The following is a 922746-nucleotide window of genomic DNA, read 5'->3' as shown; positions in this document are numbered from 1 at the left end:
TTTTTATTTTCCTGTAAAACATGCGTCAAAACCGTTAATGAAAAACCATACATTTCCCATGTCCATTCTGTTTTTTTATCTTGTTCCAGTTTTCCTGAACCTTTTGTAAACCAAAATTTATTGGTAATTTCCGGATCAACAAAAGCCTGAAAAACTTCTGAAACAGGTTTTCTAATCAGCATTTCGGCTTTTGCGAATTTATTATTTTCTGTTTTCATTTTTTAGAAGTTAGTTGTTATGAGTAAAGGTAAAAAGTTAGTAAAAATCCAAAACCTTTTTTTCAACCTCTAATTTATGAAATAAGTCCTTTAATACATCTCAAAATTTAATTAAATGTATAACCGGCTATTAAATTTAAAGAGTTAGTTTTTATTGCGTAGTCATCCACCAGCCCGGATTTAGCAATATTTGCCAATCCTAAATTTTCTCTTATTTCCACATAAATTTGATGACTTCCTTTTAATTTGAACTCTTTTCCAATTCCTGCAGAGATACCGTAATCCATTGATTTTTTATATTTTGTATCTTCTGTATCACCATCAATCGTGCCTATCATGTTTGATTTTGAAGTTGCCCCTGATTTAAGTAAATAACCTAAAAAAGGACCTCCATTTACATAAAAACTTTTATCATTTGAAAAATTATACTTTAGCATAATTGGCAGCATTATATAGTTTAAATAAGAGGTAGCTTTAAAATTATAAACATAGCCTTGAGGAGTTGGCGTATCCATTATTTCAATTTGACCTTCTGAATTCTGTGCTTTTCTTTCATAATTAAGATCAGCTTTAAGCGATAGATTTTCTTTTATTTTATATTGAAAAGAAGCACCAAATAAATACGCAAAACCAGGACTTTCATCCGTAAAAGCTTCATAACCCCTGAAACGGGAATAGTTTAATCCGGCTTGTACGCCAAATTTAATTTTTGATTCCTGAGCTGATGTTTTGAATGTAATTAAAGCAATTGCAAAAAATAAAAATGTAATTTTCTTCATGTTGGCAGGTTAAATATTTTGTGGGCGAATATATATAATTACTCGTTTTAATTTAAGAGTAAGAACAAAAATTGTACTTGTTTTATCAATATTTTAGGTTTTATCCTTATCAACCCATTTCCCTACAGTTGGCGCTACATAATTTTTCATTTGATGAAGTAAATCATCAATATTATCGCTTACCAAAAGCATTTTTTGATTAACATCTTTCAATAAACCTTTTTCGACCATTGTTTTGGTTAGATCTATCAGCGAATCATAAAAACCGTTGATATTTAAAATAGCAATTGGCTTTTTGTGTAAGCCTAATTGCGACCATGTCAGCATTTCGAAAAGCTCTTCGAGAGTTCCAAAACCACCCGGAAGCGCAATAACGCCTTCACATAAATCGTTCATTTTGGTTTTTCTTTCGTGCATACTTTCCACCAAAATCAATTCGGTTAAACCTAAATGCGCTATTTCTTTTGATCTTAAAAAATTAGGCAGAACACCAATTGCTTCTCCGCCGGCATTTAAAACTCCATCAGCAACAGCGCCCATTAAACCCACATTTGCGCCGCCGTAAATTAATTTTATATTTTGTTTTGCCAAAGTCTGACCCAGTAAAACGGCTTGTTCTTTGTAAATTTCTTCGGTACCAAAACTGGATCCGCAAAAAACTGTGATGCTTTTCATTTTAATTATTTTTTTAATTCGTATTCAAAATGGACGATTTCGACGCCATTCATATTAAAAATTACTTCATTTATTTTTTCTGCTCCAAGTTTTGAAACTGCTTTTTGCGAACGATAATTTTCAAAACCAACATGAAAGATTACCGAGTTTAAACTTTCAAAAGCATAATCGATCATTAACTTTTTTAAAGCGTTGTTATAAGGTCCGCCCCAGAATTTTCTGGTAATAAAAGTAAAGCCAATTCCCACGCTTGAACTTTCGGCATTAAAATCGTAAAATCGTGTGGTGCCCATAACTTCGTTGGTTTCTTTATCTAAGATTAAAAAAGCGCCTTTTGAGTTTATGGCACCATCAAAAAACGGTTTGAAAACTTCTATTTTATAGCGGTCTTTTATGGGATATTGTTCCCAGATTAAAGGATCTGAAGCTGCTTGATAAAGTACATCAAAATGATTTTCCTGTAGTGGTATTAATTTTATAATGTCGTTTTCTAAAACTTCCGGTTGTAAGTTGAATGTTGTCATAGTTTTGTTTTTTTGCCACGAATTGCACGAATTTGCACGAATTATTTTTTTTGCGCGGATTATATTATATCCTTTTCACCTGCACACAAGAAACATTCTCCATTTTAATTTCTTTCCCCACTTTTTTAAGCATTCCTGTTTTTTGATTTCTTTTGAAAACAACTACATTTCCAGAATTCACATTTGTAGCAATCAGGAATTTTCCGCTTTCATCGATGGCAAAAATTCGGGGATGTTTTCCTAAAGTCGATTGATAACCAATGTTTGTTAAAAGTCCATTTTCATCAATAGAAAAAATGACAATATTGTTTTCTTTACCGCGATTTGTGGCGTACAGAAATTTTCCGTCGGGTGAAATATGAATGTCTGAACTTTCAAATCCTTCTTTGATTTTATCAGGATGCGTATTGATTCTTTGTATCTTTTTTAAAGTTCCGTTTTCGTATTGATAAACGCTGATTGCGCCTGCCATTTCTTCAATGCAATAACCAAATTTTTGATTGGGATGAAAAGTAAAATGTCTTGGTCCGGCTTCTAAATCTGTTTTTATAAACGGATTTTTGGTTTCGGTCAAAGGCTGTTTTTTCGATTCATCAAAACCATAACAGCGAATTTTATCAGCGCCTAAATCAGGTAAAAAAAGATAATCAAATTGCGGGGAAAATACCGCAGAATGAACGTGAGATCGTGTTTGTCTTTCTTTGTGAACACTTCCGTCGCTGTATTGGAAATTCTGCGCAAGCGAATCGATTTTGCCATTTTCTAATAACGCATGCACCGAAACGCTTCCTTCTGTATAATTGGCATTTACCAGCCATTTTCCGCTTTTATGAACCGAAACATAAACCGGATTTTCACCGCCGCTTTTTTGTTTATTTAAAAATGTCAATGTTTTATTTTCCGGATTAAACGCAAAACTGCTCACGTTTCCGTCGTTTGGTGTTTTGGTTTCCGTACAAGCATAAACGTATTTCCCATTTGGTGAAACCGTTAAATACGATGGATTTATAACATTTTTTGCTGCCATTATTTTCGTTAGTTTTCCGTTTAGAGTATCCAATTGATACACCTGAATAGATTCTGCTTCCTTGTCTCGGTTATACGATCCTAAAAAGACGTAGGTGTTTTGGGAGAAGATATTTAATGTGACAAGAAAGGCAATGGCCAAAAAGCATATTTTTTGTTTCATGGTTTTTTTATTTCAGGTTTCAGGTTTTTTTTGTTTCAGGTTCCACGATTCATATTTCTCAATGGTTTCAACCATTGGACATAACGTATTTCTACAATTCATATGTCCCCATGGTTGAAACCACGGGCTATGGTTTGAAAATCTACAATTTATTTCACACCTTTCAACCATTCTTTATTTAGAAACATAGCCAATGGTTTCAACCATTGGAACGCAACGTATGTTCACAGCGTATTTCCATAATTCATATGTCCCCATGGTTGAAACCACGGGCTATGGTTGGAAAATCTACAATTTATTTTACACCTTTCCACCATTCTTTTTAGAAACATAGCCAATGGTTTCAACCATTGGAACGCAACGTATGTTCACAACGTATTTCCAGAATTCATATGTCCCCATGGTTGAAACCACGGGCTATGGTTGGAAAATCTACAATTTATTTTACACCTTTCCACCATTCTTTTTAGAAACATAGCCAATGGTTTCAACCATTGGAACGCAACGTATGTCCACAACGTATTTCCATAATTCATATGTCCCCATGGTTGAAACCACGGGCTATGATTGGAATTTCGAATTTCACATTAATCGAAATGACAAACTAGAAGTTTTCATTCTCAATGAAATACTGAAAACTGCGACTGAAAACTCTTTCTTCATTTATCTCACACCTTTCCACCAATGTTTAAATTCCTGTTGTTCATTTTTCAATTCCACTTTTTCTCCAATCATAGGCGTAATAAGCGGAATCGGATTTTCTGAATTGGCGTTTGATTCGGTTACTTTTATTAAAGGTTCATCCCACGCATGAAGCGCCAGTGCAAACTTTGAAGAATGTACCGGAAAAACTCGTTTTGCATTAATATCTTTCATCGCTTTTATAACATCTTCAGGCAAATTATGAATGTATTTCCAGGCTGGATTATATTGACCGTTATCGATAAACGCAATGTCAAACGGACCATATTTTGTGCCGGTTTCGGCAAAATGAATATCATAACCGCTGTCGCCGCCCAAATACATTTTGAAACCATTTGATTCTAAAATAAAAGACGTCCAAAGCGTGTTGCAGCGCGTAAAACTTCTGCCGGAGAAATGTCGGGAAGGAGCGGTGTAAAGCGTTAGATTTTGATCAAGTTCTATCTTTTCATGCCAGTCTTTTTCGATAATAATTTCTTTTGGAAATTTCCAAAATTCGAAATGCGAACCAACTCCAAGCGGACAGATTATTTTTTTGACTTTTGGTTTTAATTTTAGAATGGTTTCATAATCTAAATGATCATAATGATCGTGCGTAATCAGTAAATAATCAATTTCCGGAAGATCATCAACGGTATAAATATCAGTTCCTTTAAATGATTTTGTGGTGCCGGGAATAGGCGAGGCATTTCCGCTAAAAACAGGATCGATCAAAAAACGTTTTCCGTCAAGCTGAATAAAATAAGAAGAATGTCCAAACCAAACCAAAACATCTTCATTTATAGCAAGTTGTTTTAAGTTGGTTTTCACCGAAGGAATTAAATCAGTCGGAATTTTTCTGTCTACTTTCTGGAAGAAAAACGCGTACATGATTCCAAAATAGCCATATCCTTCTGCAAGGTCCGGTGTGAAACTGTTGTTTTGGAATTTTCCGTTTTTGTAATGAGGCGATTTTTTTATCAATTCCAGTCTTTCGCCGGAAGGTGCTTTTCCAAATTTCGGATGTTGTAAAAAGGCATAAAAGGCAATTACTAAAAGAATAATTAGGGTTAAGATCATGATTTTTTTTAGATTGAGGGGTATAATTTTTGTAATTCTTTTACAGATGAAGAAATCATGATTTTTAGAATTTCGATATCAATATCAGCTAATTTTTTAATGTAAATACAGCCTTTTGCTGCTTTGTGTTTTCCTAATTTTGAAAGTAATTCTTCTTTATCGGATGTTAAATAAACGTAAAGTGAGATCGACGGCTTTCTTGGCGAAAAACCGGCAAGTGGCGCATCGCCTTCGTGTCCGCTCGCGTATTTATAATGATAACTTCCAAAGCCTATAATACTTGGTCCCCACATTTTAGCTTCAAAACCGGTTTGCTGCTGCATTATTTTGATGAGTTCAAAAGCATCGTTTCTTTTTATTTCATCTTCAACAGTATTATTTATAAAATCGATAACACTGCTTTCTGTCTCGGTAGTTTTATTTTTTGCCATCGTCTTTATTTTTGATTTAGTAAATCACTTTTAAATAGCATATTTTTAATCTTAAATCCCGTGGCATAAAACAAATCAGGATTAGCAAACATTTGATTTTCTAAAACAATTAAGCTTATGTCACTTTCAGGAAAATACAAATTTACAGAAGAAAATCCATCTCCAAGCCCGGTATGCCCAATATATTTTACAGGTTCTTTTTCGATAATTCGAATGCCGTAACCATAACCTTCTTTTTCTTTTCCGAATAAATTATGCTGAGACAAAATAGTATATTTTAGCATTAATTGATACGTTTCCGGCTTTAGGATTTTTCCTTTATGAAGATTATTATTCCAAATAGCCAAATCATTTACAGTCGAAACTATTCCGTCAGCACCTAGACTTTCGGGATTAATCTGAGAACCTTCTATAACATCATAAACATCATTTTGAACAAAATGTCCCGAAGCTAAATTTTGAGTTTTATCTTTAGAATAGCAAAATGTATTTTTCATGGTTAGTTTTTTGAAAAGCGCATTTGCCATTTCATCATAACTTTTTTTAGAAGTATTGGCAACAATTTTCCCTAAAAGATTAAAACTCAAGTTTCCGTATTTAAAATCTGTTCCGGGTTTAAAAAGCAGCGGTTTTTGTAAATCGACAATTCCGTGTGAGTGATTTAAAAGTTGATGAACAGTTACAGAATCTGCCCAGGTTTGGGTAAGTTCCGGCAAATATTTTTTTATTGGAGACTGCAAATCAATTCTGCCTTTTTCGACTTCCAGTAAAATCAAGACGGCAGCAACTTGTTTGCTGTTCGACATAATCTCAAACTGAGTATTTATTGACAAAGGTTTTTTAGTTTTAAAATTGGCAAAACCTTGCGCTTTACTGTACAGCGTTTTTCCGTTTTTGGCTATCAAAACAACACCATTAAATTTGGGTTCGCTAACTTTACTTAAACTATCTATTTTAGCCGAATAATCGTCTTTTTTCTGTGCAAACGAATTGCAATTAGAAAGTAAAAATGTAAAAAAGAACAAGTAAGAAATTCTGAAAATAGAGTTCATTAGGAAAGTTAGGAGTTATGAGTTAGGAGTTATGAATTATTAGTTATGAATTGTTAATCTTATTTGATAGCAGAAATTTCTTAACTGAGACTGAGACTGTAAACTGAGACCGGGACTGAAAACTAAAAAATCAGAACATTCCATTTTCGTTAATGGCTTCTTTTGGAATAGGTTGTCCTAAATCCCAAAGCTCAACTATTTTGTCTGATTCAAATTTGAAAATATGAACAACTGCAGCTCCCAAATCAGAAGAATTTTGCTTGACATGCGAATGCACCGCAACCAGATTTTCATCTTCTAAAATATGATGAATCTTAAAAATTTTATTTGGATTTGTTCTGGCAGATTCTTCCATGGCCAGCATTAGAGTATCGGCATCGCCTTTAAAGTAAGAGTTGTGATGTTTAAAATTCGAACCAACATAAAGTCGGAATGCTTCGTGTGAATGCCCTTTTGCAGAAAGTTTTAAAAACTCCTGGGCTATATATTTCTTAGTCATGACCTATCATTTTAAAGCTAACTAAGTTATGAAATTAACCCCAACTTATTCAGTCTGTGAGTTCAATTTTTTTTCATTTTATTTCTAAATCTTCTGATTTTATCTGTGATAGATCAAGACCTAATTTTTCAAATTCTTTTTGTCCTAAATCAGTAATATAAAAATCCCTGTCTTTCTGGCTTTTTGCAATCCAGCCTTTTTCAGTAAAGGTTTCTTTTAACAATTGTCCCAATTTACCGCCAAGATGTTCGTAACACATTTTTGCCGGTTTTCTTTTATTTGAATTCCCGCTCATTTTGAAAATAATTTAATTAGAATGACTACGAATTTATGCAATTATAAACGCATTAATTAAAAGACTGCCTAAATTCCAAAGGAGAAATAGTAGTTTTTGTTTTAAACAATTTACTAAAAGACTGCTGATGTTCGAAACCCAGATCAAAGGCAATTTCGCTTATTGATAAATTTGTTGTCGAAAGTTTTTCTTTAGCTTTTTCAATCAATTTATCGTGTATGTGCTGTTGTGTACTTTGTCCCGTCAGTAATTTTAATAATCCGCTTAAATAATTTGGGGAAACATTTAAATTTTCTGCAACATACTGAACCGTCGGTAATCCTTTTTTGGATAAAGAATCAGTAGAATAATAATCTTCCAGCAATTTTTCTAAACGTTCCAGAATTTGGTGATTGCTGATTTTTCTGGTGATGAACTGGCGGTTATAAAAACGCTCAGAATAGGTAAGTAATAATTCAATTTGAGCAATAATCACATCCTGACTGAATTTATCAATATTAGATTGATATTCGTTTTGAATGTTTTTGATGATGCCAATAATCATTTTTTCTTCTTTATCAGAAAGATGTAAAGCCTCATGAACAGCATATCCAAAATACTCATATTGTTTGATTTTTTTGGCAAGCGGCGTATTCCACAAAAAATCAGGATGGACCAATAAGGACCATCCTGTATGCTGAAGTTCTGCATTTCCTTCAATAGAAAAAACCTGACCAGGCGCAATAAAAAGCAAAACACCTTCCTTAAAATCATATTCCTGCTGACCATATCGCATGGTTGCATTGGCATGTCGTTTTAAGGCAATCGAGTAAAAATCAAGCATTAAGCTTTTGGGTTCATCTTCGTTTAAGTGTTTAAGATCTTCAAAATTATAAACACTCACTAAAGGATGTTCCGGCTTTGGCAAATCTCGAAATTCATGAAATTCGCTGATACTTTTTATTCGGAGTGGTTGCTGATTTGCCATAGTACAAGTTACTAATTTTGATTGTAAACGGCTGCAAATTCTTTTGCATATTCTGCCAGTTTTGTTTTTCCCATCACGGCTGGTTTGTTACGTTCGTAATCTTCGCCCAATAAACCGTTGTAAAGTCCGGCGTACATTTCAACAAGACCAGCAGCGATTTTTGGCTGCATTCCCACAGAAGTTAAGCCGTTTAAAGTTTCTTCATCGCTTACTAAAACCCATTTTAAATCCGGTTTTCCGATAGCTTTCCCTAATATTGCTGCGGTTTCGTGACCTGTAAGTTCTTCACTTGCCACATAACGAATTTTTTTCCCGTCAAGCGGAGTTGTCAATTCTTCGGCAATTGCAGCCGCGATATCAAGAGGAGAAACCCATGGAATCATTTTGTCTGCACCATAATTGGCCGCAATAATCCCCGCATTTTTGATCATCGGAATATAAGCCAGCAAGTTATAAAAGAAAGAAGTCGGACGCATAAATGTTATCGAAACTCCTGAAAGTTTATTCAACACACTTTCGATTTCATTATAACGCTGAATAATTCCTGAATTTTTCTCTAAATGAGCGCCAATACTACTTAAAAATACGACACGTTTTACGCCGGATTGCTGAATTGCTTCTGCATAAGTATTTCCAATTTTGCGTGTAAAAGCATCCAAATCCAGATTGGGATCAAAATAATTCGCACGCGGAATCATGCAATAAACGGCGTCTGCGCCGGTAAAAGCTTCAGTTAAAAATGCTGCATCTTCTACAGATCCAATTGCTGCTTTTGCGCCAAAAGCCTCAATTGCAGTTTGTTTTTCGACATTGCTCGTAATTACCGTAACCTGATGCCCTTTTTGTACTAATTCCTGAGCCAGTGGCTTGCTGATGTTCCCTAAAGAACCTGTTAGTGTAATTTTCATCGTTTCTATTTTTTGATGATACAAAGTTGCGCATCATCAAAACGATTGCTGTAGCCAAATCTACTATTGTCGTAGCCAAAATTAACTGCAATTACTTTGAACTCAATTTCTTCTCGTTTTCTGTTCTGGGTTTGTCTTTGCCGTTTGGCTCGCCTTTTCCGGTTGTAATTAATTTTTTCAAACTATTCTGAATATAATTTGTCCACGCATCCTGGCAAATCTCAAAACATTCATAATCCGGAACCAAACCAAAATGAGTAAAGCGAAGTTCTGTTTTTCCATCTTTTTCCGAAATTTCAAAAGTGGGTTTTGTACCCGTCCATTCGCTTTTATCTTCGGTAAATTTGAAATAATTGTTTTCAACCAACCAAACAACTTTCTGATTCGGAATCACTTCGATCAATTTTATTTTGCAGCGATGCACATCTTCATAATGATAATCAAATTCATCATTTTGTTTCGCCGTATTTCCGTCAATTTCTTCAGACCACCATCCGCGAACGTTGGTAACGGCATTAAAAACTTCTTCGGGAGATTGATCAACTATTAATGTCGTGGTAAAATCTTTTGCGCTCATTTTGTGTAGTTTAGAAAGTTATCTAACAAATTTACTTCCTAAAAATCAATAAATTAGGGTGTTTATGCGACAATTTTAAGGGTGGAATAAGACAGATTTAGATTTTTGGAATTTGTAATTTGAACTTAACTTTTCAGGAGCAGAAAAATCATTTTTATGAGAACCACTCGTCCCGCTGTCCATTATATCTTTTGTGGTGAACCCCAACACAAAAGGATGCCATTTCCATCGGGGCTAGATTAGAATTTTCTTTTTTATAAGAAATAAAGTTTATTCTCTATGCGTATCTATTATTTCTTTACATAGGTTTTAATTTTCCCGATCACATCTTCAATCTGCGAAAAATGTTTTTTCATAACTTTCTCTAATTCTAAAGTTCCGCCGAGAATCAACATTTCTTTGTTTTCGAAACGTTTTCCAAGACGATCGTCCAACATAATGGTTTGCATGCTTTGCGCCATATTTATTTCTTCGAGAAATTCATTTGGATGTCCTGCCGTGCAAATCACAAGTCCAAACGGAATTGTTTTCATCTTTTTAGAAGTTTCATTGTGCCCGTAAGCATATCCAACGGAATAAACACGGTCGAACCAGCCTTTCAGTTTTGCCGGACAATCGCTCCACCAAACCGGATATAAAAAAATAATGCAATCTGCTTTTTCAATTTTTTCCTGTTCAGCCAAAACATCTTCAGGAATCGGAAGATTGGTTTTGCCCAAACCTTCTCTATCATATTCTTCTGCCGACATATCACTTTGAAAATTCATAGCGTATAAATCTGAAATTTCAAGATTCCAATTCTGCTTCGAGATTACTGATTTCAGTTGTTGCAGAACCTGAAAAGTATATGATTTTTCACTTGGATGGCTGTAAACTATTAGAATATTCATAGTTAATTTTCATTAGTTACATATTCTGATTTTAGCATTGAGTAATTGCATTTTTTTCGACTAATTATAAAAATAGCGCCTGATTTTGAATTCAAATTCAGGCGCTATATTTTACGAAAATACAAATTAAAGTAACTATTTATACAGTTATTTTTTGTCTGCAAATATTTTATCCAATCCTTCCATTGCGATTGTGAATCCTTCTTTGAAGCCCATTTCGATTATCTTTTCAAGATCAGATAAGTTTTCGTGTTTGATGGCTACGTCGACAAATGTTGACCCATTTTGCTCATTAAAACTGACATCCCAGTCAGAACGCGGAAAATCTACATTTAAATTGCCTTCGCTGTCGCAAAAAGCATCCAGATATTTAAAATTTGTTTTTGGCGTGATCGATTTAAAATCTGCCAAAGCCCAATGTTCTTCGCCTTGCGGTCCAATCATGGCGTATAAACGTCTTCCGCCTTCTTTAAAATCCATACTTTTTGTTTTGGATTTCCATGGAGCCGGCGCCCACCATTGATCGAGAATTTCAGGTTCTGTCCAGGCAGACCAAACATCTGAAATTGGTGCGTTAAATTCTCTTTTTACATTTACTGTGCTGGTTTCTTTGTTTACCGTAAAGTCCATTAAAAGATTAGATTTCATTTTTTCTAGATTTTAGATTAATTAATACTTGATCCAATTGATTAAAACGGTTTTCCCAATGTTGCTTAAATTGTTCCAGCCATTTATCAATTTCTTTCATTTTATCTATTTTTAACTGGTAATAAATTTCTCTTCCCACTTTGTGCTGTTCGAGCAATTCACATTCATTCAGAATTTTAATATGTTTAGAAACGGCTTGTCGTGTAGTATCAAATTGCTCCGCAATGGCATTTGGCGTTAAAGCCTGAGCCGTAATTAACACTAGAATTGCCCTGCGTGTGGGATCTGCAATAGCTTGAAATATATCTCGTTTCATTATCTTATTATTTAATTGCGCAATCGATAGGTTGCAAATATAAGCAACCGTTTGGTTTCTTAAAACATTTTTTCGATATTTTTTTGGAAATCAATATTTGAAATCGATAAAAAAGCAAAAAGCTATAAATAAGTAATCTGCTTATTTATAGCTTTTTATAAAGAGTATCATTTATTCTTTTATAGAAATAATGTTAGTCTGTTTTTATTAAAGTTGCGTAATTTTTCCGCTATGAACATCATATTTCATCGATACAATTTTAATATTATGTTCTTTAATAAGCGGATTGTCCTGAATCAATTTTACTGAGTGTTTTATGTTCGCATCAATTGCACCGGAATAATTTGTCGCTTTAGGTTTTACTTTATCGGCTTCAATTTCTTCGTTTTCTTCAGAGATTGTTTCTACAATATTATCAATGTGGTTAAAATGCTTTTTGTATGCGCCATCTTTGTCATTGATATAGGCTTTTATAGCGCCACATTCTGTATGACCTAAAACGACGATCAATTTCGTGTCAAGATGTTCTATCGCATATTCAATACTTCCCATGTCGATATCCGAAATTAAGTTACCGGCATTTCGTATGACAAACAAATCTCCAATTCCCTGATCAAATACAATCTCCGGCGCGACTCTGCTGTCGGAGCAGGTTATCACAACCGCAAATGGTTTTTGTCCGTCCTGATTTGCCAAAACCGATTGTTTGTTTTGGTGCGGATGAATTGATTTTTCCTCCAGGAATCTTTCATTTCCTTGTGTTAATCTTTCTAAAGGATCCTGATTTTTGTTAGTCTCAACCATTTCCTTTCCCTGATCACTTTTCTTGCATCCTGCCATTAATAGCAGCATAAAGGTTAATGCTAAAATTTTTGCTTTCATTTTTTTCTTTTGTTTAATTATAAAACAGAATTAATAAGTAAAGTAAATACTTGTTAATAATGATTTGCAAAGATAATTTTTTTACCGCATGAATACTGTATTTTTCTTACAAATAATAATAAACAAATTAACTTGAGAACATAAAAAAATCCGGTTGCCTAAACAAAACCGGATTTTCTAATTTATATAAAGTTTATATCAATTACTTTCTCGTTAAATCAGTAATTAACAAAGGATTATTTTCTTTTAATTTGGCAACCAGTTCTTCAACCGTTTCCGGATTTTCTTTTAATTTCTCGTATTCGGCAGAAGTTATTCCCACGATTTGTAAAAACGAAACTTCACCGTGTGGCGTTTGCTGCTTTTCGATTTCGGGATCTGCTACAAAAAGCAAGGCCGTAATATCCGTTTCGGTATCTAGTCTTATCGGTCCGTTTGCAGGCATATAATGATATTCTTCAAACCAGTTTCCGCTGTCAAATACATATTTGGCAATGTTTTGTAATAAAGCAATTGCCCATGTAGGGTTTCCGTTATCTTCTTCAAACGGTTTTAATCTAAAGGTGATTTCAAATCCCCATTTGCTAAATTCGCTGTCCAGTTTTTCTTCATTATAATACAATTCAGAAAAGCCGTAGGTTACAAAATGAAAGTGATCGGTTTGCCTTTTACTTTCATAAATACTTACTCCGTCAAGCGGACTATCTCCGCCAAGCATATAGCTTATTGCGGGGGCAAAATGTTTTGGTTCCTGATTAGGATAAAGTCTTTCAAATTCTTTATCGATTGATAACCAGCCAACAGCGTCGTCTTCTGAAAATTCTTTTTTGTATTCGTCTAATGTCATGCGTTCTGATTTTACCATTAATGAAATACAATATATGGCTTTTTGATATAAGAAATATAATTTTCCATTTGATTTTATTGTAATTACTTCATCATTTTAAAAATGTAAATCTTATCATATAAGAGTAAAACTTTTTAAATAACAAGACAAAAAAATCCGACTTGCTTTCACAAATCGGATTTGAATATTTTGATTTAAAACACGAAATCTATCCCAATTTCTTGATTAATTCAGCTGTTGCCGCCTCCAAACCTTTATAATAATCTCCGTTTTTGAATTGTGGCACTGCAAAATTGCTGATAATTTCTTTTGTCTGTTCATCACCTAATTTATAGCGTATCGTATCTTCTCCTAAAATCTGAATTTGTCTTAATCCTTTACTTAAAAGAATTAAAATCGTAGGCTGCATTTTTAAGTTAGTGTTCAGATATTTATCTAAATTCTGTGAATAATCGAATAAATCAGGATAAGGCTTTATAGAAGAAGTAGTTACAATCATGATTTTATAAAGCGTCTTTTTTTCAAATGATTTTAAAGTGGTGCTTAAAGTTTTTATCTGATCCGGAGTCAGTATTTTTTCAAAATCATTTACATTATCATATGATTTTGCAAAAATTGTTTCTGCTTCTGAACTTGATTGTGCTTCCTTTTTTGTTTGGGCTAAAAAACTAAAGGGTAACAATAATACAATTGTTACAATGAGTATTGTTTTTTTCATCTTGGGCAAGAGTAGATTTGGTCTTGCAAAACTACCACTTTAATGTTATAAAAAATTAAGTAATTTTATACTAAAGCGTTAATATTTGAGATAAAAAAAAATCCAAACAAAACCATCATTATTTGTTATCTGGTTTTTGAGATACGCTAAAAGTACGAGTAAAATTGGCTACAAAATCTTTTGTGTATTGCCCGGTTTGATCTAAATCCGGATCCAGAATCGTGATTTCTAGTCCGCTTAATTTATCGCTTTCAAATAAATAGGAGGTAAGATCATTAAATTCATCATAACTAAGACCATCCGGAGTTCTGCTGTCTACGCACGGCATTATCGAATCATTTAAAACATCAACATCAATGTGAAGCCAAAAACCATCCAGATTCTTGCTTTTTACAGCTGAAAGAAACGATTCGACACAATTTGAAATTCCTTTTTCGCGCAGTTCTTTTAGGCTAATATAAGTCGCATCAGAATTTCGAATTTGATTTTCGTATTCGTCATCATATTCGCGATTGCCCACGCACCAAAGATTTTCTTCTTTTATATAGGGAGATAAATTTAGAATATTGGTTAATTTTTCAGGACCGTTTCCGGTTACAATTGATGCTGACATTCCGCCAATGCCACCGGTTTCTGATAAAGAAACATCCATAAAATCAGTATGTCCGTCAAGATAAAAAAGTCCGTAATTGCCTTTTTGCTTTAAAGCTATCGCCGGTCCTAAAAGAATGCTGCAATCGCCGCCCAGAATAAAAGGAAATTTATTTTGAGTAAGTAAATTATTTATCAGATAAGCTTGTTCTCTCGCATAATCAATTAATGAATTTGTGTTGAGAATATGAGTTTCAACATCTCTTACATTTGAATATTTTGGAGAATCAAGTCTAATAGTATCTTTAGGATTAATAGCTTTGTGCAGATTATGTTTCCACAACCAGTCTGGTAATTTTTTTACCCCAGGTTCTTTTCCCGGTTGAGGTTCTTTTAAACCTAAATTAGATGGAAATTCAACAATATATACTTCTTTCATAACTCTGATATTTGGATATAAAGTTATTAAAATAAAGTGCTTTTTTGTTTACTTAAAAATAGAATAAATGAAGCTATTTAGTCTTTTCAATTTGTTTTAGTACATAATTTTCAGCAAGTGGACCCGTAATTTCTTTATTGTCACTGTCTAATTGAATTAATTTTTTTTCTCCCACTATGTATGATTTTTTACTGCTTTTGTCTGAAGTTACAGTTTTAATTGTATTTCCTTTTTCATCCCATTTAAAAGTACCGGTTTCTGTAAATACATTTTTTTGAATTTTTTTTGTGCCAAGATAAGTTGATTGTGATGAGAAAGTGTTATCGTCATTAAGAGTGATTTCTACTTCGATTCCTTCACAGTCTGCACAAGGAATAGTTCCCTTATATGTTCCTGTCCAGTCTACCGAATTTTTCGAATTATCTTCACTATTATGGACTTCAGTTTCTGTAATAGTGGTTTCTTGTTTTGGAGTTTCTTTATTATTACAACTTGTAAGACTTAAAAAAGTTACTATAAGGACTAAAATTTTTGCTTTCATTTTAATTATTTAAAGAAGATATATTTATATTATAAAATGCAAAAATATAGCTTTTTTACTACAAATAAATATAGTATCAAAAAATAATATTATTCCAGTTTTTAAATCCTAAAAGGATTGGTTTAATTCTATTGTTCGGCTTATTTCAGCCGAATTAAAATTCCTTTTCGTTTCACCAGATTTTTATAATCCCATTGAATTTCTTTTGCTTTATCGAGCCAGCGATTTACATCTTCGGGAATAATTTGTTCCGCTGAAGTATAGCGAAATTCTGCGGCTTTAAAGGAACCTTCATCTGCGAGTTTTTCTTCATCAAAAGATTGACCGCTCCAAAATAGCAAACGAACAGAGTCTTTTAGTTTGCTGTATCCCGCAATTGGATTTCCGTCGAGAAACCAAACCGGATGCGCGTGCCAGATTTTGCTTTCGGCATCAGATAGATTTTTGTTGATGATATTGGCTAATTGATCGCAGATTTCTTTGTCTGCTGTGTTTTGTGAATTATTGTAATCTTCTATAGCTGTGTTCATGATAATTGATTCAATAATAAATGTTTAGAAAAGTTTTATATGTATAAAGACAAGCTAAAATAGTCTTTTTTTTATTACGAAAACCAATCGAAAAATGATATTTCTGATGAAACGGTTTGCGTGAGGGATAGTAACGGAAAGCCCACAGCCTGACGAAGGAAGTGCGAGGACTTGCAGTGAATAGCCCGACCCGGAGGGACACGCCATTATGAAGATTCTAAGGTTCTGAGGTTCTGAGATTTCTTAGAGCGATGAAAAAACTTTGTCAAGAAAAAAAACTGCACAAAAAAATCCGACTTGTTTTCACAAATCGGATTTTAAAAATTGAGAATTATATATAACCGTAAAACGGTCTGTATTACAAGTGAATTACTTCGCCGTAAGCATCTGCAACAGCTTCCATTACAGCCTCGCTCATTGTTGGGTGAGGGTGAATAGATTTAAGGATTTCATGACCTGTAGTTTCCAGTTTACGTGCTACAACTGCCTCAGCAATCATATCTGTAACTCCGGCACCAATCATGTGGCATCCTAACCATTCTCCGTATTTTGCATCAAAGATTACTTTTACGAATCCGTCAGCAGCACCGGCAGCTTTTGCTTTTCCAGAAGCTGAGAATGGGAATTTACCAATTTTTAATTCGTATCCTTTTTCTTTAGCTTGTTTTTCTGTTAAACCTACAGAGGCGATTTCTGGAGTTGCGTAAGTACAACCCGGAACATTTCCGTAATCGATTGGGTCTACGTGTAAACCTGCGATTTTTTCAACACAGTTAATTCCTTCAGCAGAAGCTACGTGAGCCAAAGCCTGACCTGGGGTAACGTCTCCAATTGCGTAATATCCAGGGATGTTAGTTGCGTTGTAAGCGTTTACAAGGATTTTATCTCTGTCAACAGCGATTCCAACTTCTTCTAAACCGATGTTTTCAATGTTAGTTTTGATTCCAACTGCAGAAAGTACGATGTCAGCTTCAAGAATTTCTTCTCCTTTTGCTGTTTTTACAGTTGCTTTTACACCAGTTCCTGTAGTATCGATTTTCTCTACAGATGAATTAGTCATTATTTTTACACCTGCTTTTTTCATTGAACGCTCCATTTGTTTCGAGATATCCTCGTCTTCAACCGGTACAATGTTTGGCATAAATTCTACAATAGTAACTTCAGTTCCCATTGAGTTATAAAAGTGAGCAAACTCAACACCAATTGCTCCGGAACCTACGATAATCATAGATTTTGGCTGCGTTGGTAATGTCATTGCCTGACGGTATCCAATTACTTTTACACCATCTTGTGGCAAGTTTGGCAACTCACGAGAGCGAGCTCCTGTTGCGATGATAATGTGATCAGCGCTATATTCAGTAACTTTATTATCTTTATCTGTAACGTCAAGTTTTTTACCTGGTTTTAGTTTTCCAAAACCTTCGATAACGTCAATTTTATTTTTTTTCATCAAAAACTGAACACCTTTACTCATTCCGTCAGCAACACCACGGCTGCGTTGAACAACTGCAGGGAAATCTTTATCGAATTCAGAAACTTTTAATCCGTAATCAGAAGCGTGTTTTAAATAATCAAAAACCTGAGCTGATTTTAATAATGCTTTTGTTGGGATACATCCCCAGTTTAAACATACACCACCAAGGCTTTCTTTTTCAACTACAGCTACTTTAAAGCCTAATTGCGATGCTCTAATTGCTGTTACATATCCGCCAGGACCACTTCCTAAAACAATAACGTCGTATTTCATTTTTTTGGGTTTTAGTATTTATACCGAAAATGAAGTTTATAATTCCGAAACTCACTTTCGATTTCTCTTGTTATTTGTGATTGCGAATTTAAGGATTTATTTTAAAAAACGCTTAAATTTTATTTTTAGACATACTGATTCCAACCTTTTCACAGAGATTCTGATAAAAGTGATATAAAAAAGTAAAATGAAATTGGAAATGCAGTGTTTTTAGGAAAAAATGTGGAAGATTCTAATTAGAAAATGTGAGCATTAGATAATTAGAGAATGTGGTTTGAGAGAATTAAAAAAATAATAGCCACAGATTACAAGATTATAGTGATTAAAAAATCAGCGGTAATCTGTGTAATCTGTGGCTAAAATATAGTTTATGCATTTTATGCATCTCAGTTTTAAATTTAAAATCAGCAGTCTAAAACTAAACCTTTACATGCCCCCAGTTTTCTCCGCTGGCGATACGTCTAATTTGCATTTCGCTTACACCAAATTGTTTGGCGATCATTTTAAGACGTGTTTTTTGTTCTGGTCTGGAAAGGATTTTTTTGATTAACATCACTTTTGTGGTGGTTAATTTTCTTCCGTCTGCTTTTAGATTATGCTCGATCAGGTTCTTTTTCGCCTGAATCACACGCGGACTTTTACGGCTATGTGCCATCATTTCGGCTTTTGTTGCCCAACGTAAATTGCGTACATCATCATTACTTCTGTTGTAATCCAGATGTAAAACATACGTTTGATCTTCAGATTGTTTCGGAATAAAATATTGGGCAACTAATTTGTATAAAAACAAATATTTGTTGACAATTTTATCGTCTTTTTTAATCTTAAACCTAAAAGTAGGATAGCCATCGCTTAATCCTCCTTTTAATAATCTTCCGTTTGCAATTTCGTCAGAAAAGCTAATGAGACGGCCTCTGTTTGAAATTGCATAGCGAAGTTGTAATGAGGCGTTTATTTCTATTTCTTTAAATTCTTCGTTTGGATAAAATCTAGTTTGTGGCATTTTTCTTTTACATTTGATTTCTATTATCTCAAAGATAAAAAAACCAAAAACGTAAAAAGTTACATAATTTCGTTCAGATCTTACATTTATGATTCCTATAACGCTATTTTAACTTTTTTAAGAACTTTTTTAGCATTTCCAATTTTAGTTCGCTACAGAAAATTGCGAGTCGTAAAGATTTTTGTAGTAACCGTCTGCCTTATTCAGCAATTCCTGATGTGTTCCTTGTTCTACAATTAGCCCTTTATCCATAACTACAATCTTATCAGCGTTTACAATTGTTGCCAATCGGTGTGCAATAATGATTGAAGTTCTGCCTTTTGTAATTGTTTCTGTAGCGCGCTGAATCAATTCTTCAGAATAAGTATCGATTGAAGAAGTAGCTTCATCTAAAATCAAAATACTAGGATTACTCACGTATGAACGCAAAAAGGCGATTAACTGTCTTTGTCCTGACGAAAGCATTACACCGCGCTCTTTTACATCAAAATCATAATTATCAGGCAAACTCATAATAAAATCGTGAACGCCAATTTTTTTGGCTGCGTCCAGAACATGTTCGCGTGTAATTTCGGGATTGTGTAAAGTGATGTTATTGTAAATCGTATCGGCAAACAAAAATACATCTTGTAAAACCACTGCAATTTGTTTTCGGAGAGAAGCTAAAGTATAGTTCTCAATATTATGACCGTCTATAAAAATCGTTCCGCTGTTTATTTCATAAAAACGATTCAATAAATTAATAATCGTTGATTTTCCGGCACCGGTAGAACCTACAATTGCAATAGTCTGCCCTGCAGCGACAGAAAGATCAATCCCTTTTATTACTTCTTCTTCCGGAATATAACTAAAACGGACATCTTTAAATTCTATACTTCCGTCAAAAATAGGCGCTTCAATCGTTCCGGTATCCTGAATATGATCTTGAGTATCGATAATGTCAAAAACGCGATTGGCGGCAATCATTCCTAATTGCATCTCGTTAAACTTATCTGCAATTTGACGAAGCGGATTAAAAAGCATTCCTATAAACATAGTGTACGAAAATAAATCTCCGAAAGTCGTAAAATGATCTCCATTCAAAATTTTAAATCCGCCATAAACCACGACCAAACCTAAAGTAATCGAAGAAATAATATCGGCAATGGGGAAAAATATCGAGTTGTACAGAATCGTTTTGATCCACGCAACTCTGTGTTTATCGTTTATAACCCTGAAATTTTCTGCTTCAATTTTTTCCCGGTTAAAAAGCTGTACGATTTTCATTCCCGTAACACGTTCCTGAACAAACGAATTCATGTTTGCAATTTGCGTACGAACCTCCTCAAAAGCAACCTGCATTTTTCGCTGAAAAATTCGGGTGATATAAACCAGAATTGGCATCGCAACGACTACAATCCAAGTTAGTTCCCAGTTCATATAAAACATAAAAAGCAGCACGACCAGCATTTTCATCAAATCACTGATAATCATGAATAATCCCTGACTGAAAATACGCGCAATCGACTCAATATCAGAAACGGATCTGGTGACCAATTGACCAACCGGAACCAAATCAAAATACTTCATTCTAAAACTCAGAATATGTTTGAAAAGTTTGGTTCTAATGTCTTTTACAATATCCTGCCCAAGCCAGTTTGCCCAATACACAAAATAAAACTGAGAGAGAACTTCACATAAAAGCACAACCCCCATCAGAATAATGTACATCAATAAACCTTGCTTATCTTGCGTCTTGATATAGCCGTCGACCGTTTGTTTTAGTAAATAGGGACGAAGTGCGGCAAAAATCGATAAGGAAATGGCAAAAAGAATAACGCCATAATAGCGCCATTTATATGGTTTCGTATATTTTAAAATTCGTTTGAATAATCCGGTATCAAATGCTTTTGCTTTCATTATTTTTTTAGGAGCTATTCCTGCTTTCCGTTACAATCTTTTTATTTTTTAAAGGAAAAAATAAAAAGGATTTCCACTTCAATCAGGGCTATTTTATGATGTAATCGTAATAAATTTCGGTTAAATACAATCCGTGTGCGGGAACCGAAAATCCTGCTTTTTCCCTGCTTTTACTCGCAATAATATTTTCAAGTTCAGAAAGTGGAATTTTATGTAAACCTATATTTACCAAAGTTCCCACAATGGATCGAACCATATTTCGCAAAAAACGATTCGCAGAAATCGTAAAAACCAGTTTGTAGTTTTCTTCTTTCCAATACGCCTCAAAAATCGTGCAATCAAAAGTATTTACATCCGTATTCACTTTCGAAAAACATTGAAAATTGGTGTGATTCAGTAAGATTTTTGCAGCTTCATTCATCAAAGCTACATCTAATTTTTGGTTAAAATACCAACTCAATTCCTCCGTAAACGGATTTTTAACAGTATTAATGTGGTATTCATACGTTCTTTTAGTCGCGTCAAATCTGCAATGCGCGTCATCATGAACTAATATAATATCAAAAATGGCAATGTCTTTTGGCAAATAAGAATTAAGCTTGTGAACTAAAGTCTTGGCATCAATTTGTGTCTCAAAATCAAAATGCCCATACATTTCCGTTGCGTGAACGCCTGTATCAGTTCTTCCGGCACCCATAATGCTTATTGGCGCATTTAATAAAACAGAAAATGCTTTGTTTAGAGTTTCCTGAACAGAAGACGCATTAGGCTGAATTTGCCAGCCATGATAATGAGTTCCGTTATAAGCAAATTGAATAAAATATCTCAAGGTAAAGGTTCAAAGGTTCTGAGGGGCAAAGGTACAAAGGTTTTTTTGAAGATGCTAAGGTTCTTAGTTGCTAAGGCTCTAAGGTTTTTTACATCGTGTATTGTAGAGGCGCACAGCAGTGCGTCTAACATTGGATGAAAAAAATAAAAACGATTGTTTTGTAAATCTCTCTAAAGAAAACTTAGCCACTTAGTATCTTAGAACCTTAGAACCTCCTCAAAAAACTGTTAACGTCCAAAATACCAATCATAGTTTACACAACAAAAAATCGTATCAGAAATTGACAATTCCAACGATTTAATTTGAGGATTTTTTTTAACATTATTTTCAAAAATGAGCAAAAGTTAATTTTAAAAATATTTCATTTTAACAGAATGTATTTCTCTTATGTTTGTAATATAAAAACCAAAAATCATGAATGAAATTACTTCTTATTGGTGGATAATTTTAATCTTATTCTCCATTCTTTTTTACAAATTTATTTTACGCGTTTTCTTCGGAATGGTGATGGTTCCGGAGGATAAAATTGGTTTGGTGACCAAAAAATTCGTTTTGTTTGGCGCAGACAAATCATTGCCGGATGGCCGAATCATCGCCACAAAAGGCGAAGCTGGTTATCAGGCAAAAACGCTTGCTCCGGGTTTATACTGGGGAATGTGGATCTGGCAATATTCAATTGATATGACCGGATTTACGGTAATTCCGGAAGGAAAAATTGGATTGGTTTTAAGTAAGGACGGACAGGAAATTCCAACCGGACGAATCTTAGCCAGAAAAGTAGACAGTGATAATTTTCAGGATGCTACTTTTTTCTTAAACAATGGCGGACAAAAAGGACGTCAGACAGCGTTTATTACAACAGGTTCGTATCGTATTAATACGTTTTTGTTCGAAATTGTAATCGCAGATCAAATCAAAATTTACGAAAACATGATTGGAATTGTGACGGCGCTTGACGGAGAACCAATTCCGCAGGGACAAATTGCAGGTAAATTTGTTGAAGGTCACAATAACTTTCAGGACTTTGACAAATTTCTGGAACAGGGCGGAAATCGTGGTTTACAGCCTCAGGTTATGTTAGCAGGATCTTACTATATTAATACGTGGGGAATTCAAATTGAACAAAACCCAATGACCGATGTGCCAATTGGATATGTGGGCGTTGTGATTTCTTATATTGGAGAAGACGGACAAGATGTTACAGGTGATACTTTTAAACACGGAAATATCGTTTCGAAAGGACAAAGAGGTGTTTGGATGGAACCGCTTGGACCGGGAAAATATGCCTTGAATAAATATACGACAAAACTGGAAGCAGTTCCAACAACGAATTTAGTGCTGAACTGGGCAAACGCCAGAAGTGAATCACATGATTTAGATAAAAATCTTTCTACGATTACGGTTCGTTCAAAAGATGGTTTCCCTTTTAATCTTGACGTAGCGCAGATTATTCACGTTCCGGCAAACGAAGCGCCAAAAGTAATTGCCCGTTTTGGAAGCATGAACAATCTAGTTTCTCAGGTTTTAGAACCTACAATTGGTAATTATTTCAGAAACTCGGCTCAGGATAGCGATGTGATTTCTTTCTTATCTACGAGAAAAGAGCGTCAGGAATCAGCCAAAAATCATATCAAATTGGTGCTTGACGAATATAATGTAAACGCAGTTGATACTTTGATTGGAGATATCGTTCCGCCAGATTCACTGATGAAAACATTGACCGACAGAAAATTAGCCGAAGAAGAGCAAAAAACATATCAAACCCAAAGAATGGCGCAGGAACAACGTCAGGGAATGGAGAAAGAAACGGCCATTGCAGACATGCAAAAAGAAATTGTGCGTGCCTCTCAAAGTGTTGAAATTGCACAAAGAACAGCAGACGCAACCGTTAAAAAAGCGGAGGGAGATGCAACCAGTTTAAAACTAAATGTAAACGCTGAAGCGGAAGCAACAAAAATGCGCGCCAATGCGGAAGCCGAAGCGACAAAAGCAAGAGCAGGGGCACAAGCAGAAGCAACAAAACTAAATGCAAGTGCCGAAGCAGAAAGAATATCGAAAACAGGTTTGGCAGAAGCAGAGAAAATCATGGCAATTGGTAAATCAACTGCAGAATCGTATCAGCTTCAGGTTAGCGCAATGGGCGGTGATAATTTCACCAGATATAAAGTAACCGAAGAAATTGGTAAAGGAAATATCAAAGTAATTCCGGATGTTTTAATTTCAGGAAACGGTGGTTCTGATGGTTCGATTAGTGGTTTGTTAGGTTTGAAACTAATGGAAATGATGGATACCAAAGATTCTAAAGATGTCAAAAATCCGAAGAAACAATAATTGTAGTAAATGTAAAACGTTTGATGTGAATATAAAACACATCGTAAAACGTAGAGACGCACAGCAGTGCGTCTAAGACAAAGTTTGAAATCCGGTCTGCATCAGCAGATCGGATTTTTTATATTCAAAAATCAAAGAAAACAAGACGAAAGACGCACTGTTGTGCGCCTCTACAGAAAAACCTTTGTACCTTTGAACCTGCAGAAAAAAATCTCAGTATCTTAGCAACTTAGAATCTTAGCGCCTTAGAATGAAAAAAATCCTCCTCCTTTCCGATACTCACAGTCATATGGATGATGTTATTTTAAAATATGTAAATCAGGCAGATGAGGTTTGGCATGCTGGAGATATTGGTGATCTGAATGTTACGGATACGATAAAAAAACTAAAACCCTTACGTTGTGTTTATGGTAATATTGATGATGCGCAGGCAAGATTAGAATTTCCGTTGCACAATAGATTTTTATGCGAAAATGTCTCCGTTTGGATTACCCATATTGGCGGTTATCCCGGAAAATACAATCCGGCAATAAGAGAAGAAATGGCGGCTAATCCACCTAAATTATTCATTTGTGGACATTCGCATATCTTAAAAGTAATGTTCGATAAAAAAAATAATTTATTGCACATGAATCCCGGTGCAGCAGGAAAAAGCGGATTTCATCAAATGCGAACCATGCTTAGATTTGTGATTGATGATGATAAAATCAAAGATCTTGAAATCATAGAAATAGGTAAGAAATAAATTTATACAACTGGAACTTTTATTTTTATAGACGTTCCCGTACTTTCATTTGCTCTGGAAATAATCGAAAAATTGCCTTTTAGTTTTTTAATTCTGGCTTTGATTCGGTTAAGGCCAAAACCTTCCTGATTTAGTTTTTCGGTATTAAAACCTTTCCCATCATCATGTATAATAATAATTAGCCTGTTTTCTTTTTCGTGCAGTGAAATCTGGGCTTTTTTAGCGGAACTATGTTTTATAATATTATTAAAAAGTTCGCTTACAATAAAATATAACTTAATTTCAAATTTCTCATTGTATCTTTTTGTAGTAGATACGGAACTTGTAAATTCAAACTGAAGTGCTGAATTAGAATTTTTTTCACATAAATCTTCTAAAGCGTACACCAAGCCAAAACGAACTAAAAGCGCAGGAATTAATTCATGTGACATATCGCGTAATCGATCATGAGCATCTTCCAAAATAGATTTAGCTTTAAGAAGTTCCTCTGATTTTATATCATTTTGAGCAGAAAATGCATTTAAATGTAAACCAACTGATGACAATAAAGAATTGATGTTGTCATGTAAAAAAGAGGCAATTTTCTTTCTTTCATTTTCCTGGCCGTCTATTCCGGCATTAATAATGTTGAGTTGTATTTTTTGCTGAATATCTTTTTGCTTATTCTTTCGTTTTAATTTGTCATTTTGGTAAACAAAGTAAAAAAGAACCATCAGCAGGATAACGAGAACAATATAAAAACTAACTATTTTTTTATTTGCAGACTTCTGAATCTCTGATATTTCCTTTTTTTGTAGAATTGAAATATCTGTACTGACTTCAGTTTTTGATTCTTTAAAAACAGTTTCTTTTAAAGATGCCGCTTCCTGACTAAAAACAGGAATTCCGTTTAGTAGAAATAAAAGCAGTAGAAATATTCTAAAAACAGGCATAAGCAATTCGTTGGTATAAATGTATTTACGGTTTTATTAAATTGTTTTTCAGGGCATATTTCACAAGACCAATAACATTTTTTGTATTTAGTTTTTTCATGATATTTTTACGATGTGTTTCTACCGTATTAACGCTTATAAATAGTTCTTCGCTAATTTCTCTGGCGCTGTATTCCAAGGAAATCAACGTAATAATTTCAATTTCGCGTTCGCTTAATAATTGATTTTCACTGCTAAAAGTAGGTTTGTTTAATTTGGGATTGTTTTGGGTAAAGTTGGTAAAGATTTTTTCTCTGATATGTTTGTCAAAATACTCTTCATCTTTATTGACCGCTTCAATAGCTTCTATGATATTTTCTCCGGCACTTTTTTTTGTCAAATAGCCTTTTGAACCTAATTTCATTACTTCTTTAACGATTTTTAAATCATCATAACTGGAAAGAATAATTACTTTACACGGAAATCCTTTTTCATTAAATTCTTTTAAAACTTCGATTCCGTCTTTGTTAGGCATGCTAATATCCAATAATAAAATGTCGGCATTATTTTTTGTGACATCTTCATAAATAAATGTCCCTTCTAATGAATTGCCTACGACTTCAAAGTGAGAAACAGTACGTAATAAATTAGTAAGTCCGTCGATAAGTACCTGATGATCATCAGCAAGATGTATCCTTATTTTCTGTGTCATGTTTTCTTTGAATCTGGGAATCAAAATTATGAAAAATATCTTACAAATACGCTTTTCTGCCTTTGTTTTTGGGAGTTCAATAAGGTTGATGAAAATTTCAGACACAAAAAAACCCGAATTTACAATTCGGGTTCTCTTCGCACATAAATAAAGTTTATAGGTTTACCTCAAACGATCTACAGATTTTACGAGATCTTCATCCTTCTTGATGGCCTTATTAGCTAACACTAATAATACGATAGCAACAATTGGCAGAAACATCCCAATACCTTTCTCAGAAACAGCGTTAACAGTTTCTCCAGATAAATTTAGTGATCGGTATACAAATAATCCTAATAAAATTAAATTTAATATTATGTTCAGTCTGCCCATTACAAACTGATTTTGTCTTTTTTTGTATGAAATAATACTAATGATAGTAAGCATCGTGCTTAATCCTAATAGTATTGTGTATACCTGGTCTTGCATAAAGTAAAATGCTTTTCCATTATTTAATGTCCAAAGCGGAATAAAAAATAATAGAACCCCTGTTATTACAAAGGTAAGAATTAAATATACAGTCTGAATTCTTTGTATCATGATTAATAATTGTTTTACAAAAATATATTTTCTTTTTTTAAAATACTATTGTATGATAAAATTTTATTCGTATTATTGCATCATAATACCGTAAGCACTTCATACTGCGGTCAATCGAAAACAATTATCTACCTATTCTTTTTACAGTATTTCCTTTAAAATAATTAAATTCATAGAACATTCATGTTTGATATTTCTGCATTAAAAGAAATGAAGCTTTCTGAGCTTCAAGAAATAGCTAAGTTAGCTAAAACTATAAAGTTTAATGGTGTTAAAAAAGAGACTTTAATCAGTCAGATTTTAGCACATCAAGAAGCGACTGTAGCGCCGCCTGTACCTGCTGTTGCTCAGGCAGAAGTTGATGACAAACCAAAAAGAGCCAGAATTGTTCCTGAAAAAAAAGCAGCAATCAGCAAAAATGCTCCAGTTCTGGAATTTGATAAAGTAGAGGAAGTTCCTGCAAAAACAAAAGCTCCGGCGATTTCAAAGCAAAATCAAAAAAATGAGCACGCTCCTAAAGCCGAAGAACATGTAGAAAATGCAGCAGTAGAGAAAAAGGGACCAAAAATCGTAAAATTCAACAAATCAGCTTACGAGAAAAAGGTTGCATTACAAAAGGAAAAAGAAGTTGTAAAGGAAGCTGAAACTGTTTCTGACGAAATTGAAGAAACGGTTGCTCCAACTCCAACAGCCGAAAAAGCAGAAGGAAATGCTCCGGTTAAAAAGATAAATCCAAATCAGAATAAAAACCAAAATCCGAACCAAAACCCAAATCAGAATCAGAACCCAAATCAAAATGGGAATGGAAACGGAAATGTAAATGGCAACGGAAATAACGGAAATCAAAATCCAAACCATAAAAATAAAAAAAGTAATTTCAGAGATTCAGATTTTGAATTTGACGGAATTATAGAAAGTGAAGGTGTTCTTGAAATGATGCCGGACGGATACGGATTCTTACGTTCATCAGATTATAATTATTTAGCATCTCCGGATGATATTTATTTATCCACTTCACAAATTAGATTATTCGGTCTTAAAACCGGAGATACAGTAAAAGGAGTAGTTCGTCCTCCTAAAGAAGGCGAGAAGTTTTTTCCTCTTGTTCGTGTACTGAAAATTAATGGTCACGATCCACAGGTAGTTCGCGACAGAGTTTCTTTCGAACACCTGACACCGGTTTTCCCTTCAGAAAAATTCAAATTAGCCGAAAAAGGCAGTTCAGTTTCAACCCGTATTATCGATTTATTTTCTCCAATAGGAAAAGGACAGCGTGGTATGATAGTCGCACAACCAAAAACGGGTAAAACAATGTTATTAAAAGACATTGCCAACGCGATTGCAGCCAATCATCCTGAAGTTTATCTAATCGTACTTTTGATTGATGAGCGTCCTGAGGAGGTTACAGATATGCAGCGTAGTGTTCGTGGTGAAGTTATCGCTTCAACTTTTGACAGAGAACCACAAGAACACGTGAAAATTGCCAACATTGTTCTTGAAAAAGCAAAACGTTTGGTAGAATGCGGACACGATGTAGTGATTCTTTTAGATTCGATTACACGTTTGGCAAGAGCATACAATACAGTTCAGCCTGCATCAGGAAAAGTTTTAAGTGGAGGTGTTGATGCCAACGCATTACAAAAACCAAAACGTTTCTTTGGAGCGGCAAGAAATGTAGAAAACGGCGGTTCGTTAAGTATCATCGCAACTGCATTGACAGAAACAGGTTCTAAAATGGATGAGGTAATCTTTGAAGAATTTAAAGGTACCGGTAACATGGAGCTTCAATTGGATCGTAAAATCGCTAACAAACGTATTTTCCCTGCAATCGATCTTACGTCTTCAAGTACACGTCGTGATGATTTATTATTAGACGAAAAAACATTACAAAGAATGTGGATCATGCGTAAATATCTATCCGATATGAACCCTGTAGAATCTATGGATTTTGTAAACGATCGTTTCAAGAAAACTAAAAACAACGAAGAGTTTTTGATTTCTATGAATGACTAAAAAAGGGACAAAGGTTCAAAGTTACAAAGGTTCTGAGGTTTTCTTTCGGGATCTATAAATATAAAAAAAGGGATAAGTTTTAAACTTATCCCTTTTTTGGTTTTGCATTGATTTAATAGTTCATATTTAAACTATAGCCCACGGTTTCAACCGTGTGGGGTTGCATGTCAACAAATATTGTGTCCCCACGGTTGAAACCGTGGGCTATAAAATCTTAGAATCTTAGAACCTTAGAACCTTAGAAACTCAGAATCTTAGCATCTAAAGAAAACCTTTGAACCTTTGCAACTTTGAGCCTTTGAACCTATTTCTTATCAACTACAGGTCTGTTTTCTCTGTTAGCCAATTCCCAGGCAACAACAAATGCCAGTTGTGCTCTTTTTGTTAAAGCGTCGTATTCGATTTTTTGAGGTTCGTCGCCTTTTTGGTGGTAATCTTCGTGAACTCCGTTGAAGAAGAAAACTGCCGGAATACCATGTTTTGCAAAGTTGTAATGATCAGAACGCTCATAGAAATGATTTGGATCTTTAGGATCATTAAATTTGAAGTCAAGATTTAATTTCGAATATTTTTCGTTTTCAGAAACTACAATATTGTGTAAATCAGATGATAATCTGTCGGCACCAATTACGTACACATAATTGTTTGTATTAGCATGTTCTACATCACGACGGCCAATCATATCAATATTGATATCGGTAATCGTGTTCGCGATTGGAAACAATGGATTTTCAGAATAATAACGAGAACCGTGCAATCCGTGTTCTTCACCAGTTACGTGTAAAAACAAGATAGAACGTTTAGGTCCGTGTCCGTCTTTTTTAGCTTTTGCAAATGCTTTAGCAATTTCCATTACAGCAACTGTTCCGGAACCGTCATCATCAGCTCCGTTATAAATTTCTCCGTTTTTAATACCAACGTGATCATAATGAGCTGAAATTACTAAAACTTCATCCGGTTTTTCAGAACCTTCTATGTATGCCCAGATATTTTCTGAATCAGGTAAATTTTCATTACGTCTTGCATTCAAAAAGGCTGCAGGAACTGTCTGATAGTAATCTTTTGCTCCTTTAGGAAAGGAAATATTATTTTTTTTGTATTGCTCGATCATGTAAAGACCCGCTTTTTTCTGGCCTTTTGAACCAGTTTCGCGACCTTCCATTTCATCAGAAGCAATCACATATAACATCTTTTTTAAATCTTTTTGGGTAATAACATTCATGTATTTGGTTGGATCTGAATTATCCTTCGATACAACCGACTGCGCATTTTTACATGAAAACGCAGAAGCAATTAATAATAGAACTACTAGTTTTTTCATTTAAGGGGTTTAGTGTAAATTAATAAATATGTAAAAAACATAAAAAGTTAGTAAAAATACAATAAAAAAGGAGTTTATAAAGAATAGGAATACACTTTTAATAAACGAAACAATTCTGCTTTCTCCGTAAAAACGATGGTGCGCAGGATAAAAATAATAACACAGCCATACAATGCCAACAAAATTTATAATATCAGCTATAAAAGATATTGGACTAATAGCTCCAATTGTTTTGTTGACAAGAAATAAAATGAGAAATATTAAAAGCAAAAACGAAAAATAATGTAGCGTAAATATCCCGTGATCAAAGTAATACCATTTCTTTTTATCGTGGAATATCCATAAAAAGAAAGCAAAGAAAGGCATTATGATGAATAATATTTTAGGAATATTATGAACGAATGATTCAATGAACTTTTCTATAATTTGCGCCTTGGTATTGTTTTCTGTAACATGTACCACTTTTTCATAAACCCAGTATTCAAAATCGGTATATTTTTCATCCGGTTTTCCGTATTTCTGAATGGAGTCGATTTCTTTCATGGGCTGTAATTCAAAATAGGTGTCTTGTTTTAAAAATTTTACGCCTTTTTTATTCTGTTTTACAAGATTTGTGGTAATCTCTTTTTCGCTTTTTTGCAGGTTTTCAGTTACGTGAGAAGGAAACATGGCAATTAAAAGAAACGTAACAAAACTGATGAAGATATAAAGGCGAACCGGCGCCAGATATGACAATCTTTTTCCTGAAAGATATTCTTTAGTTAAGGTAGAAGGTTTAAAAAGTAAATTTTTAATCGTCTTCCAAAAAGCATTTTCATAATGTGTTAAATCTTCAAAAAAGTGAATAAACAAATGATGAAAGGTCTTTCGGCTGTCTGTATTTTCCTGTCCGCAATTCGGGCAAAATCTTTGTTCGACAACGTGCCTGCAGTTCAGGCAGGTTTTATCTTTTCTAATTGGACTATGTGACATTGGTAATTTAGTGGGTTTTTGGTTTAGTTTATTTTTTGCCCGCGGATGTTACGGATTTAAATGGGTTTGCGTTGGTTTCTTTTTTGCCACAAATTTCACAAATTAGCACGAATTTTAATTTAATAAAATCAGCGATAATCTGTTTAATTAGCATAAATCTGCGAGCCTTTTTTTGCCACAAATTTCACAAATTAACACGAATTTTAATTTAATAAAATCAGCGTAAATCCGTTTAATCCGCGTCATCCGCGTGCTATTTCTTAAATCGTTATTTTTTCAATACTTCATTTAAAAAAAGCTGTAAATGTTCAAAAGATCTTTTTGCAGCAACAGGATTATAAGCAGCACCTTTTGAATTATCATTTCCGGCCTCCGGATTTGTAAACGAGTGTACGGCATTTGCATAATAAATCATTTGCCAATCTGCTTTTGCGTCACGCATTTCTTGTTGAAAAGCAGTAATTTCTTCCTTAGATTCATACGGATCATCCGCACCATGACAAACCAAAACTTTGGCAGTAATTGGTTCGACAGCACGAGCAGCATCTTTTCCTAAACCTCCGTGAAATGAAACAACACCTTTTACATTCAAATGTCCGCGGGCAGCTTCAAGAACTCCCGTTCCTCCAAAACAATATCCAATAGCTACAATATTATCCGCATTTGCTCCGGATTTCACTAATTCCTGCAAAGCTGATTTGATTCTTTTTTGATAAATTTCGAAGTTGGTTTTGTAATAACCCGCTAGTTTTCCGGCTTCAGTTGTGTTTTTTGGATAATTTCCTTCGCCATAAATATCAGCGATAAAAACATGATAGCCCAATTTTGATAATTCTTCGGCGATTCCTTTAGAAGCATTATCGATTCCCAGCCACGCCGGTAAAAGTAAGATGCCCGGATTGCTGCTGCTTTTTTTGGCCGCTTTTATAAATAAGCCATTTAATGCCTGATTTCCATCAGCATATTTTACGGGTTTTAATTGCGCATTTATAGTGTTAGAAAACAGTATAATAGTTAGTAATAGAATAGTGGTATTTTTCATAATTTTGACAATTTTGAACAAATATCAGAAATATTATGCTACAAAAAAACCTCAGAAGAATTTTCTTTTGAGGTTTGTATTTTTCAAATTAAACGAAGGGAATTATTACATTTTATAAAGAAATATTCCTTTTAAATGCGCATCCTAATTCTATCATAGAATCCGTTTTGGCGATTCCGGGAATGTTATCGATTTTTTCGTATAATATCTTACGCATGTGTTCGTGATTTTTTGCCGTAATTTTTAAATACAGCGTAAACGAACCCGTAACAAAATAGCATTCTGTAATTTCCGGAATCTCTTTTAAAGCTTCAATAATTCGCTCCGAATCGGAATCTTTGTTAAGCGTAATTCCGGTAAACGAAGCCCAGTCGTACCCGATTTGTTTTTCGTTTAAAATAGGTTTGATCCCTGTAATTATGCCTTGTTCAAACAAACGGTTAATACGCTGATGCACCATTGTATTAGAGATTTTTAAATTAGTAGCAATCGTCGAATAGGCAATTCGTCCGTCTTTTTCTAATTCTTTGATAATCTTTATGTCAAATTCATCTAAAATATCCATGCAATTATTTTTTACGTTGTAATTTACTGTAAATATAAAAATAAGTCTGATTTGATCTTTATTCCCAAATGATAAAATGACTTTTTATTCAGTAAAAATAAGTCACATTTATTTTATATCGCTTATTTAGAAGTTAAAAGTTGTGTTTTATTCGCGGTAAATAAATAAATTTTATATTTTTGTTTAAATAAAAAGAAACATTATGTCACATACACAAGAAGTTCTTTCGACTAAATCGGAAGTTTTGATAGAAAAAGAGAATAAATACGGAGCTCATAATTACCATCCGCTTCCGGTAGTTTTAGAAAGAGGAGAAGGTGTATATGTCTGGGATGTTGACGGAAAAAAATATTATGATTTTCTTTCTGCTTATTCAGCCGTAAATCAGGGACATTGCCATCCAAAAATTGTAAAAGCAATGATGGATCAGGCGCAAAAACTGACTTTGACTTCAAGAGCTTTTTACAATGACAAACTAGGAAACTACGAAGAATTTGTAACCAATTATTTTGGTTTTGATAAAGTATTGCCAATGAATACTGGGGCTGAAGCGGTTGAAACTGCTTTAAAACTTTGTAGAAAATGGGCGTATGAAGTAAAAGGAATTCATGAAAATCTGGCTCAGATTATTGTTTGCGAAAATAATTTTCATGGAAGAACGACAACCATTATTTCATTTTCGAATGATGAAAGTGCCCGTAAAAACTTCGGTCCTTTTACAGATGGATTTATAAAAATTGAATACGATAATCTTGAAGCTCTTGAAAAAGCTTTGGAATCATCAAAAAATATTGCCGGATTTTTGGTAGAACCAATTCAGGGTGAAGCCGGAGTTTATGTTCCTTCTGAAGGATATTTGGCGAAAGCAAAAGCACTTTGCGAGAAACATAATGTTCTGTTTATTGCAGATGAGGTTCAAACAGGAATTGCACGTACCGGAAAATTATTAGCCGTACATCATGAAAATGTGCAGCCTGATATTTTAATTTTAGGAAAAGCGATTTCTGGCGGAGTTTATCCGGTTTCGGCAGTTTTGGCGAATAATGAAATCATTAATGTAATAAAACCGGGTCAGCATGGATCTACTTTTGGAGGAAATCCTGTTGCGGCAGCTGTTGCAATTGCAGCTCTTGAAGTGGTAAAGGAAGAAAAACTTGCCGAAAATGCAGAACGTTTGGGAATCATTCTAAGAAAAGGATTAAACGAAATTGCAGAACGTAACGACTTAATCACTTTAGTTAGAGGGAAAGGTTTACTAAACGCCATTGTAATTAATTGTGGTGAAGATTCTGATCTGGCCTGGGAAATTTGCCTTAAATTCAGAGACAACGGATTATTGGCAAAACCAACTCACGGTAACAAAATCAGACTGGCGCCGCCATTGGTTATGACAGAAACTCAAATTGCAGAATGTCTTGAAATTATCGAGAAATCTTTGAATGATTTTAGATAAAAAATCAAGTTTCTAATTTCATAATTTAGGAAATGTGTATGACAAAAGCATTTATATAATCCCTACGGGATATTTTATCTTTGGGATCTATAATTTTGCTACCAACATTTAAATCCTAACGGATTATTTTTCTATAAGCTTTTGTTATTAGTAAATCGTTAATAATATATCTCGGAGAGATTATATATTGGTAGTAAAACAGTTAAAATCAAAAAATGTCCCGTAGGGACTACACTTTATTCATAATTCAACTTACTTTATTAAATAAAAAAGCGTTCGCCACAGCGAACGCTTTTTCGTTATAATTACCTAAAATATCAAAAAAAGTAATTATTTCTTCAGAGCCGCGCCACCTGGCATTGTCTCTGGTTTTAGTTTGAATTTACTGTATTCTACAACACCCGTTCTATCGGCCCAGTCAAAATAAGAAGCCGAAAGTTTATTTACGATTGCGGGATTTTGCTGTGCTACATTTGTAGTTTCACCTCTGTCAGTTTCGATATTGTAAAGTTCCCATTCATAAGAAGGGTATATGGAAACCAATTTCCATTTTCCGTCACGAACCGCTCTGTTTCCTGCTCTTTCCCAAAATAATGGTGCACCTCTTTCTACCTGCGAAACATTATCAAATAAAACAGGCAATAAGCTCTTTCCAACCAAAGGATTTGTGGTCACACCATTATATTCTTTGGGATATTCAATTCCGGCCAATTCATAAAAAGTAGGAGCGAGGTCAATAATATGTCCCGTTCCTTTATCAATGCGATCTGCTTTTATTTTTGAGGGAAACCACGCAATAAACGGCGAGCTAAAACCGCCTTCGTGCATATTGTTTTTATATTGCTGCAGCGGAGTATTAGACAAATACGCCCAGTTTTGTTCCTGATAATCAAAAGATCCTGAGGTTCCAACAGGCCCGTCGTTTCGAACCAGACCTCTTCCTAATGGATTGTAAGTATTAAAACCACCTTGTGCGCCATTGTCTGAAATGAAAATAATCAAAGTGTTTTTGTCTTTTTTCAAGGCTTTTAATTTCTCTAAAACCTTACCAACATTTTGATCCATATTATCGACCATTGCGGCGTAAACTTCCATTTTGGCTTTCCAGAATTGTTTTTCGTCATACGTCAGTTTACTCCATTCCGGAACTTCAGGATCTCTTGGAGAAACAGTTTGATTGGCTTGTAAAATCCCGCTTTCTTTTAGTTTCTGAATTCTTTTTTCTCTTAGAACATCCCAGCCTTCATCAAATTTTCCTCTGTATTTTGCAATGTCAACCGGTTTTGCCTGCAAAGGCCAGTGTGGCGCGGTAAAAGCCAGATACAAAAAGAACGGTTTGTTTTCCTTATTCTGTTCATCCAAAAAAGTAACTGCATTATTCCCAATTTCATCCGTGAAATAATACGAATCATCTTTTGGATGTAATTCTTCATTATTACGAAGTAGTTTTACCGGATAAGGCGTTTTCCCGAAAGGCAAACCTTTGGTATCAAAATAATTCGAAGCGCCTTTTAGAATTCCATAAAACTTATCAAAACCTCTCTGGTTTGGCCACTGCGCCTGATCTTCAGAACCTACGTGCCATTTTCCGGATAAGATTGTGCTGTAACCTCCGGAACGGAAAACTTCGCCCAAAGTCAAAGATTCTTTGTTTAAATATCCCTGATACGCCGGCAACCCCAAATTAACATCAAAAAAACCGACTCCAGCTTTATGCTGATATTGTCCGGTTAGTAAAGAAGCTCTTGTTGGCGCACAAATCGAATTGTTATAAAATTCGCGCAGGCGTAAACCTTCATGAGCGAGTTTATCAAGATTTGGCGTCTTGATTTCGGAACCATAATTTCCTAAATCAGAATAACCCATATCATCAACCATAATCAAAATGATATTGGGTTTTGTGTTATTTTGTGAATGACCTAAAATGCTAAAAGCTAATAATAGGTTTAATGTAATAAGTGTTTTTTTCATTATAATTGATATTTTAATTTGTCGAAAATGATTGGGTTTATCTTTGTCAAAGTTTAAAACTTTGACAAAGGTTTATGCGTAAAGTCATTGCGAGGAACGAAGCAACCTCACTAACAATTACACACAGCGTTTGACTTTGCAAATGTGACAAAGCTTGTATTACTTACTAAACAATAAAAAAGCAATAATCAACGTCACAATCACATTAAATAATTGCGCGATTAGAAAAGCATACAAAGGTTTTTTGCTGTTATTACTAAATAAATCCTTAAAATTAGTTTCAAGACCAATGCTTGTAAAAGCCAATGCAAACCAAATTCCCTGCAGGTTTTTTAAACTGTCTTTTACCTGATCCCGAACTTCCGGAGCGATTAAAAAAGAAAAAACCAGTGAAGCAGCAATAAAGCCAATTACAAATTTCGGAAAACGTTCCCAAATCACGCTTAGTGTTGGTTTTGACGCTACAGCTTCATCTGATTTGTTGTGTGTATACGTCCAATAAACCGAGATTGCGAAAGCAGCTAATCCTAATAAAACATTTTGCGAGAACTTTACAATTGTACTAATTTTCAAGGCTGTTTCGCCAACTAAAGTTCCGGAAGCTACCACTGCGCCGGATGTATCGATACTTCCGCCAAGCCAGGCGCCTGTTACTTCTTCGGGAAAATTGAAATATTTAGCAATTATCGGCATAAAAATCATCATGGGAATTGCCGTTACCAAAACCATTGAAATAACATACGATAGTTTTTTTGAATCGCCTTTAATAGCGCCCGAAGTTGCAATGGCAGCCGAAACTCCGCAAATAGAAACCGCACTCGAAATCATCATCGTTAATTCGTCATCAACTTTTAATTTTCGGCAAAGCCAAAAAGCAAAATACCAAACCGATAATACTACGACCAAAGCCTGAAATAATCCTAATAAACCCGCTTTTAAGATGTCTGAAAAAATAACGCTTGTTCCTAATAAAACCAATCCAATTTTTACAAATACTTCTGTAGAAAGTTCCTGACGAAACCATTCCGGAAGTTTAAATAAATTTCCAATAGCCAAACCGATAATCAGACTAAAAATAACGGCTTCAAGATTAATGGATTTTATTGCCGAATTTCCGGCCAGAATAAGTGCAATAAGCGTTAACAAAAAAACAATCGGAAAAGTAAAAAAAAAATATTTTACAGATTTTCCAATTAAAAATATGCCCAGTGTTCCAATGAAAAGAAGGTATAAAAACTGAATTAAAAGAATTTTCAGGTTTTCTAGATCGAAGATTTTCGTTTTTAAATCGTCATTGTTTGACCAGCCGAACACAGGAACTTCAGGAAGAAAAACAAACAGCGAAATCCCGATGATTATAAATCCGAGAATTACGACAGTCCAGTCTTCATGTATCTTAAATTGTTTTGAGTTAGTTGACATTTTATGTTTGTTTCCTGCAAGGTTTCCAAAACCTTGTAGGTATTATTAATTAGGCTTTTAAATGTACACCTACAAGGTTTTGGAAATCTTACAGGTGTAAAAAAGAATTGAATTGCCTCCAGCTTTAGCTGGTGGTAACTATTTTGTGATTGATATTGGCTTTAGCCGAATCTTTATTTTGGCTAAAGCCTGTAACTTTTATCAATTTTAAAACTCCAGCTAAAGCTGGAGGCAATTTATTTATCTTCTGAATTAAACCCGACAGGTTTAAAACCTGTCGGGTTTTTATAAAAATATTATGATTACAAATCGACAAAGTATTTTTGTTTACCAAAATCAAATTCATAATAAGTCAAATTTGGCCATAAAGGTTTTACAAGACCTTTCTCCCAGTTTTGCAAAGCCGCGTGAAGTTCTTTTACTTTTGCCGGATTTTTTTGAGCAAGATCTGTAGTTTCAGATTTGTCGTTTGCCAGATTATAAAGCCATTCCTGATGTGTTTTTCCACTGATGATTAATTTCCAATCACCGCTTCTGATGGCTTTTGCATCGCCGGAACGCCAGTATAAATTTTTGTGCGCTTCCTTATTATCGTTTACGGTTGAAATTAAATCAACACCATCATAAACCCTGTCTTTTGGTAAACCGGAATGCGTAACTGCTGCAATCGTACTAAAAATATCCAATGAACTTACCGGAGTTTTATAGACAGTATGCGGTTTGATTTTTCCTTTCCACGAAAGTGCAAACGGAACATTAATTCCGCCTTCAAAATGAGAAAATTTACCGCCTTTTAAAGGTGCATTTGTGGTCGCAAACGTGTAATCGGCACCGCCATTATCACTGGCAAAAATGATTAAGGTATTTTCTTCCAGACCTTCTTTTTTTACTTTGGCAACAATTCTTCCAATCGCATCATCAAGCGCGCTGATCATGGCAAAATAAACACGTTTGTTTTCGTCTTTTACATTCGGGAAACGGTCGTAATATTTTTTGCGAACCTGAAAAGGCGTGTGTGGCGCATTAAACGGAACATAAAGTAAAAATGGTTTGGTTTTATTTTTGTCGATAAAAGCTTCTGCTTCATCAGCAAAAGTTTCGGTCAAATAGGCTTTGTCTTTGATGATCGTTGTATCGCGGCGAATTTGCCCAATTCCAACACGGCCATTTCCCCAAATCGTTTTATCGGTAAAATCTTTATGATGATGGTTGATAATATCCGGATTATCATCTTCGGGCGTGTAAAGCGAAAATGCCTGATAAAATCCGTAATGATAATCAAAACCTCTATCCAGCGGAAAAAATCCTTTGTTATGTCCCAAATGCCATTTTCCGATAATGGCGGTTGCGTAACCTTGTTTTTTGGCTAAATCTGCAAAAGTAATTTCAGATTGTGGCAAACCCTGCGTCGCAATTGAAGCTTCATTTGGATATTCAATTTTGTCATTTATTCGCCAACTATTGGTGTTAATTAAATATTTGAAACCATAATATTCTAAGTTATTTTTCGGATATCGGTCTCCGGGCTGATATTCATGACCAAAACGTTCCTGATAACGACCCGTTAACAAACCCGCGCGCGACGGCGAACAAATAGAAGACGAAACATAGCCATCTGTAAACGTAACTCCGGAAGCTGCCAGAGAATCAATTTGCGGCGTTGGTGTCGATTTTCCTCCATATAACGAAATATCATATTTGCCTAAATCATCTGCAAGAAGAATGATAATATTAGGTTTTTTTTCTGAAGATTTTGAGGTGTCTTTTTGGGCAAGAAATGCTGCTTTTCCGTCGACTAATTTTTGATTGGGTTTTATTAAATTTCCATTGGTATTAATGGGCCAGAATAAAAATGCTGCCAGAATAAGAAGCACGATTAAAATGGATATTACAATTTTGGTTATTTTTTTATATACTGCCATTGGGTTAGTTTATTTTTTTTTGGAATTGAGGTTTTATGGTTTAAGTAGTTCAATTTCTTCTAAATTTTCGGCAAGATTTGTCATTTCGATTTCTATGAGTAAAATATTTTTCAGGAGCTAATCCCGCTATCCGTTCTAATCTTTTGTTCCGCTAAAGCTCCACAAAAGGATTTCCACTTCTATCGGGGCTAGGTCAATTTTCATAAGAATATTTTCGTGTAGTTTGTCATTTCGATGTAAGGAGACTCGAGCGATAGCGAACAGACGAAGTAAATCACATCCGGAGAGCGACGTACTTTGTATTTTTACTTTATGTGATTTCTCCTTCGAAATGAGAAAAGGCATGAATTTCTTGCAGATTTGTAAAACAAATCATTAATTTATTTTGAAGCCAAAGCGACATCTACATCGCTTTTAAGATTTCCTAAACCATCTTTTTTGAAAATAATTTTTCCATTTTGGTATAAAATCAAAGTAGGGAAGACCTTTACTGTTTTTAAATCGGCAATAACCTGAGGGTTTTCTTCCAATTCGATCTGAACAATTTTTAGTTTTTCGCCATATTGAGTTCTGATGTCTTCTAAAATTGGTTTTACGGTTTTGCAGGTCGCGCAATATTTTGATCCGATATCTACCAAAACAAACTGATTATCGGCAATTATTTTTTTGTATTCCGGCAAGGTTAATTTACTTTTTAAATTGGTGTAGAAAGGTTTTCCGCCGCCAATCCAGCTTGCGATTCCGCCTTCTAAAATATAGACTTCAGTAAAGCCTCTTTTTGATAATTCAGTTGATAAAAGACCGCTTCTGTAGGCGGCAATCGAATAAATAAATACGGGTTCTGACGGATTTAAAGCCGCAACTTGTTTTTCAAAATCTTCTGATTTAGTATTGAAATTCACTGCGCTTTCAATATGATTCAAGGCAAATTCATCAGCGCCACGGGCATCGATTATCTGTGGATTTTTTTGACTTTTGATTTTAGCATAAAAAGCATCTAATAATATATTGGCACTGTTTCCTTGTGAAAAACCGACAATTGTAAAGAGTAATATCAGGGTTGTAATACTGTTTTTGAGTATTTTATTTTTCATGATTTATGGTTTTTGCATAAGTTTGGCAGTGTATTCAGGAATAATTCTGAATGCACTGCCAATTCTTATTTGATTTATTTTATCTGGTTTTATACCTGAGCCGGTTCGTCGTAATAAACCGGACTTGCAGCAACAACTGGTTCTGCTTTTGGTTTTAAGGGAACTGATAAAACACCTTCTGCCAAAGCACTTCCTTCTTTTTTAGATTTAAATATTGGCCACAAAAACTGAGCGTACCATTCTTCTTGTTTGTATGATTTCATTCCGTAAGATTCCGGGAATTTACGGGTAATTAAGCCTGTTCCAAAAATCACATCCCAGATAAAAAACATGTTTCCGAAGTTGCCTTTAAAATGTCCAACACCGTCTCCGCTTGTATCTGCGTGATGTGCGTGATGCGTTGCCGGAGTAGAAATCAAACGTTCTAAAACCCATGCAATTGGATGTAAAACTCTGTATTTATAGAACGGTTTGTCCCACGCAATGCTGGAGTGCGCGCCCAAAGTGATGAAACTTTTGATAACCAAAACAAAAAGTGCCGGTAAACCTAAACCTAGATAAGTTAAAGTTGCAGTCAAATAAATTTGAGAAAAGAGAACCGTATAAATAAAGTTTTGTCTTGAAGCCATCGCCATTCCCATATACGGAGCTGAGTGATGTGTTCTGTGAAAACGCCATAAAAACGGAACCTGATGGTGCAAACGGTGGTACCAGTATTGTGTTAAATCATCGGCAATTGCAATAAGGAAAAAACCTCCCCAAAACGGAACCCATGAAAGTGAATTGGCCAAATTTGGAATTAAATATGGTAAAGCTGTTAAGCTGAAAAAAGCGATTACCGGAGGCAAAAGCAATTTTGGCGCTAAGAAACAAATGATGTCAATTTTACGTTCTTCGCCCGTCCATTCATCATCGTATAATCCTGCAGCAAATTCTATCGCTCCTAAAACAAGCATAAAAACAATTAATCCCCAGGTTCTGATGTGCTCGAATGCAGGTTTTGCAAATTCTAAAAATGATGGTAATGCAATATGTGATTCTGCAACAACACCATTTGTTAATTTAAAATAAAGGAAAATTGCGATTACAGGTAAGCTGTATATTAAAAGACTAATACTTAAATCTCTTGTCAGTTTTTCTTTTTGAACTATTGCCATGGTTTCTTATTTTAAAAATTGATTAATTAATGCTAAACCACCTGCTAAAATCGCCAGTGGAACTAAAAATACAATTGCCCCAACGACAATTTTTTTTCCGATAATTTCATAGTCTACTCGTTTCATTATCATGTGTTTTATGTTATTATTTTATTTTTTTTTCGGTAGTAGTATGACAAAAATAAAAATAAATTCTTTTAACTCTATAGATTTAGTAGAATATATTTTATATTTTTTGATAAATTTTGTTACATAAATTTTTTTAACTTAATCTTTCAAAGTTTTCAAAACCTTGAAAGATTAAGTTGATTATAATTTTAGTTTGTGCTTCCGGCTGGTTTATTGGCCTGACGAATTAATTCCTGAAGATTTTTTCCTTTATCAGCTCCGGTATTGTGTATTCTTCTGCTAAATACATCCTGCCAGTCAATTAGCGGATAAACATTATTTTCTTTTGCCTGCTCATCAAACAATTTTTGAAGTTCGGCTAACTTTTCAGGATATTTTTTTGCAAGATTATTTCTTTCGTTAAAATCTTCGTTTAAGTTGTACAACTCCCAAACATCAGCATCAAAATTACTTGGTGCCGGTTTTTCGTTTTTACCTAAATTGTTTTTCAAAGCAAAAGAATCCGGAAGATGTGCCGCCGCAGCTTTCCATCCATCTTTGTAAATTGCTCTGTTTCCAAAAATGTAATAGTATTGAACTTTGTGCAATGACTCCGCTTTTGCATCATTCAAAGAAGCATAAAATGTAGAACCCTGAATTTTGTCCTGTTTGATTTCACGAATCGTTTCCGGAGCTTTAATTCCTGCAATATCCAATGTCGTTGGTAATAAATCGGTTACGTGGCTGTATTGATTTCTGATGCCGCCTTTTTCCTTAATTCCTTTTGGATAATAAACAATCAGCGGATTGCGGGTTCCTCCTTCAGAATGTGCATCTTGTTTCCAGTTTTTGAAAGGTGCATTTGTAGCCTGCGCCCAACCTAAAGGAAAGTTGGTATTCAAACCTTTTGCAGTTCCGATTTCGCCAATATTATTTAAATTATTCTGAAGATTTTGCTCGTCAGAAACTCCCTGAGAAAATAAACTTTGGTTGATTGTACCTTGTGTTGTTCCTTCTTTACTGGCTCCGTTATCACCAATGGCAACAAAAATCAACGTGTTTTCTAATTGATTTGTTTCTTTTAAATAATTAACAACACGTCCAATTTCATAATCTGTGTAGGTAAGATATCCGGCGTATACTTCCATGAAACGCGTATAAACTTTCTTTTCATCCGGCGTTAATTTTTTCCAGTCTGCAATCAACGGATTGCGTTCCGGTAAAACGGCATTGGCCGGAATTACGCCTAGTTTCTTTTGGTTAGCCAATACTTTTTCGCGGTAAACATCCCAGCCTTCATCAAATTTTCCTTTATATTGATCGCTCCATTTTTCTTCTACCTGATGAGGTGCGTGAACCGCTCCCGGCGCGTAGTACAAAAAGAAAGGTTTGTTTGGCGCCGCTTTGTGTTGGTTTTTAATATATGCAATCGCTTTATCTGTAATCTGATCTGTTAAGTGGCGGCCGTCTGGCGTAACGTGTGCATTATCTTCTACTAAATCCGGTTTGTACTGATCTGTTTGAGACCCTAAGAAACCAAAAAAATGTTCAAATCCTTTTCCTGTTGGCCATCTGTCAAACGGACCAGCATCTGAAGCTTCTTCATCTGGTGTTAAACCGTATTTACCAACGGCAAAAGTGTTATATCCTTTGTCACGTAAAATCTCGGCAATTGTTCCTTTATCAGATGGAATTCTGCCATCCCAACCCGGAAATCCTGCAGATAAAACCGTGTGAGAGAAACCGCTAACGTGTACTTTTCCTGAATTTCTTCCGGTTAATAAAGCGGCGCGGGTAGGGGCGCAAATAGCTGTTGTATGAAAATTAGTGTAGCGCAAACCATTATTGGCCAGTTCATCAAAAGTTGGTGTCTGGATCAAACCTCCAAAAGAACTTGAAGCTCCAAAACCAACATCGTCTAATAAAATCCAAACAATATTTGGCGCACCTTGCGGAGCTTTTACAGGTTCAGGCCAATATTCTTTAGAATCGGCTAAGGTTTTACCGATAACACCTTTAAATTCTTCCGGCTTCTCTTGTGCAAAGCCCAGTTGTGCTACTAGCAATGCAGTAATCAAAAGTCCCTTTTGCGGACTTTTGATTTTTGAGTTAATTTTAATTTTTTTCATTATTTCTTTTTTTTAAAATTTTGTTTGTCTATGGATTTAATAGGATTTTAAAATAAATTTTTTTATTTGTTTGCCTTAGTTAAAAGTTCCTGAGCTGATTTGCCTTCGGTAGCTGGCGTTTTGTGTATTTTTCTCAGGTAAACATCCTGCCAGTCTATTAAAGGATAGAGGTTGTTTTTCTTTGCTTGCTGGTCGAAGAGTTTTTTAAGTTCGGCTACTTTTTCCGGGTATTTTTTAGCCAGATCTTTTCTTTCGTTGAAATCTTCGTTAATGTTGTACAATTCCCAAACATCTTTGTCAAAATCGCTTGGTGGAAGATTTACCTTGTTATTCAAAGCTTCTTTTACTTCAATTGAATTGGGATGATGCGCCGCAGCTGCTTTCCATCCATCGTTGTAAATCGCTCTTGAACCAAAGATGTAATAGTGTTGAATTTTATGAGCCGATATTGCTTTTGCATCATTCAAAGAATTGTAAAACGAATATCCCTGAATCGTATCCTGCTTAATTTCTCTGATAGATTCCGGTGCTTTAACGCCCAGAATATCAAGTGTTGTTGGCAAAATATCAATGACATGGCTGTATTGCGTTCTGATTCCCGGAGTTTTAATTCCCTTTGGATAATAAACAATCAACGGGTTGTGTGTTCCTCCTTCAGAATTGGCATCTTGTTTCCAATATTTGAAAGGCGTATTTGTTGCTTGTGCCCAACCCAAAGGATAATTACCATAGGTTTGAGGCGTTCCAATTTCGCCAATTCGGTTTAAGTTATTTTGGAAAACTTTTTCTTCTGTATCTCCATTTACATAGGTTAGTCTGTCAACAGTACCTTGAAGTGTTCCTTCTTTACTGGCTCCGTTATCACCAATTAGAACAAAAACTACCGTATTTTCCAATTGATTGCTTTCTTTTAAATAATTAACCAGTCTTCCAATTTCATAATCGGTATACGTTAGATATCCGGCGTATACTTCCATGAATTTTGAATATACTTTCTTTTGATCCGGTGTTAATTTTTTCCAGTCTGTAATAGTCGAATTACGGTCCGGTAAAACCGCATCAGCAGGAACAACTCCTAATTTCTTTTGATTTGCCAATGTTTTTTCGCGGTAAGCATCCCAGCCATCATCAAATTTTCCTTTATAGGGATCGCTCCATTTTTGAGCAACCTGATGAGGCGCGTGAACGGCTGCCGGAGAATAGTATAAAAAGAATGGTTTTCCCGGAGCTGCCTTTTGCTGTTTTTGAATGTAAGTAATCGCTTTATCTGTAATTTGTTCGCTAAGATGTCTTCCGTCAGGCGTAATATGCGCTTGATCTTCAATTAAATCAGGTTTGTACTGATCGGTCGCTGAACCTAAGAATCCAAAGAAATGTTCAAATCCTTTTCCGGTTGGCCAATGGTCAAAAGGTCCTGCATCTGTAGCTTCTTCATCAGGCGTTACGCCATATTTACCTACGCCAAAAGTATTGTATCCTTTATCGCGTAAAATCTCGGCAACGGTTCCGTTTTTAGAGGGTAATCTACCGTCCCAACCCGGAAATCCTGCCGACATTATGGTATGAGAAAATCCTCCAACATGCACTTTATGCGAATTGCTTCCGGTCAATAAAGCCGAACGGGTAGGGGCACAAATGGCTGTTGTATGAAAATTGGTATATCGCAATCCGTTGTTGGCCAAACTTTCTAAAACAGGAGTTTCGATTAAACCTCCAAAAGCGCTTGAAGCTCCATATCCCACATCGTCAAGAATAATCCAAACCACATTTGGTGCACCTTTTGGAGCCGTAACGGGTTCCGGCCAATATTCTTTAGAATCGGCTAAGGTTTTACCAATCACACCTTTAAATTCTTCCGGTTTTGTTTGTGCAAAACCTAACTGCGCAACAAGTAATGCAGTAACTAAAAGTCCTTTTTGCGGACTTTTGACTGCAATGTTATTTTTAAACTTTTTCATTAGATTAAATTTTTATTTAATTAATAATAGAATTTCTGTAATCAACCCGTTGGGTGTAATGCATAAAAAAATAATTAAACACATAGAAACATAGATTTTATGTTTTTGAAAAAGAGTAAATCAAAACGAAACTTGTTTCTTACACATAGCTATGTGTATTAATGCAAGTGAAACGCCTTTTTTTGAGTTCAATAATTCTATGTTTCTATGTGTTAAAATAATTACAGCCAACGGATTGCAATCAGTATTTTAACTATGCTATTTTATTTTATTCCAATCTTCGACACCTACTTTTACAGACCATTGCTGATGTAATTCAATCAGGTTTTGGAGCAGTTTTGGTTCTGATTTTGCCAGGTTTTTTGTTTCTGTCCGGTCGTTCGCCAGATTGTACAACTCCCAGGGCTGATTGTTTTCGACTACAGCCTTCCAATCGCCTTTTCGTACGGCTTTGCTGCCTTCGTGTTCCCAAAACAAAGCTTCATGTGCTTTAGATTGTTGTCCTTCAAATTCTTTTTTTAAACTAATTCCTTCTAAAGGCGTGAGACTTTTTCCCTGATAAGAATCCGGATATTGAAAACCGGCAAACTCCAAAACAGTTGGAAAAATATCAATAACATGACTTACTCTGTTGCTTATTGTACCGGGCTTAATATGCTTTGGATAATACGCAATAAAAGGAGAAGCAATTCCGCCTTCATGAGTGTTCTTTTTGAATAACTGAAAAGGCGTGTTGCTCACATTTCCCCACGGACTTTCGTAACTATCAATCGACGCAACAGAACCTGGTGTTCCATTTTTTTGTGTCACATAATTCCAGTTTTTCACATCATCGGCACTTCCGCCATTATCCGAAAGAAAAAGAATAAGCGTATTATCTTCTTCTCCCAAAGACTTCACTTTCTGCAGTATTTCTCCAATTCCGGCATCCATTCGGTCGATCATGGCGGCGTAAATTGCCATTCGGGTATCCCATTTGTCTTTTTCTTCTGCAGTTAATTTTTCCCAGTCCGGCACTTTTTCAAAACGATTTGATAAGTCCCACTTTTTATCAATGATTCCCAGTTCTTTTAATTTTTTAAAACGGCTTGCTCTCAATTTATCCCAGCCTCCGAGATATTTGCCTTTGTATTTTGCAATATCTTCCGGCAATGCCTGAATAGGCCAATGTGGGGCATTATACCCCACATACAGAAAAAAAGACTGTTGCTTATTGCGCTGTTTTTCTAAAGATGTAAGAGCGAAATTGGTAATTTCCTGAGTCAGATAAGTAGCAGTATCCGTGCGGATAATTTCTTTATCTCCTTTCAAAAAAGTGACTTTCCTTCCGTCGTTATACAAAGGTTCCGAGTTAAAATAACTGCTTCCGTTGTTTTGTAACGTAAAAGAATCATCAAATCCCCGATTAACAGCCCAGGCTGATGGTACTAAACCCACGTGCCATTTTCCGGAAACAATGGTGTTATATCCTGCCTGTTTAAGCGCCTGCCCAATTGTAATACAATGCTCGTTTAAATATCCCTGATAAGCTGGAAATCCTTTGTCCTGAACCATGTCGCCAATTCCTGCCTGATGCGGATACAAACCCGTGAGCAAGGAAGCGCGGGAAGGGCAGCAACGCCCTGCATTATAAAACTGTTTTATTAGGAGTCCGTTTGTAGCGAGCTTATCCAGATTGGGTGTTTTAATTTCTGAGCCAAATGCGCCAATATCCGAGAAACCTAAATCATCGGCCAAAATGACGATGATATTAGGTTGCTTCTTCTGTGCAAATTGCTGAAAGGGTACAACAACCAATAGGGCAATAATGAACAGTTTTTTAATCATTTTTTATAGTATTAATTGTATCCCGGATTTTGTGGTAATCCAACCGGATCAAAATTTCTTTCGCTTTGCGGAATCGGATAAAGATTATTTTTTTCAGAAACTGAATTTTTAGCGGTTACTTTTTTTACTTCGGTAACCAAAGTTCCCCAACGCACTAAGTCAAACCATCTTTGTCCTTCCTGAACAAACTCTTTTTTGCGCTCTTCCTGAATGGCTGCTCTAAAAGAAGTTTGGTCCAATCCGGCTAAATCTATAGTGGCATCCGGAGTCGTGATTGGTTTTCCAAAAGCTCTTCTTCTAACCTGATTAATCAATTCATACGCTTCGGCTGTTGGCGCTCCCTGTTCATTTATGGCTTCTGCCAAAGACAATAAAATGTCGGCATAACGAATAATAGGAAAATTAATCGCCACATTTCCTGGCGTTGCCAAATTGGTCAAATCCAGGTATTTTTTGAAAATAGGTTTCGGAAAAGTGTATAAAGTTCCGGTAGTCGGGTTTACCAATTGTTTGGCATAACTTACATCTCTGCGCGTATCTCCGGGAGCATAAATGTCGTAAAACAAAGCTACGTCAGAGATAATATCAGCAGGTTCCGTAGCTGTAAATCCGGTAAAAGAAGTACCTTGAAAATTGTTTCCGCTAGATCCGTTTCCGGCCTGATTTGGCTCAAACTGAACAGAGAAAATATGCTCTTTTCCATTCTTTTTTGACCTTGTAAAAATATCCTGAAAGCTTTCAAACAAAGCATATCCGTATCCGCCATTTATTACTTCTCTTGCCTTTGCAATTGTATTTGGCCAATCTTTTCTTGTAATGTAAACTTTTGTCAAAATAGCTTTTGCAGCTCCGGAAGTGGCACGTCCGGCATCAGCGGCACCATAAGTAGCAGGTAAATTTTCGGCATCTTTTAAATCAGAAATAATCTGCGTGTAAACTTCATCTACAGTTGCTCTTCTTGATTTTAGGCTTTCTAGCTGAATAGAAGTCGGTTCGTGCAAAACAATCGGAACGCCGCCCCAAAGACGTACAGCCTGAAAATACAATAATCCTCTTATGAATTTTGCTTCGTTGATTAATCTGGTTTTAACAACTTCAGAACCTGAAACTTTCGGAATATTATCAATAGAAACATTGGCTCTGTTTATTCCATTATAAATCTGACGCCACGCAACCTGAACACGATCATTTGTTGCATCATGCGTTAAAGCGCTCATTGCTCTTACCTGCGGATTCGTTGCAGAAACTCCGGCAGACGCATAATCAGATCCCATATCTGTTAAGAAATAAAGGTTTCTGCCAAATAAACTTTGTTCTCCCGGATCAAGAGACAAGGCGGCATATACTGCATTTACACTTGCAACAGCATCATCCTGAGTATGGAAATAATTATCTTCGGTTACAAAAGAGGTTGGTGTTACCTCTAAATCGGCGCACGAAACAAGCAACGTGACACTTACTATTATTGTTATGATTATCTTTTTCATCGTTTATTTTTTTACTTAGAAAGTTACGTTCAGACCAGAAATGAATGTTCTTGAGTTTGGGTAAGAACCAAAATCAATTCCCGGATATAAGTTGTTTTGTTCGTATGAACTTACCTCAGGATCATATCCGGTGTATTTTGTCCATGTCACCAGATTTTCTGCAGAAACATAGAATTTTACGCTGGTTGCTCCCAATTTTTTAGAAGTGCTTTTTGGTAATGTATACCCAAGCGTGATCAATTTTAATCTTACGAAAGAAGCATCTTCGACATAACGCTCAGAAACAATTCCTAGAGGAGAACTTGATGCCCTTGGAACGTCGTTAGTTGGATTTGCCGGTGTCCAGCGGTCTACTAACGTAACATTAGCATTGGTTCCAAGTGTGGAAATTTCTAATTGCTGATTTAAAGCGTTGAATATTTTTGCGCCATAAGATCCCTGAAAAGAGAAATTTAAATCGAAATCATGATATGAAACCGTATTACCAAAACTTGCCACAAATTTTGGCTGTGAAGTTCCTAAGTTTCCTTTGTCAAGAGCCGTAATTACGCCGTCGCCGTTCGTATCAACATATTTTCTGTCTCCCACTTTAGTATTGGCTAAACTGTTTATTTTTGGCTGAGTATTTACTTCTTCCTGAGTCTGGAAAATTCCATTTGTTTTGTATCCCCAGAAAGTTCCTAAAGGCAGACCAACTTTAACCGTTACCGGCTGTTGCTGTAATAATGAACCATTAGGCACTACAGGAAAAAACTGATCAACGCCATTTCCTATAGAAACTACCTTATTTCTGTTAGCAGAAAACACAATGTTGGAGTTCCAGGAGAAGTTTTCTGTTTTTAAATTTTCAGTTGTTAAACCAATTTCAAGACCTTTATTTTCAACACCTCCAATATTTTGAAGCACGCTCGCATATCCTGAAGTCAACGGAACAGGAACGCTGATTAATAAATCGTTTGTTTTTTTGTAATACACATCAAAAACAAAATTTACTTTTCTGTCTAATAAGGATAAGTCCAATCCAACATTATATTGTGTTGTTTTTTCCCATTTCAAATCCGGATTTGCCAGACGGGTAGGAGCTAATCCGGTGTATAATGTACCTCCAAAAGAATAATTTACAGAACCCATTGAAGCAAGTGAAAGGTAATTTCCAATTTCCTGGTTTCCTGTTGTTCCCGCTGTAATTCTAAGTTTAGCTTCGGTTACGCCTTTAATATTATTGGCGAATTCTTCATCCGTAATATTCCATGAAAAACCTGCAGAAGGGAAATAACCCCAAAGTGATTCAGTACCAAATCTCGAAGAACCATCGGCACGTGCAGAAAGCGTAAAGTTATATTTTCCTCTGTAAGAGTAGTTTACTCTGGCCAACCATGATTTTAAAACACTTTCAAATGCATCGCTATACGGTTTTAGCGCAACACCATCCTGAATAGAATTATAGGTATTAGCATCGTTTACAAAAGTATTTGCACTGGCAGTAACTGTTTCTCCTTGTGTATATTGAAGTGTATATCCTCCTAAAGCTGAAAATTTATGGTTTTCACCGAAAGTAGTATTATAATTTAATGTGTTTTCATTCAAAACTGAACTTACCAATCGGTCTCCAACAGAAGCCAAACCCTTTGTTCCCGCACCATTTGTAGTATTTGATGGCGCATAATAGTTTTGTTTCGTGTTGATTACGTCACCGCTTACCGCGACTTTTGCCGTCAGTTTTTTAGTGATTTTATATTCACCAAATAAACTCGTCAGGATTCTGTTGATTTTAGTTTCGTTAATAGTATTTTCCAAATCATTTATCGGATTCGGCACATAACCATTAACAGAAGTTGCGTAAATATTATTGGTTACGTTATAGCTTCCGTCAGCATTTTTAATTGGTACTACAGGAGCTGTAAGTACCGCAGTTACTAATGGATTTGGAGTTCTTCCGCCCGTGCTGTTTGTTCCTACACCATTTGAAATGGAGTTGCTATAATTTGCATTTACGCCAAATTTAAAATTCTGAGAGTAGTTTTTTTCGTAGTTAATACGAAGGGAAATTCTTTTAAAATCAGATCCGATAACAGTTCCTTCCTGATCAAAATATCCGGCAGAAATGGCGTAGCGTGATTTTTCGTCACCTCCTGAAAAAGACAACTGATGATTTTGAACCGGAGCGGCAGATCTAAAAGCAGCAGATTGCCAGTCGTATCCTCCAGAAGTTTTAAAAGCTTCGATTTGAGCATCAGAAAAAGAAGGAGCCTGACCAATACTTGCCTGAACATCATTTCGTAAACTTGCCCATTGGCTGGCATTCATTAAATGAAGTTTTTTTGACACATCCTGAAATCCAAAATAACCTTGGTATGAGATATTGTCCACACCTTTTGTACCTTTTTTGGTCGTAATAATTACAACACCATTTGATCCGCGTGAACCGTAAATCGCAGTGGCAGAGGCATCTTTTAAAACCTCAATAGATTCAATATCAGCAGGATTTATAGTAGACAATACGTTAATACTCGCCCCGGCATTCGAAACTCCCGCAGAACCATTATTATTGTCATTATAAATTAAGATTCCGTCTACAACATACAACGGTTCATTACCCGCCGTAATAGAGTTTCCTCCACGAATACGCACACTTGAAGAAGCTCCCGGACGTCCTGAACTTTGTGTAACTACAACACCCGCAACAGCGCCTCTTAATAAATTATCTGCTGATGAGGTTACCTGAGATAAATTGGCTTTTGGCACAGAAGCTACAGAACCTGTAATGTCTTTTCTTTTTTGAGTTCCGTATCCAACAACAACTAATTCTTCCAGTTCCTGTCTTTCTTCTTTTAAACTGATCGTAACCGGATTTTTGTCAACTATGATTTCGGTTTTCTTATATCCAATATAACTTATTATTAAAGTATAAGGAAGTTTCTGACCCGTTTGAAAATAAAATTTTCCTTCAGCATCTGTCTGTACGCCGTGTGTAGTACCTTTAATAATGACAGAAGCGCCAATAATAGGCTGATTTGTAACATCATCGACTACAGTTCCGTCGAGTTTTGATTGTATAAGTGGTGTGGTATTTTGAGCATTAATTCCGGCTGATAACAGAAGGAGAAAAAGCAATGAGTATATGTTTAAATATTTTTTCATTTCTTTGTATTGGTTTTTAGTAATTAACAAGAAGCCCTGGAAGTTGATTTTTCAATTCCCTGATCGTTTCTTTTATTTAGCGATAAATTTTCTTTAAGCCTCGCCATTTCTGTTGCCGCAGAAATGGCTTTTTTTATTTATTTACAGCAGTGTTGCATTTTTTTCATTTTAGTTCATTTAGTTATTAATTATTTTTTTTTTGGTTTATAGGTATATTTTCAAGAATCATAATGACACAAAATGTATCAAATAGATTTTTGGAATATTTAAAGCTAAGCCTTGATGATTTTAAAAAGGTTCGTTTTTTGAATTTGATTTTAAGAGGAATCAACATAAACGAAATAAGGTCGAGAGAATTAACAACAACAGAAACACATATAACCAAAAGTGTTATGTGTGTCATTTTTAGGAAAGATGTAATGCGATATGCTTTCGGTTGTTTTCAAAATTTAGTTCTTTATGGTTTGAAATATGATTTTAAACTCTACTAATCCTATAGACAAAGTTAATTTTAATATAATAAAAACCAAAAAAAAATACATTTTTTTTCTTCTTACATGTCTTATAATCAATGTTTAGTGTTTAATTATTGAATTAAATTATTGATTTTCAATATTTTATGAGTAATGAATTATTTTTAGAAATGTTAAAAGTATTTGTATTTAAGTTCAAAAATGTAGTATTTTATACTTAAGTTATTTAGTATTAATATCTTCCTTAATTCCAAAATTATCTGTAAACGTCTTGTAAAGAGTAATAAACAGAAATTTGATCCCTAATTATTTCGCAAATCAGTTTTTAGAATCAATAAATCAATTTTTCTTTTTTTATAAGAAGTCTTAAAATATCTAATATCATCTATATCAGATTTTTATAATTAAAAAAAAATATACAAATCAATTTATTGTAGGATTTTATTACTAATTTTAAGCAGAAAATAAAGAAACCTGTTTACCTTATTTTTCTTCTAAAATTTACCTGCCTAAAAACACAAATAAGTTTGTGTCTCTCTAATTTTTGACAATGGATTTACAGCTGATAAAAGTCTGTAATATGACAATTGTCATTTTATGTAAGAATATATTTATTCAATTTTGTGTTTCAAATTGAATGCCCATTTTATTTGAATACGATTTATTTAAGAATCCCCATTTAAAATAGTCTTATATATGAGTACAAATTTATCTCAATCACACAGAATTTTATTCCTAAATACATTAGCCTTCACAATATGTTTCGCCTGCTGGACCTTAAACGGTGTATTAGTCACTTATTTGGTAGATAAGGGTATTTTTAACTGGACAGTTGTTGAGACAGGCTGGTTATTAGGAATTCCTATTTTATCGGGTTCAGTATTTCGACTTCCAATAGGGATTTTAACCGATAAATATGGTGGTAAAATTATATTTTCAATATTGTTATTGCTTTGTTCGATTCCACTTTTCCTGCTTCCTTTTGCCAATTCGTTCTGGAGTTTTGCGGTATTAAGTTTCTTTTTTGGTTTGGTCGGAACCAGTTTCGCTGTTGGAATTGGATATACTTCTGCCTGGTATCCTAAAAACTGGCAGGGACGCGCTTTGGGGATTTTCGGAATGGGAAATGCCGGTGCAGCCATTACCACTTTTATTGCGCCAACTTTATTAAATCAGCTATCAGAAAAAGATGCTGTAAACGGCTGGAAAATGTTACCAATCATTTATGCAATTGTTTTAGTTTTTATCGGAATACTTTTTATTGTTTTTGCTAAAAATAAAACAAATCCAGGCGTTTCAAAAACAATGAAAGAATTAATGTCACCACTTAAAAACATGCGAGTGTGGCGTTTTGGAACCTATTATTTTTTAGTCTTTGGATGTTTTGTAGCTTATTCACAATGGCTGGTACCCAACTTTATGAATGTTTATCATACTACATTGGTAATGGGTGGAATGTTTGCCACGATGTTTAGTTTGCCTTCCGGAATTATCAGGGCTTTTGGCGGATACTTATCAGATAAATTTGGAGCCCGAAAAGTAATGTATTGGGTTTTAGGTTCATCAATCGTAATTAGTTTTTTACTGATGTTTCCCAAAATGGAAATTTTTACAGCAGGTCCCGGAGTTCTGGCAGCCAATAATGGCGTTGTTACCGAAGTTTCGGCGGAAGCCATATCTATAAACGGAAAACCGCATAAAATCAATAAAAAAGAAACTGCCGAAGATCACGAAACAGCTATTTTTCCTGTAAAAAACTCCTGGCAGGAAATTGTTGTAAAACAAAATCAGGAAGTAAAAAAGAAAGAATTACTAGCCCAGGGAATTACCCAAATAAAGTTTAGTGCCAATCTTTGGGTATATGTGATTTTGGTGATTCTTATCGGTATTTCATGGGGAATTGGTAAAGCAGCGGTTTATAAACACATTCCGGAATATTTTCCCAATGAAGTAGGCGTAGTAGGGGGAATGGTAGGATTAATAGGCGGTTTAGGCGGATTTATTGGCCCCATTATTTTTGGTTACCTTCTTAATTATACCGGACTCTGGACCAGTTCATGGATCTTTATTTTCATAGTATCAGTTCTTTGCCTGCTTTGGATGCATAGGACAATTATAAATGGAATGAGAAAAAAATCACCTGATTTTACCAGAGATATAGAACACAATCATTAAAAATTAAATAAATAGAATATATGAAAACTTGGCTAGACAAATGGGAACCGGAAGATGAAGTATTTTGGAACTCTACCGGAAGCAAAATTGCATGGAGAACTTTAATAATAACAACACTTACATTAATATTGTCATTTGCCTCGTGGTTTATGATGAGTGTTATTGCAGTTAAATTACCCGGATTAGGATTTCGTTTTACTAAAGATCAGCTTTTTTGGTTAACAGCAATTCCCGGTTTGGCTGCGGGTTTTTTGAGAATTATTCACACTTTTATATTACCAATATTCGGAACCCGAAATGTAGTTTCATTTGCAACGCTCATTAAATTAATTCCCGTAATCGGAATTGGTTTTGCTGTAATGGATGTAAATACGCCGTTTTGGATCTTTGCCGTTTTGGCCTTTACAACCGGTTTTGGCGGTGGTGATTTCTCGTCTTACATGCCAAGTACAAGTTTGTTTTTTCCTAAAAGACTTAAAGGGACAGCTCTTGGAATTCAGGCCGGAATTGGAAATTTTGGTGTTTCGGTAGCACAATTTGTGACACCGCTTATTATCAGTGTCAGTATTTATGGTGCAGCCTCGGTATTCACCAGTATCGATCATAAAGAAGCAATAGTTGTTTTTCAGAATGCAAGTATTCAAAAACAAAAAGAGGTTTTCGCAGCTTTAGATCCTGAGGTACAAGCCAGAATTTTGACCAACGTAAAGCAAACGGTAATTGACTCTGTAAGCGCATCAGTAAAATCAGATGATAAAGTGGTTCTATTCACTTCATTGCCTTTAAAAGCAAAAGCTACGGCAATTGCAAATGCGAACCCAAAAATGGCTGAAAAAATATTAAATGACATCAGTCCTAAAAATACAGCGGTAAAAAACACAGAAATCTACTTACAATCGGCGGCATTCTGGTACGTTCCTTTTTTAATCCTACTATCGATTATTAGTTGGTTCTATTTAAGAAGTATTCCTATGAAAGCTTCTGTTAGAGAACAAATGGACATCTTTTCGAATAAACATACTTGGTATTGCACCATAACGTATGTGATGACTTTTGGAACATTTGCCGGATTATCAGCAGCTTTTCCTCTAATGATTAAATTTTTATACGGTGATTTCCCAAATGCGCCCGATCCATTAGTGTATGCCTTTTATGGTCCGCTTATAGGATCTGCCAGCAGAATTGCTTTTGGTTTTGTTGCCGACAGAGTAGGAGGAGCAATATTGACTACCATTACAGGTTTAGGAATTCTGGCAGGATCAATCATTTTGGTTACAGAAGGATTGGTAGCGCCAACAAGTATGGATCAGTTTCCACTTTTTGTTGCTGTCATTTTAGGAATGTTCTTCTTTACCGGAATTGGAAATGCAGGAACGTTTAGACAATATCCTATCATCTTCGCAGATAATCAGCGTCAGGCAGCAGGAGTTATTGGCTGGACAGCCGCAATTGCAGCATTTGGACCTTTTATCTTTTCTAAATTAATTGGTAATAATTTATCTGCTAATGGTACTGTAAATCAATTCTTTATCGGTGTTTCTATTTTCGTTATCTTAGCTACAGGTATCAATTGGTGGTTCTATAATCGTAAGGGTTGTGAGAAACCAAGTTAAGGAGTAATCATTAAAATTAATTAAGGATGAAAAATAAAACATTTAATACCAAAGCCTTACTTGTTGCAACGCTGGTTTCTGTACTCACTATAGTATTAGTATTTTACGGATCCAGGAAATTGCAGAATTTTGATGCAGCCCTGATAACTTATTTATTCGGAACTGTATTCGCTTTCTTCGGAATTGTATATCGATATACAGTCTGGCTGCAAAGACCTCCAACATGGATGTATTTTAAAAGAAGTATCAAATTTCTTTTTACAGGAAAGATATTCGAACATTTTTGGTTTTTAGGAAAAGAATCAGTTGAAAACATTGTGGTTCAGAAATTCATTTATCCGCGAAGCAAGTTGCGCTGGTTTGCTCATTTTTGTATAGCTATAGGATGTCTTTCGGCATTTGCCATAACCATTCCGCTTACGTTTGGATGGATTCATTTTACATTGGCGCCAAATTCCATTTCAATTTATGAAGCCCATTTCTTTGGATTCACAATGATGGATTTTAAAATAAATTCTTTTCTGGCATTTTTAATTTTTCATGCTTTAAACTGGTCTTCCTGGTTAGTAATAATCGGATCAGTTTATTATTTGCGAAGACGATTAACAAATCCGGGATTAATAGCGACACAATCTTTTGAAGGTGATTTATTGCCGCTTATTTTGTTGATAGCAATATCGGTAACCGGATTATGCCTTACTTATTCCTATCAGTTTATGAAAGGATTTGCGTATGATTTCTTAGCCGTAATTCATGCCGTTACGGTAATTATGTTTTTGATATGGATTCCGTTTGGAAAATTCTTCCACATCATTCAGCGTCCGGCACAGATTGGAGCACATATTTACAAGAAAGAAGGAATGAAAAAAGGAATGGCAGTTTGTCCGCATACCGGAGAAGAATTTGCAACACAACTTCATATCGATGATTTAAAAATTGTAACCAAACAATTAGGTTTTGACTTTACGCACGAAGACGGAACCTCGCATCTTGATTTAAGCCCCGAAGGAAAAAGATCCCGTCTCGCTCAGGCACATTTAAAAGCAAGATTAGAAAACGGCGGAAAATTATTTGGATAAAAAAAATTTCAGGTTTCAAGTTTCCTTTGTTTCAAGTTAAGACTGTGTGTAAACTTTAGTTTATAGACTATTTGTAGTAACCTGAAACCTGAAACTAAATAAACCTGAAACAAAACAAACAAAAAAAAGACATGGCAAAATTACCCGTATCAACCGAAAAAATAATAGAAGATTTTGGACCACATTTAAATTATGCTCCAAGAGATGGTTACGTTGGTAGAGATGAACCGGATGAGGTTGTAAAAACACACTGTTGTTTTTGCGGCATGCAATGCGGAATTCAATTATTAGTAAAAGAAAATAAAGTAGTGGGATTTGAACCGTGGATGGAATTTCCGTTTAACGAAGGACGTCTTTGTCCAAAAGGAGTTCAGCGCTATTTGCAAAATAACCATCCGGATCGACTTTTACATCCTATAAAAAGAGTAGAAGGCAAAGGTTTTGAAAAAACAACCTGGGATGAAGCAATGGATAAAACCGTATCTGAAATAAAACGAATTCAGGAGAAACATGGTAAACATGCATTTTCAATGTTATCGGGAGTTTCACTTACTAACGAAAAAAGTTACTTAGTGGGAAAATTTGCCCGTGTCGCATTAAAAACCAGAAATCTTGATTATAACGGAAGACTTTGCATGGTAAGTGCCGGAGCCGGAAATAAAAAGGCTTTTGGTTTAGATCGTGCTTCCAATAATTATTCTGATTTAGAATATGCTGAGGTAATTATTGTTGCCGGAGCTAATATTAGTGAGACATTTCCAACTTTAACCCATTGGATCTGGAAAGCCAGAGATCGCGGTGCAAAATTAATTGTTATAGATCCAAGGATGATTCCGTTAGCCAGAACTGCCGATGTTCATTTGGATATTAAACCCGGAACAGATTCTGCTTTATACGGAGCAATGTTAAAATATCTGGTAGATCACGATATGCTTGATCACGATTTTATTGATAATTATACATCTGGTTTTCAGGAAACAATTGATGCGGTAAAAGATTATACTTTAGAATGGGCCGAAGAAATCACAGGAATTGATAAGTATAAAATACAAGAAGCTGCCGAATTATGGGGCAAAGCCAAAACGAGCTTTTTGCTACACGCACGCGGAATCGAACATCATTCAAAAGGTGTTGATAATGTTTTAGGCTGTATCAATTTAGTTTTGGCAACAGGGAGAATTGGAAGACCTTATTGCGGTTATGGAACGATTACAGGACAAGGAAACGGACAAGGCGGCAGAGAACACGGACATAAATGTGATCAGTTACCCGGAAACCGTGATATCGAAAATCCCGAACACCGAAAATACATTGCAGGAGTTTGGGGAATTGATGAGAAAGATATGCCCGGAAAAGGCTTAACGGCTTATGAAATTATTGAAGCTATTCATAGAGATGAAATTAAAGGTTTAATTTCAATTTGTTTTAATCCGTTGGTTTCATTACCCAATAATAATTATGTCAGATCTGCGCTTGAAAAACTCGAGTTTTACGTTTGTATCGATTTCTTTTTAAATGAAACCGCCCGTCATGCGGATATTGTATTGGCTGGTTCTCTACAGGAAGAAGAAGAAGGAACGACAACCTCTGCAGAAGGTCGCGTAATTCGTATACGTCAGGCCGTTACGCCTCCGGGAGATGCCAGAACAGATACTTCAATTTTACTAGAAATAGCCAAAAGACTGGGTGAAGAAGACAAATTTACGTACGATAATAGTGAGGAAATATTTAATGAATTGCGAGTTGCTTCAAAAGGCGGAACGGCAGATTATTTTGGAATCTCTTATAAAAAAGTGGAAGACAATATGGGCGTTTTTTGGCCTTGCCCATCCAACGATCATCCCGGAACTCCAAGACTTTGGGAAGACAAAGTTTTTGCCACTCCGGATAAAAAGGCGCATTTTAATCCCGCGCCATATAGAGAGCCTGGCGAGCTTACAAATGATGAATACCCAATTATTTTAACTACGGGGCGAGTAGTTTCGCAATATTTGAGCGGAACACAAACTCGAAGAATTGGAAAATTAGTAGACCAGTTTCCGGAACCAATGCTGGAAATTCATCCGGAACTCGCTTTAAAATATAATATCAGACAACACGAATTAGTAAGGGTCGTAACCCGCAGAGGTGAAGGAATTTTTCCGGCAAATATTGTCGAAACGATTCGGAAAGATACTGTTTTTATACCGTATCACTGGCCTGGTGCAAAATCAGCAAATCAATTGACGCCGGGAACATTAGATCCGATTTCAAAAATTCCGGAATTTAAAGTTTGTGCCTGTTTATTAGATCCGTTAAATAAAATAGCACCGCCATCAAAAGATTCAGAAGCATATGCAAGTGTTTAATCTATAAAAAATGACATTATGAACTTAACTAATTTTAATAAAAATGAAGAGTTTTTTGTAGATCTGCAACGCTGTATTGGCTGTAAAGCTTGCGAAATGGCTTGTGCAGAATGCGAAACAAACGGACAGGAATCATTAATTAGCGTCAATTATGTAGAACGTTCGTCAACTATTCAGACTACTGTGCAGGTTTGTATGCATTGTGAAGATCCGGTTTGTGCCAATGTTTGTCCGGCTGATGCAATTTCGCAGGATGAATTTGGCGTTGTACATACGGCAAATACAGAAAGATGTATTGGCTGTTCTAATTGCGTAATGGCGTGTCCGTTTGGTGTACCTAAAAAAATGGAAGAATACGACCTGATGATGAAATGCACGATGTGTTATGACAGAACCAGCGTTGGTAAAAAACCAATGTGCGCAACAGTTTGTCCAAGCGGCGCATTATTTTACGGAACAAGAGCAGAAATTGAAGAAATGAGACCAAACAGTACGCCAATCAACACATTCATTTTTGGACAGGAAACTGTAAACACGAAAGTGAATATTATGATGCCAAAAGGAAGTACCGAATTAAGAATATATTAAATCTAAATCCATGTCAAAAGAAGATAATTTAAATCAAAACTGGAAAAAAGATTTCCCAATAAAAAAGCAGGAATCAACGCAGGTAAGCCGACGTGATTTTGCTAAATTCCTAACATTTGTTTCCGGAGGATTGATGGTAGGAAGCGGATTTGTTGCTGCAAAAGCCTATTTTTTGCCAAAAGAAGAAGTTCAGGGAGAACATTTTATTTGCAATAAAGAAGAGATTCCAGAAGGAGGAACAAGAGGATTTGTCATTGAAGGAAGCACAATTCCGTATATTTTAGTGCATTTGGAAAGCGGTGATTTCAGGGCTTATGAACAAAAATGTACCCATTTATCGTGTTCTGTTTTTTATAAACCGGGAACGGGCATAATTCATTGCCCGTGTCATGAAGGATCTTTTGATGCTATGACCGGTGATGTAATTGCTGGACCTCCGCCAAGAGCGTTGCCTCAATTAGAAGTGTTTTTTAAACAGAATGCCATTTACGTAAAGGCGATGATTGAAAAAAAAGAGAGTTAGAAACCTAAAAAATAATTGCTATGAGTACTTTTAGAAGAAGTCAGAATCGAGTAAACCCTAACAAGCTCAACAATATACTTTCGACCCTTATTGTTATTTTAATTTTAAATGTGAGTATTCAGATTTGGCTTTTATATGCTTCATTAAACAATGCACTTGAGAATAACAAAGAGATATTGTTACCTGCATTTATTGCCTCTGCCATTTTGTTTTTCATAGGTTTTGCATGGCTTTATTATTTGCCTAGTGGTAATTTCAAAAGGAAAAAATAAAATACACATTAATTTAAATCATCACTAGTAGCTATTTCATTGGTTTTTCTAACAGAATTAAAAGAATTAAGCTTAAATTTATAATCTTTTAAAAATTTAGATTACTAACGATGTAAACTAAGTAAAAATACTTATATTTGTAATAAGTATTTTTTGCTTTATATAAATAGCAGCCATGATTCAAGTTGACCAAGCCTTATCGATTATTGCAGAGAACAGCTCTAAAATGTCCACTCAAAAAATTTTGGTGCACAAGGCATTAGGATATATTTTAGCCGAAACAGTTTATTCGCCAATAAATATGCCGCCTTTTCGACAATCTGCTATGGATGGTTATGCTTTTATTCGCAGTGAAAGACATCAATACGATGTAATAGGAATTTCGCAGGCGGGAGATCATTCGCATATAAAACTGAAAGAGAATGAAGCAGTACGTATTTTTACCGGTGCTTTTGTTCCTAAAAGTGCCGATACGGTTGTAATGCAGGAACACGTGCTGGCCAATGAAAACTCAATTTTGATAACCAGAATGCCGGAACAATTTACAAATGTGCGCGAAAAAGGAGAGCAAATTGTAAAAGAAGATGTTGTTTTTGAAGCCAATACTTTGATCACTCCGGCAGCAATTGGATTTTTAACCTGTTTGGGAATTACCGAAATTGAGGTATATAAAAAACCGAAAGTGGCAATCCTGGTAACTGGAAATGAATTGGTAAAACCAGGGAAAAAATTGCCAAAAGGGAAAATTTACGAAAGTAATTCCGTTATGCTGGAAGCAGCGCTCCAAACTATAGGAATTAAAAAAACGAAAGTTTATAAAGTAAAAGATAACCTTAAAGCAACAAAAAAAGCATTAAAAAATATTCTTGAAAAATTTGATATCGTTTTAATTTCCGGTGGAATTTCTGTTGGAGATTATGATTTTGTAGAAGAAGCTTTGCAGGAAAATGAAGTTGAAGAATTGTTTTATAAAATTAACCAAAGACCTGGGAAACCAATGTTTTTTGGATCAAAAAATGAAACTTTAGTATTTGCATTACCTGGAAATCCGGCTTCATCATTGACTAATTTTTATATTTATGTATATCCGGCAATCAAAAATAAAATGGGTTTTTCTGAAACTCATTTGCCAAAATTAATCCGAAAATTAAATTCAGGATTTACGAATACAACCGGAAAGACATTGTTTTTGAAAGCAATTTATAATGAAACAAATGTAACGATTTTAGAAGGCCAAAGTTCAGCGATGCTCAATACATTTGCCATAGCCAATAGTTTATTAATCGTTCCGCATGATAAGAAAACTCTTCAAAAGGACGAATATGTTACTTTGTTGCCGATTAATTAGATTTCTTAGAAAATAGAAGAAAGAGTATAGAAAATAGATTTTTGGGAACAATGATGAAATGCGGTATATAAATTAAAACATATAGCTTAAATCTTCGCAAAAGATTTGAACTTGAAACCTGAAACAAAAAAACTAAAAAAAACATATGAATTTATTGAGTTCCGAAAATATTCTTTTATTCAGCTTTGCACTAATTGTAATTGCATTTCTTTATTCAAGCGTTGGACATGGCGGAGCATCTGGATATTTAGCATTGATGACCATTTTTGCTTTTCCGGTTGCGATTATGAAACCGTCGGCTTTGCTGTTGAATTTGTTTGTTTCGAGTATTTCGTTTTTCTTTTATTATCGAATGAATTATTTTAAGCCAAAACTCTTTTATCCGTTTGCAATTGCCTCGGTTCCAGCAGCGTTTATTGGTGGTTTTGTGACTTTGGATAATACAATTTATAAAATTATTTTAGGTCTTGTATTGGTTTTTGCAGCACTTCGATTATTCGGAATATTTAATTTTAAAGAAAAAGAAGCGGTTGAAATTAAATTGCCTTTTGCCTTGGCGATAGGTTTTGCAATTGGTTTATTGTCTGGAATGTTAGGAATTGGCGGCGGAATTATCCTGAGTCCGATTTTATTATTTTTAGGATGGGCATCGGTAAAAGAATCTGCGGCGGTTTCGAGTTTATTCATTTTTGTAAACTCATTTGCCGGAATGTTAGGTTTCTTTTTAGGAGGAAAAACAATTCCGATTGAAAGTGCTTATTTGGTTCCGATTGCTGTTGTTGGAGGAGTTTTAGGAGGTTTTTACGGAAGTGGAAAATTCTCTAACAGAACTTTAAAAATGGTTTTGGGAGTCGTGATTTTAATGGCAAGTATAAAATTGATTTTTCCATGAAATTGGAATATAAAAATGCTTAACAATGCGTATCCCAAGGTTGAAACCTCGGGCTATCATAATAATTGAAACGAATATAAAGGCAATATATTGACATAGCCAACGGTTTCAACCGTTGGAAGCAATGTGAAACTCAGTATCCCAAGGTTGAAACATCGGGCTATATAATAATTGAAACGAATATAAAGGCAACGTATTAACATTGCCAACGGTTTCAACCGTTGGTAAGAATTTGAAAACCAAAATTGGTAAAAACCTGAAACAAAGAAAACCTGAAACAAAAAAAGTCATGGAAACGCTAACAGTATTTATTCTTTGTGGAGGAAAAAGTTCCAGAATGCAGTCAGAGAAAGGATTGGTTTTGTTTCAGAATAAACCATTTGTAGAACATATAATTCAGGCTGTTTTGCCTGTTTCAGATAATATTAAACTGATCACAAATAAAAGCGATTACGATTATTTATCCTATATAAAAATACCGGATATCATTACAGACAAAGGACCTTTGGGTGGAATTTATACGGCATTAACACATTCTGAAACCGAATTTAATTTGATTTTAAGTTGTGATATTCCGTTAATTTCGACCGAGTTATTGGCTGAATTAATTTCAAAACATAATGAAGAAGCCGAGATTACGGTTTTTGCATCAGAGAGCAGAATGCATCCGTTGATCGGGATTTATTCTAAAAAAGTATTACCTGTTGTTAAAAGCGCAATTGACAACAATGAATTAAAAATGATGAATTTTATTGCAAGTGTTCCGCATCAAATCATCAAAATTGACGAAAGTGAAAACTTTCATTTGACTAATATTAATTCGGCTGACGAATTGAATGACCTGAATATCAATTTAAGTTAAAAGTTATGCGAAATTCAAAAACTCCAAAATTAACGATTGTAGGCGCAGGTCCGGGTGACGTTGAATTAATTACTTTGAAAGCAATTAAAGCCTTAGAAAATGCCGATGTGGTTTTGTATGATGCCCTGGTAAACGAAGAATTACTGCAATATGCAACTAATGCAGAGATTGTTTTTGTGGGCAAACGTTTGGGCTGTCACGCTTATACGCAGGATCAGATTAATGAATTGATAGTTTCGATGGCCAATCGTTATGGTCATGTTGTGAGATTAAAAGGGGGCGATCCTTTTATTTTTGGAAGAGGAAGTGAAGAAATCGAGTACGTAGAAAAATTTGATATAGAAACGGCAATTGTTCCCGGAATTTCATCTGCTTTGGGTGTTCCTGCTTCTGTTGGAATTAGTTTGACACAACGCCAAATTGCCGAAAGTTTTTGGGTAATTACCGGAACAACATCCAATCATGAATTATCAAAAGATGTTAATTTAGCCTCAAAATCGAATGCGACGGTTGTTATTTTGATGGGAATGCATAAATTAGAGGAAATCATTTCGATCTATAAGGAAAACAGAACAGATGATTTGCCAATTGCGATTATTCAAAACGGAACAAAAAATACCGAACAAAAAGTAGTGGGAACGATTAGTTCAATTGCAAAATTGGTAGCAAAAAATAAAATTTCTTCGCCCGCCATTATTGTGATTGGCGAAGTAGTGAAAAATACCTCAAAATTAACTTCTTATTTTCAGGAGCATTTTGATGATGAATTTATTTTTCAGAATTTAAATTTATAAGAATGATTGAGATTAAATATTTTGGAGCTGTCGCTGAAAAAACAAAATGCGAGTTTGAAAAGATAACTTCTTCTGAAATTTCATTGCAGGAATTATTGCAGGATTTAGAAGAAAAATATCAATTTAACTCCTTGTCTTTCAGTGTAGCCGTAAACCAGAAAATAGTATCAAAAGCAACCGATTTTACTTTGCAGACAAGTGATATCGTTGCTTTATTGCCTCCTTTTGCCGGAGGATAAAATATTTTTTATGAACACGACAAACCGATATAACCGACAAATTATTCTTCCTGAAATAGGAAATGAAGGTCAGGATAAATTAGCTAAAGCGAAAGTTCTCGTAATTGGAGCAGGAGGTTTGGGTGCTGCAATATTGCCCTATTTGGCGGCGGCAGGTGTTGGTGAAATCGGAATTGTGGATGATGATGTTATTGAAATTTCAAATTTACATCGTCAGGTTATTTATAAGAGTTCGGCTGTTGGGAAATCGAAAGCTGAAGAAGCCAAATTGATGATTTCAGAACTGAATCCTTTGGTAAAAGTGAATGCAATTGCCGAAAGATTATCAGGAAAAAATGCCATTACATTATTTGAAAAATATGATATTATTGTGGATGCCACCGATAATATTGCCATAAAATACCTGATAAACGATGCCTGCATTATAACCAATAAGCCAATGGTTTACGGATCTATTTTTAGGTTTCAGGGGCAGGTTTCAATCTTCAATTATCAAAATGGACCCACTTACAGATGTTTGTTTCCCGATGAAAATACCCAATCTTTAAATTGTGAAGATGCCGGAGTTATCGGAATTACAGTGGGAATCATCGGAATGCTTCAGGCAAATGAAGTCATCAAAATGATTATAGGAATAGGAGAAGTATTGAATGGTAAAATACTGGTTTATAATATTTTAAATAACGAGCAGTTAAAGTATGACTTTGAAAAGAATACAACTGTTGTAATGAATGCGGAAATCTTTCAGGAAAAATATAATACAGTAGAAAATCAGGTTGAAGAAATTTTAGCAGAATCAATTTTAGATAAAATAGATAATGATGAGGTTATTTTTTTAGATGTTAGAAATGAAGATGAACTTCCGAAAATTAATTTCAAAAATAGAATTCAGATTCCGTTATTGCATTTAGAAAATGATATTGAAAAACTAAATCCGAATCAAACCATTTACGTTTTCTGTCAATCTGGAATTCGGAGTAAAATTGCTGTGGAATTTCTTCAAAAACAGGATTTTAAAAATATAAAAAGTATTGCCGGTGGTGCTTTGGGAATGAAACAATTATTAAAAGAAAAAACTCCTATTTAAATTTTATACTATGAAAAAAATATTGTTTAGGTTCTTTTTGTTCTTCTTTTTTAGTCAGTTTATGTTTTCTCAAAATCAAGTTGATGCTACTGGTGAAACAGAAATTTATCAAGCTTATGAAAAAGCAGATAAAGAATTGAATGTAGTCTACAATCAATTAAAAAAGAAATTAGGGACGAAAGATCAAGCAGCGTTAGTTGTTTCTCAAAAAGACTGGATAAAGTTTAGGGATTCAAATTGTAAATTTAAATGCTATCCGGAAGGTTATGGAGGTGTTATAGCAAACAAAATGTACGCAGATTGTAGAATGCAAATTACAATTAGCAGAACAAAAGAATTAAAAAATTTAATTAGTGGTTTTTGAGGTTAAAGTTTTAGTCAATTTTTTTTAGATTATTTTAGAAAAAAACTGCGTGAAAACTTTAAACACAAACTCTAAAAAAAAAATAAATAATGAGTAAAAATGTATTTGTAGAAGGGCCAATTTCTCCTGAATTTATAGCCGAATCGATTTCGAAACACCAATCGAAACATACGATTGGGGCACACAATATTTTTTTAGGACAAGTTCGTGCAGATATTATTCACGATAATACCGTTGTGGCAATTGATTATTCAGCTTACACGGATATGGCAAATGAAGCGTTGCATGCCATTCGCGAAAAAGCCTTTGCTAAATTCGATTTAACCTGCATGCACATTTATCACAGTTTGGGTGTTGTAAAAGCAGGTGAAATTTGTTTGTTCGTATTTGTTTCTGCAACACGAAGAAAACAGGTTTATGAAGCGACAGAAGCTATTGTAAACTGGATCAAAACGGATGTACCCATATTTGGCAAAGAAATGTTTGAAAACGATACATTCACCTGGAAACAAAATACCTAATAAAATAATGGTAGATATTACGCATAAAATAAGCACTTTAAGAGCTGCAACCGCCACAGCAATTGTCAAAGTTAGCAAACAGGAAACAATTGATGCCGTGGTAAATAATCTGGTTCCGAAAGGAAATGTACTGGAAATGGCAAAAACAGCGGGTTTATTTGCGGTGAAAAACACGCATTTATCGATTCCGGATTGTCATCCAATTCCAATTGAATTTACTTCGGTAGAATATAAAATTGAAGGACTGACGATTCAGATTATCTTTAATGTAAAAACGGTTTACAAAACCGGAGTTGAGGTAGAAGCCATGCATGGCGCATCAATTGTTGCATTGACAATGTACGATATGTTGAAACCAATCGATAAGGAAATTGAGATTTCAACCATCAAATTAGTGAATAAAGAAGGCGGAAAATCGTCTTTCAAAAATAAATTTCCGAATGCAATAAAAGCAGCAGTTTTTGTTTGTTCAGATTCGATTTTTGCAGGCGATAAAGAAGATCGTTCCGGAAAAATCATTGTGGAGAAATTAACTTCTTACGGAGTTGAAACTTCACATTATGAAATTATTCCTGATGAAATTGATATCATTCAGGAAAAAACTAAGGCTTACGCCAAAGAACATCAGCTGGTAATTTTCACGGGAGGAACAGGATTATCTCCAAGAGATGTAACGCCGGAAGCATTGTCACCATTACTGGAAAGCAGAATTCCGGGAATTGAAGAAGCGATTCGCGATTACGGACAACAAAGAATGCCATATGCAATGTTATCAAGAACAGTCGCAGGAACATTAGGAAAAAGTTTGATTTTGGCTTTGCCGGGATCAACAAACGGAGCCAGAGAATCTATGGATGCTGTTTTTCCACATGTAATGCACGTTTTTCATATTTTAAAAGGAAAAAATCATGACACCTTCTAAAACCATTTTAACGGATGATTTTGGGCGAAAACACAATTATTTGCGTATTTCGTTACTGGAGAAATGCAATCTACGCTGTACGTATTGCATGCCTGCTGACGGAATCGCATTATCTCCAAAAGCCAGTTTAATGACGGCCGATGAGATTTTTGCTTTGGCTCAGACTTTCGTAGAAAATGGTGTTGATAAAATCAGATTAACCGGCGGAGAACCTTTATTGCGAAAAGATTTTCCAGAGATTATTTCAAAATTAGCCACTTTAAAAACGTCACTTTCCATTACCACAAATGGTATTTTGATAGATCGTCATATTGATGTTTTAAAACAATCCGGTATCAAAAAAATCAATTTAAGTCTGGATACTTTGGTTTCATCCAAATTCCATTCAATAACGCTTAGAAATCAATTTGAGAAAGTGGTTGAAAATATGCATTTGCTTTTAAATCATAATTTTAAGGTAAAAGTAAATGTGGTTTTAATGAAAGGTTTCAATGAAAATGAAATCATAGATTTTGTTCAATTAACCCGGCTTTTGCCAATTTCAATTCGGTTTATTGAATTTATGCCTTTTGCCGGAAACGAGTGGGACAGAAGCAAAATGGTTTCTCAAAATGAAATATTATCACAATTAGAAACTGTTTTTTCATCAGAAGAAATTGAGAAATTAGAAGACGAAAAAAACTTTACAGCAAGAACTTATAAAATAAAAGGTTTCCAAGGCGATTTCGGAATCATTAGTTCGATTACAAATCCGTTTTGTGATGGCTGCAACAGAATCCGCCTGACGGCAAACGGAAAAATCAAAAATTGTCTTTTCTCCAATTCTGAAACTGATTTACTGACACCTTTCAGAAACGGTGAATCTATTGAAAATTTGATTTTTGAATCTATAAAAAATAAAAAGAAAGTAAGAGCCGGAATGGTTACCATTGAAGAAATGGATGATCCTACTTTGCATTTTGATAATCGCAGTATGATTGCGATTGGTGGATAATTCTTTTCATGCAAAAGACAATTACAAAAAAAAAGGTTCAACTTCTTAATTAAAGTCAAACCTTTCCATTTATAACTACTTTTTCTTTTTAGATTTCGATTTTTTATCCTTCTTTTTGTTTTCTAACTTTTTTGCCTTTGCTTTTTCCTTTTCTTTTTTAGCTTTTTCTTTCTTTTTAATTGCGGCTTTAAGTTTTTCTTTCTTCGCTTTTTCCAATTTTTTTATAACTGCTTTTATAGCTTTTTCTCGTTTTTTAGCCTTTTCTTTTTTTGCCTTCTGCTTGTTTTTAGCGTCTGTCAGCTTCTTTTTTATAGTTTGTAAAACAGGTTCTTCATTATTTTCGACTGTTTGCGGCTCTTCAGCATTATCATCAAGCGTCTTAATTTCTATAATTTCAGGAGTTATCGTTCCTGTTTTTGTCGTTGTTGCTCCGGTTGTTCTTTTTATGATTGCTTTTGGAGTAGTTGCAGATGCAGGTTTTACAGGAGTTTTTACAGTTGCCTGCGGTGCTTTTGTAGTTCTTGGCGCTCTTTTAACCGGAGTTTTTGCAACAGGTAAATCAGTTTGGGTGCTATCTTCCATAATTGGCGCAACTGGTTCTTCTGCAGGTATATCGGTATTTTTTACAGCTGATGTTCTTGGTGTTCTTTTTATCATAACGGTATTTTTAGTTGAGTAAATTGACGATGACTAAGAGAGAATTTTATTCAGAAGATAAATTCTTAGTCAGTTAAATTTAAGCAATATTTAAATACGATAATGTTAAGATTTATCTAAGCTGTTTAGGGTCTAATTTTCTGCAATCTCTAAAATCCTAAAATTACTTTTTGGTGCCTCACAAAGCGAGCAGCAATAATTTTCAGGTAAATCAGTAAATAAAATGCCTTTCGGAATATTTTGACTTTCGTCTCCGTATTCTGATTTATAAAGTGTTAGACATTCCTGACATTGGTAAATATCCAATTGTGGCTTTTCTTTTTTCTGCGGATTTTCTATCGTTTCTGAAACCGAATTTCCGAGTTCTTCGAAGTATTTTTTACTTAATTCAATTAAAATGGTTGGCAATTCAAGTTTGTCAATGTCTTGAGAATGCACAATATATTCTCTCGTATTTGGGTCGAAATTCTTTGCAAACAAAACATTATAAGTATCCCTGATTTTTATGGATTCTAAAACTTTAGGTAAATCATTTTTTTCAACTACAACCGAAGTAAAATAATGTCCGTCACGATTGTATTCCGATATTCCAAAAGTTAAGCCGTATGTGCTGATGTCAAATTGATCGAGTGTGCGAACTAAAAAAGTTTTAAGATTCAAAGCCCATTCCATTGCAACGGGCAAATGCCAGTTTAATTCTAATAAAGAATGACGGACATTGATTCCTTTTTTGCCTAAAAATTTCTCCCATTCCAGTTTTCGATCTTTCGGAATTCCTTTTACAATAAATGATTTCCAGGGCGTTATGCATATCTTTCCAATTTTACAATCAAAACACAAATCACACATTTCTTTCAGGAAATCCAAATCATACAGATTATTTCGCCAATATAAACCCAGCCAATATTGGTCAATTCCCATTCTGTTCATGCCTTCGTAATACGGAAAAGGATAAAACGGAATATTTAAAGGTTTGTCAATCGTTCTGTTATTCGTGTCTAAAGCATCGCTAACCATACTAAAAAGGGTATCGATTTCTAAAGAGTCTTCAGCAATAATTTTCTCAATTTCATAATAAAAAGTGGCAATATCCCAACTGTAAATAAGAACAGGATAAACTTCCATACGCTCCCATTTTGGCAAACGAATGTACAAATACCAATAATCTTCATGTTCTGAAGCAATAAAATTTAGATGTCCGGTAAACAAAGGAACCAATTGCTGTTTGGGATCTGTGATGTTTACTTTCAGTTTTGGCTGTTCCTTAAACTGCTCTAAAATGTATAAGAATTTATTGCCTGTAAGCCAATTGGTATTTCTGAAAATATCGGTTGAAACATAAGACGAAACGATATTATTACCGCTTTTTTCATTTGGAAAAACAAAATGATGCTTTCCCAGTTTTTCCTTTTCTATAGATTTTAATCCTTTTGGGAAAATAATATCTTGTCGGGAGCCAAATGAAATCGAATCCAAACCCTGATCCATAGCGATATTGACAACTTCCCGAAGTTCTCCCGGCGAAATAACGCCTCCTTTTATTATTAATCTCGTTAGTTCCATCTTCTTTTAGTTTTTTTAGTTTCAGATTTCAGGTTGTTTAGTTTGAACATAAATTTTACCACAGAGTATCGCAAAGGTTTTCACAGAGTTTCGCAGAGGTTCATATTCTTTGCATAAAGTTGTTTTTCTATCGAAAAAAGTTCACCAAGTTTTGGGGCAAAGATTTTACTGCAAATCTTTGTGAAAACCTTTGTGAACTCTGTGGTTACATCAACACAATCCAGAAACTTGAAACTTGAAACCTGAAACATTTTTTTTTAAACCTTACATTTCGCTAAAATCTCCTTTACTTCTGTTTTACAACTTCCGCAGCCTAAACCTGCGCCGGTGTTTTTGCACAAATCTGTAAAATTATTAACACCGCTTTTGATGGTTTCTTCGATATTTCCAGCGCCAACCTGACTGCAGGAACATACCAGTTTTCCTAAAACAGGTTTTGCATTTGATGTTCTTCTGAGTAATAAATTTCGTTTGTCTGATAATTCGATTTTACTTTCGATCATCGTTTTAAATTCGGCAAACTCATTTTTATCACCCATTAAAATGGCTCCAACAAGCAAATCATCCTTGACAATGCATTTTTTGTAATAGCGTTTTTTCAAATCGGCAAAAACAATTTCTTCATAAGAATCATCGTTTTCCGGAATTTCGATATCGCCGATACTGCATAAATTAATATCTTCCAGTTTCAGAATATTCATTAAAATAGAGCCTTTGTAAAAACTGCTGATATCGCCTGCTAAAAAGTTAGCCAGAATATCTGCCTGTTCTTCCGCAGCAGAAGTGATTCCGAATAATTTGTTGTTGAATTCTGCTATTTCGCCAATGGCAAAAATATCAGGATTTGACGATTGTAAATACTGATTTACTTTTACGCCGCGTCCGCATGCAAGTCCGGTTTCCCGGGCAATTTCAATATTCGGAATTGTTCCAATCGTATACACAATAGCATTTGCCGTAATGATTCTGCCACTTTTTAAGGCAATTTCTATTTCGTTTGGATTATCAGTTTCAAAAACCGTACTTACTTCATTATCAAAGTAAATCTGAATATCACGAAGCTGAACTTCTTCTGCCAGTAATTTACTCGAAATTCGGTCTAACTGACGTTCCATCAAACGCGAAGCTCTTTGAATAATGGTTGTTTTTACTTTTTTATGTTTTAAAGCCGCTGCTAATTCCAAGCCTAATAAACCACCGCCAATAATAACAACATGCTGTTCTTCAGGCGGTAAATTGGTGCTGTCCAGATGTTTTTTTAAACGGTCTGCATCTTCTTTTCGTCTCACGGTAAAACGTCCGGGAAGATGCAGCTGTGCATTTTCTGGTATAAAAGGACGGCTTCCGGTAGCTAAAATCAAGGCATCATACGTATGAGTTTTGCCGAGACTATCTATAATTGTTTTTTCTTTGGCGTCTATTTTATTAATCGCAACGCCGGCATTCATGGTGATTTTTAATTTACTTAAAGCCTCGCCATCTTTTACTTTTAATAATTGCTCCCAGGTAAATTCTCCAGTCATATATTCCGGAAGCAATACACGATTATAAAACGGATTTGCTTCATTTGAGAAAACAGTTATTTCATCGGTAGAATTGAATTCACGATAATTCTGAATGAATCTGAAAGCTGCGGCTCCCGCGCCAACAATAGCAATTTTCTGAAAAGGTTTTACATATTTGCTAATTGCAACGGTAGTATATTTAAAATCAGGTTCTTTGGAAACCGGATCGACAATTGTATTCGTTAAATTATTAGTTCTGTTTAAATCATTTTCGAGTTGTTTTCCCCAATGCATCGGCAGGAAAACGACTTTTTCTTTGATCGCATCCGTCACTTTTGCTTTTACACGAACTTCTCCATTTTTGCTGGTTACAATAACAATATCACCATTTTTAATATCATTTTTATAAGCATCAATTGGGTTTATTTCTAAAACCGGACTTGGCGTATGCGTCATTAATCTCGATACTTTTCCGGTTTTAGTCATCGTATGCCATTGATCGCGAACACGTCCTGTAGTTAGGATAAAAGGAAATTGTGGACTTGGCTGTTCCGATGTATTTTCAATATGCGTCGGTAAATTGAAAATCGCTTTTTGCGATGTTGTATAAAACTTTTTATCCGTAAATAGGCGGGGAGTTCCCGGATGATTATAATCGGGAACCGGCCATTGAAAGGTGCCTTCGGTTTTTAAACGATGATAATTTAAGAACGAAATATCAATGTTGGTATTTTTGGTAAGTGCACAATGTTCTTTGTAAATTTCTTCGGCATTGTTGAAATTGAAACCGTTGAAATTCATTTTTTTAGCAAAGCGAATCAGGATCTCAATATCCGGAAGTGCTTCTCCGGGAGCGTTAATTCCTTTTGGTAAATAAGAAATACGACGTTCAGAATTGGTCATAGTGCCTTCTTTTTCCAGCCAGCCCGCAGCGGGTAATAATAAATCGGCATATTTAGCTGTATCGGCATTATGCGAAATATCCTGAACGACTACAAATTTGGCATTTTGCAATGCTTTTTCGATGCGTCGGGAATCAGGTAAACTTACTAACGGATTGGTACAAATTATCCAAACGGCTTTCATTTTTCCGGATTCCAGAGCTTCAAACATTTCTGTCGCTGTTAAACCGGGCTTATCTGAGATTTCATCAACGCCCCAAAATTCAGCGACTTCTTTTCGGTGTTCCGGATTTGCAATGTCTTTGTGAGCGGCCAAAAGTGTTGCCATTCCGCCCACTTCGCGTCCGCCCATTGCATTGGGTTGTCCTGTTAATGAAAATGGTCCTGCTCCGGGTTTCCCAATTTGTCCCGTTAATAAAGACAAATTCAGTAACGCTGTGTTTTTGTCAACGCCCACAGCACTTTGGTTTAATCCCATTGCCCATAGCGAAATAAATCCTTTTGCTTTCCCGATAATATCTGCAGCAAGTTTTATGTCACTTACAGAAATACCGCAAAGTTTAGAGGCTTTTTCAAGAGAAGTACTTAAAACTAAATCTTTATATTGTTTGAAATTCTCAGCATTATTCTTTACAAAATCATGATCAACATATCCTTTTTCGATAATACGTTTGGCAATTGCATGGTACAAAATAATGTCTGATCCGGGAAGAATCTGCAAATGTAAATCGGCAAAAGCTGCTGTATCAGTTCGTCGTGGATCAATAACAATGATTTTTATTTTCGGATTTTTTTCTTTGTGTTTTTCGATTCTTCGAAATAAAATCGGATGACACCAAGCCGGATTGGCTCCTGTAATCAAAAAAGTATCCGCTAATTCAATATCATCATACGCAATTGGAACAGAATCTTCTCCAAACGTTTTTTTATATCCCACAACCGCAGAACTCATGCAAAGCCTGGAATTGGTATCGATATTATTGGTCTTTAAAAAACCTTTTACGAGTTTATTGACCAGATAATATTCTTCTGTTAAACATTGTCCTGAAATATAAAAGCCAACGCTGTCTGGTCCATGTTTTTTTATGATAGAAGTAAAAACGGCTGCAGCGCGATCAAGAGCCGTATCCCAACTTACTCGTTCAAGCGGATAGGATTTGCTTCCGCGCATTTCAGGGTATAAAATTCGATCTGAAGTATCGTTGACTACGTAATGCAAATTCATTCCCTTAGAACACAACATGCCTTTGTTGACAGGATGATCTTTGTCTCCGGTTACCATCACACCATTTTTGGGATCATTAGTTACGATGATTCCGCAGCCAACGCCACAATACGAACAGGTAGTTTTGATTTTGGTATTTTGCATTACAACTCGTTTTTGAATACTATTATGTGAATTTACTTAAGAGTTAGATAATTCACTTATATCGATGTAAACAAAAATAAGTATTTTTACGTATAAATACGTAATTTTTGAAATTTATTTTTTAGATAAAAAAGAAGAGAAGAAGACATGCTTTGTAGAGACGCATTTTAATGCGTCTCCACGTAATGATAAATTATTTTTTTCGACCAACAAATCGAATAACCGAACCTTTCCCGTTATGGAATAAACCTTCGTTTAGTTCAATTTCTTTTTCAATTAATTCGATGATTTCATAATTAGGAAAATCAGCTTGTATTTCTTCAATAGAAAATAAGGATTCAATATCTTTTGGTCCGCCAACTTTATCGTTTACAGCCAGATATTCTAAATGTTTTTTACTGAAAGCTTCAAAAATAATGATTCCGTCTTTGCGTAAATAAGTCTCAAGCGTTCTATGAATTGCTGATTTTATTTCTGCCGGGAAATGAGCATAAATTAAGGCGATTGCATCAAATTGTTCAGTTTGATAATTTAAAGATTCTAATTCTCCAACCTGATAATCAATCGAAACGTTATTGGTTTCGGCAAGTTTAAGAGCCTTGTTTTTTCCTTCTTCGCTGATGTCAAATGCAGAAACTTTCCAGCCTAATTTGGCAGCATAAACTGCATTTCGACCTTCGCCTTCGGCAGGAAAAAGGATAGCTCCGGGGTTTGGTTTTTCTATTTGTTCTTTCAAATAATTGTTGGGTTCTTCGCCATAAGCAAATTCCTCATTGCTATAGCGATCGTTCCATCGTTCAGTCCACGAATTGTTCATTTTTATATATTAAAATTAATTATTAAAGGTTTGTGATCACTATGCATTGTCCATTCTTGGTAAGTTCCAATTTCAACGCTTTCTAAAGTTTCGATGAAATCATTTGAAGCAAAACAATAATCAAGGTGATAAGGTTTGTTTTCGTGACGGTAAAGATACAAAGTTGGATGCTGTTCTTTACCCTGAATTTGATTGAAGTATTTATGGTATGTACTGTAGATTTTTTTGGATTTTAATTTATTAACCACAGTTGTATGATTTCCTTCCCGGCGTGGTTTATCCCAAATAGTATTGCTGTTGAAATCACCAATTAAGATCGTTTTGTTTTCCTTAATTAGATTTTCATAATAGTTAATCGCTTTCCAAACCTGCGTAACATATTGCCCGTCTTTGTCTTCGGGATTATTTGCCCAGATTGCAAACAAGGTAAAATCGACTTTTCCGCCAGTTACGGCTATGGGTAAAATATTTTTGAATTGTGGATTATGACAATCTAATAATTGAAATCTGTAATCGCTATAAGAGAAAACACCCAGACCTTTATGCGGGTTTGTACCATACCAAAGCACATCTGTTGGCAGTTTTGTGTCATTGCCAAATTTCAGCTTTTCCAGATTTTCGCACTCAGAAATAACGGCGATATCAGGTTCAAAAGCCAAAATAAATTCGGCTTTTTTTCTGAATGCCATATTGCAATTCCAGGCGATGATTTTCATTAGATTAAATGTTATATGGCGATTTAGATTAAAATCGCTTTACACTTTAATCTTAAATCTTAACCCACAAATTTTGTTATGCCGCTATTGATGTCAATTTCTGCAAAATTATGCTTTCCAATAACAATAAGAAGTTTATTTGTATTATATCCTACATATCTTATTTGAGGCTGTCCAACTTTTGGTTCTCCGCAAACAGAAATTACGTTGGTCTGCCATTTCAATTTGCTTCTTTTGTAGGCCGATATTGTTTGTAAATCATTCTCAACATAATAAATAATGTTGTTTTTTTTAATTCCTCTTTTTTGGGTTTTTGCGAAATTTATTTCTGAATCTTTTGAAATTAAAGCATCATTTAATTTTTCAGAAATACCAGTTTGAGTTACAATAAAAGTAAGCATTGATAATTTTAAAAATTGTCTCATGGGATAGAATTTGGGGTTCGTAATCGATTCAAATATAATTAATTAAACCATATAATAGCTTTTTAGTGAGACAAAAAAAATACCCTTTTCCAGAAATAGGAAAAGGGTAAAATATAATGGTAAATTTTGAAGAAAAATTATTTTTTCCAGCTAAAAATTCTTGGATTTACAGAAATCATTAACCACGCCCAATTGTTTGTATGACTGGCATCTCCGGTTTTTAAGAATTCTAACGTCTTAGAACCAAACATTTGAGAATATCCTCCTGAAACAGTTATGTCTTTTTTGAAGTTATATCCAAAAGTGGCGTCAATCTCAGTTCCTAAATAAGAATCCATTTTTTCATTTAAAGGCGTTACCACATCTGCAGCAGATAAAAATATATGCGGCATCAAAGCAAATTGCCATTTGTTTACATTGTAGTTCAATTTTAAGAAAGCATCTTGTAAACCAACACTGTTTAAATGCCCTCCACCTACATAAAAATAATCCATATAACCATTAAATGCATGATTCGTTCCAAAGATGGGATTAAAAGATTTGATGACAGAACTTCCGTCGTTTGTATCTTTTCCGGATAAAAATTCATAACCTAAACCAGCTTTAAAAGCACTTGTTATGTTGTAACCAAAGTTAGCCGCCGCATTCCACGCGCTAACCTGCAAATCTGTGCTTTTACCTGTTTGACCATAAACACTTAAATTACTATCTATTTTATCAGTTTTATAAGTTAAATAGGTTCCAAAAGTTTGTTTATAGTCTACTAATAATTTTGCATCACTATTTGCATATTCATAACCTGTATTCAATAATAACAAACTTGCACCCACTTTATCAAAAGTAGTGTGGTACCAGGCATATTGCATGGCTTTGTAATTTGCTACTTTATAAGGAGTCTGAAAAGTATTTTCGGCATCAGAGTTATAAGCAAATCCCATGTCAAGCTGATGGTTTTCAGGATGAAAAGAGATCATTAACGCATCATGACTTTGCGCCTGTTGTCCCCAGTCTTGTTCTCCCATTATACGCTGATTATCGTATGAAAGTACCTGACGTCCCATTCTGGCGCTCCATTTTTTGGTGAAATCATATTGTGCCCAAGCTTCAAAAACTGCAACACCATTTTTATCAGCGGTTGCTGTTGTTGCAACATCGCCCCAGGTTCTGGTATTTTGAAAAGTTAATTTAACCGTTAAATCTTCTTGCTTATAATTGAAATTTAATCTGGAACGCTGTGAAATTTGAGAAGTCCCTTCCTGACCGTATGGTAAAAGAGTTTTATATCCATTTCTATATTCGAAACGAGGTCTGATTTGTAAATTTACGTCTAATTCCTGAGCCTGAATGTCAAAACTCATTACTACTAGTATCAGTAAAATAATTACTTTTAGTTTTTTCATATTTTGATTATGTTTTAATATGGCGTAAATTTAAATGATTGCAATATTTAATTTTGTGATAAAAATCATACAAATGTATATTTTTTTATTTTGAATATATCATCGTCTGTCAATTACTTTAGATAAAACGGGCTGTTTTTCATTCATAATTCTGGTGATGGTGTAATGCATCCAGATCAGGCAAACTGTTGAAAATACCAAAATAAAAATCCATGAACTCGACCAGATTCCAGTTGTTGTAAGCAGATAACTAAATATAATAGGTCCGAAAAAACCACCTAAACCACCAATCATTCCCACCATTCCGCCAACAATGCCTACATCGTTAGGGAAATACTCCGGAATATGTTTGTAAACTGCTGCTTTTCCAATTCCCCAAGAAATACCAATTAAGATAACCAGTACAAGAAAAACCCACATATTGGCATCAAATTTAATGACCGTAATTCCTTTGGCTAAAAGCTCTTTTTTCTTAACGCTTTGATTTTCTGCTACAACGACTTGCTGCCACGAAGTTTTGGTTGGAAAAATAGCACTTTCGTTTTCGTGTTCTTTTTTCTGGGCAATTGGAAATTCAGTTGCTCCAATTTTAATATTTTCGTTTGAAACTGCCGTTATTGTTCCTTTTTTTGTTGCCAAAACTCCGGGCCCGGTAGTCGTAATTTCCATTTTCGGAACCATTAATAAAGTACTTAAAATAACCGATGAACTCAAAACCCAATACATAACTTTTCGCGCTCCAAATTTATCTGATAAATAACCTCCAAAAGCTCTGATTACGCCAGATGGCAAACTAAACATGGTAGCAAACAATCCGCCCATAACAAGGCTGGTTTGATACACGTTCATGAAATTCGGCAAAAGCCATTGTGAGTAGGCTACAAAACATCCAAAGACTAAAAAATAATAAGCTCCAAAACGCCAGACACGTGCGCATTTTAAAGATTGCAGCATTTCAGAAACAGTTCGGGTATCGTTTTCCAGTTTTTTATTTTTAGCAAAAATTAGAAAGGCTAAACCAATAATAACTAAGGCAATTGCATAAATAACAGGAAGTATTTTCCAGCCATTTTGCGGATCGTCAATAGAGAAATGATTTAATAAGGAAGGTGCTAAAAAAGTGGTTATGGCTGCCCCGGCATTTCCTATTCCGAAAATTCCCAAAGCGCGTCCCTGCCATTCTTTTGGATACCATATAGAAGTATAACCAATTCCGACAGCAAAACTCGTCCCGACCATCCCAAATAAAAAGCTTAAAATGGCAAACGTTACAAAACTATCAGCATAAGGCAATAAAAATAACGGAATAGAGCAGAGTAGGAGTAAAAGCGAAAACACATATTTTCCGCCAAATTTATCTGTTAAGATTCCAATTGGCAAACGCATAATTGAACCCGTAAGAATTGGAATTCCGAGAAGCCAGCCAACTTGCACAACGTTCCATTGGAAAATGCCATTGTCTACCAAAAAAGTTACCAAAACACCGTTTAATGTCCAACAAGCAAAACATACAGTGAAGGCCAAAGTATTCAAAAATAAAATCTTGTGTGATTGCGATAAAGAGTTTGTATTTTTCATAGTACTTAGATTTGTTTGACCAAATTTAAGTATATGTAAGTATTAATACGTATTTTTAATTAAGTATTTTTATTAAACTAAGTAGATTTGTCAACATCACAAAATTGATTCTCTATTTTACTAAAATGCTATTTTAAAAGGTCTTTTTTATTTTTTAAGCAGATTATAAAAGCGAATATTCGGTTGCTTTATTTGAAAGTTCCATTAAGTTTTTCACTTTTAGCTTTTTCATCAGATTAAAACGATGTACTTCGGCAGTTCGTTTGCTGATTTCCAGAGCTTCTGCGATTTCCTTGTTTCCTTTTCCGGATAATAAAAGTGTCAGGATTTCTTTTTCTCTTTTGGTAATCATCATGTCTTCGCCTAAATTTTGTTTAGGTTCTGATGCATTTGATGGATTTGTCAATTGACTGATTAAGATGGAAGAGATGTCTCCGCTAAAGTATTTTCCACCAGCAGCCACAGTATGCAATGCTTTTAAAAATTCTTCTTTGCTGGAACCTTTTAGTAAATAACCATCTGCTCCGGCTTTAATGGATTTCAATACGTATTCTTCAGATTCATGCATAGAAAGCATAATAATTTTTACGTTATTATTTTCGCTTCTAAGTTTTTCTACTAGTTCAATACCCGTTAAGTTTGGCATTCTGATATCTGCAATAAGTAAATCCGGTTTAGTCGCTGCCACCACTTCAAGAGCATCAGCACCATCAATAGCTTCGCCTGCAACTTCAATGTTTGCTTCGTTTTCCAGTAAAGATTTTATTCCATCTCTTACAAATACATGATCGTCTGCCAGCACTACTCGAATGATATTACTCATGGTTTACTTAATTTTGATTTGCGATTTTTACGTATATTCATCTATAAATATTAGGCTAAGATACGTAATTTTTTAAATTAGATAATTAGTCGATTAGATAATTAGATAATTTGGATATGGGTTTTGGGAAATCTTTAAAGTTTAAACTTTGACAAAGATTTGCGTGCAATTGGTTGTGTTTTGTTATCTCGACAAAGATTGGCCCGCGAGAGGGATGGAAGCAGGCTACCGAAGTAGCGCGTACAGCCCGACAGCATTAGGGAAAGGGGCGAATAAAGACAAAGTATATTTAGCCCCTTTTTCTAATGGTGTCTCGCCCTTATGATTATTGTTGAAGTGTGATTTTGATTGTTGATTTAAGTTGCGGGATTTCGACTTCGCTCAGTCTGACAAAATTGTGTAGTTGGAATTTGGAATTTATTTTTGAAGATTTCTATTGGTTTGGAATTTTCTGCTTTATATCGGGATATTAAAAGTAATTCTCGTTCCTTCATCCGGAATTGATTTAATGAAAACGCGGCCGTTGATGTATTGAATTCTTTCTTTCATAAACAACAATCCCATTCCGGATTCGCTATTGCGTTTTTTGTCAACAGCATTGATGTCAAAACCTTTTCCGTTATCGTCAATTATGATGCTCAATAAAGTGTCACTATGCGAAAGCTGTACAATAATATGCGATGATTCGGCGTATTTAATGGCGTTATTGATGGCTTCCTGTGTGAGGCGATAGATATTAATTTCAATTAAAGAATCGAGACGCTGCTCAAAACTGGTTTTATTGTAAAAGAGAATTTCTTTTCCGGTCAGTTTAGAAAGCTCCTGCGTTAGTTTTGCAAGTGACGAAACAATGCCGTGATCGCTCAATTCAGGTGGCATTAAGTTGAAAGTTGCTGTGCGAACGCCTTTGATAATATCGAGGGATAATTTCTTTAAATATTCTATTTTTTGGGCTGCTTTTTCTTTGTCATCGAGATTAATGCTTTCCAGGCTAAATTTTAATCCGGTAAGCATTTGACCAATTCCATCGTGAATTTCCTTGGCGATTCGGTTTTGCTCATTTTCCTGGTTTTCAACAATTTTACTCGAAATAATTTTTTGCTGATTGATTTTTTCCGTGCTGTTTTCAATATTTAAGCGTTCGACCTCACGTTGTGCTTTTTTGCGTTCGGTAATATTGAAACACACAATCAAAAGTTCCAGTTCGTCTTTTTTGATCGTTACCGGAACCATCGATAAATCAAGCCAGATAGTTTGCGATTCTTTATTGATTATTTTGATTTCGCCCTGCCAACCGCTTCGGTGTTTTTCAAAAATAATGCGGTCAATATTAAGCTGTTCTTTTTCATCGGTCGTTAAAACTTCTGAGAACTTTTTATTTGATGAAAACTTGGTATAATTGATCAGTTTGGCAAATTTTTCTCCAATATGAATAATCGAACCATCCGGCGCAATACGGCAATAAAGCAGCGTATTTTCCATGGCGTAATTCAGTGATTTTAATTCTTTTACTGAATTTTCCTTGATTTCGCTGATGATTTCAGTATCGTAAGCGAGTTTTAAAGCTTTCTTTTCAGAAGATAAAAGTTTGGCAATTAATCGTTCAATTTTTTTATTTGTTGGTTTAAAAATAAAGAAGAATTCTAAAAGAAGAATTAATAAAGTGAAACCAAAAATCCAGTATTCGATCTTGCGCTGTTCGGTGACTTTTTCGTGTGCTTCAAGATCATATTGCGTTACTATTTGATTCATTTTCGAAAGAAAAGGATCTTCGTTTTCTAAAATGATCTGAACTAGTTTTTGATTTTCAACCGCGTTTTTTTTCTGTTTTAAATTCAATAAAAACAAATCGGTTGCTGAAGCCACTTTATTGAAAATGGGATTAATTTCCAGATATAATTTATGTAGTGTTTCAGATTTTTCTTTTGGAAAAGCCAGACTGTCGTTGCCATTTTCAAGCGCATTTTGATTTTTTTTCCAAAGGGATAAAACGTCTTTTAAATGCGAAATTTGTTTTGTTGAAGCAGTATCAGAAACGTAATGCAGAATCAGAACTTCTTTTACGATTTTCTGGCTCAGCATTCTTTGTTTTCCGGAGAAATTGATGATTTTGGAATCGCTTAACTGCTGATTCAGATTGTATTGAACTAAAAACTGACTGACGATTATAGTTAGCGCAATAGTAAGAAGTGCAAAAAAATACAGTCGGCGTAAATTTTTGAAAGTGATTTTATCTGCAGCTTCCTGATTGTTCTTCTTCATATAATCAATTTACAATCCTAAAGAAGCTTTTATCAAGTTTAGATTTTCTTCAGAATAGTTGATTTTTAAAGCTTCCTGATGTCCTTTTTCAGACATTTTATCCCAGGTTTTTTTGATGATGTTTTTTAGTTTTTCATCATCATGTTTGTGTACAAACGGATCAAGATAATATTCTAAAAATACCAGACAAATTACATCTTCAAGCAGTTGCGTTTCAGCGTCTTTTTTAAGTAATTTCTTTTCGATTAAAAACGAAACACGGTCTATAAAATCCTGATTGTAACCGGCTTTTTCTAAAATATCCGCAGTTGTTTTAGCATGAAATTTTTTAAGATCTTCTCTCCATCTCAAATAACCCACGCGATCCATAGGGTAGGATTCGCGCGCCACTTTCCATCGACAAATGTGCTGTGCTTTTGAAGCGATCTGAATTTGTTCTGAAGCTTCAGGTTCAAATTGCATCAGTCTTTCGTACATCCTGTTAGAATACAATAATTCTTTCGGATATTCGGTATTTTGGTCAATTTCGATATTCGGATCCTGAGCGTTTTCGGCGTCAATCCACTCGCTTGCTTTTTGAAAAGGTGTAGTCATTGTTGGTAGGTAATAGATTTCAAATATACTGAATTTACTTTTAAAGTCTAGTTTTTTAAACACATAGAAACATAGCTTATTGTAACGAATAAAGGCGTTTAACTTAGTTTAAACACACATAGCTATGTGTTAGAAACTAGTTTCTTTTAATAAACTTTTATCTATAAATAAAAAATCTATGTTTCTATGTGTTTAAATTGTAGATAAAGTATATTGTTTCAATCAACAAAACCAACGAACACTTCGTCTTCAATAACTTTAATCGGATAGGTTGCAATTTTGTAATCGTCTCCATTTAAATTACTTCCATCAACCAATGAGAAAGTTTTTTTATGCATCGGGCAGGCAATTTTCGGGATATCATCTGTAGAACCGGTCATGCCTCTTGCCAAAACCATTTCCATTTTATGCGGACAGGCATTTTGACAAGCGTACCATTCATTACGTCGGGCGAAATTAAAAATGGCAATTTGTTTGTTTTTGTATTTAATACAGCCGCCACGATTTGTTGGAAAATCTTCTACTTTGCCTGCTTTGAACCAAATTGTAGCATCGCTCGCGTGAACTGTTTCGTATTGATTTAAGATTTCTTCCATTTTGATAATTTTTTTGTTTCTGTTTCTTATCCCTCTTTTTACAATCAGAGAGTTTGATGGCGCAGTAAAAAAGAGGGTAAGAAGGACAGCAAACGTTTGTGATATTTTTTTTATTTTTTTCGGAGCTGAATTATTTAATTAAAAATTGAGAATTAAAAATTAAAAATCTTTGAAAGCTATGTGTGTTTAAACTGAGTGAAACGACTTTATTCACCTCTATAAGCTATGTTTCTATGTGTTTAAAAAATATTTATAAAGTTACAACCACGCTTTTGGTGCCTTTTGATCTCTTAACGGTACAAAAACAACATTATCATCTTTTTCATCAGAGTTTATAAAATGATTGAAACGTTTTAATAATCTTGGTTTTTCCAGCACTTGTTTCCATTCGCATTCAAAAGTGTTTACCAAAGTCTGCATTTCGGCTTCCAGCGTTTCACAAATTCCCAGAGAATCTTCAATAATTACTTCTTTCAGATATTCTAAACCGCCGTCCAGTTTTTCCAGCCAGGTTGCAGTTCGAATCAGTGGTCCGGCAGTACGTATATAATACATTAAAAAGCGATCGAGGTATTTAATAACGGTTTCTTTATCTATTTTTTCAGCCAGTAAAACAGCGTGTTTTGGATTAGCACCGCCATTTCCTGCGATATATAAATTCCATCCGCCTTCAACGGCAATTAATCCAAAATCTTTTCCACGGGCTTCTGCGCATTCGCGAATGCAGGCCGAAACACCTCCTTTTAGTTTATGAGGAGAACGGATTCCTTTATATCTGTTTTCCAATTCGATGGCAAATCCGGCGCTGTCATCCATTCCGTAACGGCACCACGCATTTCCAACGCAGCTTTTTACGGCTCGCAGCGATTTTCCGTAAGCATGACCGCTTTCAAAACCATTATCAATTAAGATTTTCCAGATTTTTGGCAAATCACTCAAATGTGCTCCGAATAAATCAACACGTTGAGCTCCTGTAATTTTGGTGTATAAGTCAAATTGTTTGGCAACTTCGCCAATTACAATTAGTTTCTCAGCAGTAATTTCTCCTCCTGCAACTCTTGGAACAACAGAATAGGTTCCGTTTCGTTGAATATTAGCCAAAAATCGATCGTTTGTATCTTGTGTGGTAACATGTTTATTCGCAGTGTCATTGTAAATACTGGAGAAAATCGAAGCCACAACAGGTTTACAGACTTCACAACCGTCGCCTTTACCGTGATGATCAATTACATCATAAAAATTCTCATATTTATTGATTTTAACCAAGTCGAATAATTCCTGACGTGTATAACTAAAATGTTCACAGATAACATCTTTGACTTCTTTTCCCAGTGATTTTTGAGTCGCCTTAACCAAATCAGAAACCATTGGCTTACAGCCTCCACAACCGGAAGTAGCTTTGGTATGCTTTACCACATCGGCAAAATTAGCACATGTTTCATCCAAAAGTGAACAGCAAATTGCGCCTTTCGTGACATTTTCACAAGAACAAATTACCGCTGTGTCCGGTAAATCCAGCACGCTTCCTAAACTTGAACCTTCAGATCCGTCTCTGGAACCTAAAATCAAATCTTCCGGATTTTTTGGCAAAGCCATCGCGTTGCTGTAAATCTGAAAAAGGGAATTGTAATCGCTTGAATCTCCCACCAAAATTCCGCCTAATAAAGTTTTAGAATCTTTGGTAACATTGATTCTTTTATATATGCCGCTTAATTTATTCTCATAAATTATTGCGGTTACATTTTCATTTTCAACAAAAGGATCACCAAAACTCGCCACTTCAACACCAATTAATTTTAATTGCGTCGACATATCGATGGTTTCTCTCATGGTTTTAGAACCGTTTAAGATTTGCTCGGCAGCGACATCTGCCATTTCATAACCCGGAGCAACAAGTCCGTAAATGTTTTGGTTGTAAAGTGCTGCTTCGCCAATCGCATAAATCGACGGATCTGATGTCTGCATTTGATTGTTTACTACAATTCCACCACGTAAACCTACTTCAAGTCCTGAAACTCGGGCAAGTTCGTCACGAGGTTTGATTCCGGCAGAAATAATCAACATGTCTACTTTTAACAATTCATCATCGGCAAACATCATTCCCGTTATGCACTCTTTTCCGTCAATATATTGTGTGGCTTTGTTGAGATGAATGCCAATATTTAATTCTTCGATTTTAGATTGCAGCATATCGCTCGCGCCTTTGTCCAGTTGTCTCGGCATCAATCGCGGCGCAAATTCCACCACATGCGGATTCAATCCTAAATCTCTAACCGCTTTTGCAGCTTCAAGACCTAATAAACCGCCTCCTAAAACCGCTGCTTCTGTGGCGCCTTTTAGCTTTATTTTTTTGGCGTACGCCATAATTGCATCCAGATCTTCGATAGTTCTGTATACAAAAACGCCTTCTTTTTCAACACCGTCAATTGGCGGTACAAAAGCCGAAGATCCTGTAGCCAAAACTAAGTAATCGTACGTATGGGTTTTTTCTAAATGGGTATGTATTGTTTTTTCCTTTCGGTTAATGTCTGTAATTAATTCAGAAGTATTGAGAGTAATATTGTTTTCTGCGTACCATTCGCTTGTTGAAAGCGATAAATCATCTGTGGTTTTGCCTCCAAAGTATTCACTTAAGTGAACTCTGTCATAAGCGCGTCTTGGTTCTTCACCAAAAACGGTAATCTGATACTTTTCCTGTCCTGATTTTGCAATGAATTTTTCGCAAAACTTATAACCAACCATGCCGTTTCCAACTACAATTACTCTAATCATGATTTCTTTAATTAAGTATTATTAGACAAATATAAGTATTTATACGTATAAAAATACGTATTATAAATATTTTTTTGTTAGAAAAATACTCTTTCAAATACGTATTTTATCGTAATCATCAGTGGCAATAAGGTCTTCAAAGATTATGAACAATCTCAATAATTAAAATTTGAAAACATTCTAAATAATAATTTGAAAAAAAGTCGTAAATTCATAAGAATTTTACTTGTATTTTGTTAAAGATTGATATTTAAATAATAACGTTATGAAAAAGATATTTTCACTTTTGCTTCTATCTCTGATTATAAGTTGTAAATCAACAGCAGGCAAAACTTCGGATACAACACAAACAACTTCTGAATATGGAACTCAGGAAGAGGAGATGAAGTATTATTTAACCGCCACCGGAAATGAACCATTTTGGGGGGTAAAAATGGGAAATGAAAATATCGTTTTTACTTCTTTGATTCCTGGAAAAGAAAAATTGGTATTTCCGTCCGTTGAAGCTATAAAAGCGATGGATGCCAATGTGAAAATGTATAAAGTGAGTAATGAAACTTCAACCGCAACAATAACGATTCAGCAGTTAGATTGTCAAAATTCGATGTCAGGCGTTATTTCTCCGTATAAAGTATCAGTTGAAATTAAAAATAATGCTGAACTACAAACTAAAAAGCTTGAAGGATGCGGAAAATATAATACCGATTATCGCCTGCATGATATTTGGGTTCTCGAAGAATTAAATGGTTTTAAAGTTTTTGTAACCGATTTTCAAAGAGAATTACCAAGAATCGAAATCAATTCAACAGAAAATAAATTTATGGGATATGGAGGCTGTAATGCGATCAGCGGTACTATATTTTATGAAAAAGATTTACTTCGATTTTCAAAAGTTATTTCTACTTTAATGGCTTGCGCACCCGGAAACAAAGAAGGCGAATTTACCAAAGCGCTTCAAAGCACCACATCTTATTCTCTTGGCGATAATAAATTGACGTTGTCGAATCCGTCCGGAAAAATTTTGGTTTTTAAGAAAGTAGATTAATCAAAATGTCTTAATATGCTTTAAAAATACCTTATGATATTCTAAGAAACTAATATCTCAGAATATTTTTGTAAAATAAAACTTATAAAAATATTTTACATGAAAAGGATTTTAATGTTATTTATTGCAGCTACATTAGCTTTCAGTTGCAAATCTGCTAAAGACACAAAGGCAACAGCTTCGACAACTGAAAATGCTGTCGAAAAGAAATTACAACAAACCTGGGTTCTGGAAAATTTAAATGGAAAAATGGTTACTGAAAAGGATTTTTCAACTCTTCCAAAAATCGTGATGAGTGCGTCAACTTTTTCAGGTTCAACAGGATGTAATGCTATCAAAGGAAATTTACTTTCTAAAGGTGAACAAAAAATTCAGTTTTTGAATCTTACTTCAGAAACTAAAAAATGTGATGCAAAAAAAGAAGGTGAGTTTTTGCAGTTGTTGAGAACAAATTCAGGTTATTCTATTAAGGATAATAAATTATTCCTTTCAAACCAATTTGGATTGACGATGTCTTTCAAAAAAGGATAATTAAAAAAGGAACTAAAATATAAAGGCTTCGATTAATTTCGAAGCCTTTTTTATATGTCATTGCGAGGAACGACGCAATCTCATTGGAATCGACAAAGCAGCAAAAAAAATCCGTGCAAATCCGCGTTTTCGCTTTAGCGAATCAGTTTCATCCGCGTACCATTTTAATCAGTTATTCCAATTCCTTCAGATCTTCTTTGTCTTCCTCAATAAAATCAAGTTCTAAAGCCCGAACAGTCTGAACCGCATTTCCTGCAATACCACGAATTGAGCCGTACATTCCTAATGTATTATGCACTACTTTTTCGATTTGTTTTTCACGCTGCTTCCAGATTCTTTGCATTGCTCTTTTTTCGGCATCAAGATCGCCTTGCATTTGCGTGAAACCTTCAACAATTCCTTCAATTTGCAAGCGGAATTCGTTGCTGGTTAAAAAATCATATAACATAGACATTTTATCACCTTTGTTTTCCTGCGCCTGAACGGCCTGACTTACCTGAATTAACGACTGACGCAAAACAGCACTCAAACCTTTAAATTCTTCATACGTACAAATCCAGATTCCGTCACGCATTCCCATTCGGTCCATTCCGGGAGGCATGACTTCGGTAACTAAAACTCCAATATTGGCTCTTTTGGTTCTAATATCGTTTTTGAATTTCTCAATCCACGCTGGCTGAAAAGCCTTTGTACGTTTACTTTCGTAATAAATAGAACCGCAATTTTGATGTTCGCGGGTATTTACAATCTGAAGGCAATCGGCGCCATTTGCTCCTTTTTTAACTTCATCAATACTGTCCAGCGGGAAATTATTTGCCAGCCATTCTTCAATCGCTAATTCCATAACTTCGCCCTGCAATTGCATAGAACCTTGTTCTTGTTTGCGTTTCATTTCTTCGATCAGCTTTTTTTGATCGTCAGATTGTTTTTGGTATTCTTTTATTTTAAGCTCGTTTTTTTCTTCTTCCTGCTTGCGAATTTTATCGCGTTCCAGAACCAAAGTGGCGTTCAATTGCTTTTGCGCTTCGGCTTCGATTGCTTCTTTCATCTCCAGTTTTTCACGCTGCAGTTTGGCAATTTCGCCTGTCATTTTATTCAATTCACGAAGTTTTTCTGATTTCTCAGAAAGCTCTTTTTCCATCAAAAGCATTCTATCTTTATTTTCTTCGTCGAGTTTTGTTTTTACTTTTTCGGTAATTTCTTTTTCAGCTGTCTTTTTCTCACGTTCCAAACGTTCAGCAAAAAGTTCATTTTCCTGTTTCTTTTTAGCTTCAAAATCGGCTTTGGCTTTTTCGAATTGCTCATTTTTAAGTTCCAATTCCCGGGCTTGAGCATTGGCTTTTTGTTGAAATTCTTTACGAATACTATCTTCCAACTGGTGCTTTAAAACATCATTTACATCGATAGGAGTTCCGCAGTTTGGACACAAAATTGAAGATTGCTCGGCCATTTTTATTGTTTTTAAAGTGTAATATAATTTCTGCTAAGGTATTTAAAAGTTGTTTCTTTTCAAGAGAATTGAATGTGCTAAATTGTAACTTTTTTGCCACGAATTTTAATTGTTCTCGCAGAGACGCAAAGTTTTTGTTCACGCAGATTTTATAAGATTTAAGCTGATTACACAGATTAGTACTCGAAATGACAAACTAAATGCATAATTAAAACTTATAAAAAACTTATCGTCTCTGCTCCCGTAACTATCGGGATTGCGCAATTATTTTATAGCATGCAATTTAAATGCTTTCAGTTATTTAATTTTACGGATTTCCATAATAAAATTAATTCGCGTCATTCGTGGCAAACTTTTTATTTCCTAGAAAAATTTAATAAAAATTCAACAGCAGTTTTTGTTATTTCAGAATCATCTTCTTTTGAAGTAATCAGCGAAACATCCGTAAATAGATTTACTTTTTTTAGTTCAATAAAACCAATTTCAGAATCCTGATTGTTTTTGGCAATGTTGGATGGAACGATCGAAATTCCCAAACCGTTTTTGACCAATTGTACGATCGAATTAATGTTATTGGCTTCGTGAATAATCTTCGGCGTAAAGCCATAAAATGCACAAAGTTCCAGTAAAACTTCGTGATAATGCGGTGCATAATCTTTATTGAAAAAGACAAAAGTTTCATCTTTTAGTTTTGAAATTTCTTTCTCGGAATTAATTTGAATAATACCTTTATTATAAACAACAGAAAATCCGTCCTTAAACCATAAATGCGATTTTATTTTGGGTGATTTTATCGGAGAACGAATAATTCCCATTTCGATTTTTCCCTGTTCCAATGCGCTGATTTGCTTTGTTGTAGAAACCTCAAATAATTTGAAATTGACATAAGGGAATTGCTCTTTTAAATGTTTTATTAAATCTGAAATCACAGCCGAATAAATCGAACTGATGTAAGCGATTCTAAATTCGCCGGAAACATTTTCGGCTATTTTTTTCGTTTTCACGGAAATGCGTTCCAGGTTCTGAAAAAGTTCTTTTACTTCTTTTTCAAAATATTTTCCGGCTTCGGTTAATTCGACTTTTTTATTACTTCGAATGAAAAGTTTCGCCTGAAGTTCTTCTTCTAATTCCATAATCTGGCGACTTAAAGGTGGCTGCGAAATAAAAAGTTTCTCTGAAGCTTTCGTAAAGTTTAGTTCTTCGGCTACAGCCAAAAAATATTTTAAGTGACGTAATTCCATAAATACCTATTAAGTATTGATAATTGACAAAATAAGTATTTTTGAAGTATATATCAAAGTGATAGTTTTGGTGAAAAATATATGTTCTCGCAGATTTGGCAGATTGAGCAGATTTTTTTGTTAGATATGAAATGAATAATCATTTTAATCTTTCTAATCTGTGTCTAAAAAAAATATAGGCAATACAAGAGAAAATCTGCTCAATCTGCCAAATCTGCGGGGAAACCTAAAAAACAAAAAGTTATGAAAAAATCAACTATTGAAGAAATCAGAGAACGTTTTGATAATGATGTCGAGCGATTCGCAAATTTAGAAACCGGACAAGTCGCAACAATCGACGCTACAATTTCATTAGAATTAATTACGGAAGCTTCTAAAAGAATTGTTCCTAATGCTAAAAACGTCTTGGATATTGGCTGTGGCGCCGGAAATTATACTTTAAAAATGCTTTCGAAAGTACCAAATTTGAATTGTACTTTGGTCGATTTGAGCTTGCCAATGTTAGATCGTGCTTTTGAAAGAGTTTCTGAAGCAACAAATGGACAAGTAGAAGTGAAGCAAGGCGATATTCGCGAGGTTGAATTACCTGAAAATCATTTTGATATTATTTTGGCAGGAGCGGTTTTGCATCATTTAAGAGATGATGAAGATTGGGAAACCACTTTTACTAAAATATTTAGGTTACTAAAACCCGGCGGCTGTTTTATGATTTCGGACTTGATTACGCAGGATACGGAGTTGTTAAACGAATACACCTGGCAGCGTTACGGTGATTATTTAGAAGGAATTGGCGGTGCCGAATATCGCCAAAAAGTTTTGGATTATGTAGAAAAAGAAGACACGCCAAGATCTATGAATTATCAATTGGATTTGATGAAAAAGGTTGGTTTTAAAAGCATTGAAATTTTACACAAGAATATGTGTTTTGGTGCTTTTGGCGGAATCAAGTAAAAGTTTTCTGCCACGAATTTCACGAATGCACATGAATCTTTTTTGCATCAAGAGTAAGGATGAATTCGTGAATTTGTGTAATTCGTGGCGAAAAAAACTTATAAAATTTGTATTGTTTTATATACCTGAATTGGCGCAGATGTTAAAGTTTCACTTTTTGCAATGAAATCCAATAAATAGGGTTGATTGTTATGGATGTCAAGACCTGGCTGATCTTTCCATTCTTCCCAAATAATGAATGTATTTTCTACATTATGGAGATCATAACGTATGCAGGCTTCTTCTTTTCTGGTTTCGGTAACCAAATGATGAATCATGTTTTTGATTTCTTCTTTGTTTTCCTGCTTGCTTTTTATAATAGCTGTAATTGAAATCATGATTATAAATTTTTAAAAATTTGTTCTAAATGATTGGTATAGTTTTTCTTAAAGATGTCAATGTTTTCTGCAGTGGCACCTTTTTCAACGTCGTGAAAATTGAAACCATTCAATTTTTCCATACCTGTAAATTTATTCATTTTATGGAAACCAAACATAGCTCCGTCATCTACAGATGTTTCTTCGAAGAATTCTCCCGGAAGTGTGAATGCTGTTGCAGGAGCATTCCAGCTTGTTGTAAGCATGTATTTACGTCCGTGTAATTGTCCTCCGGTTCCGTAATTAATGTCCGGATTTGTTCTGGTTCTTCCGTCGCTTTTGTAAATTCCTTTGTTGTGTCCGGCGGTGAAAACGTCGTCGATGTATTTTTTGAATTGGTTTGGCAATTGAAACCACCAAACCGGTGTGTGATACACAATAACATCTGCCCAAACGAATTTTTCGACTTCTTCATCAAGATCAAATTCTTGTTTAATATCTGTTGTTTTAATTTCGAATTGCTTGCTGTTTGTTAAATATTCGATTGTCCAATTGGTAACGGTTTCGTTGAATTTTCCACCTGAATGTGCGAAATTTTGACTTCCGTTGATGATAAATATTTTCTTCATTTTACTTTATATTCTTATGAATTCGTGAGTGTGAGGGATAGAGGGGGTATCCTTTTTGTTTTTTCTTTAAAAACAAAAAGATATAGCCGATAGCTCGGCCCTTGGGACACACCCAAATTATTTTTATTGTTGAGTGTAATTGTTTTAAACACATAGAAACATAGATTTTTTGTTTGCTTTTAAAAGAATGCAAAAAGAAACTCGTTTCTCACACATAGCTATGTTTAGCTTTGTCAAGTTTTGAACTTTGACAAAGCTCGAAGCTGACTTTTCCTCACAGCTATGTGAATTAAAATAAGTGAACGCCTTTTCACATTGCTATTGGCTATGTTTCTATGTGTTTAAATTTTATATAAGGATTATTTAACTTTAGAAATTGCCTGATTGATAAACTCCAATTCTGAAATTGATAAATCAAATTCCATTGTTTTGGCGTTTGAAATGGCTTGTTCTGCGTTTCTTGCTCCGGCTAAAACAATGGTGATTCCTTTTTGTAAAGTCGTCCAGCGTAAAACCAATTGTGAAATTGAAATGTGTTTTGCATTTGCCAGCGAACTCAATTCTTCGACTAAAGTTTTTACTTTTTGAAGATCGAACTGACCGAAATATCCGTTTCTGTGATCGTTGTCTTTTAGTTTGCTGTCGGTGAAATATTTTCCGGTTAATAAACCTCTTTCCATCGGACTGTAAGCAATGATTCCGATGTTTTCTTTGATGGTTAGCGGAATCAAATCTGTTTCGATTTTACGGTTTAACATACTAAACGGAACCTGATTTGAAGCTAATTGAATTGTTTTTTGTGCTTCCAGAATTTGTTCTGCATTGTAATTGCTAACTCCGGCTGCTGTGATTTTTCCTTGCTGAATAAGTGTTTCCAAAGCTTCCATCGTTTCGTGAATTGGAGTAGTGGAGTCTGGCCAGTGAATTTGCAATAAATCGATATAATCTGTTTGAAGGCGTTTTAAGCTTTCTTCAACTTCTTTAATAACATTTGCTTTTGAAGCATATTTATAAACCGGTATTTTTTTTCCGTTGTCATCGGCATCAAAAAAGAAATCACCTTTTCCCTTATTGCTTCCGTCCCAAACCAGGCCAAATTTGGTTAACAACTGAACTTTTGAACGATCGTGAGATTTTAAAGCTTCGCCAATCATTTCTTCGCTTAAGCCGAATCCGTAAAAAGGAGCGGTGTCAATTGTGGTCACGCCATGTTCGATCGAAGCGTGAATAGAGTCGATTGAATCTTTCTTTTCGTTTCCGCCCCACATGTTTCCGCCAATCGCGAATGCGCCGTATGTAATAGTTGATAATTCAAGTTCGGTATTGCCTAATTTTCTATATTCCATGATATTGTATTTTTAAATCTTAAATTTCACTTGGCAAAATTATACCATTTTTAAGACTCTTAATTTGTATATATTTGTCTTTTTTATGTAAATTTGCATCCTCAAATAATTATTACTGTTATGAAAAAAGAAAATCTATACGAGCCGTTTACTGTTTCATTTGAAACTCTGGATGAATATCCGGATGTTGGAGATCGTCATAATTTCTTTGAATTGGTTTATATTTTGGAAGGAACCGGAAGACAGTGTATAAACAAAAATATTTTTGAATATGATGCGGGACATATGTTTTTATTGACGCCTGAGGATTGTCATAATTTTACAATTGAAACCAAAACGAACTTTTTCTTTTTAAGATTTAATGATATTTATTTGAAAAACTCAAGTTTACAGAATGAGAATATTCAGCGTTTAGAATATATTCTGCAAAACGCAAACCATCAGCCTGGTTGTATTTTGAAAAATGATGCTGATAAATGTCTGGTAAAAGTGATGGTTGAAGCGATTATTCGCGAACATCAGGATAAGGATGTTTATAATAAGGAGCTGATTCAGCAATTGGTCAATACGCTGATTATTGTGGTTGCCAGAAATATTGCGAAATATTTGCCGGAACAGGTAAACATTGGCTGTGAAGCAAAAGCGATGGATATTCTGCAATATATTCAGAACAATATTTATTATCCTGAAAGAATTAAAGCGGAGTCACTTAGTGAATATTTTGGAATTTCGAATACGTATTTAGGACGCTATTTTAAGAAACATGCTAATGAAACTATGCAGCAGTATATTAGCAATTATAAAACAAAACTGATTGAACATCGTTTGCAATTTAGTGATAAGCGAATCAATGAAATTGCGTATGAATTTGGTTTTACCGATGAAAGCCACTTCAATAAATTCTTTAAGAAGCAGAGGGGAAATAGTCCTTCGGAGTTTAGGAAAACGATTCGTGTTAGTGCTTAATAATGGTACGCGGATGACGTGGATTCGCAAGCGAAAACGCGGATTATTGCGGAATTTTTTCTTTTTTTTTCCACTGATTCACTGGTAAAAAAAAACATTTTAATCCTTTTAATCTGTGGCTAAAAAAATTAAATAATCTTTTTTATTACTCTTAATTTATGAGTGTGTTTGTTTAATTCGGGATTGTAAATTCCGAGGTGGTCTAAACGGTCAATGCGGACTTTTCCACTTGCGTGAATGATGTAATTGTTGTCCATAATGATTCCCACGTGAATGATGTTTCCTTCTTCGTTGTCAAAAAAGGCTAAATCTCCGGCTTCACTTTCTTCTATAAAACTCAAAGGTTCTCCGTCAAGTGCTTGTTGAGATGCGTCACGGTGAATTTTGTATCCATTTAGTTTGTAAACCATTTGGGTAAAACCAGAACAATCAATTCCGAATGGTGTTTTTCCGCCCCAAAGATAGGGAGCGTTCAAATACATGAAAGCAGTATTTATAAGAGCACTTTTTGGTTTTATACCGCTGGTTTTTGTGCCCTCAAAATCAAAATTGGATGTATTGATTTCGTTATTATTTAAAAAGGTTAAAGAAGCGCCAAGTGGAATTGGTAATAATAAATTATCCGGCGCAGTGATATAATCAATTAAATCAGCGTTTAAAATTATGGCTTCTTTGCTTAATTGATTGTAATGTTCCTCAGAAATTACCTGATATTGTTTTGAATCTACCCAGCCTTCATAATCATCAAACTGAATTTTTATTCGGGCCCATTGATTTTGGCGTTCTAAAATTTCGATGTGTTCGCCAAACAAAAGTTGTGTAACGATTTCACTTCTGTCACTTGGCTCAGACCGAACGGGTACTATGGCTAGATTGCAAATTCCGAACATTTAAGGTAATTTATAAGTTGAAAATCAGGAGAAATTTATATCAAATAACTCCTGATTTTATGTATTATTATTTAAGCTCTTTCAATAACAATTGCAGATGCGCCACCGCCGCCGTTGCAAATTGCTGCAGCTCCGGTTTTAGCATTGTTTTGTTCTAAAACATTCAGCAAAGTTACGATGATTCTTGCTCCCGAGCATCCTAAAGGATGACCTAATGAAACAGCTCCACCATTTACGTTTACTTTATTGTTATCAAGATTTAATATTTTTGAATTGGCCAAACCAACAACAGCAAAAGCTTCGTTGAATTCGAAATAGTCAACATCTTCAATTGCAATTCCGGCTTTGTTTAAAGCCTTTGGTAATGCTTTTGCAGGGCTCGTTGTGAACCATTTTGGTTCCTGAGCAGCATCAGCATAACTTTTGATGTAAGCAAGAGGTTTTAATCCTAATGCGATTGCTTTTTCTTCAGACATTAAAACTAAAGCAGCAGCTCCGTCATTTATTGTTGAGGCGTTTGCGGCAGTAACTGTTCCGTCTTTTGTGAAAACAGCAGCTAATGAAGGTATTTTATCCAATTTTACATTGGTGTATTCTTCGTCTTTAGAAACGATGATTGGTTCGCCACGTCTTTGCGGAACTTCAACAGGAACAATTTCGTTGTCGAATTTTCCGGCATCCCAGGCTTTTGCGCTTCTTTCGTAAGACTGAATCGCAAAATTATCTTGTTCTTCACGGCTAATGTTATATTCAGATGCACATAAATCAGCGCAAACTCCCATTGCGTTGTTATCGTAAGCATCTGTCAAACCATCTTTTTGCATTCCGTCCAGCATTGTTGCAGGACCAAATTTAGTTCCGTTACGCATTTGTACATAATGCGGAATCAAACTCATGTTTTCCATTCCTCCGGCTACTACAATCTCTGCATCACCACAAGCAATGGCTTGTGCGGCAAACATTACGGCTTTCATTCCAGAAGCACAAACTTTGTTTACTGTTGTAGCGGCTACTTCCTCAGATAAGCCGGCAAAAAGTGCAGCCTGACGTGCTGGCGCTTGTCCAACTCCGGCTTGTACTACATTGCCCATGAAAACTTCATCAACTAATTTTGGGTCAAGGTTAATTTTTTGAAGTGCGCCTTTAATAGCGGCAGCACCTAATTTTGGTGCGGGTACGGTAGATAAACCTCCCATGAAACTTCCGATAGGTGTTCTAACGGCAGAAACGATAACAACTCTTTTGTTCATTTTCTGTTAATATTAGTTAATCAAGCAAATTTACTGTTTATTTAAATAAATTCAAATTTTGTATCAATTCGATTGAATTTTAAATTTAATATGAATTTTTTGTTAATTCTATTCGTTTGATTGTGAAGAGGTTTAAAAAAAAGATTGAAAAAAGATAAAAAAAAGCGCAAAAATAGTTGTGAGAAATATAATGTTGACTTACATTTGCAACCGCAAAACAGGACACGTTCCTTGAGCTTGGAGAGGTGCCAGAGCGGTAATGGAGCAGATTGCTAATCTGTCGACGGGTAACCGTCGCCAGGGTTCGAGTCCCTGTCTCTCCGCTTAATTTTTGCCTTCGGGGTGTAGCGTAGCCCGGTTATCGCGCCTGCTTTGGGAGCAGGAGGCCGCAGGTTCGAATCCTGCCACCCCGACTAAAACTTTTCCATAAAGTTTAAAAAGAAATGGACGCATAGCTCAGCTGGATAGAGCATCCCGATTTCCAATCGGGACGGTTAGAAGGTTAAGTTTAAAGTTAAAGAAAATGGACGCATAGCTCAGCTGGATAGAGCACCTGCCTTCTAAGCAGGCGGTCGAAGGTTCGAATCCTTCTGCGTTCACGAAAAGCCACTCAATCGAGTGGCTTTTTTGTTTTGTATAGATTGGTTTTAAGTACGCCTAGCTCAGCTGGATAGAGCATCCCGATTTTTAATCGGGACGGTCGAAGGTTCGAATCCTTCTGCGTTCACGAAAAGCCACTCAATCGAGTGGCTTTTTTGTTTTGTATTAGATTGGTTTTAAGTATGCATAGCTCAGCTGGATAGAGCATCCCGATTTTTAGTCAGGACAGTCGAAAGTTCGAATCCTTCTGCGTTCACGAAAAGCCACTCAAATCGAGTGGCTTTTTTGTTTTGTATTAGATTGGTTTTAAGTACGCTTAGCTCAGCCGGATAGAGCGTCCCGATTTTTAATCGGGACGGTCGAAGGTTCGAATCCTTCTGCGTTCACGAAAAGCCACTCAAATCGAGTGGCTTTTTTGTTTTGTATTAGATTGGTTTTAAGTATGCATAGCTCAGCTGGATAGAGCATCCCGATTTGTAATCGGGACGGGCGAAGGTTCGAATCCTTCTGCGTTCACGAAAAGCCACTAACTACATATTTAATATCAATTAACATCTCAATTTTTATCGAGGGTTAAGGGTTCGAACCCCTCCGCGGTCATGCCAATAAAACTTAATCAAATGGTTTTTTCAATATTTAAAACTTAATCAAATGAATTTTTTCTACATTTTATATTCAAAGTTTTTAAATCAATATTATATCGGTCATACAAGTGAAGGGTTAGAGGAACGATTACGCAAACATTTATCTAATCATTCTGGATTTACTGGAAAATCAAAAGATTGGATTATTGTTTATTCTGAAGAATTTGAAACTAAATCACTAGCATATAAAAGAGATGGAAGTTAAAAAATGGAAAAGCAGGATTAGAGTTGAGAAATTGATATATGAGTTGAAACAATAGCTCAATTGAATAGAGCGCCCAATTTTTAGTCAGGACAGTCGAAAGTTCGAATCCTTCTGCGTTTACATCAAAAAGATATTCAATTGACTATATTTCTATTTACCTATATCCGGAATATAAAATTTTGCTATTTTTTCAATGATTTCTTCCGGGAATATACCGGTAAGATTTGCAAAAAGAATGATTGTCAGATTATCTTTTGGGTAAATGACAAAGGCTGCACGGCCACCGCCAATAGAAGCGACTGCAGAATGGTTTTCCCTTGTAATTATTGGCCAACCCAAAGCATAAGCATTTAAAAGTCCTCCAAAGCCATCGTATAAACCATTGTTTAGTTTTACAGGTTCCCAGATAGTATTTATAGATTCATTCTTTTTGAGAAGTTTACCTGATTGAAGTCCAATTATCCATTTTGCCATTTCTTCTGCTGTTGTAAATGCACCGGCATCAGTTAGCATTTTTGATGGAAATTCTTCGTACGTTTCCTTTAATTTGGTTCCTTTTTTATATTCGCCTGTAATTTTATCCTGATTGTAATAGGAATAAGTAGGACATTTATTTTCAAGAACATCATAGGAATTTCCATAATATATTTGCTTCATCCCCAATATATCAAACTGATTTTTACGAACGAAGTTTTCAAATGTTGTGGCACTGTATTTTTCAATGATGCGCTGTAAAATATAATAGTTGGTGGCATTATAATTAAACTTTTCTCCAACTTCGGATTGTAATGGTAATTTTTTGACTTTAAACCAGGCAGAATCTTGTCCTTTATCTCCAATCAAACCTTTATCATCTTCAATGTCCGGAAGACCGGATGTATGACTCATTAATTGCCTGATTGTTATTTTTTTCCAGTTTTCCGGTATTGAATCGATATGATTGGAAATAGGGTCATTAATATTCAGTTTATCCTGTTCTTGTAATTGCATCACGGCAACTGAAGTAAAAACTTTAGAGATAGAATTAATTGAAAAAATAGTATTGGTTTTTACAGGAATTGAAAAAGGAATTTCAGCAGTTCCAAGTGCTTCGGATAATATAATTTTGTTATCTCTAATGACCACTAATTGACAGCCGGGAATCTTTTTCTCCTTCATTTCCTTTTTGAGAAAGTCTATAATTTCTCCTTTTTTATTTTGGGACAAAACAAAATTCACGGAAAAGAGTACAATCAATACTGAAATTTTAATTTTCATCATCATATAAAGTTTCTCAAAGTTATGAAAAGAACTCAATAAATCTACCGATTCTCATTTTGGCTACAAAGTTCCTGATTTAAGCTACAAGAGAGTAATAGTATCTGCAGACCTTTGTTGTATTATTAATTTAATTACAAAATTATGACACATCAAAATGATATTTCAGGTAATAAAAAAGTATGGTTCATTACAGGAACTTCCAGAGGTTTTGGACGAGTTTGGGCTGATGCAGCACTTAAACGTGGTGATCTTGTCGCTGCGACTGCACGTAATTTAGACAGCATTTCTGATCTAAAAGAAAAATATGGTGAAAGTGTACTCACTTTACCGCTTGACGTTACGAAGCCCGATCAGGTAAAAACTGCAGTAGAAAAAGCATATGCACATTTTGGCAGACTTGATATTGTACTTAACAATGCTGGGTATTCATTAGTTGGTACAATCGAAGAATCAACTATCGAGGAGGTAAAAGCGATGTACGAAACTAATATTTTTGGTCCGATAAGTGTAATTCAGGCCGTTTTACCTTTGTTGCGCAAGCAGGGATTCGGTCATATTTTGGGAACATCCAGTAATCTTGGGCATGTAGTATTGCCGGTAATTGGTTATTATTGCTCTTCTAAATGGGCATTTGAAGCAATTTATGAAAGTTTAGCTGCAGAAGTTAAAGCATTCGGAATTAAAGTAACTATTATAGAACCAGGTGCTTATGCGACTGAATTTGGCAGTCATGATTCTTTAAAATTTGCCACAGGAATTGATGTTTATCAGGATTTTAAAACACAGTTTATTAATGGCTTGGGCGAATTAGAAAGAGGAGATCCTAATGCAACACCTGATGCACTATTTCAAATTGTTGATGCAGAAAATCCGCCTCTTCGAATTCATTTAGGCAGTCAAAATCTGCCATGGGTTCGCAATGCGTATGCAGAAAGACTGGCAAGTTGGGAAGAATGGGATGCTGTTTCTTCAGCAGCACAGGGAACTGCAAAGTAATTATCAGTAAATAATAAATATAACCGGTGATGAAGTATTGCCGGTTATATTTTCATAATTTTAAAAAATGAAAAAAGAAGAAAAAATCCATCAAAAAATGGAATCGTTATCTGATGTGCATCGGACAATTGGCTTATCTGCGCCGGCACATCCGTTAATTAGCCTGATAGATGCAGCGACTAACAGACTAATAGCAGGTAGTTTGCCCACTTCTCATGTTCTTAATTTCTATAAAATATCTTATAAGCCAAGGCTAAGTGGTAAATTAAAATATGGTCAGGGACATTATGATTTTGATGAGGGAGGATTATTATTTGCTGCACCAAACCAAATTATTGGTAATCATGGCAATACTGAAGGAGAAATGTGTTCTGAATATACTTTGCTGATTCATCCGGATTTTTTATGGAATTATCCTTTGGCTAAAAAAATCAAGCAATATGGTTTTTTCTCGTATTCGGCGAATGAAACATTACATTTATCAGAACATGAAAAAGAAACTATTTTTTCAATTTTTAGAATCATAAAAGAAGAACTGGATAGCAGAATAGATGATTTTAGCCAGGATGTTATTATTTCTCAAATTGAATTGTTGCTGAATTATGCAAATCGTTTTTACAAACGTCAATTCATAACCCGAAAAGTAGCAAACAATAATCTCTTGCAGAACCTTGAAGAAATTCTAGATAATTATTTTAATAATCAAATGGCTTTAAATCAGGGATTGCCAACAGTTCAGTTTCTTTCAGATAATTTAAATATTTCACCTAGTTATCTAAGTGATATGCTGCGGTCTTTAATTGGGCACAATGCACAGCAGCATATCCATATTAAAGTGGTTGAAAAAGCGAAAGAGTTATTGTCAACAACCAGTTTATCTGTGGCACAAGTGGCGTTTCAGCTTGGTTTTGAACATCCGCAATCGTTTAGTAAATTTTTCAAGACTAAAACAAAAACTTCACCATTGGAGTTTAGGCAATCTTTCAACTAAGACACTAAATAAGAGTCGAAATCATCTTGTATTCTGATTAATTATTCCTTGATAATTTATTGGGTTAAGACTTATTTTTATTGAGCCAATATGCTGTATTGAAATAATAGACATTTATAAAATTAAAGAATAATCTCAAATTTAACCCATATAAATGCATTTCAAATACCTATTGCTCTTTTTTGTTTTATTTTCAATCACGGCAAATTCACAAATTGTAGAAGAGAAAAAAAATTTTCGTGCAGCAGATTCCTTATTGAAAGAAAATAGTTTTTCTGTTCACAGAGATAATTATTTTTTAACGGGCGTACCTATAAATGAAGATATTACCAGAAATACTGCCGATGTAAAATATCAGGTAAGTTTTAAATTGAGATTAAAATCAAAACCGTTATGGGGAGGTTTTTTTCCTTATTTATTGTATACTCAAAAAGCGTTTTGGGATATTTATGCCAACTCAAAACCATTTGCCGAAATTAATTTTAATCCCGGTGTTGCGGTTGTTCGTCCATTTTATTTAAAAGGAGGAAGGCTTACATACGGTACGATTTCGTTAGAACATGAATCAAACGGCAGAGATTCTATTTATTCGAGAACCTGGAATATGTTGGCTTTTTCATTAAAATCACAGATTTCTCCACGATGGGTTGTGGGTTTAAGAGGATGGATTCCGCTTGTTGATAAAGAAGATAATCCCGGACTTACCAAATATGTGGGTTATGGCGAAGCGAGCGCAACGTATCAAATACAACCGGGAAGATGGAGTGCTGATGTTCTTTTTAGAAAAGGAAGTGGTCTTATCAATTACGGATCTTTGCAGACACAGGTAAACTGGCGACCCTACAAAAATGAAAATTATTACCTCACGCTGCAATGGTTTGTGGGTTATACAGAAAGTTTAATTGATTATCAGGAACACAAAAGTATGTTGCGTTTAGGATTCACGATTAAACCGGATAATATGGGAATTTTTTAAATTTCTAACATATAATTTCATATCAAAAGCCACTTATTTAAGTGGCTTTTTTGGTATAAAATTAATTACGATTGGCACTATTTGCCTGTCTGATAACTTTTGGATCGGTTAGATTAAAACGGTAAACAAAACTGAGTCGGTAGCGGGCGGCGTTTGGAATACTGTTTTGATTAAATAAATAATCAGTGCCAATTGTTGTGCTTTTATTTTGGCGTAAGTTGAAAGCATTACTAACATCAAATACAATTGTTGCTTTGTCTTTTAATAAAACTTTGCTCAAACCAAAATCGATTGATTGCAAGGCTTCATTTTTTGTCTGTGCATTTTGCTGCGCTCCGCGAAAATTATAACGGCCCTGAAAACTGAATTTTGCCGGTAACTTAATTTGTGTACTTAAACGTCCGGTAAAAGTTTCTCCGCTATAATCCAGATTTTCTTCCTGATAATTTCCTTTTTGTTTAAAGGTGTAAAAATTCATTTCGGCATTTATCTGAAGCCATTTCATCGGATTGTATAATGCAGAAAGTTCCACACCGCTGCGTATTTCATAATCAATATTAATAGGTGTTGTAAAAAAGATATCATTTTCACGATACGTAAAATCCTGAATGTAACCGTTCTCTTTTTGATAATAAACAGATGGATTTAACGTCAGCTTTTTCCAGTTTTTCAGAAAACCCAATTCAAACACATCTGAATAAGAAGGATTAAGATCCGGATTTCCAATATATTGTGCGTTTAAATCAGTCACTTCATTAAAAGGATATAATTCATATAAATCTGGACGGTTAATTCGCTTGCTGTAATTTAGCTGTAAAGTTGAGGATGCAAACTTATAACCAATATTAACTGTAGGGAATAATTTGTTGTAGTTTTTCTTATCATTATAAGTATTCTGGATATCTGTAATCGCAATGTGTGTCGGCTCAGTACGTAATCCTAACATATAAGAAAACGAACCAATCTTGCTGTTAAATTGCGTATACGCACCTGAAATTGTTTCCGCATAATTCAAATGATTATCAATTCCCTGATAGATTTCCCAGTCATTTTCCTGTTGCTGTTCTGCTAAAAAGTCACTCGTAACTTTACGAATCTCAGTTTTAATTCCAAACTCAAACACCGAGACACTATCAATTGGCTGTATAAAATCACTCTTCGCCAGCAAATCTTTGCTATTGCCTGTTGATCGGGTTCTAATGCCGGGATAATCTAAAAAAGTTGGTGTTAAACGCTGTGTAGAAAGATTCCATTTTTTATTACTATTCCACCAATCGTATTGTACATCAATAGTCCACTTTTTTTCTGGTTTTTTAAAGGTATGTGTATAATTAAATTCTAATTGGCTGTAATCACGTTTTTCTAATGATTTTCCATGTCTTGTCAAGGTACTATCCTGGATATTGCTCGCAGGATTACTATAATCATAAAGTAAATTAGTTTTATCATTATCATGTGTTGAATTTTTTAAAAAAGCTGCTGTAATGGTTTGATTTTCACTAATAAAATAGTCTGCACCAAAGTAAAGTAACTTGCCATCGTCATGACGGTTTTCATTTTGTACACGATTTAATAAAGTGGGCATGCCGTTATTAACAGTAGACTGATTTGTTGTATAAAGACCTACATAATCGGATGAACGTATGCTGAAATTCGAAAAAATATTGATCTTGTTTGATTTATAATTAATACTTGGGTTAAGGCGACTGTCATTTGGAGATCCGGCTACCACTCGAATCTGACCGCTAAAACCACTTTTTTTATTTTTCTTCAATACAATATTGATAATTCCTGCTGAACCGGCAGCATCATATCTTGATGAAGGATTTGTAATTACTTCGATTTTTTCAATCTGATCGGCTGCTATTTGGTCAAGTGCATTGCCTTGCGTAAGACCAGATTGACGGCCATTTATCAATACTAATACACTGCTGTTTCCTCTAAGACTTACTGCTCCGGTCGGACTTACGGCAACGGATGGAACTCCATTCAAAACATCATGAGCAGAACCATTTTGCGAAAGCACATCCTTGCCCACTTCAAAAACTTTTTTGTCTAGTTTTAAACTAATATTAGGTTTTTCGGTAGTAATTTCTACCGCATTTAATTCTACCGCATCACTTTTCAAACCAATGATTCCAAGTTCAATTTTTGTTTTACCGGACATAACTTGTAATGTTTGGGTCTCATTTTGATATCCCATAAAACTGAAAATAACGGTTATTTTACCAATTGGAATTCCGTCGAGCTGAAAAACACCACGATCATCTGTAATTGCATTGGCTACTATTTTTTCAGAATTGTCTTTTACCGAAATTGTCACATACGGCAAAGCTTCTTTGGTAATATTATCCTCAATTTTACCGGAAATGGTAGTTTGCTGCGCAACGGCAGAAAATTTAAAAAGTAAAATTAGAATGCTGATTATTAAGGATTTCATATTATAAGGTTTTGGTACAGCAAGATTAACTCATAAAATAAAGCACTGCTTTTTAAAACATGCGAACGGCTCCAATAGCTTTTGAAATGCATTTCTTCATTCGATATTTATTATATCTTTATCGTATGCATCGTATTACTTTTTTTATCGCTTTTTTTGTGCTCCTGTTCACGTCGTGTAAAAATGAGGTGGATTATTCGGAGTCGGATCCTGTTTATTTTATCGGTAACAAACCTCCGCAGGATCATCGTGGAGAAACAGGAGATTCTATTTTTAAGGTAAAAATTAATGTAAAGTTGCTTAAACGCGAAAACCTGTCTGAACCATTAGGTTTACAGGTTAATAGCTTTGGTGCTTTTGAGGTTTATTGGGATAGCGTTTTGTTGGGAACTAATGGTAAAATGGCTAAACCAGGTCAGGCCGAAGTATCCGGAACTGAAATGACTTATTATGTAATACCGGAAAAATTAGCGAAACTGGGTAATCATGTTGTTACGGTAATCGGAACACAATCTGAAATAGAAGAAGCACAGCGCGGTATTGATGTCAAGTTAGAAAATTATTTACGGCTTCTTCGTGCACCGCTTATTATCATGTCTTTTATGAATCTCATGGCGGGCGCTTTTCTGATTGCTGCTATTTATTATTTTTTTCTGTATATCAACAGCAGTAACCGACAGGCGACAGTTTTACTTTTTGGAATAATCTGCTTTCTTTTCTTTAGTCTGCTCATTATGGAATATGTGAAATTTTATATCACGATTCCTTATACATTATTCTATCTGAGATTGGAGATTATCGGCTGGCTAACTTTTGCAATTTCGATATTGGTTCCGTGGTACTTTATGCTGCAGTTTGGTTTCGAAAAGAAAAAGCCTTTTTTACTTTTTTTATTTGTCATTCTTATTGCGATTTATATTCTCAATTATCACCATTACGATATTACCGCTATGCGAATTAGTTATGCAATGTGGCTTGCTTCTGTGGTAATTGCAGTAAATGCCGTATTTCGAAAAGTAAAAGGAGGAGTTATTGTATTGATTGGTTTATTGGTGAGCGCGGTAATTAACTATTTTTTGGTGTTTGATTTTGGATTATTTATTGCCTTTACAATTATTGTGCTTTGTATGCTTTATCTGCATTCCATTCGTGCAAAAGCAATTGAAGAAGCCCATAATGCCTCGTTGTTATTGTCGTCAAGATTACAGCTTGAACTGATTAAGAAAAATATTCAGCCGCATTTTCTGCGTAATACATTGACGTCTTTGATTGATTGGGTGGAAGAATCGCCAACGCAAGGTGTTGTATTTATTCGCGCACTCGCTGATGAATTTGATATTATGAACAGCATTGCCGAAGATACGCTTATCCCAATTCGACAAGAGATTGAATTATGCCAAAAACATCTTGAAGTAATGTCTTTTCGAAAAGAAGTTTGTTACGATTGGAAGGAAGAGGGAATTGATGAAAACGAAACTATTCCACCGGCAATTATTCATACAATTATAGAAAACGGAATCACGCACAGTTTATCACCTGAAAATGGCTGTATTGGTTTTAGTTTGAATTTTATAAGAAAAGAAAATCATAAACAATATTCTATACTTACAATAGCAAAAAACAGAAATCGCAAAAAAGAAAGCAGCAACGGAACTGGTTTTAAATACATCAAGGCCAGACTAAATGAAAGTTACGGCGATAATTGGGATTTTGATTCTTATGCCGTAGAAGAAGGCTGGATGACCACTATTAAAATTTTTGATAAAAAATGAAAATTCTAATTATTGAAGATGAGGCCCGAATTGCCAAACGTATAGAAAGAATGACCAGGGATTTCTTTGATAAAGAAGCACAGATTTTGCTTTGCGATTCGGTAGAAAATGGATTGAATGTGATCGATCAGCATCAAATCGATTTGTTGTTGCTGGATTTGAATCTGAACGGTGAAGACGGTTTTGATATTCTGCAAACCGTCGTAGCGAGATCTTTTCAAACCATTATTATTTCGGCTTATACTGATAAAGCAATTACGGCTTTTGCTTATGGTGTTTTAGATTTTGTACCAAAGCCGTTTGATGAAAATAGATTGTCACAAGCTTTTATGCGGTTTACAACTCCTGAAAAATCAGCCAATGATATTCGGTTTTTAGCGGTAAAAAAGGCAAAAGCAGTTAAGCTGATAAAAATTAATGATATCCGATATATTAAAGGTGCAGGAATTTATACAGAATTACATTTATCAGATGGAAGTATAGAATTGCATGACAAATCTTTAGAATCTTTAGAAAAACTGCTTCCTTCAACATTCGAGCGAATACATAAATCTTATATTGTTTGCTGGCTTGAAGCCGATAAACTTGTCGTAGAAGCAGGCGGTAAATACAGCATGTTACTTAAAAATGGTGAAATGCTTTCTGTAGGACGTTCCAAATACAAAGAAATCCGACATAAAATGCTTTGAATAATCAATACTGTCTTTTACTGTATTTCAAGAATATAGCTAAAATCAATTTAAGTTACTGATCTACTTTTTTACAACAACAGTATTTTCTATTTCTATTTTGAAAGTCATTTTGTCGCTAAAAGTAATTTGTAGCCATAAGATGTGAATTTCGTCTCTTTAAATTAATAATTGTAAATATTTTCTTTAAAATATCAAAATTAACGATCTGATAAATTGATAGTTTTTAATGTATTGATATATAGCTTGTTAAAGAAATGATTTAAATGTGATGATTTCCGTTTAAATACACAATTATATACATATTTGCATAGTTATATTTAAGATTTTTTGTGTTAATTTCATCAGAAGTAAATTATAACTATCTGCACTTCAGTAAATTGTATTCTTATTACCTTAAAAAAGAATGCTTAGATTAGTTCTTAATCTGTTCGGCTGTCTTACTACACACCTCATAATACCTACAATAATTAATCAATTTTTAATCATTAAAATTTATTATTATGAGACTAAAATTATCTTTATTACTCGTTTTTATTATTACCTATTCATGGTCCCAGTCGGGATCTACGAAAACATTTACCGGCAATGGTACATTTCCTGTCCCAGCCGGTGTAACTAGTATCCAGGTTCAGGCTTGGGGAGGCGGAGGATCTGGCGGAGGTGCCAGTGGAGCACCATTGCTTTTAGGCAGAGGTGCCGCCGGTGGAGGTGGAGGCGCTTATGCCAGTAATACGTTATTAGTAACTCCGGGAACAACATTAAATGTAGTGGTTGCGAGCCAAACCTCTGGTACTACCGGAGCCGGTACAGCAGGAGGTAACTCTACTATTACTGGTTTTGAATCTTTTATTTTAGCAGCCGGAGGATCTGGCGGAGACGCTAATAATGCAGGCGGTTCACCTGTAGGAGGAATTGGAGGTACAGTTGCTGCTTCTGCCGGTACTACCAAATTTGCCGGTGTAAACGGAGGAAATGGAAATTCATGGAATCTTTTAGGTTTGTTGCTTTCATCTGGTGCCGGTGGTGCCGGAGCAGGTTCTGGTGGAGCAGGTGGTACTGCCGTTTCAGGTTTGCTTTTGAGTAATGCACCCGGAAATGCAGGTTCGCCTCCCGGTGGTGCAGGAAGTGGTGCTATAAATTCAGCATCAGGTGCAGCGCAGATTGGAGGAGCTGGTGCAGCTGGTCGTGTTATTATTTCTTATAGCTGTGCTAATTTTAGTTTAACAAGTACAACTGCGACAAATGTTTGTGCCTCTGCAGGTTCAACCTCTACTATAACATTAACAGGCAGCGCAGCATCCTTGCCGATAGGTAATTATGTAGTTACTTACAATAGAAGTAATCCCAGTGCCACGGCATTAACGGCAAATTTAACGGTTAGTACAGCGGGAAACGGAACTTTTACAGCAGTTGGATTAACAGCTGCAGGTTCTAGTGTTATAACAATTACTAAACTTACGTCAGAAACTTGCTCTTCTAATATTACAACTAATAATACAGCGAGTGTAATAGTTTCTCCGGCGTCAGTTGGAGGAGCGGTGACTGGCGGAACTACAATTAATTCGGGAAATACAAGTGGTTTGTTAACTTTATCTGGTCATACAGGATCGGTTATTAAATGGCAATCTTCTGTAAGTCCTTTTACAACATGGACAGATATAGCCAATACTACTACGACTTATACTTCGGGCGCTTTAACACAAACTACTCAATTTAGAGCAGTAGTTCAGAGTGGTACTTGTGCTGTTGTATATTCTGCGGCAACAACTGTCACAGTCGAAGATCCGCCGACTATAACAGTAGGCTTTGTAACCAATAGTTGCTCAGATGGAATAAGTGCTAAACAAACAGCATTACCTTATTCTGCGACAACCGGAAATCCAATATCTTACAGTATTGTTTGGGATTCATCTCCTGCAAATCCTCTTGTAGCAGTTACAAACGCGGCATTACCTGCAAGCCCAATTTTGATTGATGTTCCTGCCAGCACTGCACCAGGAACATATACAGGTATATTGACTGTAAAAAACGCAAATGGTTCTATTAGTACAGGTTATAATATTAGTTTAACGGTAGTTGCAATTCCTTCTATTACCACATCCGGAATTATTAACCCAATTTGTTCAAGTACCAATTTGCAATATGCAACATTGCAATTTACGAATCCTACGGGTAATCCCACAAGCTATATTATTGATTGGGATGAGACCGGAGAAGGTGGTTTAGTATTTCAGGGAACTACTTCATTTAGTTTTGATACCAGCCCAAATTCTATAAACACTATTGAGATTCCGGCAAATACTTTACCCGGAACATATACCGGAACATTAAAATTTACCGATGGTCAATGTAATGGTTCTCAGCCGGTATCTATTACAATATCTCCTGCAACTGTAGGAGGTTTGATAACGGGTGGCGGTACAGTTAATTCTGGCAGTACAAGTGGTTTGCTGACATTGTCAGGTTATACAGGATCAATTTTGTATTGGGCATCTTCCGTAAGTCCGTATAATATATGGCTTGTTATTCCAAATACAGCAGGAACTGCAACGTATATATCAGGACCATTAACACAAACAACTAAATTTCAGGCTACTGTTAAAAATGGTGATTGTTTTGAGAGACTTTCCGATATAGCAACTGTTACAGTAGTATATCCTCCAACTGTTGTAGGACTTGACGAATCTGCAGCAAGTGTTTGCAGAAGCGCAACTGCAACAACTACAACTTTAAGTTATTCAGGAACTACAGGATCACCAACAACCTATAGCATTGCATGGAATACGTTAAGTGATTTTGCTGAAGTTATTGATGCGCCATTGACTGGAAGTCCAATCACGATTAACGTTCCTGCAGGAGCAGCTGCCGGAACTTATTCAGGAGTACTCTATGTAAAAAATGCCGACGGTCTTGAAAGTAGCGGTTACGCTTTTACTTTAACTGTAAATGCAACTCCTTCAATTACTACGGGATTTGTAATAACAGCTGCTACGGTTACAGAAAGCGGCAATTCACAAAATACATCATTTTCGTATTTAGCGTCTGCAGGTAATCCTACAAGTTATTATATTGATTGGGACGCTACAGCAAATGCCGCTTTATTAGCCGATCAGCCTAGTACGCCTCAGGTTTTTGCAAGTGGCGGAGGTACTGTAAATACAGTTGTGATATCTGCAAATGCTCAACCGGGAACTTATTCAGGTATTTTGTATATTGTAAATGAGTTTTGTACCAAGTCTATTAATATTGGTGTAAAAATTAATCCGGGAGTACGTCCAACTATAGATTTAGATCAAAGTACAAAGAATGGTTGTATAGACCAAACTGTAGATATAAATTATTCAGCAACTACAGGATCACCAATAACGTATAGTATTTCATGGTATCCAATAACTGGTATTGCTGAAATTATTGATGCACCATTAACTGAAAGTCCGATCACGATTGAGATTCCTGCAGGAACAACTCCCGGGACTTATTCAGGAGCACTCTCAGTTAAAAATGCAGAGAATCTTGAAAGTGGCAGTTACATTTTTAGTTTAATTGTACATGAAAGTCCAGAAATTATTTCAGAAGGAATAATAGCTACGACTTGTGAAAGTATCCAATCTCAATTTTCAACATTAGTATATGATTCTTCTTCCGGAGATGCTATTAAATATAGTATTGATTGGGATCACGTAGCAAATGAAGCTTCCTTAGCAGATGTTTCTGATGCTTCACATAATTTTGACCCAAATGGTGGTACTATAGATGTTCCAATATCAGCAAATGTTTTGCCGGGAACTTATACAGGAACATTTTTTATAGAAAATGAATTTTGTACTTCAGAAAATTATCCTATAATTTTAAAAATAACACCAGGAACCGTTGCAGGTTCTGTTACCGGAGGCACTACAATTACTTCTGGAAGCACAAGTGGTTTGTTGACTTTGTCAGGTCATATCGGAAATGTTCTTAATTGGGAATCATCTGTTTCACCATTTACAGAATGGATAGAAATAGTCACCAATGATGCCAGCTTTACTTCAGGACCATTAACAGAAACGACACAATTTAGAGCTGTTGTTCGAAGAGGGCTTTGCGATGGTTTAAGTTCAACACTAACAACTGTTACAGTAGAGGAACCATTTTTTAGAGGAATTTCTTCAAAAGACAATTCCGCAACAGGAACGATTAATTTAGAATCAGCCAATAATTCAGTTGTAATATCTTCTTCAAATAAAGTAATTAATGTCGATACGCCAAACCAAACAATTGATAAAGTGTACGTATTTGATGTTAGTGGCGACTTAATTTACAAAAAAGAAAAAGTATCAGATTCTAAATTGAGTATCGATAATTTGCGATCAGGCAATCAGGTTTTAATTGTCAAAGTGGTTCTCAATAACAGCGATACCGAAACAAGGAAAGTGATTTTTAAATAAAATTAAATCCATAAATTTAAAAACCATTCGTCGCGGCGAATGGTTTTTTTTGTTTTGAAGATAAGTCAATCTCTTATTTCAAAACCGGAATTTTTACAAAACTATCCGTATACCATTTTATCTGCAAAGGTTCGGCAGCATCTTTAATTGTTTCCTCGCTGACTTCTTTACCGGTTCCGTAATTTAATTGAGAAAACGGATTTTTATTTACATCGACAACAATTAAAATACGGCTTCCTTTGCTCAGTTTTTTACTTACTAAATGCGTATTCGAAAAAGAAATCGTTTCAATTTTATTCGGTTCTAAAAGATTTCTCTTTTCAATATCTTTCGAATAACTCGCGCGGCCAATATAATAGGATAAATGAAAATATTCGCCATTTGGCATGACTTCATAAACCGTTACACCCAGATCAACATCTTTTTTATTGATGCTTATTTTTAATTCTCCCCAAAAAGATCCATTTACAATTAAAGGTTCTGTTAATGGTTCGCTTATAAAATGGAATCCGCTTGTAGTATCAATTTCTTTTTTAATGATCGGATCAGGATAATAATCATTGTTATTACTGTTTTGCCTGTCAGCGAAATCTACTTTCTGTAAAAGAAATTCTTTTTTAGAAGGTTTTTCAGAACTCGCTGTGTAGAAGTTTCTTGATTTAAAATTGGTTAAATAAAAAGTCAAAAAATCATTGTTCATTTTATCTAACGAAGACGCACTTTTCCATTCATTCGCGCCCATAACTTCGTAATTAATTTTATCTTTTAAAACTTCAGGTTTAGTTCCGTTTTTCAAAATATAATCAAACCATTGGTATGTAATTTTTTTAATATCAATTAAGGCATTTTCATCAACTTTATAATTATTGATGACAGGTTCACCGCCAATTTGAGTTCCAAAATGACTGTACGGACCAATAATAAGATAAAAAGGTGTTTTTGGATTATACTTTTGAAGTTCTTTTAAATAATATAAACTGGAGTTTTGCGAATCATTATAATAACCGTCAAACGCCAAAATCGGAATTTTAATTTTAGAAAAATCAGTTTTATAAGGCGCCATTTTTTGCCAGTAATTGTCGAATGAAGGATGATTAATCCATTTTTGAAACCAGCGATTTGATTCGCCGTCAATGCTATCCATTTTTTTGTAAGCAGTTGCGGTTTTCCACCATTTAAACTGCATTTCCCGAAAGCGTTTTCTATTATTTCCCGCAACCGTATCGAGATATTTATTATTGCCCACATAAAAAGCCCATTCATAATTGGGGTTAATGAATATATTATTTTCCATTGGCAAACCCATTCCCGGCCTGTTGGCGACATAAGGAACAATTGTTTTCAATGCCGGATGAGGTGTTCTACAAGCAGCCCATTGCGTAAATCCGTTATAACTTCCGCCAAACATTCCAACACTTCCGTTGCACCATTTTTGCTTGCTAATCCAGTCGATGGCATCATAAACATCATTGCTTTCATTTTCATACGGATTTATTTCTTGCGGACTAAAACGCTTTCCTCTCGAATAGACAATTACGCCAACATATCCGTGATCTGCAGATTCTTTTAGTGTCTTTAAATCTCTGCCTTTATCCCGAACATAAATAGTAAACTGAAGTATGGCAGGTTTAGGATTTTCATCTCCTTTTTTGCGAACAACAATTGCTGATAATAATGCACCGTCACGAGTTTTAATTAATATACTATCCTGAATATGATAAGCACTATCGTCACTTGCTAATTTTGCAGCTTTTGTTTGTTGTGCAGCAATCGAAGCAATAGTCAAAAATAAACCAAGACATAGCAACAATAGTTTCTTATTCATATTTAAAAGTTTTAGGTTGAAGGAGTTTAATATTATCTCTATATTTACTTTTATAATAGACTTCAATTTTCATCTTATGTTACATCTTAAAAAATCACTGTTTTTATTTGTTTTTCTTTTTTTGACATTCGTTTCAAATGCGCAAAACGAATCCTATTCAAGTCCCGTAGAAAAACAAATTGCAGATACAACATTTGTGAATTTAAAAGATTACAGTACAGATTTTATCTACGACATGAAATATGCTACTGAAGATAATTTCCTGAAAGCCAAAGTATATGATTGTGCCGAATGTTTTTTGCGTTTAAAAACAGTTGAAGCATTAATTGCGGCCAATAAAGATTTTATGAAAAAAGGCTATAAAATCAAGCTTTACGATTGTTACAGACCTTTATCAATTCAGAAAAAAATGTGGGAGATTGTTTCGAATCCGGAATATGTGGCTGATCCAAAAAAAGGCTCCATTCATAATAGAGGAGGAGCCGTTGATATTTCTATAGTTGATGTGAAAGGAAATGAAGTTGAAATGGGAACTCCTTTTGATTTCTTCGGAATTCAGGCCAGTCACAATTATACAAAACTTTCAAACGAAATAAAATCAAACAGAAAATTTCTTAAAAAAGTAATGATCAAAAATGGTTTCAATTCTTTTGATTCAGAATGGTGGCACTATAATTTAAAAACAGGTTTAAAAGATAAAGTCGCGAATCAAAAATGGAATTGCGAATAATTATTCAACACATCTGATGTTTTCCATGAAATAAGTATCCGGGTGATACACTTTTTGATTCATTTCAGAAGTTATCTCGCTTCTTACGATATAATCTTCAATATCAGTTAAATACTTAATTCGCATTATGGTAACAGGAGATTTCTTTAGTTCTTCAAAATTATCTTTCATAAACATAAAAATTCCCGTATTTACACGGTTGTTATATTCATTGTCGCGAATAAGAGTTCCGCAGTTTTCCTGATTAATATGGATTAAAGTCACGATTTTACCATTTTGCAATTGTAAAAATACTTTTGAGTTTTTGTCAAAACAATTCGCTTTTACAAAATCTTTGCTTTTTTGAATTAATTGCAGGTTTAAGGTTGGCAAACCATCTGTTTGTGCCAATGAAAAAAACACATAATTGGAAGTTCCGCCAAAGTTTTTCTCGCTAATCAAATATTCATTTGTCACTTTATAAGTACCAATAGAATCTGTTACATTAGCGCTATATTCACAAGGTTTTTGGGCAAATGCAGTAAAAGTTAATAGAAAAAATGTTAATGTAATTAGTTGTTTCATTTTTAAGTTATTTTTCTGCAAATTAAAACTATTTTGTTATCATTTTTATCTGTTGTAAAAAAACAATACAAATTTCCGCCATTTTTTATTTTCCACTTTTTTCGAATGCTTTCCACCGTGTCCGGAAAGTTTCTGGTAGTAACATTTGCCTGCTGATTTAAGAGTTCCGTTTTCATATCATTTTTACTGTATGAAATCGCTTTTTCAATTTCAAAAGACCTTCCCGGAAAATCAATTAATTCATCTGAAGTATATAAATGAGAATGTTTATGAAGTTTGTTTATTTGAAATGAAGTACTAATTTCATCAAAACCTCCGGATTTCATAATAGCCGAATTAGGTTCGTACAGAAATTTTTGTGGCAAATGATAAAATGGATATTCAGATTCGCCTAAAATAAAGTCAAAGGTTTCGGTTTTATCCTTTAAAATATTGGCTGTTTTAATCGTTATTTCGCCCGAATACTGATTGTGAATTTCAAAAAGCAATTCTTTTACTTCGTTTTCCAAAGCAATAATATGAATGTTTTTTACGAATTTCAATTCAGATAAACCAGCCGAAATATCCAGTAAAGGAGCTGTTTTTATTAAAATCGAATCACTTTTTTCGAAATAAAAATCTAACGATTCCGGAACATTTGGCAAACAGTCTTTCAGCATAAAAACTTTGCCTTTTGCATCATTTCTTCGCGAAGGATCGATATAAATCCAATCCCATTTTTGATCAGATTCTTTTAAGATATTTTCAGAATCGCCGGCATAAAAAGTACAATTTTCTACTTTTAGCTGTTCAAAATTATGCTTAACAATTTCTGATAAATCTTCGTTGATTTCACAATGTGCAACGGATTCAAATTTTTTGGAGAAATAATAATCATCAACACCAAAACCGCCGGTAAGATCGATCAGCGTTTTTCCTGAAATTAAAGAAGCTTTGTAAGCCGCCGTTTTTTCAGATGAGGTTTGTTCGACAGAAATCTTACTTGGATAAATTATATTTTTTGTTCCAAACCAGGTTGGTAATTTTTCTTTTGCTTTTGATTTTGCTTCAATCTGATTCAGAATTGAAATCCATTCTACTTCAGGAAAAGGATTTTTTTGAAGCGCTAATTTTGTAATCGAAACACCGCTATTTTCAGTAATAAAGTCCTGAATGTTTTGATGTAAAATAGAAGTGTTCAACGCTAAATTCTTTCGGTTAATACAGAGACAATTTTGTTGTCAGGAAAAAATTCTTTAAGGATTACTTTCACCATTGTAAAAACCGGAATTGCGATAATCATTCCCACAATTCCAAAAGTAATGCCGCTAATTAAAGTAATCAGGAATATTTCTAACGGGTGCGAATTTACACTTTTTGACGAAATTATCGGCTGACTAATATTATTATCAATCGCCTGAACAATCAAAAATCCAATAATGATATAAATAGTTCGGGGTAAAATTTCTGTTTGAAAATCACTTCCAATCATGCTGATCATCGTTAAAAGACCTGCTAAAATAGTTCCAATAATGGGTCCTATATAAGGTATGATATTTAAAATGGCACATAAAAAAGCAATTACGAACGCATTTTGATTTCCAAAAATCATTAAAACAATCAAATACAAAATAAATACGACAGTTAATTGAAGCAATAAACCAATAAAATAGCGCGTCAGGAAATGATTTATTTTAGTAACAGAGTTGATGATTTTATCTTCATTATTATCAGGTAAAATTTTTCTGGCAGTTGCTTTAAAACTGTCCTGATCTTTAATAAAGAAAAAAGTTATAAAAAAAACCGAAACCAATCCCATTCCCATATCGGCAACAAAACCTAAAATGGAGTTGATAAATCCGGTAAAATAACTAAAACTAAGCATTGATGTTATTTTAGAATCCTTTAGAACTTTATTCAAATCTACATGCGGAATATTAAAATAAGCTTCTATACTTCTTTCTGTTTCCATAAATTGTGACTGAAGCTGATTGGTATCTAATAAGGATAAATTATTAGCCTGCGAAATAATCAAAGGCACAAATAAAAATATGAATCCGACCATCAATAAAATGAAAACAATAATAGTGACCGCTGCAGCCAAAGAATTACCAAATTTCAATTTATTTTTTAAAAACTGAACTAAAGGATTTGCAATTAAACACAATATCAAAGAAATGCATAAATAGACAATTACAGTTTGTATTTCGTACAGGAAATATAAAATTATGCCCACAACAAGTATCGTTGTTAAAGCCCTTAATATTCCGTTAGATATTATTTTTGATGTGATCATGATTCAGTTTTAGAATATAAATATAGGTAAAAGCTTTTAGATTTTGTGCGTAAAACAAAAAAAGCGAGATAGTGTATATCTCGCTTTTAATGTATCAAATTGAATATCTTTTAGATACCAAATGCAGCTCTTGGTCCTCCGCTTACAAAAATCGCAGCCATTCTGCTTTTTTGTCCGTTAGAGAACATATACATTGCATTGTCATCAGTATAATCCATGTAGTTCATTGTCATTTCTACAGGAGTTCCAGAACATGTGCTGTAATGTGGGTAAGCTGGTACACCATAATTTGCAGTGTTGTGAGTTGGAGTATCAGATACTAAATCGCTTCCGCAAGTTGCATCTCCCCAAATGTGACGTAAGTTCATCCAGTGACCCACTTCGTGAGTACCAGTTCTTCCTAAATTATAAGGAGCATTTGCAGAACCTGATAATCCGAAATATTTAGAATCAATTACAACTCCGTCAGTAGCAGAAGATCCGCCAGGAAATTGTGCATAACCTAAAATTCCGCCACCAATAGTACAAGCCCATAAGTTAAGCTTTGTAGTTGGAGAAGTTGGTGCAAGACCTCCCTGAGCCGTTTTTTTCATGGCATCATTTGTTCCCCAAGATGTTTTTGTAGTAGATTTTCTAATTACCTGATCTAAAACAAACGAAATACCAACATTTGCTTTTACACCAGCGAATAGCGCAGGAACACTATTATAATCAGAGTTTAATGCATTAAAATCCTTGTTTAATACATCGATTTGTGTTTGAATTTGTGCATTCGAAATGTTTTCAGCAGTAGTTCTGTATAAAACATTTACTACAACCGGAATCTGAACTTTACCATTTACAAGTTTTCCTGTAAGTAAAGCTTTGTTTGTAAAAGCTTCAATTTCATTCATTCTGATCGCTAAAGTTGGATCAGCTTTTAATTGTGCTTCTAAAACTTCCTGAGTGGCACATCCTCTTTGGGCAATCGCACTTACAGTAGCATCTGCTGATTCTGTCTGGTCATTTTGACATGAAAACAGCAACAATGCTGTAACTGCGGATAAAAGAACTTTTTTCATAATAATAGGGGTTTTTGTTATAATATTGTTGATTAGTTAAACAATGTCGCAATTTTATAACAAAAGTTTTACGTAGCAAAATATTTACAAATAATTATTTGTGAGAAATTTACAATCCCTTATATAATCTAGTTCTTACAAAAATTTAACAAAAATTATTAAGAAGTAATTTCGTACAAAGCGATACTTGCAGCTTGCACAACATTCATCGAACTGTTCTTTCCGAACATATTTATGTGTACAATTTGATGCGAAATTTTTAAAAGTTCATCAGAAATTCCATCAATTTCACTTCCTATTAAAAGTGCAATTTTTTGATTGTCAGCAATAACAACTTCTTTTAGCGGTTTACTATTGCTTGCAATTTCCAGAGCAATAATTTCGAAGTTGTTTGAAGTTAAATAATCGACAAGTTCAGTTGTTTGTTCGATTACCGTATGAGGCACATGAAGATGTGTGCTTCTGGAAGTTTTATTGATTTTTCTTGGCGTGAGTGGAATATCTTTTCCTAAAAAAATAATATTTTCCACACCAAAAGCTTCGGCAATTCTAAAAAGAGAACCAATATTTTGTTGAAAATAAATATGATCGCAAACCAATGTTATCGGAAACGTTTTTCGTTCAAATTGATTTTCTTCGTGAGTAAGCTGCACTTTTTATCTTAATTAGTAAAAATATAATTGATGATATTAGCACCCATTTTTAGCGCTTTATCTCTTGCTGCGAGCGGATCATTATGCACTTCTGCATCTTCCCAGCCATCGCCTAAATCACATTCGTAAGTGTATAATAAAACCAGTTTATTTTCGATAAAAACTCCGAAAGCCTGAGCGCGCGTTCCATCGTGTTCGTGAATTTTAGGCAAACCATTAGGAAAAGGAAATGGTTTTTGAAAAATAGGATGATTGGCCGGAATTTCAATTAAATTATTATTAGGGAATATTTTCTTGATTTCTTTTCGAATATACTGATCCATTCCGTAATTGTCATCGATATGTAAAAAGCCTCCAGAGGTTAAATAATTTCTAAGATTGGCCACATCGGCATCGCTAAAAACTACATTTCCGTGACCTGTCATGTGTACGAAAGGATACGAAAGCAAATCAGGATTTCCCGGTTCAACCGTTGATGGTTTTGGTTTTATTCTGGTATTGATATTCGAATTACAAAACTGAATCAAATTAGGCAATGATGTCGGATTTGCATACCAATCACCTCCGCCGCTGTATTTTAGCAAAGCAATTTCCTGTGAAAAGGAGGAAAGGGAAACGAGAAATAATAAGTAAAATATTTTTTTCATGTAATTTATATTTTTTGAAGAACCAGTTTTGTCATCTCGACGAAGGAGAGATCACACTAGAAACTCCGAATAGTATGTCGTCAATCTTTGTCGAATCCCGCGTGTGATTTCTCCTTCGTCGAAATGACAAATCAAGGCGTTAATCGGTCTCTAATTAGAACTTTCATTAAAAAACACCACACTATGACAAGCCACAACAGCCGCAGTCTCCGTACGCAAACGTGTATTTCCTAACATTACCGGCTGAAAATTATTTTCTAAGGCCAATGCAATTTCTTTTTCAGAAAAATCGCCTTCGGGACCAATTAATATGATTACATTTTCGTTTGGTTTTAAAACCTCTTTCAATGATTTTTTGTCGGTTTCTTCACAATGTGCGATCAATTGCAAGCCATCGTTTTTTTGTTTGATGAATTCCTTAAATGAAATCGCGTCGTTCAATTTAGGCAAATACGTTTCATTTGATTGTTTCATGGCCGAAAGAATAATTTTTTCAAAACGTTCTTTATTCACGACTTTTCGTTCAGATCGGTCGCAAAAAACGGGCGTAATTTCCTGAATACCAATTTCAGTAGCTTTTTCTAAAAACCATTCAAAACGATCGTTCATTTTGGTTGGCGCAACGGCCAGATGCAAACGAAATTTTGGTTCAGGAGTTTTTTTTATCGAAAGTACTTCAACAATGCATTTATTATCAGAAGCCAAAGTGATTTCAGTTTCAAACAATAAACCAAAACCGTTCGTGACATGCAGGATATCAGAATCTTTTTTTCGTAAAACTTTTATAATATGACGGCTTTCTTCCTTATCAAAAGAAAAAGTTTCGGTTGTTTCGTCAATATCCGGATTGTAAAATAATTGCATAATTAAAATTGAATTCGTGCTTTTGAAACTACTTTCATGGTTTCAAAACGATTTGATAAATATTTTTGATAACCTACAATTCCAATCATGGCTGCATTATCTGTTGTGTATTCAAATTTTGGAACAAAAGTTTTCCAGCCGTATTTGCTTTCACTTTCTTTCAAACGGGTTCTGATTCCTGAATTTGCCGAAACTCCGCCGCCAATTGCAATTTGTGTAATTCCGGTTTCTTTTACCGCTAATTTTAATTTATCCATCAAAATTTCGATAATCGTATATTGAATAGAAGCGCAAATATCATTTAGATTTTCCTCGATGAAATTTGGGTTTTTTAATTTTTCCTTCTGGATAAAATATAAAATCGCCGTTTTTAATCCGGAGAAACTAAAGTCTAATCCGGGAACTTTTGGTTTAGTAAACGCAAAAGCTTTTGGATTTCCTTCTTTGGCATATTTATCGATTAAAGGTCCGCCCGGATAAGGAAGTCCGAGAATTTTAGCACTCTTGTCAAAAGCTTCTCCAACCGCATCATCAGTGGTTTCACCGATAATTTCCATATCAAAAAAGCCATTTACTTTTACAATTTGGGTATGGCCGCCGCTAATTGTTAAGGCCAAAAAAGGAAACTCCGGTTTATCAAATCCTTCTTCGTCTATAAAATGAGCTAATATATGCGCATGCATGTGATTTACAGCGATTAGCGGAATGTTTAATGCTAATGAAAGTGATTTGCTAAAAGAACTTCCTACCAATAAAGAGCCCATTAAGCCAGGACCTTGTGTAAATGCTATGGCAGTTAATTGTTCTTTTTGTACATTTGCTTTACGAAGCGCCGCATCAATAACAGGAACAATATTCTGCTGATGTGCTCTCGAAGCCAGTTCAGGAACTACGCCCCCATATTGATTGTGAATTAGCTGGTTGGCTACAACATTTGAGAGTACTTTATCGTTATGTAGAACTGCAGCAGCAGTATCATCGCAGGAACTTTCGATGGCAAGAATAAAAACCTCTGAATTTTGCATATAAAGGCACGAATTTTGGATTATATTTGACAAATCAAATTTTTAAATTTCTTTGATTGAAGTAGACGCCAAAATTAAAGAATTTTTATCAAAAACAGTCGTTCTTTGTCTGTTCAAAGTAAATTTAAAAGAAAACTAAAATTAAAGAGCTATCAAAAAAGTAAAGAAAATAATATCACGAACCCTAATTGGGTTAATTTTACTTTTGTTGGCATTGGCTATAACGCTCTCTTTGCCTATTGTGCAAACAAAAATTGCACGATATATCACGGATTCTCTAAATGAAGATTTTAAAACCGACATTACCGTAGACAAAGTTGCCATTAATATTTTTGGCGGTGTTAAATTAAAAACGGTTCTGATTCGCGATCATCATAAAAAAACTTTAATCTACTCAGATATTATCAGTACTGATATTTTGAGTATAAAAAGACTTCTTGACGGCGATTTGATTTTTGGTGATCTTCGTTTAACAGGTCTGGTTTTTAATCTGAAAACTTATAAAGGCGAAAACGAAAATAACATCAATAAATTTATTCGCTTATTTGATTCTGATAAACCATCAAAAACCAATAAACATTTTTTACTGACAGCCAAAAACGCTTACATTTCAAAAGGAACTTTTTCGGTAATTGATGAAAATAAAAGAACACCCAAACTTATTGATTTTAAAAAGCTTAATGCTTATATCAGCGAGTTTAAATTAGAGGGGCCAAATGTAAATACAACCATTCACCGATTTTCGTTTATGGACCACCGCGGTTTGTATGTTTCTAATTTGACAGCAAAATTCGCCTATACCAAGAAACAAATTAAGCTTGAAAATTTGGCGATTAAAACCAAAAGATCTTCAATTTACGGTAAAGCAATTTTAAATTATAATGTTGGAGATTTCCTTGCTTTTACAGATAAAGTTAAGTTTGATGTGGCGGTAGATTCGGCTTCGATTGCTACAAATGATATTCGTTATTTTTATGACGGATTGGGTAAAAACCAGCATTTTAAACTTAGAAGTAAAATAAGAGGAACACTTAATGATTTAAATTTAAAAAGGTTAAGGCTTACCGATACTAACGGTTCAAGAATTATTGGAAATATTAATTTCAAAAATCTTTTAGGGACAAAAGAACAGAAGTTTTCAATGGAAGGAAAATTTGACAGATTGACTTCCAGCTACGATAATTTGGTGGTTTTGCTGCCAGTTGTTTTAGGTAAAAAACTTCCAAAGGAACTAAAGCGAATTGGTAAATTTAATATTGTTGGAAAAGCGAAAGTTTCGACAACAGAATTAGAAAGTGATTTTAAAATTGCCACTGATTTAGGAAATGGAAAGGTTAATTTGCATCTGAATAATATGGATTTTATCGATAAAGCCTCGTATTCAGGAAATATTGTTTTAGAAAATTTTGATGTCGGTGCCTTATTACAGCGAAAGGATTTAGGAAAAACAACTTTAGATTTAGATGTTGAGGGTATTGGTTTTACAGAGAAATATTTAAATACTATTGTAAAAGGAGATATTGCAAAACTGGATTACAATAAATATACTTATAATAATATTGTTGTTAATGGTAATTTTAAACTGCCTTATTATAAAGGAGAGATTTCTATAAATGATCCTAATTTGACTTTAACTTTTGATGGTTTGGTGGATTTAAGTAAACGCGAAAGCAGATATGATTTCCACATCAATGTTGAAAATGCCGATTTGCGAAAACTGAAATTCGTAAACGATTCGATTTCTCATTTTGAAGGAGACGCGGTTGTACAGCTTACCGGAAATTCTATCGAAAATTTACAGGGAAATATTTATATTAAAGATGCGATTTATCAAAATCCAAAATCGACTTATGCTTTTGATGAATTAAGTGTTAATTCAAGTTTTGATGCTGATAGATTGCGAACCATAACCATTAATTCTACAGATGTTGTTAATGGTAAAATTGTGGGTAAATTTCAGTTTGCCCAGTTAGATAAACTGGTAATGAATTCGGTAGGAAGTCTTTATACGAATTACAAACCTTACAAAGTTAAAAAAGGACAATTTTTGCGTTTCAACTTTCATGTTTACGATAAGGTTGTCGAAATGTTGTATCCTGAAATCAATGTTGATTCATCAACTGTTGTTCGTGGAAAAATTGATGCTGATTTGAATGAATTTAAATTTAGATTCAGATCGCAAAAAGTAACCGCTGCAAAAAACACATTTGATAATATCCGAATTAATATTGATAATAAAAATCCGCTTTATAATGCTTTTATAGAGTTGGATAGTATCAAAACTCCTTATTATAAAATTCGTGATTTCAATTTAATCAATGTAACTTCAAAAGATACTTTATTTGTTCGTTCAGAATTTAAAGGCGGCGAAAAAGGCAATGATTATTTTAATATGAACTTGTATCATACTATTGATAAAAACAAAAATAATATTGTAGGTATCAAAAAATCCGAGATGAAATTCAAGGATTATTTATGGTATTTAAACGAAGAAGACGGAGCAGACAATCAAATTGTTTTTGATAAAAATTTCAAGAACTTTAATATTGATAATATTGTTTTATCGCATGAAGATCAGAAAATTGACTTAAACGGCGTCATAAAAGGCACCGATTATAAGGATATAGTGCTGAATTTTGAAGATGTTGATATTAATAAGATTACGCCATTAACATCAAAATTTGTCTTTAATGGTAATTTGAACGGAAATGTCAATTTCAAACAGAATAAAGATGTTTATCAGCCCACGGCATCTATTGTTATTGATCATCTTAACTTGAATAAAATAGAATTAGGGACTTTGAATTTTGATATTTCAGGAGATCAGAGCCTCAAAAAATTCACCATAAATTCTTCGATACAAAATGGATTTTCAGAGTCGTTTAACGCCAGCGGAAATTTTGCTATTGAAAACAAAGAGACTATTCTGGATTTAAAGCTAAAACTAGAAGGCTTTAATCTGGCTACTTTAGGAACTGTCGGCGGAGATGTTTTGTCGAATGTCAGGGGAAGTGTGTCCGGAAATGCCGCAGTGGTGGGTAATCTTAAAAAGCCGGAAATCAACGGTAGATTATATGTAGAAAAAGCCGGAATGACAATTCCGTACCTTAATACAGATTATGAATTAAGCGACAGAACCGTTATTGATTTAACCGATGAGAAATTTTTGTTTAGAAATAATCAGTTAACAGATACTAAATATAACACAAAAGGATTGTTGAACGGAAGTATAGAACATCATAATTTTGGCGACTGGAAACTGGATTTAACTATAACGTCAAAAAGATTATTAGCGCTAGATACAAAAGACAGTGATGACGCCGCTTATTTTGGAACTGCATTTATTAATGGAACGGCAAGTATAAAAGGTCCGACAGAAAGTTTATTTATAAAGGTAGACGCTAAATCTGAAAAAGGAACCGAAGTTAAGATCCCTATTAATAATGTACAAAGTGTAGGAGAGAGCAGCTGGATCCATTTTGTGACGCCAAAAGAGAAATATAATCTGGCAAATGGTATTGTAGAAAAAACCCGAAACTATAATGGACTTGAGTTAGAATTTGATTTTGATATTACGCCAGATGCTGAAGTAGAAGTAATTCTGGATCGAAATTCAGGTCACGGGATGAAAGGAAAAGGATATGGTTCGTTATTATTTAAGATCAATACGCTTGGTAAATTTAATATGTGGGGAGATTTCCAGGCATACGAAGGAACGTATAACTTTAAATACGGAGGTTTAATCGATAAAAAATTCGCCGTTAAAAAAGGAGGATCTATTATTTGGGAAGGAAACCCGATGAAAGCCCAGTTGAATCTTGAAGCAGTTTACAGAACATCTGCAAATCCTGCAGTATTATTAGAAAATTCTTCTTTCAATAAAAAAGTGCCGGTAGAAGTGGTGATTGGTTTACGAGGGGATTTAACAAGTCCTGAACCTAATTTTGATATCCAGTTTCCATCGGTAAGTAATGTTTTAAAATCAGAGATACAATATAAGTTAGACGATAAAGATGTGCGTCAGACACAGGCATTGTATTTACTGTCAACGGGTTCGTTTATGAGTCCGGATGGATTTAATCAAAGTGATTTATCGGGAACATTTGCTGAAACCGCTGCGAGTTTATTAGGCGGAATTATTAAATCTGATAATGATAAATTCAATATTGATTTGAATTTTATCTCTGCAGATAAACGAATTGGTCAGGAAGCCGATGGTCAGTTTGTGGCGAATATATCGTCTCAGATTAATGAAAAAATATCCATAAACGGAAAATTAGGAGTTCCGGTTGGAGGTGTTAATGAATCTGCAATTGTTGGAGATATTGAAATTTTGTATCGTGTAAACGAAGACGGTTCAATGAATCTTCGTTTGTTCAATAAAGAAAATGATATCAATTATGTAGGTCAGGGAATTGGTTATACGCAGGGAGTTGGTATTTCGTATGAAGTCGATTTTGATACTTTTAGCGAATTAGTAAATAAAATATTCAAAAGCCATAAATTAGAAAGAGCTTTAAAAACTTCTACTGATGATTTGCCGGATTCTTATGTAAACCCTGATTATATGAACTTCTCGAGTTCAAAAACTACGGATAAGAATAAAAAGAAATCCGACAAAAAAGAGGAAGAAAAGCCTAAAACACAGCCAACAAATAATCAAGGTTATATTCCTGATGACAATGATTATTAATTTGAATACCTTATAAAACTGTTAAGTTTATTAAAACCATTCTAAGAATGGTTTTTTTGTGCTAAATTTAGAGATTGTAATTTTTAAAAATGGCTTGCTCCAGATTTTTATAACACTTCATTAAAGTATTGTTAATTTTAAAGATTTAATTAAAAAATACGCCTTTTATTATTTTATATGAATTTTTTCATATCAAAAAACTTATTAACGAAAACGTTTGAATTTAACATATTTTATTAATTTATGACAATCACCACCTCTAAAGTGGTGAATGTTTGCTAATTTTACACTTTAATACTTAAATAATGCCAAAAACAATAAAAAAAGTTGGTGTTCTAACTTCAGGAGGAGACTCACCAGGAATGAATGCCGCAATACGATCAGTTGTTCGAACATGTGCTTATCATAATATAGAATGCATAGGAATTTATAGAGGGTATCAAGGAATGATCGAAGGAGATTTCAAAGAAATGGGCCCTCGAAGTGTAAATAATATTGTAAACAAAGGAGGAACGATCCTGAAATCAGCACGTTCTACTGAGTTTAGAACCCCTGAAGGTAGAAAAAAAGCCCATGAAAACCTTTTAAAAGCCGGAGTTGATGCTCTTGTTGTAATTGGTGGAGACGGAAGTTTTACCGGAGGTTTGATTTTTAATTCAGAATTTGATTTCCCTGTAATGGGAATTCCAGGTACAATTGATAATGATATTTTTGGTACAAGTCATACTTTAGGATATGATACAGCCTTGAATACAGTCGTAGATTGTATCGATAAAATCAGAGATACTGCAAGTTCACATAACCGTTTATTTTTTGTAGAGGTTATGGGTAGAGATGCAGGGCACATCGCTCTAAACGCAGGTATTGGAGCCGGTGCCGAAGAAATCCTTATTCCTGAAGAAGATTTAGGTTTAGACAGATTGCTAGACTCTCTTCAAAAAAGTAAAGCTTCAGGAAAATCATCAAGTATAGTGGTTATTGCTGAGGGAGATAAAATTGGTAAAAACGTATTCGAATTAAAAGATTATGTGGAAGCTAATTTACCTGAGTACGACGTAAGAGTTTCTGTTTTAGGACACATGCAGCGTGGTGGTTCTCCATCTTGTTTTGATCGTGTTTTAGCAAGCCGTTTAGGTGTAAAAGCAGTAGAATCTTTAATTGAAGGTAAATCTAATTATATGGTAGGTCTTCAGGCAGATAAAGTTGCGTTAACGCCATTAGAACAAGCAATTAAAGGGAAATCTGAAATTGATAGAGAATTATTGAGAGTGTCTGACATCATGTCAACATAAAAATAAAAGTTTAAAAAAGGAATGAAGTTTATTGTGAGGAAATTAGACTTTAAATTAGTGTAATAAAAACAAAAGCAAAAATTAAGTAAAATGTCAAAAGTAAAATTAGGAATAAACGGATTTGGACGTATCGGAAGAATCGTTTTTAGAGAGTCTTTCAACAGAGATAATGTAGAAGTAGTAGCAATCAACGATTTATTAGATGTAGATCACTTAGCTTACTTATTAAAATATGATTCAGTTCACGGTCGTTTTGACGGAACTGTAGAAGTAAAAGACGGAAAACTTTTTGTAAACGGAAGAAATATCCGTATCACTGCAGAAAGAAATCCAGCTGATTTAAAATGGAACGAAGTTGATGTTGATGTAGTTGCAGAATGTACTGGTATCTTCACAACTATCGAAACTGCAAATGAACACATTAAAGGTGGTGCTAAAAAAGTAATTATTTCTGCTCCTTCTGCAGATGCTCCAATGTTTGTAATGGGAGTAAATCACGAAACTGCAAAAGCTTCTGATATAGTAGTTTCTAACGCATCTTGTACAACAAACTGTTTAGCTCCTTTAGCTAAAGTTATTCATGATAACTTTGGAATTGTAGAAGCTTTAATGACAACTGTACACGCTACAACTTCAACTCAAATGACAGCTGACGGGCCTTCAAGAAAAGACTGGAGAGGTGGACGTGCTGCATCAATCAATATCATTCCTTCTTCAACAGGTGCTGCTAAAGCAGTTGGAAAAGTAATTCCTGAATTGAATGGAAAATTAACAGGTATGGCTTTCCGTGTTCCTACTGCTGACGTTTCTACAGTAGATTTAACTGTAAAAGTAGCTAAAGAAACTTCTTATGAGGAAATTATGGCTGTTTTGAAAAAAGCTTCTGAAAATGAGTTGAAAGGTATCTTAGGATATACTGAAGATGCAGTTGTTTCTCAGGATTTCATTTCTGACAAAAGAACTTCAATTATTGATGCTACTGCAGGAATTGGTTTGAATTCAACTTTCTTTAAATTAGTATCTTGGTACGATAATGAGTACGGATACTCTTCTAAATTGATCGATTTATCTGTGCATATTGCAGGTTTAAAATAATATTGTATAAATTTGGCAAATCCCGTTATCTCATGGTAACGGGATTTTCTTATTTTGTTTTGTCTTTAATTAATGTAAAAAATACACTTTTAAATTGATGAGGAAAAACTAATCCAAAAAACTAAAAAAAAATGAAATTAATAGTTGATAGTGGATCTACAAAAGCAGACTGGATTGCAATTGATGATAATGGAAAAGTATTATTCACGACACAAACTTTGGGATTAAACCCTGAAATTCTTGACGGTCCTGAAATTGTTTCAAGATTAAATGATCGTTTTGATATTCTGCAAAATAAAAAAAATGCCACACACTTATTCTTCTACGGAGCAGGTTGTGGAACTGAAAGAATGCAAACAGCACTTTCGCAAATATTCCAGGAATATTTCAATAACGCTATTGTTGAAGTTCACGAAGATACGTATGCAGCAGTTTATGCAACAACTCCAAAAGGGGAAGAAGCAATCGTTAGTATTTTAGGAACAGGTTCTAACTGTAGTTATTTTGATGGAAAAGTATTGCATCAAAAAGTACAATCATTAGGGTATATTGCCATGGATGATTGCAGTGGAAATGTTTTCGGAAAAGAATTAATCAGAAAATATTATTTCAATAAAATGCCTAAAGAACTGGCAGTTGAATTTGAAAAAGAATATAACTTAGATGCTGATTATATCAAAAACAAATTATACAAAGAGCCAAACCCAAATGCATATCTGGCGACTTTTGCCAAGTTCCTAATCAAACATAAAGATTCAGAATTTTGCAGAAAAATCATTTTCAAAGGGATGAAATCTTTCGTAAAAAATTATATCAAACAATTTGATAATTGTAAAGAAGTTCCGGTTCATTTCGTTGGTTCAATTGCTTTTTATCTAAAAGATGAATTACAGGAAACATTTGATAAATATGAACTTCAATTAGGAAATGTTTTAAGACGACCTATTGACGGATTAATTGCATACCACGTTGCTAATCAATAATTGATTATTTATGGAAATTGCTATTATTGCTCACGATGGAAAGAAGGCAGATATGGTTCAGTTTTTAAATAAAAACAAATTACTTCTTCTTCAGGAAAATATTAAACTGATTGCAACAGGAACTACCGGAAGTAAAGCTATAAATGCTGGTTTTAAGGTAAAAAGAAAGCTTTCAGGACCAATGGGAGGTGATGCACAGATTGCTGCACGTGTTGCCGAAGGTAAAACGCAGATGGTTTTCTTTTTTAAGGATCCTCTCGCAAGCCATGCTCATGAAGTCGATATTAATATGCTTATTCGTGTTTGCGATGTACATAATGTACCTTTGGCAACAAATGAAGCTTCTGCTCAATTATTGCTAAATGCTGTCGCCTTGCAATTATAAAATTTCATTTATTCATTATATAAAAAAAAACCGTTTCATTTATTGAAACGGTTTTTTTTATGCTTTTAATTTTGAACGATATAAAGTCTTACTGTACAGCAATTATAGAAATTTCAACGTTTACGTTTTTTGGTAAACAAGCTACCTGAACTGTCTCACGTGCCGGAGCCGTTTTTTCGTCAAAATAAGATCCGTACACTGTATTGATAGCGCCAAAATTATTCATATCCATAATGAAAATTGTTGCCTTTACAACATTCTCAAAAGTCATATCTGCAGCTTCCAGAATAGCAGCAATATTTTGCATAACCTGATGCGTTTCGTCATTAATATTTTCTGTAATGATTTCGCCCGAAGCAGGATTAATGGCAATCTGACCAGAAGCATAAAGTGTGTTTCCTGATAATACAGCCTGATTATAAGGTCCAATTGGAGCCGGAGCTTTTTCTGTAAAAATTATTTTTTTCATAGTAATTGATTATTAAATACCAAAATAGATTGTTCAGCCACAAAGAATTAATGGTTGAGAAAATTATTAATCTAAAATACGATTTATTATCGATTAGAAGTACTTCGTTTGTTCCATTTAATATCACTAAGAACACCCGATTTAATTCCGATAAAGAAATTCCAGTTAGAATTTACCCCAAGAGGAGTCCAGTTAAAAGCCATTCTCCAGCTTAATAAATCTCTTTCAAAACGGAATTGAGTAAATGTAACTCCCTTTTGTACAAAATCATAACCGGTAGAAACTCCGCCCTTCCATTTTGGAGTGATATCCATATTGGCCGAAATCATAATTGAATTATTGCTTATTTTATTTTCCCTGTTTACATTTGAGTAGGTAAGGGAATAGGCCAAGGTCATATCCCACGGTAATTTTGAGTTAAAGAACTCCGTAATTACATCTTCATCGTCGTCTTTTTCGTTAGCAAACTGGCTGTTTCTACTGTCATTTAAATCGGTATTGGTACCAAATAAATCATCTTTACGACCTCCATTCCGTTCACTTTGCTTGTTTTCTTCTTTTTGTCCCTTATTCGAAAAGGAATAATTCAAAGTTAAATTGGCGCTTGTCATTCTAAATAAACTTCCACCATTATCGATGTTATAAATATTCATTCTGGCTCCGGAATTGTCAATCGCATAAGGATCTAAAGTCGCACCAAAATTGACATTCATTTTATTGTCAAAAAATTGAGTTCCACCACTTACAAGAACAGGCTGCCAGGCTAAAGTTTCTTTTCCGTTAGCGTTAAAATTATAACTCGTACTGAAGTTTAAGTTGTTCAGTAACATAATCTTTTTAGGTTCTGTTTTTGTGCTGTCCTTGTCTCTTACTTTTGCTTCAAAAGTGTTGCTTAAAGCAAACGCCACAATGTTAGAATTGTCTTTACTTGGAGCACCATAAACACCACCGTCAAATCGGGTGTATTGAGTTGTAATTCTACCCGAAGCATCTACAGCATAAGTATCATAATATTTTTCGAAACTTGGCGTGTAAGCGTACGTAATAGTTGGACGCATAACGTGGCGAATCGATTGAATTTTTTTATCGTCTCCAAAGTTAAAAGTACCATAAATCGTAGTTCCTAAATTTGAACTGAAATTATAAGTTCTAAACGCATCAAAACCATTAATAGTTTTGGTATCTACTCGGCTTAAGTCTGTATTATATTCTTTCTGAATTGTTTTGGTAACCCATGTTTCCTGATAATTGGTAGAAGCTCCAGCACTAAAATATTTAAATATTTTAAAGTTGGTACTAATCGGAATCGAATGCTGCATTCCTATTTGAGCATCTCTAAACATTTGAGGTTTAAAGAATAAAGAATCCGTAGTAACAATGTTGTTTTTACCGCTTAAATTATATTGTAAGTTGATGTTTTTTATAAAACCTTTTTTTACGCCGTCTTTACCCACAAACGGATACACACGATCAATACTTGCCTGCAAAGTAGGTAACGTCATGTTTATGACTTCGGTTTGCGTGTTTTGAGAGTGCGTTGCCGTTAACGATATTCTCGCCTGCGGAATCGTATTAAATGTTTTATTATAAGATATGGAAGAACTTAATGTATTATTCAAATTTGATCCAACATTAGCCTGATTAATAGACTGTTTGAAGTATTTACTACTACCCATGTTTACAGACGCAGAAAAAGTAGAATTCGGATTCGACTTTGTGTCTTTTGAATGCGACCACTGAATGTTGTAAATATTCTGTTTCGAATAATCCGGATAACCTCTTTCGCTGCTGATCAGGTTTTCAAAACGAACATTAATATTACCCCTGTATTTATATCGGGTTGCATACGCCGATTCAAATCGCATGGCATAACTTCCGTTTGTATAATAATCTCCCAGAACCGTTAAATCGTAATTATCGCTTAGAGCAAAATAATACCCCATGTTTTGAAGCGAAAATCCACGTGTATTTGAGTCGTTATAACTTGGAATAATAATTCCTGAAACACTTTTTTCTTCACTCATAGGAAAATAAGCAAAAGGCAAAGCCAGTGGAGTAGGAACGTCGGCAATAACCATATTGGTTAAACCTGTAATTACTTTTTTTCCTGGAATAAACTTTACTTTGCTTGTTCTGAAATAATATTCAGGATTGTCCACATCTTTAGAAGTCGTAAATCTCGCATCTTTTAAAAAGTAAACAGAGTCGTTTTCTTTTTTAGTGATAGCAGCTTTAACTTTAAATTCTCCTTGTTCGGTTCTTGAATTGTAAATTAAAGCTTTTTTTGTTTTAAAATTAAAACGAATAGAATCAGGCTGAACCTCGCTGGCACCTTGCTTAAAGTTTGGATACTGCGTTAACACACCTGCAGAATCTTTTATTCTGCCGGCATAAACTTCATCTTTCTCATAATTAAGAACAATGATGCCCGATTTTAGCTCCACATCTTTGTAGTATAATTCTGCTTCATTATATAAAGTAATCAACTTTTTCTTCTGATCGATCTTGGCATAATCCTTTGCTCTGTATTTTACCTTTCCATCCAAAAAAGTCTTGGTAGGTCTTACGGTATCCAGTTTTATGGTATCTGTAACAGCAGATTTTGATTTATCTGTTTGTTTTTCAGTTGATAATGGATTTTTTTTAGATTTTATCTCTTGCGAATATAATTTACCACAACCTAGTGTTAGGAAAAATGATAATAAAACGATATTAAATAAGTTTGTATGCAAAGGTTTAAATGCTATTTTTGTAAAAGTATGGCTTGTTTTTTGACATGTCAAACTTACATATAATTTTTTGGCAAAAATAATCAATTGTAAAAATTATAGCAGTTGCATTTTATTAAAATTAACTTTTAGATTTATGAACATATTTAACAAAACTAGACTAATCTTTAGTTTTTTTCTAACGATAACGACTTTTTGTGCTTACAGTCAATCAAATGTATTTAAAGTAACTCTTGATGCAGGACACGGTGATCATGATTTTGGTGCCGTTTACAGTGGAAGGATAGAAAAGAATATTGCGCTGGCTATTGTGTTAAAAGTTGGAAAGTTATTAGAAGCCAGTCCTAATATCGATGTTATTTATACGCGCAAGACAGATGTTTTTATTGATCTTGTCGAAAGAGCCAATATCGCAAACAGAGCAAATTCGAATATTTTTGTGTCTATTCACTGTAATGCAAACAAAAATACCGCTGCAGACGGAACTGAAACTTATGTAATGGGTTTGAGTAAAGTAGCATCGAATCTTGAAGCCGCTAAAAAAGAGAACTCTGTAATTACATTAGAAAAAGATTATAAGCGTAAATACGAAGGTTACGATCCAAATTCTCCTGAATCAATGATTGGAATGACGTTAATGCAGGAAGAATATATGGATAACAGTATTTCGTTAGCCAGCAAAATTGAAGATAATTTTGATAGGCTAGGGAAAAAATTGCGTCAGGGCGGAGTAAAACAAGCGCCTTTTATGGTACTGCATAAAGCGTATATGCCAAGGGTTTTAGTAGAAACAGGATTCGTTTCTAACCCTACAGAAGGAAATATCCTGAATTCTGAAGAAGGGCAAAACGATATTGCAAAAGCCATTGCCGAAGCGATCATCAGCTATAAAAGAGAATACTTTGGTTCTGGAGTTCTGGAAACAGATACAAGACCTGTAAAAGACACTTCGACTGCAAAACCTAAAGTTGCCGAAACGCCTACAGTAATAAAAAATGCTCCAAAAGGTACTTTTTTCAAGGTGCAGCTTATTGCCAGTATCAAAAAAACAGCTTTAGAGCCTAAAAACTTCAAAGGGCTTAAAAACGTTACTATGTTGTACGAAAATAACAACTATAAGTATTTTTATCAGGAAACTTCGGATTATGAAGTGGCAAAAAAATACTTGCAAGAGGCTAAAAGTAAAGGATATGGAGCCGCTTTTTTAGTTGCAACTAAAGATGGAGAAAAAATCAATATTCAGGACGCAATTAAATAATAGCAACAAGTTCGAATATTTATATTAATTTTGTAGAAACACTTAGAATTTTGAAAGTAACAAGAGAAATTAAAACGGCTATATTAGTCATCGCATCAATTTTATTATTTATCTGGGGATATAGCTTTTTAAAAGGCAAAGATCTTTTTACAAATTATAAAACATTTTATGTTGAATATGACAATGTTGAAGATTTGGCACAATCAGCACCAGTAACCTTAAACGGACTTGGAATTGGTAAAGTAAATAAAATTACAATCAACGAAACTACAGGTAAATTATTAGTAGAACTTCAGTTAAAAACTGATTTTCCAGTTTCTAAAACCAGTAAAGCAGCCTTATATTCTCCGAGTTTAATAGGAGGAAAACAAATCAAAATTATTCCGAATCTTGCAGATAAAGATCCGGCTGTTGACGGACAAACTCTTGAAACTGCTGTAGAATTAGGATTAACAGAATCTTTAGGCGGTAAAATTGAGCCAATTGAGCAAAAGTTAAATCTAATGCTTGCGAATATTAATACGCTTGTTGCCGGTTTAAACAATGTTTTGGACAAAAAAGGACAGGAAGATTTGAAAAAATCATTATCAGAATTAAGCCAGACGATGGAGCAATTTCATAGAGCTTCAGGAAGTCTGAATTCTATTTTAGATACAAACAAAGGTCAGATTAACGGAGTTGTGACGAATTTAAATAAAATGTCAAGCAACTTCAATAAAATATCAGATTCGTTAAACAAAGCAGATTTAGGTAAAACAGTTAGAAACCTAAACCAGACTTTGGCTAAAGTTGACGGGCTAATGAGTAACTTAAACTCAGGAAAAGGAACTGCCGGTAAATTATTAAACGATGATGCTTTGTATAATAATCTTTCTAAAACTTCAAAAGAATTAGAATTATTATTGCAGGATGTTCGTCTTTACCCGACACGCTACGTCAATGTTTCTCTTTTTGGAAAGAAAAATAAACCATACGTTGCACCTGTAGAAGAGACAAAAACTACTGACAAAAAATAATTAAGAATAATAAAGAATGAGTTATTTAGACAATATTTTATTCGCTATACTTCTGATAGCAGGTTTTGGTTTTTTTGCGACGAGTGTAAAAAAAATTATCCGAAACATTAATTTAGGAGTTGATGTAGATCGAAAAGACAATCCAAAGGCACGTTGGGCAAACATGGCTTTGATTGCTCTTGGACAATCTAAAATGGTGAAACGTCCCGTTGCGGGCGTTTTGCATATTATTGTTTACGTAGGATTTATTATTATTAATATCGAATTACTGGAAATCATCATTGATGGTTTATTTGGCACGCACAGAATATTTGCTCCTTATTTAGGTGTTGTTTATGATGTTCTAATTGCTTCATTTGAAATATTGGCATTTTTAGTTCTTGTTGCGGTTATTGTATTCTGGATCAGAAGAAATATAATCAGATTAAAACGTTTTATAAATCCGGATTTAAACGGATTTCCAAGAAGTGATGCTAATTACATTTTATACTTCGAGACTGTTTTGATGATTTTGTTTTTATTAATGAATGCTTCTGATTTGCATTTACAAAATGTTCCGGGAGGATTTTCTCATTTTCATAAAGCAGGAAGTTTTCCAATAAGTCAGTTTATTGCGCCTATTTTTAATGGAGTATCAAACAAACTAGTCGGATTATTATTTGAAGTTTTTTGGTGGCTGCATATCGCAGGTATTTTAGTTTTCATGAACTATTTATACTTCTCAAAACATTTGCATATTCTGTTGGCATTTCCGAATACCTATTTTGCAGATTTAAATCCGAAAGGGAAATTTGATAATTTAGAATCGGTTACCAAAGAAGTAAAGTTAATGATGGATCCAAATGCAGATCCGTTTGCTGCTGCTCCCGTGGATGAAAATGCTTCTCCGAGTAAATTTGGTGCAAGCGATGTTCAGGATTTAAACTGGGTTCAGTTATTAAACGCCTATACTTGTACAGAATGTGGTCGTTGTACTTCAGCTTGTCCTGCCAACCAAACCGGTAAAAAATTGTCTCCTCGTAAAATTATGATGGATACAAGAGATCGTTTGCAGGAAGTTGGAAAAAATATCGACGCCAATAAAGGTGTTTTTGTACCGGATAACAAAACATTATTAAACGATTATATTACTCCCGAAGAATTATGGGCTTGTACATCTTGTAACGCCTGCGTAGAAGAATGTCCGGTAAATATTAGTCCGTTGTCTATTATTATGGATATGCGCCGTTATTTAGTGATGGAACAAAGTGCCGCTCCAATGTCACTGAATGCCATGATGACAAACATTGAAAATAATGGAGCGCCTTGGCAATACAATCAACAAGACAGATTGAACTGGAAGAACGAAAATTAGAATTAAATAAGTTTAATTGGTTATTTGTTTAACCGTTTAACTGATGAATAAAATAATTTTTCGGTTTTTAGTAAAGTTAGAATCAAGATCGTTATAGCGATTAAACAACTTAACAATTAACCGATTAAACAAAAAAAAGAAGATGTCAGAAAGTTTAGTAGTACCAACAATGGCAGAAATGCTGGCCGAAGGAAAACAACCAGAAGTTTTGTTTTGGGTAGGTTGTGCAGGAAGTTTTGATGATAGAGCAAAGAAAATTACAAAAGCATTTGTACGTATTTTAAATCGTACAAACGTTTCATTTGCTGTTCTTGGTACTGAAGAAAGCTGTACTGGAGATCCTGCAAAACGTGCCGGAAATGAATTTTTGTTTCAAATGCAGGCCATGATGAATATCGAGGTTCTGAATGCTTATGAAGCAAAAAAAATTGTTACAGCTTGTCCGCATTGTTTTAATACTTTAAAAAATGAATATCCTGAATTAGGAGGTCAATACGATGTAATTCATCATACAGAGTTTTTGAAATCATTAATCGATGATGGAAGATTAACTGTTGAAGGTGGGCAGTTTAAAGGGAAAAAAATCACTTTTCACGATCCTTGTTATTTAGGAAGAGCAAATAAAGTTTATGAAGCACCAAGAGATTTAATTCAGAAACTTGATGTTGAATTAGTCGAAATGAAACGCTCAAAAGCAAACGGATTATGTTGTGGAGCCGGTGGGGCGCAAATGTTTAAAGATGCCGAACCAGGAAACAAAGAAGTAAACGTACTGCGTACCGAAGATGCTTTAGAAGTACAGCCAGATATTATTGCTGCAGGTTGTCCATTCTGTAATACCATGTTAACGGATGGTATTAAAAATAAAGAAAAAGAAGGACAAGTAAAAGTAATGGATATTGCGGAGTTGATCGCTAATGCGCAGGATTTGTAATTAAGGTTCTGAGTTGCTAAGATGCTAAGATTCTAAGTTTTTTAACCTGACAGAAACTAAAATTCGAAAAGGTTGACCAAACGTGAAACCTGAAACTTGAAACAAATTAAACTAAAGAAGAATTAAAAATGTATATACCTTTTGAAAATTTACCTGGTGAATCCAGAGTTTGGATTTATCAATCAAACAGAAAATTTTCTGAGGAAGAATTTTCTGAAATAGAAACTGACCTAAAAGCTTTTGTTGAAGAATGGGCAGCACACGGAACGAGTCTTGAAGCTTCGTATCTTTTAAAATACAACCGATTTATTATTTTGGCTGTAAATCAGGATGTGCAGGCGGCAACAGGTTGTTCAATTGATAGCTCGGTTGAATTTATTCAGAGTTTAGAGAGAAAATATAACGTTGATTTACTAGATAAAATGAACGTTACTTTTAAACTTGGCGAACATATCGCACACAAACCTTTAATCGATTTCAAGAAAATGGTTAAAGACAAATCGGTATCTGAGAATACGATTGTTTTTAATAATTTAGTAAACAACATCGAAGAATTTAATGAATCCTGGGAAGTTCCTGCTGCTGATAGCTGGCATAGCAGGTTTTTCTAAGAGAAATTATAACATATTTTAAAAGGCATGAAATTTAGATTTTGTGCCTTTTTTTGTGGCTTGAAAGTTTTGGTTTGTTTCAAAGTTTCAAGTTTCAGGTTTCAGGTTTTACGTTGGTATAGTTTGTCATTTCGACGCAGGAGAAATCACACGCGTAACTCTACAAAGATTGGCTATATATTATGCGGAGTTTCTAGTGTGATTTCTCCTGCGTCGAAATGACAAGATTGTGGAAAAAAGCTTTGTCAAAGTTTTAAACTTTGAAGGTAAATCACGAGAAACCCGACAGGTTTTTAAAACCTGTCGGGTTTACTTTATGCGTATTTGTCTTTGCGAGGAACGAAGCAATCTCATTTGCTAAATAAAGCATTCTTTTAAGCCAAGATTAGATGTAGTCCCTACGGGACAATTATCATTGGGGCGTATATATTTTTCTACCTACATTTAACCTCTACGAGGTATACTTTGATGGAAATTAAATTTGATAGAAATGAATTGATGCAAACTTTTTTTAAACATTTAATTTTCTGCAAACTCTACTCCGTTAGGAGTTATATGTCGGTAGAAAAAAACAAGATACACAACAAATTTGTCCCGTAGGGACTACACATAATCTATAGAACATTTTATTATGTTTGCTTCGTTTCTGGCAAAGACACCTTTGTCAAAGTTTTAAACTTTGACAAAGCTAAATGGCGACAAACCTGACAGGTTTAAAACATAAAGTCTAATAAAAACTAAAACCTCTAATCTAGCCCCGATGGGAGCGGCATCCTTTTTCTGGCTTTTTAGACAGAAAAAGATTTAGCGGACAGCGGGACAAGTGGTTCTTTTGAAAATAAATCTTCTGCTTCTAATAAAAATATAAGCCTCTCCCAAAGCTTCGGGACCGCTCAGAATGACAAAGGCATATTTGCCCAAATGTTATAAGTCATTGTCAAATCCGTAACAATCTAATACTCTGATCAATCTAATCTTCACAAAAATCTAACAATGTAAAACTTCAATTAAACGCTATTTTTGAGTACTTTCGTAGTTATTAAATTTAATACATGAAAATAGCTATAGTTTGTTATCCGACTTTTGGCGGTAGTGGCGTAGTTGCTACAGAATTGGGCCTTGAACTAGCCAGACGCGGACACGAAATTCACTTTATTACTTATAGTCAGCCGGTTCGGTTGGCACTTTTGAATCCAAATGTTCATTATCACGAAGTAAACGTTCCAGAATATCCTCTTTTCCATTATCAGCCTTATGAGCTGGCTTTATCGAGCAAATTGGTTGATATGGTAAAATTATATAAGATTGAATTGCTGCACGTGCATTATGCGATTCCACACGCTTATGCAGGTTATATGGCCAAGCAAATGCTTAAAAACGAAGGAATTAATCTTCCGATGATTACTACGCTTCACGGTACGGATATTACATTGGTTGGAAATCACCCGTTTTATAAACCTGCCGTAACTTTTAGTATCAATAAATCAGATTATGTTACTTCGGTTTCGCAGAGTTTGAAAGATGATACTTTGAAATTATTCAAAATAAAGAATAAAATTAAGGTGATCCCGAATTTTATTGAACTGGATAAAGTTAAAAAAGATCCTCTGGCGCCTTGTCATCGTTCTGTAATGGCGAAAGAAAATGAGCGTATTATTACCCATATCAGTAACTTTAGAAAGGTAAAACGTATTCCGGATATTATCAAAATTTTCTATAATATCCAGAAAGAAATGCCGGCTAAACTGATGATGGTTGGTGATGGTCCTGAAAAAGAAAAAGCAGAAGCTTTATGTATGGAATTGGGGATTTATGATAAAGTAATTTTCTTTGGTAACAGTCATGAAATTGATAAAATTTTACTTTTAACCGATTTGTTTTTACTTCCGTCAGAAACAGAAAGTTTTGGTTTGGCAGCTTTGGAAGCTATGGCTTGCGGTGTTCCGGTAATTTCAAGTAATTCAGGTGGTTTGCCTGAAGTAAATTTTGATGATTATTCCGGATATCTAAGCAATGTTGGAAATGTAGATGAAATGGCGGCAAATGCAATTAAAATTTTAAAAGATGACGAAGTTCTAAATCAGTTTAAGGCAAATGCTTTAGAGGTTGCAAAAAAATTCGACATTCAAAATATATTGCCAAAATATGAGGCTTTGTATCAAAAGGCAATTGATGATTATAAGTATGAAAAACAATAATTAAAAAGTAAACGGATGAAAAAAGTTATTTCGGTTTTAGCAGTTTTTGTTTTAATTTCCTGTGGAGCAAAAAAGACATCAGATTCAAAGGTGCTTTATGAAGTTTTGACAGAACAGTCTGACGGAGGTGGAAATATTCAGTTTTTTGAAATTTTGACAGAACCTAACGAAATCAAAATGCTTGAAAATGACCCGCTTTTGGCTGATAAAATGAAGCAGTCCGATATTAGTAATTCTAATTATGTTATCCTGAATATGGGCGAAAAAAATACCGGCGGATATTCTATTGGTGTTGAAAAAGTCGAAGAAACGGATAAAAATATCATTATTACAGTAAAAGAAAAAAATCCGGCTCCTGATGCTATGGTGACACAGGTAATTACTTATCCGTATACGGTTGTGAGAGTTCATTCTAAAAAAGAAATTATAGTAAAATAAGAGGCTTCGACTCCGCTCAGCCTAACAATAGCTTCGACTCCGCTCAGCCTGACAAAGATTTCGATTTCTTTCAGTCTGATAAATCATTTAACATAAGAATATAAAAAAAACCTGTCGTATTACGCGACAGGTTTCTTCTTACAATTATTTTTTATTTTTATTTTAGAATCTGAATTTTACTCCCAGACCAACGTCGAAACCAAAGTTGTCATCGTCATAATATCCAGAACCAATTTCAGGTCTTGCATCTAATGAAAGTGTAATTGGCGCTTCAGAAAATCTATATTCTATACCGATATCTCCGGCTGCAAAAACATAAGTTCCGCTGTCGTTATATCTTCCGTTGTTATAGTAATAATCATGATCCCAAGCAGCTACACCACCACCAACACCTGCGTACCAGTTAAAACCTCCATCAATATTCCAAACCCATTGGTAAAGAGCAACAGCTTTTATAGCATCTACATCGCTGCTGTTTCTGAAACCTAAATCAAATTCAAGTCTGTTTTTTTGGTTTAACCCTAGTTGATATGATACCTCGCCTCCAAATCCGTTGTTGTCTCCTAAACGTAATCCTAAAGCGTTTTTAGAAATTTCTTGTGATTGAGCTGTAAATGCTAAACCTAATAGCATAATGGCAGATAAAACGATTTTTTTCATAATGTTGTCTTAATTTTTTTCAAACTTACAATTAGTCTAAAAGTCAAAACGTATAAGATTCTATAAAATTGTTATATAATTTACATTTAGACTGATTTGTAGGCAAGATCAAAAATCAAATTTCTTTTTTATGATATAAGTCACTCTGTATTAATGCTTTATTTTTGCTTAAGAATAGATGTGATTAAATGGTTACTTAATATGTCTTCCATTTCAAAAAGATTTTCTTCTTCGGTAAAGTTAGTTTGTGAGTAAGAAAATAATTTCCAGCGTTTTTTATGATACTCTAATGCGGTTAGATTTTCAATCCAGTCTCCTGAATTGAGATATAAAGTAGATCCGTGTTTATTTTCTTTGGTAATTATTTTAGGCTCATGGATATGACCGCAAATTACATAATCGTATTTTTTTTCTATCGCCAGATCAGTTGCTGTTGTTTCAAAATCCGAAATAAATTTCACGGCTTTTTTGACGCTTGCTTTTATTTTTTTAGAAAATGAATACGGTTCACGTCCTAATTTAGATAATATCCAATTGATGAAACGGTTGATAAGAATTAAATAATCATAACCTAAACCACCCAGTTTGGCAATCCATTTTGAATGCTGTACAGAAGCATCAAAAACGTCTCCGTGAAAAATCCATGCTTTTTTTCCGTCTAATTCTAAAACTAATTTATCGACCAAAGAAAAATTTCCCATATTCATGTCGGTAAATTTTCTAAGAATTTCGTCGTGATTTCCAGTGATATAATAGACTTTTGTCCCCTTAGAAGCCATTCCGATTACTTTTTGAATAACTCTTAAATGTGCTTTCGGAAAGTAGGATTTTCTAAATTGCCAGGCATCAATAATATCGCCGTTTAAGACTAATGTTTTTGGTTTAATGCTTGACAGATAGTTGTTTAGTTCTTTGGCGTGACTACCGTAAGTTCCCAAATGGACATCTGAAAGTACGACCAGTTCGACATTTCGTTTTTTCAATTTTTCTTATTTTGAAGTTTAACAAATAAAAGAAACTCTGACTGGTTTTGTTTTATCAAAAGGTTACCAATTTGGCTACAATTTTAATTAATTGTGATTTTTAAATGACTTAACCTTTATTTAATAATACCAATTTTAAATTTTTTAATTTAATTCATAAAACTTACATTTGCTCAAAACTAGATACAATGGCAGGAAATAGCTACGGCACTCTATATAAAGTTACTACATTTGGTGAATCTCATGGCGAAGCTTTAGGTGGAATTATAGACGGTTGTCCGTCAGGAATAGAACTTGATTTAGAAGCGATTGAAGTCGAAATGTCACGCAGAAAACCGGGACAATCCGCAATCGTAACCCAAAGAAAAGAACCGGATGCAGTTCAGTTTTTATCCGGAATTTTTGAAGGTAAAACTACCGGAACTCCAATTGGTTTTATTATCCCGAATACCAATCAAAAATCAGACGATTACTCTCATATAAAAGACAATTACAGACCAAGCCACGCCGATTATGTATATGATCAAAAGTATGGTTTTCGTGATTATCGCGGTGGCGGAAGAAGTTCAGCGCGTGAAACAGCGAGCAGAGTAGTAGCAGGTGCAATTGCTAAGCAAATGTTACCGGAAATTAAAATTAATGCTTACGTTTCGTCTGTTGGACCAATTCATTTAGATACACCATATCAGGAATTGGATTTTTCGAAAATAGAAAGCAATCCTGTTCGTTGTCCGGATGAAAAATCAGCAGCAATTATGGAAGAATATATTCGTGATATCCGCAAACAGGGAGATACTGTTGGCGGTGTTGTTTCTTGCGTAATTCAAAATGTTCCGGTTGGTTTAGGCGAACCTGTTTTTGATAAGTTGCATGCCGAATTAGGTAAAGCAATGCTTTCTATAAATGCCGTAAAAGGTTTTGAATACGGAAGCGGATTTTCAGGTTCTGAAATGAAAGGAAGCGAACATAACGATTTATATAATCCTGACGGAACTACAAAAACAAATCTTTCAGGAGGAATTCAGGGCGGAATTAGCAACGGAATGGATATTTATTTCAGAGTGGCTTTTAAACCGGTTGCAACGATAATGCAAACTCAGGATTCATTAGATAATAAAGGAAATATTACACCTATGACCGGTAAAGGCCGTCATGACCCATGTGTAGTGCCTCGCGCAGTGCCAATTGTAGAAGCAATGGCCGCGATTGTTTTGGCTGATTTTTACTTAATCAACAAAACATATTAATAAAAGTTAAGACAGTGAGGGTCTTAATATTTTAATCTAAAAAAACAAATTAATGCAAATTACAGAAACTAAAAAAAAATCATTTCTTTCAGGATTAACAGGACAAATTATAATTGCAATGATTCTTGGAGCTACTCTTGGAATTATATTGCACAATTCAATTTCGCCTGAAGCAGCACAATCTTTTAGTGCTAAAATAAAAATGCTGGCAACTATTTTTATTAGATTGGTGCAAATGATTATTTCGCCTTTAGTATTCACCACTTTGGTAGTAGGAATTGCGAAACTGGGAGATATTAAAACAGTAGGCAGAATTGGTGGAAAAGCACTTGGATGGTTTTTTACTGCTTCGTTTATTTCATTACTGATCGGATTGTTTTATGTAAATTTATTAGAACCGGGAGTAGGTATCAAGCTGGAACATATTGATATGTCGGCAGCTTCTGAAGTAACCGGTAAAACAAAAACATTATCTGTTGAAAATTTTGTCGAACACATTGTTCCTAAAAGTATTTTTGAAGCGTTAGCAACAAACGAAATTTTGCAGATTGTAATATTTTCAATCTTTTTCGGATTAGCGGCGGCATCTTTAGGAAGTACCGTAAAACCGGTTATCAATGCTTTGGATAAATTTTCGCACATTGTTTTAAAAATGGTAAATTATGTAATGAACTTCGCTCCAATTGGTGTTTTTGGTGCCATTGCCGGAGTTTTTGCCATAAGAGATGCAGAAGAATTGGTAATAACTTATTTTAAATTTTTCGGATCATTTTTAGTCGGAATAAGCACATTATGGGTTGTTTTAATTGCAGTTGGATATATTTTCCTAAAAGGAAGAATGACTGAATTATTAAAACGAATTATCGGGCCATTAGCGATTGCGTTTGGAACAACAAGCAGTGAAGCTGTTTTCCCTAAATTAACAGAAGAACTGGAAAGTTTTGGCGTAAAAGATAAAATTGTATCTTTTATGTTACCGCTTGGATATTCATTCAATCTTGACGGAAGTATGATGTACATGACTTTTGCAAGTATTTTTATCGCACAATTTTACGGAGTACATTTAGATTTAGGAACGCAAATGGTAATGCTTTTGGTTTTAATGTTAACCAGTAAAGGTATTGCAGGTGTACCAAGAGCGAGTTTAGTTATTGTTGCGGCAACTTGCGGAATGTTTAAAATTCCGGTTGAAGGAATTGCACTAATATTGCCAATCGATCATTTTTGTGATATGTTTAGAAGTGCCACAAATGTGTTAGGAAATGCTTTGGCAACTTCAGTTGTTGGAAAATGGGAAGGAGATAAAGAATCAGATAGTATTTCTGAAATTTAAAATTTATTTCTTAGAAAAACGTTGTAGCTTTTCTATACCCAAATAAAATAAGAAAAAAGCTGTATTTTTAATTGAAATACGGCTTTTTTTTATTTTTAAACGTATATTTGATGAAATTAGCCTATTTATGCCCCAAATACGCATTTTTTTTACTCTCCTTTTAATTCTGATTTGTTTTGACAATTCAGCACTTGCTCAGTCTGAAGTTATTTCAGAAAGCAAGATTAACAAACTGGTAAAACAAGCCTGGTCTGATTATAAAGATTCCAATTTTGAAAAATCACTAATTGCTTCACGCGTAGCACTTAACTACGCCACAGCTATAAAAAATGACTATTTAATAGCGCGATCTTATAAAATCATTGCTGGAAATTATAATGAATTATCAGAGTTTGATAAGGCAATTTTCTTCTATAATAAAAGTTTGTTTTATGCTAATAAAACCAACAATGACTCTATTAAATACAGCCTTTACAATAACTTAGGAAATATATATTGTTTTGAAAGAAAACAATTTGATAAAGGAATCCGCTATTATAAAAAATCAATTGCATACGGTTTAAAAATCAACGATCTCAATCAGGTGTATTTTACCAACGTAAATATTGCCTGGGCCAATTTTGATTACGGAAATTTTAAAGAAGGTTATCCGTATCTGAAATACATTGATATTAATAAAAAAAAGTACGGCGATAAATCTACAGAAGTAGTAGTGAACATGCTTAACGGAATGTATTCCAGCTACAAATCAGATAATGAAGCTGCAAATCAGTATTTTTTAAAAGCAATCGAAGCAGGCAAAAACAGTGGTGAAAAATCTGATTTGTCGTATGCTCATTTAGAATATTCTAAGTTTTTAACCAAAATTGAAAAATACAAGGAAGCGTATCAAAACCTCTCCGCGTTCAATAAAATTACGGAAGAACTTTATAATGATGAAAAAATTAAAAAAGCATCAATTGCAGGTTTTAATCTTGAGCTAGACGAATACAAAAGACAAATCGATAAAATTGAAAACGAAAAAATATCGCAATATCAAAGTTTAAAAAAGTCGAGAATTATTGTGATTCTCTTTATCATAATTTCTTTTATTCTGCTTTTGTTGATTATTACTTTGATTAAGAATATCAGATACAAGAAAAAACACAATTTAGAGCTTTTACAGGCAAAAGAAATTGCAGAAGAAGCTTCTTTACTTAAAACACAATTTATTTCGACAATAAGCCACGAATTGCGTACTCCTTTATATGGTGTTGTGGGAATAACAAATATGCTGCTCGAAGAACATAAGGAATTGTCGAATAGCCAGCATTTAAGTTCATTAAAATTCTCCGCCCGATATTTATTATCTCTCGTAAACGATATTCTTCAAATCAATAAAATAGAAGAAAATAAAGTGATATTGGAGAATCTTACTTTTAATATTTCTGATGAAATTGCCATGATCAAGAATTCGCTTTCTTTTTTATCGCAAAAAAATAATAATAAACTTTCTGTTTTTATAGATCCTAATATTCCCGAATATTTAATTGGAGACAAGTTGCGATTGGCTCAAATTCTAATGAATTTAGTTAGTAATGCCTTAAAATTTACAAAGGACGGCGAAGTCGAAATTATTGTAACTCTTAAGAAAACAGAAGGAAAATTTTATCATTTAGAATTTCAGATAAAAGATAATGGAGTTGGAATTGCTATTGTTGACCAAAGTAAGATTTTTGAGAAATTTGTCCAGGTTGGAAGAAAAGATGAAGATTATCAGGGAACAGGATTAGGTTTAAGCATCGTAAAAAGATTATTAGGACTTTTTGGAACAACGATACTTTTGCAGAGTGATCTTGGCGAAGGAACTGCATTTTCATTTACAATTCCGTTTGAATGTGATGCAGCCAAAACAAAAGTTATAATTGATGAAATTCAGGTTGATTTAACTTCACATGAAATCTACAAAATTTTAGTGGTAGAAGATAATCTGATCAATCAACTGGTTACAAGAAAAATAATAGAAAAAAATAATTACGTCTGCCAGGTTGTTGATGATGGTTTTAGTGCTTTGCAAATACTCGAAAATGAGGATTTTGATCTTATTCTTATGGATATTAATATGCCTTTGATGAATGGATTTGAAACCACAAAAAGAATTCGCCAATTGGGGATTAAAACGCCAATTGTAGCCTTAACCGCTTTTGATAAAGATGAAATTACAGATGAAGCCATTTCGTCAGGAATGAACGATATTATCATTAAACCTTTTGAACCCGTAAGGCTGTTTAAAATTATGAATTACCTTATCTATGAAACAAAAAACGTTGGCTGTTAATGCCAACGTTTTTTTATGTAATATCCTAAACACGAATTTCACGAATTTTCACTAATTTTTAGTTTGTGAAATTTCACAAACCATTCAATTATTAATTTGTGCAAATTCGTAAAATTAGTGTTTAATACCAGCGTTTTTTATTTTGCTTAGAAGCGTTTGATTTTCTCGATTTATGAGCACCGCCGCTTCGGTTTGAGTTTTTAGGTTTTTCTGCGGCTGCTGCTTCCGGGCTTCCTGCGTGCCATTGATAAGGATGGTCAGTGATGGTTTTTACATCTACTTTTATCAATTTCTGAATGTCTTTCCAATACACGTGTTCGTCTTTACTGCAGAAAGAAATCGCAATTCCGCCATTTCCTGCACGACCTGTTCTACCAATTCGGTGAACGTAAGTTTCAGGAATATTTGGCAAATCAAAATTAATTACAAAAGGCAATTGGTCAATATCGATTCCTCTTGCAGCAATATCTGTTGCAACAAGAACACCAACTTCTTTGTTTTTAAAAGCATCCAAAACGCGTTGTCTTGCATTCTGCGATTTATCACCATGAATGGCTTCTGCCGCAATATCTTTTTTACGCAAAGCTTTTACAACATTATCAGCTCCGTGTTTGGTTCTTGAAAAAACCAATACGTTTGATAAATCTTCGTTTTTTATTAAATGGTAAAGTAAATTTCTCTTCTCTGCTTTTTCTACAAAATAAATGCGCTGCTCCACATTTTCAGCAGTTGATGAAACCGGCGAAACTTCTACTTTTGCAGGATCCTGCAAAAACATTTCTGCCAATTCTCTAATCGCAATAGGCATTGTGGCAGAGAATAATAAAGTCTGACGGTTTTTTGGCGTAAGCTTTACAATCTTTTTTACATCATTTATAAAACCCATATCCAGCATCTGATCGGCTTCATCCAGCACTAAAATATGCAAATGATCCAAATCAAGAAAGCCTTGTTTTTGTAAATCCAATAATCTTCCCGGGGTCGCCACTAAAATATCAACACCTTTTTTTAAGGCATCCACTTGCGGATTTTGAGAAACGCCGCCAAAAATAGTCAATTGAGTTAAATTGGTATATTTTGCATAAGTATCAAAACTTTGCCCAATCTGAACGGCTAATTCACGCGTTGGTGTAACTATAAGAGCACGAATTACTTTTGTTTTTTTTGATGAACCAACAATTCGGTGTAACTGATGTATGATTGGAATAGCAAATGCTGCTGTTTTTCCTGTTCCTGTTTGTGCACAGCCAATAAGGTCTCTTCCGGCCAAAACGATCGGAATAGATTGTTCCTGAATAGGTGTAGGGTTTAAATAGCCTTCTTCAAATACGGCTTTTTGTATACTTTTTGAAAGTGATAAATCTTCGAATAACATATCTTAGGTATTAAGAATTTTAGTTTTAAGTACTAAAATTCTGTGCAAAGATAGGTTTATTCAGCCAATCGTTTATTTGAATTGGGGTTTATTTGGCAAATGTGTTAATTTTCAGCCTTTCGCCAGAGATTCAAATTAAATCTTTTCGTTATGGGCTTTGATAAAATCGGTGATCAGATAACCAATTAATTTTCCAATTAAATGATTGTTTGGCGATTGGTCTAAATCCGGTGCGCCTTCGCAAATGTGCAGATAAGTGGCATTTCTATGCTCTCCGAAAAACGAAACAAACTGGCGTAATTCTTCTATAGAAAATCCGCTGATTGTCATTGCGCTGCTGGCGATGTTTGGAATTGCATCCAAATCAATTTCGATACCAAAAGAATCTGTTTTTATGAATTCTAATGCCAGAGCCATTTCTCTGTTAAAATCTTTTTCTTTTCGAATATTGACGCTGTCGTATGTATTGTAGCGAACACGATCTTCTAATTTTTTGATAATATCAAGAACACTTTTTGAAGTATAATTTTCGTGTAGTCCAAAAATGAAATATTTTTTCAGGAAACCTTCTTCGTATGCATACGAAAAACCATTTCCGCTGTGACGGCCTTCCAGAATCCTAAAATCAGAATGTGCATCAAAATTAATTGCATTGATTGGTTTTCCTTTGGCTAAAGCCGAACCTTTGATGTTTCCGTACGCATTATTATGGCCTCCGCCAATGATAATCGGAGTTTTTCCGGCCTTAATTAAAGTAAAGATTATATGAGAAACTTCTTTGTCTATTTTTTCAACAAGCTGGCTTAATTTTGAACGGTCATCAATGTCATTAAAGTCCAGATTTTCGACGTCACGCATTTCTTCTGCAACGTTAATTCGCCCTAAAACAATGATTTGGCTGCCTTTAGAAAAACGGTTATGCTGAATGTTTGCAATGCTTTTTATCGCACTTTCCCATGCCGATGCTGCTCCCGGTCTTCCGTAATTAGCGCGCACGCCAATATCTTCAGGAATACCCAAAAGAACATATTTAGCTTCACTCTCTTTCAAAAAATTGACCTTATCAACTCCATTTGGAATGATAATCATCTTTTCTCCAAACTTTATTTCACCACTTCGATGATTCGTTACTTTCGCTAAATCATTAATAGTAAATGGGATTAGTTTCTCCATAAAAAAAATTATTGTTCAAAAATAATATAATTGTAGTAACTTACGTTATAACGATATATTAATTATTAAATTTGTTTTTAAGAAAATTATTTAAATATGGAAAACCCAAAGAACAACAACTCAAGTCTAAAGGCGGTAATCGCTGTTTTAGCAGTCCTACTAATTGGAAGTTTAGTGTATATTTTTAAATTATCGTCTGATACTGACGTAGTTAAAACTGAACTTACTACAACTCTAACAGAGAAAGAATCTGTTATGAAAGATTTGCAAGAATTAAAAGCAACTTACGATGCTGCAATTGCAGAAAACACTTCTATGTCTGATGAATTAATTCAGGAAAGAGACAAAGTAGTAGCTTTGATGGATGATTTAAATAAATCTAAAGGAGATGTGTCTAAATACAGAAATCAGGTGCAAGGGATGCAGGCTAAAATGAAAACTTTAGTTGCTGAAAACGATGAATTGAAAAAACAAAATGGTGTTTTAACAGTTCAGAGAGATAGTACTATTGTAGTTTTAGGAGAGTCTAAAAAATTCAATGAAGTTTTAGTTGGTCAAAACGAAGAATTGGCTAAAACAGTTGAAAAAGGTTCTAAATTATCAATTTTAAATACAAAAACTGCTGCTTACAAATTGAAAAGCTCAGGAAAACAAATTGAAACTGATAAAGCAAGCCGTGCAGACGTATTGAAAGTAAGTTTTACAATTGCTGAAAATCAAATTGCAAAATCTGGGGATAAAACGTATTATATTCAAGTTATTGACGCTAAAAACAATGTTTTAGGTGATAAGAAAACAGAAAGTTTTGGAGATAATACTTTAACTTACAGCTTTAAGAAAACAATCCAATACGAAAACAAAACTGTACAGGTTTCTGAAGACTTGCCAGGTAAAGATTTCGCTAAAGGAACTTATTTTATCAATGTATTTGATAATGACGAGTTAGTTTCTAAAACTAGTTTTTCTTTAAGATAATCATTACTCAAAGTAAAAGAAAAAGGTCTGTGAAAAAATTCACAGACCTTTTTTTATGGAAAATATTAAAGTAATTTATTTATAAAACTTCACCTGCTATAAAAACGCTTTCAATTAAATTACTGCCAAAAGCGTACGGAATCTGATAATAAGAGGAAATAGGTTTTGTGAGGATTAAATTGGCTTTTTTCCCCTTTGTAATACTTCCGTGGGTTTCAGAAATTCCCATTGCGTATGCGCCGTTTATTGTTGCTGCATTGATGGCTTCTTCGGGAGTCATTTTCATTTTAATACAAGCTGTTGCCACGACAAAATTCATATTTCCGGATGGAGTAGAACCCGGATTAAAATCAGTCGCTAAAGCAATTGGCAAACCTGCTTTTATCATTTCTCGCGCCGGAGTGTACGGAATACTTAAAAAATAAGAACAGGACGGCAAAGCGACAGGCATCGTTTCTGTATTTTTTAAAGCTTCGATATCTTGTGGGTTCATAATTTCGAGATGATCGACAGAAAGCGCGTTAAATTTAATTCCGGCCTGAATTCCGCCAATGGAATTAAATTGATTCACGTGAATTTTTGGTTTTAAGCCGAATTGAATTCCCGCTTCCATAATTTGCTCTGTTTCTTCAACAGAAAAATATCCGGTTTCGCAAAACACATCAATATAATCTGCGAGTTTGTTTTGTGCTATTTCAGGCAGCATTTTGGTTATAATTTCGTCGATATAACCGGATTTATTTTCTTTATAATGTAACGGAAATGCGTGCGCACCCAGAAAAGTCGCTTTAATAGAAATTGGATAATTTTCTGCCAGTTTTTTGATAACACGAAGCATTTTTAATTCGCCTTCGATTGTAAGTCCGTAACCTGATTTTATTTCTACAGCTCCGGTTCCTAAATGCATAACTTCTTCCAATCGAATTTTTGACTGCTCATAAATTTCTTCTTCCGAAGTTTCGTTTAGTTTTTTAGCCGAATTCAGAATTCCACCGCCACGATTGGCAATTTCTTCATAAGAAAATCCGTTGATTCTGTCGACAAATTCCTGTTCGCGATTTCCCGCATATACAATGTGTGTATGACTGTCGCACCAGGAAGGCAAAACGATTTTTCTTGTTGCATCAATAATTTTATCTGCTTTGATTTCCGGAAGATTTTCCATCGAACCAAAATCATGAATCAAATCATCTTTTAAAATTAAAAAAGCATTTTTTATTGTGGGAAGAATTGCCATTTCAGCCCCCGAAACCTTAGAAACAGAAGTTTCACGAATCTGAAGCAATTCTTTTATGTTGGTAATTAAAGTGATCATCAATATGAGTTTAGTATTTAAGTGATGCTATAAAACACAAATTTCACAAATTACCACGAATAGATTAGTGACAATTTGTGAAATTCGTGTTGTTAGAATTTGGAATTTATTATTCAGAAACTGTTATTTCAAACATTTTTTCCCAGTATTTTCCGGTTACAAATATTGTTTTTGTTGCAGGATTATAAGCGATTCCGTTTAAAACTTCCGCTTCAGGATGTTTGATGAATTTGCGTAAGCCAGACATGTCCAGAATTCCTTCAACAGCTCCGGATGTTGGGTTTACCACTGCAATCGCATCTTTTTGCCAAACATTCACATAGAATTTTCCGTCGATATATTCCAATTCGTTAATTGCTTTAATTTTTGAAGTTCCTGAATACACATTAATATAATCAATTAATTTTTGTGTATCAGCCTCCATTTTCCAGATTTTTTCAGTTCCGTCTGAACGGTAAATGTATTTTCCGTCATTTGTCATTCCCCAACCTTCAATTTCCTTATCGTATGTAAATTTCTTTTCCAGTTTTAAGGTTTGAGCGTCATAAATAAAACCTGTTTTTTCCTGCCATGACAATTGATATAATTTTCCGTTTAGGAAAGTAATCCCTTCACCAAAATATTCTTTTGGAAGATCAACTTGTTTGATAACTTTTCCGGTTTTATAATCTACAGATCTAAAATAAGAATCTCCTTTTTGACCCGTACTTTCAAATAAAACACCGTCGTGAAATTCTAAACCTTCGGTAAAAGCTTTTGTGTCGTGCGGAAAAGTATTGACTACTTTATATTTTAATAATTTTGGCTCAACATTAGAAACTAATTCAATTCTTTTGGTTGCATCAGACGAATCTCCACCAAAATAAACTGTTGCTTTTAAATATTGATACCCTAATTTTTGATCTTTTAATTCAAATTTAAATTTCTCATTTCCTTTCTTACTTGCCACTTTTTTATCGTTGACAAAGTAAGCAATGCTGTCAATTTCTTTCGAATTTGGGTTTAAAATTCCGATAGAAACTGCTTCTTTTGACGTAAAATGAGCTGGAAAAGCCGAATCATCGATATTAAATAAAGAATTTTCACCTTTTTTTGTATCTCCACAACCAATTATTGTGATTCCTAATAAAATGAAAGCTAGGAAGTTATATTTTTTCATAGTTAAAAATTTGAATAAGCCAATATACGACGATATTTTTATAGCAACAAAGCTCTTGCAAAAATATAAAAAGATTGTATATTTGCACCGGCAAGTCCTACACGACCAGCTCCTGCAGACTCCCCCAGGATGGGAACATAGCAAGGGTACGTGGTTGAGCGGTGCGATGTAGGTCGCTTGCCACTTTTTTATTTTAGACATCCTGAAGTTTCAGGATTTTTTTTTAGAATTAATTTAAATGTAGTCTTCCTTATGGAGGATTTTTTTATTTTTGGAACTTCGTAAAGTTAAAAGTTATCAGTTAGAGGTTAAAGTTTGCCTCATGATTAACTTATAACTCAAAACTCATAACTTCTCAAACATGAATAAAGTCGTTTTAATTACCGGAGGATCCTCAGGAATCGGAAAATCAATTGGAGAATTTTTACAGAAAAAAGGTTTCGTTGTTTATGGAACAAGTCGAAATCCTGAAAACGTATTAAATTCTGTTTTTCCGCTTGTGGCTTTAGATGTCCGAAATGTAGAATCTATTAAATCGGCTGTTGCCAAAATAATAGCAACTTCAGGTCGATTGGATATTGTAATTAATAACGCCGGAGTTGGAATTACCGGACCTTTGGAAGAAATTCCGACAGAAGAAATCAAGAACAATTTCGAAACTAATTTGTTTGGCCCAATAGAAGTTATGAAAGCGGTTTTGCCACAAATGCGTGAACAAAAATCCGGTTTAATTATCAATATTACTTCAATTGCGGGTTATATGGGATTGCCTTACAGAAGCGTTTATTCGGCATCAAAAGGAGCATTGGAGTTAATTACAGAGGCTTTAAGAATGGAAGTGAAGTCTTTTGGAATTGAAATTACCAATGTAGCGCCCGGAGATTTCGCAACCAATATTGCTTCAGGACGTTATCATGCGCCTGTTATTCAGGGTTCTGCTTACGAAAAAGTGTATGGAGATACTCTTGCTGCAATGAATGAACATGTTGATGCAGGGAGTAATCCGAATGAAATGGCAGAAGCAGTTTATAAAATTATTCAACAAAAAAAGCCGAATGTACATTATAAAGTAGGTGCTTTTATGCAAAGGTTTTCGATTGTATTAAAACGTGCGCTTCCGGATAAAATGTATGAAAAGATGTTAATGAATCATTATAAACTCTAAGGTTATGGATAAAGTTTCAGAAATTATTCCGGGTTTAATTGCTGTTGCTGTTCTTTTTGTTTTTTGGTTGATTATTAGAAATGTTTTTAAAGCATTAAGTAATAAAATAAACAACGCAGAACTTTATAAAGAAGATACTCTTAAAGTTTTAGAGGAAATTAGAGATGAATTGAAAGAATTAAATAGACATAATTCTGCGAAATAATCTTGTTTAAAAGATAAACCGGGCAAAATTTGAAATTATTCGATCGGAATAAATATTTCAAATTTTGCTCCTTCATTTAAAACACCTTCCGCTTTAATAAATCCGTCGTGATTTTCTACAATTCTTTTTACAATCGTAAGTCCGATTCCGGTACTTTTTAGAGGTTTTGTATGTAGTGCCTGAAAGAGACCAAATATCCTTTTGTTGTACGATTGATCAAATCCAATACCATTGTCTGAAATGGTTAATTTATAATATTTAGTAAGCGGAGAAAGCTTTTCAAGTTGTCCATTTACAATTTGTGAGGACACTGTAATGATTAAATTTCGATCCGGACTTGCAAATTTTAATGAATTATTGATCAGATTATAAAGCAATTGTCTGAATTGAAATTCTATTACAGAGAGTTTGCCTAATTTCTGAATATCAAAAACAACATTCTTATTTTCATACTCATTTGTAAGGTCTTCAATGACATCATTTGCAATTGTATTCAGGTCTTTTAATTCAAACTTTCTTTCGTCAAATTTGGTTTTAGAATAGATTAAAAGATCATTGATCAGATTTTGCATTCTAAAAGCTGAATTTTTAATTTTAGAAAATGCAGTTTTACCTTTTTCAGATAAGTTATTAATTTCTTCGCGTTCAATTGTATCCGTAAAAAGCTGAATCTTACGCAACGGTTCCTGAAGATCGTGACTTGATATGTAATTAAAAGCTTCGAGTTCGCTGTTCATTCTTTCCAGCGAAATGTTCTTTTCAATAAGTTTTTTTTCAGCTTCTAACTTTTGTTTTTCGGCTTTTTGTTTTTCAACTTCTGTTTTTGCGATAAGATTATTTTTTTCTAACAGGATCGTTTTACTTTCGTTTGCCTGCTCAAGACTGCTGATGTGAAAAGAGATTAAATCGGCAAATAGATTGAACATTTCACGAACTTTAAACTCTTTCAGGCTGTTTGGTTTAGGATCAATGGCGCATAATGTGCCAAAGAAACTTCCGTCTAATCGAATAATAGGAACTGAAATATAACTTTGAAGACCATACATTTTAGGAGTATGGTGATATTGATAATCAGGATCTTCGCTTACATTATCAATTATGACTGCTTTTTTGTCCTGACGAATTTCATGACAAATCGTTGTTTTTATCTCTAATTCATCTCCTGGTTTTAAACCAAACGCAACATTATCCAGAACACTGCAGGTAATCCAACGATCTTCTGTGACTCTGGCTATAGCGGCAAAACCCATTCCGGTGGTTTGGCAAATCACATTAAGAAGGGTTGGTACGATAGTAATATTCTGAATATTAGTAATGTCTTGTTGAAAATTTTCTTCTAGCACTTTGGGACTTATTTAATGGCTTAAAATTACAACTTTTTTAATTAACGTTTTGTAAGGGTTAGTGGTGAAATTTAGAATTATTTTTAAGATTTTAATTTTGGGAAAATTATAAGTTGTAATTTTGCGCCAAAATTTACGTGAGGGGAAAAATCAGTCTCTTTTTGCGAACAAGCATAGTTAACAAAAGAGAACACTGATAGCCCGGTTTGCTTAGAGAAAGCGCCAAAAAAGAATCAACACAATTAAATTTAAATATATTATGAAATTTTTTATTGACACAGCTAATTTAGCTCAAATTCAGGAAGCACAGGCTTTAGGTGTTTTAGATGGTGTAACGACTAATCCATCATTGATGGCAAAAGAAGGAATTACAGGAAAAAACAACATCCTTAAGCATTATGTTGACATTTGCAATCTTGTAGAAGGCGATGTAAGTGCTGAAGTAAATGCGTTGGATTATGATGGAATGATTAAAGAAGGTGAAGAATTAGCTGAATTGCATGATCAAATCGTAGTGAAATTGCCAATGACAAAAGAAGGAGTTATGGCTGCGAAATATTTTTCTGACAAAGGAATTAAAACCAATGTAACACTTGTATTTTCTGCAGGACAAGCTTTATTAGCTGCAAAAGCAGGAGCAACTTATGTTTCGCCTTTTATTGGACGTCTAGATGATGTTTCTACAGATGGGTTGAACCTGATACAGGAAATTAGAGAAATCTATGATAACTACGGTTACGAAACTCAAATTTTAGCAGCTTCTGTTCGTCACACAATGCATATTGTAAACTGTGCAAAAATTGGTGCAGATGTTATGACAGGACCTCTTTCTGCAATTTACGGATTATTGAAACATCCTTTAACTGATATTGGATTAGCTCAGTTTGTAGCTGATTTTGAGAAAGGTAACAAATAGTTTACTTTAAATAAATAATTAAAAATCGCCATTTTGTAAGAAAGATGGCGATTTTTTTTATCTTTATATGTCTCAAAAACAATGACATATGAAAAAAGCTATTCTATTTTTTGCGTTTTTAATTTCAAATATTGCAGTAAATGCACAAGCTAAAGTCTTAACGAGTGTAAATGAAGCGGGCGATGTCGCGACTTATGAGCTGGATAGTTCTGTAAAATTTCAGACGCTGGCAAAAGGATTGCGTTACACTATTACACGTCACGAATTTAAAGGACCGGAAATGAAAAACTCCTACCGATTAATGTTGGTAATGGATGGTTTTTATTCTACTACATTAAACAGTACAATGACTATATCGGCTGTTTTAAGTGACGGAACTGCGATAGATGCAAAAAAGACAATTGAAGAAGATGGTTATTTTGATGGCGCCTGTACGTTAAAGATCAAAGATCCAAAAGCGCTTTTATCGGCTAATATCGATAAAATTATTGTTCATGCCGATAAAGATGTTGTTTATACTTTATCAGAACAGAATAAAGCTGTTTTTAAAAAGAATTTAAGTAATATTATAAATGCTAAATAGAGGTTCAAAGGCACAAAGGTTCAAAGTTGCAAAGGTTTTTGGCGGAACGAATCTTTAGGATTTTAATAATAAAGCTGTAATAACAAAAATCCAAATCCCAATCTGTAAAAATTGGAATTTGGATTTTTTTTATTGTTATTTCTTAAGTCTTAGTGACCTCCTGAAAGTTTTTTGTCAAAGTTGATTCCTTGTTTTCTAAGGATTCCGCTTACGCTCCATGCATAGAATGCCAAGTAAGCAAAACATAAAATACCTACAACGTAACTTGCTTGAATACCAATAAATTCAGATACAAAACCTTGTAGCCAGCTGATAACTCCACCACCCATAATCATCATGATTAAGAAGCTGCTTCCCTGACTTGTATTTTTTCCTAATCCGCTTACTGCTAAAGTAAAGATGCATGGCCAAAGCGTACTACAGAATAAACCAACACTTGTAAAAGCGTAAACACTTACAATACCGCTGGTAGACATTCCGATAGCTAAAGCAACAATTCCTAATGCAGAGAATATAAGTAACATTCTTGCAGGGTTTCCTTTACTCGCAATATCAGCCGCAATTAATACTAAAATAATTAATCCGTAGATATAGAAAGGTGTCAAATCGTGTTTTGCAATGGCATTTACCGCTAAGAAAACTCCAAAAGCTAAATATGGTGCTACAAAACGTAATATTTGCTGTAAACTAGCCTTGTCTGTAAAAGCTTCGATAGCTCCGGTCCAACGACCAATCATTAAACTCGCCCAGTATAAAGAGATATAGGGTGCAACATCTTTTGTCAAAAATCCTAATTTACTTTCCATGTAAGCCGGTAAGTTACTTGCAGTAGAAACTTCTACACCAACATAAAGAAAGATTGCGATCATTCCCATTACTAATTGTGGATATTGTAATGCAGATTTTTTTGCAGTAAAACCGTCGTGAGCAATTTCTTCTTCGATCAAAGCAGGTCTATCTGGTAATGAAGAGAATTTTAATAAAATGGCAACTAATAAAAATGCTAAACCAAGTATTAAATAAGGGATTTTTACACTTTCGATACTTAAAGTTGAAGATCCTGTGCTTGATCCGAAGATAGCAAAACTTACAATAAGCGGTCCGATTGTAGTACCTAAATTGTTGATTCCGCCTGCTAATGTCAAACGCTGAGAACCAGTGGTAATTGGTCCTAACGCAATAGCTAGTGGATTTGCAACGGTTTGCTGTAATGAAAAACCAAGTGCTACAATGAATAATCCTGATAACATTAAAGGAAAAGATCCTGTATTTGCAGCAGGGTAAAATAATAATGTTCCAAGAGCAGAAATAAGTAAACCTAATGAAAGACCATTTTTGTATCCTATCTTGTTAACTAAATCTTCTTTGATTAAAACAGAAATTCCCATATAAATAAGGGATCCTACAGTATAAGCGATATAAAAAGCTAAAGATACTAATTGACTTTCTCCTTGAGATAAGCTGAAGGCTGTTTTAAAAACAGGAATCAGGATGTCGTTACTTGCAGCGACAAAGCCCCAAAAGAAGAATACGATAACCAGGGGAATAAATTGTCCCCACTTAGTTTGCACATTTTCTGAACTCATAATTTGTGATAAGGTTAATTTTTAATTTTATTGTTTTTTGAAGACCGTAAATATATTTGTTAAGTATATCAAAAAAAAATAAAAAGGCACAAATAATGTTAAATTTAAACCAACGGCATCATTTTTTCAACAATGTGTTAATTTTAACCAACTTAGAAAATGAAAAATGAAATTGTATTTACTCTAAAATTTTATTTTTAACGTCTTTACTGTAATTTCGGCCTATTGGAATAGTGTAAGATTGAATTTGTATTCTATTTCCTTCAATAGATTTTACCTTATTTAGCGCAATTACGTAAGATTTATGAATTCTCAGAAAGCGGTCTGCGGGTAATTCTTCAGATAATGAAGTCAGGGATTTATGTGTAATATAGGTTTTATCAGGAGTTACAACTTTGATATATTCCTTCATTCCTTCGACAAACAGAATTTCTTCAATATTAATTTTCATCATCTTTTTATCTACTTTGATAAAAATATGAGAATCGCCTTTTGTGGTTTCTACTTTAATATTGTTTTTTAAATTGTATTCGGTTGTGATTTTATTAATGCACTTTATAAATCTTGGAAGCGGAATGGGTTTTACTAAATAATCTAAAACATCAAGATCATAACTTTCGGCTGCAAATTCCCTAAATGCAGTAGTAATAATGACTTTGGTTTTGTTTTCTATCAAACTAATCAGTTCAAATCCCGTCATCATAGGCATATTGATATCTAAAAATACGGCATCAACAGCTGTACTGTTTATAAAATCAAGTGCTTCAAGAGAATTATTGAATGTAGCGATAACTTCAAAATCTGTAAAATTGTTGAAATAATTTTGCAAGACTTTGATAGCTAAAGGCTCATCATCAATCAATACGCATTTAATTTTCATTATGAATAGGTATTTGCAAACGGATTATATAGTAATTAAGTTTAGTTTTGTGTTTGAGGCTGAAGTCATTTTTATAAATCAATTTCAGTCTCTTTTTGGTATTGACTAATCCAATACCGCTTTTTGGGTTAAGATTTTGTGAAATTACAAAATTATTTAAGATTTCAAAATCTAACCTTTTATTATCAATAACTTTACAATTGATCTTAATTTTTAAGTTTCGGTTGTTTAATCCGCCATGTTTAAAGGCATTTTCAACCAGGGAAATAAATATTAGCGGAGGCACTACAACATCTTCAATATCCGATTCAAGATTTATGGTAACTTCCACATTTTCAAAACGTAATTTTTCGATTTCAATATAATTTTGAATGTAGTCTATTTCTTTTATAAGCGGAACAAACTTGGTTCCTTTTACGTCGTACAGGACATATTCCATCAAATTGGATAATTTAATAATCACATCCGGAACCTTATTGGAAGATTCTAAAGATAAGGCATATAAATTATTTAAGGTATTGAAAAAGAAATGCGGCTGAATTTGATTCTCCAGATATTTCAATTTGATTTTAAACTGATTTTCTCTTAATGATCGGTTCCTTTCACGTTCCCGAAGCCAGGTTAAAGTCAGATAAACAGAAGATGCCATCGCTAATACATACAATTCGCCAATACAAACCGCTACAATATGATTAATTTCAAAAGGGTGGTACTCCCTATTGGCTTCAGGCCAGATATTTTCGGATATAATATAATAGGTAAGAGCCGTTTTTAAAAGATAAATTCCAAAAAGGCTGATTAATAAGGCAAAGGTGTACTGAATATACTTTTGTTTTAAAACGAATTTTGGAACCAAAACAAAAAGATTAAAATAGACTAACGGAATATGTAATGAAAATTCGATTAGGTTTGATTTGAAAGAATAAGGATAATCATTAAAATAGGCTCCCCATCTCAAAAAGTTAAGGGTAAAGTAGCTTCCCCAAAACCAAATATGATTTTGCAGTTTTATTTCGAACTTTAATTTTTGAATTTCGTTCAATTGTTTTTGGGGTTAGTGCAATTATCCTTTAGAATAATATTTTGCAACTTTAAACAATTAGTTGGTAAAACGCAATTCTTTTGAATAAAATTTTACCAAAAATGGTATTTCGTCGATTATTTTTTCAAGGCAACGTTTTCGTAAAACGTATTATTGATTGATTTGTGTCGTTTGTTTAAGATTTGGAGTAGTTTGTTTAAAATATTTTATTTATGTTAATTTTAACAATAAATTTATCGCTTAACTAACAAAATCATGACAAAAATGAAGAAAATTGCATTAATCTTTATTGTTTTTTTAACGACGCAGCTTATGCTTGCCCAGGTAAAAACAATCAAAGGTTTGGTAAGCGATCAAAAAGGATTGCCTTTACCGGGTGTTACTGTTCTTATCCAGGGAACAGCAAAAGCAACCCAAACAGATTATGACGGAATGTATAGCATTGAAGCATCAAAAGGCGATGTTTTAGTGTTTTCATACATTGGTATTAAAACTAAAACAGTAACAGTTTCAGATTCTCCGCAAGTAAATGTTGCACTTGAAGAAAATGCACAAAACTTAGATGAAGTTGTTGTTACGGCATTAGGGATTAAGAGACAAAAGAAAGAGCTGGGTTATGCCGTTCAGGATATTAAAGGCGACCAGTTAAACAAGGTAATTACAACCAATGTTGCTACAGCACTTTCAGGAAAAATTGCCGGTGTTGATGTTTCTGTGCCCGCTACAGGTGCCGGCGGAAGTACGAGAGTTATTATTAGAGGAATTTCCAGTATTGGCGAGAATAACCAGCCGCTATATATTGTAGATGGAGTACCTATTGATAATACAGGTTTGTCTAATGACACTGCAGCATCAAGCAAATGGTTTGACGGAAGAGATAACGGAGACGGAATTTCGAGTATAAATCCAAATAATATCGAGAGCCTGACCGTTTTAAAAGGAGCAGCAGCATCTGCATTATATGGTTCGAGAGCGTTAAACGGGGTAATTTTAATTACAACTAAAAAAGGAAGCAAAGGAAAACTACAAGTCGAATTAACCAGCGGCGTTAGTTTTGATAAAGTAAATGCTAAATACGAAGATTTTCAAAGCGACTACGGAACGGGATCTCACGGAATTTTGCCGGATCCTTTAAAAGCGCCTTCAGAAATATATGGATATACGACAAGCGCGTGGGGACCTAAATTTTCTGAAACTGTAGGACAGCAGGTTAAAATATTTGATGGTTCTATGAAACCGTATGCAAAAGTTGATAATAATATTCAGGGATTTTTCAAGACCGGATTTACAACCACAAACGGAATTTCAGTTTCTGGCGGAGGAGAGAACGCGTATGTACGTTTTGGATTTAATAATCTGAAAAATGATGATGTTGTTCCGGGTTCCGGTTTAGAAAGAAACGATGCGAGCTTAAATGCCACTTTAAAATCAGAAAAATTTACTTTGGATGCCAATGTGAATTACATGGTGGAGAATACAGAAAACAGACCAGGTTTGGGAGATTCTCCAAATAATGTTGGGTATTCTTTAAGTGGTTTGGCACCAAATATCGATCAGGCGTGGCTTCAAAATTATAAAAATCCGGATACAGGAGAAATCTATAAATGGAATAACAATATTTATCAGTTAAATCCCTATTTTACGGTAGATGCTAATCATAACACTTCTAAGAAAAACCGTTTTATGGGGAATGTTACCGGAACGTATCAACTTGAAAAATGGATAGGACTGACTTTTAGAACCGGTTTGGATACGTATGTTTTTGGTTCTAGTGATTTTATGGCTCCGGGAAGTACATGGCCGGGAAGAGATACCGGTTATCTTGGATTAAATGACATTACGGTCTCTGAAATGAATACGGATATCATCGCTAATTTTAGTGAAATTAAACTGGCTACTGATTTTACTTTCTCAGGGATTTTAGGAGCCAGCAGAAGAGATTTTAGAAGACAGGAAAATTCAAGTCAGGGGACCAATATTATTGAGCCGGAAACAGAATTTATAAGTAATTTTTCTACGCAGACAATTAATGCGCCATCAGAAACCAAAACGAGAACAAACTCTGTTTACGGTTCTGCAAAGTTTGATTATAAAGGTTATTTATATGCTGAATTTACAGGAAGAAATGACTGGTTTAGCGTGATTACCAAAGATGCTTTTTATCCGGCAGCTTCCTTAGGTTTTGTATTCTCAGATGCGTTTGGACTTCAGGGCGATACTTTTTCTTATGGTAAATTTAGAGGATCATGGGCAAAAGTTTCCAATGCACCGGGAGCTTACAAAAACTCCTTAAACTACACGACTTATTCTGCTTATGACGGACAAAGTGTGGTGAATATTAAAAATACATCGGCACCAAATGCGAACCTTACTTTTCAGTCAAAAACAGGAATCGAGTTTGGATTAGAAACAGCTTTTTTCAAAAACAGATTAAGAGCGGATATAACTGTTTATCGTGAAGATACAGCAGATCAGACCCTTGATCTAGCGTCTTCTGCAACATCTGGATATGAGTTTCTTTCTGTAAATGCCGGAAAATTGCGTAATGAAGGTATTGAGATATTTTTATCAGGTTCGCCAATTAAGACAAAAAGTTTTGAATGGGGAATTGATCTGAACTTTTCTAAAAACAAAAACTCCATTCTTTCTTTGCATCCGGACATTAATACGTATACTATTTCTGAAGCTCGCTGGGCGGGAGCAGCAATTGTGGCACAGGTTGGCGGACAATACGGAACTATTATCGGAAAAGATTTTCAAAGAACAGCTTCCGGCGAAATGATTATTGGTGCAAACGGTCTTCCTGTATACACAGATACGAAAGTTGAATTAGGAAAAGGTCTTCCGGATTGGGCAGCAGGTTTAACAAACAGATTTTCTTATAAAGGAATCACGCTTCAGTTTTTATTAGACATGAAGTTTGGTATGGATGTATATTCGATGACAAATTCGGTTGCGGCAGGGAAAGGACTTTTGGATGTTACCACAGAAGGAAGAGATGCTTATAATGCAGCAAGAGCAGAAGCCGCTGCAAATGATCCTAATTTCAATGTAGGAACCTGGACGCCAACAGCAGGTTATGTAGCAAATGGAGTTGTAAATACTGGAACTGCTGATAATCCGGTTTATGTAAAAAACACAACTCCTGTAGATCCTCAGGCATATTGGACAAATGTAACTGACAATACACCGGCACCGTTTATTTATGATGCATCTTACGTAAAACTAAGAGAGGTGAGTTTAGGATATACAATACCTAAAAGTGTTTTTGCAGGTGCAAAAATAAGTTCTATCTATATCTCGGCATTTGCACGAAATCTGTTAACCTTTAATAAAGACTTGCCAAACATTGATCCGGAGTCAATGTATACTTCAGGAAACGGACAAGGTTTTGAGTACGGTTCATTGCCATCAAGAAAATCGTATGGTTTTAATATTAAAGTTACATTCTAAAAAAGCACATTATGAAAATTAAATATATAATAGCCATACTCGCAGTTTTTACGGCAGTAGGCTGTACAGAAAATTTTGACGATCTGATAAAAGATCCGGTGGCGCTATCGCCAAATCCGGCGGGACAGCTCACCTTTACGCAATTATGTATGTCCGGAGATGGATATTACCAACACAGAACTAACCTGATTTATGCCGGAGGTTTTGTCCAGCATTATTCCGGTTCATGGGCCGTAACAGAATATGGAAGTAAATTTAAAAATAACGAAGAATATGCAGTGGCTTTGTGGAGAAACGTATATGCCCACGAAATTAAAAGCATTGTAGATATTCTGGATAACACAAGCGGAGATCCGGCGGCTGTAAATATGAATGCCGTAGCCAAAATTATGAAAGTAATGATCGCACAGCGTTTAACGGATATTTATGGTGATGTGCCTTATTCTCAAGCAGGATTAGGATTTTCACAAGGAATTGTAACACCTAAATATGATAAACAGGAGGATATTTATACTTCTTTTTTCAATGAACTGGATGAAGCTTACAATCAATTAAACGATGCCGGAGGTTCAGTAAAAGGAGATTTATTTTATAATGGAGATATTTCAAAATGGAAAAAATTAGCCAATACCATGCGTTTGCGTCTGGCGATGAGAATCTCTGAAGTAAAACCGGCAGAAGCTGAAAAACAGGCAAAAATAGCTTTTCAAAATGGCGTTTTTCAAAGTAATGCAGACAACTGTATAATGCATCATTTAGATTTTCCTTTTAGTGATGATCCTTCAAGACTTGATTACAGAGGAAATGGATTGTCTTACGGGTTTATTTCTGATGAACATGGAGATCATTTTAGTTCTTTATTAATCGATTTTTTAAGAGACAATGGCGATCCAAGATTAACGATGATTGCAACTCCTAAAACAAGCAGCAGCGTTGTGCCATGGTCGCCAATACAGCCGGGCGAAACCTTATATGAAGGGGTTAAACCGGGAATGTTTAGATGGGATCTTCCGGGAGGATCAAATTCTGCCTCAGGAATACAGCCTTATTTGAAATTAAGAACAACTCCTTTTTTACATGTCAGCTATTCAGAAACACAATTATTGTTGGCTGAAGCAGCAGTTAGAGGCTGGGTTTCGGGAGCTGCGGCGGATTATTATAAAAACGGAGTAGAAGCAGGTATCAAACAAATGGAAATTTACGGAGCCACACCAGCAACTCAGGCGAATATTGATGCGTATCTTAATGCAAATCCTTTAGCAGCAGGAACTGAATTAGAGCAAATTGGGACTCAGATTTGGGTAACTTATTTATTTAATAGTATTGAGGCCTATTCAAACTGGAGAAGAACAGGATATCCGCATTTAGTGCCTATCACCAATTCAGATTCAGGAACCGGCGGTGTTGTACCGACACGTTTGTATTATCCAAATGATGAAATGCAGAAAAATCAGAAAAACTATTTAGATGCTTTATCAAGAATGGGAGGAAAGAATGATTGGCTAAGTAAAGTTTGGTGGGATGTAAACTAGTTGAATTTAAACACATAGAAATATAGGATGTAAAATATGAATTAAAAATTAAAAATTAAGAATTAAAAAAATCCGCTTAAATCTGCTAAATCTACTTGAAAAAAATAGGCACAAGCTTATGCGATTTATTTTAAGTCAAACGCCTTTTTTTTTACACGGTAATCTATGTTTCTATGTGTTAAAAACAATTGCATCCAATAAATATAAAGTTATGCCTGATAAGGTATTATTTTCATTCTAATTGAAATTAAAAACAATTCGTTTAAATTAAAAATTATGATAAAAAATAAAGCCTTATTAGGCATCCTTTTTTTTATGAGTTCTCTTTTTTCGGCTTACAGCTTTTCTACTCAAAAAGAAACAGAACCTGAAAATTCAAAAAATAAAACAGCCAGAGTTGTGGGGTATTTATCTTCGGATAATTTTGATAAAATAAGCATGATTCAGTTTTGTAAATTGACGCATCTTAATGTTGCTTTTGCAAATCCGGATAAAAACGGAAATCTGAATTTTAATGGCGATATTGATGCTTTGGTAAAATATGTAAAATCGGTCAACCCGAATATTAAAATTAGTATTTCTCTCGCAGGCGGCGTTTTATCAGAAGAAGTAGCATCCAATTGGAAATTCCTAATCTATAATCCCGAAAACAGACCCAATTTAATTCGGAACATTATCAACTTTACCGAGCTTCATCAATTAGATGGAGTAGATGTAGATCTGGAATGGGATGCCGTAACAACAGGATATAGTGGTTTTGTTTTAGAATTAAGAAAAGAACTAACTATAAAAAACAAACTTTTAACGGCAGCTTTGCCTAATAATTCCCGTTTCGAAAACATAACGCAGGAAGCCTTAAATGCATTCGATTTTTTAAATATCATGTCGTATGATAGTACCGGACCGTGGACACCCAATAATCCCGGACAACATAGCTCTTTTGAAAATGCTAAAACCGGAATTGAATTTTGGAACAAACTACAAAATGTTTCATCAGATAAATTAACGCTTGGCGTACCTTTTTACGGTTACAATTTTACTTATCCGGAAGTTACCAGTTCTACTTATGATCAGATTGTGGCTGAGGGAATACAATTTGCAGATCAGGATGAGATTGGCAAAATTTATTATAACGGAAGACCAACAATCGAACAAAAAGTAATGTATGCTTCACAAAATGCAGGAGGAATTATGATTTGGGAAATTGCTCAGGATTCTTTCGATCAATATTCTTTATTGAATGTTATTCACAAAAAATATACTGCCTTAAAAGTTAAAACCACAAATTTGTGCGGTAACTAATCTGCGTAAACCATCTATAAAACTCAACAGTTGATTTGACTTAAAAACTGTTTATATTTTGTTAATTTTTAGAAATTAAAAGTTGTAAAATCTTAATTATTAGCGTTCTAGTAAATATTAAAACGTTTCTTGAGTATTGAACAATTCACATTTTATGTTCTATAAATTCTATTAATTTAAATAAAACCTTAGAATTAACTAATTTGAAAACGTTTTCGTAAAACACATTATTGAATGTTTTATGTCGTTGGTTTAAAAAACAAAGCTGTTTGTATAATTTATTTTTTTTAACAATACGTTAAGAATAAATTTACACCATAACTAACAAAATAAATTAACATGAAAAAAATTTTCTTAATCTTTATGATTGCTTTTACGGCGCAAGTTTCGCTTGCTCAGGTAAAAAGTATCAAAGGTGTGATTACAGATTCTGATGGAATGCCTTTACCAGGGGCATCGGTTGCAGTACAAGGAGGTCAAAAAGGTTCTACAACCGATTTTGATGGTTTGTATACAATTGAAGCACAAAAAGGACAGACTTTGGTTTTTACTTATGTAGGTCTTGAAACACAAAACATAGTTGTAGGAGACGCTGCTACTATTAATGTTAAAATGGGACAAGCATCATCAAATGCTCTTAATGAGGTTGTGGTAACTTCTTTAGGTTTGAAGAAAACGAGAAAATCTTTGACATACGCAGCTCAGGAGCTTAAAGGCGAAGAACTAACTCGTGTAAAAGATGCTAACGTTATCAATACAATTGCAGGTAAAATTGCCGGTGTAGCCGTAACTAAAAGTTCTGGTGGTACAGGTGGATCTACTAAAGTAGTTATTCGTGGAAATTCATCAGTTGTTAATAGCCAGCCTTTATACGTTATAGATGGTATCCCAATGTTAAACTCAGGTTCTGGTCAGCCTAATGATTCATTTGGTAGTTTATCTGGAGGTAACCGTGATGGTGGAGATGTAGTTTCTTTAATTAATCCTGATGATTACGAAGGAATGACAGTTCTTAAAGGTGCTGCGGCTTCTGTATTATACGGTTCTCAGGGAGCTAATGGTGTAATTTTGCTTTCATCTAAAAAAGCTAAAACAGGAAAAGCTAATATTACAGCTTCATCTGTAACTACTTTTGAAGAAGCGGCTTATATGCCTAAATTCCAAACAGATTATATCGCTGCTCCGGGAGCTGACGAATCTTGGGGAGCGAAACAAAAATCACCAGATCACGTGAAAGACTTTTTTAGTACAGGAACTACTCAAATTACATCAGTAGGGTATTCTCTTGGTACTGAAACTTCTTCAACTGCATTTTCTTATGCTAATACAAATGCAACAGGTATAATTCCAGGAAATAGTTTAAAGAAAAACAACTTCGGAATTAGACAAACAGCTAAATTCTTTGATAATAAATTAACTTTTGGAGCTAATGCAAATTATACTTCTCAAACAATTATAAATAAACCTGTTAATGGTTTTTACTTTAACCCGCTTACCGGTGTTTATTTGATGCCAAGAGGAAATGATTTTAATGAATACAAAAATAACTACGAGTTATTTGATCCAAACAGAAACTTAATGGCGCAAAACTGGATGACTAATAGAGATATTATGCAAAATCCATATTGGGCAATCAACAGAAATAAATCTGAAGATCAAAATGATTTCTTCAACGGATCGTTATCTCTATCTTACAAAGCAAGTAACTGGTTAACAATTGCATCAAGATATAGCTATAATAGAATAACAAGTTCATTTGATAAAAAAATATACGCTACAACTCAAGGTACTCTTTCTAATATTAACGGTAGATATATTAATGAAAATGCATTAAGTTCACAGCGTTACGCAGATTTAATAGCTACAATCAATACAAAAATTAGTTCTGATTTCAATTTCAGTGCAAATGTTGGAACAAGTATTACAAATACATCAACAAACGATAAAACAATTTTAGATTCTGGTATTAGTTCAGGATTAGTTTATGCTAACTGGTTTACATTAGCCAACTTTGTAAATAATTCAGGTAATTATCAAACAATAGATTCAAGAAGAGAAGTTCAATCTGTATTTGCAACTACAACATTTGGTTACAAAGATATGCTATTCTTAGATCTTGCCGGAAGAAACGACTGGTCATCTACAGTGCCTGATCCTTATTTTTATCCATCTGTGGGTGTAACTGCACTAATTAGTGAAATGACAACATTACCAGAATGGATTAATTATGGAAAAGTACGTGGTACGTTTGCAAAAGTTGGTAATGATATCTATCCTTTTATTACTGATCCTACTTACCTTTATACTCCTACTAACGGTCAAAATACACAGCCAAATGCCGGACCAAAAACAGGAACTACATTAAAACCTGAATTAAAATCAGAATTTGAGTTTGGTACAGAGTGGAGAATGTTTAATAATAGATTAGGTTTTGAGATCTCTTATTATAATTCTGAAACAAAAAATCAATACTTACAGATTTTGGCACCAGTTGGAAATAAAGAAGGGGTTAAATACTATGGATTTAATGCTGGTAGTATTGAAAACAAAGGTATTGAGGTTGTATTAACTGGAGGAATTGTAAGAGGAGATAAATTTTCTTGGGATACTACAATCAACTTTTCACAAAATAAAAATAAAGTAAAAGAAATTCCTAACGAATTAGGAGGAAGAGTTAATTTAACTGAAGCTGGTGTTAACAGCTACAGATATGCATTAATAGAGGGAAGACCTTACGGTGTAATTGAAGGAATTAACTTTAAAAGAGATGCTCAGGGCAGAATTTTGCTAAACGATGATAATACAGTTCAAAAAACAGACTTTGAAGAAGTTGGAAACTCTAATCCTGATTTCATGTTAGGTTGGTCAAACTCATTCAAATTTGGTTCTTTCTTTGCTAATGTATTAATTGACGGTCGTTTTGGCGGTGATGTAATGAGTTTAACAGAAGCTCAAAATGATTCTTTTGGAGTTTCTAAAGCAACTGGCGATGCCAGAAATGCAGGTGGTGTTGCAATCAATGCTGTAAGAGCAAGTGACGGTACTCCGGTTAATACAATGGATGCTCAGTTCTATTATACACAAGTTGGTGGAAGAGCGGGAGTTACTGGAGAATACGTTTATGATGCAACAAATGTAAGTGTAAGAGAGGTTTCTGTAGGATACAATTTTAATCCTAAAACATTACCTTTTATTCAATCAGCGAGTATTTCATTAATTGCCAGAAACTTATTCTTTATTTACAAAGACGCTCCTTTTGATCCAAATATTGCATTAAGTACTGGTCAAGGGTTACAGGGTGTAGACATTTATGGCTTACCATCTACGAGAAGTATTGGTCTTAATTTAAATGTAACTTTCTAAATTTAAAAAAAATGAAACTAAATAATAAAATAACGAAAGCGGCTATTTGTATGTCATTGCTTGCTGCAGTAGGTTGTACAAGTAATTTTGACGAAATAAATACCAATCCATATGGTATTACACCAGAACTGCGTGAACAGGATTTTAACCACATCAAAGGAGATTTTTCTCCAATGTTTAATAATATACAAGTTCTAACTCCGGAATGGGTTTATCAATTACAACAAGGTTTAAATTGTGATATCTGGTCTGGTTATATGGCGACTCCAACAGGTTTTGCCGGAGGAATCAACAATACAACTTATTCATTAGTTGATGGATGGAATGGATTTATCTGGGATTACGCATATCCAAACGTAATGTTTAATGCCTACGATATTGCAAATAAATCTAAAGGCAAATATGATCAGTTTTATGCTTTGTCTTTAATATTGAAAGTTGAAGGAATGCATAGAATGACAGATACTTTTGGACCAATAATTTATTCTCAATTTGGTACATCAGATGCTACAATTGGATATGATTCACAAGAAGAAGTATACAATCAAATGTTTAGTGAATTGGATATTGCTGTAGCTGAATTAACAAAAAGAGTAGATGCAGGTGAGGCTTCAACATTTGTAACAACTGACTTGTCTGCATATAAAGGAGATTACAAAGCTTGGGTAAAATTTGCAAACACTTTGCGCTTAAGATTAGCAATGCGTATTGTAAAAGTAAAACCGGCATTGGCAAAAACAGAAGCTGAAAAAGCTGTTGCTCAAAAATTTGGAGTGTTTATGACAAATGCTGATTTATTTAAAATTGTATCACCTGTTTATACAAATCCAATTGCAACAATTAGTGATTCATGGTTAGATATTAGAATGTCTGCCGATATGGAATCAATTATGGGAGGATATGAAGATCCAAGACTGGCAATTTATTTTGACCCTTCAACTCAATTTCCTGGTCAATTTAAAGGAGTTCGTACAGGTATAGATATTGCTGCAAAATCAGATCACCAGGACTTTTCAGGAATTGGATCGGTTGTTAAATCTAAAGAAATTGTTTTAATGACTACCGCTGAAGCTTATTTTTTAAGAGCTGAAGGTGCATTAAGAGGATGGGATATGGGAGGTGACGCTGAGTCATTATATAAAGCAGGAATTCAAGCTTCATTTGACCAAAGAGGAGCATCTGGCGCAGCAGCATATATGGCTGACAATATAAAAACTGCAAAAGCTTATGTAGATCCTAATTTCCCGGTAAACAATTCTCCAGCGGTGAACAATGTTACTGTGGCTTGGGATGAAGCTGCAACTAATGAAGTGAAATTACAAAAAATTATTACTCAAAAATGGATTGCAGGTTTCCCTGAAGGACAAGAAGCATGGTCTGATTACAGAAGAACAGGATATCCTAAACTTTTCCCTGTACTTAAAAATTATAGTGGAAACACAATCACGACAGAATTTGGTGTAAGAAGAATCAATTTCGTTCAATCTGAAAAATCTGCTAATTCAGGTGGTGTTGCAACAGGTGTTGCTAAACTGAATGGTCCTGATACAGGAGGAACAAGACTTTGGTGGGATACTACTGGTCCTAACTTCTAAAAAAAAATAAAAAAAAAGAAAGAATATTAAGTTTGGTTAGTAAATGGTATAAGCGGTGAAAATTGCTTATACCATTTCAAAACCAAAATGGTAATTACTATAAAAAGGAAAAAATGAAAAGTGCTTTAGAAATAAAACCTGATATCAGCTATAAAAGTGCGGGGAAATTTGAAGAGACCAGATTCGAAAAAATTCACAATGAAATTTTCAAAAGTTCTGCCGAAGCTTCGATAATTGTTGCCCAGGAAATTGCACAATTAATCAGAACCAAACAAGAAAAAAATAAATCTTGTGTATTAGGTTTGGCAACAGGTTCTTCTCCTATAAAAGTCTACGAAGAATTAGTGAGAATGCACAGAGAAGAAGGACTGAGTTTTAGCAATGTAATCACTTTTAACCTGGATGAATATTATCCAATGACAAAAGAGAACAATCAGAGCTACCATTATTTCATGCATCAGCATCTTTTTAATCATATTGATATTAATCCTGAAAACGTTAATATTCCGGATGGTACTGTACATATTGATGAACTAAATCAATATTGCATTGACTATGAAATGAATATTAAAAACGCAGGCGGACTTGATTTTCAATTATTAGGAATTGGGCGTACAGGTCACGTAGGTTTCAACGAACCGGGATCGCACATTAACTCAGGAACCAGAATTATTACACTGGATCATATTACAAGAGTAGACGCTTCATCAGATTTTAATGGTATAGACAACGTTCCGAAAAGAGCGATTACCATGGGAGTTTCTACGATCATGAGATCAAAAAGAATCGTATTAATGGCTTGGGGACAAAACAAGGCCGATATCATCAAAAGAACTATTCAGGGCGATATCACTTCAGAAGTTCCGGCGACATTTTTACAAAATCATCCAAATGCGACTTTCGTATTGGATCAGTCTGCAGCTTCAGAATTAACGCGTTTTAAAACGCCTTGGTTAGTTGGAGAATGCATTTGGACACAAGAATTAAAAAGCAAAGCGATTGTTTGGTTATGCCAAAAAACAAAACAATCGATATTAAAATTAACAGACCGTGATTACAACAACAACGGAATGTCTGATCTTTTGGCACAAGAAGGTTCTGCTTATGATTTGAATATCAATATGTTTAACGTATTGCAGCATACCATTACAGGATGGCCTGGTGGAAAACCAAACACAGACGATTCACACCGTCCGGAGAGAGCAAATCCTGCAAAAAAACGAGTGATTCTTTTTAGTCCGCATCCAGATGATGATGTGATTTCTATGGGAGGAACTTTTTCAAAATTGATAAAACAAGGTCACGATGTACACGTAGTATATCAAACCTCCGGAAATATAGCGGTTACAGATGACGAAGCATTGAAATTTGCTGAGGTTGCCAAAGATTTTGTTGGCGATGCTGCAAGCGGAATCAACTTCAAATCGGTAATTGAATTTTTGAATAACAAATCAGAAAACCAAATCGATTCTTTAGAAGTTCGCAAATTAAAAGGACTTATCAGAAGAAGAGAATCTTATGCCGCAACAAGATACATCGGATTAAAAGATGAAAATACGCATTTCCTGGATCTTCCATTTTATGAAACAGGACAAGTAAAGAAAAACCCTTTAGGCCCTGAGGATATTGCTATTGTAAAAGATATTATTGCTAAAATTAAACCACATCAGGTTTTTGCTGCCGGAGATTTGGCAGATCCGCACGGAACGCATGAAGTTTGTCTGAATGCAATTTTTGCTGCGATGAAGCAATTGAAACCGGAAAAATACATGGATGATTGCTGGTTATGGCTTTACAGAGGAGCGTGGCACGAATGGGACATTCACGAAATTGATATGGCCGTTCCGCTTTCTCCATCAGAAGTATTATTGAAACGTCACGCGATTTTATACCACCAGTCTCAAAAAGACAGAGTTATGTTCCAAGGAAACGACTCCAGAGAATTTTGGGTTAGGGCAGAAGATCGTAATAAAAATACAGCCATCTTATATGATGAATTAGGTTTGGCTGAGTACGAAGCTATTGAAGCGTTTAAACGTTTTGACTATTAGCGTTGTTTTAAAAAGGATTCGGGTGAGAGCGAATCAAACTACAAAATTCAGATTGACTTTCATAGCGATTTGTGAGGGTTTCTTGAAAGTCGTCTGAATTTGTTTTTTATCTATTTACTAATGTTATTCCGGTAACATCTTTCAAACAAAAAAAATGAAATATTTATTAGTCCTACTACTTGCAGGTATAACTTCTAGTGCTCAAATTCAGAAAGAGCAGCTAAATCTTATGCCGTGGCCTCAAAATGTTGTTTTAAACGAAGGTAATTTTGCTTTAACGAAAAACTTTAAAGTAAACATTACAGGAAATCCAAATTCAAGAATTTTTGGAGGAGTTACTCGTTTTTTGCGTCGTTTGGATGGTAGAACAGGTATTTTTTTCGAACAGGGTTTTATTACAAAACTAAATGAGTTTCCCTCAGCTCAACTTCAGATAAACTGTACCAAAGGCGGAAAAATTGGTTTATATGAAGATGAAAGCTATCATTTAGACATCAAACAAAACCAGATTACAATTAATGCGACCAGCGATTTAGGTGCTTTACATGGCCTTGAAACATTATTGCAGCTGCTGCAGAATAATAATACATCATTTTATTTTCCAAACTCACAAATTTCAGATTTTCCACGATTTACCTGGAGAGGTTTAATGATCGATGCTGCAAGACATTTTCAGCCTGTTGATGTTATCAAAAGAAATATTGACGGACTGGCTGCTATGAAAATGAATGTTTTTCACTGGCATTTAGTAGATGATCAGGGTTGGAGAATTGAAATGAAAAAACATCCAAAATTAATCGAACTAGCTTCGGATGGAATGTATTACACACAAGAGGAAATTAAAAATATCGTTAAATATGCTGATGAGCGCGGTATTTTGATCGTTCCTGAAATAGATGTTCCGGGTCACGGATCTGCAATTCTTACGGCATATCCGGAGATTGGAAGCAAAGTGATTACGCTGACTGGCGGAACTTCAGAAAAAAATATTCAGGGAACCGCAATTGCGACCTATGGAGTTGAAAGAAATGCGGGTATTTTTTCGCCAACATTAGATCCTTCAAATCCTAAAACATATCAATTATTAAGTGAGCTTTTTGATGAAGTTTGCCCTTTATTTCCCGGAGCTTATTTTCATATCGGGGGAGATGAAAATGAGGGGAAAGATTGGGATGCAAACCCGAAAATCCAGGCATTTAAAAAGAAAAATAATTTAGCAACAAACCACGAATTACAAACCTATTTTACGATGCAATTAGTTCCGATGCTTAAAAAACACGGCAAACAATTAATGGGCTGGGAAGAAATTTTGACAAAAAACATGTCAAAAGAAGCCATTATTCATTCCTGGAGAGGTCCAAATGAAGGCGTTGTTGCCGGTCAGTCATTAGTAGATGCAGTAAAAAAAGGATATAAAACAGTATTGTCAAACGGATATTATATTGATTTGATGTATCCGATAGAAAGCCATTATTTAAATGATCCGATGCCAAAAACAGGTGATTTAAATACAGAAGAAAAAGCAAGAATTTTAGGTGGTGAAGCAACGATGTGGACAGAACTTGCAACGCCGGAAACGATAGATTCAAGAGTGTGGCCAAGAACAGCAGCAATTGCAGAAAGACTTTGGTCGGCAGAAGATGTTAAAGATGTAGCCAATATGCGCAAACGCCTTGAAACAGTTTCTTTCAGACTCGAAGAATTAGGATTAACGCACATTCGAAACAAAGCGGTTATTTTTAGAAACATTGCCAATAACCAAAACATAAAATCGCTTAACGAATTTTCGAATGTCTGCGAACCGTTAAAAGGATACACCAGAAACAAAGGAGGAACAGAATATCAAATGTATTCGCCGTTTACCCTTTTTGCAGATGCCTGCACGCCGGATGCCAAAGATGCTTTGGCTTTTGATGACGCAGTAACACAATATAAGGCAAACAAAACTCCTGAAAACAAAGCCAAAGTAGCAGGATTTTTAAACAAATGGATTGCCGTAAATAAAGGTTTAGTTGAGTTGAGTTCCAATGCGCCGTTAGTACAGCCCATTTTACCTTTATCAAAAAAATTAACTGATGCATCACAGGAATTACTGCTTGTTTTAGATAATAAATCAACTTTAAAAGCAGAAGATTTAAAAAGTTTAATCGAACAATGTAACACAAAAGATCATGCAGATGTGGAGCTCGCAGTTTATGCAAGCTTAAAGAAACTAATATAAGTTTGGTTTGAATTAGTGTTTAGTAAGTTTATGTTACCATGATTATTTGTAATTATCTCTGCTGAATTTCAGCAGAGGTAATTATAATAGTAAACTTCAGGACAAAAAAAATTTTTCAAACTTTAAAAAAATTAACCAAAAAAATCATTAAAAAATAACCATTAAAAGAGTATTAACCTTAAAAAACCAAATAAGAAGAATAAAAAACATGACAACACAAGTATTTAGATTGATGAGTTATCCCAAATTTATCATTTGTATGTAATACTAATTTTTAAAAGAATTATACATAAATATCAATCAATACTATTTGCTAATGATTATGGTAGAATCAGTAATAGTAATATTTATTTATTGAATGTAATACGAATTAATTTCCAAGAGATTGCAATGTTTTCGATTTGCAGTTTATTGAATCCCGGTTGTTCTATTTTGCATGCTTTATTGGCGTGTGAAGTATTGTAATTGGAATATTTATTTTCTATTAACCAATATTTATTAATTATGAAACATTATTACAGATTGCTTTTATTGTTATTGTTTCCCTTACTCGCCCTGGCCCAACCAGCTCACGGTAAAAAAGTAGTAGGGTATTATGCGCAATGGTCTATTTATGCTAGGGACTTCAACGTTCCTAAAATAGATGGAAGTAAAATTACGCATTTGAATTATTCTTTTTATGGAACAACTTATGATCCGGCTCATCCGGAAAATACAAAGTTGTTATGTTTGGACACTTATGCCGATTTTGAGCATATGGAAGGCGGAATTCCGTGGGATGCTCCTGTAAAAGGGAACTTTTATGATTTGAAAAAATTAAAAGAAAAGTATCCACATCTTAAAATTTTAATCTCTGTTGGAGGATGGACAAAAGGTCAGGATCTTTCTCCAATTGCAGCAAGTCCTGTTGCAAGAGCCGCTTTGGCTGCAGATATGGCAAACTTCATTGTAACGTATCCTTTTATTGATGGATTCGACATCGACTGGGAATATCCTCTTTCTGGCGGAACAGACGGTACTGAAGTAATTAACGGAGCTCCAATTCCTCCGCAAAAATACAGCCCGGACGACAACAAAAACTTAGTTTATTTATTGAAAGCAATGCGTCAGGCAATGCCAAATAAATTAATCTCGATCGCTGCCGGAAATAATGTTCGTAAAGTGGCTCAGCAATATTTAGGACCATCAAACAGAGCACAATACGGAATGACAGAAGATATTTCGACTTATTGTGATTACATTACTTATTTTGGATATGATTTTGGTGGAAACTGGTATGATAAAACATGCTATAACGCTCCATTATACGCCAGTGGAAACACAAACGATCCGCTTTATGGCGCAACACAATCAGAATCTTTGGACGAATTAACAAATCAATATTTGAATGTTGTTGGTTTTCCTGCGAATAAATTAATCATGGGATTGCCTTTCTACGGAAAAAAATTCGATCATGTTGCCAATAACGGAACCAATCCGAATTTACCAGGATTATTCGTTTCTGCACCAAGAGACATCGTTTCAGGATGTACAAATCCGCAAAATCCAACAGGAACGTGGGACGGACCGGCAGCTTGCGAAAAATCAGGAAGTATCGAGATTTGCGACTTAGTTGGAAATCCGGTTACAAACTCACATGCTTATTTAGATCCAAGCACTATGCAGGTTACTTCAACTGCAGCAGCTGCGGGATGGGTACGTTATTTTGACAACACAACAAAAGTTCCTTATTTATACAATGCTACTTTAAAACAGTTTATTTCTTATGAGGATAAACAATCAATGGATTTAAAAGTACAGTATATTAAATCAAGAAATCTTGCCGGAGGAATGGTTTGGGAATTATCTCAGGATACAAGAGGTTCGATTCCAAACGCATTATTAACTCAGGTAGATACTTCATTTGGAAGCATAGTTCCGGGAACAGTAAGCATTTCAGGTTCAGTAAAAAACGGATCAGCTTTAGTTTCGAATGTTACAGTTGATTTGCGCAATGTAAGCAATGTAATATTACAAACCGTAGTTTCTACAGGTGGTAATTTCACTTTCAGCAACCTTGCTTCAGGACAAAATTATATACTTACAGCTTCAAAAGCGACCTATACTTTTACACCGGTAACGTTAACCAACGTAACAACAAATCAAACAGCAGTTGTAATTAACGGAACTCAGCCTTTATACACCGTAAGCGGAACAGTTCTTAACGGAACAACAGGAGTTTCTGGTGTTACTGTTACAGCAACTTCTGGATCTACAGTTTTAACTGCAGTTTCAAATGCAAGCGGAGTGTATAGCGTTACAGGTTTAACAGCCGGACTTAACTTTACCGTTACAGCTGCAAAAACTGGATTTTCATACACGCCAACTTCAACTGTTTATACTGCAATCGATGCAAACAAAACATTGAATTTTGCTCAGGGCGCACCAGTTGTTTATTATACCGTAAGCGGAACTGTTTTAAACAACACAACTCCGGTTTCTGGCGTTACAGTTACGGCAACTTCAACAGCGGGAACTTTTACTGCAACTACAAACTCAAGCGGAGCTTATACAATTGCTAATTTACCGTCAGGCGGAAATTATACTGTAACAGCAGCTTTGGCAGGACAAACCTATACGCCGGCTTCAACGGTTTATACGAATCTGACAGCGAACAAAACATTAAACTTTACACAAGATGTTGTTGTAACGCCAACAAATAAAATTAGCGGAACAGTTAAAAACGGATCAACTCCGGTTTCTGGTGCAAAAGTAGAAATTGTTTTACCTTGGACAGACAACACACACAACTGGAAAAGCGTTATTGCGATAACAGATGCACAAGGAAAATACAGTTTTGACAATTCAGTTGTAGCAGGATATACAACTGTTACAAGTCTTAAATTAAATTCTTGGGAAAACGGGGAAACAGCTTATTTTCCAAATAATCTGGCCAACTTTGCAGTTCCTGCAAACCCAACAGTTTATAATTTCAACACAAGTGCTACAGCAAAAGCAGCATTAGTTGCCGCAAATTTAATTAGCGGAACCGTTAAAAATGGAACAACTCCGGTTGCTGGTGCAAAAGTAGAAATCGTTTTACCTTGGACAGATAACACCCATAACTGGAAAAGTGTTTTAGCAACAACAGATGCATCAGGAAATTATACTTTTGATAATTCAGTTGTAGCAGGTTATACACAAATTTTAAGTTTGAAATTAAATTCATGGGAAAATGGTGAAGTGACTTATTACCCAAATAACTTAGCCAACTTTGCAGTTCCAACAACTGCCACGACTTATAATTTTAACAGACAAGCGGTGGTTGCAACTAAGCCGGTGGTTACCATTACAGCGCCAACAGCTTCTGCGATTGCTATAAATTTAGGATCATCAATTAATTTTGTTGCAACTGTTGGATTAAGTGCTGCTGATGCTACTACAATCTCATCTGTTGTATTTAGTTTAGACGGACAAACTTTGAGCGCTACAAATTCTTCTGGAACTTACACATCAGTTTGGACACCGGCAGCAAATCAGTTTTCGCTTCCTCATACATTAACCGTTACAGCTACTGCATCAAACGGAACAACAGAATCAAAAACATATAGTTTTACATTAACTTGTTCAGGTGCAAACTGCCCAAATTCATTACCTGTAATTACTTGGAATTCACCATCGAATACTACAGTAACCCAAAGTTCTTTCCAGGTTGTGCCAATTTCAGTTACAGCTGTTGATAGTAACGGATCCGTTTCAGGTGTTACAATTACCATAAATGGAGGTACATTCAATATGACAGCAGGTACAAACAATACTTATACGTATAATTTTACACCATCTGCTTATCAGGATTATCCAGTTGTAATCAAAGCAACCGATAACCAATCTGGTGTAACTACATTAAACAATACCATTAAAATTGCTCCGGTGAGCACAAACAGATTCATTCCGCTTCCATCTAAAATTATTTTAGGATATGCACATTCATGGGAAAATGCTGGTGCTCCATTCTTATATTTTTCTCAAATGGTAGGAAGTAAATTTAACGTAGTTGATTATTCTTTCGTAGAAACAGTGAATCGTGATGGTTATACACCAATATTAACTACAAACGACAACAGATATTTGACCAATGGAGTTTTCAATAAACAATTGTTGAAAAACGATATTAAATCCTTAAGAGATAGCGGCGTTCCTGTTATTGTTTCTATTGGAGGTCAAAACGGGCATGTTGTTTTAGATAATGTAACTCAAAAAAATATTTTTGTAAATGGTCTGAAAGCCATTATTGATGAGTATCAATTCGACGGAGTTGATATTGATTTTGAAGGCGGATCGATGAATTTTAATGCAGGAGGTTTAAGAGATATTTCTTATGCGGGTATTTCTGCTTATCCAAGATTGAAAAACGTAGTAGATGCTTTTAAAGAATTAAAAGCATATTATGGTCCTGGATTTTTATTAACTGCAGCTCCGGAAACACAATACGTACAAGGAGGATATTCTACTTATACAGATACTTTTGGATCTTTCCTTCCAATCATTCAAAACTTGCGTAATGACTTAGATTTGTTAGCCGTACAATTGTATAACACAGGAGGAGAAAACGGATTAGATGGTCAATATTATGGTTCTGCTAAAAAAGCAAACATGGTAACAGCCCTGACTGATATGATCATAAAAGGGTATAATATTGCGACAACAGGAATGCATTTTGACGGTTTACCACCTTCAAAAGTTCTTATTGCATTACCAGCTTGTCCAAGTGCAGCAGGCAGCGGTTATTTAACACCGGCAGAAGGAATTAGTGCGATGCATTATCTAAGAACCGGAACCACTTTTACGGGAAGAACATACACTATGCAGCCAGGCGGACCATATCCTGCTTTAAGAGGTTTAATGACCTGGTCTGTAAACTGGGATGCCTCTTCTTGTGGTAATTCATCTGAATTATCTAAAGCCTATGCCACTTATTTTGCTTCACAATCAGCTGCAAAAACATTAGCACTTGATAAAATTGAAGTAAAAAGCAACACAATTGTTTACTTTAAAAACAATGCCTTATCGGTAACAAATGAAACCGAAGACATTGCACACATAGACGTATTTAATACAATTGGACAAACATTGGTAAACTATCAAAACGTTCAGAATAATAAAGAAATACTGCTTCAAAACCAAAGTTTCTCTACTAAACAATTGTTTATAGTTGTAGTTACAGACAAAGCAGGAAACAAAAAATCATTCAAAGTAATCAACTTTTTAAACTAAGATAAAATGAATGTAAAATTTAGAAATAAAAAAATTGGGACGGTTAAAATTGAGTTTGGTTATTTATTTTTTAATCTGGTTTTTATTTCGAATAAATGCATTGAATTCAGGTGATTTGTTATTTGGTTTTCACCTGAAGGAGAGCATTATGAACCCGGCAATTTATTGCCGGGTTTTTTTATGTCACACAGTCATTGCGAGGAACGAAGCAACCGCACTAAGTATTTCGACAAAGCATGTCATCCTGATCGAAGTCGAAGGAAACGCAAGAAACTCTATATAGAAACTCTGCAATCTTTGTCGAGCTCCTTGCGGAGATTCTTCGTTCCTCAGAATGACAAAAATGAGCATAAAAAAAATCCGCATAAATCCGCGTTTTCGCAAAGCGAATCAGTGTCATCCGCGTTCCATCCACATCTCAACAATAAAAAAAAATAACTACTTTTGAATTTCAATTCCTCATCAAAAATGCAAAAAGCAATCACCATCATATTATCCCTAATATTCACATCAACTTTCGCCCAAATAAAATTCGGAAGCCCTGAAATTGACCCGATCCAAATTCAAAAAAACTTTATAGATTGGTCCGCGTACCAAAACAAAAACATTATGCTTTCCAGAGATTTTGTCGCACTTGATAATCTTTCAAAAGAAATCACAAAAGAATCATTTCTGGATCAGTTAGCAAACGGAAATTTCATTCCAATAAGATTAAAATCAGACGATTCAATATATTATTACAAGCTGTTCAAAATTCAGCCAAAATCAGATACCAGCATAAAAGCCACCATCAATCAAATAGGTTTTGACGCCTACAAAAACTACAAAATGGAAGGCACCCCATTTCCTGAATTCTCTTTTAAAGACTTAAACGGAAACGTCGTTTCAAACGAAACCATGAAAGGAAAAATCATCGTCATAAAATGCTGGTACATTCACTGCACACCTTGTATAAGAGAATTTCCACAGGTAAATAAATTAACAGAAGAATACAAAGACCGAAAAGACATTCTGTTCATAAGTCTTGCCGAAGATTCGCCGGAACAATTAAAAGCCTTTTTAGCGAGAAAACCATTGTCCTATTCCGTAATTCCGGATATGAAAATTTATATGAATGAAAAACTCGATTTAAATGCTTTTCCAACGCATTTCATTTTAAATAAAGAGGGTTTAATTTCAAAGGTTTTGCCAAATTTTGAAAGTTTAGAAGTAGCGCTGGCGAAAGAAAGTAAACTGTAGTGGATTAGTACTGTTTGTCATTTCGACGGAGGAGAAATCTCCACAAGTAGCTCCGCAACTAAATTCCAAACTTTGTAGAGTTTCTCGTGGAGATTTCTCGTTCCTCGAAATGACATAAAATGAGAAAAAACTCTTCTTTGCGCCTCTGCTCCCGATAACTATCGGGATTGCGAGAAAAATCTCGTCCGCATAAAAAACTTAGCCACTTTGCACCTTTGCAACTCTGAACCTTTTTCACTACTTTTGCACCAAATTAATTAAAAAGACATTCATGTTAACAGTCAATAATTTATCAGTTCAATTTGGCAAACGAATTTTGTTTGACGAAGTAAATACCACATTCACACACGGAAATATTTATGGAGTTATTGGAGCCAATGGTGCTGGAAAATCTACTTTTCTAAAAATCATTTCGGGCGATATCGATCCAACTTCTGGCCACATTCATTTAGAACCGGGAAAACGTATGTCGGTTTTAAACCAAAATCACAACATGTTCGACGAACATACGGTTTTGGAAACTGTATTGATGGGAAATAAAGTTCTTTATGCTGTTAAAAAAGAAATGGATGAACTTTATTTAGACTACAACGATAAAAACGCAGACAGAATTGGAGAACTTCAGGTTCAGTTTGAAGAAATGAACGGCTGGAATGCAGATTCTGACGCCGCTGCAATGCTTTCGAACTTAGGAATCAATGAAGAACACCATTATACTTTAATGGGCGATCTGGAGGGTAAAATTAAAGTTCGTGTGCTTTTGGCACAGGCACTTTTCGGAAATCCTGATTTGCTTATTATGGATGAGCCTACCAACGACCTGGATTTTGAAACCATCGCCTGGTTAGAAAACTTCCTTGCCAATTATGAAAACACGGTAATCGTTGTATCTCACGACCGTCACTTTTTAGATGCTGTTTGTACACATATTTCAGATATCGATTTTGGAAAAATCAATCACTATTCAGGAAATTATACTTTCTGGTACGAGTCTAGCCAATTAGCGGCCAAACAACGTGCGCAGCAAAACAAAAAAGCAGAAGAAAAGAAACAGGAATTGGAAGAATTTATTCGTCGTTTTAGTGCGAACGTTGCAAAGTCTAAACAAGCGACTTCTCGTAAAAAAATGATTTCTAAACTGAATATTTCTGAAATCAAACCTTCAAGCCGTCGTTATCCTGCCATTATTTTTGATCAGGATCGTGAAGCCGGAGATCAGATTTTAAATGTAGAAGGATTAGCCGCTTCTGTAGAAGGAGATCTTTTGTTTAAAGATGTAGATTTGAATATGGCAAAAGGCGATAAAATCGTGCTTTTCTCAAAAGATTCACGTGCTACAACCGCTTTCTACGAAATTTTAAATAACAATCAAACCGCAGACGCCGGAACATTTGATTGGGGAATTACAACAAATCAAGCCTATTTACCGGCAGAAAATCATTCTTTCTTTGAAAATGATTTAACATTGGTAGACTGGTTACGTCAATACGCAAAAACAGAAGAAGAGCGTGATGAGGTTTTCATTAGAGGATTCTTAGGGAAAATGATTTTCTCCGGAGAAGAAGCTTTAAAAACAAGCCGTGTATTATCAGGAGGAGAAAAAGTACGTTGTATGTTATCAAGAATGATGATGGAACGCGCCAATATCTTAATGCTTGACGAACCAACGAATCACTTAGATTTGGAGTCGATTACAGCATTCAACAACTCATTGAAAAACTTTAAAGGTTCTGTAATTTTCACTACACATGACCACGAGTTTGCACAAACAGTTGGTAACAGAGTAGTTGAGTTAACACCAAACGGAGCAATTGACCGTTATATGACGTTTGACGAATATCTTGATGATGAAAAGATTCAGGAATTAAGAAAGAAAATGTACAATCTATAATTAGATTATTCTATAAAAAAGAAATCCCGTTTGCCAAGCAAACGGGATTTTTTATGTTTATTATCTTTTGAAAAACCTGGTAAAGATCCAGATAATTATGGCGATTACAAAAATCACGATAAATATTCCGACTCCCATTCCGGCTTGAAAAATATCTCCAACTAGTTCGCAGCTTGTAAATGAAAACAGTATTACGAATACCATTAACAAACGTGTAATGTTCTTTTGCATGATTTTGCTTTTTTAATTGTTTTAAAAAGAATTTAGTATTCTAATTATCGTAGTATAAAATTACTTTAATCAGCAAAAAAATGTTTTATATAATTTGGTTGAAAAGTTCTATGATTTTGGGATTGTGCATTTATAGCAAGTTCTTTAGTTATGACAGAATCATTTGATAGTATCATTTGATACTATCACTAATAGCAATAAATCAATATTATATTATAGTCAAGCCCAGATATTTATTCCCCAATAGTTCCAGTCTTAACTTTACCAACTCTTTTATAATTAACAATAATTACTCCTTTTGATGTAACTGTATTTTCTGTTACCTCAAATGTTGCCGGAATCGCATTATCACCAAACAATTTTTTTCCTTTGCCCAAAACGATTGGATGAATTTTAAGCCAAAGCTCATCGACCAAATCATGTTGAAGTAAAAGCTGAACAAGCGATGCGCTTCCCCAAACTTTAAGATCACCACCTTCTGAATTTTTAAGTTTTTTGATATCTTCTATATTGGAAAGAAATACAGAGTTTTCCCAATCAGAGTTATTTCTGGAAGAAGACAAAACATATTTTGTAACCTCGTTGATTCCAGGCCATCCATTAGCGTGTTCCGGCCAGTAGGATTCAAAAATTTCAAATGTTTTTCTGCCCAAAAGAATATCGGCAGGTTTCATTTGTTCCTGCATAACCTTTCCGTAAATTTCGTCACTCAAAGGAGCAACCCAGCCTCCATATTTAAAACCACCCGAAGTATCTTCTTCAGGCGCGCCCGGGGCTTGCATAACGCCATCGATTGTAATCATGGTTAAGACGATTATTTTTCTCATGATGTTGGTTTTTGGTTTAATCAAATATAATAAAATATGAGAAATTTTCGATAGATAAAGAAGAGCCATCGGCTCGATCCATATTGTAGAGCTGGATTTTAATCCAGTTAATAAGCATCAAAAAAGAAAATATCGATATATATTCTATGTTTAATTTGCAACATATTTGATTTCAAAGCTTCACCACAGCTACAACATTGTTAACCTTACGGGTACAGAAAGAATTTTCGCGCTAACGTTGCGCATATGCGAGAGATCGGGATCATTTTATTGCATAAGGTTTTTTTATTCGATATCAATTATTACTGGTTCAGATTCAGAAATAACACTAACGCAATCATTTATGCCTATAATTAAGTATTCATTATGACTAATAGAATGATGTTGAGATAAAAAACCATTTCGTAATTTTTCAAGTTCAAACCATCCTCCACTTTCGATTTTCCAAATCCACCCTGGCACTCTTACTCTTTCATCCCAAAATTCTAAAAGATTTCCTTCATCTATGACCCGGAATCCAACTACATTTTTAAAAATAAGATATACTGGACTAGGGTGATCATTAAATGATAAAGTTATTTTTAAAGTCCATAAATCATAATTTATATTGAATATTTCAGGAGCTGATTTGTTAGGAAAATTTATATCGAATTCTTTGACTTTTGGTTGCAATAAATCTTGAATATTATCCATAACTTCTGATTAAATTGATTTTGAACTCGTCTAAAAGTAATTTGAGTAAATAAAGTTTTAAAAGTAATTTTATTCTCTAAACAAAATGCAGCAATTTAAAAAAAAAGATATTTCTAAGTAAAATGAAACTAAAATCCAAAAATAAATATTTCCCTTCCCAACACCCCAACAAATAAATTCTGATTTCGTATATTTGCCCAACCAAACATCACACTTAATTATGAGCCAAAAAGTATTACTTAATTCAAAAGAAGTTACTATCATACTCCATCGTTTGGCTTGTCAGTTAATCGAAAAACACCTTGATTTCTCCGATACAATCTTAATTGGAATTCAGCCAAGAGGCGTTTATTTAGCTGAACGTTTAAAACAAATATTAGAAAACGAATACCAGACACCTGAAATTTCTTTGGGATATCTGGACATCACTTTTTTTAGAGATGACTTTCGCAGAACTGATAAACCACTGGAAGCCAATAAAACACAAATAAATTTTATAGTCGAAAACAAGAAAGTCATTTTTATAGATGACGTATTGTTTACCGGACGAAGCATTCGTTCTGCCTTAACCGCAATTCAGTCTTTTGGGCGACCTTCAGAAATCGAATTGTTAGTGTTAATCGACAGACGTTTTAGCCGTAATTTACCTATTCAGCCCGATTATAGAGGCCGTCAGGTAGATGCAATTAATGGCGAAAAAGTAAAAGTGAGCTGGAAAGAAAATGATGGTGAAGACGTAGTTCACTTAGTAACAAATTAAAGTTTAATCGGTTAACCGGTTAATTGTTTAATCGGAAGAAACGATTAAACGCTTAAACAAATCAACAAATAAACGATTAAACAATAAAAAATGACAGAGAACGAAGCGTTTATTTATGAATCAATTTTTAATCAGGTTAGGATGGGATTTCTTTCTCTTGATGAGATTCAGGAAAACATCAGAGAAGAAATTGAAGACAACGAATTTGAAGATGAAATTTCAGAAGAGTGGGCTTTCGATAAAATAAAAGAAGAATACCAAAAGTTACTTGCAGAAAGTAAACAATGGAAAAATCCAACAGATACTGAAAAGCTTATAAAAGCGTTTGATGAATTGTGTGACGATAATATAATCGCACTTCACAATGCAGGTTACACCACAAGTGATGCTGAATATGAAGTAGTTGAGGTTGAAAGAGAATTGCAGGAAAACGAAGTGGAGTCTGATGGTTATTGTTTTTATCACGGACAAGATTTAGAAAGAGCGCTCTCTGTTAAAGATTCAAATTTGTTTATCGCTTTTCAGAAAGTAGACAATTCGGATGATGCCACTACAATAGAAGTAGGAAAAAGAGTTGCCGAAGTTTTAATAAACAACGATTTCAAAATAAAATGGGATGGCTCTTCAAGAACAAGAATTGAAATTCCGGGTTTTAGATGGCAGAAGATTTTTAATGAAGACGACAGAGATCTGCAGGATTACAGCGAGGTTGTAGACAGAATGATTCAATAAAACAGCTTCTCTTTAAGGAGCATTGACAAATAAATATTAAAGAAACAAAAATGAAAGAATTAAGCGTAAATCATTTATTAGGAATCAAATACATCAACGAGAATGATATTAACCTGATTTTTGAAACGGCAGATCATTTTAAAGAAGTCATTAACAGACCAATTAAAAAAGTTCCTTCATTACGAGATATCACGATTGCCAATATTTTTTTCGAAAACAGTACCAGAACAAAACTTTCTTTCGAATTAGCCCAAAAACGATTATCTGCAGATGTTATTAGTTTTTCTGCCGCTCAGTCTTCGGTTAAAAAAGGAGAAACCCTAATTGATACTGTAAACAATATCCTATCCATGAAAGTTGACATGGTTGTAATGCGCCACTCCAATCCCGGAGCGGCTTATTTTTTATCTAAAAATGTCAAAGCCAGTATCGTAAACGCCGGAGACGGTGCGCACGAACATCCAACTCAGGCTTTATTAGACAGTTATTCCATCAGGGAAAAACTAGGCGATGTTGCCGGAAAAAAAGTAGTTATTGTAGGCGATATTCTGCATTCCAGAGTTGCCTTATCCAATATATATGCTTTGCAGATGCAAGGCGCAGAAGTAAAAGTTTGCGGACCAAAAACCCTGATTCCAAGATATATTGAATCGCTTGGAGTTACGGTCGAGCCGAATTTACGCAAAGCATTAGAATGGTGCGATGTTGCCAATATGCTGCGTGTGCAAAACGAGCGTATGGATGTGAACTTTTTTCCTTCAACACGCGAATACGCACAACAATACGGAGTTGATAAACCATTATTAGATTCTCTTGGAAAAGAAATCATCATCATGCACCCGGGACCAATCAACAGAGGAGTAGAGATTACTTCTGAAGTAGCAGATTCTAATCATTCCGTTATTTTGAATCAGGTTGAAAACGGAGTAGCAATCAGAATGGCGGTGATTTATCTTTTGGCATCGAAGATTCAATAATTTAGTATTCAGTTTTAAGTCGCAGTTTTCAGTTTTAAAAATGATTGTCACCCTGAGCGGAGTCGAAGGGCGCGCCAATTGGAACGAGGCTTCGACTACGCTCAGCCTGACAAACGTAGAACGTTTAGCTCGGTAAACCTGAACTTGAAACTTGAAACCGATTTCCACAACAATTCTATCGATGCAGCTTTGCGAACTTTGTGTTTTCTCAGCATAATATTGTTTAAAAATCTTAGCGATCTTTGCGGTAAATTCTCATTTCGACCTGAAACTAAAAATAAAACTTCGTAACTTAGTACTCAAAATATATCCCCAAGTTATAAAATGAAAGTAGATCAAAAAGGACATACCGTTACCATTAAAGATACTCAAGGAGATTTTAAAGCTTTCCTTGAAAAAGTAACGCAGCAGTTTAAAACCTTTGAAAAACAAAATATTATAATTGATTTATCAGCTGATGATAAATTATCTGAAAGTGATTTGAAGCTTTTTTTACCACTTTCGAAGCAACACAAAAAAGCAAAAAAATCTTTTGTTATTGTAGTTTCTGATCTTGATTTTAATGCTATTTCTGATAAATTGGCCGTGGTTCCTTCACTTTTAGAAGCACACGATATTATCGAAATGGAAGAAATTGAGAGAGACTTAGGGTTTTAAAATTGGTTTAATTGTTTAACCGGTTAATCGTTTCGATGTTTAATCAATTTTACGATTGAACAAATCACAATTTTTTTACGATTAAACAGTTAACCAAATAAACGAATAAACATAAAATTGAAGCTCACTATATTAGGCTGTTACGCCGCAACTCCCAGAACAATTACCAACCCGACTTCGCAGGTTTTAGAGATTAAAAACAGATTGTTTTTGATTGATTGTGGCGAAGGAACTCAGGTACAATTGCGTAAAAACAAGATTAAATTCTCAAAAATTAATCACATTTTTATTTCGCATTTGCATGGAGATCACTTTTTTGGATTAATTGGGACAATCTCGACTTTTGCACTTTTAGGACGAACCGCAGATTTACATATTTACGGACCAAAAGGAGTGAAGGAAATAATCACTTTGCAATTGCGTCTGTCTAATTCCTGGACAACTTATAATTTGTTTTTTCACGAACTGGAATCTGATAAAAGCGAAGTTATTTTTGAAGATAACCGGGTAATTGTAAAAACGATTCCGCTAAAACACCGTGTTTATACCAACGGATTTTTATTTCAGGAAAAACCGGGAGACAGAAAACTGAATGTCGAAGCCGTTCAGGAATATAATATTCACACTGCTTATTATCAAAAGATTAAAGGCGGCGGAGATATTACGCTTGATGACGGAACAGTAATCGAAAACGAGAAATTATCTTTTGACCCAATTCCGGCAATGAGTTATGCTTTTTGTTCGGATACGGTTTATAGTGAAGCAATAATTCCGATTATAGAAAATGTAGATGTTTTATACCACGAATCTACTTTTTTAGAATCAGAAGCGCCTTTGGCAGAAAAAACACTACACTCAACAGCAAAAGAAGCCGCAACAATTGCACTCAAAGCAAATGCAAAACAACTTATTTTAGGACATTATTCTACACGATACGACGGAATTTTGCGTTTTAAAGAAGAAGCTGAAACTATTTTTCCAAACGTCCTTTTAGGCGATGACGGAAGAAGTTTTGAATTTTAGTCTAAATACTAAGATTCTAAGGTTCTGAGTTGCTAAGTTTCTAAGTAAAACAAATAAGGTTTTAGAGAAATCTAAAATCTAAAATCAACAATCTAAAATATAATGGCATGAATGATTTAAGCAATTATAGAAAGTCTTACGAAAAAAGCGAATTATTAGAAACCAATATTCCCGAAGACCCAATTAATCTTTTTAACCGATGGTTTCATGAAGTGGAAGATTTTGGCGCAAGCGGAGAAGTAAATGCCATGACGGTTTCTACAATTGGTTTGGATGGATTTCCGAAATCAAGAGTCGTTTTATTGAAGAAATTCTCTGAAGAAGGATTTATTTTTTACACCAATTATGACTCAGAAAAAGGAAAAGCAATTGCTGCAAATCCGCATGTTTGTCTTTCTTTTTTTTGGCAGGAAATGGAACGTCAGGTAATTATTAAGGGAATTGCCCAGCGAACTTCTGAAAATATCTCTGATGGTTATTTTGATTCCCGTCCGGACGGAAGTAAATTGGGCGCAATTGTTTCGAACCAAAGTGAAGTGATCCCATCCAGAACATTTTTAGAAGAAAATCTAAAAAAATTAGAAGCCGAATTTGAAGGAAAATCAATTCCAAGACCGGACAATTGGGGAGGGTTTTTAGTAACACCTCTGGAGGTTGAATTCTGGCAGGGAAGACCTAACAGATTGCATGACAGAATTCGTTATCAGAGTCAGTCTGATTTCTCCTGGAAGATAGAACGCCTTTCTTCTTAGTTGTAGGAAAAATATAGTGCATTTGTTTTAAATGATGTATTTCATCGATTATTTTTGTAGTTTACCGACAAATTGAATAAGTTTGAATCAGAATTAGAAAAATATATCATCTAAAATATAAAGCATTTGCCCCAACATTTACTTTAAAATTAACTACCATTGATTATGAAAAAGATGATATGCATCATGACGTTCATTGCAGTATCTATTGCAATGAACTCATGTTCTGCTGACAAAGACGACAGACAAAATGAAATTGAAACTGTTGTTACGCCAGAAACTGTGGTGACGACGTATAACTATAGCGATATAGAGTCAGAGACCTTGAGATTGATAAATGAACATCGTTTGAGCATTGGCTTAAATGCGTTAAAAATACAAAATCATATTTCTTATAAATGCCTGGAGCATAATAAGTATATGATTCAGAAAAACGAAATGAACCATGATAATTTCAGTTCGCGTTCTGAAAATATAATGAGATTGCTTGGTGCAAAAAAAGTGGGTGAAAATGTTGCCTTTAGGTACAAAACAGCCGCAGATGTTGTACAGGGATGGCTAAATAGTCCCGGGCATAAAGAAAATATCGAAGGAGATTATACTCATTTTGGTATAGCCGTAACAAGTGACGCTTCGGGCGATAAATATTTTACCAATATTTTCGCAAAAATATAAAAATTCATTGGACTGGTTTTTTAGTTAGTCGTTGTAACTCTTTTAGGGTTACAACGATTTTTTTTTAGAAAAAGCTGCCTATGCCGGGCAGCTTTTGAATTTAATAAAATACCAGACTTTACGGAAAAATCAGGATTTAAAGATTTACATATATAAAATTCCTAATAAATGTTAACAGAACTAAAAAATAGGGCGGTATTACAATTTCTTTTGTAAATTAGAACTTCAATAAAAAGTAACTTCATTTTTGATGTTTCGAAATCCTTTTACTTATGAAAAATTTAATTTTAATACGACATGCCAAATCAAGTTGGGAAGCACCTTTAAAGGATTTTGACAGGCCTTTAATGAAAAGAGGAATTTTAGATGCCCATGAAGTGTCGACCAATATTTCAAAATATCTTCCTAAAACCTATATAATCTGGAGCAGCACAGCAGCACGTGCCTCTGAGACAGCACTTATCTTTGCTCAAAACATTTCTTATCCCATAGAAAGCATCGTTTATAAAGACGATCTTTATACTTTTGACGATAAACAACTCGAAAAAGTTATCAAATCATGTGATAATAGTTTCGAAAGCGTTATTCTTTTTGGACATAACGAGGCTATTACAAATTTTGTTAATAAATTTGGTGATGTTTTTATTGAAAATGTACCTACTTCAGGATTTGTATCGCTTAAATTTGATACCGAAGCCTGGGAAGCAATTCAAAAAGGCAAAACCCAAAAAACCATTTTCCCCAAAGATTTAAAATAAATAAAGTGTACGAGCAGAAATATATCGATAGAGAAAAAAGTTGGTTAGCGTTTAATGCAAGAGTGCTTCAGGAAGCAGCAGACAACACGGTGCCACTTTTAGACAGGTTGCGTTTTGTTGGAATTTTTTCGAACAACTTAGACGAATTTTTTAGAGTTCGATATGCCGCAATTCGAAGATTGAGTCTTTCTGGAATTTCAGGTGAAAAATATTTAGGTGGAGTTTCTGCCCACCAGTTAATTAAGGATATTACCGAAATCGTAATTCAGCAGCAATCAGAAAGTTTGCGTATTTTAGGAAATATAGAATCTGAACTGGAATCCGAAAATATTTTTATTATAAACGAAGATCAGATTACAATAGATCAGGATAAATTTTTGAAAGACTTTTTTGTTCAAAGATTAAGTCCTGAATTAGTGACTATTATCTTGAATGATCTGGCAGAATTTCCTATTCTGAAAGATACTTTAGGATATTTGGCCATTCGTTTGGAAATGAATGAAAATGATGAGGTTCGATACGCTGTTATCGAAATTCCTAAAACCATAAACAGATTTGTCGTTTTGCCATCTCATGACGACAAACAATATGTTATCTTGATAGATGATGTCATTCGCCATAACCTGAAAAACATCTTCAATATTTTCGATTATAAAAGCGTTTCGGCACACATGATCAAAATTACGCGTGATGCGCAATTGGATATTGATAGCGATTTGAGCAAAAGTATGCTTGAAAAAATTGCTACATCCGTAAAAGACAGAAGAATAGGAGAACCTGTTCGTTTTATTTATGATAGTTTAATCGAAGAAGATACCTTGCGTTTCTTCCTTGATAAAATGAAAATTGTAGAAACAGATAGTATTATTCCCGGTGGAAGATATCATAATCGCCGTGATTATATGAGTTTTCCAAACTTAGGAAGATACGATTTGCTGTATAAAACAAATGATCCGCTGCCAATTCCGGGATTGAGTTTAGGTGGCAGTATTTTGGAGAAAATCAGCAAAAAAGATTATTTATTGCATGCTCCTTATCAGTCGTTTTCATATTTAACCAAGTTTTTGCGAGAAGCAGCATTAGATCCAAAAGTGACAAGTATTAAAATTACTTTGTATCGTTTGGCAAAGAATTCGCAAATTATCAGTTCGTTGATCAATGCAGCTAAAAACGGTAAAAAAGTAACTGTTCAAATCGAGCTTCAGGCGCGTTTTGATGAAGCTTCTAATATTTCGTATGCAGAACAAATGCAGACGGAAGGAATAGAATTAATATTTGGAATCAAAGGTTTAAAAGTGCACAGTAAAATATGTGTTATCGAAAGAACCGAAGAAGGAAAAAGCCGTCGTTACGGATTTATTTCGACAGGAAATTTCAACGAATCGACAGCTAAAATTTATACGGATGTAACGCTTTTTACTTGTCATTCGGGAATATTAAAAGACATTTCTAAAATCTTCGAATTCTTTGATATCAATTACAGAGTACACAGATACAAGCATTTAATAGTTTCTCCGCATTATACGAGAACCAAATTTATAAAATTGATCGATCGTGAAATTCTGCACGCTTTGGCCGGTAGAAAAACACATATAAAACTAAAAATGAATAGTTTATCTGATTTTAAAATGATCGATAAATTATACGAAGCAAGTAATGCGGGTGTAAAAATTCAGCTTCAGGTAAGAGGAATTTGTTCGTTGATTCCGGGAATTCCAGGAATGAGCGAAAATATAGAAGCGATCAGTATTGTCGACAATTATCTGGAACATTCCAGGGTTTATATTTTTGGAAACGCCGGATTGACAGAGGTTTATATCTCATCTGCCGATTTTATGACCCGAAATCTTGACGGAAGAGTAGAAGTGACCTGCCCAATTTACGACCTCGAAATCAAAAAAGAATTAATTGATAATTTTGATATTGCATGGAAAGGGAATGTTAAAGTGAGATACCATTCCTATAAATTAGATAATAAATATAAGCCAAGAAATCATCATGCCCCTTTTAGAGCTCAACTTGAAACCTATAAATATTATCAGAATAAAATTTCGGTATTAGAAGAGGCTGCACAGAAAATAAATTAATAAAACCAAAAATAAAATCATAAGTGAGCATGATTAAAATTAAAAAATATGCAGCAATAGATATCGGATCAAATGCCATGAGGCTTCTGATATCGAATGTTGTAGAACAAGAAGGCAAAGAACCTCAATTTAATAAAAGTTCCCTTGTTCGTGTGCCAATTCGTTTGGGGCAAGATGCCTTTACAGTTGGTGAAATCTCAGAAGAAAATATAGATCGAATGGTGGATGCCATGAAAGCATTCAATCTTTTGATGAAAGTACATAAAGTAGAACGTTATATGGCGTTTGCCACTTCGGCAATGCGTGAAGCTTATAATGCCAAAGAAGTGGTGGCTTTGATTAAGAAAAAAGCCGACATAAAAATCGAAATTATTGATGGTAAAAAAGAAGCGGCCATAATTGCTTCTACAGATTTGCATCATTTGCTGAAAACAGATGAAACTTATTTGTTTGTGGATGTTGGCGGTGGAAGTACCGAATTTACCCTTTTCTCTGATGGAAAAATGATTACTTCCAGATCGTTTAAAGCAGGAACAGTTCGTTTGTTAAATAATATGGTTCATGATGTTGTTTGGGATGAAATCGAAAAATGGATCAAAACCAACACGGAAGATTATGATGAAGTAACCTTAATTGGTTCTGGTGGAAACATCAATAAATTGTTTAAAATGTCTGGAAAACAGCAGGAAAAACCGCTATCGTACATTTATATCAATTCACAATATGCCTTTTTAAATTCACTGACTTACGAACAAAGAATCGCCGAATTAGGTTTAAACTCTGACCGTGCCGACGTTATTATTCACGCAACGCGTATTTATTTAAACGCAATGAAATGGAGTGGAGCACGCCAGATTTACGTTCCAAAAATCGGACTTTCTGACGGAATCGTAAAAGCAATGTATTACGGAAAAATATAATTTTTAAATAATTTTTTTGCCACGAATTTCACTAATTTTCACGAATTTTTTTTTATAAATAGGAATAAAAAATTAGTGTAAATTTGTGAAATTCGTGGCAAAGTTTTTTAATACAATACATTTAAAATGAACAAAACAAGACTTGAAGCTTTTAGTGATGGTGTTTTAGCGATTATCATCACCATTATGATTTTAGAAATCAAAGTGCCTCACGGAGTTGAGTTTGCTGATCTAAAACCACTTATTCCAAAGTTTCTAAGTTACATTTTGAGTTTTATTTATGTTGGAATTTACTGGAATAACCACCATTATCTACTTCACAGTTTATCAAAAGTAAACGGAAAAATACTTTGGGCAAATCTTCATTTATTGTTCTGGCTTTCGCTAATTCCCGTCGCCACAGGATGGATGGGAGAACATAATTTTGAAAAAGCAGCTATGGCTTTTTACGGAATCATATTATTGCTTTCTGCGATTGCGTATGTAATTCTTCAAAAATATGTTGTAGATGTCGAAGGAAAAAATTCTGCATTAGCAAAAGCGTTGGGAAAAGATTTAAAAGGAAAAGCTTCTGCAGTTTTATATACCGTTGGAATTGTAGTGTCGTTTTACAACGAATGGGTTTCCGGTGCAGCTTATTTTATCGTTGCCATGTCCTGGTTAATTCCGGACAAAAGAATCGAAAAAGTTTTTACTAAATAGACTGTTTATCAGTTTTCGCCAAGAATTTTTATTCTCAAAGATTAGCAAAAATAATTCGTGAATTAGTGGCGAAAAAAATATTAAGTATGTAAATCCAAACCGAAGGTAGAACGTAATAATTCGATATTTGGATTGATTTCCAGTAAACGATTGTATCGATCCTGATCGCTAAAACTTCTTTTGGTTTGTATTGTTTCATTTACAACAATTTCAATTGTAATATCGTGATTGTGCAAATGTCCTTTTAAATGTCCTAAAAGCCCGTTAAGCTGACTTTCAAAATCTAATTTAGAACCTTCATTTGGTAATTCAAGCGTGATAACAGTTCCGTTTAAAGTTGGATCGTTAATCAATAATAACGACTCCATGATTTTAAAGCCTTTTTCGCCTAATCGCTGTGCATATTTGTTCCAATGCAATAACATTTCGGTTTCTGTAAATTCTTCTGTAGGCAAAACCGAAGATGGTTTTACATACGATTTACTGCTTTCTTCCATTGCCTTTTTGGCACGAATGCTCGCCAGAGAAAAAGCAGAAACTTTTGTTTCATTACCAATTGTTGCTCTTGGAGTTTCGGGAGTTTGGATAACTGGAGTTTCGACTTTTGGCGGTGAAACTGTTTCTTGTTTTTGAGAAATTTCAACTTCGGTTGAAGTTGTCGGATTTTCGGTTTTAGATGTTGAATTTGCTACTTCAGTCTGACTTTCAACCTTTGGCTTTAAGTCTTTGACTTCAACTATAGAATACCCTCCGTTTTTAAAATAAGTAGGCGGAATTATGAATTGCTCAACTTTTTTTTTTCTCCATCAAAGTTGATAGAGGCTAATTGCATCAAACATAATTCGACTAAAAGTCGCTGATTCTGACTCAGTTTGTATTTTAAATCGCAGTCATTTGCAATGTCAATTCCTTTTAATAAAAAGTCTTGTGAACATTTTTGGGCTTGTACACCATACATTTGCTGCGCTTGTTCACCAACCTCAAGTAAACTTAAAGTTGCAGGAGTTTTGCTTACCAATAAATCTCTGAAATGTGAAGCTAAACCGGCAATAAAATGATGTCCGTCGAAACCTTTGGAAAGAATTTCGTTGTAGGCAATTAATAAGTCAGGAATTTTATTTTCTAAAAGTAAATCAGTAATGCTAATATACGTTTCGTAATCTAAAACGTTTAGGTTTTCGGTTACAGCCTGACGCGTTAAGTTGGTTCCGCAATACGAAACAACACGGTCAAAAATAGATAAAGCGTCACGCATTGCACCATCAGCTTTTTGAGCAATAATGTGCAAAGCATCGTCTTCAAAATTAATTCCCTGACTTTGAGCAACGTCAGCTAAATGTTCTTTAGCATCTTTTACCGTGATTCTCTTAAAATCAAATATCTGACAACGAGATAAAATCGTTGGAATAATTTTGTGTTTTTCTGTTGTTGCTAAAATGAAAATAGCATGTTTTGGCGGTTCTTCCAATGTCTTCAAAAAAGCATTAAAAGCTGCCGAAGACAACATATGAACCTCGTCAATAATATAGACTTTATATTGACCCGTTTGTGGCGGGATTCGAACCTGATCAATCAGACTTCGAATATCATCAACAGAGTTATTTGAAGCGGCATCTAACTCAAAAACGTTAAAGGCAAAATCTTCATTTGGATCGTCGTATCCGGGCTGATTTATTTTTCGTGCCAAAATACGCGCGCAGGTAGTTTTTCCAACTCCACGCGGTCCGGTGAATAAAAGGGCAGAAGCAAGGTGATTGCTTTCTATGGCATTCAGCAAAGTGTTGGTAATGGCTTTTTGCCCCACAACATCCTTAAAGGTTTGCGGGCGATATTTACGAGCCGATACTACAAATTGTTCCATATTCTATTTTATTCGATAGCAAATATAGTCTGAAAATTACCAAATCACAAATCTGAAAATCATAAATCTTTCAGGGATTTTTGAGTGTTTTGAATATGAGAAACTAACAGATAATTTTAACAGTAAACCTGACGGAATTGAACGCTGATGATGCGGATTCGCTAAAGCGAAAACGCAGATTTAGACGGATTTTTTCTTTGTAAACTTGTCTTCCTGAGCGGAGTCGAAAGACCGCAAACATAATCGACAATCAAGTCTTTGCGAGGAACGAAGCAATCTCACTAGCCATATAAACTTTTGGAAATTGAACGCTGATAAAACGGATTCTCTAAAGCGAAAACGAGGATTAGACGGATTTTTTAAAATTGGAACAGTAATAAATTAAGATAATTTAAGCATTTTTTCCTGTAAAAATTGGTATTTTTAAGGATAGCTAATTTTGGATTTATCCTAAAAACTTATTTTATGAGAAAGTTAAAATTACAAATGAATATGACTCTTGATGGATTTGTTGGAGATCTTAAAGGGCAATTGAATTGGATGCTGCCAGAAGTCGATGAAAACCAAATACACTATTTGCACAAACTTACAAATAGTATCGACACCATAATTTTAGGACGCGTAATGGCAACAGAAGGAATTCCGTATTGGGAAAGTGTGGCTAAAAGTAAAAGCAAAAATGAGGAAGTGGCTTATGCTAATTTATTCGTAAAAACTCCAAAAATAATTTTTAGTAAAACCTTAAAAAACTTTGAAGGCGAAAACACGTCAATTGAAAAAGGCAATTTAAAAAAAGCGATAGCAGAATTAAAATCAGAATCTGGAAATGACATAATGGTATACGGCGGTGCAAGATTTGTTTCGTCTTTAATTGAACAAAATTTAATAGATGAATTGCACTTGTTTATTCATCCTGTGGCAATTGGAAATGGTCTGACAATTTTCAATAAAAAATCTAAGTTTGAATTAGTAAAATCGGAAACTTATAATAACGGGATTGTTTTGCATTTGTATAAGGCTTTTGAAAAGTGATTTTATTGTTTTTTTCTTTTTAACAGAATGGAAAAAAGGCAATTCTATATCTTTCTGAACAACAGCGTTATTGGAGCCGGCAGCTAGATGTCTGAGCGACGTTAAAGGATTTTCATTATTAACGACAATCAAAGTCCTTGCGAGGAACGAGCAATCATATAAAGTTTATAAAATTTACGGCGTTACCAATAGTTTTTTAAAGACTGGATTATTTTAATTTATATTTTTGTTTTAATTCAATGTGTTTATTATCAATGTTTAAAGAATAATTTCAATAACGAATTCTTTATTAAATGTCCAACCAAACTAAACAACTATCTATGAAACTATTTTTATTGACCATATTATTAATTACAACATCTATTGTTAAATCTCAAACCACAACACAAACAAGTCCTGTTTACCAATTGCGTATTTATGAAATTTTTGAAAATAAAAAGAAAGAATTTCATGAGCGATTTCGGGATCATGCAATGCGAATAATGAAGAAATACAACTTCAATATCAAGTCTATTTATGAATCAAAATCAGATAAGAAAACAGAGTTTGTTTATTTTTTAGAATGGCCAAATGAAGCCACAATGAAAAAAGCCTGGCAAGATTTTAAAACCGATAAAGAGTGGATCGAAATTAAGAAACAATACACGGCAAAATATGGCGATGTAGTTGGAAATGTCGAAGATCGAATTTTGACAAAGGTTGATTATTCTCCGAATTAAGGTTAAAAAAGAATCGCCCAATTTCGATAGTTATCGGGGCAAAGGCTTAAAAGATTAAAAAAATCTGCATGATCTGCTAAATCTGCGTGAAACAAAAAAATGCGAATTTACAAGAGATTTATTGTGGCAACAAAACAATTTCAAAATGAAAAAAGTAATTCCAATCATAACAGTAAACGAAACCGAAGGACAAAAACTAAAAATTGCCGGAGGAAATTACCGAATCATAATCTCAGGTAAACAAACTGATTGGAAATATGCTGTGATCGAAATGTCAGTTCCGCCGGGTGCGGGGCCAAATCCGCATGCACATCCTGATTTTACGGAAACATTTTTTGTATTGGAAGGCGAGGTTTCTTTTAAATCAGAATTAGGCAGTTATATTGCTAAACAGAATTCGTTTGTTAATATTCCGAAAGGCGGAATTGTTCACGGTTTTAAAAATCTAAGTGATAAACCTGCAAAACTTTTATGTACGGTAACTCCGGCCGGATTAGATGATTTGTTTGTGGAAATGACGGATTATATGGAAACAAAAACGGATAATGAAATCGAAACTAAAGAAAAAATAAACTCGATTTTTGAAAAATACGGACAAAAAATGTTTCCTGAAAATTATTTAGATTAATATATAAGTTTTTAACTACAAATAAGTCAATGTATTAGCTTTAAAAGGCACCAAAAAGCTGGGAAAAATATAAAAATTGTAGGATTATTATGTAATATCTAATGTTTTAATTCGTTTAACTTTATTAGTAAATAATTAAAAATATCTATTATGAAGATTAAATCAATTTTATTAGGAATGGGTCTTGCTGTTTCATTAGTAGCTTGTGGACCTAAAGATGCAGACATTCAAAAAGAAATCAGTGCTAAATTAAGTAATACGCCAGAAGTACAGGTAACTGTGGAGAAAGGTGTTGCGACAATTACAGGAATTTGCAAAGACGATGCATTGAAGCAAAGTGTTGAAAGTTCTATAAAAGAAGTTAAAGGAGTAAAATCTGTAGTGAATAACTGCCAGATTGTAGCGCCTGAAGAAACTGCGGCAGCGGCTGTTATCATTACTCCGGATACTGAATTGGATAAATCTTTAAGTGAAGTAATAAAATCTTACGATGGTGTGAGTGCTACTGTAGTAGGTGGTGTTGTAACGCTTACCGGAGAAATTAAAAGAAGTCAATTGCCAAACCTTATAAAAAGCGTTCAGGAATTGAAACCTAAAAAAGTCGATAACAAGTTAACTATTAAATAAGAAATTATGAGTTTACAAGATAAATACAAAGAGTTAACTGATTTGGCGTCTAATTTAGGGATTTCAAATTTACAAGTTAGAGAGCAGGATAATGTATTGTACATCGACGGTACAGCAAAATCTGCAGATGATAAAGAAAAACTTTGGAATGCTTACGGAAAAATTGATCCTGATTTTAGAGCGGGAGATGTAGTTATGAATATTGAGGTTGCCGAAGGAACAACAACCGATTATACAGTTGTAAGCGGAGATTCATTATCAAAAATAGGAAAAGCACATGGCGTTTCATGGCAAACTATTTATGAAGCCAATAAAGATATTATTAAAAACCCAGACGTTATTCAACCGGGTTGGAAGTTAAAAATACCAACGGCATAATTTGATTTTTACGTTGTTTTTAAAAGTCTGTCATTTTAATGATGGACTTTTTTTATGGGAAATTTATTCAATATATAACTTATGCAAAATTAAAATTATGGAAGAAGAAGAAAACCGTTTGATTATTTTAAAAGATGCAATTCAGAAAGGAATTGAGAGTGGAAGTGCTGAAAATTTTGATCCTGTCAAATATCTTGAAAGTTTAAAAGTAAAGAAAAGATCAGAGGCTAAATAGTATCAAAGTTTTTGTCCTTGCGAGGAACAAAGTAATTCGTTTGCTAATTAATTGTTAGTGTGGTTGCTTCGTTCCTCGCAATGACTTAGATTGTGGTTAATTGTTTTTAAAACATAATTTTTCTTATAAAACCTAAATCCCTAGCCCTGATGGGAGCGGCATCCTTTTTCTGGCTTCTTTAGCCGGGAAAAGATACAGCGGACAGCAGGAAACAGCTCCTGAAAAACTACCTTCCTCTAATACTTAAATCGAATAAAAATTTTGCGGTTTCCTGATCGGAGTCGGCGGAGAAACCTGCAACGTAAACGCCTTTTTTGCCTGATGTTGATTTAATTCCGTATACAACTGCCTCATCGCCCGGGTCCGAATCCCCTTCGTATCGATACACATGAACAATTTCAAATTTTTCAGGATTTTTTTTAATCACGTCTGCGTTCAGATTAAAATCACATGTAAATCCTTTTTCATTCAATTGATCTAAAGCCTTAGAGACAGTTGCGTAATGATACATTTTCGCCATAATAAATGAATTTAAAAATTAAGGATTTTAAAGGTAACTAATTTAAAATTAAAATGTTATGAAAATTTTATAAAAATCCGAAATTTAAACTTTCGTTTCTTCGTTTATAAATCGCTACTTTTGCCGCGCAGACCGCCTTATCGTCGTTCCGTTTATCGGGAGGGAGGAAAGTCCGGACACCACAGAGAAGCATAGCGGGTAACACCCGTCGGCGTTAGAAATAGCGCAAGGACAAGTGCAACAGAAAGTATGTACAGGTAATGCTGTAGTGAAACCAGGTAAACTCTATGCGGTGAAATACCAAGTATATCAGCATTTAAGGGCTTCTCGTCCGTTGTTGAAGGGTAGGTAGCTTGAGTTCCGAAGTAATTCGGAATCTAGATAAATGATAAGGCTCTGATTTATCAGTGACAGAATCCGGCTTACAGGTCTGCATTTTTTATATATTTGTGAAGCTCTAATCTAACTTCATGAATATAACTTCACCAAAACCTGCCTCTGCCAAAAAAAGTACTTTTAAAGCAGTAATCACTAATCTTACTTTTTGGGTTTTAATCGCAATTATTGCGGGTGTTTTGCTCGGACATTTTTCGCCTGAAAATGGGGTGAAGATGGAAATCATCGGGAAAACATTTGTCGATATTATCAAATTATTTATTGGACCCATTATTTTCCTGACAATTGTTTTGGGAATTTCCGGAATGGGAAATCTTAAAAAAGTAGGTCGAATTGGTGTCAAAGCTTTAGCTTATTTTGAAGTAGTTTCTACCGTTGCTTTGGCAATTGGCGTGGGAGTTGCGTATTTTTTTCAACCCGGAAAAATTGACAAATCAGGATTGACTTTGCAAGATCCGAGTAAATATACTACTCATGCGACTGAGCATTTCTCGTGGCTGCAATTTTTTCTTTCGAATTTTACGCTTCAGGTTTTACTGGCGGCGATTGTTTGTGGAATTGCTTTGAATTTTTATCAAAAAAGAGAACAGACCATTTTGGTGCTGGAACGCTTTTCAAAAGTCGTTTTTACAGGATTAAAATATGTCATGTATCTGGCGCCACTTGGTGCTTTTGGCGGAATGGCGTACACAATTGGTAAATTTGGTTTAGCAACTTTGATTCCGCTTGGTAAATTGATGTTGTGCGTTTATCTGACAATGGCGTTGTTTGTATTTCTGGTTTTAGGAAGCATTCTGAGATACTATAAAATAAGTATTCTTTCAATTTTAAAATACATCAAAGAAGAACTTTTACTTGTTCTGGGAACTTCGTCTTCAGAAGCTGCTTTGCCAAGTATCATGGTAAAACTGGAGCAAATGGGTTGTAGTAAATCGGTTGTTGGTTTGGTGATTCCCACAGGATATTCGTTTAATCTCGACGGTACTTCGATTTATTTATCGATGTCGGTTATATTTCTCGCGCAATTGTATGATGTGCATTTGAGTTTTTTCGAAATCCTGAGCGTTATCGGAATTTTGATGATTACGTCAAAGGGAGCAGCGGGCGTTACAGGAAGCGGATTTATTGTTCTGGCGTCGACTTTGACGGCTTTGCATAAAATTCCCATCGAAGGTTTGGCTTTTTTATTGGGAGTTGATAAATTTATGAGCGAAGCAAGAGCGATTACAAATTTGATTGGAAATACGGTGGCAACGATTATAATTTCGAAAACAGAACATGATTTTACGGAGTTGAATTTGGAGCGTGTTTTGGAGGAATAACTGGTTTGCAGATAATGGAACGCGGATGAGACGGATTCGCTAAAGCGAAAACGCGGATTAAACGGATTTTATGTGATATTTATGTCTGCTTTGTCATCCTGAGCGGAGTCGAAGGAACGCAAGAAACTCCGCATAGAAAATCGCCAATCTTTGGCGAGCTACTTGTGTTCCTTCGACTCCGCTCAGGATGACAAGCGGTTCAGACACTGTTTTATATTTAATGGAATTTGGACCTTAGCGATAGCGAACGGGCGAAGCAATTTTTTAATTAGAATTTATGAAAACAAGAATTGGAATTTTAGGACTTGGCGGTGTTGGCGGATATTTTGGCGGACTTTTGGCAAAAGCCTATTCTAAGTCTGCAGAAGTGGAAATTATATTTATCGCTCGCGGTGAAACCCAGAAAGCAATTGCCGAAAACGGTTTAAAAATCATTACAGACAGCACTGAAACGGTTGTTCGCCCAAAAATAATTTCGAATAATCCAGATGAAATTGGTGTTTTGGATTATTTAATTTGCGCCACAAAAACCTATGATATAAAGGAAAGTCTGACTTCAATAAAACAATGTATTATTCCGGAAACCGTAATTCTTCCTTTGTATAATGGTGTCGATGCGCCAGAGCGTATTCAGAAAATATTTCCTAAAAATGATGTTTTGCAAGGCTGCGTTTATATCATTTCGATGATATTTTCACCGGGAACAATCAGGAAAATCGGCTTTTATGAAAAGTTGTTTTTTGGTTCAAAAACGGCTTCAGTTTCAAGATTGAATGAATTACAAAGCATTTTTGAGAAAGCTAAAATAGAAAGTTACCTGGTAGAAAATATTGAAGAAACTGTTTGGGAAAAATTCATCTTTATTTCTGCATTGGCTTCTGCAACTTCTTATCTGAATCAGAATATTGGTGAAATTTTAAGTAAAAAGAAATCTAAAGCAATCTATGTAGAATTATTGCAGGAAATTGAAGCTGTTGCAAAAGCAAAAGGTTTACAATTACCCGAAGATATTGTAAACCAAACTATTGTTAAACTCGAAAAATCGCCTAAAGAAGCGACTTCATCGATGCATAGAGATTTAAATTCCGGCAATAAGACAGAAGTTATTTCGCTAACGCAATTTGTTGTAAATGAAGGTATAAAGTACGGCGTAAAAACACCACTTTATGAAAAAATAGCTAATGCTTTGGTCTAAAGTCTATGATTCGTCTTTTGTTGTACGAACTAAACTGATGCCGGACATGAAAAAAACGATTCCCAATATACCGTAAATAATTAGCGATTTAATATCTCTTGTTTGACCGGAAGTGCCGGAAAATATAACTGCAGTATAGATAAGACCTGCTATTCCCAATATGGTAAGCACTGCTCCGAAAAATCTTTTAAGGTTCATGATTTATGTTTTTTAAGGTTTAGTTCAAATGTACTTTATAAACACTTTTAAACTCTTATACAATTGTTAATGAAACTTATATGATTTGCAGTAAAAAAATGCTTAGGATTTCTGTATTTTAAATTCCAAACCAATATTACGAACACTTTCAATGCTGATATTTGGATCGGAATTAAAATATTTTCTGAGCCTGCTGATAAAAACATCCATACTTCGGCCTGAGAAATAATCGTCTTTTTTCCAGACAGACATTAAAATTTGATCTCTTTTTAATAACTGGTTATGGTTCAGATATAAATACTCAATAAGTGAAGCTTCCATTTCTGTAAGCTGCTGAATATGATTTTTATTATTTAGTGTTAACCTTTCATTATCAAAGATATAAGAACCAATTTCAATTATATTATTTCCTTCCAGACTTCTCTTTTGTTCAATTCTCTTTAGGATATTCTGCAAACGGAGAATGAGTTCGTCGACTTCAAAAGGTTTTACGATATAGTCGTCTGCACCTAGTTTTAATCCAATGATTTTGTCTTCTTTTAATTTTCTTGCCGTTAGAAAAATAAATGGAGTCTCAGGATTGATTGTAATTATTTTTTCGGCCAGTGAAAATCCGTCCAATTTTGGCATCATGACGTCAAAAACGCAAATATCAAAAGTCTGGCTTTTAAAATAATCTAAAGCTATTTCTCCATTTTCTGCCCAGGTTACTTCAAATTGATGCAATTCTAAATATTGTTTTAAAATCGCAGCAAAATCAAGATCGTCTTCAGCTAAAAGTAATTTTTTCAAAATAAGGTAATTAAACTTTTAATAAAATAGTAAACTGAGTTCCTTTTCCCAGATCACTCACAACATTAACAGAGCCCTGATGTGCTTTTATAATTTGATCAACATAATACAATCCTAAACCTAAGCCTTTTGTATTATGAAGATTTCCTTGTTCTACGCGATAAAATTTCTCAAAAAGCAGTGATTGTTTTTTCTTTTCAATTCCAATTCCGTCATCTTCAATACTTATCGAAAATTGATTTTGAATTATTCTCGTTTTTATCGTAATCGTATTGGAACCATATTTTACAGCATTTTCCAAAACATTTAAAAAAGCGGTTGTCAGATGAAATCTGTCTAAAACCAAAATTGTTTTCTGCGTTTGAAAATCAGTTTGAAGATTGATATTTGGAAAAGTAATTTTAAAATCATTTATAATGGAAAGCAGAAAATCTTCAGTTTCTATTTTCTCTTTTTGCAATTCAATTTCGTTTTCTGCTAATGAATTCGCCATAACCTGATCGATTAAGTTTTGTAAACGATTGTTTTGGCGCGAGATGGTATTGACAATTGCAGTAAAATTTTCATCGTTTTCACGAATGTTTTTTTGCTCCAAAATTTTGGTTGAAATGCCCAAAGTTGCCAAAGGCGTTTTGAGTTCGTGCGTAATATTATTGATAAAATCAGTTTTGACATCGCTAACTTTTTTCTGTTTGATCAAAGCTCTTAAGGCAATTACAAAAAGCGTAATGAGCGTTAAAATCGAAAATAAAGAAAGAATCAAAACAAAAGTCATTCGCTTTAAAACAATCATTTCCCAATCGATTACAGAAACATACATCGAATCTTCAGTCAGTAATTTATAATCCTGATTTTCAAAAGTTCCGTTTGTCGTTCCAACATAACTCCGAACCAGAAAAGCATGATTTAAAGAAGACAGATTTCCGTATAATTTATTTTGGATAAAAGGCTTTTCAGAGAAAATAGTATCTGCTTTTTTTGTGTTTTGGTACAGAATAAATTTATTTAATACGATAGCAAAATCTATTTTCAGATTCGGTAAATCCCTTTCAAATTTCCGTTGAATTTTTAATGTCAAGGCATCCCGAAATTCATTTGCAAGAACACTATTTTTTAGGTCAATTTTAGTCTTTTTTCCCTGAATATAATTTTCTGATAATTGTTTGTAAAGTGCTTCTTTTTTTGAAACAATAACCGAATCGATATCGCTGTAGTTATTGGAGATCTGAGCGATTTCGTTTTTGATTTCCGTATGAAACTGCGCCACTTTATAATCGTAAGTCGTTTTTACCAAATAGCATTGCACCGTCGATAAAACGATCAAGGCGATGACAGAAAAAGCGATTAATAAATTGATTCTTTGTTTCATGGTTGTATTGTTAGCACACGGATGACGCGGGTTAAACTGGTTTTCACAGATTTTTTTATTTTTCACGCAGATTTAAAAGTGATTTAAGCAGATTAAAATTAATCTCATTAATCTGCCAAATCTGCAGAATCTGCGTGAAATTAATGACGCTGATTAGTAAAATCCTCAGGCAAATTTTCAAGTCAAAAATAATGCTTTTATGGTTTCAAAAGCACGTTAACTCCGCATTAACCTTCAATTAACCTACAGAACTCTTTTTTAGAATCACTTTTGCAATGTTTTAATCTAAAAATCAATCTAAAGATGAACCTTTATTTGCCTTTAAAACTTTTTCTAATTTTATTATTGTTTTGTTTTTCTTTCGTCGCAAATGCGCAAAACGAAACGCCAAAAGACAGCATTTCGAATAAATTAAATGAAGTTATAATTACTCAGAATAAAAAAACATTTTCTAATCAAAACGGAAATATAAAAGTGGATGTTGCCAATTCTGTTTATAATTCGATTCCAAATTCAGTTGATTTACTGTCAAAATTACCAACGGTTCAGGTGAGTTCAGACCAGGAAAGTATTACGGTTATTGGAAAAGGAAATCCGCTGATTTACATCGATAATCAAAAAGCAGGCATAAATGACTTGAATGCTTTGGCTGTCGCCGATATTAAAACGATCGAAATTATTCAGAATCCATCTTCGAAATATGAAGCCGAAGGACGCGCTGTCATTTTAATTACCAGAAAGTTTAGCAAGAAAGATAGTTTTAAAACCGAGATTTCTGAAGTCGCATCGTTCAAGAAAAATTTCAATAATTATCTGGGATTTAATTCCAGTTTCAAAAAAAACAAACTGGAACTAAAAGCTAATTTTAATTATAATCGATTAAATCCGTGGGAAGGTCATAGTATTGATTATCAAATTCCAAGTGCTGAAATTGCTTCTAAATATGATGTAACGGCTGATACAAAAAGAAAGCAATATGTTTTTGGTGCAGGTTTATTTTATAAAATAAACGAGGATGATTATTTTTCGTTCAGCATAAACAGTAAGCTGCAATCTGATACTTTTCCAATTAATACCGTAACTGATAATAAGAATAAAGAGGTAGAAAATAATGTCGTAACTTTTACGGATAATGAAAGCAAAAAGAATTTTGTAAACTCCTTTTTAAATTATCAGAAAAAAATAAAATCAATTGATACGCAGGTTTTTACAGGTTTGCAATATTCTAATTTTGATCAGCGATTGTTTACGGAAGTAAATAATAATTTTAATAATACAGCATTTGAATTGTCACAAATCAGAGATCAGAAATTTCAAATTAATTATTTTTCGGGAAGAATTGATATAGAGAAAAAGTTTAAAAATGAAATGAAATTTGAAATAGGAGGATTGTATTCATCCGCAGAATCCAAATCAGATGTGACTGTTTTTGATACAGAAACGAATGAAAATGAATTGAGTTATTATGATTTTAGAGAGGAAAATTTATCCGGTTATACGCAAGTATCTGGAAAAATTAAAAAAGCTGATTTTTCGCTTGGTTTCAGAATCGAAAATTCAAATGTAATTGGAAAATTCAGAACGGATGAATTGCCATTATTGAATAGAAATTACACCAATTTTTTTCCTAAAGCGGAATTTACATTTCCAATAGACAGCGTTAAAAGTATTTCTGTTAACTATGCCAGAAGTATTTCCAGACCCAATTATTCGTCACTAAGCCAGGGAGCGACTTATATAAATCCTTATTTTTTGTATTCGCGAAATATTAATTTGGGACCAACAATTGTCAATGAAATTTCGACCACTTTTCAATATCATGATAAATCGGTTAAGTTAAGTTTTAGTGAAGCTAAAGATCCGGTTTACCAAAGTTTTTCTTTTGATAATCAGAATAATATTATGACACTTAAGGATGTAAATTATGAAAAAAGTTCAGGATTTACTGTTGATTTTACGCTGCCGTTTACCTATAAATTTTGGACAGCAGCTAATTCCCTCATTTTTATTTTAGAAAAGATTGAAGATCATTCGGCAGCATTTCTGGATTCAAAACCGTATTTATATTATACTTCAAATAATGAATTTAAACTTCCAAAAGGATACACTTTTATGTTGAATTTTTGGGGATTAACAAAACAATATACAGGTGTTTTTGAAACAAGTCCGAGATTTATAATGGATTTGGCGATTTCAAAAACGTTCTTCAAAAATTGGAATTGCACATTAAGCGCTAATAATATTTTTAAAAATAATATTCAAAGTGAAAAATTCACTATCAACGGTATCAACTCAAAATCAAGATATGTTGTTGATAATCATCTGATTTCAATAGCAATAAAGTATTCTTTTGGAAAAGTAAAAGATGCTGAATTTAGAGAGAAAAACAACGACGAAAATCAAAGCAGAGTTAATTAATTTAAATTTCTAGTCGATCTTGTGTAGTCCCTACGGGACAAAAAAACGGTAAAAATAAATTGATTTCTACCAATATGTAATCTCTCCGAGATATTTTTCATTACTACGTTAGCAGTTAAATATTGGTAGATTAACGAATGGCACACCGTGGAAATATCCCGTAGGGATTATACTTCTTCGCTTTATATAAAAAGCAAAGTTCGCAAAGCTTAATGAATATAACTTTGCGAACCTTACGTAAACTTTGCGAATCTTAGCGGTAAAAAAACACTTAGTTAATAAAACGAAATTACCCTTCGTCGTCTTCAACAATTTTTAAAGGTGAATCATCCGAAAGTTCTTCATCATCGTCTGTAGAATTTAATTCGAAGAAACTAAAAAACGAACCGCCGTAACTTTTCTGAAAAGAGAAATTACTCAAATGCTCCATTTTAGTATATTTTGAATGTTCGATAATCATCATTCCTTCGTCGTTAAGCAAATCTCTTTCGAAAACCGTTAAAACAATTTTTTCAAACGCAGCCTGATCCAATCCGTATGGAGGATCGGCAAAAATAATATCGTAAGATGTTTTAGCATTGTCGAGAAATTTATAAACATCGCTTTTTGTTGCAGCAATATCAAAATCATATTCTGATGAAACCTGTTTGATGAATTTTACGCATCCAAAATCGCCATCAACAGACGTAATTGGTGCGCTTCCGCGTGAAGCGAATTCAAAACTAATATTACCGGTTCCCGCAAATAAGTCTAACACCTTTAAGCCGTCAAAACTAAAATGATTATTTAAAACATTAAACAATGCCTCTTTACTCATATCAGTCGTAGGTCTTACAGGAAGGTTTTTTGGCGGAAAAATGCGGCGTCCTTTGTATTTTCCTGAAATGATTCTCATGATTGAAATAAGATATAATGTTTTTGATTCTGAGCTGTTGAAAAGTTATTTTTTTCCTGTAAAGTGCTTACATCCAAGAAAGAAACATTGCGTATGTATTTGTATGCGATGGCGTAATACGGATCGTTTTTTTCGATAGTACCCAACAATTCAAGTGGAAAAGTTTCCGGGTTTAAACTCAACTGTTCGGCTGTAAAAAGCAAATAATAGATAAAATCTGTTGGAGTTTGATATTCGAATGAATTGAATAACAATAATTTTTGATTTTGAACCACGATAATTTCAAAATGACCAACATTAAAATTGACAATCATTTTTTTATCGTCATTGTTTTTTGAACCTTCTAAGATTTTCTCAATCAAAATACTATTCGCATGTTTGTAATCAAACGAACCAACCTGATCGATCAGGAAATTGTTGATGTTCACATACGGAATATAAACAGAATTCATTTCGTAGTTTGAAATCTGATCGTAAGTAAAAAAATCAGTTTCAAAAACCTTCGTTGTATATTGTAAATAACTTCCCAGATAATGTTCGTCAAAAAGTGCCATTGGTACAAAAGTCGAAAGATTATTATTGTGAATAACCATGATTTCGTCGTAAGTATCCTTTAATTCAAAATATTTTTTAAAATTATCATGATATAATTCTTCTATTTTGGCCGTTTTTTGAGAAGGATCAAATTGAACTTCATTAAAAGAAGTAATCGTATTATTGAGTGTATCAAAACAACAAAATGAAAATCCGCTCAGAGAAACCTGAATCGAAAGTTTTTTGTATTTTTTTGATGTAATATTAGTATTTTGTAAAGACATAACTTGATTTACAATTCGTTACCTGATTAGTGTCAAGAAAGAATTTAATTCGATCACAAACTTACAAATTAAAAAGGAACAATAATAATTGCAATTTCAAAAATCAAATTTAAATAGATTTTAAAACAAGGTTAAGAAAAAGTTTTTTTAATATTTTTTTCACCATGTAAGTTATATAAGTTCAATTAAGCAAAAACGCAATTTCAAGAATGCTTAAATTAAATGAACTTATATAACTTATATGGTTTAAAATTTTGAAATTGATATTGAATTTTGACATTGACATTGCCATTTAAAAGCCCGTACTTTGTATTTCAATTTTTCCCTATGAATTCATCATTGTTTTACGGCATTTTGCAAAAAAGATTTCCGTTTGCACCCACTTATAAGCAAGATATTTTTTTTCAAAAAATCGCTATTTTCTTAACTGATACACACAACGATACCATTTTTGTATTGAAAGGATATGCCGGAACGGGAAAAACAACCGTGATTTCTACGATTGTAAATAATCTTGGCGACATCCATAAAAAGTTTGTTTTGCTGGCACCAACAGGCCGCGCCGCAAAAGTAATTGCCAATTATTCGAATACGCCGGCTTTTACAATTCATAAAAAAATATATTTTCCTAAAAAATCAGCTGGTGGAGGCGTGGCTTTTACCAAACAAGTCAACAAGCATAAAAACACCATTTTTATTGTCGATGAGGCCTCGATGATTTCAGACAGTACTTTAGACAGCGGTTCGCTTCTGGATGATTTGATTAATTATGTATATTCCGGAAGCAATTGCAAAATGATTCTTTTGGGAGATACAGCGCAGTTGCCGCCGGTAAATTTAGATATTAGTCCGGCATTAGACATTCAGACTTTGGGCGTTCATTATGACAAAGAAATCGAACATATTGAACTTGATGAAGTTATGCGTCAGGAAGAAAGTTCGGGAATTTTATTCAATGCAACCGAATTGCGTGAATTGCTGAAAGAAAGTTTTATTACAGAGTTTAAATTCAATGTAAAAAAGTTTAAGGATATTGTTCGTTTAACGGATGGTTATGATATTCAGGACGCGATAAATACAGCGTACAGCAATTATAGTATTGAAGATACGGCTTTTATCGTTCGTTCAAATAAAAGGGCAAATCAATACAATGAACAAATCAGAACCAGAATTTTGTTTAAGGAAAGCGAACTTTCAGTAGGCGATTTTTTGATGGTGGTTAAGAATAATTATTTCTGGCTAAAAGAAACCGACGAAGCAGGATTTATTGCCAACGGAGATATTATTGAGGTTTTAGAATTATTCGGAATCAAGGAATTATACGGATTTAATTTTGCGAGAGTAAAAATCAGAATGGTAGATTATCCGGATCAGAAACCTTTTGAAACGGTTTTGCTTTTGGATACTATTAAAAGTGAATCTCCATCGCTAACGTACGAAGAATCAAATCGTTTGTATGAAGAAGTGATGAAAGATTATGGAGAGGAGACGACAAAATATAAGAAATTCCAAAAAGTAAAAGAAAACGAATATTTTAATGGTTTACAGGTAAAATTCTCGTACGCCATTACGTGTCATAAATCGCAAGGAGGGCAGTGGAATACCGTTTTTATTGAACAGCCCTACTTACCAAACGGAATCGATCGCGATTACATCAGATGGCTTTATACAGCGATAACGCGTGCCAAAAATAAATTATATTTGATAGGATTTAAAGACGAGAGTTTTGAAGAATAAATTTTTCCGCCACGAATTCACGAATTTTATTTGAATAATTCGTGAATTCGTGGCAAAAAAGAAACTTTAGCAAATGACAACACTAAACGATTTACATTCGATTTCATCTACGTTTTCGAATACAGATAAAATGCCGGTTTTGTTTTTAGGACACGGAAGCCCGATGAACGCGATTGAAGAAAATCAGTTTGTGGCGGGTTTTCGTAATCTGGCTAAAACATTGCCGCAGCCGAATGCCATTTTGTGCATTTCTGCACATTGGTTTACAAACGGAACCAAAGTAACGGCAATGCAAATGCCAAGAACAATTCATGATTTTGGAGGATTTCCGCAAGCGCTTTTTGATGTGCTATATCCTGCAAAAGGAAGTCCGGAATTAGCTCATGAAACTAAGAAAATCTTAGAACCCGTAAACGTTGATTTAGACGAACATTGGGGTTTAGATCACGGCGCGTGGAGCGTGATCAAGCACTTATATCCGGAAGCGAATGTACCGGTAATTCAGTTGAGTATCGATTATACTAAATCAGGACAATATCATTTTGAACTGGCGCAGAAGTTACAATCATTGCGTCATAAAGGCGTTTTGATTATTGGAAGCGGAAATATTGTTCACAATCTTCGTTTGGTTGATTTCAGAAATTTTGATAAAGACAATTACGGTTACGACTGGGCAATTGAAGCCAGAGAAACTGTGAATAATTATTTGCTGGATGGAAATTTTCAGCCGCTGATTGATTTCGAAAAAATGAGTAAAGCCGTTCAGGTTGCGATTCCAACGCCTGATCATTATTTGCCTTTGCTGTATACTTTAGGTTTAAAAGAAAAATCAGAAGAATTAAGTTTGTTCAATGATAAATTATTAGCTGGATCATTAAGCATGACCTCAGTAAAAATCATGTAAAAAACTAAAAAATAAACTTTGTGAATCTCTGTGAAATCTTTGTGTATCTCTGTGGTAAAATTATAACACAAAGTTGCACAAAGATTTACACAGAGATTCGCAGAAAAAAGAATAGAAAATTAAAAGATATTTATAATGAAAATAATAGCGGTAATCCCGGCGCGATATGCATCAACACGATTTCCTGCAAAACTAATGCAGGATTTAGGAGGTAAAACGGTAATATTAAGAACTTATGAAGCTGCGGTTTCAACAAAATTATTCGACGATGTTTTTGTTGTAACGGATTCAGATTTAATCTATGACGAAATTGTTTCTAAAGGCGGAAAAGCCATTATGAGCATCAAAGAACACGAATCAGGAAGCGACCGAATTGCAGAAGCCGTTGCTAATCTTGATGTTGATATCGTGGTAAATGTTCAGGGTGATGAACCTTTTACAGAATCCGGACCTCTGGAGCAGGTTTTGTCTGTTTTTAAAAATGATACCGATCGCAAAATTGATCTGGCTTCGCTTATGCGCGAAATTACAAATGAAGACGAAATCAATAATCCTAATAATGTAAAAGTTGTTGTAGATCAATCGCAGTTTGCGTTGTATTTTTCTCGTTCGGTAATTCCGTATCCAAGAGATAAGGATGTTGGTGTTCGTTATTTTCAGCACATCGGAATTTATGCTTTTAGAAAACAGGCTTTGTTGGATTTTTATAGTTTACCAATGAAATCTTTGGAAGCTTCTGAGAAGTTGGAGCAACTTCGATATTTAGAATTCGGAAAACGTATTAAAATGGTAGAAACCACGCATGTTGGAATTGGGATTGATACGGCTGAGGATTTAGAGAAGGCGAGGGCTATTTTAGCGGCTAAGTAGTTGCGAGATGGCACACGGATGATACGGATTCGCTAATGCGAAGGCGCTGATTTACACGGATTTTTTTATGCACATTTTTGTCAGGCTGAGCGTAGTCGAAGCCAACTCAAAGTATATCGATTTTTTATTGTAGACAATAGTTCAAATGACAAAAATGAGTATATAAAAAAGCTCCAATCTTAATAATTGGAGCTTTTTTTATATTTAAAACTAAACCTAATTTATTGATATAAATTTGGATATTTAGCCGGATTAACTTCATTCATCATGCTATATACTTTCTCGAAAATATCTTCGGCAGAAGGTTTTGAGAAATAATCGCCATCAGTTCCGTAAGCTGGTCTGTGGGCTTTTGCAGCAAGTGTTTGCGGTTTACTGTCTAAATGTATATACGCATTTTGTTCTTCTAAAATTTGTTGCAGAATAAAAGCTGAAGCTCCGCCTGGAACATCTTCGTCGATTACTAAAAGACGATTTGTTTTAGCGATACTTTTCACAATATCTTTATTTATGTCAAACGGAAGTAAGGACTGAATATCAATAACTTCGCAATCAATTCCTAAATCAAGTAACTCATTTGCAGCTTGTTCTACCAATCTCAAAGTCGATCCGTAAGAAACTAACGTAATATCTGAACCTTCTTTTAGGGTTTCGACAACACCAATTGGCGTTTTGAATTCACCAAAATTCAAAGGTGTTTTTTCTTTTAAACGATAACCGTTTAAACACTCAATAACCAAAGCCGGTTCATCAGTCTCTAAAAGAGTATTATAGAAACCTGCAGCCTGAGTCATGTTTCTCGGAACCAAAACGTGAATTCCGCGAATAGCGTTGATGATCATTCCCATTGGTGAACCAGAATGCCAGATTCCTTCAAGACGATGTCCACGGGTTCTGATGATTAATGGCGCTTTTTGTTTTCCAACAGTTCTGTATTGTAAAGTAGCCAAATCATCACTCATGATTTGAATCGCATACAATAAATAATCTAAATATTGAATCTCAGCAATTGGACGTAAACCTCTCAATGCCATTCCAATTCCCTGACCAATAATAGTAGCTTCACGAATTCCGACATCGGCAACACGAAGTTCTCCGTATTTTTCCTGCATGCCTTCCAAACCTTGGTTTACATCGCCAATGTTTCCTACGTCTTCACCAAAAATTAGTGTTTCAGGATATTTGGTAAACAAAGCATCAAAGTTATCACGCAAAATCATTCGGCCGTCTAAATCAGCTTTTGCATTATCAGCATATACAGGAAGTACTTTTTCTACAGAAAACACATTTTGATCTGATTCAGAATGTAAATTACTGCTGAATCTTGGTTGCGTTACTCCAATATAATCTGTAATCCATTTTGATAAAATTACTTTACTGTTTGGAACTTCAATAAAACGTAAAATCTTTCTCGCGATTGCAAGCATTTCCTTTTTTAAAGGTGATTTTATAGCGCTTAATTCTGAAATATATTTTTGAATTCTTTCTTTATGATTGATGCTTGCTGCTGCAATTTGCTCCAATAAAGCCAAAAGATTTTTTTGATCTTCAATAATTGGATTGATGAAAGAATTCCACGCTTCTTTTTTAGCTTCCAGAACTTCTTTTTTCAATTCAAAATCAATTTCTGCCAATTCTTCCGGAGAGGCAATATTGATGGCAATCATCCACAAACGCATTTGGCGAATACAGTCAAAATCTCTTTCCCAAGCCAGTCTTTCTGCGTTTTTATAACGTTCGTGAGAACCGGAAGTAGAGTGACCTTGTGGCTGCGTTAATTCATTTACGTGAATTAAAACCGGAACATGTTCTTCTCTGGCCACTGCTGCTGCTCTTTCATAAGTCGAAACCAATTCAGCATAATCCCAGCCTCTGACTCTAAAAATTTCATACCCTTTAGAATCTTCATCGCGTTGGTATCCTTTTAGAATTTCAGAGATATTTTCTTTTGTAGTTTGATGTTTGGCATGAACCGAAATTCCGTATTCATCATCCCAAACACTCATTACCATCGGAACTTGTAAAACTCCGGCAGCATTTATAGTTTCAAAAAACAAACCTTCAGATGTACTTGCATTTCCAATAGTTCCCCAGGCAACTTCGTTTCCGTTTACAGAGAATTTGTCTTTGATTTTGATTCCATCAACATTTCTGTAAATTTTAGAAGCCTGAGCCAATCCCAATAATCTTGGCATTTGTCCGGCTGTAGGAGATATATCTGCGCTTGAATTTTTTTGTTTTGTTAAATCTTTCCAGGAACCATCTTCGTTTAAACTGTGCGTTACAAAGTGTCCGCCCATTTGTCTTCCTGCAGACATCGGATCATAATCTAAATCGGTATGACCGTATAAACCTGCAAAAAATTGTTTAGGAGTTAATTCGCCGATTGCCATCATAAAAGTCTGATCGCGATAGTATCCGGAACGGAAATCTCCGTTTTGAAACGCTTTTGCCATAGCAAGCTGCGGCACTTCTTTTCCATCACCAAATATTCCAAACTTGGCCTTTCCTGTCAATACTTCTTTACGTCCTAAAAGGCTACATTCGCGGCTGGTAACAGCAATTCTGTAATCTTTCATTACTTCAGTTTTGAAATCTTCGAAAGTAAGTGTAGTATTGTTTTGTTCTTTAATCATAATCTCTATGGGTCATGTTACGCAGCAAAATTAATTAAAAAGTATCAATAATCATAATTCATTAAACTAAATATAATTTAATTATTTATAACTAATATGCTAAAACTACGTATATTTTTTATGTAATATTGAATATTTTTCTCTTTTTTGTATAAATAATTCATGTTTTTGTTTAAATTTTATTGAATTAAAACCATTTTCGGGTAAAAAGAGTGACTAATGTTTTTGGAGACAAAGTAACCACAAAACGTATTTTTTCATTGTATTTATTTTGAGAAATCTCCCATCCATTGTTGGAATAAACCGGAAAATAGACTTCAAAATAATCCGTAACAAGGTTTAATCGGATACCGCTGTCGTAAATAAACTTCTCGTTTTCAACTTTATTTTTCATTAAACCAAGGTCGCCATAAACCTCAATCCAATTCCATATTGAATAACTGGCGTTTAAAGTCGCCATCCATTTATCAGCATATCTCGGTTCTATTTTAGATTTAAATCCACCTTCGGCCATTACATATTGCTGGCTGAAAAATCCCGTACTTTCTGATCTTCCGTAAAAATTATAATCGAATAAATAATCTGTCGGGCGGTCTAAACCAAAACTAAAATAATCAGAGTTTGTTTTGTTGTACAGAAAAGTTCCGGCATACAATCTCAAATTCAATTTTCGGTTATCATCAAATAAACGTCGATATTCTACTTCTCCCGCCAGTTTTCCAAAATCTCCAGAAAACTGAACATCAGTCATAAAATTAAAATGATTGATCAATTCAGTTTTGGTATTCGAATATCTCGCATTGAAAACAGAATAATTGGGTTTCGAATTATCTGTGATATAATTACTTGCTTCACGATTTACAATAACCTGGCGCAGTAAAATCAATTGTTTTCTATTATCCCTGAAGTTTTCTTCCCGAATTCGGAACTGAACCATTGGATTCAATCTCAAATAAGTCGCATCCGGCGCATAGTGAAAATAATTCTGGCTAATAGAATATCTCACATTATAAAGTAAACTGTTTCGATAATAATGATTTAGCACAAATGCCGAAGAACCGGACAGTGTTCCGGCTTTGATCGAGTAAGCAGGATTAATATCAAACGTAAAAGGTTTATCCAGAATCGTTTTGTTATGAAAACGTATTCCGGGCGTAAACCCATCGTATAAATTATAAGTAAGCGTAGGGATATATAAAATCTGATTGTAATATGGATCTTCTAAATCTTTGGCAAAATTAAATTTTATCGGACGATTGGTTATAACCACACTTTTTAGCGATTTCCAGTTGTTTCTCTGGTTATATTCCGGAACTTCATTGTCGTAATTAATGACAATTTTATCCGCATTTTTTCTTTCAAAATGATAGATTGAATCATTGTTTTTTGGTTCAATCCATTCTTTAAAAACAACTTTATTTTTTTGGATTCCGTAAATCGGAATAGGAGCATAAATTCCGGTTCTGTTATTTATCGAAAATTGTATGCTGTCTTTAGTTCTCGAAACATTTGAAAATTTATAGTCAATGATTTCTCTCGAATCGATAATCGTTTCAAAAAACCAATCGATATTTTTAGGGCTGTTTTTTGTCAGTATTCGTTCAAAATCAGATCGGTTTGTTTGAGCTGTTTGATTTAGTTTATAAAACTCCTGAACACTTTGCGGAACAACATTCTGATCTAAAAAATCATCCAGATAACTCAGGCTTAAACCTGCACGATATTTACTGGCAATTTGTTCATTGAATTTTATCAGCGTATTTTTTGGATCTCCAAGCGGCTGATCCAGATTTTTTCTGGACATTAACATATAATAATAGCTGTATTGCTCATTAAATGTTAAGTTGGTGATGTTGTAACTTTTAAACAATTTCATGTCCGAAAGCCTGCCCAGCATTTTTTGATCAGCATGATGTTCTTCCATAAATTTCATCATGGCATAAATCTGAATTCCGTCATAAACCCAATTGTCTTTTCTGGGATCCAGATGCAAACTATTCTTTAAATAATTGTTCAGATAGGTTTTTAAAAAGGTAATTTCGAAGATAAAATCATCAGAAAACGGACTTATAAAAGATGGAAGCTGATTTAACCCATAAAAAGGATTTCGATCATAATCTGCCTGCGCCACGGTTATTTTCTCATACGGATATTGCCCAATAAAATCATTAGCAAAATTAACCACTCTGTTGATGATAATTGCTTTTTGAATCTCCGTAATTTTTTTGCTTTTCAGATCCGAAAGTATTTCTAAAGAACCGTTGTTATAACTTTTAAACGAATTTTGTTTTTCAATAAAGAAATTAAAATCGGTTCTGTTTTTTCCTTCAAAAGAATAAGTCGTGTAAGATGCATTTGAATTGTCTTTTGTCACTGAATTTAAATCAGTTGTAATCGAATATTGATTCGGAATTTTGATTTCAATTTCATAATCTGAACTGGCGTTGGCAATATCGTCCAGATTAAAATTATTGTATGTTATAAAGTTATTATTCTCCAAACGCGCCGGACTCAAAAACCAGTTTTTCAAACTCATTCCGCCATTTGGATCAAAACCGTAATGCGTGAATTTATCGCTCGGAATTTTTGAAATATAAGTAAAATGCAATTCGGTTTTTTCTCCCGGAAGTAATTTCTGTTTCAGCTTTACAACAATAAAATCCGGATTTTCATCGGTTCTTTCCCATTCAATTGTATTATTTTCAGCATCAGTAAGACTTGTAATCGTAGTATTTCCTCTTTCAGAATCTTTTGCCAGATGAAAACCTCTGTAAAACTCATCCGAAAATCGTTTTGCCAGCGGTGTATTTTTATGAGAAAAAGCATTATTCCAGTCGTTCAAAACAATCGAAGTCAAAGTATCTCCGGTATTGTTGTAAAATTGAAGATCCTGTTTTACATTCAGCGTTTTAAGTTCAAGATTAACCGCCACTTCCATCTTAGAATGATGTTGCGCGTATTGTTTTATTGAACTGAATAAAACGACAATGAAAAAAAAGATTTTATAAAATGATTTCAAGGGATGACTTAAAAATTATAAGATATACTTAAGTTACGAGCATATGGTAGTTTCGGTTTTTTGTAAAAATAGTATAAAAAAAGCTGTTAAAAAAAACAGCTTTCAATTTTTGCGATATTTAAAATTATTTAACCATATAAGTGATATAGGTGAAAAAATAAAATTCCAAATAAATCCGTTTTTATCCGCGTCTTCGCTTTAGCGAATCAGTTTAATCCGCGTCAATTATATATTCTTATATGACTTATATGGTAATTTTTTTTAGAAGTTCGGACTCAAATCGTATTTCTTGTAGAATTTATCTAATACGTCAACCACTTCATCTTCAGTGTCAACGATTTTAAACAAGTTCAAATCGTCCGGACTAACAGTTTGCATTTTTTCAACCAAAACCGTTTTTACCCAGTCGATTAATCCTGACCAAAATTCAACACCAACTAAAATAATCGGGAATTTTCCAATTTTCTTAGTCTGAATCAACGTGATTGCTTCAAACATTTCGTCAAGCGTTCCAAAACCTCCCGGCATAACCACAAAACCCTGAGAATATTTTACGAACATTACTTTCCTCACAAAGAAATAGTCGAAATTCAGGTTTTTATCGTGATCAATATATGGGTTAAAGTGCTGTTCAAAAGGCAATTCGATATTTAAACCTACCGAAGTTCCACCTCCTAAATGTGCACCTTTATTACCAGCTTCCATGATTCCGGGACCGCCTCCTGTGATTACACCGTAACCAGCTTTACTGATTTTGTACGCAATTTTTTCTGCCAATAAATAATATTTGTCTTCCGGTTTTGTTCTCGCCGAACCAAAAATCGAAACACACGGGCCAATACGCCCCATACTTTCGTAACCGTTTACAAACTCAGCCATGATTTTAAAAATCGCCCAGCTGTCGTTTGTTCTAATTTCATTCCACGTTTTTTGTTTCAAACGGTCCTGAATTATTTTATCCTCATCATTATCAAAATCTTCTAATCTCATTTTAGGTATTTTAATTTATTTATATTTTTATTTAAGTTGTGTCTTGTTTTTATCTAACTTGTCATACTGAGTGAAGTAGAAGTATCAATATAAGGAGCTGTTTCCTGCTGTCCACTATATCTTTTGTGGCGAACCCCGCCACAAAAGGATGCCGTTCCCATCAGGGCTAGGACACCAGTTTTCAATTGAAAAATCAGTTTATAAAAGGAAGAATTCGCTTTTAATTAATACGTTTGTTCTTCAATTGATTTCGTAATGTTGCTTTTAACCTTCCCGGTATGTTCTGTAGTTTTCGATTCAATCAGCATGATTAAACATTCTTCATCCGAAGAAACCCTGTGATTTACACCTTTCTTCACCACGAATAAATCCCCTTTTTTCATAGTGAATGAGGGTTCGTTTTCAATTTCCATTAAAAGTTCACCATCAACAATATAAAATAATTCGTCTTCATTCTCGTGATTATGCCACGGTACTTCCTGACCTTTTATTTTAGCCACTTTAATATATTGATCATTTACTTCATCAATAATTTTTGGCGAAAAATATTGGTCTACGTTGCTGAATTTCTCTTTTAGATTCATAGATTTTATCTTAACCTTTGTCAAAATCAAAAAAGCTTTGACAAAAAGGGCGTACTAAATTAGTGCTTTTTTTGAGAATTGTTACAGAAATGAAGATTTATTAATTTAAATGTAACGTTTCCAGGTCTGTGGTTTTGGTTGTGGATTCATTGTGAGGGAATTAAAAATGAATCATTCAATAGAATTAAATGGTTGTATGTTTCGAAATTTTCAACGGATTTTAATCCGCTTTTTTTAGCGATCCATAACCACAATCTTGTCATCCCGAGGAACGAGGGATCTCCTCAAGAAACTAACGTATAGTATTTTCCTAAATTGTAGAGCTGCTAACAGAGATTCCTCGTTCCTCGGAATGACAAAAATGCTTGGACTAACTTTGAGCATGAACCTTTGTCAAATTTTCAAACTTTGACAAAGGTGCTGTTATCACGAATATCTTTTTATTCCAATTCCTTTTTCAAAAACTTAGCCGTATAGCTTTTTTTATTTTTCGCTACTTCTTCCGGAGTTCCTTTTGCGATCAATTGTCCGCCGCCTTTTCCACCTTCAGGGCCAATGTCGATGATATAATCGGCAAGTTTGATCACATCCATATTATGTTCGATAACCAGGATGGTATTTCCTTTGTCAACTAGTTTATTGATAACGTCCATTAGAACGCGGATGTCTTCAAAATGCAAACCGGTTGTAGGTTCGTCCAGAATATAAAAGGTGTTTCCGGTATCTTTTTTAGACAATTCTCCCGCTAGTTTGATACGTTGTGCTTCACCACCTGATAGTGTTGTACTTTGCTGACCAAGTGTGATATATCCTAAACCAACATCCTGAATTGTTTTTACCTTTCTGTAAATCTTCGGAATGTTTTCAAAAAAAGGAACCGCTTCATCAACCGTCATATTCAATACATCCGAAATTGATTTTCCTTTGTATCGAATTTCAAGTGTTTCTCTGTTAAAACGTTTTCCCTGACAGGTTTCACATTCTACATAAACATCCGGTAAAAAATTCATTTCAATGGTTCTAACTCCGGAACCTTCGCAGGTTTCACAGCGTCCGCCTTTTACGTTAAAACTAAAACGTCCTGCTTTGTAACCGCGAATCATACTTTCAGAAGTCATTGTAAACAGGTTTCTGATCTCGGTAAAAACCTCTGTATATGTTGCCGGATTCGAACGAGGCGTTCTGCCAATCGGACTTTGGTCAATATCAATTACTTTGTCTATATGTTCAAGACCTTCTATTTTTTTATAAGGCTGTGGTTTTTTCACACCATTAAAATAATAAGCGTTCAAAATAGGGTAGAGCGTCTCGTTTATCAAAGTCGATTTTCCACTTCCTGAAACTCCTGTAACACAAATTAATTGTCCTAAAGGCAATTCGATCGAAACATTTTTAAGATTATTTCCTGTTGCTCCGGTTAGTTTTAAAAACTTTCCATTTCCTTTACGACGTTCTTTAGGAATCTCCAGTTTCATTGTACCGTTCAAATATTGAGCAGTTATGGTGTTCGATTTTAAAGTTTCTGCCGGAGTTCCAATACTGATGATTTCTCCACCGTATTTCCCTGCTTTTGGACCAATATCAATTACATAATCAGCTGTTTCGATCATATCTTTATCGTGTTCGACAACAATAACCGAGTTCCCGATATCGCGTAATTGTTCCAAAGATTTGATCAGTTTTTCGTTGTCTCTTTGGTGTAAACCAATACTTGGCTCATCCAGAATATACAAAACACCAACCAATTGTGAACCAATTTGTGTTGCCAATCGAATACGTTGTGCTTCTCCTCCTGAAAGTGATTTTGAACTTCGGCTTAAAGCCAGATAATCTAAACCAACATTCATTAAAAAGTTCAGACGGTCTTTGATTTCTTTTACCACTTCTGATGCAATCAAAAGTTGTTTATCTGTCAAATGATTATTTAAATCCAAAAACCAGGCAGTCAGATCTGAAATATCCATATCACACAATTCGGTGATATTTTTTCCATTTACTCTAAAAAACTGTGCTTCTTTTTTAAGACGAGAACCTTCGCAAACCGGACAATTTACTTCGTCCATGAAATCTTTTGCCCAACGTTTTATTGTTGTCGAAGCACTTTCGTCATATTGGTTTTTGATGAAATGCGAGATTCCTTCAAAATCTATTTTGTAATCGCGCGTAACACCTAAATCTTTTGAGTTTACGGTAAATTTATCTTTTCCTCCGTGAAGAATCATGTTCATGGCTTCTTCCGGAATTTTCTCAATCGGATCTGTGATTTTGAAACCATATTTTTCTCCAATAACTTCTAATTGCTTAAAAATCCATGATGATTTATATTCACCAAGCGGAGCAAAACCACCACTTTTTATAGACAATTTAGGGTTAGGAATAATCTTTTTTATGTTGATTTCGTGAACCGTTCCCAATCCGTTACAATGCGGACAAGCTCCTTTTGGAGAGTTGAAAGAAAATAAATTCGGTTCCGGATTTTGATACGAAATTCCGGTTGTAGGGCACATTAAATTTCTACTGAAATAACGTACTTCATTGGTATCCTGATCTAAAATCATCAGCACATTTTCGCCGTGATGCATTGCGGTATTGATACTTTCTGATAATCTTTTCTGATTGTCTTCGGTATTTTCGATCAACATTCTGTCCACTACAATTTCAATATCGTGGGTTTTGTAACGATCCAGTTTCATTCCCGAAACCAAATCCTGAACTTCGCCGTTTACACGAACTTTCAAAAATCCCTGTTTGGTTATTTGCTGGAATAATTCGGCATAATGACCTTTTCTGGCTCTAATAATCGGAGCGAGAATATTGATTCGTTTTCCTTTAAAATCCTGCATAATCAAATCTTTAATCTGATCATCAGAATACGAAACCATTTTTTCGCCTGTGTTATAACTAAAGGCGTCAGCACCACGAGCGTATAAAAGCCTTAGAAAATCGTATATTTCTGTAATTGTCCCAACTGTTGAACGCGGACTTTTGCTGGTTGTTTTTTGTTCAATCGCAATCACGGGAGAAAGTCCGTCGATTTTATCAACATCCGGACGTTCTAAACCACCAAGAAACTGTCTGGCATACGCCGAAAAAGTTTCTACGTAACGACGTTGTCCTTCGGCATAAATAGTATCGAACGCCAAAGAGGATTTTCCCGAACCAGATAAACCGGTAATAACAACCAGTTTTTCACGCGGAATGGAAATGTCTATATTTTTCAGATTATGAACTCTTGCACCAAGAACTTCAATAGTATTGTCTTTTTCTAACATAAATTTGAGCAAAACGCAAAGTTACCACTTTGATTTGTTCTTTTAGTACTAGAGTACAAAACTTTATGTTACAAATAGTAACAAAATAACTCTAAAAAAATAAACACGAATTTCACGAATTGCCACTAATTAGTTTGTGAAATTAATTTCAAAAACTAATTGAATCTTAAAAATTAGTGCAAATCAGTACACTTCGTGTTTAAATTAATTTAAAATATTTGGTCCGATAGAAACTAAGTTATCGTTTTCTTTTTCGGGTTGCCATATATTCTTCGATGGCTTCTTTGGTAGTATACCAGTTTCGGCCTTCTTTGTAAGCGTCTATTTTTCCTGTTCTGGCCAATAAACTCACATATTCCTGACCGTACGGAGTTTCGGGCTCGCTTACAATATTTTGTATCGGCTGAAAATCATAAGTACTTCCCGGCATGGCTGTTAGATAAATATTCAAAGTTCTTTCTAATGCCTGACACATCAAAAGGGTTAATTTTTGATAATTGCCATTATTGGCCTGATTTAATGCTTCGTAATATTTTTTTCTGTCATTCTTGAGAATAATGGCAGGCGGAAAACCACAACGCATCAACAATAAATTCATGCTTAAACGAACGGTACGCCCGTTTCCATCAAAAAAAGGATGAATCCAGACAAGCTTATGATGGTAAATTGTAGCCAGCTCAATATCATTTAATTGTAACGGATTTGTATTGATAAAATCAATTAATTCATCCACATAATCAGAGACTTTATTAGCATTTGGAGGCATGAAATTAGCGCCCGAAATACGAACACCACCATTTCGCAATCGCCCTGCAAAATCATCTTCAATAGAACGCAAAACCAATCCATGAATTGATAAAATATCAATACTTCTCAATTTATATTGATCATCAACAATGGAGTATAGATAATCAATTGCCTTATCGTGATTATGTGTTTCAAAATGTTCCCGCAGCGATTTTCCTTTTATGGTAATTCCTTCCTGAATCACCATTTGGGTTTCGCGTAAACTCATTGTATTTCCTTCAATACTATTCGAATTATACGTCCATTCGAGAGATAAGCTTTCGCGAATTTTATGCAAAGCAATATTGGGCAATGGTCTGCTGTTTTGCAAATCAAGCCTTTTTTGGTACAATCTGTCAAATGTCGATTGAAATTCTGTTCGATATGTTAGGTCTATATTCCACATAATCCCACAAAGGTACTTCTTATTATCGGATAATTCTAATTTTTAACCTATCCGATATTAAGACTATTCTATTGTCATAGAACGAAGTTTGGTTCTGTAGGCTTCGAGCGCAATAGATTTAGAGATAAAACCGAAATATTTTCCATCGCGTAAAACAGGAATAAAGGCAGTTTTTGACCTTTCGAATTTACCCATAACGACTTCCATACTATCAAAAGAGGAGATAACTGCGGGCGGCGTTTTCATAACATCTTTAATCAACGTATATTTTACGCGATACGGATTAAAAATAATTTCGCGGATATCATTAAAATGAACCACGCCAACGAGTTCATTTTCTTTACCAACAACGGCAAAAACAACCTGATTAGAATGCGAAATAAGATCAACCAATTTAGTCAGATGATCGTCTGGTGAAACGGTCAAATAATCACATTGAATGATCGTATCAATATCTAAAGTCGAAAGAATATTAGAATCTTTATTACTTGTAAACGCATGTCCTTTTTTGGCCAGATTTTTTACGTCAAGCGAATATTTTTCAAATCGTTTTGAAATCGCAAAACTGATAGAAGATACAATCATAAGCGGAATCATTAATCCGTAACCACCTGTAATTTCAGCAATTAAGAAAATTGCGGTAAGCGGCGCATGAAATAATCCGCTCAAAATACCAGCCATTCCAACCATGGTAAAATTACTGATAGGCAATTTCGACAGACCAATTAAAGTGACGAATTTTGAAAAGAAATATCCCAGATAAGATCCCATAAATAAAGAAGGGGCAAAGTTTCCTCCGTTTCCACCGCTTCCCAGTGTTAATCCGGATGCAAATACTTTTACCATCATCGTACAACCCACAAATAGAAGTAAAACCCATTGATTGTTTCTAAAACCGGCAAATAAAGTATTGTCTAATAATTGTCCCGGATCACTTTCTGACAAGGTTTTGATACTTTCGTAACCTTCACCAAAAAGCGTTGGAAAAATAAAAATAAGCAAGGCTAATATGGAAGAACCAATTAAAGCCTTTTTATAAGGTCCCATTTTTAAATTAGAAAAATAATGCTCGACCCTTTGAAAATTTCGGGCATAGTAAACGGCTATAAAACCGGTTAGAACTCCTAAAAGAACATAAAAAGGAATATTGTGATAATTGAATGTTTGTTGCTGTTTGAAAGACAATAAAATGCTTTCATCTAATAAAATAGCAGAAACCAAAGCGCCTGTAGCTGCAGAAATCATGATAGGAGTAAAGGCGGAAATACTCACATCGACCAATAAAACTTCAATGGCAAAAAGAACACCGGCAATAGGAGCGTTAAAAGCAGCTGAAATCCCAGCCGCGACGCCACAGCCAATAAGTAAAGTTCTGTCTTTATATGCTAATTTATAACCTTGCGCATAATTGGATCCAAACGCGGCTCCGGTAATAACAATGGGACTTTCTAATCCTGCAGAACCTCCTAAACCTACTGTTAAGGAACTCGTTATGATTTGGGCATACATTTGCTTTTTCGGAATAATACTGGCCTTTTTTGCAACGGCGTATAAAATTTGTGAAGTACCTTTTTGTATGCTTCCGTTAAGGACTTTTTTAACCACAAATACGGTTAGCAGAATACCAATTATAGGCAAGATACCGTTAATGAAATTTAATTTTAGAATTCCGTTTATGTAAGTTGCAAAAGAGAAAACGCTGTGGGCAAAAGTTTTTAAAACAATTACAGCCAATGAACAAGAAATACCAACTAATACACTGGATAAAAATATAAATTGCTTTGGAGTCAATATGGATTGAGCTAAAGCAATAATGCTTTCTAGTCGGCGAAAAAGTTTTCTTAACATTATTTGTTTAAAAAGTTACGTAAACCACAAATTTAACTCATAGGATTCAAAAAAGTAAACTATTTCCTTTTATTTTTTTGGAAAACTAAAAACCGGCAGCGGCGTCATCTCCACGAAAATCGGCGCCTCCTTCAAGATTGTTATTTGGTAAAACCAAAATCGCATCGACTTTTCCAAGTATCGGAGTTGGTTTTTCGTTGATTAAATAACCTTTTGCTTTTAGTACATCCAAAGTCTTGTTATCAAAAGCTTCATACTCAAAATTAATTAGATCCGGCAGCCATTGATGGTGAAAACGAGGCGCGTTTACAGCTTCCTGCATACTGAGTTTGTATTCGTAAACATTCAAAATAGTCTGTAAAACCGATGTTATAATTGTTGAACCACCTGGAGTTCCGACAACCATAAAAAGTTTGCCGTTTTTTTCGACAATTGTAGGCGTCATTGAACTTAGCATTCGTTTTTGCGGAGCAATACTATTGGCTTCATTTCCAACCAGACCAAACATATTTGGTGAACCGGGTTTTGCACTGAAATCATCCATTTCGTTATTTAGGAAAAAACCTAATTCGTCACAATAATATTTAGAACCATAACCGTCATTTAAGGTTGTGGTTGCAGCAATTGCGTTTCCAAATTTGTCGACAATAGAGTAATGTGTTGTTTCTGTACTTTCGTTATACGTTATTTTTCCTTCCTTTATTTCAGAAGATAAACTGGCTTTATCCACATTAAAAGTCGACATTCTTTCTTTTAAATAAGCATCAGAAAGCAAGGCGTTTACCGGAATTTTTACAAAATCAGGATCTCCTAAAAACTGGCTTCTGTCTGCGTAAGCCCTTCTTTCGGCTTCGACAATTACCTGAATTGCTTCCGGAGAATTATGCCCCATTTTTGCTAAATCATACGGCGCAATCATTTTTAATATTTGTGCCAGACAAATTCCGCCGCTGCTTGGTGGCGACATCGAAGTAATTTTTAAATCTTTATAATTAAACTGAAGCGGTTTTCTCCATTTTGCTTCGTATTTGGCTAAATCCTGAAGCGTAATAATGCCGCCTTTTTTCTGTAAATAAGAAACTAAAATTTTAGCCGTTTCACCTTTGTAAAACTCATCTCGTCCGTTTTTTGAAATACGTTTTAAAGTATTGGCTAAAGCCGTATATTTTATGGTATCTTTTTCTTTAAAATTGGTTGCCAAAAGCGTCGTTGAACCGTTTACTTTTACGATCGATTCGCGATAATTGTCCATACTTCTTTCCTGTTTTTTAGTGACAATAACGCCTCTTTCGGCAAGGGCAATGACAGGTTTTAAAATTTCGGACATTGGCAGGGAACCAAATTTTTTATGTACGGCAAAAACTCCCGCGATAGTTCCGGGAACACCAATTGCCAGTGCAGTTTCGGTACTTTTGCCTTTTACGACATTTCCGTCTTTATCCAGAAACATATCTTTTGATGCTGCCAAAGGTGCTTTTTCGCGATAATCCAAAGATCCAACTTCACCATTTGCCTTTCTGTAAACCATAAACCCGCCGCCGCCAATATTTCCTGCAAAAGGAAAAGAAACCGCCAAAGCCAGTTCTGTTCCAATCATGGCATCAAAAGCATTTCCGCCTTTTTTCATGATTTCAACGCCAATTTTAGAAGCTTCTTCACGGGCAGAAACAACCATTGCTTTTGAAGTGACTAAACCCGTTGGATTTGTTGAAACCTGAGCTGTGCAGCTAATATAAATGAGGGTAAATAAAAGCGTAATTTTTTTCATAAAGATTGCAGTTTTTGTTTGGCATGCCCTTTTATATCTTCAAAAAACAAGGTAAATTCCTGTTCGAATTCGTCATAGAATTCTTTTAATTCTTCACTGGCAAACTGCATTTTTGATGCATTTTTTGATCTTCTGTCCATTTGGGTTAAAATCTGGTGAATTCCTTCGACAGTTCGATAACTCAAAAGCCAGTTTTGATCAATCATATAAGGCATCATACCTTGCGTTTTTTCGGTTAGAATATCATAGTTTTCATGTAACGAAGAATAAAATCGGTTAATGAAATCTTCCAGTTTTTCATCCGAATAATTCGACCAGTTTTTAGCTAAAAAATGATCGTAAACAATGTCTACAATCACGCCTGAATAATGATGGTATTTTTCGTGTAACCGTTTGGTACTTTGTCTGAAAACATCGTGCGAATCTGTGTAAGTATCTATAGAGCGATGCAGAATGATTCCTTTCTGAACATCTTCTGGAAAATGTTCAAATTGTTTTCCGCGAATGCCATCGGCCATAAAATTGCCAATTTTGATTAAATCATTTTCGCCGGAAAGATATATGTGGGCAAGGAAGTTCATTTTTTTTGAGTTGCTAAGGTTCTGAGAAGCTAAGTGGCTAAGTTCTCTCTTGTAAATGTATAAAATCTTTTTTAAATGGTTTTTAAATCAATACCTGACAATATAAACTTAACATTTTAGTTTATTTTAAAATCTCAGCAACTTAGCCTCTTAGCAACTTAGAAACTTTTCTATATTTGTAACTGGTAACCATAACTCAAAAAAATGACTTTAATAAAATCTATCTCAGGAATACGCGGAACGATTGGAGGAAAAGTAGGGGATAACCTGACTCCTGTTGATGCGGTAAAATTTGCATCGGCATACGGAACGTTTCTGAAAAACAATACTTCAAAAGAAAAATTAACGGTTGTAATTGGTCGCGATGCCAGAATTTCGGGTCCAATGATTCACAATCTTGTGGTAAATACTTTAATAGGTTTAGGAATCAATGTAATTGATCTTGGACTTTCGACAACGCCAACTGTAGAGGTTGCCGTTCCTTTGGAAAAAGCAGATGGCGGAATTATTTTGACGGCTTCGCACAATCCAAAACAATGGAATGCTTTGAAATTACTGAATGAAAAAGGAGAGTTTTTAAGCGGTGCGGAAGGTGCAAAAATCCTTGAAATTGCTGAGGCAGAAGCTTTCGATTTCTCGGATGTGGACAGTTTAGGCGAAATTATTTTCAACGATGCTTATATGGATATTCACATCGACGAAGTTTTAAATTTGCCTTTGGTTGATGTTGAAGCGGTTAAAGCTGCAAAATTTAAAGTAGTTGTAGATGGCGTAAATTCTTCTGGCGGAATTATTATCCCAAAATTATTAGAATTAATGGGCGTTGAAGTAGTAAAATTATACTGCGAACCAAACGGACATTTTCCTCATAATCCGGAACCTTTGAAAGAGCATCTAACTGATATTTCTGAATTGGTCGTGAAAGAAAAAGCGCATTTAGGCGTTGTAGTTGATCCTGATGTAGATCGTTTGGCTTTTATCAGCGAAGACGGTGAAATGTTTGGTGAAGAATATACTTTAGTGGCTTGCGCCGATTATGTGTTGAGCAAAACTCCTGGAAATACAGTTTCAAACATGTCATCTTCACGTGCGTTGCGTGATGTAACGGTTGGACACAAAGGAAACTACGAAGCAAGCGCAGTAGGTGAGGTGAATGTGGTGGAATTGATGAAAAAAAATAATGCGATTATTGGCGGTGAAGGAAACGGCGGAATTATCTATCCTGAATTGCATTACGGTCGTGATAGTTTGGTGGGAGTTGCGTTGTTTTTAACGCATTTGGCGAACAAGAAAATATCAGTTTCGGCATTGCGTGCTTCTTATCCTGAATATTATATGAGCAAAAATAAAATTGAATTAACACCGCAAATTGATGTTGATGCGATTTTGGTTGCGATGACTGAAAAATACAAAAACGAAGATATTTCAACGATTGACGGTGTAAAAATTGATTTTGCAACAGAATGGGTGCATTTGAGAAAATCAAATACAGAACCAATCATTCGTATTTATACGGAAGCTCCTTCTCAGGAAAAAGCAGATGTTTTGGCGCTTCGTATCATCGATGAAATTAAAGCAATTGCTGGAATTTAATTTATAATAAATACGAAAAATTTAACCGCAAAGAACGCAAAGGTTTTATATTTAATCGCGCAAAGTCGCAAAGCCGCAAAGAAAAATAAACTTTCCGGCTTTGCGACTTTGCGAGAAATAAGTTAGCGAACCTTGCGTAAAACCTTTGCGTTCTTTGCGGTTAAAATCTTAATAAAACTAGTTCTTAATAATCTTAATAGATTTTTTAACTGAGCCATAAGAAGCCTTTACAATATAAACTCCTGTCGACAATTTATCTCCAATTTTAATATCTTCATTCGTGAAATAATCATCTGAAGAAAAACAAATACTTCCTTTCATATCCACTATTTTTAGCGACAAAGGTTCTGTAACAGACGATTTTATATGAAGTGTGGATTGTGTTTTAATTGGATTTGGATAAATAGTGAAAGAATCTTTGTCTGCAATAGGATCGTTAACGCCTAAACTTGCCAGCGAAGCATCGATATAATTAAAATTCATGCCATTTGATTTGAACTTAATTTTCAGGTAAACTTCTCCTTTTGGCAATACAACTCCCTCTACGACTTTATCTGTATAGGTTTGCATTGCGCCTGTAGCGGCAAAAGTTTCGTCTGTTTTTACAACAACATTGTTTACATGAATATCAAATTTTCCGGCAGTAGTGGCAGAAGCCACTCTAAAAGTTAATTTATACGCTCCGGCATTGGCAACATCAATTATAAATTCATTCCAGTCTCCGGTTTCGATTGAAGAAACATTTTGTACCGTTCCGGAATCTGTTGTGTTTTGTAAAGTTGTTCCTTTTCGGCGATAATGTTTGTTTGCGGTAATCCGTCCGGGAACATTCATTTTTTTAGAAGTATACGTAGCATTTATGTATTCCGTTCCAATAGGTTTTAGAACGCCGCTTTCCGGAGCTAATAATTGTCCTTCAAGCATATCTGTCCACGTTGGATCAACTCTTCCGGTAAACCATGAATAACGGTAGATATCCGGATCGTTTTCAAAACTGGTGACAATCTCCTTCATAAAAGTAGTTTTTTCGGCAGCACTCTGAATAACTCTATTCGCAAATTCAGTTACCCAAACAGGGCGATTGTATTTTTTTAAAAGTCCCGTAACGCCAATAACAGATCCAGACGAACTATCATAAGTATGAAAAGCAATATAATCGACTTTGCAGTTTGGGCATAACAGAAAAAACTGATCATGCCAGGCAATCGGGCTTGTGTAACCGCCGTAATTAACAGGACCATTAAAAGCTGGCGACGCACTTACAATTTCGAGATTTTTTGCAGCAGCAATTTTTTCGACATTCGCCCACGCATTTACAGCTTCCTGCGGCGTCATTCTGGCTCCATCATTAAAATTGGGTTCATTAAATGCCAGTAAATATTTTGCACCTGGTTTTATTCTGCTAATAAAAGCCTGCAGATCGGCATCACTAACGCCATTCCACGCCATTGGAACATATTCCAGACCAATAGCTTCATAATTGGCGTTTGTATCATTTTCCGGAGAAGATCCCCAGTTGTACCACCATGAAATTCCGGGTTTTAAGGCTAATAAATCAGCAGTAGAGTTTTTTCCAAATGCAATTCCGCGTTTCGGGCTTTGCGAGAATGCAGTCAGGGAAAAACATGCGATTAAAAAAAATAGGTTTTTTTTCATAATAGATAATTAGATTTGGGTAAAATTTTTATCAGTTCCAAATGTATGTAGTTTATACATTGTATCATAAAAATCTTATCAAAAATAAATAGTACAAAAACACATCAAACCTTATTTTAAAACCTAAAGTTCAAATTCTAAAATCTAAATTCCAAAACCCAAATTCCAAAACCCAAATTCTAAAATCTACAATCTATATTCTATAATCTATAATCCAAAATCTAAAATAAAAAAAGCCCGAACATTAGTTCGGGCTTTTCTATATATTTTTAAAATTCAATTAGAATTTATACGTTAAGCTTCCCATGAAAGTACGTGGCGCCTGAACGTTGATTGTTGTATAACCGTTAAAGTACAATTCGTCTGTAAGGTTGTTTACTTTTACAGATACTCTGTATTTAGGCTGATCGTAGTATAATGCAGCATTTAATACAGCGTAAGATGGAAGTTCAAAAGTTTCACCTGGTCCTGCGTTATAAATATATGTAGCATCTCCATAATTACCTCCAAATCCTAAACCTAAACCTTTAAGTTTTTCTGTTTGTAAATTATAACTAATCCAGTAGTTGATAAGGTTTTCTGGTCCTGCAGTTACAGGTCTGACATCATTTAACTCTGAATCATTTTTTGAAAAACCAGCTAGTAAGTTTAATCCCGGAATTGGGTTTGCTGTAATTTCCACTTCAAAACCTTTACTGTATTGTGTACCGTTTTGTATGCTTGCATTTGGGAAATTTGGATCAGCAGTAACAATATCCCTAACTTTAATTTTATAGTAACTTACTGTAGCGCTCAGTTTATTTTGGAAAGCATTTACTTTTATACCTCCTTCAAACTGATTTGCTCTTTCAGGATCAAATTGTTTCAATTGAAGAGTACCTCCAACATTTGCACTTAAGAATCCTTTGTTAGTAAAACTATTTTGGTAGTTACCAAATACAGATAACTGGTCTTTTACGATTTGAAAAACAGCACCAAATTTTGGTGAGAATGCATTTTGAGAAAAAGTATCCGCTTTTGTATTTGTTGCAGCATCAAATGATCCCTGATTTTCAAAATGATCAAAACGTACCGCTGCCGAAAGAATTAATCTATCTGTAATGTTAATTGCATCAGCAACATAAGCGCTGTAAGTTGATATAGAACTGTTAGTAGTATATGGGGCATTACCATTTCCAACAATTGCATCGTTTACATTGGTTGGGTTAAAATCATAATAATTAGTCGCTGTTCCTGTGTAATTTACTACATCGTATGCAGCATAACCAGGCAAGTTTTTATATACTAATTTATTCGTACCGTGATATAAATCAACACCTGCTAAAAAACGGTTTCTAAGTGATCCAATATTAAAATCACCATTAAAGTTTTGTTGGAATTCTATAGCATTGTCTTTTCCATTTGCATCCCATGCGTTTCTAGATAATTGTTCGTTTGGTAAAAGATAAAACCATGTTTGTAAACCAGCTGCCTTATTTGAGCTGCTGCTAAATACGGTTTGTGAAGTCCATTCGTCAGAGATTTTATAATTAGCTTGTGCAAAAACATTGAATGTTTTTGTATTAGTCATAAATTCATCTCCTAAAAATGATCTTTTAAAGTTCATATTAAGATCTTTAGCGTTGCTTACTCCTAAATCAGCTATTGAAACTCCGAAAGGAAGGTAGATTAATGGCATACCTGAATTATCCTGATTTCCAATTTCTGCATCAATAGAGATATTAAGTCTTTCACTTACCTGATAGGCAAAAGATGGTGCTATAAAGTAACTTTTTGAGTAACCAAAATCCTGAAAAGTATTGGCACTATTTAAAGAAGCATTTAATCTGAATAACGCTGTGTTATCGTCGTTGATTGGTGTGTTAACGTCTGCTGACAAACGGTTAAAACCATAACTTCCGCTTTGGTAAGCGATTTCTCCACCAAAATTTTCACTTGGTTTTTTAGTCACACGATTGATTAATCCTCCGTATGAAGAAAGTACGTTTCCAAATAATGTAGCCGATGGCCCTTTTATAACTTCTATTCTTTCAAGGTTTGCAGCGTCAGAATTACTGTTTACTTTTCCTGCAATACCGTTTCTTACTAAACTCTGAGTTGTAAATCCACGTAGTGAATACCATGAACCACCATCACCTGCACGGTTTGTAGCTCCCCATAATTGGTATAAACCCGGTACGTTTTTCAACGCTTCATCCTGGTTTGTAACCAATTGATCTTTCATTAATTCTTTTGTAACAACATTGTATACTTGTGAGTTTTCAAGATTTTTAACTTTCATTCTTGAAACATATTCACTTTCTGATTTGGTATATTTGTTAGCGTTTGCTTTAACAAATACTTCAGTAAGTGCTTCAGATGAAGTAGTTAATGTGAAATTTTCTACAAGATTATCTCCGTCAGTAATAGTAACAGATTTTTCTTTTGATGTAAATCCTACTGCAGTAGCTTTTATTGTATAAGTACCTGGTTTAATGTTTTTGATCTCATAGTTTCCCTGAGCATCAGTATTGGTTCCAATTTTAGTTCCTCTAATAGTTACAGAAACATTATCGGCACTTTCATCATTAGATAATGAAACTCTACCTTTGATAGTACCATTCTGAGCAAACGAAGCTACACCAGTCAGGAACATTAAACAGCAGATCAACTGCGAAAAAGATATTTTTACTTTCATGTTATTTAGAATTGTTTTGAATAGGGCAAATGTATTGGTTGTGTTAAAACAATCCAAATTATCTTTATTTATTCTAAATAATAAAGCGAATCAAGTATTTTACTGGTTATTCTTCAATAAATTATTAGTAAAAAAATATAATTCTTTTTTTTAAGTATAAATGCTTGTTTAATTAGAACCAAAAATTGTCTTTTATGGATGTTTTTAGCAACTATTTTTCACTTTTTAAACTTGAAATAAAGTAGAAAAGCAATAATTAATTAACAATTTATTCATTCGAACAAAATTATTAACAGGAAGTTTTTTAGTTATCGAATTGGGCTAAAATAAAAAATCCAAAAAACAGGAAATGCTTTTTGGATTTTAATTTTTTGAAGAAAATTATTTTTCAATCTTATGTTTCCATCTTTTGTGCGTCCACAAATAATATTCGGGAGCTTCATAAATTTGTTTTTCTACTTCTCTTAAATATTTTTCTGTGACTTCAAAATTTTCAAAATCATTAGGATTATCAGCAATAGTTAGAAAAGTGGCTTCATAATACCCTCTTGCTACTTTTTTTACTTTAACCATTATGACGCTTAAGTCGTATTTTTTTGCCAGCATTTCTGCGCCAGTATGTACAGGAACTTCCACGCCCATAAATTTCATCGAATGAAAAATTCTGTCCAGTTTTGGAGACTGATCACTTGCTAATCCGTAAAGGCTTAATTTTCCTTCACGCTGATGCTGCGCCATCGTAGGAATCGCTTTTCTGGTTTCAATTAATTCTGTATTATATTTAGAACGAATTTTTCGGATCAATTTATCAAAATACGGATTGGCAATTTTTTTATACACCGCAATTCCTTGAAAACCAAGCTTCGGATTAATGGTCAAAAGCCATTCATAACTAGCATAATGCGAAGCGACCAAAATTACACTCTTACCTTTTTTAGCATAATCCTGTACCAATTCTATATTTGTGACCTGAAATCTTTTTTCCATTTCTTCAGCAGAAATCGTCATCGTTTTAATCATTTCCAAAAACATATCACACATATGCTGATAGAATTTCTTTTCGATTTTTTTTCGTTCCGAATCACTTAGGTGCGGTAAAGTTAAAGCTAAGTTTTCGCGGACTACTTTTTTACGATACCCAATAACATGGTAAATCAGAAAATAGACGCAATCAGAAAACAGATAAAAAATTCGAAAAGGTAATATAGAGATAAGCCAAAGTAAAGGATAGGCCAATATATAAACGAGAAATTGCATGTAATTTTTTTTACAAATATAAAATAAAAATGAATAAAGATGATATTTTGGTCTGACGCTAACATATGTTTAAGAATGACTATATTTACAATTAAAATTAAATATTATTTATGAATACCATTTTAATTGGGATTATAGTGGCCAATGTATTGATTAGTTACAAAGGCTTTAACGATCTTGCTTTTTTTAGAAAATACGAATTTCATGTAGGAAGTATTCGTTCCGGTGAACAAATCAGAATGCTTTCATCCGGTTTTTTACATGCAGATATGATGCATTTACTTTTTAACATGCTGACACTTTGGTTTTTTGCGCCGGTGGTTTTAGGCTGGCTTGGAAACTTTTCATTTGTGCTGGTTTATTTTGGAAGTTTAATTTTTGGAAGTCTGCTCACCATGGTTTTTCATAAAGACGATTATAGTTATCGTGCCGTAGGAGCTTCGGGCGCTGTAACCGGTGTTTTATATTCGGCCATTCTTTTACAGCCGGATATGATGTTGGGAATATTCTTCGTAATCCCAATTCCGGCATATCTTTTCGGAATTTTATATCTATTGTATTCTATTTACGGAATGCGTGCTAAAAACGACAATATTGGGCACACAGCGCATTTTGGAGGTGCTGTAGGCGGGTATCTGATTACTTTGATAAAACAGCCTTCTTTATTAACAGATCATACGCTGATGGTAATCTTGTTGGCGATTCCGATTTTAATACTTTTTGTATTGGCAAAATTGGGAAAAATATAATGCTGGCATAACTTTTGAAATGTCATTAACAAATAACTTAAATATAACAAAAATGAAGAAACTAGTATTATTTTTAACAATCATGTTTATGACTATGTCTTACGGCCAGGATAACAAACAAATTCCTCAAATCAATGTAAACGGAGAAGGAAAAGTAAAAGTTGCTCCGGATCAGGTTTTAATTTCAGCTACAGTTGAAACAAAAGGAAATAATGCTAAAGACATCAAAAAGCAAAACGACGAAAAAATTGATGCTGTTTTAAAATTCATCAAAAAAATGAATATTCCGGCAACAGATTTCAGAACAAAACAAGTACAGCTTAATCCACAATACGATTACGAAAAAAAGAAAACAACTTATAATGCTGTTCAGACTATTGAAATTGTATTAAAAGATTTAACTAAATACGACGAATTAATGGAAGGTTTGGTTCAACAGGGAATTAACCGTTTGGACAAAGTTTCTTTTGAAAGTTCTAAAATAGTTCAATTACAATCTGAAGCCAGAAAATTAGCAATGAAAGATGCTAAAGTTAAAGCAGAAGATTATGTATCAGTTTTGGGACAAAAAGTAGGTAAAGCTTTTGTGATTTCTGATAACACACAAATTTATCACCCACAACCAATGTATGCAATGAAATCAATGGCGATGGATAGCAACGGCGGTGCTGAAAATGAAACTTTAGCAATTGGTGAAATTGAAGTTACTGCAAACGTAAGTGTTAGTTTTATCTTAGATTAAATCTCTTAGAAATACAAATATTTGATCCCGAAGATTCAGGATCAAATTTCAAATCCAAATTCCAAATTCCAATTTTACGATTGGGATTTGGATTTTTTTTGTTTTTAACATACGCTGATGCGCAGTATTTAATGAGAATTCAAAGGTTTTTCTGTATTACAGACAGAAATTTTTGGATTTTTTTATGATTTAAGCCAGTCAATTTAGAAAATTCTTACACAATAATGAAAAGTTGTGGAAAATATAATTTATTGATTTATAATGTATTATAAATATTAAAACGTTTTCGTTAACATTTTTTTTGCAAAAAAAAGCGATTAAAATTTTGGCACTTAATTTTTTAATATACCTTTGTTCTACCAAATTAGTAGAATTTAAAATGAATTATCCGGACACATTAGAGATTATCAATCACCTTCCTTTTTTAAAGATGCGGAAACACTTGTCAGCTTATGCCATGACGCGCTGCTCTTAAAATCTTCAATCTCTAATTCATACAAATTTCAAAAAAATCCTGACTAACAGGATTGAAATTTTCTAAGTGCAAAATCAAAAAAAAATAATAATCAAAAAAAAGTAAAATGAAAAAACGAATGTGCTGCAGATAAAAAAAAACCATTTCTGTTGCAGCAGAAATGGTGAAGCTTAAAGAAATTGTATCTCTCTATAAGGAAATCGGGAATGGAGTAATCCTTTTCGAATCGCCTTATTTTTTAAACTAAAACAAAGTAATGAAAAAAAAATTAAATAGCTATATCTGGTTATGTATTTTATTGATTTCCATAGGAGTTAAAGCTCAGGAAAACAAACCGCTAATCCAGTCCAAACTTGTGGGAACAGTTATAGATGCTGTTACAAAAGAGCCTGTTATTGGGGCTTCAATTAACATTAAAGGAACCACACACGGGGTTCAAACAGATTTTGACGGGAAGTTTTATTTCCAAACCGGTCAAAAATTTCCTTATACACTTTTGGTAAGTTATATGGGATATAAAAAAGCAGAAGTTGTAGTAACTGAAAATCCGGTTATTATTAGTCTTACTCAGGAACAGAATACTTTGTCTGAGGTTGTAGTAACGGCGCTTGGAATTACAAAAGAAAAAAAATCTTTAGGTTATACGACACAATCACTTAAAAACAGGGATTTGTCTGAAACAAAAGAAACCAACTTTTTAAATAGTATGAGCGGTAAATTAGCCGGAGTTCGTATTACCAATTCGCAAGGTGATATGGGATCTTCCCGTATTATTATTCGTGGGGAAACTTCCATTGGCGGAAATAACCAGCCCTTATTTGTGGTAGACGGAGTTCCTGTAGATAACTCGCAGTTAAGTAGTTCCGGTGGTACAAGTGCTTCTCGTGATTTTAAAAATGCGGTTGCGGATTTAAATCCAAATGATATTGAAACTTTAACGGTATTAAAAGGACCAAATGCGGCAGCGCTTTACGGATCACGTGCGGCGCATGGTGTGGTTCTTATTACCACAAAATCTGGAAAAAGCCAAAAAGGACTTGGGATAAACTTTAGTTCAGGTATTACGATCTCTCAGGTGGCTACTTTACCAAGTTTTCAAAATACATTTGGACAAGGTTCAAACGGAAGATTTAGCTATGTTGATGGTAAAGGCGGCGGTATCAATGATGGAGTTGATGAAAGCTGGGGTCCTAAAATGGACGGGCGTCTTATTCCTCAATTTAATTCAAATGGAGTAGCAGTGCCTTTCGTGGCTCATCCTGATAATGTTAAGGATTTCTTTAATACAGGTATTACGTATGATAACAGTCTTTCTGTAGCAAAATCAACTGAAAAATCAGATTTCCGTTTGGGAGTAAACAATCAAAAACAAACCGGAATTGTACCTAATAGTGAAGTCAACAAAACAAACTTTACCGTTAACACAAACTATCAAATATCTGAAAGTATAAAAGTAGGTGTAACAGCAAATTATATTGTTACAAATGCTCCGGCACTTCCTGGAGGTCCATTTGGTAACCGTGCTGCGGGAGTGATGCTTCAGTTTCTTTGGTTCGGACGTCAGGTTGATACCGAGGCGCTTAGAAACAACAGAGATGTAAATTGGAACAACAGCTACTACAGCAATCCGTACTGGAATGCTTATTATAACACCACAAGCCAGCAGCGTAACCGTATAATTGGTGATGTGCATGTGGATGCAAAACTTGCCGAAGGTCTTAATTTCAGATTCCGCACCGGAGTTGATTATTATAACGACCGTAGAAAATACGAGATTAAATATGGTACAAACGGAACTCCTTTTGGATCATATGCAGAAGATGCTTACACGGTAAACGAACAAAATACAGAAGGTATTTTTACGTATACTAAAAAAATAACCGATGATTTTACTTTAGATGCTCTTGCGGGATTCAATATTCGTAACCACAGCGATGCAAACAATTATCAAAAAGCACCACGTTTGGCCGTGCCCGATTTATACACATTGATCAACTCGCGTGATCCGTTAACGTCGTCAAACACATTATCAAGATTGCGAGTTTACAGTGCTTATGCTTCAGCGCAATTTGGGTATAAAAACTATGCTTATTTAAACGTTACGGCTCGTAATGACTGGTCATCAACATTGCCAAGCAATAACAGATCTTATTTCTATCCATCTTTTAATGGTAGTTTTGTAGTATCTGATGCCTTTAATCTGAAAAGCAATACGCTTGATTTCTTAAAAGTGCGTGGCGGATGGTCTGAAGTTGGTAATGATGCAGATCCATATCAATTGGCTACGGTTTATAATTTTCAAACGGCATTTGACGGAAATCCAATTCAGACTTCTTCTCAAAGAAAACTTAATGAGAACCTGAAACCGGAAACAACCCGTTCTACTGAACTTGGTTTAGAAGCTTCTTTCTGGAAAAACAGACTGCATTTTGATTTTGCTTATTATAATACCAATAGTTTTGACCAGATTCTGGAAATTAAAACAACGGCTTCAAGCGGTTATAATTCACAATTAATTAATGCCGGTAAAATAAACAACCGTGGTATCGAAATTCAAGTGGATGGAACTCCTATCCAAAATGAAAACTTCAAATGGAATATAGCGGCAAATTATTCAAGAAATACAAGTAAAGTACAGGTTCTTGATTACGAGCAAAATATTAAGAACTACACAATTGGTACTTCTGGAGGTGTAGATGTATTGGCATCTGTTGGACAAGCTTACGGAGCACTTTATGGTACAGCTTATGAGCGTGACGCAAATGGAAATATTGTAGTAGGAGCAAACGGATTGCCAAAAGCTGATCCGACAAAGAGAGTGTTAGGGCATTATACTCCGGATTATTTAGCGGGTGTGACGAATACATTAACGTATAAAAATCTTGAACTTTCGTTTCTTGTTGATGCGAGTGTAGGAGGAGAAATCTTCTCAGGAACCAACAGAACTGGTATGTATACAGGTGTACTTGCAGAAACTCTTCCGGGGCGTGATGCAGAAAATGGCGGATTGAGCTACTATAATGTGGGTACTACGAAAACCTTATTAACAGGAGCTGCTCCAAACGGAGTAACTGTTTTTGATGACGGTATGATCTTTAAAGGAGTATACGCTGATGGAACTCCAAATACAACTGTACTTAGTGCACAGGAATATTACAAAGCGTCGTATAATATTAGTGAAGCTTATATCTATAGTTCGACTTTTGTAAAAATGAGAGAAATAAAATTGGCTTACAATTTCAATAAAGCATTTGCAAGAAGGCTGGGATTGGACGGAGCAAGTATTACTGCAGTAGGACGTAACCTTTTCTTTATCTATAAAGACGCACCAAATATTGACCCTGAAACAGCTTTCAACACCGGAAATGCGCAAGGATTGGAAAGTTTGGCTTTGCCAACAACCAGAAATTTCAGTCTTAATGTTAATCTTAAATTTTAAAAACACGGAATCATGCTAAAAAAAATAGCCTATATAACCCTATTTGCATTGTCACTGGTTTCATGCAGTGATACGCTGGATGATATTAATGCAAATCCAAATGCAACTGAAACGCCATTGGCACCTTACCTGTTAACAGGATCATTAAAACAAGGAGCTGATTTATATTGGGGTTCAACCAATAATTTTGACTCGTCTCTATTATTTGTGCAGCATTGGGCCAAAATTCAATACACTGAACCAGACAGATATGATGTATCGAACACGTCTTTTACAACATTGTGGAATACAGGATATGCAACTTTGATTACAGATTTGAATACCATAATTAATTTCCCGGATGCGCAGGCAAATTCAAATTATAAAGGAATTGCCCTTACATTACGTTCATGGACATTTTTATTGCTGACAGATGCTTACGGAAGCATCCCTTATAAAGAAGCAGGTCTAAAAGTAACACCGGCATATAATACTCAAAAAGAAGTATATACAGGATTACTTGAAGATTTGAAACAAGCACAGACTTTGCTAAATGCTGCAAACGGAGCTGTTACAGGAGATTTGGTATATAAAGGAGATGTTGCAAAATGGAAAAAACTGGTAAATTCACTTCGTTTGCGTATTGCATTGAGAATTTCAGACAGAGAACCGGTTTTAGCGAAGCAAGCGGCAATTGAAGCCACAAGCGATGCAGCAGGAGTATTAAGCAGCAATAACGATACTTTTCAGTTTGTTTACATTAGTTCGCCACAGCAAAATCCGGCTTCGGCATGGTTTGAAACACGTGATGATTATCGTATTTCGAAAACAATGGTTGATAAGTTATATGAATTAGCAGATCCGCGTTTGCCGGTATATGCGCAGCTTCCATCAGATGCAACGGTAGGTAAATATGTTGGTGGTGCTAACGGATTATCAAATAGTGATGCGAATAGTCAGGGTTTTGCAAAAACATCAAAACCGGGAAAATACTTCCTGACTTCTCAATCGCCGGCTGTAATTGCTTCTTATTCAGAGACATTGTTTAATCTTTCAGAAGCAGTAGCTCGCGGTTATATTGCCGGAGATGCGGAACAGCTTTATAAAAATGCCATTACAGCATCATTCAATCAATTTGGAATTATAGATGCGACTACTATTTCGACTTACCTGAATCAGGCAACTGTGAAGTACGATGCTACAAATTATGCTAAATCAATAGGTACACAAAAATGGATTGCATTTTACGGACAAGGTCTTGATGCTTTTGTAGAGTGGAGAAGACTTGATTATCCGGTATTAACAGCTGGTCCGGCTACGGTTTTGGATGGAAAAATACCTTCGCGTTTCTTCTATCCGGGTACAGAGCAATCACTAAACGGAACAAGCTATCAGGCAGCAATTTCTGCTCAGGGAAAAGACCTGCTTACAACAAAACTATGGTTTGATGTTAATTAAAATCGTTTCGTTGATATAATATAACTTATTAGAAACAGGAATAAAAAAAAGCTAAATCTTTTGATTTAGCTTTTTTTGTTTTTCTTCTTTGATTTTTTTCTTTTTTTCCACCAAATAATAAATCCGGTTATTGGGAGTGAAGCCCCAATTAAACTCACCAGACTCCAGATTATTTTTCCTGTAAGACCAAAGAAAACACCTGTATGCAAATCATGATTACTGGCTTCATACACATCTGCGGCATTGTTGTCTTTGTAAAGTTTTGTACGAAGCATTTGTCCCGTTTTCCCATCAAAAAAAATGGTATTTTGGTTCCTTGCCCAGTTATTGGGATAGGTCATTCTTAATCTAAGTTCTCCGGTTTTTCTAATAGAAAATGAAATTGAAGTTGCCCCCGGATATTTTGAGTTTACACTTTCATATATTGCATTATAGCGTACGGGAATTGTCATTGAATCAATTTTTTCTTGAGATGCGACTTCATCTCCTTTTCGAAGCGTACTCTGAGTTACGAAACTAACCGTTTTTTTGACAGTATCATATTTAAAATACGTTCCTGAAAAAGCAATTAAAAGCAAAACAAAAGAAGCGTAAAATCCTAAAACCTGATGCAGATCATAATTGACTCTTTTAAAAGAACCGCTCCATTTTATTTTTAAAGACTGTTTTATTAAACGCCTTTGATTAGGAAACCACAATATAAGTCCTGTAATCAGCATAATAATAAAAACCACAACAGACCAGCCTTGAATAAATTCGCCAAATTCTCCCAATAGCAAAGTACGGTGTATTTCGAGAACAGTATCCAGCCAGTCAGAATTTTGCTTGTTAATCAGGGTTCCGTCATACGGATTAAAATAATAGGTCTTTTTCTTTTTTGTTGAAATTTGAACCGCTGCATTCGGTTCTTCTCTATTTATTTTAACGGCTGTAATTTTCTGCTTGGGTTCCTGACGTTCATAATTTTCAATTATAGTTTTTAAACCTATAAAAGGCTGCTGCTGAACGGGAACATGCAGATATTCTTTCTGTGAAAAATCGCGTATTTCTTCTTCAAAAACATAAAGAAATCCTGTGATGCTCACTATAAAAACAATAAGGCCCGATGCTAAACCGAGCCATAAATGTATTTGTCTTATTGTATTCTTAAAACCTTTGGTCATAATTTATAATAAAATCCAAATGTATATAATATCATTGGAAATGACGAACTGTAAATCTTAGAATTTAAACGTAATATTTCCGGTAACTCTCGTTGGGTTTTGAGCTGCTAAACGGTACGACCAGTATTTTTCATTCGTAAGATTATCTACTTTTAATCCCAATCTGAATTTTGGTCTGTCATAAAACAATGAAGCATCCAAAACGGTGTAAGACGGAATACTAAATTTGAAAGTTGTCGTGTTCGTCTGGTAATATTCGCTTCCATAAATTCCTCCAAAACCAAAACCAAGACCAGATGCCGGACCTTCAACTAATCGGTAACTTGCCCAAAGGTTTGCCGTTCTGGGAGAACCTGCAGTTGTTGGGCGTAAACCCTGAACACTTGCGTTTGCTTTGGTATATTCACTTTCATTATAAGTATAACCGGCTATAATATTCAATCCACGAATTGGATTTGCAATCAGCTCGGCTTCAAAACCTTTGCTCAATTGTGTTCCGTCCTGAATTTGAAAACTGCCAGTTGTGTGCTCAGGATCATCACGCGTTACATTGGTTACTTCGATATTATAATAACTTAAAGTAGCACTGATTTTATTAAAGTCAAATTTAAATCCACCTTCTAACTGATTTGCCTGATTTGGTTTGAAAGTATTTCCGTAAAAATCTGAACCGCTGACATTATTAAATCCGTTCATATAATTTCCAAAAACAGAAACCTTTTCTTTTACAATTTGATAAACTGCTCCAAATCGCGGAGAAAATGCTGTCTGATTGTAGTTTCCGGCAATAGAATCCCTGCTTGGGTAATAAACACCTTTATTAATATATCTATCTGCTCTAACTCCTGCCATTACGATTAATTCATCTGTAATATTCAACACATCAGATATATATGCACTAAATGTTCTTTCGTTATTAGATACGTAATTCGTGTATTTGGCTGTAGCTAAAAGAGGCTGAATTTTTGTAATATTGAAGTTGTTGTAAGCATCACCGGGCTTTTTAAAGTTAATGGCCGGCATGTTTACAGTTGCATCATTGCGGGTTGCACGAACGCTGTAAAAATCAAGACCTGCTACAACTCTGTTACGCAGTTTCCCGATTTTAAAATCACCATTAAAATTTTGCTGAATATCTGTACCATAATATGGATAATCCTGATTGGTAACGGATTGTCTCAAAGTTTCATTACTCAAAACGGTCAGTGCCACAACATTCCCTTCACTAGATGATCTTGTGCGGGAAACAATTGTTTGCGATGTCCATTCGTCTGATATTTTATATTTTAACTGCGCAAATATATTATACTGCTGCCCTGTGTAATTTACCGTGTTGTTTGCAAATGAAAGTTTATACGGAATTCCTAATTCTGTAATACTGTGTGCTGTACCACCGGTAAAAGGAGCCAGTCGTGTTGGCGAAGTTGCTTTCGAAGCACTAAATTCAGCATCGATAAGTAAAGTCATTCTTTCGTTTACCTGATACGAAAAACTTGGTGCTATAAAAAAGCTTTTGTTAAAACCGGCGTCCTGAAAACTTCTTTCACTATGCAAAGCCGTATTAATTCTAAAAAGTGCCGTTTTTTCCTCATTAATCGGAGTATTTATATCAGCAGTAAAACGATTTAAATCCCAATCGCCTGCAGAATAAGAAACTTCACCTTTAAAGAAATCAAAGGGTTTTTTTGTTACCCTGTTAAACAAACCTCCAAAAGAAGAAATTGTACTGCCAAACAATGTTGCAGACGGGCCTTTGATCACCTCAATGCGCTCTAAGTTTGCAGGATCTATAGAATTATAAGTAAAACTTCCAACTCCATTTCGCACAAGTTGAGGTGTTGGAAACCCTCTTGAAATATTCGTTGTTCTTCCCTGATTTCTAACTTCTGCAATACCGGCACCGGGAATATTTTTAAAAGCACTATTATAATCCGTTATAACTTGTTCTTTCATAAGTTCTTTACTTACAATGCTATAAACCTGCGGATTTTCCATATTCTTCAGTTTCATTTTAGAAACCTCTTCGCTTTCTTTTCTTGCAAACCTGTTTCCTCCGGAACTTATAATAACTTCCTCCAGTTTTTGTGAAGTATAGGTAAGTTCAAAATCAAGATTCGGATTTAAATTATTCTGATCAATTAAAACGGTTGCAGGTGAAGATTCGTAACCGTTCATTTTTACTTCCACTAAATACGTTCCGAATGGAATATTTTTTAACTGATAAACGCCATCAGAATCTGTAGTGGTAGTTTTATTTAATTCTGAAATTTTTACTGTTCCGCCTTGTAAAGGATTTCCGTCTTTCAAAATGACTTTACCTGATATTGTACCTAAACCCGATTGAGAAAAAGCACTTCCTGAACAGAATATAATAATCAGAAACGCTAGAAACACTTTTGATAAAATATTGTTTTTAAGTGTTTTAAAGATTGTTTTCATATAAAATTTGTAATTTATTCTTATTTAGACTGATTACAAATATATAAACTGGATGAGATATTCATAGCAAAGATTAAAATAATCTTAAAAAATCCTTAAAAATAAATAAGTGAAAAACCATCTATTTTAGAAATGTTTTATTCACAATCTTTAAGATTCTAAATAAAAGTTGTTCGCAATTTTACAATTTCCTGCTCTCAGGAATGCGTTATTTTGTTTTTATAAAAAGAAATCAAAATGAAAAGAACACTTATTTTAAACGGATTTTTGATGCTTACCTTTTGGTGTAACGCTCAAACTAAAGACGCTTCCTTAAAAACGGCCAGAAAGACGATTGAAGCCAGCAATGAAATTTATGCAGATCTCGCGAATAAAAACGACGGATCGATCCTGACCAGATACACCGACGATGCCTGCCTGTTTCCACCCAACGCCGAGCCGGTATGTGGAAGTGCACAAATTGCGAATTTCTTTAAAGGAGGACCAAAAGTTCACGTGAAATTTTTGATCCAGCATTTATACGGAGACGGAAAAACAACTGTAACAGAAGAAAGTTATTATGAAATGACCGATCTCGACGGTAAAAAAATCGACGACGGAAAAGTAATTGTCATCTGGAAGAATACAAAAGACGGCTGGAAGATGCACCGCGATATGTTTAGCAGCAATCATCCGGCAAAATAAACTAGAAACCAATGTTGACAGCCTGTTGAAAATCGACACCATTTTTTATGAGTGAATCCCGGGATGCAGAAGGAGTAATGCCCGTAAATTTCCTGAATTCCTTAATAAAATGTGCCTGGTCATAATACCCGCAATCGTAAGCTATTCCGGTTAACGATTGCGGCGTATTCAGGACCAATTGCAGGCTTTTGTTAAATCGTAATACAGCTGAAAAAGCTCCGGGACTAATGCCAATATTGGTCAGATATAGTTTTTGGATATATCTTTCTGATAATCCTGAATTTCGCGCGATGGCTGGCAAATCTAAAGATTGTGAGTCTAAGAAAATCTGCTGACTTAAAGCCTGAATCACAGCTACTTTTTTTAATCGGGATTCGTTTTTTTTCAGATGTTGCAGAAAGTAGTTTTCTAAAATGTTGATTTTTAGCGAAAGCTCATTTGCTTCCATAATACGTCCGTATAACTCCCTGTTTTCATTCAGAGAAACATCATACATATCGGTAGCATAATTAGTAAATTCCGACAACGGATCTGAGAAAAACAAAGTACTGGCATGGGGATAAATCCGTGCTATAAGTACCGAAGTTCCTTTTTTTACAGTAAGTCGGGTAGGAAGGGTGAGATGTCCCAAAAGTTCTATGGCGGGCGTATCTTTTCGTTTGCCGTTGATAATAGTAGCCGCCTGACCTTCAGAAATATTCACAATTAAATCTACATAACCGCTTGGATAAAAAACTTCATTATCCAAATCTTTTTCAATTGTAACAACCGTATAATTCTTTATATATGGCGCTAAGCTGGCGGAAGGTAAAATTTCCATATCATTATTTATTGTAATTACGAAAGGAATCTGATGATTTATAACATGTTCTAAATTAGAAAAAAATAAAATATAAATGCATGTAAAAAATTGGGCTCTGAATTAATATATTGATACAAAATTGTTTACCGTAAATTTGATCTTTATATGAGACAGATTCTCCAACTAAGAATGAATTTTTATAAATACAATTTCAGAACTTTTATTTATTTTTACAGTCTATGTACGAAATATTTCAAAAATATCTGGACGATAAAACCACGCTGACTCCATCAGAATCAGATTATATACAATCCTTTGCCATTATCAAAAAACTTCGTAAAAGACAATATCTGCTTCAGGAAGGAGATATCTGGAAATATGATGCTTTTATAACGCAAGGCTGTCTGCGCACTTATTCTGTTGATGAAAAAGGAAGTGAGCACATCAATAGTTTCAGCATTGAAAACTGGTGGACGGGCGACAGGGAAAGTTTAATGTTTCAACAGCCGTCGCGTTTCAACATAGATGCCATTGAAGACAGTGAACTCGTATTGTTTACACATGAAAATTTTGAATTGCTGTGCAGGGAAATTCCCGCCTTTAATAATATGGTAAATGCCATTTTACAAAAAAGTTTTATAGCCGCACAAAACAGAATTCAGGCTTCGCTAAGTTTTACGGCAGAAGAAAAGTATTTGAATTTTATAACCAAATACCCGGGATTTGCATCAAGAATTCCACAGACAATGATTGCCTCTTATCTGGGCATGACGCCGGAAACACTAAGCCGGATCCGAAAACAAACTGCAAAAAAATAATAAATACATCAGGAGCTTTTAAGCTCCTTTTTTTATGGCAATTGCTGAACTCTTGATCTATATCAAGTTTTTACTTATTTCTAATCAATTTGCAGGTTTTGCCTTTGACGCAACTTTGTAATGTTCAAAAGAAACAAACATTATAAACATTTAAAAATAGAAATCATGTCAAAAACAATTTTCATTACAGGTACAAGTTCAGGATTTGGTAAACTTACAGCTATAACTTTAGCAAATGCCGGTCATTCCGTAATTGCGGGAATGCGCAACACAAAAGATAAAAATGCAGCAGCAGCAAAAGAACTTTCTGCACTTTCAAACATTGAAGTAGTAGATATCGATATTACAAATGATGCCTCTGTAAACCAAGCGTTTGAAAAAGTGCTTATCAAATACGGAAAAATTGATGTCCTTATCAATAATGCAGCAGTAAGCGGTTTTGGTTTGCTTGAAGGATATTCAATCGATCAAATGCAAAAAATGTTTGATGTAAACGTTTACAGCGTACTTCGCACTTATCAGGCCGTTCTTCCTTCTATGAGAAAAGAAAAAAACGGACTTATAATCAATATTACAACCGGAGCAAGCGGGCATACACTTCCTTTTATGATTCCGTATATCGCTTCAAAATTAGTCGTAGAAAGTTTTACAGAAGGATTACAAGATGAACTTGCCGATTACGGAATTGAAAACGTAAGTATCCAGCCGGGCGTTTATCCAACAGAAATGAATAATGGTTCAAAAGCCGGTATACATGCTGACAAACAAGAAATTATAGCGCAATACGGAGATGCTGCCACAGAAAAATTCAATGCTCTTGGCAGTGCATTATTTGGCAAAATGGCTCAGTTTGATATGAATCCGCAAACTATTGCCGACGGAATTCTGGAATTGGTAACCATGAAAAAAGGCGAGCGTCCGCTTCGTTTTCCACTTGATGCGATCGCTCAGGGAACCGACAAAGAATTTATCGAAGCGCGCGCTGCCATAAAAGCAAAATGGTTAGCCGCTTACAGCAATTAATTTTCACAAAATAACAATTTAGAAACAACAATAATTATAATAAAATCATGAAAACAAATAATAAAATATATACTCCCGCTGTTGCATTACTGAATTTAGTTTTTTTCTTTTCGACTTCAGAAAAAGCTACAGCACAAAACAATGCAGGAATTCTGGGAATTGATCACGTAGGAATCAATGTTCCCGACTTAAACGAAGCAGTTACTTTTTTTCACGATGTATTGGGATTCACGCCCGTTACACAACTCGGACCAATTCCGCTAGATGCGGGTTGGAAAGAAGCCAACCATATTAATCCGGCGACAGGAGCTGTAACCATAAAAATGATAAACGCCGGAACAGGCGCCAGTATCGAAGTGTTTTATTATGCTGATAATAAAGGAAGTAAAACGCATCCTAACTCTGATGATATTGGAGCTTCGCACATCGCTTTTTACACCTCTGATATCAATGCAGCCGTAAAATATTTAAAAAGTAAAGGGGTCAAAATTTTGGGCGAACCGTTCCTGACTCCATCTGGAGATACGGCGGGTGAATCATGGGTTTATTTTGAAACTCCGTGGGGTTCTAAAATGGAACTTGTTTCGTACCCAAATGGTAAAGGATATGAAAAATCAAATCCTAAAACAGTATTATGGTCTCCAAAAACAACAGTGAAAAAACCGGTTGCAGATGATTTTGATCTTGAAAAAAAGAAAGCGATAATTGAAAGGCATTTCGAAATATGGAATGAAAGAGACGAATCAAAACGTGCTGGATTATTGAATAAAGTGTATGCAGATGATATTGAAATGACAGACAGACACTTTATATCAGTAGGAACCGATGATATTAATAAGTTTGTAACAGAACTTCAGCAAAAAAATAAAGATTTCAAATTTACCGTTAAGTCATTTGAAACACATCATAATGTTGTGCGCGTTTATTGGCAATTTGGTCCGAAAAGCAAACCCGCAACAGGAACCGGAATGGATTTGTTTGTGATTGAAAACGGAAAAGTGCAAAAACTATATGTTTTTGTAGACGAAAATAAAAAGTAATAAATACCAAAAGCATTCTAAAAACAAAAAACCTGCAAGTCTAAAGATTTGCAGGTTTTTACAATATATAATTTTAAAAAAAAGTTGTTCGAATGTCTATTTATCCTTGAATAATTTTTCAAGCTTTGACATCATTTCATCTTTCTCTTTCAACATGCGTTCGTATAGCGCAATTTTTTCTTCGTGTAGTTTAACCAGTTGATCAATTTGATTAACGGTAGAATTGTAAAATATAGATGCCGGTTGCTGACAATTTTCAAATGTATTTGAAATAATATTTATGGCTTGATTCTCATCCAAATTCTGAAAAGCTTCTACAGGAATTCTTAACGCATGTGAGATTTGATTAAGTGTTTCATATTCAATTACATCCTTTTGCTCCAGCATAGAAATTTTCTTCTGATTCCATTCAATTCCCAGATCAAAAGCCAAAGCTTCTTGTTTGATGCCAAGCATTTCTCTGAAGCGTTTTACGTTTCTTCCCTGATGTATTTTCTGTTCCATAATGAATATCAATTTTTCTAAAGGCTCAAAGATAAAGCCATTTAGATTAAAAATCCTGAGTTTCAAAGATAAAAAAATCTCCCGTAAAACATTTCTTTTTGTCAGATATTATATCTGTATTTCAATTTAAATTGTTTTTAAAACACCACCATCTGCTCGCAGAGATGCCCCGTTTGTAGCAATCGAAAGCGGACTTGACAAATAAACAGCCAGCGAGGCAATTTCAGATGGATCAATAAAACGCTGCAATAAAGAATGCGGATTGGTCTGTTGTATAATAGCAGTTTTCATTTGTTCCACTTCTATATTTTGTAAAGAAGCAATATGTTCAATTGTTGAAGCAACACCGTCAGAATAAGTTGGTCCGCCTAAAATCGTATTTACCGTAACTTCCGTACCTGCAGTCAGTTTAGACAATCCATTGCTTACCGCCATCATGGCAGCTTTTGTCATTCCGTAATGAATCATGTTTCCGGGAATGTTTACACCAGATTCACTGCTGATAAAAACAATTCTTCCCGATTTCTTCTCCAGCATTTGCGATAAAAGTTTTTTAGAAAGCCTGACACTGCTCATTACATTAACTTCAAAAATTCGATACCAATCTTCCTCTTCCAGATTTTCAAGATCTTTCAATTCGAAAATACCAACGTTATTAATCAAAATATCAATATCGTTTAGTTTATTTAATAAAGCGGTAACTTCTTCCTTTTTTTCAAAGTCACATACAATTCCTGAAACTGCAGCATCTGGAAATTCATCCTTTAGTTTTTGTACGGCTGCATTTGTTTTTTCTTCGTGTCTTCCGTTTATGATAACTTCGGCTTTTTCCTTTAGTAATTGTTTGGCAATTGCAAAACCAATTCCTTGTGTCGAACCGCTTATGAAAGCTCTTTTTCCTTCTAATTTTAAATTCATTTTTGTTGTTTTTATTTTTGTAATGATCGATACATAAATAGTCAAAAAAATTAGCTGATAACAGCTAATTGCATTTCGATTTGGTTTTTTAAGACATTTTTGTCCGGATACATTCGTCTGAGTGTATTGAGTCCGCACCAAAATGTTATTAGATATCTGCCCAGAATTTCGGGATCTGTTTGTGTTTTTAAGTTTCCTTTTAATTTTTCATCTTTAATTGCCTGAGTAAACATTTGTTCGACCTCTTTTAAAATCTGAACCGCATTGGCTTCCAGATTTTCATCAATAAAAGTCATTTCTACAACCGTATTGGCAATAATACAGCCTTTAAGATGCTCATTTTCTTCCGCGGAAGCGATACTTCTAAAAAAGTCTTTAATTAATTCTAAGGGAGATGCGCTTTTACTTAATTCAGTTTTAAAAGTATCAAAAGCCAATCGTCTTTCTTCAATCGCTTTTTGAAAAACCTCTTTTTTGCCGCCTTTAAAAGTATTGTAAAAACTTCCGGCTCCGGCTCCCGTTGCTTTTTGCAGATCGCTTAATGAGGTTGCACTATATCCTTTCTGCCAAAAAACTTCTTGCGCTTTTTTTACAATATTAGCGTCTTCGTAGACGGTAGGTCTTCCTCTCATTGTTTTTTATTTTTGTAATGATCGATACAAAATTAAATAAAAATAAGTTTACTCCAAATTTTTTAAAGCAATTTTTCTTTTCTAATTAAAAGATTGTCTGAATTGCAGGGGAGTTAAATTGGTTTTCTTTTTGAAGAGTTTGCTAAAGGACTGCGCATACTCGAATCCTAATGAATAAGCGATTTCATTGACACTTAAATTTGATCCGGCAAGTAATTGTTTTGATTTTTCAATAAGATGATTCTGAATATATTGCTGAGCACTTAGACCCGTAATACTTCGGAGTAAATCACTCAGATAATTGGAGGAAATGTTGAGTTCTTGCGCTAAATACTGAACCGTTGGAAGACCTTTTACAGTTCCATTTTCATTATCAAAATAATCCAGTAAAGTTTGTTCTATTCTGCTCAATAAATCATGGTTTGAAGTTTTTCTGGTAATAAATTGGCGGCCGTAGAATCTATTAATATAATTGAGCAGTAAATCAAGATGCGAAACAATTAAATCCTGACTGTAATGATCGATATTGTTTGTCAGTTCATCCTGCATTTGTTTTAAAAGACCGGAAATAATTACATCTTCCTTGTCAGAAAGATGTAATGCTTCGGCAGTCGAATAAGAAAAAAATCCGTAATTGTGTATCGTTTTTCCTAACGGATAATTTCGAATTAAATCTGCTTTAAAAATCAGCATAAAACCGGTTACCGGATTATCATTGGTCTGCGTAACCGAAAATACCTGATTGGGTTTGGTCAAGGTCATCATTCCTTCATCAAAATCATAGTGACGCTGGCCGTATTTAAATTTTCCGTTGATGCCTTTTTTTAAGGTAATGCAGTAAAAATCATTCGTAAAATGTTTCCAGATATCGCTGTGTTTGTAGCTCAGCAAAGCAAAATCAATTACACTCACCAAAGGATGATCTGGTTTGGGAAGTGCAAATAACTGATGCAGTTCTGAAATGCTTTTGATTTTATGTGGAACCGATTTTTTCATTGCAGCAAATTTACGAATTAATCGAAATTAGTCGAGAACGAAAGCTGTTTCCATGTTTCCATTTCCTGCGCTTCATTTTTTCGGTGTTCTACAATCGAATTATAACTGTCGTTTCCTAACGGAAGGTGTACAGGCGGATTTGGCAATTCAGTAACAGCAAGCAGGACTTTGGCAAGTTTCTTTGGATCTCCGGGCTGGTTTCCGTCAAAACTTTTGAGCATATTTACATGTTGTTCTACATTGTAAACAGCTATTTTATTTTTGGCTTCCGCCAGAGTGCTGTCGCTCATAAAGCTGGTACGGAACATTCCCGGAGCGATTGCAGTAACTTTGATATGAAAAGGTTTTACTTCCTGAGCTAATGCCTCTGAAAGTCCGATGACAGCAAATTTTGCAGCGTTATAACTTCCTGTATTGGCGTAACCGATATAACCCATATTGGATGCGATATTTAAAATATGCCCTGATTTTTGCTGACGCAGAAAAGGCATTGCGTTGCGAATTACGTTTACGGTTCCCAATAAATTGACGTCTATTGTTTTGCGGAATTCTTTATCGTTGATTTCTTCAATACTTCCTACCAAATAATATCCCGCATTGTTTAATACCACATCAATTTTTCCGAAAGTAGCAATCGCGGTTTGAATCGCATTTTTTACTTCTTCATCATCTGTAATATCAACCTGAAGCGGAAGAAAATTTTCATTTGGATTCCCAATATTATCAATTAAATCTTTCAGATTTCTGGAAGTGGCGGCAACTTTACCGCCGTTTTTTAAGACTGCATTTACGGTTTCAAGTCCCATTCCTTTTGATGCGCCGGTAATAAACCATACTTTTTGAGTGCTCATAATTTGTATTTTAATTATAAAGCAAAATTCAGGAAGTTATAGATTTAAAAAGTGTTCGAATTCAGGATTTATGTGTTCAAATTAAGCTGTGTTTATTGAAAACGGAAAATGCAAAAACTGTAAATACTAAAGACACTCAAAAACAAAAAACCTGCAAGTCCTAAGACTTGCAGGTTTTGCATTATATAGTTTTTTGAAAAGCCTGATAAAATTATCTTGTCACTTTTCAAAAATGAATTAGTTAATCTTAACCAAATGCGCTTCAATAGCCGCTCTGTCAGATTCGTATTGTGCAGGAAGTTTCAGGTTTTTTCCTAATTCTTCTAAGCTTTCATCTACTGTAAAACCAGGGTTTTCTGTAGCGATTTCAAACAAAACTCCGCCCGGTTCTCTAAAATAAAGAGAGTGGAAATAATTTCTGTCAATTTGTGGCGTAATAGACAATCCGTAAGCTTCGATTTTTTCACGGAAGTGCATTAAAATTTCGTCATTTTCTACTCGGAAAGCCACGTGATGCACAGTTCCGTTTGCTCCTAAACCGCGTTTTTCTTCAGGTAATTCTACCAGGTCAACAATTGCTGCGTTTTCTACAGCATCAGTTGCATAACGGTAACGGTTTACATCCTGATCAATCAGTTTATAACCAAATATTTCAGTTAAGATTGCGGCGGTCGCTTTTATACTGTTCAAAGTCAGCGTAATATTGTGGAAACCTCTTGTTGCCACATTCGCTTTTACTTCGTCAGTTTCCCACGGTTTTCTGTTATCGTCTGTTTTAGATTCGATTAATTCTAATTTTAAACCGTCAGGATCTAAGAAAGTCAGGTATTTTTCGCCGAATTTTTCAGCTGGTTTGTTATAGATTACATTGTATTTTTCAAAACGTTCCTGCCAGAAATCCAAGCTTCCTTTTGGAACAGAATAGCCAATTTCAGTTGCCATTCCTGATCCCTTTCTTCCTTGTTGGATTCCTTCTCCCCAAGGGAAAAAAGTTAAGATTGTTCCGGCGCTTCCTACTTCATCACCAAAGTAAAAATGGTACGTTCCCGGATCGTCAAAATTCACTGTTTTTTTAATGAATCTTAATCCTAATATGTTTGAGTAAAAGTTGAAATTACGTTTGGCGTCACCTGCAATTGCAGTAATATGGTGTAAGCCTAAAATTTTATTTTCCATGGTTTTTATTGTATTAAGTTGTTATTGATTTTCTTATACAAATTTACTGCGGTTATGGTTGTGCATCGATTAATGTAGATTAAGAAATAAACCGCTAAAATTCTATTCTTAGACTTTTGCAAAGAAACATTACTATTTAACCGCAAAGTTCGCAAAGATTTTTATCTGATAGTAATACGTTATAAATAGAAAGTTCGCAAAGCTAAATCAATATAAAGCTTTGCGAACTTTGTCCTTTTTATAAAAGTTCAATAGCAAAAAACTTTGCGAACTTTGCGGTTAAATTTTTATCTTAAATTACAATTTTATAAATATAGATTTCCGAAGTTTTGGTTCTATATTTTTTGTTTTGTGACCTTTTCCTGTGGTGTCTTCAACCAATAAAATTGAACCAGTTTCGAATGTTCTTTTTTCTCCCAATGAAGTTTCTATTTCTACGCCGCCTTCCAGTAAAACAATATATTGGCGATCGGGAGCATTATGAAAATCGTAATCATAAGAAGGTTTAACTTCTCTAAAAACAATTGATTTTACAGGTTCATCATCAGATAAAAATCCGATATCGCCATTGTTTTTCAACGGAACTTCAAAGTCTTCAAAATGACTTTCGCCATTTGCATCGCTGTAAACGCGGGTTATCTGTATCATTATTTTTTAGTAAAAACAAGTTCGTTTGCCAGATCAATTTCGTCCTGACTTATTGTGTGACCCATATTTGGGTAGATTTTTTTAGTTACCGATGCGCCTAATTTTTTAAGAAGCGCCTCAGATTCGTTTACTCTTTCAACAGGTACATGAAAATCAGGATCACTTGTTCCGATGAAAATGGGTGTGTTTTCAAAATTTCCGTGGTAATGTTCTTCATAAACTTTATCGCCAATAAGTCCGCCTGTAAAAGCTACCACACCGCCATATTTAGCAGCATTTCGGGCTGTAAATTCCAAAGCAAGACAAGCGCCCTGAGAAAATCCGAGAAAATAAATATTCTCTTTTTCGATTCCGTTTTGCTGCACCGCGACAACAACCTGATGAATATCGTCTAAAGATTTCGAAAAAGAAGGTTCATTTTCATTAATCGGCACCAAAAACGAATACGGATACCAGGTTCTGTTTTCTGCCTGAGGTGCAACCAATGCAAAATCATCGACCTTAAGATGTTTCGCAAGCGAAAGAATATCATGAGCCCCGGCACCACGTCCGTGAATCATAATCAAGGCCTTTTTTGCATTATTTAAAGGCACACCGTCTGTTATTATTTCTAAATTCATGAGTTTATTTTTTTAATATTTGATACTGTCATTTCGAGAGTATTTTTTTTCAGGAGCTAATCCCGCTATCCGTTCCAATCTTTTATTTTTTTAAAGAAAAAAAATAAAAGGATTTCCACTTCTATCGGGGCTAGGGCAATCATTTCCATAAGAATATTTCCGTCCAGTTTGTCATTTCGACCGAAGAGAGAAATCACACGCGGGATTCGACAAAGATTGGCGACAAACTTTACTAAGAATTAATTACTTTTTCCAAATATCCTGATACTCATCCGGATGTCTTTTAAATTGTGCGTGAACATACGGGCAAAGCGGTAAAACCATCAAATTGTTGGCACGAACGTATGATACCATTTCTTCAAGCAGTTTTTTTGCGTAGCCTTTTCCTTCGGCTTCCGGTTCAACTCCAGTGTGGTAAACCGTTAGCAAATCATCTTTTAAACTTGCTGTCATTTCGCCCAGTTTTTTGCCATCTACATAAAGATTAAAAGCACCGTGTTTTTTCTCGTCTAATTCTAATTTTATATTTTCCATATATTTTTACATTTTGTTTTTAGCAGAAAAATAGTAACAATATTGATATCTTAAAGATACTATATTATGATAAATCTGCAATTTTAAATCGGTGTTTACTTAGTTTTCGCGGTGGTAGAGATAGCAGATTATCATTGCCACTCCGGGGAGAATCAAAGTTCCTAATCCGAAAAACTTCCCGGCAACGGCGCCTAAAAAACATCCCACCAGAAAACCGATTATAGTCACTAATTGTTTCTTAAAACTTAAAAGGACATCAGCATCTTTTAATCCATTTTTTAATAAATTTCCCAAATCAAGAGAAGCTTGAGTTACATTTCCCGTCATCATAGTTGTAGGACCGTGCGTTTCTTTCGCATACAATTTTCCAAAAGCATTCTGAAGTCCCATTGCAAATACCGTTGTCATGGCAATAGTATAAATCGTCCATTCTGAAACAATTCCTAAATAGCCAAAAACATAACAAGCAATTCCGCTTAAAACCAATATAACACCTTCCCAAAATAAAATAGAGTAGCGGTTTGTGGCTTTTAAGGCGATTCTTCCTCCGGTAATTACGGCTAAAATAAAAACAGGAAAAGTCAACAATTTTACCCACGCATGCAAATCAGAACCTTTGATGATTTGATAAGCAAACACAATAAAGTTGCCCGTAACGTGTGCCGAAAATATCGAATCGGCAGCGACAAAAGTTACGGTATCACAATATCCTGCAATGATCGTGAGGAGTAGGGTAACATACCAGATGTTTTTTTGAATTTCCATAATTTTTTAGTTCAATAGGTTTAATAAATAATGATCTAATGAATATGTTCCGGCTCCAAGCGCAAGAATTAGTAATAAGGATAAAGTGTACATATAAGGAACGTCGCGAACTTCGAGCGAATCTTTTCTGTGAACCACAAAATATCCTATGGCTGTTACGCCTATGGTTGGCAAAACAACAAGTCGGGTTCCGATGCCCAGAATAATTAAAAACGGAACGACAGTATCAGAAAAAGTGGCTACCAATCCGTTTAGTTTTTCCGGCAAATGCAACGGATTCGGAACATGTTCTTTTTCTCCATTTTCAACTCTGAATTTCTTCAAGCCGTGAACCCTGAAAAGTTCGATTGCAAATAATACTCTAAAAAGTAAAAATGCGCCGTTGCTGAATGCGGTTCCTAAATCAGAATAAAGGATTTGTTTTATAATTTCAGTCATTATTATTTTAAGTTTAGTCAGTTGATTTATTTTTTAACACATAGAAACATAGATTTACATTCTCAAAAAAGGCGTTCACTTATTTAAAACACACAGAGTTTGCTATGTGAAAGAAATAATTTTCTTTTTAGTATTCTTTTTTAAACATAAAAGCTATGTTTCTATGTGTTTAAATATTTTTTAATGTGACCTTTAAAAGGCAAAACAGGAACATCCAAGTGCGCCCCAAAATGCGTTATAGTTATTTACCGGCACATTGCTCATTCTGGCAATATCGTGGCTGTGGGCATGAACATCACAACTTCCGCTGCAACTGTGAATTTGCGAAGTCAGTTTTGGTTTTGCGCCTGCTTTTGTGTTTTTTTCAATCGCGCTCTGCAAGTTACTTCTGGTTGGATAACCATTATAAATATTGGTTGGCGACCAGTCCGGCAAAACCGGAATATGTGGTGGCGAAAACGAAGAGAAATCTCCGTTTGCATACACGATTTTTCCGTCGACAATCGTCAAATCCGATTCTATTTTTTTAATGTCTTCATCATCAATTGTAAAATAATCACGATCTAAAACCACCAAATCGGCAAACATTCCGGTTCTGATATCTCCTTTTTTTGCTTGTTCCTGCGAAAACCAGGCGCTTCCTCTTGTATATAATTCTAAAGCGGTTTCTCTGCTTAATCGACTTTCATTGTACAATTGCAAACCTCCAACCGTTTTTCCGGCCGTCATCCAATACATAGAAACCCACGGATTGTAACTGCTTACTCGGGTTGCATCAGAACCTCCGCCAACGGGAACTTCCATTTCTAGCATTTTTTTAATTGGCGGTGTATTTTCTGCTGCTTTTGCTCCATATCGGTCTGTGAAATATTCACCCTGATAGGCCATTCTGCTTTGTACTGCAATTCCGCCGCCTAAGTTTTTGACACGTTCGATATTTCTTTCGTCAATCGTTTCGGCATGATCAAATATCCATGGCAATCCGTTAAACGGAATTTCCTGATTGATTTTTTCAAATACATTTAAAAATCTTGTAATGCTTTCGTTATAAGTCGCATGAAGTCTGAACGGCCAGCGATTTGCTACCAAAAGGCGAACAACTTTTTCCAGTTCTGCTTCCATATTTTCAGGAAGATCAGGTCTTGGCTGAAGGAAATCTTCAAAATCTGCGGCAGAAAAAACCAGCATTTCACCCGCACCGTTATGGCGGTACATGTCATCTCCCTGATATAACTTTACGGTATCAATCCAATCCTCAAAATCTTCAAATTCGTGTTTTGGTTTTTGGGTAAAAAGATTATAAGCAATTCTAACGGTTAACTGTTTCTTTTCGTTCAGTTCATTTACAACTTTATAATCGTCCGGAAAATTCTGAAATCCTCCGCCGGCATCAATAACGCTTGTGATTCCGAAACGATTTAATTCTTTCATAAACTGACGCGTCGAATTAATTTGATGCTCATAAGAAAGTGTCGGACCTTTTGCCAAAGTCGAGTACAAAATCATGGCATTTGGAGTCGCAATAATAAGTCCGGTTGGTTCTCCATTAGCATCTCTTTCAATATGTCCTCCGGGAGGTGCAGGCGTATTTTTAGTATAACCAACTGCTTTTAAAGCCGCTCTGTTCATAATCGCCCTGTCGTACAAATGCAGAATAAAAACAGGCGTTTCGGGAGCAATGGCATTGATTTCTTCTAAAGTTGGCATTCTGCGTTCAGCAAACTGAAACTCAGACCAGCCGCCCACAACACGAACCCATTGCGGATTTGGCGTGCGGTCAACCTGTTCTTTTAGCATTCTTAGTGCATCTGCCAAAGAAGGAACGCCATCCCAGCGCAGTTCTAAATTATAATTTAAACCGCCTCGAATAAGGTGAATGTGCGAATCATTGATTCCCGGAACCACTCTTTTATTTTTAAGATCGATTATTTTGGTTTCTTCAGATGCAAATTCCATTATATTACTGTCACTGCCAACAGCAATAAATTTTCCGTCTTTAATTGCTACTGCCGTAACATTTGGTGTTTCAGTATTAAAACTGTGAATTTTACCGTTGAATAAAATTAGATCTGCTTTCATGGTTCGGTTATTTGGTTGTTATATTGCAATTTATTGTAAATGTGTAGCAAGTTTTTTGATCATTTCTGTTGAAACAGAATCCGCATAAATTCCAAATGCGCTGGTCAAAACTCCTTTTATGCTGTAGATTTCAGAAGTAATTCCGTAAACAATATCTTCGTCTCCGGGATCTGTATCGCCTTCAAAACGAAATAAATATTCAATTTTGAATTCTTCCGGCGACATGGTTTGTGTGTTGTTGTTATAACGGATACAGTTTTCGTCAAGATTAAAATTTTCGGTAAAACCTTGATTGTTTAACCATTGCAAAGCTTCGGTAACGGTATCAAAAGAGGGTTGTTGTGTTGAGTTCATGGTTTGGATGATTAACTGCCCGTAAAGAAAATTACAGGCAGTTGGTTAGTTTTATGAATATCTGCTTATGATTTAATAAAATCAAGAATGTCTTTATTGATTGTTTCCGCCTCTGTAGTTGGCATACCGTGAGGAAATCCGGGATATGAAATTAATTTTCCGTTTTTCAAAAGTTTAGCAGCTCTTGGCGCCTGTCCGTAAGGTACAATCTGATCATCTTCGCCGTGTAATACAAGAACCGGAATATCTAAACTTTTAAGATCTTCTGTAAAATCTGATTCAGAGAAAGCTTTAATTCCTTCATAATGAGCCAAAACAGAACCCATCATTCCCTGACGCCACCAGTTGTGTTTAATACCTTCCTGAACTTCTTTTCCTTCGCGATTCCATCCGTAAAACGGAATTGGAAAATCATAGAAATATTGTGCTCTGTTAAATCCTGTTCCTTGTCTTATTTCATCAAAAACAGATAATGGAACACCTTCAGGATTTGCTTCGTTTTGAATCATAATTGGAGTTACCGCACTAATAATTACCGCTTTTGCAACACGGCCTTTTCCGTATTTTGCTGCATAACGTATTACTTCGCCGCCTCCTGTTGAGTGACCAACGTGAATGGCATCTTTTAAATCAAGTGCCGCAGTTAATTCAGCGATGTCTGATGCGTAAGTTTCCATGTTGTTTCCATCAGAACTTTGACCAGAACGTCCGTGTCCTCTACGATCATGTGCAATAACTCTGTATCCTTGTTTTAGGAAAAACATCATTTGTGCATCCCAGTCATCACTTGATAAAGGCCATCCGTGGTGAAAAACTATTGGTTGACCATTTCCCCAATCTTTGTAATAAATTTCTGTTCCGTCTTTTACTGTAAATGTGCTCATTTTTTTTGGTTTTAGATTGTTAAATTTTTTTAGAATTAAATGTCAAAAATTAGGTTACTGATTCCTCTAAGTTTTGATCGATTATTTTGTTGTTGAATTTCTTTTACAAACTTACGGCAGCCATCAAAGCCTGTCGATTAATCTAGATTAAGAAAAAAAATAATCGTGCATTTAAAGTTTAAATTCGAGATAGTTAAATGTTTTTATTATTGAAAATGAGATACTTATAATGGAGATAATTTTTCTGCATCTGAAGTTATTTGTTTATTCATGTTTGCATCTTTATTAATATTGAATGCGAGACCTAAGCCAATTAATGTGCCCAAGTAAAAATTCCTTTTAAATCAGAGAGTTACGAATTATCAGATTGTTTGCAGTTACGATATATCGAAAATTGTAGTGAAATACCAAATGCGTATTTAGAAATTCTATAAGTGTTAAAGATGCTGAAAAATGATTTTTTTTTGAATTTGACAGCGTTCATGACAGAATTTTGTATGTTTAACAGATAATAAGTGTCAAAAAAACTCAAAAAACTAACCGCTTATAACCTAAAATTGAACTATTATCTTAATTATCTGAATGTTGGAATTAAAAAACGTAAAATAAATTTTTAAATAAAAATTAGTCTTAAGTACTGTAAACACTGGGAATTAAATTTTCTAAATAAAAAAAAATCTGGTTTTAGCAAAAAAAAAGTTCTACTAATGCTTTTGTTTTCAAATATTTATAATATATTTAACAAATGAAACATGGGAATTGTGTAAGATTTATACATAATTTTGCAAAGTCAAGTTAGATGATTTGATGAGCTGTCCCAAACTGCTGTTAACTTAATTTTGTTTTTTGTATGAGAATATTTTTTGTAGCCATGCTGTTTTCTTTGACTTCTTTTACTACTTACCATACATCTGGTAAAAAAGAAATCCTTAATGAAATTGAATTTGCAAGACTTACAAACCATGTAAGTGAAATTAAATCTTTTACTACCGCCAACCATAAGTACAGCAATAAAATTGCTTTTTTGGTGGATATGAAAATCAAATCAGGAAAAAATCGCTTTTTCGTTTATGACCTTCAAAACGAAAAAATTATTGACCAGGGTCTTGTTGCACATGGATCAGGATCAGAAACAGGAATAAAAGGCGACATTCTACAATTCAGCAATGAACCAAATTCTAACTGCACATCATTAGGACGCTACTCAATAGAGAAATCTTATAGTGGAGTTTTTGGAAAAGCATTCAGATTAAACGGATTAGACGAAACAAATAACAATGCTTTTAAAAGAGCTATTGTACTGCACCGTTACAAAGAAGTTCCGGATGAAGAAAAAGAATATTACATTATCAACAGCCACGGCTGCCCAATGGTAAGTGAAGTGTTTTTTAAAAGACTTGAAAAATACATCGAAAGCTCAGATTCAAAAATCATGCTTTATATGTATTACTAAAATAAAGATCTAAATTAGATTTATAAAAAAAGAGCTCTTCATGAGCTCTTTTTTATTTTAAATATGTCACAAAAAAAAACATCTGCACAAAGTACAGATGTTTAATTAAAGTACGTTCAGCTAAAATTTTTATTGAGCTGCTACAATGTTTACTGTGTTTAATGCCACATCATTAAGAACACAGTCTGCTTCTTTCTCTTCTGCAAGAGTTTGTGTCAATAATTTGGCAGCATCGTTTTCTCCCAGTGCTTTTGCAAAAGCCACTAAGGTTCCGTATGTTGCAATTTCATAATGTTCGATTTTTTGCGATGCAGCGATAATTCCAGCGTCTCTTACAGCTCCCGGAGTAGTTTCTAAAACAATACTGTCGCCCTCTTTAAGAAGTCCGGCCATTGCTTCGCATTTTTTTCCTTCGGCTTTTTCGCCTAAAACATTAAAAACTTCCTCTAATCTTTTAATCTGATTTTTAGTAACATCAAGATGCTCTAAAATTGCGCTTGCAAGACCCGGAGCTGTTGCGTTGTCTGCCATTTTAGGCAAGGCGCCTACAAGTGCGTTTTCTGCCCAGTAAATGTCTTTAAGGCTGTCTACAAAAAGTTCTTTTAATTCTGTTGCAGCGTCTGATGCAGGCTCAACAAAATTGTTTTTATTTTTTGGTGCTTTGTTTTCTACAGGTTTTTCTGAATTTTTCATTTTTTATTTTTTTTGAAAATTAATTGTATAAGTTTGGTTCGCGTTCCCAGAAACGGTGCATTGCCATTGCAGAAATAAATTCTTCAGCAAACGCATCAGTTCCAATTTCGCCGGTAATAATAATTCCAGGATCGTCATTTGTGATTTTTGACGCAAAAGGTGCAGCATTGATTACTTCTGAAGCTTCTCCGTCAGCACCAATAACTTTACAGTGTTTGTAAGCGTCATTAAGGAATTCCAGCACATCGCTGTTGTCAGCTAATGCGCTCACATTCAGTCCGTGTGGAATATAAACAGCATCAAATAAAACAGATGATGCAGTTAAGAAACTAAATTCTGCAGCAATTGCCCCGTCAGCATCTGTAATTACAGAACCAAGATGAGGTGCGATAATGCATCCTTTTGCATCTTCTTTTTTAAGCGCATTTTTCATGTTCTTTACCGCTTTTTCAGAAACTCCGTCAGAACAAATAATAGCCACTTTTCTTGAAGCAATTATTGGAGAATTGGTTGGATTTTTAACCATACTCAATGCTTCAGAAGAAGAAACAGAAGATTCTACCGTTTGTGGTTCCTGGTTCCCGCCTTCATTTTCAGGAGATACACCTTTATTAATTGGCGTTTCAAGAATTGGCGGTACAGAAGCTCCAAGTCCAAGTGCTACTTTTTCGGCAAGTGTTGTATCTATTTGAGAAAGCAAGCCTAACATACGCACACGAATCGCTGTTGTTTCTACTTTTCCAAGTTCAAAACGAAGAGCTTTTACGATATGGCTTTTTTCTTCAGGTGTCTGGCTGTTAAAAAATAATTTTGCCTGCCCAAAATGATCATTAAAACTTTCGCTTCTTTCTCTCACTTTATGCGCATCTACACGCTCGTTAAAGCTCGAAAATCCGCCTTGAGCAATTTGTGCCTGATAAGGACATCCGCCTCCAAGTGAATTTGGGTGATAACTCACACGGCCTTTATTAATTTCCTGACGCATGTGTCCGTCGCGCTGATTGTTGTGTACGGGAGCTATGCTTCTGTTAATTGGAATTTCATGAAAATTCGGACTTCCTAATCTCGAAAGCTGTGTATCTGTATAAGAGAACAATCTTCCCTGTAAAAGCGGATCGTTAGAAAAGTCAATTCCCGGTACAATATGCCCCGGATGAAAAGCAATCTGCTCTGTTTCTGCAAAGAAATTATCCGGGTTTTTGTTCAAAACCATTCTGCCAACAATAGTGACCGGCACTAATTCTTCCGGAACAATTTTAGTTGGATCCAGTAAATCAAATTCGTATTTATGTTCGTCTTCAGACGGAATTATCTGAATACCTAATTCCCATTCAGGGAAATTTCCTGTCTCAATTGCTTCCCATAAATCTTCTCTGTGAAAATCAGGATTTTTTCCGGAGATTTTCTGAGCTTCATCCCAGGCAACAGCGTGCGTTCCTAATTTTGGTTTCCAGTGAAATTTCACAAAAACTGATTCTTCCTGATCATTAATTAATCTAAAGGTATGAACTCCAAAGCCTTCCATCATTCTGTAACTTCTTGGAATCGCGCGGTCAGACATCACCCACATAATCATGTGCATTGATTCCGGCATTAGCGAAATAAAATCCCAAAAGGTATCATGTGCAGAAGCAGCCTGTGGCATTTCATTGTGCGGTTCTGGTTTTACAGCGTGAATTAAATCAGGAAACTTAGCGGCATCCTGAATAAAAAATACCGGAATATTATTGGCAACTAAATCATAAATACCTTCCTGAGTATAAAATTTAACCGCAAATCCTCTGGCATCTCTGGCAAGATCTGTTGATCCTCTTGATCCGGCAACGGTAGAAAATCGGGCAAAAACCGGAGTTTTTAATCCTTTTTCCTGTAAGAAACCTGCTTTTGTTAATTCAGGAATTGGATTTGTTACTTCAAAAAATCCATGTGCTCCTGAACCTCTTGCGTGAACAATTCTTTCCGGAATTCTTTCGTGGTCAAAATGTGTAATTTTTTCCCTTAAAATAAAATCTTCCAAAAGAGATGGTCCTCTTTCTCCGGCTTTCAGCGAATTGTTATCGTCATTAATACGAACGCCCTGATCGGTGGTCAGAAATTTGTTTGTACCGTCCGATTTATTGATCGATAAATCGCGTTGTTTTTCATCTTGAAAATTTTTCATAGAATATCTTATTAGTTAAATATGGTGAATTTGAAAAATAATAACTTATATTATGCAGATTTATAAGTGGTTACAAGTTTAATTCTTCATTTATTCAAAAATAATCTATCCTAAAATGTAGATTTTATAATATTACATTACATAGTTCCACAATTACCATTACTTTAAGACATGATAGATTAGCCTTACATAAAATTATCTTTTAAGATTAAGCACATTATAAAACTAATTTTGCCTTTAATATGAATTTTTCTGTTAATGAATTAAATTTTTATAAATGTCAAAAGAAAAAAATGACAGTTTTAAATTACATATTGATTGATTTCTTAAATTTGTATAACACCAAAAAATTTAACCATGCCTATAATTGAACAATCAGAATATAATTTCCCTTCGATTATTCATCGCAACAGGCACATCTCTACTATATATGCTGCTCTGTTTAAAAAATTTGATGCTCCGGGATATACAAGAGAAAAACATGAATTAAATGATGGAGATTTTATCAATATCGATTTTATTATAAATGATCCTAAAAAAGCAGTTATTTTATGTCATGGTTTAGAAGGGGATTCCCGCAGAACATACAATAATAGCTGTGCAGTTTATTTTCAGCAAAAAGGGTTTTCTGTTTTTGCATGGAACAATCGTACTTGTGGAGGAGAAATGAACCGTCTTCCCAGACTTTATCATCATGGGGCAGTGGATGATCTGGATGAGGTGGTACAGTTTGTTCTGAGAAAAGGATTCGAAGAAGTTTATTTAATTGGATATTCAATGGGCGGTGTTCAGCTTTTGAATTATTTAGGCTGGACAAAAGTGGATAAGCGTATTAAAGCTGCAGTATCGATTTCAGTACCTACTCATATTGCAACAAGCGCGGCTGTACTCAAACAAGGCTTTAATAAAGTATATTTAAAGAATTTTACAATAGATATTAAAAGAAAGCTCAAACACAAAGCAGCGCAATTTCCTGATTTTATAAACCGTGATCAGATTGATAAGATTTCTTCTTTTGATGAAGTCGATCATTATTTTACAGCACCATTACATGGTTTTGCAAGCAGGGATGATTATTATCAGCGCGTTTCTCCGGAATTTTCTCTTCAAAACATTACTATTCCGGTTTTAATTATCAATTCTCTTGATGATCCTTTTTTAGGTGAAAGATGTTATCCAAGAGCTATAGCGCAAGATAGCGAATATGTTTATCTCGAAACTCCAAAGTATGGAGGCCACTGTGCTTTTCCGTTACGTAATTCATCATATTCGTATGCAGAGAAAAGGGCTTACGAATTTTTTAAATCCTGCAAGCCCGTAGAAATTTTTAAAGCATAAGAATAAAGACAGCTTTTAATATTAAGATTGATTATATTATTCTTTGGTATTTTCAAGTTGTACTTTGAATTTACCCCAAAAAGGATTGTCAGCCATTTGAGAATGTCCAATCACTAAAATATAATTTCCTTTTTGTTTGAATGGTATATTCAAATCCATTCCAAACGGACCATCTGATGTTGCATCCGGAAAAATAATTTGATTAAAACGAATATTTCCTTTGCCTGTTGTGGGAACAATCGTGGCTTTCAATTGACCTAAATCTTCATTTTTAAATTTGACGTATATTCTGGGATGAATAGAATCTAATAAACCTTCTGCTGTATAAGATCCTTTTTCATTTATAGCATTCATGAAGATTGTATCACCGATTTGTTTGTTCTCTACATTATCTTTCTTGTTCTCTTTAATAACCTTTTTTGTGACAATGGAGTCTGAGTGAGTAACCGGAGCATTTTTATTTTCTTTTGGTTGACACGAAAAGAATAAAATTGATAGTAATAGCATAAAATTTTTCATAACAGTATTTTTAGTAAACATGTCAAATTTAATTGTTTGGTGAAGATGTATTGTTACATAATAAGTATATAGATTTTGCAGGATCTAAATATGTCTATATATTGATTGATTGTTTTTCAATTATTCTGAATTGTACATCATAGAATTATAGATATAGTTTGTACAATATAATATAGAATGTTGCGAAGTTCATAAAAACAGCACTTCTTTGATTGGTAATATTATCAAAAAAGAACACAAGTAAGAAAATTCATTTAAAAGAATAAAAATATTTAAAAGCTAAACTTTATGTTATCAGAAAGTTAAGAAAAAGTTTTGAAAAAGATTAAAAAAACTTGCTTCAAAAGTATTGGAAATGTGAATATCTTTTCTACTTTTGCACCCGCTTTGCAACACAAGCGAAACAAAATTGAAACACGTTCGTAGACATATTGAATTGACAGCCGTTTTAACAGAGATGTTAGAACAAAAGAATAAGAGTAATGGAATCGGGAGATTCGAAAAGAACCGATAGAGACGACATCGAATAATAATTAGTTCTAAGTGATTAGAACAAACAATATACGATGAAGAGTTTGATCCTGGCTCAGGATGAACGCTAGCGGCAGGCTTAACACATGCAAGTCGAGGGGTATTAGTTTTCGGACTAAGAGACCGGCGCACGGGTGCGTAACGCGTATGCAATCTACCTTTTACAGAGGGATAGCCCAGAGAAATTTGGATTAATACCTCATAGTATAGTACAACCGCATGGTTGAACTATTAAAGTCACAACGGTAAAAGATGAGCATGCGTCCCATTAGCTAGTTGGTAAGGTAACGGCTTACCAAGGCTACGATGGGTAGGGGTCCTGAGAGGGAGATCCCCCACACTGGTACTGAGACACGGACCAGACTCCTACGGGAGGCAGCAGTGAGGAATATTGGACAATGGGCGCAAGCCTGATCCAGCCATGCCGCGTGCAGGATGACGGTCCTATGGATTGTAAACTGCTTTTGTACGAGAAGAAACACTCCTACGTGTAGGAGCTTGACGGTATCGTAAGAATAAGGATCGGCTAACTCCGTGCCAGCAGCCGCGGTAATACGGAGGATCCAAGCGTTATCCGGAATCATTGGGTTTAAAGGGTCCGTAGGCGGTTTAGTAAGTCAGTGGTGAAAGCCCATCGCTCAACGGTGGAACGGCCATTGATACTGCTGAACTTGAATTATTAGGAAGTAACTAGAATATGTAGTGTAGCGGTGAAATGCTTAGAGATTACATGGAATACCAATTGCGAAGGCAGGTTACTACTAATGGATTGACGCTGATGGACGAAAGCGTGGGTAGCGAACAGGATTAGATACCCTGGTAGTCCACGCCGTAAACGATGGATACTAGCTGTTGGAAGCAATTTCAGTGGCTAAGCGAAAGTGATAAGTATCCCACCTGGGGAGTACGTTCGCAAGAATGAAACTCAAAGGAATTGACGGGGGCCCGCACAAGCGGTGGAGCATGTGGTTTAATTCGATGATACGCGAGGAACCTTACCAAGGCTTAAATGTAGATTGACCGTTTTGGAAACAGAACTTTCGCAAGACAATTTACAAGGTGCTGCATGGTTGTCGTCAGCTCGTGCCGTGAGGTGTCAGGTTAAGTCCTATAACGAGCGCAACCCCTGTTGTTAGTTGCCAGCGAGTCATGTCGGGAACTCTAACAAGACTGCCAGTGCAAACTGTGAGGAAGGTGGGGATGACGTCAAATCATCACGGCCCTTACGCCTTGGGCTACACACGTGCTACAATGGCCGGTACAGAGAGCAGCCACTGGGCGACCAGGAGCGAATCTATAAAACCGGTCACAGTTCGGATCGGAGTCTGCAACTCGACTCCGTGAAGCTGGAATCGCTAGTAATCGGATATCAGCCATGATCCGGTGAATACGTTCCCGGGCCTTGTACACACCGCCCGTCAAGCCATGGAAGCTGGGGGTGCCTGAAGTCGGTGACCGCAAGGAGCTGCCTAGGGTAAAACTGGTAACTAGGGCTAAGTCGTAACAAGGTAGCCGTACCGGAAGGTGCGGCTGGAACACCTCCTTTCTAGAGCCCCATGTGTTAGCAGCAATGCACGCTGGGGAAAAAAGATGTCTATCTAAAGGATCTGGATTTCAGGTTCAATTACTCTTGCTGTTAGTTCAAATAATAAATTTTAAGTAAAACAGAGTCTCGTAGCTCAGCTGGTTAGAGTACTACACTGATAATGTAGGGGTCGGCAGTTCGAGTCTGCCCGGGACTACTTTTTTAAAGTTTTCAATTCAAAATTGAGAATTAAAAATTAAAAAGACTGTTAGCTTGGAAAAAGGAAATTCTGGAAGTTGGAATTCACCAAAAGAAATTAGAGAAGAATTAAGAAATCTAAAATCTGAATTCTACAATCTAAGATTGAAAAATGGGGGATTAGCTCAGCTGGCTAGAGCGCCTGCCTTGCACGCAGGAGGTCAACGGTTCGACTCCGTTATTCTCCACTGGTTTACTATAAAGATAGTAAATAAAAGTTCATTGACATATTGAGATAAGAAAATAATAAAAAGTAGAAAGCGTTTTTGTTATAACTAACAAAAACAAAAAAAACGGTCATATTAAATTATGATTGGTACAATAAGCAAAATAAGGGCGTATGGGGGATGCCTAGGCTCTCAGAGGCGATGAAAGGCGTGATAAGCTGCGAAAAGCTGCGGGGACGGGCACACACCGATTGATCCGCAGATACCTGAATGGGGCAACCCACTATGTTGAAGACATAGTACACCGATAGGTGGGCAAACCCGCTGAACTGAAACATCTAAGTAGGCGGAGGAGAAGAAAACAAAAGTGATTCCGTAAGTAGTGGCGAGCGAACGCGGATTAGCCCAAACCAGTGCTGTTACGGCAATGCTGGGGTTGTAGGACCACGACATTTTATGCACAAGGAACCGGAAGTTGCTGGAAAGTGACGCCACAGAGGGTGATAGCCCCGTATGGGTAACAAGTGTAATAGATAGTGGTATCCTGAGTAGGGCGGGGCACGTGAAACCCTGTCTGAATTTGGCGGGACCATCCGCTAAGGCTAAATACTCCTGAGAGACCGATAGTGAACCAGTACCGTGAGGGAAAGGTGAAAAGAACCGTGAATAACGGAGTGAAATAGATCCTGAAACCATACGCTTACAAGCGGTCGGAGCCCTTTCGTGGGGTGACGGCGTGCCTTTTGCATAATGAGCCTACGAGTTAACGTTGCTGGCAAGGTTAAGTGGTTAAGCCACGGATCCGTAGCGAAAGCGAGTCTGAATAGGGCGCTTTAGTCAGTAGTGTTAGACGCGAAACCGTGTGATCTACCCATGGGCAGGTTGAAGCTGTGGTAACACACAGTGGAGGACCGAACCGGTTGACGTTGAAAAGTCTTCGGATGACCTGTGGGTAGGGGTGAAAGGCCAATCAAACTCGGAAATAGCTCGTACTCCCCGAAATGCATTTAGGTGCAGCGCTGTGCATAAAGTTATATAGAGGTAGAGCTACTGATTGGATGCGGGGGCTTCACCGCCTACCAATTCCTGACAAACTCCGAATGCTATATAATGTTTCACAGCAGTGAGGGCTTGGGTGCTAAGGTCCAAGTCCGAGAGGGAAAGAACCCAGACCATCAGCTAAGGTCCCCAAATATACGCTAAGTTGAAAGAACGAGGTTTGTCTGCCCAGACAGCTAGGATGTTGGCTTGGAAGCAGCCATTCATTTAAAGAGTGCGTAACAGCTCACTAGTCGAGCGGACGAGCATGGATAATAATCGGGCATAAGCGTATTACCGAAGCTATGGATTTAGAGTTTACTCTAAGTGGTAGGGGAGCATTCTAACAGGGTTGAAGGTGTATCGTCAGGTATGCTGGACTGGTTAGAAAAGAAAATGTAGGCATAAGTAACGATAATGCGGGCGAGAAACCCGCACACCGAAAAACTAAGGTTTCCACAGCTATGCTAATCAGCTGTGGGTTAGTCTGGTCCTAAGGCGAACCCGAAAGGGACAGTCGATGGCCAACGGGTTAATATTCCCGTACTACTAATTACTGTGATGGGGTGACGGAGTGATGAAAGCGCCGCGAACTGACGGAATAGTTCGTTGAAGTACCTACCTATAAGATGCGCAGGCAAATCCACGCGTCTTGGGGAAATACGATAGTACTCGGAGTCTTCGGACAAAGAGATAGTGCGCCTAAGGGCTTCCAAGAAAAACCTCTAAACTTCAGGTAATTAGTACCAGTACCGTAAACCGACACAGGTAGTTGAGGAGAGAATCCTAAGGTGCTCGAGAGATTCATGGCTAAGGAATTAGGCAAAATAGACCTGTAACTTCGGGAGAAAGGTCGCCCTGAGCAATCAGGGCCGCAGTGAAGAGGTCCAGGCGACTGTTTATCAAAAACACAGGGCTCTGCAAAATCGTAAGATGAAGTATAGGGCCTGACACCTGCCCGGTGCTGGAAGGTTAAGAGGAGATGTTATCTTCGGAGAAGCATTGAATTGAAGCCCCAGTAAACGGCGGCCGTAACTATAACGGTCCTAAGGTAGCGAAATTCCTTGTCGGGTAAGTTCCGACCTGCACGAATGGTGTAACGATCTGGACACTGTCTCAGCCATGAGCTCGGTGAAATTGTAGTAACGGTGAAGATGCCGTTTACCCGCAGTGGGACGAAAAGACCCTGTGCACCTTTACTATAGCTTAGTATTGACCTTGGATAAATGATGTGTAGGATAGGTTGGAGACTATGAAGCGGCGTCGCCAGGCGTTGTGGAGTCATTGTTGAAATACAACCCTTTGTTTATCTGAGGCCTAACCCCATATTGTGGGGGACATTGCTTGGTGGGTAGTTTGACTGGGGTGGTCGCCTCCAAAAGAGTAACGGAGGCTTCTAAAGGTTCCCTCAGTACGCTTGGTAACCGTGCGTAGAGTGCAATGGCATAAGGGAGCTTGACTGAGAGACATACAGGTCGATCAGGTACGAAAGTAGAGCATAGTGATCCGGTGGTTCCGCATGGAAGGGCCATCGCTCAAAGGATAAAAGGTACGCCGGGGATAACAGGCTGATCTCCCCCAAGAGCTCATATCGACGGGGGGGTTTGGCACCTCGATGTCGGCTCGTCACATCCTGGGGCTGGAGAAGGTCCCAAGGGTTGGGCTGTTCGCCCATTAAAGTGGCACGCGAGCTGGGTTCAGAACGTCGTGAGACAGTTCGGTCTCTATCTACTGTGGGCGTTAGAAATTTGAGTGGATCTGATTCTAGTACGAGAGGACCGAATTGGACAAACCTCTAGTGTATCTGTTGTCCCGCCAGGGGCACCGCAGAGTAGCTACGTTTGGAAGGGATAAGCGCTGAAAGCATATAAGCGCGAAACCCACCACAAGATGAGATTTCTTTTAAGGATCGTGGAAGATGACCACGTTGATAGGCTATAGATGTAAAGGCAGTAATGTCATAGTCGAGTAGTACTAATAATCCGTAAGCTTATGTACACCCTTTTCCCCCGATGCAAGTCGGGGGGAGAAACTTTCTAATACTTTTATGTTTCTTTATCTCAGTATGTTAAGATATTTGCTCGACGCAGAGCAGTTATGAGTTTTGAGTTATAAGTTATGAGTTGAAAAACTGCAGACTATAAACTGTGAACTGAAAACTAACAGCCTTAAGGTGGTTATTGCGGCGGGGCTCACCTCTTCCCATCCCGAACAGAGTAGTTAAGCCCGCCTGCGCAGATGGTACTGCAGTTATGTGGGAGAGTATGTCGTCGCCTTTCTTTTGAAAACCCCGTTTCTAGCGAAATGGGGTTTTTTATTCAAAACATGTATTGCTTTTATGTAAAAGCAATATATAAGGTACCTTAGCTCAGATGGTAGAGCAATGGACTGAAAATCCATGTGTCCCTGGTTCGATCCCTGGAGGTACCACATCATGCTCGGATGGTGAAATTGGTAGACACGCTGGACTTAAAATCCAGTGAACAGCAATGTTCGTGCGGGTTCAAGTCCCGCTCTGAGTACTAAAACTTCAATTGGATACGCCAATTGGAGTTTTTTTTTGGAATAAAATGAATGTATTACTGCAAAGTAAAGTGTAAATATTAAGAAGATATTTTCTGTAAAACAGCTTGGCACTAATTATATGGAGAGGGAATAGCATTCAGCCTAAATCAAATCCCAATTAATTTATTTTAAATGTTTGGAAAATGTTTTGCTTAGAATGTTTTTATAAAAAATATTAAACGACTTAAAAATTCTATTTATAAAGAATAAATAGAATTGAATTTATTGAGAGGCTGATATTATTTGGATTAAATGTAATCAAAAAAAATCCATAACAACAAAAGAAACTTTTGATTACTCTTGGAAGAGAATCTAAAATAATCTTTTGTTTATTATGGAATTTTTTTGAAGAAGTCTTTTTTATATCTATATGATTTAGATAATATTATTTGTTAAGTTATTTATTCTCTCAAATGTTTTTGAAACTTGAATTAAGATATCTTAATAGATTTAAATTTTACTTTCATCTTCAACGGCATCCTGCCATTTATCCCAAACTTTCACACCCGGATTATAACCATCATAACCAAAGTTCTGACTTAACTGGCCTTTAATATTTGGCTCTATGGCTAGTCTGTACGGAATTGGCCAGTAATTATTGCGTTTGTCCATAGTGTAAAACTTTACACCTGGTTTAATAGATATACCAGCGGGATATTTGTTGTAAAGGGTATAATGTACAATACGTTGGTACCAATAACTTCCTCCGGCTGCATCTGTTCCGGATTGTTTATCCCAATTGGATATGCTGTAAGTATTACCCCATTCATCTGGTTTTCCACTAAGCGCTAGACAATGCGAGATACGTTTTAACTCTACATTTCTCCATTCTTCCAAATAAAGTTCTCTTCCTCTCTCTGCACAGATATCACCAATAGTAACTGTTCCATACATTTGTGAAGCTTTGGCTCTTGCTCTTACGATATTTACATCCTGAGCCGCTCCGGTAGCATTGCCTTGATAAAAACGCGCTTCTGCACGTAACAAATAAGTCTCAGCTAAACGATATATGTACAGATGTGCAGTCGATCCTGCAGTAGCACCCTGAAAATCATTTGCTGCCGGATTTGCTTCGGCTACAACATCATGCATAAAGATTTTATAATGCGGGAAATCATACCAATCACGAATAGAATCTTGTGCTAGAAGTTTGCCGGCTTCCTTCATTCTAAAATTTTGCCCAGCCCATGTAGCACTGCCACCTGCTCCGGGAGCGTATTTAAGGTCTTCCATATTTACCCAGTTTCCAACAGCGCTGTTGTGTCTAAGATCTACCTTATCCTCAACACCGTTCACAACCCACATAGGATGCTGTGAATAATAAGAACCACTTATAGTACCAATACCACGCCCTAATGCTCTTTGATAATCATATTTTGCATTGTAATTCGTTTTATCAGTCAATGGAAAACGCGGTGCTGCTGTTTTACCATCCGGGGTAATTAAATTAGCATCATTCCAGTTAGGTCCAAAAATTCTCATTGAAGTAAACGATAAAAAGGATTGTGCGCCGCCATTTGGTGCAACCAAAATAGCTTCTGTATTAGTAGAAATTACCTTGTTTTCAGGTCTGTGCAAGTCCCAAATGACATTTCTGGTAATTGGCCATGCAGTAGGATTTCCTCCCGGATCAAAAATTCCTAAAGTATTTTGTACCAAAGAATAACCTGATTGATTAATCAAAATATTGGCCTGCGCTTCAGCATCAGCAAATCTTCCGGATGCCAGGTAACATTTAATTAGTAACTGACGGCATGCACCTTTGCTAACCATACCTACATATCCTATTTTTGATTGTTCGGGAACAAATTGTACTGCTTTCTCCATATCAGCAGTAATCATTTCGATGATGGCTTCTTTTTTAGTCGAATAATAACTCTGTTTCGGAACAGACAAGATTTTAGTAATCAAAGGAATGTCTCCAAATTGATAGACCAGATTCAGATATCGGTATGCTCTGTGGAAATAAGCTTGTCCAATATATTTATTTTTAACTTCCTCAGATAAACTTGTCACATTACTAATATACGTTAATACAGTATTTGCATTTTTTATACCTGTATAAGCTTCAGTCCAATAAAAACCCAGGTAAGTTGACTCAGATACTTCTCTGTTAAAGGTGCCGGTAGGAACGACAGTAGCAGCGTAATCAGCAATATTACCGGCTGTATCTGTTTTGCCATATTGTGCCATATCAGAGAAAAGATACTCTGTACCAATAGGCACACTAACACCGGCAGCATTAAAATGAATATAATTATTACGAAGCTGTTTGTCACACAAGGCTAAAGTTGCCTGCAATCCCGCTTCGGTATTAAATGTAGCTTCAGGTTCGTAAAACGAAAGCGGGTCTGCATCGAGAAAATCTTTTGAACAAGAACCAGACATCGCAGCCAATATCAGAAAAGGCACCAGTCTTGAAATTTTATTTTTTATGTATCTTTTTTTCATTTTTGAATATTTTTAAAGTTGTACATTAAAACCTAAGTTAAACGTTCGTGTGGCCAATCCTCCTTTATTTACAACATCTCCTTCCGGATCTCCATAATATTTCCATTGTTTAGAAGCAGACCATGTTGCTACGTTTTGTACCGAAGTATAAATTTTTAAATTTTTAATATGCACGCGATCTAAAAGATCTCTTGGCAAAGAATAAGCCAGCGAAATGTTGTCCAGACGAATAAAACTGCGATCATACAATTTTCCTGGTGCAACCGGAGTTCCTGCTGGTCCTTTAGCATCAAGGCGCGCCCAGTCATTGGTTGGGTTGTCAACTGTCCAATATGGATTTACATAAGGGTTGAAGTTGAATTTATATAAACTGCTATCATTGAACGTATTCATATAACCTGAATTAAGATCTTTTTGCCCCATATAAGAATACATGCTTATAGCCAAATCCCAATTTTTATAAATCTTAAATTCATTACGCAGCGACCACTGTACAGGAGCAGTTCTGTCTCCTAAAAACTGCTTATCTTTTTCATTATAAACCGCTTTTTTATAAGCCACACCATCAGACCCTACTGCATCTACATCGTCTCCGGTATAGCTGTTTTCCACTTTTGGATCTCCCGGACGCTGTCCGTATTTTAGAGCTTCCTGCCATTCGTCTTTTTGCCAGATTCCGGTTACCCTGTAATCCCAAATTTGAGTGATCGATTTTCCTATAAACCATCCATTTGCTGAATCATTACCTTCTTGACTTCCAATAACATTCCCATTGGCATCTTTAACTTCTACCATATTGCCATACAAAGACTCAATAGTATTTTTATTATATGAAAAACCAAGCACAGTACGCCATTCAAAGTTTGGTTTTTTCATGTTAAGCGTACTAAGGCTCAATTCAAAACCTCTGTTTTGAACCTCTCCCAGATTGGTTGCAATTGATGAAAAACCTGTGAAACCCGGCAAAGCCTGACTCATAATCATATCATGGGTAACTTTTTGGTAAGCATCTATCGAAGCAGTAATACGATCATGTAAAAAACCTAAATCAAGACCAATATTGGTTGATGTTGTTTTTTCCCATACCAGATTTGGATTTGCCATACGATCAAGTGCTAAATATTTCAGCTCAAGCGCTTTTCCAGAAGCATCTAAATAGCCCATCGTTCCGGTATTTACTAAGTTTGCCAAAGAAATGTACGGATTGTCAAGCGATCTGTTTCCGTTTTTACCCCAGGACAAACGTAATTTACCTGTAGATAAGGAATCCCAATTAATCCAGTTTTCATTTTTAAAGTTCCATGCAACCCCAATAGAAGGGAAAGTTGCATAAGGATTTGAAGCACCAAATGCTGAATATCCATCACGACGAACAGTCGCTGTCAGCATATAACGATTATCAAACGAATAGAAAAGTCTTGCCATCAAACCATCTGCCGTTTGATGTGAATCATCAGATCTAAGCGCGCTATTAGCCAGTGTTGCAGTAGAAACATTGTGAAATCCTAAAGCATCTGTAGGCAGAATATTATTTGCAGTCATTCCATCTGACCAAAAACGGCGTTCTTCAGCTTCCTGAACAAGGGTTAATATAAAATGGTGTTTTGCAGTAATTGTATAATCCCACGTTAATGTATTATTCAGGTTATAATCAAATCTTGTACTATTATTTCTGATTGCTCCGTGGGTAGCAGCAGCCCAATTTGGATTTTGTGCCGATTCGAAATAGCGATCGTGAAAAAATTGATAACGAGGAGCAACGTTAAATGAATATGTAATACCCCAAGGTAAAGTTACTTTTGTATTAAAAATGGTATTTAATATGGTATATCCGGTTTCCTTCTCAATAAATTGGCGATCATAGTAATAGTTATAATTCTGTCCTGAAACATTTTTTCCCATCGGCTGTCTCTCATAGTTACCATTTGCATCTATAAAGGTTCCAAACGGGCTGGTTCTCATCATATTATTAAACCCGGAACGCGTATCCAAAGAGGGAGTTATATCTCCATCTGTACGATCCTGAAAATTAACGTTTACTCCAAAATCAAGCCAGTCAGTAATTTTAGCGTCTACTTTCATATTAGAACGAGCTGATTTATAGTCATTCCCAACAATAGCTCCTTCTGAACTTAAATAGCCAAAAGACATATAGTAATTTACCTTGTCGCTTGCTCCGGAAACACTCAAATTATTGTCATGATTAATTCCTGTTCTAAAAGAGCTGTCACTCCAATCGTGGGTTTTTCCTGCCAGAAAATTAGCCATAAGCGAAGGATCGAAATTTAAACCTAAACGATTTCCCCAAACTTCCTTTGCACTTTTTCCTGTTGTTTGTGCAGCTGGCTGATAAGCCAACCACTGGTCTTGAGTAATTCCCCATTTGGATAAATCATCAGGATTTGAAAAATATCCTGGTTTGCCATTAGCAACTGTTCCTACCATCCACGGTCCATATTCTCCGGTTGTGGCATTACCGCCATAAGTTGCAGCAGTCTCCCAATCTTCACGGTACTTTAAATACCCTTCCGGAGAATACACGGTACGATAAGCACTTTTATTGGTAATCGTCGTATTTGTAGTAAAACTAACAATAGGCTTACCGGTTTTCCCTTTTTTGGTTGAAATAATGATAACTCCTGCAGCCGCTTTCGCCCCATATACGGATGCTGCCGATGCATCTTTTAAAATATCGATCGAACCAATATCATCAGGGTTTATTTCTGAAAGCTCGCCATAGAATTGCATTCCGTCTAAAATAATAAGCGGTGAATTATGTACACCATCATTATTTGGATTATAAACAGAACTCTGCCCACGAATCTGCATTCTTCCTCCTCCCTTTGCAGAAGGATCATACCCTACGTTTATGCCGGGAGTACCTCTTAAGATATCCTGAACCGTTTGCGGATTTTGGTTTGCCAGCCTGTCGGGCGTTATCTGAACAATTGCTCCCGTTAAATCCTTTTTCTTCATTTTACCATATCCAACTACAACAACTTCGTCTAGTGAAGCTGTAGCCTTTTGCATTTTTACATCAATTGCAGTTTCGCCTTTTAAGACAATTTCTCTGGTTATATAGCCCAGATAAGAAAATACTAATACCGGATTTTCATTCTCTGTTTTCAAAGTAAATTTCCCGTCAAAATCTGTCAGGGCAGTATTCTTAGTTCCCTTCTCGAAAATAGTTACACCTGGCAATGGCATTCCGTTTTCGTCATTGACTTGTCCCTTAATATTTTTTTGCTGTTGTACATTTTGTGCTTTAGTTGTACTCTTAGAACTAATGGCGTACACATGAATTTGAAATAGCGAAAACAATACACAAGTCATTATCATTTTCTTTTTTAAATTAAATCCACATGCGCAATCAGGACTTTTTTTAATCCTAATAAAATTTGTCATTTTTGGTCTACATTTTTGGTTAGTTAATAGTTAGCTATTGAAAATCACAACGATACTGGCTAAATCGTTACCGTAATTAACATTGCAAAAATGAGTAATAATGGTTCTATTGAGGAGTAATAAAATACATTTTTGGGTATATAAAAATTTTATTTGTGTGCTTTATTCTTTTTTTTAACTGTAAAAAAATAGTATTGTTAAAAATATATTACAAAAAATAAGAATATTCTATCAGATGGTAAAAATGCATAAAAAACATTGCTTCCGTATTTTTTGAACAAAAAAAAGCAGTTGAAAAAACAACTGCTTTAATAATTATAATATTTTAGAAAGAGAATTTAGTTTATCAGATTTAGAGCTTACTCTTTAATTTTTAATCTCTTTTATCATCGTTAAAATCCATCTGTATTCTTGCTTCATTGTTGGAAAATCTAAGCAGTTTTTATCCGTTTGTATAAATCCCTGTTTTTCATAAAAATATTTTGCCTCACTTATTTCCATGGTTTTAAGCCAAAGAATTGAAAAGCTTTTCTTTTTACACAGAGAAATTATAAATTCGATTACGCTTTTTCCAATACCTTTTCCGGAGCATTCTTTAAGAAGATAGAGTTTGTCAATTTCAATACATTGCGATTTCGGATATGGTGCAATCTCATTATTTTTTAATTTAAAAAAGCCTACTGCTTTATCTGCATCATAAATTAAAAAATAAAAAATATCAGGTTGTGAAAGTTCGTTCTTAAAATCTGTTTTTTTATAAAATTGATTAAGATAGGCGGTTCCATTATCTGTCCAAAGATATTTGTAGGTGTCATTATAGGTTTCTATAGCGATCTCAAATAATAAATCGAGATCACTTTGATGGCATTCTTTAATAGTAATCACTTGCAATCTTTAGTTTTAGTTAGTTTACGGAGTGTAAATTTAGAATATTATTATGTGTTTACAGAGTTTGATCTTATTCTGAAATTTCTTTACATAATATTGATTAATAAATTGGCTGCAATTTGCTAAACATTTCTGGAATTGGGTTAATTTTGTATAACACGATGGTAATTTTAGCCGCAAAAAAATCAAAAAATTAAATAGTATGGAGAATTTAAAAAAAGCCTATATCGCAGGAGGATGCTTTTGGGGAATGGAGGATTTGTTTCGAGTACGCCCCGGAGTAAAAGATACTGAAGTAGGTTATATTGGTGGACAAAATGATCATCCAACTTATGAAAATCATCCGGGACATGCAGAAGGGATAGAAATTACGTATGATCCAAACGAAACTTCTTATAAAGAATTATTAGATTATTTTTTCAGAGTACATGATCCAACAACTGTTGACAGACAAGGTAATGACAGAGGTTCAAGCTACAGATCTGCCATATTTATACAGAACGAAGAGGAAAAAGAAATCGCCGATCAGGTAATTGAAATCGTTAATAACTCAAACAGATGGCCTGGTAAAGTTGTGACGACTTTTGAACCTTTTACAAAATTTTGGACTGCCGAAGAATATCATCAGGATTATCTTATCAAACATCCAAATGGATATACCTGCCATTTTGAGAGATTTGGAACTTTCCTGTAAATTTTGAATTCCTATTTTAGTTTATTGCAGCCCAAAACTATTGAAATTATCGTATCGATAAACATCATTTAGTTCTGTGCTGCAAAACTCTAATTTGTCCAGAAATGTCTTTACGCTATTTTTGACTTGCTTATTTTCTGCACTAAATAATATCCGTTTATTTTCGTCAGTTCTATTAGTAGTATTTGCCGAATTAATCGCCGAGAATACTTTAACCACATAAGCCGTTGGCAACAAAGAAGCAATGGTTTGAGTAGCCGTTTTTCTTGAATCATCCGTCAAAGAACATTCGGGAGTAAAGAGATAATTATTAGTGTGAAGTATTATTTTTTCTGTCATGTCCGGAAATAATTCTATCGTTTTTTGAAGATCTTCCCACGGAAGGAAAAGAATAATAATTTCAGCTTTTGCGGTATGTTCTATGCAGGACAATTTCGCATTTTTGCCAATATTTTTTACCATTTCATAACATGGTCCTTGTCCTCTCGGACTGTTTATTAAAACTTCATAACCTGCTTTTGCCGCTCTGGTTCCAAAATCCAATGTAGTCGAACCAATTCCAATAATTCCTACTTTCATAAATGTAAATATTTGATTAAGAGTATAAAGCTTAAATAGTATTACAATTACCCAACAAAAGAGATTTGTTATCAAGTATGGAAATTATAAAATTCAGATCATATATACACCCGTATTTATACCTGTTTAATCATTTACAATTCAAAAAATAAATGTGATAGGTTCCGGCAGAAGATATTTTTTTGAATAAAATTTTCTATAGTAAAATTGCCCTCAAAGAATTTAGAAAATTTATTTCTTCTTTTTAGCATCAATTATTTTTTATATATCACTATTCGAATTCAAAATTTGCGAAATATAGCGAATTTGAAAATAAATTTAATTTGTATATTGTTGATAATTAAATACTTATTATTTTAGTATAATTATTGTCTTACAAAGAACAATCTCTGTTGAAAACCCGGACTTCCAAATAATGAATGAGTGGTTTGATGTTTTACAAATAAATTAACCTCAAAATCTTACGCAAATTCACTTCATCTGCTTATGTATTAATTATAAGGGAGATGTACAATATTTAATCTTCATTATTCACTAAATATTTTATACTATGACAAAATCAAAAACAATAATTCTCATACACGGAAACTTTGTAAACGATTTAAGCTGGGCGAAGTGGAAAACTTATTATGAGCAAAAAGGCTATACAGTTTACACGCCGGCAAATCCGGGACACGAAGGAAATCCGGCAGATTTAAGAAAACAGGTTCATCCGGATCTTGTTAAAACAGGTTTTATAGATGTTGTTGAAAATATTGCAAAACTCATTGACAGTCTCCCTGAAAAACCGTTAATTATTGGGCATTCTATGGCAGGAATGGCGGTTATGAAACTAATTGAAATGGGAAAAGCATCAGCTGGAGTAAGTATAGACGGCGCGCCTCCAAAAAATGTATTTCCTCCTTTTAAAACATTAGGCTCCGTTTTGCCGGCATTTGGTTTTTTCTCCGGTAAAAAATATTTTATGGGAAGCACTGAATGGTATGACAAATGTTTTTTTAATACGCTTCCTTATGCGGAACGCGATAATGCTTTTCAGACTTATGCAGTACCTGAAAGCTTTAAAGTAAGCCGCGAATTAGTATTAAATTCTTTCTCAAACATTGATTTTAAAAAACCACACGAACCTCTTTTATTTATAGGCGGAGGCAGTGATGCTATTTTTCCGGAATCGCTTACAACAACACTGGCAAACAAGTATAAAGACACAAGAAGCCGTACTGATTTGAAAATATTTCAGGGGAAAAGCCATTTTATATGTGGAGAAAAAGGCTGGGAAATCATTGCAGACTACATATTAGACTGGTATGAAAATTTGTAATTATCAAATACAAATCAACTGAATTCAATTTTAAAATTATTAATAACCATTAAAAGAAATTAAAATGAGTAAAATTACAGTTAAAGACGGAACAGAACTTTATTATAAAGATTTAGGAACAGGACAGCCTATATTTTTTCATCACGGATGGCCATTATCGGCAGATGACTGGGATGCACAAATATTATTTTTCCTGAATCAGGGATTTAGGGTTATTGCCTATGACAGACGTGGTCACGGAAGATCGACACAGACCTATACAGGCAATGAAATGGATACCTACGCAGCTGATGTAGCAGAACTTACACATTTTTTGGGTTTGAAAGATGCCATTCACATCGGACATTCAACAGGCGGTGGAGAAGCCATTAGATATGCAGCAAAATATGGAAAAAATAAAGTTGCCAAAGTGGTGCTTATAAGCGCGGTAACGCCTTATATGGTGCTTGATGACAACAATCCCGACGGAGTGCCGATTGCTGTTTTTGATGATATTCGAAACAATACAGCCAATAACAGACAGCAGTTTTATCATGATATCACTTTTCCTTTTTATGGATATAACAGGGAAGGAGCCGATGTAAAAAAAGGAATTCAGGATAATTGGTGGCGTCAGGGAATGATGGGCGGTATTAAAGCGCATTACGATTGTATCAAAGCATTTTCAGAAACTGATTTTTCTGAAGATTTAAAAAGTGTAGAAATGCCGGTGCTTGTGCTTCATGGCGAAGACGACCAGATTGTTCCGTATGTGCCTACGGCGTTACGAGCGATTAAGTTGTTGAAAAACGGAAAACTCATAACGTATCCGGGTTTATGTCACGGAATGCCCACTACAGACGCATCAATCATTAATAATGCTATTTTGGATTTTATCAAATCTTAATTTAAGACTATTAAAACAGACTGTTTTTAGTTTTACAGCCAAAGAACCGCAGGGGAAATAATTGAACTCTGCGGTTTAAAAATACAGAGGCAAAGCTTATTTTATAAAAGTATTGAGAACAGTTTTAAAAAGTTCCGTACCCGCTTTTTCAAGCCATTCAAAAGCCAGCATATCGCACGTAATAATTTCAGCGCCATTTTGCTGCATTCTGTTCAACGCTCTTTCTTTGTCATTTGGATTTCGTGTGCCAACCCCTGTATCAAGAATAAAAACCGAATAATTAAGTTCTAAAAGATCCAATACAGTTTGCTGTACGCAGATATGTGCCTCGGTTCCAACTACAATAATCTGTTTTCTTTCTTTTTGAATGTGATCCAGAAGATTTCCTTCGCGCACAGCAGAAAAATAGACTTTTGATAAAATAGTATTTTCTTCAAATTTTTCTCTTAAAACAGCTGGTGTAGTTCCAATTTTATCAGGAAAATGTTCCGTCAAAATAGTTGGAATACCAATTGTGTTGGCCAAATCGACTGCCCAAATCACATTTTTCATCACATTTTCGCTGTCGTATATTTTTGGGAGGAGTTTTTCCTGTACATCAATAACCAGTAAAGTAGAATGAGATGGTAAAATTTTCATGAGCTTGTTTTTTAGTAAACATTTATAAAAAATATCGATATGAAACAGTATCAAATTTACGAAAGAACTTCCATTTTTTAGTTTAAAAACTAAAACAATAAATCTTCTTTTAATGTGAATTTTCCTCTTATTTTTATAAAAATCAGTTATGATTATTTTTATATTTGTTTTACCAAAAACCAATTTAAAAACCTAATTTTTAATAAATTATGAAAAAACTGCTTTCGTTCTATTTCCTTTTGTCAGTTACTTTTTCAGCAGTGTCGCAAGTTGCGTCAGTTTCAAAATATGACCTTCCTAAAAAAAGATTATTAATAAATACGTGTTCCATGTATTTGTACAATTCAAATCAGGGCGCGATCGATGCAGACAGTGCTGTAGTTTTAGCCTGCAAAGCTTATAAATTGCCAGTTTCATTGTCTTATAATGAAGGTTTTTATACGGGTAAAAAACTAATTGGAAGTGATTTAATAGAGAAAGGCAATATCAGTTCGGCAGAAAAACTCTTGGCTAAAACAAAAGGCGAAGATCAAATTAAATTGTTGCTACAGTTAGGAAGTTTTTATCTTTTTAAACCAGGCACAAAACCCGAAGATCTTAAAAATTCAGCAGTATATATAAAAGAAGCCGTTGTGGCAAGTAATAAGCTTAAAGTCAAAAAGTGGCAGCATCAAAGTTTATTGCTTCAGGGCAAATATTATAATCAGGCAAACAACCCAGCCGAAGGAAAGAAATGTTTTTTGCAGGTTATAAATGAATGTCGAAAACAAAATGATAAACCCGGCCTGGCAGAAGCGCTCGATGCTTATGGAACACTTTTATTAAATCTGGATCCTGAAAAAGAGAAAATCCTTGAAGAAGCCGTTTCGCTCTATGCCGAATTAGGTCTGGAGGAAAAAAGAATTGAAAATTACTCAAAGATTACGACTATTTATTTTTGGGGAGGAAAAATAGAAGAGGCGAAAAAGAGGTTTTATATAAACTTAGTCGATTTACGAAAAATTGGTTTCAAACATCAGCAATTTGCCGAAACGACAATTGTTTATATCGAATTGCGCCAACATAATATACCAAGTGCTTTGTACTATGCCCTAAAGAGCATAAGACGAATGGAAGCGGAGAATGATTATACTTTTGGCGACATTTTTTACATGCGTCTGGGCGATGTTTACAATATATATGGACATCATGAGGAAGCACTTGAATTGTACAAAAAAAGTATTGAAATAGGACAGCAAAACATCAATAGCGGTACCTGGTATAAAAGCTTTTTTAGCGCCGTTGCCGCCTTATCACTCAAAGGAAAAAATCAGGAAGCCATTGATTACATTAATACAATGACAGCAAAATATCCTCCAAAAAGTAATTTTGATAAAATGTGCGTAGCTTATATCAAAGCCAATTGTTACGAACCGCTTAAAAATTATGTCCTGGCTGAAAAGTATTTTAAAGAAATGGATTTTTATGCCAAAAAAATAAATACTCCGGAAACTTTTATAGAAATCGTTCATCAATACACTACGATGGCTTTATTTTACATCAATACAAACCGGCCAAAAGAAGCTAAATTTTATACGGATAAAGTTTTTGCACTATGTAAAGCCAATAAAAGAACATACAATTCTGAAGCACTGCAGATTTTATTGTTTAGAACAGATTCTATTAACGGCAATTATAAAGGTGCATTGTCTCATTTTCAGGGTTTCAAAAAACTAAGCGATGCGAATTATGGAAATTCAAAAAACAAGCAAATCGAAGAACTCAAAATTGAGTATGAAACTAAAAATAAAGAAGAGAAAATAAAACTCTTAAACGATCAGTCGAAACTACAGGAAAGCGAATTGCAGAAATCACAATTGCTGAACACGGTATCTATTTGGAGTTTGGTTTTATTGCTGATTATCATTGGTTTATTATACAATCGATATCGTTTAAAACAACGAAATCACGCTAAATTGGAAATCAAAGAAAGAGAAATCAACCAAAAAAATAATAACCTCAGACATTTACTCGATGAGAAAGAATGGCTGCTGAAAGAAATTCACCATCGGGTAAAAAACAATATGCAGACCGTGATAAGTCTTCTAAATTCACAATCGGCTTATTTGGATAATGATATGGCTTTGTCTGCCATAAAAATCAGCCAGCACAGAATACACTCCATGTCATTGATTCACCAGAAATTGTATAATTCTGAGAATATTTCGACGATAAATATGCCGAATTATATTAAGGAATTAGTTGAATATTTAAAAGAATCATTCTCACTTGGCCAGAGTATTCGTTTTGAAATAAAAGTTGACCCGTTAGAATTAGATGTCGCGCAGGCGATTCCGCTGGGATTAATTTTGAATGAAGCCATAACGAATTCTATTAAATATGCCTTTCCGGAGAATCAAAATGGCATTATCAGTGTAAAACTTGTAAAAGTAACAGAAGAGCTATATCTGCTGGAGATTGCTGATAACGGAATTGGGATTGATAAAGATTTAAAAAGCAGTAAAAGAAACTCCTTTGGTATGAGTCTTATAAAAGGATTAAGTGAAGATCTGGAAGCAAAATTCTTTATGGAAAACAATAACGGAACAACTTTGAAAATTGAGTTTAAACCTGAAGAAACACTCACTAAAAAATATGTAAAGAAACCGGATTTAGACATTGAGATATAAAAAGACAATATTATTTTAATAGATAGTTATTTTTTTAACTTGTTGATTATGAGTGTAATTTCTGTAAAATATTTCTTTGTATTTCGCTAATACGGTATTTGTTTTTGCGAAATATAATAGAGTAATAGTATATAAATAATGTAAAGTTATTGATAATCAATTGATTGTAAATTGGTATTGAAGTTGTTTATCTAAAAGAAACGTCTGATATCCTAAATAAAATGTAATATTATGAAAACAAATATTTCAAATGTATTGGTCCTGACAACAATAACAGGCAGAAACGAAAAAGATACTGCGCACGGCAGTGAAACTCAATATGCAGAACTGTCCGGCAGAACACTCGCATATCGCTCGATTGGAAACGGAGATCCTATAATTTTAAGCAACCGTTTCAGGGGAACGCTTGATACTTGGGATCCATTGTTTTTGGATACGCTCTCTGAGAAATATCGTGTTATTACATTTGATTACACGGGAATTGGATATTCCACAGGAACTCTTCCTACTGATGTTATTTCGGTAGCAAAAGATATAAAAGATTTGGCTTCATACTTAAAACTAGAAAAAACAGCTGTATTGGGCTGGTCATGGGGAGGATTAATTGCGCAAACCGCGGCTCTTGAATATCCTGAACTTGTGACACGCGCGGTAGTTATTGGCGCTGTACCATTAGGAAAAAGAATAGTAGATATTGGGCCGGCTTTTCTGCAGGCTGCTACAAAGGCAATAAATGATTTTGATGATGAAATTATTCTCTTTTACGAACCCAAATCTCAAAAATCAATCGATGCTGCTAAAATTTCTTATGAAAGAATATCCAAAAGGCTGGACGTATCTAAAATCCCTTCAACAATGGATGTTTTTCAGCTGTATTTTCAGGCGGGAGGCGCAGCAGCAGAAGATAAAGAAGGACTCAGAGAAAAACTTAAAAAAACTGCTGTTCCAATTCTGGTAATTTCAGGAGATAATGATATAAGTGCCGCAATCGAAAACTGGTTTCCATTGCTTCGTGAACTTCCTACGGTACAAATTATCATACTTCCTCATGCCGGACATGCTCCACAGCATCAGGAACCATTATTAACCGTGGGATATATAACAACATTCCTGTCACAATAAGAAAACAACAGCCACACTTAAATTAGCAGATTACTAATAGAAATCGTCTTAATTAATTATTAGGTTTTTTCAAAAGTTGGTTAAAAACTTCCTTTGCAAAGGAAGTTTTTTTTATTGTTTTCCGTTTCAATTTGTTTTATTTCGCAAAAGGAAAAAATCAATTTGCGAAATATCGTAATTGCAGGAATGAAATATGGTAAAATTAAAGTTCGATTGTACTGCCAATATCCGGCAGAAAAAGATTCAGTCCGGCATTTTTAAAACCTTCTTCGGCTTTTTGGTGATCCATTACGATAAAGCCGAAAGTATCATAATGTACACCAAGTATTTTATTTACACCGACTAATTTAGATGCTTCAACAGCTTCTTCGATTCCCATGGTTAATCCGTCTCCAATTGGGAAAACAGCAAAATCAAGCTTGGTAAATTTCGGAATCAGCTGCATGTCTAATGTTAAAGCCGTATCCCCGCTGTAGTAAAAATTTCCTTCCGGCGTGCTCAGAACAAAACCGCAGGCAATGCCGCCATAAGAGCCGTCCATAAAACTGCTCGAATGCTGTGCAGTTACACATTTTACAGATCCAAAATCAAAATCATACTTTCCGCCCGGGTTGATTGGATGTGAATTTTCTATTCCTTTTTTTAAAAGCCAATTGTAGATTTCAAAATTTCCAAGCACTTTGGCGCCGGTATTTTTGGCTATTCGCTCCACATCTAAAATATGATCATAATGCGCATGCGAAATAAAAATGTAGTCTGCCTTTATAGCATCTACGTCAATATTTTTTGCCAGTTCGTTGGGTGTGATAAAGGGATCAAAAAGAATATTCTTGCCATTTGTAAAAACTGAAAAACAGGAATGGCCGTAGTAAGTTACTTTCATAATAAAAAATTTAGAATTTATAATTACAATAATATCATATAGTAATATCCAAGTAATGTGCCATTTAGAAGTAAGATTAGATTTTGAAAAACCACACTTCTTATTCAAAGGCAATCCTTTTTATAGAATATAATATAAATTTAAAAAATGATTTATCAATTTCACTTACGTATTGAATCAAAAAAGTTTGTCCCACGGATTATCACTTCTGAAAGGAACGGCAGGAAGTCCTTCTTTGTTGATAAAATTGGATTGAGCGGCTTCATTCCAGCCAAAACGGGCAGAAACCGGATTGGGAACTTCAGGCGCGGAAAGAATTATTTGATTGTCTTTTATTGCTGCTTTTGCCGGAACAAATTTTCCATCAATTCCCGCAATGCTGAACCAACTGAGCGGTTTTCCGTCACGGCTTGCCAAACCGCTTCCCGTGTTTGAAAAAGTGATTGCAATAGCATGATCTGTTATTTCCATTTTTTTGTAAACAGGTCCTGAATAAACGACATTTTTTTGTCCGTAAGCTTTATTTGCGGCAACAAGACTCAATCGGCGTCCGACTTCCCATTTGTATCCCGGATGCAAATCGGCGATACTGTCGACCAAATCGCTTATAACAACTGAACTGGTATTTTTTAAATGCAAAGCAAGTCTTTGTGCTTCGCAGAATTCAGGAAGATTTTCAGCAGTGTGCGGGCGCTCATCTTTGGTCGTAGAATAGGCGTAAGGAGCAATCTGAACAAAATAAAAAGGCAATTTTTTGTCATTCCAGTCATTTCGCCAGCTTTCTATCAATGTTTTAAACTTGTAGGCATAACGGATATTTTCATTCAGGAAACAATTTGATTCTCCCTGATACCATAAAATACCTTTAAGCTGAAAAGGAATTAGAGGTTTTATCATCGTCTCGTAAAATTTACCCGGATCACCGCCATCATTACTAAGTTTATCCAACGTTTTTCCGTTTTTCATTACAGGAGAAATTTCCATTTTCGAAGCTTCAATCCACGGTTCGATTCGGCTGCCCGGTACTGCTGCAGAAATCATTCCGATGGGTACATGTAATTTTGAATACAAATCTTTGGCAAAATAATACCCCACGGCCGAAAAGTCAACTAACGGTTTTCCCATTGCCGAATCCCAGCCAAGATGTTCAGAACTTGGTTCCATATATTTTCGACGATCCAGAAAAATGCGAATATTAGGATTATCTGCCTTATTCAAATCATCTTCCGGAGGTTTGTTTCCCTTTACAGCTGTTTGAAATTTACTGTATTTTCGCATGGCATATTCCATGTTAGACTGGCCGGAGCAAAGCCAGACTTCGCCAACTAATATATTTTTAAGAACAATTGTATTGGTTCCTTTAATGGTCATTTCGCGTGGTGCAAACGATGCTTTCATCGGTTTGAGTTTCAGGGACCATTTTCCGGACTTGTCAGCCAACGTTGTTTTGTTTTGTCCGGCAAAATCTACCGATATTTTTTCGCCCGGACTCGCGGTTCCCCACACCGGTACTTCTTTTAACTGTTGTAAAACCATGTTGTGTCCCAGAATTTTCGGGAGTGTAACCTGACTAAAAAGATTGAAAGTACATAGAAGAAAAATGCTTAATGATAAAGAAGTCAGTTTGTTGGAACACATATTTTTCTGTTTTATAAAGTTGTTGGTGTCGAAAAGTATCTGATGCCATTTTTTTCTTCTAATGAGATGCTTTGTTGATACCCGGATAATTTCAAATGTAAAAAAACAGGCCGCTGTATCTATCCTGTTGTATCCTGAATTTTTTCTGAATAATGAATTGCCTAAAATATTGTTTTATAAATTATCTTTGACATCTATTCAGACATATAATTTTCATGGTAAACGACTATAAAAAACACGATTTATACGGTAAAACATTAATTCAGAAAATAGAATTAACGCCGCCTTTTAAATTTGATTTTCCGGTTACAGAACAAGCCTGTTTTTTATATGTTCTAAAGGGAGAATTTCAATACGTAGTCGATGAGCAACAGGTAAATGTGCCCACAAACTATTCCTTATTTCTAAATTGTATTCATTCCGGAAAACAAGTTCAGAATTCAAATACGGAAAGCAATTGCGAGATCGTCATTGTAACTTTTTATCCGGAAATATTAAAAAAAATATACGACAGAGAATTGCCATTAGTGCTTCAGTCGCCCAAGAATATAGTCTCTAAAAAATCAAGTGAAAAGATTAACAACGACTTTCTGATTCAAAAATATATCGAGGGATTGTTGTTTTATTTTGAAAATCCATCGCTGATCAACGAAGATATTTTAATTCTTAAAGTAAAAGAAATTATACTGCTGTTGTCTCAGACACAAAATTCTGAAGCGGTACAACTCATCATTTCACAGCTTTTTTCTCCAACCACTTACACTTTCAAACAAATAATTGAAGCCCATTTATTTTCGCAGCTCACCATGGAAGAATTGGCCCAATTAAACAATTTGAGCATATCGTCATTTAAGCGCGAATTCACAAAAATTTACCACGATACACCTGCCAATTACATCAAAACAAAAAAGCTTGAAAAAGCGGCAGAATTGTTATTAATGTCAGATCAGCGAATTACAGAAATCGCATTTGATTGCGGGTTTAATGATCTGGCGAATTTCACCAAAAGTTTCACCGGAAAATATGCTGTTACACCCACAAATTATCGTTTAAAGTCAAATAATAAGCAATAGTTTTTTCAGATAGTTAAAGCCATTATAATTATAAAGCATCCCTTAGTTAAAACTGAGGGATTTTTTTTTGAACCAAATTGCCAAATAATTGAACCAATTAGCAAAACAGTTCTCTTTCTTCTATCGGAGATTTGCGGGGTTGCTTTCAGGATCAATTACCTTCAGATTTTAGTGTATTTGAAGAGAAGTAAACCTTTCATAACAAAAACAAACTTAAACTATTAAAAATGGGATTATCAAATTTAGGCATTTTTCACACAATTATTGGTGTTGCTGCAATTGTAGCGGCGTTGGCAGGATATATTAAGTATGGAAAAATTAATCTGGGCGTATTATCAGGTAAAATATATTTTTACACTACAATTATTACCTCACTTACTTCATTGGGAATATCAAAACACGGCGGTTTTAATCCGGGACATGCTTTTTCGATCTTTATTATATTCCTTGTAGTAGAAGCTTATTTTCTTTACTCAAAGAAAAAAGCCAGCGGCAGAGCGCGTTATTTTGAAAATTTCTTTCTGTCTTTTAGTTTTTTCCTGTCGCTTATCCCTACAGTAAATGAAACTTTTACAAGAGTTCCCGTAGGTCATCCGCTGGCAAAAGACATCAGCGATCCGGCAATTGGCAATACGCTTCTTGTTTTATTGTTATTTTTTATTGCAGGTTCTGTTTATCAGTTTATGAAACAGAAAAAAATCAACAGAACAGTCGTTTTGTAAAGTAAGACGTTAAAAAGAGAAGCAAACTTATTGATTACTTTCTGCGTAAAAGTTATAAACCCACTCAATAATGATGCGTATATTTGGAATAGTAATTAATAATAATGCTATCTATGAAGAAAATAGGATTTTTATCGTTTGGTCACTGGGCCAATCATCCTTCCTATCAAACTCGTACAGCAGGCGATACATTGCTTCAATCTATTGATTTGGCCGTTGCTGCAGAAGAAATCGGTTTGGACGGCGCTTATTTCCGAGTCCATCACTTTGCAACACAGCTGGCATCACCTTTTCCTTTACTCTCGGCCATTGGTGCTAAAACCAGTAAAATAGAAATTGGAACCGGTGTGATTGATATGCGATATGAGAACCCGCTGTATATGGTGGAAGATGCCGGTGCTGCTGACTTAATTTCAGGAGGACGTTTACAATTAGGAATCAGCAGGGGATCACCGGAACAAGTTATGGATGGCTGGCGTTCTTTTGGTTATGAACCTTTAGAAGGTGAAACAGATGCCGATATGGGACGCAGAAAAGCTCTGGAATTTTTAGACAAGTTAAACGGTGAGGGATTTGCAGAGCCAAACCCATTTCCTATGTTTCCAAATCCACCGGGTTTATTGCGCATAGAACCGCATTCTGAAGGATTGCGAAACCGAATCTGGTGGGGAGCTGCCTCGAATGCAACTGCTATCTGGGCTGCCGAAAACGGAATGCACCTGCAAAGTTCAACCCTGAAGTATGACGAAAACGGGAAACCTTTCCATATACAACAGGCAGAACAAATCAGGTTGTATAAAGATGCCTGGAAAAAGGCCGGACATCAGCATGAACCACGCGTTTCGGTAAGCCGTTCTATTTTTGCACTGATTACCGATCAGGACAAATATTACTTTGGAGATCAGGGCAGAGGTTCTGATAGTTTTGGAAATATCGAAAGAGATAAAAGAGCAATCTTCGGAAAAAGTTATGCAGCTGAACCTGAAAAACTCATCGCAGAACTGGCTCAGGACGAAGCTATTCAGGAAGCCGATACCATATTGCTAACAATTCCCAACACTTTGGGCGTTGACTACAATATACATGTACTGTCATCCATATTAGAACATATTGCTCCAGCGCTTGGGTGGAGATAAAATTTTCAAATCAAAATCAACAAAGCCTTCTAATTATATTGGGAGGCTTTTTTTGTTTTACGAAAGCAATATTAATCTTAAAACAGAAACTTTTTAAAATAAAATTCAAAAAATATTTTAAACTATACTAATTTGATAGAATTAATATATTATATTTGCATCACAGAAAATTTCTGTATGATACTTATCCAGAAAGACTGAGGGAATAGGCCCTGTGACGTCTTAGCAACCTGTTGCCAAATAAGGTGCTAAATCCTTCCGCTGTTGCGGACAGATAAGAAAGATTTCCTCAAAATCTGAATAAGGTCATCATTATTAAAATTATTTATTTTTTAAATGAAAACCGAAATACATCTTTTACAAGCCAAACCTAAGCCTTTCAATTTAATTTCTGAAGAAAATAATCTTGCAGTTTTCCGAATGCAAAAAACCTTCACGGAGAAGAATTACAGTCTACGCTTAAATTGCTTTTAGAAAAATAAGATTAATTACAAAAAGGATAAGGAAATGAATGCTACTGAAACAACGATAGAACCAATTGAATTAGAGTGTTACTTCTCTAAATTTAGAGAAAACACAATAGGCACGGATCATACTTTTAAATCCGTTTACGGAAAACAAAATCTGCTTTATGCAGATTGGGTTGCCAGCGGAAGATTATACGGCCCGATCGAAGAAATTATGCTCCATAAAGTAGGTCCGATGATTGCCAATACACATTCATTTTCAAGCCAAACCGGCAAGGCTTCTACGTATGCTTATCAATATGCGAGGGAAATAATCAAAAAAGCGGTCAATGCCAATGAATCGGATGTTTTGGTTACAACCGGAACGGGAATGACGGCGGCTTTATCAAAATTGCAAAGAATAATGGGTTTGCGAACGAATTATGAAGAGGATAAACCGGTTATTTTTATCACGCACATGGAACATCATTCAAATCAGGTTCCGTGGTACGAAACAAATGCTGAAGTTGTGATTTTGCCAGCCGACGAAAATAATTTGGTGGATCCCGGTATACTTTCCCAGGAAATAAAAAAATATGCTGACAGAAGTTTGAAAATTGGTTCATTTACAGCTTGCTCAAACGTTACGGGAATCATTACGCCTTATCATGAATTAGCCAAAATCATGCATCAAAACGGCGGACTTTGTTTTGTTGATTTTGCAGCTTCGGCACCGTATGTCAAAATCGACATGCATCCAAAAGATCCGGAACAGCAGTTGGATGCCATTTTCTTTTCTCCTCATAAATTCCTGGGCGGACCCGGAACCTGCGGTGTTTTGGTTTTCAACGAAAAATTATATAAATCTGATTTTCCGGATAATCCCGGCGGAGGAAATGTAAAATGGACCAATCCGCTAGGGAAATATTGTTACAGCGATGTGATAGAAGTGAGGGAAGATGGTGGTACTCCGGGTTTCCTGCAGGTAATTCGAACAGCGTTGGCATTAGAATTAAAAGAAAAAATGGGAGTCGAAAATATAAAAAACAGAGAAAAAGAACTGCTTGATCTTTGTTTTTCGAGGCTTCAAAAAATAAAAGGTTTGTCTCTTTTAGGAGATTTACAAACAGAGCGAATTGGCTGTGTTTCTTTTGTAATCGAAGACATTCATTATAATTTGATCGTGAGACTTTTAAATGACCGTTTCGGAATTCAGGTTCGCGGCGGCTGGTCTTGCGCCAGTACGTATGCGCATTATCTTTTTAATATTAATGAAAAAAAATCAGAAGCGATTACAAACGAATTGCTTCAGAAAGACCAAACCAATAAACCGGGCTGGGTACGTCTGTCACTGCACCCGATTATGACAAATGACGAACTTTTATTTATCTGCGATGCTATTGAGCAAGTTGCTTTGCATTATAAAAAATGGCAGAAAGAGTATCAATATAACCCAGCGACAAATGAATTTGAAAATATTGACTTAAAAGAAAACATAAGCGAAGAAGTGCAGGAATGGTTTAAGTTAGATTGAAATGCAAATCTAACGTCAAATTTTAAACACATAGAAACATAGATTTTTCTGTTTGTGTAAAAGCTAATCAAAAGAAACTAGTTTCTCACACATAGTTCAGCAACATAGCCCGAAGTTTCAACTTTGGGAACACAAAGCAAAGCTATGTTCGTTTAAACGGTTGAGACGCCTTTAACAACAAAGCTAAGCTATGTTTCTATGTGTTTAAAAAAACAGCATTTAAGTTTTTCAGAAAATAAACACCTTAAAAAACTGCAATTTTCCCTGTTTGCATTTCTCCTGAGTTTGTAATTATTTTATAGATATAAATTCCTGAGGCAGTATTTTTTAGATTGATATTATTGGTTTTAGAAACTAACGGAGAAGTCATAGTATTTTGCCCTGCAATATTGTACAAATAGAAAACAGCGCTTTCCTCTTTTTTGGCTTCAATATTTAATTCCTCGTTTTTGCTTAATAGCGTTGGGTAGACAAAAAACAAATCATCGCCTAAATAATGAGTGTCCAGAATTAGGGAACTTATAACCTTATTGTTTTCTAAAATTATATTGATTTTATATTTATTACTGCCCTTGGTTGGCGCATCATCCAAAAAAGAAAATGTCTTTGAATTGATATCATTTATGGAGCTCAGAACATTTTCTGTATCATTCGTTATTTTTACCAGATCAATCCTTTTAATATTATACAAACTAAACAGACTGGCACTAATTTTCACATTGTCTTCCTCATAAATTTCCGCAAAAGCTAATTCGAAATAACAATTTGAGTTTTGAACATATTGTAAAGTTGACTCACTTTTGATTCCTTCGCTATTGTCAAAAACAGGAACAACAGTACAAATTTTTCCATCAGTATAAATATAATTTGTGTTTGTGGTTTGTTCCTTAAATTCTAAATTATCTCCGGTCAATTGGTAAATATTAAATAAAGTAACATCAGTAGGTTTATCCCAATTAATTTCTGTAGTGCCGTCGCAAACTAAGCTTGTACTGATATTTAAATCATAAGAAATTGTAAAACTATCAGAAATATAATCAGCATTATTAAAGGTCATTTTTAATTTTGCTTTCGAAAATTTTTGTTCCGTCGGCGTATACATAAATTGTTCATTATCAAGATTTATACTAGTTGCGATAATTTCCCAAGTTTGCCCATTATCATAACTTATAGACAATTGTCCGGAAATACCGGAAAACGAAGAATTCCATTTAAAGGGAGAAATCGTCTTGCCATCATAAGGGAAATTATCATTAGAGGCAGGGTAATTCCATTCAAATTGATTTTCTAATTCATATTCATAAGCGATGCTGTATTCCTGAGGCAAATCAGAAATATACGAACCCGTAACATTGATTGTATAAGTTCCTGATGCAGGGTTTTCAATAGTTACTTGTTCGACATTATTAATTTTATCTTTCCCTCTTACGGCGGGTTGTTCAGGCGTACCAGGATTAAGAATCCAAGGCAAAAAAGTAGTGTTGTCAGCCGAAACAACTTCCAGATCCAAATCGTTTATCAAACTTATATTACTGTTAATCGGAGTCGGCAAATCATTCCATACCAAGGTAATTTTTAAGTTTTTTGCCTTTAGCGGAAGCGTAATATTGTGTGAATTGGTCTGAGCAGATTTCAAATTACCAGAAATAATTCTATTCTCACTGATAGCTTTTAAGCATTTATCAGCATTGATATTGCCATAACCATAAGTAAAATCCGGACCAGCGTTTCCTAAATCTTTGGCACTATTTATTAAAATTGCTTTGGTTTGAGCATTCGTCAAATCCGTATTATTGATCGTTTTATAATGCTGTTTCATAAGCGTAATAATTCCTGTCGCAACTGCTGTAGAATTTGAAGTTCCCTTCGTGCTAAAAGCCACTAATTCTGGTTTTATCCGGCCATCATAAGCGGGACCTTTTGACGAAAACGGCATAATTACTTCGTTTTGGTCAATACAGCCAAATGCAATACTATTTTTGGATTGTTTGAAATTACCGGTAATCGATTTAAAACCCTGAAGTCCGTTATTGCCGGAAGAAAAACAATGCGTTAAATTAGTATTTGAGAATAATTGCGCGTCATAAGCGTTAGCCAGCGAGCCGTAAAAATTCTCGATCTCTGTTCCGTAGGAATGATTTTGGGTTGAAGCGCCTTGCAAAGTTGTGACTTCATCAGGATAAATATTCAAAAAGTCAGATGATTGTATTTTAGCTTCATAAGCAACACCTTTTCCTAATGCAGAACTATTTCCTAATCCGGAAACTATAGTCGCCATATCCGTTGCATGGCTTGATACAACAGATGACTCTATTTGAGAAAGAATGTGTTTGTTTAAAAGATCAACATCATTTACATCAAAAAAATCATCTTTGATCGATATAACCTGACTTTCGCCTGTTAAAAGAGGAAAATTAATATAGGCTTTATTGATATAATTGATGGTAAAATTTTGATCTGTAATTTTAGATTCGACCTTTGGCTTTAATGATTCCTGCGAAACAGAAGTCACACTTTCTAAAATTATAATCTCATCAATAATTTTTTCGGAATCACTTTTTATTACTACAAGATGATTGTCAATTATTTTAACATCAGTAATGTTTCTTGATTTCAGACCGGCAAGTAACGCTGTAATTGTATCTGTTGCCAGTATGTACTGTTTATCTTCGCTATGATTTGAAAAATTGGAGGGTAATTTCCATAAACTATTAACCGGAAAGATTTTTTTTAAAGACTTATTAGTTTTTGAACTTACGTTTTCAACGATGCAAAAAGTACTGTCCAGTTTTTTTACAATCTTATATTTGTTTTGATGTGCATTTTCTAAAGAGGTTAAATAGAATTTCTCAAATTTTCCTTCGTTTTCTTTTTTTATGTATTGATTCCATTTCTCAGAAACCTGCGAGAAACTGATTGCTGTAATCATAAAAAGGAGGAAAGTAATTTGTTTCTTCATTTATTGTAGGTTAGGCAATTAAAAGATTCTTTATCACTTCTTACTCAAGAAAAACAAAGATGAATTTATACTTTAATGAATTCTGTTTGAAATATTTATCCGTTGTTGGTAAACCAAAGTTATTAAAATATTTGTAATAATTTTATGATTTTTTATTCCTTCAAAAACTTCAAAATCTGTAAGACCGATATTCTCTTTTTTCATCCTAATTGTAATTTAAAAGGAGTTTAAAATTATAAAATGATTTTTTTACAGTTGCTTGAAAAAAAAATTATTCAGGTAGTTTTTATATCCGTAACAATCTCATTTTTACTCAATTATTGATTTCACTGGGGTTGCGCTAATAATCAGATAATTATTATTAAAAAATCATAATAAAAAAATATAACAAAAAGTGTTAATTTTGTTAAATTATAATTTTATAAGTATTTTAAGATTAAAATTTATATAAATTTGATAACTATTATTACAATATTTTGTAAAGAACCCCTATTTATCAACGTATTTTAACAAAACCAAAGAAATTTATTATGAAAAAATTAAAATCAATTTTAGCCTTATCATTTATAGCGCTAACACTGTTCTCTTGTAACAAAGAAGATGAGGCAGTACAATCAAACCAAGAATCTCTTAAAGTAACACCAGAGGTTTTAAATAAACTTAGATCACTTTCTTTAAATACTACTGATGTTCAGGTGATCAAAAATACCGACTTAGAGGGCAACACAGAAGACGCGTTCCTGATAGAAGGTGATATTATCATTACGCAGGATCAATTAAACAAAATGGATCTGCACGGTGGTATTACTACAGAACAATACCGTACTACTAATTTAGTTTCTGCTCCAAGAACCATTAAAGTTGTTGGATTAACAGGAACTGGTACAACAGCACTAAGTACAAATATGCGTGCAGGATTGCAAGCTGCAATCAATAGATATAACAATTTAGGATTGTCTATCAACTTTACATTAACCTTTAGTTCAAGTACTTCTGGTGCAAACATTGTTGTCCGGAGACAAACTGGTTCTGCCGGTGGAGTAGCAGGATTTCCTTCTGGCGGAGCACCTTATAATTCAGTTACATTATATTCTGGATTAGATACTTATTCTACAGGTGTAAATGCACACGTATCTGCACACGAAATTGGTCACTGTATTGGTTTACGTCATACTGACTGGTTTAGCCGTCAAAGCTGTGGACAAAATTCAAATGAAGGAACAGCAGGTGTTGGAGCAATCCTTATCCCGGGAACTCCATCTGGATATGATGCAACTTCTTATATGAGAGCATGTTTCAGTTCAAGCGAAACAGGAGCTTTCAATTCGAATGACGTAACAGCTCTTAACTATTTATACTAAAAATTAGAAAGTTGAATTAGGAATTCTCTTTACAAAATATAAGAGGCTGTTTCATATTTTGAAACAGCCTCTATTTTATTGGATTGTGCCAGAAACAACAAATATGCCTTTATAAAACGAAAATGAAATATTAATTTAACACAAAGTTAAATTAACTTTTTAGGTATTTTTTACTTCATGGTTTTCATTTGTGATTTTAAATCTATAATGAAAAACTACCTTTTGCAAATGTCAGACGAAGAGCTCCAGAAATTGATTTTTCAGGAAGATCATGATGCGTTTGCAGTTATCTTCGAGCGGTACTGGAAAAAGCTTTATTTATATGCTTTTAAGATTTATAAAAAAGAAGAAATCTGCGAGGACATCGTTCAGGAAATTTTTATCAGCCTTTGGAAAAATTCCTCAAAAACAGTGATTCTTAATCTTGAAGCCTATCTTTTCAGGGCTGTAAAATATAAAATTGCCAACCAGATCAGAAGCCTCAAATTTGATCAGGAACAATTGGAAGTGCTGGAAACTATTCCGGCTCCAAATCATACGATTGATAATATAGAATATGTGGAGTTCGAGAAAAGTATTATGAACCAAATCAGCCAGTTAACACCCAAGTGCCGTGAGGTTTTTTTACTCAGCCGTATAGAAAACTTTTCTAATGCTGAAATCGCAGAAAAACTCAGCCTTTCCATCCACACCGTAGAGAAGCATATCAGCAATGCCATTAAGCAGCTCCGACTGAATGATTATCATTATAATTACCTTCTTTTTTATTGGGCAGCCTTCTTTTATGTTAACTAAAAAAACACAATTTTAAGAAAACGTTAAGACTGCTTTTTCGACTACTTGTTTGAATCAAAATTGGTGACTTACTTATAAAAGCACTTATTTTGAAAAAAGAAACCCTTTTGCTACTGGCAAAAAAATACACAGAAGGTACTTGCACACCTGAAGAGAAAATGGCAGTTGAAGCCTTTTTTGACAAGATGCAGGATAATTCAACAATTGATATCAATTCATCACTTGATGAAAAAGGCGATGTTATTTTAGGAAAAATATTCCAGGAATTACAAACTGCCCAACCGGCAAAATTCAGATTTCAAAAAGCCTTACGCATTGCAGCAATTTTGGTTGTGGCGTTTGCCGTTACCTTTTCGGTTGCAAAATTTGTTTTGACTCCAAAAGAAATAACGCAGATTGCATCCAAAGGAGAAAAAAGAGAAATTCTCCTTACCGACGGAAGTATTGTGGTGTTAAACTCCAACAGTAGTATTACCTATCCCGAAGAATTTGGCAAAACCCGAAATATCAAACTTAACGGAGAAGCCTATTTTAAAGTATTTCACGATGAGCAAAGACCTTTTGTTGTACAAACCCATGATGTAAAAGTCAGAGTGTTAGGAACTTCTTTTGATATCAACTCCTACAATCACAGACATACCAAAGTAAGTGTAATTACCGGAAAGGTTGAAGTTACTTCGCCAACAGGTAAAAAAGTACACATTATTAAAAACCAACAGGCAGACCTGAGAAGCAATTCTGATTTTCAGATTTCAAAAGAAGACAGCAGCGAAGGAATCGCCTGGACGAGCAATACTATTATTCTTAAAAATACAACGCTGGCTGAAACGGCAAAAATCATCGAAAACTGGTACAATGTTGATATTACTTTTGAAGATGTGACACTCCATAAACTGACGATTTCAGGAAAATTTAAAGATGAGAAACTCGAAAATGTTCTTGAAAGTATTGCTTTTCTGAAACAATTAAAAGTGGAATATATAACCAAAAAACAAATCCTTATAAGAAGAAAGAAACCATAAGATACATTCACAAAACAAACCCGTTTCCGGTGCAACGGAAACGGGCAATTAAACAGACTACAAATTAAATTTATAGCCAAATAGTAATGAATACGAAACTACAATTTTTTTTCAATAAGTATATGAAGATGAAAAATCTTTACTTAATGATTTTATTATTTTTTTCCTTCCACGGATTTGCCGCAGGGCAACCCGGAAAGGATGTTCAAATCAGTATTAATCTGAAGGACGCGACTATCACCGATTTCTTTAAAGTTATCGAACAGAAGACCAATTTTACTTTTGTTTTTGATGAAAAAATATCAGGAACTTCTCAGCGCATTTCAATTTATGCCGACAAAGAAAGCCTGGATACCATACTTTCAAAAATGGCAGAAAAAACAGGATTGACTTTTAGAAAACTGAACAACACGATAACCGTTACAAAGAATCTGCGTGTGCAAACCACAGTTCGCGGAAAAATTCTGGACGAAAGCAATATGCCAATGCCGGGAGTTACAGTTCAGGAAAAAGGAACGCAAACAAGTACGCTGACCGATATAGAAGGAAATTTCAGTTTTGCTGTTTCAAATTCTTCAGCAGTTTTGTTGGTTTCTTATCTGGGTTATGTTACACAGGAAATTGCGGTACAAAATTCGCCAATTACCGTGATAATGAAGTTAAGTACCAGTGAACTTAATGAAGTTGTGGTAACGGCTTTGGGAATTAAAAGAGAAGAAAAACGTCTTGGTTTTGCCCAACAAACCATAAAATCAGAAAGTCTGTCTCAGGCAAGATCAAATAACTGGTCTTCTGCATTAAAAGGAAAAGTTGCCGGACTTAGCATTACTTCTGCAGGTTCAGGGCCAATTAATTCGCAGCAGATTACACTTCGTGGAAATAGATCGTTAAGCCCAAAAGGAAATTATGCCCTTATTGTGGTTGATGGCGTTCCCGTAAATGCTGAGATGACAACTTCTGGTTCAACAAGTGCTTATATGGGAGAAGATTCGCCTATTGATTACGGTAACGGAATTTCTGATCTTAACCTTGATGATATTGAGAGCGTTACAGTCTTAAAAGGTGCAGGAGCAACTGCGCTTTACGGAAGCCGTGCCGCAAATGGAGCATTGATTCTGACGACAAAATCAGGCAAAAAAAATAAAGGTCTGGGAATTACTTACAGCACCAGTACAGCATTTGATAAAATCCAGAGATGGCCTGATTACCAATATAAATACGGACAAGGAACAGGGAATTCTCCTGACGCTCAGGGAAATCAATATTATTCTTATGGAAATTCTGCTGACGGAACCAGTACAAGCGGAACGAGCAGCGCCTGGGGACCGGCTTTTGAAGGACAAAACTTTTTTCAGTATGATCCAGCGCTTCAGGGACAATCGGCAAGCAGAGTTCCGTGGACTTCGTACAGAGATAACCGCAAGGATTTCTGGAGAACCGGAATTACGATAAATAATAATATTTCTATTCAGGGAGGAGATGATAAAGGATCAATGCGCCTTTCTCTTGGAAACCAAAAAAACGAATGGATCATGCCCAATACGGGTTTTGACAGGGTAACGGCAGCCATAAATGCAAACTACCAGGTATCTGATAAAATCAAATTAGGCACAGCGGTAAATTACAATACCAGAAACAGTGATAACCTTCCGTCAAGCGGATATAACAATGGTTCTATTGCCTATTTTATGATATTTCAACAGCCAAATATTGACTTGGACTGGTATCGTCCAATTTGGGAAAAAGGAAAAGAACAAATTCAGCAATTGCATCCTTTCAGTTCTTTTATCGACAATCCGTATTTGATTGCGTATGAAGCAACCAATACGCTGGACAGTGAACAGATTGTGGGTAATATTTTTGCCAATATCAAATTGTCATCCAATCTGGATTTAATGGTTCGTTCAGCGCTTAATACCTACAACCAGACAAGAGAACAAAAAAGACCTTACAGTATAAACCGTTATGCAAAAGGTTTTTATGAAAGACAGGATGTATACAAACAGGAAATTAATTCAGACTTTTTGATTTCTTATAAAAAGGATTTTGGCAGCAGGTTTTCTCTCGCCGCTTCAGCCGGAGGAAATGCCATGAGTTACAAATACCGAAGAACAGAAGCTGAAGTGACGGGACTTGTAGTTCCCGGCGTTTATAAACTTTCAAACGGATCAAGCGCACCTATATTAACTCTTGGCGATGCTTATAAAAAGATGAACAGTCTTTATGGTTTGGTTTCGATGTCTTATGGCGAAATGCTTTTTGTAGACGTTACAGGTAGAAACGACTGGACAAGTACGCTTCCGGTTAAGAATAATTCATTTTTTTATCCGTCAGTAAATACCAGTTTAATTGTTTCAGAAATGGCTTCTTTGCCAAAAACAATTGATTACTTAAAATACAGGCTTTCATTTGCGCAGGTAGGAAATGATACCGAACCTTATAAAACCCAAAAATATTACGGACAGAGTGCCTTTCCAAGTTCAGCCCAAACGCTGACAACGCTGTACAATGATCATTTTAAACCTGAAATTACAACCAGTTTTGAGACCGGTTTTGAAATCAGAATGTTTCAAAATCGCTTAACGGCAGATGCGACTTTTTACGAAAGCAGCACAAAAAATCAAATTATTGATATTCCAATGGATTTTTCAACAGGTTACAGCGGTGCGGTATTAAATGGAGGAAAAGTAAGAAATCGTGGTGTTGAGCTTGCCCTTGGCGGAAAATTTATAGATCATAAAAATTTCAAGTGGAATGCCAACCTGAACTGGTCACGCAACTGGAATAAAGTAATGGAACTTCCGGAAGGCATCGATGGCCAGCAGATTATTGGTACCGGCGGAACAGCTTCTATAATTGCAAAAGTAGGCGGAACAACAAGTGCGATTTATGGTTTTGGATTTGTGAGATCTCCGGATGGCAAAATTGTATATGACAGCGCGGGTCTTCCGGCTTATCCTGATGAAATACAACATATTGGTGATGCAAGTCCGGACTGGAAAGCAGGTCTGACCAACAGTTTTACAATTGGCAATTTTACAATGAATGTTACAATCGACGGTCAGTACGGCGGTATGATTTACTCAATGACGCACCACAAACTTGCCGAGCAGGGTAAATTAAATTCTAACGAAATGGGTAGGGCAGACGGTTTCATCATTGGAGACGGTGTTGTCATGAATGCTGACGGAACTTATTCGCCAAATACCAAAAAAGTAGCAACTGCAGATTGGTACGTGCGTTATTACCGCAGAGCCAATATAGAATCAAACTCATTTGATGCTTCTTATGCAAAACTAAGAGAGGTAAGTCTGCAATATAATATGCCAAAAAGATGGCTTAAAAATACCGGACTTCAGTCAGTGCAGTTTTCTGTTTTCGGAAGAGATTTGGCGGTTATTTCTGATTTTCCAATCTATGATCCTGAAACTGCCGTGTTAAATGGTGATACCATTCTTCCGGGTGTAGAAACGGGACAAATGCCTTCGCCGGCTACTTATGGTTTTAATTTAAGTTTGACTTTATAATAAAACAATGAAAAAAATAAAAAATACAATAATAATCCTATTGCTAACGGGAATGACTGTTTCCTGTACACAAGGTTTCGAGGAGCTTAACGAAAACCCAAATCTGATCACAGAAGTAAGTCCCGGTACATTGCTGAACCCGATCATTTATGGAATTGCTTCTCAAAATGCCTTACAAAGTGTTGATGTGACGTTTAACCTCATGCAGGTATCACTGCCGTTTCCGAGCATTACAGGCGGACTTCATCGTTATGATGTCAGCAATAATATTGGAAACACGGCATGGAATAATTCGTATAAGTGGCTCAATAACATCAAAGAGATGCGTATGGCTTCTGCAAAAGCCGGAGATGTTAATTATGAAGCTGTGGCACTTACGCTTAATGCGCTGGTTTATGCCAATCTTACCGATCTTTTTGGCCCGGTTCCAATGACCGAAGCAGTTCGCGGTGAAGACGGAATTCTATATCCAAAATATGACAAACAGGAATTTATTTACGAAACGCTTTTGGCAGATCTGGAAAGAGCCAACTCACTTTATGATACCAGTAAAGCGATGATTTATGCCGAAGATATTCTGTTTCAAAACAAAGTAGCCAGCTGGAAGAAATTTACCAATTCATTGCAAATGAGATTGTTATTAAGAATTTCAAATCGAAGCGAAACCAAAGCATTTGAAAAGCTCACTTACATGATCGAGCATCCTGAAATTTATCCCGTTTTTACCACAACATCCGAAGGTGCAATTTTGAAAGTAACCGGAGTTTCACCAAACATGTCTCCGTGGGGAAGACCTCAGGATTTTAACCTGAATATAAAAATGGCTTCCTTTTTTATTGACAACCTGAATACGCTTGAAGATCCAAGAAGAGCTGTCATTGCAACAGGCGCTACAGCACTTGTAACCAATGCGCCAATTGGATTTAAAGGAATTACAAGCGGTTACGCAGGAGCAGATTCCCAGTTTAAATACAATGCTTCTACATTATTGAATACCCAGGCTCAAAATCCAATGCAGATTTTTATTATGACTTATGCTGAAGTTGAGTTTATCAAAGCAGAAATGGCACAGCGCGGTTATGTTGCCGATGTCGCCGGACATTATATAAAAGGAGTTAAATCGGCAATTGAACAGGTAAAAGCTGTAGTTCCGGCCACTTATTTTGATAATGTTTTGGCGCAGTATGACGGGACTTTGGAGAGAATCATGCTTCAAAAATATTATGCTTTGTATTTTACGGATTATCAACAGTGGTTTGAATACCGCAGAACCGGACTTCCTGTTTTGCCAACCACAACAGCAATGCTTAACAACGGTATTATGCCTTCGAGATTTACCTATCCGGATAATCAGCAAATTAAAAACACAGCCAATTATCAGGAAGCAATTCAGATGATTGGCGGGGATAATATCAATTCTAAAGTTTGGTGGGACAAATAAAAAATTAAAATGAAAAAGACAATTATAGTAATTGCATCATTGTTTTGCGCTGTTTTGACGGCGCAGACAACTGCAAAAGGAAACGTATTTGAAGATTTAAATCAAAACGGAAAAAAAGACAAAAAAGAGAAAGGCATTGCCGGTATTGCCGTAACCAATGGACGCGAAGTAGTATTGACCGATAAAAAAGGAAACTACGAACTTCCGCTGAAAAGCGACGCTATCATTGCCGTTATCAAACCATCAGGGTATAAAATACAAGTCAACAAAGACAATCTTCCGCAGTTTTTTTATAATTACAAACCCGATGGTTCACCAAAAGGGAAATTTGAAGGCGTTTCTCCAACAGGAAAATTGCCTGAATCTGTTGATTTTGGATTGATTCCGCAAAATGAAACGGCTGATTTTACGGCACTTATTTTTGGAGATCCGCAACCTTATAATTTGGAAGAAGTTGATTTTTTTACCAGAGGAATTGTTTCCGAAGTTGAAGGAATTAAAAATATTCCTTTCGGATTAAGTATGGGAGATTTGGTAGGAAACGATCTTAGTTTGTTCAATCCGTATATTCAGGCGGTCAAAAAAATAGGAATTCCATGGTATAATCTTCTTGGAAATCACGACCTTAATTTTGATGCAAAAGCAGATAATCTTGCCGATGAAACCTACGAAGCTCATTTTGGCCCGGCCAATTATGCTTTCAATTACGGCAAAGTGCATTTTATAATTCTGGATGATGTCTTATATCCGGATCCAAGGGATAACGAAGGATATTGGGGAGGATTTACAGAAGAGCAAATGCAATTCATCGAAAATGATCTTAAAGTTGTTCCAAAAGACAATTTGATCGTAATGGCTTTTCATATTCCAATTAGCGAACCGGATCCAAAAGATGATTCTTTCAGAGACAGCGACCGTCAAAAATTATTTGAATTGCTAAAAGATTTTCCAAATACATTGTCACTTTCTGCGCATACCCACATGCAGCGTCAGGATTTCTTAGACAAAAAAGATGGATGGCTTCAGCAAAAACCGCATCATCATTATAACATTGGCACCACTTCCGGAGACTGGTATTCGGGAAAACTGGATGAAAAAGGAATTCCAATTTCTGTAATGCGCGACGGAACGCCAAAAGGTTATGCTTTTATCCATTTTACAGGAAATCAATATACTGTAGATTATAAAACAGCCGGTAAACCACTGGATTATCAAATGAAAGTTTTTACTCCAAAAGTGGTAGCAAAAGGAAAACGCACCAAATCTGGCGTTTTTGCAAATTTTTTCATGGGAAGCAAAAACGATAAAGTAGTCTACAGAGTCGATCAGGGAGAATGGAAAGAAATGGATTATGTACAGGCAGAAGATCCTTCGTATGTGGAACTGGTTTATGAATGGGAACTTTCAGAAGTGCTGATGCCGGGAAAACGTTCTTCAGATCCTGAAAAAAGTACGCATGTCTGGAGAGGAAATATTCCTTCAGATCTTTCTTTGGGAGAACATTTTATAGAAATTAAGGCAACCGATATGTTTGGAAAAATCCATACGGCAAAAAGCAGCTACAGAATTGATAAAGTAAAATAATTCAATAGAAATGACAAGAATAGTAAAGGCGCTGTTTCTTTTTGCAATAGTGGGATTGACTTTTTGCTGCGCTACCAAAATTCAGAAACCGAAAAAAACTGTTGAGGTGCAGGGACATCGCGGCGATCGTGGCAATTTTCCTGAAAATACCATTCCGGCTTTTTTGAGTGCCGTTAAAAAAGGCGCTGATGTTATAGAACTCGATGTTGTGATTTCAAAAGATCAGAAAGTGGTTGTTTCACACGAGAATTTTATGTCGGCACAATATATGTCTGATTTGGAGGGGAAACCAATTTCAAAGGATAAAGAGCGTACTTATAATCTGTATGAAATGAATTATGACAGCATTAAAAGATTTGACAGCGGTTCAAGAGGAAATGCAGGTTTTCCGGCACAGCAAAAAATAAAAACCTATAAGCCTTTATTGGCTGAAATGATTGACAGTATTGAAAATTATATTGCCAGAAATAAGTTAAGTCCAGTGAGATACAATATTGAAATCAAATCAGAAAAAGAAGATTACGGCAAAAGACAGCCACAGCCCGAGCAGTTTTGTGACATGGTAATGAAGGTTATTAAAAGTAAAAACATTGAGGATAAAATAAACATTCAGTCTTTTGATCCGACAATCTTAAACATAATGCATAAGAATTATCCCAAAACCAAAATTGCTTTTTTGACGGGAGAAGGAACTTTACGAAAAAACCTGTCTAAGCTTGATTTTACGCCGGAAATTTACAGTCCCAATTTTAAATTACTTAATAAAGAAGCAGTGGATTCACTTCGAATTCTGAAAATGAAAATCATACCGTGGACCGTTAATGACGAAAAAGATATTGATCGAATGTTGGAATTGCACGTTGATGGAATTATTACGGATTATCCTGAAAGGGTTTTAAAAAAGTTATAAAGAGATTATATAAGTTTTTTAGTTTGTGTTTTTTGACAAAAGCCTTCACAACTGTGAAGGCTTTTGATTTTATTTTTAGATTTTCTTCAGACCATAAAAACTTTACAGCTTTAGCTTTTTGTGTCAATAAAGTTGGTAAATTGGCTATTATCTGATAAAAATAAAATGCAGATTTGTATTTAAATTTTTAAATATCAATATTGAAGTATAGTAAATTAACGAAATATAGTAATATTTATTTTTATATTTTTGTTTTAATTATCTGATTTTAAGTGTTTTAGTACTGAGGTATGATCGTTGCTAATGATTGAATGATAAATGATTGTTGAGTTTTGTGCTTATCATAATGCAAACAATAATTTTTAAATATAAATAATACATTCAATCAGCCATAGTTAGTTTTATTTTCCTTTTTAAAAAAAAACTTTATGAAAAAAGCAGTGATTTTATCCGTTTCAATTTTATTGTTATTTGCATCTTGTGCTACATTGAAAGAACAGTCAGGCGAAGAAGCTGGCATTTCATCCAATAAAAAAAATATTTATTCGGTTTATTTAACGGGTAATTATGGCGCAAAACAGGCGGATAATCAAAACCAGCAGCAATTTAGTCAAATACTAAAAGAAGCGCCGGAAAACTCTGCTGTTTTATTTTTAGGAGATAACATTTCACCTGATAAAAAAGACAGTCTTGCAGATCAGAATGTTTTAAAAGAACAAACTCAAATCATAAAAGATTATAGGGGGAAAACCTATTTTATTCCGGGAGAAAATGAATTGAAATATAAAGACAACCGCAAAGGAAAGGTCGCGCAGGACTTTCTGGTTAAAGCCACAGAAAATACTAACATTTATTTTCCTAAAAACGGAAGTCCGTTAGGAAAAGTTTCTGTTAATGAAAATCTGGACATTATTTTTATAGATTCCCAGTGGTATATTTCAAATTGGGATGATGTTAAATACATCAATGAAAATTCGCCGGATATCAAAACCCGCAGACGTTTTCTGGAAGAATTGGAAAGTCTGATCAAAGATGCGGCGTTTAAAAATGTCATTATCGCCATGCATCATCCTATTTTCAGTAATGGAAAACACGGTGGAAAATACAGTTTTAAAGATTATCTGCATCCGTTGCCAGTTGTTGGTTTTGGAGATAAAGCCGTTAGAAAATTAGGAGGAAGCAATCCGCAGGATATTGCCTATTATCGTTATCGGGAACTCACCAGTTTTATCGCCGCGTTGATGAAATTATCAGATAATATTACGCTTGTTTCCGGACACGAAGCAAGTCTGCAATATCTGGAAGGCAATGGCGTACACCAAATTATAAGCGGCTCTTTTTCAGATTCTGAAGCAACAAAATTATCGAAAGAAGTAATAACGGCGCCTGGTGGAAAATTAAGTTACAAAGGTATTTTCAGTTCAAGTGAAAACGGATATGCCAAACTTAATTATTATGACGACGGTTCATCGGATGTTGAATTTTATTCTTTCAAAAACAATGCATTATTATACCGACATGCCGTAAATAAAGCGCTTCCTGTTATTAAAGAAAATAATGCAGAAGTAAAATTACCGGTTTTGGCTTCAACTTCTAAAGCACAAATTTTAACCAAAGAAGAAACCTCAAAATCAGGATTTTATAAAATTCTTTGGGGAAAACATTACCGTGATTATTATAGTACAGAAGTAACGGCCAAAACAGCATTATTAGACACTTTATATGGAGGTCTGACTATTTTGAAAGAAGGCGGCGGACACCAATCGCAATCATTGCGGCTTGAAGACAAAAACGGAAGGCAATTCGTAATGCGTTCCCTTCGAAAAGATGCCCTTAAATTTTTGCGTTTTAAATTAAAAGGAATTGCCTTCGACCCTAATTCTTTTGATGATACAGCGGCCGAAGAAATGGTTTCTGATTTTTTTACCACAGCGCATCCTTACGCTCAGCTTGCGGTGAATGATCTGGCTGAAGCAGCTTCTGTAAATCACTCCGATACAAAATTGTATTATTTTCCAAAACAGCCGGGGTTTGGAAGTTTAAATGAAAAATATGGCGAAGCACTTTATTTTATTGAAGAAAGACCTTCAAAAGGACAAAAGAATTTTCAAGGTTATCAGCATACTTCAATTGAAAATGCAGGCGCAATAACTGATTTTGCTGGAACGACAGAAGTGCTGGAAAAACTCCGCAACAGCGAAAAATACAGCATCGATAAACGACAATACATTCGGTCAAGAATTTTTGATATGTTAATTGGAGATTGGGACAGACATGAAGATCAGTGGCGTTGGGCACTCAGAGAAACCGGAAACAAATCGGGAGTTTATTCACCAATACCAAGAGACCGCGACGCTGCATTTTCTAAATTTGATGGCGTAAGTTTATCGGTCATAAAGCAAATCGTTCCTGAAACACGCTTTTGGCAAAGTTATGATGACGATCTTGAGAATGTAAAAACCTTTAATTCTGAGGCTTATAATCTTGATAAAATATTTGTTTCAGAATATGATGCATTGATTTGGAAGGAAGAAGCAATCTCTATTCAAAAAGAACTTAATGATGCCGTTATTGACAATGCTTTTTTGAATCTGCCAAAAGAAATGCAGGATGAAAGTATTGAAAGCATCAAATCAAAATTAAAAAACCGACTTAAAACCTTAGACAAAATTGCGGCAGAATATGCTTCTTTTATCAATAAAAAAGTAGTTCTTCATGGAACTGATAAAAAAGATATTTTTAAAATTACCAGACAATCGCAAGGAAATACACTGATCGAAATTACGACAGAAAACAATTCAAAACCCTATTATTCAACGCTTATAAATTCACATAAAACTTCAGAAATCTGGCTGTACGGACTTAATGGCGACGATGAATTTATGGTGGATGGAGAAGGAGATCAGGAAGTTTTGCTGCGTATGATTGGCGGTTATGGCACAGATCGTTACACCATCAACAACAATAAAAAAGCGCGTATTTATGATTATAATTATGAGCAGAATATTATAGATGCAAAACAGCCTTCTAAAAAGCAATTTTCGTCTCTTTATGAAACCAATAATCTGCACTTTCGTTATTTTGTTCCAAGCAATAATATTTTATTGCCGGCAGTTGGTTTTGCTACAGATGATGGTCTTTTTGTGGGCGTAAAAGACAAATATACGTACAACGCTTTCAACGGAAATCCGCACAAGCAAGTGCATCAGGTTTTTGCTAATTATTACTTTACCTATCAATCGGCAGAAGCGGGATACAGCGGTACTTTTTTTAATGTTTTTCCAAACATCAATTTCTTTGCAGAAGCTTATTTCTCGGGAGCTAAATTTTCGAATAATTTCTTTGGATATGGAAATGAATCTGTTAATAATGATCAGGAATTGGGCAAAGATTACAACCGCGCCAGAACCAGACAAACAACTGTAAATGCGGGATTGGAATATCATAAACTTAAAGTGAAAGCCTTATTTGAAAGTTACGAAATCGAAGAAATGAATGATCGTTTTTTTACTCCGGCAAATGTAGATCCGGCAGTTTTTCATCACCAAAATTATGCTGGCGCGGAGGCTTCTTTAATGTATAAAAACAGAGATGCAGAAGATTTTCCAACGCAGGGTTTATACGCCGAGACAAAAGCAGGATGGAAAATAAATACAGATAACAGCGATAATAATTTTGGCTATGTTTCAGCAAAATTAGGGCTGGAAGATAAAATTATTAAGTCCGGAAATCTCGTGTTTCAAACGGTTATTGAGGGAAGAATGATTTTTGGAGACAATTATTATTTCTATCATTCGTCTTTTCTTGGCGGAAATAATGGTTTGCGAGGTTATAGAAATGAACGGTTTAGCGGAAAAAACAGTTTGTATGACAGTTCTAATTTAAAACTAAAAGTAGCCACTTTTAAAACAGGTTTGATTCCCGTAGATTTTGGTCTTTACGGCGGATTTGACTGCGGTCGTGTCTGGGTCGAAAATGATCCTTCAAAAAAATGGCATACTTCGCAAGGCGGCGGTATCTGGCTTGGCGGATTGAGTTCAATGAGTCTTCAGGCAGCCTATTTTAATTCAGATGAAGGCAATATTGTTTTCGTTGGATTTAATTTTAAATATTAAATATTAACGAACCACCTGTGATATGTTTTGAAATAAGTCACAAAATCAAATAATTCAACTAACATGAAAGACAGAAGAACATTTATTAAAGAGGCAGGTCTTGTTGGGCTTGCAGGATTGCTGCCCGTTTCAAATTTACTTGCCGGCGATTTAAAACAAGAAACATACGTTAACCAGGATTCTGTAACCAAATGGGAAGACGGATCACGACTGGTTGTATCAATATCGATGCAGTTTGAAGCAGGCGGTCAGCCGGTAAATTCTGAGAGCCCGTTTCCGCAAAACATGCAGAAGGGATTCGTTGATCTTCCGTCTGAAACCTGGTATCAGTATGGCTACAAAGAGGGAATTCCAAGAATGCTGGATAACTGGGATAAGTTTGGCATCAAAGTAACCTCACATATGGTAGGTTCTGCGGTATTAAAAAATCCGGAATTGGCTAAAGAAATCGTAGCAAGAGGACATGAAGCCGCTGCTCATGGAATGGATTGGGCAACGCAATATTCTATGCCTTATGAAACGGAAAAAAAGTTTATTAAAGACGGAGCAGATGCCATAAAAAAAGTAACTGGTTTTGAACCCGTTGGCTATAATGCAAATTGGTTAAGACGTGGCACCAATACATTGGAAATTTTGCAGGAACTGGGTTTTAAATATCATATTGATGATTTAAGCCGCGATGAACCTTTTTTATTAAAAGTAAAAGGGAATGATTTTGCTGTGGTGCCATACACAATCCGCTGTAATGATATTGTATTGGTTGAAGGGAAAAATTTTAGCGCAGATCAATTTGCACGTCAGGTTATAATGGAGTTTGACCAGCTTTATAAAGAATCTGAAAAAAAGCGCAGACAAATGTCAATCAGTTTTCATGATCGAATAGGAGGTACGCCACAAATGGTTGCTGCAGCTACAGAAATTATTAGTTATATCCAAAAACATAAAGGAGTAAGCTTTAGAAGAAAAGACGAGATTGCAAAAATGGCTTATCAGGACAAGAGTATCATAAGAGAATAATGCTGTTGTAAAATTAGTTAACAGTTTGATTTTCAAAATAAAACATCAATTAATATGAACTATCAGAAATTATTTCAGCAATATAATCTGAGCGGTAATCTTTTAGAAAACCGTTTTTTAATGGCTCCAATGACGCGTTCAAGAGCTTCACAGCCAGGCGATATTCCAAATGCATTAATGGCAGAATATTATGCCCAGCGAAGCACGGCCGGTATCATAATTACAGAAGCAGTTCAGATTTCCCTGCAGGGAAAAGGGTATGCTAAAACTCCCGGAATTTACAGTCAACAGCAAATAGAAGGCTGGAAATTAGTGACGGATGCCGTACATCAAAATAAAAGTAAAATATTTTTGCAGTTATGGCACGTGGGCAGAGTCAGCAGTGCACAAGTTAACGGATTACAACCAGTAGCTCCTTCGGCATTGACGGCTCAAAACACAACCGTTTATATTTTTGATGGCGCTCCAAATGGTGATGCTACTTTTGTTCCGGTAGACGAACCCAGGGAAATGAACAGAGCCGATATAGATCTTGTAATTAAGGAATTTACTGAGGGAGCCAAAAATGCTATTAAAGCCGGTTTTGACGGTGTTGAAATTCACGGGGCAAACGGTTATCTGATAGATCAGTTTTTAAGAAGCAACAGTAATACAAGAACTGACGAATACGGCGGAACAAAGGAAAACAGAATTCGTTTATTGATTGAAATTTCAAAAGCGGTAGCGAATGCAGTCGGAAAAGAAAAAACAGGAGTAAGGCTTTCTCCCTTTATTAGTTTTAAGGATATGAATGATCCTGAAATTTTAGATACAATTATGCTGGCGGCTCAGGAACTTAATAAACTGGATATCGCTTATATTCATCTTTGCGAAGCCGATTGGGATGATGCTCCTCAAATTCCAATAGATTTTAGAAAAGCACTTAGATCTAATTTTAAAAATACAATTATTGCAACAGGAAATAAAACTCCTGATGAAGCGGAGCAATTACTTCAGGAAAATTTAGTGGACTTAATTGGCTTTGGAAGAAATTTTTTAACCAATCCGGATTATCCGGCCAGAGTAAAACAAAATCTGAGCTTAAATAAAATTACAGACATGCATACTTTATTTGGCGGCGGAGAAGCAAGAGGTTATACAGATTATCCTTTTTTGCAGTAGGAAAATGAATGAATATAAAAGGTAAAAACCTGTAAATCTTAGATGTACAGATTTTTACTTTTTATAATTTAATATGTAATTATTCCAAGTTTATTTCTTTTCGAAATTAGTAGAGATTTTATCTACAATATACCATTCTTTATTTAATTTCATCATATTAAAATAATCCACAAACAGTCTTTCCGGAGTTTGTATCTCACATTTTGCAGAGGCAATGTTTTTTGTGATATTGATATCAATTATTTTGCCTTCTGTATTTGGTGTTTTTGGGTGAAGTTTGAATCTGCTTAAATAGGTTTTTCTGTCTATTACAAGTACAGTGTTATCCTTAATAATTTTTAGGTTGCAGGAACTATGCATTGCTTTTCCAAGTTTTAACGTATCGCCTGTCATCCAGCCATCAAAATAAGTCTGGATAGTTTCTTTTATTAAATCTTTTTCTTTGTCTTGTGCATTAGTATTAAAGAAAAAAAGCAACGCCGTAATCAGGTATAAAAAATTTCTTGTTTTCATTTTATTTGGATTTTTAATTAAATTAAACCTAATTTTTTCGCCTTATCAATTAAATCTTTATCTCCTCCTTTTCCTTCTAAAAGCTGATCTTTTATATTGGCTTTCCGTTTTTCAATTGCACTCATCGAAAGAGGAATATAATTGGGCAGATTAACAGTTTTTACACCTTCTGAAAGTAATATCAGAATTTGGCTGTCATGATTATCCCAATTAATATTCTTTTTAAATAATTCTCTTTGTGACTGTATAATAGTCGGACTTTTAAAATATTCTCCGTTTAAAACTTTCTTGCATATAACAGGAAATAATTCAAAATTTATATCACTTTTTGAGATAAAGCCTTCCGGTTTTATCTTCTTAATTATTTTATCAACCGTTAAAGCCTCACTATGCATGGTGAGTAATATCACTTTGCAGGAAGCAAACTTTTTTCTCAAAAGCTGGGCTAAATCAACTCCATTATTAATATCTAATTCCTTGTAAGGAGGTATGCTTATATCGAGCAGAGCAAAGTGTATAGGATTGTTCTGTTTCTCATATAATTTTATTTTTTCATAAGCTTCCTGACAATTGTAACTTTTTATAAAATGCAAATCTTTATCAGTTAAATCGCTGTTTGACAAGAGGTTAATATAACTGTCAACCGTCATAGGGTGATCATCAACTATTAAAATATTTAGGTTCATATATGTACATTCAATTTGTACCAAATCTAATTAAAATATTACGGAAAACCCGTACAATTAAAATAAATCAAAGTATTTTTTTTACAACTTATTTGATAATTAATAATAATTGAAATTATATGAAAAATAAATTGTACAAAATTGGATTCCTTTTTACTGCTTCAATGTTTACATCTCTGCTATTTGTTTCGTGCACAAATGATGAAATTGAGGTCGAAGAAAATGCTAATGCAAAGGTTAAAATTCAGGTCGAATCATCGATACAGCCGGTTGATTCAACAAATGTAAATTTTGATCTTTTGAGTGACGATGGAGATCCAAGTAATCCAAAACCACCAAGACACTAATAGTTCATGAATAGATTGTTATAAAGATTTTTGGTTTATTGCAAAATGTTATATTTGATGTACAAAAACAAATACCATTTTGAAGATTTTAAACCAAATTCCGTTTTTCCTTCTTTTTATCCTTTTTTTATCCTGTAAAAAAGGTGATTCATTTAATGCTGAAAACACGTCAACTGTTTTCCTGAGTGAGAATCTTATTGATAATTTAAAAGGTATTGAAAAAGAAAAATATTTAGATTCTACGGTTTTATTATTAAAGTATAAAAGAAACGATCTTGAGGTTAGGAATACTTACCTCAAGATTGCATCTGAATATTATTATATTAATAATTCAAAAAAATCTTTAGAAGTAAGCTTAAAGGCTTTGGAATTGTCAAAACTGGCAAACGATAGCGTTAGAATGGCGAAAGCCTGTTATTTTGTGGGAGACTGTTACGAAAATACTAAAAAAGACAGTGCTTATAGTTTCTATCTCCAGGCAGAAAAAATTTACTATAAACTGCATGATAAGGATAATGTAGCCAGAATGCTTTTTAATAAAGGTTATGTCTTATTTTATGATGGTAATTATATAGAATGCAGTGTTGAAATTTCTAAGGCGCTGCAAAATTTAAAAAACTCGAGAGATTACGAGTTAATATATGCATGTAGCACTTTAATGGGCAATTGCATGGAAAAGTTAATTCAATACAAAGAAGCTTTAAAATACCATAATATAGCTTTAGATGTTTTGGATAGAATGAAGGATAAAGGAAAAGACAAAATAAATAATTATAATATTACGTCTATTATAAATGTTTGTAATTTATATGATTTACAAGGAGAATATTCTAAATCAATACAAAGACTTACACCTTTATTAACAGAGGAATTACGAAAAGGATGGCCGCGATTATATGCCAATGTTTTAAGTAATCTGGCCTATTCGAAAATGAAAAATAAAGAATATAAAGACGTTGGAAACATGTTATTTGAGTCTTTAAGAATAGTAGACAGCATTGGTCTGGAACCGGATATTATATACAAAAAAATTCACATTGGAGAATATTACCTGTCTCAGAATGATACTGTAAATTCTATAAAGATATTAAATGAAGCAAATCATCTGGCGCTGAAAATTAAAAGCAGTAATGAAGTTTTGACAACTTTAAGATTGCTGTATAAAATTGATAAAAAGAACAGCCTCTTTTATACCAATGAGTATATCAAGTTGAGTGATAGTATTAATACTATTCAAAGAAATGCACATGACAAATATTCAAGAATAGAATATGAAACATCGAGAATTGAGGATGAGAATAAAGTTTTAACCAAAACAAATTTTTATATTTTGATTATATCAGTTGTATTAATTCTGGGCTTATTAATAATTATCGTTTTAAGATATTTTAAATATAAAAATCAGGAACTTAATTTTTTTAAGAAAGAACAGCAGGCAAATGAGCAAATCTACCAGTTGTTAACAGATCAGCATGAAAAAATATTTACTGCTAAAGAAAATGAAAAAACTAAAATAGCAAAAGAATTGCATGATGGTGTTATGAATAAAATTTACAGCGTTCGAATGAACCTGGGATTTTTTAATGCACATAGTAATGAAGAAATAATAGAAAAAAGAAAAAATTATATTTCTGAATTGCAAAATATTGAAAATGAAATTCGAACAATATCTCACGGACTAATCAACAGTTCTTTTCTTGAACAAAGTGATTTTGATATTCTGTTATCGACCTTAATTGAGAATCAAAAAGGAATTACTGAAACCAAATTTGTTTATGTAGACAGTGGTAATATTGATTGGAGAAATACACAGATTATTTATAAAATAAATTTATATAGAATAATTCAGGAGGCCATTTTAAATATTAGTAAATATGCAAATGCACAAAACTGCGAAGTAAAAATTCATAAGAAAAAAAACAATATCTTAAAACTTACTATTGTTGATGATGGTGTGGGATTTGATGTGAAAAGCAAAAAAAATGGTATTGGATTAAATAATATTAGAGATCGTGTTGCTTCTTTAAACGGAAAAATTAATATTATATCAGAAGTTAATCATGGAACCAGAATTGAGGTAATATTTAATCTTATTCCACTCAATGAAACGCTATAAAGGTTTTGTTTTTACTTCTTTTTCTTTCGGTATAAAATTGTACTTTAAATAAGAAATAATAGGCCTGAAAAATATTTTGCAGTAAGCTAAAAATGTGAATATATATTCGTTGAATATATGTTCACATTTTTTCTTTTTATCCCACCTTTTTATTCCATTTTTTGACCGATTTGGAACTCCGTAATTTTTATATTAAAAACCCGTAATTTTTACTTCGATATTCCTATTATTTTCGTTTTAAATATTGTAGCTGACAATGTTATGACGAACATTATGAAGTAAAAAGTATTTTAATTGAGCTGAAAATCAAGGTTATAAAGGTTTTTGTGTGAAAGGTTGAAAAAAATATTTCTATGAATTTTATAGAACATATATAATTTAAAAATTAAGCACAAAAAAAATACGTTTTGATTGTTGAAAATGTTTGATTTAATACTCCTTACAAATTGTTGAGCAGCTATTTATTTGCAACAATAAAATACCACAAAATGCACAACATACATCAGAAAATTGCTAAGGAATATTGGCAGAAAAAAACGAGTAAAATTGTTCAGCAGACAGACAGTTATTCTGAAATCTTTGCTGTAGATGATCTTATTATAGAGGCTTCTGAACTTTCTTATTTTTATAATGTAACGGCTGCAAGCACTATTGCAGAATATACCCTTTTGATTGCATTATATAACATGCTCCTTCAGCGTTATTTTGAAGATGCTACTGGTGTAGGTTCTGAGATACTGGCAGATTCACAACCTTTGATGGGGTATTTTGAGTTTGAATCATTAGAAAAAAAGACGATAAAGGAATTTCTTCAAAAAACCAAAGAAGAAGTTCAGACTGCTTATAAATACATCACTTATACTGAGGATCATGCTTTTCTTTCTAATGTAAAGTATATTCCTTTTCAATTTAATTATGGAATAAAAAAGAATAACAATATAGCTTTTGGATTCTCACTGAATGTTGAAAAAAAGGAAAATAAGGACTTAAAGATCTCACTTCAATACTCAGAAAAAATAACCGATAATGCAATTGCTTCTCACTTTTTAATAAGATTTAAAGATTGGTTAATAAAATTACAGGAAAACATCGATGTTCCTGTTTTTGAGATTCCTTTAGTTTCAGACTTAGAAAGAGATAAACTTCTGAATAGCTTCAATTTTGAAAATTTTGATTTTGCCAATGAATTTTCTCTGGCAGAAATTGTTTGTAAGCAAGCTGATAAAACCCCTTTAAGCATTGCTGTTGTACACAAACAAACTGCTTTAAACTTTGTTGAACTAAATGAACAAGTAAATCAATTTTCTGATTACCTCAAAAAAGAGCACGCTATCTTAAAAGGTGATTTTGTAGGTATAAAGATTGAAAGAAGTGAGAAGCTGCTTATCGCTGTTCTGGGCGTTTTAAAATTGGGCGCAGTTTATGTTCCAATTGATGTAAATTATCCAAATGACAGAATAGAATATATAGAAAAAGACAGCAACTGCAAATTAGTAATTAATACAGATGTCTATGATTTTTTCTTAGAAAACCAACCTGATTATTATAAAGAAAATACAATAATTAGCAGAGACGCAAATGATCCGGCATATATTATTTATACTTCCGGAACTACTGGTAAACCTAAAGGCGTAGTTATCACAAATAAAAATGCCGCTGCTTTAATTCATTGGGCGCAGCAGGAATTTGACAGCACAACTTTTGATGTTGTTTTGGCAGCTACTTCACATTGTTTTGATCTTTCGGTATATGAAATGTTCTATACTTTATCTGTAGGCAAAACAGTAAAAATATTGAATAATGCCTTAGAAATTGAGGCCGAATTAACAACAAATAAAAGAATTTTATTAAATACTGTTCCTTCGAGTATGCGCCATATTTTAGAAAGCGGTACTTCTCTGGAAAATGTTAGTGTAATTAATCTGGCCGGAGAACCTTTTCCTGTAGATATTGCTAATAAGTTATTATTGACTAATGCCGAAATAAGAAATCTATACGGACCATCTGAAGATACAACATACAGTACTTGTTATCGTCTTTCTCCAGAAAATAATTATAATTCTGCAATTTCTATCGGTAAGCCAATTACCAATACGCTGGCATATATTTTAGATCAAAACCTGCAATTGGTTCCCGAAGGAGTTATTGGCAAATTATATTTATCCGGAGACGGAGTTGCAAAAGGATATCTAAATCAACCGGAATTAACGGAGGCTAAATTCATTGATAATCCTTTTGTAAAAGGGTTAAAAATGTATGATACAGGCGATTTGGTTAAATGGCAGCCAGACGGAAATCTTGCCTTTTTTGGACGAAAAGATCATCAAATAAAACTGAGGGGATATCGTATTGAACTTTCAGAAATAGAAAATGCAATTCTTTCTTTTTCTCAAAATATAAAACAAGCTGTTGTTGCTGTAAAGAAAAAAAATAACGAAGATGTTTTAGCAGCTTATTACACAGAAAATGCAGCTGAGGAAAAAAAAGATTTAAGAAATTATCTTGAAAACCAGCTTCCGGCTTACATGGTTCCTTCTTATTTTATAAAAGTAAATTCGGTTCCTTTAACGCCAAACGGAAAAGTGGATAAAGACGCGCTTCCGGAAATTACAGATACTCTTATTGTTAGAAAAGAATATGCAGCGCCAACTGACGAACTGGAGAAAATGCTGGCAGAAATATGGGAACAAACTCTTGGAATTTCTCCTATAGGTTTAAATGACCATTTTTTTGAATTAGGTGGTCATAGTTTAATGATTTCTCAAATCATAAACCTGATCTATAAAAAACTCCAAAAGAGTGTTCCCTATAAACTATTATATACGAATCCGACGATTAGTGATTTGAAAAAAGCATTAAAAAATCAGGATTACTTGCCAATTCCGCAGGCTAAATTTAAGAACAGTTATCCGTTAAGCGGTTCACAAAACAGGCTGTGGATTTTAAGTCAGTTAGAAGGCGGTTCTTTAGCGTATAATATGCCGTTTGTTGTAAAACTAACCGGCAATATTGATTCTTATAAGTTTGAAGAAGCATTCAAATTATTAATTCAGAGACATGAAACGCTAAGAACTTATTTCAAACCGAATGAAGAGGGAGAAATAAACCAGTTTATTCAATCCGCTGTTTCTTTTGATTTTAAAATAAAACAAGAAGATTTTTCATTAATAAAAAACAATGAAGAATTCATCAAAAGATATTTTAACGAACAAAGCAATATTGCTTTTGATCTTGAAAAAGCACCGCTTATTAAGGCAATATTGATAAAAGCGAAAACAGACGAATATTTGTTTTTCTTATCCATGCATCATATTATTGGCGATGGCTGGTCTATGGAATTACTGGTTTCAGAAGTAGTCACAATTTATAACGCCTTGATTGCAGGAACGCCAATTGAGTTACCAGAACTTGTCATACAATATAAAGATTATGCTGAATGGCTAACCGAAGAAAAACAACAGCAGACAAATCTGGAATCTGAAAAATTCTGGTTACAGCAATTTGAAGGCGAAATACCGCTTTTGGATTTGCCGGCTTTTAAAAAACGTCCGTTAATTCAAACTTATAATGGAGAAACGATTATTCATCAATTTTCAAAAGATTTTCTGAATAACCTGAAAACATTTTCAACAGAAAATGAAGCTACTCTTTTTATGACCTTAATGAGCGGGATAAAAAGTTTATTGTACAGATATACAAATCAGCAGGATATTATTGTAGGGACGCCAGCTGCAGGACGAGATCATCCGGACCTGGAAAATCAGATAGGTTTATATTTGAATACGATTGCCATCAGAACGCATTTTCAGGATAAAAACAGTTTCTCTGAAATCGTAAAACGAGAAAAAGATACTTTACTGCAAGCTTATGAGCATCAAAATTATCCATTTTATGATTTGATAAGTAAACTTAATTTAAAGAGAGACAGATCAAGATCAGCACTTTTTGATGTGATGGTTGTTTTGCAAAATCAAAGACAAGTAAAAAATCTGGTGAATCAGGAAGAATTATCAGAACTGAAAATAGAAGATTATCCGTTTAACAGCAATACGGCGCAGTTTGATATCAGTTATGCTTTTACAGAAAGCAATGACGGATTATCACTTAGCATTCAATATAATACAGATGTTTACGATGATTTTTTGATTGAAAGAATGTTTTCTCATTTTGAGAATTTAATGACAGAAGCAATCAAATCGCCGACTCAGAATCTTGAAGAAATTAGCTATATCACGCCGGAAGAAAATAATCTGGTAACAGAAATATTTAACGATACAAAAGCGGATTATCCGGCAAATAAAACACTTGCAACTTTGTTTGAAGAGCAAGTGGTTTTAACGCCAAATGATCTTGCAGTTGTATTCGAAAATCAAAAATTAACGTATCAGGAAGTTAACGAACAAGCGAATCGATTGGCTCATTATTTAAGAAACAATCATAAAATTCAGCCTAATGATTTGGTAGCAATCAAATTAGACAGAAGCGAAAGAATGATTGTTGTAATACTGGCGATCTTAAAATCGGGAGGCGCTTATGTTCCTATTGATACTAATTATCCGCAGGAAAGAATTGCTTATATAGAAAATGACAGCAAAGCTAAAACGGTTATTGACAGCAATTTTTTAATGCAATATGATACGCTTGCAAATGATTTTAGTTCGTCAAATTTAGCACCAATACATCAGGAAGCAGATTTAGCGTACATCATTTATACCTCTGGAACCACTGGAAATCCAAAAGGAGTAATGATTGAACATAAAAATGCTGTTGAATTAATTAACTGGTCAAAAACAGCATACGACCTTAATAAATTTGATATCGTTTATGCGGTAACTTCCTATTGTTTTGATCTTTCGGTTTATGAATTTTTCTTCACCTTAAGTACAGGAAAAAAATTGCGCGTGCTTAAAAATGCTTTAGAAATAGCGACTTATGCCGGTAGTGATAAAAATATATTATTAAACACCGTTCCTTCTGTAGTTAGAAAACTACTGACTGATAAAGTTTCTTTAGAAAACATCAAAATCATCAATCTGGCAGGAGAAATTCTGTCACCGGATATTGTCAATCAATTACCGATAGAAACAATAGAAGTCAGAAATCTTTACGGTCCGTCAGAAGACACAACCTATAGCACTTGTTATTTGGTTAATTCAAAAAACGAAAAATCAATTTCAATCGGACGCCCTATATCCAATACACAAGTATGGATTCTGAATGAATTTTTAGCACCAGTTCCAGTTGGAGTTTTAGGAAATATATACATATCAGGAAACGGACTTGCCCGCGGATATCTCAATAAACCGGAATTAACGGCTGAGAAATTTATCGACAATCCTTTCATTAAAGGAGAAAAAATGTACGATACCGGCGATTTAGGATATTGGTCGCCTGATGGAAATATAGAATTTGCCAAAAGACGTGACGATCAGGTTAAAGTTCGTGGGTTTAGAATAGAATTGGGAGAAATCGAAACCGCCATTTCTGCTTATTCTGAATTGATAAATGATGTTGCAGTTCTGGTGCAGGAAGATAAGGAAGAAAAAGTAATCGTTGCTTATTATGTAACGAATGATGAAGTGGAAAAATCGGCTATTAGAAATTATTTAGGCGGCAAACTTCCGAAATATATGATTCCGAATTATTATATAGAATTAGACGCTTTTCCATTAACTCCAAATGGGAAATTAAACAAGAAGGCGTTCCCTGGAATCTCTGAAAATGATATTATAAAAAAGGAATATGTATCTCCAAAAAATGAAACGGAGCAACAATTAGTAGAGATATGGCAGGAAATTCTGGGAGTCGATAAAATAGGAATAACCGACGATTTTTTTCAATTAGGCGGACATAGTTTAAAAGCTATGGAATTACTGTCGATCATTCACAAAAGATTTGACCTAACCATAAAACTGGATGCGCTTTTTACAGCTCCGACAATAGAAAATTTAGCCATTACGATAGAAAACACAAAATGGCTGCAGGAAGTAGATGATGATCAGTCAATAAACCAATTAATTATTTAATCTAATGGAAACAATTGCATTGCTTAAAGAATTAAGAGCAAATGGTATTGCTGTAAAAATACAGGATGATCAATTAAAAATATCACTGTTAAAAGAAAATATTGGAGATGATATCATTGAAAAGATAAAAAGCAACAAATACCAAATTATAGAATATCTAAAATCTCTTGAAACGACTAAGTTTAAAGAGATTCCTAAAGTTGAAGATGCATTGAGCTATCCTGTAGCAAATGCTCAGTTTAGAATATGGTTTGAATCCCAATCGGCAAATGCTTCTAAAGCGTATCATATTCCTTTTGAATTAAAATTAGAAGGAAGTTATGATAAGGATATTTTAGAACAGGCTTTATTATATGTTATTGACCGACACGAAATATTGAGAACGGTATTCAGGCTTAATGCAGAAAATGAATTAGGGCAATATATTTTACCTTTACAAGACATAAATTTTAAACTGGATTATAAAGATTTTTCTAATGTAGAGAATGCTTCCTCTGAAATAGACACACATATTGCAGCGGTTACAAATGCAGCATTTGACTTAGAAAACGGACCTTTAATTAGAGTTTCTTTATTAAAATACGAACCTAATTGCTACTATTTTTATTGCAATATGCACCATATTATTTGTGATGCATGGTCGATTCCTATTCTTAAAAATGAAATATTACAGACTTACAATGCATTAAAATCGGAAAATATTCCTGTATTGCCGGAATTGAAAATTCAATATAAGGATTTTGCAGCCTGGAGTTTACAAAACTTAAAAGAAACCTCCTTTGCAAAACAGAAAACATATTGGTTAGAAAAGTTTTCAGGTACAATTCCTGTTTTGGATTTTCCTGTAAAAGGCATTCGTCCACCGATAAAAACATATGAAGGCGAAACCTTAAAAACTTATTTTAATAAAGACACGACAGATTTAATACAATCGTATCAAACAAGCAAAGGTGCATCATTACATATGATAATGACGGCTACACTTCATGTTATCTTAAACAAATATACAGGCAACGACGATATTATTATAGGAAGTCCTTTTGCCGCGAGAGAACATATCGATTTAAACAATCAGATAGGTTTTTATACCAATACCCTGGCGATTAGAAATAAATTGGAAAAATCAGATTCGTTTGATAGTTTTTTTAATCAAGTAAAACAATCTTTATTAGAAGCGCATGCTTATCAGCAATATCCGTTTGAAGAATTAGTAAAAGAATTAAAACTAAAAAAAGATCCTTCGAGAAATCCGCTTTTTGATGTTATGCTTGTTGTAATGTCTAAAAACGGATCAAAAAATGCAGATCAAAATAATAATCATGAGGCTTTAGAAACTATTACAAAAGAAAAAAATACGACCAGTAAATTTGATTTATTGGTATATGTAGAAGAAACTGAAAATGATCTGTTATCGCTTAAAATAGAATACAATACTGATTTGTTTGAAGAAAAATTTATCAGACAATTTATTGCGCATTATAAAAAAATAGTGGCTTTGCTTTTAAAGCAGCCACTAGAAAAAATAGCCACATTAAATTATCTGGAAGGGCAAATTGGAATACAAAATCTGGAAATTGATTTACAGCACTATAAAAGAGAAACCGTTATTTCATTTTTTGAAAATCAGGTAAAAAACACGCCTGATGCTGTTGCTTTGGTTTACAAGAATATTTCAATGACGTATTGCCAAATCAATAATTATTCGAATCAAATAGCCCAATATTTAAGAGAAAATCATGGCATAACGCCAAATACAAACGTTGGCGTATTATTAAACAGATCGCAATATAATATTGTGGCGATGCTGGGAGTCATCAAGTCCGGTGGCTGTTATGTTCCTGTGGATAATAAATATCTGGGCGAACGTAAAAAGTATATCATCAAAGATGCTGGTATAAAAACCATATTAACTACAGGCGATATCAAGGTTGGTGCAGATAATATTAATATCATATATCTGGATGAATTTGAGTATACGGAAGAACCTGTCGAAAATCCAGTGATTGTAAATGATTTAAATGACAATTCTTTTATTATTTACACTTCAGGGTCAACCGGAAATCCTAAAGGAGTGATTCAGACGCATAAAATGTTATCTAATTTGATACAATGGAATATTAACGATTCCGGTATTGAAACAGGGTTGAAACATTTACAATACACCTCATTTAGTTTTGATGTTTCGCTTCAGGATGTTTGGTTTGTTTTAGGAAGCGGCGGAACATTGTATATCACGCCGGAAGCTTTGAAATTGGATTTTGACAGCTTGTCGCATTATATAACAGAGAATAAAATTGCCGTTTTATGCTTTCCGTTTTCGGCTTTAGCCAGCTTTTTTGACTTTACAAATCAGGATTTTTTTGATCGTCATCAGCTGAAGCACATTATATCTTCTGGCGAACAATTAATCGTGGGACGTTCTTTAGAAAAATTTCTATCAGCATTTCCTCATGTCCATCTTCATAATCATTACGGACCTTCAGAAACGCATGTGGTAACGAGTTATAAGCTTTCTGCGCAGGCAGGAAATATCACGAATTATGTTCCCATCGGAAAGCCATTGCCTAATACCACGATTTATTTATTAGACCATAATCTTCAGCCGGTGCCTGAAAAAGTAATTGGTGAAATTTATGTGGGAGGCGATAATCTGGCAAAAGGATATGTAAACTTACCTGAATTGACGCAAACACGATTCATTTCAAATCCGTTTGATGAAGGTCAAAAATTATATAAAACCGGAGATCTAGGATATGTAGATTATTCAGGAACGCTAATTTATTTGGGAAGAAATGATACGCAGGTAAAAATAAGAGGTTACAGAATTGAACTCGAAGAAGTTGAACTTCAGATTTTAAAATATTCAAATGCTATAGAACATGCGGTTGTTGAAGCTAAAAAAATAAAGGACGAAAATGTTCTGGCAGTTTTCTACGTGTCAGAAAGTGATTTAAATAAAAATGAGATTGTAAGTTTTCTAAAATCGAGACTTCCGGATTATATGATCCCTAATTTTTATATAAAACTGGAAAATATTCCATTGACTTCAAATGGAAAAGTAGACCGAAAAGCTTTGCCTGATGTTGTTGCGGTAAATAATATGGCAACCCAATATGTTGCGCCAACAAATGAAACCGAAGCAAAACTGGCCGTAATCTGGCAGGAAATCCTGAATGTAGAAAAAGTGGGCATAATGGACAATTTTTTTGAACTGGGCGGACATTCACTTTATGTAGTGCGAATGATTTACAAAATCAACGAAACTTTTGGCATTAAAATGAAAATGAAAGATGTTTTTACGATGCAAAATATCTATGAACTGGCGCAATCTGTAGAGAATGAAGTAGTATTTACAACCGGAATAAATGCGATTATAACAGGAGAAATTACAAACAATAAAAATTCAGAAATATGGGAGATCTAATCCTAAAACAAAGATTAACCCAGTTAATTCAGCAAGGAATAACTTTTGAGGCTTCCGAGGGCAAACTTTTAATAAAAGGTGATCTGAGTGTATTAACTCAGGAGGATAAAGAATTTTTGAAAGAAAATAAAAGCGAGATTATTGCCTTAATTGAGCATTCGACACATGAAATTCCTCTGGTAAAAAGCACCGATAAAAATACGCCAAAACCGCTGTCTTTTTCGCAGCAGAGTTTATGGCTTTTAGATAAAATCAATAACGGAAGTTCGCATTATAACCTGACTTCTACTTTTAAATTAAAAGGAAAAATAGATTATAATGCACTGAATCAAACTTTTAATACGATTCTGGAAAGACACGATAGTTTGCGAAGCGTGTTTTTTGTGGATAATGCCGGAGAACCTGTTCAGGAAATCCAGGCTGTAAATGATTTCACTATTGAAATTGAAGAATTAGATGCTTCAATAAAAAATAGGGAAGACCAGATTTTACAGAAGATCGAAGAAGAAACCAATAAGATATTTGATTTAACGAAAGACTTATTATTAAGTGTTCGCTTGTTTAAAGTAAGTGATCTGGAACATTTTATGATCGTAACCATGCATCATATCGCTTCAGATGGCTGGTCGATAGGCGTGTTGGTCAAAGAATTTAATAGCCTTTATAATAATTATTCAAAAGGGGAATCGAATTCATTACCGGAATTACAGGTACAATATTCAGATTATGCAAATTGGCAAAGACAATGGCTGAAAGGAAAAGTGCTGGAAAACCAAATCGACTATTGGAAAAACCAATTAACAGATTTACCGGTTATTCATAATTTGCCACTAGATAACGCCAGACCTTACATTCAAAGTTTTAACGGAAACACTTTTAATTCGCATATTGATAAAACCACGCTAACGGCATTATACAATTTATGCAAAGCAGAATCGGCGACTTTATTTATGGCGATTCATGCAGCTTTTAGTATTTTATTATCCAGATACAGCAATGCAAAAGATATAGTGGTTGGTACGCCAATTGCGAATAGGGAAAAAGCAGAAGTGGCCGATTTAGTTGGTTTTTTTATGAATCTTATCATCCTCAGAAGTGATTTATCAAACGAACCAAGTTTTAGGGAATTACTTCAACAAAGCAAAAAAATGCTGGAGGAATCGTATGAATACCAACAATTGCCTTTTGAAAAATTAGTTGAAGAATTAAAAGTAAAAAGAAATTTAGGGCACAATCCGTTATTCCAGATTTTATTATCACTTCAGAATAATGTTCAGGAAGAAATTGCATTAACAGATATTGTTTTAGAACCGGTTATTTATAAAAATGTAAACAGTGCCAAATACGATCTTAGCTTAAATATTACTGAAACTGCCGAAGGACTTACACTTTCGTGGGAATACAATACAGATCTTTTTAATGAAGAAACGATGGTTAGAATGGCAGAACATTTTAACACATTGCTGGATTCTTTATTGATAAATCCCGACGAAAATGTTTTTAAAGCAGAAATGATCGGCGAGAAAGATGCCAAACAGATTTACAAGTATTTAGAAGGTGAAACATTAGACTTAACAGATGTTGAAAATACGATTACTCTTTTTGAATATCAAACCCAAAATAATCCGGATGCGATCGCCATTATCAGCAATGATGTGTCTTATACTTATGCGCAATTAAGCGAAAAAGTAGATGAGATTACGCTTTATTTGTTAGATCACGATGTACAAAACGGCGATAAAATCGGCATTAGTTTATTGCGTACTATAGAAATGGTAGCAACAATTTTTGCCTGTTTTAAACTGGGAGCTGCTTATATTCCTCTTGATCCTGTTTATTCTTCGGTTAGATTAAGCCAGATTGTAAGTGATGCAGAGCCTAAATATATTGTGACTTTATCTTCTTTAAAAGAATTGTATTTAAAGGAGTTATCAGCAGATTTTATCTGTCTGGATAAAGTTCAGTTCCTAAAAACCGATCGTGAAATTGTTACCAATTGTCTCGATGAAAATACGGCTTACATCATTTTTACTTCCGGAACAACCGGAAAACCTAAAGGAATCGAAGTAAGTCACGCCAATTTGAATAACTTATTAAAAGCACTGGATATTTCTTTTGAAACTGAAAATAAACAAATTTGGCTGGCACAAACCAGTATGAATTTTGACATCTCGGTTTTAGAACTAATCTGGACAATTTCGAGAGGACATCAAATTGTATTACAGCAATCAAATCCGTTTAAATTATTAGCACCGGAGAAAATTGCTGCTGCAAAAAGTATCGATTTCAGCATCATGTTTTTTGGTGCAGATAAAGAAAATAAGGATCAGAAATATGATTTATTATTAGAAACAGCAAAATATGCCGACATCCATAATTTTACGGCAATCTGGACACCGGAACGTCATTTTAGCGAATTCGGTGGCGCCTTCCCAAGCCCATCCATTTTAAGCGCCGCTTTATCGGTTTTAACCAAGAATATTGCGATACGTTCCGGCAGTGTCGTACTTCCGTTACATGATACGGTTCGTGTGGCCGAAGAATGGTCAGTTGTTGATAATTTAAGTAATGGCCGTGCCGGAATAAGCATTGCATCAGGATGGCATCCAAATGATTTTGTTTTATCAAATTCAAATTATAATGATCGCCATAACGAAATGCGCGAAAAAATAACCGAGCTTAAAAAACTTTGGCAAGGAGAATCCATTACAAGAAAGAACGGAGTAGATCAGGATTTTGAAATAAAAATCAGACCTGTGCCCATACAACAGGAATTACCGCTTTGGATAACTGCTGCGGGAAATCCGGAAACGTTTAAATATGCCGGAGAAATTGGTGCCAATGTTCTTACGCATATGTTGGGTCAGTCTCAGGAAAAATTAGCCGAAAATATTGCCGTTTACCATCAGGCATTACGCGATAATGGCTTTGCTATAGAAGATAGAAAAGTGTCTTTAATGCTTCATACTTATATTGATGAGGTACAGGAAACTGCGCTGGAATTAAGCGAAAAACCTTTTAAAGATTACCTGAGATCTTCCATGAAATTAATGGAACCTTTGGCTCAGGAAGCGGGATTGGATATTGATACACAAAGTGATGAAATTATTGAAATCGCTTACAGAAAATTCAGCAAGGAAAATACCTTGATAGGAAGCGTAGAATCCTGCCAAAAAATGCTGCAAAAGATTCAGGATATTGGTGTTACCGAAGTGGCGTGTCTGGTTGATTTTGGAATTGAAAATGAAAAAGTATTACACGGACTTGCAAAAATAACCGAAGCTAAGGCTTTATATCACAAACAAATTGAGTTCAGGGATTTACTAAATGTAGAAAGTCAAAAGAACGAATTGGAACTTATTGAGGCTTATAAAATTACCCACGTTCAAATGACGCCTTCACAATCTAAACTTGTTGTGGATTTATACAATCAGGATAAATCAAGAAATATATCCTCAGTAAAACACTGGATGATAGGCGGCGAACCTTTAAACGAAAGTTTACTGGAAGGACTTAGCGCTATTACCAACTCTAAATTATACAATATGTACGGACCAACTGAAACTACGGTCTGGTCTGCATGGAGAGAAATCAATAAAGGTGATTTTAAAATTGGTAAACCTGTTTTGAATACGAATTTATTACTGTTAAATGAGTTTGAACAACAAGTTCCGTTGGGAGTTGTTGGCGAGCTTTATATCGGCGGATCAGGTGTTGCAAAAGGTTATCATAACAATACGGAGCTTACCAGCAAGAGTTTTAAAAATATCAATAATGCCTATTTTGGCAACAGCAGATTTTACAAAACCGGAGATTTGATGCGATTAAACGCCAATGGTACATTCGATTACATTGGCAGAAAAGACAATCAGGTTAAAATTAACGGTTACAGAGTAGAACCGGAAGAAATCGAGAAAACAATTGCTAACATTCCCGGAATCAAAAACTGCAAAGTTGTTCCAATTACCAATGAAAATAGCACACATTTGTCTGCTTATATTGTTAAAGAAGATATTGTTTTCGGAAATTATAAAGAACTGCCGGTTCAGGAGCAGGCAAAAGCTTTTTATTTCCCTGACGGAAGTGTAATTTACCACCAGTCAGATCGTCAATTGGCGATGTTGTATAAAGAAATATTTCAGGACGGAATCTATTTCAAACACAACATAACAGTTCCTGAAAATGGCGTTGTGATCGATGCAGGGGCAAACATAGGATCTTTTAGTATCGATGTCAATCAAAGACAGCCAAGCGCCACAATTATTGCTTTTGAACCCATTCCTCAAATTTTTTCAGGATTAAAACAAAACTTCGAACACCGTCAGATAAAAGGGCGCATTTTAAATTATGGAGTTTCAAATAAAAAAGAAAATGCCACTTTTTACTATTATCCTGAAATGTCCGGAATGTCGGGCAGATTTGCAGAAAAAGGAACGATCGTAGACGCTGTTAAAAATTATATCAAACATGATAGTGCCATTTTATCAGAAAGCGAAAACCAATCAGCTGACGATATTATTATCCAGTCTTTTTATGAAAATGTAGAAAGTGATCAGGAAGTATCCGGAGAATTCAAAGAATATCTTACCTCATTATACGAAGCAAAAGAAGTAGAGTGTCAGCTTACCACGATATCTGATGTTATTGACGAATTGAATATCCCTTTTATTGACCTGCTTAAAGTAGACGTAGAAAAAAGCGAATGCCTTGTTTTAGAAGGTATCCGCGACGAACATTGGCCAAGAATTCATCAGTTGGCACTTGAGGTTGACGGAGATTCAAACCTGAATATCATATTAAAACTTCTTGGTGAAAAAGGCTATGAAATTCATGTCGAAGAATTAGCAATTACAGATTCTGAAACCGCACAAGATGACAATACTTATATGTTATATGCCATAAATTATAAATATGCCAAAGAAAAAAATCCAGAAGAAACGTTTCAAATTTCAGCGCAGGTAAATGAGAATGTGGTTCGAAATCATTTAAAAAAGATGCTTCCGGATTATATGAATCCAAAAGATGTGGCTTTTGTAACGGCTATTCCTTTGATGGAAAACGGAAAAGTAGATTTGATAAAATTGAAAGAACTGAAACCTCAGGAATCAGCCTCTAATAATAATAACGTAAAACTCAACAGCCAGATTGAACTGGATATTTACCGTCTTTGGTGCGAAGTCTTAAAAAAAGAAAGCATCCCGTACCATGTCAGCATTTTTGAAGCAGGCGGAAATTCGATCGAAATAGTGCTGTTACATGAAAAGCTGCAAAAGGAATTTAATATCACTTTTTCATTAGTCGAGCTGTTCCGTAATCCTACCATACAGCAACAAGCCAAACTAATGCAGAATAGTGCTCCCAAAGAAAACAATACAGCCCAAAAAATACTTAATAAAGGTGCTTCAAGAAGAAACGCCAGAGCCAATAGATTAAACTGATAATTCCGGATAAAAATGAAACAAATTTCTGAAAATGATATAGCAATAATAGGAATGTCAGGACGTTTTCCCAATGCAAAAAATCTGGAAGACTATTGGCAAAACCTTCAAAATGGGATCAATAGCATTCAAAAAACAGATCAGGAACATATTACGGCGTCGGGTATTGCTGCGAATATTTTAAATCATAAAACGTTTGTAAACGCAAGCTCAAGACTGGAAGATGCCAAGTATTTTGACGCTGCTTTTTTTGGTATTTCAAATAGCGAAGCTGCCCTTATGGATCCGCAGATCAGATTGTTATTGCAAACAAGCTGGCATGCTATTGAAGATGCGGGTTATGATGTTTCACGCTCAGATCTGGCAATTGGCAATTTCTGCGGAATGTCTACGAATTCATATTTGCTAAAACTTTTACATACTAATTCGTATACCGATTTTGCAGATCCTCTTTTATACCGAATTTTAAACGAAAAAGATTTTCTGGCTACCTGGATTTCGCATAAGCTTAATCTAACAGGGCCAGTAATGACAGTACAAACAGCCTGTTCAACATCTTTGCTTGCGGTGCATTTGGCTTCTCAGAGTTTATTGAACAGAGAATGTGATATGGCACTTGCCGGCGGTGTATCTTTTGATTCTAATGAAAATGTGGGTTATATCCATACGCCTGAATCTATCTATTCTAAAGACGGAGTTTGCCGTCCTTTTGATAAAGAGGCAAGCGGAACCGTTAGCGGAGACGGCGTTGGAACTATTGTTTTAAAAAGAGCAATCGATGCCATTAACGATAAAGATTATATCTATGCTGTAATAAAAGGGACAGCAATTAATAATGACGGAGCAAACAAACAAAGTTATACGTCTCCTGGTATAAATTCACAAAGAGATGTAATTCTTGAAGCTTCGGCAGTGGCAGATATTAGCCTTGAATCAATTGGTATGATCGAAGCACACGGTACAGGAACTTTAATAGGCGATCCTATAGAAGTTGCAGCCCTTACCGAAGCATTTCGTGAGTATACAGACAAAAAGCAATATTGCGCCATTGGATCTGTAAAAGGAAATATTGGACATCTTGACGCTGCTGCCGGAATTGCAGCAATTATCAAAGCGGCCTTATGTGTCAATAAGGGAATTTTGGTTCCGAGCATTAATTTTTCAGAACCAAATCCGGCATTAAAACTGGATTCTTCTCCTTTTTATGTAAATCAGCATTGTACCGCATGGCCGGAGAATTTTGAGTTTCGACGGGCAGGAGTGAGCTCTTTTGGAGTTGGAGGAACAAATGTTCACGTTATTGTAGAACAACCACCGGTAACAGAAGAAAAAGAAGTCAGTAAACGTCCTTATGTGGTTACTTTATCTTCTTTAAACCAGCAAAATCTGCATTTACAGAAACAGCAATTAGCAGATTATATTTCTGCTCATCCAAACATAAGTCTGGCAGATCTGGAGTACACAACCATATACGGCAGAAAATCGATGCCTTACAGGTTTAGTGTGGTTTCTAATGACAAAAACGAATTGATCAACCAGTTAAACGGTGTTCAAAAAGAGATGTGTTACGAAGGACATAGCACTGGAACATCTGAAAGTGTATTCATGTTTCCGGGACAAGGAAGCCAGTATGCAAATATGACGGCAGCGTTGTATCAAAATACGACAGCCTTTAAAAAAGATATGGATTTTTGTTTTGATTACCTGAAATCACTTTCGAATATCAATTTTAAAGAAATCATTTTTTCAGATGATACACATTTATTAGAGAGAACCGAAAATACACAAATTGCCTTATTTATAGTCGAATACTGTCTTGCCAAAGAATTGCTGAGAACAGGAATTCAGCCCAACGCTATTATCGGACACAGTTTAGGAGAATATACCGCCGCTTGCATTGTGGGCTGTATCACTATAGAAGATGCCTTGAAACTGGTTTTTCACCGCGGAAGATTAATGGGAAGCATGCCGGAAGGCGATATGATTTTGGTACGCGCTAAAGAAGAAGATCTGAAATCGTTATTACTAAACTCAGTTTCTATTTGCGCCTACAACGCGGATGATAATATTGTAATTGGCGGAACAAAAGCAGATGTTGATCAACAATCTAAAATCTTAGAATTAAACAATATAGATTACAAAAAACTAAAGGTTTCGCATGCGTATCATACCAAAATGATGGAGAATGTATTAACTGCCTTTGATGCTGTATTATCTCAGGTAAAGTTTAAAACTTTTGATACAATGGTATTTTCTACCTACACAGGTGATGTGGTAGAACCGCAAGTTTTTTGTTCTAAAGAATATTGGTTAAACCAAATCATTAATCCCGTTAAGTTTTCGCAAGCGGTAAAAAATGCAGTTCCGTATTTTTCTAATCCTGTTTTTATCGAAATCGGTCCTGGAAACGGTTTGTCTTCTTTTGTAAAATCAATCTTTAATCATGAGGTTAGCACCGTTAATTTACTTTCAAAACTATCGGCTACAGATAATTCGCTGACTAATTTTTATGAAGCAAAAGCCATTCTTTGTGCAAAAGGAATACGATATAATATACCTGAAATTCACGAAGGAAAAAGAATTCCGATACCAGGTTATGTATTCTCAAAAAACAAATTTTGGAAACCAAAAGTAAACGTCAGCTTTAATGATTTTGAGGAAGTAAAAGAATCTTATCACGCTAACAGCGAAAGATATACAAGCGACAGGTTAAGAACTTCAATAGAAATCCAGCTTACAAATAATAAACTTTCAGATGAAGTATTAAACAGTTTAAACGACTTAAATACCGAGTATATAAATAATATCAAACAGCTTTTTTCGTCAGAAGAAAAAGTTACAGATCGGGTTGAAGTGTTATACAATGAGGTTTCGTTGCCTATTGAAGCCATTCAGGAAGATATAGCATTTAACCAAAAAAGAAATGTAAGTACCCTGTTTGTAGCTCCGGAAACTGATATCGAAAAAAACATTGCAGAATATTGGGGCAATGTGCTGGGGTATTCACCTGTAGGCACACACGATAATTATTTTGAAGTTGGCGGAAATTCTTTACTGGCTACCAAATTAGTAAGCCAGTTATCTGATGAATTCGAAATCACATTGTCTTTCAGGGATTTATCAGAATACGCATCCATAAAAGAATTGGCATCATTCATAGAATCAAAGAAAAGAACACTTGATTTAATAGAGGTTATTGAGATTGAGAGCGATATTAACAACAATTACATTGAGATATGAATATAGAATTATTATTGGCAGAGTTAAGAAGTAAGAATGTAAAACTTGCCATAAAAGACGATAAACTTATTTGTATTCTGCCTGAAGCAGGTATTGACGATGTTCTTTTAGGATTATTAAAAGAGCATAAAGAAGAATTAAAAAGAACCATACAAGAAAAAACAAATTTCAAAAAATATCAGGCTATTCCCAAATCTGTAGAAATGGGCAGCTATCCCTTATCGCCATCTCAAAAAAGATTATGGATGTTAAGTCAGTTTGAAGGCGGTTCTCAGGCCTACAACATGTCTTATGCCATTAAATTAATTGGAGAATTGCCGGTTATAACTTTCGAAAAATCATTCAAACAGCTTATAGAACATCATGAAGTTTTAAGAACAGTATTTAAAAATGATACGGAAACGGATGAAGTAAGACAATTTATTGTACCGGCAAACGAAATTGAATTTAAGATCACACAAGCTAATTTTTCTGCTGAAACTGATTTCGATCAAAAGTTAGAACATTACATCAATGAAAAAATTAATGAAGAATTCAATTTAGAAAAAGCACCTCTTGTAAGAGCTTCATTAATCAAGATAGCAGAAAGTGAGCATATTTTCCTCTTTAGTATGCATCATATTATCAGCGACGGTTTGTCTATGGAATTATTGATTTCAGAGATCGTGCAGCGTTATGACAATTTATTGCAGGAAAAAGAAAACAACACTATTTTACCTTTAAAATTTCAATATAAAGATTACGCAGTCTGGCTGAACGAAGAAATGCAAAAGGAGAAATACCTGAATGCAGAAAAATACTGGCTAAACAAATTTAAAGGCGAATTACCAATACTTAATTTGCCTGCTTTTAAGCAAAGACCGGCGATACAGACTTTTAATGGTGATACGCTTGAACATGTATTTTCTGAAGATTTTACCAATAAACTAAAGTCGTTTTCTGAAGATAATAAAGCAACCTTATTCATGACGTTTATGGCAGGTGTAAAAGCCTTGTTGTACCGTTATTCAGGACAGGATGATATTATCGTGGGAATACCAATTGCAGGCAGAGAACATCCGGATTTGGCAAATCAAATAGGATTGTACATCAATACACTGGTAATACGAACGCAGTTTAACGAGAAAAACACATTTGCAGAATTATTGCAAATCGAAAAAGACAATCTAATTGCGGCCAATGAACATCAGATGTTTTCGTTTGATGAACTGGTAAGAAAACTGAATGTTAAAAGAGATTTAAGCCGCTCGGCTTTATTTGATGTATTGGTAAATTTTCAAAATCAATCTCAAAACAGTTTAAATATTCAGGAAGAAATAAGCGGACTTAAACTGGAAAGATACGACTATCAAAAAAAATCATCTCAGTTTGATCTGAGTTTTAATTTCTCAGAATACAATAATCAGATCACTTTAAATATCGAGTATAATACAGATATTTATGATGTTTCGTGGGCAACTAAAATTTTCACTCATTTTGAAACACTTTTGCAAAAAGCAATAGCTCAAAAAGAAGTATTGGTAGAGCAAATTGACTTTTTGACCGATGAAGAAAAAGACGAAATTTTAAATCAATATAATAATACCAAAGTTGGGTATCCAAAAGAACAAACGGTTGTAGATTTATTCAATAAACAAGTTACAGAAACGCCTGATAATATTGCTTTAAAAGATAGTTTTCAGTCGTATACTTATGCAGAACTAGATCGTTTATCCGGAAAAATCGCCAATTATTTAATCTCGCTTCGTGGCGAAGAAGACAAATCGCCTATTGCCGTTTTGATGAACAGATCATCCGGAATGGTGGCCGTTTTATTGGGAATATTAAAATCAGGAAGACCTTATATTCCGCTTGATCCTATATTTCCGGAAGAAAGACTAAACTATATCATCAATAATAGCGAGGTTAAAATTATAATCAGCGCAGAAGAATACAGCCATATAGGAGAAGAAGTTGAAACGACCATAAAATCTGAAGATTTATTTAATGAAATCATTGATTTTAAGGAATCTGTTGCAGCAATTGCAGTTCCAAAAGATACAGCGTACATCATTTATACGTCAGGATCAACGGGAAATCCAAAAGGAGTAGAAATTGGGCATCAGTCATTGGTCAATTTCCTGACCAGCATTCAGCAAAAACCGGGAATTAGTGCAAAAGATATTTTATTTTCGGTGACAACCTATTCTTTTGATATTTCGATATTAGAATTTTTTGTTCCATTAATATCGGGCGCAGCTTTATATGTTGCAGAACAGGAAATTTTAGGAAATCCAAATGCTATCATTCAAAAATTAGAAGAAATAAAACCTACTGTACTTCAGGCAACACCAAGTTTTTATCAGATGTTGTTTAACGCAGACTGGAAAGGAAGTAAAGCTTTGAAGGTTTTATGCGGAGGAGATTTATTAAACGAAGAATTAGCGAAAAAGTTAGTCGCTGCCTGCGCAGAAGTGTGGAACATGTATGGCCCGACTGAAACTACGATCTGGTCGAGTTTAAAACAAATTGAATTTCCGAAAGATGCTTCAAACATTGGAAAACCAATCAACAACACTCAATTTTATTTATTAGATAAATATTTAAATCCGGCTCCGTTAGGTTCTGTTGGAGGAATTTATATTGGCGGTGACGGATTAGCAAAAGGATATTATAAAAATGAAGTTTTAACAAAAGAAAAGTTCATCAAAAGTCCTTTTAGCGAAGACGAATTTATATACGAAACAGGCGATTTAGGAAAATGGAATGAAAAAGGGGAAATTCAGTTTTTGGGAAGAAACGACAATCAGGTAAAAATAAGAGGATATCGTATCGAACTTGGAGATATAGAAACAGCTTTTTCCCAATATTCAAAAGACTTAAAAGAAGTTGTCGTTGTAGCAAGGGAATTAAATGCAGAAAAAGCACTGGTTGTTTATTATGTATCTGAAAATGATATCGAAAAAACAGAACTGCGCGCGTATCTGCAAGGAAAATTGCCGGAATATATGGTTCCGAATATTTATGTGGCTCTGGAAAGTTTGCCTTTAACTCCAAATGGTAAAATAGATCGTAAAAGTTTGCCGGCTATTGCCAATGAAGACATTACAAGAAAAGAATATGTTGCACCAACAAACGAAACCGAACAAAGTGTAGCCGGGATTTGGCAAAGACTTTTAAACCTTGAAAAAATAGGTATTACAGATGATTTCTTTGAACTAGGCGGACATAGTATTTTACTAACCAGATTGTTGACTGAATATCAAAAGATATTTAGAATTTCAGTAAACCTAAAAGCACTTTATGTAAATACAAGTTTAAAAGATCATGCTGTTCTTATAGCCGAATCGAAGAAAGAAAAAGACATTGCTGTAATAGAAATTGAAAAATTAGAACTTCAAAACCACTACGATTTATCTCCGTCACAGGTTCGCTATTGGCTGTTGTATAAAATTCAGGAAAAATCACAGGAATTCAATATATACAGCACACAACAATTACCGGATGATTTGAATATTCCGGCTTTTGAGAAAGCATTTAATACACTTTTAGAACGTCATGAAATTCTAAGAACCGTGTTTACGGAAGATTTGGGAATTCCGAAACAAAAAATACTGTCTCATGTTCCGGTAACGATTCCGGCTTTTAGAGATGATTTGGCGATTAGAAATGAAATATTCGATCATGAATTTGATCTTGAAACTTATCCATTGTTTAAAGTGGGTATTCTTGAAAAAGATTCTACTCATACCTTGTATTTTAATATTCACCATATTATTAGTGACGGCTGGTCTATAGATGTTATTTCGAGAGATTTAATGCGCATTTATAATGCCATTATTACAGGAGAAAAACCAAATTTACCGGAATTGCCTGTGCAATATAAAGATTATGCGTACTGGCAAAATAATCAGTTACAATCTTCAGGAATAAGTGTTTATGAAAATTATTGGAAAGAAAAACTTTCAGGATCATTGCCATATCTGCAATTACCATCTGATTATGCATCAAAAATAAAAACCAATACAGCAACTTCATCTTCGTACACCGTTTACCTGGATGAAGCACAAAAAAGAAAAGTTGAAAAACTATCAAAAGAAAATGGTATAAGCAGTTTTGCTTTATTTGTAGCAACTCTAAAAATATTATTGTTCAGACTTACGGCTGAAGAAGATATTATTATAGGAATTCCGGCAGCAAACAGAAACCATTATCAGTTAAAAGATTTAGTAGGCTGTTTTATCAATACGCTTGTTTTAAGAGACAGAATAAACGAAAACGAATCATTTTTATCGTGGCTTCAACAAGTAAATGAAACCTTAATCAATGCTTTAGCCAATCAAAATTATCCGTTTGAAAAATTGCTAGAACTGATAAAAGTAACCAGCGAAGACAATCGTTTTCCGCTTTGTCCGGTATTTATCAATATGCTTGATTTTGATTTAGAAAGCACGCAAACGATTACGGATTTTACGGCAATTCATAAAACAGTGGAATCTTCTCCAAAATTTGATCTGGAATGTTATGTAAAAACCTTTTCTAACGGTTACGTAATCAATTGTGTATACGATCACAATTTGTTCACAAAAGAAACAATCGAATATTGGATACAGGCGTATTTAAACATTATCGATCAGGTTGTAGAAAATGAACAAGAAGCGATAAATAAGATCAAAATATTCGAAGATTATATTCCGCAAAGCGAAGATTTAAAACCAACCAATCCTTTTGAATATTTTGAAAGTGCTGAAATAGAACAAAGTATTGCGCAACGATTTGAAAAACAAGTAAAAAGATTTGCTAATCGTACCGCAGTATATGCCAATCAGGTGAGTCTTACGTATGCCCAACTGAACAATTGCGCCAATCATTTAGCAGAACAAATACAGGAAAAAACAAATGCTGATACACAACGCATTGCATTACTTTTAAACCACAACGAAACTTGTGTTATAGGAATGCTTGGTGTTCTAAAAGCAGGCTATACTTACGTACCAATAGACGCAAACAGTCCTTTAAGCAGGATTCAATACATAATGGAAGATTCTGGATGTAAACATCTTGTTTGTAACGCCGTAACGCTTGATGTTGCCCTTGAATTGGTAAAAGAGGTACCGGAATTAGCGGTTATAAAAATAGAAGAAAGTTACGATCTTCCTGAAGTAGCTAATGTAGCAAATACTACAAATAGCAGTAAAGAAGCCTATATTTTATACACTTCCGGTTCTACAGGATTGCCAAAAGGCGTTATACAAAGCCAGAGAAATGTACTTCATTTTATTAGGGTTTACACCAATAATATTCACATTGCGGTTGATGATAATTTGAGTGTTTTTTCTACGTATACTTTTGATGCTTCTGTAAAAGATATTTACGGAGCGATCTTAAACGGCGCCACGGTTAGTATTTATGATATTGTAGAAAATGGTTTAGAAACACTTCCGCAATGGTTGTCAGATCAAAACATTTCGGTGATACATATGGTGCCAACGATTTACAGAAATTTTCTGAAAGGCCTGGCGAAAAATGAAATTTTGCCCAACATCAGATTAATTGATTTAGGCGGAGAATCCTGCCATAAAACCGATTTTGATTTGTTTCAGGAACATTTTGCTGAAGGTGCCTTTTTGGTAAACGATTACGGTCCGACGGAATCTACGATTGTGGCTCAGAAATTCATAAACCATAAATCTATCCTCACGAGAAATAATTTGCCTTTGGGTCAGCCTGTAGTGGAAACAGAAATTTTTCTTCTGGATGAAAACAACAACGGAAAAGGAGTTTATCAAACAGGCGAAATTGTTTTCAGGAGCGATTATCTTTCATTAGGATATTTGAACAGGGAAGAACTGACCAGTAAAGTTTTTATAAGCGGTTTTGAATCACAAGACAAAAGAATTTATAAATCTGGTGATATTGGAAAAATGCTTCCAACGGGAGAAATTGAATTCCTCCAGCGTAAAGATTCACAGGTAAAACTAAACGGCTTAAGAATCGAATTAGCTGAAATCGAATATCAGTTAGAACAGATTAATTCTATAAAGAAAGCGATTGTATTAGTTAAGGAAGTACAGGATATCAGCTACATTACAGCGTATCTAAAAGTTAATGAAAATCAGGAAATTGCCGAAATAAAAGCACTTTTGGGCGGTATATTACCTAAATACATGATTCCGTCTATTTATATTGTTATGGAAGAATTTCCTCTGACAAGAACCGGAAAAATAGATCGAAATGCATTGCCAGATCCGGTACTTTCTGATTTGAGAAAAGTGGTATATGTTGCACCAAAAAACGAAATAGAAACGCAGCTTGCTACAATTTGGGCAGAAGCTTTAAACTTAAATTTTGATGTAGTTGGAACCGAAAACAGCTTTTTTGAATTAGGCGGTCACAGTTTAGTTGTGTCTCAGGTAATAAACAGGATTCACAAGCAATTAAACAAGCAAATCACCTTTAAAGATTTCTTTTCAAATCCAACAATCCAGTCTTTATCAGTAAAACTGAAAGAAGATAATTTTATAACCATTCCGAATACGCCTTTTCAGGAAAGTTATGCTTTATCGGCTTCTCAAAAAAGATTGTGGATATTAAGCCAGTTCGAAGGTGGTTCACAAGCCTACAACATGTCGTATGCTGTGAAACTAAAAGGCGAATTAGATGCGGTCCTTTTGCATAAAGCGTTCAGAACACTTATAGAGCGTCATGAAGTTTTAAGAACTTTATTTAAATATGATGCTCAGACAGATGAGGTAAGACAATTTATCCTGCCAATTGATGCCATAAAAGTAGACTTTGATACCATTCAGCTTCATTCTGATTCCGCATTAGAAAATGAGATTGAAATCGATAACTATTTTCAAACCAGATGTAATGAAGCTTTTAATCTGGAACAAGCGCCTCTTTTAAGAAGTGGTATCATCGAAACAAAGGAAATCGAGAAAAAAGAAAAAGAGCATATTCTGTTTTTAGCCATACATCATATTATCAGCGATGGCTGGTCTATTGAATTGATTGTAAAAGAGATTGTGATCATTTACAATGCTTTTGTTCAGGGTAAAAACGCTGATTTGCCGGAATTAAAAATTCAATACAAAGATTATGCAGCCTGGCTGAATAATGAAGTTGAAAAAGAGAAATACAAATTGTCTGAACAATATTGGTTAGAGCAATTTTCAGGAACTATTCCGGTATTAGAACTGCCTGCTTTCAGAAATCGTCCGTTGGTAAAAACCTATAACGGGGATTATATCAGCCATAGTTTTTCTGCAGATTTATTACAAAAACTGCATGCTTTTTCTACCAAACACGATGTTACTTTATTCATGACTTTGTTAACCGGTATTAACGTGTTATTGAGCAAATATAGCGGTCAGGATGATATTATTATTGGTACGCCAATTGCCGGAAGGGACCATGCAGATCTGGAAAACCAAATAGGAATTTATCTCAATACACTCGCCTTGAGAACCAGTATCAATGCGGATTCTGATATTTTGGAATTGTTGGATTTTGAGAAAAAAATGATCCTGTCTGCTTATGAAAACCAAAATTATCCTTTTGATGAAATTGTAGAAAAGTTAGCCTTAAAAAGAGATACCAGCAGATCTGCACTGTTTGATGTCATGATCGTTCTGCAAAGTCAGTCAAAATTATCAGGTTTTAATTCTGGTAATCAAGGATTAGCAAATATAGAAGTTGAAAGATATAATCTTAAACGCGAGGTTTCAAAATTTGATTTAACATTTGAGTTTGTAGAAGAAAACGATTTGTTATTGAGAATTAATTACAATACAGATATCTATGACAGTTTATTTGTAGACAGATTAATTCAGCATTTTGAGATTATCATTTCAAAAATAATTGAATCGCCTGAAGAGAAAATAAAAAACATCGATTATCTGCCAAATACGGAAAAAAACAGAGTTGTATACGACTTTAATGCAACCAAAGTTGAATATCCAAAAGAGCAGACTATTGTTCAGTTATTTGAAGATCAGGCCGGAAAAACGCCAAACGAGATTGCATTAATTTTTAATGAAATTCAGTTAACTTATGCAGAAGTTAATGCAAAAGCCAATCAGTTTGCAAGCTATTTGAAAGATAAATATAAAGTGCAATCTGATGATAAAGTTGGGATAAGACTCGACAGAAGCGATGCTTTGGTTCTATCCATATTAGCCGTTTTAAAATCAGGCGCTGCTTATGTGCCAATCGATTCTGCTTATCCGCAGGAAAGAATTGATTTTATCGAAAAAGACAGTGATTGCAAAGTGATTATCGATGCTGTAGAATGGAATAATTTTCAACTGGAATCAGGGAATTATGCGAGTGATAATTTGAATCAAAAAGCATCTTCTGAAAATTCGGCTTACGTTATTTATACTTCCGGTTCAACCGGAAATCCAAAAGGAGTTGATATTGCGCATGCCTCGTTAACCAATTATCTGCTTTGGGGAAAAGACTATTACTCAGCAAACGGATCCAGAAACCTTGATTTCGGATTGTTTACATCGCTTTCTTTTGATTTAACAGTTACCAGTATGTTCTTACCGTTGATAAGCGGCGGAACTTTAACGGTTTTTGAAACTACGGATGACGTTTCAAAACTGCTTACGGATTATTTCAACAGTAATATCAGCAGTATAAAACTAACGCCTGCACACATTAGTATTTTAGAAAGTCTGGATTTATCTGCAACTAATGTAGAATTGGCGATTGTAGGTGGAGAAGCTTTATTGGAAAATCAGGTTAGGATATTGCAAAACCTAAATCCAAACATTAGAATTATTAACGAATATGGACCAACCGAAGCTACAGTTGGCTGTATTGTGTATGATGTTAAAGATGCTCAGGAAACGGTTTTAATTGGTAAACCTATAGCAAATACACAAATCTATATTCTGGACGAAGCCCTTAATCCAACAGCAATTGGCGTTACGGGAGAGTTATATATTGCCGGAAACGGATTGGCGCGCGGTTATATCAATCGCCCGGAACTAACGGCAGAAAAATTTGTAACCAATGTTTTTGACAAAGAGGTTTTAATGTACAAAACCGGCGATTTAGGAAGATGGCTGCCAAACGGAAATATTGATTATACAAGTCGTATTGACGATCAGGTTAAAATTCGCGGATACAGAATAGAATTAGGCGAACTAGAAAACCGTCTTTCAGACATTTCAGGAATTAGCCATTCTGTGGTAGCCATAAAAGAGGATAAGGGAGAAAAATATCTGGTGGCGTATTATGTAGCTGAAACGACATTAGATAAAAACCTGATTCAGACAGAATTGAGCAAAGTTTTACCAGATTATATGCTTCCGGCATATTACATTCAATTACAGGCCATACCGCTTACCACAAACGGAAAAGTCGATAAAAAAGCGTTACCAAATACATCGGTTAAAGATCTTATCCGTAAAGAATATATTGCGGCCAGAAATGCTGCAGAAGAAGAAGTTACAGCAATTTGGCAGGATGTTTTAAGAATAGATAAAATAGGAATCAAAGACAATTTCTTTGAACTGGGAGGAAATAGTTTAACGCTTATAAAAGTGGTGAATCAATTAAACAGACAATTGTCCAGAAACATCAGTATTACAGAATTTTTCCAGACGCCAACCATTGAAGAAATCGCTCATAAATTACAAGAGTTTACGTATCAGGCAATTGATAAAACAGCAGATGCAGAAAGTTATCCATTAACGGCATCTCAATTAAGGTTTTGGATTTTGAGCCAGTTTACAGAAGCTTCATTGGCTTATAATATTCCGGCAACAGTATTGTTTAAAGGCGATTTAGAGGTTCGTCAGTTAGAAAAGGCTTTTAAAGTTTTGATAGAGCGTCATGAAATTCTGAGAACCTTTTTCAAAAGCAATAATCAAGGCGATGTTCATCAATATATTTTGCCAAAAGATGCCTTGGATTTTGCTATTGCAACAGAAGATTTCAGCACATTAGAAAATCCACAGCAATCCGTAGCGGATTATTTGCATACCAGAAATTCAGAAGCATTTGATTTAGAAAAAGCACCGCTTTTAAGAAGCGCTCTTATTAAAACAAACGAAAAAGAACATGTTTTCTATTTATCGATGCATCATATTATAAGCGATGGCTGGTCAATGGAATTAATGGTAAAAGAAATTGTAATCATTTACAATGCATTGGTTCAGGGGCAAAATATTGAACTACCGGAATTAAAAATTCAATACAAAGATTATGCAGCCTGGTTAAATAACGAAGTTCAAAAAGAGAAATATAAAGTAGCTGAACAATATTGGTTAGAACAGCTTTCAGGAAATATTCCGGTATTAGAATTGCCTTCGTTTAAAAACCGTCCGTTAATCAAAACCTATAAAGGGAATGATATTACGTATACTTTCCCTAAACAGGTTTTCGAGAAATTAAAGGTTTTTTCTAACCAGTACGATGTTACTTTATTTATGACTTTAATGACTGGTATCAATGCTTTATTGAACAGATACAGCGGTCAGGAGGATATCATTATTGGTACGCCGGTTGCGGGCCGTGATCATGTTGATCTTGAAAATCAAATCGGACTTTACCTGAATACATTGGTTTTAAGAACAAGCATCGATAAAAATGCAAGTTTACTGGAATTACTTGATTTTGAAAAGAAAATGATTCTGGCTGCTTATGAAAATCAAAATTATCCGTTTGATGAACTGGTTGAAAAACTACAGTTAAAAAGAGATACCGGCAGATCTGCATTGTTTGATGTTATGGTGGTTTTACAGAATCAATCGAATGCCACGAATTCACAAAATGAAAATCTTGCCCATTTAGAAGTAGAAAACTATGCGGTAAAAAGAGATATTTCAAAATTTGATTTAACGTTTGAATTCAGGGAAGAAGAGAGTTTGTCGTTACGAATTAACTACAATACAGATATTTATGATCATTCATTTGTAGAGCGATTAATCCAGCATCTTGAAATTGTAATTTCGACATTAATAGATACGCCAGAAGTAAAAGTTCAGCAAATCAATTATTTAACGGCTGATGAAAAAAATCAAATAGAAGCAGATTATAATGCGACTATAATTGATAATCCAACAGGAAAAAGCATTGTCGATTTGTTCGAAGATCAGGTTAAAAATACCCCTGATAAAATTGCACTGGTATTTGATGAAGTGAGATTAACTTATGCTCAGCTAAATGAACAGGCGAATCAATTTGGAGCTTATGTAACAGATAAATTTAATGTAAATCCAGAAGATATTTTCGGGATTAAATTAGACCGAAGCGAGAAATTAATCATCTCTTTATTAGGTGTATTAAAATCCGGGGCGGCTTATTTGCCCTTAGATTCCAGTTATCCGCAGGAAAGACTTGATTATATAGAAAAAGACAGTAATTGTAAAGCCGTTATTACAGAAGAAGAGTGGAATCGTTTTGATTCGGAATCAAAAAAATATTCTGTTGCCAATTTAGAAAGAAGCACTTCTTTAGATCATCCGGCTTATGTAATCTACACATCAGGATCTACAGGAAATCCAAAAGGCGTAGTGATTGAACACTCTGGAATTGTAAACACGATACTTTCTCAAATCAATATTTTTGGTGTTAAACAATGTAAAAACAGTTTACAATTTGCATCCTTTTCTTTTGATGCTTCTGTATCTGAGATTTTCATCACATTATTATCCGGTAAAACGCTTTTTGTTCTAAACGAAGAAACGCGTAAAGATGTAAAACTGTTAGAAAAATACATCGTCGACAACCAGATAGACATTGCAACGATTCCGCCCGCACTTTTTAAATTATTAGAAGTAGAAAAACTAAAAGATTTAAAAGTCCTGATAACCGCTGGTGAAGCTGCCGTTTATGATAAAGTGGTCGAATATCTAGACTATGGAACTTTTTTTAATGCCTATGGCCCAACAGAAACCAGTATTTGCGCTACGATTTTCAAAATTGAAAAAGGAACGCAATTAAATTCTACTAACATTCCTATAGGCAAACCAATCGCCAATACACAGGTTTATGTCTTAAACGAATCATTATCTCCATGTCCTGTTGGAGTTTCGGGAGAACTATTTGTTTCCGGAAACGGTTTAGCAAGGGGCTATTTGCACAATCCGGTTATGACAGAACAAAAGTTTTTACCAAACCCATTCAGGGCTGGTGAGTTGATGTACAAAACAGGAGATTTAGTTCGGAAATTACCAAATGGAGACATCGATTATTTGGGAAGAATCGACGATCAGGTTAAAATTCGAGGGTATAGAATTGAATTGGGAGAAATAGAAAGTCTGCTTTCCTGTTATTCAGATGCTATTGTGCAAGGTGCCGTAGAAGCAGTGATGATCGATGGAGAAAAAACATTGGTGGCTTATTATGTGGCTCAAAATGAAATCGACAAATCTGATTTAAAAGAATATTTAGCCAAAAGATTGCCGGATTATATGGTGCCGAGTTTTTATGTGGCCTTAGATAAAATGCTTTTAACACCAAATGGCAAAACAGATCGCAAAGCCCTGCCAAGCGTGACAAGTCAGGATATTATACACAAAAAATATGTTGCCCCAAGAAATGATCTCGAAGCGCAGCTTATCAAAATCATTGCAGATCTTATCAATATCAACGAAAGTGAAGTGGGAATCAATGATAATTTTTTCGACTTAGGAATAAACTCCTTAAAACTTGTACGAATACAGGACATCATAAAATCCCAATTAGGGTATGAGATTAATATTTCGATGCTGTTTGAATTTACTAACATAAAAAATTTAGCAGATAAAATATACGAGTTAGAAAACAATACTCAAAACCACCCTGACATTCAGCAAGAAAACATACTAGAGCAATTTGACGAATTTTTAGAAGAATTAATAGACAGAAATTATGAATAGAGAATCATTAAAGAGAGACATAGCAATTGTAGGTATCTCATGTAAATTTCCAAAATCAAATGACTCAAAACAATTTTGGGAAAATTTAATTGAAGCAAACGAGATGGTTCAATTTTATACTGATGAGGAAATAAAGGAGCTCGGAATTGATAAAAAAATCGTTGATGACGCCAATTTTATCAAAAGAAAATCGTCTATAGAAAACGCAAACAGTTTTGATTATCCATTTTTTGGCTATACAAAAGAGGAAGCAAATTTAATGGATCCTCAAATCAGAATCCTGCACGAACAAGTATGGATGGCGATAGAAGATGCAGGATATGATGTCTTTAATTACAGCGATAAAATTGGAATGTATCTTACTGCCGAAGATAATTTTAACTGGATTGCACATAGTTTAACAACAGAGAATAAAAATATCGATCCTTATTTTTTGTCTCTGATCAGCAATAAAAATTTCATCAGCAGTCTCATTTCGTACAAGTTAAATCTAAGAGGACCAAGTATGGCCGTAGATACCGCTTGTTCGAGTTCGCTTGTAACGACACATTTGGCCTGCAGAAGTTTGTTATTAAGAGAATGCTCTATGGCCATTGCCGGCGGTGTAAACTTAAAAACGAATAACGTACCCGGATATTATTTCAGAGAAGGAATGATCAACTCAAAAGACGGGTATTGCAAACCATTTGACAGTGATTCATCCGGAACAACACGTGCTGAAGGAGCCGGAGTCGTAGTTTTAAAAAGGCTGGAAGATGCCATAAACGACAGGGATAATATCTATGCTATAATTCGCGCCTCGGCCGTAAATAATGACGGAAACCTGAAAGTAGGTTATACCGCTCCAAGTATAAAAGGTCAGGTAGAATGTATCACATCTGCTCATAAAATGGCAAAAGTGCCGTATAATACAATCTCGTATGTAGAATGTCACGGTACGGGAACAAAACTGGGCGATCCGGTGGAAATTGATGCTTTAAACCAGGCTTTTAATTATGATAAATCGCATAAATGTTCTGTTGGTTCGCTTAAGGCAAACATCGGACATCTTGGTAATTCTGCCGGAATTGGAGGTTTGATCAAAACAACTTTGTCGTTAAAACACAAAGCAATACCGCCATTAAAGTATTTTAAGAATCCAAATCCGGAAATCAACTTTAGCGGAGGTCCATTTTATGCCAATTCAAAAAAGGAAAAATGGGAATCCAATGATCCGTCTGTGCCATTAAGAGCCGGATTAAGCAGTTTTGGGATTGGCGGTACAAACGCCCACATGATTATTGAGGAATATCAGGACGAAACAGAATCAGGTAATTCAAGACCTTTTCAGTTAATCACGTATTCGGCTAAAAATGAAAAAGCAGTAAACCGATACAGAACCAAAATCGAAAGCTTTCTGAAAGATGAAAAATCGCAATTAAGTGACTTTTCATATACCATGAACACAGGACGCTCTGAGTTTGCGTATCGCAATTATATTGTAGAAAAAGACAGCGAAGAAGAAGTACGTAGCCAGGGAAAACACGTTACAAATGTGACTGGAAAACAGCAATTGGTTTTTATGTTTCCGGGTCAGGGAAGCCAGTATTTCAGAATGGGAAAAGGACTTTATAAACATGAAACGGAGTTTAAGGAAACAATGGATTTGGGATTCAAAATACTTTTTGACCTGACAGGAAAACAATATGAAGAAATAATTGGTTACAAAACCTGCTCAGATGTAGATCCTAACCTGATACACGAAACCATTCATACACAGCCTATTTTATTTTTGATCGAATATGCTTTGGCTTCACTTTTAATAAAATGGGATATTAAGCCCGAAAACATGATTGGTCACAGTTTAGGCGAATATGTGGCGGCTTGTATTTCTGGAGTATTTTCTCTGGAAGATGCCTTGTATTTAATTGTAAACAGAGCACAATTAATGTACAGCATCGAAAAAGGAAGCATGATTGGTATCGATGCACCATTAGAAGATATTCAGGATTTATTAAAGGATAAACTTTCTATCGCGGCCGTAAATTCTAAAACAACTTGTGTCATCTCAGGAAAAACGGAAGATATAGACTTGTTTGGACAGCTTTTAACTGAAAAAGAGATCTCATTTTCTAAGTTAAAAACATCACACGCCTTTCATTCTGCTATGATGGATCCGATGTTAGAAACCTATAAAGAAAAATTCAGCACGATTAAATTGTCGAATCCAACATTGCCGTTTATTTCGAATTTAACCGGAAAACAAATTAAAGATGAAGAAGCAACTTCACCTGAATATTGGGTAAATCATTTAAGACAAACCGTGAATTTTAACGACGGTATTGATTTAATTCTTCAAAACCGAAACAGCATTCTGGTTGAGGTTGGTCCCGGAAATACGCTTTTGTCTTTGAGCAAACAAAACAGTAACTATTCTAAGACAAATATTGGAGTTGAAACCCTAAGACGTTTTAACGAAGAAGCCGATGATAATTTGAAATTTACAAATGCTGTTGGAAAACTTTGGAGCCAGGGAATAAAAATAAACTGGTCAGCATATTATGCGCACGAAACAAGAAAAAGAATTTCTGTGCCAACGTACAGTTTTGATACCTATAAACTTGATTTTAAAGTTGATCCTTTTAGCAAAATGGGTAACAATACCACCTCTTCTTTTGAAGAATGGTTTTATGTACCAAACTGGAAAAAGTCAATTCTCAAAAAAGAGAATCAAAATACATTGGAAAATAATGCTTTCCTTGTTTTTTCTGATGAAACGGTACTTATAACGACTTTAATAAACAGGTTACGCAATGATGGATACAAAGTACTGGAAGTTAAAAAAGGATCTTCTTTTGAAATTGTAAACGAGAACGAATTAAAAATTAATCCTTTTAGCGAAGAAGATTACAAATCAATATTCAAAAATCTGGAGCAAAACAATGTACAGGTAAATCAGATTGTTTTTAACTGGGATTTTAACGAACAAAGCCAGGAAAATCTATTATCTGTATTTTCTGTACTAAATAATCTGTCTAAAAAAGTACTTGATTATTTACCGGAAAACAGAAAGAAAATAACGGTATTAAACAGCTTAAACCATCAGATTATTGGTGATGAAAACATCAACATAACGATGACTGCTTCTATAAAACAACTATATGTTTTAGCGCAGGAAAATGCAAATATATTCAGCAATAGTATTGATGTTGACCAAAATAGTGACAATGCACAGCTAGTTTCTAAAATTGCCGATGAACTTTTATACAATTATTCAGATACAACGGTCGCTTACAGAGGTACAAACAGATGGCAGGAATTTTATGAAAGAATCAGCTATAATCCTGAAAGCAAACTTTTAAAAGAAAATAAAACCTTTTTGGTAACTGGAGGTTTAGGTTCAGTTGGTAAAACAATTGCCACACATCTGGCTGATAATTATAATGCTACAGTTGTGCTTATAGGAAGAAAAAATATGCCTGTAGAACATTTATGGGAGAATCTTTTATCAGACTCCAATACTGACCTGAATACTGTAGGGATTATAAAAACGCTACAGGATTTAAAACAAAACAACAGACAAATTCATTACTATCAGTCTGATATTGCAAGTCTTAGTCAGTTAAACCAGGTTGTAGAAAAAATCGAAAAGGAGTTTGGTACTATTTCAGGCGTATTTCATGCAGCCGGAAATGTAGAACCATCCACTTTTAAACCTGTTGAAAAGTTAAAGGAGGAGATCGCTTTAAATCAATTTCAGCCTAAAGTACAAGGAACTATAAATATACATAATGTGTTTAAAAACAGAAATTTAGATTTCGTTTGGATCACATCGAGTTTAGCGTCTATTTTGGGCGGACTTACTTATGGAGCTTATGCAGTTTCAAATGCCTTTATTGATTCTTATGTAAAAAACCAGATCAGGGAACAAAACAACTGGTATGCTGTCAATTTAGACGGAATTGGTGAGAATCGCATCAATCATAAAAACCTGATTGAGATCGTTGAAAAAACACTACGTGCAGAATCCTATCCGCAGGTTATAGTTTCATTAAAAGATCCTAATGCATTTGAATTGGCAAAAGAAGCTGTTACAGAAGTTTCTGAAACTGCAGAAGACTCCTTCTTGGAACGCAACGAGTTGGGCGTGGAATATATCGCTCCGTCTAATGATATTGAATCGCAGTTGTGTGTTTTATTCCAATCCTTTTTAGGCTACAAAGAAATTGGTGTTCTGGACAACTTTTTTGATCTGGGAGCAGATTCCTTAAAAGCCATGACGTTAATGAAACGTATGAACAAACTGTTTGGCATTGAGCTGAATATCCTGGATATATTCACAAATCCGACAGTAAAAAAACTGGCCGAAAAAATTGAGCTTGACATCATGATGACCACCATGCAGGAAAAGGCCAAAGGACAGAATTCTATTATTATATAAACGGAAATGCCCAGAAATAATTTTTTTAAGAATATTTTAAATTTAGATCAATGTTAAACTTAATAAAGGAATTAGAAGATAACGATGTCATTATTTCATTGAATGGTGATAATCTCGAGATTAATTTTGATGGAGAATTAGACAGTGAAATCATTGGTAAAATCAAGGCAAACAAGGAAAAATTAATCAGTTTCCTTGCCAGGCATTCTCATGCAAATTCAGGAATTACAAAAGCAGAATTCCAGGAAAGCTATCCGGTTTCGCATGCACAAAAAAGAATCTGGTTAATGAGCCAGGTCGAAGAAAATTCTAAAGCACAACATATTCATGCGAGAGTTTATCTGGACGGAGAATACGATATTGCCATTTTTGAACAGGCTCTTAGAAAAGTAATCGCACGTCATGAAATTCTTCGTACCGTTTTTAGATTAAACGAAAACGGAGAAGTAAGACAATGGATTTTGAATGAAGAAGATTCAGATTTTCCAATTACGTATTTGGATTTCAGTAAGGAAGAAAATTCCAGAGGAAAAGCGAATACTTATATGATGGAAGACAATAAAAAGTTATTTGATCTGGAAAACGGACCTTTATTCAGGGCTGCTTTTCTAAAATTGACAGCAGATACTTTTGTTTTTTATTACAACATGCATCACATTATTACCGATGGATGGTCACTGGAAGTATTAGAGAAAGATATTTTTGCTTTTTATAAAGCTTTAAAATTTGGAGAAAAAGAGCCGGAAGATATCAAAATTCAGTACAAAGATTATGTTTTATGGCAATTGGCAGAAATTGAAAAAGGGGCTTATAAAAAACATGAAGATTTTTGGCTTGACAAACTTTCAGGAGATTTAACACGACTAAATCTTCCGGGTTCTAAAACAAGGCCAAAGATTAAATCGTTTAACGGACACATGTATTTCTCTTATCTGTCTCCACAATTAACAGCCAGACTCAGAGCTTTGTGCGCTGAAAATGGAGGAACTTTATTTGTGGGATTAATGGCTGTTCTAAAGGTTCTTTTTCATAAATATTCTCAGGAAAAAGATATTACACTTGGAACCGCAGTTGCGGGAAGAGAAGACGCTGATTTAGAAAATCAAATTGGTTTTTATGTAAATACAGTTCCATTAAGAAGCAGAATCGAAGAAGAAGATTCATTTTTGACGTTTTTTGAAAACGAAAAGAAAGCTATTTTTGAAGCCTTCTCACATCAAAAATATCCTTTTGACATGACGGTTTCCAAGCTAAACCTAACGCATGACATTAGCAGAAATTACATTTTTGATGTCATGGTAAATCTTTATAATTTCTCTGAAGTAAACAAAGAAATTGTTATCGATAAAAATAAAACAGAAGAAATTCTGGATTTTGGCTTTGTAAATTTAAATTTTGATTTAGAACTCGTATTTCACGAAGTAGGAAATACAATATCATTGACAATATCAAATAATGATGCGATATATGATGAAGAGTTTGTTAAAAAATTCATCGGTCATTTTAAAAACCTAATTGAAAGTATTGTAGAGAATCCGGCTCAGCAAACAAAAAGTATCGAGTACTTAACAGCCAAAGAAAAGCAAGAAGTTTTATTTGATTTTAATGATACAAAAGCTGATTATCCAAAAGATAAAACGTTTGTTGATTTATTTGAAGACCAAGTCGAAAAAACACCAAACGAGATTGCATTGGTTTTTGGTGAAGTCAAATTAACGTATGCACAGCTTAACGCAAAAGCCAATCAGTTTGCGGGTTATTTAAAAGCAAAATATAAAATTCAGCCTCAGGATAAAGTTGGGATAAAACTAGACAGAAACGAAGCCTTAATAACATCGATATTGGCCGTTTTAAAATCAGGAGGCGCTTATGTGCCAATTGATTCTGCCTATCCTCAGGAAAGAATTGATTTTATCGAAAAAGACAGCGATTGCAAAGTAATTATTGATGCTGCAGAGTGGAATAATTTTTATGGCAAGGCAGATAAATATCCTATTATAAATGCAGAACAAGTTGTGGGTGTAGATAATTCTGCTTACGTAATTTACACTTCAGGTTCAACCGGAAACCCAAAAGGCGTTGATATTGCGCATTCGTCTTTGACAAATTATCTGCTTTGGGCACAGGATTATTACTCAGCAAACGGATCCCGAAATCTGGATTTTGGTTTATTTACGTCACTTTCTTTTGACTTGACCGTTACCAGTTTGTTTTTGCCCTTGATAAGTGGCGGAACTTTAACAGTTTTTGAAACGACAGATGATATCTCAAAACTGCTTACAGATTATTTAAGCAGTAATATTAGCAGTATAAAATTAACGCCTGCGCACATCAGTATTTTAGAAAGTCTGGATTTATCTGCAACAGCTGTAGAATTGGCCGTAGTAGGCGGAGAAGCCTTATTGGAAAACCAGGTGAGAATCCTTCAGAAACTGAATCCAAATATTAGAATCATTAATGAATACGGGCCAACCGAAGCTACTGTTGGCTGTATTGTGTATGATGTTAAAGATGCTGAGGAAACGGTTTTAATTGGTAAACCAATTGCCAATACACAGATTTATATTCTGGACGAATCTCTAAATCCGGTTGCGATTGGCGTAACGGGAGAGTTATACATTTCTGGTGACGGATTGGCGCGCGGTTACATCAATCGTGAAGATCTTACGAAAGAAAAATTCATTTCTAATCCGTTTCATGCTGCTTCTTTAATGTACAAAACGGGCGATTTGGGAAAATGGCTTTCTGACGGAAATATCGATTATACCGGACGTATCGACGATCAGGTAAAAATTCGTGGATACAGAATTGAATTGGGCGAACTGGAAAATAGTCTTTCCAATATTGCAGGAATAAGCCATTCTGTTGTAGCCGTAAAAGAGGATAAAGATGAAAAATATCTGGTAGCGTATTATGTTGCAGATACAATTCTGGATAAAAATCACATTCAGTCAGAACTAAGCAAACTATTGCCGGATTATATGCTTCCGGGTTATTATATCCAACTGGAATTTTTACCGCTTACCACAAACGGAAAAGTCGATAAAAAGTTACTTCCGGCTGTTACAGAATCAGATTTGATTAAGACGGAATATGTAGCGCCGTCTTCTGTGGAAGAAAAAATATTGGCTGCCGCGTGGTCTCACGTTTTAAAATATGAAAACATTGGTATAAAAGACAATTTCTACAATCTTGGCGGAGATTCTATCAAGTCTATTCTGGTAATCTCACGTTTAAGACAGCAAGGTTATTCGCTTAAAGTTGAGCAGATTTTAAAAACGCCAATATTGGAAGATTTGGCTAAAATGCTTTCACTTAATCAATTAGTTGTAGATCAGTCTCAGGTAATTGGAGATGTTTTATTAACGCCTATTCAGCGTTATTTTTTAGATAGCGAACTTTTTCCAAATAAGGATTATTACAATCAATCCGTACTATTAAACTGGAATGGAAAAATTGATGCAGAGGTTTTAGAGAAATCAATTTCTTCTTTGGTTTTGCACCACGATGCTTTGCGAATGGTTTACAAACAAGAAAACGGTGTGTGGAATCAATACAATCGTGATGCCTCTGCACAGCATTATAAAATTGTATTTCATGATTTGCAAAACGAAGAAAATCAGTTGGCGGCAATACAAAAAATTGGAGAACAATTACAATCAAGTATTGATATTACATCCGGAATATTATTTCATATAGGGCATTTTAGGCTTTCAGATGGAGACAGACTGGCTTTGATTATAAATCACCTGGTTATCGATGGAGTTTCATGGCGTATTTTGTTAGAAGATCTATCCAGTTTGTATCAGTCACATCAGGAAGCAACTTTGGTGCCCTTACCTCTTAAAACAGATTCTTTTCAGCGTTGGGCTGCAGTGCAAAATGAGTTTGCACAAAGCAAAACGATGCAGCAGGAACGTGCTTATTGGGAAAACTATTCGGCAAATAAAACCGAAGATTTACCGGTAGATTTTGAGTCGGCTCAATCTTCGTGGAATTTAAATAAAGAATACGGATTCACTTTAGAAAAAGACCTGACAGAAACACTTAAAACAAAGGTTCACGATGTTTATAATACCGAAATAAACGACATTCTTTTAACCGGATTAGGATTGGCTATTCGTGATGTTTTTGGCATCTCAAAAAGCGTAATTGCTATGGAAGGACACGGCCGAGAAGAAATTATCGATGGTATTGATATTGGCAGAACCGTCGGATGGTTTACCACGATATATCCTTTTGTTTTGGATTTATCGAATTCTGATGATTATGAGTTAGTAACCACAAAAGAATTATTGCGCCAAATACCCAACAAAGGTATTGGTTACGGAATTTTAAATTATCTGGATAAACGTTTTGAAAACGAATTAGTGCCAAGAATACAGTTTAATTATCTGGGAGATTTTGGTGATAATAATGATAATGCAAAAGAGAAAAATACAAAAAAACTATTTGACTTTTCATCAGAAAGTATTGGTCTTCCGGTAGCTTTGGAAAATACCAGAAGTAAAATTTTACTGGACATTACCGGAATGATGGTTTCGGGAGAATTGAGAATTTCAATACGTTATTCTGCAGATTGTTATACTGAAGAAACGATTAAAAAACTCAACGAATATTACAACAAAAATTTACAAAGCCTGATACTAAAATTAGCTTCTGCAAAACAAAAATACCTGACCGCTTCTGATTTGACGTATAAAAAAATTCCAAATCAAAAACTGGCAGAATTAAACAGCGACAATAGTATAGAAGATGTTTATGAGCTATCGCCTTTACAGCAAGGTTTATATTACCATTGGCTGGTAAACCGCAACAGTCCGTTGTATTTAGAGCAGTTTTCATATAGTATCGAAACCAATAATCTTGATATTGAATTAGTGAAACTAGCCTTCAATAAACTAATCGCGAGATATCCAATTCTACGTACCTCGTTTACAGATAGTTTAGACGATGTTCTTTTGCAAATTGTGCATAAAGAAGCAGAAGGGAATTTTTCTTTTGAAAGAATTTCAGCAAACGAATCAGATGTAGAAAGTACTATTGAAAGAATAAAAGAAGAAGACAGAAACCGCGGTTTTGATATGAATAAACCGTCGTTGATGAGATTAAAAGTGGTAGAAACCAATAAGCAAAACGAATATGTTTTTATCTGGAGCCATCACCATATTCTTATGGATGGCTGGTGTGTAAGCATCTTAGTCAATGACTTTTATCGCATTTTGATGGCCTTGAGCAACAATCAGGATATTACTTTGCCGGAACCGGTAAAATACTCTACTTATATCAACTGGTTGTCCAAAATTGATAAAAATGAATCGCTGTCTTACTGGAAAAATTACCTAAGCACGATAGAAACTGTTTCTGAAATTCCGTTTAAGAAAAAGAATATTCAGAACAGAGATGGAAAACCGGTTTACAAAGCAGAAGAACTTTTTGTAGACGGAGCTGTTTTTCAAAATATAAACAAATTAACCCAGGAATTAGGGATCACTTTAAGTACTTATATCCAGGGAGTTTGGGGGTATTTATTATCCAGATACAACGGCACAAATGATGTTTTGTTTGGTACTGTAGTTTCGGGAAGACCTGGAGAATTAGAAGATGTAGAAGGTATCGTGGGCTTGTTTAGCAATACGATTCCGGTTAGGGTAAGTTATAAGGAAAATGATACTCCGGCGACGTTTTTAAAACAACTTCATTTAGAAATGCTGGAAAGTACAACGCATCATTATATTAATTTATCCGAAGTGCAATCGCAAAGCGAATTAGGCATGGGATTGATTAACAACATAGTAGTATTTGAAAACTTTTTGGTACAAGACAACATCGATGACGAAATAACGGCTTTGTATAGTGAAGAAGATAAAAAAATAACGATTGGAAAAGTTGATTTTGCAGATCAGACCAATTATAATTTTCACACAACAGTAGTACCGTCAGATACGTGGTTTAAAATAGAATTCAAATACGACAGTACGATTTTCAATACAGAAGCAATTCAGAATTTAAAAGCACACTTTTTTAATATTGCAAATCAATTCAGTATCGGAAAGGATGCATTAAATATCAGCACGATTGATTATTTAACAGAAAAGGAAAAAAATCAATTACTGTATGATTTTAACCAAACTCATGTTATTTATCCAAAAGACAGAACAATTGTTGATTTGTTTGAAGAACAGGCACAAAAAACGCCGGATGATATTGCTGTTGTTTTTGAAAACAGAAATATAAGTTACAGCGAATTAAACCTGCTTACAGATCGTCTGGCGCATGCTTTAAAAGAAAATTATCAGGTTGAATCAGGAGATTTTGTTGGAATTCAGTTAAACAGAAGCGAATGGGTTATTATTTCGATACTGGGCATATTAAAAGCCGGAGCAGTTTATATTCCGATTGATTCAGAATTACCAGCCGACAGAAAAGCCTTTATTTTTGAAGATGCCGATTTGAAATTGCTGATTACAGAAACTGCATTCATTTTTGACTTGGATTTTGACGGAAACATCTTTTCTGTCGATGTAGAATTCGATACAGACCTTGAAGTTGAGTTCGAAAAACAACCCATACTTTCTCAGGATCAGGCGTATGTTATTTATACATCAGGTTCTACAGGAAATCCAAAAGGAGTTGAAATTGGACATGCATCTTTGACAAATTACCTTCTTTGGGGAAAAGAATATTACTCGGCAAACGGGGCCAAAAAACTTGATTTCGGATTGTTTACCTCACTTTCTTTTGATTTAACGGTTACCAGTTTGTTTTTGCCATTAATCAGCGGAGGAACTTTAACCATTTTTGAAACAACAGATGATATCTCGCAATTACTGACTGATTATATAACCAGTAATATTAACAATATCAAACTAACGCCGGCGCACATCAGCATTTTAGAAAATCTTGATTTGCCTGCAACAACTCTGGAACTGGCCGTAGTAGGAGGAGAAGCATTGTTGGAAAATCAGGTAAGAATCCTTCAGAAACTGAATCCGGACATTCGTATTATCAATGAATACGGACCTACGGAAGCTACTGTTGGCTGTATTGTTTATGATGTAAAAGATGCTCAGGAAACAGTTTTGATTGGTAAACCTATCGCAAATACACAAATCTACATTCTGGATGAATTTTTAAATCCGTGTGCGGTAGGCGTAATTGGAGAATTATACATTTCAGGAAACGGATTAGCTAAGGGGTATATCAATCGAGAAGATCTTACTAAAGAAAAATTCGTTACAAATCCTTTCCGTGAAGACGCTTTGATGTACAAAACCGGAGATTTAGGAAAATGGCTTGCCGACGGAAACATCGATTATACGGGACGTGTAGACGATCAGGTAAAAATTCGCGGATACAGAATTGAATTAGGCGAACTGGAAAACAGCCTTTCGAACATTCCGGAAATCAGCCAATCTGTGGTAGCCGTAAAAGAAGACAACGGCGAGAAATATCTGGTAGCTTATTATGTTGCGGATACTACGCTGGATAAAAGCCTTATTCAAACGCAATTAAGTCAGGTTTTACCGGATTATATGCTGCCGGGTTATTATATCCAGTTAGAATCGATGCCGATTACTACAAATGGAAAAGTGGATAAAAAACAGCTTCCGTCTGTGGCCGATGCAGATTTGATACGAACAGAATATGTAGCGCCAACGGATGAAGTAGAATCTGAACTGGTTGAAATCTGGCAAAGAGTATTAAACCGCGATAAAATAGGAATTACAGATAATTTCTTTTTCCTCGGAGGGCAGAGTATAAAAGCCATTATGGTCATTGCCGAGATCAAAAAAGCATTCAATATCAAAATTGAACTGGATGTATTATTCAACAATCCGGAGATTAAAACAATTGCTGCAGAAATCAGAAACAAAATCTGGTACAGCCAGGAATTAACAGAAGAATACACAGATAAAATTATAATCTAAACAACTAATTGACTTAACAGAAACTTATAAAAATGGAATCAAACGATAACACTTATTACTTAAAATTAAACGTAGCAATAGAAGCATTAATTGACAGATGGTATGCCTGGTCGCATTTAGTATCACCGGCAACAGCTGCGTTGAATATTCAGGACAGACATCTTAAAATCATGGAATCTTATATAAAAAATCCAAAAATTCATGCTGCAGCGGTACAAAATCCAAAAATGCTGGGCGGGCCTTTTATTGATTATGAAGGAGGAAGGGTTGAAGAAATTAAAAATTTATACGACGATACTGTCAATAAAAGATCTTCATTATTAGAATTTGGAAACGCCATTATAGAATTGAATAATGTGTTGCAAAAAGATGCAAAAGGCTATTCGCTAAATACTTTATACGAGAAAGTTCCGGATCTTTTAAAAGGATATGTAGAATTGGTTTATGACCTGAATAACAATCCTAATTTTAGATTGTATGAATATTTGCTTTACAAAAGTGATTATTATGACGAATCCGCGCAATCTATATCATTACAATTAGTAGAAGCAGATGATTCAAGATCGTTTGTTTTAAGTACGCCAAGACTTAACGATAAAAACCTGATTCATTTAGATATTCCATTTAAATCAGATTTGATTGATGAATTATTTAAAATGAAAAAAACGCCGGGCGACTACAATAAAATCAAAGAAAAATTAGGAATAAGCGGCGAACAGGAAGCCTTATTTAAACAGTTTTTTACAAAAGAAGCTCCGTCAAAATTTGAACATTATAAAGGAAGCGGCGTAAGAACCAGATATTTTGGTCATGCCTGCGTATTGGTAGAAACCAGTAAAGTGTCGTTTTTAGTAGATCCCGTAATAAGTTATGACGGTTATGAAACAGAAGTAAACAGATATACAATCAATGATTTACCGGATGAAATAGACTATGTATTAATTACGCATAATCATCAGGATCACATCTTACTGGAGACATTATTACAGCTTCGTCACCGCATAAAAAACATTATTGTTCCTAGCAGTGGAAAGGGAAGTCTGCAGGATCCAAACTTAAAATTAATGTTTAATACCATTGGTTTTAATAATGTAATTGAACTGGATGATATGGAAAGCATAGACATGGAAGATTGCCAAATAACAGGGATTCCGTTTTTAGGCGAACATTCAGATCTGGATGTTAGAAGTAAACTATGTTATCACATTGCATTACACAATGACCTGAAAATATTATTTGCAGCAGATTCCTGCAATATAGAACCGGCAATCTATCAAAATATACACAAAGTAGTAGGAGATATTGATGTCTTATTCTTAGGAATGGAATGCGACGGCGCACCGCTTTCGTGGTTATACGGACCGTTACTACCTGAAAAATTAGACCGAAACAAAGATTTGTCCAGAAGATTGGCAGGTTGTGATTTTGAACAGGGAAAATCACTTGTTGATATCTACAATCCTAAAAATGTATTTGTATATGCAATGGGACTAGAACCATGGCTGGTTTTTATTAGTTCTATAAAATATACAGACGAGTCAAGACCTATTGTAGAATCTAACAGGCTGATAGAAGAATGCAAAAGCAGAGGAATAGATGCTGAAAGATTGTTTGGTGAAAAAACGATAGAATATACTAAATAGAATAAAATATTTAACATGGCACATTCAATCAAAACCTTATTAGGCATATTAAGAGAGAACGATATTTATCTTAAAGTAAATCATAAACAGGAACTGGAAATTACGGTAAAACAAGGAAAAATTCCGGCTGAACTTGTTCAACAAATAAAAGAACATAAAAATGATATTATAGCCTATTTTGAATCGTCTGAAGATAATTTTACAGGAAAAATAGAAAAATCTCAGCCATCAGACAGCTATGTAACATCATCAGCACAAAAATCATTATGGATTGTAAGCCAGGATGAAATCGCTTCTGTTGCCTACAATATTCCTTCATATAAATTATTTGAAGGAGTGAAAGATATTGCAATTCTGAATAAAGCTGTTGAGGCAGTAATTGAAAGACATGAAATTTTAAGAACTGTTTTTAAAAATGATGAAAACGGACAAGTAAGACAGTTTATTTTAGATCGAAAAGATTTAAACTTAAACATTGATTATCTTGATTTTAGAAATGATAAAAACGGACAAACAGCTGCATTAAAGTATATTCAGGAAGATTCTTTTAAACCATTTGATTTAGAAAAAGGCCCTTTGTTACGAATTGCCATTTTACAGATTACCAATGAGAATTTTTATTTTTATTATAATCTGCATCACATTATAAGCGATGGCTGGTCTAATGATATTTTAGAAAAAGAAGTTCTGGCTATTTACAGCTCGTATCTTCAGGGTGTTTCACCTAATTTGCCGGAACTGGAAACCCAATATAAAGATTATGCCGTTTGGGAAAACTCTTTGTTTGAGAGTGGAAAAATGGATCGTTTCAAAAAATTCTGGACTGAAAAACTAGCAGGAGAAATACCGGGAATCAATCTGCCAACACACAAGCAAAGACCAAAAATAAAAACCTATAACGGTCATCAGTTTCAGGGTTATATAGCTAAAAATGATGTTTCTAATTTAAAAGCTGCTTTTCAAAAAGAAGGCGGGACTTTGTTTATGTCTATTTTGGCAGTATTAAAAATAGCACTGTTTAAGTACACCAACGAAAGAGATATCACTATTGGATTTCCGATTGTTAATCGCGATCAATTTAATCTGCAAAACCAAATTGGATATTATATAAAACCTTTGGCATTAAGAGATTATATTGATAAGAAAGATACTTTTAAGCTGTTTTACCAAAAAGTAAAAGAAAATACTTTTGCCGCTTTTAACAATAAGGAATATCCTTTTCAGATGCTGGTAAATGATTTGCAGATTGAGTATAATCCTGCCAGAAGTCCGCTGTTTGATATTTCGCTTACCTTTCATAATATTTCTTCGTCAGATAATTTTAGTGAAAGCTTTGATGTTGATGCCATCAATGATTTGGGAGAAAGCAAAACCAAACAAGACATCGAGTTTCATTTTCAGGAAATCGGAGACTATTTATCTTTTATGGTAAATTTTAATACAGATGTCTATGAAGCTGAGGTGATTATTCAGTTCATGAAACATTTTAAGCAACTATTGCATGCGCTTGCCCATAATCCGGATGTTTTAATTGATGATATAACATATTTAAATCAGGAAGAAAAATTCAATTTAATATATGGATTTAATGATACTTCCGTTGCTTATCCAAAAGAAGCTACTTTAGTTAGTTTATTTCAGCAGCAAGTTAAAAACACACCGGAAACCATTGCCCTGGTATTCGAGGATAAAAAAATCACGTATACCGAACTTGATTTGCTTTCAGACCGTCTGGCTTATAAACTGGTCACAGATTATAACATTCAAACAGGAGATTTTATAGGCATACAGCTCAATAGAAGCGAATGGTCTATAATTTCTATTCTTGCAGTCTTAAAAGCAGGAGCAGTATATGTTCCTATTGATGCGCAATTGCCTCTGGACAGAAAAGAATTTATTTTTAAGGATGCCGATTTAAAATTATTAATCACAGAAACCTTATTTCTGTTTGATGTTAATTTTTACGATGGTACTATTTTTTCTATAGACGTTGAATTTGACGAAACAGAAGAAGTTTTGTTTGAGCAGCAAAAAATAGCTCCACAAGATATTGCTTATGTAATTTATACTTCCGGGTCTACAGGAAATCCAAAAGGAGTTATCATAGAACACGCCGGAATAGTTAATACAATATTATCGCAGATTGATATTTTTGGACTTAAAGATTGTCAAAACAGTCTGCAATTTGCCTCGTTTTCTTTTGATGCTTCAATTTCAGAAATATTCATAACGCTGTTATCAGGCTGCAGTTTATATGTTTTAAATGATGAAACCAGAATGGATGTTAAACTGTTCGAAAAATATATCATAAAAAACAAAATTGATATTGCGACGCTAAGTCCGGCTTACTTTAAATTATTAGACATCAATAGTCTGAAAGATTTAAAAGTATTGATTACCGCAGGCGAATCTGCCGTTTATGATAAAGTAGCCGAATATTTAAAATACGGAACTTTTTATAATGCATACGGACCAACAGAAACAAGTATTTGTGCAACAATCCAAAAAATGGAAAAAGGAAGCAGTTTAAAATCTACCTCAATTTCTATTGGTAAACCTATCGCAAATACGACGGTTTATATTTTAGATGATTTGTTATCTCCGTCATTAATAGGTGTTACGGGAGAAATTTACATTGCAGGATCCGGTTTAGCCAAAGGATATTTAAACCGTCCGGATTTAACTTCGGATAAATTTATTCCAAATCCGTTCAAAGAAGGAGAATTAATGTACCGTTCCGGAGATTTAGGAAGATGGTTAGCCAACGGTGCAATTGAATTTATAGAAAGAGTTGACGATCAGGTAAAAATTCGAGGCCACAGAATAGAACTGGGAGAAATAGAAAACAGGATTAATGCCCTTGAAGGCGTTAGCCATTCTGTTGTTACAGTAAAAGAAAAAGAAGGCGAAAAATCACTTGTTGCCTATTATGTTTTGAATAGCCCGCTGGACAAAAAAATCATACAAGCTGCTTTGCGCAAAGTATTGCCGGATTATATGTTGCCGGCTTATTATATAGAAATCAATACAATACCGCTAAATATAAGTGGAAAAGTAGATAAAAAAGCATTGCCGGATGTTAGGGAAGAAGACCTTATAAAAACAGAATATGTACCAGCCGAAACAGCGCAGGAAAAGAAATTAATTGCCATTTGGGAAGAAATTTTAAAATGCGAATCAATAGGAATAAAAGACAATTTTTATAGCCTTGGCGGTGATTCCATAAAAGCAATATCTATTATTTCGCGTTTAAAACAGCAAGGATATCCTTTAAAAATAGAATATATCTTAAAAAATCCCGTTGTAGAAGATTTGGCGAAATTAATGGTTGAAGAAACTTCATCAACTAAAAATGAGTTTAGCGTTTCATCCAAAGAAAAAAATTGGGAAACAGGCGACGTGATTGCCTTGTCGCCTAACCAAAAGAGATTTTATAAAATGAAATACTCGGCGGTTAGTTTCAGTTTTACAATGCCTTATTTTAATGTGTATCAATTTGAAGAAGCGTTCAGGGGATTCTTATCTCATTTTCCAAATCTTACCATAAGATATGAAGAAAATGAAGGGGCAATTTTTCAACGTTATATAAGTGCCGGTGAAACTAAAATTAAAGTTTTGGTAAACAAGGCAGAAACAAACGATGAAAAAGAAATTTACCGCACCGGAAAGGAATTTTTGCTGGAACAGCCGTTTGATTTGCTTCACGGAGAATTAATCAGGGCTTTTGTTGTTCCTGATGTTAGCAAACTCAAAGCTACAATTGTTGTGGCGTTACACCATTCTCTTGCAGATGCTTACACAACAGATATACTTTTAAAACAAGCCGTGGCTTATTTTGAAGAAGGTACATCGATCAGTAAATACCATCATCCGTTTGAGTTTATTGCGTTGCAGCAGCTGTATTTGCATTCTGAAGAAGCGTTAGAAAAAAGAATGGACTTAGTTGAAAACTTAGAAGATCAACTGCTTCATGATCATGTTGCGCAAGAAATTGAAAGAGAATATTTTATCGAGCAGGAAATAATAATTTCAGGAACAGAATTCAGCAAGATAAAAGAGTTTAGCAGTGATTTAAATCTTCCGGTCAGTAGTATTTTTAATGTATTTTTTCTGATGATCCTGAACAAAGCAGGTAAAGAAGATAAAAAGTTATACCAAATTTTTGTCAACGGCAGAGAACAGGAAATAAAAGGACTTCAAACAGAAAAAATACTCGGGGTAATTGATAATGTTTTGATTACCAATTACTATGATAATAATTTTAACCTAAGCGCAGAATTTATCAGAAACAACTATTTACAGTATTTAAATGACAGAATAGACCAGACAATTCCTTATGAAACCATACGAGAAGATTTTAGGAATTCTTCAGGGATAGATCTGGATGGAAATATTATTGGATTCCTGAATTTTCTAATTTCTGACACAGAAATCAATAATGTAGATTTCAGAGAAAAAAGCAGCATAAAGGAAACCAAAACTGATATAGGATATAATTTAAGTTTGGTTTGTAATCTTTTCTCAAACGGAATTACGCTAAAGTTAGTTTCTAAAAAACATTTTTATGAAGAAAACAAAAATGTTTTATCGCTTGAAAAATATAAGGAAGAATTTTTAGGCTTTATCAGTGAGAATCAAAATCAGAATATCAATACAGCAGATCAGCATAATAAATTATAAAAGTCGTAGCAAATCAAACATGAAAAATATCATCATAACAATACTATTAATTATAAGCCCATTTTTTTGCATCGGACAAATAAAAATAAGTGGTAAGGTCAAGGACGAAAAAGCCGTACTCGCATTTGTAGATATTGTTCTAACGAATAGTAAAAATCAAATAGTAAAACAAACGCTTACAAATACCAATGGCGATTTTGAATTGGATGCCAAAGCCGGATCATATACTTTGACGGTAAGCCATAGTAATTATTCGGGTTTTGTAAAAAAGATCGATTTAACAGAATCAACGGTTTTAGAACCAATCGTATTAGAAGAAAAAACGACTTCATTAAACGAAGTCGTAATTAGCAATTCTCCAACAAAAATTAGAAGAGAAATCGATAAAACAGTTGTAAACATTGATCGCAGCCCAATTACAAGTACCGGAAATATTTTTGAAGCCTTAGGAAAAACTCCGGGTCTGGTCGTTAGAAATGATCAGATTTCGATGTTGGGGAAAAGTGGTGTCATGATCTCTATAGATGGCCGAATGGTACAGCTTTCAGGAGAAGATTTAAGTAATTTTTTAAAATCATTGCCGGCAAGTGATATCAAGGAAGTGGAAGTAATTACGAATCCTTCGGCAAAATATGAAGCACAGGGAAACAGCGGGGTTATCAATATAATCTATAAAAAAATCAAGAAAGATACCTGGAGCGATAATATTTCATTAGTAGAAAATCAGGCAAAATACGGATGGAGAACCTTTAGAAATAACTTTAGCTATCAAAAAGATAAATTAAGTTTTTTAGTAAGCGGCGTATACAATTCGGGATCGTTTTACAGAGAAGAAAGAACCACGATTGATTTTGTCGACAGTCCGTTAAAATTAATAAGTAAATCTAAAGAACAAAAAAATGATTTTTCTACACGATTAGTGCTTGATTACGACTTAACTAAAAACACAAAAGTGGGAGTACAATATTTGCGTATGGTGGTTATTCCGAATACGGTTGATGCTGTTAAAACGGATTTTTATGATAGGAATCAGCAAATAACAAATTATCTGATAGGAGATGTGGATACAAAGGATAATAAAAACAACTCGATTTTTAATTTCTTTATCGATCAGAAGTTAGACACTTTGGGAAAAAAGATTGTTTTTAATTTTGATATTCTGGATTATAAAACAGAAAGAGAAAGCAATATTTTGTCTAATAATTATGATCCTGCCGGAAATTTTTTAAACGTAGATTTTGCCAACTTGGGTAATTCTTTTCAGAATGTTAGCAATTACAGCGCAAAAATTGATGTAGAATTTCCAATAGAATGGGTGAAACTTTCTTATGGCGGTAAAGCCAGTTTTAGTAAAACCAATTATCAGTTGTATAACTACAATACCATTACCGGAACACCGGTTTTGAATCCTTTACAATCCAATCAGTTTGATTTTGATGAAAATATCCAGTCGGTTTATGTAAACGGTTCTAAAAAATTCAATGACAGATGGGAAGCACAATTAGGATTACGATCTGAATATACCCAGACAAAAGGAGTTTCTCTAGAAGCAATTCCGCCGGAATATGAAAATAAATACGCAAAATTATTCCCGACATTTTATCTGTCATTTGCCCAAAATGAGAACAATTCTTATATCTTAAATTATGGCAAAAGAATCAACAGACCAGGTTACAGACAATTAAATCCGGCGCGTTATTTTATTAATAGTCAGGTATCATCAATTGGTAATCCTTATTTATTGCCTTCTTACAGCAATAACATTGAAGTATCTCATACTTACAAAAATAATTTAACAACCAAACTTTCATTTAGTGCAACAACCAATTCATACAGTGTAATTCCGGAGGTAAATAAAGTAACAAATGAGCAGACAATTGTATTCAAAAACTTCTTTAACGAGTATAATTATTCGTTGACAGAAAGTTATCAATGGGATTTTACAGACTGGCTAAAAACAGACAGTAATATCTTTATCAATTATAGTACTGCCAAGAAAACAGATCCGGCTGTAGATGTAGAGCTGCTAAATGGTTTTGAATATCGCATACAAATCAATAATGTTATCAACTTCAATAAATCAAAATCTATTGTGGGCGAAGTCAATTTTTGGTATGATTCGGCTTATAACAATGCCTTGTTTCGTTATTCATCATCAAGTTCATTAGATATGGCGGTTTCGTTTAAGTCACTGATAGAAAAAATGAATCTGACTTTAGGCGTAAATGACTTATTCAATTCGAGTCCGAGTTATGCCTATTCAAAAGTAAATGGTATTAACCAAAGCTTTATTTCTTATCCGAGTAATCGCTATTTCAAAATCTCATTGTCTTATAGTTTAGGAAACGACAAAGTATCTAAAAAAGACAGAAATTTTGGTAACGAAGAAATAAGAAGACGAAGCAATTAAACATAAAAAGTATGGAAAATAAAGTAGATAAATTTCAGCTGTTTTTGCTTCATTTTGCAGGAGGAAGTTCGTATTCTTTTGATTTTCTAAAGAAATATTTTGATGAAAGTATCGAATTTATTGCACTTGAATTACCGGGCAGAGGGAAAAGATTTGACGAGCCATTATTAAAATCATCGCAAAAAGCAATCGATGATTATTGCAGGCAAATCACGAGTTTAAACAACGGATCTCCGTTTGTAATTTACGGTCACAGCATGGGAGCTTCATTAGGATTACGCGTAGCAGCAAAACTGGAAGAAGCCGGTTATTATCCAAAACGATTGGTTGTTTCCGGAAATGCGGGTCCGGGTGTGCAAAAAAAGGAAAACGTGATACGCTATTTATTAGATGATTTTGAGTTTAAGGAAGAACTAAGAAAACTGGGCGGAATTCCTGAAGAAGTACTTACAAACAATATTTTGTATGACTTTTTTGCCCCAATAATGCGTGCCGATTTTGAATGCATTGAAAAGAAATCGGATATAGGCGATAATCAGAAAAACATTCTGGTGCAAACACCAATATACGCCATGATGGGATCTGAAGAAGAATGTTGTGATGCCATTACAAACTGGACTTCTTTTACAACTGCCGCCTTCGAACATAAAATTTTAAAGGGAAATCACTTTTTTATTTATGACCATGTCAAGGAATTAGCAGCTGTGTTGAAAAACTCGTTTTTGACAAAAATGCACTTACAGGAAATGTAAAAAGAATATCCTTTTTTCGAATAAAATCAGCCACGAGGTCAATTTAATATATAGAGTATCAAATTTTAAAAAATCAAATTATTTAATCAAATCAACGATGTTAAAAATTAAAAAAAGACAGATAATCTATTTACTGTTATATGCCATCCCAAATACCTTATTGACATTTGCAATTGTGTATATCATTAATAATGTCATGGCTGGAAACAAAGCTTTCTTACATGGTTATATGGGAATTGTTTTTACTGCAGTTCTTGTTTACACGTACTTGCTGAATATTATTTTTCAAAAGAAACTAAATGAGTTTTCTTTTGACATGCTGTACCAAAATGAGAAAAACATTTTCAAACAAATATTGAGCGTACCCTTATTAAAACTCGAACAATATGGCTCACAGCGATTTTATACCGTTGTAGAAGATTTGCGAACGTTTTCTTTGCTTCCGTATACCGTTACGCACACCATAAATTCGTTGTTAATGCTTGTATTATGTTTGATATACATGTTTACGTTATCATTCGTTTCTGCCTTAATTGTGGTTGCTTTAATTGTGATGGTTGGTGCCTGTTATTTTATAGTAATGAATACCATGTCTAAACGTGTCAATCAGTTAAGAGAATATAATGATGGTTATTACAAATCTGTAGATGATGTGATTAGGGGATTTAAAGAATTAAAAATCAACTTTATCAGAAGGGAAAACCTAATGAACAAGTTTATTGTTCCCAACAGAGATGCCGCTATGAACCTGGATTTTAATATCAATTATGTATTTCTTTCGATCAATTTAATCAGCCAGTACGGATTGTATTTTGTTGTATCTGTTATTCTATTTGTTTTGCCGGCATTTAATTTACTTTCCAGAGAAGATGTAATTGCGTATGTCGTGATTATTCTGTTTATCTCAGGACCTATCAATAACATTATCAATTTGCAGCAATTATACACACGGTTTTTTGTCGCAAACACCAGAATATCAAAATTCATGAAAGATTTTGAAGTACCGGAAGACAATAAACCCGCAGAACAGCAAATCGAGAGCGATTTTGAATCGTTGCATTTTCAAGATATTGGTTTTGCGTATCCTAATGTCGACAGTGATTCTTTATTCAAACTTGGTCCTATCAATTTAAACATTCATAAAGGAGAAACTATTTTTATAGTAGGAGGAAACGGTTCCGGAAAAAGTACTTTTATCAATGTTCTTACCGGTTTATATCCGCCGTCTGAAGGGAAAATAACGATTAATAATTTTCAACAGGAAATTGATTCAACCAGTTTTCAGGATTTGGTTGCCGCGGTATTTACAGACAATCATTTGTTTTCTAAAAACTATGATAATTATACCTTAGAAAATAACGATCACTATTCCGGTTTATTAGAAACAATGGAATTAGACAAAGTTGTGGTTGATGATAAAGATGAATCTGTGAGACGAAAATTCTCAAAAGGTCAAAGTAAGCGTATGTCCTTGATATTTGCCTTATTAGAAAACAGGCCTATTTTAGTTCTTGATGAATGGGCTGCCGATCAGGATCCTCATTTCAGAAAATATTTTTATGAAGAACTGTTGCCTAAGTTTAAAGAAGCCGGAAAAACCATTGTTGCCGTTACCCACGATGACGCTTATTTTTATTTAGCAGACAGAATCATAAAATTTGATTACGGAACTATTGTAAAGGACATAAAAACAACTTCTAAAGAAGAACTGACAGAAAATTTTTGGGTATAGTTTTCTCGTCGGCAGTAATTTAAAAATGGCTTTAAGGCCAAGATTTGATCACTCAATTCCTTAATTTTTTAGTACTCAAAAAATGAAACTTACACTTCCTCAACAAGATATATATTTCGAGCAGCTCATGTTCCCGGAAGATCCTATTTATAATATAGGAGCCAAAATAGTAATTAACGGAACCATCGTTTATGATATTCTGAACGATGCTTATCTGGCACTTATAAACCAGCACGATACCTACAGAAGCAGCATCAATCTGTCTGAAGATGAAGTTACTATGAAAACTATTGAGAAATACGTTTCGCCATTAGAATTTGTTGATTTTTCATCCTTGCAAAATGCAGATATTGAAGCCAACAATTTTATGCAGAAAAGGTTTGAAACGCCTTTTGAATTAACTTCAGATGCTATTCTGCATAAATTTATCCTGATAAAAGTGAGCGAGAAACTGCATTATCTTTTCTCTGTTTACCATCATATTATTACAGATGGCTGGGGAACTTCCTTAATGTTTCAGCGATTGGTGAAGAATTATAATGAACTTTCTCAAGAGGGCAAAATAGTTTCAGATTATCCTTTTACATACAAAGATTTTGTTTTGGATGATGAAGAATATTCTAGATCAGAAAGTTATCAGAATGATAAAATATATTGGAAAAACAAGTTTCAGCAGCTTCCGGAAAGACTATTGGAAAAAATCAATCAAAATGATAAATCCAATCAAAGCAAACGAAAAGAAATCATCATCGGCCGATTGGTTTACAACCAAATTGAGGAAATAGCCAGGGATTTAGGCGCTACAACTTTTCATGTTATTCTGGGCATTTTATATCTTTATTTTGGAAGAAAACATCATAATAAGGATTTTGCAATAGGACTTCCTGTATTGAACAGAGGAAAATCAATCTATAAAAAAACTGTGGGTTTGTTTATGGGAGTTTCGCCTTTGCGAATCCATTTTAGCCATGATGAAAACTTTGAAGATCTGGTAAAAAATATCAAACAGCAATTACGACAAGATTACCGTCATCAGCGATTTCCTTTAGGAAAATTGATAAAAGAACTGGATTTATTTCAGGAAAAAGACAGGCTTTTTAATATCACTTTATCGTATGAAAAACAAAATTATGCAGATCATTTTCTAAATACCCAAACAAGTGTAATTCCGTTGTCGCATCATTCAGAACGTGTGGCTTTGGCGATTTATATTCGTGAATTTGATGCGCTCGAAGATGTGAAAATTGATTTTGACTATAATGTCAATTATTTCGATGAAGCCTCAATCAGTAAAGTAACAGCACATTTTGAAAACCTGCTTTCAGGAGTAATTGACAATCCAAAAGAATTACTTTCAAATTATGAATACATAACCGGTGCAGAAAAACAGACGTTGCTTTATGATTTTAATAGCACGCAATTTCCTTATCCGGAAAACGCAACGGTTGTACATCTTTTTAAAGAACAAGTACTTGAAAACCCCAATAGTATTGCAATCGTAGACGAGGAAGTATTTTATACATATCACGATTTGGATGTTTTGTCTAATAAGATCGCTTTTTATCTGCAGAGAATAACACAGCAGTCTGAAAAAGCGCCAGTTGCCGTTTTACTGAATCGTTCGGCAAATTTGGTGGCAGTTTTACTCGGTATATTAAAATCAGGAAATGCTTATATACCCTTAGATCCTTCTTTTCCAAAAGATCGTCTGGAATATATCATTCAGCATAGCGAAGTAAAACAAGTCATTTCAACTCAGGATTTAAAGCAAAATCTAAATTTAAAATCTGAAATTATAGATATCGATTCAATACTGAATGAAGAAACGATTTTAGATTCAGTTGAATTGAATGAAGCATCAGCAATTGAAACGGCTTATATTATCTATACTTCGGGATCTACGGGAAATCCAAAAGGAGTAGCGATAGGGCATAAAGCGTTAGCTAACTTCTTGATTAGCATCAAACATGAACCCAAAATAGAACATCAGGATTATTTATTTTCGGTAACGACACAATCTTTTGATATTTCGATATTGGAGTTTTTTGCGCCTTTAATTTCCGGAGCAAAATTATATGTGGCAAGTCAGGAATTGTTATCAGATCCTTTAGAAGTGGTTTTAAAAATAAAAGAAATAAAACCAACCATTATTCAGGCAACGCCAAGTTTTTTTCAGATGCTTTATAATGCAGGCTGGAAGGGAAATAAAGACATTAAAATTTTATGCGGAGGCGATTTGCTCAGCAAAACTCTTGCCGAAAAATTATTAGAATCAAACGGCGAATTGTGGAATATGTATGGCCCGACAGAAACTACAATATGGTCGAGCTGTAAAAGAATCCTTCAGGCAAATGAAGCCTCAAATATTGGACATCCCATACACAATACCCAGATTTATATCCTGGACGAATGCATGCAGCTTTTGCCTGTAGAAAGCGTAGGCGCCATTTATATTGGAGGCGACGGTCTGGCTCAGGGATATTTTAAAAACGAAGCCCTAACCCATGAAAAATTTATTCAAAGCAGTATCAATCCTGCAGAAAAAATATATGATACGGGCGATTTAGGAAAATGGAATGACAAAGGCGAAATAGAATTTCTGGGACGTAATGACAATCAGGTCAAAATACGCGGATATCGTATAGAACTGGGCGAAATAGAAACTGTTTTGAACAACCTGCAATCTGTAAAAGCAGCCGTTGTGGTCGCGCAGAAAAGTCAGGAGCAACAAGCTGTTTTAATAGCCTATCTAATTACAGAAAAAGAATCTTTTAACAGTAACATAATAATTGACTCTTTACGTGAAGTATTGCCTGAATACATGATTCCGCATGCGATAATTCCGCTGGAGGAATTTCCGTTAACGCCTAATAAAAAAGTGGATAGAAAAGCACTTTCATCCATAAAATTAGCTTCTGAAAAATTAGGAACCACGCATAAAAATCCAACAACAGAAATTGAAATCGCACTTTGCAAATATTACAAAGAATTATTGCCTATAGATACAGAAATTGGTATTACAGATAACTTTTTTGTGTTGGGCGGACATTCGTTAATTGCAGTGAAATTAATCAACAAGATCAATAAAAAACTGCATTACAGAATAACCTTAAAAGATATTTTTGATTACCCAACTATTGAAACATTATCCGGATATCTGGAAAGAAAAGAGAGAAAAGAAAATACCAAAATTATTCCTGTAGAGGATCGTGCGCATTACAATATTACTCCGGCGCAATACGGAATATGGCTCGCATCGCAACGAGAAGAAAAATCTATAGCCTATAATATGCCGGCATTATTTAAAATAAACGGTGAAATCAACAAACCGATTTTAGAAAAAGTATTTTTTGAATTGCAAAAAAAGCACGAAATACTGAGAACTAATTTTATTGAAATAGGAGGGCTTCCGTACCAGCAAATTTATACTCATGAGGAAAGACCTGTCATAATAGAAGAATTCACTTTTGAAGAAAAAGAACTCACAAACGCTATCGATTATTATGTCAATAAAGTATTTGACTTAAATAATGACGCACTATTAAGAGTTGGTTTATTTCATCAAAAAAAAGGTTCGTCTTGTCTCGTATTTTGTACACATCACATTATTATGGATGGCTGGTCGCTGGAAATCCTGATAAATGAATTTGTATCGAAGTACAAGCAAATAGCGAAAAAAGAAGATTCAAATGATTCAAGACTTGAATTTCAGTTCAGGGATTATGCGGTTTGGTATGAAAAAGAACAAAAAAGCACGCATGAAAAAAATCTAAAGTTTTGGGAAAATTACCTCAAAGGATATACATGGCAAAACAGCATTCCGGCTGATGGAAATTTATATGAAGAAGAACATGCAGGAACGCTGGAATTCACTTATAAAGCACTGACATTTTCAGACATAAATCAGTTTATCCAAAAGGAAAACATATCCTTTCACAGCTTATTGGCAGGAACTTATAGCATGCTGATGTATATCATGTACGGAAAAGAAGATTTTTGTCTGGGAACAGTTAATTCAGGCAGAACACATGCTGAATTACACCATCAATTGGGCATGTTCGTAAAAACTTTGCCGTTGCGAAATTCCATCAATTCAGACCATACTTTTGATGAGGTACTTTTAAAAACCCAGCAAAATTCGTTGCTGATTGATGAGCATCAGGATGTTCCGGAAAGCATACAAAATACATTTCGACTTGATGCATTAATGGTATTGCAAAATCAATCTTTTAGTTATAAAAATATTGAGATAGACAAAAGTTTAGAACTGCAATTAGTACCCGTTAATACAGCATACAATAGATTACCGCTTTTGATCACATTTACGGTTCACGACGATAAATTGTCCGGAACCATACATTACAATGCGGCTAATTATCAAAAAGAAACCATTGAACTGATTTGGTTAAAATACGAAAAACTACTTTCAGCAATTATCGAAAACCCGAATAAATCCCTGAACACCGCAGATCTGGAACTGGATTTTGAAAAGGAAAGAACAATCGATATCGGCTTCAATTTTTAAATTATAATAAAAAATTATATACAAAATAACATGAAATTAAAAACAACAATCATAGCGATTACTCTTTTAGCAGTAACTTTTTTAGGAAAAATAAATGCACAAAATGTTACTTTTGAAAAGAGTCCTGCTTTTCTTTCTCAATTCCAGAAATCAGATCCCAATCAGATGGTTTGGGGTTATTTGAATGTTCCTGAAACATGGGGCAGTAAAGATGGTAAAACGATAAAAATTGCGGTAACGGTTTTAAAAAACACGTCTAATATTAAAAATCCCAATGCAGTCGTTTTTTTGCAGGGCGGACCGGGCGCCAGCGGTATAGATAATATATGGTCGTGGATGGATCATCCGCTTAGAAAAAACAATGATATTGTATTGTTTGATGTTCGCGGAACAGGTTATTCCCAACCGAGACTTTCTACAGAATTAGGCAAAAAGTTTCTGGAAATCCTGGCAAAAAACCAAAGCGAACAAGAAGATGAAAAGCAAAAAGCAGCTGTTGCTATTGCCTGCAAACAAGACCTTATTAATAGAAAAATAAATATAGATTCGTATAACAGTCTTGCTGTTGCAGAAGATCTTCATGCTTTAAAATCAGCTTTAAAATATAAAAACTGGAATGTTTACGGTGTATCTTACGGAACGTATATCGCGCAGGTTTATGCCAGCACATATCCGGAAGATGTAAAGTCATTATTACTGGATTCTGCTATTTATGATATTTCCACATATTACGTAGAGAATACCTCAAACTACATGAATAGCCTTGAAAAAGTATTCGAAATTTCTAAAAAAGACAAAACAGCAAACGCACAATATCCTGATCTGGAACAAGTTTATTATGAGGTAATTGCAGATTTAGAAAAACATCCGCTTACGGTTTCGGTAGATCCGGCACTTATTGCTACAGGAAAATTTACTTATAATGCCGAAGATTTTAAAATAGCGATACAACAAGCCTTATACAATAAGCAATTAGTAGAAATTATTCCATTATTGATTTATCAGTTTCACGAACGAAAAGGAGAATCTTTAGGGAATTTGGTGAGTGCATTTTCCAGTTTATTAGGAATGGATTATGGCGTTTATTATTGCATTACCTGTAATGAAACCATACCCAATAATGATTACGCAAAGTACGAGCAAAATGCTGCAAATTTTAAAGGTTTAAACGGCGGAATTTCTTTTTATAAATCTGATTTTAAAGTTTGTAATGCCTGGAACAGCAATCGCTCTGCCGGTACAAAAAAACATTTTGACCTTTCTAATCTTTCTACAGCGACTTATCCGGTTTTGGTTTTTTCAGGCGAATTTGATCCAATTACGCCTCTTGCAAACGGAAAAAAAGTAGCAGGAAGATTTAAAAAAGCGTATTTTATTGAAGCAAATACTTATGGACATGTACCGGCTTTTACCAGAATAGGGCGTGAAGTTGCGGAAAAATTCATCAGCAATCCAAACGAAAAGCCAAATACTAAAGCTTTTAATAAAGCAACTAAATTGTCTCTTGTTTCAGGAGTGATTATCAATGAAGGGGTTTCTAAAACAGGTAAAAGTATGAGCGAGTTAGATCCGGTTTTCTTGATTCCGCTATTGATTGCTTTGGTTTTAATGCTGGTATTTATTTTTATGTATGTAATAAAACTATTTCAAAATAAATATACCACAGCGCAGGATAAAATTGTCCGTATTTTTATCACGATTACTTCTGCTTTAGGATTAGTGCTTTTGGCCTGTTTAGTTCTGGCAATAATCGAGGTTTCAAAAGAAAACTTTTTCGTTTTGGCGTTTGGATTACCGGAGAGTTTCAATTACATCTTTTCGCTAGTATTTATATTTATTGCCTTCCTGATTTTATCGTTGGTTTATTACATTTTCACCATTCAGAGAACGAATGACAGAAGCGTCATTTTTACGGTAATTTTTTCGAATATCCTGTTGGCGACCTACTTATTTTATTGGGGAATAATTTAGATTTTATCCTCTATCCATTACTAAAAAACAACTAATTATTATAAATATGAGAACAGAAGAAATTACCAAAACGTACTCAATCATTTCAGAAAAATATTCAGAATTCAAAAATAATACAGATGTTCCGGCCAGAATAAATACCAATGATGATTCAGTTCCTGATTTATTCAAACAATATATCTATGCAGTAACAGGCTGGCCAGTACTCATTAATAGTCAGGTAGCCAATGAACTGGCGACTTTATCTGTTACGATTCCTAAGTTGTTGCAGCAAATCCCATCCTTATATTTTAATGATGATAAAAAAAGAATAACCGATTTTTATTATGAAGGAGATGAAATGTCTGCAGAGTTTGCTATTATGTGTCACAAGAAAAATATAGAAACAGGCTGTCGTCTGGATTTGACGTATACAGAAGACGGATTTAAAATTTTAGAAGCCAATATAGGTTCTTCAATAGGAGGATGGCAAATTCATAGTTTTGAAAATCTGATAAGAAGACTTCATCCGGAACTAACAGAAAATGCTAGTGAGTATCAGTCAAAAAATACGCTGCAGATTTATATCAATTTCCTAATAGATCAGGTACTTAAAAAGGTACCCACTATAAAAGATACAATCAATATATTTATAGATAACGGTTTTGATGAAAGCGAATTAGAGCAGAGGTTGGCAGATGATACAAGTCTCTTGTTTTTTAATGATTTTTTGCAGCGTGAACTTGCTAAAAGAGGACTTATAGGCAAAGCTTTTTCAGGTAATTTGAATGAGTTACAGCTGGTAAATAATGATTTATGTTATAAAAATAACGTGATACATGGTATAGCAGTTTTATCTATGGAAGTTCAGGTTAATATAGCCGTATTCCGTGCATTTGTAACGGATAAAGTATATTTTCCGGATCATCTTGGACTAAAAATGATGGGAGACAAAAGAAATCTGGCTATTTTATTGGAATTAGCAAATGATGAAAAGTTTTCACCGGAAGAAAATGAAATGATCCTTAAAAATGTTCCCTGGACGGCTTTCATCGAAAATAAAAAGATACTCTTTAAAAATAAGGAATATAATCTGTTGGAATTATTGAAAAACAACAAAGACCGGTTTGTTATAAAAGTGGCCAGAGGATTTCAGGGTAAAGATGTTTTTGTTGGAAAATTCAATACAGATGAAGAATGGCAGGAAGCAATTGATCTGGCTTTGTCAACCAATGCCTTTATTGCGCAGGAATTTAGCGAATCAGTTGACTTTATGGCTCCAAACGGACAAAATAACTGGACGCCTCATAAACTTATCTGGGGATCTTTTGGTTTTGGTGATGCATACGGCGGAGTATGGGTAAGAATGTCAGAAGTAAAAACAGATGTTGGCGTTATCAATTCTGCGACCGGAGCAGTTGAGGCTATAGTATTTGAAGTTGTTGATTAGTGAAAGGGTAAAATTATGACTCAAATTCTATACGCTTACATCTCTGAAGAAAATCATAATTATCTTGTAAAGGAGTATTTGAACACTTTCCCGGCAGACTTTCAAAAAAAAGTACAATCGTTCAGGAACTGGCAGGATGCTCAATTATCACTTTTGGGGAGATTACTGTTGCGTTATGGACTTCGAAGATATGATTTTCATAACCCAAAAGAGAATATGGGATATACGTTGTATAATAAACCATTTCTGATAGATTCTCATATTAAATTCAATATCTCACATGCCGGTGAAGTTGTCGTTTGTATATTATCAGATTCTAATGAAGTGGGTATAGATGTTGAGATAGTCAATGACATAAATATTGCTGATTTTGAATCACAAATGACAACGGAAGAACTAAATCATATTAGGCAGGCAAAAAATCCGAAGAGTGCTTTTTTTAATTTTTGGACAAAAAAAGAAGCTGTCATTAAAGCAAATGGAAAAGGACTTTCTATTCCATTAAAAGACTTTCAGGTTATGGATAATACTGCCATGATAAATAATGAAAATTTCTTCCTGAAAGAAATTTATCTAAATGAAAAATATAAATGTCATGTTGCCTTTAAAAATGAAATAGATACCAATATTATCGGGCCGTACATCATTAAAGATTATAATATTAAAATTTAATCATAAAAGTTCTAATGAAAATTAGGATTGAAGTTAGAGTATCTTTTACCTGAATTTTGTGGCAAATAAATGCGCAACCACAATAAGAATTTTACATAACTTCATCCTAAAAAAATATAGAATTTCTGCTGATTGCCTTTTCTTAACTATAATTTGGGATTATAAAGAAAATGGAAACAGAGGGATTTTGTAGATTTACGTTTCATAATTAAAATTGCAAAATATGAGTTTATTAGAAGATTTAAAGTGGCGTTATGCTACAAAAAAAATGAATGGAAATGTAGTTCCACAAGAGAAAGTAGATTATATATTAGAGGCAGTAAGGCTTTCCGCATCTTCTTCCGGACTTCAGCCTTATCAGGTATTTGTGATAACTAATCCTGAACTTTTAGAAAAAATAAAAGCAGTGGCATGGAACCAAAGCCAGATTACAGACTGTTCCCATTTATTGGTTTTTGCAGCCTGGGATGGTTATTCACTGGAGAGAATAGAAAAAGTTTTTAACAGAACACTTGCCGAAAGAGGTCTTCCTGCAGATACGATGGATGATTATAAAAAAACGCTGTGGGGAATGTACGAGCCGCTTTCACAGGAATGGCATGCTAACCATGCAGCACGTCAGGCATATATTGCATTAGGAACTGCATTGGCAGCAGCAGCGGAGCAAAAAGTAGATGCAACGCCAATGGAAGGTTTCGTTGCCGAGGAAGTAGACAAACTTTTAGAACTGAAAGAAAAAGGATTGAAAAGTGCTGTAATACTCCCTCTTGGGTATAGAGACGAAGCAAATGACTGGCTTGTAAATATGAAAAAAGTCAGAACACCTAAAGAAATTTTTATTACAGAAATTAAGTAATAGCGTTATAATCTCCTGAGATATTTGAATAAAGCCTGAGCTGGAAATAATCCGGCTCAGGCTTTAATTTTTGCAGTTTTAACTAAACAATCAAGCCAATTCTGATAGCAAATCTCATTAAGATTGAAATAAACTTAAGTCAAAGCAATGATTATTCGAATATAAAGTTTGAAATTTGCAAAAAAAAGTTGACACATGGCAACATCAACAGAATCTCTCGAAGAATTTTACAGACATAAATTCAATACCTTATCACAAAATCTTACTAAGCATACTGGTCAATTTAATGTATTTAGAATTGAGGATCGTATTGCTGCAAATACAACATCTTCAACTTATATTCGCAGGGATTTTTTTAAAATTATGCTCTTTCGAGGGAATAATGTATTTCATTACGGGGACAGGAGTATTGCCATTAAAGGTAATACTTTGCTGTTCTTTAATCCGAAGGTTCCTTATACTTATGAGGTATTGGAGCCAGATACGAAAGGATGTTTCTGTGTCTTTAAAGAAGAATTTTTTCAGGAGAGTTTCCGTATTAATTTAAATGAATTACCGCTTTTTTCGGTGGGATCATATCCGGTTTTTGAACTCAATGATAAAGAATATACTGAGATCAGTGCAATTTTTGAAAAGATTATTGCAACTATTGAAAAAGACTATATTTATAAGTATGAGTTAATTAAAAGCTATGTCAGCGAATTGATTTTTCTGGCCTTGCAGCTGCATCCCGCTGATGATCTTTTTCGGCATATTGATGCAGGATCCCGAATTACAGCGGTGTTTACTGAACTTTTGGAAAGACAATTTCCGATTGAATCAACAGGGCAGCGTTTTGAGTTAAGATCTCCAAAAGTAGTAGCTGAAAGGCTGTCCGTACATGTTAATTATCTGAATCGGGCGATTAAAAAAACAACTGGGCGCACGACTACAGATCATATTTTTACAAGGCTTGCGACTGAAGCAAAAGCATTGTTGAAATATACCAATTGGAGCATTGCCGAGATTAGCTATGCCCTAGGGTTTGAGGATCAGGCACATTTCAATAACTTTTTCAAAAAACAAACTAACAGCAGTCCGTCATTATTTAGGAAGGTTTGAATTTGACAAAAAATGGTGCTGTTTTAGCAAAATGATGCTAATTTCCTGCTTTAACTTTGTCTCAAAATAAAAAATTATGAGCACAATTAAAGTTTGGTACATAACGGGAGCATCTAAAGGAATGGGATTTTCACTGACAAAAAAACTTCTATCCTTAGGTCACAGCGTTGCAGCTACCTCAAGATCGGTGAATGTATTTGAACAATTTTCAGAATATGGCGACAGATTCCTTGAATTAAATGTGGATTTAAAAAGTGAGCAATCTATTGAGTTGTCATTTAAAAAGACAATTGAAAAGTTTGGAAAGGTAGATGTAATTGTAAATAATGCAGGTTATGGTTTAGGAGGTGCATTGGAAGAACTCACTTCTGACGAAATAAACGAAAATTTTGAAGTAAACTTTTTTGCTGCTGTACGGGTTGTTCAGAAAGCTTTACCTTATCTGAGAGCACAGCATTCTGGTCACATTATTAATATTTCGTCAATAGCGGGTTTTGCCCCGGGGATGGGATGGTCAATGTATTGTGCTGCAAAATTTGCCTTAAGTGGTTTATCAGAAGCGCTCGCAAATGATTTAAAGCCACTTGGAATACATGTCACGAATGTTTTGCCGGGATGGTTCAGAACAAGTTTTGCAAAACCTGATTCTATTGCTTACAACAAAAAACAGCTGCAGGAATATGATTATCTGCGTGAATATCATGAAAAAATGAACAATATGGACGGAATCCAACTTGGAAATCCGGATCTGGTTGCGGATGCTTTTTTAAAGGTAGTATTGAGTCAAAATCCCCCAGTCAATTTGTTTTTAGGAAGTGATGCTTTTAACAGGGCAAAAAGTAAAATTCAGCAATTAAATAAAGAAATGTCAGACTGGGAAGCGGTGTCTGTATCGACAGATTTTTCACAATAGAAAGTACAAAATATGTAAATTTTCTAAACTGACTTGAGGACTTAAAAACAACCTTGCTTAGAATTACTAAACAAGGTTGTTTTTTTGATTTAATGTTTCATTGTAAATGTTGGTTTTTAACAATAACAATAAAATAGATAAATTTTAGATTTAAAAACCGAATTCGTATATTGTTCTGCTAAATTTGGCTATGCCAGGAATACATTTTAAAACATCGGCTTTCAAACATTTTTCAGTTCATTTTAATAGAAATAGTTCAGATTATGAAAAATTCATTACTGCTCTTAATAGGATTCTTAGCTTTTACAGCGTGCTCAAAACATCAGGAAAAAAAAGAAATTGTTATCACTGGAATAGATGCCACATTAAAACCCGGTGATGATTTTTTTAAATATGTAAACGGCAAATGGTATGACTCTGTGTCAATACCTCCATCTCAAGCCGGAGTTGGCTCGTATATGTTTATGAATTTTCCACAACGAATTCGTCTGCAGGGAATATTGGACAGTCTTTCGCAAAGCAAGAATTCAGACGGGAGTATAGCACAAAAGGTAGGAGACTTTTATGCATCAGGTATGGATACTGTAACTATTGACAAACGCGGTTTTACACCGATCAAACCCCTGCTTTCCAAAATTGATGCCATTAGCGATTTGCCGTCCTTAATGAACTTTGTAGTGAATGAGGCAAAAGTAAACAATCCTTCTATTATAGCTTTTGGAGTGTCGCCCGATGAGAAAAACAGCAGTATAAACATTGCTCAAATTTATCAAACGGGTATTGGTTTGCCTGACAGGGACTACTATTTCAAATCAGATGCACCAACTGTTGCAATACAAGAGGCGTACAAAAAATACCTTACTACATTATTCCAACAAACAGGCAGTAATGCGATAGAGGCTAAAAAAAATGCTAATTTAGTTTACGATATTGACAAACAACTCGCCGTTTCGCATAAAACAAAAGTTGAACTTCGCGATGTACAGGCAAATTATAATAAAATAGCTGTTTCGGATCTCTCTAAAAGACACCCCAACATAGACTGGACTACTTTTTTAAATAAGTTAGGCGCTCAAACCGATTCTATTAATGTTGGTCAGCCTGCCTATTATGATGCCCTTAATAAGCTTTTAAAAACCGTTCCTATTGCTAATTGGAAAATTTATCTCAAAGCAAATTCTATAGAAAGATATGCAGATGATTTAAGTAAACCTTTTGGCGATGCCTTATTTGAGTACACTAAAGTACTTTCTGGTCAGGCTGTTCAAAAATCACGTGGCGAAAAAATGGCGAATGTTCTTGATATTTACTTGGGCGAAGCGTTGGGTGAATTGTATGTAAAGAAATATTTTTCTGAAGATGCCAAAAAACGTATGTTAACTCTCGTGAATAATCTGCAAAAAGCCTATGCCAAGAGAATTGACAAATTAGAATGGATGAGCCAAAGCACGAAAGAAAAAGCGAAAGAAAAATTGGCAGCGATGACGAAGAAAATAGGATATCCGGATAAATGGAGAGACTATAGCAATGTAAATATAGCCAGAGGTACTTATTTTGAGAATATGGTTTCGGCCGCTACAGCTGTATATCAATTTCAATTGAAAAAATTGGGCAAACCAGTTGATAAATCAGAATGGTATACAACAGTTCCAACCGTTACAGCATATAATAATCCTACGGCAAATGAAATTGTTTTTCCTGCAGGTATTTTACAACCCCCATATTTTGATAATGATGCAGATGATGCACTTAACTATGGCGGTATCGGAATGGTTATAGGTCATGAAATAACGCATACTTTTGATGATCAGGGTGCCCAATATGACAAGGACGGGAACTTAAAAAACTGGTGGACAAAAGAGGATTATGCAAAGTTTAAGTCCAAAATACAACAGGTCATCAATTTGTACAGCACCTATACTGTATTAGATAATTTACATATTAACGGTGCAATGACAGTTGGCGAAAATACGGCGGATATTGCCGGAATAGCAGTTGCCTATGATGCTTTTAAAATGACCCAACAAGGACAAGGAAATACAAAAATTGGCGGTTTTACTCCAGACCAGCGCTTTTTTATTTCCATAGCTAAAATATGGAGAGTAAAAATGAAAGACGAGTTCCTGCGTTTGTGGATTAATAATAATCCGCATTCTCCACCAAATTGGCGTGTAAATGGTCCTTTGATGAATACAACACCTTTTTACGAAGCATTTAATGTACAATCTGGAGATAAAATGTTCTTGCCTAAGAAAGACAGAATAACAATTTGGTAACTTAAAAAAGAGAACTATTCAATATGCTGAGCAAGCTATTTTATGGGAGAAAGAACGTTTAATATTTTACTGAAATAGTATTTAGCAAGCGGTTGCGTGCAATTATAAAAATTGTACCTATTTTTACTAAATTTGTTTGAATAACCAATGTAATAATTACGAATTTAAGTAATCTGAAATGAAACCAGAACTAACGTCCTTAAAGAAGTTTAGACATATATTGGCCTTTATGAATCTCCCTGTCTTTTCTTATATTGACAGTGATGATTTTGCCATTATAAAACTACATGATATGGGATTAAAAATGCCGTATCTTACTCCAATCTTTAGACCGGATTATTATACTTTAACGATCATTCAAGGAGGAAAAGGGACTTTTGTTGTAGGCGATCATATTTATGAACTGGGTCCCCAACATGTTTTTATGAAACAGCCGGATGTTTATTTCTCAAGTGGATGGACAGAAGGTCCCGTTGGATATAGCATTTCATTTACAAATTGTTTTTTTGAGAAATATTTTCCGCATGGTATTGATGATATTCCTTTTAAGAATAATACAAATGCATTTAATTACTTTCTGGATCAAAAACATTTCAGCAAATTTGAGGAAATCTGCGAGCAAATTTATGACGAAGCGATTTCTGTTTCAAATTGCAAATATGAGATGATTTCTAATCTTCTTATTAATATTTTATTACTGATACAACAACATCAGAATACAATTAAATTGGAAGTTCAGGACGAAAAAAACGCCGCGATTGTCACATCATTTTTAAAAAATATAGATCAGAATTTCAATATGCTGATTTCCGGTGAAAGTACGGCTATACTCAGGACTAAAGAACATGCTAAGTTGCTAAGTCTTACGGAAACTTATCTTTCTAAAGTGGTTAGTAAAACTTCAGGCAAAACAATCAATCAATGGATTAATGACAGGCTCATTGATGAAATCAGCTATCTACTAAAAAATTCCGATAAACCAATTCCTGAAATTTCAGAAATGTTTGCTTTTAGTGACCCTAAATATTTTTATACCTTTTTTAAAAAGAATACTAACACTACGCCGAGTTCAGTAAGAAAAGATTTTAATGCATCTGATTCTGATCGTGCTCATGTATATCGTGGCAACGTTGTAAACATTCGTCCAACCTGGTAATTTCAGAAGTCTTAGAAAGCTGTTTTTAATCAATATTTTTTTTGCGATAGTTAGCTGGTGACAAACCGGTATGTTTTTTAAAAAAAATACTGAAGTAAGACAAATAGGAGAATCCCAGCATGTAAGCAATCTCTTTTAAAGATAATCGGGGATCTTCGATAAGAATTTTTGCTGCGCTCAGGGTTTTTTCCGCTATCAGTTGTCCGCCTGTTTTTCCGGTTTTTTCCTTTAAAACACTAGAGAGATAATTTTCATGAAGTTGCTGCATTTCTGCATAATCTTTTATGTACAATGTTCTTTGTACTTTTCCTTTTAGCAATTGATCATAATGATATTCAAGATTTTGGAAAAAATCGGTTACGATATCCGGATTTTTCGTTTCCGGATTATGAATCATGTAACCTTCCCAATATTCTTGTTTTATTTTCAGCAAAAACCGCGTCAATAAATTGGCGCAAATATGGTTTTTCAAAGGCGAATCATTAATAAGTTCATCAACAATCAGCAAAACAATTTTTTTTAGTTCCTGTTGAAATGCTTCGGAGGTTTTTAATGGAATTTGTCTTTCAAAAAGCAAAAACGGAAATGTTTTATAAATAGATATACCGGCATATTTCGAGATAAAATTCTCAGTAAAAAGTATTCCGTAAGACTCATTCATAACATCCCAGGTTAACTGCTGAAGTTCGCCGGGTTTATTGACAAATAACATTCCCGGTTTGATATTAAACGGCAGCTTATCTACTATAATTTTTCCGTAAGCATCCAGAACAAAGCCCACTGAGAAAAATGTCGTGTAAAACGGAGGTGTTACAAAAGGAAGCTGATCATCCGGATGAAGTACTTTGGAATTGACAAAGGAGAATTCAGCATCTCCTAAGTGGCCATGAGACATATCGACGCGGTCTAGATCTACGTATGACAAATCCTGCCCCATTATTTTTACGGTATCAAAGAAATCTGTGAATTTAATTTTCTTACTATTTTCCATTTTCAAAATATTTCAGATAGAAGTTTCCCTATTATTTAAATGATTGATGTTTTATAAATTGCTGATTATAAATAACAGCCTGATTTTTTTCACCGTTGTTAAAGTCTTTCCTCAATGCACTGGGTGCATTTAAAGTCTGCGTTTTAAAATAACTGCAAAAATAATTTAGATCGTTAAAAGCGAATAATGCGGCAATCTCTTTCATTGATTTATCAGAATGTTTCAGCAGGTATTTAATCTCATCAATAAGTTTCTCATTAATCCATTCATTTATCGTTTTTCCTGTACAATTGCTTATTACTTTCGAAAGATAATTTTCGTTGATATTCAATAATTTAGAATGTTCTTTGGTTCGCATTAATAAAGTGTCCTGACCACTTATAAGCTGGCTGAAATTATTTTCCATGTTTTGACGAAATGCGCTCACAATTGTGGTGTTTTTTTCGCTTTCCATTTTCATTTTTAAATCTTTTTTCTGATGTAATTGCGTTAAAAACAAAAGATTAAGAATAAGGTTTGCAATAAGTTCATCTTTATATTCCATTGTTGAAATCGATAAATCATAGATCTCATCGCAAGTCTGCTCAAAATATTTCATCCTTTCCTCAGTCAGATCGCAGGAAAATACATTTTCTCCACCCAACTCCAGAATAGTATCAATTCCCGCAGGAAAATATTGCAGGAGAAAGCTTTTTCGAAAACTAATCATGTATACTTTTTGAATTTTTGTCCAATAGCTGGAGGTAAATGATTCGGGACGGGAAATTATGATTTTGTTAGAAGTAATTTCAATTTCTTTATTCCCAATATAATAAGTGCCGCATCCGTCGATTATTAGGAACAAATTATAAAAATCAGGTCGAAATGTTGGCGACTGCAAAGGTAATTTTATCCCAATTTCATGTAGTTCTATAAAACTAAAATTCTCACTATTGTAAGTGGAAATCGGTAGATTCATAAAAGCCAGACATTCAGTAATTTTACTCAAATTGGTTAATACTGGTTTCATCTTAAGTTGCTTATATTTAGTTATTTGGCTTCTGTATATGTTGATTTGATTTTTCAAAATTGCATAAAAATGTAATCATATAAGTCGCAAATCCTGACTAAAAATTATAATATTTAAAGATTTTAACTTTTAAGCAATACTTCTTCCCTTATAAAAAGCTGCGCGCATTCTTTTGTATCCAATTGATGGTGTAAAATCCTGTTATTTATTACTAGGAAATTATTTTGGCATTATAAGAATTAAGAAATCCTGATACTTGTGTAATCGTTTATTATTCTGATAGATACGATAGACTACACTTAGTAAAATCTACAATAATATTCCAAATCTTTAATATTTATAATTTTTGATAACTTTTCTACAGAAACTCCGGTTGTGTTTAGAAGTAGTTTTGCTCTAACGAAAACGAAATCTATTTGATAATGATTTTTATATCAATTTTTCAAATTATAAATTATTTGAAACAATAAGAAAATCTAAGACGGTACACGACTATCTATCAAACTATTTACCAGAATAATAAAATATTTACTTAACAATCAGAGTCTGTTATAAAATATAGATTCTTAAAAAAACAAAAACAAAATGACAAATTACGATACACTAACAGAGGCAATAACTGTAAAACAAGCAGAGGGATACACTTTTGATTTTAATCTTAGTAACTCAACATTAGACTGTAAAAAGTTAAACAGAACATTTGATTCTACTGAATTTAATGTGGATGCATTTTATCGATTTGAAGGAGATTCTAATCCGGATGATTCTTCAATACTTTACGCAATAAGCACAGAATATGGTATAAAAGGGTTATTGGTAGATGCGTATGGAGCGTATAGTGATAATCTGAATGCAGCCATGATTCAAAAATTGAAAATGAGATAAATAAAAAATATAGTGATTAGAAAAAAATATAAAGATATGGGGACAATTAAAAGATTGCAGTCACAAAATAGAATCAAGGGATATTTTGAAAGTATCACTTTAAGCGATAAAACAGAAACAGGATTTTTATCAAATCCTATGGTGACCAACAATGCTGTTTTTAGAAAAGTTATTGAAAATTACGACTATAACTTACACATTCCGGCAGAAGGTCAATATGTTATAAGACTAGATCGCGAAATTGAGGATTCGTCAGGAATAGAAAATGACTTTTTTTCCGGAGGTACATTTTTAATCGGAGAAACAGTTACAGAAGTGCAGAAAACTAAAAAGATAAAAACGCAAGTCAATCCTTCGTTTTTGATTTACAAAACTTTGAGATCATACGCAATGCCATTTTTAAACTGGAAGCGTTTTGTAAGTGACTCAAGAATATTAGATATATAATTTTTATTTATAACATTTTAAAAATATAAAAATGAACGATTTAAATGCCATAGGATTAGATACTGTAAAAAGTAAAGAGTTAGCATATCAATTGAATGATTTACTCGCTAATTATTCAATATTTTATCAAAATGCCAGAGGATATCATTGGAATATTAAAGGTGATGATTTCTTTGTACTGCATCAAAAGTTTGAAGACTTATACAATAATCTCTTTTTAAAAATTGATGAGGTTGCAGAGAGAATACTAACCTTAGGATTTAAACCAAACCACAATTTTACCGAGTATTTTAAAACAGCTTCAATTTTAGAAACAAATGAGGTAATTAATGGACAGCATTCTGTTGGTAAAGTTGTAGAATCACTGGGAATACTTTTGGCAAAACAAAGATTGATCCTTGATCTGTCTGCAGAAATAGATGATACAGGAACGAACAGTTTAATGAGCGATTACATTCGGGAACAGGAAAAAATGGTCTGGATGTATTCGGCATATATAAAAAATTAAACCACTATAAAGGTCATGTATTGAAGACAGGAAACTGTCTGAAACATAATATGCAAAAGCAAATATTAATTACTATTTAAATAAAACATTATGAAAAATAAATTACTTGAAACAAGCGAATCATATGCGCCTCTAATTTTGAGAGTTGTCCTGGGTTTTGTTGTATTGATGCACGGTATGCAAAAATTATTAGGCTGGTTTGGAGGCTTTGGCTTTTCTAAAACCATGTTATTTTTTACTGAATCGGTGGGATTGCCATGGATTATGGGCTTTTCAGTAATCGTTCTGGAAACTCTTGGCGCAATTGCCCTTATTATCGGATTGGGAACCAGGGTTGTTGCCTTTTGTTATATACTACTTCCGCTGGGGATGATATTTACGACGCATCTTAAAAATGGATTTTTTATGAATTGGTTTGGAACACTAAAAGGAGAAGGCTACGAATACTTTATTTTCTGGATAGGAATGGCTCTTGCCTTATTAATATTAGGCGGAGGCAAATACGCAATAGACAAAAATTTACAGAACAATAGATATGGAAAATAATAACAGAAGATTATTCTTGAAAAAAGTAGGGATGGCTTCCTTTGGTTTAGCAGGTTTACCATTGATTTCGTCGTCATTAATTGGGTGTAAAGAGGACAAAACAAATCCGGATAACGGCAGTTCTGAAAACAAAACGTATTCAAATATCGTGGTAAGAAAGAATATTGCTGACATTCCTGTTGATGATCCTGAAATAAAGTTGTTTAAAGAGGCGGTAGGAATCTTAAAAAAACGTTCTAAAATATCGCCTTTGGATCCAATGGGCTGGCAGGCAAATGCTTTGTTGCATACAACTTTTTGTGCTACAAGTATGTATTCTAATCAGGTACATTACAATTGGTATGTATGGCCGTGGCATAGATTGTACTTGTGGTCGCTGGAGCAAAAACTCCAAAAAGCAGTTTCTGAACCCAAATTGGCATTGCATTACTGGGACTGGACAAAAAATAATTTTATACCCGAACATTATTGGGGAGACGAAAGCAATCCATTATATAATGCTTCAAGATTTGTGGGGCCAAATGATAAAATACCCAATGACTTTATTAATGTAGGCGCAGGTTTTAGAGCGAATGACTATAAAACTTTTGGAGGATATCCGGCGATCAAAAAGAATGGTGATGCGCAGTTAGATGGTTTGGCAGAACAGTCTTTTCATAATAATATCCACAATTGGATTGGCGGGCAAATGGCCACTTTTGTAGAGTCTGGTTTTGAACCCATTTTTTATGGTCACCACGGAAACTGTGATCGCATTTGGGATGCCTGGCGCGCATATAGTCCAGACAATAAATTACCTGAAAGTGAAGAATGGCTTGAAAAAAAATTATATGCAACAGATGGCAATGGGCGTCCGGTAGATTTTAAAATAAAAGAATTATTGAAAACAGAAGATTTAGGCTATCGTTTTGCCGATTTAGATCTGAATCCAAATTTTTGTAATCCCTATATTGAAGGAGATAAGCCAAAGAGAAATGAGTCCAAAAGGGATTGTATTGCACCCTTAAATCTAAAGACTTCAGATACAAAATCCATAAGCAAGGATTTTGCTGACAAGGAAAGATCTCACGTTATACTGCATTTTGAAAGAGCGCAGCTTCCGTATCAGCCATATTGTGCCAGAGTATTTTTTGAGTATATGATTGATGGAAAGAAACAAAGCAAATACACCGGAACTTTTACGATTTTGCCAATTCTGGATATAGATTCAGTGCTGTTGCAAAACGGAGTATTTCTTCAAATTGAAATTGAAAAGGAAATTGCTCAGGCCCTAGATCAGAAAATAAATATTGATGTAATTTTTCAGCCTGTGCCATTACCCAATAGAAATATTCCGGACGAAATTTTAAAATTAGCAAACATTTCAATTTATAAGGATTATGAAAATAGAAATGAACATTAGGGTTTTACTTTTTATAATGCTTTTCGCAGGATGCACGAAGACTGATAACCTTCCCATTTTAGGTGAATTAACAACTGATCCGTTAACCGGAAAAAACAAGTATTATCAAACACCGGAATTTCTGTTAAAAAATCAATTTAACAAGGAAGTAACTCATTTAGATTTTAAAAATAAAATACAGGTTGTTGATTTCTTTTTTACCAGTTGCCCAACGATTTGTCCTAAAATGACAAAGCATTTAAAATTAGTAGAGAAGGCTTTTGAAAAAATAGATGAGGTCGCTATCGTTTCCTATAGCATAGATTATAAAAATGATAGCCCTGAAGCGTTAAAGAGGTATTCGGAAAACTATAAAATAAATAATAATAAATGGACCTTCCTGACTGGTGAAAGTGATGTCGTTTTTGAACTTTCCAAAGATTATAAAGTAAGGGCATTTGATGACGGTAATGCGGATCAAAGAAACATAATTCATGATGGCACATTTGTATTAGTCGATGGCAAAAGGAGAATTAGAGGGTATTACGATGGTTTAAGTATAAAAGATACAAACAGGTTGATTCAGGATATCAATACGCTTATCGCAGAGGCGGAATGAAAATAATTTTTAAACAGATGAAAAAATATTACCTAATTTTTATAGTTGTATTTAGTTCCGCTGTTTATCCACAACAAATAAATGAATTCAGGTTTTTAAGGTATAATGATACTATTTCAATTGATAGTACAAATCAAAATTTTTATTATAAAATCAAACAAATAACGGTATCTCAAAAGTCGAAGGTATTTCTTTTTTTCGGAGGTGAAAACAGGACTCAATACCAATATTTTGACAATGAAAACTGGGATGAAGCGTATAAGGATGAAAATGGTTTTATACTGAACAGGGCACTTTTGTATGGCGATTTAAAAATTGGGAATACGTTTCGGTTGTTTAGCCAATTACAAAGCAGTTCTTCGATTAGCAGGGTAGATCCTAATCCATTAGAAGAAAATCCTCTAGACATCCATCAATTGTTTTTTGATGTCAGGGTAGGGAATTTAAACTTTAGAATGGGAAGACAGGAATTGTATTATGGATCACAGAGATTGATTTCAGTTCGGGAAGGACCAAACAGCAGGCAGGCATTCGATGCGATGAAAATCATGTACCAAAGAAATCATTTGTCTGTAGATGCTTTTTATGGTTATTATGTCAAAAATAGCTTTGGAAATTTTAATGATAAGATTGACAAAAACACAAAGCTTTTTGGCTTGTATGCTAGTATAAAGGGAGTTAGGTTTTTAAACAATGTAGAAGTTTATTTTCTTAACCTCCAAAAATCAAAAAGCACATTCAATACCATTTCGGGACAGGAAAGTAGAAATACGGTCGGTTCAAGAATTTGGGGAACTCATTCTAATTGGAATTATGATATTGAAGCGGCCTGGCAATTTGGGAAATTTGATCAACAAAACATTAGTGCCTGGACATTTTCAATCAATAATTCTTTTAATTATCAGATCAATAAAAGAATTCAAAAAATAGGATTTAAAACGGAATACATCTCGGGAGATAAAATTCAAAATGATGGTTCTCTGGAAACATTTAATCCTCTTTTTCCAAAAGGGGCATACTTTGGTTTAGCTGCATTAATAGGACCATCAAATTTAATTGATATGCATCCTTTTCTGGAATTTCAGCTAACCCAAAAATTAAATTTTAATATCGATTATGATATGTTTTGGAGAGCTTCAGTGAACGATGCCATCTATCAGCCAAATGTTTCGGTGTTATTTGATAGCTCAAATTCAACTTCGAAAAAAATAGGAAATCAATTAGGAGCTTCATTTGATTATTCGATTAATAAGTACTTGAATTTTACCATAGAAGGAACATGGTTTAACAGCGGGAAATTTATTCAGGACGTGAGTAACGGTAAAGATATACTGTTTACGGCCAGTACTTTGACTTTAGTTTTTTAAAAATAATTTCATTACATCATTTCATATAATAATAACAATTAATATAACTATAAATTTTTTAAAGATGAGAAAATCAATTACAACTGCAGCGGTGATTTTAATGACCGCTATCGGAGCACCAATTCAGGCTAACACGGTTAGCCCAAACACTATTGTGATCGTGCATGGAGCATGGTCTTCTGCCGCAGATTTTAAGTCTGTTGAAGCAGAGCTTAAAAAGAGTGGAAATGAAGTGATTACAGTAAATTTACCAGGGCATGGAAGCGACAATACGCCTGTTTCGTCATTGACCCTGCAGGGTTATGTAGACGTTGTAAAAAAAGCAATTGGAACAAGAAAAAACATTACTCTTGTAGGCCATAGCTTTGGAGGAATGGTGATTAGCCAGACTGCTGAGCAAATTCCCGGACAAATCAAAAAACTGGTTTACCTGTGTGCATTTTTACCGGCAAACGGAGAAAGCCTTTTCTCAATTTCGGCAGCAGATAAAGAGACTCATATCGGACAATACATACAGCCGGATGAAAAAGTAGGCGTAGTAGGAATTGCCAAAGAAGGTATTTTGGATTTTTTCGCTGCAGATGCACCAAAAAAAATAGCAGATGTACTAGTTCCCAATTTTAAACCGGAGCCACTTGGACCTCTTGCAACTCCAGTTGCACTTACGGCTGCCAATTTTGGTAAAATAGAGAAGGTATATATTTTTACGGAATTCGACCATGCAATAGGGCTGACCTTGCAAAAAAGTATGGCAAAAGCAGCTAATATTACAAAGACCTATTCTTTACCTACCAGTCACACACCCTTCTTCTCGCAACCTGGAGTAGTAGCTGCGATTTTAGATCAGGAAGCAAAATAATATTGCTTCAACAGGATAAGATTTTGAATTTTCAAAACTTCTGTTAATTATAATCACTATAATTAACAGAAGTTTTTTATATAGTACTAAAATTTGACACTGTTTATCAAAAAATAATTCAAGACAAAATTTATTCATAATGACTCAACAAGAATAAGTTTAACCAATCTAAATCAATAAACTTTTAAAGAAATTAGTATATTCACCAAACTATTATGCTAGTATTATAGTCATATAAGAGCGTATTGACTTGATCCTTATCCCGGGGGAAATGTATGTCAACTAATTTAGAAATTTATGAAATCAAAAATTCTGTATGCTATAATCATTTTATTTTCGATAAATTCATATTCACAATACATCACTAAAAAAGAGTTTGAAAAAGCTAAAAAAGAGCTTCCGCTAGAAACAGATCAGATAAAAAAAGCGAGACTCCTTAACACTCTTGCCCTTTATTACGTTAGGAGAAATGAGTCTTTACAGGACATCAAAACTTCAGAAGACCTCAAGAGTCAATCATTTGAAATTGGAAAGGAATTTGGAGCGAAAGATATTATAGCAACCAGCATGCATATTGATATATTGATCGCTGTGCAAAGAAAAAATATTGAGCTGGCCACCATGTTAAAAAATAAGGCGCTGGAGTATACACAGCGAAACCTTCTGAAAAACCAGGAAGCTGAAATATATAGGTATATGGGCTTGGATTTTGAAATTCAAAGCACTGATAGCATTACTAGAGAAAAGTATATTCGTAAAGCAAATACTTTATTTAAAGAGGCTCATAATTTATATGGTGAAGGCGAAACCTATGCTGATTTAGCTGATTTTTATGAAAAAACACCAGATACTGCCTTTAAATATGCTAAAAAAGCAATTGCAATAAAGAAACATCTTAAGAATCCTGAATTTTATAGAGATTACACTATGGTGATACGGGTTTATTTTGGAAGAGGAATGTTTAAAGAAGGACTCGCTCATGCTCTTCAGGCTGACTTAAACGCTGAGAAGTCGCAGGCCAGCCCGCGATGGCGCTGTATTATCTACAATCAGCTTGGTATAATATACGAATCACTCAATAAGCATCATGAAGCCCTTATAGCATATAAACGGGGATTAAATATGGCTATAGAAAGTAAAAGACCCAATTTCGTAGAAACGCTGCGATTCAACCTTGCGAGGTACTTATATGATAATAATAAAATATACGAATCATTAGCCGTAATGAAAGATATCAAATCTTATGAGGCTAAAGACTGTAATACAAGATACCAGTCAATGTACATGCTGCTCTACACCAAATTGAAACAATACAATAAAGCAAAAACATATTATACGCAACTCTTACAATGTGATAGAAAGAAACCTAGAGAAATAGCAGTTGCTAATAGATCTATAATGCGATATTTGCTGATGACAGGGCAGGCGGATAAATCTTATTTTTATATTAATGAATTAAAAAAGCAGGCTATTTTAGAGAAAGACTACAGACAGCTCTTAGTGGCCGAAAAAGCATTTTATTCCGCTGATTCTGCTGTGGGTAATTGTGCCGCCGCATTGGAACATTTTAAAAATTATAAAATTCTAAATGACTCCATTTTTAATAGTAAAAACTCTCAACAGTATAATGACCTTCAGCTAAAATACGATACAGAGAAAAAAGATAAAAATATTGTACTTTTAAAACAACAAAGTGTTATCCATCAGCAGACCATACGCAAAGCAGAAATTTTACGATATCTATTTATCGCAAGTTTTCTTGTGTTAGTACTTTTGATTGCATTATTGTACAACCGTTCAAGAATTAAACAGCGTGCGCAAAATAAAATTAATGAGCAGAACGATCAGCTGAAAATATTGTTGTCGGAAAAAGAATGGCTAATGAAGGAAATTCACCACAGAGTAAAAAATAACCTGCAGATTGTCATTAGCCTTTTGAGTACACAGTCGGAATATTTGGAAAATGAGTATGCACTTGCAGCTATACAGAACAGTCAGAATCGTATGTACGCTATGTCACTGATTCATCAAAAACTCTACCAATCAGATGATCTTGCAACCATTGACATGGCGTGGTATATTCAAGAACTGGTAAGCTATCTCAAAGATTGCTTTCACGCAGATAAAAAAATAAATTATGAATTAGATACAGAATGTATCGAATTGGATGTTACTCAGGCCGTACCGCTGGGACTCATTCTCAACGAGGCTGTAAGCAATGCTATAAAATATGCTTTTACTAGTAAGGATAGCGGAAAGATCTCTATTGAGCTTAGAAAACAGGACTCTGAGAAATATCGTTTGGTAATTAAAGACAATGGAGTTGGCCTTCCTAAAGGTTTTGAATTACAAGGACAAGACTCACTCGGAATGAACCTGATGGTGGGGCTTGCTAATCAGATAAACGGTATATTTGAAATTGAAAACATGGCGGGATTAACTATCATCATTAACTTTAAGAAGAGAAATACCTTAATTTAGATGTCATGTGAAAAAACACTGAAATACCAGATTATAATTGTAAATGGGTATTTTACTTTATAGTTTTTTATTAACCCAGTTGCAATTTCTAAACAAGAAATCATCTTCAGTCTAAAAGATAATGCCTTTTTTTTATGCCCAGTTTTTGCATCTTGGATTTAAGTGTTGTAGATGGGATTTCTAGAAATGATGATGCGCTATTTGGACCTGAAACTTTTCCTCTGCAAAATTTAAGCACTTTAATGATATAATCTTTCTCAAACTCATGCCATGGTTTGATGCCATTTTTATCTTTGAGGTCTGCTATGATGCGTTGTTCACTTGGTTTAATTTCAGAAATAATATTTCCAGATGCCATAAGAAATGCTTTCTCAACGGTATTTTCAAGCTCCCTTACATTGCCAGGCCACTGATAAGTCATCAATGTATTAAGTGCTTTTTGGGCTACGGTTTTAACCGGTTTATTATACTTTTTACAGTGCCCACTTATAAAATATTTCAACAGAGTCTCAATGTCTTCAGGATGATTTCTAAGTGGTGGTACATCTATAGGAAAAACATTTAATCTGTAAAACAAATCCGCCCTGAAATTTCCTTTCAGCACCTCGTTTTGCAGATCTATATTTGTTGCGGCGATTATTCGGATATCTACAATCTTTGTAGAATTACTGCCTATAGGCTGAATTTCTTTTTGCTCTAAGGTTCTTAAAATTTTTGCCTGAAGTTCCAAAGGCATTTCCCCAACTTCGTCCAGAAATATTGTGCCTTGATGAGCTTGCTCAAATTTGCCCTTTTTTTTGGATGTAGCACCAGTAAAACTGCCTTTCTCATGGCCAAATAGTTCACTTTCAATCAGGTTTTTAGGAATTGCAGCGCAATTCACTACAATTAATGGTTTCGAATTTCTTTTTGAATTATAATGTACAGCCTTTGCAACTAGTTCTTTTCCTGTACCACTCTCTCCCTGAATGAGAACACTACTGTCCGTGACACAAACTATCTTGATGAGACTGCGTATTTTTTTTACTGGTTCGCTTTCTCCTATAATTCCCATGTTGTCGCCTATTTCATTTCGTGTATCAGACTGCGGGTAAAACGCTGAGACTGTAGCCGCATTATTTTTCTCGCGTACTAAAATGTTTGTCAAAGTAATTCCCAGCTGCACTGAAAGCTTTTTAATGAGATGAAAAGAATTTCTTGCCATGCTGGTTTGTTTGTCTAAACAAAAAAATAGTACCGCATTGTATATATTAAAAGTTATAGAATAAGTGATTACAATATGCTTAGAATCCTGATCTGCAGTTTCGATAAATGAAGGCATTTCTGATCCTTTTTCTATTTTTTTATGAGATAAGACCAATGGATCTGGAGAATGCAGAATCGAAAAAAAAAAGTCGGCTTTTTTATTATAAGATTCCTGCGCATACTTCTTGTATTCTAAAGTATTACTATGATAAAAGAGGTTGTAATGTTTTTGCATTTCATCCGTAATGCAAATAATCATTTCACTAATACCCAATATCCTTTTTATATAATCATTCACGGCATCATTGAGTTCGTTTCTTGTGGTGACAGGAGCCAGTGATTCGCACATGCAATTAATTTGAGATTGCTCAAGTTCTCTCTGCTGTATACGCATTATCATTTTTTCATTATCTATGCCGTATGCCATACTTCTGGATTTAACTTATAATAACGTTGAATTAAATATTAATAATAGTACTTTGAATATTATGTGATGATTGATTTCTAATTAAAAATATTCCTGTCCAATTCCTAATTTTTTCATTTTAGAATATAGCGCCACTGGTGAAATTTTTAAAATTGCAGCAGCCCCGCTTTCCCCGTATATTTTGCCATTGCAGATGTTCAAAATCTTCATGATATGATTTCTTTCTACAAATTGCAAGGAGTCTAGACTATCAGAATCTTTTGCTGCAATATTTCTATCAATATTAGCCGGCAGATTAATTTTTGTAATTTCCTGTGCTTCTTCCAGAAGTACACTTCGCTCTATCAGGTGCTCCAGCTCCCGAATATTTCCAGGCCAGCTATAGGCTTGTAATTCAGCTAATGCTTTTGATGTTATGCCCTTAATATTCTTTTTGAATGTAAGATTATAATTTTTTATAAAATATTGTGCAAGTTCCGGTATATCCTGCTTTCTTTCCCTCAGTGGAATCAGTTCAATAGGAAATACATTAAGCCTGTAATACAGGTCTAGTCTGAAACGGCCTTCAGCTACCTCACGCTCAAGGCTGCGATTTGTTGCGGCAATAATACGGATATCAACTTTTATTATCCCTATACCACCTATGCGCTCTATTTCTTTTTCTTGTAGCACACGTAATAACTTTGCCTGAGCATCAAGACTAAGTTCTCCAATTTCATCCAAAAAAAGTGTACCACCTTCGGCTTGTTCAAATTTACCTATTCTTTTTGAAACGGCTCCTGTAAAAGCCCCTTTTTCAAATCCAAAAAGCTCAGATTCAAGCAATGATAAAGGAAGAGCAGCACAATTAACAACAATCATGGGTTTATTTCTGCGAGGCGAATTTTCATGAATTGTATGTGCTATTTTTTCCTTTCCTGTTCCTGTTTCACCAGTAATAAGAACGGCAGCTTCTGTTGGCGCAACAATGCCTACTCTTAAGAATATTTCTTTAAGTGCTGGAGTGCTGCCTATAATCCCAGGGAAGATCGATACAGTATTTTCTTCTTTTTGAGAATGAAGCTGGCTTTGATTTTCTACAGCATATCGATAACGTGCAATGTCCAGCATGACCAAAAGATCTTTACGTCTGAAAGGTTTTACCAAAAAACCATAAGGATGCGTTTTTTTTACAGCTTCAAGTGTAGACTGATTTGTATTGGCTGAAACATATAAATATGGGATTTTTTCTTTAATAAGATCATGAGCTAAATCAATACCCGTTTCATTCCCTTCAATCATAATATCAAGCAACACCCAGTCAGGTCGTATGGTCTTGAGCGTTGTTCGAGCCTGAGCGGCAGATGATACTATGCCGATAACATCAAAATTGTTTTTTTTTAATATCATCTTGAGATCATTCGCAACAATGAATTCATCCTCAACAATCATTATTTTTTCTTTATTTCCCATCGTTTTTAAAATTCGATTGTGATACTTTCCCCGATCATTAGTTTAAGATATTGTATTTTTATTGTTACTTAAGGGCGACTATCTTCCTGAGTGCAATAAAAAAATACCATAGCTTTAATATGCGATATTAATTTAATGCTAAAGTAGTGGTTGCAAAATAATTTTCTGCAGTATGACAAAATTATAATAAAATATAAAATCATTTTATTAACTTCTTCGTGATATTGCCTCTGGGTAAAATATTACCACCCTTAGAAAACAAATTTGAATCTTTCCATGCTATTATTGTTTACTTTCTCTTCATTCAAATTTTAAGCCAGCACATTTATTGGAGGATTTTTGAAATTTTTTCGAAAAATGCCGGGAGCAGTTTTTGTATTTTTTTTAAAATAAGTGTAAAAATAATTTATGTCATTAAATCCGTATAGGTATGCTATTTCACTGATGGATTTATCTGTATATTGGAGCACATACTTAATTTCTTCAATTAACTTTTTATTGATCCACTGGCTTATGGTTCTTCCTGTACTGTTACAAATAATTTTTGATAACTGATTTAAATTTAGATTATGGCTTTCTGCGTAATGGCTAACATCAAAAAATCCGGTCATTTCACCAGAAAAAATCTTACTCAGATTATCGTCAACAGCATCCAGAAAGGCAGAAGCTTGAGGACTGTATTTTTTCCATGTCAAATCAGACTCGCTTCCTAAATTGTACTGCTGTATTACTAGCAGTAAATTGAATATTAGATTGGTGATCATTTCGTATTTATATGGTGCTGCGGATAAAGACTCATCGTAAATTTGAGTACAGATACGGTTAAATATTTCAGTTAAATCATCTGTAAGGGAAGCTGAAAACGTTTCATGATCTTCAAGTTTCTGAATATAATCTAATGATGCTGGCCAGTACTGATGTAGAAACTGCTTGTGAAAAGTAATTTTGTAAGCTTTAGTTACACTGTTCCATTTACTGAAAAGAAAAGCATTAGGACGTATAAAAAGGATATGATTTGAACAGATAGTATATGTGTTATCGCCTGTATGATACTGTGCCGATCCTTCAGTTATTACTACTATGGTAAAATGATCTGGCCTAAAAACCGGCATTTGACATGGCAGATTCAAACCCAGTTCTTCCATTTTAAAAATAGAAAAGTCATTGCAGTCCATCTCTTCACAAAGTGGAATTTTCAAGAAAGAAAGACTCTCTTTAAAGTTCCTCGTCTTAATTAGAATTGGTTTCATATAAGTTAGTTTTTTAAGGTTAATTAAACTCAGATTACTTTATTCAATAAAAATGAGCCGGCCTTCAACAAAAATTCCATGAGACTGCTATTCAAACTCTGCAGTTTCATTTTTAGGTTGCTAAAATTGCTGGTACCGCGTGCAAATTTTTGGCGCCTTTTGTATGTGATAGTACTTAATATTGTTTACAATCAAATAGGATCATAGGTGCCAATATGAATTTGTTTGATTGTTATTCGTAATGTGTATGCAAAAAACTCACCATTTTTTTAAATAACTGATTTGTAATTAGTTGGTTTTTATTTTAGATTTAAATTTTACTTTATTTCGTAATATGTAAAGTTGTTTCTGAACATTATTACTTATTGAACAGATTAGCAAATGCAAAAAAAAACTTACTTCTCAAAGAATTTAAGGAAATTGAGATGTTCACTGTCCAAATCCATAATTAGAAGCCATTCTCTGCTAATTTTTTAAAGAGAATTTATTTAGAAATCAGTTTTACTACCTGTAAAAATTTGCGGAAGATTTAGCTTTTTCAAAAATTTTCATTTTTTGACTTCTGCAATGAACGCTACGAAATGTATCTGAACGTAAGATGATTATTTTAAGAGATCTGGAATTCATTTTATTATTAAACATTTAAGTACAGAAAGATGTGTACCTGTTTCAAATGCGTAAAAGAGAGTGTGTTTAAATGCAGGAATAGTTCACAAAACTTTGTTTGTATGCAGTATTGTACTCAATATTAATGGTAATACCTTAATAAAGGTAGGTTTTACCAATATAAAGTGACTGAACTTTTTCAAATCTTAGTTTATTATAATTTTTAGTGAATTATTCACAGAAATGGAGCATTTCAATAAATGTAATTTTGTTTCAACAAGTAAGGGAATCCATTTTTGGTTTTATATCAGACTTAAAATTCCATAATTTCTAAGAGGTGGTTATCAAGCTTGAATGCGACAAATTACAAAAGAAATATTCCTTATTTCCACATTAAAAAGTTATAAAAAATAATGTTTTCTATAATCTCTAAAAAATATCACGATGAAAAAAATTAGAAATATTATCCTTGTTCATGGTGCATTTGCAGATGGTTCAGGATGGAGAGGCATATATGACATACTGGATAAAAACGGATATAATGTTACAGTGGTTCATAATCCGTTAACATCTTTAGAAGACGGTGTTCAGGTTGTCAATATAGCTTTAGACAAACTAGGTGAAAGCGCTGTTCTTGTAGGACACTCATACGGTGGAGTTATAATTACTGAGGCTGGTAACCATAAAAATGTGGCAGCACTAGTTTATGTGGCTGCATTTCAGCCGGGAGATGGCGAAACGGCCTTGCAATGGATACAAACTGCTCCACCTGCGCCAGAAAATGGAGTGCTGCCTCCGGATGAAAATGGTATTATTTATTATGAAAAAAATAAATACCATATGGGAATCTGTGATGATCTAAGTGAAGAAGATGCCAATTTTATGTATGCGTCGCAAGGTGCATTTTATGCTAAAGGTTTTGTAACGCCAATTCAAAACGCAGCCTGGAAATCAAAACCTGCGTACGGAGTAATTGCAACAGAAGACAAGAGTATTCCGCCGGAAATTCAGGAAGCCATGTACAAACGATCCAAAACAATTGCCACGTATGTCAAAGCAAGCCATGCGGTTTACATCTCCCAGCCTGAACCGGTGGCGGATGTGATTATTTCAGCTTCTAAAATAGATTAATAACTTATAAAAAACAGTCACAATGAGAAATTCTATACTCCTGGTAGTAATAATAATACTATTCATTTCCTGTCAGAAAGACAAAAAAGAAATTAATGCTGAAACGGCAGATTTAATTGTTACCAATGGTAAAATAGCCATTATGGATAAAAACAATACCATTAGCGAAGCGATAGCAGTAAGAAAAGGCAAAGTTATGGCATATGGAACCAGCGAAGAGATTCTAAAGCTAAAAGGGGAGCAAACCAAAGTTATTGATGCCAACGGTCGTACCGTTATTCCCGGACTTAATGATTCTCATTTGCATTTAACCAGAGGAGGACGTTTTTATAATGCTGAATTAAGATGGGATGGCGTAACTTCTTTAAAAACAGCATTAAAAATGCTAAAAGAACAAGCCGCCAGAACACCAAAAGGCCAATGGGTAAGAGTAGTGGGAGGCTGGAGTCCTTTTCAGTTTGAAGAAAAAAGATTTCCAACAACTGAGGAAATTAATGAAGCGACAGGAGATGTTCCGGCATTTGTATTATTTCTGTATAGTCGAGGCTGGATGAATAAAAGTGGTTTAAAAGCACTTAAAATAGATGAAAACACAAAACCGCCTGAGGGAAGTTCATACGAAAAAGGTCCGGACGGTAAACTGACCGGAGTATTATTGGCAGAACCAAATCCGACGATTCTTTATGCTGCAATTGGGGCGCTGCCTCCTATGGATAATGAGCAAATGCTGAATTCTACAAAACAATTTTACAGAGAATTGAATCGATATGGAATTACAAGCGGAATCGATGCAGGAGGTGGAGGACATGCGTTTCCTAAAGACTATGGTGCAACAAAAGAACTTGCCAATGAGGGAGAAATGCCTATAAGATTGTCGTATTACTTATTTCCTCAAAATAAAGGAAAAGAGTTTGCAGAATTTCAAAATTGGATTAAAACCAATAAAGTCGGTAATAATGGAGAAATTCATTTGGATCATGGATATGAATTAGAGGGAGGAGGAGAATTTCTGACATGGAGTGCAGGTGATTTTGAAAATTTTTTAGCGCCGCAACCGATGTTAGAAGACAGACCTTCTTGGAGAAATGACATCAAAAAAGTGATTCGTTTACATGTTGATAGCCGTTGGCCGTTTAGAATTCATGCAACCTATGGAGAAACCATTGCCAATATATTGGATGTTCTGGAAGAAGTCAATAAAGAAACAAATGGAAAATTAGCCCAACAAAGATGGCTGTTTGATCACGCAGAAACCATTACAGAACAGCAGCTAAAAAGAGTTAAAGCGCTGAACGGCGGTATTGCAATTCAGGCCAGAATGGCGTATGCAGGAGAATATTTTGTGGATCGATATGGAGCTGCAAAAGCAAAATATGCACCGCCTTTAAAATTAATGATCAAAATGGGAATTCCAGTAGGCGCAGGAACTGACGGAACAAGAGTTGCGAGTTATAATCCGTGGCCTGCATTATACTGGATGGTTTCCGGTAAAACGGTGGGAGGATTACAGTTAAGTGCTCCGGACAACTTACTGACTCGAGAAGAGGCACTTCTTTTATATACAAAAGGCAGCGCTTGGGTATCAAAAGAAGAAACTGTAAAAGGTACTTTGGAAAAAGGAATGTTTGCTGATTTCATACTATTATCTGATGATTATTTCAGCGTACCGGAAAGTAAAATCAAAGATTTATCGGCTGTTTTAACAGTAGTTGGGGGAAATATTGTTTTTGGTGACAAAGAGTTTGCAAAACTGAATCCTGCAATTGAAAAAGCAATTCCGGACTGGTCACCGGTTAATTTTTATGGAGGCTATCAAAAAAAGTAATTTCCGATAGACTGCTCACAAATATTTAGTCTTGGAAATATTCCAAAGGCAATTATTAAAAATCAAAAACAAATAAAATGAAGACAAAAATTATAATGTCAGTCGTAATAATTGTGTTTTTAACAGGCTTTAAATCTTATTCAAAATCCTGCGGAGAGAAAAATCCGGTTACATACAAAACTATACTCGTTGACAGTTTAAAAATTTTTTACCGTGAAGCGGGAGAAAAAACGAAACCTACCATTATTTTATTGCATGGATTTCCGTCATCATCACATATGTACCGAAACCTGATCAATGAACTTGCTGATCATTACCATGTAATTGCTCCGGATTATCCCGGTTTTGGGCAAAGCAGCGCTCCAACTCCGCAACAGTATCAATATACATTTGACAACTTATCAGTTACAATGGAGCATTTTATTGATAAATTAAAAATCACCAAAACGAGTCTTTACATTCAGGATTATGGCGGACCCATTGGTATGAGAATAGCGACACGAAGACCTGAACTGATTCAGTCACTTATAATTCAGAATGCAAATGCTTATGTGGAAGGATTGGGAGAAGTTTTAAAACCTTTGATAGCATATATTGAAAAACAAAATGCCGAAACTGAAAAGGCAGCACGCTTTTTTCTGACTATTGACGCCACCAAATGGCAATATCTAACCGGTGCAGAATCTCCTGAAAAAATAGCACCGGACAGTTATAGTATGGATCAGTATTATCTGGACCGAGAAGGAAATGATGTTATACAACTCGCCTTGTTTCGTGATTATGGATCTAATATAGCACTGTATGAAAAATGGCATCAGTATTTTGCTAAATACAAGCCGGCCCTGTTAGTTATCTGGGGAAAAGATGACCAGTTTTTTACTGCCGCAGGCGCAAATGCCTATAAAAAAGACAGTCCAAATGCCGAAATTCATTTATTAAGCGGAGGTCATTTTGCATTAGAAGAACACCATTTAGAAATATCTAAACTGATTATAAACTTTTTAAGTAAAAAAGTAAAATAGAAGAACTCAGACTAGATAATTAATAAAAAAAATAATCCAAAGTTTTATTCAGAACACGGGGTATACAAAACAAATATTAAAAAAAAACAATTAACCATTAAATCAGAATTATTATGAAAAATTTAATTTTAGCAACAGTAGCAGCATTATCGTCTTTAAATGCATTTGCACAAAAACCAAGTCCACAGCTTTTAACGCCTAAAAATCATACTTTGATTTTAGTAGATCACGAAAGCCAGATGGCATTTGCCGTAGGTAACATTCCGGTTGATCAGCTAAGAACCAATACAGCGCTGGTTGCAGGCGCATCTAAGATTTTTAAAGTGCCTACAATTGTTACAACGGTTGCCGAAGCATCTTTTAGCGGACCGGTTTTCCCTGAAGTTCAGGAATTTTATCCAAAAGCAAGTACTAAGTATTTTGACAGAACCAGTATGAATTTCTGGGAAGATGCTGCTGCTTACAAAGAAGTAACAGGTAAAGGAAATAAGACACTGGTAATGGGCGGTTTATGGACTTCTGTTTGTATTGTTGGTCCTGCATTATCAGCCATAAATGACGGTTATACGGTTTATGTAATCACAGACGCAAGTGGAGATGTAACAGACGAAGCTCATAATCAAGCCGTAACACGTATGGTTCAGGCAGGAGCAAGACCCATTACTTCTATGCAGTATTTATTAGAATTGCAACGTGACTGGTCAAGATCAGAAACTTATACTGCCGTGACAGATTTGGTTCAAAAATATGGAGGTTCTTATGGAATTGGTGTTCAATATGGCCGAGCAATGCTTAAACATTAATAGCGTAAAATAGAAATTATGAAAAATGTATTTTTTTCTCTCTTACGTTCAAATTTGGGAACAAAATGGAATAACATTGCTTTACTCTTTTTCAGGATTGTCATTTCATGTGAACTTATTTATGCCCATGGTCTAAAAAAAATAGGAATCGGGACGGCACTTGCAGAAGTTGTCCCTAATCCTTTGGGTCTTCCTGAAGCATTAAACCAGGCTTTTGCAACAACCGCAAATCTTGTCATGCCTATTTTTATCATACTTGGTTTAATGACACGCATAGCCACTTTACCTATTTTGGCGGTTACCCTGACAGGTTATTTTGTATTGCATTTTAACGATCCGGCTCTGGTAAAAGATGTTCCCCTGATTTACAGTCTTTGTTTTTTACTGATATGCTTTATGGGCGCGGGTAAATATTCGTTAGATCATTACATCAGCAAAGAAAAATAAATAAAAATGTAGGTTTTCAGGATCACGATTCTAATTTTTTACTTCAAAATAAAAAGTTATAATTAAGCTGAAAAAACAACAGTGTTAATAAAATTAATTCGCTTTCTAAAAAAGCAGCATTCTATTGAATGCTGCTTTTTTATTTTTAGGCTATTTCATACTTGTTAAAATTCTATATGAAATTCAAATTCAGATGGCTTTTTAGTAGGCAAAATTCTTTTTTAAAAATCAGTTTTTCTGTGTGATTTGACACCTTATTTCGTTTTCATTTTCAGAATAAAAAACTTCACTCCAATATCTTTATTTATTATAATTTTTGGTAAGAATATAACAGAAATGCAACTGGATTCAATGCCTAAGTTTGTGGTATAGAAATGCTTAAACATATAAAACATGGTGAAAAAATATCCAATTCCACCCTTTACACTGGAGACCGCAATTGAGAAAATTCAATTGGCAGAAGATTCCTGGAACAGCAGAGATCCGTATAGAGTTGCACAGGCTTATACTGCTGACAGCGAATGGAGAAACCGTCATTTATTCATAAATGGCACTGAAGAGATTATCACTTTTCTGACAGGAAAATGGTCAAAAGAACTCAATTACAAACTTAAAAAAGAATATTGGGCACATACAGATAACCGAATAGCCGTTCGATTTGAATATGAGTATCATAATGAAGAAGGACAGTGGTTCAGAGCTTACGGAAATGAAAACTGGGAATTTAATGAAGAAGGATTAATGCAGAGAAGATTTGCCTGTATCAATGACCTTCCGATTCAGGAAAGTGACAGAAAATTAATTTAATCAATTAGAAAATAGAGTTTAAAAAAGTAAAAATTTAATTAAAAACCATTATTATGAAAACAAGTTACCATACAAGAAAAATCAACGGAGTAGAGATTTTTTACAGAGAAGCCGGAGATAAAAACAAGCCAACGCTAGTATTGCTTCACGGATATCCAACATCGTCACACATGTTTCGAAATTTAATAAATGATCTGTCTGATGATTTTCATTTAATTGCACCTGATTATCCGGGTTATGGAAGAAGTGAGCAACCACCATTGGCGGATTTTGATTATACATTTGAAAATTTCAGCAATATTGTAAAAACATTATTGGATGAATTGGAAATTAAAAAATTCAGTCTTTATTTAATGGATTATGGTGCGCCAGTTGGTTTTAGAATTGCCAGCAGAAATCCGGATCAAATAGATACGCTGATTGTACAAAATGGCTGCGCTTATGAAGAAGGTCTTGAAACTTTCTGGGATCCATTCAGAGCACTTTGGAAAGATAGAAATGACAAAGAAGCAGCAGCTACATTAAGTACTTTTCATGCTCCTGACGGACTGAAATGGCAATATACACACAATGTTCCGGATGCTTCGGTAATTTCGCCGGACAACTGGGAAATTGATTTAAGACACTTAGAACGCCCGGAAAATGGTGATATTCAATTGGCACTTTTTTATGATTACAGAACCAATGTGCCTTTGTATCCGGAATGGCAGGAATATTTCAGAAAATACAACCCTGAAATGTTGATTGTATACGGAAAAGATGATTATATTTTTCCAGGCGTGGGAGCGGAAGCTTTCAAAAAAGACGTGAAAAATTTAGAGTTTCATTTATTCAGCACAGGACACTTTGCACTTGAAAGTTTTGGTAGTGAAATGGGGGCACTTATCAAAGATTTCCTTTTAAGAAAAACGGGGAAATAATGAAGTGGTAAAAGATGGGGTAGTTAAACGCCCCATCTTTTTTATATACAATTTAAAGCATCAAAAATAACTTTATGTTTTTTTGGTATTGGCTGATAAAATCTTTTCGATTTCTGTTGCCGAAAGATTAATACCTATGATAATACCTTTATCATCAATAAGATAATTATAAGGAATGTTTTCTATTCCGATATTGGTTTTTATTTTTTGCTCCTGATCCAACAGGTTTACCCAATCTAACTTATCTTTTGCGATGGCCGCAGTCCATTGTTCTTTATTTTTATCTATTGAAATTCCAACTATTTCAAAATTAGATCCTGCAAATTGCTGTTTTAAGGCAATAAGTTCAGGACTTTTTTTTCTGCACGGTCCACACCAGGAAGCCCAAAAATCAATAAGTACAAATTTTCCATTAAATGTTTTAAAATCAACAAGAGAAGCATTTTGGTCTGGCAGCGCAAAATCTATAAAAGGTTTTCCAACGCCGTAAGTACCTAATCTGTCCATTCCTTTTTTAAAGAATTTGAGGTCCTGCTCAGTTTGTTTGGTAATGTCTAAAAGAGCATAAAGGGTATTCAATTCTTTTTTGCCCAATATTGGATTTACCATTGCCAATTCGGCCAAAATTGCACCGCTAAACGGATGACTGCGATGTTTTTTCAAAAAGACGGTTAATTTTGAATATAACAGTTTATTGAAGTCTTTTTTTCCTGAATTTAATTTATAAAAATTTAAATATTCTGCCTGTATTTGCGACGAACGAGATCCTTTAATTTCGTCAATATGCATTGTCTCTACAGATTTTCCATCTTTATTGACTTTATTTACGCTAATCTGCATCTCAATATTATTATTCTCCAAATAAAATTGGGGAGCATTCTCTGCTGATTTTATATAAACCTGAGCGCTTACAGTATCATTGCTTATACCCTTAAATTCAAAATTATTATTGACAATTTTCACACTGTCCTCCACATTATTATAATATAAATAGGCAAAATTATCGGTAATATCGCCTTTAATATTACCATGAATTTTATACATTTTCAAATTGGTTTTTGAAGTGTTTTGGCTGTAGAGCGTTGCAGCTGCTAAAATTGAAAAAGACAATGCCCACTTTACAGGCTTTAGTTTGATTTTAATCATTTGGGTTATATTTATATTAAATGGTGAATAAGAATGCTATTGATTTTGGAATTTTAATAGATTATCAGGATTTCAAAGAGTACTATTCTGATCATAAACTTCAATTTTTCTGCCGTCCGGATCTGCAATTATTGTCATAAATCCAAAACTTGTCAGGGAAGGCTCTGAAAAAAAAGTCACATTATTCTGCTTCAATTTCTGAATAGTTTCGCTAAAGTTTTCAACTTCAAAACCCAAACGTAAATTTATATCCGGTTCTGATTGTTCTTTTGCTAAAGGATAAATTTCCAAAATTGTTTTTCCAATTGAAGCGCTATAATGAAATGGCGAATTTCCATGTTTGTGATATTCAAAACTTAATCCGAATAAGGTATAAAAAGCCGCCAGCCTTTCCGGATTTCCGGATCGTAAAACTAATAGTCTAATGTTCATAATAAGGATAATTTTACATCGTCATTGGTACTTCCATTAAAAGCATTTCGGAACCATCTAATTGAGAAATTACTTCAATTGAAGCCAGATCCCAAATTCCCATTCCGTCCTTTTCGTTGAGCAAAGTGCCGTTTACCAGAAAATTTCCTTTTATAACAAAAGCATAAACACCATTACCTTTCTTTTTAATCTGGTAGGTACTGGTAAATTCATTATCGAAAATTCCCAGATGAAACCAGGCGTCCTGATAAATCCATACTCCCTGATCTTTAGCATCTGGAGATAAAATTTGTTCAAATTTATTATGACGGTTTTTTGATTTTAAAGTAATCTGGTCGTATCTCGGAGTTACATTTTTTCTATTTGGATAAAGCCATATCTGAAGGAACTTTACCGGTTTATCTGAACTATTATTAAATTCACTGTGGTAAATTCCCGTACCTGCGCTCATAACCTGAATATCACCTTTTTTGATGATGGCCACATTATTCATGCTATCCTTATGTTCAAGATCACCTTCTAGCGGAATTGATATAATTTCCATATTGTCGTGAGGGTGAATGCCAAATCCTTTTGAAGGGTCTACAGCATCATCGTTAAGAACCCTGAGTACGCCAAAATGCATTCTGTTGGGATTGTAATAAGAAGCAAAACTAAAAGTCTGATGTGTATCAAGCCATCCATGATTAGCATGTCCTCTCGATTCAGCCTTGTGTAAAACGCTGTTTCCTGTTACAGGGGTGTCAAGAACCGGCAGATGATTAAAACCTACAGGTTCTAGTGGTTTTATTTCGTCAATATCATTCTGCATGATATTGGCAACTGCTGCCGAGGCGACAAACATTCCTGTTCCTAAAAGTCCTTTTTTGAGAAAATCTTTCCTGTCCATAGTTGTTGTGTGTTTGGGTTCGCAGCAAATTTCTACTATAAATTAAACCTGTGCATTGAACCAGGACAAGATTTTCGTAGCATTAGGATTTGAGTTTTCGGGTTCGGATTTTTGATAGAAATTCTGGCGAAATCCCCAAATACGAAGCAATATAATGCTGAGGTACACGCAGTGGTATAGTTGGGTATGTTTGCAGAAATTCATCATATTTTTGTTCTGCCGTGCAGGTAATACTATGAAGAAGACGATTTTGGGTAACGGCCAAATGGCGCTGCATTAAAATTCTGAAAGCGCGCTCAAACCGTGGCGCCCGTTCAAAAAGCTGTTCTTTGGTTTCTGGTGTAAAGAGCAAAAGATCAGAGTTTTCGATAGTTTCGATAAAAATTTTGCTGCCTTCTGTTTCATAAATGCTAAATGAAATATCGCTGATCCATGAATTTTCGACTGCAAATTGCAAGATTACTTCAAATCCGTTTTCATCGATATAATATTTTCGGATGCATCCACGAACGACAAATGCGTCAAAAGTACATTTCTCTCCTTTTTGAAGCATTATGGTTTTCTTTTTGATCTGTTTGAAATACAATAGAGAATCAAATATATCAAGTTCCTCTTGTGTGAAGTTCACATATCTTGAAATGGCGGTATTAATCTGTGTAAACATTCTCAATTATTTTATTTTGTATCAAACTATAATAAAGTTTTTTTAAGATTTATTCTGATTGGTAAGCTAAGTTAGTTTTCCGGGAATGTTTTGTGTAATGCAATCTATTATGTAACGCAAAAAAAAGATACATCTTATAAATTTTTTTTACGGTAATCCAAAGGAGTCAGGCCTGTATGCTTTTTGAAGAAAATACTAAAATAAGAAGTATAGCTGAATCCCAGCATATAACCAATTTCTTTCATAGTGTATTGAGAATCCTGAATTAAAATCTTTGCTGCAGAAAGCGTTTTTTCAGAGATTAACTGACCGGCTGTTTTTCCTGTTTTTTCTTTTATAATGGTTGAAAGATAGTTTTCATGAAGCTGCTGCATTTCAGCATAATCTTTTATATGCAGTACGTTTTTCACTTTACCTTTCAGCAGCTGATCATAGTGAAATTCCAGATTTTGTATAAAATCGTTCAAAATATCCGGATTTCGGGATTGTACGTTATGCATACTGTAACCTTCCCAGAATTCTTGTTTTATCTTAAGTAAAATCCGGGTAAGCAAATTGGCACATAATTTCTTTTTAAGCGGTGTATCTTTTTTTAGTTCCTGGTAAATCAGCTGAATGATTGTTCTTAATTCTTGTTGAAATTCGGGAGTGGTATGCAGTGGTAAATGTCTTTCAAATAATAAAAAAGGAAACGTTTTATAAATCGAAATTCCGGCATATTTTACAATAAACTCTTCAGAAAATAATAAACCATAAGTTTCTGTTACTTCATTAAATGTTAACTCTTGCAAAGTTCCGGGTTTGTGAATAAATAACATATTCGGTTCAATTTTGGCCGTTAAATCTTCGTATTGTATTGAACCATAAGAATCAATAACAATTCCCATTATAAAGTGGGCGGCACGATGCGCCGGATAGGTCCACGGAAGCCTTTCTTTCGGGTGTATTATTTTTGAAATTATTAATGAAAAATCGTCATCACCTATGTGTCCTTCAGAGAAATCACTTCCCATGATTTTTATATTATCGTAGAAATCGTATATTTCCTTATTCTTTATTTTAGCCATTTTTTTAAAATGTAAGACTCTGTTGATAGTTTATATTGACTTGATTTATCTTCTTTAAAAATGATACTTAATCATTTTTAATTAATATTCAGCATTATATGTATTTCTTTTTTTTCTTTAAGAAAAACATAATCAGGAGATTGAGCTCTGATATTGTTTTCTGTAAACTCCCGGAGCATAAGAAGTTTGAGTCTTAAAAAAGCTGTAAAAATAATTTAGGTCACTAAAATCAAAAAGGAAGGCGATATCTTTCATCGATTTTTCGGAATGTTTGAGAAGATACTTAATTTCATCTATCAGTTTTTCGTTTATCCATTCGTTTACCGTTTTTTTGGTACAGTTGGTTACGATCTTGCATAAATAATTTTCATCTAAATTTAATACTTGCGCGTGTTCTTTAATACGCATCAGTACGGAACAATTACCATTAATCAATTCGTTAAAATTATTTTCCATATTCTGACGAAAGTCGATGATAATCTTGTTGTTTTTTTCGTTATTTTTTTTAAAATTTATTTCATTTTCCTGTTCTAATTGCACTAAAAACAAGAGATTTAGCGCCATGTTTGCCATAATTTCTTCTTTATAACAGGCATCAGAAGTTGCAATATTATATATTTCGAGACAAGTTTTCTCAAAATAATCCATTGTATCTTCGGGAAGTTGGCAGCAATAACCATTTTTAGCATCAAAGTGTAAAATATTATTAATTCCGCCAGGGAAGTATTTTAAGATAAAGGATTTTAAGAATGTTATATTGTACACTTTTTCCATATCTGTCCAGTCAATTTTAAAAAAAGAATCAGGACAGGTTACAACCACATGATTATCACGCAATTCAAACTTATTATCTCCAACAGTAAAACTGCCATTTGCCTTGGTAACAATAGTGAAACTGTAATAATCTGATCTAAAAGTTGGCGAATGAAAAGGAAATTTCAAATCCCATTCGTGAACCTTCACTATTGAAAACTCATCGTTGTCTATATAATCGTGAAAAGGAAGATTTAAAAAATCAATCTGGTCTTTATATTTGCTGATTGTGGTGAGTTTTGGTATCATAATTTTGGAAAATAAAGTTAGACAATTTTTAAATGATGAATCGGGGACTTTTATTTTTCAAAGATATCGGATATGGATTTTTCAATTATAATCTATTATTGACATTTAGTTATAAAATTTAAAGATATTAACTTACATGCAGACTTTTCCTGTAATATGTGGGAGTTTGTGTAGTCTGATTTTTAAAATAGAAGTTAAAATAGCGACTGTTGGTAAATTGAAATATTTCAGCAATTTCCGCTATTGGCATGGATGTTTCTGTTAATAGGGTTTTAACTTCAACCAGGAGTCTGCTGTTAATCCAGGCGGTTGGGGTTCTTCCGGTTTTAGCTTTTATTATTCTGGAAAAGTAATCTTCATTTAAAAATTGTAAATCGGCAAAATCTTTGGCTTTTAATTGTTGAGGCTTTTTTCCCTCTACAATTTTATTAAAATAGTTCCCTAAATCATTATAAAAAGTATTGACAATTGAATTGTTGTTATCAGTAAAAGGGTGTATCTGATTTTGAAAAAGTTCTGTAATCTTAATAAGCAGAAATTCTAACATATTGCCAATTATTGTCATTTTTTGATCCTGGCTGCGTTGAATTTCCTTTTTAATCTGGTTTGTATTATTCTTTATAATAAGGTAGTTTTCCGGATCTGCTTTTTTATAGATAAACGATTCAGAAAGTAAAAACGGAAATTCTTTATATATATCGTAAAAGCAATAGCTGGCAAGAAATTTTTCGGTAAAGCAGATAAAATAGGCTTCCGTTAAATGATCGAATTTATAATTGCGATAATGCCCCGGACCAGTTACAAATACACTTGAGGATTCTAATTGTATGACTTCATCATTATAGAGGTGTGTTGCACTGCCTTCATTAATTATAAAAATGGTAAAGAAATTGGCTTTATAATTATCCGGAACATGCAGTAATTTATTCTTGTTCCATTGGTTAATTTCCGTAAGCATAAAATCATCTCCTACTAATTCAGTTGAAGGCAGTCCGAACCAATCGCTAATCTCTTTTAGCGTATTAAATATAGGTATTTGCTTTTCCATTGATTTTTTTTAATATAAAACTACTTAAAACAGATAAAATAATAATGTGTCTATTTTAAAAAGTTGATTTTCTTTTAATTTTTTAATCCGGATATGTTATCAAAGCCAGGTAATTTATATTCCTTTTTTGAATAAAATATTATATTTCAGCTTCTTACACAGTGCATATTTACTAAAGAAAAATAAGGTTTGCTAATCTGAAAAGGAAAAAATAATTAAATCTTAGGTTTTTATAATCATTAGTAAATTATTCACATAGAATGAAAATTTCAGTCGGTATAATTTTGCTTCAACAAGCAAGGAAGGTCATTTTTACTCTTCTATTAATTTCAAATTTTTCGGCTTAATAACGCATAATTCTAAACCTCAAAAAACTAAAAAAAACACTAGTATTCTCTATTTCTATTCCTTGAAAATCAAAAAAGGAGAGGTTAGAGAGTAATCTTTATTTTTTATAATTTTTGGTGAGAATATAACAGAAATGCAGTCGAAGCCAATACCTAAGTTTGTTGTGCAGAAACGCTTAAAGATAGTAAGTCGTTCGGAAAATAAAATGATTTCATTTATATGAACTTTTTAAAAATTAAAATGTTATGGATTTTGGAACCAGGCAGAAAACGAAAATAAGCCATAAGGTTATAAGTATAAGCTCGATAAAAATTGCCTATCGCGAAGCCGGAGAATCAGTAAATCCTGTTTTGTTATTACTTCATGGATTTCCTTCTTCGTCGCATATGTTTCGAAATGTGATCCCTGCATTATCAAAACATTTTCATGTTATAGGGCCTGATCTGCCTGCATTTGGTTTTAGCGATGTTCCAGATTTGGAAACGTTTAGCTACACTTTTGAAAACTACGCTGATATTGTTGCCCATTTTCTGGAAAAGTTAAAGATAACCAAAGCGAGTTTTTATCTTTTTGACTACGGTGCGCCTATTTTAATGCGTTTTCTCATCAGGTGTCCGGAAATGATAGAGATGCTTATTTTTCAAAATGGAAATATTTACACTGAAGGAGTTGGTGATGTTTTAAAAGAGGTTGGCGCATTATATCAAAAAGATGATTTGGAAAGCTATGGTAAACTAAAAAGATTTTTTGAATTAGAGTATACCAAATGGGAATACACAAATGGCGTGCAGGATATTTCGAATATAGCTCCGGAAACCTATTTTTTAGATCAGTTTTTACTGGAACGAGAAGGAGTTAAAGAGATCCAAATGGAGTTAAAGCGTGATTATAAAACTAATGTAGCGATGTATCCTGTCTGGCAGGATTTTTTAAAAAACCTGCAGCCGGTTACCTTAATTGTCTGGGGAGAAAATGACGAAGTATTCAAAAAAGAAGGAGCGGAACTGCTCAAAAAAGACCTGATTGATTCCAAGCTTTTATTTTATCCTACAGGCCATTTTGCTCTTGAAGAATTTGGAAATGAAATAGCAGAAGAAATAATAACATATTGGTATTTAAACTTTAAACAATTATGAATGCTTATCTGGAACTTGTCTTTTTATTTGTAATGGCCCTTTTTGGAGGTGCTGTTAACGTAACTATTGGAGGAGGCTGGTTTGTTATTTTTCCAAGTTTGATTTTTAGAGGAATACAGCCTGTAACAGGGACTGCAACGACCACAATAATTCTTTTGTCGGGTTTTCTTGCTTCATCAAAACCGATTAAAAAAACAGAAGAAATTTCTAAAAGGCATTTTAGTTATATGGTTTTCTCCTGTACTATAGGAGGAATTACAGGAGCTTTTCTGCTCATAGCTTTTTCGCATAAAGTATTTGAAACTATTGCGCCTTTTCTGTTGTTATGTTCGTGGATACTTTTTGCGTTTTTCAATCAGATACAGAATTATTTTAATTCAGAATTTGCAGTCAAAAAAGAGTTTAGATATTCGCATAAAAAACTAATTCCGATCTTTTTATTAGGTATTTATGGTGGGTATTTTGGCGCAGGTATGGGAATGATCATTTTTATTCTATACAGTTTTTACGGAATCAAAAACAATGAAACTCTGGAAAGATTAGCGCTGTTTTTAGTTGGAGCGAATAACGGAATAGCGGTTCTTATTTTTATTTGTTCAGGGTTGATTTTTTGGCCTTTTGCACTTGTAATGATAATGGGGTCTATTTTGGGAGGTTATTTAGGAAATGCATTCAAAGAAAAAATTAATATACCAAGGGTGAAAAAAAATGCAATTGTTATTGGAGCAACAGTCACCCTTTATTTCTTATTATAAATTAAATATACTATCAGATGAAAAGAATTGCAATTAATGGTTTTGGCCGCATAGGCAGAGCCGCGTTGAAAATTATTACCGATACACCCGGACAGGAAGTCGTAGGGATTAATGATCTAATGAGTATTGAAAATGCTGTTTTTTTACTGCAAAGAGACAGTATTTACGGAAAATATGAAAAAGAAGTATCGTTTAGAGAGGATACTATTTTCATTGAAGGAAAGGCAATTAAATACACAACAATTAAGGATCCGTCAGAACTTCCGTGGAAATCACTTGGTGTTGATGTTGTAATTGAAAGTACGGGTTTTTTTACCAATAAACCAGATGCAGAAAAACATTTGAAGGCAGGGGCTAAATTTGTGGTTATTTCCGGTCCCACAAAAGATACACCCACAATCGTACACGGTGTAAATACAGATGAAGGTAAAATAGAAATCTTTTCCTGCGGAAGCTGTACCACTAATAATATTGGCCCGATTATAGAAATACTGGGCAGACGTATTGGTATAAAAAAGGCAATTTTAAATACGACACACGCTTATACGGCCTCTCAGACTTTAGTCGATGCTCCCTCTAAAAAAGAACCCAGAATGGGACGTGCAGCCGGACTTAATTCAGCGCCTGCTGCTACCGGTGCAGCTGTAGCCGTTACAAAAGCATTACCTGAATTTGTTGGCAAATTTGATGGTATTGCCGTGCGTGTACCGGTACCAATTGGTTCAATATCTGATATTACTTTCGTAACGCAAAGAGCAACGACAATAGAAGAAATTAATGCAATTTTAACCGAAGAAGCTCAAACGCCACGCTACAATAAAGTCGTTGAGGTTAGTCATGAACAATTGGTTTCGAGCGACATAATTAAAAGTACGTATGCTGCAACTGTAGATCTTGAAATGACAAGAGTCGTAGATGGAGATTTAGTAAAAGTTATGGCGTGGTACGATAATGAATGGGGATTTACAAATCAAATGGTCAGACAGATTCAGGAACTTTAATGTAATAATAAATTTGCGATGAATTATCAAGAACTAGCTTTTAGCGACGCCATAAAAGAAATTCAGGAAAAAAAAGGAAGCCGGAACAGTTATGCCAGAATGGAAAAAATGTCCTATACAGATGGTCTCACGGAACAGGAAATGGCATTTATAGAAAGTCAGGACAGCTTTTATATGGCTTCTTATGGTGAAAATGAATTTCCTTACATACAACATCGGGGCGGGCCACAGGGTTTTGTAAAAATCATAGATGCAAATACGATCGGAATTGTTGATTTTGTTGGAAATCGCCAATATATTTCGGCAGGAAATATTTCAAAAAATCCGAAAGTCGCCATTATCATGGTTTCTTATCCGCAAAGGGCACGCTTAAAAATTTATGCAGAAGCCCAAATCTTAGATGTTGAAGGAAACAGTGCATTATATGAAAAGCTCAAACCTGAAGATTATAAGTTTAAGCCGGAACAAATGATGGTTTTTAAAATTAAAGCCTATGACTGGAATTGTCCGCAGCACATCACGCAGCGCTATACAGTTGCGGAAATCAAAGAGGTATTTGATCTTCAAAAAAAACATATTACAGATCTTGAACAGCAAATTAAAGATTTGGAAGCGCTTCTTTCAAAAAAGTAAAATGCTAAAACTAATTCCGGATTTAAAAAGTTTTTTTCAGATGGGATATTATTATTTGACGGCAATGCATGGGAAAAACAATTTTCATTTCTTAATCCAGATTAATGGATGCGCAGAAAGAGGGAAGTAAATTTGTAGAAGAAAATCAAAACAACTTAAATATAAAATACCATGGAAAATCAAATTTTAGGTATACATCATATCACTGCAATTGCAGGCGACGCTAAACGTAATTTCAACTTTTACTCCCATATATTAGGGTTAAGATTCATCAAAAAAACCGTGAATTTTGACGATCCGAAAACGTACCATTTTTATTTTGGCGATGAAGTAGGAAGCGCGGGAACAATCTTAACTTTTTTTCCTTGGGGAGAAGGAATTCAGCAAGGAAGAAAAGGATCCGGAATGGCAACTGAAATTGGCTATTCTGTTCCAAAAGGAAGCTTGGATTTCTGGCAGGAACGTTTTGAAAAATACAATGTAATTTACAACAAACCAGCTGAAAAATTCGGCGAAAAATACCTGACTTTCTTAGATCCGGACGGTTTAAAATTAGAGATGATCGAATCTAAAACAGACGATAACAGGAAACCGTGGGAAACAGACGAAGTAAAAGCAGATGTGGCAACAAGAGGTTTTCATAATATCACGCTGACTTTGAACAGTATAAAAGCAACTGCTGCAATTTTAACTGAAATATTTGGTTATAAATTGATTAATCAGGATGTAAACCGTTACCGTTACGCAACGGATGCTGTAGAAAATGCGGCCATTGTTGACCTTGTAGAATTGGCTGACGAAAAACGCGGTCATGTAGCAAACGGATCTGTACATCACGTAGCTTTCCGAGTGCAAAATGATGAAATTTTAATGCACTTCCGTGAAAAAATCGAAGCTTACGGATTGTCTATTACGCCACAGATTGACAGACAATATTTCCACTCTCTGTATTTTAGGGAACCCGGCGGAGTTTTGTTTGAAATAGCAACCGATAATCCCGGATTTACAGTAGATGAAAGCTTAGAAGAATTAGGTCAAAACTTAAAACTTCCTGAGCAGTACGAATCTCAAAGAGCTAGTATTGAAAAACATTTGGTTAAAATTAATTAAGAATTTTTAGAGAAACATAAATAAATTAAAACAATCCCCATGATCGCTTACAAAAACATTTTTTTACTGGCCTTAGCTGCATTTTTTCTAAATGCATGTAATAAAGAAAATACCTTAGAAAATAAAAACACCACTACTTACCTGGCCGATACCACATCAGGTATTAAAACGGGTGGGGTAAAGGTTGTACAAATTACTACGCCAAAAGGGAAGTTCAATGTATGGACAAAAAGAATTGGAAATAATCCGAAAATCAAGTTATTGCTTCTTAACGGCGGACCGGGAGCAACACACGAGTATTTTGAATGTATGGAAAGTTTTTTACCTGCAGAAGGTATTGAGTTTATTTATTACGATCAGTTAGGAACCGGTAATTCTGACAATCCAAATGATCCTTCACTATGGGATTTGCCACGTTTTGTAGAAGAAATAGAGCAGGTGCGTCAGGCATTAAAACTGGATAAGGACAATTTTTATATATTGGGTCATTCGTGGGGTGGAATTTTAGCAGCACAATATGCGCTAAAATACCAACAAAATATAAAAGGGCTGATCATTTCAAATATGATGATGAGTGCCATAGAATATGATAAATATGCAAAAGAAGTGCTGGCAAAACAATTAGATCCAAAGGTTTTAGCCAGAATTAGAGAAATCGAAAAAAACAAAGATTTTGAAAATCCGGAATACATGGAATTGCTTGTGCCTAATTTTTATTCGAAACATATTTTGCGTTTAGATGCAAGCCTGTGGCCGGAACCTGTTAATCGTGCTTTTAGTAAAATTAACCAATCGCTTTATGTTACCATGCAGGGGCCAAGTGAATTTGGCCTTTCGGGAAAACTTGAAAAATGGGATGTTACAAAAGAACTTCCTAAAATTACGGTACCAACGTTATCTATTGGCGCAAAATATGACACAATGAATCCGGAACACATGAAATGGATTGCGACACAGGTTAAAAACGGAACGTATTTGTATTGTGATAAAGGAAGTCATATGAGTATGTATGATGACCAGCAAACCTACATGAAAGGTTTAATTAAATTTTTAAAAGACACTTCAAAATAATAAAAAATATAACCTTACTTTATGCTGCTTTTAAAGCATAAAGTAAGGTTATAATACAAAATAAAAGTATATGGAAACAATAAAACTTGAATTAGACGAGAAAAAACATGGCGCTTTTAATCTTTATGTCGATGACAAAAAACTAGGCGAAATGGTAGTAAGCATAAAACCTGATTTATTAACGGTGTACCACACAGAAGTTGAACCGGAAGCAGAAGGAAAAGGATATGCCAAAAAACTTTTGGAAGAAATGACGGCGTATGTGCGTGCCAATAATTTAATGGTTTTACCGCTTTGTCCTTACGTACATGCACAATTCAAAAAACATCCGGAAGATTATCAGGATATCTGGAAGAAAAATTAAAACACTGTTATTTGCCATTCGAAATAAGATAACCTGAGCATTTAAATTCTGAATTTTTTTTCAAGTAAATTTTTTCCATAAAAAAAGTCCTAATGAAAATTAGGACTTTTTTTATGGATATAAAGTTTCGAACCTAAACGTCTTAAACTTTAATGGATTCCGAGTTTTAAAAATGCCCATGTACCACGATTTGTCCACAAACCTGAACCGGTATAATATCTTTAAAAACTGCCTTAATTTTTGTGGCAAAAAAGAAAAACATCTTACTATAAATATTCAGCTCTCTTTACAGTATAATTTCCTGAAAAGCCAAATTTGGATATACCATCATATTTTTTATCGCAATTTGTTCTAAAAAGAATTATAAATTATTTATTTTTATGAATTAAAAACAGCAGACATATCTTACATACGTACATTTAGTTTAAGCAAACAAATAAAAATTCAGTTATATGTATAAACCACAAATTCCTAACAATGAGGATCGTCGCTTAAAAGCTTTAGATACTTATAAAATATTAGATACATTACCTGAAGAAGAATATGATGCCCTGACAAAAATAGCAGCTGAAATTTGCGGAACTCCAATCGCATTGGTGACTTTAGTTGATGATACCCGACAATGGTTCAAATCGCATCATGGTTTAAGTGCGACCGAAACTCCCAGGGATTTAGCTTTTTGTGCACATACAATAAATACGCCCGATGAATTATTCATTATTCCGGATGCTACTAAAGACAAGAGGTTTTTTGATAATCCCTTAACTACAGATGATCCTCACGTAATATTTTATGCGGGAGCTCCTTTAAACAGTAAAGAGGGATATTCTTTAGGGACAATTTGCGTCATTGATACAAAGCCCAGAGAAGGTCTTACAGACAGCCAAAAAGAATCATTAAAGGCATTGGCAAATCAGGTAATTTCTCAATTTGAACTTCGAAAAAAAAATAGTCTTTTAGAAAGTCTGAATGACGAAATTTCGAAAAAAAATGTGCAATTGGATCAATTTGCTTATCGACTAACTCATGATTTAAAAGTTCCAATCCAAGGTGTTAACTCTTTGATAGCGTTTATAAAAGAGGATCATAAAGAGCTTATAAAAAATACTACGCTAGAGGAATGGATCGATTTAATTTACTCCAGAAATGAATACATGGAGTTTTTAATCAATGGGATTTTAGAATATACCAAAGTTAGCAATGACAAAATTTATTTTGAATATTTTAATGTCCAAAAAACTATTCAATATATACTGGATAATAATGCTTTACATATTCCGACGCAAATTCATTTTATTGATTGCGATGCTGTCATAAAAAGTTCTAAAATAGGTTTTATTCAAATCATTCAAAACCTTTTGTCAAACACAGTAAAACATACTGACAAACAAAAAAGTAATGTCTGGATATCTCTGGAAGAAGATGAAACTCATTATTCTTTTACTTATGAAGACGATGGACCAGGCATACAAGAAGAATATTGGGAAAAAGTATTTGAATTATTTGAAACTGTCAGTCCAAAACATACTAAAAATTCCGGAATTGGCTTATCAACAATAAAAGCTATAGTAGAGCGATTAGGAGGTACTATCTATTTGAAGAATAGAAAAAATAATCAAAGAGGTGCCTATTTTTGTTTTGTTTTACCGAAAGAGTACAACTGCTAATATTTTTTTGGATTTCCTTAATTGCTTAGGAGTAAGTAGCTGCGGAAAAATCAAAGTAAAAAAATAAACTTTCATTTAATAAAAAATGCAAACAATTTGGACATTAAAATTTTTACTTCAGTAGAATTACATTGCCTTTACTAATTTTAATTTGAGAAAGCTCAGGTTGGGCAAAAAGGACGTCATGTTTTCGGTATTAGCAACTTTTTTTTTGAAGATGTAGGTAAATTCAAAAAAGATTTAAATGTGCAAAATTCCAATTGTAATGACAATGTAATTCAGGAAGTACCTAATATATTAACTGTTTTTAAATGTATTTATTTTTTTTAAATGGTTAATACTAGGATTCTAATCAACTAAATAATGCAATTGTAATGGTAATTAACTTTGTTAAATTGTTTTAAAAATTATTGTTAGATTCTTTCTTAATTCTGATACAAATCTAAGTCGATACTCAAACTTTGTTTATTTTTTTCGATGAACAGTAGTTTGCTGTCGGTGAATCTTCAATATTTACGGCTGACTTGTAATTGATTGTAATTGAACTGTAAACAAATTGATGTTAAAAGGAAATAATACTATTTTTTAGTTTTCTTTTAAATATTCATTTTGCTTGCCGTCGCTATTTGATACAAAAATCAACAAGAAACTTTTTATCGAAGAATTGAAAATATATTCATTCATCGACACTTAATTTCCATTCATCGACACTTACAGAAGAATTAACGAATAAAGTCATGTTTTCAAGTATAGTAAAGTATATTTATTATAGTATTGGTATACATCAAATTTTAAAAATAAGAAAATGGCAAAATCTTTAAATATTCTACTAATAGAAGATGATGTAATAGAGGTAATGAAATTTTACAGAGTGCTAAAAAAATTAGAATTCAACCATCAAATTATCGAAGCAACTAATGGTGAAGAAGCACTTGATATATTAAATAAGAAAGAGATAGTGCCAGACATTATCATTTTAGACCTTAATATGCCAAAATTAAACGGGATTGAATTTTTGAATATTTTAAAAACAGATGATGCATTAAAATTTATACCCGCAATTATATTAACTACTTCCAATAATCATAAAGATGTAATGGAGTGTTATAAAATTGGTATTGCAGGATATATTTTAAAACCTTTGAAATATGAGGAATATGTAGAAAGGATAGCAAAACTACTGACGTATTGGAGTATAAACGAAATAATTTCGCAGTAATCCATTGTATGAATTTTTTTTATAGCAATCGATAGGAATATGAATAAGAATAAACACAGGAAAGAATTGCTAAAAAGTCTGGAAAATCAAAACAGGGAGCTTAATGAATACGCTCATGTTGTTTCACATGATCTAAAAGCGCCATTGCGAAATATTGATACGTTGATTAATTGGGTTCTTGAGGAGAATAAGGACGTAATGAGTGAAAATTGTTTGAATTTGCTAAATCAGGTATTGTTTAATGTCGAAAAAATGGACATGTTAATCAAAGGAATTTTAGCTTATTCGACAATAGACAAATTAGAATCTGAAGAAAGATTAATTGATTTTAATCAGATAATTGATGAAATTACGAGAGAAATTCATATTCCCAAAAATATTAAAATTTCAATCATCGATGAATTACCTAAAATTTACGGAAATACATGGCGATTCAAACAGTTAATGCAAAATTTAATTGAAAACAGCATTCGTTATAATGATAAAAACCACGGTCAGATTGACATTGGCTGTAAAGAAAACGAGAATGATTTTGAATTTTATATTAAAGATAATGGTATCGGAATTGCTGAAAAATACCACGACAAAATTTTTAAAATTTTTACAAAATTAGAAAGCAACAATCAAAATTCGGGAGTTGGTCTTTCGATAGTCAAAAAAATTGTTGAATACTACAAAGGTTCCATCTGGCTTGAAAGTAAAGAAAACATTGGAACAACATTTTATTTTACCTTACCGAAAGACTATGCAACAGCCTAATTTAACTTATATAGAACAAATTTGTGGAGATGACGATGAATTTAAGAAAAAAATGATCTCTATCATTAAAAAGGAACTTCCGCTCGAAATATTGGCATATGATAAAAGTATGGAAGCTCATAACTACAAAAATGCAGCGGAACATGTTCATAAATTAAAACATAAAATAATAATTTTTGGTCTTGAAAAAGAATATCAGATTACGCATGAATACGAAAATGATTTATTAAATGGCATAATTACCTCTGCAAATGAGTTTGAAAACATTTTACAATTAATGCAACATTTTGTAAACGGCTTATAGAATCCTGTTTGCCAATGTTTAATCTTTAGTTATACATGATCATTTTTTAGAATTGAGCTGTAAAATTTAAAATAACAGGAAAAAATAAGTTGGAAGATCTAATTCCTTCTATTAAAGGCTACAATAAATTTAAACGCCTGATCAAATCAGGCCGATTAGAACGACTTACCGGAACAACATCTTTGCCAATTAAAACACTATTATCCTCAATATCTATAATTTTTTTGGTATTGATGATAAAAGAACGGTGCACTTTCAAAAACAAACTTTCAGGTAATTTGTCTTCAATTTTTTTAAGGGTAGAGTGTACCACATAGTTTTTATTTTCTGTTTTAATATGAATATAATCTCCTTTGGCTTCTACTATATTTACAGATGCAAATTCGATTTTGATTAAACGGCGATCAATATTAATATAAAACTCGTTTGCATTGTCTACGCCTGCGCTTTTGTTAATAACCGTTGTTCTAGATAAAGGCATCGCAATCACTTTTTGAATTGCTTTCTCAAAACGATCCTTTGTAATAGGTTTTACCAAATAATCGACAATACATTCATATTCAAAAGCTTCAATTGCAAAATCTTTATCAGAAGTTATAAGTATAATCTTGGAAGGATTTTTAATAGTTTTAATAAAATCAAAACCGGTAAAATCAGGCATGTGGATGTCCAGAAAAATTAAATCTACCTCATTTTGATTCAGGTACTTGATGGCATCCATAGCATTTGAGAACTCTTTTAATAAGTTTAATTGCGGAATATTCTCGATTATTTTTTCTATGATGGCTCTTGCCATTTCTTCGTCATCAATAATAATGCAATTCATAGTTTAAGCGATATTATAATTCTAATAAAATCCTTGCAGTGTTCTGAAAGTATTTTAAATCCATATTTCAAAGTTGTACTGCACTATTTTTTAATACTCTTCCTACTTCCTGAACAAGATAATAATTTTTTTCAAGAAAATTATTAGTAAGATAGTAAAAGTTAGTTTTGTTATGAAATGCTAAATTTTGCGTTTTTGATTTTGATTAAAAATTATGATTTATTTATTGCAGGTATTCCTTCCAGCTCCCTCTTATGTTAAAATGTCCTTTTCTATTAGAACTAAATTGCTACTGACAGCTGATTAATACTCTATAACAAATTTCCGAAAACAGTTGAGGCGGTGAAATCTGAATCAAGAGCTTAGCTTTTTGTGGCAAATTTGAAGGCAACTCCAGATATATTGTAGCACAATTCTAATACAAAACTTAAGATGATATAATATCTTTAAAACTGTCATAGTTTTTTTTGACAAAAAAAGGTATCAACTTCAATCTTCTGCTAAGTCGGTAAATTGATTCTTCTTATATCTCTTATAACAGGAAATAAAATTTGACTGGTTGGCAAAGCCAAACATCTCTGAAATCTGTTTTTTTGAATGTTTATTTTCATCTAAATATTTATCAGCGACTTCCATTTGTAAATTTCTGTAGTAAGAAAAGAGTGTTGTGTTATATTTTTTTTTGAAATCACGTTTTAATTTTGTAGGTGAAATAAAACACTCCTTTGCCAACTTGTCAATTCCGGGAAATTCTAAAAATATGGAAGCATGTAATAATTGTTCCACCTTATTAAGACGAATTTCACTTTCTGATTGAACAGTTAAAGTTACTCTTTCATTTTTTCTAAAAGATTGTGACCGTATGATGGAAATATCTACAACATGAACAAAAAAACCAGTAACTTCTCCATCAATAATTTCAGGAGTGTACGTCGCCAGTGTATTATGAATAGAGCCATCTGATTGTGTCAGTTCCCTTTCAAAAATCTGTACCTCACCAGCCAGCGCGTTTGTAATGTATGTAAGATTTTTTTCGTAAATGGAACCCAAAAGCTCAGGAAGCATCATTTTATCAATCATTTCCTCGGGGGACAAACCAAACCATTTTAAGTATGCGGAATTTGCAAATCTGCAAACCAAGTCTTTGTCCCAGAAAGCGATCATTGCATCTGTTTGCTCAGTAAACCTAAATGCATTTTTAAATTTCATTAAGGAAAAGGAATTATTACCTACAGGAAACATTGCTTTAAATTTAACTTAAATTCGTGATAATTAGAAAATTTAGTTAAAAAGATGTCCGCCCCTAAAGCATAGCACTTATTTATTTGTGTAATATCCGAAGTTGTGGAAAGAATAATTGTCTTTATCCCTTTCCACAAAGAATTACTTTTGATCTCCTCTAGACATTCTAAACCATTTTTTTTGGGCATATTCAAGTCTAAAAAAATAAGATCAGGCAGAACCTTATTTTTTTCAAGCTGTTTCAATAGCTTTTCACCATCAATTAAAATGGTAAGATTAACATTTGATATTAGATCAGAAAGAACTTCTTTAAAAAATAAAGCATCATCTTCATCATCTTCTGCAAGCAATATCGATAAATTTGTTTTCATTATTTACAGTCTATAGCACTTTTCTTAACAAAAATATAATTGAAAAAAGAAATACTGTACTGTTTAAGGATATATTATTAGCTGTTGAAGACATTTCTAAATGTGTCTAACTGGATACACTCTTTATTTTTATTAAAGCTTCGTAATTTCTGTTTAAATATTAAGTCAAAATAATAAAAGAACACATTGCGATATTAAAAATAGAAAACCTGCTAATCAAATGATTTAGAGGTTTTCCATTTTATTTCAGCATGTTTAAATTCAGAACTATTTGTATTTAATATTAATACTGATGACATCCGAAGTCATATTTGTAGTTCTGGTATAATGACCGTAACGTATCTCCAGAGTATTCCAATGTTTAAGACCAAAGATTCCGTTGAGTGGTGTAAATTTCATCCCCATACCAAAGAAACTACTGTCAAACTTTGACAAATCATAGTTGCTGGTGTAATATTCATCAGCTGCAGTATGTTCTTGATAAGGCTTAAAATATTTTGTTCCTGTCTGGGTATAATATCTGTAAAATGGACTGACTGAAAATGCCTGAGTTAGTTTTACCGGAATTTCAAGATCAGCAGTATGCGCTTTTAAGCTCCAGTCATCAGTATAATATCTATAATAAGCGCGAATAATTACATTGTCTCCCAAGAAATAACTCGCCCTTATCCCTAGCGGAATTTTTAATCTTGTATCGGGCATTTTTTCCTGATGCACAGATCCGTCACTAAAATAAACCCTGTGAAAAGGAAGGCTTAAGTAGCCGTTTTGACTGATTATATCACCTACAAGCATTAGCTGAAGGTTTTTGTTTACCACCTGAGAATAACTTAAAGTTCCTGCAAAAGTATTTCTGTTTGCGCTATTATAACCCTCACTTCCCGAAGCACGCAGCTCGACAGGTTCGATTAATTTTAACTGGTCAATAAAAGTTTGAAATTTAGCCGTAAATTCTCCATTCCTGTCTTTGGTTTTTTGCGAGAAACTAATATTCCCTCCAAATGATTGGTAATCAAATTCAGTTGATGAAGAAACTCCAATTCCCAATGTTCTTCCTTTTTCTTCATTCTCTCTCAAATAGGTCAAAGAAGGGTAGAAGCGATTGTCTGAAGAAGAGGCAGATGAATTAGCACTCAAATCAATCATATCTGAAGATGCTGAGGTATAGTGGTCAATTCCTGCTTCAATATCAAAAGTATGCTTAATTCCGGTTTCTCCGTATTTTATTAATCTAACATCAATTGTGTTTGCAATATCAGTAAGATGCTCAGAACCAATTCCGCCTGTAACGGCAGAGTTATCACCATTCTGGTTATAATAGCTGGATACTAAATTTACTTCTTCGAGTTTTAATTTCTTGCTTTTGTAACTTGTTGAATCATTGGGAACATTTTGCGCTCTTACCTGAAATAAAGCCAGTAAAGCAAATCCTGTTATGAATATTCTTTTCATTTTTTTATAGTATGAAAATTAGTTACAACCGCAGCCACCGCCGCTTTTTCCTGCATTTGCTCCGGAAGCTCCTTCGCGGTAGGATTGAAAGCTGAGTTCTGTCTTTTCGATTTTTCGATTAGAAAGCACCATTTCAGAATCGTTGATTTTGCCTTTCTGGTATTCCTTTACAGAAGTGCAGGAAGTGAGCAGTATGCCGATAAAAGCAATACTGCAGAACACGAGATTTTTTTGCTTTGGCTTTTTCATTTCAGATTAATAGTTTTTGAAGTGTAAATTTTATTGTCGTCATCGATAATAATACAATATAAATCAGGTATCTGATCTATTAAAAACAAGCCAGCCTTAATTCCCATAACAGCAATTGGAGTTGCCATTGCATCTGCAAACTCGGCATTTGAAGCGATGATGGTAACACTTTTAATTCCCGAAATAGGAAGACCTGTTTTTGGGTCAATGGTATGCGAATATTTTTTACCGTTAATGGTTGCAAACTTTTCGTAGTTACCAGAGGTTGCAACGGCCTTATTTGATATTTCCATATAAGAAAAAGGAGTATTTGGTTCATCGGGATTGGCCACTCCAATTGTCCATTTTGATCCATTTGGCTGTAAACCCCAGGCAGACAAATCTCCGCTGGCATTAATAATCCCGCTTTCAACATGATGTTTTAAAAGAACTTGTTTTGCCATTTCTGCAGCATATCCTTTGCCTATTCCGCCAAAACCAATACGCATACCTTTTTCTTTTAAAAAGACAGTAGTATTTTCTTTGTCTAAAATGATGTTTCTGTAATCAATAAGATGCACCATTTTTAATGCTGTTTCAGCATCCGGTAAACTAGTCATGGTTTTGTCAAAATTCCAGAGGCTTTTATCTAAACTGCCATAAGAAATATCAAAAGCTCCTTGTGTAATTCTTGAAATTCCAATACACCTTTCGATCAGATTAAAAACCTCCAAATCGATTTTTACAGGCTTAATTCCCGCATTTTTGTTAATGAGATTGGTTTGACTATCGTTTCTATACGTAGTCAAAAGCTGCTCGATGCGTTTTATTTCCTCAATAGCAAGATCAATATGCATATTCCCTTTCTTCTCATTTTCGGCAACTACTGTAATAGTAAAGTTATTCCCCATGAGTTTTAGGGACTGGGAGTATCTTTGATGTTTTAAGATGTTATTTTTTGCTATCACAGATTGCTTTTATTTCTGCTGTCCATTGTTCAGGAGTTATCTCTGGTTTGCCATGCCATGTTTTTAGTATTTTACCATCTGCATCAAGAAGAAGCGTCAGTGGAAAACTTCCTTCTTTATTGTATATTTCGGCCAAACCTTCGTTTCTTTTAACCTGCTCCGGGGTTCCTGTGTTTTTCTTTTTTCTTGGAAAATCAGCATTCACCAACACTAAATTATCATTTGCCATTTTTGTGAATGCTTCGTTTTCCAGATAATCCCTGCGCAGCAAAATACAAGGGCCGCACCAATCTGATCCGGAAAAATTTAATAGAATTAATTTGTGTTTTTCCTTTGCAATTTTTTTTGCATTATTAAAGTCCGGTTCCCAATTTATTGAAAAGACCATTAATAAAAGAAAGATTGAAATTAGCTTCATTTTAAAGTTGTTTTAAGTACTTACGAAATAACGAATTGTTACGCATCTTATTTTTTTTACTGACTTAAGATTTGCTTAATCTTTCAGGATGGGAAAATTTATTTACTCTTAAGTTGCTTGAAAATCAGGAAGATATTAAGCTTTAATTCATTTAGTATAAAAAAAAGATCTTCTAAATCAAGTCCAAAAGTAAAAACTGATCCTTGATTTTAAAATGTTTTTTATCACTTTTCAGCTTGACAAAGATCATTTTTCATGAGCTGTTATTTTTTCAATTTTGGTTAATAATTAGGTACTAAAAAATATTGAAAACCATTAGTCAAGTATTAAATTTTAAAAATTTTCCCCATGAAAAAAAGTAATGATGTTTTACGTAAAGAAGTTGTAGAGGCAATTAAATGGGAACCTCTTTTGAGCTCTAATGAAATTGATGTTAGTGTTCAGGATGGTATTGTAACCCTGGGAGGAACGGTGGACAATTACACTCAAAAAAAAGAGGCCGAGGCTGCTGTTAAAAGTATTGCAGGAGTAAAGGCCGTAGTAGACGATGTTAAGGTTGATTTGTTTTTTTCTGCCATAAAAAGTGATACTGATATCGCGGCTATGGTTATTAAGGCATTAAAAGAAAATTGGGCTGTTCCTGATCATAGAATTCAAGTTACCGTAGAGAATGGCTGGGTAATTCTTGAGGGAATCTTGCACTGGAATTTCCAAAGAAAAGCAGCGGATAATGCTATTCGGTACCTGCCGGGAGTAAGAGGAGTAATTGATAAGATAAAAATAGAAGCTGAAACAAAAAACGAAGTAGAAAAAGAACTCGTTGAGAAGGCGCTTCGTCGCAGCTGGATTCTTGATATTGATAATGTTAAGGTTAGGGTAGAAGGCAAAACCATACATCTTAGCGGCATTGTTGATTCTCTTTTTCAAAAAGAAGAAGCAGAAAGAATTGCATGGAATACACCCGGAGTGTGGTTTGTAAATAATGAGCTTCTTGTAGAATTCGATTAATATAAACACTAAAAAATATGAAAAGTAATGAAATATTACAAAGGGAAATTCAGGAAGCCATAAAATTTGAACCTTTGCTGCATGCCGCGGAAATTGGTGTTATTGTAAAAAACGGAATAGTGACCCTTACGGGAAATGTCAGTTCGCTGGTCAAAAAAAGAGAAGCCCTTCATGCAGCAAAAAAAATTAAAGGTGTTGCCGCTATAGTTGATGAAATTAATGTGATACTGGAAAAAGCATCAGTAATTACGGATCAACAAATTGCTGAACAGCTTACCGATAATTTTAAAGAGAATCACATTGTTCCAAAAGGTGTTGTCAGTATAATTGTAGAGAAAGGCTGGGTTACATTGGAAGGGACACTACCCTGGAGTTTTCAGAGGGATATTGCCACAGAACTAGTAGAAAATCAGATTGGAATAAGAGGTGTAACCAATAATATCAGACTTAAAAGAGATCTTTGTGATCAGTTAGAAAAGGAGTTACTGCAAAAGGCACTACAGCGTCATTGGGCTTTTGATGTGGATGAAATCGATATTCAGGTGGCAGGTGCAACAGTTCAGTTATCGGGAACGGTTGGTTCAATATTTCAAAAAGAGGAAGCGGAACGAATAGCATATAAAACACCCGGCGTTATCAAAGTTATAAATCATTTAAAAGTGAATCTTGAACAGCCTTACCTGTGTTAACTGATAATAATATAAATCATGAAAAATGTAAAACCTCCAGGCGATAGATCTGAAATTCAGTTTTTGCAAGGTCCGCAATCAAGGATTACTGAACTGAGATTTATATTAGTGACATTATGGGAACTGATAAGATGCTTTAGGAAATTATATACTATTGGTCCCTGCATTACTTTTTTTGGATCGGCACGTTTTAATGAAGATCATCCCTATTATGATTTTACACGAAATGCGGCTGGCGAATTTGCCAAACTTGGTTTTACAATAATGACAGGAGGAGGACCAGGCCTGATGGAAGCAGCAAACCGGGGAGCAAAACAAGTTGGAGGCAGATCTGTAGGATGTAATATTAAGCTTCCAATTGACCAGATGCCCAATTCTTATCTGGACAGATGGGTTGTGGCGAAACATTTTTTTATTCGTAAGATACTTTTAGTAAAATATTCTTTTGCCTTTGTTGTGATGCCTGGAGGTTTTGGTACCCTTGATGAATATTTTGAAGCACTTACTCTTGTGCAAACCGGCAAAATTAAAAACTTTCCCATTATCATATTCAATACAGAATATCATAAGGCATTGATTGAACATATTAACCTGATGAGACAACAGGGAACTATAAATGAATTAGATATGAAATTGTTTATGATAACGGATGATATTGAAAAGGCCCGACTTTTTATTATGGAACATAGTATTAAACATTACGGACTGAAACCAAAATTATAGCATTTATTCATTAAAGTGCCACTAAAATATAATCTCAGGATTACTTTTTGCATTTTCATTGATGAATACATTTTTTGAATTAAATACCAATAGCTACAAGATTTAAATCAAATGATATGAAAACAAAATTTAGTATTTTGGGTGTTATAACAGTTTTGTTATATTCCTGTCAGAACAAAACCCCTGCAATAGAAGATAATGTTAATTCTGATTCCTTAATGTCAGTTAAAAACATTGAACAAACTACACTTAGAAAATGGTTTTGGTTTAATAAAGAATCCGATAGTATTATTACATCAGCTGAAACAATAATTAATCAGCAAGAACAGGAGATGAAGTTACAATCGAGGAGCGATAAAAAAGAGAAGAAACTTCACGAGGCCCAATATCATCTAGGCGAATTAAAAAAGAGAGTAAATTACATTAAAGAGTATGAAACTAATACGGAAACATTTGATTCATCAGTTGTAAAAAAGCTAGATTCACTGAAGCTGGATTATTTGCAGGAAAAGCTTAAACTTGAAGCTGCTTTGTGTGAGTTCCATGAATTTAATATGCCTTAGGTAAATTAACTATTTAAATAAATTGATCGCAAAAAAGACTATGACAAAAATAAAAGGCCTAAGCCTTTTGCAGAATAATTAATAGTTTAAGAAACAGGCCGGTAATGATTTACCGGCCTGTTGTTATTTTCTAAAAACCAGCATTGGTGTTTTGGTATCAAAGCCTTTTTCAGAAGTTTTAGGAGACTGAAATAGTTTTTCAAACCATCGACGGTCTTCTTTTGCAAACATGGTAATTATGGATGGTTTGGTTTTTATAATATCAATTTGCAAGTGGCGAAGCAAAGGTACATCGGGAGTTAATTTTTTAAATTGAAAATTTATTTTCCCGGTTTTAAATTTCTGTTCTATTTTTTTTAATTTTTTATTTATCTCATCCTCATTTGTAAAATAATCGTAGTGATATACTGTAATTGGAGCATCAAATTGTGCTGCAAACTTTTTAATCAAAGGCAGTTCAGTATCTATATTTTCAATATCAGATGGGTACATAACAGAATTTACCGCTTGCATCCTGTAATACTTTGGTACAACTAAGACCGGAAGGGGCGAATCATGTAAAACTTTATTGGTATAACTGCCTAATAGCTTATTTGCAAGACCCCCGCCTCTTGTGGCCATGCAAATGTAATTAGCCTTCATTTTTTTTGCACATTCGAGAATAGCTTCATTTACATCCAGTCTGTTCTGTGCAATATAGCTTACTTTTCCTGGCTGTTTATTGGTTTGCCTGTACAGAGTGTGGATAAATTTTATTAAATTTTGCTCTTGTAATTTTGTATCCGGTTCAGGAAGGCCTGCAAAGGTAACGGCAGCAAAGGGATCAATAATAAATGAAGTATTTACATAAAGAAATATAAGTTCGTATCTTGCTTGTGAAGCAAGTTGTATAGCAAAACGTACAGCTGTTTTGGAGTTGTAAGACAGGTCTGTTGTAACAAGTATTTTTTCCATGTGTGTAGTTTAAAATGGTTCCTATTGTTGCGTTTACTGATGTCAAATGAGAGGTTTTTAATTTGAAGCAAACTTCATTTCGTTTACATACAGATTTAATTTTTTCCAATGTTTGTGATCAATTTTGGCAGTATCAACATCGGTAGTCCAATCTAGTGCGGGAAATAATTTTAATCTGTTGACAATTCTTTTTTTGTATCCCAAAGAAAAACGGTTTCCCCGCATCTGAAATTCTATCGTTTTATTATAATTATCCGTATTGCGGTAAAGTACTGTTTGGGTTTTCCAGTCGCCGCCCCAGGTTAAAAAAGATTTTATAAAACACAAAAATGCCACAATCAATAGGGTAAATAATCTTGACTTTGTAGTTTTTAATTTCCCAAAAATATTTCCCAAAATAAAAATAAGGGTGGTTAATGCTAATAGTAGTAGTATAAAATGTACTATAGAGTTATTAATATACAAATCCGTATAGCGATTCATAAACAACAATGCTGCCGTTATTACAAACACAAAGTAGATTATCAGTTTTTTCATTATTTATATTTTAAAAATTAAAATTATTGTACATCATTTACTTCAGATTCGTCTTTATAAAGATTTGAAGGTTTGTTTAGTTCCTCCTCGTAAACTTTTCTGTCTTTTTGGTTTTGTCTAAAAAGATATACCATCATAATTAATACAATAATCCCGGTAAAGGTTAATATGATCCAGCTTGGTTTCATGACATTTAATTTTTATGTTAATCTCTTTTATAATCATTCTGTTAAAGCATGTTTGTACTCTACCATCAGTTGATTTTCTACAGACCAGATGCCAGGCGTTTTCCAGACTATTTTTTCAGCCAGCTCTTTTTGGTAAATTGAAGATACGACACCTGTTAGTGTAACCTTTGTTCCATCTACTTTAACAAAAATGTTTTCAGAATGTAAGGTCCAGTTGCTCGCCAGTGCCTTTGTAATAGTTTTTTTCTCAATTTCACTTTCTATCTGAGCTTTAATCCTGATATGATTGGTGACACCTTTAACTCCGGTAATATGTCCAATAGACTTTTCCGCAGCTTCTTTCTGATAATTCCAGGTCACCTGACCTTCCAGAGTAACCCATCCTTTCTCAATTTTAATTTGAATTTTTTCCTCTGGAACATTCCAGCTATCAGTTAAAGCTTTTAATGCGTCGGCAGCAATCTCTTCATCAGACTTCTTGCTGTTCGAATAACTTACTTCAATTTCTTCAACAACCGCTTTTACGCCATCAACATTTTTGGCGGCATTTTCAGCTTCATTTTTTTTATAATAAGCATCAACGGTTCCCATTAGGGTTATGATTCCATCCTTTGCAGTTACACCAATTTCTGCTGCGTGCAATTGTGGTTCCCATTTAATGGCATTTTGCACGTCTCTTTGTAATTCTTCATTTGTTTTCATGTTATTGTATTTATGGAGTTAAATAAGGTTCATGAATCTTCTATTTTTGACTTATTTTGCCAGTATGAAAGTTTTAGTTTTCTAAAACCATTCGGTTTTCTTTTTCTGTTATTGTATTTTCTTTCGGAATATGAATTTGCAATAAGGTTCTTATTTCTTCAATCTTCGCATTAGTTTCCTCAGCAAAAAGCATAAATTTTCGGGCTTTCAATCCTGTTTTGTATTGAATGATTTTGCCTCTTGAAATTCCCATGCCAATTAAAGGTAGTGTGGCGCCAAGAAGTACAGCTAAGCATGCATATATAATTGGAATCCTGAAATAAGGAATACGCGCTGCAAAGTTAAAAACGAAGAAAAAACCAAATAAAAGACCACACAAACCAATAGAAAATACCGCAAGGGTACTCCATTTCTCTACCTTGTCATAAATATCAGAATATCCCCTAACACTTTTTTCCAGGTAACAATCTGTTCCAATTATAGATAGTTTTGTAATGTCGTAATCACTTTTTTTTAGTTTTTTGATAGCATCTTCGGCTTGCTGCCATGTTTTAAACTTTGCAACAAATAGTTTTTGATTTTCCATGGTTTCTATTTTTTAGTTGTTATACGTTTCAGAGTTTGTTTTTTGGTTCTGCGGTAAGGTTTGTATTGTTGTGCGGGCTTTAAATTTCTATCGTAAAATTCTACTAAAAGAGAGAAATTTAAAATGATCTGAATCATGGATAAAAATGATTTTCAATACTTTTTTTGTTATTTATGAATGTTATTTATCTGAAAAACATTTTTAAAAACGGTATACAAAACAGAGTTCAATTACTAAAAAAGAATTTGGTAAAGTATATCACAACGATGAAAAGCAAATGACATTCATTAGCTTTAAATAAATGTGTATTTGATATTGTGATCAAAATCATTTTATCACATCCGGCAATCCCCTAATTTAGTTTAGTATTATTATTGGACTTAATAATGAGAATTGCTCTGCGCACTTAAAAAAAAATTATATGGAAACTATACGTGAATATCATGTAGATTTGGATTGGCATGAAAATCAAAATGCACGATTAAGTTCTGTAATATTCAACAATACCATAGAAGTTGCACTTCAGTCGTGTTTGCAAAATGCAGATGAAGATGTATGGTCAGCCGAACATTTGTTTATTGCGTCTGTTGAAAGTTCTTATATGGCAGCATTTTTTAAAATAGCAAAAAACAAAGGAATTGCAATGAAAAAATTTAATTGCAGCGCACGCGCCTCTGTTGTAATATCGGATGAATTTTCAGAAATTACAGATATTGTAATAAGACCGGCAGTAACTATTTCAGAAAGTTCTCAGATTAATAAAACTTTAAAACTTTTTTCTATCTGCAAGCAACATTGCATGGTTTTAAATGCTTTAAAAATAAGACTGTATATATTCCCGTCGGTTAGTGTATCATAACAAGCCAGTACTTTACGTTAGTTAATCTAAAAAAAATATCCTCATGAACACAAGCAAGCAGGAATTAGAAGGATTAAATTTTGACCAAGTTATCGATCTTAGAAAAAAATTTGGAATCAATACCTATAATTATAAAAAAGATAACAGGTTTTTAGTTTTTCTAAAAAGTATTTTTGCAGAACCAATGGTTGTTTTATTGCTCATCGCCTCCTTAATTTACTTTGTAAATAAGCAGTATAGTGACGCTATATTTCTATCTGTTTCGATTTTATTGATTGTAGCCATTTCGCTTTATCAGGAAAAAAGAAGCCAAAATGCGCTGGCAAAACTACAGGAATTTACACAGCCTTTGTGTAAAGTTATTCGTGAGGGACAGCAGCATAATATTAAAACACGAGATGTCGTTATTGAAGATTTGGTAATAATTGAGGAAGGCAGTTTAATTCCGGCTGATGGCTCTATTATCAGTTCCAATGATTTTTCGGTAAATGAATCCATACTTACCGGTGAGTCCATGGCAGTTTTCAAAGACAAAAACAAAAAAGATAATAAGGTTTTTTCAGGAACTACTGTTGTCAGCGGATTGGCTATTGTTAAAGTTACTGCCATTGGAAACGAAACCCGACTGGGTAAAATAGGAAATAGTCTTAATGCTATTGGGGAGGAGAAAACACCATTAGAACTCCAGATTGGAAACTTTATAAAAAAAATGATTTTTGCAGGAGCATTGGTATTTATTTTGGTTTGGGGAATCAACTATTCAAGATCAGGGAATGTTTTGGGAAGTCTTTTGATGGCGCTCACGCTTGCCATGAGTATACTACCAGAGGAGATTCCTGTTGCCTTTACAACATTCATGGCATTGGGAGCACGCAGACTTATGAAAATGGGTATTGTCGTGAAGCAAATGAAAACAGTAGAAACATTAGGCAGCGCAACAGTAATTTGTACTGATAAAACAGGTACAATCACCCAAAATAAAATGGAACTGGCAAGACTTTATCTGCCTTCTGGTTTAGAGGTGTCGACAGATACTTTCAGGGCATTAAAAGAAACAGAAGAACTCCTTACAACTGCTATGTGGGCCAGCGAACCAATTGCTTTTGATCCTATGGAAATTGCCCTTCATGACACTTATAAAAAATATACTGACAAGGATTTGAGAATGCTTTCTAAAATGATTCATGAATATCCTTTGTCAGGCAAACCGCCTATGATGACACATGTATTTGAAGATGACTTTGGCCATCGAATTATTGCTGCTAAAGGTGCTCCTGAAGCTATTTTAGAAGTTTGCCATCTTTCAGCTGGGGAAAAAGAAGCGGTAATGAATGGCATGAATAAATTCACACAGAAAGGCTACAGGGTACTTGGCGTTGCGACGGGAAATCTGAAAGGGAATAATTATCCCGAAACGCAGCAGGAAATTCCGTTTATATTTAAGGGATTGGTTGCTTTTTATGACCCTCCAAAAGAGAATATTGCCGAAGTTTTAAAATCATTTTACACATCCGGAATAGAGGTAAAGATTATTACCGGTGACAATGCCCGGACCACAAATGCCATTGCTCGGGAAATTGGTTTTAAGGGTTTTGATAAATCTGTTACAGGAGACGAACTCATGAAATTCAGCGAGGCTGAGCTGCAAAAAAAAGTAATGCATATTAATATTTTTAGCAGAATGTTTCCCGATGCTAAACTGCGAATTGTAAATGCTCTGAAAGCAAATGGACAAATTGTTGCCATGACAGGAGACGGAGTCAATGACGGACCTTCGCTCAAGGCAGCACACATTGGCATTGCAATGGGTAAAAAAGGAACGTCAATAGCAAAAGAAGCAGCATCAATTATTCTTGTAGAAGACGATCTTTCTAAAATGGTGGATGCTGTTGCAATGGGCAGAAAGATTTATATGAACCTGAAAAAAGCAATTCAGTATATTATATCCATACATATTCCGATAATTTTGATCGTTTTCCTGCCGCTTGCCTTACGGTGGAAATATCCCAATATATTCAGTCCGCTTCATGTAATTCTGCTCGAACTTATAATGGGACCAACCTGCTCTATAATTTATGAAAATGAACCAGCAGAAGCAGATACGATGCAGCGGGGACCAAGGCCGCCAACGTCAACATTTTTTAATACAAAAGAACTTGCAATCAGCATTCTTCAGGGGATTGTAATAACATTTGGTTTGTTGTTTGTATATCAATGGTCAGTTCATAATCAATGGAACGAAAACATAACCAGAAGTATCGTATTTTTAACTTTAATAACTTCGAATGTTTTATTGACACTTGTTAACCGCTCATTTTACTATTCGTTATGGGTAACGCTTCGATATAAAAATATCCTGGTATCGATCATTATTGCTGTTACAGTACTGTTGGTTCTGTCGTTGTTTGCAATACCATTTTTGCGCTCTCTCTTTAATTTTGAATTAATTACATTTTATCAATTCATTTTGTGTATTCTGACCGGTTCAATATCGGTACTGTGGTTTGAGGCAATAAAATATATAAGAAGAAGATCAAAAAATTAAATTTCTATTTCACTTCCCATAAGCGGAACACTGCATTTATAACCATATCGTTCCTGGATTTTGGTGCGCAGTTCATCTGCGGGAAGGTTTTCGCCATGTACTAAATAAATACATTTTGGATTGTTATTAAGAGCAGAAAGCCAGTTTAACAAATCTTCCTGATCACCATGCGCAGATAGCCCTTCAATTTGTACAATTTTGGCTTTTACAGAATAATATTTTCCATAAATTTTAATTTCATCAGCCCCTTCAATAAGTTTTCTGCCACGAGTGCCTTCCGCCTGATAGCCTACAATTATGACTGTGGTTTTCTCCCTACTGATATATTGTTGCAGGTAAGATAATACACGCCCCCCCGTAACCATGCCACTTGCTGCAATAATTACTTTTGGCAGGGGATCTTCAATTGTGCGCACGGTTTGCTCAAATTCAGAAACGATTCTGAACATTTTGAATATCTCATTACAATCATTGGCAGACAATTTATGCCACTCCATATTTTCCAGAAAGACATCAAGAACGCTGGCACCCATAGGCGTGTCAAGGATGTACGGAATGTCGGGTATTCTTCCTTCTGTTTTGAGTTTCCATAAAAGATACATTATTGACTGTGCCCTTTCAACAGCAAACCCGGGAATAATTACAGTTCCATTTTGCTGGATAGTTGTGTTGATATAGGTTTCGAGTTCTTTTTTTACGTCGAGGTCAGGATGCAGGTGATTACCGTAAGTACTTTCTAAAAAAATATAATCAGCCATTAAAGGTTTTGTTGGCGCAAACATCAATACATCATCATCCCGCCCAATATCACCTGAAAAAATCAAAGTTTTTCCCTCAAGAGTCAGTGTGATACTGCAGGCACCAATAATATGTCCGGCACTTGAAAAAACGGCAGCAATATCATTTGCTATAACAGTAGATATATTGGGCTGTATTACTTTAAAAAAAGCAAGAACATTTTCTGCCTGAGCTACACTATAGAGAGGTACTGCTTTTTCATGTTTAGAATAATGCTCTTTGTTGGCTTTATTAGCTTCTTCTTCCTGAATTTTGGCGCTGTCTAAAAGAACAAGTTTTGCTACGGCTTTGGTTGGTCCGGTGCAATATATTTTTCCTGTAAATCCTTGGGCAACCAATCGTGGAAGCCAGCCGCAATGATCCAGATGACCATGGGTGAGTAAAACATAATCTATAGTTGAGGGTAAAATTGGCAATGGTTCCCAATTGAGCTGCCTTAAAGACTTAAGCCCCTGAAAGAGGCCGCAGTCTACCAATATTCTAATACCATCGCTTTCTATGAGTGTTTTGGAGCCTGTTACTGTTCCGGAACCTCCTATGAATTTTATTTTCATCTTAGATAAGTTTACAAATTTGTGAAGCTTCTTTCAATACATTTCGAACCCTGTTTTCACTAAGTCCAATTTTAGAAAGACTATGAGAATCGTTAATAAGATCTTTTACAAGCAGCTGATCCAGAATCAGCAATTTCTCCTTTTCTACCATTGATAGAGTAGTAAGGCACGTAATGGGGTAGAGTGCCCCTTTGTCAATTTTACTTTTGATGTTGTTATCTTTGGGGTAATCCCAGCTTAATAGCGAAATTCCGCTGCAGTTTGCGAAACTTTCTGCATCTTTAGTAAATCGGTTATTGGTTACGATAATGCAGGAATTAATTGTTTCGCTGTTAAAAAAAACAGGATGCGTTTTTATTTTAAGATCATTAAAACGAGAAAGAATGTACATAGGAACTTTTACATCAGAGGAACCTTCTCTGCTGCTGTGAAATTTACATTCAATCATGGAAATCATGTTCTCTTTTTTGAGCATTACATCTACTTCATGCGAAACACATTTTCCCTGAAGCGTTAAGTTGGTTTCGGTTGTAAAGCCTTCGGCAGCATATAGTCGTGCAACAAATTTTTCAAAGAAAAAACCAGCCGGACCAAGCATTTGTAACGCAGAACGCAAATTATAGCGGGCAGCATGGCCATTTGAAGCTTTTTTTAAAATAGCAAAAGCCATTTTGTATATTTCTTTAGTGGTGATGCCTTCATACATTTGTTTCTGTATCTGTTCCAGGCATTCTGTTATAACGGCAGTGGCAGCCCCGGATTTTTGAAGAGAAAGCTTTAATTTTTCTATATCAAAAGGAACAATATGTCCAGAGTGCTTAATTACTTTCATGTTAGAATTTATAAGCTGATTTAACTAGTGCTTTATAGTAATAGAATGTATCTGCAGGTTTTCTGCAGATACATTTTCAAATCTTATTATTATCCAATTTTAATTTGTTTTACAGGAGTTTTAGGACTGCTGTTTTTTTTAGGAAGCGTAAGTTTTAAAACTCCATTTTTATAATTCGCGTCAATTTTATCAGTTGCAATATTTTCAGGAAGAACAAATGAACGGCTGAAAGAGGTAAAACAAAACTCTCTTTTTCTGAAATTTTTATCTTCCTCTTTGAATTCTTCTTCTTTTTCTGCACTGATATTCAAAACACCATTGTTAACTTCTGCTTTAAAATCCTTGTTTTGGAGTCCGGGTGCAGCGAGTTCAATTTCAAAAGTATCGGTATTTTCTATCACATTTACATTTGGGATAAAGGTCCCTTTTTGATTTGCAAAGGCAAAGAATGGAGGAATGTCCAGAAAGCCATCATTAAAAAAATCTTCAAAAATGTTGGGTAAAGAAACATTTTTCTTGGTTGGAACTAATGTTGTCATGATATACTAAATTTTAATTAAACATTTATTGATTTGTTTAACCAAAATTATAGCACATTATCGAAAAATGGGATGATAAAAATCATCTAAATAAATGATAATCATCACATTGTGGTTTAGTTTTTTAGTTTGCTGAGTTTTTCCAAATTAAGTACACGGATGGTACTGGCTGTTTTCTCAATTAGTCCTTCTTCCTTAAAGTCGCTCAAAGTACGGCTTACTGTTTCTGGGGAAGTTCCTGAAAATGCCGCAAGATCATCCCTGCTGAATTTGATGCTCGAATCATCTATTCCGTGCTGCAGCAACAAATGCACAATGCCCTGGGCAATTCTTTTTCGCACGGACATATACGCTATCTGCAAGAGGCGGACCTCTTTTTCCCTCATGTCATTGGCGAGAATTTTAATGAATTTTGCCCCAACATCGGGATAGAGGAAAAGAAGTTTATCGAGCTGTTCTGTTGGAAGAAAACTCAAAACAGTATCTTCCAGAGCGATAGTGGTATCGTTATAGGTATCATTAGAAAATAAAATGCTGATATCCAGATAATCATTCTCTTTATATACCCCTGTAATGAGTTCCCGGCCGTCTTCGGTTAATTTTACAGTTTTTACTTTGCCGCTGATAATGTAATAGATTCCTGTTACGTGATCGCCTTCATAATGAATATATTGATTTTTTTTATACTGCCTTGTACTTCGTTCGAGCATTATTTCCTTGAGTTTTACCAGACCATCTTCTTTGGAAATAACAGTGTTGAGGTTTTCGGCCGTTTGTCCGTAAAACAGTTGCTGCAATTCTTGTTTTTTCAATCGCGCCTCTATAGCCCGTAAAAGCTCCAAATCGTCAAAAGGTTTAGTGAGGTAATCATCTACTCCTAGTTCCATGCCTTTACGAATATCGGCCCGTTCTGCTTTGGCAGTTAAAAATATTACAGGTAATGTTTGTGTTTCGGGATTCTTCTGGAGAATATGTAATACTCCATAACCATCAAGTTCGGGCATCATAATATCGCACAGTACAATATCGGGTTTCATTTTAAGTGCAATTTCAACTCCGCTTTTTCCGTTGTTTGCTTCAAAAACTTCATATCCGGAAAGTTCGAGTATCTCAACAACATTTTCCCTGATATTGTCATTGTCCTCAATAATAAGTATTTTAGTCATAGCGTGGTAATTCAATAGTAAATAAAGTTCCTTTATCAACAGCACTTTTAAACGATATAGTACCGTTCATAAGCGATACGTAGCGTGAAACAATATGAAGGCCGAGACCTGTTCCCGGAATATTTCCTGTATTGTGCGCCCTGAAAAAAGCCTCAAATAAATGTTCATGATCTTCCTCAGGAATACCTATGCCATTGTCTTTTACGTTTATTGTTATTGTACTGGCATTAATTGAAGTAAAAAGTTCAATTTCAGTTTCTTCCCCCGAGTATTTAATGGCATTAGAGACAAGATTAATGATACAATTTTTGAGAAGGTTTTTGTCTAATTTTACAAGTGTAACTTCGGTATTGGGTATGCTGATGATCTTTTGTTTTTTTTTAGTCAGAAGTTTTAATTCCCCAATAATTTCCTTTATAAAATCCTGAAGATCAAAACAGGATATTTGCAAGGTAATTTTATTGGATTCCGCTTTTTCAAGTAGCAGAAAGTCATCCAGAATTACTGTTAGATTTGCAATAGCACTTTTGATTTTACGGATATGGGTTTCAATTTTTGGATTGTCAAAATCTTCGCAATAGCGCTGAATTAAAGAGGAAGAAAGCTGAATGGTGCTTAATGGCGTTCTAAATTCATGAGAAGCCATTGATAAAAGGCGGCTTTTAATTTTGTGGAGTTCTTTTTCTTTTTCTAACGTGCTACTGACTTCTTCTTTTGTCTGGGTCAGGGCATCAATAGTTTCATTTAAAGTCGCAGTGCGGTCTTTTACCAGTTCTTCCAAATGTTGCGTATATTGCATTAACCGGTTTTCTGCTTCTTTTTGATGGCTCATGTCATGGATAAAACCTGCAAAAATTCTTTCTCCCTCAAATTTAACTTCACTCACGCCAAGTCGGAACGGGAAAATATTGCCGTCTTTTTTTCGTCCCAGTACATCTCTGTCATGGCCAATTATATGTGGAATTCCAGAAGATTTGTAGCTCTCTAAATAAGAATCATGTTTTTCCCGATCTGGAGAAGGCATTAAAAATGAAATGTTTTTTCCAATAACTTCTTCGGGAGTATATAAAAAAAGCCGACAGGCTGAAGGATTTATCGATTCTACAATTCCCTTTTCGTTAATTGTTATGATGCCATCGATTGCATTATCAATAATTGCATTTAAAAGTGCTTGATTTTTCATATCGCAATCGGTTTTTGGTCTAACAAATGTCGCAAAATGTTTTTGATAACCAATCTCTTACAAGTTTAATTTTTGATGAAAAAAATATTTATCCTATATGTAAAATCATTCTCTAAACGTTGTATGTATTTTCTCTTCATTACTATTTTTATTAAAAACTGTGTTAACATTTTTAATACCATTTACCAAGGCATCAGCGTTGAAAGAAATACTTTTAATTCCCGCCATGACTAAAAATTTCGTAAATTCTGCCGAGTCACTGGGAGCTTGTCCGCATATACCTATTTTTTTTTCCATTTTATTGGCTGTCTGTATCATTTGAAGAATAAGTTTTTTAGAAGATTCATTCTCCTCGTCAAAAAGATCGGCGATTAATTCAGAGTCGCGGTCAATACCCAATGTGAGCTGTGTAAGGTCATTGGATCCTATAGAAAAACCATCAAAAATTTTCGCAAATTCTTCAGCCAGTAATACATTTGATGGTATTTCTGCCATGACATATATTTCAAGTCCGTTTTTATGCTGTACTAAGCCGCATTCTTCCATAATAGCAATGACTTTTTTTCCTTCTTCAGGAGTGCGGCAAAACGGAATCATGAGTTTTACATTGGTAAGCCCCATATCATCTCGTACTACTTTCATTGCCTTACATTCAAGCTTAAATCCTTCACGATATTTTTCATGATAATAACGTGAAGCGCCCCGAAAACCAAGCATTGGATTTTCTTCCTGGGGTTCAAAAAATGAACCTCCCAGAAGACCTGAATATTCATTGCTCTTAAAATCGCTCATTCTCACAATAACTTCTTTTGGATAAAAAGCAGCGGCTATTGTGGCCACACCCTGCGATAGTCTTTCAACGAGGTAATCTGCTTTTGTGTCATAATTTTCTGTGAGTTTATCGATTGCTGTGCTTTGAGCGGGATCAGTTACTTTTTCTGTATGAATGATTGCCATTGGATGTATTTTTACATTATGGGATATAATAAATTCAATACGTAGTAATCCGACACCATTATTAGGATGAAAAGAAAGTTCAAAAGCTTTCTCCGGCTCAGAAACTATTAGCTGGACTTTTGGTTTTCCCGGAAGTTTAATTTCATCAAGAGATGTGGTTGTTTTTAAGTATTTCAATTTATCTTTATAAATATATCCTGTTTTTCCCTCAGCACAGCTTATGGTAATAAAATCACCATCTTTTATTAGTTCGGTAGCATTTTCTGTTCCTACTACAGCTGGAGTTCCAAGTTCACGGGCTACTATAGAAGCGTGACTTGTTCTTCCCCCTTTATTGGTAACAATTCCGGCCACTTTTTTAAGAATTGGATCCCAATCAGGACTTGTAAAATTAGTGATAAGAATATCTTCTTCTTGTAATGCTGAAGCTTCTTTTGGAGAGTGCAATATTCTGGCCATACCACTTGTGACAGCATTTCCTATGGCTTCACCGGTTATGATGACTTCTCCTTTTTTTTCTAATTTATAAGAAGTTATCGATAAAGGTTTAATTTGAGAATGAACAGTTTCAGGTCTGGCCTGGATGATATAGAGCTCGCCGTTCATCCCGTCCTTTGCCCACTCAAAATCCATTGGTTTTTTATAATGATTTTCTATAATAAGCGCCCATCTTGCCAGTTTTTCAATTTCAGAATCCTGAAGTACAAATTTACTGCACCATTTTCTGGGAGTTACTTTTAAAACAGTTGAATTGATACCGGCTGAATTTTCATTATAAATCAACATTTTTGTTTTTGCACCAAGATTTTTTTGCAGAATGGCTTTTTTGTTGTTTTTAAGAGAAGTCTTAAAGACAAGGAACTCATCGGGAGTTACAGTTCCCTGAACAATGGTTTCGCCCAGACCCCATGTACCAGCGATATGAATCAAATCACGAAATCCTGATTCGGGTTCAAGCGTAAATCCTATTCCGGAACAGGCCAAATCTGAGCGAACCATCTGTTGTATTCCTACAGAAAGAAATACTCTGTAATGATCAAAACCTTTATCTATTCTGTATTTGATGGCTCTGTCTGTATAAAGTGACGCAAAACAGCATTTAACTGCATATATAAGTGGCATATTTCCTTTTATATTTAAAAATGAATCATGTTGGCCGGCAAAACTCGCATTGGCCAGATCTTCTGCTGTGGCACTGCTTCGTACGGCAACGGTCATTTCATTATCTTTGGATAAGTCTGTATATGCAGATGAAATGGCGGTTTGAAGATCCAGCGGAAATTTTGCATCGAGCAATAATTTTCGGGCTTTTGAACCAATTTCATTTAAGTTGGAAAAACCTTTCTTATCCAAAAGTTTCATCAACTCATCTAATGGAGCATTTAGATTATTATACTTTATAAAATCTTTATAGGCAGTTGTGGTAATGGCAAAACCATTTGGAATTCTGATTCCCTGCGGAATAAGATTGTTATATATTTCGCCCAAAGAAGCATTTTTGCCGCCTACTTTACTAATATCATTAATCCCTATCTGATTAAATCTTAAAATATACTCTTCCATTTTTCATTGCTTTTAAAATCTCGTATTTATGGCTTTAAATTTCATAATAAAAATAAGGCGATACAGAATTATTAGAAATGACGACAGTCATTTAATACGTTTTTTTTTGAGGTTAATGACTTTCTGATATGTGATGCAGATCATTTTACAACACTAAATTATAAATGACATTTGTTGCACTATCATATTCTAAAAAAATCAGGATTTATAAGTTTTATAATTGAAAAAGTGCAACATGAAAACAAAAAAATCACAAGAGAACAACATATCAGTTTTTGAAAAAATTAGAAAAAGAGATAAAAGCGGTCATGAATTTTGGAGCGCTAAAGAACTTGCTAAACTGCTGGATTATCCCAAATACAGCTTGTTTTTGACGGTATTGGATAAGGCAAAAGCAGCCTGCCTGAATGCTGGTCAGGAAACAGCTATACATTTTAAAGATGTCGGTCCGATAAAATCAGTGGGTGATGATTTACAAAGAAACAATGGCGATATAAAACTATCGCGTTATGGCTGCTATCTCGCAATTCAAAACGGAGATCCAAATTTGAAACCCGTTGCTTTGGGACAGGCTTATTTTGCAACGCAGACCCGTTTACGTGAACTGAGCCAGCAGAAGCATAAAAATTTAAAAATAGTAAAAGAGAGAAGGTTTTTTCTTCGAGAAGAACTGGCTAAAAGAAATCTTCAGCTTGCAGGAGCAGCGCAAAAAGCAGGCATAACAAAACCTTCAGATTATGCCTTTTTTCAGAATCATGGCTATAGAGGTCTCTACGGAGGATTAGATGTAAAAGCGATCCGTGAGATCAGAAACCTAGACGCAAATGAAAATATTCTGGATTATATGGATAGTGATGAATTAGCGGCCAATTTATTTCGTATTACACAAACCACAGAGAAACTCAAAAATGATAATGTACATGATATTGCGGATGCCAATAGTGTTCATTTTACCGTGGGATTAAAAGTTCGTAAAGCGCTAGAAGATGCCGGAAATACTTTGCCGGAGAATATGTCGGTAGTTGAGGATATTTCTTTAGAAGGGAAAAAAGATAAAGAATTGAAATTTAGAAAAAACAGCAAAAGAAGAACTGTTCACTAGATCAAAAGAGTAAAAATTTTAATCATTTAAAAATTATAGTTTTGAGTACAACAGAATTTTTATTTCGATTATTAGCCGCCTTAATTGCCGGATTAATTATTGGTTTTGAAAGACAATGGCATCATAAAGAAACGGGGCTTACTACAAATATGCTTGTAGCAACCGGAGCTGCCGCTTTTGTATTATTGTCCATAAAAGTTTCAGCCGTAAATTCAAATATTGATGTTACGCGAATTACTGCCCAGGTCGTTATGGGAGTGGGCTTTCTGGGAGCCGGAGTTATTTTTAGAGAAGGACCAAATGTACATGGTCTAAACTCGGCTGCTACGATATGGTGCAGTGCTGCTATTGGCTGTATTGCCGCTTCGGGATATTTTATTGAAGCATTAGTGTGTACACTTTTAGTTGCTATTGTAAATACCGTTCTTGAACCAGTAGATCAGTGGCTGCGAAACAGAAAATAATTATAGAGACAAATTTCTATTTCAAAACTAATGAGAATGGTTAATCAGTTTTAATAATAATCGAAGGGACTTAATTAAGTAATTCATATGAAAACAAAATTCTACATAATAACTTTCATTGGTCTGCTATTTTATAGCTGTCAGCAAAAGGATTCGATCGATTCAAATGAAAATATTGATTTAGATTCAGTTGAAATCTCTGGCATCAATAATGAAATGCTTAGAAAATGGTTCTCATTGAATAAGGAATCAGACAGTATTATGTCTTCGGCGCAACTTATTATTAAAAAGCAACGAGAAGAAGTCGAATCACATCCGCAGGATGAGCGAGAGTACATTAATACCTGTATTGATGAAGCTCAGCAGCATCTTGATGAAATGAAGAGAAAGGTAAAATACATCAGACAATTTGCAGTTCAAATTGAACAATATAATCCCGAGGTACAGCAGAAGATTGATTCGCTAAAAGAAGATTATATTCAGGAAGAAATAAAGCTGAAGGAAGCATTAATTCAATTGTATTAGTTTGAAATTAGATATACTGTCAATTAAATAATTAAAAAACAGTATGTTGTTTCCCTATGTAAAAGATATAAAAAACAACTAAAAATAATTTTGAAATGAAAAATATACTATTGACATTCATGTTATTAATTACGTTTACAAGTTGTAAAAAAGAAGCTAAAGATTCTGCAGATACCATTTATTATGGCGGAGATATCATAACAATGGAAGGCAGCCAGCCACACTATGTGGAAGCGGTTGGGGTAAAAAACGGGAAAATTATTTTTGCAGGCTCAATGGCTGAAACTAAAAATTTTCAAGGGAGTGAAACTGAATTGAGAGATCTAAAAGGAAAAATAATGCTTCCGGGATTCATAGATGCACATGGACATGTTTGGAATGCCGGATTTCAGGCTGTAGCAGCTAATCTGCTTCCTGTACCTGATGGCACTGGTAATGATATTGCAAGTATTGTTTCATTGCTTAATAAATGGAAAGCGTCTAACAAAAATGCTATCGGAAAATACGGCTGGATAGTGGGTTTTGGATATGATGACGCCCAATTGAAAGAAAAGCTTCCTCCAACTGCAGATGATCTAGATAAAGTATCTGAAACGATCCCCGTTGTTATTATACACCAGTCCGGGCATTTAGCCGTAATGAATCATAAAGCATTAGAAATGTCGGGTTACAACGCCACATCAAAAAATCCTGCAGGGGGTGTGATTAGAAGAAAAAATGCATCTGACAAGCCAAATGGAGTACTGGAAGAGATGGCTATGTTTACCCCTCTTTTTAAAATGATGGGAACACTGGACGAAGAGGCTAATGAAAAAATTGCTGAAGCAGGTCTAAAATCTTATGTAAGATTTGGATTTACAACTGCACAGGAGGGAAGGGCGACAAGTGATGTCTGCAATACATGGCTGAAACTTGCCGCTAAAAATAAACTCACTATTGATGTTGCTGCTTATCCTGATATACAAAGTCAAATGGCTTATATGAAAAAAAATGGCATTCAAAAAGAATATAAAAATCACTTTAGGATTGCGGGGGTAAAACTCTCACTGGATGGTTCTCCGCAGGGTAAAACGGCATGGCTGACAAAACCCTACATTATTCCTCCTCCGGGCCAGCCGAAAACTTATGCCGGCTATCCTGCATTTCCAAAAGAGAGCGATGCTGTCGCACTTGTAGATTCTGCATATGCAAATAACTGGCAGATTTTAGCCCACTGTAATGGAGATGCCGCTATTGATGAGTACATAACAGCAGTAAAGCATGCCACCCAACTGTATGGAAAAAAAGACAGGCGTACAGTTGCTGTACATGCACAAACTGCCCGCTTAGACCAGCTAGATGCAATGAAATCCTTAGGAATTATGCCTTCTTTTTTTGGAATGCATACCTATTATTGGGGAGACTGGCATAGAGATGAAACGTTAGGAAAAGAAAGAGCTTATCATATTTCACCTGCTGCAACAGCTCTTAAAAAAGGAATGATTTTTACACAGCATCATGATGCGCCTGTTGCGCTGCCTAATAGCATAATGATTTTGTATTCTGTGGTGAACAGAATCAGCAGAAACGGTGATGTGATTGGGCCTGAGGAAAGAATCAGCGCTTATGACGCTTTAAGGTCCATAACGATTTGGGCGGCTTATCAGTATTGTGAAGAAAACAATAAAGGATCCATAATGAAGGGAAAATTGGCTGACTTGGTAATCCTTGATAAAAACCCAATAAAAATAAACCCTTTAAAAATTAAAGACATTCAAGTGGTTGAAACGATTAAGGAAGGAAAAACTGTATTTAGCAATGCTGCTTTTAAGTAAAATTAATAATATGCCGATTGTTGTGGCAAAATTAAAGGCAACTCCAACATAAAAATACCACAATTTGCCACAGAGATCTTAGTATTTAAAAAAAATAAAAACGTCTTAAAAGCAAAAAAATCTACAAACATGAGCATTTAAATTCTGAATGTTCCAAAGTAAATTTTGTCCATAAAAAAAGTCCTAATTTTCATTAGGACTTTTTGTGGGGAGAGCAGGATTCGAACCTGCGAAGTTTTCACAGCAGATTTACAGTCTGCCCTCGTTGGCCGCTTGAGTATCTCCCCGATCTCAGCGTTGAAGCGCTTTGTTGTTCTAAGCGGTTGCAAATATATAAACGTTTTCGGGGTTTACAAACAAAAAATGCAATTAATTTTAAGTTATTTTTCAATTAATTTTTAATTCATTGGTATTGAATAAAATAAAAAAATCTCCACTAGGGAGATTTTTTTGTTTTGTTCTGAATCCTGGTCTTATTTGGCCAAAAGTTCAACTATTTTTGCTTTTAATTCCGGACCTCTTAAATCCTGAGCGACCACTTTTCCTGATGAATCAAGAATAAAAGTTGCCGGAATTGACTGAACTCCGTATTGCGCTGCAATAGGTTCGTCCCAAAATTTTAAGTTTGAAACCTGTGTCCATGTCAAACCATCTTTAGCGATAGCTTCTGTCCATTTACTTTTTTCCTTATCCAAAGATACACCAACGATGTTTAGTCCTTTAGAATGCAATTCTTTGTAAATAGCAACCACATTCGGATTCTCTTTTCTGCATGGTCCGCACCATGAAGCCCAAAAGTCAACGATCGTTACTTTTCCTAAGCTTTCTTTAAGCGAAATTACTTTCCCTTCAGGATTGGGTGCAGAAAAATCTGATCTTCATTTAGCGTCACCAACAGGAGGAGCTGTTGCACCAACCGCAGGCATTTTTGCTTGACCAAGTTTAGTTTTAATTTCTTTACCAGGAGTTGTGTTTTTCAATGACTCATCTAAAGAGTTATATAAAGCTTCTGCTTTTTTAATATCTGTAGAAGGATCTCCTAACATACCTTGAATAATCAACGCAGAGATAAAAGATTTTGGGTGACTTTCAGCGTAAGCTAAATATTTCTTTTTAGAATCTGCCTGAACCTCAGTTTGAATTTTCATGTATTGTTTCATCAAACCGTTAATCGTAGCTGTATCCTGAGCTTGTTGAGCAGCCTGCATCTTTTGAGTGTTATTTTTTTGGAAATCAATCAACGCTTTTTGAGTTTTAGTAAGATCGTCATTGAATTTTACATACTCGTCATTATTGTAAGTTCCGGAAATTTTAGATTTATGGATACTGTCTTTATCGATTGCAATTTTAATTTCTCCTGTTTCTAAGATAAAAGGAATTGGTCCGTTTGCACCTTGAAGAATTAAAGTATGAAATGCTGGTTCAGTTACTTTTCCTTTAATTTCAAATTTTCCATTTTCTACTTTTACTGTATCAAGCGCTAATGGCATTTTTGTAGTTGGGTCCTGACCTTGAAGAATGATTGTTTTTCCGTTTTCAATTCCAGTTGCAGTTCCTGTAATTAGGTATTCTCCGTCTTTAACTTTGCTGCAAGAAATTATCGCTACAGAAGCGGTAAGTAAAAAAAGTATTTTTTTCATTATAAAAAATTAATTAGTTAATTGATTTGTGCAACAAAAGTATCTAAAAATATAAAACAGAAAGAATTTTGTAACCTAAAATTTTGTTATAGTTTTTTTGTGCTTAATTGTCATGTTTTCAGTGTATTTACTAGTATAATTAAACTTAAAACTTCCAATTATATTATTATTTGGAAATAAAATATATAATTTTCTGATTTTTAAGCATAAAAAAAGCATCCTGTTGTCAGAATGCTTTTATATTATAGTGCGGTTTAAATCTATTCCTGATTTGTCTTTTTTCTCCAGGTAAAAGAGTTTAAAATGTGTCTTTTTGCGAATCTTCCAGGAGAATCTGCGTTTACCATTTTCACGTAAGTAGCTTTAGGAACACTGATGTATTCGTAAACACTTCCGTTAGAAAAATCGATAATTAAACGACCTTCAACAAATTTATAATCAGTGATTGAACAAGTTGAAATCGTTTCTGTATATTCAGGTAAATTTGCTTTAATTGTCTCAGGGTTAATACTAACCAAAAAGTGGTAAGCCTCAATAATAGCTTTACTTTTTTCTTCTGCAGCTTTTAAACCAGCGTCATCACCTTGAAATTTATCAGGATGAGATTCTTTCATCGCATTGCGATAAATGGTTTTCAAATCTTTTAATTCTGCAGTTTTATCAACGTTTAGTAACTTGCGGTATTCAACTATTTTTTTCATAAATAAAAGGTAACTTATTGTCTATTAGTTTGAAATGAATGTTTTTTACTTCAAAACGACAAATTTTTTGCAAAGGTACACTTTTTTTTAACTTTTTACTTTTCATAGAAAAAATATTCAAAAAAAATGTAAAATGCTGATTCTGAAATATAATAAGTCAGATTTAAAATAACTTCTTCATTAAAAGAATAAGAAGCTGTTCCCGCTATCCGTTGCAAACGAAGTTCACTGAACTCCAATTAGAATAAAAATAAAGTGAAGTAATCTTTTATGCTGAACCCCAGCATAAAAGGATTTCCACTTCTATCGGGGCTAGGGTTTTAGGTTTCATAATATGTTTATAATTAACAACAAGCCAAAGTATATATTATAAATGTTGAACAAAAACACAAAGTTCGTAAAGCATTGTGTTTAACTAGCTTTGCGAACTCTGCGGTAATTTTTTTAATTTCAATCTGAAGCTGAAAACTGCGACCGAAAACTGAAAACTTTTTTATTTATCCTCAGCCTTAAGATTTGCTTTATGAAAGTTTTTTGATTTCTTAGGATATTTATCATAACTAATATCGCTCGGATTTTCGATAACAGATTTAATCGTAATCAAATCACCAACAGCATGATTAGCACTCACTAATTTATAATCTAAAAGATATTCGCCACAAAAATAATTGTTGTTTTCATCTTTTTCTATGATGCCGGTATAAACTCCTTTTTGCAGCATTTTTTCGTGTGAATCCTTAGACATGACTTTATGTATTTAAAATTGAAGCCACAAAGTTAATCATTTATTGTTTGATTTAGGGAGTTCGCAACAATCTCAGTATATTTGCACATGCAAAAAAACTTCAAGCCACATCCTAATTCGTTCAAAAATACATTTTGTGTTTTTCATGAAGTGCTTGCAGATGAAGTCGAAGGTTTAAAAAAACAGTTTGAGAGCAAAGCTGGAAGTACCTATTATTATACCGAAGCCGGAATGTATCGCGTTTCAAACCATTGGGGAAGACTGGCAAACAGCAAATGGCGTTTAATTGCAATGGAACCCGAGACGCCGTCGAAAACCAAAATAGGTTTTGCAGCCTGGAACGAATTCTATGCGGATAATGCCGAAGAAAAACTATATTACATTGAGGCCGATTTTGATAAAAATACCGTGACCTATCAGCATAAAAAAAATCCGAAATATGATAAGAAAGCGATTCTGAGGACCAGTTTTGAAACCACAAAACGCATCAAGCAAATACGGAACCTGCAGCAATTAACGTCATGGGCAAAACATTTTGATTATGATGATATTGATGATTTGAGAAAGCAAATTATAACAGAATTGATTTTTACCGAAAAAACTTTAGACGAAATTAAAAGAGAAATATAATGGGACGCAACAACGAAAGGAATATCAAAAAGCACAACGATAAATTGCACAAAGCCCAAAACAAAGTAAAACAGGCCGAAATTGCACGTAAAGAAAAACTAAAAGAGATTATCAAAAAGTTCAACGAAGACAAAAAAGAAGAATAAAAAGTTTCAAGTTTTCCTTGTTTCAAGTTTCAAGTTGCATACAGTAACCTGAAACTTGAAACCTGAAACCTGAAACAAAAAAACAATACAATAAGATATGAAATTTGAAGATTTAAAAATAAGTGTGCAGGAGATTATCGATTTAATCGCTGCAAAAAATAACAGAGAAGCCAATAATAAATTGCTTGAAGTAAATGAAACTTTAGACGAAATGCTGGATCATGCAGAAGAAGATGAAGATTTAAGAGAAATCAGCCGTTATCAGGTTTTATTGAATCAATTGCATGTCAAAATTAATGGCGAAGAGCAGGTTGATGGAGAATAAATGCTTTTGCGATACCGGTTTATTGTTTAAAGATTGCTGCGGATTGTATCTGGAAAATAATCAAAAAGCGCCAACAGCTTTAGCTTTAATGCGTTCCAGATATTCCGCGTATGCGACTCATAATGCAGATTATCTTTTGGAAACCACACATGTTTCTGAAAGGAGATATTATTCGAAAGAGGAAATTCTGAAATGGGCAACAAGCAATAAATGGCAAAAACTGGAAATCCTGAGTTTTACCGAAAACACAGTGGAGTTCAAAGCTTATTTTCTGGATTCAAACAGTAAACCCCAAACGCATTACGAATTTTCTACTTTTAAATTCGAAAATAATGCATGGTATTACCTTGACGGAAAGTTTGAATAATTGCTAAATTTATAAGGAATTTCACCCTGTTTTGCTTCGATATTTTAACTAAAAATTAATAAGCGTTTCTTTTTTCGTAATTCTAAAATAGTGTAATTTTAGAATTATGAAAAACGAATTTAAAAAAGGTTTTTATTTTAAGACGTACGAAGCCCCGTTTCAGTCTCCGTTTGAAAAGCTTTTTGGTATTTTTAAAGAGCTGATCACCCATACTTCGGGGGATTTTGACGAAGCGATAGACTGGCTTCGCGAGTTGGATAAAGAGTATAAACTTACCGACGAAAACTACACAATCGATGATTTTATCGAAGATTTAAAAAAGAAAGGTTACATAAAAGACGAGGTTAAAGAAGATGGAACCGGCGGTTTTGGAATTACTGCCAAAACAGAACGCGCCATCAGACAGCAAGCTTTGGATCAGATTTTCGGAAATTTAAAGCGTTCCGGAAACGGGAATCACAAAACCAAACATGCCGGAAATGGAGATGAACATACCGGTGAATTCCGTGAATTTAATTTTGGTGACGGTTTAGAGCGTATTTCCCTAACAGAAAGCCTTCGAAATGCACAAGTCAATAACGGCGTTGAAAGTTTCATGCTGACCGAAAATGATTTGGTTGTAGAAGAAACACAATACAAAGCCCAAATGAGTACGGTTTTGATGATCGATATCAGCCACAGTATGATTTTGTACGGCGAAGACCGAATCACACCTGCCAAAAAAGTGGCAATGGCTTTGGCTGAATTAATCACGACACGTTATCCAAAAGACACATTGGATATTTTGGTTTTTGGAAATGACGCCTGGACAATTCCAATTAAGGATTTGCCGTATTTGCAAGTAGGTCCGTATCACACAAACACCGTTGCAGGATTGCAACTGGCGATGGATATTTTGCGCAGAAAGCGAAATACCAACAAACAAATTTTCATGATTACCGACGGAAAACCAAGCTGCGTTCGCGAACGTGACGGTTCTTATTATATGAACAGTAATGGCCTTGATGAATATATAGTTGACAAATGTTACACGCAGGCACAACAAGCGAGAAAACTTCATATTCCGATTACGACTTTTATGATAGCAAACGATCCGTATTTACAGCGTTTTGTAAATCATTTTACAGAAGCCAATCAGGGAAAAGCATTTTACACCGGACTAAAAGGTTTGGGTGAAATGATTTTTGAAGATTATGAAACGAATAGAAAGAAGAGAGTGCGTTAAATAGGTTCAAAGTGGCAAAGGTTCAGAGGAACAAAGGTTTTGGTTGTCACGCTGAATTTTGTTGTCACGCTGAGTGTAGTCGAAGCGTTTTTACACAAAGCACATCGTAGAGGCGAACAGCAGTGCGTCTCCGCAAAGAAATGACACAATCCTTTCGCACATTTACAAAAAATATAAACAATACATATTTCAATAAAAATGGAAATAAATAACATAAACACATTAGGTCAGTTAAAAGCCTCGGGATATAAAAGTACAAGTATTAAAGACGAATTGCGAAACAATTTACGCGGGAAAATCAAATCGGGAGCTCCGGTTTTTGAAGGCGTTCATGGTTTTGAAAATACCGTAATTCCAGAATTGGAACGCGCTATTTTATCGCGTCATAATATCAATTTATTAGGACTTCGCGGTCAGGCGAAAACCCGTTTGGCGCGTAAAATGATCGAATTGCTGGATGAATATATTCCGTTTGTAGCGGGATCTGAAATCAATGACGATCCGTTGAATCCAATTTCTCGTTTTTCAAAAGATCTTATCGCTGAAAAAGGGGATGAAACCCCAATTTCGTGGCTGCACAGAAGCGAACGTTTCTTCGAAAAATTAGCAACACCAGACGTTACCGTAGCTGATTTAATTGGAGATGTTGACCCGATAAAGGCAGCGAATTTAAAATTATCATACGCAGATGATCGCGTAATCCATTTCGGAATGATCCCAAGAGCAAACCGTTGTATTTTTGTTATTAACGAATTGCCTGATTTACAAGCCAGAATTCAGGTAGCATTGTTTAATATTTTACAGGAAGGCGATATTCAGATTAGAGGATTTAAATTGAGAATGCCGCTTGATATGCAATTTATTTTCACGGCAAATCCGGAAGATTATACAAATCGTGGAAGTATCGTTACCCCTTTAAAAGACAGAATTGGTTCTCAGATTCTAACACATTATCCTGAAAGTGTAGCAATTGCAAGAACAATTACAGAACAGGAAGCAAAATTAGATCAAAACCAAAGCGACATTGTTTATGTTCCGGGTCTGGCAAGAGATATTCTAGAGCAAATTAGTTTTGAGGCTCGTGAAAGCGAATATATCGATAATAAAAGCGGTGTAAGTGCGAGAATGAGTATCACGGCTTTTGAGAACTTAATAAGTACGGCAGAACGCCGCGCCCTAAAAGCCGGAGTTGATAAAACAAATTTGCGTTTGTCTGATTTTATTGGAATCATTCCCGCAATAACCGGAAAAGTAGAATTGGTTTATGAAGGAGAGCAGGAGGGAGCAGCTGCAGTTGCACAGAACTTAATAGGATCTGCAATTCGTACTTTATTCCCAACGCTTTTGCCAAAAATAGAAAAACTGGAAAAACCGGGAGAAAAAACACCATATTCTGATTTGATAGAATGGTTTTTCGCCGAAAGTGGTTTCGAATTATTAGACGATGCTTCTGATGCTGAATATCAGCAAATCTTAGATGAAGTAACTCCGTTAGATGTTTTAGTAAAAAAATACCAGCCTGAATTGGATAAAGAAGACAAATATTTCTTCAAAGAATTTATTTTATGGGGGTTGGTTGAATACAAAAAACTAAGCAAAGATCGCTTCGCACAAGGACATCAGTTTAAAGATATGTACGGAAGTTATATTAGTAAATTGTAAGTTATGAATTATGAGTTTTGAATTATAAGTTATAAATTACCTCTAAATATCCAAACCCGACAGGTTTTTAAAACCTGTCGGGTTTTTTTATGCGCGGCTATCTTTGTCAAAGTTTAAAACTTTGACAAAGATTGTGCGATTCAATTCTACTAATATTTTTATTTATTGAAAATAAACGCATTACCAGTTTTATTTCCTCTACCTTGCTCCGTTGGCTGTATTTGCAGTTTTCCCAAAACAAAAAATGGAAGATAGTTTCGAAGATTTGATTGCGAGTTATATTGAGAACAAAGTTGGAATATCAGAACATTTTTTAAGTCCTGAACTGGCAAATCAATTAAAACAAAATCTGCTTGATTTAAATGAGAAAAGTTTACTACTTGCTGCCGGAATCGGGAATTCAGAAAAGCTATCTTATGATGGCGCGATTAGAAGTGATTCTATTTATTGGCTGGACAAAAAACACAATAATGTATTCGAGAATGAATTTTTCGATAAAATTGATGCTTTTATTTTATACCTAAACGAAAGCTGTTACGCCGGAATTACAGGCTATGAATTTCATTATTCCTTATATGAAACCGGCGATTTTTATCTGAAACATTTAGACCAGTTCAAAAATAATCCAAGTCGGAAATACTCGATGATCAGTTATTTAAATAGCAATTGGATAGAAGCAGACGGCGGAGAATTAATGATTCATCAGGAAAATAACAATCAGAAAATAGCGCCTACTCAGGGCAAAACAGTTTTCTTTAAAAGTAATGAATTAGTTCATGAGGTTTTGGTTACACAAAATACCCGAATGAGCATTACCGGCTGGTTGAAGAGCGAATAATGTATTTTTTTTGAAAGTATAAAACAGATAAACGTTATTTTTGTATTCAAAATAGAATGATATGTTATTTCTTGTTTTAAGTATTCTTTGCAGCGTAACAGTTGGTGTAATTTTCAAAATAACCCGAAAGTATAACGTCAGCCCAATTCAAATTGTAGCTTTTAATTATGTGTTTGCCTTACTGCTGTGTTATTTTACTTTTAGCCCAAATCTTTCTGAAGTAGATGCAAAAGCACCCTGGAATATTTACCTTGCCATTGGCGTTTTATTACCTGTCGTTTTTCTGTTTTTAATTGCTTCCATAAAATATATGGGAATCGTAAAAACAGATGCCGCACAGCGATTATCACTTTTTATTCCCATACTGGCCGCCTGGTTTATTTTTAAGGAAGAATTTGATTCCTATAAAGTTCTGGGAATCATCATTGGTTTTTTAGCGCTGTTATTCATCTTAAAAAAGCAATCAGAAAACAAAGAAAACAAATGGATTTATCCGGCTGTAGTATTACTTGGTTTTGGACTCATTGATATCCTTTTCAAGCAAATTGCACTATATACCAATTTGCCTTATACCACTTCCTTATTTATTGTTTTTGATATTTCACTGGCGGTTTCCTTGCTAATTGTGATTTATGATGTAGCTTTTAAAAAAGTAAAACTGAAACTTAAAAACATCCTTTTTGGTGGTTTGGTCGGACTTTTCAACTTCGGAAATATCTTGTTTTACCTAAAAGCACACAAAGCATTTTCTGAAAATCCCTCAACTGTTTTTGCCGGAATGAACATGGGCGTTATTGTTTTAGGCAGTCTTGTTGGTTTGCTTTTTTTCAAAGAAAAACTATCCAAAATTAACTTTATAGGACTCTTTTTGGCCTTAATTGCCATTGTTTTGATTGTGATTTCGCAGTTTAAGTAAATTTTTTTATCAGCTTAATTCGTTAATTTACAGGTTCTTTTGTGTTAAGTTTAAAATTAATCAAAATAAACTCTACTAATTCTATAGAATTTATGAAATATATTTATAAATTTGTCCCAACAATGAAAAACTATAGTCGATATATCATTCAGGTTATGTGCAGCTTCACGATGTGTTGCATGATGATTTATGTAATGAGATGGCGTTAATAGAAAATGGACTTGTTAGTTATTTTTTTTTAGCCTTTCATGCACCATGAAAGGCTTTTTTTTAGAACTATTAAAAAATTAGAAAATGAGATCAAATAGAAATACCAACATAATGATGCAATGCTGTCTTATCAAAATTCCGTGTTGTAGACAAAACAATTGTTTTCAAATAATTTCTCTCTTTGAGAAGTAAGATAAATTTCTAAATCAAAAAAAATAACCCCAATTAAAAAGATATAAAATGAGCGCAGAAATAATTAAACAGAATCCCTTTCAATCTATGATTGATCGTTTTAATATCGCAGCAGATATTCTAAACCTGGATGAATCAATAAGGCAGAAATTGCAAAGGCCTGAAAAACAAATAGTCGTAAATTTTTCTATTGTTTTGGATAATGGAAACGTACAAAATTTCGAAGGCTATCGTGTAATTCACAACACCGCATTAGGGCCATCAAAAGGAGGAATTCGTTATGATAACGCCGTAAATCTGGATGAAGTAAAAGCACTGGCAGCCTGGATGACCTGGAAATCTGCCGTAACGGGAATTCCTTTTGGAGGAGCAAAAGGCGGAATTATTTGTGATCCAAGAACACTTTCAAAAGCCGAATTAGAAAAAATTACAAGAGCTTATACCAAAGCTTTATCGGATATTTTTGGACCTGAAAAAGATGTTCCGGCACCCGATATGGGAACCGGTCCTGACGAAATGGGCTGGCTAATGGATGAATTTTCATTAGTTCACGGCAAACCAATTCACGCCGTTGTAACCGGAAAACACCTGCATTCCGGAGGATCTTTGGGCAGAGTAGAAGCAACCGGAAGAGGCGTAAGCATTATTACACTTCTGGCACTTCAAAAATTAAAACTAAGACCTGCAAGATCAACCGCGGCAATTCAGGGATTTGGAAATGTAGGTTTGCATTCGGCTTTGTTTTTATATGAAAAAGGATTGAAAATTTTGGCCGTGAGTGATGTTTCAGAAGCTTTCTATAATCCTGACGGACTTAATATTCCGGAATTGATTTTGTATTATAACCTGAACAATAAAAGCATCAAAGGATATCCAAATTCAGTTGCCATAAAACACGAAGATTTATTGCTTTTGGAAGTTGATGTATTGATTCCGGCAGCAAAAGAAGATGTGATTACGCAAAAAAATGCGCATGAAATTAAAGCTAAAATTATTGTAGAAGGCGCAAATGGCCCAATTTCATCAGATGCTGATCAGATTTTGCATGAAAATAATGTTTTGGTCGTGCCGGATATTTTGGCAAATGCCGGCGGTGTAACGGTTTCTTATTTTGAATGGCTTCAGAATTCACTTTTAGAATCCTGGAGAATTCACCAGATCAATACACGACTGGAAGATATTTTAGAAAAAGGTTTTGAAACTGTTTTCAGGATTGCGGCAAAACACAATGTAACACCACGAATTGCGGCTTATATTATCGCCTTGCAAAAAGTAGCCGATACGCAATCTGTGAAAGAAGTGGCACTCGATGCGCCAAAATTCAAACAGAATTAAAAAGTTTTTAGCTAAATAATATTTTAACACATAGAAACATAGATTTTATGTTTTTGAAAAAGGTAAATCAAAAAGAAACTCGTTTCTCGCACATAGCTATGTGTGTTAATGCAAGTGAAACGCCTATTTCGGTTCAGTTATTCTATGTTTCTATGTGTTAAAAATAACAGGTTAAATAGATTTTAGTACTTGTATTATATATCAAAAAAGTAATTCTTAAAATGGAACATATTAATTTTCTGGCGTTTGCGATGCCTGCGTTTTTCCTTTTTTTATTTTTAGAATATAAGCTGGCACAGCGCAAAAAAAAACCTGAGATTTTCAATTACGAAAGCTCTGTATCAAACATTAGTATTGGCATTGCCGAAAGATTAATTAATCTTTTTGTGGCCGCAAGTTTTTATCAGCTTTATTATTTTGTTTATAATAATTACCGAATTTTTGAAATTCCCAGTAATGCTTTTGTATGGTTTGCCTTAATTCTAGCGACAGATTTTGTCTGGTATTGGTACCACAGATTAGGGCACGAAGTCAATTTTTTCTGGGCGGCGCATATTGTGCATCATCACAGCGAAGAATTTAATTTTACGGCTGCCGCAAGAATTACTACTTTTCAGGCCGTTGTAAGAACCGGATTTTGGTGCGTTTTGCCTTTTGTTGGTTTTCATCCAAAAATGGTCATCACCATGTTGATTGTGCACGGCGCTTATTCTTTTTTTACACATACACAGCTTATTGGCAAAATAAAATGGCTTGAGTATATTTTTGTAACACCATCCATTCACGGTGTTCATCACGCCTCTGACGAGAAATATCTCGATAAAAATTACGGTGATATGTTCACTTTCTGGGATCGTATTTTTGGAACTTTCCAGGAAGAGGAAGAAAAACCAAAATACGGTTTAACGCATCCCTTAAAAAGCTACAGTTTTCTTTGGCAGCACTTTCATTATTATTTCGAAATCTTTGAATTATGGAAACGCTCTTCAGGTTTTAAAGCAAAATGGAAAGCCGTCTTTGGAAGTCCGGCGCATATGGATCAGGATATTCGACCGATATTGGAAAAACGATTTTTACAGGACAAAAGCAATCCGCATCAAAGGCTGCGCTTTCGAAATTACCTTTATATTCAATTGGGAATCTGTACTTTGTTTCTAACCGTTTTTACGTATTATTTTGATTTATTAGATCTTTTTGACAAGGTTTTTGTGTTGACATTTATTCTCATCACCTTAGTTAATTGTGGTGCTTTACTAGAACAGCGCAAATGGATTTACTATCTCGAATACGCGAGAATTTTTATTGTAAGCAGTTATTTTTTATACGAAGAAGATTTAACCGGATTTTTGTTTGTACCTCTGGCTATCATGATTTTTGCCGAGCAGTTATTTTCGCTAAGTACACGTTATCAAAATGTGATACTACAACTAGAATCAGAATAGAGTTTTTTCGCCACTAATTTTCTATTTCGCCACGAATTCACGAATTTTTTATTCATACAGATGAGAATAATAATTCGTGAATCGTGGCTATTTTTTAAATCATATTGTCTTATTTACAATAAAGTTTTTTCGCCACGAATTCACGAATTTTTTATTCATACAAATGAGAATAATAATTCGTGACTTCGTGGCTATTTATTAGATCAGTTTTTTCGCGACAAATTCACGAATTTTTTATTCATACAGATGAGAATAATAATTCGTGAATTCGTGGCTATTTTTTAAATCATATCGTTTTAATCGCCATAATCTTCTCTTCAAAAGTATCTTTAAAGTCTGATTTGCTTTTAATTCTGGTTTTGTACGTGTAGATGGTAGCTACAGAAAGTTCTAGGAATTCTGCCATTTGACTGCTGTCCTGAATTCCTAATCGGTATAAGGCAAAAATGCGGAGTTCGGTATTTAAAAGTTCTCCTTTTTTTACAATGCATTTATGATCATTCGGAAACAAATGATTAAAATCAGTTACAAAAGTGGGGAATAATTTCAGGAAGATTTCATCAAACTGGTGAAAGAGATTCTCGCGTTCTTCCTTTACATTATAACGCTTTAAACTCGCAATCACTTCATCGGTTTTCTTGGTGATAATCTTATGCAGCGTACTTTTCTGAATGTGATCTATTTTGTTGATAAACGCCGAAGTTGCTTTAATAAAATAGGTAATATACTCTTCCTTAATGGCATTGGCTTCGCTTAAACTTACATTCATTTCCTGCAATTGCGCGTAGGAAGAAGCCATTATTTTTCTCGCCTTGTTTTTCTCTTTTAATTGTTTAAAAATGATAATCAGAAACAAAATAATAATCAAAGTCAGAATCGTTAATAGAATAATGATTCTCTCGAGTTTGTCATTTTTGTCTTTTACATTATTCAACTGCGCTTTTTCTATAATAGGCAAAATCGACGAAATTTCAATTTTTCGGTGTCTGGCGTTATAAAAAGTCGCGTCGTCCATGGCGATATTAATGTATTCATTGGCTTTGTCTAACTCTCCCATTTTAAAGAGTTCGTTGGCCAGGTTTCGAAGCGCAACTGTTTCTTTAGTAGCATTTTTAACATCGGCAATAGCGGCGAGAGCCAGATAATAAATGGCTTTTTTGGTATATCCTCTTTCCGAATAAATATAACCGAGACTCGAAGTGGCGATTCCGTAATAATCCGGCGGTAAATTATAGTTGTTAATCCAGTAACTAAAGGCAAATTCGGCACCGCGCCAGTCTTGTTGTTTGAGGCGTTTTAAGCTTTCTGCCGCCCAATATTCATTGCTGTTGGTTCCAATTAATTCCAGTGCTTTTTTCAGGAAATGATTTCCCTGCTGTACATAATGAATATTAAAACGCTGATCTTTATTATAATCAGCAAGATCATAATAAGCGCGGGCTTTAATGGAATAATATTCGAATTTGTGTTTCTGATCTAGTTTCTGATCGTCGATAACATTCAAAGTATCAATGGCTTCTTTAAACAATCCCGATGAAAGCAATACGAAACCTTCCTTAATACGGCTTTTAGCCAAAAACTTCGGATCTTTTAAAACAATGGCTTTGACTTTTGCTTCTTCCAGATAATAATAAGCCGAATCGTATTTGAAAGATTTGTATTCTTCAAAAAGTGACATATAAGAATTGTACAATTGTTCATTATTCTGGCTTAAAGTAAATTTTGAAATGTCTTTTTTGAGAGCTGCAATTTTATGATATTTCTTTTTTAAGTACACTTCTTTTTTCAGAAGCACTTTATCTAATTCTTCCAGAACAGGATTTGTCTCTTTCGCAGCCAGAGAAAAACCTGCAATAAAAAAATACAGAATCAATATTCTTCGCATGGTTGTTTTGGTTAGGTAAAAGTTAGTTTTTGATTTGTTGGGTTAATTCGTTTTTAGTCCTGGAAATAATTTAAAAGGTGATGATTGGGCAACTATTAAAATTAGCATTTTAATTTGTAATGCATTTAAAAATGTGTGATTTACATGGTCAAATCACTTCTAAATGTTAAAAGTAGACTAATAATTTGCAATTATACAATAAAAAGCAATTATATATATGCATAGTGAAAAAAATATAGACTAAAATTTTCATATTGTCATTATTACCATTAATTATATAGTGATTTTGATCTAAACAATGTCTTGATTTTTACAAATATAAAAATATTTTAAATTACTGATTATCAATAATTTGATTTAAAAAAGTTTCGATTTTTATCTTGATTTTTCTCAGATGTTTTTTTTTAGATTTATTTAACATCTAGTTTCGTTCTGTCTTTGAGGAGACAAAAAACTAACAAAACAAACCACAAATTTATGAGATGTAAAAGTATTTATTGGTTAGCTGTTTTTATGTGTTTAATGACGATTAGTTGTGATAATACAGAAGACGGAAGCTACGTCGATCCGATTACCCTTTATGAGAAAGTAAACGGAAATTGGGGATTGACAAATTTGAAAATGGTTGATGAATCTGCCAAGGCAAATGCCATCGAACCGAGTGAACAAAACCTGAGTACGTATTTTAACTACGAGGATTTTAAAATTAAATTCAACGTAGATGAAAAAATGAATCCGACAAGTTATGAGGTTCTTGGAGACGTTCCGCCTTTATTTGCTGCGAAAGGATTTTGGAGATTAAGTTCGGATTTTCAGCAAACGAATGCAAGTGGTCCGGTACGAATTTATTTGTACAGCGACGCTCAGAAAACGCAAAAAACAGACGAACTCAGACTGACTTCCGTTCCTGGAAACAGTGATGAAATGGAACTTCAATTGGTGCATTCTTCAGGCGGGATTGCATTTGTGTCTTATGTATTCAAATTAACTGCTATTAACTAAAAGTATGAAAAAATTTATATATACAATTTTACTTGCCCTTTTGATGGCTCCAAATTTTATGCAGGCGCAGGAAACTACAGGAGCTGTGGGCGCGATGTCATCCTTTCCGGTCGTGTACAAATATGACGAACAGGTTACCTGGTATTTTGACCTTGCGGGAACAACTTTTGCGGAAAACGAAGACCTTTATATCTGGATCTGGTCACCATCAGAACCCGATGCGGGCAATTGGGAAAACTCTTCAGACTTTGCAAAACTGCATTACGAAGGCAATAAAGTATGGAGTTTTACTTTGACTCCAACAACTTATTTTTCTAAAACTCCGGCAGAAATCGCGGCAAGTGCAGGATTTTGGTTTCGTTTAAAAAACAAAAACGGATCCAAACAAAGCGAAGTTGCCAACATGCCTTATACTGATTTCTCTTCTTTTTATACCGCAAATGAGCTTATCAGGGCTTATCCGACAAAACCAACTCTGGACAAAGGGGTTAGTATCTTGTTTAATGCCAATCTGGCTCCGGGTTTTGCGGGCGCGACAAGCGTTCACATGCATAGTGGATTGAACAACTGGGATATTAAACAGGAATACCAATCCTGGTTACCGGATATTGTAGAGAAAACAAAACTAAAAGATTTAGGAAACGGCTTTTATAAAATGGATTTGGTTCCGAAAACCTACTACAATGCGCCGGACGGTTATGTGATGGAAAACCTTGTTTTTTTAATGGTAAAAGATGATTGGGCAGGAACAACTCCGGATCAGGTTTTATACGCGGGAGCTTATGAACCGCCTCCGGCACCGGTATTTGGATTTTTCCCTTTACAAATTAGCCAAAGAGATTTTCTGGGTATCTACAGAAAAAATAACGAACCGGGCGTAAACAAATTAATCTACACCATAACGGCGGGAAGCAAAGTAATTGCGGGCGAGTTTACAGGCGGAGTTGCTGAAATAAAAGGATTTGTGAATTTGGTTTCAGAGCTTCAGGGAATTCCGAATTTAAGTGAAATTCATGTTTTGGTCAAAGACAATAAAGACAAAACCATTTCGGATACAACCATTCCGCTTAAAACTTTAGACAAATAATCACTATCAAACCAAACACCAATTCTAATGAATAGTAAAAATAAAAAAATAGTCCTGCATCAAATGTGGACTACAAAATCGGTGGTATTCCTAATTTTCATGCTTTTCCTTTCGGCAGGAATATTGGCGCAGGGAAAAAAGAAAGTATCAGGTACCGTTTATGACAATACAGGAAGTGTTTTGCCGGGAGCTTCGATTATTGAGATAGGCACAAAAAACGCTGCTACAACAGATTTTGACGGAAAATTTTCGCTGGATGTAGCCGTAGGAAGTACAATCGAAGTTTCTTTTATAGGAGCTACAACCCAAAAAATTCAAATTACTTCTGCAACTTCCAATATCGATGTCCGTTTGCAAAATGACGGTTACCAACTGGCAGAAGTTCAGGTAGTTTCTGTAGGATACGGAACGCAAAAGAAATCAGATTTAACCGGCGCTATTTCTACGCTTAAAGCGGATGATTTAGTAAAAGGAACAATCTCCTCGACAGAGCAGGTCTTACAGGGAAAAGTAGCGGGATTAAATGTTATTCGTCCTTCTGGAGATCCGGCTGCTGGTGCTACTTTACGCTTGCGCGGAGGAACATCCTTAACCGCAAGCAACAGTCCGCTTATCGTAGTTGACGGAATTGCAGGTGTGGATATCAACGTGGTTCAGCCTTCGGATATTAAATCGGTAGATATTCTGAAAGATGCTTCGGCGACAGCCATATACGGTTCAAGGGGAGCAAACGGAGTTATTATCATTACCACAAAATCAGGAACAAAAGGCGTTTCTGTAACCTACAGCGGTTTATCAAGCGTGGGTTATGTTGCCGATAATTTAGACCTTTTATCTGCCAACCAATGGAGAGCTTATGTTCGCCAGACCGCAAATATGGACGCTGTTGATTACGGCGGAAACACCAACTGGCAAAAAGAAACAGAACAAGTTGCTATCTCGCAATCACATACTTTAAGCATCAATTCGGGTAAAACAGACAGCGGTTTCAGAGCATCACTTTCGTACTTAAACAACGAAGGTGTTATAAAAACAAGCGGACTTGAAAGAATTAGCGGAAACGTAAACGCCTATCAATATCTTGGCAGCAACAAAGACGTAAAATTTGATATGGGTTTATTTGCTAATATCGACAAATGGCATCCAATTGATTACAGAATTTTTGAGCGTTCTTATAACCTGAATCCAACCATTCCGGTTTATGATGCAAACGGAAATTTTTCTTCTGTAGGAGGAAATATCTACGAAAATCCTGTTGAAATTTTAACCAACAGAACCGTAGACAATGAAAGACACAGACTTTTGGGTTATTTTAAAACGGAAGTTAAATTTTTGAATGATTTCCTGGCTGTTGCCAATATTTCATTAGAGCATAATGCGATGCAGGGAAGTACTTATAAACCTTCATACGCGGTTATGGAAGGAAGAACAGAAGGCGGTTATGCACAAAAAACATATGCAGAATATACAAATGCACAAGGCGAATTGTATGTCAATTATACGAAAGTTATCGATAAACACAACATTAGCGCGCTTGCTGGATATTCCTATCTGGAGAATATTTACGAAGGTTTTGGCGCGCAAAGAAGCGGTTTTGTGACCGATGCTTTTAGCTACAACAATTTAGGCGCGGGTTACAATTATCGTTTGGGCGATGTGTATTCGTATAAAGGAAAATCAAATCTGGTTTCATTTTACGCGCGTGCCAATTATGGTTATGACGGAAAATATTTATTGACCGGAACTGTGAGACGTGATGGTTCAAGCCGTTTTGGAGAAAACAATAAATGGGGAACTTTCCCGTCTGCATCTGCGGCATGGAGAATTTCTAACGAAGATTTTATGACTTCATCAAAAGGCTGGTTAGATAATTTAAAACTAAGAGTGGGTTGGGGAATTACCGGTAATCAGGACGGAATTGGTGAATACAAATCGCTTTCTATTTTAGGAGTTGGAAATGACAGTTACTACGATCCTGTTACAGGAACGTGGAGTTTGGCTTATTCTCCAAAACAAAACCCAAATCCTGATTTAAAGTGGGAATCGACAGAACAGGTAAACGTTGGTATAGACTTTAGTTTATTTAATAGAATTACAGGTTCGTTTGAATGGTATTCTAAAACCACAAGAGATTTATTATATACCTATGAAGTGCCACAGCCACCGTATTTAGTGGGAACAATGCTGGCAAACGTAGGTGAAATGTCAAACAAAGGAGTAGAACTTACGCTAAATGCAGACATTATCAAAGGAGATAAATTTTCATGGAATGCGAATTTGACTTTGGGACACAACGTTCAGAAAATCGAAAAACTATCCAATCCAACGTATAAAACAGATGTAATTTACAGCGGATCATTGCACGGACTGGCAGGTATGTCTGGACAATATTCTCAAATTATTGCCGAAGGATATCCTGTTGGAACTTTCTGGGGATTTGAAAGCGCCGGACTTGATACTGATGGAAAAATGCTGTACTACAATGCTGCGGGAGAGAAAGTTGCAGACAATGTTTTAGTTGATGCTGATAAAAGAGATTTAGGAAATATTCAGCCGGATCTGACTTTGGGTATTGGAATGAATTTTACTTACGGAGATTTTGATCTTGGAATTTCAGGTTACGGAATGTTTGGTCAAAAAGCCTTAAACGCAACCAACATGATGTTAAACGACCCGAACAGATTACCGGCTTTTAATGTTCCGGATGATTTCTTAGGAAGCGGCATTACATCGGCCCCAAAATATTCAAGTTACTGGATCGAAGATGCTTCTTTCTTCAGACTTCAAACCGTTACGGTTGGCTATACGCTGCCAATGAAATTAAAAGGTACAAAATTGAGAATGTATCTAATGGGAGAAAATCTGGCTGTATTTACAAACTACAAAGGTGTTGATCCTGAAATTGGTCTAAATGCACAGGACGGAATCAACCAAACCGGAGTTATGGACACAACCGGACTTGCAGCGCCTGGAATTGACAGATATAACAATTATCCTAGACCAACAACAATTTCTGTTGGATTAAACTTCACGTTTAACAATTAAGCGAATTAACTCAAAAATATAAAAAATGAAAATCAAAATAACAGCAGCAATATTGATGAGCATGCTTTTTACGATATCCTGTACAAACCTAAACGAAGATTTGTACGATAGAGTAGAAGACGGAAACTTCGGAAATACTCCAAAGGAAATTGATGCACTGGTGGGCGGCGCGTATTCTTCTTTAAGAGGATTTGCCGACGGAATTTCGAATAATTATCCAACCTGCGAATATGTTTTCTTTTTGAATGAAACGGTTTCAGACGAAGCTACAATTCCAACAAGAGGAACAAACTGGTACGATGGCGGACAATATCAGGACGCGCAAAAACATACCTGGAAAGCAGATAACCGTATGATTTTATCGGCATGGCGCTACAATTATACGGGAATTGCCAAGATCAATTCCATTATTTATCAAATCGATAAATCGTCATTGACAGATGCTGCAAAAGCGCCAATTTATGCCGAACTAAAATCATTGAGAGCGTATTACTATTACAATCTTTTGGATTTATTCGGAAATGTGCCAATTGTGGTAAACTTTGAAGATACTTCGTTACCGTCAAATTCTACCAGAAAACAAGTGTATGATTTTGTGGAGAAAGAATTGCTGGATGCACTTCCATATTTAACTTCAAATGTGGTATATTCTAAATTCACTAAAAATGTTGCCTATTCCTTATTGGCTAGATTGTATTTGAATTCTCAAGCATTTATAGGAACTCCGCGTTGGCAGGATTGCATCAATATGTGCCAAAAAGTAACAGGTTATACATTAGCACCTGATTTCTTTGCCAATTTTGCGACACAAAATGAAAAATCACCGGAAATTATTTTCGCTATTCCTTACGATTCAAAAGCAGGAACAGTAGGAAATTATATGTCATCAATGTCTTGTCATTACCTGCATAAATTAACGATTTCCCCAATTGGAGATTATCCTTGGAGCGCCAACGGAATGTGCGCACAGCCAGGTGTTTATTCGGCTTTTGCAGATACAGATAAAAGAAAAAAATGCATGGTTGCCGGAGATCAGATCAATTTGGCGACAGGACAAGTCATTATGATGGATAATGGAGAACCTTTAACGTATACAGAAGCCGTTACAAGTGTGGCCGATGCCAAAGAAAATGAAGGGGTTCGTTTAGGAAAATACGAAATGAAAGCCGGAGAAATGTGGGAACGTGATCACGATCTTGTGGTAATTCGTTATGCCGAAATTTTGATGATGCAGGCAGAATGTTACGTTCGCCTTGGATCTGCAGATTTAGCAAAACCATTCCTGCAGCAAATTGCAACACGTGCCGGAACAGAATTGCCAGCGACAATCGATCTTCATTTTATTGATCAGGAATTGTTAAGGGAATTTACTTTTGAAGGAAGAAGAAGAACAGACAACATTCGTTTTGGAACATTCTTCGACCCATGGTGGGAAAAAGGAGCAACGGAACCATACAGAGCTATTTTCCCAATTCCGAGTACGGTTATGACCACAAATAAAAACCTCATTCAGAATCCCGGATATCCTGTAAACTAGATTCTGGAATGTCAGTCTTCCATGTTGGTTAGTCGTGGAAGGCTGACATATGTTTAATAGATAGAACTTATTTTAATTAAAAATTGAGAATTAAAAATTAAAAATCTGCTGTATTTGCGTAAAAAAAATACTCGGAATATCATGATTCCTAAAGCATTTTTAATTCTGAATTTTTAATTTTTAATTCTTTTTATCAGTGGCAAAAAAAATAAAACAAACAACACATCAATATGAAAAGATATATCACATTATTGTTTTTTGGGATTTTGAATATTTTAATCGCCGCCAGTTGCAGCAGCGATGACAAAGGTTCAGATAAACCTGCAGAACCGGAAATAGTTGCGCCCGTTGCGATTGAAAAAACAAATAGCACCAAAATTTACGTACACTACATGCCCTGGTTTGAAACCAATGAAAGCAGTGCCGACAAAAAATGGGGATATCACTGGACAATGGCGAACAAAAATCCAAACAACATAGGCGCAAACAATCGCAGGGAAATAGCCTCATATTATTATCCGCTGATTGGACCTTATCATTCAGGAGATAAAAATGTGATCGAAGACCATTTATTACTGATGAAATATGCAGGAATCGATGGTGTTTTAATTGATTGGTACGGCACTTATGATGTTTTTGATTACAGAATGGTAAAAGAAAACACAGAGCAATTGATCGCCATGCTCGATAAAGTAGGATTGGAATATGCCATAGTTTATGAAGACAGAGTAACAAAAAGCGCTGTCGATGCCGGAAAAGCCATTTCGGTAACCGCAGCCGCCAAAACCGATTTGGCCTATATGGAGAAAAATTATTTCGACGATGCCAATTACATTAAAGTAAACGGAAAACCATTGTTGCTGAACTTCGGCCCAATTATCCTGCAGACACCTGCAGAATGGACGAATGTTTTTAATACCATTACTACAAAACCTACTTTTATAACCCTTTGGGATCAGTCTGTAGAAGCGGGAGCAAATGCTTCGGGAGAATATGCCTGGGTTTATAAAGACAACTCTTATCTGACGAATTTTTACACCAATACAAAACCAAAACTTTCTGTTGCAATAGGAAGTGCTTATCCTGGTTTTAAAGATTTTTATGCCGAAGGCGGTGGCGGAGCAGCGATTGGCTGGACAATAGAACCAAACAATGGCTTTACGCTTGATGAAACTCTTTCGCTGGCTAAAAATGCAAACCTTAACTTTTTACAATTGATTACATGGAATGACTTTGGCGAGGGAACAATGTTTGAACCAACAGTAGAATTTGGTTACACGTATATCGAAAAAGTAAAAGCTTTTGCCGGTGTAAAAAATACCGAATCGGTTTTTGCTGAAATCACGAAAATGTACAATTTAAGAATCGAAAAGAAAGGCAATGCCGATGCCCAGAAAAAATTAGATCAGGCGTTTAATTATTTTGTTTCGATGCAGCCTGCAAAAGCAAAACAATTGATAAATGAAATTAAATAAGAAGTTGTAATTAATACAATTAAATAATGAAAAATAGAAGATATAGATACTTTTTAATTGCTTTTGCGTCGATATTAATTTACGCTTGCAGTGCTGGTACTAAAAAAACTTATACCATAAATTCGCCTGGAAAAATTACCAAACTCGTTTTTGAATTAACTGCTTCAGGTCAGCCGCAATACAGCTTTTCGTCTAATGGAAAATCAGTTATAGAACCTTCTTTAATGGGGTTTGAATTTCAGGGAATCCAGAAAATGACAGAAGGTTTTGAAGTGGTTTCCACCGAAGAAAAAGCAACCGATGAAACCTGGGAACAGCCTTGGGGTGAATTCAAAAAAGTGCGCGACCATCACAACGAATTAGTAGTTCACCTTAAGGAATCAAAAGGTGAAGAGCGTCTGGTTGATATTATTTTCAGGGTTTTTGATGATGGCGTGGGATTTCGTTATTTTTTTCCGAAACAGCCTAATTTAAACAAAGTCAAAATCTCTGACGAAGCGACCCAGTTTACTTTTAAATCAGAAAATGATGTCTGGTGGATTCCGGTTCACAGAGAAAACAGCTATTATGAAAGTACATATCGCAAAACGCCTGTTAGTAAAACAGATACTATAAATACGCCGGCTACTTTTGAAACCAAAGAAAAATTATTTGTGGCGATTCACGAAGCCAATTTAACCGATTTTGCCTCAATGACGTTATTAAAAACAAATAACAAACAATACAAAAGCGAATTAGTGCCGTGGAAAGATGGCGTAAAAGTATATGCCCAAACGCCTTTTGCAACGCCCTGGAGAACCATTATTGTGGGTAATAATCCGGGAGATCTGACAACTTCGACCATTATGCTGAATTTAAATGATCCGTCAAAAATTGAAGATCTTTCCTGGATAACGCCATCGAAATATATTGGTATCTGGTGGGGAATGCATTTGGAAAAATACACTTGGGGACAAGGCGCAAAACACGGAGCAACTACAAAAAACACCAAAGAATATATTGATTTTGCAGCAAAAAATGGTTTCGACGGGGTTTTGGTCGAAGGCTGGAACGAAGGCTGGGACGGCGACTGGACAGCGGACGGATCTGCATTTAGTTTTGTAAAACCGTATCCTGATTTTAATCTGGAAGAAATCACCAAATATGCCGCCATTAAAAATGTTCGTTTAATAGGTCATCACGAAACGGCCGGAGCGACGAAAAACTACGAAAGCCAGTTGGAAGATGCTTTTAAACTGTATAATAAAATGGGCGTAAATACCGTGAAAACCGGTTACGTAAACAAATATCTGGACAAAAAAGAATGGCATGACAGCCAATACGGAGCGCGTCATTACCGAAAAGTAATGGAAACCGCTGCAAAATACCATATTATGATTGACAATCACGAGCCCATAAAAGGAACGGGATTACAGCGAACCTATCCTAACTTTATGTCGCAGGAAGGCGGCAGAGGTCAGGAATACAACGCTTGGTCTGTTGATGGCGGAAACACGCCCGAACATTTAACCACTTTGCCTTTTACCAGAATGCTTTCAGGACCGTTTGACTATACGCCGGGTAATTTCAATTTTGATTATAAAACACCGTCGGGAGCAAAAGTGCAGACGACGCTGGCCAATCAACTGGCGTTGTATGTTGTGATTTTTAGTCCGTTGCAAATGGCATCTGACCTTCCTGAAAACTATGAGGGAAAACCGGAGTTCAAGTTTGTAAAAGAAGTTCCGTGCAATTGGTCTGAAACTAAGGTTTTGGATTCGAAAATTGGAGAATACACCACAATCGCACGTAAAGACTGGGACGAGAAAAACTGGTATTTGGGTTCTATTACAAACAAAGAGGCGAGAGATTTGAAAGTGCCGTTATCTTTCCTGGATGCCGGAAAAGAATACGAAGCAGAAATTTATGCTGATGGAGCAGGAGCCAACTACAAAACAAATCCATATCCGGTAGCAATTTCAAAACAAAAAGTAAATAGCAAAACAGTTTTTGATCTGAAACTCGCAGCTGGAGGAGGAACAGCTATAAAATTCTCTCCAGTACAGAAATAATTTATGATAATAATATACCCAGGTTACCACTTTAAATTTTAATAATAACCGAGGAAGTTTTTAAATTATATATAAAGGTAATAATATGCATTGTATATTATTACCTTTTTTTTACAGCAAATAAAAGACAAATCATTGTATATCTGTCACTTATCTTTCTTAAATTCACATATTAGAATCTGAACTTTAGGAAAATGAAAAAAGGTAGCAGAGTTTACGATCGTAAATTTAAAGTAAAGGCAGTTCAATTAGGATATCAAATAGGTTGCTACATAGGCGCAAGAGAACTTGGAATTTCACCGTCACTTATAATTCGATGGAGACAAGAACTTCGTGAATATGGAGAAGCAAGTTTTTGCGGACATGGCTTCACGAGATTAAACGATGAACAAAAAAGATTTTGCGAACAAAAAAGAAAGCTTAAAAAGGAGCTTAAAAACACAGAACTTAAAATTGAAATCTTCAAAAATGCGAGCAAATATACTTCTGGAGGAAAACTTGCCATTTTTCAATTTATTAAAGACCATTCCGACAAGTACGCAATTTCAAAAATGTGTAATATTCTAGGGACATCTCTTCTAGCATATAAGAAATGGAACAATCAGTTGCTTACTCCAGCAAAACGTCAAACTCAAATATTAAAAGAAGAAATAATTTCTATATTTTATGAATATAAAGAGCTGTATGGTGGTCCGAAAATTGCAGCCGAGTTACAAAGTCGTGGCTTTAACATAAAACAAGGCCAAGTTATGATTCATATGAAAAGTCTAGGACTAGTTAGTAAGATTAGGAGAAACCTAAAACTCAAAAGTACTTCAATTTATAATCCTTATAAGTTTCCTAACCTCTTAAATCAACAATTTACAGTTGAAGGACCTTCTAAAGTATGGGTTTCGGGTATAACTCGAATACAAACATCCAATGGACTTTTATTCTTAACAATTATTATGGATTTATTTGACAGAAAAATTATAGGATGGGCCTTAAGTAATGGATTATCTGTCAAAGAGACTACGATACCTGTTTGGGAAATGGCTATTAAAAATAGAAAAGTAGTGAAAGGGTTAATATTTCATTCCCATTCAGGCAGTCAATACGCTAGTAAAATGTTTAGTAATAAATTAGACTCTTATAAATTTATCAGACGAAGTATGAGTAGAAAAAGAAATCGTGCCGACAATGTTATATCTGAAAGCATCTTTAATTCGATTAAATCTGAACTGATAGATCTAAAAATGCTTGTTACCAAAAAGCAAATGCAAGAAAAAATATTTGAATATTTCGAAAATCTAAAGTAGCAGAACATTCATCATTAAACTTCAGCCTATGAAAACATACGAACGTGCTTTCAAAGTGAATGCAGTTAAATTAAGTTATGAGTGTGGTAAAGGACAACTAGCGTCTCTTGCAAGAGAGTTGGGAATAAGTCCAGATAATTTGTACAAATGGCGAAAAGACTGTGAAAAGTTTGGAATAAGAAGTTTCCCAGGTCCTGGTAACCCTAATTTAACTACGGAACAAGCTGTCATTAAAGATCTTGAAAGAAAAGTTAAAAATTCTAATATTACGTTCGAGATATTAAAAAGAGGAACTAGATATATTTCACAAGGAAAAATAATGACTAAAAATTTCATTGAAAATAATAAATCTGAATTTTCAATTGCAAAAATGTTAACTGCATTAGAAGTATCAGAAACCACATATTATAGAACAAAAAAGCAGGAACTTACAGATACAGAATCTAGAGTAATCTTACTAAAAAAAGAAATTGCATCTATATATTATGAATTTAAGCGAAGATACGGATGCTTCAAAATTACAAGAGAACTTCAAAGCAGAGGATTTAAAATAAAAAACTCTTCAGTAAAAAAGTACATGAGAATGTTGGGGCTACGTCGAAAAATTAAAAGAAAATATAAGGTCACAACTGATTCATTTCATAATCACTATGTAGTTCCAAATGTTTTAAATAGACAATTTACAATCACGGAACCTGCTAAAGCTTGGGTTTCAGATATAACCTATATACAAACTACTAAAGGCTTTTTGTATCTTACAATTGTAATGGATTTATTTGATAGGAAAATCATAGGATGGAATTTAAGTACAAAAATGAGCACAAAAGAAACGACTTTGCCCGCTTTGAAAATGGCTGTTAATAATAGAGAAATTACTAAAGACTTAATATTTCATTCCGATAGAGGTGTTCAATATGCTAATAAACTTTTTACAAATACAATAGACTCTTATAAATTTGTTAGAAGAAGCATGAGTCGAAGAGAAGATCATAATGACAATGCCGTTTGCGAAAGCTTTTTTAGTTATTTCAAAGCTGAATTGCTTACTGGAAATAAGTTACCGTCAAGAAAACAGTTGAGAGAGCAAGTATACGAATACATCGAAAATTGGTATAATAAAAAGAGGAGGCATTCATATTTAGGCTATAAAACAATCGAAGAATTTGATAAGATTAATAATGTAATTTAAATTTAGCACCTTTAAAAAACCAGCGAAGTGGATTTAAAATCTTTGTAGGTAGTTTTTACTTAGTAAATAAAATATACGATATCATACAATGATCATGTAAGACCCAAGATGCCAAATATTGTTTAATTATATATAAACTATAATATTAAAACAAACATATCATGAAAACACTTTCAGATCACATTCAAGAAAGTTTTGCACCTGTTAAGGAAGATCAACAAATAGTTATAGAGAATCAAATCGACAATCAGGAAGAAGTTGTTAACGAAGATGAATCTGTAGAAAAAGAAAAACCGTCCGAGTAGGGACGGTTGTTTAGTATTAATGTACAAAGACATTTTGATTTATTGTTCCAATATTGTCTTCATTATGAAATGCATTAGCTTTTATAACATGTGTCATAATACTTTCAAAGTATTGTGGTGTCCATTTTGGCTTATCATTTTTAACTTCGTTATCATTAAAATTTTTTGTAATCATTTCTACATGCCAATAATTCAAAACTAAGGGATCGTGGATAATCTTTACTACTCCGGACACTGGATAAACAAGCTTCGTTGGGTCATCTGGAAAATTAGGATCTTGAATTGGTACTATTGCACCGCATCCAACCCTTGTTTCAAATTCACGTACAATTTTCTTGATATCTCTGCTAAATGGATGTGCATAAGGAAAAGTTTTTCCATCAATATTATTAGCATGCAAATATATTTCACATCCAACTTCAACAATTTTGTAATCTTTGTAAAAATTTTTAAATAAAACCTTTTTGCCCAGCCACTTTTGACCACCAGGTTTATTATGGACTACACTGTATTTTAAGTATTCTTTTTTAAAAAATGCTCCAAGTAAGTTAATTGACAATCTTGGCAACCTTTCACCAGGAATAGCATCAATTCTTAAGAGATAGTTTTTACCAACTTTTTTAAAAGTGTGTTCAAGAGATTTTTCAGATCTTCTTAACAAATATATATTTTTGTTAGATGCTAATAATAGATCAAAATCAATTTTATTACAAAAAAAATCTTTTGGAAGTATTGATTCTGGATAATCAACTTTCCCAATAATTTTCAAAATTTTACAGTGTAATGTAAGATTGAAATTTTTTAACAAACTCGGAAATTTCCACAACATTACTAGATATAAGATTTCTGTTAATAAAAAAAGAATAGAATACTTGGTTTTCACCTAAGTCGTGTGCTGCTGGATTCAAAAATTTATCTATCATCAACAATTTATCATCATTAAAACTCAATGTGAAATGTATAGATTCGCTACCTAAAAATTCGACACCAATATCATCAAAGCTTAGATGTGCAATGTCATTTTTTAATTTATTCAATGAGTCCGCAAAAATTTCCTTTTTAATATTTGATAATTGAACCTCTTCTTCGATTTTTATATCAATTTTTTTAATGTTTTCAATATAGAATCTTTTCTCAGAATTATCTCCAAAGATTACAAGAACGTTTCCTTCATGTAGGAAGCTAAAATGATTGTCTTGTTTAAATGAATTTGTATGCTCAATAGATTCATTTTCTCCACTAAAATTTGAATAATTAAGAATCTTAGTTATTCCTTCTGTGGACTTTAGATGATCAAATTTTTTCAAATGATCACGTCTAGAAAGAGTTCTATATTCAGCAGGGATATCTTGTGATATATATGGCATATTTTTAATATTCTGGATTTAACGTTTTAATGAAATCATCTTTTAGCAATTCAAAAAAAGTCTTTTTTAATAAACTATGAGCAGATTCAATGTAATTACATATTTCTTTTTGCTCAACATTATTAGATATTGATACATCTATATCTATCAAATGCCCTTTAGTTTCTTCACTATCTATTGTAATTTCTGTAATATCTTTTTTTAATCGCACTAACAAATCAAATTTATCAGCTAAACTTTTTGTTGTATACGATACAAAATTCTCTTCTACTCCGTCAATTTTCATTGATGGGATTTCCTTTAATATAGTAATAAAATTCTCTACACTAAATTTAGATTGATACCTAATTCCTATTCGATCAATCGACTCGATCACTTTAGAATCTAAAATAAGTGATAAAATTTCATTAAAGCTTCTACTATAATTTTTCCATAATTTATACTCAGTGATATTTTCAAAACTTATAAAATTTTCATTAAATGAAACTGAATAATCGTCGTTTGAAAAAAGATAGTCAGGGTAAAATTTTAGCTCAGCATTTTTAATTCTTACATCTCGTGGCAATGACGAACTTTCAAATTTTGGCAGAACGTCTGAAAATTTACCGTAAAACAATTTAAAAATAGAACCATGTTCTATTTCAGTTTTGAATCTTATTTCAATTGTTGAACTAACCAAAGGGCTAGGTGTGATTTTTGTTGGATACATTATATTTTAAAGGGTGCAAAAGTACACATTAAAAATGAAATTAAAACTTTAAATGAAATCGATGAACTGCATTTTTTTACCGTTGTAATTATAGGATAAATATATATATTAATTTAATTAAATGTGCACGCGTTGTGAAATATTTTACAGTTTACCGTAAATCAGGTGTTTTTACGTAGTGATGTACAGCATAATTAATGATTAAATTAAACAATATTCGTGATTTATCAAAATGATTCCCAATATTTTGACAATATTTTCACTGCAGAACTATGTTTATAATCATTAAATTCTTCTCAATTTAAATCCAAAGACCTTAAAATGTCGTAGTAAAGTAAATGATTGATAAAACAGTATTTATAGTTCAGTTTTTCTTAAAAAGTGACATTTCTACATATTTGCATTATTACACAACAAAAAAAATCCCGCTCATTGAGCGGGATTTTTTTTAATAACTTTTGCTCATACTATTATAGAAACTCGATAAAGCATAAGACTTGGTCGCTTCAACAGTTGATATTTTTTCATTATAATAAGCTAAGAAATCACTTTTGTCTTCCAAATCTCCAATCGTTTTCAATTTCTCACTTAGAGAATCGAGATTTTTATTAAAGGTTAATTTTTCTTGTGCAGTGAATTTGTCAGAATCATATCTTTTCTGCCCTAAACGATTCAAATAAGTATGTTTCTTAATTATAATATTACAGGCATTTACATTACCTTGTGCAGATTGTAGCAATGCTAAATACTGATTTTTCCATGTTTTATATTCAACAGTATTTCCAAGATTTTTAAAATTAGAATGATCAATCTCAACTTCTAATTGACCAATAAATCGATTAGACGTAACATAAAATAATTGATTTGTGTCTGTGTTTTTAATAATTGAAAATCGCTCGAAATCACCTTTTAGATCAGTAAAATTTTCATGATTTTCCGTAATGAGCTCATTTTTAACAAATTTATTTTCAACTTCATTATTAATTAGTATATAATAATCAGGCAATTTGATGTAATCTCCTGATAAAACATTTAAATCAACAGGGTTATCTGTCATCGTATATCTGATTGATTTATTTTCAACTTCTTCAATCGTAACAGGATAAATTTTGAAAGGCTCGACTTGATACTTTTCGATAATCTGTTTAGAAAATTCTGGAGTGATACTGAGTTTTTCTTGACTAAATGTCTGTGTAGAAAATAAGAATGTTGAAATTGAAATAATGGCGTACGCAAAATGCATGCAGTACTTTTGGTAGTGCTTTTTCATTGGTGTGGTAATTAGGATTTATAAATGTTATTGCAAAAAATAAGCGTGGACAATACACCAAGCTAAATCCAGGATTACCACACCCTTAAACAAGCAATGATGCAAAGCCACGCCATGACGGCGCACTCTACATACATTATTTGCTTGTTAAATCGAGAAGCTGTTGAGCCTCAGGGTGGTAATTCGGATTTAGCAATAACGTAATTAAGCACGAATATTTTTACATTACAAAAGTAATTAAAAAGGATTTAGCAGAACAACGGATTAGACCTTTTTATCTATGTAAATGAAAATTATTTACCAAATATTCTAAATAGCTCGGCTCTCTTTTCTTCTAAATCAATATCTATTCTTTTTGCAACTGCCGTATTCCAGTTTATAATCGATTCACTATTACCTTTACCAATATTTTTCGTTAATCTTAGTAATGTCTCAGCCTCGATAATTGCATTATCAGGATTAATTTCGTTCAAATTGACGTAAACTTTGAATTCGTTAGCGTAGGGTTGTATAACTCCATGATCAGAAGATGAAAAAGACATCCCACTATAAGAATGAAGAAAAAGTTCTTTATTTCCTTTAAATGGAAATTTTACCTCATGTAAGTACGATGAATATTTTTCTTGATAATTGTAATCAATGAATTTTGGTTCTTCAAAAATTATAGGTTCAAATAAAATAGCTTTCTTAATTCTTTCTTTAGTTGAATCGAAATTTTCATCTAGTTCAACATCCTGAAATTTTAGATTGTTTACTAAAGAATTAATCGATGATAATTTTTTCTGGGTTAATTCTGAAATGTTTGGGAGCGTCCAATGCGATAAATACTGATTTTCCATTTTTTAGTTTTAAAGTTATAATGTAAACCATTGAAAATCATGCCAATAAATTAATTTGATTTAAATTTATCAAAACTGGACGAATTGTCATGCCGAGTAAGGATAATTATCTATGTGCCACTAATAGTTCTATCAACTAATGAACTAGTATCTGCTTTAGGAACTTTCTCTGCAGGAGCTGTACGTGTCAAAGCATCTAATTCTTCTTCAATAAATTTTTCTCTAAAGGCCTCTTTTAAAGGTTCATTACTAAGTTTTTCTTGAATGTGTTGTGATAATGGTTTCATGATATCTATTTTTAAATATATATAATGATAATAAAATCAAGTATTTATACTTGTTATTTATTCATAATCTTTAACGTTATTTGAGTTTCGAAATGAATCGAATTGATAATTTATAACATTATGAATATAGATTTTAATATTTTAAAAAAGTCAGTTGGTAAACAGCTTAAATTTGAAGCTACATATAAAATAAAAGACAATGGAAATTATCTTGATAGATTTTACGGTACTTTAAGAGAAGTCCATGATGATTTTATTATAGTAGAGCAATTAATAGTTCAAGAAGAAGGAAATGAGAATTATAAAATTGTTACAAACAATAGAAAATTACAAAAAGGCTCATTTAATATTGATACTACTGAAATACCATTAAACGGTTAATTAATTTTTGCTATCAACTCCTTATAACTTAACCTCTCATCCGAATTAATCAATGTGAGGTTAAATTGCTCTCCTTGACTCAATGTACGAATGTTATATCGATACGCAAACTCATCACAGTATCGATGCAGATGTTTATCACTTGTAAAGTGATATATTCCAATAATACCTCTTTTCAAAAGTCCCCAGAATCCTTCGATACCGTTAGTATGGTACGATCCTTTCTTGAAATAGCCTAAATTATGTTGGATAACTTTATGACTATAGTGTTTATTTAATCCGATATATCCCTTCCATCCATCACTTACAATAGTAGAACCATTTCTAACTTTCGCATTAATTATACTTTTGAGAGTATAGCCTTCTGTGTTCTCGACTACCTGAGTATAAACAATTCCATTGTTTAGCATTCCAAATACGGGTGTTTTTGCTTTGGTGCTTCTACCTTGCGTATTGGGAATCTTTTTCCCTTTACTACGGTTTTTATTTTTTCCTCCAACAAAAGTCTCATCAACTTGAGTAATACCATCAAATTCAAAATCTTCTCTGCAACGAACTGAATTTCGAAGCCTACATAGCATAAACCAAGCACTTTTCTGAGTAACTCCAATTTCTCTCATTAATTGATAACTACTTAAACCTTTTTTATTTGAAGTAAATAAAAAAACAGCTCTGAACCATTTTTCTAAAGGAATAGTTGATTTTTCAAAGATTGTTCCTATTGTCACACTAAAAGGTGATCTACAATCTTTACATTTATAGTAACCTTTATCTTCTCCTCTTTTTTTAATTCGATAGTGATTTTCACGTTGACTTCCACAATGCGGGCATATTGGTTCTCCGTTCCAACGTAATAGTTCAAGATGTTCTCGACACGCTTTTTCGGAATTTAAAATTTTCCCCATGTCGTAGACAGATTTAAAAATCTGTGCAGTATCAGTTTCAATATCAATATGTTTGCTCATATTTGTTTTATTAAAAATAATACTTTTTGGAGTAACTGGTAAGGTTTTTCGTATTTTTTTAGAACGAGTTATTAACAATTTAATGGGGTCTGGTAATCTAACAAACACTTGTTGAGGATGTTCTAACTCACATTTGATTAATATAGCATTTAAGATATCTTCTATTCTTAGTTGTAAAGAATTTGGCTCGTAATCAGCAATTACTTCTTCGTAATCATATTGTGAAAACTGCTCACTATTGTAGCAAGAATTGAAATCGTATTTGACAAGTTCCATAATTTTGAGTTTGAATTATGGCAAATGCAACAATGTTTAAAAATGAAATGAATTTGATTTGAAAACTTTCGAAAGCCGTCGAAGTAAATCAATGATATTGTTTAATTTATAAAATAAAAACCACCCGTTGGAAGCAGGTGGTTTTTAAATAACAATTAGAAGAATATACCCTTTGTGAAATGTTCAAATACTATTGAAAATAGTGCTTGAGAAATTAGATCCCAAAGAATAACTTGCCAATTGGACTTGATGAAATTGACTGAGTTTTTCAGATGATTTTTGATTTGCTGTCGAACAGCAGAGATTAGATTAAGCATGTTTAAATGTTTTAAGATTAAGGACAATTAAACAACTTGTAAAAATGAAATCAATTCAGTTTTGAAAAGTTTGAAAAAGTCAGTTCGTAATGAGCTGACTTTTTGTTAAAAATGGGGTTTTGAAATTGAGTACAAACGAAAAAGCCATCTCATTACGAGCTGGCTTTTAAATGCGAGTTAAATGATATTTTGAGTATTTTTGAGTATTTTTGAGTTTGAATATATACTAAAAACCAATCAACCTTATATTTTTAAGATATTCCTAGTTGGTAACCTGTGTATATTATTATCTAATTTATTTTGAGTTAAGTTTGAGTTGATGAACCCGATATCTTTTAAGAAGATATCGGGTTTGTTTTTTTGCTTAGCCGCAGAGAAACTCCGCAAAGTAAAGTCTTTGCGAGGAACGAAGCAATCTCACGTGCTGCATCGACAAAAGTTTATAGGAGCGATATGAACACGGATGACGCGGATTCGCAAGCGAAAACACGGATTGGCGCCGATTTTTTTTGATCCTTTGTTAGGCTTGAGCGGAGTCAAAGTCCTTTTGTACAAACCGAGCCTTCGACTCCGCTCAGGATGACATTAATTTTCATAAATAATAAACCCGACAGGTTTTTAAAACCTGTCGGGTTTATTATGTCTGGTTTTAAGAGTAATAAAAAAATTAGAACCTTAGTATCTCAGAAGCTTAGCCTCTTAAAATCCTAATGTTTATAAAACTTAACATGGTTTCCAAAAGCATAGGTTGCGGTTAAAGTTGGACCGTTGTAACCCCATTTGAAGAAACCATCCAGTCTTGGTCTTGTAACATCAAGTCTGAAGTTTAATCCGGTGTAACCGGCGGTTAGGCTGAAGTTTTTATAGACATTGTATAAAACAGATAAATTGTAGCTTATGATTCGGCCATCGATGTCGTCTATTTTAAGGGCGAAATAATTCACGTTGGCATACAATCCTACTTTTTTGCCGAGAACAAATTCGCCCCAGATTCCAACGTCAGGAAGAGGCGCTGTAAAATCTACGGTGTCATGATATTCTGCCTGTGCTGTGTTTCCTTCGAGTCTGATACCGACATCGGCAAGAAGTACGTGGGCGCCAATTAATAAACCAAGTTCATATTTAGGTTTTGAAACCAGAGCATATCCATAAGCAAAGCGAATCATTTCGTTGTCCATAAAGGCAGAAACTCGCGCGTTTATTGGATAAGTGTGATCCTGGAATTCAATGTCTTTTTGGAGTGTTTTTTCTGAATCTCTTTTTAGATAAAAATATTCAAGATTGAATCTCGAGCGTCTCGATGCGCGCCACTCAAAGGCTAAAGCAAATGAAGTAGTATTATTTTGAAATCCTAAATCACGCTCAAAATCAATATCGGTTCCGATGTTTCCATTGGTTCCGTTCACTTCTACCTCAGTATTATTGGTGGGAAAGAAAACGCCGGCGGTGAATTTGAATCGTCTCCCGTGCCATGGCAGATCTTCGGCGTTAAAATCCTGAAGATCATCTGAATTGTTTGTCGTAATCAAAGTGTTTTCTGTGGTTATTTCAGCAGTTGTCTGTGCATGGGCCGAAAAAAAAGAAAGGGGAATTATCAAAAAATAAACTAGTTTTTTCATAAAGCTGAGGTTTAGGTTTATTAATGAATTTTAACAATTAAAGTTAGTAAAAAATAACGTACAAAATAATTTATTTGAAATATATTATTTTGATTGTCAGTAACATACGAATGCTTTTAATGAATACTGGATTGCGTGAGGGATAGGAGCCAGCTACCGAAGTAGCGCGGATAGCCCGACAGCATTAAAAAAAGGCCCAATGTACGCAAGGTGCATTGGGCCTTTTTTTAATGGTGGCACGCCCAAATCTTTTTTAAAGTTTAAGATTTATAAGTGGCGAAGTTGCTGAGATTTTTATTGTAATTGGTTAAACGCGATGGTAATCGCCTTTCCAGTGCACGATGGCTTTTTTGATGGCGTCTCCCGCTAAGTTATTTTTAATGGCGTCGTCAATTAAATCTAAAAGTTCGTCGTCAGGAGCAAATCGAAGCGCAAATATCTGATCATCGGTTAGTTTGTATTCAAATTCTTCAAGTCTTTTTCCGGTAAGTGTAAAATAGCGATAGCGAAGTTCAAGCCTGACAATTCTGTTTTGCAAAATAAGGGAATAATGCTGGCGAAGCATAAAGGCAACGCAAAATAAAAACACAAAACAGACACTAATAAAACCCCAAATTAATGTGTCTTCAGTAGTACAGGCAAAATAAATGCTTGTTGCTAAAAATGCTATCAGTATAGGGTAATAAACAAAATGGTGCCACGCATAAAACCTAATATGGTTTGAATATGTTTGAATTTTCATGATTTTTTTTGCATTAAATAATAGTGTTAAATTAATAAAAGCTACTCAATAATGAATAGCTTTTATTTAAAATAAACTAACAACCAATATTTTTATAATCTAATCTTTATAAAGTAATTCATGAGTAGTGAGTCCAAATAAATTACAAGAGTTTAATTATTTTAAAATATCTTAAAACCTTTGGTAAAATTATTCTAAAAGCTTTTGTGTTTTGTTACATTTAAAAACGATAATATTATAGAATTCAAATGTTAAAATTATTTACTTCAAATTTTCGATAATTTTCCATTCTTGCAGTTTTGACTGAAATGATTTACTCGCATTTGCCGGACTTGAAGATGGCAAGGTTATAAGATGATATTCTTTTTTTAAATGCACATATTTTTTAAAGAATGCTGCGGCTTTTTGTCCGTTAAAAAGTATGGTATTGATATTGGAATGTGTTTCTAAAAAAGTTTCAAAGTCATTTGCAATTTCGTTCTTTATCGCGCTGTCCAGACTTCCTTCGCGATCGCAAAATTGCAAAACATCCCACAAAGCAATTTTATTTTTTTTCAGTAATGCTGTCCTTGTTTCATAGTCGGTGGAGAAGGGTTCCTGCAAAATTTCGAACATAAATTTCCAGAAATTATTTTGTTTATGACCGTAATATTGGTTTAATTCCAGCGACTTTATTCCGGGCATTGTGCCTAAAATCAAAATGTTAGCATTGTCAGGAGTGATTGGGGCAAAGGAAAAACTTTTCATTAAAAGAGGGTTAAAAAGCGAAATGTTAAAATCATCATTTAGAGATAATTATAAAACAATTTACAAAAATTATATAACATTATCCGACTATCATTAAACGAACTTTGGAAAATAGTTTTTTGGTGGCTATTCAAAATTTCCCAACATATATTTTATGGTTTGCCAAAGTCTATAAAAAAGAGAATACAGAATTTAAAAATCCCATGCAAGATGAAAATAGTTACTATAAATACAGAGAAAATTGAGGATATTTTTGAAGAGTTAACTTTAAACGTAGGTGGAAAGGTAGCTTTTGATTTAGATGAATATAAATTAGACGTTAATAATAGTTTTGCAAAAGGATCTATTATTGGTGCTTCATTTAATGATGATATCTCTTATGTTCAGTTTGATATGACTTTTTCTTCGGATGTGCGAATGAATATTTTAAATTTAAAGTCGTCTCCGGTTTATTTTGCTTATTGTTCAAAAGGAAATTTATCACACAGTTTTGGAATTATGGGCGAGGAAAGAAAATTGAAAACTTTTCAAACTGCTATTCTCTCTTCTAAAGAAAATCAAGAGCATGTTTTGTTTTTCGAGAAAGATACTAAAACTAAATTCACGCTTATTATTGTTGGAACTGCCAGCAATGCCGTACATTCTTTAAACGAGAAAGTAAAAGAAACTTTTTTCGGAAAAACTACTCCTGAAGATTTCTTCTATATTGGCTCATACAATTTAAGAATTGCCGAAAAAATAGAACAGTTAAATGCGGTTACCCAAAACGGAATTGTTCGTAATTTATTGAAAGAAGGTATTTTGAGAATTATCCTGGCGATGGAAATTCAACAACATACAGATGATTTACTTGCAGCTTCAAAAGACACAAATTGTTTGACTCTAAGAGAAATGGAAGAAATCAAAGAACTTTCAGAAGCCATTAAAGCCAATCCGGAAGAACCTTTTACCATTAAATCGCTGAGTAAAAAATCTGGTTTGTCGCCAAACAAATTACAGGAAGGTTTCAAAATGATTCACAACCGAACTGTAAATGATTATATCACGCACATGAGAGTTTTAAAAGCCGAAATCCTAATTAGAACTTCAGACTTAAATATCTCTGAAATCGTGTACTGCATTGGTTTTACAAGCAGAAGTTATTTTTCTAAAATCTTCAAACAAAAATTCAACTGCAGTCCAAAAGAATATAAATTCAATTTGAATCCGTTAGCTATTACAGCATAATATATATACATAAGGTTCAGAGTCGCAAAGTGACAAAGGGCCAAAGATTTCCAGAAGGGACGCACATTTTAGTGCGTCTTTTTTTTTGTATTATACGCAATGTAATCGTAGAGACGTGTTTCAACGCGTCTAAGCAAAGATTAAAACACAGTATCTTTGTAACGTTAGACGCATTAAAATGCGTCTCTACCGTCAATCATTGTGGTTTTAAAAAAAATACATATATTTGCATAACTAATTATGTAATCAATTATAAAATGGATTTTTTTAATAAAGTAGGCAAAGTGGCTTTGGGAAGCCGCTTGCGTTTGATGACAGCGATTATAACAGATGATGCTGCAAAAGTCTATGAATTATATGGCGCGGATTTTATGCCAAAATGGTTTCCGGTTTTTTATACACTTTCGGAAGAAAGGGAAATTACGATTACCGAAATTGCAAATGAAATTGGGCATTCCCAGCCTTCTGTGAGCAAAATTGTTCAGGAAATGATTGCTGCGGGATTGGTGAAAGAGAATTTAAAAACAACCGATAAACGCAGAAATAGCGTGGCTTTGACCGAAAAAGGAATACTTCTTTCGCAGAAAATAAAATTACAATGTGTTGATGTTGAAGCGGCGGTTGAATCACTGATTTCAGAATCAAATCATAATTTATGGGCGGCTCTTGAGGAATGGGAATTTCTGCTGGAGCAAAAATCACTCTTTAAAAGGGTAAACGAACAAAAGAAAATACGCGAAAGCCAGGATGTTCAAATTGTAGATTATAAACCCGAATATCAGGAAGCTTTTAAGGCTTTAAATGAAGAATGGATTTCTACCTATTTTGAAATGGAAGAAGCAGATTATAAAGCGCTCGACAATCCGCAGGAATATATTTTGGATAAAGGCGGAAAAATTCTTGTTGCTTTGTATCAAAATGAACCTGTGGGCGTTTGTGCAATGATCAAAATGAATAATGAAAAATATGATTTTGAAATGGCAAAAATGGCGGTGTCACCAAAAGCACAGGGAAAAAATATTGGCTGGCTGCTTGGCGAAGCTATTGTAAAACGCGCAAAAGAACTTGGCGCATCAAAATTATATCTCGAAAGCAATACGATCCTGAAACCGGCTATTAATTTGTATCACAAACTGGGTTTCGAGAAAGTTTCTGGTTTGGCAACGCCTTACAAACGTTGTAATATTCAGATGGAGTTGATTATTTCTTAAAGGTTCTGAAGGTTCAAAGGTTTTATTGATAATGGAAACGTAGAGACGCGCTTTAGCGCGTCTTCGCAAAGATTATACACACAATATTTATTACATAATGTAAGACGCATTGAAATGCGTCTCTACGGTCAATTTTATCTGTTGCATTTTTTGCGTCTTTACTTTGTGTTAGACGCATTGAAATGCGTCTCTACGGTCAATCTTTGTCGTTTTTCTCATAAAAAAAAGACGCACTATTGTGCGTCTTTATAAATCTTAGAATCTTAGAAACTTACCTTTTAAAACTATAATACTCCAAATCAGTATTCTTTTTATTATTGATTGAATCCAGAATTGAATTCATGGCAATAACGCTAAAGGTGATTCCGTTTCCTCCGAAGCCTAAAACATAATGTTCATTTTTTTCGGGATCCGGTTTTCCTAAATAGGGAAGTCCGTCTTTTGTTTCACCGAAAGTTCCCGCCCAGGAATAATCGATTTTGAATTTTATTTTTGGAAATTTTCGTTGGAATTTCTTTAATAGATATTGTTCTTTTTTAGACAATAGTTTATCTCTCTTTTTAGCATCTTTAAATTCTTCATCGCCACCGCCCATAATAACACGGTTATCAGCAGTAGATCTAAAATAAATATACGGTTTTGAGGTATCCCAAAAAATAGCATTCTTAAAAGCTTTTGGCAGTTCGGGAATACTTTCTGATGCGATTACATACGTACTTTTTAAGTCGACTATTTTTTCTGTCAGTGTTTCAGCGCTTTCATAACCGGTACAGTTTACAACATGATCGGCGGTGATAGTAAATTTTTCATCGGTTTGCGCGATAATTTTTCCTTTTTGATTTTGGGTTGAAACAATATTGGTGCGGTCAAAAATCTGCATTCCTTTTTCCTCGCAATAAATCAATAAATCATTTGCCAGTTTAAAAGGATCCATAACGGCAGCTGTTTTAGATTCTATGGCTGCAACGGCATTTAATCCCATTTTTTCCAAATCCCATTTCTCAAGCCAGCTTACATCAAAACCGTGCTCTTTTCGGCATTTAAATTCTGTTTTCAAAAAAGGAAGATCTCTTTTTAAAGAGCAGAAATAAATACTTTTTTTGAATTCAAATCCGCAATCGCTTTTTATGTCATCTACTACAGCACGCAGATCAAAAATGGCTTTTTTTCCGTTTCTGTAGCTATCAACGGCGCAGTTAACGCCTCTTAATTTTATTAAATCGTGAAGTGATACATCAATTTCATATTGAAGCAAAGCGGTGCTGGCAGCGGTACTTCCGTTGCACATATCACGACGGTCTACAATTATTACTTTTTTTCCTGCGTTAATAAGTTTGTAAGCCATGAGTGCTCCGGTAATTCCGCCGCCGATAATTAAAATTTCAGTTGTGACATCTGAATTAAGTGATGGATAACTAATATCCATTGCATGTTTTAGTGGCCAGAAAGTTTCTGTTGAGCGTAACTTCATTTTTTGGTACTGTTTTTAGTGCGCATTTCGTTCCTGTTTTTATCCTTGCGTTCGTGCTGATCGTGAGCTTCGCCAATAGAATGCGAGGTTCTGATGCTTTCATCCTTTTTGGCAAGTTCACTAAGCCTGTGATAATATTTTTGAACAATCATCATTTCTTCTTCCGTCATGCTTTCAATGTCGACAAGACTATTGCTGGAATATTCATTTGAAGCAACCAATTCGTTTAATTTTAACTGAATGGCAAGCGAATCTTTATTTTGAGCTTTCTGAATTAAAAAAACCATCAAAAAGGTTATAATCGTTGTTCCGGTATTGATCACCAATTGCCAGGTTTCCGAATAATTGAAAATAGGCCCGCAAACAGCCCAAACCACCACAATAGTAAAAGCGCTTATAAAAGCAGTTGTGCTTCCTGCAGCTTTAGAAACTTTCGAAGCAAATTTTTCGAATGCACTGTTGCCTTTCTTTTTTTTAGTTTTCATTTTATTTTTGCTTTTTTGTTTTTTTGCTGACTTTTTCTTCCTTGATTACTTTGTTGTTTTTCTCGTCATAAACGGCGTCATCAATCTTTTGACCGGTTTTACTGAAAATTTTAATTTTCGGATCTTCATGTGTTCCGGTAATCACAATTGGAAATCCAACAATACCAAACGGCGGAAGTCCCAGTCGCATTCTCAAATCCAGCAATCCGTCAAAACTTGTTGTTCCTTTAATAGTAGGTTTAAAACTCGCCACACTAAACGTAAAGGGCTCAATATGAATTAAATTATTGTCTATGTTTGATTTAATCTCAATGCCTTTCATATCCGGATTATTCAGACCTTCCTGTCCGGTTTGAGAACTGATTCCGTCAAATAATTTCAAACCTTTTACTTTCACATCACGAAGGTTTATGGTTCCGCCGCCTTCAAGAGATTCGTAAATTGGTCCCATATTTCCGTTTAAATCCCCTTTTATATTATAGTCGACACTAATGATTCCCTGCGCTTTTTCAGCGGCAGAAACCATTTCATGAAACATCGGAATTTCTTTGTAAGCTCTTTGCACGCTAAAATCTTTGGCTGTAAAACGGGCATCAAAATGGGCAGATGTCGGCGATTCATCTTTGTAAGTGGCATTAACTCCTAAAATGCAGTCAATGATATTAAAATTGGCATTTTCCAGATAAAAGCCTGCTTTTGTAATCCCTACTTTTCCGGTTAGTTTGTTTAAAACAAGACCGTTGTATTCGACTTTATCCACGTTTGTGGTTAAGCCAACATTCAGGTTTTTAGGCACAATAACAACGCCGCTCATTTTTGGATGATCTTCTTTGGCGTATTCCACTTCAAGATTTCGGTCTGTATTTTCACCTTTTTTGAGCGCCATGAATTCATCAACATTAATCAGTTTTGATTTTAAGTTGAAATTACCGCTCAAAGTTCCGTGCGATTCCAGGAAATAATTGATCGTGTTCAGCAGATATCCATTAATGGCAAAATCAGATTTTCCGTAAAAAGCATCAAATTTTTCAAACCACATTTTCTCGTTCTGGAAACGGAAATTTCCCTGTTTGATGTAAAATGCTTTTGGAAAAAGTTCAGAAGTTGCTTTTATGTTTTTCAGGATAATAGTTCCTCTGTTATCCAGTTTGTCATATTGTCCGTTTGTGGCGTAACTTTGTTTTCCTTTCAAAGAAAGATCCGCTTTTGCCCAGCCGGTAAGGTCAACGCCTTTTCGGGAAAAGACTTTGTAGATTCGTCCAATATTCAGTTCGCCTTTAATTTTTGCATTGTACGCCAAATCACTAAAATCTGAAAGCGTCGCATTTACATACATCGGATTTCCTTCAAAAACAAAAGATGCGGGCGCCACGGCCACAATCAAATCCTGAAAAGTCCCGGCTTTGTTGAGCACATTGGCGATAAAAGTAATATCTGTAATCGGGTTGGGATATGCGTCTGTTTTGAGCGAACCATTTCGAAGTGAGATTCCGCCAATTGTTTTAGGAAACAGTTTTTTTGACGTACTGAAAACTCCTCTCGCCTGAATATTTGTTTTTAAAATTCCTTTCAGATCAATCGTGTTCAAACCCAAAGCAGCATCAACAGTTGCCAGATCCAGAGCGCCTTTTACACTTGCATTGACTGTCATTTCATTAAAACCTTTACTGTGCAGATAAGCGGTGAAATAATCTTTTTCTCCCACTTTAAATTTTAAAGTTCGAAGGTTGATCAATAATTTCTCGATATCAAGTGAAGGCAAAACAGTATTCAGATCCATCTGAAAATCAGTCAGTGGGGCAGGAGCATTTTGGTAATTTATCGCTCCTTCATTGATTTTCAAATTGAAAGCCAAATCGGGTTTTTGATTTTTGGAAACATTGTAATTTCCTCTAAAAGATAAAAGCAAATCACTTTTACCGGAAATTTCAGTTTCGTCAAGCCAGGTTAAATATTCCGGCGGCATTACAGAAAACAAATCTTTTACAGTTGTGTTTTGCGATGCAGCTTTGATGTTTATTTTATATCCGTCTCTTAAAATAGTAAATAAACCTGTGAAAGTCAAAGGCAATTTGTTGATTTTTAATTCGTTTTTTTGCAGAATAAAGGAAAGCGCGTGTGTATTGATTCTGGTAATTAAATCGGCACGTAATTCTTTCTTTCTAAGATAAGCCGTTCTGTTGTAGTAGAAATCGATGTTGTCAATTTTGGCATCGGTATTCAAATCAAAAATATCCTCGCTCAGATTTCCTTTTCCAACATAATTGAAACCTTTTGCGTCAACGAGAATTTTAGCAGATCTGTCGTTGTATTTTACGTGACAATCCTCAAGGTCAATTCGTTCTAAACGAATGGCAGTTCCTTCTTCGGGGTCATCGGTTTTGTTTTTGTCTTTTTCGTCAGGAGCTTTATAAATATTGTAATTGGCTTCTCCTTTTTGGTTTACCATTACATTTATTAGCGCTTTTGAAACGTATAATTTATTGATTTTAACTTCGTTGTCAAAAATTAACCTTTTTAAATTGATTCCAAAAGCAACTTGTTCCGCTTTTAGCAAAGTATCGTTTCTAAAAGGCGCAGAACCCGTCAATGATAAATCGTCAAGCGAAACTGTTAGTGACGGAAAATGAGTAAAAAATGAAAGTCTCGATTTTGAGAATTCCATTTTTGTGTCCAGTCGTTCATTTGCTATTTTTTTTACTTCAGAGGCTACTTTTCCGGGAAATAGTAGCGGAATGAGAAATAACAACAGCAAAATAGATGCTATTGTTATTCCTAAAACTTTGAGTGTTTTTACGGCAATATTTTTGAAAGACGAATTCATAGGCGTGTATTTAAATTACTTTTTGGCTTTTTCCTCTTCGGCAGTTTTTTTGGCTTCGGCTTTTTTAGCGTCTTCTTCTTTTTGTTTTTCTTCTTTAGCTTTTTGTTCTTTGGCTTTTTCTTCAGCCTTTTCCGCTTTTTCTTTCTCGGCTTTCTCCGCTTTTTCTTTTTGCTCTTCCTGCTTTTTCTCTTTCTCTTTTTCTTTTTTCTTGAAATAACCTTTGAACAAGAAGTTACTTTTTGCAGCTTCCATATTTTCACTGAAACCTTTTGTACCGCTTTCTAAGTTATTAAGGGTATTCGAAACGCTGTTTGCCATTTTATCATCACGAACCAATCTTGCCAAAGCTCCGTTTCCGTTGTTCATACTATGGCTAAAAATGGCCAGCTCTTCGGTAATTATACCGGCATTGTCAACACTTTTTTTAACGCTTTTCATGATATCGTTCATCTCAATTCCGTTTACAGAAGCTATCGAACCATTGTTTTCCACTGGTTTTGTAGATTTTACTCCCGGAGAAATCGTTAGTACTTTATCACCCATTAAACCATCAGATCCAATGCTGGCGCGTGCATCTGTTTTGATGAATTCACGAACATCGTCTTTGATAACCATACTCACGACTACCGAAGAATCGTTTACCAACTTGATTTCTTCGACCGTTCCGATATTTATTCCTGAAAAACGAACATTGTTACCAACCTCTAAACCGCTTACGGTTTTAAATTGTGATGTGATGTTGAATGTTGAGCCAAACAGGTTTTTTTGTTTTCCAATAAAGTAAATTGCCAGTATAAAAAGCAACAAACCAATTGTTACAAACATTCCTAATTTCCAAGTATATCCAGATTGCTTATCCATGATTTCTATTTTTATTTTTTTAGTTTATTCAAAAAATGAGCGTACCCATTCATCGTCGCTTTTTTCCAGTTCTTCGTATGTTCCTTCGGCATGTATTACACCTTCTTTCAAAACCATAATTCGGTCTGCAGTTAGTTTGGCACAAGCCATATCGTGTGTAATAATGATCGAAGTTGTTTTTCTTTTATGTTTGATATCGAGAATCAATTCGCTGATTTCTCGTGATGTGATCGTATCCAGACCCGTTGTTGGTTCATCGTATAAAATAATTTCAGGCTTTAGGATTAAAGTTCTGGCAAGGCCAATTCTTTTCTGCATTCCGCCTGATAATTCAGATGGCATTTTGTCAATTGCGTCGCTCAAACCCACATTATCAAGTGCTTCGATAACTTCGCTTTCGACTTCCTCGGGAGTTAAATCTCTTTTATGTTTTTTTAGCGTAAAAGCTAAATTTTCCCTAACCGACATGGAATCGTATAAAGCGCCGCTTTGAAACAAAAATCCAATTCTGACTCTAATTTCGTTGAGTTCGCTTTTTTTGATGTTCAATACGTTTTCACCAAAGACTTTAATTTCGCCTTTATCGGGTTCAATTAAACCAACAATGCATTTTATCGTAACCGATTTTCCGGATCCTGAGCGTCCTAAAACCACCAAGTCCTCGCCTTGGTTCACCGTAAGATTTACGCCTTGCAAAACCTTGTTGTTTTTGCCAAAGGTTTTATGCAAATCCTTAATTTCGATTATCGCGGTTTTATCTTTAACCTTAGGTTCTTTTTCTATATGTTTTTCTTCCTTGATCATCTCTAAAAAAATAAATCGGTTATTTGTACGGCTACCATATCTATAATAAAGATGGTTAAGGACGCTGTTACAACGGCTGAGTTAGCGGCTCTACCCACACTCTCGGTTCCGTTTGAGGCGTTGAATCCTTTATAACATCCAATCATTCCAATAAAAAATCCGAAGAAAAAAGTTTTAATCGTGGCGGGAATCACATCCAGAAACTCCAGCGACTGAACAATTTGTGTCAGATATCTGTAAAAGTTGACATCGCCGTGAATATTAATTCCTACATATCCGCCAACAATACCAATTGCGTCTGCAAAGAATACCAAGATCGGCACCATCAGGGTACAGGCCAGTATGCGCGTTACAACCAGATAATTATACGGATTGATGGCCGAAACTTCCATGGCATCAATTTGTTCTGTTACTTTCATGGAACCTAATTCGGCACCAATTCCTGACGAAATTTTTCCTGCACAAATCAAGGCGGTAATTACCGGCGCAATTTCTCTTATCAGCGAAAGCGCCACCATTCCCGGCAACCAGGATTCGGCTCCAAATTTTACCAGCGTAGGTCGTGATTGCAGTGTAAGCACAAGTCCCATAATAAAACCTGTGATCGCCACAAGAGGCAATGACTTATATCCGATGATGTAACATTGTTTCAAAAATTGTTTAGCTTCATAAGGAGGCACAAATACTTCCTTAAAAAACTGCTTTGCAAACAACGTTGCATTTCCTACTTCTTCGAATGTATTTTTTAAAGTGAGTATCAAAATAGTTGTTTTTATTGGTGAGTTAAGCTTTGGAAATCAATATTTTAACATATCTAATTTTCCGTTCTTATTTAATATTAAAGTTATCTTAATTGTTAACGAAAAATATTACACAACTTTTTTCCAAGTTTATATAATTTACATCGTTATACAATAACTTCAATAGTGTTACGTTACGCAAACACTCATAAAAACAAAAAATCCCTTCTGTTACAGAAGGGATTTTACGGTAACACTGAAGTTACTCAAATCTAGTTTTAGTGTAGTTAAAATATTATGAGTTAATGGCGATGCCTGGTTTAGCTTTCATTAACGGGATTACTTTACTCTCAGATAATTTAAGGTTTTCCATAATCAATCTGGCTGTTAAGAAACAAACTGTTGATTCTGCACCCTGGTTCAGGTTTACATTGTCTTTTTCTAAACCATCATATCCACCTCCGCTAACCGGATTGTACATAATCTGGTTCAGGTGATTTTTACCTAAGAACCAGTTGAATGCAATTTTCATCTGACGTTTGTAATCAGGTGTTTTAAAGGCATTATAGAACGAGTTTAAAGTTTGAATCATGTACGCAACATCAATTGGCTGTTCTCCATACTCTTGTGGTTCAGAATCTCTGTGATACCATCCATTGTTTGAAATTACTTTGAAGTTATCACCGTTATATGTTTTTGAGATCAGGAATTCAAGCGATTCCAAAGCTACTTTTTTGTAAATAGGCTTGTTGGTCACTAAATAAGCAAACAGCATTGATTCAGGCAGAATTCCGTTTCCGTAAGTCAAATAATTCTCAAACCATTTCCAGTCTTTTGAAGCGTGGATTTCGTAGTTTGACAATAATTTAGCATTCAGTTTGTTGATAATTGCCGCTACATATAAATTAGGAATAGCAGAATGATACAGGTATAAACCTTTGGTTGCAAAACCAATAGAACGTGGCGACTGAATTGTTTCGGCCCATTTTAAAGAATTCAATAAGCATTTTGCCGCTTTTTTAGAAATGGCTTCCGGCAGAATATTTCCAATAGAAACCACAGTTCCTAAAGCCCAGATTCCGCGTGCGTTTGAATCTTCAAGATTTACTTCGGCATTTTGCTCGATATGTTCGCGGTTGTGTTCGTCTACATAATTGATGAAATTACCTTTTGGCTGTTGGCAACGCTCGATAAAATCAAGATAAATTAAGATATATGGCAAATCGGCTTTGTCTTGTGTAAGTTTGTAGTGCATACAAACTGCCACTAAAGCTCTTGCATTATCATCTAAAGTATAACCTGAAGAAAGATCAGGAATTGAAATTTTACTGAACTGGATAATTCCAAGATCGGTAGTCATTTTTTTAACATGCGACAACACAATTGGCGGATAGCTGAATTTGATTTCAGTAGAATCCTCAATTAGTTTTTTATAAGTATTGATGTGTGCAATTGCAATGTTTTCCCAAGACGAAGCACGTGTTTTTCTAAACGCGCTTTTACCCATTTCTTCTCTAAGATTTTCATCTGAAAGTAATTTTATGGCTGCATCTGCAAATTGTTCTTCGTCTCCGATATCAACCAAAATTCCTGAATCTTCGGTAAGAACTTCTTTGGTATGCGGGATTTTTGATGCCACAATCGGGCATGCACAACTCATCGCATAAGAGAAAGTTCCGCTTACGGCCTGGTTTGGATCTTTTGATGTAAACATGTAAATATCTGTTGCCTGCAGGTAACTTAAAAGTTCTTCTGTTTCCAGATATTGGTTGATGAAACGAACATTGTCATGCAGATTCAATTCGTTTACAATACCTTCCAGTTTTTCACGGTAAGTGTCAACGCCGTCGATAATTAAATTTGGATGTGTTCTTCCAATAATTAAATAAAGCGCATTTGGCGTGTGTTCAACGATTTTACTCAAAGCTCGTAAGCCTGTTTCGATATTTTTTCCTTCGCCTAAAAGACCAAAAGTCGATAAAACTTTTCTGTCTTCAATTCCGAATTTTGCTTTTGCAGTTTCAGGAGCTTCATAGACAACAACGTGAGTTCCGTGTGAAATGGTTGTAATGAATTCACTTGGAATGTTGTAATCGTTGATTAATATTTCTTCAGATCTGTTTGTCATTACAAATACAGAATTACTGTAGCTTAAAAGTAATTTGACAAAAGTTCTTAATTCATTATTTGGATTAGGAAGTACGGTATGAAATGTAAAGGTTACCGGTTTTTTGATAACATTTAAAAAATCTAATAAGTGGTCGCCGTAATTTCCGCCAAACAATCCAAATTCATGCTGAATATGAACCAGTTTGATGCTTTCGTCGTCATTAATTTGTTCGGCAACTTTTGCGTATTCTTCTCTGTTTGTTGTATTTAAAGTGAAAGCCTGTGTTGGGTTTTCTTTTGGTTCTTTAACCAGTTCGCAAATTTCACATGCGATAGACTTACCAAAAACATCGGTAATACCTTTTATTGTATCCTGCGTATAAGTAGCAATCCCACATTGTGTTGGTGGAAAAGTTGATAAAAAAACGATTTTTGATTTATTAGATATTGCTTTCATGGGAATTACTTTTTAGTTCGTATAATAAGTTCTTAAGGTTCACAGATGCTACCGCAATTTTGTCATCGGCAGCGCCATAATATATATAAAGAAGGTCTTCAAAAATGGCGGTTCCCGTTGGGAAAACCACATAATTTACATAACCATGTCTTTCATAGTATTCTGATGGTGTAATCAGAGGTATTTTTAGTCTTGATAACACTTTCTGCGGATCGTTTAAATCCAGCATAGCCGCGCAGGCATGATATACCAATCCTTTTTCTCTTTTCTCGGCAGCATGATAAATAAGCAGCCAGCCATCTGCAGTTTCAATAGGAGGAGCACCCGGCCCAATATGACTTGTTTCATGTTCAAATTTGGGCTCCATCACAAGATAATCCGGTAAGTTTTTTAAATAATCTTTCCAGTAATCTTCTGTCAGGTCTTTTTTCTTCTCAAAACTAAAAATTTGAATAGAAGGAAATAAGCGGTGTAAACCGACGAATTTTCCATTTATTTTTTTGGGAAACAGAACAACGTTCTTGTCCCATACATATAAATTATCTTTGATCGTTTCTGTCAAAGGATAATTTCTTGCCACATTAAAAGCCAGTATTTTAGCAATACTCGGATTTTGCAAATGCTTTCTGATCAGGTTCGTAAATTCATGTAAAATGAATCTCGGGGTGATAATTCCTTTCTTTTTAAACTTTTTTAAATCTTTTGAAACAGCCAGAGCTCCGCAGGCATTTATTCCGTCATAAGTAACATAAGTCAGATAATACAAGTCATCTATCTTTGAAATTCTGGCATCTTCAACGCCGTGAATCTCATATATATATTCAGGAACAAAGATGGGTTCAGTATTTCTTTCAACCAAAGTCATCGGGCCTTCGAATCGACAATATCCTATAGTTGAAAAATTTCCTTTTTTTGCAGCTCTGTAAAACATATGGACTGAATTTCCTTCCTGAAAAATAGCCGGATTTAAAACTCCAAGTTCTTCAAAAGATCTTTCGGTTTTTTCCAGTATTACTCCAAGTTTTGTAGCCAATTCCATACGTTGTTTTTAAATTTTATCTAAAATTAGATCTAAGGCAAGCCCATGATTAATCCAATCCACTAAAAAATTAACTCAAAAGCATTTTCATGGGAATTCTATAAGACTAAAAAGGGAATTGTGATACTTTTTGGTAATTTCCTGATTTATTGTGTTTTGTGTTTGATTGCGATAATAAAATAATGGATAGAGTTAAGGAAGATTTATATTAAGAAAGAAATTTGAATAACAAACAGACCCAAAAAGTCATTTTATAAACTAAAAAAACAAATCATATGTTACGTTGGACAGTCATTTTTATTATTCTAGCTATAGTAGCGGGAATATTTGGTTTTGGTGGTATTGCTGCCGGAGCCGCTAGTATTGCAAAAGTTTTATTCTTCATATTTATCGTATTATTTATACTTTCATTAATAAGCGGAAGAAGAAAAGTTTAGTGATAAACTGATTAATTATATTAGACAAAAAAAGCGATACTTTGGGGAGTGTCGCTTTTTTTTTGTTTTCAGGTTTCAAAGTTTCAGGTTTCAAGTTTACACAAAGTCGTGTCATTTCGACGCAGGAGAAATCACATCCAGAGAGCAACGAACTGTCTGATTAAGTTATGTAATTTCTCCTGCGTCGAAATAACAAATAGTGCGTATAAAATAAACCCGACAGGTTTTAAAATCTCTCGGGTTCTCACAAGTATGGTTATTAAAAAATAAAAATTATTTAAAAGAATAAAACTTCCTGGCAATAAAAGCAATTGGAAACCCAATGCAAAATATCAATATCAGCATCGAAAGCACTAAAGGAAAGTCAAAATGTTTTGCAGGTAAAACCGGAAATACAATTGGCAAAACAATAAGGTTCATTACAATCCAGACAAATATGCCGTAGAGAAAACCTGAGAGCAGTGCGCTTTTCTTTAAAAAGGAAAAATAAGGATAAATGATAAAATAGAACCACGCAAAAATAAAGGCAATTAAAAAATGAAAAATCAGTCCGTACCAAGCCATTTGCGGGTGGTTGTAAGCTTCTTTTTTAAAAACGCCGCTCGCAATAGATTGCAGAATTTTCAAGGCAGTTGTTTTTTGGAATATCGATGCATAAATAACAATTGCAGCCAAAATATCGAGTGTTCCGGCGATTAATCCCGCTAAAAATATAGTTTGTGGTTTTGATTTCATATTAAGGATTATAATTTCGTTACATAATTAAAAATATCATGTAACTGTTTGGTATGTCTTTGGGTATGAATGAGCGCAAAAGAAATCCATTCCAGAATAGTGAATTTTCCAAAACCCGGAACTTCAAAATCCAGACAGGTGAGGGTTAAATCACAGTTTTGTGATGCATTTAATAAATCAGATTCTATAGCAAGTAAAGCTATGGTAAGGGAATTTTTGCTGTACTCTTTAATTTCAGGTCTTACGGCAACAGGGGCATCCATTTTTATATTGAAGTTTAAAAAAAGGATTTCTATTTCCTTGATTTTCTCATCGGGTTTTCTTTTGGTTTCTTCCGTTTTCCCGGCAAATAATTTAGGATAACCAGAAGAAACAAGAATAATATGCTGAATTGTTTGTCCGGCCGTCCAACTGCCTTTATAGGGCACAATATTTAATTCTTCCTGAGAAAAAGAGGAAACAATCTGATTTAAATTTTTAAATGTTTCAACGATATTGGTCTGAATTTCTGTTTTCATTTCTCATTCTTTAAATTGTCAATTTATCAACCGACGTGATCCACCACGTATTTCCAAAGGGATCTTTTACACCGCAAGTTCTTCCGTAATTCTGGTCGCTTAATTCCATCAAAACCGTGGCGCCTTCGTCAATTGCTTTTTTAAAACTTTCATCGGCATTGGGCACATATACAAATAAGTTGGCTGTTTGCACTTTCCATTCTTTGGTTTCATCTGTCACCATAATGGTGCTGTTATGCATCGTAATTTCTGCATGCTGAACCGTTCCGTCTTCGCGTAATAATGGCGCCTGTAATTCAGTAGCATGAAACACTTTTTTTGTGAACTCTATAAAGTTTAATGCGCCATTTACAACTATATAGGGCATTACGACCTGATGATTTTTAGGAATATTCATTTTTCTGCTGATTTAAAATTAGTATTAAACCAAATTTACGATTTTTAATTAAACTTCTAAAAATCAATAATTTGTATGTCTTATGGCAGCACTTCGCAATGGTAACCATAAGAATTTAAAAGTTCGATGACGGTATGATTGGCAATCGATGAAGCATGAACACGCAAAATTTTATCACAATCCTCAAGATCAAAATTGATGATGCTGTTTGGGAAATGCTCAAGAAGTTTCCCCACAATCATTTTTGACTGCTCGGCTTCCTGAACATTTGTTTTAAAAACTTCTATCATCGTTTTGCGGTTTATAAAGCGATATTTTTGTAACGCTCAATTTTATGATGATAGATATAAGAAATCGCCAGAATCACTAAGAAAATCAAAGGAAAGAAAGATTGAAAATCAACTCCGTCAACAGCAAAATGACTTATTGAAGCAAATATAAAATCGAAAGCAAATCCTGCGTAAGCCCATTCTTTAACACGATTTGGCACTTGCGGAATGACTAATATCAGTACGCCTATAATTTTAAAGACAACTAAAGCATTCCCAAAATATTCAGGATATCCAAGATGTTTGATTCCTTCTTTTGCCAGTTCAGTTTGAGAAGTAAGTGCCGGCATAACGCCTTCAAACAGGAAAATAATAATAGTTGTAATCCAGAAAATCATCTTTGCTTTTTTCATTGGTTAATATTTAAATAGTTATTAGTTAATTAATTACTACAAATCTACCAATGTTATTTATTTTTATAAATAGGTATTTACGACTATTTTAGGGTCATTTGGGACAGATGTTTGAATTTTAGATTTTAGATTTTAGAGTAAAGAGTAAAGAGTGAAGAGTGAAGAGTGAAGAGTAAAGAGTGAAGAGTACAGATTTTAGATTTACCGCAAAGTATGTCATCCTGACGGAGGAAGGATCCCCGCAAGAAACTCCGCATTGCAAATCGCCATTCTTTGTTAAGCTACTATTGAAGATCTTTCTTCGTCAGTATTATAAGATTGAAAATAAAAAAACCGATAAAAACTTAAAAGCTTTTATCGGTTTAATATTCTATTCATTTTACAATTTAATCGGCATAATGGTAAATGCTTTTCTTAATTGTATTGTTTATTTTCTGAAGCGTTACTTCTGTCACGCCGCCCTGATAATTCATGAAAATAGCCACTTTGTCTTCTGTGATTTCATAATCAATGGACATTAATCCGTTTTGATTGACTTCCACAGATTTATTTTCGGTGGGAATCGAACTTAAAAAATAATTCCATTCTTCTACTTCTTCATTTTTGATGATATTTTGATAAGCCTCATCAATATCAGTATTTTTTAAGATACATTCTCTTCCTGAACCCATTTCTACTTCAACATCCTTGCAATCTTCATTTTTGTCATTTTCTTTTTTTACTTCAGAAGTCACAGCTGCAGGCTTTTTAGTTTCTTTTAATTCTTCCTTGGAATCGTTGTTTTTACAATTGGCAAATACTAAACACAAAAGGGCGATGCAGGCTATTTTTTTCATAGTGATAAGTTTATTTTGGCGTAAATTAAAGTGGTTGTTTTTCGATGGCGAATATATTCAATAAAATTGTTCTAATCCAATTTTCTCACAAATAAGTTAAACCGGTGGTGTACTATATAAAAATTTAATTAAACACATAGAAACATAGAATGTATGGTTTTGAAAAAAGTAAATCAAAAAGAAACTAGTTTCTCACACATAGCTATGTTTGTTAATGCAAGTGAAACGCCTTTTTTGAGTTTAATTATGCTATGTTTCTATGTGTTAAAACCAACGATTTAAGTTATTTAATTTAATAAAATAAAAAAACGCTGCAAAACCGAAGTCCTGCAGCGCATCTCAAATAAATAATTAATTAAAAACGGGTATTATCTCCAGCCTCCGCCCAAAGCACGATATAAATCGGTGTTGGCAGAAAGCTGTTGTCTTTTAATGTCTGCTAATTCTAATTCGCTTTGTAGTAAATTTGCCTGCGCAGAAAGTACTTCCAGGTATTCAGCCATTCCGTTTTTGAATAACAGATTCGAATTTTTAATGGCTTGCTGTAATGTTTTTACACGTTCCTGCAAGAAAGTTTCCTGTTGTTCCAGTTTTTCTACTTTTACCAAAGCATCAGACACTTCGCTTACGGCAACCAAAACAGATTGTCTGAAGTTTAGCACTGCTTTTTCTCTTTCCGCGACAGCGATATTATATTGCGTTCTCACTCTCTTATTGTTCAGTAAAGGCTGTGTTAAACCTCCGGCAACAGTTCCGAACAATGAAGCCGGAATGTTGAACCAATTACTGGTTTCGAATGAATTGACACCACCCTGAGCTGTAATTTTAAGTGACGGATATAAATCAGCTTTTGTGATTCCAACATTGGCATTGGCTACTTTTAAAGCTAATTCGGCGCTTTTTACGTCCGGTCTTCTGCTTACCAAAGTAGACGGAATTCCGATTTTGTTATTGTTTTTTACTTCAATAGCACTCAAACGCGTAGTTCTTTCTTTTGAATTTGGAAAAGATCCTGTCAAAACACTCAAAGCATTTTCCTGAATCGCAATGTTTTGTTCCAATAAAGGAATCAATTGCGCCGAACTTAATCTCTGTGCTTCAGATTGTTGAATTCCTAATGAAGTAACTTGTCCGGCATCGAATTTTAATTTGATGATATTTGTTGTACTGTCATTTAACTGAACATTTTGCTTTGCGATTTCTAATTGCGCATCCAGCATCAAAAGATTATAATATCCTTTTGAAACATTCGCAACAATATTGGTCTGCAAGGCTTTTTTAACTTCTTCGGATTGAAGATAACCTGCATAAGCGCCTTTTTTCTGATTTCTGATTTTTCCCCAGATATCCGCTTCCCACGAAAGTGAAGCTCCGGCAGAATAATCGTCAATATGTTTTTGCCCCAGAGCCTGATTTAAATTCATTCCCGTAAAACTATTGTCAGACGGATTGCTGGTACTGGCATTCACAAATAAATTAACCTGAGGAACATTTCCCCATTTTGATTGTGTGAATCTGTATTGCGCAATTTCGATGTTTTTAGTCGCAATCTGCAAATCATTGTTTCTGGTCACTGCACTGTCAATCAGCTGAATAACATCTTTCTCTGTAAAGAAATTTTTCCACTCCACATCGGCAATACTGGTGGTATCGGTTGAAGCTGATACATTCCTGAAATTCTCAGGAAATGCATCTTTTGGAGTTTCAATATCCTTAGAAACCTTACAGGATATTATTGTGGTGATCAAAATGGCGACCATCACGATTTTGGTTATATACTTTTTCATTTTATATGTTGTCATTAAATTTCTGTACAAGTATCCTTTCTGTTATCCAGATCTTTAGCGATTTTGTACGATATATAGGCGATGCCAAAAATGATGGTCACCAGAATTGTCGTTATATAATTTTCCATTCTTATTTTTCTTCTTCGTTATGAATTACAGCTACCGGTTTTCCGGAAAACGTTTCTTGTAAATGTTGGAATACGATAAATAAAACCGGGATGATCAACAAGCCAAGAATTACTCCCGAAACCATACCTCCGGCGGCACCAATACTAATAGAGTGGTTACCCTGAGCCGATGGTCCTGTGGCGCTCATCATCGGAATTAATCCCACAACGAAAGCCAGTGATGTCATGATAATTGGACGCAAACGTAATTTTGCAGCATCTATAGAAGCTTTTACCAATGCCTGACCTGATTTTCGTTTCTGCACCGCAAATTCGACAATCAAAATGGCATTCTTGGCGAGCAGTCCAATAAGCATAACAAGTGCAACCTGTACATAAATGTTGTTTTCGATTCCGGTCAAGCCGATGGCTACGAAAACTCCAAAAATACCTGCAGGGATCGAAAGAATTACTGCTAAAGGCAAAATGTAACTTTCATACTGTGCAGCAAGTAAGAAATAAATGAATATCAAACACAGTAAGAAAATTGTTGCCGATTGACCTCCTGACGAAATTTCTTCGCGGGTTTGTCCTGAAAATTCAAATCCATAACCTGCAGGCAATTGTTGTGCTGCTACTTCTTCAATTGCTTTAATGGCATCTCCGGAACTAAATCCAGGTTTCGGAATCGCATTTATACCAATTGAGTTAAATAAATTGTATCTCGAAGCGGTTTCAGAACCATAAATACGGCTTAGTTTTACCAGCGTATTTAACGGGACCATTTCGCCATTTTTGTTTTTTACAAACACACGGTCAATCGCTGACGGATCAGCTCTGTCTGCAATATCAGCCTGAACCACAACTCTGTAATATTTACCAAATCGGTTAAAGTCAGAAGCCTGTGCGCTACCAAAATACGCCTGCATAGTTTGCAGAATGTCTTTTACTTTTACGCCTAACTGATCTGCTTTTGCATCATCAATATCCAATTGCAATTGTGGATAATCGGCTTTAAATGAAGTAAAGGCTACAGCAATTTCCGGACGTTTCATCAATTCTCCAATGAAGTTTTGAGAGATTCCGCTAAATTTATCCAGTTTACCTCCGGTTTTATCCTGAAGTACTAAATCCAAAGCCTCTACGTTACTAAATCCGGGAACGGTTGGGAAACTAAATACGAAGAAACTTCCTCCTGAAATCGCGCCTAATTTGCCACGAACTTCATTCATGATTTCGTCAATATTTTTCACTTTTCCGCGTTCTTCATTTGGTTTCAGCAATACGAAAACAACGGCTGATGATGGGCTTGTTGAGTTTGTCAATAAGTTAAAACCTGAAATTGCGGTTACAAATCGTGATGCATCAAGACCTCTTAAAGTGTTTTCTGCTTCGGTCATTACTTTTTGCGTTCCGTCAAGAGATGTTCCCGAAGGCGTATTTACTGCAATGGCAATAAATCCCTGATCTTCTGTTGGAATAAATCCTGAAGGTGTTGTTTTAACCATTACCACAGTTGCGAAAGTAATTAAAGCCAAACCTCCTAAACTCACCCATTTGTTACGAATTAAGAATTTTAATCCGCCCACATAACGGTTTGTTAATGAATCAAAACTTTTGTTGAATCCGTTAAAGAATCTTTGTTTAAATCCTTGTTTCACATAAGGAGCGCTTCCGTCTGCATTTGGCGCGTGATTATCTTTTAAGAATAAAGCGGCAAGGGCAGGGCTCAATGTTAAGGCATTTACTGCCGAAATTACAATTGCAATTGCCATCGTAAAGGCAAACTGACGATAGAAAACTCCTGTGGAGCCTTCCATAAACCCAACCGGCAGGAATACAGCAGCCATTACCAGCGTAATCGAGATAATAGCACCCGTTATTTCGTGCATTGCTTCATGTGTTGCTACTTTTGGAGACAAATGTTTATGCTCCATTTTAGCATGCACGGCTTCGACAACCACAATCGCATCATCCACCACAATACCAATCGCCAGAATTAAAGCGAAAAGCGTTAAAAGGTTGATCGAAAAGCCGAATAATTGCATGAAGAAGAACGTTCCTAAAATTGCTACAGGTACAGCAATGGCCGGGATTAATGTTGATCTGAAATCTTGTAAGAAGATAAATACCACGATAAATACCAGGATAAAAGCTTCTAATAAAGTATGTTTTACCTGATCGATCGATTGATCTAATGATACTTTTGTACTGTAAAAAATATTGTGTTTGATACCTGTTGGGAAATCTTTTGAAGCTTTCTCCATCATTTTGTTAATCGCAACCTGAATATCATTGGAGTTAGAACCCGCTAACTGAATCACTCCAATTACAATTCCTTTTTTACCATTCAAACGGGTTAAACTGTTGTATGAATAAGCGCCAAGCTCTACTCTGGCAACATCTTTTAAACGAAGAATAGAACCGTCTGCATTTGAACGAATCGCAATATTTTGGTAATCTTCCGGTTTGGTTAATTTTCCTTTGTATTTAATTACATATTCAAAAACCTCTTTACTTCTTTCTCCAAATTTACCCGGAGCAGCCTCTAAACTTTTGTCCTGAATAGCTGCCATAACTTCATTTGGCGTCACATTGTAAGTCGACATTTGAGTTGGGTTTAACCAAACTCTCATCGAATAATCTTTAACCCCGCCAAAAATACTGGCAGAACCTACACCGGGAATACGTTTAAGTTCCGGAATAATATTAATTTGAGCATAATTGGCCACAAAAGTCTGATCGTATTTTGATTCGTCTTCTGTATACATACCAATGGCCATAATAAAACTGTTTTGTTGTTTGGCGGTAATTACACCTTGCTGAACAACCTCTGCAGGCAATTGACTTGTCGCCTGAGCCACTCTGTTCTGCACGTTAACGGCAGCCTGATCGGCATCTGTACCTAATTTAAAGAAAACAGTAATAGCAAGAGTACCATCGTTACTGGCAGTAGAACTCATGTAAGTCATGTTTTCAACACCATTTATAGATTCTTCCAGAGATGGCGCAACAGAACGTAAAACCGTTTCTGCATTTGCTCCCGGATAAACAGCCGTTACCAAAACCGATGGCGGTGCAATATCAGGAAACTGTTGTAAAGGCAATTTTGTAAGTCCAAGTACACCCAGGATCACCAATAAAATGGAGATAACAGTTGCCAGTACAGGTCTTTGTATAAATATTTTGAACATTTTCGTAAAAATTATTTTTTATTAATGATTTGCGCAACCTCACCAGTTGCTTTTTGAGGCTGGATAACCTGACCTTCCTGAAGTTTGTCAATTCCGCTTAACACAATTTGATCACCCGATTTTACACCATCGCTAATCAGATAGTTTGTACCGCTTTTACCAATAATTGTGATAGGCATTTTGTTTACTTTATTGTCTTTGCTTAAAGTGAAAACAAACACTTTATCCTGCATTTCAATAGTTGCTGATTGCGGAACAAGGATGGCATCGTCATGATTGATTCCCAAACGAATTTTTCCTGTGTTTCCAGAACGTAAAGTTCCGCTTGCATTAGGGAAAGTCGCTCTTAGAGTAATTGCACCGGTAGTTTTATCAAACTGACCGTCGACCATATCAATTTTTCCTGATTTACCATAAGCGCTGTTATCAGCCAAGATCAAAGTTACAGGAGGTAATTTTTTGATTTTATCACCCAAAGTATTTCCGGCGTATTGTGATTTGAATTTGATGAAATCAGTTTCTCCTAAAGAGAAGTAAACAAAAACTTCATGTACATCAGATAATGTTGTTAACGGATCAATATCAGATGCTGAAACTAAACTTCCTTGTTTTTTAGGCAATCTTCCAATGTAACCACTCACTGGGGCTGTCACATTTGTATATCCTAAATTAATTTTGGCAGATGCCACCATTGCTCTTGCCTGTTCGATATTGGCGGCAGCAATTTTTTGAGAAGCTTTAGCTGTTTTTAACTGATAATCAGAAACTACTTTATTTTGTACTAAAGGAGTCAGCTTATCAACTTCTAACTGTGCGTTGATCAAAGCAGCCTCATAAGCATGAAGACTTGCCAAAGCATTGTTTAACTGTTCACGAAACGGACGTTCGTTTATTTTGAATAAAGTCTGACCTTTATTTACATAAGCACCTTCGTCTACAAAAACACGGTCAAGATTTCCGCTTACTTGTGGGCGAATCTCGACATCAACAGTTCCTTGTATAGAAGCCGGATATTCAGAATCAGTAACAGCATTTGAATTCTGGATAGCTAAAACTGGCAAAAGTGGAGCCGCAGCCACCGGAGCCTGTTGTTTATCTGCACAACTACTTAGTACAAGCGCAAGAATAAAGCTGGTTATAATTACATTTTTCATTTTAATATTGGTTTTAATTTGTTGGACATTCTCGTTTTTAAAAATTTTATTTGTGGTATTATTTAGATTCATATTTATATCTATTAAATTTTCTAACGTTGTTAAGTAAATTGATGCAAAAATTCATATAATAATGCATTCGAATTATGTTTCATAAATTGGTATTAAATTATTTATCGCTGTTAAGTAAAGAGCTAAAAAAAGCCTGGTATTACTCTATTAAATTTTCTAACGTTGTTAAGTAAAATTGTAAAAAAAAGGATTTGCAAATTTACCCATTAAATCATTTATCACTGTTAAGTTAAAATGAAATTTTTTTTATTGTATTGATTTTATGATTCCGCCAATCGCATCTTTTAGGATTTGATTGTTGATTGTTTCCATTACTTCACTTCTGTTGATGATGTTAATCGCGATCAAACCGTGAATAACAGAAAAGAAAGTAAAATACTTTTGTTTGATTACTTCCGGACCTGGATTACTGTTTTTCATAATTTCAGCAATCACCGCTGTAAATAACTTATACGGAGCTTCGGCAGCAGAACATTGCTGAGAGCAACAGTTCATTTGTACGCCAAACATTACCTGATACATTTCGGTATCTGTAAAGGCAAAATCCCAATACGCCATCCACATCGCTTCGATTTGTTCCTCTGGTTTTTCAAATTTAGCTTTGGCATTTTGAAGTTCTTTTGCTAATTTTATAAAACCTTTTCCGGTCAATTCGGTTAAAATAGCCTCTTTGTTAGAGAAATATTCATAAATGATAGGTGCGGTGTATTCAATTTTGTCGGCAATCTTTCGCATACTCAGACCTTGCCATCCTTCTTCTTTTACGATAGCGTAAGCAGCTTCAAGAATGTTATTTCTTGTCTCTTCTTTTTGTCTTAAAATACGATCTTTACTTGCCATTTTATTTAAGTATTAAATTGTTTAACACTGTTAGGCAAATGTATGGCGGTTTTTCTGATTATGAAATAATATTATCATAATATTTTCTTATTGTTGTATAGACAAATGTCAAAACCCTTGGAAAGCCTTATATTTATTGAACTTTTGAAATTCAAATTATTTTAAGAAGAGGATCATTTTCATATTTCAAGAGAATTTGTCCAGCTTTTCACTGTATCTTTTATGGCATACCCTGCCATAAAGGGTGCCGTTTTCATCGGGGCTAGGCGAGAAAATGTCTTATTTATAATTTTCTCTCATAAATCTATAAAAAGAAAATCTTATAATTCATGTTTGTTTTTGAGCTCGGTATAAATTGATTCAGCATCTTTGTAGAGCGTTTTATCTAAATTTATCTGGCTATCTAATATTTGTTGCTGCTCAGCTGATAGGTCATAATGTTTTAAATTTGTTATGTCAAATTTTATCTTTAGTGCTTTCATAAAAGCTTTAATAGCTTCAATTTGAGAAGCATCTTTCGTATACGCTGTGATGTTAATTGCCTGCATGCTTTAAAGTTTCCTAAAGTTGATAAACAAAGTTAAGATAGAAGTCTAATTTTAATGCTTTAATCATTATAGTTTTTTGTAAACGAATTTATATGGGAGAAAATACTTGGAAAAAAAAATTGAATTTAAAATGACAAATATATACAAATTCATAGCAAATTTGTACCGTAAATAACGAATTTTACTTGTATATATTTGCAGTATCAGTTTAAATCAAAAATATATAAATATGAAAGCAGTAGGATTTAAAACCTCATTATCAATACAAAAAGAAGATAGTTTTATTGAATTTGAAACTCCAAAACCAATTCCGGGATCACATGATTTACTAGTTAAAATCCAGGCTGTTTCTGTCAATCCCGTAGATTTTAAAATACGCCAGAATAGCGCCAAAGAAACAGTTTTAGAAAACCCAAAAATCATTGGCTGGGACGCAGTAGGAATTGTTGAAGCCATTGGCGACAAAGTAAGTTTGTTTAAAACAGGTGATTCCGTTTTTTATGCCGGCGATCTTAACAAACAAGGCAGCAACGCCGAATATCAACTTGTTGACGAGCGCATTGTAGGGCGAAAACCAAAATCACTTTCGATCGAAGAAGCAGTCGCACTACCATTAACCGGTTTAACGGCCTGGGAAATATTATTCGACCGAATCCGTATTAATCCCGAAAAAGATAAAGGAAAAACAATATTAATAATTGGCGGAGCAGGCGGCGTTGGTTCAATCGCCATCCAACTCGCCAAAAAAATAGCCGGATTAACGGTAATCGCTACAGCTTCACGTCAAGAATCTATAGAATGGTGTAAACAACAAGGCGCCGATTTTGTAGTAAATCATAAAAACTTGATTGAAGAAGTGCGCAATGCCGGTTTTCAGCACGTAGATTTTATCTTGGATTTTGTGGATGTAAATCAGTATTGGGATGCATTTGTAGAGTTAATAAAACCACAAGGACATATTGGTTCGATAAGTGATCCTGTCGGAAACGTAAACCTGCGTCAGTTAAAAGGTAAAAGCGCCAGTTTTCATTGGGAATTGATGTTTACAAGATCGATGTTTCAAACAGAAGATATGGTAGCGCAACATCACATCTTAAACCAATTAGGGGATTTATTAGATAATGGTACGATTCAGTCAACTTTAAAAACAACTCTAAATGGTTTAACGGTTTCCAATTTCAAAAAAGCACATGAACTATTGGAATCTGGAACTACAATTGGTAAGATTGCAATTAAGTTTTAAAGATTATATTTTATGAAAATTAAAAGCAAGCTTAATTGGCTTGCTTTTTTTATGTAGCTAATTTCATTTTTTTGTATTATTACAATAAAAAATCATGAAACTATCAACCACCATTAAAGCTGCAATAGTGACTTTAATAACACACCAATCAATTCAGGCTCAGGAGGTAAAAAAAGAAGCCACTCCCATAAAATATACCATTGAGAATTGCGTCAATCACTTTGAATTGGAGAAAGCCACAAAAACAAAAGTGGGTTATCAATACTGGTTTGCCGATAAAAACTTCACTCAGGAAAACACACTCAAAATGAGTATCGTTGAACCCGGAAAATCAACGCACGCTCCACATCATCACGTAGAGGAAGAATTCTTTTATATCCTCGAAGGAACAGCTCAATTCTATCTTGACGGAAAAACGGCCGTTGTCGGACCAAACACCAGTTTTTACTGCCCGTCAAATGTAGAACACGGAATTAGTAATGCCGGAAATACCGATTTAAAGTATTTGGTTATTAAAAAGGATTTAAAAGGGAAATGATAAAATCTTGCAATCCCTATAGCTATCGGGAGCAAAGAAGCAAGTTTTTTTCACGCAGATTTTAAAAGATTTAGGCAGATTTGAGCAGATGATTATCATTTAATAAAAAATTAATCTGCTTAAATCTGTCTAATCTGCGTGAAAAAAAACTTAGACTTTATAATATCATTAATTATTGTTTAGATAACGTTTCCAATAACTTTTCCAAATTATCAATCGTCATTTTAAAGCCTTGTACGAAGCCCATTTCAATCATTTTCTCCATACGTTCCAGAGATTCATTAAAAATCTTAATATCTACTTTTGTAATGCCGTTTTGTTCGCTAAAGGTATAATCCCAATCAGAACCGGGTAATTGTCGGTTTTCATTTTCGTCTGCAAACGTATTATACATTTTAAAATTGGTTTTCGGAGTAATTGAAGTAAATTCCTGAACCGACCAGCACTCTGTTCCATCAGGACCTACCATAGCGTAAAATCTTCGTCCGCCCACTTCAAAATTCATGTATTTTGTTCTGGCCGAAAAAGGTTTTGGCGCCACCCATTGATCCAAAATTTCTGCTTTCGTAAAAGTATCCCAGACCAAAGGCAATTCTGCCGCAAATTCCCTTGTTATCGTTACTGTTTTTGATGGTTTGTCTACCGTAAAATCAAATAATAAATCTGTTTTCATTTTTTTTGGTTTTTCATTGTTAATAATATATCGTCAAGCTGGTTAAATGCGGTTTCCCAAATTTCTCTAAATTGTTTCAGCCACTTATCAATTTCTTTCATTTTTTCAATTTGAAGTGAATAATAAATTTCCCTGCCTTGCTGTTCCTGTTTTATCAAATCACATTCGGTAAGTATGCGAAGGTGTTTCGAAATAGATTGTCGTGTCGTGTCAAAATTCTCTGCAATCGCATTTGGCGTCATGGCCTGCGTTGCAATCAAGGCAATAATCGATCGTCTTGTTGGATCTGCAATTGCCTGAAAAACATCTCGTCTCATAATTTCTTCAACTATTTAAGTTAATCATAATCAAGTCACAATTTTTTGCAACTTAGATTGTTACAAGATAAAAAAATGTTTAACGCAGATCTTGGAGATTGAGGCAGATTTAATTTAATAATTAATTAAATATTAATCTGCAGCATCTGCTTACATCATTTTAAATCTGCGTGAAACAAAAAGTTTATACTTTCCCGTTTTTAGGATCAAAATCGATCATCCACTGCACGTTAAATTTATCGGCAAACATTCCAAAATAATTTCCCGACGGACCATAACTTATAGGCATTTCGATTCTGCCGCCATCAGAAAGTCCTACAAATAATTTAACGGCTTCTTCCTGGCTATCAACACTAATAAAGATCGTAAATCTATTGTCGGTTTCCGTTACTTTTCCCATACTTGTCATCGTATCACTTGCCATTAACGAATTACCTTTTCCAATTGGTAAAGCAATGTGCATGATTCGCTCTGCGTCAATTTCCGGAATTGGATATTGCTCGCTGGAAATATCTTTATAACGGGAAACTTTCGAAAACTCCCCGCCAAAAACCGATTTGTAAAATGTAAATGCTTCTTCAGCATTTCCGTTAAAATGAATGTAAGGATTAATAAGTGCCATATTTTTATTTTTTAAATTAGTAATTAAGAAGCCAATCGGTTGCAAATATAAATGCAACTATTCGGTTTCGCAAATTTTTTGACAGTTATTTTTAAAAATATTTTATTTAATGGATTTGATAGTGAATGGGTTAGTGTTTTTTTTATTTCACGGAGTTGCGCTGAGAAGGCGCAGAGATTCTCAAAGTTTTGTCTAATAGTTTAACTAAAAATGTTGCAATCCTTATAGTTATCTAAAGCAAAATCACAAAGTTTTATAATTATTTTTTGATACCCCAATTGTCACCCTGAGCGAAGTCGAAGGCTTATGAAACCGATTTTAAAAATAATCTCGCAATCACGATAGTTATCGGGAGCAAAGGTGCAAAGTTTTTCTTTATATGAAAGAGTTAGTTAGTCGCCAAATTTAATAAATTGTTTTCTTGGCTTTCCTGCTATAAAATAGTAAACCAAATTCACATGAAATTTATATAATTTTAATTTAATTTTTCATAAAAATTTGAAATTCAATTAATTAACTTTTTTTAAAGAAAGGTTTAACATGCTCGGTTTTCACTGGCTATCTGAAATAACTAATTTTAACTAAATCAAATTAAATAACGTTTAAATATTTAAAATTATGAAAAAGAATATAGCCATATTAGCAACAAACGGTTTTGAAGAATCAGAATTAGCATCGCCAAAAGCTTATCTTGAAGAGCAAGGTTGGAATGCAGATATTGTCAGTTTAAAATCAGGAACAATAAAATCTTGGAAAGACGGTAATTGGAGCAAGGAATATAATGTTGATGTAGTACTAGATCAGGCAAATGAAGCAGATTACGATGCTTTGGTTCTTCCGGGAGGAGTTATAAACCCTGATTTATTAAGAAGAGAAGAAGCTGCAGTAAATTTTGTACGTTCTTTTTTTGAAAGTAAAAAACCAGTAGCAGCTATTTGCCATGGTCCTCAAATTCTGGTGGATGCTGATGTTTTAGAAGGTAGAAAAGTGACTTCGTTTTTCTCTGTTAAAAACGATTTAATAAATGCCGGAGCCCAATGGGAAGACTCGGAAGTAGTCGTAGACAATGGACTAGTGACCAGCCGAAACCCAAATGATTTGCCTGCTTTTAATAAAAAAATGGTGGAAGAAATTAAAGAAGGAAAACACGAGCGTCAGACAGTTTAAAAAAATGCTTTTATTTATCAAGTTATAAAAAATGCAAGACCAATTTTGGTCTTGCATTTTTTTTATTGCCAGTTAATTATCATGTGGTTGATGATTTAATTACTTTGCGGGCGCGAAGTCAGAGACGTTGCGCAGTGTTTGGCGAGAGCACTTCGGACAGCGGGGATTTAATCACCAAAAAACAGAATGTAGTTTTCGTTAGTGTTTGCCTGAAAATTGTTTCTTTTAATAATTGTAAACCTTCTTCTAAATGTCTTTTATTAAATTCTTGATCTTCGCTTTCATCATTATGCCAGACACCTGGGTAAATATCATTCAGATTGAAATTATCAGCGTTGTAAAAATCTAGAATTTATTATTTTCAATCGTATGTAGAATCGAATTCACCTGACCAATTGTTGTTGGATCTATAAAATAAGTAGAAGTTGATTCGGGAAAATCTTCAAAATTGTCAAAATCAATTTCACTGAAATCAATTTCTTTACCAATAAAATTTTGCGGGTAAAAAAACTTGTCTAAAGATTCCGGTAATTGTTGATTATTATAAGATGAAAAAGGTAAATTAATCCTTCAAAATTTTGATCAAATATGGAAGAATTATTTTCACTGAAATCGAAATTAAAAGATTCATAATTCTTAGAAAATTCTTCAAAATTATTTTTACTGATTTGATATAAATTTACACTTTGACTCATTTAAGTTTGATTTTACTTTATTGATAATTTTTTTTATTAAAATTTGCAATGAATTTAGGTTATTCTTTTCTCATATAATGTTTTATTTCTTTCCCTGAATTTTTATCAAATTCATAAACATCATGTGTTACAGTTGTAACCACGAAGTTACCGTTGATGCTATTTAGTTTATATCCTGTATAATCTAGTCTGGGCTTGATTGACCATAATTTTTTGCCGTCTAAAGAAAAGGAATAAATATTACCCACATAACTCATATAAAAGAGTTGATTAGTACTAATACAAACGGGTTGCGAAGCAAAAAAATCTACTTCATTTTTCCATTCTACTTTTTTAGTTTTGAGATTTAGACAATAAAGATAATTTTTGCCTTTTGAAATATTTATGGTATTTACAAAAAGAAAATTGCCTTTAATTATGCCGTTTTGTAATCCTCTTGAATCATATTTATTATTCCATCGCTCACCAACTTTTAATTCAGGGTAAGGTTTTGTCGGATCATGTTCGAATTTATTATTTTGACACGCAAAAAGCATGAATAAGCAAATAAAAGCAAGCATGTTATTCATATATTTCATAAGATGCTTTTAGGAATGGGTTCGAGAATCAAAAATAGCATTAATATTATAATTACTTTTATAATTATTATTGTTGAAACAATAATGTATTACATTACGTCTTCTCAATTTTTTATCTTGAACATGCATGTATTTTTTTTAAAATATATTTTGAACATTTTTTTTATTACGCCCTTCTCCGTTAAGATGTTCGCCAATTTTTAAACTGAAATATTGTAGTTAAACATAGAAATACATTTCTGTCAAAAATATCAATTACCATTCTAAACAACCACGTTTTTTGGATGTTTTTCACGATAAAAAAGATTGGAATGATAGCAGGAAATAACTTCAAAATAAAATTTAAATTCCAAAAGTCATCGTTTAAAATTTGGTTTCATGAGCCTTCGACTACACTCACGGTTACAATTGAATAATTCAACTTCGTTTTCAATAATGTTAATTATAAAACTTTGTGCCTCTACATTTGCGCACAAATAACGTCAGCATTCGAAACAAAAAACTCAGCGAATCTCCGCGCTACCTTTGTGAATCTCCGCGAAAACATAAAACCCCAAAACCATAAAACAAAAAAAAGGGCAGCACTTTTATCAGAGTGCTGCCCTCAAGGCAAATTGATTTGCATTTAAACCATTGCGGATTTAAAATGCCGCATTTAATAATTGCGTACAGTTTTTGGTAAACTACTATCGAAAGCTAAACGCAGGTTATTCGTTTATGATATCGCCTTCTTTAGTTTCTTCGCTGGCAATTTTTACCAGTTTATCTTTCGGGTTTAAATCACCGAATATTTCAATTTTATCGTCGATTTCTCTTCCTTTTTTTACTTCAACTCTTGTTGCTTTGCGGTTTAATACTTTGATTACATACAAACCTTCGGCAGAACTCACCAAAGCTGATTTTGGAATTACAAACGTGCTGTCTTTCGCGTTAAGCGGTAATAAAACTTCGGCCACCATTCCAGGTAAAAGATCTTTTTTAGTATTAATAACGTCCATTTCAACACGTTCAGAACGCAGTTTTAAATCTAAAGCTCCGGACATTCTGGTGATTTTAGCTTTAAAATTCTCAGGCAATGATTTTACGTTAAAATTCATTTCGTCGCCCTCATGTAAATATCCGGTGTAAAGCTCCGGAACAGAAACTGCCAAACGCAATTTGTCTTGTTGCTGAATCGTCAATAAAGGTAAATCAGAACCTTTTCCTGCAGGACCAACAAACGTTCCTAAATTGACGTTTCTTGCCGCTACAACGCCATCAAAAGGAGCGCGGATTTCAAGATAACTTCTCATGATCGAAATTTCTTTATGCGCCGCAATTGCTGCCTGATATTGTGCATAGTCAGAATTTTTCTTTCCGCTTGCCATTTCCAGATCATTTTTAGAAATCGTTCCTTCTACTTTGCTGGTTTCATACAAACGGTTGTAAGTACTTTTGCTTGTGGTATAAATGGCTTCCATCGATTTTAATCTTGATTCGGCTGCAGCCAGTTGAGAGCTGATTTCCGGTGCTTCAAGAACGATCAAAAGCTGTCCTTTTTTTACTTTGGTACCAATATCTACTTTTAGTAATTTTACAAAAGAGCTTACTTTGGCATATAAATCTACTTGTTGAAAACCGGTTAATTCAGCCGGTAAACGTAGTTCTGTTGTTAGTTTTTCTTTGTCTAAAAGAAAGGTTTCTGTTTTAGGTTCTATTTCTGCCGTAAATGTTTCTTCTTTTTTAGAATTACAACTAGTTAGAAAAAGTACCGCTACAAAAAATAATGCGGTCGATTGTATAATTTTATTTTTCATTTTTAGGTTTTAATGATGAGATATAATGGATGCTTTCTTCGTCTTCAGGATCTAAAGAAACAGATTGTGTTGTGGTATGTTCCTGAGCCCACGCAAAGATAAGCGGCAGGATCAATAATACGGCAAAAGTCGAGAATAATAACCCGCCAATCACGGCTCTACCCAACGGAGAAACCTGATCGCCACCTTCGCCATGACCAATTGCCATTGGCAGCATTCCCGCAATCATCGCAACAGAAGTCATGATAATCGGACGAAGACGAAGCGCCGCAGCTTCACGCGCAGATTCTAAGGCATTTCCATTTATTTTTCGCAATTGTTCGGCATTTGTGACCAGTAAAACGGCATTGGCAATCGAAACCCCAACCGACATGATGATTCCCATATACGACTGTAAGTTTAGCGTTGAACCTGTGATAGTCAGCATTAATAAAGCGCCTAAAACTACCGCCGGAACCGTGGTTAAAATTACCAGCGAAACCTTGAACGATTGAAAATTAGCGGCTAACATTAAGAAGATTACAAAAATGGCAACCAATAATCCGACTTGTAAACTACTTAATGTTTCGCTCAATACTTTACTTAATCCAATCGGAGTTATGAACAAACCACGCGGCAATTCTCCTAATGAACTAATTGTTGCATCCACATCTTTTGTGGCCGTCCCTAAATCGGTCTGACTAATGTTGGCTGTAACGGTAATGTATGGCATAGCCCCTAAATTGTCATTCTCACCGCTTACATAAGCCGGTGTGATTTTGGCCACGTCACTTAAAACAGGACGAAGCGAATTTTTTAATACCGGAATTTCTCCAATATCTGTTTTGCTTTTCATTTTGTTCAAAGGCACTTGCACCTGAACGTTGTATGATAATCCGGCTCTTTCATCGACCCAGGTATTTTTCTCAGTATATCTTGACGATGAGGTTGACGCTACCAGTGATCGTGATATGTCGTTCATGTCAACGCCCAACTCGGCTGCGCGGGTTCTGTCGATATCAATATTCATAGCCGGATAATGAATAGGCTGACCAATTTGCACGTCTCTGAAATACGAGATTTTTTTCAGTTTCTCTACAATTTGATTGGCGTATAATTCATTTCTCTTTTTGTCTTTTCCGGCAATTCGAACTTCAATTGGAGTAGGAGATCCCTGGCTCAAAACTTTATCCGTCAATTCGATTGGCTCAAAAGAAAGTTTCACATCCGGAAGCACTTTTTTGATTCTCGCTCTAAAGTCATCTTTAAAGTCGTCCATATCGGTGTGATATTCTTTTAAACTCACCTGAAATACCGCTTCATGCGAACCTGCCATGAACAAATAAATCGGGTTAATCGAGAATAATGAAGGATGTTGTCCCACATAAACAGATGAAATTCCGATATGTTCTTTGCCAACCATTTTTTGTAATTCTTTCAGAACAATGATCGCTTTTTCTTCGGTGCGTTCCAGACGGGTTCCGTCAGGAGCGCGCATTCTCAATTGAAACTGACTTGAGTTTACTTTTGGGAAAACATCTTTTCCGATAAAAGTGATAAAAGTAACCGCAAGGGCAATAGCAGCAATCAGATAAATTAGGGCAGCTGCTTTTTTATAAGGAAATAATCGATCCAGCGTTCGCATAAATCGGATTCTGAATTTCTCAAAAGCGCCAATTTTTCCGTTTCCGTCCGTATCGCTTTTCTCAACGTAAGCTTTTTTCTGCGTGATCAGTTCTTTTTCAGATTCAGGAGTTAAACCGCAATCGTTAAATTCTGCTTCGTCATCTGTAATTCCAGGCGCATGTTCGTGTTTTTCATGTCCTTTCATCAGCCAGTTGGCCATAACAGGCACAAAAGTCTGGGAAAGTAAAAACGAAATTACCATTGAGAATCCAATTGCTAAAGCCAAAGGCAAGAACAACGCTCCGGGAATACCAACCATGGTAAAAGCCGGTGCAAATACCGCCAGAATACAAAGAAGGATCAATAATTTTGGCAAGGCAATTTCCTGACAGGCATCCCAGATCGCGAGCGCTTTTGGTTTACCCATATCGAGATGCTGGTGAATATTTTCGATCGTTACGGTACTTTCATCCACCAAAATTCCAATCGCCAGTGCCAATCCGCTTAAAGACATTAAGTTGATGGTTTGTCCGAATAATTTCAGGAATAAAACTCCCGAGATAATCGAAATCGGAATTGTTAGAATTACAATCAAAGCCGCACGTCTGTCACCAAGGAATAATAAAACCATAAGTCCGGTTAAAACCGCACCGATAATTCCCTCTGTAATCAAACTTTTCACAGAATTAATTACATAAACCGACTGGTCAAATTCATAAGATAATTTTACATCTTCGGGAAGTGTACTTTGAATTTTAGGCAATTCTGCTTTTAATTTCTGAACCACATCCCAGGTCGAAGCATCTCCGGCCTTTGCAATACTGATGTAAACCGAACGTTTTCCGTTTACCAAAGCATAACCAGCGGTAATATCCGCACCGTCTTTTACAGTCGCAACATCGCCTAATTTCAGGTTTTGAACGCTTCCTTTAAACAACGGAATATTTTCAAAATCCTTAACTTCTTTAATCGTGTTATTGGTTGGCGTAATGTAGTTGATATCGCCCATTCTGACATTTCCAGAAGGAGCCGTCTGGTTGTTGATACGAATCGCTTCCACGATTTGATCCGGTGTCATATTATGCGAACGTAACAAATCAGGATCTACGTTAACCTCAATGGTTCTTGGGCTTCCGCCGAAAGGTGCCGGAGACAGTAATCCCGGAATCGAAGTAAACGAAGCACGAACATAAACGTTGGCCAAATCCTGCAATTCATTATTCGATCTGATTTTACTGCTCAAAACCAATTGTCCAATTGGCAAAGAAGAAGCATCAAAACGAATGATAAACGGAGGCTGGGTTCCCGGAGGAAACGCCGCCTGAATCCTGTTCGAGAGTGAACTTAATTCGGCTGCAGCCTGCGCCATGTTTGTGTTTTCATAATAGGTTAATTTCATGATCATTAACCCTTGTATATTTTTGGTTTCAACCGATTTTACACCATTGGCAAATGGTAAAATGTTGACGTAAGTTTTAGCAAAATAAGCTTCCATCTGGTCTGGCGTATAACCTCCAAACGGATGCGCGATGTAGATAACCGGCAAGTTCATTTTTGGCAGGATATCTACCTTAATGTCCTGTATGGCACCAATTCCGAAGAAAAATAGACCCGCAACCAATACTAATATGGAGATGGGTTTGCGGAGTGCAAAACGTATTAAATTCATTAGGCTCTATAATTAAAATTCATTTATAAATAAGTCAAAATTGCCCGTAGCGGCTACTTTTAGCAAATACGACTGCCATACATTATTGTTGACGATATCGCGATCAATCTCGGCACGGTTCAAAGTGTACATAATTTGTGTTAAATCGGTCAGGTCTGTTAAACCATTTTTGTATAAAGTCGATTTTTGCAAGTAGGCTTTTTGGGCTGCATTGACCTGAATTGGCGCTTCGGCATAATTCTCCAGCGTAATTTTTATTTTATCATCGGCAAAATTCAATTGCGATTTTAATTCCCTGTCAGCCTGATTGTATTCTTCCTGTAAACCCTGCGAAACAAACTTCTGAGCGCTTACTTGTTTGCTCATTCTGAAAGGCGTAGTCAGGTTCCAGCTAATTCCAACTCCAACCAGATAGTTAGAGCGATCCGGATTTACGCCATCCCAGTAATTTCTTGAAAATGCAGTCTGATCCGTTGCATAACCCGATTCAAATCCTGAAGCCCTGGTTTGCAAAACACCAAAAGCGGTCATGGTTGGGTAATAAAAACGTTTGTATAATTTAACCTGCTGATTGCTGTAATCAATTCTGGTTTTGTATAATTGCAATAACGGATGAAGGCTATCAGTTGTTTTTTCTGCCAGTAAAAGTGCTTTTGGAATATTGCCCACAAACAAAGTATCGGCGATAAAATCCTGAGGCGCAACGCCCATTAAATCAACCAGTTTGTTGTTTTGTTCTTTTACGAAGTTTTTCGCCAGATTCAAAGCAATTTTAGCTTTTGAAACTTCGGCTGTAGCCAAAGTAGAATCCACCCCGGCCAATAATCCGTTCTTAACGCGGACAACGGCTGTTCTTTTAAAAACTTCGGCGCGGCTTAAATTCTTTTGCTGCGAAATCAGTAATCTTTGGCTTGCCAGCAAATTAAGGTAAGCGGCAGAAATTTTAATTTCCTGTTGGAACATTTCCTGTTTCAGGTCGTTTTCTTTGGCCTTAAGATCCACTTTCGCCAGATTGATTCTTTCTTTTGCTTTTCCGAAAGTGAAAAAATCCCAGTTCATGTTCACTAAATACAAGGCACCAAAAGCAGAATTCCAGTTTTGGTCCGGTAAAGCCGGTCCCGAAGAAGCCGTTCCTAAACCGTTAAATCCGTATAAAGCTCCGTTTTGTCCATTGATAGTTCCATAATCCTGTTGGGCAGACAAATTTAAATTAGGTAAATAATCGCGGCGAGATTGTTTGAGCGTTTCTCGCGAAGCGTTTGTGTAGTTGGTTTTTGCTTTTATCGAACCGTAGTTTTCAAGACCCGTTTTGATGGCGTCTTTTAAAGACAAGTTTTGTGAGTAACCGATTGATGCAAAAATCAAGAAAAATAATAAAGTAATTTTTTTGAAATACATAAAAGTTCGTGGTATCAAATTATGCAACAAAATTATTTGTCTTTAACTGATAAAGGTCATCTTAAATGATGTACTGCACTTAAAAAATGACGAATTGAATTTGTCATTTTTTGGAAAAGGAAATTAAATATTTGTCCGTACTTTGTGAACTATTTAAGTTTTAAAAATGAATAAAAAATTTGATAACATATTGGACAACAAGTGGTGGCAGGAAATTGCCGTTGTTGCCTTCTCCTTTACAATTTATACGTTAAAAAATGACTGGATGTTATTTAGTTCTTTTACTTCCATTTTAATGGGGATTTTTTTCTACTTCATCCTTTACATGCACGCCCAGTTTAACCGATTTTTCCTTTTACCAATATTATTCAAAACCCGTCGTCCGGTAACTTATATACTATTAACGCTATTTGGCGCTTTTGTTTTTTCAATCATTTTGTATGAAATCATGATGCTGGATATGTTCAGCAATTGCCGATTATATCAAAACTCGCATCAAAGAAGTTATGTATACCAATTGGCCAGTGTACTGGGAACTTTGGTTTGTATTTTAAGCCCGATTATCGTTTTTAAATTCTACAGAATTCACAGAAAACAAACCGATGAAGCTTTGTTGTTTAATGAAATGCAACTGAATTCTTTGAAAGGACAATTGAATCCGCATTTTTTATTCAATACTTTCAATACACTTTACGGAATTAGTTTAGAATTCCCGGAAAGAACGCCTGATTTGATCATGAAAGTTTCGCAGTTAATGCGTTATCAACTGGAAAGCAACAGTAAAAAATGTGTATCTCTGGAAGACGAACTGGAATTTATAAACAGTTATGTTCAGCTGGAAAAAGAAAGAGTAGGGTATCGCTGCGAGATTACATACGATTGTAAAATCGATAACGAAAACGCCTATAAAGTGTCACCAATGTTATTGATTGCCTTTATCGAAAATGCCTTTAAACACGGCACCTGCGCGATTGAAAAATGTTTTGTCCGAATTATTGTTACGGTTGAAAACGGTTTACTGCATCTGCATGTTGTCAATTCAATTCCCACTAAAAAAACGGATGTTGTTTCGACCAAAATTGGACTCAAAAACACGATTGAACGTTTGAATTTAATTTATGGAAAAGACTATAAATTGAATATTCAGGAAGATAAAAACACTTATATCGTAGATTTGAAATTGCAACTGAAAAAGTTTGTAGAATGAAAGAACCAAAAAAATGTATAATTGTAGATGATGAGCCGGCAGCGCATTACGTGCTGGCGAATTATATCAAGCAGAATCCGCAATTAGAGTTGGTTTTTCAAGGCTATAACGGCATTGAAGCAATGGATTATCTTCGTGAAAACAAAGTCGATCTGATGTTTCTGGACATCAACATGCCGGAAATTTCAGGAATGGAATTGTTGAAGATTATTCCAACACATCCAAAAACGATTTTAACTACGGCTTATTCTGAATTTGCCCTGGAAAGTTATGATTACGGCGTTATCGATTATCTTTTGAAACCGATTTATTTCCCTAGATTTTTAAAAGCGGTTGACCGTTTTTTCAGCACTGAAAATCTAAAAACAAAGGAAGAAGAAGTAATTGTGAATTCGGTTCGCGTAAAAGTCGACGGTTATTTTGTTGATATAGAACTGGATCAGCTTTTGTTTGCACACAGTTTTGGAAATTATGTGAAATTACACACCACAAAGCGAACGTACTTAGCATCAATTACAACCAGTGAATTTGAAAAATGCCTTCCGGAAAAAAACTTTCTGCGCATTCATAAATCCTATATCGTGGCTCTGGATAAAATCGATGAAACCGAAAAGGATTTTGTCATTATCAGAAAAGAAAAACTCCCAATTGGAATTACTTATAAAAGAGAACTTTTTGAGCGACTTAAGAAGTAGTTTTTAATTGTTAATTATGAATTAGGAGTTATGAGTTATGAGTTATGAGTTTTGCAACTGAGACTGAGACTGAAAACCGCGACTGAGACTGAAGACTAAAAAACCCGCAATAAAAAAAATATAAATTTTTGTATTTCATTTAAAAGTAGTAGTTTTATTACTTTATTAAAAGTCTATTAATTTAATATTTGGAATCATGAAAGATATATTTTTAGCCTTTGCTTTTTTTTGTACTAGTTTTTTAATAGCACAAAACGGAATTATGCCGACAGGAGAAATCTCGCCGCCCGAGAAAGTGAGATTTACTTTTGAAAAAGAATATCCAAATAAAAAGCCAAATTGGTCTATAGAATATGTTGGAGATGACAATGACGAAATTCGATACGAAGCCAAATTCAAGACAGATACAAATGCGGAAGCATTAGCAGTTTACGATAACCTGGGAGTATTAAAAGCGTATGAATTACAGATTCCATACAGCCAGCTTCCTCAGAAAGCACAAGCGTATCTAAAGAAAAATTATCCGGCTAAAGCTATTCGCGAAATTGCAGTTGTAGTCGATTATAAAAACAAAACAACGTATGAGGTTGGAGTTGAAAAAGATTCAAAATTTTATGATGTTGTATTTGATAAAAACGGAGGTTTTGATGTCATAGTCCAAAAAGACTAATAAATGGGAACTTACTAATTCAATTATATTTTAAAAGGACAAACCCGATAAGCTTTAAAAACTTATCGGGTTTTGTTTTATAAATGGGTATAATTAAAAATTAAAAATTTACCATTAGCAATCAACCACTAACAATTAATTATTACAGCATCATTCCGCCTGAAACTTCAATTCTTTGTGCATTTACCCAGCGTGCTTCTTCAGAACATAAAAAAGCAACAACGCCTCCAATATCATCCGGTAAACCAACTCTTCCCAAAGCTGTTACAGAAGCAATTTGCTGATTCATCTGCTCGTTATCACGAACAACTCCGCCACCGAAATCTGTTTCAATAGCTCCGGGAGCTACAATATTTACTCTTATTTTTCTGGCGCCTAATTCTTTAGCCTGGTATTTTGTCAACGTTTCCATTGCGCCTTTCATAGAAGCATAAGCGGCATATCCAGGGAAAGAAAATCGCGCCAAACCTGTTGAGATATTTACGATTCCGCCACCGTCATTCATGATATTCAATCCTTTTTGAGTTAAGAAAAAAGGTCCTTTAAACTGAATATTTGTCAATTGATCAAATTCAGCTTCGGTTGTTCCAACAAAAGAATTGTGGATTCCGATCCCGGCGTTGTTTACCAAAAAGTCAAATTTATCTGTTTTGAAAGTATTTTTCAGAACTTCAGAAACATTTGTAAAGAAAGAATCAAAAGTCCCTGATTCAGCAACATTCAATTGAAGTGAAGCTGCTTTTTGTCCTAAACTTTCGATTTCTTTTACAACGGCATCAGCTTCTTCTTTTTTGCTGTTGTATGTAATGATTACGTCAATTCCTTTGTTAGCAATTGCAATTGCCATATTTTTTCCTAAACCTCTGCTACCACCTGTAACCAGAGCTATTTTTGTATTTACTGCCATTTTATATTTGCTTTATGATTAAATTAAAAATTGAGAATTAAAAATTAAAAATCTGCGTGAAAAAAATTAAACACACAGAAACATAGGCTTATTAGCGTTTACATTATCTATGTTTCTATGTGTTAAAAAAATTAGTTAGAATGTAATGCTTCAAAAGATGCCTTTAATTCCGGAACACTTGCGTTTAGTCTGGTTTCGCTGGTACCGAAAGTAAGTTCTTTTTTACCTTGTTTTAATTGTTCGAAAATAGAAACAATGAAATCACTCACACTTGGATGCGCGTCATGCAAACCAATACCGCCAAGATCTGTGTTTAAGGCAGGTGGAATAATTTCGATTACTTCAATGTTTTTTGCTTTTAATAAGTGACGAAGCGATATGGTAAACGAACGGAAAAATGCTTTTGTAGCCGAATAAACCGGAACTTTTGCGAAAGGTGAAAATGCCAATCCAGAAGTTACGTTCATTACCGTTTTTAACGATTTTAAATTGATAAATAAAGAAGTCAAATGCAACGGAGCTTCAATATTGGTAGAAATTTCAGCTTTCATACTTTGATAAAAATCAGCATCATCCACAGAAACCCATTTTTGGATTCCGGCGTTATTGATCAGGATATTTAAATCAGGATGATTTTCAGAAATCCAGTTGTAAAGTTCGACTCTTTCTGCTTCTAAAGATAAATCGCAGACTTTTGTAATTACGGTTGGAAATTTTGCTTTAACTTCATTTAAAACAGATTCGCGGCGCCCGCAAATAATCACTGTATTATTTTCTTCGATAAATCGTTGTGTAAGCCCAAGTCCGATTCCGGTTGCACCACCTGTAATCAGGATTTTGTTGTTTGATAATTCCATCTTTTTCATTTTTTAAATTGATATGACAAAGGTAGGAGCGAAGTAGGTTTGGGGAATTGTAAATATCAAATCGATGTTTGCAAAATTCAAATCAGAAGAATGCAAAAGTCATTGCGAGGAACGAAGCAATCTCACTGCTGAATATACAATCTTAATTTTGAACGCTGATGACACGGATTCGCAAGCGAAAACGCTGATTTACCGCGGATTTTTTATTTAACGGTAAGGAACGCAATGATTTAGGCTAATTTTATTGTAATCTAAACTCTATAATCTAAACTCTGCAATCTAAGATCTAAATGCCAAAGGCGTAATAGTAGTTTGTTTTTTAAAGAAGTTAGAAAAATGCGCCAGCTCTTCAAAACCCAAGGAATAAGCAATTTCCGAAATGTTCCAATCCGTTTGTTTTAAAAGGATTTTGGCTTCATTGGTTAGTCGGCTGCTGATTAATTCGGTTGTGGTTTTTCCGGTATTTTCTTTTAGAACTTTATTTAAATGGTTTACGTGAACGGATAATCTTTCCGCAAAATCTTTGGCAGTTCTAAGTTCTAATCGCTGATGCGGAGATTCGATAGGAAATTGTCTCTCAAGTAGTTCAGCAAACAAAGAAGAAACTCTTGCGGCAGAATTATGCTTGGAATATAACGCTGTTATAGGTTGCAGTTTTTGCCCGAAATGAATTAATTCGGCCACATAATTTCTGATCAGATCATATTTATAGACGTAATCAGAATTGATTTCTTTTTGTATTTTATTGAAAATCAATTCAACTTCTGAAACTTCCTGATCTGTAAGCTGAAAAATAGGATATCCGTCTGAAGCGAAAATTGGAAGTTCGTCCAGATCAATTCCGCTTTTGTTTTTGGATAGAAATTCACTTGTAAAAACACAAAACTGCCCGGATTGATTGGTATCCTGCGGAAGATAATTGTATGGAATTTTGGGTGTGGCAAACAAAAGTCCCTGTTTGTCGATTTCAATTATTTTATCGGCATATTCGGCTTTATTCTTGCCTCTTATCAAACTGATTTTGTAATAAGCCCTTCGGTCATAGGGCATTCCGGGTTTTTCTTTTAGTCTTTCGTAAAGTTCCTTGATGTCAAAAACATTAAAATGTCCTATTTCCTTTTTAATGTCGTTTGGCAACAATGAACTTGGTTCTACAGATGAACCTTCGGTGATATCCTGATAAAATGAATCTAGTGATTTCATAAGTGTGAATTGTAAAATTCAAATATACGAAATCTTATTTAGTTTCAGGTTTCAGTTTTTTTGTTTCAGGTTTGTTTTTCTTCGTGGTGGTTTAATCGCAAGGAGCGCAAAGGTTTTTAGCAATGTTCGCAAGGTTTGTATTTAAGGCTAATATCAAAACAAACTTCCCTGAATTAATTCTGGTTGTGGATTACTGCCAAATGGGTATGTCTCAATAACGAAAAACTGTTTTTTGACCGGATCTAATTCCCGTAAAACAATTTCGCAGCACAAAAAATCAATATCAATTGTGGTAAAAAGCTGTGATGCTATTTTAAGGTTTTCAGGAATTAATTTCCGGCCAATTGACATATGGGGATCATCGCTTTTTTTGAGTTTTAAAGGTTTTAAAGTTTCCTGAGTTTTTTTGAGGATCACCTTTAAATTAGTAGTTGAATCTTCGTTTGGAGCAATGTAAAATGCACCTGCGTTATCATAAGATCCAAAGTGATTTAAATTTACCGGGAAAGGAGTGAAAGTATCGCAAACTTTGAAAAGCTTTTGTTTGTATTTTTCTATTTCTGATTCATCAATAGTAAACTCACAAATTGTAATATGAGCAGTAGAATTACAACTGTTATACCAATCGATTTTACTTTTCAAATAATCTTTCATGGTTTTGACCGAATCAATTACATCCTGAGAAGGATAAATGGCAACCGAATACTTTTTCTCCATTTGTGTATTTTTGATTTACACAAATTTAAAATTTAAACCGAATTTTCATCATCAATTAAAATAATCTTTGCGTGTGGACGGATTAAAATCCGTCCCTGCAATATAATTCGAATCTGGGATTCTTTAAAATCAGAATTTAAATTGAGCCGTCAAGGCCGCATAAAAATAATCTTTTCCGGTTCCAACTTCTTTTAAAAATGAACCTGCATCAAACCAGCCGGTTTCTAATGTAAAAGAAAGAAAATCATTGGCCGTATAATCTAAATTCGAAATTAATTGAGAACCGATAAAGCGTTCTGTAGTGTCTTTTCCTGAATACAATAATTGCATATTCGGAGCATATAATCCATCACTTATGGTTTGCCTCCAAAAAACATCATAATCAAATCCAAGACCTAATTTTTCGGTCAGTGTAAAATTAACCGAAGGATGAATATCAATTAAATTAGATGGGCCAATAAGGGCAACTAAACCAAAATAAGCACCTCTTGGATATAAAGGATTAAAGGTTTGTAAATGATCATCGTCTGAATGTTTATCACCCGAAATAATTTCTGTTTTAAGTCCGATTTCAGGGCTGAATTTTATATTTTCGAAAGTATAACACGCAAATGAGGAAATTGTCCAGGCTGAAATTGTCTGTTCATTTATGGTTCCGAATTGGTATAATCCTTCAAAATCATATTTCCAGTTTCCTTTGTTTTTCCAGATTCTTGTGCCAATCGATTGTCTGTTTTCTTCGCCAGTGGCATTATCAAAAACGGCTCTTTTTTTCCATAACCCTAAATAATACAAATCGATATTCTGAATAAAAGGCACTTTATGCATAACGGTATAACTTCCCCAGAACTGGGCATTTTCGTTAAAATCATCATTAAAAGTTCCTTGTTTATTCGCAATCGGGTGGGTATAAAAAGCATCTGTCTGCCAGTTGTTTTTCTTATAAAATAATTTAACGGCATCAAAAGCAAGTCTGCTGTTTGGACCTTCACGAACCGCTATTAAACGCTGCGAGCCATACGACATTTCCTGTCTTCCTGAACGTAGTGTGAAACGTTCGTCAGCATTTTTAATAAAATCAATATCCAAAAAAGCCTGATGAAAATCCAGTTGATTTTCATCAACCGGACTTGGATCAATTTTACTGTTGGCAAGACTACTCTGCAATTCTACGAAAGTCCTGAAAATTCCCAGATGAACATCGGCATGAAGCAGATAACGGGAAAGCAGGTAACCATCGCCTTCATCAGAATCATCGCCCCATTTATCATTTACGGTGTAGGTATATTGTAATCTTGCCTCACCTCCAATGGTGGCGTAATAGTTGTCGTTTTTTCCTAACGGAATATACTTTATTTTTTCATACCAATTTCTCGTAGAATCTTTCAAATAGGTTAAATCATCGTCATATCGCAGCTTTTGAAAAACTGGTCCTTGCTGTGCATTTGCAGAAAAAATAATCCCCAAAAGCAACAATAATCGGAATACTGTTTTCATAACAAATTAGTTTTTTTGATATCCTCCAAAATAATTCACCGGACTCCAATCCGGAATTGCTTTTGGTGTTGGCTGTGCAAAGGTTCTAAAGTCATTATCGGCATAAACTACTTTTCCGTTTACGACAGTAAGTTTAGATTCAATGTTTAATATTTTTTCTTCGGCAGTATTGAAATAGTCATCAGAAAGAATAGCAAAATCTGCCAGATTGTTTTCTTTTAGCATGCCGCGATCTTTCTCTAAATTAATCAATTGTGCGCTTCCGTAAGTAAATAATTTTAAAGCGGCTGTTCTGTTCTGAATATTTTCGTCGGCCATATATTTTAAACCGCCTAAGGTTTTTCCGGTGGTTAACCAGTACAAACCAACCCACGGATTATAGCTGGCAACACGAGTTCCATCGGTCCCCATTCCGACTTTGATTCCCATTTCGAGTATCTTTTTAAGCGGAACCGTGTTTGCGGCAGCCGTTTTCCCATATCTTTTTATAAAACTTTCTCCCTGATATGCCATTCTGTGCTGAATTGCTAAACCTCCGTTTAAAGCCTTAATACGTTTTAGATTTTCTACAGAAACGGTTTCTCCGTGATCAAAAAACCATAAAAGTCCGTTTAATGGAGTTTCTTTATTCACATCTTCAATTACGTTTAAGAAACGTGTAATGCTTTCATTATAAGTAGCATGAATTCTAAAAGGCCATTTGTTTTTTACCAAAAGCGATAATACAGATTTTAATTGCGCTTCCATTGCCGGGCTTAATTCCGGTCTTGGTTCGTCAAAGTTTTCAAAATCCCCGGCGCTCATCACCAGATTTTCTCCGGCTCCCTGCGCGTGATATTCAACCTTATCTGTATCGTGATCGTCACAGCCTTCGCCAATTTCTACGGTGCTTACCCATTTTGAGTAATCGTTGAGTTCGTTTCCTGCTTTCTGGGCAAACAAATAATAAGGCATTCTTATCGTTAATCCGCTGTCTTTGCATAAACCATTTGTTACGCCATAATCGTCAGGAAAATTTTGAAATCCGCCGCCGGCATCGATTATTGCCGTTACGCCAAGACGATTCATTTCGGTCATGAATTGTTTTGTTGAGTTTATTTTTTCTTCAGGAGATAATTCAGGAAGTTTAGAAAGGGTAGAGTATAAGATAAAAGCATTTGGCTCTGCAACTAATAATCCGGTTGGGTTTCCGTTGGCATCTTTTTCCACAAGTCCGCCATTTGGGTTTGGCGTATTAGCATCAATTTTTAAGGCTGCAATTCCGGCTTTATTTAAATAGGCATGACCATATAAATGTAAAATAAAAGTGGGAACATCGCCCGTCGCTTCGTTTATTTCTTCAAGAGTTGGTAATCTTTTTTCTTCAAACTGATAGGCATTCCAGCCACCAACAACGCGAACCCATTGTCCTTTTGGTGTTCTTTGTGCCTGTTCCTTCAGCATTGCCAAAGCTCTTTTTAAAGATCGAACACCATCCCAGCGCAATTCGGTATTAAAGAATCTTCCGCCTCTGATAATGTGCATGTGAGAATCGAATATTCCGGGAATAATTACTTTTCCTTTGGCATCGATTACCGTTGTATTTTTGTTTTTTAGTTTTAAAATATCACTGTTTTTACCTGTTTTCAGGATTTTTCCATCAGCTACAGCCATAGCTTCTACAATGGTGTTTTTATCATCCAAAGTATGAATAAGAGCATGATGAACAATAAGAGTCGCTTTTTTGCCCTGAGCGAATAGAGGAAGCGAAATGATTAAAAGAAGTGCCAGTATTTTTGAAGTGAGTTTCATGGTTGTGGTATTTTTTGGTTGTGGAGGAAAAAAAGACTGTGCGATTACACAGCCTTTTTTCATTTTTTCTGGAAATATTTTTAAGGGGAATAGATCGCAGATTTTACGGATTTGCGTTGCAAAAACGCTGATTCCCGCAGATTTTTTTTATTTGTAATTAATGAATTTTAAATCCGTTTTTATCTGCGTTTTCGCAAAGCGAATCCGTTTTATCCGTGTTCAATTGTATTTAGTGTTTTAACATTTCGTGAGCGTATTGTACACCAACTCCGTATGCACCACCGTATTTTTTAACCAGATCAGTAACTGCTACATAAGTTTCCTGACGAGCCCAGTCACGTTGTAATTCTAATAAATATTGTAATGAAGTTATTGGGTGCGCACCAGCCTGAACCATACGTGTTATTGCCATTTCGTGTGCTTCTTTAGAAACGTCTGCACTTGCATCTGTAATTACATACACATCATAACCATCGTTGATTGCTGATAATGTTGGTCCAACGATACAAACGCTTGTCCATAAACCACCAAAAACAAGTTTCTTTTTACCTTTTTCTGTTATGGCTTTATAAGCAGGGGCATCTTCCCAGGTATTCATTGAAGTACGATCGATATAGTTTGAAGTTTTTTGTGGATAAAATTCTTCGATTTCACGGAAAACTGGTCCACTGAATGATCTTTCGGCAACTGTTGTTACAATTGTAGGCACTTTGAAAATTTTTGAAGCTCCGGCAACAAGTGCGGTATTGTTGCGTAATTGATCGATTGGAGTGCTTCCAACGGCAAAAGCCATTTGGCTTTCATAGTCAACAAGAACTAACGTATGGTTTGTTGGGCTTAATAATGCCGGACTTGGTTTTTGAGCGAAACCGATAAAAGTTATAAAAGATAAAGCTGTTGTTAAGATTAATTTTTTCATGATTATTAAATTTTGTTTGTTGATAAAATTGATTTTTAAATTTGTTTTTAGTTTTGATTTTCGATTTACGGCGTTCAAAAGCAGTGCCTTGTTTGTAAGGCGTTGATTTTAAAGGTTTTTTTGAAAAAGGCAATAGTGATTTTAACGATATATCGTCAATGCAGCATTGGATATCGTGAATGAAATGTTTTTATGCTTTAATGGATTTAAAAAGGAAATTTCTGGTACCTAAATTTTTCCTTTTAGATGTAAGCGATGGAGGATTTCAGATTTTAATAAACCGCTTCCGCCGCCAAAATGTTCAATTACTTCTACTTCTGGCTGATGTTTTACACAAAAAGAAGCAAACTCTTTCTCGATATGATCTTCGATTCCGGAACTCAGCAGAACAATATCGATTTTGTTATTTAGAAAATATTCCTGAGCTTTTTTTTCATCGTCGAAACCAATGCCATTCCAATTTTCAGTGGCGTTTACCAGTCGAAGTAAAATCGGTAAGATTGCTTCGTTTTTTCCGAGTATTAAAAATTCTAATATTTTCATTTTTTCTTTTTTTAAGGTTCTAAGTTACTGAGTGGCTAAGTTTTTTTAAAATCTTGCTTTTCGGAACTTGTACTTTACATTGCAAATTTATCAGTTATTAAACCAGTTCAACTTAATCTAGAATAAGAAAAGATTCTAAGATTCTAAGTTGCTATCCCGAAACTTCGGGACTAAGTCTTCTTTCAGTTTTTGACAGAACTTGTAATTTGTTTGACAAATGTATTCGTTAAAAACATATTGATCACTTAATCTAGAATAAGAAAGATTCTAAAATTCTTAGTTTCACTTTCAGTTGTTAATAGAACTTGTAATTTGTTTTACAAATGTATTGGTTAAAAACATTTTGATCACTTAATCTAGAATAAGAAAGATTCTAAAATTCTTAGTTTCATTTTCAGTTGTTGACAGAACTTGTAATTTGTTTGACAAATGTATTTCTAAAAATCATTGAGATCACTTAATCTAGGATAAGAAAGATTCTGAGTCTCTTAGCAACTTAGTCCCGAAGTTTCGGGATAATCACTTAGTAACTTAAAAAGAAATTTTTGTTAGAATGAGGAATCCCGTAAGCAATTCTGAAAAGTTGCTTGTAGTTTTGCGCCGTAGAAATAACGATATATAATTTTTTGCCTTTTTAGTATCATTTATTTCTGCAAAATAGTTTTTTGGAAAAAACAATTAGTTAAAACAAAATTTGACAAATCATTGATCGTGGTCGTTGTATGAATTTATAAAGAAATACAATAATGTCTAATTTTTATAAGGTTTTTAGATTTGGTTATATTTTTACTAAATCTGAAAACCTTTTTTTATTTTGATCCAATAAAAAAGGCAAAACTTTGTGGGTTTTGCCTTTTTCTATGCTTAGTCTTAATTCTTGTATCCATTGTTTTTTAGCCATTCTTCGCAGGCTTTTGTCCAGAATTTGCTGGTATCATTGACGCCAAGACCAAAACCGTGACCGCCTTTTTCATATAAATGTAACTCGGCTGTAACTCCGTTTTTCTTAAGTGCCAAATAATAATTCACACTGTTTTCGGCCATAACGGCACCGTCATCTGTTGCGTGAACTAAGAATGCCGGTGGTGTTTGCGGGGTAACTTTTTTTTCATTCGAATAGAAATCGATGTCTTGCTGAGAAGGATTTTCTCCCAGTAAATTGGTTTGAGAACCTTTATGTGTAATGTCGTTTTGCATTGAAATTACCGGATATATTAAAAGGGAAAAATCCGGACGGGCACTTATTTTTGAGGAAGTCTCGTAAACCCTTTCATCATAATGCGTTGATAAAGTTGATGCCAGATGCCCGCCTGCAGAAAATCCCATAATACCAATTTTATTGGGGTCAATGTTCCATATGGCAGCATTGAGTCTCACAATACGAATGGCTTCCTGCGCATCCTGGAGCGGCCCAACCACTTTATTGGTCATGATTAAATTATTGGGTAATCTGTATTTTAAGACAAAAGCCGCAATTCCCAAAGTATTCAGCCATTCGGCAACTTTAGTTCCTTCTTTGTCAATAGCCAGATGCGAATATCCTCCACCTGGAAGAATCACAACCGCTGTTTGGTTTTGCTTTATTTCCTTAGGTAAAAAAACACTTAAGGTAGGTATGGAAACCTGACTTGTGCTTTGTACTTTTCCGTCTTTTATCACTTCTTTTTCCTGATAATCCGGCGCTTTAATTTCCTGCGGAATTGTTTTCCAAAGCGGGATAACCTGATTTTGCGCCTGAATATGAGTTATAATTCCAAAAAGGAAAAGGATTTTTAAAAATGATTTTTTTGTAATGAAGTGGTGTGATTTTTTCAATTTTAAAGAATTTTATTAATAGACTGTTATTTGGTATAAGTCAAATTTATATTTTTTTATTGATTTAAAAGGTTAATACTATAATAAAGCCTATTTCTTTTTCCATAAGAATAGTTGTTATAAATTGATTTTGAAGTATTGATTTTAGTACTATTTTGACACCTAAAACGGACGAATTTCCCATACATGCTTTTAACAAATATATTGTTTAATGTGTAATTTTGAGTTTGTTTTTTTATGTGAAATGTTTATTTTAAGTATCAAAATAATTTTTTATATAATTATTTGGAATATTAAGATTAAAAACTATATTTGTGCAATCGATTACATTATTTAAAATTTTGTTGCACAAGTTTGGTTATATGGTTAAGGATGAAGACTTAACTTAAACTGCAGCTCAGGGATCAAAATTTTTAAATTATTAATATTTTACTAGCCTAAACCATTACCTTACTATGAGTCAAATCAAAAAAAACACTGGAAAGTATCGTTGGAGCATATGTGCACTATTATTTTTTGCAACAACTATTAACTATCTTGACAGACAAGTACTTTCATTGACATGGAGCGATTTTATAGCTCCTGAATTTCACTGGACAAACAATGATTACGGAAACATTACAGCATTATTCTCTATTTTTTATGCCGTTTCGTTATTGTTCGCCGGAAGATTTGTGGATTGGCTGGATACTAAAAAAGGTTTTCTTTGGGCTATCGGAATATGGTCTATAGGTGCATGTCTGCATGCATTTTGCGGAATTGCAACTGCTGGAGTTATCACCGGAAACTGGTTTGTAGGTTTTGAAGGTGCAAAAGACATCATTGAGAATGTAAACGATACAGGAATGGTAATTAACGTAAGTGTTAGTTTATTCATTTTTGCCCGTTTTATCCTGGCCATTGGTGAGGCCGGAAACTTTCCTGCAGCGATCAAAACTACGGCTGAATATTTTCCTAAAAAAGACAGGGCATTCTCTACCAGTATTTTTAATGCAGGAGCCACAGTGGGCGCTTTGGCAGCCCCGATATCAATTCCGTTTATAGCAAAATCATTTGGATGGGAAATGTCATTCATTATCATCGGAGCTTTAGGTTTCGTATGGATGGGATTCTGGGTTTTTATGTACGACAAGCCGGAAAGACACCCAAGAGTGAGCGCGGAAGAATTAGAATATATTCAGCAGGATGATATCGCAGACAGTAAATTAGTAGGATACGTTCCTGACAATACAACAAAAGTATCTTTTGTAGATTGCTTTAAATACAGACAAACCTGGGCATTTGCCTTTGGAAAATTCATGACAGATGGTGTTTGGTGGTTCTTTTTATTCTGGACTCCGGCCTATTTAAGTTCTGTTTACGGAATGGATTCTACGCAAGCAGCCTTGCCGTTATTTGTGCTTTACATGATTACACTGCTTTCGATTATTGGAGGATGGCTTCCGACTTATTTCGTAGAGAAAAAAGGAATGAATCCATACGAAGGAAGAATGAGAGCGATGTTGATTTTTGCCTTCTTTCCATTATTAGCCTTGATTGCCCAGCCTTTAGGATACATTAGTTACTGGATTCCGGTAATTATTATTGGTATTGCAGGAGCGGCGCATCAATCCTGGTCGGCAAATATTTTCACAACAGTAGGGGATATGTTTCCTAAAAAAGCAATTGCAACCATTACAGGAATTGGCGGATTGGCAGGAGGAATTGGTTCTACTTTAATCAATAAAGGATCAGGATTGTTATTTGATCATGCAAAAGATACCAACATGGTTTTTATGGGCTTTAAAGGTATTGAAGCGGGATATTTTATCATATTTTCAATTTGTGCCGTTTGTTATCTGACAGGCTGGATTGTAATGAAAACTTTAGTTCCTAAATACAGCCCGATTACCAATCTGTAAAGATTATGAAATAAAACTAGCTAACCAACCAACCAAACCTTATAACTATGAATCAAGCTAATGCAGCAATTGGAAAATATCGCTGGACAATTTGTGGTTTAGTATTTTTTGCCACAACTGTCAATTATTTAGACAGAAATGTAATTAGTTACCTGCGTCCTTTTTTGGCAGAAGCTTTTCACTGGACACCCGAGCAGGAAGTGATAGATTATTCTAATATTGAACTGGCGTTTAAAATTGCCTATGCAATGGGAATGCTTGTTGCAGGCGGAATCATAGATAAACTGGGAACCAAAATTGGTTATGCAATAGCAACAGGTTTGTGGAGTTTGGCGGCAATTGGGCACGCACTGGCAACCGGTACTCCGGGTTTTTTAATAGCACGTGTATTTTTAGGAATTACAGAAGCCGGAAATTTTCCTGCCGCCATAAAAGCAACCGCTGAATGGTTTCCGCAAAAAGAAAGGGCTTTGGCAACGGGAATTTTTAACTCGGGAAGTAATATCGGGGCTATCATTGTTCCGTTATCGGTTCCTTTTATAGCAGAAAATTTTGGTTGGCAATGGGCTTTTATTCTAACTGGAATCGTTGGTTTTATTTGGCTTGGATTATGGTTTTTGCTTTATGAAGTTCCTGAAAAACAAAAACGTTTGTCTCAGGCAGAATATGAATATATCAATTCGGATAAAATACAAACGACTGAACCAGAAGATACAGAGAAAGTATCATGGCTTAAACTGCTTAGTTTTCGCCAAACCTGGGCATTCGCCATTGGTAAATTACTAACAGATCCGGTTTGGTGGTTTTATTTATTCTGGTTGCCTGATTTTCTGATGAAAGAATACAAGCTTTCTGCAACAGAAATTATCTGGCCTTGCGCTTTGGTTTATGTTATTGGAAGTATCGGAAGTATTGGCGGTGGATGGCTGCCTTTAAAATTAATAAACAAAAACTGGCCGGCTTATAAAGCGCGTAAAACAAGTATGCTGATTTATGCCTTTGCAGTTTTACCGGTTTTATTTTCTCAATATCTGGGAGCAATCAATATTTGGTGGGCTATTTTAGTAATTGGTCTGGCGGTTTCTGCACATCAGGCTTGGAGTGCGAATATTTTTACTACCGTTTCTGATATGTTTCCTAAAAAAGCAACAGCGTCCGTGACAGGAATAGGAGGAATGTTCGGAGCGCTTGGCGGAATTTTACTAACTTTAGTAGTTCAAAAAAATATGTTCGTTTACTATACTAAGATAGGAAAAATCGAAACCGGATATTTCATCATGTTCTGTATCTGCGGAGCCTCATATTTACTTGCCTGGCTCATTATGCATATTTTAGTTCCGAGGATGAAAAAAGTGGAAGTGTAAAATCAACACAAATAAATTTCTATTTGTATTATGATTTTTGAAGATAATAATATAATTTTGTGCAATCGATTACATTAAAATAAAAATTATGACAAAATATAGTTCAAGATACGCGTCAAGCCCTGAAGCTGTAAAACAATATGATACACAACAGTTAAGAAATGAATTCTTAATTGATGATTTAATGCAGGAGAATGAAATTGTTTTAACGTATTCGCATTATGATCGATATATAGCAGGTTCTGCAGTTCCTGTAAAAGATTTAACTCTTGAAACTATTGATCCTCTTAAAGCAGGTTATTTCCTGGAAAGAAGAGAAATGGGAATCATAAATGTTGGCGGAAGCGGTTCTGTTGTTGTTGAAGGAACTTCTTATGAATTGGGTTTTAAAGATGCCCTGTACATTGGAAGCGGAAATAAAGAAGTGATCTTTAAAAGTGATGACAGCCAGAATCCGGCTAAATTTTATATCAATTCAGCTCCGGCGCACACAACATATCCTACTGTAAAAGTAAGTTTGGAACAAGCTAATAAATTGCAGTTGGGAACAATGGAAACGGCAAATCACCGTACGGTTAACCAAATGATTATTGGCGGTATTGTTACCACTTGTCAATTGCAAATGGGAATGACCGAATTAAAACCGGGAAGTGTTTGGAATACCATGCCGGCACACGTTCACGATCGCAGAATGGAAGTGTATTTCTATTTGGATATTCCGGAGAATCAGGCAGTTTGCCATTTTATGGGACAACCGCAGGAAACAAGACATATCTGGATGAACAATCATCAGGCAGTTATTTCTCCGCCTTGGTCAATTCACTCAGGTTCAGGAACTTCAAATTATACTTTTATTTGGGGAATGGCCGGTGAGAATTTAGATTACGGAGATATGGATGTTTGTAAAATAACTGATTTAAGATAAGAAAATGACAAACTTATTTGATATAAAGGGAAAAGTTGCCCTTATCACAGGAAGTACACACGGACTGGGAATGGCAATGGCAAAAGGATTAGGACAAGCCGGAGCTACAATTGTAGTAAACGGAAATTCTTCTCAGCAAAAAATTGACGACGCTGTGGCGGAACTTAAAAGCGAAGGAATTAATGCAGTGGGTTATAAATTTAATGTAACTCAGGAACAGGAAGTTAAAAATGCTGTTGCAAAAATTGAAAGCGAAGTTGGGCCAATCGATATCTTGATCAACAATGCGGGAATCATTAAAAGGATTCCGCTTATTGATATGGAAGTGGCTGATTTTAAAGAAGTAATTGATATTGATCTGGTTTCTCCTTTTATCGTTTCCAAACATGTTGCAAAAGGAATGATCGAAAGAAGACAGGGAAAAATCATCAACATTTGCTCGATGATGAGCGAATTGGGCCGTAATACGGTTGGTGCTTATGCTGCTGCAAAAGGCGGTTTGAAAATGCTGACTAAAAACATGGCAACTGAATGGGCAAAATACAACGTTCAGATCAACGGAATTGGACCTGGATATTTTGCAACAGAACAAACAAAACCAATCAGAGTAGACGGACATCCGTTTAATGATTTTATTATCAGCAGAACTCCGGCGGCAAAATGGGGTGATCCAAGTGATTTAGCAGGCGCTGCGATATTTTTATCTTCTAAGGCAAGTGACTTTGTAAACGGTCATATTTTATTTGTTGATGGCGGAATTTTAGCCACAATTGGTAAACCATCAAACGAAGAATAATTCTCAATTATATATTAAAAGACATGAGTGCAAAGACTTTCATAAACGATAATTTTTTACTTGAAAATAAATATGCTGAAGAGTTGTACCACAATTACTCCAAAAATCAGCCTATTATAGATTACCACAATCACCTGAATCCGCAGTTTATTGCCGAAGATAAAATCTTTGACAACATCACTCAGGTTTGGATCAACGGAGATCACTACAAATGGCGCGCGATGCGTACACTAGGAATCAACGAGCAGTTTGTAACGGGAAATGGTTCTGATAAAGATAAATTTCTAAACTGGGGAAAAACGGTTCCGTACACGATGCGTAATCCTTTGTACCACTGGACACATTTAGAATTGGCCCGTTATTTTGATATTTATGATTTACTGAATGAAAAATCAGCAGAGAAAATTTATATCGAAACTTCAGAGAAAATAAATTCTCAGGCATACAGCACGCAAAACCTGCTTAAAAAAGTAAATGCTGAATTGGTTTGTACAACAGAAGATCCGATTGACAGTTTGGAGTTTCACCAAAAACTGACTCAAAACCCAATTGGAACTAAAATGAGTACGGCTTTCAGACCCGATAAAGCTATCCTTATTTCTAATGATGGCTATAACGCATATCTGGATACATTGGGGGATGTATCCGGAATTGCGATTAACTCTTACGCTGATTTACTTTCAGCATTAAGAAAAAGAATAGAATTCTTTAATCAAAACGGCTGTAAATTAAGCGATCACGGTTTAGATCAGATTTATTTTGAAAACTTTACAGAGAATGAAGTGAATTTAATTTTCAAAAAGAAAAGAGAAAACCAGACTATAACTACGGAGGAAGCGTTGAAATTCCAGAGTGCGATATTATTATTCTTGTCTGAAACTTATCATGAATTTGGCTGGGTACAGCAATTTCACTTAGGGGCGTTAAGAAACAATAATGCGCGTATGCACAGAATTTTAGGTCCTGATACAGGCTGGGATTCTATTGGAGATTATCCACAGGCACAAAAACTGTCTTCGTTCTTAAATGCACTTGACAGCAAAGATAAATTGACAAAAACAATTATTTATAACCTAAATCCAGCTGATAACGAAGTTATGGCTACCATGATTGGAAATTTCAATGACGGAAGCGTTAGAGGAAAAGTTCAGTTTGGTTCAGGATGGTGGTTTTTAGACCAGAAAGATGGAATGACAAAACAATTAAACGCCCTTTCAAACATGGGATTAATTAGCTGTTTTGTGGGAATGCTGACAGATTCAAGAAGCTTCCTTTCTTTCCCAAGACACGAATATTTCAGACGTATTTTATGTAATCTTTTGGGAGATGAAATCCAAAGAGGTGAACTTCCGGCTGACATGGAATGGATTGGAAAACTGGTTGCCGATATTTCGTATAACAACGCAAAAGAATATTTTAAATTTTAATTTTTTTTAACCATTAAGATATTAAGGTTCATTAAGAAAGCAATTTAGAGAAAGAATATAAAGCAATGCAGATTTAATCATTTTAATCTGTGGCTTAAAAAAACAAACCATTAAGACATTAAGTTCATTAAGGCAAAAGCTTAATTTTTCTTAATCTCTTAATGGTAAAAAGAAAAAACTTTTACTGGTAAAAACAATAAAAAATATGAGTAGAGTAGTTGCATTTGGAGAGATCATGCTGCGTTTATCGACAGAAAGACATTTACGTTTTTCACAATCTACGGCATTTGGTGCTACGTACGGTGGTGGAGAATTTAATGTATGTGTTTCTTTGGCCAATTACGGTGTGAATGCTGAATTTGTTACCAGATTACCTGAAAACGAAATTGGTTTTTCTGCCTTAAAGGAAATCAGAAAGATGAATGTCGAATCTAAAAACATAGTTTATGGAGGAGAACGTTTAGGAATCTATTTTCTGGAAACAGGCGCGGGAACACGTGGAAGTAATGTAGTGTATGATCGCGCGCACAGTGCAATGTCTACTATTCAAAAAGGACATATTGACTGGGAAAAAGTTTTGGAAGGTGCAGAGTGGTTCCATTGGAGCGGTATTACACCGGCCATTTCTCAAAGTGCTGCCGAAGCCTGTTTGGAAGCCATTAAAGTGGCGCACAAAATGGGAATCAAAATTTCATGTGACCTAAATTACAGATCAAAATTATGGCAATACGGCAAAACGCCAAGCGAAGTAATGCCGGAAATGTTACAATACAGCAATGTGATTTTAGGAGATATCGATACGGCTTATTTCATGATGGGAATTCCAAAAGTAAACCCTAATTATCAGGATGAAAAATCACTTCCGGTTTTATACACGAAATTATTTGATTTGATTCCGAATTTAAAAACCGTTGCCACAACATTACGTTATTCTGTAAGTGCTTCTCACCAAAGAATTGGCGGTGTTTTATTTGACGGAAAAGCCATTTATCAGGCTGCTGTAAAAGAAGTAACTCCGGTTGTGGACAGAGTAGGTAGCGGGGACGCTTTTATGGGAGGATTGATTTACGGATTGTTGCAATATGAGAATAATAACCAGAAAGCATTGGATTTTGCAGTGGCGGCTTGTTGCTTAAAACATACAATTGCCGGCGATTACAATCTGGTTACATTAAAAGAAGTTGAAAACATGCTTGACGGTGATTCTGCCGGATTAGTATCAAGATAAAATAATATAAAATGGCAAGATATTCAAGAATTGAAGTAGCTCAGCAAATGAAAGAAAACGGAATGGTTCCGCTATTTTTTCATTCGGATATTGAGATCAGTAAAAAAGTACTAAAAGCCTGTTATGATGGTGGTTCCAGATTAATGGAATTTACCAGCAGAGGCGATTTTGCTCATGAAGTTTTTGGGGCGCTAAACAAATATGCTTTGGCTGAATTACCAGGAATGATTCTGGGAGTGGGTTCAGTTACAGATGCCGCTGCGGCATCACTGTATATGAGTTTAGGCGCAAATTTTATTGTAACTCCGGTTTTCAGAGAAGATATTGCAATTGCCTGTAACCGTCGTAAAGTATTGTGGTCGCCAGGCTGCGGAACTCTTACAGAAATCGCAAGAGCCGAAGAATTGGGCTGTGAAATTGTAAAATTATTTCCTGCCGATATTTACGGACCAGAGTTTATAAAAGCGATTAAAGGACCTTGCCCGTGGACGAACATTATGCCAACCGGAGGCGTTTATCCAACGGTGGAAAGTTTGTCTTCATGGTTAAATGCGGGTGCAACCTGTGTTGGTTTAGGATCACAATTAATTTCGAAAGACATATTAGATAACAATGATTTTGAAGGCCTGAAAACAAAAGTCAGCAACGTTCTTGAGATCATCAAAAATATTAAAAATAAATAAGGAGTAATCATACCGATTCCTTATTTGCATGCAGTTTTTTTTAGTTTTTTTAACGTTTTGTAATTGAACATTACGCTTGCTAAATAAAGTTTGTCACTCCTCACAGCAAGTTTTATTTTACTCTTACAAGTGTAATGTTTCTTTTACATCCTAAAAAAGATTTCTAAAAAATAAATAAGGTATTTAGTGGTTATTTATAACACTTTAAAGATTTTACAATGAAACAGTTAAACAGAAAAAATACAGGATTAGAAAAATTACAGCCAATTAAAGTAGTTCAGTTTGGAGAAGGTAATTTCTTAAGAGCTTTTGTTGATTATGCTTTTCACAAACTAAACAAAGAGGTTGATTTCAACGCCGGTATTGCCATGGTTCAGCCTTTAAAAGACGGTATGGTCAATATGATTAATGATCAGGACGGTCTTTATACCTTGTTTATGAACGGGATTAAGAAGGGCGAAAAAATACAGGATATTGAATTAATTACTAATATTGTAAAAGCAATAAATCCATATACTGAATTTGCGGATTATTTAGCTTTAGCCAAAGAAGAAGAGCTTCAGTTTATTGTTTCCAATACTACTGAAGCCGGAATTGAATTCATCGAAAGTGATACTCCGGACATGCAGCCGCCAGTTTCATTTCCTGCAAAGCTGACTGTTTTATTATATGAAAGATTCAAACATTTTAATGGAGATGCTTCTAAAGCAGTAACCATCATTCCTTGTGAACTCATTGATTATAACTCAGAAACGCTGAAAAAATATATTCTGCAATATGTTGATTTATGGAAATTAGAGGATGCATTTAAAACTTGGGTATCAGATGCTTGTACATATCACAGTACTTTGGTTGACAGAATTGTTCCGGGATATCCAAGAGCTGAAATTGAAGAATACAATAATAAATTAGATTACCAGGACAATTTAATTGTTGCTGCTGAACCGTTTTTCCTTTGGGCTATTGAAGGTGGTGATGCTTTAAAAGCAAAATTACCATTTGATAAAACAGATTTAAATGTGAAAATCGTTGATGATATCCGTCCTTTTAAAATGATTAAAGTTCGTATTCTAAACGGTGCGCACACGGCAATGGTTCCGTTTTCACTTTTGTTTGGTAACAAATTAGTAATGGAAACGGTTAACGGAGATTTTACCGGAAAATTCGTAAACAGCGTTATTAGCGAGATTAGTGAAACACTTGATATGGACAAAAATGAAATTACAGCTTATTCTGAAGAGGTAATGGACCGTTTTAAAAATCCGTTTATCAAACATGCACTTGCTGATATTGCATTAAATTCTATCTCAAAATTCAAAGTAAGGGTTTTGCCTAGTTTATTAGGATATTATAAAGCGAAGAAAAAATTACCGGTTAATTTGACTTTTTCATTAGCGAGTTTAATCCAGTTCTACAAAGGAACCTGGAATAACGAAGTATTACCTGTAAAAGATTCTCCGGAGATTGTGGAAGCATTTAAAAACGCCTGGGAATTAGGATCTGCAGATTTAGTGGTAGCGAAAGTATTAGCTAATACAGAATTCTGGGGTGAGGATTTAACTAAAATCGAAGGTTTATCTGAAGCTGTAGTATTGGCCTTGAATGAAATTGAAGAAAACGGAATAGAAAAAGGATTTGCTAATTTCAGCAAACAATATTAATTAGATTACACATACTTTTTAAAAATAATGATCATGCAAAAAAAATTAATAAAAGTAAACCCTTCAGATAATGTTGCAGTAGCATTAGTGAATCTTACAGCCGGCGAAGTGATTAACTTTGAAGGACAAGATGTTATTGTTGAGTCTGATGTGAAGATGAAGCATAAAATTGCAATGGTTCCTTTTAATGTAGGAGACAGAATTATTATGTATGGTGTTTTGGTTGGAAAGGCAAGTGCAAGAATCGAAAAAGGAGGATTGCTTTCTACCGCTAATGTAAAACATGAAAGTGATAAAGTAACGGGTAAAACCGAAACTATTGGCTGGAATTCACCAAATATTGACAAATGGAAAGACAGAACGTGGCAGGGCTATCACAGGGAAGACGGGCAAGTTGGAACTGAGAATGTATGGTTGTTTTTTCCACTTGTTTTTTGTGAAAACAGAAATATCGAAATCTTAAAAGATATCTTCGAGAAAGAATTAATGAAGCCAAAAGAAAACGATTATCAATTGCTGCTTCGTTCTCTAGTGAAAACAGAAACGGGCGGCGCTGGTAATGAAGCGGCTTCAAACGATGCTAATTTATTCAATAATATTGAAGTAAAATTCATCACGCACCAAGGTGGATGTGGTGGAATTCGTCAGGATTCTCACAGTCTGGCTAAATTATTGGCCGGTTATGTAAACAATCCAAACGTTGCCGGAGCCACAGTTTTGAGTTTAGGATGTCAGAATCTTCAAATTCAGATCTTCAAAGATGCTTTGGACGCGATTAACCCAAACAGCAAAAAGCCCGTTTTAATTTATGACCAACAGCAAATTGGAACTATTGAAACGATGTTGAGCAGTGTGGTAAAAGATACTTTTGAGGCCATCAAAAAAGCAAATGAAATAAAAAGAGAACCAGCTCCATTATCTAAATTGAGAATTGGTTTAGAATGTGGTGGATCAGACGGATTCTCCGGAATTTCTGCTAATCCAACATTGGGAGTTTTATCAGATCATTTAGTTGCTTTAGGAGGAACTACAATTCTTTCTGAATTCCCTGAATTATGTGGAGTAGAACAGGAATTGGTAAACCGTTGTGTAGATGATAAGGATGGAAGACGTTTCTTAGACTTGATGCAATGGTACGAAAAAACAGTTGTAGATGCAGGTTCAGGATTTGATATGAATCCGTCTCCGGGTAACATCAAGGATGGTTTGATTACAGATGCAATGAAATCGGCTGGTGCTGCTAAAAAAGGAGGGACTTCACCAATTGTAGGGGTTTACGATTATGGAGAATATATCAATGAAGCAGGATTTACATTATTATGTACGCCTGGAAATGACGTGGAATGTACAACGGCAATGGTAGGTTCAGGAGCCAATATGGTCTTGTTTACAACAGGCTTGGGAACTCCGACAGGAAACCCAATTGCACCGGTTGTGAAGATTTCATCTAATACGGAACTGGCCAATAAAATGTCTGATATTATCGATATTGACACCGGTGGAATCATCACAGGTGAAAAATCAATCGATGAAATGGCAGATGAAATGCTTGAATTTATTATCGATGTAGCAAGTGGAACAATCAAAACCAAAGCTGCCATCTTAAACCAAAACGACTTTATCCCTTGGAAAAGAGGAGTTTCACTTTAAGAAGATAAGTTAACTATAAAAAAAGCTCACTGTCACAGTGAGCTTTTTTTTTACCATTAAGATATTGAGAAAATAAAGCTTTGCGCTTAATGAAACTTAATATCTTAATGGTTCAAATAAATATTTAAATGGTAGTCCTAGAAGAGGATTTACGCATGTGTAACTCCGGTGCAAGCACTACCTTTTTTTCGATTTTAATCGTTTCGGTTTTATCTACCTGTTCCAGGAAAACACGCGCAGACATTTTGCCCATTTCAAGCGGAGACTGGTCAACAGAAGTAATGGACAATTCCATGAATTTGGTGAAAGGCTCGTTACTGAAACCCGCCACGCAAAACTCTTTGGGAATACTGATATTTCTTTCTTTTAATTCCTGAATGGCGCCCAGAGCGGCAAAATCACTTGACGAGAATATAGCATCAGGTCTGGTTTCCAGCTGAAGTAACGTTTCAACGGCTTCTTTTCCGGCATCAACACTACTTTTTACCGAAATAACCAGTTCTTCCTTAAAGGTCATTCCATTATCCAATAACGCTTGTTTGTAGCCTAAAAACCTGTTTTTGAAAATCTCAAGCGATTGGTCTCCCGATAAATGCGCTATGCATCTGCAGCCTTCATTGATAAGGTGTTTGGTTGCCATATAGCCGCCTTTAAAGTCATTGATCGTCACAGAACTTACTCCGTCAATATGTTTGCTACGGTCAAAAAAGATAAGGGGTACATTTTTTTCCAGCACATTATGAAAAGCGCCGTCATTTTCGTTTGTAACGGCAGTTACAGACATTAAAATTCCGTCTACCTGGGCATCAATTAAAGTATAAAGATTTTCATTTTCTCTTTTAGGATCTTCATGAGTCTGGCATATAATAACCTGGTAACCATGAGGATGTAGTTCTTCTTCGATTCCCCTGATCACAGAGGCGAAAAAGTTACTGTCAATACGAGGAACAATTACACCAATGTTATTGCTGCGGCCGCTTTTTAATGCTAAAGCAAGTTTGTTCTGCTTATAGTTCATTGAAGCTGCGGTTTTTATAACCAGTTCGCGCGTACTTTCTTTTATCTTGGGATTATTGTTTAACGCTCTTGAAACCGTAGCTGCAGTGATATTCAGCTTTTTTGCAATATCATAGATGGTTATTTTTTCGCTCATTCAAAACTAGTATTTGATTAATTTACAGACAAAAATACATTTTTTTTAGATAATCTAATATAAATTGTTATCGATTACCATAATTTTTAACTAAATCGTTTTCAGCTCTACAATGATAATAAATTATAAGTTTTTTTACGCAATGTGTAAATAAAATTACTAATAAAAATTAAATATATAATTTTTTTCTAAATTAATTTGGTGCATCCGATGTAATTTTATATTTTCGTGTAATCGATTACATGATTATTGTTTTCTCAATCATCGTAAATACTAAATACTGCCTAAATGACTACAAATAAGCTAATAAGGTTTCAATCGGTTGCATTTTTTTGTATCATAACCACATTGATTTTATCCTGTGGAAAACAAGTTTCTGCTGTTTCGCAGGCAAATCCATGGAAAAAAATGGATTTAATCATTAAAAGTATTCCCCAGACACATTTCTCTGATAAAATTTATAACATCAATGATTTTGGCGCCATTGCTGATGGAAAAACCCTAAATACGGCTGCATTTGCAAACGCAATCAAAGCCTGTACGGAGAATGGCGGCGGGAAAGTAGTAGTTCCCAATGGCAAATATCTGACAGGAGCGATACATTTAGAAAGCAATGTCAATCTGCATTTGGAAGACAAAGCGGAAATTCTTTTCAGCATCGATCCCAAAGATTATCCAATCGTGCATACTTCATGGGAAGGCACGGAACTCATGAATTATTCTCCTCTTATATATGCTAAAAACAAAACCAATGTGGCCATCACCGGTAAAGGAACCTTAAACGGTCAGGCTGATAGTTCTAACTGGTGGGTTTGGTCGGGAGGAAAAAGCTACGGCTGGCAAAAAGGAATTCCATCGCAAAATGATCCCACAAACCGTGAGGTTTTGGTGGATATGGCCGAAAAAAATATTCCGGTTTCAGAAAGAGTTTTTGGAGATGGACGTTATCTGCGCCCGAGCTTTATCGAATTCTTTGAGTGCAATACGGTTTTAATAAAAGACATTACAGTTATCAACGCACCATTTTGGATTCTTCATCCTTTAAAATCTAAAAATATTATTATCGATGGCGTTACCGTAAACAGTCATGGTCCTAACAATGACGGCTGCGATCCTGAATATTCCCAAAACATTATCATTAAAAACTGCACCTTTAATACAGGGGATGACTGCATTGCCATTAAAGCAGGAAGAGATGCCGATGGCAGAAGGGTTGCCATTCCAAGTAAAAACATCATTGTTCAGAATTGCAAAATGATTGACGGTCATGGCGGGGTTGTAATTGGTAGTGAGATTTCGGCAGGGGTAAACAATGTTTTTGTAGAGAATTGTGTCATGGACAGTCCAAATTTGGACCGTGCAATCCGTATTAAGACAAATTCAAGAAGGGGCGGGATTATCGAGGATATTTTTGTTCGAAATCTGGAGGTGGGTACCGTGAAGGAATGCGTTTTGAGAGCCACCATGACTTATAATGTCTACGGCAGTCAGACCGGAAATTTTATTCCGGTAGTTCGCAATATTACCCTTGAAAATGTCAAGGTTAAAAACGGAGGGAAATTTGGCATTCTGGCAGATGGCTATGCGGAATCTCCGGTTGAAAATATCACATTTAAAAATGTTGTAATTCAAAAAGTAGACTCGGTTTACTCTTTAAAAAACGTGAAAAATATAAATTTTATAAACACTTATATCAATGACAAAAAAGTAGAACCAATTAACAATTAAAAAAAACTATCATTTAACCAACAAACCACATTATGAACATTAAACAAATTTTAAAGAAAAACTTAAAATGCAATCTTGTATTTTTATTTTTCCTGAATTTCCTGGTGACCGCCACTATGAACGCTCAGTCGAGTGTAGTAGAAGGAAAAATTACCGATGCAACAGGATTATCCCTGCCGGGGGTAAACATTCAGGAAAAAGGTACTAAAAACGGAACTTCGACAGATTTTGAAGGAAGTTTTAAATTGAACGTTACTAATAATAAAGCCACATTAGTTATTAGTTATTTAGGTTTTCAGACACAGGAAATTAATATTGCCGGGAAATCTAAAATAAATGTAAGCCTTTCAGAACAATCAAATGCGCTTACCGAAGTAGTTGTTGTAGGGTACGGATCTGTAAAAAAGACGGATCTTACCGGCGCAGTAAACACTTTATCTGCTGCAAAAATTACAGAAAGAAACGTTACAAACCCAATGGAAGCCATGCAGGGAAGTATTGCCGGGGTTCAGGTTACTTCAAACACAGGTAGAATCGGAGATGGTTTTAATGTGATTATCAGGGGAGCCAACTCAATTAATAAAGACGGTTCTAAACCGCTTTTTGTGGTTGATGGTGTTCCTACAGATAATATCGACTTTTTGAATCCGCAGGATATTGCCAGAATGGACGTGTTGAAAGATGCTTCATCTGCTGCAATTTACGGGTCAAGAGGAGGTAGCGGTGTTGTGATTGTGACAACCAAAAGCGGAACAAATGCCAAGGCTGGAGTTTCAGTTTCTTATGAAAGTTCATATGGTAACAAACAAGCCGTGAGATTGCCTAAATTAATGGATCCGAATAAATGGTGGTACTACCATCAGTCGGCATTTTTGGCAACAACTATCTCAGCTACAAATCCAACCTATAATGATATCGATGCAACAGAATTAAATACAGCTGTGGGTCAGGCGGGTACAAATCCGGTTTTGTTTCAAAGAGTAGCCAGAAATCAAAGTTATAACTGGCAGGATGCAGTGCTTAAAGGCGGTATGACATCAAATAATTATCTTAATGTTTCCGGTCGTGCCGATAACGGATTAGCCTATAATATAGGTCTGGGAATGCAAAAAGAAACCGGAGTTATCGATAATGAAGGCATTGAAAAGTATAACTTCAAATTAGGAATCAATCATAAGATAGGCGATAAATTTACTTTTGGAGCCAACCTTACACTTTCTAAAACAAATGAACAATTAGGAAGCCCAACAGCAATGCAGGAAGCTTTCAGACAAAACCCGTTTACATCTCCGTGGGCTATTGATGCGGCAGGAAATGAAATTGTAGGTACGTATGCACAACAGCCAGGTACGCTAAGATATCCAAATGGAAATCTTGCCATCAATAAAACAGGTTCTTATAATCCATTATTGGAAATTGCAAATTCTCAGGATGATATTCAAAGATTCACCACAATTGGGAATGTTTTTGCAGAATACAAAGTAAACAGCTGGTTATCATTTAAGACTACTTTCTCAGCAGGAAACGTGAATGCCAGAGAAGGAAGATCATTTGGTGCACAAACAGATTTTGGACTTAAAAACAAAAGTTTGCCATCTGGAGACGTAACAAACATGCAGAACTTCAATTATACCTGGGACAACCAGTTTAATATCAATTATACTCTTAAAAATGATCACGTTTTCAGTCTTTTAGGGCTTCAGAGTTTTTACTCTAATACAACTGAAACATATTTTGCGGCCTCAAGAGAAAATCCTTTTGAAACCGGATATTACAATTTAGGTTCAGGTGCTCAGTCAACTTATACGTTAACTCCGGGCGCGGGAAGTATTGCCCTGATTCCGTCTGGTGTTTTTGTACCGTATTCTAAAAATACATTAGAATCGTACGCAGCCCGTTTTAATTATTCATACAAAGGGCGTTATTTATTGACAGCTTCTGTACGTTATGATGGCTCATCTGTCTTGGCTGACGATAATAAATGGACTGCTTTCCCATCTGTAGCTTTAGGATGGAACCTGCACGAAGAATCATTTATGAAAGGTTTGAGTTTTATTTCTAATTTTAAATTAAGAGGAAGTATCGGATACACAGGAAATGATAATGTTACGCCTTATTCGAGTTTAAGTCTTTTAAAAACACCGACTTACTATGATTTTGGTCCTACTGTTGCAAATGGTTATACGGCAGCCAGTTTAGGAAATCCTGATTTAGGATGGGAAAAAACAAAAGAGGTGAATTTTGGATTGGATTTTGGATTTGCAAACAACAGAATTTCAGGCAGCGTGGATGTTTACGACAGAAAATCTAAAGATTTGTTGTTTCAACAGGCATTGCCTCTTGAAATTGGAGTTCCTACCATTACTTCAAACGTAGGTTCTGTGAGTAATAAAGGTATTGAAATTGCTTTGACAACTAAAAATATCAAAACTCAAAATGTAACCTGGGAAACCAGTTTTACTTTTACTAAAAACGTAAACAAATTAGCCTCTATATACGGGCAAAGTGAAATTGATGATGTTGGAAACAATTTATTTATCGGAGAAAATATCCACTCTTACTATAATTATGTTTTTGATGGTGTATGGCAGGAAAGTGAAGCTGCTAAGGCACTTACTTATGGTCAAAAACCGGGTGAAGCAAAAGTAAAAGATTTAAATGATGACGGAAAAATTGATGCTAATAATGACAGGGCGATCTTAGGAAATTACGATCCAAAATGGTCAGGAAGTTTCTCTACCTCATTAAAAGTAAAACAATTTGATTTGGGAATATCTTTAATTACCAATCAGGGGATGACCGTATTTAGTGGTTTCCACGACAATTTTGCGGATGTTACCGACAGGGGACGTCAAAAATTAGATCTGGGTGATTGGTATGTTCCTGCAAACGGAGCCGGTATTCCTGCCCAGTATTCAAACACAAATCCGCTGCCGCGTGGAGCCGGAGTTTATTATGATACAAACAATGTGGCGTTCTACAAAGATGCTTCATTTGTAAAAATTCAAAACATAGCTTTAGGATATAGTTTTGATCCCGATTTAGTTAATAAATTGAAAATTAAAAGTTTAAGATTATATGTTAATGTCCTGAATCCTTTTGTATTTACAAACTACGAAGGATATGACCCTGAATGGGCAACAGCTGCCTTAGCGGTAAATCGTGTGTCTACAATGACTGTTCAGATGGGATTAAGTTTAAAATTTTAAATTAAAAAAAATGAAAAAATTATCATTAATTATAGGAATACTCTTTACTCTTAATTCTTGTTCAGATTTTATAGAGGAAGACAACCGTGCTTTTGGTTCAGCAGAAACTTACTTTCTTACTTCTGCAGGTTTTGAATCATTAATCAACACCAATTATGCAACGCTAAAAGATATTTACGGAGGTGATCCGTGGTTGTTTGAAGCAGGAACTGATATGTACTCTGAAGGAAGAAATCAGGAGCCGGAAGGACTGGCTAAATATTTAACCTTATCGTCATCATCTGCAGGAGTTGATCAGTTGTACAGAACCTGTTATATGTCGATTCAACAAGCCAATAAAGGGTTGTATTATTCGACAATTACCGAAAAATCAAGCACTCTGGATACCAGAATAGGAGAGCTTAAATTTTTAAGAGCAAACGCTTATTTTTTATTGGTTCAAACCTATGGAGGAGTTCCGATCGTATTGGATAATATCAATACTGCCGTTACCTCTTTTGACAGAAATTCGGCAGAAGAAGTATATACTCAAATTCTAAAAGACCTTAATGAAGCGCTTCCGGCAGTAGCGACAGGAGCGTATACAGGAAGAGTAAATAAAAGAGCAGTACAGCACTTATTGGCAAAAGTATATCTGACAAGAGGATATGAAACTTTTGGTGCTCCGACAGATTTTACAACAGCGGCTTCTCTGGCAGATCAGGCAATTGCTGGTCAGGCATTAAATGTGCCATTTGCCGATGTGGTAAAACCGGGAAATGAAATGAATGCCGAAACGGTTTTTTCAGTTCAGTTTTCAATCGCTTCAAACGCAACAGGAACTACCTCTTTAGGAAGTTCACAAAACTATTGGTTTAGTTCTTATTTAGGGGCTGCAGCTGCAGGAAATCCTTATCCAAACAGAAGTTACACCCTTTGTCCAACAAATTATGCGTTGTCATTGTATGAACCTGGAGATAAACGTTGGGAAAACACATTCATGACAGAAATCTACAGCAGGTATTATGATTATTATACCGTAGCGGATAAAACAACTTTGAAAATTACAGATTTTTATGAGCCTCGCTGGTTTACATTAGCAGACAGAGCAGCGTGGAATACGGCCAACGCTTCAAGAAAAGCAAATCCGGCTACTTTTAGATATCATAATTGGGGAACGTATTCGTCTTCTGCGCCATCGGGAGGGGACTACAATCTTATTCCGGTTCGCAAGTTTGATGATCCTAATGCTCCGTACAGCGGCGCTACAAGTGCTAATTACAATACGACGCCTGTTACGCCGGCTACAAACCGAAGCAGTACACGTGATTTTATTATTTCAAGACTTGGAGAAACCTACCTGATTGCTGCTGAAGCCTATTTTAAAGCCGGTAGTACGGGATTGGCATTAGATCGTTTAAACGAAGTAAGAAGAAGAGCAGGCGGTGGAGTTGCAGGAACAATTCCGGTGCTTACATCAATTGATATCAATACAATATTAGACGAAAGAGGAAGAGAATTGTTGGGAGAATACCACCGCTGGTTCGACTTGAAACGTACAGGGACATTGGTTGAAAGAACTGTTTTATACAACCCGAAAGTGACAAGTGCAGCCGCTTTTAACGGACAAAATGGTAATCTTAAAATTTTAAGACCAATACCTCAATCGGCATTAGATTTAAACAGAAGCAATAATTATCCGCAAAATCCTGCATATTAGTATTTAATAATTTTTGAAGGATTGTTTTTTGAAGTAGTTAAGATGGGGTCTGATATTCTCAGGCTCCTTCCTTAACTATAATTTAGTTTTTATGAGAAAAGTTTTTTTTAGTATATTTTTGATTTCCAGTACTGTTTTTGCGCAGAGCAATTATGGTATTGATACTTCCTATACGGTAAAAAGCACTTATAATAAATTAATTAAAAAATATCCTTTTATCACCATACCGCAGGAAAACCATAATGACGATGTTACTCAAATAAAAGAGCTTACTTATCAGCAAAGTAAAGAAAGAGCATTACATTTAGATGCTTTTTATTATAAAAAACAAAAACGAAATCCCGCTGTAGTGATGATTCATGGCGGAGGCTGGAGATCAGGAAATAAAAATCAGATGCATGCTTTGGCTCAGGAAATTGCGGCAAAAGGCTATTCCTGTTTTGCAACTGAATACAAATTATCATTAGAAGCAAAATATCCCCAGGGAGTTATTGATGTAAAAAATGCTATAAAGTTTATAAAGGATAATGCCCGAAGATTCAATGTAGATCCAGACAAAATTGCCGTTTTAGGTTGCTCTTCAGGAGGACAAATGGCAGCTTTGATTGGTACAACAAATGAAGACGCGGAATTTGAAGATGCTTCTTTCAAAAGCAGATCTTCTTCAAGGGTAAATGCCATTATCGATATAGACGGAGTTTTGGCTTTCAGGCATCCGGAATCTTCAGAAGGAGAAATGGCATCGTTTTGGCTGGGAGGTTCTTATGATCAAAAAACGGAGAACTGGAAAAAGGCATCGGCCTTGACCAATACCAATAAAAAGACGCCGCCAACACTATTTATAAACAGCAGTATTGACAGGTTTCATGCAGGAAGGGATGATATGATTGCGATTTTAAAGGAGAATAAAATTTATAATGAAGTAAAAACAATTCCCGATTCACCGCATTCTTTTTGGTTTTTTGAACCCTGGTTTACTGAGACCGTTTCTTATACAACACAATTTTTAGACAAAATATTTAAATAATTTACCATACAATGAAAACAAAAATCACGATAGCAGCCTTATTCCTATTAGGTTTTACAGCCGTTAAAGCTCAGAAATACGATATAAAAACAGCAAAAACCTACGCTGAAATTTCTGCAAAAACAGACGGAAAATGGGAAGGAAGAAAATATATTGGCGGCACTGTTTTTAAAAATGTAGACCGGTTAAAACTCGCTCCTGAACATACAGACCATTCTTTTGACATTCGTTATGAAGGTCCGGGCTGGGAAAGCAATAAAGTGGGATATCGTTTGTATTTAGACTGGAGAAATGCCATTGACATATTCGGTAAAAAAACTCCTGAGATGATTCTGCCTCGTGTTGGTCAGGATAATTTTGATTCGTATCACGAAATGAGTGATTGGGGAGCAGATATCCTGAAAGCCGGAAAAGCAATCGGAATTGGGTCTATCGATCGTTACTTAAACAATGAAAAATTACACTTCCGTGAAGTAGATTCAACCATTGCTACTGTGGCCAACAAAACAAACGAGTCTGTTGTAAAAGTGAATTATTACGGTTGGAAAACGGCTTCTGATAAAATTAATTTTATTTCAGAGCTAAGCATAAAGCCCGATCAGTTGTACACAAAACATACAATTAAAGCATCTAAGGAAATCAAAGGAATCTGCACCGGAATCGTGAAACAAAAAGGTACGGAAACGCTTAAAAAAGAAAGCAAAAATAAAAAATGGGCTTATCTGGCAACTTACGGAACACAATCTCTGGTGCCGGACAAATTAGGATTGGCTATTTTTTACCAAACGGCTACCATCGAGAATCTTGCCGATACGGATTTAGACTATCTTTTGGTGTTTAAACCTTCGACAAAAGAAAATTCATTTTATCTTTTAGGCGCTTGGGAACAACAACCGGAAGGCATTAAATCAAAAGAAGAATTTGTAAAGTATTTAGATCAGCAGTTAGAAATACTGAATAAAAAAGGTAAAATGTAATATATAGCCATAGGTTAAAGGATTATAGAATTAAAAATCTGCAAAATCTGCGTGATAAAAAACAGCCAGCAATAATTTTTCTAATCCATTAATCTGTGGCAAAACAACAACAAGATTAAAATATAATATATGTTTAAATCGAATTTAAAAACGATCAGTTTTGCCAAAATCGTCTTTGCTTTGTCACTGATTTTCGGTGGTACAATAACAGCGCAGACAAGTCAAGACAATGTCCTTGCTGATCATTTAAAATGGTCAGAAAGAACCGCGATCACTATTCTGAATAAATATCCCGAAGCCTGGCAGATTGACGGGACCGAGAAACCAAAATGGGATTATAAAATGGGATTGGTTTTGTCTGCTTTTGAAAAATTATATCTTAAAACAAACGATAAAAAGTACCTGGATTATATCAAACAGTACGCAGATAAACTAATTGATGCGGATGGAAATATTACCAAATACGATATAAAAGAATTCAATATAGATTGTGCAAATCCGGGAAAACTGCTCTTTAATTTATATGATCAAACAAAAGACGAGCGTTATTTAAAAGTAATACAGCAATTAAGGAATCAGCTTGAAAATCAGCCCAGAACAGCAAGCGGTGGATTCTGGCACAAAGAAATTTATCCCAACCAGATGTGGATTGACGGTTTGTATATGGCAGAACCTTTTTATGCGCAATACACCGTGCGATATGAAAACGGCAAAGCACTGGATGATATTGCAAAACAGTTTGAACTGGTTCACCATCATTTGGTTGATCAAAAAACAGGTCTGGTATATCAGGCTTGGGATGAGAGCAAACAAATTGGCTGGGCAAATCCACAGACGGGCACATCGCCAACCATTTGGGGACGAGGTATTGGCTGGTACATGATGGCTTTGGTTGAAACGCTGGATTATTATCCTAAAACCAACCCAAAATACAAAGTTCTGGAAGGGTATTTAAATGAAATCGCCAAAAGTGCCGTGGCGCATAAAAGCGCTTCGGGACTATGGTATCAGGTCGCTGACAAGCCCGAAATGAAAGATAATTTCACGGAATCTTCGGCTTCTGCCATGATTATTTATGCTTTGGCAAAAGGCGCAGATGATGGACATTTACCTGCAAGTTATAAAAAAACGGCCCAAAAATCATTTGAGGCATTTATAAAAGAATTTGTCAAAAAGGACGAAAAAGGACAAATTATAATTTCCGGTGTATCATCAAATGTAGGTTTGGGAGGAAAACCTTTTCGCGATGGTACCAACGAATATTACATTAAAAGCAAAACAAAAGATAATAGCTCGCCGGCTTTGGCCGCTTTTTTGTTAAGCGCATTAGAATTAAAGAAATAGTAGAATTTAAATATATTTTGAAATGAAAAATAATAAAAAGCAAGGTTATTTTATGTCGGTTTTATTAGTTTGCGCGATGGCTTTTACCAGCTGTAAAGTGATTTCGCAGGAACCCTCAAAAAAAGAAATAGTTATTTCGAAAGATCTGAAATGGTCCGATAAAATGGCTCTAACGCTGATGAAACGCCATACGGAAAGTTATATGATCGATGATTCTAAAAAACCAAAATGGGATTATGTTCATGCTTTGGTTTTACATTCATTCGAAGAATTGTACAAAAAAAATCCCGACCCAAGATACAAGGCCTATATCAGGTCGTACGTAGACAATCTGGTTCAGCAGGATGGCACTATTAACACTTATGAATTTGACAAATACAATATTGATCTGGTTGTTCCTGGTCGTTTGCTTTTTGCTATTTATGATGAAACAAAAGAAGATAAATATTTGAAAGCCATGCAATTGGTTCGAAAGCAATTATCAGAGCAGCCAAGAACGGCAAGCGGGGGATTCTGGCACAAACAGATTTATCCAAACCAAATGTGGCTTGACGGATTGTATATGGGTGAACCGTTTTATGCGCAATACACGGCAACTTTTGAAGGAGGAAAAAGCTTTGATGACATCGCCAAACAATTTGAATTGATTCAGTTGCACGCCACAGACCCAAAAACAGGATTATTATACCACGGCTGGGATGAAAGCAAACAAATGCCCTGGGCAAATAAGGAGACAGGAAACTCGCCAAACTTTTGGTCAAGAGCTTTAGGCTGGTATGTAATGGCTTTGGTTGATGTTCTGGATTACATGCCAAAGGATCATCCAAAACAAAAAGAGCTGGTAAAATATTTAAACAGCGCTTCGGCAGCTTTGGCAAAATATCAGGATAAATCAGGATTGTGGTATCAGGTTACCGATAAGGGCGGAGAAAAAGGAAACTATTTGGAAGCTTCGGGATCATCAATGTTTGCTTATGCTTTTGCAAAAGGCGCAAACAAAGGATATTTACCTGCAAAATATAAAAAACTGGCCAACAAAGCTTTTGACGGACTCACTAAAATCCTGATCAAAAAAGTAGACGAGGACGGCGGAATCACATTGACAAACTGCTGCCAGGTAGCAGGTTTGGGCGGAACCCCGTACAGAGACGGTTCGTATGAATATTACGTTAACGAAAAGAAAAAAGACAACGATCCTAAAGCAACAGGTCCTTTTATTCTGGCTGCGATAGAATTGAATCGATAGTTGTAAAGCAATTTTAAGTTCAACGGGTTTAATTGAAAGCATAATTACCAAAAAATGATAAACGCAAAAGCCTTCTTTCTCTTATTATCAACATTGCTGATACAAAAGAATTTTGCCCAGGTCTGGGTGCCTGATAATGGAGACGGAACCTACACAAACCCTATCATTCATGCCGATTATTCAGATCCGGATGCCGTTAGGGTAGGTGATGATTATTATATGACGGCTTCCTCTTTCAATTGCATTCCGGGATTGCCTATTTTGCATTCTAAGGATTTAGTGAACTGGAAAATTATTGGTTACGCCCTGAACAAACAAATTCCAGCAGAAACTTTTGATAAAGTACAGCACGGCAATGGGGTCTGGGCGCCCAGTATCACGTTTCATAATAATGAATTTTATATTTATTACCCGGATCCTGATTTTGGAATATACATGATAAAAGCCAAAAAAGCAGAAGGACCATGGTCTGAACCCATTTTGGTAAAAGCCGGAACCGGACTTATAGACCCAAGTCCGCTGTGGGACGATGATGGAAAAAACTACCTCGTTCATGCCTTTGCGGGCAGCCGAGCGCGAATAAAAAGTTTAATTGTGGTTTGTACCCTGAATGCAGAGGGAACCGTTGCCAACAATGATGAAGTGATGGTGATTGACGGTCATGAAAGCGAAGGCACTATTGAAGGACCAAAATTTTACAAGCGAAATAATTATTACTACATTTTTGCTCCTGCCGGCGGAGTGTCTACAGGCTGGCAAACAATTTTAAGATCTAAGCATGTCTATGGTCCTTATGAAACAAAAAAAGTGCTCGAGCAGGGAAAAACCAATATAAACGGTCCGCATCAGGGCGCTTGGGTACAAACGCAAACGGGTGAGGACTGGTTTATTCATTTTCAGGACAAAGGCGCTTACGGAAGAATTGTGCACCTGCAGCCCATGAAATGGGAAAATGACTGGCCGGTTATGGGACAGGATTTTGATAAAAATGGAATCGGAGAACCGGTGCCCACTTTTAGAAAACCAAACGTTGGAAAGAAATATCCAATAGAAACCCCCGCTGAATCCGACGAGTTTAATGAACCCAAACTCGGCTTACAATGGCAATGGCAGGCCAACGCGCAAATAAACTGGGGATTCCCGACAAGTCTGGGTTATCTGAATTTGTTTTGTCTGCCAACAATTAAGGAGAGCAATAAAATATTTGAAGCGCCGAACTTATTATTACAAAAGTTCCCTGCAGAAGAATTTACGGCTACCACAAAGCTGACTTTCAATACCCGTTTAAACGGAGAGTCGACTGGACTTTTAATAATGGGATTAGACTATAGTTATTTATGCCTGAAAAATGATAACGGAAAATTATATCTGAATCAGAAAACGGGCACTTTCGATAAAAAAGTTTCTGAAACGGAGACAGCTCCAATTTTAATCAAAAACAATACTGTTTATCTCAGGGTAAAAATCAAAAAAGGAGGAGTTTGTAATTTCTCGTATAGTCTGGATGATAAACAATATAATTCCATTGGAAATGAATTTACAGCGAAAGAAGGAAAATGGATCGGTGCTAAGATAGGTCTTTTTGCATTAGGCCAGCAAGTTACAAACGACTCTGGAAACACCGCAGTTGATTGGTTTAGAATTACTAAATAAAATATAATGATTCAATTTAAAAAATACATCACACTGATTTTATGCAGCATTAGTCTGGTGTCAAACGCCCAGAACACGTATAAGAACTGGCCGGATATTATTCGTAAAAATGACGCTTCGTGGTTTGCAACTTCCGAAGCCAAAACCATTGCGGAGAATGTACTGCTTTATCAGCGAAACATTGGCGGGTGGCCAAAAAATATCCAGATGCAAACCCCGCTTTCAGAAGCAGAAAAACAAAAACTCGCTGATCTGAAAAGTGATCTGCATGATATTACAACAGATAACGGCGCTACCTGTCAGGAAATGCTGTTTATGTCTAAAATGTACGCCCAGACCAAGGACGAGCGATATAAGGAATCTTTCCTGAAAGGACTGAATTACCTATTGGAAGCACAATATGATAATGGAGGATGGCCGCAGTTTTTTCCATTAAAAAAAGGCTACTATACGCATATTACCTACAATGATAATTCGATGGTTAATATTTTGGTGATACTAAAGGAAATCAGCGAAGAAACAGATTATTACAGTATCAGACCATCTAAAGACGTTATTGAAAAATCAAAAAAAGCATTTGATAAAGGAATTGACTGTATCCTGAAAACACAGTACAGACAAAATGGGGTTTTAACGGGCTGGTGTGCACAGCATGATGAATTTACTTTGGCCCCGGCCAATGCTAGGGCTTTTGAACTGGCTTCACTTAGCGGATTTGAATCGGCAAAAATTGTATTGCTTTTGATGTCGATTGAAAAGCCTTCTCAAGAAATTATTACTTCTGTAAAAAGTGCCAATGCCTGGTTTGAGAAAACAAAAATAACCAATCTTGAAGAAAAAAGAGTGCTCAACGATGCCGGAAAAATAATCGACAAAAAGATGATTCCAACGGTAAATGCGGCACCGATCTGGGCAAGATTCATGGACCTGGAAACAAACGAGCCTTTGTTTTGTGACCGCGACGGAATCAGGAAAAAAGCATTGGACCAGATAGGTCCTGAAAGGAGAAATGGTTACGCCTGGTATTCTGACGCGCCAAAAGAAGTCTTGAAAAAATTTCCTTCATGGGCGGTTAAAAACGGAATAAAAGTATCTGCTGTAGAAGATTCATCAAAAAAAAAAGATAATTATATAGTAGTTGCACAAGATGGCTCTGGAGATTTTACCAAAATCCAGGATGCCATAAACGCTAGTCCATCCTTTCCGTATGAAAAAGTGACGGTGTTTGTAAAAAACGGCACTTATAATGAAAAGGTACGAATTCCCGAGTGGAACACCAATTTAGCTTTGGTTGGAGAAAATAGAGAAAAAACGATTATCGCTTTTGATGATAATTTCAAAAAAATAAATCTGGGACGAAACAGTACCTTCTATACGGCGACTGTTCTGGCAGAAGGCGATGATTTTTCGGCATCAAATCTAACTATAAAAAATACCTCGGGAGATAACGGTCAGGCAATTGCCCTTTCTGTTGTGGCAAACCGCGCGCAAATTTCAAATTGCACTATTCTGGGAAATCAAGATACTTTATATTTATCGGGAAAAGAGGCAAAACAATATTTTAAGGACTGTTATATAGAAGGAACAACTGATTTTATTTTTGGAGGAGCGACCGCTTTATTCGAAAACTGTGAAATTCACAGCATCAAAAGTTCGTATATAACCGCTGCTTCAACACCACAGGGAACGGCTTTTGGTTTTGTATTTAAAAATTGCAGACTTACGGCAAATCCTGATGCAACGGCAGTTTATTTGGGAAGACCATGGCGTATTTATGCCAAAACGGTTTATATCAATTGCGACATGGGCAAACATATTAAAGCCGAAGGCTGGCAAAACTGGTCCAAACCCGATGCTGAAAAGAATGCCTTTTATGCCGAATATAATTGCAGAGGCGAAGGATTTCAGCCCAAAACAAGGGTGTTGTGGTCACATCAGCTTACAAAAAAAGAAGCTGATAAATATACTGCCGAGAATATATTAAAAGATTCAGTACCCAACTGGTATACAAAGTAATTTAGATTCAAAAAGTGATAATTATGAATTTTAAGTATCTCATTTTTCTTTTGGTTTCATGGATTTCATTTGCCCAAAGCAATGAATTTCCTACTTCAAAAGTAGATTCCATTGTCAAGAGAATCCAGCTTCCGGTTTTTGCTTCTTATCAGATAAATGTTTTGAAAACAGGGGCAAAAGGCGATTCAGTTACAAACAACAAAGCTGCTTTTGACAAAGCCATGGCATTGTGCAAAAAAAATAACGGAGGAACTATTATTGTACCAAAAGGGATATATAAAATTAACGGGCCAATTCATTTTGTAAACAACGTAAATCTTAAACTCGAAAAAGGCGCAAAAATTAAATTCAGTGATAATCCCAAGGACTATTTGCCAATGGTTTTAACCAGTTGGGAAGGAACTATGCTCTACAATTACAGCCCGCTGATTTATGGCTACAATTGCAGCAATATTGCCATCACGGGAGAAGGTACCATTGACGGAGAAGGAGGGAAGACCTGGAAAAGCTTCAAAGCCAAAGAAGAAGCCGGAAAAAACAGAAGCCGGGAAATGAACCATAATAATGTGGCTTTAAAAGAAAGAACTTTTGGGGAAGGCTATTTTCTGCGTCCGCAAATGATCCAGTTTTTTAATTGTAAAAATATATTGGTAGAAAATATCCGTATCGAAAACTCGCCATTTTGGTGCTTGCACCTGCTAAAATCACAAAGCATTACCGTTCGGGGAATCAGCTACAGATCGCTCAATTATAATAACGACGGCATCGATCCTGAATATGCAAAAGATGTATTGATAGAAAACGTAACTTTTGACAACGGAGACGATAATGTGGCCATAAAAGCAGGACGAGATCATGAAGGAAGAGCCAATACGGCAACGCCAAGCGAGAATATCATCATCAGAAATTGTAATTTTAAAGGCCTGCATGGCGTTGTCATAGGCAGCGAAATGTCAGCAGGAGTTCAAAACGTATTCGTAGAAAATTGCAAAACAGTGGGCTATTTAAAAAGAGGAATTTATGTAAAAACCAATGCAGATCGCGGTGGTTTTATCAGGAATATTTTCGTTAGAAATATTGAGCTGGATCAGGTAGAAGATTGTTTGTATATGACAGCAAACTACCATGGTGAAGGCCACGGCTACCAGTCTGATATATCAGATATCCATTTCTCCCATATAACCTGCAATAGCGCATCAGAATCCGGAATTGTAATTCAGGGATTCCCGGACAAGAAAATACGCAATATCAGCCTGAACAATATCGAAATCAAATCCGCGAAAAATGCCATCTCCAATGAAAACGCCCAGAATGTTCTGATGACCGATGTGTTTATTGGAAAAAAAGCCACGGTCCCTACAGCAGCCAAATGAGTTTTCAGCATGCTGCATTGCAAAGGATCCTCAATTACGAAGAAGATCTTGGATATAATGGAGTAAAAAAATAGAGCAATCCAAAAAATCATAAGTATGAAATATTATTTAATAATCCTGTATTTATTCGGCGTTACTTGTTTTGCCCAGAAAACAACACTCTACACTATAGGGGATTCGACAATGGCCAATAAAAAAGATCCCCAGCACAATCCTGAGCACGGCTGGGCACAGGTACTCCAGCCTTTTTTCAAAGAAAATATCCTTGTGGAGAACAGGGCCTTAAACGGGCGCAGCACCAAAAGTTTCATCAACGAGAAGCGTTGGGATTCTATTTATAACAAGCTCAAAAAAGGCGATTATGTTTTTATTGAATTTGGCCATAACGATGAGAAGATTGAAGACTCAACACGTTATACAAATCCGCATACCGCCTACCGTTATAATCTCATCCGTTTTGTACGGCAAACCAGGGAGAAAGGGGCCACTCCCGTACTACTGAGCTCTATTGCCAGACGTAATTTTAACGAAAAGGGCGTTTTGGTACCGACACATGGGGATTATCCACTGGAAACCAGATTGGTTGCGCAGCAATACAATGTTCCTTTTATTGATCTTGAATATCATACCGAATTGCTCGAACAGTCCTATGGTCCTGAAAAATCCAAACTGTTGCATCTGCATTTCAAGGCTGGGGAAAATCCTTTTTATGATAAAGACAAGGCAGACGACACGCATCTTTCACTGCTGGGGGCGACAAAAATTGCCCAGATTGTCATCGCCCAGATTAAGGATCTCAAAGACGCCTCACTGGGAAATCTCAAAAAGGGCATCAGGTAAAAGAAGGAGTAAGGGCCATAGCTGTCACACAGCGAAAAAATTATGTGTGGCTGATTTTCTGAAGTTGCCCTTTCCGTACATCGGACGGAAGATTTAATCCCAGGTCTTCTTTGAGGTCCCGGCTATGGTATTGCTGGCCAATAGAATCAATACTGAGAACAGCCCTGCTTTTGTGATCAATATAGCAAAGTTTGCAGATATTTTCCCGGGAGTCGCGCTTCAGGATGGTGGTGATTCCTTTTGCGGCAAGCGATTTTAAAAAATGGTGCAGCGATATTGATTTGAATAGGGAAATATTCACTACCTGACTAAGCCGTATTCTATCTTCTCGGGATACCATCATGTTGATTTTAAATCTCTGGTCTAAAAAGTGCATTGTCGGTTTGTTGTAAAAAGCGCTGGCTTTGATCGGTATACCCATTGTCTTTCCCTGGGGGGTAATTATGCTGTAGACCAGCCCCGGGCATGGCAGGCTACTTTGCCTTCCCGTACATCTCTGCACATGGATATTGTACTGTTCCAAAAGCGCGTTTAGTTCCTCCAGACAGGTATATCTGTATTGATGCAGAATGAAATTAAGAACCTGATGTATTGCTTTTTTTGTCTCTACTTTTCCGTACTCGATCCGCTTTAAGGGATGCGATAAGGATTCCACTGCCTCTTTGCTTTTCTCCGCCCTGATAAGTCCAAATAGCTTTTCAATCTCTTTCCTGGCTGGCTCTGCTTTTTTGATCACCAGATTGCTCATGTCAATGCGTTTCCCCTCCCTGTCAATAACCGTTGTGATAATATGAATATGAGGGTGCCCTGCATCATGATGCTGATAGATTAAATAGGGCTGTTTGCCAAAACCGATCCTTTCCAGATAAATTTGGGAAATAGCAATAAGCCTCTGGGGTGGATGGTTCTCCGAGGGGGCAAAATTAAGGGTGATGTGCATGCAGTTGCGTTTTGCATTTGGATTTAATTGCGCCCTTCTGATAAAACGCTGTATTTTCAGCTCATACCCGGTCCGGTCCAGGTCCACGGGATAGTTGCCGGATCCGATACACTGCGCTACACCTTTATTGACTTTCCTCTCGTTATAGTCCAGGGCCCGTGTTAGAGAGCCGGTTATTTTTATGATTGCAACCATTTTTGGGTAACTTTCTCAATTTGCTTTTTAATTTGACTGATCTTTTTTCCATGTTTCCTGATTTCGCATTCCAGGGACTCCATGTATGCTGCAAACCCTTCGATTTGAGGGTGGCTGTGTAAATCGATGACCAGCTGCTCTATAGTGGAGCGTATGGTGTTGATCTGCTCATTTACCACTACAAGCTCCTCGATCAAATCGTCCAGTGACTGGTTCCTGTAGAGTGTGGTAATTTTTTTATTAAATAAGGCACAACGAATAAAGTGGCTCATGGTGCGACAGGTAGTGGCTTTATACAGGTGTTCGAATCTGGAGTATTCCTCTGGATTGAGTCCTACGTATACCGCGCGGATTTTACTGGGATCGTCCTTTCTCATGATCATGCAGTTTTTAACTCTGTTTATAAGGTAAATTCCTGGCACTAAATTACCACTTGTCTTGTCAAAGGGCAATCCTATACAAATTTTGATACCCATTAAGGTCTTCCAAAGATCTTCCTAAGTAGAACGGTTTCCTGCCTGAGTACTACTCGCAGGTTTTAATTAGCACAAATAAAAGGTATGCTTATTTTTTTACTACCAGGTAAGATAATTCGGCATCACTCACCAGGCGATCCATCTCGAAGTGTATAATATCCTGGATATCCTGCTTGATCTGAAGGTAGTTTTTTTGTACGACCTCACTGTTGAGCTGGCAGACTACGGGAATTTCTCTGTAGGCATCGCTTTCTTCCTGAAGGGCTTTGTGATCATTTTGTATCTGGCAGTGAAAGGTCTTAAGGGCTATACTGCAGGAGGGATCATCGGCTACCATGCCAACGAATTCTCCGGAACTTAAAGAGGAAATTTTGGACACCGGTACGGCCAGTTCGAGTTGTTTGGAACGGCTAATGGAGATATCGGCACTGTTTATGGAAAAACTTTCCCTGTCCTGCATGATCTTACCAAAACGTTCCGAGAGCTGTTTGGCCGTGTCTCCGGTAACCTGCCCGCTGATGATATTTCCGGTAATATTCATAATAACGTCGGCCTGCTCGCGCCCGTAGTCCTTTCGCAGCTGGCTAAAATCCTGTATCCCCAGGCATGTTGCCACTTTGTTGCTTCTTGCCGTTGCAATAAGGCTGTCCATGTTATTGAGATAAAGGGTCGGGAATTCATCAAATATGAGACTGCTTTTTTGTTTGTCTTTCTGATTGACCTGTTTTAGAAGCCGGCTTACATACAGGGAGAGTACTGCTCCGTAAATCTGTATTTTTTGCGGATTATTTCCCATACACACTATTTTGGGCTCTTTGGGATTATTGATATCCAGGGTAAAGTCATTTCCAGAGAGCACATAATACAGCTGTGGGGAGGAGAGCCTGGCCATGGCGACTTTTGCAGAGGCAATCTGTCCCTCCAGCTGTTCCATAACATCATTGAGATAGGCATTGATAAAAGGATTGATCAGCACCTCGATTTCCTTCTCGGTACGCAGAAGGGTAAACAGGTCATCATAATCTGCCTGCATGAGTTCTATGACATGGGGAAGGGTACAGAACTGGCCATTTTTATATTTTCTTAAATACCAGATAATGGCCGTTAGAAAGTTAATGGGGGATTCGACAAAAAAATCTCCCTGACGTTTGATCCACTCCCTGTTGAGTCCCAGAAGGATGGTACGGGCAGACTCAGCGGAATCGGTGATGTCGGTCATTGCCGAGGGATCTAGCGGATTACAGCGATGCGAGCGGCTAAGGTCATCGAAATTGATGCTGTAGAAACGGGGCGGAACCTCATAGAGCGATTGGGAGCTGAGCCAGGTATTATAGGCAATGGTGGAAAGGTCATCGTATTTGAAATCATAGATAAACATAGTAAAGCCTTTTCGGATGTGCTGGGTGATGATATGGCGAATGACAAAATAAGATTTACCCGAACCCGGGGTGCCCAGTACCAGGATGGCCCGAAAAGGATTTATGATATTGATCCAGCTTTTCCTAATTTTATCCTTCAGGTAATATTGCGCGGGCAGGTTAATGGAATAGGGGTTCTCCAGCAGTCTTTCCTCCTGGGGAAAGGTTTCGTTTTCCTTATTAAAGATGTCCTTTGCATTGAGGCGATGTCCTATAACCCGGGAAAGGAGCGTTGAGCCGGTAAGCACTAAAATATAGCCAATTGCGGTAACTGCCATATACAGAATGCTTCTGCAGCAAAGCCCTATGTCCAGGAATAGCAGCCAGTAACTTAAAAAAAACAGCAGCGCACCGCCTGTTAACAAGCCGATAGCGGATTTTAGTTTTATTTCCTGATTTTTTCTTCCCCTGGAGCCTAAAAGCGAAATTAACAGCAGAACAAAAACAAGAAGTTTAGAGCGCTGAAAACCAGAAAAAAGCCCTGTTTTACTTACAGTATGCAAAATAAGATCGCCAAACGGGCCTGCAAGATCCCATTGCCTAAAGGCCATATGGCAGTAATAGTAAAAATGCAAAGACAGGACCAAAATGCTCATTAGTCGTGTCATATCGATTATCTTTCGAAGTGCCTGTTCGTTCTCTCCGGTCTGCATGGACTGTCATTTTAATTGAAATTGGACCGATAGGCTATTGTCTTTAATGCTATAGCCGTGGCCCCAGTTTTCTGGTAAGTTTTCCCCCTTGTATGATCCACTGGTTATAGTCCTTCTGGTCTTTGTACAGAAGGCTTTCATCCCTGTATTTGCAGCTCCATCCAAGAGCCTTGACAGTGGCGCTTTCACCGGCCTGATCCCTGTCTAAAAACAGGCGGATTATGCGGTACTCTTCCATCTGTGAGCGCGTTTTTTCAAAAAAGGAAAGCGAGTTCAGTATTATAAAATCCTGTTTTTTATCACAGGCACGGCTGTTAACAGCCTTAAAGGACAAAAAGTCAAAGAAACCTTCAAAGACCAATACTTCCTTGCCTTTATTACAATAGCTCGTGATGGACTTGGGAGAGCTGCTGGCCTTAAAATAAGGATTCCGGATTTCAAATCCTCCATGATCATTTTTAAATCCAATGCCGTAATAGGAGTTATCATTGAGGCTGTACTGGATCTCTGAGCAGAATTGGCGGGCAATTCCAATAGGGATTTTTCTCTGCTTCAGGTAACGCATCAGCGCAGGGGAGTGCAATGGCTCCTGCTTGAGGATCTGAATTTTTGACTGCCTTTCAGTAGATTGATTCTCCTGTACAGCAGCTGCGTGGTGGGCAGGGGTAATACTACCCAGATGGTTCCGCAGGAATTCTCCAATAGTACAATTAAAGAAAAGCATGCCAAAATCAATGATATTGCCACCCTGCCCAATACCATGGTCATACCATCGGTTAAGCCTGCGGTTTATCTTAAAGGAAGCGGTTCTTTCGTTGCGCAGCGGGGAGAGGTACCAGTAATCATCATTTCTAATTTTGCAGGCTTCAAAACCCAGCTCTGACAAATAGCTGACCATATCGGTTTGCTTTACCTGATCTATCGGAAATGAGTTGCTGTTGAGGTTCATAGTCAAGTTATCACGTTCATTTACATCTCAGGCTAAAGTAAAAAAGGAATGTAACGCATGCAATCCCTGTCAAATTTTGATAGTCAAATCAGATTGATTAGACATCAACAGTATGTAGAACACTAAATTGGCAGCTACTGCTTATTTAATGAAGTAATCTATCTTTCATCGGTAATGAAATGCCGGCCAAACCTTTCAGGAAAATAAACAGGAGCAAAGCCGGAATATCCAGATTGGCGGGATATAAAAGAGGGGCATCGGGGAATGGCAGATGGGAGGAAGTCAGCTAAAAATGAAAGTAAATAATAATTATTGTAAATTATGTAAGTTTATTCTTTGAATTATTGTTTTTTTTATATCTTTGGTACTGTGTTACTTGCATTTACGAAAAATTTAAGTTTCTAATTTTTATATGCCCGAGCAAAACTAACGCAGCATATAGGCCTTTAAGTGTGAACCATAACATCATGGCTACAATTTTTTATAAATTTAAAGGCGAATGAGAGCAAGTATCACTATTTGCTCTTTTTTTATTTACTGTGGCAAAGAAGTACGCCATGACTGTCTAAATGAGGAGATTTAGTAGTTTTGCTTTCTCAGGCCGTTAATTTTTAATTACAATGGCAGGTGCAATTCCAGTAGCGGCAATATCGATAACAAAGGTAGTCTTCCAAACATCACAAAAATAGGCTCAGTAAAACCGGTTAATAACTAATTGCACTAACATTTAATACAGGTTCCAATCACAACTTGAATTTGAATTAAGGTTCTCCGGTTTTGCTAGCAGATTTACAAAAACAATTGCAGCATATTGTTTTTATCGGTTTTATCCTTATCTTTAAAGTAAAACAATCCATATGGGGCACATCTCTTTTAAATTATATTTTAAGATACTGGATGTCTTGACTCAAAATTGCTTTGAAAGCTACACTCTGGATGAACTAACACTGATTGTCTGCTCCTATTACAGTTGCAGTGATTTCTCCCGGAATACTATTTCCATTCAAAGATCCGGAGAGTCCAAAGTACTTGATGCTTTATTATGGCTTGAGAGTGAAGGTTTTGTTGTTTTGAACCCTGAAACGGATCAGTGCGCTTTGAATTTCAAATTACTCAAAAAGATTAAGAATAAAGGATTTGAATGTTAATTTGTCCACTAGTCTGTAATTTACAAATTAGATGGCTGCTTGAACCGGGACTTGTGCCAAAATTTCTATAAATTCTTTTCACGGGCCTGTATTCTTATTTTAAAATCATGGGTTTCACCCTGCCTTGCATTCAAAAGCTATTTTCTATTGATATAACGTAATTAGTTGTCACACTGCTGGAAGTCTTTATTTTGAGATTCCGCACTATAATAGTACCTTAGCAAATAAAGAAAAGTACGCACAGTAAAAGGCCCAATAAACATATGGCAGCAGACCAGTATATCAGACTCTCGCAGCTCAACGATCAGATCCAGGATACGATCAATGCCCGATTTAAGGGGCAGACGTACTGGATTGTGGCTGATATAACCAATCATTCCTTTAAAGCCGATAAAAAGATCCATTATTTTGAGCTGGTCGAGAAAGCGCAGAACGGTAATGCAATAACCGCCAAGATCCTGGGCAAATCGTGGGGAGGGGGAGCCGTTCGTATTGAGGAATTTGAAAAAAGTACAGGACAGGTCTTTACCAATAACCTGCATGTACTGGTGCAGGTAAGTGTGGATTATCATCCTTTATACGGATTGTCTGTGAGCGTTTTGGATATCGATAGCAATTTTATGCTGGGAATACTTGAGCAGCAGCGAAATGCTACCCTTGAGCGTCTGGTAAAAGTAAACGATTTTATAAAAAAAGAGGCAGATGGTTACGCTACATTTAACAGCCGGTTAAAACTTCCTGCAGTAATCCAGAGAGTGGCTGTAATATCATCGAGCAGCTCGGCCGGGAATGAAGATTTCCGCCATACCATGCAGCATAATGATTTTGGCTATGTTTTCCAGATCGAAGACTATTATACCATTGTACAGGGAGACAACAACGCAAAACTATTTTTGAATAAACTCATCGAAATCTATAATACGGGAATCCCATATGATGCAGTTGTGATTAACAGGGGTGGAGGATCACAGTCGGACTTTCTGATTTTTGACAACTACAATATCGGAAGGGCAGTAGCCAAGTTTCCGATACCTATTATAACGGGCATTGGGCACCAGAAAAATGTCAGTATAACGGATTTAATGGCCCATACCCATACCAAAACCCCGACCAAAGCAGCGGAATTTATCATAGCGCATAACCGCAATTTTGAGCAGGTAATACTCGCGCTGCAGCAAAATATTGCCATAAAATCACAGCAGCTTTTTCTGAGCCATTACAAAGAACTGTACCATATTAAAAATGAAATCTCCCATAACGCAAGAATGCTGGTGCAACTGCATGGCGAAGAATTGACTAGGACCCGCCAGCGTATCATCAGCAGTTCCAGATCGGTTTTATACGAGCATCAAAAGAAACTAATCCTGTCAGCCCATCAGGTGGTCCAGGGTCCTAAAATGCTCCTTCAGCAGAATAAAAATGATTTGGAACACATCAAGAATGCCGTAAAGAACGCTGCCAATGATTATCTTCGCCGGGAAAAGGTCACATTAGAGCATCATTTGAAAAGCATTCAGATCATGTCACCGCAGAATATCCTGCGCAAAGGCTACGCGATAGTGAAGGTAAATAATAAAATAATCAGCAGTGCTGAAAACATAAAGGCCGGGCAGGAAATAGAAGTGATCCTGAAGGATATAAAACTGAAAAGCACCGTTAAGGAAAAAATACAATACGATGGAAGAGAAACTGACCTATGAGACGGCCCTGTCGGAGCTGACGGCCATTTCGAAAGAAATAGAAAATGAAACGATCTCAGTTGATACCCTGGCTTCAAAAGTGAAAAGGGCATCGGAACTTATTGAGTTCTGCCAGGCCAAGCTTAAAAATACAGAAGCCGAGGTTACCAAAATCATAAACAGGATGGAGAACCCTGAAAATTAAAGCAGGGATATGTAACAGGGATCTAGATTGGTCGTTACCAACTGACCTGAATACCAAAATGGATCATCCTTTAGTATTCTATTTTTTATGCCTCTTATCTATAAGTCCCATTACAGCTGTAGTGGGATTTTACATGTCCTTTGTAGTGGATTGAAAATAAAAACAGGCCGTTTTCTAAACTGGAAATTCACACCTGTTTTCTGTCCTCTAAGGTTTTGATCCATGATACTAAAAATGGCGATAGTGGGTAATTTTTTAATGAGAAGCGAATTGGGCTTATCCAATTTTGGATCTTATAAATGCATCCAGTATGTGCTGTACTGAAAGGGAAAGATCACCGGCTATAAGATCTGTTTCCAATACGTAACGATCCACAAACCCATCTGCAGATTTTTCAATATCATTGAGTTTTTTGACCTGATCCTGCTCCTCAGAGGTTCGATACTTATTTTCAAGCCAGGCTTTAAAATCTTTTTCAAATTGTTGTATTACATCTTCCATTTTAAAGGCGTTTAAAATTATTAAGTAAATCTTTAATTTTATTATTTCAGTGAACAGTCCGGTAAAAAATACCGGCGCAATGGTCTGGCTGACCTATTTTATAATGAAAACTAATATTCCAGCCTGTTTAAAATAAAGCCTTCCAGTTCCTTATCCACTGCCTTATGACGCTGCGGGGAAGTCAGTATTTTGCTGTAAAGGGTGATATGGTTTTCGATCAAAAATTCGTCAAGGTCGTTAAGGCACAATAAAAATGATGCCTGTGCTGTTTCCCATAACAATTTATTTTCCGAGGAAATGTCTGTAAGCACGACCTTGAAATGGCTCTGTGATTCGGCATTATTTTCGTCTGTGCGCGGCCCAATGGTAATACTCAGTTCAAAATCATTGTCGATATCATTATAGGAGCCCGTTAAAAAGTAAGCTAAAGTCATATTATTGCGTTTGTTTTAAATTCAACTATTTCTATACCGTCAAAATTTCAATTACAGCAGGGAATCAAAAAAAAATACTCTGGGCCCTGGCAAGGGCTTTATTCATATCAATTCCTTTTTTCAGGGATCCCTTGAAGATATCGCCTTCACTTTTAATTCTTGCAATGGCATTTGATATATTGAAATCCTTCATGGCAAGCCCTTTTTTTACCTCTTCCCAGTGCAGCGGCATGGAAACTGTGGCGCCTGTTTTGGGACGCAGTGAATAAGGACAGGCAATGGTGGCGCCCGGTCTGTTCTGCAGAAAGTCCAGATACATTTTACCATTGCGGTTTTTGATCTGGCGCTCCATACTGGTAAACTCCGGGAGCTGATCGTGTACGACCGAAACAATGAGTTTTGCGAACATCTGGGACTGGTCATAGGAATATTTGGCCCCAAGGGGAATGTAGATGTGAATTCCCGTCGATCCTGATGTTTTCACAAAACCCGGTATTTCGATGGCATCCAGCACTTTTTTTACTTCCTGCGCCGCCTGGATAACCTGCTCAAAAGTATTTTTATCAGGATCAAGGTCGATCACGCAGTAATCCGGATTGTCAGGATGTTTTATTGTACTAAACCACGGGTTCATTTCAATACAGCCCAGAGAGGCCATGTACAAAAGCGTGTCCTCATCACCTCCCACCAGGAATTCCTTGTCCTCACCGTCACTTGTGGTGTAGGGAAAAGTTTTGGCCCAGTCAGGGGCTTTGCCCTTGACGTCTTTCTGGTAGAAACTGGGACCATGGATCCCACCGGGAAAACGGTTCAGCGACAAGGGGCGGTCTTTGAGATAGGGCAGGATGTATTCGGCGACCTGATAATAGTAATTGAACATGTCGCGTTTGGTGTATCCGTCCTCAGGCCAGTATACTTTGCTAAGGTTGCTGAATTTAAGGCTGTGGCCTTTGATTTTTTTTACCTGCGATTCCTCTGTAGGGTTCAGCAGTGTTTTTCTGCCATTCTTTACTGGGGCGGACACCAAAGCATTTTTAGTAGTATCGGTATTTACCTCTGCACCGGAAACAGCCTGACTGGTTGGAGCTGCCGTTTCGCGCACTACCTCTGTGGCTTTTTTATCAGAGCGCATCCCTTCAAAGGAAGGATGGCGGAAAACCCCGTCTGAGGTGACCTCTGCAAAACTCACCTCACAGACCAGCGATGGTTTGAGCCAGGTAGCGGTAGCATGAGGCGGGTTGGGACGGAAGCGCGAAGGTTTATTGATATCAGGCTCCGAGGCAAAGGGAATTTTGTCGGTGATCAGCGGGGTGAATTGCTGCATCATTTCTTTCTGCAGCTTATCCCCGAATCCTGTCCCGACCTTGCCCACGTATTGCAAGCTGCCGTTTTGGTAAACCCCCAGCAGTAAGGAACTGAACTGTTTGGAAGAACCCTCATTTTTGGTAAACCCTCCAATGACCACTTCCTGGCGCTGGTTTACCTTAATTTTCAGCCACTGTTTGTTGCGGCTGTCAGGGCTGTATTCTGAACTTGCCCGTTTTGCCATAATGCCTTCCAGGCCCATCTTTTTGGCGGCCTGAAAAAAATCCAGTCCGCTTGAAGTAAAAACCTGGCTCAGGCGGATCCGGTCATCATCAGTGGGCAGTATCTGCTTGAGCAATGCCTGCCTGTCGGAGAGCGGGAGGTTCATAATATCATTTCCATTGTACCACAAAAGATCAAAAACATAATAGACCAATTCACCGTCCGCTTCGCTGCGCCAGTTCTGAAGGGCACTAAAATTGGCCTTGCCGTCCTGGCCCAGAACTACTATTTCACCATCCAGAACCGCATCGAAAGGCCATTTGGAAAGAGCTGCAGTTATGGGATAATATTTCTCTGCAAAGGATTTGTTGTTGCGTGAAGAGATGGAAACATCCCCTTTATTGATGTAGGCAAGTGCACGATAGCCATCCCATTTGAATTCATAGGTCCAGTCCGGGTCATCAAAAGGCTCACTGACAAGGGTAGCCAGCATTGGTTTTATGGCAGCAGGCATTTTCGCCTTTTTGCCATTTTTTATAAGCGCCTTGATATCCAGTGTGGTAATTTTGGATGTTTCTTTTTTTGTTTTCATCTGCAGTTCATTTTATAGCGTTACAGCTTATAAGTTATCCAGCTCCTCGGCTGCACTTTCGGTACTGCCGTCCCCGCCCGAGTTCTCATTGGTACCTTTTTCAAATTTATTGGGTTCATAACGATTGGGATCGGTGCCCGACTGATCGTGTTTGTCCGGATTTTCACCTCCGGATTTATCCGCGTAAACATTGTGCTGCTGATTGTGAAAAGGGCATTTCTGAAGGTCTTCACTGCTGTAATTATGTAAATTTTCCATGATTTTCATATTTAGGTTAATGTGTTTAAAATTAAATATATAGCGCTAATTAGCCTTATATGAAAATGTGTAATTCTTATCTAATTTACATTCGAATGCCCGATGAAATCACCAATTGTTTTATCGCTTCCGATAAGATATCATTTAAATAATTTCTATATTTGATGGGAAATAGCATCAATATTTAAATTAATGGCAATGGAAAAGGGGATGAAGCTGAAGGTTCGAAAAGAACTCGACGCAAGACAGCAGTCAAATATTATTAAATTAAAGGGAAGCTTAATCTCCAAGGGTTATACAGAGATTATACAAATTTTTGGATCAGGATGATGAATTCCATATCAATTCTTTTGAAATTGAAACGGGGGATGCCTCTGAAGTACAGGAGTTTATTACGGCATTTATTGCCAGGGAAAACCTGCAGGACAGCATCTCAATTTTTTAGTAATCACCAGATAAAATTTAAAATCTGACCTTAAAAAAAAGCGCACTGTTTAATGACAGTGCGCTTTTTTAATTTTTAAATCCGGCAGCCAAGATAAAGGCTGGATTGTAACTGTTTCATAAACGGGTGGGAGTTAGAGCGAATTGTAATTATATTTTATTCCCAAAATTTCCACCTTTTTTTCTCTTTTGCCGCACTGTCGTTTTTATCATTAGTGGATTCCGGTGTATCCCCAAAAATGTCCTGATTATCGGCAGCCAGCTCATTTTCTGAATCTTTAAAGGGATCGGGGGCAGATTTTAACTGCTCCTGCAGCTCGGTTACAGAAAAACCGGTGCCTTGTTCGGCAGCAGCATTATCGGCATAGGTGAGGTGGCGGAAACTAAAATCAATTGGTTTTTCTTTTCCTGTTTCAAAAAATTCGACCATATACTGGTTTTTTTCCATATTTACCGCTTTTATCTTTCCTTTGTTCCAAACCGGATGCATGACCAGATCGCCTTCCTTAAAGGCAGTGCTATTATCCCCCTGAACCCGGCCCTGGTTTGTTTTGCTGCTCTGAATGATTTCCCGCGACAGTTTTCCTTTTCGGACATAGAACTCCTCACTGATCTCAAAGAGAAACCTCGAAGGGTATTTGTTAAGGCCGGTAGTAAAGTTAAAGCCCTCCGAATCGGTCATGTAAAACCTTTTCTCGGCCCGGGTAACCGCCACGTACATAAGCCTTCGTTCTTCCTCAATGGCACGTTTTCTTCTTTCCTTAATTGATAATGCGCTAGGAATGACCCCTTCGGTAAAGCCACAGAGAAAAACATAAGGAAATTCAAGCCCTTTGGAAATATGAATGGTCATCAGCCTTACCTTGTCTTGCTGCTGGGTATCGGCATCCAGATCGGTATACAGGGCAATTTCCTGCAGGTACTCGATAATGTTCACAGCAGCATTGTTTTCCTTTTCCAGAAGCAGCATGGAATTTACCAGTTCCTTGATATTTTCAAGCCTGTCCTCATCACCGTCTTTTCGATAGAGTTCAGAAAGGCCGCTCTTGTCCAGTATGATTTTCACCAGGTCCGAAATGGATTTGGTTTTGGCAATTTCGCCAAGCTCGCCCAGGAGGGCCAGAAAATCCAGGGCCCCTTTTTTAGCGAGTTCCTTATCGGTGGTATTTCTTTCCAGTGCCTGCAGAAGGGAGAGATTCTGCTCTGCGGCCAAAAGACTGAGCCTTTGGAGAAATTTCTTGCCAAGACCTCGCGAGGGCTGATTGTGCATGCGCAGAAAAGAAAAATTATCTCCTTGGACGATAAGCCGTAACATAGAAAGAACATCTTTTATCTCTTTTCTCTCAAAGAAACGGATGCCTCCAAAAATGATATAGGGAATATTGTCTTTTATAAGTGCCTGTTCAATATTTCTTGAAAGATGGCTGGAGCGGTATAATATGGTGATATCAGAGTACGAGGCATCCTCGGACTGCAGTATCTGTTTTATCTCAGAAGCGATCCAGCGGCTTTCCTCAAAATCATTTTTTCCGTGGAAATGCACCACCTCAAAGCCTTCGGGCTTATCGGTAATCATATCCTTGTCTACCCTTACGGTATTGTTTTTAATGATATGGTTTCCAACCTTCAGGATATTAGGAGTGGAGCGGTAGTTGCGGTTCATGATGATGGTGCGCGTATCGGGAAAGATACTGTCAAATTCCACCAGGTATTCGGGTTTGGCGCCACGCCATTCATAAATGGTCTGATCGGGATCACCGACAAGAAAAAGGTTCTGATGCACACGTGAGAGCATCTCCACCAGATGAAACTGGCTTTCGGAACTGTCCTGGGCTTCATCGACCTGAATATAGTGCAGGTTTTCCTGCCACTTTGAAAGTACATCAGTATTGTGGTCCAAAATGAACTCGGTGAAATGTATCAGGTCATCAAAATCAAGGGCATAATTTCTTTTTTGTTTGTCCAGGTATATCTGGAAAACACGGCTGGACAGGGAATCACTCTCATCGGGCTCAAAGCTTTTGTTTTCCAGTATATATCCCAGGTAATTGGAAGTGCTTTTCTGTTTGGAAATAAAGCGCAGCACCTGTTTGAAAGTCAGGTGCTTGGAATTGATCTCAAGTTCTGCGAAGACATCCCTGAGTATGCTTTTCTGGTCTTCGGCGTCCAGTATAATAAAATTTTTCGGATAGTGTATTTTGTTGATTTCCTCGCGCAGGAACCTTACGCAAAAACCGTGATAGGTAGTGATAAAACTCACATCATAGGTATCCCCGATAAGGGCCTTCACGCGTTTTTTCATTTCCTGGGCGGCTTTATTGGTAAAGGTCACACAAAGAATATTGGAGGAATTGATCCCGAGCCTGTCCACAATATAGGCGAACCGGGAGGTAAGGGCTTTTGTTTTTCCTGATCCTGCCCCGGCAATTACCCGAACGTAGCCTTCGGTAGTTTTCACCGCCTCAAGCTGTTTATGGTTTAGGTTCTCTAAAATTGGATCAGTCATTTGTTGTTCATTTTATCTTAAGATCTCTCTGCAATAGTCTAGGATTGCACAAATTCAATCTCTGGTGTTAATTTAAAAGATCCTGAAAAGATTTACAATAAAATTAATAAATTCTTTTCAGGATCTTTTTTTCATGATGTTAAATATCGGAAAGCTTTGAGGGATCCGTTGCCTCTGCAATACTTTTTTCCTTGGGGTTGTTTTTCCCATCGGAAGGGTTCTCAGGGTCCTCGTCTTCGGTATAGTCATTCAGACGCCCGGCTTCCCCGGTGCTTCCCCCGGGCTGCATGCCCCCTGAACCGCTATAGGCACTGTTTGCATTTTCGTTAGTGTCCTGATCATTTTCGGGTGTGTTTTTATTTGTTTCCATGATTTTAATTTTTAGTCTTTTTCTCTATGATTTTCCAAAAGCTCGCGGGCCTGCTTAAGCCCTGTAGCAATGGCTATTCCTTCCTCCACGCCCTCCTGTAGCAGTGCATTGGCTATCTCGACTGCTTTTTCCCTTAACTCGGCAGGCTGGTTCTTGTAAGATGGGGGATAGTCCCCTTTATACCAGGGCATAAGATTAGTTGTTTTCGACAAGGTAATCCCTGACATCATCGGCTCTGGTGCCTGCGGCTCTCACTGCACTTTTTAATACTTCCTGGGGCACATTGAACTTTTCAGACCAATACTGCACCTCGTATGATTCGTTGATATTAATTTGCGAATCATCGGCTTTTCCTGTTTTTGATTTATCGTCCATGATTTTTATATTTTATAGTTTATCTAAAGTTACCCTAATTGGTTCACAGATAGTTATACTATAACGGCTCATTTTTACAGGATTGTAATTATGATCCCAGCCACCAGTGCAGGGACCCGATAATCAATTCTTGAAGAAAACAAACAGCCTTGTCGTTAATTTTCCTTGACCTGCCGGAAGGTGAGGTTGATCCTGGGAAGTACTTTCCTGGCAGTTTTCGGTACCTGATGTTCCCAGTAGGTATTGGTGCTTCCTGCCATGAGCAGAAACGTCCCATGATGAAGGGGTATTTCTATCGGCGGGATGCCTTTAAGGGTTTTATGGCGAAGACGGAACAGGCGCGTTTCCCCGAAAGTCACCGAGGCAATGTTCATATTCTTGTTGCTGCTGGAGGTTTTATCGCTGTGCCATCCCACACCATCACTCCCGTCCCTGTAAAGATTAAGCAGTACGGCATTAAAACCAATCCGGGTCTCTTTCTCTACACGCTCCCTGATCTGCAGCAGCTCCACAGGCCAGTTGGGATCGGATTTTCGCTCAGGCCTGTTGGTATCGCCGTACCAGGAAATCATCCTGGGGGCTGTAACCACTTTATCGTACATGGGCATTTCATATTCCCTCCAATGGGTGGTGTGGTATAAAACATTATAATAATGATCGGACTCTTCCTTACTGAAAAAGTTATCGATCAGCAGCAGGTCAGCATCGGGAAGGTCAAATATTCTTTTGCCGCCGTTTCCCGATGAAAAAATTTCGGTGTCGTTAAAAAGCATCATTTTTTGGCTGGAATTTAATTTATACTCATTTTATGATCCTGATTATGGAGAAAGGGCATGCCTTCACTGGTCATCTTAAGCCTTGGAAGGTTGATTTCATGTTCCTGCGGATAAGGCTGGCGGTCGGTCATGCTGACATCTTCGCGGATCTGCTGATGTACGGTAAATTGGCGTTCATCGGCATTTGAATAACGCGGATCGGCTATAAAAGGCATCTTGGCCATTTTGGTAACGGTGATGGTAGGAAAATGATAATCGACCTCTACATGTCCCAGCAAAAGATAACAGCCGCCGCCCTGAAAGGGATATTCCTTTAGGCTTCCGGTGAAATGGGCCGTATCGAACATTTCACCCTGGGCATCAATCCAGGTACCGAAATACATGGCGCCCATTTTGGTGGGCACATGTTTTCTCGAGATCAGGTAAGCCAGCATGCGTACTGTCTTTTTATGATAACCCAGCAAATCCTTTGCCATGACATCACCCCGGAATTTAGTCTGCAGCAGATCAAAGGGAGAGCGCGATACGGGAAAGCTCAACAGTTCAATTTCGTCAAAGGCATCCTCAAATTCTGAGCGTGCAAGCTCGGGCAGCTTGTATTCCTTGAAAGGCTCCTGAAAGAGAACCAGGCCCCTTTGCTCGGGCTTAAAGTTGACCAGAATAAGCCTGGCTATCACCAGCAATTGGTTTTTGGTTTTTCCCGTAAAACGGAATGCTCCTATGAATATCAGAATTTGCAGGGTCTCAATGCCAATGGGGATACGATTGATAAAATCCTCCAGGGATTTGTATTCCCCATTCCCCTCACGCTCTTCCTGTATAAGCACCGCTATTTTGGATTCCAGGCCCTGAAGGTGCATAAAACCCAGATATACATCAGTGCCGTATAAAGTGGTATGCAGTTCGCTTTTATTCACGCACGGATTATGGATAACCGCCCCTGACATCCGGGCCTCGTGCACATAAACTTCGGTACGGTAAAACCCTCCCTGGTTGTTGATAACCGCTACCATGAATTCTATAGGGTAGTGCACTTTCAGGTACAGGCTCTGGTAGCTTTCCACAGCGTAGGAAGCCGAGTGTGCCTTACAGAAGGAATAGCCGGCAAAGGATTCGATCTGGCGGTAAATTTCCTCGCTGAGTTTCATGGGATGGCCCTGCGCCTGACAGGAGGCAAAGAAATTATCCTTTACTTTCTGCAGCGCTTCCTTTGAGCGTCCCTTGCCCGACATCGCCCGGCGCAGGATATCCCCGTCTGCCGCCGGCAATCCCCCGTAATGCAGGGCAATTTTGATCACATCTTCCTGATAGACCATAATCCCGTAGGTTTCCCCGAGCTGCTGCTCGAAAACCGGGTGGAAGTATTCGAACTTATCGGGATGGTTATGGCGGAAAATATATTCTTTCATCATCCCTGATTGCGCCACACCCGGGCGTATGATGGAGGAGGCGGCCACCAGGGTTTTGTAGTTGTTGCACTGCAGGCGCCGAAGCAGTCCCCTCATGGCCGGGCTTTCAATGTAAAAACAGCCTATGGTTCTTCCAATGCCCAAAAACGCATTGCAGCTGGCCTCGTTCTTGGAAATGGAGGTATCGCGGATATTGAGCCTGATACCACGGTTTTTTTCAATGAGCTTCACGCTGTCATCAATGTGGCCGATACCTCTCTGGCTTAATATGTCAAACTTTTCAAGGCCTATATCCTCGGCAATATGCATGTCAAAAAGGGCAATGGGAAATCCTTTTGGGGGCATTTCAAGGGGTGTGTAATTGGTAATAGGCTCCTCGGAGATCAAAATCCCGCAGGAATGCATGCTGCGCTGGTTGGGGTATTTCTCCATCAGCATGCCGTAATGCTGCACCTCTTTGACCACTTTATTGGTGGGATGAACTGCCATCGGGTTTTTGGCCAGCACATCGAGCTCTTCCTTTGGAAGACCGAAAACCTTGCCTACTTCGCGAAATATGGAGCGGTATTTAAACTCGACATTGGTGCCGCAGAAAGCCACATGGTCATACCCGTAGCGCGAGAAGATATATTCCAAAATAATATCGCGCTCTTTCCAGCTCCAGTCAATATCAAAATCAGGCGGGCTTTTACGGTTCAGGTTCAAAAAACGCTCGAAATACAAATCAAGCTCCAGCGGGCAGATATCGGTAATGCCCAGGCAGTAGGCAATAATGCTGTTGGCCCCGCTTCCGCGTCCGATATGCAGAAATCCCTGGGAGTTGCTAAAGCGTATAATATCCCAGGTAATGAGGAAATACCCGCTGAACTCCAGCTCGTCAATTACCCGGAGTTCCTTGAACATCCTGGATTTGGCCTCCGCATTATCTTTGCCGTATCGCCACTCCAGGCCCTGTTTTGCCAGAGTGGTCAGAAGGTTCATGTCGTCTTTTCTGTTGTTGGTGTAAAACTTTTTGTTTTTTGGTGTCTTGAATTCAAATTCAAAATGGCATGCGTCAATGATTTTCTCTGTATTGGAGATGATATCCGGGTATTCCTGATAACAGGAGAGGAGCCTGTCCAAAGACACCATTATTTCAGTTTCCGCGCAGTGGTCCTCCAGGGTAAGACGCGACAAAATTACATTCAGGTCAATCGCGCGCAGCACCTTATGCAGCCTGTATTCTGTTTTGGTGCGGAAAGTTACCGGCTGGAGGATGACCATTTTGTCTATTCTGGTTTTCCAGTTGGACAATACCAGGGAAGAAAGCTTCTCGGGACGCATCCCGATGAACTCATGCTCTTTTAATTCAGCAGGTACATTCTCCAGGGGATAAATAACAAAGACATTTTCAAAATCCGGCGCATGCTGGGGCAGTGCTGTTTTTTCAAAATTATGCCGGGTCAAAAAACGGTTCATTTCCGCAAGTCCCGAAGCATTTTTTGCCAGTCCTATGAAGCGCAGCTGGTTCTCGCAGCGAAATTCCATCCCCACCACGGGCTTAATGCCCACGGCCCTGCATCCCTTTATAAAATCGTAGATTCCGGTCACCGTATTGATATCGGTTAGTGCCATAGCCGTGACCCCGCAGCTGACAGCTTTGGCAATCAGTTCTTCCAGCGGTATGGTGCCGTAACGAAGGGAGTGGAAGGAATGGCAGTTGAGGTACATTTATTTGGATTTACGTTTTAAAATTTCATTTTTATTGTTGGGTTTAAAGGAAGCCCCCGCGCAGCGCATTACCGCATCAAAGCCATAACGGGATTTCATCCTGTCCATGGCCTGATAAAGGGCCAGCATTTCCTCTGTATCCTGAAAAAGATCAATCTGGTAGGTACCGCGCACAAGCCCGCTGAACCTTACCCCGATAAGGCGCAGCCTCATACGCCGCTGGTATAATTTATCAAATAAACCCGTAACGGTCTGGGTGAGGATATGATCCGCTGAGGTATACTGCACGCGGCACTGTTTGGTCTCGGTATCAAAATTGGCATAACGGATCTTAACGGTTACGGTCGAAGTAAGCCACTCTTCGGAGCGGAGCTGAAAGGCCAGTTTTTCCACCATGCCCAGAATAACCCTTTTGAGCTTTTCAATATCAATGGTATCCTCAGAGAAGGTGTGTTCTGTGGAAATTGACTTTCTCTCGGTGTAGGGCTCAACGGGATTATGGTCAATGCCGTTGGCTTTTTTCCAGAGCTCAATGCCGTTTTTGCCAATCATTTTCTGCAGCGCTTCGGCGGGCATTTCCGAGAGGGTTTTGATATTTCTGATCCCGATGCGTGAAAGCAGTTCAAAAGTTTTCTCTCCCACCATGGGTATTTTGCGGATGGAAAGCGGATTTAAGAACGACTGGACCATGTGCTGGGGAATCTGCAGGTTCTGCTTTTGTTTCCCCTCACCGGTACCGATTTTGGAAACGGTCTTGTTGATCGAAAGGGCAAAGGTCAGGGGAAGGCCGGTTTCCTTTATGATAGTCCGGGCCAGTTCACTGGTCCATTTATAGCTCCCGTAGAATTTATCCATTCCTGTGATATCCAGGTAAAATTCATCAATGCTGGCTTTCTCCACCACGGGCGCCTTTTCCTGGATAATTTCGGTAATGTCATGGGAGAGCCTGGAGTAGAGCTCCATGTCGCCTTTCATGATTTTGGCCTGGGGGCAGAGTTTCATGGCCATATGAATCGGCATGGCCGATCGCACTCCAAATCTTCTGGCTTCATAGGAACACGAGGCCACAACGCCTCTCTCACCACCGCCTATAATCAGTGGGATGCCGTTTAATTCTGAATTGGTAAGCCTTTCGCAGGAGACGAAAAACGTATTCATATCGATATGTACAATTGACCTTTCCATGCTCTTTTCTCATTTGATACAGTTCAAAATTAGCACAGATAGTAACAATGTTATACAGGTAATTTGTTCTAATTTGGAACAAAATTGTTTAATCATTATTTTCGCACACGCCAAAGAGCCCAAAACACTGAAATTTTAAAAAACAGCCCGGAAATCCCCGGAAAAGAAAAAGATTTTTTTAATGTGTTTTTTCTTAAATATGAGTATCTTTACCGTCCCCCGATCACATGCCTGCTAGTTCTATAGCTTTGAATTTACAAGTTTTTGTAAATTACATATCACATGCTTATTGCCCAATTCTCGTTTAACCATTAATAGTCAATTATGGGTTTGGAAAATTACGATTCTCACAGGTATATTTACCTGGCAGATGATGACGAGGATGACAGGTCGTTCTTTAGTGAGGCCATCGGGGAACTCGACCCCTCAGTTATTCTAAAACAGGCCAGCGACGGCATGGAGCTCATGCAGATTCTCCATACCCTAAACGATCCGCTTCCCGAGATCATTTTCCTTGATATCAACATGCCCGGTATCAGCGGTTTTGAGTGTCTGGAAGAAATCCGGAAACTCGATGGGGCCATCCATGAGGTCAGGATCATTATTCTCTCCACCAGCAATGATCCCGAGAATATAGACAAGGCCCTCAGGCTTGGGGCAAGCTTCTATGCGGTAAAGCCCAATAACTTTAATATCCTGAAATCCTTCCTTGCCGATGTCTTGAAAATAGACTGCAAAAGCTCATCGAATGGCAGCCGGAAATTTCGATTGATTTGACAAGTACCATTATGGCAAAAAAAGACGGCAAAAGGGGCTGTACCTAACTATAGGGTAAAGCATAATTAAACTACGCGAAAGGAAGCGGATATTTACCTGTTCCAGCGGGGAGGGGAATAGCCAAGGGAGATGCCTCCCCAGGAATGAAATTTTTTGCCTCCACTGTATTCCTGGCTTCTTCCGTATAGGGCGTAGCGGAGGTAAAGCCGGTCAAAAAGCAGCAGATTCACACCCGCGGTCAGATCAAAGGCCAGGCGGTTTATATCGCTGTGGGGGATTTTGTATACGCTGTGATCTGCAAACATCAGCCCTTCCAGGGTGGTGTTGTATCCTACAACCCGTATTTCAGGACCAACAAAGACATTCATCCTGATAACCGGTGTAGCTGCCGCCAGGGGCGCAAGTGAGGCGCCGGGAACAGCCGGGGAATAGTCCTGCATGAGCCCTGCATTGAGATTTAGAATATTTATTTTAAATCCTGCCCTGATATTGGTGGTGTAGGTGCCCAGTTCTGCCGCACCGCGCAACCGGAGCTGCAGCCACCGGCAGTTTGCCACGCTCAGCAGTCCTGGAAAAACAGGATGCTCGATCCGAAAATTATAGTTCAGCACAAAAGACCCGTGATATCCGATCTGGTTGTCCCAGCCCATAGGTACGGGACGGTCCGTGCCCAGCCAATGGTGCCGGTGGATATAGGACTGCGCGTTTCCCGGCAGCGAGGTTCCCACAAGGCCCAGTACCAGTTCGCTCTCCAGCACTGTTCCTTTTGGAAGATCATAGGAAGTATTTCCAATATTTACAAACATGAGAGAGGCATAGGGCCTGTCATCGGTAAGGGGAGCAGTAGCAGTTAGATCCTGGGGCGTGTAGGCGGTACCCCCGATACCCGCGCGCTGTATGGTCAGGGACTGGCCGGGCGCTTTGAATTTAAAAAAAGGAAGCCATGGGAGAAGCTCGCCAAAACGAAGCTCCATTTTCAGGCTGCCGGTGTAATTCTCATCGCGATTATTGATGGCCAGAAAATCATTCTCGGTAGTGAGGATTCCCTGCACGCCTTTTCCCTGGGCCATTACATCCAAAAAAGACAGCAAAAGCAGTATCGATAAAAGCAAGCGATTAAATGGGCTATAGGCAAACATATTACTATGGTTTAAGGCAGGCAGCAACTGCCGGAAAAGCATGATGCTGCAATAAAATAAGATATTTCCTAATTTTACATACCCTAAAGATAAAAAAAATATTTGAATGCAATGCGCTCTTGAGTGAGCAATAATTTTCCTACCTGCCATGATGCCCGCCTCTTTTCATCAGGCAGCGGACCACCGAAATTGGAGATCAAAATAAAAAACGGGCTTCCACAGCCTTTTAGGATCCCTTGCTAATTCAGGCACATAGTGGTGTACTCGATCTCGCTTTTGATGGCTAAAAAGTCATGGGCAAAGTACATTTTAATAAGATGCAGGCACTGCTCCCAGGTAAAAAGTTTTGCTTTTATCTTTTTATCCTGGTTCTCCCCGTAGGTGAATACCAGCTCCAGTGTATTTTGAATTTCAAGCACGTACTCCTGATCTGCGTGCCCGAGCCAGAAACAGGCATGCTCGCCGCTTCTTGACAGTATCTGCTCTATGGCAATCAGGGCATCCTCGAGGGAGGCATTATCCACTGATTGGCCCCAATTTTTCTCAATCCAAAATTTTGTTTTCATACTCTTCCAGGTAAAGTTCCAGCTCAATTATCTCCTATAAGTACCTACGAGATAGATTGGTAATCGGTTTTACTTTTTTAAAGTATAGCAATACCTATTGTGTTTGTTTTTGTTTTAATTGAGCATTTCACCCAGGTCAAGGGCCGAGAGACTTAAAGTCTCCAGAAAGGCCTTTGCCTTTTTTTTGGCGTTTTTATCCTGGCCTTCAAAAAATATTTTACAGGCTTGCTGCTCTGGCAGGGCCGGATTTGCTTTTAAGGTGTTATAAAGGCGAATGATATGGGCGCTTGGCAGTAAATCGGCAAGGGCATCGCTGGATCGGGGATCAGTGTAGAGCTGAGGAAGTGATTCCAGGCAGAAAAAAGCATTATTGGTGTGCAGTATAGTTTTTCCCTTCATATCGGGCAGTAGCTCGATCATGCCCTGAAGATCCTGTCGGGCAACAAACAGGATAATGATCTCTGATACGGCTGCTTCCCCGATACTTACCAGTTCTGCATTGGTGCCGATTTTCTCTACCGACTCCCTTACCAGGGTATTTCCCCGGGGATTGTTAATCAGGACCTGATGGCCTGATGCCACGGCCCTGTGCGCTAAGCCAAGGGTAATGCTTCCCACTCCAATAATTCCAATTTTCATAATTCCAGATTAATTTCCAAGCCATGACAGGGGATCAGGTATCGGACTGTTACCAATCAAAACAATGTTGAGGAAGTCTAGATTCCGGATAGAATCAAATTTCTCACTCATGTGAATTTAATTCTTTTCAAAGAAATGCCAACAGGTATTTCTACTTGTTTTTGTGTTCTGTATCCATTGCGAGGAAATTGGCATGTTTTTTAAAACTTCTGGCTTTTTTCCGGTAATAACTATAAGAAAAAACTGCTATAAATTTGTTTGTCATTTCCTGTTATAGGATTGTAAGGGAGTAATCTGAAAAAAATAGATCATGAAATCACCAGCCCATTTTAGAAATCTTTTCACTGAAATCACAAGCCTTTTATTTGTGCTTCTATTTGTTTATGCAGCGACAAGCAAATTATTGGATTTTGAGAACTTCAGGGTACAGCTGGGACAATCTCCGCTTTTAAGTGCCTTTGCCTCATGGATTTCCTGGCTTGTTCCCCTAACAGAGCTTGGGATAGCGGTACTTTTAGTCATCCCTAAATGGCGGTTCATTGGCCTTTTTTTATCCCTGGCGATGATGAGCATGTTTACAGCATACATTTTTATTGTCCTGCATTACAGCTCCTTTGTGCCCTGTTCCTGCGGGGGTATCCTGGAGAAAATGAGCTGGGACGCACACCTTCTCTTTAATATTGCCTTTGTTCTTCTCTCACTGGCAGCACTGCTGTGGCATAACGGGTCTAAACATACCACTAGCACCAAAAAAACCTACACTGTCCCGTCCAAATGGATCGCGCCGCTTATGGCATGCAGTATTTTGAGTGTCGTAGTTTTATTCCTGAGCTCCGAGCAGATCATCCATCAGGATAACCCTTTTATCAGACGCTATCCCCCGCATCCGGTGGAATTCTCCAATGCCCTGGAATTAAAGATTAATTCCTATTACCTGGCAGGATTCACCGGGGGAAGATTGTATCTGGGAAACCATAGTAACCCGCTGCACATAGAATACACAGATAAAAACTTGCAAAACAGGAAGATCACAAATATTTCTTTTGACCCCGGGAAAATACCCTTTAAATCAGTGGTGATTAGTATCAGGGGCTCCTATTTTTACCTCTGCGACGGCAGTGTGCCCAAGATTTTCAGGGGCAGTTTAAAGGATTGGAGGATAAATAAAGAACTAAAAGGGGTTCCTTATTTTACCCTGGCCGTACCACTTGACAGTACCACTGTGGCATTCCGGTCCAACAATGCAAAAAATGCGGCCAATGTCCTGGGGGTCTTCCGAGATGGGGAGCATCCCGATATAAAATACCGCCGGGATCTTCTCGAGCGCCAGCTGGACGGTATTTTTGATACCGATGGCACGCTGATGTACAGCGAGGAGCTGCAGAGAATCCTTTACCTGTACTATTACCGCAATGGATTTATTGTGGCAGATAAAAACGGCCGCCTTGATCACAGAGGAAACACGATCGATACGGTAAAGCATGCCAGGATCAAAGTAACGACACTGGATAACGGGAAACAGCACGTGATGTCCTCGCCGCCATTTGTGGTCAATTCCCGCGCGGCTGTGTGTGAGAACTTACTTTTTGTCCACTCCAAAGTAAAAGGGAAGTATGAAAGCGATAGACTCTGGGAAAGCTCTTTTATCATTGACGTGTATGACCTGCACACCAATGCTTATATCATGAGCTTTCCGGTCTATCATACGGCAAATAAGGTATTGAATTCCCTGCTTGCTACCCCAACGCATCTCTATGCCCTGATTGGAAGTGATCTTGTGGTCTATGAGATACATGATATACTGAGAAAAGAAATGAAATGAAATGAAAAAGAAATAAAAATGAATAGGAAAAAATGAAATGAAGAATACTTAAAAAACATAATTCCAAAAACCAATGATATACCGGCCGGTGTCAGGAATAAGATCGAACACCTGTATAAAAAAGTAGATCACTCTATAACTTAAAATTAAATATTATGAAAACGTTATTTTTTAAAAACATGATGCCAATTGCTGTTATAGCACTTGGAATTTCAGGAGCCTTTGTAACCACTTCGATGCAAAGCGTTTCCAAAACTGAAACTGCGCCTAAAGTTGGCTTTGTTCGAATTCCAAACACTATGAAATGTAGCGATGTTTCAGTGAATTGTAACACTACCCCAACTCCTTTCTTATGTCAGCTGGGAGCAAATATTGCTTATGACAAGGATCCTGCCACCAATAATTGCGTGCAGCCTTTATACCGTCCATAAGATAAGTATGGGATATTTTTAATGGACAATGCAGTTTAAATAAACTGCATTGTTTTTAATTGATATGAATATTTTCTGTTTTCACCTTTAAAACCCCAAAATCCAGCCTTTTAACAAAGAAGCACAAATTTTAATTCTTTGCAGGGAATACTTGTGATGGCGCACTAGCCAGATTTTTTTTCAATTATAAGGATGAAAATGAGTGACAGCAGAAAAAAAATTAGCCAATTTAATAATTCAAAATTAAAAAGTATGAAAACTTTATTTTTAAAAAACAGTATACCATTTGCTGTTATAGTATTGGGAGTTTGCGGGGCTTTTCTAACTACTTCCATGCAAAGTATTTCCAAAACGGATACTGCGCCGAAATTAGGTTACCTTCGAAATTCAAACAGTATTAAATGTAGCCAAGTGGCTGTTAATTGTAGTGACACCCCAAGCCCTTTCCTTTGCCAACTGGGAGGCACTTCAGGACCAATTGCCTATGACAAGGTTCTTGCTACCAATGATTGTATAAATCCTTTGTATCGTTTAAATTAGGGAAATGTACTAAAATTATTGCAGTTCTATTTGACACTGCTATATTTAAGAAAAAACATATTTTTTATGACAGCAAGAGGCAGTTATAAAAATAGTAATGCAGTTCCTTTGGAACTGCATTACTATTTATTTAGTACCATCTGTAACCCATTTCAAAGACTGATTATCTTTTAGATAATAATCAAACCATTCCAGCATCCTTTGCGTAACGTCTGCTTGATTTGAAGGTTTAATAATAACATGGCCTTCCTCTGGATAAAGCAGCATAATGCTTTTTTTTCCGAGTCTGCGAAGGGCAAGATAGTATTCCAGACTCTGGTGTGTGTCCACCAGTATGTCTTCTTTTCCAGTCCAGATAAGCACAGGGGTCGTGATATTGGCTACATGAACAAGAGGTGAGTTTGCATTGTAAAGATCTGGGGCTTCATAGGGAGTTTTATTCATCCTCCACTGCTCTCCCACAAAGCGCCACATATCGGCTTTTCTTAATTGCGGACTTACGGTGTGATAAAAACTGTTCAGATCGGTAATGGCGCCACTGGCAATCGCTGCCGTGAAAATAGTGGTCTGGGTAATGATAAACGCGGTCTCGTAGCCTCCGAAGGAATGCCCTAAAAGCCCGGTAAATTGTACGGATTTGTTTTGAACTATGACGAGCAGTGCCCGGATCTGAACCTTATTGCCGACAATTCAATTGTGGTGCACCGCGATATTCAGTTCTCCCTTGAGAATGAGAATAAAAAGGAAATAGAACAGTATGCCAGGCTGGCCCTTTACAAAAACCAGCAAAAAATTGACCTGAGAAAGGAAAGCTCGAAGATCACCCTGGAGCTTACAGGTTTATTTATTCATCAGGAAGTCGTGTATTTCAGGTTGGTATTGGGCAATGACTCCAACGTTTCTTTCGATATGGACCAGCTGCGCTTTTTTATCTGTGACCAGAGAAGATCAACCCGCACGGCCGTGCAGGAAATTGAGATCTCTCCACTGTTAATAACCTCTGACCCGCTAAGGATTCCCGATAATTCCAAAGTGGCGATAGTGGCGGCGCTGCCCAAATTTACTGTGCCGAAGAAAAAAATCCTAACCATACAGCTCGTTGAGCGAAATGCCCAGAGGCAGGTAGCGATTAATATGAACAGCCGTGATTTCCTTGGCCTGGATATACTCAATATTTTATAAATAAATTACTAATTTTTTAAATCTGTTATTATGAACGAGAATAATTTTGAATACTTGCGCGATCAGCTCAAGTATACCGGATTTGGTGAGGCGCTGGAGATAGAATTAAGAGAAAAACTAAAACAGCAGCAGCCCAGTTTTATATTATACCATGAGACCTATTATGAGGACCGCGTGGCCAGGGCAACGCTGAACTTCAGCAAGGTAAAGGACGGTGATATGTATTTCTTTAATTCCTATAAGGTGGAATTGCAGAAAGAAAACATATCAGATGCACTGGAACATACTTTTCATATCTATAAGGGTTCCAATATTACCATGAAAGAGGCCTATAACCTTATGATGGGAAGGGCGGTTAACAAGGACTTTGTAAATAAGGAGGGACAATCATATAACACCTGGGTTCAGATGGATTTTAAAAACAGCGATGAGAACGGGAATTTTAAACTCCAGCAGTATCATCAGAATTATGGTTTTGACCTGGTTGGTACATTGGCCCAATATCCGATAAAGGAACTTGAAAATCAGAATTATAAAGAGGACCTTATCCGCTCGCTGAAGAAAGGAAACCTGCAGGCAGTCACATTTTTGAAAGATGGCCAGCAGGTTAAGGGCTACATCGAGGCATGCCCGCAATTCAAGACTATTGGGATTTTTGATGATGCGATGAAAAAAAAGGACAACAGGCATTATAAGGACCTCAAGCAATTGGATGTGTCCTATGAGGTGGTGGGGGAAAATAAAAAAAAAAGCCTTCAGGCAGATGAAAGTGCCAAAGAGCCCATTCAAGAAACAAAACAAGGCAGGGGAAGAGGTAAATCCATCCACTGAGCAAAATCAGTTAAATCTGCTGATGTTTTTTTTCTCGGCCGCAGAAAAGGACTACCGTATCGGTCCCACACACCTTGGATTGTTCGCTGCCCTTCTGCACTACAGTGCCCGGCAGGGATTCATCAATCCCATCAGGGCCTTCAACAGGGAGATTATGGCTGTTGCCAAAATAGCAGGCGCGAACACCTATTCCAAGCACATAAGGGAACTGAATGAGTACGGATACCTGCGCTTTGAGCCTTCCTTCAAGAAAAACAAGCCCAGCTGTATTTACTTATTTGACATGAATTGATTACTTTAAAACCAGGGTAGTGGGCATTTTGAATGTCCGGGTTTTAATTTTTACTAATTTTTGAAAAATTGTGTAAAGCTGTATTATAGTAAAGGTGACAATGTTCACTGAAGATAGGGAAGGTACCCAGGTTTTCTATGGAATAAAAACATAAAAATTATTTGCAAAAGGCACACCATAGGTGTGCCTTTTCTTTCTAGTTATAACAAATGGATCTATTGCTGATCTTCTTTGTTCACGTTACTTTTTTGTTCGTCATTGGTTAAGATATCTTCCTTATCTATGACGTTGTTTGTATTGAGATTTTTATCTGAATCACGATTTTTATTGATTTCAAAATCATTTTCAGGATGTTTTAAATCCTCTACAAACTCTTCCTGATATTGGTACGGATCCTCGTCTCTCGCATAATTATCGTTGTCTACAAGCGTATTTTGCTCTATAAAATCAGGATCGCTTTCTCCAAATTCTGTTTTTTGATCTTTTGAAGCTTCAGTTTTATATTGATCTTCGTTAATATTATTACCGTCAACAAGGGTATTTTGATCAATATAATCTGGGTCTGTGTTACCGTATTCGTGGTTTAGATTTTCCATAACGCTGTTTTTTAAATTTTTGATTCATTATTTTGTGAGAAAGAATTCTATTCTCACATTTTAATTTGCCTTTTAATTGCAGTTATTTTTGAAATTAACTTTTCAGAATTGCCTCTTAAAAGTGTCTTTTACAAATAAAAGTGTCTTTTACAAATTTATAATAGTTCGTTATTTAATTATTTATAGAAAAATAGTTCATAGTTGCATAATTCATAGCTACTTATGAAAAAGAAAATAGAGGAATAAAGAAAAGTAATTGCAGGATTTCTTTTGGTCAATATCCTTTGTTTAATTTTAATATTGGATTTAATCTGGCTGCAAACTTATTTTTATAACATTGACAAAACTTTAAATATCAAGGAATTTCCTCTTCAAATTAACGAAATACAGTCAAAGGCAAATCTGCTGATTTCGTTAAGCATTGGTTTTACTTTCTTTATATTTATGGTATACTCATTGCCAATTAAATGGATTGTTGTAATTTGTTAATCCGTTAATGGCGGATAAAACTTAAATTTTAGTTTAAATCCGATTTTAAAATTAAATAGACACATATGGAAAATTTACAAGCATCCTTAACAGCTATCGATAGTCTGTTTGTGGAGGAAAATGGAATTCCTCAAGAATACAAAATCGAAGAAATTCACCAGCGCGAATATCTTTTAAATGGAAAACTGGTTCCGTGGAATGGAGACGTTACCGAAGTTTTTTCTCCTGTTTTTGTTCAGGGCAAAAATGGCCCCGAACGCAAACTGGTAGGAACTATACCGCATACCACATCAAAAGAAGCAATGGAATCTTTGGATGCTGCCGTTGCCGCTTATGATGACGGGCAGGGCGTGTGGCCAACAATGAGCGTAGAGGACAGAATCAAATGCATGCAGAAATTTGTTTACCTGATGATTCAACAGCGCGAACTGGTAATCAAACTTTTAATGTGGGAAATTGGAAAAAGCCTGCCCGATTCAACAAAAGAATTTGACAGAACAGTAGAGTATATCAATGCGACAATTGATGCTTTGAAAGACCTGGACAGACAATCTTCAAGATTTGAAGAAGCTGAAGGAGTTCTGGCGCAGATCAGAAGATCTTCACTTGGTGTGGTTCTTAGCATGGGGCCTTTTAATTATCCTTTAAATGAAATTTTCACCACTTTGATTCCGGCACTTATAATGGGAAACACCATTTTATTTAAGTTGCCAAAACATGGTGTTTTAGCCCATTATCCGCTGCTAAATGCCTTTAAGGAAGCGTTTCCCCCGGGAACAGTAAACACGCTTTACGGAAGAGGGGCAGAGATAATTTCTCCGCTTATGGAAAGTGGAAAAGTAAATGTACTGGCTTTCATTGGATCAAGTAAAGTAGCCAATGGATTAAAAAAACTGCATCCAAAAGCAAACAGACTACGATCTATCTTAAGCCTTGATGCAAAAAATGCCGCTATTGTAACCAAACACGCAGATCTTAATGTGGCTGTAAATGAATGTTTGTTGGGATCATTATCTTTTAACGGACAGCGTTGTACAGCATTAAAATTAATTTTTGTGCAGAAAGAAGTAGCGGATGAATTTGTGAAGAAATTAAGCGATGCCGTAGCTGCTTTAAAACCGGGGCTTCCATGGGATAAAGATGTAAAAATTACGCCGCTTCCCGAATTTGATAAGCCGGCTTATCTTAAAACCTGTCTGGATGACGCCATAGCAAATGGTGCAAAAATAATAAATGAAAACGGAGGATATACCAATAATTCATTTGTTTTTCCTGCCGTTGTTTATCCGGTAAATGACAAAATGAAATTGTATCACGAAGAGCAGTTTGGCCCTATTATTCCGATTGTTCCGTTTGATTCCATCGATGAACCTATTGACTATCAAATCAATGCTTCTCACGGAATGCAGGTAAGTATATTTAGTGAAGATCCAAAAGAAGTAGCAACGCTGATTGATCCTTTTGTGAATCTGGTAAGCCGTGTAAATATTAATTGCCAGTCACAACGCGGACCGGATGTTTTTCCTTTTACAGGAAGAAAAGACAGTGCGGAGGGTACCTTATCAATATCTGATGCCCTTCGTTCTTTTTCGATTCGTTCATTGGTTGCCACTAAAGCTACAGATGCCAATAAAAAATTATTTAATTCAATTGTAAGAGATCATGATTCTAATTTTTTAAGCACGGATTATATCTTCTGATAAAGCGAAAAAATAATTACCAATAACAAAAACCTGCTCTCTTTTTGCGAGCAGGTTTTTCTTTAATATGGTTTTGCGCAAAATATAAATTATTGCCAATCGTATAAGATATCAAATTCAGAAACAAACAGGATAAAAAACAGAATTCTTTGAATAATTAACGAAATAACCATTAAAAGCGGTAATAAAATTCAATTAATTTGTTATTGTCTTTTTATACTCTTTTACATATTAAAAAGGATTAATTTGTTATATTTGTTTACGAAAATTTAAATTTACCACAAATGCAAAATAATCTTCTTGGTGGCTTAAGAGAGCACGAAAATAAATTACTTACAATCTGGTCTCAACTTCTAATAGAAAACGGATCAACAGACGGGGCTACCGAAGAGGAGGAGTCGAAAGAGTTCTCGTCACTTTTACTGGATGCGTTATCTCGCACAAACAATTCAGATTCACAGGAATTTGAAAAAGTTTATGATTTACTGATGGGTATTTCAAGTTCAAGAGCAAAACGCGGATTTTCACCAAGAGAAAATGCTCAGTATCTTATTTCATTTAAAGAAGCTGCTTCAAGAATTCTTTCAGAAACAGAAAATGACAAAGAAAAATTGTACAGTGCCAATTTACAATTAAATGCTGTTTTAGATAACATGACCATTATGACTTTCGAATCTTACATGAAAGGCCGTGAGGATGTTATTTCAAGACAGGTAGATGAAATAAGCGAAATTTCAACTCCGGTAATCAGAGTTTGGGACGGCGTTGTGGCATTGCCAATTATCGGAACTCTGGACAGTTCAAGAACACAAGTTGTAATGGAGAATCTTTTACAGCAAATCGTAGATACAGGAAGTTCTATAGCAATACTTGATATATCAGGTGTACCGGCAGTAGATTCTCTTGTAGCACAGCATCTTATCAAAACAGTAAGCGCAACCCGATTAATGGGTGCAGAATGTATTATTAGCGGAATTCGCCCGGAAATTGCTCAGACAGTAGTACATTTAGGGATAGATCTTACCGGTATTATTACAAAAGCATCTCTTGCAAGTGCTTTGCAAACCGCTTTTGAAATGCTGCAGCTAACTGTTGTTAAGAGAAAATAATCGAATAAGATTTTAATAATATGGAAAGAATTCCTATACTTAAGATGGGAGATTTTCTGCTGGTTACCATACAAGTTGATTTGTATGACCAATTAGCAGAAAATCTTGAATCTGACTTGATAAATACTATTAATAAACACAGCTCAAAAGGCGTGTTAATTGATATATCAGCTGTTTCTATTATTGATTCCTTTATGGGAAGAATTTTGGGAAATATTGCTGTGATGTCTAAAATCATGGATGCGCAAACAGTAGTAGTTGGTATGCAGCCTGCTGTTGCAATCACCCTTGTTGAACTTGGATTATCCTTAAATGGTGTTATAAGCGCTCTTAATGTTGAAAAAGGGATGGATCTGCTTCGCGCAAAAATGTATAATGGCGATAATGAAGAGCAGATTTATGATAACGACGACGAATAAAGAAGAAATCCCGATTGTAAAAGAGCAGGACGTGGTTCCTTTGCGTAATCGTGTCAAAGAGTATGGTGTAAAAATTGGAATGAGTATACTAAATCAGACCAAGTTAATTACAGCTACCAGCGAACTCGTTCGTAATCTTTTAAAATATGGAGGTGGCGGAAAAGTCATAATAGAAGCAGTTAATAATGGACGTGATAATGGGGTAAGAGTTACTTTTATAGATAACGGTCCTGGTATAAAAGATGTGGAATTAGCAATGAAAGACGGATATAGCACAGGAAAAAGTCTGGGGCTTGGTTTACCGGGCACAAAAAGACTCGTCAATGAATTTGACATAAAAACAGAATTTGGAAACGGGACAACCGTAACTATAATAAAATGGAAAAATGGATAATACTTTTTCCAGTTATAAAATTGATGATCGAAGCTTAATACCTTTTATTAAGAGAGAAATACATAATCTGGCACTTCAAATAGGATTTACACCACACAGGGCAGCTGAAACCGATATTATTATCGCCGAACTGACTTCAAATCTTATTAAATACGCTAATGGGGGAGAACTTTTATACAGAGCCCATTTAGATGAAGGACAAAATCAAATTGAAATTTATTGTATTGACCATGGTAAAGGAATTGATAATATCGTGAAGATAATGAGCGATGGTTATTCTTCCTCCAATACACTGGGCAATGGATTGGGTGCAATTAAGAGATTAAGCAACGACTTTCAAATTTACTCCATGAGAAATTGGGGTACGATTCAATATATAAAAATTTCCGATAAGTCAGAGAATCCCGTTTCTGCTTTAGTAAACGGTTTTAATTTTTCAGCAATCAGAGTAAATTATCCAGGAGAAAAAGTCTGTGGAGACGGATATCACGTGAAACAGCTAAAAGATGGTTTTCAGATTTTTGTTGGCGACGGATTAGGACACGGAGCAAATGCAAATGAGGCTGTGCAGCAGGCAATAAAAGCGTTTAGGCAAACACGCGAGACAGAACCTGCGACCATACTCAGGGATATTCATGATGAAGTAAAAAAGACCAGAGGCCTTGTAGCCACTGTAGCAACGGTAGATTATAAAACCGAAAGCTGGAATATTTGCGGCATTGGAAATATAAATACCCGAATATTTCGCGGAATGGAGAATAAAACCTACACGCCTTACAATGGAATTATAGGTCATAATATACCGCGTACCTTAAATAGCGCAGTTGTTCCATACGAAAAGCATCAGGTTATTGTCATGCACAGCGACGGATTGCGCACCAGATGGAACCTTAATGATTTGACTTCCATTATCAAGCAAAATCCCGGAGTAATTGCAGCAGCATTGTTTAAAGACAATATTAGAGGAACCGATGATGCTACTGTGTTTATTGGAAAAATAATTTAATGCTATGAAGGAAATTGTAAAAATTAATCTTGATAATGAAATGGACCTGATTCTGGCCCATAAGCGCTCTATGAAAATAGCCGAGATGTGCGGTATGCCATCTTCGGCGCAAACAAGATTTTCTACAGCGGTATCAGAAGTGGCAAGATGTTCTATTGCAAATGGTAAAAACTCGGTATTGGTTATCGGAATTAATATCATCAGGGCTACCCAAAAAGAAATATTAGCAATCCTGACAGACAGCGTAGATTTACAACAATGCAATCCTGAAGCCTTTAAATACGCAGCAAAAATTTCCGGAAATATTCAGTACAGCTTTTCAAACAATCAATTTACTACCACATTAAGCCAGCCCGTATTAGCGCCCGGACTTTTATCAGATACAAAAATAAAGAGCCTCGTAGACTATTTTAAGTACGAACCGCCTTTATCTCCATATGATGAGATCCGAAAGAAAAATATTGAACTGATTGCATTATCTGAAAAGCTTGGAGAAAGTGAAAACAGATACAGGCAATTAGCCAATACGATTCCGGTCTTGATTTGTATTGTAAATGAACGCAACAATGTTCTTTTATCAAATGAATCCTTTAATGAATATCTGCAGGTTACGCTCTCTGTATTTGATAAAAAAAGCATGAGCGCCTTTGTTCATCCTGATGATTTGGATACCATATCAGAAGGCTGGAGCAAAGCCAAAAAAAGCCGTTCGCAATTTATAGGAGAAACAAGAATTAAAAAAGGCTCAGAATATGTCTGGCATCTTATTTCCATTGTTCCCAATAAGTCAGAAGACAACACATTCAACAGCTGGATTATTTATTTTGTGGACATCAATGCACAGAAAAAAGTAGTTGAAGCCCTAAAAGATAATTCTGAACTAAAAGAAATTCAGCGTGAACTGGAAACAGCCAACTCAAAATTAGTATTCAAAAACAAAGAATTACAGCAATTTGCCTTTGTAGCCAGTCACGATTTGCAGGAACCGCTTCGTAAAATTATGATCATGCTTTCCAGAGCTGGAAATAATTTATCAGAAGAACAGAAAAAGGAATATTATTTTGATAAAATAACCCTTGCAGCGGGCAGATTATCCAATTTAATCTCAGACGTTTTAAATTATTCCAGAATCGATAATAAAATTTTGCAATTTGCACAAGTTGACCTAAACGATATTATTGAAGAAGCTTTGGGTGATTTAAGCATGGTGATCGAAGAGAAAAACGCCTATATAAAGGTAAATACACTGCCAAAGGTTTTTGGACTCGATACTCAGCTTCGTCAGTTGTTTTATAATCTGATTAGTAATGCCTTAAAATTTACTACTTCAGAACCTTCAGTTACTATTTCCTTAACGGATAGTTTTCCCGACAGTATTGATTTTGCCGATAATACCCTTGCGTCAGAAGATTATCATATTATTTGCATTGCCGATAATGGTATTGGAATGGACAGCAAATATTCAGGCCGAATATTTGATATGTTTCAACGACTTCATGAGCGCGATCAATTTGGAGGAAATGGTATTGGACTTGCTTTATGCAGACGAATTGTAGAAAACCATAACGGTTTCATTAATTTTACAAGTCAGCCCAATGAAGGAACTACTTTTTGGATATTCCTTCCAAAGCATTAAAATATGCTTCATAATTCAGCATTTCTGTTTGAATACTGTAAATAATAAAAAATATTCTGTAAAATATTAAGGTTTAGTAGTTTGTAGATTTGGATTATACTTTAAAAAAAATATAATCATGAAAACAGCGACAAAAAATACAACCGCAACAAAAAGCAAAAGTGCTACAACTGCTGCTAAAACAACTACAGCAAAAGCAACAACTGCAAAAGCAAGTACAGCAAAGGCTAGTACATCAAAAACAAGCACATCAAAAAACAGTGCTAACGGAACAATAAAAGCAAAATCATCTGCAGCAGAAGGATTGAGAGATTTATTTATAGATTCTCTTAAAGATATCTATTGGGCAGAAAAAGCTTTGACTAAAGCATTGCCTAAAATGGCTAAAAATGCAACATCAGAAAATTTAATTTCTGCAATCAATGATCACCTTGCCGTTACACAAGAACAAGTTGCAAGACTTGAAAAAGTGTTTTCACTTGTAGGTGAAAAAGCAGTAGCAAAAAAATGCGACGCTATGGAAGGACTGATCAAAGAAGGAGAAGGAATTATGGAAGAAACTGAAGTTGGTCCGGTACGTGATGCAGGAATTATCGCAGCATCTCAAAAAATTGAGCACTACGAAATTGCTACTTACGGTACACTTGCTGCATTTGCAACAACTTTAGGAGAAGATGACGCAGTATTACTGTTAGAGAAAACTTTAGCTGAAGAAAAAGAAGCAGATACATTACTTACAGAAGCTGCTTACAACACCATTAATTTTGATGCTAACGAAGAAGATCAGGATCAGGAATAATTGATGATTTGATATTGAAATTATTTTTGATATTGAAAAAACCTGTATTATTTATGATACAGGTTTTTTTATTAATATATAACCCATGCAACAAAACCACAACAATCAGTAAATCGTATATAATGAATAGAACAAGTAATTATTTCACAAAAACCATTATGCTCTACCAGAACATTTTACTAATTGATGACGACATAGACGATATTGATATTTTAACGGAAGCCATTAATTCCATACACGATAAAAAAGTATGCCGCGCTGTAAATAATCGGGTAAGGATACTCGAAGCCTTGCAAAATAGTGAAGAAGTGCCGGATCTTATTTTTATGGACCTTAATATCCCCGGAGTAAACCATCGCGAATTATTAGAAGAAATCAAAAAATCACCCTACACAGGTGAGGTTCCCATCGTTTTGTATTCTTCGCATACCAAAGAAATTATGCAGCAATTGGCCCAGCCGTTTGAAATAGCACATTATGTGACTAAGCCAACCAGCTATCAGGAATTAATAAGATTGCTGAAGGAGATTTTCAGCCGTTAAAAATTTGAAATTATGAATGAACTTTCGGATATAGTTTGATGATCAAACCTTTAAGGCGATTTTGGTAATCTTCCATCAACCATTCCTTGTAATTTTTGCTGGCATTTTCCAGGCATTTTACATATTGCTTCACACGCCATTCGATTTCCGGTTTCAGGTCTTCGGCCAGCGCAACAGCTTCTGTAAGTGTTTGGGCATTATCCAGGCACATTTTTGCATGCTGGCGAATAGATTCGCGAATCACAATTTTCGGCTTTTCATCTGTTGCAATAGCTTCCTGGTAATAGGTTTCGACATCAAAGGTCATTTCAAGTGTATTGGGAAACTTGGCACGAAGTTCCGGTGAAATAGCATGCGACTGCACAGAAGAAGAACCTGAATGAGTATGATTTAATTGCTTGGCAAAAGCTTCCGGTCTTTCAAAAGCAAAAGTCCAGTCAACGGGCTGCTGCCATTCTCCAAAACGCTGAATATTATTACCAAGATCGATAATACTAAACGTCTTTTTAGAAGGAAGTTTTCGCGAACCGCGCCCGACCATTTGGTGATAAAGTGTAATGGAAGTTGTCGCCCTGTTCAAAATAACATGCTGTACGGATGGCTCGTCAAATCCTGTAGTCAGAATCGAAACCGAAGTCAAAACCGCATTTTTTGTTTTTTTGAACCATCGCAAAATTTCCTTGCGTTCAGCATCAGGCGTCTTATTGTCTAAATGCCTGATCGCAATTCCCGCCGTATTAAACGTTTCGTATACTTTTAAGGAAGTATCAATTCCGTTATTGAAAATTAAAGTCTTTTTTCCAGCAGCATTTTCCTGATATGCTTTTAGTAAAAGATCCAGCATGGCCGCAGAACTATATAATTCATTTGAAGAACTCACCGTATAATCACCATGGATTCCTGTTTTTAGCGTATTAAGTTCCACTTCGTAAACGAAAGACTGTGGTTTGGCAAGAAAACCTTCTTCAATTAAATTTGAAATATTCTCTCCCGTAATCAGTGAATCGTATTGTCGTTTTAAAGGTTTTGAAAGATCGGCACTAAATGGAGTAGCGGTAACCCCAATGATAGTCGCGTTTTTAAAACTGCCCAGTAATTTCCTGAAAGAATTATGGTGCGCCTCATCAATAATGACAAGACCCACTTCTTTGGTCGGAATTTTTTTTGCTTTTATTCGGTTACGAAGAGTTTCCACCATCGCCACATAACAATTCACATCAGATTTGAAATTGCCGCTTGTGCTATTGATAATGCGATTTTGAACGCCCAGGTTTTTCAGCGCTGTTGAAGTTTGCTTGGACAATTCCTTTCTGTGTGTCAGAATCATTACGGTTTGACCGAATTGTTCAATAAATCTTCTGGCAATTTCAGAAAATACAATCGTCTTACCACCGCCTGTAGGCAATTGATATAAAAGTTTCAGTTTAGGAGTGTTTTCTATTTTTTCAAAAATACAGTTTATGTCTCTTTCCTGATACCCATAAAATGAATTGACCGGCTTGGTTTTGGTTTCCATGTTTTAAATTTGTTCTGAATGGCTGAATGATTTTTGTCGAATAATATTCCGAAATTAACTGGCATTTTGTTCTTCTGCCGGAACGAGAACAGAATCCATAAATTTTCCGGTGATGATAGTTCCTTCCTCATCTTCCCATTGGGTAATAATATTTTCGATCAATTCAGGTTCAAATCCAATTACTTTCATAACCGGACCTCCAAACTCCTGTTTTACATCTTGTCCTTTTTTAAATGTAGTTTTCATAATTCCTTTATTTAATGTTTTTATCGCTGTAAGCAGTTCACAAATTTTCAAAATTTACCACTACACTTCGTTATAACATTTATTGCAGAAATTATAGAATTCAGGTCTGGCTTAAAGCCATTTTTTTCTTTTAAACCAGAAAAAGATAATGATACAGACTAAAACCATCACAATCAAAGTAATAGGATAACCTAACGGAGATTCGAGTTCAGGCATATATTTAAAATTCATACCATAAATACCCACAATAAAAGTAAGCGGCATAAAAAAGACAGAGAAAATAGTAAGCAGTTTCATTACATCATTTGTTTTTCGGGCAGAAAGCGACAAATAAATGTTCAGCAGATTATTAGCGTCATCCTGAACCTGGTCGTAAAGAAGAACCAGTTTGGTATGAAGGTCGCGAACATCCCGAAGCGCCGGACGCTCATCGCCTTCAACACGTATGGAATTAACCACTTCATTGCTCAGCAAAAGCAATTTTTTATAAAGTCCCGAACGATTTTTCAGGTAATAAATACCTTCGATCATATCTGTGGGAATATTTTTCTTCAGGAAAAGCTTGGATTCATAAAAGTCAATTTCATTGGATAAGTCAATGGCGGGCGTGTCAAAAGTACGCAACGCATTGCCAACAATATGAATCGCAATACCGGTAGTTGATTTTATTCGTCCGTTATTCACGTAATTTTCCCTCACATCCTCAATTAAAGGTTGTGAAGAACGATGAACCGTAATAATAAAAGTAGCATTATAAAACACTGCTATTTTACTGCTGAGACTTTGTACAGAAGGCATTTTTTGCTTTTCGTCATGCAATAACCTGATAATGAGAAAATGCGTATCATTATGCTCTTCGTATTTAGGCAAATGATCCGGATCAAGGGAATCAAGAAGTGTATAAGAGTTTAAATTGTATTGCGTGCTTACGGTTTGCACTTCTTCCTGCGTAGGATCAAGTAAATCGATCCAGGTAATATCCGTATTTTCGATCTGGCAGCTAGTTAAGGCCATGTATTATAAATTTAGTATTTGTTTAAAACCTTGAATGCTACAGATCAATTTTGATCCATACAGGCGCATGGTCACTTGTTTTTTCCCATCCACGAACGTGGCGGTCAACTTCTGCAGATTGTAGTTTTTTGGCAATTTGCGGACTCAGTAAAAAGTGATCTATTCGAAGTCCGGCGTTACGAGCGTAAGCATTTCTAAAATAATCCCAAAAAGTATAAATCACTTCATCAGGATATAAAGCCCGAATAGCATCCGTCCATCCCTGTGAAATAATTTTGAAAAAAGCCTTGCGGACTTCAGGCCTGAAAAGCGCATCATCAATCCATCGCTCGGGTTTATAAACATCAAGTTCTGTAGGCATCACGTTAAAATCGCCAACAAGAATAACAGGTGTTTTTAAATCAAGTAAAGTGGCTGATCGCTCAGATAGTCTTTCAAACCATTTTAGTTTATACTCCAGTTTTGGTCCCGGAGCAGGATTTCCGTTAGGAAGATATAAACAGGCAATCACAATTCCGTTAATCAAAGCTTCGATATAACGGCTGTGAGTATCAGATTCGTCTCCCGGCAGTACATGAGTGATTTCCTCAATTTGCATATTGCGCGCCAGAATTGCCACACCGTTCCATTGTTTCTGACCGTGCCAGATCGCATTGTACCCGGCGTCATTAATCGCTTTTTCAGGAAATTTATCCTGAGGCGCTTTTAATTCCTGCAGGCAAACAATATTGGGTTTGGCTTCTTCAAGCCATCGCAATAGTACCGGGAGACGACCGTTAACTCCATTTACATTATAAGTTGCTATTTTCATTAAGTATGAAATAAATAGTAATGATTTACCATACTTAAATTAGCTATTTGTTGCAGCGCTTCCTGTGCTTCCTGCGCCACCGGTATTGTCATTTTTTTCAGTATCATAACCTTCCTTGCTTTTGCGGGAGTCATCACGTTCGTCATCCCAATCTCCTGTATTGGCATCTTCACGATCGTTTGTATAATATTGATTGGCCTCTTTATGCTGACTGTGATAAGGGCATTTTTGCAATTCATTATAAGTGTTTAAATTTTCCATGGTTTGCTTTTTTAATGATTAGACACTAAAATTACGTTTATCCAAAGAAAAATATCTTATATCAAAATCCGGAATTGTTATTTAATTTACACTATTTGAAAAAATTACTCGTTTAAAAGGGATCATTTCATTTTATAAATTTCAGAACCGGCAAGCAAGAAACAACCCAGTCCGTAATCTTCAAAATCCGGAATTTTATCATTGGTAACAGGCTGTCCGTCCTTCGGTTCTTTTCCTGTGGATTGCAGATAGGCCAGAAATCCGTTTGGCTGTAAACCTTCCGTAGAAATGGCGTTCCATCCTTTTTGAATAACAGGCAAATACGTTTCCTTTTTCAAAATCCCGCTGTTTACGCCATACGTTATTCCGTAAACAAATAATGCCGTTCCGGATAATTCTTTTCCGCCATAATTCGTTGGATCATGCAGACTTACATTCCAGAAACCATCTGTTCTCTGAATAGGTACTAAAGCCGCCGCCATCAGTTTTAAATCCTTTACATATTGATCCCGGTGCGGTGCATTTTCCGGAATAATGGTCAGTACTTTTGCAAGCGCCGCAATTACCCAACCGTTCCCGCGGCTCCAGTAACAATCCTCGCCATTTGGCTCTTTATACGGCGGATCAAAGTCGGCATCACGCCACCATAAACCATCCTTTGCATTAAACAAACCATGATCGCCATGTTTGTTTCGGGTGTACATATACATCTCGTACATTTTCTCAAAATAACGATTGTCTTTTTTCAAAACGCCCATTTTGGCAAAAACAGGCATTCCCATTTGTATAGCGTCAATCCACGACCAATCATCCAATTGTGGGGAATTGAGCAGCATATTGGTATTGGCAATCGTGTTTTTTAATTTTTTAGCATCCGGTTCTAAATTGTATAAATCAATATAGGTTTGCGCAGCACAATAGTTGTCGGCATTTCGGGTGGCATTGCCGCCATTAAATCCCCATTTATGAAATTCTGCCCAAGAATACGCATAATCATAATAGGCATCTTTTGGGAAAATTTCGTGCAAAGCCATTAGTCCTTCATAATAAACCCCGCGTGTCCATATGTTGCTTGGACGCTCTTTATTGGTAATAATGGTTTTTCCGGTTTCAGGCCATTTTTGCATAAAATAATCATTGGCCAGAATCATTTGTTTAAGCACTAATTTTTTATCGAAAGGCTGTTGTGCGTTTGTTTTACCTGCAAAGAGAACACAAATTGCCAAACCTAAAAGTATTTTTTTCATTGTATATGCGGTTAAATTAGTTCTGTTGTTTTAATGGTGTCATACTTACCGGTCCTAATAATCCCGAAGGCACCAGATTCCATTTTGTGGCGTCAAATTTTTTATAATCCTTATCGACCATATTTATTTCGTAGAAAATCTTCCATTCTTCGCCTTTTAATTCCTTGTCGCGAATTCTGTTGGCAGAAAGATTAGTGACCTGAATTTTTAAAATGTTTTTGCCATGTTTTAAATTTTTGATGTTGAGTTTATAAGGAACAGACCACGCAGTGCCAATAAATTCATCGTTAAGCCAGACTTTTGCGCTCTCGCGAACTTCGCCCAAATTCAAACTCCAATTAGCGATTTTATTATTCGGATTTTCAAATTGTAAAGTATAAGTGGCAGATCCTGAAAAGGCTTCGGCTTCCGGACTTAATTTTGTCCAGGATTCTAAAGTGGAAATTGTAGCACTTGGCGGTAATTTTGGTCCGCCTTTGTCAAAAGTAAGCTGCCATTTTCCTTTTAATTCAAAAGCTTCAGAAGCTGGTTCAAAGTAATTCCATTTTTTTTGAGATGGCGTATTTTCTGTTTTTAAGAAATAAGATTGTCCCGGTTCTATTTTGATTTTTACAAACGTATTCGAAGCTGATTTTTTTACAATCGCATTTCCAAATTCTTTTGTCAGCGGATCAAGAATAATCACTTCTTTATTGCCAATTTCAATCGGAATAAATTCGTCAATTGTTTTGGGAGTATGATTGACCAAATAATAGATTTTTTCGCCGTCAATATCCCTTCTGATATATTTCAAACCAGTATTGACAAGCGTTTCGGGTTGTATTTTTGCTTTTTCCAAAGCGGTAAAAATATCCGAAACCGGTTTTACCAATTCACTATTCGCCGTTAAAAGATTTAGAAGTTCTTCTTCCTGTTTTTTATAATCATTAAAACCCGGAACAGATTTCGGCAAACCTTCAAAAATAATTGCCGCGCCCTGTTTTTGTAATGCGATGAGTTTTTGCAAAGTAGAAAGCGGCATTTTTTTACATGAAGGAATAATCAGTGATTTAAAACTTCCACCCGGTAAAATGATTTTCCCATCCACGACTTTGGCTTCTGCAATAAAATTATCCGAAACAAAGTCAACGCTATATCCTTTTTTGATCAGGTTTTTGGTGGTATCATAAAAAGGAGTTCCATAAAGCCATTCCGATAACGAATGTATTTTAAACTGAAAAAACAGATTTCCTTTTTGGTATTGATCCCAGACATCAAAAATGGGCCAGTAAAGTAAAATTTCATTGTCTGGTTTTCCCTGCTGCAACAACGATTGACAATTGGCAATATACGAGAAAAGGGCAGGAGCATCTTCCCAAATGCTATTGTTGGCATTAAAATTTACAGACGCGTAAAATTGCCAGCCCGGCCACGCAGCCCTTGTTGGCGAATAAGTGGAACCATGCAGAAAAACATGATTTATGCCATTGAGCATCAAATCTTCAACCTCAGGTTTGCATTGTGACAAAGCTGTTTTAAAATGTTCCCGAAGCCAGGTAAAAGTCTCAGACGAAACCAGATTTTTGCCAGATATATGCGCCGCCGAAGAGGAGAATTTCAGCATTACAGGATCGGCATCGCCTTCTCGGATGTCTTCCTTTTCGCGTCTGAAACCCGGAATATCAAAAGGCATAGAGCCAAAAGTCTCACATTCCGGAATATCCGCAGAAGCGTACAAATCAATCAGATTCCCCGGAGAACCATGCGCCTGAAGTTTTGTTTTAAAGTTTTTAGAATTCGCCCAAGCAGTCCACGGTTTGTCAAATCGATTGAGTAATAATTCCCCAATAGTTTGTTTGTAATCACTTCTTATCCGGTTGCCAATCTCGTTATCGGTTTCGTTAAGTAAAACGGGTAATTGTTTTTTCAGATCATAACCTCTTAAATTTTTAAATTCTTCGAAGAATTTCGGCGTAAAATCAGTTCCGTATACTTCATAGCTGTCATTAAAAATAGCCCTGATTTTTCCCTCGCGTCCTTTAAAAGCTGCATTAAACGGAACAACATAAGCATTAAGCGCGTCTTCAGAATAATGGTCTAAAGTATATCCGCTTCCGCCCGGAGCTGCTCTTTTTACCTGTTGCCCGGTTTTACCACTAAAAACAGCATAAATCGTATAATCGGTTTTAACAGCTTTCCATTTTAATTTATTTGGTTTTGATGGATTTGGAAGCGAAACCGGAGTTCCTTCAATACCTTTATCATCGAGTTTTGAGTTTTTATCTTTTAATTGATCGGTTAAGTTTACATAGCTTCCGTCATTTCCGTAAGCCACCAGATATAAAAGTTCAGCCGGTATTTTTTCTTTTGTATTTTCAAGCGTGATGCTTTTATCAATAGTTTCATTTTTTTTAAGGGAATATTTCTCGATAATAAGCTTAGTCGCGGCATTTGGCAACGTCACATGAGATCCGCCGTAAGGCCAGCCGGTTCCCAAAACCATATCGACCTGCATGTGCAGACTGTCTGAAATGTGAATGGTATAATCAAGCATTTCGAGCCATTTTGGAGACAAATAATCTATAAAATTATTTTCTTCTCCTTTTACGCCATAAATGGGAGTAATTTCTACACCGCCGATTCCTGCTTTATGAAAATCCAACAAACTTTTCTTTAAGTTGGGTTTGTCAACAGCGCTTCCCATCCACCACCAACGCGCCCACGGCTGATTGATATTAGTAGAGTTTGGCCACGGAGAAACAGTTCCGCTTTGAGCAAAAGTATTCCCCAATGGTAAAAAGAGCAATATAAAAAAACAGGTTTTGATTAGTTTCATTTATCTAAATTCAAAAGATTTTCCAATAAAGTAAAAGTAAAAGACCTCGTTGAAATTGCTATCCTGTAGCATCCTGTTCTAAAATATCAAATTACACTAAAATTGGTTAATATTTTTATCATAATTTATATTTATTCGAATATAAATACGGATTTAAAAAAAATAAATGCATAAAATTTTTAATATGATATTTATATTTTTCGCATTGTAAATCAGTTACTTAAACGTGTTTTTTGTTAAATAAAACATAATAAAAATTATAAGATATTGATAGTTAACAGGATACTACAGGATGGTATGAGATTCCCTTCTAAATAAATTTGGTTTAACTAATTAATTAACCAAACCAAACTTTTTATGAAAAATAACATTAATCTTTTGCTGCTTATAACCCTGTTTGGAATATTCCATTCTGCGGGTTATGCGCAAGAAAAAGTGGTTTCAGGAACAGTTACTGATCCGGCGAAACTTTCAATACCGGGAGTAAATGTATTTGTGAAGGGAACCAAAAGGGCTTCCAGTACAGATTTTGATGGAAAGTACAGTGTCAAGGTTTCTGAGGGAGAAACACTTGTTTTTTCCTTTATAGGATTTGTGACAAAAGAACTGAAAGTAGGCGCTTCAAACACGTACAACGTTGCTTTGGATACAGAAAGTGCTAACTTAAATGAAGTTGTAGTGATTGGGTACGGAACCCAAAAGAAAAAATTAACCACAGGGGCAATTTCCGGAATTAAAACAGAAAATTTTACCGAAAGGCCTATTTCAAGGATCGATCAGGGATTAATAGGGCAGGTTGCCGGAGTGCGTGTAAAACAAACAACAGGTTTGCCGGGACAGCCTTTTAGCATCGAAATTCGTGGAGCAGGTTCTATCACGGCAGGAAACGAACCACTTTATGTAGTAGACGGATTTCCAATTTATACCGAAGGGTCAAATAGCAACGGTGCCTTTGCAAACGGAAGTCCGCTGGATAATATGAACCCAAATGACGTGGCTTCGATCGAAGTTTTAAAAGATGCTGCAGCAGCGGCAATTTATGGTTCCAGAGCATCAAACGGAGTTGTGATTATTACGACCAAAAAAGGAAAATTAGGCAAACCAAAATTCACATTTAATACTTACGGCGGAGTTAACAAAGAAGCCAACAGAGTCGACATGTTATCTGCAGAACAATGGATTGGCAGAGCCAAAACCATGATTGATGCGCAATGGGTAGGATCCGGAATTGCCGGAGCTTCTGCCAGCCAAAACACAGCGCAGCGTATTGCAACTTATAACGCAGCAAATCCTACAGCGCCTTTAACGACAGCAAATTCAAGATATTTTACTTATTTGTATGATGACAGATGGGATATGCCGGGACATCCTGGACTGGATTATATCGATTGGCAGGATAAAGTTTTCCGCACGGGAGAATTCAGCAATTACCAATTATCAGCTTCCGGAGCTACAGAAGCCGTTAATTATTATGTGTCTGCCAACTATCAAAAAAATACCGGATACATTGTGGGAACAGATTACACCTTGTTTTCTGCAAGAGCAAATGTTGATGTTAAGCTATCAGATAAATTTAAAATGGGTATAAACTTAGCGCCTTCTTATTCGGTAAAAAACGATCCGGGTGTTGAAGGAAAAGATAATACGTTGTTTAAGGCTTTAACCGCAACTCCGGTTTTTGAAAGTACATCAAATGCTGCGGGAGAAAAATACACGACACGTTATGCCTGGGGAAGCAGTACTACAAATATGCTGAATGCCCTGGCCAGAAAAGGAAGAAACTCCATGTACAGAACTTTGATTTCTTCGTATGCGAATTATGAATTTGCCAAAGGTTTAACCTTTAAAAGCACCATTAACTTTGATAACTCAGATAATGTGAACGAAAGTTACACGCCAAATGATGTTATCGCCAGTATCAGAGGGGCTTATAACACGTACAGAAGACAAAATTTAGTAAATGAAAATACTTTAAACTATGATTTTGCATTTGGAAATCATCACTTTAATGTGCTTTTGGGAGAATCTTTTAATAAATACGAAATTACAAAATCAACGCTTTCATCTGGTGGACTTTATCAGGATACGGGTATCGAAACCCTGCCAACAGGATCATTGGGGTCAACAACTGCAGAGAAAAATACACTGCTTTCTTATTTCGCCAGATTACAGTACAACTATAAAGAAAAATACATTTTATCAGCGAGTGTGAGACGTGATGGTTCTTCAAAATTTGGAAGCGACAGACGCTGGGGAACATTCTCTTCACTTTCACTGGGATGGAGGGTAAAACAGGAAGAATTTCTAAAAGAAGTAAACTGGCTGAGTGATTTAAAATTAAGAGCCAGCGCAGGTACAAACGGAAGTAATAATATTTCTTCTTATGGTCCGTATGCGCTTTTGGGACAATTTAATTATTCTATTGGAGGAGCTGCTGCCGGCGGACTTGGAGCCTCAACAATACCAAATCCTGATTTGCACTGGGAAGAATCAAAAAGTATTGATTACGGTATAGATTTCGGATTTCTGCAAAACAGAATTTCGGGAACCTTTGAAATGTACAGAAAAAATAACAGTGAATTATTATTGCGTGTTCCTGTTTTGGCCGCAAGTGGATTTCAAAATTATTTAACCAACATTGGAGAAGTTGAAAATCAGGGATGGGAATTTGAACTGAACTCTCTAAACGTAAGAACCAATAATTTTGAATGGAGAACATCGGCGAACATCAGCCATAACGAAAATAAAGTTTTGGCATTAGGAACAGATCAGTCTAAAATTGAAATCAGCAATTCTTTTGATGGCGGTGTTCCGTTCATAAAATTAGAAGTAGGAAAACCAATGTATACCATCTTCGGATTACAGCAAAACGGTGTTGTTACGCAGGCTGATATTGACAGGGGAGGAACAACCATTGGAGGAAACAAACTGGTTTTAGGAGATCCAAGATATATTGACCAGAACGATGATAAAAAAATCAACTCTGAAGATCGTGTAGATTTAGGAAATCCAACACCAAAATACACTTGGGGAATCACCAATACCTTCAAATACAAAGATGTAGATTTAAATATTTTAGTTCAGGGACAAAATGGAGGAACCGTATACGGACTTACAGGAAGAGCAATCGACCGTACCGGAATGGGCTCTGTAGAGAATTCACTTGATGTAGATCCTGCAGTAAGAGGAAACTGGAGAACTTCTTTTGGATATCAGGCAAACTCTGACTGGCTGTACAAATCAGATTATGTAAGTGTGAGAAGCATTTCAATTGGATATAATTTGAGACAGGCACTAAAAGGCGTAAAAAGAATTGATAATGCAAGACTTTACATCACCGGAGAAAACTGGTTTTACTGGAACAAATATAAAGTGGGTTTCAATCCAGAAGCTGTAAATACTTCGGCAAGTTCAAATAGTGATTTCTCTGTGCCGGTTGATTATGGAGGAGCGCCTCTTGCAAAGTCACTTGTTATAGGTCTTAACATTAATTTTAATTAAAATAAAATGAAAAAATATATTTATTTAGCTGCAGTCGTTCTGGCATTTGCCTTTACATCCTGCGAAGATGAATTGACTCAGTTGCCGCTTTCACAACGTACCATCGAGAATTTTTATCTTACCCAATCTGATTTTGTTCAGGCGAGAAATGCTACTTATTCTGTTGCTTTTCATGGCGCCGGAACCTATGGTTATGCCAACAGAGTAATGAATTTAAGCGAAACAAGATCAGATAATTTGTATGCAACCACCACAGCATCAAGAGAGTGGGAAGGAATCAATAGCTTTTATACCAACATTAGTACCAATACTTATGTAAAAGAAGCCTATACAAGTAATTACAACGCCATTTATAAGGCAAATCAATTGCTTGAAAAATTAGCTGAAAAAGGAGATCTTATTTTTACCAATCCGGCAGATAAAACTGCAATGGTGGCCGAAGCGCGTTTTCTTAGAGCGTTCTGTTATTTTGATTTAATCAGATGGTTTGGAAAAGTGCCGTTGATAGACAAAACAATGTCGGCTTCTGAAGTGGCCAAGATTCCAAGAACACCGGTTGCGGACATCTATAATTTAATTATTTCAGATTTAGAACAGGCAATTCCGGATCTTAGTCCGTCTTATGATGCGGCCAATTACGGAAGAGTTTCCAAATATGGAGCAAAAGCATTATTGGGACTTGTGTATATGACCCGTTCAAGTCCAACTTACGGAATTGACGGAGCAACACTTGGATTAAACGAGTGGGATAAAGCCTATCAGCAATTAAACGATATCAAAATAAGCGGGTTGTATACTTTTGGAACTGATTACGCCAATATTTTTAAAGTTGAAGGACTTACCAACAAAGAAAATGTATTGACAATTCCGTATACGCAAAATCTTCCAAGCGCTGTAGGAGGGAATTTCATGGTAGAATTGGGTTATGAGCCTTATTTTGCTTCTGTCAATTTATCAGCTCAGGGATCTTTAGAAGCCAAACCCGTATCAACAGAATTTGTAAATAAATTTGCTGCAAATGATGCCAGAAAAACCTTTGGAATTGCAACAAGCTATACAGTAGCATCAGGAACGTATAAAGGAAGCTATACACTGCCGGTTTTCAAAAAATATATCGATCCGGCAAGATACGGAAACGGTCGTGAAGACTGGGGTGTAGATTTTATGGTAATACGTTATACCGATGTGCTTATGCTAATGGCCGAATGTACACTTCACGGTGGAGGAGGCAGTCAGGCTGATGTTGACTTAATTGTAAACCAGATCAGAACAAGAGCCGGCGTAACAGCAAACGCAGCCAATATTACTTTAGATCAGTTATTTGAAGAAAGAAGAAAAGAATTTTTCTCAGAAGGATCAAGATGGTTTGATCTAATCAGATCCGGTAAAGCCGTAGAAATCATGAATGCCTGGAAAGCTGTTGAAGATAAAGACGGAAAAATCAGAACCATAGATAACAACGCATTAATTTATCCAATTCCGTTACAGGAAATATTGGCCGTTCCCGGACTTTATAATCAAAATCTGGGTTACGACTAAAAAAACTTTGCCCCCAATCTTTTTTTATATTTTGTTTTTTTTGAAAAAGCTGTCTTTTTTTGACAGCTTTTTTTCATTTTCTGATTCTAAACAAAACAGGAAAGCACAGGATGCATTTCGTGATTAACTATTTTAAATTTAAAGTTCAGGACTTAATAATTCAATGCCAATGATTTACTTGAAAAAAATCCTTTTATTTTTAGTCGTTTTTACCGCAAAGATTACACTTACAGCTCAGGTCAAATTACCGGCTTTGGTAAGTGATAATATGGTTTTGCAGCAAAATGCAAAAATCAATTTATGGGGATGGGCATCTCCAAACGAAAAAATAAACATTCAGGCAAGTTGGACAAATACTCCAATAGAAACCGTTGCAACTGCCGATGGAAACTGGAAAGTTACCGTTGATACCCCGCAAGGAAGTGAAAAAGCCTATACGATAACTATAAACGCCAACAATAAAATTGTACTCAACAATATCATGATTGGCGAAGTCTGGATTTGCTCCGGACAATCCAATATGTATTTTCCTGTTGGAAAAGAAGAAGGAACCTGGAAAACCGGAGTGAACAACTATCAGGAAGAAGTAAAAAATGCGTCCTATCCAAATATCAGGCTCTTTACCGTTTTAACAAATGCTTCGCCAAAACCTTTAGACGATGTTATTGGCGCATGGAAACAATGTTCACCGGAAAGTATCAATACATTTTCTGCCGTAGCGTATTTCTTCGGCAGGGAATTATATCAAAAACTAAATGTACCCATCGGCTTAATTTCAACTTCCTGGGGAGGTACAAAAGCAGAAGCGTGGACCTCTCAAAATGTTCTGGAAGCCGATGTTTCTTTTTTGCCGATATTACAGCAGGATGCCAAAAACGAAAAAATATATCAGGAAAAACTCGAAGCTTATTACTTAGCATCCATAAATGAAAAAATAGCAAGCGCTGCAAATGCACCAAAATCGCAGTTAAAAAAGCCCAAAAAAGAAGCCAACAAAACCTCTTACGTTTTGTATAATGCCATGTTATATCCGCTGATCAATTACACGATGAAAGGTGTAATCTGGTATCAGGGCGAAAGCAATTCGGGACAAGCTTATTTGTACCGAACCTTATTTCCGGCGATGGTCAAAAACTGGCGAGACGATTGGAAACAAGGCGATTTCCCTTTTTATTACGTACAAATCGCTCCTCACAAAGGACAAAACCCGGACATTCGTGAAGCACAATTATTATCCTTAAAAACCATACCCAATAGCGGAATGGCAGTTACAACAGATGTTGGCGACGCAAATAATATTCATCCCATAGACAAACAAACCGTTGGACATCGATTGGCTTTACTCGCCAGAGCCAAAACCTATAACGAAGATAAATTAGTTTATTCAGGTCCGATTTACAATCACATGAAAATCAAGAATCAAAAAGCACAATTGTTTTTTGATTATGCCGAATCAGGTTTGAAGAAAAACGGAGAAGCCCTGAAAGAATTTGAAATTGCCGGAGACGATCAGATATTTTATCCCGCCGATGCCAAAATTGAAGGAAAAACAATAGTAGTTTCTTCTTCAAAAGTAAAAAAACCAGCCGCAGTTCGTTTTGCATGGAAGGCCGTTCCCGAGCCCAATTTATTTAATAACGACAATTTACCCGCATCGCCTTTCAGAACAGATGATTGGGTTAATAATGCAGAGAAGAAATAAAAGTTTGCTTTTAGCTTTGTCAAAGTTTAAAACTTTGACAAAGCTTGTCATTGAGAGGAACGAAGCAACCTCACTAAAACGAGACAAAGTAGATAAGGAAATTCATGTACATAATTTTTTAAACACATAGAAACATAGCTTTTTGGAACGTTGAAAAAAAAAAGGCGTTTCACTTTCATCAACAAACATAGTTTGGACGTTAAAACAATGGTCAATTTATGCTATGTGTGAAAACTAGTTTTTTCAATTAACTCATTTCAATAAAGAAAAATCTATGTTTCTATGTGTTTAAAAATAGTCACAGATTTAAAATAAAATCTGCTCAATCTGCGTAAAAAAACACCCAAATAAATTCTAATTAAAAAATGAACAGAAGAAAATTTATAGTTGGAAATTCACTTGCTTTAATGGCTTTATGTCTTCCGTTTTCGGCGAAAGCCATAGAATTTTTCGACGATCCAAAACTTTCAGATTTCGAAAAAAGACTTCGTCCCGTTGGGCGTGCGCTTGAATTTGAAGATTATTACGTTTGGTGCAACAGTCCAATTGAAGGTCCGGATGGTAAAATTCATTTGTTTTTTTCAAGATGGAAAAAATCAAAAGGAATGAGCGGGTGGATCAACAGTTCTGAAATTGCACATGCCGTGGCCGATAAACCCGAAGGCCCTTACGAATACATAAGCACTATTTTGGCTCCGCGTGGAGAAGGATTCTGGGACGCTACAACCTGTCATAATCCAAGTATTCATTTTGTAGACGGAAAATATGCCTTGTTTTTCATGGGAAATTCTAACGGAAAAATGGATACCAAACGAATTGGTTTAGCTACTTCAGACTCGCTTTACGGTCCTTGGAAAAGACCTGATGCACCATTATTATTGCCGGGCGAAAAAGGAGAATGGGACGATCTTTTAACCACAAATCCGTCTTTTTTAAAACATCCCAACGGCGAATACTGGCTGTATTATAAATCATTGGATACCGAGAATTATGTACATCCAAAATTCCCCATAAAGGGAAATAGAAAATACGGTTTGGCAATTTCTAAATCACTCGAAGGACCTTACATTAAATATAAAGATAATCCGCTTATTGATTTTTCTAAAATGGGAAATAACCAGCAATGCGAAGATGCTTTTGTATGGTATGAAAACAAGAAATTCAAAATGCTGGCCAGAGACATGGGCATTTTTGGAATCGATCACGGACTTTATATGGATTCTGATGATGGTATTCAGTGGAGCGATCCTTCAATTGCGTATCAGCCATTGGACAAATACATAAAACAGCCCGAAGCGCCAAAACATCTAAACAGATATGGCCGTGCCGAACGTCCGCAATTACTGTTTCAAAACGGAAAAGCGACTTATTTATTCACCGCTTCACAGGGCGGGAAATACGAAACCGCTTCGGCTTTTATCTTTAAAATAGTATAAAATGACTAAATTGACATCAAAAAATAAACAGCATAAAAACAAAAAAATGAAAACTAAATTATATCTATCCATTGCAGTAACGACGATGCTTTTTGCAAATGTTCAGGCACAAAAGAAAGCAGGCGGAAATCAAATTATTTTAAAAAATTCTTCTAATATAGAATTGTCACAAAAGGCAATTTCAATCAAAAGAAAACAGCTTTCCCTTAAAGATGTAAAAGGACAATATCCTATTTTAATTTACAAAACAGATACAATTCCGGCACAGGTAAATGATCTTGACGGAGACGGAAAATGGGATGAATTATTTTTAGTAACCGATTTTTCTCCAAACGAGAGCAAAACCGTAGCTTTAAAATGGTCCAATAAAGACCCGAAATTTCCAATAAAAACAAGTGTCCGTTTTGGAAAAAGAGAAGGAAAAAATCTTCCCGTGCATCCGGATACGCAGGAAGTTTTAATGGCCAATCAGGTGCATAAAAAATTAGGCTATCAAAAATACCAAACAGACGGACCAAGCTGGGAAAACGACAAAGTAGGTTTCAGACATTATTTGGACGGAAGAAATTCTAAAGATGTTTTCGGAAAAAAATTACCCGGAATTACGCCCGAAGATGTCGGTATAAACAGTAAAGGTGCCGTTGAAGATAATTATCACGTGATGTACGATTGGGGAAGGGACATTTTTCCTGTTGGAAATTCTGCGGGATTAGGCGGTTTTGCATTACTCAAAGACAATAAAATCAACCGACTCGGAATTATTGCCGCCGATACCGTAAATAATATCGAAAAAACAACTTTCAAAATTGTGAATGAAGGTCCGGTAAATTCTGTTTTAAGCTATAATTACCATAACTGGAAAATAGACGGAAACGAATATCAGGCACAAGAAACAGCTTCGATCTGGCCGGGAATGTACGGCTATAAAAACACCGTTGCCCTTAACGGATTAAAAGGAAATGAAACGCTCTTGATCGCACTTTCTAACCTTAACAACCAAAACCCGTTACAAGTAATTGACTCAGGAGATTTTGTATGTTTTATTCAGCATGATAAATTAACCTACGAACGCCAATGGATTTTAGGAACAGCGATAATTATTCCGAAAGATGTTTACAAAGGTTATATCGAAGCACCAAAAACCGGACAATTAACTGATTCTTATTTGATAAAATTAAACGTAAAAAACAATCAGCAAGTAAGTTATTACCCAATCGCCGGCTGGGAATTAAGCGCTGATAAAAACTTTAAAGATTCTGCGTATTTCACTAGTTATGTAACGAATCTTGCGAAACAGCTTTCAACAAAAATTAAAGTTCAGGTGAAGTAATATTTCCGAATGTACTTTAAAGTATGTCATTTCAACGGAGGAGAAATCACATCCAGAGAGCAACGAACTGTAGTACCGCTATGTGATTTACTTCGTCCGTTCGCTATCGCTCGGGTCTCGTTCCTAGAAATGACAAAACTATACGGAAATATTATTATGGAAATGATTGCCCTAGCCCCGATAGAAGTGGAAATCCTTTTGTGGCGGGGTTCGCCACAAAAGATTGAAACGGATAGCGGGATTAGCTCCTGAAAAAAATTTTGGTTTTATCATAGAAATCGACAAAACTTCCTTGAAAAAAACAACAACTTTACTAACACCAACCAAAAAATGAAAAAAATCCTAACCCTGATAATTTGCATTCTCGCTTTCCCGCAAATCATATTATCTCAAAACTACAAAAACGACACTTTTCCGGATGGATCACCAATTACAGACTGGTTCAAAGATCCTACTAAACTTCAGTTAAAAGATTTAGGAAAAAAATACACCATAACAGATTTTGGCGTAAGCAAAGACAGTACAAAAATCCAGACCGCAGCCATTCAGAAAGTAATAGATAAAGCTTCGGCAAATGGCGGCGGCGTAATTGTCATTCCCAAAGGGGTTTATCTAAGCGGTGCTTTATTTTTTAAACCCAAAACGGCTTTATATGTTTCAGAAGGCGGTGTTTTAAAAGGCTCGGATAATATTGCAGATTTCCCGATAATGCCTTCGAGAATGGAAGGACAAAACCTGGATTATTTTCCCGCATTGGTAAATGCATATGGAGTAGATCATTTTTCGATTTCAGGAAAAGGAACTATAAACGGAAACGGTAAAAAATATTGGGAAGCATTCTGGCAGAGACGAAAAGAAAATCCAAAATGCACTAATCTCGAAGTCTCAAGACCTAGACTGGTTTTTGTGTGGAATTCAAACGATGTGCAATTACAAGATGTCAAACTGATAAACTCGGGTTTCTGGACCAATCATTTTTATAAATGCAATAATGTAAAAATGCTCGATTTGTATATTTTTTCACCGCATGTTGGCGTAAAAGCGCCAAGTACAGATGCGATTGATATTGATATCTGCACTAATTTTTTAGTAAAAGGCTGTTATATGTCTGTAAACGATGATGCGATTGCCTTAAAAGGAGGAAAGGGACCTTATGCAGATCAGGATAAAAACAACGGGCCAAACGCGAATATTATCATAGAAGACTGCAACTTCGGGTTTTGTCATTCGTCATTGACAAACGGAAGCGAATCTATTCATAACAGAAACGTAATTATGCGCAACTGCAAAATCGACGGCGCATCGCGATTGTTATGGCTTAAAATGCGTCCCGACACGCCACAGCGATATGAATATATAAGAGTGGAAGATATTAAAGGAGAAGCCAAAACAGGACTGGCGGTCTTTGCCTGGAAACAGTTTTTTGACTTAAAAGGACGTCCGGATATTCCGCTTTCTTATGGAGACAATATCACGCTGAAAAACATAGAATTAAAGTGTGATACTTTTTACGGAGTTGAAAATGACCCGAATGTGCGCTTGTCCAATTTTACTTTTGAAAACCTGAATATTGAAACAGTCAAAACAAATATCGACAAAAGTTTAATTAATGGAGTTACATTTAAAAATGTATACATAAACAAACAGCTTATTGATTAAGTTGCAGAGCCACAAGTTGTAAGAGTTTACGGTTGTAATGGCATTCAAGGCTGATTTTGTAATACTAAAAATGTCTGAAAATTGCTATTATGCGGTGATTACTAAGTGATAAGGTGATTTTTTTTGAAAAAAAGTTATTTTATAATCGTTTGATAATGAATCATGAAGGACATCGGTTAATGAATTATTAACTTTCGGGTCAAAAATGGTGATAATTTTAACACTAAACATGCGTTATCTATCAAGCAAACTTTTATTTTTGCGCCTTAATTTAACAAGTATAAGCATGAAAGATCTATTAGTAAAAATCAACGCCGAAATCGACACATTCAAAGCAGAGGCTGAATCATTAACTGAAAAAGGAGTTAAAGCTGCTGGACCTAGAGCTCGTAAAGCGACTTTAGAAATTGAAAAACTTTTAAAAGAATTCAGAAAAGTTTCTATCGAAGAATCAAAAAAATAATCTTTTTTGAACTAAAAAGACAAAACCTCGTTTAAGCAATTAGACGAGGTTTTTTTTAATTATGAATTATAAATTATGAGTTATGAATTATTAATCGTTGTCTCCTTTTAACTCATAACTCATAACTCATAACTCATAATTCAAAACTCAAAAACCAGTTTTTTAATGTTTTCTGCTGCGGTTTGTGCGTTTAGTTTGGCGCCTTCAAAACCTGTGTGGGTGTGGTCTTTTGGGAAAAACACTTTTACCTTTTCTTTTCCCAGCGCTTCATATTTTAAAGCTACGATTTCATTTAAATCAATATAAAAAGCGCCTTCTTTCTCAGCTGCTTCTTTAGACCATTTTCCATAAGTTTCGGTTCTTCTTTCCACCTTATCATTTGGCCATTCATTTCTTGGTGTTTGGCTCATGACAATTACAATGGCACCTTTTTGTTTGGCTTCGCGAATAAATTTCTCCATATACCAGCCAAAAGTGTGAACGGTTTCTTTTGATCCGTCAGGCAAAACAACTTCCTGAATTTCATTTCCGTTTCCTTTTAATGAACCTCTGAATTTTTCTTTATCAACAGCACCGGCATCATTATGTCCAAACTGAATCACAACAAAATTTCCGGGCTGTAATTGGTTTTTTACTTCATCCCAAAGTCCTTCATGATCAAAAGTTCTCGTGCTTCTTCCGCCTCTGGCTTTGTTAATCACCTCAATTCGTGTTGTATCGCAAAACATAGGAAAAGTAACGCCCCAGCCAACAGCATTTTCATCTTTGTTATTGGCCATGGTAGAATCGCCTACTAAAAAGATTTTTTTCTTTGTTGGAAATATGACCTTAGGATCTTTTAAAATATAATTTTTTAAAGAATTTTTACTGTTCTTCAATTCATTAATAATAACTGAAGCGGAAAGTACAGCGCCTTTTGCTGAGGTATGCGTATGGTCTTTTTTATAGAAATAAGTTCCAGTTACTTTTGTTTCACCGAGTTTTTCCATTTCCAAAGCCATTTTGTTATTCAAATCAATAAAAGTGACTTTCTCTTTCTCGGCAATTTGTTTTGCCCATAATCCGTAAGAAGTATCGTTGCGAGGCACTTTTCCCTCTTTCCAGTCATTTCTCGGAATCGGCGAACAAATTATCGGAATTGCACCTTTTGATTTGGCTTCACGAACTATTTTCTCAATATACCAGCCGTAACTATGTACTATTTCATGTTTTTTGGTCAGGATATTATCGATTTCCTGCGTTTCATTTCCAATTCCTTTTATTGTGCCGCGTGCGCGAAGGCTATCATTTATCGGTCCGTCGTCGTTATGTCCAAACTGAATTAGTACATAATCTCCTTTTTTGAGTTTGTTTAAAACCGGAGTCCACAAACCTTTGTCCTGAAACGTTCTGCTGCTTGTTCCGCCCAACGCATGATTTTCGACAGTAACTTTTGTAGTATCCAAAAACTGCCCGATAAAATCTCCCCAGCCCCAAAGTCCGCCAGCACCGTTGCCTTTACCGTTTTTTACCGTAGAATCTCCCACCATAAAAACGGTTGGTTTGGAGTTTTGATTTGTTGAGAAATTGAAAAATAACAAGGCTAGAAAAAAGACGGAAAGTATTTTAAGTGATTTCATATGATTGAGATGTGAAAATATGACATTTAGAAATTCTAATATAGCCCATGGTTTCAACCATGGGAAACGTATTATTAGGCACGTATAATGAATACGTATAAAATTGCCTCCAACGGTTGAAACCGTTGGCTATGTTTAGGTTAATAAAGCTTTGTCAAAGTTTTAAACTTTGACAAAGCTAAGGGAACCTGAAACCCATAGCATTTCAAAACTAATCATCTCTTTTTAATATAGTATCCTGTTCTATCGTGTTAAAATATTATCAAATTATAAATTATTAAATTATAAAAATCAGGTAGGTACAGGATGGTAAACCATAAAAAAACAAAGAAATTGCAGTTAAATTATCAATTATTTCACAAATGCTTGATGATTAATACTAAAAGGTAATTCCAGTTGTGCATGAAATTTATAAAAGCAAAAACACATTATTTTCTAATTCAGGTTTGTACATTTTTATTATGTTCAGCGCTTGTATTTGGTCAGGAAAGGCAAATTCGAAAAATACATTATGCGCCTGAGGATAATAGTTTTGTACTTAAAAATGGCACTCGAAAATTCAACAGAGCACTTTATGGTTCTAATACCGGATTCAGGGTTGAAACCGGAGATTTGCCTGAATTTGCCATGTATATGCCGGGAATGGGTGGGAATTTAAAACTGGGTTTAGTTAACGGAAATGACAATAAATGGATAACAGAAGCTTCGAAAATTGAAACCAGATACGTTTTAGGAATAATGCAATATGAAATCCACGATCCTGTTCTAGGATCCGGAAAATTATTCATTGACGTTGTGGCTTTAAAAGAAAAAGAAGGTTTTATCGTAAAAGTATATGGTAAAAACACATCAAAAAATACCAGTTTAATCTGGGCATTTGGAGGCGCAACAGGCAAGAAATTCAGTCGTGACGGAGACATTGGCGCAGATCCTGAATCGGTATTTTATTTACAGCCGCAATATTGTACCAATAATAAATATACTTTAAAAAATGAATCTTTTCTTTTGGAATACGGTTCAGAAAGCAACAAAGAAAAAACGGGAAATAATAAAAAGCTTACGGGATTTTTTCCTGAATCTAAAATAAATGTAGCTAGCGCCAATAATCAAAAATCTCCTTTGGAATTGTTTAATTCAACTGGGGAATTATTACCCGTTATTTCAGGAAAAATAAATTCGATTGAAGAAAGAGCAAAGTACTTTTTGTTTTTAGCCGAAGATTCCAAAGAAAATTTCACCCAAAAATCGATAGCAGCACTTTACGAAAAATCTGTTCAGCAAACCCAGACTTTGGCGAATAGAGTTAAGGTAGAAACTCCTGATCCTTATATCAATACACTCGGTGCTGCGCTTGCCATTGCCGCTGATGGTATCTGGGAAAGTCCCGCCTATCTTCATGGCGCGATTGCCTGGCGAATGTACCTAAATGCCTGGCGAGGCGCTTATACGGCTGATCCGTTGGGATGGCACGACAGGGCAAAAATGCATTTTACAAGTTACAGCAATTCGCAGGTAACATCGCCGGAAAGTGGTCCTGTAGTTTTTGATGAAGAAAAAAATCTTGCGCGTCAAAAGGAAGAAATAGGAACCTCGATGTTTAGCAGCGGTTATATCAGCCGAAGTCCGAATAAAAATACCGTTGCACATCATTATGATATGAATTTGGTTTTTATCGACCAGATGCTGCGTCATTTTAAATGGACGGGCGATGTTGCGTTTATGAAAGAAATGTGGCCTGTGATTCAAAGGCATTTAAACTGGGAAAAACGAAATTTTGATGCAGATAATGACGGACTTTACGATGCATACGCGTCAATTTGGGCGAGCGACGCTTTGCAATACAGCGGTGGCGGTGTGATTCATTCTTCGGCATATAATTATTATGCGAATAAAACTTTTGCAGAAGTGGCTAAAATCATAAACAATGAATCGGAGCCATTTTCTAAAGAAGCCAATAAAATTTTAAAGGCATCAAACGATCAGCTTTGGGTTCCGAAAAAAGGAATTTTTGCCGAATATAAAGATGCTCTCGGAAACAGATTATTGCACGATACGCCCGGAATCTGGAGTATATACCACACGATCGATTCAGAATTATCGAATCCTTTTGAAAGTTACCAAATGCTCCATTATGTCGATAAACAGATTCCGCATATTCCAATTTCTGCAGAAGGTTTAGATAAAAAAGACCTTTATGTAATTAGTACAACAAACTGGCAGCCTTATACCTGGTCGATAAATAATGTGGCTTTAGCCGAACAATTGCACACAGCTTTGGCTTTCTGGCAAGGCGGAGATTCGGAGAAAGCCTATAAAATGTGGGAAAGTGTTTTGATCGAAAGTATGTATTTAGGTGCTTCGCCGGGAGGTTTCGAACAGCTTTTATATCAGGATGCGATGCGCGGCGAATTGTACCGCGATTTTGCCGACCCAATTGGTATGGCATCACGAACTTTAGTCGAAGGACTTTTCGGAATTCAGCCTGATGCGCTGGCAAAAGTTTTGACGATTAAACCCGGCTTTCCTGAAAAATGGAATACTGCTTCCTTAGATATTCCGGATATTTCAATTGATTTTAAAAGAGAAAACAAAGAAGATAAATATTCGATCAAAAATAAGTTTTCTTCAAAAATGAATTTGAAACTGATCTTAAATGCAAATTTTGAATCTGTAGAAAATATTTTAGTAAATGGAAAATCGGTTTCATGGAAAATCGTTCCGGAAAGTATCGGAAAACCGAAAATTAGTATTGAAGTTCCATACAATGCCAATTATGAAATTTCAATTAAATGCAAAGGAAATCCTTTAGAAGAAATTAAAGCGAAAGAAGATTATACAGTGAATGAAATTCTCGATTTGAAAACTTCCAAAGCTAAAATAATTTCAGTTTACGATCCGCAGCAAATTTTAAATGACGTTTTTAAAAATGATAATTCACTCAGGGCAAAAGTGAATTCGGCAGGAAATAAAATGTTTTTTATCGAAGTAAAACAAGGCGAAATGTCCTGGTGGCAACCGATCAATGTAAATGTAAAAGAAGAAAATCTATCGGAAGGAAAAAGTGCAAATTGGGATACTCCTTTGGATAAATCAAAACTCGCAGAAACAATTTCGATTTCCTCATTTTTTAATTCAAAAGTGACCGATATTTTTAATTACGAATATCTTTCACCAAGACCGAAAACGACCACTTTGCAGCTTCCCAAACAAGGAATTGGAAATTGGTGTTATCCCAACATTTCAGTAAAAATTGATGATACGGGCTTGCGCCAAAAAGCAAAAGCAAACGGGCAAATTACAATGCCAAACGGAATTCCGTTTCAAACGCCTTCTGATGAAAATCAGAAAAATATCGTCTTTACATCGATGTGGGATAATTTTCCGGAAAGCATTACTATTCCGCTTGACGGAAAAGCATCGCACGCTTATTTTATGATGGCCGGAACCACAAATCCAATGCAAAGCCGAATCGTAAACGGAGAAATTAAAGTGAATTATACAGACGGAACTTCGGAGATTTTATCTTTAAAAAACCCCGAGAATTGGTGGCCGATCGAGCAGGATTATTTTATCGATGGACTTGCTTTTACCACCGATGCGCCAAAACCACCGCGGGTTTATTTTAAATCAGGAGAAATTTCAAGGGATTTCAAAGACTTTAAAACCATAAAAGGTTTTTCAAACTACGGAGTTGATGGCGGGGCAGGAACAATTTTAGATTTGCCTTTGGATAAAAATAAAACACTCAAAAGTCTGACTTTGAAAACTATTGCAAATGATGTTGTGATTGGATTGATGAGTTTGACTTTAATTAGAGAATGAGTTAATTAGAGAATTAGTCAATTAGAAAATTAGATAATTTGAAGGTCAAGCTTTGTCAAAGTTTTAAACTTTGACAAAGCTATCCTAAACTGAATACTGTAACTGAATACTGAATACTGTGACTGAACACTGAAACTATCAAAACCAACTTTTATACTATGAAAAAACAGCTATTAATCATTACAATTCTATTCTCGATTTGCATATCGGCGCAGAAAATAGACAGGAAAGCATTGGTAACCAGACATAATGTACAAATCTCGTCTATCGATACTTTAGCTTCGCTGACGGTTGGTAATGGCGCTTTTGCTTTTACTGTCGACGCCACGGGTTTGCAGACTTTTCCGAAAAAGTATCAAAACGGAATCCCACTTGGAACGCAGTCTGAGTGGGGTTGGGACAGTTATAAAAATACAAAAGGCTATAAGTTTTCAGAAACCTTACGTGATTATAAACAATATGGAAGGGATATTTCATACACTGTTCAAATCAAGGAACCGGCTAGAAAAGTCGAAGCGGTGAACTGGTTTCGCCAGAATCCGCATTTATTGCAATTGGGAAATTTAGGTTTTGAAATTACCAAAAAAGACGGAAGTCCGGCAAAGCCTGAAGACATCCAATCGATTTCGCAAAAACTGAATTTATGGACGGGTGAAATCGAAAGTTATTTTGAAGTGGAAGGAATTCCGGTAACCGTTTTAACGGCTTCTCATCAGGAAAAAGATGCGATTGGCGTAAAAGTAAAATCGGATTTATTGCAGCAAAAACGCCTGAAAATTAGTTTGAGAATTCCTTTTCCAACCGGCGATTGGGCCGATATGGGAACAAAATGGGAAGGAAAAGAAGATTATAAAAGCACGCTTTTAGAAAAGTCAAAAACACAAGCGGTTATCACGCATGTTATGGACAGTATTTCCTATAACGTGAATTTAATGTGGAAGGGAAATGCCCACATTAAGAAAACAGCAGATCATTATTTTGTTGTTGAAGCTTCAAACACCAATACCTTAGAACTGAGCTGTCTTTTTGCTTTAACAAATAATAAAACAGCAAATGCTTCTTTTTCAGACATAGAAAACAGCAGCATAAAAGGCTGGGAACAATTTTGGAAAAGCGGTGCAGCAGTTGATTTTTCAGGAAGTACAGACAAACGTGCACCTGAACTGGAAAGACGGGTTATTTTGTCGCAGTATTTGACCAAAGTACAATGTACAGGAAAAGTTCCGCCACAGGAAACGGGATTGACTTACAACAGCTGGTACGGGAAACCGCATCTGGAAATGCATTGGTGGCATGGCGTTCATTTTGCACTTTGGAACAGACCGGAACTGTTGGAAAAAAGTCTTCCGTGGTATCAAAAGGTTTTTGAAAAAGCCAAAAATATTGCCAAAAGACAAGGTTTTGAAGGCGCAAGATGGCAAAAAATGACCGATCCTGATGGTAACGAAAGTCCGTCTTCGGTAGGATCCTTTTTGATTTGGCAGCAGCCGCATTTTATTACGTATGCTGAATTGATGTATCGCGCAAATCCAAACAATAAAACATTGAATTTATACAGCGAACGTGTTTTTGCAACCGCAGATTTTATGGCTTCGTTTGCCAATTATGACGCGAAAAATGATCGTTATGTTTTAGGTCCGGGCGTGATTCCGGCGCAGGAACGCTTTAAGGCGATGGAAACTTTTAATCCAACTTATGAATTGGCGTATTGGAACTGGGCTTTGAAAACCGCCATTGCGTGGAAGAAAAAACTAAACCAGAAAGTACCTGAAAAATGGGAAACAGTTCTGGCGAAATTATCTCCGTTACCAATCGCAAATGATGTCTATCTGGCTACTGAAAGTGCAACAGATTCCTATACAAATCCTGAATTTAAAACCGATCATCCCTCCGTATTGGGAACTTTCGGAATGCTTCCTGAAACGTCTCTTTTGGATAAAAAAATCATGAAAAATACTTTTAATCTGGTTTGGGATACCTGGTCGTGGGACAAAACCTGGGGTTGGGATTTCCCGATGACAGCAATGTCTGCCGCGCGCCTGCAAATGCCCGAAAAAGCAATTGACGCCTTATTTATGAATGTAACGACAAACACCTATTTAAAAAACGGACATAATTACCAGGCAGAAAGACTCACATTATACCTTCCCGGAAACGGTGGATTACTAACCGCAGTTGCCATGATGTGCGCCGGTTGGGATGGAACAACAGAAGAAAATCCCGGTTTCCCGAAAGACGGAACCTGGAAGGTGAAAAGTGAAGGATTTAAGAAGATGTTTTGATTTCTAAGTTGCTAAGGTTCTGAGTTGCTAAGATGCTGAGACTCTTAATTGCTAAGATTTTAAGCATGATTTGTCATTTCGAGGAACGAGAAATCACATCAAGAGAGCGACGTACTTGTATGATTTCACTTTATGTGATTTCTCCTCCGTCGAAATGACAAACTAAGCTTTATTAAAAAAATAAAATTATGAAAACAGTTATAAAACATAGACTTCTGTCGATAGTATTTCTTCTTTCAGGTTCCATATTTGCGCAGCGACAAATGGAAAACCTTGACCGTGGCATTATCGTCGTAAAAACAAACAATCAGTTTTTTATAGGCTGGCGTGTTTTAGGAACAGATGCTAATGATTTGGCTTTTAATTTATATCGAAAAAGCGGTTCCAAAAAAGCAGTTAAACTCAATGAAAAACCAATTTCAGGCGCAACAAATTTTCTGGATACCAAAGCCAATAGTTACGAAGAAAATATGTGGTTTGTAAAAACAGTGATTAAAGGAAAAGAAACCGACGCAAAAGGAAGTTTTACCATTCCGGCAGAAAGTCCGGATAAAGACTATATGCCGATTGTGCTAAAGCCTGTGGAAGGATATATTCCCAATGATCTTTCGGTGGGAGATTTAGATGGCGACGGAAAATACGATCTGATTGTGCACATGACCGGAAAAAGCCATGATAATTCACATACCGGAATTACAGATCCGCCGATATTTCAGGCGTATACCTTGGAAGGAAAATTTTTATGGCAGATTAATTTAGGGAAGAACATCCGCGAAGGCGCACATTATACGCAGTTTATGGTGTATGATTTAGATGGTGACGGAATTTCTGAATTTGTCTGTAAAACAGCTGACGGAACCACAGACAGTGAAAACAATGTGGTGGGAGATCCCTCAAAAGACTGGGTAGATCGGGAGGAGAAATCGTCAACATTTGGAAAAATTTTAAAAGGTCCTGAATACCTTTCGGTTTTTAACGGAAGAAACGGAAAACTCATTACGACCGTAGATTATATCGCAGAACGCGGAGATCTTGCTGCCTGGGGCGGAAGAGGCGGAAGCGGAGGAAATGATACAAAAGGAAACAGAATGGATCGGTTTATAGCCTGTGTTGCCTATTTGGATGGCGTTCATCCAAGCGTTGTCATGTGCCGTGGATATTACGGAAGAACGGTTTTGGCTGCCTGGGATTTCAAAAATAACAAACTGACTTCAAGATGGGTTTTTGATAGTAAAGATGCCGAGAATCCGTATTCGGGAATGGGAAATCACAATCTTACGGTTGCCGATGTAGATAATGACGGAAAAGACGAAATTATTTACGGATCGATGTGTGTTGATGATAACGGAAAAGGTTTGTACACAACGGGCTTCAGGCACGGCGATGCGATTCACGTTTCTGATCTTGATCCTGATTTACCGGGTCTGGAAGTTTTTGGAATCCATGAAATTGAAAACGGAACCACGGGTCCGGGCGTAACTTTGTTTGCCGCTGCAGACGGAAAAGTTTTATTAACCGATTCGCCTAATGAAGATGTAGGACGCGGTGTGGCCGATAATATTGACCCAACCCGAAAAGGCGCGCAATGCTGGTGGTCCGGTTCACCGGATTTGCATGATATAAAAGGAAAAGCGATTGGCAAAGCCCCGACCTCGAATAATTTTTTAATTTATTGGGATGGAGATACTTCCAGAGAACTTCTGAATTCTAATTATATCGATAAATATAATGTAGGGCGATTGTTTACTGCAACAGGAGCGGCATCTAATAATGGTACAAAATCTACTCCGGCACTTTCTGCTGATATTCTGGGCGATTGGCGCGAAGAGTTGATTCTTCGATCTGAAGACAATAAGGAACTGCGAATTTATTCGACCACAATTCCAACAGAAATAAGGCAATATACTTTAATGCACGATCCGCAATACAGGCTGAGTATTGCCTGGCAAAATGTAGGGTATAATCAGCCGCCGCATACGAGTTTTTATATGGGAAAAGATATGCAACCCGCTCCCAAACCCAATATTATTTTAATGCCATCGAAGAAATAAAAAAAAGTCCCGGTTTTTAAAAATCGGGACTTTTTTTTTGCACTAAAATTTAAAAAATTTCAAATGATAAATAATTGTCAATTGATTCAATCCATTTTTTATTTCTTAAAAATTTATAATTAAAAATATCATATACATAATTTAAATATTGTTTCATTTTTATATTCCTATTTTATAGGTAAAGTTTTTTGTTTGATATTGAAAATCAATCAGTTGAGGTTTTTATTGGTTAAAAAAAAGTTAATAACTAATTGTAATGTATTGAAAATTAGCAGGATACTACAGGATGGTAAGAAAATTACTTCTGGATAAATTTGAGTTGCTAACTATTAATTAACCAAATTAACTTTTATGAAAAACAAATTAAGTTTTCTGCTGGCAATAGCGGTGACTGCATTATTTTATGCGTCAGGTTTTGCACAGAACAAAGTAGTGAAAGGTACCATTACAGACGGAACCGGATTGCCTGTTCCCGGCGTGAATGTCCTCATTAAGGGAACTCAGAATGGTGTAAGTACAGACATGGACGGAAGTTATTCCATTAGCGTTTCTCCGGGTACTGTCCTTGTTTACAGTTTTATTGGTTTTAAAAAACAGGAAATCACCATTGCAGGCTCGAACGTTTACAATGTTGTCCTGCAGGAAGACGATAATTCTCTGGAAGAAGTCGTTGTTGTGGGTTATGGCGTAAAAAAGAAAAAAGACCTTACCGGTTCCATTGTAAGCGTAGGAGCAGATGAAATTGCTTCAAGGCCGGTTGTAAATGCCGTGCAGGCCATGCAGGGAAAAGCTGCCGGTGTAGATGTTACCACAAATGAACGCCCCGGAACAGTCGGAACGGTGACTATTCGTGGAGCGCGCTCAATTTCTGCATCCAATGCGCCGCTTTATGTGGTCGATGGTATTCCGTTAAATTCAAGATTGATTACCGATGCCACTACAGGAAAAATAAGTGTTGACCCTAATTCTGGCGGAATCGATTTTTTGAATCCTACAGATATTGAAAGTATTGATGTTTTAAAAGATGCTTCGGCAACGGCAATTTATGGTTCCCGAGGTGCAAACGGAGTTATTATTGTCACGACAAAAAAAGGTAAAAACGGAAGATTCACCTTAAATTACGATACTTCGATCATGTTTGAAACCATTCATGAAAATGCGCCCATGATGAATTCGGCAGAATATATCGAATTTCGCCGTTGGGGAAGATATTATTCCAATCCAACTGCTTTCCCAAAAGGAGATGCGCCCACAATCGAGAATGACCGCTTAATTTTCCTGGCTTCCGCCGATCCTACTGCGTGGGCGAATATCGAAAAAGGATGGAGAGATGCGAGCGGAAACTTAACCACAACCTGGGATGGTTCGAAAGTAGCCACCACAGACTGGACAAAATTTGTAACCAGAACCGGAATTACCCAACAGCATACCATTGGCGTAAGCGGAGGTACAGAAAAAATGAAAGCCTACGGATCTTTTGGATATCTCAACAATACCGGAACTCTAAAGGGACAAGGTTACGTACGTTACAGCGGAACTGCCAATGTTGATATTACGCCTACAGATTGGTTCTCAATGGGAGTTAGCCTTAATACAAGTTATGGCGTAAACGAATACGGACAATCAAATGTGGGTAGAACTGCCGTTACAACTACTACCGGAATTTACGCGACTGCGCGTACCAATCTTCCGTATGCGGTTCCGTATGACGCCAATGGTGTCCGAATTGATAGTCCTGGAGGGGATTCTACGATTAGAACTCCTGTTGATGAAGATAAATTATCACAGGATCAGCGTGTTTCCCTGCGTGCTTTTGGTAGTTTATACGCCCAGTTTGATTTAGGTGGTTTTTCCTCTAAACTTGAAGGCTTAAAATACAGAATCAATTTTGGTCCCGATATTACTTCGTATCGTGATGGTGTTTTTTTAGATGGAAAATCGGCCATTCGTTCCGGAACCAGTTTTGCTTCTTTATATAATGAAAAAGCAATTTCGTATACTTTGGATAACTTGATTTTTTACAATAAAATAGTGGGCAATCATAATTTTGGTGCCACCTTATTGATGAGCCAGACGGAATATCACAACGAGCAAAGTTCAATGTCGGCCAATGATATAAAAAATCCTGCCAATAAATGGAATGCCTTAAATCCTGCTAATGTTACACTTGCGGGTTATTCTTCTGGTTTAACAGATACGGGTTTGTTATCCTATATGGGAAGGGTGAATTACAGCTACGCCGATAAATATTTACTAACAGCATCGGGTCGTTTTGACGGAGCTTCACAATTGGCTGCAGATAACAGATGGGCATTTTTTCCGAGTGCTTCTGCGGCGTGGGTGATCAACAAAGAAAAATTTCTGGAAAACGTCGCTTGGATCAATCAGTTAAAAATGAGAGTAGGTTATGGTGTTACCGGAAATGCTGCTGTTCCTGCTTATGCCACTCAGCCGCCGTTAATTGGAATCGTGTATCCAAACGGATCGGGTGTGACAAACAATACGTCATTGGGAAATGTGCAATTGGGCTGGGAACAAACCTCGCAGTTTAATTACGGAATTGATTTTTCTTTCTTTAATAACAGAATTTCGGGGGCGCTGGATTATTATACCAGTAAAACAACCGATTTGCTGTTAAAAAGCAGTGTTCCAACAGTTCTTGGTGTAAAAGATACCTACCAAAACGTTGGGGAAACAGAAGGAAACGGAGTCGAATTGACATTAAATACAGTAAATGTTTCTTTAAAAGATTTTGAGTGGACATCCAATTTTAGCGGATCGTATCAACAAAGCAAAATTGTAGCCTTGCAAAATGGAGCATTTGATGATATCAATAACAATTTATTTATTGGGGAATCACAAAATGTAATTTACGGCTTTGCTTCAAACGGAATCTGGAAACCGGAAGATGCTGCAGAAATGGCAAAATTCAATGCCGCTGCAGGTTCCACTATTTTTTCGTTTGGTAACGCCAGACCGGTCGATCAAAACGGTGATTATAAAATTGATGCCAATAATGACCGCGTTATTATCGGTTCAAAAGACCCGAAGTATATCGTAGGTTTAACCAATACTTTTGTTTATAAAAACGTCGAATTGTCCTTCTTTATTTATGGTCGAATGGGTTATTTGTATGATACTTTGGGAGAAAATGAAGGTGCAAAAGGAAGCCAGAGATCCATAAATTATTACACCGATAATAATACAAATGCCGAATATCAAAAACCAATTTATTCTGCCGGAACCGGAGATCCTTATTTTCCTGTTTTAGGATACAGAAACGGGAACTTTATAAAAATGCGAAACATTTCTTTAGGCTATCATTTTGATAAAGATCTAATACAAAAACTGGGACTTTCTAAAATGAAATTATACTGTCAGGCAACCAATCCGGGAATGATTTTCACGAAAGTAAAATGGACAGATTTAGATACGCAGACAACGGCTTCAAACAGAGGTGTGACTTTAGGTTTAAATGTAGAATTCTAAATTAAACTAAAAAAAAACATTATGAAAAATTATAAAAATCAATATATCACTTTGATGCTTTTTACTGCATTAATTTTGACCACTTCCTGCAACAAGGATTTCCTTGACGAAGAATTGACCACGGCTTACAGTCAGGATTATTATAAAACCGAAGCCGGGATTCAGGCCTTGGCAGTGGGGACTTATTATCAGGTATTTGCGGCAGAATTTCAAACCGAAGTTCCGCTTACGGCAACAGAATCCGGTACAGATGAATTTCATGCGGGAGGCGATCCTTCCAACTGGATCTGGAATTCATATTCTTCAGGTTTTAAGGCTTTTGTAACGGTTTCTAATGCGAATACCGTTGCGGCAAACACAAACTGGGACAATTTGTATATCGGAATCGGAAATGCCAATCAGTTAATTGAATCGGCAACAGTCATTGCATCAACAAACGACGCGATCAAGAAAACAGCTTTAGGCGAAGGTTATTTTTTGAGAGCTTTTAATTATTTAAAATTGCTAAACCAATATGGAGGCGTGCCTTTAAAATTAACCACTAGTTCTACGGTTGAATTAGAATTTACCAGAGCAACACCACAACAAGTTTTAGATCAGGTAATTGCTGATTTTACGCAAGCCTATACTTTATTGAGCAATGCAGGCGCTCCGGCAAAAATTACCAAAGATGCCGCCGCTCATTATTTGGCGAAAGCCTATTTAACGCGCGCCAGTGAAATAAACGATAGCTGGAACTCCGCCACAAAACAAACCGATTTGCAACAAGTCGTAACTTTATCTGATGAGGTAATTGCACATCATCCGTTAGCGGCAAATTATGTGGAACTATGGAATTATACCGTGACCGATGGCGCAAATGAAAAACTTCCTGAACTGATTTTATCAGCCCAGTTTAACGCAAGTCCTTTAACAACAGGAGGAAACCAACAGCATTTGTATTTTCTTTCTACTTATGATCAATTGCCTCAAATGCGACGTAATCTTGCCGGAGGACGACCTTTTAGCCGTTTGGCGCCAACTTATTTTGTGTATGATGTTTATGATCACGTGAATGATTCCCGTTTCTGGAAAAGTTTTCAGACTAAAAGTATCATCAACAACAAATCAGGAAATTATTATAACAATGGCGATTTGGGAATCATGTACATTGTAAATAGCGCTTCTGATACACGTTTTGCCAAAACTAAAAATGCTGATGCGATCATCGATTCCAAAACCGGAAAAACAATTCCGAGCGTTTTTGTAGCGCATGCAGCTGATAATGTTGGTTTAATGGCTGATGTTAGATTTCCTTCTTTAAGTAAATATATGGATGGTAACAGAATCGATTTGAGTAATATAAAAGGATCACGTGACATTATTTTAGCGCGTTCGGCAGAAACTTATTTGCAGGCTGCAGAAGCAAAAGTACGTTTGGCACAAATTGGCGGCGCCACATTTTCTGATGCATTGCCGTATATCAACGCGGTTCGTACACGCGCGGCATACAAAGCAGGAGAAAATCGTGCGGCTTATACAGATGGTTCTGCCGCTTACACCGCAACTGGTCAGGCTGGAATTCCGATTTCTTTTGTTCCTGAAAACTCGTATTATGAGTCAAACAATATTCCCGTTTCAACAACTGCTACAAGTCTGGCTATTACCAGTATTGGCGCTTTGCCGGCAGAAGATCTGGCTGTTATTTCAAAACTGGGATATGCAAGTGATTATGACCGAATGCTGTGTTTAATTTTAAATGAAAGAACCAGAGAACTGTGCGGAGAATTTCACCGTTGGGAAGATTTAAGCCGAACCAAAACGTTAGTAGCCAGAGCAAAAGCGTATAATATAGAAGCCAATCCAAACATTCAGGATTATCACAATGTACGCCCAATTCCGCAGACTTTCCTTGATGGCGTTTATGCAAACGGAAGACCATTGACAGCAGCGGAAAAAGATGCTATGCAGAATCCGAATTATTAAGATTAAACACGAATTTCACGAATTGTCACGAATTTTTTGTTTGTGAAATTAATTTCAAGAAAGAGATTAGTGATAATTAGTGCAATTCGTGTTGCTTTTTAACTTCCTAAAACATTCAAAAAATGAAAAGCAATACAACAATTCGGAATGCTTTTAAAATGAAATTAAAACCCGGTTTTGAGGAAGAATATAAAAAACGGCATGATGAAATTTGGCCGGAATTAGCGTCATTACTTTCAGAAACCGGAATTCAGGATTACAGCATTTTTTTGGATGAAGAAACTCTGACGCTTTTTGCAGTTCAAAAAATTAGCGCCGACTTTGATCAGAACTATTTACCAAATCATCCTATCATAAAAAAGTGGTGGGCGTATATGGCTGATATTATGGATACAAATCCTGATAATTCTCCGGTTGCGATTTCATTACGAGAAGTTTTTCATTTAGATTAAAGTTAATCTGTGGCAAAATATTCTAACACATAGAAACATAGATTAGAATCTAAATAAAAAGTCATTAAAGAAAATCAAGATTTTCAACACATAGCTATGTTTGTTTAAACAAGTGAAACGCCCTTTTGCGATTGCAAGACCTATGTTTCTATGTGTTAAAATCATTAAGTCCAATAAGCTAAAAACACAATTCTCATTTTAACAAGACAAACTATGAGCTATAAATCAGCCAAAATAATGACACTCTTCGCATTTGCAATAAGTACTTTTATCAATGCCCAAACCACCGATGCAACATCGCCATTACATTTAATGCAGCCCGATTATGTAACGCCATACGTGATTCCTGAGAAAGAAAATATCGAAAATGTAATGAACAGAGTTTATGCTTTTCTCGAAGAAAATACGGCATCGAAAGCTATAAATGTTAGTGATAATTCAGAAGTAAAAGATTTCAAAAAAGCAAAAGGAAAAATTAAATTTTCTCCCGGTGCTTTCCGGTTAACAAGTTATGAATGGGGCGTGACATATGCCGGAATGCTTTTGGCTACCGAGGCAACAGGAAATAAAAAATACGCAGATTATACCAATAAACGCTTGAAACTCATTGCAGATATTGCGGAGAATTATAAGCCGGAAAACCTAAAAGATTCTCCCGTTAATACCGTTCTAAATCCAAGAGCTTTGGATGATGCAGGCGCTTTGTGTGCGGCATTTATAAAAGCCAAAAAAGCTGGAATTAATGCCAATGTTGAACCCGTAATTAATAATTTTATCAAATACATCAGCGAAAAAGAATTCCGCCTAAAAGACGGAACACTCGCCAGAAACCGACCTCAGGATAATACGCTTTGGCTCGACGATATGTTTATGAGCGTTCCCGCACTTGCCCAAATGGGAAGTTATACCGGAGACGTAAAATATTTTGATGATGCCGTAAAGCAAGTCAACCAGTTTTCTCAAAGAATGTTCAACACCCAAAAGGGAATTTATATGCACGGCTGGGTAGAATCTATGCAGGTTCATCCCGAGTTTCATTGGGCCAGAGCCAATGGCTGGGCGGTGATGACAATGGTAGAATTATTAGAAGTTCTGCCCAAAAATCATCCCGGATATCCTCAGGTTTTGGCACAGTTGCAAAAACATATCGCCGGATTATTGCAGTATCAGGACGGAACGGGTTTTTGGCATCAATTATTGGATAGAAACGATACGTATCTGGAAACTTCGGCGACAGCCATTTATACCTACGCGATTGCCAGAGCCATAAATCGCGGTTATGTTGATAAAATGGCGTATACCCCCGCCGTTGTTTTGGCTTGGAATGCAGTTGCCTCAAAAGTTAATGCAAAAGGTCAGGTAGAAGGAACCTGCGTAGGAACAGGAATGGGTTTTGATCCCGCTTTTTACTACTATCGCCCCGTAAATTTATACGCCGCTCACGGTTACGGTCCCGTTTTATTAGCCGGCGCCGAGATGATTTTACTTTTGAAAAATACTCAGTTTGAGGTTAATGACAGTTCGATTCAGGTGAAAATGTAAAAGGGTTTCAAGTTTCAGGTTTTCTTTGTTTCAGGTTGCTGTAGTTTGTCATTTCGAGGAACGAGAAATCACATCCTGAGAGCAACGTATTGTAATTTCGTTATGTGATTTCTCGTTCCTCGAAATGACAAAACTATGTGTGTAAACTTTAGTTTATAGACAAAAGTTTAAATCTGAAACAAAATAAACCTGAAACAAAAATTATTCTCTAAAATCAAACCACAAATTCATCTTTATCCCATCATCGCCGCTTTTAATACGAATGTTTGTGGGCTGACTTTGTGGACCTTGCTGTTCTAAAGGTTTAAAATCGCGCATGGCCGGAATTTCATACATAAACGAAATATCACCTTCCGGAAATGCGGGTTGCGGATAACTTCCAGGGAAACCATTTTTAGGCAAATCAGGTGTAAATAATCTCAAAAATAAATTGTCAGATTCGCTGAAAACTTTAAAAGATGAGGTTCCGGCTTTTAAATTGGCGGCCAGTACATTGGCATGATATCCTTTAAATTCAGGATAAATTAAATTCTCAAAGCTTTCGCCTGTAATTGTATTGTTATAATCTTTCTCCCAAATGCCGTAAGTGGTGCCCTTAATTCGGTTTTTCCAAACGTGATACGGACCTCTTCCAAACCATTTGATTCCGGTAACTTCCTTTTCAGGAAAACTAAATGTTATTCCGAATGCGCTGATTTTATCTTCAAAAAAAGCACCGTCAAAACCTTCACCGCCGGTTGCATTTTTCAAGGCAATTAATTCCATTTTAAACCTTCCGTCAGGTTCCATAATCCATTTTATGGAAGATAAACCGCCAATATAATTTACAATGCAAACCGCTTTTTCGCCTTCCTGAGAAATTTGTATATCTTTTAATTTGGCTTTCATTCCAATTGGCCGCGGGCCATTTGTCAGCGGAATTGTGGAAGTTCCGTTTTTTACAGACGCGATTTCTCCGCTCAACGCATCCAAAGTTACCGTCACATTATTTCCTTTTAGAATAATGTCATTGCCTGATTTTACGACAGAAGCTTTTGCTTTTGTATTCTCAACTGCTAAAAATTTAGCGGCATAATATTTTGCTTTATGAATAGGCCACGTCCAGGTATAAATTTCTTTATTAAACTGATCATAAGCAGAAACAGACAAAACATCGCCATCAATAAAATTCTTGGGAACAGCAAACTGAATTTTTCTTGTTTCTCCCGGATCAATACTCGGAATCTCGATTTTCCCGGAACTAATTGCTGACGAAGTTCCGTTTGTATAAAGAACATCATCATCTGATTTTAGGATTTTAAATTCCATTTTGCAGGAATTCAAATTACTAAAAAGATAATCATTCGAAATTAAAAACGAACCGTCAAAAGCTGATGTAACCTGTTTTGGCAGAAACTGAATTGGCGCCCAGACTTCTTTTACCGTATAATAGCTGCCTTCTCTTTCGCGATGAGGTCCCAGAATTCCATCCGCGGCAAGTGAACCTTTCGAATCAAATTTTGCATCGCCCGTCCAGTCAGAGCGTTTCACGGCTTCGTCTAACATCGCCCACATAAATCCTCCGGCAAAAAGCGGACTTTCCTTATAGCGATTCCAGAAATCTTCCAGAGCCGCTCCGTGACCATTGTCATAAGTTCCGTGCATGAATTCCGTTGGAAAAAATACATTTTCACCGGCATTAAAACGATGCATTCCTGTTAAATAAGTGGGATAATGATGCGTGTCCCAACCATTAAAATCAGCCCAGGGATGAATTACAATTCTTTTCTGTGGATCATTTTCGGCAAAAACTTTATCCACGTCGTAATTCCAGCCGCCTTCATTTCCGTTATCCCAAATAATTACCGATGGATGATTGACATCGCGCGTCATCATTTCTGTGACTAATTTAGTTCCCGTTTCCATATCGTACGAATTTTGCCAGCCCGCCAATTCATCCAGAACAAAAAGCCCGAGAGAATCACAAACGTCTAAAAAATGATCGTCAGGCGGATAATGTCCGCGAACGGCGTTCATGTTCATATCTTTCAATAATTTTACGTCTAATTCGCTGATTCGCTTGCTGGTACTTCTTCCACCTTCCGGCCAAAACGAATGACGGTTAATTCCCTTCATGATAATTTTGGTGCCGTTTACATAAATTCCGTCTTGTTTTTTGAATTCTAAAGTTCTAAAACCAATGCGTTTATTGTATTGATGAAGTACAGTTCCGTTTTGTTTTAAAACAAGCTTTAAATCATATAAATTAGGCATTTCAGGATTCCACGGTTTAATGTTTTTCCATTGTGCAGATATGGATTCCTTTACAATTTTCGCTTTAAGCGGAAAAGTAAAAGTTTCGAAATTTTCACCGTTAAAACCTTTAAGCGAAGCTTCTAAAATTGTGTTTTTAGGAATGTTTTTCAAATTAACATCGACCGTTACAGAACCATCCATTTTCGGATTTACGGCAATATGTTCAATATGCGTTTTAGGAGAAACTTCCAGCCAAACCGGACGATAAATTCCGCCAAAAAGCCACCAATCTGCCCGACGTTCTGCCGCATTAACCGATTTATTGGCAGAATGTTTCCAGGCATGAACTTCCAAAAGATTCTTAGAACCGAATTTTAATAAAGACGAAATATCATATTTAAATTCATAAAATCCTCCCTGATGAATCGCTCCGGCGAGTTTTCCGTTGACTTTTACTTCGGTATCCGTCATTGCGCCTCCAAAGGCAATCAAAATATTTTTGTCCTTATAATTGGCAGGAATTTCAAATTCATATTTGTACAAACCTTCTTCTTTGCTTGGCTCTTTTTGGTTCAATTCCTTATACCAGCGACCGTATGTATATTCGCCAAAACCTTCTAATTCCCATTGAGACGGAACATTGATCTTAGACCATTTTTGACTGTTATTTCCGGCCGTGCAATAAAAATCCCATTGCACCGGATGTTCAAAATCTGTTCCCGAAAGATAGATTTTATCGGTTTGCTGTGCGCTTGTATTTTGATTAAAAAAAAGCAAAAAAGCAAGAGTTTGAAGTGTAGTTTTTAACAGCATAATAATTGATTCTATGATGATTAATTACCATCTGGTTTAGCAATTTCAAAACGGTTACTCATCGGAAGTGTCCAGTTTGAAATATGATTTGGTTTCTTTGGATTGTAATTTGAAGTTTCTTTTGTAATGTGTTTTTTCAACGGAATATTAACTTCGCGAATTCTCTGAAGCACGCAAAGAGCAATTTCATTCGCCCCAAAACTATTAAAATGCGTATTATCTTCCAGCGCTTTTTCTTGTCCCGGAAAAGTATTCGCCGGATATTGTACAAAAGCTTTTCGGGAAGGATCATCTCCCCAGGCTTCGTAAAGCTGCGTTGTTATTTTCGTTAGATCGATAAGCGCAATATTATTTTTTTGAGCAACCGAACGCATCGCTGCGGGAAAGTCGCCATGCGTTTCTTTTAAAGTTCCATTTTCATTAAAAAACCGTCGCTGAGTTGGTGTTACCAAAACCGGAATCGCGCCTTTCTCTTTTGCAGATTGAACAAATTCAGTTAATAAATCAGAATAAGATTCCCAAGCACCATTTCCTGCGCCTTTTATTTTTTCATCATTATGACCGAATTCTACAAACAGATAATCTCCTTTTTTAATTTCTAAAAGTATTTTTTTCAATCGGTTTGAATTTTTGAAAGAACTTAAAGAAGATCCTGAATACGCGTAATTTGCAACAACAATATTAGGATCAAAATAATTCGTAATAAATTGTCCCCATGAAGCCCACGGCTCTACATCCTGATCTGTAACCGTAGAATCTCCGGCTAAATAAACTACTGTTAAATCCTCTTTCTTGGTGATTTTTATGCTTTGAATGGAAACTTCGCCCAAAAATTCCAGCGTGAGTTTTTCATCCCAATCAAAAATATCCTTTTCGCGATCTTTTAAAGTAATATTGAGATTGTCATTTATTTTGGGAGTTCGCACGTTGACGTTGAAGACCTTTGTGGATTGTTTTCCTTTTTTGACAGAAAATTGATTAAGCATTAATCTTCTCGATTCGGCTTTTATAGTAACATTCGATTCTTTTTGGGAATTTCCTATCACCACTTCAACCTGATAATTTCCTTCGGGAAGTGCAACAGAAAAGTAAGTTGGTTTTTCTGTAGAAAACGAATTGGAATTGATTTTTACGTTTGTAGCAGTATTAAAATCAAAACCATATCCCAAATTGGAATCATAAACCAAAGCAGAATTAATGATAATTGCTTTTGAGTTCTTTGTTGCAGTTCCAAAATCAAACCATAAATATTTTGTGTTTTTAATAATGTCGTTTAAAGGCGCAGCAAAGGCAAAAGCCGAAATAAAAAAACAAAGAAAAAGGGTTTTGAATTTGGTCACTTTTGTAAGATTTTGATTGGTTTGCTATTCAAATCTAATCGTTCATTTTTGATAAAGTATCCTGTACTATGATGTTAAAATAAGAATCTGATAATTATTAAATCTATTAAGAAATAATATTTTGTTTAGAAGAATATCAGCTATTTTATTAATTATAAAAGGATAGTGCAGGATAGTTTTTCTTTTGGTATTTTCTTACTTTACTAATAAAATGTTATTTTGATTTAGCTAAATAATCTTCAATAATATATTCAAAAAGCATGAAATTCCTTAATTGTAATTAAAAATAGTTTCATCATGAAAAGAATAATCTTTGGTTCTGCGCTATTGTTTTCGCTTCTTTTACTATCGTTTCAGAAAGATTCGTCTTGTGTAATAGTACAAGAAGTTGTCGTAAAAACGCCTTTTGAAATGCCTGCAATCAAAATTCCGGATTTTAGCAATTGTAAGGAATATTCTATCGTAGATTTTGGTGCTATAAAAGGAAACAAGGACAAAATATCAGATGCCATAAATAAAGCGATTGCAAAAGCCAATAAAGCGGGAGGTGGAATTGTTGTGATTCCTGAAGGCGAGTGGATTACGAAAAAAATCCATTTTAAGAGCAATATTAACCTCCATTTGCAAAAAGGAGCAGTTTTACTTTTCTCAGAAGATCCAAAAGACTATTTACCGGCTGTTCGTTCGACTTGGGAAGGTTACGAATGCTATAATTATTCGCCTCTGATTTATGCCTACCAATGTAAAAATATAGCCATTACCGGAGAAGGAGAATTAAAGGCAAAAATGGATGTGTGGAAAGAATGGTTTGCCCGACCAAAGGCGCATATGGAAAGTCTGAAAAAATTGTATTTTCTGGCTTCGTACAACAAACCAATGAAAGAGCGCCAAATGGCAAATGATTCGGCGCATTTTCGACCTCAGTTTATTCAGTTCAATCGCTGTGAGAATATTGTAATGGATGGCGTTACGATTACAAATAGTCCGTTTTGGACGATTCATCCTTTCTTGTCTAAAAATGTGGTACTTAGAAACCTAAATGTCTATGCACACGGACATAATAATGATGGTGTTGATCCGGAAATGAGTCAGAATATGTTGATCGAAAACTGTGTTTTTGATCAGGGTGATGATGCAATTGCTATAAAATCAGGAAGTAATCAGGATGCATGGCGATTAAATACACCTTCAAAAAATGTTGTAATGCGAAATTGTACGGTTAAAAACGGACATCAATTGGTCGCCATTGGAAGCGAACTTTCCGGCGGAATAGAAAATGTATTTATAGATAATTGCACTGTCGTTGATGGCGCAAAACTGAATCATCTTCTTTTTATTAAAACCAACGAACGCCGCGGAGGATACGTTAACAATATTTATATGAGCAACATAACCTGCGGTAAAATCGACGAAGGAATCCTGGGAATCGAAACAGATGTTATGTACCAATGGAGAAACCTGGTTCCCACAATTGAAAAAAAGCTCACGCCAATAAAAAACGTCTATCTTGAAAATATAAAAGCAACAAATGTAAAGTTTATTTCAAGAATCCTGGCTCAGAAAGAACTACCTGTTGAGAATGTTTTTCTTAAAAATATCAAAGCAGAAAATGTTTCCGTGAAAAATGATATTCACGAAAATGTGGTGAATTTTGAGAGGAAGGATTGATTGGGTGAAGGTTTAGTTTTATTTTAATTTTCTTATCCTTGGATTTTGACGATTTGAAAAGAATGATAAAATTTCAACTGTATGATTTTTTACTTGATAATATAATGTATTATGTTTAGCAACAATAACTCTTCGAATTTCGTTTTTAAAATCAGAGGCTTGAAAAAGATTTGGATTGTGTGAAAGTAAGTTTACGGTTTTTTCAATTTCTTTTGCAAAATTTTGTAACTCTCTTTCTGTCCAGTTTTCATCGATGTATTCAATGGTTTCTTTTAATTCACTTAAAGCAAAATCTGTCCATAAGATTTTATAACCATTTGTCATAAAGTTGTTTCGCTTTTGAATGTGAATTTAATTTTCCTGCTTCTGAATCTTGCAATCCTTTTTCTATAGATTGCTTTTCGTTTTCAGAAATAGAATTCCACCAATCTTTATTCTCCTGTTTTTTTAGATCTATAATTTTATTTAGCACAGACAAATCTTCAATAGTTGACAACCATTGAATCAATTCTAACTTTTTATTTTGTATATTTAAATCAGCTTTCATAATAAATAGAATTACTTTTCAAAAGTACATTTTAATTTCAAAAGTTGTATGTAAGGAGGTGTTAAACTCTTCTTTAATATGTCTTTTTAATTTTGTTTTTAATTCTAAATCGAATTCCTGTCAATAAAATTAAACGGCACTTTTACAGAACCTTTTTCTTTATTCAGAATCATTCGCGCTGCGGTTTCTCCCATTACATTAAAATCAGTCGACATTACAGTGATGCCTAAAAGCTCTTTTAAAGGCGTATCATTATACGAGATTACGCCAATATCTTTTCCTAAAACATATTCTTCGTCGCGAATTTGTTTCATTAAATTCACGAGATCAGATTCTTCGATGGTGATAAATAAATCGCCTTTTTTAAGCACCATATCATCATAAACTTCGCTCAGGATTTCAAAATTGATTTCGTGTTCGACACAAAACTTTTTAAAACCGTGCAAAATTCGTCGTGGATAAGGGTAAACAGCTTTTTCAGGATAAATCAGGATCAACCTTTTATATTTGGTTATTTTGGCAAGTCCTTCTTTTAAAGCGTTGTAAATATCATTTTCAAAATCCTGATAAATTTTGATGATTTCCCCTTCCATGTTCAGTTTTATGTTATCCATAATAACCAGTTTTTCCTGCGGAATTCGTTGAATTGCTTTTACAACATCATCGGTAAAACTCAAATGTTTTAATTCATCGGTTTTAAAATGCGTTGTGATAACGTAATAATCATAAACGCCTTCAAATTTATCTAACAGGTTCAAAAATAAGGTTTCATCACAATGATAAATATGCAAATCAACATGAGCATTGGCGCCAACCGTATTGATAAAAGAGTTGTACGTTTTCATTTTGTACGCACTCAGTTTATTAAAAAGAAATAAGATATTGACTTTCGATTCCAGTTTGGTTCGGGTAATATAATAGCCTTTTCCACGAATGGAGGAGATGATTTTTCGCTCTTTTAAAATATTATAAGCCTTTTCAACCGTATCTCTCGACATATAAAACTCCTCGCTAAAGCTGTTTATAGAAGGGATTTTTTGATTTATTTTCAAATTTCCGTTGGCAATATTCTGCAGGATCGAGTCTACAATTTGTTTGTATTTCGGAACTCTTGAATCTTCATCTATTTTGATAAGTTTGATCATGGGCTTGTAATTGCAAATCACGTTCGTTTTACAAAGCGTAATTTTAAATTATATTTTTTTTGTAAAAAGCTTTAAATTAGTTTATTACCTGTTTTGTTGTTGTTTTCAATTGTAGGCGACACTAAATTTAGGTTACTTAATTCTTAATCTGATTTTTTATTTATTAAATATATGTGATATTAATAATTCCGAAATCGATTGCTAAAATAGAAATTTTAAATTTATTTTTTCAATATAATGAGACTCATCTTTGCAATACCTCTCGGTTTTAACATATAATATAAAGGATAGTACAGGATAGTTTTGTTTTTTACATTTTCTTATTTTACCAAACGAGATTAACTATCACATAACCACAAACAAATTTATAAATGGAATCATTATTAGGAATCATTTTTCACTCCATTGGCGGATTTTCTTCAGGGAGTTTTTATATGCCATTCAAAAAAGTTAAAAATTGGGCTTGGGAAAGCTACTGGCTCGTTGGAGGTTTTTTCTCCTGGCTTATCGTTCCGCCAATTGCAGCCTATTTAACGATTCCGAATTTTGTTGAAATTATTTCAGCAGCGTCACCAGCGATAAAAGCGTTTACTTTCTCCATGGGATTAATTTGGGGAATTGGAGGATTGACCTACGGATTAGGCGTTCGCTATCTCGGCATGTCACTTGGAAATTCTATCGTATTGGGTTTCTGTTCTGCTTTCGGAGCCTTAGTACCTTCTATTTATTATAATTTTCATCCAATAGAAGGAAAAATTTCCTTTACAGATATGCTTCACAGCACTGGCGGACAACTAGTTTTGTTAGGTGTTGCAGTTTGCCTTATCGGAATTGCTATTTCCGGAAAAGCAGGAATTCTTAAAGAAAAAGATTTTGCCGTTGGGCATGAAGATAAAGACAAAGATTTTAATTTGACTAAAGGATTAATTATCGCCGTAATATCAGGAATTCTAAGTTCTTTTTTCAACTACGGAATCGAAGCCGGAAAACCAATGGCAGAAGCTGCTGTAGTATCAGGTTGTAATCCTTTATTTCAAAATAATGTTACCTATATCGTGCTGCTTTGGGGTGGACTTACAACGAATTTTATTTGGTGTATGTACCTTAATTTCAAAAATAAAACCTTTGGAGATTACACCAACAAACAATCACCAATTACAAAAAACATCCTTTTTTCTGCACTTGCCGGAACCATGTGGTTTTTGCAATTTTTCTTCTACGGAATGGGCGAAAGCAAACTAGGAAACGGAGCCAGTTCATGGATCCTGCACATGGCAACGATTATCCTGACAGCCAATTTCTGGGGATTCTATTTGAAAGAATGGAAAGGAGTTTCCAAAAAAACATTCAATACTTTTTTATGGGGAATTGCACTGATCATGCTTTCAATAGTATTGGTCGGAATTGGAAACTCATTATAAATTACAACAACCAATACCATTTATATAATGTCGAATACAAATACCATCAATAAGAATTTTAAGCACGCGAGCTACCTTTGGGATGAATCCAAAGCAGCGGCCTTGGCAGGGGATGAAGTTGCGCTTTTCATTTATCGTTCCAATTTACTGGGCGCTGATTTACGATTGACCAATTACGGAGGAGGAAACACTTCGGTAAAAATTACCGATAAAGATCCCTTAACGGGAGAAAGCTCAGAGGTAATGTGGATCAAAGGATCAGGCGGGGATATCGGAACTTTGACCAAATCAGGCTGTGCGGCACTTTATTTGGACAGGCTTCGTAATTTGGAGAATGTTTACAAAGGCATAGAATTCGAAGACGAAATGGTAGAATTGTTCAATCACTGTATTTTTGATTTGGCTTCTAAAGCGCCATCAATTGACACACCATTACACGGTTTTTTACCTTTCAAACATATTGATCACTTGCATCCAGATGCGGCAATTGCAATCGCTGCAGCCAAAGACGGTGCAAAAATCACTGAAGAATTATTCGACGGGGAAATCGGCTGGGTAGGCTGGCAGCGTCCGGGATTTGATCTTGGATTACAATTAAGATCCTGCCTTGAAGAAGCAGAGAAAAAAGGAAAAAAACTAAGAGGCATCATGCTGGGCTCCCACGGACTTTTTACCTGGGGCGATACTTCGTATGAAAGCTATATCAACACACTTGAAGTGATCGAGAAATGCGCCACTTATCTTGAGAATAACTACGGAAAAAAACGTCCTGTTTTTGGAGGACAAAAAATACAAAGTCTTGATGAAGCATCAAGAAAACTAAAAGCAGCAAAAGTAGCGCCGATTTTAAGAGGTTTCTGCTCTTCGGAACGCCAAATGATCGGACATTATACTGATGATGCAAGGGTTTTGGAATTCATCAACTCCAATGATTTGGAAAAACTGGCACCACTTGGAACTTCGTGTCCGGACCACTTTTTAAGAACCAAAATCAGTCCGCTTGTTTTGGAACTGGATCCAAACGAGGACTTATCAGATGTAAACACCATCAAAGCAAAACTAACACCTTCTTTTGAAGCTTACAGAGCGATGTACAAAGATTACTACAATGCCTGCAAAAAACATAATTCACCGGCAATGCGTGACCCGAACCCGGTGGTTATTTTATATCCGGGAGTTGGAATGTTCACTTTTGCCAAAGATAAAACCATGGCACGTTTGGCATCAGAATATTATGTGAATGCGGTGAATGTTATGAAAGGCGCAGAAGCCGTTTCTGAATATACTTCACTTCCGCATCAGGAAGCTTTTGATATCGAATACTGGTTGCTTGAAGAAGCTAAATTGCAACGTATGCCAAAACCAAAAGCATTATCGGGAAGGGTTGCCCTAATCACCGGATCTGCCGGAGGAATAGGAAAAGCAATTGCCAAAAAGTTTGCCCAGGAAGGAGCCTGTGTGATTATCAACGATATCAATGAAGAAAGACTTGAAGAAGCGACAAAAGATTTCATCAAAACCTTTGGAAAAGATGCCGTTTCAAGCACACTTTTAAATGTAACGGATGAAAAAAGCACAGAAAAAGCATTGGATGAAGCAAGCCTTGCTTTTGGAGGCGTGGATATCGTGGTGAACAACGCCGGGATCAGCATTTCAAAATCAATCGCAGAACACACTTTGGAAGAATGGGACAGATTATATGACATTCTGGTAAAAGGACAATTTATTGTTTCAAAAGCAGGAATCGAAGTAATGAGAAAACAAGGCTTTGGTGGCGATATTGTAAACATCGTATCAAAAAATGCTGTTGTAGCAGGACCAAACAATCCGGGTTACGGATCGGCAAAAGCGGCCCAGGCACATTTAACGCGTCTTATGGCTGCGGAATTGGGAGCAGATAAAATCCGTGTCAATACGGTAAATCCGGATGCAGTGATTTCGGATTCCAATATTTGGTCTGGAGGCTGGGCAGAAGGACGTGCCAAAGCCTATGGCATTACGGTAGAAGAATTACCGGCTTATTATGCCAAACGCACCTTACTCAATGAAATCATATTGCCCGATGATATTGCCAATGCGTGTTTTGCATTTACAGGAGGATTGTTGAGCAAATCAACAGGAAATGCCTTAAATGTAGACGGCGGAGTATCTATGGGTTTCTATAGATAAAAAAACACCTTTACGAGTAATTTTTAATACATAGAAACATAGAATTATTGAGCGTAAAAAGGCGTTTCACTTGCATTAATGCATCCCGAAGCTTCGGGAATATGTGTGAGAAACGAGTTTCTTTTTTATTTCTTTTTTCGAAAATACAAAGTCTATGTTTCTATGTGTTTAATTAATTTTTTAGGTATTAAAGTATAATAAAACAGGAATTCAAATTATATTTAGCAATTGAAATTCCATTAAAAGAAAATAATATGTTAATTGGATCAAACAAAATAGAATCTCACAACGATGAGATCCTTAAAAAACATCAAAATAAATTTGCTTTTACACTTTCAGAAATTGGTGATGCAGAAGCTATTATTAAAAAATTAATCGATTTTCAAATTGCGATTCCATCTTGGGCATTAGGAACAGGAGGAACAAGATTTGGACGTTTTGCAGGAGGTGGAGAACCACGTTCGATAGAAGAAAAAATCGAAGATGTAGGTTTGCTCCATGCTTTAAACAAAGCTTCGGGAGCGATTTCATTGCATATTCCGTGGGATATTCCAACGGATTATCAGGCAATTAAAAACTTAGCCGGACAACACGGTTTAAAGTTTGACGCTATGAACTCAAATACTTTTCAGGATCAGGCAAATCAGGAACATACCTATAAATTCGGTTCTTTACAAAACGTAAACAAAGCAGTTCGTAAACAAGCGATCGCACATAACATCGAGGTTATCAAACACGGAATCGAATTAGGATCTGAATCGTTAACAGTTTGGTTAGCAGACGGATCTTCTTTTCCTGGACAATTGAACTTTCGTAAAGCATACCAAAATACGTTGGAAAGTTTAGAAGAAATCTACGACGCTTTGCCATCCAACTGGAAATTATTTTTAGAATACAAATGTGCAGAACCCAACTTTTATTCCACAACAGTGGCAGATTGGGGACAATCTTATTCTTATGTGAAAAAATTGGGAGACAAAGCACAAACATTAGTTGATTTAGGACACCATTTGCCAAATGCAAATATTGAGCAAATCGTTTCTTTATTATTAATGGAAAATAAATTAGGTGGATTTCACTTTAACGACTCCAAATACGGAGATGACGATTTAACTGCCGGAGCTTTAAAACCATATCAGTTATTTTTGATTTTCAATGAATTGGTAGAAGGAATGGACGCCAGAGGAATGAATCACGCCAAAGATTTAGGCTGGATGATCGATGCTTCGCACAACATAAAAGATCCTTTGGAAGATTTATTACAATCTGTAGAAGCGATTATGATTGCCTACGCACAGGCACTTTTGGTAGACAGAAAAGCATTAGAAATCGCTCAGCATGAGAACGATGTCGTAAAAGCACAGGAAATTCTGCAAAACGCTTTCCGCACAGATGTTCGCGCACTGGTTGCAGAAGCTCGTTTGCGTTCAGGAGCGGCTTTAAATCCGGTTGAATTGTACCGCAGTCTTGCTGTTAGAAAAAATCTAATTGGCGAAAGAGGATTAAAAACGATGGCAACAGGATTGTAATTATGAGTTATGAGTTATAGGTTAACTCTTCTGTAATTCATAATTTATAATTCATAATTTATAACTAACTAAAATGAATGTAGTTGCAATTTTTGATATTGGAAAAACCAACAAAAAGGTATTTTTATTTGATGAAAACTATAGAATTGTTTGGGAAAAATCAGTAAATCTGAACGAAACAGTCGATGAAGATGGTTTTCCATGTGAAGATATTGAAGTGCTCAAAAACTGGATTCTCGACCGATTATCAGAAATAAAAGAACTGAACAATTATGTTCTAAAAGCAATAAATTTTAGTACTTACGGTGCCAGTTTTGTGTATGTTGACGATAAAGGCGAAGTTTTGACGCCTTTGTACAATTATCTGAAAGATTATCCAAAAGAACTAAAAGACAACTTTTACAAAAAATACAGAGGAGAAGAGGTTTTTGCAGTAAAAACAGCTTCTCCTGTTTTAGGAAGCCTGAATTCAGGAATGCAGATTTACAGGCTAAAAGAAGAAAATCCGGAGCTGTTTGAAAAGGTAAAATATTGCCTGCATTTGCCGCAATATTTAAGTTTTCTGCTTACAGGAGAAGCGTATACCGATATTACAAGCATTGGATGCCATACGAATCTTTGGAATTTTAAAAAGATGAAGTATCACAAATGGCTTAAAAATGAAGGTATAAAAGAGAAACTTCCGCCAATTCATCCCGGAAGAGATATTATTAAAAAAGAAAATGACATTGCTGTGGGAATCGGTCTGCACGACAGTTCATCGGCGATTATTCCGTACACGATCAATTTTACAGAACCGTTCGTTTTATTATCAACAGGAACCTGGAGTATTTCTCTCAATCCGTTTAATAATAAGCCTTTAACGTTTGAAGAGCTTAAAAACGATTGTTTGTGTTATATGCAATACAGCGAAAAACCGGTAAAAGCAGCCCGATTATTTTCGGGTAACGAACATGAAATTCAGGCCAAAAGACTGGCAGAACATTTTAATGTACCGTTTGACAGTTTTAAGGATATTTATTTTGATAAAAAAATTGTTTCAAATTTAAGAGCTTTAAATTTCCAGATTGTTTATCCAAAGAAATATGATTTTGATATTCTAAAGGAATGTCCGTTTCAAAAAAGAGATCTCAATACATTTAAAAGTTACGATGTTGCGTACCATCAATTAATGCTGGATCTCGTTGAACAGCAGTTTTTTTCGACTAATTTAGTGATTCATAACAGTCCCGTAAAGAAGATTTTCGTGGACGGAGGTTTCAGTAAAAATTCAATTTTCATGAATTTACTGGCAGAGGCTTTTCCGGATATAGAAGTTTATGCAGCTTCAATGGCGCAGGCGAGTGCTTTGGGTGCAGCATTGGCGATTCATCAAAACTGGAATCCAAAACCAATACAGAATGATTTGATTGATTTGAAGTTTTATAAGCACTAGAGTTTGGAATTAAAATTTAGAATTAAAAATTAAAAATCTGTTTGATTGTAGAGAAGCATAGATAATTTTGTCATTTTTGTCATTCCGAGGAACGAGGAATCTCCGCTAGAAACTCGCCAAAGATTGGGTCTGCAAATTGACACGTAGCTACTTACGGAGATTCCTCGTTCCTCGGAATGACAAAAATGAGAATAGATTTGCTAAAAGAAAATAACCACAGATTAAAAAGATGAAAAGGATCAAAGAAAAATCTGCTCAATCTGCGAAATCTGCGAGAAAAAATATTATACACGTAGTCTATGTGTTAAAATAATAATACAGTAATATGAAAATCGGATTATTTATACCGTGTTATGTCGATCAGTTTTATCCAAAAGTAGGTATTGCAACCTATGAACTTTTGCAGAAATTAGGCTGTGAAGTTCATTTTCCAATGGGGCAAACCTGTTGCGGACAACCCATGGCAAACAGCGGATATCAATATTTAACCAAAGGATGCGATGCCAATTTTATAGCCAATTTTGCTGGTTTTGATTATATTGTTTGTCCTTCGGGAAGTTGTGTTTTGCATGTAAAAGAGCATTTACACGATGAAAAACAAGAAGATGTTGCAGCAGAAATGCGTAAAAAAATTTTTGAATTAACAGAGTTTATTACCGACATTCTGAAAATAGATCATATTGAAGGAAACTTTCCGTACAGAGTTGGAATGCACGTAAGCTGTCACGGTCAAAGAGGTTTAAAGCTTTCGCAGATGACAGAATTAAACGCGCCATTTTTCTCCAAACCAGAACAATTATTACACAGTATAAAAGGACTTGATTTGGTTTCTTTATCCAGAAAAGACGAATGCTGTGGTTTTGGAGGAACATTTTGCGTTACCGAGGAAGCCGTTTCTGTAAAAATGGGTCAAGACCGAATCAAAGATCATGAAAATCATCAGGTTGATTATATTACAGGTGGTGATATGTCGTGTTTAATGCATTTAGAAGGAATTCTGAAAAGGCAAAAAAGCAGGGTAAAAACGATTCATATTGCCGAAATATTAAATTCAATCGAAAACTAAAATAAATGTTGAGTGTGTTTTTTAACCGCAAAGTTCGCAAAGAAAAAATACGCAAAGCACGCTAAGATTAAAAATTAGCTTTGCGAACCTTGCGTAAAAACCTTGCGAACTTTGCGGTTAAATAAAGCATACCAATGCTAAACATTTCAAAATTGACTTTTAAATAATTAAAAATGTCATCAGAAAAAATAATACAGCACAGCGAAGCCGCAGCAAAATTCAACAAAGATTTGGAACGTGTAAACTGGCATGATGAAACTCTTTGGTTTGTTCGTGAAAAGCGTGACAGAGCTGCACACAATATTCCCGATTGGGAATTACTTCGAGAGACGGCTTCACAAATAAAAAATAATGTACTATCGAATATTCATGATTATTTAGTTGAATTTGAGGCTAATGCTCAAAAAAACGGAATCATTGTGCATTGGGCAGCCGATGCAAAAGAACACAACGAAATCGTGCATTCGATCATGGCAAAACACGATGTAAAGCAAATGGTGAAATCAAAATCCATGCTTACAGAAGAATGCCATTTGAATGATTATCTGGCTGAAAAAGGCATAGAAGTTATCGATTCTGATTTGGGTGAATATATTGTTCAGCTTCGTAAAGAACCGCCAAGCCATATTGTTTTGCCGGCCATTCACCTGAAAAAAGAAGATGTAAGCGAAACTTTTCATGAGCATTTGGGAACCGAAAAAGGAAATTTTGATCCTCAATATTTAACAGAATCGGCTCGTTTAACTTTAAGAGATACCTTCTTAACACGCAAAGTCGCTTTAACCGGAGTTAATTTTGCCATTGCAGAAACCGGGGAATTTGTGGTTTGTACCAATGAAGGGAATGCAGATATGGGCGCACATTTAGCCGATGTTCACATTGCTTGTATGGGATTTGAAAAGTTGATTCCGGAGCGAAAACATTTAGGTGTTTTCCTGAGATTATTAGCAAGAAGTGCTACTGGACAGCCGATTACGACGTTTTCAAGTCATTTTAAAAAGCCAAGAGACGGAAAAGAAATTCATATAGTGATTGTCGATAACGGTAGAAGTACGCAATTGGGAAGAGAAGATTTTAAAAACTCTCTAAAATGCATTCGTTGCGGTGCCTGCATGAATACGTGCCCGGTTTACAGACGAAGCGGCGGACACAGCTATCACAATGCTGTTGCGGGACCAATTGGCGCTATTTTGGCACCCAATCTCGACATGAGCAAAAATGCCGATTTACCTTTTGCAAGTACGCTTTGTGGCTCTTGTACCAATGTTTGTCCGGTAAAAATTGACATTCACGATCAATTGTACAAATGGCGTCAGGTTTTGGTAAAAGAAGGACATACGCCTGCAGCAAAAACCGTTGCGATGAAAACAATGGCAACTGTTCTGGCAAACCCAACCATTTTTAATATCGCAGGAAAATCAGGAAGATTTGTAATGAAAAATATTCCGGCTTTGGTCAACAATAAAATGAACAAATGGTACGATCAGCGCGAAATGCCCGATGTTCCTGAGGAATCTTTTAGAGAATGGTACAAGAAAAATTCGAGAGAAGCTAAAGCGAAAAAAGATGAGCAGTAAAGAAGAAATTCTAAAGAAAATAAAAAACAGCCAACCGAAAACAACTGCAGATTTACCTAATTTAAATGTTTTGGGTTCAGATCAGTTTGCTGTTTTGGACACTTATAAAACCGTTTTAAAAAACATTGGCGGCGATTTTGTAGAAGTTGCCAATTACAATGAAATAATAGACTATTTAAAGACTAATTATGCACTTGAAAGACGTATTATCACCACAATTCCGGAACTTTCAGAAGTGGCGGTTTTAGACTGGAAAAATGATGATCCGCATGAATTGCAAAATGTAGAATTAACGATTATTAAAGCTCATTTTGGTGTTGCCGAAAACAGCGCACTTTGGGTAACCGATGATATTTTGGGACAGCGTGTAGCGCCTTTTATCGCGCAATATCTGGCCATTGTTGTCAATAAAAATGATATTGTACCGACCATGCATCAGGCGTATGAACGAATTGGAAACATGGAATATGGCTTTGCAACTTTTATCGCCGGACCTTCAAAAACGGCGGATATTGAACAATCTTTAGTTTTGGGAGCGCACGGAGCGAGAGGATTAATTGTTTTTTTATTGGAGTAAGATCTCGAAATAAGAATTTAAATCAACATACATAAATGGCTAAAAAGCTAATATTAAGGTTTAGCCCGGCTGCATTGCTGCTTTTGATACTTCTTTTTCAAACAAAATTGGAGCACTATGATGTATTGATTCTCCTTGCTATTATTTTCAATATGATTTTGTCCTATCCTTTAAAATCATTTGATTCTTTAAAAAAATATTATAGCCTAATTAATTATTTTACTTGGCTAATATTTATAATAGCGATTATTTTTATTCGATCACTAATCTTTGATTATGTAATATTTGCAATATTACTTTTGAGAATTTTTATCCTGATGATAAATTATTTTAAGTTTCGCAATTTTTATATTCCGACTACTTTTATAAATCGTTTATGGGCATTATCTTTTTTTCTTTATCTGGCCGAATTAGTTTTAAATTCTACGCATGCAACGAAAAATTTATTTGTGCTTATTGGATTAATTTCAGGAATAGAAACTATCTTAATTATTACTTTGATGAAAGAATGGTGCAAAAAAGTTGGTGGCTTATTTTATCTTTTGAAGCGAAAACAATAAAATTTCAAATTATAAAATTGCTTAATCGGTCTGGAAAGAGTCAATTTATTACGGGATTAATCGTTTTTTATTGGAATAAAAATTATAAAAAGTTATCTTTATATAGATTGAAATAGAGAAAGGGAGACATTGATCGCCCTTTTTTTGGCTAAAGATTTAAAGAAAGATAAGATGAATAACGAAAAAAGCCTTAACGCAGTTGCTTACGGAGAAGTACTTTGGGATGTATTTGATGATAAGAAAAAGATAGGCGGCGCACCATTGAATGTTGCTTTGCGCATGAAAACATTAGGCTGTCAGGTTGCTATGATAAGCTGCGTTGGAAAAGATGAAGACGGAGCGGCCATTATAAACCATATCAAACAATTAGGACTTCAAACGGATACTATCATTCAGTCTGAAACCTTCCCGACGGGATTGGTAAATGTGACTTTAAACGAAAGTGGTTCTGCAACTTACAACATAAATTATCCATCGGCGTGGGATAAAATTGTACTGAATGATCAGGCAGAAAGCCTGGTTCTTAATGCCGATGTTTTAATTTACGGAAGCCTGGTTTGCCGGGACGAAGTATCCAGAAAATCCCTTGAAAATTTACTGCAAACCAATGTTTATAAAGTGTTTGATGTCAATTTAAGAAAACCTCATTATACATATGAGATTCTCGAAGAACTGATGCTTGCAGCAGATTTTATAAAATTTAATGACGACGAAATTCTCGAAATTGCCACAGCCTTGCAATCACCTTTTACAAGTCTGGAAGAAAATATTCATTTCATGGCCGAAAAAACAAACTCTACAGAAATATGTGTTACAAGAGGAAAACACGGCGCAATATTATTATGGAAAGGACAACTTTATGAAAATGAAGGTTATCCGGTAAAAGTGGCTGATACAGTAGGCGCAGGCGATTCGTTTCTGGCTTCATTAATTACTTATTTACTCACAGATAAAGATCCTCAAACCGCAATTGATTTTGCTTGTGCAGTTGGTGCTTTGGTAGCCGAAGCAGCCGGAGCAAATCCCGAAATTTCATATTCGAGAATTGAAGATATGATCACAAAATCATAAATAGAAATTTAAACTAAAATTTAAAACGCCCGCACGAACTTCTTGCGGGTATTTTTTTAACGAAAATCAACTGGAAAGTTACAATTATAACAAGAGTAAAAGTGTCCTACAAACCTAATGTTTTGAGGGAAAAGAATATATAGGGAAAATCTTTATTTAGTGTTATCAAATGATAGGTAAAAATTGATATTTAGATTGAATTACAACATATAGTTATATTCTATAAGGTAGTTTGTAAGAATAGAAAAGCAGATTATGCGTAATATTGCGTAGGATATTATTTAGCATTTTAGCAATTTTCATCTTGATTTTAAGTTAAAAAATGTTTTTTTCTTTGTCATACCATCATTTTGAATGATAATTCTTATGTTTTTATTTTAATAACGCAATTTTATGTTCCTTACACTTACGCATGATCAGGTCCAGTTTTATTACAGATCAGAAAGCTGGCAATACGACTTTAATGAAATCTTAGAGCTTGGATTGCTCAAAAAAAAGAAATCCTATCTTATTGAAAATATTTCTTTTATAATAGTAACAATTTTCGCTTACTACTTCATGTTTTTTACCGACTTTGTCGAACTCTACTACATTATACCAACCTTGCTTTGTTACACTATTTTAGTCATTTTAAGATTTCCAAAAAATATCGAATTTGACTACTATGTTGTGGTCAAAGATATTTATAAAAAAGAAATAAAAATAAAAATCAATGCATTAGATAAAATAAAAATCGGAAAACAAATTGACCAGTATCTGAACCTTAAGTTTGATCATATTTTGCAGACTACATAAAATTAAAATGGATCAAATATTTAGAATTTCAAACTGTGATTTACTCTTCATAGGCGTTGCAATTGTTTACGGTTTTATTATCACTATCAAAAAAAAATAACAAACTTGCTTCACTAATCCATATTTGAAGCAATTTCAGATTGAGCATTGTAGTTATAGCTATACCACATCCCCCAAATCAAGTTTATGGCCACTTCAATAAAAAATAAAATAAAAAGTATTAGAGAGTTAAAAAATTATACTCAGGAATATATGGCAGATCAACTAGGTGTCACCCAGGCGGGTTATAGTAAAATTGAAAAAGGAAAAACGATTCTTTCGTATGTTAAACTGGTTGAAATTGCGCGTATTTTAGATGTCAGTGTCGAAGATATTATTAGTTTCGACAGCCAGAAATATTTCAATAATTTTAATAATGTAAAAGGAAATAACAACGGAAGTATTCTAATAAATCAGGATAACAACGAAACCCTGAAAACGCTTTATGAAGATAAAATAAAGCTTTTGGAAAAACTTCTTAAAAAAACAGAAGAAGAATTATGCCGTTATAAAAAGAAATTCGGTCCCATATAAAAACAAAAAACGAGGTTTTAAAGCCTCGTTTTTTTATGATTATTTAGAAAAAATTATACTGTTTGATCGTCTGTAACTGCATCAGCTGCATTTGTTTTTACCGATGCAATTCCCGCATCTCTTCCGCTTGTACTTTCATACATTTCGCTGGAACCAATAATTTGACCGTTGCTGGCTTTTAAAGTAAAGTAAGGTTTTCCGCTTTTAGATTCCAGTTTTTCAAATCTGTTATCATCCTGTGAATTCTTTTTAACTGATTCAATTCCGCTTGTACACGCAGCTTTTGTTGAATAACCTTCACTAGAAAGGATTGTTTGACCGTTTCCTGCTTTTAAATTGAATTGAAATTCGCCGTTGCCTCTTTTAGTAATTACAAATTTTCCCATGTATTTTTTTATTTAAAGTTAAAGGATTCTATTTTGCCAGATAAAAATACAAAACTTAGCCTTACAAATTATATTTCGAAAAAATAAAATTGCCTCATTATTAAACACTAAAAGGTATTCTTTCGAGTTTTAACAGAACATTAATTTTGGTTTATTTTTTTAGTAAATGAATATTTTTATTGTAGTAGATAATTTGTATTTCAGTTAAAATATTTATTTTAAAATAAGAAAATTCTGTATATTTGACATGTAAAAAAAATAATTTACTATGAGAAATTTATTGATTTCATTTGTAATTGGTTGTGTTTTATTGTCTTGTAATTCTAAAAACAATGAAAAAGTAATTGAAAAACCATTAAAAGAAGGAGAAACCAACATTATAGAAAATACGAATAATTTAAATGAAGCAACGATATATAAAGGTACATTGCCTTGTGCTGATTGTAGTGGAATTGAAACTGTATTGAAAATTTATCAGGGTGATGGAACAATGGAAAGCCATAAATTTGAATTGACCAGCATTTATAAGGGAAAACCAGACAGAAATTTTGTCTATCAGGGCAATTTTAATCTTGAAAGAGGTTTAGCAGATGATCCGGACGGAACGATTTATGTTCTAAACTGGGATCAGCCGGAATCTAAACAAATCTATTATGGACTTTTGAGCAATAATCCCAACAAAATTTATTTATTGAATAATAAGCGTGAAATAATAAAATCAGAATTAAATTATTCTTTAACCTTAGAGAAATAGACTAAAGCTGACTCTTTTATTTACTTCAAAATACTTTTTTTGAGTTAATACTTTTACTGAATTCGCTCGTTTTGCAAAAAAGAATTCTCTATTTTTGTTAAGAGGAGTCAATTTTATGAAGGAAATCAGCGAAATTCTTAAAGCTTATTCAGAAGCAAAACTTGCAGGAAAAAAAACAGCTTTGGCAACAGTAGTCAAAGTTGAAGGTTCATCTTATCGCCAGCCAGGAGCAAGAATGCTGGTTACGGAAGACGGTTCGTTGACAGGTGCCATAAGTGGAGGCTGCCTGGAAGGTGATGCGTTACGAAAAGCGCTTCTTTCGATAAACCAAAAGCAAAATAAACTCATTACCTATAATACCAATAGCGAAGACGATATTGAACTCGGATTGCAGTTGGGCTGTAACGGAATTGTTCATATTCTCTTTGAATATATTGATGAAAATATTCCAAATAATCCCATTGAACTATTACAAAAATTGCAAGAAGAAAGGAAACCTGCAATAATTGGAACCTTATTTTCACTGAAAAAACACGCCGTACAAGACGGAACAGTTTTGTTTTACAGAGAAAATAAAGAACCACTCTATCATAATCCTGTAGCATTGAAACTGCTCTCAGAAGCAAAAAATGTCATAGAAACCAAAATTACTACCATCAATAGTATCGATGAAAGCAGTGAGGTAGAAGCTTTGCTGGACTATATCGCTCCGCCGGTTTCGCTCGTTATCGTAGGAGCAGGAAACGATGTACAGCCACTTGTAAAAATGGTAGAACTTTTAGGCTGGGAAATTACCATAACTGAAGGACGCGCGACGCATGCCACGAAAAAAAGATTTCCAAAAGCAAAGCAAATATTGGTTGGAAAGCCCGAACAGGTTTTTGAAAATATACAAATCGACAATCAGACTTTTTTTGTTTTGATTACCCACAATTACAAATATGATTTGGCGATGTTAAAATTGCTGCTGCAAACCAATTGCAATTATATTGGTATTTTGGGACCAAAAACAAAGTTAAACCGCATGCTTGATGATTTGTTTAATGAAGGAATAAAAGTAACTGAGGAACAATTAAGCCGAATTTATGGTCCAATTGGACTTGATATTGGTGCAGAAACATCAGAAGAAATTGCTTTATCAATCTTAGCTGAAATAAAAGCCATGATGAGCGGTAAAACGGGAACTTCGTTAAAATACAAAACCGGAAAAATTCATAATGAAGCATTGTATGTCAAATGATTTAAAAACAAAAACCGGAATTGTTATTCTGGCTGCCGGAAATTCTTCAAGATTAGGTCAGCCAAAGCAATTGCTGGAGTATAAAAATGCGACGCTCTTACATAATACCATTAAAGAAGCTCTTCTTGTGCCACATTCCACCATTATTGTGGTTACAGGTTCAAACACAGAATTAATAGAAAACGGGCTCAATTTCCCCGAAATAAAAACCTGTTTCAATTCAGAATGGGAATCCGGGATCTCGACTTCAATTGCCAAAGGACTCAAGGAATTACTGACTTTATGCCCGGATTGCGAGACTTGTATTTTTGCGGTTTGCGATCAGCCTTATCTCACAAGTAACATATTTAAAGATTTAATTCATCATTATCAAAATAACGAAAAAGGAATTGCAGCCTCAGCTTATTCTGAGACATTCGGAACGCCGGTTCTTTTTAGTGAAAAATATTTTGATGAACTTTTAGAATTACAAGGTCACGAAGGCGCCAAAAAAATAATCAACCGTTTTATTGATGATGTAATTGCTGTTCCTTTTGAAAAAGGTAATATCGATATTGACACCATTGAAGATTATAATAAGCTTATTTCGTGAGGATTTAAAAAACTTTGCGCCTCTGCGTCTTTGCGAGATTAAAAAACTAAGCTCTTAATTTCCTCGTCAAATCCAAAACACGCTCAATCGTTTCATCAATTTCATCTTCGCTAGTAAATCTTCCCAAGCTAAATCTTATCGAACTCAAAGCATCTTCATCAGATAAACCCATCGCTTTTAAAACGTGCGAAGGCTCAGATGTTACTGCAGAACAAGACGAGCCATTCGAAACTGAAATATCCTGTAAAGCAAGAATTAGCCTTTCAGAGTTTACACCCGGAAAACAAATATTGGTTGTATTGTAAATTCTGTTTTTGGTATTTCCGTTTACAAACGAACCTTCAAAATTTAATAACCCATTTTCCAGTTTATCTCTTAGTTTTGAAATTCTTTTTTGATCATTTTCTAATTCATGAAGAGCAATTTCCGCAGCTTTTCCCAAACCTATAATTCCGGGTACATTTAGAGTTCCGCTTCGTAGTTTGCGTTGTTGGTTTCCGCCATGCAATTGGGGTACTAATTTTAATTTGGCTTTCGCCGAAATGTACAAAGCACCAATCCCTTTTGGACCATAAAATTTATGTGCAGAAAGAGGTAAAAGATCAATTCCAAGTTTTTGAACATCAACCGGAATTTTTCCAACCGCCTGAGTTGCATCGCACATAAACAAAATATTTTTAGCGTGAGCGATTTCAGAAATAGCTTCAATATTCTGAATGCAACCTGTTTCATTATTGGTTATCATTGCAATGACAATCAGTGTTTTATCTGTTGTTGATTCATTTAAAAGATTAAGGTCTAAAATCCCGTCAGAAGCTATAGGTAAGTATGTAACTTCAAACCCAAGGCTTTCCATATACTGGCAAGTATTCAATACGGCTTTGTGTTCGGTTACAATTGTAACAATATGTTTTCGATCCTGATTGGCGAGACCTTTGATGGCCAGATTTATAGCTTCTGTCGCACCGGATGTAAAAATGATTTCTTCTTCATTGGCACCAATTAAATTTGCGGTTTGCCAGGCAGCATTTGCCACAGCTTCATTTACGGATAATCCACCAATATGAGCGCTTCCGGCATTGGCATAAGTTTCTGTAAAGTACGGAAGCATAGCATTTAATACACGATCATCTACACGAGTACTTGCATTATTATCTAAATAAATCATTGGAGGTTTTTTAACTAATCTTGTAAAAATACGATTTTGAAAATTAAGTAAAAATTTCCTTATATAGAAATTTTATGAATAGCGTGTTTGTGTGAATTTTATAATATTTTCTCATCAAGTATTCTTAAATTTGGGAGAAGCAATACAAGCAATTTGTTAATTTAAAAACAGTATGCATGACTCCCAAGAAAACAAACAGTAAAAAAGTAATCGAAGACGATACAAATTCACGTCGCGATTTTATAAAAAAATCAGGATTATTTACGGCACTTGCTTTTGCTCCGCCTTCTCTGGTAATGGCCTCTGAGAAGAAATGGGATGAAAAAATAGCAGAATATTTAGAGACAGTTCCGCTTTCGATTGAAGTAAACGGTACAAAACATACTCTAAATGTTGAACCACGAACTACTTTACTTGATTTATTGAGGGAGAATCTTCAACTGACAGGAACAAAAAAAGGCTGTGACCACGGGCAATGCGGTGCTTGTACGGTTCATGTAAACGGCACCAGAATTTTGTCCTGTTTGTCTTTGGCATCCATGCAGCAAAATGCACAGGTTACTACTATCGAAGGACTTTCGAAAGGAAAAAAATTACACCCAATGCAGGAAGCTTTCATTAAAAATGATGGTTTTCAATGCGGATACTGCACACCGGGACAAATCATGTCAGGAATTGCCTGTATCAAAGAAGGTCACGCCAACAGCAGAGAAGAAATAAGAGAATATATGAGCGGAAACATCTGTAGATGTGGTGCTTATCACAATATCGTAGACGCCATAACCGAAGTTAAGGAAGGAGGAAAGGAGCTATGAAAAACTTTCAAATAATCAGGGCACTTTCATCCGGATCTGCTGTAACTAATATCAGCAAAGAACCTTCGGCGATGTTTATTGCTGGCGGAACCAATCTGGTGGATTTAATGAAAAAAAATGTTGTCGCTCCGGATAAACTGGTTGACATCACAGCATTAGATTTCAAGAAAATAGAATTCGGAAGCGGAAAAGTATCCATTGGCGCACTGGCAAAAAACAGTCAGGTTGCCGAGGACAAATTAATCAAAGAAAATTATCCTTTGCTGGCTTTGGCTTTGGCTGCCGGAGCATCTCAGCAAATCAGACATATGGCAACCGTGGGAGGAAATATGCTGCAGCGCACGCGTTGTTCTTATTTTTATAATACCGATATGCCGTGCAATAAAAGAACGCCAAAAAGCGGCTGTGGAGCCATTGGCGGTTCTAACAGAATGCATGCGATTTTTGGAGGTTCGGAGAGTTGTATTGCCGTACATCCAAGTGATATGTGTATCGCTCTTGCCGCTTTGGACGCGACGGTTTTGGTCGAAGGTCCAAAAGGGAAAAGACAAATAAAATTCACTGATTTTCATCGTCTTCCGGGAAATACGCCTGAAAAAGACAATACATTAGAACCTAAAGAATTGATTACTTCGATCGAAATTCCGGAGAATAATTTCACTAAAAATGTACATTATTTAAAAGTGCGTGACCGAAGCAGTTATGCCTTTGCCTTAATTTCTGTCGCTGTTGGATTAGATATTAAAAATAATGTAATAAATGACGCACGACTTGCTATGGGAGGCGTTGCACATAAACCGTGGCGATTAACAGAAACCGAAGAATTTTTGAAAGGAAAAACAGTTTCTGAAGATCTATTTAAACAAGCGGCAACTTTAAGCATGAAAGGCGCTAAAAGTTATGGCGACAATGCCTTTAAATTGACTCTTGGACCAAATGCAATTACCGAAGCCTTAACTTTAGCAGCATCTAAATAATTTGATTATGAGCAAGACAAGTAATATAAACAGAGTGGACGGATTTGCTAAAGTAACAGGTTCTGCAACTTATTCGGCAGAATATAAAACCGCTGGTGTGACCTATGCCTGTTTGGTTGGAAGTACTATTGCCAAAGGCCGAATCAAAAGTATTGACACTAAAAAAGCGGAATGGGCGCCCGGAGTTTTGGCGGTAATCACACATTTAAATATTGATAAACCAACCGGATACGCGCAGGCCAAACAACGCAATAATTTGGGTCAGCCGCTTCAGATATTCAAAGATGATGCTGTTCGTTATTATGATCAGCCGATAGCTTTGGTTATTGCTGATACATTTGAACGCATGCAATATGCGGCGAGTTTAATTAAAGCCGAATATTTAAAAGAAGAACATACGACACAACTTGAAAAAGTAAAAGATAAAAGCCGAAATCCAGGAGGAGAACGTGCCAAAGATTACAATCGTGGTGTGGAAGACGGATATAAAAATGCAGAAGTTGTTTTAGAAGAAGAATACACGATTCCCACAGAAGTTCATAATCCAATGGAATTGGCGAATATTATTGCAAAATGGGAGGGAAATAAACCGATTTTGTATACTAAAAGCCAGGGTGTTGAAGGAACAAGAAAAAGTGTTGGAAATGTGTTTGGAATTCCGCCGGAAGATGTCGAAGTACATTCTGAATATCTTGGAGGTGCTTTTGGAATGGGATTGCATACCTGGCCTTATGAAATTGCAGCACTTATCGGATCAAAAAAAATAAACAAACCGGTAAAATTAGTTTTGCATCGCGAACAAATGTTTACCAATGTTGGGTTTCGACCTTATACAATTCAAAAAATGGGATTGGGAGCAACCAAAGACGGTAAATTAACGGGATTAACGCACGAAGCTGTGGCAATGACTTCAAACTATGAAGATTTTACCGAAGCAACTGTAAATATGTCCCGATTTATGTATGATTGTGCAAACGTTTCTACACGATATCGTATTGCAGATCTGGATACTTGCACGCCAATCTGGATGCGGGGTCCGGGCGAGGCGACAGGTTCATTTGCGCTGGAAAGTGCTATTGACGAATTGGCGCACAAATTAAATATGGATCCGATTGAGTTTCGCAAACGCAATCACGCCGAAAAAGATCAGGAACAAAATAAACCGTGGAGCAGTAAATATCTTTTGGATTGCTACGAAGGCGGAATGGAGCGCATTGGCTGGAAAAACCGTAAAAACAAACCAGGAAGTGTTCGCGAAGGCGAATGGCTTGTAGGTTACGGAATGGGAACAGGAACTTTTGGTTCCTATAGAAATCCAACGACTGTAAAAGCAAAATTTCTGGCAGACGGAAATTTAGTATTACAATGCAGTATAAATGATATGGGACCGGGAACGGCAACAATGATGACAGCAATTGGGGCAGAAATTACCGGAATTCCTACTGAAAATGTGATTATCGAAATGGGAAGAAGCGGACTGCCGAAAGGTCCAACGCAGGGAGGTTCTGCAACGACTTCATCTGTAGGTTCTGCGGTTCATGATGCGTGTAATTTGTTAGTTAGTAAAGCTTTGGGTCTGGCAACTGAAAATCCGACCTTTAAAAATATTGCTATTGAAGATTTAGCTTTTGCGAATGGTTCGATTTTGTCTAAAAAAAATAATTCCAAATCAGTTTCATTAGCAGCTTTGCTTAGTGCCAATAAATTAGAAGAATTAGCCGTAGAAAATGAATCAAAAGGTTCTGAGGAAGCAAAAAAATATTCGATTTATTCATTCTCAGTGCATTTTGTAAAAGTATTGGTGAATCCGAATTTAGGTAAAATCAGAATTGCACATGTCGTTTCCTGCGCTGATATTGGTACGGTAATCAACCATAAAACTTCGGCGGGACAAATGTACGGCGGAGCTGTTGGCGGAATCGGTATGGGATTGATGGAAGCTCTGGAAATTGATCATCGTTTTGGACGTCCGATCAATAATAATTTTGCAGATTATCATGTTCCGGTAAATGCTGATATTGAAAAGCAGGAAGTGTTTTTTGTCAATAAAAAAGATCCTGTAAGTAATCCGATGGGAACAAAAGGTCTTGGTGAAACAGCTTTGGTAGGAATGGCTCCTGCAATTGCAAATGCTGTTTTTAATGCCACCGGAAAACGGGTTAGAGATTTGCCAATTACACTCGATAAAATTCTGGAACCTGCTGTTGCAACTGCCTGATAAATTAAATTAAAAATGAAATAATAATCCCTTTAGGAATCAGATATTTTTTGATTTCTAAAGGGATTTCTTAATTAATAAAATGAGCCGTATTTCAAATAATTAATCAACGCGATAATAATGAAAAATGATGCATAACGTCATAAGACTAAAGTCTTAAATTTTTTTTTAGGCACAAATTAAAAAAATGCTACGTGATTAATAGTGGGAATATAAAAAAGTAGTTTTCTTAATTACTGTCTTTTAAATTTTTACGGGATATTTCGCTTATGACAATGCACCATTTTTCTTAATTTGGTTTAGGTTAGTATAGATTTTTTCATGATTGAATAATCATTAAGTTTTTAAACAAGTTGTGGAACATTTCTTAATAATTACTTATCTATACCTTCCAAAAATAGTAGTCGAATATACATGATATTTATATAATTTCAAATAAATTTTACATAATTCCCATGTTTAAAAAATAAATAAATTTGAAATAGTATTTGAGAAAAATTAAAAAGGCCATCAAAAATATTGATGGCCTTTTTGCATATCTAATTTCCTAATTATCTCATTATCCAATCATTTACTTCTTATTAAAAGAAGGCAGAATATATTTCTGAATCAGTTCGTCACTTGGTGATTGTGAATTATAATTTCCGCCTGTAATAACGGTAATCATATTTTGATCTTCCCAAATATAAATTTTCTGACCGCCATTTCCCTGAGCCACTTTTCCGTTATAACGAACACCGTTTACTTCAAGATATTTAAGCCACCATAAATAACCGTAATTAACGCCTTGAACAACAGAGTGTTTGGTGAGAGATTCTGCCACCCATTCTTTAGAAACGACTTGTTTGCCATTCCACACCCCTTTATTGAGGTAAAGCAAACCTAATTTGCTCATATCTCTGGGAGTTAAATAAATCTGGCAAAATGTTTCGGCACTGCTCAAATTTGGTTTAAAATTCCATTTGAAGTTTTTGATGCCAATATCATTAAAAAGCGTTTGTCTGGCAAAATCAGGAAGCGTCATTTTAGTTGCTTTTTCAACAATTCTGCCCAAAATAATCGGATTTCCGGAACAATACATTCCTCTTCCGTTTGGAACATCGATCATTGGTAAATCCAAAGAATATTGTATCCAGTCATCAGAATTATTCATCGCGGTTTCGTTTCCTTCAGATTTTGGATTACTGATATCGCAATCAATTCCGCTTTGGTTGGTCAGAAGATTTTCAATCGTAATTATTCGTTTATCATCAGTCAGATTTTTAAAAGTATATTCCGGAAAAAAAGAAAGCACCGTTTCCGTTTTACTTTTAATCAGACCTTTATCAATCGCAATTCCGGTAAGCGCCGAAATAAAACTTTTTGTAGCAGAACGCAATTCGTGTAATTTGGTTTTGTTGTATTCATAAAAATACTCTTCAAAAACCAGTTTTCCATCTTTAATAATCAAAACACTATGCACATTTGGATAGGTTCCGTCGACAATTTTTTGCATCATTTCGTTCAATAATGCTTTGTCTAATCCCGTGTTATCCAGCGTTCCCGTGGCTAAACCGTCAACATCTTTTTTGGGTGGCTGATAAACATATTTAAAGTCTTTTGAATTCAGTCGCGGATACCACATTTCTTTGGGAAAAACGACTTTTTTATTGATCAGATTAAAGGTCTTTTCATCAGAAGAATAACCGGTAATTATTGAAGTTTTGTTTCGAAGAAAAGTAACTTTTTCTTTAGACATATTGAGAAAAATGTCTTTTTCAGAAGGTTTTAAAGGATATTTACTTTCATTGATAATGGCATACAAAATAGTATCTTTTGGCGAAGCGGCTATTTGCAGCGTGGTATTGTTTTGATATTCATAAATACCTTCATATTCCTTTAATTGTTCATACGTAATCTTAAATTTTTGCTGAGAATTTCCGCCGAAAACGGAAAACAGAAATAGTAACAGTAAATATTGTTTTTTCATTTTTTGTGGTTTTGGTTAGTTGGTAAAATGACTTCAATATTAAGCAAAAAAAAAGACACTAATTAAATTTAATTAAGTGTCTCTTTGATATTTATGTTAAAATAACAAGCAATTATTTTATTGTTATCGGAACTTCAACTGTTGTTTTATCCCATCCAATTACAAGATTTGTTACTTTATCTTTTGATGTAAAAGCGATTGATAAAGCTTCGATTACTTCTGAAACAGTTTTAACCGGAACTGTGATTCTCACAAGATCCTTGCTTTCATCATACGCATATCCTCCCCACAAATCAAGTTCTTTATTGATGATAATTGTCCATTTGTCTTTCTCAGGAATTGCAAACAAACTGTAAGTTCCTGCAGGAACTGCAACACCATTAATAGTGGCAGGTTTGTAGAATTTGATCTCTGTATTTTCGTTGGCACCAACTCTCCAAACTTCACCAAACTTAATTAAATCTCCAAAAATCACACGTCCTTTTACAGATGGTCTTGAATAAATAACCTTGATAGAAGGCGATGGATTGTCTGTTTTTTTGAATTTAACCGCTTTATTTGGAAAATAGGCAATGTCAACCGGACTTGCATCAAGCGGCGCAAATTTTACAACGTCTTGAGCTTTAACAGAAATGGCAATCAAAAGTGTAATTGCCAATAAACTAAATTTTTTCATAACAGTATTAATTTATTTATGGTTCATACAAAGTAAGAGAATAACAAAGAGAAATCATACAATTATTATTCTTTTTTCTTCTTTGCGTACCAATTCTGCATGATATAAAAAGCTTTCTTTTTTTGACCATCGTTAGAAATCAGTCCTTTTCGGTTGTATTCGTCCTGAATTCCCGGTAAAAGGCGTCTTGGAGATCTGAAATCAACCAAAATCCACGGACTTGTACCACTTAAATGCGGAATATTTTCTATCATTTTCAAATTCTGAATGTATAAATATTCCTGATATTCTTCTGTCCAGCGCTCGTTTTTTTCACCGTGTAATCCGGCCTTGGCATCACCGCCAAATTCTGAAACGATAACCGGTTTATTGTATTTTGTTTTCCAGAAAATTTTCTCGGCATCTTCCAGTTTTCCACCGTACCAGCCCAAATATTGGTTGAAAGAAATAATATCCAGATATTCACCAATTGCATCATTAATGGTTCCAAAACCGTCACTTCCGCTTTGCGTTAATAAAGCCGCGCTGATCAATCTTGTATTGTCCAATGATTTGGTATGATCAACTAATTTTTTAATAAAAGTATTTCTCGCATCAGATATTGGCGTTTCATTTGCCATCGACCAGATAATAATACAAGCTCTGTTTTTATCTCTTGTAATTGCCGCTGTTAATTGATCTTCAGCGTTTTGATACGTAGCTTCTCTTGTAAATTCAACCGTCCAATATACCGGAATTTCCTCCCAAACCATCAGTCCCATTTTATCTGCCGTTCTGATAATGTTCTCATTATGCGGATAATGTGCCAGACGAACATAATTACAGCCCAGTTCTTTTGCCCAGTTTAGTAAACGTAAAGCATCTTCTTCAGAATTGGCACGTCCGCCTTTTGCATTTTCTTCGTGAATCGAAATTCCGCGCAAAAAGATTGGTTTTCCGTTCAGTAAAATTTTATCTACTTTTGTCTCAATGGTTCTAAAACCAATATTGTCTTTTAATTTTTGTCCGTTATAATCAATCGTAACATCATATAATTTTGGGTTTTCGGGCGACCAATACGAGATTTTTTTAGCCGGAATTTCAAAGTTTAAAATTCCGTCAGTTCCCACTTTTCCTTTATAATTAATTTTTAATTCAGGAATCGAAATTGAAACCGCATTTTTTGCCGCATCAGGCGTATTAATTTTAATGAAACCGGCAATTAAATCGGTATTATTTTTTTTAAGCTGAATGTTGTAATCTTCTATAAATGAAGCTTCTTCTTCAATTAAAGTCACATCGCGCGTGATTCCGCCATAATTCCACCAATCCGTGTTAATGGTCGGAACATCTTCTTTATGTCGTGTATTATCAACCTTAATCACCAGATAGTTATCTTTTGGTTTTACAATCGAAGTCACTTCGTAATTAAATGGCGTGAAACCGCCAATATGAGTTCCAAGTTTTTTACCGTTCAAATAAACATCAGCTTTGTAATTGATGGCGCCCATATACACAAAAAGACGTTTTCCTGCTTTTAAATCATAATCAAATGATTTTTTGAACCAGACATTTCCCTCATAATATTTCAGTTCCGGAACCTGAGAAGTCCAGTCTCCCGGAATATTTATTTTTGGAGATTTATCAAAATCATATTCCACCAATTCCTGCTTGTTTGCCGCATGATAATTATTAAAATATGCCGCATTGGATGGTTTTGCCTGTTTGTCGTATTCATCGTGATGAAAGCTGTAATATCCAGTTTCGTAAGGATCAACAATATAATTCCAAACGCCGTTTAATGAAGTTGTATTTCTGTTTGGAACGTTTGATAGTAAGTTTTGGTTTTGTGCCTGTCCAAAAATGGAAAAGGTTAGGAGTAATGTGGTTATTAGTTTTTTCATTATTTTGTTTTTTGTATTTGTTGTAAAATAGGAATGTTTTTTTAACCGCAAAGACCGCTAAGATTTACGCAAAGTTCGCAAAGTTTAAAAAAGCTTTGCGAACTTTGCGTTTTTCACTTTGCGCTCTTTGCGGTTAAATTTGTAGTTAAATTAATTTTCAAATATTCCCCTTTAAAACTCTGATTCAAAGCGGTCATTTCAATTGGCAGACCAGAACCATCCGGAACAACTTCAATCGAAGCTTTTCCATTTGCCATTCTAATCGATTCACTTCCCGTTGGAGTTCCTTGGTTTTTCATGGTTTTTCCGCCTTTCAAACATTGAAAATAAACACTTTCTTCATAATCCAGACAACGCAGATTGTTATTATCAATTGCAATTGCTGTTACCAGATAATTGCCGTTTTTTAATTTTTCAGAAGACAATTGTAAGGAAGTTGCCGTATCATTTTTGTTAAAACGGTAATTCACTTTTAAAGTATCCGACACCGTTTTTCCCTCTTTTGTTTTTCCAACGGCAACCAGAATATTTTCGCCTTTTGTAAAATTAACATGCCAAGTTAAACCATTTGCAGGATATAAAGAAAGGTTTCTGGTTTTTTCTCCCAGTGATTTTCCGCCATGATACAAAGTAACTTTCTCACAATTACTAAAAACACTAAGCGTTCTAGGCGTATTTTCGGGACCCTGGCGCTCCGTCCAGGTATGCGATTCGATGTACGTAAACGGTTCTTTGCTCCAATAACTTTTAAAAACGTAATACGCATCTTTCGGATTTCCGTTTCTGTCCACAAGTCCTTTTTGATTCATGTACGGAATATCATCTTCGGGGCGCAATGGCGTTGCAAAATCCTTAAACGCCCATTGCACATTTCCCACAAATGTTGGATCGTTCTCGGATATATGCAAATGCCAATCGAATAAATCGACGATGTAATTCTCGCTCCAATCGCCAATTTGTGCAATATTGGCCACTTTGGTTTGTACAATTGCTTCTTCCCAGCCTTCTGCTTTTATGACGTTTTCGCCCGTTACGGGATTTTCGCTGTGACGCCCAACATGACTATCGCCGCCATATTCTGCATGAATGAAATGTTTGTATTCTTTTTTATAAACGTTAATTGCTTTTTGATAGCTTTTATAACTTCCTGAATACCAGCCAGACCAAATAGAAGGCGAGAAGACATCCACAATTTGAGAACCTTCATAATATTTTCTGATCGCCGTTTTTCGGGTTGGATCCATTTTGTGGGCAATGTCATTCAATTCGGTTAAAAACACATTTGTTTTCTCTGTATTATCGCCATCGGGAAAATCTGGAAGCCAGTTCATTTCGTTTCCTAACGACCAGATAATAATACTGGGATGATTGTAATTTTGATTGATGATTTCGGCCAGCATATTTTTGGTGTTTGTCTGCCAAAGTTCATCACCAATTCCGCCACGGCACCACGGCAATTCATCCCAAACCAGTAAACCCAGTTCATCACAGGCTTTGTAAATTTCAGGATCTTGAGGATAATGCGCCAGACGAACAAAATTAGCGCCCATTTTCTTGATCGATTCCATGTCAGCACGATGTTGCGCGTTTGACATCGCAGCGCCAACTCCGGCTTGTTCTTCATGACGATGTGTGCCACGAAGAAGCAGTCTTTTTCCGTTAAGGAAAAACGGACCGTGATCTTTAAACTCAAACCATCTAAAACCAACTTTTTCGTTTACACTGTCTTTTATTTGATTTTTCTCTGATAAAATAGCCGTAACCGAATATAAATTGGGATTATCCGTATCCCACAATTCTGGATTTTTTATGTTTTCGAAAGTAATATTCGAAGTTTTATCAGAAATCGTAATTGTTTTGCTGGCGACTTTTTTTCCTTTCGGATTTTTAAGAATCACCGTTAAGGATAAATCTTTATTATTTTCAGGATTTACAGTCGAAGCCAGAATTTGTACCGAAGCTTTTTTTGCAGAAACTTCAGGCGTTGTAATTTTCAGATTATCAATACGGTTTTTGTATTTTGATAATAACCACACATCTCTTGTGATTCCGCCATAAATAAAGAAATCACTTTTTTGCGACGGAATTATTTCGATGTCATAACTATTATCAACGCGGACAAAAATGTCGTTGTTTCCTTCGTTGATAAAATTCGTTATATCGATTGTAAACCCTATATAACCGCCAATATGCCCGCCGGCTTCTTTACCGTTTACATAAACTTTGGTCGTAACATTCGAGCCTTCGAAATATAAAAAATAGCGTTTGTTTGTATCGATTTGGGCAATGTTCAATTTCTTTTCATACCAGCTTGCATCGCGCCTGTAACCCGGATTTAAATCTGTTGCATCTTCGGCATTCCAGGTATGTGGTAAATTTAACGGCGTCCAGTTTAAGGCACTTTTTGCCTCATCAAGATTTGAAGTATGATTTTCCAGATACAGCCAATCGTTATTAATATTCATTTTTGTCTGAGCAAAAATGCTGCTCAGACAAATTTGAAAAAAAAACAAAAGTGCAAAAGTGTAAAATGTATAGTGGTATTGTTGATTCTTCATAGATTTTTTTTAGATTCTTTCAAAGGTTCAAAGGTTAAGAGGCGCAAAGGTTCAAAGGCTGAAAATCTCTGTCACTTTGTAACTTTGTCGCTTTGTACCTTTGTCACTTTGCCACTTTTTCTTAATAAAGCTTCCAGAAAATAATAGTCGGCATAGATTATAGGTTCGTCGATTTCGTCATGTTTTGGCCAGTTTCCGGTACTGTGGTCCAGAATGAAAGGTGCTTTTACAGTATTGGGTAAAATGTATTTTTCTGATTGTAAAGACGTCATTATTTTATCGGCGAAAGCCAGATAACTTTGATCCTTTGTATAACTATAAAGTTCATATAAAGCAGAAGCCATAACGGTTGCCGCAGAAACATCGCGCGGTGAATTTGGAATTGCAGGATCTTTAAAATCCCAATACGGAATTCCGTCTTCCGGCAGGTTTTTATTCGTCATGAAAAACTTAGCTGTCGCTTCGGCTTGTTTTAAATACGCCGGATCTTTGGTATATCGGTATGACATCGTAAATCCATAAACGGCCCAGCCTTGTCCGCGTGCCCAAACCGAATCGTCATTGTAACCCTGCAAGGTTGTTTTCTTTCTAACTTCGCCTGTATTTGGGTTATAATCAATAACATGATAACAGCTATTGTCTTCCCTAAATTGATTTTTTAATGTAGTATTGGCGTGTTTTACGGCAATATCATGATACTTTTGATTTCCTGATAATTTTGAGGCTTCAAATAATAATTCGAGATTCATCATATTATCGATGATCACTGGATAATCCCAAATTTCCTTGTTGAAATCCCAAGAACGAATCGCCCCGACTTTTGCGTTAAAACGCGTGCATAAAGTTTCGGCGCCTTTGATAATCACATCTTTGTATTCTTGTTTGTTTTCCACTTTCAGCGCTTCTCCAAAACTGCAAAACACCTTAAAACCAACATCATGCGAATTACTGTTAACGCTTTCTTTTTTGCTGAAAGGTGTCCATTTTTGGGCTTGTTCTTTATATCTGGAATCGTTTGTAAGTCGGTACAATTGCCATAAGTTTCCGGCAAAGAATCCGCTTGTCCAGTCTCGCGACGGAACTTTTTTTATTGTATTGGTATTGATGGTCATACTTCTTGGCATCGACATCGAATCTACCGGATAATCCAATACCATTTTGTATCGGTTTTCCAGAAGATTTTTGGCGTTTGCCGAGGTATTTTTTGGTTGAGAATTAATTCCGGATTTGCACGCTGTCCCAAGCAGTGCAAACCCTAGAATTAAACAAATGAAACTAACTTTCTTCATGCTTACTAATTAATTTTTTTTAGTTTCCAGACTAAATTTTAGACGCGGATTGATCGGATTCGCTATCGCGAAAACACTGATTTTTACGGATTTTTTAATCTATTTTTTAAAATCCGTTTTTTCTGCGTCTTCGCGATAGCGAATCCGTTTCATCTGCGTTCAATAATACTGTTTGTGTTAATTAATACCCCGGATTATTCGGTTTTAAATTAGGATTGATCGCTAATTCAGTTCCCGGCAAAGGCCATAAGTAATCTTTGTTTGGATCAAAATTAGGATGTGGTTCCAATCCATTCGGACCAAATACTTCAGGACCATTTTTCAATCTCTTGATATCATACCATCTGATGTATTCAAAAGCCAGTTCAAGCCTTCTTTCCTCAATAACCATTTTTCTAAAATCAGCCTGAGAAAGTCCCGGCGTTACGTTTGCCGGAAATGAAACCTGTTTTCCCGCTTTATTTCTGGCTCTTGCGCGCACTCGGTTTACATAACCATCAGCTTCTGTAGTTCCCGGCGTGATTTCGTTTAAAGCTTCGGCAGCAGTCAACAAAACTTCTGCGTAACGCATCGTGATATAATTGTGTTGCGAAGTTCTTCCGTTTGCACCTGCTTTTCCGGGAAAACGATAGTATTTTGCAATATGCGGACGCGGTGCTTTTTCGTTATCGCTTGAAGGATAAACCTGCAAAGCGCCGCCCGGACCGGTTTTCTTTCTGATAATCGTATCAAAACTTACCGCGCGTCTGTAATCTCTTTGATCCCAAGTATTAAAAACTTTTAAAGACGGAACTGCAACAGAAAATCCCTGTCCGTAACTATAACTGTCATCTTTTAATGAACCTGTAAAAAACGCCGTATAATCCTGACCGTAATTTCCTGAAACGAGATTGTTAAAGTCAATCGTAAATAAAGGTTCTTTTAAGGCAGCCGTTTTTGTAGCATTAAATAAATCCTGAAAATCAGCATCTAAACCTAAACCAAACTTCGCTTCGTTTGTAATCACATATTTTGCTTCGTCATAGGCTTTTTGATAGTTTCCTAAAGTCAGGTAAACAGAAGCCAAATAACCCGCTGCAGTCCCTTTTCCCGGAACCGCTTTTACTTTTGGTTTGTCTTCCAGCCATTGTTTTGCAAATTCTAAATCGGCGATAATTTTTGGGTAAACATCGGCTTCTTTCATTCTGCTTAAAGAATTTACCTGCGATACATCATTCACAACAAAATCAACATACGGAATATCTCCAAAAATTCGAACCAAATGATAATAAGTAAAGGCTCTTGCAAAATAAGCCTGAGCTACAATGGCGTTTACTTTTGCAGGATCTCCGGGCGTTTTTTTAGCACCTTCAATCGCCTGATTGGCAGCAGTAATAATGATATACGATTGTGGCCAAAAGTTAGCAACAAGCGCGTTGGTATCATTCATATTCATATCATTTACATCAATACGGGCAGCCTGCGTGGTTCTGTCGCCAATATCGGCCATGTCATCGCGCAGCATTAGGGCAATTGTAAATTCACGTCCCCAGTAATTATTGTGCGCAATGTTTGCAAAAGCTCCGTTTACAGCGGCCTGCAAGTCATCTGTATTGTTAAAAAAGTTGTCAGGGCGAATAACTCCCACCGGATGTTCCTCAAGATCAGAACAGCCAAAAGCGAATATTCCCAGGAAAAGAAAGGCTATATATTTTTTCATAATATTATTTTTTAAACTAGAATTTTAAATTAAAACCGAAAGTAAACGTTCTCACATTTGGATAACTTCCGTATTCTAATCCTAAGTTGGTGTTACTTCTCGCATTGGTATCATTCAGGTAATTTCCTTCAGGATCAGAACCCGGATAATCAGTAATTGTCCAAAGATTTTGCGCACTGATGTAGAAACGAACTTTGGTCAAACCAATTTTCGAAACCACTTTTTCATCTAAACTATATCCTATAGAAACATTTTTCAAACGGATATAACTTCCATCATACACAAATCTCGAAGTAACTCTTTTCGTTCTCGCTGCGTTAATTGGCACATTTGTATCGGTGTGCGTTGGCGTCCAGGCATCCAGAACTTCTGTCGTGGCGTTGTTGTTTCCGGAAGCTAGTTCCATCAAAGTATAATTTAAAATTTCATTTCCTTGTGAACCCTGGAAGAAGATATTCAGATCCAGATTTTTATACGTGAAATCATTGTTTAAACCAAAGATGAAATCAGGATTTGGATTCCCAATAATCGTTTTATCACTGGAATCCAGTTTTCCGTCGCCGGTTACATCTTTGAATTTTTCGCCACCCGGAGTCGTTTCAAAATTGCCCGGAAGAACCGTTTCTCCCTGCTGAATTACACCATCATAAACAAAGCCGTAAAAAGCACCAACCGGCTGTCCAACTCTTAAAATTTGAGAATCTGTTGCAAGGAAATGCCCCGGAGTTGAGTTGATTAAAAGGTCTTTGTTATCGGCCAATTTCAACATTTTATTCTTGTTCGAAGAAATATTAAAATTCGTTGACCAGGTAAAATCAGGACCCACAAAGTTTTTAGAATTAATGCCTAATTCCCATCCTTTGTTTTCTAATTCACCAACATTTTGAAGCTGAGAAGCAATTCCCGAAACGCCCGGCAAAGGTCTGTTGAACAATAAATCTTTCGTAATCGTTTTGTAATAATCTGCTGTTAAACTGATTCTGTTGTCAAATAAACCCAGATCAATTCCGTAATCCTGTTGATACGACGTTTCCCATTTCAAATTCGGATTATCCAAAGAAGTCAGCTGAACCGCGTTTACAATAACGTCACCGCTCACATCATAAATTTCTGAGAACCTTGATAAAGTAGAGTAGGCGCCAATAGAAGGATTTCCGGTTGCACCATAACTGGCTCTTAATTTAAGGTTTGAAATGGTTGTGTTGTCTTTCAGGAAATTCTCTTTTGCGATATTCCATCCCACAGCTCCCGAAGGAAAAGTTCCGTATTTGTAGTTTTTACTAAAGCTGGAAGAACCGTCACGACGTGCAGTAAACGTAAATAAATATTTGTCGTTGTAATCAAAATTCAGCCTTCCGAAAGCAGAAATTAATTCTGTTTCAGATAAATCAGAAGCAGGTTTTAAAAATACAGTTCCGGCACCCAAATTATGGTAAGAATTTGTATTGGTCAAAAATCCTCTTGAAGCCGCAAGTGAACTTTCGTTTTTGTTTTTTTGATACGAATAACCACCAAGAACCGTTAAGATTCCTTTTTCGATAATTTCTTTTTTGTACGTTAAATAATTCTCTGTCAGGAACGAAGAAAATCTCGTGTTGTTTACAGAAGCTTCTCCTTTGATATTTTTTCCTGCAATTAAAGTCGACGGAATAAATCTTCCGGTTTGCGAATTATTATCTGTTAATCCTAAAGTGGTTTTAAAGTCAAGATCTCTCGTGATTTTATACTGAGCAAAGAAATTTGATCTGTTTACAATAGAAACAGTTTCCAAAACATTTTCCATGGCAGTGGCGTATGGATTATCAATATCATCACCAATTGGCGCTGTTGTTGTATAAGATCCGTCGGCGTTGTAAATTCCTTTGTCCGGCATAAAACGATATGCGGCCGCAATTACACCCGCAGCACCAGTTCCTCCCGCGCCAGTCTGGCTAATAATTCCTTCTTTGTTTTGCTTGCTTTGAAATAAATTCAAACCCACTTTAAAACGATCTGATAAATCAGCTTCAAGATTGCTGACAATCGTGTATTTGTCGATTCCGGAATTAATTACAACACCGTTTTGGTTAAAGTAGTTTCCTGAAACATAATATCTCACATTATCAGAACCGCCTGAAAACGAAAGTGAAGTATTTGAAACCATTCCTTCACGATAAATAACATCCTGCCAGTCTGTGTTTGCGCCGCCATCTGTATGCGTTGTAAAACTTTTTCTGTACGCCACAAATTGCTGTGCATCTAATAAATCCAGTTTATTGTTTACCGATTGTACCGAAGTTGAATTGCTGAATTCGATAACAGGTTTTCCCGGTTTTCCTTTTTTGGTCGTAACCATAATAACCCCGTTTGAACCTCTTGATCCGTAAATTGCCGTTGCAGAAGCATCTTTTAATACTTCGATAGACGCAATATCCTGAGGCGCAGGCATTGAAACTCCCGCAAAACCATCGACAACCACAAGCGCATCTCCACTCGCATTGATCGAAGTACCTCCACGAACCCTGATTTTTACAGGAGCGCCCGGTTCACCACCATTGTTCGATTGTACCGAAACCCCCGCTGCACGACCTTGCAAAGCCTGTTCTGCATTTAATAAGGGATAAGCCGTAAGTTCTTTTGCCGTAACCGATGATACAGAACCTGTAATGTCACTTTTTTTACGAGTACCGTAACCCACTACGATTACTTCATCAAGGTTCTTTGTATCCGGTTTTAAACTTACGTTGATGACAGTTTTGTTTGCTACCGGAATTTCGACCGACTGATATCCTACAAAGTTGAAGACTAAAACAGCATTTTTCTCTGAGACGAAAACACTATAATTTCCGTCCATATCTGCAGATCCTCCAACAGAAGATCCCTTGACATACACATTAGCACCAGGAAGTCCGAGTAAATCTTCGCTGGAAGTAATTTTTCCGGTGATTTTTTTCTCCTGTGCATTCATCGTGATATTTACCAGTAAAAAAAGTACCGGAAAACACCATATAAGCGATTTAATTTTGAAGTTTGTAAACATTCATTTTGGTTTTAGGTTAATGTTAGATAAAATAAAAAAGCAATAAACTCATTCCTATTATCAGCAGCATGAATAGAATTTGCAGCAATATGAATTTTGTTTTCTTGAGTTTCATAGGGCAAATTTATATCTCGAAAACGATATAGAAATACAAAAAAGGGTATCTAAAAATACAGATACCCTTTTTTAAGCCTTGAAAATATTGGAATTTCTAAATTGCCGATATTGGTTTGGAAAATTTGTCAGCAAATTGTGACGGAGTTTCTCCGTACCTTTTTTGGAAACATTTGCTAAAATATTTCGGATTGTTGAAACCCACTTTATAGCTCACTTCTGAAACATTGAGTTTGTTTTGTTCCAATAATTGAGCCGCGCGTTTTAACCTGATTTCATGAATGAATTCGTTTGGCGTGTAATTTGTCCACGCTTTTATTTTTAAGAATAACATCGTACGGCTAACACCTAATTCTGCGCAGAAAAACGGAATGTCAAATTGCTCGTTCGAAATATTTTCTTCTACAATCTTAAATGCTTTTTTCAATAATTCTTCATCCAGTGATGAAACCGTGATTTCTGACGGCACAAAATTGTCTTCGCTGGCAAATTTATTTTTAAGTCTTTCGGTTGAATTCAATAGGTTTTTAACGCGAAGTTTGAATTCCATTAAATTAAAAGGTTTACTGATATAATCATCAGCGCCACTTTCCAAGCCTTCAAATTTATAGACTAATGAAGATCTCGAAGTAAGCAGAATTACCGGAATATGACTTGTTTTGAGGTTTTCTTTTATTTTCGAACACAATTCAGTTCCCACCATTTCAGGCATAATCACATCGCTGATAATTAAATTAGGAACATGCTGTAATGCTTTTTCAAAGGCGACTTTTCCGTTCTCGGCTTCAATAATATTATACTCTTTTTTGAGTAAATTTTTCATGAAAGTTCGCAGAACCTTATGATCTTCAACTAACAGAATCGTTTGTTTTTCACCATCCACCACAAAATCATCAATGTCTTCATGTTCAGTAATTTCAGGAGTTTCAAGCTGCGCGGTATATTGCGCAATATCATCGCTGATTTTAAAATTCTCAATAATTTCACTGTCCAGTAAATGCGCGCGGCCTAACGGAAGCGTAACTGTAAAAACAACACCGCCAGTTGGTTTATTGGTAACATCAATATTTCCTTTATGGAGTTTTACGATGTTTTTTACGATAGACAAACCAATTCCGGTTCCTTTATTATAGTTTTTCTGAACGTTATTGTGCAGTGGAACTTCAAAAAACAAATCAAAAATTTTATCAATATGTTCGTCGGCAATTCCAACTCCCGAATCTTCAACGGCGATAAATAAATTCTCGTGATCGTGATTGATTTTAATGTTGATATTTCCGCCTTTTGGAGTATAACGAAAAGCATTTGAAATCAAATTATAAAAAACACGTTCGAGTTTATAACGATCAAAATACACCAGAATTTCTTCTTCCGAAGCTTCAAAAGTATAACTGTAACCGCCGTCTTTGGCATATTCAATAAAAGACAAAAAGATTTCTTTGGTGAATTTGACAATATTTCCATTTGCCGATTCCAGTTTAACCTGATCGTTTTCGAGTTTTCTAAAATCCATCAAACGGTTAATCAGACTCAAAAGATGATTTGCACTTCCTTCAATCACCAAAAGCTTTTTGTACATTTCGTTTGTTCCGTTATAGTCGGCTAAAATTTGTTGTAGCGGACCAAGAATCAATGTCAGCGGAGTTCTGAATTCATGCGAAATATTGGTAAAGAAATCCAGTTTTGCACGATTGTTTTCTTCAATTCGTTTGGTTTCGAGATATTCTAATTCCAGTTTTTGTTTTAGTCTGGCTTTCGATTTCATAATCCAGATCAAACCGTATAATCCTAAACCAATGACAATTCCGTACAATAAAAATGCCCAGATACTGCGCCACGGAGCCGGTTTTACAACAACTGTTAAAGTAGTTGGAACTTTATTCCAAACACCGTCATTATTCGCCCCGCGCACTTCAAAAACATACGTTCCCGGATTTTGAATGGCATAAATGGCTTCTGAATTTTTAGTTGTTGTCCAGTTGTTTTCCAGTCCCGTTAAGCGATAACTGTATTGGTTGTTTTTGGATCGAATGTAATTTGGAATCGCAAAATTAATCGTGAAATTAGCTTTGTCATAATCCAGCGTTATCGTTTTGGTATAACCAATGCTTTTCTCTAAAATTTCGGTGGAATCATTCGGATGAACGGTTTCATTTTTGATTTTCAAATCCGTAATTAAAACCTGAGGAGCGTATTGATTTAAGGAAATTTTTCGGGCATCAAAATAAGTCGCTCCGGACGGACTTCCGAAATAAAACTGGTTTGAATCTAATTTTAAAGCCGCATTATCGTTAAATTCATTGCTCGCCAAACCGTCTTTCTGATCGTAAATGACAACTGTTTTTCTTGTGGTGCTGTATTTTATTATTCCCTGATTCGTACTAATCCAAAGGTTTTTATCATCATCTTCTAAAATAGAATGTATCGATGTAATGACCGTATTTCCAATTTTCAGGTTTATTCTGTTGAATTTTTTTCCGTCAAAATAATGCAGTCCTTTTGCTTTTGTTCCCACCCAGATTTTATTTTGAGAATCCTGAAACAACGTCAAAATATCATCGCCCGAAACAGAAGTATTATCAAAAAAGAAATGTTTTATAACATATTTATTAGGATTAAAGTTTTGCAGCGCAATCAGGTTCAAACCATTTTGAGAACCAACCCAAAGGCGTTTTTGTTTGTCGACCAAAATGGTACGGATAATATTATTCGTCAGGAAATTGGGTTTTGTATTATCGTTTCCAATTACCTGAAACGTTTTAGAAATAGTATTGTAGCGAACCAATCCTTTGCTAAAAGTACCAATCCATAAAATCCCGTTTCCTTCTGTTTTAATCGAATAAACGCCGGTTTCTTTCAAAAAAGCATCGAGTTCCGCTGAAATCCGATTGTCTTCGATTCGTCTGGAAATCGTGTTGTAAGCCGAAATTCCTTTAGAAAAAGTTCCCAGCCACAAAATATGATCTTTGTCGAGACACATCGATTTAATATCATTTTTCGTAGTTTGTCCGCTTTTACTGTTGATGTAATTCGTCGCTTCGGTTTTTTTATTGTAAACCGTAACACCGCCGCCTTCGGTTCCAAAATAAACATTGTTGTTCTTATCCGCAATAATCGAACTCACGACATCAAAACTCATCGGAATCTTCTTCGAATTCTGATTGTAATTGGAGAAATTCACATTCGAAACATCCCAAATATTCACGCCTTTGTAATAACAGCCAATCCAAACCGAGCCTTTTTTATCAATATAAATCGATTTTACCTTATCGATTCCGTTATTGTTATTGCTGTTGTTTATTTTTTGAATGCTTTTATCTTTCCCTAAAATGTAAATTCCGTCATAAGCGCCAATCCATAACGAACCCTGACCATCAAAAGCAAGAGACCGAATATCAGTATTGATTTCCCTGTATTTTTCGGGAGATAAAAAAGGCACAAATTGGTTCAGCGAAGTATCAAATTTTAAAAGTCCGATATTTTTTGTTCCAACCCATAAATTACCCAGATTATCCTCTTTTATAGATTGTACATTTAAAAGATCAGTATTGTTTAAAGGATAATTTCTAAAAGATATTTTGCCAAATTTTCTGTTTTTTACCAGACATAAACCTTTTGTGGTTCCAATCCAGATTTTGCCTTTTTTAGTTTTTATGATACTCAAGATATTATTGCTTGGCAAACTGGAATTATCAGTATCAGAATGAAAAAAAGATTTAAATTGTCCGGTTCCTTTATTATAAATAGTCAGTCCTTTTGAAGTACCAAACCACATTTCGTTGTTGATTTTCCTGATCGACCAAACCGCGTTGCTGCTTATCGTATGATTGGTTTTGGTATGTAAATATCTCGTAAAAGTATTCGTAACAGGATCATAACGATTTAATCCGTTATAAGTTCCCACCCATATTTGTCCTGAATTATCTTCTTCAATCGCCAGAATATCATTGTTGCTGATAGAGGATTTATTTGTGGCGTCATTTCTAAAAATGGTAAACCGGCTTCCGTCGTATTTATTAAGACCGTCGCGCGTACCAAACCACATTTGCCCAAATTTATCCTGATGAATAGCAATAACAGAACTCTGCGAAAGTCCGTCAGTTGTCGAGATATTTTTAAGGCGGTATTTATTTTGGGAAAATATATTTCCGAAAATAAATAGTAAAACCAAAAGAGTTATTTTATACTTCATGGCGGTTTTTTTTAAGGTGCAAAGGTTTTTTCGCCACGAATTCACGAATTTTTTATAATCATTACGCGCAATCATTCGTGAATTCGTGGCTGTTTTTTAAACACATAGAAACATAGATTTTTTCTTTATCAAAAAAGTGAATTAAAAAACAAGTTTTCACACATAGCATAAATTGACATTTACTTTTAATATTCAACTATGTTTGTTAATGTAAGTGAAACGCCTTTTTTCAATGTTCCAAAAAGCTATGTCTCTATGTATTTAAAATTATCTTTTCAATCGCTTTTTTAACTGATAATCATACAACGAAGGAACTTTTTCCAACGATGTATTCAGAAATTCAATATAAGCGTCAGGGTCATATTTTACTTCGAATTTAGCGTTGCCGTTTACACCAATAATTCTGGCGAAAGGACCATCTTTCATTCCATATAATAAAACCTGTTTCGTAATTTCAGAAGGCTTTTCAACCAGAACATTAAGGTTCCAGAAAGTACTGAAAGGCCCGTGAGAAGGTTTCCAGTAATCGGCACCGCCGCCGCCAAACAAATAATAACTATTGTTTTTATCCGGCGTAATGTGCACGGTAATATGATCGAATAAATTTTGATGGTTTGCTCCGGAATGCTGATCTAAAAGCGCATCGGCAAAAATCTCGCAATCCTGATACACGTTTTTAGTCGCAAAAGTGTTGAAACTTAACGGATGAACCGCTTTATTATAAATTTTCAGATTCTTAACCAAAACATTATGAACACCGCCCAAAGTCACCGTATAATGCGAGACATGAGGACCATCAGTCACAATATCCTGAATCGTAACATTTGAAATTTCTTCACCTAAAATCCCGCTGTCGGCATTTGTAATCGTGACATCTTTGACCCAACTGTTAAAAACACGCGTTAAAAATATCGCATTATTTCCCGGTTCAACATGATGCGCCACTCTTGGAATATCAGGAAAAGTAAACTTAATGTGTTCGATTCCAACTTCATTTAAATGTTTCCATTCTACCAATTGCGCGTGATAACTGGGTTTTATAGAAATAGTTAAAGGCGTTTTGATCGCAATTTTGGAGTTCGAAATTTTAGTGATTTCCACTTGTTGTCTCACAATGGGAAGTTTTGGGAAATTCCAATGATGAGAACCCGGTTTTACTTTGGCGCCTTTATACAAATCGGCAATAATTTCACCATTTTCACCGTCTTTATTAAAGAGTTGAAGTTCGACAATATCGCCAACTTTTACCCCTTTTACATCAGAAACAGAAATAATATGTTCGCCCATATTTCCGGAACTCACTTTCGCTAACGGATTTGGCGTCGGTTCGTATTTATCCAGATACGATTTTACGCGCTCATCGGGAATCTGTGTCCAGATAAATCCGCCGGACCAGGCATATTGCGAAAACGGCAAATCGACGTTGTTCTCCGGTTCGCGTTGTCTTTTATCCAAAGTGGTTAAATATTCGCGAAGTTCAGCCAGCGATTCAGGATCTTTGAGGTACATCATTGGTCGCGGACAATAAATTTCAGTTCCGTTTTCTCCGGAACCTGCACCGCGAAGCACAAAATTGCTTCTTTCGATATATAAAACAGCACTCAGAATAATTCTTCCCGGAGGCAATTGCAAGATTACATTTCCTTCCGTTTCCGTGGCTGCTTTTATGGCTTTCAGCAAAGCTTTTGAATCATCTAAACCATCATTTGCTTTTACGCCAAAATCTACAGCATTAAAGATTTTTCCCTGAACGTCAGGAATCTGGCTTTCGCCGAAATGATAACCCGCGTAACTAAAATCAGGTAAATAATCTGTTTTTGACTGGAGAATTTTAGGCAATTCCTGAGCCATTGTAATACTATGTAAAAAAAGGCTGCAACAGACAATAATGGCGTGACGTTTCATGGTTTTGTGGTTATTGTAGTTAGTTAGTTTTTTTGTCATGAAGGCGTTTTAAAAACAGCCACGAATTCACAAATTTTTTTAATTATTTCTACGCAATCATTCGTGAATTCGTGGCTAAAAACTTTTATACAGTTCTCTTAATCCCCATTTCAAGCCCTCTTAATTCAGCCAATCCTCTCAAACGCCCAATGGCAGAATATCCAGGATTTGTCTTTTTATTCAAATCATCCAGCATCTGATGCCCGTGATCCGGACGCATTGGCAGCGAACTATTATTTCTTTTTTCGACTTCCAAAATTGCTTTTACAACCTCGTACATATCAACATCTCCTTCCAAATGATTCGCTTCGTAAAAACTTCCTTCTTCATCTCGCTGCGTACTTCTTAGGTGAATAAAGTTCATTTTATCGCCGTTACGTCTTACGATTCCCGGCAAATCATTATCGGCACGAACGCCGTAAGAACCCGTACACATCGTAAATCCGTTTGATTTAGAAGGCGCAGCATTCATCAGTTCAACCAAATCTTCCTCCGTACTTACAACCCTTGGCAAACCTAAAATCGGGTAGGGCGGATCGTCAGGATGAATCGCCATCAAAACACCTTTGCTTTCTGCCACCGGAATAATTTCCTTCAAAAAGAAGAAAAGATTTTCCTTCAAAGCCTTTCTGTCAATGTGATTGTAAGCGCTTAATGTCACCAGAAAATCTTCTACAGAATACGCTTCTTCGGCACCCGGAAGTCCCGCCAGAATATTTTGCTGTAATTTGATTTTGTCAGCATCTGTCATGGCTTCAAAATATTTCGTCGCTTTTTCGATTTGTGCCGCAGAATATTCTTTTTCTGCGCCCGGTCTTTTCAAAATAAACAATTCAAAAGCTGCAAATGCGTTAATATCAAAACGCAACGCCTTTGAACCGTCTTCCACTTCAAAAGACAAATCAGTTCTTGACCAATCCAGAACCGGCATGAAATTATAACAAATGCATTTTATCCCGCACAAAGCCAGATTTCTGATGCTTTCCTTATAATTTTCAATGTATTGAAGATAATTTCCCGTCTGTTTTTTAATGTCTTCGTGAACCGGAATACTTTCCACAACCGACCATGTTAAACCCGAAGCGCCTTTTTTAGGATCGCCGTCCTGATGTTCAATTTCAACTTTTCTCTTGATAATTTCTTCAATTTCCCAAACTTGCCCGTTCGGAATATGATGTAAAGCAGTAACAATTCCCGTTGCGCCGGTTTGTTTGATATCCTGTAAAGAAACCGGATCGTTTGGTCCGAACCATCTTAATGTTTGTTCCATTCTTAGTTATTTTATTTGGGTACTATTTTTTATTAGAAGCTATTCCCGCTATCCGTTACAATCTTTTGTGCCGAACCCCGTCACAAAAGGATTTCCACTTCTATCGGGGCTAGGGCACTCGTTTTCATAAGAACTATTTTTATTTTATGTCATCGGAGAGCCTAAGTCTTGTTGTGTGTCACCCTGAGCGGAGTCGAAGGGCGCTCCAATAGGACGTGGGCTTCGACTCCGCTCAGCCTGACAATACTATATATCTAAATGTCTGCGTATAAGAAAAAAATTAAATACTCGTCGCGGCAAAACCACCATCAACTTTTATAATCGTTCCCGTTACAAATTTTGACATGTCGCTGCATAAAAATAAAAGCGCCCCATCAATATCTTCCGGAGTTCCAAATCTTCCCATTGGTGTATGTTCGATGATTTTTTCGCCACGCGGCGTTAGTTTTCCTTCCGGAGTCAGTAATAAAGCTCTGTTTTGTTCTCCGATAAAAAATCCCGGTGAAATAGCATTAACTCTGATTCCTTCACCATATTTAGAAGCCAGTTCAACCGACATCCATTGTGTGAAATTATCAATCGCTGCTTTTGAAGCCGAATATCCAACCACTCTTGTCAAAGGTCTTTGTGCCGATGCTGATGAAATATTAATGATAATTCCCTGTTTTTGTTTCGCAAAAAGTTCCGCAAAAACCTGAGACGGAAGCATGGTTCCAATGATATTCAAATCAACCACTTTTTGTAAATCTTCAACCTGCAAATCATAAATCGCCTGATCAGGACGAATAGTTGCGCCGGGCATATTTCCGCCCGCAGCATTAATCAAAATATCAAGACGTCCGTATTTTTCCACGATAAAATCCCTGGCTTTTTCCAGTTCTTCCTTGTTTAAAACATTGGCTTGTATCGCAAAAGCTTTTCCGCCTTTGCTTTCGATAGAAGCTGCGGTTTTATTGGCTTTTTCAATCGATTGAGATACGATTCCAACGATAACGCCCTGTTTTGCCAGAACATTTGCGAAGTTGCTTCCCAAAACGCCGGCACCGCCTGTTATAAGAGCAATTTTTCCTTCAAGATTAAATATTGAGTTCATGTATTTATTATTTAAATCCCAATGTTCTAAATTCTAAATTCCAATTTTTCTATGTGTTTGGAGTTTGGAATTTTAAAATTTGGAATTTGATTTATAAGTTTAAAATTTGATTTATAGTTTGGAATTGGGAATTTTAAAAATTATTTTAAATCTTTACCTTAATAACTATTTTTTTAATTGTTCCTTCGCCAATCATCGCAGCGTGAACATCTTCGGGAAATAAAATGCAGAATTGTCCTTCCTGCAATTCAAAAAACGTATCCGGCTTATCATGAAAAAAGCGAACGTCTCTTTCGTCGCTGTATTCTCCGTTTGGATTCACGCATTTTTCTCTTGGTTTCCATGCAAAAGTTTCAGGACCTTTTATAGAATATTGAATGTCAATATTTTGATCGTGACATTCAAAACCTTTTATACTTTCTTCTCTGGTTGCACCTTCTCCGGAAATTACAATTACTTTCAAACCTTCGGCAATTTCAAACGAACCCGCTTCAAGATTATTCAAATCATTTTGGCTCAAATAATCGAATGCTTTTTGAAAATTCGGATGCAATCCGGAATATTTCGAAGCATTACTTAAAATGTCTATAATCATTGTTTTAATTTTTTATTTGATTTTTTTAAAGCTAAAATATTTGAGATAGCTAAAAAAAATATTGTTTTGTATGTAAATTATGTATTTTTGCGTGTACGCACACGGACTTTACAAATGTATATAAAAAGTTAAGGAATACAACTTATCTTTACTAAAAAAAATAAATTTTTGCGTGCTTAAATATTTGTTTAAACTTAAAAAGGAAGACTTATTATAACAATTAAGAAAATAGCAGAATTAGCCAATGTTTCGCCCGGAACCGTTGACAGAATTATCCACAACCGCGGACAGGTAACGCAGGACAATGTGGATAAAGTAAATTCCATAATCGAGCAATATGGCTATAAACGCAATATTCTGGCGAGTAATCTGGCATTGAATAAAAAATTCCGTTTTGCTGTTTTCCTTCCCAAATATGAAAATATTGAATACTGGAAAAGCCAGATTAGCGGAGTAGAGAAAGCAGCAGTCGAATTTGGAAAATTTGGCGTTGTACTCGATTATTTCTTCTATGATTTTAACGAGGCTTCTTTCAAAAAAGAAATTGATAAAGTCCTGAATTTTGAATGCGACGGATTATTATTTGCACCTATTTTTTACGAAGAATCTGTTCGTTTTTTAAAGGAATATGAAAAGAAAAACATTCCGGTTGTCATGATCGATTCGAATATTTCCAATAACGATGAACACGCTTATGTGGGTCAGGATGCTTTTCAAAGCGGTTATCTCGCAGGAAGACTGATTAGTTTTGCCGTAAAAAATGAACGCCAGATATTGATTTTTAAAATCACAAGAGAAATAGAAAGTACCTCAGTTTATTTGCAGCGCATTGATGGTTTTTATTCTTTCTTTAAAGATCATGATGAATTGACCAATTTCAAATTTTCTGAAATTACCATTAAAGATTCGGGAATTGACCAGTTATCTCTCGAAATGTTTTCAGGAATTAACAGCGTTTTTGTGCCCAATTCAAGAGCTTATATTGTGGCCAGGTTTTTAGATCAAAACAATATAAAAGGGGTTCGTATTATAGGTTATGATTTATTGGAAGAAAATATAGAATACCTAAACAAAGGAATAATCGATTTTTTAATCAACCAAAGACCTGAAGAACAAGGTTATATGGCGGTTAATCATTTGTATAAAAAACTGGTTTTACAGGAAAACGTAGAACACACACATTATATTCCGCTGGAAATTATTTTAAAAGAGAATTATTTTCCTGCGAGGAAGTAAAATTTTTACTTAAGAAATAAAGGTTTTTTTGTCATTTCGAGGAACGAGAAATCACATCCAGAGAGCAACGAACTATATGGTTACGTTATGTGATTTCTCGTTCCTCGAAATGACAAAACTGTACTTAAATGACAAACCCGACAGGTTTTAAAAACCTGTCGGGTTTAACATCGCTAAACAATAATCGATTTAGCAAGTGAGATTGCTTCTAAGTCCCAAAGTTTTTTTCTTAGAACCTTAGCATCTTAGAATCTTAGAACCTTAAAATATAGAACCTTAGCGACTTAGCGTCTTTGCGAGAAATCACTTTTTCACCTTCACAACCAACGGATTATTCACTTTCTCAGCAAACGAACTCAAATACGTTTCCCATTCTGCTTTAGTTTGAAACGGACTTCCTTTTTTCCATCCAAAACCGGCAAAATAAACCGTTTTGTTGTGTTTTACTTTTAAGTTTCCGTACAAATTACTGCGGTCTTTATCAGTGGTAACGTAATTATCAAAACTGATTAAAGTGTTTTTTGGTGCGACCAATCCCATTCCAATTTCAGAATCGTCGATTGGTTCCCAATGACTTAACCAGCCTTCTTTTAGGTTTGTGCCAATAGTTCCTTTTTTATCATGAAGCGTTAATCCCGCGGCAATTGTTTTTGTTCCTTTAATGGAAATTTCAAAACGGGACAAATAACTTCCGTAATCCAGACTAATCAATTTCGATTCGGTTATTTTGTTTCCTTTTGCATCCCAATCGGCATACGTCAGGATAAAACTCGTTCTGATTGGACCGTTTGTAATGGTTTTCCAGTTGATGAAATTCTTAGAAAAATAATATTTTCCATCTACATTTACGGCAATTCCTCCAATACCACGGCTGTCACCAACCTGAAAATTATCTAAACCTTCGCCGGTATCTTTATGGTACGATCCGGTTCCGTTGGTCGTTTTTTCATACCATTTATTAATAATAGGATATTCGACTCTTTTTAGCCAGGCGTCAATTCCGCTGGTTAAAGTGCCGCCGGCAATATTTTTTTGTACCATTTGCTGCGCCACAGGACCATACGTTCTAAAAGCAACTTTATTGTTTTCCCACGCATAATCGTCGGTTCTTTCCGGAACAAAACGGGAATAACAATTAATATTTTTTGCAGTCGATGTATTTGTCGCCGGAACAATTTCGAATTCTTTTTGAGATGAAGCAGCAATTTTCGGTTGAAACAATAAAACATCCATCTTTCCGTCGCCATCGCTATCTACAGTTTGGCTTTCGAGAAACAAATTGCTGTTTTTTTCTTTCACAGCAAAATCTTCCAGCTTGACTGCATCAGAAAATCCGAGAGTTTTTTTGGTGATTTCAACCGTTTCAAATTCCCTTTCAACAGCTAGAGAATTGATTATCGTTATTGTTTTATTCTGCGAATGAATGGCAAAATTACTGGTTAGAATTGCAGTTAGTAAAAGATATTTTTTCAAAATTTTTGTGGTTTAATTTCGTTAGAAAGAGTAGTAAAATTACAAATCAAATGTTAGTTGCAAATACATTTATGGTCTAAAAATGTCCGAAATTTAATTCTATAACGATAACTTTTTGAATTAAGATATTGTAATATAGTTGTTTATGATTTTTTATTACTTTTAAACTATTCATTTTAATAATAACCAGATGAAAAAGAGATATTTATGGATTGCGATTCTGCTTTTATTTTTCGCAAAATCGTTTTCACAGGAAAAAGCAATTAAAAATACCAATTACTATAAAGAAAAACTAACCTCCATTAATAACCAATTTGCGGATGCATTTCTAAACAAAAACGCCAATGTCATTATGAAATTTTATGATGACAAAGAACCAATTTGCATGCCGGAATATCATAAGGCATTATATACAAAAGAGGCTATAAAATCGTTTTATGAACAGTGGTTTAAGAATATTAAGGTAACAGAATATAAACGCAATATTTATGAAATTCAGTTAATCCAGAATTACTTAATTGAGATTGGAACTTTTACGAACAATTTTACTAAACCGGATGGTTCTTTATTGGCATATAACGGAAAATATATGAATGTCTGGAGAATCGAAAAAAATGAAAATTTAACCCTGATTTCAGAAATCTGGGGCAGTAATACTGCTATCGACGGATCTAATTTTTCATTTATAAAAACTCAGAATAGTGAAATACCAAAGCTTAAAATAAATACATCCATAGAAATTGAAGTGAATAAACGCAATGCACGTATTGCTGAACTTGTAAAAAACAGGGAAGGAGAAAAACATGCCACAGAATTTTTTGCAAAAGATGCGATCTATATGACTTATGATACGCCAATGCTGACAGGAGTGGAAAATATCAAGCCGTATTTTGTTGAGCATGAGAAACCAAACGGAGTTTCAATTGATTCTCTGGCAATAAAAGCCAATAAAATGATTCTGCTGCAAAATTTTGTTTTAGAATACGGCTACTATTATGTCGATGTTTCCTGGGACAATAAAAAAGGAAAGGCAACCGTGACCGGAAAAAGTACAAATTTGTGGAAAAGAGACGAAAACGGAACTTTAATGCTTTATCGTCAAATGGTAAATCATGATTAAATAGTTGATAATCCAAAAAGTATGACGATATTTATATAAATAAGGTTAAAACAAACAATTACAATTTCATGAAACAAAGTGCCGGAATATTAGCCTACAAATTCATAGATAAAACGATCTTTTTCCTTTTGGTTCATCCAGGCGGACCTTTTTGGAAGAGCAAAGATTTAGAAAGCTGGTCGATTCCCAAAGGGGAATTTGTCGATGGCGAAGATCCACTTGAAGCCGCAAGACGTGAGTTTAAAGAAGAAACCGGTTTTGGATTGGAAAGTGAATCCGACGATGATTTTATTGCTTTGGAATCTGTAAAATTGAAATCCGGGAAGACTATTTTTGCCTGGGCGATCGAGTTTGATATTGATGTCACCCAAATAAAAAGCAATGATTTTGAAATGGAATGGCCTCCCAAATCCGGAAAGTTAGCCAGTTTTCCTGAAATTGACAGAGCCGAATGGTTTCAAACTGCAGAAGCTTTGCAAAAAATAAATCCTGCACAAGCTGATTTTATCGTTCAGATGATTTCTAAAATCTCGGCTTCGCTTTAATTTCCCATTTTAAAAATTATTTTGTAATTTACATTTTGGTCAACTTGTGAAAACAGGTTTAATTTAATGTATAAAACAGATTATGGAAGTTAAGTGTATAATTTTTGATTGCGACGGAGTTTTAGTAGATACAGAAAAAATAGGAAACGGTATTTTGCTCGAAATGGCGGCAGAACACGGTTTTGAAATGAAAATCGAAGATGCTTATCGCGATTTTAATGGCCGTAATTTAAAAGAATGTTTTCAGCATATCGAAACCGCAATTGACAAAAAACTTCCCGACAGTTTTGAAAATGAATATCGTACCAAAAGTTTCGAAGCCTTCAAAACGCAGGTAAAACCAATGGAAGGCGTAGTTGAATTTATAGAAAAACTTGAAATTCCGTATTGCGTGGCGTCAAGTGGTCCCGTTGATAAAATCAGGCTCAATCTTGAAGTGGCCGGATTACTGGATAAATTCGAAAATAAAATCTTTAGCTCTTATCAAATAAACAGCTGGAAACCGGAACCGGGAATTTTTCTGCACGCCGCAAAAGAAATGGGTTTTGATGTCAAAGATTGCGCTGTAATCGAAGATAGCAAAGCCGGTGTAATGGCCGGAAAACGAGGCGGTTTTAAAGTCTACGGTTTTGCAAATGGTTTTAATAACGAAGATTTGGAAAATGAAGGAGCGATACTTTTTACTAGTTATGAAGAGCTGAGCGGAGTTATTTAGTTTTCAAGTCACGGTCACGGTCACAGTCACGGTCACAGTCGCAGTCACAGTCACAGTCACAGTCGCAGTCACAGTCGCAGTTTTCAGTTTTCAGTTTTTCCTTAGACGGATTTTATATTTGTTGGGCTTCGACTTCGCTCAGCCTGACAGAGACAAAAGATATTGAGAACATAATTGTCATCCTGAGCGAAGTCGAAGGCTCGTTTTACTTTTATTTCTGGTTGTATTATTTCACGATGAATTCCGTCGTACAAGTAAACCCGACAGGTTTTTAAAACCTGTCGGGTTTAAATTATGTTTAAAATTACCTAATTGTCTAATTGACACATTCTCTAATTTAAATGTAATTTGTTACAATAAAATAAATTTTTATATATTTGATTATAGATATTCGTTTTTTAATGCCTTGTAAATTATCAAATTATAAATTTCAAAGGCAGCCTGAAATGATTTTTTTATAAAAAAACAGCACTCCCAAATTGTTGTTTTTTAAGCTTGCGGGGAATCTCACTAAACCGCTCCAGTAACCTACAGACAAAGACAAAATGACGAAATGTATCATTAGAATTTTAGTTGTATCGATTCTCTTTTTTCCCGCGATTATTAATGCCCAAATTAAAAAAATTGGGGTTCCGTTTATTACTAATTATAATCCGAAAACGTATAAGGCCGCTTCAGAAAACTGGGATGTTTTGCAGGATTCTAAGGGAATGATGTTTTTTGCGAATCATTTCGGCATCATGCAGTTTGATGGCGTGCGGTGGAGCATTGTCACCCAGCCCGAAAATAAAAGTATGGTTCGCTCGCTTGCGATTGATAAAAAAGACAAGATTTATGTAGGCGCTCAGGGCGATTTTGGATACGTCGTTCAGTTGGCAAACGGGCAATATAAATACACTTCTCTGGTAAAATTGCTTCCGGAGTCGGCGCGGAATTTTGGCGATGTTTTGCATACCGTTATTTTCAATAATGAGGTGATTTTTTTCTCCAGTGAGAAGTTGTTTATTTATAAAAACAATAAAATCAAGGTAATACAATCTCATTCGAACTTTGATGAGTTTTTTAATGTCAATTCAAATATTTATGTTTTAGACAATGCAAAGGGTTTACTCGAACTAAAAGACGATATTTTGACTCCGATTAAAAACGGACAAAAGTTTGCCGGAATGAAAATCCGAAAGGCTTTTGAAATCAAAAATGGGCTGATGCTTTTGACGCAAAAAAACGGACTTTTTATTTATGAGAATGATCAGATAAAACCTTTTGTAACTGAAGCGGATAATCTGCTGAAACAAAACCAGATTTCGACCGCGATTTTACTTTCTGATGGCTATTACGGAATTGGAACACGCCAAACCGGATTGGTAGTTATCGACAGTTCAGGACATTTGATTCAGCACATTAACAAACAAATGGGGTTGCAAAATGAATATGTTACGAATTTAAAAACTGATAAAGAAGGCAATTTATGGGTGACTTTAAAAGAGGGAATTTCGCTGATACAGATTGCTTCGCCTTTGTCCAGAATATTGGATACTTCAAACTCTGAAACCAAAATTTATTGCAGTCAGATTTATCAGAATAAGTTATACATCGCCACAGACAATGGTTTATTCTGGATGGATTGGGAAGCGTATAAAAACGGAAACAGAGAAAATGCACACTTTCAACACATTTCAGGAATGTCTGAAAACGTTTGGAATGTGGGTGTTTTTGGGAATTCGCTTCTGGCTTTCGAAAAAAACGGAATATTTGAAGTTACAGGAAACTCAGCAAAATTATTAGCCAAAACCGATGGCGCCTGGCAAGGAGTCTTGATTCCGAATCGTCCTGATTTACTTTTAGTTGGCGGATATAACGGATTGTATATTCTGAAAAAAATAAACAATTCCTGGGTTTATCAAAATAAGGTGAAAGGCTTTCGCGAAAGCAGCCGCGTTATCGTAACGGATGCAGCGGGAAATATCTGGATTGCACACGGTTACAAAGGCATTTATAAACTAAAGTTTAATGACAAATTTGATGAAGTTGCGAATGTTCAGTTTTACAATCAGGCAGATGGTTTTCCGTCAAGTTTGTTTTTGAATACTTTTAAAATCAACAATCAGATTCTTTTTGGGACAACAAAAGGTGTTTATAAACAAGATTCTAATTCGAAGAAAATGATTCCCGATTCAGATTTTAAGAAATATCTGGGAACAGAAAATCATATTCGGTTGCTCAAAGCAGATAATGAAAATAATATCTGGTATGTTTCCGGAGAAAATACCGGAAAAATGACGCAGAAAAATGGCGGTTTTGATGTTGAAGAATTACCTTTTAGAAAGTTAAGATATTTATATGTTCCGGGTTTTGAAAATATTCAGACTACGGCAAATGGAGATGTTTTCTTTGGCACACAAGACGGATTGATTCATTATAATGCTACGAAAAATAAAACGTATCAGTCTAAATACAAAGCGGTTATTTCGGAGGTAAAATGCATTTTCCCAAAAGACAGTTTGTTGTTTTCGAGTAGATATGACGTACTTCCCACCAATATAAAAGCAGGGGATGAAGTATTTTGTCCTGATATATCGTATTCAAATAACGCATTGCACTTTTCATTTGCTTCACTTTGTTATGACGAGGCCGATGCTACAAAATATGAATATTGGCTGGAAGGTTTTGAACCAAAATGGTCCGAATATACTCTTCAGACAGAAAAAGAATATACCAATTTGCCGGAAAACGAATATGTTTTTCACGTAAGGGCAAAAAATATTTATGATGTTGTCAGCGAAGAAGCGGTTTTTAAATTCGAAATTTTACCACCATGGTACCGAACAACCTGGGCTTATATTTTGTACTTGTTGCTTTTTTGCATTTTGATTTATACGATTATTAAATACCAAAAAAATCTTGCCGAACGCGAGCGGGAACAATTAATCCTGAATCAGGAAAAAGAATTACTTCGAAATCGTGCTGAATTAAACGAACAAAAACTGGCACTAGAACAGCAAAATATGACGATTATGCGCGAAAATCTTGAAGCAACGATCAATCTGAAAAATGCAAAAGTTGCTTCGAATACCGTCAATTTGATTCATCTAAACGAGATTCTGCTTTCGATAAAAGAACTGATCGGGCAGATTGATAAGAAAAATGAGCCAAATGTAAACTTTAGTTTATTAACCAAAATAAACCGACTTATCGATCACGAACTTCAGGGAGATCAGCATTGGAATGAGTTTGAGGAGATTTTTAATCAGCTTCATAATAATTTTATGCAGCGTTTAAAAACGAGTTTCCCGGAACTGACGCCGCGTGACATGAGATTGTGCGCTTATTTGCGAATGAATTTCAATACTAAGGAAATCGCGCCGCTTTTGGGAATTTCAGTTCGAGGTGTTGAAGATACCAGATATCGCATTCGCAAGAAATTGCAGCTTTCTTCTGATGCGAATATTACGGAGTTTATTTTGAATTTTTAAAGCTTGTATCGATTATTTTTTCACGAAGATTCATCGCATTTTTGTCATCCCGATGAACGAGGGATCTCCGCTAGTAACTCTACAAAGATTGAAAACAATTGTGGACGGATTTACTCGCGAAGATTTCTCCTCCGTCGAAATGACAAAGCAGATTTTTCACGCAGATTTAAAAAGATTTAAGCAGATATGCGCAGATGATTATTCAAATTTAAATCTGCTCAATCTGCCAAATCTGCGAGAAACAATTTTTTAATCTATGTTTGAGAAACTAGTTTCTTTTTGCATTCTTTTTTTCAGTAGCAATAAACCTATGTTTCTATGTGTTTAAATTTTCTCTCGCAGATTTGGCAGATTTGGCAGATTTTCTTTAATCCGTGAATTTTTTGGCTACTGTTTAGTACGCATTCTTACAAAAAAACTAATTACTTTCTCTTCAAAACCACCGCAAACACTGAATTTTTACTATCAGTAAAATCCTAAGTAGTTTTACGCTTTTTGACGCCTAATTATTACATTTTTTTACAAACACCGTAGTCAAACCGTACCCAAAAATTAACATCTTCGGTAGTTTATTTGTTAATATTGTCATCTTATTAATACAATATGAATCTGTTTTTTGAAAAATAGAAGATTTATTTTGTTAATAAGCTTTACTAACAAAAAAAAACAAAAAATGAAACAAAAAGACTTTTTTTCCGGCCGACCACCGGGAAGCAATTATTATTTTTTAAAGAGGTGCATTATTCTAATCTTATTTTTTCTTACACCTTTTTTGAAACTTCAGGCACAATGCAATACTTTAATTTGGGCTGATGAGTTTAATGGAACAACCGTAGATTTAACCAAATGGCAAAGTATTTCCGGAAACGGCTGTCCGTCGCTTTGCGGATTTGGAAATGCAGAAGCACAGCGTTACGATCCCAATCAGGCGACAATTGTAAAGGAAGGCACAAACAGTTATTTGAACATTCAGGCGAAATACGAGCCAAATTCACAATTTCCGCAACAGCCTTACGCATCTGCAAAACTAACTACCGAAGGCAAATATGCTATAAAGTACGGAAGAATCGAGGCGCGCATGAAATTATCAAGCGGAATGGGAGCGTGGCCGGCATTTTGGATGTTGCCGGCAGGAACTTCAAACTGGCCGTTTACGGGTGAAATTGACATCATGGAAGCCAAACACAGAAATCCAAAATCGATCGACGGAACGATTCATTATGACGGTGGCGGATATCATTTTACAGGAAGAAGTTATAGTTCGCCGACCGATTTATCAACAGAATTTCACGTTTATGCGGTAGAATGGGGACCGAATATTATTAAATGGTTTATCGATGGCAATTTATTTCATACTGCGACACCACAAACAACCGTAAATGGCGGATGGCCGTTTAACGATCAGCAGTTTTATATTATTCTGAATTTGGCTGTAGGTAGTTTAGGAACGCCTTATACAAGTGTAAACGGTGCTGGTGTTGAGCCAATTCCGGCAGATTTTCCGGCAAAATTACAAGTTGATTACGTTCGCGTTTACAGCGGAAGTTTTACGTACGGCGTTTTGGGTGATGCAAAAGTCTATAATAATGAAACGGGCAAAACCTATTCGATCAATGCTATTCCGGGTGCGACTTACAACTGGACAGTTCCTGCGGGCGCGACAATTGCTTCGGGACAAGGAACCAATACGATTACGGTAAACTGGGGAACTACGGGAGGAGATGTTTCGGTTGCCACGACAGTTTCAGGTTGTGCTTCAAATACTTATAAACTTGCCGTAACCACAGAAGTGCCTTTGCCGGTAGAAAAAATTCACGAAGATTTTCAGTCGAATCGAAATATAGTCTATGGCCTTAAAACGGGAGTTTTAACAGAAGCCACGGCAAATCCATCGGCTACGGGCGTAAATACCTCTGCTTTAGTGGGAAAATATGTTCGTAACGCCTCTGAATTATATGATGTTCTGAACATCAAAAACGTAGTCATCAGCAATGCAAATGATTATGTATACGGAAGAAAAAGAATGTCTTTTGATATTTATACATCTGCGCCGGTTGGAACTAAAATTTCTATGCAATTAGAAAATAGTTTGGTAACCACGGCAACTAATTTTCCGTCAGGAAGACACAGCGGTTACAAAGCCACTACAACGGTTCAGAATAAATGGGAAACGATCGAATTTGAATTCGAAAAAGTTATCGATCCCAATACAAGTGCATTGACTATCAATAATGTAGTTTTTCTATTTGAATCCAATTCTAATTCGGGAGCGACTTATTATTTTGATAATCTGCTCACAAAAGCAGCACCGGAAAAGCCAATTATTGCAACGGATGTTTTGCAAAACTATGACGGAATCAATAAAATCATTAAAGGAACTACAACTGGAACGTATTCTGTAGTAGCAAATCCTGGAGCTAATTCGGTGAATTCATCTGCAAATGTGGCGAAGTATGTTCGAAATGTAACGGAACAATATGACGTTTTATTTTTCAACACACAAAGTACGATCGAAGATGCAGGTTTACTAAAAAATCAGACCAATAAAATCATGATTGATGTGTATACTTCGGCGCCAATTGGTACGGTTGTAAGTCTGAATTTAGAGAATAGTGCGACATCGCTTCCGGCTAATTTTCCAACGGGAAGAAATAGTAATTATGTCGCGATTACCACCAAGCAAAATCAATGGGAAACACTGACTTTTTATTATAATTCAAGTCCTGACGCAGGAACTTCAAACCTGGCAATCAACCAAATGGTGATTCTGGCAAATTCAGGTTCTTACACAAATGATACCTATTATTTTGATAATATCAGAATTGGTACAACAAAATTACCGGACACTTTTACGCCCGGAGTTATATATGAAGATTATCAAAACACACATAATATTACCTTTAGAGACGCCATCGGAACGTATACGGCAAACGCTGCAAATCCTAACGCAAGCGGTATCAATACTTCTTCGAACGTGGGGAAATATGTTCGAAAAGCAACTGAATTGTATGATAACTTTTCGTTCAATACAACCTTAACCAATATTGGAGATTTCAAAGCAGGAACTAAAAAGTTTGCGATGGATGTGTATACTTCTGCGCCGGTTGGATCTATCATTTCGTGGCAGGCAGAAAGCAGCGCTTCGATTCCGTCGAATTATCCAGCGGGAAGACACAGTATTTATCAGGGAGTTGTAAAACAATCAAATGCGTGGCATACAGTAACTTTTACCTATGCAAGTGCACCGGATGCTTCGACTCTGGACAACGAAGTAAATCGTTTTGTGTTCTTGTTTGAACCGGGAACAAGTTCTGGAAATACCTATTATTTTGATAATTTAAGAGCTTTAAATTTAGTTTCTACAGAAAATCCTCCGGCAACTTTACCTGCGCCGTGGGTTAGTACAGATCTAGGTGCGGTAACTCCTGCGGGAGAAGCAACGCATGCCAATGGAACTTTTACCATAAAAGGATCCGGAAATGATATTTGGGAATCTAGCGATCAGTTTCAGTTTGTAAATCAATCCATTACAGGCGATGCCGAAATTATTGCAAAAGTAAATTCATTGACTAATACCAATACGTACGCAAAAGCAGGTGTAATGTTTAGAGAAACGCTTACGCCAACTTCTAAACATGCCATGACAGATGTTAGTGCTGCGGCAGGAGTAGAATTTTTAACCAGAGACGCAGTTTCGGGAGTTACAACGGCTACGGTAGCGGCAGGAACGGCTCCAAAATGGATTCGTGTTACAAGATCAGGAAACGTATTTACATCTTATACTTCAGATAACGGAACTACATGGACACAATTGGGCGCGCCAAAAACAATTGCAATGGCAAATACCATTTATGTGGGAATGGCGGTTACTTCTCACGCAAACGGAACTTTGACAACCGGAGTTTTCAGCGATGTTATTGTTCGAAATATTACAGCGCCTACTAATGTCAATCTGGCTTTGGGGAAAACCGCAACAGCTTCAACAGAAGAAAATGCGACTTATTCTTCGGCGAAAGCCACAGACGGTGACGCTACAACTACAAGATGGGCGAGTAGTTTTGCCAATGCAAGCGAATGGATTTATGTTGATTTAGGAAATAATTACAACATTAATCGTGTGGTTTTAAAATGGGAAGCAGCTTTTGCAACGCAATATAAAATACAGATTTCGACCGATAATGTTTTCACAGAAAATGAAACGGTAAACACACAAACGGCAAGCGATGGCGGAACTGATGATTTAGCGGTAAGCGGAACAGGAAGATACATCCGAATTTTATGTACGACAAAAGCTTTGGCACCTTACGGATATTCTTTGTTTGAAATTGAAGCTTACGGAAGTGCATCAACAGCCAAAAAAGCAAATGTTGTCGAAGAAGCTGAACTTGCCAATACAGATTTTGTTATGTATCCAAATCCTGCCAGTAGCTCCATTCAGGTTTCAGTACCGGAGAAATTAGACAATAAAGTTATTACGATTTATGATAATTCAGGAACAGCGATTATTCAAAGTAAAATTGATGCTGATGTTCTTGAAAGCGTGATTGATATTAGCAGACTGACAAAAGGAATTTACATTCTGAATTTTAAATCAGATCAAAAAAGCTGGACTAAAAAACTGATTAAGCAATAATTATAAGCCGTTGGGTGTAATGTGTTTTTAAAAATTTTTCGCGAATGATCAAACCGGAATTTAAATTTAAAAGGATAGCACCAGACAATTACACCTGACGGACATAATTAATTTGATTTGGAAAACCTATTTAAGCAACCCCAAAATAATTTAGATATGAATAAAATTAAACTTAGAATTTCTTTTCTGGCAACACTGTTTTTAGTGTTCTCCAATTTGATGTATGGACAAGGCGCCATACCTTTTACAATCACAAATAGTTCTACATTTAATGACAGCGAATTGTACGTTGCCATTGTGGGAATCGATTATACAACCGGAAATCACGTTTGGGTCAATGCCAAAACGAGTCAGGTTTTACCTATGAGTCCGTCTTATAATACTGTTACGGGACCTACAATTGGAGGAAATACCGGACCGGGACAAAACTCAAAATATGCGGCTTGTTTTACCAAGCTGAGTGAAATTCCAAATAAAACCTTCACTTTGCCTTTAATCGCTGGCTGCAGGGTTTTTATTGCCAAAGGACAACAATTGTATTTTTACTTTTTTGGTGCCAATGGCGCGCCTTCAGGATATACTTCGCCAAATCCTTTGAATGCTACAGATCCAAATCAGGGAATTTTATATGAAATCATCGAATTGACGAACAATCAATACGGTTTCTTTGGAAATCCTTCGAGAGTGGATTCTTATAAATACCCAATGGGATTAGAGTTATTTGGTGCAAACGGATATCAGAAAAAAGTAGGTGAACTTAAAAAACACGCTGATATTGTGGCGGCTTTTAAGGCAAATGTTCCATCAGAATTTCAAGGTTGTGTCAATGACGCAACAGGCGAAATTACAGCGCCTTCAAAAACGCCTGCTTTTGCAGATGGTTCAGGCGGAACTTCTGTAGGACCTCAGGCCAATTATATGAAGTCTTATATTGATGCCATTTGGAACAAATATAAAAATGAAGATTTAATATTTTACGCCGGAGATGCCGGAGTTTTTAAAGGAAGAGTTATTGGCGAACAACTGGAAATGGTAGGACAATCAGGTGGTTTTGTTGGCCGTACGGGACGTGTTCAAAATCGCCCGACAACTCAGGAAGCCCTTGAAGGAAAAGGTGTTCTGGACAGAAGACTGGTTGACGGAGATCTTGATCTTGTGATTCAGGCACAATTAACGGCGGCAATTAACAGACATGTTGTGAATACGACAACGCCAAATCCGGGTCAGCAAAATTGGTACGATGCTTCAAAATTTTATCAGGTAAGTCCAACGAACCATTATTCTAAATTTTGGCATTTGCCGGGCATCAGCATTGATAATCTGGCATACGGATTTGCTTATGATGACGTAGCCGATCAGTCGCCATCGCTTCATACGCCTCAGCCAACAAAAGTAATTGCTGTTTTTGGAGGATATGCCGGAACAGTGCCTTCGGTTCCAGCCACTACAGATGTGATCACGGTTTATAAAGATTGCAACTACACCGGATTTTCTGGCGGATTAACGATTGGTGATTATAATCTGGCACGTTTGAATACTTTAGGTGTTTTAAACGATGATATTTCTTCACTAAAAGTGGCAAAAGGTTTTCAGGCGATTTTATATCAGGATGATAATTTTACCGGAGCTTCAACCGTAATTAATTCTGATAATACTTGTCTGAACACAACATGGAATGACAAAGTAACCTCTATCCGAATTTTGGCAAACGGTGTTACAACTTTAGGAAATCAGACTTTCTTTTTGCAAAACAGAAACAGCAATCTCAATATGGATGTTTGGAATGCAAGTACGGCAAATGCTGCAAACGTGGCGCAGGGAACTCCGAACGGCGCTAACAACCAAAAATTTACCTTCACGCATTTAGGCGACGGATTGTATAAAATCATTGCCAACCATAGCGGACAATCATTAGACGTAAATAATTTTAATAAAGATAATGGTGCCAATGTAGAGCAATATCCATACAATGCAACTCCAAATCAACAGTTTGTTTTGGTGGCTACGGGCGACGGATTTTATAAAATTGTAGCCAGACATAGCGGTAAACTGGTAGAAGTTGCCGGTGCAAGCACTACAAATGGTGCCAATGTACAGCAATGGCAGGATAACGGACAAACTTGTGCGCAATGGAAACTGGTTCCGGCAACAAGTTCTCAAACTTCGGTTTTAATTCAGGCAGAAGATTATTCGGCTATGAGCGGCATTCAGGTAGAAGCGACAACAGATACAGGCGGAGGTTCGAATGTGGGCTACACAGAAACCGGAGACTGGTTGGCGTATAACAGTATTAATTTTCCAACAACAGGTTCTTATTTAATCGAATACAGAGTGGCAAGTGCAAGCGGAGGAAGATTATCTTCTGACTTAAACGGCGGAACTATTGTATTGGGCAATGTAGATGTACCGAATACCGGAGGATGGCAAAACTGGCAAACGGTTTCTCAAACGGTAAACGTAAATGCAGGAACGTACAATTTCGGAATTTATATTCAGAATACGGGAATGAACATCAACTGGATTAAAATTACAAAAGTAGGCGCAGGTTTAGCTGCAAAAACGCTTTCGACAGAAGTTGTTGAAGAAGCGCCGGAAACTGCCTTGAATGTATATCCGAGTCCTGCAGAAAACACACTTTATTTTACAACCGCTGTAAGTTCTGATGAAGTGAGTATTGTAGATGCTCACAGCGGAGTTAAGGTTTCAAAACAAAAAATCAACAATAATAGTGTCGATGTTTCTCATTTACAAAAAGGAATTTATCTGATTGTTTTAGAAAAAGATGGTCAAAGAACGGTAAAACGTTTTCTTAAAAAATAGTTTTAAAAGAGATTTTAGATGGCAGACTTAAGATTTTAGATTCAAACAATCTACGGTCTTAAGTCTAAAATCTAAAATTATTTTCTCCCCCGAAAATTACATATCTATTAATCTATTAAAAATGTTACTATGAAAAACAATTACAAAGTGATCCAAAAATGGATCTTGATTTTGGTTCTGGGAGTTGTCAATGTGTCAATGGCCCAAAAAAAAGTAATCGCTTACATTCCAAACTGGATTGATCTGAATTCATTTTCGAGCACTATTCAGTACAGCAAATTAACGCACATTAATATTGCGTTTGAAAATCCGGATGCCAACGGATATTTGACTTTCAATTCAGGATCAAATACAATTATTAATGCAGCACACGCACAAAACATCAAAGTTTTTGTTTCTCTTGGTGGAGGATCAGTTTCTGAAGGCGGCGCAATTAGAGACAATTATTTTAATCTGATTACGCCTGCCAACAGAACAGCTTTCATCCAAAAATTATATGATTATGTTGTAGCGCACAATTTTGACGGAATCGATGTTGATCTTGAAGGTCCGGCAATTAATGGCGATTATGGTGGATTTGTTATTGCTTTGGCAAACAAATTACACGCAAATGGCAAATTGATTTCGGCTGCACTTTCAGAAGGTTACGGAGGGGCAAATGTACCATCTTCTACTTTTGCGGCTTATGACTGGATCAATATTATGGCGTATGATGCAACAGGTCCTTGGGCTCCTGGAAGTCCTGGGCAGCATTCTCCGTACAGTATGGCTGTAAACCAGTTTAATTACTGGACAGGAAGAGGTTTACCGGCAAGCAAAGCCATTATCGGACTTCCATTTTATGGTTACGGTTTTGGAGCTTCTGCAAATCAGGGAATTTCTTATGCTAATATCGTAGCGCAATATCCGGGTGCAGAAAATTTAGATCAGGTTGGAAACACGATTTATTATAACGGAATTCCAACTATCAAAGCAAAAACAACATTTGCAATTCAAAATGCCGGCGGTGTTATGATTTGGGAATTATCTCAGGACGCTACAGGTTCAAAATCATTATTAACTGCCGTAAATCAGGTTATTACAGGAAGCCAGCCACCAACAGGAACCGGTACTTTAATTCAGGCAGAAAATTACTCTACAATGAGCGGAATTCAGGTAGAAGCTACAACAGATACCGGAGGAGGTTCGAATGTAGGTTACGCAGATACTGGCGATTGGATGGCTTATTATAATGTTAACTTTCCAACTTCAGGAAATTATGTAATTGAATACAGAGTAGCAAGTGCTGTTTCAGGCGGAAGATTATCTTCTGATTTAAGTGCCGGAACCATTCAGCTTGGCGCTGTTAATGTGCCCAATACCGGAGGATGGCAAAACTGGCAAACGATTACTCAAACCGTAAATGTAAATGCCGGAACATACAATTTCGGGATATATGTTCAAAATACAGGTTTTAATCTAAACTGGTTCAGAATCACAAAAGCAGCTTCAGGTTTGGCAGCAAAATCAGCGCCTTCAGAAGTTGTGGTAGAAGAATTTGTGGCTTTGAATGTTTACCCAACTTCTGTTGAAAGCACGCTTTTCATCACTTCAGATGTAAGCGGAGCCAATGCAAGTATTGTAGATTCTCAAACCGGAGCTGTTGTTTCAAAACAAAAGATCAATTCAAATTCTATTGATGTTTCTGGTTTAGAAAAAGGAGTTTATCTAGCTGTTTTTGAAAAAAATGGTACACAAACTGTGAGACGTTTTATTAAAAAATAAACTTTTCTAAAAGCGCTATTTCTTCTTTTTATCGAAAGAGGGAATAGTGCTTTTTTTAATTAAAATTGAGAATTAAAAATTAAAAATCTGCGCGATCTGCTATATCTGCGTGAGAAATTTTAAACACATAGAAACATAGGTTTTTTGACTTTGAAAGAAAAACTTAAAAAGAAACGGGTTTCTAAAACATAGCTATGTGCATTTAAACAAGTGAATCGCCTAATTTTTAGCTAAACAAAAGTCTATGTTTTTATGTGTTTAAATATTTAGCGAAAGATTATAAAGGTTAAAACAAAAAAATCTGTTTAATCTGCAAAATCTGCGAGAGAAAAAAATTCTCTATGATTTTTAAGTATAGTTTGTCATTTCGACGGAGGAGAAATCATATCCAGAGAGCGACGAACTGTGTGTCTTTACTTTATGTGATTTCTCCTTCGTCGAAATGGCAAAATGCGCTATGTGCATTTAAAAAAAGTGAAACGCCTAATTTTTAGCTAAACAAAAGTCTATGTTTCTATGTGTTTAAATATTAGCCAAAGATTATCAAAGATTAAGAAAAAAATCTGCAAAATCTGCGAGAGAAAAACACATTCCTATATGTTTAAAACAATCACAAATCATATATTAAAAAGTAATCCCCAAACCTCAAATATAATATGAAAAACAATTACAGATTTCGGTTAAGTTTACTCCTTTTTATTGCTTTTAGCAGTTTTGCCGTGGCGCAGACTTCTTTAGGTTCGAGTAAAACATTCATGAACAATTTAAAAAACGGACTGGCAAGTGCCACATCAAAAAGTACTGGCGAAAAAACTGTTTTGCTTCAGGCGGAGAATAAAAACTTCAATGGAAAAATCAATTACAAAGAATCAAATGCTTCAAGTGAGTTTTTGATTGGAGAAATCAAAAATGTAGAAGAATCTTCTTTTTACATCAAAGTGAAAGACAAATCACTTGAAGGGCACATTATTCTGAAGAAAACAAAAGAAGCTTATAAATATTACTCTGATGCAAAAGGAAATGCTTTTGTTTCTAAAGTAGATATCAATACGCTGATTTGTCTGGATTATAGAAATGTTCCTCAAAATACGGCAAAAACAACCGCTGTATCTGCGGCAGCAATTGCTCCGGCATTGTTGAATTTGCAAAGTTTGCCAGGTGCTGCGGGTTGTGTTATGTTAGATTTTGACGGTTATAATATGCCGGCCGGAAATCTATGGAATAACGGAAACGCCATTAATGCAGCACCATCCGGAATGAGCGATGCCGATGTGCAGCAGCATTGGGAAGTAGTTTCTGAAGATTACAGACCTTTTAGCGTGAATGTTACAACAAATGAAGCTGTTTTTAATTCATACCCAAGAAACAGAAGAATGCGTGTGGTGGTAACTCCAACCAATACTGCGGCCCCGGGGGCGGGAGGTGTTGCGTATATTGGTTCCTTCAATTGGGACAATGATGTGCCTTGCTGGGTATTTATTACTTCGGGTAAATCTGGTGGAGATGCCTCTGCGCATGAAGTGGGTCATACTTTCGATTTAGGACATGACGGCCGCACCAATCCTGCTGAAGATTATTTCGTAGGAATCAACAATACTTCTTGGGCGCCAATTATGGGTGCAGGATATTACAGACCTGTGGTACAATGGAGTAAAGGTGAATATGATTATGCCAATAACAAACAAGATGATGTTGCAACTATTGCGGGCACCAAATTTGGAGTTGGTTACAGAAGCGATGATTACGGAAACACAACGGCTTCTGCAGCAACTTTAGATTATAACGGAAGCGGTGCCATCAATCAAAAAAATGGAATTATTTCCAGCGAAGCAGATTATGATTTCTTTTCGTTTACAACAGGCGGAGGAAATGTTTCGATCAATGCCAATACCGTTTCAAGAGACGGAAATTTACACCTTTTATTAAGATTGTATAATTCGGCAGGAGCAGAGATGGGAACGTATTGGAACTCTGATCCGTTTGCTTTGAATGCTTCTATGAATGTGAATTTGCCTGCCGGAAAATATTTTATTGGTGTTGATGGCAATGGCGCCGGAAGTGCCGGTTATGGAGGATATTCGGCGTATGGTTCTATCGGAAGTTATTCGATTACAGGAACAATTCCGCCGGGAGGAAATATCGCGGCATCAACAGATGTGATTACGGTTTATAAAGATTGTAATTACACCGGATTTTCAGGCGGTTTAACGATTGGTGATTATAATCTGGCACGTTTGAATTCGTTGGGAGTTTTAAATGATGATATTTCGTCGCTTCGAATCACGCAGGGTTTTCAGGCGATTTTGTATCAGGATGATAATTTTACCGGAGCTTCAACCGTAATTAATTCTGATAATGCTTGTTTGAACACAACGTGGAATGACAAAGTAAGTTCGATTCGTATTTTGGCCAACGGCGTTACAACTTTAGGAAATCAAACCTTCTTTTTGCAAAACAGAAACAGCGGTTTAAATATGGATGTCTGGAATGCAAGTTTGTCTAACGGCGCCAATGTTGCCCAGGGAAATGCAAATACAGGAAATAATCAAAAGTTTACGCTTACACATTTAGGCGACGGATTGTACAAAATTATCGCTAATCACAGCGGACAATCTTTGGACGTAAATAATTTTAATAAAGCAAATGGTGCCAATGTAGAGCAATATCCGTATAACGGAACTACGAATCAACAGTTTGTTTTAGTGTCTACAGGCGACGGATTTTATAAAATTGTGGCCAGACACAGCGGTAAAATTGTTGAGGTTGCAGGAGCAGGAACGGCAAATGGCGACAATGTTCAGCAATGGCAGGATAATGGCCAGACTTGCGGACAATGGAAATTAATCTCTACAACGGGTGCTCAGACTTCTACCGTAATTCAGGCGGAAGATTATGCTTCTATGAACGGAATTCAAACAGAAGCGACAACAGATACCGGCGGTGGTTTAAATGTTGCTTATACAGATACAGGCGACTGGCTGGCGTATAACAACATCAATTTCCCAACAACGGGTTCATATTTAATTGAATACCGAATTGCAAGTGCTGTGGCCGGAGCCAAAATATCATCTGACTTAAATGGCGGAACTATTATTTTAGGCAATGTTGATATTCCGAATACCGGAGGATGGCAAAACTGGCAAACCGTAACCCAAACCGTAAATGTAAATGCGGGAACGTACAGTTTTGGAATTTATATTCAGACCAGCGCTGTAAACATCAATTGGTTCAGAATTACCAAAATTGGTGCTGCTGCGGCAACAAATCCTGTTGCTTCTTCTATTATTACGGAAGAAAAAGAAGTGGAAACGGCATTTAATATTTATCCAAATCCGGTTACCGAAACACTGTTCTTTACCAGAGATGTTACAGGCGGAAACGTTAGTGTAGTAGATTCTCAAACAGGAAATTTGGTTTTATCAAAAGAAATCAACGATGATAATCTGAATGTTTCGGGCCTAAAAACCGGAATCTATCTGGTTGTTTTTGAGAAAGACGGAGAGAAAACTATTAAGCGTTTTATTAAAAAATAAAATTTAACCACAAAGAACACAAAGTTTTTTTATCTCCTATTGCGGTTAGTAAACACAAAGTTCGCAAAGCTTTATCAATACAAAGCTTTGTGGACTTTGCGTTTTTATACTTTGTTGTCTGACAACTTTTTAATATTTAAATTGCAAGTTATTGCAAATATTTCTTTCAAATTTAACATTTAATTATTATTTACTGTAAGTTTAAACCTATTTATTCGTTGTAAATATCTATATTTGTTTTTGATAAAAAATAATGAATATGAAAAAAAATTACAGTTTTGAATTAAGTTTATTCTTAATTATTGCTTTTAGCAGTTTTGCCATAGCGCAGACGTCTTTAGGTTCGAGTAAAACATTCATGAATAATTTAAAAAACGGACTTGCAAGTTCGACTTTAAAAAGTACTGCAGAAAAAACAGTTTTGCTTCAGGCCGGGAATAAAGATTTCAATGGAAAAATTAATTACAAAGAGTCCAATACTTCAAGTGAGTTTTTGATTGGAGAAATTAAAAATGTACCAGAATCGTCTTTTTATATTAAAGTGATGGATAATTCCCTGGAAGGACATATTATTTTGAAGAAAACAAAAGAAGCTTATAAGTATTATTCAGATACACAGGGAAATGCATTTGTTTCTAAAGTTGATATTAATACTTTGATTTGTGTTGATTATAAAAACGCTTCCGAAAAAGTTTCTGAAAGCGTTACTAAAACAACGAATAAATCAGCAACAGCCAAAATTTCTCCGGAATTGCTCAATTTGCAAAGCTTACCAGGTGCCAAGGGCTGTGTTTTATTAGATTTTGATGGCTATTATATGCCTGCAGGTACTGTATGGAATAATGGTAATTCTATAGATGCAGCACCATCAACTATGAGTGAGGCAGAAATACAAATTAATTGGGAAGTTGTTGCAGAAGATTTCAGGCCTTTTAATTTAAATATTACCACAAACGAATCCGTTTATAATTCGTATCCTAAAAACAGAAGAATGCGTGTGGTTATAACTCCAACCAATATTGTAGCTCCGGGCACGGGCGGTGTTGCGTATGTTGGTTCGTTTAATTGGGATAACGATGTTCCGTGCTGGGTGTTTTTGTCTTCAGGCAGAAGTGCAGGGAAAACGTGCTCACACGAAATTGGACATACTTTTGATCTTAGCCATGACGGTTTAAATTCTGGTGAAGAATATTATAGTGGTATATCTAATACTGCGTGGGCACCTATTATGGGATTTGGTTCTTACCGACCTGTAGTACAATGGAGTAAAGGAGAATATAATAATGCAAACAACAAACAAGATGATGTGGCAATTATTGCAGGCACTAAATTTGGTATAGGATATAATGCAGATGATTATGGAAATACAATAGCTTCTGCAGCAAATTTAGATTATAATGCCAACGGAGTAATTAATCAAAAAAATGGTGTCATTTCAAATGAAGCCGATTACGATTTCTTTACGTTTACAACTGGCGGAGGAAATGTTTCGATCAATGCCAATACTGTTGCAAGAAATGGAAATATTCACCTTTTAATGAAATTGTATAATGCAGCAGGAGTTGAGATGGGAAGATATACTAATCCGGATCCTTTTGCTTTAAATGCTTCGATGAATATAAACTTACCAGCAGGCAAATATTTTATTAGTGTTAGTGGTACAGGAGCAGGCAATGTCGGCTCCGGTGGATATTCGGCTTATGGTTCTATCGGAAGTTATTCTATTAGCGGAACGATTTTACCAAGTGTAAAAGTAAATCCTTCGACAGATGTAGTTACTGTTTACAAAGATTTTAATTATAGCGGATTTTCCGGCGGACTGACAATTGGAGATTATAATCTTGAGCGTTTAAATTCTTTAGGAGTTTTAAATGATGATATTTCTTCGCTTAAAATAGCTCAGGGATTTCAGGCTATTTTATACCAGGATGATAATTTTACCGGAGCTTCAATAGTTGTCAATTCTGACACTGAAAGCTTGAACTCATCATGGAACGACAAAGTAAGTTCTGTTCGGATTCGGGCAAACGGAGTTACAACTTTAGACGCTCAGACTTTCTTTTTGCAAAACAGAAACAGTGGACTTAACATGGAGCTTCAGAATGTAAAAAATGAAGATCCAGCCAATATAATTCAGGCAAATACGAATAAAAATTATCAGCAATATAAATTCGCACATTTAGGTGACGGATTATATATAATCAATTCCGGTTTTACCAATAGAGCACTGACTGTAAATAACGCCAATAAAGCCAATGGTGTTACTATCGAAGAAAACTTATATGCTGGAAATGCAAACCAACAATTTGTTGTGGTTGCTACAGGCGATGGATTTTATAAATTGATTGCCAGACATAGTGGAAAATTAGTTGAGGTTGCGGGAGGAAGTAAGGAGAATGGCGCAATTGTGCAGCAATGGGAGAATACCAACCAGACTTGTGGACAATGGAAATTAATTTCAGCAATAGAACCGGATAATGCTACTTTAATTCAGGCTGAAGATTACTCTGCCATGATCGGAATTACAACCGAAGTAACAACGGATGTTGGAGGAGGATTAAACGTTACAAATGCAGAAATGGGAGATTCGTTGACGTATAATAACATTAATTTCCCGGGTACAGGTTCATATTTAATAGAATACAGAGTAGCGAGTGCTGTAAATGGAGCCCAAATATTTACTTACTTAAACGGACAAGCGCTTTTTTTAGGAAATGTTAATATACCGAATACTGGAGGATGGCAAAATTGGCAGACTGTTACGCAAACTGTAAACGTAAATGACGGCAACTATAATTTTGATATATACATTCAAAATAAAAGTTTGAACATCAACTGGATTAGAATTTCTAAAATCGAAACACAAACTTCGACTTTAATTCAGGCGGAAAATTACTCAGCTATGGATGGAATTAAAACTCAAGCTACAAAAGATCTTGGGGGAGGTTTAAATGTTACAACTGAAAAAAATGTTAGCTGGTTAGGATTTGATAAAATCAATTTTCCAACATCAGGTTCTTATTTAATAGAATACAGAGTAGCGAGTGCTGTAAATGATGCTCAAATATATCTCGATTTTAACCAGCAGGTAAATAATTTCGGAAAAGTTGATATTCCTTATACGGGAGGATTGCAACAATGGCAAACAGTAAAACAAAATATAAATGTAAATGCCGGAACCTATAATGTGGCACTTTACATCGTAAAAAATGCAAATGTCAACTGGATCAGGATTACTAAGTTAACTTCTCAGGAATCAACTTTAATTCAGGCAGAAGATTATGCTGCAATGGACGGAATCAAAACTCAGGTTACAACAGATGTTGGTGGAGGTTTAAACGTTACAAATGAAAAAAATGTTAGCTGGTTAGGATTTAATAAAATCAACTTTCCAACATCGGGTTCTTATTTAGTAGAATATCGTGTGGCGAGTGCTGTAGACGGATCTCAAATTTATCTTGATTTAAGCCAGCAAGTAAATAATTTCGGAAAAGTTGAGATACCAAATACCGGAGGATGGCAAAACTGGAAAACAGTAAAACAAACCATAAATGTAAATGTAAATGCCGGAACCTATAACGCTACACTTTACATTGTGAAAAATGTAAACATCAACTGGATTAGAATTTCTAAAATAGAACCCGAAACGACTGCTTTAATCCAGGCTGAAGATTACTCAGCCATGAAAGGAATTACAACAGAAGTAACAACAGATGTTGGAGGAGGTTTAAATATTACAGATGCAGAAATGGCTGACTCATTGCTGTTTGAGAATGTCAATTTTCCAGTATCAGGTACTTATACAATAGAATACAGAGTAGCTACCAACGGTACAGCGAAAATATTTCCTTACCTGAATAATGAAAGCATTTTTTTAGGAAATGTTGATATACTTAATACCAGAGGAATGCAAAACTGGCAAACTGTTACTCAAACTGTAAACGTAAATGAGGGAACCACTAATCTTTATCTACACATTCAGAAAGGTCCAGTAAATATTAACTGGATCAGAATTACAAGAGTTGGCAAAGCAGGTGTGGCAGCCGCTACGGCAAATGCTCCTGGAACTTCATCCATTATTTCGGAGCAAGAGATTACAGATGTAGAATTAATGATATATCCAAATCCGGTGTCAGATATACTTTTCTTTAGCACAGACGTAACAGGAGGAAATGTTAGTGTAATCGACTCTCAAACAGGAAGTTTAATTATATCACATAAAATCAATGACAATAATTTGAATGTTTCGGGTTTAAGAACCGGAGTTTACCTGATTGTTCTTGAGAAAGACGGAACCAAAACTATTAAACGTTTTATTAAGAAATAAAAGTTAGTTCTTAATTTTGAGTTATAGTTTAAAATTAAAAGGCTGTCTTAATTGACAGCCTTTTTTGTATAAAAAAGAATTCGAAAAAGTTATCTATTTTTTTGTTTTGTCCAGTTCGCCAATAAACGGAATATCATCCTGAACCGCAGCTCTTATTGTGGTTTGAAAATATTGTTCTAACTGAATGAATTTTGCCGCATTAATGGGCCCAATTGCTTTTTTGGCTTTGCCATAGGTTTTAGATAGAAGTTTTTCCAGATCGACATTGTTTTTTAAATTATTTTTTGCCAGTTCATCTGCTTTTTCATCTGTTATTTTATCATAATTGATAGCGTAATCGTTTATGATTTGAATTTTTTTCTGTCCCAAAGTTTTACGTTCTGTTTCATAACTATCATAAACAGCCTGAAATGCTGTTGCTTGTGGTTCCGACAAATTCAAATAATCTTTTATAATATCTCCTTTAGATTTTCCGTAAAGGCTTTGAAGTATTGCCACATCATCTGCCGATTGCGCAGATAGGAAAGTAGAAACAAGAAGGGCTGACAATAGAAATAATTTTTTCATAGTTTGTAGTTTATTTTAGTTGAAAAACATTTGATGGTTATTTTTTATTTACTGAAATCATAACTTAGGGTTGCACCCAAACCAAATTGATAAGTTGATACATAATCTGTTACGCCTACAACTCCGATGTAAGTCCAGTAATAGCTATTACCCACTGCGGCAGACATCGATTGTAAATAGGCATTGAGGTTTATAGAAATCGGCGAGCTTGTTGTAATTTTCACCCCTAATTTTGCTTCCCAGGCAAAATAGGTTCCTGATCCACTTTGTGGAGTCTCGAGAATCGCAACACCAGCTCCCGCTCCAAGATAAGGAAGCAATTTATCAGAACCGGCATTAAAATAATGTGCATAATCAACTAAAATATAGTTTATTGCACCTTTGTCATCTCCAGCATTTATTTGGTTTCCAAGCGGACCATATAGAGGCAATTTAGTATCCAATCTGTTGTATTTTAATTCTACAGAGCTATTGTCTATAAAAAAATACTCTAAACCGGCGCCATATTCAAAACCGTCTTCTACATAACCGTAGGTATCATCATATTCTACTTTATCCTGAAAGGCATAACCGCCATATAAATTAAGCAGAAATGAATTTGAAGTTTGTGCTTTTGCAAAAAATGAAAATAAAAAAACAACGAGAAATAAATTATACTTTTTCATAATTTTAGCTTTTAATTTGATTTGTAATTACTTGGGGTCAAAAGGTTTAACTGATAATTTGAAATGATAAATCAAAATTAATTTTACTTTATTAAAAAAAATATTTAAACGCTGTAAGTTGGTTTCACTTTAGAAAATGAAACAAGATTATAGTGGAATTCGTTCAATAGAAAGAATAAAAAAAGCCCGTTCCATATCAATGAAACGGGCTTTTTTTATAGTTAAGTTTAATAACATCAAACGTTTCAGTCAGTGACTGAAAATGTACTGCAGTATTCTTTTATAGTTTCTCTAACTGACCTAAATTCCTGTAAAATGGCTTCTTCGGTTCCTGTTGCTTTTGCAGGATCATTAAAATTTTGATGGAACTTTTTTGCTTTTGTTGGAAAGAACGGACATCTTTCTTTGGCGTTATCACAAACCGTAAGTATAAAATCAAAGTCAATGCCTGCATATTCATTAATGTGATTAGAAGTATGGTTTGAAATATCTATTCCATCTTCTTTCATTATTTCGATCGCTCTTGGATTTACTCCGTGAGTTTCAACGCCGGCGCTGTAAACTTCGGCTTTATCTCCTAAAAAATGTCTCAAATAACCTTCTGCAATCTGGCTTCTGCAGCTATTTCCCGTACAAAGCACTAAAATTTTTTTCATCATATTTAAACAATTAACCAAATGATATTGATAATGCAAAACTTCGGCTCAAAGCCAAAAATAAGCTGCAGTACAATAACAGATGTTGTAATAATAATTGGTTTTTTATATTTGATAATGGTCTGCTGCATAATTAACAACAACCCGAATTTGGCGAACAGGAATTTGAAGAATCACTTTGCAGCTCCATTAGTTTTATTTTTTGTTTTGGCTCGATTCCGCAAGCTTCGTGTGCCAGACAGGCAGTTTTTTTATTTTTCAGAATAAAATTTTCACCATTAAATTCTAAATCATAACGGCCGATAGTTTCGTTTTGATATTCTACTTCAATTTCAAAATCTTCAATTCCAAGTTTTTCTTCAGAAAGATTTATGATGTGCAAAAGTTTGCCTGGCTTTAGACGATGTTCATAATCATTGGCATTCCATAGTTGAAAATTTACCGATTTTTCATTGCGGATAACGCCTCCGCAATCGATAAAATTTTTAGTTGTAATTCCCACTTCTGTAACGTGAAAATGCTCAGGAACAAAAGTTCCGTTTTCCAGTTGAAAAGCTACGTTTTCTAAATTTGGAAGTAATGTTTTAATTTCTGATAATTTCATGACTTAACTTTTTATAGTTATAATGCAATATTGCGATATAGTGTAGTAAAAAAATGCTTTTAGCAGCATTTTTGATCTTTTACAACTGAAATAATATTCGAGAAATAATCCTTTAGAATAGCAAAAGTATTTTCGTCAATGCAATAACAAATCGCATTTCCCTCGATATTTCCTTTTATAAGACCTGCGTTTTTTAGTTCTTTTAAATGCTGAGAAACAGTAGGTTGGGCTAATGGTAATTCATTTACAATGTCACCGCAAATACATTCATTTACTTTCAAAAGATATTCAATGATCGCAATTCTGGCCGGATGTCCCAATGCTTTTGCAATGATAGCAATTTGGTTTTGCCTGTCTGTAAAATGATCTGTTTTAGTGGCTCCCATAATCCAATATTTTAATATCGCAATATTACGATAATAACTTTAAAAACAAAAGATATTTTTAAATTAATTTTAATATGAAATAAAAAACCTGTTTCAAATAAATGAAACAGGCTTTGAAATTGTGGAACTTTGGGGCGCATTCACAATTTGTTATTTTGGTAATGTTGGTATTATAATTCGCCTTGTTGGCGTACTCAACGTTTCTATAAAAGCCAGTAAATCACTTATTTCTTCTTTGTTTAAATCCAGTTTTTTTAGCATCGGATCTGTTTTTGGAATCAGGGAATCTCGTGCTGTTCCCAGATATTTTTTCTGAACAGGAGAAGGGTTTCCTCCATTATACAATTCGACAACATCTAAAAGAGACGGAAAATGTCCGTGATGCATCCACGGTTTTGTGTTGGCAACTTCACGAAGCGTTGGCGTTCTGAATTTACCAATATCTTTTACGTCTTTGGTAACATTATATCTTCCAAAATCTTCATTTTTTGTTCCGAATAAAGTCTGACCGTCGTTATGAAACTGATTATCGCTAAAATAAGGCGTGTTATGACAATTGATGCATTGCGCTTTGGTTCTGAACAAGTGTAATCCTTTGACTTGCTGATCTGTATAAGCTGCAGATTTTCCGCTTACAAACTGATCAAATTTACTTTTCGGACTGTTTATTGATCTTTCAAAAGTCGCAATTGCGTACTGAATTCGTTGCAGATTCACTTTTTTATCGCCAAAAGCAGATTCAAAAAGTGGTTTATAACCTTTTACTTTCGCAATTTTATCAACGGCAATGGTTAGTTTTTCATTCATTTCAAGTGCGTCACCAATCGGGAATTGTGCCTGATCTTCCAGGCTTGAAGCGCGTCCGTCCCAAAATAAAGTTTTCGCGTAAGCAGAATTTAAAATCGTCATCGAATTTCTTTTTCCCGTCTGGCGATCGTGACCAAAAGAACGCGTTAAATTATCTGTCCAGCCCAATTCCGGATTATGGCACGAAGCGCAGGCAATTTGTCCGCTCAGGGATAACCTTGGATCAAAAAACAATATTTTCCCCAACGCTTCTTTTTCTTTCGAATACGGATTGTAATCGGGATACGGAACTGCAGGCAAAACGCCAATATCCTGAAATTTAGACTTATCTACATTTTCATGCAATTCTGCAGCCGGCCATTTCGAAGAATCTCCGCTGGAATACAGTTTTCTTAATTCTATAATATCGATATAATCCGGTTCTTCAACGCTTTTGTAAGCCGTTAAAATAAGGAGTAAGAATAGAGGGAGTATTAAGGTTTTCAATTTTCGTTTTGTTTTTGATTTGTTTCAAGTTTCAAGTTTCATGTTGCCACAGAACATGAAACTTGAAACATGAAACTTTTTTAGTTTAAAGCGCAACCTCTTTAGGACATTCAATGCTCAAAGCCGCTGGTTTTGGATAAACTCTGTTGTTGTACATTCTGTATTGTGTCGAAACGGTTCCTCCGAAAAGTTTGTCGTTTGTTAGTTTTAATTCGAAAGAAATTTCAAATAAACCGGCGCTAATTTCTTTGTATGTTCCTTCTCCGGAAATGGCAATAATATGCGTATTTGTGGCACTGGATCCAATCGTCAAATCTTGTGGAATGACCAATACGGTTCCCTGTGTTTTGCTGTTTCCGTTTTCAGGGAAAAATTCTAAAGCAGAAGTAATATTAAAGCCCGGAGAAACGGCAGCAGAATTACTTTCGTTAGAAAACCATCTTTTTAAACCAAAAGAATTGACTGTATTTGCTCCGGTTGCAACATTAAAACCAATTTTGAAAGCATCGTAATAAACATCGTCATTTGGATTTGCTGTTCCTTTATCACTGTATAAAATCGCATTTTCGTTGTCTTTTGTTACCACGACCGGAAAAGTTAAAGCATTGAAAGTTTGCCATGTACAAGTTCCGTTGTTGTTAAACCAATGTTCGCCATAAGTCAAATAAAAGGCATTCGTTGGATCAGAAAATTTTGAAGCCGGATAAGCGTTAATATCTCTTGGAGATTTTATTGGTTTTACAATAGTTAAGCCTGTATTTCCTGTCGCAACATAATTTGGAATATTAATTAGGTTAATTTTTGATTCATAACGCGCATCATCATTTTGAATATCTTCTAATAAAGTCAAATGATACGTTATGGAGCTTCTGTTATCTCCAAAATCATCATGCGTTAAAAAATATTCAAAACCGTTTGTGAATTTAAATATGGAAGCATTTTCAATTTCTGAAGGAATAAATCCGTTAGGGAAATTGACCTTAAAATCGATTTTTTCACCCATTTCTCCTTTTACAATAAAATCTTTTACAGGAAATGTATAGTAAGTAGTTGCTTCGCCTAAAGTGATAGTGAAAATATCATTTAAGCCAGCCGTATTTAAATTTCCTATGTGGATATTTGAATCTGATGTATTTTCTAATTTTAAGGAAATAGTTTGTTTGTCTTTCCATCTTTTATCAAAAGATACATAAATCGTATCTGTTAACTTATTGCCTTGAAATAATAATTCACTCACAGGTTCTACCGTAAAAGTATCTGGATCTCCGGAAGTAGCGGTACTAAAATTAGCCGTTACAGGATTTTTTAAAGTCGATGAAGTTAGCGTAACCGAAACCTTCAATATTTTTACTGATTTATTTTCATACGCTGCAGATGGTATTATGGTTGTACTTACTGCAGGATATTCTAACGGTGCTCCGGCAGAATTTACCATAAAATTAAAACGTATAAAGGGATCGATGTTTTTCGATTCCAGTTTATAATCATCTTTAGAACAAGACGAAAATAAGATTACAATGAGGCTTAATGCGGATATAATTTTAGTAAGATTCATTTTGTTTTAAGTTTGAGTTAAGACTTATATTTCTGCGGGGTATAGGTAATACGTATTTTAGAGATGGATAGTTTATACTGCAAACTAGAGAAATACAGCCATCATTGCGGGAAACATCTCTCCTGGTTCTGGCAATATCAAAGAACAAATGCCCTTCAAAACAAAATTCTTTTCTGCGTTCCAGAAATAATGCTTCTGAAATATTGCTGTTATCAGTAAGTAAGGTAGCTTTTGCTCTGGCTCTGATGGTATTAATATCCTCTCTTGCCTGATCCGCATTATCCAACCCGATTGCAGCTTCGGCACGAATTAAATATTGCTCACTTAACCTAAAAGCTACATAACCGGGATTATTCTGAAATTTTTTAGTAAAATTATAGTTTCGCGGAACCGTTTGTAAATTGACAATTGTTGGGATTGATTTTGTTAAGAACAGCTGTTTTCTAATATCGGTACTTTCATATAAATTCACTAAATCTTCTGATGCAGCATAATTACCGTAGCTTGTAAGAGAGATATATCCATATGTTGCAGACAATGATGATGCGCTTGTAGCTCCATCTTCGTTTCTTGGAATAGAAAATTCTAACAAAATTTCTGAGACAGGAAGATCAGGCTGTTCCCATTGTGCTACATAATTGTCTGAATTTACTAAACTTACACCAGAATTTATAATAATATCATTTGCGGTATCGTAGGCGTTTTTCCAGTCTTTTTTAAATAAATAAACTCTTGCCAACAAAGCTTTAGCGCTGTTTTTATTAAAATAGGAATACGAAGGTCCGCTAAGTGATGCAGTATCAGAATACAAATTTAAAGCGGCTGTAATATCATCGATGATAAAAGCATACGTATTGGCGACTGTTTCTCGTGCAGGATATGTAAGTTTTTCATTTAAGGAAGCCTTACTGTAAACAACTCCTAAATGAGATGCATCTGCAGAATAATCATAATTTTGAGTATAGATCTGGCTTAGTAAAAAGTGAATATAAGCTCTAATGGTTAAAGCTTCTGCTTTAATTTGGTTTTTCTCTGCTGCGGTTGCATCGGGAAGGGCATCAGTAAATTCTAAAAGTAAATTGGTTTGGTTGATGATAGCATAACAACTGCCATAAAAACCGGCTAAATTTGAATTGTCTGCCTGATCATCAAAAGAATAAAATCCGGCAACATTAGAATTTATGGTAATTTGGCCATTAGACGTAATTGAAGTGCTTATTGTAGGTGTAAATTTTAAATTTCCGCCCTGTAAATCAGCATAAACAGAATAGGGTGCAGGTCGCAAAGCACCTTCAACTGTAACATAAAGACCTCTCATAGCTTGCAATACGCCTTCTTTGTTTTTTAACTGTTCTGTTATAGAGGTTTGTGAACCAGGTTCCTGTTCCAGAAAATCACTACAGCTTTGCATCAAAAAAGCAGCAGCCAGCAGTAAAGTGAATTTAAGTTTTATAATATGTTTAAAATTTCTCATTTTCTAAAATTTTGTATTAATTCCTAATGAAATTGTTCTGGCTTGCGGATAAGTAAAGCTTAATTCCCGTATTCCGTTTAATCCTGACGGACTCTTTTCTTTGTACCAGTAAAATGCATTTGAGACATCGCCAAAAACAACTAAATTATCAAGGAAAATATTTTTTACCGGAACATTATAACTCAAAGTAATGTTGCTGATTTTTAAATAGGTAGCATCATATACATATTTACTTAAATTAGGTGTAAGTGTGTTTCTGCTGGGAGCAGGCTGTGCTACAATATCACCTTGGTTTCTCCAGTAATCATAAGCATTTACAGACATGTTTCGATTTGAAATAATCGTGTATTTTGATATAATATCATCAGAAATTAATTTATCGCCTCCTAACTGAAATGCACCATTTACAGATAAAGTAATGCTGTTGTTAAACGAAAAACTATTGCTAAAACCTCCAAATGCTTTTGGCTGTAAATCACCTATTGGTTGCCAGTCGGTTTCATTAAATAAGCTTTTGTACGTAACGGCATCATAAATTTGACCGTCTTTTTTAATTAAATCACGACCTGTAGCGGGATCAATACCTGCCCATTTTACGCCCCAAATAGTAGTGGTGCTGTAACCAATTTTTTGTGCCAACGCAATATTAGACAAAGAATACTCACTTCCTAAGCCTGTTAAATCTGTTACTTTATTATCAACGGTTGAGATATTAAAAGAGGATATCCAGTTGAATTTTCCTTTTTGAAACCATTTAATTCTTGTGCTCAATTCAAAACCTTTGTTGTACATACTTGCCGCATTGAGCTGCATAGTACTAAAACCGGTTTCAGTAGGAATATCGCGGCTTGTAATCAAATCATCTAAGTCATCATAATAATATTCCAGTGTTAATTCTATTGCATTAAAAATATTAAAATCGACTCCGGCATTAAACTTTTTATTTTTTTCCCACTTTAAATTTCCATTAGGAGAAGAACTTGGCGTGGCATAAGATCCACCATTGTATCCGTTTTGAAGTACATTGTATAAGCCTTTAGAACGGTAAGAACCAATTCTTGAATTTCCGGTAGAACCATAACTCACTTTTAATTTTAAGAAATCAACCCACGAAGCGTTATTCAGGAATTTTTCATTAGAAATAATCCAGGCCAAACCGGCTCCGCTGTTTAACGCTACATTGGTATCGTCACCAAAAACAGAACTTTCATCACGTCGGATATTCCCTAAAAAATAGTATCTTTTTTTATAATTATAATTGATTTGTCCGAAGAAAGAAACACGCGAATTATAATTGATATCATTTTTAAAAACCTGTCTTGCGTAAGTTTCGTCAATAGCAGTTGCTATATTATCATCCTGAATGGCATCTCCAACATTATTAATGATATTTGGATTGGTAAAACCCGTTGCAGAGGCAGAATCAAAATCGGTTTTTTCTTCAGAAAGCTCAAAGCCTACAGTACCGTCAATAGTATTGTTTTTATTGATTTCTTTGTTAAACAGCATATTTCCCTGCCAGTTCCATTTGGTCGAATTTCTGTTGATTATGGAGCGTCGTCCCCAGCTTGGATACGTAATTCCGTCAAGAAGAAAACTACCATTAATTTGTCCGCTTTCGTTTTCGCCGGAAAAATAGCGGTCTTGTACTTTATCCAAATAATCTAAACCAAATAAAGTACTAAATCTGATGTTTTTATTGAGTTCATAACCCAAATTCAAACTTCCAAATATCGCTTTAGATTCCGTCTCATTTTTATTTTGTTCAATTGCGGCTAATGGATTTCCTCCGGTTGAACCTACTAAACCTATTTTAGAATACGTTCCGTCCGCATTATAAGGAGAAATGGTTGGCAGATAAGCAAAATCATAATAAATGTTTGGTGCATCTTTTTTGACATAACTTGGATTAAATGACAAATTAATATCCCATTTAGATTGTTTGTAACCAATATTGATTCCACCATTTAATTGTTTCGTTTTATTGCCCAATTGCGGTTCATCAATATCCAGATACGTAATATTGGTACGATAGGTTATTTTTGAAGTTCCTCCTGAAACACTAAAATTATACTTATTGTAAATACCAGAATTGTTTAAAAGATTAAACCAGTCAGTATTAACTCCATTGTAAGGAACTGGTGTATAATTCGTTGACACCGCAGAATTATAAGCATTGTTTAGTTCATTATACTGCTCTCCATTTAAATATTTAATCTGGTTAATCGCAGTAGAAACTCCTAGCTGATTCGAAAATTGAAATTGAGCTTTTCCTTTTTTTCCTTTTTTTGTTGTGATCAAAACGACTCCGTTTGCTCCGTCGGCACCATAAATACCAACCGCTGCAGCATCTTTAAGAACCGTAAAAGTTTCAATATTATCTGGCGAAATAAAAGCAAGAGGATTGGATAAACTTTCTCCAAGACCGCCGGCTGCATCAAAAACGGCACTGTCGATACCTTTTTGTTCGTTCATGATGACACCATCAACTATAAATAAAGGCTGTGTTGAAGTACCGAGAAGACTTGCGTTTAAAGACTTCAAAGTTCCCTGACCACGAATGTTTATTTTTACCGGAGTTCCAACGCCAGAAGTATTTTCTACTAAAACACCTGCAATTTGCCCTTCGACAATTTTATCAATACTTTCAGAAGCCTGTTGTACGGCAATATCCTTCGCATTCAAAGTCGAAATACTCCCCACAATTTCTTCCTTTAATTTTGTAGTTCCGTACGATGATGTAATCACAACCGGATTTAATTCGTCTGTAGATTCTTCAAGATTAAAAATGAATTCTTTTTTATTATCTGCTTTTTGAGATTGCGTCTGCATTCCTAAAAAGGCAACTTCAAGAACAAGATTATTGATGTTATTTCCTTTTAGCTGATAGGCAAATTTTCCGTTAAAATCTGTTATGGCGCCCATTCCGGTTCCTTTAATGCGTATGGTGGCGCCCGGAAGCGGTTGTTTGTCTTTGGCATTATAAACAGTTCCGGTAATAAATCTTTCTTTTTCTTCAGATGAATTAGCTGTCGAAGCAGGAGCAGAGCTGGTTAATAAAATCTGCTTATTCTGAATGTAAAACGAAATATTTTTCCCTTTAAATAATTGTGTTAAAACAGTTTCTAAAGAAGTATTATCAACATCAATTGAAGCTTTTTGGTCGGCATCAATTTTTCGGGCGTTGTAAATAATTCTGAAATTACTTTGTTCTTCAATCGCTTTTATAATTACAGTCAAAGGCTGATCTTTTACATGTAATGTGATCGATTTATTCTGCGAAAAACCTTTAAAACCAAATATGAAGAGGGCCAGGAAAATTAGTATTTTCCTTAAATTGGGTATTGTAAATGTCATGTTTTTAGTAAATTATGGAATATTGGTAATGGTAATAGTATTTTCTTTTACAGCATAATTAAATGGTGTGTCGCGTTTTAATAATTCTAAAATATTCTCGACGCTTGACTCACTAATTTTTATAGAACCGGTAAAACTCTGTCTGGCCAAATCAGAATTTTCATTGATGATTTTCACATCATAAGTGCGCTCTATAATTTTTGCAATAGTTGAAAATGGGGTATCTTTAAAAGCAATATCGCCTTTTGTCCAGGCCGAATATATGCTTGTATCTACGAATTTTGTGGTGATTTTTTTCGAATTGTTTTGCCAGGTCGCCATTTGGTTCGGCGCAATCAAAACAGCATTTGATTTGTTTTCGGCTTCAGCCATTTGAATACTTCCTTCGATCAAAGTACTATTTACGGTAGGATTTTCAGGATAAGCACTTACGTTGAATTTCGTTCCCAAAACTTCCACTTCGACTTTGTTGGCGTGCACGATAAAAGGGTGGGTTTTGTCTTTGGCAACTTCAAAAAAAGCTTCACCGGTCAGGTAAACATTTCTTTTTCCGTTAAGGCCAAATTGCTCCGGATATTTTAAAGTTGTTCCGGAATTTAAACTCACAACAGTTCCGTCTGAAAGCTGCAGTTTGAATCTCTTTCCGTACGGAACTTTAAGCGTATTGTAGACAACTTCCTGATCCTGAACTTTTCCAAAATAAATAATTTGGTTTGGAAATTTTCTGGCAATCAAATCGCCTTTATCGTTTACAACTTTTGATTGATTATTTTTAGAAATAAACTCTGAACGCCCATCAGCTAATTCTAAAACAATTTCTTTAGCTGAATTTGCTTTTTGACTATAATTAAAAGCCAGTTTTCCCAATCCGAAAAGCACTAAAAATACAGCAGCAAATTTTAAATATCGGTAAACCTTATTTTTCGCTTTAAGCGGAATTACCGAAGTTTCCTCTAATGTAACATCAGAAAGTGAAGTCATTGCCCAGATTTTTTTTGCGGCAATAAACTGTTTTTTATTTTCTTCCGAAGCCTCAATCCATTCAAAAAGAGTTTGAATTTCCTGTTCTGTCGCCTCGTTCGACAAATATTTAGTAAGTATTTCTGAAATCATATTTTGGTTTTTATACTTCTGGTTTTAGTAAGTACACTTCAGAAATAAAAAACCCTACCTTTTATTTTTAATTATTACAAATAAGGATAAAAATCAGAAACAAATAATCCGATAATTTCGTTTTTAAAATCTTCAAAGCCTTTGTCATGTGGGCTTCAACAGCTTTTAGGGTAACTTGCATTTCTTCGGCGATTTCTGCATTTTTTTTATTCTCGATTCGCTTTTTGATAAAAACTTCACGGGTTTTGGGAGGTAAATCGTTGATAGATTCGCTAATAATACGCTCTAATTCGGTCAATTCTAAAGTGTCAAAACTTATCGAATTTAGGATTTCAATATTAAGTTCTCTTTCTCTTTCGTTTAATAAATCACTCTTAAAACGATCTTTGACTTTGTTGTGTCGTATCGTATTTAAACATTTTGATTTGGCATACGTATATAAAAAAGATTGTATGCCGTTGATAGAATCTACATTTTCCTTGTTTTGCCATAAATGTAAAAGTGCTTCCTGTGCGAGATTTTCGGCTTCGTCTTTGTCATAAACAAACTGAATGCAAAACGCCTGAATTCGGTTAAAGTATTTTTCGTAGAAATAAGTAAACGCAGCCTGATCTCCTTTTTTAAAAGATTCAAAAAGATTAATTTCAAAACTACTAGTATTATTCATCGAAACGGAATTCTGTTTTTGCAGAAGCAATATAAGTAATTTCTAAAAAGTACTCGATTTTGCTCAGATTTCGGCAAATATAAAATATTATTTATACCAATTCTAAATAAAATTCAAATAAAGAATGTTTCCGGAAAAATTATTCAGAATATGCGTAAATTTTTTTTGAACCATATAAGTTCGTAGAAGTAATTTAAGTTTTGGGATGTTTTTTTGAACCATATAAGTTGTTTGAGATTTTACCGCAAAGAGTGCAAAGTTTTTTTGATAGGCGGTTTCAATAAAAGCACAAAGTTCGCAAAGCTTTGTGTAAACTTTGCGAACCTTGCGTAAATCATTGCGCACTTTGCGGTTAAAAAACACAAAGTTTAATATGAACTTATATAAACTTATATGGTGAAAAGAAAAAATTATTAATTCACAATCAAATCGATATCGCTGGATAATCTGGTATCAATTTCGCCTTTCGCTCTGTTTACCATGGTATAAGGAGAAAGTCTGCCATTTTTAAGGATTTCTTCTTTCGAATATACTAAATCATAATACATAATGAGTTCACCGGAATCTGTAGGTACAGCGGTATTTTTTTTATTTTCCGGAATATCCTGATAATAATAACGTGACTTTTTCAAATTTGGATATTTGCTTATCAGATAATCGTTTATGGTGTATGTTGCGCCATCGACTTTGTATAAATCTTCTGTAAGTATTCCGGTAATTGTTTGGTCTTTAATGTTTTGTTTCAATTTTTTATACGCTTCTTTTGTAGTCGAAAAATCAGATTGTAAAAGATTATTCTTATCCGATAATTTTCTGATAACGGAAAGTCTTACCAAATCGCCGTTGATTTCAATTACTTTAAAAACGAAATAATAATTCTGCATGCTTTGGCTTCCGTTTGAACCTCTTTCACTGCTAAAAATAAAACTTCCTAATTGCAAACGATGTTCAGGACTGTTAATTGCTTTTTTCCAGGCATAAGGTCTGTAAACGAATTGTTTTAAAATGTAGAACGCTACAAGAACCAGTAAACTTATTAAGAGTATTTTTTTCATTTATAGTTGGAATGTTTTTTACGGCAAATATTTTTACCGCAAAGTACGCAAAGTTTTTACGTAAAGAGCGCAAAGTTTTTTGATAGGCGGTTTTTATAAAAACAAAATTCGAAGCTTTTATGTAAAAACTTTGCGAATCTCTGTGCAAATCTTTGTGAATATCTGTGGTAAAATTCAATAGAGAAATTTTATGGTCTAGGTAAACATTTCCATTCTTTACAAGTAAAAAATCATTCTTTTTATTTAGATTGATTAAAAATAGTTTGGATAAATGGGTTTTAGCAATTACTTTTGTCAGAAATTTTAAACACCCATAACCAAAATGAATATGATAACCATAAAAAAGATTCTGTTTTGTTTGTTGTTTCTAAGCTCATTAACCATAATTGGACAGGAAACAGGAAAAATATCCGGAAAAATTGTTTTATCAGGAAATACTCCTGCAGAAAATATTTCTGTTCGTTTAAAAGGAACAAAATACAATGCAGTTACTAATGACAACGGACAATACGAGATTAAAAACGTAAAATCTGGGAGTTATACAATCAGTATTAAATCTGTCGGAATAAAAGCATTAGAAGAAGATATTGTTGTAAGCGCTAATCAAACTACAACAAAAAACTTCTCACTTTCTGAAAGCCAGGAAGATCTTGATGAAGTTGTAATTACAAAAAATAAGTACAAACAAGATAAGCCTTCTTTGTCTTTAAGATTGCAGACTCCTGTACTTGAAATTCCGCAAAACATTCAGATTGTAAGTGGTCAAACCTTAAAAGACCAGCAGATTACAAGTATGAGTGACGGTGTTATTCGTAACGTGAGTGGTGCCGTTCGCTTAGAGCACTGGGGAGATTTGTACACTAATATTACGATGCGTGGTTCTCAAATTCAGGCTTTCCGTAACGGATTCAACGTGGTTTCTTCTTTCTGGGGACCGCTTACTGAAGATATGAGTTTTGTAGATCACATCGAATTTGTAAAAGGACCTGCAGGATTCATGCTTTCAAGCGGTGATCCAAGCGGACTTTATAATGTGGTAACTAAAAAACCAACAGGAATTACAAAAGGTGAAGTTTCGGCATTAGTAGGAAGTTATGACTTTTACAGAGTAAGCCTTGATCTTGACGGAAAACTGGATAAAAAAGGAAAATTATTATACAGATTCAACGGAGCGGCTCAAAAGAAAGGTTCTCACAGACCCTTTGAACACAATGACCGTTATGTAATTGCGCCGGTAATTTCATACCAAATTGATGATAAAACAAAAATTACTGCCGAATATAATTTCCAATATGCAAACATGACAGAAGTTGGATCTTATTATGTATTTGGTCCTAAGTCGGATGGATATGCAACTTTGCCGGTTAACTTTACAATGACGCAGCCTGGATTGCCGGATACTAATATTCAGGATCACAGCGGTTACCTTATGTTTGAGCATAAATTTGATGATAACTGGAAACTTACAGCTCAGACTTCTTATTTTAAATATCTTCAGCAAGGCTACAGTTCATGGCCGGGTGCAGTTGGTCCGGGACCAGTTGACAGAGATTTTGACGGTGTATCTGACGGGGATCTTGCCAGTGGTGATATTATTAGAAATGTTGGTATCTGGGATGCAGAAAGCAATATGTTTTTAGGACAGATTTTCCTTAACGGAAAATTCAATACAGGACCAATTACTCATAAAGTATTGGGTGGTATAGATTTGGCAAATAAAGATTATGCTGCAGATTGGGGTCAATCTCATGATTTGGATACAGTTGATAATCCATTCAATGTATATAATCCAAACTACGGAACGCCATCAAATGGTCTTCCTGCTTTTGATCACGAAACACCTTTAAGCGTAAGAGCTGCCGCTGCTGGCGGACTTATGAGTTCAGAATATGCTGCAGGTTATGTTCAGGATGAATTAGGTTTTTTTGAAAATAAATTAAGAGTTACGCTTGCTGCAAGATATACCTGGATCAGCCAGACAAATTGGGGAGAAACTCAGGCAGACAGCCATATTACACCGCGTGCAGGTATAAGTTTCTCTGTAACAGATAATTTAGCCGTTTATGGATTATACGATCAGGCATTTTTACCACAGTCTGGAATTATTTTAAATGGCGACAAAGTAAAACCGCTTACAGGAAGTAACATAGAATTCGGTATCAAAAAAGACTGGTTCGACGGTTCCTGGAATACTTCAGTATCTGCTTATCGTATTACGAAGCAAAACGAACTTACGGCAGATCCTAACAATGGTCCAAATGATCCTTATAAAATTGTTTTGGGAGAAAAAAGAGCAGAAGGAGTTGAATTTGATGTTAGAGGAAAATTACTCGACGGACTTAATCTTATCGCCAATTATGCTTTTACAGAATCTATCGTAACAAGTTCAGCACTTACAAGTATTGCAGTTGGTTCAGTTGTGCCGGGATATTCTAAACATACTGCAAATGCATGGTTAAATTATACCGTTCAAAGTGGAAAAATTAAAGGATTCGGCGCTTCTATTGGAGGAACTTATCTTGCAGGACGCCAAACGGATACATGGAGCCCGGGAGCTGAAAAATTACCAAATTATTTTAGACTTGACGGAGGTTTATCTTATGAAATTGGAAAAGTAAAAGTTACGGCAAACGTATTTAATATTTTGGATAAATACCTTTACAGCGGATCTTACTACGAATGGCTTAATGCTTATTACTGGCAGACAGAAGCACCAAGAAACTTCAGAGTAGGAGTTACGTATAAATTCTAAAAAACAATTTTTAAGAATTTCAATTTATAAAAGCATGCGGTTTCGCATGCTTTTTTTGTTTCTGAAAAATCGTGAACGGAGGAATTTTATAAGAGAACAATTTGTTGCAAAATAGCTTATATTTACATCTCATATTTTTATTTCATGGAAGAGAATAAACACGTAACGATCTATGATATTGCTGAAAGGCTAAATCTGGCCACATCAACAATATCACGAGCTTTAAAAGATCATCATACCATAAGTGATAAAACGATAAAGAAAGTGAAGAAAGCTGCCGAAGAAATGGGTTTTGTTCCCAATACTCTGGCCGCGGGCTTACGTGGAAATAAAACCAAAACAATTGGAGTTTTAATTCCAACCGTAACCCAGCCGTTTTTATCCTCCTTAATTAGCGGTATCGAAATCACAGCTCAAAAATCTGATTATTCCGTTATCATTATGCAATCCCACGATTCGTATCATGAAGAAGTAAATATGGCTAAATCGTTGTACAGCAATCGTGTAAGCGGAGTAATTTGTTCGCTTGCAATGGAAACAAGAGATACGACGCATTTTCAGCAATTCTCCAATAATAAAATTCCACTGGTTTTTGTAGACAGGGTTCCCAAAGATTATAATACTTTCAGAGTAGTGATTGATAATTATTCAGCAGGATACAAAGCGACGAAACATCTTATCGAGCAAGGCTGTATTCGCATTGCGCATTTAACCGCCGGATCAGAATTTGGAAACCTTTACAACGAAAGAAAAAGAGGTTATATCGAAGCTTTAAAAGATCATAATTTACCGGTAGACGAAGACTTAATCATTAATTTAAAGTCGGTTACGTATGAAGAAGGTGTAAAAGCAAGCAATAAATTATTTGATATGAAACCCATTCCTGATGGACTTTTTGCTCCGGGAGATATTATTGCGGTTAGCGCCGTTCAGACAGCCAAAAAAAGAGGTATAAAAGTACCCGAAGAAATGGCGGTTATCGGTTTTAATAACGACCCCATTTCTGAAATAATCGATCCGAATATTTCAACCATCACGCATCCCGCAGAAAAAATGGGAAAAGCCGCTGCAGAGATTATTATAAAAAACCTGAAATCTGTTACGAGTGAAGATGTTAAGGAAATAACCTTCTTAAATACAGAGGTTTTAGCAAGAGAATCTTCAGATAAAAAGAAATCTTTGTAATTTTCATTTACCCACAATTTTATTTTCATTCATTCCCAATTCAACAATAATTTTTACAGTCCTATAATCGTAGAGGCGCACAGCAGTGCGTCTACGTTCCAATATTCCATATCTATTTTTTCGAATTTATAAAACAATTTCCTATACATATTTTGCAAATGTCTAATCTTTGCGGGAGACGCACTGCTGTGCGCCTCTACTATATGCGTTGTGCAGAGATGCGCTTGTAAATTTTAGGTATTAATCTTTTTAAGCTTTAGCAAAAAATCTCCTAAATCTGCAAAATCTGCGAGAAAATTATTGGCTCGCAGATTGAGCAGATCGCGCAGATTAAAAACCAAATATTTGTCATAATTCTTTCCTCTAATTCTATAATTCATATTTTATTTTGAAAAAAATCACCTCAAAATTTTTTTCTTAAATAACAATACTATATTTTTACGCAACCGATTGCAATTGTTGTAATATTTTTAATAATGTATTTTTTAGGAGCTTATTTTATCAAATACTTCTATTATTGTTTAATTACATAATTAATGCATAAAATAAAAACATGAAATTATCAACCTCTAATCTGAATCACAAAAGAACTTCCTTTTTAAGGTTGGCATTCTTGTTTTTTGTTATTTCCTTTTCTGCTTCGGCACAAAAAAATTATAAGTTATGGATGCAATATGAGAAGAAAACAAACGCTGAATTGGTTTCAGATTATCTTTCTGATATTCAGGGAATTGTTGTTTTTGGAAATTCAGAAACTTTAAAAATTGCTTCAGAAGAATTGCAATCAGGATTAGAAAATATGCTGGGAAAGAAAATCCCAAACCGATCAAAATTTGATGGAGAAAAAAATGTCATTATTGGATCTAAAGAATTCCTAAGCACAGAAATTCAAAAGGAAATCGGAGATTTTGATGAGATTAATGAAGAAGGTTTTATTATTAAATCTATTTCGATAAAAAATAAAAAACAGATTGTCATTACAGGAAAAAAAGATATTGGAGTTTTGTATGGCGTTTATAGTTTTCTGAGATTGATTCAGACCAATAAATCCATTAAAAACCTGAATATAATAGATGCGCCAAAAACAAACATCAGAATCTTAAATCACTGGGATAATTTAGACCGGACTGTCGAACGCGGTTACGCCGGATTTTCGCTTTGGAATTGGCAAAAACTGCCTGATTTTATTGATCAGCGTTATATCGATTATGCCCGCGCAAATGCTTCGATCGGAATTAACGGAACGGTTTTAACCAACGTAAATGCAAATGCTTTAATCCTGACACCACAATATTTAGAAAAAGTCGAAGCGCTGGCGAATGTTTTCCGACCGTACGGAATCAAAGTGTATTTAACGGCAAGATTTTCTGCTCCAATCGAAATTGGAAATCTCAAAACAGCTGATCCAAAAGATCCTGAAGTTATGAATTGGTGGAAAAATAAAGCTGCTGAAATTTACAAACGAATTCCGGATTTTGGTGGTTTTTTGGTAAAAGCCAATTCAGAAGGGCAGCCCGGACCTCAAAATTACAGTCGCGATCATGTGGACGGCGCCAATATGCTTGCTGATGCCGTTGCGCCATTTGGAGGAATTATTATGTGGCGAGCTTTTGTATATTCTGAACATGATGCAAACGACAGGGCAAAACAGGCTTACGCAGAATTTGTTCCGTATGACGGAAAATTTAAGGAAAATGTGATTGTTCAGGTCAAAAACGGACCAATTGATTTTCAGCCTCGTGAACCCTTTCATCCCATGTTTGGTGCAATGCCAAAAACACCATTGATGATCGAATTTCAGATTACGCAGGAATATTTAGGTTTTAGTACGCATTTGGTTTTTCTGCCTAAATTATTTCAGGAAGTTTTAGAATCTGATACTCATCAAAAAGGAAAAGGAACCACCGTTGCCAAAGTAATTGACGGTTCGCTCAACAAAACAAAACTAACCGGAATTGCCGGAGTTTCGAATATAGGAAACGATTTAAACTGGACCGGACATCCTTTTGCGCAGGCAAATTGGTACGGCTTTGGAAGACTGGCGTGGAATCCGTATTTAGATTCAGAAACGATTGCGGAGGAATGGCTTCGATGTACTTTTTCGAACGATGAAAATTTCATAAAACCGGTGAAGGAAATGATGATTCAGTCGCGCGAAGCTGTTGTAAATTATATGACACCGCTTGGTTTGCACCATATTATGGATACGGGACATCATTACGGTCCGGGTCCGTGGGTTTCGAATTTATCACGTCCGGAATGGAATCCTACCTATTATCATAAAGCAGATAAAAACGGGATTGGTTTCGACCGCTCAAAAACAGGAACGAATGCCACAGCGCAATATGCCGCCGAAGCAGAGAAAATTTTTGATAATCCTAAAACCTGTCCTGAAAAGGATTTGTTGTGGTTTCATCATCTTTCGTGGGATTATAAATTGAAAAACGGACAAACACTTTGGAACGGATTAGCGTTAAAATATCAGGAAGGCGTAAATCAGGTTGCAGCAATGCAAAACGTTTGGAATAAAACGCAGAAATATGTTGATGATGAGCGTTTTAAAGAAGTGCAGATGTTATTGGAAATTCAATATAAAGAATCAAAATGGTGGCGGGATGCTTGTTTACTATATTTTCAACAATATTCAGGAAAGGAATTACCTTTAGGCGTTGAAAAAGCAACACAGTCTTTAGACTATTTTAAATCATTAAAATTTCCTTTTGCACCGGGAAATTAATATTCAAATTAAAAAAATATGAGTACAAAAACAGCAATTGTAACCGGAGGAAATTCGGGTTTGGGTTTTGCAACAGCAAAAAAACTATGCGATAACGGTATCAAAACCTATATAATTGGAAGATCAAAAGAAAAAACAGAAGACGCCTGCACGGAAATTGGACCAAATGCAATTCCGGTAATTTTTGATTTGAATGATTTGGACGGAATTCCCCAAATGATCGAAAACCTGACAAAAGAAGGTTCGATCGATATTTTGGTAAACAACGCCGGAATCAATTTAAAAAAAGAAATTCCGGACGTAACTGATGCTGATTTTCTATCGGTAATTCACACCAATCTTTTGAGTGTTTTTACGGTAAGCCGTGAAGTGATCAAAAACATGAAAGAAAATGGAGGAGGTAGTATTATCAACATTAGTTCGATGGCATCACAATACGGAATCCCAAAAGTAATTGCATATTCGGCAAGCAAAGGCGCCATTGAATCGATGACGCGTGCGATGGCTACAGAACTGGCTCCGTCCGGAATTCGTGTCAATTGTATTGCTCCGGGATTTATAAAAACCAAAATGTCATCCGCAGCTTTGGACAACGATCCCGAAAGAAAAAATAAAGTGCTGGGAAGAACACCAATGGGCTTTTTGGGAGAACCATCAGACATTGCAGATGCCGTTTATTATTTCGCCTTGAGCGAATCAAAATATACAACCGGAACCGTTTTGCCTGTTGATGGTGGAAATAGTATTGGGTTTTAAAGGTTATGAAATTGCGCGCAAAGTCGCAGAGTTGTAAAGAAATTATTTTTAAACTTTTCAGGATAAAACTTTGCGTTTTTGCGTCTTTGCGAGATTAAATAAAAGTAGTCAGTATGATAAAAATGCAGCAAACCATGCGATGGTTCGGACCAAGTGACAACGTAAGGCTGATCGACATAAAACAAGCCGGAGCAACCGGAATTGTAACGGCTTTGCATCAAATTCCCGTTGGAGAAATCTGGACAATTGAAGACATAAAAGAAAGACAGGAAATTATCAAAAACGCAGGTTTAGAATGGACAGTCGTAGAAAGTTTGCCGGTTCATGAAGAAATAAAACGAGCTTCGGGAAATTATTTACAATACATTGAAAACTATAAAATCAGCTTAAAAAATCTGGCAGAATGCGGCATTAAAATCATCACGTATAATTTTATGCCCATCTTGGATTGGGTGCGAACGAATCATAATTTTATTAATGAAGACGGAAGTAAAGCGCTGTTATACAATCAGGAAGCGTTTACGTATTTTGATGTTTTTTTGCTGAAAAGACCAAATGCTGAAAACGATTATTCTGATGAAGAAAAAGAAAATGCGTTGAAATTTGGCAATATACTTTCAGAAGAGGAGAAAGCTTTACTTTTCAAGAACGTTTTATTGGGATTACCGGGAAGCAAAATCAATTTTACGGCGGAACAAATTCTTTCTTTATTGGATAATTACACCAATATTGATAATGAAAAACTGCGGGAAAATTTGATTTATTTTTTATCAGAAGTAGCGCCAATTGCAGAAAAAATAGGCGCCAAATTAGCCATTCATCCGGATGATCCGCCGTTTTCGGTATTGGGATTGCCGAGAATTGTTTCGACAGAAGAAGATATCAAATCAATTTTTGAAGCTGTTCCGTTAAATGCAAACGGGCTGTGTTATTGCACAGGTTCTTTGGGCGCCAATCCGAACAATAATCTGGAAAAAATAATTGATGATTTTGGAGACAGAATTCACTTTTTACATCTTCGAAATACCATCCGTGAAAGCGAAATTATTTTCAGAGAATCAGAACATTTAAACGGAGAAGCAAAAATGGAAGTTCTCGTCGAAAAATTATTACTGTTAATGAATAAAACGAAAATAAGTCTCCCAATGCGCCCCGATCATGGATTTCTGCATGCAGTTGATGAAAAAACAGAAACATATCCGGGATATTCTTTGGTAGGAAGATTAAAAGGTCTAGCAGAATTACGAGGATTGGAAATGGGAATTGCTTATAAACTTGATTTGTAATATTCTTTGATGTTAAACCTGTCAGGTTTCGGTACGGATTAACTTTGTCAAAGTTTCGAAACTTTGACAAAGTTTTCACAATCGTTGAACATAATTATTTAAACACATAGAAACATAGGTTTAAAATTGCGATCTAAGACGTTTTCAGAAATATGATTTTTCACATAGCTATGCGTTTATTTAGAATTAAATGCCTTTTTTCAACACAAAGAAAAGCTATGTTTCTATGTGTTTAAAAATCACATACAACTAATAAAAATTAAAATGAACATAAAATCTCAATTTATACTCAGCATATTGCTGCTTTTCCTCTTCGGATTAAGCACAAAATCGTATGCCATAAATGGAGAAAAATATGTCGTAAATAAGGCTTCCGCCGAAAACTTCCCTTTGTCATCAAAAGGAAAAATAGCTTCCATTCTAATAAGCGAAAATGATTTTACCGGAGTTTTACGCGTTGCCGGACATTTAGAAAATGATCTTTTTAAAGTTACAAGTTTTCATCCGAAAAGAATAAGTAAAATACCAGAAACAACGGATTATGTTGTCATTATTGGAACACTCGGAAAAAGCGAAATCATAGATCAATTAGCAAAAGAAGGCAAAATCGATGCAAATGATCTGAAAGGAAAATGGGAAAAGTTCACTACTCAAATTGTCAAAAATCCGTTTAAAGGAATCAAAAAAGCCTTAGTAATTGTAGGTTCAGACAAAAGGGGAACAATTTACGGAATGTATGATTTGTCAAATCAGATTGGCGTTTCGCCTTGGTATTTTTGGGCAGATGTTCCGGTTCAGAAAAAATCAGAATTGCATGTTTTACCCGGAATTCATTCTAATGGCGAACCAAAAGTAAAATATCGAGGCATTTTTATAAATGATGAAGCGCCGGCATTGTCTGGCTGGGCGTTTGAGAATTATGGCGGATTTAATGCAAAGTTTTACGATAAGGTTTTTGAACTGATTTTAAGAATGAAAGGCAATTATTTATGGCCATCGATGTGGGGAAGAATGTTTTATGTGGATGATCCTCAAAATGCTGGTTTGGCTGATGAATACGGAATCGTAATGGGAACCTCGCACCACGAACCTTTAACGCGGGCGCATGCAGAATGGGGTAAATCAAACGGGAAATGGGATTTTACTAGCAATTCTGAAAACCTGATTTCGTTCTGGAGAGAAGGCATGAAGCGAATGGGAAATACCGAAACCATTGTAACAGTTGGAATGCGTGGCGATGGCGACGAACCAATGACGCAGGGTACGGCGATTGATTTACTGGAAAATATTGTAAAAACGCAAAGAAATATTATTGCAGAAGTTACCAAAAAGCCAATTGAAGAAACGCCACAAATGTGGGCACTTTATAAAGAAGTTCAGGATTATTATGATAAAGGAATGCGGGTTCCTGATGATATTACGCTTTTATTGTGCGATGATAATTGGGGCAATATCAGGAAATTACCGGAACTCGGCGCTAAGCCCAGAAAAGGCGGTTACGGAATTTATTATCATTTTGATTATGTTGGCGGACCCCGAAATTACAAATGGATTAACACGAACCAGATCGAAAGAACCTGGGAACAAATGGATTTGGCGTATCAATATGGCGTTGATAAAATTTGGATTGTAAATGTGGGCGACATAAAACCAATGGAATTTCCAACTGAATTTTTCTTAGATATGGCCTGGAATCCGGAGAAATTCAATGCAGAAAATTTAGGTGAATATTATGTGAACTGGACAAAAGAAAATCTCGGGAATCAGAATGTGGAAGAAATTGCTGAAATTTTAAAATTATACACGAAATACAATTCCCGCAGAAAACCTGAATTATTAGATGCCAATACGTACAGTATTACGAATTATAACGAAGCGGAGAATGTTGTAAAGGATTATAAAAAACTAGCGGAAAAAGCAAATGCTATAAATGAAAAACTAAAACCGGAATACAAAGATGCTTATTATCAATTGGTTTTATACCCGGTTTTGGCAAGTGCAAACTTAAATGAATTGTATTTTGCAACGGCCAAAAATCATTTGTACGCGAGTCAGCAAAGGGATTCTACAAATTTTTATGCAAATCAGGTAAAAGAATTATTTGCCAAAGACAGTTTGCTCACGAATTATTATCACAAGAAATTATCAAATGGAAAGTGGAATCATATGATGTCGCAAACGCATATTGGATATACGAATTGGCAGGAGCCGAAGACAAATGTAATTCCGGAAACAAAAATTATCAAATTATCAAATAAATCAGAAGCCGGAATTGCAATTAATGGCTCTGAAAAGTATAAAGAAACATCAAAAATTAACAATAGTAACGACAGCAAAATTGAGGGATTTGTTGAAAATAACGGCTACATTTCAATCGAAGCTCATCATTACTCAAAAGTAATAAATTCTGATTCAGTAAAATGGACAGTGATTCCGAATTTAGGAAGAACAGGTTCGGGAGTGACATTAAAACCTTCTAACATTCAGCCGATTGCGATTTCTGAAAGTTCGCCAAGAATCGAATATAACGTTCATTTTTTCAGCAAAGGAAATGTAAAAGTCCATGCTTATTTTTCGCCAACCATAAATTTCACCATTCGCGACGGACTGAAATACGGAATTGCTTTTGATGAAGAAACGCCTCAAACAATGAATGTCAACGCAGATAGTTCTGAGAAAAACTGGAATATTTCGGTTGCCAATAATATTAAAGTGATTACAAGTTCACATACAATTCAAAACGCAGGAAATCATATATTGAAGTTCTACGGCATTGATCCGGCTTTGGTTCTTCAGAAAATTGTAATTGAAACAGAAGACGGCAAATTGTTAGAATCTTATTTAGGTCCGCCGGAGAGTATGAGGAAGGAATAATTAGCCAGTTTTGTCATTTCGAGGAACGAGAAATCACACGTGGGATTCGACAAAGATTGGCAATTCGATGCGGAGTTTCTAGTGTGATTTCTCTCCCGAAGCCTCGGGATCGAAATGACAAAACAAACAAGAACAATAAAAAAATATTAACTATAAACCAAAAAAATATGAAATTTATTAACCCTTATTTGCTGGCAATTACGACAATCTTGTTCGTAAGCTGCGCTTCAAAAAAAGAAACGGTCACGTTAAAAGACGCCTATAAAAATGATTTTCACATAGGAACTGCTTTGAGTGCAGATCAAATTGAAGAAAAAAATACAAAAGTAGATTCTTTAATCCGCCAGGAATTTAATGCGATTACGGCAGAAAACATCATGAAATCGATGTTTATACATCCTCAAAAAGACAAATTTGATTTTACTGAGGCAGATAAATTTGTGGCTTATGGCGAAAAAAACAAAATGTTTGTTCACGGACATACTTTGATTTGGCACAGTCAGCTCGCGCCTTGGATTGAAAAAATCAAGGATAGTACAGAAATGAAAGCTTTTATGAAAGAGCATATCACGACAATTGTTTCGAAATACAAAGGCAGAATTAATTCGTGGGATGTTGTAAATGAGGCTTTAAACGAAGATGGAACGTTGAGAAAATCGGTTTTTTCGAATACACTTGGAGAAAATTTTCTGGTCGATGCTTTTAAATTAGCTGCTGCCGCAGATCCAAAAGCAGATTTATATTATAACGATTATAACCTTGAAGATCCTGCAAAAAGAGAAGGCGCCATTAATCTGGTTAAAAAAATAAAAGCGGCAGGAGGAAAAGTAGACGGAATTGGAAGTCAGGCACATTGGAAATTAAATAGTCCGTCGCTGGAAGAAATCGAAAAAAGTATTCTGGCGTATTCTGCGCTAGGCGTGAAGGTTGCTTTTACAGAATTGGATATTACCGTTTTACCAAATCCGTGGGATTTAAAAGGCGCCGATGTCAATCAGAATTTTGAAGGAAATGCTAAAATGAATCCGTATCCTAAAAAACTTCCGGATTCTATTCAGGATAAACTGGCGCAGCGTTATGCCGATATTTTTAAACTATTTTTGAAACACAAAGATAAAATAAGCCGCGTTACTTTTTGGGGCGTTTATGACGGTCAATCGTGGCTAAACGACTGGCCTATAAAAGGAAGAACCAATTATCCGCTTCCATTTGATGCTGATTTAAAACATAAAAAAGCTTACGACAGCATTCTGAATTTAAAAAAGAATGAAGAATAATGAATCAAAATCAACTTTGATTAAAAATAAATTAACAATCGGTTGTTTTTAAAAATAATCCTGAAATTAAGTAAACTAAATTTGCATAATATGTTTTTTTATCTAAATTTACACAACCGATTGTTTAATTTTGTTTTGTCATTCGAGGAACGAGAAATAGCATGTGCTGAATCCTCATAGTGCGTGCTCTCTGGATGTGATTTCTCGTTCCTCGAAATGACAAAAACTTAAAAATCTTGCCAGGAACTAACAAGCTAACTAACCAAAATAACCACACAAAGAATGAATTACATTTCACAAAAATTATCAATTAAGGAAAAAATCGGCTATAGTCTGGGAGATCTTGCGGCAAATTTGGTTTTCCAGACTTTAATGACGTATCTGGCTTATTTTTATACTGATATTTATGGATTATCTCCCGCGCATTCTTCTATAATTATGCTTGTAGTGGGCTTGATTGCCGCCTTTGTTTTCAACCCGATTATTGGTGTTTTGGCAGACAGAACAAGTACAAAATGGGGAAAATTCAGACCGTGGATTTTAATCACCGCAATTCCGCTTGGTGCGATTGCATTGCTGGCTTTTACAACGCCCAATTTTTCTTATCAGGGAAAAGTAATTTACGCGGTGGTAACCTATATTTTATTACTGCTTTTTTATGCCAGTAATAATTTACCGTATTCTGCTTTAAGCGGTGTTATTACGGGAGATATGGGCGAAAGAAACAGTATGTCGGCGTATCGTTTTGTGGCGGTAATGTTTGCACAATTCTTTGTTCAGGTTTTTATGCTGGGCATTATTAAAAGTGCCGGAAACGGAGACAAAGCCATTGGTATCGAAAAGGTTATGACAGTTCTGGCGATTATTGGAACTATTATGTTGCTGATTACTTTTTTAACCACAAAAGAACGTATTATTCCCAAACCGGAACAAAAATCCAGTATCAGGGAAGATTTAAGTGATTTAATGAAAAACAAACCATGGGTTATTATGCTGACTCTTACGACTTTGGTATTCATAACTCTGGCGATGAAAGGCGGTTCGTATGTGTATTATTTTGAAAATTATGTAGATAAGCAACAACTGGCGATTTTTATACAGCCCATTTTAGATGTTTTATCGACATTGAAATTGAATTATTTTGGAAATGATCCTGTTTCTGCCGGTTTTGGATTGTTTAATGCGGGCGGAATTATCTTTATGATTGTTGGAATTACGTTGTCTAAAAGCCTGGCGGATAAATACGGAAAACGCAATATTTTCGGTTTGTTTTTATTCATTTCGACTTTATTTATTATCGCGTTTTATTTCTTTCCGGCAAATGCGATCAGCTTTATGTTTTTCTCCCAGATTTTACATGGATTTTTCTACGGAATAACGATTCCGCTGTTGTGGGCGATGATTGCAGATGTTGCCGATTATTCAGAATGGCTGAATAACCGTCGTGCAACTGCCATTATTTTTTCGGCAATGATGGTGGGTTTAAAAGCCGGTTTGAGTATTGGCGGCGCTTTAACGACTTCATTTTTGGGCTATTTTCATTATGTGCCAAATGCTTTAACACAAACAGCTACAGCCATAAACGGAATCAAATTACTGGTGAGCATTTTTCCTGCAATACCTTTTTTAATTGGTGCTGCTTTATTGTTTTTCTACAAAATCAATAAACAAATGGAAGTGCAGATCGAGTCTGATTTAAAAGAAAGAAGAGTTTAATTATTTATTATAAAACAAAAGTACACTATGCCTGAAGATAGTATTGAACAAATTAATTTCGAGCAAATTAATAAAAAAGCCATTTCTCAGCCTTTGGTTTCTCATATTTATACGGCAGATCCATCGGCGCATGTTTTTAATGGTAAAATTTATATTTATCCGTCGCATGATATCGATGCGGGGATTCCGTTTAACGATAATGGCGACCATTTTGGAATGGAAGATTATCATGTTTTTTCAATGGAAAACATTAATGCTGAAACGGTTGATAACGGAGTTGCTTTGCATGTTGATGATGTGGCCTGGGCCGAAAAACAAATGTGGGCGCCGGATGCCGCTTGCAAAAACGGGAAATTTTACCTGTATTTTCCGGCGAAACGTGCCAACGGAATTTTCCAGATTGGTGTGGCGGTAAGCGATTCTCCAATTGGACCGTTTTTGCCTGAACCGGAAGCTATTAAAGGAAGTTATAGTATTGATCCTGCGGTTTTTGAGGACTCAGATGGAAAGCACTATATTTATTTTGGCGGAATCTGGGGCGGACAGCTTCAGAAATACAGAAACAATAAATACGATTCGGATTTTGAGGAACCATTGCAAAACGAACCAGCTTTGGGACCAATCGTAGCGCTGCTTAGCGATGATATGCTCGAATTTGCCGAAGAACCAAAAGAGATTAAAATCCTGGATGAAAACGGAGAAATTTTACTGGCCGGAGATAACGACCGCCGCTTTTTTGAAGCTTCGTGGATGCATAAATACAACGGCAAATATTATTTTTCGTACTCCACTGGCGACACCCATTTTATTTGTTATGCCATTGGCGACAATCCGTATGGGCCATTTACGTATCAGGGACGCATTTTGAATCCGGTTGTGGGCTGGACTTCTCATCATTCTATTTGTAAGGTTAATGATGAATGGTATTTGTTTTACCACGATTCGAGTTTGTCAAAAGGAGTTACGCATTTGCGAAGCATGAAAGTCACCAAAATCGATTATCTCGAAGATGGTTCGATTATTACCATTGATCCGTATGGAATCAGAAGATCAGGAGATTAAGTTGAAGAAAAGTAATATGTTTAAATTTTATTTTCTATGAAAAAGGGAGATGAAAAAGTTAGAAAAATCGCCAGACAATATATTACAAACAAAATAGAAATTGATTGTGTAATATTCAATTTTGAAAACAATAGTCTTAAAGTTTTATTGGTCAAACAGCAAGACAATGAGGGAAATATAACCTGGGGACTGGCAAATGATTATATAAAAAAAGGCGAAACGATATTGAGTACGGCGCACAATATCCTGAAGAATTATATAGGCGGCGATCAGTTTTTCTTAGAGCAGTTAAAAGCGTTTAGTTATCAGTCTTCGGCTTCTTTGCAGGAAGATATTTCGATTGCTTATTATGCTTTGGTAAAACGCGATAATAGTAAAAATGATTTGTTTAACGCTGATGTTAAGTGGATTGGCATTAATGAAATTGTTGATCTTAATGATAAACACAAAATAATACTGGATTTTAGTTTAAAGGAATTACGCCGGAATATCTGCAAAAGCGCCATTGGATTTAATTTGTTGCCGGAAAAATTTACGTTGCTGCAGGTGATTAATCTGTATGAAGAAATTCTGGGAATCGAAATTAATAAATCGAATTTTAGAAGAAAGCTGCTGCAAACTGGAATCGTACATGATTCTAACGAAAAAGAAGAAGATGTTTCACACAGAGCGGCAAGGTTTTACAGTCTGAATATCAAAAATCAGGAATTGCTGGCGAATGGTGAAATCAATTTTAATTTTTAGAACTAGTTTTTTATTCATGAAAAAATAGTGTTTTGTCAGGTCATGTAGTTTGCGTGAGGGATAGCAGTGGAAAGCCCACAGCCTGACGAAGGAAGTGCGAGGACTTGCAGCGAATAGCCCGACCCGGAGGGACACGCCCAAATTTCAGCATCAAGAAAGATAACAATATTTGATGAAAATGTATTTTTTTATAAAACTCAAATAACTATTTTAGCATACCAGAACAGAACGGAACAGTATGCTAAACGAAGAACAGGAAAATTTTGAATTTGTTGTTAATCACGACAGTGATATTCCGAAATACCAGCAGTTGGTAAATGGGATAAATAACGCGATTGCGGAGAATATTTTGCAAAAGGGAGATTTGCTTCCGTCTGTGAATAGTATATGCAAAACGAATCAGCTTTCGAGAGATACGGTTTTTAAGGCGTATTCGATTTTGAAAGAGCAGAAAACAATTGATTCGGTGCCGAATAAAGGATATTATGTGTCGGGAGAAACCAGAAAAGTGCTTTTGGTTTTGGACACTTTTAAGGCTTATAAAGAAGTTTTGTATCATTCGTTTGTGAATAATTTGCCTGAAAATGTGATTACCGATGTGCAGTTTCACCATTATAATATTGATGTTTTTAAAACGATTATCAATAACAGCGTTGGAAAATATTATAAGTATGTGGTGATGAATTTTGATGATAAGGAAGTAGCGCCAACATTAGCAGCGATTTCGAATGATAAATTGCTTTTGATCGATTGGAATATCCATTCGAAAAAAGAGAATAATTATGTTTTTCAGGATTTTGGAAAAGCATTTTACAGTTCGTTGAAAGAAGCCGTTGATTTGTTTAAAAAGTATACAAGCATTCATTTTATTTATCCGGATTATACGAATCATCCCAAAGAAACATTGGAATATTTCAGGAAATTTTGTGCTGATTTTAAGTTTAAAAATGAAATTATCACCGATGATAAAAAGTTTAATATTGAAAAAGGAATTGCTTATATCAGTATAAGTGACAGGATTTTAGGTCATTTTTTGGAGCAATGCAAAGAGAAGGATTTAGAGCCCGGAGAAGATGTTGGTTTTTTGTCGTATAACGAAACGCCAATGAAGAAATTTATTTACAAGGGAATATCTGTTGTTTCGACAGATTTTAAGGAACTGGGGACAAAAGCGGCGGCATTTATCACGCATGATGAAGTGATGCAAAGTTATGTGCCAACAAATTTAATTTTAAGAGAATCATTATAAGTTATGTATTATATAGGATATGATATTGGGAGTTCTTCGGTCAAAGTTGCTTTGGTGGAAGCCGAAACCGGAAAGAAAATAATTGTTTTGAATGAACCTCAAAACGAAATGGAAATTGTGGCTTTGCACCCGGATTGGGCAGAACAGGATCCGGAAATGTGGTGGCAATATATTTGTACCGCAACAAAAAGAGCGATTCGCGAGGCCAATATCGAAGCTTCGAAAATTCAGGGAATTGGTATTTCGTACCAAATGCACGGATTGGTTATTGTGGATAAAAATGGTGATTCGCTTCGCAATTCTATTATTTGGTGCGACAGCCGTGCGGTTGAAATTGGGAATACCGCTTTCGCCGAAATTGGAGAGCAAAAATGTATGGAGCATTTGCTGAATTCTCCAGGAAATTTTACGGCTTCGAAACTAAAATGGGTGAAAGAAAACGAACCTGAAATTTATAATAAAATCTACAAATACATGCTTCCGGGCGATTTTATTGCGCTTAAACTAACGGGAGAAATTACAACCACAAAAAACGGTTTGTCTGAAGGAATGCTTTGGGATTATAAAGAAAACAAAGTAGCGGACTGGCTTTTGGATTATTACGGAATCGATCAGTCGCTGACGCCAAGAATTGTGGAGAATTTTACGAATCAGGGTGTTTTGAACGAGAAAGGTGCGAAAGAATCCGGACTTCCGGTTGGGATTCCGGTAGTTTACAGAGCGGGCGATCAGCCGAATAATGCTTTGGCTTTGAATGTTTTGAATCCGGGAGAAGTGGCGGCTACCGGCGGAACTTCGGGGGTGTTTTATGCGGTGAACGAAATGTCATCGGGGAAAAGTACGCGCGTAAACAACTTCGTTCATGTGAATTACGAATTGGAAACGCCGAGAATTGGGAAACTTTTGAATATTAACGGAGCGGGAATTCAGTATCGCTGGCTTCGTAATAATATGGGCAATGAATCGTATGAAGTGATGAATGAAAAGGCTTCGGAAATTGAAGTGGGTTCTGAAGGCGTTGTCGTGATTCCGTTTGGGAATGGGGCAGAGCGTATGTTTAACAATGCCAACATCGGAACACATTTTTTAAATCTGAATTTGAATATTCATAATAGTGCACATTTATTTAGGGCTTCTCTTGAAGGAATTGCTTTTTCGTTTGTGTACGGAATGGAATGTTTAAAAGACGATAATGCGACAATTAACGTGATCAGAGCCGGAAATGACAATTTGTTTCGTTCTGAGATTTTCTCGAATACCGTAGCGACTTTAATTGGTCATGAAATTGAAATTTACAATACTACCGGAGCAGTAGGAGCGGCGAGAGCGGTGGGTTTGAAAGATGGCGATTACAATAAATTTGGAGCGAATGTTAGCGATAATGATCATGTAATGACGTTTTTACCGCTTCACAACGCAGCGCCATATGAAAAGGCATATCAAAAATGGAAACAAGAATTAGAATTAATATTAACAACTAAATAAAAGAATCAAATGATAGTTTTAGGAGATAAAGAATACTACAAAGGTATTGGCCAGATTAAATTTGAAGGCAAAGAGTCTGATAATCCATTGGCATTTAAATACTATAATCCGGATCAGGTTGTAGCCGGAAAAACAATGCGTGAGCACTTTAAATTTGCAATCGCTTACTGGCATACTTTCTGCGGACAAGGAAGTGATCCGTTTGGACCGGGAACTCAAAATTTTCCATGGGATCAATCGTCAGATGCAGTTCAGGCGGCGAAAGATAAAGCGGATGCTGCTTTTGAATTCATCAGCAAAATGGGATTTGATTATTTCTGTTTTCACGATTATGATTTGATTGCCGAAGGGCCAACTTTTGCAGAATCAGAAAAACGCCTGGCAACCATTACGGAATATCTAAAACAGAAAAAAGCAGAGTCAGGAATTAAATTACTTTGGGGAACTTCAAACTGTTTCTCGAATCCAAGATTTATGAATGGAGCGGCGACAAATCCGGATTTTAATGTAGTGGCAAGAGCCGGAGGACAAGTAAAATTGGCACTTGATGCAACGATTGCTTTAGACGGAGAAAATTACGTTTTCTGGGGAGGTCGTGAAGGTTATATGTCTTTGCTAAACACCGATATGGGAAGAGAATTAGACCATATGGCGCAATTTCTTGCAATGTCCAGAGATTATGCAAGAGCGCAAGGTTTTAAAGGAACTTTCTTTATCGAGCCAAAACCAATGGAACCATCAAAACACCAATACGATTTTGACTCGGCTACAGCCATTGGATTCCTAAAAGAATATGGTTTGGACAAGGATTTCAAAATTAATATCGAAGTGAATCACGCTACATTGGCACAACATACTTTTCAACATGAATTAGAAGTGGCGGCAAAAGCCGGAATGTTAGGAAGCATTGATGCCAACAGAGGTGATTATCAAAATGGTTGGGATACAGACCAGTTTCCGAACAACATTCAGGAAACGACGGAAGCAATGTTGGTTTTCTTAAAAGCCGGCGGATTGCAAGGCGGTGGAGTGAATTTTGATGCTAAAATCAGAAGAAATTCTACTGATCCTGAGGATGTTTTCTTAGCGCATATTGGCGGTGCAGATACTTTTGCAAGAGCTTTACTGACAGCTGATAAAATCATTACTTCGTCTCCATACGAGAAATTGAGAAAAGAAAGATACAGCTCTTTTGATGCCGGAAAAGGAAAAGATTTTGCTGACGGAAAATTAAACCTTAAAGATTTGTATGATATTGCCAATCAAAATGGTGAGTTGACGCTTCAAAGCGGTAAACAGGAATTGTTTGAAAATATCATCAATCAATATATTTAAGATCATTTATTTAAACACATAGAAACATAGGTTTTAAAGAATTAAAAATTGAGAATTAAAAATTAAAAAATCATTTTTCTTAGATAACAGCTATGTTTGTTTAAACAAGTGAAACGACTTTTTTAGCTTAATTAAACTATGTTTCTATGTGTTTAAAATTTTAACATGATAGTCACAGAACGTTAAAAACTTTTTATGCGTGTAATCTTTGTCAAAGTTTTAAACTTTGACAAAGATCTGCGTACTATTACAAAAACTAACTAACCAACCTTAAATCAAATAGCCATGAAATTTTTTATTGATACCGCTAATTTAGAAGACATTAGAGAAGCACAATCTCTGGGCGTTCTGGATGGCGTAACCACCAATCCGTCATTGATGGCGAAAGAAGGAATTACCGGGAAAGACAATATTCTCAAACACTATCTTGATATTTGTAACATTGTAGATGGTGATGTTTCGGCAGAAGTTATTTCAACCGATTTTGACGGAATGATAAGAGAAGGCGAAGAACTTGCAGCTTTGCATCCGCAGATTGTGGTAAAATTACCCATGATTGCAGATGGTGTAAAAGCTTGTAAATATTTTTCTTCTAAAGGAATCAGAACCAATGTCACGCTTGTGTTTTCTGCGGGACAGGCTTTACTGGCAGCAAAAGCTGGTGCTACTTATGTTTCTCCGTTTTTGGGAAGATTAGATGATATTTCGACAGACGGAATGCATTTGATTGCTGAAATCAGGGAAATTTATGATAATTACGATTATCAAACGCAGATACTTTCAGCTTCAATACGACATACGATGCATATTGTAAATTGTGCCAAAGTAGGTTCAGATGTTATGACCGGACCATTATCGGCAATTAAAGGATTATTAAAACATCCGTTGACAGATATTGGTTTGAAGCAATTTGTAGAAGATGCTAAAAAAATGAATTTGTAATTTTTATGATTTGATTTTAGTCTTTTATTTAGCATTTAAAGATTAAAAAAATACAGCTTTTTAAGAACTCCCTTCGATTGAATTTGAAGGGAGTTTTTTGCATTTTACAACAACCGATTGTTTGTTTTGTGCTTTTTTTAAAGAGTTAGAATTTTTACGGCTAAAATATTGTTATTGAATAGGATAAAAGGTTTTGTAAAGCCATTTATTTGCTGTTTTCTCCATTTTACGAAAGTACCTTTTGTAATTCAATTTTGATTAAAATGCTTCGATATTTGAAAAAATTAAAATTTTCACTTTTTATGGTTTTTTTACCATTTCAAAGAAAATGATTTATTATCTCTAACGTTTTCGTAAGTCAGATTACTTATTTTGTTATATTTTCAATATTTTATAATTTTAAATACATATACTATTTTTTTAAACCTATATTTTTTTATTATTGATAAAAATATTTAACGCAACCGATTGTGTTTTGTTGTTTTTTATATATATTTGTTTCAATAATGATTGTCAGTTTAAGCTGTTTCAACTCATTTCAAAAAATAAACTAACTAAACCATACTATTAACTATTAAACCAATTATTTATGACTAACCTTTTAATTACTAAAAGCAAATCAAAATACTTTAAAAATTTGGGTCTCCTGATTCTGATGTTAGTATTTACTGCTGCGGTAAATGCTCAAACTACTGTGTCCGGAACAGTTTCGGATCTTAACGGACCCATACCTGGAGTAAATGTTTTTGTAAAAGGAACCAATATCAGCTCGGTTTCCAATTTTGACGGAACGTATACTATTGGTCCGGTAAAGGCAAATGCCATTTTATCTTTCAGCTTTATCGGATATAAAACCAAAGATGTTGCCGCCGGAGATAAAACTAAAATAGACGTTTTGCTTGAAGAAGATTTAAACAGCTTAAAAGAGGTAGTCGTTGTGGGTTACGGTACAATGAAAAGAGGAGATTTAACGGGAGCGATTTCTTCTGTAAACGCAAAAGCAATTACACAGTCCGTTTCCACCACTATTGATCAGGTTTTGCAAGGACGTGCTGCAGGTATCAACATACAGGCCAATAACGGTGCGCCGGGAGCAAGTTCCTCTGCACGTATACGTGGGATAAGTTCGATTCTGGGAGACAGCGAACCAATTTATGTAATTGACGGAGTGGTAATTAGCGGATCAACGAATTCTATGAACAGCAATCCGCTGGCAGGAATTAATCCGGCTGATATTGCTTCTGTAGATATTTTAAAAGACGCTTCTGCCACCGCAATTTACGGATCAAGAGCGGCAGGTGGAGTAATTATTATCACCACCAAAACAGGTAAAAAAGGCGATCTTACTTTAAATTTTGACAGTTATGTAGGCTGGCAGGAAATTCCAAAACAATTAGATGTTCTTAATCTGAGAGAATACGGAACGCTAAAAAATACGCGTGCAGATTTAGGGATCGTACAAAGAGACAATACTTTTATCAGGCCTGATTTATTGGGCGAAGGAACAAATTGGCAGGACGAATTATTTCAAACGGCTTTAATGCAGAGTTATAATTTATCAGCTTCAGGCGGTACAGACAATACCACTTATGCTATGGGAGTTGGATATTTAGATCAGGAAGGTATTGCAATTGGTTCATCATTTGATCGTTTCAACCTTAGAGGAGTGATTGATTCTCAGGTAAAAAGCTATCTGAAAATCGGAGTTAACCTGGCTTTGAACAAAACAAATCAGATCACCACATTCAATGATGATTCTTTGATTTTAACGGCGCTTAAACAAACTCCAAACGTTGCGGCGCGTAATGCTGACGGTACTTTTGATGGTCCGGATACAACAGAATTCGTTCAGAACAATCCGTTAGGACTGGCTTTGATGAGAGATAATCATAACGAAAATTACGGAATCAGAGCCAATGCTTATGCGGAAATTGGTTTCACAAAAGACTTAAAATTAAAATCACAATATTCGATAGATTATAATTTTGGAAATAACTACACTTTCAATCCTTCCTATACTTTTGGAGCACTTGTAAACGATGTACGCGAAGGAACCAGAACAAAATCACTGAGCGATAACTGGATTTGGAATAATATATTGACGTATAACAAAACTTTTGACAAACATGCTGTAACGCTAATGTTAGGTCAGGAATTGCAGGAACAGCATTGGGAAAATCTTTACGGATACCGTTCCGGATATATTACAAATGGTGCAACAGATTTAAATGCAGGAGATCCTACAACGGCAAGAAATTCAAATGCCAGTATTACAAAAGCACTTAGTTCTTATTTTGGAAGATTATTTTATTCATTTAATGATAAATATTTGCTGACTGCGACTTTAAGACGAGATGGTTCGTCTCAGTTTGCCGAAGAAAATCGTTGGGATTGGTTTCCGTCAGCGGCTTTGGCCTGGAAAGTTTCAAATGAAAACTTCTTAAAAGGAAATCAGACAGTAAACAACCTGAAATTAAGATTAGGCTGGGGACTTGTTGGTAATCAAAACATTCCGTTCAATTATCCGTATACTTCTATTTATGGTACATCGGCAACAAATTGGGGAAGCGGACAAATTGCAACCAATACTGCCAATCCTGATTTAGGCTGGGAAAAAACAAAATCAAGTAACATAGGTTTAGATTTGGGACTTTTTAATAACAGAATCGAATTAATCGCCGATGTTTATTACAAAAAAACAGAAGATTTATTGCTTCCGTTATCACTTCCGGCATACGCTGGAACTACAGGACAAGGTTCTACAACGCCGCCGATTTTTAATATTGGTTCTATCGAGAATAAAGGGTTTGAACTTACATTAAACACTTTAAACATGGACAGAAAGAATTTTACCTGGAGGTCTAATTTTATTTTCTCAACCAATAAAAATAAAGTTCTGGCGCTGAACTCAGAATCCGGAGTTTATAATGCAACGGTTCAACAGGGTTCAGATGTTACGATTGTGACGCGTACTGCGGTTGGTCAGCCAATTGGACAATTTTACGGCTATAAAGTTATTGGCCGTTTTGAAAAAGCAACAGATTTCTACTATAAAGATAAAGACGGAGTTGTCCAGCCAACTGCTTTGCCGGAAGGAATGGCGATTGGCGAAAACGGTGTGTGGATTGGCGATTATATGTTTGAAGATAAAAATAAAGATGGCGTAATCAACGAAAAAGATACTGATTATATTGGGAATCCTGCTCCGGATTTTACTTTCGGTATCGGAAATACGTTCTCCTTTTTAGGGTTTGATGTCAATATTCTGGTGACAGGTTCTTATGGAAATGAAGCCTTAAATTATCAAAGACGCTGGTTAGAAAATCCTCGTGAGAATACCAATTTGCTTACATCAGCTTTAGGATATGCGCAACTGGAATTAATCGATCCGAATGGTCCGAATGATTATCGAAATGTGCAAATTGTGGGCGGAGATCCTTATATGCCAAGAATTGCCGCTTCGTCTGCATCCTCTGCATCCAATTACAGATTAAGTAATCGCTTTGTTGAAGATGCTTCTTATGTAAGGGTTAAGAATATTTCAATCGCTTATAATCTTCCTAAAAGTTTGTACTCGAGATACGGAATTTCAAATGTCAAAGTATATTCTAATGCCCAAAACATTTTGACTTTTACGAAATACAAAGGTTATGATCCTGAAATTGGTTCTATTAATCAGAATGCTCTTTTAACGGGTGTTGATAACGGACGTTATCCTTCGCCAATAATCACAACTCTTGGATTGAGTGTTAATTTCTAAAAAATGCAGACAATGAAAACAAAGAAAATATTTTATACGGCTTTAATACTTGCATTGCCATTTGTTTGGACGAGTTGCAGCGATATTTTAGACGTTGAGCCAAATGATTTAATTACAAAAGAAAATTTCTATAAATCAGAGTCGGATTTTCAGGCCGCAACAGGACCATTATACAATAAAGTCTGGTTCGATTTTAATGATAAATTTTATTACGGTTTAGGAGACGGACGTGCCGATAATCTGTATGCGCCTTATTCTGATTACGTTTATCCGTTTACAGATTTATCCGAAACCGGATTAACAGGCCCTTTGGTTTCTGCCTGGGGATCTTTATATAATGTGGTTCAACAATCTAATAATGTGATTATTGGAATTTCCGGAAGCACTGTCAGCGAAAACATTAAAAATAAATATATTGCCGAAGCGCGTTTCATGAGAGGAACTGCTTATTGGTATTTAGCGTCTTTGTGGGGCGATGTAATTATTTCTACAGATGCTAAAGATTTGGTTAAAAATCCGGTTGTGAATAAAAATCCGTTGAAAGATGTGTATGAATTTGCGATTCGTGATTTAGAATTTGCAGCAAAATATCTTCCGGAAACAGCAGGACAATCCGGACGTTTGACAAGATACAGCGCTTTCGGAATGTTATCTCGTGTTTACTTATCATTTTCCGGCGTAAGTGATAATCCAAACAGCGGATCAAGAAATCAGCAGTATTTAGATTTAGCCAAAAAGGCTGCCGAAAAAGTAATTTCTTCCGGCCCTTATACGCTGATGACGAATTATGCGGATTTATTTATGGTTGAAAACAACAATAATTCCGAGTCGATGTTTGCCTTGCAATGGGTTCCAAACGGAGATTATGGCGTAAATAATACACAACAGGCTTATTTTGCTTTAGGTTCTGATATTACAGGAGATGACGCCGCGTGGGGATATTGGACAAGAGCTTCTTATGATGTTTTAAAAGAATATGAATCGAAAGATGTGCGCCGTAAAGCAACCTGGATGGCTGATGATGATTTTTATGCTGAAATCAATAAATCAAACGGAGGTTATACTGTTGATCACAGCAAGGACTTTGTGAATGTAAAAAAAGGCGTTGTTGGTTCTACAAAAGACAATTCGAAAATTACACGTATGAATTCTTCTTTAAATACTTATATGTTACGTTTGGGCGAAGTATATCTGAATTATGCCGAAGCCGCTTTGGGCAATAACGCTTCAACAGCAGATGCAATGGCTTTAGACGGTGTAAACAAACTTCGCAAACGTGCAGGTCTTGATCCAAAAGCAACTTTAACGTATGCAGATATTATCCATGAAAGAAGAGTAGAACTGGCCATGGAAGGACAATATTGGTATGATTTAGTTCGAAGAGCGTATTACAAACAACAAGAAGTAGTGAATTATATCACATTACAAAATCGTGGTACCATAGAGCCAATTTTGTATGATGCTGCTACAAATAAGGCCTCAATAGATCCGGCAAGAAGCAGCAGTTCACGTTCTATTGGTGTAATCGACGCGACAATTTTCCTTCTTCCTTATCCGGAATCAGAATTGGTTCAGAATCCGTTGTTGAGAGAAAATCCGGTTCCGTATCAATTTACAGAGGCAAAAATAACAGACTTATTCTAGGATTTGAAAAATTATAAAATCTAAAAAGAAAGATTAATATGAAATATATTTTAAATAAAAAATATTGGGCACCCATCGCATTGCTGGGAATAATTTGCTGTAGCATGTTATTTACTTCTTGTGACAGTAACGATTCTCAAGGCGGAACCATCACCGTAACGAGAGTATTTCTGGAAGATGTAAATTCAGCTGTGCCGGACAGAGAAGTAAGTTTTGCCCGTTTAGGACAAGCATTGCGTATTGAAGGTTCTGGTTTTACAGGATTAAAAAAAGTGTACATCAACGGATATTCAACCTATTTTAATGTGGTTTTTGTATCCGATAATTCGATGTTGGTAAATGTTTCTGCCGATACTCCTATTTTAGACGCAGATCCGTCAGAAAGAAACACCATTAGATTTGTAAATGACAGCGGTGAAACTGTTTTTCCGTTCGAAATTCGTTCCGGAAAACCCGCCATTACTAATATTTCCAACACAATGCCGAATGCCGGAGAAACGATTACAGTTTCAGGAACAGGTTTAACAGAAGTAACCAAAGTAACTTTTCCGGGAAATATAGACGTAACAACCGGAATTATTTCAGATGAAGACGGTGAATTTTTTACAGTTGTGGTGCCAAACGGAGTTTCAGACAATGGAGGTTCTTTATTTGCGCAGACTTCAAACGGAGGCGTTTATTCTCCGGCTTATTTTAATTTCAAAAAAGGAATTCTGCTTAATTTTGACGGACAGGGAACACATGGTTATTGGAACACTGCGACAATGCCAAGTATGATTGGGCCGGACGATTTATTATCGATAACGTCAGGAATTGGAAATACTTCTCAGGGAAAATATGTTCCGCATCATCCTGATCGTCTTCCTGCTTTTGCTGCCGAAAAAAACCGCTGCACCGAAGTTTGGACAGCAGGAAACGGAGTGGATAACTGGAGAACTCAATTAACACCTTATATTCCGGCAAGCACACCGCTTGATAAAGTTGCCCTGCAATTTGATATTTATGTTCCGGATGCGTGGAAAGATTCCGGATTCTTAAAAATATGCATGATTAATAATTTTAATGGTGGCGAATGGGCCGGCGCTGTTTATAATTATGTGCCCTGGATTGTAGACGGAAAATCAGTTGCTTTTCAAACCACAGGCTGGACGACCGTAACGATTCCGTTAAATAAATTTTATGCATGGTCTAAAGAACCTTTCACTTTCGAAACTGTTTTGGCATTTCGTGAGGCGGCAAGTTTTCAAAATTTTGGTTTTTTCTTCGAAAATTCTGTTGTTAAACTGAAAGATGTTCTTGGAAATACAAGCGAAGTAGAATTTCCTGCAAAAGCAACTTCAGTAAAAGTATATACTGATAACTGGCGAATTGTATCCTTAGATACTCCGGTTTACAATGATTTTGCTAACTAAAAAAATATCAAAAATGAAATATAAATATATAGTACCGGTAATCGTTTCATCTCTGCTGATTTTGGCTTCTTGCGATGATAATTTAATGGATTGGGAAAAAGATCCTGAACACGGAGCCGTGACAGGAGCTGAACTTCCTTTGGAATTAGTAGAAAAAATCAGCCGATATGAACCGCTTAAAACCTACACGGATTTTGTTTTAGGAAACGGAATTGGCGCCGATATCTACTTGAGCGACGAGGCTTACAGAAAAATTGTAAACGAAAATTTCGACGAAGTTACGCCGGGATATGCCATGAAACACGGCGCCATGGTAAACTCAAAAGGAGAAATCAATTTTACCACAATGGATGCCTTTATTGCGAAAACAAAAGAGGCAGGTTTGCGCGTATTTGGACATACTCTGGTTTGGCATTCCAATCAAAATGCGAGTTATTTAAATGGTATTATTGCGCCAACCGTAATTCCGGGCTCTAGCGGAACCAATATTCTGGATTTAACTCCCATAAAAAACGGAACCTTTACAGGATGGACAAAATACAATTCAGGAAAAGGAATTACTGTGGTGGACAATGCAGGATTAGCGCCTGCCTCAAAAGCCATAAAATTAGAATCAAGCGCAACATCATCAGCAGCTTATAATTTGCAGTTAACAACGCCAAATATTGGTATTGTAGCGGGACATAACTATGAAGTTTCTTTTTATATCAAATCTGATGTAACGGGTAAAGGACGTATTTCCTTTAATGCTTCTTTGACAAATCAATATCCTTATAAAGACTGGCTTAATACCGGTTCAGCAACAGAAGCTTTTACAACAACATCCGCCTGGCAGCAAGTAAAAATAAAATTGGCCCCGGGAGATTTTGCGGCAGGAAGTACCGGTTTTCAGTTTAATATAGATTTGGGTTATCTTCCTAACGTCGCTTACCTTATTGATGTAAATACATTGGCGGTTGTCGATCTTGATGCGACATCGGCGGTGGTTAATTTAATTTCGAATGGTAATTTTGAGAATGGAAGTCTGGGCAGCTGGGGAGGCTGGGGTAACGGTTCAACCAGATCAGTTTCTGCAAATGGGGACGGTTATGGCGGCGGTTATGCGATGGTGCTTACAAACCCAACTGTAGCCAATAATTACAGCGCGCAGCAATCTTATACTTTAAGCAAACCTTTGGATCTTGGTGTTGAATATACGATGTCTTTTATGGTGAAATCTTCTGTTGCAGCAGGTTTGCAGGTTGAGAATCAGGGCGCTAATTACGATGCTGATTATTATGGCGGAATCAGTGTTACAAATGCCTGGACTCAGGTTACGAAAACAATTATTCCGACCAAAACAGACCGTGATAAAATAATTTTTGATTTTGGTGCAGATGCCGCAACTTATTATATTGATAATATTGTATTAAGTACAAAAGCAGGCGGAGGCGGAGGACCAACAGCGCCAATTACTATCGAAAAAACAGATGCAGAAAAAACAGCTATTATTGGCAGTGCCATGCAGGATTGGATTTCGAAAATGATGACACATTACAAAACGAGCGTTTTTGCATGGGACGTTGTGAATGAACCAATGAAAGAAGACGGAACCTTAAGAACCGGAAATGAAGGCGATACAGCAGCAGACTTTTTCTCATGGGCAAAATATCTTGGTAAAGATTACGCCGTAACAGCCTTTAAACTGGCTCGTCAATACGGAAATACAAGCGACAAATTGTTTATTAATGATTATAATCTGGAATCAAGATTAGACAAATGCGACGGCTTAATCGAATACGTAAAATACATCGAAAGCAAAGGAGCAACAGTAGACGGAATTGGAACTCAGATGCATATTGGCCTGACTGCAGACAAAGACAAAATTGTTCAGATGTTTCAGAAATTAGCCGCGAGCGGAAAATTAATCAAGATTTCAGAATTAGACATCAGATTAGGAACTAATGCACCAACAGTGGCACAACAAGCTTCTCAGGCAGAAATGTACCAATATGTGGTGGATATGTATAAAAAATACATTCCCGCAGCACAGCAATATGGTATCACTTTATGGGGCGTTTCAGATAGCGTGAAAGAGCATGTAAACTGGCTTCCTGATGAATCTCCAAATCTTTGGGATGCAAATTATGTTCGTAAACATGCGTATAAAGGAACTGCCGATGGTCTTGCAGGAAAAGATGTGAGTAAAGACTTTTCCGGAGAGTTGACAAAACCTTAGTTTATTATAAAAACAATCCGTAGGATAGATCTATAAATGGATATATGCTGCGGATTGTTTGTTTTTTATACTGTTTCTCTTATTTCATAAATACCTTCGATAATTCCTTTGTTCTTTATTTTATAGATTCTTTATGCTTATTTAACACAACCGATTGTGTAATTCAATAATAAATCAAATTCAATTCAATAAAAAAGTTTCAAACCATACTATTAACTATTAAACCATTATTTTATGACTAAATTTTTAATAACAAAAAGCAAATTAAAACGCCTAAGATTTTTAGGGTTTTTAGCCTTACTGTTTGTATTTTCTATAAGTGCAAATGCGCAGACAACAGTAACGGGAATCGTATCTGACGCAAACGGACCAATTCCGGGAGCGAATGTGAATATCAAAGGCACAAAAACCGGAGTTGTTACCGGTTTCGACGGAAATTATACTATTACCAATGTCCCTTCAAATGGTGTTTTGGTGTTTAGCTTTTTGGGTTTAACGACCAAAGAAGTTCCAGTAGCCGGTCAGACCAAACTTGATGTACTGTTACAGGAAAATTCTAATGCACTTCAGGAAGTTGTCGTGATTGGTTATGGTGCTCAGCGCAAGGAATCTGTTACGGGATCTGTGGCTTCCATAAAAGGAGATGTGATTCGCGAAATACCTTCGGCAAACGTTACACAAGCTTTACAGGGACGCTTGGCGGGGGTACAAATGACGCAGACTTCTACAAAACCGGGCGCTACAATGCAGGTTCGTATTCGTGGTACAAGATCTTTAACAGCATCAAACGATCCGCTTATTGTACTGGACGGAATCCCCTTTTCGGGAACACTGGCAGACATTAGTCCGGACGATATTAAAAGTATTGATATTTTGAAAGATGCTTCTGCAACAGCTATTTACGGTTCAAGAGGAGCAAATGGTGTGATTTTGGTTTCCAGTAACAAAGGTACAAAAGGCCAGAAAGCACAAATTGCCTACAACACTTATACCGGTTATAAAGAAGCGGTGAAATATCCCATGATGGACGGACCAAAATACGTTGAGTTTCGTAAACTGGCAGGAAAAAATTTGGTGAATGGTATCGATGAATCGAATGATGTAAATACAGACTGGCAGGATTTATTTTACCGTGGTGCCATAGTTACAAGTCATGACGTGGCGGTTACCGGCGGAAGTGAAAGAGGAAACTACAACTTTGGTGTCAACTATTACAAAGATCAGGCGGTTATTCCGGGTTCGGAATACAATCGTTATTCGATGCGTGCAGGACTTGATCAGGAATTAGGATTGCTGCGTATTGGCTTTGCCTCAAATAATAATTACAGTATTACAGATGGTGCCAGTTTAGGAATGTACGGAATTTTGAGTATGTCTCCAATCGCAAATCCGTATAACGCAGATGGTTCGCTAAAAAGAACCGTAAGAATGCCACAAGATGAAAACTGGGTGTATACGAGAGAAAGCATGAAAAATCTCGGTGATAAATTTGTAGACAGAAACAAAGCTTTTGGTTCTTATAATTCTGCTTACGCCGAGTTGAAAATTCCTGCCATCGACGGATTAAAAGCCAGAGTTAATATTGGAGGAAATATCCGTGTTACAAATTCAGGAAGTTATACCGGAATTGGCGTTTTCAATTCAAATCCTCAAAATCCAAATGTTGCTTCAATTGGGAATTCACAAAATACCAGCTGGACTATCGAAAGTTTATTGACCTACGATCATACTTTTGCTCAAAAACATAAAGTAAGTGCGCTTGCGATGTATTCGTCGGAACAAACTACTTATAATAGTTCTCAGATTTCGAGAAGAAATATCGCCGGAGACAGTTTTCAATATTTCAATTTAGGACAAACTTCAACGGGCGATAATAATGACATTACCATTGATGGCAATAATCAGAATTACACACAAAGCGGATTAATGTCTTATATGGTACGTGGAATGTATTCGTATGCAGATCGTTATATGTTAAGCGCCACCTTCCGTTCTGATGCTTCGTCACGATTGGCGCCATCGAATCAATGGCACAGTTATCCGGCAATATCAGCAGGATGGAATATTCAGAAAGAATCGTTTATGAGTAATGTTTCGTGGCTTAGTGCTTTAAAATTACGCGCAGGTTACGGACAAACTTCTAATCAGTCGGTTGCACCATACGCTACGTTAGGAACTTTAAGCACAAGACCTTACAACTTTGGTAATGTCAATGCAACGGGATATTATGTATCTACATTGCCGAATCCTAATTTAGGCTGGGAATATTCTGAAACAACCAATCTTGGTTTGGATTTTTCTATTTTCAGAGACCGTTTATCCGGTACCGTAGAATATTATACCACAGATACAAAAGATCTTTTACTTAGTGTGAATTTGCCTGTAACTTCAGGTGTAAACAGTTATGTGGGCAACGTAGGTTCTACACAAAACAAAGGTTGGGAACTTTCGTTAAACGGCGTAATATTAGATAATTATAATGGCTGGACTTGGGAAGCCGGAGCGAATATCTACAGCAATAAAAACAAACTGGTTTCGCTGGCTTCAGGAACAACAGAAGATAAAACAAACTGGTGGTTCGTGGGAAAACCGCTGAATATAATTTACGATTACAAAAAGGTGGGAATTTATCAAACCGATGCCGAAGCCAAATTATATGAAGGTGCAGCGGGAGCAGCCGGAATGATTAAGGTAGAATATACAGGAACTCGCAACGCAGACGGTACGCCAACAAGATTAATTGGTGCCGATGACAGACAGGTTTTAAATGCAGATCCTGATTTTCAGGGTGGTTTTAATACCAGAGTTGCCTACAAAGGTTTTGATCTTTCGGTAGTTGGGATATTTCAAAGCGGCGGTATTTTAAACAGTACGCTTTATGGTTCAAATGGTTATCTGAATATTAACGACGGACGCCGCGGACAAATTGATGTAGATTACTGGACACCAACCAATACAGATGCGCAATATCCGTTACCGGGAGGACCAACAGAAAGTAATAATCCTAAATACGGTTCGACTTTGGGTTATTTTGATGCTTCTTATGTGAAATTAAAAACCATTACGCTGGGTTATAATCTTCAGAAAGACTGGATAAAAACAGCGGGAATGGAAAGACTTCGACTGTATTGTACGATCCAGAATCCGTGGGTAATTTATTCTCCTTATCACAAACAATCCGGTATGGATCCGGAAACGAATTCGTATGCCAATGACGGTGCCAATATGGCTGTGGCGTATGCTTCAAACTTAAGCCGTTTGCTTACTGTTGGGTACAATACGCCGCAATCGCGTAACTTGATTTTAGGTCTTAACATAACATTCTAAAAACAGATAAAATGAAAAAATATAGTAAACTTAAATACGTTGGTGCCGCTGTACTTTCATTAGTATTATGGAGCTGTTCCAATGATATACTCGACGAAAAACCACGCAGTATTTTTACGCCTGATTATTTTTCAACTCCCGAAGGCGTAATGGGCGGCGTAACCTCAATGTACGGTCACTTGCGTTATATGTATGGCAACGGTTATTTTTTAAACGTAGGTCAGATCGCTACCGATGAATCAACCTGGGGACAAAACTCAGATGGAAACGTTAAGAATTTAGATTTCTCCGGAGTAGGCGTTATTGATCCTTCAACCAGTAATACAGGTGCGGTTTGGAACAATGCATTTCCTAATATTAATACAGCCAGCGGGGTTATCGAAAATGCATCGGCGATTGGAAGTATTTCTCCGGCACTTATTGCAGAGGCGAGATTTTTTCGTGCCTTCGATTACTTTTTGCTTGTGCAGACTTACGGTGGTGTTCCGCTGGATTTGGGTGCGGGAGAGTTAAAATTTAATTCCTCAACCGTGAGATCTTCAAAACGAAATACAGTTCCGGAAGTGTACAGCAAAGCCATTTTTCCAGATTTAATAAAAGCGATTGAAGATTTACCCGTTACCGGAAGAGTAACCGGCGGACTAACTAAAACAACAGCCAGACTTTATTTGGCAAAAGCCTATTTAACTTACGGATGGTGGCTTCAAAATCCTAAAAATATTCCGACTTATCCTGCCTCTGACAGAAAAGATCCTGACGGACATGATCCTGCATGGTATTTTCAACAAGCGTATGATGTTGCTGTTACGGCTATAAACGATCCGGGACCATTTGGTTTACAGCCAACATTTTATGATGTAAACGTGGCGACAAAAGACCGTAATAAAGAAATGTTGTTATATGCAGATCACACCCAATCGAGTTCAACCTATAATGGTGGAGATTTGAGTTACAGCGGTGGCGGTTTTAGTACCGATTATTTTGCGGGCTGGTTTGGTCAGTTCAATTATACAGGTGTCAGAAGTTCGTCGAGTAATACAAGCTGGGCAGCGGTAAGTTCTGTTCAGCGTGAAGCTTCTCAGCCTTTGGGACGTCCGTGGACTATGTTGGCGCCGCCTATAGAAGTATTTAAAAAGACTTTTGCAGATAAAACAAACGATTCCCGTTACGACGGAACTTTTACAACGGCATATCGCGGCAATTGGGCAAAAGCCGGAATTACCAATCAGGTTTTATATAATGCGAATTATCTGCCGATTGCAAACGGAGATCCTGTGGTAACATTTCTGGATAATGATGTTTCCGGCGTAGATTATTCTAACTCGGTATTTAATAGTTCGATTGGAGCAGGAGTATTGCCAGGAAGAGCTGATTTTGTGGTTGAGCCAAGCGTATTTTCAAGAATTTGTTATCCGGGCAACTGGAAATTGGGACCTTACCGTACGGATAACGGAACTGGTTTAGGATCTCCAAACGGAAGCAGCACAAGACCTTTTCCAATCGCTAAATTTTCTGAATTGTATTTTATTGCCGCAGAAGCTGCTGTAAAAGGAGCCAATGTTCAGGGTGGAAAAAGTGCCAGAGATTTAATAAATGTTATTCGTGCCAGAGCCGGAAAATGGAGTTTTGACAATAAAGCAAATGTTACTAAAGTGCAGGATAACAGTGCTGCTATGATGGCAGCAACTCCGGCTATTATTGACATTGATTATATTTTGGCAGAACGTTCCCGCGAATATTTTGGTGAAGGATATCGCTGGTATGATTTAGCGCGCACACAAAACTGGATTGAATATGGCGCTTCGTTTACGATTGCAGGCGCAACAAACCCAAATGACTGGAAAGACCATTCAGTAAAAACGTTTACACGAACAATTTCTGTTGCTAATTATCTTCGTCCGATTCCAACTTCACAATTGGATGGAATGGAAATGTCGGCAGCAGAGAAATTGGCTTATCAAAATCCTGGGTATTAAATTAGGAGTTAGTTTTTTTAAAAGAAGGAAGTTTTACCGTTCGGAAATGTATTTGAGCGGTAAATATCCTTCTGAGCTTTGTCAAAGTTTAAAACTTTGTCAAAGCTTAATAATGTTGCGTATAATTGTTTTAAACACATAGAAACATAGCCAATAGAAATGTGAAAAGGCATTTCATTTGTTTAAATTCACATAGCTATGTGTGAAGAAACTAGTTTTTTTATATTCTTTTAAATACAGGCAAAAGTCTATGTTTCTATGTGTTAAAATAAAATTTCAAAATAAGATGATTAATTCTTCAAAAAATATCGTTTTTATAATTCTGTTTCTGGTGATCCAATTCGGCTACAGCCAAAATAAAACGCCTTATCTTCAAAAAAAAGGAGATAAAACCCAATTGATTGTCAACGGAAAACCATTTCTGATACTGGGCGGAGAATTAGGAAATTCTTCTGCAACCAGTATGGAAAGCATGGAAAGCATCTGGCCTAAATTGAAAAACATGAACCTCAACACGGTTTTAACGCCTGTTTATTGGGAATTGATCGAAAAGGAGGAAGGCAAGTTTGATTTTTCGCTGGTTGATGATTTAATTGTCAGAGCCCGAAAAGAAAACCTGAAACTGATTTTTCTGTGGTTTGGATCCTGGAAAAACAGCATGTCCAGCCACGCTCCGGAATGGGTAAAACTGAATCAGAAAAAATATCCAAGGGTAAAAGACAATACCAATAAAAGCCATGAAATCCTGACGCCTTTCAGCGAAAATAATCTACAGGCAGATTTAAATGCTTTTAAAAAACTAATGTCTCATATTAAAGATTTTGATAAAAATGACCAGACTGTCATCATGATTCAGGTAGAAAATGAAATCGGAATGCTGCCGACTGCGAGAGATTATCATCCATTGGCAAATGAGGAATTCAGAAAAAATGTTCCTGAAGAATTACTGAAATACCTGCAGAAAAACAAAGACAATCTGGTTCCGGAATTTTTAGAAATCTGGAAGAAAAATGGTTTTAAAACGGCCGGAAACTGGGAACAGGTTTTTGGAAAAAGCCTTGCTACCGATGAAATTTTCATGGCTTGGTTTTTCGCCAAATTCACCAACAAAGTAGCCAAAGCCGGAAAAGAAAGTTACAATATTCCGATGTTTGTAAATGCCGCTTTGAACGCGCCAGAAAAGAAACCCGGACAATATCCAAGCGCCGGACCTTTACCTCATCTTATGGATATTTGGCAGGCTGCGGGAACTTCGATCGATTTTCTTTCGCCTGACTTTTATAATCCAAATTTTAAGCAATGGAATGATTTGTTTGTCCGTCAGGGAAATGCGTTGTTTATTCCCGAGCATAAATTTGATGTTACGGCGCCATTCAAGGGTTTATATGCGATTGGACATTATGAAGCAATTGGTTTTTCACCTTTTTCGATTGAATCTGTTACTGATGGAAAAAAAGAACCTTTGGGGAAAATCTATAATTTGATTCAGCAGTTAACTCCTGTTATTGAAGCAAATAAAGGTTTACATAAAATTGATGGTGTTTTACTGGACAAGGAAAATCAGTCGCAAATCATCCAATTAGGGAATTATGAGTTTACGTTTAAACATGATTATACATTAAATTGGTCGGCTGGAGCCAAAGAAGAAGTCTGGGCCATGACGAGCGCGATCATTGTCGAAATTACGCCGGATGAATTTTATATCGCTGGTTCGGGAATTGTGGTTACTTTTAAGTCTTTGAAGAATAAAAATTTAAATGCGGGAATTTTAAAAGTCGATCAGGGTGGTTTTGAAAATAATGTCTGGAAAACATTTCGACATTTTAACGGAGATCAAACACATCAGGGAAGACATGTTCGCATTGCGGTTGATGATTTTGAAATTCAGAAAGTTAAGTTGTATAGTTATGAGTAAGGGTTTGAGTTTGCCACGAATTCACGAATTATTAAAAAAAAATCCTAACCGCAAATTTCACAAATTTTTAAAAAAGGGTTTGCCACTGATTACATAGATTTAAATGATTTTTTATTTATTTCTTTTAGATGACAAACCTGACAGGTTTTTAAAACCTGTCAGGTTTAACGTTGAAGATGTTAATCATTTTAATCTGTGGCAAAAAAAATTAGAGAAAATTTGTGCAATTGCTTCGCCAGTTCGCTAACGCTCGGGTCGTGGCAAAAAAATAAAAGAAACTTCGCAGCAAAAAAATATATAAAAAAAACATGAAAAAAATAATAATACTATTTGTTTTGCTTTTCAATTTAAGTGGAAACGCTCAGGTAAAATTACCTCGTTTAATAAGCGACGGAATGATTTTACAGCGGGATGTTAAGTTGAAAATTTGGGGTTGGGCTGCTGCCAAAGAAAAAATTCAGCTTGACTTTAATCATAAAACCTATAAAGCAATCGCTGCAGAAGACGGGAAATGGATGATTACATTACCATCTCAAAAAGCGGGCGGACCTTATGAAATGACTTTTAAAGCGAGTAATATCATTACAGTAAAAAATATTCTGTTTGGCGATGTCTGGGTTTGTTCGGGACAATCGAACATGGAATTACCGATGGAACGTTTGAAGGATAAATATAAAGAGGTTATCGCTAAAGCGGAAAACACGAATATTCGACAATTTCTGGTACCGGATCAATATGATTTTGAAAAGGAAAATGTTGATTTGCCTTCCGGCGAATGGGTTTCTGTAACGCCTGTAAATATTTTACAATTTTCGGGTGTTGGTTATTTTTTCGCCAGTGAAATTTATGAAAAATATAAAATTCCGATTGGGTTAATTAATACGGCTTTGGGTGGTTCTCCGGCAGAATCGTGGATAAGTGCCGATGGAATTAAAAAGTTTCCGGAATACGATCTGGAATATCAGAAATTTAGAAACCCAAACGTAATTACAGAAATTGAAAACAACGATAAAAAGACAAATAATGACTGGTATCAACTCGTAAATAAAACAGATGAAGGTTTAAAAAACAACTGGAAAAATGAAGTTCTCAATGATGCGGACTGGAAAGAAATGAATATTCCGGGTTATTGGGGAGATCAGGAATTGGGAAATGTAAACGGCGTAGTTTGGTTTCGCAAAGAATTTACTTTAGATAAAATAAAAGAGAATAATGCAAAATTGATTTTAGGCAGAATCGTCGATGCTGATTCGGTTTATATAAACGGTCAGTTTGTAGGAACGACGTCGTATATGTATCCACCCAGAAAGTATTCTTTTAATGCTACTATTTTAAAGGAAGGAAAAAATGAAATTGCGATTCGTGTTATCAATAATTCAGGAAGGGGAGGTTTTGTTACGGATAAGCCGTATGAACTGGTGACCGGAAATGATACGCTGGATTTAAAAGGAAACTGGAAATATAAACTGGGTGCAAAAATGCTTCCGCTGCCTTCGCAGACTTTCATCCGGTGGAAACCTGTTGGCTTGTATAATGCGATGATTGCGCCTTTGAAAAATTATTCTGTGAAAGGAATACTTTGGTATCAGGGAGAATCGAGTACCAAGAAACCTTCGGAATATCTTGCTTTAATGGAAACTTTAATAGCGAATTGGCGATCGCAGTGGCAACAGGAAAATTTACCGTTTTTATTTGTTCAGCTTACAAATTTTATGGATCCAAAACCAGAACCTGTTGAAAGTAACTGGGCAGCTTTAAGACAACAGCAAAAAAATACTTTGAAAGTTCCTAATACCGGAATGGCGGTTACAATAGATTTGGGAGAATGGAACGACATTCATCCTTTAAATAAATATGATGTTGGAAAACGGCTATCATTATTAGCCAGAAAAATGGTGTATGGAGAAAAGGATTTAGTGACTTTGGGACCGCTTTTTAAATCTTTAGAAGAAAAAGAAAACAAACTGATTATAAGTTTTACGGATATTGGTTCTGGTTTGATGAGTAAAAATAATACACCGCTAAAAGAATTTTCGATAGCAGGAACTGACGGAAAATTTGTCCGGGCAAATGCTGTTATTGAAGGGGATAAAGTTATTGTTTGGAGTGACGGTGTTTTAAATCCCGTAAAAGTGAGATATGCGTGGGCAGATAATCCCGATCAGGCGAATTTGTATAATAAAGAAGGATTGCCGGCTTCACCTTTTGAAGCAAATTTGAGTTCAGAAAATAAACTTTAAAGCATAGAAAAAAATAAAGCCGGTTTCCCCCCAGAAACCGGCTTTATTAATTAACTAAATTACAATTAATGCAAAGCAAATCGTAATTTAAGACCATACGAAACTAATCGTATATCGTTTGTATATGGAGTTTCCAATACACTGTTGTATTTAAATTGTACAGGCAATTCTGCATTGTACTGAACAAGATTTTTATCGTTGTTTTTATCATAGATATTGTTTAATCCATAATCTAAATAAACGCCAATATAAATCCAGCTTTTGCCGGCTATTTTTTGTTTTAAACCCGTTTCAAAAGTAGCAGAATAAGAGACATCCGTATCAATATCCTGTTTGCCTACTTTAATATTATCTGTGCTGGCAAAACCGGCAAATGCAGGACTAAATAATTCGACATTATATTGTGGATAATAGCCGCTTGTAGTCAGGTTTTGTATTTTAGTTTCATAGCTTCCGCTAATGGCAAAACCAACTTTAAATCCTCCGGCAAGATATAATTTTGATGTTCCCGGAGTTTCAAACTGAAGCACAAGAGGAACATTGATATAGCCCAGTTTTTGTTCTTCTCTTAAATTCGTTGCTTTATATCTAAATTGAAAGTTCTCATCTTCGGCATCTGTGGTCATGTATTGTCCTGCCAGATATCCAAATTTTCCATCGGTATTGTAGGTTTGATATTCAGCTCCAATTCCGATACTTAAACCTTCGTTGAGGTAATACGAATAACGAATTCCGGCATTAATACCATTTCCGGTCTGTACTTCTCCGGCGGAGTGATATTTCAGAAATGAAAACGGACCACCAACAGCTATCGATATTTCATGTTTGCTTTCCTGAGGGTAACTATCCTGACCATAACTATTGAGGCAAATAATAATAAGTGCCGCAAGGGTAGTTAATGATTTTATATGTGTATATTTTTTCATTTTAAAGTTATATTAGCCAGTACCATTTTGATCTGGTACTGGCGGGTTTTATTTATTTTACAATTACTTTGAATGATTTTTTGATGTTACCAGATTCAAGAACAACAAGGTACATACTGCCCTCTGTAGTTTCAGGTAATTGTATTTCAGTTAATACTGAAGATGAACGAACTGTTTTAACCAATTGTCCTGAAACAGAATACAAACTAATTTGCATGTTTTGTAAATCTTCTGCAGGGAAATCAGCTTCTACGGTAAGTACTTTTCCAACTTGTACCGGGTTAGGATAAAGTTTTGCAGTTAGTGAATTTTGCAGTGTAATTGCAGAATCACAAGTCTGAAGCACTTTTCCGTCTTTGGTAGTCATTTTTACACTATAAACAGCAGTTGGATCTAATATATTATTGGTATCGTTTCCTGCAGTATAATATTGACCGGTTCCTATCAATTGACCGTTTTTAAACCATTGGTATGCTACAAACTCGTAACCGCCATTTGTTTGCGGATTATTGTTTACAAGCAAGACATTGTTGAATTTCTGTTTCACAATATCATAGAAACCAAATGGTTTTTCTATGTTGATTGTGTAGTTAGTCGTTGTAGTTCCATCTTCTGAAGTAACGGTAACGTTTTGCGTATAAATTCCAGGTTTTGGCGGCGCAATTGTAAAATTGGCAGATGGCGTAATGGTCGCATTTGTGTTATTCAAAATAGCGATATTAACATTAGTTTGTCCACATGGCATTACGTATGTGATATTTTTTGCAGGATTATTATAAACCTGACCTCCAATAGTGATACTTGTAACGCTTACGTCATTGTTTTTGATTACCAAAATTTGAGAAACATCAGCAGCAGGTAAATAATTAGCATCACCATCCTGATGCGCTGTAATTACCAATTGTCCAGATCTAATCATACTTACCAAACCGCCGGAAGTAACGCTTGCCGGAGGAAGTGCAGATGTATATGTAAATGTGTAACGTATTGGTAAACCTGAATTTGAAAAGGCATCTAAGTTAAAGTTGTTGTTCACTCCAAGCGTTTTTGGTGGTAAAGCAGCAAAAGTAATTAGCTGTGCAGCTTTTTTGATTTCAAGTTGAGCAGTAAGCGTAATTGGTGAACAATTTGGCGAACTTGCAGCTGGTGAAACCGTTGCTGTAACGGTATAAAGACCTGCATTTGTAGCTCCGTTTACTGTTCCTGTTGATGGAGTAGTAGCATACACTACGCTTGCTCCTGCAGGAAGATTAGCCACATTTATAGTACGTACAGTTCCGTTATAAGTAAAATCGGAATTTGCAAAAGTTACCTGATTTAAAGGAGACGCCGTTACGCTAATGTTTTGCTGTTGTGTTGCAGTATTTCCGCTGGCATCAACATAAGACCATGTAATTACATAATTTCCAACAGTTGTATACGTTAAAGGATCTGTTGTTGTAGCAGTTATGATTCCGCTGCAATTATCAGTTGCTGTTGGTATTGCAATTTCTGCCGGTAAAACAGCACAATAATTCGTAATTGCAGGGAGATTTGTTACATTAGGTACAGGTGCTGTTACATCCGGAATTACTGTTATAGTTACCGTTTTTGTTAAAGTACAGCTGTTATCATCTGTAATAAGTACAGAATAAGTTCCTGCAGCAAGTCCTGTTGCTGTTGCAGCAGTTCCGCCAGAAGGTGACCATGCATAAGTATAAGATCCGGTTCCGCCTGTTACATTTACAGTAGCCGATGCATCGCTTTGTCCATTACAAGAAACATTTACTTGAGATGTTGTTGCAGCAAGTACAGCCAGTTCTGTTATTGTAAAACTTTGTGTAGTCTGACACAAGTTAACGTCTGAAATTGTTACGGTGTAAGTTCCGGCAGCTAAACCTGATGCAGTTGCAGCAGTTCCTCCGGCAGGAGACCAAACATACGTATATGCTCCGGTTCCGCCAGTTACGTTTACAGTTGCAGATCCGTTAGAACCTCCGTTACAAGAAACATTTGTTTGAGACGGTGTAACAGCCAAAGGAGTTGGTTCTGTTATTGTAAAACTTTGTGTTGTTGCACATAAGTTAGCGTCTTTTATTGTTACAGTATAAGTTCCTGCAGCAAGTCCTGATGCTGTTGCAGCAGTTCCGCCAGAAGGTGACCAAGAGTAAGTATATGCTCCGGTTCCGCCAGTTACGGCTACAGAAGCAGATCCGTTAGAACCTCCATTACAAGAAACATTTGTTTGAGATGGTGTAACTACTATCGCAGTTGGTTCTGTAATTGTAAAGTTTTTTACAATCGAACATCCATTTGAAGAAGTTATCGTTACAGCATAATTACCTGCTGTAAGTCCGGTAGCGGTATCAGCATTTCCTCCTGAAGGAGACCAAGAATAAGTAAAAGGTCCCGGAGCTCCTGCTGGTACTACAGTTGCAGCTCCTGTATTTGAACCATTACATAAAACATCAGTTTGAGATGTAGTTGCCACTAAAGTATTTATGGTAGTGATTACAAAGTTTTTAACGATTGAACATCCATTAGCATCTGTAATCGTAGCCGTGTAATTTCCTGCCAATAATCCTGTTACTACTTGCGTTGTTTCTCCGTTAGACCATAAATAAGTATAAGGTGTTGTTCCTCCGCTTGGCGTAACGGCTGCTTGTCCGCCAACAATACAGGTTGCATTTACCTGAGCAGTTGTCGCCGTTAATGTAGCAGGCTGATTAATGGTGAAGTTTTTAGTTAAAGAACAACCAACAGCATCTGTAATTAATACGGAATAATTTCCTACTGATAATCCTGTTGCTGTATTGGCAGTTCCGCCAGAAGGTGACCAAAGATAAGTATAACCTCCATTTCCTCCTGAAACGCTTACTGATGCAGTTCCGTTAGCTTGTCCATTACAAAGTACATCGGTTTTTGATGTCGTTGCTGCTAAAACTGCAGGTTCGCCAATAGTAACAGTTGCCGTAGTTTGACATGTATTGCCATCTGAAACAGTTACTGTATAAGTTCCTGCAGCAAGTCCTGTTGCTGTTGCAGCAGTTCCGCCAGATGGTGACCAGGAATATGTGTAACCCGGTGTTCCTCCTGATACGGTTACAGTTGCTGTACCATTAGTACCTCCATTACAGGAAACATCAGTCTTAGAAGTTGTAGCGGAAAGTAATGTCGGAGTCAAAATAGTAACATTTTTAACCAACGTACATCCGTTTGCATCTGTAATTGTAACTGTATAATTTCCTGCCGGTCTTCCCGTAACAGTTGCTGTTGTACCGCCTAATGGAGCCCATAGATAAGTATATCCTGGTGTTCCTCCTGAAACCGTTACAATTGCTGAACCATTTGATCCTCCAAAACAGCTAACACCAACTGATGCTGTAGTAGCACTCAAAATAGCAGCTGGCTGAGTAATGGTAAAACTTTGTGTTGTCTGACATAAGTTGGCATCTTTTACGGTTACCGTATAAGTTCCTGCCGTAAGTACTGATGCTGTTGCAGCAGTTCCTCCAGAAGGTGACCATGCGTAGGTATAAGCTCCGGTTCCTCCGGTTACATTTACCGTTGCAGATCCTGTAGCATCTCCGCGACATCCAATGTTAGTTTGTGCTAAAGGTGTTGCTGTTAATGCATTTGGCTGAACAATAGTAAAACTTGTTGTAGTTTGACAGGTATTAGCATCGCTAATGGTTACTGTATAAGTTCCTGCAGTAAGTCCTGTTGCTGTTGCAGCAGTTCCTCCAGAAGGTGACCATGAGTAAGTATAAGCACCAGTTCCGCCTGTTACGTTTACCGTTGCAGATCCTGTTGCAGCACCATTACACAATACATCTGTTTGTGAAGTTGTCAAAGAAAATGCAGCTGGCTCATTAATTGTAAAACTTTGAGTTGTCTGGCAAGTGTTGGCATCTGTAACAGTAACTGTATAAGTTCCTGCTGCAAGTCCGCTTGCTGTTGCGCCTGTACCACCAGTTGGTGACCATGCATAAGTATATGGAAATGTTCCTCCGGTTGTTATAACAGTTGCAGATCCGTTTGATCCTCCGTTACAGCTCACATTGTTTATCGTTCCTTGTGATGCTGCCAATACAGGTGGTTGTCCAACTGTAATGCCATTTACCAATTTTGTGCATGAGTTTGCATCTGTAATGGTTACACTATACGTTCCGGCTGCAAGTCCTGTTATTGTTTGAGTTGTAGCACCGTTTGACCATAAATAAGTATAGCCTGCAGTTCCACCTGATGGAGTAATTGTAGCTGTACCATTAGATCCTCCATTGCAGGAAACATTTGTTATCGAAGGAGTTCCGTTAAGAACAGCAGGTTGTCCAACTGTAATACCCGTTATTGTTTTTGTACAAGAGTTAGCATCTGTAATTGTTACGCTGTAAGTTCCTGCCAAAAGCCCTGTTGCAGAAGCTGTTGTGGCCCCGTTTGACCATAAATAAGTATAAGAAGGTGTTCCTCCTGTTGCCAGAATAGTTGCTGTACCATTAGCCCCCCCGTTACAAGAAACATTTGTTACCGAAGGAGTTCCGTTAAGAGCCACTGCGGGTTGTCCAACTATAATACCTGCTATTGTTTTTGAACAGGCATTAGCATCTGTAATGGTTACACTATATGTTCCGGCAGCAAGTCCAGTAGCTGTTGCTCCCGTACCTCCGGAGGGTGACCATGAATAAGTATATCCCGGAGTACCTCCTGATGCAGTAACAGTTGCTGTACCATTACTTCCTGCATTACAGGAAACATTTGTTACATTGACAGTTCCATCAAGGGCAACAGCAGGCTGACCTACTATAATGCCGGTTATTGTTCTTGGACAACCGTTAGCATCAGTAATTAATACGCTGTACGATCCTGCCACAAGTCCTGTTATTGTTTGAGTTGTAGCACCATTCGACCATAAATAAGTATATCCGGGAGTTCCGCCTGACGGAACAATAGTTGCTGTGCCGTTAGAACCTCCATTACAGGAAACATTTGTTACTGAAGGAGTTCCGTTAATAGCCGCTGCCGGTTGTCCAACAATTATATTGCTTATTGTTCTTGTACAAGAATTTGCATCTGTAATGGTTACACTATACGTTCCTGCTGAAATTCCTGTTATTATTTGAGTTGTAGCTCCGTTAGACCATAAATAAGTATATCCCGGAGTTCCGCCTGATGGAAGAACGCCAGCTGCACCGTTATTTCCTCCATTACACGAAACATTTGCCACAGAAGGTGCTCCGTTAAGTGCTGTAGGCTGCCCTACTATAATTCCCGTAATATTTCTTGTACAAGAGTTAGCATCGGTAATCAATACGCTATAAGTTCCTGCCAAAAGCCCTGTAGCAGTAGCTGTTGTAGCTCCGTTTGACCATAAATAAGTATATCCGGGAGTTCCGCCTGACGGAACAATAGTTGCTGTACCATTAGCCCCTCCATTACAGGAAACATTTGTTACCGAAGGAGTTCCGTTAAGAGCCACTGCTGGTTGTCCAATTATAATACCTGCTATTGTTTTTGTACAGGCATTAGCATCTGTAATGGTTACACTATATGTTCCGGCTGCAAGTCCAGTAGCTGTTGCTGCTGTACCTCCGGATGGTGACCATGAATAAGTATATCCCGGAGTGCCTCCTGATGCAGTAACAGTTGCTGTACCATTAGTTCCCGCATTACAGGAAACATTTGTTACATTGACAGTTCCATCCAGGGCAACAGCAGGCTGACCTACTATAATGCCGGTTATTGTTCTTGGACAACCGTTAGCATCAGTAATTAATACGCTGTACGTTCCTGCCACAAGTCCTGTTATTGTTTGAGTTGTAGCTCCCGTAGACCATAAATAAGTATATCCGGGAGTTCCGCCTGACGGAACAATAGTTGCTGTACCATTAGAACCTCCGTTACAGGAAACATTTGTTACCGAAGGAGTTCCGTTTAGAGCAACAGCTGGTTGTCCAACAATTATATTGCTTATCGTTCTTGTACAAGAATTTGCATCTGTAATTGTTACGCTATACGTTCCTGCTAAAAGTCCTGTTGCAGAAGCTGTTGTAGCTCCGTTTGACCATAAATAAGTATATCCGGGAGTACCTCCGGATGCATTAATAGTGGCCGTACCATTAGATCCTCCATTACAGGAAACATTTGTTACCGATGGAATTCCGTTTAATACAGGAGGCTGTGTTATTGTAAAATTTCTTGTAATTTGTGTTGATTCACCATCGGTAATTGTTACCGTATAAGAGCCAGCGCTAAGTCCTGTTGCTGTTGCTCCAGTGCCTCCTGATGGCGACCATGAATACATATAAGGAGTTGCACCTCCAGTTGCCACAACAGAAGCAGTTCCGTTAAATCCTCCGTTACAGCTCACATTAGTCTGTGAGATTGATGAGGTACCCAAAGCAGTTCCTGTATTAAATGTTAAATCACTTCCATAATTAGTACCTCCGCTATTTGTTGCATAAGCTCTAAAATGAATAGTTGTGGCAGCAGGAAGTCCTGTAACTGTACCAGTAAATGTTCCGGTACCGGTTCCTATTTGAACTTTAGTATTTGCAGTTGTTGGGTTAGCCGTTGTAGCCCAAACAATTCCTCTTTCTATAGTTGCATCACCACCATCTGCGGTTACATTTCCGCCTAATGTTGCTGAAACTGCCTTAACGTTTGTAGCGGCGGTAGTTGAAACAGTTGGTGCTACTGCGGCGGTAATAGCAGGAGTAGGGTAACTTACCGGAGTTATTGTGTAATTGACAGACACATCATGTATCCAGTTTCCAGGCGTATTGATGATTGCCATGATATCGGCAGCACTTCCTGTCAGCGTACCATTAAATTTACTATTTGCAATTTCAGGACCTGGTGCCGGAAATAAAGAAATACAATTTAAACCATTCGTTAATCCTAATGGCAGGGCACTTCCTGGACCTCCGCTTGTAGTTGAAAGATTCCATGTCGTGGTTGCATCATAATCAGCAGAATTATAATCCCCGTGAATACCTGCAATAAAAGTAGGCAGGTTTGGTAAAATTGGTAAAACTCCACTTGCTGACTGGTAAGCCAAAATCTGGTCACCTGCTGAAAGATTAAAACCGGTGGTAAAACCAGTTGCATACCCAATACCCGATGTTCCGGTTACAGTAAATACATCGGCAGCTGTTTCCATTACTGAAACAACAGTTCCTATTGGAGTCAGAGAAGGTACAATCCATTGTAAATGTGTTTCAGTACTTCCAGCTACCCAGGTTCCGCTACCCCAGCCACGTTCCGTAAAAAAGATTACCGTTCCTGCCGGTATTTCTTTCAGGGTAATAAAAGAAAAACCATCCAAAGGACTGGTATTGTACCCAATAAAAGCTATATCGCCCGCTGCTAAAGTCTGTGACTTTGCATTTTGATGCACAAAAAATGTGCACAAGAGCATAATGAATAAGAGTAATTTTTTTTTCATAACATACAATTTAGTTTAGTGACATAGATAAGCGTTCTGCCAGCCGCCCAATTGATCTGGCTTTGTAAAAGACGTAAAGGCCTTAATAAATTGTCCATCATTTTGTAATGTTTCAATTTTTCTAAAGCCTATATTATTATTAGAATCCAGATTTAATTCATAGATGTAATAATCATAGATGGTTCGGTTTGTATCTTGATCAAATCGGATAGTTCCTCTGGGTCCGTTAATATTTAATTTTTCAATTTCCTTAATTAAAAAATTCACATTAAGATTACTGTTTGCCTGAAGAAGTGTGTGTTTTAATATCAATCCGTTTTCATAACCCAGAATAGAAAATATTGACGGATTCTCTGCGTATTTATTTTTGTACTCAGCAATAAAATCGGCAGTTTCTGTATCATCTTGCATCCAGGAACTTACCACATAAAGTTCATGAGGTTCCTTTTTATAATCTTCCAAAATTTTATCATTGATAAAAAAAGGGGTAACATAAAAAGGATACTTTTGAGCAATTCTGTTTTGTTTTATAAAACCGGCGTTTTCCTCAGCATATAGACCACTGTAAAAAGCAAAAACGGCATCAGGTTCCAGATTGTTAATAACCTGATCCATATATAACGACTCATCTTCTCTTGGAATAAACGGAGTAATATAATGTCCTGAAAAATTAGCTTTTTCCTGAAAAGAATATTCAATGGCCGAAAGCATGCCGTAACCAACATCATAAAAAGAACTGGATGTTGCAATTTTCTGATATTTTTTGCGTGCCAGATAACCACCCAGATGATAACAGGATTCGGTTAATCCAAACGAATTAATGTAAACTCCTTTTGGTGTTATCGTATCATATGGTACTGTTGCCCCAAGGTCTGCCGCTAATAATAAAATATCATTATTTGAAGCATAATTATAAACTTCTGTTATATTATAATGACCAAAAAAGCCAATGATAATTGATACTTCTTCCTGAAAATTTAATTTTTGAATTTTATCAATTATCATTTTCTCATCTGAGCCAATACCAATACTTTCTACAAAAAATTTCACCTTGAGATCATTAAGTTTTAAGCCTCGCATAAAATCTTTATCCAGTGTGGCATACTGTTGTGATTTTGGAATCAGAATTCCTACTTTGATATCATTATCCATAAAATAAGATTAAAAAAACAGAGGTAATTATTACCTCTGTTTTGTATTTATTAGTTTCTGGAAGGAAAAACACCTTCTAAGCAAATGCTTGTATAAATACCTAAATATGGATTTCTTATACCAAATGCTTGGTTTCCACCTGCAATACCATTAGTTGCAGATCCTGTTCCGGTTGTCGTTACTCCTTTTACAGTAGTATTTGTACCACCTGGTTCACTGTAAATATTTGCTGTAGAACCGCCACTTGCAAAAGAATTAGCTCCATTATCAGTTTCATTAGTTACTGTGCCGCCAGTTATAGCTGTAACAGTTGTAGAAAGGTTTAGAGTTATTGGAGAAATAGCATGTGTATGAGAAGGCATATTGTTTATTGTTAAAATAGTAGTTTCAGCTCCTCCAATTTCACCATACCCAATAGTGCTTAAACCTGGTCCTTGTCCAGGGTGTACAACACTTCTTCCTCTTAAATCAGGCAAACCAAACGTATTTTGACCATTACCTCCAAAGGTTGTTCCCAGCAATGCAAAAAGCGCCGAGTTTTGAGCTATTGACATAATTTGTCCGTTACAAAATTGCCAGCCTCTTGGTGGATAACTGAATGCAAATGCTTTAATGGTTCCAATGTATTCTTCCATAATTTTAATCGTATTAGATAGTTAATAAATTTTTGTTTTTGGTTTTGTCACTTTGTTTTTATAAAAGAAATATAAAATGACAGTTTTTTAGTATAATGCTAAATTACTGTATATAAGCTTTTTAAAATCAGGTATAAATACCTGATTTTAAAAACAAAAACGTTAAGGTCTTAATTACTAAAACGATAGGCTTTTTATATGCTTTAATCCTGATATCTCTTATAAACCAAAAATATATATCACACCCGCGGCAGGAGAAAAATATGTTACCAAACGGGATTTTCTTGTCACCAAATTGGTTTTTGATGTTAGGGAAAGATTTTGAGCATTTAACTTTAATTTTTATTACAAAATTGATTTAGAGAACAATTAATTCTATAAATCCTGCGTTAAATTATGTAAGATTTTTTATTCAGAATTTAAGAAATTTGAGATCAGTAAAAAATGAAGTAAAATTCTTATTCTTTTAGAATTTCATATATAAGTCTATAAACCTTTATTTAATTTTTAAACTCCCAAATACCATGAAAAATTTCTATTACATTGCTATTTTGTCAGGAGCGTTATTAGCGTTCACAAGTTGTTCAAATGACGACAAAACTCCAGACACTGATCCGGGAACGATTACAAATCCCGTAGAAACAAATGCACCCAATACTACTTATACACCTGCTTTTACAGGACAAACACGTATAAATGGAGTACAGACCAATACCGCTTATGAAGGAAAAATTATTACTTCAACTCTTACTGCTCCATGGGGAGTAAAAAGTTTACCTGATGGCAGATTATTAGTTACTGAAAAAGGCGGAACCTTTAGAATTGTAACCAAAGAAGGAGTAGTGAGCGCTGCGATTACCGGAGCTCCTGCTGTAAATGCTGCAGGACAAGGAGGTTTATTAGGCCTGGTTCTGGATCCTGAGTTTACTACCAACAGAATGATTTACTGGGTTTTCTCAGAAGCTTCAACAGGAGGTAACCAAACCTCAGTTGCAAAAGGAAGATTATCCAATGATGAAAAAACAATAGAAGGCGCAACGGTAATTTATCGTGCAAATCCGGCAAATCCAAGTACACTTCATTATGGAGGAAGAATTCTTTTTGATAAAACAGGAAATCTTGTTGTAAGTACCGGAGAACGTTCTGTATTAGAGACAAGACCTTTGGCACAATCTTTTACGGCAGGTCTTGGAAAAGTGATCAGAATAACAAAAGACGGTCAGCCGGCTTCTGGAAATCCTACTTTTAGTGGTGGCGGATTACCTGAATTATATTCTATCGGACATAGAAATCCGCAAGGATTGGCACTTCATCCGGTTACGGGAGAAGTTTGGGAGAGCGAACACGGACCACGTGGAGGTGACGAAATTAACCGCATTAAAGCAGGTTCTAACTACGGATGGCCAACAATTACATACGGAATCGAATATAGCGGTGAAAAAGTTGGAGCAGGAATTCAAAAACAAGATGGTTTAGAACAACCTGTTTATTACTGGGATCCGGTTGTATCACCAAGTGGTATGACTTTCTATACCGGAAATCGTGTACCGGAATGGGAAAATAATCTATTTATAGGTTCACTAAGCGCAACACATATTATACGTCTTGCCATAAGAGACAATAAAGTAATTGGTGAAGAAAGATTGCTTGCCAGCGAAGGTCAGAGATTTAGAGACATCACTCAAGGAACTGACGGAGCTTTATATGCCGTTACTGATGGCGGAAGACTTTACAGAATCGATAAGAAATAATATAAAGAAGATTCGCGATTTTTATATAAACATGACAAAAGGTGCAGTAATATGCACCTTTTTTTATTTTATAATTTATTCAATTAGGATTATTTTATTATAATTAATTTAAAATTAGAGTCTTAGGTGTTTTATTTTGTAAGTATTGGAAATAATTATGTAAGACTTTATGCAACCTAAAAGCTAAATTTGATTATTAGTATTAATAAAAACCTATTATTATGAAAACACTTATCAAATCCAAAATTGCTTTGCTTCTTATTTTAGCAGGTCTTTCATTTTCTTGTAAAAAAAATGATACTGTACCGGCAGAAACAACTTACGATTCTACAGACACTACCGTTGATAGTATAAACGCAACAGTAGATACAACAACAACGGTTGCGCCAGACACAACGTCTGTGAGAAAAGACTCAGCAACAGCAACACCGAAGTAGACAAAAAATACTAAAGAAAATAGATTACATTTTTAATCTATACATTGATTCAAGTTACTTTAAATGTTAATTATTGATTCAAGAAAAGCCTGTAGTTTTAATACTGCAGGCTTTGTTTAAATACACGCTTTTCGAAATTAATTTCAGCTGTATTTGATTTGTTATCAGGTTTTTATAATAATGATAATTCCCATGAACATGAATAAAACTCACGCTATACAATTAAAGGTAAACGGCAAACAATATGATATAGCACTTTTACCGTGGACATCTTTGCTCGACACCTTACGCGAACAGCTTCATCTTACAGGTACAAAAAAAGGATGCGATCACGGACAATGCGGTGCCTGTACCGTTATTGTTGATGGAAAACGTGTATTAAGCTGTCTCACATTATCTGTAATGAAAGACGGTTCTGAAATTACGACAATCGAAGGAATTGCTGATGGAGAAAACCTGCACCCAATGCAAAAAGCATTTATAGAAAATGATGCTTTTCAATGTGGATATTGCACGCCTGGGCAAATTTGCAGCGCTATTGGAATGCTAAAAGAAGGCAAAGCCAACACCAAAGAAGAAGTCAAAGAATTAATGAGCGGAAATCTTTGCAGATGCGGTGCTAATAAAGGTATAATAGAAGCCATTATGCAGGTGAAGGAAGGAGGTTATCATGAATAATTTTTCTTATACAAAAGCAGAAAACGCAGCGCATGCAATCGCTGAAATTAACGGAGACATTCGGAATAAGATTGTGGCGGGAGGAACCAATATCAATGACCTTCTGAAATATTTTATTACCAAAGCCGATAAATTGGTAGATATCAATTCCCTTACAGAAAATAATTCCATACTTCGTCTTGACGATGGCGGAATCCGTTTAGGAGCTTTACATACCAACGCAGATACGGCCTACGATCCCATTATAGAAGAACGCTATCCGTTATTATCAAAAGCGATATTAGCCGGAGCATCAGCACAAATCAGGAATATGGCAACCAATGGCGGTAATCTTCTCCAGAGAACAAGATGTTATTATTTCTATGATATTAACACGCCTTGCAATAAACGCGATCCCGGTTCAGGATGTTCAGCAATTACGGGCTATAATCGTATTCACGCGATATTAGGACAAAGCGATAATTGTATTGCCGTTTTTCCATCTGATATGTGTGTGGCTTTGGCGGCTTTAAACGCAACCGTAAATATTACAGGTCCGGATGGAGATCGTGTTTTGGCTTTCGCCGAATTTCACCGACTGCCCGGAGACACGCCCAATATTGATAATAACCTTAAACACGGCGAAGTCATCACCAGTATCGATCTTCCCCAAAAGGGATTTGAAAAAAACTATTCGTATTTAAAATTGCGCGACAGAAGTTCATATTCCTTTGCACTCGTTTCTGTAGCCACCGCTTTTGATCTTCAAAATGATAAAATAAAAGAAGCCAGAATAGCACTTGGTGGTGTTGCGCACAAACCATGGCGCGTTACAGAAGCCGAAGATTTTTTGAAAGACAAAGAACCCAATCGTGATAATTTTTTGGCTGCAGCCGAAATAATTCTGCATGGCGCAAAAGGCTACGAACATAATACTTTCAAAATTGAATTAGCAAAAAGAGCAATTGTACGCAATTGCCTTATGGCACTAAATCCGGAAACACAACGTCCGGGCGCAAAACCATCATTATAAATCAACCATGTAATTTATTGAAAGCTTAAACAAACACATAGTTATGTTTGTTTAAACAAATGAAATGCTTTTTAACCACAAACATGAACTATGTTTCTATGTGTTAAAAATTAGTACATAAGTTAATTAAAAACGCAAAAAATGACAAAATTACCCTCCATAGGAAAACCAATAAGCCGTTTAGAAGGTCATTTGAAAGTAACCGGAACCGCAAAATATGCCGGAGAATATCAGGCACAGGATTTATTGTACGGTTATGTCGTAAACAGCACGATAACCAAAGGTAAAATTAAGGCCATTGATACTTCAGATGCAAAAGCATTAGAAGGCGTAATTGAAGTTTTTACACATGAAAACCGACCATCAACTGCCTGGTTTGATTTTCAATATGCCGATATGGACGCGCCGCCCGGAACGGTTTTTAAACCATTAAAAGACAATGAAATAAAATACAACGGCCAGCCCATTGCATTAGTAGTAGCCGAAACTTTTGAAATGGCGAGATATGCCGCAACCAAAGTAAAATTAGCTTACGCAGAAGAAGAATTCGAAACAGATCTAAAAGCAAATATTAGCAAAGCCAGAAAACCCAAAAAAGGTCTGGCGTCGATGCTAAAACCGCCTCCGCCAAAACCAACAGGAAATTTTGAAGAAGCCTGGCAAAATTCGTTTGTTCAGAGTTCAGGCGAATTTTACCACGGAACAGAACATCATAACCCGATGGAAATGTTTGCAACAACTGTTTTATACGAAGGCAAAAACAAATTAAAAATATACGATAAAACGCAAGGCACGATCAATTCTCAAATGTATGTCGCGAATGTTTTTGGTTTAAAAATGAAAAACGTTCAGGTGATAGCGCCCTTTGTTGGCGGCGCTTTTGGTTCAGGGCTTCGTCCGCAATACCAGCTTTTTATGGCTGTTATGGCGTCACTTCAATTAAAACGAAATGTTCGCGTGACTTTAGACCGTGCGCAAATGTTTACTTTCGGTCACAGACCGCCAACTTTACAGGTGACTAAATTTGGTGCCGATGAAAACGGAAAAGTAAATGCAATCTATCACAACGCAATTGGCGAAACCTCGCAATTTGAAGACTATGTAGAAACAGTCGTCAACTGGGCCAATATGATTTATCCTGCCGAAAATACTTTATTAGAACATAAATTAGTTCCGTTAGATGTGTATTCGCCGCTTGATATGCGTGCGCCTGGTGGAAGTACCGGAATGCATGCGATCGAAATCACAATGGATGAACTGGCGTATAAATTAAAAATAGATCCGCTTGAATTGCGTTTAATCAATTACTCGGACATTGATAAAAGCACCGACAAGGAATATTCCAGTAAAGAACTGAGAGAATGTTATCTGAAAGGAGCCGAAAAATTTGGCTGGAGCCAAAGAAGTCCGGAAACCCGAAGCATGAAACGCGGCAACAAATTAGTGGGTTACGGAATGGCAACCGGAATTTGGGAAGCCAACAGAATTCTCGCGCGAGCCCAGGCCATTATGAAAAGCGATGGAAAAGTAGAAATCAAAAGTGCCGTAACCGATATTGGTACCGGAACTTTGACCGTCATGACTCAAATTGCCGCAGACGAATTAGGACTTCCTATTGAGGATATTACCTTTTCTTATGCCGATAGTAAAATGCCTTTTGCGCCCATACAAGGCGGTTCATTTACCGTTGCAACTGTTGGTCCGGCAGTAAAAGCGGCTTGTAAAGCTTTGAACGAAAAGCTGTTTACAAAAGCAAAATACATGGATAATTCTGTTTTAAGTGAAGCCAGATTTGACGATATTCTTTTTAGTGATGGTTTTTTACAGCTTAAAAATAATCTGGATGTTAAAATTAGCCTTCAAGAGATTTTTGAAGCAAACAGTAATCTGGAAATTAAAACGACCAATACCGCAATGCCCAATCCGTTGAAACACAGAAATAAGGCCAGAGCCGCGCACAGTGCTGTTTTTGTTGAGGTTGAAGTCGATGAGGAATTAGGAATAATACAAGTCAAAAGAGCGGTAACAGCAGTTGCAGCCGGAAAAATTATAAATCCGAAAACAGCCGAAAGCCAGATTTTGGGCGGAATGATTTGGGGAATCAGTAAAGCACTACACGAAGAAGCCATTCTGGATCATCAATTTGGAAAATACATGAACGCTAATTTAGCCGAATATCATATTCCCGTTCAAGCCGATATTCATGATTTAGAAGTTATTTTTGTGGAAGAAAAAGACCATGTTGTAAATGATCTGGGTGTAAAAGGAGTAGGCGAAATTGGTATTGTGGGAATGCCTCCCGCAATTGCAAATGCCATCTTTCATGCCACAGGAAAACGCATCAACGATTTACCAATTCATTTTGACAAACTATTATAAATCTGCAAATTGATCCACTTAAATTATATAAAATGAAGATAGAAGTTAAAAAAATAATATTCACAATACTATGTAGTATGGCACTTATTACAGCACACGCACAAGAAAAAGTAAACACCGAAAAATGCCGTTATATCAAAACAGCTTACGGTTATTTGATGGTTTTAAGAGAAGGCGATGACGTTCTGGTCCACATTGAAAATTTGGCAAAGGAAAAACAAATTCCTTCGGCAAACTTTACCGGAATTGGTTTTGCGAGCGAGGCAACTTTTGGTTTTTATGATTTTGATGCCAAGAAATTCAATCCCAAAACTTTCAATAAAGTCGAAATGGGAAATTTAACCGGTTCAATTGCCTGGAAAGAAGGAAAACCATCGCTTCATATTCACGGCATAGCAACCGATGATAAATTTAACGCTTACGGCGGACATATTCTCGGCTTAAAAGTAGGAACCGGTTCGATGGAAATCTATATTACAACCCATACCGAAAAATTAGAACGCAAACTCGAGCAGCCTTTAGGCGCCAACGTATTGCAATTAAACTGTAACCAATAATTATATTGTAAACCTTAAAATTATTTTGTTAAATAATTAGCAAAAACTACTCTTTTGCTTAATTAGTCTATTATATTGATAGGGTTTAAAAAGTTTTGAGTTTTTATGCATTTTAATTCAAATTAACTCTTTAAATTTGCCGCAGCAATGAAAAACAAGATCCAGAATATGAAGTATTATAATAGCAGCATGATGATGTGCTGTGGCGTTGTAATGCAATAAAATATCTGGCTTTATATAAAGAAAAATAACATGATTATTAAGAAAGCCTTTCCAGTCGTCGAAAGGTTTTTTTGCTTTAAAGAATAAAGATTTTACCGCAAAGCACGCTAAGTTTTTTAAATTAAGCAGTTTTACATAAACACAAAGTTCGCAAAGCTTTGTGTTTAATTAGCTTAGTGAACTTTGTGTTTTCTCAACCTACTGTTAAATAAAATCTTAGCGTTCTCTGTGGTTAGATGATAATGATTTTTACCGCGGAGAACGCAAAGTTTTTTTAAATTAAGCAGTGCTTACATAAATACAAAGTTCACAAAGCTTTGTATTGACAAAGCTTAGCGAACTTTGTGTTTTCTAAACATAATGTGAGATAAAATCTTAGCGTTCTCTGCGGTTAAACAACAATGCAAATTAATTTGAATTAAAATAATGATTGAATTAAAAAATGTTACCAAAACGTTTCATCAGAAAAACAGGGTTGTAACTGCTTTATCTAATGTTTCACTTAAAGTTCCGCCCGGAAAAATATTTGGAGTAATTGGTACTTCGGGAGCAGGAAAAAGCACCTTAATACGATGTGTCAATTTATTGGAAAGACCAACTTCCGGAGAAATTATCGTAGACGGAAAATCCCTGATGCAGGTGTCAAATGCTCAGCTGGCTATTGAAAGAAGACAGATCGGAATGATATTTCAGCATTTCAATTTGCTTTCATCGCGTACTGTTTTTGAAAATGTCGCTTTTCCATTAGAATTAGTCGGAAAATCAAAATCAGAAATAGAAATCCGCGTTCTCGAATTGCTGCAATTGGTAGGTTTAAGAGAAAAAGCAAATGATTATCCTGCAAGTCTTTCCGGAGGACAAAAACAAAGAGTTGCCATTGCAAGAACTTTGGCAAACAACCCAAAAGTACTTTTGTGCGATGAAGCTACAAGCGCACTGGATCCGGCAACGACAAGATCTATACTTGAATTATTGAAAGACATTAACCGTCGTTTAAATATTACTGTTTTGCTAATTACACACCAGATGGAAGTCGTAAAATCAATTTGCGATGAGGTTGCCGTAATCAGTCACGGAGAATTAATAGAGCAGGGAAGTGTAGGCGAAATTTTTGCCGATCCGAAACACGAACTGACAAAAGAATTTATTGCTTCGTCTTTGCATCTTGACGTTCCTTCGGTTTATCAGGATAAATTGCAAAAAGAAGATAACGGAACTTTAAACCCGTTATTAAGACTTGAAATGACCGGAAAATCAGTAAATGAACCTGTTATTTCAGAAGTTTCAAGATTATTCGATACCGATTTCAAAATTATTTCTGCCCAAATGGATCAGGCGGGAGAAGTTAATTTTGGCGTTATGTTGATCGAATTATCCGGAAAACGTGAAAATTACCAAGCCGCAATCGAATATTTTATTTCCAAACATATTAAAACAGAAATCATAGGTTATGTCTGAATCCATTATTAAATTATTATTAAACGGAACCTGGGAAACCATCGTGATGACATTTGTGTCGGGCTTTTTTGGTTTTGCTTTAGGACTTCCAACAGGAATTTTACTTTTCCTTACCCGAAAAAATCAAATATTAGAACAGCCCGTTTTAAACAGAACTTTATCTGTTTTGGTTAATATTTTCCGTTCTATTCCATTTATCATTTTAATCGTCTGGATGATTCCGTTTACCAGAGCACTTGTAGGAACTTCTATTGGCGTAAGCGCAGCATTAGTTCCGTTAAGTATTGGCGCAGCACCTTTTATCGCACGACTTGTAGAAAACAGTTTACTGGGTTTGCCTTCAGGACTTATAGAAGCAGCAAGAGCCTTGGGTGCAACGCCTTTTCAAATTGTATACAAAGTATTGCTTCCGGAAGCGTTGCCATCGTTAATAAACGCAGCATCTATTACTTTAATTACCCTTGTAGGTTATTCTGCAATGGGCGGAGCAGTTGGTGCAGGCGGTTTAGGACAAGTGGGGTATCAATACGGATATATTGGTTATGATGCCGTGACAATGAACTCCGTTTTGGCTTTGCTTGTTATTTTGGTATTCCTGATTCAGTTTGCGGGCGATACATTATCAAAACGATTTGATCATAGATAATACTTTGAGATTTTACCGCAAAGTGCGCAAAGTTTTTTTTGAATACGCTAAGTTTTGTGAAAAAGATAAGTTCGCAAAGCTTTGAGAAAACTCTGTGAACTCTGCGAAAACCTTTGTGTTCTCTGTGGTAAATCCACACAAACAAAATAAATTCTTAGCGCACTTTGCGAAAAACCTTTGCGAACTTTGCGGTTAAATTTTAGACAACAGATAATATAAATTATAAAATTAAAAACATGATTACTAAAAATAATTTCTTAAAAACAATCGGAATTTTAACCTTGACACTTTCATTAGCTAATTGTGGCAAAGCCAAAAACGACGATCCGCATTTTATAAAAGTAGGCGTTGCAACCGGACCGGAATATGCAGTGGCACAAGCGGCACAAAAAGTAGCCAAAGAAAAGTACGGTCTTGAAGTAGAATTGGTTTCATTTAATGATTATGTGATTCCAAACGAAGCTTTAAGTCAGGGAGATATTGATGCAAATGCTTTTCAGCACAAACCTTATCTGGACGAACAATCAAAACAAAGAGGGTACAAATTAGCGATTATCGGAAAAACATTCATTTACCCGATTGCGGCATATTCAAAGAAAATTAAAAATCTTTCAGAGCTTAAAAACGAAAGCACGATTATTATTCCGAATGATCCAACAAACGGTGGACGTTCGTTATTGCTTTTGCAGAAAAATGGTTTATTGAAACTTCGCGACGGCGTGGGTTTATTGCCAAAAGTGACAGACATTACTGAGAATCCTAAAAATCTGAAAATTCTGGAACTGGAAGCACCGCAATTGCCAAGAGCTTTGGATGATGAAAATGTAACGATTGCGATTATCAACAATACGTTTGCTTCTCAGGCCGGATTAGTTCCTGCAAACGACGCTTTGTTTGTTGAAGATAAAGATTCGCCATATGTAAATCTTGTGGTAAGCAGGGAAGACAATAAAAATCAGGAAAAAGTAAAACAATTTTTAAAAGCTTTTCAATCTGCTGAAGTAGAGAAAGCTGCACTTCGTGAATTTAAAGGCGGAGCTGTAAAAGGATGGTAATGAAAAGCATTTTATGACAATAAGGAAAGCGCTAAAACGAATAGATTTAGCGCTTTTTTGTTCTTTTTATTGAAAAATAGTTATCAAAATCAAGAGAACTATTATATAAGTTCACTAAATATTGGGAAAAAATTGTATCAAAATAGTATATTTGTATTTTCAAGAAAATCAGGACAACAAAATGAACCCAAATTTGAATTCTTCCTTATCATTAGATTTTTTAGATACGCTTAAAACTCAAACAGCTTCGGCACATAAAAGACTGGAAAATTTGCCGGTTTCTTCCTGTATCCTTTCCCCGGAAATGAAAATGGAAGATTATGCACATTATCTAAAATTAATGTACGACGTTCATAATGATGTAGAAGAAAACATTTTTCCGTTGCTTTCAACTAATATTCCCGATTTAAAAGAAAGAGAAAAAAAACATTTAATTGAAGAAGATCTTTCTTTTTTAAATTACAATAAACCTGTTGGAGTTCCCGTTTTTAATATCGAAAATCAAACAATACCATTTGCACTTGGAATATTATATGTTGTTGAAGGTTCTTCTTTGGGAGGAAGATTTATTTTGAAAAATTTAGAAACAATTCCGGGACTAGATAACGGAAAAGGAGTTTCGTATTTTACGGGATACGGTAATAAAACAGGAAGCCAATGGAAAAATTTCCTGAATTTCCTGACCACATATGAAGATGAAAATAATTGTGAAGATGAAATAATTAATGGCGCGGTTTATGCCTTTGATTGTATTCATGACCATTTCCTGCACACTGAAAAATGAAAATTAAAGATATCGTAAATAGGGATATTGTTACGTTAACCAACTGCGAACACGAACCCATACATATTCCCGGAAGTATTCAGCCTCATGGATTTTTAATTGGGGTTACTGAAAACTGGAAAATAGATTATTGCACAGAAAATGTTGCAGGGTTTATTGCAGTTGATTATAAAGAAATACTTGGAAAAGATTTTTGTGCCGTTTTTGGAGGTGACACAAAAGAAAAAATTGTCAACTATATCAATGACGATAATACGCAATTAATATTTCCGCTTGAAATTGATCTTTTGGGAAAAGCTTTTCAGTTAAGCATACACAAAAGCCACGATATTTATATTCTGGAAGCAGAACCGCATTTTGATACTAAAGAAAGAATCGCTGAATTATACACGCAAATGATTCACTTTATTACCAGCATGAACGGCACACAGACGCTGCAGGAATTGTGCGCACTGGTGGCAAAAAGAACGCGCGAAATAACAGGTTACGACCGTGTTATGATTTATCGTTTTGATGCCGATTATAATGGAGAAGTTTATGCCGAAGATTGTCGCGAAGATCTAGAACCTTTTTTAGGATTGCATTATCCGCATACCGATATTCCGGCTCAGGCCAGAGAATTGTATATCAGAAATCAGCTTCGATTAATAGCAGATATTAATTATAAGCCCGTTCCGATTTTTACGATCGACGATGCAGCAAATAAAAATCTGGACTTAAGTGTTTCTATTTTAAGAAGTACGTCGCCTATTCATGTTGAATATCTTAAAAATATGGGAGTGGGAGCAACGCTTACCATTTCGCTTATTCATCACGGCCGACTTTGGGGATTAATTGCATTTCACCATTATTCTGCCAAAAATATCTCACCGGAAATCAGGCTTGCGGCAAAACTTCAGGGGCAATTTATTAGCTCGCAAATTGATTTAAGACAATCTACAGATGAATATCAGATTGCACGTAAAACATCTTTGGCTTTAGAGCATTTAACAGGTTTGGATTTGCCTTTAAATCCAATATCATTTGCAACAATTAGCGCCGATCCAGAGTTACTGAATCTTTGTAATGCAACCGGTGTTTCGATTTGTGTTGGCGGAAAAATATATAAAAATGGCATCACTCCGTCAGATGATCAGATTGAAGAAATTAGCAAAAACATTAGCGGTCTTACAAAAGAGGGAACTTTTACAACCAATAAACTGGCAGATTATTTGCCGGAATTTAGTAATAATTCAGATGTGGCCGGTATTATTTACCATTCTCTGGGCAATGACAGTAATATTATCTGGTACAGACCAGAAACAATATCAGAAATAAACTGGGGAGGAGATCCTGAAAAAGCAATTATCAAAGATGAAAACGGACTTCATCCAAGGAATTCGTTTAATATTTGGAAGCAAATCGTTAAAAACCAAAGTAATATTTGGCTTCATCCCGAAATAAATGCTGCCGCAAGTTATGCACATGCACTTCACAATCAGATTATTTTGCTGATGTTAAGTGAAGAAGAAGAAAAATACCGCAGTCAGAGTGAAGTTTTAAAAGAAACCAACTCAGAACTGGAAAACATCAACTGGATCAGTACGCATGATTTGCAGGAACCTTTGCGAAAAATTCAGCTTATTATTTCCAAATTAATAATGGAAATTGAACATATTCCGCAGCAAGCCGTTTACGATTCCTTAAACAGAGTTTCTAATTCTGCCAACAGAATGCAGATTTTGCTGGAAGATATTTTAAAATATACCCGTATTAAATATACGAAAGATGCGCTTCAGAAAATTAACTTAAACCATATCATGGAGGTAACGCTCGATGAAATGAAAGAAGCATTTAATGAAAGCGGAGCAAAAATAGAATATGAAAACCTGCCTGAAATTTATGGAATTCACTTTTTGATGAAGCAGTTGTTTTCTAATATTTTGCAAAATTCATTAAAATATGCTTCTCCCGAAAGAGCGCCTTTTATTAAAGTAACAGCTTCGCAAGAGGCAGAACCTTATCATCTTTCGACAAAAGTTTATTGCCACTGGATTAAATTTACGGACAACGGGATTGGTTTTGAACAGGAATATGCAACTTCTATCTTTAAAATATTTACCAGATTACATGCACAAAAAGAATATACGGGTTCAGGAGTTGGGCTGGCTTTGTGCAAAAAAATAATGCAGGCCTGTGGCGGAACTATCCGTGCAGAAAGTATCGCCGGCGACGGTACTGCCATTACCATTTACTTTCCTTGTGATCACATGGTTTCGCTGATATAAATTTAGAAATAAAAAAATGACGCTTAAAAACGCCATTTTCTTGGTTAACTACAAATTGGTTTTAAACTATATCTTTTAAGAGATTCTTGAGTTCGTTAAAATTATTAGGCTTAGTTAAATAATATTCTGCTCCAACTGTTTTAGGATAAGCAATAGGAGCGGGGCCTGTTGAAAACAAAATAACCGGTATATTTTTAATACTGTCGTCTTTCTTGATTTCCCCTAAAAGCTCAAGACCGGTCATCATGGGCATATTAATATCCATAAAAATTACATCAGGATTTATTTCTTTGCGTGTCAATTTCTGCAAAGCTTCTACCGGATTGTGCAAAGCTATGTACGAAGCACTTGAAACTGCTTCAAGAGCCTGCTGAAAAAATTCGCAATCATCAAAATCATCATCAATTTGCAAAATAGTTTTATACTTCATTAGTCGAATATTTGGTTTAGTTTCTTCATTATTTGTATTATAGGTTATAATGATTTTTTCGAAAAACTAATGATAAAAAACTTGTTTCCTAACAAGCTTTACATTTCAATGTTGATTATCAGACAATATTTTCAAAGAATCAGAAAGCAGGTATTTTTAACTTTCAAAAATTTGGGACATAACTTTTGTGATTGGTCATTTTTTTGCAATTTTCCTGAATCTGTTAACTATTTATGGTATAAAATTTTCTAGTCTGAAAAAACTATGAAGCAGATTCATTGGCAATAAATGTAGATTGATGACTTATCATGATTTTATATAATTTTGTAATAATGTTATATAATTCCCATTTTTAGTAATTCTTTTTTGAAAGTTTAGAAAGCTTCTCCAATTCTAAAATAAAGTCCCCAATCGCCTTTTCCCACGGCGGCATCAAGACCAACATTAAATTTTTCGGTTTTAAAAGCACGATAACGGTAGCCAACTCCGGCTCCTGGATATAAATTCCAATTAAAATCTGCAGTATCAGATCCGTAAATAGTGGCAACTCCGGCAAAGCCAACTAATCCCATTTTTTTATTGAAATTATATCGATATTCGGCCTGTAATGCCATTAGGCCGTCACCACGATATTTCCCTTCAGAGTACCCCCGAATATCTTCTCCGCCAATCGTTACCTGCTGTTCAAAAGCAATATTTCCCAATCCGAATTTGCCTGAAAGACGTGCGGCGAGAACATCGGTTCCATTCCGCATGGGAAAATATTTATTGTATTCAGACAAAATTTTGTTTGCACTAACGTCGTTTCCCAGCCATTCCGGATAAGTAATCCATCGTACTCTTATTTTATTTCCTTTGGTTGGATAATAAACAGCATCGCGCGTATCGTATAATGTAATGAACTGTAAACCATTTGTATGAGTGATTGAAGCGGGTTGAATATCATCTTCATATTTTGTGTTGTAATGCGAATAAGAATAACCAAATCCCAAATAAAGTGCTTTTATAATTTTCCGCTGAAGGCTCATGTTTATAATCGTTGTTTTGGTTCCGTAATTATAAAAGTCAGGCGCTTCGATGTCATCCATATAAAACTGGGAATTTTGATCGCCGGTTACAAAAAACAATTGTGCGCGCCATTTGTCTTCCTTAAAATAAAATTTATTGAATAAGCTTATAAAATAAGATTTATTGGTCGTATAAACGCCGGATAATCCAGATAAAGATTTGGGAGAAATGGTATCAGCTTTGTTCATTTTGAACATCATCATTGGAATTGCCCCAAACATAAAATCCAATGTTCTATTGTAATTAACATACGGCATGATATTAAAATCAATGTTAACAGGAGCAGAAGCCGCCGTGCTGTCTTTTGATTTTATTTGAGCAAATGTCAAAAAAGAGCACAAAAAGAATATTAAAGAAAATGAATTTTTCAGCATTTTGAAGTATTTTCAAATTAATAAAAACAAAATATGTTTGGAATGATTTAGATGAAATCCAATATTCATTTTGAATTTCATCTAAATTAAAACCATTTTATTGTTATTAGGATTTGAAAAAGATGTAATAGGTTTCATTTTATAATTTGAAACCTTTTTAAAAAGCAGTAACGTAAACGAGTTTAAAACACAATCTTAAGAGGTGAGTTTAAAACGATTTCTGTATATCTAATGATTTATTATCGCGGTTTTCGGGCATAATTTTTGGCCGCTCTTTTTCCATGCAACCCGCGATATTTTGCTCTTCCGGTTTTCCCTACATGTAGTCTGTTTCCTCTTGAAGTATTACAAGTTCCGCAAAGGACCCTGCCATTTCTGATCAGGTTTCTGCCGCCTCTTGAAGCATGAAGAATATGATCTATCTGAAAACCGCCATCACCAATTCTTCTTCCTCGATAAGTAGCATAATTGACTTTAGCATGCCTGAACCCGCAATGGGTGCAGGTATGAAAACCACCGTTGCTGGCTTTATTTCGGGCAAGCAATTTTTCTCTTTGTGCTTTGGTAAAAGTAATACCATTAACTAACTGGACAACATTGCTGTTGGATGAAGTGGTATTTAGTGAACTTTTTTGCATCATTTGTACCGGTTCACTTTCTGCTTCGTGTTCCATTTCTTCATTTTCATGCACGGGTTCTTGTTCTGTTTCTTCTTCATGCCTTTGTATCGTTTTTTCAGCATTAAAATCAGCAATTGCCTGAAATGATTTCAGCTGTTTTACTAAAGTATTATTAGTAATCATTGATTTAGAAGAAGTACGGTTATCAACCAATTGGGCTGTATTTTTATTTTGTGCTAAACTGTTTGCGGCAGCCTGTAGGTTTTTTTCTTTTGAAATTTCGGTATAAGTATTCATACGATTTTCATTTTATAGTTTTCTAATACTGTTTTTTTAAACACCTGTTTCCCCGTCAGGCGATTATCTTCTAATTAATTACCGCTAAACTTATGTCCGTTATTTGAGCCGGCTGAATGTTTTATGTTGTTCCTATTTAAGCATTCTTGAAGTACATTAATTTGTATTTTTAGGCTCAAGATATTTTTGTGTATCTATAGTAATTATATTTTTATCCTTATCATATATAACCGCCGGAATATTTAAAAGTTGAGACATTCCCGGTAATGTCGCAACGTTTATTGCTTCATCATTATTTTCAGCATAAGTAGCATGTGCTTTACCAACAATGGCAATATATTTTCCAATGCGGTTTTTTCTGTCTTTTTTAATAATTTCTTCTGCCAGAATATTCATTTTTATAGTACGCATACTACTGGCTTCACCACTTTTTGTCGCAGCAGCGAGATTATCAATACCAACCACCCTTATTCCGAGTGAAGTTGCTTCTTTAATAACATGGAGAATATTGTAATTGTCTTTTTCATTATCAAGATGGTGATACTTGTCTGTATTTTCAGCTGCATTTAAAACCTCTCTAGGAAATGGATGTTTATAATGCCCTTTTTTATACCATTCATCTATAATAGGCTGATATTCTGCTTTAATATGTTCGAGATAAATAGTATTTACCCCAGCTGCTTTTAAATCTTTAAGATATCTCAAAAACAAAGCTTTACTGTGAGATTGTGTGTGAGATTCACCAATAATAATACCTGCATTATTATTCAACAAGCTTATAAGGGCGGCTTTTGTATCTTTTCCTGCAATTTGTTCTTCGTATTTTTTTGCAGCAGCCTTATCATAACTAAATCCGGCGGCAACTTTTTTTCTTGATTTTTTTGCTAAAGAATTTTGAGACTTTATTTCTTTATTATGAAAATGCGGATTTACAAAATTTCGAATAAAAGGATCTGAAATTGCATCGCTTTCCTCTATATTTTTAGGATGCATAACATTCAAGTACATCATAAGATCGGGATTAAGCTGTTCTAAAAATTGAACCCGGTTATAATACGACCAAATTTCTTGTTTTGCATCATTAAATTTTACTTTAGGATTATTAGCGAAATGTTTTTTTAATTCTTTATAACCGTCTGAATAAGAAATATCCCGATTTTTTTCAGGAGGTCTTTTAATATGAATTTGAGGGCGCATATCTTCAACAAGATCAATCGCTTTGTGAGTAGCACCGCCCAATGCCAGTGTGCCTAAAGCAACAGCACCATAAGTTCCTACCGTAGAAAGCGTATAAGCAGTTGCCAAAGCCGCACCAATATAAGCGCCGCCTAAAGCGCCGGCACCAACAGCAGCTGCAACCGCCAGCTCTTTCCAGAATCCCTGTACAATATTCTGATTAACAGTACCTGAATTCAAATAAGAAACCGGTTTGTGATATTGCATGGGAGCTGTTTTTAAACTAACAGCCTTCGCACCCATAATATCAGCCTCTTTCTCTAAACCTTTATCATCATTTACATTCACTTTTCCTTTCATTTGCAAAGTAGGTTTTACGCGCCCTTGTTTTTGCTGAACAACATGCCAGGCTTCATGCGCCAAATGTTTTTCCTGCCCTGATGCAATATGAATATCTGTTCCCTGAGCATACGCATGAGCATTTAATTGAGCAGGTTTATCAGAATTATAATGTACTTTGACATCATCCATCGCATGTCCTGAAAGATTTTCTATGCCTAATTTTAAATTATCGGGCAAACCGGTATTGTTTGCTTTTTTTTGAATTGGAGTAAAATAAGTTTTTTGAGTTGTTGTTTTTTCCGAAAGTTTTTGCTGTATGGCAGAAATTTCCCGATTATCCTTTAACTGAACAGTAGTGTTGTCGCGATTTGCATTTGCGGCAGTCGATTGTGTTTTATTTTCGGATATTTTTTCTCGATGCATCATCTTTACTCTTTAAATAGAATAACTACATTGTTTGTTTCAAACTACTGGATTTAATAAAATTTTAAAAGACATTATTATCACCATTCTACTGATCAGGCCATTTTGAGTGTTCGCTAGCCAATATTTGGGCTCCGGTAAATGTTTTATCTACCAAACCAGGTACATGAGTTCGATTCATCTGTATAGCACTAACATTGACACCGTAACGCTGTAATTGGCGCAGTACACGTACCATGGCTTCTACGTTAGGAATGTAATGACCGCTATCATTTGAAATAGCAACTACCTGACCATTATTAACCCTCATCATACCAGCCGATATAGCATCTGCAAAACCAACTAGTGAGGAGTGAAAGAAAAGCGCACCCAGTGTTCCGGTATAGATACGTCCTCTTTTATCCATTGCAAAATGTTTTTCTCCTCCTGAATTATAGACTCCAAATGCTGAATCCGGTTTTAGAATTTCTTGCCATCTGTAAGCCACACCACCTCTAAAAACAAGTTTTGCAGTACGCTTTTGGTCGTCATTCTGTAATACAACATAGTCTTGATCTTCATTCATCTTCCTGCTATTTTTCCAATCAGCCCGATGGGCAATTTCTGGAAAGATTTGGCCTTTGCCTCCACGGTTGTCCCACATGTGTACATCCTTATTGTGATGGGCATCTGTCACGCCGCCATTTTCCAGTTTTCGGCCGTTTATAATTTGGTCCAGTCCAGACTCATGACCATTTTCGATTAACCATGCCGTACATGCCAGAACTAAACTAAAAATTCCGGGTCTTCGGTCTTCTTCTCCTTTCAACTTCAATGTATCACCGCCTAAATCTGCAGTATGACCTTCTGCACCAGTCGGCTTTTTGCCTGTATACACTTTATTCACCTTCTTGAGCCAAAACTCACAGGCAATTCTTATTTCCTGAGCAAGTTCTTTTTTTGTAGCCGCAGTAATTGTCGATTGATTGAACTTTGTCAATAAATCATCAATTTGCGTCAGTACTTTATCTGAACTGCGAAGTGCAAAAAATACAGAAGTTGCATCTTGAAATTGTTTTAAAGTAGGCATTCCGGAACCCCATGTTTTCATATGGACTTTTGTTGCATTTAAAGTAACCGGATTTGTTTCCTGATAAGCAGTCGGATTCTTGTTCCCATCATCTCTTACACCTTGCTGATCCCCTCCAATTAACTGATATGTAGCAGAATTATTAAAACTAACAGATTTTATATTTGAATTAGATTCAGCAGATTTCATTTGCAACGCCTTCGCACCCATAACATCAGCTTCCTTCTCCAAACCTTTATCATCATTTACGTTCACCTTTCCTTTCATTTGCAAAGTAGGTTTTACCCGTCCTTGCTTTTGCTGTACAACATGCCATGCTTCGTGCGCTAAATGTTTTTCCTGTCCTGATGCAATATGAATATCTGTTCCCTGTGCATACGCATGAGCGTTGAGTTGAGCTGGTTTATCAGAGTTGTAATGCACTTTTACATCATCCATAGTATGACCGGAAAGATTTTCTATTCCTGATTTTAAATTATCGGGCAAACCGGTATTGTTTTTTCTTTGAATAGGAGCAAACCGCGATCCCTGATTTGTAGATTTCTCAGAAAGTTTTTGCTGTATGACAGAACTTTCTCGATTGTCTTTTAACTGCACAGCACTACTTTCGCTATTTACATTTGCGGCAATTACTTCTGTTTTGTTTTGGGATGTTTTTTCGTGATGTTCTTTCATTTTATTCTTCTTTAAATTAAACAACCTTCCTTTTCATTCATCTTAACTTCCTTAATAAAATTTGCAAAAGCATTCTCATCACCATTAAAAACATCGTAATCATTAAGCTGTCCATTTAGTTTATAACTTTGAGATTGTTGCCAGAATGTCCAGTTTTTCCACACATTTGGTATTTTTAAAGTGCTGTTATAATTGGCAATCCATAAACTATAGTCTGCAAACGCAGGATCAGTCAAATAAGCATTTGCTGTATTATTATCGGTATAAATAAGAGGTTTTCGACCCGTTTTTTGTTCTAATAAAGTAAGGAACTGCAACAAATTCGGCTGAATAGTGGCTTTATTAACACCAGAATCGATACTGGTTTCTTCAAAGTCAACAATAGGAGGAAAGTCGGTTGCCAAAAAAGTGCCCATAACGCCCAAATAATTCGCAACCTGTTTAGAAGGATCGTCATTGCAATGATAAAAATGATACGCACCGCGAACATATCCCTTTGCCTGAATCGCCGGCCAGTTGGTTTTAAAACTGGAATCCGTATACGTAATTCCTTCTGTCGCTTTACAGATTATAAAAGATAATTTATCAACCTGTTTGTTTAGAAAATTGATTTCATCGCCCTGATACCTCGAAATATCAATACCAAATACGGTGAAATCGTTAGTTGCTGTTGCAGTCATTTTTAGTTTTTTGTTTCATTAAATTAGTATGGATTTGGTTTTTAATATTTTTTATTCAGTTATCAATTAAGACAACATCTACAGGTCCCAGCGCGCCCGAATAATCTATTGCCGAACAAAACGGATTATTTTTAATTACCGATTTTAAATATTCAAGCTCGCGATCGCGATAGGGCAGTTCGACTTTTTTTCCTGTAATAAGTTGTATTAGATAATCATTTTTCAAGGGATTATAAGTAAATAACGGCTCATAAATAAGATGAAAAATATTCTCTTCGCCGTTGCTGAAATCGTTTTTATAACTATTCGTTTTTGCTTTTCGGTGATGTCTTTTCAATAGGAAAAAAAGATGAGATTCGATTTTCTTTAAAAGCTCCTCGATTGCTTTTCTTTCAGATTTAAAAACCAGATAAATACTTTTAGATGTGATTAAATAACCGTTTATAATAAGTTCCTTCTCTTTTATAAAATGATTTAAAGTCATCGCAATTATCGTATTGATGTATCCCGAATCAAAATGATTTTTCCAGTCTTCCAATCGAAGTTCAGCCTTATGATTATAAAAGTGCTTTCTGATAACTAAATGAACGGATTTGTCTTCGATTTTTTTCATAACAACCTGATTTTGATCAATTCATTTGTGTCACAGCCAACGTTCTGTTTTCTTTTTTAAACTCACGTCGAATTCCTTCAAGTAAATCCTGATAACCCACAACCGTTTCATTTTTCTGAATAGCAATCAACGCACAATAGCGCAAAACGTTTATAATCGCTCCGCCGGCAAGTTCATATTGTTCTGCAATTTCTTCTAAATCAATATCCGGATCAAGCGTACATTTTCCCGAAAAAGCATTTTCCCATAACATAAAACGTTCCTCAGGACTTGGCATCGTAAAATGAATCATCGACTGAAATCGTCTTGAAAAAGCCTCATCCATATTTTCTTTCAAGTTCGAAGCCAATATCACAACACCCGGAAAATCTTCAATTCTTTGCAATAAATATCCTGTTTGTTGGTTTGCATGCCTGTCGTTTGATGAGGACGCATTTGTTCTTTTTCCGAAAAGCGCATCGGCTTCATCAAAAAATAAAATCCAGTCTTTGTGCTGTGCAACGTCAAATATTTTGGAAAGATTTTTTTCTGTTTCCCCAATATATTTAGACACAATCATCGAAAGATCAACCCGATAAACTTCTCTGTCCGTACTTTTTCCCAATAAAGTTGCCGTGAGCGTTTTTCCTGTTCCCGGCGGACCATAAAAAAGCGTTCGGTATCCCGGTTTTATTTTATTTTCTAATCCCCATTCATTCATCAAAGTTGATCCGTATTTTAGCCACGCATCAATTTCCATAACCTGACCCATGACATTTTCTTCCAAAACCAGATCTGACCAATTCATATTAGTAGAGATTTGCTGCGCCGGAAACGAAACACTATGTTCCAAGCGCGGCAAAGTTCCGGTTAGAAAATATTGCAGCCATCTTTCGTTAATCGAAATTGTATGATTTAAAACCGGCATATTAGATTCTGTCGCTTCCAAAAGCAAAACCTGTTCTTTTGCTAAAACATTTGAAGGATGCAAAACATCCAGCATTTCCAGCCTTAATTCCGGATTTACCGCCGTGATTAAAAAAGAAAACGTTTGACCGGTTGGCAAAAAACCACTGTGAATTTTATTTACAACACCTCCAAATTCCGTAAAACCACGATCATACATCGCATTTTTACTAAAAAAAATATCCAGAACTTCAGGTTTAATCTGTGGCGCCATTATCAGTGCGAGACAAAGCCTTTCGTAGAGATTTAAATCCCATTCCTTCAGTTTTTGATGATAGGCACTTTCTCCAAAATCAAAGCCTGAATCAGTATCAGAGTCAGTATCATTTTCCGGTAACGGAATATCCTGCCATCGATTTTCATGTCCGTCCTGAAGCAGATAACTGCAAATAACCTGATCGATTACCTTTTGCAGCCAGTCCATTTCCTGACATAAAGCCGTTATGTTTGGGTTAGTTTCCATAATCTGCAAACAGTTTTTCAATATCATCCAAATTAGCGTCTGCCCATTTAAAGTAAAGCAAAGCCGTATTCGGGTTTAACTCACCGGATTGTAACATATCCAGAAAATGTCCCTGCGCATTCTGAAAGATCATTTGTGAATTATGATTTGTTTCTGAATGAAAATTCGAACCGAAAAAACGATCCGCCCATTCGCTAGAATCATTGTTTTTACTAATAAAATCACTGATAAAATAAGACAGTTTTTCGTCCTGAACAGCCAATTTTTTAGCTTTAAAAAAAGATGGTTTTCGTTTGGTTTCCCGATGATAATAATCAATGTCTTTAGACTGAATGGTTTTCGTATTTTCATGTCCAAAAATATCAACCAATCCAAAATTCTCTGCATCACTTACCAATTCGAGTTCCGCATTTGCTTCACCTGAAATCGCTAATGTTGTATTTGCCGCCGTTGCACTTTCTGTTACCACATAAAGTTCTCTGAAAGTGAATAAAGTTTGTGTCAGTTTAATAATTAGCTGCTGCTGAATTTCATTCCAGTTTTTAATTTTCACCGTTTCAGGATCTTCTGCTTTAAAAATAAAACTGCCTTTATGAGCAAAAGCCAGTATTTGTTTGCTGAATTCAAATTCGCCATCAATTGCGCCATGTCCGTGTCCTCTACCGGAATATGGTTTTGAAATTCCGTCGCTAAAACTCCAGTTGGGAGCATTTTGTGGTAAAACGTCACTCACATCAACATCGTGTTCGCTAACAATTCCATTTCGGAATAAGTTGCCCAAAACCACAATTTCTCCATTTTTTATCTGGAAATAATCACCCGGAAACAAAGATTGATTTAATGGTTTCGTGGGAATAAAACCTCCTGTTTTTAAGTAAAATTGCCTGTAAAAATTTTTATAACTACGATTCATAAACTTAAAATTAGTGGATAGTTTAAATTTTAGATTTCTGATATTAGATTTTAGATTCAGTAGAATATGTTCAACCTGCAAGATTGAAAAACCTTGCAGGATGAACTTGATATTTTTATTCCATTAATTAATAATCTAATACAGATTAAGAAGCCAGTGCAGCGGCATTTGCAGCGGCTAAAGCAGCTTGCAGTGATTTAAGTTCAATCTGCGCTTTGTTTAAATTAACTGTCGCCAGATTTAATTGTCTTGTTGTTTCATCATTTGCTTTATTTGCTTCCTGATAAGCCGCCTTTGCTTCAATTTCTGCTTTGTAAATCAGGGCTTGCGCCGAATGATTGTCTTCTAAAACCAAAGATTCTTTCGGATTTTTTTTGCCCGTCAAAGTCAAATAAAGATTCAATGCTTGTTTTTGTTCTAAAGCAGTTGCAGCCTCAGATTCCAGACACAAAGATTGCGAGGCAAAAATTGATTTTAAAGCAATTAAAGTAAGTGCAATTGCATTGTTGGCATCCGTTCCTGCCGCATTTATTTTCGTAATCAAATCATCTGAAATCAGCGGATTTAATGATTTTGTGCGGATAACAAGATTCGACAATTTATTGATTATTTCTACCGAATAAATTAGCTTGTTAATCAAAACGGTTACTTCTTTGGCAACTTCTTCGGTATTTTCATTTGCCAGAGTCATTTTCGAAAAAGCAATCTCAGAATTTGAACTTAAATCCAATGCATTCTGAACAACCTGATCGATCAGCTGTTTGTTGCTTAACGATTGCGTTTTGCCATTTTCGGCATCCAGTAAATACCCCTGATATTTTAATGATTTTTGACTCAGCGATGAAACAACTGTCGTTTGCTGCTGAACAACGGCCTGCGCGTCTGCAACCAAAGAAGTTAACAAATCGATATCTGATTTTTTCTTTTCTGTAATTCCGTATCTCTTTGGACTTGAATTTAATAATGTAGTTTCCATATTTTGCGATTTAGCTGGTTAGCATTATTTGTTGTTAATTATTGAAAAAGTGAAATTTTCCTCGTTTTCCCAATCTGATAAATTACTGATATACTGTTTTTTATTTGTTTCAGTTCCTTTATAAATAGACAGAATAACCGGGATATAAGGTTTAGAATCAATTAATGCATTACCAAAATTATCAGTAGTTGTAGGATCAATTTTTACCTCGTAAACCGATGAATCTCGTGTAGGAACAGCAACCGTATAATTTCCTGACGGAATATTTTCGGCTAGTTTTAAGTTGAAGAAAAAAGCATGTTTGTTTTTGATTTCAGGCAATTTTTTCGCCAATATGCTTTCCAAAGCCATATCCAATTGATTCAGTTTGTTTTGCACAATATTCAGGCGCAAAGTAGTTTCGGTAATTACGGCGTTGTAATTGTTTTCAATATTTTTGAATCTTGAAGTTTCGGCATCGATTTTATCTTTGTCTTTTACAGGATCAAGTTTGCCAATTTCATCATTGAAAGCTTTTCTCAATCCGGCAATTTTCTGATTTATAGAAGCTAATTCACTGTTATATTGATTCACTTCATTTTTCAAAGTCTGCTGTTCTTTTTGAACCACCGAAATTTCTATGCTTTCTTCAAGATCTTCAAGCTGATTGTTGGTAAACGTATTTTCGTTGTGAGAAAGAAACATACATCTGTATTCTGTCACAACAGCATCATCTTTATCCACCGGAAAAGTAATCGCATACGGTTTTAAAGTTGGTAAATCAGGATTAACATGATCGCGTCTTTCTGGATCTTCCTGAACCGTAATATCCGTAATTGCTTTTAATGTTTTTTGCAGGCTAAAAGTTTCTGACGGAGCAGACAAATAATCATCATACGTATTGATTCCTTTTTTATATTCATCTGTAAAAACCGTAAAAAGAAATACTACATATTTTTCTCCCAAAACAATCATCTCGTTATCAGAATCCATTAAATCTAAAAGTCCGATAGTGGCAAAACCTTCTCTTTTTAGTTTATCTGCGGCTTCCGTAACGTCCTGAACAGCTTTGGTATCAGTTGCCAATTTATTTTCTGCATTTGTAACCTCTGTTTTTGCAGTTGTAACATTTGCATTAGCAATTTTTAAACTGTCTGTAGCAACTTTTGCAGCATCAGTTGCTTTTGCCTCATTAAGTTTGGCACTTTCTAATTCCTGTTCTGTCGTATTTTGCAGTTTTACGGCCTGAGCTGCTGCTTTTGCCAGTTCCTGATTTTTAGGTTCTTTTTTGGCAGCTTCATTCGCTTCACTTGCTTTTTCTTTCGCTGCGGAAAGTTCTTTCGTTAATTTTGTAATGTTATTTTTAAGGCTGATAATATTCTCATCTGCATCATTTTTTTCTTTTGTTGCAGATGTAAGCGCAACATTTGCCTGACGCAAATTTTCTTTTGCCTGAGCCAGTTTTTCCTTTGATAGTTTTTCACTGCTCAACGCTTCAAAATACGTATTGTAATTAGAAACCAGCGTATTACTTGCAGACAAATCAGGTTGTGAAGAACTGTTTGCCGGCGGAATAATTTGCACATGCTGAAGCACATTGCCCATTAAATCCTCGGCAGCAGAAGTCGAAAAGATAGATTTTTTACTATCCTTTACCAGAAAAAGATTGTAGCTTTTTACCGGATTCTGTAACCCAAGTTCCGGCGTATTTGTTCCTTTTTCATCTGTGCCAAACGGAGCTTTGTAATAATCAAAAGCAACATCAAAAGAACTCGTGTCATTTTTAGGAACGCGAACTCTCAAATTATAATTAAGCCTTTTATTATTCAGATTATAAGCCACTTTCGCCGCTTCAAGTTCCACTTTGTTCGATTCAATTACACCTTGCGCCGCTTTTGTAGTCACGCTCGCAGCCGCTTTTGCATCATTTTCTGTAGCCACAACAGCAGACATATTGGTAAAATCGGTGCTGGTAATTTTTAGCAGATTATCAATTGAAGTATCCGTAGCTTTTGCTTTGTCTTCAACCGTAGACGATGCCACTTCGGCGATATTAGCAGAAGCTTCCATCGCATGTTGCGAAGCTACTTCGGCAAGATAAGCCGTTCTGTTCATCAAATTATAAGCCTCAATACTTTGCTGATAAATCTGGGTTCCGTAATCTGCCGCATTAATAATACTAAAAATACTTCCCATATCACTTGCCAATCTTACGATTGCGTTTGTAGCAATTTGAATATTCGACGCGCTTACAGCAAGATTTGATACCGATTGTGAGGTATAACTGTTTTGCTGTATAGCCGACATGACAATATTGGTCGAAATGTTTTTAGTTTTAACGGCTTGTTCCTTAACCTTCTGCGATTTGTTGTATTTTTTTGTTGCAGAAGCAAGTTTGTCGTTGGCGATAATCTCTGCGCCTTCGGCATAATAAAGTGTAAACATGGAAGAATTTAATTGGGAATCCAATTTTTTCTTATTCATTTCCTGGCTTTCTAATGAAGCCAATACACTGGAATGTAAATTTTCACTGTAGCTGTTCATAATGGTTTCTTTTTATTGATTAATTTTTTATTTTAAGGAAATTGTGTTTGTTATTCGTTTTATTATTAATTCGTTACGTTTGTTTTTTTTAGGTTACTCAGTACATTCGTTGGTTCTGAAAAATGTGTAATCCCTACGGGATATTTTTATTTGGCGAATACTTTTTTTCTACCAATATTTAAATCCTAAAGGATTATTCTTTTTACTAATAATTACTTTAATTGCAAAGGATTATACCTTAATTATTTGTTATCACAAACCTTTTTTCTACCAATATTTGAATCCTAAATCCATAAAATTATATCTCGTAGAGATTATATATTGGTAAAAAATAATTGCGTGCAAAACATTGTCCCGTAGGGACTACACATGATTTCGCCAGATCTAACGCATATTTTTTTTGTAATTCATATTGCCATTGATATTTGCCATTGCCATTGTAATTGAATTTTGATATTTAAAAACTTTAATAAGGCCAGTTTACATGCAGCGGTTTTTCCATCCACGGGTATTTAATTATCGAAAAAGCAAAAGGAGATCTGTTAATCAAAACATCATACGCTCTTTTATCAACCGTTAGCTCCCAGCGATCCTCCAGTTCGATTAGTAATCCGTCCCGGACAAGCCAATTACCACGGAATCCATCTACTGAACAATCGCCAATATCTGTCCAGAAAGAAATTGCCGCCTGTATTAAACCGTTTATCAAGTCTTTGTTTTCATTCGGAATTTCAATTTCGTCAGGAATTGTATGCATCATCGATAAACCGCATAAAACTTTATTCAAAGGCAAATAATGTTCTTCTGTCTGGGTTAATCCCGTTACGACATATTGCAAATACTGCACGGCACTTATCTGGTTTTCAATGCTTGTAAATTTGTTGTCTTCAACTAGTTTTAAGCGTTCAAAAAGCATTACGACATAATTATTTAAAATCACAATTCCGGCATTTCGTACTGCAATACCTTCTTTAAGAGGCTTTTTAGAAATTGAATTTGTTTTAATCAATTCAATTTTAGAAATCATTTCCGTTTGAACTGTTTTTTGAATATTTTGTTTTTCGCTATTGATTATTTCCTTAAAACTAAGCTGTAAGGAAGGCGGAAGCTGATAGATATATTTTGAAATATCAGCAATGAAATTCTTTTTGTGAACGCCTTTTTTTGTGACCACTTCCCAAATCAGTTCATTCCAGATTTTGTCGATCGCAATAAAACGCCAATTATCGTTGATGGCAGCATTAAGTACTTTTCGCAACAATAAACTCTGCATTTCTTTGGGTGCAATTCCGCGAATGGAAATAAATCCCAGCGTATGATTAAACCGCTCCAAAATCTTTAAATAAGATTCCCTGTTTTTATCCAAATGACCAATTCCCGCACATAAAATATTGAATTTTATATTTCGGCTTAACCAGTCTGTTTGTGCTTCCGAAATAAATTCTTTCCTGATTATTTTAAAGAACATTTCCGGATATTTGATGATGATTTCATTCACCAGAATATCAATTTCAAAAGTTCCTGAAACAGCAAAACCAGTCGGAATTTGTTTTTCGCAAATAATGCGCATACACCATTCATATTTTTCTTTTTCAGATAGTTTTTGTCCTGAAAAAAGAAGATCAATCTGACTCGTTTCTACACTTATTTCCGAATTTATTTCCTCCTCAATTTCATAATTGCTTATCGCTTCAGTTTCTTGGGAATCCTTTTTTATTTCTGAATTAAATTCCATTGCATTAAAAGATTTTTCGTTTATACTGTTTTGATTCTGAATGCTGTAATTCATTTTTAAATAACCGGAAAACGCTTTTTCAAGAAGTTTCTCAAAAAGTATTTCGTTTCCTTTATAAGCATTGTAGCTTAAAATAGTTTTCCAGAAAACCACATTTAATTCTGCCGATATTTTGGTTTTTGAAATAGATTGAAATTGTTTTTCTATAACGGCTATTTGTTTTTTGATCCAATTGTTTTTGATCGTAATTCCGTTCTTTAAAAAATAATGCAGAATAATTTCACTCTGTTTTTTGTCTTCTTTTCTGAGCGCAGTAAATTCCGAATCATTAAAATTATGGACCAATAAATGCGATAATTCAGACTGAGCTTGTTGTGAGGAACTTTCTATCAATAAAGCGAGTTCGACAATCGCAATTGACTGATTGTTTTTGAGCTGAACCAAGAAATTCTTTTTCACCGAAACTCCAAAAGATTTAATCTTTTTCGATTGCAATAATTTTGTGATAAATTGAAAATAATCGCTTCGTTTGGTATTCGTAACTTTTCTCGATAAACGAATAATAACCGTTTCAAGAAACAGCGACGAATTGTGTTTTGGATGCAGGAGAATTTCCTCAATTCCAAACAATAACAAATCATCCGTAAGCAGTTCTTCCGGCAAATCAAATTTTTCCTTCGCGTTCAGAATTTCATAAACAATCTGAATAGTTTCAACCAGTTTTGTTTTCTTGTAATTCGTTGTTTTTATCAGCAATTGCAATAATTCCCGATTCAAAACAAGCGGAATCATTTTCTTCAAAAACTCTTTATTTCCGTACGAAAGCATCACTTCAAAAGCCATTTTGGGATGCAGGTAAATATTTTTGATAAGCGATCTTTGTAAGTCTGCAAAAAGCACACTTTTAGCGGTATTTTTCTGCAATTCAGTTTCCAGTTTTGCCACCAGGTTTTTAAAATGAATCGCAGGATAATTTGAACTGTTTTGGTTTATTTCATTTCGATAAACCAAACTTAAATTGTTATGAATCACAATAGAATTATTGTTTTTTATCGATGCCGGAACTTTGGCACTTGTAAACAATTCCAGCAAATATTCCGGATTCAGATTGTTCTTTTTACTTAATTCTTTGATGCAAAACAGGAGCAGAGCACGATTGTCCGCATTTTTATTTCTAATAAGAAAAGTAATTCCAATCTCCCACAAAGTTTTTTCATTTGTTCTCAGTTTAAAAGAAGCGCTCAATTTATTCAGGTACGTTATCGTCTCCATATTCAGCGAAGACGTCGTTTTGTCCAGCCTTGAAAAAAGTATTTTTATAGCCGATTCTTCTAAATCCTGAATTAAGGAAACACAAGAAGCTTCATCGTTTAAAATGCTGTTTACAATTCGATTAAACTTGTTTTTGTTTTCATTATTGAGCGCAATAATCAATTCATTCAGATTGTTTTTGCCCATTTGAGATTTTCGTTCTGCCCGGTTTAGCAACAATTTTTCAAAAACATTCCAGTAATCCGGTTTTGTTTCTGTTTGAAAATTTTGCTTCTTCTGAGATTCATATTCCTGTGTCAGCACTTTTAGAGAGTCGATGAAATTGTTATTCTGCGCTGTTTTATCAGACAGTTTTACAATCGTATTTTCGATTAGCAAAATCAAATCAAAATAGGCAATGTTATAATGATTTGCCATTTGCAGAATACTACTTTTCATGAAAGCCAGTTTATTAAAAAGCGTTCCCCGTTCTAACAGCAAAAAGTTCAGAATAAAAAACCAGAGATTTTTTTTGAAACCCGATGCGCTGGTCTGAATGATGGTTTCCTTCACCTGAAGATTCGTCATAACCGAACTAAATTCAATTATCGAAGCGCTGTTATTCGGTTCAAGAGCGGCAATTATTTTAGTAATGTTTTTTTCGTCAAACTGCCACGAAATTCTTTTGCGGACTTCGGCGTGAGCGATTCCTTCTTTTTTGACAATCGCAATTATTTCAGATAAATTATTTTGCAGTAATTGAGACATAATCTGATTTATAGATCCTTGTTTATTTTGATAATTCCACGGAAAATAACCTTCAAGCAAAAAAACGGTAAGGTTTTCCAGAATTGATTTTTCTTTGTTGTAAACCGTAATCAGATTTTGTTTTTGAGTGTTTTGGTACAGAATCAGTTCGGCAATTTTTTCCCGCAATAACTGTCGAATTTTGGTACTCAGATCAAATTCAAGATCATCATAATCACATAAACCAAGATCTAATTCTAAAGACTGAATTCTCCAGCTTTGCTCCGGCGGACAAAGCTCATTAAATATTGAAGCAACTTCTCGGGGCAATGAAATTTTGCTCCAGGAACTCAAACGCTCCTGAAGTTTATATGCCTCGTTTTTCTGGTCGAAAGTAGTATTCCACTTTAGGCTCGATACAATATGGCTATTTATTTCTTCCATTTTTTGTGGCTAAAATTGTGGTTAAACTTCCGATCAGCTTCATCGCAGACTGCCCCGGACTTAAAAATGCGGTGTTTTTAATTCCTATATCACTTGCGTTATTTATTGTTGGTAATTGTTTTGCTACATCATCTTTATAGCGCAGGCTTTCATGCCATTGCATAAAATCCGGAATCAAAGTATCCAGTTCTTCACTGCTTAAAAACAGACATTCGTAACTCACATTTGCCGGAAGACTGATTTTAAGAAATTGCTTCAATCGTTTTTTAAATTCAGGCGTTGTAAAAACAGGAATAAAGTCCGGAAACAACAGCAAAACACTCTTTTTAAAAACCGGATCGTTAATGCTTAACTGCTGGTTTTCTGAGACAATTGTAATCTTAAACGAATAATTAGAACCGCCAGTTTTGCTATAATCATTTGGATTTTCTAAGGAAACATTATCTGTTTTAAAAACATATTTTATATCAGAAACCTGCAAAAATCCCTGTTGTAATTGTGCGTCTAATATGGTTTCGTCAACCGTATTTAAGGTGTAATTTATATTGGAAACAGCCTGAAAACTTATATTTTGAATGGAATAAGAAGAATAATTTACCTGATTTTCTTTTATGATTTCGAATTCAAATTTTAATTGATTCAGCAATAAAACCGTTTCCAGAAAAACAAAACCACTTCTTTTTTCCTTAAACCACAACGCTTTCTGAATCGTCTTATACGTTTCTGAATTGGAAGGATCTTCAGGATTATTTTTAATGGAATCTAACAGTAAACTAATAAAATTGGTGTATAAATTTCGCAATCCAAACAATAAATTAAGTTTGAGTTCAAAGCCGGAAAAGTCATTAAAATCCTTTTTTCTTAATTTTTCTTTCTTGTTTATTTTTTCAGATTTGAATATAAAATCGGTCGTATTTTCATTAATTTCCAGATAATGTTTTTCTTTTATTTCCGGTAAATCCGAATTTCCATTATTGTCTTCAATCATTTTTGAAGCACTTAAATAATTATAAGCTTTTTGTCTGTTGTACGATAATAAACCGAGATTTTGCAGGTACAAACTCTTCAAAATAATGGGATCTTTTCTCTTGTCGCCGGTATAAACCGTGTCGTCAATAATTGCATCAATTACGTTTGGCGATTCGCCGTGTCTGGCAAGCAAATGATCGAGTATTTTATTTCTTCGTTTTAGGTTTGTCGATTCTTCTTCCATCAGTTTCATCAAACCAAATATGTACGGATTGTACGGATCCTGCTGATATTGTAACCAGCTTTTTTCTTTTAATTCTACCGCAGATTCGTTGCCATACGTATAATCGAAAGTTGTGCTGTTTTTTAATAAAGGCTGAATATGAGGTACCGTATATAAGGACTGGTAAAAATAACTTGGCGCAAACATTTTGTACGGAACAGGATATTCCAGATGCGTCTGTTCGTATTTATCTTTTAAGGCAAAAAAAGTTTCCTCATCAGAAGGAGCGCCGCAAAGCGCATTTTTAAAAGAAAATATCTTTGAAATATTCGCTAACTGAGAAAACTGATTGGCCAATATCTGATCAAATAAAGTCAAATATCCTTTTAATTGTCGGGATTGTGCCACTTGTACAGGTTTCGAATGATCTTCTAAAGTATCATAACCAATTCCGTATTGCTGTGGAAACGTATTTTGAATAGAATAATAAGTATTAATATCCCTGAATTTACTTTTAGGAAGTTTTAAACTATCCTTTTTATTCAACACCGCAGTTGTTTCTTCAAAATTATCAATGCTGATACTTAAAGGTCCAAAAGCGTCAAAAGGAACATCTTTTCCACTGCATGTCAGGGTTAAGGTTTTATTTTTATATGAAGTCAGAATGTCGATAAACAAAATCTGATCCAGCGCGGCTTTAAGAACAGTAACATTTTTTTGTTCCTGAAAAAGCTGTAAACTTGTTACAGAAACTACATTATTCACAGATTCAATTACCGGAATCAAATCGATTGTTTGTACCGCATCATTTTTATCAATTAAATCTTCGGTTAAAATCCAGCCATTTTTCAAAGCGGGACCATCAAAAATTTCAGAAGCCAGATATCCGGATTGCTGTAAGTTTTCGAAACCCTGTTGCGTAACTTTCGGAAAAATAAAGGCTCGGATACTATCTTGCAGCGCTAATAAAACGGCGTGTTGGTCGGTTTCTTTTTCAATTTCAATTTTACAGCTAATCGTGCAGTTTATTGTCGAAAGTGCAATTGGAAGATTAAAAGTTTCGCCAATATTTCTGCTTTTATTCAAATAATAAAACGCAGATTTACAAATATTGATGCGATCAATTGTATCTGAAACATTGGGATTTATGTACAAATAAACCTGATACACTTTGTTAAAAGGAAAAACGTTCGATCCTTGCGCCACAATAACGACATTGTCAATATTTTCGATTCCGTCGATTAAATATTTTTTATAATCATCAATCGTATAAGGCGAAGTTGTCAGGATTTCATTGGGCAAATAAAACTGATTTTCAATTTCAATTTCACCATTAAGATTCGTTAAAATATCCGGAATACTAAAATCGGTACAATAACCTAATTCTGTCAGCGCATAACAAAACTGATCCAGAATTGTCATTCCGGGATCGCTTGGGTTAAAGTTGGTCCATTCCGTTCCGATATGTTTTTGGATATAATCAATCGCTTCCGATTTTAGGGAAGTAAAATCCTGATGTAAAGGAAGTTGCTTTTTTGTTATTTGATTGATTGTCTCCATTTTAAACTCTAAAAAATGATATTATGATTGGGCGCTGTTACCAAAAGTGTTGTTAGGCCATAAGCTTTAAGCGTCGTTTTATTGGTTTTGCAGGCGGTTTGTAATCTGGTTTCCGAATTAAAAAAATAAGTGGATAACAAGACATTATTTACGGCGCTGACACCTTCAATTGTTTGTATAAAAGTGCTGATTTTAGCATCAGACAATGGTTTATCTATTTCTATCTGAGGCGATAAACTCGAAATCCACGGCGATAAATGAATTTTTAAAGCCTGATTGACATTCTTTCTGATCAATTCTTCCTGATAACCGCTTTCAATTTCTATCTGAGCTGTAACCACCACATATTCCAAATTAAAATTTGAAACAGTTATATTGGAAAACGGAGATGTATTTTGCTGTAAAAAAAGCGCTATTTCACTTTCAAGACAATTGGTAACCAGAGGATTAAAAGCATCTGTTTCGGTTTCTGAGCTCACTTTTTTGGTCAGATACACATTGCAGCTGTTTTGATATTTTTTGTTTACGACTTTTACAAAATAGATTTCATTAAAATTTTCAATAATCAGTTTATAAAAATCCTCCGGCGTCACAGATCTGTTTTTTGTTTTTATCGTATTGCTTACACGTTGGTTTCTGTTGGTTTCATTTTCTGCAGCTTTGCCTCCAAAAGAAGGAAACGGCTGTAAAATTGTGGCTATCTGCGGAATCGCATTTTGTGGTTTTGTAATAGCTCCGGGCTGTATCTGCGGACTTTCGGTACTTGATAAAAAGGAAGTTCCGCTTCGTTGTGCCGTAAATCCGTTAGTCTGTAAAAAAGTGGTTTTAGAGTACGATTCAAGATCTCCGGAAACCGCAATAGAAATCCAGTTGTTTGTTCCGGGCATGAATTTTTTATTGTTATTGCAATCTGCCGGAATGGGTAATTCTATAATTCCGGAACATTTAAACTCATTTGTTCCATCAGATAAAGGTTCGATTTTTTTCCAGCCGGAATTACTCAGATACAAATAAGTAATGCTGTCTTCGGCTGTTACGGCTGTTGAATTTCGCACAAGCTGAAAAAACAGGTTTAAAGTGCTGTTGCAAATCAAAGAATCAAGTTCAATAAATAAAGCCCCGGAATAATTAAATGACGGATAAAGCAGAAAACCTCCGCTCGCATTTTCATCAGAAACTCCCGTAATGGCTGTATTTAATGTTGTGTCATTCAGTTCGTTGCTGTCAAATATTTTATAATTAATAAAAGGCGAATAAATAAAATATTGAAACGGATAATCTGTCGCAGTGTTGTCTAATTTGTAGGTGACGCTTGCATCATATTCTGCCGTAAAAGTTTTGATTTTAGGTACAAACGGCACATTTGCAGCAGTGATAAATTTGTCTACTATTTTGCCTTTTTTAGCTGTAATCAAATTTCCGTTCTGCAAAGCAATTGCGGCTACAATATTGGGATATAGTTCTGATCCAAAACCATATTCTGGACCTGATAAACTCATTTTTATAAAACCTGACGAACTCGTATCCGTAAATTTTAAAGGCTGATTCTGAATTGTTGGATCAGGCTGAATTATAGCATTATTCGCAACACTTACATCTGAAGTTTTAAGATTTGAAATGGAGATATAAGCGCTGGAACTTGTCGTCGTAAAAGGCACTTTCGGATCTCCTTTTTCAGGATCGAATAAAAATATCGGATTGCAATTGTCTTCTTTTGGAACAAAAACAATGTCTGTATCGGTAATATCCGTTTTACACATTTTCAAATCCTGCCAGCTTTTATTCTGAAGTAAATTAAAATTAACCGTAAAACTGGCATTGCTAAACGGTACTTTCGCATCCGGCAAATCCTTTTTTTTATGAGTTATACTTTCCAGAAGCCTCGCAAGACTTCTTCGTTGTTTAGTATCTGTCTGCGGATCTAATTTTTTTAAATACGCATTGTACGCGTCATAATAGGTTTCAAAATCCGAAGGTCTTTTGTCCCAGTCAATTTGTATGGAAAAGCTGTCGAGCGGTTTGCTGAATATTTCATTATTGCCAATTATAAAATTGGAATTCACTAACGGAATTGGTCCAAAAGGAGGAAAGGGATTCTTTGTATTCAGTTCTCCAAAATCATTATAAAGCTGAAAAGTTTTTACTTCAGATACATTTACCTGAATCGAAATGGAAGTTATTTTGGGTGGATTTACCGGATTTGCAACGGACTGAAACAGCATTTTAAACATTGGCATATTGCATTCTAAACCATCCGGATTAATCAAAAACGGTTCAATCGCAATTACGGCAGCAGTAAAATTGATTGTTATTGTCGCAGTTGTATTTGGAGAATTGTTTACTGCAAAAGTTAATTGGCTTGTTTCCAGTTGCAGCCAGCTTTTTTGTGTACTCAAATAATAGGTGGCACTTTGTAAAAGACTGATATCTACAGTTGTATTAAATTCAAAATTTAACGTAATAGTGCGTTCTCCTTCGCGCAACAGCAAAATTGGCGAAGCAAATGAGATTCCGATTTGTGTAACGCTAGTTTCAGGATTTGTCTCAAGATTTACAACAGGATTTGTTTCTCCAAAAGTAGACCAGCTCGTTACCAGATTATTTTGATCTTTTTGAATACTGGTTGGTTTTGCAATAGTTTGCAGGCTAAATGACGGCGTATTGTATTTATTTTGATACGAAAGAGTCTGAACACTTGTAATTACAGCGGGATTTAAATTTACATTTTGTTGAGACGCAAACAAAATTGGATTTTTTTGTGCGTCGACTCCGGCATTAAATAAAGTGCCTTGGGGCAAACGAAAGGTACTATCATTTTTTGCCAGCGTCGAGCACAAAAAAACAGTATCTGCAAAAGCAGGTAATGGCGTTTGTTTTAGTATTTCGGTATAATAAAAATCAAGATGTTTTTGCGAAATTCCGTTTAACTGATTTTGCTGCGCTTTTAGTACATTAACAAAAGACCGCAAAAGCGTGGTATCGGGAAATTTACTTTTTTTATGACTTAGTTTTTTAAACTCATTTGCCGCGTGATGAATTACTATTTCCAGGAAATTAAATAATTTGTCACCAATTTTAGTCAAAATATCCAGACAGGCAAAAGGTGTATTGGCTATTGAAGTGAAAAGATTCTGTTCGGTTTCAAAACCAAAAATTTGCCAAAAAGGTCTTTTGTCTTTGTTGATGCTCCAAAGATTGGTATCAAAAGAAGCAAATTCCTGATAAGAAATCCCCACGATAAATAATCCTTTTGCAGAGAGATTGTATAAATATTGTCGGAAAGCCTGAATAGCCCAAAAATCTATGCTTAATTTTGATTTTACTTCATGAATAATATAATTTTTAAGGTCATATATTTCGTTGTTAATCTGCATATAATGTGTCCAGCGTTCTATAATTTTATAGATAGAAGTAAGGTGGTCAAATAATTTGTCTAAGGCGTTTGCGCTTAGGTTTTCCGTGTTTTTTTCCTGTGAAAGTTTCTGGATTTCAGTACAGCTGGTTTTATAAGAAACGTAAAGGCTTTTATAGTTTGTTTTGGATATCGAAGCCATTAAAAACACAGGATCCTTCAATAAAAACGGATTCCAGTTTCCTTCAATAGTATTGGTGTCATTATAAAAATTGATCAGTTTGCTAAACTCCGTCAAAAAGTACAGCCAGTCCAGTTCTTTTCTTCCGTCAATTAAATGAGCAGAAGGAACGAGCGACTCGTTAAGTGAGTTTATGGCACTATTTTGATCAATTGCAATCATTATTTTCTGGCTAAATTGGTTCCTTCTTTTAAGTGGAAAGGATATACATAATTGTGTCTTGTGTTGGTTTGCGAATAGATATAACTTATCATTATTTCGATTACGCCGTTTATTGTATCGGTTGCAATTACTTTTACATCCTGTACCAATATTCTTGGTTCATAGCGCAATAGCGAGAACTTTATGGTTTCTATAATTTCTCCTTTCAGGGTATTATCAATTTTTTTGAACATAAACTGCTGTAAACCAGAGCCAAAATTGGCTTCGAGAGTACGTTCGCCTTTGCGGGTATTGAGAATTATATGAATGGATTCGTTTATATTGCTTTCATTTGCCGACATATTCAGCTGTGAATTTCCCGCAGAAAAAGACACCGGAAATGACCATCCTGAACCTAAAAAGGCGTTTTCGGTATTATGTGCTTTTTTATCCACCTATCATAACATTAAATGCTCCCAGGACAATTGAGCCTCCGTGAGCGGTTTGATCTCCCATTCTTGCGGCGGGAATTCCGCCTATCATAACCGTCGACGATCCTTTTATTATCGAATCCGGCGGGCCTACACAAACCAGCAGATCGCCAACTCTGGCTGCCGGTAATCCTGCTATTAAAACCATTGGTTCACCTGTCCCCACTATTGGTCCGCCGACATGCGGAATTGGTGGAACACCCGGTGTAACCATCGGACATTCATGAAAATCTGTAAGTCTTGCTGCTGGAGGCATATTTTTTTTTGTTTAATTGTTTAATCGTTTTTTTGTTTAATCGTTTAATTGTTAATTGTTTAATCGTTTTTCGTTACTCACAATTCATAATTCATAACTCATAATTCATAATTCATAACTAATTAATCATTACCATTGCGCCTTTCAGCGTTAATTCCATTCCGCCGGAAACCTGCGCCATTTGGCCGCCCTGAGCAGAATATTGCATGTCTGCATTTTCCTTAATGTTCATTCCTTTAATGGCAACATCACCGCCGCTTGACTGAATCGAAACACCTTGTGTGCCTTTTATGGTGACATTTTCCTGAGCGGAAATCGAAATACTTTTTTGACTTGATAAATCAATTCCGCTTTGAGACATTACGATACTATTTTGGTTTTCATCCTTAATTGTAATCTGCTTGTCTTTATCGCTTATGATTATGGTGTTTTTTGCGGGCGTGGCGACCGTCCATATTTTATTTTCATCGTCAAATTGTACGGAGATTCCGGATTTTGAAACGATTGCTTTCAGTGTATTTTTCTCGTTTGGATCTAATCCAGTAAAAGGTTTTAGTTTTGCAGAGCTGTATAAACTTCCAAGAATAACCGGAAAACGCGGATCTTCATTCAGAAATCCTAAAATAACTTCATCGCCAACTTCGGGTAAAAAAAACGCACCTGCACCGCTGGTAGAATAAAAATTAGAAAGCCTTGCCCAGATTCCAGTGCCATTCACATCAAACAAAGGAACTTCGACTAAAATTCGATATTGCGAATCAGGATCGTTATACATTTGCTTTACAGTTCCGTTAAAAAGTCCTCTTGCTCCGGGAATTAATCCTGAAGCGGGCGGGGACATCACATCCGGTTCTTCGGTAAACCAAAAAGGAGAAAGTCCTAAAGTAACTTCTGAAACCCAGTTTCCCTGTGATAAATCGTGCACAACGCCGCTAATTAAATAATCACCGTTAAAACGATCGCCAAGACCATTAAAAGTCATATATTTTCCGGGATCTACTAAACTGCTTCCCTGAAATTTAGCTTCGCCAGTAATTTTAGAATATTCACTTTTAATGATTTGCGCTTTTGACCAATTGGTTAAATCTGCCGTTTCTAAAGGAGCAGAAGTCTGTAACTCAAATGCCGAAAGACCAATAACATCGGACAGTTTTTTGGATGATAAATTTCCTGCTCCTACAACATTTGGAGTGGAGGAACTATTGGCTAAAACCTGATTTTTATAATCCCACGTATTCGAAGTTACATTGCCTAATTGAGTTGTAGCATTCAGTTTTGCATTAAATTCAAGAAGATTATCTCCGTATAAAACCGTAAGTACAGAAGTTGTAGTCGCATCCGGCGCCTGCACGGTAACTTTTCCGTTTATAGTGGTCACAATTAAACCATTTGCTTCGGCGAGAGCCAAAATATAATCCCAGTCGGTTACATAATACTGCACCTGTTCTGGCCATTGTGTTGACGTTGCTGTTACATCTGAAGTTAATCCGGAATAAGTTCCTATAATCGAAGTAATAATATCGCTGTCTTTTTTGTTGGAATACGTAAGGCTCTTTCGCCCCACAATCATTTTTACGGCGGCATCACGACATTCAATTTCTAAAGCAGAACCAATTATAGAGTCAATCCGAATTTCCTGACTCATAATAATACCTTGAAAAATGGTAACGTTTGTAGCATCGTAACCCGCTTTTATATTGACAGTTGCGCCCGGAACAAAAGTAGAGGAGGAGCTTGCATCAAACTTACCCGTGTTGGCTTCTCCGTCGAGAATGACAATTTTGGCAAAGGAAATTCGGTTTACTTTTTTTTCGACATGAATAGAATATACAGAATAGGTATCTTCTATCGCATTTCCGTCAACGAGGATGGAGAAAGTTACAACTCCTCCGCTTTTTATTTCAGTTGAAGTGCTCATTAATTTGCTGTATTTACGGGAGGAAATATTAATTTACTGACACCGCTTAGATTTCTGAATTTGTTTAAGCCGTTAAATTCGGCCACTTGTATGTAAAGAGAATCATCGTTCCAGGTTTGCAGACAAAGCTGCGGCAGTGACATTCCTTCAGAAACAGTCACGATATGCGTCAAATCCGGTGATTGCGGAGCATCTTGCATTGTAACCGTTTTTGGAGAAATATACTGGCTGAATGACAAGGATATCTTTGCTCTTAAAGGGCTTCCGTCTGGTTTAAACAGCGTATATGAAATGTCTATAGATTCCAGAACTCCATTAAAAGTGATATTTTGTCCCCATTGTACTTTTACAAAATTCGGACGGTGAATTTTACCATTATACGTGTAAATGATTGTTTCTAAAGCTGTTATTTCTTTTGCCATATCCGTACGTTTAGAATCTACAACACCGGTACAGTCAATAACAATTTCAAAAGTCAGTTTATCACTTGGCGTACTTTTATATTTTTGCGAGGCTGAGCTTGTTGCCGGAGCCTGCTGTTCATTATATTCAATGCTTTTTTGTATTTTGATCGTGTCAGGATTAATCATGAAAGAATACGGACTTCCTGAGAATTTATTTTGAAAATCCTCATCTGTATATCCTGTTATTTTCATTAATTCCAGACTTGCCATTGTTTTTTGTTTGTTATTATTAAGTATGGATTGCGATTATTTTTAAAGTGATATTGACGCAGATTTTACGGATTCACTAAAGTGAAAACGCGGATAAAAACTAATTTTTTCTTTTTCACGGAGTATCATTTTATGTCATTTCGAGGAACGAGAAATCACATCCAGAGAGCAACGAACTGTATGTCTAATCGTAATGTTATTTACTGAAAACTGCGACCGCGACTGAAAACTTACTACCGTTTATAACTATTCACCTGACTTTTTTCGGCAATTAATCTTTTGCATTCTTCCAGAACCTGTTTTCTTAAAAGCGATAATTCTTTTTCTTTTACCACAGAATTGTTTTTCGTATTTGTGGTTACGATTTCTGTTTTAATAATTAATTCTCTTATTTCTATTGGCATAATTATTTTTAAATAAAAAGGTTATCAAAATCTGTTTTGGATGAAATATCAAAATAGGTATACGCAAGTTCAATGGTTTCAATGGCAATATTGCTTTCCTGGGAGTTTAAGTCAGAAACCGCATATTTTACCGGATACGCATTATTAAACGTCCATTGCATACACACAATACCATTTGCGTTAAGCAGTTTAAGTATCACGTTATGAGGCTGTATTGAATTTGATAATCCCTGATCGATACAGCTGGAACACCAGTTTATCAACAAAGATCCGACCGGTACAATGGCTCTTTTTAAGACTAAGTTCTGACTGTTAGAAACAGTTGGGAGGCGGTATTTAAACCTGTTTTCGCCTCCACAAACAATTTCTTCTACACTTAATTCTTTCGAAATTCCAGATACCTCTTTGAAAGCTGCATCTACACCCGCAAACGAGAGTGTAAAATAAAAGCTAACCGGATAATCACTACTTGCCACCATTTTTTATGATGAGCTGTTCGTGTGCAATTTCTATGGTGTCAACCGCAACTTCATTTCCGTCTGATTTTAAATCGGTACTGGTAATTTTAGTTGGCCATGCATTGTTTAATGTCCATTGCATCGTAACGCCGCCTTTTTCGTCTAATAACTTGATAAGTACTGTTCTTCTTTTAATCGTATTCATTACGACCTGTTGGTGCCAGTCCCAAAAAGTGTTGTCATTTACGAAGATGCCTCGCTTCATGGTAATATTTCCGTATTTTGTAATTCCGGGCATTTTTTCAACAGAAAAAAGCGGACTGTTACTTTTACGATATTCTATAATTTGATTTTCGACATCCATTCCTGTAACTTCCTGAAAAGCTACTTTTGTTAATTCAGTTCCAAGATCTACTTCAAATCTGAACTTTGGCATGGGCCATGTTGCGCCTTGTACGCTTCCGTCATCTGTTGCCATATTATTTATTTTTAAATTAAAAAATTACTTAATTTATGAGGTTATTTATTTGATTAACTAGAAGTTGCCATTTGCTGTTGAAATGTCAGTACGATAAATTCGGCAGGATGTACAAGCGCTACTTTTACGGTAACATTCATAAAACCATTCAAAATATCATCTCCGGTCATGGTAGAACCCAATCCGCAGGATACAGAAAAAGCGTCAGAAGCACTGGCTCCCATCAAACCGCCCTGTTTCCAGATTGAAGTAAGAAAACTGCTGATCATCGCAATTACGGCTTCCCAGGTATTTTTATCATTTGGCTGGAAAACATAAGCCTGAGCGGCCAGTTTACAAGATTGTTCCAGAAAAATCATCGTTCTTCTAACCGGAATATATCTCCAGTCCTGACTATTTCCGTCCAGTGTTCTTGACCCCCAGATTAAAATTCCTAATCCGTTAAATAATCGAATTGCGTTTATGGATTTACCCGAAACGGCATCGACATTTAAATTCGCCTGCTGGCTTTCAGAAATACTAATTGGCAATGAACCTGCTCCAACAATAGAAGTATTTGCCGGCGCCTGCCAAGGACCAACGGCGTTGTCTACAGTGGTAATAACACCGGCCATTGCACCGCTTGGAGGCAGAATGTTAGCATCGCTCAATACATGTTTTAAGATGAGTCCGTAAATTGGACTTGCGATCATTAAAGCATTGTTGTTTTGCGTTACGGTCAAAGTACTGTCAGGATTCTGAATACTGGCAATAATAGAGGCAACAGCTGCATTTGGCGCACTTGGTGGATTAATAAGCGGTTCTAACTGTTTGATGTCGCCACCAAATAAATTCGTATAATCGATATCCGAATTCTGCATGATCGTAGTTCCGATAAACGGATAATATGCCATTCCGTAATTTAAACCAACAGAACCTGTGTTCATTCTAAAGTTGGCAATATCCTGCGTATACAAAATAGGATCCGGATCGTCACCGCCAATAATGTCAAATAAACACATTGCAGTCTGCATTTTTGTAGACTGAAGCAACATTTGCTGCATTAATGTACCGTTGTTTTCTAAGCTCAGCAAAGTGGCTTCCGGACAAATATACATCGTTGGTTCAGGTTCATTCAGCAATAAGGCAAGACCTGTAGTTAAGTCGTTTAACTGCACGTTTGGATTAACAAGCGGCGTTCCCGGAGTCATTGGTTTTTGCGATGCCGGACCGTAGCTTCCCACAGATACAATGTAAGCGTCACCGCCGCCGTTTTCGTAAAAAAGCCTCACACTATTGTACAAATAATAAACGGTATTGGGATCTGGCGCTATCGAATAATAGGATCCGTTGATTTGCATATAGTCTCCTTTTGCAGGCTGACTTTTTTGCTGAACTAAATAATATTCAGGTGAATATTGTTTACTTGGGCTCGCAGGTGCTGGAGGATCCGGTAAACAAAAGAACGCCTGAAAATCAGAGAACGATGTGATTCGTACCGGTACATTCGTGTACGATTTTCCCTCGTAGGAGGCTTGTGGTGTGTATCCAATAAATGCCGGTACCGCTGTAGCAACTGCCACAACCGAATTTGGAAAAGCATTTAATTCCTGAATATACACACCAGGAGTTTGGATGGTAGATAAATTCATTGATTTTTAATTTTAATGTTCATTTAAATTCTTTGTTATAAATAGATATACATCGGTGATGTAACTTGATTTTGTTCTTTGTTTTCGATTATTCCTATTCGGGAAACATCCGGAACCGGAAGCCCTTTTATGATTACTTTACCGCCTGAACTTTTTTGATTTGTTTGTGATGTGGCGCTTCTATTAACTAAATCGAATTTATATTTCGGTTTTTCACTTAGCAGAATATTCGTTGTACCGGAAGTAAACAAAAGTGCTTTTTCGCCTGTTGGGAGAGTTACGTTTTCAGGTCCGTTAAATGCTACGGATTCTTTGCCGGAAATAGTCGGATTATTAAGCGAAACAGCATTTTTATTAATTACATAATATTGCCATTGTGTTGCTCTGGCGTCAAAATTTATTTCGAATAGGAGAGGCGTATTTTTGTTAAGATTCTGTTTAATATCTTCAAGGTACACTTTTAAATTTCCGAAGAAAGCTGGCATTGCATTGGTTTGTTGTGTCTGATTGAGTAGTATCGCGCCTTTGTTATTTTGGTTTTTAGTATCCTGACTCGAATACATCATTTGCCCCAGCCAATTGACAGGCAACGCGGTAAAAAGTATAAAATTTGGATTAGAAGATTTGATATTAAATTCAAAATAATCCTGAGAAGTTGTTTTTGAAATATAATCCAGTAAGGCTGTTAATGACGAAGTATTTGAAAACAAATCAAATCCGTTTGAAACTGTATTTATTCTGAAGCCAAATTTAGTTAGTAATTTCTGCGTTTTATCAGTGGGAATAAAGTGTAAACAATTGCATTTGCTGTTATCAAAAAAAGAATGATACACCATAACACTAAATACTTTTATGAAATTACTCTGTGTCATAGCGTTACATTATTAGAGATTTTTGTAATTCCTGCAATAATTTCTGTAGTTTCGTGAGCCTGAGCTTTTACGAGTTTCATTTTATAAATTATCGAAGGCTGATATTTTGCTCCCATCGCGGTCCATAAACTATGCATTTGATGGTAGGATATTTTTTCATATTCAAATTCAAGTCGGGTTAAACCATCCGGAATAGAAGAGGAAATCGACGAATCGAGGTAATTATTGATCTGGAAAAAGTAAACCACGGCATCCAGAAACTTTAAGGATTCGTTGTAATCATCAAAATTACTGCTGATCAGTAAATCAATATTATATCTTTCGGCAGGATTAAAACTCGAATAACTTCCGTTTTCAAGCTTTTTGTTTTGTACATAAAAAGGCTGATTGCTTTCTTTTTCGACATTAATTAATGACACAACCACTTTATTCTGATTTACTTTTGGAAAAGCACCGTTTGTATCAATCAGATAATTGAGCACAGTTTTATCCTCGTCTAATGCAAAACGGTTTTTTAAAAACTGTCCAAGCAATTTATTCGTAAATTGTAAAGACTGGTGTATCATTTTACTTAATTCTACAGGTTCAAATTGACAGCGGAAATTTTAGTTTTACTGTGATGGTAAAATTACTTTAGAAATCAATTTGTGTAAGAATTTGAGTATGTACTTTTCGTATACAATAATTTAAAGTTGTTGGTTTTTTGTAGACAAAATGTATACAATTTCGTACATGATTTAAAATGGAGTATTTTAATTTGTATAGTAATAAAACAAACTAAAAAAGAAACGGAAAAATATTTATTTGAAGATAGTAATTAAATTGATAACATGGAGAATATCATTAATTATCTAAAGAAATAATTGAAATGGTTTTTGCCACGAATTACACTAATTTCCGCTAATTATTTTTTCTAAATTAACGATGACAAACCTGAAAGGTTTTTAAAAACTGTCAGGTTTAATAAGAGTATATTAGGGATTTTTTTCGCCACGAATTACACAAATTTCCGCTAATTTTAACTGCATGTTTTTTCACAATATTAATTAGTGAAAATTAGTAGTAATTCGTGGCAAACTTTACTTTAAGAAACCGTTCGTAAATACGAAATAATATCCTGTTCTTTTTCAAGGGTTAATTTCTTTTTTAAACGGTATTTGTGTGTTCTCACGCTTTCCTGATTTATTCCCAGAAGATTGGTAATATCATTATTGCTCATATTCATTTTGATATAACAGCAATATTTCAGGTCTTTAGAACTTAAAGAAGGATGTTTTTGTGCCAGCGTCAGTAAGAAGTTTGGATTCGACTGTTCAAAATAAATTTTAAAATCATCCCAGAGTTTCGTGTCGTTTGCAACCGCTTTTATCGAGTTTACAATAGACATTAATTCTCTTCTGATCGAATCATCAACGTTTGGATAAAGATAAGAAATGCGTTCTTTTACTTTTCGAAGTACTTCAACCTTTTGATCAAGTTCCATTACGTAATGACTTAATTTATTGGAATAACTGAAATCATTTTTCTGATAAGCCGCTTCTGCAAATGTTGAAGCTGCAGGTTTTGATTCCGTTTTTTTCAGCAAAAAAATAGAGCGGATTCTGGAGGATAAAAAATCAGCATTATCGATTTGATTGCACGGATAAGTAAAAACAATACAGTTTTTAGACCAGCATAAAGATTCGCATTCATAACTTTGAGTTAAACATAAAATAGGGATATCTATTTTGTTTGACCTGAAAGGATTATCGTTTATTACAGGCTGATTTCTTTTGAAGCAAAGCAGAATTAAATCAGGCTTTAAAGAATTGATAGCGTTATTAAGATCAACCGATCTCGAAACTGAAACTGTCGAAAATGTAAAATCAGATATTGCAGACAAGGTATTTAGTACGCTGGTGAGAACCATAGTATTATCACATCCAATCAATATTGTCTTTTTCTCGAACATTTTTGGGTACAATTTCTTGTATTGTTTTGGTTATTCTTTTAATGCGTTTTAAAATTACTCAATCAATTAGTGGAGAAAAGAAAAATATGTCACAGAACGGTTTTTTCTTGTCATGAAATTAATTTTTTAGAATAGAATCTTCATTTTTGAAATCTATTTTATTTCAGATAAGACTAAATCGCTCTTAGACTATCACCTTTAAAATAAAAAAAGAGATGCCGAAAATTGACATCTCTTTTTGATATACTGGTTTCTGAAAAAATCACTCAAAATTCTTTCTCAAATCTATTATCGTTTGGTTGGGAACATCCAAATTGACGAATCCACGGCGTGGTCTGTCTAAATCGAGTGTAAATAAAATGACTAATGAAACGAGAAGACAAAACCCGATTTGAACGAGCCAGTCAATTTTGCCTTTACGTCCTTCAGAATATCCGCTGTAAAATGCAATTATTGTTGACAGAAAAAACAGCATCACCAATATGCTCTGCGGAACTTTTGCTTTTTCTCCCGAAAGGCGGGAAGTCGTGACATCGATCATATCGTTTAAAGCCGGAATCATTTGCTGCGTTGCCGCCAGATTTGCAGGATCTTTTGATAAATCTGTGGCGCGTTTCCACAATTTAGACGAAATTATCTGAGACAAACTATCGGCTTTTAAAATGCCTTTTGCGTCCGCGCCAACTTCGTAATACGTTATTCTGGTTTCTACATAATCCTTAAAATCTTTGCGAAATAAAACTCGTGTAGAATCCGGATATAAATCGCTTCGAAGTATCGCGGTTCCAATAATATTCGCTTCTTCCACGACTACTTTTCTTCGCGTATCATAGCGATCGCCGCTCATGCTGAAGGTAAATGCCAGTAAGAAAAAAAGCAACCCAATAAGTGCAGAAGTTTCGGGAAGTTTTTCCTCGCTTTGATTTTTTCTCTGAATGTAATTTCCGGTAATTTTCCCCAGAAAAGTTGCAATAATCATCAACGTAAAAAGAAGCAGCGCAATTATCCAGGCTTCAGTATGTTCTAATGTATTTGCATTCATATTCATTATTTTGAAAGTGATTTTAGGTGTAGAAAAGCCATGCGAATTATTGCCGTAAAAATTGAATTCAGTCTATATTTTTAATAGTTAAAAAGACTTTTTTTTCGAATATTTTGAATTAAAGTCCGGCTTCTTTTTTGGCTTTTTTAAGCGCTTTCTTTTCTGCTTGTTTTCTTTCAAATTCTTCATGAGCCGCAATAATCGTACGGCCGGCTTCAAGAACGAAAATCAGATAAACACCAACACCAATAAAAATGTAGATAATATTAAAAACAACGCCAATAGTCGAAAACGTAATTTCATGGTCGTACGGACTATTCATGGAAAGCGTTCCTACCGAATATGCCAAAGCTTTAAGAAAGGGAAGATGTTCTACAAGCCAAAAAAACATTGTACCAACTAAAATGAGTACAAAAATTAAAAAACCTAAAGTTCGAAATGTTTTGTCATTTCGCAGTCTTTTCACAATATCAACGATAAATTTTCCGGTTAAAGCAAGTTCTATAAACATAATTTTGTGGTTTTAAGTGTCTCAATATTAGTGATTTATTTCAATATAATAAAATTTTTACTACTTTTATGTCAGTCAATTTTAACATAATATTTTGATAATCCTTTAAAATTAAGGGTTCCTATTATTTTTCTGATTTGTTTTTTTTCAATTCGTCCGCATAAAAATTAAAAATTCATGCATTTTTCTGAATATCAGTACATTAAATTATAAGCAATGAGCTATTCCTTTCATAAAAAAGTGTCTTTCCAAATTTTGCTTTTGGCTTTGGCCTTTTTTGATATTATGATGCTTTTTGCTCAAAATGATAGTCTGGGAAATGCAAAACCAATCAGGCTGCAAGAGGCACTTTTATTAGGAGCCCAAAACAACCGTCAGCTTAAAATGGTTTCACTGGATGCCGCAATTGCAGAAGAAAACATCAGTCAGGCAAAAAGTGTTCAGTTGCCGCGTATTGCCTTAAACGGCGGTTATACGTACATCGGGAATCCGAAATTGTATGAAGGTTTTTATGAACAAAGCATTACGGTAGATTATTTTAACCATCAGGCTTTTGCCAATATTGTTTCGTCGATGCCTATTTACAGCGGCGGATTAATCCATAAAAAAATCGAACAGCAAAAACTGCTCAGTCAAATGCAGAAATCGGCGGTAAAAATGACACAGGCAGAAGTAAAAAACGCGATTACGGTTTATTATTTTACCCTTGAAAAATTATACCGGCAAATAGAAGTGACAAAACAAAATATTGTCAATACAGATCTTCGTTTAAGCCAATTGAAATCGCGTGTAGACAATGGTCAGAATTTAAAAAGTGATTTGCTCAGAACCGAATTACAGCAATCTGCTTTTAAAGTTTCTGTTTTTAGAAACACGAATGATATTGAACTGGTCAGCAATTATTTGGATATTCTGATTGGGCTTCCGACAAATACAATTCTGAAACCTCAGATAGAAGAAAATAATATTCCATCAGAAGAAATAAAACTGCATAACAGCCTTTCAGAAGCGTTTCAAAACAGGGAAGAAATAAAACGCGCGGAGATTAGCATTCAATTATCAGAATCAAATTTAAACATTACAAAAAGCGGTTTTCAGCCCAATATAAATGCCAATCTTATTCTCAATACCGAATATCCTGCGCAATGGCCTAATTATGTGAATATCATTAATTACTGGGCGGCGGGAATTTCCTTAAACTGGGATATTTCCAGTTTTTACATGATAAAACACCGAATCCGCGGCGATAAAATGCAGGTCGATAAAAGTAATATTGCGCTTGAAGCAGCTAAAAACCAAATCGAAAATGAAGTAAAAACGGCTTTTGTTAAATACGAAGAAAGCAAAAGAAATATCACGACATACAAAAAAGATGTTGAGCTTTCACTGAGCAATTATAAAATTGTAAAAAGCAGATATGACAATGATTTTGCTTTGATAAGCGATATGGTGGATGCTGAATTACAATTGAATAACGCTAAAATTTCGTTGGTAAATGCCAATCTGGATTTAATCATTCAGTATTATTCCCTGCAGTTTGCGATGGGTAAACTTTAAAATAAAGTAGTATGAGCGAAGAAAATAAACCTGAAGAAGCGGTTCAGAAAGAGAAAAAGAGAAATACGATTTTGACCGTTGTTTCTTTCCTGTTTTTAGCTGCCGGAGGATTTTGGATTTTGAGTTTATTTTTCGATTTCAGTAATTACGAAACGACGAATAATGCTCAGGTTGAAGCCTATATCAACAATGTTTCGGCAAGAGCGTCGGGACATATTAAGGAAATTCGGTTTGAAACCAATCAGTTTGTCAACAAAGGCGATACGCTTGTTATTCTCGATGATTCGGAATATTTAATCAAAGTGCGCCAGGCCGAAGCTGATTTGGCTATAGCCGAAGGAAACTTGCATTCGCTTGAACAGACAATTGTTACATCGTCATCCAATCAATCTGCGGCAAAAGCAAAACTGGCGGGAGATTTGGCAAGTGTGGAAAAGGCGCGAAAAGATTACCAGCGTTTTAAAAATATGTATGCAGATTCGGCAGTAACGCGAAATCAATACGATCAGGCAGTTTCAAAATTGCAATCTGAAGAAGCGTATTTCAAATCAGGACAAAAAGACTTAGAGGCAAGCGGTTCTGTAACAAGGCAAAGCAATATCAATCTCGAAGCGGCACGAGCCACCGTTGCCCGAAAAAAAGCCGATCTTGAAGCTGTAAAACTGCAGTTATCTTATACCAATATTATCGCTCCGGCGACTGGTATAGCCGGTGAACGTAAATTGTCTATTGGCGAACTTATCAATGCCAATCAGATTATTGCGACCATTGTGCTGAATGAAAAATTGTGGGTTTCGGCAAATTTTAAAGAAACGCAAATCGGGAAAATAAAGCAGGGACAACAGGCTGTTATCAAAATTGATGCGCTTGACGGAAAAGAATTTAAAGGAAAAGTAATTGGTTTTTCTCCTGCCACAGGTGCTAAATTTTCGATGGTTGAACCGGATAATTCCACTGGAAATTTCGTGAAAATCACACAACGAATTCCGGTGAAAATAGAATTTGAAGTAGAAGCCAAAGATTTAAAAGAAGTAAAACCGGGAATGAATGTAACGGTCGAAATTAAAAAATAAAATATGTTTGCAGGAAAAAAAGGAAGCGTTTTCACCCTTATCGGATTATATATCCTGACGATTCCTTTTTTTAATGGGCTGAATGTCACCACTTACGACAATTCGCAAATCCTGGGGCATTTTGGCGCTTCTACAACTGCTTTTACGTATTCGATTTATATTCCCATTTTTACGATGCTGGCTTTTATGCCTTTAGGGCTCAAATTGGGCAAACAGATAAAAGTGCGTACGATGATTTTGTCTGCCGCTTTTTTGTCTATTTTGTTTAATACTGCATCTTTGTTTGCTTCTGATATTGAATGGTTTACTTTTTGGCGTTCACTGTTGGGAATCGTTTCTGTGATTGGAATTTTTGCTTCGATGGTGCCGATATTATTAAAATACAATCCGGCTTTTAATATGGCTTTGCTGTACGGAATCCTTCAGTTTATTCAAAAAGGAAGTCAGCATGTTTACCAATATTTAGGAGCGCATTTTACTAATTTTTACAACTGGACATTTGGAATTTACTTCTTAAATATTAATTTTTTAATCTGTATTATTCTCGCCTGGTATTTTTATAAAGCCGATGTTGCGCCCATGAAAACTAAATTTCAGTTTGACTGGCGAGGATGGATTATTATGATTTTGTTTTTCGTCGTCATTCTTTTTTTAAGTGCTGAAGGACAAAGCAGAAACTGGTTTAACGATCCCAAAATTAGTCTGGCAGCCGCTTTATTATTAATTCTTATTGGAATTTACCTCATACATGCGCGATTTACAATTGATCCCATTATTGATCCTGATGTTTACCAATATAAAAACGTCATCATTGGTGCTTTTTTAATGTTTTATATTGGCGTCATAAACGGAACCGGCAGTGTTATAACGGGTTATATGACAAATATTTTAGGCTTTGATTCGGTTTCAGGAGCAAGAACGCATTTGGCATTGTTAATCGGATTGTGCGTTTCTATTCCGCTTTCGACTTATCTTTTATTCAAAAGAACTTATTTGGCTACGATCTGGATTATGGGTTTTGCCTGTTACGGATTTTATCATATTATTCTGTTTTTCAGGTTTTATCCCGGAATTGATTCTTCTGATTTTTTTCTTCCATTAATTTTTAAAGGTCTCGGAATGGGTTTTCTTTTCCCAATTTCATTATTATACATTTCAGAAGGGGTTCCACCCAAATTAAGTGCTTCCAGAATGATGAGCGGTATTATTGCACAAGCCGTTTTTGCCGGATTATTAGGCAGCGCCATTTTGGGAACTTTCGTTTCAAATTTAAATGCCCAGCATAAAGTTGGTCTCAGCCAGCAATTGACAGAAGTAAACCAACAGGCTCAAAAACAGCTTGAAAACACCAAAAGAAAATTTCTCTACATGGGTTTGTCTGAAGCCGAAGCACAGAAAAAAGCAGAAAAAAGTCTTTCGGGAAAAACGGCTCAGGCTTCCATTTTACTGGCTTACAAAGATATTTATCTCGTAATGTCGGCGGTTTGTTTTTTGCCAGTTATTATAATTTTGTTATTTAAACTTTGGCGCAGACCAATAGGAAAAGTAGAACTAGAACCAATACCAATTTAATTGTTTTTTGAGTTTTTTAAGATTCGAATTGATTACATTTTAAAATAAAATTTCTGTTCTTTGCATCTTAGAATTTTCTAAAGAAACGCTTAAGGAAGTCTTAAGTGATTGGCTTTAGAAATGCAATATTATTCCGTACATTGAGTTTAGAGTAAGTATCATGTTTAGGTTATGGACAACAGAAAGTTTATATTAAGTTTAAAAAAGGGTAATGAAGCTGCTTTCAAAGAAGCATATCTCCATTACTATGATAAACTGATAAACATTGCCAAACGTTTTAACTTTACCGTGCTCACTCCGCAGGATTTTGTTCAGGAAACTTTTTTAAGATTATACAATAAAAGAGAATTGCTTAATGAAGATGTTTTGTTAGATAAACAATTGTTTATTATCTGTAAAAATATCATCATTAATCATGTCAACAGAGAAAATAAAATAATTCAGCTTGATCCTTTACAGGCTGAAAAAATAGAACAGGAAGAAACCGATACGGGATTTTTTGAAGAAAGACGAGAAAAATTATATGCTTTCATCGATCAGCTTCCGGAACAGCAACAAAAAATATTTACTTTACACAAACTGGAAAACCTTAGTTATAAGGAGATTGCCGCAATTACAGACCTTTCTGAAAAAACAATTGCCAATCATATTTATCTCGCCAGTAAATTTATTCGAAAAAAAATCGAAGATCATTAGGAACTTTTTTGTTTTCGTTTGTTATATATAAAACGGAAACATAGAAATGAATATTGAAGCTTATAAAACGGATGTTACAACAAAGGAAGATGCAAGGTTTATTGTAGCGCTTCTTCAATTTGTTATTTCTGATTGTATCATGAATTTTGATGTAGAAGATTCAAATCATATTCTACGAATCGAAACCAACAGAGACATTAAAGAAATGGTGTATGGTGTTTTTAATAAGCAGGGATTTAATTGTCAGATACTTTAACGCTCCAAAGTTATGAATGAAAAAAAAATAGACGAAGAATTGAAAAAGATATGGGATGAAACTCCTGAATCTCATTCTGATAGTACCAAAGAGTTAGCGTGGCAGGAATTTCAATCGAAAGCTTTTGTTCCGAAAAAGAAAAAAATTAAAATCTGGCATTATGCAGCAGCTGCGGCTATTTTAATCTTTATGTCGATTGGAACGGGAATTTATTTGAATAGAAGCAATATAGAAAATGCTATTCAACTGTCTTCGAATGTAACTGAAATCAAAAACTCAACTTCAGAAATAAAAACTGTTTTTCTGCCGGATAGTTCAAAAGTAGAATTAAACCCAAATTCTAAAATTGTATATGCCAATAATTTTGAAAGCAACAGAAAAATTGAAGTTGACGGTGAAGCTTATTTCAAAGTAAAAAAAGATAAAAAACATCCTTTTCAGGTTTTTTGCAACGAAACGACAACCACTGTTTTAGGAACTTCGTTTACGGTAACCGGACAAGATAAAAAGGGTGTAATCGTGCAGCTTTTTGAAGGAAGTGTTCAGATGAATGTAAAAGGGCAAAATAAAAAATGGATTTTGAAGCCCGGAGAAAAATTTACTTATGGCGATAATACTGCTTTAGTCGCTGAATTTAACAGGTTTATTGATTTTGATAATGAAAAACTAACTGATTTTAGTGACTATATAAAGGCAAATTACGGTTACAAAATGACAATTCCGCAGGAATATATCAACCAGCGAATTACGGTGAGAATCAATAAAAAAGAAGATTTAAAAATTATTGTACAATTAATATCAGAAATGTATAACCTAAACTTTGAAATAAACGATGAATTAAAAGAAGTTACTTTTCAATAGAAAAGAAAAGGATGCACTAGCCGCGAAACTAAACATCCTCCTCATAGTCAGAATAGTATAAAACTATTCCATTTAATAATATTCAAAAATACAAAAATTCATGAAGCATATAATTACGGCATGCTTTTTTTTATTCAGTTGGTGTATGTTTTCCCAAAATGTAACAGTAACTGTAGATAAAACGGTAACCTTAAAAGAATTCTTTAAACAAATAGAAAATCAATCCGATTTTAAGTTTGCTTTTACCGATCAGGTAGACACCGGCAAAAAATATTTCACCAGCAAAAAGACCTATAACCGTGTTGAAATAAAAGAGCTTATTAACGAACTGAATAAAAGTACGTCCATTCAGTTTTCCATTGTGGGCAATAATATTTTCGTAAAACAGAAGTCGGTAAAAACAGTAAAAAAAAACGCCAAACTAACAGGGCAGGTTCTTGATGAAAATCACGAACCTGTTATAGGCGCCAATATTTTTATCAAGGAACTGCAAATTGGCGCTACGACAGATAGAAACGGAATGTTTTCGTTAGAATTGGATAAAGGAACTTATACGGTTTTGACCAGTTTTGTAGGCTTTAAAAATAAGGAAAAACAAATCACGGTTTCTGATGATGTCAGAATAGATTTTAAAATGGAATCTGACAGCCAGCAATTAGAACAGGTAATTATTACCAATTCAAAAGCGGTTGATGTACGAAATACGCAAATGAGTGTCAACAAACTTACGATGGAAGAAATTAAAAGAATTCCGTCTGCGATGGGCGAGCCGGATCCTTTAAAATCGATTTTGACATTGCCGGGAGTAACCAATGCCGGAGAACTTTCGTCTGGTTTTAATGTCCGAGGCGGTGCTGCAGATCAGAATTTGGTTCTTTTAGACGGAGCTCCGGTTTATGGCGATTCTCACATGTTTGGTTTTTTCTCCATTTTTAATGCCGATGTGATTAGCGGTCTGGATTTATACAAAGGCGGTATTCCGTCTAAATTTGGAGGAAGAGTTTCTTCTGTTCTTGATGTAAGTCAGCAAATTGGTGACTTTGAAGAGTATAAAGTAAATGGTGGAATTGGTTTAATATCAAGCCGTTTACTCGTACAAGGACCAATTAAAAAAGAAAAAGGTTCGTTTATTATTGCTGCGAGAACTTCGTATGCACATTTATTTTTGAAACTGGCTGATAATAGTAATTCGGCTATGTTTTATGATATTAATACTAAATTAAATTACCGTTTGGGCGCTAATAATACGATTGCTTTTTCAGGATATTTTGGAAACGATGTTTTTGATATCAATGATCGTTTTGCCAGTACTTACGGAAACACAATGGGAATTTTGAGCTGGAAACATAAATTCTCGGATAATTTAAATACTAATTTATCTGTTTTCTACAGTGATTATAAATTTAATCTGGGCATTCAGGCAGAAAATTTTGAATGGGATAATACGATTAGAACGTACGGTTTTAAATATGCTTGGAATCACACGGTATCAGAAAAACTTAAATTAAACTACGGAATTGACAGTCAGTATTATGATTTTAATCCCGGTACGGTACAGCCAACCAGTTCAGATTCACCGTTTAACTACAAACAGCTGGATAAAAAATATGCCTTGGAATCTTCGGCATATCTGGATTTCGAACATCAGATTACAGAAAAATTAAATCTTCGCTACGGACTTCGTTACAGTATGTTTTACCGTTTGGGAGGCGAGGAAATCAGCACTTATGAAAATGGTCAGGCCGTGGTTTACAATCCGCTATATAATATTTATGAAGAAGGAACGCCAACCGGAACTATATCTTATAAAAGCGGGGAAACGATCAGTAAGTTTAATAATTTAGAACCTCGCGCCGCATTATCTTATGCTTTTAATGATAACAATTCTGTAAAAGCAAGTTACAACAGAATGGCGCAATATATTCATATTTTATCTAATACGCAGTCGCCATTGCCAATGAGCATCTGGACGCCAAGCGGACCATTTACAAAACCACAAATTCTGGATCAGTATGCTGTGGGATATTTTAAAAATTTTAAAGAAGGAGAATATTCTTTTGAAGGTGAAATGTTCTACAAAAACATCAAAAACCGTATTGATTATATAGACGGCGCCGATATTTTGGCCAACAATAATATCGAGCAGGTTATTTTGAATGGGAAAGCCAGATCGTATGGTTTAGAATTATTATTAAGAAAAAATAAAGGAAATTTTACCGGCTGGGTTTCGTATACTTTATCAAGAGCGGAGCAAAAAACGCCCGGCAGAACTCCTGAAGAACCGGGAGTTGCAAACGGAGACTGGTATTTGTCTGGATATGATAAACTGCATAATCTGAATGTTGTGGGAAGTTATCAATACAATCCAAAATGGTCATTTAATGCTAATTTTTCTTTGCAGTCAGGTCAGCCTGTGACGTATGCAAATGGTTATTATGAATTTGGCGGAATCAATATTCCTAATTTTTCGCTTAGAAATGAAAACAGATTACCGGTTTTTCATCACCTGGATCTGGCGGCTACTTATACGCCAAAACCGGATAAAAAGAAAGGCTGGCAAAGCTATTGGGTATTTAGTATTTATAATATCTACAACAGAAAAAATGCCGCATCTATGACATTTGCCACAAATGAAGATACGGGAGCAAATGAAACCAGAAGGCTGTCTATTTTTGGGATAGTTCCTGGTATTTCTTATAATTTTAAATTTTAATGAGTATGCAAAGGTTAGAAAAATATAATTTTAAAAATAAGGCATTCGCTTTATGCAGTCTTCTTTTAGTGCTGTTTTTTTCATCTTGTGAAGATGTTGTAACGCTTGATTTAGAAACCGGTGCAACCAAAATTGTAGTTGATGCAGAAATTATCTGGCTAAAAGGAACTACCGGAAATGAACAGGTTATCAAGATTAGTAAAACAGCTCCGTACTATAATAATACTACGCCAAAAGTTTCGGGCGCGCAGGTCAGAATTGAAAACAGTAACGGAGTTATTTTTACTTTTAACGAAACAGAACCGGGTAATTATGTTTGTACCAATTTTGTTCCGGTTATAGGAATGGATTATAAACTGTTTGTAACGGCAGAAGGACAAAGTTTTACAGCGGTAGAAAAACTAACTTCTGTAACCCCAATTGACAGGGTAGAACAAGCGATTGTTCCTGATTTTGGCGGAGAAGATGTCATCGAACTTACTTTTTATTATAAAGATCCGATTGAGCAGGAGAATTATTATCTGACGGATTATAAAAGTGATTTTCTGCTTTTTCCGGAATACGAACTTACAGATGATGAATTGTATAACGGAAATGAAATCAGTACACGATTTTCTGATGAAGATAAAATACAACCGGGAACTATTATCGATATTACGAATCGCGGTATTTCTAAAAACTTTTATAATTATATGAATTTGCTTTTAGAAGTTTATGGAGGAAGTCCTTTTTCTATTCCTCCCGGCAATATCAGGGGAAATATCGTAAATACTACTGATGCCAATAATTTTGCCTTTGGATATTTCAGGCTTTGCGAAGCTGATAAAGTTTCGTATGTCGTAAAATAAGTATTGAGTTGTAAATGTTGATTTGTAATTGCATCTGGCATAATTTATTTATGTCAGATGTATATTAATCTCCAAAATCATTTGATTTTGGAGATTTTTTTTGGCTTAAATTTTATATTAAATTTTTAATGAGTTGATTTTGTGTGTTTTAAACTGCATTGTTTTTGAATCCTACTAACATATTAGTAAAATTACTAACAAATTAGTTTGTCTACTAATAAATTAGTAGTAACTTGCATCAAAATTTTTAACGATGATAAAATTAGCGAAACGAGAAGAGCAGATCATGCAGGTTTTTTGGGATTTGAACAAAGCTTTTATTAGGGATATAATTCCGTTGCTTCCAGATCCTAAACCACACTATAACAGCGTTGCAACAATTGTAAAAATACTCGAAGAAAAAGGTTTTTTAAACCATGAAACTGCCGGAAATATGCATTGTTTTTTTCCTGTTATCAGCAGAGAACAGTATCAGCAATTTGCATTGAAAGATATCGTTAGCCAGTATTTTGATAATTCTTATCCCCGAATGTTAGCCTTTTTTGCAAAGGAACAAAAGCTTACCGAAAATGATTTAAATGAAATAGTAGACATCATTAAAAAAGGAAAAGTATGATACCTTATATCTTATACACAGCCCTTATTCTTTCAGCCTGTTTTATATTTTACAAACTGCTTCTGCAAAAAGAAACGTTTTTTTATTTAAACAGATATGTATTACTGACTTGTATGCTATTGGCTTTTACTTTGCCTTTAGTTCCAATTCCTCAGCAATTGTCGCTGAGAAAAGTTTCGGCAGAAAAGCATATTTTGGCGGCTGAAACTTCAGTTCAAAAGACTGAAACTCCAACATTAAAAGAAAAACCAATTCAGCCAACGCTTATTGAAGAAACAAAAGAAACGATCAATTTTGAATCAGCGCTTCAGTGGGTTATTTATTTGTATTGGTTTGGAGTCGTGATTTTTGCATTTAATTTTTTAATGCAGGCCGTAATCTTGTTGTATCGTGCCTATTCAAAATCAGTTATTCAGGATGGAAAATTTAGAATTGTCGAAATAACAGACGATAAAGCGCCTTGTTCTTTTGCCAATAATATTTTTATTAATCCTGAAAAATATGAATGGGAAACCTACAATCAGATTTTGCTGCATGAAAAAATTCATATCGAGCAAAAACATACCATTGATCTTTTGCTTGCCGAGATCGTGCTTATTTTTCAGTGGTTTAATCCATTTGCGTGGCAATGGCGTAAAGCGTTAGAAATCAATCTTGAATTTTTGACGGATGATCAAATGCTAAAACGCGATACTGTCGAAAAAGAAAGTTATCAGTTTAGCCTGCTTAAAGTCGCAGCGCCACAATTTCCATTGAGTCTTACAACTAATTATAATCAATCACTCTTAAAAAAACGAATAGTTATGATGAACTCAAAAAAATCAAACGTTCACACCACGTGGAAATATTTTTTCCTATTGCCGCTAATGGTGTTATTTGTGTGCCTTTTTAATCAACCGGCAGCACAAAGTCAGAACCTTATTTCCGATAAAAAACCGGAAAAACAACAGCAAAACATTCAGGACGGAATAAAAACCGAAGGGAATTGGTTTGCCACAGTCAAAGGCAATACGGTCAATATTCAATTCAAAAGCAATGAAAATAATGTTTCTTCGAGCAATTTTGAACTGAATGATTTTAGTACTCTTCCAAAAGATAAACAAGGTGAATTTACGTTAACACGTGAAGCGGGAACCATGCATTTTACCGGAAAATTTGAAGGCGACAAGGGCATGGGAACTTATAAATTTGCTCCCAATACAGCTTACAGCGCTTCTATGCGAAAAGAAGGAATCGATATTACTGACGATAGCGATGTGATGGTTTTCTTTATGATTGATATCAAACAATCGTATGTTCAAATGCTGAAGAAAAACGGTTACAATAAATTAGACAAAGATCAGCTTATTCCGCTTGCGGCATTAGATATTGATGAAGCGTATATAACTTCCATCAAACAATCGGGAATAAAAGATATTGATTTGGAAAATCTTGTTCCTTTTAAATCTTTGGGAATCGATAAAAAATTTATTGAAGAAATTCGCAAAGCAGGTTATACCGATATTTCTGCGGATAAAATTATCGCATTAAAATCTCAGGGAATTGATGCAAAATATATTGCTGATTTCCGTGGTTCAGCCAATGACAATAAAGCAGCAGATGAAGATGATATTATTGCCTTTAAATCATTAAATATCGATCAGGCTTTTATTGATTCTTTTAAAAAGATTGGGTACAATGATGTTTCAAACGGTGATTTGATGGCACTGAAATCATTAAACATAACGCCGGAATATGTAACTAGTTTTCAAAAAGCAGGTTTTAAAAATATCAAAATGGAAAATCTATTTGCTTTGAAATCACAGAATGTAACACCCGATGAAATTCAGCAATACAAGGATTTTGGCTTTAATGATTTTGATATCAACGATGTTATTGGAGCAAAAGCAACAGGAACAACGCCGGCCTTTATTAAATCGATGAAGGCAAAAGGACATGATTTTAATAATCTGCAAAAGTATATTGAATTGAAAACTGTTCTTAGCAATTAATCCAGCATAAAATAAATCGAGTTGTAAGACTAAAAAGCCCAATCTGAAAGGAATGGGCTTTTTTTATATTTATTCTGCACTAAAATGTTTTCACATAATTTATGGCGAAACTTTTTCCGTCATATGATGGCATTAAAAAAGAAGTCGTTTTAGTTTCTTTGTTTCCAAATAATTTTCTGGTCAGATACGGATTCATCCAATAAGCAGCTTTGGTACATAAAATTCCAATTCCGGCTCCGGCAGCAACATCTGTAAGCCAATGTCTGTTGTTGTACATTCTGAAAATTCCTGTTCCGGCGGCAACGGCATAACCAGCTACACCATACCAAACGGATTGGTCTTTGTATTCCTGATATAAAAATTCGGCTCCGGCAAAAGCGATGGCGGTATGTCCGGATGGAAAAGAGTTGTTCGATGTTCCGTCCGGTCTTTCGACATTCGTTATATTTTTTAATGCAAAAACAGTGACAACAGTAAAAAGGGTTGAAGTCGCCAGAATAACAGATCGGTCTCTCATATTATTTTTTCCTTTTACGCCAAAAGCATTTAAGGCATAAACAGAAGCAGCCGGAACATATCTGGAGAAATCGTCAATAGAAATTTTACGGTCAATATCTTCTGTAAATTCATCACGAATTTGTGAATTGAAACTTTTTATCTGACCGCTTTCCATTCCCCAAAAGCCATAACCAATTAAAACTCCCGGTATAATAAGTTGTTTGTAATTGAAGCGTATATTTTGAATAGTATCCTTATAAATGCTGTCTTTTTCTATACTGCCTTGTGCAAAAGCAGTATACGAAATCAATAAAACGATTAAAAGGGTACTAATTTTTCTCATTCACAAATTATTACAGGTGATACAATTTGAAGTAAAAATTGATAAAAAGCATTTTAGAACTCGGAATACTAAAGATATTAATTTTCTTTTATGTTGCGGTTTATTTCTAAAATTTCTCTTCAGAAAGTTCGTTTGATCGGACAATTTTTAAGGCTAATTTGATATAAATAAAACTTTTTATTTAAGTGTAATTACTTTTTCAAATCGCCCGTGATGACTTATTGAAACATCCTGAAGTGTATTTGATAAAGTATCAGACAAGTGAGGAATGCCATTTTCGTCTTTAAAAATCGACTTTTTTTCAATTTCTATTACATTATTCAGGTCCCATAAATTATGAACTGCAATGCTGTGAATGTTTTCCTCATCAATAATAGTTTTTGTGAAGTAGACATTTTCACCACAAATTACCTGACCCAAAATACAATTATTGCTTTGTGAAATTATCGTGCAAACGAGTTTTTTAGGAATGTATTCCCTGATTTTTGTCTGCCTGTTATAGACTTTATAAGCCGCTTCTTTCATACTCCAAAGCGTCCAAACCATTATTTCAGGATCCGGATTGTTTGTGATAAGCAATTGTTCTTCAGCAGTAAACAGTTTTTCTGTAAAACCTTTGCGCTGCCAATTGCTTTCCTGACGTGACTGTATAATATCGATCACATCGTTGCCTATCATTTTGCGGCGAGTTTGGTTTCTATAATTTCTACTGCCGTTTTTACGTCAAGCATGCGTTCCATATCCGTATTGTCAATTACGACATCAAAAGCTTCTTCTATATCTAATACAATATCTACCAGATTGGCTGAATTAATATTAAGATCATTAATAAAATCTGTTTCTTCCGTAAGATTATCATAAGCCTCTGTGTTGGTTGTATAGGGCTTTATAATTTCTTTCAGTTTTGCAATAAGTTCTTGTTTATTCATATTTTAAATGGTTAATTTTTATATTTTTTAAATACTACACAGGCGTTTACATCACCAAAACCAAAACTTGCCTTTGCGATTATGTTAAGATCTGTGTGAATTGTTTTTAAAGGTATTTTTGTGGCATCAATTAATGCCGTAATTTCAGGATGAAGATCTTCGCAATTGATGTTTCCAAATAAAAAACTTTCATGAAGCTCTAAAACAGAAGCCACACTTTCGATACTTCCGGCAGCACTCAGGCAATGTCCGGTCATACTTTTTAGGGAATTAATATACGGAAAATCGACTCCGTTTCTGTTTAGTGCTTTCGTCCAGTTTTCGATTTCCAGGCTGTCTTTTGTTGTCGCGGTAAGATGTCCGTTTATCGCATCAATATCGTTTGGAGAAATCCCTGAATTATGAATCGCACTAACGATGCATCTTTGTACGGCATCGCTGTTTGGCGCCGTCATACTTCCGTTGCCTCGCTGCCCGCCCGAGTTTACGTTTCCGCCTAATATTTCGGCATAAATTGTGGCACCTCGTTCTAAGGCACTTTCTAATTCTTCTACGACTAATGCTCCGGCACCACTTCCGGGTACAAAACCTGCCGCCGAAGCACTCATTGGGCGCGAACCTTGCTCCGGATTGTCGTTATATTTAGAGCTGCATACGCGCAAAGCATCAAATCCGCCCCAAATATAAGGACCGCTGTCGCCTGTACTTCCTGCTAAAATTCTCTTTGCCTGTCCGGATTGAATGCGGTCATACGCCATTATAATAGCTTCTGTACCCGTTGAACAAGCAGATGAATTTGTGGTAACCTGATTTCCAAGTCCGAGTTTACCGCCAAGATAAGCACTAATACCGCTGTTCATCGTTTGAGCCACGACGGTACTGCCTAATCTTCTGGTTTGTAATTCGTCTATTTTATAAATGCTTTCGCGAAATTTATCAATTCCAGAAGTTCCGGAGCCAAAAATAGTTCCGTTATCCCAATCCGGTTCAGGATTGTTTTCGATTGGTAATCCGGCATTTTTCCAGGCTTCAATTCCTGCAATAACGCCGTATAAAATGCCCGTACTATTAAAGCCGCGCAATTCGAGTTCTGTAAAATACTGTGCTTTAAGTTCTTCGGATATTTCCGGTTTGCCCGCTATCTGACAGGAAAATTGTAAATCTTGTAATTGAGTATCATGCCTTATGCCGGATATCCCGTTTTTTAAGGCATGTGTAAACGCAGGAATTCCAACTCCGTTTGGAGCTGCAACACCTAATCCTGTTATTACAACGCGTTTCTTCATAATTTTGTCGTAATCATACCGGCAACAATTCCTTTGCAGACTTCAATACCGGCTTCGTTTTTCATGACAACATCACATTTTAGTTTTCCAAACCTGAAAAATATTTTTTGGGAAGTGACAGTTACTTTTTCATTTGGATAAACAGGCTTTAAAAACTGCATATCTGCTGATGTAAAAGCCACAACGGTATCTTTTTTTATTTCATCTTTCAATAAATAAATTCCAAGACAAACCATACCAATCTGAGCCATTGTTTCGGTTAAAATAACACCCGGAGTTACAGGATTACCTTTAAAATGTCCTTTGTAAAAATCGAGATCTTCCCTAAAAGTAAAAGTTCCAGTAGCGCCGTTTTCATCCACATGAAGCAGTTCGTCTACAAATAAAAACGGCTCGCTGTAAGGCAATTGTGCGATAATATCGTTGAGTTCCATAGTTTATTTTCTAAATAATTACCATTGCAATAAAACGCGCTGTGCCGAAAATCCGGGACCAAAACTGAGCATTAATCCTTTTTCTCCTGCTTGCGGTTTAGTATCCATAATTCGTTCTAAAACATACAATACAGTTGCACTTGACATGTTGCCGTATTGTTTGAGAACTTCCTTAGTATCATCAATATTTTTTCCCAATCCTGAAAAAAGAGCTTCTACGGTAGTGACTATTTTTTTTCCGCCAGGATGAAAAATCATGTGATCGAGATCTTTAATTTCCAGGTTATTCTTTTTTAGAAACGGATGAATAATATCACCAAAATGCGACGCAATAGTATCGGGAACTTCAATATCCAAAACCATTTGCAAACCGCTGTTGGTGAGTTTAAAACCCATCATGTGTTCGGCTTCATAAAAATGATACATTTCTTCATCCAGTACTTCAGGACCATAATCGTCATTATACGATGATAAGAGACAACAGGCAGCTCCATCACCAAAAATCGCTGCACTCACAATATTTGGCATCGAAAAATCATCAAGCTGAAATGTAGCTGTAGGCGATTCGACCGCAATTACGGCAGCACGTTTTCCGGGGTTTGCTTTCAGGAAATTCTTTGCATAAATAATTCCGGAGATTCCCGCAGCGCAGCCCATTTCCGTAACCGGAAGACGTACAATATCCTGTTTTAATTTCATTTTATTAATCAGATAAGCATCCAGCGACGGAATCATAATTCCGGTGCAGCTTACTGTAATAATATAATCAAGCGTTTGTGGTTCCCAACCTGCTTTTGCAAGCGCTTTTTCCAAAACCTGTTCGCCTAAAATAATCACTTCACGACTGTAAATATCATTTTTTTCTTCAAAAGAAGTCGCGGTAAAAACTTCAACAGGATCCATAATGGAATACCGTTTGTCTACGGCCGCACCTTCAAAAATCTTCTTTACTTTTTTTATAAAACGCTCTTCCTGACCTTCAAGCCATTTGTCTAGAAACGGAAGTATATCGGCTGTTGCCCTTGAATATTGGGGTAGTTGTTTTGCAACAGTTACTATTTTTACACTCATATTTTATTTATTATCCATTGGTAACGAAAAGCCCATTTCCAGTTTATGGTATAGTTTTTTAAATTCAGTTTTTTGGAGAAATCCTCCAGTTCATTTCTTTTAAAACCTCTTAAAATGGAAACAAGACCATCTTCACGCGACATTTTATTTAATCCAAACACAAAACAAATTAATTGAAAAAGCCTGTAAGCCAATTTGCTTCGGTGTAAATCATTAATGACTACGCCTATAGTTGCATTATTACTAAAGATAGTAATTATATTTAATATCTGCTCATTCGAAAAGTGATGAAGTGTGAGCGTACACAAAAGAATATCGTACTTTAAATGGGCAAAATCTTCACTAAAAATATCCATACACTGGTATTCAATATTTGGATATTCTCCGGATAATGTTTTGGCATAATTTATCGTAAATGCATTTGCGTCAACACCAATCAATTTAAAATTCAGATTGTTCTTTTTTCCATAATTGGATAGCATTCGAAGCATATCGCCATTGCCGCAGCCGATATCGGCAATCGTAATGGTTTTTGAAACAGCTGTTTTTTTTAATAATATTTTTGTTCCGTTAAGCGTGAGATTATTTCCTCCAAGCAATCTATTGATGCGCGCAATCTGATCAAGTGCCGAAATCAATTCGTTACCCTGAAGCAAAAAATCGTCCATTATTTCTGTTTCCTGTGTTCTGTATTTTGTGTTTAGGGTCATTGTTTTATTGCTATGGGTTTGCCATGAGTTTGTTTAATAATTCCGGAAAGAAGGGCAGGAAACGACGCTACAAATACCACAAACGTGTTTGTAATGGTTTTGTTTGTTAAGGTTCTGGCGAGAATCCTTCCTATTAATAATCGTTTTCCAAAATTCTTTTTCCACTCTTTGACATATTTTTTTTCTAATAATTCTCGTGATTCGATTTTGTTGTTGTAATAATCCAATATTAATTCTGATGCAATTTTGGCACTATGTATTGCCATTGCCATTCCGTTACCGCACATGGGGTGAATAAGTCCGGCCGTGTCGCCAATCATTAAAATATGATTTTCGACAGGTTGTTTTTTATCAAAAGAGATCTGGCTAATAGTGAGCGGTTTGTCAAAAACAGGCTGATAGTTTTCAAAAACAGCTTTGAGATGACTGTTTTTGTAAAGTACATTCTGCTGATATTCTTCTATGTTTTTATATTTTTTAAAGGTGGCATAATCAGCCAGATAACAAACGTTGATATGATTATTTTCTACTTTTGAAACGCCGCAATAACCTCCGTTAAAATTATGTAATGCCACAACATCATCTGGAAAATCTCCTGAATAATGTGCTTTTACAGCTAACCACGGAGATTTTTTACTGATAAAATTTCGAGATAAAACCTGATCGATATTCGAGCGTTTTCCAAATGCGCCCAATACTATTTTTGCCGATAAAATTTGGTTTGGCGTTGTCACCGTAAATTCATTATTGCTAAAAGAAACTTCGGTTACAGTTTCATTTAGAACGATACAATTGTTTGCGAGTGTTTTTTGATATAGAAAATCATCAAGTGCAAAACGGCTCACTCCAAAACCGCCCAATGGAAGTTTTGTTTTTGCTGTTTTGCCATTTTGTGTTGAAAACTCAAATTTAGAAATACTTGTAGGCTGTAATTGCAAAACATCAACGTTAAGCCAAAGGAGGTAAGGCAAAATTTCATTCGAAATATATTCCCCGCACACTTTATGGCGCGGGTACGTAGATTTTTCGATCAGGATTACTTTCAACCCTTTTTTTGACAGGTGTATTGCGGCCGTCAAACCGGCAAGACCACCTCCAATAATGAGTACATCAGGACTTGTTTGCATCTTACCAATTTACCAATAAAATCTCAGATAAATTTCATTAGAATCTTAAAAAGTTTCAATATTTCAATTTTTTTATTCTGCCGAATAATAAGAATTTAAAAGCTGTTTTTTATTTTACGAAGTATAATTTAAAATGCGATATTGTGCTATTGAGACTACAAATTTATTTGCAGAATTTTATTTTTTAAATATTTTTCAGAATATAACTATTTAAAAGTAAGCTAATTGAAATCTGTTTTGTGCCAAATTTGAAAAGTTAAAAAGTAAAAAAATAATTATGAATTGATTTTTATAGATTTGTAAAAGCTATAATTCCCAAAAAGTTGGGAACAATTATAAAATCTAAAGACATGAAATTTGTTACTTCAGTATTTTTATTTTTGATATTTATTTCCTCCACTTCTTATGCACAATTAAGCTCAGATCAAATATTTGAAAGTTTTAAACAAGGAGAACGCACTAATTGTTCGTCAATTGCCTTCATCAAAGCTTCATTGAATGTTTATGGTTTAGACAATCTTTTTGTAACAGAACAGCTTAGCGACGATTTGTATAAAATTACCTTGAAAAACAATGCTTCTTTTAATTTGAAAAAAGAGGAATTGAATAAAGCCAGATTTTCGGCTGATTTTGTCTACATTAAAGATAATTGCGACAGCGAAAAAATAACAGAATATGCGATATTGACCTATGCCGTTATGGCAAAATACAAGCAGATTGTCGACAAAGAATCTACTTTTGATAAAGCGCTGGAAGATCTGGAAGATGGTACGGTGTATACGCCAACTATTTATAAGTATCTGGGATTTAGAAAAGGCAAGCAAGTATTGAAGTTAAAACGACAGGAGGGAAGTGAATTTTGCGGCGTTGTTGCCTGGTCTACAGCACATGCCGTGTTTGTTTGTGAAGAATACATGGATTATTACGGCAACAAAAAAAGTATCTGGATAAAATATCCGGGACGTTTTAGAATTATCAAGTCATAAATAGGAATAAAAAGCAGTCAGTTATCGTATTTTTCCTATTTATCTTAATTAGATTGTATAATTCTGATTCTTAATTAAAAAAAGAAATCAATAAAGTTGTAATTTAAGTTAATTTATATATTTTTGCTTGCATCAACAACCCCATTAACATTATGAAAATGAAGAGCAAAATTATTTTATTAAGTGTCCTTTTTTTCTTGACAACCGGTGCTATTTCAGCGCAGGCAAAAAATGCTCCAAGAAGTATTATTAGTACAACAGCTCTAATTCGCAAATACCATGACCAAAAAGAATTAAGTGGTATGCAAAAAGGAGAACTTTTGGAATTATACATCGAACGTATTAAAGTATTAGTTAAAACTCTTCCTTATATTGCTTTGGTTACTAAACCAGGTGTTACAATGGCAGATTTAGGTATTCCGGACGATAGTGAGCACAAAAAAGTTTTAGATACTCAGGCAGAAGGTACTACGATTTTCCTTGATACAACAGTAGAGTTTCAAAGAAAAATGATGCCTTACTCTGATAAAGGAAATCTAATCGCAGCAATTTTATTTTACGAAAGTACATTGAAATCATTACACGAATTCAATGATTTGAATGAATAAATTATAAAAAAGAGGAGCTTAATGCTCCTCTTTTTTTTTGAATATCTATTTTACATTTTTGCAAGCTGAAGATCAAAACTTACTTTGATTTTATCGGCTACTTTTTTACTTACCAGTTTTGGAATTTCTATAGCAAAGTCTGCCGCTTTTACATCAAAATTTCCTGTGACCGTTATTTTATCTCCGGATTTTGAAATTTTGCCATTTGCCGTTATCTTTTTTGTTTTTCCGTGTAAAGTCAAATCTCCTGAAATCTTAACGATTTTAGCTGTAGAAGAAAGCTTTGAAACATCAAAATCTTCCATTTTTCCTTTAAACGTAGCTTTAGGAAATTTATCTGATTCGACATAATTTTCATTAAAATGTTCTTCCATTAAGGCAACTTTAAAACGAAATCCCTTCATTAAGGCCAAAACGGCTATATCTCCGGTTGATGATTCTAAAATAGACGAAGTATTTTTATTTTCTGCCGCTACTTCTTCAAAGGAATCTACGGATGCTTCAAACTTTAAATTTCCGGTTTTGGTTGCATATTTTTGAGCGGAAACAGCGAATATTCCAACAAACAAAAACAGCAGTATCATTATCTTTTTCATATTTTTAGTTTTGATTTAATTTTCCAGTAATCCGTCTGTATTCCATTGCAGAATCGTATTTATTTTGTCCTGCGGCATTCTTCCTGCTTTTGGCATTTGTCCGGGAGTTCCGTTCTGGCGCTGAATTCTGTCTAATAAATTCTTATTCAACAACGCGTCTTTCACTTCAGAGTAGGTTTCCAGAGGTATAAGTGTTCCTCCGGAAGCATGACATCCAATGCAATTTTGATCAATAATCGATTTGACATTTGCCGTATAAGTCACTTTGTCAACTATAACAGTTGGCTCTTCCAGACTTTCGTAAGTTGTAGATTCACAACTATATAACGATAGTAGAATGGCGGAGAGATAAATATATTTTTTCATATTTTGTACTTTTAAAAAACTCTGTATAAATTAAACCCAAAAAAGAAATCGCCTTTGCCCCAATCGCCCGAAGCACTTGTTAAGTAACCGCTTTCGGTCATGGATTGCGAATTGGTAAAAAGCAATTGAAAAACGTGACCTCCGGTTTCTATATCCAATCCAACAGAAAGTGGATTATTATAAAAATCAGGTTTATTAAAATTCTGACCGTATTCTAAATTCAGCGAAAGTCTTTTGGTTAATTTTAATCGTCCGCCGGCGCCTAAAGTAAATTGGTTATCGTTTTCGATATCAGGATTGTACAGGTTTTTATGAATGAATGACGGAACCAATTCTAAAGATATTTTCTCAGAAACCTTTCTCGAAATCAAAAGCTGATTGATATAAGTCAAACGATCAGAAAATTCAATTTTCGGATAATCGTCTTTTTTCAATCCGCTATTAAAATCTATGGTGCTGTATCCAACAATGTCAAAAGGAAACGTTTCATTTTGTCTCAGAAGTCTGTATTTTAAAGATGCTTCATTTATTTTCAGCAAAGTATGATGTGAGGCGCTTACAGAAAGCCAATTGGTTACTCCGTAAATCCCGCCAATTTTTGTGGTCGCATCATCAAAACCAAAAAACTCTGAAATTCCGCCTTTTACAGAACCAAAACGATGCGAGATCACCATGTAAAATTCTTTTTTCGCTGCTAATTTTGTCGATTGTAATGTGATAATCTGCAAGGCTTTAAAAGTAGCGGTTGCATTTTTATCGACTACTTGTGTAGAATCCAGACTCGAGAGTAAATCCTCTTGGGCATTGCTATATAGGCAGATTAAAAAACTGGCTATCAGGAATATTTTTTTTTTCATATTAATGTTGTTGAATACTGCATTGATCAAATTTTACCTGTCCGAATAAATCATCATAACCGATGCATCTGCCTTTTACATTGATTTGTTTGTTCATCAAAGTTTTTGCTGCCTTTTTATTCATTTTGCAAAATACCTTTCCGTTAATTACCATTGAAGAATCAGTTACTTCTGAAACTGTTCCTTCAATTTCAATTGTTTTATTTAAGTATTTCGAATCTCCTTTGGAAGAATTTAAGGCATATTCTTTTTCTAAATTTTGAGCAGTAATGGTCAGTATTGATTTTTCACTATTGATGTCTCTCGCATCTTTGTATAAAATATTTTGATAGATGTAGTAGGGGCCAAAACTGATCAGCAACAACACTACGACAATTATGATTTTTGTTTTACTCATGTTGATTTGATTTAAATTTGCGTTTGCAGAGCGGAGTTTTCGATTAAATATTTCAAATTAGTCCAATAAAAACTGAACTAATTTGAAATAGAATTTGTTGCTATAAAACCTTTAGATTGCCAGCGGTATATCTTTTACCGGCACAGGCCAAACGGCAGGACTTGGAAAACTAATTCCTTTATTAGCGCCTCTTACGCTGGCATCTTGTCCAAAATAATACAAAGGCCAGCCGTTGTAAACCAATTGTGATTTTCCAAATACCGTAATCACGCTAAATTTAGTTTTGTCAAGAGCAGAAGGAACCACAATTTTGTCTGTTTCATATATTGGCCAAACCGCGTTGTTTGAAAAATCTTCTTTTGTAAAATTGTTTTTCTTGAAATTATCGTTTTTGAAAGTATACAGCGTTAAGCCTTTAGCATCTGTAAAATAGGTAGTCTGTCCGTCTCCAACCGTATAATCTGATTTGTAGTTTTTACCATCGTGACCCACAAGCTGACTTCTCACAATCATAATAGAATAGTCCGGTTTTGCAATAAACCATACACCGCCAAATCCGTCACCAGATGTTTTTCCGGCTTCTTCGATGGTATTCGTTCCACCATTTCCATAAGGATCAACTCCGGCAATAGGAGCGTAATAATACAATGGCCATCCTTTATAGGTTAACTGTTTTTTTGCAGAAGCCGTGGTAATTGTTCCAAAATCTGAAAATGCTAAACCTGTACCTAATTTATCTGCAGTTAAATTATCTACATAAAAAGGGGGCCACAAAGCTTCACATCCTCCTGAACAAGAAGATTGTCCGTTTGCATCTGTTGAGAAAAAATACAATGATCTTCCGGTTTTGTCGGTAAGATAAGATCCTAATGTTGCACTTGTAGCAAGCGAAACTTCCATTTTTACTTCATTTGTTGGAGGAGGAGTAACCGTGTCATTGCTATTATCGCTGCTGCAGCTTAAAAAAAAGGTTGTGATTGTAATCGCAGCTACAGCGAATTTAATTTGTTTTAGTTTCATAGTTATTTTAATTTTAGTTAAACGGAAATAGAAAAATATACTTTACAAATGAGTAAAGTGTTTTGTTTTGGGGAATGCATAACAATGATATTATGCGTGATTTTGTGGGGCATTTTGTTCGACAATCGCATCGTTTAGATTACGAACTGTCATAAAAGCAGCGTATGAATTTTTTTAGGAAAGCCATTTTTATTGTTTTGATAGATTCAATAGTAAAACAGCTTTGATAAAGATTACCCTACCAAAAAATTGTTATTTTGTAAAAAAAATTAAAAAGTAGTAGAAGATTTTTTACAAACCTTGTAGAAATAGATTTTAAAGTGAAACTCTAAAGCTCACATTTGGAGTTCTTTGCAGTGCGAATGTCTCCACTTCTTCGATAGAATTTGTGATGGAACTAATTCTGTAATATTCGCTGATTTCATTTTTTCTGTTCAGAATATTTAAAATAGATATTCCTAATTTATACTGAATACCATTTGAAGTTTCCCACTTGTAAGTAGAGGAAAGATTAACCTGCGAAAAAATATGCAAATTGGTGTTATTAGGTTTGTTGTAAACCAAAGTAGGATTCGCCGGATCAATTTGAGAATTATCAGGAGATGTTTTTGGCCTTCCAGAAGACCACTTTGTTCCCAAAGCAATTTTGAAATTATTTTTCTCATAAATTCCTGCCCACGATGCCGTATGCATTACCTCAAAATTGTTAGGAAAACTTGGGTATTCGTAATTAATAAAATGATAATCATTGTGATTGTACGTATAACTTAACCAGGTCAGAAAATGATTCATTTTTTTCTGAACCAGAATTTCTGTTCCCCAAACTACGTAATCGCCGGTTGTTCGAACAAACTCTAACTGGTTTTGAAAACCCTGGCTGGAAGTGGTAATTCCGGCTACTTTTTTATAGAAATTTTCTATTTCAAAAAGCCAGTCATTCTTTTGGTAGAATAAATTCAGAGATAATTGTTTGCTTTTCTGAATGGGAATTGTAGTATTATTGGAGATTATCCAGCGTCTTTTTTCGATGCCGAAATAATCTTTTTGCAAATCAATAATTTGTTGTGAGTTTTGACTTTTTAATTCTCCCAGCAATTCTAAATTTAAATTTTTATTGATGCCATAACCAAACTGAATTCGGGGTTCTACAATATATTTTTTAAATTTTTCGATATAATTAATTCGGGTTCCGGCCTTAAAATATATTCGCGAAAGTGTATCGTTGTATTTTCCTTCTACAATTAAAGCATGTGTTCTCAAAACTTCTTTAACCTTACGATAGAAATCAGGATTTGTAACCTGTTCTAAATTGGTAATACCGATTTCATTGAACTGATAACCCTCATTAAAACTAAATTTAGCCGTAATAATATGGTTGTTCTCTAAATTAATTCCATTATTATTTACGGTATTTTCCTGAATCAGAATTTGATTTTCAAAAGTTGTTTTTTGATTCGCCAGAAGTTCATAAGCAGAGTTGTAGACATTTATTTTAGTTGTATTGAAGTTGTTCCAGTTTCTTTTCCACGACAAATTGCCGCCATAATTTTGCTGGCGTAAAACATTATTTTCAGATCGGTTAATGTCATATAAAGTAGCACTTTGAAAAACTTCGAGATTGTCTTTTATGGTGATTAAATCCAAAATGATCTGATCTTTATTGCCTATTTTTTGGGCATATTTTAGCGTAGCATCATAAAAGCCGAATTTTTTATCACTGTGATAATCGACATTTTGTTTTTCTGAAAAATCAGTTATGGTGGTGTTTTGAAATACTTTATTGAAATACTCTTTATAAGTAGGAGTTTCGACAAAATCAGTAATGGATTTGCGTGCCGAAATTTCGATATAACTTTTTTTCGAAAGATTGTATTTGCCGTAAACATCAGCGTTAATCATGTTTATTCCCGCACTAAACGAGTTTTTCTCTGCCGTTTCGGGAGTAGAAGAAATAGCGACAACACTCGAAACGCTTTCGCCGTAAAAGGCAGAACTTCCGTTTTTGTAAATAGAAATTGTATGCGCCAAATTGGGATTAAAAACCGATATTAAACCAAAAAAATGTCCCGTTTGGTACATTCGTATTCCATTCCATAAAAATAAATTCTGGTCATGTGTGCCACCGCGAACGTTGATGCTCGAGACACTTTCGTCGATACTGTTTACGCCGGGTATTTGCTGCATCGCCTGCAAAGCGTCAGGCTCGATAAGTCCGGGCAAAATTCCAAATTTCTTGGGTTTAATTTCAAACGATCCATCTTTGTTTTTCGAAATTCCCGAAGCCAGAATTGCATTTGCCTTAATTTCTTCAAGTTCTGTAATTTCAGTTTCCAATACTATTTGAAGACAATTTTGAGAATCTGAATTTCCTGCTGTAATTCTTTTACTTATGAATCCAACGTGACTAATTAAAAAAGTGTTTTTGTCTTCTTTTTTAAATTCAAAATAACCGTTAGAATTTGTAGAAACCTGCGTTTTATCCGGTAAACTAATATTAGCGTTTTCAATTGGTTTTTTATCTGCGCCTGAAAAAACGTAGCCGCAAATTGTTTGTGATTGATTCTCTTTTTTATAAATATTAATGAATTTGTTTCCAATGTTTTCAAAAGCCAGATTGGTTTTTTTAGAAAGATATTCCAGTTTTTGTTCTAAAGAAAGAGATTTTTTTGGCGGAATTATTTCGAGTCCGGTAATGTTATCTTCGGTATAATTAAAACTAACATTATGCTGCTGTTCAATATCAATTATGATTTTTTTAAAAGACATCAGTTTGCCTTTGTCCTGAGAAAAAAGATTCAGGACAAGGAAAAACAGGAAAAACAAAAAATGAAATTGTTTGGGGAGCAACATTTATTTTTCGTCAAAAATTATTTTATTTTTTGAGACTTTTTTAGCCTCTAAATGATACGTTGTACTAATAATCTGCAAGGCTACATTTAAATCTTTTGCTGGCAATTTTCCTGTAAATAAAGCGGTTGTATCTTTGGTGTTTAATTCGATCATAATGTTATACTGCCTTTCAACTTCGTCTAATATGGTTCTTATATTTTCTTTATAAAAACATATTTGATTTTCCGTCCATTCCGGTTTTAATGATTGTATGTTTCTATTAATTTGTTTTCCGTTTTCAAAACTAACGCCTTGACCATGAGTCAATATAATTTGAGAATTTGCATAATTTACTTTCACATGTCCTTCATAACAAACTACATCAAACCTGTTTTTTCTGGCTTTAACGTTAAATTGAGTTCCTAAAACGGTAACTTTTCCAAGATCCGTCTGTACTTCAAAACGTTTTCCTTTTGCTACCCTGAAATACGCTTCTCCTTTTAATTCAAGATGCCTGTTATTGTCCCAATTCCATTTTTTATAATTTATTTCAGAACCTGAATTCAAAACTACTTCAGAATTATCAGGCAATGAAAAAGCTGTTTTTTCTCCAAAATCTGCAACCTCAGTTTCAGATATATAAAACTTCATTATAAACGTAATTCCAAGCGCTAAAACAAATACCGCCGCTGCTCTGAACATCCAGTTTTTATATAAAGGAACCACTTTTGGAGTTTCCTTTTTTTGTTTCAGAATGTTCGATAACATTGCATTTTCATCAAAATCATCTACGGCTAAATGTTCTGTATAATTTTTAATTTTCTGGTATTTTTCGAAATCAGGACTTGCTTTAAATTCGGCTAATTCCTCTTCTGATAAATCATTGTTAAGCCATTTTGCTAATAAGCGATCTTTTTTCATTGTGCTGGTATTATATCATTAAACAATTGGAATTCAATTTACCCTACTTTTATAAATCAATTTCTTTACGTAAACTTAGCAAAGCGAGATGAATGCGTTTTTCTACTGCCTTTACACTGATGTTTAGGTCTGCGGCAATTTCGCTGTATTTTTTTCCGTCAATTCGATGCATCAAAAAAGCAATGCGCTGTTTTTCGTTTAAGTTTTCTATTGCTTTCAAAAGTTTTGACTGAAATTGTTTTTCCTCCAAAAGATATTCCGGGTTTTCATTTGTTTTGTCTAAACCTGTAAAGTTTTTTTCGTATTTTAAAACTACTTTCTGGTGTGCAATTTGGTTCAGACTGCTATTATTGGCGATCGTATAAATATATGATTTTGCTTTTTCGAGCGGCACAGAACTGCAGTTTTGCCATAGTTTTATAAACGCTTCCTGCGCTAAATCTTCGGCCTGATCGATATTGCCGAATTTGTAAAAAAGAAAATTTCGAAGTCCTTTTATCTGACTTTTAAAAAATGACGAAAAGATTATTTCGTCGCAAGTGTTTGATTTGGGTGTATCTGACATTTGGATTTTTCAATTTGTACGCTGTAAAAGTATTTGTTTTTATTTTAAGTAGGGTAAAAGTAAAGCTGATTGTTTTATAGAAGAATGAATTGTTGTTTTGGCGTGATAATCAGGGTTTAAAAAATGAATCAGGACCCTTGATGCCGAATTTATTAAAAACAGTTTCTTTTAATTTTATTATCTTTGTAAAAATATAAATATGTTCCCTTTAAAAAAATATTTATCAATAACAGCCTTGTTGTTTTTATTATTATCCTGCCAAAGCGAAATGGATGAGCAAGGTTATAATCCACAAGGAACAGTTACGAATTCTTCTCCGCTTACCACGTATCTGCAAAGGGTTGCAATGGTAAAAACGGTGCAGGATAATATTATCGACGGATCCACTTATTGTACTATAAAACTGCCTTATACCGTTACTGTAAATAATGAAAGTATTGCGCTTAATACTACAGCAGACTATCAAAAAGTATTCGATAATATCAATGCAAATGCGAATGATGATGATGTTGTAAAAATAGATTTTCCGGTGACTATGGTTTACTATAATTACATCGAAAAACTGATTCCAAACGAAGCTGATTTTAATTCCTTAATCGATTATTGGAATCTTTATCCGGATCTTTTATCCAAAATAAACGGACTCAATATTAATTATCCGATTACGATAAATATCTATAACAGTTCGAATCAAATTGCAAGTTCGGTATCGATTATCAGCGATCAGGCATTTTTTAATTTCATAAAAAACCTGACCAGCAATCAGTATATTTCTTTAAAATATCCCATTTCTGTAGTTGATTATAATAACCAGACAAAATCGATCACGAATAATCTGGAGTTCGAAAATGCTATCAAATACGCAATTGATTATTGTCCCGAAAATAATATTGTAACACTTGATTTTACGGCAACGATAACAAATGGTGCCTGGGAAATTCCTTATTTTTTTAGTGATTCTGATAAAACCGGAGCTTATAACGGATATTCATTTGTCTTTAAAAGTGACCAGTCTGTAGTGGCAACAAAAGGCGGAGTTTCTGAAACAGGTCAATGGGAAACCAAAACAAATTATGGTGTTAGGGAATTGAAAGTCAGTTTTAGTTCAGATTTACTCAGTAAACTAAATAATAACTGGAAATTGTTTGAGTTCAATAATTCGCAAATAAGGTTGCGCGATGTAAGCAACGGTACTAAATATCTTTATTTTGAAAAGCAGTAATTATATTTTGGCTTTACGCCGATTATAATTTTTTAAAATTCAGACTTTATTGGGTTTACTTACATATTTATTTCCCTTTACAAAAAATCTCCAGGGCAAAAAAGCGTCTTCCTGCGCGTATGCAACGCCAACTCTTGGAACTGCTGCAATTTCTTCCTCGGTATATTTAATGCCATGATCTTCCAGCCAGATTTCTTCTGCATTTAATTCTTTTCCATTAAAGTAATGATTAATTCCCAACGCTTTTGCCGCAGAACCGGGACCAGCTGAAATAGCACTTTTTGTGAAAGGCATATTGCGTCTTTCTTCCATAATTTCCTTTCCAATTATGGGTTCAATTGCCCGAATTAATACAGCGTTAGGTTCTCCTTTTACAGAAGTTACGATATTGAACAAATGATGAATTCCATAACATAAATACACATACGAAACGCCGCCCTGACTGTACATAATTTCTGTTCGGTTGGTGCGTCGTCCTCCGTAAGCGTGCGAAGCTTTGTCTATTTCACCAAAGTACGCTTCTGTTTCTACGATTATTCCTGCGGTTATTTTTCCTTCTATTTGAGTAAAAAGTATTTTTCCCAAAAGATCTTTGGCCAGAAAAAGTACATCCTGATTGAGAAAATAGGTTAATGGTAATTTCACGTAAGTATTATAAGTTTAATAATCGAAAAGATTGATTTATGAAATCGGCTCCCAGATTAGGTTTCTATAGTAAAGTTAAATTTTTAATCTAAAATAACATTATCAATTATGGCTGTAATGTTTAAAAATAAAGCTGCCTTTAAAAGCAGCTTTATTTATTTAGAATTCATTCAGAATTTTAAGGATTTCCTTCTCCACCGCTGGCACCGTAGATTTGTCCTGTGGCGTAGCTGGCGTCATTTGCAGCAAGCTGCACATAAATAGAAGCAAGTTCAGCCGGCTGTCCTGGTCTTCCCATTGGCGTTTGTCCTCCAAAATCTTTAAGTTTTTCCATTGTAGCACCTCCGCTTACCTGCAAAGGCGTCCAGATTGGTCCCGGAGCAACACCGTTTACTCTGATGCCTTTTGGTCCCAGTTGTTTTGCAAGTGATTTGATATAATTTGTTGTGGCAGCTTTTGTCTGCGCATAATCATATAAATCTTCTGATGGAGCATACGCCTGTACAGAACTGGTTCCTATTATGGATGCACCCGGTTTTAAGTAGGGAAGTGCTGCCTTGATAATCCAGAAAGGAGCATAAATATTGGTTTTCATGGTCCAGTCGAATTCATCTGTAGATATATCGAGGATGGATGCATGCGTTTGCTGTCTTGCCGCATTATTAACAATAATATCGAGTCCGCCAAGTGCTTTTGCAGCTTGCTCAACCAGCGATGTACAAAATGATTCGTTACGCAAATCTCCCGGAATTGCAACTGCTTTGCGTCCTTCCGCTTTTATGAGCTGAATCACTTCTTTGGCATCTTCCTCTTCCGTTGGAAAATAATTGATGGCAACATCGGCACCTTCACGCGCATAGGCAATAGCCGCAGCTCGTCCCATTCCGGAATCGCCTCCGGTTATCAATGCTTTACGTCCTTTTAAACGTCCCGTACCTTTATAACTTTTCTCACCGTGATCAGGTCTTGGATCCATTTTGCTTACAAGACCTGGCCATGGTTGTGATTGTTCTTTAAAGGGTGGTTTGGGATATTTTGTAGTAGGATCTTCAGATCCGTTCATTAAAGGAGCTTCGCCCATGTTTAAAGTGCTGCCAAGAATAGGATTAAATGCTGCTGTTGCAAGAACCGCTCCCATGCCCGTAATGACCGAGCGACGGGATACTGTATTTTTTGTCTCCATAATAATTTGATTTATTAATATGTTTGTAGTTGATAATCAGTTAAATGTAGAAAATACAATGCGCTATAATTTTATAAGATTTTTATATTTTGTTACAGAAATCGAACTGATTTCAACATCACTTAATAATCATAATCAGGGAATCAGGAGAAATATCATTAAATTTGAGATGTTTGTTTTAAGTTTAGTTACAGAATTTTTAAAGTAAACCTTTTAAGAGGTTTTTGAGTGTAGTAAAATCATTTGGTTTGGTGTAATACTGAATTGGTCCTAAATCTTTTATTTTATTTTTAATATCCGTTGGTATTGAAGTTGAAAATATAATGATCGGAATCTTTTTTAAAAAATCTCTTTTTTTAATTTCCGCCAATACTTCCATTCCATTCATAAAAGGCATATTAATATCCAGAAAAATAAGATCGGGGCGTATTTCATTATTGATTAGTTGCCGAAGTGCCTGAACCGGATTATGAATGGCTGTATATGCCGCTATAGATACTTCTTCAACTGCTTCTAAAAAGAAATTGCAGTCATCATAATCGTCATCGATCTGTAAGATGTTTTTATATTTCATGTTTATTTGACTTTCCATTTTTCACAATTTGCTTATTGGTCTATAAGTTCAGAATCAAATTAACCGGGTCGTATAAATAGTAAGATTTTTTTCATATAAATTTAAGTTTAAGGGTTAAAAAAAGCTCGCTATATAAAACAACAAGCTTTTTCAAAAAAATTGCAACGAGAAATTATTTATAAAAATGTATGGGTTTCTTATATTAAACTTTTGCCTCTTTTTCATCACGATTATAAGTGTAAGTGATTCATTATCATTGGATTTGTCAGTTTAATTTTCGTAAAAGTAAAATCAGGCTTAAAAACGAATTTATATAATTTTTTCATTTTGTTACATAATTCCCATGTTTTAATTTAATGAAAGATATGTAAAAGAAGAGCTATTACAAATAAAATATCATCTTATTTGAGAATTGATAAAAAATAATGTACTCCCGGCTTAACGCTATAGTCAAATATCAGCATGAAAAAATATCTAATAGCGAAAACCAGAAGTACACTTTATTATTTAGGTTTGAAGAGAATTATGCTTGGTGTATTTTTTTTAATGGAATTATCAATATTTCAATAATCTCCGTTAGAACTGTTTTTAAACGAATTAATGGCTTTGCGTTCTCTTAGTGAAGGCAGATGCAACGGCATGGTTCGTCCATCTGTTTTATCGCTGGGTTTCAATTGTTTTTCCATATTCGAAACAATCATGTCATCAGAAATAATATTATTAAGGATACTTTGAAATTTATTTTGCAAACCAGATTTTACTACATTTTTTCCTTTTTCCAAAGCTTCAAAACCGTCTTTGGCAACCGTTTCAGGATGCGCGAGTTTTTTCTCTCTATAGGTTACACTGTTTTCTGCTTTGGCTTTGTGAAAGAAATCCGTATCCGTCGCATCGGGCTGCAATGCTGTTATGGTAATATTGGTATTCTCGTTTTCCTTTGCAAGTGCTTCTGCAAAAGAAAGTATAAACGCCTTTGTAGCAGCATAAACAGCCAAATAAGGAGATGGCGCTTTTGATACCGACGACGCGACAAACAAAATTTTGCCTCTGTCTTTTCTGAGCATATCCTGAAGATAAAACTTTGTAAGTCCTAATACCGAATTGATATTGAGATCAACAAGACTGATTTCGCGGTCAAGATCATTTTCAATAAATTTTCCCCATTCGCCCTGACCGGCGTTGTTTATCAAGATATCAACAAATATTTTTTTCTTTTTGGTAAGCTCATATATTTCACGTGCCGCTTCTCTTTCAAATAAATCAATGGCAATTTCTGTTATTTGCAGCAATGGATTTTTTGCAATCTGTTTTATTTCAGCTGCCGTTTTTTTTAGATTCTCGCGATTTCTGGCTACGAGAATAAGATTGCAATTTTTTTGGGCAAACAGTTTCGCAAATTCATATCCAATTCCGCTGGTTGCGCCGGTAATTAATACATTTTTCTTTTTCATTTTTTATATCATTAAGTTCATTAAAGTTTTTCTGTCATCGTATTTGTGACTTCAGATTAAAGACTGACAAGACTTTCAATAATAAGTTCGGCTGTTTTGTCGATTGCCTGCAGGATAATTTCTTCAGGAGTTCCCGTAAAAACTTCCCGATGGTTAATTTTTTCATCGGGCGTTATGATGTGGAGGAAAATAGTACCAACCGGTTTTTTTTTACTTTCACTTCCTCCGGGAGTTGTCAATCCGGTTATGCCCACGGCTATTTTTGAATTGAATATTTTTGATGCCTGCTGGGCAATAACTTTAGTCACTTCTTCTGATTCCGGCGTGCATTTTTCAATCATACTGTGCGGAACATTCAGTATCTGTTCTTTTACAAATACGTCATAACATACAATTCCGCCACGCAAAATTTCTCCTGATTTTTTAGTCATCGCAAATTCTGCACTCATTCTGCCGGCGGTGGCACTTTCAGCAAAAGCAATATTCCATCCTTTTGCCGCTATTGTTTTACTGCATTTTATAACAATTTCTGATGGCATAAGATTTTTATTTAGGTTATAATTTATTGCTTGATTCCTGAATCACGAGGCGCTTTTTACCTCAATATCATGCTGATAATAACATTCGAGTATCGATCTCATTTTGCTTGGATTATGAATTGCCTGAACAAATTCATCCCAGGTTTTTTCAGGAATAAGCTCTGATAAAGGCTGTTGCACTTCGAGTACTTTTGGCGCATTTTCTTTGATAAGTGCATCCCATTCCTGATGAAAATTTAAAATATCATCCGGATAAACTATTTTTCTATCTGTGCCTTCGTCAATAACTTCAAAAGCTTTTTCTACATTCAGATAGCCGTAATCGTCTGTAAGTTCTTCGCCGGGATGAATATCGCGTATCGCAATTTCAAAATCATAAGGCGTGCTAAAACAGCTGGGTTTAAAACTATGGTTGACAAATTTTCCGTTATCCCAGCATAAAACCATTTCTCCATTTTTGTTGGTGAAAGAATATGTGTCAAGATATTTTTTGCTGTAAGGATTAAGACTTGCAGCTTTTTCTCTGGTAAATATCTGATCCAGATCATCCTGAACCCAGGTAATAGTTCCTTTCGGAATCAATTTTGTGGCCACAACGCCATATCCTTTTTCTGTGCTTATAAATCGTACTTCTGTATCGGGATGTATCATATTATACTAGTTTTAAACATTCACATTCATAAACTTCTTTTCTAAGTCCGCTGCTCGAAAAACGGTGGTTTCGTTTATTATACAACAATTTAACACCTGCTTTTTCGCAGTATTCACGGCCTGTAAAATCTTTATCTTTATATTCTTCCCCAATAATCCGAATATCAATTGGGAACGCCTGCAGGATGTCCATAAGATCCTGTTCTGTAGCATACGGAATAATTTCGTCTACATATTTGCAGGCTTTAAGCTGTATGTAACGTTCTACAACAGATTGAGTGGGTTTGTTTTTTTCCGGCCTGTCTAGAGTGGGATCGGTTTGTAATCCTACAATTAAATAGTCACAGTTTTTTTTCGCCTCTTCGAGCATTTTTACATGGCCGGCGTGCAATAAATCAAATGCACTAAATGTAATTCCGGTTATTGTTTTTGTCAGTTCCATTTTAATGTATTTAGTATTGAACATTATTTAAAAAAATCAAATAATTGATTAAAAATGCTTCTCTTTTTAAAATCAGATTGTATTTTCAACAAAGCGTCAATGTAGGGCTGATGTGGGATTCGGTTGCTTTTTTCATCCAAATCCCAGATGCCGCATTGACAATAGTAACTTAAATCGTCCCAGTCGGGTCTGTCAGTTACAGGATAAATGCAGATGCCTTTTAAATCGACTCCGTTGTTTTGTGCCTCTTTGCACTCGTCGACTAATTCTTCAATCCATTGAATGCGAAGTGGTCCGAAATGTCCGGTTTCTGAAATCAGCACAGGTTTTTTATACCTATTATAAGCTGTCTGCAATAATTTAGAAAAAGGCGTTCTTTTGTTTTGTATATCCGGCCAGTCGAGCGGTCCGCCGTTTATTTCCCACTGGCAGTTCCAGTAATAATTAAAGCCCAGAATTTCTAAAAAATCTTCAGAGCCTCCAAGTTCGGGACACATTCTTCCGGCAATAATATCCATCGCCTGAAATTGGATTTCGTTTAAATGATTTGCTTCTGCTATAGTATCGGCATTCGCAGGATGAACTTTTACCAAAGGTTCTACCAAAACAATCTGGCAATCGGGATCTCTTTCTTTTATTTTTTTTATGCCTAAAATGGCCGCTTTGCATAAATGGTATTTAATATCCCAGCCACTGTTTACGCCAAACGGAACCGTACCACGCACATCGCCTGAGTGCCAGGATAAAAAGCTGATTTCGTTTATGGGCACAACCAATAAAGGCTGTTTTGAATGTTCTTTGTAAAACACCGTAAAGGCATCGCAAAATTGTTCAAAACGGTCGCAAAAAAGGGGATGAGTTGGATATATACCATCCGGATATCCAAAATGAATCAGATCCCAAATAATCTGAATTTCAAGTTCTTCTGCCGCTTTCATGCGGTTTAAGACGTCAGAAAAATCAAAAACTCCGGGAGAAGTTTCGACACAACTCCAGCAAACTCCTTCGCGAACTGTATTTATTTCTATGGAAGATAAAGCCTGATAATCTTCATAAAAGCGAATATCATGCTGGGTTTCTTTCAATAAATTAACCCGTTGTCCTGATCTGTTGATGTGATCCGCACATTCAAAACCTCCCATAAAAAATGTATTGAAAAGTTTCATCACACAGCTGTTTTGTAAATTGAATTGCTGCTTTTTTCAAGCGCATCAAAAAGATCAAGAGCATTTTTAAAAGCCTGATCCATATTAAAATATTTGTAATTGGCGAGCCTTCCCACAAAATAAACATTCAACAGTTTGTCAGCTTCTGCTTTATAACGGTTGTAAATTTCCTGATTTCGAACATTCGGAACAGGATAATATGGCTCTCCTTCATCAACCGTAAATTCTTTTACGATCGTAGTTTTATCCGAAATTTGATTTCCAAAGTGCTTGTACTCAATAATTCGGGTAAAATCAACCTCCATTCCCGGATAATTCACCACAGAATTTTCCTGGAAGAATTCGGCATCAATGGTTTCGCTCACAAAATTGATGGAGCGATATTCGAGTTTTTCGGCTAAACTGTGTTTAAACGCAAAGAAACGGTCGATTGGTCCGGTATAAAAGAGTTTTTCATAATCTGAATATTGGTCTTTTACGTCAAAATAATCAGTTTCCAAAAGCACTTCGATATTAGGATGATCCAGCATTTTCTCGAATATTTGGGTATAACCGCCTTTTGGAAGCGCCTGATGGACATCAGAAAAATAACGATCATCATAATTTGTTCTTACGGGAATTCTTTCTAAAACTGAAGCATCAAGTTCTGCGGGATATTTATCCCATTGTTTTTTGGTATAATACCGAAACATTTTTTCGTATAAAACAGGTCCGACGCGGCTCAAAACGGCTTCTTCACCGTTTGACGGGTTAGAAATAGGAGAGCGGTGTTCTTCCAGCCAATTTTCCATTTCTTTTTCTGTAGTAATATCAAGGTTAAACAAGGTATTTACAGTAGTAATGTTAACGGGAATTGGTACCGTTTTGTCATCAACCCTGGCAATTACTTTATGTTCCCACGGATACCAGTCTGAAAATTGATTGACATATTTCCACACTGATTCTTCATTGGTATGAAATAAATGAGCTCCGTATTTTGAAACCAAAATCCCGTTTTCGTCTTTATAATCATAACAGTTTCCTGCAATATGATTCCGTTTTTCGATAATTAAAACCTTTTTTCCAATGGATGCATACCGTTCTGCCAAAACAGCTCCCGATATACCTGCACCGATAATTAAAATGTCAATTTTTTTCATTTTGCAAAAGATTTAATTATGGATTTCATTTTTTCAACTGTAGCATCCCAAGAGGTATTTTGCAGAATTGTAACATATTCAGAATCTTCACTTAGATCATTATCAGATAAGGATTGAAAGGCTTCATAAAACTCATCGGCATTTTCAATCAGGTTTACGCAATGGCTGTAATCCCGCACCACATCTGTAATTTTGGTCGAAATAATTGGTTTTCCTGCCGCCATATATTCCAGTGTTTTGGTCGGGCTTATGTATTTTGTGGCATCATTTAGCGCAAAAGGCATCATGGCTACATCAAAAGCTTTGAGATAATAAGGCAGTTCGTTATAGGATTTCATTCCCAGATAATGAATGTTGGGTTCTTTTGGCAAATCAAATTCTTCAATTTTAGCCAAAGGTCCAATCATGGCAAAAGAAACATCCGGTAGTTTTTGGGCTGTTTCCCGCAATAATTCTAAATCTATGCGTTCGTCGATAACACCATAATAGCCAACAATTGGCGTTGGCAAATCGCCAATATCAACCGGAATCGAAATATTTTTTAGTGCTTTTGAGAAATGTTCTTCATCTACTGAACTTGGAAAACAGTACACATTTTGGTGAAATTGTTTTTTAGAATCATACAGCGATTTACCACCCGTAAAAATAATATCGGCATTGGCCATTAAATATTTTTCCTGATCGATTAAATGGGTTGGTGCGCCTTTAAATAAAGACAGTTCATCCATACAATCATATACAACCGTATCAAAATGAAGAACATCTAAAAGAGGGCAGAAGGAAGCGGAATAAAACCATCCAACTGAAATATTTTTATTTTTTATGTACTGCGGAAGTATGCCGGCAATGTCTTCAATAGTTCTCACATTTGGCTGTAATACGTGCAGCATTTCGTTAATAACGATTAAATTTCCGGATTCTTCGTTTTGTTCCTGAAACAAGGGTTCTTCGATAAATAAAATTTTCTTGGTTGCGGCCATTCGGCTAATGATGTGCTGCGGTCGCTGATAAACAAACTGCCATCTTAAATGACAGAAAACAATCATATCATAATATTGTTCGGTTTCTTTATCAGTTAAATTAATTTTTTTTCTAAGCGTATTTTTTTGTGCATTTTTTAAATTATCAATCATGACGTTTTAGTTTTTTAATATTATTTGCTTTTATGTTTATTGTATGATGAAGTAATAAAAACCTGAATCAGAAGCATTTAAATTCAGGGTTTGGAGCAAATGTATACGTAGGATGTGATAAATTCTTACAATTAAAAATGCAGAGTTTACATAATTTACAGCTTTTGTTTTTTGAAAATTTAGAAAAAAAGAAGAAAATAATTGTAAAACAGAGATTATGAGAAAATTCAATTCTATTTTTAAAGTAGAAAATTGTTTAGGTGTAGAAAATTGTCTAAAAATGATTGAAATATGTTTTAAATGTAAGAATTAAGCTAAAACATATAAGCATAAATGACTTTATTGTAGTTACTTAGAAATCTAATTTTTTAAAACATTAATTACTTTTAAAAATATTGGAGAACATTGTCAATTTGAAGCTTTTATTGATAAAAATTTCTGCTTGATAAAATTGCAAAATCGCCTAACAGATTATTAATTTAATACAAACATTATGAAAATACCTAAAGAAATAATTAACGGGTTTTATATCTTTTTGGGAATCGCTGTTTTTTTTGTTTTAATGGAAATTCTCAATCTTTCCCATTTATTTTACCTGCGTTTGCTTAATGTGCTTTTCATTTTTTATGGTGTAAACCGAACATTAAAAATGAATCTTGCCGAAGGTCAAAACAGTTTTTTACCTAATGCCATATCAGCGATGATTACGTCACATACCGGAGTGATATTGAGTATCTTGTCGCTGCTTATTTATAGTTATGCCAGAGGCGGGGATCAATATGTAAAATCGTTGTCTGAAGCTTTTATGTTTGGCGGTGAACCTTCTGTTATGACTTATATTATTTGTCTGTTTTTTGAAGGAAGCGCGTCTTGTATCATCGTAACTTTATTATTGATGTTGTATTGGAACAATAAATACAAAGCAGACTAAGATTTGAAAAACAGAAGCTTCTGATTTTTAAATTATAGTAAAAAAGCCTTCAAATCTGAAGGCTTTTTATATTTAGAAAATTAAATTTAATTAGTGCGCAATGCGTGCATCAATTCTTGTTTAGTCATTTTTGATCTTCCTTTTATGCCCACTTTTTTAGCTTCGGCATATAAGTCTTCTTTGGTTCTTTCTGTATAGTCTTTACTTTTTCCGCCTCTTTTTTCGGCTCCCTGACTATTTGCAATTCGGGCAGATTTTTGTTTGCTATACCCTTTGTCGCGTAACGCTTCGTATTGGTCCTTATCTTTAACTTGCGGACCCGGATCTTTCCCTGGCATAATCTTTATTTTTAAGTTATTAACTGCAATTATATATCTCTGTCTCTTTGACTGTAATCGTCATCCTCAAGATTTTCATTATCTAAATCCAAGTCGTCCTCATCGTCGTCATAGTCATCTTCATCGTCTAAATCTTCCTCCAAATCATCGTCATCTTCATCATCCAAATCCTGATCGTCTAAATCATCTTCGTCATCATCACGGCTGTCATTGGCATCGTACTCATCCAGAGTTCTTCTGTTAGGATCGCTATTGTCGAGATCCTGAGCGATAGGAGCATTTTTTTGAAAATAAGGATCAGAAGTATCGTTTTCCTTTTCATTTTGATGGACTGCAGAATCTTTGCTTTCCATAGTTTGAGAATTAGTCTGCTGATTTTCTGAATTAAAATTACGATCGTTCTGACCATAATTTCGGTCGTTTCTAGTTTCCATAATCTTAGTGTTTTTGTTACTATTAATTTTTTTGTAAAGTTCTTTTCTAAATGTTTTTCAACTATTTTGTGAGTTTTAATACTTGAAAAACAATCTATTCAATTACAAATCTATAGTTTGGCAGGAACATTTTTTTATAAGATTATTTCTTGTAATTATAAGATTATCATTTACTTACGTAGAAAATAGTGAATGCTCCTGTTTTCCATTTATAAATTCAGACAGCTTTAAGGCATTAAAAGCAGCATAACCTTGTTCATCATTATCAAAGTAAACGTAAACATCTTTGGTTTCAAGCCATATCTTACATTGATGTGCCCATTTTTTTAAGGTTGCATCAGTATAACTTCCTCTGTATTTGTCAGAAGCCGGACCATGTAATCTCAGATAAACAAAATCAGCAGTAATTTCTAAAGGCGAAGTATGTCCCGCCAATTCATAAATACAAAATCCGACGTTGTATCTTTTTAAAAGATCAAAAACCTCATTAGTATACCATTCCGTATTTCGAAATTCTATTACAAATCGGTTTGCTTTGGGAAGTTCCTGCAAAAAGGTTTCCAGAAGCATTGTATCGGCTTTAAGATAGGGAGGAAGCTGTATTAAAATAACCCCGAGTTTGTTGCCTAAAAGTTCCATTTTATGAATAAAAGAGTGTAATTCCTGAGCTGTATTATGCAATTTTTTGAGATGGGTAATAAAACGATTGGCTTTAACGGTATATAAAAAATGGGGCGGAGAGTTTTTCTTCCAGTTAATAAGGGTTTGATCAGAAGGAATTCCGTAGAAAGTACTATTAATTTCGACCGTTCTGAATTTACTGGCATAATACGCAAACTGATCTTTTACTTTAAGTTCTGCAGGATAAAATGTATTACGCCAGTGTTTGTAAGACCAACCAGATGTGCCGATATAAATTGAATGCTTTTTCATAATAAATTAAGCCATTGGCTTCATATAAATCTTGTTCAGGTCAGTCAGAAACGCAGAAGTAGTTTTGTATTTAGTTTGCCCTTTTTAGATTTTTTGCAAATGAGGTCTTACTTGCATGCTTACAATATCACAGCGTTTTGGCTGTGATAAACAAAATAATACGCTCATTGCAATATCTTCTGCTTCGAGCATTTCCATTTTTCTGATTTTTTCTTTCTGTTCTTCGTTTGTACCTGGCCACATATCACTTTGTACTGCTCCGGGTTCTATTAAAGAAACTTTTATTCCGTGTTTATTGATTTCTTTGCGCAATGCAGTGCTAAATCCCCTAATTGCTGATTTGGTTGCGACATATACGGTTCCGGTTTCTTCTTTTCTTTCGGCACTCATAGAGCCAATGTTTATAATATGTCCGGTTTGTCTTTGCTGCATTCTTGAAACGGCTTCTTTGGTAAAGGCCATATATCCCAAAATATTGGTTTCTAAAATATATTTGATGTTTTCTAATTCTTCGTCCATAATTCCGTTGCCGGTTACAGCTGCATTATTAATCAAAATATCAATTCCGCCGAAATTATTGTCGATTTCATTCCAAATCATTTGTCTGTCTTCTTCAATAGAAATATCAGCTGTAACACCAAAAACTTCTCCTTCAGCCTGCGCTTTAATAGTAGTAATGGCTTCATCGAAATCATCTTTATCTCTTCCAAAAATAAAAATGTGTCCGCCAAGCGAAGACAAAAGCAGTGCGATTTCTTTTCCTATTCCGGTTGTACCACCAGTAATAACGATTCGTTTTCTGTCAATATTTTGTCCAAAGTAATTTGATAAATTTCCCATAATTTAATTTTTATAGTTGATTTGATTTTGTCTTTTTATAAGATTTATTTTGAAAGTTCGTCATCAAAATATTTTTTCTCTGTTTGTTTTATTCTCGCAATATTTTTATTGTCAATGATAAAATGTTTGTTCTGAATTAGATAGCGAGCAAATATTCTTTTATTAGTAATACAAATTTCAAATTACAGATTGAGTTTTTTTTATAGAATTAAATATTTGATTTATAGCTTTTACATCAATGCGAAGTCTGAATTATTGTAATAGTGAGAAGAATTATATAAGTATACTGTTACTCAATATTTTATTTTTGATTTTCACATAGTAATTAAACTAAAAAGATAAGATTATGAAAACATTGTCAAAGTTTGCAACAGTTATGCTGATAACAGCATTTTTATTTTCATGCAAAAAAAATGAAACCACAAATTCAGATTCTCAAAAAGATTCTGTCAACACATCAGTAGATACTATTGCACCTGCAGTAGATTCGTCAGCCACATTAAATTCTACCGAAAACGGACAACACGGAACAACGGGAGCAACGGGAGAAGGTTCGACAGGATCAGGAACTGAAGGATCAAAACAAAAAGGAAATCAGAATGTTAAAACAGATTCAATCTAAGCAATCTGAATTATTCTGAATAATTATGTTAGGATTTCGAAGGCGTTAATTGAATTGAATTAGCGCCTTTTTTATTGATTTTGAGTAAATAACGAGTACAGCTTAATTAAAGGATTATAAAATATAACGAGAATTGTATAAAATTTTCCTACAGCATAATTTTAAATTTGAATTGTAAGAAACAAAAAAGTAATAGTAAAAAAATAAATATTATGAAAACTCCATTTAAATTAAGTATTGTCGCAGTTCTTCTGATAGGAGGATTTTTAATTTCATGTAAAAATAACAAGGATGGTTATAGTGATGAAATTGATACCCGACAAACTCCCGTAGATAGTACTAAAACTTCAGCAGATACTTTAAATATCGATAATGGTCCAAATACTACCGGAACAAATTCAACCGGCGCAACCGGAACTGAATCTGAAAGTGTTACCGGTGCAGGAAGTATTTCGGCTCCGGGAACGCCGGCCAAAGAGGGAACTAGTACAAAAGGTACGGGAACGGGTCCAGGACCGAGTGCAAAAGACGGTGCAGCATACGATATTTCATCTCAAACTAAAAAAGATACTACTAAATTAGGCAGTAAGGCATTGAAAAAAGAAGCCAAGAAATAATTGTAATTTTGTTATATCTTTAAGGATAAAATAAATTAGGTTTCCGGAACGATTTTTTCGATCCGGAAATTTTTTATTCAGGATATTTAAATTGTCAATTATGAATTACGGACAACTGGCTTTTACAGATGCAATAAAAAAAATGCAGGAAGAAGCGGGAAGCAGAGGCGCTTATGATCGAATGGAAAAAACATCGGTTGTAGATGGATTAACACAAAACGAAGTTAATTTTATTGAAGACCGCGATAGTTTTTACATGGCGAGCTTTGGAGAAAATGAATATCCATATATTCAGCATCGCGGAGGACCTGCCGGATTTATTAAAGTGATTGATGCTAAAACAATTGGCATTGTCGATTTTTCGGGCAACAGGCAATATATTTCTACAGGTAATATTTCGAAAAATCAAAATGTATCGCTGATTCTAATTTCGTATCCGCAAAGGGCAAGATTAAAAATATATGCGCATGCCAAAATTGTTGACTTAGAAAACAATGAGCAATTGTACAATCTGCTGAAGCCGGAAGATTATAAATTTCGTCCTGAACGAATGATGGTTTTTGATATTCAGGCTTATGACTGGAATTGTCCACAGCATATTACACCGCGTTATACAGCGCAGGAAATTGAAGAAGCCTTATTGCCTCAGAAAAAATATATTACGGAACTCGAGAATAGGATAAAAGAACTGGAAGCCAAATTATCAGAGAAATAAAGTAATAATGCTCTTGCAGCTGCCATTTTTAAAAGGCAGCCGAATGCATTTTTACTTTAGAAGATATTATTTTTTTATATTTATCGAACTTTTTTTAACAGAATGAATAATCAGGAACAACCCATACCACATAACGAAACAGAACGTCTGGCCGCTTTAAAGCGCTACAATATACTAGATTCACTTCCGGAGCATGCTTTTGATGATGCTACAAGACTTGTTTCCTATATATGCGGTGTTCCTATTGCTCATATTTCTTTTATAGATGAAAGCAGGCAATGGTTTAAATCTGAAATTGGAGTAGGAGTATCTGAGGTTCCCAGAGAAATATCGTTTTGCCGTTATACAATCATGGATTCTAAAATGATTGAAATACCCGATACGCTTTTAAATGAAAAATTTAAGGATGATCCCAATGTAACGGGCGGTTTTAATGTAAGATTTTATGCCGGGGTGCCGCTTACAACTCCTGATGGTTATAATATTGGAACGATTTGCGCCGTAGATCATGTAACCAAAAACCTGAATGACAACCAGCGAAATGCACTTTCTATCATTGCAAAGCATGTTATGACTCAATTAGAATTGAGTACAAAAAATAATGAACTGGCGGCTCAGAAAAAAATTGCGGAGCGTGCCGTACTGGCAAAAGATAATTTTTTGGCGAATATGAGCCATGAAATCAGAACGCCTTTAAACGCTATTATTGGTTTTACAGACCTTCTTGCCCAAACAAAACTGGATGTTACGCAACGCGATTATATTGACAGTGTACAAATTGCAGGCGAAAATCTGTTATTGATAATCAATGATATTCTGGATCTTTCCAAAATAGAATCCGGTAATTTAGCGATTGAAGAACAGCCATTCAATTTAAAGAAAACACTCAAACATATTTATAACCTTTTAAAAATTAAGGTTCCGGAAAATGTAGAATTCAATCTTTTTCTGGATGCCGATATGCCTGAAATTGTAATTGGCGATCAGGGACGATTAAACCAAATATTAGTTAATCTTATCGGCAACGCCCTTAAGTTTACAGAAGAAGGTGAAGTAACCGTTTCTATTAAAAATGTGGATGAAACAGCAGATCAATATTCTTTACGATTTTCTGTTAAAGATACCGGTATTGGTATACCGCCAAATAAACTAAAAACAATTTTTGACAGATTTACGCAAGCCGAAGAAAGTACTACAAGACGATTTGGCGGTACTGGACTTGGACTTAATATTGTAAAACAGCTTGTAGAATTGCACGGCGCCGATATTCAGGTAAAAAGTCAGCAAAACAGAGGCTCTGAATTTTTCTTTGTTCTGAATTATAAAAAAGCCAACCATGCTGAAACCCCAATAGAAGAAATAACCGGAGATAATCTTGGGAAACTAAACATACTGCTGTGTGAAGATAATACACTAAATCAGAAGCTTATAAAAAGTGTCATCAATAACTTTGGTTTCGAAATTGATATTGCCGAAAATGGAGAAATTGGTATCGATTTACTGTTCAAAAATTCCTATGATTTAATATTAATGGATCTTCAGATGCCTGTTAAGGATGGTTATCAAACCACAGCCCACATCAGAAATGAAATGAATTTAGACATTCCGATTATCGCCATGACAGCGCATTCTCTTGTAGGCGAACAAGATCTTTGTTTTTCTGTTGGAATGGATGGTTATGTTCCAAAGCCTTTTAAGCAAACCGTACTTTTGCAAGCAATAAAAGCGGCAATGAGCAAAAATAATGCACCACAAAAAAAGCGAAACGTAGATTTTTCCTATTTGGATGAAGTGTCGTGCGGAAATCTAAATTTTAAGCAGGAAATGATCGATCTTTTTATAGCCAAAGTTCCAAATGAAGTGCTGCAGCTTGAAGAAGCATTTCAGAATAAGGAGAAAGACAGGCTAAAAAAATTATCACATAATATGAAATCGAGTCTGGACATGTTTCTATTGGCAGATCTCTCCAATTGTTTATCGATTATTGAAGAAGAAGCAAGGAACGAAACGCTGACTATTAGAACTGAAAATGCAATAAAAACGCTGGATTATCAAATCACCGAAGTAGTTAAAATTCTAAAGGAGCTATGATAAAAGAGAAATATGCCCTAGCTTTACGAACTTACTGATTTTATAAGAAATTCCTTCAAGTCAAAACATTCAACCTATGAGAATAGTATTAGCTGAAGATAATGACATCCTGCGAAAATCATTATCTTTTTTTTTAGAATCCAAAGGATTTACTGTTGAACAGTTTTCCGATGGTAAAGATGCGTTGGATGCTATTGAAAAAAACAACTACGATCTTATCCTGACCGATATAAACATGCCCGGAAAAAGCGGAATGGAAATTACACAATATGTTAGACAAACCATTGGTTCTGATGTTCCTGTAATTATTTTTACTTCTTCAGGAGTAGAACAGACAGAACTGGATTCTTTCGATATTGGTGCAAACGAATTTATAGCCAAACCAGTCAGTCCGGCTGTTCTTTTGGTAAGAATTAATAAACTGCTAAATATACGCCCTTAATGAAGTTTATATATTATTCCATTTTAATGCTGTTTTTTATCCAAATTTCCTTTGGACAAGAAATTAATATTGATACAGCATTAGCAGAGATCAGACAGGAAGCCGAGAAAGGCAACTACGATAAAGCATTATTGCTTATTGAGCCATTGCTTGTGAAATTTCCTGAAAATGAAGATGTCAAAATTTTTGCCGGCCGCATCTACAGCTGGAAAAAAGACTATAAAAAATCAATAGAAATACTAGCACCTTTAGCAGACAGATCAAATCCAAATCCGGATGCTTTACGGGCGATTATTAACACTTATTTCTGGTCAGAGCAATTTGATACCTGCATTATTTATTGTGATAAGTATTTAGCCATTGATCCTGATTCTTCGGATGTTATAATCACCAAAGCACGATGTCTCGAAAAACTGGGTCGTGATCAGGAAGCGCTTGCAGTGATAGAAAAAATATCCGTAACGGAAAATAGTACGCAGGCAATTTCAGGTCTTAGAACACTTATCGGACGAAAGTCAAAAAATGCTGTGGCGCTTTCTTATCTGAATGTTTCTACATCCAGTCCCGGACAATCACCGCTTCATTACGGATATGTTGAGTATTCTCATAAATTTACGAAATCAGCATTGGTTGGGCGAGCAAATATCGGATACGCCAATAATGATACACAAATGCTTTTTGAGGCAGATTATTATCAAACTTTCGCAAAAAGAAATTATTTATATGTAAATGCGGGCGTTTCAACAGGCGAAACCATATTTCCCGTAGCAAAATTTGGTGCAGAATACTTCTTTACACCGAAAAAAAGGTTCGATTACTCGCTGGGTTTTAAATATATGCATTTTGAAACAGATGATGTAACCTTGCTTACAGGACAATTGGGCTATCGTACCGGTACTTATACAATTGCCTACAGACCTTTTTATGATACTTCAAACGAATTATTTTCTCACGTTTTAAGTGTGCAGACTTCAAATGAAGAAACAGAACGCTTAATAAGACTAGAACTTCAATATGGAAATGTACCTTACTTGTATCTGTATAATAATTTTGTGCAACCATTAAAAGCATACAGAATTGGAATACAATATCAGCAGCGCCTGGGCGATTCGTTTTTTATAAGACCAATTTTTCTTTATGAATATGAAGAATATTTACCGGACGAATACAGGAACAGATTTAGTGCACAGCTAATTATAACGAAACGTTTTTGATATGATTAAGCTTTGGGAATATTATAAAAAAGGAGTATGGATAGAATCTTTTCTAATTTTTTCCATAATACTGTTTATAGCCACAACTTTTATTCTTTACCTGTTGATTATCAGAAGTCGGAGCAGGAATATAAAAAAAGAAAGGCTAACAATCGAATATGGATTGTATATTGAAAAATTAATGTTTTCTATTGTTTTTCAGGGCACTTCATTAGCCGTTTTAAACGAAGACGAACATTTTAGGAAACATATTAATAAGGCTTTATTCAGAGAAGTTATAACAGAGTTGATGATAAATCTGCATAAAAATTATGAAGGGATTTATGCAAAAAACCTGGAACAATTTTATAGAGAATCGGGATTAATAAATGATTCTTTAAAAAAACTCAGGAGCATGAAATGGGAAATAAAATGCAAAGGAGTCACCGAGCTTGCAGAAATGAATATCACCGAAGTTTTTGACAGTATCATTAAACTTTCTAAAGCCCAGAATAAAACCTTAAAAATAACAGCCCTAAACGCCGGAATCAAACTTGCCGGTATTGGAGGCATTGTACATCTTACTGAACATCCATATCCAATTGATGACTGGACGCAGGTCAATATCATAAGCGCTTTTAAAAAACATGATATTGGTGATACCAAAGGTGTTGAATTATTGCTGGAATCTCAAAATTCAACTGTCGTTGATCTCGGACTAAAGCTGATCAGAGAACTGAAACTAACACAAAAAATTCCCTATGTGGCGCAACTAGCTGACAGAACTACAAATACACTTATAAAATATCAGGCGCAAGACGTATTGCAGACCTTAACAATTTAAAGAAATGAATTTTTTCAATAGTGAAATAACGGTATTCTCACACTTATATCTTATCCTGATTTTGGGGTACGCTATATTGATTATGTCGTCTTATCTGATATTGGCGCATCTCTCTGTAAAAGGGTTAAGGGAATATCTGAAAAAAAATAGTTTTGTAGATTACGATGTACTTTTAACAAGCGAATTTGCACCCGGGCTTTCATTAATTGCGCCCGCTTATAATGAAAGTTTTACTATTGAAGAAAATGTAAAATCGCTGCTTTCCTTAAATTACAATAATTATCAGGTAATTGTCGTAAATGATGGAAGCAAGGATAATTCTATGGAAATACTGATCAAAACCTATGATCTTGTATTGACAGAATTGGATATTCATCCTCAAATTGAAACAAAAAAAATTAAAGGGCTTTATATTTCCAGAAATGCGGCGTACAAAAAATTAATTGTCGTTGATAAAGAAAACGGCGGTAAAGCAGACGCTTTGAATGTTGGGTTAAATATTGCTCAAAATCCGTATGTTGTTTGTATCGATGTGGATTGTATTCTGGATAAAGACGCGTTGCTAAAATTGGCAAAACCTTTTTTGGAATCACATGGCAAACGAATTATCGCAACGGGCGGAGTAGTGAGAATTGCGAATCAGTGTATTATTAAAAACGGACGTTTAATTGAAGTAAACATCCCTGATTTAATGCTTTCCAGAATACAGGTTTTAGAATATCTACGAGCATTTTTGTTAGGAAGAATGGCTTGGGGCAGACTCGACGGACTGCTTTTAATTAGCGGAGCATTTGGAGCATTTGATAAAGAAATTGCTTTATTAGCAGGCGGTTACAATACAAAAACAGTAGGTGAGGATATGGAACTTGTCGTGCGAATGCGCCGTTATATGCTCGAAAACAAAATGCCTTATTCGGTAAGTTATATACCTGATCCGTTGTGCTGGACGGAAGCCCCGGAAGATTTTAAAATATTCAAGAAACAACGAAGCCGCTGGATGAGAGGCACAATTGAAACTTTGAATTTTCACAAAAAAATGTTTCTGAATCCAAAATACAAAACGTTAGGAATGCTGAGTGTGCCTTATTGGACATTGTTTGAATTTCTGGCTCCCGCAATAGAATTTACAGGTTTGGTTATAACAATTGTCTTTATCATTTTCGGATTGCTAAACTGGCATTTCTTTATCTTACTGTTACTTTTTGTATACTTTTTTGCCATCATGTTTTCTGTTATTGCCCTTTACAGTGAAGAACGAACGTATCACAAATACCCCAAACAAGCTGATTTTTTCAAGTTGTTTTTAGCAGCTTTGATAGAACCATTTTATTTTCATCCGTTGGCGTTATACGCTGCCATTATTGGTTATAAAGAAAAATTAATGGGAACAAAAGGTTGGGGAGATATGACAAGAAAAGGTTTTACCAAAAAATAAATTACGGATTTTAAAATTCATTATATAAAAAAAGAGGCTCGTTATGAGCCTCTTTTTAGATTAATGTTTTCCATTCCCTTTTCCTTTGCCATTTCCATTATGGTTTCCATTATCGTGATTTCCATTTCCTTTGTTATTTCCTTTACCGGGTTTTTGCCCAATAGTTTTTTGAGGTTTTCCTTTATAACCTTTTCCATATTTTACCTTATGGGTTTTAAAATTGTCATAAGGACGATCTCCTCTGTAATCCCTCAAAACAACTTTATATTCGTTATAAAGGTCATAATTTCTGTACGCAGCAGGCAATGATCTGGTTCTTACCCATTGTCCATTATTCAAATAAACATAATTTGATGTATTTACATCGTAATACGTTTCAAGATCAGGCAAATAATAGTATCGAACGTCATCATAACCCGCCGGTCCCCATGCCGGAGGAGTGCCAATATTTACATTTACAGATACTTGGGCATGTGAGTTACTATAAGAAAGAAATAAAATTCCGATCAAAAAATATTTTAAAGTTTTCATGATAATACTATTTATAAATTTATAATTGTTTCAAAACAAAAAACATGCCTAAAATTTATAAGCATGTTAACTTGTTGATTAATTAGTAGTTGTATATAAATATACGATAAAAGGCCTTAATTTCATAAATTAAGGCCTTTTATTATTTGAGCAGATTATTTCCCAATACAAAAATTAGCAAAGATATTCCCCAACAATTCATCATTAGAAACCTGGCCTGTAATAAGTCCGAATTGGTATAAAGCTTCCCGAATGTCAAGTGCAATTAAGTCGCTTGAAAGATTTGTTTCAAGACCAAATTTTACTTTTGTAATTTCGTCTAAAGCTTTAAGTAAAGAATCGTAATGTCTTGTATTTGTTACAATAGTTTCATTGTTTCGAAGCGCTCCGGTATTTACAAATGAAAGTAATTCATTCTTTAATTCGTCCACGCCAATTTTTTCTTTGGCAGAAATCAATAGAAGTTTGGCATTTAAATTTTCAAGCTTATTGGTAATGTTTGAAACTTCATCAGCAGATAAAATATCTTTTTTATTTACTACAATTACCAAGGGTTTTAGTGGATATTTATTTTTGATTTGTTCAATTTCGGAAACAAACTCAGAACTTGAAACCTGAAATTTTAGACCATCAAATAAATAAATTACAACTTGTGCCTGTTCGATTTTCTCGAAAGTTTTCTTGATTCCGATGCTTTCTACAACATCTTTCGTTTCACGAATTCCGGCGGTATCGATAAATCTAAAAGCAATTCCGCCAATAACCAATTCATCTTCTATCGTATCACGCGTTGTTCCCGCAATATCAGAAACGATGGCGCGTTCTTCGTTTAATAAAGCATTTAATAATGTCGATTTTCCAACATTTGGTTCACCGACAATCGCAACCGGAATTCCGTTTTTAATGACGTTACCAACAGCAAATGAATCTATTAAACGTTTTAAAACAAATTCAATTCTGTTTAATAATTCATGAAACTGAGTTCGGTCTGCAAATTCTACATCTTCTTCTGCAAAGTCCAATTCCAATTCAATTAAAGAAGCAAAATTCAAAAGTTCTTCGCGCAATTTTGCAATTTCATTACTAAAACCACCGCGCATTTGCTGCATTGCAATTTGGTGTGAAGCTTCATTATCCGACGAAATCAAATCGGCAACTGCTTCTGCCTGCGATAAATCAAGTTTCCCATTTAAGAAAGCCCGTAAAGTAAATTCACCCGCATCAGCCATTCTACATCCTTTTCTCAACAATAACTGAATAATTTGCTGCTGAATATAAGTTGATCCGTGGCATGAAATCTCGATCGTATCTTCGCCCGTATAAGAGTTAGGACCTTTAAAAACAGAAACCAAAACTTCATCAAGCGTTTTTGTATCATCAACAATATGACCCAAATGCAGCGTATGAGTTTTCTGCCTGGTTAAATCTTTGTTTTTAATGGATTTAAAAACCGAATTTCCAATAGTGATTGCTTCAGCTCCTGAAATTCGAATTATAGCAATAGCTCCGGCTCCGGATGGCGTTGCCAATGCAACTATAGAATCTTGATTTATCATGTTGCAAAGGTATAAAAAAAGGGACAAATTTTCGAAGAGAGAAGAAGCGTCTAAATTGAAATTTCACAGACATTAAAAGCTTTATTTTAAGAAATTATTAACTGTTAAATAACTGATAATTATCAGAGTATTTTGTTTTTAGAATGATTAAATTTGAGTAGTTAACCCCTAAAAGTGAAACAAAATGAAAAAAATATTATTCCCAACCGATTTTTCTGATGCAGCAATAAATGCCTTTATACATGCATTAGAATTTGCGAAAATTGTGAACGCTGAACTTATTTTGTTACATACTTTTGAGATTCCTGTATATGACAGTCAATTTTTTCCTGAAAATTACGCAACGATTTACAGCTCTATAGAATTAGCAAAATTTGAAATGTTCAAAGATGAAATCCCGAAATTAAGAGCCATTGCAGCGGAGCGAAATCTAAGCGATATCGTGATAAAACACCGCTTAATGGACGGAGATTTGCTTTACAATCTAAAAAATGCTGTAGAAGAAGATCAAATCGATTTTGTGATTATGGGTACATCAGGCGTTTCAGACTGGACGAAATTCTTTCTGGGATCCAATACAAGTTCAGTAATTTCCGGAGTTAAAGTTCCTGTTTTATGTGTTCCTGTTGATGCTAATTTTAAGAAAATTAAAACCATAGGATTTACAACACGTTACCGTGAAAAAGACAAAAAAGAACTTAAAAAAGTGTTGAAAATTGCAAAGAAAACAAATGCTAAAGTAAAAAGTCTATATGTTAAAACTTCAAATTCAGATGTTTCTGATGTGACCATTAAAGAATGGGAAAAAGAATTTGCAGACGAAAATATTGAATTTCTTGTTTTGCCAAGCGATGAAGTCAAAGAAACAATTCTTGATTTTATACGATATAAAGACATCGATATATTGACAACCATAACGCATAAAAAGTCTTTCTTTGAAAGCATTTTCGAATCCAGTTTATCAAAAAAAATCACAAAAGAAGTTTCTGTGCCTGTTTTAATCATGCACGAAAACTAAAATTCAGTCTTTTTTTAATATTGATTTCATGATCTAAAACCTATATTTGTATTTCATCAAATCAACAAAATGAATTTATATCAAAATAAAATTACACATTATTCTGAACTTTTTAATAAAATCAATAAAAGGTACAATAGCATAAGTATTCTGCGTCTTTTAACTGTTTTTCTTTGTTTATTTTTGCTGTTTTATTACATCAAAACAAATGAAATTCTTTACGTAGTTTTTGCATTTCTGTCTTTTGTTGGTTTTATTTTTTTAATGAGAATTCATTCCCGTTTGTCTTTTCAAAAACAGCTTACAACGGCACTTTTAAATATTAATGAAAATGAAATCTCTTTCTTAAAACGAGAAAAGATCCCTTTTGAAAACGGAATTGAATTCAATGATTTTCACCATCCTTATGCGTACGATTTAGATATTTTTGGAGAGCATTCCTTATTCCAGAATTTAAACAGAACTGCGACTTTCGTCGGAAAAAAAACACTGGCAAATCAGTTACTGCAACAGCTTCCAAATGAAACTATTTTGGAAAATCAGCAAGCAATTAATGAATTAAAAATAAAGATAGACTGGCGTCAGGATTTTTTGGCTTTAGCAAAAATAAGTAACGATTCTAAAGATTCTTATAATTCTATAATTTATTGGAATTCATTTAAAAATAATTCTTTACCTAAAGTATTAATTGCACTTTCAATTGTAATTCCGAGCTTGTTTTTTGGAGTTTTAGCGGCTTATTTTATTACTTCAAAAACAATTTTATTATCATATCTGACTTATATTTTTATTGCCAATATGATTGTTTTGGGAAGATCCTTAAAACGAATTCAGTCAGAAATTGCCAAAGCAGATAACGTTGATAAAATCATCAGACAATACAGTTTATTAGTTCAGAAAATTGAAACTGAAAAATTTCAGTCTAAGAAATTAAACGATCTGCAGCAAAAGCTTATTTTTAAGAATGCAAAAGCAAGTACACATTTAAAAGATTTATCTGAGCTGTTTTCGAGAATGGATACCATTAGCAATTTTGTAACGGCAATTTTATTCAACGGAACTTTTTTGTTTAATCTGCATGTTTTAAAAGCACTTTTAAAATGGAAAGAAAACTATTCTGAAGAACTTGAAAATTGGATTGCCATTATTGGAGAATTTGAAGCTTTGAATAGTCTGGCGAATTTAGCCTATAATAATCCTGATTTTGTTTTTCCCGAAATCAATTCAGAATATAAAATTGGTTTTAAAGATTTGAGCCATCCATTGCTAAATCCGGAAACAAGAGTAGGGAACGATACACATTTTTATCCGGAATCTTTTGTGATTTTAACGGGCTCAAATATGTCCGGAAAAAGTACTTTTTTAAGAAGTCTGGGAGTTAATATGGTTTTAGGTGGAATCGGTTCAGTGGTTTGTGCTTCAAAGGCTATGATTCATCCACTTCCAGTTTTGGTTTCAATGCGATTATCCGATTCTTTAGCTGATAGCGAATCTTACTTTTTTGCCGAAATTAAGCGTCTAAAACAAATTATGGATGCTCTTGAAGACAAACCGGCTTTTGTTTTATTAGACGAAATTTTAAGAGGAACCAACTCTGACGACAAACGAAACGGAACGATTGAAGTAGTCAAAAAGATCATTGCAAAAAACGCCATTGGTGCGATTGCTACTCACGATATTGAAGTTTGTCTCACAACAAACGAATATCCTGAGATTTTAACTAACCAATGTTTTGAAGTAGAAATTCAAAACAATGAACTTCATTTTGATTATAAACTGCGTAACGGAATCTGTAAAAATAAAAGCGCCACGTTTTTGATGAAGAAAATGGGAGTAATATAATTTTAGATTTTAGAATGTAGATTTTAGATTTTGAATCTGTATTGTGAAATTTTACCGCAAAGCACGCAAGTTTTTGATTTGTAGGTTATATAAAGCAAAGTTCGCAAAGCTTTGTTTAAACTTTGCGAACTTTGCGTAAAATCTTTGCGTGCTTTGCGGTAAAACTTATAAGTGAATTTTATCACAAAGTGGCTAATAATCTAAAATCTACACTCTAAAATCTAAAATCACTATTTCTGTACTTCCCGAATTGTATTCACAAAAGCCTCAACAGGCTGCGCTCCGGAAACCGCATATTTCCTGTCAAAAACAAAAAACGGAACTCCTTGTACGCCAATTTGCTGTGCTTCGGTAATATCGTTTTGAACGTCTTTTAAAAATAAGTTTTCATCTTTTAAAACTTCTAAAACCAGAGTTTGATCCAAACCAGCTTTTACAGCCAATTCTATTAAGGTTGGGCCATCGTTTAGATCTCTTCCTTCTGTAAAATAAGCTTTAAAGAAAATCTCTTCCATTTCGTCGCCTACTTTTTTGGCTTTAGCCAATTGTATAATGCGATGCGCCGTAAGCGAATTCGAAATAACCGCTTTATCAAAATGATAGTCCAAACCAACGCTTTTTGCGCGTTCTACGACACCTTTGTGCATTTCAATTGATTGCTCAACTGAAATACCTTTTCGCTCCGCCAGAAACGTATAAACATCTTTTCCCGATTGTGGCGTAATAGTTGGATCAAGCTGAAAACTTTTCCACTCAATTTCAAATTCACCATTTGGAAACTCAGCTAAAGCTGTCTCCAGTTGTCTTTTTCCGATATAACAAAACGGACACATGATGTCCGACCAAATTTCTATTTTCATAAGAACAAAAATACGAAATTATTTGTTTCAGGTTTCAGGTTTCAGGTTTGTATGGATTGTCTTTTTTAACCGCAAAGTTCGCAAAGGTTTACGCAAGGTTCGTTAAGTTTTTCCGCAAAGCTTTGCGAACTTTGTGTTTATTAAAAATCTTGCTTAGAAAAACTTTGCGTGCTTTGCGGTAAAAATCAGCACAAAATATAATCGCATTTCAACTTGAAACCTGAAACCTGAAACAAAAAAATCGTCCTAAAATAAAAAACCGCAACTCTTTGTCAGAATTGCGGTTTCCAGGTATAAAAAATGGTTGGTTAATAGCGATGTTTTTTTTTACAATGATATGTCTTTAATTTGAAACTAAAAAAAATCCCTGTAACAAAAAGAAGTTTTGATGTTAACTATTTAACATTACGGGCATTACCAACATGGTAACGGTTTCTCCTTCTTCTAAGCCATCAACTGGAGTAAGAATCCCAGCTCTGTTAGGCAATGACATTTCTAACATAATCATATCTGATTGTAAGTTGGTAAGCATTTCAGTTAAAAAACGTGAATTGAAACCAATTTGAAGATCATCTCCCTGATAATCACAAGTCAGTCTTTCTTCGGCTTTGTTAGAGTAATCGATATCTTCGGCTGAAACATTCAGTTCAGCTCCGGCGATTTTTAAACGAATCTGGTGTGTTGTTTTGTTAGAGAAAATCGCAACACGTTTAACTGAACTTAAAAATAAAGAACGGTCAATCATTAATTTGTTTGGATTTTCTTTTGGAATTACCGCTTCATAATTCGGGTATTTTCCATCGATTAAACGACACATCAAAATATAATTATCAAATGAGAAAGTCGCATTTGAGTCGTTGTATTCAATTTTTACTTCAGCATCAGAAGATCCTAAAATACTTTTTAAAATATTCAAAGGTTTCTTTGGCATAATAAAATCCGCCACCTGAGATGCTTTTACATCTGTACGCGCATATTTTACTAATTTATGAGCATCTGTTGCTACAAAAGTTAATCCTTCTGGTGAGAACTGGAAGAAAACTCCTGACATTACCGGACGCAAATCGTCGTTTCCGGCAGCAAAAATAGTTTTGCTTACTGCAGTTGCCAAAACATCAGCAGGAACCAATGTTACAGATGGATCTTCAAGATGAACCGCTTTTGGAAATTCTTCTCCTGCTGCGTATGCTAATGCATATTTTCCTGAATTAGAGCTAATTTCAACCGTATTATTATCTTCAACTGTAAAAGTTAAAGGTTGTTCCGGAAACGTTTTTAAAATTTCAAGTAGAAGTTTTGCAGGTACAGCAACGCTTCCTTTGCTTTTAGAATCGATTGATAATGTAGCAGACATTGTTGTTTCAAGATCCGAAGCTGAAACGGTCAACGCATCATTGTCCAGTTCAAATAAAAAGTTATCTAAAATAGGCAACGTATTGTTACTGTTGATTACACTACCTAAAACTTGTAATTGTTTTAATAAGTACGAACTCGATACTATAAATTTCATCTCTTTTGTTTTATTTTTTGCTCTTTTCTTTAGTTTTTCTCTAACTAAGATAGGTTTTACAAATATATCGTAAACAATCTTAGTTTCGCAATTTTTTTATCAACATCTATTTGCTGTATTTTCTTTTTCTAATATAAGTAAATAGAACTCCAAAAACCAATAAAATTGCAATTGGAAGTCCGATAGTTATGAATTGCGTCATGCTGTAATTTTCGTAAACCTTTTCTTTATCTAGCAACGGCAGCTCAACATCTTTGCTTCTAATGTTAATAAGTCCGGTATCATCCAGCAGATAATTGATACAATTCATTATAAAATCTTTGTTATCATACAAGTTTCCTGTACGTTGATCGTAACCCAATTCTACCGGCATCATATTTTTATCTAGTTGATTTCTGGCTAAATCTCCATCCGAAATTACAATCATTTTGTTTGGTTTTCCTTTTGCAACAAAACCATTTTCTTTGAAAGGCAATACACGGTTTTCAAATGCCGAATGAAATGAACCTTCCAATAAAACCGAAAGTGGTAAATTTCCTTTGTTTATATAATCTTGCGGAGACGTTTTCTCTGTAACACTATTTAAATTAATTTCTGACGGAGTTCCAATTGTTCTCGAATATTGAGACGATTGCAATAAAACCGTTTTTTTAATTCCGTTTTTCAAAGTATCAATCGGACTTGCAAAATCAAATCTGATTCCGCCTAAGTTTTTCACGATAGGGTGTTTGCTGGTTGGATAAACTTCGGGAGCAAACTTCCATTTAAATTCCTGATATTGAGTGGCGCTTCCTTGCTCTCCGGTTGCTAATTTTATTGGGCTTCCGTATTCGTCTTTTACTAAATCAGGATTAATTCTGAATCCGTATTTAAAGAACATATCGTTCAGATTCAGATCTCTTGGATACGCCAAAGTCGCTCCGGATTGATTGTACAAACTGTCCATATCCGCCGCAACCTGATCGATTAACCACAGTGTTTTTCCGCCATTCATGATGAACTGATCTAAAACCTGTTTTTCTTCATCAGAAAAAGTTTCTGTTGGTTTTGAAATAATCGCTAAGTCATATTTTTTTAAAGCGTCTAAACTTCCTGTTGGATTTTTGGCTACAGAATCTAATGTAAAAGGTCCGATGTAATAGCTTTCGCGAATTTGCATCAGCATTTTGGCAATATGAATTTCATTTATTTCGCCATTTCCTTTTATAATTGCTACTTTCTTTTGCTTGGCTTTGGTAATTTTATTGATCGCATCTGCAATTGAATATTCTAAATGCTGAATAGAACCCGCTACTTTTTGAGTTGTTGACGCACCCATGATGTTTTTCAACAATGGAATATTGACTTCCTTATTGTTATACACCGCAATTGCCCACGGAAAAACCATTGCCTGAGATTGTTTTCCTTTATCGTCAACGGTTATGTTTATTGGCGTTAATCCTTTTTGGTACAGTGATTTTATAACTTCCATGCTTTCGTCTTCATTTTCCATTGGATTTACGAATTCGAAAACAATATTGCTGTTATACGCCTGAAATTCTTCCAGTAATTGTCTGGTTTCCTGTTGCAAACGTCTAAAATCTGCCGGCAAATCGCCTTGCATATAAATCTTAATCGATAACGGATTCTGTACTTGTTTTACAATTTGTAAAGAAGTTTCAGATAATGTATATCGTTTGTCTTTGGTTAAATCAAATCGGTGGAAAAATAAACTTCCTAATACATTTAAAACAATTAAAACAAAAACGGTAATACCTAATATTTTGATATTTTGTTGATTAGATGCTTTCATTAGGCTTTAAAAGATTTTAATTGATAAACGGTAAAAGACAGAAATACTACAGTAATGCTTAAAAAATAAATAACATCACGTGTATCAATAACGCCCCGACTCATACTCTTAAAGTGATCCTGCATTCCAAAAAGAGGAATTATATTGCTGTAACCAGGAATTAAAGTGGAAAGCCCTTCAAAACCAAAATAAAGAATGAAACATATAAAAACGGCAATGATGAAAGCAACAATTTGATTTTCTGATAGGGTAGAAGTAAAAATTCCGATTGCTGAATAAGCGGCAATCAAAAACAATAATCCGAAGTAAGAACCAATTGTGCTTCCCATATCGATGTTTCCTTCTGGTAAACCTAAATTCGAAATTACTTTTACGTAAATAAATGTTGGTACGATGGCTAAAATGATCAGGAATAACGAACCTAAAAATTTTCCGTTTACAATTTCCCAAATCGATAATGGTTTGGTCAAAAGCAGTTCAAGAGTTCCTTGTTTTTTTTCGTCAGAGAAACTTCTCATCGTTACGGCAGGAATCAGGAAAATCAAAATCCACGGCGTTAAAGTAAAAAACGGAGTCAAATCAGCATAACCTGTATTCAATATATTGTAATCTCCTTCAAAAACCCATAAAAATAGTCCGTTGCTAATTAAGAATATAGCAATGACCAAATAGCCAATAGGAGAGCCAAAAAAGGATTTTATTTCTCTTAAAATGATTGATTTCATGTATAACGTTTATTCGTTTATTTGTTTAATCGTTGATTTGTTAGAATCGTTGAATCGTTTATTCGTTTCAGGTTTCATGTTTCAAGTTGTTTTGCTTTGCGAACTTACTTTTTATAAAACCTTTGTAATTATAATCTTTGCTCCCGATAGCTATCGGGATTGCGGTTAAATCGCCCCAATTTTCAGATCCGGTATATAACTTGAAACCTGAAACCTGAAACAATTTAAACTAAACTAACCAGTTTATCAACGCTCCACGCTTCCGGTTTTGCATTGAATAACTTTTTTGTAAAATCCCAAACCGTATTAAAAAGTTCAGATTGTCTGTAATTTTCCAAATCTTCTTCTGTTTCCCAATAACTGTAGGTAAAAAAGATGCATTTGTCATTTTTATCCTGATACAATTCTAAAAAACGATTTCCTTCGGCATTTCGTATTTTATCTTTTACGGTTTCAAAATTCTCCAGAAAAGCAGGAATTTTTTCTTCGTGAAAACTCATTTTAACTATTCTAACGAACATATTATAATTTTAGATTTCTGATTTTAGATTTTAGATTGAAAACCCTTTCAGGTGCGCAAAAATACCAAAATTGATTGTTCTTTTTAAGAAAAAGTAAAATATTCTAAAAAGCTTATTTTTATAATGCTTTACCACAATATTGTCATTCCGAGGAACGAGGAATAACTCTATAAAGATTTGCAAACTTCCTACTTGCGGAGATTCCTCGTTCCTCGGAATGACAAAAAGACGAAAGAAAACAAATATAAAACCGTGAAAATCTGCATAGATCAATTAAATCCGCGTGCCATAAAATCTAAACTCTAAAATCAACATTCTAAAATTATAAAAATTGCACAGTAATCACATCACGATAATTTAATCCCAACAAACTATTTGCAGAACCCACTTTAGAAGGATTGCTTCTAAAAATGGCAATTTCAAGAAAACCGGCTTCATTAAAAATAGCGAGTTTTTCGCCTTCGTAAGTTTTAATCGGATATTTTTCTGATGTCGCGATTGCAGAATAATTGGGCAAAATGGTTTTGATGTTTTTAGGCTTCATTATAATTTCATACGGACGGCCTTTGGCAACTTCTAAAAATTGTTTTTTAGAAATATTTGTTACGATATTTCCAAAATGGTCAATATAAATTACATACCCTTTAAGAGAATTTCCGTCATTTGCTACAACGGCCTGTAATTCGGTAGCTTCTTTTATGGTTGTGATTTCTTTTCCAATGACGTTCAATAATCCGCCTTTTGCAATATGGCAGGCCACTTGTATAAAAATATCCAAATCTGTTGATTCAGCCGGAAAGCGATCGTGAATATTAATAGCCACAATTTTCTGTGGTACGATTTTCTGCGTAAGCATACTCAAAATTCCATTATCAGCACAAATAAAATAATGATCATTCCATTGCATGGCGATGTGCTGGTTTTCTTTATTGCGCTCAATGTCAACACCAATAAGGTGTACAGTTCCTTTTGGAAAACTTAAATATGAAGCCCCGACAATGTAACTTGCTTCGGCAGTATTAAACGGATCTATGTCGTGAGAAATGTCAATTATTTGAGCCTCTGAATATTCAGATAATATTTTACCCTTTAGCGAACCAACAAAGTGGTCTTTTAAGCCGTAATCGGTAGTAAGGGTAATTATTGACATAATTTTGTTTATAACTATTGGTAGTTTTTAAATCTAATTTTCATTAAATTTGAGATATGCAAATCTAGTAATACTAAATACAAATTGAAAGAAAGAAAAGACAATTTGTGTTTTTTAAAATAAAGTAACTGTTAGAATAGTCTCAGTGGTTAGTTTTAGTTTTCAGTGTTTGAAAAATGATGACTACACTGAAAACTGCGACAGGAAACTGTAAACTCAAAAGAAACCCGACAACAATAGATTTACAAAACAAATTTATTTTTAATTTAAATTTATCTCATTTGAACGAAAGAATTATCGAGCTAATAGACATCGCTCCAAAAGACTTTTGGGGCGCGCAGGATTCTCATCTTGAAATAATAAAAAAGTACTACCCAAAGCTTAAAATCGTAGCGCGAGGGACAACTTTAAAAGCCTTTGGCGAAAAAGAAGTTTTAGATGAATTCGAAAAAAGATTTCAGAGGCTTATGCTTCATTTTACCAGATACAACAACATTGATGATAATGTAATTGAACGCGTAATTATGAGTGATGGTCAGGATGAAAAAAAAGCATACGATCACGACAAAATATTAGTTCACGGTGTTGGCGGTAAAATTATTAAAGCCATGACGCCAAATCAGCAGTTACTGGTGGATACCATTAAAAAAAATGATATGGTATTTGCCGTTGGTCCTGCCGGAACCGGAAAAACATATACAGGTGTTGCAATGGCTGTTAAAGCACTTAAAGATAAGGAAGTAAAAAGGATAATTTTGACCCGACCGGCCGTTGAAGCAGGAGAAAATCTTGGATTTTTACCCGGTGACATGAAAGAAAAACTTGATCCTTATATGCAGCCTCTTTATGATGCTTTACGCGATATGTTACCCAACGAAAAGCTCGAAGATTACATTTTAAAAGGAATTATCCAGATTGCGCCATTGGCTTTTATGCGTGGGCGTACGCTTGATAATGCCTTTGTAATTTTGGATGAAGCACAAAACACAACCCATTCACAAATGAAAATGTTTTTGACCCGTATGGGAAAAAACGCCAAGTTTATGATTACGGGCGATCCCGGACAGGTCGATTTACCTCGCAGAACTATTTCTGGTCTTAAAGAAGCTATTTTGGTTCTGAAAGATGTTGACGGAATCGGAATTATTTATCTGGATGATAAAGATATCGTACGTCACAGATTAGTCAAAAAGGTAATTGACGCTTATAAACAAATAGAAAATCACGATTAATTTTGTTTTTTTGCCACGAATTTCACGAATTTACGCGAATTAATTTGTGCTAATTCTTAAAATTCGTGGGAAAGAAACTGATATTCGTTTTATACATCATCTTTAATAGAAATGTGTAAAACGAATATTTTTTTTCTATATCATTGATTTTTTTTAACCCATTCAAAAATGAAACAATTAGATGATTTCTACTTAAACCAGGAAGAACCGATAAAAGGAACGCTTTTGGCATTAAAAGAAATTATTCTAAAAGAAGACGCAGACATAACAAATGTTCTTAAATACGGAATGCCATTTTTTTGCTACAAAGGAAAAATGTTCTGCTATTTATGGATTCACAAAAAACTCAAACAGCCTTATATCGGAATTGTAGAAGGAAAACACTTTGAAGAATCTTTTCTAATTCAGGAAGATCGGTCGAGAATGAAAATTATGCTGTTTGATGCTAATACGGATTTGCCTTTGGAAAGAATTAAAGCCGTTATCAAAAAAGCGATAAATTTATATAAATCGGGAATTATTAAAGTATAATTATTTAAAAGTCAGTATTTGATTAAATAGTTAAATATATAATAAACTTCCGTCATTTTGAGCTTTCGGGGCTTTCAATCTTTGCTCAATTGGGGTTAAAATCGTAAATTTGCCTATCATAAATACTTGATTTTAATATGAGTTCAATACTTAAAAACATAAAAGTTGTCGTTAGTGATTTAGACGGAACTTTACTCAACCCTCAACACAGAATTTCAGATTATACCAAATCAATTTTTCAGGAACTTCACAATCAAAATTATCTTATCGTGGTTGCTACAGGTCGTCATCATCTTGATGCGATGGCCATTATAGAAACGCTTGAAGTTCCGGTTTACTTAGTAAGTTCAAACGGAGCCAGAATTCATTCGCCTGAAAAAGAAGAACTTTTTTCATTCAATTTAGACAGTGACGTTGTAAAAGCAGCGCTGAATGTTGAAATTGATCCTGAAATTACAGTTGTTTTGTTCAAGGAAAATGTGTGGCAAACCAATAGAATAAGTGAAAAACTAAATGCTTTTCAGGCTGATTTAAAATACCATCCGGAATTGGTTGATTATAAAAATCTGGAAGATTTTGGAGCGATTAAAATTTTCTTCTCGTGTGACAATCACGAAAAATTAGTGAAGTTAAAAGATGATATTTTAGCCAATTCTTCGGAGCATTTGCATCACGCTTTTAGTTTGCCAACTTGTTTGGAATTTATGGATAAATCTATAGATAAGGCAGTTGCAATTGAAAGAGTGCTTGAAAAAGAAGGTTTTACTTTAGAACAGGCCGTTTCTTTTGGTGATGGTTTTAACGATGTTCAAATGTTATCAGCATCAGGAAAAGGTTTAATTATGGGAAATGCTCCGGTTTTATTAAAAGAAACTTTACCTGATTTAGAAGTTATAAAAACAAACGCCGAAGATGGTGTCGCAAAATATATTTCGTCTAAAATATTAAACAAAGAATTTGTAGCATAATTGATATGTTAATGTTATTATTCATAGTATCTTAGAAAAATAAAAAGAGTTCGCAAAGCCAAATCAATACAAAGCTTTGCGAACTTTATCTTTTATAAAAACTACTAATAAAAAAACTTTGCGCAATTTGCGGTAAAATTCGCTTTTGTTTTTTTACACACAGGTTTTTGAATTGATGTATAAAAGCCTGAAAACCTCAAAATGTAATATTTATTAACTTATCTCTTTCTTTTCATTATGAAACTCTGTGAAATAGTTTTAAATTTGCAATCATAAAACAAAACACAACTTAAGGATAATGAGCAATACAATCACAACTACAAATTTTAATTTCCCGAATCAGAAATCAGTTTACCGCGGAAAAGTTAGAGAAGTTTATAACATAAACGACGAACTTTTGGTAATGGTAGCAACCGACAGACTTTCGGCATTTGATGTGGTTTTACCAAAAGGAATTCCGTACAAAGGACAAATCCTAAATCAGATTGCAACAAAATTCATGGAATTAACAGAAGATATTGTACCAAACTGGTTGATTGCAACTCCGGATCCAAACGTTGCTGTTGGACATTTATGTGAACCATTTAAAGTAGAAATGGTAATTCGCGGTTATGTTTCTGGTCACGCTGCACGCGAATATGCTGCAGGAAAAAGACAAATTTGCGGTGTAACAATGGCTGAAGGCTTAAAGGAAAATGATAAATTTCCGGAACCAATTATTACGCCAACTACAAAAGCAGATAACGGTTCTCATGACGAAGATATTTCTCGTGAAGATATATTGGCAAAAGGAATAGTTTCTGAAGAAGATTATGTTGTTCTTGAAAAATTTACACGAGATTTATTTCAACGTGGAACTGAAATTGCTGCTTCTCGCGGATTAATTTTAGTGGATACCAAATATGAATTCGGGAAAACAAAAGACGGTGTTATTGTTTTAATTGATGAAATTCATACGCCTGATTCTTCCCGTTATTTTTATGCTAATGGTTATCAGGAAAGACAGGAAAAAGGGGAGGAGCAAAAGCAACTATCTAAAGAGTTTGTACGCCGTTGGTTAATCGAAAATGGTTTTCAGGGTCAGGATGGACAGCAAATTCCGGAAATGACGGATGCTTATATCGAATCAGTTTCTGCAAGATATATTGAATTATACGAGAATATCTTAGGAGAAAAATTCGTAAAAGCTGACATTGATAATATAGATCAGCGTATTGAAAAAAATGTAGTAGATTATCTTAGTTCTAAAAAGTAATTTTTAAACTTTTAAATATACTAAAGCCCCACTATTAAATAGTGAGGCTTTTTTTTTTGGAATCATCTCACACATTTCTATTTTGGATTTGATGTTAAACTATATAAATTTTTTCTGTTAAATTAAGAAAGTATTAATGTCAGTTTTTCTTCAAATTGATTTTAAATGTTAAAAATGACAAAATTTAACCGACGTATTTTCTTATATTTTTATCCTTTTTAAATAATAAATAATTTAGATTGTTAATGTACTTTTTGTTCAATATTTATTCTGTCTCTGTTTATTTCTGGAGCTTTTCTTGAATATAGTTTTGTTGTAAAGTTAAAACAGTACAGTTTTGGTTTTACATTTTCTCAAAATCGTGCGATTTATTTTTTCACAAAATATTCGATTTAGTGTAACATTTTTACTTTTGCTGCGTCTATTATACGGAAACATCAATCAAATGTTCTTGTCATTATTAGTTTATTAATTTAATGTTAAGAATTAGTTAAAACATAGTACCTTGTAATGCAAAGTATCAAATTTTAATTTACATTTGTATAGAAATTAAGAATACCCATTATCAATCAAATATTATCAATCAATTTAACAACAATCATTATGAAAAATTCAGTTATTTATTTAGGACTTGCTTTAGTTGCATTTGCAAATGTATCAATGGCTTCAAATCAACAATTAGTAGTAAAACCACAAGTTGAAGTTTCAGCTTTGGATGCAACTCCACTAAACGTTGCCGTTAGTAAAGGTGACATCGAAGTAGTTAAGAAATTTATTGAATATGGTGCCAATGTAAACGAAAAGTCAGACGATATGTCTCCTTTAATGACGGCAGCACGTTATAACAAAGTTGAAATTATTAAACTTTTATTAGCTAGCGGCGCTCGTCCTGGTGACAAAAATGAAAGAGGATATACAGCTTTAAAATACGCACAATTATCAAATGCAACAGATGCTATTGCACTTTTGAAAGATTTAAAATAATAGTTTAAATAAGTTTGAGTTAGTACACAAAAGATCTTCTTTGAGCAGAAGGTCTTTTTTTTGTGCCTTATTTTACCGCAAAGCACGCAAAGATTTTAATTATTAGTATCTTCAAAAGACAAAGTTCGCAAAGCTAAGTTCAAGCTTTGAGAACTTTGTGTTTTTATACAACCTTATTAGTAAAAAAACTTTGCGTGCTTTGCGGTAAAATTAATTTTTTATTCAGGAACAAAATCAAAAAAGCACCATTAATGATAATGATGCTTTTTCTTTTTAAAACCAAGTCAAATTAATCTAACCAAATTAATTTATTTTTAAAACACATTATTCAATTGGAACATGTTTTTTGCGATTGAATACCCAAAATATAATTGGGAAAACCAGTAATGTTAAAATTGTTGCAGTAATTAATCCTCCAATAATTACAATTGCCAGTGGTTTCTGAGATTCAGAACCAATTCCGGTAGAAATCGCTGCCGGCATCAAACCAATCGAAGCCATTAAAGCCGTCATTACTACCGCTCTTGTTCGCGCTTTTACTCCCATAAAAATGGATTCTTCGAGCGATAATTTTGCTTTTAAATTATGATGAAATTCAGATATTAAAATCACACCGTTTTGAATACAAATTCCTAATAAGGCAATAAAACCAACTCCAGCCGAGATTCCGAAATTCATTCCTGTAATGTGCAACGCCATAATTCCGCCAATAATTGCAAAAGGAACATTCGCCAGAACAAGTAATGAATCTTTAATATTTCCAAATAAAATAAACAACAGCACAAAAATCCCGATTAAACTGATTGGAACCACCTGAGCCAATCTTGCACTGGCACGAACCTGATTTTCAAATTCACCTGTCCAGCCGACTGTATATCCTGCAGGCATTTTCATTTTGGCAACTTTTGCCTGAGCTTCTGCAATTGTACTTCCTAAATCACGATCACGAACAGAGAATTTTACTCCAATAAAACGTTTTGTATTGTCTCTGTAAATAAAAGCAGGACCCGTAATTGTTTTTAAATCACAAATTTCTTTTAATGGAATTTTTATTCCGCTAATGGTTGGCACTTTCAATTCGGCAATATCATTTTCATCTTTACGGTATTCTTTAGAAAAACGAACTCTTACATCAAATTTCTTTTCATCTTCATATTTTTGAGTCGCTGTTTTTCCTCCAAAAGCCAATTCTAAAACCGCCTGAGCGTCGCTTAAAGTAACTCCGTAAGCAGCCATTTTATCTCTGTCAAGAATTACACTAATTTCAGGCTGACCGACATTTCTTAAAATACCTGCATCTTTTATTCCCGGAATATCTTTTATTTCTTTTAAAACTTCGTTTGATAATTCATCAAGTTTGTCCAGATCATCACCATAAATTTTCACGGCATTTGATGCTTTAAAACCGGCAACAGATTCTGCAACGTTATCAATTACAGGCTGAGAGTAATTATAAGTAATTCCCTGATGAACTTTTAATTTCTGATCCATTTCATTAATCAAATCATCCATCGTAATTTTTCTTGTCCATTCAGATTTTGGTTTCAAATCAACCTGAAGCTGGATAAAACCAAAACCATTTGGATCCGTTCCATCATTACTTCGGCCGGTTTGCGACAGCACATTTTTAACTTCCGGAAAACTTTCCAGATCTTTTCTAATCATTGCGGCTGTTTTTACACTTTCCGGCAAAGAAGTACTCATTGGCAATTCTGCAGTAACCCACAAAGCGCCTTCATTTAATTGTGGTAAAAATTCAGTTCCTAAAAATGAAGCCGAAAAGAATACGGTTACTAAAATGGCTGTTGAAGCAATTAAGGTTTTTACTTTATGCCTGAATGTCCAGGCAAAACTTTTGCTTACAATTCGATCCCAAAAATTGACGAACGGATTGTTTTTTTCTTTTACATTCTTATTTAATAGAATATGCGATAAAACCGGAACTAATGTCAAAGTAAAAAGTAACGCTCCCATCAAGGCAAAACCTAATGTGTAAGCCAACGGAGAAAACATTTTGCCTTCTACTTTCTGGAATGAAAATATTGGTAATAAAGCCGTTATAATGATTAATTTAGAGAAGAAAATAGCTTTACCCATTTCCGCTCCGGTTTTTTTAATCAAACTGCCTTTTGCAATTTTATTATAGGCCGTCATTCCTAATTGATGTGCGCGGTGGTCTAAAACAACAAACAATCCCTCGACCATAACCACCGCACCATCAATAATAATTCCGAAATCGACTGCACCTAAACTCAGCAAATTAGCACTCATTCCCATCATTTTCAGGCACAAAAAGGCAAACAATAACGATAACGGAATAACAATTGAAACTGTAAAAGTCGTTCTCCAGTCGGCCATGAAAAGAAATACAACGCACGTTACAAGGATAATACCTTCAAATAAATTGTGCATTACAGTTTCTGTCGTGAAATTCATTAAATTATCACGATCGTAGAACGTTTCAATTTTTATGTCTTTTGGAAGAATGTTGTCATTCAGATTTTTTATTTCAGCTTTAATCAATGCTAAAGTTTCCTGCGGATTTTCTCCTTTACGCATGACAACAATTCCTTCAACGGCATCATCATTGTTTCCTAAACCCGTTTGTCCGACTCTTGGCATGGAACTTTCGTAAACAGAAGCCAGGTTTTTAACCAAAATTGGATTTCCGCCTGCATCATCAACAATAATATTTTCAATATCCTGAATCGATTTTAAAAGTCCGACACCACGCACTACAAAAGCTTGTCCGTTTTTCTCAATAATATCTCCGCCAACATTTAAGTTTCCGGCATTTACCGCATTATAAACCTGAAGCGGCGTAATGTTGTATTTTGCCAATTTTACAGGATCAACACCAACTTCATAAGTTTTAGTCTGACCTCCAAAAACATTTAAATCTGCAACGCCCGGAACTGAGCGAAGCTGTTTGTCAATAACCCAGTTTTGATAGGTCAATAATTCTCTACTGTCGCGACTGTTACTTTTTACAATGTATCTGAAAATCTCACCAGTAGGACCATAAGGCGGCTGAACATCTGGTTCGACATCTTCCGGCAACGAAACATTTTTTAATAAATTATTTACCTGCTGACGTGCAAAAGTATCATCAACGCCATCATCAAAAATGATTTTAATTACTGATAAACCAAACATGGTAATACTACGAACGCTGGTCTTTTTTTGTACCGAGTTCATTGAGATTTCTATCGGAGAAGTCACAAAACGTTCTACTTCTTCAGCACTTTTTCCATTCCATTGTGTAATAATAATAATCTGAGTATTCGTTACATCCGGAAAAGCATCGATTGGCATATTTTTAAAGGAAATAAATCCGGCAACAGCCAATAATCCTACCCAAAAGAAGGTAAATGCTTTATTCTTAAGTGAAAAAGCAATTATATTTCGTATGAATTTGTTCATGTCTTATTCGTTTAAAGCGCGATAAATAAATAACTGATTGTTGGTAATGACTTTTTCATTTTCCTTAAGTCCGCTTGAAATATAGGTAACGTCTCCAACCTGACTGTAAACTTCAACTTGTCTGGTTTCTATATTGTGACGATCTTTAAATATCATCACGAAGTTTTTGCTTTTATCAAAAACAATTGCTTTACTTGGAACTGCAATCATTGATTTTCCTTCGCTAAATGATAATTTGATGTTTGCATTCATGTCCGGTTTCAGCATAAATCCGGGATTTTGTAATTTTATACGGGCCTGCATTGCTTTTGTCTCCGGATCGATTACGTTGAAAATTTTGTCTACTTTTCCTTTAAAAACTTTATCCGGATAACTTAAGGTTGTTACATCAGCATCAATTCCCAATTTAACTTTATTAATGTCTATTTCATTAATGTTTGCCATTGCCCAGACTTCGCTGATTTCTGCAATATCAAATATGTTTTCAGAACGATCATTTCTTAAAAGCATATCCTGATTAATACTTTTTTGAATGATAAAACCACTAATTGGAGCCGTTACTTCATAAATAGATCCGGCCTTGATGTTGTAAATTTTATATGTTTCCTGAATTTTACTTAATTGTGATTGTGCTTTATTTACTTCTGATTTTGCTTCAAAAACATCACTTTCAGAATTTAATTTTCCGTCGAATAATTCCTGGGCAACCTTTAGTTTGTTTTTTGCCACCAATAAATCACCTTTTGCATCGATAGATTGTTTTTCAAAATCAGCAATGTCGGTACTTTTTATAGTCGCCAGAACCTGGCCTTTGTGTACATAATCTCCGAGCTCAACATTTACTTTTACCACATTTCCTCCAACAAGTGGATAAACATCAATAAGTTTATTATTGTCAGCAGTAATTTTTCCGTAAAAACTCAACTCGTTTTTCACAGGCTGAGTAGTTGCAACAGCCGTTGTAGTCGTTTTAAGCATAGCATCGCTTAAGGCAAATGAAGTGTTCGTTTCAGGATTTTCGACTTCTTTTTTGCAGCTTGTAATCGATAAGCTCACAAGAGCAATTCCTATTATTAGTTTATATTTCATTTTATTGAGTTTTAAAATAAGTCTTTGTTGATTGTACTATTAAATTCTTCACCGGAAAGGGCAACTTTTTTCTTTAATTCATTTACCTGAATCGCCGCCTGATTATAGCTTTCCATGAAATCAGTAAATTCTAATAAACTGATATTTCGTTTTTGAAAATTGGTCAGAATACCATTGTAAACTGCCTGAAAATCTTCGTTTACAGTAGGTTTTATTACAATATAATTTTTACGTGATTCATCCCATTTATTCCATGCCGATGTAATTTCAGATTGCAATTGAAGATCAAAGCTTTGTTTCTCAACTTTCGATTGTTCTAAAATGGTTTGCGCGTATTTGATGTTTCCTTTATTTTTATTCCAAAGCGGTAAAGGAATTCCAAGCGTAAGATTTGCTTCTTTATTAAAAGCGCCGCTTCGCTGATCATAATTTGCACCAACGGTAATATCAGGAACAGAGAGTGATTTTTGCCATTTTACATTTAGCTCATTTGCTTCTATATCTTTTTGTTTGGCTAAATAATCCGGACGGTTTACAATAGCTTCATCTTCAAAACTTTTCAGATCAAAAGGAATTGTTTTCAGGTATTTGTTAAATGCTTCGTTGGAAACTTCCGGAGTGATATTTTCTTTTGAATTTAGTAGTAGTTTCAGATTTCCCTGTTCTTCAATATTGTCGTTTACAACTTCCATACGCTCGTTTTTGAAGTTTAGGTATAACGATTGTAAACGCACAAGATCTCTTAAAGGAATATTTCCTTTTTGAACCTGAACAGAGTAAGAATTGATTAAATCTTCAATATGACGAAGTTGATCGTCAGTTGTTTCCAGACTTTTTGAATTGTAATAAACAGTGTAGAAACTTTTACGTAATTGCAGTTTTAAGGTTCTCAATAAATCATTGAATTGCAATTCGGCCAACTTTTCGTTGGTTTGCGCCAATTTAATTTCATTGCTTTTTTTTCCGCCTAAATAAATAAGCTGTTCAATACCAAATGCTTTTTGTCCTTCTTTTCCAATATCAAAATATTGATTTCTCTCCGGATTATAAGCATTTAATTCTACAGTAATTGTTGGATTGTCCCAAATACGAGCCTGAATAGTCAGCGCTTTAGAAGCATCAATATTATATTGAGATGCCAGTAAGAAAAGATTGTTTTTAAGAAATTGACTTTCGCACTCTTCTAAAGTAAATGTTTTTTGTGCCAAACCTACCTGATGTGTTAAAATCAACAGTAGTAATGCAAATAACTTTTTCATTGTATCGGTTTTATTTGATACAAAGATGCTATCGCGAGACTTTAAGAAAGCTTAAAAACGAACTTAAAAAGAGCTTAAAAATTATTGAAGTAAAATTAAGAATGAAAAATCAACTGAAATAAATTTGTGTTTTCTTTTGGAACCTGGTAAACAATTTTGGCGTTATGCAACATCAAAATTCGGTTGACGATACGCAAGCCCAGTCCAAAACCAGAAGTTCCTTTAGAATTTTCGCCACGCATAAAAGGCTGAAAAAGATTCTTTTGTTCATTCTCCGTCAAAGTTTTTCCTGTATTTGAAATTGAAATAACAAGATTATTATTTTCAGCACTTATTTTTACTATAGCTTGTTTGTTATCAGAATAAACACAGGCATTTTTTAAAACATTACTTAAAGCAATTTCAAGTAAGTTTTTGTTTCCTTTTACTTCTAATGCAATGTCGAGATTTTCATTTTCTTCAATTTCAAATAAAATGACAAATTCAGGAAAACTTTTATTTAAATTTTCAATTGCCGAAAATAAAATTTCATCCATACGATGAACCTCAATATTTTCATCCCTTTTATTATCCATTTTAGATAAAATCAATAACGAATGAATCAATTCGGTTAACTGATTTACATCAGATAAAATCGTTTTTAAAAAACTTTTACCTTTTTCAGATGTTCCGGGATCTTCAATAGTATTCTCAATTTGCGAAGTAATGCGGGATAGGGGAGTTCTCAGTTCGTGAGAAGCGTGTGCCGTAAATTCTTTTTGTTTTTGATAGGAAACCTCAATTCGGTCCATCATAAAATTGAATTCATTTGCAATTAGATCAATTTCGTTATTGGTGCTTTTTGATTCTACGCGCGTATCGAGATTATTCTCGTTTATATTTTTAATTTTTTGATGAAATATATTCAGCGGACTCATCACTTTTTTCACCATAAATGAAGTTAAAACCCAGCAAATACAGGTAAAAAAGATATAAGAAACAATTAAGGTGTATCTAAGAAAAAGAAGTTTTCGTTTTCCATAATCATCCGTAGCTGATATTAAGGCATAAAAATCTTTGTCTTTGGTATCATAAAAAACTCCATAAACTTCATAATCGCCTTGTTGTTTAAAAAAGGTTTTATTCTTTTTTAAATATTTTAAATCATCAATAGACCAGTTAATTTTGGCATCATCAATACTGCTGTAAATAAGTTTATAATGAGAATCAAAGACCAAGGTTTTCTCGTCATATAATTTATTAATCGAGTTTTGATCAATGATTTTTAAAAGCTGATCGTCAACTTCTTTTACATTTACTAAAAGTTTGATGTTCGAAAGCGCTTTGATTTCTAACCGATCGCGAAATTCTTCCTTCCTAAAATTAGAATATAAAACAAATATCAAAGTAGAAGCCAACCCAAAAAGGATTGTAAAAAGTAAACTAACTAAAAGTGATATTCGATTTTTTAAAGTCATTCCTGATTGCTTAAATAATATCCGTATCCAATTTTGGTTCGGATTAATTTTATTTCATGGTCTTTATCAATTTTCTTTCTTAAAAAATTAATATAAACCTCAATCGTATTCTGATTGGTTTCAATATGATAATCCCAAAGTTTTTCGGCAATAAATTGTTTAGACAATACTTTTCCTTTGGCATGAGCCAAAATCAGTATCAGTTTAAACTCTTTTGGCGTTAATTTAATTTCTTCGCCAGAACGAAATACTTTCATTTCGTCTTCCAGAATTTCTAAATCTTCAATGATTATTTTTTTCTCTACTTGCTGCGGAATCTCTTTTCGCCTTAAAAGAGATGAAATTCGGGCATATAATTCTTCAAAATGAAAAGGTTTTACCAAATAATCATCAGCACCATTATCAAACGAAGCTAATTTATCTTCAATTTCACTAAAAGCCGTCAGCATTATAATAGGAGTCTTTTTGTCGACTTCACGAATTCCTTTGCAAACATCAATTCCGTTTAAACCAGGAACATTAATGTCCAGAATGATTAAATCATACTCATAAGGAAAGTATTTTTTCAATAATAACGAACCATCATAATAAGGAATACACTCGAATTCTTTTAAGGTAAAGAATGTTGAGATTTCTTTAGATAAAGTAAAATCGTCTTCGAGTAGTAAAATTTTCATGTTGTTTTTTATTTGGCAATTCGGCTGTTTATTAACCGAATCGCCGTTTTTAAATCATTTCCTATTTAAAATAAGAAAAAGTTTCATTGTTTTCAATTTTCAGTAATGATTCATAAATTAATTGAATCACATTTTCAACATCTTGCTTGTGCACCATTTCTACAGTCGTATGCATATATCGCAAAGGCAAAGAAATCAATGCAGATGCCACGCCGCCATTGCTATAAGCAAAAGCATCAGTATCAGTTCCCGTAGCTCTTGAAATCGCACTGCGCTGAAACGGAATTTTATTTTCTTCGGCTGTATCTACAATTAAATCACGTAATTTATTTTGAACCGCCGGTGCATAAGCAATAACGGGACCTCTGCCCATTTTAAGATCGCCTTCTACTTTTTTATCAATCATCGGCGTCGTAGTATCGTGGCAAACATCTGTAATAATGGCAACATTTGGTTTAATAGTTTGTGCAATCATTTCGGCACCGCGTAAACCAATTTCTTCCTGAACAGAATTTACAATATATAATCCAAACGGAAGTGTTTTTTTATTTTCATGTAATAAACGGGCAACTTCGGCAATCATAAAACCACCCATTCTGTTATCGATAGCGCGGCAGACAAATTTATTTTCATTCAAAATCATAAATTCGTCAGGATAAGTAATCACACAACCAACATGAACGCCCATTGCTTCCACTTGTTCTTTATTTTCACATCCCAAATCAATAAAAATGTTGCTTAATTTTGGCACTTCTTCCTTATCACGCAAACGAGTGTGAATTGCCGGCCATCCAAAAACACCTTTTACAATTCCTTTTTTAGTATGAATGTGAACCCTTTTAGAAGGCGCAATCTGATGATCAGAACCACCATTACGAATAACATATACAAGACCATCATCAGTAATATAATTTACATACCACGAAATTTCATCAGCATGTCCCTCAATAACAACCTTAAAAGGAGCATCAGGATTAATCACGCCAACAGCCGTTCCGTAAGTATCCGTAATAAAAGTATCAACATAAGGTTTTAAATAATTCATCCAGAGTTTTTGGCCTTCACTTTCGTAACCGGTAGGAGAGGCGTTATTTAAGTAGCTTTCCAGAAAAGCAATAGAGGTATCTTTTAAGATAGATTTTGTACTCATAAAAATATTTTTGCGCTAATTTATAAATTTGGTATTAGAGTTGTATATAAATATATAATTTTACATTTAAATTATGACTCTATGAAATTTACCTATTGTGTTTTATTTTTTATATTGATTTCTTTCACAAGTCAAGCTCAGGTTACTCCTAAACAAAATCAGGACATGGGCTATATATTAACTGAACAGGATTCTATACTGAACGATACGATCGAGCTGCCTGAGATTATTATATCTAAGGAAAAACTGGATCCCGAAACACAAAAGCAGTTTTTAATTCTGCAAAACAGAGTTTATAAAACCTATCCGTATGCAAAATTAGCTTCAGATAGATTAACAGCTTTGAATCAGGGAATGGCACGTTTAAAAACGAATCGTGAAAAAAAGAAATATTTTAAAATTGTAGAAGACTACCTTAATAATGAATTTGAAGACAGGCTTAAAAAACTTTCCAGAAAACAAGGTCAAATCCTTGTAAAGCTAATTCACAGACAAACCGGAATCACAACCTATGAATTAATCCGAACCTTAAAAAGCGGTTTCAAAGCCTTTGTATCAAACACAACAGCGAATTTATTCGATATAAGTTTAAAGACAGAATACAAACCTTATGAAGTCAATGAAGATTATTTAATAGAAACAATTCTCCAACGAGGATTCGAATCAGGAAGATTAGTAAATCAAAAACCGGCAAAACCAGTCAACTATAATGATTTGATGAATCATTGGGAAGAAAAAGCCAAAACAGTCAACAAATAATAATCTACCTATACATAATAGTAGAACTTTAAATATTCAACCCGACAGTTTTTCAGAACCTGTCGGGTTTGTTTTTATACATATATATATAAGGAGAAGTTCGACAATAAATTATTAACTCCAATTATGGCTCAACGAAACCCGACAGGTTTCAAAACCTGTCGGGTTTAATATTAAGTCAGTCTTATTTGGAATTTAGAATTTCAGATTTGGAATTTAAATAAAAATCAGCAGCTATTTCCCGCTATCCGCTGCAATCTTTTGCTTTTTAAAGTAAAAAGCAAAAGGATTTCCACTTCTATCGGGGCTAGGGCAGCAGTTTTCAGAAGAAAATAAAGCGCAGGGAAGAAAACTTAGCGCCTTTGCGACTCTGCGAGAAACCACAAAACCATATAAAAAGAAGCCTTCGCGCCTTAGTGCCTTTGCGGCAAACCCACCCCAAAGAGCCAAAACCCAGTAAAACCACCCAAGCCCAAAAAAAACTTTTCATTTTAAAAACCGTTATACCAGCGAGTTATAAAAAAGATTGAAATTATATAAAAAAAAGGCTTGTAAATGTAAATAAAGGTGCTACTTTTGCACCCGCAACAACGACAGGCGTTCACTGAAATACTGACAAGTTACTTAAATCAAATGAAAAAATATTTTCAAAAAAAGATTTAAAAAAGCTTGTGAGATTTGAAAACAGATGTTATATTTGCACCCCGCAAAACACGGAAAGTTCATTGAGAGATTGGCAAGGTTGGAAGGAAAAAAGGAAAAGAAATTTTCTGAAAAAAAAACTTCAAAAAACATTTGCCGGTTAAAAATAAGTTTTCTACTTTTGCACCCGCTTTGAGAAACAAGCGAAACAAAATTGAAACACGTTCGTAGACATATTGAATTGACAGCCGTTTTAACAGAGATGTTAGAACAAAAGAATAAGAGTAATGGAATCGAGAGATTCGAAAAGACCGATAGAGACGACATCGCAATATAATATTAAAATATACGATGAAGAGTTTGATCCTGGCTCAGGATGAACGCTAGCGGCAGGCTTAACACATGCAAGTCGAGGGGTATTAGTTTTCGGACTAAGAGACCGGCGCACGGGTGCGTAACGCGTATGCAATCTACCTTTTACAGAGGGATAGCCCAGAGAAATTTGGATTAATACCTCATAGCATAGTACAACCGCATGGTTGAACTATTAAAGTCACAACGGTAAAAGATGAGCATGCGTCCCATTAGCTAGTTGGTAAGGTAACGGCTTACCAAGGCTACGATGGGTAGGGGTCCTGAGAGGGAGATCCCCCACACTGGTACTGAGACACGGACCAGACTCCTACGGGAGGCAGCAGTGAGGAATATTGGACAATGGGCGCAAGCCTGATCCAGCCATGCCGCGTGCAGGATGACGGTCCTATGGATTGTAAACTGCTTTTGTACGAGAAGAAACACTCCTACGTGTAGGAGCTTGACGGTATCGTAAGAATAAGGATCGGCTAACTCCGTGCCAGCAGCCGCGGTAATACGGAGGATCCAAGCGTTATCCGGAATCATTGGGTTTAAAGGGTCCGTAGGCGGTTTAGTAAGTCAGTGGTGAAAGCCCATCGCTCAACGGTGGAACGGCCATTGATACTGCTGAACTTGAATTATTAGGAAGTAACTAGAATATGTAGTGTAGCGGTGAAATGCTTAGAGATTACATGGAATACCAATTGCGAAGGCAGGTTACTACTAATGGATTGACGCTGATGGACGAAAGCGTGGGTAGCGAACAGGATTAGATACCCTGGTAGTCCACGCCGTAAACGATGGATACTAGCTGTTGGAAGCAATTTCAGTGGCTAAGCGAAAGTGATAAGTATCCCACCTGGGGAGTACGTTCGCAAGAATGAAACTCAAAGGAATTGACGGGGGCCCGCACAAGCGGTGGAGCATGTGGTTTAATTCGATGATACGCGAGGAACCTTACCAAGGCTTAAATGTAGATTGACCGTTTTGGAAACAGAACTTTCGCAAGACAATTTACAAGGTGCTGCATGGTTGTCGTCAGCTCGTGCCGTGAGGTGTCAGGTTAAGTCCTATAACGAGCGCAACCCCTGTTGTTAGTTGCCAGCGAGTCATGTCGGGAACTCTAACAAGACTGCCAGTGCAAACTGTGAGGAAGGTGGGGATGACGTCAAATCATCACGGCCCTTACGCCTTGGGCTACACACGTGCTACAATGGCCGGTACAGAGAGCAGCCACTGGGCGACCAGGAGCGAATCTATAAAACCGGTCACAGTTCGGATCGGAGTCTGCAACTCGACTCCGTGAAGCTGGAATCGCTAGTAATCGGATATCAGCCATGATCCGGTGAATACGTTCCCGGGCCTTGTACACACCGCCCGTCAAGCCATGGAAGCTGGGGGTGCCTGAAGTCGGTGACCGCAAGGAGCTGCCTAGGGTAAAACTGGTAACTAGGGCTAAGTCGTAACAAGGTAGCCGTACCGGAAGGTGCGGCTGGAACACCTCCTTTCTAGAGCCCCATGTGTTAGCAGCAATGCACGCTGGGGAAAAAAGATGTCTATCTAAAGGATCTGGATTTCAGGTTCAATTACTCTTGCTGTTAGTTCAAATAATAAATTTTAAGTAAAACAGAGTCTCGTAGCTCAGCTGGTTAGAGTACTACACTGATAATGTAGGGGTCGGCAGTTCGAGTCTGCCCGGGACTACTTTTTTAAAGTTTTCAATTCAAAATTGAGAATTAAAAATTAAAAAGACTGTTAGCTTGGAAAAAGGAAATTCTGGAAGTTGGAATTCACCAAAAGAAATTAGAGAAGAATTAAGAAATCTAAAATCTGAATTCTACAATCTAAGATTGAAAAATGGGGGATTAGCTCAGCTGGCTAGAGCGCCTGCCTTGCACGCAGGAGGTCAACGGTTCGACTCCGTTATTCTCCACTGGTTTACTATAAAGATAGTAAATAAAAGTTCATTGACATATTGAGATAAGAAAATAATAAAAAGTAGAAAGCGTTTTTGTTATAACTAACAAAAACAAAAAAAACGGTCATATTAAATTATGATTGGTACAATAAGCAAAATAAGGGCGTATGGGGGATGCCTAGGCTCTCAGAGGCGATGAAAGGCGTGATAAGCTGCGAAAAGCTGCGGGGACGGGCACACACCGATTGATCCGCAGATACCTGAATGGGGCAACCCACTATGTTGAAGACATAGTACACCGATAGGTGGGCAAACCCGCTGAACTGAAACATCTAAGTAGGCGGAGGAGAAGAAAACAAAAGTGATTCCGTAAGTAGTGGCGAGCGAACGCGGATTAGCCCAAACCAGTGCTGTTACGGCAATGCTGGGGTTGTAGGACCACGACATTTTATGCACAAGGAACCGGAAGTTGCTGGAAAGTGACGCCACAGAGGGTGATAGCCCCGTATGGGTAACAAGTGTAATAGATAGTGGTATCCTGAGTAGGGCGGGGCACGTGAAACCCTGTCTGAATTTGGCGGGACCATCCGCTAAGGCTAAATACTCCTGAGAGACCGATAGTGAACCAGTACCGTGAGGGAAAGGTGAAAAGAACCGTGAATAACGGAGTGAAATAGATCCTGAAACCATACGCTTACAAGCGGTCGGAGCCCTTTCGTGGGGTGACGGCGTGCCTTTTGCATAATGAGCCTACGAGTTAACGTTGCTGGCAAGGTTAAGTGGTTAAGCCACGGATCCGTAGCGAAAGCGAGTCTGAATAGGGCGCTTTAGTCAGTAGTGTTAGACGCGAAACCGTGTGATCTACCCATGGGCAGGTTGAAGCTGTGGTAACACACAGTGGAGGACCGAACCGGTTGACGTTGAAAAGTCTTCGGATGACCTGTGGGTAGGGGTGAAAGGCCAATCAAACTCGGAAATAGCTCGTACTCCCCGAAATGCATTTAGGTGCAGCGCTGTGCATAAAGTTATATAGAGGTAGAGCTACTGATTGGATGCGGGGGCTTCACCGCCTACCAATTCCTGACAAACTCCGAATGCTATATAATGTTTCACAGCAGTGAGGGCTTGGGTGCTAAGGTCCAAGTCCGAGAGGGAAAGAACCCAGACCATCAGCTAAGGTCCCCAAATATACGCTAAGTTGAAAGAACGAGGTTTGTCTGCCCAGACAGCTAGGATGTTGGCTTGGAAGCAGCCATTCATTTAAAGAGTGCGTAACAGCTCACTAGTCGAGCGGACGAGCATGGATAATAATCGGGCATAAGCGTATTACCGAAGCTATGGATTTAGAGTTTACTCTAAGTGGTAGGGGAGCATTCTAACAGGGTTGAAGGTGTATCGTCAGGTATGCTGGACTGGTTAGAAAAGAAAATGTAGGCATAAGTAACGATAATGCGGGCGAGAAACCCGCACACCGAAAAACTAAGGTTTCCACAGCTATGCTAATCAGCTGTGGGTTAGTCTGGTCCTAAGGCGAACCCGAAAGGGACAGTCGATGGCCAACGGGTTAATATTCCCGTACTACTAATTACTGTGATGGGGTGACGGAGTGATGAAAGCGCCGCGAACTGACGGAATAGTTCGTTGAAGTACCTACCTATAAGATGCGCAGGCAAATCCACGCGTCTTGGGGAAATACGATAGTACTCGGAGTCTTCGGACAAAGAGATAGTGCGCCTAAGGGCTTCCAAGAAAAACCTCTAAACTTCAGGTAATTAGTACCAGTACCGTAAACCGACACAGGTAGTTGAGGAGAGAATCCTAAGGTGCTCGAGAGATTCATGGCTAAGGAATTAGGCAAAATAGACCTGTAACTTCGGGAGAAAGGTCGCCCTGAGCAATCAGGGCCGCAGTGAAGAGGTCCAGGCGACTGTTTATCAAAAACACAGGGCTCTGCAAAATCGTAAGATGAAGTATAGGGCCTGACACCTGCCCGGTGCTGGAAGGTTAAGAGGAGATGTTATCTTCGGAGAAGCATTGAATTGAAGCCCCAGTAAACGGCGGCCGTAACTATAACGGTCCTAAGGTAGCGAAATTCCTTGTCGGGTAAGTTCCGACCTGCACGAATGGTGTAACGATCTGGACACTGTCTCAGCCATGAGCTCGGTGAAATTGTAGTAACGGTGAAGATGCCGTTTACCCGCAGTGGGACGAAAAGACCCTGTGCACCTTTACTATAGCTTAGTATTGACCTTGGATAAATGATGTGTAGGATAGGTTGGAGACTATGAAGCGGCGTCGCCAGGCGTTGTGGAGTCATTGTTGAAATACAACCCTTTGTTTATCTGAGGCCTAACCCCATATTGTGGGGGACATTGCTTGGTGGGTAGTTTGACTGGGGTGGTCGCCTCCAAAAGAGTAACGGAGGCTTCTAAAGGTTCCCTCAGTACGCTTGGTAACCGTGCGTAGAGTGCAATGGCATAAGGGAGCTTGACTGAGAGACATACAGGTCGATCAGGTACGAAAGTAGAGCATAGTGATCCGGTGGTTCCGCATGGAAGGGCCATCGCTCAAAGGATAAAAGGTACGCCGGGGATAACAGGCTGATCTCCCCCAAGAGCTCATATCGACGGGGGGGTTTGGCACCTCGATGTCGGCTCGTCACATCCTGGGGCTGGAGAAGGTCCCAAGGGTTGGGCTGTTCGCCCATTAAAGTGGCACGCGAGCTGGGTTCAGAACGTCGTGAGACAGTTCGGTCTCTATCTACTGTGGGCGTTAGAAATTTGAGTGGATCTGATTCTAGTACGAGAGGACCGAATTGGACAAACCTCTAGTGTATCTGTTGTCCCGCCAGGGGCACCGCAGAGTAGCTACGTTTGGAAGGGATAAGCGCTGAAAGCATATAAGCGCGAAACCCACCACAAGATGAGATTTCTTTTAAGGATCGTGGAAGATGACCACGTTGATAGGCTATAGATGTAAAGGCAGTAATGTCATAGTCGAGTAGTACTAATAATCCGTAAGCTTATGTACACCCTTTTCCCCCGATGCAAGTCGGGGGGAGAAACTTTCTAATACTTTTATGTTTCTTTATCTCAGTATGTTAAGATATTTGCTCGACGCAGAGCAGTTATGAGTTTTGAGTTATAAGTTATGAGTTGAAAAACTGCAGACTATAAACTGTGAACTGAAAACTAACAGCCTTAAGGTGGTTATTGCGGCGGGGCTCACCTCTTCCCATCCCGAACAGAGTAGTTAAGCCCGCCTGCGCAGATGGTACTGCAGTTATGTGGGAGAGTATGTCGTCGCCTTTCTTTTGAAAACCCCGTTTCTAGCGAAATGGGGTTTTTTATTCAAAACATGTATTGCTTTTATGTAAAAGCAATATATAAGGTACCTTAGCTCAGATGGTAGAGCAATGGACTGAAAATCCATGTGTCCCTGGTTCGATCCCTGGAGGTACCACATCATGCTCGGATGGTGAAATTGGTAGACACGCTGGACTTAAAATCCAGTGAACAGCAATGTTCGTGCGGGTTCAAGTCCCGCTCTGAGTACTAAAACTTCAATTGGCATAGCCAATTGGAGTTTTTTTTTGGAATAAACTAAACGTATTGCTGCAAAGTAAAGTGTAAAATATTAAAAGTTTTTAAAAGTAAATTTTATAATTTTACTTTATATTTTTTAATAATGCAAAATATTTTTCTTAATGAGCATTGCTCCCAGTTGATTGACCGAATTAATCTACTTGAGCCTGATTCCAAAGCACTTTGGGGTAAAATGTCTGTTGACCAAATGCTTGCTCATTGTAATGTAACGTATGAGATGGTTTACGATAATATTCATCCCAAACCTAATGCGTTTTTGGGATTTATTCTAAAAACATTCATTAAAAATAAAGTTGTAAACGATTCTTCTTATCCAAGAAACATTAGAACTGCTCCACAATTTTTAATTAAAGGAAATTGTAATTTTGAACTTGAAAAAGAAAGATTGATTTCCTATATCAAAAAAACTCAGGAATTAGGAGTGAATGAATTTGAAGGAAAAGAATCCCTGTCTTTTGGAAAATTAACTTCAAAAGAATGGAATAATATGTTCGCAAAACATCTAGATCATCATCTTAAACAGTTTGGGGTGTAATTAAATTGATTTTATATAAAAAAATATTTCATTCTATTCTTTATATGCTTAGCATTCACTTCTAACGCACAAAAGCAAGAAGTTCAAAAAAGTATTGAATTATTTTTTGAAGGTTTTCATCAAAAAGATTCAATGAAAATGAAGGCAGTTTGCTCTGATAAGATGATTTTGCAGTCTATTAGCGAGAATCCTGTAAAAGGAAATAAATTATCTGATGAAAGTGCTGCAGAATTTTATAAATCTATTGCAGGAATTCCGTCAAAAATGAAATTTCAGGAAAAAATATTAAGTTATAATATTCAAATTGATGGTTCTATGGCTCATGTTTGGGCTCCTTACGAGTTTTATATAAATGACAAACTAAGCCATTCGGGAGTAAATACTTTTACTTTATTTAAAGAAAAAGATTCCTGGAAAATTATTTATCTGATAGACACAAGAAGAAAGTAATTTAATTTGGTTTTATAACTGTGTTGTAATACAGGCATATATCAGTCAATACACATTCTTCGCATTTTGGCTGTGGTCTGCATATTTCTCTTCCTAAAAAAGAAATTGCCATTCCTATTTCTGACCAAATATTCTTCGGCAACGCTTGCATAAGATCTTTCTCAACCTTATTTCCATCTTTACTTTCTTTTATAATACCAATTCTGGGTGCTACACGTATAACATGTAAGTCTGCAATAATTCCTTCTGCAGGTTGGTTTGTTTCTCTTAAAATTACATTTGCAGATTTTCTTCCTATACCTTTTAAAGATGTCAAATCTTTCATGTTCGAAGGAATTGCTTTATCATCTTTAATAGTTTTAGCTATTTCCAAAAGCCATTGCGCTTTAGTTGGATAATTTCGAACTTTACTTATATAGGGAATAAAAGTTTCTAAATCAGTTTTAGAAAGACTTTTTAAAGTAGGATATTTTTCGAATAAAGGAGGAGCAACTTTATTTATATTAGCATCAGAATCTTGCGCAGAGAGAACAACCATTACTAATAGCTGGTACGTATTTTGATATTCTAAAGGATGTTTTTTACCTTTATATTTCTTCAAAATAGGTTTTAATTTACTTCCCCAATCAGATGTTTCTCCAAATAAATCCATTTTTTGCTTTTTTTAGAATTAAATTAAAAACTAGCTATCATAAAGTTAGCTATTTTTAATAAACTCTAGTATCTTTTTTATAACATTTGGATTCCCTAGAATTTTTCGATGACCAAGCCCATCTGTAAGATATAAAGTTCCGTTCTCTAATTGTTCATGAATATGGATTCCTGCTTTTACAGGAACTTCAGGATCATCTTTATCATGTATTACTAAGACTGGGATTTGAATTTTTTGCGCTGCTTTGTAAGCTGAGAAATCATCCATTTTAAGTTGATATTTCTCCTCAAATAGTTCACGTAATCTCTCACTAATTTCTTGTTTTAAACCTAATTTTGAAATAAATTCATCTAAAATATCCTGAACAATATCTCCACTGCCTATTATTATCGCTTTTTCTACTTTAAGACCATCCTTAATTGCATTTAGAACTGACATTCCGCCTAACGAATGACCAATTGCTATTTCAAACGGACCAAACTGTTTTTCAATTTCCAGAATAGAAAAAATAAACTCAGACATTATAGTCGTTTTGCCTTTCGACTTTCCATGTGCCGGTGCATCAAAACTAATAACTGAGTATCCTGCTTTTAAAAGTTCATCGGCAATTTTAAAAAGCTGTGTGCCTCTTCCTGACCAACCATGAACCAATAAAATTTTTCGGCCGTTTTCTCCGTATTCATAGGTCACTATATTTTTATCGATTTTGGGAATGTAAATCGTTTTCTGCACACTTTTATTATCCATTTCGAACTCCCGTTTTGGAAGCTTATGTTTTATTGGGGTTGTAAAAAGCTTTGCTGCATAAGACGTAACTAACTTTGTTGAAATAAAAGCACAAATTTTACAAGATATAATGATAAACTGGGGAATTTTTAATGATTTAGTAGGATTATTTAGCTTTTTTGACATATCAATAAATTTAATTTTCAGGCTTAGTTTTGCGTATTTTTTCCTAAATTTAAAAAACATAAAAGTAACATATTAATAAATGTTTACTTAAAAAATAATAAGGAATTAATTTAATTAGCAGACT

General features: G+C 35.4%; 705 protein-coding genes, 16 tRNA genes, 6 rRNA genes, 2 other RNA genes, 1 pseudogene and 1 riboswitch (1 of these 731 only partly in view). Of the genes and pseudogenes, 372 read left to right on the top strand and 358 right to left on the bottom strand.

The genetic code is table 11. From position 1 onward, the window contains the following. The 26 genes from AC3QL1_RS20210 to truA all read right to left on the bottom strand — a co-directional run. Positions 1 to 218, bottom strand: the start of a protein-coding gene (locus AC3QL1_RS20210; protein WP_492493932.1) for an SRPBCC family protein. The gene continues 250 nt to the left of window position 1, outside the view; the window shows 218 of its 468 coding nt (coding positions 1-218); it begins with the start codon at positions 216 to 218; its stop codon lies off the left edge, out of view. 107 nt (positions 219 to 325) lie between these two features. Continuing rightward, positions 326 to 997: a porin family protein gene (locus AC3QL1_RS20205; RefSeq protein ID WP_492493931.1), complete on the bottom strand. Its 672-nt coding sequence runs from the start codon at positions 995 to 997 to the stop codon at positions 326 to 328. 93 nt (positions 998 to 1090) lie between these two features. Then, on the bottom strand, positions 1091 to 1672 hold the full coding sequence (locus tag AC3QL1_RS20200; RefSeq protein WP_492493930.1) for an LOG family protein: 582 nt from the start codon (positions 1670 to 1672) through the stop codon (positions 1091 to 1093). 5 nt (positions 1673 to 1677) lie between these two features. After that, positions 1678 to 2196, bottom strand: coding sequence for a GNAT family N-acetyltransferase (locus AC3QL1_RS20195; protein WP_492493929.1), 519 nt, complete (start codon positions 2194 to 2196; stop codon positions 1678 to 1680). A 64-nt stretch (positions 2197 to 2260) separates the two neighbouring features. Beyond that, positions 2261 to 3385 carry a lactonase family protein gene (locus tag AC3QL1_RS20190; protein ID WP_492493928.1) on the bottom strand — a complete coding sequence of 375 codons (1125 nt, stop codon included), beginning with the start codon at positions 3383 to 3385 and terminating at the stop codon, positions 2261 to 2263. Positions 3386 to 4048: 663 nt separating this feature from the next. Further along, positions 4049 to 5146 carry an MBL fold metallo-hydrolase gene (locus tag AC3QL1_RS20185; RefSeq protein ID WP_492493927.1) on the bottom strand — a complete coding sequence of 366 codons (1098 nt, stop codon included), beginning with the start codon at positions 5144 to 5146 and terminating at the stop codon, positions 4049 to 4051. Between the two features lie 8 nt (positions 5147 to 5154). Further along, positions 5155 to 5577 (bottom strand): DUF1801 domain-containing protein, encoded by a 423-nt coding sequence (locus AC3QL1_RS20180; RefSeq protein ID WP_492493926.1) that lies wholly within the window; start codon positions 5575 to 5577, stop codon positions 5155 to 5157. A gap of 5 nt (positions 5578 to 5582) precedes the next feature. Continuing rightward, positions 5583 to 6629: a serine hydrolase domain-containing protein gene (locus AC3QL1_RS20175; protein WP_492493925.1), complete on the bottom strand. Its 1047-nt coding sequence runs from the start codon at positions 6627 to 6629 to the stop codon at positions 5583 to 5585. Between the two features lie 130 nt (positions 6630 to 6759). Further along, entirely contained in the window at positions 6760 to 7128 is a 369-nt protein-coding gene (locus AC3QL1_RS20170; protein ID WP_492493924.1) for a nuclear transport factor 2 family protein, read from the bottom strand. Positions 7129 to 7201: 73 nt separating this feature from the next. Further along, positions 7202 to 7423: an ArsR family transcriptional regulator gene (locus AC3QL1_RS20165; protein ID WP_492493923.1), complete on the bottom strand. Its 222-nt coding sequence runs from the start codon at positions 7421 to 7423 to the stop codon at positions 7202 to 7204. Between the two features lie 52 nt (positions 7424 to 7475). Continuing rightward, on the bottom strand, positions 7476 to 8390 hold the full coding sequence (locus tag AC3QL1_RS20160) for a helix-turn-helix domain-containing protein (protein ID WP_492493922.1): 915 nt from the start codon (positions 8388 to 8390) through the stop codon (positions 7476 to 7478). Positions 8391 to 8401: 11 nt separating this feature from the next. Continuing rightward, positions 8402 to 9298, bottom strand: a complete 897-nt coding sequence (locus tag AC3QL1_RS20155) for an NmrA family NAD(P)-binding protein (protein ID WP_492493921.1) — start codon at positions 9296 to 9298, stop codon at positions 8402 to 8404. A 91-nt stretch (positions 9299 to 9389) separates the two neighbouring features. Further along, the gene (locus AC3QL1_RS20150; protein WP_492493920.1) at positions 9390 to 9875 is read right to left on the bottom strand and encodes an SRPBCC family protein; all 486 of its coding nucleotides are present in this window, start codon (positions 9873 to 9875) and stop codon (positions 9390 to 9392) included. Positions 9876 to 10165: 290 nt separating this feature from the next. After that, entirely contained in the window at positions 10166 to 10765 is a 600-nt protein-coding gene (locus AC3QL1_RS20145) for an NAD(P)H-dependent oxidoreductase (RefSeq protein ID WP_492493919.1), read from the bottom strand. A gap of 147 nt (positions 10766 to 10912) precedes the next feature. Then, a complete protein-coding gene (locus tag AC3QL1_RS20140; protein ID WP_492493918.1) occupies positions 10913 to 11413 on the bottom strand; it encodes an SRPBCC family protein in 501 nt (166 codons plus the stop codon). Continuing rightward, entirely contained in the window at positions 11403 to 11729 is a 327-nt protein-coding gene (locus AC3QL1_RS20135) for an ArsR/SmtB family transcription factor (protein ID WP_492493917.1), read from the bottom strand. The genes AC3QL1_RS20140 and AC3QL1_RS20135 overlap by 11 nt, the downstream gene beginning before the upstream one ends. Before the next feature lie 207 nt (positions 11730 to 11936). Beyond that, on the bottom strand, positions 11937 to 12611 hold the full coding sequence (locus tag AC3QL1_RS20130; RefSeq protein WP_492493916.1) for a carbonic anhydrase: 675 nt from the start codon (positions 12609 to 12611) through the stop codon (positions 11937 to 11939). 202 nt (positions 12612 to 12813) lie between these two features. Beyond that, positions 12814 to 13458, bottom strand: coding sequence for a suppressor of fused domain protein (locus AC3QL1_RS20125; RefSeq protein ID WP_492493915.1), 645 nt, complete (start codon positions 13456 to 13458; stop codon positions 12814 to 12816). A 208-nt stretch (positions 13459 to 13666) separates the two neighbouring features. Continuing rightward, positions 13667 to 14176 carry a TPM domain-containing protein gene (locus AC3QL1_RS20120; protein ID WP_492493914.1) on the bottom strand — a complete coding sequence of 170 codons (510 nt, stop codon included), beginning with the start codon at positions 14174 to 14176 and terminating at the stop codon, positions 13667 to 13669. Positions 14177 to 14294: 118 nt separating this feature from the next. Further along, the gene (locus AC3QL1_RS20115; RefSeq protein ID WP_492493913.1) at positions 14295 to 15206 is read right to left on the bottom strand and encodes an arginase family protein; all 912 of its coding nucleotides are present in this window, start codon (positions 15204 to 15206) and stop codon (positions 14295 to 14297) included. A gap of 73 nt (positions 15207 to 15279) precedes the next feature. Beyond that, entirely contained in the window at positions 15280 to 15747 is a 468-nt protein-coding gene (locus AC3QL1_RS20110; protein ID WP_492493912.1) for a copper resistance protein NlpE, read from the bottom strand. Between the two features lie 140 nt (positions 15748 to 15887). Beyond that, positions 15888 to 16277 carry a DUF1801 domain-containing protein gene (locus AC3QL1_RS20105; RefSeq protein ID WP_492493911.1) on the bottom strand — a complete coding sequence of 130 codons (390 nt, stop codon included), beginning with the start codon at positions 16275 to 16277 and terminating at the stop codon, positions 15888 to 15890. Positions 16278 to 16635: 358 nt separating this feature from the next. Then, positions 16636 to 18024, bottom strand: a complete 1389-nt coding sequence (lpdA, locus tag AC3QL1_RS20100) for a dihydrolipoyl dehydrogenase (protein WP_492493910.1) — start codon at positions 18022 to 18024, stop codon at positions 16636 to 16638. A gap of 418 nt (positions 18025 to 18442) precedes the next feature. Beyond that, a complete protein-coding gene (locus AC3QL1_RS20095; RefSeq protein WP_492493909.1) occupies positions 18443 to 19027 on the bottom strand; it encodes an NUMOD4 domain-containing protein in 585 nt (194 codons plus the stop codon). Between the two features lie 144 nt (positions 19028 to 19171). After that, positions 19172 to 20926: an ABC transporter ATP-binding protein gene (locus AC3QL1_RS20090; RefSeq protein ID WP_492493908.1), complete on the bottom strand. Its 1755-nt coding sequence runs from the start codon at positions 20924 to 20926 to the stop codon at positions 19172 to 19174. A gap of 88 nt (positions 20927 to 21014) precedes the next feature. After that, the gene (gene truA, locus AC3QL1_RS20085) at positions 21015 to 21755 is read right to left on the bottom strand and encodes a tRNA pseudouridine(38-40) synthase TruA (RefSeq protein WP_492493907.1); all 741 of its coding nucleotides are present in this window, start codon (positions 21753 to 21755) and stop codon (positions 21015 to 21017) included. A 414-nt stretch (positions 21756 to 22169) separates the two neighbouring features. Here truA and AC3QL1_RS20080 point away from each other — a divergent pair, with 414 nt between their 5' ends. After that, positions 22170 to 24086 carry an SPFH domain-containing protein gene (locus AC3QL1_RS20080; RefSeq protein ID WP_492493906.1) on the top strand — a complete coding sequence of 639 codons (1917 nt, stop codon included), beginning with the start codon at positions 22170 to 22172 and terminating at the stop codon, positions 24084 to 24086. A gap of 250 nt (positions 24087 to 24336) precedes the next feature. Continuing rightward, positions 24337 to 24831: a metallophosphoesterase family protein gene (locus tag AC3QL1_RS20075; RefSeq protein ID WP_492493905.1), complete on the top strand. Its 495-nt coding sequence runs from the start codon at positions 24337 to 24339 to the stop codon at positions 24829 to 24831. A 2-nt stretch (positions 24832 to 24833) separates the two neighbouring features. Here AC3QL1_RS20075 and AC3QL1_RS20070 read toward each other — a convergent pair whose 3' ends face one another. From AC3QL1_RS20070 to AC3QL1_RS20060, 3 genes are all read right to left on the bottom strand, one after another. Further along, the gene (locus AC3QL1_RS20070) at positions 24834 to 25763 is read right to left on the bottom strand and encodes a sensor histidine kinase (protein WP_492493904.1); all 930 of its coding nucleotides are present in this window, start codon (positions 25761 to 25763) and stop codon (positions 24834 to 24836) included. A gap of 25 nt (positions 25764 to 25788) precedes the next feature. Further along, a complete protein-coding gene (locus AC3QL1_RS20065) occupies positions 25789 to 26454 on the bottom strand; it encodes a response regulator (protein WP_492493903.1) in 666 nt (221 codons plus the stop codon). A 162-nt stretch (positions 26455 to 26616) separates the two neighbouring features. Beyond that, positions 26617 to 27033 (bottom strand): DUF4293 domain-containing protein, encoded by a 417-nt coding sequence (locus tag AC3QL1_RS20060; RefSeq protein ID WP_492493902.1) that lies wholly within the window; start codon positions 27031 to 27033, stop codon positions 26617 to 26619. Positions 27034 to 27216: 183 nt separating this feature from the next. Here AC3QL1_RS20060 and rho point away from each other — a divergent pair, with 183 nt between their 5' ends. Next, positions 27217 to 29046, top strand: a complete 1830-nt coding sequence (rho, locus tag AC3QL1_RS20055; protein WP_492493901.1) for a transcription termination factor Rho — start codon at positions 27217 to 27219, stop codon at positions 29044 to 29046. Positions 29047 to 29350: 304 nt separating this feature from the next. Here rho and AC3QL1_RS20050 read toward each other — a convergent pair whose 3' ends face one another. From AC3QL1_RS20050 to AC3QL1_RS20035, 4 genes are all read right to left on the bottom strand, one after another. Beyond that, complete coding sequence (locus AC3QL1_RS20050; protein WP_492493900.1) at positions 29351 to 30367, bottom strand: M28 family peptidase; 1017 nt, start codon at positions 30365 to 30367, stop codon at positions 29351 to 29353. A 9-nt stretch (positions 30368 to 30376) separates the two neighbouring features. Further along, the gene (locus tag AC3QL1_RS20045) at positions 30377 to 31339 is read right to left on the bottom strand and encodes a DUF3667 domain-containing protein (RefSeq protein ID WP_492493899.1); all 963 of its coding nucleotides are present in this window, start codon (positions 31337 to 31339) and stop codon (positions 30377 to 30379) included. Positions 31340 to 31607: 268 nt separating this feature from the next. Next, positions 31608 to 32381: a dienelactone hydrolase family protein gene (locus AC3QL1_RS20040; protein WP_492493898.1), complete on the bottom strand. Its 774-nt coding sequence runs from the start codon at positions 32379 to 32381 to the stop codon at positions 31608 to 31610. Between the two features lie 112 nt (positions 32382 to 32493). After that, the gene (locus AC3QL1_RS20035) at positions 32494 to 32946 is read right to left on the bottom strand and encodes an Lrp/AsnC family transcriptional regulator (protein WP_491183223.1); all 453 of its coding nucleotides are present in this window, start codon (positions 32944 to 32946) and stop codon (positions 32494 to 32496) included. Positions 32947 to 33148: 202 nt separating this feature from the next. Between AC3QL1_RS20035 and rocD the strand changes: the two genes are divergently transcribed. Continuing rightward, positions 33149 to 34399 carry an ornithine--oxo-acid transaminase gene (gene rocD / locus AC3QL1_RS20030; protein ID WP_492493897.1) on the top strand — a complete coding sequence of 417 codons (1251 nt, stop codon included), beginning with the start codon at positions 33149 to 33151 and terminating at the stop codon, positions 34397 to 34399. Positions 34400 to 34729: 330 nt separating this feature from the next. Here rocD and AC3QL1_RS20025 read toward each other — a convergent pair whose 3' ends face one another. The 10 genes from AC3QL1_RS20025 to AC3QL1_RS19980 all read right to left on the bottom strand — a co-directional run bounded on the left by AC3QL1_RS20025 (position 34730) and on the right by AC3QL1_RS19980 (position 52615). Then, positions 34730 to 36370 carry an arylsulfatase gene (locus AC3QL1_RS20025; protein ID WP_492493896.1) on the bottom strand — a complete coding sequence of 547 codons (1641 nt, stop codon included), beginning with the start codon at positions 36368 to 36370 and terminating at the stop codon, positions 34730 to 34732. Positions 36371 to 36529: 159 nt separating this feature from the next. Beyond that, entirely contained in the window at positions 36530 to 37792 is a 1263-nt protein-coding gene (locus tag AC3QL1_RS20020) for a YeiH family protein (RefSeq protein ID WP_492493895.1), read from the bottom strand. A gap of 302 nt (positions 37793 to 38094) precedes the next feature. Next, entirely contained in the window at positions 38095 to 39714 is a 1620-nt protein-coding gene (locus tag AC3QL1_RS20015) for a sulfatase-like hydrolase/transferase (protein ID WP_492493894.1), read from the bottom strand. Between the two features lie 380 nt (positions 39715 to 40094). Further along, the gene (locus tag AC3QL1_RS20010; protein WP_492493893.1) at positions 40095 to 40808 is read right to left on the bottom strand and encodes a thioredoxin domain-containing protein; all 714 of its coding nucleotides are present in this window, start codon (positions 40806 to 40808) and stop codon (positions 40095 to 40097) included. 89 nt (positions 40809 to 40897) lie between these two features. Further along, positions 40898 to 41965, bottom strand: coding sequence for a sterol desaturase family protein (locus AC3QL1_RS20005; RefSeq protein WP_492493892.1), 1068 nt, complete (start codon positions 41963 to 41965; stop codon positions 40898 to 40900). Between the two features lie 317 nt (positions 41966 to 42282). After that, entirely contained in the window at positions 42283 to 44202 is a 1920-nt protein-coding gene (locus AC3QL1_RS20000) for an arylsulfatase (RefSeq protein WP_492493891.1), read from the bottom strand. Positions 44203 to 44264: 62 nt separating this feature from the next. Beyond that, positions 44265 to 46160: an arylsulfatase gene (locus AC3QL1_RS19995; RefSeq protein ID WP_492493890.1), complete on the bottom strand. Its 1896-nt coding sequence runs from the start codon at positions 46158 to 46160 to the stop codon at positions 44265 to 44267. Between the two features lie 258 nt (positions 46161 to 46418). Continuing rightward, positions 46419 to 47987 carry an arylsulfatase gene (locus AC3QL1_RS19990; RefSeq protein ID WP_492493889.1) on the bottom strand — a complete coding sequence of 523 codons (1569 nt, stop codon included), beginning with the start codon at positions 47985 to 47987 and terminating at the stop codon, positions 46419 to 46421. 11 nt (positions 47988 to 47998) lie between these two features. Then, complete coding sequence (locus AC3QL1_RS19985; RefSeq protein ID WP_492493888.1) at positions 47999 to 49474, bottom strand: RagB/SusD family nutrient uptake outer membrane protein; 1476 nt, start codon at positions 49472 to 49474, stop codon at positions 47999 to 48001. 15 nt (positions 49475 to 49489) lie between these two features. Further along, positions 49490 to 52615, bottom strand: a complete 3126-nt coding sequence (locus AC3QL1_RS19980; protein WP_492493887.1) for a SusC/RagA family TonB-linked outer membrane protein — start codon at positions 52613 to 52615, stop codon at positions 49490 to 49492. A 1169-nt stretch (positions 52616 to 53784) separates the two neighbouring features. Between AC3QL1_RS19980 and AC3QL1_RS19975 the strand changes: the two genes are divergently transcribed. The 17 genes from AC3QL1_RS19975 to moaA all read left to right on the top strand — a co-directional run bounded on the left by AC3QL1_RS19975 (position 53785) and on the right by moaA (position 69709). Continuing rightward, a complete protein-coding gene (locus AC3QL1_RS19975) occupies positions 53785 to 55263 on the top strand; it encodes an MFS transporter (RefSeq protein WP_492493886.1) in 1479 nt (492 codons plus the stop codon). 20 nt (positions 55264 to 55283) lie between these two features. After that, positions 55284 to 56876 (top strand): magnesium transporter MgtE N-terminal domain-containing protein, encoded by a 1593-nt coding sequence (locus AC3QL1_RS19970; RefSeq protein ID WP_492493885.1) that lies wholly within the window; start codon positions 55284 to 55286, stop codon positions 56874 to 56876. A gap of 26 nt (positions 56877 to 56902) precedes the next feature. Then, a complete protein-coding gene (locus AC3QL1_RS19965; RefSeq protein WP_492493884.1) occupies positions 56903 to 57955 on the top strand; it encodes an MFS transporter in 1053 nt (350 codons plus the stop codon). 131 nt (positions 57956 to 58086) lie between these two features. Next, entirely contained in the window at positions 58087 to 60303 is a 2217-nt protein-coding gene (locus AC3QL1_RS19960) for a molybdopterin oxidoreductase family protein (RefSeq protein ID WP_492493883.1), read from the top strand. 18 nt (positions 60304 to 60321) lie between these two features. Further along, positions 60322 to 60891 (top strand): 4Fe-4S dicluster domain-containing protein, encoded by a 570-nt coding sequence (locus AC3QL1_RS19955; protein ID WP_492493882.1) that lies wholly within the window; start codon positions 60322 to 60324, stop codon positions 60889 to 60891. A gap of 10 nt (positions 60892 to 60901) precedes the next feature. Next, the gene (locus tag AC3QL1_RS19950) at positions 60902 to 61414 is read left to right on the top strand and encodes a QcrA and Rieske domain-containing protein (RefSeq protein ID WP_492493881.1); all 513 of its coding nucleotides are present in this window, start codon (positions 60902 to 60904) and stop codon (positions 61412 to 61414) included. Positions 61415 to 61434: 20 nt separating this feature from the next. After that, positions 61435 to 61686 (top strand): DUF6755 family protein, encoded by a 252-nt coding sequence (locus AC3QL1_RS19945; RefSeq protein ID WP_492493880.1) that lies wholly within the window; start codon positions 61435 to 61437, stop codon positions 61684 to 61686. Between the two features lie 175 nt (positions 61687 to 61861). After that, complete coding sequence (locus AC3QL1_RS19940; RefSeq protein WP_492493879.1) at positions 61862 to 63034, top strand: molybdopterin molybdotransferase MoeA; 1173 nt, start codon at positions 61862 to 61864, stop codon at positions 63032 to 63034. Positions 63035 to 63179: 145 nt separating this feature from the next. Next, positions 63180 to 63926 carry a sulfite exporter TauE/SafE family protein gene (locus AC3QL1_RS19935; RefSeq protein WP_492493878.1) on the top strand — a complete coding sequence of 249 codons (747 nt, stop codon included), beginning with the start codon at positions 63180 to 63182 and terminating at the stop codon, positions 63924 to 63926. Between the two features lie 289 nt (positions 63927 to 64215). Further along, positions 64216 to 64788, top strand: a complete 573-nt coding sequence (locus AC3QL1_RS19930) for a molybdenum cofactor guanylyltransferase (protein WP_492493877.1) — start codon at positions 64216 to 64218, stop codon at positions 64786 to 64788. 5 nt (positions 64789 to 64793) lie between these two features. Then, complete coding sequence (gene cobA, locus AC3QL1_RS19925) at positions 64794 to 65582, top strand: uroporphyrinogen-III C-methyltransferase (RefSeq protein ID WP_492493876.1); 789 nt, start codon at positions 64794 to 64796, stop codon at positions 65580 to 65582. A gap of 2 nt (positions 65583 to 65584) precedes the next feature. Continuing rightward, positions 65585 to 65821 (top strand): MoaD/ThiS family protein, encoded by a 237-nt coding sequence (locus tag AC3QL1_RS19920; RefSeq protein WP_492493875.1) that lies wholly within the window; start codon positions 65585 to 65587, stop codon positions 65819 to 65821. Positions 65822 to 65831: 10 nt separating this feature from the next. After that, positions 65832 to 66908, top strand: coding sequence for a molybdopterin-synthase adenylyltransferase MoeB (moeB, locus tag AC3QL1_RS19915; RefSeq protein WP_492493874.1), 1077 nt, complete (start codon positions 65832 to 65834; stop codon positions 66906 to 66908). A gap of 10 nt (positions 66909 to 66918) precedes the next feature. Continuing rightward, positions 66919 to 67272, top strand: a complete 354-nt coding sequence (locus AC3QL1_RS19910) for a lysozyme inhibitor LprI family protein (protein WP_492493873.1) — start codon at positions 66919 to 66921, stop codon at positions 67270 to 67272. Between the two features lie 89 nt (positions 67273 to 67361). After that, positions 67362 to 67793, top strand: a complete 432-nt coding sequence (locus tag AC3QL1_RS19905) for a molybdenum cofactor biosynthesis protein MoaE (protein ID WP_492493872.1) — start codon at positions 67362 to 67364, stop codon at positions 67791 to 67793. Positions 67794 to 67800: 7 nt separating this feature from the next. After that, positions 67801 to 68715 carry a bifunctional molybdenum cofactor biosynthesis protein MoaC/MoaB gene (gene moaCB / locus AC3QL1_RS19900; RefSeq protein ID WP_492493871.1) on the top strand — a complete coding sequence of 305 codons (915 nt, stop codon included), beginning with the start codon at positions 67801 to 67803 and terminating at the stop codon, positions 68713 to 68715. Further along, positions 68702 to 69709: a GTP 3',8-cyclase MoaA gene (moaA, locus tag AC3QL1_RS19895; protein WP_492493870.1), complete on the top strand. Its 1008-nt coding sequence runs from the start codon at positions 68702 to 68704 to the stop codon at positions 69707 to 69709. Before moaCB ends, moaA begins: the two co-directional genes overlap by 14 nt. Before the next feature lie 75 nt (positions 69710 to 69784). Here the strand turns inward: moaA and AC3QL1_RS19890 are convergent, their stop codons facing one another. The 13 genes from AC3QL1_RS19890 to nirB form a co-directional block, all read right to left on the bottom strand. Further along, complete coding sequence (locus AC3QL1_RS19890) at positions 69785 to 70366, bottom strand: hypothetical protein (RefSeq protein WP_492493869.1); 582 nt, start codon at positions 70364 to 70366, stop codon at positions 69785 to 69787. Between the two features lie 132 nt (positions 70367 to 70498). After that, complete coding sequence (locus tag AC3QL1_RS19885) at positions 70499 to 71929, bottom strand: rubredoxin (protein ID WP_492493868.1); 1431 nt, start codon at positions 71927 to 71929, stop codon at positions 70499 to 70501. 257 nt (positions 71930 to 72186) lie between these two features. After that, positions 72187 to 75705 carry a molybdopterin-dependent oxidoreductase gene (locus AC3QL1_RS19880; protein WP_492493867.1) on the bottom strand — a complete coding sequence of 1173 codons (3519 nt, stop codon included), beginning with the start codon at positions 75703 to 75705 and terminating at the stop codon, positions 72187 to 72189. A 193-nt stretch (positions 75706 to 75898) separates the two neighbouring features. Continuing rightward, entirely contained in the window at positions 75899 to 76522 is a 624-nt protein-coding gene (locus tag AC3QL1_RS19875; protein WP_492493866.1) for a class I SAM-dependent methyltransferase, read from the bottom strand. A 2-nt stretch (positions 76523 to 76524) separates the two neighbouring features. Continuing rightward, the gene (locus AC3QL1_RS19870) at positions 76525 to 77238 is read right to left on the bottom strand and encodes an exonuclease/endonuclease/phosphatase family protein (RefSeq protein WP_492493865.1); all 714 of its coding nucleotides are present in this window, start codon (positions 77236 to 77238) and stop codon (positions 76525 to 76527) included. 59 nt (positions 77239 to 77297) lie between these two features. After that, on the bottom strand, positions 77298 to 77663 hold the full coding sequence (locus AC3QL1_RS19865) for a hypothetical protein (protein WP_492493864.1): 366 nt from the start codon (positions 77661 to 77663) through the stop codon (positions 77298 to 77300). A gap of 137 nt (positions 77664 to 77800) precedes the next feature. Further along, on the bottom strand, positions 77801 to 79063 hold the full coding sequence (locus AC3QL1_RS19860) for an alginate export family protein (protein WP_492493863.1): 1263 nt from the start codon (positions 79061 to 79063) through the stop codon (positions 77801 to 77803). A 99-nt stretch (positions 79064 to 79162) separates the two neighbouring features. Continuing rightward, positions 79163 to 80641, bottom strand: a complete 1479-nt coding sequence (locus AC3QL1_RS19855; RefSeq protein ID WP_492493862.1) for an MFS transporter — start codon at positions 80639 to 80641, stop codon at positions 79163 to 79165. A gap of 163 nt (positions 80642 to 80804) precedes the next feature. Further along, on the bottom strand, positions 80805 to 81464 hold the full coding sequence (locus AC3QL1_RS19850) for a response regulator (RefSeq protein WP_492493861.1): 660 nt from the start codon (positions 81462 to 81464) through the stop codon (positions 80805 to 80807). A 456-nt stretch (positions 81465 to 81920) separates the two neighbouring features. Further along, a complete protein-coding gene (locus AC3QL1_RS19845) occupies positions 81921 to 83726 on the bottom strand; it encodes an ATP-binding protein (protein WP_492493860.1) in 1806 nt (601 codons plus the stop codon). A 9-nt stretch (positions 83727 to 83735) separates the two neighbouring features. Beyond that, a complete protein-coding gene (locus AC3QL1_RS19840) occupies positions 83736 to 84320 on the bottom strand; it encodes a DUF4202 domain-containing protein (protein ID WP_492493859.1) in 585 nt (194 codons plus the stop codon). 218 nt (positions 84321 to 84538) lie between these two features. Then, on the bottom strand, positions 84539 to 84916 hold the full coding sequence (gene nirD, locus AC3QL1_RS19835) for a nitrite reductase small subunit NirD (protein WP_492493858.1): 378 nt from the start codon (positions 84914 to 84916) through the stop codon (positions 84539 to 84541). A 258-nt stretch (positions 84917 to 85174) separates the two neighbouring features. Continuing rightward, positions 85175 to 87688: a nitrite reductase large subunit NirB gene (gene nirB, locus AC3QL1_RS19830; RefSeq protein ID WP_492493857.1), complete on the bottom strand. Its 2514-nt coding sequence runs from the start codon at positions 87686 to 87688 to the stop codon at positions 85175 to 85177. Positions 87689 to 87953: 265 nt separating this feature from the next. Here nirB and AC3QL1_RS19825 point away from each other — a divergent pair, with 265 nt between their 5' ends. Together AC3QL1_RS19825 and AC3QL1_RS19820 are read left to right on the top strand one after the other, a co-directional pair. Next, positions 87954 to 88733, top strand: a complete 780-nt coding sequence (locus tag AC3QL1_RS19825; protein ID WP_492493856.1) for an META domain-containing protein — start codon at positions 87954 to 87956, stop codon at positions 88731 to 88733. Positions 88734 to 88832: 99 nt separating this feature from the next. Further along, positions 88833 to 89264, top strand: coding sequence for an META domain-containing protein (locus AC3QL1_RS19820; protein ID WP_492493855.1), 432 nt, complete (start codon positions 88833 to 88835; stop codon positions 89262 to 89264). A 172-nt stretch (positions 89265 to 89436) separates the two neighbouring features. Here AC3QL1_RS19820 and AC3QL1_RS19815 read toward each other — a convergent pair whose 3' ends face one another. Further along, entirely contained in the window at positions 89437 to 90714 is a 1278-nt protein-coding gene (locus AC3QL1_RS19815; protein WP_492493854.1) for a DUF2130 domain-containing protein, read from the bottom strand. Positions 90715 to 91070: 356 nt separating this feature from the next. Continuing rightward, positions 91071 to 91955, bottom strand: coding sequence for a LysR family transcriptional regulator (locus tag AC3QL1_RS19810; RefSeq protein WP_492493853.1), 885 nt, complete (start codon positions 91953 to 91955; stop codon positions 91071 to 91073). A 243-nt stretch (positions 91956 to 92198) separates the two neighbouring features. On the opposite strand from AC3QL1_RS19810, the gene AC3QL1_RS19805 reads away from it, so the two are divergent. Further along, positions 92199 to 92906 (top strand): class I SAM-dependent methyltransferase, encoded by a 708-nt coding sequence (locus AC3QL1_RS19805; RefSeq protein ID WP_492493852.1) that lies wholly within the window; start codon positions 92199 to 92201, stop codon positions 92904 to 92906. Positions 92907 to 93004: 98 nt separating this feature from the next. Here the strand turns inward: AC3QL1_RS19805 and AC3QL1_RS19800 are convergent, their stop codons facing one another. The 3 genes from AC3QL1_RS19800 to AC3QL1_RS19790 all read right to left on the bottom strand — a co-directional run bounded on the left by AC3QL1_RS19800 (position 93005) and on the right by AC3QL1_RS19790 (position 95237). Further along, the gene (locus tag AC3QL1_RS19800; protein WP_492493851.1) at positions 93005 to 93283 is read right to left on the bottom strand and encodes a putative quinol monooxygenase; all 279 of its coding nucleotides are present in this window, start codon (positions 93281 to 93283) and stop codon (positions 93005 to 93007) included. A 2-nt stretch (positions 93284 to 93285) separates the two neighbouring features. Then, positions 93286 to 93891, bottom strand: a complete 606-nt coding sequence (locus AC3QL1_RS19795; RefSeq protein WP_492493850.1) for an NAD(P)H-dependent oxidoreductase — start codon at positions 93889 to 93891, stop codon at positions 93286 to 93288. 359 nt (positions 93892 to 94250) lie between these two features. Further along, the gene (locus AC3QL1_RS19790; protein WP_492493849.1) at positions 94251 to 95237 is read right to left on the bottom strand and encodes an aldo/keto reductase; all 987 of its coding nucleotides are present in this window, start codon (positions 95235 to 95237) and stop codon (positions 94251 to 94253) included. A 120-nt stretch (positions 95238 to 95357) separates the two neighbouring features. Between AC3QL1_RS19790 and AC3QL1_RS19785 the strand changes: the two genes are divergently transcribed. After that, positions 95358 to 96203: an AraC family transcriptional regulator gene (locus AC3QL1_RS19785; RefSeq protein WP_492493848.1), complete on the top strand. Its 846-nt coding sequence runs from the start codon at positions 95358 to 95360 to the stop codon at positions 96201 to 96203. A gap of 128 nt (positions 96204 to 96331) precedes the next feature. On the opposite strand, the gene AC3QL1_RS19780 is transcribed toward AC3QL1_RS19785, so the two are convergent. Next, positions 96332 to 97093, bottom strand: a complete 762-nt coding sequence (locus AC3QL1_RS19780; protein WP_492493847.1) for a C40 family peptidase — start codon at positions 97091 to 97093, stop codon at positions 96332 to 96334. 71 nt (positions 97094 to 97164) lie between these two features. Continuing rightward, entirely contained in the window at positions 97165 to 98343 is a 1179-nt protein-coding gene (locus AC3QL1_RS19775) for an acetyl-CoA C-acyltransferase (RefSeq protein ID WP_492493846.1), read from the bottom strand. A gap of 239 nt (positions 98344 to 98582) precedes the next feature. On the opposite strand from AC3QL1_RS19775, the gene AC3QL1_RS19770 reads away from it, so the two are divergent. The 8 genes from AC3QL1_RS19770 (at position 98583) to AC3QL1_RS19735 (ending at position 99792) form a co-directional block, all read left to right on the top strand. Continuing rightward, positions 98583 to 98666 (top strand) — tRNA-Ser (locus AC3QL1_RS19770). A 15-nt stretch (positions 98667 to 98681) separates the two neighbouring features. Next, positions 98682 to 98756: transfer RNA gene (locus AC3QL1_RS19765), tRNA-Pro, on the top strand. A 112-nt stretch (positions 98757 to 98868) separates the two neighbouring features. Beyond that, positions 98869 to 98942 (top strand) — tRNA-Arg (locus AC3QL1_RS19760). A 52-nt stretch (positions 98943 to 98994) separates the two neighbouring features. Continuing rightward, positions 98995 to 99070, top strand: a tRNA-Lys gene (locus AC3QL1_RS19755). Positions 99071 to 99123: 53 nt separating this feature from the next. Next, positions 99124 to 99199: transfer RNA gene (locus AC3QL1_RS19750), tRNA-Lys, on the top strand. 54 nt (positions 99200 to 99253) lie between these two features. Next, a tRNA-Lys gene (locus tag AC3QL1_RS19745) sits at positions 99254 to 99329 on the top strand. A 54-nt stretch (positions 99330 to 99383) separates the two neighbouring features. Further along, a tRNA-Thr gene (locus AC3QL1_RS19740) sits at positions 99384 to 99459 on the top strand. 135 nt (positions 99460 to 99594) lie between these two features. Continuing rightward, positions 99595 to 99792 carry a GIY-YIG nuclease family protein gene (locus AC3QL1_RS19735; protein ID WP_492493844.1) on the top strand — a complete coding sequence of 66 codons (198 nt, stop codon included), beginning with the start codon at positions 99595 to 99597 and terminating at the stop codon, positions 99790 to 99792. 150 nt (positions 99793 to 99942) lie between these two features. Here AC3QL1_RS19735 and AC3QL1_RS19730 read toward each other — a convergent pair whose 3' ends face one another. Further along, positions 99943 to 101049 (bottom strand): serine hydrolase domain-containing protein, encoded by a 1107-nt coding sequence (locus AC3QL1_RS19730; RefSeq protein WP_492497590.1) that lies wholly within the window; start codon positions 101047 to 101049, stop codon positions 99943 to 99945. Between the two features lie 144 nt (positions 101050 to 101193). On the opposite strand from AC3QL1_RS19730, the gene AC3QL1_RS19725 reads away from it, so the two are divergent. The 3 genes from AC3QL1_RS19725 to AC3QL1_RS19715 all read left to right on the top strand — a co-directional run bounded on the left by AC3QL1_RS19725 (position 101194) and on the right by AC3QL1_RS19715 (position 104015). Further along, positions 101194 to 102048, top strand: coding sequence for an SDR family NAD(P)-dependent oxidoreductase (locus AC3QL1_RS19725; RefSeq protein WP_492493843.1), 855 nt, complete (start codon positions 101194 to 101196; stop codon positions 102046 to 102048). 67 nt (positions 102049 to 102115) lie between these two features. Further along, positions 102116 to 103039, top strand: a complete 924-nt coding sequence (locus tag AC3QL1_RS19720) for a helix-turn-helix domain-containing protein (RefSeq protein WP_492493842.1) — start codon at positions 102116 to 102118, stop codon at positions 103037 to 103039. Between the two features lie 154 nt (positions 103040 to 103193). Further along, positions 103194 to 104015: a phospholipase A gene (locus tag AC3QL1_RS19715; protein WP_492493841.1), complete on the top strand. Its 822-nt coding sequence runs from the start codon at positions 103194 to 103196 to the stop codon at positions 104013 to 104015. Between the two features lie 61 nt (positions 104016 to 104076). Here AC3QL1_RS19715 and AC3QL1_RS19710 read toward each other — a convergent pair whose 3' ends face one another. Further along, on the bottom strand, positions 104077 to 106455 hold the full coding sequence (locus AC3QL1_RS19710) for a TonB-dependent receptor (protein ID WP_492493840.1): 2379 nt from the start codon (positions 106453 to 106455) through the stop codon (positions 104077 to 104079). A 59-nt stretch (positions 106456 to 106514) separates the two neighbouring features. Here AC3QL1_RS19710 and AC3QL1_RS19705 point away from each other — a divergent pair, with 59 nt between their 5' ends. The 3 genes from AC3QL1_RS19705 (at position 106515) to AC3QL1_RS19695 (ending at position 113346) form a co-directional block, all read left to right on the top strand. Then, positions 106515 to 108227 carry a histidine kinase gene (locus AC3QL1_RS19705; protein WP_492493839.1) on the top strand — a complete coding sequence of 571 codons (1713 nt, stop codon included), beginning with the start codon at positions 106515 to 106517 and terminating at the stop codon, positions 108225 to 108227. After that, the gene (locus AC3QL1_RS19700) at positions 108224 to 108916 is read left to right on the top strand and encodes a LytR/AlgR family response regulator transcription factor (RefSeq protein ID WP_492493838.1); all 693 of its coding nucleotides are present in this window, start codon (positions 108224 to 108226) and stop codon (positions 108914 to 108916) included. The genes AC3QL1_RS19705 and AC3QL1_RS19700 overlap by 4 nt, the downstream gene beginning before the upstream one ends. Positions 108917 to 109419: 503 nt before the next feature. Beyond that, complete coding sequence (locus tag AC3QL1_RS19695) at positions 109420 to 113346, top strand: DUF8696 domain-containing protein (RefSeq protein WP_492493837.1); 3927 nt, start codon at positions 109420 to 109422, stop codon at positions 113344 to 113346. A gap of 73 nt (positions 113347 to 113419) precedes the next feature. Here the strand turns inward: AC3QL1_RS19695 and AC3QL1_RS19690 are convergent, their stop codons facing one another. Further along, positions 113420 to 115171 carry a CocE/NonD family hydrolase gene (locus AC3QL1_RS19690; RefSeq protein WP_492493836.1) on the bottom strand — a complete coding sequence of 584 codons (1752 nt, stop codon included), beginning with the start codon at positions 115169 to 115171 and terminating at the stop codon, positions 113420 to 113422. 76 nt (positions 115172 to 115247) lie between these two features. Here AC3QL1_RS19690 and AC3QL1_RS19685 point away from each other — a divergent pair, with 76 nt between their 5' ends. Then, entirely contained in the window at positions 115248 to 115901 is a 654-nt protein-coding gene (locus AC3QL1_RS19685) for a M15 family metallopeptidase (protein WP_492493835.1), read from the top strand. Here AC3QL1_RS19685 and AC3QL1_RS19680 read toward each other — a convergent pair whose 3' ends face one another. The 8 genes from AC3QL1_RS19680 to tsaD all read right to left on the bottom strand — a co-directional run bounded on the left by AC3QL1_RS19680 (position 115902) and on the right by tsaD (position 122990). Further along, positions 115902 to 116465: a hypothetical protein gene (locus tag AC3QL1_RS19680; RefSeq protein WP_492493834.1), complete on the bottom strand. Its 564-nt coding sequence runs from the start codon at positions 116463 to 116465 to the stop codon at positions 115902 to 115904. Positions 116466 to 116467: 2 nt separating this feature from the next. After that, a complete protein-coding gene (locus tag AC3QL1_RS19675) occupies positions 116468 to 117646 on the bottom strand; it encodes a THUMP-like domain-containing protein (RefSeq protein WP_492493833.1) in 1179 nt (392 codons plus the stop codon). A 2-nt stretch (positions 117647 to 117648) separates the two neighbouring features. Next, the gene (locus AC3QL1_RS19670) at positions 117649 to 118740 is read right to left on the bottom strand and encodes an AI-2E family transporter (protein ID WP_492493832.1); all 1092 of its coding nucleotides are present in this window, start codon (positions 118738 to 118740) and stop codon (positions 117649 to 117651) included. 110 nt (positions 118741 to 118850) lie between these two features. Further along, positions 118851 to 119801 (bottom strand): zinc metalloprotease, encoded by a 951-nt coding sequence (locus AC3QL1_RS19665; protein ID WP_492493831.1) that lies wholly within the window; start codon positions 119799 to 119801, stop codon positions 118851 to 118853. Positions 119802 to 119959: 158 nt separating this feature from the next. Further along, positions 119960 to 120454 carry a TrmH family RNA methyltransferase gene (locus AC3QL1_RS19660; protein ID WP_492493830.1) on the bottom strand — a complete coding sequence of 165 codons (495 nt, stop codon included), beginning with the start codon at positions 120452 to 120454 and terminating at the stop codon, positions 119960 to 119962. An 8-nt stretch (positions 120455 to 120462) separates the two neighbouring features. Continuing rightward, positions 120463 to 121101 carry a DUF4159 domain-containing protein gene (locus AC3QL1_RS19655; RefSeq protein ID WP_492493829.1) on the bottom strand — a complete coding sequence of 213 codons (639 nt, stop codon included), beginning with the start codon at positions 121099 to 121101 and terminating at the stop codon, positions 120463 to 120465. Between the two features lie 150 nt (positions 121102 to 121251). After that, positions 121252 to 121965 carry a 16S rRNA (uracil(1498)-N(3))-methyltransferase gene (locus AC3QL1_RS19650; protein ID WP_492493828.1) on the bottom strand — a complete coding sequence of 238 codons (714 nt, stop codon included), beginning with the start codon at positions 121963 to 121965 and terminating at the stop codon, positions 121252 to 121254. Positions 121966 to 121967: 2 nt separating this feature from the next. After that, positions 121968 to 122990, bottom strand: coding sequence for a tRNA (adenosine(37)-N6)-threonylcarbamoyltransferase complex transferase subunit TsaD (tsaD, locus tag AC3QL1_RS19645; RefSeq protein ID WP_492493827.1), 1023 nt, complete (start codon positions 122988 to 122990; stop codon positions 121968 to 121970). A 241-nt stretch (positions 122991 to 123231) separates the two neighbouring features. Here tsaD and AC3QL1_RS19640 point away from each other — a divergent pair, with 241 nt between their 5' ends. The 5 genes from AC3QL1_RS19640 to AC3QL1_RS19620 all read left to right on the top strand — a co-directional run bounded on the left by AC3QL1_RS19640 (position 123232) and on the right by AC3QL1_RS19620 (position 131438). Beyond that, complete coding sequence (locus tag AC3QL1_RS19640) at positions 123232 to 127683, top strand: translocation/assembly module TamB domain-containing protein (RefSeq protein WP_492493826.1); 4452 nt, start codon at positions 123232 to 123234, stop codon at positions 127681 to 127683. Positions 127684 to 127988: 305 nt separating this feature from the next. Beyond that, positions 127989 to 128975 (top strand): 6-phosphofructokinase, encoded by a 987-nt coding sequence (gene pfkA / locus AC3QL1_RS19635; RefSeq protein ID WP_492493825.1) that lies wholly within the window; start codon positions 127989 to 127991, stop codon positions 128973 to 128975. A gap of 90 nt (positions 128976 to 129065) precedes the next feature. Beyond that, on the top strand, positions 129066 to 130070 hold the full coding sequence (gene gap, locus AC3QL1_RS19630) for a type I glyceraldehyde-3-phosphate dehydrogenase (RefSeq protein WP_492493824.1): 1005 nt from the start codon (positions 129066 to 129068) through the stop codon (positions 130068 to 130070). Between the two features lie 131 nt (positions 130071 to 130201). Then, the gene (locus AC3QL1_RS19625) at positions 130202 to 131053 is read left to right on the top strand and encodes an N-acetylglucosamine kinase (RefSeq protein WP_042565053.1); all 852 of its coding nucleotides are present in this window, start codon (positions 130202 to 130204) and stop codon (positions 131051 to 131053) included. Positions 131054 to 131063: 10 nt separating this feature from the next. Beyond that, on the top strand, positions 131064 to 131438 hold the full coding sequence (locus AC3QL1_RS19620; RefSeq protein WP_492493823.1) for a methylglyoxal synthase: 375 nt from the start codon (positions 131064 to 131066) through the stop codon (positions 131436 to 131438). 88 nt (positions 131439 to 131526) lie between these two features. Here AC3QL1_RS19620 and AC3QL1_RS19615 read toward each other — a convergent pair whose 3' ends face one another. Then, positions 131527 to 131907 (bottom strand): RidA family protein, encoded by a 381-nt coding sequence (locus AC3QL1_RS19615; protein ID WP_492493822.1) that lies wholly within the window; start codon positions 131905 to 131907, stop codon positions 131527 to 131529. Positions 131908 to 131993: 86 nt separating this feature from the next. Then, a complete protein-coding gene (locus AC3QL1_RS19610; protein ID WP_492493821.1) occupies positions 131994 to 134690 on the bottom strand; it encodes a putative LPS assembly protein LptD in 2697 nt (898 codons plus the stop codon). A gap of 82 nt (positions 134691 to 134772) precedes the next feature. Here AC3QL1_RS19610 and AC3QL1_RS19605 point away from each other — a divergent pair, with 82 nt between their 5' ends. From AC3QL1_RS19605 to AC3QL1_RS19575, 7 genes are all read left to right on the top strand, one after another. Further along, the gene (locus AC3QL1_RS19605) at positions 134773 to 135894 is read left to right on the top strand and encodes an N-acetylmuramoyl-L-alanine amidase family protein (RefSeq protein WP_492493820.1); all 1122 of its coding nucleotides are present in this window, start codon (positions 134773 to 134775) and stop codon (positions 135892 to 135894) included. 50 nt (positions 135895 to 135944) lie between these two features. Further along, the gene (locus AC3QL1_RS19600; protein WP_492493819.1) at positions 135945 to 136910 is read left to right on the top strand and encodes an MlaD family protein; all 966 of its coding nucleotides are present in this window, start codon (positions 135945 to 135947) and stop codon (positions 136908 to 136910) included. A gap of 16 nt (positions 136911 to 136926) precedes the next feature. Continuing rightward, positions 136927 to 138264: a 4Fe-4S dicluster domain-containing protein gene (locus tag AC3QL1_RS19595; RefSeq protein ID WP_492493818.1), complete on the top strand. Its 1338-nt coding sequence runs from the start codon at positions 136927 to 136929 to the stop codon at positions 138262 to 138264. Positions 138265 to 138406: 142 nt separating this feature from the next. Further along, entirely contained in the window at positions 138407 to 139198 is a 792-nt protein-coding gene (locus tag AC3QL1_RS19590; RefSeq protein WP_492493817.1) for a (Fe-S)-binding protein, read from the top strand. Between the two features lie 128 nt (positions 139199 to 139326). After that, the gene (locus AC3QL1_RS19585; protein WP_492493816.1) at positions 139327 to 139809 is read left to right on the top strand and encodes an ABC transporter ATPase; all 483 of its coding nucleotides are present in this window, start codon (positions 139327 to 139329) and stop codon (positions 139807 to 139809) included. Positions 139810 to 140861: 1052 nt separating this feature from the next. After that, positions 140862 to 142007 (top strand): N-acetyl-alpha-D-glucosaminyl L-malate synthase BshA, encoded by a 1146-nt coding sequence (gene bshA, locus AC3QL1_RS19580; RefSeq protein WP_492493815.1) that lies wholly within the window; start codon positions 140862 to 140864, stop codon positions 142005 to 142007. 15 nt (positions 142008 to 142022) lie between these two features. Then, positions 142023 to 142445 carry a protease complex subunit PrcB family protein gene (locus AC3QL1_RS19575; protein ID WP_492493814.1) on the top strand — a complete coding sequence of 141 codons (423 nt, stop codon included), beginning with the start codon at positions 142023 to 142025 and terminating at the stop codon, positions 142443 to 142445. A gap of 162 nt (positions 142446 to 142607) precedes the next feature. Here AC3QL1_RS19575 and AC3QL1_RS19570 read toward each other — a convergent pair whose 3' ends face one another. Together AC3QL1_RS19570 and AC3QL1_RS19565 are read right to left on the bottom strand one after the other, a co-directional pair. Continuing rightward, positions 142608 to 143105 (bottom strand): hypothetical protein, encoded by a 498-nt coding sequence (locus AC3QL1_RS19570; protein WP_492493813.1) that lies wholly within the window; start codon positions 143103 to 143105, stop codon positions 142608 to 142610. Positions 143106 to 143263: 158 nt separating this feature from the next. After that, positions 143264 to 144088, bottom strand: a complete 825-nt coding sequence (locus AC3QL1_RS19565; protein ID WP_492493812.1) for a UDP-2,3-diacylglucosamine diphosphatase — start codon at positions 144086 to 144088, stop codon at positions 143264 to 143266. Positions 144089 to 144276: 188 nt separating this feature from the next. Between AC3QL1_RS19565 and aroC the strand changes: the two genes are divergently transcribed. The 3 genes from aroC to AC3QL1_RS19550 all read left to right on the top strand — a co-directional run bounded on the left by aroC (position 144277) and on the right by AC3QL1_RS19550 (position 148985). After that, positions 144277 to 145335 (top strand): chorismate synthase, encoded by a 1059-nt coding sequence (aroC, locus tag AC3QL1_RS19560; protein WP_395335879.1) that lies wholly within the window; start codon positions 144277 to 144279, stop codon positions 145333 to 145335. Between the two features lie 52 nt (positions 145336 to 145387). Beyond that, positions 145388 to 146668 (top strand): dicarboxylate/amino acid:cation symporter, encoded by a 1281-nt coding sequence (locus AC3QL1_RS19555; protein WP_492493811.1) that lies wholly within the window; start codon positions 145388 to 145390, stop codon positions 146666 to 146668. Between the two features lie 127 nt (positions 146669 to 146795). Next, a complete protein-coding gene (locus AC3QL1_RS19550; protein WP_492493810.1) occupies positions 146796 to 148985 on the top strand; it encodes a response regulator in 2190 nt (729 codons plus the stop codon). Positions 148986 to 149106: 121 nt separating this feature from the next. Here the strand turns inward: AC3QL1_RS19550 and AC3QL1_RS19545 are convergent, their stop codons facing one another. Next, positions 149107 to 150360, bottom strand: a complete 1254-nt coding sequence (locus AC3QL1_RS19545; RefSeq protein ID WP_492493809.1) for a DEAD/DEAH box helicase — start codon at positions 150358 to 150360, stop codon at positions 149107 to 149109. Positions 150361 to 150495: 135 nt separating this feature from the next. Next, on the bottom strand, positions 150496 to 151533 hold the full coding sequence (locus AC3QL1_RS19540) for a formimidoylglutamase (RefSeq protein ID WP_492493808.1): 1038 nt from the start codon (positions 151531 to 151533) through the stop codon (positions 150496 to 150498). Positions 151534 to 151629: 96 nt separating this feature from the next. Between AC3QL1_RS19540 and AC3QL1_RS19535 the strand changes: the two genes are divergently transcribed. Continuing rightward, complete coding sequence (locus tag AC3QL1_RS19535; protein WP_492493807.1) at positions 151630 to 152508, top strand: DUF8428 domain-containing protein; 879 nt, start codon at positions 151630 to 151632, stop codon at positions 152506 to 152508. Positions 152509 to 152587: 79 nt separating this feature from the next. On the opposite strand, the gene hutI is transcribed toward AC3QL1_RS19535, so the two are convergent. Both hutI and AC3QL1_RS19525 read right to left on the bottom strand, forming a co-directional pair. Further along, positions 152588 to 153823, bottom strand: a complete 1236-nt coding sequence (gene hutI / locus AC3QL1_RS19530) for an imidazolonepropionase (protein WP_492493806.1) — start codon at positions 153821 to 153823, stop codon at positions 152588 to 152590. A 109-nt stretch (positions 153824 to 153932) separates the two neighbouring features. Beyond that, positions 153933 to 154982 carry a glutaminyl-peptide cyclotransferase gene (locus AC3QL1_RS19525; protein ID WP_492493805.1) on the bottom strand — a complete coding sequence of 350 codons (1050 nt, stop codon included), beginning with the start codon at positions 154980 to 154982 and terminating at the stop codon, positions 153933 to 153935. A gap of 88 nt (positions 154983 to 155070) precedes the next feature. Here AC3QL1_RS19525 and ffs point away from each other — a divergent pair. The 3 genes from ffs (at position 155071) to AC3QL1_RS19510 (ending at position 156352) form a co-directional block, all read left to right on the top strand. Further along, positions 155071 to 155168: signal recognition particle sRNA small type (gene ffs / locus AC3QL1_RS19520), an RNA gene on the top strand. A 175-nt stretch (positions 155169 to 155343) separates the two neighbouring features. After that, positions 155344 to 156147, top strand: coding sequence for an SDR family oxidoreductase (locus AC3QL1_RS19515; protein ID WP_492493804.1), 804 nt, complete (start codon positions 155344 to 155346; stop codon positions 156145 to 156147). A 4-nt stretch (positions 156148 to 156151) separates the two neighbouring features. Then, positions 156152 to 156352, top strand: a complete 201-nt coding sequence (locus tag AC3QL1_RS19510; protein WP_492493803.1) for a hypothetical protein — start codon at positions 156152 to 156154, stop codon at positions 156350 to 156352. Positions 156353 to 156387: 35 nt separating this feature from the next. On the opposite strand, the gene AC3QL1_RS19505 is transcribed toward AC3QL1_RS19510, so the two are convergent. Continuing rightward, positions 156388 to 157695, bottom strand: a complete 1308-nt coding sequence (locus AC3QL1_RS19505) for a GAF domain-containing sensor histidine kinase (RefSeq protein ID WP_492493802.1) — start codon at positions 157693 to 157695, stop codon at positions 156388 to 156390. A gap of 259 nt (positions 157696 to 157954) precedes the next feature. Between AC3QL1_RS19505 and fsa (AC3QL1_RS19500) the strand changes: the two genes are divergently transcribed. Continuing rightward, positions 157955 to 158611: a fructose-6-phosphate aldolase gene (gene fsa / locus AC3QL1_RS19500; protein WP_492493801.1), complete on the top strand. Its 657-nt coding sequence runs from the start codon at positions 157955 to 157957 to the stop codon at positions 158609 to 158611. A gap of 88 nt (positions 158612 to 158699) precedes the next feature. Continuing rightward, positions 158700 to 159194 carry a hypothetical protein gene (locus tag AC3QL1_RS19495; RefSeq protein WP_492493800.1) on the top strand — a complete coding sequence of 165 codons (495 nt, stop codon included), beginning with the start codon at positions 158700 to 158702 and terminating at the stop codon, positions 159192 to 159194. A 149-nt stretch (positions 159195 to 159343) separates the two neighbouring features. Here AC3QL1_RS19495 and AC3QL1_RS19490 read toward each other — a convergent pair whose 3' ends face one another. From AC3QL1_RS19490 to AC3QL1_RS19480, 3 genes are all read right to left on the bottom strand, one after another. After that, positions 159344 to 160780, bottom strand: a complete 1437-nt coding sequence (locus tag AC3QL1_RS19490; RefSeq protein ID WP_492493799.1) for an MFS transporter — start codon at positions 160778 to 160780, stop codon at positions 159344 to 159346. 178 nt (positions 160781 to 160958) lie between these two features. Beyond that, complete coding sequence (locus AC3QL1_RS19485; RefSeq protein ID WP_492493798.1) at positions 160959 to 161660, bottom strand: LytR/AlgR family response regulator transcription factor; 702 nt, start codon at positions 161658 to 161660, stop codon at positions 160959 to 160961. Further along, positions 161650 to 162702: a sensor histidine kinase gene (locus AC3QL1_RS19480; RefSeq protein ID WP_492493797.1), complete on the bottom strand. Its 1053-nt coding sequence runs from the start codon at positions 162700 to 162702 to the stop codon at positions 161650 to 161652. The genes AC3QL1_RS19485 and AC3QL1_RS19480 overlap by 11 nt, the downstream gene beginning before the upstream one ends. Positions 162703 to 162966: 264 nt before the next feature. Here AC3QL1_RS19480 and AC3QL1_RS19475 point away from each other — a divergent pair, with 264 nt between their 5' ends. From AC3QL1_RS19475 to AC3QL1_RS19430, 10 genes are all read left to right on the top strand, one after another. Further along, positions 162967 to 166155 carry a SusC/RagA family TonB-linked outer membrane protein gene (locus AC3QL1_RS19475; protein ID WP_492493796.1) on the top strand — a complete coding sequence of 1063 codons (3189 nt, stop codon included), beginning with the start codon at positions 162967 to 162969 and terminating at the stop codon, positions 166153 to 166155. Between the two features lie 11 nt (positions 166156 to 166166). Continuing rightward, positions 166167 to 167687, top strand: coding sequence for a SusD/RagB family nutrient-binding outer membrane lipoprotein (locus AC3QL1_RS19470; RefSeq protein WP_492493795.1), 1521 nt, complete (start codon positions 166167 to 166169; stop codon positions 167685 to 167687). 276 nt (positions 167688 to 167963) lie between these two features. Then, on the top strand, positions 167964 to 168989 hold the full coding sequence (locus tag AC3QL1_RS19465) for a glycosyl hydrolase family 18 protein (RefSeq protein WP_492493794.1): 1026 nt from the start codon (positions 167964 to 167966) through the stop codon (positions 168987 to 168989). Between the two features lie 339 nt (positions 168990 to 169328). After that, positions 169329 to 172352, top strand: coding sequence for a SusC/RagA family TonB-linked outer membrane protein (locus tag AC3QL1_RS19460; protein ID WP_492493793.1), 3024 nt, complete (start codon positions 169329 to 169331; stop codon positions 172350 to 172352). Positions 172353 to 172363: 11 nt separating this feature from the next. Beyond that, positions 172364 to 173947, top strand: coding sequence for a RagB/SusD family nutrient uptake outer membrane protein (locus AC3QL1_RS19455; protein WP_492493792.1), 1584 nt, complete (start codon positions 172364 to 172366; stop codon positions 173945 to 173947). Positions 173948 to 174060: 113 nt separating this feature from the next. Further along, a complete protein-coding gene (gene nagB, locus AC3QL1_RS19450; RefSeq protein WP_492493791.1) occupies positions 174061 to 175998 on the top strand; it encodes a glucosamine-6-phosphate deaminase in 1938 nt (645 codons plus the stop codon). Between the two features lie 154 nt (positions 175999 to 176152). Beyond that, positions 176153 to 178219: a beta-N-acetylhexosaminidase gene (locus AC3QL1_RS19445; RefSeq protein WP_492493790.1), complete on the top strand. Its 2067-nt coding sequence runs from the start codon at positions 176153 to 176155 to the stop codon at positions 178217 to 178219. Between the two features lie 504 nt (positions 178220 to 178723). Beyond that, positions 178724 to 183472 (top strand): T9SS-translocated chitinase ChiA, encoded by a 4749-nt coding sequence (gene chiA / locus AC3QL1_RS19440; RefSeq protein WP_492493789.1) that lies wholly within the window; start codon positions 178724 to 178726, stop codon positions 183470 to 183472. A 468-nt stretch (positions 183473 to 183940) separates the two neighbouring features. Then, entirely contained in the window at positions 183941 to 184711 is a 771-nt protein-coding gene (locus tag AC3QL1_RS19435; protein ID WP_492493788.1) for a TlpA family protein disulfide reductase, read from the top strand. Between the two features lie 271 nt (positions 184712 to 184982). Further along, on the top strand, positions 184983 to 186602 hold the full coding sequence (locus AC3QL1_RS19430) for an ABC-F family ATP-binding cassette domain-containing protein (protein ID WP_492493787.1): 1620 nt from the start codon (positions 184983 to 184985) through the stop codon (positions 186600 to 186602). 60 nt (positions 186603 to 186662) lie between these two features. On the opposite strand, the gene AC3QL1_RS19425 is transcribed toward AC3QL1_RS19430, so the two are convergent. The 3 genes from AC3QL1_RS19425 to AC3QL1_RS19415 form a co-directional block, all read right to left on the bottom strand. Further along, positions 186663 to 186833 carry a hypothetical protein gene (locus AC3QL1_RS19425; protein WP_456314465.1) on the bottom strand — a complete coding sequence of 57 codons (171 nt, stop codon included), beginning with the start codon at positions 186831 to 186833 and terminating at the stop codon, positions 186663 to 186665. A 233-nt stretch (positions 186834 to 187066) separates the two neighbouring features. Continuing rightward, positions 187067 to 187660 (bottom strand): dihydrofolate reductase family protein, encoded by a 594-nt coding sequence (locus AC3QL1_RS19420; protein WP_492493786.1) that lies wholly within the window; start codon positions 187658 to 187660, stop codon positions 187067 to 187069. Positions 187661 to 187945: 285 nt separating this feature from the next. Then, positions 187946 to 188353 carry a hypothetical protein gene (locus AC3QL1_RS19415; RefSeq protein ID WP_492493785.1) on the bottom strand — a complete coding sequence of 136 codons (408 nt, stop codon included), beginning with the start codon at positions 188351 to 188353 and terminating at the stop codon, positions 187946 to 187948. Positions 188354 to 188573: 220 nt separating this feature from the next. On the opposite strand from AC3QL1_RS19415, the gene pyrR reads away from it, so the two are divergent. From pyrR to AC3QL1_RS19360, 11 genes are all read left to right on the top strand, one after another. Then, positions 188574 to 189113: a bifunctional pyr operon transcriptional regulator/uracil phosphoribosyltransferase PyrR gene (pyrR, locus tag AC3QL1_RS19410; RefSeq protein WP_492493784.1), complete on the top strand. Its 540-nt coding sequence runs from the start codon at positions 188574 to 188576 to the stop codon at positions 189111 to 189113. 90 nt (positions 189114 to 189203) lie between these two features. Next, on the top strand, positions 189204 to 189845 hold the full coding sequence (locus AC3QL1_RS19405) for a DUF6891 domain-containing protein (protein ID WP_492493783.1): 642 nt from the start codon (positions 189204 to 189206) through the stop codon (positions 189843 to 189845). Positions 189846 to 189895: 50 nt separating this feature from the next. Beyond that, the gene (locus AC3QL1_RS19400; RefSeq protein WP_026984442.1) at positions 189896 to 190822 is read left to right on the top strand and encodes an aspartate carbamoyltransferase catalytic subunit; all 927 of its coding nucleotides are present in this window, start codon (positions 189896 to 189898) and stop codon (positions 190820 to 190822) included. A gap of 324 nt (positions 190823 to 191146) precedes the next feature. Next, on the top strand, positions 191147 to 191479 hold the full coding sequence (locus AC3QL1_RS19395) for a ribonuclease Z (RefSeq protein WP_492493782.1): 333 nt from the start codon (positions 191147 to 191149) through the stop codon (positions 191477 to 191479). 117 nt (positions 191480 to 191596) lie between these two features. After that, complete coding sequence (locus tag AC3QL1_RS19390; RefSeq protein WP_492493781.1) at positions 191597 to 192502, top strand: ribonuclease Z; 906 nt, start codon at positions 191597 to 191599, stop codon at positions 192500 to 192502. A 107-nt stretch (positions 192503 to 192609) separates the two neighbouring features. Continuing rightward, on the top strand, positions 192610 to 193254 hold the full coding sequence (gene pdxH / locus AC3QL1_RS19385) for a pyridoxamine 5'-phosphate oxidase (protein WP_492493780.1): 645 nt from the start codon (positions 192610 to 192612) through the stop codon (positions 193252 to 193254). Positions 193255 to 193419: 165 nt separating this feature from the next. After that, positions 193420 to 193929, top strand: coding sequence for a CAP domain-containing protein (locus tag AC3QL1_RS19380; protein ID WP_492493779.1), 510 nt, complete (start codon positions 193420 to 193422; stop codon positions 193927 to 193929). Between the two features lie 272 nt (positions 193930 to 194201). Then, positions 194202 to 194687, top strand: coding sequence for a SixA phosphatase family protein (locus AC3QL1_RS19375; protein WP_492493778.1), 486 nt, complete (start codon positions 194202 to 194204; stop codon positions 194685 to 194687). Positions 194688 to 194692: 5 nt separating this feature from the next. Further along, positions 194693 to 196774 (top strand): polyphosphate kinase 1, encoded by a 2082-nt coding sequence (ppk1, locus tag AC3QL1_RS19370; RefSeq protein ID WP_492493777.1) that lies wholly within the window; start codon positions 194693 to 194695, stop codon positions 196772 to 196774. Positions 196775 to 196803: 29 nt separating this feature from the next. Beyond that, positions 196804 to 197694, top strand: a complete 891-nt coding sequence (locus AC3QL1_RS19365) for a Ppx/GppA phosphatase family protein (RefSeq protein WP_492493776.1) — start codon at positions 196804 to 196806, stop codon at positions 197692 to 197694. Between the two features lie 126 nt (positions 197695 to 197820). Further along, positions 197821 to 198396 (top strand): TMEM175 family protein, encoded by a 576-nt coding sequence (locus AC3QL1_RS19360; protein WP_492493775.1) that lies wholly within the window; start codon positions 197821 to 197823, stop codon positions 198394 to 198396. Between the two features lie 80 nt (positions 198397 to 198476). Here the strand turns inward: AC3QL1_RS19360 and AC3QL1_RS19355 are convergent, their stop codons facing one another. Beyond that, complete coding sequence (locus AC3QL1_RS19355; RefSeq protein WP_492493774.1) at positions 198477 to 198893, bottom strand: DUF8439 domain-containing protein; 417 nt, start codon at positions 198891 to 198893, stop codon at positions 198477 to 198479. 7 nt (positions 198894 to 198900) lie between these two features. On the opposite strand from AC3QL1_RS19355, the gene AC3QL1_RS19350 reads away from it, so the two are divergent. After that, complete coding sequence (locus AC3QL1_RS19350) at positions 198901 to 199029, top strand: hypothetical protein (protein ID WP_492493773.1); 129 nt, start codon at positions 198901 to 198903, stop codon at positions 199027 to 199029. A 142-nt stretch (positions 199030 to 199171) separates the two neighbouring features. Here AC3QL1_RS19350 and dnaX read toward each other — a convergent pair whose 3' ends face one another. Beyond that, positions 199172 to 200257, bottom strand: a complete 1086-nt coding sequence (dnaX, locus tag AC3QL1_RS19345; RefSeq protein WP_492493772.1) for a DNA polymerase III subunit gamma/tau — start codon at positions 200255 to 200257, stop codon at positions 199172 to 199174. A gap of 465 nt (positions 200258 to 200722) precedes the next feature. Between dnaX and AC3QL1_RS19340 the strand changes: the two genes are divergently transcribed. The 6 genes from AC3QL1_RS19340 (at position 200723) to AC3QL1_RS19315 (ending at position 203876) form a co-directional block, all read left to right on the top strand. Then, a complete protein-coding gene (locus AC3QL1_RS19340) occupies positions 200723 to 201289 on the top strand; it encodes a dihydrofolate reductase family protein (RefSeq protein WP_492493771.1) in 567 nt (188 codons plus the stop codon). A gap of 320 nt (positions 201290 to 201609) precedes the next feature. Continuing rightward, a complete protein-coding gene (locus AC3QL1_RS19335) occupies positions 201610 to 202008 on the top strand; it encodes an NIPSNAP family protein (RefSeq protein WP_492493770.1) in 399 nt (132 codons plus the stop codon). A gap of 145 nt (positions 202009 to 202153) precedes the next feature. Beyond that, positions 202154 to 202636, top strand: coding sequence for a cupin domain-containing protein (locus tag AC3QL1_RS19330; RefSeq protein WP_492493769.1), 483 nt, complete (start codon positions 202154 to 202156; stop codon positions 202634 to 202636). Between the two features lie 150 nt (positions 202637 to 202786). Then, positions 202787 to 203263: a BON domain-containing protein gene (locus tag AC3QL1_RS19325; RefSeq protein ID WP_492493768.1), complete on the top strand. Its 477-nt coding sequence runs from the start codon at positions 202787 to 202789 to the stop codon at positions 203261 to 203263. A 6-nt stretch (positions 203264 to 203269) separates the two neighbouring features. Further along, on the top strand, positions 203270 to 203641 hold the full coding sequence (locus AC3QL1_RS19320) for a LysM peptidoglycan-binding domain-containing protein (RefSeq protein ID WP_492493767.1): 372 nt from the start codon (positions 203270 to 203272) through the stop codon (positions 203639 to 203641). Positions 203642 to 203738: 97 nt separating this feature from the next. Further along, a complete protein-coding gene (locus tag AC3QL1_RS19315; RefSeq protein WP_492493766.1) occupies positions 203739 to 203876 on the top strand; it encodes a hypothetical protein in 138 nt (45 codons plus the stop codon). Positions 203877 to 204102: 226 nt separating this feature from the next. Here AC3QL1_RS19315 and AC3QL1_RS19310 read toward each other — a convergent pair whose 3' ends face one another. Continuing rightward, entirely contained in the window at positions 204103 to 204396 is a 294-nt protein-coding gene (locus AC3QL1_RS19310) for an SH3 domain-containing protein (RefSeq protein WP_492493765.1), read from the bottom strand. A gap of 124 nt (positions 204397 to 204520) precedes the next feature. Between AC3QL1_RS19310 and rnpB the strand changes: the two genes are divergently transcribed. The 3 genes from rnpB (at position 204521) to AC3QL1_RS19295 (ending at position 207309) form a co-directional block, all read left to right on the top strand. Next, positions 204521 to 204837, top strand: an RNA gene (gene rnpB / locus AC3QL1_RS19305) — RNase P RNA component class A. Between the two features lie 29 nt (positions 204838 to 204866). After that, entirely contained in the window at positions 204867 to 206114 is a 1248-nt protein-coding gene (locus AC3QL1_RS19300) for a cation:dicarboxylate symporter family transporter (RefSeq protein WP_492493764.1), read from the top strand. A gap of 277 nt (positions 206115 to 206391) precedes the next feature. After that, complete coding sequence (locus tag AC3QL1_RS19295; protein ID WP_492493763.1) at positions 206392 to 207309, top strand: ketopantoate reductase family protein; 918 nt, start codon at positions 206392 to 206394, stop codon at positions 207307 to 207309. Positions 207310 to 207312: 3 nt separating this feature from the next. On the opposite strand, the gene AC3QL1_RS19290 is transcribed toward AC3QL1_RS19295, so the two are convergent. From AC3QL1_RS19290 to AC3QL1_RS19280, 3 genes are all read right to left on the bottom strand, one after another. Further along, complete coding sequence (locus tag AC3QL1_RS19290; protein WP_492493762.1) at positions 207313 to 207507, bottom strand: hypothetical protein; 195 nt, start codon at positions 207505 to 207507, stop codon at positions 207313 to 207315. 102 nt (positions 207508 to 207609) lie between these two features. Then, complete coding sequence (locus AC3QL1_RS19285) at positions 207610 to 208299, bottom strand: response regulator transcription factor (protein ID WP_492493761.1); 690 nt, start codon at positions 208297 to 208299, stop codon at positions 207610 to 207612. 10 nt (positions 208300 to 208309) lie between these two features. Further along, a complete protein-coding gene (locus tag AC3QL1_RS19280) occupies positions 208310 to 209668 on the bottom strand; it encodes a sensor histidine kinase (RefSeq protein ID WP_492493760.1) in 1359 nt (452 codons plus the stop codon). A gap of 303 nt (positions 209669 to 209971) precedes the next feature. Between AC3QL1_RS19280 and AC3QL1_RS19275 the strand changes: the two genes are divergently transcribed. Further along, on the top strand, positions 209972 to 212086 hold the full coding sequence (locus AC3QL1_RS19275; RefSeq protein WP_492493759.1) for a TonB-dependent receptor domain-containing protein: 2115 nt from the start codon (positions 209972 to 209974) through the stop codon (positions 212084 to 212086). 289 nt (positions 212087 to 212375) lie between these two features. On the opposite strand, the gene AC3QL1_RS19270 is transcribed toward AC3QL1_RS19275, so the two are convergent. Further along, the gene (locus AC3QL1_RS19270) at positions 212376 to 212981 is read right to left on the bottom strand and encodes an RsmD family RNA methyltransferase (protein ID WP_492493758.1); all 606 of its coding nucleotides are present in this window, start codon (positions 212979 to 212981) and stop codon (positions 212376 to 212378) included. After that, positions 212978 to 213799, bottom strand: coding sequence for a DUF3822 family protein (locus AC3QL1_RS19265; RefSeq protein ID WP_492493757.1), 822 nt, complete (start codon positions 213797 to 213799; stop codon positions 212978 to 212980). Before AC3QL1_RS19265 ends, AC3QL1_RS19270 begins: the two co-directional genes overlap by 4 nt. A 327-nt stretch (positions 213800 to 214126) precedes the next feature. On the opposite strand from AC3QL1_RS19265, the gene AC3QL1_RS19260 reads away from it, so the two are divergent. The 3 genes from AC3QL1_RS19260 (at position 214127) to kdsB (ending at position 217310) form a co-directional block, all read left to right on the top strand. After that, the gene (locus AC3QL1_RS19260) at positions 214127 to 215536 is read left to right on the top strand and encodes an ATP-dependent DNA helicase (RefSeq protein ID WP_492493756.1); all 1410 of its coding nucleotides are present in this window, start codon (positions 214127 to 214129) and stop codon (positions 215534 to 215536) included. A gap of 73 nt (positions 215537 to 215609) precedes the next feature. Further along, positions 215610 to 216440, top strand: a complete 831-nt coding sequence (gene ygiD, locus AC3QL1_RS19255) for a 4,5-DOPA-extradiol-dioxygenase (RefSeq protein ID WP_492493755.1) — start codon at positions 215610 to 215612, stop codon at positions 216438 to 216440. A 135-nt stretch (positions 216441 to 216575) separates the two neighbouring features. Then, positions 216576 to 217310 (top strand): 3-deoxy-manno-octulosonate cytidylyltransferase, encoded by a 735-nt coding sequence (gene kdsB / locus AC3QL1_RS19250; RefSeq protein WP_492493754.1) that lies wholly within the window; start codon positions 216576 to 216578, stop codon positions 217308 to 217310. Positions 217311 to 217531: 221 nt separating this feature from the next. On the opposite strand, the gene AC3QL1_RS19245 is transcribed toward kdsB, so the two are convergent. The 9 genes from AC3QL1_RS19245 to AC3QL1_RS19205 all read right to left on the bottom strand — a co-directional run bounded on the left by AC3QL1_RS19245 (position 217532) and on the right by AC3QL1_RS19205 (position 233200). Beyond that, a complete protein-coding gene (locus AC3QL1_RS19245; protein WP_492493753.1) occupies positions 217532 to 219946 on the bottom strand; it encodes an alpha-ketoacid dehydrogenase subunit alpha/beta in 2415 nt (804 codons plus the stop codon). 187 nt (positions 219947 to 220133) lie between these two features. Continuing rightward, positions 220134 to 222884 (bottom strand): gluzincin family metallopeptidase, encoded by a 2751-nt coding sequence (locus tag AC3QL1_RS19240; RefSeq protein WP_492493752.1) that lies wholly within the window; start codon positions 222882 to 222884, stop codon positions 220134 to 220136. A gap of 342 nt (positions 222885 to 223226) precedes the next feature. Further along, a complete protein-coding gene (locus AC3QL1_RS19235; RefSeq protein ID WP_492493751.1) occupies positions 223227 to 223955 on the bottom strand; it encodes an LOG family protein in 729 nt (242 codons plus the stop codon). A gap of 224 nt (positions 223956 to 224179) precedes the next feature. After that, the gene (locus tag AC3QL1_RS19230; RefSeq protein WP_492493750.1) at positions 224180 to 224539 is read right to left on the bottom strand and encodes a cupin domain-containing protein; all 360 of its coding nucleotides are present in this window, start codon (positions 224537 to 224539) and stop codon (positions 224180 to 224182) included. A gap of 440 nt (positions 224540 to 224979) precedes the next feature. Continuing rightward, complete coding sequence (uvrA, locus tag AC3QL1_RS19225; RefSeq protein WP_492493749.1) at positions 224980 to 227811, bottom strand: excinuclease ABC subunit UvrA; 2832 nt, start codon at positions 227809 to 227811, stop codon at positions 224980 to 224982. Between the two features lie 238 nt (positions 227812 to 228049). Continuing rightward, positions 228050 to 229003: a Fic family protein gene (locus AC3QL1_RS19220; RefSeq protein ID WP_492493748.1), complete on the bottom strand. Its 954-nt coding sequence runs from the start codon at positions 229001 to 229003 to the stop codon at positions 228050 to 228052. A 63-nt stretch (positions 229004 to 229066) separates the two neighbouring features. Continuing rightward, on the bottom strand, positions 229067 to 230851 hold the full coding sequence (locus tag AC3QL1_RS19215) for a chloride channel protein (protein WP_492493747.1): 1785 nt from the start codon (positions 230849 to 230851) through the stop codon (positions 229067 to 229069). An 85-nt stretch (positions 230852 to 230936) separates the two neighbouring features. After that, a complete protein-coding gene (ggt, locus tag AC3QL1_RS19210; protein ID WP_492493746.1) occupies positions 230937 to 232619 on the bottom strand; it encodes a gamma-glutamyltransferase in 1683 nt (560 codons plus the stop codon). Next, complete coding sequence (locus AC3QL1_RS19205; protein ID WP_492493745.1) at positions 232616 to 233200, bottom strand: acyl carrier protein phosphodiesterase; 585 nt, start codon at positions 233198 to 233200, stop codon at positions 232616 to 232618. Before AC3QL1_RS19205 ends, ggt begins: the two co-directional genes overlap by 4 nt. A 204-nt stretch (positions 233201 to 233404) precedes the next feature. On the opposite strand from AC3QL1_RS19205, the gene glmM reads away from it, so the two are divergent. Continuing rightward, positions 233405 to 234793, top strand: coding sequence for a phosphoglucosamine mutase (gene glmM, locus AC3QL1_RS19200; RefSeq protein WP_492493744.1), 1389 nt, complete (start codon positions 233405 to 233407; stop codon positions 234791 to 234793). A gap of 177 nt (positions 234794 to 234970) precedes the next feature. Here glmM and AC3QL1_RS19195 read toward each other — a convergent pair whose 3' ends face one another. The 3 genes from AC3QL1_RS19195 to AC3QL1_RS19185 all read right to left on the bottom strand — a co-directional run bounded on the left by AC3QL1_RS19195 (position 234971) and on the right by AC3QL1_RS19185 (position 240383). Then, on the bottom strand, positions 234971 to 236449 hold the full coding sequence (locus AC3QL1_RS19195) for a glycosyl hydrolase (RefSeq protein ID WP_492493743.1): 1479 nt from the start codon (positions 236447 to 236449) through the stop codon (positions 234971 to 234973). A gap of 280 nt (positions 236450 to 236729) precedes the next feature. After that, entirely contained in the window at positions 236730 to 239126 is a 2397-nt protein-coding gene (locus AC3QL1_RS19190; protein ID WP_492493742.1) for a TonB-dependent siderophore receptor, read from the bottom strand. A gap of 381 nt (positions 239127 to 239507) precedes the next feature. Continuing rightward, positions 239508 to 240383, bottom strand: a complete 876-nt coding sequence (locus AC3QL1_RS19185; RefSeq protein WP_492493741.1) for a lysophospholipid acyltransferase family protein — start codon at positions 240381 to 240383, stop codon at positions 239508 to 239510. Between the two features lie 110 nt (positions 240384 to 240493). Between AC3QL1_RS19185 and AC3QL1_RS19180 the strand changes: the two genes are divergently transcribed. The 4 genes from AC3QL1_RS19180 (at position 240494) to AC3QL1_RS19165 (ending at position 247225) form a co-directional block, all read left to right on the top strand. Beyond that, positions 240494 to 241132 (top strand): rhomboid family intramembrane serine protease, encoded by a 639-nt coding sequence (locus AC3QL1_RS19180; RefSeq protein ID WP_492493740.1) that lies wholly within the window; start codon positions 240494 to 240496, stop codon positions 241130 to 241132. Between the two features lie 52 nt (positions 241133 to 241184). Further along, positions 241185 to 241874 carry an SIMPL domain-containing protein gene (locus AC3QL1_RS19175; protein WP_492493739.1) on the top strand — a complete coding sequence of 230 codons (690 nt, stop codon included), beginning with the start codon at positions 241185 to 241187 and terminating at the stop codon, positions 241872 to 241874. A 731-nt stretch (positions 241875 to 242605) separates the two neighbouring features. Continuing rightward, positions 242606 to 245788, top strand: a complete 3183-nt coding sequence (locus AC3QL1_RS19170) for a SusC/RagA family TonB-linked outer membrane protein (RefSeq protein WP_492493738.1) — start codon at positions 242606 to 242608, stop codon at positions 245786 to 245788. Positions 245789 to 245800: 12 nt separating this feature from the next. After that, positions 245801 to 247225 carry a SusD/RagB family nutrient-binding outer membrane lipoprotein gene (locus tag AC3QL1_RS19165; protein ID WP_492493737.1) on the top strand — a complete coding sequence of 475 codons (1425 nt, stop codon included), beginning with the start codon at positions 245801 to 245803 and terminating at the stop codon, positions 247223 to 247225. Between the two features lie 65 nt (positions 247226 to 247290). Here AC3QL1_RS19165 and AC3QL1_RS19160 read toward each other — a convergent pair whose 3' ends face one another. Then, positions 247291 to 248388: a PepSY-associated TM helix domain-containing protein gene (locus tag AC3QL1_RS19160; protein WP_492493736.1), complete on the bottom strand. Its 1098-nt coding sequence runs from the start codon at positions 248386 to 248388 to the stop codon at positions 247291 to 247293. A 57-nt stretch (positions 248389 to 248445) separates the two neighbouring features. Further along, entirely contained in the window at positions 248446 to 250827 is a 2382-nt protein-coding gene (locus AC3QL1_RS19155) for a TonB-dependent siderophore receptor (RefSeq protein WP_492493735.1), read from the bottom strand. A 237-nt stretch (positions 250828 to 251064) separates the two neighbouring features. On the opposite strand from AC3QL1_RS19155, the gene AC3QL1_RS19150 reads away from it, so the two are divergent. Next, entirely contained in the window at positions 251065 to 251511 is a 447-nt protein-coding gene (locus AC3QL1_RS19150; protein ID WP_492493734.1) for a YybH family protein, read from the top strand. A 1-nt stretch (position 251512) separates the two neighbouring features. Here AC3QL1_RS19150 and AC3QL1_RS19145 read toward each other — a convergent pair whose 3' ends face one another. After that, the gene (locus tag AC3QL1_RS19145; protein ID WP_492493733.1) at positions 251513 to 252331 is read right to left on the bottom strand and encodes a helix-turn-helix domain-containing protein; all 819 of its coding nucleotides are present in this window, start codon (positions 252329 to 252331) and stop codon (positions 251513 to 251515) included. A 221-nt stretch (positions 252332 to 252552) separates the two neighbouring features. Here AC3QL1_RS19145 and AC3QL1_RS19140 point away from each other — a divergent pair, with 221 nt between their 5' ends. The 3 genes from AC3QL1_RS19140 (at position 252553) to AC3QL1_RS19130 (ending at position 255194) form a co-directional block, all read left to right on the top strand. Next, positions 252553 to 253131: a Crp/Fnr family transcriptional regulator gene (locus tag AC3QL1_RS19140; protein ID WP_492493732.1), complete on the top strand. Its 579-nt coding sequence runs from the start codon at positions 252553 to 252555 to the stop codon at positions 253129 to 253131. Between the two features lie 165 nt (positions 253132 to 253296). Next, positions 253297 to 254154, top strand: coding sequence for an SDR family oxidoreductase (locus AC3QL1_RS19135; RefSeq protein ID WP_492493731.1), 858 nt, complete (start codon positions 253297 to 253299; stop codon positions 254152 to 254154). Positions 254155 to 254201: 47 nt separating this feature from the next. Further along, a complete protein-coding gene (locus AC3QL1_RS19130) occupies positions 254202 to 255194 on the top strand; it encodes a VOC family protein (protein WP_492493730.1) in 993 nt (330 codons plus the stop codon). 96 nt (positions 255195 to 255290) lie between these two features. Here AC3QL1_RS19130 and AC3QL1_RS19125 read toward each other — a convergent pair whose 3' ends face one another. From AC3QL1_RS19125 to AC3QL1_RS19060, 14 genes are all read right to left on the bottom strand, one after another. Then, positions 255291 to 255698 (bottom strand): helix-turn-helix transcriptional regulator, encoded by a 408-nt coding sequence (locus AC3QL1_RS19125; RefSeq protein ID WP_492493729.1) that lies wholly within the window; start codon positions 255696 to 255698, stop codon positions 255291 to 255293. 126 nt (positions 255699 to 255824) lie between these two features. Then, the gene (locus AC3QL1_RS19120) at positions 255825 to 256616 is read right to left on the bottom strand and encodes an SDR family NAD(P)-dependent oxidoreductase (protein WP_492493728.1); all 792 of its coding nucleotides are present in this window, start codon (positions 256614 to 256616) and stop codon (positions 255825 to 255827) included. 50 nt (positions 256617 to 256666) lie between these two features. Next, positions 256667 to 257248 (bottom strand): TetR/AcrR family transcriptional regulator, encoded by a 582-nt coding sequence (locus tag AC3QL1_RS19115; protein ID WP_492493727.1) that lies wholly within the window; start codon positions 257246 to 257248, stop codon positions 256667 to 256669. An 81-nt stretch (positions 257249 to 257329) separates the two neighbouring features. After that, positions 257330 to 258244, bottom strand: coding sequence for a helix-turn-helix domain-containing protein (locus AC3QL1_RS19110; RefSeq protein WP_492493726.1), 915 nt, complete (start codon positions 258242 to 258244; stop codon positions 257330 to 257332). 17 nt (positions 258245 to 258261) lie between these two features. Beyond that, complete coding sequence (locus AC3QL1_RS19105; protein ID WP_492493725.1) at positions 258262 to 259095, bottom strand: SDR family NAD(P)-dependent oxidoreductase; 834 nt, start codon at positions 259093 to 259095, stop codon at positions 258262 to 258264. Positions 259096 to 259332: 237 nt separating this feature from the next. Further along, on the bottom strand, positions 259333 to 260271 hold the full coding sequence (locus AC3QL1_RS19100; protein ID WP_492493724.1) for a ring-cleaving dioxygenase: 939 nt from the start codon (positions 260269 to 260271) through the stop codon (positions 259333 to 259335). A gap of 297 nt (positions 260272 to 260568) precedes the next feature. Further along, positions 260569 to 260919 (bottom strand): cupin domain-containing protein, encoded by a 351-nt coding sequence (locus AC3QL1_RS19095; protein ID WP_492493723.1) that lies wholly within the window; start codon positions 260917 to 260919, stop codon positions 260569 to 260571. Beyond that, positions 260919 to 261539 carry an alpha/beta hydrolase gene (locus tag AC3QL1_RS19090; RefSeq protein WP_492493722.1) on the bottom strand — a complete coding sequence of 207 codons (621 nt, stop codon included), beginning with the start codon at positions 261537 to 261539 and terminating at the stop codon, positions 260919 to 260921. The genes AC3QL1_RS19095 and AC3QL1_RS19090 overlap by 1 nt, the downstream gene beginning before the upstream one ends. A 243-nt stretch (positions 261540 to 261782) precedes the next feature. After that, positions 261783 to 262073 (bottom strand): GNAT family N-acetyltransferase, encoded by a 291-nt coding sequence (locus AC3QL1_RS19085; RefSeq protein ID WP_492493721.1) that lies wholly within the window; start codon positions 262071 to 262073, stop codon positions 261783 to 261785. A gap of 99 nt (positions 262074 to 262172) precedes the next feature. Next, positions 262173 to 262838 carry a YoaK family protein gene (locus tag AC3QL1_RS19080; RefSeq protein WP_492493720.1) on the bottom strand — a complete coding sequence of 222 codons (666 nt, stop codon included), beginning with the start codon at positions 262836 to 262838 and terminating at the stop codon, positions 262173 to 262175. A gap of 6 nt (positions 262839 to 262844) precedes the next feature. Beyond that, entirely contained in the window at positions 262845 to 263276 is a 432-nt protein-coding gene (locus tag AC3QL1_RS19075) for a DoxX family protein (protein ID WP_492493719.1), read from the bottom strand. Between the two features lie 192 nt (positions 263277 to 263468). Further along, entirely contained in the window at positions 263469 to 265355 is a 1887-nt protein-coding gene (locus AC3QL1_RS19070) for an amidohydrolase (RefSeq protein ID WP_492493718.1), read from the bottom strand. 30 nt (positions 265356 to 265385) lie between these two features. Beyond that, positions 265386 to 265709, bottom strand: coding sequence for a phosphoribosylpyrophosphate synthetase (locus tag AC3QL1_RS19065; RefSeq protein ID WP_492493717.1), 324 nt, complete (start codon positions 265707 to 265709; stop codon positions 265386 to 265388). A gap of 65 nt (positions 265710 to 265774) precedes the next feature. Then, positions 265775 to 266593 carry an alpha/beta fold hydrolase gene (locus tag AC3QL1_RS19060; protein WP_492493716.1) on the bottom strand — a complete coding sequence of 273 codons (819 nt, stop codon included), beginning with the start codon at positions 266591 to 266593 and terminating at the stop codon, positions 265775 to 265777. Between the two features lie 850 nt (positions 266594 to 267443). Here AC3QL1_RS19060 and AC3QL1_RS19055 point away from each other — a divergent pair. Next, positions 267444 to 268046, top strand: a complete 603-nt coding sequence (locus AC3QL1_RS19055; protein WP_492493715.1) for a murein L,D-transpeptidase catalytic domain-containing protein — start codon at positions 267444 to 267446, stop codon at positions 268044 to 268046. 129 nt (positions 268047 to 268175) lie between these two features. Here AC3QL1_RS19055 and AC3QL1_RS19050 read toward each other — a convergent pair whose 3' ends face one another. Continuing rightward, entirely contained in the window at positions 268176 to 268739 is a 564-nt protein-coding gene (locus AC3QL1_RS19050) for a YciE/YciF ferroxidase family protein (protein WP_492493714.1), read from the bottom strand. A gap of 19 nt (positions 268740 to 268758) precedes the next feature. Next, entirely contained in the window at positions 268759 to 270900 is a 2142-nt protein-coding gene (locus AC3QL1_RS19045; RefSeq protein WP_492493713.1) for a catalase, read from the bottom strand. Positions 270901 to 271257: 357 nt separating this feature from the next. Here AC3QL1_RS19045 and AC3QL1_RS19040 point away from each other — a divergent pair, with 357 nt between their 5' ends. Then, entirely contained in the window at positions 271258 to 272238 is a 981-nt protein-coding gene (locus AC3QL1_RS19040; RefSeq protein ID WP_492493712.1) for a YheT family hydrolase, read from the top strand. Positions 272239 to 272274: 36 nt separating this feature from the next. Here AC3QL1_RS19040 and AC3QL1_RS19035 read toward each other — a convergent pair whose 3' ends face one another. Beyond that, positions 272275 to 272757, bottom strand: coding sequence for a hypothetical protein (locus tag AC3QL1_RS19035; RefSeq protein WP_492493711.1), 483 nt, complete (start codon positions 272755 to 272757; stop codon positions 272275 to 272277). 563 nt (positions 272758 to 273320) lie between these two features. Between AC3QL1_RS19035 and AC3QL1_RS19030 the strand changes: the two genes are divergently transcribed. The 7 genes from AC3QL1_RS19030 to AC3QL1_RS19000 all read left to right on the top strand — a co-directional run bounded on the left by AC3QL1_RS19030 (position 273321) and on the right by AC3QL1_RS19000 (position 278798). Beyond that, positions 273321 to 274834 (top strand): 16S ribosomal RNA (locus AC3QL1_RS19030). A gap of 122 nt (positions 274835 to 274956) precedes the next feature. Then, positions 274957 to 275030: transfer RNA gene (locus tag AC3QL1_RS19025), tRNA-Ile, on the top strand. A 155-nt stretch (positions 275031 to 275185) separates the two neighbouring features. Beyond that, a tRNA-Ala gene (locus AC3QL1_RS19020) sits at positions 275186 to 275259 on the top strand. A gap of 131 nt (positions 275260 to 275390) precedes the next feature. Then, a 23S ribosomal RNA gene (locus AC3QL1_RS19015) occupies positions 275391 to 278274 on the top strand. Positions 278275 to 278445: 171 nt separating this feature from the next. Further along, a 5S ribosomal RNA gene (gene rrf / locus AC3QL1_RS19010) occupies positions 278446 to 278555 on the top strand. Together the 16S, 23S and 5S rRNA genes with 4 tRNA genes alongside form the textbook arrangement of a ribosomal RNA operon. Positions 278556 to 278633: 78 nt before the next feature. After that, positions 278634 to 278706: transfer RNA gene (locus AC3QL1_RS19005), tRNA-Phe, on the top strand. A 6-nt stretch (positions 278707 to 278712) separates the two neighbouring features. Next, positions 278713 to 278798, top strand: a tRNA-Leu gene (locus AC3QL1_RS19000). Positions 278799 to 279291: 493 nt separating this feature from the next. Here the strand turns inward: AC3QL1_RS19000 and AC3QL1_RS18995 are convergent. The 3 genes from AC3QL1_RS18995 to AC3QL1_RS18985 all read right to left on the bottom strand — a co-directional run bounded on the left by AC3QL1_RS18995 (position 279292) and on the right by AC3QL1_RS18985 (position 285582). Beyond that, positions 279292 to 281292 (bottom strand): RagB/SusD family nutrient uptake outer membrane protein, encoded by a 2001-nt coding sequence (locus AC3QL1_RS18995; protein ID WP_492493710.1) that lies wholly within the window; start codon positions 281290 to 281292, stop codon positions 279292 to 279294. A gap of 12 nt (positions 281293 to 281304) precedes the next feature. Continuing rightward, complete coding sequence (locus AC3QL1_RS18990) at positions 281305 to 284631, bottom strand: SusC/RagA family TonB-linked outer membrane protein (RefSeq protein ID WP_492493709.1); 3327 nt, start codon at positions 284629 to 284631, stop codon at positions 281305 to 281307. A 432-nt stretch (positions 284632 to 285063) separates the two neighbouring features. After that, positions 285064 to 285582, bottom strand: a complete 519-nt coding sequence (locus AC3QL1_RS18985; protein ID WP_492493708.1) for a GNAT family N-acetyltransferase — start codon at positions 285580 to 285582, stop codon at positions 285064 to 285066. Positions 285583 to 285787: 205 nt separating this feature from the next. Here AC3QL1_RS18985 and msrA point away from each other — a divergent pair, with 205 nt between their 5' ends. Continuing rightward, positions 285788 to 286279 (top strand): peptide-methionine (S)-S-oxide reductase MsrA, encoded by a 492-nt coding sequence (msrA, locus tag AC3QL1_RS18980; protein WP_492493707.1) that lies wholly within the window; start codon positions 285788 to 285790, stop codon positions 286277 to 286279. 21 nt (positions 286280 to 286300) lie between these two features. On the opposite strand, the gene AC3QL1_RS18975 is transcribed toward msrA, so the two are convergent. Further along, positions 286301 to 286858, bottom strand: coding sequence for an NAD(P)-binding domain-containing protein (locus AC3QL1_RS18975; protein WP_492493706.1), 558 nt, complete (start codon positions 286856 to 286858; stop codon positions 286301 to 286303). A 550-nt stretch (positions 286859 to 287408) separates the two neighbouring features. Here AC3QL1_RS18975 and AC3QL1_RS18970 point away from each other — a divergent pair. Beyond that, positions 287409 to 288179, top strand: a complete 771-nt coding sequence (locus tag AC3QL1_RS18970) for an alpha/beta hydrolase (RefSeq protein ID WP_492493705.1) — start codon at positions 287409 to 287411, stop codon at positions 288177 to 288179. A gap of 64 nt (positions 288180 to 288243) precedes the next feature. Further along, on the top strand, positions 288244 to 289065 hold the full coding sequence (locus AC3QL1_RS18965; RefSeq protein ID WP_492493704.1) for an alpha/beta fold hydrolase: 822 nt from the start codon (positions 288244 to 288246) through the stop codon (positions 289063 to 289065). 96 nt (positions 289066 to 289161) lie between these two features. Here the strand turns inward: AC3QL1_RS18965 and AC3QL1_RS18960 are convergent, their stop codons facing one another. Next, positions 289162 to 289704, bottom strand: a complete 543-nt coding sequence (locus AC3QL1_RS18960) for an isochorismatase family protein (RefSeq protein ID WP_492493703.1) — start codon at positions 289702 to 289704, stop codon at positions 289162 to 289164. A gap of 209 nt (positions 289705 to 289913) precedes the next feature. Here AC3QL1_RS18960 and AC3QL1_RS18955 point away from each other — a divergent pair, with 209 nt between their 5' ends. Together AC3QL1_RS18955 and AC3QL1_RS18950 are read left to right on the top strand one after the other, a co-directional pair. Further along, entirely contained in the window at positions 289914 to 292373 is a 2460-nt protein-coding gene (locus tag AC3QL1_RS18955; protein WP_492493702.1) for a histidine kinase dimerization/phosphoacceptor domain -containing protein, read from the top strand. Positions 292374 to 292604: 231 nt separating this feature from the next. Then, positions 292605 to 293495, top strand: a complete 891-nt coding sequence (locus tag AC3QL1_RS18950) for an alpha/beta fold hydrolase (RefSeq protein ID WP_492493701.1) — start codon at positions 292605 to 292607, stop codon at positions 293493 to 293495. A 202-nt stretch (positions 293496 to 293697) separates the two neighbouring features. Here AC3QL1_RS18950 and AC3QL1_RS18945 read toward each other — a convergent pair whose 3' ends face one another. Both AC3QL1_RS18945 and AC3QL1_RS18940 read right to left on the bottom strand, forming a co-directional pair. Continuing rightward, positions 293698 to 294378 (bottom strand): metal-dependent hydrolase, encoded by a 681-nt coding sequence (locus tag AC3QL1_RS18945; protein ID WP_492493700.1) that lies wholly within the window; start codon positions 294376 to 294378, stop codon positions 293698 to 293700. A gap of 177 nt (positions 294379 to 294555) precedes the next feature. Further along, complete coding sequence (locus AC3QL1_RS18940; RefSeq protein ID WP_492493699.1) at positions 294556 to 296016, bottom strand: sialate O-acetylesterase; 1461 nt, start codon at positions 296014 to 296016, stop codon at positions 294556 to 294558. 215 nt (positions 296017 to 296231) lie between these two features. On the opposite strand from AC3QL1_RS18940, the gene AC3QL1_RS18935 reads away from it, so the two are divergent. The 4 genes from AC3QL1_RS18935 (at position 296232) to AC3QL1_RS18920 (ending at position 300927) form a co-directional block, all read left to right on the top strand. Next, entirely contained in the window at positions 296232 to 297089 is an 858-nt protein-coding gene (locus tag AC3QL1_RS18935) for a helix-turn-helix domain-containing protein (protein WP_492493698.1), read from the top strand. Between the two features lie 227 nt (positions 297090 to 297316). After that, positions 297317 to 297811: a hypothetical protein gene (locus AC3QL1_RS18930; protein WP_492493697.1), complete on the top strand. Its 495-nt coding sequence runs from the start codon at positions 297317 to 297319 to the stop codon at positions 297809 to 297811. Between the two features lie 113 nt (positions 297812 to 297924). Further along, complete coding sequence (locus AC3QL1_RS18925) at positions 297925 to 298947, top strand: LLM class flavin-dependent oxidoreductase (protein ID WP_492493696.1); 1023 nt, start codon at positions 297925 to 297927, stop codon at positions 298945 to 298947. A 181-nt stretch (positions 298948 to 299128) separates the two neighbouring features. Then, a riboswitch (SAM riboswitch) is annotated at positions 299129 to 299228 on the top strand. A 226-nt stretch (positions 299229 to 299454) separates the two neighbouring features. Next, positions 299455 to 300927 (top strand): aminotransferase class V-fold PLP-dependent enzyme, encoded by a 1473-nt coding sequence (locus tag AC3QL1_RS18920; RefSeq protein WP_492493695.1) that lies wholly within the window; start codon positions 299455 to 299457, stop codon positions 300925 to 300927. 244 nt (positions 300928 to 301171) lie between these two features. Here AC3QL1_RS18920 and AC3QL1_RS18915 read toward each other — a convergent pair whose 3' ends face one another. Further along, positions 301172 to 303886, bottom strand: a complete 2715-nt coding sequence (locus AC3QL1_RS18915) for a S8 family peptidase (RefSeq protein WP_492493694.1) — start codon at positions 303884 to 303886, stop codon at positions 301172 to 301174. A 530-nt stretch (positions 303887 to 304416) separates the two neighbouring features. Here AC3QL1_RS18915 and AC3QL1_RS18910 point away from each other — a divergent pair. The 10 genes from AC3QL1_RS18910 to AC3QL1_RS18865 all read left to right on the top strand — a co-directional run bounded on the left by AC3QL1_RS18910 (position 304417) and on the right by AC3QL1_RS18865 (position 320819). Next, positions 304417 to 305247: a M57 family metalloprotease gene (locus AC3QL1_RS18910; RefSeq protein WP_492493693.1), complete on the top strand. Its 831-nt coding sequence runs from the start codon at positions 304417 to 304419 to the stop codon at positions 305245 to 305247. Positions 305248 to 305454: 207 nt separating this feature from the next. Further along, a complete protein-coding gene (locus AC3QL1_RS18905; RefSeq protein ID WP_492493692.1) occupies positions 305455 to 306042 on the top strand; it encodes an RNA polymerase sigma factor in 588 nt (195 codons plus the stop codon). An 89-nt stretch (positions 306043 to 306131) separates the two neighbouring features. After that, complete coding sequence (locus AC3QL1_RS18900; RefSeq protein ID WP_492493691.1) at positions 306132 to 307064, top strand: FecR family protein; 933 nt, start codon at positions 306132 to 306134, stop codon at positions 307062 to 307064. A gap of 128 nt (positions 307065 to 307192) precedes the next feature. Then, on the top strand, positions 307193 to 310591 hold the full coding sequence (locus AC3QL1_RS18895) for a SusC/RagA family TonB-linked outer membrane protein (RefSeq protein WP_492493690.1): 3399 nt from the start codon (positions 307193 to 307195) through the stop codon (positions 310589 to 310591). 7 nt (positions 310592 to 310598) lie between these two features. After that, the gene (locus AC3QL1_RS18890) at positions 310599 to 312032 is read left to right on the top strand and encodes a SusD/RagB family nutrient-binding outer membrane lipoprotein (RefSeq protein WP_492493689.1); all 1434 of its coding nucleotides are present in this window, start codon (positions 310599 to 310601) and stop codon (positions 312030 to 312032) included. 9 nt (positions 312033 to 312041) lie between these two features. Next, positions 312042 to 313616 (top strand): calcineurin-like phosphoesterase C-terminal domain-containing protein, encoded by a 1575-nt coding sequence (locus tag AC3QL1_RS18885; RefSeq protein WP_492493688.1) that lies wholly within the window; start codon positions 312042 to 312044, stop codon positions 313614 to 313616. A 10-nt stretch (positions 313617 to 313626) separates the two neighbouring features. Beyond that, positions 313627 to 314526, top strand: a complete 900-nt coding sequence (locus tag AC3QL1_RS18880) for a glycerophosphodiester phosphodiesterase family protein (protein ID WP_492493687.1) — start codon at positions 313627 to 313629, stop codon at positions 314524 to 314526. A 428-nt stretch (positions 314527 to 314954) separates the two neighbouring features. Next, the gene (locus tag AC3QL1_RS18875; RefSeq protein WP_492493686.1) at positions 314955 to 318641 is read left to right on the top strand and encodes a hypothetical protein; all 3687 of its coding nucleotides are present in this window, start codon (positions 314955 to 314957) and stop codon (positions 318639 to 318641) included. A gap of 63 nt (positions 318642 to 318704) precedes the next feature. Next, a complete protein-coding gene (locus tag AC3QL1_RS18870) occupies positions 318705 to 319658 on the top strand; it encodes a polysaccharide deacetylase family protein (protein WP_492493685.1) in 954 nt (317 codons plus the stop codon). 54 nt (positions 319659 to 319712) lie between these two features. Further along, the gene (locus AC3QL1_RS18865) at positions 319713 to 320819 is read left to right on the top strand and encodes an alkene reductase (protein ID WP_492493684.1); all 1107 of its coding nucleotides are present in this window, start codon (positions 319713 to 319715) and stop codon (positions 320817 to 320819) included. A gap of 90 nt (positions 320820 to 320909) precedes the next feature. Here AC3QL1_RS18865 and AC3QL1_RS18860 read toward each other — a convergent pair whose 3' ends face one another. Continuing rightward, positions 320910 to 321332: a nuclear transport factor 2 family protein gene (locus AC3QL1_RS18860; protein ID WP_492493683.1), complete on the bottom strand. Its 423-nt coding sequence runs from the start codon at positions 321330 to 321332 to the stop codon at positions 320910 to 320912. A 17-nt stretch (positions 321333 to 321349) separates the two neighbouring features. Then, on the bottom strand, positions 321350 to 322018 hold the full coding sequence (locus tag AC3QL1_RS18855) for a response regulator (protein ID WP_492493682.1): 669 nt from the start codon (positions 322016 to 322018) through the stop codon (positions 321350 to 321352). Positions 322019 to 322137: 119 nt separating this feature from the next. Here AC3QL1_RS18855 and AC3QL1_RS18850 point away from each other — a divergent pair, with 119 nt between their 5' ends. The 23 genes from AC3QL1_RS18850 to AC3QL1_RS18740 all read left to right on the top strand — a co-directional run bounded on the left by AC3QL1_RS18850 (position 322138) and on the right by AC3QL1_RS18740 (position 393933). Next, positions 322138 to 322365, top strand: a complete 228-nt coding sequence (locus tag AC3QL1_RS18850) for a hypothetical protein (RefSeq protein WP_492493681.1) — start codon at positions 322138 to 322140, stop codon at positions 322363 to 322365. A gap of 79 nt (positions 322366 to 322444) precedes the next feature. After that, positions 322445 to 324481 carry a tetratricopeptide repeat-containing sensor histidine kinase gene (locus AC3QL1_RS18845; protein WP_492493680.1) on the top strand — a complete coding sequence of 679 codons (2037 nt, stop codon included), beginning with the start codon at positions 322445 to 322447 and terminating at the stop codon, positions 324479 to 324481. Positions 324482 to 324969: 488 nt separating this feature from the next. Next, complete coding sequence (locus AC3QL1_RS18840) at positions 324970 to 330507, top strand: amino acid adenylation domain-containing protein (protein WP_492493679.1); 5538 nt, start codon at positions 324970 to 324972, stop codon at positions 330505 to 330507. 4 nt (positions 330508 to 330511) lie between these two features. Further along, positions 330512 to 333931, top strand: a complete 3420-nt coding sequence (locus AC3QL1_RS18835) for a non-ribosomal peptide synthetase (RefSeq protein WP_492493678.1) — start codon at positions 330512 to 330514, stop codon at positions 333929 to 333931. Then, complete coding sequence (locus tag AC3QL1_RS18830) at positions 333919 to 339369, top strand: MupA/Atu3671 family FMN-dependent luciferase-like monooxygenase (RefSeq protein ID WP_492493677.1); 5451 nt, start codon at positions 333919 to 333921, stop codon at positions 339367 to 339369. The genes AC3QL1_RS18835 and AC3QL1_RS18830 overlap by 13 nt, the downstream gene beginning before the upstream one ends. Before the next feature lie 15 nt (positions 339370 to 339384). Beyond that, a complete protein-coding gene (locus AC3QL1_RS18825; protein WP_492493676.1) occupies positions 339385 to 342609 on the top strand; it encodes a type I polyketide synthase in 3225 nt (1074 codons plus the stop codon). Further along, positions 342606 to 355466, top strand: a complete 12861-nt coding sequence (locus AC3QL1_RS18820; RefSeq protein ID WP_492493675.1) for an amino acid adenylation domain-containing protein — start codon at positions 342606 to 342608, stop codon at positions 355464 to 355466. The genes AC3QL1_RS18825 and AC3QL1_RS18820 overlap by 4 nt, the downstream gene beginning before the upstream one ends. Beyond that, positions 355459 to 359886 carry a type I polyketide synthase gene (locus AC3QL1_RS18815; RefSeq protein WP_492493674.1) on the top strand — a complete coding sequence of 1476 codons (4428 nt, stop codon included), beginning with the start codon at positions 355459 to 355461 and terminating at the stop codon, positions 359884 to 359886. Before AC3QL1_RS18820 ends, AC3QL1_RS18815 begins: the two co-directional genes overlap by 8 nt. Before the next feature lie 50 nt (positions 359887 to 359936). After that, positions 359937 to 367817: an amino acid adenylation domain-containing protein gene (locus tag AC3QL1_RS18810; RefSeq protein ID WP_492493673.1), complete on the top strand. Its 7881-nt coding sequence runs from the start codon at positions 359937 to 359939 to the stop codon at positions 367815 to 367817. Positions 367818 to 367849: 32 nt separating this feature from the next. Next, positions 367850 to 369460, top strand: coding sequence for an MBL fold metallo-hydrolase (locus AC3QL1_RS18805; protein WP_492493672.1), 1611 nt, complete (start codon positions 367850 to 367852; stop codon positions 369458 to 369460). Between the two features lie 15 nt (positions 369461 to 369475). Then, positions 369476 to 374140 (top strand): amino acid adenylation domain-containing protein, encoded by a 4665-nt coding sequence (locus AC3QL1_RS18800; protein WP_492493671.1) that lies wholly within the window; start codon positions 369476 to 369478, stop codon positions 374138 to 374140. 19 nt (positions 374141 to 374159) lie between these two features. After that, positions 374160 to 376550, top strand: a complete 2391-nt coding sequence (locus AC3QL1_RS18795; RefSeq protein ID WP_492493670.1) for a TonB-dependent receptor domain-containing protein — start codon at positions 374160 to 374162, stop codon at positions 376548 to 376550. Between the two features lie 11 nt (positions 376551 to 376561). Next, entirely contained in the window at positions 376562 to 377302 is a 741-nt protein-coding gene (locus AC3QL1_RS18790) for a thioesterase II family protein (RefSeq protein ID WP_492493669.1), read from the top strand. 97 nt (positions 377303 to 377399) lie between these two features. Continuing rightward, positions 377400 to 379034 carry a cyclic peptide export ABC transporter gene (locus AC3QL1_RS18785; protein ID WP_492493668.1) on the top strand — a complete coding sequence of 545 codons (1635 nt, stop codon included), beginning with the start codon at positions 377400 to 377402 and terminating at the stop codon, positions 379032 to 379034. An 82-nt stretch (positions 379035 to 379116) separates the two neighbouring features. After that, entirely contained in the window at positions 379117 to 383559 is a 4443-nt protein-coding gene (locus AC3QL1_RS18780; RefSeq protein ID WP_492493667.1) for an amino acid adenylation domain-containing protein, read from the top strand. A gap of 30 nt (positions 383560 to 383589) precedes the next feature. Next, positions 383590 to 385530 (top strand): alpha/beta fold hydrolase, encoded by a 1941-nt coding sequence (locus AC3QL1_RS18775; RefSeq protein ID WP_492493666.1) that lies wholly within the window; start codon positions 383590 to 383592, stop codon positions 385528 to 385530. Positions 385531 to 385576: 46 nt separating this feature from the next. Next, entirely contained in the window at positions 385577 to 386959 is a 1383-nt protein-coding gene (locus AC3QL1_RS18770; protein WP_492493665.1) for a hypothetical protein, read from the top strand. A 15-nt stretch (positions 386960 to 386974) separates the two neighbouring features. Then, a complete protein-coding gene (locus AC3QL1_RS18765; RefSeq protein WP_492493664.1) occupies positions 386975 to 387631 on the top strand; it encodes a 4'-phosphopantetheinyl transferase family protein in 657 nt (218 codons plus the stop codon). Positions 387632 to 387854: 223 nt separating this feature from the next. Beyond that, positions 387855 to 388487 (top strand): nitroreductase family protein, encoded by a 633-nt coding sequence (locus AC3QL1_RS18760; protein WP_492493663.1) that lies wholly within the window; start codon positions 387855 to 387857, stop codon positions 388485 to 388487. 195 nt (positions 388488 to 388682) lie between these two features. After that, complete coding sequence (locus AC3QL1_RS18755; RefSeq protein ID WP_492493662.1) at positions 388683 to 389588, top strand: helix-turn-helix domain-containing protein; 906 nt, start codon at positions 388683 to 388685, stop codon at positions 389586 to 389588. Positions 389589 to 389664: 76 nt separating this feature from the next. Continuing rightward, the gene (locus AC3QL1_RS18750) at positions 389665 to 390501 is read left to right on the top strand and encodes an SDR family NAD(P)-dependent oxidoreductase (protein ID WP_492493661.1); all 837 of its coding nucleotides are present in this window, start codon (positions 389665 to 389667) and stop codon (positions 390499 to 390501) included. Positions 390502 to 390764: 263 nt separating this feature from the next. Further along, the gene (locus tag AC3QL1_RS18745; protein ID WP_492493660.1) at positions 390765 to 392777 is read left to right on the top strand and encodes a M13 family metallopeptidase; all 2013 of its coding nucleotides are present in this window, start codon (positions 390765 to 390767) and stop codon (positions 392775 to 392777) included. Between the two features lie 229 nt (positions 392778 to 393006). Further along, positions 393007 to 393933 carry an AraC family transcriptional regulator gene (locus AC3QL1_RS18740; RefSeq protein WP_492493659.1) on the top strand — a complete coding sequence of 309 codons (927 nt, stop codon included), beginning with the start codon at positions 393007 to 393009 and terminating at the stop codon, positions 393931 to 393933. Between the two features lie 25 nt (positions 393934 to 393958). On the opposite strand, the gene AC3QL1_RS18735 is transcribed toward AC3QL1_RS18740, so the two are convergent. Then, positions 393959 to 394924: an AraC family transcriptional regulator gene (locus AC3QL1_RS18735; RefSeq protein ID WP_492493658.1), complete on the bottom strand. Its 966-nt coding sequence runs from the start codon at positions 394922 to 394924 to the stop codon at positions 393959 to 393961. A gap of 31 nt (positions 394925 to 394955) precedes the next feature. Next, positions 394956 to 395933 (bottom strand): AraC family transcriptional regulator, encoded by a 978-nt coding sequence (locus AC3QL1_RS18730; RefSeq protein WP_492493657.1) that lies wholly within the window; start codon positions 395931 to 395933, stop codon positions 394956 to 394958. Positions 395934 to 396518: 585 nt separating this feature from the next. Between AC3QL1_RS18730 and AC3QL1_RS18725 the strand changes: the two genes are divergently transcribed. The 9 genes from AC3QL1_RS18725 (at position 396519) to AC3QL1_RS18685 (ending at position 405026) form a co-directional block, all read left to right on the top strand. After that, positions 396519 to 396818 (top strand): hypothetical protein, encoded by a 300-nt coding sequence (locus AC3QL1_RS18725; protein ID WP_042562737.1) that lies wholly within the window; start codon positions 396519 to 396521, stop codon positions 396816 to 396818. 36 nt (positions 396819 to 396854) lie between these two features. After that, the gene (locus AC3QL1_RS18720; RefSeq protein WP_492493656.1) at positions 396855 to 397265 is read left to right on the top strand and encodes a hypothetical protein; all 411 of its coding nucleotides are present in this window, start codon (positions 396855 to 396857) and stop codon (positions 397263 to 397265) included. Between the two features lie 31 nt (positions 397266 to 397296). After that, positions 397297 to 397773: a Dps family protein gene (locus tag AC3QL1_RS18715; protein WP_492493655.1), complete on the top strand. Its 477-nt coding sequence runs from the start codon at positions 397297 to 397299 to the stop codon at positions 397771 to 397773. Positions 397774 to 397863: 90 nt separating this feature from the next. Next, positions 397864 to 398319 carry a DoxX family protein gene (locus AC3QL1_RS18710; protein WP_492493654.1) on the top strand — a complete coding sequence of 152 codons (456 nt, stop codon included), beginning with the start codon at positions 397864 to 397866 and terminating at the stop codon, positions 398317 to 398319. Then, complete coding sequence (locus tag AC3QL1_RS18705) at positions 398309 to 399721, top strand: tyrosinase family protein (protein WP_492493653.1); 1413 nt, start codon at positions 398309 to 398311, stop codon at positions 399719 to 399721. The genes AC3QL1_RS18710 and AC3QL1_RS18705 overlap by 11 nt, the downstream gene beginning before the upstream one ends. Next, positions 399699 to 400319: an SCO family protein gene (locus AC3QL1_RS18700; protein ID WP_492493652.1), complete on the top strand. Its 621-nt coding sequence runs from the start codon at positions 399699 to 399701 to the stop codon at positions 400317 to 400319. Before AC3QL1_RS18705 ends, AC3QL1_RS18700 begins: the two co-directional genes overlap by 23 nt. A 17-nt stretch (positions 400320 to 400336) precedes the next feature. Further along, a complete protein-coding gene (locus AC3QL1_RS18695) occupies positions 400337 to 401686 on the top strand; it encodes an alginate export family protein (protein WP_492493651.1) in 1350 nt (449 codons plus the stop codon). Between the two features lie 100 nt (positions 401687 to 401786). Continuing rightward, positions 401787 to 402545, top strand: a complete 759-nt coding sequence (locus AC3QL1_RS18690; RefSeq protein WP_492493650.1) for an alpha/beta fold hydrolase — start codon at positions 401787 to 401789, stop codon at positions 402543 to 402545. A 297-nt stretch (positions 402546 to 402842) separates the two neighbouring features. Beyond that, positions 402843 to 405026: a sensor histidine kinase gene (locus AC3QL1_RS18685; RefSeq protein ID WP_492493649.1), complete on the top strand. Its 2184-nt coding sequence runs from the start codon at positions 402843 to 402845 to the stop codon at positions 405024 to 405026. A 106-nt stretch (positions 405027 to 405132) separates the two neighbouring features. On the opposite strand, the gene AC3QL1_RS18680 is transcribed toward AC3QL1_RS18685, so the two are convergent. The 3 genes from AC3QL1_RS18680 to AC3QL1_RS18670 form a co-directional block, all read right to left on the bottom strand. Continuing rightward, positions 405133 to 406698 (bottom strand): sigma-54 interaction domain-containing protein, encoded by a 1566-nt coding sequence (locus tag AC3QL1_RS18680; protein ID WP_492493648.1) that lies wholly within the window; start codon positions 406696 to 406698, stop codon positions 405133 to 405135. Between the two features lie 81 nt (positions 406699 to 406779). Continuing rightward, positions 406780 to 408150 (bottom strand): sigma-54-dependent transcriptional regulator, encoded by a 1371-nt coding sequence (locus AC3QL1_RS18675; protein ID WP_492493647.1) that lies wholly within the window; start codon positions 408148 to 408150, stop codon positions 406780 to 406782. A 311-nt stretch (positions 408151 to 408461) separates the two neighbouring features. Beyond that, complete coding sequence (locus tag AC3QL1_RS18670) at positions 408462 to 409400, bottom strand: helix-turn-helix domain-containing protein (protein ID WP_492493646.1); 939 nt, start codon at positions 409398 to 409400, stop codon at positions 408462 to 408464. A 1050-nt stretch (positions 409401 to 410450) separates the two neighbouring features. Between AC3QL1_RS18670 and AC3QL1_RS18665 the strand changes: the two genes are divergently transcribed. The 7 genes from AC3QL1_RS18665 (at position 410451) to AC3QL1_RS18635 (ending at position 416961) form a co-directional block, all read left to right on the top strand. Further along, the gene (locus AC3QL1_RS18665) at positions 410451 to 411137 is read left to right on the top strand and encodes an alpha/beta hydrolase (RefSeq protein ID WP_492493645.1); all 687 of its coding nucleotides are present in this window, start codon (positions 410451 to 410453) and stop codon (positions 411135 to 411137) included. Positions 411138 to 411159: 22 nt separating this feature from the next. Continuing rightward, a complete protein-coding gene (locus tag AC3QL1_RS18660) occupies positions 411160 to 412962 on the top strand; it encodes an amidohydrolase (RefSeq protein ID WP_492493644.1) in 1803 nt (600 codons plus the stop codon). Between the two features lie 77 nt (positions 412963 to 413039). Then, the gene (locus AC3QL1_RS18655) at positions 413040 to 413984 is read left to right on the top strand and encodes an alpha/beta fold hydrolase (RefSeq protein ID WP_492493643.1); all 945 of its coding nucleotides are present in this window, start codon (positions 413040 to 413042) and stop codon (positions 413982 to 413984) included. 113 nt (positions 413985 to 414097) lie between these two features. Continuing rightward, positions 414098 to 414787 (top strand): hydrolase, encoded by a 690-nt coding sequence (locus AC3QL1_RS18650; protein WP_492493642.1) that lies wholly within the window; start codon positions 414098 to 414100, stop codon positions 414785 to 414787. A gap of 18 nt (positions 414788 to 414805) precedes the next feature. Then, complete coding sequence (locus AC3QL1_RS18645) at positions 414806 to 415234, top strand: DoxX family protein (protein WP_492493641.1); 429 nt, start codon at positions 414806 to 414808, stop codon at positions 415232 to 415234. A gap of 393 nt (positions 415235 to 415627) precedes the next feature. Further along, complete coding sequence (locus AC3QL1_RS18640; protein WP_492493640.1) at positions 415628 to 416041, top strand: DUF1348 family protein; 414 nt, start codon at positions 415628 to 415630, stop codon at positions 416039 to 416041. Between the two features lie 53 nt (positions 416042 to 416094). Then, complete coding sequence (locus tag AC3QL1_RS18635; protein WP_492493639.1) at positions 416095 to 416961, top strand: alpha/beta fold hydrolase; 867 nt, start codon at positions 416095 to 416097, stop codon at positions 416959 to 416961. Between the two features lie 72 nt (positions 416962 to 417033). Here AC3QL1_RS18635 and AC3QL1_RS18630 read toward each other — a convergent pair whose 3' ends face one another. From AC3QL1_RS18630 to AC3QL1_RS18600, 7 genes are all read right to left on the bottom strand, one after another. Beyond that, entirely contained in the window at positions 417034 to 418107 is a 1074-nt protein-coding gene (locus tag AC3QL1_RS18630) for a redoxin domain-containing protein (RefSeq protein ID WP_492493638.1), read from the bottom strand. A 72-nt stretch (positions 418108 to 418179) separates the two neighbouring features. Then, positions 418180 to 418539, bottom strand: a complete 360-nt coding sequence (locus AC3QL1_RS18625; protein WP_492493637.1) for a VOC family protein — start codon at positions 418537 to 418539, stop codon at positions 418180 to 418182. Between the two features lie 13 nt (positions 418540 to 418552). Next, a complete protein-coding gene (locus AC3QL1_RS18620) occupies positions 418553 to 419428 on the bottom strand; it encodes a pirin family protein (RefSeq protein ID WP_492493636.1) in 876 nt (291 codons plus the stop codon). 82 nt (positions 419429 to 419510) lie between these two features. Continuing rightward, positions 419511 to 420092 (bottom strand): Crp/Fnr family transcriptional regulator, encoded by a 582-nt coding sequence (locus AC3QL1_RS18615; RefSeq protein WP_492493635.1) that lies wholly within the window; start codon positions 420090 to 420092, stop codon positions 419511 to 419513. Positions 420093 to 420226: 134 nt separating this feature from the next. Further along, complete coding sequence (locus AC3QL1_RS18610; RefSeq protein ID WP_492493634.1) at positions 420227 to 421159, bottom strand: helix-turn-helix domain-containing protein; 933 nt, start codon at positions 421157 to 421159, stop codon at positions 420227 to 420229. Positions 421160 to 421291: 132 nt separating this feature from the next. Further along, positions 421292 to 422221, bottom strand: a complete 930-nt coding sequence (locus AC3QL1_RS18605) for a helix-turn-helix domain-containing protein (protein WP_492493633.1) — start codon at positions 422219 to 422221, stop codon at positions 421292 to 421294. Positions 422222 to 422348: 127 nt separating this feature from the next. Beyond that, on the bottom strand, positions 422349 to 423269 hold the full coding sequence (locus AC3QL1_RS18600; protein ID WP_492493632.1) for an AraC family transcriptional regulator: 921 nt from the start codon (positions 423267 to 423269) through the stop codon (positions 422349 to 422351). 593 nt (positions 423270 to 423862) lie between these two features. On the opposite strand from AC3QL1_RS18600, the gene AC3QL1_RS18595 reads away from it, so the two are divergent. The 11 genes from AC3QL1_RS18595 to AC3QL1_RS18545 all read left to right on the top strand — a co-directional run bounded on the left by AC3QL1_RS18595 (position 423863) and on the right by AC3QL1_RS18545 (position 433636). Beyond that, positions 423863 to 424753 carry an alpha/beta fold hydrolase gene (locus tag AC3QL1_RS18595; RefSeq protein WP_492493631.1) on the top strand — a complete coding sequence of 297 codons (891 nt, stop codon included), beginning with the start codon at positions 423863 to 423865 and terminating at the stop codon, positions 424751 to 424753. Continuing rightward, entirely contained in the window at positions 424750 to 425508 is a 759-nt protein-coding gene (locus tag AC3QL1_RS18590) for a sulfite exporter TauE/SafE family protein (RefSeq protein ID WP_492493630.1), read from the top strand. The genes AC3QL1_RS18595 and AC3QL1_RS18590 overlap by 4 nt, the downstream gene beginning before the upstream one ends. 17 nt (positions 425509 to 425525) lie before the next feature. Continuing rightward, entirely contained in the window at positions 425526 to 426509 is a 984-nt protein-coding gene (locus AC3QL1_RS18585) for a type I glyceraldehyde-3-phosphate dehydrogenase (protein ID WP_492493629.1), read from the top strand. An 18-nt stretch (positions 426510 to 426527) separates the two neighbouring features. Next, positions 426528 to 427142 (top strand): pyridoxamine 5'-phosphate oxidase family protein, encoded by a 615-nt coding sequence (locus tag AC3QL1_RS18580; protein ID WP_492493628.1) that lies wholly within the window; start codon positions 426528 to 426530, stop codon positions 427140 to 427142. Between the two features lie 171 nt (positions 427143 to 427313). Then, positions 427314 to 428252 (top strand): ring-cleaving dioxygenase, encoded by a 939-nt coding sequence (locus AC3QL1_RS18575; RefSeq protein WP_492493627.1) that lies wholly within the window; start codon positions 427314 to 427316, stop codon positions 428250 to 428252. Positions 428253 to 428291: 39 nt separating this feature from the next. Further along, positions 428292 to 429323: a proline iminopeptidase-family hydrolase gene (locus tag AC3QL1_RS18570; protein WP_492493626.1), complete on the top strand. Its 1032-nt coding sequence runs from the start codon at positions 428292 to 428294 to the stop codon at positions 429321 to 429323. Between the two features lie 70 nt (positions 429324 to 429393). Then, on the top strand, positions 429394 to 429687 hold the full coding sequence (locus tag AC3QL1_RS18565; RefSeq protein WP_492493625.1) for a GNAT family N-acetyltransferase: 294 nt from the start codon (positions 429394 to 429396) through the stop codon (positions 429685 to 429687). A 452-nt stretch (positions 429688 to 430139) separates the two neighbouring features. After that, entirely contained in the window at positions 430140 to 431354 is a 1215-nt protein-coding gene (locus tag AC3QL1_RS18560) for a sensor histidine kinase (protein ID WP_492493624.1), read from the top strand. 805 nt (positions 431355 to 432159) lie between these two features. Then, positions 432160 to 432573 carry a response regulator gene (locus AC3QL1_RS18555; protein WP_492493623.1) on the top strand — a complete coding sequence of 138 codons (414 nt, stop codon included), beginning with the start codon at positions 432160 to 432162 and terminating at the stop codon, positions 432571 to 432573. Positions 432574 to 432612: 39 nt separating this feature from the next. Beyond that, on the top strand, positions 432613 to 433332 hold the full coding sequence (locus AC3QL1_RS18550) for a sensor histidine kinase (protein ID WP_492493622.1): 720 nt from the start codon (positions 432613 to 432615) through the stop codon (positions 433330 to 433332). Then, the gene (locus AC3QL1_RS18545) at positions 433319 to 433636 is read left to right on the top strand and encodes an Hpt domain-containing protein (RefSeq protein ID WP_492493621.1); all 318 of its coding nucleotides are present in this window, start codon (positions 433319 to 433321) and stop codon (positions 433634 to 433636) included. Before AC3QL1_RS18550 ends, AC3QL1_RS18545 begins: the two co-directional genes overlap by 14 nt. Positions 433637 to 433754: 118 nt before the next feature. On the opposite strand, the gene AC3QL1_RS18540 is transcribed toward AC3QL1_RS18545, so the two are convergent. The 7 genes from AC3QL1_RS18540 to AC3QL1_RS18510 all read right to left on the bottom strand — a co-directional run bounded on the left by AC3QL1_RS18540 (position 433755) and on the right by AC3QL1_RS18510 (position 439141). After that, a complete protein-coding gene (locus tag AC3QL1_RS18540) occupies positions 433755 to 434462 on the bottom strand; it encodes a LytR/AlgR family response regulator transcription factor (protein ID WP_492493620.1) in 708 nt (235 codons plus the stop codon). A gap of 489 nt (positions 434463 to 434951) precedes the next feature. Further along, positions 434952 to 435704: a PAS domain-containing protein gene (locus AC3QL1_RS18535; protein WP_492493619.1), complete on the bottom strand. Its 753-nt coding sequence runs from the start codon at positions 435702 to 435704 to the stop codon at positions 434952 to 434954. Continuing rightward, entirely contained in the window at positions 435692 to 436075 is a 384-nt protein-coding gene (locus tag AC3QL1_RS18530; protein ID WP_492493618.1) for a response regulator, read from the bottom strand. Before AC3QL1_RS18530 ends, AC3QL1_RS18535 begins: the two co-directional genes overlap by 13 nt. Positions 436076 to 436342: 267 nt before the next feature. Then, positions 436343 to 437527, bottom strand: a complete 1185-nt coding sequence (locus AC3QL1_RS18525; protein WP_492493617.1) for a DUF3570 domain-containing protein — start codon at positions 437525 to 437527, stop codon at positions 436343 to 436345. An 18-nt stretch (positions 437528 to 437545) separates the two neighbouring features. Then, positions 437546 to 437776 carry a DUF4266 domain-containing protein gene (locus AC3QL1_RS18520; protein ID WP_492493616.1) on the bottom strand — a complete coding sequence of 77 codons (231 nt, stop codon included), beginning with the start codon at positions 437774 to 437776 and terminating at the stop codon, positions 437546 to 437548. After that, a complete protein-coding gene (locus tag AC3QL1_RS18515) occupies positions 437773 to 438666 on the bottom strand; it encodes an FAD:protein FMN transferase (protein ID WP_492493615.1) in 894 nt (297 codons plus the stop codon). Before AC3QL1_RS18515 ends, AC3QL1_RS18520 begins: the two co-directional genes overlap by 4 nt. 40 nt (positions 438667 to 438706) lie before the next feature. Next, the gene (locus AC3QL1_RS18510) at positions 438707 to 439141 is read right to left on the bottom strand and encodes a thioredoxin family protein (protein ID WP_492493614.1); all 435 of its coding nucleotides are present in this window, start codon (positions 439139 to 439141) and stop codon (positions 438707 to 438709) included. A 348-nt stretch (positions 439142 to 439489) separates the two neighbouring features. On the opposite strand from AC3QL1_RS18510, the gene AC3QL1_RS18505 reads away from it, so the two are divergent. From AC3QL1_RS18505 to AC3QL1_RS18490, 4 genes are all read left to right on the top strand, one after another. Continuing rightward, entirely contained in the window at positions 439490 to 440149 is a 660-nt protein-coding gene (locus AC3QL1_RS18505) for a BON domain-containing protein (RefSeq protein ID WP_492493613.1), read from the top strand. A gap of 17 nt (positions 440150 to 440166) precedes the next feature. Further along, positions 440167 to 440838 (top strand): BON domain-containing protein, encoded by a 672-nt coding sequence (locus AC3QL1_RS18500; RefSeq protein WP_492493612.1) that lies wholly within the window; start codon positions 440167 to 440169, stop codon positions 440836 to 440838. 18 nt (positions 440839 to 440856) lie between these two features. Next, positions 440857 to 441561 (top strand): LOG family protein, encoded by a 705-nt coding sequence (locus AC3QL1_RS18495; RefSeq protein ID WP_492493611.1) that lies wholly within the window; start codon positions 440857 to 440859, stop codon positions 441559 to 441561. A 116-nt stretch (positions 441562 to 441677) separates the two neighbouring features. Then, the gene (locus tag AC3QL1_RS18490) at positions 441678 to 442124 is read left to right on the top strand and encodes a hypothetical protein (protein WP_492493610.1); all 447 of its coding nucleotides are present in this window, start codon (positions 441678 to 441680) and stop codon (positions 442122 to 442124) included. Between the two features lie 123 nt (positions 442125 to 442247). Here AC3QL1_RS18490 and AC3QL1_RS18485 read toward each other — a convergent pair whose 3' ends face one another. The 5 genes from AC3QL1_RS18485 to AC3QL1_RS18465 all read right to left on the bottom strand — a co-directional run bounded on the left by AC3QL1_RS18485 (position 442248) and on the right by AC3QL1_RS18465 (position 445091). After that, positions 442248 to 443078, bottom strand: coding sequence for a universal stress protein (locus AC3QL1_RS18485; RefSeq protein WP_492493609.1), 831 nt, complete (start codon positions 443076 to 443078; stop codon positions 442248 to 442250). A gap of 57 nt (positions 443079 to 443135) precedes the next feature. Further along, a complete protein-coding gene (locus tag AC3QL1_RS18480) occupies positions 443136 to 443615 on the bottom strand; it encodes a hypothetical protein (protein WP_492493608.1) in 480 nt (159 codons plus the stop codon). A 23-nt stretch (positions 443616 to 443638) separates the two neighbouring features. Then, a complete protein-coding gene (locus AC3QL1_RS18475) occupies positions 443639 to 443803 on the bottom strand; it encodes a hypothetical protein (protein ID WP_492493607.1) in 165 nt (54 codons plus the stop codon). A 33-nt stretch (positions 443804 to 443836) separates the two neighbouring features. Further along, positions 443837 to 444505 (bottom strand): BON domain-containing protein, encoded by a 669-nt coding sequence (locus AC3QL1_RS18470; RefSeq protein ID WP_492493606.1) that lies wholly within the window; start codon positions 444503 to 444505, stop codon positions 443837 to 443839. 73 nt (positions 444506 to 444578) lie between these two features. Beyond that, positions 444579 to 445091: a hypothetical protein gene (locus tag AC3QL1_RS18465; protein WP_492493605.1), complete on the bottom strand. Its 513-nt coding sequence runs from the start codon at positions 445089 to 445091 to the stop codon at positions 444579 to 444581. A gap of 421 nt (positions 445092 to 445512) precedes the next feature. On the opposite strand from AC3QL1_RS18465, the gene AC3QL1_RS18460 reads away from it, so the two are divergent. Together AC3QL1_RS18460 and AC3QL1_RS18455 are read left to right on the top strand one after the other, a co-directional pair. Then, on the top strand, positions 445513 to 445950 hold the full coding sequence (locus AC3QL1_RS18460) for an OsmC family protein (RefSeq protein WP_492493604.1): 438 nt from the start codon (positions 445513 to 445515) through the stop codon (positions 445948 to 445950). Between the two features lie 43 nt (positions 445951 to 445993). Then, positions 445994 to 448495, top strand: a complete 2502-nt coding sequence (locus AC3QL1_RS18455) for a cation-translocating P-type ATPase (protein WP_492493603.1) — start codon at positions 445994 to 445996, stop codon at positions 448493 to 448495. Here AC3QL1_RS18455 and AC3QL1_RS18450 read toward each other — a convergent pair. The 6 genes from AC3QL1_RS18450 to ppsA all read right to left on the bottom strand — a co-directional run bounded on the left by AC3QL1_RS18450 (position 448492) and on the right by ppsA (position 456087). Next, positions 448492 to 449847 carry an MBL fold metallo-hydrolase RNA specificity domain-containing protein gene (locus AC3QL1_RS18450; protein ID WP_492493602.1) on the bottom strand — a complete coding sequence of 452 codons (1356 nt, stop codon included), beginning with the start codon at positions 449845 to 449847 and terminating at the stop codon, positions 448492 to 448494. The genes AC3QL1_RS18455 and AC3QL1_RS18450 overlap by 4 nt on opposite strands. 1 nt (position 449848) lies before the next feature. Beyond that, entirely contained in the window at positions 449849 to 450679 is an 831-nt protein-coding gene (locus tag AC3QL1_RS18445) for an ATP cone domain-containing protein (RefSeq protein ID WP_492493601.1), read from the bottom strand. An 89-nt stretch (positions 450680 to 450768) separates the two neighbouring features. Then, positions 450769 to 451218 (bottom strand): Hsp20/alpha crystallin family protein, encoded by a 450-nt coding sequence (locus AC3QL1_RS18440; protein ID WP_492493600.1) that lies wholly within the window; start codon positions 451216 to 451218, stop codon positions 450769 to 450771. Between the two features lie 116 nt (positions 451219 to 451334). After that, on the bottom strand, positions 451335 to 452384 hold the full coding sequence (locus AC3QL1_RS18435) for a response regulator (RefSeq protein ID WP_492493599.1): 1050 nt from the start codon (positions 452382 to 452384) through the stop codon (positions 451335 to 451337). Next, a complete protein-coding gene (locus tag AC3QL1_RS18430; RefSeq protein ID WP_492493598.1) occupies positions 452377 to 453567 on the bottom strand; it encodes a PAS domain-containing sensor histidine kinase in 1191 nt (396 codons plus the stop codon). Before AC3QL1_RS18430 ends, AC3QL1_RS18435 begins: the two co-directional genes overlap by 8 nt. A gap of 105 nt (positions 453568 to 453672) precedes the next feature. Next, positions 453673 to 456087: a phosphoenolpyruvate synthase gene (gene ppsA / locus AC3QL1_RS18425; RefSeq protein ID WP_492493597.1), complete on the bottom strand. Its 2415-nt coding sequence runs from the start codon at positions 456085 to 456087 to the stop codon at positions 453673 to 453675. 235 nt (positions 456088 to 456322) lie between these two features. On the opposite strand from ppsA, the gene dinD reads away from it, so the two are divergent. The 4 genes from dinD to AC3QL1_RS18405 all read left to right on the top strand — a co-directional run bounded on the left by dinD (position 456323) and on the right by AC3QL1_RS18405 (position 459992). After that, complete coding sequence (gene dinD / locus AC3QL1_RS18420; RefSeq protein WP_492493596.1) at positions 456323 to 457189, top strand: DNA damage-inducible protein D; 867 nt, start codon at positions 456323 to 456325, stop codon at positions 457187 to 457189. Between the two features lie 41 nt (positions 457190 to 457230). After that, entirely contained in the window at positions 457231 to 457653 is a 423-nt protein-coding gene (locus AC3QL1_RS18415; RefSeq protein ID WP_492493595.1) for an MgtC/SapB family protein, read from the top strand. An 87-nt stretch (positions 457654 to 457740) separates the two neighbouring features. Then, on the top strand, positions 457741 to 458178 hold the full coding sequence (locus AC3QL1_RS18410; protein ID WP_492493594.1) for a hypothetical protein: 438 nt from the start codon (positions 457741 to 457743) through the stop codon (positions 458176 to 458178). A gap of 95 nt (positions 458179 to 458273) precedes the next feature. Next, a complete protein-coding gene (locus AC3QL1_RS18405) occupies positions 458274 to 459992 on the top strand; it encodes an amidohydrolase (protein WP_492493593.1) in 1719 nt (572 codons plus the stop codon). A gap of 206 nt (positions 459993 to 460198) precedes the next feature. Here AC3QL1_RS18405 and AC3QL1_RS18400 read toward each other — a convergent pair. The 5 genes and pseudogenes from AC3QL1_RS18400 to AC3QL1_RS18380 all read right to left on the bottom strand — a co-directional run bounded on the left by AC3QL1_RS18400 (position 460199) and on the right by AC3QL1_RS18380 (position 463078). Beyond that, positions 460199 to 460279 (bottom strand) — tRNA-Tyr (locus tag AC3QL1_RS18400). Positions 460280 to 460465: 186 nt separating this feature from the next. Continuing rightward, positions 460466 to 460852: pseudogene (locus AC3QL1_RS18395) on the bottom strand (TlpA family protein disulfide reductase); the annotation flags it as partial. An 18-nt stretch (positions 460853 to 460870) separates the two neighbouring features. Then, the gene (locus tag AC3QL1_RS18390) at positions 460871 to 461632 is read right to left on the bottom strand and encodes a DUF4369 domain-containing protein (RefSeq protein WP_492493592.1); all 762 of its coding nucleotides are present in this window, start codon (positions 461630 to 461632) and stop codon (positions 460871 to 460873) included. 260 nt (positions 461633 to 461892) lie between these two features. Beyond that, positions 461893 to 462333: a KTSC domain-containing protein gene (locus AC3QL1_RS18385; RefSeq protein WP_026983258.1), complete on the bottom strand. Its 441-nt coding sequence runs from the start codon at positions 462331 to 462333 to the stop codon at positions 461893 to 461895. A 493-nt stretch (positions 462334 to 462826) separates the two neighbouring features. Continuing rightward, positions 462827 to 463078: a hypothetical protein gene (locus AC3QL1_RS18380; protein WP_492493591.1), complete on the bottom strand. Its 252-nt coding sequence runs from the start codon at positions 463076 to 463078 to the stop codon at positions 462827 to 462829. An 87-nt stretch (positions 463079 to 463165) separates the two neighbouring features. Here AC3QL1_RS18380 and AC3QL1_RS18375 point away from each other — a divergent pair, with 87 nt between their 5' ends. From AC3QL1_RS18375 to AC3QL1_RS18330, 10 genes are all read left to right on the top strand, one after another. After that, on the top strand, positions 463166 to 463708 hold the full coding sequence (locus AC3QL1_RS18375) for a hypothetical protein (protein ID WP_492493590.1): 543 nt from the start codon (positions 463166 to 463168) through the stop codon (positions 463706 to 463708). After that, entirely contained in the window at positions 463708 to 463854 is a 147-nt protein-coding gene (locus AC3QL1_RS18370) for a hypothetical protein (protein WP_089075917.1), read from the top strand. The genes AC3QL1_RS18375 and AC3QL1_RS18370 overlap by 1 nt, the downstream gene beginning before the upstream one ends. Before the next feature lie 97 nt (positions 463855 to 463951). Further along, complete coding sequence (locus AC3QL1_RS18365) at positions 463952 to 464179, top strand: hypothetical protein (RefSeq protein ID WP_072963194.1); 228 nt, start codon at positions 463952 to 463954, stop codon at positions 464177 to 464179. Further along, on the top strand, positions 464151 to 464546 hold the full coding sequence (locus AC3QL1_RS18360) for a YchJ family protein (RefSeq protein WP_492493589.1): 396 nt from the start codon (positions 464151 to 464153) through the stop codon (positions 464544 to 464546). Before AC3QL1_RS18365 ends, AC3QL1_RS18360 begins: the two co-directional genes overlap by 29 nt. Before the next feature lie 106 nt (positions 464547 to 464652). Beyond that, positions 464653 to 465771 carry a vWA domain-containing protein gene (locus AC3QL1_RS18355; protein ID WP_492493588.1) on the top strand — a complete coding sequence of 373 codons (1119 nt, stop codon included), beginning with the start codon at positions 464653 to 464655 and terminating at the stop codon, positions 465769 to 465771. 198 nt (positions 465772 to 465969) lie between these two features. Then, the gene (locus AC3QL1_RS18350) at positions 465970 to 467433 is read left to right on the top strand and encodes an AAA family ATPase (protein ID WP_492493587.1); all 1464 of its coding nucleotides are present in this window, start codon (positions 465970 to 465972) and stop codon (positions 467431 to 467433) included. A gap of 244 nt (positions 467434 to 467677) precedes the next feature. Continuing rightward, the gene (locus tag AC3QL1_RS18345; protein WP_492493586.1) at positions 467678 to 468271 is read left to right on the top strand and encodes a 2OG-Fe(II) oxygenase; all 594 of its coding nucleotides are present in this window, start codon (positions 467678 to 467680) and stop codon (positions 468269 to 468271) included. Between the two features lie 61 nt (positions 468272 to 468332). Further along, on the top strand, positions 468333 to 469187 hold the full coding sequence (locus AC3QL1_RS18340; protein WP_492493585.1) for an EamA family transporter: 855 nt from the start codon (positions 468333 to 468335) through the stop codon (positions 469185 to 469187). A gap of 450 nt (positions 469188 to 469637) precedes the next feature. Beyond that, positions 469638 to 470924: a Glu/Leu/Phe/Val family dehydrogenase gene (locus AC3QL1_RS18335; RefSeq protein WP_492493584.1), complete on the top strand. Its 1287-nt coding sequence runs from the start codon at positions 469638 to 469640 to the stop codon at positions 470922 to 470924. A 221-nt stretch (positions 470925 to 471145) separates the two neighbouring features. Next, the gene (locus tag AC3QL1_RS18330; protein WP_492493583.1) at positions 471146 to 472366 is read left to right on the top strand and encodes a sterol desaturase family protein; all 1221 of its coding nucleotides are present in this window, start codon (positions 471146 to 471148) and stop codon (positions 472364 to 472366) included. Positions 472367 to 472652: 286 nt separating this feature from the next. On the opposite strand, the gene susR is transcribed toward AC3QL1_RS18330, so the two are convergent. After that, positions 472653 to 474251, bottom strand: a complete 1599-nt coding sequence (susR, locus tag AC3QL1_RS18325; RefSeq protein ID WP_492493582.1) for a SusR family glycan utilization regulator — start codon at positions 474249 to 474251, stop codon at positions 472653 to 472655. A gap of 477 nt (positions 474252 to 474728) precedes the next feature. Between susR and AC3QL1_RS18320 the strand changes: the two genes are divergently transcribed. The 9 genes from AC3QL1_RS18320 to AC3QL1_RS18280 all read left to right on the top strand — a co-directional run bounded on the left by AC3QL1_RS18320 (position 474729) and on the right by AC3QL1_RS18280 (position 487240). After that, positions 474729 to 475253, top strand: coding sequence for a DUF5004 domain-containing protein (locus tag AC3QL1_RS18320; RefSeq protein WP_492493581.1), 525 nt, complete (start codon positions 474729 to 474731; stop codon positions 475251 to 475253). Positions 475254 to 475257: 4 nt separating this feature from the next. Beyond that, positions 475258 to 476340, top strand: coding sequence for a hypothetical protein (locus AC3QL1_RS18315; protein WP_492493580.1), 1083 nt, complete (start codon positions 475258 to 475260; stop codon positions 476338 to 476340). Positions 476341 to 476367: 27 nt separating this feature from the next. Then, entirely contained in the window at positions 476368 to 479385 is a 3018-nt protein-coding gene (locus AC3QL1_RS18310) for a SusC/RagA family TonB-linked outer membrane protein (protein WP_492493579.1), read from the top strand. A 25-nt stretch (positions 479386 to 479410) separates the two neighbouring features. Then, a complete protein-coding gene (locus tag AC3QL1_RS18305) occupies positions 479411 to 480922 on the top strand; it encodes a RagB/SusD family nutrient uptake outer membrane protein (RefSeq protein WP_492493578.1) in 1512 nt (503 codons plus the stop codon). A 230-nt stretch (positions 480923 to 481152) separates the two neighbouring features. Next, positions 481153 to 482397 (top strand): glycoside hydrolase family 99 protein, encoded by a 1245-nt coding sequence (locus tag AC3QL1_RS18300; protein WP_492493577.1) that lies wholly within the window; start codon positions 481153 to 481155, stop codon positions 482395 to 482397. Between the two features lie 26 nt (positions 482398 to 482423). Further along, the gene (locus AC3QL1_RS18295) at positions 482424 to 484448 is read left to right on the top strand and encodes a glycoside hydrolase family 97 protein (RefSeq protein ID WP_492493576.1); all 2025 of its coding nucleotides are present in this window, start codon (positions 482424 to 482426) and stop codon (positions 484446 to 484448) included. 194 nt (positions 484449 to 484642) lie between these two features. Then, complete coding sequence (locus AC3QL1_RS18290) at positions 484643 to 485746, top strand: IS3 family transposase (protein WP_492493575.1); 1104 nt, start codon at positions 484643 to 484645, stop codon at positions 485744 to 485746. Between the two features lie 28 nt (positions 485747 to 485774). Then, positions 485775 to 486935, top strand: a complete 1161-nt coding sequence (locus AC3QL1_RS18285; protein ID WP_492493574.1) for an IS3 family transposase — start codon at positions 485775 to 485777, stop codon at positions 486933 to 486935. Positions 486936 to 487096: 161 nt separating this feature from the next. Continuing rightward, complete coding sequence (locus AC3QL1_RS18280; protein ID WP_492493573.1) at positions 487097 to 487240, top strand: hypothetical protein; 144 nt, start codon at positions 487097 to 487099, stop codon at positions 487238 to 487240. Positions 487241 to 487256: 16 nt separating this feature from the next. On the opposite strand, the gene AC3QL1_RS18275 is transcribed toward AC3QL1_RS18280, so the two are convergent. From AC3QL1_RS18275 to AC3QL1_RS18250, 6 genes are all read right to left on the bottom strand, one after another. After that, a complete protein-coding gene (locus AC3QL1_RS18275) occupies positions 487257 to 488009 on the bottom strand; it encodes a hypothetical protein (protein WP_492493572.1) in 753 nt (250 codons plus the stop codon). A 4-nt stretch (positions 488010 to 488013) separates the two neighbouring features. After that, positions 488014 to 488607: a hypothetical protein gene (locus tag AC3QL1_RS18270; RefSeq protein WP_492493571.1), complete on the bottom strand. Its 594-nt coding sequence runs from the start codon at positions 488605 to 488607 to the stop codon at positions 488014 to 488016. A 4-nt stretch (positions 488608 to 488611) separates the two neighbouring features. Beyond that, a complete protein-coding gene (locus AC3QL1_RS18265; protein ID WP_492493570.1) occupies positions 488612 to 489316 on the bottom strand; it encodes a TIGR04255 family protein in 705 nt (234 codons plus the stop codon). A gap of 448 nt (positions 489317 to 489764) precedes the next feature. Further along, positions 489765 to 490586, bottom strand: coding sequence for a hypothetical protein (locus AC3QL1_RS18260; RefSeq protein WP_492493569.1), 822 nt, complete (start codon positions 490584 to 490586; stop codon positions 489765 to 489767). A 293-nt stretch (positions 490587 to 490879) separates the two neighbouring features. After that, positions 490880 to 491425: a hypothetical protein gene (locus tag AC3QL1_RS18255; RefSeq protein ID WP_492493568.1), complete on the bottom strand. Its 546-nt coding sequence runs from the start codon at positions 491423 to 491425 to the stop codon at positions 490880 to 490882. A 110-nt stretch (positions 491426 to 491535) separates the two neighbouring features. Next, positions 491536 to 491712 carry a hypothetical protein gene (locus tag AC3QL1_RS18250; protein ID WP_492493567.1) on the bottom strand — a complete coding sequence of 59 codons (177 nt, stop codon included), beginning with the start codon at positions 491710 to 491712 and terminating at the stop codon, positions 491536 to 491538. A 120-nt stretch (positions 491713 to 491832) separates the two neighbouring features. Between AC3QL1_RS18250 and AC3QL1_RS18245 the strand changes: the two genes are divergently transcribed. Beyond that, positions 491833 to 492093 (top strand): hypothetical protein, encoded by a 261-nt coding sequence (locus tag AC3QL1_RS18245; protein WP_492493566.1) that lies wholly within the window; start codon positions 491833 to 491835, stop codon positions 492091 to 492093. On the opposite strand, the gene AC3QL1_RS18240 is transcribed toward AC3QL1_RS18245, so the two are convergent. From AC3QL1_RS18240 to AC3QL1_RS18225, 4 genes are all read right to left on the bottom strand, one after another. Continuing rightward, on the bottom strand, positions 492090 to 493334 hold the full coding sequence (locus tag AC3QL1_RS18240) for an IS1595 family transposase (protein WP_492493565.1): 1245 nt from the start codon (positions 493332 to 493334) through the stop codon (positions 492090 to 492092). The two genes, AC3QL1_RS18245 and AC3QL1_RS18240, sit on opposite strands and share 4 nt — an antisense overlap. 1024 nt (positions 493335 to 494358) lie before the next feature. After that, a complete protein-coding gene (locus AC3QL1_RS18235; protein WP_492493564.1) occupies positions 494359 to 495270 on the bottom strand; it encodes a hypothetical protein in 912 nt (303 codons plus the stop codon). Between the two features lie 307 nt (positions 495271 to 495577). Further along, entirely contained in the window at positions 495578 to 496012 is a 435-nt protein-coding gene (locus AC3QL1_RS18230) for a DUF6526 family protein (protein WP_492493563.1), read from the bottom strand. A 261-nt stretch (positions 496013 to 496273) separates the two neighbouring features. Further along, a complete protein-coding gene (locus tag AC3QL1_RS18225; protein WP_492493562.1) occupies positions 496274 to 496759 on the bottom strand; it encodes a DNA-deoxyinosine glycosylase in 486 nt (161 codons plus the stop codon). Between the two features lie 210 nt (positions 496760 to 496969). On the opposite strand from AC3QL1_RS18225, the gene AC3QL1_RS18220 reads away from it, so the two are divergent. Together AC3QL1_RS18220 and AC3QL1_RS18215 are read left to right on the top strand one after the other, a co-directional pair. Then, complete coding sequence (locus tag AC3QL1_RS18220; RefSeq protein WP_492493561.1) at positions 496970 to 497986, top strand: helix-turn-helix domain-containing protein; 1017 nt, start codon at positions 496970 to 496972, stop codon at positions 497984 to 497986. A gap of 257 nt (positions 497987 to 498243) precedes the next feature. After that, on the top strand, positions 498244 to 499197 hold the full coding sequence (locus tag AC3QL1_RS18215) for a bifunctional helix-turn-helix transcriptional regulator/GNAT family N-acetyltransferase (RefSeq protein ID WP_492493560.1): 954 nt from the start codon (positions 498244 to 498246) through the stop codon (positions 499195 to 499197). Between the two features lie 271 nt (positions 499198 to 499468). Here the strand turns inward: AC3QL1_RS18215 and AC3QL1_RS18210 are convergent, their stop codons facing one another. The 8 genes from AC3QL1_RS18210 to AC3QL1_RS18175 form a co-directional block, all read right to left on the bottom strand. After that, complete coding sequence (locus tag AC3QL1_RS18210; RefSeq protein WP_492493559.1) at positions 499469 to 500668, bottom strand: NAD(P)/FAD-dependent oxidoreductase; 1200 nt, start codon at positions 500666 to 500668, stop codon at positions 499469 to 499471. Then, the gene (locus AC3QL1_RS18205) at positions 500665 to 501153 is read right to left on the bottom strand and encodes a low affinity iron permease family protein (RefSeq protein WP_492493558.1); all 489 of its coding nucleotides are present in this window, start codon (positions 501151 to 501153) and stop codon (positions 500665 to 500667) included. Before AC3QL1_RS18205 ends, AC3QL1_RS18210 begins: the two co-directional genes overlap by 4 nt. Before the next feature lies 1 nt (position 501154). Continuing rightward, positions 501155 to 503977: an AsmA family protein gene (locus AC3QL1_RS18200; RefSeq protein ID WP_492493557.1), complete on the bottom strand. Its 2823-nt coding sequence runs from the start codon at positions 503975 to 503977 to the stop codon at positions 501155 to 501157. A gap of 15 nt (positions 503978 to 503992) precedes the next feature. Beyond that, on the bottom strand, positions 503993 to 504838 hold the full coding sequence (locus AC3QL1_RS18195) for an MlaD family protein (protein ID WP_492493556.1): 846 nt from the start codon (positions 504836 to 504838) through the stop codon (positions 503993 to 503995). A gap of 24 nt (positions 504839 to 504862) precedes the next feature. Further along, a complete protein-coding gene (locus tag AC3QL1_RS18190) occupies positions 504863 to 505642 on the bottom strand; it encodes an ABC transporter ATP-binding protein (RefSeq protein WP_492493555.1) in 780 nt (259 codons plus the stop codon). A gap of 2 nt (positions 505643 to 505644) precedes the next feature. Continuing rightward, positions 505645 to 506403: an MlaE family ABC transporter permease gene (locus tag AC3QL1_RS18185; protein WP_492493554.1), complete on the bottom strand. Its 759-nt coding sequence runs from the start codon at positions 506401 to 506403 to the stop codon at positions 505645 to 505647. Positions 506404 to 506677: 274 nt separating this feature from the next. Next, positions 506678 to 508948: a glycosyltransferase gene (locus tag AC3QL1_RS18180; RefSeq protein WP_492493553.1), complete on the bottom strand. Its 2271-nt coding sequence runs from the start codon at positions 508946 to 508948 to the stop codon at positions 506678 to 506680. Continuing rightward, positions 508932 to 509987, bottom strand: coding sequence for a glycoside hydrolase family 130 protein (locus AC3QL1_RS18175; RefSeq protein ID WP_492493552.1), 1056 nt, complete (start codon positions 509985 to 509987; stop codon positions 508932 to 508934). Before AC3QL1_RS18175 ends, AC3QL1_RS18180 begins: the two co-directional genes overlap by 17 nt. Positions 509988 to 510262: 275 nt before the next feature. Here AC3QL1_RS18175 and AC3QL1_RS18170 point away from each other — a divergent pair, with 275 nt between their 5' ends. Then, positions 510263 to 510424: a DUF1328 domain-containing protein gene (locus AC3QL1_RS18170; RefSeq protein WP_042565425.1), complete on the top strand. Its 162-nt coding sequence runs from the start codon at positions 510263 to 510265 to the stop codon at positions 510422 to 510424. Between the two features lie 273 nt (positions 510425 to 510697). Here AC3QL1_RS18170 and AC3QL1_RS18165 read toward each other — a convergent pair whose 3' ends face one another. The 11 genes from AC3QL1_RS18165 to AC3QL1_RS18115 all read right to left on the bottom strand — a co-directional run bounded on the left by AC3QL1_RS18165 (position 510698) and on the right by AC3QL1_RS18115 (position 521294). Continuing rightward, positions 510698 to 511159 (bottom strand): DUF1440 domain-containing protein, encoded by a 462-nt coding sequence (locus tag AC3QL1_RS18165; protein WP_492493551.1) that lies wholly within the window; start codon positions 511157 to 511159, stop codon positions 510698 to 510700. An 8-nt stretch (positions 511160 to 511167) separates the two neighbouring features. Further along, positions 511168 to 511677, bottom strand: coding sequence for a DinB family protein (locus tag AC3QL1_RS18160; protein WP_492493550.1), 510 nt, complete (start codon positions 511675 to 511677; stop codon positions 511168 to 511170). A gap of 10 nt (positions 511678 to 511687) precedes the next feature. Continuing rightward, the gene (locus AC3QL1_RS18155; RefSeq protein WP_492493549.1) at positions 511688 to 512074 is read right to left on the bottom strand and encodes a VOC family protein; all 387 of its coding nucleotides are present in this window, start codon (positions 512072 to 512074) and stop codon (positions 511688 to 511690) included. A gap of 80 nt (positions 512075 to 512154) precedes the next feature. After that, entirely contained in the window at positions 512155 to 512364 is a 210-nt protein-coding gene (locus tag AC3QL1_RS18150) for a hypothetical protein (RefSeq protein WP_492493548.1), read from the bottom strand. 11 nt (positions 512365 to 512375) lie between these two features. Then, positions 512376 to 512756, bottom strand: a complete 381-nt coding sequence (locus tag AC3QL1_RS18145) for a DoxX family protein (RefSeq protein ID WP_492493547.1) — start codon at positions 512754 to 512756, stop codon at positions 512376 to 512378. Positions 512757 to 513142: 386 nt separating this feature from the next. Beyond that, positions 513143 to 513592, bottom strand: coding sequence for a hypothetical protein (locus AC3QL1_RS18140; RefSeq protein ID WP_492493546.1), 450 nt, complete (start codon positions 513590 to 513592; stop codon positions 513143 to 513145). A gap of 368 nt (positions 513593 to 513960) precedes the next feature. Next, positions 513961 to 515379 carry a TolC family protein gene (locus AC3QL1_RS18135; RefSeq protein ID WP_492493545.1) on the bottom strand — a complete coding sequence of 473 codons (1419 nt, stop codon included), beginning with the start codon at positions 515377 to 515379 and terminating at the stop codon, positions 513961 to 513963. A 130-nt stretch (positions 515380 to 515509) separates the two neighbouring features. After that, positions 515510 to 518680 (bottom strand): efflux RND transporter permease subunit, encoded by a 3171-nt coding sequence (locus tag AC3QL1_RS18130; RefSeq protein WP_492493544.1) that lies wholly within the window; start codon positions 518678 to 518680, stop codon positions 515510 to 515512. A gap of 11 nt (positions 518681 to 518691) precedes the next feature. Further along, positions 518692 to 519834 (bottom strand): efflux RND transporter periplasmic adaptor subunit, encoded by a 1143-nt coding sequence (locus AC3QL1_RS18125; RefSeq protein ID WP_492493543.1) that lies wholly within the window; start codon positions 519832 to 519834, stop codon positions 518692 to 518694. Between the two features lie 318 nt (positions 519835 to 520152). Beyond that, positions 520153 to 520746 (bottom strand): TetR/AcrR family transcriptional regulator, encoded by a 594-nt coding sequence (locus AC3QL1_RS18120; protein ID WP_492493542.1) that lies wholly within the window; start codon positions 520744 to 520746, stop codon positions 520153 to 520155. Between the two features lie 320 nt (positions 520747 to 521066). Next, a complete protein-coding gene (locus tag AC3QL1_RS18115) occupies positions 521067 to 521294 on the bottom strand; it encodes a DUF2683 family protein (RefSeq protein WP_492493541.1) in 228 nt (75 codons plus the stop codon). A 229-nt stretch (positions 521295 to 521523) separates the two neighbouring features. On the opposite strand from AC3QL1_RS18115, the gene AC3QL1_RS18110 reads away from it, so the two are divergent. Both AC3QL1_RS18110 and AC3QL1_RS18105 read left to right on the top strand, forming a co-directional pair. Then, complete coding sequence (locus AC3QL1_RS18110) at positions 521524 to 522537, top strand: zinc-binding alcohol dehydrogenase family protein (RefSeq protein ID WP_492493540.1); 1014 nt, start codon at positions 521524 to 521526, stop codon at positions 522535 to 522537. 94 nt (positions 522538 to 522631) lie between these two features. Beyond that, positions 522632 to 523075, top strand: coding sequence for a cupin domain-containing protein (locus AC3QL1_RS18105; protein WP_492493539.1), 444 nt, complete (start codon positions 522632 to 522634; stop codon positions 523073 to 523075). Positions 523076 to 523247: 172 nt separating this feature from the next. On the opposite strand, the gene AC3QL1_RS18100 is transcribed toward AC3QL1_RS18105, so the two are convergent. The 3 genes from AC3QL1_RS18100 to AC3QL1_RS18090 form a co-directional block, all read right to left on the bottom strand. After that, positions 523248 to 523748 carry an SRPBCC family protein gene (locus tag AC3QL1_RS18100; protein WP_492493538.1) on the bottom strand — a complete coding sequence of 167 codons (501 nt, stop codon included), beginning with the start codon at positions 523746 to 523748 and terminating at the stop codon, positions 523248 to 523250. Beyond that, positions 523745 to 524065, bottom strand: coding sequence for an ArsR/SmtB family transcription factor (locus AC3QL1_RS18095; RefSeq protein WP_492493537.1), 321 nt, complete (start codon positions 524063 to 524065; stop codon positions 523745 to 523747). The genes AC3QL1_RS18100 and AC3QL1_RS18095 overlap by 4 nt, the downstream gene beginning before the upstream one ends. Positions 524066 to 524249: 184 nt before the next feature. Further along, positions 524250 to 524687, bottom strand: coding sequence for a VOC family protein (locus AC3QL1_RS18090; RefSeq protein ID WP_492493536.1), 438 nt, complete (start codon positions 524685 to 524687; stop codon positions 524250 to 524252). Positions 524688 to 525305: 618 nt separating this feature from the next. Here AC3QL1_RS18090 and AC3QL1_RS18085 point away from each other — a divergent pair. Continuing rightward, positions 525306 to 525854 (top strand): type 1 glutamine amidotransferase domain-containing protein, encoded by a 549-nt coding sequence (locus tag AC3QL1_RS18085; RefSeq protein ID WP_492493535.1) that lies wholly within the window; start codon positions 525306 to 525308, stop codon positions 525852 to 525854. Between the two features lie 754 nt (positions 525855 to 526608). On the opposite strand, the gene AC3QL1_RS18080 is transcribed toward AC3QL1_RS18085, so the two are convergent. The 4 genes from AC3QL1_RS18080 to AC3QL1_RS18065 form a co-directional block, all read right to left on the bottom strand. Further along, positions 526609 to 527127, bottom strand: a complete 519-nt coding sequence (locus AC3QL1_RS18080; protein ID WP_492493534.1) for an outer membrane protein assembly factor BamB family protein — start codon at positions 527125 to 527127, stop codon at positions 526609 to 526611. Between the two features lie 707 nt (positions 527128 to 527834). Beyond that, a complete protein-coding gene (locus tag AC3QL1_RS18075; RefSeq protein ID WP_492493533.1) occupies positions 527835 to 528923 on the bottom strand; it encodes an efflux RND transporter periplasmic adaptor subunit in 1089 nt (362 codons plus the stop codon). Further along, positions 528913 to 532197, bottom strand: a complete 3285-nt coding sequence (locus tag AC3QL1_RS18070; RefSeq protein WP_492493532.1) for an efflux RND transporter permease subunit — start codon at positions 532195 to 532197, stop codon at positions 528913 to 528915. The genes AC3QL1_RS18075 and AC3QL1_RS18070 overlap by 11 nt, the downstream gene beginning before the upstream one ends. 12 nt (positions 532198 to 532209) lie before the next feature. After that, positions 532210 to 533529 carry a TolC family protein gene (locus AC3QL1_RS18065; protein WP_492493531.1) on the bottom strand — a complete coding sequence of 440 codons (1320 nt, stop codon included), beginning with the start codon at positions 533527 to 533529 and terminating at the stop codon, positions 532210 to 532212. A 232-nt stretch (positions 533530 to 533761) separates the two neighbouring features. Here AC3QL1_RS18065 and AC3QL1_RS18060 point away from each other — a divergent pair, with 232 nt between their 5' ends. The 3 genes from AC3QL1_RS18060 to AC3QL1_RS18050 all read left to right on the top strand — a co-directional run bounded on the left by AC3QL1_RS18060 (position 533762) and on the right by AC3QL1_RS18050 (position 536167). After that, positions 533762 to 534802 carry a sensor histidine kinase gene (locus AC3QL1_RS18060; RefSeq protein WP_492493530.1) on the top strand — a complete coding sequence of 347 codons (1041 nt, stop codon included), beginning with the start codon at positions 533762 to 533764 and terminating at the stop codon, positions 534800 to 534802. Continuing rightward, positions 534799 to 535497 (top strand): LytR/AlgR family response regulator transcription factor, encoded by a 699-nt coding sequence (locus AC3QL1_RS18055; RefSeq protein ID WP_492493529.1) that lies wholly within the window; start codon positions 534799 to 534801, stop codon positions 535495 to 535497. Before AC3QL1_RS18060 ends, AC3QL1_RS18055 begins: the two co-directional genes overlap by 4 nt. Before the next feature lie 196 nt (positions 535498 to 535693). Further along, positions 535694 to 536167 carry a PepSY-like domain-containing protein gene (locus AC3QL1_RS18050; RefSeq protein WP_492493528.1) on the top strand — a complete coding sequence of 158 codons (474 nt, stop codon included), beginning with the start codon at positions 535694 to 535696 and terminating at the stop codon, positions 536165 to 536167. A gap of 142 nt (positions 536168 to 536309) precedes the next feature. On the opposite strand, the gene AC3QL1_RS18045 is transcribed toward AC3QL1_RS18050, so the two are convergent. The 9 genes from AC3QL1_RS18045 to AC3QL1_RS18005 form a co-directional block, all read right to left on the bottom strand. Beyond that, entirely contained in the window at positions 536310 to 537074 is a 765-nt protein-coding gene (locus tag AC3QL1_RS18045) for an SDR family NAD(P)-dependent oxidoreductase (RefSeq protein WP_492493527.1), read from the bottom strand. Positions 537075 to 537205: 131 nt separating this feature from the next. Further along, positions 537206 to 537931 (bottom strand): SDR family oxidoreductase, encoded by a 726-nt coding sequence (locus AC3QL1_RS18040; RefSeq protein ID WP_492493526.1) that lies wholly within the window; start codon positions 537929 to 537931, stop codon positions 537206 to 537208. 288 nt (positions 537932 to 538219) lie between these two features. After that, positions 538220 to 539143, bottom strand: a complete 924-nt coding sequence (locus AC3QL1_RS18035; RefSeq protein WP_492493525.1) for a helix-turn-helix domain-containing protein — start codon at positions 539141 to 539143, stop codon at positions 538220 to 538222. Between the two features lie 153 nt (positions 539144 to 539296). After that, on the bottom strand, positions 539297 to 539860 hold the full coding sequence (locus tag AC3QL1_RS18030) for a 2'-5' RNA ligase family protein (protein ID WP_492493524.1): 564 nt from the start codon (positions 539858 to 539860) through the stop codon (positions 539297 to 539299). Between the two features lie 129 nt (positions 539861 to 539989). Further along, entirely contained in the window at positions 539990 to 541357 is a 1368-nt protein-coding gene (locus tag AC3QL1_RS18025; protein ID WP_492493523.1) for an alginate export family protein, read from the bottom strand. Between the two features lie 6 nt (positions 541358 to 541363). Next, positions 541364 to 543211 (bottom strand): amidohydrolase, encoded by a 1848-nt coding sequence (locus AC3QL1_RS18020; protein WP_492493522.1) that lies wholly within the window; start codon positions 543209 to 543211, stop codon positions 541364 to 541366. A gap of 166 nt (positions 543212 to 543377) precedes the next feature. Next, positions 543378 to 544067 (bottom strand): hydrolase, encoded by a 690-nt coding sequence (locus tag AC3QL1_RS18015; protein ID WP_492493521.1) that lies wholly within the window; start codon positions 544065 to 544067, stop codon positions 543378 to 543380. A 228-nt stretch (positions 544068 to 544295) separates the two neighbouring features. Then, positions 544296 to 544610: a hypothetical protein gene (locus AC3QL1_RS18010; RefSeq protein WP_492493520.1), complete on the bottom strand. Its 315-nt coding sequence runs from the start codon at positions 544608 to 544610 to the stop codon at positions 544296 to 544298. Positions 544611 to 545480: 870 nt separating this feature from the next. Continuing rightward, positions 545481 to 546425: an alpha/beta hydrolase gene (locus tag AC3QL1_RS18005; protein WP_492493519.1), complete on the bottom strand. Its 945-nt coding sequence runs from the start codon at positions 546423 to 546425 to the stop codon at positions 545481 to 545483. 455 nt (positions 546426 to 546880) lie between these two features. On the opposite strand from AC3QL1_RS18005, the gene AC3QL1_RS18000 reads away from it, so the two are divergent. From AC3QL1_RS18000 to AC3QL1_RS17960, 9 genes are all read left to right on the top strand, one after another. Next, positions 546881 to 548326: an MFS transporter gene (locus AC3QL1_RS18000; protein ID WP_492493518.1), complete on the top strand. Its 1446-nt coding sequence runs from the start codon at positions 546881 to 546883 to the stop codon at positions 548324 to 548326. A gap of 47 nt (positions 548327 to 548373) precedes the next feature. Beyond that, complete coding sequence (locus tag AC3QL1_RS17995) at positions 548374 to 549690, top strand: MFS transporter (protein ID WP_492493517.1); 1317 nt, start codon at positions 548374 to 548376, stop codon at positions 549688 to 549690. Positions 549691 to 549778: 88 nt separating this feature from the next. Beyond that, the gene (gene kduI, locus AC3QL1_RS17990) at positions 549779 to 550615 is read left to right on the top strand and encodes a 5-dehydro-4-deoxy-D-glucuronate isomerase (protein ID WP_492493516.1); all 837 of its coding nucleotides are present in this window, start codon (positions 549779 to 549781) and stop codon (positions 550613 to 550615) included. 4 nt (positions 550616 to 550619) lie between these two features. After that, positions 550620 to 551411, top strand: coding sequence for a gluconate 5-dehydrogenase (locus tag AC3QL1_RS17985; protein WP_492493515.1), 792 nt, complete (start codon positions 550620 to 550622; stop codon positions 551409 to 551411). A 23-nt stretch (positions 551412 to 551434) separates the two neighbouring features. Then, on the top strand, positions 551435 to 552838 hold the full coding sequence (gene uxaC / locus AC3QL1_RS17980; protein WP_492493514.1) for a glucuronate isomerase: 1404 nt from the start codon (positions 551435 to 551437) through the stop codon (positions 552836 to 552838). A 205-nt stretch (positions 552839 to 553043) separates the two neighbouring features. After that, positions 553044 to 554066: a PfkB family carbohydrate kinase gene (locus AC3QL1_RS17975; protein WP_492493513.1), complete on the top strand. Its 1023-nt coding sequence runs from the start codon at positions 553044 to 553046 to the stop codon at positions 554064 to 554066. 11 nt (positions 554067 to 554077) lie between these two features. Next, a complete protein-coding gene (locus AC3QL1_RS17970; RefSeq protein ID WP_492493512.1) occupies positions 554078 to 554749 on the top strand; it encodes a bifunctional 4-hydroxy-2-oxoglutarate aldolase/2-dehydro-3-deoxy-phosphogluconate aldolase in 672 nt (223 codons plus the stop codon). A 218-nt stretch (positions 554750 to 554967) separates the two neighbouring features. After that, positions 554968 to 556410: a tagaturonate reductase gene (locus AC3QL1_RS17965; protein WP_492493511.1), complete on the top strand. Its 1443-nt coding sequence runs from the start codon at positions 554968 to 554970 to the stop codon at positions 556408 to 556410. Between the two features lie 33 nt (positions 556411 to 556443). Beyond that, positions 556444 to 558060, top strand: a complete 1617-nt coding sequence (locus AC3QL1_RS17960; protein ID WP_492493510.1) for a UxaA family hydrolase — start codon at positions 556444 to 556446, stop codon at positions 558058 to 558060. 124 nt (positions 558061 to 558184) lie between these two features. On the opposite strand, the gene AC3QL1_RS17955 is transcribed toward AC3QL1_RS17960, so the two are convergent. After that, entirely contained in the window at positions 558185 to 559213 is a 1029-nt protein-coding gene (locus AC3QL1_RS17955; protein ID WP_492493509.1) for a LacI family DNA-binding transcriptional regulator, read from the bottom strand. 288 nt (positions 559214 to 559501) lie between these two features. Between AC3QL1_RS17955 and AC3QL1_RS17950 the strand changes: the two genes are divergently transcribed. From AC3QL1_RS17950 to AC3QL1_RS17900, 11 genes are all read left to right on the top strand, one after another. Beyond that, complete coding sequence (locus AC3QL1_RS17950) at positions 559502 to 560941, top strand: glycoside hydrolase family 28 protein (protein WP_492493508.1); 1440 nt, start codon at positions 559502 to 559504, stop codon at positions 560939 to 560941. Positions 560942 to 560973: 32 nt separating this feature from the next. After that, positions 560974 to 564150 (top strand): SusC/RagA family TonB-linked outer membrane protein, encoded by a 3177-nt coding sequence (locus AC3QL1_RS17945; RefSeq protein ID WP_492493507.1) that lies wholly within the window; start codon positions 560974 to 560976, stop codon positions 564148 to 564150. Between the two features lie 10 nt (positions 564151 to 564160). Continuing rightward, on the top strand, positions 564161 to 565849 hold the full coding sequence (locus tag AC3QL1_RS17940) for a RagB/SusD family nutrient uptake outer membrane protein (protein WP_492493506.1): 1689 nt from the start codon (positions 564161 to 564163) through the stop codon (positions 565847 to 565849). A 91-nt stretch (positions 565850 to 565940) separates the two neighbouring features. Beyond that, positions 565941 to 566876, top strand: a complete 936-nt coding sequence (locus AC3QL1_RS17935) for an alpha/beta hydrolase fold domain-containing protein (protein WP_492493505.1) — start codon at positions 565941 to 565943, stop codon at positions 566874 to 566876. 11 nt (positions 566877 to 566887) lie between these two features. Further along, on the top strand, positions 566888 to 567853 hold the full coding sequence (locus AC3QL1_RS17930; protein ID WP_492493504.1) for a DUF4861 family protein: 966 nt from the start codon (positions 566888 to 566890) through the stop codon (positions 567851 to 567853). Between the two features lie 129 nt (positions 567854 to 567982). Further along, positions 567983 to 569197: a glycoside hydrolase family 88/105 protein gene (locus AC3QL1_RS17925; RefSeq protein ID WP_492493503.1), complete on the top strand. Its 1215-nt coding sequence runs from the start codon at positions 567983 to 567985 to the stop codon at positions 569195 to 569197. Between the two features lie 22 nt (positions 569198 to 569219). After that, the gene (locus tag AC3QL1_RS17920) at positions 569220 to 570443 is read left to right on the top strand and encodes a glycoside hydrolase family 88/105 protein (RefSeq protein WP_492493502.1); all 1224 of its coding nucleotides are present in this window, start codon (positions 569220 to 569222) and stop codon (positions 570441 to 570443) included. Between the two features lie 54 nt (positions 570444 to 570497). Further along, positions 570498 to 572096 (top strand): glycoside hydrolase family 43 protein, encoded by a 1599-nt coding sequence (locus AC3QL1_RS17915; RefSeq protein WP_492493501.1) that lies wholly within the window; start codon positions 570498 to 570500, stop codon positions 572094 to 572096. Positions 572097 to 572102: 6 nt separating this feature from the next. Then, the gene (pelA, locus tag AC3QL1_RS17910; protein WP_492493500.1) at positions 572103 to 574112 is read left to right on the top strand and encodes a pectate lyase; all 2010 of its coding nucleotides are present in this window, start codon (positions 572103 to 572105) and stop codon (positions 574110 to 574112) included. A 23-nt stretch (positions 574113 to 574135) separates the two neighbouring features. Beyond that, the gene (locus AC3QL1_RS17905) at positions 574136 to 575485 is read left to right on the top strand and encodes a glycoside hydrolase family 28 protein (RefSeq protein WP_492493499.1); all 1350 of its coding nucleotides are present in this window, start codon (positions 574136 to 574138) and stop codon (positions 575483 to 575485) included. A 96-nt stretch (positions 575486 to 575581) separates the two neighbouring features. Continuing rightward, positions 575582 to 576325, top strand: coding sequence for a rhamnogalacturonan acetylesterase (locus AC3QL1_RS17900; protein ID WP_492493498.1), 744 nt, complete (start codon positions 575582 to 575584; stop codon positions 576323 to 576325). Positions 576326 to 576365: 40 nt separating this feature from the next. Here AC3QL1_RS17900 and AC3QL1_RS17895 read toward each other — a convergent pair whose 3' ends face one another. From AC3QL1_RS17895 to AC3QL1_RS17880, 4 genes are all read right to left on the bottom strand, one after another. Continuing rightward, a complete protein-coding gene (locus AC3QL1_RS17895; RefSeq protein ID WP_492493497.1) occupies positions 576366 to 577460 on the bottom strand; it encodes a relaxase/mobilization nuclease domain-containing protein in 1095 nt (364 codons plus the stop codon). After that, positions 577445 to 577837 carry a plasmid mobilization protein gene (locus AC3QL1_RS17890; protein WP_492493496.1) on the bottom strand — a complete coding sequence of 131 codons (393 nt, stop codon included), beginning with the start codon at positions 577835 to 577837 and terminating at the stop codon, positions 577445 to 577447. The genes AC3QL1_RS17895 and AC3QL1_RS17890 overlap by 16 nt, the downstream gene beginning before the upstream one ends. A gap of 187 nt (positions 577838 to 578024) precedes the next feature. Next, positions 578025 to 580007: a conjugal transfer protein MobC gene (mobC, locus tag AC3QL1_RS17885; protein WP_492493495.1), complete on the bottom strand. Its 1983-nt coding sequence runs from the start codon at positions 580005 to 580007 to the stop codon at positions 578025 to 578027. A 49-nt stretch (positions 580008 to 580056) separates the two neighbouring features. Beyond that, positions 580057 to 580956 (bottom strand): DUF8464 domain-containing protein, encoded by a 900-nt coding sequence (locus AC3QL1_RS17880; RefSeq protein WP_492493494.1) that lies wholly within the window; start codon positions 580954 to 580956, stop codon positions 580057 to 580059. Between the two features lie 1411 nt (positions 580957 to 582367). Between AC3QL1_RS17880 and xseA the strand changes: the two genes are divergently transcribed. Both xseA and xseB read left to right on the top strand, forming a co-directional pair. Continuing rightward, a complete protein-coding gene (xseA, locus tag AC3QL1_RS17875) occupies positions 582368 to 583804 on the top strand; it encodes an exodeoxyribonuclease VII large subunit (protein ID WP_492493493.1) in 1437 nt (478 codons plus the stop codon). Then, a complete protein-coding gene (gene xseB / locus AC3QL1_RS17870) occupies positions 583782 to 583988 on the top strand; it encodes an exodeoxyribonuclease VII small subunit (protein ID WP_492493492.1) in 207 nt (68 codons plus the stop codon). The genes xseA and xseB overlap by 23 nt, the downstream gene beginning before the upstream one ends. A gap of 276 nt (positions 583989 to 584264) precedes the next feature. On the opposite strand, the gene AC3QL1_RS17865 is transcribed toward xseB, so the two are convergent. The 11 genes from AC3QL1_RS17865 to dinB all read right to left on the bottom strand — a co-directional run bounded on the left by AC3QL1_RS17865 (position 584265) and on the right by dinB (position 596075). Further along, complete coding sequence (locus AC3QL1_RS17865) at positions 584265 to 584489, bottom strand: hypothetical protein (RefSeq protein WP_492493491.1); 225 nt, start codon at positions 584487 to 584489, stop codon at positions 584265 to 584267. 110 nt (positions 584490 to 584599) lie between these two features. Continuing rightward, positions 584600 to 584923 (bottom strand): hypothetical protein, encoded by a 324-nt coding sequence (locus AC3QL1_RS17860; RefSeq protein ID WP_492493490.1) that lies wholly within the window; start codon positions 584921 to 584923, stop codon positions 584600 to 584602. Between the two features lie 64 nt (positions 584924 to 584987). After that, positions 584988 to 587042 carry a DNA ligase D gene (gene ligD / locus AC3QL1_RS17855; protein WP_492493489.1) on the bottom strand — a complete coding sequence of 685 codons (2055 nt, stop codon included), beginning with the start codon at positions 587040 to 587042 and terminating at the stop codon, positions 584988 to 584990. 27 nt (positions 587043 to 587069) lie between these two features. Then, positions 587070 to 587300 carry a hypothetical protein gene (locus AC3QL1_RS17850; protein ID WP_492493488.1) on the bottom strand — a complete coding sequence of 77 codons (231 nt, stop codon included), beginning with the start codon at positions 587298 to 587300 and terminating at the stop codon, positions 587070 to 587072. 601 nt (positions 587301 to 587901) lie between these two features. Further along, positions 587902 to 590250: an ATP-dependent helicase gene (locus tag AC3QL1_RS17845; RefSeq protein ID WP_492493487.1), complete on the bottom strand. Its 2349-nt coding sequence runs from the start codon at positions 590248 to 590250 to the stop codon at positions 587902 to 587904. Positions 590251 to 590389: 139 nt separating this feature from the next. Further along, positions 590390 to 590620, bottom strand: a complete 231-nt coding sequence (locus AC3QL1_RS17840) for a hypothetical protein (protein ID WP_492493486.1) — start codon at positions 590618 to 590620, stop codon at positions 590390 to 590392. Between the two features lie 11 nt (positions 590621 to 590631). Beyond that, on the bottom strand, positions 590632 to 590811 hold the full coding sequence (locus tag AC3QL1_RS17835; protein ID WP_492493485.1) for a DUF2188 domain-containing protein: 180 nt from the start codon (positions 590809 to 590811) through the stop codon (positions 590632 to 590634). A 4-nt stretch (positions 590812 to 590815) separates the two neighbouring features. After that, positions 590816 to 590995, bottom strand: coding sequence for a DUF3606 domain-containing protein (locus tag AC3QL1_RS17830; protein ID WP_492493484.1), 180 nt, complete (start codon positions 590993 to 590995; stop codon positions 590816 to 590818). A 155-nt stretch (positions 590996 to 591150) separates the two neighbouring features. Beyond that, on the bottom strand, positions 591151 to 591771 hold the full coding sequence (locus AC3QL1_RS17825) for an alpha-ketoglutarate-dependent dioxygenase AlkB family protein (protein ID WP_492493483.1): 621 nt from the start codon (positions 591769 to 591771) through the stop codon (positions 591151 to 591153). A 14-nt stretch (positions 591772 to 591785) separates the two neighbouring features. Then, entirely contained in the window at positions 591786 to 594890 is a 3105-nt protein-coding gene (locus AC3QL1_RS17820) for a DNA polymerase III subunit alpha (protein ID WP_492493482.1), read from the bottom strand. Beyond that, positions 594891 to 596075 (bottom strand): DNA polymerase IV, encoded by a 1185-nt coding sequence (gene dinB / locus AC3QL1_RS17815; RefSeq protein ID WP_492493481.1) that lies wholly within the window; start codon positions 596073 to 596075, stop codon positions 594891 to 594893. It abuts the gene before it with no gap. A gap of 330 nt (positions 596076 to 596405) precedes the next feature. Here dinB and AC3QL1_RS17810 point away from each other — a divergent pair, with 330 nt between their 5' ends. After that, positions 596406 to 596852, top strand: a complete 447-nt coding sequence (locus tag AC3QL1_RS17810; RefSeq protein ID WP_492493480.1) for a response regulator — start codon at positions 596406 to 596408, stop codon at positions 596850 to 596852. Positions 596853 to 596944: 92 nt separating this feature from the next. On the opposite strand, the gene AC3QL1_RS17805 is transcribed toward AC3QL1_RS17810, so the two are convergent. The 3 genes from AC3QL1_RS17805 to AC3QL1_RS17795 form a co-directional block, all read right to left on the bottom strand. Further along, a complete protein-coding gene (locus AC3QL1_RS17805) occupies positions 596945 to 598141 on the bottom strand; it encodes a lipid A-modifier LpxR family protein (RefSeq protein ID WP_492493479.1) in 1197 nt (398 codons plus the stop codon). An 89-nt stretch (positions 598142 to 598230) separates the two neighbouring features. After that, the gene (locus tag AC3QL1_RS17800; protein WP_492493478.1) at positions 598231 to 598557 is read right to left on the bottom strand and encodes a hypothetical protein; all 327 of its coding nucleotides are present in this window, start codon (positions 598555 to 598557) and stop codon (positions 598231 to 598233) included. 114 nt (positions 598558 to 598671) lie between these two features. Further along, positions 598672 to 599196, bottom strand: a complete 525-nt coding sequence (locus tag AC3QL1_RS17795) for an NAD(P)-binding domain-containing protein (RefSeq protein WP_492493477.1) — start codon at positions 599194 to 599196, stop codon at positions 598672 to 598674. A 310-nt stretch (positions 599197 to 599506) separates the two neighbouring features. Between AC3QL1_RS17795 and AC3QL1_RS17790 the strand changes: the two genes are divergently transcribed. The 3 genes from AC3QL1_RS17790 to AC3QL1_RS17780 all read left to right on the top strand — a co-directional run bounded on the left by AC3QL1_RS17790 (position 599507) and on the right by AC3QL1_RS17780 (position 601989). After that, the gene (locus AC3QL1_RS17790; protein ID WP_492493476.1) at positions 599507 to 601018 is read left to right on the top strand and encodes a MauE/DoxX family redox-associated membrane protein; all 1512 of its coding nucleotides are present in this window, start codon (positions 599507 to 599509) and stop codon (positions 601016 to 601018) included. A gap of 155 nt (positions 601019 to 601173) precedes the next feature. After that, the gene (locus AC3QL1_RS17785; protein WP_492493475.1) at positions 601174 to 601449 is read left to right on the top strand and encodes a hypothetical protein; all 276 of its coding nucleotides are present in this window, start codon (positions 601174 to 601176) and stop codon (positions 601447 to 601449) included. A gap of 198 nt (positions 601450 to 601647) precedes the next feature. Further along, complete coding sequence (locus AC3QL1_RS17780; protein ID WP_492493474.1) at positions 601648 to 601989, top strand: hypothetical protein; 342 nt, start codon at positions 601648 to 601650, stop codon at positions 601987 to 601989. 126 nt (positions 601990 to 602115) lie between these two features. Here the strand turns inward: AC3QL1_RS17780 and AC3QL1_RS17775 are convergent, their stop codons facing one another. Next, positions 602116 to 602640, bottom strand: a complete 525-nt coding sequence (locus AC3QL1_RS17775) for an alpha/beta hydrolase family protein (protein WP_492497588.1) — start codon at positions 602638 to 602640, stop codon at positions 602116 to 602118. Between AC3QL1_RS17775 and AC3QL1_RS17770 the strand changes: the two genes are divergently transcribed. Both AC3QL1_RS17770 and AC3QL1_RS17765 read left to right on the top strand, forming a co-directional pair. After that, entirely contained in the window at positions 602617 to 603171 is a 555-nt protein-coding gene (locus AC3QL1_RS17770; protein ID WP_492493473.1) for a DUF4138 domain-containing protein, read from the top strand. The two genes, AC3QL1_RS17775 and AC3QL1_RS17770, sit on opposite strands and share 24 nt — an antisense overlap. 30 nt (positions 603172 to 603201) lie before the next feature. Further along, complete coding sequence (locus AC3QL1_RS17765; protein ID WP_492493472.1) at positions 603202 to 604002, top strand: hypothetical protein; 801 nt, start codon at positions 603202 to 603204, stop codon at positions 604000 to 604002. A gap of 507 nt (positions 604003 to 604509) precedes the next feature. Here the strand turns inward: AC3QL1_RS17765 and AC3QL1_RS17760 are convergent. Continuing rightward, positions 604510 to 604890 (bottom strand): hypothetical protein, encoded by a 381-nt coding sequence (locus tag AC3QL1_RS17760; protein ID WP_492493471.1) that lies wholly within the window; start codon positions 604888 to 604890, stop codon positions 604510 to 604512. Positions 604891 to 605444: 554 nt separating this feature from the next. Between AC3QL1_RS17760 and AC3QL1_RS17755 the strand changes: the two genes are divergently transcribed. The 8 genes from AC3QL1_RS17755 to AC3QL1_RS17720 all read left to right on the top strand — a co-directional run bounded on the left by AC3QL1_RS17755 (position 605445) and on the right by AC3QL1_RS17720 (position 612984). Continuing rightward, positions 605445 to 607079, top strand: coding sequence for an NADP-dependent glyceraldehyde-3-phosphate dehydrogenase (locus tag AC3QL1_RS17755; RefSeq protein ID WP_492493470.1), 1635 nt, complete (start codon positions 605445 to 605447; stop codon positions 607077 to 607079). 284 nt (positions 607080 to 607363) lie between these two features. Beyond that, positions 607364 to 608188, top strand: coding sequence for an STAS domain-containing protein (locus AC3QL1_RS17750; RefSeq protein ID WP_492493469.1), 825 nt, complete (start codon positions 607364 to 607366; stop codon positions 608186 to 608188). Between the two features lie 20 nt (positions 608189 to 608208). Further along, entirely contained in the window at positions 608209 to 608607 is a 399-nt protein-coding gene (locus AC3QL1_RS17745) for an STAS domain-containing protein (protein ID WP_492493468.1), read from the top strand. Beyond that, positions 608588 to 609001 carry an anti-sigma regulatory factor gene (locus AC3QL1_RS17740; RefSeq protein ID WP_492493467.1) on the top strand — a complete coding sequence of 138 codons (414 nt, stop codon included), beginning with the start codon at positions 608588 to 608590 and terminating at the stop codon, positions 608999 to 609001. Before AC3QL1_RS17745 ends, AC3QL1_RS17740 begins: the two co-directional genes overlap by 20 nt. Continuing rightward, positions 608994 to 610007: a SpoIIE family protein phosphatase gene (locus AC3QL1_RS17735; protein ID WP_492493466.1), complete on the top strand. Its 1014-nt coding sequence runs from the start codon at positions 608994 to 608996 to the stop codon at positions 610005 to 610007. Before AC3QL1_RS17740 ends, AC3QL1_RS17735 begins: the two co-directional genes overlap by 8 nt. A 4-nt stretch (positions 610008 to 610011) precedes the next feature. Continuing rightward, on the top strand, positions 610012 to 611643 hold the full coding sequence (locus AC3QL1_RS17730) for a sensor histidine kinase (protein ID WP_492493465.1): 1632 nt from the start codon (positions 610012 to 610014) through the stop codon (positions 611641 to 611643). A 118-nt stretch (positions 611644 to 611761) separates the two neighbouring features. Then, positions 611762 to 612442 carry a YciE/YciF ferroxidase family protein gene (locus AC3QL1_RS17725; protein WP_492493464.1) on the top strand — a complete coding sequence of 227 codons (681 nt, stop codon included), beginning with the start codon at positions 611762 to 611764 and terminating at the stop codon, positions 612440 to 612442. Positions 612443 to 612564: 122 nt separating this feature from the next. After that, positions 612565 to 612984, top strand: a complete 420-nt coding sequence (locus AC3QL1_RS17720) for a response regulator (RefSeq protein WP_492493463.1) — start codon at positions 612565 to 612567, stop codon at positions 612982 to 612984. Positions 612985 to 612994: 10 nt separating this feature from the next. On the opposite strand, the gene AC3QL1_RS17715 is transcribed toward AC3QL1_RS17720, so the two are convergent. From AC3QL1_RS17715 to AC3QL1_RS17685, 7 genes are all read right to left on the bottom strand, one after another. Continuing rightward, the gene (locus AC3QL1_RS17715) at positions 612995 to 614500 is read right to left on the bottom strand and encodes a DEAD/DEAH box helicase (protein ID WP_492493462.1); all 1506 of its coding nucleotides are present in this window, start codon (positions 614498 to 614500) and stop codon (positions 612995 to 612997) included. A 54-nt stretch (positions 614501 to 614554) separates the two neighbouring features. Further along, positions 614555 to 614746, bottom strand: coding sequence for a hypothetical protein (locus AC3QL1_RS17710; RefSeq protein WP_492493461.1), 192 nt, complete (start codon positions 614744 to 614746; stop codon positions 614555 to 614557). A gap of 111 nt (positions 614747 to 614857) precedes the next feature. Next, positions 614858 to 615760, bottom strand: a complete 903-nt coding sequence (locus AC3QL1_RS17705) for a magnesium transporter CorA family protein (protein WP_492493460.1) — start codon at positions 615758 to 615760, stop codon at positions 614858 to 614860. A 37-nt stretch (positions 615761 to 615797) separates the two neighbouring features. Next, complete coding sequence (gene xth, locus AC3QL1_RS17700) at positions 615798 to 616571, bottom strand: exodeoxyribonuclease III (RefSeq protein ID WP_492493459.1); 774 nt, start codon at positions 616569 to 616571, stop codon at positions 615798 to 615800. A 39-nt stretch (positions 616572 to 616610) separates the two neighbouring features. Further along, on the bottom strand, positions 616611 to 616832 hold the full coding sequence (locus AC3QL1_RS17695) for a hypothetical protein (protein WP_492493458.1): 222 nt from the start codon (positions 616830 to 616832) through the stop codon (positions 616611 to 616613). Positions 616833 to 616954: 122 nt separating this feature from the next. After that, positions 616955 to 618079: a glycoside hydrolase family 88/105 protein gene (locus AC3QL1_RS17690; RefSeq protein ID WP_492493457.1), complete on the bottom strand. Its 1125-nt coding sequence runs from the start codon at positions 618077 to 618079 to the stop codon at positions 616955 to 616957. Positions 618080 to 618095: 16 nt separating this feature from the next. Beyond that, entirely contained in the window at positions 618096 to 620894 is a 2799-nt protein-coding gene (locus AC3QL1_RS17685; RefSeq protein ID WP_492493456.1) for a glycosyl hydrolase, read from the bottom strand. Positions 620895 to 621251: 357 nt separating this feature from the next. On the opposite strand from AC3QL1_RS17685, the gene AC3QL1_RS17680 reads away from it, so the two are divergent. From AC3QL1_RS17680 to AC3QL1_RS17650, 7 genes are all read left to right on the top strand, one after another. Continuing rightward, positions 621252 to 624395 carry a SusC/RagA family TonB-linked outer membrane protein gene (locus AC3QL1_RS17680; protein ID WP_492493455.1) on the top strand — a complete coding sequence of 1048 codons (3144 nt, stop codon included), beginning with the start codon at positions 621252 to 621254 and terminating at the stop codon, positions 624393 to 624395. Between the two features lie 6 nt (positions 624396 to 624401). Beyond that, positions 624402 to 625934, top strand: a complete 1533-nt coding sequence (locus tag AC3QL1_RS17675) for a RagB/SusD family nutrient uptake outer membrane protein (protein WP_492493454.1) — start codon at positions 624402 to 624404, stop codon at positions 625932 to 625934. A gap of 169 nt (positions 625935 to 626103) precedes the next feature. Continuing rightward, complete coding sequence (locus AC3QL1_RS17670; RefSeq protein WP_492493453.1) at positions 626104 to 627636, top strand: sialate O-acetylesterase; 1533 nt, start codon at positions 626104 to 626106, stop codon at positions 627634 to 627636. Positions 627637 to 628001: 365 nt separating this feature from the next. Next, on the top strand, positions 628002 to 629072 hold the full coding sequence (locus AC3QL1_RS17665; protein WP_492493452.1) for a glycoside hydrolase family protein: 1071 nt from the start codon (positions 628002 to 628004) through the stop codon (positions 629070 to 629072). 46 nt (positions 629073 to 629118) lie between these two features. Continuing rightward, on the top strand, positions 629119 to 630402 hold the full coding sequence (locus tag AC3QL1_RS17660) for a DUF4861 domain-containing protein (protein ID WP_492493451.1): 1284 nt from the start codon (positions 629119 to 629121) through the stop codon (positions 630400 to 630402). A 330-nt stretch (positions 630403 to 630732) separates the two neighbouring features. Then, positions 630733 to 632061, top strand: a complete 1329-nt coding sequence (locus AC3QL1_RS17655; protein ID WP_492493450.1) for a rhamnogalacturonidase — start codon at positions 630733 to 630735, stop codon at positions 632059 to 632061. A 286-nt stretch (positions 632062 to 632347) separates the two neighbouring features. Continuing rightward, positions 632348 to 632524 carry an Hc1-related histone H1-like protein gene (locus tag AC3QL1_RS17650; protein ID WP_042566514.1) on the top strand — a complete coding sequence of 59 codons (177 nt, stop codon included), beginning with the start codon at positions 632348 to 632350 and terminating at the stop codon, positions 632522 to 632524. Between the two features lie 140 nt (positions 632525 to 632664). Here AC3QL1_RS17650 and AC3QL1_RS17645 read toward each other — a convergent pair whose 3' ends face one another. After that, positions 632665 to 634143: a rhamnogalacturonan acetylesterase gene (locus AC3QL1_RS17645; RefSeq protein WP_492493449.1), complete on the bottom strand. Its 1479-nt coding sequence runs from the start codon at positions 634141 to 634143 to the stop codon at positions 632665 to 632667. 402 nt (positions 634144 to 634545) lie between these two features. On the opposite strand from AC3QL1_RS17645, the gene AC3QL1_RS17640 reads away from it, so the two are divergent. From AC3QL1_RS17640 to AC3QL1_RS17610, 7 genes are all read left to right on the top strand, one after another. Next, positions 634546 to 637965 (top strand): DUF4450 domain-containing protein, encoded by a 3420-nt coding sequence (locus AC3QL1_RS17640; RefSeq protein ID WP_492493448.1) that lies wholly within the window; start codon positions 634546 to 634548, stop codon positions 637963 to 637965. Positions 637966 to 638123: 158 nt separating this feature from the next. Next, complete coding sequence (locus AC3QL1_RS17635; RefSeq protein ID WP_492493447.1) at positions 638124 to 640247, top strand: hypothetical protein; 2124 nt, start codon at positions 638124 to 638126, stop codon at positions 640245 to 640247. Between the two features lie 188 nt (positions 640248 to 640435). Next, entirely contained in the window at positions 640436 to 642298 is a 1863-nt protein-coding gene (locus tag AC3QL1_RS17630) for a rhamnogalacturonan lyase (RefSeq protein WP_492493446.1), read from the top strand. 351 nt (positions 642299 to 642649) lie between these two features. Beyond that, a complete protein-coding gene (locus tag AC3QL1_RS17625; RefSeq protein ID WP_492493445.1) occupies positions 642650 to 645787 on the top strand; it encodes a SusC/RagA family TonB-linked outer membrane protein in 3138 nt (1045 codons plus the stop codon). Between the two features lie 21 nt (positions 645788 to 645808). After that, positions 645809 to 647752: a RagB/SusD family nutrient uptake outer membrane protein gene (locus AC3QL1_RS17620; RefSeq protein ID WP_492493444.1), complete on the top strand. Its 1944-nt coding sequence runs from the start codon at positions 645809 to 645811 to the stop codon at positions 647750 to 647752. 122 nt (positions 647753 to 647874) lie between these two features. After that, positions 647875 to 648204 (top strand): L-rhamnose mutarotase, encoded by a 330-nt coding sequence (gene rhaM / locus AC3QL1_RS17615; protein WP_492493442.1) that lies wholly within the window; start codon positions 647875 to 647877, stop codon positions 648202 to 648204. A gap of 237 nt (positions 648205 to 648441) precedes the next feature. Next, positions 648442 to 649746, top strand: coding sequence for a glycoside hydrolase family 88/105 protein (locus AC3QL1_RS17610; protein WP_492493440.1), 1305 nt, complete (start codon positions 648442 to 648444; stop codon positions 649744 to 649746). Between the two features lie 201 nt (positions 649747 to 649947). Here AC3QL1_RS17610 and AC3QL1_RS17605 read toward each other — a convergent pair whose 3' ends face one another. Both AC3QL1_RS17605 and AC3QL1_RS17600 read right to left on the bottom strand, forming a co-directional pair. Further along, the gene (locus tag AC3QL1_RS17605; RefSeq protein WP_492493438.1) at positions 649948 to 652758 is read right to left on the bottom strand and encodes a glycoside hydrolase family 2 protein; all 2811 of its coding nucleotides are present in this window, start codon (positions 652756 to 652758) and stop codon (positions 649948 to 649950) included. A 56-nt stretch (positions 652759 to 652814) separates the two neighbouring features. After that, a complete protein-coding gene (locus AC3QL1_RS17600; protein ID WP_492493436.1) occupies positions 652815 to 654134 on the bottom strand; it encodes a rhamnogalacturonan acetylesterase in 1320 nt (439 codons plus the stop codon). A gap of 297 nt (positions 654135 to 654431) precedes the next feature. Here AC3QL1_RS17600 and AC3QL1_RS17595 point away from each other — a divergent pair, with 297 nt between their 5' ends. Then, the gene (locus AC3QL1_RS17595) at positions 654432 to 655802 is read left to right on the top strand and encodes a glycoside hydrolase family 28 protein (RefSeq protein WP_492493434.1); all 1371 of its coding nucleotides are present in this window, start codon (positions 654432 to 654434) and stop codon (positions 655800 to 655802) included. Between the two features lie 18 nt (positions 655803 to 655820). On the opposite strand, the gene AC3QL1_RS17590 is transcribed toward AC3QL1_RS17595, so the two are convergent. The 3 genes from AC3QL1_RS17590 to AC3QL1_RS17580 all read right to left on the bottom strand — a co-directional run bounded on the left by AC3QL1_RS17590 (position 655821) and on the right by AC3QL1_RS17580 (position 657494). Further along, on the bottom strand, positions 655821 to 656126 hold the full coding sequence (locus AC3QL1_RS17590) for a type II toxin-antitoxin system RelE/ParE family toxin (RefSeq protein WP_492493432.1): 306 nt from the start codon (positions 656124 to 656126) through the stop codon (positions 655821 to 655823). Next, complete coding sequence (locus tag AC3QL1_RS17585) at positions 656110 to 656349, bottom strand: hypothetical protein (protein ID WP_492493430.1); 240 nt, start codon at positions 656347 to 656349, stop codon at positions 656110 to 656112. The genes AC3QL1_RS17590 and AC3QL1_RS17585 overlap by 17 nt, the downstream gene beginning before the upstream one ends. Positions 656350 to 656453: 104 nt before the next feature. Further along, the gene (locus AC3QL1_RS17580; protein WP_492493428.1) at positions 656454 to 657494 is read right to left on the bottom strand and encodes a GntR family transcriptional regulator; all 1041 of its coding nucleotides are present in this window, start codon (positions 657492 to 657494) and stop codon (positions 656454 to 656456) included. A 371-nt stretch (positions 657495 to 657865) separates the two neighbouring features. Here AC3QL1_RS17580 and rhaT point away from each other — a divergent pair, with 371 nt between their 5' ends. From rhaT to AC3QL1_RS17525, 11 genes are all read left to right on the top strand, one after another. Beyond that, on the top strand, positions 657866 to 658915 hold the full coding sequence (rhaT, locus tag AC3QL1_RS17575) for an L-rhamnose/proton symporter RhaT (protein WP_492493426.1): 1050 nt from the start codon (positions 657866 to 657868) through the stop codon (positions 658913 to 658915). Between the two features lie 27 nt (positions 658916 to 658942). Further along, the gene (locus AC3QL1_RS17570; RefSeq protein ID WP_492493424.1) at positions 658943 to 661084 is read left to right on the top strand and encodes a bifunctional aldolase/short-chain dehydrogenase; all 2142 of its coding nucleotides are present in this window, start codon (positions 658943 to 658945) and stop codon (positions 661082 to 661084) included. A gap of 254 nt (positions 661085 to 661338) precedes the next feature. Beyond that, positions 661339 to 662613 (top strand): sugar isomerase, encoded by a 1275-nt coding sequence (locus AC3QL1_RS17565; protein ID WP_492493423.1) that lies wholly within the window; start codon positions 661339 to 661341, stop codon positions 662611 to 662613. Between the two features lie 73 nt (positions 662614 to 662686). Continuing rightward, positions 662687 to 664048 carry an FGGY-family carbohydrate kinase gene (locus tag AC3QL1_RS17560; protein WP_492493421.1) on the top strand — a complete coding sequence of 454 codons (1362 nt, stop codon included), beginning with the start codon at positions 662687 to 662689 and terminating at the stop codon, positions 664046 to 664048. Positions 664049 to 664373: 325 nt separating this feature from the next. Beyond that, a complete protein-coding gene (locus AC3QL1_RS17555; RefSeq protein WP_492493419.1) occupies positions 664374 to 665114 on the top strand; it encodes a (Fe-S)-binding protein in 741 nt (246 codons plus the stop codon). A 173-nt stretch (positions 665115 to 665287) separates the two neighbouring features. After that, positions 665288 to 666691: a lactate utilization protein B gene (locus AC3QL1_RS17550; RefSeq protein ID WP_492493417.1), complete on the top strand. Its 1404-nt coding sequence runs from the start codon at positions 665288 to 665290 to the stop codon at positions 666689 to 666691. Continuing rightward, positions 666681 to 667268, top strand: a complete 588-nt coding sequence (locus tag AC3QL1_RS17545; protein WP_492493415.1) for a LutC/YkgG family protein — start codon at positions 666681 to 666683, stop codon at positions 667266 to 667268. The genes AC3QL1_RS17550 and AC3QL1_RS17545 overlap by 11 nt, the downstream gene beginning before the upstream one ends. A gap of 35 nt (positions 667269 to 667303) precedes the next feature. Beyond that, entirely contained in the window at positions 667304 to 667828 is a 525-nt protein-coding gene (locus AC3QL1_RS17540) for a hypothetical protein (RefSeq protein ID WP_492493414.1), read from the top strand. Positions 667829 to 667999: 171 nt separating this feature from the next. Continuing rightward, positions 668000 to 668899, top strand: a complete 900-nt coding sequence (locus AC3QL1_RS17535) for a carbohydrate kinase family protein (protein WP_492493412.1) — start codon at positions 668000 to 668002, stop codon at positions 668897 to 668899. Between the two features lie 393 nt (positions 668900 to 669292). Further along, positions 669293 to 669694 (top strand): hypothetical protein, encoded by a 402-nt coding sequence (locus tag AC3QL1_RS17530; RefSeq protein ID WP_492493411.1) that lies wholly within the window; start codon positions 669293 to 669295, stop codon positions 669692 to 669694. Positions 669695 to 669880: 186 nt separating this feature from the next. After that, positions 669881 to 670267 carry a helix-turn-helix transcriptional regulator gene (locus AC3QL1_RS17525; protein ID WP_492493409.1) on the top strand — a complete coding sequence of 129 codons (387 nt, stop codon included), beginning with the start codon at positions 669881 to 669883 and terminating at the stop codon, positions 670265 to 670267. Between the two features lie 53 nt (positions 670268 to 670320). Here AC3QL1_RS17525 and AC3QL1_RS17520 read toward each other — a convergent pair whose 3' ends face one another. After that, a complete protein-coding gene (locus AC3QL1_RS17520) occupies positions 670321 to 670653 on the bottom strand; it encodes a YegP family protein (RefSeq protein ID WP_492493407.1) in 333 nt (110 codons plus the stop codon). A 268-nt stretch (positions 670654 to 670921) separates the two neighbouring features. Here AC3QL1_RS17520 and AC3QL1_RS17515 point away from each other — a divergent pair, with 268 nt between their 5' ends. The 3 genes from AC3QL1_RS17515 (at position 670922) to AC3QL1_RS17505 (ending at position 673239) form a co-directional block, all read left to right on the top strand. Next, the gene (locus AC3QL1_RS17515) at positions 670922 to 671407 is read left to right on the top strand and encodes a copper resistance protein NlpE N-terminal domain-containing protein (RefSeq protein ID WP_492493406.1); all 486 of its coding nucleotides are present in this window, start codon (positions 670922 to 670924) and stop codon (positions 671405 to 671407) included. Between the two features lie 115 nt (positions 671408 to 671522). After that, positions 671523 to 672647: an XdhC family protein gene (locus AC3QL1_RS17510; RefSeq protein ID WP_492493404.1), complete on the top strand. Its 1125-nt coding sequence runs from the start codon at positions 671523 to 671525 to the stop codon at positions 672645 to 672647. After that, positions 672637 to 673239, top strand: a complete 603-nt coding sequence (locus AC3QL1_RS17505; RefSeq protein WP_492493403.1) for a nucleotidyltransferase family protein — start codon at positions 672637 to 672639, stop codon at positions 673237 to 673239. Before AC3QL1_RS17510 ends, AC3QL1_RS17505 begins: the two co-directional genes overlap by 11 nt. A gap of 46 nt (positions 673240 to 673285) precedes the next feature. On the opposite strand, the gene AC3QL1_RS17500 is transcribed toward AC3QL1_RS17505, so the two are convergent. After that, entirely contained in the window at positions 673286 to 674407 is a 1122-nt protein-coding gene (locus AC3QL1_RS17500) for a cysteine desulfurase family protein (RefSeq protein WP_492493401.1), read from the bottom strand. Between the two features lie 176 nt (positions 674408 to 674583). Here AC3QL1_RS17500 and AC3QL1_RS17495 point away from each other — a divergent pair, with 176 nt between their 5' ends. Genes AC3QL1_RS17495 through AC3QL1_RS17485 form a run of 3 tightly spaced genes read left to right on the top strand, consistent with a single transcriptional unit; the run spans position 674584 to position 678417 of the window. Further along, positions 674584 to 675222 carry a (2Fe-2S)-binding protein gene (locus AC3QL1_RS17495; RefSeq protein ID WP_492493399.1) on the top strand — a complete coding sequence of 213 codons (639 nt, stop codon included), beginning with the start codon at positions 674584 to 674586 and terminating at the stop codon, positions 675220 to 675222. Next, complete coding sequence (locus tag AC3QL1_RS17490) at positions 675219 to 676199, top strand: FAD binding domain-containing protein (RefSeq protein ID WP_492493397.1); 981 nt, start codon at positions 675219 to 675221, stop codon at positions 676197 to 676199. Before AC3QL1_RS17495 ends, AC3QL1_RS17490 begins: the two co-directional genes overlap by 4 nt. Before the next feature lie 7 nt (positions 676200 to 676206). Beyond that, on the top strand, positions 676207 to 678417 hold the full coding sequence (locus AC3QL1_RS17485) for a xanthine dehydrogenase family protein molybdopterin-binding subunit (RefSeq protein ID WP_492493396.1): 2211 nt from the start codon (positions 676207 to 676209) through the stop codon (positions 678415 to 678417). 571 nt (positions 678418 to 678988) lie between these two features. Here AC3QL1_RS17485 and AC3QL1_RS17480 read toward each other — a convergent pair. The 12 genes from AC3QL1_RS17480 to AC3QL1_RS17425 all read right to left on the bottom strand — a co-directional run bounded on the left by AC3QL1_RS17480 (position 678989) and on the right by AC3QL1_RS17425 (position 700718). Next, positions 678989 to 680386: a serine hydrolase domain-containing protein gene (locus AC3QL1_RS17480; protein ID WP_492493394.1), complete on the bottom strand. Its 1398-nt coding sequence runs from the start codon at positions 680384 to 680386 to the stop codon at positions 678989 to 678991. 112 nt (positions 680387 to 680498) lie between these two features. Beyond that, entirely contained in the window at positions 680499 to 681062 is a 564-nt protein-coding gene (locus AC3QL1_RS17475; RefSeq protein ID WP_492493392.1) for a DUF2911 domain-containing protein, read from the bottom strand. Between the two features lie 65 nt (positions 681063 to 681127). Next, a complete protein-coding gene (locus AC3QL1_RS17470; protein ID WP_492493390.1) occupies positions 681128 to 682945 on the bottom strand; it encodes a glycoside hydrolase family 2 protein in 1818 nt (605 codons plus the stop codon). 113 nt (positions 682946 to 683058) lie between these two features. Next, entirely contained in the window at positions 683059 to 685410 is a 2352-nt protein-coding gene (locus AC3QL1_RS17465; protein ID WP_492493389.1) for a glycoside hydrolase family 2 protein, read from the bottom strand. A 164-nt stretch (positions 685411 to 685574) separates the two neighbouring features. Next, positions 685575 to 686792 (bottom strand): glycoside hydrolase family 88 protein, encoded by a 1218-nt coding sequence (locus AC3QL1_RS17460; protein WP_492493387.1) that lies wholly within the window; start codon positions 686790 to 686792, stop codon positions 685575 to 685577. Positions 686793 to 686973: 181 nt separating this feature from the next. Continuing rightward, positions 686974 to 688491: a RagB/SusD family nutrient uptake outer membrane protein gene (locus AC3QL1_RS17455; RefSeq protein ID WP_492493386.1), complete on the bottom strand. Its 1518-nt coding sequence runs from the start codon at positions 688489 to 688491 to the stop codon at positions 686974 to 686976. A 16-nt stretch (positions 688492 to 688507) separates the two neighbouring features. Then, positions 688508 to 691510: a SusC/RagA family TonB-linked outer membrane protein gene (locus AC3QL1_RS17450; protein ID WP_492493385.1), complete on the bottom strand. Its 3003-nt coding sequence runs from the start codon at positions 691508 to 691510 to the stop codon at positions 688508 to 688510. Positions 691511 to 691721: 211 nt separating this feature from the next. After that, positions 691722 to 695816 (bottom strand): two-component regulator propeller domain-containing protein, encoded by a 4095-nt coding sequence (locus AC3QL1_RS17445; protein WP_492493383.1) that lies wholly within the window; start codon positions 695814 to 695816, stop codon positions 691722 to 691724. Positions 695817 to 696083: 267 nt separating this feature from the next. Then, positions 696084 to 697760, bottom strand: a complete 1677-nt coding sequence (locus tag AC3QL1_RS17440) for a hypothetical protein (protein ID WP_492493381.1) — start codon at positions 697758 to 697760, stop codon at positions 696084 to 696086. 85 nt (positions 697761 to 697845) lie between these two features. Next, the gene (gene uxuA, locus AC3QL1_RS17435; RefSeq protein ID WP_492493379.1) at positions 697846 to 699030 is read right to left on the bottom strand and encodes a mannonate dehydratase; all 1185 of its coding nucleotides are present in this window, start codon (positions 699028 to 699030) and stop codon (positions 697846 to 697848) included. Positions 699031 to 699310: 280 nt separating this feature from the next. Beyond that, the gene (locus AC3QL1_RS17430; protein WP_492493377.1) at positions 699311 to 700123 is read right to left on the bottom strand and encodes an SDR family oxidoreductase; all 813 of its coding nucleotides are present in this window, start codon (positions 700121 to 700123) and stop codon (positions 699311 to 699313) included. Positions 700124 to 700268: 145 nt separating this feature from the next. Next, positions 700269 to 700718 (bottom strand): NanQ anomerase/TabA/YiaL family protein, encoded by a 450-nt coding sequence (locus AC3QL1_RS17425; RefSeq protein WP_492493376.1) that lies wholly within the window; start codon positions 700716 to 700718, stop codon positions 700269 to 700271. 210 nt (positions 700719 to 700928) lie between these two features. Here AC3QL1_RS17425 and AC3QL1_RS17420 point away from each other — a divergent pair, with 210 nt between their 5' ends. After that, positions 700929 to 701954: a LacI family DNA-binding transcriptional regulator gene (locus tag AC3QL1_RS17420; RefSeq protein ID WP_492497586.1), complete on the top strand. Its 1026-nt coding sequence runs from the start codon at positions 700929 to 700931 to the stop codon at positions 701952 to 701954. 303 nt (positions 701955 to 702257) lie between these two features. Here AC3QL1_RS17420 and AC3QL1_RS17415 read toward each other — a convergent pair whose 3' ends face one another. Next, complete coding sequence (locus AC3QL1_RS17415; RefSeq protein ID WP_492493374.1) at positions 702258 to 703427, bottom strand: BT3233 family polysaccharide utilization protein; 1170 nt, start codon at positions 703425 to 703427, stop codon at positions 702258 to 702260. A gap of 190 nt (positions 703428 to 703617) precedes the next feature. Here AC3QL1_RS17415 and AC3QL1_RS17410 point away from each other — a divergent pair, with 190 nt between their 5' ends. From AC3QL1_RS17410 to AC3QL1_RS17370, 9 genes are all read left to right on the top strand, one after another. Next, a complete protein-coding gene (locus AC3QL1_RS17410; protein WP_492493373.1) occupies positions 703618 to 704547 on the top strand; it encodes a YybH family protein in 930 nt (309 codons plus the stop codon). A 68-nt stretch (positions 704548 to 704615) separates the two neighbouring features. Beyond that, positions 704616 to 705092: an NUDIX hydrolase gene (locus AC3QL1_RS17405; protein ID WP_492493371.1), complete on the top strand. Its 477-nt coding sequence runs from the start codon at positions 704616 to 704618 to the stop codon at positions 705090 to 705092. 82 nt (positions 705093 to 705174) lie between these two features. Beyond that, the gene (locus AC3QL1_RS17400; protein ID WP_492493369.1) at positions 705175 to 705807 is read left to right on the top strand and encodes an HAD family hydrolase; all 633 of its coding nucleotides are present in this window, start codon (positions 705175 to 705177) and stop codon (positions 705805 to 705807) included. A gap of 545 nt (positions 705808 to 706352) precedes the next feature. Next, positions 706353 to 709280 carry a triple tyrosine motif-containing protein gene (locus AC3QL1_RS17395; protein ID WP_492493367.1) on the top strand — a complete coding sequence of 976 codons (2928 nt, stop codon included), beginning with the start codon at positions 706353 to 706355 and terminating at the stop codon, positions 709278 to 709280. Positions 709281 to 710052: 772 nt separating this feature from the next. Next, positions 710053 to 713913, top strand: coding sequence for a family 16 glycosylhydrolase (locus tag AC3QL1_RS17390; RefSeq protein ID WP_492493366.1), 3861 nt, complete (start codon positions 710053 to 710055; stop codon positions 713911 to 713913). A 156-nt stretch (positions 713914 to 714069) separates the two neighbouring features. Beyond that, positions 714070 to 716733: a beta-1,3-glucanase family protein gene (locus AC3QL1_RS17385; protein ID WP_492493364.1), complete on the top strand. Its 2664-nt coding sequence runs from the start codon at positions 714070 to 714072 to the stop codon at positions 716731 to 716733. Between the two features lie 129 nt (positions 716734 to 716862). Then, positions 716863 to 718497 carry a glycosyl hydrolase family 18 protein gene (locus tag AC3QL1_RS17380; protein WP_492493363.1) on the top strand — a complete coding sequence of 545 codons (1635 nt, stop codon included), beginning with the start codon at positions 716863 to 716865 and terminating at the stop codon, positions 718495 to 718497. A gap of 656 nt (positions 718498 to 719153) precedes the next feature. Beyond that, positions 719154 to 722030 (top strand): carbohydrate-binding protein, encoded by a 2877-nt coding sequence (locus AC3QL1_RS17375; protein ID WP_492493362.1) that lies wholly within the window; start codon positions 719154 to 719156, stop codon positions 722028 to 722030. A 259-nt stretch (positions 722031 to 722289) separates the two neighbouring features. Continuing rightward, positions 722290 to 726357, top strand: coding sequence for a carbohydrate-binding protein (locus tag AC3QL1_RS17370; RefSeq protein WP_492493360.1), 4068 nt, complete (start codon positions 722290 to 722292; stop codon positions 726355 to 726357). A gap of 93 nt (positions 726358 to 726450) precedes the next feature. Here the strand turns inward: AC3QL1_RS17370 and AC3QL1_RS17365 are convergent, their stop codons facing one another. The 12 genes from AC3QL1_RS17365 to AC3QL1_RS17310 all read right to left on the bottom strand — a co-directional run bounded on the left by AC3QL1_RS17365 (position 726451) and on the right by AC3QL1_RS17310 (position 739749). Next, positions 726451 to 726924: a hypothetical protein gene (locus tag AC3QL1_RS17365; protein ID WP_492493358.1), complete on the bottom strand. Its 474-nt coding sequence runs from the start codon at positions 726922 to 726924 to the stop codon at positions 726451 to 726453. Between the two features lie 44 nt (positions 726925 to 726968). Then, positions 726969 to 727589, bottom strand: a complete 621-nt coding sequence (locus AC3QL1_RS17360; RefSeq protein WP_492493356.1) for an OmpA family protein — start codon at positions 727587 to 727589, stop codon at positions 726969 to 726971. Positions 727590 to 727834: 245 nt separating this feature from the next. Further along, positions 727835 to 728248, bottom strand: a complete 414-nt coding sequence (locus tag AC3QL1_RS17355; protein ID WP_492493354.1) for an arsenate reductase ArsC — start codon at positions 728246 to 728248, stop codon at positions 727835 to 727837. A 130-nt stretch (positions 728249 to 728378) separates the two neighbouring features. After that, positions 728379 to 728849, bottom strand: coding sequence for a DUF6428 family protein (locus tag AC3QL1_RS17350; protein WP_492493352.1), 471 nt, complete (start codon positions 728847 to 728849; stop codon positions 728379 to 728381). Positions 728850 to 728908: 59 nt separating this feature from the next. Further along, on the bottom strand, positions 728909 to 729235 hold the full coding sequence (locus AC3QL1_RS17345) for an ArsR/SmtB family transcription factor (RefSeq protein ID WP_492493350.1): 327 nt from the start codon (positions 729233 to 729235) through the stop codon (positions 728909 to 728911). A 150-nt stretch (positions 729236 to 729385) separates the two neighbouring features. Continuing rightward, positions 729386 to 730528 (bottom strand): cytochrome-c peroxidase, encoded by a 1143-nt coding sequence (locus AC3QL1_RS17340; protein ID WP_492493348.1) that lies wholly within the window; start codon positions 730526 to 730528, stop codon positions 729386 to 729388. 85 nt (positions 730529 to 730613) lie between these two features. Further along, positions 730614 to 732083 carry a hypothetical protein gene (locus AC3QL1_RS17335; RefSeq protein ID WP_492493346.1) on the bottom strand — a complete coding sequence of 490 codons (1470 nt, stop codon included), beginning with the start codon at positions 732081 to 732083 and terminating at the stop codon, positions 730614 to 730616. Next, complete coding sequence (locus AC3QL1_RS17330) at positions 732070 to 733557, bottom strand: RagB/SusD family nutrient uptake outer membrane protein (protein WP_492493344.1); 1488 nt, start codon at positions 733555 to 733557, stop codon at positions 732070 to 732072. The genes AC3QL1_RS17335 and AC3QL1_RS17330 overlap by 14 nt, the downstream gene beginning before the upstream one ends. Positions 733558 to 733560: 3 nt before the next feature. Next, complete coding sequence (locus tag AC3QL1_RS17325; protein ID WP_492493342.1) at positions 733561 to 736914, bottom strand: SusC/RagA family TonB-linked outer membrane protein; 3354 nt, start codon at positions 736912 to 736914, stop codon at positions 733561 to 733563. Between the two features lie 12 nt (positions 736915 to 736926). Then, positions 736927 to 738027, bottom strand: a complete 1101-nt coding sequence (locus AC3QL1_RS17320; protein WP_492493340.1) for a FecR family protein — start codon at positions 738025 to 738027, stop codon at positions 736927 to 736929. Positions 738028 to 738094: 67 nt separating this feature from the next. Beyond that, positions 738095 to 738694, bottom strand: a complete 600-nt coding sequence (locus AC3QL1_RS17315; RefSeq protein ID WP_492493338.1) for an RNA polymerase sigma-70 factor — start codon at positions 738692 to 738694, stop codon at positions 738095 to 738097. 413 nt (positions 738695 to 739107) lie between these two features. Next, a complete protein-coding gene (locus AC3QL1_RS17310; protein ID WP_492493336.1) occupies positions 739108 to 739749 on the bottom strand; it encodes a hypothetical protein in 642 nt (213 codons plus the stop codon). Between the two features lie 328 nt (positions 739750 to 740077). Here AC3QL1_RS17310 and AC3QL1_RS17305 point away from each other — a divergent pair, with 328 nt between their 5' ends. From AC3QL1_RS17305 to AC3QL1_RS17200, 22 genes are all read left to right on the top strand, one after another. Next, the gene (locus AC3QL1_RS17305) at positions 740078 to 742501 is read left to right on the top strand and encodes a TonB-dependent siderophore receptor (protein ID WP_492493334.1); all 2424 of its coding nucleotides are present in this window, start codon (positions 740078 to 740080) and stop codon (positions 742499 to 742501) included. Between the two features lie 144 nt (positions 742502 to 742645). Then, positions 742646 to 743686 carry a LacI family DNA-binding transcriptional regulator gene (locus AC3QL1_RS17300; RefSeq protein ID WP_492493332.1) on the top strand — a complete coding sequence of 347 codons (1041 nt, stop codon included), beginning with the start codon at positions 742646 to 742648 and terminating at the stop codon, positions 743684 to 743686. A 553-nt stretch (positions 743687 to 744239) separates the two neighbouring features. Continuing rightward, positions 744240 to 746423: an alpha-glucuronidase family glycosyl hydrolase gene (locus AC3QL1_RS17295; protein ID WP_492493330.1), complete on the top strand. Its 2184-nt coding sequence runs from the start codon at positions 744240 to 744242 to the stop codon at positions 746421 to 746423. 18 nt (positions 746424 to 746441) lie between these two features. Continuing rightward, positions 746442 to 747179, top strand: a complete 738-nt coding sequence (locus AC3QL1_RS17290) for an SDR family NAD(P)-dependent oxidoreductase (protein ID WP_492493328.1) — start codon at positions 746442 to 746444, stop codon at positions 747177 to 747179. A gap of 122 nt (positions 747180 to 747301) precedes the next feature. Then, positions 747302 to 748465, top strand: coding sequence for a mannonate dehydratase (uxuA, locus tag AC3QL1_RS17285; protein WP_492497585.1), 1164 nt, complete (start codon positions 747302 to 747304; stop codon positions 748463 to 748465). 264 nt (positions 748466 to 748729) lie between these two features. Beyond that, positions 748730 to 751339, top strand: coding sequence for a glycosyl hydrolase 115 family protein (locus AC3QL1_RS17280; protein WP_492493326.1), 2610 nt, complete (start codon positions 748730 to 748732; stop codon positions 751337 to 751339). Positions 751340 to 751506: 167 nt separating this feature from the next. After that, positions 751507 to 752616 carry an endo-1,4-beta-xylanase gene (locus AC3QL1_RS17275; protein ID WP_492493324.1) on the top strand — a complete coding sequence of 370 codons (1110 nt, stop codon included), beginning with the start codon at positions 751507 to 751509 and terminating at the stop codon, positions 752614 to 752616. 282 nt (positions 752617 to 752898) lie between these two features. Next, positions 752899 to 754332, top strand: coding sequence for an MFS transporter (locus tag AC3QL1_RS17270; RefSeq protein WP_492493323.1), 1434 nt, complete (start codon positions 752899 to 752901; stop codon positions 754330 to 754332). 27 nt (positions 754333 to 754359) lie between these two features. Continuing rightward, the gene (locus AC3QL1_RS17265) at positions 754360 to 755394 is read left to right on the top strand and encodes a glycoside hydrolase family 43 protein (RefSeq protein ID WP_492493321.1); all 1035 of its coding nucleotides are present in this window, start codon (positions 754360 to 754362) and stop codon (positions 755392 to 755394) included. Positions 755395 to 755430: 36 nt separating this feature from the next. Beyond that, positions 755431 to 756138, top strand: coding sequence for an NUDIX hydrolase (locus AC3QL1_RS17260; RefSeq protein ID WP_492493319.1), 708 nt, complete (start codon positions 755431 to 755433; stop codon positions 756136 to 756138). Positions 756139 to 756376: 238 nt separating this feature from the next. Continuing rightward, a complete protein-coding gene (locus AC3QL1_RS17255) occupies positions 756377 to 757387 on the top strand; it encodes a GntR family transcriptional regulator (RefSeq protein ID WP_492493317.1) in 1011 nt (336 codons plus the stop codon). 3 nt (positions 757388 to 757390) lie between these two features. Next, positions 757391 to 758872: a xylulokinase gene (locus AC3QL1_RS17250; protein ID WP_492493316.1), complete on the top strand. Its 1482-nt coding sequence runs from the start codon at positions 757391 to 757393 to the stop codon at positions 758870 to 758872. Positions 758873 to 758881: 9 nt separating this feature from the next. Beyond that, on the top strand, positions 758882 to 760207 hold the full coding sequence (gene xylA, locus AC3QL1_RS17245) for a xylose isomerase (protein WP_492493315.1): 1326 nt from the start codon (positions 758882 to 758884) through the stop codon (positions 760205 to 760207). Between the two features lie 285 nt (positions 760208 to 760492). Beyond that, a complete protein-coding gene (gene fsa / locus AC3QL1_RS17240; RefSeq protein WP_492493313.1) occupies positions 760493 to 761149 on the top strand; it encodes a fructose-6-phosphate aldolase in 657 nt (218 codons plus the stop codon). Positions 761150 to 761738: 589 nt separating this feature from the next. Then, complete coding sequence (locus tag AC3QL1_RS17235; RefSeq protein ID WP_492493311.1) at positions 761739 to 764909, top strand: SusC/RagA family TonB-linked outer membrane protein; 3171 nt, start codon at positions 761739 to 761741, stop codon at positions 764907 to 764909. A gap of 12 nt (positions 764910 to 764921) precedes the next feature. Beyond that, positions 764922 to 766553, top strand: coding sequence for a RagB/SusD family nutrient uptake outer membrane protein (locus AC3QL1_RS17230; RefSeq protein WP_492493309.1), 1632 nt, complete (start codon positions 764922 to 764924; stop codon positions 766551 to 766553). A gap of 38 nt (positions 766554 to 766591) precedes the next feature. Then, complete coding sequence (locus AC3QL1_RS17225; protein ID WP_492493308.1) at positions 766592 to 767965, top strand: glycan-binding surface protein; 1374 nt, start codon at positions 766592 to 766594, stop codon at positions 767963 to 767965. A 13-nt stretch (positions 767966 to 767978) separates the two neighbouring features. Next, a complete protein-coding gene (locus AC3QL1_RS17220; protein ID WP_492493306.1) occupies positions 767979 to 770183 on the top strand; it encodes an endo-1,4-beta-xylanase in 2205 nt (734 codons plus the stop codon). 234 nt (positions 770184 to 770417) lie between these two features. Then, positions 770418 to 773510, top strand: a complete 3093-nt coding sequence (locus tag AC3QL1_RS17215) for a SusC/RagA family TonB-linked outer membrane protein (protein ID WP_492493304.1) — start codon at positions 770418 to 770420, stop codon at positions 773508 to 773510. Between the two features lie 11 nt (positions 773511 to 773521). Beyond that, positions 773522 to 775486, top strand: coding sequence for a RagB/SusD family nutrient uptake outer membrane protein (locus AC3QL1_RS17210; RefSeq protein WP_492493303.1), 1965 nt, complete (start codon positions 773522 to 773524; stop codon positions 775484 to 775486). Positions 775487 to 775772: 286 nt separating this feature from the next. Beyond that, positions 775773 to 777401 carry a GH35 family beta-galactosidase gene (locus tag AC3QL1_RS17205; RefSeq protein WP_492493301.1) on the top strand — a complete coding sequence of 543 codons (1629 nt, stop codon included), beginning with the start codon at positions 775773 to 775775 and terminating at the stop codon, positions 777399 to 777401. Between the two features lie 308 nt (positions 777402 to 777709). Further along, a complete protein-coding gene (locus AC3QL1_RS17200; RefSeq protein WP_492493299.1) occupies positions 777710 to 779641 on the top strand; it encodes a sialate O-acetylesterase in 1932 nt (643 codons plus the stop codon). Between the two features lie 65 nt (positions 779642 to 779706). On the opposite strand, the gene AC3QL1_RS17195 is transcribed toward AC3QL1_RS17200, so the two are convergent. The 4 genes from AC3QL1_RS17195 to AC3QL1_RS17180 are packed head-to-tail and all read right to left on the bottom strand — an operon-like array spanning position 779707 to position 789777. Then, positions 779707 to 780567, bottom strand: a complete 861-nt coding sequence (locus AC3QL1_RS17195) for a porin family protein (protein WP_492493298.1) — start codon at positions 780565 to 780567, stop codon at positions 779707 to 779709. A 52-nt stretch (positions 780568 to 780619) separates the two neighbouring features. After that, complete coding sequence (locus AC3QL1_RS17190) at positions 780620 to 787990, bottom strand: T9SS type A sorting domain-containing protein (RefSeq protein ID WP_492493296.1); 7371 nt, start codon at positions 787988 to 787990, stop codon at positions 780620 to 780622. Between the two features lie 15 nt (positions 787991 to 788005). Further along, complete coding sequence (locus AC3QL1_RS17185) at positions 788006 to 789142, bottom strand: ABC transporter substrate-binding protein (protein ID WP_492493294.1); 1137 nt, start codon at positions 789140 to 789142, stop codon at positions 788006 to 788008. A 50-nt stretch (positions 789143 to 789192) separates the two neighbouring features. Next, positions 789193 to 789777 carry a phage tail protein gene (locus AC3QL1_RS17180; protein WP_492493293.1) on the bottom strand — a complete coding sequence of 195 codons (585 nt, stop codon included), beginning with the start codon at positions 789775 to 789777 and terminating at the stop codon, positions 789193 to 789195. 524 nt (positions 789778 to 790301) lie between these two features. Between AC3QL1_RS17180 and AC3QL1_RS17175 the strand changes: the two genes are divergently transcribed. The 11 genes from AC3QL1_RS17175 to AC3QL1_RS17125 all read left to right on the top strand — a co-directional run bounded on the left by AC3QL1_RS17175 (position 790302) and on the right by AC3QL1_RS17125 (position 803023). After that, positions 790302 to 791528, top strand: coding sequence for a PQQ-dependent sugar dehydrogenase (locus AC3QL1_RS17175; protein ID WP_492493291.1), 1227 nt, complete (start codon positions 790302 to 790304; stop codon positions 791526 to 791528). 221 nt (positions 791529 to 791749) lie between these two features. Further along, entirely contained in the window at positions 791750 to 791965 is a 216-nt protein-coding gene (locus AC3QL1_RS17170; RefSeq protein ID WP_492493290.1) for a hypothetical protein, read from the top strand. Positions 791966 to 792157: 192 nt separating this feature from the next. Continuing rightward, the gene (locus tag AC3QL1_RS17165; RefSeq protein WP_492493288.1) at positions 792158 to 792643 is read left to right on the top strand and encodes a (2Fe-2S)-binding protein; all 486 of its coding nucleotides are present in this window, start codon (positions 792158 to 792160) and stop codon (positions 792641 to 792643) included. Further along, positions 792636 to 793655: an FAD binding domain-containing protein gene (locus tag AC3QL1_RS17160; protein WP_492493287.1), complete on the top strand. Its 1020-nt coding sequence runs from the start codon at positions 792636 to 792638 to the stop codon at positions 793653 to 793655. Before AC3QL1_RS17165 ends, AC3QL1_RS17160 begins: the two co-directional genes overlap by 8 nt. A 141-nt stretch (positions 793656 to 793796) precedes the next feature. Next, on the top strand, positions 793797 to 796034 hold the full coding sequence (locus AC3QL1_RS17155; protein ID WP_492493285.1) for a xanthine dehydrogenase family protein molybdopterin-binding subunit: 2238 nt from the start codon (positions 793797 to 793799) through the stop codon (positions 796032 to 796034). 32 nt (positions 796035 to 796066) lie between these two features. Then, a complete protein-coding gene (locus AC3QL1_RS17150; RefSeq protein ID WP_492493283.1) occupies positions 796067 to 796591 on the top strand; it encodes a PPC domain-containing DNA-binding protein in 525 nt (174 codons plus the stop codon). Between the two features lie 648 nt (positions 796592 to 797239). Continuing rightward, positions 797240 to 798271: a methionine ABC transporter ATP-binding protein MetN gene (gene metN, locus AC3QL1_RS17145; protein WP_492493282.1), complete on the top strand. Its 1032-nt coding sequence runs from the start codon at positions 797240 to 797242 to the stop codon at positions 798269 to 798271. Continuing rightward, positions 798264 to 798917 (top strand): methionine ABC transporter permease MetI, encoded by a 654-nt coding sequence (locus tag AC3QL1_RS17140; RefSeq protein WP_492493281.1) that lies wholly within the window; start codon positions 798264 to 798266, stop codon positions 798915 to 798917. Before metN ends, AC3QL1_RS17140 begins: the two co-directional genes overlap by 8 nt. A 236-nt stretch (positions 798918 to 799153) precedes the next feature. Next, on the top strand, positions 799154 to 799972 hold the full coding sequence (gene metQ, locus AC3QL1_RS17135) for a methionine ABC transporter substrate-binding lipoprotein MetQ (protein WP_492493279.1): 819 nt from the start codon (positions 799154 to 799156) through the stop codon (positions 799970 to 799972). 151 nt (positions 799973 to 800123) lie between these two features. After that, the gene (locus AC3QL1_RS17130; RefSeq protein ID WP_492493277.1) at positions 800124 to 800756 is read left to right on the top strand and encodes a biliverdin-producing heme oxygenase; all 633 of its coding nucleotides are present in this window, start codon (positions 800124 to 800126) and stop codon (positions 800754 to 800756) included. Further along, entirely contained in the window at positions 800753 to 803023 is a 2271-nt protein-coding gene (locus tag AC3QL1_RS17125; RefSeq protein ID WP_492493275.1) for an ATP-binding protein, read from the top strand. The genes AC3QL1_RS17130 and AC3QL1_RS17125 overlap by 4 nt, the downstream gene beginning before the upstream one ends. A gap of 61 nt (positions 803024 to 803084) precedes the next feature. Here AC3QL1_RS17125 and AC3QL1_RS17120 read toward each other — a convergent pair whose 3' ends face one another. The 27 genes from AC3QL1_RS17120 to AC3QL1_RS16990 all read right to left on the bottom strand — a co-directional run bounded on the left by AC3QL1_RS17120 (position 803085) and on the right by AC3QL1_RS16990 (position 837959). Then, a complete protein-coding gene (locus AC3QL1_RS17120) occupies positions 803085 to 803453 on the bottom strand; it encodes a response regulator (RefSeq protein ID WP_492493274.1) in 369 nt (122 codons plus the stop codon). Between the two features lie 374 nt (positions 803454 to 803827). Further along, positions 803828 to 804895: a BamA/TamA family outer membrane protein gene (locus AC3QL1_RS17115; RefSeq protein ID WP_492493272.1), complete on the bottom strand. Its 1068-nt coding sequence runs from the start codon at positions 804893 to 804895 to the stop codon at positions 803828 to 803830. A 239-nt stretch (positions 804896 to 805134) separates the two neighbouring features. Further along, complete coding sequence (locus AC3QL1_RS17110) at positions 805135 to 805812, bottom strand: HNH endonuclease (protein ID WP_492493270.1); 678 nt, start codon at positions 805810 to 805812, stop codon at positions 805135 to 805137. A 156-nt stretch (positions 805813 to 805968) separates the two neighbouring features. Further along, positions 805969 to 807756 (bottom strand): eCIS core domain-containing protein, encoded by a 1788-nt coding sequence (locus AC3QL1_RS17105; RefSeq protein WP_492493268.1) that lies wholly within the window; start codon positions 807754 to 807756, stop codon positions 805969 to 805971. Positions 807757 to 807841: 85 nt separating this feature from the next. Then, positions 807842 to 809497, bottom strand: a complete 1656-nt coding sequence (locus AC3QL1_RS17100; RefSeq protein WP_492493266.1) for an eCIS core domain-containing protein — start codon at positions 809495 to 809497, stop codon at positions 807842 to 807844. A gap of 11 nt (positions 809498 to 809508) precedes the next feature. Then, positions 809509 to 810177 (bottom strand): GH25 family lysozyme, encoded by a 669-nt coding sequence (locus AC3QL1_RS17095; protein WP_492493264.1) that lies wholly within the window; start codon positions 810175 to 810177, stop codon positions 809509 to 809511. A gap of 55 nt (positions 810178 to 810232) precedes the next feature. After that, positions 810233 to 810790, bottom strand: coding sequence for a hypothetical protein (locus AC3QL1_RS17090; protein WP_492493263.1), 558 nt, complete (start codon positions 810788 to 810790; stop codon positions 810233 to 810235). A 16-nt stretch (positions 810791 to 810806) separates the two neighbouring features. Next, the gene (locus tag AC3QL1_RS17085) at positions 810807 to 812198 is read right to left on the bottom strand and encodes an ATP-binding protein (RefSeq protein WP_492493261.1); all 1392 of its coding nucleotides are present in this window, start codon (positions 812196 to 812198) and stop codon (positions 810807 to 810809) included. Beyond that, positions 812188 to 813111 carry a hypothetical protein gene (locus AC3QL1_RS17080; protein ID WP_492493259.1) on the bottom strand — a complete coding sequence of 308 codons (924 nt, stop codon included), beginning with the start codon at positions 813109 to 813111 and terminating at the stop codon, positions 812188 to 812190. Before AC3QL1_RS17080 ends, AC3QL1_RS17085 begins: the two co-directional genes overlap by 11 nt. A gap of 145 nt (positions 813112 to 813256) precedes the next feature. Further along, positions 813257 to 814087 carry a hypothetical protein gene (locus AC3QL1_RS17075; RefSeq protein WP_492493258.1) on the bottom strand — a complete coding sequence of 277 codons (831 nt, stop codon included), beginning with the start codon at positions 814085 to 814087 and terminating at the stop codon, positions 813257 to 813259. 24 nt (positions 814088 to 814111) lie between these two features. Further along, entirely contained in the window at positions 814112 to 816610 is a 2499-nt protein-coding gene (locus tag AC3QL1_RS17070) for a hypothetical protein (protein ID WP_492493256.1), read from the bottom strand. Between the two features lie 466 nt (positions 816611 to 817076). Continuing rightward, positions 817077 to 820787, bottom strand: coding sequence for a contractile injection system tape measure protein (locus AC3QL1_RS17065; RefSeq protein WP_492493254.1), 3711 nt, complete (start codon positions 820785 to 820787; stop codon positions 817077 to 817079). Next, positions 820771 to 823539 (bottom strand): baseplate wedge protein, encoded by a 2769-nt coding sequence (locus AC3QL1_RS17060; RefSeq protein ID WP_492493252.1) that lies wholly within the window; start codon positions 823537 to 823539, stop codon positions 820771 to 820773. The genes AC3QL1_RS17065 and AC3QL1_RS17060 overlap by 17 nt, the downstream gene beginning before the upstream one ends. Positions 823540 to 823547: 8 nt before the next feature. Then, positions 823548 to 827294 carry a baseplate J/gp47 family protein gene (locus tag AC3QL1_RS17055; RefSeq protein ID WP_492493250.1) on the bottom strand — a complete coding sequence of 1249 codons (3747 nt, stop codon included), beginning with the start codon at positions 827292 to 827294 and terminating at the stop codon, positions 823548 to 823550. Continuing rightward, positions 827294 to 827728 (bottom strand): GPW/gp25 family protein, encoded by a 435-nt coding sequence (locus tag AC3QL1_RS17050; protein ID WP_492493248.1) that lies wholly within the window; start codon positions 827726 to 827728, stop codon positions 827294 to 827296. Before AC3QL1_RS17050 ends, AC3QL1_RS17055 begins: the two co-directional genes overlap by 1 nt. Continuing rightward, positions 827721 to 828020: a PAAR domain-containing protein gene (locus AC3QL1_RS17045; protein ID WP_492493247.1), complete on the bottom strand. Its 300-nt coding sequence runs from the start codon at positions 828018 to 828020 to the stop codon at positions 827721 to 827723. The genes AC3QL1_RS17050 and AC3QL1_RS17045 overlap by 8 nt, the downstream gene beginning before the upstream one ends. 118 nt (positions 828021 to 828138) lie before the next feature. Then, the gene (vgrG, locus tag AC3QL1_RS17040; protein ID WP_492493245.1) at positions 828139 to 829938 is read right to left on the bottom strand and encodes a type VI secretion system tip protein VgrG; all 1800 of its coding nucleotides are present in this window, start codon (positions 829936 to 829938) and stop codon (positions 828139 to 828141) included. Next, complete coding sequence (locus AC3QL1_RS17035; RefSeq protein ID WP_492493243.1) at positions 829938 to 830612, bottom strand: CIS tube protein; 675 nt, start codon at positions 830610 to 830612, stop codon at positions 829938 to 829940. The genes vgrG and AC3QL1_RS17035 overlap by 1 nt, the downstream gene beginning before the upstream one ends. Positions 830613 to 830845: 233 nt before the next feature. Next, positions 830846 to 831016 (bottom strand): DUF5908 family protein, encoded by a 171-nt coding sequence (locus tag AC3QL1_RS17030; RefSeq protein WP_492493242.1) that lies wholly within the window; start codon positions 831014 to 831016, stop codon positions 830846 to 830848. An 8-nt stretch (positions 831017 to 831024) separates the two neighbouring features. Next, positions 831025 to 831495, bottom strand: a complete 471-nt coding sequence (locus AC3QL1_RS17025) for a phage tail protein (RefSeq protein ID WP_492493240.1) — start codon at positions 831493 to 831495, stop codon at positions 831025 to 831027. Then, positions 831482 to 831952 carry a phage tail protein gene (locus AC3QL1_RS17020; RefSeq protein ID WP_492493238.1) on the bottom strand — a complete coding sequence of 157 codons (471 nt, stop codon included), beginning with the start codon at positions 831950 to 831952 and terminating at the stop codon, positions 831482 to 831484. Before AC3QL1_RS17020 ends, AC3QL1_RS17025 begins: the two co-directional genes overlap by 14 nt. Positions 831953 to 832005: 53 nt before the next feature. Beyond that, on the bottom strand, positions 832006 to 833583 hold the full coding sequence (locus AC3QL1_RS17015) for a phage tail sheath family protein (protein ID WP_492493237.1): 1578 nt from the start codon (positions 833581 to 833583) through the stop codon (positions 832006 to 832008). A gap of 35 nt (positions 833584 to 833618) precedes the next feature. Beyond that, positions 833619 to 834455, bottom strand: a complete 837-nt coding sequence (locus AC3QL1_RS17010; protein WP_492493236.1) for a hypothetical protein — start codon at positions 834453 to 834455, stop codon at positions 833619 to 833621. Beyond that, positions 834452 to 835021, bottom strand: a complete 570-nt coding sequence (locus AC3QL1_RS17005) for a Pvc16 family protein (RefSeq protein ID WP_492493234.1) — start codon at positions 835019 to 835021, stop codon at positions 834452 to 834454. Before AC3QL1_RS17005 ends, AC3QL1_RS17010 begins: the two co-directional genes overlap by 4 nt. 518 nt (positions 835022 to 835539) lie before the next feature. Further along, positions 835540 to 836406, bottom strand: coding sequence for a helix-turn-helix transcriptional regulator (locus AC3QL1_RS17000; RefSeq protein WP_492493232.1), 867 nt, complete (start codon positions 836404 to 836406; stop codon positions 835540 to 835542). A gap of 262 nt (positions 836407 to 836668) precedes the next feature. Further along, on the bottom strand, positions 836669 to 837448 hold the full coding sequence (locus tag AC3QL1_RS16995) for a bestrophin-like domain (RefSeq protein ID WP_492493230.1): 780 nt from the start codon (positions 837446 to 837448) through the stop codon (positions 836669 to 836671). Between the two features lie 118 nt (positions 837449 to 837566). Then, on the bottom strand, positions 837567 to 837959 hold the full coding sequence (locus tag AC3QL1_RS16990) for a hypothetical protein (RefSeq protein ID WP_492493228.1): 393 nt from the start codon (positions 837957 to 837959) through the stop codon (positions 837567 to 837569). 216 nt (positions 837960 to 838175) lie between these two features. Between AC3QL1_RS16990 and AC3QL1_RS16985 the strand changes: the two genes are divergently transcribed. From AC3QL1_RS16985 to AC3QL1_RS16940, 10 genes are all read left to right on the top strand, one after another. Continuing rightward, complete coding sequence (locus AC3QL1_RS16985) at positions 838176 to 839516, top strand: TolC family protein (RefSeq protein ID WP_492493226.1); 1341 nt, start codon at positions 838176 to 838178, stop codon at positions 839514 to 839516. A gap of 11 nt (positions 839517 to 839527) precedes the next feature. Further along, positions 839528 to 840589 (top strand): HlyD family secretion protein, encoded by a 1062-nt coding sequence (locus AC3QL1_RS16980; protein WP_492493224.1) that lies wholly within the window; start codon positions 839528 to 839530, stop codon positions 840587 to 840589. 3 nt (positions 840590 to 840592) lie between these two features. Next, positions 840593 to 842161, top strand: coding sequence for an MFS transporter (locus AC3QL1_RS16975; RefSeq protein WP_492493222.1), 1569 nt, complete (start codon positions 840593 to 840595; stop codon positions 842159 to 842161). A gap of 171 nt (positions 842162 to 842332) precedes the next feature. Then, positions 842333 to 842857: an RNA polymerase sigma factor gene (locus AC3QL1_RS16970; RefSeq protein ID WP_492493221.1), complete on the top strand. Its 525-nt coding sequence runs from the start codon at positions 842333 to 842335 to the stop codon at positions 842855 to 842857. A gap of 46 nt (positions 842858 to 842903) precedes the next feature. After that, complete coding sequence (locus AC3QL1_RS16965) at positions 842904 to 843113, top strand: hypothetical protein (RefSeq protein WP_492493219.1); 210 nt, start codon at positions 842904 to 842906, stop codon at positions 843111 to 843113. A 12-nt stretch (positions 843114 to 843125) separates the two neighbouring features. Next, positions 843126 to 843974 carry a FecR family protein gene (locus AC3QL1_RS16960; protein ID WP_492493217.1) on the top strand — a complete coding sequence of 283 codons (849 nt, stop codon included), beginning with the start codon at positions 843126 to 843128 and terminating at the stop codon, positions 843972 to 843974. 100 nt (positions 843975 to 844074) lie between these two features. Continuing rightward, positions 844075 to 846687, top strand: a complete 2613-nt coding sequence (locus tag AC3QL1_RS16955; protein WP_492493216.1) for a TonB-dependent receptor — start codon at positions 844075 to 844077, stop codon at positions 846685 to 846687. Positions 846688 to 846692: 5 nt separating this feature from the next. Beyond that, positions 846693 to 847535: a DUF4249 domain-containing protein gene (locus AC3QL1_RS16950; protein ID WP_492493214.1), complete on the top strand. Its 843-nt coding sequence runs from the start codon at positions 846693 to 846695 to the stop codon at positions 847533 to 847535. Positions 847536 to 847788: 253 nt separating this feature from the next. Next, positions 847789 to 848151, top strand: a complete 363-nt coding sequence (locus tag AC3QL1_RS16945; protein WP_492493212.1) for a BlaI/MecI/CopY family transcriptional regulator — start codon at positions 847789 to 847791, stop codon at positions 848149 to 848151. Then, complete coding sequence (locus AC3QL1_RS16940) at positions 848148 to 850142, top strand: M56 family metallopeptidase (RefSeq protein WP_492493211.1); 1995 nt, start codon at positions 848148 to 848150, stop codon at positions 850140 to 850142. Before AC3QL1_RS16945 ends, AC3QL1_RS16940 begins: the two co-directional genes overlap by 4 nt. A 79-nt stretch (positions 850143 to 850221) precedes the next feature. On the opposite strand, the gene AC3QL1_RS16935 is transcribed toward AC3QL1_RS16940, so the two are convergent. From AC3QL1_RS16935 to AC3QL1_RS16900, 8 genes are all read right to left on the bottom strand, one after another. Further along, on the bottom strand, positions 850222 to 850983 hold the full coding sequence (locus AC3QL1_RS16935; RefSeq protein ID WP_492493209.1) for a phosphatase PAP2 family protein: 762 nt from the start codon (positions 850981 to 850983) through the stop codon (positions 850222 to 850224). A 177-nt stretch (positions 850984 to 851160) separates the two neighbouring features. After that, a complete protein-coding gene (locus AC3QL1_RS16930; protein ID WP_492493208.1) occupies positions 851161 to 851661 on the bottom strand; it encodes a 4'-phosphopantetheinyl transferase superfamily protein in 501 nt (166 codons plus the stop codon). Beyond that, on the bottom strand, positions 851658 to 851912 hold the full coding sequence (locus AC3QL1_RS16925) for an acyl carrier protein (RefSeq protein WP_492493206.1): 255 nt from the start codon (positions 851910 to 851912) through the stop codon (positions 851658 to 851660). Before AC3QL1_RS16925 ends, AC3QL1_RS16930 begins: the two co-directional genes overlap by 4 nt. 11 nt (positions 851913 to 851923) lie before the next feature. Next, positions 851924 to 853198, bottom strand: coding sequence for a beta-ketoacyl-[acyl-carrier-protein] synthase family protein (locus AC3QL1_RS16920; RefSeq protein WP_492493205.1), 1275 nt, complete (start codon positions 853196 to 853198; stop codon positions 851924 to 851926). Continuing rightward, a complete protein-coding gene (locus tag AC3QL1_RS16915) occupies positions 853195 to 853632 on the bottom strand; it encodes a 3-hydroxyacyl-ACP dehydratase FabZ family protein (RefSeq protein WP_492493203.1) in 438 nt (145 codons plus the stop codon). The genes AC3QL1_RS16920 and AC3QL1_RS16915 overlap by 4 nt, the downstream gene beginning before the upstream one ends. Positions 853633 to 853650: 18 nt before the next feature. Next, on the bottom strand, positions 853651 to 854703 hold the full coding sequence (locus tag AC3QL1_RS16910; RefSeq protein WP_492493201.1) for a type III polyketide synthase: 1053 nt from the start codon (positions 854701 to 854703) through the stop codon (positions 853651 to 853653). Further along, entirely contained in the window at positions 854700 to 855413 is a 714-nt protein-coding gene (locus tag AC3QL1_RS16905; protein WP_492493200.1) for a methyltransferase domain-containing protein, read from the bottom strand. The genes AC3QL1_RS16910 and AC3QL1_RS16905 overlap by 4 nt, the downstream gene beginning before the upstream one ends. Then, positions 855410 to 856540 carry an NAD(P)/FAD-dependent oxidoreductase gene (locus AC3QL1_RS16900; protein ID WP_492493199.1) on the bottom strand — a complete coding sequence of 377 codons (1131 nt, stop codon included), beginning with the start codon at positions 856538 to 856540 and terminating at the stop codon, positions 855410 to 855412. Before AC3QL1_RS16900 ends, AC3QL1_RS16905 begins: the two co-directional genes overlap by 4 nt. A 350-nt stretch (positions 856541 to 856890) precedes the next feature. Here AC3QL1_RS16900 and AC3QL1_RS16895 point away from each other — a divergent pair, with 350 nt between their 5' ends. Then, the gene (locus AC3QL1_RS16895) at positions 856891 to 857526 is read left to right on the top strand and encodes a hypothetical protein (protein WP_492493197.1); all 636 of its coding nucleotides are present in this window, start codon (positions 856891 to 856893) and stop codon (positions 857524 to 857526) included. 158 nt (positions 857527 to 857684) lie between these two features. After that, a complete protein-coding gene (locus tag AC3QL1_RS16890) occupies positions 857685 to 858134 on the top strand; it encodes a hypothetical protein (RefSeq protein WP_492493195.1) in 450 nt (149 codons plus the stop codon). 50 nt (positions 858135 to 858184) lie between these two features. On the opposite strand, the gene AC3QL1_RS16885 is transcribed toward AC3QL1_RS16890, so the two are convergent. The 8 genes from AC3QL1_RS16885 to AC3QL1_RS16850 form a co-directional block, all read right to left on the bottom strand. Further along, positions 858185 to 858730, bottom strand: coding sequence for a YceI family protein (locus AC3QL1_RS16885; RefSeq protein WP_492493193.1), 546 nt, complete (start codon positions 858728 to 858730; stop codon positions 858185 to 858187). A 15-nt stretch (positions 858731 to 858745) separates the two neighbouring features. Continuing rightward, on the bottom strand, positions 858746 to 859096 hold the full coding sequence (locus AC3QL1_RS16880; RefSeq protein ID WP_492493191.1) for a cytochrome c: 351 nt from the start codon (positions 859094 to 859096) through the stop codon (positions 858746 to 858748). Positions 859097 to 859107: 11 nt separating this feature from the next. Next, positions 859108 to 859953: a DUF5777 family beta-barrel protein gene (locus tag AC3QL1_RS16875; protein WP_492493189.1), complete on the bottom strand. Its 846-nt coding sequence runs from the start codon at positions 859951 to 859953 to the stop codon at positions 859108 to 859110. Position 859954: 1 nt separating this feature from the next. Beyond that, the gene (locus tag AC3QL1_RS16870; protein WP_492493187.1) at positions 859955 to 860350 is read right to left on the bottom strand and encodes an OB-fold protein; all 396 of its coding nucleotides are present in this window, start codon (positions 860348 to 860350) and stop codon (positions 859955 to 859957) included. Between the two features lie 111 nt (positions 860351 to 860461). Next, on the bottom strand, positions 860462 to 861370 hold the full coding sequence (locus AC3QL1_RS16865; RefSeq protein WP_492493185.1) for a COG4315 family predicted lipoprotein: 909 nt from the start codon (positions 861368 to 861370) through the stop codon (positions 860462 to 860464). Between the two features lie 315 nt (positions 861371 to 861685). Beyond that, positions 861686 to 864136, bottom strand: a complete 2451-nt coding sequence (locus AC3QL1_RS16860) for a carboxypeptidase-like regulatory domain-containing protein (RefSeq protein ID WP_492493183.1) — start codon at positions 864134 to 864136, stop codon at positions 861686 to 861688. 84 nt (positions 864137 to 864220) lie between these two features. Beyond that, on the bottom strand, positions 864221 to 865120 hold the full coding sequence (locus tag AC3QL1_RS16855) for a FecR family protein (RefSeq protein WP_492493182.1): 900 nt from the start codon (positions 865118 to 865120) through the stop codon (positions 864221 to 864223). 49 nt (positions 865121 to 865169) lie between these two features. Next, on the bottom strand, positions 865170 to 865685 hold the full coding sequence (locus AC3QL1_RS16850) for an RNA polymerase sigma factor (protein WP_492493180.1): 516 nt from the start codon (positions 865683 to 865685) through the stop codon (positions 865170 to 865172). A 199-nt stretch (positions 865686 to 865884) separates the two neighbouring features. On the opposite strand from AC3QL1_RS16850, the gene AC3QL1_RS16845 reads away from it, so the two are divergent. Next, on the top strand, positions 865885 to 866907 hold the full coding sequence (locus AC3QL1_RS16845) for a hypothetical protein (protein WP_492493178.1): 1023 nt from the start codon (positions 865885 to 865887) through the stop codon (positions 866905 to 866907). Between the two features lie 39 nt (positions 866908 to 866946). Here the strand turns inward: AC3QL1_RS16845 and AC3QL1_RS16840 are convergent, their stop codons facing one another. From AC3QL1_RS16840 to AC3QL1_RS16795, 10 genes are all read right to left on the bottom strand, one after another. Further along, positions 866947 to 867552 (bottom strand): DNA-3-methyladenine glycosylase, encoded by a 606-nt coding sequence (locus AC3QL1_RS16840; protein WP_492493177.1) that lies wholly within the window; start codon positions 867550 to 867552, stop codon positions 866947 to 866949. A gap of 178 nt (positions 867553 to 867730) precedes the next feature. Continuing rightward, on the bottom strand, positions 867731 to 868735 hold the full coding sequence (locus tag AC3QL1_RS16835; protein ID WP_492493175.1) for an SDR family oxidoreductase: 1005 nt from the start codon (positions 868733 to 868735) through the stop codon (positions 867731 to 867733). A gap of 199 nt (positions 868736 to 868934) precedes the next feature. Next, entirely contained in the window at positions 868935 to 869327 is a 393-nt protein-coding gene (locus AC3QL1_RS16830) for a response regulator (protein ID WP_492493173.1), read from the bottom strand. A gap of 545 nt (positions 869328 to 869872) precedes the next feature. Further along, entirely contained in the window at positions 869873 to 870760 is an 888-nt protein-coding gene (locus AC3QL1_RS16825) for an SDR family NAD(P)-dependent oxidoreductase (RefSeq protein WP_492493171.1), read from the bottom strand. A gap of 56 nt (positions 870761 to 870816) precedes the next feature. After that, entirely contained in the window at positions 870817 to 871299 is a 483-nt protein-coding gene (locus AC3QL1_RS16820; RefSeq protein ID WP_492493169.1) for a CinA family protein, read from the bottom strand. Positions 871300 to 871341: 42 nt separating this feature from the next. Then, positions 871342 to 871950 (bottom strand): SET domain-containing protein, encoded by a 609-nt coding sequence (locus AC3QL1_RS16815; RefSeq protein WP_492493167.1) that lies wholly within the window; start codon positions 871948 to 871950, stop codon positions 871342 to 871344. A gap of 1 nt (position 871951) precedes the next feature. Continuing rightward, positions 871952 to 872392 carry an adenylyltransferase/cytidyltransferase family protein gene (locus tag AC3QL1_RS16810; RefSeq protein ID WP_492493165.1) on the bottom strand — a complete coding sequence of 147 codons (441 nt, stop codon included), beginning with the start codon at positions 872390 to 872392 and terminating at the stop codon, positions 871952 to 871954. 23 nt (positions 872393 to 872415) lie between these two features. Further along, positions 872416 to 873558, bottom strand: a complete 1143-nt coding sequence (locus AC3QL1_RS16805; protein ID WP_492493162.1) for a glycoside hydrolase family 1 protein — start codon at positions 873556 to 873558, stop codon at positions 872416 to 872418. Continuing rightward, a complete protein-coding gene (gene glf / locus AC3QL1_RS16800; RefSeq protein ID WP_492493161.1) occupies positions 873558 to 874697 on the bottom strand; it encodes a UDP-galactopyranose mutase in 1140 nt (379 codons plus the stop codon). Before glf ends, AC3QL1_RS16805 begins: the two co-directional genes overlap by 1 nt. Further along, positions 874694 to 875830 (bottom strand): glycosyltransferase, encoded by a 1137-nt coding sequence (locus tag AC3QL1_RS16795; RefSeq protein ID WP_492493159.1) that lies wholly within the window; start codon positions 875828 to 875830, stop codon positions 874694 to 874696. The genes glf and AC3QL1_RS16795 overlap by 4 nt, the downstream gene beginning before the upstream one ends. A 493-nt stretch (positions 875831 to 876323) precedes the next feature. Between AC3QL1_RS16795 and AC3QL1_RS16790 the strand changes: the two genes are divergently transcribed. Next, on the top strand, positions 876324 to 876761 hold the full coding sequence (locus tag AC3QL1_RS16790; RefSeq protein WP_492493158.1) for a hypothetical protein: 438 nt from the start codon (positions 876324 to 876326) through the stop codon (positions 876759 to 876761). Positions 876762 to 876847: 86 nt separating this feature from the next. Here the strand turns inward: AC3QL1_RS16790 and AC3QL1_RS16785 are convergent, their stop codons facing one another. The 4 genes from AC3QL1_RS16785 to AC3QL1_RS16770 form a co-directional block, all read right to left on the bottom strand. Beyond that, complete coding sequence (locus AC3QL1_RS16785; protein ID WP_492493156.1) at positions 876848 to 877099, bottom strand: DUF7218 family protein; 252 nt, start codon at positions 877097 to 877099, stop codon at positions 876848 to 876850. A 29-nt stretch (positions 877100 to 877128) separates the two neighbouring features. Next, positions 877129 to 877533 (bottom strand): hypothetical protein, encoded by a 405-nt coding sequence (locus tag AC3QL1_RS16780; protein ID WP_492493154.1) that lies wholly within the window; start codon positions 877531 to 877533, stop codon positions 877129 to 877131. Between the two features lie 174 nt (positions 877534 to 877707). After that, entirely contained in the window at positions 877708 to 878466 is a 759-nt protein-coding gene (locus AC3QL1_RS16775; RefSeq protein ID WP_492493152.1) for a DUF72 domain-containing protein, read from the bottom strand. Between the two features lie 84 nt (positions 878467 to 878550). Beyond that, positions 878551 to 879306 (bottom strand): SDR family oxidoreductase, encoded by a 756-nt coding sequence (locus AC3QL1_RS16770; RefSeq protein ID WP_492493150.1) that lies wholly within the window; start codon positions 879304 to 879306, stop codon positions 878551 to 878553. A gap of 346 nt (positions 879307 to 879652) precedes the next feature. On the opposite strand from AC3QL1_RS16770, the gene AC3QL1_RS16765 reads away from it, so the two are divergent. The 8 genes from AC3QL1_RS16765 (at position 879653) to AC3QL1_RS16730 (ending at position 887265) form a co-directional block, all read left to right on the top strand. Further along, positions 879653 to 879928, top strand: coding sequence for a hypothetical protein (locus AC3QL1_RS16765; protein ID WP_492493148.1), 276 nt, complete (start codon positions 879653 to 879655; stop codon positions 879926 to 879928). A 212-nt stretch (positions 879929 to 880140) separates the two neighbouring features. Further along, positions 880141 to 880545 carry a hypothetical protein gene (locus tag AC3QL1_RS16760; RefSeq protein ID WP_492493146.1) on the top strand — a complete coding sequence of 135 codons (405 nt, stop codon included), beginning with the start codon at positions 880141 to 880143 and terminating at the stop codon, positions 880543 to 880545. A gap of 100 nt (positions 880546 to 880645) precedes the next feature. Next, a complete protein-coding gene (locus AC3QL1_RS16755; RefSeq protein ID WP_492493144.1) occupies positions 880646 to 881260 on the top strand; it encodes a pyridoxamine 5'-phosphate oxidase family protein in 615 nt (204 codons plus the stop codon). Positions 881261 to 881362: 102 nt separating this feature from the next. Continuing rightward, positions 881363 to 883351, top strand: coding sequence for a GAF domain-containing hybrid sensor histidine kinase/response regulator (locus AC3QL1_RS16750; protein ID WP_492493142.1), 1989 nt, complete (start codon positions 881363 to 881365; stop codon positions 883349 to 883351). 76 nt (positions 883352 to 883427) lie between these two features. Continuing rightward, positions 883428 to 883793, top strand: coding sequence for a response regulator transcription factor (locus tag AC3QL1_RS16745; protein ID WP_492493140.1), 366 nt, complete (start codon positions 883428 to 883430; stop codon positions 883791 to 883793). After that, positions 883793 to 885007 carry a YaiO family outer membrane beta-barrel protein gene (locus AC3QL1_RS16740; protein WP_492493138.1) on the top strand — a complete coding sequence of 405 codons (1215 nt, stop codon included), beginning with the start codon at positions 883793 to 883795 and terminating at the stop codon, positions 885005 to 885007. The genes AC3QL1_RS16745 and AC3QL1_RS16740 overlap by 1 nt, the downstream gene beginning before the upstream one ends. 181 nt (positions 885008 to 885188) lie before the next feature. After that, a complete protein-coding gene (locus AC3QL1_RS16735) occupies positions 885189 to 885830 on the top strand; it encodes a hypothetical protein (RefSeq protein ID WP_492493137.1) in 642 nt (213 codons plus the stop codon). A gap of 4 nt (positions 885831 to 885834) precedes the next feature. Continuing rightward, complete coding sequence (locus tag AC3QL1_RS16730; RefSeq protein WP_492493135.1) at positions 885835 to 887265, top strand: glycosyltransferase family 2 protein; 1431 nt, start codon at positions 885835 to 885837, stop codon at positions 887263 to 887265. 60 nt (positions 887266 to 887325) lie between these two features. Here AC3QL1_RS16730 and AC3QL1_RS16725 read toward each other — a convergent pair whose 3' ends face one another. Together AC3QL1_RS16725 and mnmE are read right to left on the bottom strand one after the other, a co-directional pair. Next, entirely contained in the window at positions 887326 to 887796 is a 471-nt protein-coding gene (locus tag AC3QL1_RS16725) for a hypothetical protein (protein WP_492493134.1), read from the bottom strand. Positions 887797 to 887951: 155 nt separating this feature from the next. Beyond that, a complete protein-coding gene (gene mnmE / locus AC3QL1_RS16720; protein ID WP_492493132.1) occupies positions 887952 to 889352 on the bottom strand; it encodes a tRNA uridine-5-carboxymethylaminomethyl(34) synthesis GTPase MnmE in 1401 nt (466 codons plus the stop codon). A gap of 184 nt (positions 889353 to 889536) precedes the next feature. On the opposite strand from mnmE, the gene AC3QL1_RS16715 reads away from it, so the two are divergent. Both AC3QL1_RS16715 and AC3QL1_RS16710 read left to right on the top strand, forming a co-directional pair. After that, positions 889537 to 890370, top strand: coding sequence for a universal stress protein (locus AC3QL1_RS16715; protein ID WP_492493131.1), 834 nt, complete (start codon positions 889537 to 889539; stop codon positions 890368 to 890370). Positions 890371 to 890439: 69 nt separating this feature from the next. Next, entirely contained in the window at positions 890440 to 892212 is a 1773-nt protein-coding gene (locus AC3QL1_RS16710; RefSeq protein ID WP_492493130.1) for a MutS-related protein, read from the top strand. Between the two features lie 230 nt (positions 892213 to 892442). Here the strand turns inward: AC3QL1_RS16710 and AC3QL1_RS16705 are convergent, their stop codons facing one another. From AC3QL1_RS16705 to AC3QL1_RS16680, 6 genes are all read right to left on the bottom strand, one after another. Then, a complete protein-coding gene (locus AC3QL1_RS16705; protein WP_492493128.1) occupies positions 892443 to 893072 on the bottom strand; it encodes a DsbA family oxidoreductase in 630 nt (209 codons plus the stop codon). 391 nt (positions 893073 to 893463) lie between these two features. Then, positions 893464 to 894582: a DNA polymerase III subunit beta gene (gene dnaN / locus AC3QL1_RS16700; protein WP_492493127.1), complete on the bottom strand. Its 1119-nt coding sequence runs from the start codon at positions 894580 to 894582 to the stop codon at positions 893464 to 893466. A 106-nt stretch (positions 894583 to 894688) separates the two neighbouring features. Next, complete coding sequence (gene gldG / locus AC3QL1_RS16695) at positions 894689 to 896374, bottom strand: gliding motility-associated ABC transporter substrate-binding protein GldG (RefSeq protein WP_492493125.1); 1686 nt, start codon at positions 896372 to 896374, stop codon at positions 894689 to 894691. Further along, positions 896374 to 897099, bottom strand: coding sequence for a gliding motility-associated ABC transporter permease subunit GldF (gene gldF, locus AC3QL1_RS16690; RefSeq protein WP_492493124.1), 726 nt, complete (start codon positions 897097 to 897099; stop codon positions 896374 to 896376). The genes gldG and gldF overlap by 1 nt, the downstream gene beginning before the upstream one ends. A gap of 224 nt (positions 897100 to 897323) precedes the next feature. Beyond that, a complete protein-coding gene (locus AC3QL1_RS16685; protein WP_492493123.1) occupies positions 897324 to 897620 on the bottom strand; it encodes a putative quinol monooxygenase in 297 nt (98 codons plus the stop codon). Between the two features lie 322 nt (positions 897621 to 897942). Further along, positions 897943 to 898770, bottom strand: a complete 828-nt coding sequence (locus tag AC3QL1_RS16680) for an SAM hydrolase/SAM-dependent halogenase family protein (protein ID WP_492493121.1) — start codon at positions 898768 to 898770, stop codon at positions 897943 to 897945. Between the two features lie 281 nt (positions 898771 to 899051). Here AC3QL1_RS16680 and AC3QL1_RS16675 point away from each other — a divergent pair, with 281 nt between their 5' ends. The 5 genes from AC3QL1_RS16675 (at position 899052) to AC3QL1_RS16655 (ending at position 903740) form a co-directional block, all read left to right on the top strand. Further along, positions 899052 to 900002 (top strand): PhoH family protein, encoded by a 951-nt coding sequence (locus AC3QL1_RS16675; protein WP_395353221.1) that lies wholly within the window; start codon positions 899052 to 899054, stop codon positions 900000 to 900002. 168 nt (positions 900003 to 900170) lie between these two features. Beyond that, entirely contained in the window at positions 900171 to 900533 is a 363-nt protein-coding gene (locus AC3QL1_RS16670) for a DUF1801 domain-containing protein (protein WP_492493120.1), read from the top strand. A gap of 137 nt (positions 900534 to 900670) precedes the next feature. After that, entirely contained in the window at positions 900671 to 901501 is an 831-nt protein-coding gene (locus tag AC3QL1_RS16665) for a Cof-type HAD-IIB family hydrolase (RefSeq protein WP_492493118.1), read from the top strand. A 298-nt stretch (positions 901502 to 901799) separates the two neighbouring features. Next, complete coding sequence (locus AC3QL1_RS16660; protein ID WP_492493117.1) at positions 901800 to 902756, top strand: phosphoribosylaminoimidazolesuccinocarboxamide synthase; 957 nt, start codon at positions 901800 to 901802, stop codon at positions 902754 to 902756. 603 nt (positions 902757 to 903359) lie between these two features. Continuing rightward, positions 903360 to 903740 carry an ankyrin repeat domain-containing protein gene (locus AC3QL1_RS16655; protein ID WP_492493115.1) on the top strand — a complete coding sequence of 127 codons (381 nt, stop codon included), beginning with the start codon at positions 903360 to 903362 and terminating at the stop codon, positions 903738 to 903740. 324 nt (positions 903741 to 904064) lie between these two features. Here AC3QL1_RS16655 and AC3QL1_RS16650 read toward each other — a convergent pair whose 3' ends face one another. The 6 genes from AC3QL1_RS16650 to AC3QL1_RS16625 form a co-directional block, all read right to left on the bottom strand. Then, positions 904065 to 907163 (bottom strand): efflux RND transporter permease subunit, encoded by a 3099-nt coding sequence (locus AC3QL1_RS16650; protein ID WP_492493113.1) that lies wholly within the window; start codon positions 907161 to 907163, stop codon positions 904065 to 904067. A gap of 3 nt (positions 907164 to 907166) precedes the next feature. After that, positions 907167 to 908252 carry an efflux RND transporter periplasmic adaptor subunit gene (locus AC3QL1_RS16645; protein WP_492493111.1) on the bottom strand — a complete coding sequence of 362 codons (1086 nt, stop codon included), beginning with the start codon at positions 908250 to 908252 and terminating at the stop codon, positions 907167 to 907169. 11 nt (positions 908253 to 908263) lie between these two features. Continuing rightward, positions 908264 to 909511, bottom strand: coding sequence for a TolC family protein (locus tag AC3QL1_RS16640; RefSeq protein ID WP_492493109.1), 1248 nt, complete (start codon positions 909509 to 909511; stop codon positions 908264 to 908266). A 95-nt stretch (positions 909512 to 909606) separates the two neighbouring features. Next, positions 909607 to 910968, bottom strand: coding sequence for a sensor histidine kinase (locus tag AC3QL1_RS16635; protein WP_492493108.1), 1362 nt, complete (start codon positions 910966 to 910968; stop codon positions 909607 to 909609). After that, on the bottom strand, positions 910965 to 911645 hold the full coding sequence (locus tag AC3QL1_RS16630; protein WP_492493106.1) for a response regulator transcription factor: 681 nt from the start codon (positions 911643 to 911645) through the stop codon (positions 910965 to 910967). The genes AC3QL1_RS16635 and AC3QL1_RS16630 overlap by 4 nt, the downstream gene beginning before the upstream one ends. A 61-nt stretch (positions 911646 to 911706) precedes the next feature. Continuing rightward, a complete protein-coding gene (locus AC3QL1_RS16625; protein WP_492493104.1) occupies positions 911707 to 912795 on the bottom strand; it encodes a M42 family metallopeptidase in 1089 nt (362 codons plus the stop codon). Positions 912796 to 912876: 81 nt separating this feature from the next. Here AC3QL1_RS16625 and AC3QL1_RS16620 point away from each other — a divergent pair, with 81 nt between their 5' ends. The 10 genes from AC3QL1_RS16620 to AC3QL1_RS16575 all read left to right on the top strand — a co-directional run bounded on the left by AC3QL1_RS16620 (position 912877) and on the right by AC3QL1_RS16575 (position 921058). After that, on the top strand, positions 912877 to 913554 hold the full coding sequence (locus tag AC3QL1_RS16620; RefSeq protein WP_492493102.1) for a DUF4294 domain-containing protein: 678 nt from the start codon (positions 912877 to 912879) through the stop codon (positions 913552 to 913554). A 990-nt stretch (positions 913555 to 914544) separates the two neighbouring features. Further along, positions 914545 to 916058: ribosomal RNA gene (locus AC3QL1_RS16615) — 16S ribosomal RNA — on the top strand. Between the two features lie 122 nt (positions 916059 to 916180). After that, positions 916181 to 916254, top strand: a tRNA-Ile gene (locus AC3QL1_RS16610). Between the two features lie 155 nt (positions 916255 to 916409). Next, positions 916410 to 916483: transfer RNA gene (locus AC3QL1_RS16605), tRNA-Ala, on the top strand. Positions 916484 to 916614: 131 nt separating this feature from the next. After that, positions 916615 to 919498, top strand: a 23S ribosomal RNA gene (locus AC3QL1_RS16600). A gap of 171 nt (positions 919499 to 919669) precedes the next feature. Beyond that, a 5S ribosomal RNA gene (rrf, locus tag AC3QL1_RS16595) occupies positions 919670 to 919779 on the top strand. Positions 919780 to 919857: 78 nt separating this feature from the next. Continuing rightward, positions 919858 to 919930, top strand: a tRNA-Phe gene (locus tag AC3QL1_RS16590). A 6-nt stretch (positions 919931 to 919936) separates the two neighbouring features. Next, positions 919937 to 920022 (top strand) — tRNA-Leu (locus AC3QL1_RS16585). A gap of 133 nt (positions 920023 to 920155) precedes the next feature. Continuing rightward, positions 920156 to 920608 (top strand): DUF1569 domain-containing protein, encoded by a 453-nt coding sequence (locus AC3QL1_RS16580; protein ID WP_492493100.1) that lies wholly within the window; start codon positions 920156 to 920158, stop codon positions 920606 to 920608. A 138-nt stretch (positions 920609 to 920746) separates the two neighbouring features. Continuing rightward, a complete protein-coding gene (locus AC3QL1_RS16575; RefSeq protein WP_492493098.1) occupies positions 920747 to 921058 on the top strand; it encodes a nuclear transport factor 2 family protein in 312 nt (103 codons plus the stop codon). A gap of 1 nt (position 921059) precedes the next feature. Here AC3QL1_RS16575 and AC3QL1_RS16570 read toward each other — a convergent pair whose 3' ends face one another. Together AC3QL1_RS16570 and AC3QL1_RS16565 are read right to left on the bottom strand one after the other, a co-directional pair. Further along, positions 921060 to 921710, bottom strand: a complete 651-nt coding sequence (locus AC3QL1_RS16570) for an endonuclease III domain-containing protein (protein ID WP_492493096.1) — start codon at positions 921708 to 921710, stop codon at positions 921060 to 921062. 45 nt (positions 921711 to 921755) lie between these two features. After that, a complete protein-coding gene (locus AC3QL1_RS16565) occupies positions 921756 to 922622 on the bottom strand; it encodes an alpha/beta fold hydrolase (RefSeq protein ID WP_492493095.1) in 867 nt (288 codons plus the stop codon). Positions 922623 to 922746: the final 124 nt, after the last annotated feature.

This window comes from Flavobacterium sp. GW823-FHT04A11 (assembly GCF_058796535.1).
The sequence above is the reverse complement of the archived record's forward strand: the minus strand, read 5'-3'. Positions and strand labels throughout refer to the sequence as shown.

What these genes read in the sequence shown, in the direction of transcription:
- AC3QL1_RS17025 (WP_492493240.1), bottom strand. Translation starts at nt 831,495, where the DNA reads ATGGTGGCAAGTAGTGATTATCCGGTTAGCTTTTATTTTACACTCTCG.
- AC3QL1_RS18790 (WP_492493669.1), top strand. Translation starts at nt 376,562, where the DNA reads ATGGAAAATAAAGTAGATAAATTTCAGCTGTTTTTGCTTCATTTTGCA.
- AC3QL1_RS18470 (WP_492493606.1), bottom strand. Translation starts at nt 444,505, where the DNA reads ATGAAAACAAATGAAGAATTACAAAGAGACGTGCAAAATGCCATTAAA.
- AC3QL1_RS18650 (WP_492493642.1), top strand. Translation starts at nt 414,098, where the DNA reads ATGAAAAATTTAATTTTAGCAACAGTAGCAGCATTATCGTCTTTAAAT.
- AC3QL1_RS18750 (WP_492493661.1), top strand. Translation starts at nt 389,665, where the DNA reads ATGAGCACAATTAAAGTTTGGTACATAACGGGAGCATCTAAAGGAATG.
- AC3QL1_RS16705 (WP_492493128.1), bottom strand. Translation starts at nt 893,072, where the DNA reads ATGAAAATAGAAATTTGGTCGGACATCATGTGTCCGTTTTGTTATATC.
- AC3QL1_RS19270 (WP_492493758.1), bottom strand. Translation starts at nt 212,981, where the DNA reads ATGAGAATCATTTCAGGAAAATACAAAGGACGCCGCATTTTTCCGCCA.
- AC3QL1_RS19460 (WP_492493793.1), top strand. Translation starts at nt 169,329, where the DNA reads ATGAAAAAAATTTTCTTAATCTTTATGATTGCTTTTACGGCGCAAGTT.
- AC3QL1_RS18165 (WP_492493551.1), bottom strand. Translation starts at nt 511,159, where the DNA reads ATGAAATCAAAACCACAAACTATATTTTTAGCGGGATTAATCGCCGGA.
- AC3QL1_RS20130 (WP_492493916.1), bottom strand. Translation starts at nt 12,611, where the DNA reads ATGAAAGCAAAAATTTTAGCATTAACCTTTATGCTGCTATTAATGGCA.
- moaCB (WP_492493871.1), top strand. Translation starts at nt 67,801, where the DNA reads ATGGTAGATATTACGCATAAAATAAGCACTTTAAGAGCTGCAACCGCC.
- AC3QL1_RS18630 (WP_492493638.1), bottom strand. Translation starts at nt 418,107, where the DNA reads ATGATTAAAATCAAACTAAAGCCTGTAAAGTGGGCATTGTCTTTTTCA.
- AC3QL1_RS20180 (WP_492493926.1), bottom strand. Translation starts at nt 5,577, where the DNA reads ATGGCAAAAAATAAAACTACCGAGACAGAAAGCAGTGTTATCGATTTT.
- AC3QL1_RS17475 (WP_492493392.1), bottom strand. Translation starts at nt 681,062, where the DNA reads ATGAAAAAATTTAGTTTATTGGCAATTACACTTTTGATTGCCATTTCT.
- AC3QL1_RS16655 (WP_492493115.1), top strand. Translation starts at nt 903,360, where the DNA reads ATGAAAAATTCAGTTATTTATTTAGGACTTGCTTTAGTTGCATTTGCA.
- AC3QL1_RS20025 (WP_492493896.1), bottom strand. Translation starts at nt 36,370, where the DNA reads ATGAAAAAAACACTTATTACATTAAACCTATTATTAGCTTTTAGCATT.
- AC3QL1_RS19195 (WP_492493743.1), bottom strand. Translation starts at nt 236,449, where the DNA reads ATGAAAAAAAACCTATTTTTTTTAATCGCATGTTTTTCCCTGACTGCA.
- AC3QL1_RS17565 (WP_492493423.1), top strand. Translation starts at nt 661,339, where the DNA reads ATGTTAATTGGATCAAACAAAATAGAATCTCACAACGATGAGATCCTT.
- AC3QL1_RS17000 (WP_492493232.1), bottom strand. Translation starts at nt 836,406, where the DNA reads ATGTTCGAGAAAAAGACAATATTGATTGGATGTGATAATACTATGGTT.
- AC3QL1_RS18010 (WP_492493520.1), bottom strand. Translation starts at nt 544,610, where the DNA reads ATGAAAATATTAGAATTTTTAATACTCGGAAAAAACGAAGCAATCTTA.
- AC3QL1_RS16735 (WP_492493137.1), top strand. Translation starts at nt 885,189, where the DNA reads ATGTTTTCTATTGTTTTTCAGGGCACTTCATTAGCCGTTTTAAACGAA.
- AC3QL1_RS16570 (WP_492493096.1), bottom strand. Translation starts at nt 921,710, where the DNA reads ATGGATTTATTTGGAGAAACATCTGATTGGGGAAGTAAATTAAAACCT.
- AC3QL1_RS19920 (WP_492493875.1), top strand. Translation starts at nt 65,585, where the DNA reads ATGATTGAGATTAAATATTTTGGAGCTGTCGCTGAAAAAACAAAATGC.
- AC3QL1_RS17590 (WP_492493432.1), bottom strand. Translation starts at nt 656,126, where the DNA reads ATGACAAATGGTTATAAAATCTTATGGACAGATTTTGCTTTAAGTGAA.
- AC3QL1_RS16745 (WP_492493140.1), top strand. Translation starts at nt 883,428, where the DNA reads ATGAGAATAGTATTAGCTGAAGATAATGACATCCTGCGAAAATCATTA.
- AC3QL1_RS18055 (WP_492493529.1), top strand. Translation starts at nt 534,799, where the DNA reads ATGAAAGAACCAAAAAAATGTATAATTGTAGATGATGAGCCGGCAGCG.
- AC3QL1_RS18285 (WP_492493574.1), top strand. Translation starts at nt 485,775, where the DNA reads ATGAAAACATACGAACGTGCTTTCAAAGTGAATGCAGTTAAATTAAGT.
- AC3QL1_RS20140 (WP_492493918.1), bottom strand. Translation starts at nt 11,413, where the DNA reads ATGAAATCTAATCTTTTAATGGACTTTACGGTAAACAAAGAAACCAGC.
- AC3QL1_RS18110 (WP_492493540.1), top strand. Translation starts at nt 521,524, where the DNA reads ATGAAAGCAGTAGGATTTAAAACCTCATTATCAATACAAAAAGAAGAT.
- AC3QL1_RS17395 (WP_492493367.1), top strand. Translation starts at nt 706,353, where the DNA reads ATGACGAAATGTATCATTAGAATTTTAGTTGTATCGATTCTCTTTTTT.
- AC3QL1_RS20020 (WP_492493895.1), bottom strand. Translation starts at nt 37,792, where the DNA reads ATGTCAACTAACTCAAAACAATTTAAGATACATGAAGACTGGACTGTC.
- AC3QL1_RS19510 (WP_492493803.1), top strand. Translation starts at nt 156,152, where the DNA reads ATGGATAAAGTTTCAGAAATTATTCCGGGTTTAATTGCTGTTGCTGTT.
- AC3QL1_RS18950 (WP_492493701.1), top strand. Translation starts at nt 292,605, where the DNA reads ATGAAAACAAATATTTCAAATGTATTGGTCCTGACAACAATAACAGGC.
- AC3QL1_RS19220 (WP_492493748.1), bottom strand. Translation starts at nt 229,003, where the DNA reads ATGTGGAATATAGACCTAACATATCGAACAGAATTTCAATCGACATTT.
- AC3QL1_RS19290 (WP_492493762.1), bottom strand. Translation starts at nt 207,507, where the DNA reads ATGAACCTTAAAAGATTTTTCGGAGCAGTGCTTACCATATTGGGAATA.
- AC3QL1_RS19800 (WP_492493851.1), bottom strand. Translation starts at nt 93,283, where the DNA reads ATGATTTCAATTACAGCTATTATAAAAAGCAAGCAGGAAAACAAAGAA.
- AC3QL1_RS17650 (WP_042566514.1), top strand. Translation starts at nt 632,348, where the DNA reads ATGAAAGATCTATTAGTAAAAATCAACGCCGAAATCGACACATTCAAA.
- AC3QL1_RS19595 (WP_492493818.1), top strand. Translation starts at nt 136,927, where the DNA reads ATGAGTTATTTAGACAATATTTTATTCGCTATACTTCTGATAGCAGGT.
- AC3QL1_RS16725 (WP_492493134.1), bottom strand. Translation starts at nt 887,796, where the DNA reads ATGAAAACTTTAAAATATTTTTTGATCGGAATTTTATTTCTTTCTTAT.
- AC3QL1_RS17645 (WP_492493449.1), bottom strand. Translation starts at nt 634,143, where the DNA reads ATGAAATCACTTAAAATACTTTCCGTCTTTTTTCTAGCCTTGTTATTT.
- AC3QL1_RS18160 (WP_492493550.1), bottom strand. Translation starts at nt 511,677, where the DNA reads ATGAAAACAGAAATTCAGACCAATATCGTTGAAACATTTAAAAATTTA.
- AC3QL1_RS18225 (WP_492493562.1), bottom strand. Translation starts at nt 496,759, where the DNA reads ATGAAAAGTTTTTCCTTTGCCCCAATCACTCCTGACAATGCTAACATT.
- AC3QL1_RS19265 (WP_492493757.1), bottom strand. Translation starts at nt 213,799, where the DNA reads ATGTCTTTACAAAATACTAATATTACATCAAAAAAATACAAAAAACTT.
- AC3QL1_RS16885 (WP_492493193.1), bottom strand. Translation starts at nt 858,730, where the DNA reads ATGAAAAAGATAATGATACTGCTGTTTTTGTTTGTTGGAATATTCGCT.
- AC3QL1_RS18590 (WP_492493630.1), top strand. Translation starts at nt 424,750, where the DNA reads ATGAATGCTTATCTGGAACTTGTCTTTTTATTTGTAATGGCCCTTTTT.
- AC3QL1_RS16575 (WP_492493098.1), top strand. Translation starts at nt 920,747, where the DNA reads ATGAAGGCAGTTTGCTCTGATAAGATGATTTTGCAGTCTATTAGCGAG.
- AC3QL1_RS18200 (WP_492493557.1), bottom strand. Translation starts at nt 503,977, where the DNA reads ATGAATTCGTCTTTCAAAAATATTGCCGTAAAAACACTCAAAGTTTTA.
- AC3QL1_RS17305 (WP_492493334.1), top strand. Translation starts at nt 740,078, where the DNA reads ATGATAACCATAAAAAAGATTCTGTTTTGTTTGTTGTTTCTAAGCTCA.
- AC3QL1_RS16650 (WP_492493113.1), bottom strand. Translation starts at nt 907,163, where the DNA reads ATGAACAAATTCATACGAAATATAATTGCTTTTTCACTTAAGAATAAA.
- AC3QL1_RS16965 (WP_492493219.1), top strand. Translation starts at nt 842,904, where the DNA reads ATGAATATTGAAGCTTATAAAACGGATGTTACAACAAAGGAAGATGCA.
- AC3QL1_RS16710 (WP_492493130.1), top strand. Translation starts at nt 890,440, where the DNA reads ATGAATTTATATCAAAATAAAATTACACATTATTCTGAACTTTTTAAT.
- AC3QL1_RS17755 (WP_492493470.1), top strand. Translation starts at nt 605,445, where the DNA reads ATGGAAAATTTACAAGCATCCTTAACAGCTATCGATAGTCTGTTTGTG.
- AC3QL1_RS18595 (WP_492493631.1), top strand. Translation starts at nt 423,863, where the DNA reads ATGGATTTTGGAACCAGGCAGAAAACGAAAATAAGCCATAAGGTTATA.
- AC3QL1_RS19955 (WP_492493882.1), top strand. Translation starts at nt 60,322, where the DNA reads ATGAACTTAACTAATTTTAATAAAAATGAAGAGTTTTTTGTAGATCTG.
- AC3QL1_RS17315 (WP_492493338.1), bottom strand. Translation starts at nt 738,694, where the DNA reads ATGAATAATACTAGTAGTTTTGAAATTAATCTTTTTGAATCTTTTAAA.
- AC3QL1_RS16960 (WP_492493217.1), top strand. Translation starts at nt 843,126, where the DNA reads ATGAATGAAAAAAAAATAGACGAAGAATTGAAAAAGATATGGGATGAA.
- AC3QL1_RS17485 (WP_492493396.1), top strand. Translation starts at nt 676,207, where the DNA reads ATGAGCAAGACAAGTAATATAAACAGAGTGGACGGATTTGCTAAAGTA.
- AC3QL1_RS19485 (WP_492493798.1), bottom strand. Translation starts at nt 161,660, where the DNA reads ATGAAAATTAAATGCGTATTGATTGATGATGAGCCTTTAGCTATCAAA.
- AC3QL1_RS18540 (WP_492493620.1), bottom strand. Translation starts at nt 434,462, where the DNA reads ATGAATTGCATTATTATTGATGACGAAGAAATGGCAAGAGCCATCATA.
- AC3QL1_RS16780 (WP_492493154.1), bottom strand. Translation starts at nt 877,533, where the DNA reads ATGGAAACTAGAAACGACCGAAATTATGGTCAGAACGATCGTAATTTT.
- dnaN (WP_492493127.1), bottom strand. Translation starts at nt 894,582, where the DNA reads ATGAAATTTATAGTATCGAGTTCGTACTTATTAAAACAATTACAAGTT.
- AC3QL1_RS17805 (WP_492493479.1), bottom strand. Translation starts at nt 598,141, where the DNA reads ATGGCAGGTAGGAAAATTATTGCTCACTCAAGAGCGCATTGCATTCAA.
- AC3QL1_RS18075 (WP_492493533.1), bottom strand. Translation starts at nt 528,923, where the DNA reads ATGAAAAATAAAATTATACAATCGACCGCATTATTTTTTGTAGCGGTA.
- AC3QL1_RS19670 (WP_492493832.1), bottom strand. Translation starts at nt 118,740, where the DNA reads ATGATCACATCAAAAATAATATCTAACGGAATATTAAGGGCTTTAACA.
- AC3QL1_RS18990 (WP_492493709.1), bottom strand. Translation starts at nt 284,631, where the DNA reads ATGATAATGACTTGTGTATTGTTTTCGCTATTTCAAATTCATGTGTAC.
- AC3QL1_RS16895 (WP_492493197.1), top strand. Translation starts at nt 856,891, where the DNA reads ATGAAATTTGTTACTTCAGTATTTTTATTTTTGATATTTATTTCCTCC.
- AC3QL1_RS19405 (WP_492493783.1), top strand. Translation starts at nt 189,204, where the DNA reads ATGACAGAGAACGAAGCGTTTATTTATGAATCAATTTTTAATCAGGTT.
- AC3QL1_RS18230 (WP_492493563.1), bottom strand. Translation starts at nt 496,012, where the DNA reads ATGAAAATTCAAACATATTCAAACCATATTAGGTTTTATGCGTGGCAC.
- pyrR (WP_492493784.1), top strand. Translation starts at nt 188,574, where the DNA reads ATGAGCCAAAAAGTATTACTTAATTCAAAAGAAGTTACTATCATACTC.
- AC3QL1_RS20125 (WP_492493915.1), bottom strand. Translation starts at nt 13,458, where the DNA reads ATGACATTAGACGAATACAAAAAAGAATTTTCAGAAGACGACGCTGTT.
- AC3QL1_RS17325 (WP_492493342.1), bottom strand. Translation starts at nt 736,914, where the DNA reads ATGACATTTACAATACCCAATTTAAGGAAAATACTAATTTTCCTGGCC.
- AC3QL1_RS18835 (WP_492493678.1), top strand. Translation starts at nt 330,512, where the DNA reads ATGGAAACAATTGCATTGCTTAAAGAATTAAGAGCAAATGGTATTGCT.
- AC3QL1_RS18860 (WP_492493683.1), bottom strand. Translation starts at nt 321,332, where the DNA reads ATGAAAACAAGAAATTTTTTATACCTGATTACGGCGTTGCTTTTTTTC.
- AC3QL1_RS18380 (WP_492493591.1), bottom strand. Translation starts at nt 463,078, where the DNA reads ATGTCTAAGGATTCACACGAAAAAATGCTGCAAAAAGGAGTTTATACC.
- AC3QL1_RS17865 (WP_492493491.1), bottom strand. Translation starts at nt 584,489, where the DNA reads ATGGAAGATGTAATACAACAATTTGAAAAAGATTTTAAAGCCTGGCTT.
- AC3QL1_RS19690 (WP_492493836.1), bottom strand. Translation starts at nt 115,171, where the DNA reads ATGAATAAGAAACTATTGTTGCTATGTCTTGGTTTATTTTTGACTATT.
- AC3QL1_RS19230 (WP_492493750.1), bottom strand. Translation starts at nt 224,539, where the DNA reads ATGAATCTAAAAGAGAAATTCAGCAACGTAGACCAATATTTTTCGCCA.
- AC3QL1_RS18300 (WP_492493577.1), top strand. Translation starts at nt 481,153, where the DNA reads ATGAAAAGATATATCACATTATTGTTTTTTGGGATTTTGAATATTTTA.
- AC3QL1_RS16990 (WP_492493228.1), bottom strand. Translation starts at nt 837,959, where the DNA reads ATGTTTATAGAACTTGCTTTAACCGGAAAATTTATCGTTGATATTGTG.
- AC3QL1_RS19820 (WP_492493855.1), top strand. Translation starts at nt 88,833, where the DNA reads ATGAAAAGGATTTTAATGTTATTTATTGCAGCTACATTAGCTTTCAGT.
- AC3QL1_RS18770 (WP_492493665.1), top strand. Translation starts at nt 385,577, where the DNA reads ATGAGAACAGAAGAAATTACCAAAACGTACTCAATCATTTCAGAAAAA.
- AC3QL1_RS18090 (WP_492493536.1), bottom strand. Translation starts at nt 524,687, where the DNA reads ATGGCACTTATTAATCCTTACATTCATTTTAACGGAAATGCTGAAGAA.
- AC3QL1_RS18615 (WP_492493635.1), bottom strand. Translation starts at nt 420,092, where the DNA reads ATGTTTACACAGATTAATACCGCCATTTCAAGATATGTGAACTTCACA.
- AC3QL1_RS18895 (WP_492493690.1), top strand. Translation starts at nt 307,193, where the DNA reads ATGAAAAATCTTTACTTAATGATTTTATTATTTTTTTCCTTCCACGGA.
- AC3QL1_RS16790 (WP_492493158.1), top strand. Translation starts at nt 876,324, where the DNA reads ATGAAAATACCTAAAGAAATAATTAACGGGTTTTATATCTTTTTGGGA.
- AC3QL1_RS19380 (WP_492493779.1), top strand. Translation starts at nt 193,420, where the DNA reads ATGAAAAAGATGATATGCATCATGACGTTCATTGCAGTATCTATTGCA.
- AC3QL1_RS18970 (WP_492493705.1), top strand. Translation starts at nt 287,409, where the DNA reads ATGACAAAATCAAAAACAATAATTCTCATACACGGAAACTTTGTAAAC.
- AC3QL1_RS20005 (WP_492493892.1), bottom strand. Translation starts at nt 41,965, where the DNA reads ATGGCAATAGTTCAAAAAGAAAAACTGACAAGAGATTTAAGTATTAGT.
- AC3QL1_RS19320 (WP_492493767.1), top strand. Translation starts at nt 203,270, where the DNA reads ATGAGTTTACAAGATAAATACAAAGAGTTAACTGATTTGGCGTCTAAT.
- AC3QL1_RS19730 (WP_492497590.1), bottom strand. Translation starts at nt 101,049, where the DNA reads ATGAAAATTAAAATTTCAGTATTGATTGTACTCTTTTCCGTGAATTTT.
- AC3QL1_RS19050 (WP_492493714.1), bottom strand. Translation starts at nt 268,739, where the DNA reads ATGAAAAATTCAGAAAAACCTGTAGAAAACAAAGCACCAAAAAATAAA.
- AC3QL1_RS17570 (WP_492493424.1), top strand. Translation starts at nt 658,943, where the DNA reads ATGTCGAATACAAATACCATCAATAAGAATTTTAAGCACGCGAGCTAC.
- AC3QL1_RS16905 (WP_492493200.1), bottom strand. Translation starts at nt 855,413, where the DNA reads ATGACCCTAAACACAAAATACAGAACACAGGAAACAGAAATAATGGAC.
- AC3QL1_RS17660 (WP_492493451.1), top strand. Translation starts at nt 629,119, where the DNA reads ATGAAAACTAAATTATATCTATCCATTGCAGTAACGACGATGCTTTTT.
- AC3QL1_RS19105 (WP_492493725.1), bottom strand. Translation starts at nt 259,095, where the DNA reads ATGAGCACTCAAAAAGTATGGTTTATTACCGGCGCATCAAAAGGAATG.
- AC3QL1_RS17625 (WP_492493445.1), top strand. Translation starts at nt 642,650, where the DNA reads ATGAAAAACAAATTAAGTTTTCTGCTGGCAATAGCGGTGACTGCATTA.
- AC3QL1_RS17080 (WP_492493259.1), bottom strand. Translation starts at nt 813,111, where the DNA reads ATGAATCGTAGTTATAAAAATTTTTACAGGCAATTTTACTTAAAAACA.
- ligD (WP_492493489.1), bottom strand. Translation starts at nt 587,042, where the DNA reads ATGAAAACAAAAAAAGAAACATCCAAAATTACCACACTGGATATCAAG.
- AC3QL1_RS17100 (WP_492493266.1), bottom strand. Translation starts at nt 809,497, where the DNA reads ATGAAAGAACATCACGAAAAAACATCCCAAAACAAAACAGAAGTAATT.
- AC3QL1_RS17515 (WP_492493406.1), top strand. Translation starts at nt 670,922, where the DNA reads ATGAGAAATTTATTGATTTCATTTGTAATTGGTTGTGTTTTATTGTCT.
- AC3QL1_RS19880 (WP_492493867.1), bottom strand. Translation starts at nt 75,705, where the DNA reads ATGCAAAATACCAAAATCAAAACTACCTGTTCGTATTGTGGCGTTGGC.
- AC3QL1_RS17150 (WP_492493283.1), top strand. Translation starts at nt 796,067, where the DNA reads ATGAAGATAGAAGTTAAAAAAATAATATTCACAATACTATGTAGTATG.
- AC3QL1_RS17965 (WP_492493511.1), top strand. Translation starts at nt 554,968, where the DNA reads ATGAAACAGTTAAACAGAAAAAATACAGGATTAGAAAAATTACAGCCA.
- AC3QL1_RS18495 (WP_492493611.1), top strand. Translation starts at nt 440,857, where the DNA reads ATGAAAAATGTAAAACCTCCAGGCGATAGATCTGAAATTCAGTTTTTG.
- AC3QL1_RS18205 (WP_492493558.1), bottom strand. Translation starts at nt 501,153, where the DNA reads ATGAAAACTAAAAAAAAGAAAGGCAACAGTGCATTCGAAAAATTTGCT.
- AC3QL1_RS17335 (WP_492493346.1), bottom strand. Translation starts at nt 732,083, where the DNA reads ATGAATCTTACTAAAATTATATCCGCATTAAGCCTCATTGTAATCTTA.
- AC3QL1_RS18375 (WP_492493590.1), top strand. Translation starts at nt 463,166, where the DNA reads ATGCAAAAAAACTTCAAGCCACATCCTAATTCGTTCAAAAATACATTT.
- AC3QL1_RS18560 (WP_492493624.1), top strand. Translation starts at nt 430,140, where the DNA reads ATGTATAAACCACAAATTCCTAACAATGAGGATCGTCGCTTAAAAGCT.
- AC3QL1_RS17180 (WP_492493293.1), bottom strand. Translation starts at nt 789,777, where the DNA reads ATGGAAGAATACATTGGAACCATTAAAGCATTTGCATTCAGTTATCCA.
- AC3QL1_RS19970 (WP_492493885.1), top strand. Translation starts at nt 55,284, where the DNA reads ATGAAAACTTGGCTAGACAAATGGGAACCGGAAGATGAAGTATTTTGG.
- AC3QL1_RS18570 (WP_492493626.1), top strand. Translation starts at nt 428,292, where the DNA reads ATGATCGCTTACAAAAACATTTTTTTACTGGCCTTAGCTGCATTTTTT.
- AC3QL1_RS18385 (WP_026983258.1), bottom strand. Translation starts at nt 462,333, where the DNA reads ATGAAAAAAATAGTTGAATACCGCAAGTTACTAAACGTTGATAAAACT.
- AC3QL1_RS18510 (WP_492493614.1), bottom strand. Translation starts at nt 439,141, where the DNA reads ATGAAGCTAATTTCAATCTTTCTTTTATTAATGGTCTTTTCAATAAAT.
- AC3QL1_RS19965 (WP_492493884.1), top strand. Translation starts at nt 56,903, where the DNA reads ATGAAAAATAAAACATTTAATACCAAAGCCTTACTTGTTGCAACGCTG.
- AC3QL1_RS16890 (WP_492493195.1), top strand. Translation starts at nt 857,685, where the DNA reads ATGAAGAGCAAAATTATTTTATTAAGTGTCCTTTTTTTCTTGACAACC.
- AC3QL1_RS19140 (WP_492493732.1), top strand. Translation starts at nt 252,553, where the DNA reads ATGTACGAAATATTTCAAAAATATCTGGACGATAAAACCACGCTGACT.
- AC3QL1_RS20015 (WP_492493894.1), bottom strand. Translation starts at nt 39,714, where the DNA reads ATGGCAGTATATAAAAAAATAACCAAAATTGTAATATCCATTTTAATC.
- nirD (WP_492493858.1), bottom strand. Translation starts at nt 84,916, where the DNA reads ATGGAAGAAATCTTAAATCAATACGAAACAGTTCACGCGAGCGATGCT.
- AC3QL1_RS18235 (WP_492493564.1), bottom strand. Translation starts at nt 495,270, where the DNA reads ATGAAAAAACTAGTTTATTTTTTGATAATTCCCCTTTCTTTTTTTTCG.
- AC3QL1_RS18035 (WP_492493525.1), bottom strand. Translation starts at nt 539,143, where the DNA reads ATGAAATCACTAGATTCATTTTATCAGGATATCACCGAAGGTTCATCT.
- AC3QL1_RS19795 (WP_492493850.1), bottom strand. Translation starts at nt 93,891, where the DNA reads ATGAAGAAAATATTTATCATCAACGGAAGTCAAAATTTCGCACATTCA.
- rocD (WP_492493897.1), top strand. Translation starts at nt 33,149, where the DNA reads ATGTCACATACACAAGAAGTTCTTTCGACTAAATCGGAAGTTTTGATA.
- AC3QL1_RS17790 (WP_492493476.1), top strand. Translation starts at nt 599,507, where the DNA reads ATGAAATCACCAGCCCATTTTAGAAATCTTTTCACTGAAATCACAAGC.
- AC3QL1_RS19860 (WP_492493863.1), bottom strand. Translation starts at nt 79,063, where the DNA reads ATGAAAAAACTAAAAGTAATTATTTTACTGATACTAGTAGTAATGAGT.
- AC3QL1_RS17550 (WP_492493417.1), top strand. Translation starts at nt 665,288, where the DNA reads ATGTCATCAGAAAAAATAATACAGCACAGCGAAGCCGCAGCAAAATTC.
- AC3QL1_RS18725 (WP_042562737.1), top strand. Translation starts at nt 396,519, where the DNA reads ATGACAAATTACGATACACTAACAGAGGCAATAACTGTAAAACAAGCA.
- pelA (WP_492493500.1), top strand. Translation starts at nt 572,103, where the DNA reads ATGATTCAATTTAAAAAATACATCACACTGATTTTATGCAGCATTAGT.
- AC3QL1_RS17125 (WP_492493275.1), top strand. Translation starts at nt 800,753, where the DNA reads ATGAAAATTAAAGATATCGTAAATAGGGATATTGTTACGTTAACCAAC.
- AC3QL1_RS19300 (WP_492493764.1), top strand. Translation starts at nt 204,867, where the DNA reads ATGAATATAACTTCACCAAAACCTGCCTCTGCCAAAAAAAGTACTTTT.
- AC3QL1_RS18885 (WP_492493688.1), top strand. Translation starts at nt 312,042, where the DNA reads ATGAAAAAGACAATTATAGTAATTGCATCATTGTTTTGCGCTGTTTTG.
- AC3QL1_RS19550 (WP_492493810.1), top strand. Translation starts at nt 146,796, where the DNA reads ATGCCCCAAATACGCATTTTTTTTACTCTCCTTTTAATTCTGATTTGT.
- AC3QL1_RS16730 (WP_492493135.1), top strand. Translation starts at nt 885,835, where the DNA reads ATGAATTTTTTCAATAGTGAAATAACGGTATTCTCACACTTATATCTT.
- AC3QL1_RS19905 (WP_492493872.1), top strand. Translation starts at nt 67,362, where the DNA reads ATGAGTAAAAATGTATTTGTAGAAGGGCCAATTTCTCCTGAATTTATA.
- AC3QL1_RS17845 (WP_492493487.1), bottom strand. Translation starts at nt 590,250, where the DNA reads ATGACTGATCCAATTTTAGAGAACCTAAACCATAAACAGCTTGAGGCG.
- AC3QL1_RS17510 (WP_492493404.1), top strand. Translation starts at nt 671,523, where the DNA reads ATGAAGGAAATCAGCGAAATTCTTAAAGCTTATTCAGAAGCAAAACTT.
- AC3QL1_RS19150 (WP_492493734.1), top strand. Translation starts at nt 251,065, where the DNA reads ATGAAAAGAACACTTATTTTAAACGGATTTTTGATGCTTACCTTTTGG.
- AC3QL1_RS16620 (WP_492493102.1), top strand. Translation starts at nt 912,877, where the DNA reads ATGAAATTTACCTATTGTGTTTTATTTTTTATATTGATTTCTTTCACA.
- AC3QL1_RS17690 (WP_492493457.1), bottom strand. Translation starts at nt 618,079, where the DNA reads ATGAAAAAAATACTTTTAGGTTTGGCAATTTGTGTTCTCTTTGCAGGT.
- AC3QL1_RS19525 (WP_492493805.1), bottom strand. Translation starts at nt 154,982, where the DNA reads ATGAAAAAATATAACTTCCTAGCTTTCATTTTATTAGGAATCACAATA.
- AC3QL1_RS17085 (WP_492493261.1), bottom strand. Translation starts at nt 812,198, where the DNA reads ATGGAAACTAACCCAAACATAACGGCTTTATGTCAGGAAATGGACTGG.
- AC3QL1_RS17115 (WP_492493272.1), bottom strand. Translation starts at nt 804,895, where the DNA reads ATGCTGAAAAATTCATTTTCTTTAATATTCTTTTTGTGCTCTTTTTTG.
- AC3QL1_RS20010 (WP_492493893.1), bottom strand. Translation starts at nt 40,808, where the DNA reads ATGAAAAATAAAATACTCAAAAACAGTATTACAACCCTGATATTACTC.
- AC3QL1_RS18805 (WP_492493672.1), top strand. Translation starts at nt 367,850, where the DNA reads ATGGAATCAAACGATAACACTTATTACTTAAAATTAAACGTAGCAATA.
- AC3QL1_RS19445 (WP_492493790.1), top strand. Translation starts at nt 176,153, where the DNA reads ATGAAATATTTATTAGTCCTACTACTTGCAGGTATAACTTCTAGTGCT.
- AC3QL1_RS19400 (WP_026984442.1), top strand. Translation starts at nt 189,896, where the DNA reads ATGAAAGAATTAAGCGTAAATCATTTATTAGGAATCAAATACATCAAC.
- AC3QL1_RS17205 (WP_492493301.1), top strand. Translation starts at nt 775,773, where the DNA reads ATGATTAATTCTTCAAAAAATATCGTTTTTATAATTCTGTTTCTGGTG.
- AC3QL1_RS17635 (WP_492493447.1), top strand. Translation starts at nt 638,124, where the DNA reads ATGAAAAAACAGCTATTAATCATTACAATTCTATTCTCGATTTGCATA.
- AC3QL1_RS18320 (WP_492493581.1), top strand. Translation starts at nt 474,729, where the DNA reads ATGAGATGTAAAAGTATTTATTGGTTAGCTGTTTTTATGTGTTTAATG.
- AC3QL1_RS18345 (WP_492493586.1), top strand. Translation starts at nt 467,678, where the DNA reads ATGGAAGATAGTTTCGAAGATTTGATTGCGAGTTATATTGAGAACAAA.
- AC3QL1_RS18830 (WP_492493677.1), top strand. Translation starts at nt 333,919, where the DNA reads ATGGGAGATCTAATCCTAAAACAAAGATTAACCCAGTTAATTCAGCAA.
- AC3QL1_RS19125 (WP_492493729.1), bottom strand. Translation starts at nt 255,698, where the DNA reads ATGGAACAGAAAATACATCAGGGAAGAAACGTAAAACGCTTCAGAGAA.
- AC3QL1_RS19040 (WP_492493712.1), top strand. Translation starts at nt 271,258, where the DNA reads ATGCCTATAATTGAACAATCAGAATATAATTTCCCTTCGATTATTCAT.
- AC3QL1_RS18505 (WP_492493613.1), top strand. Translation starts at nt 439,490, where the DNA reads ATGAAAAAAAGTAATGATGTTTTACGTAAAGAAGTTGTAGAGGCAATT.
- AC3QL1_RS19075 (WP_492493719.1), bottom strand. Translation starts at nt 263,276, where the DNA reads ATGACTGAAATTATAAAACAAATCCTTTATTCTGATTTAGGAACCGCA.
- AC3QL1_RS18455 (WP_492493603.1), top strand. Translation starts at nt 445,994, where the DNA reads ATGAACACAAGCAAGCAGGAATTAGAAGGATTAAATTTTGACCAAGTT.
- AC3QL1_RS17765 (WP_492493472.1), top strand. Translation starts at nt 603,202, where the DNA reads ATGAACGAGAATAATTTTGAATACTTGCGCGATCAGCTCAAGTATACC.
- AC3QL1_RS18910 (WP_492493693.1), top strand. Translation starts at nt 304,417, where the DNA reads ATGAAAAAATTAAAATCAATTTTAGCCTTATCATTTATAGCGCTAACA.
- bshA (WP_492493815.1), top strand. Translation starts at nt 140,862, where the DNA reads ATGAAAATAGCTATAGTTTGTTATCCGACTTTTGGCGGTAGTGGCGTA.
- aroC (WP_395335879.1), top strand. Translation starts at nt 144,277, where the DNA reads ATGGCAGGAAATAGCTACGGCACTCTATATAAAGTTACTACATTTGGT.
- AC3QL1_RS18020 (WP_492493522.1), bottom strand. Translation starts at nt 543,211, where the DNA reads ATGAAAAAAGGCTGTGTAATCGCACAGTCTTTTTTTCCTCCACAACCA.
- AC3QL1_RS18350 (WP_492493587.1), top strand. Translation starts at nt 465,970, where the DNA reads ATGGAAATAAATAACATAAACACATTAGGTCAGTTAAAAGCCTCGGGA.
- AC3QL1_RS19120 (WP_492493728.1), bottom strand. Translation starts at nt 256,616, where the DNA reads ATGAATTTAAAATTAGAAGGAAAAAGAGCTTTCATAAGCGGTTCGACA.
- AC3QL1_RS16815 (WP_492493167.1), bottom strand. Translation starts at nt 871,950, where the DNA reads ATGATACATCCCGATACAGAAGTACGATTTATAAGCACAGAAAAAGGA.
- AC3QL1_RS18550 (WP_492493622.1), top strand. Translation starts at nt 432,613, where the DNA reads ATGAATAAGAATAAACACAGGAAAGAATTGCTAAAAAGTCTGGAAAAT.
- AC3QL1_RS17320 (WP_492493340.1), bottom strand. Translation starts at nt 738,027, where the DNA reads ATGATTTCAGAAATACTTACTAAATATTTGTCGAACGAGGCGACAGAA.
- AC3QL1_RS18670 (WP_492493646.1), bottom strand. Translation starts at nt 409,400, where the DNA reads ATGAAACCAATTCTAATTAAGACGAGGAACTTTAAAGAGAGTCTTTCT.
- AC3QL1_RS17065 (WP_492493254.1), bottom strand. Translation starts at nt 820,787, where the DNA reads ATGGAAGAAATAAATAGCCATATTGTATCGAGCCTAAAGTGGAATACT.
- AC3QL1_RS16765 (WP_492493148.1), top strand. Translation starts at nt 879,653, where the DNA reads ATGAAAACATTGTCAAAGTTTGCAACAGTTATGCTGATAACAGCATTT.
- AC3QL1_RS18620 (WP_492493636.1), bottom strand. Translation starts at nt 419,428, where the DNA reads ATGGACAGGAAAGATTTTCTCAAAAAAGGACTTTTAGGAACAGGAATG.
- AC3QL1_RS18705 (WP_492493653.1), top strand. Translation starts at nt 398,309, where the DNA reads ATGGAAAATAATAACAGAAGATTATTCTTGAAAAAAGTAGGGATGGCT.
- AC3QL1_RS17780 (WP_492493474.1), top strand. Translation starts at nt 601,648, where the DNA reads ATGAGTGACAGCAGAAAAAAAATTAGCCAATTTAATAATTCAAAATTA.
- AC3QL1_RS18150 (WP_492493548.1), bottom strand. Translation starts at nt 512,364, where the DNA reads ATGATAGAAGTTTTTAAAACAAATGTTCAGGAAGCCGAGCAGTCAAAA.
- AC3QL1_RS20200 (WP_492493930.1), bottom strand. Translation starts at nt 1,672, where the DNA reads ATGAAAAGCATCACAGTTTTTTGCGGATCCAGTTTTGGTACCGAAGAA.
- AC3QL1_RS17500 (WP_492493401.1), bottom strand. Translation starts at nt 674,407, where the DNA reads ATGATTTATTTAGATAATAATGCAAGTACTCGTGTAGATGATCGTGTA.
- AC3QL1_RS18125 (WP_492493543.1), bottom strand. Translation starts at nt 519,834, where the DNA reads ATGAAAAATGTAATTATAACCAGCTTTATTCTTGCGCTTGTACTAAGT.
- AC3QL1_RS19810 (WP_492493853.1), bottom strand. Translation starts at nt 91,955, where the DNA reads ATGGAATTACGTCACTTAAAATATTTTTTGGCTGTAGCCGAAGAACTA.
- AC3QL1_RS18030 (WP_492493524.1), bottom strand. Translation starts at nt 539,860, where the DNA reads ATGGAGAAAAAGTATTCGGTTGCCATTTATCCTTCTCAGGATGTAATT.
- AC3QL1_RS16870 (WP_492493187.1), bottom strand. Translation starts at nt 860,350, where the DNA reads ATGAGTAAAACAAAAATCATAATTGTCGTAGTGTTGTTGCTGATCAGT.
- AC3QL1_RS18270 (WP_492493571.1), bottom strand. Translation starts at nt 488,607, where the DNA reads ATGCCATATATATCACAAGATATCCCTGCTGAATATAGAACTCTTTCT.
- AC3QL1_RS20105 (WP_492493911.1), bottom strand. Translation starts at nt 16,277, where the DNA reads ATGAACACAGCTATAGAAGATTACAATAATTCACAAAACACAGCAGAC.
- AC3QL1_RS19685 (WP_492493835.1), top strand. Translation starts at nt 115,248, where the DNA reads ATGTTACATCTTAAAAAATCACTGTTTTTATTTGTTTTTCTTTTTTTG.
- AC3QL1_RS19465 (WP_492493794.1), top strand. Translation starts at nt 167,964, where the DNA reads ATGATAAAAAATAAAGCCTTATTAGGCATCCTTTTTTTTATGAGTTCT.
- AC3QL1_RS17720 (WP_492493463.1), top strand. Translation starts at nt 612,565, where the DNA reads ATGAATAGAACAAGTAATTATTTCACAAAAACCATTATGCTCTACCAG.
- AC3QL1_RS17955 (WP_492493509.1), bottom strand. Translation starts at nt 559,213, where the DNA reads ATGAGCGAAAAAATAACCATCTATGATATTGCAAAAAAGCTGAATATC.
- AC3QL1_RS17960 (WP_492493510.1), top strand. Translation starts at nt 556,444, where the DNA reads ATGCAAAAAAAATTAATAAAAGTAAACCCTTCAGATAATGTTGCAGTA.
- AC3QL1_RS18310 (WP_492493579.1), top strand. Translation starts at nt 476,368, where the DNA reads ATGAATAGTAAAAATAAAAAAATAGTCCTGCATCAAATGTGGACTACA.
- AC3QL1_RS19375 (WP_492493778.1), top strand. Translation starts at nt 194,202, where the DNA reads ATGAAAAATTTAATTTTAATACGACATGCCAAATCAAGTTGGGAAGCA.
- AC3QL1_RS18440 (WP_492493600.1), bottom strand. Translation starts at nt 451,218, where the DNA reads ATGACAACATTAGTTCCAACCAAGAAAAATGTTTCTTTACCCAACATT.
- AC3QL1_RS17270 (WP_492493323.1), top strand. Translation starts at nt 752,899, where the DNA reads ATGAATTACATTTCACAAAAATTATCAATTAAGGAAAAAATCGGCTAT.
- AC3QL1_RS18955 (WP_492493702.1), top strand. Translation starts at nt 289,914, where the DNA reads ATGAAAAAACTGCTTTCGTTCTATTTCCTTTTGTCAGTTACTTTTTCA.
- AC3QL1_RS19055 (WP_492493715.1), top strand. Translation starts at nt 267,444, where the DNA reads ATGAGAATATTTTTTGTAGCCATGCTGTTTTCTTTGACTTCTTTTACT.
- AC3QL1_RS20040 (WP_492493898.1), bottom strand. Translation starts at nt 32,381, where the DNA reads ATGAAAAATACCACTATTCTATTACTAACTATTATACTGTTTTCTAAC.
- dnaX (WP_492493772.1), bottom strand. Translation starts at nt 200,257, where the DNA reads ATGGAACAATTTGTAGTATCGGCTCGTAAATATCGCCCGCAAACCTTT.
- AC3QL1_RS17185 (WP_492493294.1), bottom strand. Translation starts at nt 789,142, where the DNA reads ATGGATAATGATATCAAAGTAGGAATTCTGATTCCAAAATCACAACAG.
- AC3QL1_RS16740 (WP_492493138.1), top strand. Translation starts at nt 883,793, where the DNA reads ATGAAGTTTATATATTATTCCATTTTAATGCTGTTTTTTATCCAAATT.
- AC3QL1_RS18960 (WP_492493703.1), bottom strand. Translation starts at nt 289,704, where the DNA reads ATGAAAATTTTACCATCTCATTCTACTTTACTGGTTATTGATGTACAG.
- metQ (WP_492493279.1), top strand. Translation starts at nt 799,154, where the DNA reads ATGATTACTAAAAATAATTTCTTAAAAACAATCGGAATTTTAACCTTG.
- AC3QL1_RS17045 (WP_492493247.1), bottom strand. Translation starts at nt 828,020, where the DNA reads ATGCCTCCAGCAGCAAGACTTACAGATTTTCATGAATGTCCGATGGTT.
- AC3QL1_RS18290 (WP_492493575.1), top strand. Translation starts at nt 484,643, where the DNA reads ATGAAAAAAGGTAGCAGAGTTTACGATCGTAAATTTAAAGTAAAGGCA.
- AC3QL1_RS17200 (WP_492493299.1), top strand. Translation starts at nt 777,710, where the DNA reads ATGAAAAAAATAATAATACTATTTGTTTTGCTTTTCAATTTAAGTGGA.
- AC3QL1_RS17165 (WP_492493288.1), top strand. Translation starts at nt 792,158, where the DNA reads ATGAACATGAATAAAACTCACGCTATACAATTAAAGGTAAACGGCAAA.
- AC3QL1_RS17900 (WP_492493498.1), top strand. Translation starts at nt 575,582, where the DNA reads ATGAAATATTATTTAATAATCCTGTATTTATTCGGCGTTACTTGTTTT.
- AC3QL1_RS17140 (WP_492493281.1), top strand. Translation starts at nt 798,264, where the DNA reads ATGTCTGAATCCATTATTAAATTATTATTAAACGGAACCTGGGAAACC.
- AC3QL1_RS16915 (WP_492493203.1), bottom strand. Translation starts at nt 853,632, where the DNA reads ATGGAACTCAACGATATTATCGCACAATTGCCTTACAGCGAGCCGTTT.
- AC3QL1_RS18340 (WP_492493585.1), top strand. Translation starts at nt 468,333, where the DNA reads ATGTTATTTCTTGTTTTAAGTATTCTTTGCAGCGTAACAGTTGGTGTA.
- AC3QL1_RS18825 (WP_492493676.1), top strand. Translation starts at nt 339,385, where the DNA reads ATGAAACAAATTTCTGAAAATGATATAGCAATAATAGGAATGTCAGGA.
- AC3QL1_RS16635 (WP_492493108.1), bottom strand. Translation starts at nt 910,968, where the DNA reads ATGACTTTAAAAAATCGAATATCACTTTTAGTTAGTTTACTTTTTACA.
- AC3QL1_RS18850 (WP_492493681.1), top strand. Translation starts at nt 322,138, where the DNA reads ATGAAAAATAAATTGTACAAAATTGGATTCCTTTTTACTGCTTCAATG.
- AC3QL1_RS17685 (WP_492493456.1), bottom strand. Translation starts at nt 620,894, where the DNA reads ATGAAACTAATCAAAACCTGTTTTTTTATATTGCTCTTTTTACCATTG.
- AC3QL1_RS18180 (WP_492493553.1), bottom strand. Translation starts at nt 508,948, where the DNA reads ATGAAAGCAATATCTAATAAATCAAAAATCGTTTTTTTATCAACTTTT.
- AC3QL1_RS18925 (WP_492493696.1), top strand. Translation starts at nt 297,925, where the DNA reads ATGAAGAAAATAGGATTTTTATCGTTTGGTCACTGGGCCAATCATCCT.
- AC3QL1_RS18135 (WP_492493545.1), bottom strand. Translation starts at nt 515,379, where the DNA reads ATGAAAAAGTATATAACCAAAATCGTGATGGTCGCCATTTTGATCACC.
- AC3QL1_RS19870 (WP_492493865.1), bottom strand. Translation starts at nt 77,238, where the DNA reads ATGAAAATCATCGCCTGGAATTGCAATATGGCATTCAGAAAAAAAGCC.
- AC3QL1_RS18215 (WP_492493560.1), top strand. Translation starts at nt 498,244, where the DNA reads ATGGATTTTTTTAATAAAGTAGGCAAAGTGGCTTTGGGAAGCCGCTTG.
- AC3QL1_RS19235 (WP_492493751.1), bottom strand. Translation starts at nt 223,955, where the DNA reads ATGAGATTAGAAGATTTTGATAATGATGAGGATAAAATAATTCAGGAC.
- AC3QL1_RS19100 (WP_492493724.1), bottom strand. Translation starts at nt 260,271, where the DNA reads ATGGAAAATAAAATTTTAGGCTTACACCATATTACTGCAATTGCAGGT.
- AC3QL1_RS18965 (WP_492493704.1), top strand. Translation starts at nt 288,244, where the DNA reads ATGAGTAAAATTACAGTTAAAGACGGAACAGAACTTTATTATAAAGAT.
- AC3QL1_RS17740 (WP_492493467.1), top strand. Translation starts at nt 608,588, where the DNA reads ATGATAACGACGACGAATAAAGAAGAAATCCCGATTGTAAAAGAGCAG.
- AC3QL1_RS17705 (WP_492493460.1), bottom strand. Translation starts at nt 615,760, where the DNA reads ATGGCCTTAACTAGCTGCCAGATCGAAAATACGGATATTACCTGGATC.
- AC3QL1_RS19990 (WP_492493889.1), bottom strand. Translation starts at nt 47,987, where the DNA reads ATGATTAAAAAACTGTTCATTATTGCCCTATTGGTTGTTGTACCCTTT.
- AC3QL1_RS18840 (WP_492493679.1), top strand. Translation starts at nt 324,970, where the DNA reads ATGCACAACATACATCAGAAAATTGCTAAGGAATATTGGCAGAAAAAA.
- AC3QL1_RS17695 (WP_492493458.1), bottom strand. Translation starts at nt 616,832, where the DNA reads ATGGAAAATTTAAACACTTATAATGAATTGCAAAAATGCCCTTATCAC.
- xseB (WP_492493492.1), top strand. Translation starts at nt 583,782, where the DNA reads ATGGAAGAGAAACTGACCTATGAGACGGCCCTGTCGGAGCTGACGGCC.
- AC3QL1_RS16750 (WP_492493142.1), top strand. Translation starts at nt 881,363, where the DNA reads ATGAATAATCAGGAACAACCCATACCACATAACGAAACAGAACGTCTG.
- AC3QL1_RS18365 (WP_072963194.1), top strand. Translation starts at nt 463,952, where the DNA reads ATGAAATTTGAAGATTTAAAAATAAGTGTGCAGGAGATTATCGATTTA.
- AC3QL1_RS18575 (WP_492493627.1), top strand. Translation starts at nt 427,314, where the DNA reads ATGGAAAATCAAATTTTAGGTATACATCATATCACTGCAATTGCAGGC.
- AC3QL1_RS17915 (WP_492493501.1), top strand. Translation starts at nt 570,498, where the DNA reads ATGATAAACGCAAAAGCCTTCTTTCTCTTATTATCAACATTGCTGATA.
- AC3QL1_RS16855 (WP_492493182.1), bottom strand. Translation starts at nt 865,120, where the DNA reads ATGAAAAAAGATCGCTTATTAGCAAAATGGCTTAACAATGATTTATCA.
- AC3QL1_RS17560 (WP_492493421.1), top strand. Translation starts at nt 662,687, where the DNA reads ATGAATGTAGTTGCAATTTTTGATATTGGAAAAACCAACAAAAAGGTA.
- AC3QL1_RS18870 (WP_492493685.1), top strand. Translation starts at nt 318,705, where the DNA reads ATGAAAGACAGAAGAACATTTATTAAAGAGGCAGGTCTTGTTGGGCTT.
- AC3QL1_RS20185 (WP_492493927.1), bottom strand. Translation starts at nt 5,146, where the DNA reads ATGATCTTAACCCTAATTATTCTTTTAGTAATTGCCTTTTATGCCTTT.
- AC3QL1_RS19545 (WP_492493809.1), bottom strand. Translation starts at nt 150,360, where the DNA reads ATGTTATTCGAAGATTTATCACTTTCAAAAAGTATACAAAAAGCCGTA.
- AC3QL1_RS17175 (WP_492493291.1), top strand. Translation starts at nt 790,302, where the DNA reads ATGAAAAATTTCTATTACATTGCTATTTTGTCAGGAGCGTTATTAGCG.
- chiA (WP_492493789.1), top strand. Translation starts at nt 178,724, where the DNA reads ATGAAACATTATTACAGATTGCTTTTATTGTTATTGTTTCCCTTACTC.
- AC3QL1_RS17630 (WP_492493446.1), top strand. Translation starts at nt 640,436, where the DNA reads ATGAAAACAGTTATAAAACATAGACTTCTGTCGATAGTATTTCTTCTT.
- AC3QL1_RS19615 (WP_492493822.1), bottom strand. Translation starts at nt 131,907, where the DNA reads ATGAAAAAAATAATTTTTACAGAAAAAGCTCCGGCTCCAATTGGACCT.
- AC3QL1_RS18490 (WP_492493610.1), top strand. Translation starts at nt 441,678, where the DNA reads ATGAAAACAAAATTTAGTATTTTGGGTGTTATAACAGTTTTGTTATAT.
- AC3QL1_RS16810 (WP_492493165.1), bottom strand. Translation starts at nt 872,392, where the DNA reads ATGGAACTGACAAAAACAATAACCGGAATTACATTTAGTGCATTTGAT.
- AC3QL1_RS18085 (WP_492493535.1), top strand. Translation starts at nt 525,306, where the DNA reads ATGAAAAAGAATATAGCCATATTAGCAACAAACGGTTTTGAAGAATCA.
- AC3QL1_RS16865 (WP_492493185.1), bottom strand. Translation starts at nt 861,370, where the DNA reads ATGAAACTAAAACAAATTAAATTCGCTGTAGCTGCGATTACAATCACA.
- AC3QL1_RS18080 (WP_492493534.1), bottom strand. Translation starts at nt 527,127, where the DNA reads ATGAAATATATGAATAACATGCTTGCTTTTATTTGCTTATTCATGCTT.
- AC3QL1_RS18755 (WP_492493662.1), top strand. Translation starts at nt 388,683, where the DNA reads ATGGCAACATCAACAGAATCTCTCGAAGAATTTTACAGACATAAATTC.
- nagB (WP_492493791.1), top strand. Translation starts at nt 174,061, where the DNA reads ATGAAAAGTGCTTTAGAAATAAAACCTGATATCAGCTATAAAAGTGCG.
- AC3QL1_RS17595 (WP_492493434.1), top strand. Translation starts at nt 654,432, where the DNA reads ATGAAAAGAATAATCTTTGGTTCTGCGCTATTGTTTTCGCTTCTTTTA.
- AC3QL1_RS17620 (WP_492493444.1), top strand. Translation starts at nt 645,809, where the DNA reads ATGAAAAATTATAAAAATCAATATATCACTTTGATGCTTTTTACTGCA.
- mnmE (WP_492493132.1), bottom strand. Translation starts at nt 889,352, where the DNA reads ATGATAAATCAAGATTCTATAGTTGCATTGGCAACGCCATCCGGAGCC.
- AC3QL1_RS18655 (WP_492493643.1), top strand. Translation starts at nt 413,040, where the DNA reads ATGAAGACAAAAATTATAATGTCAGTCGTAATAATTGTGTTTTTAACA.
- AC3QL1_RS19785 (WP_492493848.1), top strand. Translation starts at nt 95,358, where the DNA reads ATGAAAAAAGAAAATCTATACGAGCCGTTTACTGTTTCATTTGAAACT.
- AC3QL1_RS19490 (WP_492493799.1), bottom strand. Translation starts at nt 160,780, where the DNA reads ATGAGTTCAGAAAATGTGCAAACTAAGTGGGGACAATTTATTCCCCTG.
- AC3QL1_RS16680 (WP_492493121.1), bottom strand. Translation starts at nt 898,770, where the DNA reads ATGTCAATAATTACCCTTACTACCGATTACGGCTTAAAAGACCACTTT.
- AC3QL1_RS18115 (WP_492493541.1), bottom strand. Translation starts at nt 521,294, where the DNA reads ATGCAGGCAATTAACATCACAGCGTATACGAAAGATGCTTCTCAAATT.
- AC3QL1_RS19415 (WP_492493785.1), bottom strand. Translation starts at nt 188,353, where the DNA reads ATGGATAATATTCAAGATTTATTGCAACCAAAAGTCAAAGAATTCGAT.
- AC3QL1_RS16850 (WP_492493180.1), bottom strand. Translation starts at nt 865,685, where the DNA reads ATGTCAGATACACCCAAATCAAACACTTGCGACGAAATAATCTTTTCG.
- AC3QL1_RS18855 (WP_492493682.1), bottom strand. Translation starts at nt 322,018, where the DNA reads ATGAACCTAAATATTTTAATAGTTGATGATCACCCTATGACGGTTGAC.
- AC3QL1_RS19865 (WP_492493864.1), bottom strand. Translation starts at nt 77,663, where the DNA reads ATGAGACAATTTTTAAAATTATCAATGCTTACTTTTATTGTAACTCAA.
- AC3QL1_RS19995 (WP_492493890.1), bottom strand. Translation starts at nt 46,160, where the DNA reads ATGAAAAAGTTTAAAAATAACATTGCAGTCAAAAGTCCGCAAAAAGGA.
- xylA (WP_492493315.1), top strand. Translation starts at nt 758,882, where the DNA reads ATGATAGTTTTAGGAGATAAAGAATACTACAAAGGTATTGGCCAGATT.
- AC3QL1_RS19815 (WP_492493854.1), bottom strand. Translation starts at nt 90,714, where the DNA reads ATGGCCGAGCAATCTTCAATTTTGTGTCCAAACTGCGGAACTCCTATC.
- AC3QL1_RS17455 (WP_492493386.1), bottom strand. Translation starts at nt 688,491, where the DNA reads ATGAAAAAATATATAGCCTTTCTTTTCCTGGGAATATTCGCTTTTGGC.
- AC3QL1_RS17860 (WP_492493490.1), bottom strand. Translation starts at nt 584,923, where the DNA reads ATGACTTTAGCTTACTTTTTAACGGGCTCCTATAATGATATCGACAAT.
- AC3QL1_RS18535 (WP_492493619.1), bottom strand. Translation starts at nt 435,704, where the DNA reads ATGTTTCCTGTAGGTAATAATTCCTTTTCCTTAATGAAATTTAAAAAT.
- AC3QL1_RS19665 (WP_492493831.1), bottom strand. Translation starts at nt 119,801, where the DNA reads ATGAAAAAAGTTCTTTTATCCGCAGTTACAGCATTGTTGCTGTTTTCA.
- AC3QL1_RS18695 (WP_492493651.1), top strand. Translation starts at nt 400,337, where the DNA reads ATGAAAAAATATTACCTAATTTTTATAGTTGTATTTAGTTCCGCTGTT.
- AC3QL1_RS18935 (WP_492493698.1), top strand. Translation starts at nt 296,232, where the DNA reads ATGGTAAACGACTATAAAAAACACGATTTATACGGTAAAACATTAATT.
- AC3QL1_RS16880 (WP_492493191.1), bottom strand. Translation starts at nt 859,096, where the DNA reads ATGAAAAAATATATTTATCTCTCCGCCATTCTACTATCGTTATATAGT.
- AC3QL1_RS18145 (WP_492493547.1), bottom strand. Translation starts at nt 512,756, where the DNA reads ATGAAAAAAGCAAAGATGATTTTCTGGATTACAACTATTATTATTTTC.
- AC3QL1_RS17190 (WP_492493296.1), bottom strand. Translation starts at nt 787,990, where the DNA reads ATGAAAAAAAAATTACTCTTATTCATTATGCTCTTGTGCACATTTTTT.
- AC3QL1_RS17425 (WP_492493376.1), bottom strand. Translation starts at nt 700,718, where the DNA reads ATGATTATAGACATTTTAAGTAATGCTTCGAAATATTCCGGATTGCAT.
- AC3QL1_RS17060 (WP_492493252.1), bottom strand. Translation starts at nt 823,539, where the DNA reads ATGGAGACAATCAATCAAATAACAAAAAAGCAACTTCCTTTACATCAG.
- AC3QL1_RS19735 (WP_492493844.1), top strand. Translation starts at nt 99,595, where the DNA reads ATGAATTTTTTCTACATTTTATATTCAAAGTTTTTAAATCAATATTAT.
- AC3QL1_RS17330 (WP_492493344.1), bottom strand. Translation starts at nt 733,557, where the DNA reads ATGAGAAATTTTAAACATATTATAAAACTTAAATTCACTTTACTGCTG.
- AC3QL1_RS18025 (WP_492493523.1), bottom strand. Translation starts at nt 541,357, where the DNA reads ATGAAAACAGTATTCCGATTATTGTTGCTTTTGGGGATTATTTTTTCT.
- AC3QL1_RS16935 (WP_492493209.1), bottom strand. Translation starts at nt 850,983, where the DNA reads ATGAGAAAAATTAGTACCCTTTTAATCGTTTTATTGATTTCGTATACT.
- AC3QL1_RS16775 (WP_492493152.1), bottom strand. Translation starts at nt 878,466, where the DNA reads ATGAAAAAGCATTCAATTTATATCGGCACATCTGGTTGGTCTTACAAA.
- AC3QL1_RS19175 (WP_492493739.1), top strand. Translation starts at nt 241,185, where the DNA reads ATGAAGAAACTAGTATTATTTTTAACAATCATGTTTATGACTATGTCT.
- AC3QL1_RS17445 (WP_492493383.1), bottom strand. Translation starts at nt 695,816, where the DNA reads ATGAAGTATAAAATAACTCTTTTGGTTTTACTATTTATTTTCGGAAAT.
- gldF (WP_492493124.1), bottom strand. Translation starts at nt 897,099, where the DNA reads ATGAAATCAATCATTTTAAGAGAAATAAAATCCTTTTTTGGCTCTCCT.
- AC3QL1_RS18745 (WP_492493660.1), top strand. Translation starts at nt 390,765, where the DNA reads ATGAAAAATTCATTACTGCTCTTAATAGGATTCTTAGCTTTTACAGCG.
- AC3QL1_RS19980 (WP_492493887.1), bottom strand. Translation starts at nt 52,615, where the DNA reads ATGAAAAAATATTTAAACATATACTCATTGCTTTTTCTCCTTCTGTTA.
- AC3QL1_RS17975 (WP_492493513.1), top strand. Translation starts at nt 553,044, where the DNA reads ATGAGTAGAGTAGTTGCATTTGGAGAGATCATGCTGCGTTTATCGACA.
- AC3QL1_RS18795 (WP_492493670.1), top strand. Translation starts at nt 374,160, where the DNA reads ATGAAAAATATCATCATAACAATACTATTAATTATAAGCCCATTTTTT.
- AC3QL1_RS17795 (WP_492493477.1), bottom strand. Translation starts at nt 599,196, where the DNA reads ATGAAAATTGGAATTATTGGAGTGGGAAGCATTACCCTTGGCTTAGCG.
- AC3QL1_RS17380 (WP_492493363.1), top strand. Translation starts at nt 716,863, where the DNA reads ATGAAAAACAATTACAAAGTGATCCAAAAATGGATCTTGATTTTGGTT.
- AC3QL1_RS17095 (WP_492493264.1), bottom strand. Translation starts at nt 810,177, where the DNA reads ATGACTGCAACAGCAACTAACGATTTCACCGTATTTGGTATTGATATT.
- AC3QL1_RS18240 (WP_492493565.1), bottom strand. Translation starts at nt 493,334, where the DNA reads ATGGAACTTGTCAAATACGATTTCAATTCTTGCTACAATAGTGAGCAG.
- AC3QL1_RS20165 (WP_492493923.1), bottom strand. Translation starts at nt 7,423, where the DNA reads ATGAGCGGGAATTCAAATAAAAGAAAACCGGCAAAAATGTGTTACGAA.
- AC3QL1_RS16975 (WP_492493222.1), top strand. Translation starts at nt 840,593, where the DNA reads ATGTTTGCAGGAAAAAAAGGAAGCGTTTTCACCCTTATCGGATTATAT.
- AC3QL1_RS19570 (WP_492493813.1), bottom strand. Translation starts at nt 143,105, where the DNA reads ATGAAAAAAATCGTTTTATCTGCCATTATGCTATTAGGTTTAGCATTT.
- AC3QL1_RS18580 (WP_492493628.1), top strand. Translation starts at nt 426,528, where the DNA reads ATGAATTATCAAGAACTAGCTTTTAGCGACGCCATAAAAGAAATTCAG.
- rhaM (WP_492493442.1), top strand. Translation starts at nt 647,875, where the DNA reads ATGAAAAGCAATACAACAATTCGGAATGCTTTTAAAATGAAATTAAAA.
- AC3QL1_RS19425 (WP_456314465.1), bottom strand. Translation starts at nt 186,833, where the DNA reads ATGCAAAAGAACATTACACGTTTGTTAATGGTATTCGTAATACTGTTT.
- AC3QL1_RS18660 (WP_492493644.1), top strand. Translation starts at nt 411,160, where the DNA reads ATGAGAAATTCTATACTCCTGGTAGTAATAATAATACTATTCATTTCC.
- xth (WP_492493459.1), bottom strand. Translation starts at nt 616,571, where the DNA reads ATGAAAATAGCAACTTATAATGTAAATGGAGTTAACGGTCGTCTCCCG.
- AC3QL1_RS17710 (WP_492493461.1), bottom strand. Translation starts at nt 614,746, where the DNA reads ATGAAAACTACATTTAAAAAAGGACAAGATGTAAAACAGGAGTTTGGA.
- AC3QL1_RS17490 (WP_492493397.1), top strand. Translation starts at nt 675,219, where the DNA reads ATGAAAAACTTTCAAATAATCAGGGCACTTTCATCCGGATCTGCTGTA.
- AC3QL1_RS19455 (WP_492493792.1), top strand. Translation starts at nt 172,364, where the DNA reads ATGAAACTAAATAATAAAATAACGAAAGCGGCTATTTGTATGTCATTG.
- AC3QL1_RS18930 (WP_492493697.1), top strand. Translation starts at nt 297,317, where the DNA reads ATGGGATTATCAAATTTAGGCATTTTTCACACAATTATTGGTGTTGCT.
- AC3QL1_RS17545 (WP_492493415.1), top strand. Translation starts at nt 666,681, where the DNA reads ATGAGCAGTAAAGAAGAAATTCTAAAGAAAATAAAAAACAGCCAACCG.
- kdsB (WP_492493754.1), top strand. Translation starts at nt 216,576, where the DNA reads ATGAAAATAATAGCGGTAATCCCGGCGCGATATGCATCAACACGATTT.
- AC3QL1_RS16845 (WP_492493178.1), top strand. Translation starts at nt 865,885, where the DNA reads ATGTTCCCTTTAAAAAAATATTTATCAATAACAGCCTTGTTGTTTTTA.
- AC3QL1_RS18245 (WP_492493566.1), top strand. Translation starts at nt 491,833, where the DNA reads ATGAATATAGATTTTAATATTTTAAAAAAGTCAGTTGGTAAACAGCTT.
- AC3QL1_RS19710 (WP_492493840.1), bottom strand. Translation starts at nt 106,455, where the DNA reads ATGAAATCCTTAATAATCAGCATTCTAATTTTACTTTTTAAATTTTCT.
- AC3QL1_RS18585 (WP_492493629.1), top strand. Translation starts at nt 425,526, where the DNA reads ATGAAAAGAATTGCAATTAATGGTTTTGGCCGCATAGGCAGAGCCGCG.
- AC3QL1_RS18720 (WP_492493656.1), top strand. Translation starts at nt 396,855, where the DNA reads ATGGGGACAATTAAAAGATTGCAGTCACAAAATAGAATCAAGGGATAT.
- AC3QL1_RS20135 (WP_492493917.1), bottom strand. Translation starts at nt 11,729, where the DNA reads ATGAAACGAGATATATTTCAAGCTATTGCAGATCCCACACGCAGGGCA.
- AC3QL1_RS16970 (WP_492493221.1), top strand. Translation starts at nt 842,333, where the DNA reads ATGGACAACAGAAAGTTTATATTAAGTTTAAAAAAGGGTAATGAAGCT.
- AC3QL1_RS17840 (WP_492493486.1), bottom strand. Translation starts at nt 590,620, where the DNA reads ATGGAAACAAATAAAAACACACCCGAAAATGATCAGGACACTAACGAA.
- gap (WP_492493824.1), top strand. Translation starts at nt 129,066, where the DNA reads ATGTCAAAAGTAAAATTAGGAATAAACGGATTTGGACGTATCGGAAGA.
- AC3QL1_RS16670 (WP_492493120.1), top strand. Translation starts at nt 900,171, where the DNA reads ATGAAACAATTAGATGATTTCTACTTAAACCAGGAAGAACCGATAAAA.
- AC3QL1_RS17290 (WP_492493328.1), top strand. Translation starts at nt 746,442, where the DNA reads ATGAGTACAAAAACAGCAATTGTAACCGGAGGAAATTCGGGTTTGGGT.
- AC3QL1_RS18815 (WP_492493674.1), top strand. Translation starts at nt 355,459, where the DNA reads ATGAATAGAGAATCATTAAAGAGAGACATAGCAATTGTAGGTATCTCA.
- AC3QL1_RS18475 (WP_492493607.1), bottom strand. Translation starts at nt 443,803, where the DNA reads ATGAAACCAAGCTGGATCATATTAACCTTTACCGGGATTATTGTATTA.
- AC3QL1_RS17295 (WP_492493330.1), top strand. Translation starts at nt 744,240, where the DNA reads ATGAAATTATCAACCTCTAATCTGAATCACAAAAGAACTTCCTTTTTA.
- AC3QL1_RS19715 (WP_492493841.1), top strand. Translation starts at nt 103,194, where the DNA reads ATGCATTTCAAATACCTATTGCTCTTTTTTGTTTTATTTTCAATCACG.
- mobC (WP_492493495.1), bottom strand. Translation starts at nt 580,007, where the DNA reads ATGCAGACCGGAGAGAACGAACAGGCACTTCGAAAGATAATCGATATG.
- AC3QL1_RS17945 (WP_492493507.1), top strand. Translation starts at nt 560,974, where the DNA reads ATGAACATTAAACAAATTTTAAAGAAAAACTTAAAATGCAATCTTGTA.
- nirB (WP_492493857.1), bottom strand. Translation starts at nt 87,688, where the DNA reads ATGATTAGAGTAATTGTAGTTGGAAACGGCATGGTTGGTTATAAGTTT.
- AC3QL1_RS18920 (WP_492493695.1), top strand. Translation starts at nt 299,455, where the DNA reads ATGAATGCTACTGAAACAACGATAGAACCAATTGAATTAGAGTGTTAC.
- AC3QL1_RS19280 (WP_492493760.1), bottom strand. Translation starts at nt 209,668, where the DNA reads ATGAAACAAAGAATCAATTTATTAATCGCTTTTTCTGTCATCGCCTTG.
- AC3QL1_RS19145 (WP_492493733.1), bottom strand. Translation starts at nt 252,331, where the DNA reads ATGGAAATTTTACCTTCCGCCAGCTTAGCGCCATATATAAAGAATTAT.
- AC3QL1_RS16980 (WP_492493224.1), top strand. Translation starts at nt 839,528, where the DNA reads ATGAGCGAAGAAAATAAACCTGAAGAAGCGGTTCAGAAAGAGAAAAAG.
- AC3QL1_RS17460 (WP_492493387.1), bottom strand. Translation starts at nt 686,792, where the DNA reads ATGAAGAAAGTTAGTTTCATTTGTTTAATTCTAGGGTTTGCACTGCTT.
- AC3QL1_RS17470 (WP_492493390.1), bottom strand. Translation starts at nt 682,945, where the DNA reads ATGAAAAAACTAATAACCACATTACTCCTAACCTTTTCCATTTTTGGA.
- AC3QL1_RS17215 (WP_492493304.1), top strand. Translation starts at nt 770,418, where the DNA reads ATGACTAAATTTTTAATAACAAAAAGCAAATTAAAACGCCTAAGATTT.
- AC3QL1_RS18280 (WP_492493573.1), top strand. Translation starts at nt 487,097, where the DNA reads ATGAAAACACTTTCAGATCACATTCAAGAAAGTTTTGCACCTGTTAAG.
- AC3QL1_RS18195 (WP_492493556.1), bottom strand. Translation starts at nt 504,838, where the DNA reads ATGGATAAGCAATCTGGATATACTTGGAAATTAGGAATGTTTGTAACA.
- AC3QL1_RS18220 (WP_492493561.1), top strand. Translation starts at nt 496,970, where the DNA reads ATGAAAATAGTTACTATAAATACAGAGAAAATTGAGGATATTTTTGAA.
- AC3QL1_RS17585 (WP_492493430.1), bottom strand. Translation starts at nt 656,349, where the DNA reads ATGAAAGCTGATTTAAATATACAAAATAAAAAGTTAGAATTGATTCAA.
- ygiD (WP_492493755.1), top strand. Translation starts at nt 215,610, where the DNA reads ATGACAACACTAAACGATTTACATTCGATTTCATCTACGTTTTCGAAT.
- AC3QL1_RS17220 (WP_492493306.1), top strand. Translation starts at nt 767,979, where the DNA reads ATGAAATATAAATATATAGTACCGGTAATCGTTTCATCTCTGCTGATT.
- AC3QL1_RS18820 (WP_492493675.1), top strand. Translation starts at nt 342,606, where the DNA reads ATGAATATAGAATTATTATTGGCAGAGTTAAGAAGTAAGAATGTAAAA.
- AC3QL1_RS20095 (WP_492493909.1), bottom strand. Translation starts at nt 19,027, where the DNA reads ATGCCACAAACTAGATTTTATCCAAACGAAGAATTTAAAGAAATAGAA.
- gldG (WP_492493125.1), bottom strand. Translation starts at nt 896,374, where the DNA reads ATGAAAGCATCTAATCAACAAAATATCAAAATATTAGGTATTACCGTT.
- AC3QL1_RS18995 (WP_492493710.1), bottom strand. Translation starts at nt 281,292, where the DNA reads ATGAAAAAAAGATACATAAAAAATAAAATTTCAAGACTGGTGCCTTTT.
- AC3QL1_RS19190 (WP_492493742.1), bottom strand. Translation starts at nt 239,126, where the DNA reads ATGAAAGTAAAAATATCTTTTTCGCAGTTGATCTGCTGTTTAATGTTC.
- AC3QL1_RS19435 (WP_492493788.1), top strand. Translation starts at nt 183,941, where the DNA reads ATGCAAAAAGCAATCACCATCATATTATCCCTAATATTCACATCAACT.
- AC3QL1_RS18355 (WP_492493588.1), top strand. Translation starts at nt 464,653, where the DNA reads ATGAAAAACGAATTTAAAAAAGGTTTTTATTTTAAGACGTACGAAGCC.
- AC3QL1_RS19855 (WP_492493862.1), bottom strand. Translation starts at nt 80,641, where the DNA reads ATGAAAAATACAAACTCTTTATCGCAATCACACAAGATTTTATTTTTG.
- dinB (WP_492493481.1), bottom strand. Translation starts at nt 596,075, where the DNA reads ATGGAAAGGTCAATTGTACATATCGATATGAATACGTTTTTCGTCTCC.
- vgrG (WP_492493245.1), bottom strand. Translation starts at nt 829,938, where the DNA reads ATGAGCACTTCAACTGAAATAAAAAGCGGAGGAGTTGTAACTTTCTCC.
- AC3QL1_RS16715 (WP_492493131.1), top strand. Translation starts at nt 889,537, where the DNA reads ATGAAAAAAATATTATTCCCAACCGATTTTTCTGATGCAGCAATAAAT.
- AC3QL1_RS20000 (WP_492493891.1), bottom strand. Translation starts at nt 44,202, where the DNA reads ATGAAAAAAATTAAAATTAACTCAAAAATCAAAAGTCCGCAAAAGGGA.
- AC3QL1_RS17930 (WP_492493504.1), top strand. Translation starts at nt 566,888, where the DNA reads ATGAAAACAAAAATCACGATAGCAGCCTTATTCCTATTAGGTTTTACA.
- AC3QL1_RS18675 (WP_492493647.1), bottom strand. Translation starts at nt 408,150, where the DNA reads ATGGGAAATAAAGAAAAAATAATGATTGTTGAGGATGAATTCATTGTT.
- AC3QL1_RS18465 (WP_492493605.1), bottom strand. Translation starts at nt 445,091, where the DNA reads ATGGAAAATCAAAAACTATTTGTTGCAAAGTTTAAAACATGGCAGCAA.
- susR (WP_492493582.1), bottom strand. Translation starts at nt 474,251, where the DNA reads ATGCGAAGAATATTGATTCTGTATTTTTTTATTGCAGGTTTTTCTCTG.
- AC3QL1_RS19330 (WP_492493769.1), top strand. Translation starts at nt 202,154, where the DNA reads ATGAAAAAAGTAATTCCAATCATAACAGTAAACGAAACCGAAGGACAA.
- AC3QL1_RS18875 (WP_492493686.1), top strand. Translation starts at nt 314,955, where the DNA reads ATGAAAAAAGCAGTGATTTTATCCGTTTCAATTTTATTGTTATTTGCA.
- AC3QL1_RS18715 (WP_492493655.1), top strand. Translation starts at nt 397,297, where the DNA reads ATGAACGATTTAAATGCCATAGGATTAGATACTGTAAAAAGTAAAGAG.
- AC3QL1_RS19340 (WP_492493771.1), top strand. Translation starts at nt 200,723, where the DNA reads ATGAGAAAGTTAAAATTACAAATGAATATGACTCTTGATGGATTTGTT.
- AC3QL1_RS19940 (WP_492493879.1), top strand. Translation starts at nt 61,862, where the DNA reads ATGATTCAAGTTGACCAAGCCTTATCGATTATTGCAGAGAACAGCTCT.
- AC3QL1_RS20060 (WP_492493902.1), bottom strand. Translation starts at nt 27,033, where the DNA reads ATGATACAAAGAATTCAGACTGTATATTTAATTCTTACCTTTGTAATA.
- AC3QL1_RS19315 (WP_492493766.1), top strand. Translation starts at nt 203,739, where the DNA reads ATGGAAGAAGAAGAAAACCGTTTGATTATTTTAAAAGATGCAATTCAG.
- AC3QL1_RS19875 (WP_492493866.1), bottom strand. Translation starts at nt 76,522, where the DNA reads ATGAACAATTCGTGGACTGAACGATGGAACGATCGCTATAGCAATGAG.
- AC3QL1_RS17005 (WP_492493234.1), bottom strand. Translation starts at nt 835,021, where the DNA reads ATGATACACCAGTCTTTACAATTTACGAATAAATTGCTTGGACAGTTT.
- AC3QL1_RS19310 (WP_492493765.1), bottom strand. Translation starts at nt 204,396, where the DNA reads ATGGCGAAAATGTATCATTACGCAACTGTCTCTAAGGCTTTAGATCAA.
- AC3QL1_RS19775 (WP_492493846.1), bottom strand. Translation starts at nt 98,343, where the DNA reads ATGAACAAAAGAGTTGTTATCGTTTCTGCCGTTAGAACACCTATCGGA.
- AC3QL1_RS17520 (WP_492493407.1), bottom strand. Translation starts at nt 670,653, where the DNA reads ATGGGAAAATTTGTAATTACTAAAAGAGGCAACGGCGAATTTCAATTC.
- AC3QL1_RS19165 (WP_492493737.1), top strand. Translation starts at nt 245,801, where the DNA reads ATGCTAAAAAAAATAGCCTATATAACCCTATTTGCATTGTCACTGGTT.
- AC3QL1_RS17375 (WP_492493362.1), top strand. Translation starts at nt 719,154, where the DNA reads ATGAAAAACAATTACAGATTTCGGTTAAGTTTACTCCTTTTTATTGCT.
- AC3QL1_RS19170 (WP_492493738.1), top strand. Translation starts at nt 242,606, where the DNA reads ATGAAAAAAAAATTAAATAGCTATATCTGGTTATGTATTTTATTGATT.
- AC3QL1_RS19720 (WP_492493842.1), top strand. Translation starts at nt 102,116, where the DNA reads ATGAAAAAAGAAGAAAAAATCCATCAAAAAATGGAATCGTTATCTGAT.
- AC3QL1_RS18120 (WP_492493542.1), bottom strand. Translation starts at nt 520,746, where the DNA reads ATGGCAAGTAAAGATCGTATTTTAAGACAAAAAGAAGAGACAAGAAAT.
- AC3QL1_RS17015 (WP_492493237.1), bottom strand. Translation starts at nt 833,583, where the DNA reads ATGAATTTATCTACCATCCAAACTCCTGGTGTGTATATTCAGGAATTA.
- AC3QL1_RS17255 (WP_492493317.1), top strand. Translation starts at nt 756,377, where the DNA reads ATGCTAAACGAAGAACAGGAAAATTTTGAATTTGTTGTTAATCACGAC.
- AC3QL1_RS18265 (WP_492493570.1), bottom strand. Translation starts at nt 489,316, where the DNA reads ATGTATCCAACAAAAATCACACCTAGCCCTTTGGTTAGTTCAACAATT.
- AC3QL1_RS19840 (WP_492493859.1), bottom strand. Translation starts at nt 84,320, where the DNA reads ATGACTACACCTTTTCAAAAAGCAAGCGAGTGGATTGACGCCGAAAAC.
- AC3QL1_RS19360 (WP_492493775.1), top strand. Translation starts at nt 197,821, where the DNA reads ATGAACAAAACAAGACTTGAAGCTTTTAGTGATGGTGTTTTAGCGATT.
- AC3QL1_RS17670 (WP_492493453.1), top strand. Translation starts at nt 626,104, where the DNA reads ATGATTTACTTGAAAAAAATCCTTTTATTTTTAGTCGTTTTTACCGCA.
- AC3QL1_RS19575 (WP_492493814.1), top strand. Translation starts at nt 142,023, where the DNA reads ATGAAAAAAGTTATTTCGGTTTTAGCAGTTTTTGTTTTAATTTCCTGT.
- AC3QL1_RS16955 (WP_492493216.1), top strand. Translation starts at nt 844,075, where the DNA reads ATGAAGCATATAATTACGGCATGCTTTTTTTTATTCAGTTGGTGTATG.
- AC3QL1_RS18635 (WP_492493639.1), top strand. Translation starts at nt 416,095, where the DNA reads ATGAAAACAAGTTACCATACAAGAAAAATCAACGGAGTAGAGATTTTT.
- AC3QL1_RS17360 (WP_492493356.1), bottom strand. Translation starts at nt 727,589, where the DNA reads ATGAAAAAGTATAATTTATTTCTCGTTGTTTTTTTATTTTCATTTTTT.
- AC3QL1_RS17155 (WP_492493285.1), top strand. Translation starts at nt 793,797, where the DNA reads ATGACAAAATTACCCTCCATAGGAAAACCAATAAGCCGTTTAGAAGGT.
- AC3QL1_RS17730 (WP_492493465.1), top strand. Translation starts at nt 610,012, where the DNA reads ATGAAGGAAATTGTAAAAATTAATCTTGATAATGAAATGGACCTGATT.
- AC3QL1_RS16920 (WP_492493205.1), bottom strand. Translation starts at nt 853,198, where the DNA reads ATGAAGAAACGCGTTGTAATAACAGGATTAGGTGTTGCAGCTCCAAAC.
- AC3QL1_RS19650 (WP_492493828.1), bottom strand. Translation starts at nt 121,965, where the DNA reads ATGCAATTATTTTACAATCCGGATATTGACGAAACAACCGAAACTTTT.
- AC3QL1_RS19260 (WP_492493756.1), top strand. Translation starts at nt 214,127, where the DNA reads ATGAATTCATCATTGTTTTACGGCATTTTGCAAAAAAGATTTCCGTTT.
- AC3QL1_RS18105 (WP_492493539.1), top strand. Translation starts at nt 522,632, where the DNA reads ATGAAACTATCAACCACCATTAAAGCTGCAATAGTGACTTTAATAACA.
- AC3QL1_RS19470 (WP_492493795.1), top strand. Translation starts at nt 166,167, where the DNA reads ATGAAAATTAAATATATAATAGCCATACTCGCAGTTTTTACGGCAGTA.
- AC3QL1_RS18175 (WP_492493552.1), bottom strand. Translation starts at nt 509,987, where the DNA reads ATGGAATTGGCTACAAAACTTGGAGTAATACTGGAAAAAACCGAAAGA.
- AC3QL1_RS18190 (WP_492493555.1), bottom strand. Translation starts at nt 505,642, where the DNA reads ATGATCAAGGAAGAAAAACATATAGAAAAAGAACCTAAGGTTAAAGAT.
- AC3QL1_RS19935 (WP_492493878.1), top strand. Translation starts at nt 63,180, where the DNA reads ATGAATTTATTGAGTTCCGAAAATATTCTTTTATTCAGCTTTGCACTA.
- AC3QL1_RS17785 (WP_492493475.1), top strand. Translation starts at nt 601,174, where the DNA reads ATGAAAACGTTATTTTTTAAAAACATGATGCCAATTGCTGTTATAGCA.
- AC3QL1_RS17665 (WP_492493452.1), top strand. Translation starts at nt 628,002, where the DNA reads ATGAACAGAAGAAAATTTATAGTTGGAAATTCACTTGCTTTAATGGCT.
- AC3QL1_RS17035 (WP_492493243.1), bottom strand. Translation starts at nt 830,612, where the DNA reads ATGGCAAGTCTGGAATTAATGAAAATAACAGGATATACAGATGAGGAT.
- AC3QL1_RS19205 (WP_492493745.1), bottom strand. Translation starts at nt 233,200, where the DNA reads ATGAACTTCCTTGCCCACATATATCTTTCCGGCGAAAATGATTTAATC.
- AC3QL1_RS19590 (WP_492493817.1), top strand. Translation starts at nt 138,407, where the DNA reads ATGTCAGAAAGTTTAGTAGTACCAACAATGGCAGAAATGCTGGCCGAA.
- AC3QL1_RS18210 (WP_492493559.1), bottom strand. Translation starts at nt 500,668, where the DNA reads ATGAAGTTACGCTCAACAGAAACTTTCTGGCCACTAAAACATGCAATG.
- AC3QL1_RS16825 (WP_492493171.1), bottom strand. Translation starts at nt 870,760, where the DNA reads ATGAAAAAGAAAAATGTATTAATTACCGGCGCAACCAGCGGAATTGGA.
- AC3QL1_RS18685 (WP_492493649.1), top strand. Translation starts at nt 402,843, where the DNA reads ATGAAATCAAAAATTCTGTATGCTATAATCATTTTATTTTCGATAAAT.
- AC3QL1_RS19295 (WP_492493763.1), top strand. Translation starts at nt 206,392, where the DNA reads ATGAAAACAAGAATTGGAATTTTAGGACTTGGCGGTGTTGGCGGATAT.
- AC3QL1_RS18555 (WP_492493623.1), top strand. Translation starts at nt 432,160, where the DNA reads ATGGCAAAATCTTTAAATATTCTACTAATAGAAGATGATGTAATAGAG.
- pdxH (WP_492493780.1), top strand. Translation starts at nt 192,610, where the DNA reads ATGAATGATTTAAGCAATTATAGAAAGTCTTACGAAAAAAGCGAATTA.
- AC3QL1_RS19160 (WP_492493736.1), bottom strand. Translation starts at nt 248,388, where the DNA reads ATGACCAAAGGTTTTAAGAATACAATAAGACAAATACATTTATGGCTC.
- AC3QL1_RS19095 (WP_492493723.1), bottom strand. Translation starts at nt 260,919, where the DNA reads ATGATACAGATAACCCGCGTTTACAGCGATGCAAATGGCGAAAGTCAT.
- AC3QL1_RS20065 (WP_492493903.1), bottom strand. Translation starts at nt 26,454, where the DNA reads ATGACACAGAAAATAAGGATACATCTTGCTGATGATCATCAGGTACTT.
- AC3QL1_RS16795 (WP_492493159.1), bottom strand. Translation starts at nt 875,830, where the DNA reads ATGATTGATAATTTAAAAAATGCACAAAAAAATACGCTTAGAAAAAAA.
- AC3QL1_RS17230 (WP_492493309.1), top strand. Translation starts at nt 764,922, where the DNA reads ATGAAAACAAAGAAAATATTTTATACGGCTTTAATACTTGCATTGCCA.
- AC3QL1_RS19950 (WP_492493881.1), top strand. Translation starts at nt 60,902, where the DNA reads ATGTCAAAAGAAGATAATTTAAATCAAAACTGGAAAAAAGATTTCCCA.
- AC3QL1_RS18545 (WP_492493621.1), top strand. Translation starts at nt 433,319, where the DNA reads ATGCAACAGCCTAATTTAACTTATATAGAACAAATTTGTGGAGATGAC.
- AC3QL1_RS19060 (WP_492493716.1), bottom strand. Translation starts at nt 266,593, where the DNA reads ATGAGCACATTTACAGTAAAAGACGGAACAGAAATTTATTACAAAGAT.
- AC3QL1_RS18040 (WP_492493526.1), bottom strand. Translation starts at nt 537,931, where the DNA reads ATGGAATTATCAAACAACAAAATCCTGATTACAGGTGGTGCAACCGGA.
- AC3QL1_RS17995 (WP_492493517.1), top strand. Translation starts at nt 548,374, where the DNA reads ATGAATCAAGCTAATGCAGCAATTGGAAAATATCGCTGGACAATTTGT.
- AC3QL1_RS19705 (WP_492493839.1), top strand. Translation starts at nt 106,515, where the DNA reads ATGCGAACGGCTCCAATAGCTTTTGAAATGCATTTCTTCATTCGATAT.
- AC3QL1_RS17195 (WP_492493298.1), bottom strand. Translation starts at nt 780,567, where the DNA reads ATGAAAAAATATACACATATAAAATCATTAACTACCCTTGCGGCACTT.
- AC3QL1_RS16995 (WP_492493230.1), bottom strand. Translation starts at nt 837,448, where the DNA reads ATGAATGCAAATACATTAGAACATACTGAAGCCTGGATAATTGCGCTG.
- AC3QL1_RS17090 (WP_492493263.1), bottom strand. Translation starts at nt 810,790, where the DNA reads ATGAAAAAAATCGAAGACAAATCCGTTCATTTAGTTATCAGAAAGCAC.
- AC3QL1_RS18525 (WP_492493617.1), bottom strand. Translation starts at nt 437,527, where the DNA reads ATGAAAAGAATATTCATAACAGGATTTGCTTTACTGGCTTTATTTCAG.
- AC3QL1_RS18665 (WP_492493645.1), top strand. Translation starts at nt 410,451, where the DNA reads ATGAAAAAAATTAGAAATATTATCCTTGTTCATGGTGCATTTGCAGAT.
- metN (WP_492493282.1), top strand. Translation starts at nt 797,240, where the DNA reads ATGATTGAATTAAAAAATGTTACCAAAACGTTTCATCAGAAAAACAGG.
- uxuA (WP_492497585.1), top strand. Translation starts at nt 747,302, where the DNA reads ATGCAGCAAACCATGCGATGGTTCGGACCAAGTGACAACGTAAGGCTG.
- AC3QL1_RS18330 (WP_492493583.1), top strand. Translation starts at nt 471,146, where the DNA reads ATGGAACATATTAATTTTCTGGCGTTTGCGATGCCTGCGTTTTTCCTT.
- AC3QL1_RS17905 (WP_492493499.1), top strand. Translation starts at nt 574,136, where the DNA reads ATGAATTTTAAGTATCTCATTTTTCTTTTGGTTTCATGGATTTCATTT.
- AC3QL1_RS19130 (WP_492493730.1), top strand. Translation starts at nt 254,202, where the DNA reads ATGAAAACAAATAATAAAATATATACTCCCGCTGTTGCATTACTGAAT.
- AC3QL1_RS18460 (WP_492493604.1), top strand. Translation starts at nt 445,513, where the DNA reads ATGGAAACTATACGTGAATATCATGTAGATTTGGATTGGCATGAAAAT.
- pfkA (WP_492493825.1), top strand. Translation starts at nt 127,989, where the DNA reads ATGCCAAAAACAATAAAAAAAGTTGGTGTTCTAACTTCAGGAGGAGAC.
- AC3QL1_RS17075 (WP_492493258.1), bottom strand. Translation starts at nt 814,087, where the DNA reads ATGGAAACTACATTATTAAATTCAAGTCCAAAGAGATACGGAATTACA.
- AC3QL1_RS18015 (WP_492493521.1), bottom strand. Translation starts at nt 544,067, where the DNA reads ATGAAAAAATTAATCTTAACAACAGCTTTATCTTTTATAACTTTTATC.
- AC3QL1_RS16925 (WP_492493206.1), bottom strand. Translation starts at nt 851,912, where the DNA reads ATGAATAAACAAGAACTTATTGCAAAACTGAAAGAAATTATAAAGCCC.
- AC3QL1_RS18520 (WP_492493616.1), bottom strand. Translation starts at nt 437,776, where the DNA reads ATGAAAAAGCCAAAGCAAAAAAATCTCGTGTTCTGCAGTATTGCTTTT.
- AC3QL1_RS16685 (WP_492493123.1), bottom strand. Translation starts at nt 897,620, where the DNA reads ATGTTCGTTAGAATAGTTAAAATGAGTTTTCACGAAGAAAAAATTCCT.
- tsaD (WP_492493827.1), bottom strand. Translation starts at nt 122,990, where the DNA reads ATGCAAAATTCAGAGGTTTTTATTCTTGCCATCGAAAGTTCCTGCGAT.
- xseA (WP_492493493.1), top strand. Translation starts at nt 582,368, where the DNA reads ATGGCAGCAGACCAGTATATCAGACTCTCGCAGCTCAACGATCAGATC.
- AC3QL1_RS18410 (WP_492493594.1), top strand. Translation starts at nt 457,741, where the DNA reads ATGAAAACAAAATTCTACATAATAACTTTCATTGGTCTGCTATTTTAT.
- AC3QL1_RS18045 (WP_492493527.1), bottom strand. Translation starts at nt 537,074, where the DNA reads ATGGCAGTAAATACAAAAATAGCTCTGGTTACAGGTGGTAGCAGAGGT.
- glmM (WP_492493744.1), top strand. Translation starts at nt 233,405, where the DNA reads ATGACTTTAATAAAATCTATCTCAGGAATACGCGGAACGATTGGAGGA.
- AC3QL1_RS17820 (WP_492493482.1), bottom strand. Translation starts at nt 594,890, where the DNA reads ATGTACCTCAACTGCCATTCCTTCCACTCCCTTCGTTACGGCACCATA.
- AC3QL1_RS19975 (WP_492493886.1), top strand. Translation starts at nt 53,785, where the DNA reads ATGAGTACAAATTTATCTCAATCACACAGAATTTTATTCCTAAATACA.
- AC3QL1_RS18140 (WP_492493546.1), bottom strand. Translation starts at nt 513,592, where the DNA reads ATGAAAAAAATAGCCTGCATCGCCCTTTTGTGTTTAGTATTTGCCAAT.
- AC3QL1_RS18430 (WP_492493598.1), bottom strand. Translation starts at nt 453,567, where the DNA reads ATGAAAAATCAAGCACTTTTAAATGCAATTATTGATAATGCAATCGAT.
- AC3QL1_RS17120 (WP_492493274.1), bottom strand. Translation starts at nt 803,453, where the DNA reads ATGAAGTATAAAACTATTTTGCAAATTGATGATGATTTTGATGATTGC.
- AC3QL1_RS16660 (WP_492493117.1), top strand. Translation starts at nt 901,800, where the DNA reads ATGAGCAATACAATCACAACTACAAATTTTAATTTCCCGAATCAGAAA.
- AC3QL1_RS19585 (WP_492493816.1), top strand. Translation starts at nt 139,327, where the DNA reads ATGTATATACCTTTTGAAAATTTACCTGGTGAATCCAGAGTTTGGATT.
- AC3QL1_RS16945 (WP_492493212.1), top strand. Translation starts at nt 847,789, where the DNA reads ATGATAAAATTAGCGAAACGAGAAGAGCAGATCATGCAGGTTTTTTGG.
- rho (WP_492493901.1), top strand. Translation starts at nt 27,217, where the DNA reads ATGTTTGATATTTCTGCATTAAAAGAAATGAAGCTTTCTGAGCTTCAA.
- AC3QL1_RS19680 (WP_492493834.1), bottom strand. Translation starts at nt 116,465, where the DNA reads ATGAAACAACTAATTACATTAACATTTTTTCTATTAACTTTTACTGCA.
- AC3QL1_RS19540 (WP_492493808.1), bottom strand. Translation starts at nt 151,533, where the DNA reads ATGGAGAAACTAATCCCATTTACTATTAATGATTTAGCGAAAGTAACG.
- AC3QL1_RS20050 (WP_492493900.1), bottom strand. Translation starts at nt 30,367, where the DNA reads ATGAAAAAACTAGTAGTTCTATTATTAATTGCTTCTGCGTTTTCATGT.
- AC3QL1_RS17280 (WP_492493326.1), top strand. Translation starts at nt 748,730, where the DNA reads ATGAACATAAAATCTCAATTTATACTCAGCATATTGCTGCTTTTCCTC.
- AC3QL1_RS17555 (WP_492493419.1), top strand. Translation starts at nt 664,374, where the DNA reads ATGAAAATCGGATTATTTATACCGTGTTATGTCGATCAGTTTTATCCA.
- AC3QL1_RS16640 (WP_492493109.1), bottom strand. Translation starts at nt 909,511, where the DNA reads ATGAAAAAGTTATTTGCATTACTACTGTTGATTTTAACACATCAGGTA.
- AC3QL1_RS20150 (WP_492493920.1), bottom strand. Translation starts at nt 9,875, where the DNA reads ATGAGCGCAAAAGATTTTACCACGACATTAATAGTTGATCAATCTCCC.
- AC3QL1_RS18435 (WP_492493599.1), bottom strand. Translation starts at nt 452,384, where the DNA reads ATGACTAAAATACTTATTATTGAGGACAATGACAATATCAGGGAAAAT.
- AC3QL1_RS16900 (WP_492493199.1), bottom strand. Translation starts at nt 856,540, where the DNA reads ATGCAAACAAGTCCTGATGTACTCATTATTGGAGGTGGTCTTGCCGGT.
- AC3QL1_RS19365 (WP_492493776.1), top strand. Translation starts at nt 196,804, where the DNA reads ATGATTAAAATTAAAAAATATGCAGCAATAGATATCGGATCAAATGCC.
- AC3QL1_RS18070 (WP_492493532.1), bottom strand. Translation starts at nt 532,197, where the DNA reads ATGAATTTAATACGTTTTGCACTCCGCAAACCCATCTCCATATTAGTA.
- AC3QL1_RS18130 (WP_492493544.1), bottom strand. Translation starts at nt 518,680, where the DNA reads ATGTTCAAAATATTTATACAAAGACCTGTACTGGCAACTGTTATCTCC.
- AC3QL1_RS19850 (WP_492493861.1), bottom strand. Translation starts at nt 81,464, where the DNA reads ATGAGTAATATCATTCGAGTAGTGCTGGCAGACGATCATGTATTTGTA.
- AC3QL1_RS17935 (WP_492493505.1), top strand. Translation starts at nt 565,941, where the DNA reads ATGAGAAAAGTTTTTTTTAGTATATTTTTGATTTCCAGTACTGTTTTT.
- AC3QL1_RS19185 (WP_492493741.1), bottom strand. Translation starts at nt 240,383, where the DNA reads ATGCAATTTCTCGTTTATATATTGGCCTATCCTTTACTTTGGCTTATC.
- rhaT (WP_492493426.1), top strand. Translation starts at nt 657,866, where the DNA reads ATGGAATCATTATTAGGAATCATTTTTCACTCCATTGGCGGATTTTCT.
- uvrA (WP_492493749.1), bottom strand. Translation starts at nt 227,811, where the DNA reads ATGTTAGAAAAAGACAATACTATTGAAGTTCTTGGTGCAAGAGTTCAT.
- AC3QL1_RS19045 (WP_492493713.1), bottom strand. Translation starts at nt 270,900, where the DNA reads ATGAAAAATTTTCAAGATGAAAAACAACGCGATTTATCGATCAATAAA.
- AC3QL1_RS18050 (WP_492493528.1), top strand. Translation starts at nt 535,694, where the DNA reads ATGAAAGATATATTTTTAGCCTTTGCTTTTTTTTGTACTAGTTTTTTA.
- AC3QL1_RS20170 (WP_492493924.1), bottom strand. Translation starts at nt 7,128, where the DNA reads ATGACTAAGAAATATATAGCCCAGGAGTTTTTAAAACTTTCTGCAAAA.
- AC3QL1_RS17300 (WP_492493332.1), top strand. Translation starts at nt 742,646, where the DNA reads ATGGAAGAGAATAAACACGTAACGATCTATGATATTGCTGAAAGGCTA.
- AC3QL1_RS16565 (WP_492493095.1), bottom strand. Translation starts at nt 922,622, where the DNA reads ATGTCAAAAAAGCTAAATAATCCTACTAAATCATTAAAAATTCCCCAG.
- AC3QL1_RS18945 (WP_492493700.1), bottom strand. Translation starts at nt 294,378, where the DNA reads ATGAAAGTAACTTACTACGGCCATTCCTGTTTTTCAGTTTTTACAAAT.
- hutI (WP_492493806.1), bottom strand. Translation starts at nt 153,823, where the DNA reads ATGATCACTTTAATTACCAACATAAAAGAATTGCTTCAGATTCGTGAA.
- AC3QL1_RS18405 (WP_492493593.1), top strand. Translation starts at nt 458,274, where the DNA reads ATGAAAAATATACTATTGACATTCATGTTATTAATTACGTTTACAAGT.
- AC3QL1_RS18865 (WP_492493684.1), top strand. Translation starts at nt 319,713, where the DNA reads ATGAACTATCAGAAATTATTTCAGCAATATAATCTGAGCGGTAATCTT.
- AC3QL1_RS18170 (WP_042565425.1), top strand. Translation starts at nt 510,263, where the DNA reads ATGTTACGTTGGACAGTCATTTTTATTATTCTAGCTATAGTAGCGGGA.
- AC3QL1_RS18735 (WP_492493658.1), bottom strand. Translation starts at nt 394,924, where the DNA reads ATGGAAAATAGTAAGAAAATTAAATTCACAGATTTCTTTGATACCGTA.
- AC3QL1_RS19960 (WP_492493883.1), top strand. Translation starts at nt 58,087, where the DNA reads ATGGCAAAATTACCCGTATCAACCGAAAAAATAATAGAAGATTTTGGA.
- AC3QL1_RS17800 (WP_492493478.1), bottom strand. Translation starts at nt 598,557, where the DNA reads ATGAAAACAAAATTTTGGATTGAGAAAAATTGGGGCCAATCAGTGGAT.
- AC3QL1_RS17210 (WP_492493303.1), top strand. Translation starts at nt 773,522, where the DNA reads ATGAAAAAATATAGTAAACTTAAATACGTTGGTGCCGCTGTACTTTCA.
- AC3QL1_RS20175 (WP_492493925.1), bottom strand. Translation starts at nt 6,629, where the DNA reads ATGAACTCTATTTTCAGAATTTCTTACTTGTTCTTTTTTACATTTTTA.
- AC3QL1_RS17430 (WP_492493377.1), bottom strand. Translation starts at nt 700,123, where the DNA reads ATGAACTCAATATTTAATCTTGAAGGAAAAATTGCTCTTATAACAGGC.
- dinD (WP_492493596.1), top strand. Translation starts at nt 456,323, where the DNA reads ATGAAAACAAAAAAATCACAAGAGAACAACATATCAGTTTTTGAAAAA.
- AC3QL1_RS17260 (WP_492493319.1), top strand. Translation starts at nt 755,431, where the DNA reads ATGAAAAAGGGAGATGAAAAAGTTAGAAAAATCGCCAGACAATATATT.
- AC3QL1_RS18810 (WP_492493673.1), top strand. Translation starts at nt 359,937, where the DNA reads ATGTTAAACTTAATAAAGGAATTAGAAGATAACGATGTCATTATTTCA.
- AC3QL1_RS18000 (WP_492493518.1), top strand. Translation starts at nt 546,881, where the DNA reads ATGAGTCAAATCAAAAAAAACACTGGAAAGTATCGTTGGAGCATATGT.
- AC3QL1_RS16830 (WP_492493173.1), bottom strand. Translation starts at nt 869,327, where the DNA reads ATGGAAAGTCAAATAAACATGAAATATAAAAACATCTTACAGATCGAT.
- AC3QL1_RS19180 (WP_492493740.1), top strand. Translation starts at nt 240,494, where the DNA reads ATGAATACCATTTTAATTGGGATTATAGTGGCCAATGTATTGATTAGT.
- AC3QL1_RS18060 (WP_492493530.1), top strand. Translation starts at nt 533,762, where the DNA reads ATGAATAAAAAATTTGATAACATATTGGACAACAAGTGGTGGCAGGAA.
- AC3QL1_RS19215 (WP_492493747.1), bottom strand. Translation starts at nt 230,851, where the DNA reads ATGTTAAGAAAACTTTTTCGCCGACTAGAAAGCATTATTGCTTTAGCT.
- AC3QL1_RS20160 (WP_492493922.1), bottom strand. Translation starts at nt 8,390, where the DNA reads ATGGCAAATCAGCAACCACTCCGAATAAAAAGTATCAGCGAATTTCAT.
- AC3QL1_RS19070 (WP_492493718.1), bottom strand. Translation starts at nt 265,355, where the DNA reads ATGAAAGCAGATCTAATTTTATTCAACGGTAAAATTCACAGTTTTAAT.
- AC3QL1_RS16630 (WP_492493106.1), bottom strand. Translation starts at nt 911,645, where the DNA reads ATGAAAATTTTACTACTCGAAGACGATTTTACTTTATCTAAAGAAATC.
- AC3QL1_RS18390 (WP_492493592.1), bottom strand. Translation starts at nt 461,632, where the DNA reads ATGAAAAAAATACTTTTTTTACTTACCGCTTCTGTAGCGATAATTTCT.
- fsa (WP_492493801.1), top strand. Translation starts at nt 157,955, where the DNA reads ATGAAATTTTTTATTGACACAGCTAATTTAGCTCAAATTCAGGAAGCA.
- AC3QL1_RS18915 (WP_492493694.1), bottom strand. Translation starts at nt 303,886, where the DNA reads ATGAAGAAACAAATTACTTTCCTCCTTTTTATGATTACAGCAATCAGT.
- AC3QL1_RS17495 (WP_492493399.1), top strand. Translation starts at nt 674,584, where the DNA reads ATGACTCCCAAGAAAACAAACAGTAAAAAAGTAATCGAAGACGATACA.
- AC3QL1_RS18905 (WP_492493692.1), top strand. Translation starts at nt 305,455, where the DNA reads ATGAAAAACTACCTTTTGCAAATGTCAGACGAAGAGCTCCAGAAATTG.
- AC3QL1_RS17010 (WP_492493236.1), bottom strand. Translation starts at nt 834,455, where the DNA reads ATGACACAGAGTAATTTCATAAAAGTATTTAGTGTTATGGTGTATCAT.
- AC3QL1_RS17250 (WP_492493316.1), top strand. Translation starts at nt 757,391, where the DNA reads ATGTATTATATAGGATATGATATTGGGAGTTCTTCGGTCAAAGTTGCT.
- AC3QL1_RS16580 (WP_492493100.1), top strand. Translation starts at nt 920,156, where the DNA reads ATGCAAAATATTTTTCTTAATGAGCATTGCTCCCAGTTGATTGACCGA.
- AC3QL1_RS18700 (WP_492493652.1), top strand. Translation starts at nt 399,699, where the DNA reads ATGAAAATAGAAATGAACATTAGGGTTTTACTTTTTATAATGCTTTTC.
- AC3QL1_RS19090 (WP_492493722.1), bottom strand. Translation starts at nt 261,539, where the DNA reads ATGAATTTAGAAATAATAACAGACGGTGTGCCTTTAAATAATGCAAAA.
- AC3QL1_RS19780 (WP_492493847.1), bottom strand. Translation starts at nt 97,093, where the DNA reads ATGTTCGGAATTTGCAATCTAGCCATAGTACCCGTTCGGTCTGAGCCA.
- AC3QL1_RS18740 (WP_492493659.1), top strand. Translation starts at nt 393,007, where the DNA reads ATGAATCTCCCTGTCTTTTCTTATATTGACAGTGATGATTTTGCCATT.
- AC3QL1_RS17355 (WP_492493354.1), bottom strand. Translation starts at nt 728,248, where the DNA reads ATGATGAAAAAAATTTTAGTGCTTTGTACGGGAAATAGCTGCAGAAGC.
- AC3QL1_RS17505 (WP_492493403.1), top strand. Translation starts at nt 672,637, where the DNA reads ATGTCAAATGATTTAAAAACAAAAACCGGAATTGTTATTCTGGCTGCC.
- fsa (WP_492493313.1), top strand. Translation starts at nt 760,493, where the DNA reads ATGAAATTTTTTATTGATACCGCTAATTTAGAAGACATTAGAGAAGCA.
- AC3QL1_RS18360 (WP_492493589.1), top strand. Translation starts at nt 464,151, where the DNA reads ATGGCGAAGAGCAGGTTGATGGAGAATAAATGCTTTTGCGATACCGGT.
- AC3QL1_RS19065 (WP_492493717.1), bottom strand. Translation starts at nt 265,709, where the DNA reads ATGAACTCAACACAACAACCCTCTTTTGATACCGTTACCGAAGCTTTG.
- AC3QL1_RS18710 (WP_492493654.1), top strand. Translation starts at nt 397,864, where the DNA reads ATGAAAAATAAATTACTTGAAACAAGCGAATCATATGCGCCTCTAATT.
- AC3QL1_RS17530 (WP_492493411.1), top strand. Translation starts at nt 669,293, where the DNA reads ATGTTCCTTACACTTACGCATGATCAGGTCCAGTTTTATTACAGATCA.
- AC3QL1_RS17970 (WP_492493512.1), top strand. Translation starts at nt 554,078, where the DNA reads ATGGCAAGATATTCAAGAATTGAAGTAGCTCAGCAAATGAAAGAAAAC.
- AC3QL1_RS20120 (WP_492493914.1), bottom strand. Translation starts at nt 14,176, where the DNA reads ATGAAAAAAACAATACTCATTGTAACAATTGTATTATTGTTACCCTTT.
- AC3QL1_RS19620 (WP_492493823.1), top strand. Translation starts at nt 131,064, where the DNA reads ATGGAAATTGCTATTATTGCTCACGATGGAAAGAAGGCAGATATGGTT.
- AC3QL1_RS20035 (WP_491183223.1), bottom strand. Translation starts at nt 32,946, where the DNA reads ATGGATATTTTAGATGAATTTGACATAAAGATTATCAAAGAATTAGAA.
- AC3QL1_RS17020 (WP_492493238.1), bottom strand. Translation starts at nt 831,952, where the DNA reads ATGGCAACAGATGACGGAAGCGTACAAGGCGCAACATGGCCCATGCCA.
- AC3QL1_RS17440 (WP_492493381.1), bottom strand. Translation starts at nt 697,760, where the DNA reads ATGACAAAAAAACTAACTAACTACAATAACCACAAAACCATGAAACGT.
- AC3QL1_RS17540 (WP_492493414.1), top strand. Translation starts at nt 667,304, where the DNA reads ATGGCTAAAAAGCTAATATTAAGGTTTAGCCCGGCTGCATTGCTGCTT.
- AC3QL1_RS19155 (WP_492493735.1), bottom strand. Translation starts at nt 250,827, where the DNA reads ATGAAAACAATCTTTAAAACACTTAAAAACAATATTTTATCAAAAGTG.
- AC3QL1_RS19420 (WP_492493786.1), bottom strand. Translation starts at nt 187,660, where the DNA reads ATGAGAAAAATAATCGTCTTAACCATGATTACAATCGATGGCGTTATG.
- AC3QL1_RS20190 (WP_492493928.1), bottom strand. Translation starts at nt 3,385, where the DNA reads ATGAAACAAAAAATATGCTTTTTGGCCATTGCCTTTCTTGTCACATTA.
- AC3QL1_RS20195 (WP_492493929.1), bottom strand. Translation starts at nt 2,196, where the DNA reads ATGACAACATTCAACTTACAACCGGAAGTTTTAGAAAACGACATTATA.
- AC3QL1_RS18255 (WP_492493568.1), bottom strand. Translation starts at nt 491,425, where the DNA reads ATGGAAAATCAGTATTTATCGCATTGGACGCTCCCAAACATTTCAGAA.
- AC3QL1_RS17410 (WP_492493373.1), top strand. Translation starts at nt 703,618, where the DNA reads ATGAAAAAGAGATATTTATGGATTGCGATTCTGCTTTTATTTTTCGCA.
- AC3QL1_RS19805 (WP_492493852.1), top strand. Translation starts at nt 92,199, where the DNA reads ATGAAAAAATCAACTATTGAAGAAATCAGAGAACGTTTTGATAATGAT.
- AC3QL1_RS19945 (WP_492493880.1), top strand. Translation starts at nt 61,435, where the DNA reads ATGAGTACTTTTAGAAGAAGTCAGAATCGAGTAAACCCTAACAAGCTC.
- AC3QL1_RS18765 (WP_492493664.1), top strand. Translation starts at nt 386,975, where the DNA reads ATGACTCAAATTCTATACGCTTACATCTCTGAAGAAAATCATAATTAT.
- AC3QL1_RS17880 (WP_492493494.1), bottom strand. Translation starts at nt 580,956, where the DNA reads ATGAACCTCAACAGCAACTCATTTCCGATAGATCAGGTAAAGCAAACC.
- AC3QL1_RS19605 (WP_492493820.1), top strand. Translation starts at nt 134,773, where the DNA reads ATGAACATATTTAACAAAACTAGACTAATCTTTAGTTTTTTTCTAACG.
- AC3QL1_RS17835 (WP_492493485.1), bottom strand. Translation starts at nt 590,811, where the DNA reads ATGCCCTGGTATAAAGGGGACTATCCCCCATCTTACAAGAACCAGCCT.
- AC3QL1_RS18785 (WP_492493668.1), top strand. Translation starts at nt 377,400, where the DNA reads ATGTTAAAAATTAAAAAAAGACAGATAATCTATTTACTGTTATATGCC.
- AC3QL1_RS17715 (WP_492493462.1), bottom strand. Translation starts at nt 614,500, where the DNA reads ATGGAAACCAAAACCAAGCCGGTCAATTCATTTTATGGGTATCAGGAA.
- AC3QL1_RS18640 (WP_492493640.1), top strand. Translation starts at nt 415,628, where the DNA reads ATGGTGAAAAAATATCCAATTCCACCCTTTACACTGGAGACCGCAATT.
- AC3QL1_RS17760 (WP_492493471.1), bottom strand. Translation starts at nt 604,890, where the DNA reads ATGGAAAATCTAAACCACGAATACGGTAACACAGACCCAGATTATATT.
- AC3QL1_RS17850 (WP_492493488.1), bottom strand. Translation starts at nt 587,300, where the DNA reads ATGGAAAATTTACATAATTACAGCAGTGAAGACCTTCAGAAATGCCCT.
- AC3QL1_RS18295 (WP_492493576.1), top strand. Translation starts at nt 482,424, where the DNA reads ATGAAAAATAGAAGATATAGATACTTTTTAATTGCTTTTGCGTCGATA.
- AC3QL1_RS17655 (WP_492493450.1), top strand. Translation starts at nt 630,733, where the DNA reads ATGAAAAAAATCCTAACCCTGATAATTTGCATTCTCGCTTTCCCGCAA.
- AC3QL1_RS19930 (WP_492493877.1), top strand. Translation starts at nt 64,216, where the DNA reads ATGGAAACGCTAACAGTATTTATTCTTTGTGGAGGAAAAAGTTCCAGA.
- AC3QL1_RS19430 (WP_492493787.1), top strand. Translation starts at nt 184,983, where the DNA reads ATGTTAACAGTCAATAATTTATCAGTTCAATTTGGCAAACGAATTTTG.
- AC3QL1_RS17450 (WP_492493385.1), bottom strand. Translation starts at nt 691,510, where the DNA reads ATGTTTACAAACTTCAAAATTAAATCGCTTATATGGTGTTTTCCGGTA.
- AC3QL1_RS19555 (WP_492493811.1), top strand. Translation starts at nt 145,388, where the DNA reads ATGCAAATTACAGAAACTAAAAAAAAATCATTTCTTTCAGGATTAACA.
- AC3QL1_RS18730 (WP_492493657.1), bottom strand. Translation starts at nt 395,933, where the DNA reads ATGAAACCAGTATTAACCAATTTGAGTAAAATTACTGAATGTCTGGCT.
- moaA (WP_492493870.1), top strand. Translation starts at nt 68,702, where the DNA reads ATGACACCTTCTAAAACCATTTTAACGGATGATTTTGGGCGAAAACAC.
- AC3QL1_RS17535 (WP_492493412.1), top strand. Translation starts at nt 668,000, where the DNA reads ATGAATAACGAAAAAAGCCTTAACGCAGTTGCTTACGGAGAAGTACTT.
- AC3QL1_RS17310 (WP_492493336.1), bottom strand. Translation starts at nt 739,749, where the DNA reads ATGAAAAAAATACTCTTAATAAGTTTACTGGTTCTTGTAGCGTTCTAC.
- AC3QL1_RS19515 (WP_492493804.1), top strand. Translation starts at nt 155,344, where the DNA reads ATGAATAAAGTCGTTTTAATTACCGGAGGATCCTCAGGAATCGGAAAA.
- AC3QL1_RS16820 (WP_492493169.1), bottom strand. Translation starts at nt 871,299, where the DNA reads ATGCCATCAGAAATTGTTATAAAATGCAGTAAAACAATAGCGGCAAAA.
- AC3QL1_RS17480 (WP_492493394.1), bottom strand. Translation starts at nt 680,386, where the DNA reads ATGAAAAAACAATATTTACTGTTACTATTTCTGTTTTCCGTTTTCGGC.
- AC3QL1_RS18315 (WP_492493580.1), top strand. Translation starts at nt 475,258, where the DNA reads ATGAAAAAATTTATATATACAATTTTACTTGCCCTTTTGATGGCTCCA.
- AC3QL1_RS16785 (WP_492493156.1), bottom strand. Translation starts at nt 877,099, where the DNA reads ATGCCAGGGAAAGATCCGGGTCCGCAAGTTAAAGATAAGGACCAATAC.
- AC3QL1_RS18515 (WP_492493615.1), bottom strand. Translation starts at nt 438,666, where the DNA reads ATGGGGAATAACTTTACTATTACAGTAGTTGCCGAAAATGAGAAGAAA.
- AC3QL1_RS18600 (WP_492493632.1), bottom strand. Translation starts at nt 423,269, where the DNA reads ATGGAAAAGCAAATACCTATATTTAATACGCTAAAAGAGATTAGCGAT.
- AC3QL1_RS19845 (WP_492493860.1), bottom strand. Translation starts at nt 83,726, where the DNA reads ATGAAGAAGAACAATCAGGAAGCTGCAGATAAAATCACTTTCAAAAAT.
- AC3QL1_RS16985 (WP_492493226.1), top strand. Translation starts at nt 838,176, where the DNA reads ATGAGCTATTCCTTTCATAAAAAAGTGTCTTTCCAAATTTTGCTTTTG.
- kduI (WP_492493516.1), top strand. Translation starts at nt 549,779, where the DNA reads ATGACAAAATATAGTTCAAGATACGCGTCAAGCCCTGAAGCTGTAAAA.
- AC3QL1_RS17895 (WP_492493497.1), bottom strand. Translation starts at nt 577,460, where the DNA reads ATGGTTGCAATCATAAAAATAACCGGCTCTCTAACACGGGCCCTGGAC.
- AC3QL1_RS17735 (WP_492493466.1), top strand. Translation starts at nt 608,994, where the DNA reads ATGGATAATACTTTTTCCAGTTATAAAATTGATGATCGAAGCTTAATA.
- AC3QL1_RS17745 (WP_492493468.1), top strand. Translation starts at nt 608,209, where the DNA reads ATGGAAAGAATTCCTATACTTAAGATGGGAGATTTTCTGCTGGTTACC.
- AC3QL1_RS19395 (WP_492493782.1), top strand. Translation starts at nt 191,147, where the DNA reads ATGAAAGTAGATCAAAAAGGACATACCGTTACCATTAAAGATACTCAA.
- AC3QL1_RS17890 (WP_492493496.1), bottom strand. Translation starts at nt 577,837, where the DNA reads ATGAGAAAGGACGATCCCAGTAAAATCCGCGCGGTATACGTAGGACTC.
- AC3QL1_RS18530 (WP_492493618.1), bottom strand. Translation starts at nt 436,075, where the DNA reads ATGAAAACAAATTTATCGATATTGCTTGCAGAAGATGATGAAGATGAT.
- AC3QL1_RS17225 (WP_492493308.1), top strand. Translation starts at nt 766,592, where the DNA reads ATGAAATATATTTTAAATAAAAAATATTGGGCACCCATCGCATTGCTG.
- AC3QL1_RS18445 (WP_492493601.1), bottom strand. Translation starts at nt 450,679, where the DNA reads ATGAAAGTAATTAAGCACTCTGGACATATTGTTCCTTTTGATATAGAA.
- AC3QL1_RS19085 (WP_492493721.1), bottom strand. Translation starts at nt 262,073, where the DNA reads ATGGAAAATATAAAATTAGAATTAGACGAGAAAAAACACGGTGCTTTT.
- AC3QL1_RS18250 (WP_492493567.1), bottom strand. Translation starts at nt 491,712, where the DNA reads ATGAAACCATTATCACAACACATTCAAGAAAAACTTAGTAATGAACCT.
- AC3QL1_RS17525 (WP_492493409.1), top strand. Translation starts at nt 669,881, where the DNA reads ATGGCCACTTCAATAAAAAATAAAATAAAAAGTATTAGAGAGTTAAAA.
- AC3QL1_RS17925 (WP_492493503.1), top strand. Translation starts at nt 567,983, where the DNA reads ATGTTTAAATCGAATTTAAAAACGATCAGTTTTGCCAAAATCGTCTTT.
- AC3QL1_RS20070 (WP_492493904.1), bottom strand. Translation starts at nt 25,763, where the DNA reads ATGCCTGTTTTTAGAATATTTCTACTGCTTTTATTTCTACTAAACGGA.
- ggt (WP_492493746.1), bottom strand. Translation starts at nt 232,619, where the DNA reads ATGAAAAAAATTACGCTTTTATTTACCCTCATTTATATTAGCTGCACA.
- AC3QL1_RS18450 (WP_492493602.1), bottom strand. Translation starts at nt 449,847, where the DNA reads ATGAAAATAAAATTCATAGGAGGTTCCGGAACAGTAACAGGCTCCAAA.
- AC3QL1_RS18485 (WP_492493609.1), bottom strand. Translation starts at nt 443,078, where the DNA reads ATGGAAAAAATACTTGTTACAACAGACCTGTCTTACAACTCCAAAACA.
- ppsA (WP_492493597.1), bottom strand. Translation starts at nt 456,087, where the DNA reads ATGGAAGAGTATATTTTAAGATTTAATCAGATAGGGATTAATGATATT.
- AC3QL1_RS17825 (WP_492493483.1), bottom strand. Translation starts at nt 591,771, where the DNA reads ATGATGCTTTTTAACGACACCGAAATTTTTTCATCGGGAAACGGCGGC.
- AC3QL1_RS18155 (WP_492493549.1), bottom strand. Translation starts at nt 512,074, where the DNA reads ATGAATATTCCTAAAAATCATCAGGTCGTAATGCCCTATATAGTTGTA.
- AC3QL1_RS20110 (WP_492493912.1), bottom strand. Translation starts at nt 15,747, where the DNA reads ATGAAAGCAAAAATTTTAGTCCTTATAGTAACTTTTTTAAGTCTTACA.
- AC3QL1_RS16940 (WP_492493211.1), top strand. Translation starts at nt 848,148, where the DNA reads ATGATACCTTATATCTTATACACAGCCCTTATTCTTTCAGCCTGTTTT.
- AC3QL1_RS17030 (WP_492493242.1), bottom strand. Translation starts at nt 831,016, where the DNA reads ATGCCAATAGAAATAAGAGAATTAATTATTAAAACAGAAATCGTAACC.
- AC3QL1_RS17830 (WP_492493484.1), bottom strand. Translation starts at nt 590,995, where the DNA reads ATGGACGATAAATCAAAAACAGGAAAAGCCGATGATTCGCAAATTAAT.
- AC3QL1_RS19035 (WP_492493711.1), bottom strand. Translation starts at nt 272,757, where the DNA reads ATGAAAAATTTTATGCTATTACTATCAATTTTATTCTTTTCGTGTCAA.
- AC3QL1_RS18260 (WP_492493569.1), bottom strand. Translation starts at nt 490,586, where the DNA reads ATGAAAAAGCACTACCAAAAGTACTGCATGCATTTTGCGTACGCCATT.
- AC3QL1_RS16910 (WP_492493201.1), bottom strand. Translation starts at nt 854,703, where the DNA reads ATGAGTGTAAAAATAGTAACTGTTGCAAAACAACTACCCCAATATTCA.
- AC3QL1_RS16950 (WP_492493214.1), top strand. Translation starts at nt 846,693, where the DNA reads ATGCAAAGGTTAGAAAAATATAATTTTAAAAATAAGGCATTCGCTTTA.
- AC3QL1_RS19825 (WP_492493856.1), top strand. Translation starts at nt 87,954, where the DNA reads ATGAAAAAGATATTTTCACTTTTGCTTCTATCTCTGATTATAAGTTGT.
- AC3QL1_RS19695 (WP_492493837.1), top strand. Translation starts at nt 109,420, where the DNA reads ATGAGACTAAAATTATCTTTATTACTCGTTTTTATTATTACCTATTCA.
- AC3QL1_RS17985 (WP_492493515.1), top strand. Translation starts at nt 550,620, where the DNA reads ATGACAAACTTATTTGATATAAAGGGAAAAGTTGCCCTTATCACAGGA.
- AC3QL1_RS19535 (WP_492493807.1), top strand. Translation starts at nt 151,630, where the DNA reads ATGGAAAACCCAAAGAACAACAACTCAAGTCTAAAGGCGGTAATCGCT.
- AC3QL1_RS19335 (WP_492493770.1), top strand. Translation starts at nt 201,610, where the DNA reads ATGAAACTATTTTTATTGACCATATTATTAATTACAACATCTATTGTT.
- AC3QL1_RS18565 (WP_492493625.1), top strand. Translation starts at nt 429,394, where the DNA reads ATGGAAACAATAAAACTTGAATTAGACGAGAAAAAACATGGCGCTTTT.
- AC3QL1_RS19275 (WP_492493759.1), top strand. Translation starts at nt 209,972, where the DNA reads ATGAACCTTTATTTGCCTTTAAAACTTTTTCTAATTTTATTATTGTTT.
- AC3QL1_RS20155 (WP_492493921.1), bottom strand. Translation starts at nt 9,298, where the DNA reads ATGAAAATTACACTAACAGGTTCTTTAGGGAACATCAGCAAGCCACTG.
- AC3QL1_RS17235 (WP_492493311.1), top strand. Translation starts at nt 761,739, where the DNA reads ATGACTAACCTTTTAATTACTAAAAGCAAATCAAAATACTTTAAAAAT.
- AC3QL1_RS18775 (WP_492493666.1), top strand. Translation starts at nt 383,590, where the DNA reads ATGAAATTAAAAACAACAATCATAGCGATTACTCTTTTAGCAGTAACT.
- AC3QL1_RS19245 (WP_492493753.1), bottom strand. Translation starts at nt 219,946, where the DNA reads ATGATTAAAGAACAAAACAATACTACACTTACTTTCGAAGATTTCAAA.
- AC3QL1_RS19355 (WP_492493774.1), bottom strand. Translation starts at nt 198,893, where the DNA reads ATGGAAGAAAGCAGTAAATCGTATGTAAAACCATCTTCGGTTTTGCCT.
- AC3QL1_RS20090 (WP_492493908.1), bottom strand. Translation starts at nt 20,926, where the DNA reads ATGAAAGCAAAAGCATTTGATACCGGATTATTCAAACGAATTTTAAAA.
- uxaC (WP_492493514.1), top strand. Translation starts at nt 551,435, where the DNA reads ATGAGTGCAAAGACTTTCATAAACGATAATTTTTTACTTGAAAATAAA.
- AC3QL1_RS20205 (WP_492493931.1), bottom strand. Translation starts at nt 997, where the DNA reads ATGAAGAAAATTACATTTTTATTTTTTGCAATTGCTTTAATTACATTC.
- AC3QL1_RS19240 (WP_492493752.1), bottom strand. Translation starts at nt 222,884, where the DNA reads ATGGAAGTGGCGGTTAATCTTGAACTTAAAACGCTGAATGTAAAACAG.
- AC3QL1_RS20115 (WP_492493913.1), bottom strand. Translation starts at nt 15,206, where the DNA reads ATGAAAGAAGTATATATTGTTGAATTTCCATCTAATTTAGGTTTAAAA.
- AC3QL1_RS17350 (WP_492493352.1), bottom strand. Translation starts at nt 728,849, where the DNA reads ATGAAATTATCAGAAATTAAAACATTACTTCCAAATTTAGAAAACGTA.
- AC3QL1_RS18880 (WP_492493687.1), top strand. Translation starts at nt 313,627, where the DNA reads ATGACAAGAATAGTAAAGGCGCTGTTTCTTTTTGCAATAGTGGGATTG.
- AC3QL1_RS19725 (WP_492493843.1), top strand. Translation starts at nt 101,194, where the DNA reads ATGACACATCAAAATGATATTTCAGGTAATAAAAAAGTATGGTTCATT.
- AC3QL1_RS17580 (WP_492493428.1), bottom strand. Translation starts at nt 657,494, where the DNA reads ATGATCAAACTTATCAAAATAGATGAAGATTCAAGAGTTCCGAAATAC.
- AC3QL1_RS16760 (WP_492493146.1), top strand. Translation starts at nt 880,141, where the DNA reads ATGAAAACTCCATTTAAATTAAGTATTGTCGCAGTTCTTCTGATAGGA.
- AC3QL1_RS19625 (WP_042565053.1), top strand. Translation starts at nt 130,202, where the DNA reads ATGAAATTAATAGTTGATAGTGGATCTACAAAAGCAGACTGGATTGCA.
- AC3QL1_RS16860 (WP_492493183.1), bottom strand. Translation starts at nt 864,136, where the DNA reads ATGTCTTTTAAAAAAATCATAATTGATATTGAACAGCAGCATAATGTT.
- AC3QL1_RS17640 (WP_492493448.1), top strand. Translation starts at nt 634,546, where the DNA reads ATGAAATTTATAAAAGCAAAAACACATTATTTTCTAATTCAGGTTTGT.
- AC3QL1_RS17275 (WP_492493324.1), top strand. Translation starts at nt 751,507, where the DNA reads ATGAAATTTATTAACCCTTATTTGCTGGCAATTACGACAATCTTGTTC.
- AC3QL1_RS20045 (WP_492493899.1), bottom strand. Translation starts at nt 31,339, where the DNA reads ATGTCACATAGTCCAATTAGAAAAGATAAAACCTGCCTGAACTGCAGG.
- AC3QL1_RS19890 (WP_492493869.1), bottom strand. Translation starts at nt 70,366, where the DNA reads ATGATAAAAAGAACACCAAGAACATCAGCTGTAAAAAATACCGATATA.
- AC3QL1_RS17070 (WP_492493256.1), bottom strand. Translation starts at nt 816,610, where the DNA reads ATGAACAGCTACAGTGAAAATTTACATTCCAGTGTATTGGCTTCATTA.
- AC3QL1_RS19135 (WP_492493731.1), top strand. Translation starts at nt 253,297, where the DNA reads ATGTCAAAAACAATTTTCATTACAGGTACAAGTTCAGGATTTGGTAAA.
- moeB (WP_492493874.1), top strand. Translation starts at nt 65,832, where the DNA reads ATGAACACGACAAACCGATATAACCGACAAATTATTCTTCCTGAAATA.
- AC3QL1_RS18890 (WP_492493689.1), top strand. Translation starts at nt 310,599, where the DNA reads ATGAAAAAAATAAAAAATACAATAATAATCCTATTGCTAACGGGAATG.
- AC3QL1_RS18690 (WP_492493650.1), top strand. Translation starts at nt 401,787, where the DNA reads ATGACCGCTATCGGAGCACCAATTCAGGCTAACACGGTTAGCCCAAAC.
- AC3QL1_RS19985 (WP_492493888.1), bottom strand. Translation starts at nt 49,474, where the DNA reads ATGAAAAAGATAATCATAACAATAATAGTAAGTGTCACGTTGCTTGTT.
- cobA (WP_492493876.1), top strand. Translation starts at nt 64,794, where the DNA reads ATGCGAAATTCAAAAACTCCAAAATTAACGATTGTAGGCGCAGGTCCG.
- AC3QL1_RS17170 (WP_492493290.1), top strand. Translation starts at nt 791,750, where the DNA reads ATGAAAACACTTATCAAATCCAAAATTGCTTTGCTTCTTATTTTAGCA.
- AC3QL1_RS17365 (WP_492493358.1), bottom strand. Translation starts at nt 726,924, where the DNA reads ATGAAAAAATTATTTCTATTGTCAGCCCTTCTTGTTTCTACTTTCCTA.
- AC3QL1_RS17725 (WP_492493464.1), top strand. Translation starts at nt 611,762, where the DNA reads ATGAAAACAGCGACAAAAAATACAACCGCAACAAAAAGCAAAAGTGCT.
- AC3QL1_RS19700 (WP_492493838.1), top strand. Translation starts at nt 108,224, where the DNA reads ATGAAAATTCTAATTATTGAAGATGAGGCCCGAATTGCCAAACGTATA.
- AC3QL1_RS16645 (WP_492493111.1), bottom strand. Translation starts at nt 908,252, where the DNA reads ATGAAATATAAACTAATAATAGGAATTGCTCTTGTGAGCTTATCGATT.
- AC3QL1_RS18680 (WP_492493648.1), bottom strand. Translation starts at nt 406,698, where the DNA reads ATGGCATACGGCATAGATAATGAAAAAATGATAATGCGTATACAGCAG.
- AC3QL1_RS17105 (WP_492493268.1), bottom strand. Translation starts at nt 807,756, where the DNA reads ATGATGCATCGAGAAAAAATATCCGAAAATAAAACACAATCGACTGCC.
- AC3QL1_RS17400 (WP_492493369.1), top strand. Translation starts at nt 705,175, where the DNA reads ATGGAAGTTAAGTGTATAATTTTTGATTGCGACGGAGTTTTAGTAGAT.
- AC3QL1_RS19475 (WP_492493796.1), top strand. Translation starts at nt 162,967, where the DNA reads ATGAAGAAAATTGCATTAATCTTTATTGTTTTTTTAACGACGCAGCTT.
- AC3QL1_RS18335 (WP_492493584.1), top strand. Translation starts at nt 469,638, where the DNA reads ATGAGCGCAGAAATAATTAAACAGAATCCCTTTCAATCTATGATTGAT.
- AC3QL1_RS16625 (WP_492493104.1), bottom strand. Translation starts at nt 912,795, where the DNA reads ATGAGTACAAAATCTATCTTAAAAGATACCTCTATTGCTTTTCTGGAA.
- AC3QL1_RS18480 (WP_492493608.1), bottom strand. Translation starts at nt 443,615, where the DNA reads ATGAAAAAACTGATAATCTACTTTGTGTTTGTAATAACGGCAGCATTG.
- AC3QL1_RS17405 (WP_492493371.1), top strand. Translation starts at nt 704,616, where the DNA reads ATGAAACAAAGTGCCGGAATATTAGCCTACAAATTCATAGATAAAACG.
- AC3QL1_RS16930 (WP_492493208.1), bottom strand. Translation starts at nt 851,661, where the DNA reads ATGATAGGCAACGATGTGATCGATATTATACAGTCACGTCAGGAAAGC.
- AC3QL1_RS16770 (WP_492493150.1), bottom strand. Translation starts at nt 879,306, where the DNA reads ATGGGAAATTTATCAAATTACTTTGGACAAAATATTGACAGAAAACGA.
- AC3QL1_RS18760 (WP_492493663.1), top strand. Translation starts at nt 387,855, where the DNA reads ATGAGTTTATTAGAAGATTTAAAGTGGCGTTATGCTACAAAAAAAATG.
- AC3QL1_RS19790 (WP_492493849.1), bottom strand. Translation starts at nt 95,237, where the DNA reads ATGGAATATAGAAAATTAGGCAATACCGAACTTGAATTATCAACTATT.
- AC3QL1_RS17940 (WP_492493506.1), top strand. Translation starts at nt 564,161, where the DNA reads ATGAAAAAATTATCATTAATTATAGGAATACTCTTTACTCTTAATTCT.
- AC3QL1_RS19110 (WP_492493726.1), bottom strand. Translation starts at nt 258,244, where the DNA reads ATGAAAAAATCGGTTCCACATAAAATCAAAAGCATTTCAGAACTGCAT.
- AC3QL1_RS18095 (WP_492493537.1), bottom strand. Translation starts at nt 524,065, where the DNA reads ATGAGACGAGATGTTTTTCAGGCAATTGCAGATCCAACAAGACGATCG.
- AC3QL1_RS18800 (WP_492493671.1), top strand. Translation starts at nt 369,476, where the DNA reads ATGGCACATTCAATCAAAACCTTATTAGGCATATTAAGAGAGAACGAT.
- AC3QL1_RS17675 (WP_492493454.1), top strand. Translation starts at nt 624,402, where the DNA reads ATGAAAAAATATATTTATTTAGCTGCAGTCGTTCTGGCATTTGCCTTT.
- AC3QL1_RS16805 (WP_492493162.1), bottom strand. Translation starts at nt 873,558, where the DNA reads ATGAAACTTTTCAATACATTTTTTATGGGAGGTTTTGAATGTGCGGAT.
- AC3QL1_RS18780 (WP_492493667.1), top strand. Translation starts at nt 379,117, where the DNA reads ATGAAACTTACACTTCCTCAACAAGATATATATTTCGAGCAGCTCATG.
- lpdA (WP_492493910.1), bottom strand. Translation starts at nt 18,024, where the DNA reads ATGAAATACGACGTTATTGTTTTAGGAAGTGGTCCTGGCGGATATGTA.
- AC3QL1_RS19655 (WP_492493829.1), bottom strand. Translation starts at nt 121,101, where the DNA reads ATGAAAAAAATATTTTACTTATTATTTCTCGTTTCCCTTTCCTCCTTT.
- AC3QL1_RS17370 (WP_492493360.1), top strand. Translation starts at nt 722,290, where the DNA reads ATGAAAAAAAATTACAGTTTTGAATTAAGTTTATTCTTAATTATTGCT.
- AC3QL1_RS19910 (WP_492493873.1), top strand. Translation starts at nt 66,919, where the DNA reads ATGAAAAAAATATTGTTTAGGTTCTTTTTGTTCTTCTTTTTTAGTCAG.
- AC3QL1_RS16755 (WP_492493144.1), top strand. Translation starts at nt 880,646, where the DNA reads ATGAATTACGGACAACTGGCTTTTACAGATGCAATAAAAAAAATGCAG.
- AC3QL1_RS20080 (WP_492493906.1), top strand. Translation starts at nt 22,170, where the DNA reads ATGAATGAAATTACTTCTTATTGGTGGATAATTTTAATCTTATTCTCC.
- AC3QL1_RS19080 (WP_492493720.1), bottom strand. Translation starts at nt 262,838, where the DNA reads ATGGAAATTCAAAAAAACATCTGGTATGTTACCCTACTCCTCACGATC.
- AC3QL1_RS17055 (WP_492493250.1), bottom strand. Translation starts at nt 827,294, where the DNA reads ATGATTGCAATTGATCAAAATAGTGCCATAAACTCACTTAACGAGTCG.
- AC3QL1_RS17265 (WP_492493321.1), top strand. Translation starts at nt 754,360, where the DNA reads ATGCCTGAAGATAGTATTGAACAAATTAATTTCGAGCAAATTAATAAA.
- AC3QL1_RS19325 (WP_492493768.1), top strand. Translation starts at nt 202,787, where the DNA reads ATGAAGATTAAATCAATTTTATTAGGAATGGGTCTTGCTGTTTCATTA.
- AC3QL1_RS18940 (WP_492493699.1), bottom strand. Translation starts at nt 296,016, where the DNA reads ATGTGTTCCAACAAACTGACTTCTTTATCATTAAGCATTTTTCTTCTA.
- AC3QL1_RS18625 (WP_492493637.1), bottom strand. Translation starts at nt 418,539, where the DNA reads ATGAACATTAGACTATTAGTTTTACGATCCGGAAATCCGGAAAGGCTG.
- AC3QL1_RS17750 (WP_492493469.1), top strand. Translation starts at nt 607,364, where the DNA reads ATGCAAAATAATCTTCTTGGTGGCTTAAGAGAGCACGAAAATAAATTA.
- AC3QL1_RS19495 (WP_492493800.1), top strand. Translation starts at nt 158,700, where the DNA reads ATGAAAAAAGCTATTCTATTTTTTGCGTTTTTAATTTCAAATATTGCA.
- AC3QL1_RS16875 (WP_492493189.1), bottom strand. Translation starts at nt 859,953, where the DNA reads ATGAAAAAAAAAATATTCCTGATAGCCAGTTTTTTAATCTGCCTATAT.
- AC3QL1_RS20075 (WP_492493905.1), top strand. Translation starts at nt 24,337, where the DNA reads ATGAAAAAAATCCTCCTCCTTTCCGATACTCACAGTCATATGGATGAT.
- AC3QL1_RS16835 (WP_492493175.1), bottom strand. Translation starts at nt 868,735, where the DNA reads ATGGAGACAAAAAATACAGTATCCCGTCGCTCGGTCATTACGGGCATG.
- AC3QL1_RS18370 (WP_089075917.1), top strand. Translation starts at nt 463,708, where the DNA reads ATGGGACGCAACAACGAAAGGAATATCAAAAAGCACAACGATAAATTG.
- glf (WP_492493161.1), bottom strand. Translation starts at nt 874,697, where the DNA reads ATGAAAAAAATTGACATTTTAATTATCGGTGCAGGTATATCGGGAGCT.
- msrA (WP_492493707.1), top strand. Translation starts at nt 285,788, where the DNA reads ATGGAGAATTTAAAAAAAGCCTATATCGCAGGAGGATGCTTTTGGGGA.
- AC3QL1_RS17465 (WP_492493389.1), bottom strand. Translation starts at nt 685,410, where the DNA reads ATGAATATTAATAACGATTGGCTGTATCTGGAAAATCATACTTCAAAT.
- AC3QL1_RS17680 (WP_492493455.1), top strand. Translation starts at nt 621,252, where the DNA reads ATGAAAAATAACATTAATCTTTTGCTGCTTATAACCCTGTTTGGAATA.
- AC3QL1_RS19115 (WP_492493727.1), bottom strand. Translation starts at nt 257,248, where the DNA reads ATGAGAGGAAGACCTACCGTCTACGAAGACGCTAATATTGTAAAAAAA.
- AC3QL1_RS16665 (WP_492493118.1), top strand. Translation starts at nt 900,671, where the DNA reads ATGAGTTCAATACTTAAAAACATAAAAGTTGTCGTTAGTGATTTAGAC.
- AC3QL1_RS18305 (WP_492493578.1), top strand. Translation starts at nt 479,411, where the DNA reads ATGAAAATCAAAATAACAGCAGCAATATTGATGAGCATGCTTTTTACG.
- AC3QL1_RS19885 (WP_492493868.1), bottom strand. Translation starts at nt 71,929, where the DNA reads ATGGAACTAACGAGATTAATAATAAAAGGAGGCGTTATTTCGCCGGGA.
- uxuA (WP_492493379.1), bottom strand. Translation starts at nt 699,030, where the DNA reads ATGGAACAAACATTAAGATGGTTCGGACCAAACGATCCGGTTTCTTTA.
- AC3QL1_RS18645 (WP_492493641.1), top strand. Translation starts at nt 414,806, where the DNA reads ATGAAAAATGTATTTTTTTCTCTCTTACGTTCAAATTTGGGAACAAAA.
- AC3QL1_RS18975 (WP_492493706.1), bottom strand. Translation starts at nt 286,858, where the DNA reads ATGAAAGTAGGAATTATTGGAATTGGTTCGACTACATTGGATTTTGGA.
- AC3QL1_RS17920 (WP_492493502.1), top strand. Translation starts at nt 569,220, where the DNA reads ATGAAAAATAATAAAAAGCAAGGTTATTTTATGTCGGTTTTATTAGTT.
- AC3QL1_RS18605 (WP_492493633.1), bottom strand. Translation starts at nt 422,221, where the DNA reads ATGATACCAAAACTCACCACAATCAGCAAATATAAAGACCAGATTGAT.
- AC3QL1_RS17610 (WP_492493440.1), top strand. Translation starts at nt 648,442, where the DNA reads ATGACACTCTTCGCATTTGCAATAAGTACTTTTATCAATGCCCAAACC.
- AC3QL1_RS17385 (WP_492493364.1), top strand. Translation starts at nt 714,070, where the DNA reads ATGAATAAAATTAAACTTAGAATTTCTTTTCTGGCAACACTGTTTTTA.
- AC3QL1_RS17160 (WP_492493287.1), top strand. Translation starts at nt 792,636, where the DNA reads ATGAATAATTTTTCTTATACAAAAGCAGAAAACGCAGCGCATGCAATC.
- AC3QL1_RS20145 (WP_492493919.1), bottom strand. Translation starts at nt 10,765, where the DNA reads ATGAATATTCTAATAGTTTACAGCCATCCAAGTGAAAAATCATATACT.
- AC3QL1_RS18100 (WP_492493538.1), bottom strand. Translation starts at nt 523,748, where the DNA reads ATGAAAACAGATTTATTATTTGATTTTACGGTAGACAAACCATCAAAA.
- AC3QL1_RS17345 (WP_492493350.1), bottom strand. Translation starts at nt 729,235, where the DNA reads ATGGGAGCCACTAAAACAGATCATTTTACAGACAGGCAAAACCAAATT.
- AC3QL1_RS18610 (WP_492493634.1), bottom strand. Translation starts at nt 421,159, where the DNA reads ATGGCTAAAATAAAGAATAAGGAAATATACGATTTCTACGATAATATA.
- AC3QL1_RS17950 (WP_492493508.1), top strand. Translation starts at nt 559,502, where the DNA reads ATGACTACAAATAAGCTAATAAGGTTTCAATCGGTTGCATTTTTTTGT.
- AC3QL1_RS18500 (WP_492493612.1), top strand. Translation starts at nt 440,167, where the DNA reads ATGAAAAGTAATGAAATATTACAAAGGGAAATTCAGGAAGCCATAAAA.
- AC3QL1_RS17110 (WP_492493270.1), bottom strand. Translation starts at nt 805,812, where the DNA reads ATGAATACTTATACCGAAATTTCAAAAGAAAAAAACCTACAGGCTGCC.